This window comes from Aminomonas paucivorans DSM 12260 (genome assembly GCF_000165795.1).
Taxonomy (GTDB): domain Bacteria; phylum Synergistota; class Synergistia; order Synergistales; family Synergistaceae; genus Aminomonas; species Aminomonas paucivorans.
Map to the genome: position 1 here is coordinate 340,689 of NZ_CM001022.1, position 906,171 is coordinate 1,246,859.

The 906,171-nt window shown below is 67.7% G+C and carries 851 protein-coding genes, 12 tRNA genes, 3 rRNA genes, 1 other RNA gene, 4 pseudogenes, 1 CRISPR repeat array and 7 riboswitches (2 of these 879 running past the window's edge); of the genes and pseudogenes, 628 read left to right on the top strand and 243 right to left on the bottom strand.

The genetic code is table 11. The features are described 5' to 3' along the window. Positions 1–300 carry the 3' end of a PP2C family protein-serine/threonine phosphatase gene (locus APAU_RS14480; protein ID WP_006299884.1) on the top strand. It extends 945 nt beyond the left edge of the window, so 300 of the gene's 1,245 nt are visible here — the last part of the coding sequence; its start codon lies off the left edge, out of view; it ends in the stop codon at positions 298–300. Positions 301–346: 46 nt separating this feature from the next. Here APAU_RS14480 and APAU_RS01490 read toward each other — a convergent pair whose 3' ends face one another. From APAU_RS01490 to APAU_RS12385, 3 genes are read right to left on the bottom strand one after another with little or no spacing between them, the layout of a single operon-like run. Beyond that, a complete protein-coding gene (locus APAU_RS01490; RefSeq protein ID WP_006299885.1) occupies positions 347–649 on the bottom strand; it encodes an STAS domain-containing protein in 303 nt (100 codons plus the stop codon). An 11-nt stretch (positions 650–660) separates the two neighbouring features. Continuing rightward, positions 661–2,724, bottom strand: coding sequence for a methyl-accepting chemotaxis protein (locus tag APAU_RS14485; RefSeq protein ID WP_006299886.1), 2,064 nt, complete (start codon positions 2,722–2,724; stop codon positions 661–663). Between the two features lie 25 nt (positions 2,725–2,749). Next, on the bottom strand, positions 2,750–3,166 hold the full coding sequence (locus APAU_RS12385) for an ATP-binding protein (RefSeq protein ID WP_006299887.1): 417 nt from the start codon (positions 3,164–3,166) through the stop codon (positions 2,750–2,752). Between the two features lie 197 nt (positions 3,167–3,363). Here APAU_RS12385 and APAU_RS01505 point away from each other — a divergent pair, with 197 nt between their 5' ends. Beyond that, on the top strand, positions 3,364–3,765 hold the full coding sequence (locus APAU_RS01505) for a ribonuclease HI family protein (protein ID WP_006299888.1): 402 nt from the start codon (positions 3,364–3,366) through the stop codon (positions 3,763–3,765). Here APAU_RS01505 and APAU_RS01510 read toward each other — a convergent pair. Next, positions 3,762–4,655: a DMT family transporter gene (locus tag APAU_RS01510; RefSeq protein WP_006299889.1), complete on the bottom strand. Its 894-nt coding sequence runs from the start codon at positions 4,653–4,655 to the stop codon at positions 3,762–3,764. The two genes, APAU_RS01505 and APAU_RS01510, sit on opposite strands and share 4 nt — an antisense overlap. 87 nt (positions 4,656–4,742) lie before the next feature. On the opposite strand from APAU_RS01510, the gene APAU_RS01515 reads away from it, so the two are divergent. Next, the gene (locus APAU_RS01515; RefSeq protein ID WP_006299890.1) at positions 4,743–6,284 is read left to right on the top strand and encodes an L-serine ammonia-lyase, iron-sulfur-dependent, subunit alpha; all 1,542 of its coding nucleotides are present in this window, start codon (positions 4,743–4,745) and stop codon (positions 6,282–6,284) included. A 112-nt stretch (positions 6,285–6,396) separates the two neighbouring features. Here the strand turns inward: APAU_RS01515 and nhaC (APAU_RS01520) are convergent, their stop codons facing one another. The 6 genes from nhaC (APAU_RS01520) to APAU_RS01545 form a co-directional block, all read right to left on the bottom strand. Continuing rightward, positions 6,397–7,887, bottom strand: coding sequence for a Na+/H+ antiporter NhaC (gene nhaC, locus APAU_RS01520; RefSeq protein ID WP_232207746.1), 1,491 nt, complete (start codon positions 7,885–7,887; stop codon positions 6,397–6,399). 113 nt (positions 7,888–8,000) lie between these two features. Then, entirely contained in the window at positions 8,001–9,140 is a 1,140-nt protein-coding gene (locus APAU_RS14490; RefSeq protein ID WP_006299892.1) for an ATP-NAD kinase family protein, read from the bottom strand. Further along, positions 9,137–9,889 (bottom strand): SDR family NAD(P)-dependent oxidoreductase, encoded by a 753-nt coding sequence (locus APAU_RS01530; RefSeq protein ID WP_006299893.1) that lies wholly within the window; start codon positions 9,887–9,889, stop codon positions 9,137–9,139. The genes APAU_RS14490 and APAU_RS01530 overlap by 4 nt, the downstream gene beginning before the upstream one ends. Positions 9,890–9,915: 26 nt before the next feature. Continuing rightward, positions 9,916–11,493, bottom strand: coding sequence for an aminomethyl-transferring glycine dehydrogenase subunit GcvPB (gene gcvPB, locus APAU_RS01535; protein WP_006299894.1), 1,578 nt, complete (start codon positions 11,491–11,493; stop codon positions 9,916–9,918). 13 nt (positions 11,494–11,506) lie between these two features. Further along, on the bottom strand, positions 11,507–12,898 hold the full coding sequence (gene gcvPA / locus APAU_RS01540) for an aminomethyl-transferring glycine dehydrogenase subunit GcvPA (RefSeq protein ID WP_006299895.1): 1,392 nt from the start codon (positions 12,896–12,898) through the stop codon (positions 11,507–11,509). A gap of 53 nt (positions 12,899–12,951) precedes the next feature. Further along, complete coding sequence (locus APAU_RS01545; RefSeq protein ID WP_006299896.1) at positions 12,952–13,719, bottom strand: SDR family NAD(P)-dependent oxidoreductase; 768 nt, start codon at positions 13,717–13,719, stop codon at positions 12,952–12,954. Positions 13,720–14,067: 348 nt separating this feature from the next. Here APAU_RS01545 and APAU_RS01550 point away from each other — a divergent pair, with 348 nt between their 5' ends. Continuing rightward, complete coding sequence (locus tag APAU_RS01550) at positions 14,068–14,733, top strand: GntR family transcriptional regulator (RefSeq protein ID WP_006299897.1); 666 nt, start codon at positions 14,068–14,070, stop codon at positions 14,731–14,733. Positions 14,734–14,767: 34 nt separating this feature from the next. On the opposite strand, the gene APAU_RS01555 is transcribed toward APAU_RS01550, so the two are convergent. Continuing rightward, positions 14,768–16,102 (bottom strand): MFS transporter, encoded by a 1,335-nt coding sequence (locus tag APAU_RS01555; RefSeq protein ID WP_006299898.1) that lies wholly within the window; start codon positions 16,100–16,102, stop codon positions 14,768–14,770. 94 nt (positions 16,103–16,196) lie between these two features. Between APAU_RS01555 and APAU_RS01560 the strand changes: the two genes are divergently transcribed. Then, entirely contained in the window at positions 16,197–16,634 is a 438-nt protein-coding gene (locus tag APAU_RS01560; protein WP_006299899.1) for a hypothetical protein, read from the top strand. 4 nt (positions 16,635–16,638) lie between these two features. Here the strand turns inward: APAU_RS01560 and APAU_RS01565 are convergent, their stop codons facing one another. Then, complete coding sequence (locus APAU_RS01565) at positions 16,639–17,541, bottom strand: DMT family transporter (protein ID WP_006299900.1); 903 nt, start codon at positions 17,539–17,541, stop codon at positions 16,639–16,641. Positions 17,542–17,750: 209 nt separating this feature from the next. Between APAU_RS01565 and APAU_RS01570 the strand changes: the two genes are divergently transcribed. The 4 genes from APAU_RS01570 (at position 17,751) to APAU_RS01585 (ending at position 22,500) form a co-directional block, all read left to right on the top strand. Beyond that, positions 17,751–18,194, top strand: coding sequence for a nucleoside recognition domain-containing protein (locus APAU_RS01570; protein WP_006299901.1), 444 nt, complete (start codon positions 17,751–17,753; stop codon positions 18,192–18,194). After that, a complete protein-coding gene (locus tag APAU_RS01575; RefSeq protein ID WP_006299902.1) occupies positions 18,194–18,658 on the top strand; it encodes a nucleoside recognition domain-containing protein in 465 nt (154 codons plus the stop codon). Before APAU_RS01570 ends, APAU_RS01575 begins: the two co-directional genes overlap by 1 nt. Before the next feature lie 90 nt (positions 18,659–18,748). After that, positions 18,749–21,181 (top strand): sensor domain-containing protein, encoded by a 2,433-nt coding sequence (locus APAU_RS14495; RefSeq protein WP_006299903.1) that lies wholly within the window; start codon positions 18,749–18,751, stop codon positions 21,179–21,181. Between the two features lie 119 nt (positions 21,182–21,300). Continuing rightward, a complete protein-coding gene (locus tag APAU_RS01585) occupies positions 21,301–22,500 on the top strand; it encodes a metallophosphoesterase (protein ID WP_006299904.1) in 1,200 nt (399 codons plus the stop codon). Here the strand turns inward: APAU_RS01585 and cls are convergent, their stop codons facing one another. Together cls and APAU_RS01595 are read right to left on the bottom strand one after the other, a co-directional pair. Next, entirely contained in the window at positions 22,501–24,138 is a 1,638-nt protein-coding gene (gene cls, locus APAU_RS01590) for a cardiolipin synthase (RefSeq protein ID WP_006299905.1), read from the bottom strand. A 1-nt stretch (position 24,139) separates the two neighbouring features. After that, positions 24,140–25,387, bottom strand: a complete 1,248-nt coding sequence (locus APAU_RS01595; RefSeq protein ID WP_006299906.1) for a Glu/Leu/Phe/Val family dehydrogenase — start codon at positions 25,385–25,387, stop codon at positions 24,140–24,142. A gap of 156 nt (positions 25,388–25,543) precedes the next feature. On the opposite strand from APAU_RS01595, the gene APAU_RS14500 reads away from it, so the two are divergent. After that, positions 25,544–26,443 carry a hypothetical protein gene (locus APAU_RS14500; protein ID WP_006299907.1) on the top strand — a complete coding sequence of 300 codons (900 nt, stop codon included), beginning with the start codon at positions 25,544–25,546 and terminating at the stop codon, positions 26,441–26,443. Positions 26,444–26,529: 86 nt separating this feature from the next. Here APAU_RS14500 and APAU_RS01605 read toward each other — a convergent pair whose 3' ends face one another. Next, positions 26,530–27,669, bottom strand: a complete 1,140-nt coding sequence (locus APAU_RS01605) for a sodium ion-translocating decarboxylase subunit beta (protein WP_006299908.1) — start codon at positions 27,667–27,669, stop codon at positions 26,530–26,532. A gap of 392 nt (positions 27,670–28,061) precedes the next feature. On the opposite strand from APAU_RS01605, the gene APAU_RS01610 reads away from it, so the two are divergent. Both APAU_RS01610 and APAU_RS01615 read left to right on the top strand, forming a co-directional pair. Further along, entirely contained in the window at positions 28,062–28,733 is a 672-nt protein-coding gene (locus APAU_RS01610) for a TerC family protein (protein ID WP_006299909.1), read from the top strand. 190 nt (positions 28,734–28,923) lie between these two features. Continuing rightward, entirely contained in the window at positions 28,924–30,345 is a 1,422-nt protein-coding gene (locus tag APAU_RS01615) for a glycosyl hydrolase family 18 protein (RefSeq protein WP_006299910.1), read from the top strand. 49 nt (positions 30,346–30,394) lie between these two features. Here APAU_RS01615 and APAU_RS01620 read toward each other — a convergent pair whose 3' ends face one another. Then, positions 30,395–31,297: an alpha/beta fold hydrolase gene (locus APAU_RS01620; RefSeq protein WP_006299911.1), complete on the bottom strand. Its 903-nt coding sequence runs from the start codon at positions 31,295–31,297 to the stop codon at positions 30,395–30,397. Positions 31,298–31,369: 72 nt separating this feature from the next. Between APAU_RS01620 and APAU_RS01625 the strand changes: the two genes are divergently transcribed. The 4 genes from APAU_RS01625 to bioA are packed head-to-tail and all read left to right on the top strand — an operon-like array spanning position 31,370 to position 35,002. Next, positions 31,370–31,948 (top strand): biotin transporter BioY, encoded by a 579-nt coding sequence (locus APAU_RS01625; RefSeq protein ID WP_006299912.1) that lies wholly within the window; start codon positions 31,370–31,372, stop codon positions 31,946–31,948. Then, on the top strand, positions 31,945–32,910 hold the full coding sequence (gene bioB, locus APAU_RS01630; protein WP_006299913.1) for a biotin synthase BioB: 966 nt from the start codon (positions 31,945–31,947) through the stop codon (positions 32,908–32,910). Before APAU_RS01625 ends, bioB begins: the two co-directional genes overlap by 4 nt. After that, entirely contained in the window at positions 32,910–33,653 is a 744-nt protein-coding gene (bioD, locus tag APAU_RS01635) for a dethiobiotin synthase (protein ID WP_006299914.1), read from the top strand. Before bioB ends, bioD begins: the two co-directional genes overlap by 1 nt. Next, positions 33,650–35,002 carry an adenosylmethionine--8-amino-7-oxononanoate transaminase gene (bioA, locus tag APAU_RS01640; protein ID WP_006299915.1) on the top strand — a complete coding sequence of 451 codons (1,353 nt, stop codon included), beginning with the start codon at positions 33,650–33,652 and terminating at the stop codon, positions 35,000–35,002. The genes bioD and bioA overlap by 4 nt, the downstream gene beginning before the upstream one ends. Positions 35,003–35,036: 34 nt before the next feature. On the opposite strand, the gene APAU_RS14850 is transcribed toward bioA, so the two are convergent. The 10 genes and pseudogenes from APAU_RS14850 to APAU_RS01685 all read right to left on the bottom strand — a co-directional run bounded on the left by APAU_RS14850 (position 35,037) and on the right by APAU_RS01685 (position 42,790). Next, complete coding sequence (locus APAU_RS14850; RefSeq protein ID WP_232207790.1) at positions 35,037–35,900, bottom strand: substrate-binding periplasmic protein; 864 nt, start codon at positions 35,898–35,900, stop codon at positions 35,037–35,039. Positions 35,901–35,921: 21 nt separating this feature from the next. After that, a pseudogene (locus APAU_RS14855) lies at positions 35,922–36,731 on the bottom strand (methyl-accepting chemotaxis protein); the annotation flags it as partial. A gap of 89 nt (positions 36,732–36,820) precedes the next feature. After that, the gene (locus APAU_RS01650; RefSeq protein ID WP_006299917.1) at positions 36,821–37,042 is read right to left on the bottom strand and encodes a sulfurtransferase TusA family protein; all 222 of its coding nucleotides are present in this window, start codon (positions 37,040–37,042) and stop codon (positions 36,821–36,823) included. A gap of 13 nt (positions 37,043–37,055) precedes the next feature. Next, complete coding sequence (yedE, locus tag APAU_RS01655; RefSeq protein ID WP_006299918.1) at positions 37,056–38,162, bottom strand: YedE family putative selenium transporter; 1,107 nt, start codon at positions 38,160–38,162, stop codon at positions 37,056–37,058. A 110-nt stretch (positions 38,163–38,272) separates the two neighbouring features. Next, a complete protein-coding gene (locus tag APAU_RS01660; RefSeq protein WP_006299919.1) occupies positions 38,273–39,439 on the bottom strand; it encodes an aminotransferase class V-fold PLP-dependent enzyme in 1,167 nt (388 codons plus the stop codon). 4 nt (positions 39,440–39,443) lie between these two features. Beyond that, positions 39,444–40,040 carry a sulfurtransferase-like selenium metabolism protein YedF gene (gene yedF, locus APAU_RS01665; RefSeq protein ID WP_006299920.1) on the bottom strand — a complete coding sequence of 199 codons (597 nt, stop codon included), beginning with the start codon at positions 40,038–40,040 and terminating at the stop codon, positions 39,444–39,446. Beyond that, positions 40,037–40,612, bottom strand: coding sequence for a CD3072 family TudS-related putative desulfidase (locus APAU_RS01670; RefSeq protein ID WP_006299921.1), 576 nt, complete (start codon positions 40,610–40,612; stop codon positions 40,037–40,039). Before APAU_RS01670 ends, yedF begins: the two co-directional genes overlap by 4 nt. Beyond that, on the bottom strand, positions 40,609–41,172 hold the full coding sequence (locus tag APAU_RS01675) for a CD3073 family putative ECF transporter S component (RefSeq protein ID WP_006299922.1): 564 nt from the start codon (positions 41,170–41,172) through the stop codon (positions 40,609–40,611). Before APAU_RS01675 ends, APAU_RS01670 begins: the two co-directional genes overlap by 4 nt. 5 nt (positions 41,173–41,177) lie before the next feature. Continuing rightward, positions 41,178–41,504: a DUF3343 domain-containing protein gene (locus APAU_RS01680; RefSeq protein ID WP_006299923.1), complete on the bottom strand. Its 327-nt coding sequence runs from the start codon at positions 41,502–41,504 to the stop codon at positions 41,178–41,180. Positions 41,505–41,512: 8 nt separating this feature from the next. Then, on the bottom strand, positions 41,513–42,790 hold the full coding sequence (locus APAU_RS01685) for a double-cubane-cluster-containing anaerobic reductase (RefSeq protein WP_006299924.1): 1,278 nt from the start codon (positions 42,788–42,790) through the stop codon (positions 41,513–41,515). Between the two features lie 426 nt (positions 42,791–43,216). Here APAU_RS01685 and APAU_RS01690 point away from each other — a divergent pair, with 426 nt between their 5' ends. Beyond that, entirely contained in the window at positions 43,217–44,563 is a 1,347-nt protein-coding gene (locus APAU_RS01690; protein WP_006299925.1) for an MATE family efflux transporter, read from the top strand. Here APAU_RS01690 and APAU_RS01695 read toward each other — a convergent pair. From APAU_RS01695 to APAU_RS01705, 3 genes are all read right to left on the bottom strand, one after another. After that, positions 44,560–46,587 (bottom strand): putative bifunctional diguanylate cyclase/phosphodiesterase, encoded by a 2,028-nt coding sequence (locus APAU_RS01695; RefSeq protein ID WP_006299926.1) that lies wholly within the window; start codon positions 46,585–46,587, stop codon positions 44,560–44,562. The two genes, APAU_RS01690 and APAU_RS01695, sit on opposite strands and share 4 nt — an antisense overlap. A 182-nt stretch (positions 46,588–46,769) precedes the next feature. Beyond that, positions 46,770–48,071, bottom strand: a complete 1,302-nt coding sequence (locus APAU_RS01700; protein ID WP_006299927.1) for a Y-family DNA polymerase — start codon at positions 48,069–48,071, stop codon at positions 46,770–46,772. After that, positions 48,058–48,348, bottom strand: a complete 291-nt coding sequence (locus tag APAU_RS01705; RefSeq protein WP_006299928.1) for a LexA family transcriptional regulator — start codon at positions 48,346–48,348, stop codon at positions 48,058–48,060. The genes APAU_RS01700 and APAU_RS01705 overlap by 14 nt, the downstream gene beginning before the upstream one ends. A gap of 132 nt (positions 48,349–48,480) precedes the next feature. On the opposite strand from APAU_RS01705, the gene APAU_RS01710 reads away from it, so the two are divergent. Next, a complete protein-coding gene (locus APAU_RS01710; RefSeq protein WP_006299929.1) occupies positions 48,481–49,761 on the top strand; it encodes a TolC family protein in 1,281 nt (426 codons plus the stop codon). Between the two features lie 46 nt (positions 49,762–49,807). Here the strand turns inward: APAU_RS01710 and APAU_RS01715 are convergent, their stop codons facing one another. Then, on the bottom strand, positions 49,808–50,641 hold the full coding sequence (locus APAU_RS01715) for an aminotransferase class IV (RefSeq protein WP_006299930.1): 834 nt from the start codon (positions 50,639–50,641) through the stop codon (positions 49,808–49,810). 187 nt (positions 50,642–50,828) lie between these two features. On the opposite strand from APAU_RS01715, the gene buk (APAU_RS01720) reads away from it, so the two are divergent. The 3 genes from buk (APAU_RS01720) to carB all read left to right on the top strand — a co-directional run bounded on the left by buk (APAU_RS01720) (position 50,829) and on the right by carB (position 56,253). Beyond that, positions 50,829–51,923 carry a butyrate kinase gene (gene buk, locus APAU_RS01720; RefSeq protein ID WP_006299931.1) on the top strand — a complete coding sequence of 365 codons (1,095 nt, stop codon included), beginning with the start codon at positions 50,829–50,831 and terminating at the stop codon, positions 51,921–51,923. A 146-nt stretch (positions 51,924–52,069) separates the two neighbouring features. After that, positions 52,070–53,122 carry a carbamoyl phosphate synthase small subunit gene (locus tag APAU_RS01725; protein ID WP_006299932.1) on the top strand — a complete coding sequence of 351 codons (1,053 nt, stop codon included), beginning with the start codon at positions 52,070–52,072 and terminating at the stop codon, positions 53,120–53,122. Then, positions 53,119–56,253: a carbamoyl-phosphate synthase large subunit gene (gene carB, locus APAU_RS01730; protein ID WP_006299933.1), complete on the top strand. Its 3,135-nt coding sequence runs from the start codon at positions 53,119–53,121 to the stop codon at positions 56,251–56,253. Before APAU_RS01725 ends, carB begins: the two co-directional genes overlap by 4 nt. 44 nt (positions 56,254–56,297) lie before the next feature. On the opposite strand, the gene APAU_RS01735 is transcribed toward carB, so the two are convergent. Further along, on the bottom strand, positions 56,298–57,302 hold the full coding sequence (locus APAU_RS01735; protein WP_006299934.1) for an NAD(P)H-dependent glycerol-3-phosphate dehydrogenase: 1,005 nt from the start codon (positions 57,300–57,302) through the stop codon (positions 56,298–56,300). A 106-nt stretch (positions 57,303–57,408) separates the two neighbouring features. On the opposite strand from APAU_RS01735, the gene APAU_RS01740 reads away from it, so the two are divergent. The 4 genes from APAU_RS01740 (at position 57,409) to APAU_RS01755 (ending at position 59,808) form a co-directional block, all read left to right on the top strand. Then, positions 57,409–57,882: a QueT transporter family protein gene (locus tag APAU_RS01740; RefSeq protein WP_006299935.1), complete on the top strand. Its 474-nt coding sequence runs from the start codon at positions 57,409–57,411 to the stop codon at positions 57,880–57,882. 124 nt (positions 57,883–58,006) lie between these two features. Further along, the gene (locus tag APAU_RS01745) at positions 58,007–58,540 is read left to right on the top strand and encodes a hypothetical protein (RefSeq protein ID WP_006299936.1); all 534 of its coding nucleotides are present in this window, start codon (positions 58,007–58,009) and stop codon (positions 58,538–58,540) included. After that, the gene (locus APAU_RS01750) at positions 58,533–59,507 is read left to right on the top strand and encodes a LysM peptidoglycan-binding domain-containing protein (protein WP_006299937.1); all 975 of its coding nucleotides are present in this window, start codon (positions 58,533–58,535) and stop codon (positions 59,505–59,507) included. Before APAU_RS01745 ends, APAU_RS01750 begins: the two co-directional genes overlap by 8 nt. A gap of 43 nt (positions 59,508–59,550) precedes the next feature. Beyond that, positions 59,551–59,808 (top strand): hypothetical protein, encoded by a 258-nt coding sequence (locus tag APAU_RS01755; RefSeq protein WP_006299938.1) that lies wholly within the window; start codon positions 59,551–59,553, stop codon positions 59,806–59,808. A gap of 80 nt (positions 59,809–59,888) precedes the next feature. Here APAU_RS01755 and APAU_RS01760 read toward each other — a convergent pair whose 3' ends face one another. Continuing rightward, positions 59,889–61,322 (bottom strand): CHASE4 domain-containing protein, encoded by a 1,434-nt coding sequence (locus tag APAU_RS01760; protein WP_006299939.1) that lies wholly within the window; start codon positions 61,320–61,322, stop codon positions 59,889–59,891. Between the two features lie 227 nt (positions 61,323–61,549). Here APAU_RS01760 and APAU_RS01765 point away from each other — a divergent pair, with 227 nt between their 5' ends. From APAU_RS01765 to sdaAA, 8 genes are read left to right on the top strand one after another with little or no spacing between them, the layout of a single operon-like run. Then, positions 61,550–62,662 carry an ABC transporter substrate-binding protein gene (locus tag APAU_RS01765; RefSeq protein ID WP_198004026.1) on the top strand — a complete coding sequence of 371 codons (1,113 nt, stop codon included), beginning with the start codon at positions 61,550–61,552 and terminating at the stop codon, positions 62,660–62,662. Further along, the gene (locus APAU_RS14510; RefSeq protein WP_006299941.1) at positions 62,659–65,019 is read left to right on the top strand and encodes a diguanylate cyclase domain-containing protein; all 2,361 of its coding nucleotides are present in this window, start codon (positions 62,659–62,661) and stop codon (positions 65,017–65,019) included. Before APAU_RS01765 ends, APAU_RS14510 begins: the two co-directional genes overlap by 4 nt. Further along, the gene (locus tag APAU_RS01775; protein ID WP_006299942.1) at positions 64,994–65,374 is read left to right on the top strand and encodes a response regulator; all 381 of its coding nucleotides are present in this window, start codon (positions 64,994–64,996) and stop codon (positions 65,372–65,374) included. Before APAU_RS14510 ends, APAU_RS01775 begins: the two co-directional genes overlap by 26 nt. A gap of 5 nt (positions 65,375–65,379) precedes the next feature. Next, positions 65,380–67,002 carry a PAS domain-containing hybrid sensor histidine kinase/response regulator gene (locus tag APAU_RS14515; RefSeq protein WP_006299943.1) on the top strand — a complete coding sequence of 541 codons (1,623 nt, stop codon included), beginning with the start codon at positions 65,380–65,382 and terminating at the stop codon, positions 67,000–67,002. Further along, a complete protein-coding gene (locus APAU_RS01785) occupies positions 66,974–67,345 on the top strand; it encodes a response regulator (RefSeq protein ID WP_006299944.1) in 372 nt (123 codons plus the stop codon). The genes APAU_RS14515 and APAU_RS01785 overlap by 29 nt, the downstream gene beginning before the upstream one ends. Before the next feature lie 31 nt (positions 67,346–67,376). Continuing rightward, positions 67,377–68,315, top strand: a complete 939-nt coding sequence (locus APAU_RS01790) for a DMT family transporter (RefSeq protein WP_006299945.1) — start codon at positions 67,377–67,379, stop codon at positions 68,313–68,315. Positions 68,316–68,338: 23 nt separating this feature from the next. Further along, positions 68,339–69,013, top strand: coding sequence for an L-serine ammonia-lyase, iron-sulfur-dependent subunit beta (gene sdaAB, locus APAU_RS01795; RefSeq protein ID WP_006299946.1), 675 nt, complete (start codon positions 68,339–68,341; stop codon positions 69,011–69,013). Further along, positions 69,013–69,891 (top strand): L-serine ammonia-lyase, iron-sulfur-dependent, subunit alpha, encoded by an 879-nt coding sequence (gene sdaAA / locus APAU_RS01800; protein ID WP_006299947.1) that lies wholly within the window; start codon positions 69,013–69,015, stop codon positions 69,889–69,891. The genes sdaAB and sdaAA overlap by 1 nt, the downstream gene beginning before the upstream one ends. A gap of 1 nt (position 69,892) precedes the next feature. Here the strand turns inward: sdaAA and APAU_RS01805 are convergent, their stop codons facing one another. The 10 genes from APAU_RS01805 to sfsA form a co-directional block, all read right to left on the bottom strand. Further along, positions 69,893–70,528 carry a response regulator gene (locus APAU_RS01805; RefSeq protein WP_006299948.1) on the bottom strand — a complete coding sequence of 212 codons (636 nt, stop codon included), beginning with the start codon at positions 70,526–70,528 and terminating at the stop codon, positions 69,893–69,895. Next, positions 70,525–71,922 (bottom strand): sensor histidine kinase, encoded by a 1,398-nt coding sequence (locus tag APAU_RS01810; protein WP_006299949.1) that lies wholly within the window; start codon positions 71,920–71,922, stop codon positions 70,525–70,527. Before APAU_RS01810 ends, APAU_RS01805 begins: the two co-directional genes overlap by 4 nt. Before the next feature lie 155 nt (positions 71,923–72,077). Next, on the bottom strand, positions 72,078–73,718 hold the full coding sequence (locus APAU_RS01815; protein ID WP_006299950.1) for a dipeptidase: 1,641 nt from the start codon (positions 73,716–73,718) through the stop codon (positions 72,078–72,080). 148 nt (positions 73,719–73,866) lie between these two features. Beyond that, on the bottom strand, positions 73,867–75,531 hold the full coding sequence (locus tag APAU_RS01820) for a dipeptidase (protein ID WP_006299951.1): 1,665 nt from the start codon (positions 75,529–75,531) through the stop codon (positions 73,867–73,869). Positions 75,532–75,702: 171 nt separating this feature from the next. Beyond that, positions 75,703–76,875, bottom strand: a complete 1,173-nt coding sequence (locus APAU_RS01825) for a M14 family metallopeptidase (RefSeq protein ID WP_006299952.1) — start codon at positions 76,873–76,875, stop codon at positions 75,703–75,705. 10 nt (positions 76,876–76,885) lie between these two features. Further along, positions 76,886–77,050, bottom strand: coding sequence for a hypothetical protein (locus APAU_RS13465; protein ID WP_006299953.1), 165 nt, complete (start codon positions 77,048–77,050; stop codon positions 76,886–76,888). A gap of 4 nt (positions 77,051–77,054) precedes the next feature. Then, positions 77,055–78,344 carry a hypothetical protein gene (locus APAU_RS01835; protein ID WP_006299954.1) on the bottom strand — a complete coding sequence of 430 codons (1,290 nt, stop codon included), beginning with the start codon at positions 78,342–78,344 and terminating at the stop codon, positions 77,055–77,057. A 101-nt stretch (positions 78,345–78,445) separates the two neighbouring features. Continuing rightward, positions 78,446–79,015 (bottom strand): DUF6305 family protein, encoded by a 570-nt coding sequence (locus APAU_RS01840; protein WP_006299955.1) that lies wholly within the window; start codon positions 79,013–79,015, stop codon positions 78,446–78,448. Between the two features lie 108 nt (positions 79,016–79,123). Continuing rightward, the gene (locus tag APAU_RS01845) at positions 79,124–79,603 is read right to left on the bottom strand and encodes a M48 family metallopeptidase (RefSeq protein ID WP_050792447.1); all 480 of its coding nucleotides are present in this window, start codon (positions 79,601–79,603) and stop codon (positions 79,124–79,126) included. Next, entirely contained in the window at positions 79,600–80,745 is a 1,146-nt protein-coding gene (sfsA, locus tag APAU_RS14520; protein WP_006299956.1) for a DNA/RNA nuclease SfsA, read from the bottom strand. Before sfsA ends, APAU_RS01845 begins: the two co-directional genes overlap by 4 nt. 144 nt (positions 80,746–80,889) lie before the next feature. Between sfsA and APAU_RS14525 the strand changes: the two genes are divergently transcribed. The 4 genes from APAU_RS14525 to APAU_RS14530 all read left to right on the top strand — a co-directional run bounded on the left by APAU_RS14525 (position 80,890) and on the right by APAU_RS14530 (position 87,081). After that, a complete protein-coding gene (locus APAU_RS14525) occupies positions 80,890–81,783 on the top strand; it encodes a DMT family transporter (RefSeq protein ID WP_006299957.1) in 894 nt (297 codons plus the stop codon). A gap of 125 nt (positions 81,784–81,908) precedes the next feature. Beyond that, a complete protein-coding gene (locus APAU_RS01860; RefSeq protein WP_006299958.1) occupies positions 81,909–83,024 on the top strand; it encodes an HD-GYP domain-containing protein in 1,116 nt (371 codons plus the stop codon). Beyond that, positions 83,021–84,451 (top strand): response regulator, encoded by a 1,431-nt coding sequence (locus APAU_RS13475; protein WP_006299959.1) that lies wholly within the window; start codon positions 83,021–83,023, stop codon positions 84,449–84,451. Before APAU_RS01860 ends, APAU_RS13475 begins: the two co-directional genes overlap by 4 nt. Next, on the top strand, positions 84,448–87,081 hold the full coding sequence (locus APAU_RS14530) for an ATP-binding protein (protein ID WP_006299960.1): 2,634 nt from the start codon (positions 84,448–84,450) through the stop codon (positions 87,079–87,081). The genes APAU_RS13475 and APAU_RS14530 overlap by 4 nt, the downstream gene beginning before the upstream one ends. A 77-nt stretch (positions 87,082–87,158) precedes the next feature. Here the strand turns inward: APAU_RS14530 and arcC are convergent, their stop codons facing one another. Beyond that, a complete protein-coding gene (gene arcC, locus APAU_RS01875; RefSeq protein WP_006299961.1) occupies positions 87,159–88,115 on the bottom strand; it encodes a carbamate kinase in 957 nt (318 codons plus the stop codon). Between the two features lie 215 nt (positions 88,116–88,330). On the opposite strand from arcC, the gene APAU_RS01880 reads away from it, so the two are divergent. From APAU_RS01880 to pssA, 5 genes are all read left to right on the top strand, one after another. Further along, on the top strand, positions 88,331–88,807 hold the full coding sequence (locus APAU_RS01880) for an Lrp/AsnC family transcriptional regulator (protein ID WP_006299962.1): 477 nt from the start codon (positions 88,331–88,333) through the stop codon (positions 88,805–88,807). Beyond that, the gene (locus tag APAU_RS01885) at positions 88,804–89,331 is read left to right on the top strand and encodes a nitroreductase family protein (protein ID WP_006299963.1); all 528 of its coding nucleotides are present in this window, start codon (positions 88,804–88,806) and stop codon (positions 89,329–89,331) included. Before APAU_RS01880 ends, APAU_RS01885 begins: the two co-directional genes overlap by 4 nt. A gap of 137 nt (positions 89,332–89,468) precedes the next feature. Beyond that, positions 89,469–91,919, top strand: a complete 2,451-nt coding sequence (gene gyrA, locus APAU_RS01890; RefSeq protein ID WP_006299964.1) for a DNA gyrase subunit A — start codon at positions 89,469–89,471, stop codon at positions 91,917–91,919. 4 nt (positions 91,920–91,923) lie between these two features. Further along, positions 91,924–92,544, top strand: coding sequence for a phosphatidylserine decarboxylase family protein (locus APAU_RS01895; protein ID WP_006299965.1), 621 nt, complete (start codon positions 91,924–91,926; stop codon positions 92,542–92,544). Continuing rightward, positions 92,541–93,287, top strand: coding sequence for a CDP-diacylglycerol--serine O-phosphatidyltransferase (gene pssA, locus APAU_RS01900; protein ID WP_006299966.1), 747 nt, complete (start codon positions 92,541–92,543; stop codon positions 93,285–93,287). The genes APAU_RS01895 and pssA overlap by 4 nt, the downstream gene beginning before the upstream one ends. A gap of 90 nt (positions 93,288–93,377) precedes the next feature. Here the strand turns inward: pssA and APAU_RS01905 are convergent, their stop codons facing one another. The 4 genes from APAU_RS01905 to thiT form a co-directional block, all read right to left on the bottom strand. Continuing rightward, complete coding sequence (locus tag APAU_RS01905; RefSeq protein WP_006299967.1) at positions 93,378–95,438, bottom strand: methyl-accepting chemotaxis protein; 2,061 nt, start codon at positions 95,436–95,438, stop codon at positions 93,378–93,380. Positions 95,439–95,453: 15 nt separating this feature from the next. Further along, complete coding sequence (locus APAU_RS13480) at positions 95,454–97,007, bottom strand: choice-of-anchor U domain-containing protein (protein WP_006299968.1); 1,554 nt, start codon at positions 97,005–97,007, stop codon at positions 95,454–95,456. Between the two features lie 109 nt (positions 97,008–97,116). Next, positions 97,117–97,866 (bottom strand): FecR family protein, encoded by a 750-nt coding sequence (locus APAU_RS01915; protein ID WP_006299969.1) that lies wholly within the window; start codon positions 97,864–97,866, stop codon positions 97,117–97,119. Between the two features lie 118 nt (positions 97,867–97,984). After that, positions 97,985–98,518: an energy-coupled thiamine transporter ThiT gene (gene thiT / locus APAU_RS01920; protein WP_006299970.1), complete on the bottom strand. Its 534-nt coding sequence runs from the start codon at positions 98,516–98,518 to the stop codon at positions 97,985–97,987. Between the two features lie 101 nt (positions 98,519–98,619). Next, positions 98,620–98,726: riboswitch (TPP riboswitch) on the bottom strand. Between the two features lie 79 nt (positions 98,727–98,805). Between thiT and APAU_RS01925 the strand changes: the two genes are divergently transcribed. Together APAU_RS01925 and APAU_RS12405 are read left to right on the top strand one after the other, a co-directional pair. Beyond that, entirely contained in the window at positions 98,806–100,968 is a 2,163-nt protein-coding gene (locus APAU_RS01925; RefSeq protein WP_006299971.1) for a CHASE2 domain-containing protein, read from the top strand. 374 nt (positions 100,969–101,342) lie between these two features. Next, positions 101,343–103,331 carry a diguanylate cyclase domain-containing protein gene (locus APAU_RS12405; RefSeq protein ID WP_006299972.1) on the top strand — a complete coding sequence of 663 codons (1,989 nt, stop codon included), beginning with the start codon at positions 101,343–101,345 and terminating at the stop codon, positions 103,329–103,331. Between the two features lie 69 nt (positions 103,332–103,400). On the opposite strand, the gene APAU_RS01935 is transcribed toward APAU_RS12405, so the two are convergent. The 7 genes from APAU_RS01935 to APAU_RS01965 are packed head-to-tail and all read right to left on the bottom strand — an operon-like array spanning position 103,401 to position 111,465. Then, positions 103,401–104,717, bottom strand: a complete 1,317-nt coding sequence (locus tag APAU_RS01935) for a UDP-glucose dehydrogenase family protein (RefSeq protein ID WP_006299973.1) — start codon at positions 104,715–104,717, stop codon at positions 103,401–103,403. Between the two features lie 34 nt (positions 104,718–104,751). Then, the gene (locus APAU_RS01940; RefSeq protein WP_006299974.1) at positions 104,752–105,666 is read right to left on the bottom strand and encodes a polysaccharide deacetylase family protein; all 915 of its coding nucleotides are present in this window, start codon (positions 105,664–105,666) and stop codon (positions 104,752–104,754) included. Further along, the gene (locus tag APAU_RS01945) at positions 105,667–106,677 is read right to left on the bottom strand and encodes a bifunctional UDP-4-keto-pentose/UDP-xylose synthase (protein ID WP_006299976.1); all 1,011 of its coding nucleotides are present in this window, start codon (positions 106,675–106,677) and stop codon (positions 105,667–105,669) included. It abuts the gene before it with no gap. 39 nt (positions 106,678–106,716) lie between these two features. Next, positions 106,717–107,637 carry a formyltransferase gene (locus APAU_RS01950; RefSeq protein WP_006299978.1) on the bottom strand — a complete coding sequence of 307 codons (921 nt, stop codon included), beginning with the start codon at positions 107,635–107,637 and terminating at the stop codon, positions 106,717–106,719. Then, positions 107,634–108,590 carry a glycosyltransferase gene (locus APAU_RS01955; RefSeq protein WP_006299979.1) on the bottom strand — a complete coding sequence of 319 codons (957 nt, stop codon included), beginning with the start codon at positions 108,588–108,590 and terminating at the stop codon, positions 107,634–107,636. Before APAU_RS01955 ends, APAU_RS01950 begins: the two co-directional genes overlap by 4 nt. Further along, positions 108,587–109,759 (bottom strand): DegT/DnrJ/EryC1/StrS family aminotransferase, encoded by a 1,173-nt coding sequence (locus APAU_RS01960; protein WP_006299980.1) that lies wholly within the window; start codon positions 109,757–109,759, stop codon positions 108,587–108,589. The genes APAU_RS01955 and APAU_RS01960 overlap by 4 nt, the downstream gene beginning before the upstream one ends. Then, the gene (locus APAU_RS01965; RefSeq protein WP_006299981.1) at positions 109,756–111,465 is read right to left on the bottom strand and encodes a glycosyltransferase family 39 protein; all 1,710 of its coding nucleotides are present in this window, start codon (positions 111,463–111,465) and stop codon (positions 109,756–109,758) included. The genes APAU_RS01960 and APAU_RS01965 overlap by 4 nt, the downstream gene beginning before the upstream one ends. Positions 111,466–111,631: 166 nt before the next feature. Between APAU_RS01965 and APAU_RS14535 the strand changes: the two genes are divergently transcribed. Further along, entirely contained in the window at positions 111,632–112,921 is a 1,290-nt protein-coding gene (locus APAU_RS14535) for a methyl-accepting chemotaxis protein (protein WP_269490268.1), read from the top strand. A 97-nt stretch (positions 112,922–113,018) separates the two neighbouring features. On the opposite strand, the gene APAU_RS01975 is transcribed toward APAU_RS14535, so the two are convergent. Beyond that, positions 113,019–114,218: an FprA family A-type flavoprotein gene (locus APAU_RS01975; protein ID WP_006299983.1), complete on the bottom strand. Its 1,200-nt coding sequence runs from the start codon at positions 114,216–114,218 to the stop codon at positions 113,019–113,021. A 37-nt stretch (positions 114,219–114,255) separates the two neighbouring features. Further along, the gene (locus APAU_RS01980; RefSeq protein WP_232207747.1) at positions 114,256–114,633 is read right to left on the bottom strand and encodes a hypothetical protein; all 378 of its coding nucleotides are present in this window, start codon (positions 114,631–114,633) and stop codon (positions 114,256–114,258) included. A gap of 121 nt (positions 114,634–114,754) precedes the next feature. On the opposite strand from APAU_RS01980, the gene APAU_RS14540 reads away from it, so the two are divergent. The 21 genes from APAU_RS14540 to APAU_RS02085 all read left to right on the top strand — a co-directional run bounded on the left by APAU_RS14540 (position 114,755) and on the right by APAU_RS02085 (position 135,354). Continuing rightward, entirely contained in the window at positions 114,755–115,912 is a 1,158-nt protein-coding gene (locus APAU_RS14540) for an aspartate-alanine antiporter-like transporter (RefSeq protein ID WP_006299985.1), read from the top strand. Positions 115,913–116,098: 186 nt separating this feature from the next. Further along, positions 116,099–117,778, top strand: a complete 1,680-nt coding sequence (locus tag APAU_RS01990; protein ID WP_006299987.1) for an acyl-CoA mutase large subunit family protein — start codon at positions 116,099–116,101, stop codon at positions 117,776–117,778. Positions 117,779–117,796: 18 nt separating this feature from the next. Continuing rightward, the gene (locus APAU_RS01995) at positions 117,797–118,213 is read left to right on the top strand and encodes a cobalamin B12-binding domain-containing protein (RefSeq protein ID WP_006299988.1); all 417 of its coding nucleotides are present in this window, start codon (positions 117,797–117,799) and stop codon (positions 118,211–118,213) included. A 5-nt stretch (positions 118,214–118,218) separates the two neighbouring features. Then, complete coding sequence (gene mce / locus APAU_RS02000) at positions 118,219–118,620, top strand: methylmalonyl-CoA epimerase (RefSeq protein ID WP_006299989.1); 402 nt, start codon at positions 118,219–118,221, stop codon at positions 118,618–118,620. An 88-nt stretch (positions 118,621–118,708) separates the two neighbouring features. Further along, positions 118,709–120,268 (top strand): acyl-CoA carboxylase subunit beta, encoded by a 1,560-nt coding sequence (locus APAU_RS02005; protein WP_006299990.1) that lies wholly within the window; start codon positions 118,709–118,711, stop codon positions 120,266–120,268. 10 nt (positions 120,269–120,278) lie between these two features. Next, positions 120,279–120,677 carry an OadG family transporter subunit gene (locus tag APAU_RS02010; protein ID WP_006299991.1) on the top strand — a complete coding sequence of 133 codons (399 nt, stop codon included), beginning with the start codon at positions 120,279–120,281 and terminating at the stop codon, positions 120,675–120,677. A 46-nt stretch (positions 120,678–120,723) separates the two neighbouring features. After that, positions 120,724–121,122 carry a biotin/lipoyl-containing protein gene (locus APAU_RS02015; RefSeq protein ID WP_006299992.1) on the top strand — a complete coding sequence of 133 codons (399 nt, stop codon included), beginning with the start codon at positions 120,724–120,726 and terminating at the stop codon, positions 121,120–121,122. 26 nt (positions 121,123–121,148) lie between these two features. Then, complete coding sequence (locus APAU_RS02020) at positions 121,149–122,273, top strand: sodium ion-translocating decarboxylase subunit beta (protein ID WP_006299993.1); 1,125 nt, start codon at positions 121,149–121,151, stop codon at positions 122,271–122,273. Between the two features lie 253 nt (positions 122,274–122,526). Continuing rightward, on the top strand, positions 122,527–123,372 hold the full coding sequence (locus APAU_RS02025; protein WP_006299994.1) for a fumarate hydratase: 846 nt from the start codon (positions 122,527–122,529) through the stop codon (positions 123,370–123,372). A 13-nt stretch (positions 123,373–123,385) separates the two neighbouring features. After that, complete coding sequence (locus APAU_RS02030) at positions 123,386–123,964, top strand: Fe-S-containing hydro-lyase (RefSeq protein ID WP_006299995.1); 579 nt, start codon at positions 123,386–123,388, stop codon at positions 123,962–123,964. 35 nt (positions 123,965–123,999) lie between these two features. Continuing rightward, on the top strand, positions 124,000–124,218 hold the full coding sequence (locus APAU_RS02035; protein ID WP_156789401.1) for a hypothetical protein: 219 nt from the start codon (positions 124,000–124,002) through the stop codon (positions 124,216–124,218). Positions 124,219–124,327: 109 nt separating this feature from the next. After that, a complete protein-coding gene (locus APAU_RS02040) occupies positions 124,328–125,281 on the top strand; it encodes a TAXI family TRAP transporter solute-binding subunit (protein ID WP_006299997.1) in 954 nt (317 codons plus the stop codon). Between the two features lie 99 nt (positions 125,282–125,380). Continuing rightward, positions 125,381–127,351, top strand: a complete 1,971-nt coding sequence (locus APAU_RS02045; RefSeq protein ID WP_006299998.1) for a TRAP transporter permease — start codon at positions 125,381–125,383, stop codon at positions 127,349–127,351. A gap of 61 nt (positions 127,352–127,412) precedes the next feature. Continuing rightward, positions 127,413–127,949: an AbrB family transcriptional regulator gene (locus APAU_RS02050; protein WP_269490216.1), complete on the top strand. Its 537-nt coding sequence runs from the start codon at positions 127,413–127,415 to the stop codon at positions 127,947–127,949. Between the two features lie 37 nt (positions 127,950–127,986). After that, positions 127,987–129,132: an MFS transporter gene (locus APAU_RS02055; protein ID WP_156789402.1), complete on the top strand. Its 1,146-nt coding sequence runs from the start codon at positions 127,987–127,989 to the stop codon at positions 129,130–129,132. Between the two features lie 79 nt (positions 129,133–129,211). Next, positions 129,212–129,994: an L-serine ammonia-lyase, iron-sulfur-dependent, subunit alpha gene (locus APAU_RS02060; RefSeq protein WP_006300001.1), complete on the top strand. Its 783-nt coding sequence runs from the start codon at positions 129,212–129,214 to the stop codon at positions 129,992–129,994. A 46-nt stretch (positions 129,995–130,040) separates the two neighbouring features. Beyond that, positions 130,041–130,925: a lysophospholipid acyltransferase family protein gene (locus APAU_RS02065; RefSeq protein ID WP_006300002.1), complete on the top strand. Its 885-nt coding sequence runs from the start codon at positions 130,041–130,043 to the stop codon at positions 130,923–130,925. Beyond that, a complete protein-coding gene (locus APAU_RS02070) occupies positions 130,925–131,365 on the top strand; it encodes a hypothetical protein (RefSeq protein WP_006300003.1) in 441 nt (146 codons plus the stop codon). Before APAU_RS02065 ends, APAU_RS02070 begins: the two co-directional genes overlap by 1 nt. Before the next feature lie 127 nt (positions 131,366–131,492). After that, the gene (locus tag APAU_RS02075; protein ID WP_006300004.1) at positions 131,493–131,981 is read left to right on the top strand and encodes a chemotaxis protein CheX; all 489 of its coding nucleotides are present in this window, start codon (positions 131,493–131,495) and stop codon (positions 131,979–131,981) included. 154 nt (positions 131,982–132,135) lie between these two features. After that, the gene (locus tag APAU_RS02080; protein WP_006300005.1) at positions 132,136–134,172 is read left to right on the top strand and encodes a methyl-accepting chemotaxis protein; all 2,037 of its coding nucleotides are present in this window, start codon (positions 132,136–132,138) and stop codon (positions 134,170–134,172) included. 81 nt (positions 134,173–134,253) lie between these two features. Next, positions 134,254–135,354, top strand: coding sequence for a hypothetical protein (locus APAU_RS02085; RefSeq protein ID WP_006300006.1), 1,101 nt, complete (start codon positions 134,254–134,256; stop codon positions 135,352–135,354). A 25-nt stretch (positions 135,355–135,379) separates the two neighbouring features. Here APAU_RS02085 and APAU_RS02090 read toward each other — a convergent pair whose 3' ends face one another. The 5 genes from APAU_RS02090 to APAU_RS02110 form a co-directional block, all read right to left on the bottom strand. Beyond that, positions 135,380–136,021: a hypothetical protein gene (locus APAU_RS02090; RefSeq protein ID WP_006300007.1), complete on the bottom strand. Its 642-nt coding sequence runs from the start codon at positions 136,019–136,021 to the stop codon at positions 135,380–135,382. Positions 136,022–136,122: 101 nt separating this feature from the next. Then, complete coding sequence (locus APAU_RS02095) at positions 136,123–136,416, bottom strand: YerC/YecD family TrpR-related protein (protein WP_006300008.1); 294 nt, start codon at positions 136,414–136,416, stop codon at positions 136,123–136,125. Between the two features lie 76 nt (positions 136,417–136,492). Further along, entirely contained in the window at positions 136,493–136,789 is a 297-nt protein-coding gene (locus APAU_RS02100) for a YerC/YecD family TrpR-related protein (protein WP_006300009.1), read from the bottom strand. 284 nt (positions 136,790–137,073) lie between these two features. After that, on the bottom strand, positions 137,074–138,030 hold the full coding sequence (locus APAU_RS02105) for an NAD-dependent epimerase/dehydratase family protein (RefSeq protein WP_006300010.1): 957 nt from the start codon (positions 138,028–138,030) through the stop codon (positions 137,074–137,076). Then, complete coding sequence (locus APAU_RS02110) at positions 138,027–139,202, bottom strand: glycine C-acetyltransferase (RefSeq protein ID WP_006300011.1); 1,176 nt, start codon at positions 139,200–139,202, stop codon at positions 138,027–138,029. Before APAU_RS02110 ends, APAU_RS02105 begins: the two co-directional genes overlap by 4 nt. Before the next feature lie 156 nt (positions 139,203–139,358). Between APAU_RS02110 and APAU_RS02115 the strand changes: the two genes are divergently transcribed. Beyond that, positions 139,359–140,051 carry a GntR family transcriptional regulator gene (locus APAU_RS02115; RefSeq protein ID WP_006300012.1) on the top strand — a complete coding sequence of 231 codons (693 nt, stop codon included), beginning with the start codon at positions 139,359–139,361 and terminating at the stop codon, positions 140,049–140,051. A gap of 93 nt (positions 140,052–140,144) precedes the next feature. Here APAU_RS02115 and APAU_RS02120 read toward each other — a convergent pair whose 3' ends face one another. The 4 genes from APAU_RS02120 to APAU_RS02135 all read right to left on the bottom strand — a co-directional run bounded on the left by APAU_RS02120 (position 140,145) and on the right by APAU_RS02135 (position 148,428). Further along, positions 140,145–142,319, bottom strand: a complete 2,175-nt coding sequence (locus APAU_RS02120; protein ID WP_006300013.1) for a methyl-accepting chemotaxis protein — start codon at positions 142,317–142,319, stop codon at positions 140,145–140,147. A 180-nt stretch (positions 142,320–142,499) separates the two neighbouring features. Further along, entirely contained in the window at positions 142,500–144,704 is a 2,205-nt protein-coding gene (locus tag APAU_RS02125) for a methyl-accepting chemotaxis protein (RefSeq protein WP_006300014.1), read from the bottom strand. A 216-nt stretch (positions 144,705–144,920) separates the two neighbouring features. Then, entirely contained in the window at positions 144,921–146,561 is a 1,641-nt protein-coding gene (locus tag APAU_RS12870; protein ID WP_006300015.1) for a CHASE4 domain-containing protein, read from the bottom strand. A 172-nt stretch (positions 146,562–146,733) separates the two neighbouring features. Then, entirely contained in the window at positions 146,734–148,428 is a 1,695-nt protein-coding gene (locus tag APAU_RS02135; protein ID WP_006300016.1) for a glutamine--tRNA ligase/YqeY domain fusion protein, read from the bottom strand. 170 nt (positions 148,429–148,598) lie between these two features. Here APAU_RS02135 and APAU_RS02140 point away from each other — a divergent pair, with 170 nt between their 5' ends. From APAU_RS02140 to APAU_RS14545, 4 genes are all read left to right on the top strand, one after another. Then, positions 148,599–149,468, top strand: a complete 870-nt coding sequence (locus APAU_RS02140; protein ID WP_156789405.1) for an AraC family transcriptional regulator — start codon at positions 148,599–148,601, stop codon at positions 149,466–149,468. Between the two features lie 319 nt (positions 149,469–149,787). After that, positions 149,788–150,753 carry a helix-turn-helix transcriptional regulator gene (locus APAU_RS02145; protein ID WP_040344831.1) on the top strand — a complete coding sequence of 322 codons (966 nt, stop codon included), beginning with the start codon at positions 149,788–149,790 and terminating at the stop codon, positions 150,751–150,753. Between the two features lie 198 nt (positions 150,754–150,951). Continuing rightward, a complete protein-coding gene (cbiR, locus tag APAU_RS02150; RefSeq protein ID WP_006300019.1) occupies positions 150,952–151,785 on the top strand; it encodes a cobamide remodeling phosphodiesterase CbiR in 834 nt (277 codons plus the stop codon). Beyond that, positions 151,772–152,974 (top strand): HD domain-containing protein, encoded by a 1,203-nt coding sequence (locus APAU_RS14545; RefSeq protein WP_006300020.1) that lies wholly within the window; start codon positions 151,772–151,774, stop codon positions 152,972–152,974. Before cbiR ends, APAU_RS14545 begins: the two co-directional genes overlap by 14 nt. A 240-nt stretch (positions 152,975–153,214) precedes the next feature. Here the strand turns inward: APAU_RS14545 and APAU_RS02160 are convergent, their stop codons facing one another. The 7 genes from APAU_RS02160 to APAU_RS12410 form a co-directional block, all read right to left on the bottom strand. Next, positions 153,215–154,078, bottom strand: a complete 864-nt coding sequence (locus tag APAU_RS02160) for a DUF364 domain-containing protein (RefSeq protein WP_006300021.1) — start codon at positions 154,076–154,078, stop codon at positions 153,215–153,217. After that, positions 154,075–155,133 (bottom strand): class I SAM-dependent methyltransferase, encoded by a 1,059-nt coding sequence (locus APAU_RS02165; protein ID WP_006300022.1) that lies wholly within the window; start codon positions 155,131–155,133, stop codon positions 154,075–154,077. Before APAU_RS02165 ends, APAU_RS02160 begins: the two co-directional genes overlap by 4 nt. A 30-nt stretch (positions 155,134–155,163) precedes the next feature. Further along, on the bottom strand, positions 155,164–156,216 hold the full coding sequence (locus APAU_RS02170) for an ABC transporter substrate-binding protein (RefSeq protein WP_006300023.1): 1,053 nt from the start codon (positions 156,214–156,216) through the stop codon (positions 155,164–155,166). A 32-nt stretch (positions 156,217–156,248) separates the two neighbouring features. Continuing rightward, on the bottom strand, positions 156,249–157,037 hold the full coding sequence (locus APAU_RS02175) for an ABC transporter ATP-binding protein (RefSeq protein ID WP_006300024.1): 789 nt from the start codon (positions 157,035–157,037) through the stop codon (positions 156,249–156,251). Then, a complete protein-coding gene (locus APAU_RS02180) occupies positions 157,031–158,041 on the bottom strand; it encodes a FecCD family ABC transporter permease (protein WP_006300025.1) in 1,011 nt (336 codons plus the stop codon). Before APAU_RS02180 ends, APAU_RS02175 begins: the two co-directional genes overlap by 7 nt. Positions 158,042–158,242: 201 nt before the next feature. Then, positions 158,243–159,619, bottom strand: a complete 1,377-nt coding sequence (locus tag APAU_RS02185) for a radical SAM protein (protein ID WP_006300027.1) — start codon at positions 159,617–159,619, stop codon at positions 158,243–158,245. A 259-nt stretch (positions 159,620–159,878) separates the two neighbouring features. Continuing rightward, positions 159,879–160,403, bottom strand: a complete 525-nt coding sequence (locus APAU_RS12410; RefSeq protein WP_006300029.1) for a GNAT family N-acetyltransferase — start codon at positions 160,401–160,403, stop codon at positions 159,879–159,881. A gap of 186 nt (positions 160,404–160,589) precedes the next feature. Between APAU_RS12410 and APAU_RS12415 the strand changes: the two genes are divergently transcribed. The 6 genes from APAU_RS12415 to APAU_RS02220 are packed head-to-tail and all read left to right on the top strand — an operon-like array spanning position 160,590 to position 166,542. After that, positions 160,590–162,410: a sensor domain-containing diguanylate cyclase gene (locus APAU_RS12415; protein WP_050792451.1), complete on the top strand. Its 1,821-nt coding sequence runs from the start codon at positions 160,590–160,592 to the stop codon at positions 162,408–162,410. A 27-nt stretch (positions 162,411–162,437) separates the two neighbouring features. Further along, complete coding sequence (locus APAU_RS14550) at positions 162,438–163,259, top strand: MBL fold metallo-hydrolase (protein WP_006300032.1); 822 nt, start codon at positions 162,438–162,440, stop codon at positions 163,257–163,259. Between the two features lie 37 nt (positions 163,260–163,296). Beyond that, the gene (locus APAU_RS02205) at positions 163,297–164,091 is read left to right on the top strand and encodes a 4-hydroxy-tetrahydrodipicolinate reductase (RefSeq protein WP_006300033.1); all 795 of its coding nucleotides are present in this window, start codon (positions 163,297–163,299) and stop codon (positions 164,089–164,091) included. Positions 164,092–164,132: 41 nt separating this feature from the next. Next, positions 164,133–164,315 (top strand): LiaI-LiaF-like domain-containing protein, encoded by a 183-nt coding sequence (locus tag APAU_RS02210; protein WP_006300034.1) that lies wholly within the window; start codon positions 164,133–164,135, stop codon positions 164,313–164,315. 40 nt (positions 164,316–164,355) lie between these two features. Then, positions 164,356–165,471 (top strand): pyridoxal phosphate-dependent aminotransferase, encoded by a 1,116-nt coding sequence (locus tag APAU_RS02215; RefSeq protein ID WP_006300035.1) that lies wholly within the window; start codon positions 164,356–164,358, stop codon positions 165,469–165,471. Further along, a complete protein-coding gene (locus tag APAU_RS02220) occupies positions 165,472–166,542 on the top strand; it encodes a homoserine dehydrogenase (protein ID WP_006300036.1) in 1,071 nt (356 codons plus the stop codon). A gap of 353 nt (positions 166,543–166,895) precedes the next feature. Here APAU_RS02220 and APAU_RS02225 read toward each other — a convergent pair whose 3' ends face one another. Next, positions 166,896–167,930, bottom strand: a complete 1,035-nt coding sequence (locus tag APAU_RS02225; protein ID WP_006300037.1) for an IS5 family transposase — start codon at positions 167,928–167,930, stop codon at positions 166,896–166,898. A 121-nt stretch (positions 167,931–168,051) separates the two neighbouring features. Between APAU_RS02225 and APAU_RS12420 the strand changes: the two genes are divergently transcribed. From APAU_RS12420 to APAU_RS02240, 3 genes are all read left to right on the top strand, one after another. After that, positions 168,052–170,898, top strand: coding sequence for an EAL domain-containing protein (locus tag APAU_RS12420; protein ID WP_006300038.1), 2,847 nt, complete (start codon positions 168,052–168,054; stop codon positions 170,896–170,898). A gap of 71 nt (positions 170,899–170,969) precedes the next feature. Then, a complete protein-coding gene (locus APAU_RS02235; protein ID WP_006300039.1) occupies positions 170,970–171,161 on the top strand; it encodes a type II toxin-antitoxin system HicA family toxin in 192 nt (63 codons plus the stop codon). A 47-nt stretch (positions 171,162–171,208) separates the two neighbouring features. Continuing rightward, a complete protein-coding gene (locus tag APAU_RS02240) occupies positions 171,209–171,628 on the top strand; it encodes a type II toxin-antitoxin system HicB family antitoxin (protein WP_006300040.1) in 420 nt (139 codons plus the stop codon). 19 nt (positions 171,629–171,647) lie between these two features. Here APAU_RS02240 and mnmA read toward each other — a convergent pair whose 3' ends face one another. Then, entirely contained in the window at positions 171,648–172,706 is a 1,059-nt protein-coding gene (gene mnmA / locus APAU_RS02245; protein WP_006300041.1) for a tRNA 2-thiouridine(34) synthase MnmA, read from the bottom strand. A gap of 173 nt (positions 172,707–172,879) precedes the next feature. On the opposite strand from mnmA, the gene APAU_RS02250 reads away from it, so the two are divergent. Further along, positions 172,880–173,737, top strand: a complete 858-nt coding sequence (locus APAU_RS02250) for a HesA/MoeB/ThiF family protein (protein ID WP_006300042.1) — start codon at positions 172,880–172,882, stop codon at positions 173,735–173,737. On the opposite strand, the gene APAU_RS02255 is transcribed toward APAU_RS02250, so the two are convergent. The 5 genes from APAU_RS02255 to APAU_RS12425 form a co-directional block, all read right to left on the bottom strand. Continuing rightward, entirely contained in the window at positions 173,724–174,626 is a 903-nt protein-coding gene (locus APAU_RS02255; protein WP_006300043.1) for a sensor domain-containing diguanylate cyclase, read from the bottom strand. The genes APAU_RS02250 and APAU_RS02255 overlap by 14 nt on opposite strands. 91 nt (positions 174,627–174,717) lie before the next feature. Then, positions 174,718–175,296: a DUF1847 domain-containing protein gene (locus APAU_RS02260; RefSeq protein WP_006300044.1), complete on the bottom strand. Its 579-nt coding sequence runs from the start codon at positions 175,294–175,296 to the stop codon at positions 174,718–174,720. 88 nt (positions 175,297–175,384) lie between these two features. Then, positions 175,385–177,118, bottom strand: a complete 1,734-nt coding sequence (locus APAU_RS02265) for a dipeptidase (protein ID WP_006300045.1) — start codon at positions 177,116–177,118, stop codon at positions 175,385–175,387. Positions 177,119–177,177: 59 nt separating this feature from the next. Next, positions 177,178–177,690 carry an ImmA/IrrE family metallo-endopeptidase gene (locus APAU_RS02270; protein ID WP_006300046.1) on the bottom strand — a complete coding sequence of 171 codons (513 nt, stop codon included), beginning with the start codon at positions 177,688–177,690 and terminating at the stop codon, positions 177,178–177,180. A gap of 9 nt (positions 177,691–177,699) precedes the next feature. Continuing rightward, positions 177,700–178,104, bottom strand: a complete 405-nt coding sequence (locus APAU_RS12425; RefSeq protein ID WP_006300047.1) for a helix-turn-helix domain-containing protein — start codon at positions 178,102–178,104, stop codon at positions 177,700–177,702. A gap of 139 nt (positions 178,105–178,243) precedes the next feature. Between APAU_RS12425 and APAU_RS02280 the strand changes: the two genes are divergently transcribed. The 7 genes from APAU_RS02280 to APAU_RS02310 all read left to right on the top strand — a co-directional run bounded on the left by APAU_RS02280 (position 178,244) and on the right by APAU_RS02310 (position 183,716). Beyond that, positions 178,244–179,641: a phenylacetate--CoA ligase family protein gene (locus tag APAU_RS02280; protein ID WP_006300048.1), complete on the top strand. Its 1,398-nt coding sequence runs from the start codon at positions 178,244–178,246 to the stop codon at positions 179,639–179,641. Positions 179,642–179,657: 16 nt separating this feature from the next. Further along, a complete protein-coding gene (locus APAU_RS02285; protein WP_006300049.1) occupies positions 179,658–181,013 on the top strand; it encodes a hypothetical protein in 1,356 nt (451 codons plus the stop codon). A gap of 219 nt (positions 181,014–181,232) precedes the next feature. Then, on the top strand, positions 181,233–181,451 hold the full coding sequence (locus APAU_RS02290; RefSeq protein ID WP_006300050.1) for a DUF1659 domain-containing protein: 219 nt from the start codon (positions 181,233–181,235) through the stop codon (positions 181,449–181,451). 22 nt (positions 181,452–181,473) lie between these two features. After that, entirely contained in the window at positions 181,474–181,680 is a 207-nt protein-coding gene (locus APAU_RS02295) for a DUF2922 domain-containing protein (protein ID WP_006300051.1), read from the top strand. A 188-nt stretch (positions 181,681–181,868) separates the two neighbouring features. Further along, positions 181,869–183,143, top strand: a complete 1,275-nt coding sequence (locus APAU_RS02300) for an ISL3 family transposase (RefSeq protein WP_006300052.1) — start codon at positions 181,869–181,871, stop codon at positions 183,141–183,143. Between the two features lie 31 nt (positions 183,144–183,174). Further along, positions 183,175–183,390 carry a YvrJ family protein gene (locus tag APAU_RS14825; RefSeq protein ID WP_006300053.1) on the top strand — a complete coding sequence of 72 codons (216 nt, stop codon included), beginning with the start codon at positions 183,175–183,177 and terminating at the stop codon, positions 183,388–183,390. Then, positions 183,387–183,716: a YcbK family protein gene (locus tag APAU_RS02310; RefSeq protein ID WP_006300054.1), complete on the top strand. Its 330-nt coding sequence runs from the start codon at positions 183,387–183,389 to the stop codon at positions 183,714–183,716. The genes APAU_RS14825 and APAU_RS02310 overlap by 4 nt, the downstream gene beginning before the upstream one ends. Positions 183,717–183,953: 237 nt before the next feature. Here the strand turns inward: APAU_RS02310 and APAU_RS02315 are convergent, their stop codons facing one another. Both APAU_RS02315 and APAU_RS02320 read right to left on the bottom strand, forming a co-directional pair. Further along, positions 183,954–184,199, bottom strand: a complete 246-nt coding sequence (locus tag APAU_RS02315; protein ID WP_006300055.1) for a HepT-like ribonuclease domain-containing protein — start codon at positions 184,197–184,199, stop codon at positions 183,954–183,956. Next, the gene (locus APAU_RS02320) at positions 184,189–184,485 is read right to left on the bottom strand and encodes a nucleotidyltransferase family protein (RefSeq protein ID WP_006300056.1); all 297 of its coding nucleotides are present in this window, start codon (positions 184,483–184,485) and stop codon (positions 184,189–184,191) included. Before APAU_RS02320 ends, APAU_RS02315 begins: the two co-directional genes overlap by 11 nt. A gap of 550 nt (positions 184,486–185,035) precedes the next feature. Here APAU_RS02320 and APAU_RS02330 point away from each other — a divergent pair. Next, positions 185,036–185,593 (top strand): hypothetical protein, encoded by a 558-nt coding sequence (locus APAU_RS02330; RefSeq protein ID WP_006300057.1) that lies wholly within the window; start codon positions 185,036–185,038, stop codon positions 185,591–185,593. 36 nt (positions 185,594–185,629) lie between these two features. Here the strand turns inward: APAU_RS02330 and APAU_RS12430 are convergent, their stop codons facing one another. The 8 genes from APAU_RS12430 to APAU_RS02370 all read right to left on the bottom strand — a co-directional run bounded on the left by APAU_RS12430 (position 185,630) and on the right by APAU_RS02370 (position 195,237). Continuing rightward, positions 185,630–187,030, bottom strand: coding sequence for a diguanylate cyclase (locus APAU_RS12430; RefSeq protein WP_006300058.1), 1,401 nt, complete (start codon positions 187,028–187,030; stop codon positions 185,630–185,632). Then, entirely contained in the window at positions 187,027–188,094 is a 1,068-nt protein-coding gene (cheB, locus tag APAU_RS02340) for a chemotaxis-specific protein-glutamate methyltransferase CheB (protein WP_006300059.1), read from the bottom strand. Before cheB ends, APAU_RS12430 begins: the two co-directional genes overlap by 4 nt. A 24-nt stretch (positions 188,095–188,118) precedes the next feature. Next, on the bottom strand, positions 188,119–190,323 hold the full coding sequence (locus tag APAU_RS02345) for a hybrid sensor histidine kinase/response regulator (RefSeq protein ID WP_006300060.1): 2,205 nt from the start codon (positions 190,321–190,323) through the stop codon (positions 188,119–188,121). 39 nt (positions 190,324–190,362) lie between these two features. Then, complete coding sequence (locus APAU_RS12435) at positions 190,363–192,045, bottom strand: HAMP domain-containing methyl-accepting chemotaxis protein (RefSeq protein WP_006300061.1); 1,683 nt, start codon at positions 192,043–192,045, stop codon at positions 190,363–190,365. Continuing rightward, positions 192,042–192,629 carry a chemotaxis protein CheW gene (locus APAU_RS02355; RefSeq protein WP_006300062.1) on the bottom strand — a complete coding sequence of 196 codons (588 nt, stop codon included), beginning with the start codon at positions 192,627–192,629 and terminating at the stop codon, positions 192,042–192,044. The genes APAU_RS12435 and APAU_RS02355 overlap by 4 nt, the downstream gene beginning before the upstream one ends. 33 nt (positions 192,630–192,662) lie before the next feature. Continuing rightward, positions 192,663–194,057: a CheR family methyltransferase gene (locus APAU_RS02360; RefSeq protein WP_006300063.1), complete on the bottom strand. Its 1,395-nt coding sequence runs from the start codon at positions 194,055–194,057 to the stop codon at positions 192,663–192,665. Beyond that, positions 194,054–194,464 carry a chemotaxis protein CheW gene (locus tag APAU_RS02365; RefSeq protein WP_006300064.1) on the bottom strand — a complete coding sequence of 137 codons (411 nt, stop codon included), beginning with the start codon at positions 194,462–194,464 and terminating at the stop codon, positions 194,054–194,056. Before APAU_RS02365 ends, APAU_RS02360 begins: the two co-directional genes overlap by 4 nt. 215 nt (positions 194,465–194,679) lie before the next feature. After that, complete coding sequence (locus tag APAU_RS02370; RefSeq protein WP_006300065.1) at positions 194,680–195,237, bottom strand: hypothetical protein; 558 nt, start codon at positions 195,235–195,237, stop codon at positions 194,680–194,682. A 297-nt stretch (positions 195,238–195,534) separates the two neighbouring features. Here APAU_RS02370 and APAU_RS02375 point away from each other — a divergent pair, with 297 nt between their 5' ends. Further along, the gene (locus APAU_RS02375; protein ID WP_006300066.1) at positions 195,535–196,260 is read left to right on the top strand and encodes a response regulator transcription factor; all 726 of its coding nucleotides are present in this window, start codon (positions 195,535–195,537) and stop codon (positions 196,258–196,260) included. Next, positions 196,257–197,687, top strand: coding sequence for an ATP-binding protein (locus APAU_RS12440; protein ID WP_006300067.1), 1,431 nt, complete (start codon positions 196,257–196,259; stop codon positions 197,685–197,687). Before APAU_RS02375 ends, APAU_RS12440 begins: the two co-directional genes overlap by 4 nt. Here APAU_RS12440 and APAU_RS02385 read toward each other — a convergent pair. Beyond that, positions 197,684–198,469 (bottom strand): SIR2 family NAD-dependent protein deacylase, encoded by a 786-nt coding sequence (locus APAU_RS02385; RefSeq protein WP_006300068.1) that lies wholly within the window; start codon positions 198,467–198,469, stop codon positions 197,684–197,686. The genes APAU_RS12440 and APAU_RS02385 overlap by 4 nt on opposite strands. A 137-nt stretch (positions 198,470–198,606) precedes the next feature. Between APAU_RS02385 and APAU_RS02390 the strand changes: the two genes are divergently transcribed. The 11 genes from APAU_RS02390 to APAU_RS02435 all read left to right on the top strand — a co-directional run bounded on the left by APAU_RS02390 (position 198,607) and on the right by APAU_RS02435 (position 206,887). Then, a complete protein-coding gene (locus APAU_RS02390; protein WP_006300069.1) occupies positions 198,607–199,098 on the top strand; it encodes a ferritin in 492 nt (163 codons plus the stop codon). 87 nt (positions 199,099–199,185) lie between these two features. After that, positions 199,186–199,713: a flavin reductase family protein gene (locus tag APAU_RS02395; protein WP_006300071.1), complete on the top strand. Its 528-nt coding sequence runs from the start codon at positions 199,186–199,188 to the stop codon at positions 199,711–199,713. Next, on the top strand, positions 199,710–200,510 hold the full coding sequence (locus tag APAU_RS02400) for a TIGR02757 family protein (RefSeq protein ID WP_006300072.1): 801 nt from the start codon (positions 199,710–199,712) through the stop codon (positions 200,508–200,510). Before APAU_RS02395 ends, APAU_RS02400 begins: the two co-directional genes overlap by 4 nt. Before the next feature lie 330 nt (positions 200,511–200,840). Beyond that, positions 200,841–201,011 carry a hypothetical protein gene (locus APAU_RS02405; protein ID WP_006300073.1) on the top strand — a complete coding sequence of 57 codons (171 nt, stop codon included), beginning with the start codon at positions 200,841–200,843 and terminating at the stop codon, positions 201,009–201,011. Continuing rightward, complete coding sequence (locus APAU_RS02410) at positions 201,004–201,855, top strand: RimK family alpha-L-glutamate ligase (protein WP_006300074.1); 852 nt, start codon at positions 201,004–201,006, stop codon at positions 201,853–201,855. The genes APAU_RS02405 and APAU_RS02410 overlap by 8 nt, the downstream gene beginning before the upstream one ends. Before the next feature lie 195 nt (positions 201,856–202,050). Beyond that, a complete protein-coding gene (locus APAU_RS13220; RefSeq protein WP_006300075.1) occupies positions 202,051–202,200 on the top strand; it encodes a hypothetical protein in 150 nt (49 codons plus the stop codon). Beyond that, positions 202,191–202,922, top strand: a complete 732-nt coding sequence (locus APAU_RS02415; RefSeq protein ID WP_006300076.1) for a citrate/2-methylcitrate synthase — start codon at positions 202,191–202,193, stop codon at positions 202,920–202,922. Before APAU_RS13220 ends, APAU_RS02415 begins: the two co-directional genes overlap by 10 nt. Further along, complete coding sequence (gene argC / locus APAU_RS02420) at positions 202,910–203,950, top strand: N-acetyl-gamma-glutamyl-phosphate reductase (protein WP_006300077.1); 1,041 nt, start codon at positions 202,910–202,912, stop codon at positions 203,948–203,950. The genes APAU_RS02415 and argC overlap by 13 nt, the downstream gene beginning before the upstream one ends. 14 nt (positions 203,951–203,964) lie before the next feature. Further along, positions 203,965–204,780 (top strand): amino acid kinase family protein, encoded by an 816-nt coding sequence (locus tag APAU_RS02425; protein WP_006300078.1) that lies wholly within the window; start codon positions 203,965–203,967, stop codon positions 204,778–204,780. Then, a complete protein-coding gene (locus APAU_RS02430; RefSeq protein WP_232207799.1) occupies positions 204,756–205,868 on the top strand; it encodes an aspartate aminotransferase family protein in 1,113 nt (370 codons plus the stop codon). The genes APAU_RS02425 and APAU_RS02430 overlap by 25 nt, the downstream gene beginning before the upstream one ends. Further along, positions 205,865–206,887, top strand: a complete 1,023-nt coding sequence (locus APAU_RS02435) for a M20/M25/M40 family metallo-hydrolase (RefSeq protein ID WP_006300080.1) — start codon at positions 205,865–205,867, stop codon at positions 206,885–206,887. The genes APAU_RS02430 and APAU_RS02435 overlap by 4 nt, the downstream gene beginning before the upstream one ends. Here APAU_RS02435 and APAU_RS02440 read toward each other — a convergent pair. Then, on the bottom strand, positions 206,884–207,432 hold the full coding sequence (locus APAU_RS02440; protein ID WP_006300081.1) for a folate family ECF transporter S component: 549 nt from the start codon (positions 207,430–207,432) through the stop codon (positions 206,884–206,886). The two genes, APAU_RS02435 and APAU_RS02440, sit on opposite strands and share 4 nt — an antisense overlap. Beyond that, positions 207,433–208,644 (bottom strand): CaiB/BaiF CoA transferase family protein, encoded by a 1,212-nt coding sequence (locus tag APAU_RS02445; RefSeq protein ID WP_006300082.1) that lies wholly within the window; start codon positions 208,642–208,644, stop codon positions 207,433–207,435. It lies immediately after the preceding gene. Positions 208,645–208,799: 155 nt separating this feature from the next. Between APAU_RS02445 and ptb the strand changes: the two genes are divergently transcribed. The 5 genes from ptb to phoU all read left to right on the top strand — a co-directional run bounded on the left by ptb (position 208,800) and on the right by phoU (position 213,423). Then, positions 208,800–209,732 (top strand): phosphate butyryltransferase, encoded by a 933-nt coding sequence (gene ptb / locus APAU_RS02450; protein WP_006300083.1) that lies wholly within the window; start codon positions 208,800–208,802, stop codon positions 209,730–209,732. An 80-nt stretch (positions 209,733–209,812) separates the two neighbouring features. Then, a complete protein-coding gene (gene buk, locus APAU_RS02455) occupies positions 209,813–210,907 on the top strand; it encodes a butyrate kinase (protein WP_006300084.1) in 1,095 nt (364 codons plus the stop codon). Positions 210,908–210,910: 3 nt separating this feature from the next. Beyond that, the gene (locus tag APAU_RS02460) at positions 210,911–211,867 is read left to right on the top strand and encodes a 2-hydroxyacid dehydrogenase (protein ID WP_006300085.1); all 957 of its coding nucleotides are present in this window, start codon (positions 210,911–210,913) and stop codon (positions 211,865–211,867) included. Next, positions 211,864–212,682 carry a globin family protein gene (locus APAU_RS02465; RefSeq protein ID WP_006300086.1) on the top strand — a complete coding sequence of 273 codons (819 nt, stop codon included), beginning with the start codon at positions 211,864–211,866 and terminating at the stop codon, positions 212,680–212,682. Before APAU_RS02460 ends, APAU_RS02465 begins: the two co-directional genes overlap by 4 nt. Before the next feature lie 9 nt (positions 212,683–212,691). Continuing rightward, a complete protein-coding gene (gene phoU, locus APAU_RS02470) occupies positions 212,692–213,423 on the top strand; it encodes a phosphate signaling complex protein PhoU (RefSeq protein ID WP_006300087.1) in 732 nt (243 codons plus the stop codon). On the opposite strand, the gene gpt is transcribed toward phoU, so the two are convergent. Next, the gene (gpt, locus tag APAU_RS02475; RefSeq protein ID WP_006300088.1) at positions 213,420–213,911 is read right to left on the bottom strand and encodes a xanthine phosphoribosyltransferase; all 492 of its coding nucleotides are present in this window, start codon (positions 213,909–213,911) and stop codon (positions 213,420–213,422) included. The two genes, phoU and gpt, sit on opposite strands and share 4 nt — an antisense overlap. A gap of 182 nt (positions 213,912–214,093) precedes the next feature. Here gpt and APAU_RS02480 point away from each other — a divergent pair, with 182 nt between their 5' ends. Next, on the top strand, positions 214,094–215,179 hold the full coding sequence (locus tag APAU_RS02480) for a BMP family ABC transporter substrate-binding protein (RefSeq protein WP_006300089.1): 1,086 nt from the start codon (positions 214,094–214,096) through the stop codon (positions 215,177–215,179). A gap of 109 nt (positions 215,180–215,288) precedes the next feature. Here the strand turns inward: APAU_RS02480 and APAU_RS13485 are convergent, their stop codons facing one another. Continuing rightward, complete coding sequence (locus APAU_RS13485; protein WP_006300090.1) at positions 215,289–215,783, bottom strand: nuclear transport factor 2 family protein; 495 nt, start codon at positions 215,781–215,783, stop codon at positions 215,289–215,291. A 399-nt stretch (positions 215,784–216,182) separates the two neighbouring features. Between APAU_RS13485 and APAU_RS02490 the strand changes: the two genes are divergently transcribed. The 8 genes from APAU_RS02490 (at position 216,183) to APAU_RS02525 (ending at position 226,824) form a co-directional block, all read left to right on the top strand. Further along, on the top strand, positions 216,183–217,721 hold the full coding sequence (locus tag APAU_RS02490) for an ATP-binding cassette domain-containing protein (RefSeq protein WP_006300091.1): 1,539 nt from the start codon (positions 216,183–216,185) through the stop codon (positions 217,719–217,721). 89 nt (positions 217,722–217,810) lie between these two features. Next, positions 217,811–218,761: a FlgT C-terminal domain-containing protein gene (locus APAU_RS02495; RefSeq protein WP_156789408.1), complete on the top strand. Its 951-nt coding sequence runs from the start codon at positions 217,811–217,813 to the stop codon at positions 218,759–218,761. A gap of 133 nt (positions 218,762–218,894) precedes the next feature. Continuing rightward, entirely contained in the window at positions 218,895–219,776 is an 882-nt protein-coding gene (locus APAU_RS12445; protein ID WP_006300093.1) for a tetratricopeptide repeat protein, read from the top strand. Positions 219,777–219,893: 117 nt separating this feature from the next. Next, positions 219,894–221,441: an ABC transporter ATP-binding protein gene (locus APAU_RS02505; protein WP_006300094.1), complete on the top strand. Its 1,548-nt coding sequence runs from the start codon at positions 219,894–219,896 to the stop codon at positions 221,439–221,441. Beyond that, complete coding sequence (locus APAU_RS02510; RefSeq protein ID WP_006300095.1) at positions 221,441–222,511, top strand: ABC transporter permease; 1,071 nt, start codon at positions 221,441–221,443, stop codon at positions 222,509–222,511. The genes APAU_RS02505 and APAU_RS02510 overlap by 1 nt, the downstream gene beginning before the upstream one ends. Before the next feature lie 4 nt (positions 222,512–222,515). Beyond that, positions 222,516–223,445 carry an ABC transporter permease gene (locus APAU_RS02515; protein ID WP_006300096.1) on the top strand — a complete coding sequence of 310 codons (930 nt, stop codon included), beginning with the start codon at positions 222,516–222,518 and terminating at the stop codon, positions 223,443–223,445. Positions 223,446–223,543: 98 nt separating this feature from the next. Further along, the gene (locus APAU_RS02520; RefSeq protein WP_006300097.1) at positions 223,544–224,557 is read left to right on the top strand and encodes a proline racemase family protein; all 1,014 of its coding nucleotides are present in this window, start codon (positions 223,544–223,546) and stop codon (positions 224,555–224,557) included. Positions 224,558–224,667: 110 nt separating this feature from the next. Next, positions 224,668–226,824: a patatin-like phospholipase family protein gene (locus APAU_RS02525; RefSeq protein WP_006300098.1), complete on the top strand. Its 2,157-nt coding sequence runs from the start codon at positions 224,668–224,670 to the stop codon at positions 226,822–226,824. An 82-nt stretch (positions 226,825–226,906) separates the two neighbouring features. On the opposite strand, the gene panF is transcribed toward APAU_RS02525, so the two are convergent. From panF to APAU_RS02560, 7 genes are all read right to left on the bottom strand, one after another. Then, positions 226,907–228,397, bottom strand: coding sequence for a sodium/pantothenate symporter (panF, locus tag APAU_RS02530; RefSeq protein ID WP_006300099.1), 1,491 nt, complete (start codon positions 228,395–228,397; stop codon positions 226,907–226,909). Beyond that, entirely contained in the window at positions 228,394–228,678 is a 285-nt protein-coding gene (locus APAU_RS13490; RefSeq protein ID WP_006300100.1) for a YhdT family protein, read from the bottom strand. Before APAU_RS13490 ends, panF begins: the two co-directional genes overlap by 4 nt. Position 228,679: 1 nt before the next feature. After that, positions 228,680–229,609 (bottom strand): ketopantoate reductase family protein, encoded by a 930-nt coding sequence (locus APAU_RS02540; protein WP_006300101.1) that lies wholly within the window; start codon positions 229,607–229,609, stop codon positions 228,680–228,682. Beyond that, positions 229,606–230,442, bottom strand: a complete 837-nt coding sequence (panB, locus tag APAU_RS02545; protein ID WP_006300102.1) for a 3-methyl-2-oxobutanoate hydroxymethyltransferase — start codon at positions 230,440–230,442, stop codon at positions 229,606–229,608. The genes APAU_RS02540 and panB overlap by 4 nt, the downstream gene beginning before the upstream one ends. Further along, complete coding sequence (gene panC / locus APAU_RS02550) at positions 230,439–231,290, bottom strand: pantoate--beta-alanine ligase (RefSeq protein WP_040345436.1); 852 nt, start codon at positions 231,288–231,290, stop codon at positions 230,439–230,441. The genes panB and panC overlap by 4 nt, the downstream gene beginning before the upstream one ends. A 29-nt stretch (positions 231,291–231,319) precedes the next feature. Next, positions 231,320–231,697: an aspartate 1-decarboxylase gene (gene panD / locus APAU_RS02555; RefSeq protein WP_006300104.1), complete on the bottom strand. Its 378-nt coding sequence runs from the start codon at positions 231,695–231,697 to the stop codon at positions 231,320–231,322. Between the two features lie 107 nt (positions 231,698–231,804). After that, entirely contained in the window at positions 231,805–232,989 is a 1,185-nt protein-coding gene (locus tag APAU_RS02560) for a metallophosphoesterase (protein ID WP_006300105.1), read from the bottom strand. Positions 232,990–233,203: 214 nt separating this feature from the next. Between APAU_RS02560 and APAU_RS02565 the strand changes: the two genes are divergently transcribed. After that, a complete protein-coding gene (locus tag APAU_RS02565; protein ID WP_006300106.1) occupies positions 233,204–233,599 on the top strand; it encodes a hypothetical protein in 396 nt (131 codons plus the stop codon). 175 nt (positions 233,600–233,774) lie between these two features. Here APAU_RS02565 and APAU_RS02570 read toward each other — a convergent pair whose 3' ends face one another. Continuing rightward, on the bottom strand, positions 233,775–235,676 hold the full coding sequence (locus APAU_RS02570; RefSeq protein ID WP_198004027.1) for a serine hydrolase domain-containing protein: 1,902 nt from the start codon (positions 235,674–235,676) through the stop codon (positions 233,775–233,777). A 117-nt stretch (positions 235,677–235,793) separates the two neighbouring features. On the opposite strand from APAU_RS02570, the gene APAU_RS02575 reads away from it, so the two are divergent. Then, complete coding sequence (locus APAU_RS02575; RefSeq protein ID WP_006300108.1) at positions 235,794–236,678, top strand: MBL fold metallo-hydrolase; 885 nt, start codon at positions 235,794–235,796, stop codon at positions 236,676–236,678. 981 nt (positions 236,679–237,659) lie between these two features. Here the strand turns inward: APAU_RS02575 and APAU_RS02580 are convergent. Next, positions 237,660–239,045, bottom strand: a complete 1,386-nt coding sequence (locus tag APAU_RS02580; RefSeq protein ID WP_006300109.1) for a phosphomannomutase/phosphoglucomutase — start codon at positions 239,043–239,045, stop codon at positions 237,660–237,662. Positions 239,046–239,350: 305 nt separating this feature from the next. On the opposite strand from APAU_RS02580, the gene APAU_RS02585 reads away from it, so the two are divergent. The 11 genes from APAU_RS02585 (at position 239,351) to APAU_RS02635 (ending at position 249,884) form a co-directional block, all read left to right on the top strand. Continuing rightward, a complete protein-coding gene (locus APAU_RS02585; RefSeq protein WP_006300110.1) occupies positions 239,351–239,752 on the top strand; it encodes a nucleoside triphosphate pyrophosphohydrolase family protein in 402 nt (133 codons plus the stop codon). Next, complete coding sequence (locus tag APAU_RS02590) at positions 239,749–240,516, top strand: HD domain-containing protein (RefSeq protein WP_006300111.1); 768 nt, start codon at positions 239,749–239,751, stop codon at positions 240,514–240,516. The genes APAU_RS02585 and APAU_RS02590 overlap by 4 nt, the downstream gene beginning before the upstream one ends. 43 nt (positions 240,517–240,559) lie before the next feature. Beyond that, entirely contained in the window at positions 240,560–241,792 is a 1,233-nt protein-coding gene (locus APAU_RS02595; RefSeq protein ID WP_006300112.1) for a diaminopropionate ammonia-lyase, read from the top strand. 177 nt (positions 241,793–241,969) lie between these two features. After that, a complete protein-coding gene (locus APAU_RS02600) occupies positions 241,970–242,458 on the top strand; it encodes an NADH-quinone oxidoreductase subunit NuoE family protein (RefSeq protein ID WP_006300113.1) in 489 nt (162 codons plus the stop codon). Further along, complete coding sequence (locus tag APAU_RS02605; RefSeq protein ID WP_006300114.1) at positions 242,448–244,313, top strand: NADH-ubiquinone oxidoreductase-F iron-sulfur binding region domain-containing protein; 1,866 nt, start codon at positions 242,448–242,450, stop codon at positions 244,311–244,313. The genes APAU_RS02600 and APAU_RS02605 overlap by 11 nt, the downstream gene beginning before the upstream one ends. After that, positions 244,310–245,056, top strand: coding sequence for a 2Fe-2S iron-sulfur cluster-binding protein (locus tag APAU_RS02610; protein WP_006300115.1), 747 nt, complete (start codon positions 244,310–244,312; stop codon positions 245,054–245,056). Before APAU_RS02605 ends, APAU_RS02610 begins: the two co-directional genes overlap by 4 nt. A gap of 256 nt (positions 245,057–245,312) precedes the next feature. Continuing rightward, a complete protein-coding gene (locus APAU_RS02615) occupies positions 245,313–245,789 on the top strand; it encodes a 4Fe-4S dicluster domain-containing protein (RefSeq protein WP_006300116.1) in 477 nt (158 codons plus the stop codon). Next, positions 245,790–247,589, top strand: coding sequence for an aldehyde ferredoxin oxidoreductase family protein (locus APAU_RS02620; protein WP_006300117.1), 1,800 nt, complete (start codon positions 245,790–245,792; stop codon positions 247,587–247,589). A gap of 25 nt (positions 247,590–247,614) precedes the next feature. Continuing rightward, entirely contained in the window at positions 247,615–247,884 is a 270-nt protein-coding gene (locus APAU_RS02625) for a MoaD family protein (protein ID WP_006300118.1), read from the top strand. Between the two features lie 111 nt (positions 247,885–247,995). Next, on the top strand, positions 247,996–248,319 hold the full coding sequence (locus APAU_RS02630; protein WP_006300119.1) for a hypothetical protein: 324 nt from the start codon (positions 247,996–247,998) through the stop codon (positions 248,317–248,319). A gap of 44 nt (positions 248,320–248,363) precedes the next feature. Then, positions 248,364–249,884, top strand: coding sequence for a helicase HerA-like domain-containing protein (locus APAU_RS02635; protein WP_006300120.1), 1,521 nt, complete (start codon positions 248,364–248,366; stop codon positions 249,882–249,884). 94 nt (positions 249,885–249,978) lie between these two features. Here the strand turns inward: APAU_RS02635 and APAU_RS02640 are convergent, their stop codons facing one another. Genes APAU_RS02640 through APAU_RS02655 form a run of 4 tightly spaced genes read right to left on the bottom strand, consistent with a single transcriptional unit; the run spans position 249,979 to position 256,176 of the window. Further along, positions 249,979–251,121 carry an efflux RND transporter periplasmic adaptor subunit gene (locus APAU_RS02640; protein WP_006300121.1) on the bottom strand — a complete coding sequence of 381 codons (1,143 nt, stop codon included), beginning with the start codon at positions 251,119–251,121 and terminating at the stop codon, positions 249,979–249,981. 14 nt (positions 251,122–251,135) lie between these two features. Then, positions 251,136–252,443 carry a TolC family protein gene (locus APAU_RS02645; RefSeq protein ID WP_006300122.1) on the bottom strand — a complete coding sequence of 436 codons (1,308 nt, stop codon included), beginning with the start codon at positions 252,441–252,443 and terminating at the stop codon, positions 251,136–251,138. Between the two features lie 2 nt (positions 252,444–252,445). After that, a complete protein-coding gene (locus tag APAU_RS02650) occupies positions 252,446–255,544 on the bottom strand; it encodes an efflux RND transporter permease subunit (RefSeq protein WP_006300123.1) in 3,099 nt (1,032 codons plus the stop codon). Next, the gene (locus APAU_RS02655) at positions 255,541–256,176 is read right to left on the bottom strand and encodes a TetR/AcrR family transcriptional regulator (protein ID WP_006300124.1); all 636 of its coding nucleotides are present in this window, start codon (positions 256,174–256,176) and stop codon (positions 255,541–255,543) included. Before APAU_RS02655 ends, APAU_RS02650 begins: the two co-directional genes overlap by 4 nt. Before the next feature lie 267 nt (positions 256,177–256,443). Here APAU_RS02655 and APAU_RS02660 point away from each other — a divergent pair, with 267 nt between their 5' ends. The 25 genes and pseudogenes from APAU_RS02660 to proS all read left to right on the top strand — a co-directional run bounded on the left by APAU_RS02660 (position 256,444) and on the right by proS (position 285,483). Beyond that, the gene (locus APAU_RS02660; RefSeq protein ID WP_006300125.1) at positions 256,444–257,352 is read left to right on the top strand and encodes a D-aminoacyl-tRNA deacylase; all 909 of its coding nucleotides are present in this window, start codon (positions 256,444–256,446) and stop codon (positions 257,350–257,352) included. 366 nt (positions 257,353–257,718) lie between these two features. Next, positions 257,719–258,420: pseudogene (locus tag APAU_RS14860) on the top strand (CRISPR-associated endonuclease Cas3''); the annotation flags it as partial. Positions 258,421–258,621: 201 nt separating this feature from the next. Further along, a complete protein-coding gene (cas3, locus tag APAU_RS02665; protein ID WP_232207748.1) occupies positions 258,622–260,490 on the top strand; it encodes a CRISPR-associated helicase Cas3' in 1,869 nt (622 codons plus the stop codon). Continuing rightward, positions 260,474–262,048, top strand: a complete 1,575-nt coding sequence (casA, locus tag APAU_RS02670; protein WP_006300127.1) for a type I-E CRISPR-associated protein Cse1/CasA — start codon at positions 260,474–260,476, stop codon at positions 262,046–262,048. Before cas3 ends, casA begins: the two co-directional genes overlap by 17 nt. After that, complete coding sequence (gene casB, locus APAU_RS02675; RefSeq protein ID WP_269490270.1) at positions 262,032–262,601, top strand: type I-E CRISPR-associated protein Cse2/CasB; 570 nt, start codon at positions 262,032–262,034, stop codon at positions 262,599–262,601. The genes casA and casB overlap by 17 nt, the downstream gene beginning before the upstream one ends. 3 nt (positions 262,602–262,604) lie before the next feature. Continuing rightward, positions 262,605–262,799 (top strand): type I-E CRISPR-associated protein Cas7/Cse4/CasC, encoded by a 195-nt coding sequence (locus APAU_RS14865; RefSeq protein ID WP_006300129.1) that lies wholly within the window; start codon positions 262,605–262,607, stop codon positions 262,797–262,799. Positions 262,800–262,802: 3 nt separating this feature from the next. Continuing rightward, complete coding sequence (gene cas7e, locus APAU_RS02680; protein WP_006300130.1) at positions 262,803–263,996, top strand: type I-E CRISPR-associated protein Cas7/Cse4/CasC; 1,194 nt, start codon at positions 262,803–262,805, stop codon at positions 263,994–263,996. A gap of 10 nt (positions 263,997–264,006) precedes the next feature. Next, positions 264,007–264,717 carry a type I-E CRISPR-associated protein Cas5/CasD gene (cas5e, locus tag APAU_RS02685; protein WP_006300131.1) on the top strand — a complete coding sequence of 237 codons (711 nt, stop codon included), beginning with the start codon at positions 264,007–264,009 and terminating at the stop codon, positions 264,715–264,717. Beyond that, positions 264,699–265,409 carry a type I-E CRISPR-associated protein Cas6/Cse3/CasE gene (gene cas6e, locus APAU_RS02690; RefSeq protein WP_006300132.1) on the top strand — a complete coding sequence of 237 codons (711 nt, stop codon included), beginning with the start codon at positions 264,699–264,701 and terminating at the stop codon, positions 265,407–265,409. The genes cas5e and cas6e overlap by 19 nt, the downstream gene beginning before the upstream one ends. 2 nt (positions 265,410–265,411) lie before the next feature. After that, the gene (gene cas1e / locus APAU_RS02695) at positions 265,412–266,362 is read left to right on the top strand and encodes a type I-E CRISPR-associated endonuclease Cas1e (RefSeq protein WP_006300133.1); all 951 of its coding nucleotides are present in this window, start codon (positions 265,412–265,414) and stop codon (positions 266,360–266,362) included. Next, on the top strand, positions 266,362–266,646 hold the full coding sequence (cas2e, locus tag APAU_RS14870; protein WP_408626264.1) for a type I-E CRISPR-associated endoribonuclease Cas2e: 285 nt from the start codon (positions 266,362–266,364) through the stop codon (positions 266,644–266,646). The genes cas1e and cas2e overlap by 1 nt, the downstream gene beginning before the upstream one ends. A gap of 15 nt (positions 266,647–266,661) precedes the next feature. After that, positions 266,662–269,748: a CRISPR direct-repeat array (repeat unit 29 nt; unit sequence CATTTCCCCACGCACGTGGGGATGAACCG). A gap of 610 nt (positions 269,749–270,358) precedes the next feature. Continuing rightward, a complete protein-coding gene (locus APAU_RS13495) occupies positions 270,359–271,012 on the top strand; it encodes a VOC family protein (protein WP_006300134.1) in 654 nt (217 codons plus the stop codon). A 136-nt stretch (positions 271,013–271,148) separates the two neighbouring features. Further along, on the top strand, positions 271,149–272,993 hold the full coding sequence (locus APAU_RS02705) for a GGDEF domain-containing protein (RefSeq protein WP_006300135.1): 1,845 nt from the start codon (positions 271,149–271,151) through the stop codon (positions 272,991–272,993). 62 nt (positions 272,994–273,055) lie between these two features. Then, positions 273,056–275,200: a polyphosphate kinase 1 gene (gene ppk1, locus APAU_RS02710; RefSeq protein ID WP_006300136.1), complete on the top strand. Its 2,145-nt coding sequence runs from the start codon at positions 273,056–273,058 to the stop codon at positions 275,198–275,200. 20 nt (positions 275,201–275,220) lie between these two features. Continuing rightward, positions 275,221–276,195 carry a CHAD domain-containing protein gene (locus APAU_RS02715; RefSeq protein WP_198004028.1) on the top strand — a complete coding sequence of 325 codons (975 nt, stop codon included), beginning with the start codon at positions 275,221–275,223 and terminating at the stop codon, positions 276,193–276,195. After that, entirely contained in the window at positions 276,192–276,785 is a 594-nt protein-coding gene (locus APAU_RS02720; protein WP_050792455.1) for an HD domain-containing protein, read from the top strand. The genes APAU_RS02715 and APAU_RS02720 overlap by 4 nt, the downstream gene beginning before the upstream one ends. Further along, entirely contained in the window at positions 276,773–278,344 is a 1,572-nt protein-coding gene (locus APAU_RS02725) for a Ppx/GppA phosphatase family protein (RefSeq protein WP_006300138.1), read from the top strand. Before APAU_RS02720 ends, APAU_RS02725 begins: the two co-directional genes overlap by 13 nt. A 120-nt stretch (positions 278,345–278,464) precedes the next feature. After that, entirely contained in the window at positions 278,465–279,370 is a 906-nt protein-coding gene (locus APAU_RS02730; protein WP_006300139.1) for a chemotaxis protein CheV, read from the top strand. A gap of 6 nt (positions 279,371–279,376) precedes the next feature. After that, positions 279,377–280,072: a hypothetical protein gene (locus APAU_RS02735; RefSeq protein WP_006300140.1), complete on the top strand. Its 696-nt coding sequence runs from the start codon at positions 279,377–279,379 to the stop codon at positions 280,070–280,072. 325 nt (positions 280,073–280,397) lie between these two features. Next, the gene (locus APAU_RS02740; protein WP_006300141.1) at positions 280,398–281,147 is read left to right on the top strand and encodes an SAM-dependent methyltransferase; all 750 of its coding nucleotides are present in this window, start codon (positions 280,398–280,400) and stop codon (positions 281,145–281,147) included. Then, positions 281,144–281,734: a GNAT family N-acetyltransferase gene (locus APAU_RS02745; RefSeq protein WP_006300142.1), complete on the top strand. Its 591-nt coding sequence runs from the start codon at positions 281,144–281,146 to the stop codon at positions 281,732–281,734. Before APAU_RS02740 ends, APAU_RS02745 begins: the two co-directional genes overlap by 4 nt. Before the next feature lie 86 nt (positions 281,735–281,820). Next, positions 281,821–282,564 (top strand): SPL family radical SAM protein, encoded by a 744-nt coding sequence (locus tag APAU_RS02750; protein WP_006300143.1) that lies wholly within the window; start codon positions 281,821–281,823, stop codon positions 282,562–282,564. Between the two features lie 131 nt (positions 282,565–282,695). Further along, positions 282,696–283,193, top strand: a complete 498-nt coding sequence (locus APAU_RS02755) for an Lrp/AsnC family transcriptional regulator (protein ID WP_006300144.1) — start codon at positions 282,696–282,698, stop codon at positions 283,191–283,193. A 35-nt stretch (positions 283,194–283,228) separates the two neighbouring features. Next, positions 283,229–283,924 (top strand): radical SAM protein, encoded by a 696-nt coding sequence (locus tag APAU_RS02760; RefSeq protein ID WP_006300145.1) that lies wholly within the window; start codon positions 283,229–283,231, stop codon positions 283,922–283,924. A gap of 119 nt (positions 283,925–284,043) precedes the next feature. Next, a complete protein-coding gene (gene proS, locus APAU_RS02765; protein WP_040345474.1) occupies positions 284,044–285,483 on the top strand; it encodes a proline--tRNA ligase in 1,440 nt (479 codons plus the stop codon). A 1-nt stretch (position 285,484) separates the two neighbouring features. Here proS and APAU_RS02770 read toward each other — a convergent pair whose 3' ends face one another. The 8 genes from APAU_RS02770 to APAU_RS02805 all read right to left on the bottom strand — a co-directional run bounded on the left by APAU_RS02770 (position 285,485) and on the right by APAU_RS02805 (position 295,112). After that, on the bottom strand, positions 285,485–287,056 hold the full coding sequence (locus tag APAU_RS02770) for an alpha,alpha-trehalose-phosphate synthase (UDP-forming) (RefSeq protein WP_156789412.1): 1,572 nt from the start codon (positions 287,054–287,056) through the stop codon (positions 285,485–285,487). Next, entirely contained in the window at positions 287,056–287,847 is a 792-nt protein-coding gene (gene otsB, locus APAU_RS02775) for a trehalose-phosphatase (protein WP_006300148.1), read from the bottom strand. Before otsB ends, APAU_RS02770 begins: the two co-directional genes overlap by 1 nt. After that, positions 287,844–289,091: a glycosyltransferase gene (locus APAU_RS02780; protein ID WP_006300149.1), complete on the bottom strand. Its 1,248-nt coding sequence runs from the start codon at positions 289,089–289,091 to the stop codon at positions 287,844–287,846. Before APAU_RS02780 ends, otsB begins: the two co-directional genes overlap by 4 nt. Then, the gene (locus APAU_RS02785) at positions 289,088–289,756 is read right to left on the bottom strand and encodes a DUF5752 family protein (RefSeq protein ID WP_006300150.1); all 669 of its coding nucleotides are present in this window, start codon (positions 289,754–289,756) and stop codon (positions 289,088–289,090) included. The genes APAU_RS02780 and APAU_RS02785 overlap by 4 nt, the downstream gene beginning before the upstream one ends. Before the next feature lie 128 nt (positions 289,757–289,884). Then, the gene (gene mnmE / locus APAU_RS02790) at positions 289,885–291,303 is read right to left on the bottom strand and encodes a tRNA uridine-5-carboxymethylaminomethyl(34) synthesis GTPase MnmE (protein ID WP_006300151.1); all 1,419 of its coding nucleotides are present in this window, start codon (positions 291,301–291,303) and stop codon (positions 289,885–289,887) included. Further along, the gene (locus APAU_RS02795) at positions 291,300–292,514 is read right to left on the bottom strand and encodes an aminotransferase-like domain-containing protein (RefSeq protein WP_006300152.1); all 1,215 of its coding nucleotides are present in this window, start codon (positions 292,512–292,514) and stop codon (positions 291,300–291,302) included. The genes mnmE and APAU_RS02795 overlap by 4 nt, the downstream gene beginning before the upstream one ends. Positions 292,515–292,643: 129 nt before the next feature. Beyond that, complete coding sequence (locus tag APAU_RS02800; protein WP_006300153.1) at positions 292,644–293,852, bottom strand: aminotransferase-like domain-containing protein; 1,209 nt, start codon at positions 293,850–293,852, stop codon at positions 292,644–292,646. Between the two features lie 90 nt (positions 293,853–293,942). Beyond that, entirely contained in the window at positions 293,943–295,112 is a 1,170-nt protein-coding gene (locus APAU_RS02805; protein ID WP_006300154.1) for a PAS domain-containing protein, read from the bottom strand. Positions 295,113–295,278: 166 nt separating this feature from the next. Here APAU_RS02805 and APAU_RS02810 point away from each other — a divergent pair, with 166 nt between their 5' ends. The 10 genes from APAU_RS02810 to APAU_RS02845 all read left to right on the top strand — a co-directional run bounded on the left by APAU_RS02810 (position 295,279) and on the right by APAU_RS02845 (position 304,415). Further along, entirely contained in the window at positions 295,279–296,304 is a 1,026-nt protein-coding gene (locus APAU_RS02810; protein WP_006300155.1) for a 3'-5' exoribonuclease YhaM family protein, read from the top strand. A 3-nt stretch (positions 296,305–296,307) separates the two neighbouring features. Next, positions 296,308–297,234: an RluA family pseudouridine synthase gene (locus APAU_RS02815; protein WP_006300156.1), complete on the top strand. Its 927-nt coding sequence runs from the start codon at positions 296,308–296,310 to the stop codon at positions 297,232–297,234. Between the two features lie 142 nt (positions 297,235–297,376). Next, on the top strand, positions 297,377–297,559 hold the full coding sequence (locus APAU_RS02820) for a hypothetical protein (protein ID WP_006300158.1): 183 nt from the start codon (positions 297,377–297,379) through the stop codon (positions 297,557–297,559). Positions 297,560–297,743: 184 nt separating this feature from the next. Further along, positions 297,744–299,018: a Glu/Leu/Phe/Val family dehydrogenase gene (locus APAU_RS02825; RefSeq protein ID WP_006300159.1), complete on the top strand. Its 1,275-nt coding sequence runs from the start codon at positions 297,744–297,746 to the stop codon at positions 299,016–299,018. A gap of 150 nt (positions 299,019–299,168) precedes the next feature. Continuing rightward, positions 299,169–299,543, top strand: a complete 375-nt coding sequence (locus tag APAU_RS14875) for a helix-turn-helix domain-containing protein (protein ID WP_006300160.1) — start codon at positions 299,169–299,171, stop codon at positions 299,541–299,543. A gap of 193 nt (positions 299,544–299,736) precedes the next feature. Then, positions 299,737–300,771 carry an IS5 family transposase gene (locus APAU_RS02835; protein WP_006299687.1) on the top strand — a complete coding sequence of 345 codons (1,035 nt, stop codon included), beginning with the start codon at positions 299,737–299,739 and terminating at the stop codon, positions 300,769–300,771. Between the two features lie 230 nt (positions 300,772–301,001). Continuing rightward, on the top strand, positions 301,002–301,352 hold the full coding sequence (locus APAU_RS02840) for a YkvA family protein (protein WP_198004029.1): 351 nt from the start codon (positions 301,002–301,004) through the stop codon (positions 301,350–301,352). A gap of 128 nt (positions 301,353–301,480) precedes the next feature. Continuing rightward, positions 301,481–301,642 carry a hypothetical protein gene (locus tag APAU_RS13235; protein ID WP_006300162.1) on the top strand — a complete coding sequence of 54 codons (162 nt, stop codon included), beginning with the start codon at positions 301,481–301,483 and terminating at the stop codon, positions 301,640–301,642. A gap of 686 nt (positions 301,643–302,328) precedes the next feature. Next, positions 302,329–303,078: a DUF3944 domain-containing protein gene (locus tag APAU_RS12890; protein ID WP_006300163.1), complete on the top strand. Its 750-nt coding sequence runs from the start codon at positions 302,329–302,331 to the stop codon at positions 303,076–303,078. A 386-nt stretch (positions 303,079–303,464) separates the two neighbouring features. Next, entirely contained in the window at positions 303,465–304,415 is a 951-nt protein-coding gene (locus APAU_RS02845; protein WP_232207751.1) for an IS5 family transposase, read from the top strand. Here the strand turns inward: APAU_RS02845 and APAU_RS02850 are convergent. Continuing rightward, the gene (locus APAU_RS02850) at positions 304,363–305,637 is read right to left on the bottom strand and encodes an ISL3 family transposase (protein WP_006300052.1); all 1,275 of its coding nucleotides are present in this window, start codon (positions 305,635–305,637) and stop codon (positions 304,363–304,365) included. The two genes, APAU_RS02845 and APAU_RS02850, sit on opposite strands and share 53 nt — an antisense overlap. 122 nt (positions 305,638–305,759) lie before the next feature. Between APAU_RS02850 and APAU_RS13240 the strand changes: the two genes are divergently transcribed. Beyond that, a complete protein-coding gene (locus tag APAU_RS13240; RefSeq protein WP_232207752.1) occupies positions 305,760–305,924 on the top strand; it encodes a hypothetical protein in 165 nt (54 codons plus the stop codon). On the opposite strand, the gene APAU_RS13935 is transcribed toward APAU_RS13240, so the two are convergent. Further along, positions 305,909–306,268, bottom strand: coding sequence for a hypothetical protein (locus APAU_RS13935; protein ID WP_040344847.1), 360 nt, complete (start codon positions 306,266–306,268; stop codon positions 305,909–305,911). The two genes, APAU_RS13240 and APAU_RS13935, sit on opposite strands and share 16 nt — an antisense overlap. 166 nt (positions 306,269–306,434) lie before the next feature. Between APAU_RS13935 and APAU_RS12895 the strand changes: the two genes are divergently transcribed. The 6 genes and pseudogenes from APAU_RS12895 to APAU_RS02880 all read left to right on the top strand — a co-directional run bounded on the left by APAU_RS12895 (position 306,435) and on the right by APAU_RS02880 (position 315,038). After that, on the top strand, positions 306,435–308,537 hold the full coding sequence (locus APAU_RS12895) for a GTPase (RefSeq protein ID WP_006300164.1): 2,103 nt from the start codon (positions 306,435–306,437) through the stop codon (positions 308,535–308,537). Between the two features lie 17 nt (positions 308,538–308,554). Next, positions 308,555–310,300 carry a GTPase gene (locus tag APAU_RS12900; RefSeq protein WP_006300166.1) on the top strand — a complete coding sequence of 582 codons (1,746 nt, stop codon included), beginning with the start codon at positions 308,555–308,557 and terminating at the stop codon, positions 310,298–310,300. Positions 310,301–310,689: 389 nt separating this feature from the next. Further along, the gene (locus APAU_RS02865; protein WP_006300168.1) at positions 310,690–311,724 is read left to right on the top strand and encodes an IS5 family transposase; all 1,035 of its coding nucleotides are present in this window, start codon (positions 310,690–310,692) and stop codon (positions 311,722–311,724) included. A gap of 415 nt (positions 311,725–312,139) precedes the next feature. Then, positions 312,140–312,847: pseudogene (locus APAU_RS02870) on the top strand (metal ABC transporter ATP-binding protein); the annotation flags it as partial. Further along, positions 312,844–313,692, top strand: a complete 849-nt coding sequence (locus APAU_RS02875) for a metal ABC transporter permease (protein ID WP_006300172.1) — start codon at positions 312,844–312,846, stop codon at positions 313,690–313,692. The pseudogene APAU_RS02870 and the gene APAU_RS02875, both read left to right, overlap by 4 nt. Then, positions 313,689–315,038 (top strand): hypothetical protein, encoded by a 1,350-nt coding sequence (locus tag APAU_RS02880; RefSeq protein ID WP_006300173.1) that lies wholly within the window; start codon positions 313,689–313,691, stop codon positions 315,036–315,038. The genes APAU_RS02875 and APAU_RS02880 overlap by 4 nt, the downstream gene beginning before the upstream one ends. Before the next feature lie 69 nt (positions 315,039–315,107). On the opposite strand, the gene APAU_RS02885 is transcribed toward APAU_RS02880, so the two are convergent. From APAU_RS02885 to asnS, 4 genes are all read right to left on the bottom strand, one after another. Further along, on the bottom strand, positions 315,108–315,947 hold the full coding sequence (locus tag APAU_RS02885; RefSeq protein WP_006300174.1) for a methyl-accepting chemotaxis protein: 840 nt from the start codon (positions 315,945–315,947) through the stop codon (positions 315,108–315,110). A 21-nt stretch (positions 315,948–315,968) separates the two neighbouring features. Continuing rightward, a complete protein-coding gene (locus APAU_RS02890; RefSeq protein WP_006300176.1) occupies positions 315,969–316,760 on the bottom strand; it encodes an oxygen-binding di-iron domain-containing protein in 792 nt (263 codons plus the stop codon). A gap of 90 nt (positions 316,761–316,850) precedes the next feature. After that, a complete protein-coding gene (locus APAU_RS02895) occupies positions 316,851–318,548 on the bottom strand; it encodes a PEP/pyruvate-binding domain-containing protein (RefSeq protein ID WP_006300178.1) in 1,698 nt (565 codons plus the stop codon). Between the two features lie 21 nt (positions 318,549–318,569). Beyond that, positions 318,570–319,874: an asparagine--tRNA ligase gene (asnS, locus tag APAU_RS02900; protein ID WP_006300180.1), complete on the bottom strand. Its 1,305-nt coding sequence runs from the start codon at positions 319,872–319,874 to the stop codon at positions 318,570–318,572. Positions 319,875–319,973: 99 nt separating this feature from the next. On the opposite strand from asnS, the gene APAU_RS02905 reads away from it, so the two are divergent. From APAU_RS02905 to APAU_RS12455, 6 genes are all read left to right on the top strand, one after another. Continuing rightward, a complete protein-coding gene (locus APAU_RS02905; protein ID WP_040344856.1) occupies positions 319,974–321,341 on the top strand; it encodes a hypothetical protein in 1,368 nt (455 codons plus the stop codon). Between the two features lie 38 nt (positions 321,342–321,379). Further along, positions 321,380–322,570 (top strand): M20 metallopeptidase family protein, encoded by a 1,191-nt coding sequence (locus APAU_RS02910; protein ID WP_006300182.1) that lies wholly within the window; start codon positions 321,380–321,382, stop codon positions 322,568–322,570. Positions 322,571–322,643: 73 nt separating this feature from the next. After that, positions 322,644–324,119: a long-chain-fatty-acid--CoA ligase gene (locus tag APAU_RS02915; protein WP_006300183.1), complete on the top strand. Its 1,476-nt coding sequence runs from the start codon at positions 322,644–322,646 to the stop codon at positions 324,117–324,119. Then, a complete protein-coding gene (gene citC / locus APAU_RS02920; protein ID WP_006300184.1) occupies positions 324,119–325,183 on the top strand; it encodes a [citrate (pro-3S)-lyase] ligase in 1,065 nt (354 codons plus the stop codon). The genes APAU_RS02915 and citC overlap by 1 nt, the downstream gene beginning before the upstream one ends. Positions 325,184–325,192: 9 nt before the next feature. Further along, positions 325,193–326,551 carry an aminotransferase-like domain-containing protein gene (locus APAU_RS02925; RefSeq protein WP_006300185.1) on the top strand — a complete coding sequence of 453 codons (1,359 nt, stop codon included), beginning with the start codon at positions 325,193–325,195 and terminating at the stop codon, positions 326,549–326,551. Next, entirely contained in the window at positions 326,548–327,060 is a 513-nt protein-coding gene (locus APAU_RS12455; protein ID WP_006300186.1) for a citrate lyase holo-[acyl-carrier protein] synthase, read from the top strand. Before APAU_RS02925 ends, APAU_RS12455 begins: the two co-directional genes overlap by 4 nt. On the opposite strand, the gene APAU_RS02935 is transcribed toward APAU_RS12455, so the two are convergent. Beyond that, complete coding sequence (locus tag APAU_RS02935) at positions 327,031–327,261, bottom strand: hypothetical protein (protein WP_006300187.1); 231 nt, start codon at positions 327,259–327,261, stop codon at positions 327,031–327,033. The genes APAU_RS12455 and APAU_RS02935 overlap by 30 nt on opposite strands. Next, complete coding sequence (locus tag APAU_RS02940; protein WP_006300188.1) at positions 327,258–328,484, bottom strand: aminotransferase-like domain-containing protein; 1,227 nt, start codon at positions 328,482–328,484, stop codon at positions 327,258–327,260. Before APAU_RS02940 ends, APAU_RS02935 begins: the two co-directional genes overlap by 4 nt. A 160-nt stretch (positions 328,485–328,644) precedes the next feature. Between APAU_RS02940 and APAU_RS02945 the strand changes: the two genes are divergently transcribed. The 16 genes from APAU_RS02945 (at position 328,645) to APAU_RS03020 (ending at position 346,148) form a co-directional block, all read left to right on the top strand. Beyond that, positions 328,645–329,331, top strand: coding sequence for a GntR family transcriptional regulator (locus APAU_RS02945; RefSeq protein ID WP_006300189.1), 687 nt, complete (start codon positions 328,645–328,647; stop codon positions 329,329–329,331). 144 nt (positions 329,332–329,475) lie between these two features. After that, positions 329,476–330,612: a DegT/DnrJ/EryC1/StrS family aminotransferase gene (locus APAU_RS02950; protein ID WP_006300190.1), complete on the top strand. Its 1,137-nt coding sequence runs from the start codon at positions 329,476–329,478 to the stop codon at positions 330,610–330,612. Between the two features lie 108 nt (positions 330,613–330,720). Continuing rightward, the gene (locus APAU_RS02955) at positions 330,721–331,416 is read left to right on the top strand and encodes a zinc metallopeptidase (RefSeq protein WP_006300191.1); all 696 of its coding nucleotides are present in this window, start codon (positions 330,721–330,723) and stop codon (positions 331,414–331,416) included. Positions 331,417–331,608: 192 nt separating this feature from the next. Further along, entirely contained in the window at positions 331,609–332,925 is a 1,317-nt protein-coding gene (locus APAU_RS14555) for an RsmB/NOP family class I SAM-dependent RNA methyltransferase (RefSeq protein WP_006300192.1), read from the top strand. 15 nt (positions 332,926–332,940) lie between these two features. Next, positions 332,941–334,068 carry a PASTA domain-containing protein gene (locus tag APAU_RS02965; protein WP_006300193.1) on the top strand — a complete coding sequence of 376 codons (1,128 nt, stop codon included), beginning with the start codon at positions 332,941–332,943 and terminating at the stop codon, positions 334,066–334,068. Continuing rightward, positions 334,065–334,772: a ribulose-phosphate 3-epimerase gene (gene rpe / locus APAU_RS02970; RefSeq protein WP_006300194.1), complete on the top strand. Its 708-nt coding sequence runs from the start codon at positions 334,065–334,067 to the stop codon at positions 334,770–334,772. Before APAU_RS02965 ends, rpe begins: the two co-directional genes overlap by 4 nt. Further along, complete coding sequence (locus APAU_RS02975; protein ID WP_006300195.1) at positions 334,750–335,730, top strand: helix-turn-helix domain-containing protein; 981 nt, start codon at positions 334,750–334,752, stop codon at positions 335,728–335,730. The genes rpe and APAU_RS02975 overlap by 23 nt, the downstream gene beginning before the upstream one ends. 1 nt (position 335,731) lies before the next feature. Next, a complete protein-coding gene (gene rimO / locus APAU_RS02980; RefSeq protein WP_006300196.1) occupies positions 335,732–337,030 on the top strand; it encodes a 30S ribosomal protein S12 methylthiotransferase RimO in 1,299 nt (432 codons plus the stop codon). Continuing rightward, positions 337,027–337,536 carry a phosphatidylglycerophosphatase A family protein gene (locus APAU_RS02985; protein WP_006300197.1) on the top strand — a complete coding sequence of 170 codons (510 nt, stop codon included), beginning with the start codon at positions 337,027–337,029 and terminating at the stop codon, positions 337,534–337,536. Before rimO ends, APAU_RS02985 begins: the two co-directional genes overlap by 4 nt. A 17-nt stretch (positions 337,537–337,553) precedes the next feature. Next, on the top strand, positions 337,554–338,069 hold the full coding sequence (locus tag APAU_RS02990) for a CinA family protein (RefSeq protein WP_006300198.1): 516 nt from the start codon (positions 337,554–337,556) through the stop codon (positions 338,067–338,069). Further along, positions 338,066–338,668 carry an RNA 2',3'-cyclic phosphodiesterase gene (gene thpR, locus APAU_RS02995; RefSeq protein ID WP_006300199.1) on the top strand — a complete coding sequence of 201 codons (603 nt, stop codon included), beginning with the start codon at positions 338,066–338,068 and terminating at the stop codon, positions 338,666–338,668. Before APAU_RS02990 ends, thpR begins: the two co-directional genes overlap by 4 nt. A gap of 2 nt (positions 338,669–338,670) precedes the next feature. Then, the gene (recA, locus tag APAU_RS03000) at positions 338,671–339,801 is read left to right on the top strand and encodes a recombinase RecA (RefSeq protein ID WP_006300200.1); all 1,131 of its coding nucleotides are present in this window, start codon (positions 338,671–338,673) and stop codon (positions 339,799–339,801) included. A gap of 347 nt (positions 339,802–340,148) precedes the next feature. Beyond that, positions 340,149–341,672: ribosomal RNA gene (locus APAU_RS03005) — 16S ribosomal RNA — on the top strand. A 151-nt stretch (positions 341,673–341,823) separates the two neighbouring features. Continuing rightward, positions 341,824–344,805, top strand: a 23S ribosomal RNA gene (locus APAU_RS03010). 72 nt (positions 344,806–344,877) lie between these two features. Then, positions 344,878–344,993, top strand: a 5S ribosomal RNA gene (gene rrf, locus APAU_RS03015). Together the 16S, 23S and 5S rRNA genes form the textbook arrangement of a ribosomal RNA operon. Before the next feature lie 285 nt (positions 344,994–345,278). Next, positions 345,279–346,148: an NYN domain-containing protein gene (locus APAU_RS03020; RefSeq protein WP_006300201.1), complete on the top strand. Its 870-nt coding sequence runs from the start codon at positions 345,279–345,281 to the stop codon at positions 346,146–346,148. Positions 346,149–346,205: 57 nt separating this feature from the next. On the opposite strand, the gene APAU_RS03025 is transcribed toward APAU_RS03020, so the two are convergent. Together APAU_RS03025 and APAU_RS03030 are read right to left on the bottom strand one after the other, a co-directional pair. Continuing rightward, positions 346,206–347,009 (bottom strand): SDR family NAD(P)-dependent oxidoreductase, encoded by an 804-nt coding sequence (locus APAU_RS03025; protein WP_006300202.1) that lies wholly within the window; start codon positions 347,007–347,009, stop codon positions 346,206–346,208. Between the two features lie 58 nt (positions 347,010–347,067). Continuing rightward, on the bottom strand, positions 347,068–349,266 hold the full coding sequence (locus APAU_RS03030; protein WP_006300203.1) for an amino acid permease: 2,199 nt from the start codon (positions 349,264–349,266) through the stop codon (positions 347,068–347,070). A 141-nt stretch (positions 349,267–349,407) separates the two neighbouring features. Between APAU_RS03030 and rarD the strand changes: the two genes are divergently transcribed. Together rarD and APAU_RS03040 are read left to right on the top strand one after the other, a co-directional pair. Beyond that, positions 349,408–350,313 (top strand): EamA family transporter RarD, encoded by a 906-nt coding sequence (rarD, locus tag APAU_RS03035; RefSeq protein ID WP_006300204.1) that lies wholly within the window; start codon positions 349,408–349,410, stop codon positions 350,311–350,313. A gap of 67 nt (positions 350,314–350,380) precedes the next feature. Continuing rightward, a complete protein-coding gene (locus APAU_RS03040) occupies positions 350,381–350,752 on the top strand; it encodes a VOC family protein (protein WP_232207753.1) in 372 nt (123 codons plus the stop codon). Between the two features lie 52 nt (positions 350,753–350,804). On the opposite strand, the gene APAU_RS03045 is transcribed toward APAU_RS03040, so the two are convergent. The 6 genes from APAU_RS03045 to APAU_RS03070 are packed head-to-tail and all read right to left on the bottom strand — an operon-like array spanning position 350,805 to position 356,779. After that, positions 350,805–352,601, bottom strand: a complete 1,797-nt coding sequence (locus tag APAU_RS03045; RefSeq protein ID WP_006300206.1) for a radical SAM protein — start codon at positions 352,599–352,601, stop codon at positions 350,805–350,807. Then, positions 352,598–353,224 carry a class I SAM-dependent methyltransferase gene (locus tag APAU_RS03050; RefSeq protein WP_006300207.1) on the bottom strand — a complete coding sequence of 209 codons (627 nt, stop codon included), beginning with the start codon at positions 353,222–353,224 and terminating at the stop codon, positions 352,598–352,600. Before APAU_RS03050 ends, APAU_RS03045 begins: the two co-directional genes overlap by 4 nt. Further along, positions 353,221–353,772, bottom strand: coding sequence for a protein of unknown function DUF265 (locus APAU_RS13500; RefSeq protein ID WP_006300208.1), 552 nt, complete (start codon positions 353,770–353,772; stop codon positions 353,221–353,223). Before APAU_RS13500 ends, APAU_RS03050 begins: the two co-directional genes overlap by 4 nt. Positions 353,773–353,780: 8 nt before the next feature. Then, positions 353,781–354,842: an ABC transporter substrate-binding protein gene (locus tag APAU_RS03060; protein WP_006300209.1), complete on the bottom strand. Its 1,062-nt coding sequence runs from the start codon at positions 354,840–354,842 to the stop codon at positions 353,781–353,783. A 30-nt stretch (positions 354,843–354,872) separates the two neighbouring features. Further along, positions 354,873–355,652 (bottom strand): ABC transporter ATP-binding protein, encoded by a 780-nt coding sequence (locus APAU_RS03065; RefSeq protein ID WP_006300210.1) that lies wholly within the window; start codon positions 355,650–355,652, stop codon positions 354,873–354,875. After that, positions 355,652–356,779, bottom strand: coding sequence for a FecCD family ABC transporter permease (locus APAU_RS03070; protein ID WP_006300211.1), 1,128 nt, complete (start codon positions 356,777–356,779; stop codon positions 355,652–355,654). Before APAU_RS03070 ends, APAU_RS03065 begins: the two co-directional genes overlap by 1 nt. Positions 356,780–357,020: 241 nt before the next feature. Here APAU_RS03070 and APAU_RS03075 point away from each other — a divergent pair, with 241 nt between their 5' ends. From APAU_RS03075 to APAU_RS03085, 3 genes are read left to right on the top strand one after another with little or no spacing between them, the layout of a single operon-like run. Continuing rightward, positions 357,021–357,845: an ABC transporter permease gene (locus APAU_RS03075; RefSeq protein WP_006300212.1), complete on the top strand. Its 825-nt coding sequence runs from the start codon at positions 357,021–357,023 to the stop codon at positions 357,843–357,845. Then, complete coding sequence (locus APAU_RS03080; RefSeq protein WP_006300213.1) at positions 357,832–358,614, top strand: ABC transporter ATP-binding protein; 783 nt, start codon at positions 357,832–357,834, stop codon at positions 358,612–358,614. The genes APAU_RS03075 and APAU_RS03080 overlap by 14 nt, the downstream gene beginning before the upstream one ends. After that, positions 358,611–359,543, top strand: a complete 933-nt coding sequence (locus tag APAU_RS03085) for an ABC transporter substrate-binding protein (protein WP_006300214.1) — start codon at positions 358,611–358,613, stop codon at positions 359,541–359,543. The genes APAU_RS03080 and APAU_RS03085 overlap by 4 nt, the downstream gene beginning before the upstream one ends. Positions 359,544–359,593: 50 nt before the next feature. Here APAU_RS03085 and APAU_RS03090 read toward each other — a convergent pair whose 3' ends face one another. Then, positions 359,594–360,436, bottom strand: coding sequence for a helix-turn-helix domain-containing protein (locus tag APAU_RS03090; protein WP_006300215.1), 843 nt, complete (start codon positions 360,434–360,436; stop codon positions 359,594–359,596). Positions 360,437–360,538: 102 nt separating this feature from the next. On the opposite strand from APAU_RS03090, the gene APAU_RS12460 reads away from it, so the two are divergent. Both APAU_RS12460 and APAU_RS03100 read left to right on the top strand, forming a co-directional pair. Then, positions 360,539–361,207, top strand: a complete 669-nt coding sequence (locus APAU_RS12460; RefSeq protein WP_006300216.1) for a hypothetical protein — start codon at positions 360,539–360,541, stop codon at positions 361,205–361,207. A 63-nt stretch (positions 361,208–361,270) separates the two neighbouring features. Continuing rightward, on the top strand, positions 361,271–361,975 hold the full coding sequence (locus APAU_RS03100; RefSeq protein ID WP_006300217.1) for a YoaK family protein: 705 nt from the start codon (positions 361,271–361,273) through the stop codon (positions 361,973–361,975). On the opposite strand, the gene hydE is transcribed toward APAU_RS03100, so the two are convergent. From hydE to APAU_RS03125, 5 genes are all read right to left on the bottom strand, one after another. Continuing rightward, a complete protein-coding gene (hydE, locus tag APAU_RS03105) occupies positions 361,972–363,000 on the bottom strand; it encodes a [FeFe] hydrogenase H-cluster radical SAM maturase HydE (protein ID WP_006300218.1) in 1,029 nt (342 codons plus the stop codon). The genes APAU_RS03100 and hydE overlap by 4 nt on opposite strands. Then, positions 362,981–364,225, bottom strand: a complete 1,245-nt coding sequence (gene hydF, locus APAU_RS03110) for a [FeFe] hydrogenase H-cluster maturation GTPase HydF (RefSeq protein ID WP_006300219.1) — start codon at positions 364,223–364,225, stop codon at positions 362,981–362,983. The genes hydE and hydF overlap by 20 nt, the downstream gene beginning before the upstream one ends. A 73-nt stretch (positions 364,226–364,298) precedes the next feature. Further along, on the bottom strand, positions 364,299–365,108 hold the full coding sequence (locus APAU_RS03115; protein WP_006300220.1) for an ABC transporter ATP-binding protein: 810 nt from the start codon (positions 365,106–365,108) through the stop codon (positions 364,299–364,301). After that, entirely contained in the window at positions 365,105–366,118 is a 1,014-nt protein-coding gene (locus tag APAU_RS03120) for a FecCD family ABC transporter permease (protein ID WP_006300221.1), read from the bottom strand. Before APAU_RS03120 ends, APAU_RS03115 begins: the two co-directional genes overlap by 4 nt. Next, positions 366,111–367,187, bottom strand: coding sequence for an ABC transporter substrate-binding protein (locus APAU_RS03125; protein WP_006300222.1), 1,077 nt, complete (start codon positions 367,185–367,187; stop codon positions 366,111–366,113). The genes APAU_RS03120 and APAU_RS03125 overlap by 8 nt, the downstream gene beginning before the upstream one ends. A gap of 56 nt (positions 367,188–367,243) precedes the next feature. After that, a riboswitch (molybdenum cofactor riboswitch) is annotated at positions 367,244–367,360 on the bottom strand. A 155-nt stretch (positions 367,361–367,515) separates the two neighbouring features. On the opposite strand from APAU_RS03125, the gene APAU_RS03130 reads away from it, so the two are divergent. After that, positions 367,516–368,049, top strand: a complete 534-nt coding sequence (locus APAU_RS03130; RefSeq protein ID WP_156789415.1) for a TIGR03943 family putative permease subunit — start codon at positions 367,516–367,518, stop codon at positions 368,047–368,049. Here APAU_RS03130 and APAU_RS03135 read toward each other — a convergent pair. After that, complete coding sequence (locus APAU_RS03135; RefSeq protein WP_006300224.1) at positions 368,046–368,957, bottom strand: HoxN/HupN/NixA family nickel/cobalt transporter; 912 nt, start codon at positions 368,955–368,957, stop codon at positions 368,046–368,048. The genes APAU_RS03130 and APAU_RS03135 overlap by 4 nt on opposite strands. Then, positions 368,954–369,580, bottom strand: a complete 627-nt coding sequence (locus tag APAU_RS03140; RefSeq protein WP_006300225.1) for a DUF1007 family protein — start codon at positions 369,578–369,580, stop codon at positions 368,954–368,956. Before APAU_RS03140 ends, APAU_RS03135 begins: the two co-directional genes overlap by 4 nt. Before the next feature lie 185 nt (positions 369,581–369,765). Here APAU_RS03140 and APAU_RS03145 point away from each other — a divergent pair, with 185 nt between their 5' ends. Genes APAU_RS03145 through APAU_RS03155 form a run of 3 tightly spaced genes read left to right on the top strand, consistent with a single transcriptional unit; the run spans position 369,766 to position 375,549 of the window. Further along, complete coding sequence (locus APAU_RS03145; protein WP_006300226.1) at positions 369,766–370,953, top strand: efflux RND transporter periplasmic adaptor subunit; 1,188 nt, start codon at positions 369,766–369,768, stop codon at positions 370,951–370,953. Between the two features lie 10 nt (positions 370,954–370,963). Beyond that, the gene (locus APAU_RS03150) at positions 370,964–374,119 is read left to right on the top strand and encodes an efflux RND transporter permease subunit (protein ID WP_006300227.1); all 3,156 of its coding nucleotides are present in this window, start codon (positions 370,964–370,966) and stop codon (positions 374,117–374,119) included. Beyond that, positions 374,116–375,549: an efflux transporter outer membrane subunit gene (locus APAU_RS03155; protein WP_006300228.1), complete on the top strand. Its 1,434-nt coding sequence runs from the start codon at positions 374,116–374,118 to the stop codon at positions 375,547–375,549. The genes APAU_RS03150 and APAU_RS03155 overlap by 4 nt, the downstream gene beginning before the upstream one ends. An 82-nt stretch (positions 375,550–375,631) precedes the next feature. Here APAU_RS03155 and APAU_RS12465 read toward each other — a convergent pair whose 3' ends face one another. After that, positions 375,632–376,900 carry a methyltransferase domain-containing protein gene (locus APAU_RS12465; protein ID WP_006300229.1) on the bottom strand — a complete coding sequence of 423 codons (1,269 nt, stop codon included), beginning with the start codon at positions 376,898–376,900 and terminating at the stop codon, positions 375,632–375,634. Between the two features lie 133 nt (positions 376,901–377,033). Between APAU_RS12465 and APAU_RS13250 the strand changes: the two genes are divergently transcribed. Both APAU_RS13250 and APAU_RS03170 read left to right on the top strand, forming a co-directional pair. After that, entirely contained in the window at positions 377,034–378,236 is a 1,203-nt protein-coding gene (locus APAU_RS13250; protein WP_006300230.1) for an aldo/keto reductase, read from the top strand. A gap of 187 nt (positions 378,237–378,423) precedes the next feature. After that, positions 378,424–378,879: a Synerg-CTERM sorting domain-containing protein gene (locus APAU_RS03170; protein WP_006300231.1), complete on the top strand. Its 456-nt coding sequence runs from the start codon at positions 378,424–378,426 to the stop codon at positions 378,877–378,879. 50 nt (positions 378,880–378,929) lie between these two features. Here the strand turns inward: APAU_RS03170 and APAU_RS03175 are convergent, their stop codons facing one another. Beyond that, a complete protein-coding gene (locus tag APAU_RS03175) occupies positions 378,930–380,087 on the bottom strand; it encodes an ABC transporter substrate-binding protein (RefSeq protein ID WP_006300232.1) in 1,158 nt (385 codons plus the stop codon). Positions 380,088–380,255: 168 nt separating this feature from the next. On the opposite strand from APAU_RS03175, the gene APAU_RS03180 reads away from it, so the two are divergent. From APAU_RS03180 to APAU_RS14560, 15 genes are all read left to right on the top strand, one after another. Beyond that, the gene (locus APAU_RS03180) at positions 380,256–381,827 is read left to right on the top strand and encodes an amidohydrolase (RefSeq protein WP_006300233.1); all 1,572 of its coding nucleotides are present in this window, start codon (positions 380,256–380,258) and stop codon (positions 381,825–381,827) included. Between the two features lie 218 nt (positions 381,828–382,045). Next, a complete protein-coding gene (locus tag APAU_RS03185; RefSeq protein ID WP_006300234.1) occupies positions 382,046–382,714 on the top strand; it encodes a TetR family transcriptional regulator in 669 nt (222 codons plus the stop codon). Next, positions 382,711–383,697, top strand: coding sequence for an HlyD family secretion protein (locus tag APAU_RS03190; RefSeq protein ID WP_006300235.1), 987 nt, complete (start codon positions 382,711–382,713; stop codon positions 383,695–383,697). Before APAU_RS03185 ends, APAU_RS03190 begins: the two co-directional genes overlap by 4 nt. Continuing rightward, positions 383,694–384,590, top strand: coding sequence for an ABC transporter ATP-binding protein (locus APAU_RS03195; protein WP_006300236.1), 897 nt, complete (start codon positions 383,694–383,696; stop codon positions 384,588–384,590). The genes APAU_RS03190 and APAU_RS03195 overlap by 4 nt, the downstream gene beginning before the upstream one ends. After that, positions 384,587–385,531 carry an ABC transporter ATP-binding protein gene (locus APAU_RS03200; protein WP_006300237.1) on the top strand — a complete coding sequence of 315 codons (945 nt, stop codon included), beginning with the start codon at positions 384,587–384,589 and terminating at the stop codon, positions 385,529–385,531. Before APAU_RS03195 ends, APAU_RS03200 begins: the two co-directional genes overlap by 4 nt. Then, a complete protein-coding gene (locus APAU_RS03205; protein WP_006300238.1) occupies positions 385,519–386,643 on the top strand; it encodes an ABC transporter permease in 1,125 nt (374 codons plus the stop codon). The genes APAU_RS03200 and APAU_RS03205 overlap by 13 nt, the downstream gene beginning before the upstream one ends. A 63-nt stretch (positions 386,644–386,706) precedes the next feature. Beyond that, positions 386,707–387,372 carry a hypothetical protein gene (locus tag APAU_RS03210; RefSeq protein WP_006300239.1) on the top strand — a complete coding sequence of 222 codons (666 nt, stop codon included), beginning with the start codon at positions 386,707–386,709 and terminating at the stop codon, positions 387,370–387,372. A 62-nt stretch (positions 387,373–387,434) separates the two neighbouring features. Continuing rightward, positions 387,435–387,554: riboswitch (molybdenum cofactor riboswitch) on the top strand. Positions 387,555–387,688: 134 nt separating this feature from the next. After that, positions 387,689–388,429 carry a hypothetical protein gene (locus tag APAU_RS03215; RefSeq protein WP_156789418.1) on the top strand — a complete coding sequence of 247 codons (741 nt, stop codon included), beginning with the start codon at positions 387,689–387,691 and terminating at the stop codon, positions 388,427–388,429. Positions 388,430–388,509: 80 nt separating this feature from the next. Continuing rightward, complete coding sequence (locus tag APAU_RS13505) at positions 388,510–388,749, top strand: hypothetical protein (RefSeq protein ID WP_006300241.1); 240 nt, start codon at positions 388,510–388,512, stop codon at positions 388,747–388,749. A gap of 61 nt (positions 388,750–388,810) precedes the next feature. Continuing rightward, positions 388,811–389,638, top strand: a complete 828-nt coding sequence (locus tag APAU_RS03225; protein WP_006300242.1) for an amino acid kinase family protein — start codon at positions 388,811–388,813, stop codon at positions 389,636–389,638. A 32-nt stretch (positions 389,639–389,670) separates the two neighbouring features. Further along, positions 389,671–389,790, top strand: a riboswitch (molybdenum cofactor riboswitch). A gap of 110 nt (positions 389,791–389,900) precedes the next feature. Then, a complete protein-coding gene (locus APAU_RS03230) occupies positions 389,901–390,740 on the top strand; it encodes a substrate-binding domain-containing protein (protein WP_006300243.1) in 840 nt (279 codons plus the stop codon). A gap of 63 nt (positions 390,741–390,803) precedes the next feature. Then, the gene (locus APAU_RS03235) at positions 390,804–391,499 is read left to right on the top strand and encodes an ABC transporter permease (protein ID WP_006300244.1); all 696 of its coding nucleotides are present in this window, start codon (positions 390,804–390,806) and stop codon (positions 391,497–391,499) included. A gap of 34 nt (positions 391,500–391,533) precedes the next feature. After that, on the top strand, positions 391,534–392,388 hold the full coding sequence (locus APAU_RS03240; RefSeq protein ID WP_006300245.1) for a substrate-binding domain-containing protein: 855 nt from the start codon (positions 391,534–391,536) through the stop codon (positions 392,386–392,388). A 156-nt stretch (positions 392,389–392,544) separates the two neighbouring features. After that, positions 392,545–393,615: an ATP-binding cassette domain-containing protein gene (locus APAU_RS12930; protein WP_006300246.1), complete on the top strand. Its 1,071-nt coding sequence runs from the start codon at positions 392,545–392,547 to the stop codon at positions 393,613–393,615. Between the two features lie 85 nt (positions 393,616–393,700). Beyond that, a complete protein-coding gene (locus APAU_RS14560; RefSeq protein WP_006300247.1) occupies positions 393,701–396,205 on the top strand; it encodes an AfsR/SARP family transcriptional regulator in 2,505 nt (834 codons plus the stop codon). Between the two features lie 22 nt (positions 396,206–396,227). Here APAU_RS14560 and APAU_RS03255 read toward each other — a convergent pair whose 3' ends face one another. Together APAU_RS03255 and APAU_RS13510 are read right to left on the bottom strand one after the other, a co-directional pair. Then, the gene (locus APAU_RS03255) at positions 396,228–396,578 is read right to left on the bottom strand and encodes a cupin domain-containing protein (RefSeq protein ID WP_006300248.1); all 351 of its coding nucleotides are present in this window, start codon (positions 396,576–396,578) and stop codon (positions 396,228–396,230) included. Continuing rightward, positions 396,575–396,736: a hypothetical protein gene (locus tag APAU_RS13510; RefSeq protein WP_006300249.1), complete on the bottom strand. Its 162-nt coding sequence runs from the start codon at positions 396,734–396,736 to the stop codon at positions 396,575–396,577. Before APAU_RS13510 ends, APAU_RS03255 begins: the two co-directional genes overlap by 4 nt. Positions 396,737–396,856: 120 nt before the next feature. On the opposite strand from APAU_RS13510, the gene APAU_RS03260 reads away from it, so the two are divergent. Continuing rightward, complete coding sequence (locus APAU_RS03260) at positions 396,857–397,435, top strand: NAD(P)H-dependent oxidoreductase (RefSeq protein WP_006300250.1); 579 nt, start codon at positions 396,857–396,859, stop codon at positions 397,433–397,435. 88 nt (positions 397,436–397,523) lie between these two features. On the opposite strand, the gene APAU_RS03265 is transcribed toward APAU_RS03260, so the two are convergent. Further along, a complete protein-coding gene (locus APAU_RS03265) occupies positions 397,524–400,496 on the bottom strand; it encodes a glycosyl hydrolase (RefSeq protein ID WP_006300251.1) in 2,973 nt (990 codons plus the stop codon). Positions 400,497–400,680: 184 nt separating this feature from the next. Here APAU_RS03265 and APAU_RS03270 point away from each other — a divergent pair, with 184 nt between their 5' ends. From APAU_RS03270 to APAU_RS03285, 4 genes are all read left to right on the top strand, one after another. Beyond that, positions 400,681–401,268, top strand: a complete 588-nt coding sequence (locus tag APAU_RS03270) for a TetR/AcrR family transcriptional regulator (protein WP_006300252.1) — start codon at positions 400,681–400,683, stop codon at positions 401,266–401,268. Further along, positions 401,265–401,834, top strand: coding sequence for a flavodoxin family protein (locus APAU_RS03275; protein WP_006300253.1), 570 nt, complete (start codon positions 401,265–401,267; stop codon positions 401,832–401,834). Before APAU_RS03270 ends, APAU_RS03275 begins: the two co-directional genes overlap by 4 nt. Continuing rightward, positions 401,803–402,450 carry an NAD(P)H-dependent oxidoreductase gene (locus APAU_RS03280; RefSeq protein ID WP_006300254.1) on the top strand — a complete coding sequence of 216 codons (648 nt, stop codon included), beginning with the start codon at positions 401,803–401,805 and terminating at the stop codon, positions 402,448–402,450. The genes APAU_RS03275 and APAU_RS03280 overlap by 32 nt, the downstream gene beginning before the upstream one ends. Positions 402,451–402,545: 95 nt before the next feature. Further along, complete coding sequence (locus APAU_RS03285; RefSeq protein ID WP_006300258.1) at positions 402,546–403,745, top strand: hypothetical protein; 1,200 nt, start codon at positions 402,546–402,548, stop codon at positions 403,743–403,745. An 84-nt stretch (positions 403,746–403,829) separates the two neighbouring features. Here the strand turns inward: APAU_RS03285 and ilvE are convergent, their stop codons facing one another. The 9 genes from ilvE to ilvN all read right to left on the bottom strand — a co-directional run bounded on the left by ilvE (position 403,830) and on the right by ilvN (position 414,357). Beyond that, positions 403,830–404,726, bottom strand: coding sequence for a branched-chain-amino-acid transaminase (ilvE, locus tag APAU_RS03290; RefSeq protein WP_006300259.1), 897 nt, complete (start codon positions 404,724–404,726; stop codon positions 403,830–403,832). A 5-nt stretch (positions 404,727–404,731) separates the two neighbouring features. Continuing rightward, entirely contained in the window at positions 404,732–406,441 is a 1,710-nt protein-coding gene (gene ilvD, locus APAU_RS03295) for a dihydroxy-acid dehydratase (RefSeq protein WP_006300260.1), read from the bottom strand. Between the two features lie 20 nt (positions 406,442–406,461). Further along, positions 406,462–408,138 carry a biosynthetic-type acetolactate synthase large subunit gene (gene ilvB / locus APAU_RS03300; RefSeq protein WP_006300261.1) on the bottom strand — a complete coding sequence of 559 codons (1,677 nt, stop codon included), beginning with the start codon at positions 408,136–408,138 and terminating at the stop codon, positions 406,462–406,464. 62 nt (positions 408,139–408,200) lie between these two features. Beyond that, positions 408,201–409,337 carry an isocitrate/isopropylmalate dehydrogenase family protein gene (locus APAU_RS03305; protein ID WP_006300262.1) on the bottom strand — a complete coding sequence of 379 codons (1,137 nt, stop codon included), beginning with the start codon at positions 409,335–409,337 and terminating at the stop codon, positions 408,201–408,203. Next, positions 409,334–409,849, bottom strand: a complete 516-nt coding sequence (locus APAU_RS03310; RefSeq protein ID WP_006300263.1) for a 3-isopropylmalate dehydratase small subunit — start codon at positions 409,847–409,849, stop codon at positions 409,334–409,336. Before APAU_RS03310 ends, APAU_RS03305 begins: the two co-directional genes overlap by 4 nt. Before the next feature lies 1 nt (position 409,850). Further along, positions 409,851–411,146 carry a 3-isopropylmalate dehydratase large subunit gene (locus APAU_RS03315; RefSeq protein WP_006300264.1) on the bottom strand — a complete coding sequence of 432 codons (1,296 nt, stop codon included), beginning with the start codon at positions 411,144–411,146 and terminating at the stop codon, positions 409,851–409,853. After that, entirely contained in the window at positions 411,127–412,680 is a 1,554-nt protein-coding gene (locus tag APAU_RS03320; RefSeq protein WP_006300265.1) for a 2-isopropylmalate synthase, read from the bottom strand. Before APAU_RS03320 ends, APAU_RS03315 begins: the two co-directional genes overlap by 20 nt. Positions 412,681–412,710: 30 nt before the next feature. Beyond that, entirely contained in the window at positions 412,711–413,721 is a 1,011-nt protein-coding gene (ilvC, locus tag APAU_RS03325; protein ID WP_006300266.1) for a ketol-acid reductoisomerase, read from the bottom strand. Positions 413,722–413,817: 96 nt separating this feature from the next. Then, the gene (gene ilvN / locus APAU_RS03330; RefSeq protein WP_006300267.1) at positions 413,818–414,357 is read right to left on the bottom strand and encodes an acetolactate synthase small subunit; all 540 of its coding nucleotides are present in this window, start codon (positions 414,355–414,357) and stop codon (positions 413,818–413,820) included. 394 nt (positions 414,358–414,751) lie between these two features. Further along, positions 414,752–414,872: riboswitch (molybdenum cofactor riboswitch) on the top strand. On the opposite strand from ilvN, the gene APAU_RS03335 reads away from it, so the two are divergent. The 22 genes from APAU_RS03335 (at position 414,868) to rsgA (ending at position 442,065) form a co-directional block, all read left to right on the top strand. Beyond that, the gene (locus tag APAU_RS03335) at positions 414,868–415,578 is read left to right on the top strand and encodes a response regulator (protein WP_006300268.1); all 711 of its coding nucleotides are present in this window, start codon (positions 414,868–414,870) and stop codon (positions 415,576–415,578) included. Its footprint overlaps the riboswitch before it by 5 nt. A 142-nt stretch (positions 415,579–415,720) precedes the next feature. Next, complete coding sequence (gene pruA, locus APAU_RS03340; protein WP_006300269.1) at positions 415,721–417,349, top strand: L-glutamate gamma-semialdehyde dehydrogenase; 1,629 nt, start codon at positions 415,721–415,723, stop codon at positions 417,347–417,349. 134 nt (positions 417,350–417,483) lie between these two features. Further along, positions 417,484–419,043, top strand: a complete 1,560-nt coding sequence (locus tag APAU_RS03345) for an aldehyde dehydrogenase family protein (RefSeq protein ID WP_156789420.1) — start codon at positions 417,484–417,486, stop codon at positions 419,041–419,043. A gap of 237 nt (positions 419,044–419,280) precedes the next feature. Further along, positions 419,281–419,401: riboswitch (molybdenum cofactor riboswitch) on the top strand. 193 nt (positions 419,402–419,594) lie between these two features. Then, positions 419,595–422,384, top strand: a complete 2,790-nt coding sequence (locus tag APAU_RS03350) for a molybdopterin-dependent aldehyde oxidoreductase (RefSeq protein WP_040345524.1) — start codon at positions 419,595–419,597, stop codon at positions 422,382–422,384. A 98-nt stretch (positions 422,385–422,482) separates the two neighbouring features. Then, positions 422,483–422,902, top strand: a complete 420-nt coding sequence (locus tag APAU_RS03355; protein WP_006300272.1) for a cupin domain-containing protein — start codon at positions 422,483–422,485, stop codon at positions 422,900–422,902. Continuing rightward, on the top strand, positions 422,899–424,074 hold the full coding sequence (locus APAU_RS03360; protein WP_006300273.1) for a pyridoxal phosphate-dependent aminotransferase: 1,176 nt from the start codon (positions 422,899–422,901) through the stop codon (positions 424,072–424,074). Before APAU_RS03355 ends, APAU_RS03360 begins: the two co-directional genes overlap by 4 nt. Before the next feature lie 60 nt (positions 424,075–424,134). Next, positions 424,135–424,980: an XdhC family protein gene (locus APAU_RS03365; protein WP_006300274.1), complete on the top strand. Its 846-nt coding sequence runs from the start codon at positions 424,135–424,137 to the stop codon at positions 424,978–424,980. Positions 424,981–425,191: 211 nt separating this feature from the next. Continuing rightward, positions 425,192–425,917 (top strand): molybdate ABC transporter substrate-binding protein, encoded by a 726-nt coding sequence (gene modA, locus APAU_RS03370; protein ID WP_006300275.1) that lies wholly within the window; start codon positions 425,192–425,194, stop codon positions 425,915–425,917. Continuing rightward, the gene (locus APAU_RS03375) at positions 425,914–426,354 is read left to right on the top strand and encodes a Fur family transcriptional regulator (protein WP_006300276.1); all 441 of its coding nucleotides are present in this window, start codon (positions 425,914–425,916) and stop codon (positions 426,352–426,354) included. Before modA (APAU_RS03370) ends, APAU_RS03375 begins: the two co-directional genes overlap by 4 nt. Further along, positions 426,348–427,103: a Rossmann-like domain-containing protein gene (locus APAU_RS03380; RefSeq protein WP_006300277.1), complete on the top strand. Its 756-nt coding sequence runs from the start codon at positions 426,348–426,350 to the stop codon at positions 427,101–427,103. Before APAU_RS03375 ends, APAU_RS03380 begins: the two co-directional genes overlap by 7 nt. 62 nt (positions 427,104–427,165) lie before the next feature. After that, positions 427,166–427,918, top strand: coding sequence for a molybdate ABC transporter substrate-binding protein (gene modA / locus APAU_RS03385; protein WP_006300279.1), 753 nt, complete (start codon positions 427,166–427,168; stop codon positions 427,916–427,918). Positions 427,919–427,928: 10 nt separating this feature from the next. After that, entirely contained in the window at positions 427,929–428,573 is a 645-nt protein-coding gene (locus APAU_RS03390; RefSeq protein ID WP_006300280.1) for a molybdate ABC transporter permease subunit, read from the top strand. Next, the gene (locus tag APAU_RS14880; protein ID WP_006300282.1) at positions 428,557–429,720 is read left to right on the top strand and encodes a sulfate/molybdate ABC transporter ATP-binding protein; all 1,164 of its coding nucleotides are present in this window, start codon (positions 428,557–428,559) and stop codon (positions 429,718–429,720) included. Before APAU_RS03390 ends, APAU_RS14880 begins: the two co-directional genes overlap by 17 nt. A gap of 18 nt (positions 429,721–429,738) precedes the next feature. Next, a complete protein-coding gene (locus APAU_RS03400) occupies positions 429,739–430,755 on the top strand; it encodes a molybdopterin-binding protein (protein ID WP_006300283.1) in 1,017 nt (338 codons plus the stop codon). 117 nt (positions 430,756–430,872) lie between these two features. Continuing rightward, positions 430,873–431,115: a hypothetical protein gene (locus tag APAU_RS03405; RefSeq protein ID WP_006300284.1), complete on the top strand. Its 243-nt coding sequence runs from the start codon at positions 430,873–430,875 to the stop codon at positions 431,113–431,115. 784 nt (positions 431,116–431,899) lie between these two features. After that, the gene (locus APAU_RS03415) at positions 431,900–432,310 is read left to right on the top strand and encodes an FMN-binding protein (protein ID WP_006300287.1); all 411 of its coding nucleotides are present in this window, start codon (positions 431,900–431,902) and stop codon (positions 432,308–432,310) included. A gap of 65 nt (positions 432,311–432,375) precedes the next feature. After that, positions 432,376–433,896 (top strand): type I restriction-modification system subunit M, encoded by a 1,521-nt coding sequence (locus APAU_RS03420; RefSeq protein WP_006300288.1) that lies wholly within the window; start codon positions 432,376–432,378, stop codon positions 433,894–433,896. Between the two features lie 226 nt (positions 433,897–434,122). Further along, a complete protein-coding gene (locus APAU_RS03425; RefSeq protein WP_006300289.1) occupies positions 434,123–435,646 on the top strand; it encodes a type I restriction-modification system subunit M in 1,524 nt (507 codons plus the stop codon). A gap of 302 nt (positions 435,647–435,948) precedes the next feature. Next, positions 435,949–436,809, top strand: a complete 861-nt coding sequence (gene dinD / locus APAU_RS03430) for a DNA damage-inducible protein D (protein WP_006300290.1) — start codon at positions 435,949–435,951, stop codon at positions 436,807–436,809. Then, the gene (locus APAU_RS12940; RefSeq protein ID WP_006300291.1) at positions 436,806–437,984 is read left to right on the top strand and encodes a restriction endonuclease subunit S; all 1,179 of its coding nucleotides are present in this window, start codon (positions 436,806–436,808) and stop codon (positions 437,982–437,984) included. The genes dinD and APAU_RS12940 overlap by 4 nt, the downstream gene beginning before the upstream one ends. After that, entirely contained in the window at positions 437,977–440,925 is a 2,949-nt protein-coding gene (locus tag APAU_RS03435; RefSeq protein ID WP_006300292.1) for a type I restriction endonuclease subunit R, read from the top strand. The genes APAU_RS12940 and APAU_RS03435 overlap by 8 nt, the downstream gene beginning before the upstream one ends. Before the next feature lie 63 nt (positions 440,926–440,988). Beyond that, positions 440,989–442,065, top strand: a complete 1,077-nt coding sequence (gene rsgA, locus APAU_RS03440; protein ID WP_006300293.1) for a ribosome small subunit-dependent GTPase A — start codon at positions 440,989–440,991, stop codon at positions 442,063–442,065. Between the two features lie 53 nt (positions 442,066–442,118). Here rsgA and APAU_RS03445 read toward each other — a convergent pair whose 3' ends face one another. The 3 genes from APAU_RS03445 to APAU_RS03460 form a co-directional block, all read right to left on the bottom strand. Then, positions 442,119–442,853: a hypothetical protein gene (locus tag APAU_RS03445; protein WP_006300294.1), complete on the bottom strand. Its 735-nt coding sequence runs from the start codon at positions 442,851–442,853 to the stop codon at positions 442,119–442,121. 322 nt (positions 442,854–443,175) lie between these two features. Then, a protein-coding gene (locus APAU_RS03450; RefSeq protein WP_408626263.1) for an IS3 family transposase occupies positions 443,176–444,304 on the bottom strand; the annotation gives its coding sequence in 2 pieces (ribosomal slippage) (positions 443,176–444,037 and positions 444,036–444,304; 1,131 coding nt in all). A gap of 81 nt (positions 444,305–444,385) precedes the next feature. Then, positions 444,386–444,829: an ATP-binding protein gene (locus APAU_RS03460; RefSeq protein WP_006300297.1), complete on the bottom strand. Its 444-nt coding sequence runs from the start codon at positions 444,827–444,829 to the stop codon at positions 444,386–444,388. Positions 444,830–445,094: 265 nt separating this feature from the next. Between APAU_RS03460 and APAU_RS03465 the strand changes: the two genes are divergently transcribed. From APAU_RS03465 to APAU_RS12480, 5 genes are all read left to right on the top strand, one after another. Further along, entirely contained in the window at positions 445,095–445,649 is a 555-nt protein-coding gene (locus tag APAU_RS03465; RefSeq protein ID WP_040345537.1) for a lipid-binding SYLF domain-containing protein, read from the top strand. Between the two features lie 148 nt (positions 445,650–445,797). Continuing rightward, positions 445,798–446,490 (top strand): class I SAM-dependent methyltransferase, encoded by a 693-nt coding sequence (locus APAU_RS03470; protein ID WP_006300299.1) that lies wholly within the window; start codon positions 445,798–445,800, stop codon positions 446,488–446,490. A gap of 142 nt (positions 446,491–446,632) precedes the next feature. Then, positions 446,633–449,071 (top strand): PAS domain S-box protein, encoded by a 2,439-nt coding sequence (locus APAU_RS12475; protein ID WP_050792458.1) that lies wholly within the window; start codon positions 446,633–446,635, stop codon positions 449,069–449,071. An 83-nt stretch (positions 449,072–449,154) separates the two neighbouring features. Then, the gene (locus APAU_RS03480) at positions 449,155–449,826 is read left to right on the top strand and encodes a lysozyme inhibitor LprI family protein (protein WP_006300301.1); all 672 of its coding nucleotides are present in this window, start codon (positions 449,155–449,157) and stop codon (positions 449,824–449,826) included. 167 nt (positions 449,827–449,993) lie between these two features. Next, positions 449,994–452,951: a PAS domain-containing protein gene (locus APAU_RS12480; RefSeq protein ID WP_006300302.1), complete on the top strand. Its 2,958-nt coding sequence runs from the start codon at positions 449,994–449,996 to the stop codon at positions 452,949–452,951. Between the two features lie 108 nt (positions 452,952–453,059). On the opposite strand, the gene APAU_RS03490 is transcribed toward APAU_RS12480, so the two are convergent. Next, the gene (locus APAU_RS03490; protein WP_006300303.1) at positions 453,060–455,501 is read right to left on the bottom strand and encodes a VWA domain-containing protein; all 2,442 of its coding nucleotides are present in this window, start codon (positions 455,499–455,501) and stop codon (positions 453,060–453,062) included. A gap of 434 nt (positions 455,502–455,935) precedes the next feature. Here APAU_RS03490 and APAU_RS03500 point away from each other — a divergent pair, with 434 nt between their 5' ends. Together APAU_RS03500 and APAU_RS03505 are read left to right on the top strand one after the other, a co-directional pair. After that, positions 455,936–456,523, top strand: coding sequence for a hypothetical protein (locus tag APAU_RS03500; RefSeq protein WP_006300304.1), 588 nt, complete (start codon positions 455,936–455,938; stop codon positions 456,521–456,523). Continuing rightward, the gene (locus tag APAU_RS03505) at positions 456,510–456,884 is read left to right on the top strand and encodes a hypothetical protein (protein ID WP_006300305.1); all 375 of its coding nucleotides are present in this window, start codon (positions 456,510–456,512) and stop codon (positions 456,882–456,884) included. Before APAU_RS03500 ends, APAU_RS03505 begins: the two co-directional genes overlap by 14 nt. Here the strand turns inward: APAU_RS03505 and APAU_RS03510 are convergent. Continuing rightward, positions 456,881–457,408: a DUF3795 domain-containing protein gene (locus APAU_RS03510; RefSeq protein WP_198004031.1), complete on the bottom strand. Its 528-nt coding sequence runs from the start codon at positions 457,406–457,408 to the stop codon at positions 456,881–456,883. The two genes, APAU_RS03505 and APAU_RS03510, sit on opposite strands and share 4 nt — an antisense overlap. Positions 457,409–457,545: 137 nt before the next feature. Continuing rightward, positions 457,546–457,905, bottom strand: a complete 360-nt coding sequence (locus APAU_RS03515; RefSeq protein ID WP_006300307.1) for a tRNA-binding protein — start codon at positions 457,903–457,905, stop codon at positions 457,546–457,548. Positions 457,906–458,168: 263 nt separating this feature from the next. On the opposite strand from APAU_RS03515, the gene APAU_RS14565 reads away from it, so the two are divergent. Beyond that, positions 458,169–458,291, top strand: a complete 123-nt coding sequence (locus tag APAU_RS14565) for a hypothetical protein (RefSeq protein WP_269490247.1) — start codon at positions 458,169–458,171, stop codon at positions 458,289–458,291. A 58-nt stretch (positions 458,292–458,349) separates the two neighbouring features. Here the strand turns inward: APAU_RS14565 and APAU_RS03525 are convergent, their stop codons facing one another. Continuing rightward, positions 458,350–459,261, bottom strand: coding sequence for a LysR family transcriptional regulator (locus tag APAU_RS03525; RefSeq protein ID WP_006300309.1), 912 nt, complete (start codon positions 459,259–459,261; stop codon positions 458,350–458,352). 161 nt (positions 459,262–459,422) lie between these two features. Between APAU_RS03525 and APAU_RS03530 the strand changes: the two genes are divergently transcribed. The 3 genes from APAU_RS03530 (at position 459,423) to APAU_RS03540 (ending at position 462,135) form a co-directional block, all read left to right on the top strand. Then, positions 459,423–460,436, top strand: a complete 1,014-nt coding sequence (locus APAU_RS03530) for a YeiH family protein (RefSeq protein WP_006300310.1) — start codon at positions 459,423–459,425, stop codon at positions 460,434–460,436. A 100-nt stretch (positions 460,437–460,536) separates the two neighbouring features. After that, positions 460,537–461,703 carry a ZinT/AdcA family metal-binding protein gene (locus APAU_RS03535; protein ID WP_006300311.1) on the top strand — a complete coding sequence of 389 codons (1,167 nt, stop codon included), beginning with the start codon at positions 460,537–460,539 and terminating at the stop codon, positions 461,701–461,703. 156 nt (positions 461,704–461,859) lie between these two features. Further along, complete coding sequence (locus APAU_RS03540) at positions 461,860–462,135, top strand: DUF3303 family protein (protein WP_006300312.1); 276 nt, start codon at positions 461,860–461,862, stop codon at positions 462,133–462,135. Between the two features lie 54 nt (positions 462,136–462,189). Here APAU_RS03540 and APAU_RS03545 read toward each other — a convergent pair whose 3' ends face one another. Beyond that, positions 462,190–463,635: a chemotaxis protein CheW gene (locus APAU_RS03545; protein ID WP_006300313.1), complete on the bottom strand. Its 1,446-nt coding sequence runs from the start codon at positions 463,633–463,635 to the stop codon at positions 462,190–462,192. 356 nt (positions 463,636–463,991) lie between these two features. Here APAU_RS03545 and APAU_RS14570 point away from each other — a divergent pair, with 356 nt between their 5' ends. The 8 genes from APAU_RS14570 (at position 463,992) to APAU_RS13520 (ending at position 470,988) form a co-directional block, all read left to right on the top strand. Continuing rightward, entirely contained in the window at positions 463,992–464,966 is a 975-nt protein-coding gene (locus APAU_RS14570; protein ID WP_006300314.1) for a methionine ABC transporter ATP-binding protein, read from the top strand. After that, complete coding sequence (locus tag APAU_RS03555) at positions 464,959–465,594, top strand: methionine ABC transporter permease (RefSeq protein WP_006300315.1); 636 nt, start codon at positions 464,959–464,961, stop codon at positions 465,592–465,594. Before APAU_RS14570 ends, APAU_RS03555 begins: the two co-directional genes overlap by 8 nt. Positions 465,595–465,725: 131 nt before the next feature. Then, positions 465,726–466,511 carry a MetQ/NlpA family ABC transporter substrate-binding protein gene (locus APAU_RS03560; RefSeq protein ID WP_006300316.1) on the top strand — a complete coding sequence of 262 codons (786 nt, stop codon included), beginning with the start codon at positions 465,726–465,728 and terminating at the stop codon, positions 466,509–466,511. A 127-nt stretch (positions 466,512–466,638) separates the two neighbouring features. After that, a complete protein-coding gene (locus tag APAU_RS14575) occupies positions 466,639–467,250 on the top strand; it encodes a TetR/AcrR family transcriptional regulator (protein ID WP_006300317.1) in 612 nt (203 codons plus the stop codon). Further along, positions 467,247–468,284 (top strand): HlyD family secretion protein, encoded by a 1,038-nt coding sequence (locus APAU_RS03570; RefSeq protein ID WP_006300318.1) that lies wholly within the window; start codon positions 467,247–467,249, stop codon positions 468,282–468,284. Before APAU_RS14575 ends, APAU_RS03570 begins: the two co-directional genes overlap by 4 nt. A 2-nt stretch (positions 468,285–468,286) precedes the next feature. Then, positions 468,287–469,438 carry an ABC transporter permease gene (locus tag APAU_RS03575; RefSeq protein ID WP_006300319.1) on the top strand — a complete coding sequence of 384 codons (1,152 nt, stop codon included), beginning with the start codon at positions 468,287–468,289 and terminating at the stop codon, positions 469,436–469,438. Then, positions 469,438–470,625: an ABC transporter permease gene (locus APAU_RS03580; protein ID WP_006300320.1), complete on the top strand. Its 1,188-nt coding sequence runs from the start codon at positions 469,438–469,440 to the stop codon at positions 470,623–470,625. Before APAU_RS03575 ends, APAU_RS03580 begins: the two co-directional genes overlap by 1 nt. 198 nt (positions 470,626–470,823) lie before the next feature. After that, positions 470,824–470,988 (top strand): hypothetical protein, encoded by a 165-nt coding sequence (locus APAU_RS13520; RefSeq protein ID WP_006300321.1) that lies wholly within the window; start codon positions 470,824–470,826, stop codon positions 470,986–470,988. Between the two features lie 133 nt (positions 470,989–471,121). On the opposite strand, the gene APAU_RS03585 is transcribed toward APAU_RS13520, so the two are convergent. Next, entirely contained in the window at positions 471,122–471,826 is a 705-nt protein-coding gene (locus tag APAU_RS03585; protein WP_006300322.1) for a B3/B4 domain-containing protein, read from the bottom strand. Between the two features lie 192 nt (positions 471,827–472,018). Between APAU_RS03585 and APAU_RS14580 the strand changes: the two genes are divergently transcribed. From APAU_RS14580 to ribB, 4 genes are all read left to right on the top strand, one after another. Next, a complete protein-coding gene (locus APAU_RS14580) occupies positions 472,019–473,824 on the top strand; it encodes a methyl-accepting chemotaxis protein (protein WP_006300323.1) in 1,806 nt (601 codons plus the stop codon). Positions 473,825–473,885: 61 nt separating this feature from the next. Then, positions 473,886–474,635 (top strand): response regulator, encoded by a 750-nt coding sequence (locus tag APAU_RS03595; protein ID WP_006300324.1) that lies wholly within the window; start codon positions 473,886–473,888, stop codon positions 474,633–474,635. A 70-nt stretch (positions 474,636–474,705) separates the two neighbouring features. Further along, complete coding sequence (locus APAU_RS03600) at positions 474,706–477,441, top strand: PAS domain-containing sensor histidine kinase (RefSeq protein WP_232207754.1); 2,736 nt, start codon at positions 474,706–474,708, stop codon at positions 477,439–477,441. Between the two features lie 10 nt (positions 477,442–477,451). Next, positions 477,452–477,600: riboswitch (FMN riboswitch) on the top strand. A gap of 8 nt (positions 477,601–477,608) precedes the next feature. Further along, positions 477,609–478,265 carry a 3,4-dihydroxy-2-butanone-4-phosphate synthase gene (gene ribB / locus APAU_RS03605; protein ID WP_006300326.1) on the top strand — a complete coding sequence of 219 codons (657 nt, stop codon included), beginning with the start codon at positions 477,609–477,611 and terminating at the stop codon, positions 478,263–478,265. Between the two features lie 82 nt (positions 478,266–478,347). On the opposite strand, the gene APAU_RS03610 is transcribed toward ribB, so the two are convergent. Further along, on the bottom strand, positions 478,348–478,932 hold the full coding sequence (locus tag APAU_RS03610; protein ID WP_006300327.1) for a hypothetical protein: 585 nt from the start codon (positions 478,930–478,932) through the stop codon (positions 478,348–478,350). 89 nt (positions 478,933–479,021) lie between these two features. Here APAU_RS03610 and APAU_RS03615 point away from each other — a divergent pair, with 89 nt between their 5' ends. From APAU_RS03615 to APAU_RS03625, 3 genes are read left to right on the top strand one after another with little or no spacing between them, the layout of a single operon-like run. Next, positions 479,022–479,810 carry a cyclase family protein gene (locus tag APAU_RS03615; protein WP_006300328.1) on the top strand — a complete coding sequence of 263 codons (789 nt, stop codon included), beginning with the start codon at positions 479,022–479,024 and terminating at the stop codon, positions 479,808–479,810. Continuing rightward, positions 479,807–480,844, top strand: coding sequence for a thioredoxin family protein (locus APAU_RS12490; RefSeq protein WP_006300330.1), 1,038 nt, complete (start codon positions 479,807–479,809; stop codon positions 480,842–480,844). The genes APAU_RS03615 and APAU_RS12490 overlap by 4 nt, the downstream gene beginning before the upstream one ends. Then, entirely contained in the window at positions 480,841–481,185 is a 345-nt protein-coding gene (locus APAU_RS03625; protein ID WP_006300332.1) for a metallopeptidase family protein, read from the top strand. The genes APAU_RS12490 and APAU_RS03625 overlap by 4 nt, the downstream gene beginning before the upstream one ends. A gap of 43 nt (positions 481,186–481,228) precedes the next feature. Here APAU_RS03625 and APAU_RS03630 read toward each other — a convergent pair whose 3' ends face one another. Together APAU_RS03630 and APAU_RS14585 are read right to left on the bottom strand one after the other, a co-directional pair. Next, the gene (locus APAU_RS03630) at positions 481,229–483,115 is read right to left on the bottom strand and encodes a methyl-accepting chemotaxis protein (RefSeq protein WP_050792463.1); all 1,887 of its coding nucleotides are present in this window, start codon (positions 483,113–483,115) and stop codon (positions 481,229–481,231) included. Positions 483,116–483,250: 135 nt separating this feature from the next. Then, positions 483,251–485,113 carry a methyl-accepting chemotaxis protein gene (locus APAU_RS14585; RefSeq protein ID WP_006300335.1) on the bottom strand — a complete coding sequence of 621 codons (1,863 nt, stop codon included), beginning with the start codon at positions 485,111–485,113 and terminating at the stop codon, positions 483,251–483,253. Between the two features lie 194 nt (positions 485,114–485,307). Here APAU_RS14585 and APAU_RS03640 point away from each other — a divergent pair, with 194 nt between their 5' ends. Both APAU_RS03640 and APAU_RS03645 read left to right on the top strand, forming a co-directional pair. After that, positions 485,308–486,561, top strand: coding sequence for an HD-GYP domain-containing protein (locus tag APAU_RS03640; RefSeq protein WP_006300336.1), 1,254 nt, complete (start codon positions 485,308–485,310; stop codon positions 486,559–486,561). A 117-nt stretch (positions 486,562–486,678) separates the two neighbouring features. Next, positions 486,679–488,316, top strand: coding sequence for a putative manganese-dependent inorganic diphosphatase (locus APAU_RS03645; protein ID WP_006300337.1), 1,638 nt, complete (start codon positions 486,679–486,681; stop codon positions 488,314–488,316). Here the strand turns inward: APAU_RS03645 and APAU_RS03650 are convergent, their stop codons facing one another. Next, the gene (locus tag APAU_RS03650; protein ID WP_006300338.1) at positions 488,317–488,730 is read right to left on the bottom strand and encodes a secondary thiamine-phosphate synthase enzyme YjbQ; all 414 of its coding nucleotides are present in this window, start codon (positions 488,728–488,730) and stop codon (positions 488,317–488,319) included. It lies immediately after the preceding gene. 93 nt (positions 488,731–488,823) lie between these two features. On the opposite strand from APAU_RS03650, the gene APAU_RS03655 reads away from it, so the two are divergent. The 3 genes from APAU_RS03655 to APAU_RS03665 all read left to right on the top strand — a co-directional run bounded on the left by APAU_RS03655 (position 488,824) and on the right by APAU_RS03665 (position 491,130). Continuing rightward, positions 488,824–489,246 (top strand): GNAT family N-acetyltransferase, encoded by a 423-nt coding sequence (locus APAU_RS03655; protein ID WP_006300339.1) that lies wholly within the window; start codon positions 488,824–488,826, stop codon positions 489,244–489,246. A gap of 213 nt (positions 489,247–489,459) precedes the next feature. Next, positions 489,460–490,032, top strand: coding sequence for a manganese efflux pump MntP (locus APAU_RS03660; RefSeq protein WP_006300340.1), 573 nt, complete (start codon positions 489,460–489,462; stop codon positions 490,030–490,032). A gap of 48 nt (positions 490,033–490,080) precedes the next feature. After that, a complete protein-coding gene (locus tag APAU_RS03665; protein WP_156789423.1) occupies positions 490,081–491,130 on the top strand; it encodes a hypothetical protein in 1,050 nt (349 codons plus the stop codon). Between the two features lie 68 nt (positions 491,131–491,198). On the opposite strand, the gene APAU_RS03670 is transcribed toward APAU_RS03665, so the two are convergent. Further along, positions 491,199–492,068, bottom strand: a complete 870-nt coding sequence (locus APAU_RS03670) for an LmeA family phospholipid-binding protein (protein WP_006300342.1) — start codon at positions 492,066–492,068, stop codon at positions 491,199–491,201. An 814-nt stretch (positions 492,069–492,882) separates the two neighbouring features. Between APAU_RS03670 and dctP the strand changes: the two genes are divergently transcribed. The 18 genes from dctP to APAU_RS03760 all read left to right on the top strand — a co-directional run bounded on the left by dctP (position 492,883) and on the right by APAU_RS03760 (position 516,338). Next, a complete protein-coding gene (dctP, locus tag APAU_RS03675; RefSeq protein ID WP_006300343.1) occupies positions 492,883–493,890 on the top strand; it encodes a TRAP transporter substrate-binding protein DctP in 1,008 nt (335 codons plus the stop codon). Between the two features lie 254 nt (positions 493,891–494,144). Continuing rightward, the gene (locus APAU_RS03680; protein ID WP_232207755.1) at positions 494,145–494,633 is read left to right on the top strand and encodes a TRAP transporter small permease; all 489 of its coding nucleotides are present in this window, start codon (positions 494,145–494,147) and stop codon (positions 494,631–494,633) included. Further along, complete coding sequence (locus APAU_RS03685; RefSeq protein WP_006300345.1) at positions 494,630–495,946, top strand: TRAP transporter large permease; 1,317 nt, start codon at positions 494,630–494,632, stop codon at positions 495,944–495,946. The genes APAU_RS03680 and APAU_RS03685 overlap by 4 nt, the downstream gene beginning before the upstream one ends. A 92-nt stretch (positions 495,947–496,038) precedes the next feature. After that, positions 496,039–496,281: a hypothetical protein gene (locus APAU_RS03690; protein WP_006300346.1), complete on the top strand. Its 243-nt coding sequence runs from the start codon at positions 496,039–496,041 to the stop codon at positions 496,279–496,281. A 605-nt stretch (positions 496,282–496,886) separates the two neighbouring features. Further along, entirely contained in the window at positions 496,887–497,585 is a 699-nt protein-coding gene (locus APAU_RS03695) for a GntR family transcriptional regulator (protein ID WP_006300347.1), read from the top strand. Between the two features lie 23 nt (positions 497,586–497,608). After that, the gene (locus tag APAU_RS03700) at positions 497,609–498,514 is read left to right on the top strand and encodes a glycyl-radical enzyme activating protein (RefSeq protein WP_006300348.1); all 906 of its coding nucleotides are present in this window, start codon (positions 497,609–497,611) and stop codon (positions 498,512–498,514) included. A 5-nt stretch (positions 498,515–498,519) separates the two neighbouring features. Beyond that, the gene (hypD, locus tag APAU_RS03705; RefSeq protein WP_006300349.1) at positions 498,520–500,880 is read left to right on the top strand and encodes a trans-4-hydroxy-L-proline dehydratase; all 2,361 of its coding nucleotides are present in this window, start codon (positions 498,520–498,522) and stop codon (positions 500,878–500,880) included. Between the two features lie 181 nt (positions 500,881–501,061). After that, complete coding sequence (locus APAU_RS03710; protein ID WP_006300350.1) at positions 501,062–502,858, top strand: hypothetical protein; 1,797 nt, start codon at positions 501,062–501,064, stop codon at positions 502,856–502,858. A gap of 86 nt (positions 502,859–502,944) precedes the next feature. Continuing rightward, positions 502,945–504,894 carry an FAD-dependent oxidoreductase gene (locus APAU_RS03715; RefSeq protein WP_006300351.1) on the top strand — a complete coding sequence of 650 codons (1,950 nt, stop codon included), beginning with the start codon at positions 502,945–502,947 and terminating at the stop codon, positions 504,892–504,894. A gap of 135 nt (positions 504,895–505,029) precedes the next feature. After that, positions 505,030–508,557, top strand: coding sequence for a pyruvate:ferredoxin (flavodoxin) oxidoreductase (gene nifJ / locus APAU_RS03720; RefSeq protein WP_006300352.1), 3,528 nt, complete (start codon positions 505,030–505,032; stop codon positions 508,555–508,557). A gap of 140 nt (positions 508,558–508,697) precedes the next feature. Continuing rightward, the gene (locus APAU_RS03725) at positions 508,698–510,260 is read left to right on the top strand and encodes a pyruvate carboxylase subunit B (RefSeq protein WP_006300353.1); all 1,563 of its coding nucleotides are present in this window, start codon (positions 508,698–508,700) and stop codon (positions 510,258–510,260) included. 339 nt (positions 510,261–510,599) lie between these two features. Beyond that, positions 510,600–510,794: a hypothetical protein gene (locus tag APAU_RS03730; RefSeq protein WP_006300354.1), complete on the top strand. Its 195-nt coding sequence runs from the start codon at positions 510,600–510,602 to the stop codon at positions 510,792–510,794. A 261-nt stretch (positions 510,795–511,055) separates the two neighbouring features. Then, complete coding sequence (locus APAU_RS03735; protein ID WP_232207757.1) at positions 511,056–511,793, top strand: FCD domain-containing protein; 738 nt, start codon at positions 511,056–511,058, stop codon at positions 511,791–511,793. Positions 511,794–511,876: 83 nt separating this feature from the next. Beyond that, positions 511,877–513,034 (top strand): ABC transporter substrate-binding protein, encoded by a 1,158-nt coding sequence (locus tag APAU_RS03740; RefSeq protein WP_006300356.1) that lies wholly within the window; start codon positions 511,877–511,879, stop codon positions 513,032–513,034. 105 nt (positions 513,035–513,139) lie between these two features. Next, a complete protein-coding gene (locus APAU_RS03745) occupies positions 513,140–514,021 on the top strand; it encodes a branched-chain amino acid ABC transporter permease (protein ID WP_232207758.1) in 882 nt (293 codons plus the stop codon). Between the two features lie 4 nt (positions 514,022–514,025). Continuing rightward, entirely contained in the window at positions 514,026–514,880 is an 855-nt protein-coding gene (locus APAU_RS03750; RefSeq protein ID WP_006300358.1) for a branched-chain amino acid ABC transporter permease, read from the top strand. Further along, positions 514,864–515,655, top strand: a complete 792-nt coding sequence (locus APAU_RS03755) for an ABC transporter ATP-binding protein (protein WP_006300359.1) — start codon at positions 514,864–514,866, stop codon at positions 515,653–515,655. Before APAU_RS03750 ends, APAU_RS03755 begins: the two co-directional genes overlap by 17 nt. Next, a complete protein-coding gene (locus tag APAU_RS03760) occupies positions 515,634–516,338 on the top strand; it encodes an ABC transporter ATP-binding protein (protein ID WP_006300360.1) in 705 nt (234 codons plus the stop codon). The genes APAU_RS03755 and APAU_RS03760 overlap by 22 nt, the downstream gene beginning before the upstream one ends. A gap of 91 nt (positions 516,339–516,429) precedes the next feature. Here the strand turns inward: APAU_RS03760 and gpmA are convergent, their stop codons facing one another. Then, positions 516,430–517,179 (bottom strand): 2,3-diphosphoglycerate-dependent phosphoglycerate mutase, encoded by a 750-nt coding sequence (gpmA, locus tag APAU_RS03765; protein ID WP_006300361.1) that lies wholly within the window; start codon positions 517,177–517,179, stop codon positions 516,430–516,432. A gap of 138 nt (positions 517,180–517,317) precedes the next feature. Between gpmA and APAU_RS03770 the strand changes: the two genes are divergently transcribed. The 13 genes from APAU_RS03770 to sixA all read left to right on the top strand — a co-directional run bounded on the left by APAU_RS03770 (position 517,318) and on the right by sixA (position 525,671). Then, a complete protein-coding gene (locus APAU_RS03770) occupies positions 517,318–518,508 on the top strand; it encodes a MalY/PatB family protein (protein WP_006300362.1) in 1,191 nt (396 codons plus the stop codon). Positions 518,509–518,575: 67 nt separating this feature from the next. Next, entirely contained in the window at positions 518,576–519,355 is a 780-nt protein-coding gene (locus tag APAU_RS03775; RefSeq protein ID WP_006300363.1) for a fumarylacetoacetate hydrolase family protein, read from the top strand. A gap of 124 nt (positions 519,356–519,479) precedes the next feature. Further along, on the top strand, positions 519,480–519,917 hold the full coding sequence (locus APAU_RS03780; RefSeq protein ID WP_006300364.1) for a hypothetical protein: 438 nt from the start codon (positions 519,480–519,482) through the stop codon (positions 519,915–519,917). 6 nt (positions 519,918–519,923) lie between these two features. Beyond that, entirely contained in the window at positions 519,924–520,250 is a 327-nt protein-coding gene (locus APAU_RS03785; RefSeq protein ID WP_006300365.1) for a hypothetical protein, read from the top strand. Between the two features lie 147 nt (positions 520,251–520,397). Further along, a complete protein-coding gene (locus APAU_RS03790) occupies positions 520,398–520,760 on the top strand; it encodes a sigma factor-like helix-turn-helix DNA-binding protein (protein WP_006300366.1) in 363 nt (120 codons plus the stop codon). Next, positions 520,753–522,099, top strand: a complete 1,347-nt coding sequence (gene ffh, locus APAU_RS03795; protein WP_006300367.1) for a signal recognition particle protein — start codon at positions 520,753–520,755, stop codon at positions 522,097–522,099. Before APAU_RS03790 ends, ffh begins: the two co-directional genes overlap by 8 nt. A gap of 81 nt (positions 522,100–522,180) precedes the next feature. Further along, positions 522,181–522,447 (top strand): 30S ribosomal protein S16, encoded by a 267-nt coding sequence (gene rpsP, locus APAU_RS03800; RefSeq protein WP_006300368.1) that lies wholly within the window; start codon positions 522,181–522,183, stop codon positions 522,445–522,447. Positions 522,448–522,468: 21 nt separating this feature from the next. Then, positions 522,469–522,714, top strand: coding sequence for a KH domain-containing protein (locus APAU_RS03805; RefSeq protein ID WP_006300369.1), 246 nt, complete (start codon positions 522,469–522,471; stop codon positions 522,712–522,714). Then, the gene (gene rimM / locus APAU_RS03810) at positions 522,698–523,264 is read left to right on the top strand and encodes a ribosome maturation factor RimM (protein WP_006300370.1); all 567 of its coding nucleotides are present in this window, start codon (positions 522,698–522,700) and stop codon (positions 523,262–523,264) included. Before APAU_RS03805 ends, rimM begins: the two co-directional genes overlap by 17 nt. Next, positions 523,264–524,514, top strand: a complete 1,251-nt coding sequence (gene trmD, locus APAU_RS03815; RefSeq protein WP_006300371.1) for a tRNA (guanosine(37)-N1)-methyltransferase TrmD — start codon at positions 523,264–523,266, stop codon at positions 524,512–524,514. The genes rimM and trmD overlap by 1 nt, the downstream gene beginning before the upstream one ends. Positions 524,515–524,588: 74 nt before the next feature. Further along, on the top strand, positions 524,589–524,945 hold the full coding sequence (gene rplS / locus APAU_RS03820; protein WP_006300372.1) for a 50S ribosomal protein L19: 357 nt from the start codon (positions 524,589–524,591) through the stop codon (positions 524,943–524,945). Between the two features lie 54 nt (positions 524,946–524,999). Further along, positions 525,000–525,084, top strand: a tRNA-Leu gene (locus APAU_RS03825). Positions 525,085–525,206: 122 nt separating this feature from the next. Then, positions 525,207–525,671 carry a phosphohistidine phosphatase SixA gene (gene sixA / locus APAU_RS03830; protein WP_006300373.1) on the top strand — a complete coding sequence of 155 codons (465 nt, stop codon included), beginning with the start codon at positions 525,207–525,209 and terminating at the stop codon, positions 525,669–525,671. On the opposite strand, the gene APAU_RS03835 is transcribed toward sixA, so the two are convergent. Then, positions 525,668–526,945: a phenylacetate--CoA ligase family protein gene (locus APAU_RS03835; protein ID WP_006300374.1), complete on the bottom strand. Its 1,278-nt coding sequence runs from the start codon at positions 526,943–526,945 to the stop codon at positions 525,668–525,670. The two genes, sixA and APAU_RS03835, sit on opposite strands and share 4 nt — an antisense overlap. Positions 526,946–527,234: 289 nt before the next feature. Here APAU_RS03835 and APAU_RS03840 point away from each other — a divergent pair, with 289 nt between their 5' ends. From APAU_RS03840 to APAU_RS03860, 5 genes are all read left to right on the top strand, one after another. After that, entirely contained in the window at positions 527,235–527,840 is a 606-nt protein-coding gene (locus tag APAU_RS03840; protein ID WP_006300375.1) for a GNAT family N-acetyltransferase, read from the top strand. Positions 527,841–527,855: 15 nt separating this feature from the next. Then, the gene (locus APAU_RS12500; protein ID WP_006300376.1) at positions 527,856–528,782 is read left to right on the top strand and encodes a putative metalloprotease CJM1_0395 family protein; all 927 of its coding nucleotides are present in this window, start codon (positions 527,856–527,858) and stop codon (positions 528,780–528,782) included. Beyond that, positions 528,770–530,680, top strand: a complete 1,911-nt coding sequence (locus APAU_RS03850) for a YgiQ family radical SAM protein (RefSeq protein ID WP_006300377.1) — start codon at positions 528,770–528,772, stop codon at positions 530,678–530,680. The genes APAU_RS12500 and APAU_RS03850 overlap by 13 nt, the downstream gene beginning before the upstream one ends. A 19-nt stretch (positions 530,681–530,699) precedes the next feature. Beyond that, on the top strand, positions 530,700–531,704 hold the full coding sequence (locus tag APAU_RS03855; RefSeq protein WP_006300378.1) for an AIM24 family protein: 1,005 nt from the start codon (positions 530,700–530,702) through the stop codon (positions 531,702–531,704). Positions 531,705–531,766: 62 nt separating this feature from the next. After that, a complete protein-coding gene (locus tag APAU_RS03860; RefSeq protein WP_006300379.1) occupies positions 531,767–532,150 on the top strand; it encodes a cupin domain-containing protein in 384 nt (127 codons plus the stop codon). On the opposite strand, the gene APAU_RS03865 is transcribed toward APAU_RS03860, so the two are convergent. Further along, a complete protein-coding gene (locus APAU_RS03865; protein ID WP_006300380.1) occupies positions 532,147–533,316 on the bottom strand; it encodes a hypothetical protein in 1,170 nt (389 codons plus the stop codon). The genes APAU_RS03860 and APAU_RS03865 overlap by 4 nt on opposite strands. A gap of 151 nt (positions 533,317–533,467) precedes the next feature. Here APAU_RS03865 and APAU_RS03870 point away from each other — a divergent pair, with 151 nt between their 5' ends. The 12 genes from APAU_RS03870 (at position 533,468) to APAU_RS03925 (ending at position 547,995) form a co-directional block, all read left to right on the top strand. Then, positions 533,468–535,564, top strand: coding sequence for an acetate--CoA ligase family protein (locus APAU_RS03870; RefSeq protein WP_006300381.1), 2,097 nt, complete (start codon positions 533,468–533,470; stop codon positions 535,562–535,564). Between the two features lie 4 nt (positions 535,565–535,568). Next, positions 535,569–536,171 (top strand): glycerol-3-phosphate 1-O-acyltransferase PlsY, encoded by a 603-nt coding sequence (plsY, locus tag APAU_RS03875; RefSeq protein WP_006300382.1) that lies wholly within the window; start codon positions 535,569–535,571, stop codon positions 536,169–536,171. A gap of 56 nt (positions 536,172–536,227) precedes the next feature. Next, on the top strand, positions 536,228–537,622 hold the full coding sequence (locus APAU_RS03880; protein WP_006300383.1) for an MFS transporter: 1,395 nt from the start codon (positions 536,228–536,230) through the stop codon (positions 537,620–537,622). 100 nt (positions 537,623–537,722) lie between these two features. Next, positions 537,723–538,202: a CtsR family transcriptional regulator gene (locus tag APAU_RS03885; RefSeq protein ID WP_006300384.1), complete on the top strand. Its 480-nt coding sequence runs from the start codon at positions 537,723–537,725 to the stop codon at positions 538,200–538,202. 11 nt (positions 538,203–538,213) lie between these two features. Then, complete coding sequence (locus APAU_RS03890; RefSeq protein WP_006300385.1) at positions 538,214–538,723, top strand: UvrB/UvrC motif-containing protein; 510 nt, start codon at positions 538,214–538,216, stop codon at positions 538,721–538,723. A gap of 46 nt (positions 538,724–538,769) precedes the next feature. After that, positions 538,770–539,753 (top strand): ATP--guanido phosphotransferase, encoded by a 984-nt coding sequence (locus APAU_RS14595; protein WP_006300387.1) that lies wholly within the window; start codon positions 538,770–538,772, stop codon positions 539,751–539,753. 67 nt (positions 539,754–539,820) lie between these two features. Beyond that, positions 539,821–542,328, top strand: a complete 2,508-nt coding sequence (locus tag APAU_RS03900) for an ATP-dependent Clp protease ATP-binding subunit (RefSeq protein WP_006300388.1) — start codon at positions 539,821–539,823, stop codon at positions 542,326–542,328. Positions 542,329–542,492: 164 nt separating this feature from the next. Further along, entirely contained in the window at positions 542,493–543,386 is an 894-nt protein-coding gene (locus APAU_RS12505; protein WP_006300389.1) for a peptidylprolyl isomerase, read from the top strand. A 311-nt stretch (positions 543,387–543,697) separates the two neighbouring features. Beyond that, the gene (gene nhaC / locus APAU_RS03910) at positions 543,698–545,221 is read left to right on the top strand and encodes a Na+/H+ antiporter NhaC (RefSeq protein WP_006300390.1); all 1,524 of its coding nucleotides are present in this window, start codon (positions 543,698–543,700) and stop codon (positions 545,219–545,221) included. Positions 545,222–545,242: 21 nt separating this feature from the next. After that, complete coding sequence (locus tag APAU_RS03915) at positions 545,243–545,719, top strand: hypothetical protein (RefSeq protein ID WP_156789425.1); 477 nt, start codon at positions 545,243–545,245, stop codon at positions 545,717–545,719. 148 nt (positions 545,720–545,867) lie between these two features. Then, positions 545,868–547,019 carry a saccharopine dehydrogenase family protein gene (locus APAU_RS03920; protein ID WP_006300392.1) on the top strand — a complete coding sequence of 384 codons (1,152 nt, stop codon included), beginning with the start codon at positions 545,868–545,870 and terminating at the stop codon, positions 547,017–547,019. Positions 547,020–547,119: 100 nt separating this feature from the next. After that, positions 547,120–547,995: a mechanosensitive ion channel family protein gene (locus APAU_RS03925; protein ID WP_006300393.1), complete on the top strand. Its 876-nt coding sequence runs from the start codon at positions 547,120–547,122 to the stop codon at positions 547,993–547,995. Here APAU_RS03925 and APAU_RS12510 read toward each other — a convergent pair. Further along, the gene (locus APAU_RS12510; RefSeq protein ID WP_006300394.1) at positions 547,968–549,710 is read right to left on the bottom strand and encodes a phosphodiester glycosidase family protein; all 1,743 of its coding nucleotides are present in this window, start codon (positions 549,708–549,710) and stop codon (positions 547,968–547,970) included. The two genes, APAU_RS03925 and APAU_RS12510, sit on opposite strands and share 28 nt — an antisense overlap. Before the next feature lie 141 nt (positions 549,711–549,851). Here APAU_RS12510 and APAU_RS03935 point away from each other — a divergent pair. Beyond that, positions 549,852–549,926, top strand: a tRNA-Ala gene (locus APAU_RS03935). Between the two features lie 283 nt (positions 549,927–550,209). Further along, entirely contained in the window at positions 550,210–551,169 is a 960-nt protein-coding gene (locus tag APAU_RS03940; protein WP_006300395.1) for a TAXI family TRAP transporter solute-binding subunit, read from the top strand. A gap of 189 nt (positions 551,170–551,358) precedes the next feature. On the opposite strand, the gene APAU_RS12515 is transcribed toward APAU_RS03940, so the two are convergent. Beyond that, positions 551,359–551,946: a DUF4412 domain-containing protein gene (locus APAU_RS12515; protein WP_006300396.1), complete on the bottom strand. Its 588-nt coding sequence runs from the start codon at positions 551,944–551,946 to the stop codon at positions 551,359–551,361. A gap of 112 nt (positions 551,947–552,058) precedes the next feature. Here APAU_RS12515 and APAU_RS03950 point away from each other — a divergent pair, with 112 nt between their 5' ends. Beyond that, a complete protein-coding gene (locus APAU_RS03950; protein WP_006300397.1) occupies positions 552,059–553,339 on the top strand; it encodes a serine hydroxymethyltransferase in 1,281 nt (426 codons plus the stop codon). A 57-nt stretch (positions 553,340–553,396) separates the two neighbouring features. Then, on the top strand, positions 553,397–555,304 hold the full coding sequence (rlmN, locus tag APAU_RS12945) for a 23S rRNA (adenine(2503)-C(2))-methyltransferase RlmN (RefSeq protein ID WP_006300398.1): 1,908 nt from the start codon (positions 553,397–553,399) through the stop codon (positions 555,302–555,304). A gap of 130 nt (positions 555,305–555,434) precedes the next feature. Here rlmN and APAU_RS03960 read toward each other — a convergent pair. Both APAU_RS03960 and APAU_RS03965 read right to left on the bottom strand, forming a co-directional pair. Then, positions 555,435–555,510: transfer RNA gene (locus APAU_RS03960), tRNA-Glu, on the bottom strand. 13 nt (positions 555,511–555,523) lie between these two features. Further along, positions 555,524–555,597: transfer RNA gene (locus APAU_RS03965), tRNA-Gln, on the bottom strand. Between the two features lie 165 nt (positions 555,598–555,762). Here APAU_RS03965 and APAU_RS03970 point away from each other — a divergent pair. The 17 genes from APAU_RS03970 (at position 555,763) to APAU_RS04050 (ending at position 573,460) form a co-directional block, all read left to right on the top strand. After that, positions 555,763–557,544, top strand: a complete 1,782-nt coding sequence (locus APAU_RS03970; RefSeq protein WP_006300399.1) for a ribonuclease J — start codon at positions 555,763–555,765, stop codon at positions 557,542–557,544. A 42-nt stretch (positions 557,545–557,586) separates the two neighbouring features. Further along, a complete protein-coding gene (locus APAU_RS03975; RefSeq protein ID WP_006300400.1) occupies positions 557,587–559,203 on the top strand; it encodes a Na/Pi cotransporter family protein in 1,617 nt (538 codons plus the stop codon). Between the two features lie 17 nt (positions 559,204–559,220). Further along, entirely contained in the window at positions 559,221–560,030 is an 810-nt protein-coding gene (locus APAU_RS03980; RefSeq protein WP_006300401.1) for an undecaprenyl-diphosphate phosphatase, read from the top strand. Positions 560,031–560,033: 3 nt separating this feature from the next. Then, entirely contained in the window at positions 560,034–560,279 is a 246-nt protein-coding gene (locus APAU_RS03985; protein WP_006300402.1) for a hypothetical protein, read from the top strand. Further along, positions 560,276–560,875 (top strand): Maf family protein, encoded by a 600-nt coding sequence (locus APAU_RS03990; RefSeq protein ID WP_006300403.1) that lies wholly within the window; start codon positions 560,276–560,278, stop codon positions 560,873–560,875. The genes APAU_RS03985 and APAU_RS03990 overlap by 4 nt, the downstream gene beginning before the upstream one ends. Next, entirely contained in the window at positions 560,868–562,811 is a 1,944-nt protein-coding gene (locus APAU_RS03995; protein ID WP_006300404.1) for a DUF5693 family protein, read from the top strand. The genes APAU_RS03990 and APAU_RS03995 overlap by 8 nt, the downstream gene beginning before the upstream one ends. Beyond that, positions 562,808–563,854: a polysaccharide pyruvyl transferase CsaB gene (gene csaB / locus APAU_RS04000; protein WP_006300405.1), complete on the top strand. Its 1,047-nt coding sequence runs from the start codon at positions 562,808–562,810 to the stop codon at positions 563,852–563,854. Before APAU_RS03995 ends, csaB begins: the two co-directional genes overlap by 4 nt. Continuing rightward, positions 563,851–564,693: a transketolase gene (locus tag APAU_RS04005; protein ID WP_006300406.1), complete on the top strand. Its 843-nt coding sequence runs from the start codon at positions 563,851–563,853 to the stop codon at positions 564,691–564,693. The genes csaB and APAU_RS04005 overlap by 4 nt, the downstream gene beginning before the upstream one ends. Next, complete coding sequence (locus APAU_RS04010) at positions 564,686–565,639, top strand: transketolase family protein (RefSeq protein ID WP_006300407.1); 954 nt, start codon at positions 564,686–564,688, stop codon at positions 565,637–565,639. Before APAU_RS04005 ends, APAU_RS04010 begins: the two co-directional genes overlap by 8 nt. A 3-nt stretch (positions 565,640–565,642) precedes the next feature. Next, a complete protein-coding gene (locus APAU_RS04015; RefSeq protein WP_006300408.1) occupies positions 565,643–566,338 on the top strand; it encodes a cell division ATP-binding protein FtsE in 696 nt (231 codons plus the stop codon). Then, positions 566,325–567,209 carry a cell division protein FtsX gene (locus APAU_RS04020; protein WP_006300409.1) on the top strand — a complete coding sequence of 295 codons (885 nt, stop codon included), beginning with the start codon at positions 566,325–566,327 and terminating at the stop codon, positions 567,207–567,209. Before APAU_RS04015 ends, APAU_RS04020 begins: the two co-directional genes overlap by 14 nt. A 6-nt stretch (positions 567,210–567,215) precedes the next feature. After that, positions 567,216–568,430 (top strand): murein hydrolase activator EnvC family protein, encoded by a 1,215-nt coding sequence (locus APAU_RS04025; protein WP_006300410.1) that lies wholly within the window; start codon positions 567,216–567,218, stop codon positions 568,428–568,430. Between the two features lie 70 nt (positions 568,431–568,500). Then, positions 568,501–569,694: a S41 family peptidase gene (locus APAU_RS04030; RefSeq protein WP_006300411.1), complete on the top strand. Its 1,194-nt coding sequence runs from the start codon at positions 568,501–568,503 to the stop codon at positions 569,692–569,694. Continuing rightward, positions 569,694–570,710, top strand: a complete 1,017-nt coding sequence (locus APAU_RS04035; protein WP_006300412.1) for a divergent polysaccharide deacetylase family protein — start codon at positions 569,694–569,696, stop codon at positions 570,708–570,710. Before APAU_RS04030 ends, APAU_RS04035 begins: the two co-directional genes overlap by 1 nt. Next, complete coding sequence (locus APAU_RS04040; RefSeq protein WP_006300413.1) at positions 570,707–571,993, top strand: adenylosuccinate synthase; 1,287 nt, start codon at positions 570,707–570,709, stop codon at positions 571,991–571,993. Before APAU_RS04035 ends, APAU_RS04040 begins: the two co-directional genes overlap by 4 nt. Positions 571,994–572,020: 27 nt before the next feature. Beyond that, complete coding sequence (locus APAU_RS12520) at positions 572,021–572,515, top strand: GNAT family N-acetyltransferase (protein ID WP_232207809.1); 495 nt, start codon at positions 572,021–572,023, stop codon at positions 572,513–572,515. Positions 572,516–572,518: 3 nt separating this feature from the next. Continuing rightward, complete coding sequence (locus APAU_RS04050) at positions 572,519–573,460, top strand: DMT family transporter (RefSeq protein WP_006300415.1); 942 nt, start codon at positions 572,519–572,521, stop codon at positions 573,458–573,460. Positions 573,461–573,593: 133 nt separating this feature from the next. Here APAU_RS04050 and APAU_RS13265 read toward each other — a convergent pair whose 3' ends face one another. The 6 genes from APAU_RS13265 to APAU_RS04085 all read right to left on the bottom strand — a co-directional run bounded on the left by APAU_RS13265 (position 573,594) and on the right by APAU_RS04085 (position 577,401). Next, positions 573,594–574,226 (bottom strand): GNAT family N-acetyltransferase, encoded by a 633-nt coding sequence (locus tag APAU_RS13265; RefSeq protein WP_006300416.1) that lies wholly within the window; start codon positions 574,224–574,226, stop codon positions 573,594–573,596. Beyond that, the gene (locus tag APAU_RS13270; protein ID WP_006300417.1) at positions 574,223–574,921 is read right to left on the bottom strand and encodes a PDZ domain-containing protein; all 699 of its coding nucleotides are present in this window, start codon (positions 574,919–574,921) and stop codon (positions 574,223–574,225) included. The genes APAU_RS13265 and APAU_RS13270 overlap by 4 nt, the downstream gene beginning before the upstream one ends. 216 nt (positions 574,922–575,137) lie before the next feature. Further along, positions 575,138–575,212: transfer RNA gene (locus APAU_RS04065), tRNA-Val, on the bottom strand. A 327-nt stretch (positions 575,213–575,539) separates the two neighbouring features. Further along, the gene (locus APAU_RS04075; RefSeq protein WP_006300419.1) at positions 575,540–576,244 is read right to left on the bottom strand and encodes a DUF554 domain-containing protein; all 705 of its coding nucleotides are present in this window, start codon (positions 576,242–576,244) and stop codon (positions 575,540–575,542) included. Between the two features lie 27 nt (positions 576,245–576,271). After that, positions 576,272–576,943 carry an urease accessory protein UreH domain-containing protein gene (locus APAU_RS04080; RefSeq protein ID WP_006300420.1) on the bottom strand — a complete coding sequence of 224 codons (672 nt, stop codon included), beginning with the start codon at positions 576,941–576,943 and terminating at the stop codon, positions 576,272–576,274. Further along, on the bottom strand, positions 576,940–577,401 hold the full coding sequence (locus tag APAU_RS04085) for a nitrophenyl compound nitroreductase subunit ArsF family protein (protein WP_006300421.1): 462 nt from the start codon (positions 577,399–577,401) through the stop codon (positions 576,940–576,942). Before APAU_RS04085 ends, APAU_RS04080 begins: the two co-directional genes overlap by 4 nt. Positions 577,402–577,554: 153 nt before the next feature. On the opposite strand from APAU_RS04085, the gene lepB reads away from it, so the two are divergent. From lepB to APAU_RS04225, 28 genes are all read left to right on the top strand, one after another. Continuing rightward, positions 577,555–578,070 carry a signal peptidase I gene (gene lepB / locus APAU_RS04090; protein WP_040344885.1) on the top strand — a complete coding sequence of 172 codons (516 nt, stop codon included), beginning with the start codon at positions 577,555–577,557 and terminating at the stop codon, positions 578,068–578,070. A gap of 6 nt (positions 578,071–578,076) precedes the next feature. Further along, entirely contained in the window at positions 578,077–578,913 is an 837-nt protein-coding gene (locus APAU_RS04095; protein WP_006300423.1) for a YlqF/YawG family GTPase, read from the top strand. Then, positions 578,910–579,479, top strand: a complete 570-nt coding sequence (locus tag APAU_RS04100; protein ID WP_006300424.1) for a ribonuclease HII — start codon at positions 578,910–578,912, stop codon at positions 579,477–579,479. The genes APAU_RS04095 and APAU_RS04100 overlap by 4 nt, the downstream gene beginning before the upstream one ends. Continuing rightward, the gene (locus tag APAU_RS04105) at positions 579,476–580,528 is read left to right on the top strand and encodes a flagellar hook-length control protein FliK (RefSeq protein ID WP_006300425.1); all 1,053 of its coding nucleotides are present in this window, start codon (positions 579,476–579,478) and stop codon (positions 580,526–580,528) included. The genes APAU_RS04100 and APAU_RS04105 overlap by 4 nt, the downstream gene beginning before the upstream one ends. Before the next feature lie 2 nt (positions 580,529–580,530). Further along, positions 580,531–580,815 carry an EscU/YscU/HrcU family type III secretion system export apparatus switch protein gene (locus APAU_RS04110; protein ID WP_006300426.1) on the top strand — a complete coding sequence of 95 codons (285 nt, stop codon included), beginning with the start codon at positions 580,531–580,533 and terminating at the stop codon, positions 580,813–580,815. Continuing rightward, entirely contained in the window at positions 580,812–581,177 is a 366-nt protein-coding gene (locus APAU_RS04115) for a YraN family protein (RefSeq protein WP_006300427.1), read from the top strand. The genes APAU_RS04110 and APAU_RS04115 overlap by 4 nt, the downstream gene beginning before the upstream one ends. Beyond that, positions 581,174–582,685, top strand: coding sequence for a YifB family Mg chelatase-like AAA ATPase (locus tag APAU_RS04120; protein WP_006300428.1), 1,512 nt, complete (start codon positions 581,174–581,176; stop codon positions 582,683–582,685). The genes APAU_RS04115 and APAU_RS04120 overlap by 4 nt, the downstream gene beginning before the upstream one ends. After that, entirely contained in the window at positions 582,670–583,806 is a 1,137-nt protein-coding gene (dprA, locus tag APAU_RS04125; RefSeq protein WP_006300429.1) for a DNA-processing protein DprA, read from the top strand. Before APAU_RS04120 ends, dprA begins: the two co-directional genes overlap by 16 nt. A 75-nt stretch (positions 583,807–583,881) precedes the next feature. Then, positions 583,882–584,154 (top strand): hypothetical protein, encoded by a 273-nt coding sequence (locus APAU_RS04130; RefSeq protein ID WP_006300430.1) that lies wholly within the window; start codon positions 583,882–583,884, stop codon positions 584,152–584,154. An 11-nt stretch (positions 584,155–584,165) separates the two neighbouring features. After that, complete coding sequence (gene topA, locus APAU_RS04135) at positions 584,166–586,484, top strand: type I DNA topoisomerase (RefSeq protein WP_083806758.1); 2,319 nt, start codon at positions 584,166–584,168, stop codon at positions 586,482–586,484. Then, complete coding sequence (trmFO, locus tag APAU_RS04140) at positions 586,477–587,799, top strand: methylenetetrahydrofolate--tRNA-(uracil(54)-C(5))-methyltransferase (FADH(2)-oxidizing) TrmFO (RefSeq protein ID WP_006300432.1); 1,323 nt, start codon at positions 586,477–586,479, stop codon at positions 587,797–587,799. The genes topA and trmFO overlap by 8 nt, the downstream gene beginning before the upstream one ends. Positions 587,800–587,967: 168 nt before the next feature. Next, positions 587,968–588,771 carry a tyrosine recombinase XerC gene (locus tag APAU_RS04145; protein ID WP_332248393.1) on the top strand — a complete coding sequence of 268 codons (804 nt, stop codon included), beginning with the start codon at positions 587,968–587,970 and terminating at the stop codon, positions 588,769–588,771. 2 nt (positions 588,772–588,773) lie between these two features. Next, positions 588,774–589,307, top strand: a complete 534-nt coding sequence (gene hslV, locus APAU_RS04150) for an ATP-dependent protease subunit HslV (RefSeq protein WP_006300434.1) — start codon at positions 588,774–588,776, stop codon at positions 589,305–589,307. Then, positions 589,304–590,716: an ATP-dependent protease ATPase subunit HslU gene (hslU, locus tag APAU_RS04155; protein ID WP_006300435.1), complete on the top strand. Its 1,413-nt coding sequence runs from the start codon at positions 589,304–589,306 to the stop codon at positions 590,714–590,716. The genes hslV and hslU overlap by 4 nt, the downstream gene beginning before the upstream one ends. 79 nt (positions 590,717–590,795) lie before the next feature. Next, on the top strand, positions 590,796–591,626 hold the full coding sequence (gene codY / locus APAU_RS04160) for a GTP-sensing pleiotropic transcriptional regulator CodY (RefSeq protein ID WP_006300436.1): 831 nt from the start codon (positions 590,796–590,798) through the stop codon (positions 591,624–591,626). 66 nt (positions 591,627–591,692) lie between these two features. Continuing rightward, positions 591,693–592,097: a flagellar basal body rod protein FlgB gene (gene flgB / locus APAU_RS04165; protein ID WP_006300437.1), complete on the top strand. Its 405-nt coding sequence runs from the start codon at positions 591,693–591,695 to the stop codon at positions 592,095–592,097. Then, positions 592,097–592,516: a flagellar basal body rod protein FlgC gene (flgC, locus tag APAU_RS04170; protein WP_006300438.1), complete on the top strand. Its 420-nt coding sequence runs from the start codon at positions 592,097–592,099 to the stop codon at positions 592,514–592,516. The genes flgB and flgC overlap by 1 nt, the downstream gene beginning before the upstream one ends. A 245-nt stretch (positions 592,517–592,761) precedes the next feature. Then, entirely contained in the window at positions 592,762–593,079 is a 318-nt protein-coding gene (fliE, locus tag APAU_RS04175; RefSeq protein WP_006300439.1) for a flagellar hook-basal body complex protein FliE, read from the top strand. An 11-nt stretch (positions 593,080–593,090) separates the two neighbouring features. After that, entirely contained in the window at positions 593,091–594,665 is a 1,575-nt protein-coding gene (fliF, locus tag APAU_RS04180) for a flagellar basal-body MS-ring/collar protein FliF (protein WP_006300440.1), read from the top strand. A 21-nt stretch (positions 594,666–594,686) separates the two neighbouring features. Continuing rightward, the gene (gene fliG, locus APAU_RS04185; RefSeq protein WP_006300441.1) at positions 594,687–595,697 is read left to right on the top strand and encodes a flagellar motor switch protein FliG; all 1,011 of its coding nucleotides are present in this window, start codon (positions 594,687–594,689) and stop codon (positions 595,695–595,697) included. Continuing rightward, positions 595,690–596,565, top strand: a complete 876-nt coding sequence (locus APAU_RS04190) for a FliH/SctL family protein (protein WP_006300442.1) — start codon at positions 595,690–595,692, stop codon at positions 596,563–596,565. The genes fliG and APAU_RS04190 overlap by 8 nt, the downstream gene beginning before the upstream one ends. Further along, complete coding sequence (gene fliI / locus APAU_RS04195; RefSeq protein WP_006300443.1) at positions 596,546–597,877, top strand: flagellar protein export ATPase FliI; 1,332 nt, start codon at positions 596,546–596,548, stop codon at positions 597,875–597,877. The genes APAU_RS04190 and fliI overlap by 20 nt, the downstream gene beginning before the upstream one ends. A 20-nt stretch (positions 597,878–597,897) precedes the next feature. After that, positions 597,898–598,350: a flagellar export protein FliJ gene (locus APAU_RS04200; RefSeq protein ID WP_006300444.1), complete on the top strand. Its 453-nt coding sequence runs from the start codon at positions 597,898–597,900 to the stop codon at positions 598,348–598,350. Between the two features lies 1 nt (position 598,351). Further along, positions 598,352–598,966 (top strand): lytic transglycosylase domain-containing protein, encoded by a 615-nt coding sequence (locus APAU_RS14600; protein WP_006300445.1) that lies wholly within the window; start codon positions 598,352–598,354, stop codon positions 598,964–598,966. 2 nt (positions 598,967–598,968) lie between these two features. After that, positions 598,969–599,670 (top strand): MotE family protein, encoded by a 702-nt coding sequence (locus tag APAU_RS04210; protein ID WP_006300446.1) that lies wholly within the window; start codon positions 598,969–598,971, stop codon positions 599,668–599,670. 16 nt (positions 599,671–599,686) lie between these two features. Then, positions 599,687–601,354 (top strand): flagellar hook-length control protein FliK, encoded by a 1,668-nt coding sequence (locus APAU_RS14605; RefSeq protein WP_006300447.1) that lies wholly within the window; start codon positions 599,687–599,689, stop codon positions 601,352–601,354. A gap of 63 nt (positions 601,355–601,417) precedes the next feature. Beyond that, positions 601,418–601,837: a flagellar hook assembly protein FlgD gene (flgD, locus tag APAU_RS04220; protein ID WP_006300449.1), complete on the top strand. Its 420-nt coding sequence runs from the start codon at positions 601,418–601,420 to the stop codon at positions 601,835–601,837. 149 nt (positions 601,838–601,986) lie between these two features. Continuing rightward, a complete protein-coding gene (locus APAU_RS04225; RefSeq protein WP_006300453.1) occupies positions 601,987–602,397 on the top strand; it encodes a flagellar hook-basal body complex protein in 411 nt (136 codons plus the stop codon). Here APAU_RS04225 and APAU_RS04230 read toward each other — a convergent pair. Next, complete coding sequence (locus APAU_RS04230; RefSeq protein WP_006300052.1) at positions 602,332–603,606, bottom strand: ISL3 family transposase; 1,275 nt, start codon at positions 603,604–603,606, stop codon at positions 602,332–602,334. The genes APAU_RS04225 and APAU_RS04230 overlap by 66 nt on opposite strands. A 38-nt stretch (positions 603,607–603,644) precedes the next feature. Between APAU_RS04230 and APAU_RS12955 the strand changes: the two genes are divergently transcribed. The 60 genes from APAU_RS12955 (at position 603,645) to APAU_RS04530 (ending at position 660,087) form a co-directional block, all read left to right on the top strand. After that, a complete protein-coding gene (locus tag APAU_RS12955; protein ID WP_083806759.1) occupies positions 603,645–605,390 on the top strand; it encodes a flagellar hook protein FlgE in 1,746 nt (581 codons plus the stop codon). A 108-nt stretch (positions 605,391–605,498) separates the two neighbouring features. Further along, positions 605,499–605,711 (top strand): flagellar FlbD family protein, encoded by a 213-nt coding sequence (locus tag APAU_RS04240; RefSeq protein WP_006300458.1) that lies wholly within the window; start codon positions 605,499–605,501, stop codon positions 605,709–605,711. 52 nt (positions 605,712–605,763) lie between these two features. Continuing rightward, positions 605,764–606,558 (top strand): motility protein A, encoded by a 795-nt coding sequence (locus APAU_RS04245; protein WP_006300459.1) that lies wholly within the window; start codon positions 605,764–605,766, stop codon positions 606,556–606,558. Next, a complete protein-coding gene (locus APAU_RS04250; RefSeq protein ID WP_006300461.1) occupies positions 606,559–607,287 on the top strand; it encodes a flagellar motor protein MotB in 729 nt (242 codons plus the stop codon). Positions 607,288–607,314: 27 nt separating this feature from the next. After that, positions 607,315–607,761 carry a flagellar basal body-associated FliL family protein gene (locus APAU_RS04255; protein ID WP_006300462.1) on the top strand — a complete coding sequence of 149 codons (447 nt, stop codon included), beginning with the start codon at positions 607,315–607,317 and terminating at the stop codon, positions 607,759–607,761. A 12-nt stretch (positions 607,762–607,773) separates the two neighbouring features. Beyond that, positions 607,774–608,778 (top strand): flagellar motor switch protein FliM, encoded by a 1,005-nt coding sequence (gene fliM / locus APAU_RS04260; protein WP_006300463.1) that lies wholly within the window; start codon positions 607,774–607,776, stop codon positions 608,776–608,778. Positions 608,779–608,781: 3 nt separating this feature from the next. Then, a complete protein-coding gene (gene fliN / locus APAU_RS04265; protein ID WP_006300464.1) occupies positions 608,782–609,906 on the top strand; it encodes a flagellar motor switch protein FliN in 1,125 nt (374 codons plus the stop codon). Positions 609,907–609,945: 39 nt separating this feature from the next. Next, entirely contained in the window at positions 609,946–610,308 is a 363-nt protein-coding gene (locus APAU_RS04270) for a response regulator (RefSeq protein ID WP_006300465.1), read from the top strand. 70 nt (positions 610,309–610,378) lie between these two features. Further along, positions 610,379–610,711 (top strand): hypothetical protein, encoded by a 333-nt coding sequence (locus APAU_RS04275; protein WP_006300466.1) that lies wholly within the window; start codon positions 610,379–610,381, stop codon positions 610,709–610,711. Further along, positions 610,695–611,471 carry a flagellar type III secretion system pore protein FliP gene (gene fliP, locus APAU_RS04280; protein ID WP_006300467.1) on the top strand — a complete coding sequence of 259 codons (777 nt, stop codon included), beginning with the start codon at positions 610,695–610,697 and terminating at the stop codon, positions 611,469–611,471. The genes APAU_RS04275 and fliP overlap by 17 nt, the downstream gene beginning before the upstream one ends. 12 nt (positions 611,472–611,483) lie before the next feature. Next, a complete protein-coding gene (gene fliQ, locus APAU_RS04285) occupies positions 611,484–611,753 on the top strand; it encodes a flagellar biosynthesis protein FliQ (RefSeq protein WP_006300468.1) in 270 nt (89 codons plus the stop codon). Next, a complete protein-coding gene (fliR, locus tag APAU_RS04290) occupies positions 611,753–612,532 on the top strand; it encodes a flagellar biosynthetic protein FliR (RefSeq protein ID WP_006300469.1) in 780 nt (259 codons plus the stop codon). The genes fliQ and fliR overlap by 1 nt, the downstream gene beginning before the upstream one ends. Further along, a complete protein-coding gene (gene flhB / locus APAU_RS04295; RefSeq protein WP_006300470.1) occupies positions 612,523–613,695 on the top strand; it encodes a flagellar biosynthesis protein FlhB in 1,173 nt (390 codons plus the stop codon). Before fliR ends, flhB begins: the two co-directional genes overlap by 10 nt. Before the next feature lie 20 nt (positions 613,696–613,715). After that, complete coding sequence (gene flhA, locus APAU_RS04300; protein WP_006300471.1) at positions 613,716–615,836, top strand: flagellar biosynthesis protein FlhA; 2,121 nt, start codon at positions 613,716–613,718, stop codon at positions 615,834–615,836. Then, positions 615,833–617,119 (top strand): flagellar biosynthesis protein FlhF, encoded by a 1,287-nt coding sequence (gene flhF / locus APAU_RS04305; protein WP_006300472.1) that lies wholly within the window; start codon positions 615,833–615,835, stop codon positions 617,117–617,119. Before flhA ends, flhF begins: the two co-directional genes overlap by 4 nt. Further along, positions 617,106–618,041 carry a MinD/ParA family protein gene (locus APAU_RS04310; RefSeq protein ID WP_006300473.1) on the top strand — a complete coding sequence of 312 codons (936 nt, stop codon included), beginning with the start codon at positions 617,106–617,108 and terminating at the stop codon, positions 618,039–618,041. The genes flhF and APAU_RS04310 overlap by 14 nt, the downstream gene beginning before the upstream one ends. A 7-nt stretch (positions 618,042–618,048) precedes the next feature. Then, on the top strand, positions 618,049–618,714 hold the full coding sequence (locus APAU_RS04315) for a flagellar brake protein (RefSeq protein WP_006300474.1): 666 nt from the start codon (positions 618,049–618,051) through the stop codon (positions 618,712–618,714). 13 nt (positions 618,715–618,727) lie between these two features. Continuing rightward, entirely contained in the window at positions 618,728–619,828 is a 1,101-nt protein-coding gene (locus APAU_RS04320) for a protein-glutamate methylesterase/protein-glutamine glutaminase (protein WP_006300475.1), read from the top strand. A 50-nt stretch (positions 619,829–619,878) separates the two neighbouring features. After that, positions 619,879–621,951: a chemotaxis protein CheA gene (locus tag APAU_RS04325; protein WP_006300476.1), complete on the top strand. Its 2,073-nt coding sequence runs from the start codon at positions 619,879–619,881 to the stop codon at positions 621,949–621,951. 45 nt (positions 621,952–621,996) lie between these two features. Further along, positions 621,997–622,626 carry a chemotaxis protein CheC gene (locus APAU_RS04330; RefSeq protein WP_006300477.1) on the top strand — a complete coding sequence of 210 codons (630 nt, stop codon included), beginning with the start codon at positions 621,997–621,999 and terminating at the stop codon, positions 622,624–622,626. A 3-nt stretch (positions 622,627–622,629) separates the two neighbouring features. Further along, positions 622,630–623,118 carry a chemotaxis protein CheD gene (locus tag APAU_RS04335; RefSeq protein ID WP_006300478.1) on the top strand — a complete coding sequence of 163 codons (489 nt, stop codon included), beginning with the start codon at positions 622,630–622,632 and terminating at the stop codon, positions 623,116–623,118. A 230-nt stretch (positions 623,119–623,348) separates the two neighbouring features. Then, positions 623,349–624,266, top strand: coding sequence for a hypothetical protein (locus tag APAU_RS04340; RefSeq protein WP_232207763.1), 918 nt, complete (start codon positions 623,349–623,351; stop codon positions 624,264–624,266). A gap of 12 nt (positions 624,267–624,278) precedes the next feature. Beyond that, positions 624,279–625,022, top strand: coding sequence for a FliA/WhiG family RNA polymerase sigma factor (locus tag APAU_RS04345; protein ID WP_006300480.1), 744 nt, complete (start codon positions 624,279–624,281; stop codon positions 625,020–625,022). Positions 625,023–625,036: 14 nt separating this feature from the next. Then, positions 625,037–626,626 carry a DUF342 domain-containing protein gene (locus APAU_RS04350; RefSeq protein WP_006300481.1) on the top strand — a complete coding sequence of 530 codons (1,590 nt, stop codon included), beginning with the start codon at positions 625,037–625,039 and terminating at the stop codon, positions 626,624–626,626. Between the two features lie 19 nt (positions 626,627–626,645). Then, a complete protein-coding gene (locus APAU_RS04355) occupies positions 626,646–626,969 on the top strand; it encodes a hypothetical protein (protein ID WP_006300482.1) in 324 nt (107 codons plus the stop codon). An 18-nt stretch (positions 626,970–626,987) separates the two neighbouring features. Next, positions 626,988–627,545: a hypothetical protein gene (locus tag APAU_RS04360; protein WP_006300483.1), complete on the top strand. Its 558-nt coding sequence runs from the start codon at positions 626,988–626,990 to the stop codon at positions 627,543–627,545. A 3-nt stretch (positions 627,546–627,548) separates the two neighbouring features. Beyond that, positions 627,549–628,208, top strand: a complete 660-nt coding sequence (locus APAU_RS13275; RefSeq protein WP_006300484.1) for a hypothetical protein — start codon at positions 627,549–627,551, stop codon at positions 628,206–628,208. Between the two features lie 31 nt (positions 628,209–628,239). Next, positions 628,240–628,647, top strand: coding sequence for a S1 RNA-binding domain-containing protein (locus APAU_RS04370; RefSeq protein WP_006300485.1), 408 nt, complete (start codon positions 628,240–628,242; stop codon positions 628,645–628,647). Between the two features lie 5 nt (positions 628,648–628,652). Next, a complete protein-coding gene (locus APAU_RS12525) occupies positions 628,653–629,240 on the top strand; it encodes a DUF501 domain-containing protein (protein ID WP_050792465.1) in 588 nt (195 codons plus the stop codon). An 18-nt stretch (positions 629,241–629,258) separates the two neighbouring features. After that, positions 629,259–630,638 carry an argininosuccinate lyase gene (gene argH, locus APAU_RS04380; RefSeq protein ID WP_006300487.1) on the top strand — a complete coding sequence of 460 codons (1,380 nt, stop codon included), beginning with the start codon at positions 629,259–629,261 and terminating at the stop codon, positions 630,636–630,638. A 61-nt stretch (positions 630,639–630,699) separates the two neighbouring features. Beyond that, a tRNA-Lys gene (locus tag APAU_RS04385) sits at positions 630,700–630,775 on the top strand. A 13-nt stretch (positions 630,776–630,788) separates the two neighbouring features. Then, a tRNA-Glu gene (locus APAU_RS04390) sits at positions 630,789–630,864 on the top strand. 3 nt (positions 630,865–630,867) lie between these two features. Then, positions 630,868–630,943, top strand: a tRNA-Thr gene (locus APAU_RS04395). Positions 630,944–631,072: 129 nt separating this feature from the next. Continuing rightward, positions 631,073–631,720 carry a histidine phosphatase family protein gene (locus APAU_RS04400; protein ID WP_006300488.1) on the top strand — a complete coding sequence of 216 codons (648 nt, stop codon included), beginning with the start codon at positions 631,073–631,075 and terminating at the stop codon, positions 631,718–631,720. Positions 631,721–631,811: 91 nt separating this feature from the next. Continuing rightward, entirely contained in the window at positions 631,812–632,387 is a 576-nt protein-coding gene (locus tag APAU_RS04405; RefSeq protein ID WP_040344892.1) for a sigma-70 family RNA polymerase sigma factor, read from the top strand. A gap of 40 nt (positions 632,388–632,427) precedes the next feature. Further along, positions 632,428–633,057, top strand: a complete 630-nt coding sequence (locus APAU_RS14010) for a hypothetical protein (protein ID WP_006300490.1) — start codon at positions 632,428–632,430, stop codon at positions 633,055–633,057. A 53-nt stretch (positions 633,058–633,110) separates the two neighbouring features. Beyond that, positions 633,111–634,979, top strand: coding sequence for a BamA/OMP85 family outer membrane protein (locus APAU_RS13525; RefSeq protein ID WP_232207764.1), 1,869 nt, complete (start codon positions 633,111–633,113; stop codon positions 634,977–634,979). Between the two features lie 43 nt (positions 634,980–635,022). Continuing rightward, positions 635,023–636,249: a hypothetical protein gene (locus tag APAU_RS04420; RefSeq protein WP_156789427.1), complete on the top strand. Its 1,227-nt coding sequence runs from the start codon at positions 635,023–635,025 to the stop codon at positions 636,247–636,249. Positions 636,250–636,297: 48 nt separating this feature from the next. Then, a complete protein-coding gene (gene lpxD / locus APAU_RS04425; protein WP_006300493.1) occupies positions 636,298–637,314 on the top strand; it encodes a UDP-3-O-(3-hydroxymyristoyl)glucosamine N-acyltransferase in 1,017 nt (338 codons plus the stop codon). Next, positions 637,311–638,162 carry a UDP-3-O-acyl-N-acetylglucosamine deacetylase gene (locus tag APAU_RS04430; protein ID WP_006300494.1) on the top strand — a complete coding sequence of 284 codons (852 nt, stop codon included), beginning with the start codon at positions 637,311–637,313 and terminating at the stop codon, positions 638,160–638,162. The genes lpxD and APAU_RS04430 overlap by 4 nt, the downstream gene beginning before the upstream one ends. Before the next feature lie 16 nt (positions 638,163–638,178). Further along, positions 638,179–638,634, top strand: a complete 456-nt coding sequence (gene fabZ, locus APAU_RS04435; protein ID WP_006300495.1) for a 3-hydroxyacyl-ACP dehydratase FabZ — start codon at positions 638,179–638,181, stop codon at positions 638,632–638,634. Then, complete coding sequence (gene lpxA / locus APAU_RS04440; RefSeq protein ID WP_006300496.1) at positions 638,631–639,458, top strand: acyl-ACP--UDP-N-acetylglucosamine O-acyltransferase; 828 nt, start codon at positions 638,631–638,633, stop codon at positions 639,456–639,458. The genes fabZ and lpxA overlap by 4 nt, the downstream gene beginning before the upstream one ends. Further along, positions 639,455–639,946, top strand: coding sequence for a KdsC family phosphatase (locus tag APAU_RS04445; protein ID WP_006300497.1), 492 nt, complete (start codon positions 639,455–639,457; stop codon positions 639,944–639,946). The genes lpxA and APAU_RS04445 overlap by 4 nt, the downstream gene beginning before the upstream one ends. Positions 639,947–639,983: 37 nt before the next feature. Continuing rightward, positions 639,984–641,051, top strand: a complete 1,068-nt coding sequence (locus APAU_RS04450) for an LptF/LptG family permease (RefSeq protein ID WP_050792466.1) — start codon at positions 639,984–639,986, stop codon at positions 641,049–641,051. Positions 641,052–641,098: 47 nt separating this feature from the next. Continuing rightward, positions 641,099–641,947: an LpxI family protein gene (locus APAU_RS04455; RefSeq protein ID WP_006300499.1), complete on the top strand. Its 849-nt coding sequence runs from the start codon at positions 641,099–641,101 to the stop codon at positions 641,945–641,947. Further along, the gene (lpxB, locus tag APAU_RS04460; RefSeq protein WP_006300500.1) at positions 641,932–643,038 is read left to right on the top strand and encodes a lipid-A-disaccharide synthase; all 1,107 of its coding nucleotides are present in this window, start codon (positions 641,932–641,934) and stop codon (positions 643,036–643,038) included. Before APAU_RS04455 ends, lpxB begins: the two co-directional genes overlap by 16 nt. Beyond that, complete coding sequence (locus APAU_RS04465; RefSeq protein WP_006300501.1) at positions 643,035–644,789, top strand: ABC transporter ATP-binding protein; 1,755 nt, start codon at positions 643,035–643,037, stop codon at positions 644,787–644,789. Before lpxB ends, APAU_RS04465 begins: the two co-directional genes overlap by 4 nt. Beyond that, positions 644,770–647,058 carry a tetraacyldisaccharide 4'-kinase gene (gene lpxK, locus APAU_RS04470; RefSeq protein ID WP_006300502.1) on the top strand — a complete coding sequence of 763 codons (2,289 nt, stop codon included), beginning with the start codon at positions 644,770–644,772 and terminating at the stop codon, positions 647,056–647,058. Before APAU_RS04465 ends, lpxK begins: the two co-directional genes overlap by 20 nt. Next, positions 647,055–647,798 (top strand): 3-deoxy-manno-octulosonate cytidylyltransferase, encoded by a 744-nt coding sequence (kdsB, locus tag APAU_RS04475; protein ID WP_006300503.1) that lies wholly within the window; start codon positions 647,055–647,057, stop codon positions 647,796–647,798. Before lpxK ends, kdsB begins: the two co-directional genes overlap by 4 nt. Then, positions 647,795–648,649: a 3-deoxy-8-phosphooctulonate synthase gene (gene kdsA / locus APAU_RS04480; protein WP_006300504.1), complete on the top strand. Its 855-nt coding sequence runs from the start codon at positions 647,795–647,797 to the stop codon at positions 648,647–648,649. Before kdsB ends, kdsA begins: the two co-directional genes overlap by 4 nt. Next, positions 648,646–649,665 carry a KpsF/GutQ family sugar-phosphate isomerase gene (locus APAU_RS04485; protein ID WP_006300505.1) on the top strand — a complete coding sequence of 340 codons (1,020 nt, stop codon included), beginning with the start codon at positions 648,646–648,648 and terminating at the stop codon, positions 649,663–649,665. Before kdsA ends, APAU_RS04485 begins: the two co-directional genes overlap by 4 nt. A 26-nt stretch (positions 649,666–649,691) precedes the next feature. Continuing rightward, positions 649,692–650,957 (top strand): 3-deoxy-D-manno-octulosonic acid transferase, encoded by a 1,266-nt coding sequence (locus APAU_RS04490; protein ID WP_006300506.1) that lies wholly within the window; start codon positions 649,692–649,694, stop codon positions 650,955–650,957. 59 nt (positions 650,958–651,016) lie between these two features. Continuing rightward, positions 651,017–652,171 carry an iron-containing alcohol dehydrogenase family protein gene (locus tag APAU_RS04495; protein WP_006300507.1) on the top strand — a complete coding sequence of 385 codons (1,155 nt, stop codon included), beginning with the start codon at positions 651,017–651,019 and terminating at the stop codon, positions 652,169–652,171. 4 nt (positions 652,172–652,175) lie between these two features. Next, entirely contained in the window at positions 652,176–653,378 is a 1,203-nt protein-coding gene (locus APAU_RS04500) for a DegT/DnrJ/EryC1/StrS family aminotransferase (RefSeq protein ID WP_006300508.1), read from the top strand. Positions 653,379–653,451: 73 nt separating this feature from the next. Continuing rightward, positions 653,452–654,747 (top strand): mitochondrial fission ELM1 family protein, encoded by a 1,296-nt coding sequence (locus APAU_RS04505; RefSeq protein ID WP_006300509.1) that lies wholly within the window; start codon positions 653,452–653,454, stop codon positions 654,745–654,747. After that, on the top strand, positions 654,744–656,219 hold the full coding sequence (locus tag APAU_RS14610; RefSeq protein ID WP_006300510.1) for a PfkB family carbohydrate kinase: 1,476 nt from the start codon (positions 654,744–654,746) through the stop codon (positions 656,217–656,219). Before APAU_RS04505 ends, APAU_RS14610 begins: the two co-directional genes overlap by 4 nt. Then, positions 656,216–657,199, top strand: coding sequence for a glycosyltransferase family 9 protein (locus APAU_RS04515; RefSeq protein ID WP_006300511.1), 984 nt, complete (start codon positions 656,216–656,218; stop codon positions 657,197–657,199). The genes APAU_RS14610 and APAU_RS04515 overlap by 4 nt, the downstream gene beginning before the upstream one ends. Then, positions 657,196–658,272, top strand: a complete 1,077-nt coding sequence (locus APAU_RS04520) for a glycosyltransferase family 4 protein (protein WP_006300512.1) — start codon at positions 657,196–657,198, stop codon at positions 658,270–658,272. Before APAU_RS04515 ends, APAU_RS04520 begins: the two co-directional genes overlap by 4 nt. Then, the gene (locus APAU_RS04525; RefSeq protein ID WP_006300513.1) at positions 658,256–659,167 is read left to right on the top strand and encodes a glycosyltransferase family 10 domain-containing protein; all 912 of its coding nucleotides are present in this window, start codon (positions 658,256–658,258) and stop codon (positions 659,165–659,167) included. The genes APAU_RS04520 and APAU_RS04525 overlap by 17 nt, the downstream gene beginning before the upstream one ends. Next, positions 659,155–660,087 (top strand): glycosyltransferase family 2 protein, encoded by a 933-nt coding sequence (locus APAU_RS04530; protein WP_006300514.1) that lies wholly within the window; start codon positions 659,155–659,157, stop codon positions 660,085–660,087. Before APAU_RS04525 ends, APAU_RS04530 begins: the two co-directional genes overlap by 13 nt. Here the strand turns inward: APAU_RS04530 and APAU_RS04535 are convergent. Next, positions 660,080–660,925, bottom strand: a complete 846-nt coding sequence (locus APAU_RS04535) for a hypothetical protein (protein ID WP_006300515.1) — start codon at positions 660,923–660,925, stop codon at positions 660,080–660,082. The genes APAU_RS04530 and APAU_RS04535 overlap by 8 nt on opposite strands. A 600-nt stretch (positions 660,926–661,525) precedes the next feature. Between APAU_RS04535 and APAU_RS04540 the strand changes: the two genes are divergently transcribed. The 5 genes from APAU_RS04540 (at position 661,526) to APAU_RS04560 (ending at position 665,750) form a co-directional block, all read left to right on the top strand. Then, on the top strand, positions 661,526–662,569 hold the full coding sequence (locus tag APAU_RS04540) for a sulfurtransferase (protein WP_156789431.1): 1,044 nt from the start codon (positions 661,526–661,528) through the stop codon (positions 662,567–662,569). 359 nt (positions 662,570–662,928) lie between these two features. Beyond that, a complete protein-coding gene (locus APAU_RS13280) occupies positions 662,929–663,111 on the top strand; it encodes a hypothetical protein (RefSeq protein WP_040344896.1) in 183 nt (60 codons plus the stop codon). 435 nt (positions 663,112–663,546) lie between these two features. Next, complete coding sequence (locus tag APAU_RS04550) at positions 663,547–665,052, top strand: S-layer homology domain-containing protein (protein WP_006300517.1); 1,506 nt, start codon at positions 663,547–663,549, stop codon at positions 665,050–665,052. Between the two features lie 154 nt (positions 665,053–665,206). Continuing rightward, entirely contained in the window at positions 665,207–665,437 is a 231-nt protein-coding gene (locus tag APAU_RS04555) for a hypothetical protein (protein ID WP_006300518.1), read from the top strand. Then, positions 665,424–665,750 (top strand): type II toxin-antitoxin system PemK/MazF family toxin, encoded by a 327-nt coding sequence (locus tag APAU_RS04560; protein ID WP_006300519.1) that lies wholly within the window; start codon positions 665,424–665,426, stop codon positions 665,748–665,750. Before APAU_RS04555 ends, APAU_RS04560 begins: the two co-directional genes overlap by 14 nt. 228 nt (positions 665,751–665,978) lie before the next feature. Here APAU_RS04560 and APAU_RS04565 read toward each other — a convergent pair whose 3' ends face one another. The 4 genes from APAU_RS04565 to APAU_RS04580 all read right to left on the bottom strand — a co-directional run bounded on the left by APAU_RS04565 (position 665,979) and on the right by APAU_RS04580 (position 670,706). Next, positions 665,979–668,099 (bottom strand): glutamine synthetase III family protein, encoded by a 2,121-nt coding sequence (locus tag APAU_RS04565; protein ID WP_006300520.1) that lies wholly within the window; start codon positions 668,097–668,099, stop codon positions 665,979–665,981. A 204-nt stretch (positions 668,100–668,303) separates the two neighbouring features. Continuing rightward, entirely contained in the window at positions 668,304–669,224 is a 921-nt protein-coding gene (locus tag APAU_RS04570) for an RpnC/YadD family protein (protein WP_006300521.1), read from the bottom strand. 7 nt (positions 669,225–669,231) lie between these two features. Further along, positions 669,232–669,783, bottom strand: a complete 552-nt coding sequence (locus APAU_RS04575) for a flavodoxin family protein (protein WP_006300522.1) — start codon at positions 669,781–669,783, stop codon at positions 669,232–669,234. Then, positions 669,780–670,706, bottom strand: coding sequence for a dihydrodipicolinate synthase family protein (locus APAU_RS04580; RefSeq protein WP_232207765.1), 927 nt, complete (start codon positions 670,704–670,706; stop codon positions 669,780–669,782). Before APAU_RS04580 ends, APAU_RS04575 begins: the two co-directional genes overlap by 4 nt. 52 nt (positions 670,707–670,758) lie before the next feature. Between APAU_RS04580 and APAU_RS04585 the strand changes: the two genes are divergently transcribed. The 13 genes from APAU_RS04585 (at position 670,759) to APAU_RS04645 (ending at position 685,187) form a co-directional block, all read left to right on the top strand. Beyond that, a complete protein-coding gene (locus APAU_RS04585; RefSeq protein ID WP_006300524.1) occupies positions 670,759–671,685 on the top strand; it encodes a DUF72 domain-containing protein in 927 nt (308 codons plus the stop codon). A gap of 75 nt (positions 671,686–671,760) precedes the next feature. Continuing rightward, on the top strand, positions 671,761–672,126 hold the full coding sequence (gene queD / locus APAU_RS04590) for a 6-carboxytetrahydropterin synthase QueD (RefSeq protein WP_006300525.1): 366 nt from the start codon (positions 671,761–671,763) through the stop codon (positions 672,124–672,126). Continuing rightward, positions 672,123–672,914 (top strand): GTP cyclohydrolase FolE2, encoded by a 792-nt coding sequence (gene folE2, locus APAU_RS04595; protein WP_006300526.1) that lies wholly within the window; start codon positions 672,123–672,125, stop codon positions 672,912–672,914. The genes queD and folE2 overlap by 4 nt, the downstream gene beginning before the upstream one ends. Further along, a complete protein-coding gene (locus tag APAU_RS04600) occupies positions 672,911–674,107 on the top strand; it encodes a class I SAM-dependent rRNA methyltransferase (RefSeq protein ID WP_006300527.1) in 1,197 nt (398 codons plus the stop codon). The genes folE2 and APAU_RS04600 overlap by 4 nt, the downstream gene beginning before the upstream one ends. Continuing rightward, positions 674,091–674,777, top strand: a complete 687-nt coding sequence (locus APAU_RS04605; RefSeq protein WP_232207766.1) for an HAD family hydrolase — start codon at positions 674,091–674,093, stop codon at positions 674,775–674,777. Before APAU_RS04600 ends, APAU_RS04605 begins: the two co-directional genes overlap by 17 nt. Beyond that, the gene (locus tag APAU_RS04610; protein ID WP_006300529.1) at positions 674,774–678,061 is read left to right on the top strand and encodes a ribonucleotide reductase N-terminal alpha domain-containing protein; all 3,288 of its coding nucleotides are present in this window, start codon (positions 674,774–674,776) and stop codon (positions 678,059–678,061) included. The genes APAU_RS04605 and APAU_RS04610 overlap by 4 nt, the downstream gene beginning before the upstream one ends. Positions 678,062–678,098: 37 nt before the next feature. Continuing rightward, positions 678,099–679,040 carry an efflux RND transporter periplasmic adaptor subunit gene (locus APAU_RS04615; RefSeq protein ID WP_006300530.1) on the top strand — a complete coding sequence of 314 codons (942 nt, stop codon included), beginning with the start codon at positions 678,099–678,101 and terminating at the stop codon, positions 679,038–679,040. After that, positions 679,037–679,735, top strand: a complete 699-nt coding sequence (locus APAU_RS04620) for a YggS family pyridoxal phosphate-dependent enzyme (protein ID WP_006300531.1) — start codon at positions 679,037–679,039, stop codon at positions 679,733–679,735. Before APAU_RS04615 ends, APAU_RS04620 begins: the two co-directional genes overlap by 4 nt. Positions 679,736–679,745: 10 nt before the next feature. Next, the gene (sepF, locus tag APAU_RS04625) at positions 679,746–680,141 is read left to right on the top strand and encodes a cell division protein SepF (RefSeq protein WP_006300532.1); all 396 of its coding nucleotides are present in this window, start codon (positions 679,746–679,748) and stop codon (positions 680,139–680,141) included. Then, positions 680,138–680,683, top strand: a complete 546-nt coding sequence (locus APAU_RS04630) for a DivIVA domain-containing protein (RefSeq protein ID WP_006300533.1) — start codon at positions 680,138–680,140, stop codon at positions 680,681–680,683. Before sepF ends, APAU_RS04630 begins: the two co-directional genes overlap by 4 nt. After that, positions 680,680–682,740, top strand: a complete 2,061-nt coding sequence (gene recG, locus APAU_RS04635) for an ATP-dependent DNA helicase RecG (RefSeq protein ID WP_006300534.1) — start codon at positions 680,680–680,682, stop codon at positions 682,738–682,740. The genes APAU_RS04630 and recG overlap by 4 nt, the downstream gene beginning before the upstream one ends. Before the next feature lie 133 nt (positions 682,741–682,873). After that, a complete protein-coding gene (gene rny, locus APAU_RS04640; RefSeq protein ID WP_006300535.1) occupies positions 682,874–684,403 on the top strand; it encodes a ribonuclease Y in 1,530 nt (509 codons plus the stop codon). A 7-nt stretch (positions 684,404–684,410) separates the two neighbouring features. Further along, complete coding sequence (locus APAU_RS04645; RefSeq protein ID WP_006300536.1) at positions 684,411–685,187, top strand: TIGR00282 family metallophosphoesterase; 777 nt, start codon at positions 684,411–684,413, stop codon at positions 685,185–685,187. A gap of 86 nt (positions 685,188–685,273) precedes the next feature. Here the strand turns inward: APAU_RS04645 and hypE are convergent, their stop codons facing one another. From hypE to APAU_RS04660, 3 genes are read right to left on the bottom strand one after another with little or no spacing between them, the layout of a single operon-like run. Beyond that, entirely contained in the window at positions 685,274–686,260 is a 987-nt protein-coding gene (gene hypE / locus APAU_RS04650; protein WP_006300537.1) for a hydrogenase expression/formation protein HypE, read from the bottom strand. Next, the gene (gene hypD, locus APAU_RS04655) at positions 686,248–687,354 is read right to left on the bottom strand and encodes a hydrogenase formation protein HypD (protein ID WP_006300538.1); all 1,107 of its coding nucleotides are present in this window, start codon (positions 687,352–687,354) and stop codon (positions 686,248–686,250) included. The genes hypE and hypD (APAU_RS04655) overlap by 13 nt, the downstream gene beginning before the upstream one ends. Further along, positions 687,341–687,568, bottom strand: coding sequence for a HypC/HybG/HupF family hydrogenase formation chaperone (locus APAU_RS04660; RefSeq protein WP_006300540.1), 228 nt, complete (start codon positions 687,566–687,568; stop codon positions 687,341–687,343). The genes hypD (APAU_RS04655) and APAU_RS04660 overlap by 14 nt, the downstream gene beginning before the upstream one ends. A 377-nt stretch (positions 687,569–687,945) precedes the next feature. On the opposite strand from APAU_RS04660, the gene APAU_RS04665 reads away from it, so the two are divergent. The 4 genes from APAU_RS04665 to APAU_RS04680 all read left to right on the top strand — a co-directional run bounded on the left by APAU_RS04665 (position 687,946) and on the right by APAU_RS04680 (position 692,104). Further along, positions 687,946–689,292: a sodium-dependent transporter gene (locus APAU_RS04665; protein ID WP_006300541.1), complete on the top strand. Its 1,347-nt coding sequence runs from the start codon at positions 687,946–687,948 to the stop codon at positions 689,290–689,292. Between the two features lie 128 nt (positions 689,293–689,420). After that, a complete protein-coding gene (locus APAU_RS04670) occupies positions 689,421–690,188 on the top strand; it encodes a hypothetical protein (RefSeq protein WP_006300542.1) in 768 nt (255 codons plus the stop codon). 70 nt (positions 690,189–690,258) lie between these two features. Continuing rightward, entirely contained in the window at positions 690,259–691,218 is a 960-nt protein-coding gene (pfkA, locus tag APAU_RS04675; RefSeq protein WP_006300543.1) for a 6-phosphofructokinase, read from the top strand. A 4-nt stretch (positions 691,219–691,222) separates the two neighbouring features. Beyond that, positions 691,223–692,104, top strand: coding sequence for a DUF4392 domain-containing protein (locus APAU_RS04680; protein WP_006300544.1), 882 nt, complete (start codon positions 691,223–691,225; stop codon positions 692,102–692,104). On the opposite strand, the gene APAU_RS04685 is transcribed toward APAU_RS04680, so the two are convergent. Further along, positions 692,101–692,589 carry an ECF transporter S component gene (locus tag APAU_RS04685; RefSeq protein ID WP_006300545.1) on the bottom strand — a complete coding sequence of 163 codons (489 nt, stop codon included), beginning with the start codon at positions 692,587–692,589 and terminating at the stop codon, positions 692,101–692,103. The genes APAU_RS04680 and APAU_RS04685 overlap by 4 nt on opposite strands. Positions 692,590–692,872: 283 nt before the next feature. On the opposite strand from APAU_RS04685, the gene APAU_RS04690 reads away from it, so the two are divergent. From APAU_RS04690 to APAU_RS04740, 11 genes are all read left to right on the top strand, one after another. Then, positions 692,873–693,196 carry a hypothetical protein gene (locus APAU_RS04690; protein WP_198004035.1) on the top strand — a complete coding sequence of 108 codons (324 nt, stop codon included), beginning with the start codon at positions 692,873–692,875 and terminating at the stop codon, positions 693,194–693,196. Further along, positions 693,197–693,895, top strand: a complete 699-nt coding sequence (gene fsa, locus APAU_RS04695) for a fructose-6-phosphate aldolase (RefSeq protein ID WP_006300547.1) — start codon at positions 693,197–693,199, stop codon at positions 693,893–693,895. After that, entirely contained in the window at positions 693,888–695,264 is a 1,377-nt protein-coding gene (gene rho, locus APAU_RS04700; RefSeq protein ID WP_006300548.1) for a transcription termination factor Rho, read from the top strand. Before fsa ends, rho begins: the two co-directional genes overlap by 8 nt. A gap of 33 nt (positions 695,265–695,297) precedes the next feature. Beyond that, positions 695,298–696,614 (top strand): peptidoglycan DD-metalloendopeptidase family protein, encoded by a 1,317-nt coding sequence (locus APAU_RS04705; protein WP_006300549.1) that lies wholly within the window; start codon positions 695,298–695,300, stop codon positions 696,612–696,614. Between the two features lie 50 nt (positions 696,615–696,664). Continuing rightward, positions 696,665–698,266, top strand: a complete 1,602-nt coding sequence (locus APAU_RS04710; RefSeq protein WP_006300550.1) for a CTP synthase — start codon at positions 696,665–696,667, stop codon at positions 698,264–698,266. 14 nt (positions 698,267–698,280) lie between these two features. Continuing rightward, positions 698,281–699,276 carry a hypothetical protein gene (locus APAU_RS14615; protein WP_006300551.1) on the top strand — a complete coding sequence of 332 codons (996 nt, stop codon included), beginning with the start codon at positions 698,281–698,283 and terminating at the stop codon, positions 699,274–699,276. After that, positions 699,273–699,701 carry a hypothetical protein gene (locus APAU_RS04720; RefSeq protein ID WP_006300552.1) on the top strand — a complete coding sequence of 143 codons (429 nt, stop codon included), beginning with the start codon at positions 699,273–699,275 and terminating at the stop codon, positions 699,699–699,701. Before APAU_RS14615 ends, APAU_RS04720 begins: the two co-directional genes overlap by 4 nt. 123 nt (positions 699,702–699,824) lie before the next feature. Next, positions 699,825–700,874: a hypothetical protein gene (locus APAU_RS04725; RefSeq protein ID WP_156789434.1), complete on the top strand. Its 1,050-nt coding sequence runs from the start codon at positions 699,825–699,827 to the stop codon at positions 700,872–700,874. Further along, positions 700,861–701,400, top strand: coding sequence for a hypothetical protein (locus tag APAU_RS04730; RefSeq protein WP_006300554.1), 540 nt, complete (start codon positions 700,861–700,863; stop codon positions 701,398–701,400). The genes APAU_RS04725 and APAU_RS04730 overlap by 14 nt, the downstream gene beginning before the upstream one ends. Before the next feature lie 41 nt (positions 701,401–701,441). Then, positions 701,442–703,097, top strand: a complete 1,656-nt coding sequence (locus tag APAU_RS04735) for an LPS-assembly protein LptD (protein WP_156789435.1) — start codon at positions 701,442–701,444, stop codon at positions 703,095–703,097. 5 nt (positions 703,098–703,102) lie between these two features. After that, the gene (locus tag APAU_RS04740; RefSeq protein ID WP_006300556.1) at positions 703,103–704,047 is read left to right on the top strand and encodes a D-alanine--D-alanine ligase family protein; all 945 of its coding nucleotides are present in this window, start codon (positions 703,103–703,105) and stop codon (positions 704,045–704,047) included. A gap of 106 nt (positions 704,048–704,153) precedes the next feature. On the opposite strand, the gene APAU_RS04745 is transcribed toward APAU_RS04740, so the two are convergent. Both APAU_RS04745 and greA read right to left on the bottom strand, forming a co-directional pair. Beyond that, entirely contained in the window at positions 704,154–705,428 is a 1,275-nt protein-coding gene (locus tag APAU_RS04745) for an ArsB/NhaD family transporter (RefSeq protein ID WP_006300557.1), read from the bottom strand. A gap of 97 nt (positions 705,429–705,525) precedes the next feature. Continuing rightward, the gene (gene greA, locus APAU_RS04750; protein ID WP_040344903.1) at positions 705,526–706,020 is read right to left on the bottom strand and encodes a transcription elongation factor GreA; all 495 of its coding nucleotides are present in this window, start codon (positions 706,018–706,020) and stop codon (positions 705,526–705,528) included. 536 nt (positions 706,021–706,556) lie between these two features. Here greA and proC point away from each other — a divergent pair. The 4 genes from proC to APAU_RS04770 all read left to right on the top strand — a co-directional run bounded on the left by proC (position 706,557) and on the right by APAU_RS04770 (position 709,564). Next, on the top strand, positions 706,557–707,405 hold the full coding sequence (gene proC / locus APAU_RS04755; protein ID WP_006300559.1) for a pyrroline-5-carboxylate reductase: 849 nt from the start codon (positions 706,557–706,559) through the stop codon (positions 707,403–707,405). Positions 707,406–707,481: 76 nt separating this feature from the next. After that, complete coding sequence (locus tag APAU_RS04760; RefSeq protein WP_006300560.1) at positions 707,482–708,204, top strand: SIMPL domain-containing protein; 723 nt, start codon at positions 707,482–707,484, stop codon at positions 708,202–708,204. Between the two features lie 65 nt (positions 708,205–708,269). Then, positions 708,270–708,992: a TetR/AcrR family transcriptional regulator gene (locus APAU_RS04765; RefSeq protein WP_006300561.1), complete on the top strand. Its 723-nt coding sequence runs from the start codon at positions 708,270–708,272 to the stop codon at positions 708,990–708,992. 167 nt (positions 708,993–709,159) lie between these two features. Next, positions 709,160–709,564, top strand: coding sequence for a YjdF family protein (locus tag APAU_RS04770; protein WP_006300562.1), 405 nt, complete (start codon positions 709,160–709,162; stop codon positions 709,562–709,564). Between the two features lie 34 nt (positions 709,565–709,598). Here APAU_RS04770 and APAU_RS04775 read toward each other — a convergent pair whose 3' ends face one another. Then, the gene (locus APAU_RS04775; RefSeq protein WP_006300568.1) at positions 709,599–710,681 is read right to left on the bottom strand and encodes a class I SAM-dependent RNA methyltransferase; all 1,083 of its coding nucleotides are present in this window, start codon (positions 710,679–710,681) and stop codon (positions 709,599–709,601) included. Continuing rightward, entirely contained in the window at positions 710,678–711,286 is a 609-nt protein-coding gene (locus tag APAU_RS14620; RefSeq protein WP_040345667.1) for a trimeric intracellular cation channel family protein, read from the bottom strand. The genes APAU_RS04775 and APAU_RS14620 overlap by 4 nt, the downstream gene beginning before the upstream one ends. 177 nt (positions 711,287–711,463) lie before the next feature. Here APAU_RS14620 and APAU_RS04785 point away from each other — a divergent pair, with 177 nt between their 5' ends. Beyond that, entirely contained in the window at positions 711,464–712,726 is a 1,263-nt protein-coding gene (locus APAU_RS04785) for an amidohydrolase family protein (RefSeq protein WP_006300570.1), read from the top strand. 53 nt (positions 712,727–712,779) lie between these two features. Here APAU_RS04785 and APAU_RS04790 read toward each other — a convergent pair whose 3' ends face one another. Beyond that, positions 712,780–714,042 carry a cysteine desulfurase-like protein gene (locus APAU_RS04790; protein ID WP_006300571.1) on the bottom strand — a complete coding sequence of 421 codons (1,263 nt, stop codon included), beginning with the start codon at positions 714,040–714,042 and terminating at the stop codon, positions 712,780–712,782. Between the two features lie 37 nt (positions 714,043–714,079). Further along, positions 714,080–714,940, bottom strand: coding sequence for a carbon-nitrogen hydrolase family protein (locus APAU_RS04795; RefSeq protein WP_006300572.1), 861 nt, complete (start codon positions 714,938–714,940; stop codon positions 714,080–714,082). 205 nt (positions 714,941–715,145) lie between these two features. Between APAU_RS04795 and APAU_RS04800 the strand changes: the two genes are divergently transcribed. Together APAU_RS04800 and APAU_RS12530 are read left to right on the top strand one after the other, a co-directional pair. Continuing rightward, on the top strand, positions 715,146–715,559 hold the full coding sequence (locus tag APAU_RS04800) for a thioesterase family protein (protein WP_006300573.1): 414 nt from the start codon (positions 715,146–715,148) through the stop codon (positions 715,557–715,559). A 69-nt stretch (positions 715,560–715,628) separates the two neighbouring features. Further along, positions 715,629–717,137: a serine hydrolase gene (locus APAU_RS12530; RefSeq protein WP_006300574.1), complete on the top strand. Its 1,509-nt coding sequence runs from the start codon at positions 715,629–715,631 to the stop codon at positions 717,135–717,137. A 61-nt stretch (positions 717,138–717,198) separates the two neighbouring features. On the opposite strand, the gene APAU_RS04810 is transcribed toward APAU_RS12530, so the two are convergent. The 3 genes from APAU_RS04810 to APAU_RS04820 form a co-directional block, all read right to left on the bottom strand. Next, positions 717,199–718,737: an ABC transporter substrate-binding protein/permease gene (locus APAU_RS04810; protein WP_006300575.1), complete on the bottom strand. Its 1,539-nt coding sequence runs from the start codon at positions 718,735–718,737 to the stop codon at positions 717,199–717,201. After that, the gene (locus APAU_RS04815; protein ID WP_006300576.1) at positions 718,737–719,525 is read right to left on the bottom strand and encodes an amino acid ABC transporter ATP-binding protein; all 789 of its coding nucleotides are present in this window, start codon (positions 719,523–719,525) and stop codon (positions 718,737–718,739) included. Before APAU_RS04815 ends, APAU_RS04810 begins: the two co-directional genes overlap by 1 nt. Positions 719,526–719,660: 135 nt before the next feature. Further along, a complete protein-coding gene (locus tag APAU_RS04820; RefSeq protein ID WP_006300577.1) occupies positions 719,661–720,839 on the bottom strand; it encodes a type III PLP-dependent enzyme in 1,179 nt (392 codons plus the stop codon). Positions 720,840–721,015: 176 nt separating this feature from the next. Here APAU_RS04820 and APAU_RS04825 point away from each other — a divergent pair, with 176 nt between their 5' ends. Beyond that, a complete protein-coding gene (locus tag APAU_RS04825; protein WP_006300578.1) occupies positions 721,016–721,249 on the top strand; it encodes a hypothetical protein in 234 nt (77 codons plus the stop codon). 81 nt (positions 721,250–721,330) lie between these two features. Here APAU_RS04825 and APAU_RS04830 read toward each other — a convergent pair whose 3' ends face one another. Continuing rightward, complete coding sequence (locus APAU_RS04830; protein ID WP_006300579.1) at positions 721,331–721,927, bottom strand: L,D-transpeptidase; 597 nt, start codon at positions 721,925–721,927, stop codon at positions 721,331–721,333. A gap of 254 nt (positions 721,928–722,181) precedes the next feature. On the opposite strand from APAU_RS04830, the gene APAU_RS04835 reads away from it, so the two are divergent. The 5 genes from APAU_RS04835 (at position 722,182) to APAU_RS04855 (ending at position 727,903) form a co-directional block, all read left to right on the top strand. After that, on the top strand, positions 722,182–722,442 hold the full coding sequence (locus tag APAU_RS04835) for a stage V sporulation protein S (protein ID WP_006300580.1): 261 nt from the start codon (positions 722,182–722,184) through the stop codon (positions 722,440–722,442). 164 nt (positions 722,443–722,606) lie between these two features. Then, positions 722,607–723,866 (top strand): histidine--tRNA ligase, encoded by a 1,260-nt coding sequence (gene hisS / locus APAU_RS04840; protein ID WP_006300581.1) that lies wholly within the window; start codon positions 722,607–722,609, stop codon positions 723,864–723,866. 126 nt (positions 723,867–723,992) lie between these two features. Beyond that, positions 723,993–725,795: an aspartate--tRNA ligase gene (aspS, locus tag APAU_RS04845; protein ID WP_006300582.1), complete on the top strand. Its 1,803-nt coding sequence runs from the start codon at positions 723,993–723,995 to the stop codon at positions 725,793–725,795. 75 nt (positions 725,796–725,870) lie between these two features. Then, entirely contained in the window at positions 725,871–726,557 is a 687-nt protein-coding gene (locus APAU_RS04850; protein WP_006300583.1) for a metal-dependent hydrolase, read from the top strand. Positions 726,558–726,625: 68 nt separating this feature from the next. Continuing rightward, entirely contained in the window at positions 726,626–727,903 is a 1,278-nt protein-coding gene (locus APAU_RS04855) for a YiiX/YebB-like N1pC/P60 family cysteine hydrolase (RefSeq protein ID WP_006300584.1), read from the top strand. Positions 727,904–727,995: 92 nt separating this feature from the next. On the opposite strand, the gene APAU_RS04860 is transcribed toward APAU_RS04855, so the two are convergent. From APAU_RS04860 to APAU_RS04880, 5 genes are all read right to left on the bottom strand, one after another. Continuing rightward, on the bottom strand, positions 727,996–728,862 hold the full coding sequence (locus APAU_RS04860) for a MurR/RpiR family transcriptional regulator (RefSeq protein ID WP_006300585.1): 867 nt from the start codon (positions 728,860–728,862) through the stop codon (positions 727,996–727,998). A 118-nt stretch (positions 728,863–728,980) separates the two neighbouring features. After that, on the bottom strand, positions 728,981–730,129 hold the full coding sequence (locus tag APAU_RS04865; RefSeq protein WP_006300586.1) for an oxidoreductase: 1,149 nt from the start codon (positions 730,127–730,129) through the stop codon (positions 728,981–728,983). Positions 730,130–730,148: 19 nt separating this feature from the next. Then, positions 730,149–730,430, bottom strand: a complete 282-nt coding sequence (locus tag APAU_RS14045) for an ImmA/IrrE family metallo-endopeptidase (protein ID WP_006300587.1) — start codon at positions 730,428–730,430, stop codon at positions 730,149–730,151. A 127-nt stretch (positions 730,431–730,557) separates the two neighbouring features. Next, positions 730,558–730,932 carry a helix-turn-helix transcriptional regulator gene (locus APAU_RS04875; RefSeq protein ID WP_006300588.1) on the bottom strand — a complete coding sequence of 125 codons (375 nt, stop codon included), beginning with the start codon at positions 730,930–730,932 and terminating at the stop codon, positions 730,558–730,560. Continuing rightward, positions 730,929–731,933 (bottom strand): triphosphoribosyl-dephospho-CoA synthase, encoded by a 1,005-nt coding sequence (locus APAU_RS04880; protein ID WP_006300589.1) that lies wholly within the window; start codon positions 731,931–731,933, stop codon positions 730,929–730,931. The genes APAU_RS04875 and APAU_RS04880 overlap by 4 nt, the downstream gene beginning before the upstream one ends. 108 nt (positions 731,934–732,041) lie before the next feature. On the opposite strand from APAU_RS04880, the gene APAU_RS04885 reads away from it, so the two are divergent. Then, complete coding sequence (locus APAU_RS04885; protein WP_006300590.1) at positions 732,042–732,527, top strand: aminoacyl-tRNA deacylase; 486 nt, start codon at positions 732,042–732,044, stop codon at positions 732,525–732,527. A gap of 72 nt (positions 732,528–732,599) precedes the next feature. On the opposite strand, the gene APAU_RS04890 is transcribed toward APAU_RS04885, so the two are convergent. From APAU_RS04890 to APAU_RS04905, 4 genes are all read right to left on the bottom strand, one after another. After that, positions 732,600–733,022 (bottom strand): PPC domain-containing DNA-binding protein, encoded by a 423-nt coding sequence (locus tag APAU_RS04890; RefSeq protein ID WP_006300591.1) that lies wholly within the window; start codon positions 733,020–733,022, stop codon positions 732,600–732,602. A gap of 78 nt (positions 733,023–733,100) precedes the next feature. Beyond that, complete coding sequence (locus tag APAU_RS04895) at positions 733,101–734,057, bottom strand: asparaginase (protein ID WP_006300592.1); 957 nt, start codon at positions 734,055–734,057, stop codon at positions 733,101–733,103. A gap of 1 nt (position 734,058) precedes the next feature. Then, entirely contained in the window at positions 734,059–734,709 is a 651-nt protein-coding gene (locus APAU_RS04900; protein WP_006300593.1) for a lactate utilization protein, read from the bottom strand. A gap of 46 nt (positions 734,710–734,755) precedes the next feature. Beyond that, positions 734,756–735,883, bottom strand: a complete 1,128-nt coding sequence (locus tag APAU_RS04905) for a DUF362 domain-containing protein (RefSeq protein WP_006300594.1) — start codon at positions 735,881–735,883, stop codon at positions 734,756–734,758. Between the two features lie 71 nt (positions 735,884–735,954). Between APAU_RS04905 and APAU_RS04910 the strand changes: the two genes are divergently transcribed. The 4 genes from APAU_RS04910 to APAU_RS04925 are packed head-to-tail and all read left to right on the top strand — an operon-like array spanning position 735,955 to position 739,126. Next, complete coding sequence (locus tag APAU_RS04910; RefSeq protein WP_006300595.1) at positions 735,955–736,266, top strand: acylphosphatase; 312 nt, start codon at positions 735,955–735,957, stop codon at positions 736,264–736,266. Beyond that, entirely contained in the window at positions 736,263–737,441 is a 1,179-nt protein-coding gene (locus APAU_RS14625; protein WP_006300596.1) for an alanine--tRNA ligase-related protein, read from the top strand. Before APAU_RS04910 ends, APAU_RS14625 begins: the two co-directional genes overlap by 4 nt. A 4-nt stretch (positions 737,442–737,445) precedes the next feature. Continuing rightward, the gene (locus APAU_RS04920) at positions 737,446–738,072 is read left to right on the top strand and encodes a DedA family protein (RefSeq protein WP_006300597.1); all 627 of its coding nucleotides are present in this window, start codon (positions 737,446–737,448) and stop codon (positions 738,070–738,072) included. Next, complete coding sequence (locus APAU_RS04925) at positions 738,065–739,126, top strand: glycoside hydrolase family 26 protein (RefSeq protein WP_006300598.1); 1,062 nt, start codon at positions 738,065–738,067, stop codon at positions 739,124–739,126. Before APAU_RS04920 ends, APAU_RS04925 begins: the two co-directional genes overlap by 8 nt. A 34-nt stretch (positions 739,127–739,160) precedes the next feature. On the opposite strand, the gene typA is transcribed toward APAU_RS04925, so the two are convergent. Further along, positions 739,161–741,056 carry a translational GTPase TypA gene (typA, locus tag APAU_RS04930; protein WP_006300599.1) on the bottom strand — a complete coding sequence of 632 codons (1,896 nt, stop codon included), beginning with the start codon at positions 741,054–741,056 and terminating at the stop codon, positions 739,161–739,163. Positions 741,057–741,310: 254 nt separating this feature from the next. Between typA and APAU_RS04935 the strand changes: the two genes are divergently transcribed. Both APAU_RS04935 and APAU_RS04940 read left to right on the top strand, forming a co-directional pair. After that, positions 741,311–743,341 (top strand): urocanate hydratase, encoded by a 2,031-nt coding sequence (locus tag APAU_RS04935; RefSeq protein ID WP_006300600.1) that lies wholly within the window; start codon positions 741,311–741,313, stop codon positions 743,339–743,341. Positions 743,342–743,550: 209 nt separating this feature from the next. After that, positions 743,551–743,841: a hypothetical protein gene (locus APAU_RS04940; protein ID WP_006300601.1), complete on the top strand. Its 291-nt coding sequence runs from the start codon at positions 743,551–743,553 to the stop codon at positions 743,839–743,841. 82 nt (positions 743,842–743,923) lie between these two features. Here APAU_RS04940 and APAU_RS14630 read toward each other — a convergent pair whose 3' ends face one another. Next, positions 743,924–744,046, bottom strand: a complete 123-nt coding sequence (locus tag APAU_RS14630; protein ID WP_006300602.1) for a hypothetical protein — start codon at positions 744,044–744,046, stop codon at positions 743,924–743,926. 216 nt (positions 744,047–744,262) lie between these two features. After that, positions 744,263–744,350 (bottom strand) — tRNA-Ser (locus APAU_RS04945). A gap of 50 nt (positions 744,351–744,400) precedes the next feature. Between APAU_RS04945 and APAU_RS04950 the strand changes: the two genes are divergently transcribed. The 10 genes from APAU_RS04950 (at position 744,401) to APAU_RS04995 (ending at position 752,185) form a co-directional block, all read left to right on the top strand. Then, complete coding sequence (locus APAU_RS04950; RefSeq protein WP_006300603.1) at positions 744,401–744,802, top strand: hypothetical protein; 402 nt, start codon at positions 744,401–744,403, stop codon at positions 744,800–744,802. Between the two features lie 97 nt (positions 744,803–744,899). Next, the gene (locus tag APAU_RS04955) at positions 744,900–745,298 is read left to right on the top strand and encodes a CoA-binding protein (RefSeq protein ID WP_232207767.1); all 399 of its coding nucleotides are present in this window, start codon (positions 744,900–744,902) and stop codon (positions 745,296–745,298) included. A 4-nt stretch (positions 745,299–745,302) separates the two neighbouring features. Next, on the top strand, positions 745,303–745,710 hold the full coding sequence (locus tag APAU_RS04960) for an acyl-CoA thioesterase (protein WP_006300605.1): 408 nt from the start codon (positions 745,303–745,305) through the stop codon (positions 745,708–745,710). After that, positions 745,686–746,198 (top strand): type II secretion system protein, encoded by a 513-nt coding sequence (locus APAU_RS04965; RefSeq protein WP_040344909.1) that lies wholly within the window; start codon positions 745,686–745,688, stop codon positions 746,196–746,198. Before APAU_RS04960 ends, APAU_RS04965 begins: the two co-directional genes overlap by 25 nt. Positions 746,199–746,220: 22 nt before the next feature. Next, positions 746,221–748,398: a heavy metal translocating P-type ATPase gene (locus APAU_RS04970; protein ID WP_006300608.1), complete on the top strand. Its 2,178-nt coding sequence runs from the start codon at positions 746,221–746,223 to the stop codon at positions 748,396–748,398. Beyond that, positions 748,395–748,595, top strand: a complete 201-nt coding sequence (locus tag APAU_RS04975) for a heavy-metal-associated domain-containing protein (RefSeq protein ID WP_006300610.1) — start codon at positions 748,395–748,397, stop codon at positions 748,593–748,595. The genes APAU_RS04970 and APAU_RS04975 overlap by 4 nt, the downstream gene beginning before the upstream one ends. A gap of 77 nt (positions 748,596–748,672) precedes the next feature. Continuing rightward, positions 748,673–750,412, top strand: coding sequence for a 2-oxoacid:acceptor oxidoreductase subunit alpha (locus APAU_RS04980; protein WP_006300611.1), 1,740 nt, complete (start codon positions 748,673–748,675; stop codon positions 750,410–750,412). 2 nt (positions 750,413–750,414) lie between these two features. After that, on the top strand, positions 750,415–751,269 hold the full coding sequence (locus APAU_RS04985) for a thiamine pyrophosphate-dependent enzyme (RefSeq protein WP_006300612.1): 855 nt from the start codon (positions 750,415–750,417) through the stop codon (positions 751,267–751,269). A gap of 63 nt (positions 751,270–751,332) precedes the next feature. Next, complete coding sequence (locus APAU_RS04990; RefSeq protein ID WP_006300613.1) at positions 751,333–751,794, top strand: redoxin domain-containing protein; 462 nt, start codon at positions 751,333–751,335, stop codon at positions 751,792–751,794. A 37-nt stretch (positions 751,795–751,831) separates the two neighbouring features. Then, positions 751,832–752,185 carry a LamG domain-containing protein gene (locus APAU_RS04995; RefSeq protein ID WP_006300614.1) on the top strand — a complete coding sequence of 118 codons (354 nt, stop codon included), beginning with the start codon at positions 751,832–751,834 and terminating at the stop codon, positions 752,183–752,185. Between the two features lie 107 nt (positions 752,186–752,292). Here the strand turns inward: APAU_RS04995 and APAU_RS05000 are convergent, their stop codons facing one another. The 6 genes from APAU_RS05000 to APAU_RS05025 all read right to left on the bottom strand — a co-directional run bounded on the left by APAU_RS05000 (position 752,293) and on the right by APAU_RS05025 (position 758,666). Next, positions 752,293–753,048 (bottom strand): hypothetical protein, encoded by a 756-nt coding sequence (locus APAU_RS05000; protein ID WP_006300615.1) that lies wholly within the window; start codon positions 753,046–753,048, stop codon positions 752,293–752,295. Between the two features lie 17 nt (positions 753,049–753,065). Next, complete coding sequence (gene folK, locus APAU_RS05005) at positions 753,066–753,557, bottom strand: 2-amino-4-hydroxy-6-hydroxymethyldihydropteridine diphosphokinase (protein ID WP_006300616.1); 492 nt, start codon at positions 753,555–753,557, stop codon at positions 753,066–753,068. Then, positions 753,554–754,768, bottom strand: coding sequence for a dihydropteroate synthase (gene folP, locus APAU_RS05010; RefSeq protein ID WP_006300617.1), 1,215 nt, complete (start codon positions 754,766–754,768; stop codon positions 753,554–753,556). The genes folK and folP overlap by 4 nt, the downstream gene beginning before the upstream one ends. Positions 754,769–754,873: 105 nt before the next feature. After that, positions 754,874–756,208, bottom strand: coding sequence for an amidohydrolase family protein (locus APAU_RS05015; protein ID WP_006300618.1), 1,335 nt, complete (start codon positions 756,206–756,208; stop codon positions 754,874–754,876). A 91-nt stretch (positions 756,209–756,299) separates the two neighbouring features. Further along, complete coding sequence (locus APAU_RS05020; RefSeq protein WP_232207768.1) at positions 756,300–757,673, bottom strand: YfcC family protein; 1,374 nt, start codon at positions 757,671–757,673, stop codon at positions 756,300–756,302. A gap of 321 nt (positions 757,674–757,994) precedes the next feature. After that, complete coding sequence (locus APAU_RS05025; protein WP_006300620.1) at positions 757,995–758,666, bottom strand: histidine phosphatase family protein; 672 nt, start codon at positions 758,664–758,666, stop codon at positions 757,995–757,997. Positions 758,667–758,839: 173 nt separating this feature from the next. Here APAU_RS05025 and hrcA point away from each other — a divergent pair, with 173 nt between their 5' ends. From hrcA to APAU_RS05410, 81 genes are all read left to right on the top strand, one after another. Further along, positions 758,840–759,853, top strand: a complete 1,014-nt coding sequence (hrcA, locus tag APAU_RS05030; RefSeq protein WP_006300621.1) for a heat-inducible transcriptional repressor HrcA — start codon at positions 758,840–758,842, stop codon at positions 759,851–759,853. A gap of 1 nt (position 759,854) precedes the next feature. Continuing rightward, on the top strand, positions 759,855–760,430 hold the full coding sequence (locus APAU_RS05035; protein WP_006300622.1) for a nucleotide exchange factor GrpE: 576 nt from the start codon (positions 759,855–759,857) through the stop codon (positions 760,428–760,430). A gap of 135 nt (positions 760,431–760,565) precedes the next feature. Then, positions 760,566–762,407 (top strand): molecular chaperone DnaK, encoded by a 1,842-nt coding sequence (gene dnaK / locus APAU_RS05040; protein ID WP_006300623.1) that lies wholly within the window; start codon positions 760,566–760,568, stop codon positions 762,405–762,407. A 13-nt stretch (positions 762,408–762,420) separates the two neighbouring features. Next, a complete protein-coding gene (dnaJ, locus tag APAU_RS05045) occupies positions 762,421–763,578 on the top strand; it encodes a molecular chaperone DnaJ (protein ID WP_006300624.1) in 1,158 nt (385 codons plus the stop codon). A 92-nt stretch (positions 763,579–763,670) separates the two neighbouring features. Then, on the top strand, positions 763,671–764,528 hold the full coding sequence (locus APAU_RS05050) for a 50S ribosomal protein L11 methyltransferase (protein ID WP_006300625.1): 858 nt from the start codon (positions 763,671–763,673) through the stop codon (positions 764,526–764,528). After that, positions 764,503–765,234 (top strand): RsmE family RNA methyltransferase, encoded by a 732-nt coding sequence (locus tag APAU_RS05055; protein ID WP_006300626.1) that lies wholly within the window; start codon positions 764,503–764,505, stop codon positions 765,232–765,234. Before APAU_RS05050 ends, APAU_RS05055 begins: the two co-directional genes overlap by 26 nt. Then, the gene (locus APAU_RS05060) at positions 765,231–766,595 is read left to right on the top strand and encodes a MiaB/RimO family radical SAM methylthiotransferase (protein ID WP_006300627.1); all 1,365 of its coding nucleotides are present in this window, start codon (positions 765,231–765,233) and stop codon (positions 766,593–766,595) included. Before APAU_RS05055 ends, APAU_RS05060 begins: the two co-directional genes overlap by 4 nt. Positions 766,596–766,646: 51 nt before the next feature. Further along, the gene (locus tag APAU_RS05065) at positions 766,647–768,191 is read left to right on the top strand and encodes an Hsp70 family protein (RefSeq protein ID WP_269490274.1); all 1,545 of its coding nucleotides are present in this window, start codon (positions 766,647–766,649) and stop codon (positions 768,189–768,191) included. Next, entirely contained in the window at positions 768,188–769,237 is a 1,050-nt protein-coding gene (locus tag APAU_RS05070; RefSeq protein ID WP_040344912.1) for a J domain-containing protein, read from the top strand. The genes APAU_RS05065 and APAU_RS05070 overlap by 4 nt, the downstream gene beginning before the upstream one ends. 34 nt (positions 769,238–769,271) lie before the next feature. Next, the gene (locus tag APAU_RS05075) at positions 769,272–769,613 is read left to right on the top strand and encodes a histidine triad nucleotide-binding protein (protein WP_006300630.1); all 342 of its coding nucleotides are present in this window, start codon (positions 769,272–769,274) and stop codon (positions 769,611–769,613) included. 30 nt (positions 769,614–769,643) lie between these two features. Continuing rightward, positions 769,644–769,829, top strand: coding sequence for a 30S ribosomal protein S21 (gene rpsU, locus APAU_RS05080; RefSeq protein ID WP_006300631.1), 186 nt, complete (start codon positions 769,644–769,646; stop codon positions 769,827–769,829). Next, a complete protein-coding gene (locus tag APAU_RS05085) occupies positions 769,829–770,287 on the top strand; it encodes a GatB/YqeY domain-containing protein (RefSeq protein WP_006300632.1) in 459 nt (152 codons plus the stop codon). The genes rpsU and APAU_RS05085 overlap by 1 nt, the downstream gene beginning before the upstream one ends. Positions 770,288–770,533: 246 nt before the next feature. Beyond that, positions 770,534–771,013, top strand: a complete 480-nt coding sequence (gene nrdR / locus APAU_RS05090) for a transcriptional regulator NrdR (RefSeq protein ID WP_006300633.1) — start codon at positions 770,534–770,536, stop codon at positions 771,011–771,013. Continuing rightward, positions 771,000–773,135, top strand: a complete 2,136-nt coding sequence (gene nrdD, locus APAU_RS05095; RefSeq protein WP_006300634.1) for an anaerobic ribonucleoside-triphosphate reductase — start codon at positions 771,000–771,002, stop codon at positions 773,133–773,135. The genes nrdR and nrdD overlap by 14 nt, the downstream gene beginning before the upstream one ends. A gap of 19 nt (positions 773,136–773,154) precedes the next feature. Beyond that, on the top strand, positions 773,155–773,829 hold the full coding sequence (locus tag APAU_RS05100; protein WP_156789436.1) for an anaerobic ribonucleoside-triphosphate reductase activating protein: 675 nt from the start codon (positions 773,155–773,157) through the stop codon (positions 773,827–773,829). 173 nt (positions 773,830–774,002) lie between these two features. Next, positions 774,003–775,139 carry an ABC transporter substrate-binding protein gene (locus APAU_RS05105; RefSeq protein ID WP_006300636.1) on the top strand — a complete coding sequence of 379 codons (1,137 nt, stop codon included), beginning with the start codon at positions 774,003–774,005 and terminating at the stop codon, positions 775,137–775,139. A gap of 111 nt (positions 775,140–775,250) precedes the next feature. Next, positions 775,251–776,144, top strand: a complete 894-nt coding sequence (locus APAU_RS05110) for a branched-chain amino acid ABC transporter permease (RefSeq protein WP_006300637.1) — start codon at positions 775,251–775,253, stop codon at positions 776,142–776,144. Beyond that, positions 776,144–777,205, top strand: coding sequence for a branched-chain amino acid ABC transporter permease (locus APAU_RS05115; protein ID WP_006300638.1), 1,062 nt, complete (start codon positions 776,144–776,146; stop codon positions 777,203–777,205). The genes APAU_RS05110 and APAU_RS05115 overlap by 1 nt, the downstream gene beginning before the upstream one ends. Continuing rightward, the gene (locus APAU_RS05120) at positions 777,202–777,990 is read left to right on the top strand and encodes an ABC transporter ATP-binding protein (protein WP_006300639.1); all 789 of its coding nucleotides are present in this window, start codon (positions 777,202–777,204) and stop codon (positions 777,988–777,990) included. The genes APAU_RS05115 and APAU_RS05120 overlap by 4 nt, the downstream gene beginning before the upstream one ends. Next, the gene (locus APAU_RS05125) at positions 777,983–778,687 is read left to right on the top strand and encodes an ABC transporter ATP-binding protein (protein ID WP_006300640.1); all 705 of its coding nucleotides are present in this window, start codon (positions 777,983–777,985) and stop codon (positions 778,685–778,687) included. Before APAU_RS05120 ends, APAU_RS05125 begins: the two co-directional genes overlap by 8 nt. A 139-nt stretch (positions 778,688–778,826) precedes the next feature. Continuing rightward, positions 778,827–779,372: a CDP-diacylglycerol--glycerol-3-phosphate 3-phosphatidyltransferase gene (pgsA, locus tag APAU_RS05130; RefSeq protein ID WP_006300641.1), complete on the top strand. Its 546-nt coding sequence runs from the start codon at positions 778,827–778,829 to the stop codon at positions 779,370–779,372. Between the two features lie 37 nt (positions 779,373–779,409). Continuing rightward, positions 779,410–780,636: a M20 family metallo-hydrolase gene (locus tag APAU_RS05135; protein ID WP_040345684.1), complete on the top strand. Its 1,227-nt coding sequence runs from the start codon at positions 779,410–779,412 to the stop codon at positions 780,634–780,636. A gap of 156 nt (positions 780,637–780,792) precedes the next feature. Further along, a complete protein-coding gene (locus tag APAU_RS05140) occupies positions 780,793–782,199 on the top strand; it encodes a tryptophanase (protein WP_232207769.1) in 1,407 nt (468 codons plus the stop codon). 186 nt (positions 782,200–782,385) lie between these two features. Next, positions 782,386–785,073, top strand: coding sequence for a preprotein translocase subunit SecA (gene secA, locus APAU_RS05145; protein WP_006300644.1), 2,688 nt, complete (start codon positions 782,386–782,388; stop codon positions 785,071–785,073). Positions 785,074–785,092: 19 nt separating this feature from the next. Then, on the top strand, positions 785,093–786,940 hold the full coding sequence (locus tag APAU_RS05150) for a hypothetical protein (protein ID WP_006300645.1): 1,848 nt from the start codon (positions 785,093–785,095) through the stop codon (positions 786,938–786,940). A 75-nt stretch (positions 786,941–787,015) separates the two neighbouring features. After that, a complete protein-coding gene (gene argS, locus APAU_RS05155; RefSeq protein WP_006300646.1) occupies positions 787,016–788,692 on the top strand; it encodes an arginine--tRNA ligase in 1,677 nt (558 codons plus the stop codon). A gap of 6 nt (positions 788,693–788,698) precedes the next feature. Continuing rightward, positions 788,699–788,998 (top strand): hypothetical protein, encoded by a 300-nt coding sequence (locus tag APAU_RS05160; RefSeq protein ID WP_006300647.1) that lies wholly within the window; start codon positions 788,699–788,701, stop codon positions 788,996–788,998. Positions 788,999–789,080: 82 nt separating this feature from the next. Beyond that, on the top strand, positions 789,081–789,365 hold the full coding sequence (gene rpsF, locus APAU_RS05165; protein WP_006300648.1) for a 30S ribosomal protein S6: 285 nt from the start codon (positions 789,081–789,083) through the stop codon (positions 789,363–789,365). Between the two features lie 17 nt (positions 789,366–789,382). Continuing rightward, positions 789,383–789,904: a single-stranded DNA-binding protein gene (locus APAU_RS05170; protein WP_006300649.1), complete on the top strand. Its 522-nt coding sequence runs from the start codon at positions 789,383–789,385 to the stop codon at positions 789,902–789,904. Positions 789,905–789,922: 18 nt separating this feature from the next. Then, positions 789,923–790,165, top strand: a complete 243-nt coding sequence (gene rpsR / locus APAU_RS05175) for a 30S ribosomal protein S18 (RefSeq protein ID WP_006300650.1) — start codon at positions 789,923–789,925, stop codon at positions 790,163–790,165. Positions 790,166–790,261: 96 nt separating this feature from the next. Then, positions 790,262–791,221, top strand: coding sequence for a YybS family protein (locus APAU_RS05180; RefSeq protein ID WP_006300651.1), 960 nt, complete (start codon positions 790,262–790,264; stop codon positions 791,219–791,221). Continuing rightward, positions 791,218–791,664 carry a 50S ribosomal protein L9 gene (gene rplI / locus APAU_RS05185; protein ID WP_006300652.1) on the top strand — a complete coding sequence of 149 codons (447 nt, stop codon included), beginning with the start codon at positions 791,218–791,220 and terminating at the stop codon, positions 791,662–791,664. Before APAU_RS05180 ends, rplI begins: the two co-directional genes overlap by 4 nt. Then, positions 791,661–793,013, top strand: a complete 1,353-nt coding sequence (gene dnaB / locus APAU_RS05190) for a replicative DNA helicase (protein ID WP_006300653.1) — start codon at positions 791,661–791,663, stop codon at positions 793,011–793,013. The genes rplI and dnaB overlap by 4 nt, the downstream gene beginning before the upstream one ends. A gap of 113 nt (positions 793,014–793,126) precedes the next feature. Further along, complete coding sequence (locus APAU_RS05195; RefSeq protein ID WP_006300654.1) at positions 793,127–794,248, top strand: ParB/RepB/Spo0J family partition protein; 1,122 nt, start codon at positions 793,127–793,129, stop codon at positions 794,246–794,248. 6 nt (positions 794,249–794,254) lie between these two features. Then, positions 794,255–796,123, top strand: a complete 1,869-nt coding sequence (locus APAU_RS05200) for an O-antigen ligase family protein (RefSeq protein WP_006300655.1) — start codon at positions 794,255–794,257, stop codon at positions 796,121–796,123. Then, positions 796,120–796,737 (top strand): type II secretion system protein, encoded by a 618-nt coding sequence (locus APAU_RS05205; protein ID WP_006300656.1) that lies wholly within the window; start codon positions 796,120–796,122, stop codon positions 796,735–796,737. Before APAU_RS05200 ends, APAU_RS05205 begins: the two co-directional genes overlap by 4 nt. A 10-nt stretch (positions 796,738–796,747) precedes the next feature. Continuing rightward, positions 796,748–797,671: a type II secretion system minor pseudopilin gene (locus APAU_RS05210; protein WP_006300657.1), complete on the top strand. Its 924-nt coding sequence runs from the start codon at positions 796,748–796,750 to the stop codon at positions 797,669–797,671. Between the two features lie 112 nt (positions 797,672–797,783). Continuing rightward, positions 797,784–798,839, top strand: a complete 1,056-nt coding sequence (gene gspL, locus APAU_RS05215) for a type II secretion system protein GspL (protein ID WP_040344914.1) — start codon at positions 797,784–797,786, stop codon at positions 798,837–798,839. Further along, entirely contained in the window at positions 798,836–799,324 is a 489-nt protein-coding gene (gspM, locus tag APAU_RS05220) for a type II secretion system protein GspM (RefSeq protein ID WP_006300659.1), read from the top strand. Before gspL ends, gspM begins: the two co-directional genes overlap by 4 nt. After that, the gene (gspN, locus tag APAU_RS05225) at positions 799,321–799,944 is read left to right on the top strand and encodes a type II secretion system protein GspN (protein WP_006300660.1); all 624 of its coding nucleotides are present in this window, start codon (positions 799,321–799,323) and stop codon (positions 799,942–799,944) included. The genes gspM and gspN overlap by 4 nt, the downstream gene beginning before the upstream one ends. After that, a complete protein-coding gene (gspC, locus tag APAU_RS05230) occupies positions 799,941–800,888 on the top strand; it encodes a type II secretion system protein GspC (protein ID WP_006300661.1) in 948 nt (315 codons plus the stop codon). Before gspN ends, gspC begins: the two co-directional genes overlap by 4 nt. Next, positions 800,885–801,232: a type II secretion system protein gene (locus tag APAU_RS05235; RefSeq protein ID WP_040344916.1), complete on the top strand. Its 348-nt coding sequence runs from the start codon at positions 800,885–800,887 to the stop codon at positions 801,230–801,232. Before gspC ends, APAU_RS05235 begins: the two co-directional genes overlap by 4 nt. A gap of 95 nt (positions 801,233–801,327) precedes the next feature. Next, positions 801,328–803,274, top strand: a complete 1,947-nt coding sequence (gene gspD / locus APAU_RS05240) for a type II secretion system secretin GspD (protein WP_006300663.1) — start codon at positions 801,328–801,330, stop codon at positions 803,272–803,274. Then, a complete protein-coding gene (locus APAU_RS14635; protein ID WP_006300664.1) occupies positions 803,271–804,752 on the top strand; it encodes a GspE/PulE family protein in 1,482 nt (493 codons plus the stop codon). Before gspD ends, APAU_RS14635 begins: the two co-directional genes overlap by 4 nt. A gap of 3 nt (positions 804,753–804,755) precedes the next feature. Then, the gene (locus APAU_RS05250) at positions 804,756–805,913 is read left to right on the top strand and encodes a type II secretion system F family protein (RefSeq protein ID WP_006300665.1); all 1,158 of its coding nucleotides are present in this window, start codon (positions 804,756–804,758) and stop codon (positions 805,911–805,913) included. Between the two features lie 316 nt (positions 805,914–806,229). Continuing rightward, positions 806,230–808,248, top strand: coding sequence for a Synerg-CTERM sorting domain-containing protein (locus APAU_RS13530; RefSeq protein ID WP_083806765.1), 2,019 nt, complete (start codon positions 806,230–806,232; stop codon positions 808,246–808,248). Positions 808,249–808,429: 181 nt separating this feature from the next. Beyond that, positions 808,430–808,663, top strand: coding sequence for a type II toxin-antitoxin system RelB family antitoxin (relB, locus tag APAU_RS05260; protein ID WP_006300667.1), 234 nt, complete (start codon positions 808,430–808,432; stop codon positions 808,661–808,663). Further along, positions 808,647–808,925 (top strand): type II toxin-antitoxin system RelE family toxin, encoded by a 279-nt coding sequence (locus APAU_RS05265; RefSeq protein WP_006300668.1) that lies wholly within the window; start codon positions 808,647–808,649, stop codon positions 808,923–808,925. Before relB ends, APAU_RS05265 begins: the two co-directional genes overlap by 17 nt. A gap of 141 nt (positions 808,926–809,066) precedes the next feature. Continuing rightward, positions 809,067–809,381, top strand: a complete 315-nt coding sequence (locus APAU_RS05270) for a nucleotidyltransferase family protein (RefSeq protein ID WP_006300669.1) — start codon at positions 809,067–809,069, stop codon at positions 809,379–809,381. A gap of 100 nt (positions 809,382–809,481) precedes the next feature. Continuing rightward, entirely contained in the window at positions 809,482–809,670 is a 189-nt protein-coding gene (locus tag APAU_RS13290; RefSeq protein WP_156789437.1) for a hypothetical protein, read from the top strand. A 46-nt stretch (positions 809,671–809,716) separates the two neighbouring features. After that, positions 809,717–809,908, top strand: a complete 192-nt coding sequence (locus APAU_RS12980; protein ID WP_232207770.1) for a type II toxin-antitoxin system RelE family toxin — start codon at positions 809,717–809,719, stop codon at positions 809,906–809,908. Positions 809,909–809,914: 6 nt separating this feature from the next. Further along, positions 809,915–811,207, top strand: a complete 1,293-nt coding sequence (locus APAU_RS05275) for a DUF3084 domain-containing protein (protein ID WP_083806768.1) — start codon at positions 809,915–809,917, stop codon at positions 811,205–811,207. Between the two features lie 17 nt (positions 811,208–811,224). Beyond that, entirely contained in the window at positions 811,225–811,479 is a 255-nt protein-coding gene (locus APAU_RS05280; RefSeq protein WP_006300673.1) for a hypothetical protein, read from the top strand. Beyond that, positions 811,466–811,891, top strand: a complete 426-nt coding sequence (locus APAU_RS05285; RefSeq protein WP_006300675.1) for a GNAT family N-acetyltransferase — start codon at positions 811,466–811,468, stop codon at positions 811,889–811,891. The genes APAU_RS05280 and APAU_RS05285 overlap by 14 nt, the downstream gene beginning before the upstream one ends. Positions 811,892–811,998: 107 nt before the next feature. Beyond that, a complete protein-coding gene (metK, locus tag APAU_RS05290; protein ID WP_006300676.1) occupies positions 811,999–813,207 on the top strand; it encodes a methionine adenosyltransferase in 1,209 nt (402 codons plus the stop codon). A 43-nt stretch (positions 813,208–813,250) separates the two neighbouring features. Then, on the top strand, positions 813,251–813,910 hold the full coding sequence (locus APAU_RS05295; protein WP_006300677.1) for a ComF family protein: 660 nt from the start codon (positions 813,251–813,253) through the stop codon (positions 813,908–813,910). A gap of 5 nt (positions 813,911–813,915) precedes the next feature. Further along, positions 813,916–814,290, top strand: a complete 375-nt coding sequence (locus APAU_RS05300; protein ID WP_006300678.1) for a MerR family transcriptional regulator — start codon at positions 813,916–813,918, stop codon at positions 814,288–814,290. Between the two features lie 139 nt (positions 814,291–814,429). After that, on the top strand, positions 814,430–814,714 hold the full coding sequence (flgM, locus tag APAU_RS05305; RefSeq protein WP_006300679.1) for a flagellar biosynthesis anti-sigma factor FlgM: 285 nt from the start codon (positions 814,430–814,432) through the stop codon (positions 814,712–814,714). A 3-nt stretch (positions 814,715–814,717) separates the two neighbouring features. Then, a complete protein-coding gene (gene flgN, locus APAU_RS05310; protein ID WP_006300680.1) occupies positions 814,718–815,164 on the top strand; it encodes a flagellar export chaperone FlgN in 447 nt (148 codons plus the stop codon). Between the two features lie 12 nt (positions 815,165–815,176). After that, positions 815,177–817,795 (top strand): flagellar hook-associated protein FlgK, encoded by a 2,619-nt coding sequence (flgK, locus tag APAU_RS05315; RefSeq protein ID WP_006300681.1) that lies wholly within the window; start codon positions 815,177–815,179, stop codon positions 817,793–817,795. A gap of 22 nt (positions 817,796–817,817) precedes the next feature. Continuing rightward, positions 817,818–820,883, top strand: a complete 3,066-nt coding sequence (flgL, locus tag APAU_RS05320) for a flagellar hook-associated protein FlgL (RefSeq protein ID WP_006300682.1) — start codon at positions 817,818–817,820, stop codon at positions 820,881–820,883. 31 nt (positions 820,884–820,914) lie between these two features. After that, positions 820,915–821,421, top strand: coding sequence for a flagellar assembly protein FliW (gene fliW, locus APAU_RS05325; protein WP_006300684.1), 507 nt, complete (start codon positions 820,915–820,917; stop codon positions 821,419–821,421). 76 nt (positions 821,422–821,497) lie between these two features. Continuing rightward, on the top strand, positions 821,498–822,028 hold the full coding sequence (gene fliW, locus APAU_RS05330) for a flagellar assembly protein FliW (protein ID WP_006300695.1): 531 nt from the start codon (positions 821,498–821,500) through the stop codon (positions 822,026–822,028). Then, the gene (csrA, locus tag APAU_RS05335) at positions 822,028–822,279 is read left to right on the top strand and encodes a carbon storage regulator CsrA (protein ID WP_006300696.1); all 252 of its coding nucleotides are present in this window, start codon (positions 822,028–822,030) and stop codon (positions 822,277–822,279) included. The genes fliW (APAU_RS05330) and csrA overlap by 1 nt, the downstream gene beginning before the upstream one ends. 579 nt (positions 822,280–822,858) lie before the next feature. Continuing rightward, a complete protein-coding gene (locus tag APAU_RS05340) occupies positions 822,859–825,126 on the top strand; it encodes a motility associated factor glycosyltransferase family protein (RefSeq protein WP_198004036.1) in 2,268 nt (755 codons plus the stop codon). Positions 825,127–825,204: 78 nt separating this feature from the next. Continuing rightward, the gene (locus APAU_RS05345) at positions 825,205–827,538 is read left to right on the top strand and encodes a flagellin N-terminal helical domain-containing protein (protein WP_006300698.1); all 2,334 of its coding nucleotides are present in this window, start codon (positions 825,205–825,207) and stop codon (positions 827,536–827,538) included. A 207-nt stretch (positions 827,539–827,745) separates the two neighbouring features. Next, entirely contained in the window at positions 827,746–828,018 is a 273-nt protein-coding gene (locus APAU_RS12535) for a flagellar protein FlaG (RefSeq protein WP_232207771.1), read from the top strand. A 98-nt stretch (positions 828,019–828,116) separates the two neighbouring features. Beyond that, a complete protein-coding gene (locus APAU_RS05355) occupies positions 828,117–830,444 on the top strand; it encodes a flagellin N-terminal helical domain-containing protein (RefSeq protein ID WP_006300700.1) in 2,328 nt (775 codons plus the stop codon). A gap of 207 nt (positions 830,445–830,651) precedes the next feature. Further along, positions 830,652–830,924 carry a flagellar protein FlaG gene (locus APAU_RS12540; protein ID WP_232207772.1) on the top strand — a complete coding sequence of 91 codons (273 nt, stop codon included), beginning with the start codon at positions 830,652–830,654 and terminating at the stop codon, positions 830,922–830,924. 109 nt (positions 830,925–831,033) lie between these two features. Next, positions 831,034–832,056: a UDP-N-acetylglucosamine 4,6-dehydratase (inverting) gene (pseB, locus tag APAU_RS05365; RefSeq protein ID WP_006300702.1), complete on the top strand. Its 1,023-nt coding sequence runs from the start codon at positions 831,034–831,036 to the stop codon at positions 832,054–832,056. Then, positions 832,038–832,748 carry a pseudaminic acid cytidylyltransferase gene (gene pseF, locus APAU_RS05370; protein ID WP_006300703.1) on the top strand — a complete coding sequence of 237 codons (711 nt, stop codon included), beginning with the start codon at positions 832,038–832,040 and terminating at the stop codon, positions 832,746–832,748. The genes pseB and pseF overlap by 19 nt, the downstream gene beginning before the upstream one ends. 36 nt (positions 832,749–832,784) lie before the next feature. Continuing rightward, on the top strand, positions 832,785–833,411 hold the full coding sequence (locus APAU_RS05375; protein ID WP_006300704.1) for a pseudaminic acid biosynthesis-associated methylase: 627 nt from the start codon (positions 832,785–832,787) through the stop codon (positions 833,409–833,411). Positions 833,412–833,415: 4 nt separating this feature from the next. Beyond that, positions 833,416–834,573: an N-acetyl sugar amidotransferase gene (locus APAU_RS05380; RefSeq protein ID WP_006300705.1), complete on the top strand. Its 1,158-nt coding sequence runs from the start codon at positions 833,416–833,418 to the stop codon at positions 834,571–834,573. Positions 834,574–834,659: 86 nt separating this feature from the next. Then, complete coding sequence (locus APAU_RS05385; RefSeq protein ID WP_006300706.1) at positions 834,660–835,685, top strand: N-acetylneuraminate synthase family protein; 1,026 nt, start codon at positions 834,660–834,662, stop codon at positions 835,683–835,685. Then, positions 835,658–836,443: a formyltransferase family protein gene (locus APAU_RS12985; RefSeq protein ID WP_006300707.1), complete on the top strand. Its 786-nt coding sequence runs from the start codon at positions 835,658–835,660 to the stop codon at positions 836,441–836,443. Before APAU_RS05385 ends, APAU_RS12985 begins: the two co-directional genes overlap by 28 nt. A gap of 185 nt (positions 836,444–836,628) precedes the next feature. After that, positions 836,629–837,405: a hypothetical protein gene (locus tag APAU_RS05390; protein WP_156789439.1), complete on the top strand. Its 777-nt coding sequence runs from the start codon at positions 836,629–836,631 to the stop codon at positions 837,403–837,405. A 34-nt stretch (positions 837,406–837,439) separates the two neighbouring features. After that, positions 837,440–838,507: an AAA family ATPase gene (locus APAU_RS05395; protein WP_006300709.1), complete on the top strand. Its 1,068-nt coding sequence runs from the start codon at positions 837,440–837,442 to the stop codon at positions 838,505–838,507. 2 nt (positions 838,508–838,509) lie between these two features. Next, positions 838,510–839,370 carry a hypothetical protein gene (locus tag APAU_RS13295; protein WP_006300710.1) on the top strand — a complete coding sequence of 287 codons (861 nt, stop codon included), beginning with the start codon at positions 838,510–838,512 and terminating at the stop codon, positions 839,368–839,370. Then, positions 839,367–840,542 (top strand): UDP-4-amino-4,6-dideoxy-N-acetyl-beta-L-altrosamine transaminase, encoded by a 1,176-nt coding sequence (pseC, locus tag APAU_RS05405; protein ID WP_006300711.1) that lies wholly within the window; start codon positions 839,367–839,369, stop codon positions 840,540–840,542. The genes APAU_RS13295 and pseC overlap by 4 nt, the downstream gene beginning before the upstream one ends. Positions 840,543–840,546: 4 nt before the next feature. Beyond that, positions 840,547–841,374, top strand: coding sequence for a DUF3800 domain-containing protein (locus APAU_RS12990; protein WP_006300712.1), 828 nt, complete (start codon positions 840,547–840,549; stop codon positions 841,372–841,374). Between the two features lie 192 nt (positions 841,375–841,566). Continuing rightward, positions 841,567–841,923 carry a hypothetical protein gene (locus APAU_RS05410; RefSeq protein WP_006300713.1) on the top strand — a complete coding sequence of 119 codons (357 nt, stop codon included), beginning with the start codon at positions 841,567–841,569 and terminating at the stop codon, positions 841,921–841,923. Here APAU_RS05410 and APAU_RS05415 read toward each other — a convergent pair. After that, a complete protein-coding gene (locus APAU_RS05415; RefSeq protein WP_006300714.1) occupies positions 841,920–842,138 on the bottom strand; it encodes a DUF3343 domain-containing protein in 219 nt (72 codons plus the stop codon). The two genes, APAU_RS05410 and APAU_RS05415, sit on opposite strands and share 4 nt — an antisense overlap. Before the next feature lie 158 nt (positions 842,139–842,296). Here APAU_RS05415 and APAU_RS05420 point away from each other — a divergent pair, with 158 nt between their 5' ends. Then, positions 842,297–842,740, top strand: coding sequence for an OmpH family outer membrane protein (locus APAU_RS05420; protein WP_006300715.1), 444 nt, complete (start codon positions 842,297–842,299; stop codon positions 842,738–842,740). Between the two features lie 103 nt (positions 842,741–842,843). Here the strand turns inward: APAU_RS05420 and APAU_RS05425 are convergent, their stop codons facing one another. The 4 genes from APAU_RS05425 to APAU_RS05440 are packed head-to-tail and all read right to left on the bottom strand — an operon-like array spanning position 842,844 to position 846,140. Next, positions 842,844–843,578 carry an ABC transporter ATP-binding protein gene (locus APAU_RS05425; protein ID WP_006300716.1) on the bottom strand — a complete coding sequence of 245 codons (735 nt, stop codon included), beginning with the start codon at positions 843,576–843,578 and terminating at the stop codon, positions 842,844–842,846. 4 nt (positions 843,579–843,582) lie between these two features. After that, positions 843,583–844,350 carry an ABC transporter ATP-binding protein gene (locus tag APAU_RS05430; RefSeq protein WP_006300717.1) on the bottom strand — a complete coding sequence of 256 codons (768 nt, stop codon included), beginning with the start codon at positions 844,348–844,350 and terminating at the stop codon, positions 843,583–843,585. Between the two features lie 4 nt (positions 844,351–844,354). After that, the gene (locus APAU_RS05435) at positions 844,355–845,248 is read right to left on the bottom strand and encodes a branched-chain amino acid ABC transporter permease (RefSeq protein ID WP_006300718.1); all 894 of its coding nucleotides are present in this window, start codon (positions 845,246–845,248) and stop codon (positions 844,355–844,357) included. 10 nt (positions 845,249–845,258) lie between these two features. Then, a complete protein-coding gene (locus tag APAU_RS05440; protein ID WP_006300719.1) occupies positions 845,259–846,140 on the bottom strand; it encodes a branched-chain amino acid ABC transporter permease in 882 nt (293 codons plus the stop codon). A 386-nt stretch (positions 846,141–846,526) separates the two neighbouring features. Here APAU_RS05440 and APAU_RS05445 point away from each other — a divergent pair, with 386 nt between their 5' ends. Next, a complete protein-coding gene (locus APAU_RS05445; protein WP_006300720.1) occupies positions 846,527–847,024 on the top strand; it encodes an adenosine-specific kinase in 498 nt (165 codons plus the stop codon). Here APAU_RS05445 and APAU_RS05450 read toward each other — a convergent pair. Then, positions 847,012–848,394, bottom strand: coding sequence for a sodium:solute symporter family protein (locus tag APAU_RS05450; protein WP_006300721.1), 1,383 nt, complete (start codon positions 848,392–848,394; stop codon positions 847,012–847,014). The two genes, APAU_RS05445 and APAU_RS05450, sit on opposite strands and share 13 nt — an antisense overlap. Before the next feature lie 120 nt (positions 848,395–848,514). Here APAU_RS05450 and APAU_RS05455 point away from each other — a divergent pair, with 120 nt between their 5' ends. From APAU_RS05455 to holA, 11 genes are all read left to right on the top strand, one after another. Further along, positions 848,515–849,705 carry an ABC transporter substrate-binding protein gene (locus APAU_RS05455; protein WP_006300722.1) on the top strand — a complete coding sequence of 397 codons (1,191 nt, stop codon included), beginning with the start codon at positions 848,515–848,517 and terminating at the stop codon, positions 849,703–849,705. Positions 849,706–849,813: 108 nt separating this feature from the next. Further along, positions 849,814–850,182: a DRTGG domain-containing protein gene (locus tag APAU_RS05460; protein ID WP_006300723.1), complete on the top strand. Its 369-nt coding sequence runs from the start codon at positions 849,814–849,816 to the stop codon at positions 850,180–850,182. A gap of 5 nt (positions 850,183–850,187) precedes the next feature. Then, positions 850,188–850,643, top strand: a complete 456-nt coding sequence (locus APAU_RS05465; RefSeq protein WP_006300724.1) for an ATP-binding protein — start codon at positions 850,188–850,190, stop codon at positions 850,641–850,643. Positions 850,644–850,654: 11 nt separating this feature from the next. Next, positions 850,655–851,959, top strand: coding sequence for a [Fe-Fe] hydrogenase large subunit C-terminal domain-containing protein (locus APAU_RS05470; RefSeq protein ID WP_006300725.1), 1,305 nt, complete (start codon positions 850,655–850,657; stop codon positions 851,957–851,959). 5 nt (positions 851,960–851,964) lie between these two features. After that, complete coding sequence (locus tag APAU_RS05475; RefSeq protein WP_006300726.1) at positions 851,965–852,300, top strand: hypothetical protein; 336 nt, start codon at positions 851,965–851,967, stop codon at positions 852,298–852,300. Next, complete coding sequence (locus tag APAU_RS05480) at positions 852,297–853,064, top strand: PHP domain-containing protein (RefSeq protein ID WP_006300727.1); 768 nt, start codon at positions 852,297–852,299, stop codon at positions 853,062–853,064. The genes APAU_RS05475 and APAU_RS05480 overlap by 4 nt, the downstream gene beginning before the upstream one ends. A 113-nt stretch (positions 853,065–853,177) precedes the next feature. Next, positions 853,178–854,521: a DNA repair protein RadA gene (gene radA, locus APAU_RS05485; RefSeq protein ID WP_006300728.1), complete on the top strand. Its 1,344-nt coding sequence runs from the start codon at positions 853,178–853,180 to the stop codon at positions 854,519–854,521. A 35-nt stretch (positions 854,522–854,556) separates the two neighbouring features. Then, complete coding sequence (locus APAU_RS05490) at positions 854,557–855,852, top strand: NfeD family protein (RefSeq protein ID WP_006300729.1); 1,296 nt, start codon at positions 854,557–854,559, stop codon at positions 855,850–855,852. Further along, positions 855,849–856,637, top strand: a complete 789-nt coding sequence (locus APAU_RS05495; RefSeq protein WP_006300730.1) for a slipin family protein — start codon at positions 855,849–855,851, stop codon at positions 856,635–856,637. The genes APAU_RS05490 and APAU_RS05495 overlap by 4 nt, the downstream gene beginning before the upstream one ends. Before the next feature lie 157 nt (positions 856,638–856,794). Next, positions 856,795–859,284 carry a leucine--tRNA ligase gene (leuS, locus tag APAU_RS05500; RefSeq protein WP_006300731.1) on the top strand — a complete coding sequence of 830 codons (2,490 nt, stop codon included), beginning with the start codon at positions 856,795–856,797 and terminating at the stop codon, positions 859,282–859,284. Continuing rightward, complete coding sequence (gene holA / locus APAU_RS05505; protein ID WP_006300732.1) at positions 859,284–860,249, top strand: DNA polymerase III subunit delta; 966 nt, start codon at positions 859,284–859,286, stop codon at positions 860,247–860,249. Before leuS ends, holA begins: the two co-directional genes overlap by 1 nt. 12 nt (positions 860,250–860,261) lie before the next feature. Here the strand turns inward: holA and rpsT are convergent, their stop codons facing one another. Then, complete coding sequence (rpsT, locus tag APAU_RS05510; protein ID WP_006300733.1) at positions 860,262–860,540, bottom strand: 30S ribosomal protein S20; 279 nt, start codon at positions 860,538–860,540, stop codon at positions 860,262–860,264. A gap of 174 nt (positions 860,541–860,714) precedes the next feature. Between rpsT and rpmH the strand changes: the two genes are divergently transcribed. From rpmH to APAU_RS05535, 6 genes are read left to right on the top strand one after another with little or no spacing between them, the layout of a single operon-like run. Then, a complete protein-coding gene (gene rpmH, locus APAU_RS05515; RefSeq protein WP_040344920.1) occupies positions 860,715–860,849 on the top strand; it encodes a 50S ribosomal protein L34 in 135 nt (44 codons plus the stop codon). A 6-nt stretch (positions 860,850–860,855) separates the two neighbouring features. Next, entirely contained in the window at positions 860,856–861,362 is a 507-nt protein-coding gene (gene rnpA / locus APAU_RS12995) for a ribonuclease P protein component (protein ID WP_083806770.1), read from the top strand. After that, on the top strand, positions 861,277–861,558 hold the full coding sequence (gene yidD, locus APAU_RS05520; RefSeq protein WP_434219048.1) for a membrane protein insertion efficiency factor YidD: 282 nt from the start codon (positions 861,277–861,279) through the stop codon (positions 861,556–861,558). The genes rnpA and yidD overlap by 86 nt, the downstream gene beginning before the upstream one ends. A 39-nt stretch (positions 861,559–861,597) precedes the next feature. After that, a complete protein-coding gene (locus APAU_RS05525; RefSeq protein WP_006300736.1) occupies positions 861,598–862,359 on the top strand; it encodes a YidC/Oxa1 family membrane protein insertase in 762 nt (253 codons plus the stop codon). 39 nt (positions 862,360–862,398) lie between these two features. Beyond that, positions 862,399–863,061 carry an RNA-binding cell elongation regulator Jag/EloR gene (gene jag, locus APAU_RS05530; protein ID WP_006300737.1) on the top strand — a complete coding sequence of 221 codons (663 nt, stop codon included), beginning with the start codon at positions 862,399–862,401 and terminating at the stop codon, positions 863,059–863,061. Further along, entirely contained in the window at positions 863,062–863,835 is a 774-nt protein-coding gene (locus APAU_RS05535; protein ID WP_006300738.1) for a prolipoprotein diacylglyceryl transferase, read from the top strand. It begins immediately after the preceding gene. Positions 863,836–863,889: 54 nt separating this feature from the next. Here APAU_RS05535 and APAU_RS14885 read toward each other — a convergent pair. The 11 genes and pseudogenes from APAU_RS14885 to APAU_RS05585 all read right to left on the bottom strand — a co-directional run. Next, a pseudogene (locus APAU_RS14885) lies at positions 863,890–864,204 on the bottom strand (type II toxin-antitoxin system RelE family toxin); the annotation flags it as partial. A 22-nt stretch (positions 864,205–864,226) separates the two neighbouring features. Further along, positions 864,227–864,406, bottom strand: a complete 180-nt coding sequence (locus APAU_RS05540) for a hypothetical protein (RefSeq protein WP_198004037.1) — start codon at positions 864,404–864,406, stop codon at positions 864,227–864,229. Between the two features lie 192 nt (positions 864,407–864,598). Then, a complete protein-coding gene (locus tag APAU_RS05545) occupies positions 864,599–865,429 on the bottom strand; it encodes a putative hydro-lyase (RefSeq protein WP_006300740.1) in 831 nt (276 codons plus the stop codon). Next, complete coding sequence (locus tag APAU_RS05550) at positions 865,426–866,199, bottom strand: LamB/YcsF family protein (RefSeq protein WP_006300741.1); 774 nt, start codon at positions 866,197–866,199, stop codon at positions 865,426–865,428. Before APAU_RS05550 ends, APAU_RS05545 begins: the two co-directional genes overlap by 4 nt. A gap of 22 nt (positions 866,200–866,221) precedes the next feature. Beyond that, positions 866,222–867,280 carry a 5-oxoprolinase subunit C family protein gene (locus APAU_RS05555; RefSeq protein WP_006300742.1) on the bottom strand — a complete coding sequence of 353 codons (1,059 nt, stop codon included), beginning with the start codon at positions 867,278–867,280 and terminating at the stop codon, positions 866,222–866,224. Next, a complete protein-coding gene (gene pxpB / locus APAU_RS05560; RefSeq protein WP_006300743.1) occupies positions 867,280–868,023 on the bottom strand; it encodes a 5-oxoprolinase subunit PxpB in 744 nt (247 codons plus the stop codon). The genes APAU_RS05555 and pxpB overlap by 1 nt, the downstream gene beginning before the upstream one ends. A gap of 25 nt (positions 868,024–868,048) precedes the next feature. Further along, positions 868,049–869,269 (bottom strand): NRAMP family divalent metal transporter, encoded by a 1,221-nt coding sequence (locus APAU_RS05565; protein ID WP_006300744.1) that lies wholly within the window; start codon positions 869,267–869,269, stop codon positions 868,049–868,051. Positions 869,270–869,405: 136 nt separating this feature from the next. Then, positions 869,406–870,632, bottom strand: coding sequence for an RNA polymerase factor sigma-54 (locus APAU_RS05570; RefSeq protein WP_006300746.1), 1,227 nt, complete (start codon positions 870,630–870,632; stop codon positions 869,406–869,408). Continuing rightward, the gene (locus APAU_RS14640) at positions 870,619–871,965 is read right to left on the bottom strand and encodes a sigma-54-dependent transcriptional regulator (RefSeq protein ID WP_006300749.1); all 1,347 of its coding nucleotides are present in this window, start codon (positions 871,963–871,965) and stop codon (positions 870,619–870,621) included. The genes APAU_RS05570 and APAU_RS14640 overlap by 14 nt, the downstream gene beginning before the upstream one ends. Then, on the bottom strand, positions 871,962–873,236 hold the full coding sequence (locus tag APAU_RS05580; protein WP_006300751.1) for a two-component system sensor histidine kinase NtrB: 1,275 nt from the start codon (positions 873,234–873,236) through the stop codon (positions 871,962–871,964). Before APAU_RS05580 ends, APAU_RS14640 begins: the two co-directional genes overlap by 4 nt. Beyond that, a complete protein-coding gene (locus tag APAU_RS05585; RefSeq protein ID WP_006300753.1) occupies positions 873,233–874,627 on the bottom strand; it encodes a sodium:solute symporter family protein in 1,395 nt (464 codons plus the stop codon). The genes APAU_RS05580 and APAU_RS05585 overlap by 4 nt, the downstream gene beginning before the upstream one ends. Before the next feature lie 260 nt (positions 874,628–874,887). On the opposite strand from APAU_RS05585, the gene APAU_RS05595 reads away from it, so the two are divergent. Then, positions 874,888–876,378 carry a Do family serine endopeptidase gene (locus APAU_RS05595; RefSeq protein WP_006300755.1) on the top strand — a complete coding sequence of 497 codons (1,491 nt, stop codon included), beginning with the start codon at positions 874,888–874,890 and terminating at the stop codon, positions 876,376–876,378. Between the two features lie 80 nt (positions 876,379–876,458). On the opposite strand, the gene APAU_RS05600 is transcribed toward APAU_RS05595, so the two are convergent. Beyond that, positions 876,459–877,532: a sensor histidine kinase gene (locus tag APAU_RS05600; RefSeq protein ID WP_198004038.1), complete on the bottom strand. Its 1,074-nt coding sequence runs from the start codon at positions 877,530–877,532 to the stop codon at positions 876,459–876,461. Between the two features lie 97 nt (positions 877,533–877,629). Next, positions 877,630–878,310 carry a response regulator transcription factor gene (locus tag APAU_RS05605; RefSeq protein ID WP_006300757.1) on the bottom strand — a complete coding sequence of 227 codons (681 nt, stop codon included), beginning with the start codon at positions 878,308–878,310 and terminating at the stop codon, positions 877,630–877,632. 249 nt (positions 878,311–878,559) lie between these two features. On the opposite strand from APAU_RS05605, the gene rpsO reads away from it, so the two are divergent. The 3 genes from rpsO (at position 878,560) to dut (ending at position 881,675) form a co-directional block, all read left to right on the top strand. Beyond that, a complete protein-coding gene (rpsO, locus tag APAU_RS05610) occupies positions 878,560–878,826 on the top strand; it encodes a 30S ribosomal protein S15 (protein ID WP_006300758.1) in 267 nt (88 codons plus the stop codon). A gap of 126 nt (positions 878,827–878,952) precedes the next feature. After that, positions 878,953–881,223: a polyribonucleotide nucleotidyltransferase gene (pnp, locus tag APAU_RS05615; RefSeq protein WP_006300759.1), complete on the top strand. Its 2,271-nt coding sequence runs from the start codon at positions 878,953–878,955 to the stop codon at positions 881,221–881,223. 5 nt (positions 881,224–881,228) lie between these two features. Continuing rightward, positions 881,229–881,675: a dUTP diphosphatase gene (gene dut, locus APAU_RS05620; protein ID WP_006300760.1), complete on the top strand. Its 447-nt coding sequence runs from the start codon at positions 881,229–881,231 to the stop codon at positions 881,673–881,675. A gap of 234 nt (positions 881,676–881,909) precedes the next feature. Here the strand turns inward: dut and APAU_RS05625 are convergent, their stop codons facing one another. After that, positions 881,910–883,388: a sodium-dependent transporter gene (locus APAU_RS05625; RefSeq protein ID WP_006300762.1), complete on the bottom strand. Its 1,479-nt coding sequence runs from the start codon at positions 883,386–883,388 to the stop codon at positions 881,910–881,912. Between the two features lie 360 nt (positions 883,389–883,748). Between APAU_RS05625 and thrS the strand changes: the two genes are divergently transcribed. The 13 genes from thrS (at position 883,749) to APAU_RS05690 (ending at position 896,092) form a co-directional block, all read left to right on the top strand. Further along, a complete protein-coding gene (gene thrS / locus APAU_RS05630; protein ID WP_006300763.1) occupies positions 883,749–885,644 on the top strand; it encodes a threonine--tRNA ligase in 1,896 nt (631 codons plus the stop codon). 162 nt (positions 885,645–885,806) lie between these two features. Then, complete coding sequence (gene infC / locus APAU_RS05635) at positions 885,807–886,496, top strand: translation initiation factor IF-3 (RefSeq protein WP_006300764.1); 690 nt, start codon at positions 885,807–885,809, stop codon at positions 886,494–886,496. Positions 886,497–886,510: 14 nt separating this feature from the next. Then, the gene (rpmI, locus tag APAU_RS05640) at positions 886,511–886,708 is read left to right on the top strand and encodes a 50S ribosomal protein L35 (RefSeq protein ID WP_006300765.1); all 198 of its coding nucleotides are present in this window, start codon (positions 886,511–886,513) and stop codon (positions 886,706–886,708) included. Positions 886,709–886,746: 38 nt separating this feature from the next. Continuing rightward, entirely contained in the window at positions 886,747–887,103 is a 357-nt protein-coding gene (gene rplT / locus APAU_RS05645) for a 50S ribosomal protein L20 (RefSeq protein WP_006300766.1), read from the top strand. A 1-nt stretch (position 887,104) separates the two neighbouring features. Continuing rightward, positions 887,105–888,424, top strand: a complete 1,320-nt coding sequence (locus tag APAU_RS05650) for a TrkH family potassium uptake protein (protein ID WP_006300767.1) — start codon at positions 887,105–887,107, stop codon at positions 888,422–888,424. A 13-nt stretch (positions 888,425–888,437) separates the two neighbouring features. Further along, positions 888,438–889,115: a potassium channel family protein gene (locus APAU_RS05655; protein ID WP_006300768.1), complete on the top strand. Its 678-nt coding sequence runs from the start codon at positions 888,438–888,440 to the stop codon at positions 889,113–889,115. 4 nt (positions 889,116–889,119) lie between these two features. Beyond that, entirely contained in the window at positions 889,120–890,154 is a 1,035-nt protein-coding gene (gene pheS, locus APAU_RS05660; protein WP_006300769.1) for a phenylalanine--tRNA ligase subunit alpha, read from the top strand. A 2-nt stretch (positions 890,155–890,156) separates the two neighbouring features. Beyond that, positions 890,157–892,568: a phenylalanine--tRNA ligase subunit beta gene (pheT, locus tag APAU_RS05665; RefSeq protein ID WP_006300770.1), complete on the top strand. Its 2,412-nt coding sequence runs from the start codon at positions 890,157–890,159 to the stop codon at positions 892,566–892,568. Between the two features lie 22 nt (positions 892,569–892,590). Next, a complete protein-coding gene (locus APAU_RS05670; RefSeq protein ID WP_006300771.1) occupies positions 892,591–892,905 on the top strand; it encodes a hypothetical protein in 315 nt (104 codons plus the stop codon). An 11-nt stretch (positions 892,906–892,916) separates the two neighbouring features. Next, positions 892,917–893,171: a cell division protein ZapA gene (locus APAU_RS14645; RefSeq protein WP_269490260.1), complete on the top strand. Its 255-nt coding sequence runs from the start codon at positions 892,917–892,919 to the stop codon at positions 893,169–893,171. After that, positions 893,168–893,440, top strand: a complete 273-nt coding sequence (locus APAU_RS14080; protein WP_006300773.1) for a CvpA family protein — start codon at positions 893,168–893,170, stop codon at positions 893,438–893,440. The genes APAU_RS14645 and APAU_RS14080 overlap by 4 nt, the downstream gene beginning before the upstream one ends. Next, positions 893,380–893,727: a CvpA family protein gene (locus APAU_RS13005; RefSeq protein WP_006300774.1), complete on the top strand. Its 348-nt coding sequence runs from the start codon at positions 893,380–893,382 to the stop codon at positions 893,725–893,727. The genes APAU_RS14080 and APAU_RS13005 overlap by 61 nt, the downstream gene beginning before the upstream one ends. Positions 893,728–893,743: 16 nt before the next feature. Beyond that, complete coding sequence (locus APAU_RS05690) at positions 893,744–896,092, top strand: endonuclease MutS2 (RefSeq protein WP_006300775.1); 2,349 nt, start codon at positions 893,744–893,746, stop codon at positions 896,090–896,092. Positions 896,093–896,108: 16 nt separating this feature from the next. Here APAU_RS05690 and APAU_RS05695 read toward each other — a convergent pair whose 3' ends face one another. Beyond that, positions 896,109–897,506, bottom strand: a complete 1,398-nt coding sequence (locus tag APAU_RS05695) for a S41 family peptidase (RefSeq protein ID WP_156789443.1) — start codon at positions 897,504–897,506, stop codon at positions 896,109–896,111. Between the two features lie 543 nt (positions 897,507–898,049). On the opposite strand from APAU_RS05695, the gene APAU_RS05700 reads away from it, so the two are divergent. After that, positions 898,050–898,126, top strand: a tRNA-Arg gene (locus tag APAU_RS05700). A 13-nt stretch (positions 898,127–898,139) separates the two neighbouring features. On the opposite strand, the gene APAU_RS05705 is transcribed toward APAU_RS05700, so the two are convergent. After that, positions 898,140–898,475: a DUF6506 family protein gene (locus APAU_RS05705; protein ID WP_006300777.1), complete on the bottom strand. Its 336-nt coding sequence runs from the start codon at positions 898,473–898,475 to the stop codon at positions 898,140–898,142. A gap of 204 nt (positions 898,476–898,679) precedes the next feature. On the opposite strand from APAU_RS05705, the gene APAU_RS05710 reads away from it, so the two are divergent. The 3 genes from APAU_RS05710 (at position 898,680) to APAU_RS05720 (ending at position 901,284) form a co-directional block, all read left to right on the top strand. Beyond that, positions 898,680–899,174: a pyridoxamine 5'-phosphate oxidase family protein gene (locus tag APAU_RS05710; RefSeq protein ID WP_006300778.1), complete on the top strand. Its 495-nt coding sequence runs from the start codon at positions 898,680–898,682 to the stop codon at positions 899,172–899,174. A gap of 80 nt (positions 899,175–899,254) precedes the next feature. Further along, positions 899,255–900,292 (top strand): radical SAM protein, encoded by a 1,038-nt coding sequence (locus APAU_RS14650; RefSeq protein WP_050792479.1) that lies wholly within the window; start codon positions 899,255–899,257, stop codon positions 900,290–900,292. After that, a complete protein-coding gene (locus APAU_RS05720) occupies positions 900,289–901,284 on the top strand; it encodes an Lrp/AsnC family transcriptional regulator (protein WP_006300780.1) in 996 nt (331 codons plus the stop codon). The genes APAU_RS14650 and APAU_RS05720 overlap by 4 nt, the downstream gene beginning before the upstream one ends. Here APAU_RS05720 and APAU_RS14655 read toward each other — a convergent pair. Next, positions 901,281–901,784: a methylated-DNA--[protein]-cysteine S-methyltransferase gene (locus APAU_RS14655; protein ID WP_006300781.1), complete on the bottom strand. Its 504-nt coding sequence runs from the start codon at positions 901,782–901,784 to the stop codon at positions 901,281–901,283. The genes APAU_RS05720 and APAU_RS14655 overlap by 4 nt on opposite strands. 100 nt (positions 901,785–901,884) lie before the next feature. On the opposite strand from APAU_RS14655, the gene speD reads away from it, so the two are divergent. From speD to APAU_RS05755, 7 genes are all read left to right on the top strand, one after another. After that, on the top strand, positions 901,885–902,721 hold the full coding sequence (gene speD, locus APAU_RS05730; RefSeq protein WP_006300783.1) for an adenosylmethionine decarboxylase: 837 nt from the start codon (positions 901,885–901,887) through the stop codon (positions 902,719–902,721). Positions 902,722–902,737: 16 nt separating this feature from the next. Next, positions 902,738–903,256: a tRNA adenosine(34) deaminase TadA gene (gene tadA, locus APAU_RS05735; RefSeq protein WP_269490262.1), complete on the top strand. Its 519-nt coding sequence runs from the start codon at positions 902,738–902,740 to the stop codon at positions 903,254–903,256. 38 nt (positions 903,257–903,294) lie between these two features. Further along, positions 903,295–903,387: transfer RNA gene (locus APAU_RS05740), tRNA-Ser, on the top strand. A gap of 263 nt (positions 903,388–903,650) precedes the next feature. Continuing rightward, the gene (locus APAU_RS05745; protein WP_006300785.1) at positions 903,651–903,932 is read left to right on the top strand and encodes a hypothetical protein; all 282 of its coding nucleotides are present in this window, start codon (positions 903,651–903,653) and stop codon (positions 903,930–903,932) included. 115 nt (positions 903,933–904,047) lie between these two features. Beyond that, positions 904,048–904,141, top strand: a tRNA-Ser gene (locus APAU_RS05750). Positions 904,142–904,257: 116 nt separating this feature from the next. After that, positions 904,258–904,357, top strand: an RNA gene (gene ffs / locus APAU_RS12785) — signal recognition particle sRNA small type. A gap of 21 nt (positions 904,358–904,378) precedes the next feature. Further along, complete coding sequence (locus tag APAU_RS05755; protein ID WP_006300786.1) at positions 904,379–904,927, top strand: hypothetical protein; 549 nt, start codon at positions 904,379–904,381, stop codon at positions 904,925–904,927. On the opposite strand, the gene APAU_RS05760 is transcribed toward APAU_RS05755, so the two are convergent. Beyond that, a complete protein-coding gene (locus APAU_RS05760; RefSeq protein ID WP_006300787.1) occupies positions 904,924–905,235 on the bottom strand; it encodes a metal-sensitive transcriptional regulator in 312 nt (103 codons plus the stop codon). The genes APAU_RS05755 and APAU_RS05760 overlap by 4 nt on opposite strands. A 191-nt stretch (positions 905,236–905,426) precedes the next feature. On the opposite strand from APAU_RS05760, the gene rpsB reads away from it, so the two are divergent. After that, positions 905,427–906,171, top strand: partial view of a 30S ribosomal protein S2 gene (gene rpsB / locus APAU_RS05765; protein ID WP_006300788.1) — the 5' portion only. Its footprint extends 110 nt past the window's final position; 745 of the gene's 855 nt are visible here — the first part of the coding sequence; its start codon is at positions 905,427–905,429; the stop codon falls past the right edge of the window.

Sequence of the window (906,171 nt, forward strand, 5' to 3'; positions counted from 1 at the left end):
CGCTACCTGGACTGCGTCGGGGCGCCGGTGGCGGGTTTGCCCGGGGCCCTGCACCTCCAGGCCCTGCGCGTGGCCTTTTGTCCCGGGGAACGGATCCTGCTGTGCACCGACGGGCTGGTGGAGGAACGGGCGGAGGGAATCTTCTACGGGACGGACCGCCTGCTGCGCCGCTTCGAGGAGACCCTGACCCTTTCCGCCCGCCAGACGGTGGAGGCCATTCTGGTGGACTTCGAGTCCTTTGCGGGGCGCCGCCGGGGGCGGGACGACCTGACGCTTCTCTGCGTGAAGCGGGAAGCCTGAGGGCCGGGCACCTTTCCGCCCGGCCCCCGGAAGACGGCCCCTGGTCCTACCGAGGGGCGAAGACCCGGTCCAGCCGGGTGAGTTCGAAGATCTCCTTCACCATCCCCGTCATGCCCGAAACGGTCACCTGCCCTCCCCCCGCCGCGGCCCGCTTCTGCACGCTGATGAGCACCCCGAGGCCGGCGCTGTCGATGTAGTCCAGCCGGGCGAAGTCGAAGTGGAACAGGATGGCCCCTCCGTCCACCTCCCGCAGCAGCTTTTCCCGCAGCTCCGTGGCCTCTTCCACGTAGAGCTGTCCCTGCAGGGAGATGTCCACCCTCTGTCCGCTGCGTTTCGTCGTGAAGCTCATCGTCCCACCCCCTATGCCTGGAAACGGTCCACCAGGGTTTTCATTTCGTCCGCCATGGCGCTGATCTCCTCGGCGGAGCTGGCCACGTTCTCCATGGCCGCCGAGGTCTGTTCCGTGCTGGCCGCCAGGTTCTCCACGTTGGCGTCCACGTGTTCGATGGTGGTGGCGGTGCGGTTGATGAGGCTCACGATCCGGTCGGACTTGGCCACCTCGTCGCTGGTGGTGACGAGGATGCGTCCGATGTCCTCCACCGTGTGGCGCACCGCCTCCAGGATCTGCTCCAGGGACTCCCCCGCCTCGTGGGTGACCCGGTTGCCCTCCTCTACCTGGGCCCGGCTATCCCTCATGGCCGCCACGGCCTTGGAGGTGCTGGCGGAGACCTTGCCCACCAGCTCCGCCACCTCTCCGGCCCCCTGGTGGGACTGTTCCGCCAGCTTGCGCACCTCTTCCGCCACCACCGCGAAGCCTCGTCCCGCCTCTCCCGCCCGGGCTGCCTCGATGGCCGCGTTCAGGGCCAGGAGGTTCGTCTGGTCCGCCAGGCCCGTGATGGTGTCGCTGATGAGCCCGATGCGCTCGGAGTACTGCCCCAGCTCCTGGATCAGGGCTTCGGTGCGCTCCGTGATGCCTCGGATGTCCTCCATGCGCACCACCGTCTGGGAGACCATATTTCTTCCGTTGTCGGCGGTCTGGAGGGTGACCTTGGAATTTTCCGTGGCGGAGTGCGCCAGGTTCTGGGAGATCTGGAGGAGGGAGGAGAGTTCCAGGAGGACCTGGGCCCCCTCCGCCGCCGCCGCCGAACCGTGTTTGGACTCCTTGGCCAGTTCCTGGTTGCCCTCGGCGATGTCGTTCACCGTGGAGGTGACCTCCTCCCCGGAGGCGGCGGTCTCCTGGGCCGCCGCGGCCAGTTCCTCCGCCGCCGCCTTGATGCGCTTGACGATGTGCTGCAGGTCCTCCGTCATGGCGTCGAACCCCGACCCCAGGACCCCCAGCTCGTCGGTGGCCTGGATGTGCGCCCGCACCTTCAGGTCTCCCTCGGCGATGCGACCGAAGCACGCCACCAGCTGCTTCAGGGGGGTCACGATGCGCTGGCTCGCCCAGAGGCCCACCACCACGCACACCGCCAGGACCCCTATCCCCAGCCCCACCACCAGGGTCAGGAGGCGATTGCGGGTCTGGAGTTCCTCGGTGCGATCCTGTCCGGCCCCCACGATGCCCAGAATCTTCCCGTCGGGGCCCTTGAGGGGGCCGTAGGAGGTCAGGTAGGGGGTTCCCAGGATCATCCGCTGGTCCGTCACGGTCTTGCCTTCCTGGAGCACCGCCTGGGCGGTCTTCGCGTCCAGCTTGGTCTTGGACTGGCTCTGCCCGGCCTGGGTGAGGGAGGTGGTGACCCGCTCGTCCCCCAGGAAGACCGTGGCCACCACGCCGTACTGTTTCGCCGCCTCCTGGGCAAGCCGATCGCTGCCGCTGATGGCGAAGCCCGTGGAGATCGCCCCCACCAGGATTCCTGCGGGGTCCACCAGGGGTGCTCCCGCCCGGGCGGAGAGGAGCACCTCCGTGCCCTGTTCCAGTCCCGCCGCGGGGGTGCCCTTCAGGGCTCCCTGGATGTTGTGCTGCCCCGCGATGGAGTCGCCGAACTTCTCCGGTTCGTGGGTCCGGGCCAGCACCGTGCCGGAGGCGTCCGTCACCGTCAGGAGGTCCAGCTTGGCCTCTTTGGCGATGGGGCCCAGAAACCTCAACAGCCCCTCCCGGTCCTTCGCCGCCGCCAGACGGGACACCTCCGGGTTGGCCGCCAGGAGCACCGCCAGGGACAGGGCCTCGTCGGAGGCCTTTTCCAGGGTGCCCCGGATGCCCCCGGTGGTGCGCTCCACCTTGGCGACGAACTGAGCCGCCAGGAAGGCGTTGAAGAAATGGAAGGTGACGGACAGGGCCGTGACCAGGGCGAAGAGCACCAGCAGGGAGAAGGCGGCGATGAGCTTCAGCTTCAGAGGCCTTCGGACCCGGGCTTCCGGCGTGCGGGAAGCCGTCTCGGGGGGGGGGATGGCAGGGAGTTGCCGGTTTCCGTCTCGATCCTTCATGGCGCACCTCCTCCTGGAATGGGAGCTAGGACTGGGCGTTTCCCTCTGGGGCGATCTTCCGTCGGATCAGCACGAGTTCGTTTCCCCGTTCGTTGTAGCGGACCTGGTCCACCAGGGACCGGATGATCCACAGGCCCCGGCCGGAACTCTCCAGGGGAGCCGGGGGGGTCCCACGATAAAGCAGGGGAGAGGGATCGAACCCCTCTCCCTCGTCCCGGACCACGATCTTCACGCAAGGTTGGTCGCAGATGTCCTCCTCCCCGATCTGGAGGGTCACCGGTCCTCGGGAGGAACGGCCTCCATGGGTCAGGGCGTTGTTGGTCGCTTCGTTGAGAGCCACGAAGAGAGGGGCGGCGATTTCGGGGGCCACCTGTTCCAGGTGCTCCCGTATGGGTTCCCGGAGCAGCGCGAACTCCGCCATGTCCGAGAAGACGTACCTCACGGCAATCCCTCCCCCGGTCCCCCTCGGCTGCAACGAGGCGTCAAGGGACAAAGAAGTCCTTGTGAGTCTTTAGGGCGATAACAGGATAGCGCACACCGCAAGAATTAAGTAGAGGGGAGGATCGAATTTCCCGCAGGGGGATGAAGGCGCTAGAATGCCCCTGCGGGGGAACCCGAGGCAACGGAGGAGGGGAAGGCATGGTTCGCGGCTGCTTTGACGGGGCCTCCCGGGGCAACCCCGGAGAGGCCTGCGCGGGGGCGTTTCTGGAGGACCAGGACGGGAAGGTGCTCTGGGAGTGCTCCCAGTACCTGGGGGTGCGCACCAACAACGAGGCGGAGTACGAGGCGCTGCTGCGGCTTCTGGAGGAGGCGCGGCGGCGGGGGGTGGCGGAGCTGGAGGTCTGCGGGGACAGCCGGCTGGTGGTGTGCCAGGTGAACCGGCAGTGGAAGATCAACCTGCCCCACCTGCGGGAGCTGGCGTCGCGGGCCTGGGAACTCATGGAGGGCATGAAGGTGACCCTGCGGTGGGTGCCCCGGGAGCAGAACGCCCGGGCGGACGCCCTGTCCAACCGGGCCCTGGACGAGCGGAAGCGGGGCTAGGCCGCCTCGGCCTCCCTCCGCAGGAAGGTCTCCCACTCCGTGAGGAGCACCCCCCCGAGGATCAGCAGCCCCCCCAGGACGGCCCGGGGGCTCCAGGGGTCCAGCCCCAGCCACACGGCGATGAGGTAGCCGAAGGGGCTCTCCAGGGACATGATCACCGCCGCGTGGGACTCCGGGGTGAACCTCTGGGCGGTGCACTGCACCAGGAAGGCCACCACCGTCCCCCCCAGGGAGACGAAGAGCAGCTCCCCCCAGGCGACGGCCCCCAGGGCCAGAGAGGGCAGGGGCTCCAGGAGCAGGGCCAGGACGGTGAGAAAGAGGGCCGCGAAGGCCAGGTGCAGGGTGGTGAGGGTGAGGGGGTCGATGCGCCGGGCCAGCCAGCCGATGGCCAAAACCTGGCAGGCGCAGCCCAGGGCCAGGACGGCGTTGTAGAGGTCTCCCGCCACGAAGCGCATCCCCGGGGTGAAGGCCATGATCCCCAGGCCCAGGGAGACCACCAGGGCCCCCCCGAAGGCGAAGAGGCTGGGGCGTCTCCGGTAGAGGAGCCATAGGAGGAAGGGCACCTGCACCACGTAGGTTCCGGAGATGAAGGCCTGTTTCCCCGGGCTGCTGGCCGCCAGGCCCAGGGCGAGGAGGACGAAGACCCCCGTCATGAGGGCTCCCAGGGCCAGGGAACCCCTCCAGGCCTCCCGGTCCGCCTCCCGGACCCGTCGGCGGAAGAGGACCAGCAGGAAGAGGGCGCTCAGGGACAGGCGAAGGGCCACCATCCACAGGGGGGAGAGGACCTCCAGAAGATGGGCGCAGAAGGGAAATCCCGCGCCCCAGACCACCGCCACGAGAAACAGGGACAGGTCCGCCGCCAGGACGGCCCGTCGGGAAGAAGGGTTCATGAAGGGCTCCTTTCCAGAGAAGACATGCAAGTATACCACGTTGAGCCCCCTGAGGGGAGCCGCGAGTCCAAGGAGGAGGCGCAGGGCATGAAACGGATCAGTCTGCTGAACCACGTGTTGGGGCCGGTGATGCGGGGGCCTTCCAGCTCCCACACCGCCGGGTCCTACCACATCGGTCGGATGCTGCGGGACCTGTTCGGGGAGACCCCCCGGGAAGCCCGCTTCTCCTTCGACGTGAAGGGATCCTACGGGGTCTGCTACCATCACCAGGCCAGCGACCGGGCCTTTCTGGCGGGACTGCTGGGCTGGGACCTGCTGGATCGGCGCTTCGCCGAGGCCCTGGACCGGGCGCCGGGGGAGGGGTTGGACGCCTCCTTCGAGGTGGTGCCCCTTCCGGGGGAGGACCTGCACCCCAACGAGGTGGCGTTTCGCCTCCGGGGGCCCGGGGGGGAGCTGTCCGGCCGGGCCCGCTCCGTGGGGGGCGGCATGGTGCGGGTGACGGAGCTGCAGGGGTACCTCGCGGACCTGAACGGGGAGGACCACGTCCTCCTGGCAGCGGGGCCGGAAGGGGCGGTGCGCGCCGCCCTGGAAGGGGTTGCCCCCCGGCTTCGGGTGGTCCCGGGGGAGCGGGGGGTCCTGGGGATCGCCGAGGCTCCCGAGCCCTGGTCGAAGGAGATCCTGGCGGACCTGGCGGGTCGGGCGGCCCGGGGGCAGCTGGCCTGGGTCCGGACCTGCCGTCCCCTGCAGTTTCCCCTGAAAGGGGCGCCCCTGGCGGAGTCTGCGGAAGACCTGCTGCGTCTGGCAAAGGAGAGGGACGGCCGCCTTGCCAGCGCCGCCCTGGCCCACGAGGCCTCCCTTCTGGGGCTCTCGGAGGAGGCCCTCCTGAAAGAGATGACCCGACGCCTGGGGATCTTCCGGGAGGCGGTGCGCCGGGGGCTGGAGGGAGACCTTTCGGGAAAGCTTCAGCTCCTGCCCCCCTACGCGGGGACCCTGGAGGCGGCCCGCCGGGAGGGGCGGGCCCCCACCGGGGGCATCGGCCTGTCCGCGGCCATCCGGGCCATGGCGGCCATGCACGCCTGCGGGGCCCTGGAGGTGGTGTGCGCCGCCCCCACGGGAGGGGCCGCGGGGGCCCTGCCGGGGGTCTTCGTCGCCCTGGAGGAGGAGCGGGGCCTGCCGGAGGAGGTCCTGGCCCGGGGGCTCTTCGCCGCCGCGGCGGTGGGGCTGGTGCTGGCCGCCCGGGGCACCTTCGCCGCCGAGGAGGCGGGGTGCCAGGTGGAGATCGGCGCTGCCGGGGCCATGGCCGCGGCGGGGGTGGTGGAGGTCTTCGGGGGCACCGCCCTCCAGGCCCTGGACGCGGGGGCCATCGGTTTCCAGAACACCATGGGCTCCGTGTGCGACCCCGTGGGGGGGATGGTGGAGATCCCCTGCCACACCCGCAACGCCGCCCTGGCGGCCTCCGCCTTCGTCCTGGCGGACCTGGTCCTGGCGGGGTGTCCCAACCCCATCCCCCTGGACGAGACGGTGGACGCGGTGATGGACGTGGGGCGTCGCCTGCCCCCGGAGCTGCGCTGCACCGCCCTGGGGGGGCTTGCCCTCTGTCCCTCCGCGGTGCGTCTGGCGGGGCGCTGAAGGGTTTTCGACAGGAAGACGTGCGAAGGGCCGACGCCGGTTGCGTCGGCCCTTCGCGGCAGGGGAGGTGCAGGGGTCCGAGGGCCCCGAGGCAAATCGAAGGAAAACGGGTCTAGCGGATGTCCTCCAGAAGGGTGCGTCGTTCCACCCGGTCCTTGCCGTCCTTGCCCCAGAAGATGCCGATGCCCAGGTAGGTGAGGACGATGGCCATGATGGGGTTGAGCCAGTTCACCATGGCGTAGGGGCCGTAGACCAGGGGGGAGACCCCCAGCACGGACGTCTGGTAGGCGCCGCAGGTGTTCCAGGGGATGAGGGCGGAGGTGAGGGTCCCCGCGTCCTCCAGGGACCGGGAGAGCATCCGGGGCGCCAGCCCCGACCGGTCGAACATGGCCTTGAACATCCGTCCGGGCACCACGATGGAGAGGTATTGGTCCCCCAGGAAGGCGTTGGAGAAGATGCAGGACACGATCACCGCCGTGATGAGTCCTCCCGCCCGCTTGACCCCCTTGGTGAGGGCGCCCAGGAGCACCTCCAGGAAACCGCAGCGCTCCAGGAAGCCCCCCAGGGTGAGGGCGCAGATGACCATGGAGACGGACCACATCATGGACTGCATGCCTCCCCGGCTCACCAGCTTGGAGATCATGCCCCCCACGTCCTTGGCCATCTCCGGGGCGATGCCTGCCAGGTGCTGCTTCGCCAGGAGGGCCGCCACGGCGGCGTTGTCCGCCGCGTCCGCCAGCTCCTGGGAGAAGAGGGCGGAATAGCCGCCCTGGGAGACCCCCCATGCGTCGCCCAGGGAAGCCCCCTGCATCAGGCACATGACGAAGGCGGTGCCGATGCCCGCGAAGATGCCCGGCAGGGCGGGGATCTTCAGGGCAGCCATGGAGATGACCACCAGGGGAGGCAGGAAGCAGAGGGGGGAGATGGGGAACTCCGCCCCCAACACCGCCTGGATGGCCTGGATCCGGCTGGCGTCCAGGGTGCCTCCGGCGAACCTCATGCCCATCACCGTCAGCACCACCGCCACGATGGCGTAGGTGGGGCCGGTGGTCCAGAGCATGGCCTTGATGTGGTCGAAGAGGTTGGACCCCGAGACCGCCGGGGCCAGGTTGGTGGTGTCCGACAGGGGGCTCATCTTGTCCCCGAAGTAGGCCCCGGAGATGATGACCCCCGCCGTGAGGGGCACGGGAACCCCCAGGCCGTTGCCGATGCCCAGCATGGCCACGCCGATGGTGCCGGTGGTCTGCCAGCTGGATCCGGTGGCCAGGGCGATGATGGAGCAGATCAGCAGGGTCGCCAGGGGAAAGAAGGAAGGCTTCAGGATGAACAGGCCGTAGTAGATGAGCCCCGGCACCACCCCGGAGAGGATCCAGGTCCCCACCAGGATGCCCACGCTCATGAGGATCATGTTGGCCTGCATGGCCGCCATGATGCTTTGGATCGCCGACTCCTCCAGGTCCGCCCAGGAGTGCTTGAGGACGAAGCGGGCCACCAGGGCCACGAAGATCGCGGCGGTCACGATGGGCATGTGGACCTCCGCCTCCACGAAGATGGTGCCGTAGGAAATGATGAGAGCCACCACCAGGAACACGATCAGGGACATGCCAAAGCTCGGAAGCTGACGCTGGTTTGAAGTACCCTTCTCCATATCAGGTCCCACCTCCTCGGGTCGTCTCGTTCCAGATTCCTAGCCGGTGTGACGCCGCGCCGGGGGTCCTAGAGGATCGCCCGGACCATGGCCCATTCCCGGAACCCCGTGAGAACCCGCCAGGGCCCGGAGAGCATCCGATCCACCTCCTCGTCTCCCGTGTCCAGGCGCAGGACGCCCCCCAGGGACTGGAGCTTTCCCGGAGTGGCCACGGGCAGGATGTTCCTTCGTCCCAGACGGTGCAGCACCGCCGGGCTGAACTGCTGGTTGCCCCGACCGAAGAGGAACCCCTGTCCCCCGATGGGGGTGACCAGGGCCAGGGTTCGGGGGTGTCGGTCCAGCAGGTCCAGGAGGTCCCGTTCGTTCAGATCCCGGGCCAGGAGGCGGTCCTCCAGGAGGGCATCCACTCCCAGGAGGGTTCCCTCCAGCCCCAGCTCGTCCAGAACCGCCCGGGGGGTGGTGCCGGGCCCCACCAGGGTCAGGCGCTTCGGGTCCCGGATCTCCAGAAACCCCTGGGCCAGAGCGGCCTGCTGTGCCCGGTCGCTGGCGGGGGTGCCGCTCTTGAGTCCCTGCACCCGTCCCCGCTGGTAGGGGACCCGGAGGAACCCGAAGAGCCGGGCGGAAACCCGACCCTGTCGGTAGGCCTCCTCGTCCAGGTCCATCACCTCCAGCTCCCGCTCCTGCCGGGCCTTGCCCTCCAGGAACGAGACCGCCAGCCTGCCCGCGCTGGCCGGGTCCGTGGCGAAGACGGCGGAGTGGATCTTCACCCCCGCGGGGATGCCCACTGCGGGGATGCGGGTTTCCAAAGTCTCCGCCACGTCCCGGGCGGTTCCGTCCCCCCCGGCGAAGAGCACCAGGCTTGCCCCCGCGTCCTCCAGCAGGGCCGCCCCCCGGGCCGTGTCCTCCCCCCGGGTGGGTCGATCCGGGGCGGGGAACAGGGGCTGCACGGAGAAGCCCATCTCCCGGGCCAGGTCCTCCCCCATGGGGCCGGGGCCGCAGAGCAGGAGGATCCGGTCCGCCAGGGGGCGAAGCTCCTCCAGGGCGCGGCGCACCCGGGCCTGGGCCCGGGGAACCGCGCCCCTCGCGCGGGCTTCCGCCAGCACCGAATCGCCGTCGGTGCCCTTGAGCCCCACCGCTCCCCCCATGCCCGCCACGGGGTTCACCAGGAGTCCCACCCGCAGGGGGGCGGGGAAGCGACCCTCCGTCACGGATAGAGTCCCGCGGTCTCCCCGCCGTCCAGGCGCAGGTCCGCCCCGGTGAAGTACCGGGCGTCGTCGGAGGCCAGGAAGGCGAAGAGCGCCGCCACCTCCTCCGGCTCGGCGTGACGCTTCATGGGGATGCCCTCGTTCACCCGGGCCAGCATCTCCGGGGTGTACTCCGCCTTCTGCATGGGGGTGAGGACGTATCCCGGGCAGACGCAGTTCACCCGCACCGTCGGGGCCAGCTCCAGGGCCAGGGTCTTGGTGAGGAGGATCACCCCCGCCTTGGAGGCGTTGTAGTCCCCATACCAGCGGTGCCCTTCCGTCCCGTTGCTGGAGGCGGTCATGAGGATCACCCCGGAGCCCTGGGCGACCATGCGCCGCCCCGCCTCACGGGAGCAGAGGAACATGCCCCCCAGGTTGATCCCCATCACCCGGTTCCACTGCTCGTAGGGGATGTCCAGGCAGGGGTTGCGCACACTGATCCCCGCGTTGGACACCAGCACGTCGATGCCCCCCAGGGTGCGATCCAGGGCCTCGAAGGCTCCTCGAACCTCCTCCTCCGAGGACACGTCCGCCCGAGCGCCCCCCGCGAAGGAGGAGTCCTCCAGGGCCGCGTCCAGCGCCGCCCCGTCCCGGTCCACCAGGAAAACCCGGCTTCCCTCGGCGGCGAAGCGCTTCGCCGTGGCCAGGCCGATGCCGCTGGCCGCCCCGGTCACCAGGACCCGCTTGTCCTCCAGTTCCTCGTACCGCGCCATGGAGACTCCCCCTTCCCTCGGGACGTCTAGCTTCGGGGCTCGAAGTAGCCCCGGTACTTCCTCTGGTAGGCCCGCCAGGTGATGGCCCAGCGCTTCGGGTCCTCCAGGGCGTCGTGGTCCACATGGTGGATGGTGCTGCGATGGGGGGCATGCTTCAGGATCTCCGGGTTCTCCCGAGCCTCCCGGGCGATGCGCTCCAGCACCGCCACGTATTCGTCCATCTCCTCCACGGAGTAGGACTCCGTGGGTTCGACCGTGAAGGGTTGGGGCACCAGCCAGGGTTCGTGGCTGCTCCAGATGTGCATGCCGTAGTCGAAGATCCGGTTCTGCACGTCCCCGATGCCGCACCCCGTGGCGTCCATCAGATCCTGCATGCTGTAGCGCACCTGCTCCATCCGGTGCTCTCCCTTCGCGTAGGGAGCCTCGAAGCCGGGGATCTGAAGGATCTTGCGGAAGATGTAGTTGTTGTTGAGGATGGAGACCCGGGCCACCTCGCGCAGCCCCTCGTCCCCCAGGCTCAGGATCCAGGCGTAGGCCCGCACGATGGCGGGCAGTACCCCGTAGTAGTCCTTGATGCGGTTCTCCCGGTCCACTCCCTGGTACTGGAGGAAGAACCGGCCCTGGGCGTCCTTGTCCACCACCGGGGCGGGCAGGAAGGGCACCAGGTGCTCCCGAACCCCGAACACGCCGCTGCCCGGGCCGCCGCAGCCGTGGGGGGAGGAGAAGGTCTTGTGCAGGTTGAAGAAGCACAGGTCGAAGCCTGCCTCCTTGGCCCGGGTGATGCCCAGGATGCCGTTGGCGTTGGCCTGGTCGTAGCTGCACAGCCCCCCCACGGAGTGCACCAGGTCCGTCATCTCCCGGATGTGGGGGTTGTAGATCCCGATGTCCTCGGGGTTGGTGATGAGCAGGGCGGCGGTGCGCTCGTTCACCGCGGCCTTGAAGGCCTCCAGGTCCGGGCGCCCCGTCACCGGGTCGGGGTAGACGGTGACCACCTTGAAGCCCTTGATCTTCGCCACCGCCGGGTTGGAGGGGTGGGAGAAGATGGTGGTGACGATCTCGTCCTTCTGGCCGCTCAGGCCCTGGGCGTCCACCCAGTTGCGGATCACCGAGCCGATGCCCAGGATGGCCTGGGAGCCCCCGCCGGGGTGCAGGCAGAACCGATCGAGTCCGGACACTTCCTTCAGGAAGCGCTCCGTCTCGTGGAGGATCTCCAGGGCTCCCTGCACCGTGGAGGGGTCCTGCAGGGGGTGCAGCTCCGCCAGCTTGGGGGAGGCGGCGAACTGGTCGTTGATCTTGGGGCTGTACTTCATGGTGCAGGTGCCCTGGCCGATGTCCACGTTCAGGTCCGCCCCCAGGTTCTCCTGGGAGAGGCGCAGGTAGTGCCGCAGCACCCGCATCTGGGCCATCTCCGGCAGCGCCGGGGGGGTCTTCCGCCTCATGCCCTCGGGCAGATCCCGAAGGGGGTCGCCGCAGGCCGCCGCGGCGGGACCCGGAGCGGGCACCTGGACGCCCCGCTCCCCGGGGGAGGAAAGCTCGAAGAGGATGGGTTCGTCCCACCGGGCCTGGTGGAAGTCCCGGGGTTCCGTCTTGGGGTTGGTCTTCATGGGGGTCTCCTCCCTATCCCTTCAGGCAGGCGGCCAGCTCCGAGGCCAGCCGGTCCAGGTCCGCGTCGGTGTGCAGCTCCGAGGTGCAGTACAGGGCGCTCTGCCCCAGGGAGGGGAATTCTTCGGACAGGTCCTGACCGCCGTAGATGTTCCGCTCCAGGAGCCGCCGGTTGATCTCCTTCACCGAAAGCCCCGTGCCGTCGAAGTTCACCGGGAACTCCCGGAAGGGGGTCCCGGTGAGGGCGGGGGCCTTCACCCCGGGAAGCTCGTTCAGGCGCTTTGCCAGGTATCGGGCCCGCTGCATGAGCCCCGTCCCCAGCTCCTGCATTCCTTTGGGGCCCATGAGGGCCAGGTAGACCCCCGCGGTGATGCCCCACAGGGCCGCGGCGGTGCCCACGAACTCCTTGCCGTCCTCCCGCTTGGCGAAGGAGGTGCGCTCCCAGGCCACGTCCCCGAAGCCCCATTCCCCCTTCTCCGTGGGGGCGACGCCGAAGAGCCGGGAGGGGTACTCCTGCACGAACCGTTCCTCGTCGGCGGAGGCGATGAAGCCCCCCCGGCCGCCGCCGTAGTACATGTGGATGCCCAGAGGCTGGATCTCCCCGCAGGTCAGGTCCGCCCCGTAGCCGCTGGGAGGGGTGAGCACCCCCAGGGAGGCGGGATCCGCGAAGACCGTCAGCAGCCCCCCGACGGCGTGGGCCGCATCGGCCATCTGTTGTCCCAGGGTCCCGATGCCCCCCAGAAAGGAGGGGTTCTCGAAGTAGACCGAGGCGGTGGAGGAGGAGAGCTTCCGGTTCAGGTCCTCCAGGTCCGCCTCCCCCGTGGCGGCGTGGAAGCCGAAGAGGGTCACCTTCACGTCCGGGCGCAGATAGTTGCGGATCACCCGGAGCCGGTCGGGGTTCGTGGCGGCGCTGACCAGCACCTCGTCCCGCCCGGTGATGCGGCAGGCCATGCGCAGCGCCGTGGCGGCGGCCTGGGAGCCGTCGTAGGTGGGCACGTTCACCACCTCCGTCTCCAGCAGCTCCGCCATGAGGCTCTCGTACTCGAAGAGGGCCTGGAAGCGCCCGTGGTCCTCATAGGGCTCCCCGGCGTAGGCGGTGAGGAACTCCGACCGCCGGTTCACCTCGTCGCACACCGCCGGGACCTGGGCCTGGTAGCAGCCCCCTCCCAGGAAGCTCAGAGCCTCGTCGCAGGTTCGGTTGCGGTCCAGGACCCCCATGACGTGGCGGCGCAGCGCCGCCTCGGAGGCCAGGGGTGCGGGCAGGTCCATGCGGCCCCGGAAGCGCAGGGCCTCGGGGATGCAGGCGTAGAATTCCTCGATGTCCCGGGCGCCGATGGATTCCAGCATCCGGCGCTGGATCGCCGGGTCCGAGTTGGGGATGTAGGGGTGCACGAACGTCTCGCTCATGGTGGTCCTCCTTAGCGTTGGAAGGTTGAGGGAAGCAGGGGAAGGCCCGCCGGTCAGGCGGTGCCGCCCCCGTCGATGACCAGGATGGAGCCGCTGGCCCAGGGGGAGAGATCGCTCAGGAAGAAGTACACCGCCTTGGCGATGTCCTCCGGGGTGCCCAGGCGGTGGATGGGGCGTTCGGCGCTCTCCGCCAGCCACTTGTCCAGGTCGTAGCCCAGCTGCCGGGCCTCGTCCCGCAGCAGGGGGGTGTCCACGTCCCCGGGGCAGACGCAGTTCACCCGGATGTTCTGGGCTCCGTGGTCGATGGCCAGGGCTCGGGTGAGGTTCACCACCCCGCCTTTGGCGGCGCAGTAGGACACCGCGGTGGGGCCGCCCTTGACGCCCCAGCCGGAGCCGATGAGCACCACGCTGCCCCCGCCTCCCTGGGCCAGGACGGGCATGACGTGTTTGGCCATCAGGTAGGCACCCTTGAGGCTCACGTCCACCACCAGGTTCCAATCCTTCTCCTCCAGATCCGGGGCGCTCTTGCGGCGGATCACCCCGGCGCAGTGCACGAAGCCGTAGAGCCCCCCGAAGGTCGCCAGGGCGCCCTCCACGGCGGCCTTCACCGAGGCCTCGTCCGCCACGTTGCACCGGAAGAACCGGGCCTTGCCTCCCGAGGTGGCCTCGAACTCCCGCCCCTTGACCTCGTCCAGGTCGAACACCGCCACGGAGGCCCCCACGCCCAGAAGAAATTCCGCGCAGCCCCGGCCGATGCCCGAGGCTCCTCCCGTGACCGCCACCGTCTTGCCGGAAAGACCGAATTGCCGCTCCCAGTTCATGTGCCGTCCCCTCCTCGCGATAGGTCCCCGGGAACCGGGGAGCCCAGAAATAATCGAAAAACCAAGATAGAACAGAGAGTATCCTTGGTATCCAGTGAATACAAATCAGTTTTATCCTCTCTCCGTCCCCTTGTCAAGACGGTCCGCCCGAAGGGGGAGCAAGGCGATCGTATAGGGGTGTCGGGCCGGGGCATCACGGCGGGGTGGCGGCGGGTGTGGGGGAGGGGGCGGTCCTGTCCCAGGGGGTCCGTTCCCGTCGGGGCTTTGACAGACCGGAGGGCTTTCCTTATGGTAGGCACCGCAAGGCCGTTTCGAGACCCCCATGACCTGGGAGGGAGAAGGAAGCCCATGGAAAACCACATCTACTCCTCCGCGGCGGACTACGCCTACGGCAGGCTTCGGCGGGACATCATCCTCAAGCGCCTGGAGCCGGGGCAGCGTCTCTCCGAGGCGGGGCTGGCGGAACAGCTGGAGGTGAGCCGGACCCCGGTTCGGGAGGCCCTGCGGCGCCTGGGAGCGGAGGGGCTGGTGGTCCTGGTGCCCAACAGCGGGGTCTGGGTGGCCTCCCCGTCCCTGCAGGAGATGGTGGACACCTTCGACGTGCGGGAGGGGCTGGAGTGCATGGCGGTGGAGCGGGCGGCCCGCAACGCCACGCCCCTGCAACTCTGTCGCCTGGAGGAGTGCATCGAGAGGGAGGAGGAGGTCTTCCGGATCCGGGACTTCGAGGAGTACCTGGAGGTGAACACCGCCTTCCACCGCACCCTTGCGGAATCGGGGGGCAACCGGGTGCTGGCGGACTACGTGGAGAAGCTCCTGGCCCGCACCTTCGTCTTCATGGTGTTCTACGAGGACTTCTTCGAGCGCAGCGGCAACCCCAGTCTGGAGGACCACCGACACCTTCTGGCGGCGCTGCGGCGCAAGGACGGGGAGGCTGCGGTGGCCCTCATGCGCGCCCACGTCCAGACCTCCGCGGAGGATCTGCGACGTACCCTCCAGGGGCACGAGGTGCCCTGACCCCTCCCCCCGAACGCCCCGATCCCGGTTCGGCCTAACCCTCCCGTTTCCCCTCCAGCAGGCCCTGGGCGGCGAGGCGGTTTCTCACCGTCTCCTCCTGCTTCTTCATGGCCCGAATCGCCCCCAGCCCCGAGGCCACCGTGGCCAACCCTCCCAGGAAGAGAGCTTCCGGGGTCCCCCAGACCTTCCCCAGCGCCCCGGTGAAGAGACTGCCGAAGGGGGCCATGCCCATCACCGCCAGGATGTACAGCCCCATGACCCGGCTTCGCTTGTCGTCGTCCACAAGAAGCTGCAGCAGGGTGTTGGCCCCCACCAGGGAGAGGACCATAAAGAAGCCCGCGAAGCCCACCGAGACCATGGAGAGGATCAGGTGCCGGGAGAGGGCGAAGGCGGCGATGGCCGCCCCGAAGGCCGTTGCCGCCCGGGGGACCAGTCGGTCCAGGCCCTGGGGGGACCGGCGCCGCGCCATGAGGAGGGACCCGGTGATCCCCCCGATGCCCGTGGCGGCGGTGAGGAACCCCAGGGTCTGGCTGTCCCCGCCCAACACGTCCCGGGCCACGGCGGGAAGCATCACCAGGTAGGAGAAGGCGAACCAGGAGAGGGCGCTCAACAGGAGAAGCAGCAACCGAATGGGGACGTTTTCCATGCTGTAGCGCCACCCCTCCCGGAGGTCCCCCAGGGTACCGTGGGCGGAGGGGGACGGTCCCTCCTGGGGGGGGAGGCGGAGGGCCAGAATGGCCATGAGGGTGGCGGAGTAGGTCAGGGCGTTGGCCAGGAAGCAGGGGCCTTCCCCCATCCGGGCGATGGCGAACCCCGCCACCGAGGGGCCCACCAGCCGGGCCACGTTGAACAGGGAGGAGTTCAGGGCCAGGGCGTTGCCCAGGTCCTCTTTCTGGTCCACCAGCTGGGGCACCAGGGAGTGTCGGGTGGGCATCTCGAAGGCGTTCACCACCCCCAGAAAGAGGTTCAGGACCACCAGCTGGGCGTAGGAGACGAGCCCCGTCAGGGTGAGGGCCGCCAGGGCCAGGGACTGGAAGCAGCATAGGGCCTGGCAGAGGAAGAAGGTGTTCTTCAGGTTCCACCGTTCCAGCAGGGCCCCGGTGAAGGGGGTCAGAAGCAGGAGGGGGATGGAGCCGGCGAAGTCCACCACCCCCAGGGCCAGGGGCGAGCGGGTCAGGCGGTACACCAGCCAGCCCGTGGCCACCTTCTGCATCCAGAAGCCCGTGAGGGACACCGCCTGTCCCGCGAAGAACAGCCGGTAGTTGCGGGAACCCAGGGCACGAAAGAGCGAGGTCGCGTCGTCCTGCCCCACCGGCGGGACGGTTTCGGGGGTTTCCGGGGCGGAAGAAGATGGATGATCCGACGGCATGAGGTTCCTCCTTGCGGGGCACTTCCTGCTAGGATACTCCCAGATAGGAGGATCGCAGGGCCGCAGGATGCCCTGCCTTCCGAGGAGGTGCGCGATGGAACGGACGAAGACGGAAGACCGAATCCGACGCTGTTCCCAGAACGCGGAGCGGCTGGTGGCTTCCCTGTCCACCCTGGCGGATCGGATCGACGCGGCCCGCCGGGGGGGCAACGCGGAACTCCTGGAGCACTACCAGAAGGAGTTCGACCAGGCCTCCCTGAAGTTCATGGGAAACGTGGAGGCCATCCTGGACGACTACTATGTCCTCAAGGGAAAGAAGCGCTCCCGTCTGGCCAACGAGCCCCTGGACCGGGACGAGCTGGTGCGTCTCCAGCGGACCGTGCAGACCCTGGTGCTCTCCGCCCCGGCGGCGGTCCCTTCGGGGGCCCTGGACGTGGTGGCCGCAGACACGGAGGAGATCCTTCGGGAACCTCCCTTTGCCCCTCCTCTCGTCAAGCCCGGCAAGGGGCCCAAGGTGGATCTGAGAGGGTAGCCGGTCAGCTCAGGCCGATGGCCGCAGACCCCAGCGCCACCAGGACGATGCCTCCCCATTGATAGGGACGCAGCCGGTCTCCCAGGAAGAGGGTGGCCACCAGGGCGGTGAGGAGGGGGCTCGCGGCGGTGATGGGGGTCACCAGGGAGGCGGGGGCCAGGGTCAGGGCCAGGGCGAAGGCGAAGCCCCCCAAGGCCAGCCCCGCCGCTCCCGCCCCTGCCAGGGCCGCCCAGGAGCGCAGGGGAACCCGGCGGATCTGCCCCCGCAGGTCCGGCCGTCCCCGGGTCTGGAGGAGCCAGATGCTCCACGCCAGCACCACCAGCAGGGAGGAGCGCCAGAAGTTCACCCCCAGGGGGGTGAAGCCCCCTGTCGTGACCAGCCATTTGGTGAGGGGGATGCTCAGGCCCCAGCAGAGGGCCGCCGCCAGGGCACAGAGGTAGCCCCTCAGGGGAAGCCTCCGGTGAACCTCCGATTCCCGGGGCTCCAGGCGCAGCAGCACCAGCCCCGCCACGATGATCCCCGTGGCCGCAAGGGCCAGGAGGGACGGCCGTTCCCCCAGCCACAGCACGGAGATCAGGGTCACCACCAGGGGGTAGGAACTGGAGACGGCCACCGCACGACTCACCCCGATCTGCCGGATCGCCGCGAAGTAGAGCACGTCCCCCAGGATGTTCCCCAGGAGCACGTTGGCGAAGAGGGGCAGGCCCACCCGGCCTGGGGCGGGGGGGATGAGGCTTCCCGGGTCCAGGGCAAACAGCAGGATCGCGGAGGCCCCCCAGAACCCCAGGGAGCGGACGGGGTTGACCTCGTCCGGGGCGACGCCCACCATGCCCAGACGCAACAGAAGCGGCGACGCGGCCCACAGCCCCGCCGTCCCCAGACTCAGGACCAGCCCCCAGAACCCCATGGATCCTTCCCCTTCCCCGATGCGGACAATGGAACCAGAATAGGCCCTTCTCCCGTACAGGTCAAAGGACAATCCGGTTCGATCCATACTTTTGAAAGATTCTGTCCCCCGATCGCTTCTCCCTTGTGTTAATCTGTGCGGGTCCCGCTTTCCCCTTGGGGGGCGGAAACCGCGGGTGGGACGCAGATAGGACGAAGGAGTGACGGAACATGGACGGAACGATGCCTTCCCTGAAGGTCTCCCTGGGGCGGGGGTGGCGGTTGGGGCTGGACACCACCTGGATGCTGGTGAAGATCACCCTGCCGGTGTACGTGGCGGTGTCCCTCCTGGGGGCCACCCCGGTTCTGGGGTGGGTGGCCCGGGCCTGCGAGCCTCTCATGGACCTCTTCGGCCTTCCCGGAGAGGCCGCCATGGTGCTGGTGGTGGGCAACGCCCTGAACCTCTACGCCGCCATCGGGGCCATGAAGGCCCTCTCCCTGACCCACGCCCAGGTGACCATCCTGGCGCTGATGCTCTCCTTCTCCCACAACCTCTTCGTGGAGACCGCCCTGTGCCGCAAGCTGGGGCTCTCCATCCCCCTGGTGGTGGGGGTGCGCCTCCTGATGGCCGTCGCGGCGGGGTTGTCCCTGCGGGCCCTCCTGGGGGCGGCGTGATGGATCTGCTGCTTCGGGTGGCCTGGGGGGGGTTGCGCTCCGTGGTCACCCTGGGGGTCATCGTCATTCCCCTCATGGTGCTGATGCAGCTGGCCCGGGATTACCGGGTCCTGGAACGGCTCCTGGGGCTCTTCTCCCCCTTCGCCCGGCTGCTGGGGATCTCCCGGCGGGCGAGCCTGCCCCTGGTGGTGGGGCTGGCCTTCGGGCTGGCCTACGGGGCGGGGGTGATCGTCCAGGCCTCCCGGGAGGGGGGGCTCTCCCTGAAGGATCGGTTTCTGCTGGTGCTCTTCCTGGTGGGGTGCCACGCGGTGGTGGAGGACACCCTGGTGTTCGTGGCGGTGGGGGCCAACGGGTGGGTGCTCCTGCTCTCCCGTCTGGGAGCGGCGGTGGGGCTCACCGCCCTGGCGGCCCGGTGCCTTCCTGACGGGGTCTTTCGGGAGGGGGAACCCCTGGGGGGAGCCTGAAGCGGCAGCTCGTCGTCCCGTGACAGGGGTTGCCCTCTGCACCTATAATTGGGCAAAGGGATCCTCGTATCCGCCTAGGGGGTGGGGTTCGTGTCCGACCGTCCTGTCCAACCTTCCGATCTCCTGACGTTGCTCGAAGACGCGGTGGTGGGGGTCTTCCGTTCCACCCCCGAGGGTGCCTTCCTGTGGCTCAACGCAGCCCTGGCCCGGCTGTTCGGCTTCGAGTCCGTGGAGTCCTTCATGGAGGCCCGGGGGGAGGACGCCCGGGTCCTCTACGGGGATCCCCGGGATCGGGAGCAGATGCTGAAGGCCATGGGGAAGCAGGACCGGCTGCTCCAGTTCGAGATGGACATGCGGCGCCGGGACGGTTCCGCCATGGTGGTGCGCCTCTCCTGCCGCCTGGTGCGGGACGAACGAGGAGAGCCCCGCTTTCTGGAGGGCTTCGCGGAGGACGTGACGGCCCAGCGGCGCATGAAGGAGGAGCTGGAGTCCCGAACCCGGGAGATGGAAGCCATCCTCCGGGCCCTTCCCGACGCCATGCTGGTGGTGGACCCCCGAGGGAAGCTCCTGGCGGCCCGCCCCGGGGCCCAGATGCCCCTGCCCGGGGAGGGCCCCCTGGAGGATCGCCCCCTGGAGGAGGTCTTTCCCCGGGAGCTGGCCGAACCCATCCGGGAGACGGTGGAGCGGGTCCTGGATCAGGGGGGGCGGCACCTCTTCGAGGGAGCCTGGGAGTCCAGGGGGCAGTCGGTGCATCAGGAGGGGCTCTGCTGCCCCCTGGACGGAAACCGGGTGCTCTGCCTGCTTCGGGACGTCTCCTCCACCCGCCGCGTGGCCTCCTCCCTGGGCATCGCCCAGGGAATCATCGCCCTGGCCCGGGAGGGCATCCTGGTGTGCGACGCCCGGGGGTTCATCGAACAGGTGAACCCGGCCTTCGAGGCCATCACGGGGTACACCTCCGCCGAGGCGGTGGGGAAGACCCCGCGGATCCTCCGGTCGGAGCGCCATGACGAGGATTTCTACCGGGGCTTCTGGGATGCCCTCCGCCGGGAGGGGACCTGGGGAGGGGAGATCTGGAACCGCCGGAAGAACGGGGAGATCTACCCCCAGTGGCTGGCGGTGGCGGCCCTCCAGGACGAGGGGACCGGGACGGTGCGCTACGTGGGGGTGTTCAGCGACCTGACGGAGCTGAAGACCAAGGACGCCCAGATCCTCCACCAGGCCTACTACGACAAGCTCACGGGGCTGGCGAACCGCCACCTCCTCCAGGATCGCCTTCGGGTGGAGCTGCGGGCCTGCGCCCGGGAGAACCGTCGGCTGGGGCTGCTCTTCCTCGACCTGGACCGGTTCAAGATCCTCAACAGCACCCTGGGCTACCTCATGGGGGACCAGGTGCTGGTGGAGACGGGGCAGCGTCTTTCCGCCGCCGTGGGGGACCAGGCCACGGTGTCCCGCACCGGGGAGGACGGTTTCGCGGTGCTCCTGCCGGACCTGGAAAGCCCCGGACATGCGGGGGGAGAGGCCCGGCGGATTCTGGAGGCCCTCCAGGTCCCCTTCTCGGGCCCCGAAGGGCCGGTGTACGTCACCGCCAGCCTGGGCATCGCGGTGTTCCCCGAGGACGGGGAAGAGTCGGACATGTTGATCCGCAAGGCCGACGGGGCCCTCTACCGGGCCAAGGCCCGGGGGGGCAACGGCTACTCCTTCGCCTCCGAGGACCTGGACCGGGACTTCGCCCGACGCATGAACCTGGAGGTGGGCCTCCGGAAGGCCCTGGAGGAGGACCAGCTCCTCCTGTACTACCAGCCCATCCTGGAGCTTCGGGAGGGGCGTCTCGTGGGCCTGGAGGCGCTGCTGCGCTGGTCCGAGGCCCCCGGGCGCTTCGTCCCCCCCGACGAGTTCATCCCCCTGGCGGAGGAGATCGGCCTGATCCAGCCCCTGGGGGCCTGGGTCTTCCGCAACGCCCTGAAGCAGCTGCGCTCCTGGGAGGACAAGGGCTTTCGGGATTTCACCCTCTGCGTCAACGTCTCCCCCCTCCAGATCCGGGACCCCCACTTCCCGGAATCCCTGGAGGAGGCCCTGCGGGAGACCGGGGCGAACCCGAAGAGGCTGGTCCTGGAGATCACGGAACAGTGTCTCCTGGGGGAACGGGCGCCCTTGCGGGAGCTGTTCCTGCGCCTGCACCGCCTGGGGATCCGGGTGTACATCGACGACTTCGGCACGGGGTATTCCTCCCTGAGCTACCTGAAGGACTTTGCCCTGGACGGACTGAAGGTGGACCGCTCCTTCCTCCAGGGGGTGCCGGAGAACCAGCGCAACCGCTCCCTGGTGGAGGCCATGCTGGCCATGGCCCGGGGGCTGGGGTTGGAGTCGGTGGTGGAAGGGGTGGAGGAGGAGGGGCAGATGGACCTGCTGCGGCGACTGGGGTATCCCCAGGTGCAGGGTTTTCTGTTCAGCCGCCCCCTTCCCGCGGAGTCCCTGGAATCCCTGCTGCAGAAGGGAAGGATCCCCCTGCCGGGGAGGGCGTAGCCCCCTTCCCTCCAGGGGGCGGGGCGCTCCTGGACCCCCTGCGGGTTTGACGCCCTCCCCCCGGGCGGAGAGAATGGTAAACCCCGGCGCTTCCTGCGGGGGCGAAGGGGGAAGGGCGGATGATCGAACGGGCTCGGGCGGGGTACCTGGGTATCCTGGGCACGGTGGTCCTGGGGGTTGCTGCGGTCCTGGGGTTCTACGGCCGCTTCGTCCACCCCCTTCCCGGCCTCCCCTGGCCCCTCCTCTTGGTTCCTTTGGGGGCGCTCCTGACGGCTCCCCTCTTCCCCCCCTCCTCCTGGAAGGGGCGCCTGCGCCTCTGGAAGGACCCCCTTACCCTGGGAGCCTACCTTCTGCTGGCAGGGCTCTTTTTCTTCCTGGCCTTCCTCCTGTCCCTTCTGGGGCTGGACCTGCTCCTCCGCCCCCCGGGCCTCCTGGGGCGGCTGTTCTTCCCCCTCTCCCTCCTGGCCCCCCTGGGGCGTCTCCTTCCCGCCCCGCCGGGGGACCTGCTCCTGGCCCTGGGACTGGCGACGGCGGCCACCCTCTGGGGGGTGGTGGAGGCCGCCTGGGTGCGGGTGGTGCGGGTGACCCTGCGCTCCCCCCGGATCCCCCCGGGGACGGAGCGGCTTCGGGTCGTCCAGATTTCGGACCTGCACCTGGGGCTGATCCACGACCTGCGGTTCCTGCACCGTCTGGTGCGGAAGATCCGCCTCCTCAAGCCGGACCTTCTGGTCTCCACGGGGGACCTGGTGGACGGCTCCCTGGAGGGGCAGGAGGACGTGGCGGACCTGATCCGGGAGATCCGCCCCCGCCTGGGGGCCCTGGCGGTGACGGGGAACCACGAATTCTACGCGGGGCTGGAGGAGGCCCTGGCGTTCCATCGGCGCTGCGGTTTCCGGGTGCTGCGGAATGAGGCGGTGCGGGTGGGGCCCCTGTGGGTGGCGGGGGTGGACGACCCGGGGGGCAAGTACGGCCCCACCGCCCCTCGGGCGGACGAGGAGGGGCTGCTGGAGGGCTGGGGGGAAGGGGGGAGGCGCCCCTATGTGCTCTTTCTGAAGCACCGCCCGGTGGTTCGGCGGGGCACCCTGGGGCGGTTCGACCTGATGCTTTCGGGGCACGTCCACGGGGGGCAGGTGTTTCCCTGGAACCTCCTGGCCCGGTCGGCCTATCGCTACGCCCGGGGGCTCAAGCGCCTCCGGGGGGCGGGACGGGGGGCCTTCCTCTACGTCAGCGCCGGAACGGGCACCTGGGGCCCCCCGGTGCGTCTCTTCGCCCCTCCGGAGGTGACGGTGTTCGACCTGTTCCCGGCGAAGCGCCGGTAGCTAGAGCTGGGGGGAGAGCAGGCGGCAGAGGGATTCCAGGAACCGCTCCTTCAGGGGACGGCAGCGGCGCTCCTCCAGGGTGAACTCCCGGCTGTGGGCCAGGTCCTGGACGAAATCCGCCTCCAGCCGCTCCGTCACCCCCCGGTCGTAGAGAAACGCCTGGACCTCGTAGTTGATCTCCAGGCTCCGCAGGTCCATGTTGGCGGTGCCCACGGAGGCCACCTCCCCGTCCACCAGGACGATCTTGGAGTGGATGAACCCGTTCTGGTAGCTGTAGACCCGGATCCCCGCCCCCAGCAGGTCGTCCAGGTTGCCCCGGGAGGCCCAGTAGACCATCTTGTGGTCCGCCTTGCCGGGGATGATGATCCGCACGTCCAGGCCGCTCAGGGCCGCCACCTTCAGTGCCCCGATGAGATCCGGGCTGGGCACCAGGTAGGGGGTGGTGATCCAGATGCGTCGCCGGGCCCCGGAGATGAGGGAGAAGTAGCCCTGGAGGATGGCCTCCCAGATGGAGTCGGGGCCGCTGGTGGCGATCTGAAGGGGTTTTTCGGGGTAGATCTCCTCCACGCAGGGAAACAGGTCCGCCCCCTCCAGGGGTTTGCGGGTGCAGAACCGCCAGTCCCGCAGGAAGATCTCCTGGAGCTTCGAGACCCCCTCCCCCCGGAGGCGCAGGTGGGTGTCCCGCCAGTGGCCCATCTCCGGGTTGCGCCCCAGGTACATGTCCCCGATGTTGAGCCCTCCCACGAAGCCCGTGTGCCCGTCCACCACCAGGATCTTCCGGTGGTTCCGGTAGTTGAACTCCCGGCGGAACATGGGGAACGAGGCGGGCAGGAAGGGATGGGCCTCCACCCCCGCCTCCTGGAGGCTGTTCAGGTAGTCCTTCCCCAGCTTCCAGCTTCCCACCCCGTCGTAGACCACCCGCACCGCCACCCCCGCCCGGGAGCGTTCCTCCAGCACCTCCCGGATCTCGTTGCCGATGCCGTCGTTGGCGATGGCGAAGTACTCCAGGTGGATGAAGTACCTCGCCTCCCGGAGGGCTCCCAGGATGGCCCCGAAGGTGGCGTCCCCGTCGGTGAGCACCGTCACCTCGTTGTGGGCCAGAAGGGGGGTTCGGGAGTTGCGCAGCAGCAGCCGCACCGTCCGGTCGAAGGGAGGGGCCACCGGGGGAAGGAACGGGGCGTCCCCCTCCGCCAGCTTCCTGGCCTGGACCTCCGACAGCTCCGTGAGGGCGGAGGAGGCGGAAGGGGTGCACCGGCGGAACCAGCGCATGGCGACGAAGCGCGGTCCCACCAGGAAGTACAGCAGCAGCCCCACCAGGGGGAGGAGCACCAGCACCAGGAGCCATGCCACGGTCCGGTCGGGGTTCTTGTTCTCCAGAAGGATGACCCCCCCGGTGACCAGGACGTACAGCCCCACCAGCTCCGGGCTCAACAGGACGTCCTTCAGGTCCCGCAGGGCCGTCCGCAGGTAGCCCAGCAGTTCCCCCAACAGCCCCCCGCTGGCCAGGGAATCCCGCAGCAGGCCCCCCGCCCGCTGGAGGGTGGGCAGGTGGGCGGCCACGAAGGCCGCCGCCCCCAGAAACGCCAGGAGAAGCAGAACCTCCAGCAGATGGGTGGAGCGTCGGGGACGGGGTTTCATCCTAGGGCCAGATCCCCTTGAGCCTCATGGCCCGAAGCACCTTCCCCACCCCCCGCACGAAGGCGGCGGTGCGCAGGGGGATGCGGAACTGTTCCGAGAGGGTCCAGGTCTCCCGCAGGGCCCCGGAGAGGCGTTCGTCCAGCCGTCGGAGCACCTCCGTCTCCGACCAGAAGTCCCCGGTGCGCCCCTGGATCCACTCGAAGCAGCTCACCGTGACCCCCCCGGAGTTGGCCAGCACGTCCGGGGCCACCAGGACCCCCTTGTCCTCCAGGATCCGGTCCGCCTCGGGGGTGGTGGGGGCGTTGGCCAGCTCCAGGACCACCTTGGCCTTCACGGAGTCCGCGTTGTGTTCCGTGAGGGCGCACTCCAGGGCGGCGGGGACCACCACGTCCACGTCCAGGGCGAAGATCTCCTCCCCCGTCAGGTCCTCCGCCCCGGGGAAGTGGCGCAGCAGCCCCGTGAGCAGCTTGTGTTCCCCCAGGGATTTGGGATCCAGCCCCCCGGGGGCGTAGACCCCCCCGTGGCTGTCCGAGACCGCCACCACCTTCATCCCCTGGGCGGCGAAGGCCTGGTGGGCGGTGATCCCCAGGCTCCCGTAGCCCTGGATGGCCACCCGGACGTCCCGGGGATCCATCCCCAGCTCCCGGAGCAGCTCCCGGAGCACGAAGGCCCCCCCGTGGGCCCCCGAGGCGTTCCGCCCCTGGGAGCCCCCCACCTCCAGGGGTTTGCCCGTGTAGGCCGCCGGGACGCTGTCTCCCCGGACCTTTTCGTAGGTGTCCTGGAACCAGGCCATGGTCTGGGGGTTGGTGTTGATGTCCGGGGCGGGGATCTCCAGGTCCGGCCCGGTGGTGCTCGCGGTGGCCAGGGCGTAGGCCCGGCTCAGGCGCTCCAGCTCTTCCCCGTCCAGGTCCTGGGGGTGCACCCGCACGCCCCCCTTGGAGCCCCCGAAGGGCAGCCCCGCGGTGGCGCACTTCACGGTCATCCAGGCGGACAGGGCGGCGATCTCCTCCCGGGAGGCGTCCCGGTAGAACCGCACCCCTCCCTTGTAGGGGCCCAGGGCGTTGTTGTGGTGGCTCCGCCAGGCCTTGAAGAGGCGGAGGGACCCGTCGGCGAGGCGAAGGGGCAGGGTGTACTCCGTCACCTCCTTGGGCTCCCGGAACAGAGGTAGCAGCTCCGCGTTGGCCCCCAGGTAGGGCTCCGCCCGATCCACCTGCTTCAGAAACATGGCATAGAGGTCGTAGTTCGCCACGAGGCACTTCCCCCTTTCGTTTCCTTAAGACCGGTAGCAGCAGTATAGAGGTAGGGAGAAGCTCGGGACAAGGTTTGGGCTGCCGCGGCGACGCCGTCGTGCTATGCTCTGGCAAAGGCTCGAAGGGGCGCCGGGCCGGAAGGGGAGGGATGGACCATGAGGGATCGACGGATGGGGAAGGGCTGGATCCTGCTTCTTGCCCTGTGCTGCTGTATCGCGGGGCTGCCCGCCTGGGCCGAGGAGGGGATGCCGCTTCCCGCGGCGGCGAAGGGGTTGGCGGAGGATCTGACGAACCGGGTGGACAAGGAAAACCTGGCGGCCCAGGACCCCCAGGACCTGGAGGGCCTGGCGGTGTACAACCTCTGGAAGGCCCTGGCGGAGTCCCGCACCCTGGGGGAGGCGAAGCGCTACTCCACCCGGGCGGCGGTGTACGGCTGGGCGCTCTACGTCCGAGCGGGAGGCAGCCTGTGGCAGATGGGCAAGCTCCCCGGGTCGGGGGATCAGATCATCCTCACCCTGGAGGGGAAGAAGCGCCACGGTCCCACCTTCGACCTCTACCTGGAGGGGCTCATGATCGGCATGATGGGCCTGGCGAACCGCACCCTGGGCAAGCCCGAGGCGCCGGAGTGGGCCCTGGTGGCCTACGTGCTCCAGGAGACGGAGCGGCTCTTCCGGGTGCACCCCTTCCGCAAGTCCGGGTCCTTCTCCCCCCTCTTCGGGGAGTACGGCCAGGTCTACTATTACCTGCGCCTGGCGGCCCGCAACCGGGGCATCCTGCCGGAGCTGGAGGTGAACGTCCCCTCGGTGGTGAAGTACATGGAGGCGGGGGAGGACCCGTTCTTCCGGGCTGCCTTCTCCGCGGAGCTGGCCGTGGGGGTCCTGAAGGAGGACAAGTCCCGGGCCACGGAGTACTTCCGCCTCTACCTGAAGAACGCCGAGGCGTGCAAGCAGCGTTGGCGGGTGGTTCCCCTGCCCCTGCTTTACGGCGGCCAGGACCCCCCGGAGAACGAACGGATGGTGGAGTCCTTGGCCCGAAAGACCCTGGCGGGAAACTGATCCGAAGGGGCAGAAGGAGACGAGAGGGGGCCCGGCGAGGATGCCGGGCCCCCTCTGCGCGTCCTTTCGGAGGAAACGAAGGTCTTCTAGCTGAGGATGGCCAGAAGGATCCCCCCCGCCAGAACGGAGCCGATCTGTCCGGAGACGTTGGCCCCGATGGCGTGCATGAGGAGGAAGTTGCTCTTGTCCGCTTCCTGTCCCAGTCTCTGGATGACCCGGGCGGACATGGGGAAGGCGGAAATCCCCGCGGCCCCCACCATGGGGTTCACCTTCAGGTGCGCCGGGAGGAAGAGGTTCAGCAGCTTGGCGGAGAACACCCCCCCCGCCGTGTCCAGGACGAAGGCGATGAGCCCCATGCCGATGATCATGAGGGTGGAGAGGTTGATGAACTTGTCCCCCGTCATGGTGGCGGAGATGGTGAAGCCCAGGAGGATGGTGACGATGTTGGCCAGTTCGTTCTGGGCCGACTGGGAGAGGCGCTCCGTGACGCCGCTGACCCGCAGCAGGTTGCCGAACATGAGGAAGCCCAGCAGAGCCACGGAGGCGGGGGCGATGATCCCCGCCAGCAGAGTCACGGCGATGGGGAAGACGATGAGGAGCCGCCGGGGCACCTCCCGCTGGACGTAGGGCATCCGCATGGCCCGTTCCTTCTTGGTGGTGAGGAGCTTGATCACCGGGGGCTGGATGAGGGGCACCAGGGCCATGTAGGTGTAGGCCGCCACGGAGATGGGGCCCAAGAGGTGCGGGGCGAAGCGGTTGGCCACGTAGATGGAGGTGGGACCGTCGGCGGCGCCGATGATGCCGATGGAGGCCGCCTCGTGGAGGTTGAAGCCCAAAAGCAGCGCCAGCCCCAGGGTGAGGAAGATCCCCACCTGGGCGGTGAGGCCGAAGAGGAAGACCTTGGGGTTGGAGAGCAGGGGGGTGAAGTCGCACATGGCCCCCACGGCGATGAAGATGAGCAGGGGGAAGAGCTCCGTGCTGATTCCCGCGTGGAAGAGCAAGGTCAGCGCTCCCTCGGTGAGCTTGCCTCCCGCCATCTGGTCCAGGGCGGAGGTGAAGGGGATGTTCACCAGGATGGTGCCGAAGCCCATGGGAAGGAGCAGGTTGGGTTCGAACTCCTTGACGATGGCCAGGTACATCAGCGCCGCCCCGACCCCCATCATGATGAGCTGCTTGTACGTGAACGCCAGGATCACCGACGTGAACTGCGAGATCAGATGCTCCATTCGTCTCCACTCCCTGAGGGTTCATCTTTTATGCGTCCGGTCCGGCGGGACCCCGTATTCTTAAGCCAACCTCCCCGGTCTGTAAAGCCCCGGAAGGAAGTCGGAAGGCTTTGAGTTTTCGAGGGATTCCCCTCCCTTCGCACCCGGAGGGAGGGGCGATCCTCTGGAGATTTTGAAAAATCCCGCAAGATGGACATCTTGATCGTTTCATGGCATGCAATGCCCAATTCTTTGGGAAAAGCAGGTCCACCGGGGAGTTTCCCTCGGGATTCGATGAATTGATCTTGCTCTTGCAATAAAATGACAAGTTCACCCGGGGTGGCTATCATCCTTTCCCGGAGGGGGGCTCTTCTCCGAATCTTCCGCCTCGGGCGGACTGGAGCGTGGAATCCATGATGGAATGGCTCCTGGCATTGGGCAGCATCATGTTGGTCAACGTGGTCCTGAGCGGGGACAATGCGGTGGTCATCGCCCTGGCAAGCCGCAACCTCCCGGAGAAGCAGCGGAAGACGGCGGTTTTGGTGGGCAGCGGGGGGGCCATCGTGCTGCGGGTCCTGCTGACCCTCGTGGCGGTGGCGCTGCTCCGGATCTCCTACATCCAGTTCTTCGGCGGGGTCCTGTTGATCTGGATCGCCGCCAAGCTCCTCATGGAAAGTCGGGAAGAGGACGAGGCCATCCAGGGTTCCGGCAGGCTCGGGGCGGCGGTGCGCACCATCATCCTGGCGGACCTGGTGATGAGCCTGGACAACACCCTGGCCATCGCGGCGGTGGCCCACGGGAACCTGGTCCTGCTGGGGGTGGGGCTGACCCTCTCGGTCCCCCTCATCATCTTCGGCGCCCAGCTCATCGCCAAGGTGATGGACCGGTTCCCCCTCATCGTCTACGCCGGGGCGGGGCTCATCGCCTGGACGGCGGGGAAGATGATGGCGGAGGACCCGAAGCTGGGGCACCTGATGGTGAACTATGTGCCCGAATGGGTGATCCCCGGGGTGGTGACCCTGGGGGTCATGGCGCTGGGGTACGGGTGGAACCGGCTGCGCCGTCCCGCCCGGGAGGCGGCCTAGGGCCGGGACCTCCGGTCTTCCCCAAGGGGATGGAGAGGACATCCTGGGCGGGGGGCGGCCTCATGGGCTGCCCCCCGCTTTTCTTGACCCCGGGGGAGGGGGCACGCTAGAGTGGCCCCCGAGACGAACGGGATCGGTTTCCCCGGGGCCTTCCGGGCCTGTGGGGAAGGGATGGAAAGGAAGTGGACGGATGAGAGGCATGGTACGCGCCCTGCTGGGGGTGCTTCTGGGAGCGGTCCTGGCCTCGGGGGCCTTCGGGGAGGAGCCCGTGGTCCTGCGGATGGGGGCCTTCGACGGGAACCTCATCGAGGTGGGGCAGGGACTGGCCCAGGGGGAGGATCTGTGGGTCCCCGTGGGGGTCCTGCGTCGTCTGGGGGCGAACGTGGCTACCGACGACCCCGCGAGACGGGTCTGGGTGGAGCCCGGGACGAACCTGTCGTTGCCCGAGGGGGTCGTCCTTCCCCCCGGAGAGGGGCTGCGGCTCAACGCCCGGGCCAAGTCGGTCAGCGGGGATCTGTACCTGCGGGTCCGGGGCTGGGAGCGGGCCCTGGGGGTCCGGGGGGACCGGGGGGACGACGGGTCCTGGACCCTGCGTCGCCTGGAGGGTCCCGGAGACCTGCCGGAGGCCTCCCTTCCCCTGTCCTTCGATCGGACCGCCCTGCCGGAGCGCTTCCTGTTGGCCTGGGATCCGGTCTTCCGGGTGAACCCGGACCAGGATCCGGAGTTCCCCCAGGGGCTCGACGTGATCTCCCCCTCCTGGTTCGTGGTGCAGCCCGACGGGGAGGTGGAGAACAACGGCTCCGTCGCCTACGTGCGGGGGGCCCACCTTCGGGGGGCCCAGGTGTGGGCCCTGGTGCACAACGGTTTCAAAGCCGACCGGACCCGCGTCTTCCTGAACGACCCCCGGGCGGTGGCCCGGACGGTGGCCCGGCTGGCGGCCTACGTGGAGCTGCTGGACCTGGACGGGATCAACCTGGACTTCGAGAACATCGCCGACCAGGACCGGGACGCCTACACTGCCTTCGTGGGGCGGGTGGCGGAGGCGCTGCACCGCCAGGGCCGGAAGGTCTCCGTGGACGTGACGGTGCTCTCCAACAAGCCCTACTGGTCCACCTGCTACGACCGGAAGGCCCTGGGGGAGCTGGTGGACTACGTCATGGTGATGACCTACGACGAGCACTGGCGCACCAGCCCCCGGGCGGGGTCCGTGGCCTCCCTGCCCTGGGTGGAGCGGGGGGTGCAGTCCCTCCTGCAGCTGGTGCCGGCGAACAAGGTGCTCCTGGGGGTGCCCTTCTACACCCGGGAGTGGGAGGAGACCCCCCGGGGAGGAGGGGTTTCGGTGCGTTCCAAGGCCCTCTCCATGGCTTCGGCGGACCAGCGGATCGCGGAGAACGGGGCCCCGGTGGTGTGGCTTCCCTCGGCGGGGCAGCATTACGCGGAATACCGCAAGGGGGGGCGCCGCTACCGCATCTGGCTGGAAAACGAGCAGTCCCTGGAGCTGAAGACCTCCCTGGTGCGTCGCTACGGCCTGGCGGGGGTGGCGGCCTGGCGCAAGGGCTTCGAGAAGCCCACGGTGTGGCCGGTGCTCCACCGGAACGTGAAGGGGCTCTAGGGGAGAGGATCCGCGCGGGGGGCGTCCGAGGGGGCGCCCCTCGCCTCGTTCAGAGCGCCTCCGCCAGGGGGAGGAGGCGCTCTTCCAGGACCCGGCCGAAGGCCTCCGGTTCCTCGAAGAAGGGGAAATGCCCCGAGGCCCGGAAGGGGATCCAGTCCTTCCGGGGGGCCTCCAGGTCCCGAAGCCAGCGGTGCGCCAGTCCCGGAGGGGTCACCAGGTCGTGGAGTCCCTGGGCCAGCAGGACCGGCACGGGCAGGCGGCGCACCGAAGCCACCGGAGGGCCCTGGAAGCGGAAGTGCCGGGCGGAGAACCAGGCTCCCCGGAGGAGCCCCGGCAGGTCCCGAAGCCGGTAGGTCCGGGAGGCGGCGAAGGCCTTCCAGAGGAGCAGGGGGGTGGACCGGCGGTGGAACACCCCCCCGAAGCGCAGCAGGTGTCCGTAGAGGTCCCCGGTCCTTCGGGGAAGCCGCAGCCCCCGGGAGGCCAGGAAGGCCCTCTGGGTTCTCCGGGCCCGGGGGTCGTCCACCACTTGTCCCACCCCCAGCAGGGCCGAGAAGGGTTCCGGGTCCCGCAGGATCATCCCTACCCCCAGCTCGCTCCCCCAGGAATGGCCCAGAAGAGCTACCTTACGTCCCCCGAAGTCGCTTCCCAGACGGCGGGCCACCTCCACCCCGTCCTCCGCCAGGCGGCGAGGACACAGGGTCTCCGGGGGCACCCGGGGAGACCAGGAGCGCCCCGCCCCCCGCTGGTCCCAGTGGGCCACCAGGAACCGGGCCTCCATCTCCCGGGGGAAGCCCCCGGCAAGACAGCTCAGGGGTCTTCCGGGACCCCCGTGGAGCACCAGCAGGGGAGGCCCCTGGGGGTTGCCCCTCAGGAGGACGTGCTGGTCGATCCCTCCGATCTCCCAGCGGACCCAACGGGAGATCACGCCCCGGGTACCCCACGTGTCAACCATTCAAAAAAAATCATTGACATAACGCCCCCTCGGAGGTACGGTCCCCGCATCTCGTTGTCGGAGGTGGGATCCATGGAGATCAGAGAGCCGGTCCCCGTTTCGCCGGTTCCCGCAGGTTCGGCCACCCGGTTCTGGGTGCGGGCGGGGCTTTTCGCCGCCCTGACGGCGGTAGGGGCGTTCCTGCGGGTGCCCCTGCCCTTCGTTCCCTTCACCCTGCAGTACTTTTTCTGCGCCCTGGCGGGGTTCCTGCTGGGGGCCAAGGGGGGCTTCGCTTCCCAGGGGATCTACCTGGCCCTGGGGCTGGCGGGGCTGCCCGTGTTCACCGCCGGGGGCGGCCCCGCCTACGTGTTCCAGCCCTCCTTCGGCTATCTCCTGGGTTTTCTGGCCGCCGCCCCCCTGGTGGGATGCCTTGCCCGGGGTCCCCTGACCCTCCTGAAGGCCTACGGGGTTGCCCTGGCGGGGGTGCTGGGGGTCTACGCCCTGGGGGTGCCCTGGCTTTGGGGGGTCTTCAACCTCCACCTGGGGGATCCCCGGACGGTGCGCTGGGCGGTCACCTACGGCTTTCTGGCTCCCCTGGGGGGAGACCTGGTGCTCTGCGGCCTCATCGCCCTGGGGGCGGTGCGGCTGCGGCGGCTGGGGGTCTTCCGATGAGCCCCGGGGAGGTCCGCTCCCTGGTGGATCGGGTCGTCTCCCGGGGGGAGGGGGTCTGTCGGGAGGAGGCCCTGGCGCTTCGGGACGCTCCCCTCCCGGATCTGCTGGAGGGGGCTTCCCGGATCCGGGAGGCCTTCTCGGGGCGGACTCTCCAGCTCTGCGCCATCGTCCCCTTTGCCTCCGGGGCCTGCGGGGAGGACTGCGCCTTCTGCGCCCAGTCCGCCCGCTGGAACACCCGGTGCGTCCCCCGACGGATGGAGGACGAGGAGGTGCTGGCGGCGGCCCGGCGGGCTCGGAGCCGGGGGGCCCGGTTCTTCTCCCTGGTGGTCTCCGGCCGGGTCCCGGAGGAGGGACTGTTCCGTCGGATGGTGTCCCTGATCCGGCGGCTTCGGAAGGAGACGGACCTGCACCTGTGCGCCTCCCCGGGGCTGGTGGACGAGGCTCAGGCCCGGGAGCTGGCGGAGGCGGGGCTTCGGCGGCTTCACGGCAACCTGGAGACGGGGCCCGGGTTCTTCCCCCGGGTCTGCACCACCCACCGGTTCGAAGACAAGCTCCGTTCCCTGGCGGCGGCCCGGGCGGCGGGGCTGGAGGTGTGCTCCGGGGGGCTTTTGGGGATGGGGGAGGGGTGGGAGGACCGGGTAGACCTGGCCCTGGCGGTGCGGGAGGCCGGGGCGGTCTCCGTGCCCCTGAACGTGCTGGTGCCCCTCCCCGGCACGCCCCTGGAGAGCCGCCCCTCCCTGGAGCCGGGAGAGTTCCTGCGCGTCGCCTCGGTCTTCCGGTTCGTGCTGCCCCGAGCGCGGATCCGCTTCGCCGGGGGACGGGCCCGGGTGGGATCGGACCAGGAGGCGGCCCTCCTGGGGCCCGTGGACGGGGTGCTGGCGGGGGACTACCTCACCACCCCCGGGCCGGGGTGGGAACAGGACCGACAGCTCTTCGCCCGGCTGGGACGGGAGGTGGGGTGATGGGGCGGGCCTTCTGGGTGCTGGGAACGGGCACCGACGTGGGGAAGACCTTCGTTTCGGGCTTTCTGGTGGCGGGGCTGCGTCGCCGGGGCCGGGAGGCGGGGTACTACAAGCCCGTGGCCAGCGGGGGGGTGCGCACCCCGGGGGGCCTGGCGGCCGCCGACGCCCTCTGGGCGGCGGAAGCCTCGGGGCTGGGGGACGACCCCGTCTCCCTGGGGGGGTGCGTCTACGAGACCCCCGTCTCCCCCCACCTGGCGGCGCGGCTGGAGGGGCGCCCCGTGGACCGGGGGCGCATGGACGAGGAACTGGCCCGGTGGCGGACGATCCGGGATCCCCTGGTGGTGGAGGGGGCGGGGGGGCTGGCGGTGCCCCTGGACGACCGGGGCACCCTGATGGCGGACCTGGCGGCGGCTTCGGGGCTGCCGGCGGTGCTGGTCGCCGCCCCGGGGCTGGGTTCCCTGAACCACACCGCCCTCTCCGCCGCCTTCGCCCGGGGTCGGGGCATCCCCCTGCTGGGGGTGGTGGTCTGCGGCCACCGGCCGCAGGACCCGGTGGAGCGGGACAACCTGCTCTGGATGGAGCGGATGGCGGGAGCCCCCCTGCTGGGGGTCCTGCCCCGGGCGGACCTGCCGGAACGGCCGAGGGACTGGACGGCGGCGCAGCGGGAGAGCTTCGTCTCCCTCTGGGACGAAGGGACCTGGGGGCGCTTCGAGGCGGCCCTGGGGGAGGGGAGGACGGGATGAGCGAAACCTTCACGGAACGGCAGAGGCGGGACCTGGCCCACAACTGGCACCCCTGCACCCAGATGGCGGACCACGAGGAGTGGCCCCCCCTGGCGGTGCGCTCCGCCCGGGGGGTCTGGCTGGAGGACGAGACGGGGCGCCGGATCCTGGACGGCATCTCCTCCTGGTGGGTGAACCTCTTCGGCCACGGCCACCCGAGGCTGGTGGAGACCCTGGCCCGACAGGCGGAGAGACTGGACCACTGCCTCTTCGCGGGGTGCACCCACGACCCCGCCATCGAGCTGGGGGAGCGCCTCGCCGCCCTCTCGGGGCTTCCCCGGGTCTTCTACGCCGACAACGGGTCCTGCGCCGTGGAGACCGCCCTGAAGATGAGCTTCCACGCCCACCGCAACGCCGGGGCGGTGGGGCGGACCCGTTTCGCCCACCTGGGGGGTTCCTACCACGGGGAGACCCTGGGGGCCCTGGGGGTGGGGGACCTGGGGCTCTACGGGGAGGTCTACCGGCCCCTCCTCCGGCCGGGGGTGCGGGTGGAGGGGCCGGACTGCTTCCGGTGTCCCTACGGCCTGACCCGGGAGGGTTGCGGCGTCCCCTGCCTGGACCGGGACCGGCGCACCCTGGAGGCCCACGGGGAGAGTCTCTGCGGGGTCATCGTGGAGCCCCTGGTGCAGGGGGCGGCGGGGATGCGGGTGTACCCTCCCGCCTACCTGGCGGGGCTTCGGCGGGTCTGTTCCGATCTGGGGATCCACCTCATCGACGACGAGATCGCCATGGGCTTCGGCCGCACGGGGACCCTCTTCGCCTGCCAGCAGGCGGGGGTGGTCCCGGACCTGATGTGTCTCTCCAAGGGCATCACCGGAGGGATGATCCCCTTCTCCGTCGTCCTGGCCTCGGAGGAGATCTACCGGGCCTTCTACGGCGGGGGGGGGCGGCAGGCGTTCCTGCACAGCCACAGCTACTCCGGCAGCCCCCTGGGCTGCGCCCTGGCCTGCACGGTGCTGGACCTCTTCGAGGAGGAGGGGATCCTGGACCGGGTGGCCCGGCTGGGGCGGTTCCTGCGGGAGCGGGTGGCCTCGGAGCTGCCCCGGTGTCCCCACCTGGGAGAGTACCGGCAGATCGGGCTGGTGGGGGCCCTGGAGCTGGTGGCGGACCCGGGGACCCGTGCGTCCTTCTCCCCGGACCTGCGCCTGGGACGGCGCATCGCCCGGGCCGCCCTGGACCGGGGGGTGCTGCTGCGGCCCCTGGGGGAGGTGGTGTACTTCCTTCCCCCCTACGCCGTCACGGAGGAGGACCTGGAGGTCCTGGCGGAGGGGGCCTTCGGGGCGGTGCGGGAGGTCCTGGGCTCCCTTTAGGCAGAAGCCCCGGGCGGACCGTCGAAGGGGGGGCTCAGGCCAGAACGGAGTTCAGCCTCTCCAGCAGGTCCCGCCGATCCCGGTGCACCAGGCAGACCACCTGGATGTCCTCCAGGGGGTCCCCTAGGGGGACGAAGGCCCCGTCGAAGCGGGTCCGGTTCAGGTGGTCCGCCACCCGGGTCTCCGCCGCCACCCCGTCCAGGCGGCCCCAGAGGTGTTCCGCAAAGCTGGCCGCGTCGTCCTCCATCTCCGTCACTCGGGCTCCCCGGGACCGGAGCAGGGCGATGAGGTTTCCCGTGCCCCCTCTCTGGACGCCGATGGAGCGTCCCGAGAGGTTCCGGGGGTCCAGGTCGATCCTTCGGGGGCGGCCCAGGCCGTCCCGATTCGCCCCGTAGATCCGGGTCTGCATGCGCCCGTAGGGCCGGGTGGCCGCCACGGGGAAGGCGTCGAAGTACGAGTTGGGCCATCCTGCGTTGAGGATCACGTCGATGTCCCCCTCCACCAGCAGGGGGAAGACCCGGGCCCAGGGGGCCCCCACGAACCGGGGGGTCAGCCCCAGGGCCTTCGCGGCCCGTCGGGCCGTCTCCACCCCGGTGCCCTCGGAGACCCCTCCGGAGAGGCTCACCCAGGGGGCGTAGGCGTCGTCGTGCCCCACCGCCAGGATCCCCCTCCCCCGATCCAGGGCCCGGACTTCCGGGCTGCGGCGCAGGGCCTGGATGCGGGCGAACCGCTCCTGTCCCTCCGCCGCGCAGCGGTCCGCCGTCTCCACCAGGGAACGGTTGCGCCGGTCCTGGACGGCGGAGAGAGCCAGAACCTCCCGGATCCGGTGGCCGATGGCGCAGGTTTCCTCCAGCACGGTGCCTTCCGTGCGGTCCTGGGCCTTCACCTGCTTCGCCATGGCGTCCAGGCGCTTCGAGGCGTCCGAAAGACCCTCCAGGGAGGCCTGGAGGGTGCGGCGTCCCGAGTGGATGCCCTCCACGGTTCGTTCCTTGTTCTCCCGGAAGTCCTCCAGCACCGACCGGGTCTCTGCGGTGCGCTCCCCCAGGGTGCCCATGAGGGCGCCGATGCGTTTGGTGATGACCGTGCTCTCCCCCGCCAGTTTGCGCACCTCGTCCGCCACCACCGCGAAGCCCCGGCCGTGCTCCCCCGCCCGGGCCGCCTCGATGGCCGCGTTGAGGGCCAGGAGGTTCGTCTGCTTGGCCACCTTCTCGATGCCCGAGAGCATCCCCGCCACCTCCACCGCCACCCCCGCCAGGGAGGCCACCAGGGACTGGACCCCCTGGAAGGAGCGGTTCATGGCCTCCAGGGACTCCGTGGCCTCCTCCATGATCCGGGCGCTCTCGTTTCCCCGGGCCACCGTGTCCTCCAGGCGGTTCTTCAGGTCCTCCGCCTCCCCGACGAGGGCGGAGGAGGTCCGGCGGCTTCCCTCCATCTCCCCGCAGGCCCGTTCCAGGGAGGAGCGGTTCCCCTCCAGCTCCGCAAGCAGCCCCGCCGCGTCGGTCCGGGAGAGGCGAAGGTCCTCCCTCTGCTCTCGGGCGAAGGAGCGCAGGGCTCCGTCGGCGGCGTCCAGAAGGTCCAGGAGGTCGCGCAGCACCTCCCGGGAGGGTTCGGGCAGGGTCGGGTTCATGGGGGTCACCACTCGTTCTTCAAGGGATGGGAGAGGCCTTTTGGGGGAAGAGGGGTACGGCGAGACGGGTCTCCGAGGAGGAAGATAGGCAGAGGGCGTCATGAAAACAAGGTGATCCGTTCACAGACTTCCCGCACGGGGTGACAAATCGGGGGGCCTTCAGGGCCCCCCGAAGCGGTGCGCGTGCCCTCCTAGCGGTCCAGCAGGACCCGGAAGTCCCCCTCCGGGGTGGCTTCCGAGGAGACCCGGAAACCCTGTCCCCGGGCGAAGCGGGACACGTTCTCCCGGGAGGTGACGGAACTCACCAGGACCTCCAGGGCCTTGCCCGCGTGGGCGTCCGCGGCCTTCTTCGTCTCCAGCACCGGCTGGGGGCAGGAGAGCCCCCGGGCGTCCACAAGGATCCGTTCGGTCATGAGCGTACCCTCCTCACACGTTCTCCCGGCGGTTCAGGAAGCCCACCGCCAGGCAGAACAGCATCCCCACGATCCAGGCCCCCAGCACGTAGGGGGTGGGGCCCTTGGCGGAGCTGGCCAGGGTGAAGTTGTGGGCGGCCGCAGCTCCCACCAGCATGCCCAGGACGAAGACCGCCGAGTCCCCGTCCCCTTCGCCGCTCAGGATGAACTGCCGCCCCGGGCAGCCCCCCGCCAGGGTGAAGGCCAAGCCGGAGAGGACCATGCCCAGGAAGTTCCAGAGGTGGTTCGTGTGGGCCACCGGCTGGCCCGTGGTTCCCAGGTGGAACTGTCCCAGGGCCAGGTTCGTGGCGGCGGCGGCCACGATCAGGGCGGCGATGCCCCGGAAGAGGTGGGGGTCCTTGAGCATCATGAGGTCCCGGAAGGCCCCCACGGTGCAGAAGCGGCTGCGCTGTCCCATCCAGCCCACCAGCAGCCCCACTCCCAGGGCGACCAGCAGGGGAGCGTGCTGGGAACCCGGTCCCTTGAGGGAGAAGAAGATCGGTCCCGTGGCGTCCCCGTCGGGGGTGCGCCCCATGAGGGGGGCCGCCACCAGCAGGGCCAGCAGCCCCACCGTGATCAGGGGCATCACGTACCCGGAAGCCCGGGTGGAGGGGTGGGCCCGACCCAGGTTGAAGCCGTTCCACAAGAAGCCGATCCCCAGGCCGATGCCCGCCAGGAGGCCCGCGATGCCCCCCAGGGCGGTGAGGTCTCCCCCGGAGAGGCGCAGGTAGGCCCTCCAGGGGCAGCCCAGGAAGATGAGGGCCCCGATCATGGCGAAGAAGCCCAGGAAGAAACGGACTACCGGGGCGGAACCGGAGCGGGGGCGGTACTCCCGGAAGAGCAGGGAGGCCCCGAAGGACCCCAGGAGGAGGCCCAGAATCTCCGGGCGGAGGTACTGCACCACCCCCGCGCGATGGAGCCCCAGGGCTCCGGCGATGTCCCGGGTGAAGCAGGCCACGCAGATCCCCATGTTGCCGGGGTTGCCCAGGCGTACCAGCACCGGGGCCAGGATTCCCACCACGATCCCCGTCAGGACGGGGCCCCAGGAGGAGGTGAGAGGACGATCCAGCGGTTCGAGCACAACATCACCTTCTTCTTCAGATTGGTGTTGCCTACGGCGCCTTCCGGCGCCGGGGGGCGGGTTCAGGCGGCTCGATCCACGGCGTCACCTCCTCTCCGTCCCAAAGGGATCTAGCGGCCCTCTCGGGCCAGCTCCTCCAGGGCCCGGACTGTCCGGTCCATCTCTTCGGGGGTGTTGAAGTACCCCGGGGAGAGGCGCAGGGCCCCCTGGGGGAAGGTCCCCAGGGTGCGGTGCGCCAGGGGGGAGCAGTGCAACCCCGGGCGGGACTCGATGCCGTAGCGGTCCGAAAGCTCCAGGGCCAGGGTGCCGTTGTCCCACCCGGCCAGGTTCAGGGCGAACACGGACAGCCGGTTCGACCCGTCCCGGGGGCCGTGGAGGGTCAGCCCCGGCACGGCCAGGAGCCCCGCCAGGAGACGGGCTCCCAGGCGGTGTTCCCGCTCCGCCACGACCTCGATCCCCGTCCCGGCAAGCCACTCCAGGGCCGCGGCGAGCCCCGCGATGCCCGGAAGGTTCGGGGTCCCCGCCTCGAACTTGTCCGGCAGGGTGGTGGGCTGGGTCTCCTCGTGGGAGAAGCTGCCCGTGCCCCCTTCCACGAAGGGGGCGCAGCGCTCCGCCAGGTCGGGTCTCCAGAGGATCCCCCCCACCCCCTGGGGGCCCATGAGTCCCTTGTGGCCGGTGAAGCACAGGGCCCCCAGGTCCCACCGAGCCGCGTCCAAGGGCACCACCCCGGCGGTCTGGGCGGCGTCCAGCACCAGGGGAACCTTTGCGCGGGCGCAGAGAGGGGCCAGGGCGTCCAGGTCCTGCAGGGCGCCGCAGACGTTGCTGCCGTGGGACAGCACCGCCAGGTCCGCGGGTTCTCTCAGGGCCTCCTCCAGGGTCCGGGGGGCCAGGAAACCCTCGGGGGAGCAGGGCAGCACCTCCAACCGCACCCCTTCGGCCTCCAGGCGGCGCAGGGGGCGCACCACTCCGTTGTGTTCCATGGAGGAGGTGAGGACCCGCATTCCCGGCCGCAGCAGCCCCTTGAGCACCACGTTCAGGGATTCGGTGACGTTGGCGGTGAAGGTGACGTAGCGCGGGTCCCCCCCGGCGTGTCCCCCCAGGAGAGAGGAGACGCGCTCCCGGCAGGTGGTCACCAGGTCCAGGGTGGAGAGGTCCCGGGATGCCGCGGAGCCCCGGGCCAGGTTGGCTCCCCCCGTGCGGAGGAACGCCGCCATGGCCTCGGGCACGCAGTCCGGCTTGGGCCAGGTGGTGGCGGCGTTGTTCAGGTAGAGGGCCATGGGATCAGCCCATCACCACGGGCTTGGCGGTGCCGTATACGGCCTCGGTGATCTCGAACATGTTGGAGATGGTGCCCACCGCCACCCGATCGGTGACGTCGAAGTGCTTCGTGCAGGTGCCGCACACCAGCACCCGCACCCCCTTGGCGGCCATCTCCCCCAGGGTCTCGTGGGCGGAGGAGTCCTTCAGGGCCAAGAAGACCGCCCCGTTCATCAGAGCCAGCACCGAGGGCAGGGGGGTCCGCTGGGCCAGGGTGCCCAGGAAGGCCTTCATGAGGGCATCCCCCAGCTCCGGGGATTCGCTCCCCAGGGTGCGGGAGAGGAGGAGCACCCCGTAGTCCCCCGTGGCGGGGGAGGAGGGGCAGGTCAGGGCGGGGGCGGGTCCCGCCTCGCCGGTCTTCTCCGCCTTGAGCACCAGCCGGGGGACCTCTCCACCGGGGGTCACGGAGTATCCCTGGCTCTCCAGGAACCGGGTCACGTTGGAGGCGGAGACGGGGTTGTCCACCGTCACCTCCAGGGACGCCGCCCCTCCGTCCACCGCCGCCTTGGCCAGCATCACCGGCTGGGGGCAGGGTTTGCCCGTCGCGTCGATCTGCATCATGATCTGAAACCTCCTTGTCCGTCCCCGTCGGGACGGGAGAATGCCCCCAAGGGGGCGAAGGAGAGGGCCGCCGGGCGGCACCCCTCCGGATTGCCTTCGTCCACCCCCGCGAAGGGGAGGAAGAGTCCCCGCTCCTCCAGGCAGAGGCGAAGCTGGTCCATGAAGACCCCCGGTCCGGGGATCCGCCGCGCCTCCGGGACCCCCTCGGCGGGTTCCCCGCCGCAGAAGCCCCCGCAGGTGCACCCCACCCCGCAGCTGGGGCTACCCTCCGGGCCCACCACCCCCGCCACCCGGAAGCTCTCCCGGAGGGAATCCTCCACCTGGTCCAGCAGGGGCTCCAGGATGCGGCGACAGTGCCGCCGGAAGGGAGGGGTGTCGTACTGCTCCGAGGTCATCCCCCAGCGCCGCAGGCCCAGGTAGGTGGTCTCGGGACAGGGGAGCTGGATCACCCCGAAGCCCTCCCGGATCAGGGGGAGCACCAGGGGTTCCAGGACCGCCGGGGCGTCGTTGCCCCGCAGTTTCGCGGAGCCGTTGAGGAGGCAGTGGGCCAGGAGGATCAGCCGACGGGTCATGCTTTGTCGGATGCCTCCCGGGTCCGGTAGCGGGCGGGGAGCCGGGGGAGGAGGAGGGCCACCAGGACGCAGCTGGCCACCTTGTCCACCAGGTTTCCGGCGATGCGGGGCAGGAAGGCGGCGGTGAAGATGTCCTGGCCGCTCTTCATCAGCCACAGGAAGAGGAAGTCCGTGCCGCCCCCGGTAAGGCCCCCGTAGATCCACACGGCGATGGGGGTGCCCACCAGGGGGCACAGCACCGCCAGGACCAGGCCCACGGCGGCTGCCACGGGAACGGAGAAGCGGAAGCGCCGGGCCGCGAAGCCCACCACGAGCCCCACCGTCACGTTCACCAGGGCGAAGGGGATGTCCCGGGGGTTGGTGAGGACCCCCTGGATCAGGTTGGTGCACAGGCCGATGAGGGCCCCCTGGAAGGGCCCCAGCAGAGCCGCCCCCAGGATGGTGCCCAGGGTGTCCAGAAAGAGCAGGGGGATCTGGAGGGCCTGGACCGTCGTCCCCAGGGCCAGGTTGGTCACCACGCAGAGGGCCCCCAGGGTGAGGGCGAAGGTGTTTCGTGCCAAGGCGTTCACGTCCTTTCGTCGCCGGAGGCTCCGAGGCCCCCGCAGGGCCCCTCCCGGAGGGGCCGTCCTTCGCATACCAGGTCCACGGGCACCGAAAGGGCGTCGGCGAAGCGCTGAACCTCCCCTTCCAGGTCCGAGGCGAAGCGCAGGGCCAGGCCGCAGCTCGCCGCCAGGTGCCGGGGGGTGGGGCAGAGGGCATGGGGCAGCCCCTGTACCCGCAGAGATCGGTGGAGCCGGAAGCCGTCGGTGGCGGTCCGGAAGAGGGCGTAGCTCCACGGAGGGCCGCTTCCCCCCGTGGACTGCCCCGAAGGGGGAGGTCCGAAACGCTCCATCCCGTCTCCTAACCCAGGTTTTCGAGGAAGGCCTCGATGCGGGTGCGCAGCTGTCCCTCGTCCCCGGGGGTGTAGTCCGTCTCCAGGGAAAGCAGGGGGATGCCCTCCTGGGCCAGGCGGCGGCGCAGGTTCTCCCCCTCCACCTGGTAGGTGGTGCAGAAGCTCAGGGTGGCGTCCACCACCCCCTGGGCTCCGGTCTCCCGGGCCAGGCGCACCACGTCGTCGAACCGTTCCTCGTTGGGACTGAAGCAGGCGCAGTGGATCCCGTCCAGGTAGCGGTGGGCCAGGGCGTCCAGGAGGGAGGGCAGGTCGCGGACCCCCGAGAGGTCGGTGGTGCTCTCGTAGTAGCGGGAGCCGGTGCAGTTCTCCTCCCCCACCACCACGGCGCCGCTGGTCTCGATGAGGTGGTGGATCTTCCAGTTGGGCACCACCACGGGGGTCCCGGTGAGGAGGACCCGCTTCGTCCCCACGGGGAAGGCCCCCTTTCCCTGGGCGATCCGGGCCAGGCACTCCTCCGCCAGCTGGTTCGTCATGGCGGTGTAGCGCGGCACGTCGTCGTAGAAGGCGATCTGGGTGGTCACCAGGGCGTCGGTCCCCGAAAGGGGAGAGGGGTCGTTTTTGCGGGTTCCGTGGAGTTTCTGGAGGGCCCGCCTCTTGTCGTCCACCCGCCGGGTCGCCTCCAGGAGGTTCTCGTAGGTGAGGGTCCGGCCGGTGCGGCGCTCCAGCTCCTCCGTCAGCCGCCGGATCTCCTCCCGCCACAGGGCGAAGCCCGCAGGGGACTTGCGATTGGGCAGGTCCATCACGTGCATGGGGACGTGCTGCCCCAGGATCTCCCAGGCCTTCTTCTTGCCGTCGCAGGTGTTTTCCCCCACCACCAGGTCCACGGACTGGAAGTAGGGACAGGTGCGGGAGAGCTTGGCCCCCAGCCCGGCCTTGATGAGGGGGCAGAGGGAGCGGGGCAGCACCTTCTCCCCCGCGGGGACCCAGAACTGGGAGCCCGCACACAGCCCCACGAGGACGCCCCCCAGGGCGGAGACGATCTCTTCGGGGACGTAGACGCAGAAGGAGCCCACCACCAGGCCACCTCGGGCCTTGTGGTCCGCCAGCTCCTGGATCCGGAGGCCGTGCACCTCCGCGATGACCATGTTGAAGTAGTCCATCCCCTCGGGGCGGTCGGTCTGGTTCAGGAAGGTCTCCTCGAACAGGGGGGGGAGAGCCGCGCAGAGCTGATCGTGGGTGTCCAGGTCCATGCCCAGGCTTTCCCACAGGGCGTGGTAATCGGCCATGACGTTCTTGTGCCTCCTCGGGCGGCGCGCGGCCCCTTTCGGTCAGGGGGGCGCCAGGGGTCAGGGAAAGCCCGGGAGGCCGCGAGAGACGCCGGAGGAGGGACGCCTAGGGACGAGGGGAACGGGGAAGGGCGAAGACCGGCGGGTCGGCGGACCTGTCCGGGGAATCCGGGGTCCTTGAGGAACGGGGACATGCATGCCATGCACTGATGGCCGCGGTTCAAAGGTGTCCGTGGATCATGTCCGTCCCTCCTGTCCCGCCCGAAGGCGTTTCTCGATTCGGGGCCATGATAACAGAGACGAGAGGAAAGGGGGAACGAGAAAAAGGAGCAAAATCGGCGGCTTGCCAGGAATTTTTATCCCCCCTAGGATGGGCGGACGGCGACGGGTGCCTGTGCCCCGAGCCGCCCGAAGGAGGTCCTGTCCATGTCCTCGAACCCCCCCATGGAGACGGAGAGCATTCCCCGCCTCTTGGTGCGCTTTTCCGGCCCCGCCATCGCGGGCCTGCTGGCCCACGCCCTCTACAACATCACCGACCGGATCTTCGTGGGCCGCACCGTGGGGACCGAGGGGCTGGCAGCCCTCTCCCTGGCCTTTCCCTTCATGCTCCTGTTCATCGCCTTCGGCATCCTGGTGGGGGTGGGCACCTCCTCCCGCATGGCCATCCAGCTGGGGGAGAAGGACGCTCCCGGCGCCGCCGTCACCCTGGGGACGGGTACGACCCTGGGGCTGGTGGGGAGCGTGGCCATCACCTTCCTGGGCTTCCTCGTCCTGGGTCCCCTCCTCCGGGCCAGCGGAGCCTCCGGCCGGGTCTTCGACCTGGCGAAGGCGTACCTGGAGGTGATCCTCCTGGGGGCGGGCTTCTCCTCCCTGGGCATGGGCTTCACGGCGGTGCTCCGGGCGCTGGGGCGTCCCCGGGTGTCCATGGCCGCCCAGTTTCTGGGGGCGGGGCTGAACATCCTGCTGGATGCCTGGTGGGTCCTGGGGATGGGGTGGGGGGTCCGGGGGGCCGCCTGGGCCACGGTGCTTTCGGAGCTGGCCCTGTGCCTCTGGGCCGCCTGGGTGGTCTTCCGGGGGCAGGATGTGGTGCGGGTGCGCCTCCGCCACCTGGTTCCCCAGGGGGCGGCGCTGCGGCGCATCGTGGCGGTGGGGTTCCCCCCGGGGGTCATGGAGATGGGCTTCACCCTGGTGGTGGCCCTGATGAACCGACAGGTGCAGCGTTACGGGGGGGACGTGGGGCTTTCCGCCATGGGGATCTTCTTCGGCCTGGACGCCCTGTTCTTCCTTCCCGCCCTGGGGGTGGGGGAGGGGGCCCAGCCCCTCATCGGGTTCAACTACGGGGCGGGGCGACTGGACCGGGTGCGGGCGGTGACCTGGATGGCCGCGTCCGCCGCCACGGTCTACTTCCTGGGGAGCCTGGTGGTCGTGGAACTCTTCGCGGAGAGCCTGGTGGGGCTGTTCAACGCCACGGACCCCCACCTGACCGAGGTGGCCTCCTGGGGGCTTCGGGTCTGCTACGCCGGGGCGCCCCTGGCGGGGGTCTCCATCACCGCGGGGTACTTCTTCCAGGGGTTGGGGAAGAGCCGGGCCAGCATGGTCCTCACCTTCTGCCGGTTCACCCTGTTCATCCTGGTGCCCCTGCTGACGCTGCCGCCTCTCCTGGGGCTCACGGGGGCCTGGCTGGCCCTGCCGGTGGCGGACCTGGGGGGGTTCCTTCTGGGGGGCTGGATGATGCGCCGGACCCTGGCGAAGCTGGAGTCTCCGGGGAGCTAGAAGTTCTTTGCCTTCAGCAGGGCCTCCAGCTGCAGGGGGGCCTGGGGGCGGGAGTAGAGGAACCCCTGGATGCAGGTGTAGCCCACCCCCTGGACGGCCTGCCGCTGTTCCGGGGTTTCGATGCCCTCCACCACCGTCTCCAGTCCCAGAGCCCGGGCCATCTCCAGGATGGCGGACACCAGGGCCAGGTCCCGGGAGTCCTGGGGCAGCCGGGTCACGAAGGACTTGTCCACCTTCAGACCGTCCAGGGAGAAGTCCCGGAGGTAGGCCAGGGAGGAGTACCCCGTCCCGAAGTCGTCGATGAACACCTTCACCCCCAGGGCGCGGAGTTCCCGGAAGAGGGACTCTGCTGCCTCCCTCTCCTCCAGCAGGGCGTTTTCGCAGATCTCCACCACCAGGAGTTCCGGGGAGAGCCCGGAGGACGCCAGGGCCTCCCGGATGGTCCGCAGGGGCTGTCCGTGGCGCAGCTCCGTCCCCGAGAGGTTCACCGAGACGGGGAGGGGCCCCACGGGACCGGAGGCCCATCGGGCGGCCTGGGCGCAGGCTTCCTGAAACACCCACTCCCCCAGGGGGATCATGAGCCCCGTCTCCTCCGCCACGGGCAGAAAGTCCGCAGGGGGCACGAAGGTCCCTTTCCCGGTGGGCCAGCGAAGCAGGGCTTCCACCGCCTGGACCCGGTTCGTCTCCGGGTTCACCAGGGGCTGGTAGTGCAGGGTCATGCGGCGCTCCTGGATGGCCCGGCGCAGGCCGTTCTCCAGGAGGATGCGCCGGGCGAAGCGGTTGTGCAGTTCCTTGTTGTAGAAGACGCACCGGCTTCCCCCGTCGGCTTTGGCTTTCCGGAGGGCCTGGGATGCCTTGTCCAGGAGCTCCTCCGCCCCGTCCGCGTCCCCCGGGGCCAGGGCCAGGCCCAGGCTCACCCCCACCACCAGCCCCTGAGTCCCGTACTCCAGGGGTTCCCGGAAGGAGGCGAGGATGCGGTCCGCCAGGGTGGCCAGGGAGGCGGGGGTCGTCGCGTCCGCCACCACCAGGGCGAAGGTGTTGCCGTCCAGCCGGGCCACCGTGTCGGCGGAGCGCACGTGCTCCTGGATCCGCCGGGTGACCAGGGTGAGGATGCGGTCCCCCTCCCGGTGTCCCAGCAGGGCGTTGATGTCCCGGAACCGGTTCAGGTCCAGCAGCAGGACCCCCAGGGAGCGGTCGTTGCGCCTGGCCCGCTGGAGCTCCAGGTTCAGCCGGTCCAGGAAGAGGTGGCGGTTGGGAAGCCCCGTGAGGCCGTCGTGGTACACCTGCCAGGCCAGCCGGGCCTCCTGTTCCTTCTGGGTGGAGAGGTCCACCCCCACCCCCAGGTAGCCCTGGGGGGTGCCCTCTTCGTCTTGGAGGGCCCGGATGCGGATGCGCTGGGGGAAGGTGGATCCGTCCTTCCGGCGGGTCCGAACCTCCCCTTCCCAGAAGGCGTTTTCCCGGAGGGAGCAGCGGATGGTCTCGGCGGGGACGCTTTTCGGGTCGATCAGGTCGAAGCCAGCCCGGTCCAGGAGTTCGTCTCGGGCAAAGCCGGTGCAGCGAAGGAGCGCCGGGTTCATGGAGAGGACTTTCCCCTCCCGATCCATCACCAGGGCGCACTCGTCCATCTCCTCCAGGAGGGTCTCCGTGGCGGCCAGGCGTTCCCGGGTCCGGCTCTCCTCCGTCAGATCCCGGACCTTCACCAGGACCAGGGAGCCCTCGAAGGGAGCCACCAGAAGCCGGCAGAGGCGTGGGGGCTTTTCCTCGGGACAGGGGAACTCCAGGGAGTGGACCTTCCCTTCGAGGCGACAGCTTTGGACCATCCCCTCCAGGGCGGGACCCAGCTCCGGGGGGAGAAGGTCCCTCATGGGGCGGCCCAGGGACCGTTCCGGAGGGGCGAGGAGGGGCGTTTCCCGGCCGGACTCGCACTGAAGGACGCACCCCTCTTCATCCAGGACGTAGAGGGCATCGGACAAAAGCTGTACCAACCGGTGCATGCGAGGGTCCAGGGCGCTCGGGCTCGTCATGGATGGGACTCCTTTGGTGGCGAAAGATGAATTTCACGTGGCGACATCGAACTGTCCCCGGATTGCCTCACCATAGCGGAAGTCCTTTTTTCTGTCTAGGATTTTGGGAGGGACCAGAAGGAGAAGGAAGTCCCGTCGCAAGGGGGAGCGATGTCCCGGGAAAGATGGGCTTCGGGACTCTTTTAGGGCTGGATTCGGGGCAGGTCCTCCAGGCGGGTGGTGGCGGCGGAGGAGCGTTGGGCTTTTCGGGGAGCCCAGGGGCGGTGGGGGTTGCGCAGCATCGCCGGGACCAGGGCTCCTCCCCCCAGCTCCTCGTTGATCCGATCCACCGCCGCCATGAGGCGCTGCTTTCGGGAATCCGGGAGGGCGTCCTCTTGGGCGAAAAGGTCTTGCTGCACCGCCCCCTCGGGGGTCAGACGGAGCAGGAGGATCTCTGCCTTGGCGTAGGGGACCCCGGGGACGTGGATCCGCTCCAGCCCCTCCCGGGTGGCGGCGATGAGGTCCGGGGTGTAGGCGGTGGGACGGGGAAGGGGGATCTCCGCGCTCCGGGAGAGGTAGGTCCCCCGGTGGCGGCTGGAGGAGGCGGTCACCTGCACCAGCCCCGCCCGAAGGCCCTGGGCGCGAAGCTGTTCCCCCGCGGTGGCGGCGAAGGAGGCCAGGGCCTCCCCCAGGTCCTCCTTGCGGCAGGTGTCCCGCCCGAAGGACCGGGACACCTGGATGCTCTTCTGCGGGGTCTCTCTGGTCTCCAGGGGGAGACAGGGGATGCCCCGGAGTTCCCACACCAGGTTGAGCCCCCGGACGGTGAGGTGCTGGAGGACCCAGTGGTCCGGCATGTCCCGAAGTCTGCGGGCGGATCGGATGCCCCGGCGTCGCAGCCGGGGGGCCAGGCGGCGTCCCACCCCCCAGATCTCCTCCACCTCCAGGTCCTCCAGGAAGCGGTCCCGCTCCACCGGGGAGAGGGTGGCCAGGTCGAAGACTCCTTCCGCCTCGGGGTGCCTCTTGGCGAACCCCGCCGCGGCCTTCGCCAGGGTCTTGGTGGGGGCCAGGCCCACGGACACGGGGATGTGGATCTCCCGGAGGACCCGCCTCCGGACCTCCCGCATGCGTGCCTCCGGGTCCTCCAGGGCGGCGATCTCCAGGGAGAGGAAGGCTTCGTCCACGGAATAGACCTCCAGCCGGTCCGTGCAGGTTTCCAGGACCGCCATCATCCGTCGGGAGATGTCCCGGTAGAGTTCGAAGTTGGAGGAGAAGGCCGTCACCCCGTGGTGGACGCAGAGCCCCCGGATCTCGAAGAAGGGGACCCCCATGGGGATGCCCAAGGCCTTGGCCTCGTCGGACCGGGAGACGACGCACCCGTCGTTGGAGGAGAGCACCACCACGGGCCTGCCCGCCAGGTCGGGGCGGAAGATGCGCTCGCAGGACACGAAGAAGTTGTTGGCGTCGCAGAGGGCCACCCGGCGGGGAAGGGGTTCAGCGGGGGTCATGGAGGATCCAGGTGACGACGCCGAAGAGGGACGAGGGGTCCTCCCCCGCCACCAGGCGACGGGCCGTGAAGCCCCGACCCAGGGGGGCGGGGAGCACCACCAGGTGGCCCGGGGAGGGCGTCAGAGAACAGTCCACCAGCACGAGGCGGTCCAGGGAGCCGTCGGGGCGGTCCGTCCGCAGGAGAAAGGTGGAGGGGGGGGAGGGGATCAGCAGGCGGAGAAGCTCGTCCCGCAGGTCCCGAGGGCCCCGCTGTTCCCGGTGGAACGGTATGGTCATGACGTTCCCCCCTTTGTCGGATTGATACATATAGTAATCATAAACGCGATCAAGTCAACATAAAACAGTCCCCGGGAGGCTTGCTACAATGAACCCCGGTCGGTTTCTTCGGAAGCGGGAGGAGGCATGGGCATGAAGAGGATTTCGTTTTGGGGACGATGGCTCCTGGGGGTGGCCCTGACGGTCCTGGCGGCGGGACTTCCCGCGGAGGCGGCCCCTCTGTCGCTGGAGGACTACCTGACCCTGGTGGCCGCCCGCAACCCGGACCTGGAGGCCACCCGCCAGCGGGTGGCGGCGTTGCGCCACGCCGCGGAGGCGGTGGCGGCGACCCAGCGTCCTCAGGTGCACCTGGTGGGCAGCGGGGCTCGGGTCGTCCGGGAGGAGGAGGGGAGCGCCTCCCTCTATCTGGCGGTGACCCATCGGTTCGATCCCTGGGGAAAGGACGATCTCCAGCTCCGGCAGACCCTGCTCCAGCACGACCAGGCGGCGGCGTCCTTCGCCGCCCAGGGGAACCGGCTGCTCCAGCAGGCGGAGCGGCTCTACTGGGACGCCTCCCTGGCCCGGCGGAACCTGGCCCTCCAGGAGACCCTGGTGAGGCAGCGGACGGAGGATCTGCGGGTGACGAAGCGCAAGTTCGACCTGGGGGCGGTGCCCAAGCTCGACGTGATCCGGGCGGAGGTGGCCCTCTCCCGGGCCCGGGGGGAGAGCACCGCCGCCCGGCTTCTCTGGAAGGACGCCCTGACGGGGCTTGCCCGGCTGGCGGGGGAGACTCCCGCGGAGCCCCTCCCGGGGGGGCTGGAGAGGCCCTCCCTCCCCGAGACCCCCGCGGACCCGGAGCGGGCCTTCCAGCGGAACCCCGAAGCCCAAGCCCTGAGGATCGCCCTGGAGGCGGCCCGGGCGGGGCGGGACCTGGCGGCCCTGGGGAAGGTCCCGGAGGTGAGCGGGCGGGTGTCCTACATGGTGGCCACGGACGAGGACGTCTCCGTGCCCCCCCAGGACGACGCGCGGCTGGCCCTGGAGGTCTCCCTGCCCCTCTACGACGGGGGGCGCACCCGGGCCCAGACCGCCCAGGGGGATCGGCTGGTGGCCGCGGCTTCCCAGGATCTGGAAGTCAAGCGGCAGAACCTGGTCCAGGAACTCTCGGAGGCCCGGAACCGATGGGAGGAGGCCTGTGCCCAGGAGGAGACCAAGCGGCGGGAGGTGGCCTTGGCGGCGGAGGAGCTGCGCATCGCCCGGCTCCGCTACGACCAGGGGGTGGGAAACCAGCTGGACCTGCTGGACGCCCAGACCAAGGACGCCGGTGCCCGGGTGGAGCACCTTCGGGCCCTTCGGGGGATGTACGTGGCCCTCACCGCCCTGCGCGGGGCGATGGGGGAGTACGCGGATCGCCTGTCCGCTCCGCCGGGGCCGTAGGAGACGAAGAGGGACGGGGTCGCCCCCCGTCCCTCTTTTTTATGGTCTAGTCCAGCCAGTGCTGGAGGGAGGTGCGGAAGAGGCGGTGCAGGTGCTGGGTCACCGGTCCCGGGGTTCCCTTCCCGATGCGGTGGCCGCCGATGCGCACCACCCCGAGGATCTCCTTCAGGGAGCCGGTGACGAAGGCCTCGTCGGCCTTTTCCAGCTCCGTCACCTTGGGGCAGCGCTCCTCCACCTTGAAGCCCCCCTCCCGGGCCAGGTGCAGCACGATGCCCCGGGTGACCCCGGAGAGCACCCGCCCCACCGGAGCGGTGACGAGCTTGCCCTCCACGCAGAGGAAGAAGTTGCTGGAGGAGGATTCGGTGATCTCCCCCCCCGGGCAGTAGAGGGTCTCGAAGACCCCCTCCATCCCCGCCACGGGGATGTAGCCGAAGAGGTAGTTGATGCTCTTGATGAGGGGGAAGGGGCGCTCCATGGCGGCGGGCTGCAGGGTGACCCCCTCCCGGTGCAGGTTCGGGTCCGGGGCGTGGAGGGGCTCGAAGAGCACGAAGAGCCGGGGATGGGGGAACCGCCCCTCCTCCCGCACGTCTCCCCCGGTGAGGTAGGGCTTCATCAGGACCTCTCCCTGGGGGCAGTCCGGCCGGGCCAGTCCCTCCCGGAGGATGTCCCGCACCTGGGGGATCAGGTTGCGCGCCTCGATCCCCGCCTGTTCGGCGCTTCGGGCGAGGCGCTCCAGGTGGGGGCCCAGGGCGAAGGTGCGCCGGTCGTAGGTGCGGATGGACTCGAAGACGCCGATGCCCCGTTGGATCGCCAGGTCCGACAGGGGGACGAAAATCTCCTCCAGCGGGCGGAACTGCCCTTCGTGGTAGCACAGAGTCATGGGAACGCCCTTCTTTCCGAGTTGTAGTGGTCAAGTCTGGAGTATAGGACAAAGGCCCCCGTCGGCCTAGGGCTTCCGGACCCGGTAGGAGGGACGGGGAGTTGGTTCTATACTGATAGGGTTCCATAAGTTGCAAGATGGGGACTTCTATCCCCGATCCACGTGGAAGAACAAGGAGGAATGCCCTTTGGGTTTTGTGATCCTGGCCATCAACCCCGGTTCCACGAGCACCAAAGTGGCCCTGTTCCAGGACGAGGAGGAGTTGGGGCGCAAGGAGCTTCCGCATCGGGCGGAGGACCTCGCCGGGTTTCCCCGGGTGGCGGACCAGAAGGCCTACCGTCTCGGGGCCATCGAGGCCCTCATGGAGGCCCGGGGGCGGCGCTTCGAGGAGCTGAGCGCGGTGGTGGGGCGAGGGGGCATCGTGGACCCTATCCCCGGGGGCACCTACCGGGTGGGGCCCCTGCTGCTGGAGCACCTGCACCGGGGCAAGCCCTGGGAGCACGCCTCCAACCTGGGGGGCATCCTGGCGGAGGCCATCGCCTCCCCCTTGGGTATCCCGTCCTTCATCGTGGACCCCGTGGCGGTGGACGAACTGGAGGACCTGGCACGGATCACGGGGCTGCCGGAGCTGCCCCTTCGTTCCCTGGTGCACGCCCTCAACGTGAAGGCCACGGTGCGCCTCGCCGCCCGGGATCTGAACCGGGACTGGCAGGAGCTTTCCGTGGTGGTGGCCCACCTGGGCAGCGGCTTCTCCATCTGCGCCCACCGGGAGGGACGCATCGTGGACGTGAACAACGCCAACGAGCGGGGACCCTTCTCTCCGGAACGGGCGGGGGGAGTGCCCGCCCTGGAGCTGGTGCGCCTGGCCTACAGCGGCCGGTGGACCCAGCAGGACCTGCGGCGTCGTCTGGTGGGGCGAGGGGGGCTTTCGGCCTACCTGGGCACCACGGACCTGCGGGAGGCGGCGGCCCGCATCGCCGCCGGGGACGAGGGGGCGGATCGGGTGGTGGAGGCCATGGCCTTCCAGGTGGCCCAGGAGATCGCCGCCATGGCGGTGCCCCTGCGGGGGAAGGTGGACGCGGTGATCCTCACGGGAGGGGTGGCCCACTCCTCGGACTTCGTGGCCCGGGTGCAGCGGCGGGTGGAGTGGATCGCCCCGGTGCTCCGGTACCCCGGGGAGGACGAGATGAAGGCCCTCTGTCAGGGGGCCCTTCGGGTCCTGAGGGGGGAGGAGGAGCCCCGGGACTACGAACGCTTCGCCGGAGGGACGGGGGAGCGGTGAGGACCAAGGGGGGCGCCCGGGGCGCCCCCCTTTCGCATGGGGGCCGGTGCGGCTTGACAGGAGCGGGAGGTGGGGTACAATCCATCGGAACGAAAGATCAGTATATCGGTAAAAATAAACCAAAGTATGGAGGCGGGAACGTGGGGATGGTGCGGCTCGGTCTGGCGGACGGTGCGGTGTTTGAAGGTCGGTGTGAGGGCCCCTGGGAGCCCCGGGAGGGGGAGACGGTGTTCACCACCGGTTCCACGGGGTATCCCCAGGGGTTGACGGATCCTTCCTACCGAGGGCAGATCCTGGTCTTCGCCTTCCCCCTGGTGGGGCAGTACGGGGTGGACGAGGACGCCCTGGAGAGCCTGCGACCTCAGCCGGAGGCGGTGGTGGTCTCCCGGGTTCCGGAAACCGGGGCGGGACGACGCTTTCGGGAGTGGCTGCGCCGCGCCGGGATTCCCCTGATGGAGGGAGTGGACACCCGGGCCCTGGTGCTGCATCTGAGGGACCGGGGGACCCTGCGGGGCCGTCTGGGAGACGGGAGCCTGCCCCGGTCGTCCCGGTTCGCCCCGGACCTGGTGGCCTCCGCCTCCTGCGCCGTCCCGGAGACGGACCCCGGGGAAGGGCCCCTGGCGGCGGTGCTGGACTGGGGGGTGAAGGAGTCCATCCTTCGGCGCCTGCGGGAGCGGGGGGTGCGGGTGGCCCGTCTCCCCTGGAACGCCTCGGCCCGGGAGGTGCTGGCCCTTCGTCCACGGGGGGTGTTGTTGGGCAACGGCCCGGGGGATCCCCAGGACCTTCTGTCGGGGCCGGTGGGGACGGTGCGGGAGCTGCTGGGGCGGGTGCCCCTCTTCGGCATCTGCCTGGGCATGCAGGTGCTGGCCCTGGCCTGCGGGGCCGCCACGGAGAAGCTGCCCTTCGGCCATCGGGGGGTGAACCACCCGGTGCGGGAGGAGGCCACGGGACGCACCCTCCTCACCAGCCAGAACCACGGCTACGGGGTGGTGGACGCCTCCGCGGAAGGGGCGGGGCTTACGGTCACCTTCCGCCACCTGGGGGACGGAAGCGTGGAGGGCATCGCCAGCGGCGCCTACCCCGCCTGGGGGGTGCAGTTCCACCCCGAGGCGGCCCCGGGGCCCTGGGACGGGGCGTTTCTCTTCGACCGGTTCGTGGCCTCCCTGGACGAGGAAGGCCGGAAGGGGGCGGCGGCATGACGGGGCGGGAAAAACCCTCCGTGTTGATCCTGGGCTCCGGCCCCATCCGCATCGGTCAGGCGGCGGAGTTCGACTACTCCGGGAGCCAGGCGTGCCGCGCCCTGAAGGAGCGGGGCTTCCGGGTGATCCTCCTGAACAGCAACCCCGCCACCATCCAGACGGACCGGGAGCTGGCGGACCTGGTGTACCTGCGCCCCCTGGAGGCGGAGGTGGTGGAGTCCCTCCTGGAGCTGCACCGCCCCGAGGGGATCCTGGCCTCCCTGGGGGGGCAGACCGCCCTGAACCTGCTCATGGAACTGGAGGAGCGGGGCTCTTTGGAGCGGTTCGGGGTCCGGGTCTGGGGCACCCAGCCCGGGGCGGTGCGCACCGCCGAGGCGAGGGAACCCTTCCGGGACCTCATGGCCGCCATCGGCCAGCCCGTGATCCCCAGCCGCTCCGTGGGGTCCGTGGAGGAGGCCCTGGCGGCGGCGGACGAACTGGGCCTGCCCCTGGTGCTGCGGCCGGACTTCACCCTGGGGGGGACCGGGGGAGGGGTGTGCACCGACGGTTCCGAGTACCCGGAGCAGGCCGCCGCCGCCCTGGCGGCCTCTCCGGTGCGCCGGGTCCTGGTGGAGCGGTTCCTGGAGGGGTGGCGGGAGGTGGAGCTGGAGATGCTCCGGGACGGGGAGGGCAACGCCCTCTGCGTCTGCGGCATGGAGAACCTGGACCCCATGGGGGTGCACACCGGGGACAGCGTGGTGGTGGCCCCGGTGCTCACCCTGAAGGATCGGACCTGGCAGCGTCTGCGAACCGCGGCGCTTCGCATCGTGGAGGCCCTGGACATCCGGGGGGCCTGCAACGTGCAGTTCGCCCTGCGACCGGACGAGGAGGCCTACGGGGTCATCGAGGTGAACCCCCGGGCCAGCCGGTCCAGCGCCCTGGCCAGCAAGGCCACGGGGTACCCCATCGCCCGCATGGCCGCCCTCATCGGGGCGGGGCTCTCCCTGGCGGAGCTGCCCAACCCCGTCACGGGGTCCGGGAGCGCCCTCATCGAGCCCGCCCTGGACTACCTGGCGGTGAAGGTCCCCTGTTTCCCCTTCGAGAAGTTCCCCGGGGCGGACCCCTCCCTGGGCACCCGGATGAAGGCCACCGGGGAGGTGCTGGCCCTGGGGACGGACCTGGCGGGAGCCCTGCTGAAGGCCTACCGGGGGCTGGGCTCTCGGGTGACGGAGCCGGGGTTCTGGGGGGAAACGGATCGGGGTGCCCTGGAGGAGGCCCTGACGGTGCCCACGGACCGGCGCATCGGGGCCCTCTTCGAGTGGGGGCGCCGGGGGCTGGATCCGGAGGAGGCCGCCCGGATCAGCGGCATCCACCCCTTCTTCTGCCGGGAGCTGGCGGAACTGGGAGCCCTGGAGCGGGCCCTGGGGGAGGGAGACCTGACCCCGGAGCGGCTGCGGGAGGCCAAGGCCCGGGGGTTGGGAGACCGGCGGATCGGCCAGATCCGGGGCCTTTCGGAGAGGGAGGTGCGCCGCCTGCGGCGGGAGCACCGCGTCGAGCCGGGGTTCCGGGAGGTGGACGGCTGCGCCGGGGAGACCCCCGCGGGCTCCCGGTACCTTTACGGGGTCTACGGGGGGGCGTCGGATCCGATGCCCCGGGACGACCGCCCCGCCGTGGTGGTGCTGGGGTCCGGGCCCATCCGCATCGGCCAGGGCCTGGAGTTCGACTACTGCTGCGTCAAGGCGGTGGAGGCCCTGCGTCGCCGGGGCTACCGGGGGGTGCTGGTGAACGACAACCCCGAGACGGTGAGCACGGACCACGACGTCTCCGATGCCCTCTACCTGGCCCCCCTGGCGACGGAGGACGTGCTGGAGGTGTGCCGTCGGGAGAAGGTGGCGGGGGCCTTCGTCACCTTCGGGGGGCAGACGGCCCTGCGCCTGGCCCAGGGGCTTCAGGAGGAGGGGGTCTCCCTCCTGGGCACCTCCTTCGAGGCCATCCAGGCGGCGGAGGACCGGGACCTGTTCTCCCGGATCCTCTCGGACCTGGGGCTCTCCCAGCCCCCCGGGCGGGGGGTGCGCAACCTGGAGGAGGGGATCGCCGCGGCGGAGGCCCTGGGCTTCCCCCTCATGGTGCGCCCCAGCTTCGTCCTGGGGGGGCTGGCCATGAGGCGGGTCCGGGACCGGGAGGGCTTCGAGGCGGTGCTGGAGGAGGCTTTCCGGGCCGCCCCGGGACAGTCGGTGCTGGTGGACCGGTTCCTGGAGGGGCGGGAGTTCGAGGTGGACGCCCTCTGCGACGGATCGGAGGTGCTCATCCCGGGGATCTTCGAGCACCTGGACCCGGCGGGGATCCATTCCGGGGACTCCATGGCCCTGTTCCCCCAGCTCTCCCTCCGGCCGGAGGAGACGCGCTTCGTGGAGCAGGCGGTGCGGAGCCTCTCCGAGGCCCTGGGGCTTGCGGGGCTGCTGAACGTGCAGTTCGTCCACTCCCGGGGGCGGCTCTGGATCCTGGAGGCCAACCCCCGGGGCAGCCGCACCGTTCCCATCGTCTCCAAGCTCACGGGGCTTCCCCTGGTGGACTGGGCGGTGGGCCTGGGGCTGGGGGAGCACCTGGGAGACCTGACGGACCTGCGGGGGCTTCTGGAACCGACGGGCCCGTTGGGGGTGAAGATTCCCGTCTTCTCCGGGGAGAAGCTCCCGGGGGCGGAGACCCTCCTGGGCCCCCTGATGCAGTCCACCGGCGAGTCCCTGGGGGTGGGAGACTCCCTGGCGGAGGCCTTCCGGGAGGCCGCCGGGGGTGCGGGTTGGCGCCTTCCCTCCCGGGGAACCCTCCTGGTGGCGGGGTGCCCCTCCGAGGCGGCGGGAGAGCTGGCGGCCCACCTGGCCTCCCTCCGGGCTCGGGGCTTCGGGGTCTGGGCGGAGGCGGGGTGCGCCTCCTTGCTGGAGCGTTGGGGCTTTCGGGCGGACCGGAGGCTGGGGGAACCGGAGGGACGGGAGGCCCTGCGGGATCGGGAGGCGGACCTGCTGGTGGTGCTGGAGGAGGACGAGGTCCGGGCGGAGGGGTGGCACCGGGGGGCGGTGGACGGGGGGATTCCCCGGATCGCCAACCTCCCGGCCCTTCGGGCCTGGGTGCTCTCCCTTCCCGGAGGGACGAGGTAGCGGGCCGGGGCCCCCTTCGGGGGCCCCGGCCCCTTGGGGGAGGCTCAGAGGGGGGAGGCTTCGGGGCGCTCGGGCTTGGGGTCCCGGGAGAGGAGGTCCTCCATGAGTAGCCTCGGGGAGGCCCCCTCGAAGAGGACCCGGTGGACCCCCCAGGCGATGGGGAGGTCCAATCCCAGGCGTTCGCCGTGGCGCACCACCGCCTGCACCGTGAAGGCTCCCTCCGCCACCTGTCCCAACTCCGCGCGGGCTTCCTCCAGGGTCTTTCCCGCCCCCACCGCCAGCCCCAGGCGCAGGTTCCGGGAGTGGAGGCTGTAGCAGGTGGCCAGGAGGTCTCCCACCCCCGCCAGCCCCGACAGGGTCAGGGGGTCCGCCCCGAGGCGCACCGCCACCCGGGTCATCTCCGCCAGTCCCCGGGTGGCCAGGGCCGCCAGAGCGTTGTCCCCCAGGCCCATGGCCCGGGCGATGCCCGCCGCCACGGCCACCACGTTCTTCAGGGCGCCTCCCGCCTCGGTCCCCACCACGTCCTCCCCCGTGTAGACCCGAAAGCGCGGTCCGTTAAGCAGGTCCTGCCAGGCCCGGGCCTCTTCGAGGTCACGGGAGGCCGCCACCACCGCCGTGGGCAGCCCCAGGGCCACCTCCTCCGCGTGGCTGGGGCCGGAGAGGACCGAGTAGGGGTCTTTCGGGCGCAGGGACGCCACCACCCGGTGCACCAGGTCTCCCGTGGCGATCTCCAGTCCCTTGGCGAGGTTCAGCCATCGCTTCGGCCCCGCCGAGGGGGGCAGGGACTCCAGGAGGGGGCGAACCGACTGGGTGGGCACCGCCAGGATGACCCGCTCCGTCCCCGCCAGGGCCTCCTCCAGGTTCGCCGTGCCTCGGACGTCCTGGTGGAGCAGCAGTCCCTTCAGGTAGTGGGGGTTGCGTCCGGAGGCGCCGATGAGCCGGGCCTGCTCCTCCCGGCGGCACCAGAGCCGCACGGGGATGCCCCCCTGGGCGATCAGATGGGCCACTGCGGTTCCCCAGCTTCCCGCTCCCAACACGCAGACTTCCATGGGGTTCCCTCCTTCGGGCGAAGCCCGCGCCCCGTGGGGCGGCGGGTCCGTCTATAATACCCCAGAGGGTCTCGCACGGTCGGGGCCCCGGAAGGGAGGCGTTCCCGTGGTCCTTCGCATCGTGCGGGCCGGGCTGGTGGCGGCCCTTTACGTGGCCCTGGTGCTGGCCTTCGCCCCCCTCTCCTTCGGGGCGGTGCAGTTTCGGGTGGCGGAGGTGCTCACCCTGCTGCCCTTCCTCTGGCCCGAGGCGGTATGGGGGCTGGGGGTGGGGTGTGTCCTGTCGAACCTCTTCGGAGGGTTCGGGTTGGTGGACGTGCTCTTCGGAAGCCTTGCCACTCTGGCGGCGGCGTGGCTTTCCTCCCGGGCCCGAACCCTGGTGGGGGCGGCGATCCCCCCGGTGGTGGTGAACGGTCTGGTGGTGGGGGGCTACCTGTCCTGGCTGACCCAGACCCCCTGGTATCTCTCCATCCCCTACGTGGCTCTGGGGGAGGCGGGGGTGTGCTTCGCCCTGGGGATCCCCCTGTTCCGATGGCTGGGGCGCTTCGAGGTTTTCCGAAAAGAGGGACCCAAGACCTCTTGAAGGAACCTTAAGGTTGGTGGAAACTGATACGAGCTGTTGCGTCGTCGACCCCGGGCCCCTCAGGCCCGGCCCTGGTCGTTTTGACCCATGGAGGAATCGCACCCCCGGGAGGCCTGCCCAGGACATGAAATGGACCCGACGCCTTGCCGCTTCGCTTCGTCAACGACTCTATCCCGAGGAGTTCCGGCTTCCCGAGGCGGACTTCGGGGAGGAACAGCTGGATCTCCTGGAGGAGCTGATCCAGATGATCCAGCCTACCCTCTGCCAGGCCGACGCGGCGCAGAAGCAGGACAAGCGCCAGATGGCCCGTTTCCTGGCGGACCTGGGGACGGGGATCTGGCGGATCCGCAAGAAGGTGGAAGGGCTGAAGCGGATGCCCAAGGAGCTGAAGGAGGCCCTCTTCGCCCTGGAGAGCACCTGGGATTCCATGTCCCAGGGAGGGGTGGAGATCGTGGACCACGTGGGGGAGGTCCCCCTGGGGATGGTGCCCCGGGTGGTGCGGACCGAAGACGTCCCCGGCCTGGAGAGGGAGCAGGTCGTGGAGGCCCTGAGCCCCACCATCCTGCTTCGGGGCGAGGTGGTCCAGGTGGGGGAGGTCGTCCTGGGACGCCCCGCCCCCCTGGTGCCGGTTCCGGGGGAGGAGGCCTCCCATGGTTGAGCACGTGAGGCACCACCGGGATACCAGCGCCCTGGACCGGCCCCCTCGGGGAGGGATGGGGCAGCATACCGAGGCGGTGCTGGACGGCTACCAGAAGATCGAGGCCATCGCCTCCCTGGTGGAGTCGGTGATCCTCTGGCGGGGGGCCTACCTGGCCCGGTACGGAAGACTGGACCAGGCGGAGGCGCTCCTCTTCCGCCTCCTCTTCAAGGAGGGGTCCCGAAACCCCCAGGCCCAGGACCTGTTGGCCCGGGTCTACTTCCAGCAGGGCAAGACCAGCCAGGCCTTGGACCTGTGGCGCCAGTCCGCGGCGCTGCAGCCCGGCAACCCCGCCCTCAAGCGCACCTTGGCCCTGGCCTCTCTCCTGGAGAAGGGGCGCAGCCGGGGGGCTCTCCTCTTCGCCCATCGCCTCAAGCTGGCCCTGGGGGCCCTGGTCCTGGGGATCCTCTGCGTAGGCTTGGGCTGGGGGGGCGTCCAGGGGGTCCGGGCGGTGGACCGGTGGCTGCAGGGTCCCGAGCCTCCCGCCGCGGCTCTGGAAGGGCATTTCACCTGCGACGTGGCCTCCATGGAGCAGGCCTTCGAGGGGATCTACCCCGTGAGCTTCACCCGACGGCGCATCGGTTCCGGGGCCAACCTGGGACGGCTGGAGGTCATGGTGGAACAGAAGGGGGACGAGGTCCGGGCCTTCGGTACCGTGCCCACCCTCTTCCTGCGCTACCAGGTGGAACAGGCCCTTCGGGAGATCCCGGGGGTGCGGCACCTGGACCTGAAGGACCTGACGGTGGAACGCTCCTACCACGTGAAGAAGGGGGAGAGCCTCTGGGTCATCTCCCGGAAGATCTACGGGGAGGGGCAGTCCTGGACGGTTCTCTCCCGGTTCAACCAGCTGGATCGCCCCGACCGTCTGAAGGTGGGGCAGAGGCTGGAGCTTCCCCTGGGGGACGAGGAGCTGGTCCCGGATTCCTGAGGGTTCCGGGGACGGACGCGCCGGATCAGAGAGGAGAAAGACCATGGCAGGAATCCACCCGATTCGCGCCCTCCGGGGCGGTTGCGGGTTCTACTTCTTTCGGGTGCTCTTCTGGTGGGGGCTTTTCGTGGCCATGAGCTTCCTGACGAAGCTCTACGCCCCGTCCCTCTCCTTCGACGTGCGTCCCCTGAGCGTCCTGAAGGGAGTCGTGGCGGTGGCGGAGCTGGCCTTGGCCTACTGGGTGGGCAATACCCTGTGCCGACGGTTTTATCGGAACTACCTGGAGGGCGAGGGTGCCTGATTCCCTGAACCTTGAACCTTTGCGGACGACGCGGCGGGCCCCTTCCGGGTGGAAGGGGCCCGCGTTTTCTGCTCCCCCCCCTACCGGAGGGATCGAGGCCCTTCGTCGGTCTCTCGGGCGGAAAGGGCCACTTCCTTGGGAGTGCCGTTCCGGTCCCGCACCAGGTTGGCCAGGAAGGCCACGCGGAGGGGGCCCCTCAGGGTGAGGATGCGGCAGGAAAGGGGGGCCTCCAGGGGCTCTCCCAGGAGGAGACGATGAAGCCCTTCCCGGAAGGTCTCCTGATCCTCCGGGTGCACCAGGTTCCAGATCGGCCTTCCCGCGGCCTGCTGCCTGGTCCCTCCCACCTGGCGGCGGAATGCCTCGTTGGCGAAGGTGACCTCTCCCTCCAGGCTGCAGAAGAGCACCATGTCCCGGATCTGGTCCAAGACCTGCCTCATGATGTCCCGCTGCTCCTGTTCGCTCCGTCCCCGTTCCCGGGCCTGCTCCATCAGGGACTCCACGCCCCGGCCCACCTGGGCGATCTCGTCGTCCCCTGCGGGACAGGGGGAGGGGACCTGGGGGCTGTTCGGGTCGAAGCGCTGCACCTGGTCCCGGAGGTCCCGAAGCCTCTGGAGGATGCCCCGCTCCACCCCCAGGAGGAAGCACCCCACCGTCAGGATGCCCGCCCCCAGGATGGACAGGAGGTGGAGCAGAAGGGTCTGGCGGGTCTGGAGGGCGATCCACCGGGGGAGGTCCACCTTGGCCATCACCGCCACCTCCCCGAAGAGGTCCTTCAGGAGGACGTAGGCGGAGAGGGTGTCGTCGTTCACCGGCACGATGAGCCGGGTGTCCGTTCGGGATGTGAAGCCGGAGGTGATGAAAGAGAAGTCCACCGGGGGCTGCCCCACGGAGAAGGGGCGGGCGGACACGGGAAAGCCCATCTCGGAGCTGATGGAGCGGAGTTCCGAGGCGTCCAGGGGGCGCATCATCACCAGGGTTCCCCGGGAGGGACCCTGGAACTGGCTGTTCAGAATGGATCGGGCCGCCACCAGGTAGATCCCCTGGGGGGTGACCCAAAGGCCCCGGCGGGATTTCCCCGGGGGGATGTCCTGGAGGGGGCCTCCGGGCAGCAGCCGCTCCCGAAGGGTTCCCGGGACGGGAAGGGGGCGGTCCAGTTCCCGGTCGAACCCCTTGCCGTAGAGGAGGGTCCCGTCGGGGCGAGCGAAGAGCAGGTATCCCAACCGGAGGGTGGTGAAGGTCTCCTCCATCAGGTTCTCCTGACGGTACCGTTCGTTCCCGTCGGCCATGAAGGCGTAGGTGGCGTCCCAGGCAGCCCAGTCCGCACAGGTGGTGTCCAGGTTCTCCAGGCGCAGGGCCAGCACCCGGCCGAGGCGATCCAGGCTCTCCTGGGCCTGTTGGGTCTCCAGGCGGTAGAGGGTCTTCTGGGTATGGGCCAGGGTAAGGAGGAACAGGACCCCGAAGGAAAGGCACGTGAGAAGCAGCAGACGAAGAAAGGTCTTTTCTCTCAGGTTCACCTCATCGCCCCCCTGGCGAGTCCTGGAGATGCGCTTCTTGCGTCGGGCGTACGGCGGAAACCCCACCGCTTAAGATTGTAGCATCTCCTTGCCCCCTTGGCCTGTCCCCGCGGCAGCGCCTTCCCTTTTCCCCAGTTCATTCTCTATAATGGTTCCGGGTGATCGCCATGATAAAGCGTTTGAAAGCTACAACGGGACCTGCCCCCTTCCCCGTCTCGGCCGTTTCGGTGGGGACCTCCCTTCGTCGTGTGCTCTGGCTTTGTCTGTGTCTGCTCCTGGCGATCCCCTGCCGTTGCTGGGGGGGGGAGATCCTGGTGGGGGTGGTGGGGTCCTTCTCGGGGCGCTACGGCACCCTGGGGGTCACGTCGGCCCAGGGGGCGATCCTGGCCCTGGAGGAGCGCAACGCCCGGGGCGGGGTCCGGGGGGACAAGGTCCGGGTCCTTCTGGGGGACGACGGGGGGCGACCGGATCGGGCCGCGTCGGTGGACCAGGCCCTGCTGGACCGGGGGGTGCGGGTCTTTCTGGGGCACACCATCACCCAGACCACCGCGGCGGTCCTTCCCCTCCTGAATCGCTCGGGCTGCCTGCTCTTGAGCGCCACGGTCTCCAGCCCCGTCCTCTCGGGGAAGGAGGACGCCCTGATCCGGATCGTCCCGGGGTCCACCGGAGCCGCCTCGGATCTGGCGCGGGTGGGGCTGCGCCGGGGATTGCGCCGGGTCGCCTGCGTCTGGGACCGGGGGAACGCGGTCTACGCCCTTCCCTGGCAGGAGGACTTCTTCCGGGAGCTTCGCCAGGGCGGGGGGACCCCCCTGGCGTGCCTCTCCTTCCTCAAGGACGAGAAGACCTCCTTCGACGACCTGGCCCGGGAGATCCTGCGTCCCCAGACCGACGGCGTCCTCCTGGTGGCCCGGCCCCTGGATACGGCCCTGCTGGCCCAGCGGCTGCGCCTCCAGGGGTACCGGGGGGGCATCCTGTGCGCCACCTGGGGGGTGGGGCCGGAGCTGATCCCCTATGGAGGACGGGGGGTGGAGGGGCTCCTGTCGGTCCACCTGGCCCATCCCCAGGGGAGGACCCGGGAGGGGGATTTCCCCCGGCGCTTTCAGGACCGTTTCGGCGTCCCCCCCTCCTGGGCGTCCCTGATGGGCTACGAGGCCGCGTCGGTGCTCCTGGAGGCGCTGGAGGCGGTGGGGGAGGACCCCCTGGCCCTGCGGCGCTGGATGGTCAACCGGACCTACCGGGGCCTGGAAGGTTCCTTCTCCGTGGACCGCTTCGGGGACGGAGAGCGGGCGACCCGGGTCTTCGAGCTGCGGGACGGGGTCTTCCGGGAGGTGTTCCCGTGAAGAGCCGAAGCCTGCAAGGGGTGTTGGCGGGGGCCTTCTTCCTGATGATCCTCCTGCCCCTGGCGGGGGTGACCTTCTGGGGAGGACGGGTGCTTCGTTCCCACCTGGGGGGATTCGGGGATCGGGAGGTGATGGTCCTGGCCCGGAGCATCGCCGAGGAGGCGGGGGTGTACCTCCAGGGCCCAGAGCGCTTCCTGGCCCTCCTGTCCCAGACCCTCTCCCAGGGGGACGGCTCCTCGGCGGATCTGGAGAGGCGGCTGGGGGAACAGGTGGAGGCGACGGGCTATTTCCACCGGGTCCTCCTGCTGGACCCCCGTGGCCGGGTCGTCCTTTCCAGCCCGAAGAACCGGGACCTGGTGGGGATCGACTACTCCCGGCAGCCCTTCTTCCTGCCTGAAGCGCGCGCCCCCTACTGGACCTCCCCCCAGATGGATCCGGAGACGGGGGACCTGGTGGTGGCCCTGGGGGTGCCCTGGCCGGGGGGAGTGGTGGTGGGGCTCGTGTCCCTTCAGTGGTTGGGGGAACGGCTGGAACGCATCTCCCGGGAGGGGGGGGTGGACCTGATCCTCCAGGACCGGCAGGGAGGGGTGGTCTTCCGCTCCGGGGCCCCCGAGGGCTCCCTCCGGGGACCGGTGGAACGGGGCGATCGGGGGCCCCTCCGCCTGGCTCGACCCTTCGACCGGGAGGAGGACGGGGTCCTGTACCGTTGCGGATCGGCGGAGGTGCCCGGGGTGGGGTGGCGGGCCACGGTCTGCCGATCCATGGCGGATCTGATGGCCCCCACCAGGAGGATGGAGCGGATCCTGGAGTTCCTCCTCCTGGGGGGGCTGGCCCTGGCGATCGGGGTGGCCTGGGGCATCCTGCGCTGGGTGCGGCGTCCCCTGCGCCGCCTGGAGCGCCTTTCCCAATCCCTGGCGGAGGGGAAGGTCCCGGAGGACCTGAAGTCCCCCCAGGAAGGGTTTCGGGAGATCGCCCAGGTGGAGCGGGCCTTCGAGGCCATGGTCCAGGCCATCCACCGCAGGGAGGAGGCCCTCCGGGTCAGCGAGGAGCGCTATGCCCTGGCCATGAAGGGGAGCAACGAGGGGCTGTGGGACTGGGACATCCTGGAGGGACGGCTCTACGTGTCCCCCCGGTGGAAGGAGATCCTGGGGCTGGACCCGGAGGAGCCCATGGACCGAATGGCCCAGTGGGAGGCCCGGATCTACCCGGAGGATCGGGACGAGGTGGTGGCCTCCCTGAGCGCCGCCATGGCCCAGGAGGAGATCCAGTACGACCAGACCTTCCGGATGCGCCACGGAGACGGGGAGGACAGGTGGGTCCGGTGCCGGGGGGTGGCCCGGTACGACGGGGAGGGAAACCCGGTGCGCATGGCGGGCTCCATGGGCGAGGTGACGGGGCAGGTGGAGACGGAAAAGCAGCTCCGCCTGGCGGCCAGCGTCTTCGAGAACGCCCAGGAAGGCATCCTGGTGGCGGATCGGGAGGGGACCATCCTTTCGGTGAACCGGGCTCTGTGCGGCATGACGGGCTACGCCCCCGAGGAGCTGCGGGGGCAGAACCCCCGCATCCTCAAGTCCGGGGTTCACGACGACGCCTTCTACAAAACCCTGTGGGACGCCATCCTGAACCAGGGCTCCTGGCAGGGGGAGATCTGGAATCGCCACAAGGACGGGCGGGTCTACCCGGAGTGGCTTACCATCTCGGCGGTCCGGGACTACACCGGTCGGATCCTGAACTTCGTGGGCATCACCCGGGACCTGACGGAGCGGAAGCGCTACGAGGAGCGCATCGCCCACGAGGCCACCCACGACGCCCTCACGGGGCTGCCGAACCGACGGCATTTCCTGGAGAGCCTCCAGCATCACCTGGCCCTGGCGGACCGGGCGGGAGATCTTCTGGGGGTCCTCTTCATGGACCTGGACGGTTTCAAGGGCATCAACGACACCCTGGGGCACGACGTGGGGGACCGGCTTCTCTGCGCCGTGGCGGAGAGGCTGCAGCACTGCGTCCGCGCTTCGGACCTGGTGGCTCGGATGGGAGGGGATGAGTTCACCTTCCTCCTGCCCCAGCTCCACGGCCGGGAGGACATGAAGGGGGTGGCGGGAAAGATCCTCCTCGCCTTCCGGGAACCCTTCGCCCTGGGGAAGGACACCGTCCGGGTGAGCGCCAGCATCGGGGGCGCCCTGTTCCCCCTGGACGACCGAGACCTCCAGGGACTCCTGAAGCTGGCGGACATGGCCATGTACCGCACCAAGGAAAGGGGACGAAACGGGTTCACCGGCGCGGAGGAGCTTCTGGGAAGAGAACAGGAAGCGGGGCGGGGGGTGAGGACGGATGAGGATCCTGGTAGCGGAAGATGACTACGCCAGCCGGAGGCTGTTCCTGGCCTTCCTGGCACCCTTGGGTCCCTGCGAGGCGGTGGAGAACGGCCTGGACGCGGTGGAGGCCTTCGAGGCGGCCCTGGAGGAGGGCAGCCCCTTCGAGGGGGTCTGTCTGGACCTGATGATGCCGGGGATGGACGGTCGCCAGGTTTTGGTGGCCATCCGGCGCCTGGAGAGGCAGCGGGGGCTTTCCCCCGTGCCGGTGGTGCTGGTCTCCGCCCTGGGGGAGGAGGAGGCCTTCCGGATGGTGGAGGGGGAGGAAGGGGTGTTCTGCCTGTCCAAACCCGTGGACCAGGGAGCCCTTCTGAGCCTGTTCTCCCGCAGGAGCTTCTGATCCCCATGTCCTCCCGACTCCCCTCGGAGAAGAGCCGACGTTTCCGGAGCCTCTTCCTGGCGGCGGAACACAACCCCAGCGCCATCGTCATCACCGATGCGGCGGGGCGGATCGAGTACGTGAACCCCCGTTTCCAGGAGCTCACGGGGTACACGGCGGAGGATGTGCTGGGCAAGACCCCCCGGGTCCTCCAGTCGGGGCTCCACGATCGAGGCTTCTACGAGGAGCTTTGGGGAACCCTGGCCCGGGGAGAGGTGTGGAAGGGGGAATTCTGCAACCGCAGGAAGACGGGGGAACTCTACTGGGAGAGCGCCGCCATCGCCCCGGTGCGGGACCGGAAGGGAGTCGTGGCGAACTACGTGGCGGTGAAGGAGGACGTCACGGAAAGCAAGGTCCTTCGGGAAGAGCTGCTCCGGGCCAAGGAGGACGCGGAGACGGCCAACGAGGCAAAGAGCGTCTTCCTGGCCTCCATGAGCCACGAGATCCGCACCCCCATGAACGGCATCCTGGGCATGCTGGAGCTGCTTCGGCAGACCGATCTGGACCCCCAGCAGGAGGAGTACCTGCGCATCGTCCGGGAATCCGCCCAGACGCTGATGCACTTTCTGAACCAGGTCCTGGAGTACTCCCGCCTTCAGGCGAACCGGACGGAGCTGGAGTCCCTGGACTTCGACCTGATGTGCACCGTGGGTCCCCTCTTCGAGCTCTTCGCCCTGCGCGCCCGGGAGAAGGGACTGGAGACGGTCCTGGACCTGGACCCCCAGGTTCCCCCGAGGGTTCGGGGAGACCCTCTGAGGCTGCGGCAGATCCTCACGAACCTGTTGGACAACGCCCTCAAGTTCACCGAAAAGGGATGGATCGCCCTCTCCATCCGTCGCTTTCCCCCCGAGGACGGGGGACTGTGGCTGGAATTCGGGGTGGTGGACACGGGGATCGGCATCCCCCGGGAGAAACGCCACCGCATCTTCCAGGGGTTCGGGCAGCTGGACCGGAGCACCACGAGGCGTTACGGGGGGTCCGGGCTGGGTCTGGCCATCGTGCGGCAGATGGTGTCCCTCTGGGGCGGTTTCCTCAGTTTGGAAAGCGAGGAGGGGAAGGGCAGCTCTTTCCACGTGCGCCTTCCCTTCCTCCCGGCGGGGCCTGCCCCGTCCCGGGAAGCCCCGGAGGAGGGGGAGGGGAGGATTCTCCCGGATCCCCCCCTGCCCCTTCGGCTGGACGCGCTTTTGGTGGAGGGGCATCCCGTCAGCCAGAGGCTGGTGGCGGCCCTGTTCGCAAGGCGGGGTTGGAACCTGGACCTGGTCCCCGGGGGGGAGGAGGCCATGGAGGCGGTGCGGGAAAAGGACTACGACCTGATCCTCCTGGACGTGGACCTGCCGGGGATGGACGGCCTCGAAACGGTCCGAAGGCTTCGCCGTCGGCTAAAGAGGCCCCGGCCGGTCCCCCTGGTGGCCCTTACCGCCCAGGACCTCCCGGAGGAGAGGAAGCGGGGGCTGGAGGCGGGGTTTGACGCCTGGGTGACCAAGCCCCTTCGGGTGCGGGAACTCCTGGTGGTCCTTTCGCGGCTTTTGACCGGTGATCCGGAGGGGGAGGTGGTGGACCGTGAAGCGGATCCTGGTGATCGAGGATGACGATTCGGTGCGGAAGCTGATCCGCCGGATCCTGGAGGGGGCGGGCTACACGGTCCTGGAGGCCCCCGACGGGGTCCAGGGGGTCCAGGTGTACCGGGAGCAGCGTCCCGACCTGGTGCTGACGGACATCTTCATGCCCGGGAAGGAGGGGCTGGAGACCATCCTGGAACTGGGGCTCCTGGACCCGGAGGTGCGGATCATCGCCGTCTCCGGGGGGGGCAACATGGGGATCCTCAACCCCCTGCCCATGGCGGCGAAGCTGGGGGCGCTGCGGACCCTTTCGAAGCCCTTCAGCGGCAAGGAGCTGGTGGACCTGGTGGAGGAGATCTTTCCCCGGCCCTGACGCCTTCCCGGGGCCATGGGGATCGCGTACCATGCAGGGGGCGGCGGATCGGGGCCGCCCGGGGGAGGGAATCGATCTGTCCTGTTTGCATGGAGGGGCGGTGGTCCTGGCGGCCTGCCTCTGGGGAACCTTGGGGCCCATGGGACGGCTGGCCTACGAGAACGGGGCCACCCCGGCGACCATCTCCCTGGTGAGGGGCTTGGTGGCCTGCGGTCTGGTGGGGGGGTGGGCCTTTCTGCGGTGCCCTTCCGCCCTGCGCTTCCGTCGGGAGGAGGTCCCGGAGCTGGCGGCCTACGGCCTGTTCGGCATGGCGCTGCTCTACGTGGGGTACAACCTGGCGGTGGTGCGCATCCCCGTGGGAGTGGCGGTGCTGCTGTTCTACACCTCTCCCCTCTGGGTGATCCTGGGGACGGTCCTCCTGCGGAAGGAGCGTCTCACCCCCTTGAGGGGGCTGGCTCTGCTTCTGGGGTTGGGGGGGGTCTGGTTCGCCGTGGGGGGACGGAGCGCCCTCTCGGGGCATCTGGATCTCCTGGGGGTCCTGGGAGCCCTGGCCAGCGGAGCCTCCTACGCGGTGTACGTCTTGGGGGGGCGGTACGGCCTGGGGAGGACGGAGCCCTTCCGCATGTTCCTCCAGGCTTTTCTCTGGGGCACCGGAGCCCTGCTGGTCTACGGGGCCGTCTTTGGGGGGGCGAAGGTCCTGGCGTCGGTGCGCCCCGCGGGGTGGGGGGTCATGGTCTACATGGGGGCCCTCCCCACCGTGGGGGGCTACGCCCTGCTTCTGTGGGCCCTCCGCAAGGTCCCCTCCACCGTGGCCTCCCTGGTCTCCATGTCCGAGATCGCCTTCGCCCTCCTCTGGGCCTGGCTGATCCTGGGGGAGGTGCCCTCCCGGGGGGCCCTGCAGGGAGGGGCTCTCATCGTGGCCTCCGTGGCGCTCTTGTCCCTGGAGGGGCGTTTCGGGGAGGCTGTCTGATCCGTTTTGGAGGAGGTGGGCCCATGGCCCTGGAGGAGATCATCGGTCCCGTGATGGTGGGGCCTTCGTCCAGCCACACCGCGGGGGCCGTGCGCCTGGGCAATCTGGCTCGGCTCTGCTGGGGGCGTCCGGTGACGGAAGTGGACCTGTACCTGCGGGGGAGCTTCGCCGCCACCTTCTGGGGGCACGGCACCGATCGGGCCCTGCTGGCGGGGCTGCTGGGGCTGCGCCCCGACGACGAATCCCTGCGGGAGTCCTTCCGCCTGGCCTCCGAACGGGGGCTGCGCTTTCGGCTCCACGCGGAGCGGGCCGACGGGGCGCACCCCAACTCGGTGCGCTTCGTCTTCCGGGGGGAGGACGGAAGGACCCTGGAGGTCATCGGAGCCTCCATGGGGGGCGGAGCGGTGGAGCTTCAGAGCGTGGACGGGTTCCAGCTCCGCGCCACCGGGGCCTTCCCCACCCTGGTCACCTTCCACCGGGACGAACCGGGGGTAATCGCCGCGGTGAGCGCCCTGCTGGCGGAGGGGGGGCTGAACATCGCCTCCATGAACGTACACCGCCAGGGCCGGGGCGCCAAGGCCGCCATGGTGCTGGAACTGGACGGAGCCCCGGACGGGGCGCTTCTGGCGCGCCTGGAGGCCTGTCACCCCGGACTGGAGAGGCTGCTGGTCCTGCCCGGGCCGGAGGGAGAAGTCTGATGCGATCCTTCGAGGCGATCCTGGCCCGGTGTCGGGAGGGACTGTCCCTGCCCGAGGCGGTGCTGGCCCTGGAGGAGGAGGAGCGGGGGATCCCGGCGGCGGAGGTGCGGGAGCGGATGCGTCGTCGCTTGGAGGACCTGGAGGCTTCGGTGCGGGGGGTGGAGGAGCATCCCGCCCGGGGGCGGCTGGTGGGGGGGGAGGCGGAACGGATGGAGGCCTACCTTCGGGAGGGCAGCCCCCTCTCCGGGCCCTTCACCGCCCAGGCTTCGGCCCTGGCGCTCAAGGTGGCCACGGGGAACGCCGCCATGAGGCGCATCGTGGCGGCCCCCACCGCGGGAAGCTGCGGCATCCTGCCGGGGGTCCTGGTGGCGTACCGCCGAACCTTCGCCCCCTCGGAGGAGGAGCTGCTGGCGGCCCTGGTGGTCGCCGGGGCGGTGGGGTCCGTGGTGGCGGAGCGGGCCACCCTGGCGGGGGCGGAAGGGGGCTGCCAGGCAGAGTGCGGCGCCGCCGCCGCCATGGCCGCTTCGGCCCTGGCGGTCCTCCGGGGAGGCTCCCCGGAGGACGGGGTCCACGCTGCCGCCCTGGTGCTCCAGTCCGTCCTGGGATTGGTCTGCGACCCCGTGGCGGGGCTGGTGGAGGTGCCCTGCGTGCTGCGCAACGGGTCCCTGGTGGGCCTGGCGGTGCTGGGGGCGGACCTGGCCCTGTCGGGGATCCGGTCCCTCATCCCCCCCGACGAGGTGGTGGATGCCCTGGGGAGCGTGGGGCGGGCCCTGCCCGCGTCCCTTCGGGAGACCTCCCGGGGGGGGCTTGCGGTCACCCCCACGGGGGCGGCCCTCGCCCGACGCCTCGCCTCCGAGGCGCCCCGGCTGGAGGGGTAGGTCACCCCTCGTCCAGGAGCCGGTAGGTGTACAGGGGTCTCCCGGGGCGGCCGTCCTGGTAGACCACCGCCTGTTCCACCTGCTTGCGGGAGGAGAGGAACTCCAGGTACCGGCGCACCGTGGGGTAGGAGAGCCCCGTCTCCGCCGCCACCTCCTGGGAGGTGGGGCGGTGGTCCCGGGCGCGGAAGCTCCGCAGGGCCGCGAGCACCCGTTCCAGGGTGTCGTGGTGGATGTGTTTCGGCGTGGCGGACAGGGCGGCCTCCTTCATCCGGGCCAGGGAGGCGTGCAGATGGATCCGGGCGGCGAAGTCCGCCAGCTTCACGGGCTTGGTGACGAAGTCGTCCGCCCCCGCCTCCAGCATCTCCTGGGCGATCTCCAGTCGCTCCTCCACCGTCAGGCCCAGCAGCACCACCGTCTTGGAGAGCTTCCGAGCCCGGCGCAGGAACTCCGCCCCGCTCATCTGGGGCATGTGGTAGTCCACCAGCATCAGGTCCAAGGCCCCTTCGGCCACCCAGCCCAGGGCGACCTCCGCATCGCTGGTGACGCTCATGGTCCAGCCCTGGCTGCGCCCCATGGCCTCCAGGGTGTAGAGGATGCCCCGATCGTCGTCCAGTACCCCGATGGAAAGCTCCGTCACGCCCTCTCCTCCTTCCGCTCTTCCCGAAGGGGAAGGCTCAGGGTCACTTCCGTCCAGGAGCCCTCCCGACGGACCGCGAGGGTCCCCCCGTGTTCCCCCGCCACGTCCTCCACGAAAGGCAGGCCCAGCCCCGTGGAGCCCCAGAGGGATTTCCCCGGCCGGGGGTCCTCCCGGAAGCCCGGGCCGTTGTCCCGGACTCGAAAGGCCAGCGTCTCCGCCTCCCGGAAGACCCGCAGGGAGACGCTCCCCTCCGGGGTTGCCTCCACCGCCCGGGCGGCGTTGTCCAGCAGGTTCACCAGGGCCCGGGAGAACCGCACCAGGTTCAGGTCCAGGGGGACCCCCAGGTCCTCCCGCCGTGCCTCCACCTGCACCCGAGGCCACCAGGGCAGGGGGGTGACCTGGCTTCGGGTGTAGTCCAGCACCTCTCCTGCGGTGATCCGGCGGCGCCACCGGGGGTTCAGGATCTCCGAGATCAGGTCGTTCATGGTGGTGGCGGACCGGAAGATCACCTCCCCGTGGTCCCGGCAGAAGGGGTCCTCAGCCTGCTGGCGCAGCAGGTCTCCCAGGCCCAGCACCGCCGTGAGGGGGCGCTTGAGGTCGTGCACCAGCCGCTGGAGTTCCAGGAGCCCCCGGGTGCGGATCCGCTCCTCCCGAAGGCGGGCCAGCTCCCGCTCCTGCCGGGCGATGCGGCGCTGCTGCCGCACCTGCCGGTCTCCCGCCACCAGAAGCCCCGTGGTCACCAACCCTCCCGAGAAGACCCCCAGAAAGGCCACGGACCCCGCCAGGTCCAGCACCTCCGCCCTGTCCAGGATGACCGAGAGGGTCTTGAGGGTCGCCGCCAGCTCTCCCTGGCCGAAGCCGAAGGGGGTGAGGGCGGGGATCACGTCCAGCCACTGGAAGGAGCCCAGAAGAAGCCCCAGGGCCAGGGCCTTGTTGGGCCAACCCGGGACGGCGTCGGTGAGCCAGGCCACCAGCCAGACGCTCAGGGCGCTCAGGAGAAAGGAGACCCCCATGTGCAGGGCCGCCCGGTGTTCCAGGAGCCCCGCGGCGTGGAGGCACAGGGGGATGGCGAGAAGGGGCAGAAACCGGCTCCAGGGGGGGAGCTGGGGATTGTTCCGGGAAAGGTAGTCTCCCAGGAGGAACCATCCCAGATAGAGCATCCAGGCGGAGCAGGTGTTGAGGAACACCAGCCAGAAGGAGGCCGCCACCAGGTAGCCGCTGTCCCCGAACCGGGCCGCCAGGTCGAAGGAGCGGAAGACCGGCCGGAAGGGTTGAGGCACGAAGAGGGAGGCTCCCCACCCCGCCAGGAGCAGCACCCCCCAGACCCGCTCCGTCTGGAGGGAGAGGGGGATGGGGCGGTAGGGGTGGGGCGGATCCGGGGTGGTCCGGGGCATGGAGTCCGTGGCAAACCCTCCTGACGTTTGGGGCGGGGAAGGGTGTTTCCCCGGTACACGATTGTACCGGACCGGAAGGGTTTTCCCAAAAGGGAAGGGTGCGGGCGATGGCGCGCCCGCACCCTTCGGGAGGTGAGAGGTGTGTTGCCCGGTGGTTACTTCTTGGGCTGGAGCATGGTCTCCCCGAAGCCCACCTTCTTGAGCCACTCCGTGGGGTAGCCCGGAGAGGTCTGCTTGCCGCTGGGTTCGGTGATGTAGCCGTCGTGGTACTTGCCCACCAGGGTCCAGCCCAGCTTCCACCAGCCCTCCACCACCTTGGTGGCGTGGGCGTTGGAGTAGTCCGTGAGGAACTTGACCGCCTCGGCGGGGTTCTTCTTGAAGAGATCCGCGGCCTTCTTCTCCGTGGAGGCCTGGTTGCGGAACGCCTCGTCCTCATAGGTCTTCTGGGCGGCGGTGATGTCCTTCATCATGGCGTCCCAACGGAGCATGGCCCAGTTGTTCACGAACTGGAAGGCCCAGAAGGCGGAGTTGGGGTCGAACTCGGCGCGCTTGCCCTCCGCGAAGGACTTGGGCACGGAGGTGTTGCCGCAGTAGAAGGGGACGTACACGGTGGTGTCCGGGGCGTCCTCGCCGAACCACAGCACGCCGCCCACGGGATCGGGCAGCCAGGAGCGGGACTGGGACACGAAGCTGTAGGAGCAGCGGAACATGGAGATGGCTCGCTCCCAGTCCAGCTTCTTGCGGTCTTCGGGCCGCACGCCCCCGGGGGTGGCGAACCGGTTGGGGTTGCCGAAGGGACCGGCGGCCAGGCCCTGGGTGAGATCGAAGGGCGTGCCCTCCAGGTGGTCTCGGTACAGTGCCTGGACCTCCCGGACGGAGAGCTTCTTCTCGGGTTTCACGAAGAGGGGCAGCTCGTCCTTGTAGGCGTCCAGCTTCATGGAGGGGACCACCCGAGCCAGCATCCGCCACTCCCGACGCTGGGCGTAGAAGGGGGAGCCGTAGGGTTCGGGGTTGTAGACCTTATGGAAGACGAACTTCTCTCCGGGCTTCCACCACCCCTGCTCCTGGGCGAAGGTGAAGACGTTGGAGGAGGCCATGCAGTTGTCCTTGTCCTTGGGGTTCACCTCGGTGATGCGGGAGCGGTTGGCCCCCACGAAGAAGCTGTCGTCGGGAACCCGCACGGCGGCCCACACGGCGCCGGGCTTCTTGTCGCCCTGCTTCCACAGGGGGCCGGGGCCGGCGATCTCGAAGAGCCACACCTCGTTCTTGTCCGCCACGGTGAGGGCCTCGCCGCCGTCGGCGTAGCCGTACTTCTCCGCGATGGCGCCCATGATCTGGATGGCTTCCCGGGCGGTGGAGGCGCGCTGCAGGGCGTAGACCTCCAGCTGTTCGATCATCATCCAGGCGTTTTCCTCGCAGAGCAGCTCGTCCCGGCCGCTCCAGGTGTACTCGCCGATCATGACCTGTTTCTCGTTCATGAAGGGGTAGCCCACGTGGAAGTACGTGAGAGTCTTCTTGGCCTGGGGGATCTCCCCCACCTTCTTGAGGGGCAGATTGGGACGGGTGCCGTGGCAGATCTCCTTGTAGACGGGGGTCATGGCCCCGTCGGGGAAGGACTGTCCCTTGATGACCTGGATGCGGTTGTCGTACCAGCCGTCGCAGGTGTGGCTGGTCATGATGGACCCGTCCGAGGTGGCCTTCTTGCCGATGGCGGTGACGGTGCAGGCCAGAGCGGATCCGGCGGTGGCCAGGACCAGTAGCGTGACGCACAGAGCCAGGAAACGATTCCGTTTCATGAGTGTTCTTCCTCCTCTTCCCTTACCTAGAGGTGCAAAACCGACCTTGTCTACGCGTAAGACCACGGATCCGAGGGGCACCACCTCCCGCATGTGCCCTTCGGATCCGGGAGACGGGCTCCCGGATCCGAAGGGATAAGCCGACGCGTCAGTTCTTGGGCTGGAGCATGGTCTCCCCGAAGCCCACCTTCTTGAGCCACTCCGTGGGGTAGCCCGGAGAGGTCTGCTTGCCGCCGGGCTCGGTGATGTAGCCGTCGTGGTACTTGCCCACCAGGGTCCAACCCAGCTTCCACCAGCCCTCCACCACCTTGGTGGCGTTGGCGTTGCTGTAGTCGGTGAGGAGCTTCACCGCCTCCGCGGGGTTCTTCTTGTAGAGATCCGCGGCCTGCTTCTCGATGGAGGGCTGATTGAGGAATGCGTCGTCCTCGTAGCCCTTCTGAGCGGCCCGGATGTCCTTCATCATGGCGTCCCAGCGCAGATTCGCCCAGTTGGACACGAACTGGAAGGCCCAGAAGGCGGAATCCCGGTCGAACTCCGCCCGCTTGCCCTCGGCGATGCACTTGGGGGTGCTGGTGTTGCCGCAGTAGAAAGGCAGGTACACGGTGCTGTGAGGGGCGTCCATGCCCACCCAGGCCACGCCGCCCACGGGATCGGGCAGCCAGGAGCGGGATTGGGACACGAAGCTGTAGGAGCAGCGGAAGATGGAGATGGCCCGCTCCCACTCGGTGTTCTCGTAGCCCTTGGGGGCCAGGGACGCGGGGGTCTTCCACCGGTCCGGGGTGCCGAAGGGATCGGCGGCGAGGCCCTTGGTCAGGTCGTAGGGGGTGCCCTCGTAGTGGTCCCGCAGGATGGCCATGATGTCCCGGACGGAGAGCTTCTTCTCGGGTTTCACGAAGAGGGGGTAGTCCGTGTTCCGGGGATCCTGGGCGGGGTCGAACTTCTGGGATGGGGCGAGGGTGGAGTAGACCCTCCACAGCCGCCGCTTCTGGTTGAACAGGCGGGGGTAGGGGTTCTCGCCGTAGGCCTTCTTGAAGCTGAAGGTCGTCCCGGGCTTCCACCAGCCCTGATCCTTGGCGAAGTCCGTCAGGTTGGTGCTGGCCAGGAAGTGGTCCTGATCCGCGGGGTTCACCTCGCCGATCCGGGAGGTGTTGGTGCTCACGGTGACGCTGTCGTCGGGCACCCGCACCGCCACCCAGTGGGCGCCGGGCTTGCCCGAACCGGGCTTCCACAGGGGGCCGGGGCCCACGATCTCGAAGAGCCAGGCCTCCTGGGTGTCCGCCAGGGTGAGGGCCTCGCCGTAGTCCCCGTAGCCGTACTGCTCCGCCAGGGCGCCCATGATCTTGATGGCCTCCCGGGCGGTCTTGGCCCGCTGGAGGGCGAAGACCTCAAGCTGCTCGATGGTGAACCAGCCGGTCTCGTTGACGCACTCCTCCCGGCCGTCTATGGTGGTTTCCCCGATCATGAGCTGGTGCTCGTTCATGAAGGGGTACCCCGAGTGGAAGTAGGTGTAGGTCTGGGCCACCTGGGGGATCTCCCCCACCTTCTGCAGGGGAGCGGTGGGCTTGGTCTGGTAGCAGAGGTTCTTGTACACCGGGGCGGTGGAGCCGGCGGGGAAGGTCTTGCCGGGGACCACCACCACGCGCTGGTCATACCAGCCGTCCACGGTGTGGCTGGTCATGACGGACCCGTCGACGGTGGCCTTTTTGCCCACCAGGATGGAGGTGCAGGCCAGGGCTGCGGACTGGATCGACAGCAGGAGCCCCAGGGTCAGGGCGAGGGACAGAGTCTTCGAGGTGCGTCGTGATGCATGCATAAGGGTTTCCTCCTCTTCGGCTGTGCTCTCGTCTCATCTCAACACGGCAGCTCTCTCCGACGCCTCGGGGCGTCGGAGAGAGGGGGACAAGGACAACGCAGGTTGCCTCCAAGAATGCGGTTCGCCGATGTTTGCGGCGTCACCTCCCCGGTGTCGTCTTGTCCGCTTCGATCAGTCGAAGGCCACCCGATCCGCCGGAGCCTTCGACGGGTCCTGCAGGAACGCCCCGGTGCCCCGGGCCACCACGTCCTTGTAGCGGGGCACCCCCTGGATCGTTACGCCCTGGGCGGGGTCGTTCTGGGAGTAGATGTCCAGCACCGTCAGCAGGGTGGAGATGTGCCGCCCCACCCGCACGTCGATGGGCCAGCCGTTTTCGTCGATGGGGGCGTAGAGCAGCTTGTGGGCCCCCGCCGCCATGACGAAGGGATCCTTGCCCGTCATGAGCAGGTGTTCGTCCGTCACCCCCCGGACTCGGTCCAGGAAGGGTTCCGGGGACTCGAAGAGCACGGACATGGCGTCGGTGTGGTCCCCGATCTCCCGGTGGGAGAGACCGTGCAGCCCCGCGGGGGAGAACTCCATGGCGATGGGAACCGGCAGTTCCTGGGCGCTCAGGGTCATGGAGGCCATGGCCGCCACCGCCTGGGCCTTCTCGTGGGCCACGATGGTGTTGATGACGGGGTACTCCAGTTCCGCTTCGTGGAAGTCCACCGCCAGGCCCACCTTCTCCTTGCGGATCAGCTCGGAGAGGGCGTAGGTGGTGCGCTCCACCAGCAGGCCGTCGGGCTTGCCGGGCCAGCAGCGGTTCAGATTACGCACGTCCATGTAGGCCAGCATCTGTCCGCTGGGGTAGTGGACGTATACCTCCGGGTCGGGCCAGGAGTCCAGGGGGTTGGCGTTCCGGTCCCCCATGCGGTAGACCTGTTCCCCCCAGGGAGTGGGAACCCGGTAGAAGAGGGGATAGGCCTCCCCGGGGCGGGTCACCGTGGAAGCGCTCCGGTTGGCCCGGATGACCACGAAGAGCTTGCCCTGGGTGGGCACCGCCGTCTCCACCAGCATCTGGGCGGTGAGGTTGGCGCTGGGCTCCTCCGGGTGGGTGCCCCCGATGACCAGGGCCGCCCCGCCGGGCTTGCCGCTGTCCAGCACGTAGACGTTGCAGTCGTTGATCGTGTCCTTGATGCCGGGGAAGTAATCCCCCAGCTTGACCACCTTGGTGACCCCCGGGCCCAGGACCGTGGGCTCCCGGAAGGTGCGGTGCTGGCGGAACTCCAGCCCCGCGAAGGTCGCCAGGACCAGGGCTGCGGCGACGGAGAGGATCTTGACGAGGTTCAGTCGGCGTTCGTTCATGGAGAGCCTCCTACTTCACCCGGAGGATCCGGAGGACGAAGGGAATCAGGATCACCGAGCAGAGAACCGCCTCCTGGGGGTCCCGGGTTTTCCAGAGATTCCGGCCGAGGATGAAGGCGAAGAACGCCGTCATCCCGTAGTAGAGCACGCTGATGACGCTGTCGAGCACGGGCATGGGTCTAGCCTCCCACCAGGAACGCCAGGTTCTTGCTGAACACCAGGAAGAGGGTGGCCAGCAGCGAGATCAGGGCGGCGGGCACCAGGCAGGCCTTGAGGAAGTCGCCGTAGTACCGTCCCTTGTAGTCCAGTTCCATCACCACCGCCCGACCCACCACCGCGGTGGGGGGGAGGCAGTCTCCCAGGGGCCACATCACCGCCATGGCGGAGAGGGCGATCACCGGGTCCATGCCCTTCATGTTGAAGAGCATGATGAGGGGCACCCCCAGCAGGGGAGCCGCGGCGTACTGCACCGCCCCCTCGGAGATCGGCAGGATCAGGAAGAGGGTGGCGAAGAGCACCCCCAGGGGCAGGGTGACCACCCCCAGGGAGATGAGCCCCCGGCTGCCGCTTGCGGCCATCACCTGGATGAGGACCCCCACCACCACCATGATGCCCACCAGGGGCATGAGGGAGCGGGTGGTGGTGCAGGCGATGTCGAACAGGGGAAGGCGCACGGGGCTCACCAGGAGCACCGCCGCCGCGGAGAGCAGGAAGATCAGGGGCAGTCCCAGGATGGGCATCCGGAAGGGGAAGAGGCGTCCTGCCACCACCAGGGCGAAGAGCACCCCGAAGGGCAGCAGCACCCGTCCCCAGGACATGTCCTTCGGGGGCTCCGGCAGGGTCGCCAGGGCGGATTCCAGGTCGATGGGCTCTCCCTTCCCCGCCAGGAGGAACATGGAGAGGAGCGCTCCGGTCACGGAGAGCACCAGGAGAGGCAGCATGAAGCCCACGTAGGGCATGTTGGCCCCCGCGGCGGCCATCATGGCCCACAGGTTGATGGGGGGCGCGGCGGCGCTCATGGCGGCGCAGAGGAAGACGATGGCGGCGGCCCGGGTGTGGGGGACCCCCATGGTGAGGAGCACCGATCCCACCAGGGTGCCCACGGTGAGCACCGTGGCGGCTCCGGACCCGGTGAGGGCCCCCGGGACCAGCATCACCAGGGTGAGCAGCAGCAGACAGACGGAGCGGCGGGCGTGGAAGGTTCGCACGATCCAACGGACGATGAACGCGATGCCCCCCGCCTCCTTCAGGAGGTTCATGAAGAAGGTGGCGGTGAGGAAGATGAGACACACGTCGAAGTAGGTGAAGGCTCCCTCCACGAGGTGCCGCACCGGCAGGCCGTGGAAGTGGGCGACCGCTCCCGCCACAGCCCCGGCGAGCATGGAGAGCTCCGTGTTGAGGCGCAGGAACTTGGCGACCCCGAAGGCCGCCACGATGACGGCCAAGACGAACCCGGCATGGATGAACATGGCGAACTCCCTTTCAGAAGAGGATCACAGGTCGGAAGGCTTGCGGGCCTTCCTCGAAGGTACGAAACGGGGGATCCTCTCGGATCCCCCCGCTGAAAAGGCTACTTCGCCAGTTTCTTCATGCCCGCCCCGATGCCCAGGGCATCGGAGACCTTGAGGATGGGCTTGCCGTTGGCGGCGGCGTACTTGGTGAAGTAGCCGTCCTTGTCGCTGTCGTTCACCACCAGGATCAGACCGGCGTCGGGCAGGACCGCGTCGATGGAGGTCTGGTCGCTCTTGTCCACCCGGCGGGACATGCCCTCCACGTGGGCGGCCACCACCAGCAAGCCCTGCTTCTTGGCCTCGGCGATGAGTTCCTTCACCCGCTTGACCTCCGTGTCCACGTTGGTGCCTGCGGCGCCCATGCCTTTCATGCTGGTGCCGGTGGTGACGATGAGGGTCTTGTAGCCCTTGCCCTTCAGGTCCGCGGCGGCGAGTTTGTTGTTGTGTTCCGCCGCGAGCTTGGCCTGGACGCAGGACATCTTCACCATCACCGCGCCGGGGCTCTGGCCGCAGGTGGTGACGATGATGGGCTGTCCCACCGGGGGCAGGGGCTTGTCGGCGGCGAAGGCCGAGGGGGCGAGGGCCAGGACGGCGGCGGTCAGGAGCAGCAGTGCCAGGTGCTTGCGCATGGTGTTTCCTCCTCAAAGTAAAGGATTCGCTTCACGAACACTCTACCGAGGGGGGAGGAGCGGGGCAATCGTTCTTCTCATTTCTCTAACCGTTTCCTTTCGGGGGCGTTACCTCCCCCGTTCTCTCCGGGGCGGAAGGAACGAAGGGTCCCGCAGGCGGGCACGTCGTTCCGGCAGGTCGGGCAGGCAGGACGCCACCAGGTCCCAGAACTCTCGGCGGTGGTTTCGGTGCACCAGATGGGCCAGCTCGTGGACCGCCACGTACTCCACCAGGTCCGGGGCCACCCGGGCCAGGGAGGAGGAGAAGCTCAGGTCCCCGTGGATCCCGCAGGACCCCCAACGGGACCGGAGGGGCTTCACGGAGACGGAACGGGGGCGCACCCCCATGCGGTGGGTCCAGAGGGGGAGGATGCGGCGCAGGAGCACCCAGAGCCGGTCGCCGTACCAGCCCTCGAAGACGGGGTCCGCCTGGGGAAGCAGGTCCTCCCGCAGGGAGAAGCCCCGTCGGTCCAGGAAGAGGGGGAGGGGTTGCCGGTCCAGCCGGAGGGGGTGGAGGCGTCCCAGGAAGGGGCGGGGCTCCAGGGTCACGGTTCCAGCTCCGGAAGGCGGGTGCGCAGGTCCAGCACCGCCTCGAAGAGGGGACCGCACCGCGAGGGGTCTGAGGCGAAGCGGAACAGGTGGCTGGGGCAGGAGCAGTCGGAGCAGCCGAAGCGGGGCACCGCCTCTTCCGCCAGCTCCCCGACCCTTCGGGCCAGCTCGCACTCCTCGTCCCGGGAGGAGCGCACCGGCAGGTCCCGCACCACCCGGCACCGTTCCCGCAGGAAATCGATGTGCCCGTGGAGCTTCTTTCCCACCCTTCGGTGCCGGGCGAGGCGGGCGGAGAGCCCCCCCCGGGCGGAGCCCGCGTAGACGTAGTACCCCTTGGGGAAGAAACGCTCCCCCAGGGCCCCCACGGGCAGGATCTCGTCCCGGGACAGCTCCAGCACCAGGAGGTAGGAGCCCCGGTCCCGGGCCTCCCGCATCCCCGCCTCCCAGGGCACCGGCAGCTCCCTCACCTCCGGGGACAGGCGGAAGGCCTCGTCCCAGGAAAGGGCCGCCACGAAGACCTCCACCCCCCTATCCCGGGCGGCGAAGAGGCTTGCGGCGAACTCCGGGTCGGTGTGCCAGTCCGGCAGGAAGGCCCGAGGCACCGGGGCCTGCACGAGGAAGAGCACCCCGCAGGGCTGTCCCGAGGAGGCCAGCTCCCCCAGGTGGTCCAGGTGGCGACGCCCCCGCAGGGAGGGGGCGTCGGGGAAGAGGGCCAGCCGTCGGTCGAAGAGGGTGCAGCACTTCACCTCCAGGAGAAAGGGCCCGCCGCTGCGCTGCAGGAGGAAGTCGAAGCGGCTCGCCCCGACCGCCACCTCCCGGCGGGTCACCGCGGCGTCCTCCAGCCCCGGGATCCCGCGTTGGCGCAGCAGGTGTTCCGCCGCGTCGTTGGCCCGGAGGGTGTCCAGGGGGACGAAGGAGTCCAGCCGCTGTACCCCCACCGTCCGGAAGGGCAGGGTCCCTCCCGAGGGGGCCAGCCACAGGGGGCGCCCCGGGACCAGCAGCTCCAGGAGCCGTCCGGGGTTGGGGAGGTGCGCCCGGACCGTCCGTCCCTCCAGGTCCGCCTCCACCACGAAGCGGTTGAGACGCTGCAGGAAGCGGCCCTCCCGCAGGGACGGGGCCAGGGAGAAGGGCGAAGGGGGCAAGGGGATCTCTCCTTTCGACGGCCCAGGGGGCCTCCGGGGTTTTGCGGGACCGAGAGCGAAGGTGGTAGAGTGGCTCGACCCGACGGATTTCCCGATTGTATCCCCGTCGGGGGCCTTGCGGGAAACGAAGGGAGACGTGAGGGCTTGAGAAGTGCCGAAACGGCGAACCTCTTCCGGGGGAGGGCCTGCGCCCTGGGGGCGGTGCTGTTCTGGGGAGTCTCCTTTGTGGCCGCCAAGGCGGCGCTGCGGGAGCTGCCCCCGGGGCTTCTGGTGTGGGTCCGCTGCACCCTGGGGGCGGGGGTGTTCACCCTGGCCGCCCTCCTTCGGGGCAGCGAACTGCGGATCCCCCGGGACCAGAGGCTCTACCTGGCGGTCCTGGGGGTTATGGGGATCCCCTTCCACCTGATGATCCAGAGCGTGGGGCTGCTCACCGTCTCCGCCTCCGCCACCGCCTGGATCCTGGCGGTCTCCCCCGCCCTGGTGGCCCTGCTGGGGTGGGCCTTCCTGGGGGAGCGGCTTGGGGCGAAGGGGGCGGGGGGCATTGCCCTGGCCATGACGGGGGTCTTTCTGGTGGCGGGGGGCGGGAAGGGGCCGCTGGGCTACACCCTGGGGGACGGGCTGGTGCTCCTCTCCGCCCTGAACTGGGCGGCCTTCTGCGTGGCCTCCCGCCGGGGGCTGAAGGTCCTCTCCCCGGCCCAGATGGGGTGGGCCATCATGGTCCTGGGGTGGATCGCCTCCTTCCCCCTCCTGGCGTTGCCGGGCTGCGACCTGACGGTCCTGGCCCGCCTCTCCCCCGCAGGCTGGGGGGCGGCGCTGTTTCTGGGGGTGGGGTGCTCCGGCCTGGCCTACGCCCTGTGGTACGACGCCCTCCTGGTCCTGCCGGTGGCCCAGGCGGGGGCCTTCCAGTACCTCCAGCCCCTGGTGGCGGTGCTGACGGGGTGGTTCCTTCTGGGGGAAACCCCCACCTGGCCCCTCCTGGCGGGAGGGGGGGCCATCCTCGCGGGAGTGTCCATCCTGAGCCGGTCGGGAAGGCACTAGAGAACCGGGACCGAGGCCCCGGGAGAAAGACGACGCTTCAGGTGGCCGCAGCATGACGGTTCGAGTAAACTGCGGAAAGAAATCGGGGAGAACGTTTTCTCCGTCTCCCCGTCCGGGGGTGGGGCATGGTTCGACGGGTGTACCGGGATGATTTTCGGGCGGGCATGGTCCTGGCCAGCGCGATCCTCTCCGACGGGGGGCTCTTCCTCCTCTCCGAGGGGGTCGTCCTGAACGACGACCATCTTCGCCTGCTTCGGTCCAACGGGGTTCCCTTCATCCACGTCCGGGAGGGGGAGGCCTTCGCCCCCTGGGAGGGAGGCGTGCCGCCCCTGATCCCCGAGGGGAGCATGACCGGGGCGGTGGAGGCCCTCAAGGGCGCCTTCGCCAGCGCCGCCCAGGGGGACGAGGAGCTGCTGGGGGCCCGTCTGGAGGGCCTGATCCCCGTGGTGGCGGAGATTCAGGACCAGGTCCTCTCCCAACCGGAGATGGTGGCCCACTGCCAGGACCTGCGGGGGCACGACGACTACACCTTCCGCCACTCCGTCCACGTCATGGTGATCTCCCTCCTCATGGGCAAGGCCCTGGAGATGCCCGAAGGGATGCTCACGGCCCTGGCCATGGGGGCCGTCCTCCACGACATCGGCAAGACCCAAATTCCCGTGGAGATCCTCAACAAGCCGGGACGCCTGAACCCGGAGGAGATGCGGATCATGCGCCGCCACCCGGAGATGGGGGCGGCGATGCTGGAGAGCAGCCACCTGGTGTCCCTGGAGAGCCGCAGGGTCCTGGCCCAGCACCACGAGCGCTGGGACGGCTCCGGCTACCCCCTGGGGCTCAAGGGGCGGGAGATCCACCCCTTCGCCCGGCAGGTGGCGGTGGCGGACGTGTACGACGCCCTGGCCTCCGCCCGGCCCTACAAGACCCAGCGCTTCGCCCACGAGGTGTACCGGTACGTCCGCTGCCAGTCCGGAACCCTCTTCGACCCCAAGGTGGTGGAGGTCTTCTCCCGGGTCACCACCCCCTACCCCGTGGGCACCTGGATGCTCCTCTCCTCGGGACACGTGGGCATGGTCACCCGGGTGGAGCGGGGCAACACCCTCCGCCCGGAGGTGACGGTAGTGCATCACACCCGGACGGGCACCCTGTCCACCCCCCTGGTTCTGGACCTGGCGGCCCACCCTCGCCTGCAGGTGCGGGACATCCTACCCGCGGAGCCGGGGTACGAGGTCTGCCCCCGGTGACGGAACCCCGCCGCCCGGACGTGCTCATCGTGGACGATGAGCCCTCCTGGCGGGAGGTCCTGGAGGTGCTCCTCCTCCCGGAGGAGTACTCCCTGCGCTTCGCCTCCTCCGGAATCCAGGCACTGGAGGAGGCCCGGGGCCGCTGCCCCGACCTGGTGCTTCTGGACGTGATGATGCCCGGCATGGACGGGTTCCAGGTCTGTCGCGCCCTGAGGGAGCAGCGGGAGACGGGGGAGGTTCCCGTGGTGATGATCACCGCTCTGGAGGACCGACAGTCCCGCATCGCCGGGGTGGAGGCGGGGGCGGATGACTTCGTCTCCAAACCCTTCGACCGGATGGAGCTGCGGGCTCGGATCCGAACCATCCTCAAGCTGGACCGGTTTCGCAGGCTCTGTACGGAGCGCTCCCGCTTCCAGAAGCTCATCGAACGCTCCCGGGAGGGATACCTGATCCTGGACCCCCGGGGGCGGGTGTCCTTCGCCAACCCCACCGCCCGAACCCTCCTGGAACTCCCCGACCCCTCCTCTCCGTCCTTCCTCCTGGAGGAATGGCTGGGGCAGGAGTGGGTCCGGCGCCCCCTGGGGGAGGCGGAAGGGAGGGCGCCGGGAGCCTGTCTCCTGGTGCGGCCCCGTCGGGAGGGGGCCCCTCCGGTCTGGCTGTGCCTGGATCGCCCCCTGGACGAGGCGGAGCCCTCGGAGGAGCGGGTGTTCCGGGTCCGGGACGTCTCCGCGGAGATGGGGCTTTGCCGCAGCCGCGGGACCTTTCAGGTCCTGGTGAACCACAAGCTGCGCACCCCCCTTTCCGCCGCCCTGGCGGGGGCCCAGGTGTTGCAGGGCCGGAGGGACGGAAAGGAGGACCCCTGTCTGCGGGCGGTGTCCTCCTCCCTGGAGCGCCTGGCGGCGGAGATCCGGGGCGTCCTGGCCTACACGGAAGCCTTGGGGGGAAGCGGTTTCGGCGCCCCCTTTCCCTTGGCGGAGCTGAAGCCCCTGGTGGAGGGACTGCGGGTCGACCTGGGGCTGGCCGACCCGGTGGACTGCGCCCTGGAGACCTCCCTGGAGGAGGCGACGGTACCCCTTTCCCGGGAGGTCCTCCAGACCCTCCTGGCGGAGCTGTTGGGGAATGCCGTCAAGTTCCATCCCCGAGGGGTACCCCGCCTGGAGCTGGAGGCGCGCCGGGAGGGAGACCGGGGGGTCCTGCTGCTGCGGGATGACGGGGTGCGCCTTTCTCCGGGACAGCTCGGCCGGGTCTTCCATCCCTACTTCCAGGGGGAGCGGGGCTTTACGGGGGAAACGGCAGGCATGGGGCTGGGGCTTTCCCTGGTGGAGGTGTTGGTGCTGGAGGCGGGGGGGCGCTGCGTCCTGACGAACCGGGAGGACCGCCCGGGGGTCCAGGTCCGCCTGGAGCTGCCCCTGCAGGAGCGGGCATGACCCCCCTCCCGGACTCCCGAGCCTCCCGTCGCCTCCTGGAGGCGGCGGCCCGGTGCGCCTCGGAGCTTCTCCTGGCCCCGGACGTCCCCCGGGCCATATCCCGCTCCCTGGGGATCCTGGGGGAGGCGGTGGGGGTGGATCGGACCTACCTCTTCGAGAACCACCGGGACCCCGTCACGGGGGGGCTTCGGATGTCCCAGCGCTTCGAGTGGGTCGCCCCGGGCATCCCCCCGCAGATCGAGAACCCTTCCCTTCAGAATCATCCCTACAATCCGGACTTCCAGCGGTGGGAGCGGGTGCTCCGTTCCCGGGCCTCCATCCGGGGGGAGGTCCGCACCTTCCCGGAGGAGGAGCGGGAACTCCTGGAATCCCAGGGCATCCGGAGCATCCTGGTGGTCCCGGTCTTCCTGGAGGAGCAGTTCTGGGGGTTCGCGGGGTTCGACGACTGCCGCCGGGAGCGTCGCTTCGACGAGGACGAGGAGTCCGTCCTCTCCCTGGCGGCGGCGGGGATCGGGGCGGCCCTGGTGCGCTCCCGGATGCACCGCCGCATGGAAGAGGAGGTGCGGGAGCGGACCCGGGACCTCCAGCGCCAGGGAGAGGTCCTGCGGCAGGAGGTGGCGGAGCGTCAGGCGGGGGAACGGCGGCTTCGTCTCCAGAACCGGTTCCTGGAGTCCCTGCACCAGATCTCCCTGGATTTCCTGTCCCTCCAGGATCCCCGGGAGGTGGAGCGGGCCATCCTGGAACGGGCACGGGATCTCTTCGGGGCCCGTCGGGCCTACCTGGTCTCGGCGGAGACGAAAAGCCCCGGCGCCCCCTCCCCCCGGTACCTGCGGGACGTCCCCCCGGGGGAGACGGACCCCCGGCATCCCTGGGGAGGGGACCTGGCCTCGGAGACCCTGCGGGGAGGCATCCCGAGGCTTCGGGTTCGGGAGAACGGGGGGACGTGCCTGGGGTTGCCCCTCCTGTGGGGGGAGGATGCGGCGGGAGCCCTGCTCCTGGACCTTCAGGACCCCGGGACCCCCTCGGCGGACCGGCTGCTTTTGGCACACGCCTTCACGGACCTGGCGGCCCTGAGCTGGCGCAACGCCTCCCTGCACGAAGCCCTGCTGAAGCAGCTGGAGGAAGGGCGGCGCACCCGGGCCGTCCTGGAGGAGAGCCGGGAACGCTACCGCCGTCTGGTGGACCACGCCCCCCTGGGCATCGTGCGTCTGGAGGGAGGGGGCCGGGTGGTGGACTCCAACGCCAAGCTCCTGGAACTCTTCGACACCACCGGGGAGCGCCTGGCGGATCGGGACATCTTCTCCCGTCCCGGCCGGCTTCTGCCGGAGGTGCTGGAGGCGGTGCGCCAGTGCCAGCAGACCCGAAGACCCCGGGTCCTCTCCTTCGCCTTCCCCAAAGGGACGGGGTGCAAGCACCTGAAGGCCCACCTGGTCCCCCTGGGGCCGGAGGAGCTTCTGGGGGTGGTGGAGGACGTGACGGACCTGGTGGAGGCGGAGAAGGCCCTGTGGAAGCGAACGGAGGAGCTGAGCGCCGCCAGCGCCGACCTGACCCGCACCGCCCGGATGAAGGACGAATTCCTCGCCCACATGAGCCACGAGCTGCGCACCCCTCTGGGGGCCATGCTCAACCTGGCGGAGGCCCTGGCGGAGGAGTCCCTGGGGACCCTGAACGAGGCCCAGAGACGCATCCTCCAGAGCATCGAGGAGTGCGGCCGCCACTTCCTCTCCCTCATCGGGGACATCCTGGACCTGTCCAAGGTCGAGGCGGGGCGGCTCGACCTGGTCCGCTCTCCCCTGGACGTGGCCTCCCTGGCCCGGGGGGCCCTGACGGCCCTCTCCCGGGATTTCGAGAAGAAGGGAATCGCCGTGTCCCTGGAGGCCCCGGAGGACCTGCCCCGGGCGGACGGGGATCCGAAACGGGTCCGGCAGATCCTGGTGAACCTCCTGTCCAACGCCGTCAAGTTCACCCCCCAGGGGGGGCGCGTGGGGGTGGAGGTCCTTCGGGACCCCCTGCGACCCGCCGTGGCGGTGACGGTGTGGGATCGGGGCATCGGCATCTCCCCGGAGGACCTGGATCGTCTTTTTGTCCCCTTCGTGCAGGGAGAAGGGGGGCTGAGCCGTTCCTTCTCCGGGACGGGGCTGGGGCTGAGCCTGGTGTTGCGGATGGTGGAGCTTCACGGCGGGGGACTTCAGGTGGAGAGCGCCCCGGGAGAGGGAAGCCGCTTCACCGTCCGCCTCCCCCTGGCGGAGGAGGTCTCGGAGGAGCCCCTTGCCCCTCCCCACGGGGTCCCTTCGGTGCTTCTGGCCACCCGGAGGCTCCACCCGTTTCGCTCCCTGGTCCGTCGCCTGGGTCGGGAAGGACTGGGGGTCCTGCGGCTTCGCACCCCCGAGGAGGTCCCCGACGCCCTCCGTCAGGGTCCCGTCCGAGGGGTCCTGGTGGACTGGACCGGGGGAGGGCGGGAACTCTTCCGGGACCTGATGCGGGACCCCGATCTGGGGAACCTTCCCAAGGCGGTCTGTGCCACCCTGGTGTTCCCCGGCACCCGCAGGGAGGTCCTGGCGGCGGGGGCTGGAGCCTTCTTCCCCCTTCCCCTGGACCCGGAGGCGGTCCTGGAGTCCTTCCGAGCCTGAAGACGAAGAAGAGGAGGTCCGGGATTTCCCGGACCTCCTCCGATGTTTCGTCCCTTGGGGACGCAGGACAGTGGCCCCTAGGCCATGGTGACCACGGTGCCCTCCTTGCCCTCCAGGGCGTCCACGGCCTTGTAGAGGGAGGTGATGATGGCCTTCCGGCCCGGGAAGGTGCGGGCGAACTTCACCGCCGCCATCACCTTGGGGAGCATGCTCCCCGGGGCGAAGTGCCCCTCCTCCATGTACTGGATGGCCTCCGCCACGGTCATCTGGGAGAGGACCTTCTGCTCGGGCTTCTTGAAGTTCAGGCAGACCCGGTCCACCTCCGTGAGGATGAGGAGCACGTCCGCCTCGATGTCCTCCGCCAGCTTCTCCGCCGCCAGGTCCTTGTCGATCACCGCCGCCACTCCGGTGAGGGAGCCGTCCAGGTTCTCCACCACCGGGATGCCGCCGCCTCCGGCGGTGACCACGATGGTGCTGTCCCAAAGGCGCTTCACCGCAGCGATCTCGGAGATCTTCTTGGGCTCCGGGGAGGCCACCACGCGCCGCCAGCCCCGTCCCGCATCCTCCTTCATGGCGTAGCCCTTCTCCTCCGCCAGCTTCTTGGCCTCCTCTTCGCTGTAGAAGGGGCCGATGGGCTTCGTGGGCTTCTGGAACGCCGGGTCCCGGGGGTCCACCACCACCTGGGTCACCAGGGTCACCACGGGGATGTTGAGGTTCCGGTTCCGCAGGGCGTCCCGCAGGGCCTGCTGGATCTGGTAGCCGATGTAGCCCTGGCTCATGGCGCCGCACACGTCGAAGGGCATGGCGGGGGTCTCGGGGTTGGCCTGGGCGGCGATCTCCTGCCCCAGGACGATGCGTCCCACCTGGGGACCGTTGCCGTGCACCACCGCCATCTCGTAGCCTCGCCGGCTGATCTCGGCCAGGTACGCGGCGGTCTTCTGCACCACCTGCAGCTGCGCTTCTGCGGTGGGGGGCGTGCCTGCCTCCTGCAGCGCGTTGCCTCCCAGAGCGACGACGACCTTCGTGGCACCCATTGCGGATCACTCCTCCATACGATTCGGGTTGGGGTCTGGGGAAGAGTGTAAACCTAAACCGGTCTCCGGTTCAATATGAGGGGTTGCCATGGAATCTCATGAAGTCGACAGGTTGGGAGGAGGGGGCTTTTTCCGGTATGATCCGTGGGAAGCGTAGGATTCCACGGTTTTGCCTCCCGGGGGAGCGTAAACCGAAACGAAACGGGGGAAGGGACATGCAGTCGGACAAATTGCTGGACGACATCGGTCGGCAGATCCTCAGGGCGCTTCAGGAGGATGCCCGGATCTCCTTCAGCGAGCTGGGGCGTCGGGTGGGGCTCTCGTCTCCCGCCGTGGCGGAGCGGGTCCGCCGCATGGAGGAGGGAGGGGTGATCCAGGGCTACCGGGCCATGGTGAGCTACGAGCGCCTGGGATTCCCCATCACCGCCTTCATCCGGGTGAGCACCCCCGCCAGCCGCATGCACGAGGCGGACCTCATCGCGGAGAAGATCCCGGAGGTGCTGGAGTGCCACCACCTCACCGGCACGGACTGCCTGATCCTCAAGGTGGTGGTCTCCTCGGTGGGGCATCTGGAGGAAGTGATCAACCAGATGGGACACTACGGCCAGACCACCACCTCCATCGTCCTGTCCTCCCCGGTGACGAGCCGCATCCTGGAGCCGTCCATGCTGGACAACGCCGAGAGACCGTGACCCTGCGGGAGAACCCCGCCGTGGCCGCCCTCCTGGGGAGGCGGAGCATCCGCCGCTTCGAGTCCCGGGAGGTGGAGGAGGAGCGGATCTCCCTGCTCCTGGAGTGTGCCTGCGCCGCCCCCTCGGCGGCGGGGACGCGGCCCTGGCACTTCGTGGTGGTGCGGGACCGGGGGCGCCTGGACGCCCTGGCCCAGGCCCACCCCTATGGGAAGATGCTCTTTCAGGCCCCCCTGGCGGTGGTGGTGTGCGGGGACCCGGGGAAGAGCGACCTGGCCCGGCTCTATTGGGAGGAGGACTGCTCCGCCGCCATGGAGAACCTCCTGGTGGCCGCCCATGCTCTGGGGCTGGGAGGGGTGTGGCTGGGGGTACAGCACACCCCCCAGAGGGAGGCGGCCCTTCGGGTGATCCTCTCCATCCCCGAGACCGTCCGGGTCCTGGGCGTGGCGGCCCTGGGTTACCCCGGGGAGGCCAAGGCTCCCCACAGCGGATGGGACGAAGGCTCGATCCACCGGGACGGCTGGTGACCTTTCCCCCCATGGATCTCCCCGGGACGTCCCGGGGACGCAGGCAGCGACGTGCTACAATCAACGTGTTCCCCACGGACGGTCGGGATTTGTCCCTGCCGACCGTGGGGTGATTTCCGTTTTCTGGAGGCTCTCAGATGGATCAGGATTCCAGCCAGACCGATCTTTTCCACAAGGTGATTCCCCTTCCCCTGGAGGAGGAGATCAAGCACAGCTATCTCGACTACGCCATGAGCGTCATTGTGGGCCGGGCCCTGCCCGACGCCCGGGACGGCCTCAAACCGGTGCAGCGCCGGGTCCTCTACGCCATGTTGGAGCTGGGGCTGCGGCACAACCAGGCCTTCAAGAAGTCCGCCCGGGTGGTGGGGGAGACCATGGGCAAGTACCATCCCCACGGAGACGCGGCGATCTACGAGACCATGGCCCGGTTGAGCCAGGACTTCAGCCTCCGCTACCCCCTGGTGGACGGACAGGGCAACTTCGGCTCCATCGACGGGGACCCTCCGGCGGCCATGCGGTACACCGAGGCCCGCCTCCACTCCCTGGGGGAGGAGATGCTGGCGGACATCGACGAGGAGACGGTGAACTGGGGGCCCAACTTCGACGAGTCCCTCCAGGAACCCCTCGTCCTGCCCTCCCGGGTGCCCAATCTGCTGGTCAACGGCAGCACGGGCATCGCCGTGGGGATGGCCACCAACATGCCCCCCCACAACCTGAGGGAGGTCATCGACGCGACCTGCGCCCTCCTGGAGGATCCCCAGATCGAACTGGGGGAGCTGATGGCCCTCCTGCCCGGTCCGGACTTCCCCACCGGCGGGGTCATCCTGGGACGGGACGGCATCGTGGACGCCTACAAGACCGGACGGGGGAAGGTCATCGTCCGGGGCTGCGCGGACATCGAGGACGGCCGACGGGGCCGGAAGGCCATCGTCATCACCGAGATCCCCTACATGGTGAACAAGACCTCCCTCATCGAGACCATCGCCAAGGGCGCGCAGAGCGGCCATCTGGACGGCATCACGGACCTGCGGGACGAGTCCAACCGGGAGGGCATCCGGGTGGTGCTGGAGCTGCACCGGGACGCGGACCCGAACCTGGTGCTGCGGCAGCTCTACAGCCGAACCCAGCTCCAGAGCACCTTCGGGGTCATCAATCTGGCCCTGGTGGACGGGCGGCCCCGGGTGCTCACCCTCCACCAGATCCTTCAGGTCTTCCTGGACCATCGCCGGGCGGTGGTGCGCCGCCGCACGGAGCATCGGCTCCGCAAGGCGGAGGAGCGGGCCCACATCGTGGAGGGGCTGGTGCGGGCCCTGGACCTGATCGACCAGGTCATCGCCCTCATCCGGTCCGCTTCCGACCCCGCCTCCGCCAAGGCAGCCCTGGTGGAGACCCTGGGTTTCAGCGAGGTGCAGGCCCAGGCCATCCTGGACATGCGGCTCCAGCGCCTCACGGGGCTGGAGCGCAGCAAGCTGGAGGAGGAACTGGCCCAGCTTCTCCAGGACATCGAACGCTACCGCAGCATCCTGGCCAATCCGTCGATCCTGGACGGGGTGGTGCGGGGAGAGCTTCAGGAGATCCGGGCCGCCTACGAGGACGACCGGCGCACCCGCATCGAAGACGCGGTGGAGGACGTCTCCGCGGAGGACCTGATCCCGGAGTCGGAGATCGTGGTGGTCTTGAGCCGCGACGGCTTCCTGCGCCGCATGCCCCTCCAGGACTACCGCTGCCAGTCCCGGGGAGGCAAGGGCGTCAAGGGCGCCTCCACCCGGGGGGAGGACGAGATCGCCCTGGTGACGGTCACCACCACCCACCGGACCCTGTACCTCTTCACCAGCCGGGGCCGGGTGTTCGCCATCCGGGGTTTCACCCTGCCGGAGCCCAAGACGGGCAAGGGCAAGCACGTGAGCACCTTCGTCTCCCTGGAGGAAGGGGAGCGGGTGGTGACCCTCCGGGACAGCCGTCTGGACGGGGCGCGGTTCGTGTTCTTCGTCACCCAGCGCGGGGTGGCCAAACGCCTCCCCGTGACGGAGCTGGACGGGATCAACCGGGCGGGGCGACGCATCCTGGGCCTGGCCCCGGAGGATACCATCGCCCGGGTTCGGTTCACCGGGGGGGAGGACGAGCTGCTCCTCACCACCGCCCAGGGGCAGACCCTGCGGGTGCCGGAGGGGGAGTTCCGTCCCCAGGGCCGGACGGCCCACGGGGTGCGAGGAGTCCGTCTGGACGAGGGAGACCTGGTGGTGGGGTGCGACGTCATCGAGCCGGGCCGCCAGGTACTCTTCATCAGCGAGCGGGGCATCGGCAAGCGCACCCCCTACGACGAGTTCACCGCCCACCACAGGGGGGGCGGGGGCGTCCGGGCCATGAAGCTGGTGGACCGCACCGGGGACCTGGTGGGCGCCTGGGGGGTCCGGGAGGACGACGAACTGGTGGTCATCTCCGCCAAGGGGCGCATGGTGCGCCTTCTGGCCGGGGAGATCTCCAGCCTCGGACGGGCCGCCACGGGCTATAAGGTGGTGCGTCTGGATGAGGGAGACGAGGTGGCGGACGTGAGCATCATCCGCTGCGCGGACCTGGAGGAGGAGTAGCCCCGTGCGCCTTGCCCGGGACGGTTTCCCCTCCATCGGAGGCCTCCTCTTCATGATCGTCGGGGCTTGGTTCTTTTCCCGTCCCGTGGCGCTCTTCCTGCTGCTCCCCCTGGCCTTCGTGGTCTGGTTCTTCCGGGACCCGGAGCGGGTCGCCCCGGCGGATCCCTCCGTCTGGGTGAGCCCCGCGGACGGCAAGGTGGTGGAGATCGAGCGGACCTACCATCCCTTCGTGGGGGAGGTCACCAAGGTGGGCGTCTTCATGAGCCCCCTGGACGTGCACGTCAACCGGGCCCCCACGGTGGGCACCGTGGCCCACCTGGAGTACGTCCCTGGGAAGAAGTGGCTGGCCTTCGCCCCCAAGGCGTCGGAGGAGAACGAACGGCTCTACCTGGGGCTGGAGACGGAACAGGGCCGGACCATGATGGTCCAGATCGCGGGGCTCCTGGCGCGACGCATCGTCTGCCGGGCCCCCAAAGGAACCCCTTTGGCCCGGGGGCAGCGCTACGGCATGATAAAATTGGGCAGCAAAGTGGACCTGTACCTGCCGAACTCCGTGAGCCCCGCGGTGACGCTGGGGCAGAAGGTTCGGGCGGGAGAGACCCCCATAGGAGTGGTGAACGGATGAAAAAGACGAGAACCCTGCGGAAGGACCTGCCCTTCCGGAAGATCATCCCCAACATGATCACCAGCGGCAACCTGCTCTGCGGTTTCCTGTCCCTGGTGATGGTCTACCAGGGGCACCCCTTGCCCGCGGCGTGGCTGGTGGCCATCGCGGTGGTGTTCGACTACCTGGACGGCAAGGTGGCCCGAAGCCTGGGGGGAAGCTCCGACTTCGGGGTGGAGCTGGACAGCCTGGCGGACGTGGTCAGCTTCGGCGTGGCCCCCGCCTTCCTGGCCCACTCGGTCTACATCGGCCTGGACGGGGGGCTTCACGGCGCCCTGGCGGCGGCCTTCTTCGCCCTCTGTGGGGCCCTGCGGCTGGCCCGGTTCAACGTCACCCACGTGGTGGGGCCCTTCCAGGGGCTTCCCATCCCCGCGGCGGGGTTGAGCCTGGGGGCCTTCATCCTCGCGGGGGTGCCCCTGCCCGCCTGGGGTGCGGAACTGGCCCTGGTGAGCCTGGGGGGGCTCATGATCTCCAAGGTCCCCTACGGAAACCTGAAGAAGCTCCGCAAGGGCAACCTGAACCGACACCGGGCGGCCTTCCTGGGGGGCTTTCTGCTTCTCCTGGGGGTGGTGCTCAAGGAAAAGGCGCCCCTGGCCATGGGAGGCATCTACGTGGCCAGCGGCTTGGTGCACCTCGACTGGGGGACGTGGCTTTCCCTGTGCCCCCTGGAGGACGAGGAGGAACCCCTGGAAGAGGAGATCTAGCCTCGAAGGGGCGTTCCCGGGAAGACCGGAACCGGAAGAAGAAGGAGCGAGGGTCCCGACGGGGCCCTCGCTCCTTGGTTTTTGGGGGGCTCAGCTCCGGTTCGGCAGGGACAGGGGGCCCTCCGTGCGGAACCGGGACAGGTCCGTCTGGATCTTCTTGGACCCCTCCGCGAGTCCCTGGGACTCCAAGGCCACCTGCTCCGAGGCCCGGGACGTCTCCCCGGTGGAATACCGGATGGACGAGAGGGCCTCCGTCACCTGCACCGTGCCCCTCGTGACCTGGTCCACGCCGCTGGCCATCTCCTGGGCGGCGGCGGCCTGTTCCTCCGAGGTGGCGGCGATGTTCTGCATGGCGTCGTTCACCCGGGCGATTTCCCGCAGGGCCTCCCGGAGTTTTTCCCGGGTCGTCTGGGCGCGGGCCACGGTCTCCTCCATGGCCGTCCCGGCCCTGCGGCTCACCTCCAGGGAGCCTTGGGTATCCTCCCGAAGGGAGCCGATGAGGGTCTCCACCTCCCGGGCGGCCTGGGCGGATTCTTCCGCCAGTTTGCGCACCTCTTCCGCCACCACCGCGAAACCCCTCCCGGCCTCTCCCGCTCGGGCGGCCTCGATGGCGGCGTTCAGGGCCAGGAGGTTGGTCTGGTCCGCGATGCTGCGGATGGTCCCCACGAAGCCGGAGATGGAGGAGACCGAATCGGCCACCTTGTGCATGCTTTCCAGGGATTCCCGGCTCTGCTCCCCGATGGCCGCGATGGTCCGCACCACGTCGTCCACCTGGGTCACCGCCTGTTCGGAGAGGGCCGCCGTGTGCCCCGACGCCTCCGCGCCCTGGGAAGCGGCGTTCGCCGCGTTGGTGGCGGAGGAGGAGACCTCCTCCACCCCCGCGTTGGTCTGCTGCAGGGCGGCGGAGTTGGACTCGGAGAGGGCGGCGGCCTGATCCACGGAGGAACGGATCTCCTCCATGGAGGCCACGGATTCCTGGGAAAGGGCCGCCAGAGATTCCGCAGCGGCGTTCACCCGGGAGGCCTCCTCCCCCAGGGAGCGGATCAGGGAGGCCAGGTGCCCCCTCATGTCCTCCATGCTTCGGACCAGGACGCCGATCTCGTCGTGTCGCCGCAGCGCCCCTTCCTCGGCCCGGGTGGTCAGGTCCCCCTCGGCGATGGCGGCCATCTGGGCGCTGGTGTCCCGGATGGGTCTCGCCACGCTGCGGGCGAAGAGGAAGGCGAAGCCCACCCCCGCCGCCACGAAGACCAGGGTCAGGGCCAGGAGGGTCAGGGTGGTGGAGCGCACCGCCGCGAAGGCCTCCTCCTCCGGGACCGGGGCGGCCAAGGACCAGCCCGTGTCCCCGATGGGGGCGAAGGCCACGGTCATGCCCCGCCCGTCCTCGCGGTAGGTCCCCTCACCCCGTTCCCCCGCGGTCATGCGCCGGGCGATCTCCCGCAGGGAGGCGTCCCGTCCCTTGCCCTCCTCCAGCAGGTTTTCCAGGTTCTTCACCTTCTCCGGGTCGCTGTGGGCCACCAGGGCCCCGGAACGGTCCAGGGCGAAGGGGTGCCCCGTCTTGCCCAAGAGGATTTCGGAAACGATGCGGGAGAAGAGCGTTCCGTCCAGGGCGGCGGTGAAGACCCCCGTGATCGTTCCCTGGGGGTTTCGTACCGGGATGGCCGCCACGGAGACCAGCAGCCCCGTGGTCTTGCTCACCAGCGGGCTGGAGAGGTTGTCCTTTCCCTGGAGGGCAAGCCGGAAGTAGCCCCGGTCCCCCAGGTCCACGTCCTTGTCGTCGAAGGTGAACCCCTTGCCGTCGGGCCCCAGGAGGGTCAGGTTGGTGAACTCCGGGTACAGGGCCTTCACCTCCCCGAGGATCTGGCATAGCCGTTCCCGGTTCTCCCGGTAGGCCGTCTCGTCGGCCCGGTCGTGGGCCCGGGGGAAGCGATCGTTGGCGGCGGCGGTGGTCAGGATGGCGTAGATCCTCTGGATGCGGGCATCCAGGGTGGAGGCCACCTCCAGGGAGGTGCGTCTCAGGGCGGCGTGCAGCTCCTGGGAGAGTGCCCGGCGGAAGAGGGCGAGGCCCGTTCCCCCAAGGACGAGGCAGGTCAGGGCCACCATCAGGGAAACCACCACCAGGAGCCGTGCCTGGATGCTTTGGAAACGGAACATGGGGATCCCTCCTCCTCAGTGTCGGTTTCGCGCCAGGATCAGAAGGGGCAGGAGGAGAGCCAGGAGCAGGAGTCCCTGGAACCCCCCGTTGCACCCCCCGCCTCCTCCCCCGGATTGCGAGGTCGGGGGGCCGTAGCAGACGTTCCCCGCGTTCCGGTCCATCAACTCGGAGAAGGAGGCCGGAGCCCGGTGGACCCCGTCCCCGATGTTGCGGACCAGAGCGGAGGACGGAGAGGTCCCCGGGCCTACCAGCAGGAGGATCTGCCCGTTCGCCTGGCCGTCCGAGTCGTCGGGGCCCCCGTCGGAGACCGTCACGGAGGCCGTCTCCCCCGTGGCCCCGGAGGAGCGGGCCTGTTGGGCGGAGTAGTGATACGTGAAGATGCGTCCCTCGTTCGCGGGAAGGGGCCCGGGCAGGTGAAGGGTCACGGTGGTGGACCCTCCCGTGGAGAGCCCGGAGATCTGGAGGGCGTAGATGCCCACCTGGAGGATGCCTCCCAGCTTGGAGATGCTGCCCTCAGGGGACTGGTAGCCCTCCGGGAGGATGGCCCTCAGGTGCAGCCCCTCCAGGGAGAGGAGGCTCCCCGAGGAGGTCACGAAGCCGATGGCCCCGTTCCAGCACTGTGTTGTGCAGGCCTTGGCGTTGGGCTCCGTGTTGTCGAAGGAGCGGTTTCCCACCGTCACGGGACCCGGATCCTGAGCGTCCGCCACCCCGTTCCCGTTGGAGTCTCCCGGGTCCGCAAGCTGGAAGGTCCCGAGGTCGGACCACTCGCTCCAGTTTCCCTGGTCGTCTCGGTAGCGCAGCCGGAAGGCGTAGTTCCCCACGGGGTAGAGCCGGGGGGGCAGATCCAGGGCCGTGGCGGGCCCCGTCAGCAGGGCCAGCAGGGGGGTCCCGGAAGGGGTCGTCTTGCGGTTTGCCCGGAGGAGGGCTGCCAGCCCTTCGGTCGGTCCGGAGGGGGACCCGGAGAGTTCCCACTCCGTGGCGGCGTGGGGATGGGGCCCCTCGTAGGGGCTTCCCTGGAGGGTCAGAACGCCCCGGTCCGCGGTCCCGGAGGGAGAGACGGGGGAGGGCTTCCCCGGTCCTGCGGGGGTGGGGGTGGGAGAGGGCGTCGGCGTGAGGCTTGGGGTCGGGGTGAGGGTGGGTGTGGGGCTCGGGGTGACGGAGGGCGTCGGGGTGGGGTCGGCTCCGGCTACGGAGAAGGAGGTGCTGACGGACTCGTGGGTTCCTCCGTTGACGATGACGACCCACCAGTGGTAGGTGCCGCTGGGTAGGGAGGGGCCGGTGGCGGAGTTGGAGCCTGCGGGAGCCCCGTCGGCGGAGGCGACGACGGACGAGGCGCCTCCTTCGGGTTCCAGGTAGACCGAGACGGTTCCCCCGGAGTTGTCGTAGTCCGCCGTCCAGGTGAACACCACCGGGTCCCCCCCCGGCAGGACGGCCTCGGGGGCGGGGGCCACGTTGACTATTGTGCTGCCCCAGGAGGGGGAGGTCCCAAGGAGGAGGACGAGGAAGGCGAGGCGGCACAGCCGGAGGGGGCGCGAAAGACCACTGCGGAGCCGGGCGGTTCTTCTCATGAACGGATCCCCCTTTCCCATGCGAAACCGGGATCATCCGCCGGGGGCCCAGGGGCACGGCGACCCCTGAGCCCTTCGGCATCCGGGAGAGACGGCGCTTGCGTGGGGGTTACAGGCAGGGGTCATGGCCGCCGAAGGGGCCTCCGTCTCGTTCTCCGCCGCCTCCTCCGCCCCCGCCGGGCTGGGAGGGAGCGGGAGGAGAAGGGGGGGAGGAGGGGCCGACGCTCGGCAGGGTCCCCGGGACGGTGGGAGGGGCGGGAGGCGTGAGGGCCTCCTGGACGTCCGTGGCGGAGACGGTGGTGGACATGCCCGTCCCCAGGGTCTGGGTGTTCCCCAGGGCGTCGGTGACCTCCACGGTGCCCCCGGTGACGGAGACGCTGGAGGTGCCGTTTTCCGTCACCGCCACCCCGAACTCGGTGCCTCGCACCGACGCCACCAGCACCGGGGTGGCCACGTCCAGGGGCGTCCCGGGCTTCACGCGGTACCAGCCCGTTCCCTGGTCCATGCGGTAGGTCTCGGGTACCTTGCCGGGGGGGACGTTTCGGGGTTCCTTTCCCGGCTCCGCCCCGTAGGAGAGGGTGGTCTTTTCGGTGACCCGGACCTCCACCTGTCCCTTCGCGGAGTGCAGGGTGACCAGGGAACCCGGAGCCGTCCGGAGCTTGGCCCCCTCCGGCAGCTCCGCCCCGAGGGCCGCAGGCTTCCACTGTTTCTGAACCGCGTCGTAGACCTCCGCCTTCCCCACCAGCGCGACCACCTTGGCGGCCCCCCAGGCCGGAACGGCCCAGACCAGGGTCGCCAGGGCGAGGGCCAGCAGGACGACGTGGCGCCTCCTGCCCCCTTGCGGATCTCCGTGCCTCATGCCCATCCCTCCTCGAACGATGTCGGGTCGGTCCAGACGCTTGAGCCTCTTGGCAGAGAGGCTCTTTAGCGTCATATTAGGGCAATGGGATGAGATGGACAAGGTGGGGCGTTTCGGGTCACCGAGGGGAAGCGGCCTGCCCGACCTTTCCCGCCAGCCTCCGGGCCAGGGGGATCGCCGCCGCGCCGGAGAGGATCAGGCTGGGGGCGAGGAAGGTCCCGTTGTACGACAGGGAGTAGAGCCACACGTTGGTCCCCTGGGGGGCGAAGGAGGCGAAGAAGACCACCCCGGAGAGGACGTGGCAGAGCAACCGGGCCCCCCCGCCCAGCAGGAGCCCCGCGATCTGCCGGGGCAGCCCGTCGCCCCGGAAGATCCCTGCCAGGCCCACGGCCCCGAAGGCCACGGGGTAGTCCAGGAGGGCTTGGAGGGGGTGCACCACGTAGCCCCCGAAGAACAGCTGGAGGAGGCCGGAGAGGGTCCCCGCGGCGATCCCCGCCCGGGGACCCCGCAGGAGAGCGAAGGCCAAGAGGGGGGCCATCTCCAGGGTCACGGAGCCCCCTTGGGGCAGGGCGAAGAGCTTCAGGTTGGACAGGACCAGGGACAGGGCGGCGGCGACGGCGCCCTCCGTCAGGGCGCGGGTGCGGTCGGACATGGAGAAGACCTCCTTCCCGGGAGGCGGCCCGGGGCCGGACGTCATCGGGGAGAAACGCAAAGGGCCGCGCCCAGGGCGCGGCCGAAGAGAGGGGTCCTTGGAGGTTCCAGGGGGCACCATCCCTTCGCCGGCATGACCCGGATCAGGTTCAAGGGGTCGAGGCCCTGCGGCCTCCTCTCAGTCGTTTCCGACTCCCCCGATGCGCCTCCATTCAAGGGGAAGGGCGCGTCCTTGTCAATGGACGCCCGGTACGGAAGGGGTTCAGCCGGAGAAGGAGGGAGGGCGCCATGATCCCGAAGGCGTGGAGGGGACGACGTTCCGGTTTCTCCCTGCTGGTCCTGGCGGCGGGGCTGCTGGGGGCTCTCCTGGGGGCCAGCCCTCCCGCCCCGGTGCGGGACCTGGACAGGCGGGCCTTCGACCTGCGCCTCTCCCTTCTGCCGGAGGTGCCCGTGCCCCTGGAGGTCGTCCTGGTGCTGGCTCGGGAGGAGACCTTGGCCCGTATGGGCCGTTGGCCCTGGCCGAGGCGCTACCACGCGGCCCTGCTGGATCGGCTGGGGGAGGCCCGGACGGTGGTGCTGGACATCCTCTTCCCCGAGGGAGGGGATCCGGAGGACGACGCCCTGCTGGCCCGGGCGGCGGCCCGGCACGGTCGGGTGGTGGCGGCGATCCACCTGGCCCCGGGGCAGGGGAAGGCTCCGCCCCGGATCCTTCCCCCCTACGACGCCCTGTTCCGAGGGGTGGCGGATGTGGGGGTCACCAACGTGGAGGCCGACGAGGACGGGGTGTTTCGCTACGCCGTCCCCCTGTGGCCTGTGGCGGGAGGGGTCGCGCCCTCCCTGTCCCTGGCGGGAGTCTCCTTGGCCCTGGGCCTGAAGCCGGAGGTGGAGGAGTCCCCCCGGGGACTGATCCTGCGCCTGGGGAAGGCCCGCCTGGATCTGGACGGGGATCGGCGCGTCTGGGTTCGGTTCTCCCGGGTTCCCCCGAGGGTGTTCGAGTACGGGGATGTCCTGGAGGGGAAGGTGCCCCCGGAGGCCTTCCGGGACCGCATCGTGGTGGTGGGGGTGGCCGCCGCCGGGGCGGGAGACGTGGTGACCGCCCCGAACGGGGGAGGGGTGCGAAGCCTTTTCGGCGCCCAGTTCAACGGGGAGACCATCCGCACGCTCCTGGGAGGAGGGACGCCCCGCTGGATTCCCCCCTGGGCCGCCGCCCTGCTGGGTGCCCTGGTGGCCTCCCTGGGGGCGGTCCTGGCCCTCTTCGCCCGACCCCTTTGGGCCGCCCTGGGTTTCGGCGGCCTGGTGGTCCTCCTCTTGGGGGGAGAGCAGGCGCTTTTGGCCTCGGGGCTGTGGGCCGCTCCCCTGGCAGGCCCCCTGACCCCGGGGGTCCTGACCTTCGGGACGGGGCTGTACCTGCGTTTCCGGGTGCTCCACGGGGAGGAGCGGACCCATCGGCTTTCCGTTTTCGGCATCCTGGACCTGGTGCGGGAGACCCGAGATCCCAAGGAGATCCCCGAAAGACTTGCCTCGGTGTTGGCAGAGATCCGGGCTCAGGACGGCATCGAGGTGGAGTCCCCGGGGCTCTCCTTTCGGGAGGTCTTCGAACGGACCCGTGCCCTGGGGGTGGAGGAGGCCCTGGAGGGAGCGGGGAAGGAGGCGGTGGTCCTCGAGACCCCTCGGGACCCGTGGCGATTTCGGATGATCGTCCCCCTGCCGGAAGAGGAGGAGACCCGCTACCTGCTCCTCCGCTGGCGCCGGTCCCTCCCCCTGGAGCAGGTCCGCAGCGTGGCGGCCCTGGCGGTGGCGGCAGACTGGTTCGCCCGGGCACTTACGGAGGCGAAGAAGCAGAAGGAGACCCTCTACCAGACCGTGGCGGCCATGGTGGAGGCCATCGACGCCAAGGACCCGGTGACGGCGGGGCACTCCCGCAGGGTCTGCGACCTGTCCGTGGAGCTGGCGCGCCACCTGGGGGCGGACGAGCGCACCCTGGAGGAGATCACCTTCGGGGGGATCATCCACGACGTGGGCAAGCTGGGGATCCCCGATGCGGTGCTGGGCAAGCAGGGCAAGCTCACCGACGAGGAGTTCGCCCTGATCCGGTCCCACCCCTCCGTGGGGGAGCGCATCCTGGCCCCCGTGTCCCTTCCGGAGGTGGCCAAGCAGGCCATGGCGGAGCACCACGAGAAGTGGAACGGCCGGGGCTACCCCCGAGGGCTCAAGGGAACGGAGATCAGCCTGGCGGGGCGGATCGTGGCGGTGGCGGACGTGTACGACGCCCTGGCCAGCGATCGCCCCTACAAGAAGGGGTGGCCCCTGGCGGAGGTGTGCGATCTGCTCTACAAGCAGTCCCGGGAGGATTTCGACCCCGACGTGGTGCAGGCCTTTTGGGAGATGAAGGCCCCGGAGGACTGGGTCCCCCCGGACCGGAGGCCTCCGACCGAGAATGCCTCCTCCTGAACGGCGGGGTTCCGGGGAAGCTCCGACTCCCTGCGGAAGGCCCTGCTTCGTTCGGTGAGGTTTCCGGCTATACTGGAGCGCACGGACGCCGGAGGATCGGCCCCGTCACCGGGAAGAGGGATCGGCGCGCAACGGACGAAGCACGCTGCGGGATCGCTTCGAGAGTCCCCAAGGGCCTCCGGAACGGGTACGAGGGGGACGGAAGGTGTGACCCCGAAGGGTGCCGCCGGGGGTGTCGCGTCTCGTTTCGTTTCTTGTCGCCGAGGATCGGAACCGGAGGAGACGCCCCGTAAGCGCTCGGGCGGCCCGGTTGTGCGCGTCGTCCAACCAGCAGGCATCCGGCCCCGCATGTCCGAAGGGAGAGCCCCCATTTCATGAATTTGTTCGACATGCGGACCGTGGTCCTCACCAGCGCCGCCATCGTCTTCGTCTGTTCGCTCCTGCTGCTGATGCTTTGGAGGCAGAACCGCGGAAGGTTCTCCGGGATGGGACTGTGGGCCGGAGGGTTTGCCGCAGTGGCCGTCGGTTTTTGCCTTTTGTTCCTGCGCGGGATCATCCCGAACGCCGCCTCCATCCTCCTCGCAAACGTGGTCATCATGTCGGGTGCCCTCATGACCCTCGTCGGGACGGACCGGTTCCTTGGACGAAGGGGGGGACACCTCCACAACGTCGTCCTCCTCGGCGTCTTTGCCGTCCTGTTCGCCCGGTACTCCCTCGTCCAGGACCACCTTCCGGCGAGGACCGCTCTCGTCTCCGTCCTGATGACCCTCTTCACCGCCCAGGGGGCCTGGCGCCTCCTCGTCTCCATCGGTCCGGAGGTCCGCCGCTGGACCTTCCTGACCGGGTCGGTCTACGGAGCGTTCGCCCTGATCAACATCGTGAGGCTGGTGCGGATCACCTCGGGGGCCGATGCGTCGTGGGGGGACTTCTTCGCGGCGAACGGCTTCGAGACCCTCATCGTCTTCCTGTACCAGCTCCTGTCGATCCTCCTGACCTACAGCCTCACGCTCATGGTGACCCGGAGGCTGCTGCTCGACGTGCGCGCTCAGGAGGAAAAGTTCTCCCGGGCGTTCCGCTCCGCCCCCTACGTCCTCACCCTCGCGCGTCTCTCCGACGGTCTCATCCGGGAGGTCAACGAAGGCTTCGTGGGCATCACGGGATACGCCTACGACGAAGCGGTCGGGAGAACCTTCTCCGAACTGGGGCTCTGGGCCGTCGAATCGGACCGTCGTGCCGTCGTCGAAGCCCTGGTGAAGACCGGAAGCGTCCGCGATCGGGAGTACCCGTTCCGCCTGCGCTCCGGAGAGACGATGCTGGGGGCGCTCTCCTCGGACACCCTCGAGATCGGCGGCGAAACCTGCGTCCTGTCGAGCATCACCGACGTCACGGACCGTCGGCGCATGGAGGACGCCCTCCGGGAGAGCGAGGAGAAATTCCGGTATATGGCGGAGCATTCGAGCGACACCATCTGGCATACCGACGCGGAGTGTCGTTTCACCTACGTCAGCCCCGCAGACGAACGGATGCGCGGTTTTACGCAGGACGAAGTGGTCGGAACCACCGTCTGGAGCCTGCTCAAGCCGGAGGGGGTCGAACACGTCAGGCGTCTGAGCGCCCAGTACGCCGCCGAGGGCCGGACGGACGCCGGAACGGGAGCCCTGCGATACGAACTGGAGCTGATCTGCAAGGACGGGACCTGGCTCTGGACGGAGGTCAACGTGGTCCCGCACCGCGACGGAGTGGGAAAACTCGTCGGCTACCACGGCGTGACGCGGGACATCTCGGAGCGTAAACGCACCGCCGAGCGCATGGAACACCTGGCCCGGCACGACCCGCTCACCGACCTGCCCAACCGGGCGCTCTTCTTCGACCGCCTCGACGTGGCCCTTGCCCTCTCGAAACGGAACGGGACGCGGCTTGCGCTGATGTTCGTGGACCTCGACCGATTCAAACCGGTCAACGACACCTTCGGCCACGCGGTGGGGGATGTCCTTTTGAGGGAGGCTGCGGGGCGCATGAGGGCCTGCATCCGTGGGTCCGACACCGTGGGACGCATCGGCGGGGACGAGTTCGTGGTGCTCCTTCCTGCCGTCGAGACGCAGAAGGCCCCCCTCGTGGTCGCCGAAAAGCTGCGCAGGGCGCTGGCCCGTCCCTTCGAGATCGACGGACGCCGGATCGGGATCTCCTGCAGCATCGGTATCGCCATCGCCCCGGACGACGGGTGCGACCCCATCGAACTCGCGAAGAATGCCGACATGGCGATGTACCTCGCCAAGCAGCAGGGGGGCGACGCCGTTCGGTTCTTCGGGTCGCAGGCCGAGGCTCCCCGGGTTACCGAAAAGGCTTTGCCCCGGGAGACGTAACGTCTCCCGGGGCAAAGCCTTGGCTCCGTTCCGGGGAGCCCGCTTCCCAGAGCCTTTCGCCCTGATCCGCTAGGGCCTTCCGATGGCGTAGTAGGCGAAGCCCCGGCGGCGCAGCTCCGGGCCGGAGTACTGGTTGCGCCCGTCGAAGACCGCCTTCTCCCGGAGCTTCTGCCCCACCAGGCGGAAGTCCGGCTGCTTGTACAGATCCCACTCCGTCACCAGCACCAGCCCGTCCGCCCCCTCCAGGGCCTCGTAGTGATCCGTCAGGAAGGCCAGGCCGGGCCGGTTTCCCAGGAGCCGCCGGGCCTCCTCCAGGGCCACCGGGTCGTGGAGGCGCAGGGAGGCCCCCGCCCCCAAGAGGTCCTGGATCAGCACCAGGGAGGAGGCCTCCCGCAGGTCCGAGGTGTTGGGCTTGAAGGAGAGGCCCCAGAGGGCCAGGACGCGCCCCCCCAGCTCACCCCCGAAGTGCCGCAGGATCTTCTGGAAGAGCACGTGCTTCTGCGCCTCGTTCACGTCCTCCACCGCCTGGAGGATCCGGGGGGAGTAGCCCTTCTGGAGGGCGGTGTGTCTCAGGGCCCGCACGTCCTTGGGGAAGCAGGAGCCTCCGTAGCCGCACCCGGGGGAAATGAAGGCGTAGCCGATGCGTCCGTCGGACCCGATGCCCAGACGGACCTTCTCCACGTCCGCGTCCACCAGCTCGCAGATCCGGGCCATCTCGTTCATGAAGGAGATCTTGGTGGCCAGGAGGGCGTTGGCGGCGTACTTGGTCATCTCCGCGGAGCGGATGTCCATGAAGAGAACCTTCTCCTGGGGGAGGAAGGAGTACAGCTCCCGCAGGGTCTCCTCCGCCTCCGGGGCGTCCGCCCCCACCACCACCCGGTCGGGGTGGAGGAAGTCCGCCACCGCCGCCCCCTCCCGGAGAAACTCGGGGTTGGAGGCCACGGAGAAGGGGATTCCCGCCCCCCGGGCCTCCAGGGCTCGGGCCACGCAGTGGCGCACCCGGTCGGCGGTGCCCACGGGGACGGTGGACTTGGTGACCACCACCGAGGGGCCCTCCAGGGCCGCACCGATCTGTTCCGCCACCTCCAGGACGTACTGGAGGTCCGCGCTGCCGTCCACGTCCGAGGGGGTCCCCACGGTGATGAAGCAGACCCGGGCATCCCGGACCGCCTCGGGGAGGGCGGTGGTGAAGGCCAGGCGCCCTGCCCGCTGGTTCGAGAGGATCACGTCCCCCAGTCCCGGTTCGTAGAAGGGGACCGTCCCCTCCTGGAGCCCTCGGATCTTCTCCTCGTCCACGTCCACGCAGGTCACCCGGTTGCCGAAGCCCGCCAGGCAGGCTCCGGTGACGAGGCCCACGTATCCTGTGCCGATCACGGCGATGCGCATGTCCTTCCTCCTCCGTTTCGGGAGCCCGAAAGCCTCAGGCCGCCGGTTCCTCCTCGATGATCTGGGTGGCCACCCGTCCCGCCCGGCCCTCGATGGGGCACATCCTCACGGGGCACACCGGCAGGGTCTCCGGGTCCAGGGCCTGGGCCACCGTGGACAGGGGGACGCAGCGCACCCCCTGGTCCCGGGCCCGGGTCAGGAACTCCCGGAACACCCCCAGCTGGCCCATCCCCTCCATCTCCCCGTGGAGGGTGAAGACGTTCAGCCCTTCCCGAAGCAGCCCCAGGAGGTGCTCCGCCAGCCGGGAGCCCTCCAGACCGCCCCGTCCCAGGACCTCGTCCATGGTGGGGAGGGTGGAGGGGATCTGGGGGGTCCGGAAGACCTTGTTCCCCCATCGGGGCAGGAAGGGGAAGGCCCCCCGGGTGTCGCTGCAGTAGTCCAGCTTCAGCTCCTCCTGGACCCGGAGGCTCTCCTCCGTGACCTGCCAGCCCGGGGCGGCGCAGGCTCGGGCCGCCTTGCCGGTGCGCTGGGAGAACAGGTCGAAGGCCCGGCGGAAGTCCGCTTCCAGGGTGGTGACGGGAAGCTTGGGGAGCCGGTCCTGCCACTTCACGTGGTCCCAGGCGTGCACCCCGCAGTCGTGTCCCTTCCGCGCCGCGTCCCGGAGGATCCCCGGGGCGGATTCCACGATCAGAGGGGCGGGGAGCAGCGTCCCGTAGAGCAGGGTGCGCCAGCCGTAGGTGGACACGGCGCTGGTGCGGCGCATCTTCTCCAGGAACCCCGGGCGGAAGACCCGCACCAGGGCCTTCCCGGAATTGTCCGGTCCCATGCTGAAGAAGAAGCTGGCCTTCACGGACAGCTCCTCCAGCAGCCCCAGGAGGTTGGGGACCCCTTCCCGGTAGCCCCGCAGCGTGTCCACGTCCACCTTCAGGCCCAGGATCTTCACGGCCATTCACCCCTGGTTCAGGTAGAAATGCACCGTGCGCTCCAGGGTCTGTCGCAGGGGGCGCGTCGCCTCCCAGCCCAGCAGCTCCTTGGCCTTGCGCACGCTGGGCCGCCGGTCCCGCACATCCTGGTAGCCCGTCCCGTAGTACTCCGTCGCGGGGACCTCGGTCAGGGGAACCGACGCCGTGTCCTCCTGTCCCGGCTGGGCCGCCAGGACCTCTCGCAGCAGCTCCGCCACCTCCCGGATGGAGTGGTTGTTCCGGGGGTTGCCCAGGTTGAAGATCTGCCCGTTCGCCGCCTCGGGCTGACGGAGGATGGCCAGGAGGCCTTCGATGCCGTCGTCGATGTCCGTGAAGCTGCGCCGTTGGGCGCCCCCGTCCACCAGGACCAGGGGGCGACGGCGCAGCAGGTTCCCCAGGAGCTGGGGCACCAGGCGGTTGTCGTTCCCCTCCGGGCGGAGGGGGTCGTCCTGCCTCGGGCCGATCCAGTTGAAGGGCCGGAAGAGGGTGTAGGGCAACCCCTTCTGGGCTCCCAGGGCGGCGATGACCCGGTCCATCATCTGCTTGCTGCAGCTGTAGATCCACCGGGACTTGCCGATGGGGCCCTGCACCAGGATGCTGTGGTCCTCGTCCAGCTCCTCGTCGGGGCTCATGCCGTAGACCTCCGAGGTGGAGGGGAAGACCACCCGGGTGCGGGTCTCGGCGCAGCGCCGCACCACCCGCAGGTTCTCCTCGAAGTCCAGCTCGAAGATCAGCAGGGGGTTTTCGATGTACACCGCCGGGCGGGCGATCCCCGCCAGGGGCACCACCGCGTCCGCCGCCTCCACCTCCCGGTCGATCCAGTCCCAGGAGTTCCCCATGGTGTCCTTGCGGAAGGAGAACCGGGGGTTGCCCAGGCAGGCCCCCAGGTTGGAGTCTCCCGGGTCCAGGGCCGTCACGGTCCAGTCCGTCTCCGCCAGGATCTTCTCGCAGAGGAAGCTGCCGATGAAGCCGTTGGCCCCCAGGATCAGCACGTTCATGTCCCTCATCCTTTCTTCCGGCGTCCCGTCCCTTGCGGGCTAGGACAGCCGCGCCCCCGGCGTCAGGCCGGGCATGGCCTCGTCCTCCCGGGCCCCCTCCTCCTGCACCTCCAGGAGCCGCAGGGCCCCGGAGCCACAGCGCACCCGAAGACCCCCCTCCGGGTCCTCGAAGCAGGTCCCGGGGGGCACCGACGGCTGCCCCGCCTCCGGCAGGGGCCAGGCCTTCCAGACGAAGAGCTTTCGGTTCCCCAGGAAGGCGAAGGCTCCCGGGTAGGGGCGGGTCACCGCCCGGACCAGATGGTACAGGCCCAGGGCGTCGCCGGTCCAGTCCAGCCGCCCGTCCGCGGGGGTGCGTCGGCCGAAGGTGGTGGCCCGGGCCTCGTCCTGGGGGGTGCGGGGGGCCCGACCCTGCGCCAGGAGGGGATAGGAGCGCCGCACCACCCGCACCGCTGCGTCCGTCACCCGGCGGAACACCTCCAGGGAGGTGTCCTCGAAGAGGATGGGCACCGATTCCTGGTCGATCAGGTCCCCCCCGTCGGGGCGGGGGGTCATGACGTGGAGGGTGGCCCCGGTGCGGGTCTCCCCGCGGATCACCGCCCAGTGGATCGGCACCCGGCCCCGGTACCGGGGCAGCAGGGAGCCGTGGAGGTTGTAGGCCCCCAGGGGGGGCAGGGCCAGCAGGTCCGCCCCCAGCAGGTCCCGGTAGTAGAAGGACAGCAGCAGGTCGGGCCTGAGGCTTCGGGCCAGGGCGATCCCTCCGGGGGAGGCCAGGCTCTCCGTGGACACGGGGATTCCCGCCGCCTCCGCGACCGGGGCGGGGGTGCGGAACCACCGGTTCTCCTTCGGGTCGTCCCGGTGGGTGAAGAGGCCCACCACGTTTGCCCCCAGGTCCAGCAGGGCCTCCAGGCAGGCCGTCCCCACCTCGCTGTAGCCGCACACCAGCACCCGAGGGGCGGTCACGGCCGGGACTCCTTCTCCGGACCCTCCGGGTAGAGGCGCCGCACCAGGTAGCGGGGGCGCTGGCGAACCTCCAGGTAGATGCGCCCCACGTACTCCCCGGAGATGCCGATGCCGAAGAGGAGCACCCCCAGGAGGAAGAAGTTCAGGGCCATGAGGGTGAAGAGCCCCTCCGCCTCCGCCCCCACCAGCAGGCGGCGCAGCACCAGGAAGAGGCCGAAGAGGACGCTCAGGGCCGACACCAGCAGGCCCATGAGGGTCACCGCCTGGAGGGGCACCAGGGAGAACCCCGTCATGAGGTCGAAGTTCAGCCGCACGAGCCGGTAGAGGCCGTACTTGGAGGTGCCGTGCTCCCGCTCCGCGTGCCCCACGGGGATGTCCACGGGGGACTGGGCGAACTTCTGGGCCAGGGCGGGGAGGAAGGTGGTGGTCTCCCGACACTGGTTGATCAGGTCCACGATGCGCCGGTCGTAGCCCCGGAGCATGCAGCCGTAGTCCTGGATGGCCAGGCCGGTGATGCGGTTGGAGATGCGGTTCACCACCTTGGAGGCGAGTTTCCGGAAGAGGGGGTCCCGGCGTCCCACCCGGTGGGTGCCCACCACGTCGTGCCCCCCGTCCATCTGCTCCAGCAGCCGGGGGATCTCCTCCGGGGGGTTCTGGAGGTCCGCGTCCAGGGTGAGGACCTTCTCTCCCCGGGCGTGGGCGAACCCCGCCAGAATGGCCATGTGCTGGCCGAAGTTCCCGTTGAAGTCGATGAGGCGCACGTAGGGGTGGTCCTGCACCGCCCGGACCAGCAGGGGCAGGGAGGCGTCCCGGCTGCCGTCGTTGATGAACACCACCTCGCAGGACCGTCCCAGCCCCTCCACCACCGGGAAGAGGCGGTCGAAGAGGGCGGGGAGGCTCTCCTGCTCGTTGTACACCGGGATGACCAGGGAGACCTCCGGGGAGGGGGTCATCGGGCCTCCGGGGCGGCGCAGACCTCCCGTACCGCCTCCACCACGTCCTCCACGTCCCGGTCCGTCATGTCCGGGAAGAGGGGGAGGGAGACGAGGCGGTCCGAAACCCGGGCGGCCTGGGGGAAGTCCTCCCGGGCCCAGCCGAAGCGCTCCCGGTAGTACCGGTGCAGGTGCACCGCCTTGTAGTGCAGCGCCGTGCCGATGTTCCTCTCCTTCAGGCGGGCCATGAAGGTGTCCCGGTCGAAACCCAGGGCGTCCACGTCCACCAGGGGGCAGTACAGGTGCCGCCCGTGCACGTGTTCGTAGGAGGGGGAGCCGAGGGGCAGGATGCCCCGCTGTCCCCGGAAGGCCTCGTCGTACCGCGCGGCGATCTCCTCCCGCCGCCCCTGGAACCGGTCCAGCTTGTCCAGCTGGTGCAGGCCGATGGCCGCCTGAAGGTCCAGCATGTTGTCCTTGAAGCCCAGCATGATGACCTCGTACTGGGGGGTCCCCGCCTCGGCGTAGCGGTTCCAGGCCCCCTTGGACATGCCGTGCTGCCGCAGCACGGACACGCGCTCCCCCAGGTCCTCGTCCCCCGTCACCACCATGCCCCCCTCCCCGGTGGTGATGTTCTTGGTGGGGTGGAAGCTGAAGACCCCCAGGGGCGCGGGGTTCTGCCCCACCGGTTCCCCCTTGTAGGAGGCCCCCAGGGCGTGGGCGCAGTCCTCCACCAGGGCCGCTCCCGTGTGCTTCGCCAGGTCCCGGAAGGCGTCCAGGTCCACGGGGAGCCCCGCGAAGTGCACCGGCACGATGGCCTTGGTGCGGGGGGTGCAGGCCCGTTCCGCCGCCCCCGGGTCCAGGTTCAGGGTGGCCGGGTCGATGTCCGCCAGCACCGGGGTGGCCCCGGTGAAGAGGATGGCGTTCACCGTGGCGGCGAAGGTCATGGGGGTGGTGACCACCTCGTCCCCCGGTCCCACCCCCAGGGCCACCAGGGACAGGTGCAGCCCCGCGGTGGCGGAGTTCACCCCCAGGGCGTAGGGGACCCCCAGGCGGGCGGCGAAGGCCTTCTCGAAGGCGGCGGTTCGGGGTCCCGTGGTGATCCAGCCGGACCGCAGGACCTCCGTTACCTCCCGGATCTCCTCCTCCCCCAGGGAGGGACGGGAGAAGGGCAAAAAGGTGGATCGGCTCATGGCAGCGCCTCCGTTTTCTGATTGGTCACCACGGTCTTGCCGTAGTAGAGGGGGTCGGAGCCCAGGACGCGGAAGGTCAGCCCCATCCGCCGGAACTCCTCCAGTTTCTCCGGGTCCGCCACGGCGAGGACGGGTTTGGGTCCCCGCCAGATCCGGGCGAACTCCTCCGGGGTCACGAACCAGTCCGGGTTCTCCGCCCTCTGGCCGAAGGAGAGTTCCCCGAAGCCCCCCGGATCGTTCACCAGGGTGATGCGGCGCTTCAGGTAGAAGGCCAGGCCCTGGTCGTAGTCCCGATAGTCCGCCACCACCGCGTCCGGGGTGGCGTGTCGGGCCACGATGGCCGCCACTCCCTTGGCGGAGCGGATCTGGCCGTAGAAGTCGAACAGCCCCTTGAAGGTTATCCCCATGGCGAGGGATCCGAGGCACAGCAGCAGCACCGCCCCACCGATCTTCCTCCGGAGCCCCGCAAGGAAGGGGAGGATGCCCACCGCCCCCAGCACCGCCGCCAGGGGGAGAGACACGGGGGCCAGCACCTCCGGGGCGAACCGGTCCTGGTGGTGGGGGTACAGCAGCAGCGTCGCCCCCAGGAGGAGGCAGACCGCCCCGTTCCCCGCCAGGCCCCAGAGGAGTCTTCTTCGGTCCTGGTCCGCCAGGATCCGGTCCAGAGCGGTTCCCGCCAGCACTCCCAGAGGGGGGAAGACCGGCAGGATGTAGGGCACCAGCTTGGACTTGGAGACGGAGAAGAACAGCAGCACCACTCCCGCCCAGAGGAGCAGGAAGAGGGCCTCCTCCCCGGGGCCCGCGGGGGCCTCGTCGTCCTCCCGGAGGCGACGGTCCGCCCCCAGGCTCCGCAGGGCGGCCAGGCCGTCCCGGAGGCCCTGCAGGAGGTTTCCCGTCCAGGGCAGGAAGCCCAGCAGCAGGATGGGCAGGAAGAACCAGCCGGGCTGGTACCGGTTGGCGTTCAGGGTGGCGTAGCGCAGGAAGTGCTCATGGACGAAGAAAAACCAGGCGAAGTCCGGGTTGCGGAGCATCACCAGGGCGAACCAGGGTCCCGCCAGGGCGAGGAAGACCAGGATCCCGGGGAGGGAGAAGGCCCGCCAGAGGAGAGACCAGCGCCTCGTCCCCAGGGCCCAGGCCACCCCCACCATCCCCGGCAGCACGACTCCGATGAGCCCCTTGGTGAGCAGCGCCAGGGCCATGCCCGCGTACCCCGCCAGCAGCCAGCGCCGGTTCCCCGTCACCCCCCGGTAGAGGCCGTAGAAGGCCAGGGTGAGGAAGGTCGCCAGGGCCATGTCCGTGAGGGTGATGTGGGCCAGGGCGAACCACACCAGGGAGGTCCCCACCATGAGACCGGAGAGGAAGGCCCCCCGGGGCCCGTGGGGGGCCGCGGCGACGTAGGTCAGCGCCGCCCCCCCCAGGGCGGACAGGGCGGGGACGGCTCGGGCCGCCAGCTCCGTCTCCCCCAGGGTCCGAAGGGAAAGGGCGCTCATCCAGTAGTAGAGCACGGGCTTCTCGAAGTACTTCACCCCGTTGAGCCTCGGGGTGACCCAGTCCCCCGTGGCCAGCATCTCCCGGGGGATCTCGCTGTATCGGCCCTCGTCGGGCTCCAGAAGGCCGTGGTCCCCGAGTCTCCAGAAATAGAGGAGGCCCAGGAGGGCCAGGAGGAGGGCGAAGGGCCGGGCGTGGCTGCGGAAGAATCCGTTCATGGGGGTCCCCGTCCTTTCCTTTATCGTTCCTTCGGTGGCTTCACCGTGGCCGGTTATACCGTTCCCCGGGCCGCACCGTCAAGGAAGGGGGTTTCTGGTGCTTCCCAGGGGAACGTGGTATCGTGAACAAAACATGTCCCGTAGTTCAAGGAGGGGATTTTCGTTGGTGGGGATTCGGCTTCTTCGCTCCGTCCGCATGTCCGTGCGCCTTTGGGGACTCCTGGCGGGGGCCAGCCTCCTTCTCCTGGCCCTGGGATGGGCGACCCGGTCCGGGGGGGCTTCCTGGGGCGTCCTGGGGGCCTGCCTGCTCCTCCTCTGGATCCTGGGGGGGTGGGTGGTCCTCTCCGTGACGGGCCCCCTGGGGGCGGTGGAGGAAGGGCTCGGGGGCATCGCCTCCCAGCTGGACCTGACGGTGCGCACCTTTACCTGGGCCCGGGACGAGGTGGGCAACGTCAGCCGCTCCATCAACGACTTCCTCACCTCTCTGGATGGGGCACTGGGGCAGGTGGCCCGGGCCAACGAGGGGAACAACGAGGTGGTCTCCCACTTTCTCCGGGCCGCGGAGGACCTGCGCGTCCAGGCCCGGGAGGGGCGGGACGCCGTGGACCGCACCGTGGCCCTGGTGGATTCCGTGTCCGCGGGGATCGAAGAGGTGAACGCGGGGGTGGAGGAGATCTCCGCGGGGGCCCAGACGGTGGCCCAGCGCAGCGCCGAGATGGCGGAGCAGGCCGGTCGGGCCCACGAGGCGGGGGAGACGGGCCTGGCGGCGGTGCGCACCGCCGTGGGGAGCATCCAGACCGTGGCGGAGGAGGCGGCCCAGTCCTCCGGACGGGTCCGGGACCTGGCGGGACGGGCCCACCAGATCCAGTCCTTCGTGGGCAGCATCTCTCAGATCGCCGACCAGACGAACCTGCTGGCCCTGAACGCCGCCATCGAGGCGGCCCGGGCGGGGGAGGCGGGACGGGGCTTCGCGGTGGTGGCGGAGGAGGTGCGCAAGCTGGCGGAGGAGTCCAACGGGGCGGCCCGGAACATCGCCGACCTGGCCCAGGCCATCGCCAAGGATCTGGAGGACGTGGTGCGGGCGGTGGACCGCACCAGCGGCAACGCCGGGGAGGCCCGGGAGCAGGCCCGTTCCGTGGAGGAGGCCATCGGGGACATCCAGTCGGCCCTGGGGGAGATCACCCGGGCCACCCAGGACATGGCGGCGGTGGCCCAGGAGCAGGCGGCCTCCTCGGAGGAGATCGCCGGTGCGGTGCAGTCCACCACCGACCAGATCCACCAGGTGGCCCAGGCTTCGGAGGAGGTCCGGGGCGGGATGGGGCGCATCGCCGAGGCGGCGGAGCAGGTGGCTGCCCGAACGGGGGACCTGTCCGCCAACGCCCGGGACCTGGACCGAAGCCTCGGAGGGTTCCGCATCACTCCGGGAGGAGAGGGGGCCCGCACGGCCCTTCCCTAGGGACGGTAGGTCTCCTCAGGACAGACGGGGCGGAAAACCATGAATAAGCGGGGCCGGAGAAGAACTCCGACCCCGCTCGTTTTTCGTCTTCCAAGGTCTAGCTCTTGGCGCGGATGGCCTGGGCCAGGTGCTGCCCCAGGAGGGTGCACTGCTCCAGGTCCGCCTCGGTGGGGCAGGACTTCACCTCCACGTTGGGCTCCACCAGCTCCCAGTCCCCCTTCTCCGCGAAGGAGAGCAGCTCCGAAAGGGCGCCCCGACTCCAGCTGTAGGAGCCGCACAGCCCCAGGACCCGTCCCTTCATGGCCTTGTTGGCCAAGGTGCGGGTCAGGTGGGCCATGGGGGGGAAGAGTTCCGTGTTGTAGGTGCAGCTCCCCAGGACCAGCCCCCGGAAGTTCCAGATGTCCCGCACCAGGAAGGACACGTTGGCCCGGGAGACGTCGTGCACCGCCACCTTGCGGATCCCCGCCTCGGAGAGGGACCGGGCGATGGCGTCGGTCATCTTCTTGGTGTTGCCGTACATGGACCCGTAGACCACCACGCAGCCTTCCTCCGTCTCGTGGCGGCTCCACCGGTCGTACAGGTCCACCACCCTCCAGGGGTTGGACCGGAGGACCGGGCCGTGGGAGGGGCAGATGACCTTCAGGTCCAGGGTGCGCACCCGGGCGATGGCCTTCTGTACGAAGGGGCTGTAGCGCCCCACGATGTTGGAGAAGTAGCGCAGGATTTCCGACTCGTAGAAGTCCATGTCCACCTCGTCGTCGAAGACCCCTCCCTCCAGGGCGCCGAAGCCCCCGAAGGCGTCGCAGGTGAACAGCACCTTGTCGGTGGTGTCGTAGGTGACCATGGTCTCGGGCCAGTGCACCATGGGGATCAGGGCGAAGACCAGCTTGTGGGTCCCCAGGTCCAGCACGTCCCCGTCCTTTACCTCCACCAGGTTGTCCTGGATGTCGTAGAAGGCCCGGATCATCTCCAGGGTCTTCTTGTTCCCCACGATCTTCAGGTCCGGGTAGACCTGTCTCATCACGGCGATGGATCCGGAGTGGTCCGGCTCCATGTGGTTCACGATGAGGTAGTCCACGGGCTTGCAGTCCTGGAGCACCGAACGGAGCCTCTGGAGGTAGTCCGTCAGGTAGGAACTCTTGACGGTGTCCACCAGGGCGACCTTCTCGTCACAGATCAGGTAGGAGTTGTAGGAGACCCCCCGGGGGAGGGTCCACAGCCCCTCGAAGAGGTCCGTCTCCCGGTCGTTGGCACCGATCCAGGAGATGCTTTCGGTGATGGGGATGGCCTTGTACATGGGGTTCTCTCCCTTCTTCCCGTCCCTTCGGTTCGATCTAGTCCCGCCCGTGGCGGTCCCGACCGTAGGTGGTCCGGCGATCCGCCGCGGCGCTGCCGGAGGAGTCCCCCAGGGATTTCTGGAAGGCGCTCAGAAGCTGCTGACGCCGCCTCTCCTCCGGATCCGCCGCCGTGGTGTCCCTCTCGAAGCGTCCCTCGGCGATGAGGATCTCCAGGTCCCGCACGTCCTCCCCGATGGCCTCCGCCAGGGAGGAGGCGTTCAGCTCCGCGTCCGCGTGGTCCCGCAGGTACTCCCGCGCCCGTTCGTAGACCTTGTCCAGGCGCTTCATGCAGGCCGCGCAGATGCGAGGACCCGAGGACGCGAACAGTTTGTTGCAGACTTGACAGGTGTGCATCTCCATCAGCGGCACCTCCATGACGGCGGGGTCCCTCGTGGGGGAGGGACGCCCTGGGGAAGCTTGTACTATTATACACATCGGCCCTCGGAAGCCCGATACCCCGAACGCGCCCGTCATCCCCGGAGAGGAGGAACCCCCCTTGATCCTGCCGTCCTTCCTGCAGCCCCCCCTGGTCGCCCTCGTCCTGGCGGCCTCCACGGGCTACCTTCTGGGGCGAGTCCGGGTGGGACACTTTCGCCTGGGCCTCTCGGGAGCCCTCTTCACCGGACTTGCCCTGGGGCTTGGGGGGGCGTCCGCTCCCCAGGGGGCCTTTACCTGGAACCTGCTGCTCTTCGTGGTGTGCGTGGGGCTGCTGGCGGCGGAGGACCTGCGCGCGGTGCTGCGCCTCTACGGAATGCGGTGTCTTGCCCTCTCCGTGTGGGTCACCGGAGTGGGGGCGGCGCTCACCTACCTTCTGGCCCGGTCCTTCGGGGGCGGGGCCCACCCCCTTCTCATCGCGGGGACCTACACTGGCGCCCTCACCAGTTCCCCCGGCCTGGGGGCCGCCCTGGAGGCCACGGGGAACAACCCCCTGGTGACGGTGGGCTACTCTGTGGCCTACCCCTTCGGCGTCCTGGCGGTGGTGCTCTTCGTGCAGCTCGCCCCGGCCCTCCTGGGCATCGACGTGGCGGCGGAACGGGAGGCCCTGGTCCGGGAGCTTCGGGGTCGCCCCGACCCCTCTTCGCCCCTTCCGCACCCCGTCGCCCCCTTTTCCCTGGCGGGCTTTCTGGTCTGCCTGCTGGGGGGGCTGCTCCTGGGAGGGGTGGGGGTGGATCTCCCCGGCCTGGGGCGCCTTTCCCTGGGCACCACCGGGGGGACCCTTCTTGCGGCCCTGGTCGCCGGGGCGTGGGGGCACCTGGGCTCCCTGTCCTTCCGCATGGCCCCGGAGCCCCTGGAGGCGATCCGGGACCTCTCCCTGGCCTTCTTCCTGGGGGCGGTGGGGCTCCAGGCGGGACCCCAGGTACTGGAGGCGGTGCAGGCCCACGGGGTCCTGCTGGCCGCGGCGGGGTTCGGGGTGGCCCTGGTCTCGGAGCTGGCGGGCTTTCTTCTGGGGCGCTGCGTCTGGAGGATGAACTGGGTCCTCCTGGCGGGGGCCCTCTGCGGCGCCATGACCAGCACCCCCGGCCTGGGGGCGGCGGTGGAGGCCACGGGGTCCCGAGAGTGCGCCGCAGGGTACGGGGCCACCTACCCCCTGGCCCTGGTGTGCATGGTCCTCTTCACCTCCTGGATCCACGTCCTCCTGGTCCGGCTGGGGTGAAACGAAGGTAAAGTAATCCCCCGGAGACGTGAATTTGCATGAAACTTTCTGGAAACTAAGGATAATACCTTGCACGTCCGAGGGAACTGCGAAATAATGGACGGGCATGTGTCCAGGGCGGAAGCCCCGGCGCGTGCGGGGGGAGGGCAACCCCCACAGTTCGTGTAGGATTAGGAGGCGGAGTGCGTGTTCGACGAGAAGCAGCTGCAGGCGATCGCGGAAAAGAAGGCGGCGTACCAGGCGGCGGTGGACAAGGCCCTCACCAAGGGGCCGGAGATGCGTCAGGAGTTCACCACCGGCGGCGGCATCCCCCTGGAGCGTCTCTACACCCCGGAGCACCTCCAGGGCGTGGACTACCCCAAGGATCTGGGCTTCCCGGGAAGCTTCCCCTACACCCGAGGCGTGCAGCCCACCATGTACCGCGGGCGGTTCTGGACCATGCGCCAGTACGCCGGTTTCGCCACGGCGGAGGAGTCCAACGAGCGTTACCGCTACCTCCTGAGCCAGGGGACCACGGGGCTTTCCGTGGCCTTCGACCTTCCCACCCAGATCGGTTACGACTCGGATCACTCCATGGCCCAGGGCGAAGTGGGCAAGGTGGGGGTGGCCATCGACAGCCTGGCGGACATGGAGATCCTCTTCAACCAGATCCCCTTGGACAAGGTCTCCACCTCCATGACCATCAACGCCCCTGCGGGGGTGCTCCTGGCCATGTACATCGCCGTGGGGGAGAAGCAGGGTGTCCCCACGGACGCCCTCTCCGGCACCATCCAGAACGACATCCTCAAGGAGTACATCGCCCGGGGAACCTACATCTTCCCCCCCAAGCCCTCCATGAGGCTCATCACGGACATCTTCGACTTCTGCAGCAGCCACGTCCCCAAGTGGAACACCATCTCCATCTCCGGCTACCACATCCGTGAGGCGGGCTCCACGGCCATCCAGGAAGTGGCCTTCACCCTGGCGGACGGCATCGCCTACGTGGAGGCGGCGGTGAAGAAGGGCCAGGACCCCAACGTCTTCGGCAAGCGCCTCTCCTTCTTCTTCAACGCCCACAACGATTTCCTGGAGGAGGTGGCCAAGTTCCGGGCCGCCCGGAAGATCTGGGCCCACCTCATGAAGGAGCGCTTCGGCGTCACCGACAAGACCGCCCAGATGCTCCGGTTCCACACCCAGACCGCCGGCAGCACCCTCACGGCCCAGCAGCCGGAGAACAACGTGGTGCGCGTGGCCATCCAGACCATGGCGGCGGTCATGGGGGGCACCCAGTCCCTCCACACCAACAGCCTCGACGAGGCCCTGGCGCTTCCCACGGAGAAGTCCGTGCGCATCGCCCTGCGGACCCAGCAGATCGTGGCCTACGAGTCCGGCATCACCCAGACCATCGACCCCCTGGCGGGAAGCTACGCCGTGGAGGCCCTCACCAAGCAGATCGAAGAGGGCGCCTGGAACTACATCCGCAAGATCGACGAGCTGGGCGGCATGCTGGCCTCCATCGAGAAGGGCTACGTGCAGCAGCAGATCCAGGACGCGGCCTACAACTACCAGAAGGCCGTGGAGGCGGGAGACCGCATCGTCGTGGGGGTCAACAAGTTCCAGGTGGAGGAGGATACCTCCTCCCGCACCCTCCTGCGGGTGGACCCCAGCGTGGGAGCCCAGCAGGTGGCCAAGCTCCGGAAGCTCAAGGAGGGCCGGGACAACGTCAAGGTGAAGGACTGCCTGGAGGATATCCGCAAGGCTGCCCAGAGCGACGAGAACCTCATGCCCCGCATCGTCGAGGCGGTGCGGCACTACACCACCGAGGGCGAAATCTGCGGCGTGCTCCGCGAGGTCTTCGGGGAGTACCGGGAACACGTGGTCCTTTAGGATCGGGAGGGACGAAGGATGAGCGATCGGAAAATCCGCGTAGTGGTGGCGAAGCCCGGCCTGGACGGGCATGATCGGGGAGCGAAGGTGATCGCCCGGGCCTTCCGGGACGCGGGCATGGAGGTCATCTACACGGGGCTGCGTCAGACCCCGGAGCAGATCGTGGAGACCGCCATTCAGGAAGACGCCGACGCCGTGGGGATCAGCATCCTTTCCGGGGCCCACGAGCACTACTTCAAGGCGATCATCGACCTGCTGGCGGAGAAGAACGCCTCGGACATCCTGGTCTTCGGGGGCGGCGTGATCCCTGAGTCCGACGTGCCCCGGCTGGTGGAGCTGGGAGCGGGGGCCATCTTCGGTCCCGGGACCCCCACCACCGAGTGCATCGCCTGGCTGGAGAAGTCCGTGGCGGAGAAGCGAGCGAAGGAGGCGTAGAGCCCATGAAGCCCACCGTGGTGGACCACATCGGGATCGCGGTCAAGAGCATCGACGAGGCCCTGAAGTTCTGGGAAGAGGCCCTGGGCATCCACTGCCACGGGGTCGAGGAGGTGGCGGAGCAGAAGGTGAAAACCGCCTTCCTGCCCCTGGGAGACACGGAAGTGGAGCTTCTGGAGGGGACCTCCGAGGAGAGCCCCGTGTCCAAGTTCATCGCCGCCAAGGGCGAGGGGATCCACCACCTCGCCATCCGGGTGGAGAACCTGGAGGCGGCCCTGGAAGAGCTGAAGGCCAAGGGCGTGCGGCTCATCGACGAGAAGCCCCGGATGGGAGCGGGAGGCGCCAAGATCGCCTTCGTGCACCCCAAGGCTTCCGGAGGCGTCCTTCTGGAACTCAGCGAAAGGTAGGCGAACAGGGCTCAGGTCCCCCGGACAGGGTGCTTCGGGGGAACCTGGGCCCTTTCGAGTACCCACATAGGCAAGGAGGTCGGAGTGTATGGCGGAGCGTACGATCGACGAGTTGTGCGAGAAACTTCTCGCCAAGCGCGGGAAGGCTCTCGAAGGCGGTGGAGAAAAGGCCATCGCCAAGCAGCATGACAAGGGGAAGCTCACCGCCCGGGAGAGGATCACGCAGCTTCTGGATCCGGGGAGCTTCGTGGAGCTGGACGAGTTCGTGGAGCATCGCTGCGACAACTTCGGCATGGAGAAGACCAAGTTCCCCGGCGACGGCGTGGTCACGGGCTATGGCACCGTGGACGGGCGCATCGTCTACGTCTTCAGCCAGGACTTCACCGTCCTCGGCGGCTCCCTGGGGGAGATGCATGCCAAGAAGATCTGCAAGGTTCAGGACCTGGCCCTGCAGAACGGAGCCCCCATCATCGGCATCAACGATTCCGGCGGCGCCCGGATCCAGGAGGCGGTGGACGCCCTCTCCGGGTACGGCAACATCTTCTTCCGCAACGTGAAGGCCAGCGGCGTGGTCCCCCAGTTCTCCATCATCTCCGGTCCCTGCGCCGGCGGCGCGGTCTACAGCCCCGCCCTGACGGACTTCATCTTCATGGTGGACAAGGTCGGCATCATGCACATCACCGGCCCCGCGGTCATCAAGGCGGTGACCGGCGAGGACGTCACCTCCGAGCAGATCGGCGGCGCCCGGGCCCACAACGCCACCTCCGGTGTGGCCCAGTTCTTCGCCGCCGACGAGGCGGAGTGCTTCGCCCAGGTCCGCAAGGTCCTCTCCTACCTCCCCAGCAACAACATGGAGGATCCCCCCGTCTCCCAGCCCGGGGACGACCCCATGAAGACGGACATGAGCCTCCGGGAGGCGGTGCCCACCAACCCCAACAAGGGCTACGACGTGCGCGACGTGATCCGCAAGGTGGTGGACGACGGGGACTTCTGCGAGGTCCAGCCCCTGTGGGCCCGGAACATCGTCACGGGCTTCGCCCGGGTGGGCGGCCGGTCCATCGGCATCATCGCCAACCAGGCGGCCTTCATGGCGGGGTGTCTGGACATCGACGCCTCCGACAAGGCGAGCCGCCACATCCGCCTCTGCGACGCCTACAACATCCCCATCGTCACCTTCGAGGACGTGCCGGGCTACCTCCCCGGTCTGAACCAGGAGATGGGAGGCATCATCCGCCACGGAGCGAAGCTCCTCTACGCCTACAGCGAGGCCACGGCCCCCAAGATCACCCTGGTGCTCCGCAAGGGCTACGGCGGTTCCTACCTGGGCATGTGCAGCAAGGACCTGGGGGCGGACGTGGTGCTGGCCTGGCCCCAGGCGGAGATCGCCGTCATGGGGGCGGAGGGGGCTGCCAACATCATCTTCCGCAAGGAGATCGACGCGGCGAAGGACAAGAACGGCGTGCGCAGCCAGAAGATCGAAGAGTACCGCGAGGCCTTCGCCAACCCCTACCAGGCCGCGTCCCGGGGCTTCGTGGACCGGGTGATCCTCCCCGAGGAGACCCGTCCCGCCCTCTACCAGGCCCTGCTCATGTGCGACGGCAAGAGGGAACTCCGGCCGAAGCGCAAGCACGGCATCATGCCCCACTAGGAGGGACGACATGAGCATCCACGAACATTTCGTCGGCCCCATGGGGGGCGTTCTCATGTCCCTGATCGCCTTCAGCATCGTGTTCCTGGTGATCCTGGGCCTCATGCTGGTCATGTTCGCCACCAAGATGCTGGCCCACAGCCTGGACGCCGCCGCCAAGGCCAAGTCCGCCGCCACCCCCGACGCCTCTGCGTCGGGAGCCAAGGCGGTGGCCGTGGCTCCCCAGACTCCCGTTGCCGTCACCGGTCCTGCCGAGGACGGGGAGCTGGTGGCGGTGATCGCCGCCGCCATCGCGGCAGCCTGCGGGCGGGCCGTGGCGGTGACGGGCATCCGTCCGGTCCTGCCTGCGGGAGGGGCCTTGGCCTCCTCCTGGAAGATGGCGGGACGGATGGAGCAGCTGGAAGGCTAATCCCCGCAACGGGGACGACTTGGATTCTTCTGAGGAGGTCATTGTGATGGGTCGCAAATATCGCATCGTGGTGAACGGCAAGACGTACGACGTGGACGTGGAGGATCTGGGAGCCGGCGCCGCCGCTCCCGCCGCCGCTCCGGCTCCCGCCGCGGCTCCTGCCCCTGCTGCCGCTCCCGCTCCGGCCCCCGCGCCGAAGCCCGCCGCTCCCGCCGCCCCCGTCCCCGCCGGGGCGGGCACCGTGGAAGCCCCCATGCCCGGAAAGGTCCTCAAGGTCCTGGTGCAGCCCGGCGCCGCCGTGACGGCGGGTCAGCTGGTGCTGGTGCTGGAGGCCATGAAGATGGAGAACGAGATCTTTGCCCCCGCCTCCGGCGCCGTGTCGGAGGTCCGCTGCAAGGAAGGCGATTCGGTCAACACCGGCGACGTCCTCCTGGTGGTGGCGTAAGCCCCCCCGGCTAGGAGGGAGGAGCCATGGAACTTTACCTGACCGCGCTCAAGGGCCTCATCACCCAGTCGGGCCTGGTGGGGCTCACCACGGGCAACATCATCATGCTGGTGGTGGCTCTGGTGCTGCTGTACCTGGCCATCGGCAAGGGCTTCGAACCCCTGCTGCTCATGCCCATCGCCTTCGGCTGTCTTCTGGTGAACCTGCCCCTCTCGGGGATCATGGACCCCGGCGGGTTCCTCTACTACGTCTCCTTCGGGACGAAGCACGAACTGTACCCCATCATCATCTTCATGGGCATCGGAGCCCTCACGGACTTCGGCCCCCTGCTGGCCAACCCCATCACGTTCCTCCTGGGGGCGGCGGCGCAGTTCGGGGTCTTCATCGCCGTGGTGGGGGCCATGTTCATGGGCTTCAGCATCCAGGAGGCCGCGGCCATCGGGATCATCGGGGGCGCCGACGGCCCCACCTCCATCTACCTGTGCATGAAGCTGGCCCCGAAGATTCTGGGGGCGGTGGCGGTGGCGGCGTACAGCTACATGTCCCTGGTGCCCCTGATCCAGCCCCCCATCATCCGGCTCTTCACTACCAAGAAGGACCGGGCCATCAAGATGGAGCAGCTCCGGCCCGTGACCCGCACGGAGCGGATCCTCTTCCCCATCATTAGCACCATCGCCTGCGGGCTCATCCTGCCCCCGGCGGTGCCCCTCATCGGGATGCTCATGTTCGGGAACCTGCTTCGGGAGTGCGGCTGCACGGAGCGGCTGAACCTGGCGGCGCAGAACGAGATCCTCAACGCCACCACCATCTTCCTGGGGATCACCGTGGGGGCCACCATGGAGGCCCAGACCTTCCTCACCGCAGCGACCCTGAAGATCATCGTCCTGGGGCTGGTGGCCTTCATCTTCAGCACCGCCGGAGGCTGTGTCTTTGGTCAGGTGATGAAGGTCATGTCCGGGGGCAAGATCAACCCCCTTATCGGGGCCGCAGGGGTCTCCGCGGTGCCCATGGCCGCCCGGGTGTGCCAGCGGGTGGTGCAGCAGGAGTTCCCCGGGTCCTACGTGCTCATGCACGCCATGGGACCCAACGTGGCGGGAGTGGTGGGAACCGCCGTGGCGGCGGGAGCCATGCTCACCCTGCTGACGGCGTAGAGAACTCCGCCTCAAGGAATCTCGACACAGTAAACGGGGGAGGGAGGCCTTAGGCCTCCCTCCTGCTCCATTGCAGGGGGGCTCCGGTTCTCCTGTGGTCTGTTCGCTTCCTGTCAGTGGGGCGGCGGGATGTTTTTTGTCCATAAAGTGCAGGGGCGGCGAGGCACAGGGCTTCGCCGCTCGTTTCATTTTTCCGACAAAACCGGTACACTAGGACCCAAGACCTACGTCTCGTGATGAAGGGGGAGTGCCCATGCGCGTCCTTCCTGCGGCGCAGCTGGTGGAGCGGATTCGGGAGCTGGCCCTGGAGGCCAACCGGGTCCTGCCCGGTCCGGTGCTTCGGGCCCTGAAGGAGGGTCGGGACCGGGAACCCCTGCCCCTGGCCCGGTCGGTGCTGGAGGATCTGCTGGAGAACGCCCGCATCGCCCGGGAGGAATCCCTTCCCCTCTGCCAGGACTGCGGCCTGGCGGTGGTCTTCCTCTCCTGGGGGCAGGAGGTGCTTCTGGAAGGGTCCTCCCTGCGGGAGGCGGTGGACGAAGGGGTCCGCCGGGCCTACCGGGAGGGGTACCTCCGCAAGTCCGTGGTCACGGACCCCCTCTTCGACCGGATCAACACGGGGGACAACACCCCCTCGGTGATCCATCTGGAGTCCGTCCCCGGGGATCGGGTGGAGATCACCGTGGCCCCCAAGGGGATGGGCAGCGAGAACATGAGCCGCATCGCCCTGCTTCGCCCCGCCGACGGGGAGGAGGGGGTGCTGGATTTCCTGGTGGAGGCGGTCCGTGCCGCCGGCCCCAACCCCTGTCCCCCCGTGGTGCTGGGGGCGGCGGTGGGGGGGAACTTCGAGACCGTGGCCCTGGCGGCCAAGAAGGCCCTGCTCCGCCCCCTGGGACAGCCCCACCGGGACCCCCGCTACGCTGCCCTGGAGGCGGAGGCCCTGAGGCGGATCAACGCCCTGGGCATCGGCCCGGGGGGCTACGGAGGGGCCACCACCGCCCTGGCGGTGCACCTGTCCTGCCTGCCCACCCACATCGCGGGCATGCCCGCAGCGGTCAACTTCTGCTGCCACGCCCTGCGCCACGCCTCGGGCGTCCTTTGAGGAGGGGAAACCCATGACGGAAGCCCGCATCCTGACCCTCTCCACCCCCTTGACCCGGGAGGTCCGAAAGGACCTTCGGGCGGGGGATCGGGTGCTCCTCTCCGGGACGATCTATGCCGCCCGGGACGCGGCGCACCGCCGCATGACCGAGTCTCTCCGCCGGGGGGAACCCCTTCCCTTCGATCTTCGGGACCAGGTGGTGTACTATGCCGGCCCCGCCCCCACCCCGCCGGGTCGGGCCATCGGCCCCGTGGGCCCGACCACCAGCGGTCGCATGGACCCCTACACCCCTGCCCTCCTGAACCTGGGACTGGGGGGGATGATCGGCAAGGGACGCCGCTCTCCGGAGGTGCTGGAGGCCCTCAGGCGCCACGGGGCGGTGTACTTCGGCGCCACCGGGGGTGCGGCGGCGCTGCTGGCTCGATCCGTGCAGGAGTGCGTCCTGGTGGCCTACGAGGACCTGGGGCCGGAGGCCATCCTGCGCCTTCGGGTGGAGGGTTTCCCCGCCGTGGTGGTGGTGGACCCCCTGGGGACGGACCTCTACGACGTGGGTCCCCGGGAGGCGAGGCGCGCCCTGGGGTACGGGGACTGACGGAGATCCCTTTGCGGGGCGGATCGGACCAGCCCGTGGAGGTGGTCCTGGGGCCGGGGCTTCAGGGGGAAGGGGAGCGTCTCCTCCGGGTGTCCCTCCCGGGGCCCCTGCCCCTGAGGGAGTTCCTTCTGTTCCTCGGCCTGGACCCCCGGAACGTGGGGCCGGTCCTGAGGGAGGGCCGGACGGCGTCCCTCGAGGTCACCGTGTTACCAGGAGAACGATTGGTCCTGTTGCCTCCGCTGGATGGAGGATAGTGGTTCGACCCAAGTTCATTTTGTGTTATTGTTTGGGAATTGGCTTGACGCCACAGCCCCCTGTGGTTTAATGGCTCTAGAGGCACCAATCGACACGGAGGTAAGGGAAGTGAAACGTGGGTTTCGGTTCCTGGCGGTAGGGGCAGCGCTCTTCTCGTTGATGGCGGGTACGGCCTTCGGGGCCACCTTCATCAACATCGGTACCGGCACCACCGGGGGGACCTACTACCCCGTGGGGGCGGGCATGGCGAAGATCTGGAACACCGCGATCCCGGGGATGAAGGCCAGCGCCCAGTCCACCGGCGGCACCGTGCACAACCTGCAGCTCATGAGCAAGGGCGAGGCGGAGATGGGCTTCGCCGACGGGCTTTACTACTTCGCTTACCTGGGCAAGGGCAAGTACGAGGGCCAGCCCCAGAAGTACCTCCGCGCCATGGTGCCCCTCTACGCCGAGCCCATCCACTTCCTGGTGGCCAAGGGCAGCGGCATCAAGGACCTTCGCGGCCTGAAGGGCAAGCGGGTCTCCATCGGAGCCGTGGCAAGCGGCACGGAGGTCACCGCCAAGGAGCTGCTTCGGGCGGCGGGGCTGAACCCGGACAAGGACATCAAGGCGGAGAACCTGGGGCTCTCCGACACCGCCAAGGCCTTCGCGGACAAGCAGATCGACGCGGCCCTCACCGTGGGCGCCGTGGGGATCTCCGGGGTGGTGGAAGCGGCCACCATGGGCCTGGTGGAGTTCGTGGACGTCCCGGAGGCCCAGATCAACCAGATCTGCGCTAAGCTGCCTTATTTCCTTCCCTTCACCATTCCCGCCAAGACCTACAAGGGGCAGGACAAGCCCAACAAGACCTTCGCCAGCTGGAACATCCTGGTGGTGTCCGACAAGGTGGACGCGGACCTGGTCTACAAGATGACCAAGGCCCTCTTCGATAAGAAGCAGGACCTGGTGAACATCACCACCCGCATGAGTTCCATGACCCCGGAGAACGTGCGCTACATCAAGATCCCCCTGCACCAGGGGGCGAAGAAGTACTACAAGGAAGCGGGAGTGGCGGTGAACTAGCCCGTCCGTTTCCGTTCCAGGGGGCTGCTGTACAGGCGTCAAGCCGGGGGACGGCGTGAGTCGTCCCCCGTTCTGTACCGAAAGGAGCGTCGGATCGCTATGGAACCCAAGGAAAAGCCGGTGGATCTGCTTTCCATCGACCCCATGAACGACGAAAAGATCCAGCGGCTGGTGGAGAAGTACGACGCGGAGAGTCGCTACCGCAGGCTGACCGGCTTGCCGGGCAAGCTGGTCACCCTGCTCCTCGCGGGGATGTCCCTGTTCCACCTCTACACCGCGGGCATCGGCATCCTCCCCATCACCATCCAGCGGGCGGTGCACCTCACCTTCGCCATCGTGGCGGTGTACCTGCTCTATCCCATGACCCAGAAGGGCTCCAAGACCCAGACGCCCTGGTACGACTGGATCCTGGCCGCCGCGTCCCTGGTGGCGGTGGGCTACATCGCCCTGTTCTTCAACGACATCGCCCGCCGGGGGGCGGAACCCATCGGGTACGAGCTGTGGCTGGGGGCCCTGGCCATGGTGCTGGTCCTGGAGGCGGGACGCCGGGTGGTGGGCAACGTGCTGCCGGTGATGAGTCTCCTCTTCCTTTCCTACTGCTACTACGGGGCCTACGCCCCCGGGATGTTCCAGATCCGGGGCTACTCCGTGAGCCGCATCATCCAGCACATGTACCTCACCCCCGAGGGGATCTTCGGCGTGGCCCTGGGGGTGTCCGCCACCTTCGTCATCACCTTCATCATCTTCGGCGCCTTCCTGGGCAAGAGCGGGGGCGCCCGGTTCTTCAACGAGCTGGCACTGGCACTGGCGGGCTCCCGTCCCGGAGGTCCCGCCAAGGTGGCCGTGGTGGCCTCGGGGCTTCTCGGGACCATCAACGGTTCCTCCGTGGCCAACGTGGCCACCACCGGGACCTTCACCATCCCCCTGATGAAGCGGGTGGGCTACAAGCCCGAGTACGCCGGGGCGGTGGAAGCCTGCGCCTCCACGGGAGGCCAGCTCATGCCCCCCATCATGGGGGCCGGAGCCTTCATCATGAGCGAATTCCTGGGCATGTCCTACCTGCGCATCGCTGCGGCGGCGGCTCTGCCTGCGGTGCTCTACTACACCGCCATCTTCGTGAACGTCCACGTGCGGGCCCGCAAGCGGGGCCTCCGGGGGCTTTCCAAGGACGAGCTTCCCGCGGCGGGGCAGGTCCTCAAGCAGGACGGACACCTGCTCATTCCGGTGATCGCGGTCATCGCGGCCCTTCTGATGAAGTACACCCCCATCAAGGCGGCGTTCCTGGGGGTGTTGGCGGTGGTGGTGGTGAGCCAGTTCCGGGCCCACACCCGTATGGGCTTCAAGGCCATCGTGGAAGCCCTGGAAGAAGGGGCCCGGGGCGGCCTGGGGGTGGCTTTGGCCTGCGCCCTGGTGGGCTTCGTGGTGGGGACCTCCACCCTCACCTCCCTGGGGCTCACCCTGTCCAACAACATCATCGAGATCTCCGGGGGGAAGCTCCTCCCCACCCTGGTGATGGCCATGGTGGCCTCCCTGGTCCTGGGCATGGGGCTGCCCACCACGGCGAACTACATCGTGTGCAGCACCATCATCGCCCCCGCCCTCATCGGCATGAACGTCTTTCCCCTGGCGGCGCACCTCTTCGTGTTCTACTTCGGCATCATGGCGGACCTGACCCCGCCGGTGTGCCTGGCCGCCTTCACGGGGGCGGGCATCGCCGGGGCCAACCCCGCCAAGACGGGCTTCACCGCCACGAAGATCGCCCTGGCGTCCTACCTGCTGCCCTACAGCTTCATCTACAGCCCCATGATCCTGCTGGAAAACGTGGTCTACCTGGACCTGGCGGTGATCCTGGTGGCCGGGGTGGCGGGGATCCTGGGCCTGGCGGCGGGACTCGAAGGGTGGATGTTCCGGTCCCTGAAGCCCCTGGAGCGGGTGGCCATCATCCTGGTCTCCGTGGGGGCCTTCCTGCCTCACGACCTGCCCAAGCTGGTGGCCCTGGGGGCGGTGGTGGCGGCGTTCCTGTTCTTCCGCAAGACCGCAGGGGAGGAGATCCAGCCCGAGACGGCCTGATCTCCCTCCCTTCGAGATCCCGTGCGGAGCCGCCCGGCGCGTTCGGGCGGCTCCGCGCACGTTGCGGGGATGGCGGCTACAATGGCTGGGAACGGGGGGACGGGAGATGAAGGAGATCTGGTTGGTGGGGGCCGTGGTGGTCCTGGGGGTGGCGGGAGGCCGGCTCGGCTTCCCCGCGGGGGGGTTGGTGCTAGGCCTGGTGGGGGGGCTGACGGTGAAGGCCCTTTTGGGGATGAACGTCCTGGCCCCCCTGCCGGGGCTTTCCCTGGTCTCCCAGATCCTGGTGGCCTACGTCCTGGTGCGCTCCTCCGACCTGGTGTCCCTCAAGGACCTTCCCCGCCTGATCCCTGCGGCCCTGGCCTACTGCATCCTCCTCCTGGGCTTCTCCCTCTTCCTGGCCTGGCTGTTCGGTCGGCTCTGCGGGATGGACTTCCTCACCGCCCTGTTCGCCACCTCCCCCGGGGGGCTCACGGGCATCGCCACCGTGGCGGTGGAGACCGGGGCCAACGCCCCCGTGACGGTGCTTTTCAACCTGGTGCGCCTGGTGGCCATCCTGGTGGTCCTTCCCCTGATCGCGGCCTTCTGGAGCCGCCCCTGACGCCTTGAAGGACCGGGAGATCCTCCATTCTTCGGTGGTGACCTACGTGGTGCAGGGCTTCATGGCCCTGTACTTCCTCTACCCCCTGGCCCTGTCCCGACAGGGGGTGGACCTGGTGCGCACCGGCTGGCTCATGAGCGCCTTCTTCCTGGCCACCACCCTGGTCCGTCCCCTGGGGAGCCTCTGCACGGAGCGCCTGGGGGTCTGGCGGACCCTGCTCCTTTCCGGCCTGGGCATGGGGGTTGCGTCCTTGGGTCTGGCGGTACCGGGGAGCTTTTCCCTCCTCCTGGCGGTGCGCCTCCTCCAGGGGGGGTTCTACGGGGTCTACATGGTGGGGCTCACGGCCTACCAGGCCCTGGTGATCCCCCCGGACATCCGAGGGGCCGCCTTCGCTTTGGTCTCCGTGGGGTACGTGATGCCCCAGCTCACCGTGGTGCCCGGGGCGGACTTCCTCCTCTCCCGGGGCTGGCTCGGGGTCTACTTGGCCCAGGCTCCCCTGTGGGGGTTCGCCTGCGCCGCCGCTGCCTTTCTGGTTCCCCGGGAACTGGCCCGGGAACGACGGCCCCGGGAGGACTGGGGTTCCTGGGGGGAGCTGCGCCGCCTTTCCGGGCTTGTGCCCCTCCTGGTCTCCCTTCTCCTCTTCGCCCTGGTGAACGCCACGGGTCTCCAGTACCTTCCCTCCCTCGCTGGGGAGAAGGGGCTTTCCGCCAGCCGGTTCGTGGTGGGGGTCGCCCTGGCCGCCCTGGGAGTCCGACTGGCGGGTTCCCGGTTCATGGATTCCTGCGCCAAGAGGATGGGGCTGTTGGGCGGCTCGGTGGTTCTCATGGGAGGCGCGGGGCTGGCGGCCCTGGAGGCGGGTTCCGACGGAGCCCTGCTGGCCTGCGGGCTCCTCTACGGGGTGGGGATGGGCTTCGGCTTTCCCGTGGTGCTGGCCCTGATCCCGGACCTGATCCCCCCGAGGCTTCGCCCCAAGGGGGTGGCCCTGGCCTTCTTCGCCATGGACGGGGGGTGGATCGCCGCTCCCCTGGCCGTGGGGTACCTGGGGCGGTTCGCCGGTCTGGAGGGGGCCATCCTCCCCATCATGGGCCTGGGACTCCTGGGAGGCGGGGCGGTCTGGGGGTTCGGCTGGAGGCCCCTCTGCCGCAGGAGGAGGGGGGAGGAGGAATCGGGGGATGGGACTTGAGGACCGCGGCACCATGAGTTATAAGTGAAGGGCGCCGAAGGAGCAGGCCCACGGAACCGGCGCGCCGGGAGGGACGGAGATGGAGCTTCGGGAATACCTTCAAGTCTCGACGGATAGCCGCAAGAGCGACCGGTTGAAGCTCCTCTTCTTTCGGGATCAGTTGGCCTGCGACGAGTTTGCCCAGCTTTGGTCCCTGGCGGAGGAGATCGACGGAGAGGACGAAGCCCTGCTGTTGCGGGGGCTGGCGGCCAACGAGCGGGCCTCCCAGAGGGGCATCGTCAAGCCCCGGGGGCGCGGCCTGGGCTACCGCCTCTGGAGGCAGGCGCCGGAGGAGGACCTGCTCTGGATGGTCCGGGCCTTCACCGCCGCGGCGCTGGACTTCCACTTTGCCGGGGGCGACGGGAACTTCATGGCCGCCGGAGGGTGCCCCGTCCAGGGGCTCCTTGCCTCCCTCCCCGTGGGGGTGCTGGGCAAGGGCCTGGGGCGGGGAGAGCGGGAACTGGCGGAGGCCCTGGCCCTGAGCCAGCTGGTCACCGGGGCGCTGCTTCCCGACTCGGGGGACGAACCGGGCTTCGACGGCCTGGTGGCAGCCTCCGCGGGGGCCGCGGCGGGGATGACCCGTCTGGGGGACGGGTCCCCCAAGGCGGCGGAGGAGGCCGTGGCCACCCTGGTGGCCGCCGTCCTGGGCAGCCCGGAGGGCTCCGAACCCTCCATGTGGCAGTACGTGGGTTCCTGCCTGGCGGGGCAGGCCTTCATGGCCTCCCAGCTGGCCCTTTCGGGGCAGGGGCTTTCCCTGCGTTTCGGGGAGACCCGATGCCTTCTGGGGGACTGGGTGAAGCGTCAGAGAGAGGAACTTCTCTGACTATCCCCGGCGGGGTTTCGGCAGGAGAATGACGGAGGGGATGGGCATGACGGGACCCCAACCTTGGATCTGGAAGGCCCTTGGCGTCGCCGGGGGCCTTTTTCGCGCGTTGCCCCACCCGGGAGCGGTGCGGCTGGGGGGGCTTTTGGGCCGGACCGTGGCCCGCTGCACCCCCGAGCGGGTGGAGCGGGCGGTGGGGCGGTGCGAACGGTTTCTCGCCGTGGACCGGGGGGAGGCGCGGCGCATCGTCCTGGGGGCCTACGACCATTTCGGCCGTTCCGCGGCGGAGTTCCTCCGGTTTCCCGCCCTGGTGGGACACCTGGGAGACTGGGTGACCCTGGAGGGGGAGGAACACCTGCGGGGAGCCCTGGACCGGGGCAAGGGGGTGGTGCTCCTCACCGCCCACCTGGGAAGCTGGGAGATGGCCGCAGGGGTGCTGGCGGAGCGGGGGTTCCCCATGAACGCCATCGGGGCGCAGCAGCGGGACCCTCGGATCACGGACCTCATCGCGGAGCTGCGCCTTCTCCACGGGGTGGTCACCGTGGGGAAGGGCTTCGACCTGAAGGCCGCCATCCAGTGTCTCCGGGAGGGACGCATCCTGGGCATCCTGCTGGACCAGGACGCCCGGGACAAGGGATTGGTGTCCCCCTTTCTGGGAGCCCCCGCCAGCACCCCCGTGGGGCCGGTGAAGCTGGCCCACAAGCTGGGAGCGGCGGTGGTGCCCCTCCAGACCGTGCGCCTTCCCGACGGGGTGCACCATCGCCTGACCCTCTATCCCCCCCTGGAAGACCCCCGGGGGATCCCCTTCGGGGAGGACGCCCAGGCCTCGGTGGACCGGTGCAACGGCGTCCTTTCCCGGTGGATCCGGGAGCACCCGGACCAGTGGATGTGGATGTACCCCCGCTGGGCCACCACCCTGGGAGACCGATGATGGACGGAGCCCTGGACCCGGGGCGGAGCAAAATGGGCTTCGCCCTGGGGGAGCGGGAGCTGGTCTTCTCCGCCGTCCTGCCGGCGGACCGGGACGACCTGCTGACGGAGGCCCTGCGGACCGGGGATTTTCGCCCCCTGGCCCCCTACGCCCGAGAGGGGGCCCCTCCCGTCCTGGAGGGAGGATGGGACGGCTCCCTGTTCGTCGGGGACGGCACGGGTTCCCGGGAGCTGAAGGCCGCCCTGGAAGGGGCGGGCTTTTCCTGCCGCCTGGTGGAGGAGCGGGACAGCACCCTCCTGGCTCGGGCGGTCTACTTCCGTCTCCACCCCCCTCGGGGCTGGAGACGCCTGCTCCCCCTCTCCCTCCTGACGCCCCCCCGGCCGGTGGACGACCTGGCCGCCTGGGTTCTGCTGCTTCGAGGAAGAGGGGAGGACGCCTAGCGGGGGCGTTTTCGGCCTGACCGGGGAGATGGGTCTGGGGGTTCTCTTTCCTCTGGGCGGCGGGGACGGTAGAATCGAAGGAATCCCATCCCCCTCGGTGCGTGAGGAGGGAAGAAGGAAGGTATCCATGGCATTAGCTTCGGTGGTTTCCACGCTGGTCAACGCCTACGCGGGTTCGGTGGTGTCGGTGAGCCAGACCCTGGGGGTCGAGGCGGTCTTCCAGAAGACGGAGATCGCCACGGGGGTCAACGCCCCGGGCAGCCGTGTGGCGGCCCTCATCGGCATCGTGGGGGCGGGCCTCCACGGCACCGCCGCCCTCATGGCGGATATGGAAGGTTTCAGCATCTACGTGAAGGCCCTCACGGGAGGCATGATCGAGGCCAATCCCGAGGATCCCATGTCCATGAGCGTCCTGGGGGAGCTGACCAACATGACCAGCGGCCAGGCCCTCATGAAGGTGGACCTTCCGGGTCTGGACATCACCCCGCCCCAGCTCATCACGGGGGACAACATCAAGGCCGTTCCGCCCCGGAAAGCCGACGTCAAGAGCTTCACCCTCCCCTTCCAGGTGGGGGGGCAGGGGCGCATCTACCTGGTCCTCTCCTTCCACGAGTAGCTCCTCCTTATCCGCTTCCCCGTGCCGCGGCCGAACTCCGGCCGCGGCATTTTCTGTAGTTTCCCAAGGGCACGATATGGTTCTATAATTTCGTTATTCTCTTTCAGGCGTTCGGAAACTTCAGATGATTCCACATGACCGGGGGTGCGACACCATGTCCATGCGTCAACGTCTTTATGGTCTGGCGGCGGTCGCCGTGTTGGCTGCGGCGATTATGGGTTTCTTGGCCTACTTCAACAGCCGAAGCATCGTGGAGGCCCAGATCCAGAGAGGGGGTCTCGTGGCGGCGGAATCCGCCGCGTCCAACGTGACCAACTGGCTGGAGGGACGCATGGAGATCGTGGCCACGGCCTCCCGCAACTGTTCCTACCTCTGGAACAACTACGGCATCGCCGGACAGCTCCTGAAACCCTATCTCCAGAACCTAACGAAATCCTACAAAGACATGGGCTTCATGGACGTCTTCCTGGCCCTGGAAGACGGCACCTTCATCGATGGGGTGGGCTGGACTCCTCCGGCGGACTGGGACGCCCGGACGCGGCCTTGGTACAAGGCGGCACTGGACGCGGGGAACACCATCCTCACCACTCCCTATGTGGATTCCAACACCGGGGACATGATCGTCTCCCTGGCCGTCCCGTTGCTGGACGACTCGGGGGCGGCTCTCGGCGTTCTGGGGGCGGACATGAGCCTCAAATCGCTCATCGCCATGGTCTCCCAGCAGCGCATCCTGGGGGCGGGCTTCGGCGTTTTGGTGGGGCCGGACGGCACGGTGGTGGCCCATCCTTCCAAGGACGTGGTGATGAAGGAGAACATGACCAAGCCCTCCAAGGTGATCCCTCCCGCCCTGGCGGAGGCGGGAGGCCGGATGGTGAAGGGGGAGAAGGGAACCGCCGTCTACCGGTCCGCGGAGGGAGACCAGCGGATCCTCTTCTACCAGCCCCTTCCGCAGGGCTGGAGCCTGGGCCTGGTGGTTCCCCAGGACGAACTGCTGGGACCCATCGCCACCCTGGGCCTGAGGCAGCTGGGGGTGGCGGCTGCCACCATCCTGCTTCTGGGCTTCCTGGTGGTCACCTTGAGCCGCAGCCTCATGAAGCCTCTCCAGCACCTTCTGGCGGTTTCCGGAGAGGTGGAGAAGGGGGACCTCACCCTCTCCACGGGCATGGGGGGCACCGACGAGATGTCCCAGCTGGGGCGCGCCCTGGACGGGGTCATCGGGGCGCAGCGGCAGATCCTCCTGGAGCTTCGCCGGGAGGGAGACCAGATGGGGCGTCAGTCCCGGACACTGGAGGAGATTGCCGGGAAGACCGAATCTACCTTGGAACAGGTGAAGGAGCGGGCGGGAGTGCTTTCCCGGATGGCCGACGAGAACGCCCAGGCGGTGGAGGCGGCCAACGCGGGGGTGGAGGAGGTGGCCTCCTCCGCCCAGGGTTCCGCCCTGGCGGCCTCGGAGGCTTCCTCCTACGCGGAGACCCTCAAGGGCAACGCCGAGGGGGCGGAGACCCTGATCCGCAACACCGCCGACCGGGTGGGGGAGATGGCCCAGTCCTTCCGGCAGGTCTCCGGAGCGGTGGCTCAGCTCAACGACCAGGCCAGCCGGATCGACCAGATCGTCACCACCATCGCGGGCATCGCGGACCAGACGAACCTTCTGGCCCTGAACGCCGCTATCGAGGCGGCCCGGGCGGGGGAGGCGGGACGGGGCTTCGCGGTGGTGGCGGAGGAGGTGCGCAAGCTGGCGGAGGAGTCCAACTCCGCCGCCCGGAGCATCGGCGACCTGGCCCGGGGCATCGTGGCGGGCACCGGGGTGGCGGTGCAGAGCGCCGGGAGCGGCGTCGCCCTGGCCGAATCGGTGGAGAGGGAGACGGGGCTCATGCGGCAGCGCATCGCCGAGGTCCTGGGGGCCATCACCCAGATCGTGGACCAGATCCAGAACGTGGCGGCCACGTCCCAGGAGCAGTCCGCCGGGGCCCAGGAGATGGCCGCGTCGGTGGAGCGCCTTTCCCGGGGAACCCAGTCCGCCCGGGACCTCTCGGAGGAGATCCTCCGGGTGGTCTCGGAGCTGGCGGATACCTCCCGGAAGCTGGGGGAGGCCTCGGGGCAGCTGGACCAGTTCGCCGGGTCCTTCCAGGAGATGATGCGTCGCTACCGCCTGGAGGGGGATGCCCCGGTCCGGGCGCTGGGAGCCTGAGGGGATCGAAGGGACGGGAAGCGCGGCGGACGGGGGGTGCCCCTCCGTCCGCCTTCGTCGTGAAGAGGAGGAGGGAGCAGAGTGGAAACGGAGGAGGTTCGTCGGGAGCAGAGCTGGTACATCCGGGACCTCATGGCCTACATGCTGGGCATCCCCGGAGAGGACCTGGAGCGCCTGGTGGAAAGCTACCAGGAGGACGGGGGCGCTCCGGACCCGGGGGGGCTTTTCCGCTACCTCTCCGCCCGGGGAAAGAAGTACCAGATTCTCTGGGCGGCGGTTCCCTTCAGCGACGCCATCAGCGTGCTCTTCGCTGCGGTGATGGGACCCAACAAGGCCCTCCTCTGGCAGGGATCCTCCGTGGTCCCCTTCGGCCTGGACAGCGGTTCCCTCCGCATCTGGAACCGGGTTCTGGAGATGGTCTCCGGGGTGGCCATCCCCACCAACCCCCAGGTGTCGGAGACGGACCTCTGGTCGGCGGAGCAGATCCATCGAGGCTTGAGGAAGCTCTGGGACCGCTGGGTGCCCCGCTTCCTGGGGGAGATGGATCTCTGGCTTGCCGGGCAGAAGGAGACGGACAGCCTGGTCCTGGAGGATCCGGAACTCACCGTCCGCCTTTCCCTGGATGCCTCCCGGGAAATGCGGGAGGTCACGGGAAAGGGCTACCCCCTCGGAGCGGTACGCATGGCCCTGGTCTCCCTTCCGGACCTTCGGGACATGGGGTTGGAGGTGAACTCCCTTCAGGCGGCCCTGGACTCCTTCGTGGCCCAATCCCTTCCGGCGACGGAGGAAGGGGGGAAGAAGTCCGCCGAACCCTCCGCCGGTCCGGGGATCTCCGGGCGGATCGTGGACGTGCGTCCCCAGGTGGACCCCCTGGAGGGGGTGGCCCTGTCGGAGCTGCGCCCCGGGGATCTGCTGATGCTGGACGGGCTTGGGGGGCAGGGGGTGGAGGGGAAGATCTACATGATCCGCCTCCTCAAGGGAGGGCAGTACGAGGTGCACGGCCACTTCGCCGGGGAGGAGGAGGTTTTCTTCCGGTTCGTCTCCCCCGGGGAGATCCGGCTGCGCCTTCCCGAAGAGGCCCCTCGCCCTCCCCGCAAGGTTCCCGTCCCCCTCCTGGGGGTATTGGGGCTTGCTGGACTTGCCTGCGTGATCCTTCTGGTGTGGGCTCTGCGCAGCCTCTGAACCGGGTCTTGCCTCGGGGCGGCGTCTAGTCCGAGCCGCCCCGCAAACAGAAGGGAGCCTGCGGCCCTCCCGAAGCGGCCAGGGCCGCCGCGCCCCGGCGCCCCGCCTCCTCGTCCAGGAGGGGGGTCAGCAGGACCCGCACGAGGACGTCCCAGGGTCCCAGCTCGTCCCGCAGCGCCCGGGCCACGGCAAAGCGGGACAGCCTAGCCGCCTCCTGAGGCGCCGAGAGGGGGCGCCCCTTCGGGGCCGCTTCCTGGAGGAACAGAATCTGCGCTCCCCCACGCCCCAGCAGGTAGGGCAGGGCGCAGCGAAGTCCCCCCGCCAGGTCGCGGGACACCTCCCCCAGGGCCTGTTCCCAGTCCCGGTCCTCCAGGTCCAGCCAGAGCTTGCGCCCTCCCGGGGCCATGGGCCAGGGAAGGACCCCGTCGAACCCTCCGAACCGCTCCGCCGCCGCTACCGTGGCGGCCGCCAGGTCTTCGGGACGTCCCGATCCCAGGTCGAAGGGGATCGCCTCCTCGGAAAGCGGCATCCCAGGCCCCGGGGACGGGGCGGAGGCTGCGGTGCCGTATCCCACCCGCCATCCCGCGGCGCACAGCGCCGCCGCCCCCGCGCGAGCCCAGGGGGTGTCTCCCCAGGGGAACCATGCCGCCGGTTGTCGTTTGTCCATCTTCCGGTGCTCCTCTCTCTTTGCGAAGGGGTGGGTGCACGACGATGCCGCCTCCCGGGGGAGGCGGCATCGGGGAATCCGGGGGAGGGGAGGCGTCCGGTTCAGTCCTGCTTCTTCATCCTCTCCAGCACCAGCTTGTACCCGTCCGCCCCGTAGTCCAGGAACTTCTTCACCCGGCTGATGGTGGCGGTGCTGGCCCCGGTCTGCTTGGCGATCTGGGGGTAGGTCTCCCCGGCGCTCAGGAGTCGAGCCACCTCCAGACGCTGGGCGAAGGCCCGTATTTCCCCGATGGTGGCCACGTCCTCCAGGAACTGGTAGATCTCCTCGGGGTCCTTCAGGGCGAGCAGGGCCTTGCAAAGCTGGTCCGTGAGGGTGTCCTTCCATTTCTCCGACATGGCATCCGCCTCCGTTTGGTGGACTTAGGCGCATCATAGCCCCTCTGCACAGATGAAGCAAGAGGCATCGTCTCCCTCAGGCGGAGGGTTTGGCGATGCGGTCCAGGGCGAGGCGGTACCCGTCCAGGCCGTAGTCCACGCACTTCTTCACCCGGCTGATGGTGGCGGTGCTGGCGCCGGTCTGGCTGGAGATGACCGGGTAGGTCTCCCCCGCCAGGAGGCGGCGGGCCACTTCGAGGCGCTGCGAGAGGGCGCGGATCTCCGCGATGGTGGCCACGTCCTCCAGGAACTGGTAGGCCTCCTCGGGGTCCTTCAGACACAAAAGGGCCTGGCAGAGCTGGTCGGTCAAACTGTCCTTCCACTGGGTGGTCACGGCTGACTCCTCCTCGTTCGCTTCCTGGAATGTCCCGAGGGAGCCCCACTTCCCGTCTCCGACACAAAGCCATCATCGCAGTGCTTCAGGGGACTCCATCGTCTTCACATTCCAGGATACTGCGATAATGTAAAAATCGTCAACTATTGTTATCGTGAAATAAAACATGCCCCCTAGGGATTTTTCCTCGGGGAGAGGAAGGGATCTGAGGGGGGAGACACAGAAGTGCCCCCCGGGCTGCGGCCCGGGGGGCTCGGGAGAGGCGGGTCCGCCGGCCGCTTTGCCTAGGCCGCCACGCCCAGCTTGGCCGAGACCCGTTCCAGCATGTCCCGGGTCATGGCGTCCAGGTCATACCGGGGCGCGAAACCCCACTCCTCCCGGGCGGCGGAGCAGTCCAGGGAGTCAGGCCAGGATTCGGCGATGCCCTGGCGTAGGGGGTCCACGGCGTAGTCCAGGGTGAAGGAGGGCAGCACCCGGCGGATGGAGGCGGCGATTCCCTCGGGGTCGAAGCTCATGGCGGAGATGTTGAAGGCGTTGCGGTGCGCCAGCCGGGCGGGGTCCGCCTCCAGGAGGCGCACCACCGCGTCCAGGGCGTCGGGCATGTACATCATGTCCATGAAGGTGCCCGGGGCGATGAAGCTGGTGTAGCGGCCCGTGCGCACCGCGTCGTAGTAGATGTGCACCGCGTAGTCCGTGGTGCCGCCCCCGGGGAGGGCCTGGTGGCTGATGAGGCCGGGGAAGCGCAGCCCTCGGGTGTCCATGCCGAACTTGAGGTGGTAGTAGTCGCAGAGCAGCTCCAGGGTCACCTTGGCCACCCCGTAGATCGTGGTGGGACGTTGGAGGGTGTCCTGGGGGGTGTCCCGGTGGGGCGTGGAGGGACCGAAGGCGGCGATGGAGCTGGGGAGGAAGAAGGTCGTTCCCCGCTCCCGGGCCGCCTCCAGGGCGGCCACGGAGCCGTTGACGTTCACGTCCCAGGCCAGGGCCACCTGGTCCTCTCCCTTGGCGGAGAGGATCCCCGCCAGGTGGATCAGGGTGTCCGCCCGGAAGGAGCCCAGGAGGTCCGAGAAGGCCCGGCCGTCCCGCACGTCCAGGGGGGCGAAGGGACCTCCCTCAAAGACCGGACCGGCGAGGGGGCGCAGGTCCGTGGCCAGGACGTTCTCCGAGCCGTAGAGGCCCCGCAGGTGGGGCACCAGCTCCGATCCGATCTGCCCTCCCGCGCCGGTGACCACGATGCGCTTCATCGCAGCAGCCCCATTTCCCGCCCCACGGAGGCGAAGGTGTCCACGGCGAACCGCAGGTCCTCTCGGGAGTGGGCGGCGGAGACCATGACCCGGATCCGGGCGGTGCCCCGGGGCACCGTGGGAAAGACGATGGCGGTGGCGAAGATCCCCGCCTCGAAGAGCTTGGCGCTGAAGGTCTTGGCGTCGGAGGCCTCCCCCAGGATGACCGGGGTGATGGGGGTCTCGCTGTGCCCCGTGTCGAAGCCCAGGGCGGAAAGCTCCTTCTTGAGGAAGCGCCCGTTGTCCCAAAGCCGGGTCACCAGCTCGTCGCTTTCCTCCAGGATCTCCACCGCCGCCAGGTTGGCCGCCACGTCGGGGATCGTGAGGGCGCTGCTGAAGAGGTTGGGCCGGGCCTTCTGGCGCAGGTAGTCCACCAGCACCGCGCTGCCTGCGGCGATGCCTCCCATGACCCCGAAGGCCTTGGAGAGGGTGCCCACCTCCACGTCCACCCGGCCGTGGAGGCCGAAGTGGTCCACGATGCCCCGGCCGCCCCGGCCCAGGACCCCTTCCCCGTGGGCGTCGTCCACCACCAGGATGACCCCGTGGGCCTCGCAGAGTTCCACGATCTCCGGCAGCCTGGCCACGTCCCCGTCCATGGAGAAGACCCCGTCGGTGACCAGCAGCTTGCGCCCCGGAGCGTCCCGGTGCTCCTCCAGCTTCGCCTTCAGGTCGTCCATGTCCGAGTGGGCGTAGCGCACCACCGGGGCCTTGGAGAGCTTGCAGGCGTCGATGATGGAGGCGTGGTTGAGGGCGTCGCTGAAGATCCGGTCCTCCGCCGCCGGAGCCAGGGTGGGGATGGTCGCCAGGTTGGCGCAGAAGCCCGACTGCACCAGGATGGCCGCCTCCGCCCCCTTGAAGGCCGCCAGCTTGCGCTCCAGCTCCAGGTGGGGGCTCATGGTGCCCGCGATGGTGCGCACCGCCCCGGGCCCCACGCCGAATCGATCCACGTACTCCTTGGTCTTGGCCACCACCCGGGGGTGGTTGCACAGCCCCAGGTAGTTGTTGGAGCACAGGTTCAGGACCTTCCGTCCTTCGATGGTCACCCAGGCCCCCTGGGGGCTCTCCAGGGTCCGGATGGTGCCGTAGAGCCCTCCCTGCTTCATGGCCTCCAGTTCCTCCGCCAGAAACTGCATGGAAACCGCCGTGGCAATCCCCTCCTCGGGAAGATGACGTTGGGTTTTGTTTAGTATGGTGAAGCACGACGATCCCTGTCAACGGAGTATAATCTGGGCGGTTTTCCTATAATCCGAAGGTGGAAGAATATATTCTCCGGGAGAGGAGGCGGTCGTGTGGAACAGAACCTGACCCTGGAGGAACTGGCGGCGCGCATGGGCGGGGACAGCACCGCCCCCTACTTCATCGCCGGGGTGCTGCGGGAGGCCATCTACCGGGGGGTCCTCCCGGAAGGGCAGCCCCTTCACCAGGCCCAACTGGCCCTTCGGTTGGGGGTGAGCCCCATCCCCCTGCGGGAGGCCCTGCGGCTTTTGGAGACGGAGGGGCTGGTGAGCTTTCAGGGCTACCGGGGAGCCATGGTGACCGCCCTGTCGGTGGAGGAGGCCCAGGAACTCTACGAGATGGTGGCGGCCCTGGAGACGAACCTGCTGCGCATCGCCTTCCCCCGCATCACCCGGCGCATCCTGGAGGACGCCGCCCGCACCCTGGATCAGATGGAGGCGGAAGGGGACTGCATCCGTTGGCGGGACCTGAACCAGGTGTTCCACAACCTGTTCTATGAGCCCGCGGACCGCCCCCTGACCCTGGACATGCTGGCCCGGCTGCGCCAGAAGACGGACCGGAACATCCGGCAGCACCTGGTCTCCATGAGGGAGGAGTCCCAGCGCCAGCATCGGGGGATCCTGGCGGCGGTGGAGGCCCGGGACCTGCCCCGGGCGCTGGAGGCCCTGGGGGAGCACCTGGCCTACACCTCCAACGACCTGCAGTCCTACATGCGTCTGGAGGAGGGGGCGAAGAAGCGCCGCTGACGGGAGGGGGCGGAGGGTTTCTCCCCCGCCGGAACGAGACGAGCCCCCGGGAAACCCCGGGGGCTCGTCTGGATGAAGAGGATCGGGGAGGACCTAGCCCCGAAGGGCCTTGGGGGTCTCGTCCCCCCCCACCCGGAACCGGGCCAGCTCGTCCTTCAGCCGCAGGGCCCCCTCGGCGAGGCGCTGGGATTCCTGGGCCACCTGTTCCGAGGCCCGGGCGGTCTCGTCGGTGGAGTGCTGGATGGAGGAGAGGGTCTCCACCACCTGCACGGTGGACTTGGTGGCCTGGTCGATCCCCGAGGCCATCTCCCCGGCGGCGGCGGCCTGCTCCTCCGACGTGGCGGCGATGTTCTGCATGGCCTCGTCCACCTTGGCGATCTGGGACAGGGCCTCGGTGAGGCGTCCCTGGGTCTCCTGGGCCCGGCGCACCGTCGCCTCCATCACCTTTTCCGCCTGGCTCGTCACGTCCAGGGAGCCCTGGGTCTCCGCCTTCAGGGAGCCGATGAGCTGTTCCACCTCTTTGGCGGCCCCGGCGGACTCCTCCGCCAGCTTGCGCACCTCCTCCGCCACCACCGCGAAGCCCCGGCCGGCCTCCCCCGCCCGGGCCGCCTCGATGGCGGCGTTCAGGGCCAGCAGGTTGGTCTGGTCCGCGATGCCCCGGATGGTGGCCACGAAGCCGGAGATGGAGTCCACCGAATCGGCCACCTTGTGCATCCGCTGCACCGAGTCCTGGGTCTTGCGGCCGATGTCCCCGATGGCCTGCACCAGCCCGTTCACCTGGTCCGTCGCCTGCTCCGAGAGGGCGGTGGTGCGCCCCGAGGCCTCCGCCCCGTCGGAGGCGGCGTGGGCGGCGCTGGAGGCCCCGGAGCTGACCTCCTCGATCCCCGCGTTGGTCTCCTGCAGGGCGGCGGAGTTGGACTCCGAGAGCCCCATCACGTGGTCCACCGAGGCCTTCACCTCTTCCATGGAGGCCACGGACTCCTGGGACAGGGCCGCCAGAGACTCGGCGGAGGAGGTGAACTGGGAGGATTCCCGCTCCAGGGTGCGCACCATGCGGGTCACCGCCTCCTGCATCCTCCCCATGGCCCGGGTCATGTCGCCGATCTCGTCCCGGTAGTCCATCAGCCAGGCCCGGGAGGGGTCGTAGGTGAAGTCCAGGTCGCCGAAGCGTTCCAGCACCGCGGAGGTCTCCCGGATGGGGTGCACGATGCGCCGCACCAGAAACACCACCACCACCCCCATGAAGAGCAGCCCCGCCAGGGCGCTTAAGGCGATGTTCCGGGTCAGTGCCCGGGATTCCGCCTTGATGGTGCCCATGGGGACCAGCACGGAAAGGGACCAGGGGGTCTTGGATTCTCCCAGGGAGAGGGGCACGTGGACCTTGAAGGTCTCGTCCTTCAGGGCCAGGGAGTAGTCGAAGAGGGTGAAGTTCCTGCCCTCCCGGATGTTCTTCAGGATGGTGTCCAGGTTCTGGATCTTCCCCTTCCCCACCTCCGCCAGGGATTTGCCCACCAGCTCCGGGCTGGGGCTGCCTACGAAGATCCCGGAGTTGGAGAAGAGGGTCCCCGTCCCGGTGCCCATCACCCGCAGGTTCTGGACCAGGGCCTGGATCTCCGAGAGGTCGATGTCGATGCCCGTCACCCCTGCCACCCGGCCGTCCACCCGGATGGGGACGCAGAGGCTGGTGATGAGCTTTTCGTCTTCCTTGCTGCCTGTGTAGGAGTAGAGGTAGGGCTCCATCACCGCCTCCTCCCCGGACCGGAGGGGGATGCGGTACCAGGCCCCTTCGGCGTCGCTTTCCAGCATGGCCTCGGTGATGTCGTAGTTCCGCTTGGCCGCGCTGCCCTCCTTGAGGAAGGTGGCCATGAAGCGTCCCTTCTCCTTGTAGCCCTCCCGGCTCACGAACTCCCCGTCCTTGCCGTCGAAGGCGTCGGGCTCGAAGACCACCCAGGTGGTCAGGGCTCCGGGGGTGGTCTCCAGCACCGCTTGGAGCATCCCTAGGGCGCTGTTTCGGGCCCCCGGGGCGGCCCGGTCCATCCCCGCCAGGACCTTGGCCAGGGTGCGGGCGGCGATCTGGATCTCCTCCACCCGGGACTCGATGGCCCCTGCCTCCGCCCGGGCGGAGGCCGTCACGATCTGCTGGGCGTCCCGCAGCACCACCTGCCCGGCGTGGGTGGAGACGTAGGCGAGGATGGCCCCCAGGATGAGGGTCATGGCGGTGAGGATGGCGAGGAGAATCTTGCCTTGAAGTTTCAGCCTTTTGATCACGAGACACACCTCCGTAGGAATGGATCAAGGGAATGAAGTCGATCCTAAATTAAATCAAAGGATACGCCATCCCCTCTCTCGCGTCAATGCGCCGTGGAGGAGCGTCTCGGGCCTTCTGGGGCGGGGTGGGAGGCCCCGGTTGGTGCCGGGGCCTCCCGGAGAGATCGGGAAAGATCGGGGTCAGCGTGACGCGGGGAGGGGAAGGGGGGGGGTGCGCAGGGAGGGAGGGGTGCCGGCGGTCAGGGAGGGGGCCGCATCCAGGCGGAACCGTTGGAGCAGTTCCCGGAGGGTTCCCGACCCTGCGGCGAGGCTCTGGGATTCCAGGGTCACCTGTTCTGCCGCCTCGGTGGTGTCTCGGGCGGAGAGGGCGATGCTCTCCAGGGTCCGGGCCACCTCTTCGGTGGTCTGGGCCACCTGGTCGATGGAGGCGGCCATCTGCTGGCTGGAGGCGGCCTGTTCCTGGGAGCTGGAGGACAGGTGCTGCACCGCCTCGTTCACCCGGTCGATCTGCTCCAGGGCGGTGCGAAGCCGTTCCGTGGCGGAAAGGGAAGAGGTCTGGAGGCTCGCCAGCAGCCCTCCCGCCTCCTGGGTCATCCTTCGGGAATCCCGGGATTCCTCCGAGAGCTGGGCCACCAGGTCGGCGATGCGCACCGAAGCCTCCTGGCTTTCTCCCGCCAGCTTGCGCACCTCCTCCGCCACCACGGCGAAGCCCCGGCCCGAATCCCCCGCCCGGGCCGCCTCGATGGCGGCGTTGAGGGCCAGGAGGTTCGTCTGGTCGGCGATGCCCCGGATGGTGTCCACGAAGGAGCGGATGGACTGCGAGGCGCCCTCCACCCGGGCCACCCGGTCCTGAACCAGGGAGAAGCGATCCCGAAGCCCCTGGAGGTCCTGCTGGGCCCCCTCCACCCGGTCCACCGCCTCCTCGCTCAGCGCCGCGCTGTGGGCGGACGCCTCCGCCGCCTGGGAGGCGAACCGGGCCGCCTCGGAGGCGGCGGAGGCCACGTCGGAGGTCCCCGTGCGGGCGTCCTCCAGGGCTGCGGCGCTGTTCTGGGAGAGGGTCGTGGCCTGCTGCAGGGCCCTGCGGATCTCCTCCGCCGAGGCCACGGACTCCTCCGAGAGCCCCGCCAGGGCCTCCGCGGTCCCGTGGCACCGCCCCGCCTCCATCTGGAGGACCCCCATCATGTGGCTCAGGGCGCCCTGAAGCCGTCCCAGGGCGCCGGTCATCTCCCCGATCTCCCCGGTCTGGCGCCGGAGCCACGGGAGAGCCTCGTCCTGGGTGAGGTCCAGGTCCCCGAAGCGCGTCAGGGTGGCCGACAGGGCTCGCACCGGGCGCACCACCCGGCGCACCAGGAGCGTCACCACCCCTGCCAGGAGCAGGGCGCCCCCCAGGGAGACCAGGAGGATGTCCTTCATCAGGGTGCGGGCGGGGAGGTCCACCGCGCTTAGGGGCAGCACCGCCGCCAGGCTCCAGGGGGCCAGCCCCGTCCCGGTGCGGACGGGGACGTGGATCTTCAGGGCGTCCTCCCGGAACTGGAGGGAGTAGTCCTGGCGCGTGAAGGCTCGCCCCTGGGCGATGGAGGAGAGCAGGTCGTCCAGTCCCTGGATCTTTCCCTTCCCCATCTCTTCCAGGGAGCGGCCCCGCAGCTTCGAGTCCGAATCGCTGACGAAGACCCCCCGGTTGCTGAGGAGGGAAAGCTGCCCCACTCCCAGGATGCGTTCCCGGGAGAGGGACTCGTGCAGGGCGTCCAGGTCCAGGTCCATCCCCACCAGCCCCACGGGGTGCCCCCGATCCAGGAGGGGTACCGTCAGGGTGGTCACCAGGCGGGTCTTCCCGGGCACATAGGCGTAGGAGTAGGGTTCCTGCACCGTCTCCCCCGGAGTCTCGAGTCCCTCCCGGTACCAGGCTCCCTGGACCGGATCGGCCAACATGGCCTCGGTGGTGTCGAAGGTGCGGCGGATCGTCCCGTCCAGTCGGGCGAAGGTGCCCTCGAAGCGGCCCTTTTCCCCGAAGCCCTGGGTGCGGGCGTAGGCCGCGTCCCGCCCGTCGAAGGCGTCGGGCTCCGTGACCACCCAGGCGGACAGGGCTCCCGGCGTGGCCTCCAGGGCCTGCCGCACCCGGCCCAGCGCCGCGCTCCGGGCGCCCGGAGCGGTACGATCCATCCCCTCCAGGGACCGGGCCAGGGATCGGATCGAGGCGAAGGACTCCCGGAAGTCCCCCTCCAACCGGGCCGCCGCCGCATCCGCGGCCCCCCGGGCGATGGCTCGGGCGTCCTCCCGGGCCGTGTGTCCCGCCTGGTGGGCGATCCACACCGTGCTGATCCCGCTGATCAGAAGAAAGCACCCCAGAATGCTCACAAGCAGTCGTTGCTGTAGACCCCACCGCAAGATCACACACCCCCTGTGTTTGACTATACAAACACCCTAGCCCCCTCTCCCCCTCTCGTCAAGGGGGCCGACCCGACGGGCCGTTCCCCCCGTACAAGGGGAGGGTCCCCCCATACGGGGCAGGGGGGACGGGGTCACCGTACTCTTTCCCCGTAAGGAGGGAGTATCAACCTCTATACGGGGGCGTAAACGACTTGCGGGTCGGGGTCGAATCGGTCAGGAGGGGCGGCTTTCCGCTTCCAGGGGGAAGGTCTCGAAGAAGGCGTCCACCCCCTGGGGGTCCAGGTGGGTGCCCCGGAGGGAGCGCAGGTGTTCGTACACCCGCTCCTGGGGCCAGGCGGCGCGGTAGGGGCGGTCCGAGGACAGGGCGTCCCAGATGTCCACCACCGCGAAGAGCCGGGCGGAGCGGGGGATCTGCTCCCCCGAGATGCCCTGGGGGTAGCCCGTGCCGTCCCACCGCTCGTGGTGGCAGTAGGGGATGGACAGGGCGGGGTGCAGGTAGCGGATGGGGGAGAGCATCTCGTAGGCGAGGACGGGATGCTGCCTCATGATCGCCCACTCCTCCTCCGTCAGGGGGCCTTCCTTCAGCAGGATCCGGTCGGGGATGCCCAGCTTGCCGATGTCGTGGAGCAGCGCCCCCCGACGCAGGTGGGCCTGCTCCTCCTCCGGGAAGCCCAGGTGCCGGGCCAGGGCCAGGGTGCGCTCCGTCACCCGCAGGGTGTGTCCCTCCGTTTCCTTGTCCCGCAGGTCCATGGCGAAGGACCAGCCTTCCAGCGTCTTGTCGTAGGCCTCCGACAGCTCTTGGTGGGCCGACCGTAGGGCTCGGTCGGTCAGCCGCTTGGCCAGTTGGGATTCCTCCAGGGAAGCCAGCGTCCGGTTGATCCGACGGGCCAGGTCCCCCAGTTCGTCGTCCCCTTCCTCCGTGACTCGCCCTGCAGGGTTCTCCGTGTCCCCGATAACCCGAAGTTCCTCCTGGAACCGTTGGAGGCGGTGGATCAGGATGCGCTCCATGCCCCAGGCCGCCACTGTCCCCAAGAAGAGGGATGCCACGAGGAACACCAGGGCCATGTGGGTCAGGTTCCTCTTCGCCAGGAGGACGTGGGCCTTGTGCTGGGTGGCGCTGATCCAGAGGGAGGGGTTTCCCGTCAGGTCCTCCAGGGGGACAAAGCCCCGGTGGGCATCCTCCCCCTGGGATTCGAACCTGGCTGCAGGAGGGGCGATGTGCGGCCCCAGGGGAAGGAGGTCAAAGTGCACCTGGGTGCGTTCGCGGAGGTGCTGCAGCGCGAGGGAGTCGAGGCGGCGGACCAGCACCAGGACCCCTCGGAGCGTCCCCTGTCCCTGGGAGTTCAGGATGGGTCGCGCCGCCGCCAGGATCGTCCCCCCAGAGACCTGGAGAAGCCCCTTTATCCCTTCCCGGGGGACCCGGCTCAGGTGGAACGGCTGGCCCGGCCCTCCCAGGGCGTCCAGGCCCGGGAGCAGGGGGAGAGGGCGCACTTCCTCCGGATCGACGGACCGGGAGAGGAGCAGGTGCCCGGAGGGATCGAAAAGGAGGAAGTCGTGGACCCGCAGGGCGGAGAGGCTGGAAGGCTCCAGGTTGTCCGCGATGTAGTCTGCCCCGAAATCCCGGAGAAAGTCGTAGGTGTCGTCCCAGAAGGCCCAGTCCGCGGCGGTGCGGTTCAGCTCCCGGGCTTCCTCCTCCAGGGCCAGGCGTACCCGCACCAGATCCTTCAGCAGGTTTGAACGGTCCAGGTTTTCCCCTTCCCGGATGGCCTGGAGGGAGGAGAACAGAAACAGCACCGTCACCAGGCTGAAAAAGGTGAAGGCGATGTTGGCGAGGGTCTTCTGGCGGATGGTCATGTCATCACTCCGATGGGATGAGGGGCATGAAAGATGCCATGACTCTACCATGGGAAGGGGAGACAACGAAGTAACATTTCAAACACGGCAACCCGAGGGGAACCGTCGCGGGGGGCGAACCCCGGCCCCCGCCCGGGGAAGGGCAGGGGCCGGGGGCGTTCGGGGGACGGGTCTAGCCCTTCTTCTGTTCCTTCGCCCAGGAGTCCTTGAGGGACACGGTGAGGTTGAACAGGGGATGCTCCCCTGTGGAATCCCCGTCGGCGCAGAAGTAGCCGTGGCGCAGGAACTGGAACCGTTCCCCCGGGGCGGCCTGTGCCAGGGCTGGTTCCACCAGGGCGGGAAGCTCCGTCAGGGAGGCGGGGTTCAGGTAGTCCTTGTAGTCCTTGTCCGGGTCCATGTCCCCCAGGTCCCGGAGGGTGAACAGGTGGTCGTAGAGACGCACCGTGGCGGGCACCCCGTCCTGGGCGCGCACCCAGTGGAGGGTCCCCTTGACCTTCCGTCCGTCCGGGGCGTCTCCCCCCCGGCTGTCCAGGTCCACGGTGCAGCGCAGTTCCGTCACCTGCCCCGCCTCGTCGGTCACCGCCTCTCGGCAGGTGATCAGGTAGGCGTGCTTCAGCCGCACCTCCCTGCCCGGGCTGAGGCGGAAGAAGCCCTTGGGCGGGTCCATGCGGAAGTCGTCCTGCTCGATGTACAGCTCCCGGCCGAACGCCAGGGTCCGGCTGCCCGCCCCCGGGTCCTCCGGGTTGTTCTCCGCCGGAAGCTCGTCCACCCGGTCCTCGGGCCAGTTCTCCAGCACCACCTTCAGGGGGCGCAGCACCGCCATGCGCCGCAGGGCGGTGCGGTTCAGCTCCTCCCGGAGGCAGTGCTGGAGCAGTTCGATCTCCACCATGCTGTCCGCCCGGGCCACCCCGATCTCGGCGCAGAAGCGCCGGATGGAGGAGGGGGTGTAGCCCCGCCGCCGCAGGCCGCTGATGGTGGGCATCCGAGGGTCGTCCCACCCGGAGACGATCCCCAGGGTCACCAGCTCCAGGAGGCGGCGCTTGCTCATGACGGTGTAGCTCAGGTTCAGCCGGGCGAACTCGAACTGCCGGGGTCGGGAGGGCACGGAGACGTGCTCCAGGAACCAGTCGTACAGGGGGCGGTGGTCCTGGAACTCCAGGGTGCAGATGGAGTGGGTGACCCCCTCGATGGCGTCCTCGAAGCCGTGGGCGAAATCGTACATGGGGTAGACGCACCAGGTGTCCCCGGTGCGGTGGTGGCTCCGCTTGAGGATCCGGTACAGCACCGGGTCCCGCAGGTTCAGGTTGGGGCTGGCCATGTCGATCTTGGCCCGCAGGACGCAGGCCCCCTCGTCGAACTCCCCCCGGGTCATGCGCCCGAAGAGGTCCAGGTTCTCCTCCACGGAGCGGTCCCGGTAGGGGGAGAGGGAGCCCGGACGGGTGAGGGTGCCCCGGCCGGCTCGGATCTCCTCCGGGGAGGAGGAGTCCACGTAGGCCAGACCCTTGCGGATCAGCTCCACCGCCCAGGCGTGGAACTGGGCGAAGTAGTCCGAGGCGTAGCGCAGCTCCGCCCACTGGAAGCCCAGCCAGCGCACGTCCTCCTGGATGGACCGGACGTACTCCGTCTCCTCCTTGGCGGGGTTGGTGTCGTCGAAGCGCAGGTTGCACCGCCCCCCGAACTGTTCCGCCAGGCCGAAGTTCAGGCAGATGGACTTGGCGTGCCCGATGTGCAGGTAGCCGTTGGGTTCCGGGGGGAAGCGGGTCACCACTTCCCGGGTCTTGCCCTCCTCCAGGTCCCGGGTGATGATCTCCTCCAGGAAGTGCAGGCTCTTGCGCGGCGCGTCCGCTTCGCGGGCCGGTTCGTTCACGTGGGGTCCCTCCCCTTTCCTTCGTGTCTCCCCAAGGGGGCTGCATCTCCTTATTGTGGCACGTGGAGAGGAAGAACGCCAACCGATTCCCTCCCTTCCCGAGGGGCCCAGGTGCGCAAGAACGGACAGGAGGCCGGGGCGAACTTTCTGTAGGCTCCTGTGTGGAGGTGATGCCCGTGAGGGAAGGTACCCGAGAGGCGTACGAAGAGAGGATCCTCCTGGCGCAGCGGTACATCTGGCAGCATCTGGACGAACCCATCCGCCTGGAGGACCTGGCCCGGGAGGTCTCGTTCTCCCCCTACCACTTCCATCGGCTCTTCGCGGGGCTGGTGGGGGAGTCCGTGGGGGAGTACGCCCGACGCCTGCGTCTGGAGCGGGCCGCCCTGGAGCTGCGCTACGGCTCCCGGGATCTGGTGACGGTGGCTTCAGATGCGGGATACGAGACCCAGGAGGCCTTCACCAGGGCCTTCCGGAGCCACTTCGGCGTCCCCCCGGGGGCCTACCGTCAGGGGGCCCGATCCTCCCGCGACCCCTCCGTGAGGCCGCGATCCCCGCACCACCCTGAAGGAGGAGTTCCCATGAACGTGGAAATCCGGACCCTGGAGCCCCTGGACGTGGCCTTTCTGCGCCACACCGGTCCCTACGCGGAGTGCGCCGCCGCGTGGGAGAAGCTCTGCTCGTTCCCCAAGCTGCAGAAGACCTTCGGCCCCGGGACCCTGTTCCTCGGCATCTGCTACGACGACCCGGACGTGACGGAGCCGGACAAGATCCGCCTGGACGTGTGCGCCACCGTGCCCCCGGGGTTCGTCCCCGACGAGGGGCTCTCGGTGCAGCGCCTCGCCGGGGGGGACTACGCGGTGTACCTGCACACGGGGCCCTACGAGGGGCTCCACGACGCCTACCGACGCATCTTCGGCCAGTGGCTTCCCGGAAGCGGCCGGGAGGTGCAGTTCGCCCCGAGCCTGGAGGTGTACCTGGACGATCCGACCCGCACCCCTCCGGAGAAGTGCCGCACGGAGATCCGCATCCCCCTGAAGTGAGGCCGACGGCCCCGGTGTTTTCGAGAAAGCGCCCCTTCGGGGGCGCTTTTTTGATGGGGCGACGTAAGGCGTCGCCCGAAAGTGCTAGGGTCGGACCAGGAGGAAAGAAAGGGGCTTCGAGGGTTTTCGCCGACGAAGTCCCGGAAAACGGAGAAACCGGCAATCTTCTGTCGGTTCAATCGGGACTCCGGGCACTTGCGGGAAACGGGGAACTCCTTAGGATGGCAGTGAAATATCTGTCGGCGTTTATCGCATACGAACTATTGCTTTTATGTAGAAAGAAGGCGTGTTCGTGTCCAGGGATCTCAGCTCTGTCCGATTGGCTCGTCTTCACGAACTGATGCGGCTCTTCCACGAGACCCCCCGCCCCTCCCGGAGGCATCTCCTCCAGCGGCTCGGATACCAGTGCGACCGGACCCTGGAACGGGATCTGAAGCTCCTTCGGGAGGAGTTCGACGCGCAGATCGAGTACGACCCTCGCTACCGCACCTACTCCATGAAGGGGCGAGGGCGTTTTCTGCTCCGTGCGGAGCTGAACGATCGGGAGGTCACCCTGCTGGCGGCGGGGTTGGGCATGGCCGCCCACTTCCTGCCCCACCTGGCCCGGGACGGGGAGGTCCTCTGGAACAAGCTCAAGGGCCTGCTGCCGGAGAATCTGGCGGCCCAGGGGGAGCGGCTCGGCCGCTGCGCCGTGGTGGCCCAGCCCGTTTCGGCCCTGGACCCGGGGGTCTTCGAGGCCCTCCTGGGGGCCATCGCCAACCGCCAGAGGGTGCGGTTCCGGTACCGCTCCCCCTACGGGGACAAGGCCTTCCGGGAACAGCACGCGGATCCCTGGGGGGTGTTCTTCCGGGCCCATGCCTGGTACCTCTGGGGGCGCACGGTGGCCCACGGAAACGAGAGCACCTGGCGGGTGGGGCGCATCCGCTCCCTGGTCCCCCTGGGGGGGGAGGACTACGTCCCTCCTCTCGGCGACGAGTGCCTCGCCTCCCTGGCGGCCTCGGCCTGGTATGCAGCACCGGGGGAGGGACGCCATCCCGTCTCGGTGCGCATCCGCCCCCCCCTGGCCTCGGTGGTGTCGGAGACCCGGTGGCATCCCTCCCAGGTTCTGGTGCAGCAGGACGACGGGGCGGTGGTGCTGGCTGCCCGGGTCCCGGATCTGGACGAGGTGGCCCGGTGGGTCCTGGCCAGCGCCCCCTGCGCGGAGGTGCTGGAGCCCTCCGCTCTGGCGGACCGGGTCCGGGAGCTGGCCCTGGAGGTGGCGGGGATTCCGGAGCCCGCGCCCTGACGTTTCCCTTTGCCCTTCCATGATAAGGTCCACCGCACACGCCCCCGGCTCGGGTTCTCCCGGCCCGGGGGCGTGTGCGTCTTCCCGTCGAGGGAAGGGGTTTGCGGCCCGGGGGCACAGGCGAGGAGAATGGGGAAGGGAAACCTTGCCGGTCCCCTTCGGAAAGCGACGTGTTCGGGAAAGGAAGGAGGAGGGGCGGTGGAGAAGGGGAACGGGCCCTTCGTGGGCTTGCGGGTGGGGGCTCCCTCCTGTGTCCGCCCCGTGGGGACCCTGGAGAACGCGGTCCTCTTGGCGAGGCAGGTGCAGGACGTGGAGCTGGTGTTCTGGGATTGCCCGGAGGGGTGCAACCTTCCCGGGCAGGAGGAGATTTCGGGGCTCCGTCGCCTGGGGAAGGAGGCGGGGCTGTCCTACACGGTGCACCTTCCCTCGGAGGCCCGCCTGGGGAGCGTTCAGGAGACGGAACGCCTCGGGGCCCTGGACCAGTGCCTGCGCTGGATGGACCTCTGCCGTCCCCTGGAGCCCTTCGCCTGGGTGCTGCACCTCTGCGGGGACGAGCGGGGACGGATCCCCTCCCGGGACGGGGCGCGGTGGCAGGATCGGTGCAGCCGGTCCCTGGAGGCGCTGTGCGCCGCCGCGGAGCGTCCCCGGGACCTCTGCGCGGAGACCCTGGACTACGACTTCGCCTGGGCGGGGGAGCTGGTGGAGGAGCATGGCCTGGGGGTGTGCCTCGACGTGGGGCACCTGGTGGCGGGGGGATGGGACGTGGAGGCCTCCTTGAAGCGGTGGCTGGACCGGACGAAGGTGCTGCACCTCCACGGGGTGCGCCGGGGGGAGGATCACGTGAGCCTCTCCTGGCTGGCCCCGGAGGTCCGTCGGCAGGTCTGGAGCGCCCTGGACCGGGACCCCCGTCCCCGGGTGGGGACCCTGGAGGTGTTCACCCCGGAGGATCTGGAGGATTCCCTGCGGGTCCTGGCGGCGGACCGGGCGCCCCGCGGAAGTCGGAAAGGAGGAGAAGACCTTGATTTCTCGTGACCTTCTGGAGACCCTGTTCTCCGCCTTCAGCATCGAGCGGTGGAACGACCACCCCCGCCCGGTGCGGCTGGTGGAGATGGACAAGCAGGCCCACAAGGGGATCATCGCCTTCCTCGTGGCCCGAAGCGACGGGGGGCTTTCGGAGGAGGACCTGCCGGAGCTGGCGGAGGCGCTGGTGTTCGAGTTTCTCCAGAGGGTCGTGCTCACGGACCTGAAGCCCCCGGTGTTCTACCGTCTCATGGAGAGCGCCGCGCCGGAGCTGAACCGTTGGGTGCTGGACCAGTGGGAGCGTCCCCTGGAGGAGCTTTCCCCGGAGCTGTTCCGGCGGTTCGGAGCGTACCTGGAGGGATGGGGGAGCCGGACCCCCCTGCGGGCCGTGACGGGGGCGGCGAACTACCTGGCCACCTCCTGGGAACACCAGCTCATCCACCCCCTGGCGGCGGGGCTCTTCGGGGCGGCGGAGACCCGCAGGGAGCTGAGGGCCCGGCTGGAGGAGCACATGACGGTTCCCCTGGTGCGCCACACCCTGCTGCGCCTGGCGGAGGCCCCCTCCTCCCGGACCTGCGACTTCGTGGACCTGGTGGCGCAGCTGCGCTTCCAGAAACGGTGGACCCGCATCCCCCGCATCCCCGAGACCTCCGTGCTGGGGCACATGTTCTTCGTGGCCCTCCTGGGCTACCTGCTCTCCCTGGAGCTGGGCCTTTCCCCCCGGCGTCGGGCCTGGAACTTCTTCGCGGGGCTCTTCCACGACCTGCCGGAGGTGCTCACCCGGGACGTGATCTCCCCGGTCAAGAAGGTGGCGGGACTGGAGGGGCTGCTCAAGGGGCTGGAACGGGACCTGATGGGGGAGAAGGTCTACCCCCTGCTCCCCCATCAGGTGGCGGCGGACCTGCGGTTCTTCACGGAGGAGGAGTTCGTCGACCGGGCCCGGTCGCCCCAAGGGGAGGTCCGCCCCTGCCCCGAGGAGGAAGAGGGGGATCGGCGGGAGGGGGAGGGCTGGACGGTGGTGGACGGAAGGCTGCTGGACTGGGGGGACAAGTTCGCCGCCTACCTGGAGGCCGCCCTGTCGGTGCGCTACGGGGTGAAGCCGGAACTGCTGACGGAGGCCTGCGAGAGCCTGCGGGAGGGGTACGGAGGCCGTCCCGTGCGGGGGCGGAGCTTCGCCTATCTCTTCGACGCCTTTCGCTAAGGGAGGGGGCTAGGGGGGATCCGCAAAAAGGGCGAAGGAGCCGCCGGTGCGGGCGGCTCCTTCCGGGGGTTGGGACGCAGGGTCCCATAAGGGGAGAGAGAATTCCTCTCGGGGCTGAAGAGAAGCTGATCCCAGGGGGGCGACCGAGGGCGGGCGCCGTTTCTCCCCGAAGGGGGAGGGGATCAAACCCCGATGGACAGAGCATAGCGCAGGTTCGGGAAAAGCGCAACATGGTTGCGGTTATTTTTTCTCCCCTTCCCGTTCCCTCGTCAGGGTCACCCGATCGGCGCATTTCCCGAAGAAGTGGTACCCCGATCCCGCCTCCGCCAGGAGGTCCAGCAGGTCGTCCGCCCCGGTGACCCGGATGCCTCCCAGGAGGGACACCCCCCGGCGGAAGAAGGCCTCGGGGTACTGGCTGGCGGTGGGACCCACCAGCACCACCCGGGCCCCGGGGCGGACCAGGGAAAGCAGCCCCTCCAGGGTATCGTTCACCAGGGTGGTACCCGTGACCACCACCAGGTCCGCCCCGGGAATCCTCCGGGGAGCCTCTTCCGCGGGGGCGTAGAAGGGCATCTCGTCGGCCTTCAGGGTCCGGGGATCCATCTCCAGCACCGTGAAGGGCTTGCGCTCCCCCTTGAGGCGTTTCATGAAGGGCGCCAGGGCTCCCACGATCACCACGTTCTCCCCGTCCACCAGTTCCACGCTGTCCAGAGCGTCCGGTCCCGGGACCACCCGGTAGCCCCGGAAGCCCTCTCGGGCCTCCAGGGAGGTGGACAGGGCGTTGAGCACCGCGATCCCCAGGGCCTTCTTCAGGGGGGTCCCTCCGTGGGATTCCTCCACGATCCGGGCGACGGGGGTTCCCCGCAGCCTCCCCGAGAGGGGCATGGCCCGGGCGGAGCTGGGGCAGCACACCGCCTCGGGGATCGCCTTCACGGGGGTGAAGCTGATGCCTCCCGCGCCGTCGCTGAGCTTGACCCCCGTGAAGAACAGGCCGAACACGGCCCGCTCCAGGGTGAGGCCCTCGTAGAGGGTTTCTCCCAGACGTTCCCGCAGGTGCCCGGCGGTCTCCCGAAGGATCGCCCCGGGGGTGAAGTCGGGAGTCATCGGGGGGTCCCCAGGGGTTTGCAGGCCCGGTGGACCAGGGAGGGACCCAGGTTGCCCGGGATCTCCACCCCCTCGCCCAGGGGCTCCAGCCCCGCCTCCCGGAAGAGGTCCAGGAACGTCTCCACGTGGCACAGGGGGTGTCCGAAGCTCTGGAGACACTGCTCCAGGTCCTGGATGCCCGGGGCGGAGGAGGTGCAGCCGGGGCGGCAGAACCAGTGGTGGGACACCAGCATCCCCCCCGGGCGCAGGGCTGCGGCGGCCCGGGAGAGGAAGTCGGGAAGCTCCTTGCGGAACTTGTAGAGCAGGTGGGAGACCAGGATCAGGTCGTAGGGCCCCCCCAGCTCTCCTTCCATGGCGTCGCCTCCCCGGGTTTGCACGCGGTTTTCCAGTCCCGCCTCGGCGATGTAGGGTTCCGCGAAGGGGATCACGTGGGGTTTGTCCAGCACCGTGGCCCGCAGGTTCCGGTTCTCCTGGCAGAGGGCCAGGGCGTAGAGCCCGTGCCCGCCCCCCACGTCCAGCAGCTCCCGGGCCTGGGCAAAGCCCTTCCACTCCGTCACCGCCCGGACCACCCCCTGAAGCTCTCCCTGGAGGGCCCGCTGGGCCAATGCCTGGATGAAGGGCTCGCTGGGGCCGTCGGCGAAGGCTCCCCGGGGAGGTTCCTCCATCCGGAGGGTGGAGTCCAGGGAGCGCCAACGGGACCCCTCCGTCCCGCTTTGGAGGAACCAGGTTCCCTGGTAGAGGGGGCTGGTGGACACCAGAGCCTCCGAGGCCAGGGCGCTGTTGCGGTACCGGTCCCCGGGCTCCTTCACCAGAAGCCCCAGGTCGCAGAACACCTGAAGGTAGCTTCGGCAGAGGCTTCCGTGGATCCGAAGCCCCTCCGCCACCTCCTCCCGAGGGGTCTCGCCCCGGGTTTCGAGCCAGTCGAAGAGGCCGCAGCGGAGGCCCGAGGCCACGGTCTCGTAGACCTTGAGGCCTTCCGCCACGGACTGGAGGGTGCGCAGGGCCCGGGGGCGTTCCTGGGCCGCCAGGCGGGGGGCGATGCGGGGCTTGTACATGGATTCGTCCTCCTTCAAATGATTTTCAGTCTACCGACGGGAACCCAGGGGATCGAAGAACCCTTCGATCCGGGCGTCCGTGGGGGCGGAGCCGTAGAACGCGGCGTAGAAGTCCCGGGTCTCCTTCTTCAGGTCCAGGTCCAGGAAGCGCTCCGGGTAGAGGGTCTTGGCCAGCCAGAGGAAGCCCAGGATGGCCTCGGGGGAGGGACGGTCCCACCAGAAGGCGCCGATGGGGCAGGTGTGGAGGTTCCCCTCCTTCACCGCCCTCAGGTTCCGCAGCTGGGGGTGCCCGGCCACGTCCGCCTTGGTCAGGGGGCGCCCCTCGTTGGGGCTGATGAGGATCACCTCGGGATTCCAGGCCAGGAGCTGCTCCACGTTCACCTCCCGCACCTTGCCCAGTTCGGAGGCCACGTTGATCCCTCCGGCGGTGCGGATCAGGGCCTCCCCCCACCAGGCGCTTCCGTTGGTGTGCAGGAAGTCCCCCAGCAGGTAGTAGACCCGCTTGCGGTCCTTCTGGGGGATGGAGGCGGTGCGGTCCGCCAGGAGCTTGAGCTTCCTCTCCCAGTAGGCCACCAGCCTGGCGGCCCGCTTTTCCTGCCCCAACAGCTCGCCCAGCATGCGAAACTCCTGAAGCAGCTTGGGCACGTCCGCCCGCCCCGTGAGCACCTGCACCACCGGCAGTCCCGCCTCCTCCAGCTGTTTGTTGCCCTTGGAGGCGGTGACGCTGGCGATCACCACGTGGGGCTTCAGCTTCAGGGCCTCCTCCACGTTCACGTTGTCGAAGGACCCCGCGTCGGGGCTCTTGGCGAAGCGGGGAAACAGGTCCACCAGGGCGGGAAAGCGCTTCATGTCCGGCTGCCCCACGATCCGGTCGGCGCAGCCCAGCACCGCCACCTCGTGGGTGGCCCCGCCGTAGCACGTGATCAGCACCCGGCGGATCTCCCCGGGAACGGTGACCTTCCTGCCCCCCATGTCCGTGACGATCCGAGGAGCGGCCAGGGCGGCTCCCGCCGCCAGCAGCACCCATCCCGCTGCCAGGACTCCCCAAACTGTCTTTTTCCACCTTCCCTGCATCCGCACCATCCCGTCCACGCTCCTTCGTTCGATTCGGGCGTCTACCCCAGAACGGGGACGCACACCCGGATTTCCTTGTCCTCCTGACCCCGCTCCGAGGCGGCCACCACCCGAACCGAGGCCTGGTAGAGGTCCGTCAGCCGCTCCCCCGTGACCACTTCCTCCGGGGGGCCGTCCGCCAGCAGGGTCCCGTCCCGCAGGAGGAGCACCCGGCTGCTGGCGAGAAAGGCGTGGTTAGGGAAGTGGCTGGACATCACCACCGTGTACCCTCGGCCGGAAAGGGAGCGCACCGCCCGCAGGACCTTGATCTGGTTGCCGTAGTCCAGGTTGGCGGTGGGCTCGTCCAGCACCAGCACCCGGGCGTCCTGGGCCAGGGCCCGGGCCAGCAGGGTGAGCTGCCGTTCCCCGCCGCTCAGCTCGTTGAAACGCCGATTCGCCAGGGGGCGGATCCCCAGCTCGTCCAGGGCCGACTCCACGGCCCGGTGGTCCTCCCGGGTGGGGCTGCGGCCGCAGCCCAGATAGGGGATGCGCCCCATGAGCACCAGGTCCCGGACCTGGAAGGCGAAGGGGGTCTCCCCCGCCTGGGGGACGTAGGCCACCAGGTGGCCCCGATCCCGGGCTCCCAGTCGGCGCAGGTCCTTCCCCGCCAGGCGGACGGAACCCCGCATGGGGGGCGACACGCCCAGGATGCAGCGGAGCAGGGTGGTCTTGCCCGTGCCGTTGGGCCCCAGGAGACAGAGGCTTTCCCCCGCCCGGGCGTGGAGAGAGATGTCCCGGAGCGTGGGTTCCCTTCGGGGGTAGGCAAACCAGAGTCCCTCCACCCTCAGCATTTCCCCCACTCCTTTCGGGCGCGGGTCAGGAGGACCAGGAAGAAGGGGGCCCCCACCAGGGAGGTGAGGATGCCCAGGGGGATCTCCGCGGCGAAGAGGGTGCGACAGAGGTTGTCCACCAGGAGGAGAAAGGCTCCCCCCAGGAGGAACGACGCGGGAAGCAGGGCGGGAAAGGAGGGGCCCACCAGGGCGCGGGCCATGTGGGGCACCAGGAGGCCCACCCACCCGATGATGCCGCTGATGCTTACCGAAACCGCCGTGAGCAGGGTGGATCCCAGGATGACGGCGAAGCGCAGGGTCTTCACGGGCACCCCCAGGGTGGCGGCCTCCTCCTCCCCCGTGGAGAGGGCGTGGAGGGGCCACCGGAGGACCCAGAAGGCTCCCAGGGGGAGGAGCACCGGGAGCAGGGAGGCCCGGATGTCCTCCAGGCTGACCCGGGAGAGCCCCCCCATGAGCCAGAAGGTGATGGCCGGCAGAGTGTTGATCGGGTCCGCCACGAACTTGATCAGGGAGAGAAAGGCCTGGAAGAGGGCGGAGACCACCATCCCCCCCAGGACCAGCACCACCAGGGAATCCCGACCCACCAGGCGGCCGATGAGGAAGGCGCAGCCCACGGCGAACAGCCCCAGGGCGAAGGCGGCGGCCTGGATGCCCGACCAGCCGAGGGAGGCAAGCATCCCCATGGCGGCCCCGAAGCTGGCTCCGGCGGAGACCCCCAGGATGCCCGGGGAGACCAGGGGGTTCTTGAAGAGATTCTGGTAGGCCGCCCCGGAGACGGAAAGGGCGCCGCCCACCAGGATGGCCCCCAGGATGCGGGGCAGACGCACGTGCACCACCACGGTGCGCCTCGTGTCGTCCACGGCGGCGGAGGATCCCCCCAGGGACTCCAGGAGCAGGGAGACCACGTCCTGGGGAGGTACGGGGTAGCGCCCCAGAAGAAAGGAACCGAAAAACAGCGCCACCAGAAGGGAACCCAGGGACGCCAGACGAGCGCTCAGGGACAACGGGCAGGACCTCCTCCCCGAGACCCGGGAAGGGGTTCCCGCGTCTCCCGGCGGCGATGCGGATTACACCTAAAAATCGCCACCGAGTTGCATGGTACAGGCGGGTCGTCTATTTTGCAACGTTATTGCGTTGTTTTGTCCCCTTTAGGTTAACCCCCCGGGTCCCTTCGGCGGCGGGGATGGGCCGAAACCCCTGGGCGTTTAGCCTGTTCCGGCGTCTTCCCCCGGGTCGGTTCCCCGCCGCAGCTCCTCCCAGAGCCGATCCGCCACGGGGGCCCATCGGGCCGCCGCTCCCTCCACCTTGGCGGTCAGGGTCTCCGCGGATTCCTCGTCCAGGGGCTGGGTGGAACGGGCGCCGGAGTGGCGTATCATCTCCCGCAGCTTTTCCGGGTTGTCCAGGAGGGGGCAGGGACGGAGGAGGTTGGGGTGGAAGGGTTGCCCCTTCCGGTATTCCCGCATCAGGGGGGAGTCCAGGGCCTCCAGAAGGCTGCAATCCCGGATGTTGGCGTCGGCGTAGTGGATGAAGGCGCAGGGCTCCACGTCCCCCCGGGCGTTGATGTGCAGGTATTTCCTTCCCCCGGCGATGCAGCCGCCCACGTAGTCCCCGTCGTTCCAGAAGTCCATCAGGAAGATGGGCTTTTCCCGCCTCATGGCCCGGATCCGGTGGAACATGCGTTCCCGCTGTTCGGGGGTGGTCAGAAGCTCCGGCGCGGCGCAGCGCCCGATGGGGATATAGGTGAAAAACCAGCCGAACCGGCACCCCTTGCGGACCATGGAGTCCACGAAGGCGTCGGAGGCCACCCGCTCCGCGTTGTCCCGGTGGGTGCAGGTGGAGAACCCGAAGACGACCCCTTCGTCTCGAAGGAGGTCCATGGCCGCCAGGGCCTTTCGGTAGGTTCCGGCTCCCCGGCGGGCGTCCGTGGTTTCCTCGTCTCCCTCCACGCTGATGGCCAGGGCCAGGTTCCCCAGCCTTCCCAGCTCCGCCGCGAAGGGGGCGTCCACCAGGGTGGCGTTGGTGAAGGCCAGGAAGGCGCAGTCATCGTGTCGCCTCGCCAGGGTCAGGAGGTCCTCCTTCCGCATCAGGGGTTCCCCCCCGGAGTAGAGGAACATGAAGATCCCCAGCTCCTTGCCCTCCCGGATGATCCGGTCCAGCAGGTCCAGGCTCAGGGAATCGGTCTTGGCGTACTCCGCCGCCCAACACCCGAGGCAGCGCAGGTTGCACGCCGTGGTGGGGTCCAGGAGGAGGGCCCAGGGGATGTGGCGCCCCAGTTCCGCCTGGAGCCGTTCCCTCTTGGGGATGCCCAGGATGCCCGAGTGGAGGAGGTAGTTGACCAGGAAGGCCTTCTTGGCGGCGGGGGACAGCTCCGTGAAGAGCTTTTCGGTGAAGCGGTACCAGTTGTTGGAGGGGTTCTGGAGGTATTCCCGGAAGACCCTCAGGTAGAAGCGATGCTGCGGGTCGATGACGAGCCGCTCCGCCAGGGCCACCAGGCGGGGCATGTTCTCCATGGGGTCCTTCTCCACGTACCGAAGGGCTTCCTGGATGAGCGCGGTGCTCACCCGTTCCACGAGGTTGCTCAAAGCGTTCCCTCCTCCCAACCCGAGCCGAGGGCTCCTTCGGGGCCGTCGCTCGCCCTCCGCCGGAGCCTTGGGGCGCGGTCGGCCTTGGGGCTGGGGAGATCGGGCTTCTCCGGGGAGAGGGGAACGGAAAAAGCCCGGCGGAAGGGGCAACGGGCCGCGGAAGGGCCGACGGCGGATGCCGAGGTCGTTTCCGCAGGGATCGAACGCCCCTATAGTACACCTTAAACGGAATACGGTTTCTCTCGGGGAGGGGCGGTGGTCAGCGCCCCCCCTCCCCTCGCCCTCTCAGGTCCTGGAAGCCGTAGCCCCGCACCGAAAGAGGAGTTCCCTCCAGGAGGATCTCCCGGCGATCCAGGGGTCTGGCTCCGGAACGGGGGAAGAAGTCCTCGTAGGGATTCTTCTCCAGGACCCAGGCCAAGGCGGACCAGCGGCCCCGGGACACCCAGGCCTGGGCGAACCGGTCCAGCAGGGCGGTGCCCGTCCCCCGGCGCTGCCGGGGGGGCAGCACGTAGAGGGCGTAGATCTCTCCTTCGTAGGGGGAGGGTTCCAGGTCTCGGTTGGCTCCCCCGAAGAGAAACCCCGTCACCTCCCCCTCCTCTTCCGCCACCAGGAAGATCCCGTCCGGGTCGACCAGGACGGGGAGGAACCGGGGCACGTCCTCCCGGGGGTCCAGGTGGCCCAGGATCTCCCGGGGGACGAGCCCTTCGTAGGCGTGGCGCCAGGCGGTGCAGCGCACCGTCCCGATGGACAGGGCGTCGGCGGGCGTGGCGGGTCGAATGTTCATGATCGGTTCACCTCGTCGTTCCAGAAGATGTCTCGCATCCTAACGCAGGGAGGATCGGCAGCCAAGTCCGCTCCCAGGGGGGAGACGAGAAGGTCGCGTCTGGGGGGGATCCATGGGAGGCGAGCTTCGACTCCCTCTTCCCCTTCCCTGTGGCTCGGGGAACCTTCCAGGGCTTATGATGAGGGCATGAAGAGATCGACCAAACCCTCTCCCCGGTTCGTTGCGAGCAAGGGGCTCCGTCGTCCCCTTCCCTGCGTCCACCAGGAGCTTTGGCCCTTGGGCATCGCCTTGGTCTGCGCCCTGGTGGCCTGGGGGGTGGTCTGTTCCCTGATGCTGGTCCAGCGTCGGGGGGAGGAGGCCCGCCTGCGGGGGGAAGTGCTGGCGGCGGGGGAGGCCCTTCGGGATCGCCTGGTGGCCCGAAACCGGGGGATCGAGCGGGTTCTGGGGGACCTGCCCGTCCAATGGGGGGGACGGGTGCCCCCCCGGCGGGATTTCGACCTGGCCGCCCGGACCCTCTCCCGGCTCTACCCGGAGGTGCGGGGGGTCTTCCTGCTGGATCGGACGCGCCCCCTCCTGGCCCTGGACCCGGACCGAGGGGGGCGTCGTCCGGGGAGCCATCCCTGGCAGGTCCCTTCGGCCAAGGCGGCGCTGGCCGGGGAGGACCTGCGGACCTTCCGGGGGAGCCTGGGGCCCCTGGATCTCCCGGGGGGACAACGGGTACTCCTGGTGCTGGCCCCCCTGGACCGGGCCTTCCGGGGAGCCTCGGGGCCTCTGGTGGCGGTGGTCTCCCTCCAGGGGTTCCTGGAGGCTCCGGAGGTGGCGGTCCTTCCCGGACGGCTGGAGCTGGCCCTTCAGGACGCCCGATCCGGGAGGGTCTTTCACGGAGACCCCCTGACGCTGGCCCGCAGACCCGTCCGGGTCTTCGTCCCCCTCACCCCGGGGGGATGGAACCTGTCTACCCTGCCCCTGGGGGGGTGGAAGTCCCTGGGGTCCCCGTCCCGCCGCTGGGGGATGGCCGCCGGGGGGATGGCGGCCGGAGGCGCCCTGCTGGGGTATCTGGGGGGACGGCGGCTGATGGGGCGCCTGCGGCGGCGACGGGAGCGAGCGGTTCGGGAGGGACACTACCGGGACCTGGTGGAGTCGGTGCACGACCTGATCTGGGAGGTGGACGCACAGGGGGTCTTCACCTTCCTGGGACCGCAGGTGGAGGGCCTCCTGGGCATGAAGCCGGAGGAGCTGGTGGGCCGGACCCCCTTTTCCCTCATGCCCCACAAGGAGGGGGTGCGGATGCAGAAGCTCTTCCGTATCCGGGCCGCCAAGGGGGAGGACTTCCTGTGGGAGGAAAGCGCCTGGATCGGCCGGGACGCCCTGGTCTACTGGGAGACCAACGCCCGCCCCTTCTTCCGGGAGGACGGTTCCCTGGGGGGGTACCGGGGGGTGAACCGGGACGTGACGAACCGAAAGCTCCGGGAGTTGGAGCTGGACGGGCAGGTGGAGGAGCTGGACGAGAAGATGGAGGAGCTACGCCGCTCCGCCTCCCTGGACCCGCTGACGGAAGCACTCAACCGGCGCAGCATCGAGCGGGAGCTGATGGCGGAGACGCGACGGGCGGATCGATACGGCAACCCCCTGACGGTGATCCTCTGCGACATCGACCGGTTCAAGTCCATCAACGACCGGTACGGACACCAGGAGGGGGATTGTGCCCTGCGGGCCTTTTCCCGCATCGTCCGGGGGTGTCTGCGCACCGGGGACCACTTCGGACGGTGGGGGGGGGAGGAGTTCCTGGTGGTGGCCCCGGTGGATGGGCCGGGGGGCGCCGCCCTGGCAGAGAAGCTGCGCCTGGAGCTGGAGACGGTGACTCGGGCCACTCCGGTGCCCTTCACGGCCAGCTTCGGCGTGGCGGTCTACGTTCCCGGGGAACCCCCGGAGACCTTGGTGCAGCGGGCCGACGAAGCCATGTACCGGGCCAAGGAATCGGGGCGGAACCGGGTGGAAGTGGCCTAGACGGAAGAAAGAAGGGAGAGGGTGCCCATGAGGCTTCGCGTGTTGGTGGACCAGATGGTGGGCAAGGACGGGCTTCTGGGGGAGGCGGGGTGGTCCGCCCTCCTGGAGACTCCTCGGGGGTGCCTGATCCTGGATGCGGGCATGGGGCGGGTGTTGGAGCACAACCTGCGTTTTCTGGGCATCGACCCCGCCAAGCCGGACCTGGGGGTGTTGAGCCACGGCCACAACGACCACGCCAGAGGCTTCGGCCTCCTGTACGAGATGGGGTTTCGCGGCCCCCTGTGGATGCATGCCCAGGCGGGGAGCGGTCACTTCGCCGTGACGCGGGGAGGGGAGAAGCAGTTCGTGGGGGCGGATCTGAACCTGGAGCATCGGGACGTGCGCACCCTGGACCGGGAGCCCGTGGAGGTGCTGCCCCGGGTCTGGATCCTGCCCGTCCCCCTGGAGGAACGGGAGGCCCGATGGGTGCCCCCGGACGCGAACCTGGTGCGCCCCGTCGCCGGAGGAGGGTTCGAGCAGGACCCCATGGAGGACGACCTTTCCCTGGTGGTGGAGGGAGAGGAAGGGTGGTCGGTGATCCTGGGGTGCGCCCACGCGGGGGTGGCCAACATCCTGGAGGCCGCGACGAAGCGTTTCGGGATGGATCGCTTCCACACCGTGGTGGGGGGGATGCACCTGAGCCACGGGTCCGTCTCCTGGCTGGAAGCCCTGGCGGACCACCTGGCGAAGCGCTTCCGGGTGGAACGGTGGCTGCCGGGGCACTGTACGGGTTTTCAGGCCGCCCTGGTTCTGGCGTCCCGGTTCGACCGGGTGGACTGGGCCGCTGCGGGACATCGCTGGGACCTTTAGCTTTCGGGCGGGACTTGGGACGAAGGGAGGCGGGGACATGATCCGGCTGTTCGTCTCCGGTGCCTCGGGAAACGTGGGGCGCCTGGTGGTGCGGGAAGCGATCCTCCGACGGGACGTGGAACTGGCGGGAGGTTTCTGTCTGGAGGGGGGGCAGGACCTGGGCGTCCTGGCGGGAACCGACCCCCTGGGCCTGATGGCCGTCTCGGACCTGCGGGTGGGGCTGGCGGCTTCTTCCCCCGACGTGGTGGTGGACTTCACCTCCGCGGTGGTGCTGCGGGACCACCTGGAGCTGTACGCGGAGCTGGGGCTGGACGCGGTGGTGGGCACCACGGGGCTGCCGGAGGAGGAAATCCGCCGGGTTCGGGACCGGGTGCGGGACCGGGGGCTGCGCCTGGCCCTGATCTCCAACTTCGGCCTGGGGATCAATCTGGTGATGGACTTCCTGGCCGCCGTGGGGGAGCACTACCCCTACGTGTCCGTCCTGGAGCGCCATCCCGCCTCCATGGCCAACGCCCCCAGCGGCACCGCGGGGCTCCTGGCCTCCTCCGTGCCCGGAGGCTCCTCCGGGGAGGTGGCGAGCCGGGAGGTGCTTCCCGGGGTGTTGGGGGGAAACGCCTTCGGCGTCCCCGTGCTTTCCCAGCGGATGCCCTACCCCGGCCCCTATTCGGAGCATGAGGTCACCCTGGGGCGGCAGGACGAGATCCTGAGGATCTCCGTGACGGACTTCTCCAGCTCCGTGTACCTGGAGGGGATCTTCCGGGCGGTCCGGGGCGTCGGCGCCCTGCCCCCGGGGACCCTGGTCCGGCGGCTGGGGGAGTTCCCGAAGGAATAACCTCCTTCGGGGACCAGGTTAGAAAGGAGACGAACCGATCCATGAGAAACCGCAATCCCCTCACGGGAGGGATCGTGCTGGTGGTGCTGGGGGTGCTCTTCCTGCTGTCCAACCACGGACTGCTTCCCCCCCTGGGGTCCCTCTTCGACAGGTGGTGGCCCCTGTTCCTCATCGTGCCGGGGCTCCTGATGCTGGCGCGGCGGTGGCGTTCTCCCCGGAACTAGACGGCCTCGAACAGGCCGGGCCCCACAAGGAGGCGGTTTGGTGAAATACGTGCGCATGCCCATCGAAGCGGAGTCCCCGGAACAGTACGGGTACGACCGAATCCGGTTCAACCTCACCGAGAGTTCCCTGCGGGACCGGCCCTTGAGCGACCTGGGGGTGGATCTTCAGGATTTCCAGCGGCTGCTTCTGGCCTACGGGGACCATCGGGGGCACCCGGGGCTTCGGGAGGAGATCGCCTCCCTGTCCGGCGTGACGGCGGACCAGGTTCTGGTGACCCCCGGGGCCGCGGGGGCCCTGTTCCTGCTGGCCACGGCGCTGCTGGAGCGGGAGGACCACCTGGTGGTGCTCCGGCCCAACTACGCCACCAACATCGAGACCCCCCGGGCCATCGGGTGCGCCATCACCTTCCTGGACCTGGCCTTCGAGGAGGGCTTCCGGGTGGACCCGGGGCGCCTGGCCTCCCTGGTCCGGCCGAACACCAGGCTGGTGAGCCTCACCTGTCCCCACAACCCCACGGGGACCTCCCTCTCCGAGGAGGAGCTGCGGGAGGTGCTGGACCTGGCGGAGGCCCGGGGGTGCCGCCTCCTCTTCGACGAGACCTACCGGGAGATGCGCTTCGGCGGCCCCCTGCCCGTGGCGGCGTCCCTTTCCTCCCGGGCGGTGAGCGTCTCCTCCCTTTCCAAGACCTACGGCATCCCGGGCATCCGGGTGGGCTGGATCTGCTGCGGCGACCCGGAGCTGTACGACCTGCTTCTGGCGGCGAAGGAACAGATGGGAATCTGCGGCAGCGTGGTGGACGAGGAGCTGGCCTATCGAGCCCTGCTGCGCCGCGCCGCCTGGCTGCCGGACATCCGGGCCCGCATCGCCCTGGCCTTCGACACCGTGAAGGGTTGGATGGAGGAGCAGGATCTTTTCCAGTGGGTTCCCCCCCAGGGCGGGGTGGTGTGTTTCCCCCGGCTTCGGGAGGACGTGGACCCGGACCGGTTCTACCGGGTGCTGAACGAACGCTACGGGGTCTTCGTGGGCCCCGGCCACTGGTTCGAACAGCCCCGGCGCTACATGCGGGTGGGCTACGGCTGGCCGAAGCCGGAGGAGCTGGCGGGGGGCCTGGCGGGCCTGGCCGCCGCGGCTTCGGACGCCCTGGAGGGCCGGTAGATGTCTCGGGTGGGCTACCGGGGAGAGGGGCACCCCCTGCGGGTCCTCTTCGTGGGGTTCGGCAACGTGGGGCGAACCGCCGGGGAGATCCTGCAGGATCCGAAACGCTACCCCGGGGTGGCGGATCTGGACCTGGCGACGGTGGGGCTGATCACCCGCACCCGGGGCTGCCTGGCGAACCCCTCGGGGGTGGACCTGCCCCGGGCTCTGGAGGAACTGAAGACCCGGGGTCGCTTCGCCCCGGACCACCCCGACCGGACGGATCTGGACGGCCTGACCGCCGCCCGGACCCTGGACTACCACGTCCTGGTGGAGATCTCCCCCCTGAACGTGGCCGCCCGGGGAGAGCCCGCCATCTCCCACGTCCGGGCCGCCCTGAGCCGGGGTCGTCACGCCGTGACCGCCAACAAGGGCCCCGTGGCGTGGGCCCACGAGGAACTCTGCGCCCTGGCGGAGGAGAAGGGGGCGGCCTTCCTCAAGGAGACCACGGTGATGGACGGGGTGCCGGTGTTCAACCTGGCGGAGCGGTGCATGCAGGGCTGTCGGGTCCTGGAGATCGAGGGGATCCTCAACTCCACCTCCAACTGGGTGCTGGCGGGGCTGGAGGAGGGGCTTTCCCTGGAGGCGGCGGTGCGGGTCGCCCAGGAGGCGGGGATCGCCGAGGCGGACCCGAGCCACGATCTGGAAGGGTGGGACGGGGCGGTGAAGGTGTCCGCCCTGGCCAACGGCCTCATGGGAGGGGAGCTGACGCCGGATCAGGTGGAGCGGGTCGGCATGAGCCACCTCACCCCGGAGACGGTGGCCTCCGCCCGGACCCGAGGGCGGCGCTTCAAGATGCTTTGCCGGGCCTGGCGAGATGAGGAGGGGGTCCTCAAGGGGCGCTCCGCCCTGGAGGAACTGCCCCTGGACCACTTCTACGCCTCCGTGTCCGGGGCGGGGGCGGCCCTGACCCTGCGCACGGACCTGCTCCACACCATCCGTGTGGTGGAGGAAGGGGGGACCTCCCTGGTCCCCACGGCCTACGGGGTCTTAAGCGACCTCCTGGCCCTGCGGGACCGAATGAATTTCTGACGGGGCCTCCGGTTCAGCCGGTCTTTTTTGTCCCGCGGATCCCTCGTCTTTTCCTCTCGAACCCTCCTGGAGGTGGAGACGGGGTCAGTTTTCTGGGCCCGTTCCGGTGGAGTACAATGAAATCGACCCGACGGAAGGATGCCGCCCTGCAGCGGGGAGTGGTGCCGTGAAAACCAAGGGGGCACGCTTTGACGTTCCCGAATCGGGGGGGCTCATGAGGGAACCTCTACAAAACCCTCTTTTCGAACGGCTTTTGCGTACATCAGACGAGGTGTACCCCTTTTGAGGCCCTGCCGGGGTTTGTCTCTCCCCCTGGGGGGCTTTTCCCAGGGATCAGGGGCCACTCTTGCCCCTCAGGCCCATACGTAGACCTGCGTCACCAGGTAGGTGAAGCGCTGGAGGTTGTAGACCAGGTTGCGAAGGCCGATGCGGGCCTTTGCTCGAGCCAGGCCGATGCTACGCAGCAAGAGGGTCCCCGCCTGCTGTTTCTGGGCCGCAAAGATGTGTTCCACCCGGCTGCGAATGCGAGATCGAGTCCGGTTGCCCTGTTTCTCCCATCTGGTCAGGGGGTGTCCCGAGGTCCCCTTCCTCTGGATGTGCTCCCGGTACCCCACCTGGCGCAGGTACTCCAGGTGGGAAGCGGAACGATAAGCCGAGTCTGCCCAGACGTCTTTGCTGGTGTTCCCGAGATCCAGTAGTTCCTTGAAAACCTGGCTGTCGTGCACCGAGGCGGGGGTGACGGCATAGCGCCGGATGAGTTTGCAGGAGACGTCCGCCTCGATGTGGTTCTTGTACCCGAAGGTGCTCTTGCCGTTCTTCACGGTCCATCTCGCTTCGGTGTCCTTCTGGCGAGACTTGGTTTCGCTCCATTCCTGGGGCGGGTTGCCTTCTCGGATCTGTCGGTTCTCCTCCCGGCTGTTCCTCTGGATGGGGACGCTGACAAGAGAGGCATCCACGATCTGTCCCTTCCGGGCCTCCAGCCCCATCTGGCGAAGGGCTTCATCGAACCGGGCGAAGAGGAATTCCACCAGACCCGCCTGGGTCAGCTGTTCCCGAAACAGCCACAGCGTCTTGGCATCGGGGACCCGGTCCTCCAGGGAAAGACCGCAGAAGCGCTGAAAGGAGAGACGATCCCGGATCTGGTATTCCATGGCGTCATCCGACAGGTTGTACAAAGACCCAAGCACCAGAATCTTGAACATCAGCAGGGGGTCGAAGGGCTTGCGACCCGCAGGGGAGCCGGTGGTACGCAGACTCTCCCGGAAGGCCCGAAGGGGTTCCTCGAAGATGCGCCAGTCCACCGTCTCCGCAAGGGTCACCAAGGGATCCTTGCCCTTGTCCAGTCGTTGGTAGGCCATCTCTTCGAAGAACAATTTCCCCTGGCGCATCCTCTCAAACCGCCTCTCCTGGTGGGTCTTGGGCGGAACCACGAGCGGCTCCCCGTTGGTTCAGTGTACTACCCTTGTTGTGGTTCTTTCAGCCCTGAAGGACGGATTTCTAGAGGTGCCCATGAGAGAACGTTTCGCCTTTCTGGATCGAACCTGGTTCCGTCTCGCCCTCTCTCTGGGGGTGCTCTTCGCCGCCTTCGGCTTCTTCCTGTACATCCTGGCCGCGGAGGCCCGGGTGAACGCCCTGGAGGAGCGCCGCCAGGATGTGCGGCGCTTGGTAGAGGTTGCTCGGGCCTCCCTGCGCCCCATCCTGTCCCGGGTCCGTGATGGGGAGCTGTCCCGGGAGGAAGGGCGGCGGCTGGTGGTGCGGGTGGTCAGGCAGATGATCTACCGGGACGTCCACGGTCCCAACTACTTTTTCCTCCTGGATTACGACGGAACCCTGTGGGTGAACCCCTACCTTCCCCAAAGGGAGGGGACGAAACAGGCGGATTTCACCTATCCCCAGGGACTGCCCTTGGAGCAGGAGCTTGTCCGAATCGCCCGCACCCGAGGGGAAGGGATCGTCCGCTACCTTTACCCGCCTCCTTTTTCCTCGGAACCTCAGGAAAAAGTCTCCTACGTGGCGTCGTTGCCGGAGATCCGGTGTGTCCTGGGCACCGGGGCCTACGTCCTGGATCTGGACAGGGCACTGAGGGCTCACCTGCGGGGCGTGGCCCTGACGGGGTCCTTCATCCTGATCCTGGGCCTCTTCATCAGCCTCCGCATCCTCTCCCCCCTTCTGAAAAGCTATTCCGTCCTTCTGGAGGCCATGCGCGGCCTTGCCCGAGACCCTCAAAAGCCCCCCACCCTGTCTTTGGAGGGTTTTCGAGAGGGTTCCGAGTCCTGGCTTCTCCTGTCCGCCTTTCTGGACATGGACCGACGCCTCCGGGAGACAGGGGCCCAGCTTCTCCAGGACGAGGAGCGGCTGCGCATCCTGGTGGAGGAGGCCCCCGACGGTTTTCTGGAGCTGGATGGGGACTCTCGGGTGGTGAGGACGAACCGCCGATTCTGCGAGCTGATGGGGGCCTCTCCGGAGGACCTCCTTTCCCGCCCGGTGGAGGAGCTGTTCCACCCGGACGACCTGATCACGACCCCCCTGGTGTACGAGGAGGTGCTGCGAGGCGGGGTGGTCACCCGGGAGCGGCGGCTTCTGCGCCCCTGGGGGGCCCCCCTTCGGGTGGAGATGCGCAGCAAACTTCTCTCCGACGGGACGGTCATGAGCCTCTTCCGGGACCTTTCGGAGCGGGAGGAGGCCCAGGCCCGCCTTCAGGAACAGCAGTCTCTTCTAGAGGCTCTCTTCGCAAACGCCCCCTTTGAGCTGTGGGTCCGGGACGCGAAAGGCAGGATGCTCCTCCAGAACCCCCTGGCTCGGAAAGGGCAGGGAAACCTGCTGGGCGAGGCAGTGGAGGAACACCGGGGCCTGTCGGAGGAGACCCGTCGCCTCTGGCGGGAGACCAACCGAAAGGTCCTGGCGGGAGACGTCATCCAGAGGGAGGAGATGGAGATCCGGGAGGGGCGGGAGATCTGCCTGTACAAGGTCATCGCTCCCATCTGGAGGGAGGGGAAGGTCCGGGGCATCCTGGGGGTGAGCCTGGACGTGACGGAGGAGAAGGTACAGGCCCAGCAGATCGAACGCATGGCCTTCTACGACGCCCTCACCGATCTGCCCAACCTGCGACTCTTCAACGCCCACCTGGAGGAGCGCCTGGCCGCCGTCCGGGATGGGGGGGAGGGAGGAGCGCTGCTCTTCCTGGACCTGGACGACTTCAAGCTGGTGAACGATTCCCTGGGACATGCCCTGGGGGACCAGTTCCTGGTGGAGGTGGCGGCGCGGATCCGCACCGTTCTGGGGCCGGACCGCCTGGCCGCCCGACTGGGGGGGGACGAGTTCCTCGTCCTGTCCGCCCCCGGCGAGGGCTGTCGGGATGTGGACATCCTGGCCAACGAGCTTCTGGGGCTGTTCGAGGCCCCCTTCGAGCAGGGAGGGGTGCGGCAGTTCCTCTCCGCCACCCTGGGGGTGGCGTGTTTCCCCGAGGACGGCCTCTACCCCGAGGCCCTGCTGGCTCAGGCGGACATGGCCCTGCACAAGGCCAAGCGGGAGGGGAAGCGGAGCTTCCGGTTCTACGACGCCGCCCTGCAGGAGGAGGTGGTCAAATCCCGGGAGCTGGAGAACCACCTGCGGGATGCCCTGGAGGCGGGGGAACTGGAGGTGTTCTTCCAGCCCCAGGTGGGGGTGTCCAGCGGCCGTGTGGAGGCCCTGGAAGCCCTGGCGCGGTGGCATTCCCCCACCCTGGGTCAGATCTCCCCCGGGCGCTTCATCCCCGTGGCGGAGCGCTCCGGCCTCATCGTCCCCCTGGGGGCCCTGGTGCTTCGGGAGGCCTGCCGCTTCGCCGCCGGGCTGGAGGCCCAGGGGCTGCCGTCCCTGCGGGTGGCGGTGAACGTGTCCGCCCGGCAGCTTCTCCAGGAGGACTTCGCCGAGACCACCCTCCGGGTCCTGGAGGAGACGGGGTTGGCTCCCTCCCTGCTGGAGGTGGAAATCACCGAGACCACCCTCATGGAGTCCTTCGACCGGGTGTCGGAGACCCTGAGGCACCTTCGGGAGAAGGGGGTCCGGGTGGCCCTGGACGACTTCGGCATGGGCTATTCCTCCCTTACCTACCTGCGCCGCCTCCCCCTGGACACCCTGAAGATCGACCGCTCCTTCATCGTGGACTCCCGCCGGGAGGGCAACCGGGTCATCACCCGGGCCATGGTGCGCCTGGGCCACGACCTGGGGCTGGAGGTGGTGGCGGAGGGGGTGGAGACGGAGGAGCATCGGGCCTTTGCGGACGAGGCGGAGTGCGACGTGATCCAGGGGTACTGGTACAGCCGCCCCCTGCCGCCGGAGGAGGTCCGGGCCTTCCTGTCCCGCCAGGGGGACTTGTGACCTCCTTTTGACACGTATTGGCACGCCCTGCGTTGGGTGCTATCCTTTGGGGATCGGAGGGGGAGCGAGCTATGGGCAGGCAGTTCACCCAGAAGGAACTCATCCGGATGGCCCTTGCCCGAGGATGGTCCGTCAACGAAACTCGCGGGAAAGGCAGCCATGTGCTTGCGATGAAGGAAGGGGAAAGGCCCTTCCCGATTCCCCGAACGATCAAGAAAGGCATTCTTGAATCGATCAAGAAACGACTGGGGATCACCGACTAGAGGCAGCGAAGGCCTCGCCGGAGGGTGCCCGAAAGGGAGGTGGCGCGGTGAAGCGACCGGAGCGTTATGCCTATCCTGCGGTCTTCACCACCGACGGAAGCGGGTGGGAGGTGGTTTTCCCGGATCTGGAAAACTGCTTCACCGCAGCGGAAAGCCTGGAGGAGGCCATCCTGGAGGCGGAGGGAGTCCTGGAGGACTGCCTGTACTTCCGGGAAGTCCAGAAAGACCTCATCCCCCCGCCGACTCCCCTGGGGAGGCTTGCTGCGCCGGAAGGAGGACTCGTGCAGCTTGTGGTGGCGGATATGCCCCCGGTCAGGCGAGCCTGGAGCCGGAAGGCTGTCAAAAAGACCCTCACCATTCCGGCCTGGATGGAAGAGGAACTGAAAAAACGCGACGATGTCAACGTCTCTGCGATCCTCCAGGAGGCGCTTCAGCAGAAGCTCAACCTCCGAGCTCCCGTCCTCTGAGGCAGCATGGGCGATCCTTTCATAGGGGCATCAGAAGTTCCAGGGTGCTGCCCGCCACGACCCGACCCTGTCCGTCGTAGAGCACGAGCCTTTGCCCCGGCGCGGGGGCGAATTGGGGCTGATGGAAGCGCACCGTCAGGAAGGCCCCGTCCCAGGACTCCAGGGAACAGGGGCCGGGCTCGCCCTGGGAGCGCACCTTGCCGAAGAGCTTCGTCTTTCCCCTCAGGGCCTCCGGGATCAGGACGTTCACGCCCCCTCCCCGGACCAGATGCGTCAGAAGGGCCTCCCTCCGGTCCACCGTCACCCTGTTCCTCCCCCCGTCGACCTCCCGCACGTACAGGGGCTCCGGTGAGGAGACCCCCAACCCCTTCCGCTGTCCCCGGGTGAAGTTCCCCACCCCTTCGTGGGTCCCCAGGACCCGTCCCGACGGGTCCACCACGGGGCCTTCCCGAAACGCCTCCGGACCCAGGAGCTTCCGGTAGTCTCCCCCCGGGACGAAGCAGAGCTCCATGCTGTCGGGAGTCTCCGCCGCCTCCAGCCCCGCCTCCCGGGCCAGGCGGCGGGCATCCTCCTTGGACAGGTCCCCCAGGGGGAAGAGCAGCCGGGAAAGCAGGGACGAGGGGAGCCCCGCCAGGAAGTAGCTCTGGTCCCGCTTGCCGTCCCGCCCCCGGGCCAGGGTGGCCCGTCCCCCCTCCCGGAGGATGCGGGCGTAGTGCCCCGTGGCCACGGGGACGTCCGCTCCCAGGAGCGTCTCTGCGGCCGCTAGGGCGGCACGGAACTTGATGCGCCCGTTGCAGTCCGCGCAGGGATTGGGGGTGCGTCCCCGGAGGTAGGCCTCCCGAAAGGGAGCCACCACCTCCCGGGCGAAGGGCTCCCGCAGGTCCAGGATCCGATGGGGAAGGTCCAGCCTCTCCGCCGCCCTTCGGGCGCGTCCCGGTCCGGGACCTTCCGGGGTGTCCCCCGGGAGGAGCAGCAGGGTCACCAGGGTGGGGAGGTAGCCCTCCCGACGGAGAAGCACCGCCGCGGCGCAGCTGTCCACGCCGCCGCTGGCCAGAAGGAGACAGGGGGTTTCGGTCACGGTGGGGTCGCTCCCGTCGAGGGGGATCGCCTTGCGGCGGCCGAAAGGCGCTGGTAGGGTGGAGCCGGTTTCGGCGGATCGATCTTCGGGCTCCCGGGAAGGGGTTGTCAAGGACCCCCGGCCTTCGGGAGGGGGCCCGCGCCGGGGGGAGACGTGCCGGAGGAGGGCGGAGCATGGAGATGCGGGATCTGTGGGCCCGGGGGGAAGAGCGGGACGGGGTGGTCCTGGTCCCCCTGGGGGCGGTGCGGGAAGCGGCTCGGTGCTGGGGGGTGTCGCCTCGGGAGGCGGAGATCCGGGTCCTGGAGGCGGGGGCCTGCCCCGCCCGGTACGAGCGGAACCTGGGGACCCTGGGGCGGGAGGGGCAGCTTCGCCTGCTTCGGTCCGCCGTGGCCGTGGCGGGGTGCGGCGGCCTGGGGGGTTACCTGGCGGAGCTGCTGGCTCGGGCGGGGGTGGGGCGGCTCGTCCTGGCGGACGGGGATGTCTTCGGGGAGAGCAACCTGAACCGGCAGCTCTGCTGCACCGAGGCGGACCTGGGGCGCCCCAAGGTCCGGGTGGCGGCGGAGCGGGTGGGGCGGGTCAACGGGGCGGTGGAGGTCCGGGTCCTGGAGGCCTACGTGGACGAGGCGGGAGCCGATGCCTTCCTGGAGGGCTGCGATCTGGCGGTGGACGGCCTGGACAACCAGACCGCCCGCAGGGTCCTGCATCGGGCCTGCGGGCGGCGGGGGATCCCCTTCGTCCACGGGGCCATCGGGGGGTTCTGGGCCCAGGTGGCGGTGTTCCGTCCCGGGGAGCCCTCCCTCTGGGATCTCTGGGGGGACGGTCCCGACCGGGGGGTGGAACTGCGGACGGGCAACCCCCCCTTCACCCCCGCCCTGGCCGCGGCGGTGCAGGCGGCGGAGGCGGTGAAGCTCCTGACGGGAGTCGGGACTCCCTTGCGGGGAACCCTGCTCTGGTTCGATCTGGCGGAGGGGACCAGCCAGCCTCTGCGGTACGCCCCGGAGAGCGGAAGCCCCGGGGCTACCCGAAGCTGACCCGGTTCCGCCCCTCCTGTTTGCTGCGGTACAGAAGCCTGTCCGCCCGGGAGACCAGCAGTTCCGGGGAGTCCTGGAACTCCGCCAGGGTGACCCCGCAGGAGACGGTGACCTGCACGTCCGAACCGTCCTCTCCCCGGCAGGTGGAGGCCTCCACCAGGAGGCGCAGTCGTTCCGCCACCTCCTTGAGGGTGGGGGCGTCCACGTTCTTGCAGAGCACCAGGAACTCCTCTCCTCCCCATCGTCCCACCACGTCCCAGTTCCGAAGATTTCCCTGGATCGTCCGGGCTACCATGGCCAGCACCTGGTCCCCCGTGGCATGTCCGTACCGGTCGTTGACGTTCTTGAAGTGGTCGATGTCGAAGAACAGCACCCCGAAGGGCCAGCCGTTTCCCTGAAACTCCTCCGTCCAGTCCTTCAGGGTGTCCTCCAGGTAGCGCCGATTTCCCGTCTGGGTGAGGGGGTCCAGGTAGGCCATCCGCTCCAGGATGGAGAGTCGGTCTTCCCGGGTGATGTGGTTGGTGGCGTCCTCGAAGATCTCCACCCCTCCCACCACTTCCCCCGCCCCGTTCCGCAGGGGAGCGGTGCGCACCTGCACCGGGACCCGGTGTCCGTCCTTGTGGTGCAGGTACACCAGGGTTTCCCGGACCTTCCCGTCGGCGATGGAGGCCGCCAGGGGGCACAGGTTGCGGCAGAGGCTGTTCCCCTCCCCGTCCACGTGCATCAGGATGTCCTCGGAACAGGGATGCCCCAGGACCTCCTCGGCGCGAAAGCCCGTGAGCTGTTCCGCGGCGTGGTTCCAGTAGGTGATGGTCCGGGTGCCGTCGGTGGTGTACACCGCGTTCAGCAGGTGGTCCAGGATGTCCTTGTAGTCGTGGTCCCTCGTCATCCCTCGTCCCTCCCTAGGGGGTCCGTGCCCCGATGTTCGTCACCATGCTAACACATGGAGGAAGAACCGAGGAGACGAGGGGAACCGAAGTTCAGGGACGGCTTTCCTCCCGTCCCAGCTTGCGCCGGATGTAGGGGCAGGTGAGGGCCGCCACGGGGTTGTGTCCCAGCCTCCGGTCCTTCACCACCAGGGGCACCGTCCAGGCCTTGGAGTGACGAAGGAACAGGGCGTCGTGCCCCACGCAGAGCCCCATCATCAGGTTCAGCTCCGTCCCCGCCTCCTCCAGAATGCGGGCCTGTTCGACGGGGTTGCAGGACACCGCCCCCACCTTCTGGCTGGAGGGCACCTCCAGGTCCTCCTTCAGGAGGCCCCCGGTCTTGCAGCACACCGTGGTGAGGCGGAACTCCTTCTCCAGGATCTCCGCCGCCCAGACGGCTTCCTGGAACAGGCCCACGCAGAAGGCGATCCCCAGGTGGTGGACCCCCAGAACCCGGGCGAACTCCACAACCTCGTCGAAGCGGCACAGGTCCCCGTAGAAACGGGACTCCACCTCCCCCGCCGCCTGGAGGATCCGTCTCTCCTCCCGGTCCAGGTAGGCCTTCTCCGGGTCCGAAGGGACGCAGGGGTTGCCGGTGGAGCAGGGGTGGTCGGTGCATCGGTCGCAGCGCATGTCCATACCTCCTCATGATGCGCGGGGGAGGAACGTCCCTCCCCCGCGGTGGTTCCCGTTCCGTCCCGATGGATTCGGGGCTCTGCCCTCAGGGCTTGGGGGCGTAGGTGGTGGGGCCGGAGCGCCACTCCGTCCCGTCCAGCCAGTTCCGGGGGTACCCCAGGGGCTGGGCCATCTTCCCCGGCTCGTTGAGGAAGCCGTCGTTGTAGCGCACGATGAGCCGGTCCGCGAAGGCCCACCAGTCCGCCACGGTCCTGTCTGCCCGGGCCCGGTCCGCCCGGGTCAGGAAGTCCCGGGCCTTGGCGGGGGAGGTCCGGTGCAGCGCCAGGGCCTTGCGGTCCTGTTCCTCCAGGGAGCGGAGGAACGAGGCCTCCATGCCGTCCCGCTTGGCGGCGATGTCGGCGTGGATCCGGTCGTAGCGAAGCCACGCCCAGTGGGCGGTGAAGTTGAAGGCCCACCAGGCGGCCTTGCGGTTGAAGACCTGGGGGTCCACCACCTGGAAGGACGGGGGCAGGTCCCGCACCCCCACGTGGAAGGGGATGAAGCAGGTCTCCGAGGGCTTGTCCGGCCCGATCCAGCACACCCCCCCGATGGGGTCGGGCAGCCAGCTCCGTCCCTGGCAGAGGGTGGTGTAGCCGCAGTAGGTCACGGAGATGGGGCGTTCCCAGGCCCCGTCCAGCTTGCGCTTCGGGTCCCCCACGTCCCCCTGCCCGTCGTAGGGGCCGTAGAACCGGTCCGGGTTGCCGAAGGGCCCCGCCCCGACCCCCGCGGTGAGGTCGAAGGGGGTGCCCTCGTAGTGGTCCCGGAAGAGGGCCGCCACGTCCCGCAGGGAGAGCTTGCGGTCCGGCTTCACCGAGAAGGGGTAGGCCCGGGTGGTGCCGCACTCCACCCAGGGAGAGAAGCCCCGGGAGGGAGCTACCCGGTCCAGGACCCGCCACACCCGCCGGAGGGAGTAGTAGGGGTGGTTGTACTCCCCCAGGCTGGCGACCTTCAGCCAGTCCAAGGGGCCGTCCTCGGGCTTCCAGAGGCCGTGACGCCTCGCCGTCTCGAAGAGCTTCGACCCGATCATCAGGTCCGGGTCCTTAGGGTCCACGTCCCGGATGCGGAACTCGTTGGCCGCCACGAAGACCTCCCCGTCGGGCACCCGCCGGGCCACCCAGAGCCCCCCGGTCCCGTCGGGGGAAGGAGCCATCTCCATCACCCAGGCCTCCTGGGGGTCCGCCACGGGAAGGGTCTCCCCGGTGCCGTAGTAACCGTAGGTCTCCAGCAGATTCCCCATGAGGCGCACCGCCTCCCGGGCGGTGCGGCACCGCTCCAGGGCCACACGAGACAGCTCGGAGGAGTAGAAGATCCGCTTCCCCGGCTCCGGATCCAGGTTCTGCCGTACCCCGTCGGTGCACTCCCCGAACATGAGCTGGTGTTCGTTCATGATGCCGTAGGAACCGTCGAAGTAGGCGTAGGTGTGGGGCACCTGGGGGATGAAGCCCAGAGGCACCGAGCGCAGGGCCGCCGGGCCGCCGTAGGCGGGGGCCCGGTCCGGGTCCACCAGTCGGGGGGTCAGGAAGCACCGGAACTTCGGAAACTCTCCCAGGGCCACGGCGCTGGCGTACACCGGGCGCCTGGCCCCCTTGGGGTGGTCCGCCGCAGGGACGTAGACGATGCGCTGGTCGCAGAGATCGTCGTCGTCCGAGTGGCCCACGAAGGTGGAGCCGTCGGTGGTGGCTCCCACCGTGACGATCAGGGTGGTGCAGGCCCAGACGGGGGCCGCCGAAAGGACCGCGGTCAGGGCGAGGAGCAGAAGGGTGCGTTTGCCTGCCTTCATGGGAATCCCTCCTTGGGGAATCGGTCGGCGTGCAGGGTGGCGGGGGGGTAGCCCCCCCGTCAGGGGAACAGGGCTTCCACGGAGCGGTCGGGGGGAGGCTCGGTCTTCGGGGAGGGGAGGCACCCCAGCCGAGCCAGGCGCAGTCCCATGGCCTGCCGGGATACCCGAAAGCGCCGGGCCAGGACCAGCTCCCTCTGCCCGGGGGGCAGGAGGAGGGCGGAATCCCGACGCAGGGCCCAGGCTGGCATGAGCAGCTCCGAGGCGAAGTCGTCCGCCTCCCGCTCCTGCCAGGCCAGCCGGGGTCGTCCCGGGAGGACCGGGGCGTGTCCCAGCACCAGATGTCCCAGCTCGTGGGCCGCGGTAAAGCGCCTCCGGGGCGGGGGCATCTGGGCGTTCAGGGAAAGGGTCACCCGCCCCGCGAGGCGGGAACAGGCGGCGTCCACGCCCCCGGAGCCGTGGAGGTACACCCGAATCCCCAGGGACCGGAAGAGCCCGTTCAGGTCCACGGGGATCTCCGTCAGGATGCCCCCCGTCCAGAACCGCCTCGCCGCCAGGGCTCCCCTGCGCGTCATGGGCCCTCCCTAGAGGGCGTCCTCCCGCCTGTGGCGGCGCAGCGCCTCGTCCGCCTGCCCCAGGGCCAGCTTCAGGTGGTCCGCCAGGAAGCGGCGCTCCTCCTCCGTCAGGTCCCCCGCCTTGCCGGAGAGATGGCGCAGATAGAGGGCCACCTCCGGATGCTCCCGCACCGCCAGGTCCAACAGGTCCTCCAGGGCCTGTCTCTCCGGCCGGGGCGTCTCCTCCGCCAGCTCCGCCAGGGGACACCCCAGGACGGCGCTGGCCCGGCGCAGCAGGTCCAGGGAGCAGCCTCGCTCCCCCCGCTCGATGCGGCTCAGGAAGGCGGCGGAGATGCCCATCCGCTCCGCCAGCTCCTTCTGTTCCAGGCCCCGAGCCTTGCGGGCCTCCCGGATGCGGGATCCCGTGGAGTCCATCCCCTTCCCTCCCCCTTTGTTTCGTCTCCCCCGCATCATGGTCCCTGGCGTTTCCCGCGTCAAGAAAGGGTCGGGGAGGCGAAAATCCCGGATTTCGGGTAGGATCGTCTCATTCGCCATCCGAACGGGAGGGATGTCCATGACCTTCGAGGAGCTTTACCGCATCGCCGCATCCAGGGTTCCCGCCTACCGACGCTTCCTGACCCAGCGCCTCGGCTCCGTGCCGGAGGTCGTCTCCCGGGAGGACTTTGCCGCCCTTCCCCTCACCTCGAAGAAGGACTACGTGAAGGCCTTCCCCCTGGAGGACCTGTGCCTGGACGGCACCCTGGAGGGCAAACACGTCCTCTGCCGCAGCTCCGGCAGCACCGGCAAACCCACCTACTGGCCCCAGATGCCCGAACAGGAACGCTACGTGGCGGACTACCTCTACACGGACCTGGACGAGGACCTCCAGATCAGCCTGCGCCCCGCCCTGGCCCTGGTGGTGTTGGGCCTGGGCTCCTGGATCAGCGGGGAACTCACCACCTGGGGGCTGCGCACCCTGGGGATCCAGAAGGGACACCTCACCCTGGCCACCCCGGGGATCAACCTGGAGGAGGCGGCGGAGATCCTGGAGGAGTTCGGCCCTCGCTTTCCCCAGACGGTGCTCTACAGCTACCCTCCCTTCGCCAAGCGCCTCCTGGAGATGGCCTCGGATCGGGGAGTGGACCTGTCGGTGCTGCGGGTGAGCCTGCGCCTCGCCGGGGAAGGGTATTCGGAGCGGTACCGGGATCACGTGAACCGCCTGCTGGGGTACCCGGAGGGGCACCTCACCTCCGTGGTCTCCGGCTACGGCTCCACGGACTTCGGCAGCGCCGGGAAGGAGACCCCCCTCTGCGTCGCCATCCGTCGGGCCCTGTACGAGGGGAACCTGACGGAAAAGGTCCTGGGGGTGCCGGACCTTCCCTCGGTCTGCCAGTACGACCCGGCGGCGCACCTCCTAGAGGTGGTGGAGGGGGAACTGGTGGCCTCCAAGTACCAGGCGGTGCCCCTGGTGCGCTATCGCAGCGGCGACCGGGGGGAGCTGGTCCCCTTCCGGGAGATGATGGCCCGGCTGGCCGACGCGGGGGTCGACCCCCTGCGGGTCCTGGAGGAGCGGGGGTGCCGGACCGACCGGGTCCGGGAGCTGCCCTTCGTGCTGGTGCACGGCCGCATCGACGGAGGGGTCACCTTCTTCGCCGCCAACATCCTGGTGGGGCAGGTGCAGGGGGCCCTGGAGACGGACCCGGTCCTGGCGGGAGCCTTTACCGGGGCCTTCCAGCTTCGGTGCGCCGAGACGGAGGATCTGTCCTCGGTCCTGGAGATCCGGGCGGAACTTCGTCCCGGGGCCACCGCCCCGGAGGACGGAGCGCCCCGCCTGGCCCGGGAGCTGGCCAGGCGCAGCACCGAGTACGCCGCGGTCTGGGAGAGCAACGGAGACCGGGCCCTGCCCCGGATCGTCCCCGTGGAGCCCGGCAGCCTCTACTCCAGCACCAAGGTCCGCTACCTGGACCGGTAGGGAGCCCCCCGTCCCCGTGACCTCCTCCCCCTCCACCCCGTCCCTTCGAGAGCACCTCGCGTCCCCCGTCGCCGCCCTGGCGGCGGGGGTGCTGGCGGGGTTTGCCCTCCGAACCCTCCCGGGAGCCTGGAACGCCGCCGCCTTCGGGGCCGGACTGGGCCTGGGGCTGACCTGGATCCCTCGTCCCGAGGAGGACCCGGGAGTCCTCTTCCTGGGAGGGCTCCTGGGGCTGTCGGGGTGGGTCCTGGCCTTTGTCCCCCTGCCCTGGATCTCCCTTCCCCTCTCCCTCTTCCAAGGCGTGGCCGTGGCCCTGCTGGCCCGCACGGGACTGGGGGAGGGGCCCATCCCCGAGGAAGGGGACGTCTCGGGCTGGGGACCCCTGGGAGCCGGGGCGGGGGTCCTCCTCTCCCTCCTCTCCCCGGGGGTCTTCCTGTGGCTGGGGGGGCTGCTGGCCCTCCTTGCGGTCCTGGGCTTTCTGGAGGAACGGCGCCCGGCGGCTCCCCTTCCCGAGGGGGAGACGGGTGCCCCCCTTCTCCCGTCCTCCCCCCCCGGCCCCCTGCGCCTTCCCGGGGCGGCCCTCCTGGTGGGGGGCTTCTTCCTCGTCCTCGTCCGCTCCTGCGACCTTCCCTCTCCCGGAGGGGCTCGGGTGCTGCTTTTGGCCCTGTGGGGGCTTCTCCTCTGGATGGGGGTCTTCCGGTGGGGGATCTTCTCGGCCCTCTGTTTCCGCCACCGGGCCTTCGTGGGAGGGGCCGTCCTGGCGGGGGGAAGCGCCTTCGTCCTGGCCGGCGCGTCCAGCCTCCTGAACGGGCTGGGGGGGCGTCTTTTCCCCGGTGGGGGAGGGGGTACCCCGGAGTTCCTGCTCCTGGGGCTTCTCCTGGGAGGGCAGGGGGTGGTCGCCCTGCTGGACCGGTTCCCCCGCCTCCTGGTGGCTGCGGGGCTTGCCCTGGGAGCGGGGGCCCTGGGGGGGCTCTCGGGAATCTGGGGTGTCCCCTCCCCGGGGATGTGGGGCCTGGGCTGCGGGGCCTTCGGCCTGGGGTTGGGCCTGGTTCTGGAGTCCTCCTGGCGCATCGCCTCCGGCCCCCTGGGGCCGGTGCACCGGGCCTCCGCCCTCCGCTGGTACGCAGCGGTGCTCCTGGGTTCCCTGGGGGCGGGGCGCATCCTCGCCCCGGCGGAGTTCCTCCGGACCTCTGCCCTCTTCCTTCGCCAGATGGGGAACCGCCTCGACGCCCCCTTGCCCTCCCCGGACCTCCTCCAAGACCTCCTGGGGCGAGGAGCGGAACAGTTGGCCTACGGCCGCTGCCTGGCTCTGGGGGTGCTCCTGCTGCTGCTCCTCTTCCCCCTGCTTCGCCTCCTTCCCTCGCACCGCCGCTGACTCCGAAAGCTGACAAAGGGGAATCATATTTGACTGCTTGACAACTATGGGTTGTCGAGTTAGGCTGTGTTTGCCTTGAAGGCAAACCGGCTCTGCCGGAACCGAGGGAGGAGAGAACCGGGCCCAACCTCCTTCGGGGCGCTCATCCCGCCCGCGCAAGCGGGAGAAGGCGCCGACCTATCCCGGGGATGATCCCCGAATCCAATGGAGGTGGCACCTATGGCAAGCTACAACACCCTGAAGAGCAGCATGTCCCTGGTACTGGACCTGGGGGTGGGACCGGACGGCAAGGGCAAGAGCAAGACCGTCACCCTGTCCCGCCTCAAGGCGAGCGCCACCGCCGATGCGGTGGACGCGGTGGCCGACGCCCTGTCCCCCCTTCTGGCCTATCCGGTTCTGGAAGTGCTCAAGACCGACACCGACGGCGTTGCCGATTAGTCGACAAAGGGAGGAATGAACGATGAAGACCCTTCGCATGGAGTTTTCCACCCCCGAGGGCAAGAGCTTCCTGCTCTCCCTGCCCAATGCCAAGGACGGCCTGACGGAAGTTGCCGTGCAGACCGCCATGAACGCCCTGGTGACGCAGAACGTGTTCACCAGCACCCTGTCCGCTCCCACGAGCGCCGAGGTGGTGGACCGCACCGCCACGGTGCTCTTCGGGGCCTAGCCCCTCGTCTGGAGGGCCGTCCCCACCCGGGGGCGGCCCCCCGGGTCCACCGAAAGGGCTCCTCATCATCCCGTATGGGCACCCTCGGAACAGGGTCTTTGAGGGCTGGCGCGATACGGGTTTGGTGCTAGCATAGAGTTCAAATTTCATGAGGCCTCTTCATGGTTCTCTCACAGGAGGACGGATTCATGCGCAAGGCGCGAAAGAGCAGCGGCAAGGAAGTGACGGACTTGAACCAGCTCTTCCTGGGTTTTCTGGGCCTGGAAGAGCCCTGGTTCATCCAGTCCATCGAATGGGATCCCCTGGAGGGACGGGTGGACCTGCACGTCTCCTTCCGGGAGGGCACCCGATTCCCCTGCCCGAAGTGCGGGGGTTCCCATCCGGTTCATGACTGCCTGGAGCGCACCTGGCGCCACCTGAACCTCTTCCAGCACAAGACCTACCTTCACGCCCGGGTCCCCCGAACGGAGTGTCCGGAACATGGAGTCCACCAGATCGCCGTCCCCTGGGGAGAGGAACGGAGCGGCTTCACCCTGCTCTTCGAAGCCTTCGTGATGGAACTGGCCCCCCTTCTTCCCGTGAAGGAGATCTCCCGCGTCCTGGGGGAGACGGACACCCGACTCTGGCGGATCATCCGCCGGCACGTGGACCGCTTCTTGGCCACCCAGGATCTTACGGGGCTGCGCAGGGTCGGGGTGGACGAAACCTCCTACCGCAGGGGGCACAGGTATGTCACCGCCTTCGTGGACCTGGACCGGGGACACGCCATCTGGGTCACGGAGGGGAAGGGCAAGGCCGTCCTGGCGCGGTTTGCGGCCTACCTGACCTCACGAGGTGTCGCCCCCTCCGTCATCACCGACTTCACCCTGGACATGTCCGAGGCCTTCATCCAGGGGATCGGGGAGAACTTTCCCCAGGCCCGCCTGACCTTCGACAAATTCCACGTCATCAAAATGATGAACGAAGCGGTGGACCAGGTCCGCCGAGAGGAACGCCGGGGTGCCGAGGAACTGACGGGAAGCCGCTACCTCTGGCTTTACAACCCCGAAAGTCTCTCGCCCAAGCAGCAAGCAGCCCTCACCGCCCTGCTTGCCTCAAAGAACACCCGCAAGACCCAAAGGGCCTACGCCCTGAAGCTCCTCCTGCAGGAGTTCTACGAGAAGGTCCCGCGCTGGGGGACCGTGTGGCTGAAACGCTGGTACTGGCGAGCCAGCCACAGCCGCCTGGAACCGGTCAAGAAGCTGGCCCGAACCATCAAGAATCACTGGGAGGGGGTCCTGAATCACATCCGAACCGGGATCGACAACGGCATCCTGGAGGGACGCAACAGCCTCTTCAAGGCCGCCTCGGCGAAAGCCCGAGGCTACCGCACCTCCACCTATGCGGCTCTGAGCTATTTACTGGTCAACGCTAAGATGCAACTGCGGTTTCCTGGGCCCCGGGAAGCAGCCCATACGGGATGATGAGGAACCCACCGAAAGGAGGTACGCGCCCATGGAGGAACTGCTGAAGGCGACGGGCCAGACGGCCTTTCCCGTGGCGGTGGCGGCCTTCCTGCTGGTTCGCATGGAAAGCCGCATGGAGGCCCTCACCCGGGCCATCGGAGAGCTTCAGGCCATCCTCACCCGGGGATGCCTGCTGGGAGGCGGACCGATCCGGGAAGCAACGGGAGAAGCTCCTCCCAGATCGGTGCGGGGGGAGGGGGGATGAACCGGCGGGGCATCCCCGAACGGGAGGACCTGCGCTGCCGATGCTGCGGCGCCCTGGTGCTTCACGAGCCCCTCTACGGGGCACTGCGGGAGCTGGCTCGCCGCTGGGGCGGGGTGCGGGTCACCAGCGGCTACCGCTGTCCCTCCCACAACCGGAGGGTGGGGGGAGTTCCGGGCAGCCTCCACACCCGGGGGCGGGCGGTCGACCTGGCCTGCCCCGCCTCCCGGCAGGGGGAGCTGTTGGCCCTGGCGAAGGAACTGGGGTTCGACCAGCGGATCCCCTATCCCTCCCGGGGTTTCGTCCATCTGGGATGGCGCCGCAAATGAGTGCCGCCCCCCGGGCCACAGGCCCGGGGGGCGGCACGTTCCCGTGTCGGTGCTTCCCTCCGTCCTACGCCCCGGACCGAGGGGGCCAAAGAGCATCTAACCGGGGGGCACTCCACCACAAGAAGATCCTCCTCGTGGACCGTGACCCTGTCTCCAGCACATCGGTTCAGCTCCTGCGCGAAGGTCCTGTTCCCGTCCGGTCACCCCACAACCTGACGAAAACGTGTTCTCCCGTTCTCATGTCTCCACTGTATTCAGTAATCTAAAATCCCCCCATTGCGGGGTCGAATGATCGTCGAAAAGGCACCCATCCGGCACATGGGACGCCGCCTCACCTAGAATTGTGAGTTGGCGGATGACCGCATCGTAGGTCTTCTCGTCCGCAAGAAACCCCTCGAAGGTCAAGCCCTCGACATAGTCCCCGATTTTATGCGCTGCATGAAGCATGTCTTGAAGGCGGAACGCCCACTTTCTATGCAACATGGACGGCCTCCTTGAGAATCTCTTCTTTGAGGGCGGGGTGAAGCGCATCGGGGGTACCCAGGTCCACCTTCATGCCCAGCAGGGTGCTCAGTTCGTTTTTCAACCGGATAAATTCAAACAGCCCCACAGCCACGTTCGGTTGAAACTCCACCAGGAGATCGATGTCGCTGTCCGGCCCAGCCTCACCCCGCACAACCGAACCGAAAACGGATAAAGAACGTACGTGGTGTTGAAGCAGCAATGCATTGTTTTGGCGTAGGATGTCTCGGACCCTGTCGATGTCCATGGAACCCCTCCTTGTCGGAGCCCGTGACGTTGATCCCAGAACGGTTTGCTTGAACGAACCTGCCAGGTGCCCGCCTTCGCCCTCCCCGCAGAGACGGAGCCTTCGGCAAGGGGGGCATGAGGCCGTCCGTTCTGGACGGCGAATTCCTTTGGTCCCCCCCGATCGCGGGGGATGTGCTTCCCGCCTTCCCTGGCAGGATGGCGGCGGCGTTCCTCAGAGTTTTCCTTGCCATGGTTGTTTCCTCCATTGTAGCGGAGGTTCTGTTTGGGGCCTATGAGGCGATACGCCTGGCCCCGGAGTCGCGGGGTTTGAAGCGGGCCACGAAATCCTCATTCTCGTAATCGATGCCCTTGGAGGAAAAACCCAACGCTGATCCTGCACCATCCTCCCCGCTCTCTTCATCAGAAGAGGAGGGGCTGGACGGGCCGGGGCGAGATTGACCCCGCCACCGGGAAGGTGTATCTTAGGTACCGTATGTTGTATTTAATTTTTCCGTCGCCTCCTTCCGGCGCTGCTGCGGGAGGATTGGAGGGGCGGGAAAGGGGTCGTCATGACGGAGCAGGAGGCCCGAGAGCTGCGGGAGAAGCGCCTTCTGGAGGCGCTGGAGCAGAAGCATGAGGTTCTGGCGGGACGAAGGAGCGTCGTCCTTGAGAGGCTGGAGGCGTGGCGCAAAGACCAGGGCGCGGGAGAATCCCCCTTTCCCCTGGAAATGCGGGATTTGGCGGGATTCTTCGGGAAGACCCCGTGCACCTTGGAGCGGGACGTGAGCCTGATGCGGCAAAGCAGACAGCCCTACTGGAAGGACCGGTTGGCCCGGGTGGAGCGGTTCGGGGAGGTCCGGCGGGTGGCGAGGCAGCGAAGCTACGCTCTGGGCATCGTCCCCCTGTTGGGGGATTTCAGGGAATACCGCTACCTGCGCCGTTTGGCCTTTCCCACCAACGGTCGTCCCAAGCCCGCGGAGGAGATGGAGCGCCTCTGGGCCTGGTGGAGGGAGCTGAAGGTCCGAGCCGGGGAGGACCTGGAGTGGATGGATCGGGTGTCCGTCCCCGGGTGTCTTGAGCCCGAAGCCCCCGAGCCGGTGGTGGCGAGGTTGCTTTCCCTCGTCTAGGGGGCCTCGGGGAGCGCCCGGCTTCCGGGCCGGCTTCTAGCGGGCTTCCGAGCCCTTCCGAGCGATCTTGTCCTTGTACATGCGCTTGTCCGCCGTGTCCATCAGGTCTTCCAGGGACAGGACCTCCCCTGGGGCCTTGGTGGCCAGGCCCATGCTCAGGGCCAGCCGGTAGGGGCGGGAAGTCCGTTGGTTGACCGTTTCCAGGGCCGTTTCCAGGCGGGTTCGGAGGGTCTCCACCTGGTCCGATTCGTCGCAGAGCAGGAGCACCGCGAACTCGTCCCCCCCAATGCGTCCGATGAGGTCCGAAGCCCGGAAGGTCTCCTTCAGGGCTTCGGCGGTGTCCCGGAGGACTTCGTCCCCCTCGTCGTGTCCCAGGGTGTCGTTGACGTGTTTGAAGCCGTCCAGGTCCAGGAAAAGACAGGCCAAAGTCTGCCCCAGGCGGGCCGCCAGTTGGAGCCGATCCTCCCCCAGGGTCATGAAGCCCCGGCGGTTGTACAGCCCCGTGAGGTAGTCCGTCAGCGCTTCCTGCTTGAGCCGTTCCCGCATCAGCGCCGTCTCCGTGACGTCCCGGAGGGTGGCCAGGGAGACCAGCTCCCGGTTCCAGGTGGAGCCGGTGACCCGCAGGTCCGCGATCAGGGGGGTCCCGTCGGGGAGCACCAGGGAGACCTCCCGTTTTTCCTCCGTCAGGGGGAAGGGGAAGGCCGTCCCCTCTCGGACCGCGTCCCCCAGAAGCAGATGCGCCGCCCCGTTGGCGTACCGCACCAGCCCGTCCTGTCCCACCACCGCCACCGCGTCCTCCAGGTTCTCCAGCAGGGTGCGGAAGTTCTCCTGGAGCTGCTTGGCCTCCTCCCGGGCGTCCCGGGTCTCTCCGTTGAGCCGTTCGATCTGCTCGGTCTGCATCACCGCCGCCTCGAAGGTGGACAGGAGCAGGTCGATGATCTGCATCCGGTCCGCAGTGAGCTTGTGCCGTTCCCCCGCGAAGAAGACCTCCACGGACATCTGGGAGTGTCCCTCCCGGCGGAGTTCCTGGTTTGAGAGGATGTGCCGAAGCCGACGGAGGAGGTATTCCTCCCCGTAGGGTTTGGTGAGGAAGTTGTCCGCCCCGCAGTGGAGCCCCCGGATGATGTCCTGGGGGTCCGAGAGGGAGGTGAGGACCATCACGGGGATCTCCCGAAGGGCCCGGTCCTCCTTGATGCAGCGGCACATCTCGAAGCCGTCCATGCGGGGCATCATCACGTCGGTGATGATCACCGTGGGGCGCTGCTCCCGGGCTGCATCCAGGCCCGCCTGGCCGTCCCGGGCCACCCGGACGGCGAAGCCGTTCTCCCGCAGGACCCGCTCCAGCCGTTTGGCCTGGGTGAGGCTGTCCTCCACCACCAGGATCTCCGCGTTCCGGAGGGTGTCGGCGTGGCCGATCAGATCGTCCCGTTCCATCATGGTTTCGTTCCTCCTTCGCGCGGCGGCGCGTCGTCTTCGTCGGGTCTTCGGGCCAGGGCGGCCAGGGCTGCGGCGATGCGTTCCGGGGGGAGCACCTGTTCCGCCCCCGCCAGGCGCACCGCCTCCCCGGGCATGCCCCAGATGAGGGAGGAGGGGGCGTCCTGGGCGAAGGTGGTCCCTCCCCGATCCCGGAGGAGCCGCATCTCCTGGGCCCCGTCGGTGCCCATGCCGGAGAGGAGCACCGCCGCCGCGTCGCCTCCGAACCGTCGGGTCACGGAGCGGAAGAGCACCGAGGCGGCGGGGCGCACCCCGTGTTCCGGAGGGGCCTGGGTGAGGAGCACCCGGCAGGACGGGTCCAGCTCCAGGTGGGTTCCCGCAGGGGCCACCAGGACCTGCCCCGGGATCAGGTCGTCCCCTCGTCGGGCCAGCCTCACCCTCAGGGGGCCGCTGCGGTCCAGCCAGTCCGCGAAGCCCTCCTCGAAGCCCGGGGTGATGTGCTGCACCAGCAGCAGGGGCAGGGGGAAGGCGGCGGGCAGCCGGGGCAACAGGACCTTGAGAGCCTGGGGTCCCCCCGTGGAGGCTCCTACCGCCACCACCTGAAGCTCCTCGCTCCGGAGGGGAGGAAGGCGTTTCGGTGCCCTGTGTCGGGGCGCGGGAAGCAGGACCCGGACGGAGGCCGCCCGTCGGACCTTCGCCGTCAGTTCCTGGGCATAGGACTCCAGGGGTTCCCCGTCCCGGGGCTTGGGGAGGATCTCCAGCGCCCCCGCGTCCATGGCCCGGAAGGTCAGGTCGATCTCCTCGGGGGACCAGCAGGCGCTGACCACCACGATGGGCAGGGGGGCGGTTCCCATGAGGCGCCTCGTGGCCTCCAGTCCCCCCATCCCGGGCATCTGCACGTCCATGATGACCACGTCGAAGGCGTCGGGCTGCCTCAGGACCCGTTCCACCGCCTCCTCTCCCGAGGAGGCCTGTCCCGTCACGCGGATCTCCGGGTCCCTCTCCAGCAGGTTGCCCAAGAGCTTGCGGAAGACTTCCGAGTCGTCCGTCACCAGCACCCGAATCATGGGTTCCCCTCCCTCTTGCGGATGCTACAGAAGGCGTCTCACGGCGTCCAGCAGGTTCCCCTGGTCGAAGCCCCGTTTGACGATGTAGGCGTCCGCCCCCACCTCTGCGCCCCGCTCCCGATCCTCCCGGGACTCCAGGGAAGTGACCAGCACCACCGGCAGTTCCTGGAGCCGGGGGTCCGAGCGGATCCGGGCGGTGAGGTCGAACCCGGACATCCGGGGCATCTCCACGTCCGAGACCACCAGGTCGAAGGAGCCCTCCCGCACCAGGTTCCAGCCCTCTTCCCCGTCCACCGCCGTGGTCACCTCGTGCCCTGCGGCGCTCAGGATGTTGCGCAGCAGGGTCCGGGAGGTGATGGAGTCCTCCACCAGAAGCACGGAGGGGCGGCGGTCCTCCTCCCGGGAGGAACCGGCCCGGACGGAGGCTTCCCCCTCCAGGGCGGAGCGGATCAGGTCTCCCGCGTGGAGCACCGGGACCACCTCCCCGGAGCCCAGCACCGTGGCCCCCGCCAGGTGACGCACCCGGACGAGCTGGGGGCCCAGGGGCTTCAGCAGGGCCTCCTGTTCCTCCAGGATCTGGTCCACCGCGAAGCCCAGGCGGGAACTCCCCGACGTCAGGACCAGCACGGGGAGGTGGGGGCCTGTTTCCGGTCCCGGAGGCAGTCCCAGGACCCCGCCGAGGCGCGCCAGGCCCAGGGGGATTCCGTCCATCCGGAAGGTCTCCCGGGATCCCACCGAGGAGATCTGGTCCCGGGGGATGCGCAGGACCCGGAGGATGCTGCCCGTGGGGACGAGGAACGAACGCCCCCCCTCCCGGACCAAAAGCCCCCGGAAGGTGGCCAGGGTCAGGGGCAGGGAGAGGAGGAAGGTGGTCCCCACCCCCGGTACGGAGCGCACCGTCACGGAGCCTCCCAGTTTCTGCACCCCTTCCTCCACGATGGCCATGCCCAGTCCCCGGCCGGAGATGTCCGTGACCAGGGGGCTGGTGGAGACGCCGGAGCGGAACAGGAGTCCCAGGGCTGCCGCGTCGTCCAGGGCTTCCGCGTCCTGGGAGGAGAGGACCCCGGCCTTCACGGCGCTTTGCCGAAGGGCTCGGGGGTCGATGCCCCGGCCGTCGTCGGAGAGGACGATCTCCACCCGGTTCCCCTCCTGTCGGTGGACCCGCAGGGAGAGGTTCCCGGCGGGAGGTTTGCCCTGACGGAGCCGTTCCTCCGGGGGTTCCAGGCCGTGGTCCACCCCGTTGCGCAGCAGGTGGAGCAGGGGGTCCTTGAGCCCCTCCAGGATCCGCTTGTCCATGGGGGTGTCCTCCCCGGAGACGGTCAGGGCGGCCTCCTTGCCCAACAGGCGGCACAGGTCCCGGACCACCTTGGGATACCCCTGGAGGATCGTCCCCAGGGGAAGCATCAGCACCCCCTTGGCGCTCTCCATCAGGGAGGAGAGGGACCGATCCGCCGCCAGCAGGTCCCGGCGCATCTCCTTGCGCAGCCGACGCAGCCGGTCCTGCAGGTCCTCCATCCGGGCCCGGTGTTCCTCCAGAAGGGGGCGCAGGGCCTCTTGTCCCGAGGAGGACTTCAGGGCATGGAGGGTCTTCTCCCAGCCCTTCCGCCAGGGGAGGCAGCGGGAAAGGGCTTCCTCCACCTCCCCCAGGCGTTGGGCCAGGGAGAGCTTGAGGGAGAGCAGATCCTCCGCCTGGAGCAGCAGGGAATCCAGCTTCTGGGTCTCGATGCGCACCGTGTCCCGGTTTGCCCGCAGGTCCCCCGAGGGAGCCTCCGGCGAAGGGGCTTCCGGTTCCTGGAGGGCGGGAGGGGGCGTCTCCTCCTGGGACGGGGCTCGGGGAGGGGAGGCTCCCAGGCAGAGTCCCTCCAGTTCCCGGGCCAGCCCGGGGGAGGTCCCGTCGTCCCGCCCCGCCACCAGCTCCCCCAAGGCGTCGGCGGTGCGGTGGAGGAGGTCGAATCCCGAGGGATTCAGGTGGAGGAGGCCCTTGCGCATCCCCGACAGGACGGACTCCAGGGGCTGGCAGAGGGAGGCCACCCGGGGAAGCTGCACCGCGTGGGCGGCGCCTTTCATGCTGTGCACCGCCCGGTACACCGCCTCCCTGGCGGGGCTCTCCGGGTCCTTCTCCAGATCCAGGAGGCCGGACACCACCGTCTGGAGGTGTTCCGCCGCCTCTACGGCGAAGTCCCCCCGCAGCTCCTCCAGAAACTCCGGGGACAGGTCGGAACCGCTCATGCCGTCCCCCCTCTCTCGGGGGCTTCCTCCGGTCCCATGTCAGGCCCGGTAGCGCTTCATCAGGTCCAGAAGCCCTTGCCCCAGATCCCGCAGGTGGCGCACCGTGTCCTCCAGGTCCTTCATCCCCGCCACGTTCTGGGACCCCGCTTCCCGGATGCTCCCCATGGCCTGGGTCACCTGGTCCACCCCGACGAAGAGGTCCCGGTTCGCCGCGGCGATCTGCGCCGCCAGCTGGGCGGTGTCGGTGAGCTTGCGGCTCATGGTGAGGATGGAGTCCTTCACGGGGCCCGCGTTCTGGATGCCCTGTTCCACCGCCTTGCTGCCCTGCTCCGTTGCCATCACCGCCGCGCTGGTGGCCTTCTGGATGTCCTGGAGGATGCGCTGCACCTCCTTGGCCGCCTGCTTGGACTGTTCCGCCAGGTTCTTGATCTCCTGGGCCACCACCGCGAAGCCCCGTCCCTGTTCCCCCGCCTTGGCGGCCTCCACCGCCGCGTTCACCGCCAGGAGGTTGGACTGCTCCGCCAGGTCCTCCACGGACTGGGTGATCTCCCCGATCTCCTGGTTCTGCTCGCTCAGGCGCACGATGGTTTCGGCGATGAAGCCCATGCGCTCGTGGATGCGCTGCATCCCCTCCACCATGGCCTCCGTGGCCTTGTGCCCCGTCTGCACCGATTCCAGCCCCTTCTGGGAGGTCTCCGCCACCTCCCGGGCCTTGCGGCTGGTGTTCTCCGCGGTGGCGCGCACCTCCTCCATGGTGGTGGAGCTTTCCGCCACGGAGGCCGCGGTTTCCTCGGCGGCGGCGGTCACCTCCGCCACCGTGGCGGACACCTGGGCGGAGGAGGAGCTCAAGGCGCTTGCCGCCCCGCTGATGGCCTCGATCTGGGTCTGCATGCTCGCGATGAGCCCTTTCAGTGCCCGGGCCAGGTCGCCGATTTCGTCCCTCCGGGCAGCCAGGACTTCCGGGACTTCCCCGGTGAGGTCTCCCTGATCCAGGCGTTTCAGCAGTTCCACCCCCATCCCCAGGGGGCCGGAGATGCTGCGGGTGATGGCCAGGCCCACCAGAAAAGCCACCAGCACGGCGCCCAGCAGGGCGAAGAGGGTGGTGTGCCGGACGGTCTTCGCCCGATCCAGGTCCGTTCGGATGAGCTTTTCCGTGTTCCTGCGGTTATTCTGGCTCAAATCGTCCAGGGTCTTGCCCATAGCGTCGGAAAGGGGCACCAGGCGTTGCACCCGGAGCTGGTAATCCTGGAAGAGACGGCGGCGTTCCGTCCGGTTGGGGGCCTCCAGGATGCGCCGCATCGCCTGTTCCAGCTCCGCGTGCTGGGCTCTCCATGCGGGGTACTGGGTCTTGAGGGTGGCCACCAGCCCCCGTCCCCGGTCGCTCATGCGTACTGTGGACAGGAGGACCTGCCATGCCCGGTCCATCTCTCCCCATAGAGCGGGACGGTCCTCAAGAAGGGTCCGGAAGACCGTCTCCTGGTCCGCCTGTTTCTCCGAGGTGCCCGCCTCGTATACCTCCGTGTGGACCTTCATGCGCAGGTAGTTCAGGTCTCCCAGGGCGCGCAGGTCCGGGATGCGGTTCGTGATGATGAAGTCCATGTCCCCCGTCAGCTTGTCGAGCCCATACAGCCCCAGGGCCCCCATCCCCACCAGGGCGACCAGCAGGATCCCGAAGCCCAGGGCCAGTTTTTTCCCGATCCGGACGTGCTGCAGCAGGTTCATCGTCTTTCCTCCCCTTCCCTCCGTGTCGTCGTGTTCCCGCCCGGGTCGGGCGCGTCGTCCACCACCAGGGACGGTTCCGCCAGAAGGCGCGCCCCGTCCAGCAGGATCAGGTCCTCCCAGATCCCCAGGATCAGCCCCCAGGGGTCCCCCGTCCCCGGGGGGGCGGGGCGGATCTGTTCCACCGGAACCCGTCGGGTTCCCAGAAGCCCCTCCGTCACCAGGCCGAACTCCATTCCCTTGCCCCGGAGGATCACCCCCATCCGGGCCTCCTCCTCCCGGGGCATGTGGAGGAGCACCCGAAGGTCCACCAGGGAGACGAGGGTTCCCCGGAGGTTCAGGATGCCCGCCACGAAGGGAGGCGTCCCCGGCAGAGGGGTGACCCCCCGCAGGGGGAGGACCTCCCCCACGTGGAGCGCCCCCACGGCGAAGGGCTCGCCCCCCAGGGGGAAGGCCACCACGTCCAGCAGTGCCCCCTCGGGCGCCGGGGGCTCCTCCCGGGCGAGGCGCTCCGCCCGCTCCCGGAGGATGCGGGCTCGCCTAAGGGACGGGGAGTCCTGTCCCGGAGGATGCATCGGATGGTCCACGGCGGATTCGCTCCTTCCTCGGCGTTTCGGGGGTCATCGCGGGGCGATGTGGAGCAGTTCCAACAGGGCGGAAGCGGTCAGCCCTCCCGACTCGGGGACGACCTCGTCCTCCGGCAGGGCCAGGAGCAGCTCCCGGGCGTTGCGCAGGTGTCGGGCCTCGGACTCCCGATCCGGGGCCAGGGAGGCCAGGGCGTGGTGGGCCGCCACGAAGGACGGGTCCAGATACACCGCCCGCCTCAGGGCGTTGCGGGCCTCCTGGGTCGCCCCCCGTTCCTGGTGGATCACCCCGCTCAGATAATAGGGCGTCGGGTCGGTCCTGTCCCGCTCCATGGCCTGGGAACACAGGCACAGGGCCTCCTCGTGGAGCCCCGCGTCCGCCTTCTGCCGGGCGGTGGCCAGGAGGTCCTCCTCCGGGGAGGGGGGGAGGGGGAGTGGGGCGGGTTGCGGGGGGGAAGGGGGCAAAAACAGGTCCTCCTCCGGACCGAAGGGGAGGGCCGTCGGAAGCTCTTCCGGAAGGGGAGGGGGGAGAAACCCCTCCAGGGCGTACTCCCGCTCCCGGGGCGTTTCCCCCGAGGCTCTTCGGGAGGGGTGGAGGAAGGTGCTCGTCCTTCCCAGGGGGTGGAAGCCGAAGCCCTGGACCAGGGGGGCCTCCGCCGGGGCCACCACCAGCCACCCCTCCGGAGACAGGGTCTGCCGGAACAGGCTTAAGACCCGGCGGATCGCCGCCTCCTCGAAGTAGATCAGCACGTTGCGGCACAGGATCACGTCCCCGGGGCGACCGTCCGGGAAAGGGGACGCCGGATCCAGGAGGTTGCCCTCCCGGAAGGAGATCCCCTGGCGGAACCGGGGCTTCACCGAGCGGACCCCCTCGGGGAGGCGCGTGAAGAACCGTTCCACCCAGGGGGAGGGCACCCCTCGGAAGGACCAGCGGGTGTAGTGTCCCTTTCGGGCCTTGCGCAGCGATCGGGGGTTGAGGTCCGTTCCCAGGATCTCCAGCCTCTCCGGGGGCAGAACCTCCTGGGCCAGCATGGCCACCGTGTACGCTTCCTCCCCGGAGCTGCATCCGGCGCACCAGATCCGAACCGTCCCGCCCCGTCGGGCCAGCTCCGGGAAGACGCGGTCCCGCAGCACCCCCAGGGTCTCCATGTCCCGGAAGAAGTAGGTCTCCCCTACGGTGAGGTGGGGAGCCAGCCGGTCCGTATCCTCCCGGGAGAGGGGAGAGGCGGCCAGGCGGGAGAGCAGCTCCCGGAGGGGCTCCCCCTCCTGCCGGGCCAGCTCCCTCAGGGCCCGCCACAAGTCTTCGGGGCGTCTTCCCCGTCGAAGTCCCATGGCGGATTCCACCCGGTTTCCCAGGATGGCCAGGTCCCCCGCGCACTCCAGGGGGGGGCACAGGTCGGCGGTCTCCGGGACGGGGTTCTGCTGGGTCACGGGGCTTCGGTTCCCCCGGGGGCGAGGAGGGACGCCAGGCTGTGCAGGAGCGTCAGTTCCGCCCCGTCCCCCAGGGTCACCCGGGCGTCGGGGGTCTCCGGGACGGCCCGGCACCGGGGAGAGGAGACCCCCTCCACGGCCTCCACCAGGAGGGCCCGAAGGGCTCCCTGGAAGCGTACCAGCAAAAAGCGGTCCGACAGCTCCAGCTCCCGGGAGGGCAGGCCGAAGCGTCGGCGCAGGTCCACCACCGGGGCCACCTCGCTTCCCACCTTCACGGCTCCCCGCACGTCCGGAGGAGCGTCGGGGAGGGGGGTGACCTCCGCGGCGGGCACGACGCGCTCCACGTCCCCCACCGGGAGGGCGTGGCGTCGTCCCGCCACCAGGAACACCAATACCGGTTCGTCCACGTCCGAAACCCCCTTGAGGAAGGCTGCGTCCCCATCGGTTTGCCCAAGCCGACGCCATTCTAGCGCGTCCGGGCGGAGGAAGGGAAAGGGAAGCGAGTTCGCCCCGACGGGCCCTCTTCGTTCCCGGGGCAGAAAGAGGGGGCGGGGGGACACAAACCGGCGCCCCCCGAAGAGGGCGCCGGAGAGGGGGGCGGACGGTTTCGTCGTCCGGGGGATCAGGCCAGGGTGGTCTCCTCATCCTCCTCCGCAGCGGCCAGGGCCGCGTCGATCCGGGCCAGGAGGGTCTGGAAGATGGAGCCGTCCTCCTCTTCCTCCCTTTCCACCATCTGGCCGTTGGGGCCGTAGGTTCCCGGGGCCCGGCCCGCCTTGTCGGCGCCCGTCATCCCTCCCGGGGGCATGCCGCCGGGAGGAGGGGTTCCTCCCTGTCCCGGACCGCCCTGGGGGGGCTGGAGGGCCGACAGGTCTCCCGTCTCGGCCACCTGGCCCAGCATCTCCGCCAGGTGGGTGAGGCGGTTCTGCTCCTCCCCTTCCGCCTCCTCCGCCTGGGCGGCCACGTCCTCCGCCAGCTGCTCCACCACTTCCTGGAACTGCTCCGGGTCCTTCTCCTTCAGCTGCTGGAGCTTGCTCATGAGCTCCGCGGGCCCGGAGACTTTGAAGTCGTCCGATCCCGACTCGCTTCCCGTCTGTTCCGTCGACGAGGTCGCCTTCTGGGCGGCCAGGCGGAGCATTTCCACCAGGCTGGTGTTTTGGGTGCCGACGCTGCCGATGTTCACCGAGAATCCCTCCTTGAGTGGGTGATGGGGGTCGGGACGAGCCCCCGCCCCCTCTTCCCTTGCTTCGGATTCCCGGGGGCAAGGGTTCGCCAAGGAGAGCAAGGGGGGGATAAGAAGTGCAAAGACCCCCTGAAGACGGGGGGTGCTGCTGGCCCTGGCGGTTTCCCTGCCTCTGGTCCGAAGGAGAGCCTGAAGGGGCAGCGCACAAAGAAGTGCAAAGGTCGCCGCCGTTGCCGGTTCCCCCCTTCCGGGGTTGGTACAATCGCCCCAGCAAGGCGGAGGGGAGAGAGGCTGCCCGTGGAAGGGGAACGGAAGCGCATCCTGGTGGTGGACGACGATGGGGAACTGGGGGAGCTGCTGCGAACCTATCTGGAGCGGGAGGGGTTCGCGTGCCTCCACGTGACCGACGGGGAGACGGGGCTTCGGGAGGCCCTTTCGGGGCGCCAGGACCTGGCGATCCTGGACGTGATGCTGCCGGAGAAGAGCGGTTTCGACGTGCTGCGGGAGATCCGGGCCCGGTCGGACCTGCCGGTGCTGATGCTCACCGCCCGGGGGGATCCGGTGGACCGGGTGGTGGGGCTGGAGCTGGGGGCGGACGACTACATCCCCAAACCCTTCCTCCCCCGGGAGCTGGCGGCCCGGGTGCGGGCGGTGCTGCGCCGCACGGACCGGAAGGAGGAGGACCCCGCTCCGGAGGACGCGGATCGGCTGTCGGTGGGGGACCTGGAGCTGTGCCTCCTGTCCCGGACGGTTCGGGTGGGGGGGCAGTCCGTCTCGCTCACGGGGACGGAGTTCCGGCTCCTGCGGGCCCTTCTGGCCTCCGCGGGGTTTCTGGTTTCCCTGGAGAGCCTGAGCCCGGAGGTTCTGGGGCGGCGACACTCCGCTTTTGACCGGAGCCTGGGGGTCCACCTGAGTAACCTGCGGCGCAAGCTGGGACCCTACCCCGACGGGATGGAGCGGATCCGCACCGTCCGGGGGGAGGGGTACGTGCTGGTGTACCCGGAGCCGGAGGGGCGGGGATGAAGCGCCTTTCCCTCTTCTGGCGCATGTACCTGGGGTTCCTCCTGGCCCTGCTGCTGCCCGTGGGGCTCTTCGAGCTGTCCGCCCTGGGGGCCCGCCAGCGGTTCCACGGCGAGATGGTCCGGGGGCTGCCCCGTCTGCTGGTCTGGACCGTGTCGACCCTGGCGGAGGAGGCGGGGCGGGTGCGCTCCCAAGGGGGGGAGGAGGCCCTGGCGGCGTTCCTCCGGCGGGAGGGGGAGCTTCGGGGAATGGAGCTGTACGTGACGGACCCGAAGGAAACCTTCTTGTCCGATCCCCCCTCCGATCCCCTCCGGCCCGAAGGCCCCGAGTCCCCTTCCGGCTCCTCGGGGGAGCGGGTGCTTCGGTTCTCGGGGCATCGCCTGGGGGTCTCGGTACCCCTGCCCGGTGCCCCCCTGAGGCTGCTGGGGATCCTGCTGCCCCCGGAGGGAAGGCCCCCCGGTCCTCCGGGGCCGCCGCCCCCGGGGTTCCGGAACCCCCTGCGGGGCCTTCTCCTGCCCATGGTGGCGGGAGCCACCCTGTGTTTCCTGCTGGTCCGGTGGCTCACCGTGCCCCTGAAGGACCTGCGCCGGGCCACCTCCACCCTGGCGGGGGGGGACCTGGCCGCCCGGGTGGGGCCGAAGGTGACGGATCGGGGGGACGAGATCGCCGAGCTGGGGCGGGCCTTCAACGCCATGGCGGAGCGGATCCAGTCCCTGGTGACCTCCCAGCGCCGTCTGCTGGGGGACATCTCCCACGAGCTTCGGTCCCCCCTGCAGCGGGTGGGCCTGGCGGCGGCCCTGGCCCGCAAGGGCTGTACCCCCGAGGGGGAGGCCTACCTGGAACGCATCGAGGGGGAGACGGGGCGGATGGGGGAGATGATCGGCCAGCTCCTGGACCTGACCCGGGAGGAGCTGCGGGACCTGTGTCCGGAGGAGGAGCCGGTGTATCTGGAGGCCCTTCTGGAGCGCATCGCCGCGGACGGGGCCTTCGAGGGGGCGGAGGAGGGCAAAGGGGTGGAGCTGTCCGTTCCCGAAGCGGTGGTGGTGTGGGGGGAGGCGGAACCCCTGGCCCGGGCCCTGGAGAACGGGGTGCGCAATGCCCTGCGCCACACCCCCCCGGGGACGGGGGTGGAGGTGAAGGTCCTTCCGGAGGGAGACCGGGTCCGGATCCTCGTCCGGGACCACGGGCCGGGGGTGGAGGAGGGGGAGCTGGAACGGATCTTCCTGCCCTTCTACCGGGTGGATTCCTCCCGGGACCGAGGGCAGGGGGGCGTGGGCCTGGGGCTTGCCATCGCCCGGGAGGGGACGAGGCGCCTCGGAGGGACGGTGACGGCCCGCAACCACCCCCAGGGAGGGCTGATGCTGGAGTACGTCCTGCCCCTGCGCCCCGTCCCGGCGGAACGGGGCGCAGGAGGCCCCCGGGCCTCCTAGATGGGCGAATCGGGGGCCTCCTCTTCCGGGGAGTCATAAGCCTTCTCCACCCTCTGGAAGAAGGTGTCCAGGTCCTCCTCCGCGTGGAGGCTCACCCGGTTCCGGGGGAGGTAGGAGAAGGAGATCTCCCCCTTGTTGACCACCACGATCCTCCCCGGGCAGGCGGAGGGCAGCAGCGCTGCGGGGGTCACCACCAGGGAGGAGCCCACCACGAAGAGCAGGTCCGCCTCTTCCATGAGGGCCTGACAGGCCCCGAGGGCCTGCACCCCTTCCCCGAAGAAGACGATGTCGGGCTTCACGATGCCCCCGCAGCGGGGGCATCGGGGCACCTCCGCGGCCGCCAGCAGTTCCCGGAAGGTCGCCAGGTCGTACCGGGCGCCGCAGCCCGTGCAGGTGTTTCCCCGCACCCCCCCGTGGATCTCCAGGACGTTTCGGGACCCCGCCTTCTGGTGGAGCCCGTCGATGTTCTGGGTCACGATGCCCGAAAGCACCCCCTCCTCCTCCAGCCGGGCGAAGAAGCGATGGGCCCCGGTGGGCTGGACGCGGTCCAGCAGGTCCAGGAATTCCCGGTGGAACCGGAAGAAGAAGCCCGGGTTCCGGAAGAAGTGGTCGATGTCGAAGATCCGCTCCGGGTCGGAGATCCCCAGGGTGCGGTAGAGCCCCTGGGGGCCCCGGAAGTCCTGGATCCCCGCTTTCGTGGAGAGTCCCGCGCCGCTCAAGACCGCCACGCGGCGGGAGGAACGGATCCACTGGGCGCAGGTTGCCGCTTCTCCGTATTGCATCGAATCGCCTCCCCTGGGGTATCATGTCTTCAGGCGGGACCCTAAGCCCTGCGGTGCCTTTCGTCAACCTTGACGGGGAAAGGGGAGGGCGGTATAAAGGGGCCGGTCAAACTGAAATCATTTCAGGAGGTGCGGTCATGAACATCGGCAAGAAGATGGAAAAGGCTATCAACGACCAGATCCAGGCGGAGCTGTACTCCGGGTACATGTATCTCGCCATGGCGGCGTATTTCGAGGCCCAGAACCTCAAGGGCTGCGCCCACTGGATGAAGAAGCAGGCGGAGGAGGAGCAGGAGCACGCCATGAAGTTCTTCGACTACGTGGCGGAGCGGGGCGGCCGGGTGACCCTTCAGGCCATCCAGGCCCCCAAGACCGACTGGGCCTCCCCCTTGGCGGTCTTCGAGGAGGCCTACGCCCACGAGCAGAAGGTGACCTCCCTCATCTACGGCCTCTACGAGGTGGCCCTGAAGGAGAAGGACTACACTTCCCAGACCTTCCTCCAGTGGTACCTGACGGAGCAGGTGGAGGAAGAGGCGGATTCCTCGGAGATCGTGGAGAAGCTGAAGGCCGTGCAGGGCGCCCCTCAGGCGCTCCTGATGCTGGACCGGGAACTGGGACAGCGCGGCTAGACCCGGCGGCGGATCCGACGGGGCGGGGCGGGAAGGCCCGCCCCGCCTTGCGATGGGGCCGGATTGCCCGGCGGAGGAGGTCGAACCATGGAGAAGCAGATCGACGTGAAGGCCCTGTTCCAGTTCAGCTACGGCATGTACATCGTCAGTTCCCTCTGCGAGGGGCGGCTCAACGGCCAGATCGCCAACGCGGCGATGCAGGTCACCGGGGACCCCTGCTCCGTGGCGGTGTGCCTGCACCAGTCCAACCTCACCACGGAGTACATCGGCAAGAGCGGGGTCTTCTCCGTGTCCGTCCTGGAGCAGGAGGTCCCCATGACCTTCATCGGCCAGTTCGGGTTCAAGTGCGGCCGGGACATCGACAAGTTCTGCAACGTCCCGTACCTCACCGGCTCCACCGGGGCTCCCATGGTGACGGAACACGCCCTGGCGGTGCTGGAGGCGAAGGTGGTGCACCGGATGGACGTGTTCACCCACCGGCTCTTCGTGGGGGAGGTGGTTTCCTCCCAGGTGGTGCGGGAGGGAACGCCCCTCACCTATGCGGACTACCACCTCATCAAGAAGGGCAAGTCCCCCAAGAACGCCCCCACCTTCGGGTTCAACCAGCTGAAGTGACCCGGGTCCTGGCGGCGTACCTGGAGGAGACCTATCGGGCCTTCCACCGCCCCGAGACGATCCACCCGGACCCCCTGGAGGTTCCCCGGCGCTACCCCTTCGGGGAGGACCGGGAGGTGACGGCCCTTCTGGCTGCCCTGTACGCCTATGGCCGGGTGCGGCAGATCCTGACCACCCTGGACCGCCTCCTGGCTCCCCTGGGCCCCCGGCCCGCCTCCGTCCTCCGGGACGGGGCGCTGCCGGGGGCCTTCTGCGCTCCCGCCCACCGCTTCACCTCCTGCGAGCAGACCCTGGGTCTGCTCGCAGGGACGGGGGCGGTGCTGCGGGAGTTCGGCTCCCTGGAGGGGGCCTTTCTGCGGGGCGGGGTCCCGACGTGCCGGGAGGACCTGCTGGAGGCCCTGGAGGGTTTCGCCGCCCTGCTGGCGGAGCGCTCCGGCACCGACGGGGCCTTCCTGCTGCCCCGTCCCTCCGGGAAGAGCGCCTGCAAACGCTGGTTCCTCTTTCTGCGCTGGATGGTCCGGGAGGACGAGGTGGACCCGGGGGGCTGGCGGGGCATCCCACGGTCCGCCCTGGTGGTGCCCCTGGACGCCCACATGTTCCGCTTCGGACGGGAGTGGGGGCTGATCCGCCGGGCCAGCCCGGACCTGAAGTCGGCCCTGGAACTCACCGAGGCCCTGGCGGCGGTGGATCCCCAGGACCCGGTGCGCTTCGACTTCTCCCTCACCCGCAGGGGCATCCTGGGAGAGGGGACCCTTGACAGGTCTCCCGCCCTTGGGGTATCCTTCCCGCCAAGCTGATGAGGCCGGTCGGACCAAAAGACCGGTTTCGGAAAAGGCGAGGAAGCGGGTGACCCCAGGAGCCCGGATCCCCCAGAGAGAGACCTCCACCGGCTGAGAGGGGTCTCGGATCCGCCGAAAGGTCCAAGGCCCGCCGAGCCGGCCCCGAAAGGGGGCGCTGTGCGCGTCCCTGGAGTAAGGCGCCCGGGTGGGCCCCGTCAGAGGCCTCCAAGAGGAGTCCTGGTGGCTCAAGTTGGGTGGTACCGCGGGTTTTCGGCCCGTCCCTTCAATGTGAAGGGGCGGGCCGTTTTGTATATCCGGCGTCGGAGGACGCGAAGGAGGTCGAGGAAGATGGCAAGCGGAGTCTGCGTGGTGTGCGAGGGAGCGGTGGCGCTGCCGGAAGGGTGCTGCCAGGGGGAGATCCTGGTGTGCGGGGATTGCGGCACGGAGCTGGAGCTGGTGGAGCTGGACCCGCCCCGGTTCGAGGAGGCCCCCCAGGTGCAGGAGGACTGGGGTGAGTAGGGGGCCCGTCCTTCGGATCCTCTTCACCCGGCTTCGGGCGGAGGAGAAGCTGCTGGCGGAGGCGGCCCGTCGGCAGGGTATCCCCGTGGACCTGGCGGACGTGACGGACCGGGTCTTCGGGGCCGCCCTGCCCGCGGAGGCCGGGGACGTGGTGCTGGCCCGGTGCGTGAGCCACGGGCAGAACGAGGCGGTGGCCGGGATGCTGGAGGCCCGGGGGTTCCGGGTGGCCAACCCGTCGTCGGTGATGGCCCTCTGCGGGGACAAGCTGCGCACCACCCTGGCCCTGGAGCGGGGGGGGGTGGCGCAACCCCGGTGGCGCACCGCCCTGTCGGAGGAGGGGGCCCTGGAGGCGGCGGAAGAGCTGGGGTACCCGGTGGTCTTCAAGCCCCTGGTGGGAAGCTGGGGACGCCTGTTGGCCAAGGCGAACGACCGGGAGGCGGCGGAGGCGGTGGTGGAGCACAAGGCCCAGCTGGGGGCGGCGCACCGCACCTTCTACCTCCAGGAGTACGTGCACAAGGGGGGCTTCGACGTGCGGGCCTTCGTGGTGGGGGGAGAACCCCTCTGCGCCATCCGGCGGGAGAGTTCCCACTGGATCACCAACACCGCCCGGGGGGGACGGGCCTGCGCCCAGCCCCTGGACGAGGAACTCTCCGGGGTGCTCCGGTCGGTGCACGCCGCCCTGGGGGGAGACTTCCTGGCGGTGGACCTGTTCCGTTCCCGGGACCGGTGGCTGGTGAACGAGGTGAACGACGGAGGGGAGTTCCGCAACTCCGTGGAGCCCACCGGGACGGACATCCCCGGTGCGGTGGTGGCCCATCTCTGGGCGAACCGGCCGAGGGCGTAGGTCCGTGACTTCCCGCAGGGAGATCCGAAAGCCCTTGAAGCGCCACGCAGCCGTCCTCAAGCGGAGGACGGGAGGATGGGTCGTGGGGTTCCGCAGGGTCTAGGCGCGCAGGCGCCCGCCCGAGGAAGAACGTCCGCGACCCGCCTTCGAGACCGGAGGCGGGTTTTTTTGTGGGGAAGGCAGGAGGGATGGTCCGTGGAGGTACGGGTGGACGAGGAGGGCTGGACCGTGGAGATCCGGCTGCGACGGGAACGGCGGAACGAGGCGCCCCGAGAGGGGCTGTCGGAGGAGGAACCCCGGGGCGAGGGGCCGGGGCATCTGGGGAGGGACGGGGAATGGTGGTGACGGTGGAACGGACGGAGGTGTCCCCCGATCGGATGGTCTTGGACGGGCAGCCCGTGGAGTCCTGGATCGAAAGCCTCGCCCCCGGGGATGCGTGGTTTCGCATGCTCCAGGGGCGGATGCCCGAGGAGGGGGAGCGGCGGGTCTTCGACGGGGTGCTGGTGGCCCTCACCGACCACGGCAGCACCCCCCCCAGCACCCAGGCCGCCCGGCTGGTGGCCTCCGCGGGGGTGCCCCTCCAGGCGGCCCTGGCGGGGGGGCTGCTGGCCTTCGGGGACCACCATGCCGGGGCCATTGAGGGGGCCATGGCCCTCTTCCAGGAGGAGGTGGCCCGGCCCGGTCCGGGAGGGGCGGCGGGCCTGGTGGAGCGGACCCTGGAGGAGGGGGCCCGGATCCCGGGGTTCGGGCACCGGGTGCACCGTCGGGACCCCCGGGTGGTTCCCCTGAAGCGTCTGGGGGAGGCCTGCCTTGTCCGGAGCCCCCACCTGGACCTGTTCCGCTCCCTGGAGGAGGAGCTGTCCCGGCGCAAGGACATCGGGGGGAACGTGGACGGGGTCTGCGGGGCCCTGCTCTCCGACCTGGGCTTTCCTCCCCAGGCGGGACGGGCCCTGTTCTTCGCGGGGCGCCTGCCGGGCCTCACGGGGTGGATCCTGCGGGAGACCCGGGGGCGGGCCTTCCGGCCCTACGCCCTGGTGCCCCGGGAGGGCGTCCCGTGTTCCGCGTAGCCCTGTGGGGGGCCACGGGCCTGGCGGGGGGGGAGCTGTTGCGCCTGATTGCGGGGCATCCGAACATGGAACTGGCCTGCGCCGTGTCCCGAGGTCGGGCGGGGCAACCCCTGGGGGGGACCCACCCCCACCTGCGACATGCCTACCCCTCCTGTTCCTTCGTCTCCCCCGAGGAGGCCCGGGAGGGGGAGGCGGACCTGGCCTTCCTGGCGCTGCCCCACGGAGCCTCGGCGGAGGAGGCGGGCCGGTGCCTAGCCCGGGGGCAGAAGGTGGTGGACCTGTCGGCGGACTTTCGGCTGCGGGACCCGGAGGCCCACCGACGTTGGTACGGGGCGGAGGTCCCCGCTCCGGAGCTGCGGGGCCGGGGGGTGTACGGTCTGCCGGAGCTGCACCGGGAGGAGCTGCGGGGGGCGGACCTGGTCTCCGGGGTGGGGTGCAACGCCACCGCCGCGATCCTGGCTCTGCTGCCCCTGGCCCGGGCGGGGGTGCTGGAGGAGGCCCGGGTGGAGTGCCGGGTGGGCTCCTCCGAGGGGGGCGCCGGAGGGGACGAGGGGAGCCACCACCCCTGGCGCAGCCGGGCCCTTCGGGTGGTGACCCCCTTCGCCCACCGCCACCTGGGGGAGGTGTGCCAGGAGCTGGGGCTGGAGGAGGAGCGCCTCACCCTGGGGGTGACGGCGGTGGAGCTGGTGCGGGGGGTGCAGTGCCTGGCCCACGCCACCCTCTCCCGGCCCATGGTGGAGGGGGAGCTGTGGCGCCTCTACCGGGGAGCCTACGGGGAGGAGCCCTTCGTGGACCTGTGCCCCGCCCGGCCCTCCCACCAGCGGATCCCGGACCCCCGGCACGTCCTGGGGAGCAACCGGGTTCGGGTGGGCTTCGCCCTGGCGGAAGGGGGGCGGCGGATCCTGGCGGCCTCCGCTCTGGACAACCTGATGAAGGGCGCCGCGGGCACGGCGCTGCAGGGGGCGAACCTGGCCCTGGGGCTCCCGGAGACCCGGGGGTTGGACATGCTGCCGGTGTTCCCGGCGTGAGGGGAGGAAGGGACATGATCGGGGTGGTGAAGGTGGGGGGCGCCCGGGGGAACCGGACGGAACCCCTGGTGCGGGAGCTGGCGGAGCGGGTGGCCTCGGGGGAGCGTTGGGTCCTGGTGCACGGGGCCAGCGGGGCCATGGACGACCTGTGCCGCCGGGAGGGGGTGGAGGTGCGCCACGTGGTGAGCCCCTCGGGGTACCGGAGCCGCTTCGTGGGGGAGCCGGAGCGGCGGCTCTTCGAGCGGGCGGCCCGGGAGGCGGGGGAGGCCCTGGTGGGTCAGTTGGGGGGGCTGGGGGTCCCCAGCAAGGCTCTGCGCCCCGCCCGGGCGGCCCGGAAGGAGTGTCTCCGCTCCCTGGAGGAGGGGCGGGTCCGGTTGGTCCGGGGCAACCGGAGCGGCTCCGTGACGGAGGTGGATCCCCGTCCCCTGGAGGCCCTGCTGGACTCCCGAACCGTGCCCGTGCTGCCCCCCCTGGGACGGGACGACGAGGGGCTGTGGCTGAACGTGGACGGGGATCGCCTGGCGGCGGCGACGGCTCGGGCCCTGGGGGCGGAGGTGCTGGTGATTCTCTCCAACGTGCCGGGGCTTCTGGCGGACCCGCAGGATCCGGAAAGCCGCATCCCCTCGGGGGATTTGGAAGGTTGGGAGGTCCTGGAGGGGGCGGCGAAGGGGAACATGAAGCGCAAGCTCCTGGCCTGTCGGGAGGCCCTGGAGGGGGGCGTTCCCCGGGTGGTCCTGGGGGACGGACGGGTGGAGGCCCCCCTGGGGGCGGCACTGTCGGGAAGGGGGACGCAGCTTTGGGCAGCGTGCTGTACGGCGGTCGGGGCCTGACCCTGACGGAGGGCTCCGGGAGTCGGGTGCGGGATTCCTCGGGGCGGGAGTACCTGGACTGGTTCACGGGGCACGGGGCGCTGCTCTTCGGCCATCGGCACCCCCGGCTGGTTGCGGCTTTGCGGGAGGCCTCCGAGGGTCTCTGGGGGGTGGGGGCGGGCTTCCGCCACCCCGCCCGGGAGGCCTGCGAGGAGCGCCTGGCGGCCCTGCTTCCCCGGGGGCGGGTTCTCTGGGCCAACAGCGGGGCGGAGGCCCTGGAAGGGGCCCTCAAGCTGGCCCTGCTGCTGCGCCCGGGGAGGCCCCGTCTGCTGGCGGTGCGTCGGGCCTTTCACGGCCGAACCCTGGGGGCCCTGGGGCTCACCTTCAACCCCAAGTATCGGGAACCCTTCCGGGCCTTCCTGCCCCCGGTGGAGCACCGGGGGGCCGAGGAGCTTCCCGCGGCGGTGGGACCGGATGTGGCGGCGGTGTTTCTGGAGCCCCTACAGGGGGAGGGAGGAGTGCACCCCCTGGATCCGGAGCTGGGCAGGGCGCTGACCCGGGCCTGCCGGGCCTCCGGGGCCCTTCTGGTGGCGGACGAGGTGCAGTCCGGCATGGGGCGCTGCGGCGCGCTGCTGGCCAGCCCCCTGATGGGGCTGGAGCCCGACGCGGTGTGCCTGGCCAAGGGACTGGCGGGGGGGCTTCCCGCGGGGGCGCTGGTCTGGCGGGGGGATCTGGGAGACTTCTCCCCCCATTCTCACGGTTCCACCTGCGCGGGCAACCCCGTGGTCTGCCGGGTGGCCCTGGAGGCGTTCCGGCTCCTGGACGAAGGGCTCCCGCAGCGGGGGGCCGCCCTGGGAGAGGTCTTCCGGGGGCGGCTTCGGGGCCTGGAGCATCCGGCGATCCGGGAGGTCCGGGGGGTGGGGCTCCTCACGGGGGTGGAGCTGACGGTGCCCGCCCTGCCTGTGGTGAAGGCCCTCCAGGAGAGGGGCGTCCTGGCCCTGGCGGCGGGGCCTCGGGTGGTGCGGTTTCTGCCCCCCTTCGTTATCCCGGAGGAGGAGGGGGCGGAGGTGGCGGAACGCTTCGCCTTGGCCCTGGAAGACTGCCGATGACCCGGGAGGAGCGGCTTCTGGCGGACCTGGTGGGGGTTCCCAGCCCCAGCGGCGAGGAAGGGGCGGCGGCGGCGACCCTGTGCGACCTTCTTCCCCGGTTCGGCTGGGAGGAGGCGACGGTGGACGAGGCGGGGAGCGTGGTGGCCCGGCGCGGCTCCGGGGGGCGGGAGCTGCTGCTGCTGGGGCACCTGGACACGGTGCCCGGGGGGCCGGAGGTGCGCCTGGAGGGAGAGGTCCTCTGGGGGCGGGGGAGCGTGGACGCCAAGGGCCCCCTGTGCGCCCTGGGGGTCAGCGGCGGGCGGATCCCCTTGCCTCCGGGATGGCGGGTGACCCTGGTGGCCGCCTCGGGGGAGGAGGCGGATTCCCGGGGGACGAGGCACCGCCTGCCCCTCCACGCCCCGGCGGCCTGCCTGGTGGGGGAGCCTACGGGGACCGACGGGGTGGCCCTCTCCTACCGGGGACGGGTGCTTTTGTCCCTGGAGGGAGAGGACGGAGGAGCCCACCGGTCCGGAGACCCGGGGCCCCTGGCGGCGGCGGTGCGGGCCGCTGCGGCGATCCTGGAGGAGGCGGAAGCCCGGGAGGGGCACTCCGGCGCGGTGTTGGGCATGGAGGGGCACGAGGCGGGGCGGCGCACCGCCCGGGTGGACCTGGACCTGCGCCTCCCCCTGGGGGCCTCCGTGGCGGGGTGTCTGGAATGGGCGGCGGAGGTGGCGGCCCGCCGGGGGCTGACCCTGCGGGTGCGGGACGCCGTGGAGCCCCACGGCGTGGACCGGTTGGATCCGGCGGTGCAGGCCCTGCGGGTGGCGGTGCGGGGGGAGGGCATGACGCCCCGGCTCCTGGCCAAGCAGGGCACGGCGGACTTCAACCTGGCCGCCGCCTGGGGGTGTCCCCTGGCGGTCTACGGCCCCGGGGACTCCCGGATGGACCACACCTCGGAGGAACGGCTGGATCTGGGGGAGTACCGCCGGGCCCTGGGGGTGCTGGATCGGGCCCTGCCTCTTTTGATGGATCGGGCCTAACGGCGGAGGAAGGGGCTCGGGGCCAGACGGGCGCGTTCCAGGAGGATGCGGCAGAGGAAGGCGTAGGCGGGAACGGTGACGACCGCCGCCACCAGGCGGGGGGGCACCGTGGCGGCCAGGGGCAGCCCGAAGAGGTGGCGGAGGATCAGGGGGACCAGCAGGCAGGAGACGAGGAGATAGGGGGCCCCCACCGCCGCCAGGAGCCCGGGCAGGCCGGGCCTTCCCGGCCAGACCCGCCAGAGGAGCCCCGGGAGGGCTCCCCCCAGGGCCGCCGCCGCGGTGAAGTGGGGCATGTAGGGCCCCATGGGCTGCACCCAGTAGCCCAGCAGGTCCCCCAGGGCTCCCACCAGGGTCCCCGCGGCGGGGCCCATCCCCAGGCTCGCCAGCACTACGGGAAGATGCCCCAGCCCCAGGCGCACCCCCTCCACGGGTCCCAGGGCGATGCGGATGCTGGCCACCCGGGTGAGCACCACGTTCAGCCCCACCAGCAGGCCCAGGAACACCAGCTCCCGGGTGGTGGGGCGCCAGAGCCGCCGCGGTTCCACCTAGAGGATCCCCTTCCCCTTCAGGGTTTCGATCTCCCCTTCCGACAGGCCCAACAGCTCCCGGTGCACCAGGTCGTTGTGCTCCCCCAGAAGGGGCGGGGCCAGGCGGATGCCCGAGGGGTTCTCGGCGAAGTGCATGGGGCACCCCGGGAGAAGCACCTCCCGGCCCCCGGGGAGGGAGGAGGGGACCAGCATGTCCCGGGCGGCGAGCTGCTTGTCCCCCAGAAGCTCCGCCACCCCCCGCACCGGGGCGGCGGGCACCTGAGAGGCTTCGAGGAGGGCCACCGCCTCGTCGGTGGGCAGGGTGCGCGTCCAGGCGGAGAGGGTCTCGGTGAGTTCCACCAGGTGGGCGATCCGGGCCTCGTTGGTGGCGAAGAGGGGGTGATCCGCCAGGTCGGGGCGCTCCATGACGGCGCAGAGGCGCTCCCAGGTGGGGCGGGTGGCGCATCCCAGGACCAACCATCCGTCGGCGGTGGGGTAGACGTCGTAGGGGGCTGCGCTGGCGTGGGCGCTGCCCATGCGCCCCGGGGGAAGGGGCTCCAGTTGGGCCCGCACCAGGGCGTTCTCCAGGATGGCGAACACCGAGTCCACCATGGCCAGGTCCAGCCGGTCCCCCCGGCCGGTGACGCTGCGGCGGTACAGGGCGGCGCACACCGCGTTGGCGGCGAACATCCCCGTGGCGATGTCCCCCAGGGAGCTGCCCACCCGGGTGGGGGGGGCGTCGGGGAAGCCCGTGAGGCCCATGAGGCCTCCCCGGGCCTGGGCGGTGATGTCGAAGGCCAGCTTGGAGGACTCGGGCCCCGTCTGGCCGAAGCCGCTGATGGAGCAGTACACCAGCCGGGGGTTCTCCTCCCTCAGGGCCTCGTGTCCCAGGCCCCAGCCCTCCATGGTGCCGGGGGAGAAGTTCTCCACCAGCACGTCCGCCCTCCGGGCCAGGCGGCGGCACAGGTCCTGCCCCTCCGGGGCGCGCAGGTTCAGGGTGAAGGATCGCTTGTTGCGGTTGAAGGTGGCGAAGTAGCCGCTCTGTCCGTCCTCCAGGGGAAGGTAGCCCCGGGAGTCGTCCCCCCGCCCCGGCACCTCCGCCTTGAGGACCGTGGCCCCCAGGTCTCCCAGCACCATGGTGCAGTAGGGGCCCGCCAGGGCCCGGGAGAGATCCAGGACCAGGACTCCTTCCAGCGGTCCGGAGCCGACGCCTTGCTTTTCCGTGGACATGCCCATCCCTCCGGGAGATCCCCTTCCCCCCTTCCCTTTTGGGGCCGGACGGAGAGGGTATAATGACGATGCCCGATTATACAGCGGGCGGATCGTTTTAGGTAGCAGGTACTAGAATCAGGTTCGAAACTTTTTTCGAGGAGGTTGCCGTTCGGATGAAACAGTTGCGTTCCCTGACCGAGTTGCTGCAGTACGCCCAGGAAGTGGGTCCCCTCACCATCAGCGTGGCCTGCGCCGAGGACGCGGAGGTCCTGGAGGCCGTCGAGGAGGCCCGCAAGAAGGGCATCGCCAAGGCGTTCCTGGTGGGGGACGCGGACAAGATCCGCTCCGTCGCCTCCGGCCTGGGCGTGGACCTGACCCCCTACGACGTGGTGGACGAGAAGGGCGGCGAGGCCGCCGCTTCCCTGCGGGCGGTGGAGCTGGTCTCCTCCGGGCAGGCGGACATCCTCATGAAGGGGATGGTCAAGACCGCCAACTTCCTCCGGGGGGTCCTCAACAAGGAGAAGGGGCTGCGCAGCGGCTCCCTGCTGTCCCACGTGTACATCCACGAGGTGGAGAACTACGACCGGATCTTCTTCATCGCCGACCCGGCCTTCAATATGTATCCCGACCTGGGGGCGAAAGTTGGCATCATCGACAACACGGTGCAGCTGGCTCACGCCTTCGGGGTGGAGTGCCCCAAGGTGGCGGCCCTGGGGGCGGTGGAGGTGGTGAACGCGGACATGCCTCCCACTCTGGACGCGGCGAACCTCACCCAGATGAACCGGCGCGGCCAGATCAAGGGCTGCCTGGTGGACGGCCCCCTGGCCCTGGACAACGCGGTGAGCGAAGAGTCCGCCAGGCACAAGGGCATCGTCTCCGACGTGGCGGGGCATGCGGACATCCTCCTGGTGCCCAACATCGAGGCGGGGAACATGCTGGCCAAGGCCATCATCTACTTCGCCCGCAACAAGACCGCGGGCCTGGTGCTGGGCGCCAAGGCCCCGGTGGTGCTCACCAGCCGGGCGGATTCGTCGGAGACCAAGCTGCTCTCCATCGCCTCCGCGGTGGCCCTGGCGGCGTTCCAAAAGAAGAAGAAACGGGGCTAGACCCCCTTCAGAGACGAAGACCTTCGCGGGGGGACGTCCGGTTCGGACGCTCCCCCCTTTGTGGATGGGAGGAGGGCATCATGCACGCACCCCTGATCCTGGCGATCCATCCCCGGCCTCGGAGCACCGAGGCGGCTCTGTTCCAGGGGGAGAGAGAACTCTGGCGGGACGGCAGACAGCACGCCTTGCAGGATCTGCACCGGTTCCCCTCCGTGTCGGCCCAGTTGGACTTCCGGCTCCGCAGCCTCCAGGACCTCCTCCTGGCCCAGGAAACCGACCCCGCCAAGCTGGACGGGGTGGTGGGAACGGGGGGACTGCTTCGCCCCATCCCCGGAGGGACCTACCGGGTCACCCCCGCCATGCTGGAGGAGCTGGAGAGTTGCCGCTACGGCTGCCACGTGTCCAACCTGGGGGCGCCCCTGGCCCGGAGGATGGCGGACCTGGCGGGGGGGCGTCCCGCCTTCGTGGTGGACCCCCTGGTGGTGGACGAACTTCTCCCGGAGGCCCGGCTTTCGGGCATCCCGGAGATCGAACGCAAGTCCCTGTTCCACGCCCTCTCCCAGCGCGCCGCAGGGCGTCACGCCGCCCGGGCCCTGGGGCGTCCCTACGAGGAGTGCAACCTGGTGGTGGCCCACCTGGGCTTCGGCATCAGCGTGGGGGCCCACCATCGGGGCCGGGTGGAGGAGGTCAACAACCCCCTGGAGGGGGAGGGGCCCTTCTCCGGGGAGCGCTCCGGGGGGTTGCCCTGCGGGGAGCTGGTGCGCCTGGCCTACAGCGGCCGCTACGACTTCGAGGAAATGATGGACCGCATCACCCGCAAGGGGGGGCTTCTGGCCCACCTGGGCACCGACGACCCCCACGTCCTGGATTCCCGCATCCGGGGAGGGGACGAGAAGGCCCGGCTGGTGGTGGAGGCCCTGGCCTACCAGGTGGCCAAGGAGATCGCCGCCCGGGGGGCGGTGCTTCGGGGGGTGGTGGACGGGGTGGTGCTCACGGGGCACCTGGCCCGTTGGGACACCCTGGTGGAGGGCATCCGACGCTGGGCGGACTGGGTGGCCCCCTTCCAGGTCTTTCCGGGGGAGAACGAGCTGGCGGCCCTGGCGGAGGGGGCCCTTCGGGTCCTGCTGGGGCAGGAGGAGCCTCGGATCTACGAGGAAGAGACGGGGGGACGGTAGAACATGCGGGTGGTGGTGCTGGAGCCCCTGGGGGTCAGCCAGGAACGCTTGGCGGAGCTGGCGGCTCCCCTGGGAGAAGCGGGACACAAGGTGGAGTTCTACGCCACCCGGGAGCGCAACTGGGCGGTGATGGCGGAACGGGCCAGCGACGCGGACGTGGTGGTGATCGCCAACCACGCCCTCAAGGGGGACGTGGTGCGTCTCTGCCCCAACCTGAAGATGATCTCCGTGGCCTTCACGGGGGTGGACCATCTGGACCTGGAGGCCTGCCGGACCCGGGGCATCCTGGTGTCCAACGCCGCAGGGTACGCCACCTCCGCGGTGGCGGAGCTGACCCTGGGCCTGGCGCTGGCCCTCTTCCGGCAGATCCTTCCGGCGGACGGGGCGGCCCGAAGCGGCGGCACCCTGGAGGGGCTGCGCCAGCGGGAGCTGCGGGGCAAGACCTTCGGCGTGGTGGGCACCGGGGCCATCGGCAAGGAGGTGGCCCGCCTGGCCGCCGCCTTCGGCTGCTCCGTGCTGGGGCATCGGCGTTCCGTGCCCGAGGGGGCGGAGGAGGAGGGCATCCTCCACGTGTCTTTGGAAGACCTGCTGCGCCGGTCCGACCTGGTGTCCCTCCACGTGCCCCTCACCGACGCCACCCGAGGCCTGATCGGGGAGGAGGCCCTGTCCCTCATGAAGCCCGACGGGGTGCTGATCAACGTGGCCCGGGGGCCCGTGGTGGACCAGCAGGCTCTGGCCCGGGCCCTTCGGGAGGGGCGCCTGGGCGGGGCGGGGGTGGACGTGTTCGACCTGGAGCCCCCTCTGCCGCCGGACCACGTGCTCTTCGAGGTCCCCCGGCTGATCCTGACCCCCCACCTGGGCTACGCCACGGAGGAGGCCTTGGAGGAGCGGGCCCGGATCGCCCTGGAGAACGTGCTGGCCTGGACCCTGGGGCGGCCCCGGAACGTGGTGTGCCCATGACCTGCCCGGGACGGCGCCACGTGCTGGAGACCTTCACCGCCCCCGGCTCCTTCGGGGACGGGGAGGTGCTCATGAGCCGGTTCCATCCCGCAGGGGAGAGGTTGCCCCTGGTGGTGGTGTTCCACGGGGTGCACGGCTGTGCGGATCCCTCCCCGGGGGAGAAGTACGGCGACCTGGGGCGGTTCCTGGCGGAGGAGGGCATTGGCTGCGTCCTGGCGGAGTCCAGCCGGAAGCGCCGGGATCGGAGGATCTTCGGGGACGACCGGGCGGGCTGGGCGGTGGCGGCCTTCGAGGGGAAGACCTTCCTCCAGGAGCTGGCGGACGCTGCCTCGGCCCTGGATCGGGTGTCCGCCCTGTGGCCCGCTAGCCCCCTGTGGATCTGGGGTTTCTCCCTGGGGGGGCTTCTGGGGATGCTTCTGGCAGGTCGGGCGGCGGGGCCCCTCCTGGGGCGGAAGGAGTTTTCCGTGCCCCACCTGCGGGGGCTGGTTCTCGCGGGAAGCGGGGACTCCCTCAAACAGGGGAGGGAGGACCAGACCCGGCTGCCCGTCCTGGACAGCCTGCCGGAGCAGCGGTGGCTCCACGAGGCGGCCCGGAACCTCTCGGGGATCCGCCTGGGGGCCTTCCGGGGGACCAAGGACGAGACCTTCACCCAAGGGGCCTGCCGCCGCCTGGTGGACCTGGCCCCCCTTCCCGAGCCGGATCGGTTCTACCAGGAGCTGGAGGGGGTGGACCACGCCTTCCGCACCCTGAACGGGGAGCCCTCCCGACAGCCCCTCCGGGCCATGATCCGGCGTCTCCTGCCCTGGTGGACCTAGAGGAGCCCCATGTCCTTCTTCCGGAGGGAACCGGACCCGGGGGCGGATGAGCGGTTCTTCGGCCGGGACCGTCAGGGTCTGGTGGAGATGGTGGTGCGCATGGGGGCCCTGGTCCGGGAGAACCTGGAGTCGGCGGTTCGGGGCCTGACGGAGCGGGACGAGGCGGCGGCTCTGGCCGGGGCCTCGGGGGACGACGGGGTGGACGAGATGGAGGTGCAGGTGGAGCAGGAGTGCCTGCGCCTTTTGGCCCTGCGCCAGCCCGTGCGGGAGGACCTCCGCTTCGTCTTCGCGGTGCTGCGCATCGTCAAGGATCTGGAGCGCATGGGGGACGAGGCGGAAAACGTGGCGGAGGAAGCCCTGCGCCTCTTTCCCGAGCCCGCTCCCCTTCCCCTGGAGGGACCCTTGCGGCGCATGGGGGAACTCTGCTTCGAGATGGTGGACGATGCCCTGGACGCCCTGGTGCGGGGGGATGCCCCCCTGGCGGAGCGGGTGGTGCGGCGGGACGACGATGTGGACGCCCTGTGGTTTCAGGTAAGGGAGGACACGGTGCGCCTCCTCGGCACCTGCCCCCCGGAGGGGGAGTCGGGGGCCCGCCGGACCCTGACGGAGCTGTCCGCGGCCCGTCACCTGGAACGGGTGGGGGACCACGCCACCAACGTGGCGGAGCTGGCCTTCTTCGTCCTCACGGGGAAGCGCCTGAGGGAGGAGCGTCCTGCTCCGCCCCCGGCTCCGGAAGCCTAGCGGTCCTGGTCCACGATGGGGGTGCAGAAGGCGCAGGTGGAGTCCCAGGGGAAGAGGATCCAGGTGTCCTGGCTCACCTCGGTGATGTAGGAGTCCACCAGGGGACGCCCCTCGGGCTTGGCGTACACCGCGGCGAAGTGGGCCCGGGGGAAGAGATCCCGCACCACCTTGGCGGTTCTGCCCGTGTCCACCAGGTCGTCCACGATGAGACAGTCCTCGTCCATGTCCTCCAGGTCCGGGCGCTTGAGGATGCTGGCCTCGCCCTGGGTGCGCAGGGTGTAGCTGGACACGCACACCGTATCCACCAGGCGGATGTTCAGCTCCCGGGCGATGATGGCCGCGGGCACCAGGCCTCCCCGGGCCACCGCCAGGATGCGGGTCCAGGGACGCAGGTTCAGGAGGCGCCAGGCCAGGGCCCGGCAGTCTCGCTGGAGCTGGTCCCAGCTTACGGGGTAGGTCTTGTGGTAGCGGTCGGCGGCATCGGACATGGATCTCATCCTCCCGGGGGTTTGAGTCTGACGACCCTACGAGGGTACGACGCCGAGGGCGGTTCGCGCAAGGCGAGGGGGGGAATGTCCGCCTGGCGGGGGAGAATTTCTCGGGAACTGAGGGAAAAAGTTGTGGTATTCTGGGCTCTGTCACCCAACCAACCTTGGAGGAGGCGGTTTTCGTGAAGCGGATTTCGTTCTGGGTCGCCCTGTGCCTGGGGCTCTCCCTCCTGTGCGGCGCGGCCTGGGCCCTGCCCGCGGTGGCGCCGAAGGACATCAAGTCGGGGTACGTCTACGTGGGGCCCGTGGGGGACGGCGGCTGGACCTACATGCACGACCTGGCCCGCAAGGCCATGGACAAGGCTTACCCCGGTCTCAAGTCCAGCTACGTGGAGTCCGTGCCCGAGGGACCCGACGCGGAGCGGGTCATGGAGACCTTCATCCGCAACGGTTCCAAGGTGATCTTCGCCACCTCCTTCGGGTTCATGGACCCGGTGCAGAACGTGGCCAAGCGGCACCCCGACGTGATCTTCATGCACTGCTCCGGCTACAAGCGAGCCGCCAACGTGGGGACCTACTTCGGCCGCATGTACCAGGCCCGGTACCTCTCGGGGCTCGTGGCGGGGAAGATGACCAAGAGCAACACCATCGGCTACGTGGCCGCCTACCCCATCCCGGAGGTGATCCGGCACATCGACGCCTTCACCCTGGGGGTGCGGAAGGCCAACCCCAAGGCGAAGGTGAAGGTGGTGTGGATCTTCTCCTGGCATGATCCCGCCAAGGAGAAGGAGGCCACCAAGGCCCTGGTGGACGCCAAGTCCGACGTCATCGCCATGCACGCCGACACCGGCGCCGCCCCCCAGGCGGCGGAGGAGCTGGGGGTCTGGGTCATCGGCTACAACAGCGACATGAGCCGCTACGCCCCCACCAAGTTCCTCACCTCCCCCATCTGGAACTGGAGCGTGGTGTACAAGCACGTCCTCGACGGGGTCACCAAGGGCACCTGGAAGTCCGAGGACATCTGGTGGGGTATGGAGAAGGGGCTTGTGGACCTGGCCCCCTTCGGCAAGGGGGTTCCCCAGAGCGTGAAGGACCTGGTGGCCAAGGAGAAGGCCCAGATCGCTTCGGGCAAGCTGGACGTCTTCGCGGGCCCCATCAAGGACCAGAAGGGCAAGGTGGTGGTCCCGGCGGGCAAGTCCATGAGCGACAAGGACCTCCTCTCCCTGACCTGGTTCGTGGAGGGCGTGGAAGGGGACGTGCCGAAGTAGGCGTCCGCCGCCCTTCGACGGGAAGCGCACCGATCCAGAAGGCCCGCCCCCTTTCGGGAGCGGGCCTTCTTTCGTGGAGCCCTCGGTTCAGCCGCCGAAGGAGGGGGAGCTACTTCTTCTCCTCGTAGGTCTTGATGATGGCGTAGATGGGGTCGAACAGGTCGTTGGGCACCGGGAAGCTCAGGTTGTACTGGACGATTTTCCAGGCCTTGCCGTCGTGCACCAGCACCCCCGTCCCCCGGGCCTCCCCGGCGGAGTGGGCCAGCCGCTCGTCGAACCAGGCGGTCTTCCCGTCGCCGCTGAAGAAGACGTGCCGCTCCGTGGGCTTGTAGGTCCAGCCCTTGCCCGTGTCGAAGCGCTTCTGCCCGTAGGGTTGGAACTCCTTCAGGGGCCACCGCTCGGTCTTGTCGGTGCCGAAGAAGACCGCGTCGGGGGCGAAGAGGGCGAAGTAGGCCTTCCCGTCCGCCTTGGAGGCGGCGAGGTGCAGCGCGTCCAGCACCTCCGCCACCGCCTTCTCCGGGTTGGCGGGGGCCGCCTGGGCGGGGACGCTTCCCAGGGCAAGGAGAAGACAGAGGAGAAGCAGGGAGAACCGAAAACGAGTCATGACGGCGTCACTCCTTTGTGGTGAAGAGATGGTTGACGCGGGAAGACTAGCACGGAAGGGCATTCCGGGGATAGGGCAAAGGGGCGGGGGTTTCCCGGGTCCCGGACGCTTCCCGCGGGGTACCGGGGAAGGCCCTCCTCTGGTACCATGGTCCCGATTCCATCCCTCCCGCGAAGGAGATGCCCATGCGCCAGAACTAGACGGTCGACCTCCATGGATTGCGTCCGCTCCGGTCCCCCTGCGGGACCGCCATGGGGTGTCCCGTCTCCGCTCCTCCCGGGGCGGGCTGCATCGGCATTCCGGAACCATCCACCAGCCCAGATCGTTTTCTCCAGTCCCGGCTTCCCCGTGGGGGAAGGGAGCGGCTGCGGGCCCCGAATCGTTTCGGGAGGTGCCCTCATGTCCCTTGCCTTTTCCCGCGTCTTTTTCCGCCACGAGGGGGCCGCGTCCCCCCTCTTCGAAGACCTGACCCTGGAGTTTCCCCCCCGTTGGACCGGCGTGGTGGGAGCCAACGGTTCCGGCAAGACCACCCTGCTCCGCCTCGCCCAGGGGGAGCTGCTCCCCTCGTCGGGGAACGTGGCCTCCCCGGGAAGAAGACGGTTCTGTCCCCAGGGGGTCGCCCTCCCTCCGGTGGGGTGGGTCGATCTGCTCCGCTCTCCCCTCCCTCGCCCGGCCCGCCTTCGGGCCGAACTGGAGCTGGATCCCTCCTGGGCGGAGCGCTGGGAGACCCTGAGCCCGGGGGAGCGCAAGCGGGTCCAGATCGGCGTCGCCCTCCTGGAGGAGCCGGACCTTCTGCTCCTGGACGAGCCGACGAACCACCTGGATCGGCAGGCCCGGGATCTGCTGCTTCGCTCCCTGAGGCGTTTCGGGGGGGTGGGGCTCCTGGTGAGCCACGACCGGGAGCTGCTGGACGTCCTTGCGGTGCGCTGCCTTTTCCTGGACCCGCCCCGGGCGATTCTGCTGCCGGGCAACTACACCGCCGCCCTTCGGGTTCGGGAGGAGGGGCGCCGCGCCGCCCGGGAGGCCTACGAGCGGGACCGACGGGAGCTGGTCCGCCTGGAAAAGGAACGGCGCAGGCGTCGGGAGGAGGCGGATCGGGCGGACCGGAAGCGGTCCAAGCGGGACTTGGCGCCTCGCGACTCCGACGGTCGGGAGCGCCTCGACCGGGCCCGGGTGACGGGACGGGACGGCCTGGCGGGGCGGCTGCTGCGGCAGATGGAAGGTCGCCTGGCCCAGCGGGAACGGGACCTGGAGGCTCGGGAGGTCCGCCGTCCCGAGATCCTGTCCTTTCGCCTGCCCGGTTCCCGCTCTTCCCGCAACCGCCTCCTGGATCTCCCGGGGGGAAAACTGTCCCTGGGGGGCGGGAGGTGGCTGCGCTTTCCGGACCTGCGGCTGGAGCCGGGGGATCGGGTGGCCCTGGCGGGGCCCAACGGTTCCGGCAAATCCACCCTCCTGCGGCACCTTCTGCCCCTGCTGAACGTCCCCCCGGAGCGGGTGCTGTATCTTCCCCAGGAGCTGGAGGAACGGTCGACCCGGGAACTGGTCGAGGCCTTTCGCCGCCTGGACCCGAGGCGCCGCGGCCTTGCCGGGGCGGTGATGGCGGGGTTGGGTTCCTCCCCGGACGCTCTCCTCGCCGGCCCGTTTCCCAGCCCGGGGGAGCTGCGCAAGGGATTCCTGGCCCTGGGGGCCCTGGCGGATCCCCAGATCCTGGTACTGGACGAGCCCACGAACCACCTGGACCTGCCCGCCACGCTCCTGCTGGAGCGGGCTCTTGCCCCTTTTCCCGGGGCCCTGATCCTGGTGAGCCACGACGAGGTCTTTCTCCGCACCCTGACGACGAGGTGTTGGCATCTGTCCCGGGAGGAGGGTACGAGCCGCCTGGCGACGGAAGGCCCCGTCTCGGGGGGATCGGCTCAGAGAGAGGGAAACGCGCCTTGATCCTCCTCCCCCGAGGGCCGATACTACCAGAAGGACAAGGAAACCCCTTGTGCATCCTGCGGCGCGCCGCAATTTCCGGGAGGATCACCGTGAACCCTCTTCGACCGCTTCGCTCTCGCGTCCTCGTCGTCCTGGCATCGAGCCTGCTGGGGATCGCCCTGTGGGGGGCGGCCGCCCGGGCGGACGTGGTGGACCCCCAGGTGGGGCTCCGCTTCCGCCTCGCCACCCCCATCCACAACCTGTCCTACTTCAAGGTGTGGCCCAGCCGCTACGAGCCCGGGGACGCCCTTCCGGAGCATATGACCTTCTTCTTCCAGAACCTCCTCAAGGAGTCCCCTCTCATCACCGCCACCCTGGTGGACAAGGAACTGGGGGCGGGATGGCCCACCCACGGCTTCACCCCCGACGACGTGGTGCTCAAGATCAACCTGGAGGACGCGGCCTTCACGAACCGCAACACCATGGGCTCCAAGATGACCGGCCGGGCCTTCGTGCGCATGACCGTCTACCGGGCCCTCACCAAGGACGTCCTCTTCACCACGGTGGTGAAGGGGCGGGAGACCCGCTGGAACCCGGAGTATCTGGACATCCTGGACAAACAGCCCGTGCTGTGGAAGGACTTCGAGCGCACCGTCTATTGGATGGCCATCCAGGACGCCCTGAGGCAGGCGGCGAACGAGCTGCTCCGGAACTACACGGGCTACCGCATCCTGGGTCGCCTGACCGCGGTGGCCACCCCCGCGGAGGGTCTGGAGGGCACCTGGGACCGGCGGGCCAAGCGGTTCCACATCAACCTGGGGCGGGACGATTCCCTCAAGGTGGGGGACGTGCTGGCGGTGACCCGGGCGTCCGCAGCCCGCACCGTGGACGCGGAGGAGCCGGTGATGCTCTACCCCCAGGTGGTGGGGAAGGTGAAGGTGGTGTTCCTCCAGGAGCGGGACGGGGTGGTGCAGGTGGTCTCGGAGCACAAACGGGCCCCCCTGGAGCCCGGAGACGCCCTCTCCGTGCCCATCCTGGCGCCCCGGAAGGGACAGCTTTGACGAGGGAACCCTCCTCGGGGCACTGGACGAGCTTCCCCGCTGCAGGAACCCTGGAACGGATCTCCCCTCTCCGGGGGATCGGGAGAGACCCCGCCCTTTGCGGGGGAGAGGCAGGAGAAAGGGGCGGCATGGCATGAAGAACTGGTTGCGAAAAACCCTCGCGGCGGCGCTGATCCTGGGGGTGGCGGCGGGGTTGGGAAGCCCCGACGACGCGGAGGCGGCGAAACGCAAAAAGAAGGTCGCCCCCAAGCCCGTTTCCAAGGTGGAGCAGGAAGTGGTGCGTCAGGCTTGGCGGGCGGGGCAGCAGATGGTGGAGGAAGGGCGCCTCAAGGGGGCGGTGGTCTACCTGCGGCAGTATCTGGCCCTGAAGCCCCGGTCCGTGGACGGCTGGTACTGGCTGGGCCGGGCCTTCGCCGCCCAGGGGGACTACGAACGGGCCCAGAACGCCTTCGGTCGGGCCGTGGCCATCGATCCGGAGTATCCCGCCCTGACGCCGGGCCGGCGGGACCTTTGGCTTCGCCCCATGGTGGTGCACTCCCCCTGGAAAGCCCCGCTGCTGGCGGGGACCAGGGTTCCCGCCCAGGCTCCCGCTTCGGGAGACGCCGCGTCGGGGGCCCCCGCCTCCCTGGACCTTCCTCCGGCTCCCCCGGGCAGCCAGCCCGCGGAGGGGTGGGTGGTGGTCTCCGCCTGGATGACCGACCCCCGGTTCACCGCCGTGGGGGATTGGCGGGTCACGGTGGACCGGATGGGCCTGATGGACCAGCCTCGGGTTCCCGTGGCCTGGAAAGGGGACAAACCCTCGGTGGTCTACGCCTGGGGGGGAGACGGCTGGTTCACCCTGCGACCGGAGGAGCTGGAGTCCCCTCAGGACGTGCTGGGGCGTTCCCGCTCCCTGCTCCTGGCCCGTACGAAGGAGACCGGCTGGGTTCTGGGAAAGGAATCGGAACAGTACCTCCCCGTGCAGGTCCGTTCCTGGCGTTTCCAGTGGTTGGGGACGGTGCTGACCCCGCGCTAGGGCCGGATGACTCGGGACGTGCCGACGGGCCGCCTCCTTCGGGGGGCGGCCCGTTTCGTTGTGTGCTACCATGCAGGCGATCCCGACTTCACGACCCTACGACGGAGGAGGCTCTCCATGAACGACGGACCGGCCCCGCTGGTGTCCATGCGGGGCATCGACAAGACCTTTTTCGGGGTCCACGCCAACCGGGGCGTGGACTTCGACCTGTATCCCGGGGAGGTGCACAGCCTCCTGGGGGAGAACGGGGCGGGGAAGACCACCCTGATGAACGTCCTCTCGGGGATCTACGCCCCCGACGGGGGCACCCTGGAGGTCCAGGGGGTCCCCGTGGCCTTCCGCTCCCCCCGGGACGCCATCGCCCGGGGGATCGGCATGGTGCACCAGCACTTCATGCTCGTGCCGGTGCTCTCGGTGTGGGAGAACATGATCCTGGGGCTGGAGGACACCCCCCAGGTGCTTCCCCGCAGGGCGGTGGTGGAGCGGATCCGGGAGCTTTCGGGGCGCTACGGCCTGGAGGTGGACCCCCTGGCCCGGGTGTGGCAGCTCTCCATCGGAGAACAGCAGCGGGTGGAGATCCTGAAGATGCTCTACCGGGGAAGCCGGGTGCTGGTGCTGGACGAGCCCACGTCGGTTCTCACCCCCCAGGAGGCGAAGCAGCTCTTCGCCACCCTCCGCCGCATGACCGGGGAGGGGCACGGGGTGGTGTTCATCTCCCACAAGATGGAGGAGGTCCTGGCCCTGTCGGATCGCCTGACGGTGCTCCGCAAGGGGGTCCGGGTCTCCACGGTGCCCGCCTCGGGGGTGACCCGGGAGGAGCTGGCGGAAATGATGGTGGGCCGGAAGGTGGACTTCCAGGTCCCCCCCCGGGAGGGGCGTTCCGGGGCGACGGTGCTGGAGTGCCGGGACCTTCGGGCCCGCAACGACCGGGGGGTGGAGGTCCTGAAGGGCCTGTCCCTGTCCCTCCGCTCCGGGGAGATCCTGGGGCTGGCGGGGGTGGCGGGCAACGGCCAGCAGGAGCTTTGCGAGGTCTGCGCGGGGCTGCGCCCCCTGGAGGGAGGGCAGGTGTTCCTGGAGGGAGAGGACCTCACGGGGGCCTCTCCCCGGCGCTTCCAGGAGCGCCAGGTGGCCTACATCCCCGCGGACCGGAAGGGCACGGGGCTGATCCCCAACATGAACCTCCGGGAGAACGTGGCCCTCAAGCGCTACTGGAAGAAGCCCGGGTGTCGCTGGCGCTTCTTCGTGGACTGGGAGGTGCTGGCGGGGATCACCGGGGAGCTGGTGGGGCGCTACGAGGTGTCCGCCCCCTCCCTGGGATCCCCCGTGCGGGTGCTTTCCGGGGGGAACCTGCAGAAGCTCATGCTGGCCCGGGAACTCTCCGACGAACCCCGGGTGGTGCTGGCCATGCAGCCCACCTGGGGTCTCGACGTGGGGGCCACCCAGTTCGTCCACCAGCAGCTCCGGCGGGAGCGGGACCGGGGGGCGGGGGTGCTCCTGGTGTCGGAGGACCTGGACGAGCTGCTGCAGCTCTCCGACCGGCTGGCGGTGGTCTACCAGGGCCGGATCATGGGGGTCCTGGAGGATCCCCGAAGCTGCGGCCAGGAGACCGTGGGCCTGATGATGGCCGGGGCGGACGCGGGGCTGTGCGGGGGAGGTGCGGCGTGATGGGTTTCCGTCTGGAGCCGAGGCTGGAGGTGCCCCGGTGGGTGAACCTGGCGGTGCCCGCAGGAGCCCTGGTGCTGGCGCTTCTTGCGGGGGGGGTGCTCTTCGCCCTCCTGGGGGTGAACCCCCTCCAGGCCTACGGGGAGATGTTCAAGGGGGCCCTGGGAAGCGCCTACGGGGCCAGCGAGGTGGTGGTGAAGGCCATCCCCCTCACCCTCACGGGGCTGGCGGGGGCTCTGTGCTACCGGATGCTCCTGTGGAACATCGGCATGGAGGGGCAGCTCCACCTGGGGGCCCTGGCCACGGTGGCGGTGGTGCGCTACTGCTTCGTGGACAGCTCCCTGGCCATGTTCGTCCTCATGACCCTGGCTGCGGCGATCGCCGGGGGGCTGTGGGCGGCCCTGGCGGGCTTCCTCAAGGCCCGCTTCCACGTCAACGAGATCATCACCACCCTCATGCTGAACTACATCGGCATCCTCCTGGTGGACTACTTCATCTACGGGGCCTGGAAGGACCCCACCAGCCTGGGCTTCCCCATGACCGCCGCGTTCCCCGACGCGGCCCGGCTGTTCCACCTGGGGGACACCCGGATCCACCTGGGGCTGCTCCTGGCCCTGGGGGTGGCGGCGGCCTTCCGGGTGGTGCTCCGTTGGACCCGGTGGGGCTACGAGATCCGGGTCATCGGGGAGAACCCCAAGGCGGCGTCCTACGGGGGCATCCCCCTGCTGCGCAACGTGGTGCTGGTGATGTTCGTCTCCGGGGCCGTGGCAGGCCTGGCGGGGATGGGGGAGGTGGCGGGGCTCCAGGGACGGTTGGCCCGGGGCTTCTCCACGGGCTACGGCTACACGGGGATCATCGTGGCCTGGCTGGCCCGGCTGAACCCCCTGGCGGTCCCCCTGGTGGCCTTCTTCCTGGGGATCCTCCTGGTGGGGGGGGACACCCTGCAGATCGTCATGGGCCTTCCCCTGGCCAGCACCCAGGTGCTCCAGGGGCTGATCCTGTTCTTCCTCCTGGCGGGGGAGACCTTCTGCCGCTACCGGGTGCGCCCGGTGCGGCGGCGCGGGGAGGAGTGAGACCATGGAGATCCTCGTTCCCATCCTGGCGGCGGCGGTGCGCAGCGGCACCCCGGTGCTCTACGCCACCCTGGGGGAGATCCTCACCGAGCGGGCGGGCATCATGAACCTGGGGCTGGAGGGGGTCATGCTGGTGGGGGCCTACGCGGGCTTCTCCGTCACCAAGAGCACCGGGAACCCCTGGCTGGGGCTTCTGGCGGCGGCCCTGGCGGGGGCCCTGCTGGTGACGGTGCACGCCTTCGCCTGCATCCACCTGGGGGCCAACCAGGTGGTGAGCGGCCTGGCCCTCACCCTCTGCGGTACCGGCCTGAGTTCCCTCCTGGGGCGCGCCTCCATCGGGGAGACCATCCGGGGCCTGGGGCCCCTGCCCCTTCCGGGGCTGTCCCAGATTCCCTTCCTCGGCCCCGTGTTCTTCCGCCACGACCCCCTGGTGTACGTCTCGTACCTCCTCACGGCCTTCCTGTGCTGGTTCCTCTTCTCCACCCGCAGCGGCCTGAACCTGCGGGCGGTGGGGGAGAACCCCCGGGCCGCCGACGCCATGGGGCTCCCGGTGGCCCGGATCCGGTACCTCTACACCCTGCTGGGGGGAGCCCTGGCGGGTCTGGGGGGGGCGTACCTGTCGGTGGTGTACACCCAGATGTGGGTGGAGGGCATGACCGCGGGGCGGGGCTGGATCGCCCTGGCCCTGGTGATCTTCGGCATCTGGCATCCCCTGCGGGCCGCCCTGGGGTCCTACCTCTTCGGGGGGGTGGAGGCCCTGCAGCTCCGCATCCAGGCGGCGGGAAGCAGCGTTCCCGCGCCCCTTCTGCTCATGCTCCCCTACCTGCTCACCATCCTGGTGCTCCTGTTCATCTCCCTCCGCAAGGGCAAGGGGATCCTCCTGGGAGCCCCCGCCGCCCTGGGGGTGCCCTACAGGAGGGAAGAGCGGGAGTAAGTCGCGACAAAGACGTCGAGTTTCCTTTGGTCTCCTTCTTGTAACCCCGGGTCAATCCATGTACGATGAATGCCACATCGGGCAAAGGGGGGAAGAGGATGGAGCTGCGTCGTTTCGTCCATGCGGTGGACAGCCACACGGGAGGGGAACCCACCCGGATCATCCTGGCGGGGGGGCCGGTGCTTCGCGGGAAGACCATGATGGAGCGGTGGAAGGAGTTCCGGGAGGAACAGGAGGCCTTTCGCTGCTTCATCTCCCGGGAGCCCCGGGGGCACGGGGACATGGTCTGCGCCTTCCTCACCCCTCCCTGCCGGGAGGAGGCCCACGTGGGGGTGCTCTTCGTGGACACGGCGGGGTACCTCACCATGTGCGGCCACGGCTCCATCGGCGTGGCCCGGGCCCTGCTGGACCTGGGGATGGTGCCCGCGGTGGAACCGGTGACGGAGGTGGTGCTGGACACCCCTGCGGGGCTGGTGCGCCTGGCCGTGGAGGTGTCCGGGGGCGTCACCGGGGACGTGACCCTGTCCAACGTGCCCTCCTTCGTGGCCGCCCGGGACTGCTCCGTCGTGCTGCCCTCCACGGGGCAACGGGTGGTCTTCGACATCGCCTTCGGGGGCAACTTCTTTGCCATCCTCCCGGGGGAGCAGCTGGGGTTCCAGGTCCAGGCGGAGGAGTGCGGCCGCATGACCTCCCTGGCCCTGGAGCTTCGGGACGTCATCAATCGGGAGGTCCCGGTGCGCCACCCCCTGGAGCCGGACATCGACCGAGTGGAACTGGTGGAGTTCTACAAGGAGATCCCCCAGGAGGGGCTCACCCGCAACTGCGTGGTCTTCGCCGAGGGTTCCGTGGACCGGTCTCCCTGCGGCACCGGAACCAGCGCCAAGCTGGCCCTGCTGGCGGCGGAGGGGAAGCTGCGTCCCGGAGAGGTGTTCGTGCACCAGAGCGTCACGGGCAGCCTGTTCCGGGGAGGCTTCGAGCCGGGACCCCAGGTGGGGCCCTATGAAACGGTGCTGCCCTGGGTCCGGGGACGGCCCTCCGTGACGGGCTTCAACCTCCTGGTGGAACAGGCGGGGGACGAACTGGGCGGGGGGTTCCTGCTGGGACGCCGCTGACCTTCCCCGAAGGACGGGACGAGACGAAGGGCTCCGGCCATGCCGGAGCCCTTCGTGGTATCCTGGAGTCCATCCGGCGGCGGCCTCGCCGCCGCTCCAGGAGGCTGGTCATGGCATCCATGTCGAGACGTTTCGTCGTCCTTTCCCTGGTCCTCTCGCTTCTGCTCGCCCTCGCGGGGGGGGCGCGGGCGGACGTGGGGGGAATCCCTCTGGTGGATCTGAAGCCCGGGGTGGTGCTGGTCCTCTCCGGAGGGGGCACCCGGGGGATCTCCCACATCGGGGTCCTGAAGGTCCTGGAGGAGCTGAAGGTCCCCATCTCCGCCATCGTGGGCACCAGCATGGGGTCCATCATCGGGGGGCTCTACGCCTGCGGCTACAGCGCCCAGGAACTCCACCGCCTGGTGGTGGAGTCCAACTTCCTGGACCTCCTCTCCGACCGGGCCCACCGGGAGCGGGTGGACACGGGGGATAACCGGCCCCCCGGGGGAGTGGTCTCCCTCTTCCAGGTCCACTTCGACAAGGACCACGACCGCATCGGCCCCATGGGGGGCATGGCGGCGGTGGGGCTGTTCAACTACCTGAACCAGATCACCGCCACCCGGGCCAGCGGCCCCAGCTTCAACGACCTGCCCATCCCCTTTGCGGCGGTGGCCACGGACCTGCAGACGGGGGAGGCGGTGGTGCTGCGCCGGGGCAACCTGGCCTCCGCCCTGCGGGCCTCCATGTCCATCCCCGGGCTCTTCGACCCCTGGACCATGGAGGGGAAGCTGCTGGTGGACGGGGGGCTGGTGGCGAACCTCCCCGTGTCCATCGCCCGGGAACTCTTTCCGGGGCACCCCATCCTGGCGGTGAACCTCTCCCCCGACGACATCACCAAGGACCGGAAGAGCTTCCGGTCCATCACCGACGTGATCTCCCAGACCCTGAACATCATGACCGCCCAGGGCATCCGGGAGGAGGCCCGCCGGGCGGACCTCCTCATCGCCCCGAACCTGGAGGGTTTCGGCATCCTGGACTCCTCGGGGTACGACCGCATCGTGGAGGCGGGGGAGACCGCCGCCCGGGGGATGTCCCCCCAGATCTGCGCCCTGACGGACTCCTGCTCCCTGGCCGCGGTGCCCCCGACCCCGTCGGCCTCTCCCGAACCACGGCGCATCCCCCCGGTGACGGCCCTGCGCATCGAGGGACTGCCCGACTCCATGGCCCGGGACATCCGGCACCAGTACCAGCACTGGGTGGGGCATCCCCTGGACATGGACGCGGTGAACCTCGCCGCGGACCGGCTGAGCCGCCGGGAGGACTTCGTCTCTGCCAGCGGCTACGTGGAGGACCAGGGCGACGGGGTGGCGGTGGTGCTCTCCTTCCAGCGCCGGCCCGCCATGGAGGTGGGGCTGGACGGCTACGTCACCAACCTGCACACCGACCGCTGGGTGAACCTCTCCGCCATCCGTCGGGACCTGGTGCGGGAGGGGGACGTGATGGACTTCCAGTACCGCTTCGGGGACCAGTGGGGGGCGGAGCTGCGCTACTTCACCCCCTACCGGGGCAACAGCCAGTGGGGCTTCTCCCTCACCGCCCGGGAGGAGAACTACGAACCCTCCAACGCCCCGGCGGACGAGTGGGAGCGCTACGGCTTCCGGGGGGTCTACTACGTGGAGAACGGCAACACCCGCACGGGCTTCGGGGTGCTGGCGGAACACCTGCGCATCGACGGGCGGGACGAGGACTCCGTGGGGCCCTACCTGCACCTGGCCCACAACGCCCTGGACAACGTGCTGTATCCCACCCGGGGCTACTCTGTCACCGCCGACGTGTGGTCCCCCAAGCTGGAGACGGTGCTCTCCCGCACGGAGTTCCAGGCCTACCTTCCCTGGCAGGAGGACTGGCGGGTGGTCCTGCGGGGCGGCGTGGAGACCGGGGACAACAGCAACCCCGCCCACCGGGCCTACCTGGGGGATCAGGAGGAGCTGTACAGCCTGGCGGATCACCCCCTCCAGGGGGAGCAGGCCGTCTGGGCCCAGCTGGGGGTGGGGCATACCCTCATGAAGACCTGGTGGGGACGGATCAACGCGGAGGTCTTCGGTACCTGGGGGGCGGTCTACGAGGACTGGTCCCGCACCGCCGAAGGATGGGAGACGGGGGTCTCCTTCTCCATCCCCGGCCAGTTCTTCAACGGACGACTCCTGGTGGTGTATGACCAGAGCGGGGAGTTTACCTTCGGCTTCTCCTTGGGGGATCCGGTGTGGTGGAACAGCCCCATGCCTTAGGGAGTCGGGACGGATCGAAGCGGGACGAAAGAGGGGAGGCCCCATGGGGCCTCCCCTCGTCCATTTCAGTCCGGGGCGGAAGTCAGGGGAGGGGACGGTCCCCCCAGAAGAGGTGCAGCACCCGCTCCTTGGGAGGCGCCGTGACGAGGCTCACCGCCACGAAGGCCGCCGCTGCCAGGGCCAGGGAGGGGACGATGACGTGCATGTCCAGGACGCGCTTGGTCACCTGCTGGATCGCCACGAAGGAGACCATCCCCACGGCCATGGAGGCCAGGGCGCCCGGGGCGTTGGCCCGCTTCCAGTAGAGCCCCAGCACCGTGGGCAGCAGGAAGGCCGCCTCCAGCCCCCCGAAGGCGAACAGGTTGATCCACACGATGATGGTGGGCGGGTCGTAGGCCACCAGGAAGGGGAGGATTCCCAGGAGGGCGGTGCAGCCCAGGGAGAGGCGCTTCACCCGGGCCTTCCCCTCCGGGGTGGCCTCCGCCCCCGGGGAGACGTAGTTCAGGTACAGGTCCTTCACCACCGCCGCGGAGGCCAGGATGAGCTGGGAGTCCACCGTGGACATGATGGCCGCCAGGGGGCCCGCCAGGAAGAGCCCCGCCAGGACCGGGGGCAGAAGGTGCAGGGAGAGTTCCGGGATGATCCGGTCCACCTCCGTCAGGTCCGGCAGGACCGCCCGGCCGAAGACCCCCGCCAGGTGCATCCCCAACATGAGGGCCGCCAGGACCCCGGTGCTCAGAAGGATCCCCCGGTGGAGGGATCGGCTGTCCCGGTAGCCCATGCAGCGCACCGCCGAGAAGGGGAGGCCCACTACCCCGAAGCCCACCAGGACCCAGAAGGAGAGGATGTAGGGCCGGGACACGAAGCCCCCCGGGCCGAAGGGGGTGAGCAGGGCCGGGTCGATGGACCGCAGGGTGGCGGTGATGTGCCCGATCCCGCCCCCCGCCGCCACCGTGGCTCCCAGCAGCAGCAGGGTCCCCAGCAGCATCACCACCCCCTGCACCGCGTCGGTGAGCACCACCGCCCGGAAGCCCCCCACGGTGGTGTAGAGCACCACCGTCCCGGCGAACAGGGCCAGCGCCCCCCCGTAGGGCAGCCCCGTGACGGACTGGAGGAGGCGTCCCCCCGCCACGAACTGGGCGGTCATGGCGGCGGAGAAGAACACCAGCGCCGCCACCGCCCCCAGGACCACCACCCAGGGGCTCTCGTACCGGGCCCGAAGGAAGTCGTTCAGGGTCACCGCGCCGATGCGCCTCGCCAGGATGGCGAACCGCTTGCCCAGCACCCCCAGGGTGAGCAGGGCCGTGGGCACCTGGATCATGGCCAGAAGCACCCAGCCCAGGCCCATCTTGTAGGCCACCCCGGGTCCCCCCAGGAAGCTGCTGCCGCTGGCGTAGGTGGCCACCAGGGTGAGGCCCAGGACGAAGGCCCCCATGCCCCGGCTGCCCAGGAAGTACTCCTCCAGGAAGGAGGAGGAGCGGGTCATCAGGCGGTTCGAGCGGGCCGCCACCAGGTACAGGATCCCCAGGTAGGCCAGAATGGGGAGCAGCACCCCCCAGTTCAGGCCGCTCATCGGGAGGTCTCCTCCCAGGGGTCCAGGGGCAGGTCCACGAAGACCCGACGGACCACCCAGGCCACGGCGATCAGGAACACCGGCCCCCCCAGGACGCAGCTTGCGGTGAACCAGACGGGCAGGCCCCAGAGGAGCCGGGTTCCCGCGTCGGGGCCGCTTCCCAGGCCGTAGGCGAAGCCGAACCACCAGAGGAAATAGCCCGCCGTGAGGGCCACGCTCCAGAGGGCCTCCCGATCCGCCTGACGGAAACGGCGGTCCTCCACCAGAAGATGAGGGTTCACGTCAATCCTTCCTTTCTTGCCGGCCGTCCAGGGCCGAGAGAAGCAGGTGGAGGGCCTCCGTGGCGGGGAGATCCAGTCCGTGGCGTTGCCCCCGTTCCAGCAGGGCCCCGCCCAGGGCGTCCGTCTCGGTGCGTTTTCCCGCCTCCCGGTCCTGGAGCATGGAGGTCCGGTTGGAGGCGGTGGCCCGGAGCACCGAAAGGATCCGCTCCCAGAGGGGTTCCTCCTCCAGGGGGATTCCCTCCGCCCTTGCCGCCGCAAGGCCCTCCCGAAGCAGGTTCCTCATCAGCCGGAGGCTTGCGGGGTGCTCCAGAAGCGCCTCGTTGGGGCAGCCCAGCAGGGCGGATACGGGGTTCACCGAGGCGTTGAGCAGGACCTTCTCCCAAAGGGTCCGGGGCAGGTCCGGTGCCACCCGGGCATCGAGTCCCGCGGCCTGGAGGGTTTCCTCCACCTCCCTCAGGTCTCGCCCTTCCCGGAGGGGGCCGAAGCGGATCTGTCCCTCTCCGCCCCAGAGGACCGTCCCCTCCGCGTCCCTGTGCGCCCCGTAGGTGCAGGTCCCCAGGGCCACCCGGCGGGGTCCCAGGATCTCCCCCAGGACCTCCCCGTTGCCCAGGCCGTTCTGCAGGGACAGGACCAGCCCGTCCTCCTTCAGGAAGCGGGCGATGGATTCCGCCGCCCCCCGGGTCTGGGTCGCCTTGACCGTCAGGAGGACCAGGTCCGCCGGGTCCGCCCCTAGAGCTTCGGGGTCCTCCCGGACCTCCAGGGCGAAGGTCCGAAGGGTGCCCTCCCCGTCCCGGTAGCGAAGCCCCCGGTTCCGAAGGTTCTCCAGGGTGGTCCCGGGGCGCTGGAAGCCCCGAAGGGGCAGTCCCCGGAGCAGGAAGGCCGCCGCCAGGCGTCCCCCCAGGGCCCCCAGACCCGCCACCAGGGTCTTCACGACGGCAGCTCCCTCAGGACCTCCGGGTCCAGGGAGAAGCCGTGTTCTTCCCCGGGGAACGCGCCGGAGCGGACCTCCCGGGTGTAGCTCTGCAGGGCCTCCCCCAGGAGGGTTCCCCCCTCGGCGTAGCGACGGACGAACTTGGGGGTGAAGTCCCGGAAGATCCCCAGAATGTCGTGGAACACCAGAACCTGCCCGTCGCAGCCTCCCCCCGCCCCGATGCCGATGGTGGGGATCTCCAGGCGCCGGGTGATGAGCTCCGCCAGGGGGGAGGGGACGCACTCCAGCACCACCATGCAGGCCCCCGCCCGCTGCACCGCCTCCGCGTCCTCCAGGATCTGCCGGGCCCGCCCCGCGTCCTTGCCCTGCACCCGGAACCCCCCGAGCTGCACCGCCGTCTGGGGGGTCAGTCCCACGTGCCCCACCACCGGGATGCCTGCGGTCACCAGGGTCCGGATGGTGGCCTCCCGGGAGGTCCCGCCCTCCAGCTTCACCGCGTCCACCCCCGCCTCCTTCACCAGGCGCCCGGCGTTGCGCACCGCCTCCCGGTCGTCCACCTCGTAGGAGAGGAAGGGCAGATCCCCCACCACCAGGGCCCGGGTCCGGCGACGGGTCACGGCGGCGCAGTGGAGGAGCATCATCTCCAGGGTCACGGGGACCGTGGAGTCCAGGCCGTGTTCCACCATCCCCACGGAGTCCCCCACCAGCACCACGTCCGCCCCCGCCCCCTCCACCAGGGCCATCTGCCAGGCGTTGTAGGCGGTGTGCATCACGATCCGATCCCCCCGGACCTTCATCTCCCGAAGCCGGGGCAGGGTCATCCGGTCCTTCATCGTCCCGCCTCCGGGCACAGGGTCCCGTTGTCCAGAAGGCGGGTCTTGCCCACCCAGGCGGCCAGGATCAGGCGGCCTTCCCCGTCCAGGGTCTCCAGGGGTTCCAGGGTTTCCGGGTGTACCAGCTCCAGGTAATCCACCCGGATGCGGGGGTCCTCCTCCAGGTGGCGTCGCGCCGTCTCCCTCAGGGAGCGGGCGTCCCGCTGCCCACCCCGGGCTGCCTCCCGGGCCAGGGCGATGCACCGGGAAAGCCGGAGGGCGGAGGCCCGCTCCTCCGGGGAGAGGTAGGTGTTGCGGCTGCTCAGGGCCAGGCCGTCGGGCTCCCGGACCAGGGGGCACCCCACCACCTCGGTGGGGACGTTCAGGTCCCGGGTCATGCGGCGGATCACCTGGAGCTGCTGGTAGTCCTTCTCCCCGAAGTAGGCCCGGGTGGGGCCCACGATCTGGAACAGTTTCAGCACCACCGTACAGACCCCCCGGAAGTGGCCGGGGCGGGAGGCGCCGCAGAGGCCCGAGGCAAGCCGGGTCTCCTCCACCCAGGTGGAGGCGTCGGGGAAGTAGAGTTCCTCCGGTCGGGGGGCGAAGACCAGGTCCGCCCCTTCCCGTTCCAGGAGGGCCAGGTCCCGCTCCAGGTCCCGGGGGTAGGCCTCCAGGTCCTCCCCCGGCCCGAACTGAGTGGGGTTCACAAAGAGGGATACCGCCGTGACGTCGTTCTCCTTCCGGCTCCGCCGGAGGAGGGACAGGTGTCCCTCGTGGAGGTACCCCATGGTGGGCACCAGACCGATGGAGCGCCCCGAGGCTTCCCGAAGGAAGGAGCGCACCTCCTGGATTCGCGAGACCTTCCGCATTCCCATCTCTCCCTTCCCCGCGTCCCGCCTCACCGGCAGAGACCGTGTTCCTCCCCCCGAAGGACCTCCACCACCCGGTTCTCCGAGTCCACCAGGGCGACCCGGGGCCTCCAGCCTCGGGCTTCCCCCTCCTCCATCCACCCGTAGGCGATGACCACGACCCGATCCCCGGGCTGCACCAGCCGGGCCGCCGGGCCGTTGAGGCAGACCGTCCCCCGGGGACCCTCGATGGTGTAGGTCTCCAGACGGTTGCCGTTGTCCACGTCCAGGACCTGCACCGCCTCCCCCGGGAGGATCCCCGAGGCCTCCAGCAGTTCCTTCCCCAGGGTGATGCTGCCCACGTAGTGGAGGTTCGCCTCCGTCACCGTGGCCCGATGGACCTTGCCCCTGCACATCTTCACAAACATGCCGCGCTTCGCCTCCATGGGCCGTAAGGTCCCGGCTCTTTTCGCCCCGAAGGGGTCTTAAAGTCGGGGTCATGATGCCACAACTCGGGAGGATGGGAAAGGGGGCGTCAGGGAGAGGGGGGGGGAAGGGCGGGCAGGCGGACCTCCAGAAGCAGGATCTCCGGGAAACAGGAGGTGCGCACCGGGGGCCCCCAGGTGCCGTAGCCCGGGGAGACCACCGCGGTGGTGGGGCCCATGCGCCGGGTCCCCCGGGGCAGGGGGAAGAGGCGGGCCACCACCCACTGGAAGGGAAAGAGCTGGCCGTAATGGGTGTGTCCCGAGAGCACCAGGGCCACCTTCCGGGCCGCCGCCTCCTCCAGGGCGGAGGCTGTGGGGGTGTGGTCCAGCAGCAGCACCGGCAGGTCCGGGGCCCCCTCCAGGATCCGATCCAGGGGCAGTCGGGGCAGGGCGAAACGAAGCCCCGCCCGGTCCATGCGTCCCGCCAGAACCAGCCCCGGGTCCGGCTGGGCCCACCGGTCCACCAGCACCCGGATCCCCGCGGATTCCAGGAAGGCGGCGGACCTCTTCGCCCCCTGATAGATTTCGTGGTTTCCCAGGACCGCCCAGGTCCCCAACGGGGCCCGGAGGCTTCGGAAGGCCTCCCGGAACTCCGTCTCCCTCTCCGGGGAGAGGGAGGGGATGTCCTCGTCCAGCAGATCCCCCCCCAGGAGGATCAGGTCCGGCTTCAGGGCCTCCAGGCGTCGCCCCAGGTCCCGGATGCGTCCCGGCCCCACCAGGGTGCCCGCGTGGAGGTCCGTGGCGGCGGCGACCCGAAGGGTCCGGGCGGGGGACGTCTCCGCCAGGTCCAGGCTCTGGAGGCGCACCACGGGCATGCGGGCCGCCAGGGCTCCCCCCAGGGTGGCCCCCCCCGCCAGGAAGAGGGTGAGCAGCAGGGCGTGGAGCGCCGCCCGCTCCGGGCGCAGCTTCACCCAGGCGGGAAGCAGGGGGACGAACCGGTTCGCCCCGCTCAGGACGTGAAGGACCAGGACCACGGGCAGGGCGTGGAGCCCGAAGGCCAGGGCGACGGATCCCAGCAGGATCAGCCCGGCGGAGAAGGTCCCCGGCAGGAGCCGTTCCAGAAGTCGCCCGGCGGGGTAGGCGCACACCAGGGCCATGGCCAGGTCCATGGGGAGGGGGGAGGTCACGCCCAGGGCCAGGAGGACCCGACGGAACCGCCCCAACAGGTAGGCCCCCACCAGGGCGTAGATCCCCAGGACCGTCGCCAGAAAGAGCATCCAGCCGCCGCTTCCCATCCCTTCACCCCCTCCTGCGGATTCGCTCCGTACCTCTTATCCGGCACCAGTATAGAGGAAGGGCGTCCTTTCCTCCGGGAGCGGGGGATTCGGTAGTTCTACGGGACGAGGGGTCGGGGAAACCCCCGATGGGTTTTCGGGGGAGGGAACGTATCCTCATGATGCGACGCGGACGAAGCGGTCGCGACGGAGACGGAACGAGGAGGGATGGACGATGAAGATGAGAAGGAACGTGATGATCCTCGCGGTGGTGGCCCTGGTGGCCTTCGCGGGTTCAGCCTTCGCCCACGGCCATGGAGGTTGGGGCGGGGGGCACCGCATGGGGGGCACAGATGCGGCCCTCTGCGGGGAAGGCGGCTTCGGCGGCGGCCCCCAGGGTGAACCGCGGGGCCAGGGAACCCGGATGATGGGCAAGGACGTCCCCCAGGCGATCCGCAACCTCATGAACGAGGCGCACCGGACCAACCTGCAGCTTCGCCTGGCCCTCACGGAGGACAAGGTGGACGCCGCCAAGGCGAAGGCCCTCTTCGAGAAGGCCCAGGAGCTTCGGGGCAAGATCGCCCGGTGGCGCTTCGAGGAGAGCCTCAAGAGGAAGGCCCCGGCCAACTAGAAACCGAGCCCTTCCCCGCTTCCCGCACCCCACTTGCGGGGACGGGAAGGGCGGCGCAACCCTTCGTCCCTCGCCGGGACGCACGCACACCCTCGCACAGAAGGAAGCCTCGCACACTCCCTTCGAACGGAAGGAGGAGACCCGAACCGGGCCTCCTCCTTTTGGTACGGGTCGTCTAGAACCAGAACCCCAGCAGGTTCCACTGGTTCAGGAAGAAGTAGAACCCCACCCCCCCAAGAAGTTCCCCAAACAGCAACCCCTTCTCCCAGGAGGGCCCCGGGGCCCCCAGGGATCGGCATCCCCTCCAGACCGCCGCCCCCAGGAGGAACCCCGCCGCGAAGGGCAGCAGGAAGAGTCCCTTCACCCACAGGGGCAGCCCGTACCCCAACAGGGTCCCCAGGTTTCGGTCCGCCAGCCAGAGGGCCAGGAGGAACCCCCCCTGGAGGACCCAGAAAAGCCCCGCAAGCCCCCAGACCCCCGGGGGCAGCCCCGTGGGGTCCTCGTACCAGCGGGTCCGACCTCGGGTGCGCCACCGGAGCCCCGTCATCCCCAGGGCCCCGACCCCCAGAAGCAGGAAGGTCCCCAGGAACCGACGCTGCCAGGGGGCGGTCTCCCAGCGGGGGATGGGTTCGTAGCTCCCGTAGGAGTCCCGGAGGAACAGATGGGTGGCCTTCCCCTCCCCGTCGGTCCGGAAGGCCAGGTGTCCCTCGTCCTCCTCCGAGACGAAGAGCCCCGGCTCCAGGGGCACCCAGCGGGAAGGCGCCTGGTTCCACTCCGCCGGGAAACTCAGCTCCCCCCGTCCGTCCTCCAGGATCCGCACCTCCAGAGGGTCCTCCAGCATCATGTAGGCCTTCTCCATGGTGCTTCGGGCGTAGCGGTTGTGCCGATAGGCTCCCGCCAAGGGGATTTCCCAGGGGAGGATCCGTCCCGGCGGCGGGGGAGGGGAGGGGCGCACGCGGGGAAAGTACCGGTCCATGAGGGCGTGCACCAGGGAGTCCCGCAGGTCCGCGTCGTCCGTGTTGGCGGCGTAGAAGAAGCCGAAGCGTTTCTCCGGCACCAGGAAGAGGAGACTGGAGAAGCCGTCCACGTCCCCGGCGTGCTCCACCCCCCGCAGGCCGTTGACGGTGCGCTCGTAGAATCCCAGGGCGGAGCCGTCCAGTCTCGGGTGGTCCCCGTAGTGCCGCCGCAGCAGCTCCCGCACGCAGGAGGCCGGGAGGACCCGCCGGTTCCCCAGGAGCCCCTCCCCGGTGAGGGCCAGGAGGAACCGCCCCATGTCCTCCCCCGTGGTGTTGAAGGAGATGGCGGGAGCGTCCTGGTAGTACTCGTACGTCACCGGGTAGGGCTCCGGGCCGTCGGTGTAGTACCCCGTGGCCAGATGCCTTTCCATCTCCTCGTCCAGGACGAAGCCGCTTCGGGTCATCCCCAGGGGGAGGAGGATGCGATCCCGCACCACCGAGGAGAAGGCCCTGCGGGCGACGGATTCCACGACCGCCCCCGCCAGGGCCACCCCGAAGTTGGAGTAGCTGTACACCGTCCCGGGGGGGAAGACCCGGGCGGGCATCAGGGCGGGCAGGGCCTTGGCGAAGTCCAGCTCCGCGATGCCGTCGGGGGCGGTGGAACCGATCCAGCGGTCGTCGAACCCCCCCGTGTGGGTCAGCAGGTGCACCAGGCGCACCGGCTCCGGGAAGGTGGCGGGCACCTTGAAGCGTCGCAGCCGGGCGTTCACGTCGTCCGAGAGGGCCAGCCGGCGGTCCGCCGCCAGCTGAAGCGTCGCCAGAGCGGTGAACACCTTGGACACCGAGGCGGCCCGGAACACCGTCCGTTCCGGGTCCACGGGGCGTCCCGTCTCCAGGTCCGCCTGCCCGTAACCCCGGGCCAGCATCACCTTCCCGTCCGCCACCGCCACGAAGACCGCCCCGGGAACCCCCCAGGAAGAGCGATGGGAGGCGAAGAACCCGTCGACGAAGGCCCCCAGGTCTCGGGGGTCCTTCAGGGTGGGGGACGCCTTCTCCTCCGGGACGGCCCGGGGGGTCCTCGGGGCCCCCTGGGCGGGGAGGGCGCACAGAAGCAGCGTCAAAAGGAGCCAAAGCGGGATTCTTCGAGCCATGGGAACCTCCGGGAATCGGTTATCCTAGCAGTATAACGGGAAGGGAAGCCCTTGGGACCCGGAACGAGAAGAGGGGGAGGCGACGTCGTGGCGGCACGGGAGATGGAGCGGTTGGAGGGAAATACCTGGATCCTCCCCGGGGCGGTGAACCTGGGGCTCTACGAACGGAAGGGCCGGGCCTGGGGGGTGGACAGCGGCGGAGACGACAGCTCCGGCCGTCGGGTCTTGCGTGCCCTGGAGGGTGAGGGGTGGATCCTGGAAGGGATCCTCTGCACCCACTCCCACGCGGACCACATCGGGGGCAACGCCTTCCTCCAGCGGCGCAAGGGCTGCCGGGTGGCCGCCCCCCGGGGAGAGGCGGCGCTGGTGGAACGGCCGGACCTGGAGCCCTTCACCCTCTGGGGGGCCTTCCCCCCAAAGGCCCTGAGGACCAAGTTCCTCCAGGCCCCGCCCTCCCGGGTAACGGACCCTTTCGACCCGGGGGACGTGGTGGGGGGGTGCCTGAGGGCACTGGACCTGAAGGGGCATATGGTGGCCATGGCGGGGGCGGTGACCCCCGACGGGGTGGCCTTCGTGGGGGACAGCGTCCTGGGGGAGGAGATCCTGGCCAAGCACGGGGTGCCCTTCTTCGTGGACTACCGCCAGTCCCTGGAGACCCTGGACCGCCTGGAGGCCCTGGAAGCGCGCCTCTTCGTCCCCTCCCACGGGGAACCGGTGCGGGACGTGCGCCCCCTGGCGGAGGCCAACCGCCGGGTGCTTTCGTCCCTCCGGGAGGAGGTTCGGGACCTGTGCCGCCTCCGGACCCGGGACGGCATCGTGGGAGCCCTGACGGCGGCGCGGGGAAGGAAAAACGACCTGGTGGCGGAGGTCCTCCACCGGGCCTCCGTCTCCGCCCTGCTCTCGGATCTTCTGGACGCGGGGGAGGTGCAGGTCCAGGAAGCCCCCGAAGGGCTGGTCTACCAGCGGGTCTAGGGACGGAAGAAGGGAGGGGCTCAGCGGCCCGGGATGGCGTTCCTCCACAGGGTGAAGCTCTGCCCCTCCAGAAAATCACAGGAACCGGCCAGATCGTAACCCGCCCCGGTCAGGGTGCTGCGGATCGTCTCCAAGGGGGTCGTGTGGCCGAAGAGACGGACGAAGGACGCGCCTTTCGCGCGATTTCCGCGCGAAAGGCGCGAAGAGACGGACCGTCTCGCCCATCAGGCCTTCCAGGTCCTCGGGGAAGGCGTTTGACCTCACCATGACCTGTACTGTTTCACGAAGGTATGTATCTTACCCAATGGGACAGGTTGGAGGCTCTGGGGGGGAAGGGCAAGGTTCCGGCGGGGGAAGGGCATAAAAAAGGGAGAAAGCGTCAGGGGTATCCGCTTTCTCCCGGCGGCCCTTCCGGGTCGCTTTCCGGCTTGATTACCGGCTCGTGGTCCGTTTTGAATTGGGGGTTCCTCGGTCGATTTCCCATGTTTTCGGTGGACGTTCCCCCTCTCCGGTGGTCCCGGTTGCGGAAGCGGTAGATGGGTCGGACGGCCGGTCCGGGTTGCCTGCTGCCGCTTCTTTTCCTATGGGTACCACCTGCTTTGCTTTCGGATCCGCTGCCTGGTGCCGTTGCGTGGAGCTGTGGTGCGCCTAGCCGTTGCGGTGGTCCTGTCCGGTGCCCTTACCCGTTTCCGTTCGTGTCCTGCGGCGCAAAAGTCTGCGTCGAACTGCTGGCTCTTTTCCCGGAACGGTTGTTGCCCTCAAGGACCGGCCACCCGACCCTGGGGCGAAGAGGTTCGCCCTGTTGCTGGCTTCTTCCCTTCCTCCTAGCCCTATGACAAGATGATAGGCTGGAATGGTGGCATTATCAAAGCGCACCATGGTCCATGGCGTCGGGATAGGGGAAAGAAAAGGGCGGGAAGCTTGCGCTTCCCGCCCTTTTTGCCGTTTCTCGTTGTCCTTCGCGAAAAAACCGCTGCCGTACTAGTATTCCCACTGGAAGTCCTGGACCCCCGCCGACAGGATCCTGTCTTTCACGTCCCCGGCGATGGCCTTCAGGTCCTCCTCGGTCTTCCCCTCGCACCGGGCCACCAGGACCGGCTGGGTGTTGGAGGGCCGGATGAGGCCCCACCCCCCGGGGTAGAGGATCCGCACCCCGTCCACGGTGATGGCCTCGTGGGTCTTCAGGGCTTCCTCCCGGATGCGGTCCACCACCTGGAACTTCACGTCGTCGGGGCAGTCGATGCGGGTCTCCGCCGTGCTGGGGTAGAGGGGGATGTCCGCCATCAGCTCCGACAGCTTCTTGTCCGTGTGGGAGAGGATGCGCAGCAGCCGTCCCGCGGCGTAGAAGGCGTCGTCGAAGCCGTAGAACTCGTCGGCGAAGAACATGTGCCCCGACACCTCCCCGGTGAAGAGGGCCCCGATCTCCTTCATCTTGGCCTTGATGAGGGAGTGCCCGGACTTCCACCACAGGGGGCGGCCTCCCATGCGGCGCACCTCGTCGGGCAGGGCCATGGAGCTTTTCACCTCCACGATCACCTCCGCCCCCGGGTGCTTGGGGAGAATCTCCGTCCAGTACAGGAGCATCAGCCGATCTCCCCAGATGACCTCCCCCCGGTCGTCCACCACCCCGATGCGGTCCGAGTCCCCGTCGAAGCCGATGCCCAGGTCCGCTCCCTCCCGGCGCACCGTCTCGATGAGGGCGGGGAGGTTCTCCCGCTTGGTGGGGTCCGGGTGGTGGTTGGGGAAGGTGCCGTCCGCCTCGCTGTACAGGTCCACCACCCGGCAGCCCAGACGACGCACGAACTCCGGGGCGAAGGCCCCCCCCGTGCCGTTGCCCGAGTCCAGCACCACCACGGGCTTGCGGGGTCCCAGGGCGATCCGGGAGACCAGCATGTCCAGGTAGGCCCCCCGGATGTCCTGGTGTTCCAGGGTACCCGGGCGGTCCGCCGAAGCGATGCGTCCCTCGTCGATGATGCGCCGGATCTCCTGGATCTCGTCGCCGTAGAGGGTGACCTTGCCGAAGGCCAGCTTCAGTCCGTTGAACTCCTTGGGGTTGTGGCTGCCCGTCACCATGACGCCCCCGTCCAGGGCGAAGTGGTGGAGGCTCCAGTAGAAGCAGGGGGTGGCCACGGTGCCGATGTCGATGACGTCGATCCCCGCCGCCTCCGCCCCCTCGATGATGTTGGCCTTGATGCGCTCCGTGGAGAGGCGCACGTCCCCTCCCACGGACATGCGGGAGATCCCCTGGGATCTCAGGAAGGTGCCGTAGGCCTGCCCGATGAGGCGCACCACCTCGGGAGTCAGTTCCTCCTCCGCGAGGCCTCGGATGTCGTATTCCCGGAAGATGTTCGACGGAACCCTGCTCATGCCTTCGCCTCCTTCTCGGTGGCTGGATCCGGTTGTCTGAAGCCCGTGATAGGCGCTTGCCTCGCCCCTCGAAGGGGCGGCGAACCCCCCGGGGGAAAGGACCCCCTGGGGCGATCCTTTGGAACGCGCTCTCCTTCGGCATGGGGTCTCCGGGGGGGAAAGGCCCGGGGATCGGAGGCCTTCAAGGCGGGGCGTTCTTTCGACCATGGAATTCTCCTTGGGACGCGGAGTCCCGCAATGATAATATATACGATGGAAGGGGACGGGAAGGTGTTCCCTTGCTTTTTTCGAGGAGGTTGCGCGCCATGACCGATGGTTTCCGAAGCCTGGTGGAGGACTTCCACCAGGCCATGGGTTTGCCTGTGGACGGTTCCCTGACCGACCGGGGGCTCCAGGCCCTGCGTCTGGGGCTGCTGCGGGAGGAGCTGGAAGAACTGGAGGAGGCGGTCCAGGCCTACCAGGAATCGCCGGACCCCTCCCGCGCCGGGGCGCTGCTCAAGGAACTGGCGGATCTTCAGTACGTGGTCACGGGGTACGCCGTCACCTTCGGTCTGCCCCTGGAGGAGGCCTTCCTGCGGGTTCACGAGAGCAACCTCACCAAGCGGGACCCCCAGGGCCGCCCGACGGTCCGGGAGGACGGCAAGGTCCTCAAGGGGTCCCACTACCGCCCCCCGCATCTGGACGACCTGATGGAGGCGGGGCGATGAAGGAGGTCTTCGAGGCCCTTCGGGAGCGGTTCGACGCCCAGGTGGACCGGTTCCGGGAGGGCGGAGCCCTGAAGGAGCTCCACGATCTGAAGTACCGCCACTGCTTCCGCGTCTCCCGGGAGGCGGAGGGCATCGCCTCCGACCTGGGATGGGAGGCGGACCGGGTGGCCTGCGCCCGGGGCCTGGGGCTGCTCCACGACCTGGGTCGCTTCGAGCAGTACGCCCGACATGGCACCTTCAACGATCGGGTCTCGGTGGATCACGGCGACCTGGGGGCAACCCTGGTGCGGGAGCACTTCGCCGACCTGCTGTCCCAGACCTGGCTGAGGGTGATCCCCCCGGCGATCCGCTGGCACAACAAGCGACGTCTTCCCGCGGACCTGGACCCGGAGCTTCTGCCCTTTGCCCGGCTCATCCGGGATGCGGACAAGGTGGACGTGTATCGGGTCATTCGGGAGCACCTGGAGGCGGGACGCATCCGACAGCTGATCCCGCGGCTCACGGACCTGGAGGGGCCCCCCTCCGAAGCCCTGGTGGGGGTTCTGCTGGAGGAGCACACCGCGGACTACGGTATGGTGCGCAATCTGGCGGATCTGCTCCTGGTCCAGGCGTGTTGGGTGTACGACATGCACTTTCCCCCGGCGCTCCGGCGCCTGCTGGATCGACGCCTTCTGGAGGGACTTCGGGCCTGGATTTGCCCCACCCCTGCGGTGGACCGCATCTTCGCCGAAGCGGCAGATTGGGCGCAGAAGGCCTGCGCTTGAGGTGTTTACCGTGGAACGGGAACGGAAAGAAGGAGGGAAGACCATGAACGAAGAGACGCGACGCTTCTCCGGGCCGGACCTGGACGCCCTGGTGCGTACCCCGGGAGGAGAAATCCTCCCGGCTCCCCTGGGGCTTCGGGAAGCGCAACGGGTGCGCCGCTTCCATCGCACCCTGCCGGGCTACCGAGCTACCCCCCTGGCGAGCCTGGACGGGCTGGCGGCCCGATTGGGGGTGGCCCGTCTGTTCGTGAAGGACGAATCCCCCCGCTTCGGACTCAACGCCTTCAAGGTCCTGGGGGGCTCCTACGCCATCGCCCGAATTCTCGGGCAGAGGCTGGGGATCCCGGAGGAAGACCTGACCTTCCCCCTGCTTCAGTCCGAAGGGGTGCGGGAGAGGGCCGGGTCCCTCACCTTCGCCACCGCCACGGACGGCAACCACGGACGCGGTGTGGCCTGGGCGGCCCGGACCCTGGGCTACCACGCGGTGATCTTCCTACCCCGGGGCACCGCCCGAAGCCGCGTCGCCGCCATCGAGGCCACCGGGGCGGAGGCCATCGTCACGGAGCTTACCTACGACGACGCGGTGCGCCAGGCTCGGAAGATCGCCAAGGACCGGGGCTGGGTGGTGGTGCAGGACACCGCCTGGGATGGGTACGAGGAGATCCCCTCCTGGGTTCTCCAGGGCTACCTCACCATGGCCGACGAGGCGGCGGACCAGTTGGCCCTGGAGGGGGTGGAGGCCCCCACCCACGTGTTCCTCCAGGCGGGGGTGGGCACCATGGCCGCCTCCGCGGCAGGCTACCTGGCCCAACGGTGCAGGCCCCTGCCCCGGTTCCTGCTGGTGGAGCCGGACCGGGCGGACTGTCTCTTCGTCTCCGCCGAGGCGGGGGACGGGAGGCCCCACCCCACGGAGGGGGACCTGACCTCCATCATGGCGGGGCTCTCCTGCGGGGAGCCCAACCCCCAGGTCTGGCCCATCCTTCAGGACCTGGGCACCGCCTTCTTCCGTTGCCGCGATCACGTGGCCGCCCTGGGGATGCGCCTTCTGGCCCACCCCCTTCCCGGGGACCCGGCGGTGCTCTCCGGGGAGTCCGGGGCGGTGGGGCCGGGGCTTCTCTACCTCCTCCAGACCCGGGAGGCCTACGCCCCCCTTCGGGCCGCCCTGAACCTGGGTCCCGATTCCACGGTGCTCTGCTTCAGCACCGAGGGGGACACGGACCCGGAGAACTACCGTCGGGTCCTCTGGGAGGGGGCCTACCCCCTGCCGGAAGCCTGACTTCTGTCCACGAAGCGAAAAGGCTAGAATCGACTCATACCTGCGGGGGAGCCATGTAATGGGGTTCCCCCGCATCTTTTGTCCGGCAAGAGCATGTGGTATACACGTGCAAAAAGAAGCAAAATGGGGTATCCTCGTGACGTTGGGCACACATCCTGCGAAGGAACGGTGATTTCCATGTCCCGATGTTGCGAGGTCCCGCTCCCCCCTGCTTTTGACCTGGAAGCCCTTCTTCGTCGCTATCCCCCCCACCCGAGGTATCTCCTGGCCATCCTTCAGGACGTCCAATCGGCTTGCCGTTTCCTGCCCCGGACCGTTTTGGGGCGGGTGGCGGAGTACCTTCGGGTTCCCGAAAGCCGCGTCTTCGGGGTGGCCACGTTCTACAAGGCCCTGAGCCTGACCCCTCGGGGACGGAAGACCGTGAAGGTCTGCATGGGCACCGCCTGCCACCTCCGGGGGGCGCCGAAGGTCCTGGAGGCCCTGGAGGCCGCCCTGGGCATTCGCAGCGGAGGCACCACCGAGGACGGAGCCTTCTCCCTGGAGACGGTGAACTGCCTGGGGGCCTGCGCCCTGGCTCCGGTGGTGACGGTGGAGGACACCCCCTACGGAACCATGAGCCCCGCCAAGGTGCAGGCCATGCTGGAGGAGCGGGACCATGAGGCTTGAAAACGCCGCAGACCTGGAACGGTGGCGGGAGGAGCTTCGGGCGGCCCGGGCGGCCTCGTCCCGGGTGCGGGTCTGCGCGGGGACGGGGTGTCTTGCCGGAGGCAGCGCCCGGGTGAAGGAGGCCTTCGAGGTGGAGGCGGCCCGCCGGGGTCTGGCCCTGGGGGTGGATTTTCGGGCGGAGACCACGGGGTGCCACGGTTTCTGCGAGGAAGGTCCCCTGGTGGTGGCGGAGCCCGGGGGGATCCTCTACCGCCGGGTGACCCCCTCGGATGTGCCGGAGATCCTGGACGCCCTGGCCTCCGGGGTCCCGGTGCAGCGGCTTCTCTACAAGGATGCCTCCGGGAAGGTCTGTCCCACCGAGGATTCCATCCCCTTCTACGCGGGGCAGGATCGGCAGGTGCTGCGGCACTGCGGCCACATCGATCCCCGGGAACTGAGGGACTCTGTCCGCGCCGGGGGCTACCGGGCCCTGGGTCTGGCCCTGGGCATGGAGCCGGAGGACGTGGTGAAGGCCGTGTCCGATTCGGGGCTTCGCGGCCGGGGGGGCGGAGGTTTCCCCACGGGGATCAAGTGGGACTCCTGCCGGAGGGCCAAGGGGAAGCATCGGTTCGTCCTGGCCAACGGGGACGAGGGGGATCCGGGGGCCTTCATGGACCGCAGCCTCATGGAGGGGGATCCCCACTCGGTGCTGGAGGGCATGATCATCGGGGCCCACGCCGTGGGGGCCCGAAAGGGGTTCCTCTACGTCCGGGCGGAGTACCCCCTGGCAGTGGAACACCTGAACCGGGCCATCGCCCAGGCCCGGGAGGCGGGGCTTCTGGGGCGGAACATCCTGGGCAGCGGGTTGGACTTCGACCTGGAGGTCTGCCGAGGCGGGGGGGCCTTCGTGTGCGGCGAGTCCTCCGCCCTCATGGCCTCCATCGAGGGGCGAGCCGGGGAGCCCCGGGTGAAGTACATCCGCTCCACCGAGCGGGGGCTCTGGGACTGCCCCACGGTGCTGAACAACGTGGAGACCTGGGCCAACGTGCCCCTGGTGATCCCGCAGGGAGCGCAGGCCTACCGCACCAAGGGCACCGACGGAAGCCCGGGCACCAAGGTCTTCTCCCTGGTGGGAAAGGTCCGGCACAGCGGTCTGGTGGAGGTCCCCATGGGCACCACCCTCCGGGAGATCATCTTCGGCCTGGGGGGGGGCGTCCTGGGACGGGGGCGGTTCAAGGCGGTGCAGACCGGGGGGCCTTCCGGGGGCTGCCTGCCCGAGGACCGGCTGGACATCCCCGTGGACTTCGACCGTCTGGTGGAGGAGGGCTCCATGATGGGCTCCGGGGGCATGATCGTCATGGACCACCGGACCTGCATGGTGGACGTGGCCCGGTACTTCGTCCACTTCCTGGCGGAGGAGTCCTGCGGCAAGTGCGTTCCCTGTCGGGAGGGGCTCCAGGCCATCCTGGACATCCTGAACGACCTGACCCAGGGGCGGGGACGCCCGGGGGACGGGAGGCGGCTGGAGGAGATGGGCCGGGCCCTTTCGGACACCGCCCTCTGCGGCCTGGGACAGACCGCCGCCAACCCGGTGCTTTCCACCCTGCGGTTCTTCCCGGAGGAGTACCGGGAGCACGAAGAGCAGGGGTTCTGTCGCGCCGGGGTCTGCACGGGGCTCTTCGTGGTCCGGGTGACCCCGGAATCCTGCGTGGGCTGCGGGGCCTGCAAGCGGGCCTGTCCCGTCGGGGCCATCTCCGGGGAGACCAGGCAGGCCCATTCCGTGGACCCGACGGCCTGCATCGGCTGCGGCGCCTGCCTGGACACCTGCCCGTTCGGGGCCCTGTCCCCGGCCCCCAAGGAGGGATCGAACCGATGAAGACCCTGGTGGTGGACGGAAAGACCCTCTCCGTGGAGCCCGGAACCCTGCTCTACGACGCCGCCGTGGCGTCCGGGGCGCACATTCCCGCCCTGTGCCGCCACGAGGGGCTGCCCCACGAGGGGGCCTGTCGGGTCTGCGTGGTGGAGCTGGTGCGCCGGGGGACCTCCCGTCTGGTGGCCTCCTGCATGTTCCCGGTGAACGAGGACGGCCTGGAGGTGCTCACCGATTCCCCGAGGGTGCGGGAGGCGAGGCGCTTCGTGATCCGCCTTCTCCTTCGCCGGAACGCCTTGTCCCCGGTCATCCAGCAGCTGGCTCGGGAGGAGGGGGTGGAGCCGGACGAACGCCTGAGTCCCTACGACGGGGAGCTGTGCATCCGCTGCGGTCGCTGTGTCCGGGCCTGTGCCCTGGACGGCACCGACGCCCTGGGATTCGCCCTTCGGGGGTGGGACCGGAAGGTGTCCCCGCCCTTCGAGGAGGCCCCGGAGTCCTGCGTGGGCTGCCTGGCCTGCGCGGAGGTCTGCCCCACCGGGCACATCACCTACGAGGAGAGGGAAGGGACCCGGCGCATCTGGGGGCGCACCTTCGAGCTGGTGCGCTGCCAGGTCTGCGGCGAGGCCTTCGCCACGGCGGAACAGCTGGCCTTCCAGAAGGTGCCGGAGGAGGACCGGACCGTCTGTCCCCGGTGCCGCCGGGCCCGCCTGGGCCGGAAGTTCACCCTGGAGGGCACCAAGGGGGGATGACCGCGCAAGCCTCCGGGGACGCAAACACCCCATAGGGAACCTTCGACCCGCGCCGCCTCACTGAGGGGACCCGGGCGCTGGGGGCGGGGAGCGATCCCTTCCCCTGCCGAGTTCGCAAAGAAGGGAGACCGTCGCGGACGGTCTCCCTTCGTGCTTCGAAAGACCCGTCCGAAGGGAGGGGGAAAGACCCGTCGTCCGAGGGAGTCTTGAGGAAGGACAAGAGGCAGGATCCACAGGAGGGAGGAGAGGAGCGACTATGGAAAAGGTGCTTCTGGTATCGCCGGAGAGGTGCATCGCCTGCGGGAGCTGCGAGCTGGCCTGTTCCTTCTGCAAGGAGGGGGAGTTCCGGCCTGCGGTGTCCCGCATCGCCGTCCACCGGTTCGAGAAGGGGCAGAACATCCCCATGACCTGCTTCCAGTGCGAGGACGCGGCGTGCCTCAAGGTCTGCAAGACCGGGGCCCTGTATCGGGACGCCGACGGGGTGGTGCAGGTGGACCGGGAGAAGTGCATCGGCTGTCGCATGTGCGTCATGGCCTGTCCCTTCGGGAACATCCTCTACCACCGTGAGGTCAAGAGGGTTCTCAAGTGCGACCAGTGCGGCGGGGATCCGCAGTGCGTCGCCTTCTGTCCCACCAAGGCCATCGAGTACCTGCCCGCGGAGACCGCCAACCTGAACCGCAAGCGGAACTTCGCCGCCAAGATGGCCCAGGCTCTGGAGGAGGTGAAGGACTAGATGTACGGCTGGACGGGAAACGTGCTGCGCGTGAACCTGGCCGACGGGTCCTTCCGCAGGGAGGCCCTGAGGGAGGACCTGGCCCGGGACTATCTGGGCGCCCGGGGTCTGGGGACCCGCTACTTCGTGGACGAGGTGGACCCGATGGTGGACCCCCTCGCCCCGGAAAACAAGCTCTTCTTCGTCGCCGGCCCCCTCACGGGGACCCTGGCCACCTCCGCGGGACGGTTCAACGTGGTGGCCAAAAGCCCCCTCACCGGGACCATCGGGGCCTCCAACTCCGGGGGCTACTGGGGGCCGGAGCTGAAGTTCGCCGGCTGGGACATGGTGGTCCTGGAGGGGAAATCCCCCAAGCCGGTGTACCTGTACCTCTACAACGACAAGGCGGAGCTTCGGGACGCCTCCGCCCTGTGGGGCAAGGACACCCACGAGGCCACGGACCTGCTCCTGGGGGAGACGGACCCGGAGGCCAAGGTGGCCTGCATCGGCCCGGCGGGGGAGAATCTGGTCCTTTTGGCCAACATCATCAACGACAAGCACCGTGCCCCCGGTCGGGGCGGCATGGGGGCCGTCATGGGCTCCAAGAACGTGAAGGCCCTGGTGGTGCGAGGCACCAAGGGGGTCCGGGTGGCGGACAGGGAGGCCTTCCTGGACGCGGTCAAACAGGCCCGGGCCAAGCTGGCGGCCCACCCCGTCACCTCCGGCGGCCTGCCCCTCTACGGGACCAACGTGCTGGTGAACATCCTCAACCAGTCCGGCGGGCTGCCCACCCGGAACTTCCAGACGGGGGTCTTCGAGGGGGCGGACAGGATCGGGGGAGAGACCCAGCGGGACACCCGACTGCACCGCAACAAGGGATGCTTCGGCTGCACCGTGGCCTGCGGCCGGGTCTCCTTCGCCGCGGACCCCTACGCCCACGAGGGGGAGGGGCCGGAGTACGAGTCCACCTGGTCCTTCGGGGCGGACTGCGGGGTGGACGACATCGACGCCATCGCCGTGGCCAACTACCGGTGTAACGAGCTGGGTCTGGACACCATCTCCCTGGGCAGCACCCTGGCCTGCGCCATGGAGCTGTACGAACGGGGCTACCTGGATCGCCAGACCGCCGGGCACGACCTGCGCTTCGGCAACGCCCGGGCCATGGTGGATCTGGTGGAGGATGCGGGGTATCGTCGGGGCTTCGGAGAGCTGTTGGGCCAGGGTTCCTGGCGCCTGGCCAGCCACTTCGGCCACCCGGAGCTTTCCATGACCGTGAAGAAACAGGAGATGCCCGCCTACGATCCTCGGGCCATCCAGGGAATCGGTCTGAACTACGCCACCAGCAATCGCGGGGGGTGCCACGTCCGGGGCTACCTCATCTCCCCGGAGATCCTGGGGGTGCCCCAGAAGCTGGATCCCCAGTCCATCGAGGAGAAACCCGCCTGGGACAAGGTCTTCCAGGACCTCACCGCCGCGGTGGACTCCGCAGGGCTCTGTCTGTTCACCACCTTCGGCATCGGGGGGGAGGAGGTGGCGGCGCAGCTTGCCGCCGCCACGGGGGTGCCCTACACGGCCGAAGACGTCCTGAAGGTGGGGGAACGGATCTGGAATCTGGAACGGCTCTTCAACCTGAAGGCGGGTTTCTCCGCCGCCGACGACACCCTGCCGCCCCGTCTCCTGGGGGATCCCATGCCCGAAGGGCCCCACAAGGGCAGGGTGAGCCGGGTTCCGGAGATGCTGCCTCGGTACTACGAGGCCCGGGGGTGGGACGCCCGGGGAGTCCCCACGCCGGAGAAGCTGGCGGAGCTGGGGCTGGACTAGGGGCGGTTTCGGGGAGGATCGGGCGGTGAAGGTGCTCTTCTTCGCCACCATCCGGGACCTGACGGGGTGCAAGGAGACCCAGGTCCCTGCGCCCTCTTCGGTGCGGGACCTGCTGGAGGCCCTCTCGGTCCGCTACGGTTTCGCCTTTCGCCGCAAGGCCCTGGAGGGGACCGAACCCTCCCCGGAACTCATCGTGCTGGTGAACGGCCACCACATCGCCCACCTCCGGGGAGGGGACACCCCCCTCTCGGAAGGGGATCAGGTGAGCCTCTTCCCCGTCATCGGCGGGGGATGAGGGAGAAAGGGAAACGGACGAAGGACGCCGGGGAGGGCCCGTGAAGGGTCCTCCCCGGTCCGTCTTTCGGCCCGTCCCGTCTGCGGGTAAGATGGGGCGGGAGGTGGTCCCATGAGACGGATCGTCTTGAGCGTCCTGGCGGCGCTGTGTCTTGGCGTCCTCGGGGCGGGGGAGGTCTCGGCCGCGGGGTGGGGAGCCTACGCGGAGGGGCGGTTGGAGCTGTTCCGGCCCCGAATCCTGCTGGTGTACCCCCGGGGAAGGGACGTGGACGCCCGGGAGGTGCGGATTCCCGACGGTCGCTACGAGATCCTCAACTACGGATGGGACAACGTGAACCTGGTGATCAACTGCCGTCGCCTGTCCGGAAACGGGCCTCGGGCCCTGCGCTTCGTGTACATCACCCCCCACCGCTGGCACGCCGAAACCCCCTACTAGGGGAGCGGCGTCGCCGGACGGAACCCACCCCAAGGGAGGCCGCCATGAACTCCGATCCCGGTTCCTTCGTCCTCGCCCAGAACGAGAACCCCGTGCTCTTCCGTCCCCGGATGGGCAACCGCCACGGCCTCATCACCGGGGCCACGGGCACGGGGAAGACCGTGACCCTCCAGGTCCTGGCGGAGAACTTCAGCCGCCTGGGGGTGCCGGTGTTCCTGCCGGACGTGAAGGGAGACCTCTCGGGCCTCGCCCGTCCCGGTACCCCGGCGCCGGCCATCGACCGGCGCCGGGAGATGCTGGGCGTCGCGGACCACCCCTTCGAGGGGTACCCCCTGCTCTTCTGGGACCTCTTCGGTCGGGCGGGGCTGCCGTTGCGCACCACCGTCTCGGACATGGGCCCCCTGCTCCTCTCCCGGCTCTTCGACCTCAACGAGACCCAAAGCGGCGTGCTCTCGGTGCTCTTCCGCATGGCCGACGACGAGGGCCTCCTGCTGCTGGACCTGAAGGACCTGCGGGCCCTCCTGTCCTTCGTCCAGGAAAAGGACACCATGAAGGAGGTCTCTGCCCGGTACGGCCTCGTCTCCGCCGCCTCCCTGGGGGCGATCCAGCGGGCCCTCCTGACCCTGGAGGAACAGGGAGGGGAGCACCTCTTCGGGGAGCCCATGCTCCGGGTGGCGGATCTGCTGGGCAACGACGACCGGGGCTACGGGCGCATCAACGTCCTGGCGGCGGACGAGCTGATCCAGCGCCCTCGGCTTTACGCGGCCTTCCTCCTGTGGCTCCTGTCGGAGCTGTACGAGAACCTCCCCGAGGTGGGGGACCTGGACAAGCCCCGGCTCATCCTCTGCTTCGACGAGGCCCACCTGATCTTCCGGGACGCCCCGGAGGCCCTCATGGAGAAGGTGGAGCTGGTGGTGCGTCTCATCCGCTCCAAGGGGGTGGGGGTCTACTTCATCACCCAGAACCCCGCGGACGTCCCGGAGGTCATCCTGGGACAGCTGGGCAATCGGGTGATGCACGCCCTGCGGGCCTTCACCCCCAAGGATCAGAAGGCCGTCCGGGCCGCCGCCCAGACCTTCCGGCAGAACCCCCGGGTGGACGCGGAGAAGGTCCTGACGGAGCTGGAGGTGGGGGAGGCCCTGGTCTCCCTGCTGGACCCCAAGGGAGTCCCCCTGCCGGTGGAACGGGCCTGGGTGCTGCCCCCCCGGTCCCAGATCGGCCCCATCCCCTCGGAGGAGCGCCGACGCATCGGCGCCTTGAGCCCCCTGGCGTCCCTCTACGAGGAGGAGGTGGATCGGGAGTCGGCCTACGAAAAGCTCTCCCGCCGGGTGGAGGCGTCGTCCCCGGAGCCGGAGGCGCTTCCCCCCACCCCGCCGAAGCGGCCGGAGCGGGCCGAACCGGACCCCTTGCCCCCGCGCTCCGAGCGGCCCCCCCTGCGCCGGGGGGACACCCTGCTGGAGGCCATGGCCAAAAGCGCCATGCGCGCCGCCAGCTCCCAGCTGGGGCGCACCCTGGTGCGCAGCGTCCTGGGATCCCTCCTGGGGGGGAGCACCCGCAGGTTCTGAACCCCTCGCCCCTGGGACTCGAAAAACGGACGAAGGGGCGGGACCTCCCTACAAGGGAGAGCCCGCCCCTTCGTCATGGTGTGTCCGAAGTCTCTCAGTCCGAGGAGACGCGGTCGCCGTCTGTCAGGGCGTCGCCGCCCCCCACCACCACCCGGTCCCCGGAGGCCACGCCGGAGAGGATCTGCACCCGGTCAGGCAGGACGAGGCCCACCGTCACGGCCCGACGCCGCGCCTTCCCGTCCTCCACCACGAAGACCCCCCCGTCCCGGATCACCGTCGGGGGCAGGGTCAGGGCGTCCTTCGCCGTGGCCTCCACCAGGAACACCTTGGCGAACATGCCCGGCTTGAGGGGGGCCTCCGAGCCTCCGTTGGGCACCTGCACCTCCACCCGGGCGGTGCGGGTGGAGGGGTCCACGTAGGGGTCGATGCGTCGCACCGTCCCCGTCACCTCCCGCCCCGGGAAGCCCTCCCCGGTGAGGAGCCCCGTCATCCCCTCCCGCACCCGGGGGAGCTGGTTCTCCGGGACCTGGATCACCGCCTTGAGGGTGTCGATCTGCGCCACCTCCGCCACCGGGGAGGAGACCCCCAGAAGGGCCCCCGGGGCCAGGTCGTAGTCCTTCAGCACCACCCCGTCCATGGGGGCCAGGATGACGAACTCCGACCGGTTCACCTGCTGGGCCTGGAGGCTGGCCTGGGACTGCCGCACCGTGGCGACGGCGCGGTTGTACGCCGCCTGGGCGGTCTGCAGGGTGGTGACCCGGGTGTCCAGCTCCTGTTTGGTGGCGTAGCCCTCCGCCAGCAGTTTGCGGTACCGCTCCCGTTCCCGCTGGGCCTGCTCCAGTTCCGCCCGGGCCTGGTCCAGCCCCGCCCGGTTCACCGCCGTCTGGGCGCTCAAGGCCCCCACCTGGGCGTCCTGGTCCCGGTGGTCCAGCACCGCCAGCACCTGTCCCCGTCGGACCCGGTCCCCCGGGGACACCCGAAGCTCCTTGAGTTTCCCCGATACCTTGGGCACCAGCACCACGTCCTCCAGGGCCTCCAGGGTGGCGCTGGCGGAGAAGCCCTGCCGCAACAGGGGCTCGGCAGCAGGGGACACCACGTCCACCCGGGCCGCCGCAGGGGGAGGGGGCGGGGGCACCGCCCGGGAGCGCCCTGCCAGGGAGGCGATCCCCACGATTCCCAGCACCGCCAGCAGGAGCAGCGCTCCCCGTTTGCCCTTCCACAGTTCCCGGATCTTCATCCTACCGTCCTCCTTCATCGGGCCTTCAGGGCCTGGTCCACCAGGATCCCCTGGGACCGCCACAGTCGAGCCAGGGCCACCCGGTGGTCTCTTTGTGCCCCGGAGAGCTTCTGGCGGGCCTCCGTCACGGAGGTTCGGGCCGCCAGCACGTCCAGCTGGGTGTCCACGCCCTCCCGGTAGCCCACCTCCGCCAGCCGCAGGCTCTCCCGGGCCAGATCCAGGTTCTTCCTGGCCGAAGTCACCGCCTCGGCGGCGCTGTTCAGGGTCAGCCCCGCGTCCACCACCTCCGCCCGGACCGCATCCTCCTTCTGGGACACGCTCTGCTCCGTCTGTCGGAGGACCGCGCTCTCCTGGGTCACCTTGCCCCGGGTCTTCCCCCCGTCGAAGAGGGGGACGCTCACGTTCAGCGTGGCGATCCAGTCGTCGTCCTTCGTGTTGGAGGAGGGGTTGGAGTCGTAGACGAACTGGTAGGACCCCGTGAGGGTCACCGTGGGCCGCATCCCCGCTTTGGCGATGTCCACCGCCTGTTTCTGGATCGCCGCGGCGGTGCGCAGGGCCAGCAGGTCAGGGCGACGGTTCAGGGCCTGGGCCGCCAGGGATGGCGCGTCCACCGAGACAGCCGTCACAGTCAGATCCCCCGAGACCACCGTGGGGGCCTCCGGGGGCAGCCTCAGCAGGGTGAACAGCACGATCCGGGCGGCGGAGAGGTTGTTGGCGGCGGTGATCACGTCCACCCGGGCGTTCTCCCGCTGCTGTTCCATCCGGGACAGGTCCAGCCTGGTGGACAGGCCCAGCTCCAGGCGCTTGCGAAGGTCCTTCGTGGCCTTGTCGTAGTATCCCAGGGCATCCTCGGCGGTCTTCAGGTTCTCCCCCCGAAGCAGCACCCCGCAGAAGGCCTCGTAGACCTTCAGCGCCACGGTCTCTCGGGTCTCCTCCAGGGATTCCTGAGCCTTCTGCCGGTTCAGCAGGGCCTGCTGCTCCCCCGCCCGGATCACCCCTCCGGCGTAGAGGGTCTGGGAGAGGGCCAGGGAGCCCGTCCCCTCCCGTTCGGGCTTGGAAGAGTCCTCGTTGCGCCCCGTGGCGCTGCCCACCGCGGAAAGGGCGGGCAGCAGGGCCGACCGGGCCTGGGTCAGCAGGCCCTCCGCCTTGTCCAACTCCTCCTTGGCCCGGGCCACCTCCAGGTTCGTCTCCAGCCCCAGCGACAGGGCCTCCTCCAGGGAGAGGTCCGCCGGAGTCTCCGACGCCCCCAAGGATCCCGCAGGTACCAGAAGCAGCAGAGCCGTAAGGCCCGCCAGGATATTGCGACGAAGAATGCGGTTCATGCTCACTTGCCTCCCGTGGGGGTCGGTTCCCCCGTATTGACGAATTTGCGTCCCGGACGAAGCCCCCCCAGCCAGCGCAGCAGGGCTCGGGCCCGGTCTCGGGCGTCGTCCAGCACCAGGTACACCACCGGCACCACGAACAGGGTCAGGAGGGTGGAGGTGACCAGACCTCCCACCACCGCCACCGCCATGGGCTGACGCATCTCCGCCCCCTCCCCCAGCTTCAGGGCCACCGGCAGGGAGCCCACCATGGTGGACACGGCGGTCATGAGGATGGGACGAAGGCGCAACGGCCCCGCCGCCAGGGCTGCGGCCACCTTGTTGGTTCCCCGGGCCCGCTCCTGGTTGATGAAGTCCACCAGGATGATGCCGTTGTTCACCACGATGCCCACCAGGAGGATGATGCCCATGAAGCTCATCATGTCCAGGTTGTTCCCCGCCAGGAAGAGCAGCCCGAAGGCCCCGGGGGTGAGCAGGGGCAGGGAGAACATCACCGTGAAGGGGTGGAGGAACGACTCGAACTGGATCGCCATGACCAGGTACACCAGGGCGATGGCCACCAGAAGCGCCGTGATGAGCCGCCCGAAGTCCTCCCGCTGGGTCTTGGACCGTCCCGTGGCCTGGATGCGGATGTCCCCGTCCTTCGGGATGTGCCTCCGGAGGGTTTGTTCCACCAGGACCATGCCTTCTCCGGAGGAGAAGCCCGGTCCCACGTTGGCGCTGATCTCCAGGGAACTCTGCCGGGCGTAGCGCTTCACCACGTTGGGGGCCCGCACCTCCCGCACCGACACCAGCCCGGGCACCCGAACGATCTGCCCCGCCCCGTTGCGCACCGCGATGCGCTCCACGTCAACCGGGGAGGACCGCATGGACCGGTCCGCCATGAGGCGGATGTCGTACCGGAAGCCCCGATCCTTGAAGACCCCCGCCTTGAGCCCCCCGAAGAAGGCCTGCACCTCCGTGGACAGGTCCCGGATGTTCAGGTTCATGTCGTCCGTGCGGCCCCGGTTCAGGTCGATCTGCAGCTGCGGCTTGTCCAGCCGCACGTCCGTCTTCAGGTCCAGGAGTCGCCCGTCCCGGCGCAGGTCCGCCAGGACCTTGTCGGACACCGCCACCAGCTCCTCCGGGGTGCCCCCCACCAGGGTCATGGTGAGGTCCGCCCCCCCCCGGGTGGCGTAGGTGAGCTTGGCGTCCCGGTACCCCGAGAGGTCCCGGCGTACCCGGGCCATGACCTCCGTCACTCCCGGGCGTTCTCGGCGGGGCACCAGCTCCACCGTGAGGGTACCTTTGTTGACCTCCTGCCCCATGCCGGAGCCTACCTCCCCGTAGGTGTAGGCCACCGAGGGGTCGGTGCGCACCTGCCGGTCCATCTTCACCAGGAGCCGTTCCGTCTCCTCCAGGGAGGTGCCAGAAGGCAGTTCCACGCTGATGTTGAAGGACCCCTGGTCGTCGGAGGGAAAGAACCCGGTGCCCACGTGGGCGGCGAAGAACAGCCCCAGGGCGAAGAGCCCCACCGCCGCCCCCAGGGTCACCCACCGGAAGGCCACCGCCTTCTCCAGGGCCACCCGGTAGGCCTGCTCCAACCCCTCCAGGAGCCCCTCCACCCAACGGGCGAGGCGTCCCGGGTGGTCCTTGTGGAGGATCCGGGAGCACAGGAAGGGGGTCAGGGACAGGGACAGCAGCAGGGACAGCAGGATGGTGCAGACCACCGTGATCCCGAAGGAGTAGAAGAACCGCCCCACGATGCCCCCCATGAAGGCCACCGGGGCGAACACCGCCACCGTGGTGGTGGCTCCCCCCAGCACCGAGAAGGCCACCTCGTCGGTGCCCACCTGGCTGGCCCGCAGGGCGGGCATGCCCTCCTCCATGTGCCGGTGGATGTTCTCCAGCACCACCGTGGTGGCGTCCACCACCATCCCCACCGCCAGGGAGATCCCCATCATGGTCAGGTTGTTCACCGAAAGCCCCAAACCCTTCATGAAGAGGAAGCTCCCCAGGAGACACACGGGGATGGTGATCACCGCCACGAAGGTCGCCCGGAGGGTGCGCAGGAAGAACAGCATGATGAGGGAGCACAGGGCCACCGCCTGCATCACGTTGGAGGCCACGCCCTTCATGGAGCGGCGCACGAAGTCCGCCTGGTTGGAGAGGACCTTCAGCTCGATGCCCTTGGGAGCCTCCCGGCGCAGTTCCTCCAGCATCTTCAGGGTCCCGTCCGCCACCGCCACCTCGTTGGCCCCCCGCTGCTTGCGCACCGTCAGGAAGAGCACGCCTTGACCGTTGTAACTGGCCCCGTCGGTGCGCTCCGCGAAGCCGTCCTCCACCCGGGCCACGTCCCGCAGGCGGATCACGCTGCCCTTCCGCACCGCCACGGGCAGAGAGGCCAGATCCTCCACGGTGCCGTATTCCCCCGTCAGGCGCAGCTCCACCTTCCGGCGGTCCGTCTGCACGCTTCCCGCAGGCAGCTCCACGTGCTTGTTCTTGATGGCGTCGGACACGTCCTTCACCGTCAGGCTCCGGGCCTCCAGAAGCGCCGGGTCCAGCCACAGCCGGATCTCCCGCTCCCGCAGCCCCGGGGTGCCCACGTCCCCCACGCCGCTCACCGACTGGAGCCGCGCCTTGGCCACCTTGTCGGCGAACTGGACCTTCTCCCGGTACGACGCGGGACCCAGCACCGCCACCGTCACCAGGGCGTCGTCTCCGATGGTGAACTTCTGCACCACCGGGGTCTCCGCCTCGTCGGGCAGGTCCGACAGGGCCAGGTTCACCTTGTCCCGCACGTCCGCCGCCGCCGCGTCCACGTCCCGGCCCAGGTCGAACTGCACCGTGGTCACCGAGCGTCCCTCGTAGCTGCTGGAGGCCAGGCTTTCGATGCCGGAGATGCTGGATAGCTTCTCCTCGATCACGTCCGCCACGTCGTGGTCCATCACCGTGGCGCTGGCCCCCTTCATGACGGTGGTCACCGTCACCAGGGGGAAGTCCACGTCGGGGATCCGCTGCACCCCCATGGCCTTCAGGGCCAACAGACCGAAGATCACCAGGGCCAGGGTGCACATGACCACCGTCACGGGACGGCGCAGGGAGGTCTCGGTCAGCTTCATGCGTCGGTCCCCTTCCGGGGGAGGATGCCGTGGAGGACCAGGTCCTTCACCATCTCCGAGATCACCTCCGGGTTCCCGTCGAAGGCGCCGATGCCGAACATCCGCCCCAGGCTCATGAGGATGCCGTGGATCAGGTCCTCCATCAGCCCCGGGTCGAAGGACCGGAAGGTCCCGCACTCCACGCCTCGGGTCAGGACCTTCAGCACCGCCTCTCGGGCCTGACGCATGGGGTGGTTCTTGCTGCCCGGGCCGTGGAGGGAGTGCAGCTCCGGGTTTTCCTCCACCACCCGGATCACCGCGGCGATGACGTTGCGGTGCCGATGGATCCCCAGCACCAGGGACTCCAGGACCCGCTGCAGCTCCGCCGCCGGATCCAGCCCCAGCATGCGGATCTCCTCCATCTCCCGGGTGAGGGCCTCCCCGTTGCGTTTGAGGACGAAGAAGACCACCTCCTTCTTGTCGGCGAAGTAGTTGTACACCGTCCCCTTCGCCACCCCCGCCCGCTGGGCCAGCTTTTCCATGGTGAGCCCCATCCACCCTTCCGCCTCCAGGATGGACAGCGCCGCCTCGTACAGGGCGTCCCGGGTCATGGACTCCAGCACCGCCCGCTTCTGTTCCGAAAGCCTCGGCATGAGCGAACCGTCTCCTTCCAGGAAGGCAAGACCGACCTTCCTAATGATGACCGATGGTCATAACAATGAGAGGGATTCTAGCTACCCGCCCGGGGGCTGTCAATGCGTGCTAAGGCGGATTTCTCTTCTCCCTTGCCCTTCCTCCGGGGCGGGCTCGGGTTCTCGGGGGTGTATCGGGGAGGGGTGTCCCGGAGGATTTGCCGGGCTTTGCCGAAGGGGGTACAAGAACGGCAGAACATCGAAGAATCCCACGAGGAGGGGTAGGACATGGGCGAGGCGGTCTGGTTCTTCAGCATGGGGGAGGGGGTGCACCACGTCTCCCGAGATGTTTACACCCGGGTGGAGGCGCTTTTCTCCCCCGAGCCGGAGGGGTGGAGCGTGGACGGGTACCCGGTGACCCGGTGTCGGGACGCCTGGGGCCACACCCACCGGTTCCTTCGCACCCGAACCCTGGTGAGCTACGACTACGCCGCCTACCTGCCGGTGCTGCGGGAGCGCTTCGCCGGGGCGGACCTGGCGGGGGAGGTCACCTGGCACGCCGGGGACAACGCCCCGGATCGGGTGCTCACCGCCCACACCATCGGCGACGTGCCCTCCGGGGTCTTCTGCTCCTCCCGTCCCGAGGTGCTGCGCAACCTGTTGGAGAGCCTGGAGGACCACGCCGCCGCCCTGGGGCTGGAGGGATGGCGGGCGCTGCCCGAGGCCACCCACTGGTCCGGCTCCTGCCACGGGGGGAACCCGGCGGACCTGAGCCGGTACCCCTCCATGCTGGTGGACGTGGAGCTGGGCAGCACCCCCGATGCCTGGGAGAACCCCCGGGCCCAGGAAGCCCTGGCCCGGAGCCTCCTGGAGGCCCTGCGTCCCCGGCCCCGCATGGTCCACCTGCTCTGCCTGGGGGGCGTGCACTTCGAGCCCTCCTTCGCCGAGGGGGCCACGGACCGAAGCCGCGACCTGGGGCTGGGGCACGTGCTGCCCAACCAGTGGGTCGTGTCGGGGCGCTACGAGGACGAGGACGGCCCCGCCAAGCTGGACGCCGCCGCGGCCTCCGTACAGGGCGGGGTGGACGCGGTGGTGTACCACGAGGGCCTCAAGGGCTGTTACCGCCAGCTCTGCCGCGACCTGGGAGCCCGCCTCGCCGTGCCCGTCTGGAAGCACCGGGGGATGAGGAAGGGGTAGGGGTGAAGGACAACGTCCCCAAGCACGAGGACCGACGTAAAGTGTCGGGGGGATCGCGTATAAGGGGGGTGGCTCTCGGCCACCCCCCTTGTGAGTGGGGAGAAAACACCAGCCCCAAACGCCGGGGCCTGGCTTGAAACCGGTTCATCCCCACTTGCGTGGGGAAAGAGGGCCCCTTCGCATAGAGGAAGGATGAACCTCGGTTCATCCCCACCTGGGTGGGGAACCCTCGGCCTCCTGGACAGAGGTCAAGGGCACGGAGGGATGATAAGAATTGTAGCATGCCGGATATTTTAGAATGAACCTCTTGGTTTAATCTTTGACAAATCAAAAGAGTCGCATTATGATTTCGTGGGAGGTGGGGGAATGGGTGTAAGCAATAGCTGCGGGGGGGCGACACCGGTCTCGCAAAACCTCTTGTGGCTGCTCTGGGGTAAATCCAACAGGGAATCCGGCGAGATCCATCCCCTGGTTCGGCACCTTCTGGAAGCTGCTGCGGTTTGTCGCATGCTGCTGGAGCGTCGGCCCTGTCTCCGAAGGCAGTTCGCAAAACTCCTGGGGGTGGCGGAGGATCAGGTGTTGGAGTGGGTTCCCTTTCTCTGTGCCCAGCACGACCTGGGCAAGGCGGGACCCTTTCAGTTTTGCCCCCATGGTCCCTGGGGAAAGTGCGAACAGGTTCCTCCGGCGTGGCAATCCTTCTTTCCTCGGTCAAACGCGGGTCACCCCTCTCATGGAAGCTACACCACGCGGTACCTCCAGGTGCTGCTGCCTGAACTGCTGAAGAAAGGCGTCATCGGAGCTTTGGATCCCTCCGTCGTGAAACGCCTTGCCTCTGCGCTGGGGGGGCATCACGGCGCGTTTGTCTGCAACAGCATGATCAGCTCCCTGGAGAAGGAGATTCGGGCAGATGCCGGGTCTTCGTATCCATGGCTTGGAGTAGCGCGTCGGTTGCTGGAGATCCCCCTGTTGTGGCTGAGTCCCTCCGAACCGCTGGATCCCGTCAAGGGAAACGCCTGGCCTGTCCTTCTGGCGGGGGTGGTCAGCCTGTCGGACTGGATCGCGTCCAACGAAGCGTTTTTCCCCTATCGCTCCCTTCCCGACTCCCCGGATCTCCCGAATGATCTGTGGGAAACGACCTTGAAGCATGCCGGACTCATCCTGGACGAAGCGGGGTTTCGGGAGGTCGTTTCCCCTGCTCCTGCCACGTTCTCCGAGTTGTTCGCTTTTGATCCTCGGCCACTGCAACATCGAATGGACGAACTGTTGCCCATGGAAAGGATGGTGGACCTGCCGCGGTTTCTCATCCTCGAAGCCCCCATGGGGGAAGGGAAGACCGAGGCGGCTCTTTTCGCTCTGGATCGTTGGCAGATATCCCTGGGGAGAAACGGAGTCTACGTGGCCATGCCGACCACTGCCACCAGCAACCAGATGTACTGTCGAGTGGAGCGTTTTCAGGAGAACCGCCGTCCCGGGGGGCGAGAGAATCTGCACCTTCTCCATGGCCAGGCGTTGCTCTCCGACGACTACGATCGCCTGAAAGCTCGGTCGGTGGCTCCAGACGAGGGAGAAACCCCTTCGGTCCAGGCGGACGAGTGGTTTTGCGCCCCCAAACGGGGGCTTCTCGCCTCAGGGGCCGTGGGCACCGTGGATCAGGCGCTCCTAGGGGTCCTTCAGACCCGGTACCAGTACCTGCGGCTTTTCGGGCTGGCGGGGAAGACGGTGATCTTCGACGAAGTCCACGGTTACGACGCCTACATGCTCACGGAGTACGAGAACCTGTTGCGATGGCTTGCCGCCCTGAACTGCACCGTGGTGGTCCTTTCTGCCACCCTCCCCGCTGCGACCCGGCGCAGGATGGTCCAGGCCTTCTCCGAGGGGATGGAAGCCCCTGTGTCTCTGGATGTGCTGGACGGGGTGTCCTATCCGCGGGTGACCACCCTAAGGGACAGCGGAGACCTTTCCTGCGACACCTTCCCTTCTGCGAGATCCTTCTCCTGTCGTATTCGTTGGGAGCACGATAGACGGTCTGTGGCCCAATCCCTGGCAGAGGAGATGAAGGAGGAAGGAGGAGCCGTGGCCTGGATCTGCAACACCGTGCGCAGTGCCCAGGAGACCTATGACCTCCTGAAGGAGGTTTTTCGGGACAGCAAAATCGATGTGATGCTCTTTCATGCTCGGTATCAGGCGGGGGAGCGTCGCAGACGGGAAAAGGCGGTTCTGGAGCGCTTCGGACCAGGCAGGAAGGGCGGAGACGGGGTGGTTCTGGTGGCGACCCAAGTGGTGGAGCAGAGCTTGGATCTGGATTTCGACCACATGATCACCGAGCTGGCCCCCGTGGACCTGATCCTCCAACGATTGGGGCGGGAGCATCGTCATGGGGGGTGCGCGAGGCCCAAAGCCTTTGTGGAACCCTGGCTGCGCATCCTCGTCCCCGAAGGATTGCCGGATGATTTCGGGGCGAGCGGCAAGGTCTACTTGCCCTTCGTTCTCCTTCGTACCTGGCTTGTCCTGAAGGACCGGGCATCTCTTGCCCTGCCTGGTCAGATGGATGACCTCATGGAAGCCGTCTATGGCGAAGCGGGGGATTTCCCCGAAGAGTATCGGTCCCTGCTTGCGAGATGGCAGGAGGAACACTCGAAAGGAGAGGACGGGTCGCGCTTCAAGGCCGCGAGCATCCTCATTCCCGATCCAGGAGGGAGGGATGTGACCCAGGCCTTCTCTCAGGGGGTTCAGGAGGACGAGGGGGTTTGTCCAAGGGCCCGGACCCGACTTTCCAAAGAAGACCGAATCCCTGTCGTTTTGCTGCACCGCAAAGGGGAGGTGTCCTATCAGGACCGAAGCGGTACCGCCCCGGTCTCCGAGATTCCTCCTCGGGACCCAGAAGAGCGCAGGAGATGGGAGAAGCGGATGGTGGAACTCTCGGTGGATCTTCCAACATGGTTTCTGCGGGATGTGGACCGGATTCCGGAACCGCGGTGGAAAGGGTGTGCGCTCCTTCGGCATCACGGGTTGCTTCTCTTGGAGGACGGCAAGGTCGTCCTGGGTGAGGGGAGGTGTCTGGAGGTGGATGAAGAAAAAGGCGTGATCCGTCATTTCGGCTCTGAGAAAGGAGGTGCATCCCGTGGAAGGGACGTTTGATCTGACGGAGCGTCCGTGGATCCTCTGCAGGCTTCGGGATGGCTCGACGGTGTCCTTGGGGCTCCTGGATCTGTTCCTTCGGGCGCCTGAGATCGAGGGAATCGTCGGTGGCGATCCCCTGGAAGAAGGGGCACTCTATCGGTTTCTCGTTGTAGTGGCCCACCGAATCCTCCAGGGCCCCGTTTCCAGCGCCCAATGGGAAGACCTGTGGGACCGAGGGGCGTTCGATCCCCCCGGAGTGAGGGAATACTTCCGTGTCTGGAAAGACCGTTTCGACCTCTTCCATCGGGAGTTTCCCTTTTTTCAGCACCCGGGATGTGGGGATGTGGAGGCGAATTCTGCGACGGTGATGGCCCATTCTCTGGCTTCGGGAAACAACGCCGTTCTGTTCGATCACCACGAGGATGGGGTGTCTGTCCGCTGGTCCCCCGCCACGGCGGCCCGAAAGCTCCTGGTCGCCCAGGGTTATTCCCTGGGTGGGCTGGGGCCTTCGTATAAAGGGTCCAGACAGCAGTTCTACCAGGCCCCCCTCGTCCCGGGGGCTCTGGTGATTCTTCGGGGAGACAACCTGTTCCAGACGGTGATGCTGAACCTCCTGGTTCTGGGGAAGGATCACCCCTTGCCTGGTTCTGGTTCCGCTTCCGATCTCCCCCTGTGGGAACAGGATCCGAGGCCTTTTCGGCCCGGGGAGGAAAGGGTTCCCAAGGGATACCTGGATTACATGACCTGGCAGGCCCGGCTGGTGCAGATCCTTCCCGAGGAGGACGGAACCGTGGCAAGGGTGCGATGGATTCAGGGGGTACGGACTCCCGACATCGGTACGGGGGAGCCCATGATGGTCTTTCGCAGACAGGAAGCCAAGGCAGGGAAGGCAAAACCGGGTTCTCCGGAATGGTTTCCCCTTCGTTTCTCGGAGGGAAGGGCCTGCTGGAGAGACAGCGCAGCCCTGGCGGCCCCGGTGAAGGACCAAACAGATCGCTACCGCCCCCCGGAGACCCTTCTGGCTTTGGTGAACGACCACAGGGACCACCCGGGGGTCCCCCAGGTGGTGCGGGTGAATCTCTACGGTCTTCTGGCGGATAAGGCCAAACCCCTGCTCTGGCGCAAGGAGAGCCTGCCCATCCCCGTGGCCTATTTGGCGGAGGACCGCTGGTACCTGGCCCTGGAACAGGCCCTCCTCTTGGCCGAAGAGGTGGCTTCCCGGTCCTTGGGTTGGGGGCTTCGCCTTGCGGCGGACGACCTGGAGGACCCCCTACGCAAGGAGGCGAAGGAAGCCTTTGCCCAGTGGGCCCGCAACACGGTCCAAACCTCCTACTGGGCTTCCTTGGAGGTCCCCTTCTACCGTCTTTTCCTGGCAGGGAATCCTGCCACGCTTCCCCAGGAGGATCTGGAATCCCGATGGCGACGCCAGTTGGGTCGAAGCGCCCGATCGGCCTTCCACCAGGTGGGGGGCGCGTTGGAGGGCAAATCGGAGGGACTGCGGGCCTGGGCACGAGGAAAACAGGGATTGGATGGTAGCCTGTACCGACTGCTCGGCGACGATGCGAAGGAGGGATGAAGGCTTGGAGAGCTCGGGACGGAATGCCTCGGAAAAAAAAGAGGGGAAAGCCGGTCGTTTGGTCGAACGGCTCCTCTCCTGGAAGGAGGATCTTGGCGCTCTTGCGGCTCTGCGCCGCGGCTGGGGGAAAGAGCCTGGAACGGCACCGGAGATGTTTCCCTATGTGGCGTCTTTCGACGATTCTCGGTGGGAAGGCGAAGTGGTCTACATCGTGGCGGGGCTTTTCGGCATGTGGCCCCAGCACGACCCTTCCTCCGGGTCCTTCGGCGCGTCGATGCGTCGCTTGGTGGAGCCGGAGGAGGACGTGCAGGGGACAAGCGTGGAAAAGCGATTCCTCTCGTTGTTGGATGCGGATGCGGGAGAGCTGTATCAGGCCCTTCCCCGCATGGTGGGCCTGCTGAAGGCAAAGGAGGTTCCCCTGAACTACCTTCTGCTGACCCAGCATCTTTTCCACTGGAAAGATGCTGGAATCCACAATGTCCGTCGTCGTTGGGCGGTGGACTTTTGGCGTCGTCCATTCACTCGATCCGTGGAAACGACAAAGGAGGATTGAGCCATGTCCGAGTTTGAGGTGCGGTGTCTGACCCAGAGCGTTGCCCCATCCTGCCTGAACCGAGACGGTACCGGTTTGCCCAAGGACTGCCCGTCCTGCGGTGTCTGCAGGACGGGTGTTTCCGGCCAATCCTTGAAGCGTGCCCTCCGGGAACGTTTGGGTATCCATCGATCCTTGGAAACGACAAAGGAGGACTGAGCAATGTCCAAGTTCGTGGAACTGCATCTGATCCAGAGCGTTGCCCCATCCTGCCTGAATCGAGACGACACCGGTTCGCCCAAGGACTGCCAGTTCGGCGGTGTCCGTCGGGCGCGCGTTTCCAGTCAGTCCTTCAAACGGGCCATCCGGGAAAGCTTTCGCACCCATGAGAGATTGGCCGCTTCCATGGGAGTGCGCACCAAGCGCCTCGTGGAGGGAACGGCTCAAAGGCTGGCTCTTCGGGGACGTGATGAGGAGATAGGGCGTAAGGTTGCCCGTAACCTGCTGAACGTGGTTTTCGACAAGGACATGTTCGACGGGAAAACAACGGACAAGACGAAATACCTCCTGTTCCTCTCCCCCTCGGAAGTTCAGGCCTTCGGCGAGATCGCCGAAGGTTTCTGGGATGAGCTTTCGGCCATGGAAACCCAGAAGGCCGAAACTCCTTCGGGAGAGGAACCGGAGGAGGCTGCCCCGAAGGCGTCCCGTAAAGGCGCCAAAACGAAGAAGACCGAGGGAAGCAAGGAATTGCTTGCGGCGGTGAAGGGGCTGTTCGGCAAGACCCCCGGTGTCGACCTGGCCCTTTTCGGTCGCATGATCGCCGATCGTCCGGACGACAACATCGATGGGGTTTGCCAGGTGGCCCATGCCATCTCCACCCACCAAACTGCCAAGGAGGTGGATTTCTTCACCGCCCTGGATGACCTCAAGCCCGACGATACCTCCGGTTCCGACATGATGGGGGTGGTGGAGTTCAACAGTGCCTGCCTCTACCGCTACCTCACTCTGGACTGGGATTCCCTGGTGAGCCTTCTGGGGAACGAGGCATTCGCCAGGACCGCCCTGGAGGGTTTTCTGGAAGCCGCCGTACGGGCCCTTCCCTCGGGGAGGCAGAACTCCTTTGCCGCCCACAACCTTCCGAGCCTGGCTTTTGCCTGTGTCCACGACGGCCAACGATTCTCTCTAGTCAACGCATTCGAGAAACCCGTGAAGCCCAGGGATGGTCTGGTGGAGGAATCCGTCCGGCGCATGGACGAATACCTGGGCCTTCTGGAAAAGGAGTACGGTCGCTACCTCGTTGGCACCGGGGCCGTGAAGCTGCACTGCGGCCCCGCCGCAGGGGGTGGACTTGTCCACCTGGGCGAGCGGGCCGACAACCTGGAAGCCTGGATCCAGGCCATTCTCCGGGCCCTTTAGGGGTATCGTCGTGCCCAGCCTGTTGCTTCGCCTGGGTGCCCCCATGCAGTCCTGGGGCGTGCACAGTGCCTTCGGCATCCGGGACACCGGTAGGGAGCCTTCCAAGAGCGGCGTGGTAGGGTTGCTGGCTGCGGCTCTCGGAAGGGACCGTCATGACCCTCTGGACGACCTGGCTTCCCTCGTTCTGGGGGTCAGGGTCGACCGAGAGGGCAGCCTGATGCGGGATTTTCAGACTGCTGGGGGAGGGCAGTTCTGCGGCTCCCCCTACGGCGTGCGAAAGGCCAACGGCAAGGCGGGCGACACGGTCGTCTCCCCTCGCTGGTATCTTGCCGATGCCCTCTTTCTCGTGGCCCTCGGGGGGGAGGATCCGGCTTTCCTGAAGAGCCTGGAGGAGGCTCTCCTTCGCCCCCGTTACCCTCTCTACCTGGGGCGACGTTCCTACCCACCCACCTTTCCTTTGGTGCTGGGTGTGGTCTCGGAAGCGGCGGAAGAGGCGTTGCGCTCCTATCCTGTCCTCCCGGGATCTGATGGCGGGGGAAGGATGCTTCGCCTTGTCCTGGAATCCTCCCCCGAGGAGGGGGGGACTCCCCGCATGGATGTGCCTCTTTCGTTCGATCCCCTGGAAAGGCGCTACGGCGTGCGCTACGTCCGCACCGAACTGGTGGAGGTGGTCCCCTCGGACAGGCGAAGGGAGGAGATGCCATGTACCTCTCCAGGTTGATCCTTGATCCTCGAAGTCGCCAGGTTCGCCGAGACACGGGAGACTGCCAGCAGATGCACCGAACACTTTGTCGGGCTTTCCCGGGCACGGAAGGCAAGGACCCGCGGTTTCGCAGTCGAGCGGGTCTGCTGTGGCGCCTGGATCGGCGGGAGGACGGAACCCTTTGCGTGATCGCTCAAAGCGAAGCGGAGCCGAATTGGGGGTTTCTCCAGGAGTGTCCCGGCTACTTGCTCCCCTCCTTCCCCTGTCCTGCCGTTCGCTCCCTGGATCCTCTGTGGAGTCGCCTCGTCGCCGGCACGGTGTGGCAATTTCTGTTGCGCGCCAACCCCACCCGAAAGGTGGCGACAAAATCCTCCCCCGACGGCTCCAAGTCCAACGGCCGTCGGCTTCCCTTGGATACGGAGGAGGACGAGCTTCGCTGGTTCCTTCGCAAAGCGGCGGAGGGGGGATTCTACCTGGCCCCCGAGGGGAGGCAGGGGGAGGAATCACGCCGCCTTCGAGTCTGTCGGGAAACCCCCCTGAAGGGGTCGCGAGGGGCACAGGGCGATTCCCACGGGATGACCTTCCATGCCGTTCGTTTTGAAGGGTATCTGCAGGTTACCGATGGGGACCGGTTTCGAGAAATCCTGAAGAACGGTCTGGGCAGCGCCAAAGCCTATGGTTTCGGCCTGCTCTCCCTGGCCCCCGTATAGCCATGGCACTGGGAGACCTGCACATCCTCCCCAAATTCCGGGATGGCCTATCCTATCTGTATGTGGAACACTGTCGCGTGGAGCAGGAGGGCAAGGCGGTGGCTCTTTGGGATGCCCGGGGAGTCACCCCTGTGCCCTGTGCCTCCTTGGCCCTGCTCCTCCTCGGGCCGGGGACGCAGATATCCCATGCCGCTGTGAAGGCTTTGGCGGATTGTGGATGCCTCGCGGCATGGTGCGGCGAAGAGGGGGTCCGTTTCTACGCTTCCGGCACGGGAGAGACCCGAAGCTCCCGCAACCTCCAGAAACAGGTCCTGCTGTGGGCTCGGGAGGAAACCCGCATGAAAGTGGTGCGGACCATGTATGCTATGCGCTTCGGTGAAGTGGTGCCCGACACCCTCTCTCTCCAGCAGCTTCGAGGCCGGGAGGGCGCTCGCATGCGGGACGCCTACCAGCGGATTGCGCAGGAGACCGGCGTTCCTTGGAGCGGGAGGCAGTATGACCGCAATTCCTGGAACAGCGCGGACCCCGTGAACCGGGTTCTTTCTGCGGCGAACTCCTGCCTTTACGGGGTGTGCCATGCCGCCATCGTCAGCCTGGGGTACAGTCCCGCTCTGGGGTTTATCCACACGGGAAAGCAGTTGTCCCTGGTGTACGATCTTGCGGATCTCTACAAAGTGGAGACCACCATTCCCGTCTCCTTCGAGACCGTTCGGGAGGGCACGACTCCCCTGGAACGAACCGCCAGGATTCGCCTGAGGGATCGTTTCCGGGAGACCCGTCTGCTGGAGCGGATCGTCTCGGACCTGGATGCCCTGTTCGGCTCCGTGGACTTGGCACCGCAAGATGTGGGGCTGATGGATCCGGACGAAGACATGGCAGCCCCTGGAGGATTGTGGAATGGGGATGGCCAGGTCCTTGGAGGGGTCTGTTACGAGGCGTCGGACGGGCCATGATGGTTCTGGTCCTGGAGAAAGTTCCGCCCTCCTTGAGGGGAGAACTCTGTCGATGGCTCATTGAACCCAAAGCAGGGGTTTTCGTGGGTCAGGTCTCTGCCTTGGTTCGGGAGAAACTTTGGCGACAGATTTGCCAGGGCGCGAGGGAAGGGAGCTGCCTTCTGCTCTATTCCTCCAATACAGAGCAGGGTTTTCGGTTTGACGTCTGGGGAAGCCGGGAACGCCTGGTGGCAGATTGGGAAGGGTTGACCTTGGTAACTCGAAGTAGTCATAAGGGTGATTGATCGACATCTCGAAGACATTTCCCCACGCACGTGGGGATGAACCGGTGGTAGCCGACACCGCCACGGTGATGCACCGCATTTCCCCACGCACGTGGGGATGAACCGTATGGTTCTTATGACAAAGGAATGGTGGCGGTCCATTTCCCCACGCACGTGGGGATGAACCGCGGGGCGCTGGCCACGGGAACGACACCCTATGACATTTCCCCACGCACGTGGGGATGAACCGCCAACGACACCCTTCGGTGGCTCGGGCGGAGCCATTTCCCCACGCACGTGGGGATGAACCGAAATCGCAAACCCTGTCAAGAGATCCACTTGACATTTCCCCACGCACGTGGGGATGAACCGTCTCCCCGATTGATGAAATGATGATATCTAACCATTTCCCCACGCACGTGGGGATGAACCGTGTCATATCGACAGGAGTGTGATAATCCCCCACATTTCCCCACGCACGTGGGGATGAACCGGCTTGGGCGCTGGGAAAACTGGACGCCCTGGACCATTTCCCCACGCACGTGGGGATGAACCGTAATTAGCTATTTGTGAAGTTTTCGCCCAAAACATTTCCCCACGCACGTGGGGATGAACCGGCGGCGGGGGACGCTCCCCCGGGCCCGCCGCCCATTTCCCCACGCACGTGGGGATGAACCGGAGAGGAACAACGATGACTTACGGATACCCCAACATTTCCCCACGCACGTGGGGATGAACCGGATCTTTTCCCAAAGGTCTGCACCAAGAACGACATTTCCCCACGCACGTGGGGATGAACCGGGAAATGCAAAAGTTACGCATGCAAAGGTGATCATTTCCCCACGCACGTGGGGATGAACCGTGGCTGACACCTTTAGCATGGGCGTCGAAGACCATTTCCCCACGCACGTGGGGATGAACCGGAAGATATGAAGATGCAGATGGCTAAGAAGAACATTTCCCCACGCACGTGGGGATGAACCGTCGGAAGAATGGATGCCTGGGCAGACGCGATGCATTTCCCCACGCACGTGGGGATGAACCGCCGTTCACGCTCTTCGAGCGGCAGAAGCGTGACCATTTCCCCACGCACGTGGGGATGAACCGGAGAGGAACAACGATGACTTACGGATACCCCAACATTTCCCCACGCACGTGGGGATGAACCGGATCTTTTCCCAAAGGTCTGCACCAAGAACGACATTTCCCCACGCACGTGGGGATGAACCGGGAAATGCAAAAGTTACGCATGCAAAGGTGATCATTTCCCCACGCACGTGGGGATGAACCGTGGCTGACACCTTTAGCATGGGCGTCGAAGACCATTTCCCCACGCACGTGGGGATGAACCGGAAGATATGAAGATGCAGATGGCTAAGAAGAACATTTCCCCACGCACGTGGGGATGAACCGTCGGAAGAATGGATGCCTGGGCAGACGCGATGCATTTCCCCACGCACGTGGGGATGAACCGCCGTTCACGCTCTTCGAGCGGCAGAAGCGTGACCATTTCCCCACGCACGTGGGGATGAACCGCCGTCGGGGCCTGGGCCGAGGAGGAGCTTGACCATTTCCCCACGCACGTGGGGATGAACCGGATCGTTTCCACCGGCTACCCCTCCCCCGCAACATTTCCCCACGCACGTGGGGATGAACCGAGATGCACGTCAAGGGGTCCCGTGGCGACGGGCATTTCCCCACGCACGTGGGGATGAACCGAGGGCCGCAAAAATCCTCCTGGCAGACATCCCCATTTCCCCACGCACGTGGGGATGAACCGGGACTGGGGCTTGGAGTTTCGGACCTGGAGAACATTTCCCCACGCACGTGGGGATGAACCGCTGGCGGCGCTCCCGGAGAAGGGCAACGAGGCCATTTCCCCACGCACGTGGGGATGAACCGCAGGGTTAGCACTTTGTCTGTCTGATTCATCCCATTTCCCCACGCACGTGGGGATGAACCGAGAAGCGTTTGATAAGACAGTGGAGAGCGCACCATTTCCCCACGCACGTGGGGATGAACCGAGAAGCGTTTGATAAGACAGTGGAGAGCGCACCATTTCCCCACGCACGTGGGGATGAACCGCGCCAGGACCTTCCCCCCCGCCCACAGCGCGGCATTTCCCCACGCACGTGGGGATGAACCGTGAGCGAGCTGAAGCCGTGCCCGTTTTGTGGCCATTTCCCTACGCACGTGGGGATGAACCGCCTCCAGGTACCGGTCCCCCACGCTGACGCCCCATTTCCCCACGCACGTGGGGATGAACCGGGGGCCCGGGGCGACTGGAAGGACCTGGACTCCATTTCCCCACGCACGTGGGGATGAACCGGTGACGGTCCCGACGAACGTGCAGGGGCTTCGCATTTCCCCACGCACGTGGGGATGAACCGCGTCGCGGAAACGGAGTGGTGGATATGATCTTCATTTCCCCACGCACGTGGGGATGAACCGGTGCCGGGTGCTGGGCTACGCGGCTTCCAGTGCATTTCCCCACGCACGTGGGGATGAACCGCGCTTGGACGCCACCAGCCGAACGACCAGGGCCATTTCCCCACGCACGTGGGGATGAACCGTATTCCACCGGATGCCGAACCCTGCGGAACATGCCATTTCCCCACGCACGTGGGGATGAACCGAAACCGCGCGGGTGGGACGATTCCAGGAAGGCCATTTCCCCACGCACGTGGGGATGAACCGGCGTTCGCGGCAGCCTGGGGGGCAACGTCCCCATTTCCCCACGCACGTGGGGATGAACCGGTCAAGGTGGGCGGGGCGGACGTGACGGGGTACATTTCCCCACGCACGTGGGGATGAATCGGCGTGCAAGACCGACGAGGAGCGAATCGAGGTCATTTCCCCACGCACGTGGGGATGAACCGGGGTGCCCCCCGTCCCGGGCGGTGATCTATGGCATTTCCCCACGCACGTGGGGATGAACCGGAATGAGCCAGATCGCCCAGGAGACCGGACTCCATTTTTCCACGCACGTGGGGATGAACCGAACGACTCCGTGACGGATCGGGTGGACGAGCCCATTTCTCCGCACACGTGGGGATGAACCGCTGTCCTGGCAGGCCCGGTTCCCGTGGAGGCTCATTTCCCCACGCACGTGGGGATGAACCGTAGTAGGGCCAGGGTTGTTCGTCGTAAAGTCCCATTTTCCCACGCACGGGGGATGAACCAATTTAATAGTCTTTGTATGAAGGGTTTGCCTGGCTGCGCTCTAGCCGAAGAAGCCAAACAACCACAAAATGGCGACGAAGCCCCCGATCTTGCATAGGATCCGCCAGGCATCATGGCACCAGAAAGTGTGAACTTCCTTCGCAAGGGCCTCAAGAGTTTCTTGCGTCCTCGCCAGGTCCGACTCAACAGGGCCAAGTTCCTCCCTTTGTGCGTGTTTCCCATAGGAACCCCGTTGTTCCATGCCGAACACCCCTGCTTGATTTTACTGCAATCCTCACGGGGTATCGTGGTGCATTGCTATCTTTATTTGCAGCCCGAATCCCCGACGAAACGGACCTGACGGTCCTGCGGAAAGGCTGACGGGGTACTACCAGGATCAGGGATCGTCCGGGCACATCGAATTTGGAGCTGGAACGGTTCTTCTCAAGGACTGTCCCCCGGCAGGTTGCCCTTCCCGGGTCCGGGGCGTTTCCCCGCGTGCCCTTCACCCTTTCTCCCCGTCATCCGAGGAAGGAAGAACAGGTTGTGTTGCCGGGAGGGAGGAGCGGGGATGGAGCTGGATCACCTGTTTCTGTGTGTGGGGGATCGGGGGCGGTGCGGGGATCTGCTGACGGAGTTCGGCCTGCGGGAGGGAAGTGGGAACCGGCACGAGGGGCAGGGGACGGCGAACCGACGGTTTTTCTTCCGCAACCTGATGCTGGAGATCCTGTGGGTGGAGGACGAGGAGGAGGCCCGAAGCCCCCTGACCGCCCCCATGGGGCTCTGGGAGCGGTGCGGCGGGGAGGAGGGGCGTTCCCCCTTCGGGATCGGCCTTCGGGTGCAGGACCCGGAGGAGGTCTTGCCCTTCCCCATCTGGGAATTTTGCCCCCCGTATCTGGGGGGACGGGGGTGCATCCGGGTGGGGTGTGGAGCGGGGACGGAGGAGCCCCTGGTCTTCTGCATCCCCGCGGGGGCGGGGCCCTACGGGGAGCGCAACGCCTCGCAGCCCAAGGCGGAGGTGGCGGGGGCGGGGTGGGTTCGGGAGGTGGAGCTTCGGTCGAAGCAGGGGGTTCCCCTTTCGGGCCCCCTGGAGGCCGTGAACGGTCTGGCGGGTTTTCGGGCCTTCCGGGGGGACGAAGACCTGCTGACGCTGCGCCTGGGGCCCGGGCCGGGGACGCGGCGGCGCTGCTTCGCCCCGGCGCTGCCCCTGGAGCTTCGCTGGTAGGCCCTGGGGGAGAGGCGGAGGCGCTTTTGCCTTTTCCTGCCCTCCGTCTTCCGTCTGTGTCCTCCCTGTGCGGTTCCCGTAACGAAGCCGTGATCCCGCCTTGATATTCTGTCCCCGAACGGAAGGGGTGGAGGGTATGGAGGCGTTGCGGGACGAGGGGGAAGTGCGGGAGCTGGAGCGACTGCTGGAGGCCCAGGCGGTGACGCCGGTGTTCCAGCCCATCGTGGACCTTCGGTGCGGGAAACTCCTGGGGTACGAGATCCTCTCCCGGGGGGCGGAGCCCCTGAGGAGCCCGATGGACCTGTTCCGCATCGCCGAGGGGTGCGGTCTGGTGTGGGAACTGGAGTACGCCTGCCGCCTCGCCGCCATCCGCGGGGTGGCGGATCTGCCCGATTCCGCCCGGGAGGGGCGCAAGTTCTTCCTCAACGTGAGCCCTCGGATCTTCGGGGACCCCCGGTTCGCCAAGGGGTTCACCCTTTCCCATCTGAAAAGCTACGGTCTGGACCAGCGGATGTTCGTCCTGGAGATCACCGAGCGGGGCAATCTGGAGGACCAGGACCGCTTCGAGACCCTCATCGCCCACTACATCAACCAGGGGTTCCAGCTGGCCCTGGACGACTTCGGGGTGGGGAACTCGGGTCTCCTCACCCTCATCAGCTGCGCTCCCCACTACCTGAAGCTGGACATGGGCATCGTCCAGGGGATCCACCAGTCCCCGTACAAACAGCTTTTGGTGAAGGCCCTGGTGTCCTTTTCCCACAACGTCAGCTCCCGGATCATCGCCGAGGGGGTGGAGACCTGGAAGGACCTGGAGACCCTGCTGCGCCTGGGGGTGGACCTGGGTCAGGGTTTCCTCTTCGCCCGGCCGGAGCCGCAACCGGGGGACGTGGACCCGGCGGTGGCGGAGCGCCTTCGGGGGATGCACGATCAGGTCTGCCCGCCCGCCCTGGACGGGGGCGAGCAGGTCCGTCAGTTGGTGCTTCAGTGTCGGGACCTCCAGGAGGGGGCGGCCACCTGCGAGGAGGTGGATCGCTTCTTCCGTCGGGACCTGAACCTGGACCATCTGGTGCTGCTTCGGGGGCAGACTCCCGTGGGGCTGGTGACCCGGCAGTCCTTCTACTCCAAGACCGGCGGCCCCGTGGGGTACCACCTGTTCCAGAAGAAGCCCGTGGAGGTGGTGGCTAAGCGGGATCCCCTGGTGGTGCCTGAGACCATCCCCGTCACCGCCCTGGCGAAGCGGGCCATGGAGCGGGGGCGGGAGGATCTGTACGATCCGGTGGTGGTGACGGGGCCCCGTCAGGAGTTCCTGGGCACCCTCACCATCCAGCAGCTCATCGCCCGGGCCACCCAGTTGGAGATCGAGACGGCCCAGGGGGCGAACCCCCTGACGGGGCTTCCGGGGAACCGGCTCATCGAGCAGTGGATCGGACAGGTCCTGGAGCGGGAGGAGTTCGGGGTGATCTATGCGGACCTGGACCGGTTCAAGGAGTACAACGACCGGTACGGTTTCCTCAAGGGAGACGAGATGATCCGCCTGAGCGGCCGGGTTCTGGGGGGGCTGGGAGGGGTGCTCCCCCCCGGGACCACCCTGGGGCACGTGGGGGGGGACGACTTCATCCTGGTCTGTCCGGGCAGGGTTTCCGAGGAGGTGTTGGAGGAGATCTGCGGGGCCTTCGATCGGGAGAAGGAGGGGTTGTTCACCCTGGAGGATTTGGACCGAGGGGCCTATTGGGCCACGGACCGCACGGGGAACCGGGTCTGCGTGCCCCTGGTGACCCTGAGCCTGGCGGTGGTGCACCCGGAGTGCTTCGGAGGGGACCGCCACCCGGCGCTGCTCTCGGAACTGGCCGCCCAGGCGAAGAAGCAGGCCAAGATCCGCTCCGCCCTGCTTCGGAGAAGCAGCTACGCCTGCGCCCTTCCCCTGGATCTTGCCGTCCCTCCCTTGCGGACGGAAAGCCGCGGAACCCCGGTTATGGCATAATGGAATGTATCATCTCATTCCCCGGCGCACAGGTGCCGTCGCCGGTCGAGGAGGCCCTTCCTGTGGGGGACGATCCGAAGAAACAAGCCTCGGCGAAACAGCCCAAGCAGCCCCGGAAGAAGAGCGAGCCCTTCTGCTTCTTCAACCGGGAGCTGAGCTGGCTGCGCTTCAACGAACGGGTCCTGGCCCAGGCCCTGGACCCCTCCACGCCCCTGCTGGAGCGGGTGAAGTTCCTGGCCATCTTCGGCAGCAACCTGGACGAGTTCTTCATGATCCGGGTCTCGGGGCTGCGCCGCCAGTTTCTGGAGGGGGTCCTGGACCTTCCCCCCGACGGCATGACCCCGGCGGAGCAGTTGGGGGCGGTGCGCAAGCGTCTGCTGCCCACCCTGGACCAGGTGTCGGCGTGCTGGCAGAAGGACCTGCTTCCTCGGCTGCGGGATGCGGGCATCGACGTGGTGCCCTACGACTCCGTGAAGGACAAGCACCGGTCGGGGCTGCGGCGCTTCTTCGAGCGGGAGATCTTCCCCATCCTCACCCCCCTGGCCTTTGACCCGGGGCATCCCTTTCCCCACATCTCCAACCTCAGCCTGAACCTGGCCATCGTCCTCAAAGACCCCCGGCGGGGGGAGCGCTTCGCCCGGCTCAAGGTGCCCGGCACTTTTCCGCGTCTGCTGCCCGTGCCCAACGACGACGACGAGGGTCTGCACAAGATCGGCCTGAAGACCCACGCGCCCCGGCGCTTTCTCTGGTTCGAGGAGATGATCCGGGCCAACCTGGACATGCTCTTCCCGGGCTACCAGGTGGAGGAGTCCTTCCTCTTCCGGGTCACCCGGGACGCGGACATCGAGATCGAGGAGGACGAGGCGGACGACCTGCTGGAGTCCATCCAGGAGGGCATCGATCGGCGCCGCTTCGGGTCGGTGGTGCGCCTGGAGATCGAGAAGGACGCCCCCAAGCGCATCCGGGACATCCTGACCCGCAACCTGGAGCTGGCGCCCTACCAGGTCTACTCCCTGGACGTCCCCATCGGCGCGGCGGACCTGATGGAGCTGTGCAAAACCGAGCGGCCGGACCTGAAGGACCCCCCCTTTCAGCCCGCGGTGCCCCGGGACCTGGTGCGGGGCAAGCCCCTGGTGGAAGCCATCCGTCAAAGGGACCTGCTGCTCTACCACCCCTACGACTCCTTCGTCCCGGTGGTGGACTTCCTCCGCCAGGCGGCGAACGATCCGGATGTGCTGGCCATCAAGCAGACCCTCTACCGGGTGGGGGGCAACTCCCCCATCGTGGAGGCCCTCATGGAGGCCCGGCAGCAGGACAAACAGGTGGCGGTGCTGGTGGAGCTGAAGGCCCGGTTCGACGAGGAGAACAACATCGGCTGGGCCCGGGCGCTGGAAAGCGCGGGGGTCCACGTGGTGTACGGTTTCGTGGGCCTGAAGACCCACGCCAAGGTCTGCATGGTGATCCGTCGGGAGAAGGGGGGCATCCGGCGGTACGTCCACCTGGGCACGGGGAACTACAACGCGGGCACCGCGGCGGTGTACGGGGACTTCGGCCTCCTCACCTGCGACCCCGACATCGGGGCGGACGCCTCGGAGCTGTTCAACTCCCTCACGGGCTACTCCCGTCAGCAGGCCTACCGCAGGCTTCTGGTGGCCCCGGGGAACCTGCGGCAGGAGATCCTGCGGCGCATCCACCGGGAGGTGGAGCAGCACGTCGCCTGCGGGGGCGGGCGCCTGGCCTTCAAGCTCAACGCCCTGGTGGACCGGGAGTGCATCCAGGCCCTCTACCGGGCCAGCCAGGCGGGGGTGAAGGTGGACCTCCAGGTGCGGGGCATCTGCTGCCTCTGCCCCGGGGTGCCGGGGGTGAGCGAGAACATCCGGGTCACCTCCGTGGTGGGGCGCTTCCTGGAGCACGCCCGGGTCTTCGCCTTCCACAACGGGGGGGAGGAGGAGGTCTTCCTGGGCAGCGCGGACCTCATGCCCCGCAACCTGGACCGGCGGGTGGAGGTGCTCTTCCCGGTTCTGGACCCGCAGATTCGGGCCAGCATCCTGGAGAACATCCTGCCCATGCACCTGCGGGACAACCGCCGGGCCTTCCTCCTGGGTTCCGACGGGGAGTACGTCCGCCTGACCCCCCAGGAGGGAGAGGAGCCGGTGGACTCCCAACAGTGGCTGGTGGATCATCGGGGGACCTGGCATCGCCGGTGACCGGGAAGGGAAGGATGGACGTGGAGGAACGACTGCCCTGCCGCTCCCGGGCGGATTTCGCCGCCGAGCGGATTCTGGGGCACCTCAAGGACCTGCGGAAGGAGATCCCCGGGGTCCGGCGCAACGAAGACATCGAGCCCCTGCACCGCATGCGGGTGGCTTCCCGGCGGGTGCGCAGCGCCCTGGCCCTTCTGGGGGACGCGGCCGACGTGCCCGCCTCCGCGGGGCGGGAGGTCCGGACGATCACCCGAAGGCTGGGGGCCGCACGGGACCGGGACGTGCAGATCCAGTGGCTGGTCTCCTTCCGGGAGGGGGATGCCGCCAAGGGGGACCACCAGGGGGTGGATCGCCTCCTGCTGCGCCTCCGACAGGAACGGGGACGCCTCCAGCCTAAGCTGGAGCGGCTGCTCCTCCGGCTGGAGGAGGGGGACGGGATCGCCCGGCTGGAGGAACACCTCCACCGGCAGCGCCTGGCCGCCTCCCTGGGGGAGGAGGAGCCGGGCTGGGTCGCCGATGCCCGCCGGAGAGCCTACCAGGACCTGGGCATCCTGGCGGAGCGTCTTTTGTCTTACGAGCCCTACCTGTCCCGTCCCGAGGCGGCGGAACAGCACCACGCCATGAGGATCCGGGCCAAGGCCCTGCGCTACGGCCTGGAACTCTTCTCCCCCCTGTACGACGACGAGCTGGACCCCCTGGCGGACCGGATCCGCAAGCTCCAGTCCGCCCTGGGGGAGGTGCACGACGGGGACGTGTGGGTGGAGCGGGTGGACCGGTTCCTGGAGGAGGAGCGTCGCCGGGCCCTGGACTACCTGGGACACGCCCGTTCCCTTTCCCGTTTGGTGCCGGGGGCCCGGGCGGTGCGGGAGGACCGGGCCCGAGCCCGGGAGGAGGCCCACCGCAAGGCCCGGGAGCTTTGGGAGCGCTTCGCCCAGGAGGACCTCTGGGGACAGATCCGAACCACCCTGGGGAAGGACGTGGTCCCATCGGCGTCGTGAAGGGACTGGACGAAGGTGCGAGGGAGCGGATCGAGGCCTTTGCCCGGCCCCTGGACCCGGACCCGGCCCACAGCCACCAGGTGGCCCGTCTGTCCCTTCTTTTGTTCGACGGACTTCGAGGGGTCCACGGCCTCAAGGGGAGAGACCGCCCCCTGCTGGAGGCGGCGGCGCTGCTCCACGACGTGGGGTGGTCCAGGGGAGGCAAGGGACACCACAAGCACGCCTACGACCTGATCCGCCGGGGGGAGGACCTGCCCTTTCCCGAGGAGGACCGGAACCTGGTGGCCGCCGTGGCCCGGTACCACCGCAAGGCCCTGCCCCGGGCCCGCCACCGGGCCATGAGAGACCTGTCCCCGAAGGACCGTCGGCGGGTGCGCTGGCTGGCGGCGCTGCTTCGGGTGGCCGACGGCCTGGACGTGGAGCACCGGGGCCGCGTCCAGGGGCTGCGCTGCCGCTTTCGGGACGGGGTGCCCCTGCTGGAGGTGTGGTCCGAGGAGCCCCCCGAGGCGGCCCTGCGGGCGGCGGACCGCAAGGCGGACCTGTTCCGCCGACTCCATGAAAGAAACCTGGTGATGCGATGGAAACCCTAGAGACCCCTCGCCGGACGGTGGGGCTGTTCGACATCGGCACCAACTCCGTGCGCCTGTCGGTGGTGCAGATCCGCGACGGCGCCCCGGTGGTGGTGAACCAGCAGCGGGAGATGGTCCGCCTGGGGGAGGGGGAGTTTGGCGGTGGGGAACTCCAGCCCGAGGCCATGGATCGGTGCGTGGCGGTGTGCCGCCGCTTCCGGGACCTGGTGCGTTCCTACGGGGACGGGGAGATCGTGGCGGTGGCCACCTCCGCCACCCGGGACGCGGCCAACCAGATGCGCTTTCTGGCCCGGCTTCGCGAGGAGGCGGACCTGGACGTGCGGGTCGTCTCCGGTCGGGAGGAAGCCCGGCTCATCTACCTGGGGGTGGCCAGCGGCCTCCACCTGGGAGCGGCCCGGGGGCTCTTCGTGGACATCGGAGGGGGCAGCACGGAGCTGGTGGTGGGCACCCAGCACCAGCACGAGTACCTGGACACCCTCAAGCTGGGGGCCATCCGGGTCTCCAGCCTCTTCCAGGGGAAGGACCGCCGGGCTCCCATCCCCGAGGGGACCTATCGGGACATGAAACAGTACGTCCGGGACGCCTCGGTGCGCTCGGTGCAGCGGATCCGCGCCCTGGGGGTGGACCGGGCCTTCGGCAGCTCCGGGACCTTGCTGAACCTGGGGGAGATCTGCTCTCTCCGGACGGGGGACCCGGACCGGAGGATCCCCCTGCCCTGCCTGCGGGAGGTGCTGCGGGATCTCCGGGGGCTGGACCTGGAGGGGCGCAGACGCTTTCCGGGCATCCAGCCGGAACGGGCGGACATCCTGGTGGGAGGCGGAGCCATCGTGGAGACCCTGATGGAGGGACTGGACATCCCCCTGTTGGAGACCAGCGACCGCAGCCTGCGGGACGGTCTGCTGGTGGACTACCTGGCCCGGACGGCCCCGGAGGCCTGGGGAGCGGACCTCTCCGCCCGGGAGCGCAGCGTCCTCCAGCTGGGGCGCACCTGTCACTTCGACGAGCCCCACGCCCGGCACATCGCCCAGAGGGCGGCGGAACTCTTCGACACGGGGAGGGAGGCCCGGCTCCACGACCTGGGGGACCGGGAGCGGGAGCTGCTGGTCTACGCGGCGCTGCTCCACGACATCGGCATGTTCCTCTCCTTCTCCAACCACCACACCCACACCCACTACCTGATCCGCAACGCGGAGCTGCTGGGGTTCGACCAGACGGAGATCCAGATCATGGCCGCCACGGCGTACTACCACCGCAAGAAGCTCCCCCGGCGCAAGCATCCCCAGTTCGCGGAACTGGACGAACTCAGCCAGGGAAAGGTCCGGGTGCTGTGCCTCCTGCTGCGCTTGGCGGAGAGCCTGGACCGGAGCCACTCCGGGGTGGTGCGCTCCGCCCGCTTCCGGGAGGCGGGGCGCCGACGGGTGGAGCTGGAGCTGTACGCCTCCGGGGAATGCCAGCTGGAACTCTGGGGCCTTTCGGGACACCAGGAGGCCTTCCGGGAGGTCTTCAAGAAGGACCTGGTCTCCCGCCTCTTTCCCACCCTGCGCAGCGAGGCGTCCTGACGTCCCCCGTCTTCCGCAAGGGTCCCGTATTGGGGTAAGATGACGGGGTGGAATCACGAAGCGGGCAGTGCGGGGACGCACGACGGGCCTTCAGTGGACTTGCGAAAACGGGGTGATGGCATGCAGGACGAGAAAATCCTGACTGAAGTGGGCACCAACGAATGGCAGGTGGTCGTGTTCATGCTCGGGACCCAGCCGTTCGCCATCAACGTGGACAAAACCCGAGAGATCCTTCGATGGACCGGCGTCCGTCCTGTTCCCAAGGCGCACCCGGCGATGCGGGGCATCACGACCATCCGGGGCGAGGTGATCCCTCTCATCGACCTTCGGGCGTACCTGGGCATCGAACCCGGGGTGGAGGAGGAGCAGAGCAAGCTCATCGTGGCGGAGTTCAACCGTATGAAGCTGGGCTTCGTGGTGGACGCGGTGGACCGCATCTACCGCATCAACTCCGAGGAGCTGGACGCCTCCCTCACCGGGACCTTCCTGGGGGACAACGCCCTGTACGTCATCAAGCGGGAGGGGCGCAACATCCTCCTCCTGGACTACGAGCGCATCGTCCAGGTGGTGAACCCCGCCGTGGCGGAGCAGTTCAGGATGGACGAGGGGCACGCCCGGAAGATCACCGCCTCCCTGGGGGACCCGAACCAGTACAAGATCCTCGTGGCGGAGGACTCCCCCCTCATCCGGCGCCTCATCCAGGACGCCCTGGCGGAAGGGGGCTTCCACAATCTGGAGCTGGTGGGGCACGGCAAGGCCGCCTGGGACCGCCTCAACGACGAGGAGGACACCTTCCACCTGCTCATCACGGACATCGAGATGCCCAAGATGGACGGCCTGGCCCTGACCCGCAAGGTCAAGGAATCCTCCCTGCTGAAGCACATCCCCACCATCGTCTTCTCCTCCATCGTGGCGGAGGACATCAAGCGCAAGGCCCAGAGCGTGGGGGCGGACGCCCAGATCTCCAAGCCGGAGATCTCCCTGCTGGTGGAGACGGTGACGCGGCTGCTCAAGGCGCAGGGCTAGGTCCGGGTGGTTCAAAGCCTGCTCTACTGGAACCGGAACGTGGACCTGGACATCTCGTCCTGGATCCCCTACGGGGTGGACTACTCCCCCGTGTCCGCGAACCGGCTCCACAGCGATCGGCTCGCCCGCATCGCCTCCTTCGCCATGGACATGGACAGCGAGCTGCTCTTTCTTCGCAGCTTCCAGAGCGGCAACGGGGGCACCCTCTTCCGGGACCACCTCTACGACCCGGACCGGAGCGGCGAGGCGGAGCTGGGCTTCACCTTGGTGTTCACCTACTCCAAGGCCATTGAGGATCTGCTGGCGGGGCTGGAGGCCAAGTACGGCAACATCCGGGCGGGGCTCACCCTCTGCGGCGTCTGGGACCGGTCGGTCCTGCTGGACGAGTGCAAGGTGGTGGCCCTGGTGAGCGAGGACCCCTTCTTCGACGAAGACCGGTTCCTCGAAGGGCTGGAGGGGGACTTCTCCGCAGTGGTGGGGAGCCGCCACGGTTCCGCGGGGTTCTTCGCGGAGCGTTTCGGCTACCGCCGGGGGTCCATCCCCTACGAGACGGACGACGTGGTGCAGATGGCCATCGCCCAGGTGCTCTTCGACATCACCCTGGAGGAGACCCGGCGCATCGTGGGCCCTCCCCCGGAGGTGGCCTTCCCGGCCCTCCTGGAGGGGCTGCCTCCCCCGGAGGAGGAGGACGGAGCCCCGTAGCAAAACGCAGGCGGCCGACCCGGAAAGGGTCGGCCGCCTTTTTTCCCCAGATCTCAGGCTTCCTTCGGAAGCGCTGGCGTCGAGGTTCCGTCCTTGGGGTAGCCCTTGAAGCGGTCCACCATGTCCAGGAGGGTGTCGTAGGTTTTCTGGAGCCCCTCGTCGGCCTGCCGCTTCAGAAACTCTCCGATCCGCTTCGCCGCGTCCTGGAAGATCTTCTCGTAGTTGAGGCGCTGAGCGGAGGAGGGGACCGAAATGGCCCGGGCGGAGAAGTCTACTTCCCCGGGACCATCTAGCGGGGCGCCTGCCCCTGAAGGAGGGTACAGCCATGGACATTCCCCGGATCTTCAACATCACCGAAAGCGCTCACCGCATCCATAACCCCTTCACCCCCGAAAAACTCGCCACCCTCGGCGCGGCGCTGCGCCTGGAGGCGGGGACCCGGCTGCTCGACCTGGGCAGCGGTTCGGGGGAGATGCTGTGCACCTGGGCCCGGGATTACGGGATCGGGGGCACGGGGGTCGACATGAGCCCGCTGTTCACCGAACAGGCGGTGGCCCGGGCGGTGGAGCTGGGCGTCGCCGACCGGGTCACGTTCCTCCACGGCGATGCGGCAGGTTTCGTTTCGGAAGACAAGGTGGGCGTGGCGGCCTGCGTGGGTGCCACGTGGATCGGCGGAGGGGTCCCCGGGACGATCGAGCTTCTGTCGCGGAGCCTGCGCCCCGGGGGGATCCTGCTCCTGGGCGAGCCCTTCTGGCGTCAGGTACCCCCGACGGAGGAGGATGCCAAGGGGTGTCTTGCCCAATCCATCTCCGACTTCCTCTCCCTTCCGGGGCTTCTCGCGTCCTTCGGCGGTCTGGGCTACGACGTCGTGGAAATGGTCCTGGCGGACCAGGACGGTTGGGACCGATACGAGGCGGCCAAATGGCTCACCATGCGCCGCTGGCTGGAGGCCCATCCCGGCGACGAGATGGCCCAGGAAGTGCGAGACCTGCTGACCTCGGAACCGGTGCGCCACGCCGCCTACACCCGGGAATACCTGGGGTGGGGCGTGTTCGCGCTGATGCCCCGGGGATGAAGGGTTTCCCGTGTGTCCCGGGTCCTGATCTGGTTGTATCCCTGCACACCCGGAGGCTGATCCTTGATCCGCTGGACGTCGCCGACGCGGCGGCGGTCTTCCGGTACCGTTCCCTCCCCTCGGTCCGGCGCTTTCAGATGTGGGAACCTGGGTCCCCTGAGGAGGTGGCGTCGTTCCTCCGGGAACCCGGGCGAAGGGAGTGGGAAACACCGGGGGTCTGGCACCAGCTGGGGCTGCGGGAGCGCGGGGGCGGGGCGCTGGTGGGAGACTGCGGTTTCCGCTGCCCCGTCGAGGATCCCCGGCAGGGGGAGATCGGGATCACCCTCGCCCCGGAAGCGCAGGGAAAGGGGCTTGCCGCGGAAGCCCTCCGGGCCCTCCTGGAGTACCTGTTCGTCCGAAGGGGGATGCACCGGGTCTTCGGGTCCGTGGATCCCGAGAACAGGCCCTGTCGCAACCTGCTCCACCGTGTGGGGATGCGCCAGGAGGCCCATTTCGTGAGTAGCCTGTGGTTCAAGGGGGCGTGGGTGGACGACCTGGTCTTCGCCATGCTGGAACGGGAGCACGAGCCGATGGGGGAACGTCTCTAGGGGGCATGGCGGGGCGGGAACGTCGGAGGGCCTTTGGGAGGCGCGGGGCGTCTCGCATGGGAACGGACGAAGGGGGATGAGGGTCCATGGTGGTGCGGGAGGTTCTGGGGAAGAGCATCCTGTCCCCGTCGAAGATCTACCCCTATGCCCTCAACCCCTACGTGGGCTGCCAGCACGCCTGTTCGTACTGCTACGCCCGTTTCATGAAGCGGTTCACCGGTCACCGGGAACCCTGGGGGTCCTTCGTGGACGTGAAGGTCAACGCCCCGGAGCTTCTCGCCCGGGAGGTGCGCCGGAAGAGGCCCGACCGGGTCTGGGTCAGCGGGGTCTGCGATCCCTACCAGCCCCTGGAGGAACGGTACGGGATCACCCGGAAGTGTCTGGAGATCCTGGCGGAGGCAGGCTGGCCCCTGGTGGTCCAGACCCGCTCCGGGCTGGTGCTGCGGGACCGGGACGTGCTGGGCCGGTTCCGGGACGGGGAGGTGGGGTTTTCCGTCCCCACGGCGGACGACGGGATCCGCAGGGCCTTCGAACCTTGGGCCCCGCCCATCGGGGAGCGGATCCGGGCCCTGGGGGAGCTGCACGGAGCGGGGATCCGGACCTACGGGATGATTGCCCCCCTCCTCCCCGGGGCGGAGGGGCTGATGGATCTGTTGGCGGGGGTGGTGGACCATGTCCTGGTGGACCGCATGAACTACCGGGGGGGCGAGGGGGTCTACCGGAGCCTGGGGCTGGAGGAGTGCCTTTCCGAGGGGTATGCCCGTCGGGTGGGGGAGGAGATCCGGGCCGATTGTCTGCGCCTGAACGTGGCGTGTCGGGTGCTCTTCTGAAGGCCCGGGGCGGGAGGCGTTGGGGGCGAAAGGGTTTCCCTTGTGCGGGAAGTGGGGGTTCGGCCTTTCCCTTCGGGCTGGAGGCGCGTTTCCGAGGGGACTAGGATGGCCTGAAGGGACGGAGGAGGGACATGGGGGCAAGGAGGATGGACCTGGACGCCACGGATTGGAGGATCCTGGCGTATCTGCGCCGCAACGCCCGGGCGACGTTCCAGGAGATCGGCTCCGCCGTGGCCATGACGAGGCCCGCGGTTCGGGAACGGGTGCTTCGGATGGAGGAGGCGGGGCTCATCGCGGGCTACCGCGCGGAGATCGAACCGGACGTCTTGGGGCGGACGGTGCACGTGATGGTCCACTTCAAGTTCCACGGCGACCGGGCCTACGCGGGAAGGCCCAACGACGTGCTGATCCGCTTCCTGAACGCCTGCCCCCGGGTGATCCGGTACTGGGAGATCTACGGGGAGCTGGATTTCCTCATCGAGGCGGCCTTCGCCTCCAAGGAGGAGCTTCACCGGTTTCTCGACGACCTTCGGGCCTACGGTTTCGTGCGCTCCCACCTGATCGCCCTGGCCTGCCTGGGGCCCTTCCCGGATCCCCAAGGGGAGGGGGCGGACGGGGAAGGCGGGTAGGGGGGCGATCCCACACAAGACGAGGAGGAACGGCCATGGGGACCATGCGGGTGAAGAAGGTGTACCGCCGGGAGGACGGGAAAAAGGTGATGGAGATCAACGTCCTTCCGGGGAAGTACTGCACGTTCCAGTGCGTGTTCTGTCCCATCCCGGAGAAGGGGACCCAGACGGAGGGGGCGTACTCCTTCCCGGACACGGAGGCCTTTCTGGGGGACCTGGCGGAGCAGATGGACCGGGAGCGGCCGGACGTCCTGTTCCTCAACTCCCTGGGGGAGTCCTTCTGTAACGACCGCCTCGGGGATCTCATCGACCTGGGGCACCGGAAGGGGGCGCAGGTCAGCCTCTACAGCAACGGCTACCTTCTGGGAGACCCCTCCCATGCCGCCCTGGCATCCCGGTGCGACGAGGTCTCCGGGGAGATCAAGGGGGTGACGGAGGAGTCCTTCCGCAAGCTGCAGCGTCCCCTGGAGGGGCGGACCCTGGAGGAGTACGTGGACCGGATGGTCCGGTTCCGGAAGGGCTACGGGGGGGCCTTCGCGGTCTACGTGACCCTGATGAAGGGGGTCAACGACGATCCGCAATCCCTGGGGCGCCTTCGGGACATGCTGAAGCGTCTGGCCCCGACCCGGGTGGTCCTGGAGACCTTCACGGACGAGCGGTTCGGCAAGGTGTGGGGCATCCCGGAGGAACGGGTGGAGGACCTCCGCAGGGCGCTTCTGGGGGAGGGCTAGCCCCCCCTCGGGGTCCTCGGTTTGCGGTGCCGGGACCCGGGAGGCTATAATTCATGGGCTCGAAGCGGTGGCGTGGGTTTCCGCTTCCGATTCTAATGTCCTTGATGGGGGAGAACGGCATGGCGAAGAACATCACACCCAGGGCGCAGGATTTTTCCCAGTGGTATCTGGACGTGATCCGAGTGGCGGGACTGGCGGACTACGCCCCGGTCCGGGGTTGCATGGTGGTCCGGCCTACGGGCTACTCCATCTGGGAGGTCATCCAGAAGCACTTCGACGAGGGGTTCAAGGAGACGGGGCACGTGAACGCCTACTTCCCCCTGCTGATCCCCCACTCCTTCCTGGAGAAGGAGGCCCAGCACGTGGAGGGCTTCGCCCCGGAGTGCGCCGTGGTGACCCACGCGGGGGGGGAGGAGCTGGAGGAACCCCTGGTGGTGCGTCCCACCTCCGAGACGGTGATCGGCCATATGTACAGCAAGTGGGTGCAGTCCTGGCGGGATCTGCCCCTGCTCATCAACCAGTGGTGCAGCGTCATGCGCTGGGAGAAGCGCCCCCGCCTCTTCCTCCGGACCTCCGAGTTCCTGTGGCAGGAGGGGCACACCGCCCACGCCACCCGGGACGAGGCCATGGAGGAGACCCTCACCATGCTGGAGGTGTACCGGCGCATCATGGTGGAGGAGCTGGCCCTGCCGGTGGTGGCGGGGGAGAAGTCCGAGGGGGAGCGCTTCCCCGGGGCGGACAACACCTTCACCTGCGAGGCCATGATGAGCGACAAGAAGGCCCTTCAGGCGGGGACGAGCCACTTCCTGGGGCAGAACTTCGCCAAGGCCTTCGAGATCGCCTTTCAGGATCAGGACGGGCAGGTGCAGTTCGCCTGGACCACCAGCTGGGGGGTCTCCACCCGGCTCATCGGAGCCCTCATCATGACCCATGCGGACGACGACGGCCTGGTGCTGCCGCCCCACGTGGCCCCCGTCAAGGTGGCCCTGCTGCCCATCAGCACCGACGAGGAGCGCCTCGCCTCGGACCTGGAGCCCAAGGCGCGGGAGCTGGTGACGGCCCTGGAGGCCCGGCTGGGTCGCCGCTCCGTGGCCCTGGACACCCAGTACCACATGCGCCCCGGAGACCGGTTCTTCTCCCACCTGCAGAAGGGGGTTCCCCTGCGCCTGGAGCTGGGGGAGCGGGAGTGGCAGGAGGGCCGGGTCCGGGCGGTCCGCCGGGACACGGGGGAGAAGATCGACCTTCCCTGGGACCGGCTGGCGGAGGAAGTGCCCGCCATCCTGGAGCAGATCCAGCAGAACCTGTACCAGCGGGCCCTGGAGTTCCGCCTCGCCCACACCCACGACGTGTCCTCCTTCGACCAGTTCCGTTCCACCCTGGAGGAGAAGGGGGGCTTCCTGCGGGGCTACTTCGCCGGGACCCGGGAGGACGAGAAGGCTATCAAGGAAGCCACGGGGGCCACGGTGCGCTGCTTCCCCCTGGAGGACCAGTCCACAGGCACCTGCTTCTACACCGGCAAGCCCGGGGCACGGCGGGCCCTCTTCGCCAAGGCCTACTAGGTCAGGGGTGGGGGGGGAGGCGCAACAGGGAACAGGCGTCTCGCCTCCCGATGGTTCCCGAGGACCCCTTCCCTCCCCGAAGGGGGGAGGAGCTGCGGGGGGAGACCAGGGGCGGCAGATCCGCCTCGGGGAAGTTCTCCAGGACCTGGTCCGAGGAGGCCCGGAGGAAGGAATCCACCCACCAGAACACGTCCTGCTGTCGAATCCTTGCACGGAGGCGCCCCATGCGGCGCCTCCGTTCGTCTTCCGACATCTCCACCGCCCGGTGGATGGCCTCCGCCATGCCCTCCAGGTCGTAGGGGTTCACCAGGAGGGCCTCCCGCCCCATCTGGACCGCCGCCCCGGCGAACTCGCTCAGCACCAGGACCCCGTCCCTCCCGGGGTGGCAGGCGCAGAATTCCTTGGCCACCAGGTTCATGCCGTCCTTCAGGGAGGTCACCAGGGCCACCTCCGCCGCCTGGTAGAGGGCCACCAGGCCCGGGCGGTCCAGGGCCTGGTAGAGGTACACCACCGGCACCCACCCCATCTCCGTGTAGGCCCCGTTGATCCGGCTCACCAGCTTCTCGATCTCCTCCTTCAGGCTCCGGTAGGCCTCCACGTCCTGGCGGCTGGGCACCACCAGCTGCACCAGGGTGACCTTGCCCCTCTGCTCCGGGTGGAGTTCCAGGAAGCGGCGGAAGGCCTGGAGGCGCTCCAGGATGCCCTTGGTGTAGTCCAGACGGTCCACTCCCAGAAGGAGCTTCCGGTGGCCGTGCTTCTCCCGGATCTCCCGGGTGCGCCGCCGCACGTCTCGGGATTGGGCCAGGGTGTCGAAGTCCCGGTAGTCGATGCTGATGGGGAAGCTCCCCGCCCGGAGGGTCCTCCCGTCCGCGTCGATGCGGAAGAGATCCCCCTCCCGGTGGGCCCGGCTGTCCGGGAAGAGGGCCTTGAGGCTCTGGAGGAAGTGCCGCAGGTCCCGCTCCGTCTGAAAGGCCAGGAACCGGTAGCGCAGCAGCGCCCCCACCAGCTCCTTCCGCCAGGGCAGCTTGAGGAAGATGTCCGCCGGGGGGAAGGGAATGTGGAGGAAGAAGGCGCACCGGAGCTGCTTGGGGGAGTCCTCCAGCATGGAGGCCAGGGGGATGAGGTGGTAGTCGTGGATCCACAGGAAGTCCTCTTCCCGGGCGTGGCGCAGAACCACCCGGGCGAACTTGCGGTTCACCTCTCCGTAGGCCCGCCAGTAGTCCGGCTCGAAACGGCACCGGGTCTGCAGGTCGTGGAACAGGGGCCAGATGATCTCGTTGGAGAAGCCCTGGTAGAAGAGGCGCACCTCCTCCTCCGACAGGAACACCGGCAGGAGGCGGTAGCCGCTGGCCTCCGACGCCGGCCCCAGGACGGTCTTGATGCCCGGGATGTCGATGGTGTCGGAGGTGCCCACCCAGCCGATCCACAGCCCCCCCCGGTTTCGGAGGATGGGAGAGAGGGCCGTTACCAGCCCTCCCGATCCGGGGCGGATGGACCACTGTCCCGGTTTGCCCTCCAACACCACGGGAAGGCGATTGGACACCACGACGAGGCGCGAGGAAAGCTGGTTCATCATGGGAACCTCCTGTTCCGAAGCAGGGTGTGGAAGCACCAGCCCTCCAGGAAGGCCAGCACCTCCTCGGGGGGGCGAATCCAGGCCTGGGCCCGGGTGGGGCGCCAGGCGCCCCGCACCAGCACCGAAAGCCCCCGGGTGCCCAGGGCGGCGAAGGCCCGCTCGTCCGTGAGGTCGTCCCCCAGGTATGCCGCGGGATGGGTCGGGTCCGTTTCCTCCAGGAGTCGGGCCACCGCCCGTCCCTTGTGGAACCCCGGGACCACCATCTCCAGCCCCCCGTCGAAGGGCAGAAGCTGGAGGTTGTACCGCTCCGCCACGGTGGTCCAGCGGGCCTGAAGGGCCTTGCGGATCCGGCCCCGTTCCCCCTGGGGGATGCCCCGCCAGTGGGCCGCCACGGAGACGGGCTTGCGCTCCACCTTGTGGGGCGGCAGCCCCAGAAGGGCGCTCCAGTGGGCCCTTCGGAGCCCTTCTTTCCTTGCCGAGTCCAGGTCCGGCTCCTGGTAGGTCCCGTCGGGGCGGAGGCGCTCCGCCCCGTGGGACCCCCAGATTTCGGGGGAAGGGTGCAGGCGCAGGAGGTTCTGGAGGGACTTGGCGGGCCTTCCCGTCACCAGCACCACTCGGGTCCGGCTCTCCCGTCCCAGGGTCTCCAGCAGGATCGGGATCCCCGGATAGGGGCGGGTTTGCAGTCGGCTTTCCCGAAAGGGCGCCAGGGTTCCGTCGAAATCCAGCATCAGCAGGGCCCCGGAAGACCGGTTCAAGCGAGTCCAGAGGGGGCCCAGGACGGGGATCATGGACCCGCGTACACCTCCAGGCGTTCCGCGTCCCCGGCCTCCAGGCTCAGGAGGAGGGCCAGGTGGTTGCGCAGGAGTCGGGTCATGAGGAAGTGCTCCCGCACGTGCTCCCGCCCCGCCGCCCCCATGGCGTTTCGCTCCTCCGGGTGGTGCAGCAGGTCCAGGAGGCGCAGCGCCGCCCCCTCGGGGGTGCGGACCCGGTAGCCCGTGCGCCCGTCCAGGACCTGGAGGCGGATCCCTCCCACGTCGCCCCCGATCACCGGGCGTTCCTTCCACAGGGCCTCCGCCACCGTGAGGCCGAAGCCCTCCCGGAGGGACTTCTGGAACACCACCGTCGCCGCCCGCTGGAGGGCGTTGATGGTGCGGTGGGCGTCCGGGGGCAGCACCAGGAGCTTCACGAAGGGCAGGTCCCGGGCGGCGGCCCGCACCTCCTCCAGCACCAGGGCTCCCTCCGGGTCGTCGTCGGCGCTCCCCCCCGCCAGCACCAGTTGGAGGGGGTCGGTGAGGGCGGCTCGCTCGCAGGCCCGGATGACCCCGATGGGGTCCTTGAACCGGTCGAAACGGGAAACCTGGAGGATCAGGGGCAGGTCCGGGTCCAGGTCGAAGGGTGCCAGAAGACGGCCGATCTCCCGCTCCTCCAGGGGCAGGTTCTTTTCGCTGATGGGATCGATGCAGGGGGGGATCAGGTATTGGGTATGGGGGAGGGGTTGGGCGAAGTCCGGAAGGGAGAAGATGCTGGCGTCGTATCCCTTCACCCAATGGCGCACGTACCGCCACACCCCCGGCACGGGGTTGCTCACGTCGATGTGGCAGCGCCAGATCCATTTGCCCCGCCGGTTCGGGCACAGGGAGTGGAGCATGGCGGGCTGGGGATCGTGGATGAAGACGTAGTCCGCCCCCTCCAGAAGGTCCCGCAGGCGCTCCGCGTTGCGCCGGTTGGCGTCCTCGTAGGCCTCCCTCATGGACTCCGTGAAGGGGGAGGGCATGCCCTGGAGGGTGTTGTGGAAGGTCTTGGTGGCCTGGAAGAACCCCTCGTCCCCCTCGATGACCTCCCAGGAGGAGCGGATGCCCAGCTCCTGCTGGAGGGGCACCAGGCGCTGGAGGATCTCCGCCACCCCTCCCCCCACCCGGGTGGAGTTGACGTGCACCAGGGTCTTCCCCTCCAGGGGCTTCGCCATCTGCCGGAGGAGGGAGATCTCCTCGGAGCCCGCATGGGGTTCGTACCGTTCCAGAAGGCCGTTCATGACCGATCCCTCCCCAGGTCGCGGATGTACGTGGCCAGCCGGTCCCGAAGCTCCCGCAGGGAGAAGAGGTACGGGTCCAGCAGCGTCAGGGGGCGCAGCCTGTCTTCGGGGATCCCGAAGCCCGAGAGCCAGAAGGTGAAGTCGTCCCGCCCGTCGGGGGTGCGGCGCAGGGCGTCCACGAAGTGGTAGAACACGCACCCGCTGGGGGAGAGGGAGAGCTGGTCCCCCAGCTCCTCCGGGGTCTCCGCCTCCAGTCCCGTATCGAACACCAGCATCTGGGCCTTGACGAAGAAGAAGTCGCTGCGGCTCTTGGCCCAACTGAGGAAGTCTCCCCGGGAGAGGCGTTCCTCCAGCACCGTCAGGAGGGCCTCCCGCAGGGACTCCAGATTCGGGAAGAGGGAGGGGTTCAGGGCATCCAGGCGTTCCGCCGTCTCCGGGTCTCCCACGTCCCGGGCGACCCAGGCGGCGAAGTCGTTGTAGTGGTCCGGGTCCGGTCGCGGGCGCAGGAGCTGGCCCCAGAAGTGGTAGTGCAGGGAGCTGGGGGGGACCTGGATCAGCCCGTCCCGGAGTTCCTTGAGGGTCTGGGCCCGGTGCCCCGCGCTCTGCACCACCAGGGCGCAGTTGCGCAGGCGAAAGGGCTCGAAGGGGCAGGTGTTCGGGGTCATGGACATCCCTCCTTCGTCAGTGGCCGTGGTTGCTGCGGGCGGACGGGGACGGGGCGCCGAAACGGTGAGGGTGGAAAGGGGCGTCGGGTTATCAGTATAACATGACGAAGGAGTCCCGGCCTGGGGGGTTACTTGCCGATGCAGAACTCTCCGAACACCCGATCCAGCAGGTCTTCCCCCGGGTCCTGCCCCGTGAGGCCCGCCAGGGCGCTCCGGGCCTCCCCCAGGCAGGCCGCGGCGGCGTCCCATTCCGAAGCCTCCAGGGCGGAAGCGGCCGTCTGGAGGGCCTCTCCGGTCCGGTCCAGGGCCTCCATCTGCCGCCGGGTGATGCTCAGGGCTCCCTCCAGGGTTCCCGATCCCCCCAGAACCTCCACCATCCGGTCCTTCAGGGCCTCCAGACCCACCCCCTCCAGGGCGGAGACGGAGCACACCGCACACCCCGGGACGAGGGCTTTCAGGGCCGCCTCCGACACCGCCTCGGGGAGGTCCGTCTTGTTGCGGGCCACCAGCAGGGTCTTCCCCCGGAGGGACGCCGCCAGTTCCCGGTCCTCCTCCGTCAGGGGTTCTCCCGCGTCCACCACCCAGACCCGCAGGTCCGCCTCCTCCAGGGTTCTGCGGGCCCGTTGGATCCCCAGAGCTTCCAGGGGGTCGGCGGAGGAGCGGATGCCCGCGGTGTCCACCAGGCGCAGGGGAACCCCCCGGTGGGTGGTCACCGCCTCCACCAGGTCTCGGGTGGTGCCCGGCAAGGGGGTGACGATGGCCCGGGCCTCCTGAAGCAGGGCGTTGAGCAGGGAGGACTTCCCCACGTTGGGACGTCCCACCAGCCCCACCCGGATGCCCTCCCGAAGCAGCATCCCTCCCAGACAACGCTGCCGCAGATCTTCCGTCCGGCCCTTCAGGGACCGCAGCCCCGCCCGCAGGTCCCCCTCCTCCAGGGGGGGGATTTCCTCCTCCGGGAAGTCCAACAGGGCCTCCAGGTGGGCCGCCAGGTCCGTGGCCCGTCCCAGGAGATCCCGGAAGGCCTCCCCGGTGCGTCCCTGAAGGGCCCGGCCCGCCGCCGTCAGGGCTTCCCGGCTTCGGGAACGGATCACCGAGAGCACCGCCTCCGCCTGGGAGAGGTCCAGCCGTCCGTTGGCGAAGGCTCGGCGGGTGAACTCTCCGGGTTGGGCCAGGCGGGCTCCCAGGGAGAGCAGCAGGTCCAGGCACGCCTGGGCGGGCAGGGCTCCCCCGTGGCAGTGCAGCTCCCCGCTTTCCTCGCCGGTGTAGCTTTTCGGGGCGGCGAAGCGCACCGCCAGCACCTCGTCCAGGATCTCCCCCTCCGGGTCGATCACGTGTCCGTGGCGCATCCGCCAGGGTTCCGTCCGGGACAGAGGGACCCGGCCCCGAAAGGCCCGGTCCAGCAGGGCGGTGCACCCGTCCCCGGAGAGACGCAGCACCGCGATGCCGCCCTCCCCCCAGGGGGTGGCGAGGGCGGCGATCACGTCCCCGGACGAAAGGGCGGGGGCGGGAGTTTCCCCGTCCCCGCCCCGGAAGCTCCGGTCCGTCAACCCGGGAGCATCTCCCTCATGGCCTGTCCCAGGCGACTCATGCCCTCCTCGGTCTGTTCCGCCGAGGCGAAGGTGAAGCAGAGGCGCAGGGCGTTCTGTCCCCCGTCCTGCTTGGGGTAGAAGGCCTTGCCGGGCACGAAGGCCACCTTCTTCTCCACCGCCTTCAGGAACAGGGTGTCCGCGTCCAGGCTCTTCGTCTGGGCCCAGCAGAAGAAGCCTCCCTGGGGCTTCACCCAGGAGACCTCCTCCAGGGGCAGGTGGCGCCTCATGGCCGCCTCCATGGCGTCCCTCTTCTTCCGGTAGTGGTCCACGATCCGGGGCAGGAAGCCGTCCAGGTGCCCCAGACGGCAGTACTCGTACACCAGGGCCTGGGCCACCAGGCTGGCGCACACGTCCACCCCCTGCTTGAAGACGGCCATCTTGCGGATGATCTCCCGGTTCCCGGCGCACCAGCCCACCCGGGTTCCCGGGGCCAGGATCTTGGAGAAGGAACCGCCGTACACCACCACCCCCTGGTCGTCCAGGGAGAAGAGGGTGGGGAGGTGTTCCCCGTCGAAGCGCACGTAGCCGTAGGGGTCGTCCTCCAGCACCGCGAAGCCGTAGCGGTGGGCGTACTCCAGGAGCTTCTTGCGCCGCTGTAGGGAAAGGGTGCACCCCAGGGGGTTGTGGAAGTTGGCGATGGTGTAGCAGAGCTTCACCTTCCGGCCCTGGCGCTGGGCGGACTCCACCAGCTCCGGGATCCGGTCCACCATCATGCCGTCGGCGTCGCAGGGCACCGTGAGGAAGTCCGCCCCGTGGTTGTGCATGTTCAGGAACACCCCCAGGAAGGAGGGGTCCTCGATGAGGATCAGGTCGCCCGGGTCGACGAGGGACCAGCAGAGGAGGTCCGACACCTGGGAGGAGCCCGCGGTGATGAGGATCTCTTCGTCCTCCACCGTGCGCCCCATGCGGGGGGCCGTCCAGGTGCGGAGGAACTCCTTCAGGGGAGGGTAGCCCTCGGTGGTGCCGTACTGGAGCACGTCCCGTCCCTGGGTCTTCAGGATCCCCGCGGCCTCGTAGAACAGGTCCACCGGGAAGATCTCCGGGTCCGGCATCCCCCCGGCGAAGGAGATGATCCCGGGCTTGCGGATGAGGTGGAACATCTCCCGGATGGGGGAAGGCCGCAACCCCGCCACGGTATGGCTGTACAGCTTGTCGAAGAAGCCGCTCAAAGCGCATCCCTCCTTACGGACTGGGTCCCCTTCGGGGGCCTTCTTGTCCAGAATAGCATAAAAAAGTGGGGGGATTTCCCCCCCACGAAAAGGCGAACGAAGGTTTTTGCCCTTTGCCGAAGAAAAACCCTAACTCTTCAGGTCGCGGATGGCCTCGGCCAGCCTCACCGCTCCCTCCTCCAGCTCCTCGGGCTGGGCGAAGGAGAAGCACAGGCGCAGGCAGTCCTCCCCGCCGCCGTTGGCGAAGAAGGACGGGCCGGTGACGAAGGCCACCCCCCGGTCCACCGCCTTGAGGAACAGCTCCTTGGTGTCCACTCCCGGCAGGCGCATCCAGAAGAAGAAGCCCCCTGCGGGGATGTGGTACTCCGCCTCCGCGGGCAGATGCTTGCGGAAGGCCTCCGCCATGCCGTCCCGCTTCACGCTGTAGTGCTTCAGGATCTTGGGGAGGAAGCCCTCCAGGTGTCCCAGGTTGCAGTACTCGTACACCAGGGCCTGGGCCACCACGCTGGTGCACAGGTCGTTGCCCTGCTTCATCATCACCATGCGCCGGATCAGCTCCGGGTCCCCCACCATCCAGGCCACCCGGGAGCCCGGGGCCAGGATCTTGGAGAAGCTGCAGGCGTACACCACCCGGCCCTCGTCGTCCTGGGAGAAGATGGTGGGGTCCGAGACGCCGTCGTACCGCAGGTGTCCGTAGGGGTCGTCCTCGAAGAGGATCAGGTCCCGCTCCTTCGCCAGCTCCAGCAGGGCCTTGCGGCGCGGGGCGCTCAGGGTGGCGCCGGAGGGGTTCTGGAAGTTGACGATGGCGTAGACGAACTTGACCCGGTGTCCCTCCGCCGCGGCCCGGTCCAGGATGCCCGGAAGCAGGTCCACCCTCATGCCCTCGGCGTCGCAGGGGACCGTGACGAACCGGGCCCCCCGGTTGCGCATGGTGTGCAGGGCCCCGGGGTACGTGGGATCCTCCACCAGGATGCTGTCCCCGGGGTTCACCAGGACGCTGCACAGCAGGTCCATGCCCTGCTGGGACCCGGAGGTGATGAGCATCTCCTCCGGCGCCGTGGCTCGGCCCATGCGGGGGGCCATCCACCGGGAGAGGAACTGCTTCAGGGGCTCGAAGCCCTCCGTGGGGCCGTACTGGAGGACCTCCCGTCCCCGCTCGGAGAGGATCCGGGTGGCTTCGGAGAACTCCGCCACCGGGAAGATGGCCGGGTCGGGGTTCCCGCCGGCGAAGGAGATCATCCCCGGCTTCTTGGTCAGCTTGAGGAGCTCTCGGATGGGGGAGGGGCGAAGGTTCTTCGCCACGTCGGACAGATGGGAATCCCAGGCTACACGGCTCACAGCGATCCCTCCTAGGGCTGGAATGGGATCATTATACCCCACACGTTTAACGTACAATTCGTGAAAAGGCGACGGAGCGGGGCGCCGCGATCAGTCCTCGTTGCGGGCCAGATTCGAGTAGACTTCCTCCAGCAGCTTGCCGTATTCCGTGGTGCCGTTGCCCCCGTAGAAGGCGAACCCCGCCGCCACGGCGAGGCGGAAGGGGGTGAGGGCGGCCTCGTCCAGGATCTTCGACACCCCCGCCCTCACCCGGTTGTAGAGGGTCCGGGCGCCGGAGGAGGGGGTTTCGGGGAGGAAGAGGAGGACGCAGTCGTCCCTCATGCGGAAGGCCATGTCGCAGGTGCGGATGGTCTTGAAGACCACCTGGACGAACTTGCCGTAGGCGTCCTTCTGCTCCTTCGGGGGCAGGGGGCCTTCCACCAGGCTCTCGTACTCCAGCTTCAGCAGCACCACCGCCAGCCACCGCCGGTAGCGCCGGGCCCGCTCGATCTCCTCCTCCCCCCGCCTGCGGGAGTGGGCCTCCGTGTACAGCCCCGTCTCCGAGTCCAGGTAGCTATCCCCCGTCCCGGAGGCGGGGGCTTCCATCTCCGGCTGGGGGCTCAGGATCATCAGGGTCCCCCGAGGGGTGGTGCGGGGGAAGAGAAACCAGGTGGTCTCCCCCAGGGAGACCTGGTGCGCCTCCGGCGGGAAGAGGTCCGAGGCGGGGGTCCCCACGATCTCCTCCGGGGGCTTGCCCAGCAGGGCCGCCAGCTCCCGGTTGATCGCCGCCACCAGCCCCCCCTCGCCCACCAGCAGGGAGGGAAGGGGGATCTGGGGGACCAGGTCGTCCAGGGGGATCTCCCGCTCCGCGGCCAGGGGGGGGGAGGACGGAGACGGGGAAGGGGTCGCCAAGTGGGGAGGAGCGGCCGGGGGCTGCACCGCTCCGTGGAGCGCCAGGATCATGCCCATGCAGAGCAGGGCCACCCCGGTCCAGGAGAACAGCCCCGGGGTCCCCAGGGCCAGGGAGAGGGTGGTCACCAAAAGCCCCTGGGCCAACAGCTCCGCCGCGGCCAGCCCCAGAGGGTCTTCCTTCCAGGCCAGACCGATGTAGCCTCCCGTCAGGGCCGCATAGCCCATGAAGATCCCTGTCCACAGGGGAAGCCCCAGGGTCGTTCCCTCCCCCCGGACCCCGCTTGAGACCAGGAGGATGAGGATGGGCAGGGACACCAGGGGGGGAGTCCCCAGCCAGACGAGAAACGAACCTCCGCGATGGACGGTCACCCAAGCACCTCCCGGGTCCAGTGGTCTCATCCTTTTCCAAGCCTTCACAGCTTAACGTATTGTTGCAGTGGCAGCAACAAGGGGAGCCACCTCCGGACCCGGGCCTCCGGGAGGAGGAGATGGGGTATGATCCTCCCGATGTCAGTGGGAAAGGATGCGGGAGGAAATGAGCGAACGTCTGTTGAGCACCCAGGAGGTCCGGCGCCTTCGCCCCGGAGAAGTCTTCAAGGGGATCTACGTGGCCAGCCGGATTCTGGTGAAAAGCGACAAAAACGGCCGTCCCTACTGGGACGTCACCGTCATGGACCAGGAGGGATCCCTGGAGGGACGGGTCTGGTCCGACGCGGGCTGGTGGGATCGGGTCGACCCGGAGCAGCCCCTGAAGCTGGAACCGGAGAAGGCCCCGCACTTTCAGGGGAAGACCCTGGGGGTGGTGGGGAAGGTGACGGAGTTTCGAGGGACCGGGCAGACCACCTTCACCGCCCTCTCCCTCCTCTCCCCGAAGGTCTACCCCCCCAGCAACTATGTTCCCCGTTCCCCCTTCCCCCTGGAGGAGCTGGAGGGGCGCTTCGAGGCCCTGGTGGCCTCCTGCGGGGAGCCGGTGCAGGGGTTCCTGCGCCTCGTCTTCCGCGGAGACCTGTGGGAACGGTTTCGGACCTACCCCGCCGCGGTGGCGAACCACCACGCCTACGCCCACGGCCTCCTGGAGCACACCCTGGCGGTCACCGAGGCCGCCGCGGCCCTGGGGGACCACTACCGGGGCCTCATGCCCCTGGACCGGGACCTGGTGGTGGCGGGGGGACTTCTCCACGACCTGGGCAAGGTGGAAGCCTACGCCATGAACCCCGTGCCCGAGGTGACCCTTCCCGGGGCGGTGGTGGACCACGTGGCCCTGGGGTACGCCCGCTTCATGGACCTGGTGCGGGAGCACTCCTTTCCCGAGGACAAGGCCCTGGCCCTGGCCCACATCCTCCTGAGCCACCACGGCCAGCGGGAGTACGGTTCCCCCGTGGTCCCCGCCACCCCCGAGGCCCTGGTGGTCTCCGCGGCGGACGAGCTGGACTTTCGGCTCTTCTGCTGGATGGACTCCTTTCGGGACGCCCCGGAGGATCAGGTCATCTCCCCCTACCACGCCGCGGCGCAGCGGCGCTTCTGGCGGGGCCCCGTCCTTTCGGAGCCCTCGGAGGGCTAGCCCGTGGAGGAGCACCGGCTGGGGGCAGACCAGGCGGGCCGCCGCATCGACCGGATCCTCAAGGAGGGATGGCCCGACGTGCCCCTGGGGGCCCGCATGAAGGCCCTGCGCATCGGCCTGGTGCGCCTGGAGGGGCGGAAGGTCTCCTGCGACGAGCGGGCGGAGGCGGGGCAGGTGCTCCGGGTCCCCTGGGCCGAGGCTCCCCGATGGGGCGTTCCCCTCGTGACCCCCGCCCCCGAGGGGCGCGACGACCCGCCCTGGGTCCTCTTCCGGGGCCGGAACCTCCTGGTGGCGGACAAGCCCGCGGGGTGGCTCACCCAACCGGATCGGCCCGGAGGGGACAGCCTGGTGACCCGGGTCTGGGAGCTGGAAGGGGTCGGAGAGGGGAGCTTCCGTCCCGCCGCGGCGCACCGGCTGGACCGGAACACCTCCGGGGTGGTCCTCCTGCCCCTGACCGCTCCCCTGCTGCGGCTGCTGGCGGACCTCCTGCGCCGGAGGCGGCTGCGCAAGACCTACTGGGCCCTGGTGGCAGGGGTGCCCCCCGCCACGGGGGAGATCACCCGGTCCCTGCGCAAACTGGAGGAGGAGAACCGGGTGGTGGAGGACCCTCGGGGGGACCAGGCCCTCACCCGCTACCGCCTCCTGGGGACCGACGGAGAGGCCTCCCTCCTGGAGCTGGACCTGGTGACGGGACGTCCCCACCAGGCTCGGGCGCACCTGGCTTTTTCCGGATTCCCCATTCTGGGGGACCGAAAGTACGCCCCCCCCGTCCCGGCTTCCGCCGCGCCCCGTCCCCTGCTGCACGCCCGGGAGGTGGTCCTGCCCGAGGACCCCGCCCTGGAGGACCTGGCGGGTCGAGGTTTCACCGCCCCCCTCCCCGAAGACATGGCGGGGGTCTTGCGGAGGCGGGGGATTCGTTATACCCTGTGAGGGTATAACGAAAGGAGGGGGTCCCATGTTGCGTCTGGAAATGAGCGAGAAAGCCCGGAAATGGATGGAGGAGAAGCATCTCGAGGGCACCCTGTTGGCGGAGCAGGTGGGCACGGGCTGAGCCGCCCGGACCGTCGCCCTGGTGCAGGGCGGCCGACCGGCGCGGGAGGATGAACACCTCTGTCTGGAGGACGGGGAGGTGCGCCTCTGGGTTCCCCGATGGATGCGCTTCGAGGAGGATCGGGTGCGCCTGGAGGTGCGGGGCTTCCTGTGGACCGCCCGGGTGGAGGCGGACTCGGCGATCCTCCCCCACGGGTGCGTCTAGGGAGGAAACCCCAGTTTCGCCGCGTTTTCCGAAAAATCAAACAGCCATGAGCCTTTACGCCCTGTGGCGGATGCCATAGAATACACAAATGTGGGGTTTGTGAGGTCTATTCACAAAAACCCCACACGTAGTGTGTCTTTTTTTACGCCCACCGTGTGGGCAAAATGCAGAGGAGGGATTCGTAATGGCGGTTACGAAGAGGACTTCCAGCAACGTGTTGCTCGACACAGCGCTCAAGAACTTCTACTCCGCAGCGGAGGAGATGGGTCTTGAGGAAGGGCTCGTCGAGATTCTGAGCCGGGCGGAGCGGAAGCTCTGCGTTTCCATCCCCGTCACCATGGACGACGGCACCGTCAAGGTGTTCGACGGCTATCGGGTGCAGTACTCCACCGCCCTCGGCCCCGCCAAGGGCGGCCTCCGTTTCCACCCCGACGTGACCATGGAGGAGTGCGAGGCGCTGGCGGGTCTCATGGCCTGGAAGTGCTCCCTCGCCGGGATCCCCTACGGCGGCGGCAAGGGCGGCGTGGCCTGCAACCCCCTGGAGCTGTCCCCCGCGGAGAAGGAGCGGATCACCCGCACCTTCGCCGCCCGCATCGAGCCCCTGGTGGGCGCCTGGACCGACGTCCCCGCTCCCGACGTGAACACCGGCGGCCAGGAGATGGTGTGGCTCATGGACACCATCAGCAAGATGCGCGGCCGCCTCGAGCCCGCCATCTTCACCGGCAAGCCCATCTCTCTGTGGGGCTCCAAGGGCCGCACCCAGGCCACCGGCCGGGGCGTCGCCACCTGCGTGCGCGAACTCCTGAAGGCCGCGGGCAAGGACGTGAAGGGCTCCAGCGCCATCGTCCAGGGCTTCGGCAACGTGGGCACCTACTGCGCCCTCACCCTCGTGGAGATGGGGGCCAAGGTGGTGGCCATCAGCGACATCACCGGCGGCTACTACTGCCCCGACGGACTGGACATCCAGAAGGCCTTCGAGTACGTCACCAACCACCCGAAGCACCTGCTGGACGGCTACGCCCAGCCGGGTCTCCAGAAGATGGCCGGCGAGGACATCCTCTACCTCGCCGCCGACGTCCTCTGCCCCTGCGCCCTGGAAGGGGCCATCAACGGCAAGAACGGCGCCAAGATCCAGGCCAAGTTCATCGTCGAGGGCGCCAACGGCCCCATCACCCCCGAGGGCGACGCGGCTCTGCCCAAGGACATCCTCGTGGTGCCCGACTTCCTCGCCAACTCCGGCGGCGTGGTGGGCTCCTACTTCGAGTGGGTCCAGGACCTGGGCGGCTTCTTCTGGTCCGAGGAGGAGTACAACCAGAAGCTCCTCACCCTCATGGCGGACAACTTCTGGCGGGTGTGGAACTACGCCAAGGAGCACAAGGTGACCATGCGCCGCGCTGCGTTCCTCGTGGCCATCAAGCGGGTCGCCGACGCCGTCAAGATGCGGGGCGTGTTCCTCTAGGCTTCCGCCGCAAAACGAACCATCCGGCGGCCCCCTCCGGGGGGCTGCCTTTTTTTGCCCCTCCCGCGCACCCCGCGGGAGGGGCCTTTTTTGTGGCAAGGAGTTGACATCAATACTACTAGTAGTATTCTTGCTTGGGGGGTGAGGGTTATGGAGCGGTTCAACTCAAAGGGCGAATGGACCCCCGAGGACATCCGACGTTTGCGGGAAAAGCTGGGGTGCACCCAGGAGGAGTTTGCAAAGTGCCTGGGGGTGACCAACGTGGCCCTGAGCCGGTGGGAGACGGGGCGTTCTCGGCCGATGGGCAAAAACCTGTTCTATCTTGGGGCCTTGTGCCAGTCCCTCCAGGTCCCCGGGGCAGAACCATCCCGACTCAAGCGGCTTCTCTTGATTGGAGGGGTGTTAGCGATCTCGGGTATAGCTCCTGTGGCTCTTTGGGCCAGTGGTCTGTTGACGGCGAGTTTTGTACGGGATCGGATCGGAGAACTGTTCCCCCTTGGAGAGGAGCCCAAGGACAAGGAGTGACGATGAAGAGTCCCGTGATCGGCTCCGGAGGGTTGCGGGCAAGGGGGGGCTTGGTGGTTTTCCTTGAGGGCGCCTCTAGAAATCCGACCATCTGCGACTGAAGGAGCCCCATCAAGGGTAGTACACTGAACCAATCGGGAGTCTCCCGGGAGAAGAAACACCGAAGCCCACCAGGAGAGGTGGTCCTGAGAAGATGCGCCAGGGGAAACTGTTCTTCGAAGAGATGGCCTATCAGCGACTGGACAAGGGTAAGGATCCCTTGGTGACCCTTGCGGAGACGGTGGACTGGCGTATTTTCGAAGAACCCCTTCGGGCCTTCCGGGAGAGCCTGCGGACCACCGACTCCCCTGCGGGTCGCAAACCCTTCGACCCCCTGTTGATGTTCAAGATCCTGGTGCTCCAGTCCTTGTACAACCTGTCGGACGACGCCATGGAATACCAGATTCGAGACCGCCTCTCCTTCCAGCGCTTCTGCGATCTTTCCCTGGAGGACCGGGTCCCCGACGCCAAGACGCTGTGGCTGTTTCGGGAACAGTTGACCCAAGCGGGTCTGGTGGAACTCCTCTTCGCCCGGTTCGATGAAGCCCTTCGCCAGATGGGGTTGGAGGCCCGGAAGGGACAGATCGTGGATGCCTCCCTGGTCAGCGTCCCCATCCAGAGAAACAGCCGGGAGGAGAACCGACAGATTCGGGAAGGCAACCCACCCCAGGAATGGAGCGAAGCCAAGTCTCGCCAGAAGGACACCGAAGCGAGATGGACTGTGAAGAACGGCAAGAGCACCTTCGGGTACAAGAACCACATCGAGGCGGACGTCTCCTGCAAACTCATTCGGCGTTATGCCGTCACCCCCGCCTCGGTGCACGACAGCCAGGTTTTCAAGGAATTGCTGGATCCCGGGAACACCAGCAAAGACGTCTGGGCAGATGCGGCCTACCGTTCCGCTTCCCACCTGGAGTACCTGCGCCAGGAGGGGTACCGGGAGCACATCCAGAGGAAGGGGACCTCGGGGCACCCCCTGACCGGATGGGAGAAACAGGGCAACCGCACCCGATCTCGAACCCGCAGCCGGGTGGAACACATCTTTGCGGCCCAGAAACAGCAGGCGGGGACCCTTCTGCTGCGCAGCATCGGCCTGGCCCGAGCAAAGGCCCGCATCGGCCTTCGCAACCTGATCTACAACCTCCAGCGCTTCACCTACTTGGTGACGCAGGTCTACGTATGGGCCTGAGGGGCAAGAGTGGCCCCTGATCCCTGGGAAAAGCCCTCCAGGGGGAGAGCCGAGCCCCAGCAGAGCCTACATGGGGGTGCACCCCGTCTGTTGCACGCAAAAGCGGTTCGAAAAACGGGTTTTGTAGAGGTTCCCTTGAGAGGCCGAGGAAGCCGACTTATCCTGTCGCTCCGATGCGTTACCCTGGCGATAAAGGCGGTTTTGAGGAGACCAGAAAGGGGGAACGGAGGATGGTTCAGATGGATCAGGTGTATGAATACGGACGCCATTACGACGACGAAGCCTTTGGGGAGAAGGTTTGGCGCGTGGCGCGAATCCTGGGTCGAAAGGGGCTTGTGGAGGCGCTGACGCTTTTCTATGCCCTGAAGGACCCGGACACTCCTGCCCGGGCCAGAGGGCTCATCCTGGGAACCCTGGGGTATTTCGTCTTTCCCTTCGACGCTTTGCCGGATCTGGTGCCCTTCGTGGGATACACGGACGACCTGGCCCTGCTGGGGGTTTGCCTGGGGGTGGTGGCGATGCACGTGAAGGAGGAGCATCGCCACCAGGCGGAGACTACGGTTCGGGAGTGGTTGGGTTGATACGCAAACGCTCCTGAGAAGGGGCACCGAAAGGTGCCCCCTTGAATCCTCGTCATTGGAGAGGGGTTTGCGGCGGGGTATCAAGGCCCATGGGAACGCGGTCCCAATGGAGCGAGGAGGGAGACAGCATGAACTTGGCGGGCGTCTTCGAAACGAGCCTTCTTGGCGGTCTTGTGCTTTTCTGTGTGGTGGTCGCGGGGCTTATGGGTGCCTTCAAGAATCCCAAGATCCTCCTCGTGCTTGGAGGGATCGCGGCGGTTCTCCTGGTTCTCTCGATGATGACCAACTAAGAGCGTATCCTGTTGCGGGGTGTTCTTAATTTAGGTAAAATACAACCCAAGGCTTGGCCCTCTGCCCCTTCTTGACGTAGTTGCTTGGCCGTGAAGCCCTGGAGGGTGTAGGCGCAGATTGCGTAGGGCTTCGACGAACCGGGCGAAGGGGAGTTCCCCAGGACCCACTCGGGGCAACCGTTCTCGAAGCAGCTACAGTGTCTTGGTGTCGGGAACCCGGTCCTCCGGGGAAAGGCCGAAGTAGCGCTGGAAGGAGAGGTGGTCGGAGGGCCTGGTATTCCATGGCGTCGTCAGAGAGGTTCTACAAGGATTGAAGCAACAGGATCATGGACATCAACAGGGAGGTCGGCTTGCGACCTACGGGGGAGTCGGTGGCCCGTAGGCCCCCTCGGAAGGCACGAAGAGGTTCTTTGAAAACACGCCAGTACCATCTTCTCCGAAGGGGGCACCAGGGGGCCTTGTCCGGTCGCTGGTTGGCCATCGCTTCAAAAACCAGATTTCCCTGGTGCATCCTCTCCAACCGCCTTTCCTGGTGGGGCTTCGGTGGAGCCACGAGCGGCTCTCAGTTGGTTCAGTGTACTACCCCGGATTGCGTTCCATCTTCCGCTAAAGAACGGATTACTAGAGGTGCCCTATCGAAACAATTGAATCAAAGGCCAATCTATACTATTTGAGGGGGTAAAATTGTGCCATATATAGATGATCCGGATCTGGAGTTTCTGGGGAAACTGAGTTCTGCGGAATTGGAGGATATTTTTCGTTGCATCGTGTATGACAAAGATAACACCAAAAGATGGACAGAAAGCCTCACTTCTTCGGAAGAGTTTAAAATGTTCAATCCGGATCATTGTCAATACTGGCGGGAGATTGCGGGAGAGATTCAGCGTTTTGGGGCAAATACAATCTGTACGGTTTTACGTGGCGGAAAGGGTGTTGTGTACAGGGAGGTATTAACTGATGTTTGTGACAAATTAAAGGTAAATTATAATAAGAATGCATCAACCGAACGCATAGAATTCTGTATGTTCGAAAAGGTGCTATGTGATGCTATGGAAAAAATGACAGATGAGGATTTGGCGGAAGCCGCTAAGTCATTCGGTTTCCGGGACTATGCCCATGCCCCAAAAGAAGTATTAATAGCGTTAATTCAGGGAATAATCAGGGCTGGCGGGTTTAAGTCGTACCAAGTGATACTTGTTATTGCAAATGCTTTGATGAGAGCGATAGCCGGCAGGGGCCTTTCTTTTGCGCTAAACGCGGCGCTCTCAAGGGCAGTTTCTCTGTTTGCTGGGCCTGTTGGCTGGATCATTACGGCTATTTGGGCCTTGGTAGATATTGCGGGGCCAGCATATAGGGTCACGATTCCTTTGGTTATCGAGGTCGCGACATTGAGGCAATATGTCAAAATGAAAAACGAAGGGGTTGATCTGCTATAGGAAGATAGAACTGGAAAGGGTGTATCTTTCGGTCGCTCATCATCCAGTATGGGTTGCTTCTTGGACGTAGAAGCTGTCTTCAGGGCGCCTCTAATAATCCGCCCTTTGGAGGATGAAGAAACCTCATCAAGGGTAGTACAGCGAGCCTCCCGGGGAGTCTCCCCGGGAGAAGAAGGACCGAAGACCCATCAGGAGGGGTGGTTTGAGAGGATGCGACAGGGGAAGTTGTTCTTCGAAGAGATGGCCTACCAACGACTGGAGGGAACCTCTAAAAATCCATCCTTCTGCTGCTGAAGGAACCACATCAAGGGTAGTACACTGAACCAACCGGGAAATCTCCCGGGAGAAGCAGCACCAAAGCCCACCAGGAGAGGCGGTTTGAGAGGATGCGCCAGGGGAAATTGTTCTTCGAAGAGATGGCCTACCAACGACTGGACAAGGGCAAGGATCCCTTGGTGACCCTTGCGGAGACGGTGGACTGGCGCATCTTCGAGGAACCCCTTCGGGCCTTCCGGGAGAGTCTGCGTACCACCGGCTCCCCTGCGGGTCGCAAGCCCTTCGACCCCCTGCTGATGTTCAAGATTCTGGTGCTTGGGTCTTTGTACAACCTGTCGGATGACGCCATGGAATACCAGATCCGGGATCGTCTCTCCTTTCAGCGCTTCTGCGGTCTTTCCCTGGAGGACCGGGTCCCCGATGCCAAGACGCTGTGGCTGTTTCGGGAACAGCTGACCCAGGCGGGTCTGGTGGAATTCCTCTTCGCCCGGTTCGATGAAGCCCTTCGCCAGATGGGGCTGGAGGCCCGGAAGGGACAGATCGTGGATGCCTCTCTTGTCAGCGTCCCCATCCAGAGGAACAGCCGGGAGGAGAACCGACAGATCCGGGAAGGCAACCCGCCCCAGGAATGGAGCGAAACCAAGGTTCGCCAGAAGGACACCGAAGCGAGATGGACCGTGAAGAACGGCAAGAGCACCTTCGGGTACAAGAACCACATCGAGGCGGACGTCTCCTGCAAACTCATCCGGCGCTATGCCGTCACCCCCGCCTCGGTGCACGACAGCCAGGTTTTCAAGGAACTACTGGATCTCGGGAACACCAGCAAAGACGTCTGGGCAGACTCGGCTTATCGTTCCGCTTCCCACCTGGAGTACCTGCGCCAGGAGGGGTACCGGGAGCACATCCAGAGGAAGGGGACCTCGGGGCACCCCCTGACCGGATGGGAGAAACAGGGCAACCGCACCCGATCTCGAACCCGCAGCCGGGTGGAACACATCTGGTTCCTCATCATCCCGTATGGGCTGCTTCCCGGGGCCCAGGAAACCGCAGTTGCATCTTAGCGTTGACCAGTAAATAGCTCAGAGCCGCATAGGTGGAGGTGCGGTAGCCTCGGGCTTTCGCCGAGGCGGCCTTGAAGAGGCTGTTGCGTCCCTCCAGGATGCCGTTGTCGATCCCGGTTCGGATGTGATTCAGGACCCCCTCCCAGTGATTCTTGATGGTTCGGGCCAGCTTCTTGACCGGTTCCAGGCGGCTGTGGCTGGCTCGCCAGTACCAGCGTTTCAGCCACACGGTCCCCCAGCGCGGGACCTTCTCGTAGAACTCCTGCAGGAGGAGCTTCAGGGCGTAGGCCCTTTGGGTCTTGCGGGTGTTCTTTGAGGCAAGCAGGGCGGTGAGGGCTGCTTGCTGCTTGGGCGAGAGACTTTCGGGGTTGTAAAGCCAGAGGTAGCGGCTTCCCGTCAGTTCCTCGGCACCCCGGCGTTCCTCTCGGCGGACCTGGTCCACCGCTTCGTTCATCATTTTGATGACGTGGAATTTGTCGAAGGTCAGGCGGGCCTGGGGAAAGTTCTCCCCGATCCCCTGGATGAAGGCCTCGGACATGTCCAGGGTGAAGTCGGTGATGACGGAGGGGGCGACACCTCGTGAGGTCAGGTAGGCCGCAAACCGCGCCAGGACGGCCTTGCCCTTCCCCTCCGTGACCCAGATGGCGTGTCCCCGGTCCAGGTCCACGAAGGCGGTGACATACCTGTGCCCCCTGCGGTAGGAGGTTTCGTCCACCCCGACCCTGCGCAGCCCCGTAAGATCCTGGGTGGCCAAGAAGCGGTCCACGTGCCGGCGGATGATCCGCCAGAGTCGGGTGTCCGTCTCCCCCAGGACGCGGGAGATCTCCTTCACGGGAAGAAGGGGGGCCAGTTCCATCACGAAGGCTTCGAAGAGCAGGGTGAAGCCGCTCCGTTCCTCTCCCCAGGGGACGGCGATCTGGTGGACTCCATGTTCCGGACACTCCGTTCGGGGGACCCGGGCGTGAAGGTAGGTCTTGTGCTGGAAGAGGTTCAGGTGGCGCCAGGTGCGCTCCAGGCAGTCATGAACCGGATGGGAACCCCCGCACTTCGGGCAGGGGAATCGGGTGCCCTCCCGGAAGGAGACGTGCAGGTCCACCCGTCCCTCCAGGGGATCCCATTCGATGGACTGGATGAACCAGGGCTCTTCCAGGCCCAGAAAACCCAGGAAGAGCTGGTTCAAGTCCGTCACTTCCTTGCCGCTGCTCTTTCGCGCCTTGCGCATGAATCCGTCCTCCTGTGAGAGAACCATGAAGAGGCCTCATGAAATTTGAACTCTATGCTAGCACCAAACCCGTATCGCGCCAGCCCTCAAAGACCCTGTTCCGAGGGTGCCCATACGGGATGATGAGGAGCCAACACATCTTTGCGGCCCAGAAACAGCAGGCGGGGACCCTTCTGCTGCGCAGCATCGGCCTGGCCCGAGCAAAGGCCCGCATCGGCCTTCGCAACCTGGTCTACAACCTCCAGCGCTTCACCTACCTGGTGACGCAGGTCTACGTATGGGCCTGAGGGGCAAGAGTGGCCCCTGATCCCTGGGAAAAGCCCTCCAGGGGGAGAGACAAACCCCGGCAGGGCCTACATGGGGGTGCATCTCGCCGGTTGCACGCAAAAGCGGCCCAAGAAACGGGTTTTGTAGAGGTTCCCTGAAGCACCAGAATCTTGAACATCAGCAGGGGGTCGAAAGGTTTGCGTCCCGCAGGGGAGTTGGTGACCCGCAGGCTTTCCCGGAAGGCACGAAGGGGTTCTTCGAAGATGCGCCAGTCCACCGTCTCCGCAAGGGTCACCAAGGGATCCTTCCCCTTGTCCAGTTGCTGGTAGGCCATCTCTTCGAAGAACAGTTTCCCCTGTCGCATCCTCTCAAACCGCCTCTCCTGGTCGGTCTTGGCCGGAGCCACGAGCGACTCTCAGTTAGTTCAGTGTACTATCCCGGATTGCGTTCCATCTTCCGCTAAAGAACGGATTACTAGAGGAGCCCAAGAGTCACAGGTTTTCTGCTTCCAGAAAGAAGGGTGGACTCTAATGCTGTTTCAGTATGATGTTGATCCAGGTACAGAACTTGAGGATGTGCTCAATAGTTGTCGTAAAGCAGCCCGCCATGGATACGCTATAGCAAAAGAAAATCTTCAGGAAACCGCCGAGGCCATTAAGGGAGTTTCTAACTCGCTATCCAAATGCTTGATGTCGCTTGAAAATGGATCGGTTCGCACTCCTGGAATTGTAAACCAGCTCAAGGCTCAACTATCCGGCGTAGTCACTGAGCTCGAAGGCTTACAAAAAACCTCTGATTTGGCACTGGAGGAACGTCGTAAAAACTTGGACAGTTTTTCCATTACCCTTTTCGGCCGCACTATGGCTGGAAAGTCGACACTAATGGAAATTCTCACGCGTGGAGACGGAGAATCAATCGGCACCGGCTCACAAAGAACCACGCGTGACGTCCGAGGTTATCAATGGAACGGGCTTGAAGTAACAGATGTGCCAGGAGTCGCAGCGTTTGAGGGCGCAGAAGATGAGGAGCTTGCATTTAAAGCTGCCGCCCAAGCCGACCTGGTTCTATTTTTAATAACGGACGATGCTCCCCAGCCGGTTGAAGCGGAATGCTTGGCGCAAGTACGCCGCCTGGGGAAACCCGTCCTGGGAATATGCAACGTCAAGGCCGCCGTAGACGATGAAGATGACCTACTACTATTCCTAAGAGCCCCTCACCGCCCCTTTGATCGAACGCGTATAGATCAACTGCTTCAACAATTTCATCTCCTTGCCGACCAGCACATCCCTGGAAAGCGGATACCTTTCGTGGTGACTCATCTCCGCTCACGTTTTCTCGCATATCAGCCTGGACTTGAAAAGCATCGAAGTAACTTGCTCAAGGCAAGTCGTTTCGATGGCGTTGAATCCCGTATTGTTAACGAAGTCGTCGGTCGAGGTACTTTTTTAAGAGTGAAAAGTTTCGTCGATGGATCTGTTGCCCCCATGATGGATCTTACCGACCTGCTATTAGAGTTTAGTGCTCAAAATTCCAGCAGCGGAAGAGTTTTAATAGATAAAAGACGACAGTTCAGAGATTGGGCACAAGAATTTAGGTCCTCTGGTCAACAGCGGATCAATACTTTGATTTTAAAAGCCATGGATTCGCTCCGTGATAAAGTCCCCTCTTTCGCCGAAGACCATTATGAGGATCGGTCCGCTGGCGAAAGGTGGAAGCGCTTGGTTGAATCAAACGGCGTGATTCGTAAGGTTGAAAGACTTCAAAGAGAACTACTCGATGAATGCAAAAAAGCCCTTAGTGAAGTCGCACGTGAATTAAAATCTGAATTTTCGCTTGTTGCAAGTCTTTCCAGTGACCGCCACATCAAGATGGATAGCATCTTCAATGTGAAGCGTGCATGGAACTGGGGTACAAACATCCTTGCTGGCGGACTGGGAATTGCGGCACTTGTCCTTGGTAGTGGCCCGTTAGGTTGGGCGGCGGCAGCGGTAGGTGCTGTGGGTTCGCTTATCTCTTTGTTTTTCGATGATCGAGAGGAAAAAGCCCGGAGAGCGCGAGAAAAATTAAGTAGGCGGCTTGTCGATAATATCAACAAAATGGAGCGCGACCTCCGAAAGAATTTAGGCGACTGGTTTCATCAAGAACTATTGGGAAAACAGATATATGTTCTTTTGGATGATCTGGGGGCAGTTACATCAGGGCTCTTTGAGCTTGCCGATGCTCAGCGCACACTGGCCTGGACGTTAAACGACCGACAAAAGAAACTGGGACGTACTCTTGCTGAAGAAGCATTAAGCCAACTCGGCGCACCAAGTCTACTTGATTCAATAATGGATGTGGCTAGGGTTCCGGGGCTTGCCACCATGTTTTTGATCCAGCCCAATGTTACATTTCCTGGACATATTCGCAGTGCTCTCGAAAAACTGTTAGGTGAACAAATCTGGTTTGTTATCGATACGAAAAACGCATTTTCTATTCTTTTACAAGCCATCGGACGAAATTGTGAAAAAAGTAAAATTAGCATCGAGGAAAAAATATGTGTTGCGCATGTCCCACTTGATGACCTTGATGCGGTAACTAAAACCCGAGTGAGGCTTGCCCAGCAACTTACAGGCTTCCATGTAATGAGATAAACGAAGGAGGAGATTGTATGGCGACCGAAAAATTCGAATTATATCAATGGACAACCATCGGCAATGATCTGCTTTTTCGTTCAAGGCAGTGTTTGGCGACCGCACCCAGTGAAAAAATACAGATGCTCTCCGGAAGGGTTCCTACTGAAGTTTGTTCGTCTGGCAAGAGCGTAAATCTTGTTTTTGCTGGTCAATACAGCGCGGGAAAGTCCAGCATTATGAAAGTCTTGACTGGGCGTGAAGACATTGCAATTGGCGCAGGCATTACGACCGAAAAAACACATACCTACGATTGGGGCGGAATCACTGTTGTAGACACACCCGGCGTCCATACTCAACTAAGGCCCGATCATGATGAAATTACATACAGAGCAATTGCAGATGCAGACCTCCTTGTCTTTGTTGTGACAAATGAGCTGTTTGACTCTCATCTCGCAAAACATTTTCGTAACCTTGCCATAGAACGTGACAAAGCACATGAAATGATGCTTGTAGTCAACAAAATGAGAAGGTGTGCCAAAGGGAACAGCCAGGAAGCACAGAATGTTATTCGTGAGGATCTTCGCAAGGTCCTCGCCCCTTTCACCCCTGAAGACCTTCGCACTACCTTTATCGATGCTGAGGCCGCCCTCGAGAGCAAAACAGAGACAGATGGCGAAATAGCGAAAATCCTGTTGAAGAAAAGCGGCGTTGATGGATTAACACATGAGCTGAACAGGTTCGTCAGAGAAAAAGGATTGTCTTCTCGGTATACAACAGCGCTTTATAGCCTTGAGCAAATTCTCCAAGAGGCACTTGCTAGCGAATCCACTGGTGATAAGGATATTGATGCACTCGAAGAGCTTTTGTTGCAGCGTCGTCGAGCACTCTTGGATACACAGGATCGCATACCACGGGCTGTCGAAGGAGAAATTCAAAACGCGAGCTCTCAAATCCGCCAGGAAGGTCGAAAGGTCGCGGACATGATCAATGGCTCTGCTGATCAGAAGGCTGTTGATCAGGAGCTGCAAGCCGCCCAGGATCGCGTTCAAAATCTTGCTGAGCAGCTTGAAAAATCTGTTCAGGTTGTCATTGGCAAGCACATGAAAGCATTAGATGATCGCGTTGGCGATATTGCCAACAGTGAGCTTGCTAAAGAATTGCTTCCGCGTCTTGTTCATCGAATTAAGCAGGCATCTATTTCGCCTGAAGCAATGAAAAACCTCAAGAAAGCATCGGATATCTCTTCCAGACTGGGTGAGTTTCTGGTCAGGAATTCCTTTACGCCAAAAACTGGAACCCTCGGAGGCCTTTTCAAACTCAACCAATATTCCGGTACTGCAACACACGGTGCTGTGAAAGCTATTGGTAAATTTTTCGGAAAGTCCTTCAAACCATGGGAAGCGGTCAAATGGACACGTACTGTGGCAAACGTTGGGCGGGTTTTCGCGGTGGCAGGAACGGTTCTTACATTTGTATTGCAAATCAAAGAAGACGCAGATGCGGCTCAGCTTGAAGTTGATCTCAGAGAAAGTCGTTCGGCGGTGAGATCCGGATTTAACGATGCCGCGCATGTGATTGAAATGCACTTTGATAAGGCAACACAATCATTTGTCTCAAGTGCCATTTCTTCCGAGATAGAAAATGTTGATTCACAGTTGAATGAGCTCCGCAATTTGCAGCAAACCCGGAGCGACTTGTTTCAAAACCTGCTCGGTCTGTTGGAAGAGACCAGGGAGCTTATCAAAAGTATTCACTCAACCGAGAGCGAATCCGTTTCATAGGCTCTCGTTTTTTGGGGATTCAAGAGATTACATGTCGGGCAAGTTTGTACATCGAAAAAATGGATGTGCTGGCTGCTGCGGAAACTTCCCGCAGGAAATATATTTTCGTTAAGGGGGCCGAACACGGGACAGGTTCGCTCGTCGCCCATTGTCATCCATTCAAGCAGTTTTACTCCCACGTGCTGGTGAAATTTCAGACGCCCCATATTATACGCCCGGGGTACCTCTGGGAACCTCTAAAAATCCATCCTTCTGCTGCTGAAGGGAACCTCTAAAAATCCATCCTTCTGCTGCTGAAGGAACCACATCAAGGGTAGTACACTGAACCAACCGGGAAATCTCCCGGGAGAAGCAGCACCAAAGCCCACCAGGAGAGGCGGTTTGAGAGGATGCGCCAGGGGAAATTGTTCTTCGAAGAGATGGCCTACCAACGACTGGACAAGGGCAAGGATCCCTTGGTGACCCTTGCGGAGACGGTGGACTGGCGCATCTTCGAGGAACCCCTTCGGGCCTTCCGGGAGAGTCTGCGTACCACCGGCTCCCCTGCGGGTCGCAAGCCCTTCGACCCCCTGCTGATGTTCAAGATTCTGGTGCTTGGGTCTTTGTACAACCTGTCGGATGACGCCATGGAATACCAGATCCGGGATCGTCTCTCCTTTCAGCGCTTCTGCGGTCTTTCCCTGGAGGACCGGGTCCCCGATGCCAAGACGCTGTGGCTGTTTCGGGAACAGCTGACCCAGGCGGGTCTGGTGGAATTCCTCTTCGCCCGGTTCGATGAAGCCCTTCGCCAGATGGGGCTGGAGGCCCGGAAGGGACAGATCGTGGATGCCTCTCTTGTCAGCGTCCCCATCCAGAGGAACAGCCGGGAGGAGAACCGACAGATCCGGGAAGGCAACCCGCCCCAGGAATGGAGCGAAACCAAGGTTCGCCAGAAGGACACCGAAGCGAGATGGACCGTGAAGAACGGCAAGAGCACCTTCGGGTACAAGAACCACATCGAGGCGGACGTCTCCTGCAAACTCATCCGGCGCTATGCCGTCACCCCCGCCTCGGTGCACGACAGCCAGGTTTTCAAGGAACTACTGGATCTCGGGAACACCAGCAAAGACGTCTGGGCAGACTCGGCTTATCGTTCCGCTTCCCACCTGGAGTACCTGCGCCAGGTGGGGTACCGGGAGCACATCCAGAGGAAGGGGACCTCGGGACACCCCCTGACCAGATGGGAGAAACAGGGCAACCGGACTCGATCTCGCATTCGCAGCCGGGTGGAACACATCTTTGCGGCCCAGAAACAGCAGGCGGGGACCCTCTTGCTGCGTAGCATCGGCCTGGCTCGAGCAAAGGCCCGCATCGGCCTTCGCAACCTGGTCTACAACCTCCAGCGCTTCACCTACCTGGTGACGCAGGTCTACGTATGGGCCTGAGGGGCAAGAGTGGCCCCTGATCCCTGGGAAAAGCCCCCCAGGGGGAGAGACAAACCCCGGCAGGGCCTACATGGGGGTGCATCTCGCCGGTTGCACGCAAAAGCGGCCCAAGAAACGGGTTTTGTAGAGGTTCCCTTGATGTGGTCGCGCACAGCAAGAGGTTCCGAATCCAGGGCTGTCGTCGTCTGTTTCTACCCTTGGAAAGGCCCCTGGGGACCCTTCGATTGCCTCCCAAGAGTTGACCAAAAGGATATGTGCGAAAGATGTTGTACGTTACCTGCACGCACAGATCAACCCGCTTTCGGTTGCGCTTCCCCCCGGTTCGGGTAGAATCGCACCTGGTATGAAAACCTACGACGTGGACGTTCAGGGAGTGGATTTCGAGTACGACGGGGAGCCGGTGCTGCGGGGGGTCACGCTGCGAGTCCCCCCGGGGGAGTTTCTGGCCCTGCTGGGACCCAACGGAGGAGGCAAGAGCACCCTGCTGCGTCTTCTGTTGGGGCTGCTGCGCCCTTCCCGGGGCACCGTCCGGGTGCTGGGTCTGCCCCCCGCCCAGGCGGCTCCTCAGGTGGGGTACGTCCCCCAGGAAACGGGGGTGGGGCGGATCTTCCCCATCTCCGCCCTGGAAGTGGCGACGACGGGGAGGCTTCGGCGCCCCGGAGGTCCCCGGCGGTTCGGGCCGGAGGATCGGGCCGCCGCCCGGGAGGCCCTGGAGCGTCTGGGGGTGGGGGACTGCGCCTCCGCCCGGATGCACGAGCTTTCTGGGGGGCAGCGCCAGCGGGTGCTCATCGCCCGGGCCCTGGTGGGGAACCCCCGAATCCTGATGCTGGACGAACCCACCGCCAGCGTGGACCAGAAGACCCAGGGGCTGCTCTACGACCTGCTGCGGCAGTTCTGTCGGGAGGGGGGCACGGTGGTGATGGCGAGCCACGACCTGGTGGCCCTCACCTCCCACGCCACTTCTGTGGCCTGTGTCCAGGGAACGCTGTACCACCACCCGAGGAACGAGGTGACCCAGGGGATGCTGGAGACCCTGTACGGGAGCTGCCCGGTGGAGCTGATCGCCCACGGGGTGCCCCACCGGGTGCTGCATCGGCACGATGCGGAGGGGGATCACCGGTGACGGAGCTGCTCCAGTACGATTTTATGCGCTACGCCCTCCTGGCGGGGCTGCTGGCCAGCCTGGTCTGCGGGATCATCGGTTCCCTGGTGGTGGTGTACCGCATCGTCTTCCTGGCGGGAGGGATCGCCCACACCGCCTACGGGGGAGTGGGGGTGGCCTTCTACTTCGGATTCTCTCCCTTCCTGGGGGCCCTGGGGGCCTGCCTGACGGCGGCCCTGGCCCTGTCGGGGATCACCCTTCGGAAGAAGGATCGGTCCGACGCGGTGGTGGGGGCCCTGTGGGCGGCGGGGATGGCGGTGGGGATCCTCTTCGCGGACCTGACGCCGGGGTACCGGGCGGACCTGATGAGCACCCTCTTCGGCAGCATCCTCACCGTGTCCCTTCCCGACCTGGTCCTTTCCGGGGGGGCGGCCCTCACCGTTCTGGCCCTGGTGGCCTGGAACTATCAGGATTTCCTTGCCTTGGCCTACGACGAGGCCTTCGCCCGAACCCGGGGGGTGGCCACGGGGCGGCTCCACACCCTGGTGCTGGTGCTCACCGCCCTGGCGGTGGTGGTGCTGATTCGGGTGGTGGGGCTGATCCTGGTGATCGCCCTGCTCACCATCCCCCCCTATCTGGCGGAGCGGCGCAGCCGATCCCTGGGGGGGATGATGGTCCTGTCCACCCTCTACAGCGGGGCCTTCGTCCTGGTGGGGCTTGCCCTTTCCTATCGGTTCGATCTTTCCTCCGGTGCCACCATCATCCTGGTGGCCTCGGGGGTCTTTCTGTTGGACGCGGTGTTGCGGTCCCTGCAGGGGCGCGGGGGGCAAGCGGGCCGTTCTTCCCAAGGAGGTGCGGGGCGGTGAGGCGACGCGGGTTGTGGGCGCTGGGATTCCTGGTCCTTCTGGGGGTCGCGTGGGGAGGCTGGAAGGTCTTCTGGCGGTTCGACCCTGCGAAGGCCCTGCCCCGATCCCGAGGGGCGGCGGCGGTGCTGCACCTGGCGGATGGGGCGCGGACGGCGGAGCTGCTTCCCTCGATCTCCCTGCCCCTTCCCCTGGGGCCCTTCGGGGGGATGGGACGGGAGGCCCTGGCCCCCCTGACGGCGGTGCTGGGGGAGACCGCCCTGATGCTGGACGGGGAGGTGCTGCGCTGCGCCTTCCTGCCCCGCTCGGACCGGGGGGAGGAGCTGAAGTCCCTGCTTGAGGGGCGGACGTTCCTGCGTTCGGTCCCCCTTTCCCCGCAGCCGAAGGGGGGGCCCACCTGGCGGCTGGAGCTTCCCTCGGGGGAAAGCCTGTGGATTCAGGAGTTCTCCCGCTTCCCGGTCCATCTGTTCTTCCTGGCGTCCCGCCCCGAGGCCCTGGAGGACATGGGCCGGGCGCGAAAGGGAGAGGGGCGGCTGGAGCTGGATCGGCGGACTCAGGGGGCGGACTACCTCTGGTTTTGCGGGGAGCCCCAGGACTCGGGGGAAGAGGTGCGCACGGAGCTGGCTTGGGGGGGAGACGAGAAGGGGTTCCACGTCTCCTTCGCCACGGACCAGGTGCGCACCCTCCTGGGGGAGCTTCCCGAGGCCGAGAAGCCGCGACGGATCGCCTTTCCCGGCCGGGGGGAGCTGGTGGGGATGCTGGGGGTGGACGGAGGGCTGCTGGCCAGGATGGCGGCGACCGCCCCGGGGGCGATGGATGCCTGGTTTCGGGCCCTGTGGCCCGGGGGAGATCCGGAGGTGTTCCGGAGGGCCTTGGAGACGGGGCGTCTCACCCTTGCCTGGGTGCTTCCGCCGGGGGCTTCGGCTCCCCGGGAGTACCTCTGCCTCCAGCCGGGGGACCGGAAGGAGAGGGACGCCCTGAGGGCGCGGTGGGGGAGTGCCGGTTCGGAGATCTCCCTGGAGGGTTTCGAGGGAGCCCGGGTCCTTTCGGGGGCGCGCCCCCTGACCCTGGCCTGGAGGGATGAGGAGTTCTGGTTCGTCCAGGGGGCCCCGTCGGAGCTGGGGGGGAAGGCGACGGTGCCCGAGGCCCTGAAGGACCTTCCCGCTCCGGTGAACCTGCTGGATCTGATCCTGGACGCCCGGGGCCTGCGCCTTGCCCGGGAACGCTTCCCCCTGCCTCCCGTCCTGGCCTCGGCGGTCCCGTCCTCCCCGAAGGAGGTTGCGGCCCTGCGCTTCCGCCTGCTGGGGCCGGTCCGGGGGGACTTCAGCCTCTTCTTCAAGGGAAAGTAGAAGCCCGAACCACAGGGGGCCCCGGCGGAACCCGCCGGGGCCCCCTCGTTTTGAGCGCTGCCACCCCGTCTAGAGGCGGATGTCCTTGAGTCCTTTCTGGGCCTTGACGATGGAGGAGATGATGGAGGCCATGGACTGGAAGCGTCCGGTGGCTCCCTGCATCACCTGCACCGACTCGTCCATCTGGTGTGCCCCCTGGGCGATCTTGCCGCTGGAGTCCGCCATGAAGGTGTCCACCCGCCCCAGGAACTCCTTGTTGGTCCCCAGGAAGTCCAAAAACCCCGAGAGGGAGCCCCGGATGACCCCGAACAGGTCGCTCACCCGGCGGATGTTCTCCATGGCCTCCCGCACCTGGTCGGAGATGGAAAGCACCCGGGTGGAGATCTTCTCCGAGGCCTCCTTGGACTCGATGGCCAGCTTCTGGACCTCCTGGGCCACCACGGCGAAGCCCTTGCCGTGCTCTCCCGCCCGGGCGGCCTCGATGGAGGCGTTCAGGGCCAGGAGGTTGGTCTGTTTGGCGATCTTCTGGATCTCCCTGGAGATCTTCTCCACCTCCAGGAAGGAGTTGAGGGTCTCGAAGGTGGCGTCCACGGTGCGGGAGACGTCGGCGTTCATGCCCTCCAGGTCCGTGCCGGATCGGCGAAGCTCCTCCTCCAGGCGGAGGTTCATGTCGTGGATCCGCTCCGCGCTGTCCCGGGCCTCCCGGCTGTTCCGGTCGAACTCCCCCACGATGGAGGAGAGGAGGCCCGAGAGGTTCTGGAAGGTGTCGGAGATGTCCCCCAGTTCCCGCTGGACCTCCAGGACCCGCCTTACCAGCACCTCGTCCAGCTGGGACATGAAGGAGTTCATCACGGTGCTGCTGAAGTGGGAGGCGGAAAGGGTACGGATGACCTGCGGCGCGTCGCTCATGGGGCCCTCCCTTTCCGGGGCCTAGCGGGCCGCAGGGCGGGACGAGGTGCCGTAGAAGCTGTCCGCCACGTCCACGCCGCAGCGCAGTTCCCGGAACCAGGCGAGGAACCGCCGCGCCTGTTCGCCCTTCATCACCGCCCCGTGCTGGGGGGCGATGGCCTCCACCCCCAGGGAGGACACCAGGTCCGCCCATTTGCGGCACACCCCGTTGCCCGCCATGTAGCGTTTGTGGAACCCCTCCATGTAGGGCAGGTGGGCGTCGAAGTCCCGCACCTCCTCGTAGCGCTTCCCGGGGGGGAAGACCGCCGCCCCGATGTCCCCGGAGAAGAGGATCCGGGAGACCGGGTCGAAGACGGAGAAGCACCCCGTGGAGTGGAGGAAGTGGCTGGGGATGAACTGGAGCCGGGTGCCCGAGGCCAGGGGAAGGGTTCCCCCTCCGTCGGGGATGGGGACGATGCGTCGCTGGTCGTACACCCCGAAGTGGGGCAGAAAGCGGGTCCAGAGGCCGGAGATGTACACCTTGGCCCGGTCCGCGATGGGCAGCCACAGGGTGATCCCGGAGGAGACGTCCGGGTCCTGGTGGGAGTAGAAGATGTGGCGCACCTGGGAGAGGTCCACCACCTCCGCCACGTTGGCCAGGACCCGGGGGAACACGTGGGCCCCGCCGGGATCCAGGAGGACCACCTCGTCCCCGTCCTGGATGAGGTACTGGTTGGTCTGGACGAACCCCTCCTCCTCCTGCTCCTCCCACCCCAGGTGGAGGAACCGGTGGCGGGGGTCCTCGTAGAGCGTCACGGTGCTGAACAGGCCCATGGGGAAGACCACCTCTTTCCGTGTGAGAGCTGCTGAACTCCCGGAGGGAGCCAAATAAGTATGGTTTCAAGGACCCCTTTTCGCAAGGGGTCAGCGGGCCGCAACGACGCCGGTCTCCGATTCCCCGTCCAGGAAGATGTCGAAGGTCCCTCGATAGAGGCGCACCGCCGGGTGGGAGCCCGTTTCGCAGGGGGTCGTCTCGAACCAGTCGTCCCGGAAGGCGTTGCGGGGTTGCCCCGCGAACACGGGCAGGTAGAGGATGCCGTCGTTGTCCATGTCCAGGAAGAAGTGGGTGCCGTAGGAAAGCTCCGGGGTGAAGCCGTACTGGGGCAGGGACAGCTCCGCTAGGCACCCGCAGTGGCAGATCTGGGCGTACTGCACCGGCACCCCCAGGGCGGGGTTGCGGCTTCCCCAGCGCCCCGGTCCCACCAGCACGTAGGGGGTGCCCCGGAGGCGGCGGTTGAATTCCCCCACCGCCTGGGCTGCCCCCACGGGGTCCCATCGGTTCACGTAGGCCTCCGGGTCCACGTAGACCAGGTGGGAAAGCCCTTCCATGCGCCCGTTGCTCACCATCCGGTCCCCCCGGAGGAGCACCCGTTCCTCCGGCAGATCGGGGATGCGCACCCGGGCCATCTCCTCGAAGGAGGCCAGGGGGCGCATCTGCACCAGGTGGAACTCCTCCCCCTCGGTCTCGTAGGTGAACTCCAGGTCCACGGGGGTGCCCATGGTGGTCTCCAGATGGGCCATGAGCCGGGAGGACAGGTCGAAGAGGTGCCTGCTCCGCTGCGGGAGTCCGGGGAAGGTGAAGAGGGGGCGGGTGGGGATCCCCGGGTCCGCCAGGGTGGAGTGGAGGGCCTCGTCCCCGTAGTGCTCGATGAAGGCCCCGGCGTTGCGATGGTTCCGGAGGATGAAGGGCAGGAAGAGGTGGCTCAGGGATCCGGTGAGGAAGGCCCCGTAGGTCTGATCGATGTAGTCGAAGTCCACCTGGCTGGACTCGGCGATCTGGGAGGGACGGTTGCCCTCCGGGCGCAGGGCGGGGTTGGTGAGGTAGAAGACCCGGGCGTTGCCCCGGTCCACCGTGCGCGTCCCCAGGCCGAAGCAGAGGCGCATCACCCCGTCCTCCTTGCGGACCCGAGGGGTGGGACGCCGGAAGACCCGGGAGAAGAGGGCTCCCGCCAGCTCCGGGTAGTAGTACCCCTCCCGGGGGCGACCCACCACCTGTTGCACCAGCACCGCCATGGACTCCTTGCGGTCCTCCCTTCCGTGCTTGGCCCGATAGGCCCGGGCGGAGGGGTTGAAGAGGGAGGCCCAGACGGTCTTGACGCAGCGCTCCAGGGAGGCGAGGCGTTCCTCCCTGCTTCCCGTGTTGGGGGAGAAGCAGGTCTCGTACTTCCCCGCGAAGGACAGGGAGAGGGAGTCCTCCAGGAGGGAGCTGGAGCGGATCGCCAGGGGGACGTCCCCCGCCTCCTCCAGGATGCGCTCCAGGTCCTCCCTCAGGGCCGGGGACAGGGGGGCCCCGTCGATCCGAGGGCGGACGGATTCCCAGTCCTCCTCGTCGTAGAGGTCTTCCAGGCCCGAGGAGACCAGGAAATCCCCGAAGACCTCCGTGGTGAGGACGTAGGTGAAGTCGGGCAAGCGGATCTGCTCCCCCAGGGCGGAGCCCTCCAGGGAGGAGAGGGCGAAGGCAAGGCCCTTGGCCTTGCCCCCGCACCGTCCCTCTCCGATGAGCCATCCCCGTTGCCGGTACACCGGCTCGGGGTCGAAACGGACGAAGGTGGAAGGGTTCACGAAAGGGCCATCTCCTCCCGGTCAGGGGTGGATGCGGTAGATCGTCCGGGGCCAGGGGATGGCCTCCCGGATGTGCTGGAGGCCGCAGATCCACGCCACCAGCCGTTCGATGCCCATGCCGAAGCCGCTGTGGGGGAAGGAGCCGAAGCGGCGCTGGTCCAGGTACCAGGAGTAGGACTCCTCCGGGAGCTTCTGTTCCCGGATGCGCCCCAGGAGGCGGTCCAGGTCGTCCTCCCGCTGGGAGCCCCCGATGATCTCCCCGTACCCCTCCGGGGCGAGGAGGTCGTCGCAGAGCACCAGGTCCTCCCGCTCCGGGTGCTGCTTCATGTAGAAGGCCTTGACCCCCTTGGGGTAGCACTCCACGAAGACGGGCTTCTCGAACTGCTGGGTGAGCAGGGTCTCGTCGTCCCCCCCGAAGTCGTCCCCGTAGGGGATGTCGCTGCCCAGCTTCTGGAGGATGCCCACCGCCTCGTCGTAGGTGATGTGGGGGAAGGGAGGGACGATGCGCTCCAGGAGGGAAGTGTCCCTCTCCAGGAAGGCCAGCTCCGGGCGGCAGTGCTCCAGCACCTGGGCCACCACGTGGCACACCAGGTCCTCCTGGAGGGCCATGTTGTCCTTATGGTCGAAGAACGCCGCCTCCGGTTCGATCATCCAGAACTCCGTGAGGTGTCGTCGGGTCTTGGACTTCTCCGCCCGGAAGGTGGGGCCGAAGCAGTAGACCCGGCCGTAGGCCGCCGCGGCGGCCTCCAGGTAGAGCTGTCCCGTCTGGGCCAGATAGGCCTTCCCCTGGTCGAAGTAGTCCAGCTCGAAGAGGCCGTCCGCCCCCTCGCCGATGGAGCCCGTGAGGATGGGGCTGTCCACCAGGAGGAAGCCCCGGTCGTGCAGGTAGGTGCGGCAGGAGAGGATCACCCGGTCCCGGATCTTGAGGATGGCCTGCTGGCGGTGGCTGCGCAGCCAGAGGTGCCGGTTGTCCAGGAGGAAGTCGATGCCGTGCTCCTTCTTGGTGATGGGGTACTCCTCCACGGGGTTGGAGACCACCACCAGGTCCGAGACGGAGAGTTCGAACCCCGAGGGGGCCCGCTCGTCCCGGCGAACCGTGCCCCGCACCTCCACGGAGGCCTCGATCCAGAGGCCCTTGGCGGCCTGAAAGGTCTCCTCGGGCACGGCGGTCCGCTCCATGACCCCTTGGATGAAGCCCGATCCGTCCCGGATCTGGAGGAAATGGATCTTGCCGGAGCTGCGTTTGTTGTAGATCCAGCCCTTGAGGGTGACTTCCTGTCCTTCGTGGGGGGCCAGGTCGACGATGCGGATCCAGGGAGCTTCCATGGTCCTACCTCCTTCGAAAAAGTGCGCCATGATCTGCCTATGATACACTAACGACGGTGCGATCCCGACATAAAGGAGATCTCCATGGACCTTCCGCGATTGATCCTGGCTGAGGAAAGAAGACCCGGGAAGGTCCCCTCGGGGGTCCTTCTGGCGGCGGCGTTGAAACAGCGGGGCTATCGCCTTCGATTGTTCGTCGCCGGGGGGGACGAGGGGACCCTGCGCCTGGCGGAGTGTCTCTGCGGCCAGCGGTGTTCCTACCTCGACCCGGTCCTCTGCGGGTCCGGGGGCGCCCTCCGCTCCCTGTTCCAGGCGGGGGCGGACCCGGAGGCACTGAACCTGGTCCTGGCTCCCCTGGGGAGCCGGTCGGGGGACGACGCCCCCTTCCTGGTCCACCCGGAGACCCGGGAGCTGGCGTCCCTCCTGGGAGGGGGGCTGGTGCCGGTGTTCTGCGCCGACACCTCCGCCATGGTGGCCGCCCGGACGGTGGAGGAGGTGGCCCGCCAGCTGGAATCCGCCCCGGAGGTCTCCATCCTGGGGACCCTGTTCCTCTCCGTCCCCTTCCCCCGGGAGTACCAGCTCCTGGACCGTGACCTGGGGCGTCGGCTCCCCTGGATGGGCCTGGGCTACGTCCCCCGGGAGCTGGAGCGTCCCGAGCCTTCCCTGGGGGATCTCTGCAATCCCGAGGTCCTGCCCCGGACCCTGATCCCCCTTCGCACCGCCGCAGCGCACCTCCAGAGCCTGGAGGACCAGATCCAGTGGCCCCTCTTCGGGGCCCTGGCTCGGGTGGGCTGTGCCTGGGAGCCCGAGCCTCCCCTGGAGCCCCTCTTCTCCCGCCCCCGGGTGGCGGTGCTCCGCCATCCCGGCCTCTCCCTCTCCGGGGAGGGACCGGAGCTTCTCCTGCAGGCCCTGGGATGCAGCCTCCTGGACATCCCCCTGGCGGGGGGGGCGATCCCCCGAGAATGCGACGCCGCATACCTCCCGCATGGCCTCGGATTCCTCGCTCTGGTACAATTCCTGGAAAACCGCGAACTGATCCAGTCCTTGGGGCAGATCCTCCTCTCCGGCCGAGGCCTTCTGGCGGAGGGTGGGGGAGCCCCTCTTTTGGGGGAGCAGATCCTCCTTCCCTCGGGCAAGGGAGCCCGGGGGGCCTCCCTGTTTTCCCTCAAGGGAATCTACCGGGAGCCTCGCCCGGGGTCGCAGACGCGGCTTTTCGTCCGGGCCCGGGCCCAGGGACCCCTTCTGGGGGAGGGGGAATCCCTTCGGGGCGTGGCCTCGAAAGGGGTCTTCCTCTCCGGGGCGGACCCCCAGGGCGGGGATTGGGAGGTTCGGGAGGATCCCGTCGGAGCCCCCACGGGCATGGAGGGGTGGAGTCTGAACCGGGCCGTGGTGACCCGGCTGCGTCTGGAACTCTGGAGCTGTCCGCTCCCGGTTCGCCGTTGGCTTCTGGGGCGTGGGAACGCCTGAAGGTCGGGGGTTCCGGAAATGACGGAGGGGGAATAGGGATGGGTGTATCGATGGATCCGGTCATGCTGGGGCCGGAGCTTCTGGCGGAGGCCGAAGCGAGGGCGGAGGACCTGATCGCCTGGCGACGGGAGTTCCACCAGTTTCCGGAGCTGGCCTTTGAGGAGAACATCACCGCTTCCCGGGTCTCCCAGACCCTGGCCTCCTTCCCGGGGGTGGAGGTGGTGACGGGCTTCGGGGTCCCCACGGCGGTCCTGGGGGTGCTCCGGGGCGACCTCCCCGGTCCCGCCGTCGCCCTTCGGGCGGAAATGGACGCCCTGGCCCTGGAGGAGGAGACGGGGCTTTCCTTCGCCTCCTGCATCCCCGGGGTCATGCACGCCTGTGGCCACGACGCCCACATGGCGGCCCTACTGGGGTGCGCCGCCCTCCTTTCCCAGCGGGCGGAATCTCTGACCCGACCGGTGGTCTTCGTCTTCCAGCCTGCGGAAGAGGGCAAGGGGGGTGCCAAAGCGCTGGTGGAGGCGGGGCTTCTGGACCGTTTCCGCATCGAGCACGTCCTGGGAGTCCTTCTCTGGCCGCAGCTGCCCTACGGACACCTGCGGACCCGCAAAGGCGTCCTCACGGCCCTTTCCGACCGAATGCACATCGAAATCCAGGGGGTGGGCGGACACGCCGCCTCGCCCCACGCCACCGTGGACCCCGTGGTGGTGGCGGCCCACGTCATCCTGGGGATGCAGTCCCTCATCTCCCGGGAGATCGACCCGCTGGAGAGTGCTGTGATCTCCTTCGGGCAGGTCGAGGCGGGGTACGCCTACAACATCATCCCCGAACAGGCCCACCTGTGGGGAACCCTCCGAGCCTTCGAGACCCCCGTCCGAGACTACCTGCAAGAACGCATCGAGACCCTGGTGCCCGCCCTGGCCAAGGCCTACCGTGCCCGGGCTTCCATGGAGTACGTGCGCAACTACCCCCAGGTGTTCAACGACGGGGAGTTCACCGACCGAGTTCTGGAGGCGGCGTTTCCCTTCTTCGGGGAGGATGCGGTGGGGTCTTTGGATCGTCCCCTCCTCTCGGGGGAGGACTTCTCCTTCTACTCCAAGGAGGTTCCCTCCTGTCTCATGCTCCTGGGTACGGGGCTGGAGTACGGACTGCACCATCCCCGGTACGACGTCCCGGAAGAGCTGCTGCCCTTCCTGGTGGCCTGGGAGGCCTTCCTGGCACTGACCCTGTGAGCGTTCCCTCAGTCGGTCCATCGCTTCGACACGACCCTTCAACTTTTCCTCTTTTTCCGCAGGAGGCGACGCTGTGAGTCTGCGACTGGAAACGATCATCCGGAAGAATTTCCACGAAGAACCCGGAGAGCCTTGCCTCTGGTGGCACGGGACCTGGTGGTCCAGAGGGGCTCTGGAGGAACTGGTGGAGGACTGCGAGAACAACCTGAGGGCCGGGGGCTTCCGGGAGGGAGACCGCCTGGCCCTGGCCCTTCCCAACAGCCCCCTGTTTCTGGCGGCCACTCTGGCGGTGTGGCGTCTCGGGGGAGGGGTGGTGCCCCTGAACCCCCAGGCGGGAGCGGAAGGCCTTGGGCGGGCGCTGGAGTTTGCGGACGCCTTCGGCGTCCTCATCCCCAAGGACGCGGGGGCCCTGGGTTCCGCCCTGGCGGCGACGGGCGTCCCTGTGGCGGAGGCGCCCCTTTCCGGGGCGGTGCCGGAGTTCCCGGGACGGCGCGGCCAGCCCGACAGCGCGGACACGGGGGTGGTCTTCTTCACCTCCGGCACCACGGGACACCCCAAGGCGGTGCCCCTCACCCACGGGAACCTGTACAGCGACGTGGCGGCCTGTCTGGAGCGGGTGGACGAGATCGGTCAGGAGGAGGTCTTCCTCAACGCCTTGCCCAACTTCCACGCCCTGGGCTTTACGGTCTGCGCCCTCATGCCCCTGCTGAGCAACTTCTCCCAGGTCCTGCTTCCCTCCTTCATGCCCCCCGAGGCCACCCTGGACGCCATGCGTCAGGGGAAGGTGACGGTGGCGGCGGCGGTGCCCACCATGATCGCCCTCCTCATGGGGGTGGCAGCGCGGGGGCAGCTGGTCCCCTCGTCCCTGAAACTGCTCATCTCCGGGGGTGATCGTCTCCCCCCTCGGCTGGACGAACGGGCCCGGCGGATCCTGGGACTGAACGTCCTGGAGGGGTACGGTCTCACGGAGACTTCCCCCGTCCTGGCGGTGAACCCAAACTACCGGACCCGCAAGCCCGGCACGGTGGGTCCCCTGCTGCCGGGGGTGGAGGCTCAGATCCGGGACCCGGAGGGGAACCTGGTCCTTCCCGGACAGGAGGGCAAGCTCTGGGTTCGAGGCCCCAACGTGGCCACCTCCTACTTCCGGGACCCGGAGCTTACGTCGAGGCGCTTCGCCGACGGGTGGTTCGACACCCAGGACATGGTGCGGCAGGACGAGGACGGCTACCTCACGGTCATCTCCCGGGTGAGCGACATCATCATCGTGGGGGGGTTCAACGTCTACCCCCAGGAGGTGGAGGCGGTGCTGGCGGAGCACCCGGCGGTGCGGGAGGTGGCGGTGGTGGGGGTGCCCCGTTCCCTGAGCGGGGAGATCGTCAAGGCCTTCGTGGTTCCCAAGAACGGGGCGACCCCCACCTCCCGGGAGCTGGTGGCGTTCTGCCGGGAGCGGTTGCCCCACTACAAGGTCCCCCGCTCCGTGGCCTTCCTGGAGGCCTTGCCTCGGTCCAGCATCGGCGAGGTGCTGAAGAGGGAGCTGAAGGCGCGGTGATGTACGGTTTCGAGACGCACATCCTGGAAAAGCCCGGGGAGAAGGACCGGGGGCGCATCGCCGCCTTCCTGGCCGCCCGGGGCCTTCGGTTCGAGGGCTCCCCGGAGGTTTCGGTGGTGCTGGAGGACCCGCAGGGAGCGGTGGCGGCCACCGCCAGCCTGGAGGGTCCGGTGATCCGCATGGTGGCCACGGACCCGGAGTGGCAGGAGGCGGGACTGGCCGCCGTGGCGGTCTCCCGGCTTCTGGAGTGGGCCCGGGGGGCGGGGCGGCACCACCTCTTCGTCTACACCAAGCCCGAGGCGGCCCTTCGCTTCGCGGACCTGGGCTTTCGGGAACTGGCCCGGGTGGACCCGGAGGTGGTGCTCCTGGAGATGGGGGAGCCCGGGGCGGAGGCGTTCCGGCGGGAGCTGGAGGCCCACCGTGCCCAGGACGAACCTGACCCCGAAGGGGGCGTGGGGGCGGCGGTGGTGAACGCCAATCCCTTCACCCGGGGGCATCGGTACCTGGTGGAGGAAGCCCGAAAACGCTGCGGCCTGCTCTACCTGGTGGTGGTGGAGACGGACCGGTCCCTCTTCCCCTTTGCGGACCGCATCGAGCTGGTCCGGGCGAACACCCGGGACCTCCCAGGGGTTCGGGTGGTGCGCAGCGGCGACTACGCCGTCTCCGCCGCCACCTTCCCCACCTATTTCCTCCGGGATCCCGCGGAGGCGGCGGTGGCCCGCCTGCAGACCCGTCTGGACGTGACCCTCTTCGCGGGGCTTTTCGTCCCCGCCCTGGGGCTGACCCGGCGCTTCGTGGGCACCGAGCCCTACTGTCCCACCACGGCGCTGTACAACCAGGCCATGGAGGAGATCCTCCCTCCGCGGGGGGTGGAGGTGACGGTGATCCCCCGCCTCGCCCGGGAGGGGGACCCCGTTTCCGCCTCCTCCGTCCGGGAGGCCATCCGGCGGGACGATTGGGACCGGGTCCGTCGTCTGGTGCCGGACCCCACCTGGACGTACCTCACCGACCCGGCTCGGGCGGACCTGATCCGCCGCATCCGGGAGAGCCGTTCCGCCCACTGACCTGCCCCCATGCTTGAAGTCCCCCTGGACCGTCGGGACCGGGCTCCCCTCTACCGACAGATCGCCCAACACCTTTCCCGCATGATCGAACGGGGGGCCCTGGCTCCCGGTCAGAAGCTTCCCTCTGCCCGGGAGCTGGCCTCTTCCCTGGGGGTGAGCCGCACCACCGCCAACCTGGCCTACGATGCCCTGGAGGGGGAGGGGCGGATCCGGGTGCGCGGGCGAAGCGGCACCTTCGTGGTGTCCCGCCCCGACGGGGAGCTCCTGGTCTCGGGGGGAGTACCCTTGCCCCAGCCCCTGGACCTGGCTTCGGGAGAGCCCTCCCCGGACCTCCTTCCCGACCCCTCCCACCTGCGGTTTCTGCGGGAAGGCCTGGGGGAGGGGGATCTTTCCCTCTTCGCCCCCTCCCCCGTCCCGGGGCGGGAGGCCCTGCGCCGGGCCCTGGTGCGCCACGCCGCCACCCGGGGCATCCCCGCCCGTTGGGAGGACCTGGTGGTCACCTCCGGGGGGCAGGAGGGACTATGCCTGGCCTTCGAGGCCCTGAAGTCCCTGGGGGTCCGTCGGGTCTTCTTCGAGGAACTCACCTACCCCGACGCCCCCCGGATCGCCCGAGGGGTGGGGCTTTCCGCGTGTCCCCTTCCCTTCGAGGAGGCCCCCCTCGTGGAGGCCCTGGGGGAGGCGGGGCCGGGGGACGGGGTCTATCTGGTCCCCAGCTTCCACAACCCCACGGGGCGCACCCTCTCCATGGAGGCCCGCAAGGCCCTGCTGGAGAGAAGCGCCGCCCGGGGGTTCTGGATCCTGGAGGACGACACCTACGGGGAACTGCGCTACGGGGAGACCAGCGTGCCCGCCCTCAAGGCCCTGGAGGGAAGCGACCGGGTGGTGTACGTGGGGTCCTTCAGCCAGGTGCTCCTCCCGGGGTGGCGCACGGGGTACGTCCTCGCCCCCGAGGCTGTGCTGGGGCCTCTGTGCGCCCTCAAGGCCCTTCGCGTGGGGGCTCTCTCCTCCCTGGTGCAGGGGCTGGTGCTCCGCTTTCTGGAAGGAGGAGGGCTGGAGGATGCCCTTTCCCGCAATCGGGGGGTCCTCTCCCACCGAATGCGCCGCTTCCGGGAAGCCCTCCGGAACGTCCTGGGGGAACGGGCCCCCCTGCTGCCCGAGGGCGGAGTTTTCCTCTGGCTGGACACGGCGCCCTTCTCCGGGGACAAGGCGCGGAGCCTCCTTGCCGCCCGAGGAGTCCTGGTGGTTTCGGGACAGGAGTTCTGCCTGCGGCGTCGCACCGAGCGGGCCGTGCGGCTCTGCGTGGCCCGCCTGGGCCTGCGGGAGCTGGACGAGGCGGCGGGGATCCTGGGGACCCTGGTGGGCCGATGAAGGGGCGAAGGACCCGGGGGTTTCGGGAACTCCTGGAGGCGAGGGAGGCCCGGGTGGCCCTGCGGGAGGAGCTGTTTCGGGAGGGGAGGCTGGTGCTCCAGGAGGGGATCAACCTACCCGGACTGCCCAAACGGCTGCCCGGGGACGAGGCCCGGCTGGAGACGGTGGGGGCGCTGCTTGTGGCGGAACTGGGCTGGACCCCCCGGAGGACGGTGGCGGGGGTGGACGGAGGAGGGGCCTATCGGATGCTCCTGTTTCCCCGGGAGGAGGACGGACGGCTTCTGAAGGAGGCGGCGGTGCGTCTGGAGGGGGAGCTGCCCTACGGGAGGCTCCTGGACCTGGACGTCCTCACCCCCCGGGGCTCCGTGAGCCGGTCCGCCCTGGGACTGCCTCCCCGGCGATGCCTGATTTGCCTGCGGGAGGCGAAGGTCTGCGCCCGTCTGGGGGGGCACCGCCCCGAGACCCTGAGGCGGCGGGCCCTAGACCTCTGGCGGGTCCTCCCGGTCTGAGATCTCCTCTGCCAGCTCCGCCAGGTAGTCCTTCCAAAGCCGAAGGGCCCCCAGGGCCGCGGCGAAACCCCCTGTCAGCCCTCCCGCCACGTATCGCATGTCCCCTTTTCCCAGCAGGTAGCCCCCCAGCCCTCCCAGGGCGTAGCCGAACCCCACCACGCTGCCGATGGAGAGGATCAGGACCGCCAGACGCCGGTTCATCGTGGCCGCCCCTCCAGGGCCCGGGCGATGCGCTCCGCCGCCTCCGCCAGCTCTTCCGGGGTGCACCAGGAGAAGGAAAGGCGCAGGAACCGGTCCGGCGCGGGGGTCTGGGAGGGGGGCCAGAAGGCCGCCTCGGGCACCGTGGCCACCCCGTGGCGTTCCGCCAGCTCCCGGGCCAGGGGGGTGGCGGGGAGGTCCGGAAGCTCCAGACGCAGGAAGCACCCCCCCGAGGGGACGCGGAGCGTGCATCCCAGGGGGAGGCATCGGGCCCGAAGCCCCTCTGCCAGGACGTCCCGGCGTTCCTTGAGGAACCGGACCATCCGGGACAGCTGTCCCGTCATGCCCTCGGAGAGGAGGTACTCCAGCACGATCAGCCCGTCCAGGGCGGGGAGGGAGATGAGGCTCATTTCCTGGAGCTTGGCCAGCCCCGCCACCAGCTCCCGGTGGCCCGCAAGCCACCCCAGACGCACCCCCGGGGCGAGGACCTTGGAGAGGGAGCCCAGATAGAGCAGGCGCCCCGTGTCCCATCCCAGGCGAGGGAACCGGTCCGAACCGCAGGGGGGCGGGCCGTCCAGGGCCAGCATCCGATACGGGTCGTCCAGGACCACCAGGAAGTCGTAGGTCTCCGCCAGCTCCAGAAGGCGTCGTTGCCGGGAGGGGCTCAGGGAACAGCCGCAGGGGTTCTGGTAGTGCAGCACCGTGTAGACCAGGACCGGGCGGTGCCCCCCCGCCAGCAGGGCCTCCAGGTGGTCCGGGTCCAGCCCCTCCTCGTCCACAGGAAGGGGCAGCACCGAGGCTCCCCGCCTCAGGGCGGTGCACCAGGTGTCGGGGTAGCAGGGGGCGTCGCAGGCCACCTCGTCCCCCCGTCGGATCAGTCCCTGGCAGATCAGGTCGAAGGCGTACTGGGACCCCAGGGTCAGCATGACCTCCTCGTCCCCCAGGCCCTCCGGGAGGACCCCGGAGCGGACCTGCCACTCCGTCAGGGCCCGGCGCAGTTCTCCCAGGCCCCGGTTGCTCCCGTAGAGCAGGGCCTTCCTTCCCCGGCTCCTCAGGGCCTCCGGGGCCAGGCGGGCCAGGTCCTCCAGGGGCAGGGCCTCCGGGGCGGGCTGCCCCGAGGTGAGGGGCAGGGCCCGGTGCTGGAGCCCCAACCGGATGAAGTCCACCAGGGGAGAGGCGTAGATGGGGAGTTCCTCGAGCTTGCGAACCAGGATCGCCGGCTTCATGGGGCACCTCCGAAAATCAGCGGAATCTTCAGAACTTGGAAAAAGATCGCGGGGAATTGGGTTGTGTGCATCGCTGGTCAGTGCTACAATGTGCACCGCTCAAGGGTAAGATTGTTCGACAAACCGAGGCCCCGTTGCGGAGCCGATGGGAGGACTGGCCATGCTGCAGGATCCAAGACTCCACGAGCCCAGAATGTACACCACTTCCGCCGACTACGTCTACACGGAGCTTCGGCACGAGATCATCACCAAGCAGAAGAAGCCGGGGCAGCGCCTTCCGGAGGTGAACATCGCCGTCCAGATGGGGGTGAGCCGCACCCCCGTGCGGGAGGCCCTGCGGCGTCTGGCCAGCGAGGGGCTGGTGCTCATCATCCCCAACAGCGGAGCCCGGGTGGCCTCCCCCTCCCGCAGGGAGATGGAGGACGCCTACGTGGTCCGGGAGGACCTGGAGGTCCTGGCAGTGCGCCTCGCCGCGGGTCGGGTGAGCGATCGACACCTTCGCCGCCTGGAGGAAACCCTCCTGGAGGAGGAGCGGGCCTTCTCGGAGAGGAACCTGGAACTCTACCTGGAGGTCAACGAGGGCTTCCACAAGATCATCGCCGAGGCCAGCGGCAACCGGGTCCTGAAGGAGTACGTGGAGAACATCCTCGCTCGGACCAACGTCTACATCGTGTTCTACGACCCCTTCTACGACATCGAGTCCAACTCCAGCACCACGGAGCACCGAGCCATCATCGACGCCCTCCGGGCCCAGGACGCGGACGCGGCGGCCAACCTCATGCGCCAGCACATCCGGGTCTCCCAGAACAGCCTGGACAAGCCCGAGGACTTCGAGCCCCGAAACTGAGGGCCCTCCCCGAGAGGGGACGAAGAGGAACCCCTTCCGTGGCCCTTCGGGGCCACTTTTTCATGCCCTCCGGGGACACTGTTGTGGGACTCCGCAGGAGCCCCACAACCTCTTCAAGACCCACAAGAAAGGCAGGCGTCGCCCATGACCCAGAACCTTCCCTCCTTCGACCTGAAGCGCAACTACCAGCGGGTGCGGGAGGAAATCCTGGAGGCAGTCCACCGGGTGCTGGACAGCCAGCACTTCATCCTGGGGCCGGAGGTGGCGGCCTTCGAGGAGGAGGCGGCCCGTTACCTGGAGGTTCCCCATGCCCTGGGGTGCGCCTCCGGCACCGACGCCCTGCTCCTGTCCCTCCTGGCCCTCCGGGTGGGACCGGGAGACGAGGTCATCACCACCCCCTACACCTTTTTCGCCAGCACCAGCTGCATCACCCGCCTGGGGGCCACGCCGGTGTTCGTGGACGTGGAGCCGGACAGCTACAACCTGAGGATGGACCGGGTTCTGGAGGCTCTGACCCCCCGGACGAAGGCGGTGATCCCCGTGCACCTCTTCGGCCAGATGTGTCGGCTGGAGGAGATCGCCCCCACCCTGAAGGAGCGGGGCGTGGCGCTGGTGGAGGACTGCGCCCAGGCCTTCGGCACCCTGCGGCACCTGGACGGGGGGATCCTCCGGGCCGGGGCGGTGGGGGACCTCTCGTGCTTCTCCTTCTTCCCCACCAAGAACCTGGGGGCCTACGGCGATGCGGGCATGGTGGCGTCCCGGCGGGACGACCTGGCGGACCGGGTGCGGAACCTCCGGGTGCACGGGGCGGCCACCACGTACCTGCACGACGAGGTGGGGCTGAACAGCCGCCTGGACGCGCTGCAGGCGGCGATCCTCCGGGTGCGGCTGCGCCACGTGGAGACCTGGAACGAGGAGCGTCGGGCCGTGGCGGACCGCTACCGCCTCCTCTTCGGACAGAAGGGGCTTCTGGACGTGGTGACCCCTCCGGCGGAACAGGCGGGGACGCGGCACATCTTCCACCAGTACGTGGTGCGGGCCCGGCGTCGGGACGAACTCCAGGCCTTCCTGGGGGAGCGGGGGATCACCACCCGGGTCTATTACCCCCTGTCCCTGCACCTCCAGCCCTGTTTCCGCTTCCTGGGTTACCAGGAGGGGGCGTTCCCCGTCTCCGAGACTCTCTCTCAGGAGACCCTGGCCCTCCCCATGTTCCCGGAGCTGGAGGTGGCGGAACAGGAGCGGGTGGTGGAGGAGATCGGACGGTTCTACGGCCGGGGCTGATGTCCTGACCAATCTTGCTCTTTTCCTCGGGATCCGCTAGACTACTCATGGCGAGGGCCCCCGAGAAGCGCCACAATGGGCCCATACCCTGAAGGAGGAGTGGGAAGGATGTTCCCGTTTTTCGACCCGTCCATGATCGTGCTGATCCCGGCGCTGCTGTTCGCCTTCTGGGCGCAGACCCGGATCCAGTCCACCTATTCCCGTTATGCGGAGGTGTGGGCCCGCAAGGGCGTGCGGGCGGAGCAGGTTTCCCGCCTGCTCCTGGACCGTTTCAACCTGGGCTCCATCCCCGTGGAGCGCATCGCCGGGAACCTGACGGACCACTACGATCCCCGAGGCAAGGTGCTGCGCCTTTCCGACAGCGTCTACGGCAACCCCAGCATCGCCGCCATCGGGGTGGCGGCCCACGAGGTGGGGCATGCGGTCCAGGACCTGGAGAACTACGCCCCCCTGCGGATCCGCAATGCCATCGTTCCGGCGGTGAACCTGGGTTCCATGGCGGCGATCCCCCTGTTCTTCATCGGGCTGATCTTCCGGTCCCCCACCATGATGGACCTGGGGATCCTGTTCTTCCTGGGGGTCATCGTCTTCCACCTGGTGACCCTGCCTGTGGAGTTCGACGCCAGCGCCCGGGCCCTGCGGCTCCTTTCGGACACGGGGGTCCTGGCCACCGACGAGATCGGGGGCGCCCGGGCGGTGCTCAACGCCGCCGCCCTGACCTACGTGGCCGCCACGGTGATGGCGGTGGCGCAGCTTCTGCGGCTGCTTCTGCTCCGGGGGGCCTTCGGGGGGCGGGACGAATAGCCCCCTTTGTGGAACGGCGGTGATTCGATACACTCGTGGGGTGGCCATGCCGCCCCGCGGGTGTTTTTTGCGTTTCCTCCCCCGAGGTTCTCGGGCGGTGGAGCGGCTCCACTTCGGTCTTCCGATCCGGAGGGCCGCCCCCCGAGAGGGGGGGAGGCGGAACATGAGCGGGAAGATTCGGGGGATGGATGGATGAGAGGTGTGGAGGCGGCCTTTGCCGCCTGGTACGAGGTCGAGAAGGGGAGGTTCGCCTCCGAGGCGTTGCGCCAGATCCTGACGGAGGTGGCCCCGGCGGAGCGTCGCCTCGCCGCGTCCCTGCTCTACGGCGCCTTGAGACGCCAGAGCCTGTGGAAGGACCTGATCCGAAACCGCTGCCGCAGGCCCTTCCATCAGCTGGCCCCGGTGACCCGGGCGGCCCTGATCCTGGGGACCGCGGGGCTGGTGGAGCTGAGGCATTTCGTCCCGGCGGTGCTGATGAACGCCCTGGCCATGCGCCTCCGGGCGGAGAAGGCCCAGGGGGACGAACCGCTCCTCCACGCGGTGCTCCACCGGGTGACCGAAGATGCCCCCCGGAAGATGGAACAGCTGCGGAACAGCGCGGAGCTGCGGGACCAGGCCCTTCTCTTCGGCATCCCCGGGTGGGCGGCGGCCCACTGGAGCCGGGAGTGGGGCACCTCGGAGACTCGCCGTCTCCTTCGGCTTTCCGCCATGAAGGCCTACCTCTCCCTTCGGGTGGACCCGACAAGGCGGGACGAGCTGGTGGAAGCCCTTCAGGCCGCGGGAACCCGGGCCTGGGCCTCTCCGGACCTGGCCTCCGCGGTGCGCACCGCCTCCTTCGGTTTCCCCCCGGGATTGCCGGGGTATGAGGAAGGAGCCGTCACCCCCATGAGCGAGTCCTCCCTCTGGGTGGGGGAGGCGGCGGTTTCTTCCTGGAGCGGGGGCGCGGTGCTGGACCTCTGTGCCGGCCGGGGCGTGAAGACGGGGCACCTGGCGACCCGTCTGCCCGAGGCGACCCTGGAGGCCTGGGACCTTTCCGCCGGCCGGGTCCACGCGGGGGCCCGGGAGATGGCCCGCCTGGGGGTGGCCGACCGGGTGACCTTCCGGGAAGGGGATGCCCTGGAGCTGGAGCCCCGGACACCCCCCTCCCTGATCCTGGCGGACGTCCCCTGCAGCGGCAGCGGTACCTGGAGCCGCCATCCCGAGGCCAAGTGGCGTCTGGCCGCGGAAAAGCTGGAGGACTACGCGGTCCTCCAGGTCCGCCTGCTGGAACGGGCGGCGGATCTGGTCCTCCCGGGGGGACGGGTGGTCTATTCCACCTGCAGCCTCTTCCGGGAGGAAAACGAGAAGGTGGTGGCGGAACTGCTGGGCCGGAGGAAGGACCTGGTGGAGGTCCCCTTCCCCTTCAAGAACTCCCTGTTCCGCAAGGGCAGGCCCTACGGCACGGTGATCTGGCCCGGGCTTCCCTGGGTGGACGGGTTCTACGCCGCGGTACTGATGAAGCGTCGGTAGGAGGGAATCTAAGGGATGAACAGGTTTTTTCGTTTCGGGATGCTCCTGGCCCTTCTGGTGATCCTGGGCTCCGGATTCATGGCCCTCAAGATCGTCTTCTCCGAGAGCCCCGACGTGGAGGTCCCCGCCCTGGCAGGCCTGTCCATGGTGGAGGCGGTGGACAGCCTGGAGAAGCTGGGGCTTCTTGCCAAGGTGGACCAGGTGGATTCCACCCAGGGGGCGGGCACGGTGATCTCCCAGTGGCCCGAAGCGGGGGAGGGAGTCCCCAAGGGCAAGGTGGTGCTCCTGAAGGTGAGCAAGGGAGGGGAGCGCCTCTCCCTGCCGGACGTGCGGGGCCTGGAGTTCGGCGAGGCGGTGCGCCGCCTTTCCGATGGGGGCTTCAAGGTGGCGGAGATCCTCCGGGTCGCCGACCCCCTCAAGGCCGCGGGCACCGTCATCGCCCAGAACCCCGCCGCCCCCGCCATGATCCCCGCCACCACTTCCGTCTCCCTCCTGGTGAGCGAGGGGGAGGGGAAGGACGGGGGGCTGGTGCCGGTGCCGAACCTCATCGGCCAGCCCGAGGAGACCGCCCTGGAGATGCTTGCCCAGGTGGGGCTTTCCTCGGACGTGACGGTCCGGGTGAGGACCACCGCCACCCCTGCGGGGCTGGTGGTGGGTACGGCGCCTCGGGGAGGCTCCAAGGTCCCCGGGGGGAGCAAAGTGACCCTGCGGGTGGCCGTGGAGCCTACTCCCGCGGAGACCTCCGGGACGACGGAGGGGCAGCCCCCCGCGGAGACGTCCCCCGGAGAGACGGATTCCTCCACCTCCGTTCAGGAGCCCGCCCCTTCTCCGACGACCCAGCGGGTCGCCCCGTCCCCGAAACCGGTGCCCACCTCCGTGCCGGAACCCACCAAGGCCCCCAAGGCGGCCACCCCGAACGCCGGGGAGCCCCGCAAGGTGGCCAAGATCCGCTACCAGGTTCCTCCCCTGAGCCACCCCCTGGCCCTTCGGATCGAGATGGCCGATCGGGGAGGCAACCGGGTGGTCAAGGAGATGCAGGCCAAGGGAGGGGAGTACCTGTCCCTGGACGTGCCCTTCGCCGGGGAGGCCCGGGTGACCATCTATCTGGGGGGGGAATTCGTATGGCAGGATCGCTTCGAATGAGCCTTCTTCCGGAAGGACGCCGGTTTCTCCTGGCTCCCTCCCTGCTTTCCGCGAACCCCCTCTCGGTGGAGGCCTCCATCGCCCGTCTGGGGGGGGAGGAGGACTGGCTGCACGTGGACGTGATGGACGGGCACTTCGTGCCCAACCTGACCTACGGCCCCGGCTTCGTCCGGGCCCTTCGGGCCCGGTATCCCGACGCCTTCCTGGACGTGCACCTCATGGTGCAGCCTCCGGAGGACTTCGTGGACTCCTTCGCCGAGGCGGGGGCGGACCTCCTGACGGTGCACGGGGAGGCGACCCCGCACCTCCATCGGCTCCTGGGACGCATCCGGGAGAAGGGGTGCGCCGCGGGGGTCTCCCTGAACCCCGGAACACCGGTGGAATGGATCGCCCCGGTGCTCCACCTGGCGGATCTGGTGCTGCTCATGTCGGTGAACCCCGGGTTCGGGGGGCAGAAGTTCCTCCCGGAGGTCCTGGAGAAGGTTACGGCCCTCTGCCGCCGCCGGGCCGTCCGGGGGGAGTCCTTCCTGGTGGAGATGGACGGCGGGCTGGGGCCGGACAACGTGGACCTCGTGGTCTCCGCAGGCTGCCAGGTGGTGGTGGCGGGAAGCGCCGTGTTCGGGGCCCCCGATCCGGCGGAGACCCTGAGACGGATGCGGCACAGCGGGGAGGCCTCCACCCATGGCGGATCCTGCGGGGCGTAGAGATGGGGAGACCCGGGGCGAGGACCTGGTCGCCCTGGGGCGCATGCTGCGGGAGCTGCGCATCGGCCAGGGCTTTTCCCTGGAGGATGTGGAGCGGAGCATTCGCGTGCGCGTCCCCTTCCTCAAGGGGATCGAAGAGGGGCGTTACGAAGGCATGCCCGACCGGGTCTACGTCCGGGGGTTCGTGCGCACCTACTGCGAGTTTCTCCACGCCTCGGACCTCTGGGGGCGCTTCGAGCGGTTCCTTCAGGACGAGGAAACCCCCATCCCCCCCTCCGGGGTCCTGGGGAGCTGCACCGCCCCCCGGAAGGTCTTCCGGCGGACCTCCCGCCTGTGGGTCTACCTGATCCTCCTGGCCGCCCTCGGGGCGGCGGGCTACCTCATCTGGCAGCAGCGGGCGGAGGTGCGTTCCGCCCTGGACAACGCGGCCATCAGCCAGCCCGAGGTCCTGTCCCCCACGCCGCCCCCCCCCACCCCTGCCCCGACGGTCACTCCCCTTTCCGGCGCGGTGTCCTCGGGGGAGCCTTCGATCCCCACAGCCCCCGTCTCTTCGGGGCCGGCTTCGGGGGACGGGGCCGTTGGTCCTGCCTCCGTGGACCTTTCCTGGATGGACCGCCAGAGCCCCGACCGCACCCCGGCGGGGGCGAGCGTCCCTCCCGTCGCCTCGACCCCGGTTTCCGGAGAGGCGGTCCCCACGGGCTCCCTGGTTCTGGAGGCCCGAAAGGTCTGCTGGGTCAAGGTGAGCGAGAAAAGCGGCAAGGTCCTCTTCCAGGGGTTGCTCCAGCAGGGGGAAAGCCGCACCTTCCAGTCTTCCTCGGTCCTGCGGGTGCGCCTGGGCAACGGGGGCGCCACGGCCCTGCGGTCGGGAAGCCAGGTGCTGGATCCGGCGGGTCGCCCGGGGATCCCCGTGACCCTCTACCTCCTCCCGGACGGCACCCTCCAGAAGAAGCGGCCCTGACATGCCCTCCGTCTTCACCCTCAGCCTGGGGTGTTCCAAGAACCGGGTGGACAGCGAGCGGTTCCTGGGCATCCTCCACGAGGCGGGCTATCGGGGGACCCAGGACCCTCGGGGAGCGGATCTCTGCGTGGTGAACACCTGCGGCTTTCTCCAAAGCGCCGTGGCGGAGAACCTGGACGCCATCCTGGATCTGGAACGGATGAAGGAGCGGGGCGAGGTGGGGCGCATCGCCGTGGTGGGGTGTCTCGTGAACCGCTACGAGGCGGAGCTTCGGGCGGAGCTGCCCACTGTGGACCTCCTGGCCCGGGCGGAGGACTGGGAGGGGTTCCGTCGGTTTCTGGGCGTCCCTCGGTCGTCGGGGTGCCGGATGGTCCTGCCCGGGGGGGATCGGTTCGTCCGGTACCTCAAGGTCGCCGAGGGGTGCGACAACCGCTGCTCCTACTGCATGATCCCGTCCATCCGGGGGCCGCTTCGGAGCCTCCCCCTGAGGGACCTGGTCCGGGAGGCGGAGGCACTGGTCGCCGAAGGGGCCAGGGAGATCTGCCTGGTGGCCCAGGACCTCACCGCCTACGGCCTGGACCGGGGGGGCCGGGAGAGCCTGACGGACCTGTTGGACGCCCTGGAGCCATCCCTGCCCGGGGACGTCTTCCTGCGGCTTCTGTACCTGCACCCGGAGCGGATCACCCCGGCCCTGCTGGAGCGGGTGGCGAAAAGCCCCCAGATCCACTCCTACCTGGACGTGCCGGTGCAGCACGCCTCCCCCCGCATCCTTGCCGCCATGGGGCGGCCCTCGGATCCCGAAACCCTGGCGAGGCTCTTCGAGACCGCCCGATCCATCGACCCGGACTTCGCCCTGCGGACCACCGTGATGGTGGGGTTCCCCCAGGAGACGGAGGCGGACCTGTCGGTCCTCCTCCGCTTTCTGGAGCGGGTGCGGTTCGACCGGATCGGAGCTTTCGCCTTCTCCCCCGAAGAGGGGGCTCCCGCAGCGACCCTGCCCCACCCCGTGCGTCCCTCCACTGCCCGGCGTCGGCTGGAGCGGGTGATGGACCTGGGGGCGTCCCTTTCCTTCCGACGACAACGCCTCTTCGAGGGGCGGCTCCTGTCGGTCCTGGTGGAACGGGTGGAGGAAGGGGTGTTGGAGGGCCGCTCCTTCCGGGAGGCCCCGGAGGTGGACGGGGTGGTGGAGATCCGGGGAGGGGATGCCCTCCTTCCGGGACAGAGGATCTCCGTCCGCATCCTGGAGGCCCTGGAGCACGACCTGATCGGCCGATACGAACAGGAGGAGGAACAGGCATGACGAACTGGTTTGTGTCCCCGCCGAACCCCCGGGCCTTCCGGACCTGGCAGGGGATGGTGGCCACCTGCGGGGGCATCGGCTTTTCCCGGATCGCCCCCGGGACCATGGGGTCCCTCGCGGCCCTGGTGGTGCTGTTGCTCTTCCGGCGGATTCCCCTGTGGGCCATCGTGCTGGTTTCCGTGGTCGGGGCGGTGGCGGCGGACCGCTACGCCCGGGACACGGGGCGGGAGGACCCTCCCGAAGTGGTGGTGGACGAGGTGGCCGGGTACTGGCTGGCCCAGTGGGGCCTGGACCCCGTCTTGGCCCTGGGGACCTTTTTCCTCTTCCGGGTCCTGGATATCCTCAAGCCCTTCCCCATCCGCCAGTTCGAGAGGCTTCCCGGGGGGCTGGGCATCCTGGCGGACGACCTGGTGGGCGGTCTGCTTGTCAATGTGATTGTGCGTGGTGTAGTCTATTTGTTGTTCTCCGGAGGGTTGGCGCGCTTCTACGGGTGCTTCGGGTCTTAGGGAGAGGGGGGGTAGGGGTGGGAACTGCCGAGGGATGCCACGACCGAATCGAGGACGCCGTCCAGAGTCTGGCGGCTTGCCTGGTGGAGAAGGCTTCCCGGAAGGGGATCACCTTCGCCTTTGCCGAGTCCTGCACGGGCGGTCGGCTCTGCGCCGCCGTCACCTCCGTTCCCGGCGCCTCTGTCCCCTTCCGGGGAGGGCTGGTGGCCTACAGCAACGAAGCCAAGGAACGCTTTTTGGGGGTTCCCTCGGAAGTGTTCCGCGCCCACGGAGCGGTCAGCGCTCCCTGTGCGGAAGCCATGGCCGCAGGGGCCCGGGACCGGTTCGGCGTCTCCTGGGCGGCGGCGGTGACGGGGATCGCCGGCCCCGACGGGGGGACGCCGGAAAAACCTGTGGGGACCGTCTGGTTCGCCCTGGCGGGGCCCGGCCTGGTGCGCACCTGGAAGGTCCTCTTCTCCGGGGATCGCGTCCTCATCCAGACCTCCGCGGAGGAAGAAGCCCTTCGCAAGCTCCTGGAGGCGGTGGAGACATGACCGGCCCTTCCGTGCGCTGCTTTGTCTGCCTGGTCCCCTCGGAAGAGGTCCAGGAGAGCCTGGAGGCCTTCCTTGCTCCCTGGCGGCGGCAGCACCGGGACCTCAAGTGGGTCCGCCGGGAACAGCTCCACCTGACCCTGAAGTTCTGCGGGGAGCAGCCCCAGGAAACGGTGGACGCCCTGGGGGAGACCCTGGAGGGGACGGTCCGCGCCCTGTCCTCCTTTTCCCTTGCCGCCGTCGGGACGGGCTGTTTCCCCCGAACCGGGACTCAGCGGGTTCTCTGGTGCGGGTTGGACGGGGACCGGGATGCCCTCCTTCGGCTGGTGGAACGGGTCGAGGAGGGGGCCGTGGCCGCAGGGCTGGAGAGGGAACGGCGTCCCTTTTCCCCCCACCTCACCCTGGCGCGGCTGCGTCCGGGGCAGACCCTCCCCCGGGGTTTCCTGGACGACTTCCGCCACCCCGAACCTTTCGGAACGCCCTGGACGGCGGGGGAGATCCTTCTGATGCGCAGCGACCTGGGGCCCCAGGGGCCCCGCTACTCCCTGCTGGGACAGATCCCCCTCGACGGGGGAGACCAACACGCACCCCGAGGAGGATGACCATGGCCAAGAAAAAGGAAGCCCTGACCCGTGAGGATGTGCTTGATCAGGCCATCGACGAGATCCGCGCCAAGTTCGGCGACGGGGCCATCATGCGCCTGGGAGAGCAGGCCAAAGCCTGCGCCGACGTGATCCCTACGGGCATCCTGCCCCTGGACGTCGCCCTGGGGATCGGTGGGATCCCCCGCGGACGGGTGGTGGAGATCTTCGGGCCGGAGGGAACCGGCAAGACCACCTTGGCTCTCCACGCCATCGCCGAAGCCCAGAAGGCCGGGGGCATCGCCGCCTTCATCGACGCGGAGCATGCCCTGGACCCCCGCCTGGCCGCCGCCGTGGGAGTGGATACCGCCGCCCTCTACCTGTCCCAGCCCGACAGCGGAGAACAGGCCCTCTACATCCTGGACACCCTGGTGCGCAGCGGCGCGGTGGATCTGGTGGTGGTGGACTCCGTGGCCGCCCTGACCCCCCAGGCGGAAATCGACGGCAAGATGGGGGAGGGCACCCAGGTGGGTCTTCAGGCCCGCCTCATGTCCTACGCCCTGCGCCGCCTCACCGCCGCCATCTCCAAGAGCCGCACCACCGTGGCGTTCATCAACCAGCTCCGCGCCCAGATCAGCACGGGGTACAGCCAGGGACCCCAGGAGACCACCACGGGCGGCCGGGCCCTCAAGTTCTACAGTTCCGTGCGCATCGAGGTGAAGCGAGGCAAGGCGGTCACCCAGGGGGAGGAGACCATCGGGCACGAACTCTGGATCCGGGTGGTGAAGAACAAACAGGCCCCCCCCTTCCGGGGAGCCCACACCACCCTCATCTACGGCAAGGGGGTACCCAAGGCCATGTCGGTGCTGGACATGGCCCTGGACCACGAGGTGGTGAAGCGCAAGGGATCCTGGCTTGCCTACAAGGGGGAGACCCTGGGGCAGGGGAAGGAATCGGTCTCTCACTACCTCTCGGAGCATCCGGAGCTGATGGACGAGATCACCCAGGACGTGCTCCGCACCGTGGTTCCGGGCTTCGAACTGCCGGAGGAAAAAACCGATCCCGTGCAGGAGGAAGCGGGATTCGAGGGAATTCCCGAAGATTCCAAGGAAGAGGGTCTCATGGAGCTGGAGCTGGAGGACGAGGAATCCTAGAACCAGGCGGGATTCGCTCTTGGAGGGGGGCCGTGCATTTACGCACGGCCCCCCTTTTTTGATGGGTTTACCATCCTGTAAGATACCGGGGTGCGCTTGGAAGTTTACGTTCCGGTGACGTTGACATGGACTCGGATCCGTACTACACTACGCCCTGTTCGCCTCGGCGGGCAGCGAGCGCGGGGCGGACATGCACCATGACACGTTCCTGATAAAGGCGACGAAGAAGGAAGGGCAAGCCCATTCCGGGGGGCCCGCAAGCGGCCGGAGCGAGAGCTTCGAAAGCGGGGGATTTCCGGGTGGGCATAGCAAGACCCCGTACCTTTGAGTGTGCAAAAGACCAGTATTGTTCGGAGAGTTTGATCCTGGCTCAGGACGAACGCTGGCGGCGTGCTTAACACATGCAAGTCGAACGGACTGTTAGTGAAAGCTTGCTGGATCTAACAGTTAGTGGCGGACGGGTGAGTAACACGTGAGAACCTATCCCGACCCGGGGGACAACAGGTGGAAACGCCTGCTAATACCCCATAGGCGCAGAGATGCGTGAAAGGAGCAATCCGGGGAGGGAGGGGCTCGCGGCCTATCAGCTAGTAGGTGGGGTAACGGCCCACCTAGGCGATGACGGGTAGCCGGCCTGAGAGGGCGCACGGCCACACTGGAACTGAGACACGGTCCAGACTCCTACGGGAGGCAGCAGTGGGGAATCTTGGGCAATGGGGGCAACCCTGACCCAGCGACGCCGCGTGAGGGACGAAATCCCTTGGGATGTAAACCTCTGTTGTGCGGGACGAAGGACGTGACGGTACCGCACGAGGAAGCCCCGGCAAACTACGTGCCAGCAGCCGCGGTAATACGTAGGGGGCGAGCGTTGTCCGGAATTACTGGGCGTAAAGCGCACGCAGGCGGGTTGTTAAGTCGGCTGTGAAAAGCACGGGCTCAACCTGTGTCTTGCGGTCGATACTGGCAGCCTCGAGTACGAGAGAGGGAAGTGGAATTCCCGGTGTAGCGGTGAAATGCGTAGATATCGGGAGGAACACCAGTGGCGAAGGCGGCTTCCTGGCTCGTGACTGACGCTCATGTGCGAAAGCTGGGGGAGCGAACGGGATTAGATACCCCGGTAGTCCCAGCCGTAAACGATGGATGCTAGGTGTGGGTATCGTAGGGTATCCGTGCCGGAGTTAACGCGATAAGCATCCCGCCTGGGGAGTACGGCCGCAAGGCTGAAACTCAAAGGAATTGACGGGGGCCCGCACAAGCGGTGGAGCACGTGGTTTAATTCGATGCAAACCGAAGGACCTTACCTGGGTTTGACATGCACGTGGTACGGAGATGAAAGTCGAAGGACCCTGGGGCAACTCAGGGAGCGTGCACAGGTGCTGCATGGCTGTCGTCAGCTCGTGTCGTGAGATGTTGGGTTAAGTCCCGCAACGAGCGCAACCCCTGTGGTTAGTTGCTAACGGGAGAGCCGAGCACTCTAGCCAGACTGCCGTCGACAAGACGGAGGAAGGTGGGGATGACGTCAAGTCATCATGGCCTTTATGCCCAGGGCGACACACGTGCTACAATGGCCGGCACAGAGGGCAGCAAGCGTGCGAGCGCAAGCGAATCCCGTAAAGCCGGTCCCAGTTCGGATTGCAGTCTGCAACTCGACTGCATGAAGCTGGAATCGCTAGTAATCGCGGATCAGCCAAGCCGCGGTGAATACGTTCCCGGGCCTTGTACACACCGCCCGTCACACCACCCGAGTTGGGGGTACCCGAAGTCACCGGCCTAACCCGTAAGGGAAGGAGGTGCCGAAGGTATGCCTGGTAAGGGGGGTGAAGTCGTAACAAGGTAGCCGTACCGGAAGGTGCGGCTGGATCACCTCCTTTCTAAGGAGCACGAAAGCCCAAGTACGGGACCGCCCACCCTTCTTTGTCGCCGGAACGTGACGCACCATGACACCGACCAAGCGGAATCAAGAGATCCCCTCGCGAGGGGGGATGTTTTGTCTGCGGAGGCGGGACCATAGGGGAAAGATGAGGTTAAGGTACAAAGGGCACGCGGGGAATGCCTTGGCGCCAGACGCCGAAGAAGGACGTAGCAAGCTGCGATAAGCCTCGGGGAGGAGCAAGCATCCATTGATCCGAGGATTTCCGAATGGGGCAACCTGACGGGAGCAGTCCCGTCGCCCTCGGATGAGGGCGGGCACCCGGTGAAGTGAAACATCTCAGTAGCCGGAGGAGAGGAAATCGAAGAGAGTCCCCAAGTAGTGGTGAGCGAAAGGGGATGAGCCTAAACCATGCACGTGTCAAGCTTGCGGGCGTTGCGTGCGTGGGGTTGCGGGATCTTCCAGGAGCCTTCCGCAAAGGGCTCGGGCAGTTACAAAGGCGCACTCTAGCGGAACCGTGTTGGGAAAGCGGGCCGCAGAAGGTGAAAGCCCTGTACGCGACAGGGTGCGTCCTGCCTGTGGAAGACACCCAAGTAGGGCGGAGCACGTGGAATTCCGTCTGAATCCGGGCCGACCACGGTCCAAGGCTAACTACGTCTGGCGACCGATAGTGAAGCAGTACCGAGAGGGAAAGGTGAAAAGCACCCCTGGCGGGGAGTGAAATAGACCTGAAACCGCGTGCCTACAAGCAATCGGAGCCCCTTCGTGGGGTGACGGTGTGCCTCTTGGAAAATGAGCCGTCGAGTTATGGTTTGTGGCGAGGTTAAGGACTGCAAGGTCCGGAGCCGCAGGGAAACCGAGTCTGAATAGGGCGTCCAGTCGCAAGCCATAGACCCGAAGCCGCACGATCTATCCATGTCCAGGTTGAAGTCCGGGTAACACCGGATGGAGGACCGAACCAGGGCCTGTTGAAAAAGGCTTGGATGAGGTGTGGATAGGAGTGAAAAGCTAATCGAGTGCGGTGATAGCTGGTTCTCCCCGAAATGCATTGAGGTGCAGCCTCGTGCGACGAACGTACCGGGGGTAGAGCACTGAATGGGTGAGGGGGCCGATGGGTCTACCGAGCTCAATCAAACTCCGAATACCGGTACGGGATGCACGGGAGTGAGACTACGGGTGAGAAGATCCGTGGTCGAAAGGGAAACAACCCAGCCCGACAGCTAAGGTCCCAAAGCCCATGCTCAGTGTTGCAAGGATGTGGAGGAGCCCAGACAGCCAGGAGGTTGGCTTAGAAGCAGCCACCCTTGAAAGAGTGCGTAATAGCTCACTGGTCGAGCGCCTCTGCGCCGAAAATGTGGGGGGCTAAGCATGGCACCGAAGCTTCGGCATCAGACCTTAGGGGTCTGATGGGTAGGGGAGCGTTCCGTACGGGGTGAAGCAGGCCTGTAAGGGACTGTGGACTGTACGGAAGTGAGAATGACGGCATGAGTAGCGAGAAGCAGGTGAAAAACCTGCTCGCCGGAAGCCCAAGGATTCCTGGGGAAGGTTCATCCGCCCAGGGTTAGGCGGGACCTAAGGGGAGGCCGAAAGGCGTACTCGATGGACAGCCGGTAGACATTCCGGCCCCGCTTGAGCAACGCTTGTACCGATGGGGTGACGCAGGAGGCTAGGTGCGCCGGGTGCTGGACGTCCCGGTCCAAGGCCGTAGGGGGGTACTTCAGGGAAATCCGAGGTACCGGTACCCTGAGAGCTGATGGGGACTACGAATGATCGTGGGAAGGCATTGAAGCCAGGCTGCCAAGAAAAGCCTCTAGGGAGGAGCTCGAGCGCCCGTACTCCAAACCGACGCAGGTGGGCTGGCTTAGCAGGCCAAGGCGGACGGGATAACCCTCGTTAAGGAACTCTGCAAGTTGACCCCGTAACTTCGGGAGAAGGGGTGCCTCCGCGGTGAAGCGTCACGCATGTGGAGCCGCTGGAGGCCGCAGAAACCAGGCTCAGGCGACTGTTTAATTAAAACACAGGACTCTGCTCAAGGCGCAAGCCGAGGTATAGGGTCTGACACCTGCCCGGTGCTGGAAGGTTAAGGGGAGAGGTTAGCCGCAAGGCGAAGCTTTGAACTGAAGCCCCAGTAAACGGCGGCCGTAACTATAACGGTCCTAAGGTAGCGAAATTCCTTGTCGGGTAAGTTCCGACCTGCACGAATGGTGTAACGATCTGAGCGCTGTCTCGACGAGGGACCCGGCGAAATTGTGGTACTGGTAAAGACGCCAGTTACCCGTGGTGGGACGGAAAGACCCCGTGGAGCTTTACTGTAGCCTGATATTGGATTTCGGTACTCTCTGTACAGGATAGGTGGGAGACGTAGAAGCCATGGCGCCAGCTGTGGTGGAGTCGCCGTTGGGATACCACCCTTGGAGTGCTGGGGTTCTAACCGCTCATAGCTGAAGCGCTAGGCGGGACACTGTCAGGTGGGCAGTTTGACTGGGGCGGTCGCCTCCCAAAGAGTAACGGAGGCGCGCGAAGGTCACCTCAGCGCGAATGGAAATCGCGCACTGAGCGCAAGGGTATAAGGTGGCTTGACTGCGAGAGCGACAGTTCGAGCAGAGACGAAAGTCGGTCCTAGTGATCCGGTGGTTCCGAGTGGAAGGGCCATCGCTCATCGGATAAAAGCTACCCCGGGGATAACAGGCTGATCTCCCCCGAGAGTTCCCATCGACGGGGAGGTTTGGCACCTCGATGTCGGCTCGTCGCATCCTGGGGCTGAAGCAGGTCCCAAGGGTTGGTCTGTTCGCCCATTAAAGCGGTACGTGAGCTGGGTTTAGAACGTCGTGAGACAGTTCGGTCCCTATCCACCACGGGCGTAGGGGATTTGAGGGGATCTGCTCCTAGTACGAGAGGACCGGAGTGGACGAACCGCTAGTGTACCGGTTGTGGCGCCAGCTGCATAAGCCGGGTAGCCATGTTCGGATCGGATAACCGCTGAAGGCATCTAAGCGGGAAGCCGGCCCCGAGATGAGATCCCCCACTGGGAAGCCAGGTAAGGCATCCTGAAGACGACAGGATTGATAGGCCGGGGGTGTAAGCGGTGTGAGCCGTTGAGCTGACCGGTACTAATATGCCGAGGCCTTAACCTCATCTTTCTCTTGTGGTCGGTCTCCGGCCTGTCCGGGAGGACAGGATCTTGGAGGAGCGATTGCAGACAAGTTTCTGGTGGCCCTAGCGGAGGGGACACACCCGGATCCATGCCGAACCCGGTCGTTAAGCCCTCCAGCGCCGATGGTACTACGGGGGGTACCCGTGGGAGAGTAGGTCGCCGCCAGAATTAGTTACCCCAAGAGTAGGGGGGCCGTCCATCCGGACGGCCCCCCTACTCGTTCGTGCGGAGAGCCTGCGTCTGTGCATCCGTGTGCGCCCGGATATCCGAGGGGCTGCCGGACGGTCTGGTTCGCGATCCTCGGGTTCAGGGGCCTCCGGCCACTTCGGTTCTCCGAGCGGACCGCTTCCTCTCTACGTGGCGCTTGGCATTTCCAAGCGGCCCCGGGGAGGGTACACTAGGAGGGGACCTTTCGGGGCCCTCCATCCTTAAAATCGGATCGAGGTTGATCCCATGCCGCGAAGTTCATCCCGACGTTCCAGCAAGCCCCGACGTAAGGCTCCCGTAGAGGAGCCCGTTCAGTCGGTCCTGACCCCTTCCTTCCACGCAGCCCCCAGCGGCGTGGGGCACGCTTCCGGAGCGGGGGAGGACATGCAGGCCCAGAACAGCCTGGCGGTGCTCATCGACGCGGACAACGCGAACCCCGCCATCATCGAGGGGCTCCTGGGCGAGGTGGCCAAGTACGGCGTGGCCAGCGTGAAGCGCATCTACGGGGACTGGACCACCCCCCAGCTGGGGAGCTGGAAGACCGTCCTCCTGGAGTATTCCATCCATCCGGTGCAGCAGTTCCGCTACACCGTGGGGAAGAACGCCACGGACAGCGCCATGATCATCGACGCCATGGACCTGCTCTACACGGGGCGCTTCGACGGCTTCTGCCTGGTTTCCAGCGACAGCGACTTCACCCGCCTGGCCTCCCGGATCCGGGAGGAGGGCAAGCGGGTGGTGGGGTTCGGGGAAAAGAAGACCCCCCGAGCCTTCGTTTCCGCCTGCGACAAGTTCATCTACACGGAGCTGCTGGTGGCGGAGACGGGGCGAGGCGGCACGGCGGTGCGCAAGCGGACCCAGCGGGATCTGCGGGCGGACAGCCGGCTGCTGAACCTCTTCCGCACCGCCATCGAGGCGGCGTCGGACGACAGCGGCTGGGCCCACCTGGGGGCGGTGGGGACCAGCATCGTCAAGCAGGCGCCGGAGTTCGACCCCCGCAACTACGGCTTCAAGAAGCTGGGAGAGCTGGCGGCGGCCATCGGCCTTTTCGAGGTGGACCGCAAGTCCCATTACGTCCTCATCCGGGACAGCCAGAAGCAGGGCAACGGGGACTGACGTCCTTGGAGAAGAGCGCGGGCGGCCCCTCGGGGCCGCCCGTTTGCTATGCCCGCCTCAGCGTTTTCCCGAGGTGCTCCGGAAGAACCGACCCAGGAGAGCCAGGCGCAGGGAGCGGGGGAGCAGGGACAGGAGGGCGATGCGGGCCCGGCTGCCCCACCCGGGGACGCAGACCGCCCGGCCCCTTTTGAGGTCCCCCAGGGACGCCCGGACCACCATCTCGGGGGTGAGCCAGCGGATCCACCGGCTTCGGGAGAGCCGAGCTCCCTCCTCCCCCAGGCGGCCGTGGAAGTCCGTTCGGGTGAGACCGGGGCAGAGGGCCTGTACGGTCACCCCCGAGCCTTCCAGCTCCAGGGCCAGAGATTCGGTCCACCGGAGGAGGAACGCCTTGACCCCCGCGTAGACGCCGTTGCGGGGGACCGGGAGGAAGGACGCCTCGGAGGCCACGTTCACCACCCCGCCCCGCCCCCGGGCCACCATGCCCGGCAGCACCGCCTGGGTCAGCTCCAGGGGACAGCGGACCTGAAGGTCCATCAGGGCTTCCCAGGTCCGGGGAGGGGTCCGGAGAAAGTCGCACCGCACCCCAAACCCCGCGTTGTTCACCAGCAGGTCCACCTCCAGGGAGCGAAGACGTTCCGCCAGGCGTCGAACCTCCTGGGGACGGTCCAGTTCCACCCTCAGGGCCTCCACCCGGATGCCGAAGCGTTGCTCCAGGCTACGGGACCGCTCCGCCAGCAGGGTCTCCCGACGGCCCGTGAGCAGCAGGTCGTACCCTTCCTCCGCCAGGGCCTCCGCGAAGGCCGCCCCGATGCCGCTGGTGGCCCCGGTGACCACCCCCAGGGGGCGAAAAGGCTGGTCCATCCGTATCCCCGCCTCTCGTTCCGGTCCGTGCTCCGGGACGTCGCCGGAGCGCTCGTTCTCATGCCTCCAGGGAGGCATGGCCCGCGTGGCAGACCAAAAGCAGGTCTCCGGGAAGGGCCAGGAGGGAGGCCATGCGGGCCAGGAAAGCCTCCTCCTCCTCTTCTTCCTCCGGGGGGGCAAACCCGATCAGCAAAAGGCCGGGGTTGGCCAGGGTCCGGGAAAGGGTCTCTTCCGGATCCTCCGTGGGGAGGACCTCGATCTCTCCGTCGATGCGGGCCTTTTCCAGGCGTCCCTGCATCCCCGTCACCAGGCTCTCCCGGTCCGCCTGGGGAGGAGGGGTGAGGAGGATCCTCAGGGGGTGGTCCCGCCAGAGGGGATTCTGGCGCAGGAGGTGGGCGAGGAGCAGCATGAGGGAGCCGTTCTGGGGGTCCGTCCACCAGACCGACAGGGGACCTTCGGGGACGATGCCCTCTTCTCGGCTCCGGGTCTGGTCGTAGCGCAGCACCAGGATGCTTTTCCCCATCCTTCGGGCCAGCCGCAGGGTTTGGAAGAAGGTCTCCCGCCGCTTGGGGTCCTCGCTCCAGCCCAGGAGCACCGTGTTGGGGCGGACTCCCCCCAGGCCGTGGCACTGGAGCAGGGTCTTCATCCCCCTGCCCAGGTCCTCCTCCGCCACCACCACAGGAAAGGCGCACAGGCCGTTTTCCCGGATGTGCTTGCGCAGCAGCCGCTCCGCCTCCTCCCGGTGGGTGCCCAGGGTCTCCACGTCCCCCAAGAGCACCTGGGCCAGGGAGACCACTCCCCGCCCGGAGGCGAGGCAGCAGGCGTACTCCGCCAGGTGGTTGCGGTTCCAGGCGCCGCCGCTCAAGGCCAGGATGGAGGGACGCCAGTTTTTGGGGTGGTACTTCTCCTTCTCCAGGCGGATCAGGGAGGCTCGGGCCCGCTGGAAGGCCAGCCCGCTGGTCAGGTCTCCCCAGGTGGCCAGGATTTCCGCCCTCCCGATGAGGACCATGGTCCCCCCCAGGGCCAGGAGGCAGAGCAGGGACCAGAGGGGGGAGAGGAAGGCCATGAGTCCCAGGCATTCCAGGGTGCCCAGGAGGGAAAGGGACCAGTGGTGCCAGCGGAACCGGGGGCGGAAGCTTGGGTTTCGGGTCACCCCTTCCAGGAAGCAGGCCAGGTTCAAGGTGGCGTAGGTGACCAGGAAGAAGAGGGTGATCACCGGGGCCACCGCGTCCAGGTCCCCCAGCAGGAGGGCCCCCTGGGCGATGAGGAAGGTGAGAAGGGTGGCCAGGCGGGGTTCCTGGGTTTTGCCGCTTCCCCGGGCGAAGGGAGCGAGCCGGGGGAGGACCCGGTCTCGCGCGAAGGCCTGGAGGACCCGGGGGGCTCCCATCATGCTGCCCAGGGCGGAGGAGAGGGTGGCGGCGAAGACCCCCGCGTTCACCAGTCCCGGGACCAGGGCCAGCTCCCGCACCACGAACCCCCGGGAGAGCAGTTCCCCCTGGGGCAGAACCGCCGAGAGGAGCAGCCCCATGCCGACGTAGACGCTGCCCGTGAAGGCGATGGCGGTGAAGGTGCCCACGGGGATGGAGCGTCCCGGGTCCGCCAGGTCTCCGGACATGTTGACCCCTGCCATGATGCCCGTGACGGCGGGGAAGAAGAGGGCGAAGAGGGGGAAGAAGCCGCTTCCCTTCCCGTAGGCGGGGTGCAGGTTCGCCGCCAGGGTGTGCAGGGAGGCGAGGGGGAGAGCCCCCGCGAAGAAGGAGAGCACCGCCAGGACCAGAACCGCCAGGATGCCGTACTGGAGCCGGATGGTCCATCCCGCCCCGGCGAAGACGCAGAGGAACACCCCCAGGTTGACGCAGGAGGCCACCAGGCGGGAATCCCACCCCAGGGAGGGAAAAGCCCCCAGGAAGGATTCCGTGAAGCCCAGCACGTAGAGGGCCACGGAGGTGGCCTGGGCCAGGTAGAGGAAGAGGCCGATCCCTCCTCCGAACTCCACCCCCAGGGTCCGGCTGATGAGGAAGTAGGCTCCCCCTCCCTTCACGGGGGTGTTGGTGGCGATGGCGGAGAGGGAAAAGCTGGTGAGCAGGGTCACCGTCTGGGCTCCCAGGACGATGGCCATCCCGCGAAGGACTCCCGCCTGCCCCATGATGTCCCCGAAACGCAGGAACAGGATGACCCCCAGGATGGTGAGGGTGGTGGGCGTGAAGACCCCCGCGAAGGTGCCGAACCTGCGGGGGGCCGGTCCCGTCTCGGCCATGGGCTTTGCTCCCTCCGGGACGCCCCAAGGAGCGGCGTCTGTGGCATCATTATCGGGACGAGGAGGTTCCCGCGCAAGGAACGGACGGATGCCCCGCGGGGAATCGTCGGGGGCATCGGCGGAAGGAAGGGGGAACCGCCCTTGGAAGGAGCGGGAAAGGAAGGGCGAAGGGGCCTCCTGGCGGCCTTCGGGGCCTATGTCCTCTGGGGGATCCTGCCGGTATACTGGCGTGCCCTGCACGGGGTGGGGGCCCCGGAGATCCTGTGCCACCGAATCCTCTGGTCCGTGGTGGTGCTGGCGGGAGTCCTGGGGGCCACCCGTCGAGGGGGGGAAGTCCGGGAGATCTTCCGTCGCCCACGGGTGGCGGCCCTCCTGGTGTGCAGCGGGGTGACCATCGGGGCGAACTGGCTGCTGTTCATCTGGGCGGTGAACAGCGGGCGCATCCTGGAGAGCAGTCTGGGGTACTACATCAACCCCCTGGTGAACGTGGTCTTCGGGGTGCTCTTCCTTCGGGAGCGGCTGCGTCCCCTCCAGGCTCTGGCGGTGGGGTGCGCCTTCCTGGGGGTGGCCCTGGAGGTGGGGCGCTACGGGTCCCTGCCCTGGGTGGCCTTGGGGCTGGCGTCCACCTTCGGTCTCTACGGCCTGCTGCGCAAGCTGGCCCCCGTGGAGGCCGCCCCGGGGCTCTTCGTGGAGACCCTGTACCTGGCGCCCCTTTCCCTGGGGTATCTGGTCTTCCTGGGGCTGACGGGGGGGCAGGCCTTCGGGCCCGCCGATCCGGGGAGATCCCTGCTCCTGGCGGGGGCGGGGCTGGTCACGTCGGTGCCCCTGCTGCTCTTCGGCTTCGGGGCGCGGCGCATCTCCCTGTGCACCCTGGGGCTGGCGCAGTACGTCTCTCCCACCCTCACCTTCGCCTTGGGGGTCTGGGCCTACGGGGAGACCTTCTCCCCCGGTCGGGGGCAGACCCTGGCGTTCGTCCTGGGAGCCCTGGTCCTGTACACCGCCGATGCCCTGCGGCAAGCGGGAAGGGAGAGGGCTCTGCAATCCTGAACCCTCGGCGCGGGTTCCCGAGGGACGGTGAGCTTCCCTCTTCGAGGGAGGCTGGGGAGAGGAGGCCATGACCATGCAGTTTCGTTTCTGCCACAACAGCGTGAACGTGCTGGACCTGGAGCGCAGCCTGGAGTTCTACCGAACGGCCCTGGGCCTGGTGCCGGTGAAGCGCAAGGAGTTCCCCGAGTTCACCCTGGTCTTTCTGGGGGACGGGAAGACGGAGCACCTTCTGGAGCTGACCTGGCTCCACGACCGGAAGGAGCCCTACGACCTGGGAGACAACGAGAGTCACCTGGCCTTTCGGGTGGACGACCTGGAGGAGGCCCACGGGCTGCACGAAGCCATGGGGTGCATCTGTTTCGAGAACAAGGAGATGGGGCTGTACTTCATCGAGGACCCCGACGGCTACTGGATCGAGATCCTTCGCCAGAAACAGTAGGTGCCGCCCCGGCCCCGCCCCGGCCCCGCCCCGGCGGGGCCGGGGCGGCCTTTCAGGGATTCCAGCGCCACCCCCGGCAGGGTTTGGCGAAGGACCGGTTGAGCCCGGAGGGGGAGAACTCCCGGCCGTAGAAACGTTCGTAGAACTCCTGGGCCTCCGAGGTCAGGTCGAAGGACGCCCGATCCGGGTGCAGGCAGTTGGCCAGGTGCAGGAGCCCCAGGATCCACCGGGGGCTGCCGAAGTCCCATCCCGGGGCGGGATGGGGGTGCACCTGGCGCCTTCGGGTGGCCTCCACCCGAACCCCCGCCTCCTGGCAGTCCCGCAGCAGGTCCTCCCGGGAGGAGGAGATGAAGGCGGAGACGAACAGGTGCTCCGGGTTCAGGTCGTTCAGGGTCCTGGCCTCCAGGGTGGCCCCGGGCCGTCCGTCGAAGGCCAGCCTCTTGTTGACGCTCTCTCCCCCCGCCAGCTCCACCAGGTTGTTCTCCAGCCTTTCCCCCTTCAGGGCGAAGAGGGCCTTGCCCATGGCGTAGTAGGCCCGGGGGCGTCTGGGGGCGGAGGCCACGGCGAGGCGCACCCGGTCCATCCGGTCTTCCAGGTACGAGGCCAGTTCCCGGGCCTCCCGGGGAGCCCCCACGAGGGCTCCGAACCGGCGCACCAGCCCCGGGTAGCTCTCCGGGCGCTGGACCTCCCGGTGAAGCCGCATCAGGCCGTCTCCCGTGAGCACCTCCTCCCACGCCCGCACCACCCTGCCCCGGTCCCGCACCCCCAGGGGGATGAGGAGGGCTTCCACCATTTCCAGGGCCCGGGTGAAGGGGTATCCCCCCAGGAAGTCCCCTTCCCGGAACTCCGCCTCCCGAAACGCCTCCCCCTTGGTGAAGGGAAGTTCCGCCCCGCACCCTCCGCAGGCCCGGGCCCCCGAAAGGGAGGGGGCGGCGTCCATCAGCCGGGCTCCCATGGGGCCGTAGAAGTCCCGGCGGTAGAGGACGCGGCCGCAGACGGGGCAGAGGGTGTGGAGGAGCGGGGTTCCGGGGGAGTTGAACAGGTACACGAAGGGAGAGTCCCGGCGCAGGGCGGCGCAGAGGGCCTCCGCCTCCCGGATGGAGGGTTCCAGGGAGGCCTCCGCGTCCTCGAAGGGGAGGAAGCGCATCACCTGCAGGGGGATGGAGGGAGAGACCCCCCGCAGAAGCCGGGCCACCTCCTCCAGGGTCTTCTCGTCCCCCTTGCGGAAGATGCAGGAGACCTCCACGTGCACCCCTCCGGCGTGCAGCGCCCGAAGGTTCCGCAGGACCGGGGCGACGGAGCTTCCCCCGCAGGCCCGGTAGACCTCCTGGGAGAGTCCCTTGAGCCCCAGGTTGACGAAGTCCAGGTGGGGCAGGAGCGTCTCCAGGGCTTCCCGGGTGAAGGTGCCGTTGGTGGCGCAGCCCGCGGCGAGGCCCTGCCTTCGGGCCTCCTTGGCCACTTCCCGGAAGGTGAAGAAGGAGGCAAGCGGGTCGTTCATCAGGAAGGCCACCCCCGAGCAGCCCCGGTTTCGGGCCTCCCGGACCACCTCCTCCGGGGAAAGGTGCCGCAGGGCCGGGCTTGCCCCGTCCATCTCCCGGACCAGGGTGGTCGAGATGCACCCGGGGCAGCAGAGGTTGCACCCCGTGGTGCTGATCTGGAGCACCACGGCCCCGGGGCGGTAGTGCAGCAGGGGGACGGTCTCCACGGAGACCGGCGTGGCCACGAGGTAGCGGTGGGGGTAGCGCTCCTCCATGACCCCGCCCCGACGCCGATAGAGGCCGCAGGCTCCCTCGCCCCCTTCGGGGACGGCGCAGTTCCGTTCGCAGATCCCGCAGGTCGTCCCGCTCATGCCCCCTCCCCCTTTCGGAAGCGGATCCAGAACCCCTCGTCGTCGTTCTGGACCTCCCGATGGAGGATGCCCGCCCCGTCCAGGGCACGGAGGAACCGCTCCCGAAGGTCCTGGCTGGTGTGCTTTTCCACCATGGGGCGCCACTGGGGGTCCCGAAGCCGCATGGCTCCGGCGATCTTCTGCTTCAGCTCTCCGGTGCCGAAGCCGCCGCCGATCCAGGCGAAGCCCCCCGGGGCCAGGACCCGGAGGATCTCCCCGAAGGCCTTCTCCGGATCGTCCCAGAAGAAGAGGGACCCCCGGCTCACCGCCAGGTGGAAGGTGTCCTCCGGGAAGGGCAGGGCGTGCACGTCTCCCTCCACCGTGCGGGTGTTTGTCGCCAGGGGGCTGGCGGCCACGTTGCGCCGGGCGAGGCGCAGCATCTCCGGGTCCCGGTCCAGAAGGCAGACCTCCAGGTCCGTCAGCTGGGCCAGGGCCAGGCCCAGCAGCCCCGGTCCCGTCCCCACGTCCAGGCAGCGCCCCCGGCGGACCCCGGTGCCGCACAGGATCTGGTGGGCCACCACCGGGTAGAGGGGGGCGAAGACCTCCCGAGCGATGCGGTCGAACCCCTCCGGATCGGTCCTCATGCGCTGGCCTCCCGGGAACCCGCCGAGGCCGCCAGGAGGGACCGCGTCGCCTCCAGGACCCGGAGGAACAGATCGTCCCGGTTTTCCCGGGTCGTCTCGAAGACCCGCACGTCCCCCCGGGCCCGGATGAGGGCGGGGAGGAGGGCCTGGGGTTTCTTCGACAGGACCCCCAGGACGGGGACGGGGGAATCGAGGCAGGCCAGGACGCTTGCCCGAAAGGCCGGGGCGTCGTTCTCCAGAAAGCCGATCTCGTCCATCACCAGCAGCGGCGGGGCCGCAGCCAGGGCGCGGCGGCAGCAGCGCACCCCGTAGTCCTCGAAGGTGTGCAGGCAGGGGCGCGCCCCCCCCTCGGGAGTCCAGCGGGCGATCCAGGGGGTTGCGCCGTCCCCGGGAAGGGCCTCCATGCAAAACCCCCGCAGGAGCCCTCCTCCCTCGACGGGGCGGGTGCAAAACCCCCGGGGGGCCGCGCCCAGGGCCGCCACCACCCGGCCCAGGAGGGTGCTCTTGCCCACCTGGACGTCGCCGGTGAGGAACAGGTTCTTTTCCACGGGAAGGCTCACTCCTTCCTTACGGAGTGCCGCAGGATGTCCCGGGCCTCCTCCGCCGTCAGATCGTAGCGCCAGAAGAGGCGGTAGAAGCGCTGGGCTTCCTTCACCAGGTCGTACCGAAAGACCTCCGGGTAGATCAGCGCCGCCGCCCAGCGCACTCCCAGGAGCCGGTTCACCCCCGGGGGCCGGTCGAACCAGCAGAAGGGGTTGTCGGGCACCGCGTAGACCCTTCGATTCGCCACCGCCCGCAGGGTCTTCCAGTTCGGGTCCGAGAGGATCCCGTCGTAGGCCCCTCCCCGGGAGGTTCCCCAGGCCAGGATCAGGTCCGGATCCCACAGGTGGATCTGTTCCAGGGAGGCTGCGGACATGCCGTTGAGCCCTCCCTGGGGCACCTCCGCCACGTTGGTCGCCCCCACCAGGTCCAGGATCTGGCTGTGCCGGGAGCCCGAAGGCTCGGTCTGCAGCCCCTTGGGTCCCTCGGCGTAGTAGACCCGGACCCGCTTTTCCCGGGGGATCCCGCGGGCCTTGTCGGCCACGTCCCGCAGGGTCTCCCGGCAGTAGGCCCCCAGCGCCTCCGCCCGCTTCGTCTCCCCCAGGAGCTTTCCCAGGAAGGCGTAGGTCCGGTCCAGCCGGGTCAGCTCGTAGTCCAGCACCACCACGGGGATGCCCGCCTGCTCCTGAAGCCGATCCGCCAGGGAGCGGGTGGAGGCGTCCAGGGGGCCCATGTGGAGGAACAGGTCCGGCCGGTGTTTCAGGATCTCCTCCACGTTGCCCTTCTGGGTGGAGAACCACCCCCCCAGCACGGGAAGCTCCGCGTAGGCCCGGGGAAGGAAGCGCTTCTCCTCCGGACGCAGGGGGAAGTTCCAGCCCAGCAGCCGGTCCGGGGCCAGGGTGTAGAGAATGGTGGCGGCGATGGGGTTGACGCAGAAGACCCGGGAGACCTTCGCGGGCAGGGCGACCGTCCTTCCCGCCATGTCCGTCACGTTCCGTCCTCCCGCCTGAGCCGCCGCAACCCACAAAACCACCGCTCCCAGGGCCAGTGCCGCCGTCCGCAACCTTCGGTTCCTCATGTCCTTCCTCCTTATGCGATCGTCTTGCTCTCACCCTTGACGGGGCACGCAGACCCTTCTGTCTCCGTGTTTCCCTCCGAGGCGGACGATGTCCACCTCCACCCCGTAGAGGGTCTTCAGGTTTCGGGGAGTGAGGACCTCCTCCGGCGGGCCCGGGCTCAGGTGCCCTCCCCCGTGGAACCCCAGGACCTGATGGGCGCACAGAAAGGCGTGTTCCGGGAAATGGGTGGACACCAGGACCCCCATGCCCCTCCGTCCCATCTGTTCGATGCGCCGCAGCACCAGAAGCTGTTTGCCGAAGTCCAGGCTGGTGGTGGGCTCGTCCAGGACGAGGAACCGGGGTTCCTGCGCCAGCGCCCGGGCCAACAGGACCAGCTGCCGCTCTCCTCCGCTGAGTTCCGTCACCGGGCGTTCTCCCAGGTGGCGCGCCCCCACCGCCTCCAGTGCCTCCTCCGCCAGCCTCCGGTCCTTCCCGGAGGGGGACGCGAAGAGCCCCAGCCGACAGGTGCGCCCCATGAGGACCACGTCCCGCGCCCGGAAGGAGAAGAGGGGTTCCCGGGCCTGGGGGACGTAACCCAGGGCCTGCGCCCTTCGGGCCGCGGGCCAGGGGAGGAGGTCCTCCCCGTCCAGGAGGATGCTCCCTCCCAGGGAGGGCAGCAGTCCCAGGATCGTCTTGAAGAAGGTGGTCTTCCCCGCCCCGTTGGGACCCAGAAGGCAGAGGACCCGCCCCTCCTCCAGGGTCAGGGACACGTCCCGGACCACCTCCCTCCCCCGGTAGCCGCAGGAAAGCCCCCGCACCTCCAGGGCCATCAGAAGGCGGCTCCCTTTCGGGTGGCCAGCCACAGGAAGAAGGGGACCCCCACCAGGGCCGTCAGGATGCCCAGGGGAATTTCCACCGCCGCCAGGATTCGCGCCAGGTCGTCCACCAGCAGGAGGAAGACCCCTCCTCCCAGGACGGAGGCGGGCAGAAGGGCCTTGAAGTCCGACCCCACCGCCATCCGGCAGAGGTGGGGCACCACCAGACCCACCCAGCCGATCATGCCGCACACGGAGATGGCTGCGGCGGTGGCCAGGGTGGTGCAGAGGATCACCAGCCACCGGAAGCCCCGGACGTTCAGCCCCAGAGCCCGGGCCTCCTCCTCCCCCAGGGAGAGCACGTTGAGGCGCCAGCGCACCAGGACCAGGGGAGCGATGCCCAGGACCACGGGAGGGAGAAGGAACAGCAGGTCTCGGGGCGCCACGGAGGACAGGCTGCCCATAAGCCAGAAGGTGATGGCCGGGAGCTTGTCGGAGGGGTCCGCCACGTACTTCACCAGGGAGGTGGCCGCGGTGAAGAGGGACCCGGTCATCACCCCCGCCAGCACCAGCCCCAGCAGGGGGTTGTGGCGCATCCGGGCCCCCAGGGCGCAGGCCAGCAGGACCGCCCCCAAACCCCAGAGGAAGGCCAGGGCCTGGATTGCCGGAAAGGGCAGGGAGAGGCAGATCCCCAGGGCCGCCCCGAACCCCGATCCTGCCACCGCTCCCAGGAGTCCCGGAGAGGCCAGGGGGTTGCGGAAGAGCCCCTGGAGGGCCGCTCCGGAGGCCCCCAGGGAGGCTCCCACCAGCAGCGCCGCCAGGATCCGGGGCAGACGGATGCGGAAGAGAACCGTATCCAGGGCCGAGGGGACCGAGGCGTCGCTGGCGTTCAGGGCGGTTTCCAAGGCATGGAGGAGCTGCCCCGGGGAGATGGGGTAGCGTCCCACGGCGAAGGAGAGGAGCAGGGCTCCCAGGGGCAGGGCCCCCCAGAGGAGAAGAGGGCGCAGGAAGGTCTGTTTCCCGAGGGGAAGGGCATCCGGCGCGGGGAGGGAAGGATCGGCTCCGAGGGGAAAGGGGAACGGGGCCGCCCCCTCGGGGGGAAGGTCCTGGGGCGTTTTCGTCCTGACGCGGGAAGTTTCCAACCCCATCGACCTCCTGAGACCCCGAGCATCCCGGAGGCGGGGGCGTCCGAGCCCCCGGAAGAACCACCGGGCTTTCGTTCTTGCAATGCAGTTGCTCTTGCAACCAAGTTGCCACATGATACCACAGTAGGGGCTTTCCCGCGGGAAGGTCCGGTGTTTCGGGCGAAGACAGCTGGAATGGTTTTTGATAGAATGCTCCGTGGGTGACGGTGTTCACAAATCACCCCGGAGGAGGAAGGGCATGGAGCGGTGCGAGGATCGGGCGGGAACGAGACTCCCGTCGGAACGGGTCCCCGGTCCCGGGGGGCTTTCGGGGCTTCTGCTGCCCGGGGTGATCGGGCTCCTCTGGTGGGGGGCCTCCCGCCTGGGGCTCTGGAACCCCTACCTGCTCCCCTCCCCGGAACAGGTCTTCTCCTCCCTGGGTTCCCTGGCCGCGTCGGGGGAGCTGGCCCGGCACGTGGGGGCCAGTGCGGGGCGCATCGCCGCGGGGTTCGGCCTCTCCTCCCTGGTGGCCCTGCCCCTGGGGGTGCTCTTGGGACTGCGCCCCCGCCTGGGTCGCCTGGCCTACCCCACCCTGGAGTTTCTGCGTCACGTCCCGCCCCTGGCGGTGCTTCCCCTGCTGATCCTGTGGTTCGGCATCGGGGAGGGCTCCAAGATGGCGGTGATCCTCCTGGCCACCTTCTTTCCCGTGTTCCTCAACACCCTGGAGGGGGTGCGGCGCTGCGACCCCGGGCTCCTGGAGGTGGGGCGCACCCTGGGTCTCTCGGAGGGGGAGGGGGTGCGGCGCATCGTGCTGCCCGCTGCCCTGCCCTCCATCCTCACGGGGCTGCGCCTGGGGCTGGGCTACAGCTGGCGCTCCCTCATCGGGGCGGAACTCATCGCCGCCGCCTCGGGACTGGGCTACCTGATCCACGACGCGGAGGCCCTTTCCCGGCCCGACGTGATCGTGGCGGGGGTGCTGGTGCTGGGGGTCATCGGGGCCGCTACGGACCACCTCTTCTTCCGCCTTGCCGCCCGGGTCACCCCCTGGCGCCCCCGGGGGGATGCTCGGGATGGATGGGATTAGGCTGGAGGGGGTGCGCCGGGTCTTCCCCCTGGAGGGGGGAGAGGTCCGGGCCTTGGAGGATCTGTCCCTGCGGGTCCCCTGGGGGTCCCTCACGGCGGTGGTGGGGCGAAGCGGCTGCGGCAAGACCACCCTGCTGCGCCTGGTGGCGGGGCTGAACGAGCCCACGGCGGGGCGGGTCCGCTTCCTGCAGGGCAGTGAGGACCTCCCCCGGGAGGCGGTACGGGTGGGGCTGGTGTTCCAGGAACCCCGACTCATGCCCTGGCTTTCCGTGGAGGAGAACCTGGCTTTCCCTCTGGTGGGGCGCCTGGGAAGGGAGGAGATCCGCCGTCGGGTGGACCCCCTCCTGGAACTGCTGGGACTGGAGGGATTCCGCCGGGCCCTGCCGGGGCAGATCTCCGGGGGCATGGCCCAGCGGGTGGCCCTGGGGCGTACCCTGGCCCACGACCCGGACGTGGTGCTTCTGGACGAGCCCTTCGGCTCCCTGGACTACTTCACCCGCCGGGCCCTGCAGGGGGAGATCGGAGAGCTGCACCGGCGCACCGGGAAGACCTTCCTCCTGGTGACCCACGACGTGGACGAGGCCCTGGCCCTGGGGGATTCGGTGGTGGTGCTCCGGCAGGGGCGGTTGGCGGACCGGGTGGAGGTTCCCTTCCCCCGGCCCAGGGACGTGGATGACCCGGTCTTCGCCCCCCTGAAGCGCTCCGTTCTCGGAGCCATCGGGGGCACGGCGGAGGACCCGGGAAGGACGAAGGAGGTCGAGGCATCTTGAAACGGTTTTTGTGGGTCCTGTTGGCGGCGGCGGTCTTGGCGGCGGGGACGGCCTGGGCAGGTCCCCAAGACTTGGCGGTGACCTACGTGAAGGCTCCCCTGAACGTGCCCTCCATCCTGGAGAAGCGGCTGGGGCTCTTCGACAAGGCCTTCGCCCCCCAAGGGATCGCCGTGACCTACCCGGAGCTTCTGGCGGGACCCCAGCAGACCCAGGCCCTGGCGGCGGGGTCCGTGCAGGTGGCCCACTGTCTGGGGGGCACCTCCGCTCTGCTGGCGGCGGCGGGAGGCGTGGATCTGAAGATCGTGGGGATCTACAGCCGGGCGCCTCGGGCCTTCGTGATCCTGGTGAAGGACCCGGCGATCCGCACCGTGGCGGACCTGAAGGGGCGCAAGGTGGCGGGCCCCAAGGGGACGGTGCTCCACCAGCTCCTGGTGGCGGCGGTGAAGAAGGCGGGGCTGGCCCCCTCGGACGTGCCCCTTCTGGGCATGGGGCTGCCCGAAGGGGTGGCGGCGCTCCTCTCCGGCGGCGCGGATGCCGCCCTGGCGGCGGGACCGGCGGTGCCCAAGGCGCTGGAGCAGGGGGCCCGGGTGCTGGTGGACGGGAAGGGACTGGTGGACGCCACCACGGTCATCGCTATGGCGGGGTCCTTCCTGGCGGAGCATCCGGAACGGGCGCGGCTCTTCCTCAAGACCCACCGGGCCGCCCTGGCCCGCATGAAGGCCAAGCCCGAGGAGGCGCTGAACCTCACGGCCCAGGAGACGGGGCTGACGCCGGAGGCGGTGAAGGCCATGCTGCCCCTCTACGACTTCGACCCCACCCTCCGTCCCTCGGACCTGGCGGAGCTGGAGCGCACCCAGGACTTCCTGATGGAAAACGGCATGATGCAGCGCAAGGTGGACCTGAAAGGCCTGGTGCGGACGAGCCTGTAGGTCCGCGAAGCGGCGGCCACCCGTGCCCCGGGGGGTTCCCCGGGGCACGGTCATGTCCGGACCTGTCGGGCGTAGGCCCCCGGGGGCATCCCCACGATGCGCCGGAAGGCCCGGGTGAAGTGGCTCTGGTCCGCGAAGCCCAGCTCCGCCGCCGCCCGGGCGGCGGTCCAGCCCCCCCGCAGCAGCTCCTGCCCCCGGCGCACCCGAAGCTGGAGCTGCCAGGCGTGGGGCGGCATGCCCCAGGTCTCCCGAAAGGCCCGGATCAGCCGGAAGGGACCGCACCCCGCTGCCCGAGCCAGATCCTCCAGGGACAGGGCCTCGGCGAACCGCTCCTCCAGCAGGGCTCGGGCCCGCAGGGCCGGACCGTCCAGCGGGGGAACGGAAGCCTCGTCCCAGCGGGCGTGACGGGTCACCAGCCGGGCCAGGATACCCTGGAGGCGTTCCTGGAGATCCAGGGGGGAGGCGTCCCGGGCCTCCACCTTGCGATGCAGGGTCGCGATGCTCCGGGCCAGTTCCCGGTCCCGAACCACCCCCGCAAGCAGGGGCGGCAGCCCTCGGCGCGACGGGGCCACCTCCCGGGCCACCGAGGCCAGCAGCTCCGGGGGAACGTAGAACATGCGGTAGCTCCACCCCTCCCGATCCGCCCCCTGCCCCGTGTGGGCCTCCCCGGGGAAGGCCAGGGAGACGTCCCCGCACCCCGCCATCTCCAGGGTTCCTCGAAGCCGGAAGGCCAGGCCGCCCCTCTCGATGACCCCGAAAGCGAAGGCTTCGTGGCTGTGTCGGGTGAAGGACTGGGTCCGGTAGGAGGCCCGCAGGACCTCCACGTTCTCCAGCTCCGGACAGGGCACCAGTACCGCCTCCTCCCGGGGCGGGCGGGGTTCCCGATCCTCCATGTCCTCACCTCCCACCCCCATGTTCCCCTTTCGGGGCAGGATCGTACAAGCCCCCCTGCTCCGGGACGATTAGGATGGGGGCATGCGAAGGAGGGGATGTTCGTGGAGATTCGTTGGGATCCTGCATGGGGAACCCTGGCGGCGGGCTGGATGCTCCTGAACGGGGGGAGCAACCCTCCCGTCTCGGAGGCTCTGGAAGCGGAGTGCCGCCGGGGGGAGGAGGAACTTCGGGGAAAGCACGGAGGGGCGGACCGGGGAGCCCTGAAGGAGCTGCCGGTCTACCGGGACTACGAAGCCTATTACCGGCGCTTCGGCAAGTCCTACCACGTGAGGTTGCAGCTGGAGTCGATCCTGAAGGGCAAGAAGGTGCCCCCCGTGTCGGCCCTGGTGACGCCCCTGTTTCTGGCGGAGCTGGAGACGGGGGTGCTCTCTGCGGGTTACGATCCTCTGCGGCTTGCCTTCCCCCTGGAGGCCCGCCCGGGAAGGGAAGGGGAGACCTACCAGCTGTTGGGCAAGGGACGGGATCAGACCGTCGTCCCCGGGGACCTGACCCTGGCGGACCAGAGGGGAGTGGTGGGGACCATCCTCCACGGACCGGACCAGAGAACCTGCCTGGACGGGGAGAGCCGGGCGGCGCTGTACGTGGTCTATCCGGTGCCGGGTCTGCGGGCGGAGACGGTGCACCGCCATCTGGACCGGGTGCGGGATCTGGTGCGGCTGGCCCTGCCCGGGGCCGCGGAGGAGGGACGGGAGGTGCTGGAGGGGGCATGAGCCCCGCCGACGACTGACGCCGTCCTCCCCCGGTGGTACCCTGGGGCGCAGGGAGGCGAAGTCATGGCGGATGGGCGGATCGAAGCGCTTCGGGGGTGGATCCGGCGGGGTCTGAAGGCCCCCCACGAGTCGGTGAGGTTAGGGGTGCTCCTGGCCCTGGTGGGAGGGTTCCTGGACGCCTACACCTTCCTGGGCTGGGACGGGGTCTTTGCCAATGCCCAGACGGGGAACCTGGTGCTCATCGGCATCGCCGCCTCCCTGGGGGATTTCCGGCAGATGGGGACCTATCTCCCTCCCATTCTGGCCTTTGTGGCGGGGGTGTTCGTCGTGGAGGCGGCCAAGTCCTCCTCCCTGTCCGCCCGGCTGGACTGGGGGCGCTTCGCCCTGACTCTGGAGATCCTGACCCTCACCGTCGTGGGGTTCGCCCCCCGGGGGACCCCACCCCTGTTCGTCAACGCCGCCGTGTCCTTTGTGGCCTCCGTGCAGGTCTGCGCCTTCCGCCGTCTGGTGGATGCCCCCTACAGCACCACCATGATGACGGGAAACCTGCGGTCCGCCTCTCAGGCCCTCTGGGTCGCCTTGGCCCGAAGGGATCCGGGGGAGCGGGAGAAGGTGGGGCGCTACCTCACGGTCATCGGCTTCTTCACCCTGGGGGCGCTGATCGGGGGTGTCCTGACCTCCCTGGGGGGAACCCGATCTGTCTGGGGGGCGGCGGGGCTCCTGGCGGCGGCCCTGAGCCTGTATGTCCGGGAGGGGGCGCCGGACTAGAGGGTCGGTTCGCGGGAGACTTGATCCCGCAGGAAGGCCAGGGAATCTCCCCGTTCCAGGAGTCCCTTGCGGCCCAGGGAGTGGAGGTGGGCCAGCAGTTCTTCCAGGTCCTCCGCTCCGTCCCGCACCAGGGCCACCTTCCCGGGGTAGAGGGTGTAGTGTTCCCGCGCCCCCGGGGGGGTGAGGTTGGGCATGAGCACGTTGGCCCCCGCCGCCAGCATGGCCTCCCGGCCCCCCGCGTCCCGGGACCCCGCGGCGGTGGTGGCGGGGATGTTGGCCTCGGGAAGGAGCAGTCGCAGCAGTGCCACCAGCCGTACCGTATCTTCCATGGAGCCCGGCTGGGCCCCCGCCAGGGGGGTGTCCGGATGGGGGAGGAAGGGGCCGATACCCACCATGTGCAGCTTCAGGGAGGCGCAGAGGCGCAGGTTCTCCCGCCTCGTTTCCTCCGTCTCCCCCGGGAGGCCCACCAGAAAGCCCGACCCCACCTCGAAGCCCCCGTCCCGCAGGTCCTGCAGGGCCTCCAGCCTTCGGGCCAGGGTCTGCCCGGGCTTGAGGCGGGAGAAGAGTTCCGGGTCGGAGGTCTCGAAGCGCAGCAGATAGCGGTTCGCCCCCGCCTCCGCCAGGCGACGGTAGTCCTCCCGGCTCTTGATGCCGCAGCTCAGGGTCAGGGCTCCTTGGTCCCCCAGAATGATCCTCAGCCGCTCCGCCAAGCGGCAGAGGCGGTCCGTGGTCCAGTCCGGGTCCTCGCCCCCCTGAAGGACGAAGGTCCGAAAGCCTCGATCCCAACCCCGCCGCACCGTGGCCTCGATCTGGTCCTCCGTCAGGGAGTAGCGCACCGCCCGGCCGTTGCCCCCCCGGATGCCGCAGTAGGCGCATCCCTGGGTGCAGCGGTTGGTGAACTCCAGCAGCCCCCTCAGCCACACTCCGTCCCCCACCCGCCGGCGTCGCACCTCGTCGGCCCGGGCGATCAGCTCCGGCAGGGGCAGGGCCCAGAGGGTCTCCAGGTCAGGCGGAGACGGGTTCATGGCTGCGCCGGAAGCTGTGGTACAGGGCGTGTTCCACCGGGAAGGGCTCCAGCGCCCGGGGCAGGAGCCCCTTGGCCCAGGCCAGGAAGAGGCCGTAGTTGGTCCCCGGCACGTCCGCCTCCCGGAGGAGGGCGATGCGGCGCAGCATGTCGTTGCGGGTGGTCATGCAGCCCGCGCAGTTGATGACGTAGTGGTAGTTTCGCAGCTCCTCCGGGGAGGGCACGTCCTGGCGCAGCTCGAAGGCGGCCCCGGCCCGCACCAGGCGGCGGAAGAGGTTGGGGATCTTCACCGTGCCGATGTCGTCGTCCATGCGGTGGTGCTTGCACGATTCCAGCACCAGGACCCGGGGGGATTCGGGCAGCTCCTCCAGCCGCTGGATCCCCTCCACGAAGAAGGCCAGGTCCCCCTTCTTCCGGGCGAAGAGGATGGAGAAGGACGTGAGAAGCTGGTCCGGCGGCAGGATCTCCCGGACCTCGCTGAAGGCCTGGCTGTCCGTCACCGCCAGGGCGGGGCGGACCCCCAGGGAGGCGTAGCACGCTCCCAGCTGGTGCTCCTTGGCGATGGCCATGAAGCAGTCCTGGTCCAGGATATCCCGGATCACCTCCACCTGGGGAAGGATCATCCGGGCCTTGGGGGCGGAGGAGTCGATGGGGGTGATCAGGAGCACCAGGTCGCCCGCCTGCACCAGCCCCTCCAGGGGGGTGATCTCCCGCTCCACCTGGTCGGAGAACTGGCGCAGGGCGGCGTTCAGGTCCTCGATGCCCCGGCCCGTGAGGTTGTCCACGGCGATCTTGCGGAAACCCGGGGCGAAGCGCCGCTTGGCCTCGGCGATCTCCCGGTCCGACCGGGTGAGCACCACCAGCACCGGCTTGTCCCGGCGGTGCAGCTCCTCCGTCAGGGCGATCTCGTCGGAGGTGGGTTCCTCGTCCCCGGGGGTGACGAAGAGCACGATGTCCGCCGTCTCCAGCCTCTTTCGGGACCGCTCCGTCCGCAGGGTTCCCAGCTCGTCCTCGTCGTCGTCGTACCCCGCCGTGTCCGTCACCGCCACCGGGCCCAGGGCCCCCATCTCCACGCTGCGCACCACCGGGTCCGTGGTGGTGCCGGGGCGGGGCGAGACGATGGACGCCTCCATGCCCAGCATCCGGTTCACCAGGGAGGATTTCCCCGCGTTGCGCCGCCCGTAGACCACCACGCTGATCTGTTCCGCCAGGGGAGTTCGGAGCATGGATGCGCCTCGTTTCTTTGAAAGGGTTTTGGGTTGGATGCCCAAACCCATCATATCGTTTGTTCCTGGGAGGTCAATGCCGAGGGCGGGGCTTCGTCAGGGTTTCCTCCGGCAGGGGCACGCAGGTTCGCATGTCCGGGTTTTCCGGTACTTCCAGAACCCGCACCGCCACACCGTAGGCCTCCCGGATGAGGGATTCGGTGACCACCTCCGAGGGGGTCCCGCAGCGAAGGAAGCGACCGTCCTTGAGGATCGCCGCGGTGCTGGCGGAGGAGAGGGCATGGTCCGGAACGTGGGAGGTCAGGAGTACCGAAAGACCTTCCCGGGCCAGGGTCCCGAGGGTGCGAAGGAACCGGGTCTGGTTGCCGAAGTCCAGGTGTGCCGTGGGTTCGTCCAGCAGGAGGAGTTCCGCCTGCTGGGCCAATACCGAAGCCAGCAGCACCAGCTGTCTCTCCCCTCCGCTGATGTCCGTATAGGGGCGGTCCCGCAGGGGGAGTACCCCCAGGCGGTCCAGGGCTTCCTCCGCCAGGTGTTGGTCCCGCTTTCCGGGGGAGCCGAAGATCCCCAGATGGGGCGTCCTGCCCAGAAGAGCCACCTCCAGCGCCGTGAAGGGGAAGACGGGGACATGGTTCTGGGGGATGAAGGCCACTCGGCGCGCGATCTCCCGACGTCCCCAGCGGGAGAGGTCCTGACCGTCCAGGAGGATTTTCCCGGAGGCGAGGGGCAGCAACCCGTCCAGACACTGGAGGAGGGTGGATTTCCCCGTGCCGTTGGGGCCCAAAAGGCAGAACACTTCGTTGGGTGTCATGTCGAAGCTCAGTCCCCGGAACACCTCCCGCGATCCGGGGTAGGCGAAGGTGGCGTCCCGAACCTGAAGCTTCATCGCCAGGCCACCCGGTTGCGGCTCAGAAGCCAGGCGAAGAAGGGCGCCCCGATCAGGGCCGTGAGGATTCCCAGGGGGATTTCCGACGCCGAGAGGGTCCGGGAGAGGGTGTCCACCAGGAGAAGGTAGAAAGAGCCCAGGGAGATGCTTGCGGGGAGGAGGCGGCGGATGTCCGGTCCCACCAGGAGGCGGCCGATGTGGGGGATGACCAGCCCCACCCACCCGATCACCCCGGCAAGGCATACGGCGGAAGATGTGAGAAGGGTACAGGCCAGGATGACCAGCCACCTCTCCCGGACCACCTCCGCCCCCAACGCTTGAGCCTCCTGCTCTCCGAAGGCCAGGAGGTTCAGTCGCCAGCGCAGGGCCAGCAGAACCCCCAGTCCGACCGCCATCATGGGAGCGACCGCCAGGAGGTTTGTGAGGGAGACCCGGGCGAGGGACCCCATGAGCCAGAACACCATGGCGGGGAGCTTCTCGTAGGGGTCCGCCTGGAACTTCAGCAGGGAGATCAGGGCGGAGAAGAAGGACCCCACGATGATGCCCCCCAGGACGAGCACCAGGGTGGAGGCTTTGCGGTAGATCCCGCTGAGACCGGTGGCACCCAGCACCGCCACCATGCCGAAGAGGGTCGCGGAAAGCTGCACGATCCATCGGGTCTCGGTGAAGAGAATGGCGAGGCAGGCTCCGAACCCCGATCCGGCGGCGACACCCAAGACGTAGGGAGATACCAGGGGGTTGCGGAACAGTCCCTGGAAAGCGCAGCCCGAAGAGGACAGGGCGGCTCCTACCATCATGGCTCCCAGGGCCCGAGGCAGACGCAGGTTCCAGAGGACCGTCTCCATGGTGTCGGGCCAATGGGGCGTCAGAGGGAAGAACTTTGCCGCCAGGATCTTCAGCACCGTCGGCAGAGGGATGGGGTAGCGTCCGAGGGTGAAGGAAAGGAGGAACAGAGTCAGGGGCAGGAGCGGTAGGAGAAGCGCCGCCCTCGCCCCTTGGGGTTTAATCATCCCCCGGATAGGGTATTCCGTAGAAACGGGTGTAGAACTCGTTCACCACGGGTTGGATGTCGATGTCCGCGAAACGGGCGGGATAGAGTTTCTTCGCCATCCACAGCTCTCCCAGGGCCATGGACTCCGGGCAGGGGTGTCCCCAGGGTTTCACGTACTCCGGGGTGAGGTAGACCCGCCGATCTCGGACCGCCCGAACCTTGCCCCATGTGGGGTCCTTGCGGATGTGCTCCGCTACCTTGGCGTACCGGTCCTGCACGAAGATCACCTGGGGATTCCAGAGCAGGATCTGCTCCATGGTGACCTGGGCATAGCCGTTGATGCCCTCCGCCACGTTCATGCCCCCGGCTCGGTCCATGATGACCCCCGTGTACTTGCCTGTGCCGTAGGTGTACAGGTCCGGGTTGGCCATGTAGCAGGTGGTGCGGTCGCCTCGGGGGATGCCGGCGGTTCTTGCCCGGGCCAGGTTCCGCCATTTGAAGGTGAAGTCCAGGAGTGCCTTGGCCCGGGGCTGCACCCCCAGGACCTCTCCCAGAAGAGTGATCCCTTCCCTCATGCCCTCCGTATAGGCCTGGTCGGGGTTCTTCAGTTTCGGGTTGAGGCGGGAAGCCTCCTCGTACCGGGCCTTGTAGAGCGCCAAGGCCAGCACCGGAACCCCCGCGTCCTCCATCTGCTGGATCATGTCCTTCGGGGCGTAGTGGGTCACGATGACCAGGTCCGGTTTGAGGCGCAGAAGCTCCTCCATGTTCACCTCGTTGAGACCGCCGGGGGTGGGGAGCTTTTTCAGAGCCGGACAGATCTTCGTGATCCCCGCGGGCAGATCCTTCTGCCAGGTTCGGGTGATCCCCACCAGCCGGTCCGCCGCCCCCAGCTCGATCAGGATGTCCACTCCGTGGTGCATGAGGCACACCACCCGGTCCACCTTCACCGGTACCGCCACCACCCGGCCCAGCTGGTCCACCACCATGCGCTTCTCCGCCCCGAAGGAGGGCAGGGGCAGGGCGAGACACCCCGCGAGCAGGATTCCCAGAAACCACAGGCCGCTGTGCTTGAGCAGTCGATCCTTCATACGCACATCTCCCCGAGAAACGAAATGACCCCTTCCCGCAGGAAGAGGTCAGGAGAAACGGCACACCGGAACCCCCTTTCCAAGCGGGAGGCGGTCCCGTTTCCAGGCACGCCCGATGGCCCGATTCCTTAGGCGATGCCCTTAGGAAGAGGGGCTCGGAGGTTGAAACCAAGTTGCTTCCGAAGACTTTAATCGGAGCATCCTCGCCTGTCAAGAAAGGGGCCTGCACTACCAGAGGATCCGTGCCGCGCCCTCTTGGGCGTGCTATGGTGGGGTCATGGGACAGGAGAGGGAAGACAGGGGCAAGAGGCGGTTTCCGACGAAGCGGGTGGGGGTGTTCGTCCTGGCCCTGGCGGTGGGGGCCTTGGAGCTTTCTCCCGGCCCGGCCCCGTCCCGGGTGGCCCCGCAGGAGTTGGCGGAGCTTTCGGGGGTGGAGAACCCGTCGGCGGGGACGGGGTTCTACCGTCCTGCCCCCACCCTGTCTCCGAAGGGGCTGATCTCCTTCGACGACGACCGGTTCGAGGGGATTTACCGGGAACTCTATGACCACCGGACGCGCTACCTGGGGCGGGAGGTGGAGCTTCGGGGCACCGTGCGGCGGGAGGAGGGGCTTCCGGAAAAGGGCTACCTGGTGGGGCGGAGGCTTCGCTGGTGCTGCGAGAACGACGAGGTCTTCCTGGCCTTCGTGGTCCTGGGGGGCAAGGCTCCTCCGGATGGGACGGGGGTGCGGGTTCGAGGGCGCCTGGTGGAGGTGTCCACCCGGGACCCGGAGTCGGGGAAGACCTTTCCCGTCCCTGCGGTGCGGGCCCATGCCGTGTCCCCCGACGAGGGGTTCTCCCCGGTGGTCTTCCCGGCCCCCTAGAAGGCCAGCAGCACCGCGAAGGCCAGCACCAGCAGCGAGCCCCCCACTTCCAGGACGGTGCGGATCCGGTCGCCCCGTCGGGGGTCTCCCTTCCCCAGGGGGATCAGGCCCCGACGGACCCCCATGGCCCCCATCTCCACGGCGAAGAGGGTGACCCCCATCCCCAGAGAGAGGGCCAGTACCGCCAGAACCCCGAGCCCCAGGTGTCCTGCGGAGATCCCCAGAAGGAGCAGCAGCGCCGCCCCCGGGCAGGGAACGATCCCCCCCGCCACTACCGCCCCCCAGGGAGAGGCCCCCTTCTCCCGGGCCCGCTCCATCCGGGAGCAGACGGGGCATGTCGAGGCATCGTGTCCCGCTTCCAGGCGGTGTCTTCTTCGGTGCGCCGCTTCCCGGACCCGCCGGACCAACATCCCCAGGGCCAGGGCCACCAAGGCCAGGGCCGCCCCGCGCTGGATCAGTTCCCGCCCCCTCTCGAAAGCGGTGAGGGAGGCCCGCTCCAGGGCCAGGGCGGTGCCCCCGATGAGGACGATGGAGGACCCCGCATGGAGCGCGGCAGTCAGGAAGGCCGCCGTCGCCGCCTGTCCCAGGGTTGCCCCCTGAGACAGGACGAGTCCCGCCAGGAGGGTCTTCTGGTGTCCCGGCCCCAGGGCGTGCACCACCCCGTAGATTCCTGCCACCAGAGTCAAGGTCCCCACGGCTGCGGAGGTGGAGATGTCCATCAGGGCGGTCATGCGGCTTTGCAGCGCCCTCTGCCAGTGGGTCAAAACCGATACCCCCGACAGATTTCGGACCACCCGAGGGGCGGGAGCGTTTCCGGGAAGAAAGGGGTTGCTTGCTCCCGCCGCAGTCCCCGGGCACAGCAGGGCCGCCAGGACCGCCGCGGCCCAGATCCTCCGACGAAGCCTCATCGCTTGGCCCCCAGGCGGACCCGAATCTGGGGAACCTCGCAGGTCCCCCAGTATTCCGAAGGGGCCTTCCCCTTGCCCAGGGAGAAGGCCATGGAAAGGCTTCCGTCCCCGGTGGCCTTTCCGGGGTGTCCTTCCTTCCAGAGGGTGTCCACGTAGTAGGAGGTGTCGTAGAGGGCGACCACCAGAGTGGAACCCTCTGCCCGGGGGGCCAGGTCCACGGGCAGAACGAAGCGGTAGACCAGCTTCCCCGTTTCCCCGTCCAGGCGGGGAGAGAAGTCCCGGGCCTTCTTCAGGGGGGGCAGGACCTTGCCGTCCAGCTCCAGGCGCAGAAAATAGCCGAAGTGCTTCAGGTTCTCGAACCCGCCCTTGAACAATGCTTTCGTCTCCTTCTGGTCGAACTTCCCGTCCCCGTTGCGGTCGAAATCCCCCGCCATCCCCTGGCTGAAGGCCTCGTCGAACTCCCAGATCAGCTCCAGGGCCGTCACTCTTCCCTTGGCGGCCCGGACCCGAAGCTCCCCGTCCAGGAACACGTGGGGGTGTCCCCACGCCTGGGAGGACAGGAGAACTATCCCCAGGAAGGAAAGGACGAATCGGCGCGGCAGAGCCTGGAAAAAGGGAACCATGGAATGCCTCCTCGAAGTTCAAGGGCTAAAACTCATGGGTAGGATAGAGGATGCCGGGGGATTGTCAATGGAGCCGGGGCCTTCGGGGCCGGTTCGAGAAAACGCAAAGATCCGGCAATTGCAGGGGTCTTCTCCTTGCGGGTACAATGCTCCCATCCTCAAAAATAAAGGAGACCGAAGAGCCGATGGACGTGGAGATCACGCGGTCGAAAAAACCCTGGGGGTTGTTGGTGCTCCTCCTGCTGCTGGTGGCGGGAGGAGGCTTTCTGGCCTGGCGACACATGAAGGAGGCGGAGAAGTCCAAGGCCTCGGCGGGGGCGCAGATGCCTCCGGTGGTGGTCACCGCCGAGACCCTGAAGGTCCAGGATCTGCCCCTGCCCCTGGAGTACGTGGGCCAGACGGCGGGGCTGAAGCAGGTGGAGGTCCGGGCCCGGGTGGGAGGTATCCTCCTGCGGCGCTGCTACGTGGAGGGCCGCCCGGTGCGGAAGGGGGATCTGCTCTTCGTCATCGACCCCGCCCCCTACAAGGCGGAGCTGGACCAGGCCCGGGGGACGCTGCAGCAGCAGAAGGTGCAGCTGGATCGGGCGAAGATCGAGTACGACCGGGTGACCGCTCTGTTCGAGAAGAAGGCCCTGAGCGAGAAGGACCGGGACGACGCGGTGGCCTCGTACAACGGCGCCCGGGCGGCGGTGGAGGCCGCCTCCGCAGCGGTGCGGCAGGCCCAGATCAACCTGGGGTACACCCAGGTCCGGGCTCCCGAGTCGGGCATCACCAGCAAGGAGACCCGCTCCGAGGGGAACCTCATCACCCTGGACGCCCAGGGAAGCCTCCTCACCACCATCGTGCAGGTGAACCCCCTGTACGTGGACTTCGCCATCCCCGCCGACGAGGCCCGACGCAACGACCTGCTGGCCTCGGAAGGCAAACTGAAGCTCCCGCCCCAGGGGCTGGAGGTGCGCATCGCCCTGGGGGACGGTTCCGTCTTCCCCCGGGTAGGCAAGGTGAACTTCCAGGACCGGCAGGTGGACCCCGCCACGGGCTCCATCAAGGCCCGAGCCGAGTTCCCCAACCCCGACGGGCAGATGCTGCCGGGGCAGTTCGTCCGGGTGCAGCTCCAGGGGGGGGCCCTCAAGAACGTGATCCTGGTGCCCCAGAGGTCGGTGCTCCAGACCCAGCAGGGGAACCTGGTCTATGTTCTGGACGGGAAGAACGTGCCCCACACCCGCCCCGTGGTGCTCTCCGCTCCCATCGGGGACGTGCAGGTGGTGGAGAAGGGGCTTGCGGCGGGGGAACGCATCGTCCTGGACGGGGTGGTGAAGGTCCAGCCCGACGTCCCGGTCCTGGTGACCAGCGGCGACGCGCCGCAGTCCTGAGGAGGCCCCGATGTTCTCAGCCCTCTTCATCCGGCGCCCCATCCTCGCCTCGGTGCTCTCCATCGTCATCCTTCTGGCGGGGGGCATCGCCATGGTCACCCTTCCGGTGGCCCAGTTTCCGGACATCGTCCCCCCCCAGGTCCAGGTCTCCGCGGTCTACCCCGGGGCGGACCCGGAGGTGATCGCCCAGACCGTGGCGTCCCCCCTGGAGAACCGCATCAACGGGGTGGACGACATGATCTACATGAACTCCGTCAGCTCCGGCAGCGGCGCCATGACCCTGAACGTCACCTTCGCCATCGGCACGGACCCGGACCAGGCCACCATCAACGTGAACAACCGGGTGCAGATGGCCCTGTCCTCTCTGCCCGACGACGTGCGCCGCTACGGGGTGACGGTGCAGAAGGTCTCCCCCAACATGCTGCTCATGATCTCCCTGAACTCTCCCGACGGGCGGTACGACACCATCTACCTGAACAACTACGCCCTGGTGAACCTGGTGGACGACATGAAGCGGATCCCCGGGGTGGGGGACGCGGTGATCTACGGTTCCAAGGACTACGCCATGCGCGTCTGGCTGCGCCCCGACCGGCTGGCCCAGCTGAAGCTCACCCCCAGCGACGTGATCCAGGTGATCCAGGAGCAGAACTCCCAGTTCGCCGTGGGCCGCCTGGGGCAGAAACCCACGGAGGCCAACCTGGACCGGAACTTCCTCATGACCACCCGGGGACGCCTCTCCACCCCGGAGGAGTTCGAGAACATCATCCTGCGGGCCAACCCGGACGGCACGGTGCTGTACCTGAGGGACGTGGCCCGGGTGGAGCTGGGGGCCAAGGAGTACAACTTCGACGGCACCATGAACGGCAAGCCCACCATCCCCATCGGGATCATGCTGGCCCCCGGGGCCAACGCCCTGAAGGTGGCGGACCTGGTGAAGGAGAAGCTGGCGGAGCTGTCCCAGCGCTTCCCCCAGGGCGTGGTGGCCTCCATCCCCTACGACACCACGGAGTTCGTGCGCATCTCCATCGAGGAAGTGGTGAAGACCCTCATGGAGGCCATGGTGCTGGTGTTCCTGGTGGTCTTCCTGTTCCTCCAGAACTGGCGGGCCACCCTCATCCCCTGCCTGGCGGTCCCCGTCTCCATCGTGGGAACCTTCGCGGGGATGAAGCTCTTCGGGTTCTCCATCAACACCTTGACCCTCTTCGGCATGGTGCTGGCCATCGGGATCGTGGTGGACGACGCCATCGTGGTGCTGGAGAACGTGGACCGGCACATGGAGGAGGACCGACTTGCCCCCAAGGAGGCGGCCCTGAAGGCCATGGAGGAGGTGACGGGTCCCGTCATCGCCATCGTGCTGGTCCTGGCGTCGGTGTTCGTCCCCGTGGCCTTCATGGGAGGCATGACGGGGCAGATGTACAAGCAGTTCGCCATCACCCTGTCCGTGTCCGTGGTCATCTCGGGCTTCGTGGCCCTGACCCTCACCCCCGCCCTGTGCGGGATCCTCCTGAAGCCTCGGCATGGGGACGAGAAGTTCGTGCTCTTCCGCAAGTTCAACGAGGCCTTCGAGTCCCTGACCCGAAGCTACTCCGACGGGGTGCGGTTCCTCCTGCGGCACGTGGTCCTGGCCCTGGGGATCGTCCTGGCCCTGGGGGCCGCCACGGCGGGGGTCTTCCGCATGGTCCCCTCAGCCCTGGTGCCCGACGAGGACCAAGGGTACGCCATGGCCATGGTGCGCCTGGGGGACGGCATCTCCCTGAACCACACGGAGAAGGTGGTCCGGAAGTTCGACGCGGTGCTGGCCAAGGATCCCCTGGTGAAGGACACCATGACCTTCGCGGGGTACAACATGCTCTCCGGCACCCTCCAGTCCAACTACGGCACCTCCTTCATCATGCTCAAGGATTGGAAGGAGCGCCCCCGCCCGGACCAGAGTTCCTTCGCCTTCGTGAAGAACCTCCTGGCCAAGACCTGGGGCATCCCGGAGGGACAGGTGTGGGTCTTCAACCCGCCCCCCATCTCGGGGCTGAGCAACACCGGGGGCTTCGAGGGGTACCTGCAGGACCGCAGCGGCGGGGACGCTCTGGACCTGGGCAAGGCCACCAAGGCCTTCCTGGAGGCGGCCGCCAAGAGGCCGGAGGTCACGGGGCTGCGCACCACCTTCGCCCCCACCATCCCCCAGATGTTCGCCAACCTGGACCGCAACCGGGCCCGGGCCCTGGGGGTGCCCATCAACCAGGTCTTCGCCACCATGGCCAGCACCTTCGGGTCCTACTACGTCAACGACTTCGACAAGCTGGGACGGACCTTCCAGGTGCTGGTGCAGTCCGACGCCCCCTTCCGGGATCGGCCGGACGACCTGCGCTACGTCTACGTGCGCTCCAACAAGGGGGACATGATCCCCCTCCTCTCCCTGCTGGACCTCAAGCCTCGGCTGGGGCCGGAGGTGATGGAGCGGTTCAACGCCTTCCCCGCCGCCAGCGTCACCGGGGACCCGGCGCCGGGCTACACCTCCGGTCAGGCCATCCAGGCCATGGAGGAGGTCGCCCGGGAGGTGCTGCCCAAGGACTACACCCTGGCCTGGACCGGTTCGGCCTACCAGGAACAGGAAACGGGAAGCGCCACCGTAGTGGCCTTCGGCCTGGGGATCATCATGGTGTTCCTCATCCTGGCGGCGCAGTACGAGAAGTGGAGCCTCCCCCTGGCGGTGGTGCTGGCGGTGCCCTTCGCCCTCTTCGGAGCCATCCTGGCAGTCTGGCTCCGGGGTCTGGCCAACGACATCTACTTCCAGATCGCCCTGGTGACCCTCATCGGCTTGGCCTCCAAGAACGCCATCCTCATCGTGGAGTTCGCCCTGATGCGGCACCAGCAGGGCTTGAGCCTCTTCGAGGCGGCGGCGGAGGCGGCGCACCTGCGCTTCCGGCCCATCATCATGACCTCCCTGGCCTTCATCCTGGGGTGTCTGCCCCTGATGCTCTCCACGGGAGCGGGGTCCGCCAGCCGGCACTCCATCGGCACGGCGGTGGTGGGGGGGATGCTGGCGGCCACGGGGATCGCCATCTTCTTCATCCCCTCCTTCTTCGAGCTCATCATGAAGGCGACCCACGGGATCCACGGGGAACACGACCCGGCCGCTCCGGCGGACGGCAGCGGGGAGGCGAAGGCATGACCACCAGCGGACTCTTGGCGGCCCTGATCCTGGGGTCCTTCTTCCACCTGGACATGGGACCGGCCATGACCAAGCCGGTCACCGACGTGCCTGTCTCCTGGTCGGGCCCGGTCTCCGGGGACCTGATCACCCCCCGGACGGCCTGGTGGACCCTGTTCCGCGAGCCCGTCCTGGACCGGTGCGTGGAGGAGGCCTTCCGCAACAACCGGAACCTGGAACAGGCCCTGGCCCGGGTGGAACAGGCTCGGGCGGTGCTGGGAGAGACCCGGTCCCAGCAGTCTCCGGAGGTCAACCTCCAGGTGGAGGCGGCCCGGGCCCGGGTGATCGAGGGGGCCAACGGTTCCTCCAACCCCACCAACACCAACGACGTGCTGGGGGCGGTGTCCTACGAGGCGGACCTGTGGAGCAAGCTCCGCAAGGCCACCACGGCGGCCAAGCTGCAGCTCCTCTCCAGCGAGGCGGCTCGGGACACGGTGCGCCTTTCCCTGGCGGGGCAGGTGGCCAAGGCCTACTTCTCCCTCCGGGGGCAGGACCAGCAGCTTCAGATCGCCCAGGAAACCCTCCAGACCCGCAAGGAGGCCCTGGCCCTGCGGAAGCTCCTGTACGAAAAGGGCCGGACCAGCGAGTTGGACTACCGGCAGGACCAGTCGGAGACCGCCGTGGCGGCGGTGAAGGTGCGGCAGATGGAGAACGCCGTGGCCCGATCGGAGCACGCCCTGCTGGTGCTCATGGGGCGCAACCCCCAGGAGCAGGTGGCGAACCAGGTGACCCGGGGGGTCAGCCTGGACGCCCTGCCCCAGCCCCCGGAGATCCCCCCCGGGTTGCCCTCCCAGCTTCTGGAGCGGCGTCCGGACATCCGGCAGTCGGAACAGGACTACCTGGCAGCCCTGGCGAAGATCGGGGAGGCCAAGGCGGCGCAGTTTCCCACCCTGTCCCTCACGGGGCTCTTCGGCAGCGCCTCCCCGGAGCTGGAGGACCTCTTCACCGGGCCCACGGCCTGGGAGCTGGCGGGGAAGCTCCTCGCTCCCCTGGTGGACGGAGGCAAGCGCAAGTCCCGGGTGAAGAAGGCCGAAGCGGCGGCCCGGGAGTCCCTGGGGATCTACGACCAGACGGTTCGCACGGCCTTCCAGGAGACCCTGGATGCCCTGGTGGGCAACACCAAGGCCCAAGAGATCCTGACCCTCCAAACGGAGCAGGAGAAGGCCCAGAGCCGGGCCTACGAGCTGGCCAAGGCCAAGTACGAGGGGGGCTACGCCAGCCACCTGGACCTGCTGGACGCCCAGAGGCAGCTTTTTCAGGTGCAGCTGGACCTGGAGGGCTCCCGCACCGACCGCCTGAACGCGGTGGTGGACCTGTGCCTGGCCCTGGGGGGCGGCTGGGACACCGCCTCGGCGGACCAGACCCCGAAGGCCCAGGCCCCCAAGCCGTAGGGCCCTCGGCAGAAGAGGAAGACGCAAACGGCGGGGCGGGATCCGGATTCGGATCCCGCCCCGCTTGTCCTGTTCCCCCGTCCTAGACCTGTCCCGTCACGAAGACGTAGCCGTAGGTCTCGGGCCACCGGCGGCGCAGGTCGATCTCCTCCTGGATTCCCGCCAGCACCCCCAGGGCCTCCGGCTCCTCCTGGTACTTCTCCCGCAGGGCAGGAAGGCGTTTCCCCAGGGGGGTGTAGTAGGGTTCCCACCAATCCCCGTCGGGCTGGACGAAATGCCCCACGTTGCGGTAGCCCGCCGCCCGGAACAGGGCCGCGTTCTCCTCCGCGGAGAGTGCCTGGGGGTAGACCCGCTCCCAGAAGGTCCGCACTTCCTCCGGCAGGGGGCCTTCCGCCAGGAAGGCCTCGCTCAGGGCGAGCCACCCCCCCGGGCGCAGAAGTCTGCGCCATTCCGCCAGGGCGCGTTCCATCCCCAAGACGAAGACGATCCCCTCTCCCCAGACCAGATCGAAGCTGTGGTCCGGAAAGGGCAGGGCCGCCACGTCCCCCTGCACGGGGCGGATCCGGTCCTCCAGTCCCCGGGCGCGGGCCCGCTCCGTCAGGGTATCCAGGTAGTGCTGGTGCAGGTCCAGGGCCGTCACGGTCCCTCCGGTGGCCTCCGCCAGGAGCATCGCCACCGTGCCCTCCCCGCAGCCCAGTTCCAGGATCTCCGGGGCCTGGGGCAGGGAGCCCGCCAGAGCGAGGCCCCGAAGGGTGGTCTCCCGGGACCCCGGATTGAGCCGGGGCAGGTTCCGGAAGGCCTCGAAAAACACGTGCGTCGCAAGCGGCGTCGCGTCCATGGGAATGCCTCCTTTTCGTCGCAGAATGATGTCCGATTCCGAATAGCCCAGGGCCGCCAGGATCTGGTGGTGCAGCTCCGGGAAGGAGCGTTCCAGCTCCCGGTGCCAGAGGACCGCGTCCTCTCGGGAAAGCCCCGCCCGGGCGAACAGATCCACCCAGTCCTTCGGGGAGGGGGCCTCGCCCCCCGCCTCCCGGGACAGGAGGGAGCAGACTCGGGCCTGGCGGCGCCTCACCCGGCGCTGCTCCTCGTTGAGCGCCCGGAGCTGTTCCTCCAGCGCCCGGTCCAGCCCCTCCGGGTCGGGGCGGTCCAGCAGCTCCCGGATGGTCTGGAGAGGAAGGCCCGCCTCCCGGAAGGTGCGGATCCGCTCCAGACGCCGCAGGTCCGCCTCTCCGTAGAGCCGGTAGCCTCCCTCGGTGCGCCCGGAGGGAGAGAGGAGTCCCAGCCGTTCGTAGTGCATCAGGGTGCTCCGCCCCAGCCCCAGCCGCTTCGCCAGACTCCCGATGGTCTCCATGGGCATCCCCTCTTCCCGCGGGTGTGTCGGCCGACGGTTCCCCGCAAGGAAGAGCCTACAGGTTGTACCCGTGGACAGGTCAAGGGGTGTGCTAGCATGGCTTTGCGAAGGAAACGGAAGGGAGAAACGATCCATGCAGTATCGGACGCTCGGCAAAACGGGGCTTTCCGTGTCCGTCCTGGGGTTCGGCCTCATGAGGCTTCCCGTCCTGGACGGGGACCCGACCCGCATCGACAGGGACACGACGGAGCGCATGCTCCTTCGGGGCCTGGAGGGGGGGATCAACTACCTGGACACCGCCTACCCCTACCATTCCCGGAGCCTGGGGGAGGGGGGGCGCAGCGAGCCCTTCCTGGGGGACTTCCTCCACGCCCACGGCCTGCGGGACCGGGTGCATCTGGTCACCAAGCTGCCCCCGTGGATGGTGCGCACCCGGGAGGACATGGAGCGGCTCTTCGACCACCAGCTCCGGCGGCTGCGCACGGACCACCTGGACCTGTACCTGCTCCACGCCATGACCCTGGACCTGTGGCGGCACCTGGAGTCCCTGGGGGTGATCCCCTTCCTGGAGCAGCGCCTCGGGGACGGGCGCATCCGCCATGCGGGGTTCTCCTTCCACAGCTCCCCCGCGGAACTGTCCCTGCTCCTGGACGCCTGGGACCGATGGGAGGCGGTGCAGGTGCAGTACAACTACCTGGACCGGAACTTCCAGGGGGCGGAGAGGGCCCTGAGCCTGAGGGAGCGGTACGGCTTCGGCGTGGCGGTGATGGAGCCCCTCAAGGGGGGCAATCTGGGGGACCGCATGCCCGACCCCATCCGGGAGATCTTCCGGGATGCGGGGCTTTCCGGCAGCCCCGCCCGGGCCGCCCTGCGCTGGCTCTGGGACCAGGAGGGGGTGGCCGTGGTCTTGAGCGGCATGTCCACCCCGGAGCAGGTGGAAGAGAACCTGGTGGCGGCGACGGAGGCCCGGAGCAACTGCCTTTCCCCGAAGGAGAGGGGGGCCTACGAGGCGGTTCGGGAGGCCCTGAGCACCCGGATTCTGGCGGGGTGTACCTCCTGCGGCTACTGCCTGCCCTTCTGTCCTGTGGGAGTGCAGATCCCCATGAACCTGGCCCTGCTGAACGACCTGTACCTGGTGGCCGGGCACAAGGTTCCGACCATGGATCGAAGCCTCATGAAGGCCTACTACGGTCCCTTCATCCGTTACGATCGTCTGCTTCCTTCGGAGAGGGCGGAGGCCTGCGTGGGCTGCGGGGCCTGTGCCGCCCACTGTCCCCAGGGCCTGGACCTCCCGGGTCTGCTGGCCCGGGCGGCGGAGGCCCTGCGGGAGAGGTGACCCGCCTCTCGTTGGGGGATCCCACAAGCCGGACCCCCGGCGGCGGGAGACGATACGGTCGCATGGTGCCGGATGCGGAAGCTCAGGGGCGCGTTTTTCGAAGGGGGGAGCATCCCTTTATCGTACCTTCGGCGGAGGCTGTCCCCGTCGACTCCCAGGTCCGGTTCCTTGCCTCAAGGAGGAAGCCATGGCGAAAACGGAGCGGTCCCCCTACCGTCCTCAGGTCCACTATTACTCTCCCCGGCTGCAGGCCCGACTGCTGTACATCCGCAGTTTCTGCACCACCTTCGTGGAGGCCCCGTCGGGAGCGGGGTTCCTCCCGGGAACCGTGACGGGGGAGCTGGTCCTCGATGGGACAAGCCCCGAAGGGGGGGGCTATCGTTACCTGTTGCGGGTGACGGGGCGGGTGGCCCAAGGGGGACTGGAGACCTCCGCCCTCACCTCCCTCCGCTACCGGCTCTCGGAGGACGCGGCGGAACGGGACGTTCCCCTGCCCGAAGGGGGGCTGCTGGTGAAGGACATGCGGGTCTCCGAGGCCAGCCCCACACCCCTTCGGGGCGGTTCCGGAGGCGGCTGTAACGGAGGTTTCGGGCCCCTGTGCCTGCTCCTCCTTCCGGCCTTGGGGGTCCTGCGCCGCCGGTAAGAAAGAGAAGGAGGGCCTCCCTTGCGGGGGGCCCTCCTTCGTCGGGGCGTCTAGTATTCCGTCTGGGGTTTGAAGGTCTCCAGGTAGCGGATCTGCCCGTTCTTGAACTGAAGCATGGCGGCGGGCTTGTTCAGGGGGTTGTTGTTGGTGGGGTCCAGGGTGAGGGTGAAGTGGAGAAGCTTCAGGTTCTTGGTGCTGGCCAGGGCGTCCCGCACCGCCGGCCCTTCGGGCTTTTTCGCCCGTTTGATGGCGTCGGCGATCCAGTAGAGGATGTCGTACCCCGCCACGGTGTTCACCACCTCCGTGGGGGCCTGGCCGAAACGCTTGGTGTACTTCTCGATGAGGGGGCGGATCTTCGGGTCGTCGAAGCTCAGGTGGTACACCCAGTAGCTGCCCTCCATGGCGGGGCCGGCGATCTCGTGCATGTTGTTGCTGTAGCCGTCCCCTCCGATGAAGTAGGGTTTCCAGTCCAGCTCGTGGGCCTGCTTCATCATCAGGGCCATTTCCTTGTACAGGTCCGGCATCACCAGGGCGGTGGCGCCGCTCTGCTTGGCGTTGGTGAGCTGGGCCCGGAAGTCCACGTCCCCGCTGCGGTACTTGAAGCTCTCCACGGTGCCCCCCAGGCCCTTGAAGGTCTTGATGAAGTATTCTGTCATCCCCTCGGAGTAGTCGCTGCCCACGTCGGAGAGGATGGCGGCCTTGCGGACCCCCAACTTCTTGTACAGGTACTCCGCCATGACCTTCCCCTGGTAGGGGTCGGTGAAGCAGATGCGGAAGGAGTAGGGGCGGGCCTTTTTGGTCTTCGGGTCCACCGTCACGAAGGGGTTGGTGGCGAAGGAGCCGATCTGGGGCACCTTCCCCTGGGCGGCGATGGGGGCGGTGGCGATGTTGATGCCGCTGTAGTTGGCCCCGCCGATGGCCACTACCTTGTCCACGGTGATCATCCGGCGCACCGCGTTGATGGCGTCCTCCGGGCGCCCCTTGGCGTCGTAGACCACCAGGGCGAGGGGACGGCCCAGGACGCCGCCCTTCTTGTTGATTTCCTCCACCGCCAGGATGGCTCCGTTCTGCTCGTGCTGCCCCCAGGAGGCGCCCTCTCCGGTCAGGTTCGCCAGATACCCCACCTTGATGGGATCGGCGGCACAAGCCGCCGAGGCTGCGAGGACCAGAAGACCGAGGACCAGTGCTGCGAGGAAACTCTTCTTCATGCGTACGACCTCCCCTGAACGGAATGTGGATATGGCGCAAAGTATAGTGGGAATCGTCCGAATGGGTCAACGTCGTCACCTCATGAGTGAGGGGTGAGTCTTCGCGTCCCCCTTCGGTTGTGCCCCCTGGTTTTCGATGGGAGAATGAGGGCCGGAGGTGAGGTTTCGATGCAAGAACGTCCGGTGTGGCTTTGCGGGGCAAAGGTATGGACCGGTTCGGGTGCTCCGGAGGGGAGAGATCTGCCCTCTTCCCTGCTGTTCGATGCGGGACGGGTGGCGGCGGTGGGGACGGAAGAGCAGGTGGGGACCCACCCTGCGGCGGCCCGGGCGGAGCGCCTGGACCTGAAGGGTGCCACGGTGCTCCCCGGGCTGACGGACGGTCATGCCCACCTGACCTCCTTCGCCAAACAGCGGGAGGCCCTGGACCTGGGGGAGTGCGCCTCCCTGGGGGAGGTTCTGGGGCTCCTTCGGGCCAAGGCCCGGGAGCTGGAGGCGGGGGCCTGGATCCACGGGGTGCGGTTCTGCGATCCCCGCTGGACGGAAAACCGCCTGCCCACCCGCCAGGATCTGGATTCCCTGGACATTCCCAACCCGGTGTTCCTCACCCGGGTGTGCACCCACGTGCAGGTGGCCAACACCGCGGCGCTGCGGGCCGCGGGGATGGACCCGGCGGACGCCCCCGACGGCATCCTCCACGAGACCGCCGCTTACCCGGTGATCCAGGCCTTCGACGCTTGGCAGACCGGCGCGGGGGTGGGGGGGCTGGTGGAGGCGGCCTGTCGGGACTACCTGCGCTTCGGGGTGACGGAGGTGCACACCTGCAGCGCCCTGGAGTACGGCATGGGGGAGAGCCTGGGGCTCTTCCAGTCCCTCCGCAGGCAGGGACGGCTCCCCCTTCGGGTGCTGCTGTACGCGGACACCCCCCCCTCCTGGGAGATGCAGAGCGGTTTCGGGGACGACTGGGTGCGCTACGGGGGCTTCAAGTTTTTCCTGGACGGCTCCCTGGGGGGACGCACCGCTTGGCTTTCGACGCCCTATGCCGACGATCCCTCCACCTGCGGCGTGCCGAACCACGACCCGGACGAGATGGTGGAGAAGGCCGTGGCGCTGCACCGGGGGGGCGTCCAGATGCTCATCCACGCCATCGGGGACGCCGCCCTGGACCTGGCGATCCGGGCGGTGCGGGAGGCCAACGCCCAGGGACCCAACCCTTGCGGCCTGCCTCATCGGCTGAACCACGTGATGATCTGTCGGGACGACCAGCTGGAGGCCCTGCGGGGCATGGACCTGGCCCTGGACGTGCAGCCCTCCTTCCTGCCCAGCGACCTGGCCATGGCCAAGACCCGGCTGGGAGAGGAGCGGGCGCGTTGGGGGTACCGCTGGCGGGACTTCGTGGACCTGGGGGTTCCGGTGAGCGCCTCCAGCGACAGCCCCGTGGAACCCATCAGTCCCTTCCGGGGCATGTGGAGCGCCCTGTGCCGCACGGAGGCCGACGGAACCCCGGCGGGCGGCTGGTGTCCCCGGCAGAGCCTCTCCCTGGACCAGGCCCTGCGGCTCTTCACGGTGAACCCCGCCCGGGCGGCGGGGGAGGAGGGTAGGCGAGGGGTGCTGCACCCCGGGGCTTGGGCGGACCTGAGCATCCTGGACGCGGATCTCTTCTCCCTGCCTCCGGAGGCTCTGAGGGATCTGGAGGTCCGACGGACCTACGTGGGTGGAGAACTGCGCCACTCCCGGGGCTAGAACCTCCCGGAGGGGGTGGGCGAGCGGGGCGGCCCCATGGGGCCGCCCCGCTCCTTTTGTGCCGGGAGGCGAAGCCCCGGGGGTTCTTTGATCGTTTGATGGTCAGACAGGGGGTAAACCCCGTGAAAACCCGTCGAATGACCGGGCATGGGGGTTTACAAGGCCGGAGGAGGGGGTAGAATTAGATCAATCGAGTGATTGAAACGAGGAGGTGCGTCATGAGCGAGACGTTGTGGGATTGGGGGCCCGAGGACGGCGTCCTCTTCTCCCGGTCTCGGGAGGGGGATTCGCAGAAGGAGCGGCTTCTGGAGGCGGGGGTGACCCTGTTTGCCCGGCAGGGCTTCGAGGGGACGTCCATCCGGGACCTGGCCAGGGAGGCGGGGTGCAACAGCTCTCTCGTGTCCTACCACTTCGGGAGCAAGGAGGGGCTCTATCGGGCGGTGCTCCAGGGACACTTCGACGTCCTCATGGAGAACCTGGAGGTCCTCAAGGGGCGAGACGAGCCCCCCATCCGCCGGCTGGTCTCGGTGTGCCGACTCGTCATGGGGATGCACCGGCGCTACCCCCATCTCTGGCCTCTGGTCCTGCGGGAGATGCAGCGCCCCACGGATGCTCTGACGGAGATGTTCCAGCGTGCGGTGGCCTGTCTGGCGGGGTACGTGATGGAGACCCTGCGGGAGGGGATCCGTCAGGGGCTCTTCCGGGAGGATCTGGTGCCGGAACACGGGACCCTGGCCCTGGCGGGGATGCTCAACTTCTATTTCCTCTCGGAGCCCGTTTCGGGGTTTCTCATCCCTCGCGGTCCCGAGACGGACGAGATCTACGCCCAGCAGGTGCTGGCCCTGTTTCTGGACGGGGTGCGGCTCCCGGAGGAGGACGGACGATGAAACGGCGAGCCCTGGCGCTGGGGGTGCTGGTCCTTCTGCTGGGCGGAGGCGCCTGGTGGTGGCACCGGAGGGAGACGCAACGGGCGGAAGAGGAGCGGGTCGTCCGAGCGACGGGCACCGTGGAGGTGACCCACGGGGACGTGACCTGCCGCGTCGCCGGGACCCTGAAGTGGCAGAAGCTGGCCGAGGGAAGCCGCGTTGCCGCAGGGTCCCCGGTGGCCTTCGTGGAGGTGCCCCAGATGGAGGCCCAGACCCGTCGGGACCGGGCGGCCCTGGAGAGGAACCGGGCGGTGCTGGCGGACCTGGAGGCCGGGGCCCGGGGACAGGAGCTTCGGGAGGCCCGGGCGAACGTGCGGGCTCAGGAGGCCCGGGCGGCCCATGCCCTGGCGGACTGGAAGCGCATGCGGACCCTCTTTGACGAGGGGGTGGTGGCCCAGGCCGACCTGGACCGGGTTCGGGAGGTTCGGGACGTGACGGCGGGGAACCTGGAGGCGGCGAGGCAGCGGCTGGCTCTCCTGGAAGCGGGGACCCGGGAACAGACCCTCCAGGCTCAGCGCCTGGAGGTGAAGCGAGCGGAGGCGGTGGTGGAGATCGACGAGGCTCTGCAAGGAGACCAGACGGTCCGGGCTCCTCTCTCCGGGGTGGTGCTCTCCCGGAACCGGGAGCCCGGGGAATACGTGGTCCCCGGTTCGGTGCTGGCCACGGTGGGGGATCTGGAGGACTGCTGGGTGCGGATCTACGTGGCTTCCACCCAACTGGGGCGGGTGCGTCTGGGGCAGACGGCTCGGCTGAAAGTGGACTCCTATCCCGACCGGACCTTCCGGGGGAAGGTGACGGAGATCGCCCAGGAAGCGGAGTTCACCCCCCGGCAGACCCTTACCCAGGAGGAGCGGGCGAACCTGGTGTTCTTCGTGAAGGTGAAGATCGAAAACCCCCAGGGCATCCTCAAGCCCGGTCTGCCCGTGGACGTGGAGCTGCCGTGAGCGACGCCCCGGTGCTGGCGTTTCGAGGGGTGGTCAAGCGTTTCGGGAGCCGGGAGGCCCTTCGGGGGGTGGACCTGGAGGTGCGGCGCGGGGAGATCTTCGGCCTTCTGGGGCCCGACGGGGCGGGAAAGACCACCCTCCTTCGGGTGGGGCTGGGGCTTCTGGAGGCGGAGGAGGGGGAGACGGTCCTCCTGGGAGGGGCGACCCGAGGGCGGGACCGGGTGGGCTATGTGCCCCAGCGGTTCAGCCTCTATCGGGACCTCTCGGTGAGGGAAAACCTGTGCCTTTTCGGGGCCCTGTACGGTGCGAAGCGGAAAATCGTCGAGGAAAAGGGGAAGGAGATCCTGATCAAGACCGACCTTTGGCCCTTCCGGGATCGCCTGGCGGATCGGCTCTCCGGGGGGATGAAGCAGAAGCTGGCCCTGGCGGCGGGGCTGATGCACCGGCCAGAGCTTCTGGTGCTGGACGAGCCCACCACGGGGGTGGACCCGGTGTCCCGGAGGGAGTTCTGGGAACTCCTCTACGCCCTCCACGAAGAGGGGCTGACGGTGCTGGTCTGCACCCCCTACATGGACGAGGCGGAGCTGTGCACCCGCCTGGGTTTCCTCCACCAGGGGGCCCTGCTGCGGGCGGGTACGGGAGAGGAGCTTCTGTCGGGCTATCCCTGGCGCATCCTGGAGGTGGAGATGGGGGGGCGGGACGGGGAGGTCCTGCGGGTCCCGGGGGTCCGGGAGGTGAACGCCTTCGGGGAACGGTACCACCTGGTGACGGGGGACCCGGAGGAGGTCCGGCGACGCCTGGAGGCTTCCGAAAACGGGAAGATCCGGGGGGTGCGGGAGATCCCCCCGACCCTGGAGGACCTCTTCGTCCACCTGGCGGAGGAAGCCTCGTGAACGCCGTAGAGACCCGGGGCCTGACGAAGCGCTTCGGTTCCTTCGTCGCCGTGGACCGCCTCACCCTGGAGGTCCCGGAGGGCGGGGTCTTCGGCTTTCTCGGTCCCAACGGATCGGGGAAGTCCACCACCATCCGGATGCTCTGCGGTCTGTTGGAACCCACCTCCGGGGAGGGGCGGGTGCTGGGGTTCGACGTGGGGCGCAGCCCCCGGGAGATTCGGGAACGCATCGGCTACATGTCCCAGAAGTTCAGCCTCTACGAAGACCTGACGGTGGAGGAGAACCTGGCCTTCTACGCGGGGCTCTACGGCCTTGCGGGGGACGAGAAGTCCCGGAGGATGGGGGAGATGATCGCCCTGGCGGGGCTGGAGGAGCGTCGCTCCGACAGGGTGGCCCACCTGTCCGGGGGGTGGCGGCAGCGACTGGCCCTGGGAAGCGCCATCCTGCACCGCCCCCGGATGCTCTTCCTGGACGAGCCCACGGGAGGGGTGGATCCCCGGGCCCGGCGGCTGTTCTGGGACATCATCTACGACCTGGCTCGGGAGGGCACCACGGTTCTGGTGACCACCCACTTCATGGACGAAGCGGAGCACTGCGACCGGGTGGGCTTCCTCTACGAGGGGGAGCTGGTGGCCTGCGGGACCCCCAAGGGGCTGAAGGAGGCGTTTCCCGGGCGGTTGCTGGAGGGGGTCTGCCCCTCTCCTCTGGAAGAGGTCCGGCGGCTGCGCCGGGAAGGGGGGCCCCTGGTGCGGGACGCTTACGTCTTCGGAAGGCGTTTTCGGGTGGTGCTGCCCCCGGATGCCCCGTCGGACGCGGCCCGGTCCCTGGGGTGCGGGGTCTCTCTGGCGGAGGTGTCTCCCTCCCTGGAGGACCTGTTCGTGCGCACCGTGGTGCGCCGTCGGGAGGAGAGAAAGGAAGGGGTGGAGCCATGGGGCGCCTGAAGGCCCTGCTGGTGAAGGAGTTCATCCAGATGCGCCGGGACCGGCTGACCTTCGCCATGATCATCGGCATCCCGGTGATCCAGCTGCTGATCTTCGGGTTCGCCATCAACACGGAGGTGAAGCACCTGCCCACGGCGGTGTTCGACCAGTCCCTGAGCCGGGAGGGACGGGAACTGCTGGACGCCTTCGTGGCCAGCGGCTATTTCGACGTCCAGGAGGTGGCGAAGAGCTACGGGGAGATGAACGAGGCGGTGGAAAGCGGGCGCTGCAAGGTGGGCATCGCCTTGCCCCCGGATTTCGCCTCCCGTCTGGGGCGGGGGGAGCCCGGGGAGGTTCAGGTGGTGGTGGACGCCTCGGACTCCATGTCCGCCTCCTCCGCCATCGCGGCGGCCCAGATGCTGGGGATGGTGCGTTCCCAGCGGGTGCAGGCCCGGACCCTCCAGTCCCTGGGGATCCGGGGGGCGCGGGGGACCTACGACGTACGGGTCCGGTCCTGGTACAACCCGGATTTCGTCTCCTCCTGGTACATGGTGCCGGGGATCCTGGGGGTGATCCTCATCATGACCCTGGTGATGGTCACCTCCATGGCCATCGTCCGGGAGCGGGAGCTGGGGACCCTGGAACAGCTTCTGGTGACCCCCGTCCACCCCTGGGAGCTGCTGGTGTCCAAGATCGTGCCCTACATCTTCATGGGCTACGCCCAGACCACCCTGGCCCTCGCGGTGGGGGTGCTGGTGTTTCGTCTGCCCGTCCGGGGGAGCCTGGGGCTGTTCTACGCCCTCATGTCCTTCTACATCGTGGCCTCCCTGGCTCTGGGCATCCTCATCTCCAGCGCCGTGAAGACCCAGATGCAGGCCATGCAGCTGTCCTTCTTCATTTTCCTCCCCAGCGTGCTGCTGTCGGGGTTCATGTTTCCCCGGGAGGCCATGCCGCCGTTCTTTCGCGCCCTGGGGGCCCTGCTCCCCATCACCCACTTTTTGGTGATCGCCCGGGGAATCATCCTCAAGGGGCTGGGGATCTCCTTCCTCTGGGCTCCCGTGGGGGTCCTCCTGGCCTTCATCGTCGTGGTCTTCACCCTGAGCGTGCTGCGCTTCCACACCAAGTTGGAATGAGGATGCGTCCTCCCCCTGCCTCGGTGTATCCTTGCGGGAGAACGGCCAAACGGGGGGATGTTCATGAGGGCATGGAGAGGTCTGATCCTGGCGGCCCTGGCGATCCTTGGCGGAAGCCTCCGCGCGGAGGCGGTGGATTGGGGCGGGCTTCATTGGAGCTGGAACGCCCCGGAGGGGGGGCGCTACGAGGTCCTTCCCGGGGCCAAGCTGAGCCTCAAGGCCCCCTTCGGCTCCCGGCTGGCCCCCTTTCGCCGGGAGAGCGCCCTGCTCTTCACCCGGACCGTTCCGGACAACGATTTCAACCTGCGGACCCGGGTGCGCATCGCCGGGGAGGATCGGGTCTCCGGCAGCGCCTACGGCCTGATCCTGTGGAACGGGGCGGTGGATCGGGGGAAGGCTCAGTGGATCGCCTTCGGCCCTGAGAACCGGGGAGAGGGGACCCTCTCCGTCCGGGGGTGCTGGAAGGGCGGGGCGGACGGCAAGAAGGTCCTGCTGAAGCTGCCCTACTCCCGACCGGGGGTCTCCCTCCAGGTGCTGCGTCGCGACCGGAACACCTACGTCTTCTCCTTCGCTCCGGAGGCGGGGGACGGCTGGGTGGAGGCGGGGCGGCTCTCCTGCCCGGTGGTCTTCGACCGGGTGGGGTTCTTCGTGGAGTCCGATCAGGACGAGGCGACGCTGGTCTTCTCGGAGTTCGACTGGCGCATCGCCGTGGGCAGTCAGGGCGAATAGGGCTGCCCGCCGGGGCGGGCTTGCCAGGTTCGGGGGTTTTTTGGTAAGGTTCCGTCATCACAAAAGAGTTGGGCCTCCGAGCCCGGGCAGCCTAAAGGGGAAACCCCATGGCGCCGGGACGTTAGGGTGCAGGGGGAAACCGCTGTGCCTCCCTTTCGGAAAGGAGGAACCGGAACGATGCGTCGGGCCGGCTCCTTGCCATGGGGGCCGGCCCTTTTGTGAGCGTACCCTCTCATTGGAGGGGGAAGGTCCCCCAACCTTCCCCCTCCCCCCTTGTTGGACGCATCGTTTCCTCCATGGCCAAGGGAGGGGACTGTTGGTGCGATACTTTATCGGCTTCGACGACACGGACATCCTGGAGGCGGACCGGGGTACCGGCAAGTTGGCTCGTTGGTTTGCCTGCTCCCTCCCCGAAGGGTTCCGTTCCCTGGGGGTGCTGCGCCAGCAGCTCCTGGTAGACCCCCGCATTCCCTACACGTCCCACAACAGCGCCGCCTGCGTTGTGGCGGAGTCGGAGGACCCCGAGAGCGTCCCTCTTCTGGTGGAGGCTGCCGTCGGGCATCTGGCGACGCACTTTCTGGAAGGGAGCGACCCGGGGCTTTGCGTGGCCTCCGAGGTGGCGGACTGGGCGTGCCTGGAGGATTTCGGGCGACGGGCCGCCGGGGAGGTGCTTTCCCAAAAGGCGGCCCGGGAGGCGGCCCGGGGGGTGCATCTGTCCGCCCACGGGGGTACCGGGGACGGGATCATCGGGGCCCTGGCGGCGGTGGGGCTCACCCATCGGGGCTGGACCGGGCGGTACGTGGAGTTCGGCGGGCTGAGGGAGATCCCGCAGGAGGTCTCGGTGGGGGAACTTGCCGCCCGGGGCATCCGGGTGGCGCCGCTGGATCGGGACGCCACGGTCCCTCGGGAGGCGGACCGGGTGCTCCACGAGGGGTGGCTTCGCCCTCGCCTGCTGGGGGGGGTGCCGGTGCTCCCCGTGACCCCGGAAGGGCCGGGATGCTGGCGTTTTGCCGATCCCCGGAGGCGGGCTCCCGATGGGGGTAAGGCGCAGGGATGAGGCGAGAGCGCCTTGGGTTTGACGTGTCGGTGGTGTATTCTGGTAGAGCGACGCAATCCTAGAAAAGAGGGGGTCGTCTCATGAAAGGGACCATTTTCTACCGGGAACGGCGGAAGATCGAGGAAGGGGAGCGCAAGCCCCGCTTCCGGGTGGTGGCGGTGTCGGGGGCGGACCTGAAGGTCTTCGCCACCCACCTCCGCATGGAGGAACTCCGGGCCCTGGCGGCGGCGGTGGGGGCGGAACTGATGCCCCTGGAGGCCGGAGGCGGGGAGGAAGGGCACGAGCACCGGCGCAAGAAGAACGGCTGCTGCGAGCAGTAGTCGCGAGGGGGAGGGGGCCGGAGTCCCCTCCCCCGGGAACGCTTCGGAGGGAGGATCGGCCATGTCCCTGGTTCGGGACCGAGACGGCAAACGACTGCACATCAAGAGCGTTCTCATGGGGGAAAGTCTGGTCTCCCGAGATCTTCCGGACAAGCTCCACCTGGCGCCCCAGGCCCGCCTCTTTCCGGACGTGAACGTCCTCAAGATCGGCGGCCAGTCCATCTGTGACCGGGGGGCCAAGGCGCTCCCGGGGATCATCCGGGAGCTGGTGGCGGCCAAGTCCCGGCACCGGATGCTCCTGACCACCGGGGGCGGCACCCGGAGCCGCCACATCTACACCATCGGCCTGGAGCTGGGGATGCCCACGGGGATCATCGCCAAGTTCGGCAGCTCCATCTCAGAACAGAACGCCCTGCTGGTGGCCATGCTCCTTTCTCCCTGGGGGGGCATCAAGATCGGCCACGACGAGCTGGTGAAGCTCTCCAGCTATTTCGCCCAGGGGTGTCTCCCCGTGATCCACGGGATGCCTCCCTACGACTACTTCGCCCTGCCCGCCCCGGGGCGCATCCCCCTGCACCGCACCGACGTGGGGACGGTGCTCCTGGCGGACCTCATCGGGGCGAAGAGCTGCATCTTCGTGAAGGACGAACGGGGGCTCTTCACCGACGACCCGAAGAAGGATCCCGCGGCGGAGTTCATCCCCGAAATCGGGGCGGGGGAGCTGATGGAACGGGACCTCCCGGACCTGGCGGTGGAGCGGCCCTGTCTGGAGATCCTCCGGCAGAGCGAGGTGCTGGAGCGCATCCAGATCGTGAACGGCATGGAAGAGGGCCAGATCACCCGAGCCTTGGAGGGAGAACCCGTGGGCACGGTGATCCGCAAGGAATAGAAGAGCAAGGCGTTTCCACCCCCGGGGATCCCCGGGTTGTTCGACCCCGAGCCGCAGGCCCTACCGGGAATCAACCCCACGGGTCGCGGCCGACAGGGTGGCGCGGGAAACGGCGCCGCCTTCCAGCGAGAAGGGGTTGCTTCGTACCGGTTCTTGTCGAACCGAAGGGTTGCCTTCCCTTCCTCCGCTGGCGTACGGAGGCTTCCCCGGAGCACCGGGGTGCGTCTCATACACCATTCCACACAAGGAGGAGTCCTTCATCATGCGCAAACACAAACGATTGACCTTCGTCCTGGCCCTGGCGGCCCTGTTGGCGGTCACGGCGGGAGCGGCGGTTGCCGCCAAGGCCCCGGTCCTGCGGATGGCCACCACCACCAGCACGGACAACACGGGGCTGCTGGACTACCTGGCCCCCCTGTTCCAGAAGGACACGGGCATCGAGATCCAGTGGGTCTCCGTGGGCACGGGCAAGGCCCTGGAGTACGGACGCAACGGGGATGTGGACGTGGTGCTGGTGCACGACCCCGACGCGGAGAAGAAGTTCGTGGCCGACGGGGCGGGGGTGAACCGTCGCCAGGTCATGTACAACGACTTCGTGATCCTGGGTCCCAAGAGCGATCCTGCGGGGATCAAGGGGATGAAGGTCGAGGACGCCATGAAGAAGATCGGGGAGAAGCAGGCCCCCTTCGCCAGCCGGGCGGACAAGTCGGGGACCCACATGGCGGAGCTGAAGCTCTGGAAGGCCGCGGGCATGGGCGTCCCGGACAAGCAGAACTGGTACATCCAGACCGGTCAGGGCATGTTGGAGACCATCAACGTGGCGGGGGAACGGAAGGGCTACGTCCTGGCGGACCGGGGCACCTTCATCAAGTACGAGGCCAACTTCAAGGGCAACCCGCCCCTGGTGATCCAGGTGGAGGGAGACCCGAACCTGCGGAACCAGTACAGCGTCATCGCCGTAAACCCCTCCAAGTGGCCCGGGGTGAAGTACGACCTGGCCCTGAAGTACATCAACTGGCTGGGAAGCCCCAAGACCCAGAAGGCCATCGGGGACTACAAGCTCATGAACAAGCAGCTTTTCTTCCCCAACGCCAAGCAGTAGGGACGGGATCGCCTGCCCCGGGGCCTCCTGCGGGGCCTCGGGGCTTCGAGGAGAGGACGGGACATGGACTTTCTGTCGGAGGGATTCTTCCAGGCCTTCGGGCTGATCTTCTCGGGGAACGAGGAGACCTGGACCACCGTGCTGATCACCCTGAAGCTCACGGCCCTGTCCATGGCGGCCACCCTGGTCCTGGGGCTGCCTCTGGGGTTTCTCCTGGGGTACTTCGACTTTCCCGGCAAGAGGTGGGTGCGCATGACCGTGGACACCCTGCTGGCCCTGCCCACGGTGGTGGTGGGGCTCCTGGTGTACGCCTTCATCTCCAATCGAGGGCCCTTCGGGGAGTGGCAGCTTCTGTTCACCATCCGGGGCATGGCCATCGGCCAGACCCTGTTGGCCCTGCCCATCGTGGTGGCCCTCACCGCCTCGGCCATCGAGGGGTTGGACCGGCGGCTGCGCCTCACCCTGCTCACCCTGGGGGCGGACGGGCGAAGGCTCGCCCTCTCCAGCCTTTGGGAGAGCCGCTACCAGGTGCTCCTGGCGGCGGTGACCGCCTACGGCCGCATCATCGCCGAGGTGGGGGTCTCCATGATGCTGGGGGGCAACATCAAGTGGCACACCCGGACGATCACCACCGCCATCACCCTGGAGACGGGAAAGGGGGACTTCGCACTGGGCATCGCCCTGGGGCTCCTTCTCCTCTCCCTGTCCTTCGTCCTCAACGCCAGCCTTTCCCTGCTCCGCCGCCGGGCGGAGTCCTGACGGATCATCGGTACGCCAAGGAGGTCGTTCGCTCATGAAAACGAAGATCTGCAAGCGTTTTGCCCTGCCCTTCCTGGGAATCGCAGTCCTCTCCCTACTGGCTGCCTTCCCTGCCCTGGCGGGGGAGGTGAAGATGTCCAGCACCATCGGCCCCATCGACGCGGGCATCGTCCCGGCGCTGGTTCAGGCCTACGAGAAGAAGACCGGGGACCGGGTGGTCTTCGAGGGCGCCGGGACCGGCGCCACCCTGGAGAAGGCCAAGACGGGGAACTTCGACCTGGTGATGGTGCACGCCCGGAAGCTGGAGGACCAGTTCGTGAAGGAAGGTTTCGGGGTGGATCGGCGAGACGTGATGTTCAACGACTTCGTCATCCTGGGCCCCGCCGAGGACCCCGCGGGGATCAAGGGGATGAAGGACGCCGCCGGGGCCTTCAAGAAGCTTGCCACCTCCGGGGTGGTCTTCTTCACCCGGGGGGACAACTCCGGGACCCACGTGAAGGAGATGGAGGTCTGGGCCAAGTCCGGGGTGAACCCCCAGTGGGAGAACTACACCACCTTCTCCCTGGGCAAGCTGGGCAACAAGGCCACCACTGCCTTCGCCAACAAACGGAAGGCCTATCTCCTCATGGACCGGGCCACGGTGCTCACCATGGGCAAGGAGAACAAACTGGCGATCCTGGTGGAGGGTGACCCGATCCTGCGCAACGAGATCGCCGTCATCGCCGTGAATCCCTCCCGGTTCCCCAAGGTGAACGCCGCCGGGGCCAAGGCCTTCATGGATTGGCTGGTGTCCGACGAGGCCCAGACCCTCATCAAGGACTTCGGGGTGGAGAAGTACAAGCAGCCCCTCTTCTTCCCCAACTCCGACTCCTGGAAGAAGAGCCACTAGACCGAGGGTCGAACCGGGAGACGTGCCGACGAGTCCGCTTCGGGAAGCGCCCCGGTCTGTCCGCCGGGGCGCTTCCCGTGGAGGCAGGCGGGTCTTTGGGGATGGTAGACTGCACGAGGAACCCTGCGCCTTGAAGGGTGCGGAGGAGGTCGGAACATGGAGACGCGAGCGGCGATCCGGGAGGAAGGCATCCCTGCGGCGCCCCCCCTCTTCGAACTGCGGGACGTGGAGTTCGCCTACGGAGGCCGGACGGTCCTGTCCCTCCGGCACCTGGCCTTTCCCCAGGGTGCGGTGGTGGGGCTGGTGGGGCCCAACGGCAGCGGGAAGAGCACCCTCCTCAAACTGCTGGCCCTGCTCCTGGCCCCGACCCGGGGGCAGCTTCTCTACGGGGGACAGGTCGCTGCGGGACGGGAGGGGGAGCTGCGCCGGGAGGTGACCCTGCTCCTCCAGGAGCCCTTCCTGCTGAAGCGGACGGTGTTCGAGAACGTGGCCTACGGCCTGCGGACCCGAGGGCTGGTGGAGGGTGTTTCGGAGCGGGTGGAGGAGGCCCTTTCCCTGGTGGGGCTGTCGCCGAAGCGCTTCGCCTCCCGACAGTGGTACCAGCTTTCGGGAGGCGAGGCCCAGCGGGTGAGCCTGGCCTCCCGCCTGGCCCTGCGCCCCCGGGCGCTGCTGCTGGACGAGCCCACCGCCAGCGTGGACGAGTCCAGCGCTCTGCTCATCAAGGAAGCGGTGGTGGCGGCCTCCTCGGAATGGGGCACCACCCTGGTGGTGGCCACCCACGACCTGGTGTGGCTCCACGAGGTGGCCACCGACGTGGTGAGCCTCTACCGGGGGCGGGTGGCGGGACACGGGGCGGAGAACCTCATCCAGGGGTCCTGGGTCCTGGACCCCGCGGGGGGGCTGCGCCGCCCCCTGGCGGACGGTCAGTGGATCCGTGCCCTGGGACCCGAGGGGAGCGACGAGCCTCCCTCCGTGGGGATCCTGGGTCCCTCCGACGTGACCCTGGCCACGGAGAAACCCTCCCACCTCTCCGCCCAGAACCTGCTGCAGGGGCAGGTGACCCACATGGCCCTGGAGAACGGTTCCGGACGGGTCCTGGTCTCGGTGAACGTGGGAGGGCTGCTCCTCAAGGCGAGGGTGACTCCCGAGGCGGTCCTCTCCCTGGGGCTGCACCCGGGGCTGGAGGTCTGGGCGATCTTCAAGGCCACGGCCCTGCGCTGGCTTTAGGGGGCCGGGGAAGCCGGAAGGGGAAACGGGTATACTGACAGTCGGGGAATCCCCAAAGCGGCCCCTGGGCCCTCGGAGGTGTTCCATGGATCTATACGTGCGACTGCTCGGCCTGCCCCGCATCGTCCTGGACGGAGAGCCGGTGCATTTTCCCTTCCGCAAGCTGGAGGCCCTGGCCCTGACGGTCTTCGACCAGGGGGACGTCACCCGGGATCGGCTCTGCTCCCTCCTCTGGGGGGACAAGGGAGACCCGGGGGCCCGGAAGAACCTGCGCAACGGGCTGTACGTCCTCCGGCGCCTTCTCCCGGAGGAGGTCGTCCAGATGGACCGGACCCGGGTCTGGGTCTCCCGGGAGGCCCCCTTGCGTCTGGATCGGACCCTGCTCGGGCGCTTCGAGAGCCTTTCGGACGAACAAAGGGAGGTCCTGGGACGTCCCTTCCTGGAGGAGTTCGACCTGGAGGACGCCCCGGTCTTTCGGGATTGGGTCCAGGGGCGACGGGAGGAATACCGTCGGGACTACCTGGAACGGGTGAAACGCTACGCCCAGACCCTCCTGGATCGGCAGGACCCCGCGGGGGCCACCCGCTGGTTCGAGCGCATCCTGGCCCTGGACCCCCTGGACGAGGAGGCGGTGCGACAGCTCATGCGCCTGTACCACGCCTCGGGGTGGGCTGCTGGTCCCCTGGGGGTCTACGAGGCGTTGAGCGAGCGCCTGACCCGGGAATACCAGACCGGACCGGCCCCGGAGACCCGGGATCTCTACCGGGAGATCCTGGCGACGGGGCGTTCCCCGGAGACGGACTTCCACGGCATCGCCGTCCCTCCGGAGAGGAGCGTTCGGCGCGACGGGGCTCCCTCCCAAGAGCTGCCCCCCTCCTGGCGGGATCGGGAGGGGCTCCGGTGTCTGGAGTCTTGGGAGCGTTCCCCCCGGCCCCGACTGGTGCTTCGGGGGGAGGAGGGATCGGGGAAGCGGTTTTGGGCGGACCGGCTGGTTCGGCTTCTGGGGCTGGAGAAAGCTCCCGTGGCCCGTCTGGTGGGGCGACCGGGACCGGGGGCCGATCCCGGCGAGGCCCTGACGTCCCTGTGGCCTCCCCGGGAAGCCCTGTTCGGAGGTGCCCTGGAGGAGGGGACCCTCCGGCCGGGGGCGCTGGCGGCCCGGGCGAGGGCCCGGCTGGAGGAACAGGGTGTTCGAGTCTTGGTGGTGGAGCGGTTCGACCTGCTGGATCCCCTGTCTCGGGACGCCCTGCTGGATTTGGAGGCCTCGTCCTGGGACGGAGGCTGGATCGTCACGGAAGGGACGGGGGGCCCCGCCTTCCCCCGGGGGACCCGAATCGACCTGGACCCCCTGGACCGGGGGCAGATCGAGGGGATCGGGGCGGCCATGAAGGTTTCCCTTTCCCCGGAGGATTCGGAGCGGCTCTGGACCGCCACAGGAGGCAACCCCCTGCGGGTCCGTCAGGGCCTCGACCTGCTGCGCCAGGGGGCGTCCCTTCCCGGGGGCGGCCCCTTCTCCTGGGCCCCTCCCCTCCCCCGGCGGAAGGGAAGGGGCTTCCTGGAGCGTCTTGCCCTGACCCCTCGGGGAGAGCTTCTGGAAAACCTGGGGGCGGAGGCTCGGGCCCTCGGTCTGGCCGGCCTCCTGCGGGACGGCTGGCTCCGGGAGGACCGAGACGCCCGGGGGCGGTGCTGGGTGGCCGTCGCCCGGGAGAGGGATCGCCTGGACCTTCTCGCCTCCCTGGGACGGCCTGCCCTGATCCTGGAGCATCGCGCCGCATGGAAGGACTGGGCCCGACAGGCCCGGCGAAACCCCCTGGACGGGGGGTTGTGGGAGCGGGCGGCTTTCCACGCCCGGGAGGGGGAGGAACCCGACGGGCTCCTGGAGGCTCGTGTCCGGGGGCTCTGGGCTCGGGCGCTCCTCTGGAGCCTCCCCTGGCCTCCCCTGGAGGACCCGACCCTGCGGGGGGGCATCCCTGCGGTCGAAGGGCCCGGGCGGGAAGAGGCGGAGGAGCTGCTGCGCCGGGCGGAGGAGCACATCCTGGGGTTGGGATCCACGGGGCGACGGCGGGGATGGGAGCCCCTTCTCCTGGGAGTTCGGGGATTCGCGGTCCCCGGGCCGGAGGGGCGGGAATCCCTGGAACGGGGGTGGGCCCTGGCCCTGCGCCTGGAAGATGGGGAGACCGCGGGCTGCCTTGCCCTGGGGGCGGCGGAACGGGCTTGGGAGGAGGACGAGGCCCCGGCTCTCCGGGGGATTCTGGATCGGTTCTTCCGGTCTCCTGCGGCGAGGTGCGCCCCGTCGGCCACGGGGCACTTCCTGCGCCTTGCGGGGATGCAGGCGGAGCGGGAGGGGCGTCGGGGAGCCGCAGAGGCCTACCGGAGGGGTGCCTGGGGCTGGTTCTGCCGACGGGAGCGCTTCGGTGCGGGGCAGACCCTGGGAAGGTTGGCGGCGGGGCTGGACCTGGCAGAGGCCCTGGCCCGAGGGGGAAGGGCCGAGGAGGCCCGGTCCCTGGCGGAGGAGCTGGCGACCTTGGCCCGAGAGAGGGGCGTCCGGCGGGGAGCGGACCGGCTGGCGGCCCTTCTGGAAGGGACGGACTGACGGGGCGGGCGCTCCCGCCCCGTCAGTCCACGATCACCGCCAGAAACGAAAGGGGACCCTTGCCCACGTTGCGGATGGCGTGCTGGTGGGTCCGCTGAAGGATCAGCATGTCCCCCGGTCCCACCTCGGTGACCGTTCCGTCCTCCTCGTAGAGCCCCTGTCCCTCCAGGATCACGAACAGTTCCTCGTTGGTCAGGTGGGTGTGCAGCCCCACCTCCGCCCCCGGGTCCAGGCGGATGGTGCCGATCATCCGGAAGTGGCTGCCCTCCAGCTCCGTCCCCGGGGGGAGGGCGTAGGTGTTCCAGCTACCCCCCGCTCCCGCCTGGAGATGCTCTCGGCGCACGGGCTTCATGCCCTGGGCCCGGCAGATCACCGGGGGGACCTCCCGTCGGATTCCGGACCCTTCCGGGGGTCTTTGCCCCTCGGGGTCTCCCCGGCTTCTTCGGTTCCCCAAAGCATACAGTTCCAGCCGCAACGGGCCCGGTTCTCGCAGGAGCCCAGAAGCAGGATGCAGTGACGTTCCTTGTCCATGGTGCCTTCCTCCCTGTCTTGAACGGTCTCTGTTTTCCATCATACGCCGCCTTGACGTCCGGGGCCACTCGGCGGATGATTACTATTGGTTATCATTCGAATCGATCAGGAGGGGATGTCGTGAAGGCTTTGATCGTGTACGCCCACCCGAAGGAGGGCAGCTTCTGCGAGGCGGTGCGCCTCGCGGTGGAGGAGGAGCTAAGGCGGCGGGGGGCGTCCTGCGAGGTGGAGGACCTATACGCTCAGGGGTTCGATCCCCTGCTTACGGCGGAGGAGCAGGCCGGGGCTTTCAACGGGGTGTTTCCGGAGGACGTGCGAAGGGCTCAGGCACGGGTTGCCGAGGCGGACCTCCTGGTCTTGGTCCACCCCCTGTGGTGGTCCTCCGTCCCGGCGATCCTCAAGGGATGGATCGATCGGGTCCTTGCCTACGGGTTCGCCTACGACTTCGGCGACGGGATGCGGGGACTCCTGAAGGGGAAGAGAGTGGCCCTGTTCACGTCCACCGGAGCCTCCGAAGAGGTCCTTCGGCAGGGAGGCACCCTGGATGCCCTGAAGGTGTTCCTGGACGAAGGGGTGTTCGGCTCCTGCGGCATGGAGGTGGTCCTGCACCGGTATCTCTTCGGGCCTTGCGGCGCCTCCGACGAAGAGCGTCGGGTCATGCTGGAGACGGTGCGACGGGACGCACAAACCCTGGCCTGATCCCATACCGGGGGAAGAGAGACGAGGGGGGAGGGGGACGGTGCGTCCCCCTCCCCCCTCGTCTGTGGAGCCACCTCGGCGGAGCCCCCTACTTGCGCAGGCGTGACCGGAACAGCAAGAGCAGGGCCAGAACCCCCAAGGGGGTCGCCCCGGTTCCCGCCGAGCAGCCGCCCCCTCCGGAGGTCGGGGTTTCCCCTTCCCCCTCGTGGGCGTACCCCAGGGGCGGGACGGTGAGCACTTTCCCGTCGTCGAAACGCACCTGGAGCGTTGTGGTCCCGGGGTTGTGGGCCGTGTAGATCCGGTTGCCCGAAGCGTCCCGGAAGCTGGAGGCGCAGGTGTGGCTGGCTCCGTTGTCCCCGTGGTCCGCCGCCCCGTGGGAGAGGAGGGAGTCGATCCACCAGTAGATGGCCCCCCGGGAGGTGTCCTGAAGGATCAGGTTGTCGTAGGTGGGAGCAGGGACCTCCCACTGCATCTTCCAGCCGTCCAGGGGCGGGGCGTCGCCGCTTGCGGCGGCGATCAGGGCCTGGGGGTCCGCCCGGTATGCCGAGGTGAGGGCCTCGGCCATCAGCAGCTTGTCCTTGTTGCTCGGAGAGGCGGGGTTTCGCCCGCCTCCCAGCAGGGGCAGGTCGTTTTCCAGGTACCCCCGGACGTTCTCCTCGATTCCCGCCGCGTCGGTACCCAGGTAGAGGGACGTCCCCGTCAGGGGAAGCCACTGGATGCCGTGCTTCAGGAGGGGCGGGTTGCCGAAGTCCGTCTGGAAGGTCATCTCGTTCTGGTTCACCTGAGAGACCATGGAGGGAACGTAGCGCTGGGGCACCAGGGTGGAGCTGGCGGCGTACTGCCGGAAGCTCAGGTAGGGGCGGAAGGCGGCGTCGGAGGTGTGCCCGAACCAGTACAGCTCCGCCGCCTTCGCCTCGGAGGCGAACTGGTAGGCCGCCCAGCGCTCCAGGTCCATGTTGTCCGGATGTTCCGGGTAGTTCAGCTGGGCCCAGAGGAGGAGGGCTCCCCAGGCCTGGATGGCCTCGGGGGTGGATTCCTGCTGCCCCCCCTGGTTGCCCCGGGAGGATCCGCTGGCCCAGGAGTGCCCCGCGTAGGGGCTGAAGTGCCGCAGGAAGGGAAAGTCCGGGTCCGCCCCGGAACCGGCCCGGCTCGTGTTGGCGATGTCCCGGATCAGGAGGCGGATCATGGGGGCGTAATCCTCCGCCCAGTGCTGGTTGTCCGGATCGTCGGGATGGGCCTTCTCCCAGCGGGCGATCTCCGTGGCGATCTTGATGTAGTAGCCGTAGTGGTAGTGGTGGTCGTTGAGCAGGCTGTCCGCGGCGAACCCGTCCTCGTTGGAGGGGATGAGGGTGCCCCACCGGGGATCGTAGTAGAGGGCGTGCTCCGCCGCGTTCTTCAGGGTCGAGCCGTCGCTTTTCACCGCCTGGAGACGGTAGGCCAAGGTCTCCGCGGCCCGCTTGTAGAGGGCCCTCGTCACCCGGTCCACCGCGGCGGGATCCGAGGCCTTGGATCGGACCATCTCGGCGATGGGCAGGAGCATGGCCAGCCGATGGATCTCCTGGGCTCCGAAGTAGCTGCCCTGGGAGAGGAAGTTGGGGTCCTGGGTGTCCAGGGCCTGCTGGAGGTAGCCCGCCATGCGGTCCGCCTTGGCCGTGTCGGGGTCGTCGATCAGGGCGGGCAGACAGGGAGGCACGTCCAGGGTGTTGAGGAAGGAGCTGCCGCTTCCCAGCATCATCGGTCCCTTCAGGGAAGGCCAGTAGCACCCCTGGGCCCAGGAAGAGGCGGGGACGGGGCTCATGGAGGAGTTCAGGAGGGAGACCTGCTCCTGTCCCAGGTACTGGTGCGGGTACAGGGCGTGGAGGGTGCCGTCGGTGGCCGGGGATTCCCCCGCCACCGGGGTGGTCTGGTAGGTGTAGACCGCGGTCACGGAGTTCTCGGACAGCCGGGGTTCCACCCGGGTGTCCGTGACCTCCGCGAAGGCGTATCGGGCGAAGGTGGCCAGGGCTGTGCGGATGGCCGCTTCGTCGGGCTGATCGAAGAGGGTCTTGCCCATGGGGAGGGGGAGCACCGCCACGGCGTAGTGGGAGCCCCCGGAACAGACCGCGGTGTTCAGCACCCGGCCGTCGTCCTTCTGGGTCTTGACCAGGGTCCAGGTGGATCCCGCGGGTCCGAAGACCCCGTAGACCGTGTAGGCCGAATAGCCCTGGGCGCCTGAGGGAGAGGCGGGGGCCCCGAAGGGAACCTGGTTCACCACGGCGAAGGCGGAGCAGGGGATGGCCTGCCCGTCCGCCATCCCGGCGTTGACCCCGAAGGCGTCGCCGCTTTCGGGGATGACGGTGCCGATGTTCCAGGTCCGGAAGGTCACCTGGGGGGCCCCGGAAGAGAGCTTCAGAAGGACGAAGGGGGAACCGTTCCCCGCCGTGACGGCCAGCTTCTCCGTGGGAGACTCCATGGTGAAGTTCACGAACCAGTCGCTCCATCCCGTGACCTTCAGGGACGAGAAGGAGGCCTCGTTCCAGCCGGAGGCGGTGGAGCCCAGGTAGAGGTCCTGGTCAAAGAAGGCGTTGAAGTAGGGGGAGATCCCCGCGTTGTCCCCCGTCCCCACGACCTCCTGCATGAACCCCGCTCCCCCCGTGAGCACCCCGTCCCGCATCCCCGCCCGCTGGGTGTCCGGCACGTTCAGGGAGAGGGCCAGTCCCCCCTTTTGGGGCTGGAAGACCAGGGGTTCGCTGAAGATCTGCCAGGAGAGGGCAGCCATGGGAGGCTTCGGGGCCGGGTCCGGTAGATCTCCCGGATCCAGCCAGACCAAGGGGGTCCACCAGTCGCTGGTGGGAGCCTTGCGGTCTCCCGCGGAGGCGTCCACGTTGGGGCCCACGGCGGGAAGGGTCATCCGGACGGGGCCGCCGTCGGGCTTGGTCCCGTCGGCGGGCTTGACCAGGGCGTAACTTCCCTTGCCTCCCGGAGAGGCCCAGTTGTCTCCGGTGGCCTGAATCGCCAGCAGAAGCACCGCCGTGGCGCATAGGATCAGGAAAAGCGTGCAGAACCGGGTACTCTGTCTCATCATAGCCCCCCTTTGGGAAACAATAAGAAACATGAAGTGTGGCGGAAGAACCGGAATTCACGATAGTTCTACAGACAAAAGCCGTCAAGCGTTAGCGAGGCGAAACGGAGCGAGGGTTGACGAGACGCGAGGCTTCTGGTAATAACAAGTGTTAGATAACATATGTTACCAAGGAGGTCGAGCCATGCCCCCCCCGGTTTCCCTGACCCGTGAGACCATCCTGGCGGAAGCCCTGGCGCTGGTGCGGGCGGAGGGGCTGGAGTCCCTCACCGCCCGGCGGCTTGCCGCTCGCCTGGGCTGTTCCGTGGCCCCCCTCTACCGGACCTGGGGGTCCATGGACGAGCTGGTCCGGGGAACGCTTCGCCGGATTCGGGAGCTGCTGGAAGGACGGACCGCCCGCTGTTCCACGGGCATGGCGTTTCGAGACGTGGGGCTGGGCCGGGTCCTCTTCGCCCGGGACGAACCGCGTCTCTATCGGGCCCTCTTTCAGGAGTCCCCCCTTTCCCGGGAGGCGAGGAGGGGGTTTTTCGAGCAGGTGGAGGAATCCATGGGGAGGGAACCGCCCCTGGATCGCCTGTCCCCCCTCCGGCGTCGGGCCCTCCTGGAGGAACTGACCGCCTACACCCACGGCCTGGCGCTGCTGTGCATGGAGGGGGAGGTGGCGGACGTGCGCGACGAGGCCCTGAACGGGCGCATCGGCCGGGTGGGACGGGCGGTGATTCGGTCTTTCCTGGAGGAACCGGGGCCGGAGAGGGAAGGAGGAGGGGCATGAAAATCTTGCTGTTGGACGGGGAGTCCCGGGAGGGGCAGACCCCCACCTTCCGGGGGAGGAGGGAGGCCCTGGCGCGGGCGCTGGAGAGGAGAGGGCACGAGGTGCGGGTCCTTGTGCTGCGGGAGAAGACGATCCGCCCCTGTGTGGGGTGCTTCCGCTGCTGGATCGCCACGCCGGGGACGTGCGTCCACTCCGACGACGGGCCGGAGCTGCTGAGGGCGATCCTGGAGACGGACGTCCTGGTCCTGGTCTCGCCCCTGGCCATGGGGTTCTTCACCGCCACCCTGAAGGGGGCCATGGATCGGTGCATCCCCCTGGCCCTTCCCTATCTGGAGAGGCGGGGCGGGGAGCTGCACCATCCCCCGCGGTACGGCGAGAGACCGGTGCCCGCCCTGCTGGCCTACGAGCCCGAGGCGGACACGGAGGAAGAGGACCATCGGATCCTGGCGGCCTACATGGAGAGGCTTTCCCGGAACCGGAACGCCCCCGACGGGGGCGCCTGGTCCCTGGAACGGGGAGAGGAGGCCATCGCCGATGCGGTTGACGCTCTGCAACGGATCCCCTAGGGGGCGCTCGGGGAACACCCCCATCCTGGAGGAGCACTTCGCCCGGGGGGTTCGGTCCGTCTCCCCGGAGCACCGGATCCGGACCTGCACGCTGGGGGAGCCCGAGGGGTTTCGGGAGGCCCTGGAGGCCTTCGGGGAGGACGACGCGGTGCTCCTGGGGTTTCCCCTCTACGTGGATGCCATGCCCAGCGGGGTGAAGGCTTTCCTGGAGGTCCTGGGAGAGAGGCGGGGGGAGCATCGCCCCGTCCTGCTCTTCCTGGTGCATTCGGGCTTTCCCGAGGGGGTTCATACCCGCCTCGTGGGGGAGTACCTGGAGAGGGCGGCCCGGAGGCTCGCCTGTCCCTGCGGGGGAGTGATGCGCTTCGGAGGAAGCGAGGGGATCCGCCAGGGGGGCAACGGAAAGGTGCTGCGGAGCATGGAGGCCCTGGGCCGGGAGTTCGGGATCAGGGGGCACCTGGACCCCCAGTCCCTGGAGGCCCTTGCGGGGGTGGAGCGGCTGTCCTCCTGGATTCTGGGGCTGGTGGGCTGGGCCTCCCGGGTGTTTTACTGGGACCGGATCCTGAAGAAGAACGGGGCCTTCGATCGGCGTTACGATCGTCCCCTGGAGCCGAGGTAACCTTCCCCGCGTTGCGGGGGGGCTGGGGGAGGAGGTAGAGTCCGAGGCAAGCGGGGCGCATCGGGGTTTCCCGCATTTCCTCGGGAGGTGGCGGCATGAGTGTGGAGTGGGGGGTTGCCCGACGGGCGGATCTTCCTTTGGACGTGGCGGTCCTGTCTCTTTCCGGGGTCATGATGCTGGCGGTGGGGGGGATCCTCGTCCCCGTGTCGCGGGGGTTGTTGCCGGTCTACGAGAACGGGCTGCAGGGGCTTCTGCTCTTCCTGGTGGCGCTGCACATGATGTTGCTGGGCAAGACCCCCTTCGGGGACCCGGGGCGCTCCCGGGGGCTTCTCCTCCTGGGCGGAGGGGTGGCCGCCTCGGGCATCGTCACCTGTTTCGTTCCGGACCTCCTCGGGGCTTTTCCCCGAGTGCTCCTCTTCCTGTGTTTCACCGCCGGGGGGGCGGCGCTCTTCCTGCAGATGCTCCTTCGCCGGGACCGTCTGCCCCATTGGAAGGGCCTGGGGAGAGTCGGGAGGCACCTCGTCCGGGGGTGCTCCCTCGTCTATCTGTCCTCCATCCCCTTGGGGATCCGGATCCTCCAGAACCGCCTGACCGGAGATCCCTGGATCGCCGTCGTCGCCCTGGTCTACGGGGGAGGGGTGGTCTACCTGTCCTGGGTGCTCCTCCTGGTACGCCGGACCTACCCGAACGGCGGGGAGGCAGGGCCGGGACCTCTTCAGGAGGACAGGATCCTCCTCCTCCTGGTGGGGCTGTTCATGCTGCTTCTGGGGGGACTGCTCACTCCGGTGCACCTGGGGCTCCTGCCCTTCTCCGGGAGCGCCCAGCTGGGGCTCCTGATGGTGCTCTTCGCCGTGCAGATGCTGGCCTTCGGGAGCACCCCCCTGGGGGCCTATACCCGCTCCTGGCCCATGATCCTGCTGGGGATGCTCTTCGCCCTCCTGGGCACTTTCTCCTGTCTGGTTCCGGAGACCCTGGTGCCCTTCCTGACGCTGCTGGTGGGATGGCTCAACATCGGGGGAGGGGTGCTGGGATTGAGGCGACTGTGGTTGCCCCTGCTGCGAGGTCCCAAGATCCCGAGGCCCGTGCCCCCGATCCTGCTGCATCTCTACGCGACCCAGACGACTCTGGACCTGCTCTCCCTGCTGTTCGGGACCTCCATGCTGGTGGCCCGGTTCCTCCCCGGCCTGGCGGTGGGGGGGATCCTGGCGGCCAACGGAGGCGTCCTGCTCTACCTGGTGCACGTGTTGGTCCGGTTGGACCGGGTCTTCCCCCCGGAAGGGGCGGCTTCGACTTAGAACTCCCTGAGAGAAACAGGAGGCGGGGCCCGGTGCGGGCCCCGCCTCCTGTCCGAGAGGGATGGCAGCTCGTGCAGGGAGGGATCAGATGGCCTGGGCCTCCTGGGGCTTCGGGATGGGGTACCCCTCGGTGCGCACCAGGCGGTGGAAGGCTTCCCGGAGGCGGCGGGTCATGGGGCCCTGGACGCCGTTGCCGATGGTGCGGGCGTCCACGTTCGTCACGGGGACCAGCTCCGCGGCGGTCCCGGTGACGAAGATCTCGTCGGCGGAGTACACGTCCCAACGGTTGAGGAAGGTCTCTTCCGTGGGGATCTCCAGCTCCGCGGCGATCTCCAGCACCGCCTTGCGGGTGATGCCCCGGAGGATCCCCACCCCGTGGTGGGGGGTCTTGAGCACCCCGTCCTTGACGAGGAAGATGTTGTCCCCGGTGCACTCCGCCAGGTAGCCTTCCCGGCTCATGCAGATGGCCTCGTGGGCCCCGGCGTTGCGGGCCTCCAGGCAGGCCATGATGTTGGGCAGGTAGTTGCAGCTCTTCACCTGGGGCGCCAGGACCTCCCCGTAGTTCCGCCTCGTGGCGGCGGTGACGAGGCGCAGTCCCTTCTCGATGAACTCCTCCGGGTACATCTGGATCTGCGAGGCGATGCACACCACGTTGGGTTCCTTCGCCAGGTTCGGATCCAACCCCAGGTTCCCTTCCCCCCGGGAGACCACCAGGCGGATGTAGCCGTCGTCGATGCCGTTACGGGCGCAGGTCTGGGCGCACACCTCCGCCATCTCCGGTTTGGTCATGGGCACGTTCAGGCAGATGGCCTGGGCGGAGTCGTAGAGCCGGTCGATGTGCTCCTCCAGCCGGAAGATGCGTCCCGCATAGGCCCGGATTCCCTCGAAAACTCCGTCTCCGTACAGGTACCCATGGTCGAACACCGAAACCTTCGCCTGATCCTTGGGAACGAACGAACCGTTCAGGTACACCGTGCTCATGGCGATCACTCCTTTCCCCCGAAGGGGGTCTTCCGGCAAACGTCCTCGCGGGGCGTTTCGTCCAGCACCGCTCCCTCCACTCCCGACCGGACGAAGCGCCGGTACCGGTTGAGGAAGGGGCTTTCCACCGCCTGTTCCTTGGGGATCCGCTTGGCCTCTCTGGCCTGCCACTCTTCCGGGGAGATCCCCAGATCCAGCCGCCTTCCCGGGATGTCCACGGTGATGGAATCGCCCTCCTGCACCAGGGCGATGGGACCTCCCGAGGCGGCCTCCGGGGAGACGTGCCCCACCGCAGCTCCCCGGGTGGCCCCGGAGAAGCGCCCGTCCGTGAGGAGCGCCACCGTGCGGTCCTTTCCCTGTCCCGCCAAGGCGGCGGTGGGGGTGAGCATCTCCCGCATCCCCGGGCCTCCCTTGGGGCCCTCGTAGCGGATCACCACCACGTCCCCGTCCCGGATGCGTCCCGCCAGGATGGCCTCCGTGGCCGCCTCCTCCCCGTCGAAGACCCGGGCCGGACCGGTGTGGCAGAGCATCTCTTCCGCCACGGCGGACTGTTTCACCACCGATCCCAGGGGGGCCAGGTTGCCCTTCAGCACCGCCAGGCCTCCCTGGGCGTGGTAGGGCCGGTCCAGGGGGCGGATCACCTCGTCGTCCCGCACCTTCCGGGAGGCCACGTTCTCCGCCACGGAGCGTCCCGTGACGGTGAGGCATTCCCCCCGCGCCAGGCCTCCCGCCAGCAGGCGGGCCATCAGGGCGGGGATGCCCCCCGCCCGGTGGAGGTCCTGGATGTGGTAGGGGCCTCCGGGGCTCATGGAGCAGAGGTGGGGCACCGATCGGCCCAGCTCGTCGAACCGGTCCAGGGGCAGGTCCACCCCGGCGGCGTGGGCCAATGCGGGCAGGTGGAGGGCCGAGTTGGTGGAGCCTCCCAGGGCCAGGTCCGCCGCCACGGCGTTGTGGAAGGCCTGGGGGGTGAGGATGTCCCGGGGGCGGATTCCGGCGCGTACCAGCTCCATGACCGCCACCCCCGCGTCCTTGGCCAGCCGGTCCCGGGCGGCGTCCACCGCCGGAATGGTGCCGTTTCCCGGCAGGGCCAGCCCCAGGGCCTCCATCATGCAGTTCATGGTGTTGGCGGTGAACATCCCCGCGCAGGAGCCGCAGCCGGGACAGCAGGCCTCTTCGATTTCCCTCAGCTCCTCGTCGGAGCAACGCCCTGCGGCGTGGCGTCCCACCGCCTCGAAGGCGGAGGAGAGGTCGATGTCCCGTCCCTCGAACCGTCCCGCCATCATGGGGCCGCCGCTGACCACCAGGGACGGGATGTTGAGCCGTGCGGCGGCCATGGCCATGCCGGGGATGATCTTGTCGCAGTTGGTCAGCAGGAGAAGTCCGTCCAGGGCGTGCCCCTGGGCCATGATCTCGATGGAGTCGGCGATGAGTTCCCGGCTGGGGAGGGAGAACTTCATCCCCAGGTGGTTCATGGCGATGCCGTCGCAGACCCCGATGACGGGGAACTCCAGGGGAAGGCCCCCGGCGGCGTAGATCCCCGCCTTGGCCGCCGCCGCCAGCCGGTTCAGGTGCACGTGTCCCGGGATGAGGGCGTTGTAGGAGTTCACCAGCCCGATCCAGGGGCGCTCGATTTCCCAGTCCGTGTATCCCGCCGCCTTCAGAAGGGCCCGATGGGGGGCCCGGGCGGGGCCGCGTTTTGCCTGATCGCTTCGCATGTTCGGTCCCTTCCTCTCTTTTATTCGAGGATCATTTCGTCGATGGCTCCCCCGGGGGGCACCATGGGAAGCACCTTTTCGTCCCGGGGGATCCGGAAGTCCACCACCACGGGGCCCGGGGTCGCAAGGGCCCGGTCCACCGCGGGGCGCACCTCCTCCGGCCGGTCCACGGAGAAGCCCGTTCCCCCCAGGGCCTCCGCCAGCTTGGGGAAATCCGGGTCCCGGGAGTAGAGGGTCTGGGAGTAGCGGTGGTCGTAGAACAGCTCCTGCCACTGTCGCACCATCCCCAGGCAGCTGTTGTTCAGCAGCAGCACCTTCACGGGCAGGCCGTAGCGGGCGCAGGTGTCCAGCTCCTGGATGTTCATGAGCAGGCTGCCGTCCCCGGCCACGCAGAACACCGGGAGGTCCGGCCGGGCCACCGCCGCCCCCATGGCGGCGGGGAGGCCGTAGCCCATGGTGCCCAGCCCTCCGGAGGTGAGGAAGCGTCCCGGGTGGATGGCCGGGTAGTGCAGGGCCGCCCACATCTGGTTCTGTCCCACCTCGGTGGTCACCAGGGCCTCCCCGTCGGTGGCGTCGAAGGCCGCCTGGAGCACCTGCCAGGGATGCACCGCCCCGTCCCCCTGGGGGCGAGGGAGGGGGTACTGGGCCTTCCATCCCTGGATCTGCTTGAGCCAGCCCTTCCGGGGCAGGGGGCGAAGGGCCGACAGGGCCTCGGTGAGCCGGTCCAGGAGCGTCGTCGCCTCTCCCACCAGCCAGAGTTCCGGTTCGATGTTCTTGGAGATCTCCGCAGGGTCCCGGTCCAGGTGCACCACCTTCGCCAGGGGGGCGAACCGGTCCCGTTTTCCCGTGCTTCGGTCGCTGAACCGGGACCCCACCGCCAGGATCAGGTCCGCGGAGGTGAGGGCGTGGTTCGCCTCCGGACGGCCGTGCATCCCCGCCATTCCCAGGGAAAGGGGGTGGTTCTCCGGGAAGGCTCCCTTTCCCAGGAGGGAGGTGGCCACGGGGATCTGGAAGGCCTGGGCGAACCGGGCCAGGGCCTCCCAGGCCCGTCCCCGGATGATCCCTCCCCCGGCGAAGATCACCGGGCGTTCCGCCCCCCGCACCGCCGCCGCCGCCTCCTCCAGGAGAGAGAGGTCCTGCACCGCCTCGGGATGGTAGCCCGGAAACTCCACCCGACCGGGCATGCGGTAGTCCCCCAGTTCCCGCTGCACGTCCAGGGGGATGTCCACCAGCACCGGGCCCGGGCGTCCCGTGGCGGCGATGTGGAAGGCCCCCTTGAGGATCTCCGGGATCCGCTCCGCCGAGCGGACCTGGACGCTGTGCTTCACCAGGGGCAGAGTCGCCCCCAGAATGTCCGCCTCCTGGAAGGCGTCGGAGCCGATGGCGAAGGTGGCCACCTGCCCCGTGAGGGCCACCAGGGGCACCGAGTCCAGGTTCGCCGTGGCGATGCCCGTCACCAGGTTGGTGGCCCCGGGCCCCGAGGTGGCCAGACAGACCCCCACCCGGCCGCTGGCCCGGGCGTATCCGTCCGCCCCGTGGGCCGCCCCCTGCTCGTGTCGCGCCAGGATGTGCCGGATCGGGCTGTCGTACAGGCTGTCGTACAGGGGGATCACCGTGCCCCCGGGGAGGCCGAACACCGTATCGACCCCCAGTTCCTCCAGGGACCGAACCACCATCTGCGCTCCGCTCATCCTCATGGGTTCTCCCCCCTCTCTCTTCTCTCTGCGGCGTCCCCGACCGGGGGACGCCGGATCGTCGGTCATCCCGCGATTCGGGAGGCCACTTCGTCCCCCGAACGTTCCACCGGGGAGGTTCCCCCCAGCTCGAAGGGCAGCCCCTCGGGGTCGGATTCCTCCAGGTAGGCCGTCACGGCCCCTCCCACCGCGTCCGCCGCCTCGTGCTCCCCCAGGTGCCGCAGCAGCAGCTCTCCCGAGAGGATCGCCGCCAGGGGGTTGGCCCGGCCGGTCCCGGCGATGTCCGGGGCGGACCCGTGGACGGGCTCGAACATGGAGAGGCCGTCGCCGATGTTTCCCCCCGCCGCCATGCCCATGCCCCCGGAAAGCCCCGCCAGCAGGTCGCTCACGATGTCCCCGAAGAGGTTGGGGCAGAGGAGCACCCCGAAGGCGTCGGGGCGCCGCACCAGGTGGTAGCAGCAGGCGTCCACGTTCTCCTTCTCCAGCTTCAGGCCGGGGTACTGCGCCGCCACCCGGGCGGTCTCGTCCTCGAAGAAGCCGTAGAGGTGGGGCACCGCGTTGGCCTTGGTGACCAGGGTGACCCGGTCCTCCCCCCGCCGGACTGCCAGCTCGCAGGCGTACCGGGCGATGCGCTCCACCCCCGGGCGGGTGGACACGGCCACCTGGGCCGCCAGGGGGCAGGGCGGGGTGGTCCAGAGGGCCAGCTCCCCCTTGAGTTCGTAGGGGGCCCGTCGGGCATCCACGGAGAAGCTCAGGGAGCCCCCCTCGGCGCGGCCTCCCAGGCCCATGTACAGGTCCTCCGTGTTCTCCCTCACTACCACCGTGTCCAGCCTGCGTCCTTCCGGAAGGGGCACCGGCAGGGGCACCCGGGGAAAGCTCAGGGCGGGGCGTAGGTTCACGTATTGGTCGAAGCGGAAGCGAAGGGTCAGGAGGATGCCCCGTTCCAGCTCTCCGGGCTTGACCCGGGGGTCCCCGATGGCCCCCAGGAGCAGGGCGTCGCAGCCCCCCATCTCCTCCAGGGCCGACTCGGGGAAGATCTCCCCGGTGCGGAGGTAGTGGGCCGCCCCGAAGGGGTAGTCCTGCCAGTCCAGGGAAAAGCCGAATCGGTTCGCGGCGACGTCCAGTGCCTTTCGGGCCTGGCGGGTCACCTCCGGCCCGATGCCGTCCCCGGGGATGCAGGCGATGCGATAGGTCTTGCTCATGGCCGGACCTCCTTCTCGGCGAGGCGTCGCCGCACGTAGGGCACCAGGCCTCCCGCCTCCACCAGATCCGCCAGGAAAGGGGGGAAGGGGCGCACCGGGTAGGACTCCCCCCGGGTCTGGTTCTCGATGGTTCCCCCCTGGGGGTCCACCCGGAGGCGGTCTCCCTTGCGGATCCGGGCCGCCCCCTCCGGGCACTCCAGGATGGGCAGCCCCACGTTGAGGGCGTTGCGGAAGAAGATCCGGGCGAAGGAAGCCGCCACCACGCAGGAGACCTGGGTCCCCTGGATGGCCAGGGGGGCGTGCTCCCGGCTGGAGCCGCAGCCGAAGTTGGCTCCCCCCACGATCACGTCTCCCGGTCGGACGGACCCCGCGAAGGTGCTGTCCAGATCCTCCATGCAGTGGGGCGCCAGTGCCTCGGGGGTGCTGACGGTGAGATAGCGGGCGGGGATGATGACGTCCGTGTCCACGTGGTCCCCGTAGACCCAGGCGTTGCCCTCCAGGATCCGGCTCATGTCAGCATCCCTCCTCGCGGCGCAGCGCCGCCGGATCGTCCCCCAGGACCTCCCGGGGGTCCGCCACCCGACCGAGCACGGCGGAGGCGGCGGCCACCAGGGGGCCCGCCAGAACCACTTCGCTCTTCGGGTGCCCCATGCGGCCCACGAAGTTCCGGTTGCTGGTGGCCACGCACCGTTCCCCCTCCGCCAGGATGCCCAGGTGTCCTCCCAGGCAGGGGCCGCAGCTGGGGGTGCACACCGCCGCCCCCGCGTCCAGGAAGGTCTGGAGCCAGCCCCGCTTCATGGCCTCCGAGAAGACGGGGTAGGAGGCGGGGATCACCACCAGGCGCACCCCCTCGTGGACCCGTCGTCCCTTCAGGACCCGGGCCGCCGCCTCCAGGTCCCGCAGCCTGCCGTTGGTGCAGGAGCCGATGAAGACCTGATCCACCGTCAGGTGGGCGCACTCACCGGCGGGGCGCACGTTCTCCGGCAGGTGGGGCAGGGCCACCAGAGGCTCCAGGGCAGAGGCGTCGAAGGTCTCGGCAGAGGCGTAGCGGGCGTCCCGGTCGGGCTGCACCGGTTTGAAGGGGCGCTTGGCCCGGGGGGCGACGTATTCCAGGGTGTCCCGGTCCGGGGGGAAGAGGCCGCACTTGCCGCCTGCCTCGATGGCCATGTTGGCCATGGTGAACCGGTCGTCCAGGTCCAGAGAGGCCAGGGCCTCCCCGTGGAACTCCAGAGCCCGGTACCGGGCCCCCTCCACCCCGATGCGGCCGATGAGGGAGAGGATCAGGTCCTTGCCGCAGATCCAGGGAGAGGGGGTTCCCTCGTAGACCACCCGGGTGGTCTCGGGCACCCGCAGCCAGGCCTCTCCCAGAGCCCAGGCGGCGGCCAGGTCCGTGGACCCCACCCCGGTGGCGAAGGCCCCCAGGGTGCCGCCGGTGCAGCTGTGGCTGTCCGCCCCCAGGACCAGGTCTCCCGGGAGGATGTACCCCTCCTCGGGGAGGAAGGCGTGTTCCACCCCGCACTGTCCCGGCTCCCAGAAGAGAAGTCCCTGCTCCCGGGCGAAGGCCCGGCAGGTCTTCAGCTGCTCCGCCGAGGCGATGTCCTTGGGAGGGGTGAAGTGGTCCGGCACGATGGCGCAGCGGGCCCGGTCGAACACCTCCAGGGCCCCCATGCGGCGGAACTCCCGGATGGCCGGGGGCGCGGTGATGTCGTTGGCGAAGGCGAAGTCCACCCGCACCCGGCAGATGGAACCGGGGGCCACGGGGTCTTCGGTTCGGGAGGCGATGAGGGCCTCAGCGAGAGTCCGTCCCATACAGATTCACTTCCTTTGCTGCGGCCACCACGTGGAGCCGGTTGACCGCGCTGACGTAGGCCTTGATGGCCGATTCGATGACGTCCGTGGAGGCTCCCCGCCCCTGGGCGTTCACCCCTTCGTGACGGAGCACCACCACCGTTTCCCCCACGGAGTCGGACTGCTCGCTGGTGGCGTGGATGCGGAACTCCCGAAGCTCCGGTTCCAGCCCCACGATGCGCTTGATGGCCTCGTAGGCCGCGTCCACCGGGCCGTTGCCCGCCGCGGCGTCGGTGATCTCCTGCCCGTCGCGCCGAAGGGTGATGCTGGCGGTGGCCCGTCCGGAGGAAACCTGCACCCCGAAGTCCACCAGGTCGTAACGCCGCTCCGGCAGGGCAGAGACCACCTCGTCCGCCACCAGGGCCTCGATGTCCCCGTCGGAGACGGTCTTCTTGCGGTCGCAGAGGTCCTTGAAGAGGCCGAAGGCCTTGTCGATCTGGTCCTCGTCCAGGTGGTAGCCCAGGGCCTCCAGGCGGTCCCGGAAGGCGTGTCGCCCCGAGTGTTTCCCCAGCACCAGGGCGGTTCCCGGGGCCCCCACGTCTTCGGGGCGCATGATCTCGTAGGTGGTCCGGTTGCAGAGCATCCCGTGCTGGTGGATCCCCGCCTCGTGGGCAAAGGCGTTGTCCCCCACGATGGCCTTGTTGGGGGGCACCCGAACCCCCGTGAGGCGGGAGACCAGCTTGCTGGTGCCGTAGAGCTTCGTGGTGTCCACCCGGGAGCGGGCGCCGTACCGGTCCGTGCGGGTCTGGAGGGCCATGACGATCTCCTCCATGGAGGCGTTTCCCGCCCGTTCCCCCAGACCGTTGACGGTGCATTCCACCTGCCGCACCCCCATCCGCACCGCCGCCAGGGAGTTGGCCACCGCCATCCCCAGGTCGTTGTGGCAGTGCACGGACCAGGCCACGTTCTTCGGGGCGGCCACCTCCCGGATCAGGGCCTCCACGAAGGCGCCGAACTCCTCCGGGGTGGCGTAGCCCACCGTGTCGGGGATGTTGAGGGTCGTGGCCCCGTGTTCCACGGCGGTGCGGAACACCTCCGCCAGGAAGTCCGGCTCGGAGCGGCTGGCGTCCTCGGCGGAGAACTCCACGTCCTCCACCAGACTCCGGGCGTGTTCCACCCCGGTGCGCACCTGCTCCAGGACCTCCTCTCGGCTCATCTTCAGCTTGAACTCCCGATGGATCGGACTCGTGGCGATGAAGGTGTGGATCCGGGGACGGCCTGCGTCCTTCAGGGCCTCGAAGGCCGCCTCGATGTCCCCCTTGCGGGTTCGTGCGAGGCCTGCCACGGTGAGCCCCGGGACCTCCCGGGCGATGGTCTGGACGGATTGGAAGTCCCCGGGGGACGCAGCGGGGAACCCCGCCTCGATGATGTCCACCCGCAGTCGGGCCAGTTGGTGCGCCACCTGGAGCTTCTCCGTCAGGTTCAGGTTGACCCCCGCCGCCTGTTCCCCGTCCCGCAGGGTCGTGTCGAAAATTCGTACGTCCTCCACCGTCATGAGCCCGTCCACTCCTCTCGTCTTGTCCCTCTAGCAGTCCGGAGCCTGTTTGGATTCCATCCAGGGCATCATGCCCCGAAGCTCCCGCCCCACCTTCTCGATGGGGTGCTCCTTCTCCGCCTTCATCCAGGCCCTCATGACCGGACGCCCCGCCTGGTTCTCCAGGATCCAGTCCTTGGCGAACTCGCCCTGCTGGATCCGGTCGAGGAGGGTTTTCATGGCCTCCCGGGTGTGGGCGTCCACTACCTTGCGTCCCGCCACGCAGTCCCCGTACTTGGCGGTGTCGCTGACGGAATAGCGCATCCAGCCCAGACCGCCCTCGAAGATCATGTCCACGATGAGCTTCAGCTCGTTGAGGCACTCGAAGTAAGCGATCTCCGGCTGGTAGCCCGCCGCCACCAGGGTGTCGAAGCCCGCCTTGACGAGTTCCGTCACGCCGCCGCAGAGCACCGCCTGCTCCCCGAAGAGGTCCGTCTCCGTCTCCTCCCGGAAGGTGGTCTCCAGGACCCCCGCCCGCCCCGCGCCGAGGCCGCAGGCGTAGGCCAGGGCCAGGTCCCGGCACGACCCGGAGGCGTCCTGGTACACCGCCAGCAGCGCCGGAACCCCCTTGCCCTCCTGGAACATGCGCCGCACCAGGTGTCCCGGGCTCTTCGGCGCCACCATGAACACGTCCCGATCCTTGGAGGGGACCACGGTGCCGAAGTGGATGGCGAACCCGTGGGCGAAGGCCAGCGCCGCCCCGGGCTTCAGGTTCGGGGCCACTTCGTCCCGGTAGATTCCTGCCTGCAGGTGGTCGGGCATGAGGAACATCACCACGTCCGCCGCCTTGGTGGCCTCCGCCACGGAGAGAACCTGGAAGCCGTCCCGCTCCGCCACGGCCTTGGAACGGCTGCCCGCATGGAGACCCACCACCACCTTGTGGCCGCTGTCCTTCAGGTTCTGGGCGTGGGCGTGTCCCTGGCTGCCGTAGCCCAGGATCGCCACCGTCTTGCCCTTCAGGGTCTCCAGCTTCGCGTCCTTCTCGTAGTACACCGTTGCCATGGATTGCCATCTCCTCTCGAATGTGGGGCGGATTCGCGTCGCCTCGGATTGCCTCTTGTCTTCCCTCCCGGGTGGAAACGCCCGGGGGTGTCGCATCTAGGAGATCCCTGCGCAGGAAAGCCGCAGGGGAATCTCTTCCGAGAAGGGGAGGGTGGCGGCGAAGCCCGTGCGCTGCATGCCCACGGCTCCCGAACCCGCCACCTCCAGGACCCCGTAGGGGCGGAAGGCCTCCATGCAGGCCTCCATCTTTCCCTGATCCCCCGTCACCTCCAGGGTCACCGCGTCGGTGCCCATGTCCACCACCCGGCACCGGAAGACCTCCGCGGTCTGGAGCACGTGGGGTCGAACCTCCAGGGGGGCCCGGACCTTGATGAGGGAGAGCCAGCGCTCCACGTACTTGCTGCGGCTCAGCTCCTCCACCGTCACCACTTCCACCAGCCTCTCCAACTGCTTCGCCAGAAGGGACATGCCTCGCTCGTCCGCCTCCACCACCACGGTGAACCGGGAAAAGCCGGTGGTGTCGGTGCGTCCGACGCTCAAGCTCTCGATGTTGTAGCCTCGTCGGTAGATGAGGCCGGCGATACGCATCAGAACGCCCGGATGGTCCTCTGTCAAAACGCTCAACGTGCACTTCATCGCGTTGTCCCTCCTTTGCTCTCTTGGTGGACTCGGGGATATAAAAAAGGGCCGGGACCCGTACGGGTCCCGGCCCTGGAGAGCGCTGCCGTGGCGCGACTACGCGCCGGCCGCCCCAGGGGGGGACCCACGGGTAATCAGTACCAGTACCAGCGCCAGCACCAGCGACAGAACGGAAGAGCAGAAGAAGCCTTCGGAAGCGGTCATGGCCTGTCGGTTCACGGGTATCCCCTCCTTTGCGGTGGAATGCGGTTCGGACCGACCGAACCGGGAAATTGCGTGACATTCTAGGGACTCTCGGGAGAATCGTCAAGGGTTTCCTCGGCGAATCCCCGCGAATCCTCGGGGGGGCTGCAAAGGTTTTCTCCGGTGGGGTACAATAAGACGAAGTATTCCCTAATCCATCCTCCGAGCTGCGGTGCCTAAAGACGTGAGGTCCAGGGTTCGCAGCCGTCTAGGGTGTCCCTGGAAACGGGGGTGCCTCCCTTCCGGAAAGGAGGACGGCAATCCATGCCTGTGCTGGAAGCGCTCATCGCCGAGGCGGACCCGATGCTTCGTTCCCTCTACGCCGAATACCTGTCCCGGACCCGGGGCTACTGCCTCGGCGGCTACGCCACCTCGGGGCCGGAGCTGTTTCGCTGTCTCCAGAATCGGCGTCCCGCCCTGGTCCTCCTGGATCTGTTCCTTCCCGAGTTCGGAGGCCAGGAGGGGCTTAGGCGTTCCCGGACGGAATTCTCCCGGGTGGACCATATCATCCTCTCCGAGGGGGACGACCCGGACACGGTCCGGGGGGCCCTGTGTCTCGGGGCCTTCGACTACCTCATCAAACCCTTCACCTTCGACCGTTTCCACGCCGCCCTGGACGCCTACGGCAACTACTACTGGGGGCTGACGGGGCGCAAGACCCCCTGGAGGCAGGCGGACCTGGACAAGATCCTCCACGGCAGGACCGTCGGTCGAGGGGGAGAGGTGGGGATTCCCAAGGGCCTTCAGGAACCGGTGCTCCGTCAGGTGGTCCGGGTCCTGCAGGTGGCGGAGTGTCCCCTCGCTGCGGCGGAGATGGGGGAGCGTCTGGGCCTGTCCCGCTCCACCGCCCGGCGCTACCTGGAGTTCCTCGTGGAGACCGAACTGGTCCGGGTGGAACACGCCTACAAGGAGATCGGCCGTCCCCTGAAGCAGTACGTCCTGAAACGCACCGCCTCCCCCCTGGCGTCTTTCTGAAGGAACCCAAGCCGGACGAAAACGAAAAGGAGAGATAACGGACAAAAAGGAGTAATGGTCCGAATTTCATCTCCATAAAATGCAACATAGTTGCAATATGTTCTACCCTTCCTCCGTGAACACTCACGGAGGAGGTCAGGAAATGAACAACGCTCTGTACAGTTTCTCTCAGCCCTGCAACGAGCCGGTCCTGGGATATCTGCCCGGGTCTCCGGAACGGGCGGCCCTGGAGGCGGAGCTGGAGCGCCAGAGCTCCCTGCAGCCGGAGATCCCCCTGATCATCGGGGGGCGTCCGGTGCGCACCGGACGCCTGGGCAAGGTCACCATGCCCTGCGACCATGGACACCTGCTCGCCACGGTCCACCGGGCGGGGGCGACGGAAGTGCGGCAGGCCATCGACGCGGCGTTGGCCGCTCGGGAGGATTGGCTGAACCTCTCCTACCACGAGAGGGGAGCCATCTTCCTCAAGGCGGCGGAGCTGATCTCCAAGCGCTACCGCGCTCTCCTGAACGCCGCCACCATGTTGGGGCAGGGGAAGAACGCCTTCCAGGCGGAGATCGATGCGGCCTGCGAGGTGATCGACTACCTCCGGTTCAACGTGCACTTTGCCTCCCGGATCTACGCGGACCAGCCCCTCATGGGGTCGGACAGCATCAACCGCATGGAGTACCGTCCCCTGGAGGGGTTCGTCTTTGCCGTCACCCCCTTCAACTTCACCGCCATCGCCCTGAACCTCAACCTGGCCCCTGTGCTCATGGGCAACGTGACGATCTGGAAGCCCGCCTCCACGGCGGTGCTGTCCTCGTACTACCTCATGAAGGTCCTCCAGGAGGCGGGGCTCCCCGACGGGGTGATCAACTTCCTCCCCGCCTCGGGAGCGGAACTCACCGAGACGGTCCTGGACGATCCGAACTTGGCGGGGATCCACTTCACCGGGTCCAACGGGGTTTTCAACGCCCTATGGCGGGGGGTGGCGAACCGACTGGACCGCTACCGCAGCTATCCTCGTCTGGTGGGAGAGACGGGGGGCAAGGATTTCGTCTTCGCCCACGCCTCCGCGGACATCGCGGCCTTGTCCACGGGGATTCTCCGGGGAGCCTTCGAGTACCAGGGTCAGAAGTGTTCCGCCGCTTCCCGGGCCTACATCCCCCGTTCTCTGTGGCCGGAGGTGCGCCAACGGCTGGTGGAGGGGATCCAATCCATGAAGATGGGGGACGTCCGGGACCTGGACTGTTTCGTCAACGCAGTCATCGACCGCAAGTCCTTCGAGAGCATCCAGGGGTACGTGGAGAAGGCCAAGGCTTCCCCGGACGCGAAGATCCTGGCGGGAGGGGAAGGGGATGCCTCCACGGGCTACTTCTTCCGACCCACGCTGATCGAGGCCCTGGATCCGCGCTTCGTCACCATGGAGGAGGAGATCTTCGGCCCCGTGATGACGGTGTACGTCTACGAGGACGAGCGCTTCGAGGAGACCCTGCACCTCTGCGACCGCACCTCCCCCTACGCCCTCACCGGGGCGGTGTTTGCCCAGGATCGGTACGCCTTCGTCCAGGCCTGCCGGACCCTCCGGTACGCCGCGGGGAATTTTTACCTCAACGACAAGCCCACGGGGGCCATGGTGGGGCTGCAGCCCTTCGGGGGAGCCCGGGGCTCCGGGACCAATGACAAGGCGGGAAGCGGCCTGAACCTGCTCCGGTGGGTGAGCCCCCGCACCGTCAAGGAAACCCTGCTGCCCGCCACGGATTGGCGTTATCCCTACATGACCCGCTGACGCAGGAAGCCGTTCCCTTCCGTGGGGACGGCCTCTCGTTTTGTCCGAGCCGCTTCGCGGGAGAGGGCTGCTCTGCTCTCTTCAGTTGGTATGCAGAGATCGAGGGGGAGGATCGTACGATGGGTACCACGACCATGACGAGCGTGCTGAGGGATTCCATCCTTGCGGAGGTGGGGTTGGAAGAGGTTCCTTCCGGGGCGACCTTGGGCGGGAGCGGCGGGTGGCTGGACGTGCACGGGCCGGAGCTGGTCTCCCGCTCCCCAACGGATGGACAGGAGATCGCTCGGATCCGGCAGGCCGACGGATCCGACCTGGCTCGGGTCCTCGACGGGGCCAGGGAAGGGTTCAGGACCTGGTCCGCCATGCCCGCCCCCCGGCGCGGGGAGGTGGTGCGGCGCATCGGGACGCAGCTACGCCGGTACAAGGAGCCCCTGGCCCGGCTCATCACCCTGGAGATGGGGAAGATCCTCCCGGAGGCTCGGGGAGAGGTCCAGGAGATGATCGACATCGCCGACTTCGCCGTGGGACTCAGCAGGCAGCTGTACGGCATGACCACCCACAGCGAGCGGCCCGGTCATCGGTTGTACGAACAGTGGCACTCCCTGGGGCCGGTGGGGGTCGTCACGGCCTTCAACTTCCCCAGCGCGGTCTGGAGTTGGAACGCCATGCTCGCGGGGGTCTGCGGGGACACGGTTGTCTGGAAGCCCAGTTCCCAGACCCCCCTGGTGACCTTGGCGGTGCAGCGGATCCTGGAGCCCGTCCTGGACGAGTTCGACCTTCGGGGTGTGTTTACCGCCGTCGTCGGTCCGGGGCGCAGCGTGGGAGAGGAGCTGCTTCGGTCGCCCCACATCCCCCTGCTCAGCGTCACCGGCAGCGGTTCCGTGGGAGCCCACGTGGCTCAGGTGGTGGGGGCGCGCATGGGACGCACCATCCTGGAGCTGGGGGGCAACAACGCCGTGATCGTCCGGGAGGACGCCTGCCTGGACGACGCGCTTCAGGCGGTCTTCTTCGGGGCGGTGGGGACGGCGGGACAGCGCTGCACCAGTACCCGCAGGGTGATCCTGCACCCTCGGATCGCCAAGCCGTTCCTGGACCGTCTCTGCTCGGCCTACCGCCATCTGAAGGTCGACCATCCCCTGTGGACGGACCCCCACGTGGGTCCCGTGACCACCCCCGAGGCCATGGAGGACATGGAGTCGGCCATCCGGGAGGCCCGAGACGCCGGGGGGACCCTGCTGGCGGGGGGAGACCGCGTTCCTGTGGAGGGAGCGCCGGAGGGATACTACATCCGCCCGGCCATCATGAGGGCGGAGAACCACTGGCCGGTGGTGCAGAGGGAGACCTTCGCTCCCCTCCTCTACGTCATGGAGGCGGAGAGCATGGAGGAGGCCCTGGCTCTGCAGAACGGCGTGCCTCAGGGCTTGAGCTCCTCTTGCTTCACCAATTCCCTGCGGGACGCGGAGCGGTTCCTCTCGGTCCGGGGGTCGGACTGCGGCATCGCCAACATCAACCTGGGGACGTCGGGAGCTGAAATCGGCGGGGCCTTCGGGGGCGAAAAGGAGACCGGCGGCGGCCGGGAATCGGGGTCCGACGCCTGGAAAGCCTACATGCGCCGCCAGACCGTCACCATCCACTGGGAGGATGGTTTGGAACTGGCACAGGGCGTGGTCTTCAAGCTGCCCGGGGAGGCATGATGCGTCCGTAGTTCGGGATGGCCGGCTGCGCCGACGACGATCCGGATCGAATCGGCGCGGTCGGCCCTTCAGGTTCCCGAATCGGCTTTTTCTCTTCTGAAAGGTGGCGGCGGGCGTGCGGCGTGTGAGCCGGACGTCTATGGGGGATTGTCCGCCCAAAAACAATCAAAAAGATTCAAAAAGGGACGATTTCTTGTTCCCCCCCGCTCCTTCCCGTAGCATTCCAGCTAATCAGATCCCGCAACACGCCTCCGAGCCCGGACGCCTAAGGGGCAACGCCCTACGGTGCCGGGCCAACGGGTCCTCCCGGAAACGGAAGGACCTCCCGCGTTTGGAAAGGGGGCACCGGAAGCACCACCTTCCCTCGGGGGTTTCGGCGGTCGAGGGCCCGCCGGTATCCTCCGAGCCCCTGTCCCTGCGCGACCGAAAGCGTGAAGCGGCGTTTCGATGCGGTGCGTCCTGGGGGCGTGCCGGCGCGGAGACGGCCTGCGGAGGTTCCGCCACGGAGGGGAACCAGGGTGAACCAAACGGGAGGGGAAGGGGAAGAAGAGATGAAGCAGTACCATGTGAAGTCCATCCGGCTCAACGGCATCCCGCGCAAGGTGGTGGCGGATCCGGAGCAGCGCCTCATCCGGATCATCCGGGAACAGCTCGGCTTCACCGGCACCAAGCTGGGCTGCGGCGTGGGGCAGTGCGGGGTCTGCAACGTCCTGCTGGACGGCAAGGTGACCCGCTCCTGCATCACCCCCTGGAGCAAGGTTCCCGAGGGTGCGGACATCGTCACCATCGAAGGCATCGGGACCCCGGATCACCTCCACGCCCTTCAGTATGCGTTCATCATCAAGGGCGCCATCCAGTGTGGCTTCTGCACCCCCGGCTTCATCGTGGCCGCCAAGGGGCTGCTGGAGGTCAATCCCTCCCCCACTCGCGATGAGGTTCGGGACTGGTTCCAGAAGCACTGGACCGCCTGCCGCTGCACCGGCTACGTGCAGGTGGTGGATGCGGTCATGGAGGCCGCCGCGATCCTGCGGGGCGAGAAGACCATGACCTGCCTCGACGAGCTCTACAAGGACGGGGACACCATCTGGGGCAGCCGCTACCCTCGCCCCAGCGCCATCTACAAGGCCACCGGCACCATGGACTACGGCGACGACCTCTATGGGAAGATGCCCCAGGAGACCCTCTTCGCCGTTCCCGTGTGCCCCGAGACCCACCATGCCCGGGTCCTGAAGATCGACTACACCGAAGCTCTGAAGATGCCTGGGGTGGTCAAGGTGGTCACCGCCGAGGACATCAAGGCCAACAAGGGGACCAACCGCATCCGGGGCCAGCAGGGTTCCGGCTCCATGTCCGGCGACGGCTGGGAGCGGCGCATGATCGTGCCCGAGGGCGACAAGATCCGCCAGTGGGGCGAGTGCGTGGCCATCGTCTGCGCCGACACGGAGCAGAACGCCCGGGCTGCCGCCGCCGCGGTGGTGGTGGAGCTGGAGCAGCTTCCGGAGCTTCTCCACGTGAAGGACGCCATGGCTCAGGGGGCCGTGAAGGTCTACGACGAAATCCCCGACTTGGCGGACATCCCCAACTGCTTCAACGTCCGTCCCATCATCAAGGGCGAGGACACGAAGCCCCTCATCGATAAGGCCAAGTACGTGGTGGACGACGAGTTCTACAGCTCCCGGCAGCCCCACCTGACTCTGGAGACGGACTGCGGCTTCGGCTACTTCGACGAAGAGGGCCGGATCACCATCCAGTCCAAGAGCATCTGCGTGTACCGTCACCAGCTCATGATCGCCCGGGGTATCGGCATGGCGCCGTCGAAGATCCGCATCATCATGAACCCAATGGGCGCCACTTTCGGCTACAAGGTCGCCCCCACCAACGAGTTCCTCATCGCCATCTGCGTCATCGCCACGGGGCGGCCGGTGTACATGCGTCTGGACATGAAGGAGCACATCACCCGCACCCCGAAGCGGTCCCCCTTCCTCATGAAGATCCGCCTGGGGGCCGACGAGAAGGGCATGCTGGTGGGCGGCGAGCACTACTGGTATGTGGACCACGGCCCCTACTCCGAGTCCAGCCAGGACCTCACCAACAAGGGAAGCCAGTTCTTCATGGCCCCCTACCACCTGGACAGCGTCCGGGGCTGCGGCTACACGATCTTCACCAACCACCGGTGGAGCGCCGCCTTCCGGGCCTACGGCTCTCCCCAGACCTATTGGGGCGGCGAGACGGCCATGGATATGCTGGCCCACGAGTGCGGCATGGATCCCTTCGAGTTCCGGGTCCAGAACGTCATCCGTCCGGGAGATTCCTTCGCCCACGGGCAGAAGCCTGAGGTCTATCCCTTCCAGGAGCTGATCGAGAAGGTCCGCCCGCTCTACGAGGAGGCCAAGAAGCGGGCCGCCGCAGGCAGCACCGAGGAGATCAAGAAGGGCGTGGGCATCTCCTTCGGCATCTACAACTCCAACGACGACGGCGCCGACGACGCCAGCAGCAACATCGAGCTTACCAAGGACGGCGTGATCCTCTACAACACCTGGGAGGACCACGGCCAGGGCGCCGATGCGGGCTGCGTGGGCACCGCCCACGAGGCCCTCAAGCCCCTGGGCCTGCGGCCCGAGCAGATCCGGCTGGAGTGCAACGACACCGCCAAGGCCCCCAACAGCGGAGCTGCCGCGGCGAGCCGCTGCCAGGTCATGGTGGGCAACGCCATCGTGGACTCCTGCAACAAGCTTCTGGAGGCCATGAAGAAGCCCGACGGCACCTATCGCACCTACGACGAGATGGTGGCGGAGGGGATCCCCACGTTCTACGAGGGGTACTGGCAGGCCAAGACCCGTGACAACAGCGGAGAGGTCATCACCTGCACCGGCATGGATGATACCACCGGGGAAGGCTATCCTTTCTCCAACCACATGTTCGGGATCTTCCTGGCGGAAGTGTCCGTGAACACGAAGACCGGAAAGACCACGGTGGATCGCTTCACCCTGGCGAGCGACGTGGGGGCCATCTGCAACCTGGACGTGGTGGACGGCCAGCAGTACGGCGGTCTGGCACAGGGCATCGGTCTGGCCCTTTCCGAGGATTTCATTGACATGCACAAGCACAACAACCTGGTGGCCTGCGGGCTGCCCTACGTGAAGGACGTGCCGGACGAGCTGAAGCTGATCCACCAGATGATGCCCCGGGAGTTCGGCCCCTTCGGTGCCTCCGGCACCGGCGAGATGCCCCTCTCCGCTCCCCATCCCGCCATCGGCAACGCCATCTTCAACGCCACGGGGGTGCGCATCAAGGAGCTTCCCTGTTCCCCCGACAAAGTCCTGGCGGGTCTCAAGAAGTAAGGCCCCCAAGGGGGTTCCGCGACACCTCGGGGGGGCCGGACTCGTTCCGGCTCCCCCTTTTCGCAACCGAAAAGAGCGAAGGAGAGGAGGGTTCGATCATGGCGGAGATTCAGGGAGCGTCGGGCAGGCTGGAGGATCTTCCCCTGCACAACGCCTCGGCCCTGGCGCCGGGGGTGATCAAGCGCATCGTCTTCGGTCCCGGGCAGCATTGGGACGACTACGTAGTCCGGTATTTCATCCTGCCTCCCGGGGAGTCCATCCCTCCCCATACCCACGAGTGGGACCACTTCGTGGTGGCGGTGAAGGGGCACGGTCAGGTGACGGTGGAAGGAGTGCCCCACGACCTGCCGGAACTGTCCTGGGGACACGTCCCCCCGGGGGTGGAGCACGTGTTCGCCAACGTGGGGGATACGGACTTCGCCTTCTTCTGCATCGTCCCCACCCATGGAGACCCCCACGCAAAGAAGACCCGGATGCGGCAGGATCGGGCGGATCGGAAGGAGCGGGAATCCTCGTGAGGAGCAAGGTGGTCTCACGGTTCCGCTGCCTGGAACCCTCGTCCATGATGAAGATGTTCAAGGAGGCGTCGAAGCGCTCCGGGCTCATCAACCTGAGTCTGGGAGAACCCGACGTGCCCACGGACCCCTCCATCGTGGAGGCCCTGCGGCAGGCGGGGCTGGAGGGGCACACCCACTACGCCCCCAGCTCGGGCATCCCGGAGCTTCGGGGGGCCATCCGGGGCTACTGGAGCCGGACCTACGGTCTGGAGGTTCCCCTGGAGCAGGTGCTGGTGACCAACGGGGGGTCCCAGGCCTGCCACCTGGCCTTTCAGGTGCTCCTGGAGCCGGGAGACGAAGTGGTGCTCCTGGAGCCCTACTTCACCTTCTACGCCCAGCAGGTGTGCTACCACGGGGGCGTGGCGGTCCCGGTGGTTTGCCGGGAGGAGAACGGCTTCGTTCCCCGGGTGGAGGACATCGAGCGGGTCCTGACCCCCCGCACGAAGATGCTGGTGCTCAACTCCCCCTGCAACCCCTCCGGGGCGGTGTTCGACCGGGCCACCCTTCAGGGGATCGCGGACCTGGCGGAACGGCACGATCTGATCGTCCTCTCCGACGAGCTTTACGAGTCCTTCGTCTACGAGGGGGAGCACGTCCCCTTCGCCACGCTTCCGGGGATGAGACGCCGCACCCTCACGGTGGGCGGGTTCTCCAAGAGCTTCGCCATGTGCGGCTGGCGCATCGGCTACGTCCTGGGGCCCGAGGAGATCCTGCGTCCCATGGATCTGCTGGCCATCGTGCAGACCCTCTGTGTGAACTCCCTGGTGCAGCGGGCGGCCCTGTACGCCCTGGAGAACGGGGCTCCCTTCACCCGGCGGCTCCACGACCTGTTCCGGGATCGGGTGCGCTGCGCCTCGGAGGGGCTGAACGGCCTGCCGGGGCTCTCCTGCGGGGTGCCCAAGGGCAGCTTCTACGTCTTCTTCGACGTCTCCCGCACGGGCCTTTCGGGGGAGGACTTCGCCTGGCGCATGCTGGAGGAGGCGGGGGTGGTGATGGTTCCGGGGGGGGCCTTCGGGACCTCCTTCCCCCACCATGTGCGTCTCGCCGCCACGGTTCCGGAAGAGCGGCTCCGGGAGGCCTTCGGTCGCATGAAGCCGGTGCTGGAGGGGCTGGTTCGGGATGGAGCGGCATAGGGGAACGGCGGAAGGAGGCCCTGTGCCTCCGGGGACGGCAAAGAGGGGACGGGACAAGGCATGAATCGCGTCATGATGGACCTGATTCGGGAGGAACTGGAGGCGGGAGCGGCGGGGGTGCTTTGCACGGTGGTGGAGGAGGTGGGATCCACCCCCCGAAGCCTCGGGGCTTGCATGTGGGTGCGCCCTGACGGCAGCATCTTGGGCACCGTGGGGGGCGGGGTGCTGGAGTACCACGTCATCCAGGAGGCCCTGGACATGCTGGCAAAGGGGCCGGAATACCGACATTTCAGGGAGGCCCTGCACTGCAACGGCGTGGCGGAGGGGGAGGCGGCCTGCGGCGGCGAGCTGGCGGTGTTCCTGGAGGTGATGGGACGGGAGCGGGAGCTGGTGGTCTTCGGGGCGGGGCACGTGGGCAAGGCGGTGGCCCACATCGCCGCGGCGGCGGGTTTCCGGGTCACCGTGTGGGACGAGCGGGAGGAATTCGCCAACCCCGAGAACATCCCCTGGGGGCGCACCGTGGCCTGTCCCCTGGACCGCATCGCAGAGGAAGGGATCCGCTTCCACGACCGGACCTTCGTGGTGGTGGCCACCCGGGGGCACGCCCTGGACGCGGCGGTGGTGAAGGCCCTGGAGGGAACTGTCACGGCCTACAAGGGCCTCATCGGATCCCGCAAGAAGATCGATGTGGTGCGCTGTAACCTGATCCGGGAAGGGGTGGCGGCGGCGTACCTGGACGGCATTTTTCAGCCCGTGGGCCTGCCCATCCGGGCGGAGACTCCGGAGGAGATCGGCGTCTCCGTGGTGGCGGAGCTGATCGCGGTGAGCCGCCGGGGGGACCTGAAGAACCTGCGCCGGGCCCTCTCGGAGGACGGGGGATTCCCGATCTATCCGCGATTTGAATAGTTTCCGGGGGCGAAGCGAGCCGCCCTCCCGTCTTCTTCCGGGGAGACGGGAGGGCGGCTCGCCGTTGTCTGGCCCTTTTGATGAGCCCCTGGTCTTTCCGATTCGTCCCCTCGGTTCGCACGGGCGTAGACAAAAGTGCGCAATTTCGTTGCAAATGAGGAGTCCTAGGGGGGATAATGCAACGGAATTGTGACGAAGGGGAGGTCGTGGAATGAGGCTCAGGGGAATGCTGTGGGGCATGGTGGCGCTGTTGGTGGGATGCTCCGGCCCCGCCTACGCGGAGGAGGGCATCGTGGCGGTTTCGGCGGGGATTGCGTCCTGTGTGGAGAACCTGATCCAGGCCTATGCGGTTCAGGGGGGCAAGCCCTTGACCCTGGTGCGGGAGTCCACCGGAACCATCGCCCGGCAGATGGACCAGGGAGCGCCCTACGACGTGCTGGTGGCGGCGGATCCGGAGTGGCCCCAGTGGCTTGCGGGGCGGGGCAAGCTGAAGGCCGCCGCTCCCTGCGCCCGGGGGCAGATGGTGGTCTGGGTGGCGTCGGGAGAACCCCCTCGCCTGGAGGACCTGGGGAAGATCGTCCTGGCCTGCCCCGACCCGGAGTCCACCTCCCACGGGAAACTGGCTCGGAAGTTCCTCCAGGACCGCAAGCTTTGGGATGCGGGCAAGCGAAACGGCAGGATCCTGGTGGTGGCCAACGCGGTCCAGGGAGTCATGACCGTCAAGGGAGGCACGGCCAAGGCTGCCCTGATGCCCCTGGCCCTCGCCCTGGGGAGCAAGGGGGCCTACCGGGAGCTTCCGGGGACGGAAATCCCCACGGTGGCGGGGTTGGGGGCGAATTCCACGAACCCCAACGCCAAGGCCTTCCTGGCCTTCCTCCGTTCCGACGGCGCCGCTCCCATCTGGCGGCAGTGGGGATTCTCCGTGGCAAAGCCATGACCATCTCCGAAGACCTTCAGGGTCGGGGGCTTCGGGCCACTCCCTTTCGGGAGGAGCTTCTCTCCCTTCTCCGGGCAGAGGGGCTGCCCCTTTCCCATCAGGAAATCCAAGGGCGCTTTCGCGAAAAGGTGGACCGGGTGACCCTGTACCGCAATCTGGAACTGCTTCGCACCCATGGTCTGGTGCACCAGGTGCAGGGGCTGGACGGGGCGTGGCGCTTCTGCGCCCACGACGTCTCCGGCCCCGGATGTCCGGGAAACCACGTCCACCTGCTCTGCGTGGTCTGCGGACGCATGGAGTGTCTGGTGGACCAGCCTCTTCCCCGGGTCGCCGTTCACGAAGGCTTCGAGGTGGAGGGCAAGCAGCTGGTGGTGTACGGCTGCTGCTCCGGATGCCGAGAAAAGAAAACGTCCCAAGGGGAGGATGGCACATGCTGAGGGCTGCGAAGCGTCGCATGGAGGAGATCCTCCGGGACCACCCGGAGATTCGGGAGGGTTCGGCCCCCTTGGAGATTCGGACGCTTTCCCCCCAGGAAGCCTTGGGGGACCCGGAGGGCCGGGACGAATTCCCCCTGATCCGGGGCAAGGAAAAACTGGTGGAGGCCACCTACGAAGGACAGGTGGGGCAGGCCTTCACCGCCTGTCCCTCCTCCTGGAGCGGAACGGTGGGGGAATGGTTGCGCCTGGATCCGGAGGATCTGGCGGAATGCCCCCTGGTGCTGTCGGGCCTCAACGCGCTGGCTCGCCACCTGGGGTTGGTGACGGAGGCCACCCGGCACTGTCGGGACGAAGGCCCCGCACAATGCGCCAAGACCATGGAAGGGCGCATCCGGGAGCGCCTGGGGGAGGAAGGCTGTCTCCTGCAGGTGGGGCTTCAGCCTGCCATCCTGAAGGCGGCGGTGCGGGCCTTGGGGCCTGCCCGGGTTCGGGTGCTGGACCTCCAGCCGGAAAACGTGGGGCGGAAGGTGGAGGGCGTCCTGATTCGGGACGGGGAGCACGATTTTGAGGAATCCCTGTGGGGGGTCCGTCTCGTTCTGGTCACCGGTTCCACCTGGGCCAACGGGACCTTCGGGGAGATCGCCCGGCGGGTGAAACGGGAGGGGGCGGACCTAGTGCTCTACGGCACCACCGCCGCCGGTCCCGCCGCCCTCATGGGACTGGAGCGCTGGTGCTTCGAGGCGGAATGACCGCCGGTTTTCGGGGACCCGACGGCTGCGCCGGGATGACTACGACCAAGGGAGGTCCTGTCTTGAAACGTTCGGGGATGCGCAGGGGCGGTTGGGGATTCGTTCTGGTTTTGGCGGCGACATTGGGATGGGGTTTGGGCTCCGTTTCCCCTGCGGCGGCGGAGACCGTGGCGGCGGCGGCGAGCCTGCAGCCGGTGATGGAGAAGCTGCTTCCCCAGTTTGAAAAGGACAAGAACATGAAGTTGGAGGCGGTCTTCGACGCCTCGGGCAACCTGGCCCGGCAGATCGAAATGGGGGCTCCCTTCGACGTGTTCCTCTCCGCCGACGAGAAGTGGGCCCGGTACCTGGAGGAGAAGGGCAAGCTGGAGAAGGTCCGGGCCTTCGCGGAGTGTCCCCTGGTGCTCTGGTGGGCCAAGAAGGAGGCTCCCCGGATGGAGCTGATGACCGACAAGGCCTACCGGGTGGCCATCGCGGACCCCGAGACGGCCCCCTTCGGCAAGCTGGCCAAGAAGTACCTGGTGTCCAAGGGATGGTTCGATCCGATCCAAAAGCAGGGACGGCTCATCCTGGGGGGAGACGTGCTGAAGGCGGGGTTGGCCGCCAAGAGCGGCGGCGCGGATCTGGCCCTTTTGCCCCTGAGCATCGCCCAGAAGCTGGGAGGGACCTGGACCAAGGTCCCCGTGGCGCCTCAGACCCTCTTCGGGGGGCTGGTGGCCGGGCGTTCCGTCCTGGCGGGGCGGGCCTTCTTCGACTACCTCCGGAGCGACCGGGCGGAACCCTGCTTCCGCGAGGCGGGCTTCGAACTGATCCGGTAAGCGGCCCCACGTGTTTGCCGCCCTTCTCATCAGCCTGAAGGTGCTGGCCTTCACGGTCCCCCTCCTGGTGGTTTTCGGGGGGGGGATCGGTTGGCTTCTGGCGAAACGGAGCTTTCGGGGGCGGGACGCCCTCAGCCTGGTGCTTCAGCTTCCCGTGGTGCTGCCCCCCTCGGTGCTGGGGTTTTACCTCCTCTTCGGTCTGGCCAAGTGTCCCTTCCTGCGGGACTCCCATATCCTCTTCGCCTTTCCCGCGGCGGTGCTGGGGGCCCTGGTCCCCTCGCTGCCCATCATGATCCAGGCGGCTCGCGCGGGGTTCTCCGGGGTGGACCCCCAACTGGAAGATGCCGCGCGCACCCTGGGGCGCACGGAGTTCCAGGTGTTCTCCCGGATCACCCTTCCCCTGGCGCGTCGTACCCTCCTGGTGGGGCTGGCCCTGGCCTCCGCCCGCGCCCTGGGGGATTTCGGCGTCACCCTCATGGTGGCGGGAAACATCCCCCTGCGCACCCAGACCTTGCCCCTGTACATCTACTGCCGGGTGGAGAGCCTGGATTTTCTGGGGGCCCACGTGGCGGCGGCGCTGCTTACCGCCGTGGGCCTGGGCAGCCTCTACCTGGTGCACCGGATGGAAGGAGCCTCTCATGAGCGCCTGGCTTGAGGCGTCCCTTCAGGATCGCCTGGGGGACTTCACCCTGGACGTGTCCCTGGAGCTGGGCCGGGAGGTGGGGGTCCTCTTCGGCCCCAGCGGGGCGGGGAAGTCCGCCTCCCTCCGGAGCCTGGCGGGGCTGCGTCGGCCCCGCAGCGGGTTCATCCGACTGGGGGGGCGGACCCTCTTCGACGCCCGAGAGGGGATCTTTCTGCCTCCCCGAGAAAGAAGGGTGGGGCTGTGTTTTCAGAACCTGGCCCTCTTCCCCCACCTCACCGCCCTGGAGAACGTGGCCTTCGGGGTCGCCGGCGCGGGCAGACGGAAGCGGCTCCGGGCGGAGGAGTGGCTGGACAAGGTACATCTGGAGGGACTGGCGGAACGTTACCCCGGACAGCTCTCCGGGGGGCAGCGGCAGCGGGTTGCCCTGGCCCGGGCCCTGGCGGCGGAGCCGGATCTCCTGCTGCTGGACGAACCCTTCAGCGCCCTGGACGGGCCTCTCCGCCGAAGCCTTCGCCGGGAGCTGCGGCGGCTCCACGAGGAGACCTCCGTGCCGTTGCTCTACGTGACCCACCAGGTGGAGGACCTCTGCGCCCTGGGAAGCCGGGTCTTCGTGGTGCGGGACGGTTCCCTGGCGGGGACCTTCCCGGTGGACCGGCTCTTCGAGGCCGACGCGGGGGGGGAGGCGTGGAATGCCCTGGGCTGGGGGAACCTCCTGCGAGGGGACCTGGAATCCACCCGGGAGGAGGGCTGGATCCTCAACGCTTCCTGGGGCGCCCTGCGCCTCGGGGCTCGGGACGGCCTGACGGAGGGGCCCGCCACGATCTTCGTCCCCTCCGACGGGGTGAAGGTGCTCTACCCGAACCTGCCCGTGGACGAGGAACTGCTGGACAACGTGCTGGAAGAGGGCATGGTGGAGGAGCTGATCCCCCTGGCGGGGGTGGTGCGCCTGGAGGTGGCCTCGGGAGGCAGGCTCTGGCAGGTGGAGCACCCCCGCTCCTCCCTCCAGCGGCTGGACCTGCGCCCGGGGCACCCGGTGCGCTTGGCGGTCCCCCCTCGAAGGATCGAGGTGCTTCGGTGCGGAGGGGCAACGGACGAATCGGGGGAGCCCGCAGGGCTCCCCATGGCCGAAGGGGCGTTTTGCTCCTCCGTGGGTCGTTAGAAGGAGAGGAATGGGAGCGTGAAGATCACCGTACTGCCCGTGGAGGAGGCCCTGGGGAAACCCCTGGCCCACGACCTGACCCAGGTGGACATCGCCCGGGGCACCAAGGGGGCCCGTTTCAAGAAGGGCCAGATCATCGGACCGGAGGATCTGCCGGTCCTTCGGTCCATGGGCCGGGAGCACCTTCAGATCCTGGAGCTGGAGCCCGACGAGGTGCACGAGGACGACGCGGCCCTGGAGATGGCCCGGGTCCTCCAGGGGGAGAACCTTTCCCTGAAGGGCCCTGACGAGGGGCGCTGCACCCTGGTGGCGGACGTCTCCGGCCTTTTGCTCTTCCGCGAGGCGTCCGTCCATGGGGTGAACGAGGACCCGGACTGGGTTCTTTCCACCCTGCTTCCCCGGAGGTCCGTCCAGGCGGGGCAGCCCGTGGCGGCCTTCCGCATCCGCCCCCTTTCCGTCCGCCGTACGGTGGTGGATCGAGCCCTGGCGGCCGCCTCTCCCCTTCGGGTGGTCCCCTTCCGTCCCCTGAAGGTGGGACTGGTGACTACGGGGTCGGAGATCCGCAGTGGCAAGATCGCCGACGCCTTCCGACCCAAGCTGGAGCGCAAGCTGGTGCCCTACGGGGGCACCCTGTTGGATCAGTGGATCGTCTCCGACGGGGTGGAGGAGATCGCCGGGGCCATCCGATCCGCCCTGGATCGGGGGGCGGACCTGGTGCTCTGCACCGGAGGCATGAGCGTGGACGCGGACGACCGAACCCCCGGGGGCATCCGCGCCGTGGCGGACCGGGTGGCCTTCCAGGGGGTGCCTTCCCTGCCCGGAAGCATGCTGATGCTGGCCTGGGCGGGGGATCGGGCCCTGATGGGAGCCCCGGCCTGCGTGATCCATGACGAGACCACCACCCTGGACCGGCTGCTTCCCTTCCTCTTCGCCGGAGTCCCGGTGGAGCAGGAGGTGCGTCGCTGGGGCGTGGGGGGGCTCTGTGCCCGCTGCCCTGCCTGTGTCTTCCCCAACTGCGCCTTCGGGGGGGCCTGAGTTCGAGAGCGACGTATCCTGTCGGGTCCAGGGAGTATAAGGAGGGTGTCCCGAACATCGGGGCACCCTCCGCCTTCTTTCGAGAACAGGAGGGAGATCCCCCGGGGAGGTGCGGTGTTGGAGGATGGGCTGCAGTACCTCTATTGCTTCCTTGCGGGCATGATCCTGGGTCCCGTGGTGGTCCAGTTCCTTGCGGTCCTCTTCGAGGGGCTTTCCCTGTCCTTCGGGATCCTGTGGGGCTTCGTCCGCCTCCTGCGGTTTCTCCTGGCTGGCCTGCGAAATGGCCTGAGGCAGTCGGCGGAGGAGATCCGCCGACGGGAGCGAAGCCGAAGGGGCGTGGAAAAACATGGATCGTCCTGAGATGCCCCGACGATTTGCCCTCTTCCTGGGGGGATACACAGGTCCTTGCTGGCAGGTGGTGTCTCCCCGTCGTTTCCCTGGGGAGCTTCGCTACGAGATGCGTCAAGAGGAAGAAGTGACCCGACGGGTGGTCCCTTCGACAGAAGAATGGCACGCATTCTGGGCCGATCTGGATCGGCTGGGTGTCTGGAAGTGGCGTCGGGAGTATTTCTTGCCCCTTCTGGACGGTACCCAATGGAGCGTGAAGCTGCGTACCCAGGATGGTCGCTGGTGCCACAGTTTTGGTTCCAACGCCTTCCCTCCCCATGGAGAGGGACCGGAGCCCTGCGGGGCCTTTCCGTCTTTCTGCGGATCCGTACGCCGCCTGCTGGGAGGGCTCCCTTTCGGTTTCCGGGACGTTGCCGAGGATCTGGCGGATTCGGCTCGGCGCTTCATTCCGGAGAAAGAACGACATCCCAGGGGGAACGAGGGGGCGCTCTATGTGTACGAAGACGAGGAATGGGACGCTGGGTCTTTGAGGCTCCTCTGGAACCGGAGGAACCGATGAACCACGATTTGGGCGCTTTGCGCCTCCCGCTGGTCCTGGTCAAGGACCTGCTGTCAGGGATCACATCTTGGGGGGCGGCGCTCACCCGCTTCGGCCTGCGAGGTAAGGAGTGACGGCGTCGAGATTCCGAATCGCCCACCTCTTAACGGGGGGAAACCTCCGTGGTAGGATGACGCAGGTTATCCTTTTCTCATGAATCGACGTCTCGGAGGAAAAGGTGAGGGGCGGGGCTGGAAGATGAGGTCGAAGAGAAGAATCCTTGGAGCCGTCCTGGGGGGGCTCTGCCTCCTGGGGGCTATGGGGGGCGTGTGGTTTCACGGGATCCTGCAGCGCTACCGGGCCGCCGTGGAGGCCCTGCGGGTTCAGGACGTGGACCTCGCCACGGTCCCCGACGGAGCCTACGTGGGCTCCCAGGACGCGGTGCTGGTGGCGGCGGAGGTGCGGGTCACCGTGGCGGACGGGGCGATCCGGCGCATCGAGATCCTGCGCCACGAGAACGGCCGGGGCAAACCCGCGGAGGCCGTGCTGGACCGGGTGATCGCGGCCCAGTCCCTCCGGGTAGACGCCGTTTCCGGGGCCACCAGCAGCAGCAAGGTCCTCCTCAAAGCGGTGGAGAACGCCCTACGGGGGGCGAGGGAAGGACTCTAACGGTCCCCATGTCCTCTGGTTGCGACCCGAACGAAAACCAGGGCGGAGAGGATGAACGAGACGGCATGAACGCACAGGTTGGAGGGAACCAGTCCGTCGATCTGGATACGGGAACTCTTTTCGGGTATCTCTGGGATGCCGCCAACATTCTGCGTGGTTCTGTCGACGCGGCCGACTTCAAGACCTACATTTTTCCACTGCTGTTCTTCAAGCGGCTCTCCGACGTTTATGACGAAGAGTATGCCGTGGCCTTGGATGAGTCCGACGGAGACGTGGAATTTGCCCAGTTCGCAGAGAACCACCGGTTTCAGGTTCCGGAGGATTGCCACTGGAAAGATGTTCGGGCCACGATTGCCCATATCGGGCATGCGCTCCAGAAGGCCATGCGCTGCATCGAGCAGGCGAACCCGGACACCCTGCACGGCATCTTCGGCGATGCCCAATGGACGAATAAGGACCGCCTTTCGGACGTGCTGCTCAAGGACCTGATCGAACACTTTTCGTCGCTCAACTTGAGCAATGAGCACTGCAAAGCGGATATTCTCGGCCAAGCCTACGAATACCTGATCAAGAAATTTGCCGACCTCACCAACAAGAAGGCCGGTGAATTCTATACTCCCCGCTCCGTGGTGGCCTTGCTGGTCCGCATCCTTGCGCCCAAGGCCGGGGAAACCATCTATGACCCGGCCTGCGGAACCGGTGGCATGCTCCTCGAGGCGCTGCACCATGTCAAAGAGCAGGGCGGCGATGAGAACCTCATGCTGGGCAAGCTCTACGGCCAGGAAAAGAACCTGACCACCTCCGCCATCGCCCGAATGAACCTCTTTCTCCACGGCGCGGAGGATTTTCATGTCCAGCGGGGCGACACCCTGCGCGTACCTGCCTTCTATTCCGGCGACAACCTTGCCACCTTCGACTGCGTCATCGCCAATCCGCCCTTCTCCCTCAAAAAATGGGGAGATGACGTCTGGATCAACGACCCCTACGGCCGGAACTTTGCCGGGTTGCCGCCGGCCAAATCCGGCGATTTCGCCTGGGTTCAACACATGGTCAAGTCCATGGCCCGCAGGACCGGCCGCATGGCCGTGGTGGTTCCCCAAGGCGTGCTGTTCCGCATGTCCAAGGAGGGCGAGATCCGACGCAAACTGCTGGAGATGGACATCCTCGAAGCGGTGATCGGCCTCGGCCAGAACATTTTCTACGGCACGGGACTCGCGCCCTGTGTGCTGGTCTTCCGGGACAGAAAACCCGAGGCCCATCGCTGGAAAGTATTGTTCATCGACGCCTCGAAGGAGTTCAAGACCGGTCGTGCCCAGAACGAGCTCCTGCCGGAACACGTGGACCGCATCCATCGCTGGTACGAGGGCTATCAGGATGTGGAAGGGATCTGCCGGGTGGTCACGCAGGGCGAGATCCGCGAGAATGATTTCAACCTGAACATCCCTCGCTACGTGGAGCCGGTGATCGAGGAGGAATCTATGACCATTCATCAGGCCACCGCCAACCTTAAGGAATCGCTGCAGGCGGCGTATGCAGCCGAGGATCGGCTGAAGGCGCTGCTCGAAAAAGAGGGGTTGATGGGATGAGCGACCCATCAACCCGAGTCGAACGTGCGCAGAAACCACGCAAATGCCCCCAATGCAGGCAGGCTCCTCTGGCCAGCGTCCTCTATGGGATGCCCGCTTTCGATGAGGAGTTAGAACGAAAAATGAATGAAGGCCAGATCACGCTTGGTGGCTGCTGTGTCAGCGATGACGATCCAGCGTGGGAATGCACCCACTGCGGGCTCAAGATTTTCCGGAGGCAGGTGCAATGATTTCCCAATCCCAACTTGAAGCCTACCTCTGGGGTGCGGCCACCTTGCTGCGCGGCACCATCGACGCAGGGGACTACAAACAGTTCATCTTCCCGCTGCTGTTCTACAAGCGTCTGTGCGACGTGTACGATGAGGAGTTGGCCGATGCGCTGGAGGAATCCGGCGGCGATCGGGAGTACGCCGCGCTTCCCGAGCAGCACCGATTCCAGATCCCCGAGGACGCCCACTGGAAGGCCACCCGCACCCAGGTCAAGAACGTCGGCAAGGCCATCCAGGACGCCCTCCGGGCCATTGAGACGGCCAACCCCGACACCCTGTACGGGGTTTTTGGTGACGCCCAGTGGACCAACAAGGACCGCCTGCCGGACCGCATGCTGCGCGAGCTGATCGAGCACTTCAGCTCCCAGACGCTTTCGCTTGCCCACTGCCCGGAGGATGAGCTGGGTGTGGGCTACGAGTTCCTGATCAAGCAGTTCGCCGACGATTCCGGTCACACCGCTGCGGAGTTCTATACCAACCGCACTGTGGTTCATCTGATGACCGAGATGCTCGAACCCAAACCGGGCGAGTCGATCTATGACCCCACCTGTGGTTCGGCGGGTATGCTGCTCTCCGCCGTCGCCCATCTGAAGCGACAGAACAAGGAGTGGCGGAACCTGCGCCTCTACGGCCAGGAGCGCAACCTGCTCACCTCCGCCATCGGCCGGATGAACCTGTTCCTGCATGGCATCGAGGACTTCCGCCTCGTCCGGGGCGATACCCTGGCAGGTCCTGCCTTTGTGGAAGGGGACCGGCTCATGCAGTTCGATGTGGTCCTGGCCAACCCGCCGTACTCCATCAAGCAGTGGGACCGCGATGCCTGGTCCGCCGATCCGTGGGGGCGGAACATCTACGGCACCCCGCCCCAGGGCCGCGCCGACTATGCCTTCTGGCAGCACATCATCAAGAGCATGAAGGAAGACACCGGCCGCTGCGCCATCCTGTTCCCCCATGGCGTTCTCTTCCGCAACGAAGAGCTGGCCATGCGCGAGAAGCTCGTGGGCCACGACGTGGTGGAGTGTGTGCTGGGCCTCGGTCCCAACCTCTTTTACAACTCCCCCATGGAAGCTTGCGTCGTCATCTGCCGGATGAACAAACCCAAGGAGCGCAGGGGCAAGGTGCTCTTCCTCAACGCGGTGAACGAGGTGACCCGCGAGCGGGCGCAGAGCTTCCTCACCGAAGAGCACATCCTGCGTATCGTTGCCGCGTACCGGTCTTTTACCGACGAGGATAGCTTTGCCCGGGTGGTCTCCACGGAAGAAATTGCCGCAAAAGGCAGCAACCTCAGCATCCCGCTCTACGTTCGGGTAGATCACGGCCATGGCAATGGAAACGGAGCGGCTGAAACGATCAGCCTCAAGGAGACTATTGTCCATTGGCAGGAAAGCTCCATGGTGCTGAGAGAGTCGATGGACGGCCTTTTCTCGGTTCTTGAAAACGACTACCCGCAGTCGCCGCAGGATTCCACAGATGCAAAGTGAGCAACGTGGGGGAGGACGGATTGAAAGGGTACTCCTCTTTCACGCATCGACATGAAAAGGCAAGGGGGGCCCTGGCGTGACCGGGACGATGGTTCGCCGCAACCCCAGGTTGTGTCAATCCGGCACGCAGGTGGAGCCTTTGCAGGACCCAACCCAGAGCCCTGTGTTGCACGTGATCTAGCCGGTATGCGTTGAGCGAGTTCTGCCGATAGGGTCTATCGGGTGACTTCGAGAAGTTCTGCACAGGTCTCTGGACGCTCTTTTCCCGGAACCGGGATCATGGTCAGAGGAGGGGAAAGTCGATGAAATCGGAAACAGTTCAGCAACTCCAAAGCCGGTTTGATGCTTTGAGTCGGGCCATTCCCGACGAAGGCATTGAATTCTGGTTTGCCCGAGATCTGATGGAGCCCCTTGGCTATGTCCGTTGGGAGAACTTCCTGACCGCCATCAACCGCGCCATAGAGTCTTGCGTCACAACGGGTTACAAGGCGGACGATCATTTTCGTGGCGTCACGAAAATGATCGAGATCGGCAGGGGGGGGCAGCGGCCGGTGGAGGATTTCATGCTCACCCGCTACGCCTGCTATCTGATTGCCCAGAACGGTGATCCCCGCAAGGAACCCATCGCTTTTGCCCAGAGTTACTTTGCCATGCAGACCCGAAGACAAGAACTGATCGAAGATCGGATGCGCTTGCAGGCCCGGCTGGATGCCCGGGAGCGGCTGCGGGAATCGGAAAAGACGCTGTCCCAGAACATCTACGAGCGGGGCGTCGATGACGCCGGTTTCGGCCGGATTCGATCCAAGGGGGATGCGGCGCTCTTTGGCGGCCATACCACCCAGGCCATGAAGGACCGATACGGCATCACCCAAACACGCCCACTGGCCGATTTTCTGCCGACTCTGACCATCGCGGCGAAAAACCTGGCCACCGAGATGACCAACCATAATGTCCAGCAGGAGGACCTGCGGGGTGAAGTCGCCATAACCAGCGAACATGTGCAGAACAACGAAAGCGTGCGCCACATGCTCGGCCAGCGAGGCATCAAACCGGAAACCCTTCCTCCGGAAGAGGATATCAAGAAGCTGGAGCGAAGGGTGAAGGCTGATGAGAAACGCCTGGAACGAAAGTCGGGGAAACTGCCCGGGGGAACGGGGGAATGAGGGATCTATCCCTGAAAGCCGGCTGGAAGATGGTGAAGTTCGGCGAAGTGGTGAAGAACGCCAACCTCGCGGAGCGTGATCCCGAGGCTCATGGCATTGAACGAATCGTCGGGCTGGAACACTTGGACCCGGAGAATCTGCATATCCGGCGATGGGACCCTGTCTCGGAGGGGACCTCGTTCACCCGAAGGTTCGTCCCGGGGCAGACGCTCTTCGGCAAGCGCCGGGCCTATCAACGCAAGGTCGCCTACGCCGAGTTTGAGGGCATTTGCTCCGGGGACATCCTGACGTTTGAGCCGAAAGACCGCAAGGTGCTGCTGCCGGAACTGCTGCCATGGATCTGCCAGAGCAATGCCTTCTTCGATCATGCGCTTGGCACTTCGGCCGGTTCGCTGTCTCCGAGGACCAGTTGGACGGCATTGAAGAATTTTGAATTCCCCCTGCCGCCGCTTGAGGAACAGAAGCGCATTGCCGAGATCCTGTGGGCGGCGGATGAGGCGGTATCAGCCTACCAGGAAGCCCTTACCCTTATTCATATCACTGCCCAAACTCGTCTTGAACACACTCTCAACACTCTGAATTGTTCTGAATTGTCGCTACTAGATGTTCTTTCCGGCAGCCCGGAAAGCGGTTGCTCAGCCCCGCCATCATCCAATGAAACCGGCCATTGGGTATTGTCCTTAGCCGCTCTTTCCGCCAACGGGTATGTCCGAGGAAATCTAAAGCCGGTCGCGAAAACCAACAAAATGGTTGCATGTACTCTGTCCAAAGGTGACTTGCTCATTTCACGGTCCAATACGATCGATTTGGTTGGATTCGCGGGGATTTTTAACGAAGATCGCCCGGATGTTTCTTTCCCTGATACTATAATACGATTGCCAGTAAATACGCAGAAAGCACTTCCTGATTATCTTGAGCTGGTGCTTCTTTCCAATCGGGGTAGACGCCACATGATGAAGACGGCATCGGGCACCAGTAGCAGCATGAAAAAGATCAATAGAAAGATCCTTTTTGAATTCAAATTCCCTGTCCCAGGCCTTGATACCCAGGAACGGATTGTGACGGAATTCAATGAACAGAAGAGGCTTCGAGATGCGATAGCAAATCACGTTTCTAAGACCCGAAGGATGCTCTCGTTGTTCAGTAATGAAGCGATAGGAGCTGCCCATGTTTAACGAAGAAAACACCGTTGAACGTTTGGTCCTCGACACGCTCTGCGCAAGCGGGGTTTCCTTCCGGGTGGCCTCGCCTCACTCCTCCGGCGAACGCCTCGGCTGGCGCTTCATGGCCGCCGAAGAGCTGCCTCGCCAGCACTCCGACGTGCTGGTGGAGTCGATGGTGCGGGACGCCCTCATCCGCCTGAATCCGGAAATCAAGGTCCAGCCCGACCGAGCCGACGAGGTGCTCTATCGTCTGCGGACCATCCCGCTGTCGGTGCAGAACGAAGGCCTCGTGCGGTCCAACGAGCTGTTCGCCGAATGGCTGCGGGGGGAGAAGTCCATGCCCTTCGGGGAGCGGGGCGAACACACGCCGGTGCGCCTCATCGACTTCGAGAACTTGCGCAACAACGAGTACGTGGTCACCAGCCAGTGGGTTTACCCGGTCAGGGAGGGCGGCCGCCGTTTCGACATCGTCCTGCTGGTCAACGGCATCCCGCTGGTGATCGGCGAGGCCAAGACGCCGGTGCGACCGGCGGTGACCTGGATGGACGGGGCCAGCGATATCCACGACGGCTACGAACAGACCGTGCCGCAGATGTTTGTGCCGGGGGTCTTTTCCTTTGCCACCGAGGGCAAACGCTATCGCTACGGTTCGGTGCGCATGCCTCTCGAACTCTGGGGGCCTTGGCACGAAGGGGACAACAAGGCGGAGGGGACGTTAGCGGACGTGCAGCGTTCCCTCCGCTCCATGTTGCATCCTCGCGTGGTGCTGGACATCCTGCAACATTTCACCCTGTTTGCCACCGGCAAGAAGCACCGGCGCATCAAAATCATCTGTCGTTACCAGCAGTACGAAGGCGCCAACCTGATGGTGGCCCGGGTTGTCAGGGGCTACCCCAAGAAGGGCCTGATCTGGCATTTCCAGGGCTCGGGCAAGTCGCTGCTGATGGTGTTTGCGGCGCAGAAGCTGCGGATGCACGCGGGCCTCGGCAACCCCACGGTGGTGGTCGTGGTGGACCGTATCGACCTGGACACCCAGATCACCGCCACCTTCAACGCCGCCGATATCCCGAACATGATCGGAGCTGCCACCCGGCAGGAGCTGCAGAGCCTGCTGGCGGCGGACATGCGCAAAATCCTCATCACCACCATCCACAAGTTCGGCGAGGCGGAGGGTCGCCTGAACGAGCGGCAGAACATCATCGTGATGGTGGACGAGGCGCACCGCACCCAGGAAGGCGACTTGGGACGCAAGATGCGCGACGCGCTGCCCAACGCCTTTCTCTTTGGCCTGACCGGCACGCCGATCAACAAGCGGGATCACAACACCTTCTGGGCCTTCGGAGCGAAGGAGGATGAACAGGGGTACATGAGCCGCTACTCCTTCCAGGATTCGATCCGAGACAAGGCCACGTTGCCGCTTCATTTCGAGGCGGTGGACGTGAAGCTGCACATCAACAAGGACGCCATCGACGAAGCCTACTCCCGGATGACCGAGAGCTTGAGCGAGCTGGATCGGGACGACCTGGCCAAACGAGCCGCCAAGATGGCGATGCTGATCAAAGCTCCGGAGCGGGTGAACGCCATCTGCCGGCACATCGTGGGGCATTTTCGGGAGAAGGTGGAGCCGAACGGCTTCAAGGCCCAGGTAGTGACTTTCGACCGGGAGTGCTGCGTGCTTTACAAGAAGGCCATGGACGAGTTGGTCGGCCCGGAGGCCAGCGCCATCGTCATGCACACCCAAGGAGGCAAATCCGACGAGTACGAGGAATGGAAGCTGGCCAAGGACGAAGAGGAAAAGCTCCTCGACCGTTTCCGCGATCCGAACGACCCGCTCCAGTTCCTGATCGTCACTTCCAAGCTCCTGACCGGCTTCGATGCGCCCATTCTGCAGGTGATGTACCTCGACAAGCCGATGAAGGATCACAACCTGCTGCAGGCCATCTGCCGCACCAACCGGGTCTATCCCGGCAAGACCCACGGTCTGATCGTGGATTACCTGGGTATCTTCGATGACGTAGCCGCAGCCCTGGATTTCGACGAGAAGTCGGTGCAGAAGGTCATCACCAATCTGGACGAGCTCAAGAAGGAACTGCCCGGCGTGGTGGCGAAGTGCCTGGCATTCTTCCCCGAGGTGGACCGCACCGTCGGCGGCTACGAGGGGCTGATCGCGGCCCAGGACTGCCTGCCGGATAACGAGACTCGAGATGCGTTCGCGGCGGCATACTCGGTGCTTACCCGTCTGTGGGAGGCCCTGTCTCCCGATCCCTGTCTCGGTCCCTATGAAAAGGACTACAAGTGGCTGACCCAGGTGTATGAATCGGTGAAGCCGCCGAGCGGCAACGGCAAGCTGCTCTGGCATGCCCTGGGGGCCAAAACCATCGAATTGGCGCATGAGAACGTGCATCTCGAGATGGTGCGCGACGATCTGGAGACCCTGGTAATGGACGCGGAGGTCCTTGAGGGGCTGTTGGATTCCGAGGATCCGGAAAGAAAATCCAGGGAAATCGAGGTCAATCTCGTCGCCCGCCTGTGCAGGCATCAAAGCAACCCGATCTTCGTCGCCCTGGGCGAACGCCTCGAAAAGCTCAAAGAGCGACATGAACAGGGCCTGCTCCACAGTCTCGATTTTCTGAAGGAGCTGTTGACCCTGGCCAGAGAGGTCGTCCAGGCCGAGAAGCAGGTGGACCCGGTGGACGAACAGGCCAAGGCCAAAGCGGCCCTGACCGAACTGTTCGCCGAGGTGAAGAGCGGTAAGACGCCGGTGGTGGTCGAGCGGGTTGTCAAGGACATCGACGAGATCGTGCGTTTGGTCCGGTTCCCCGGCTGGCAAAACACCAAGGCTGGAGAGCGCGAGGTTCAAAAGGCCCTGCGCAAAGTGATTTACGTGAAGTACCAGGTGAAGGACCAGGATCTGTTCGACAGGGCCTACGGGTATATTCGCCAGTATTACTGACCTTGCCTCTGCCGTTTGGAGGAACAGTTACGGTGAAGGTCGCAGGCAGGGAGGGAGGTTCCCATGGCATACGAACACCTGAGGCGCTACGGGCTTCAGCCGTCCTTCGAGGAGGCGGCGGGGCAGGGTGGCCTGTGCCTTGCCCGGATCACGGAACAGCATCGGGATCGCTACAAGGTCATGAGCGAGGACGGGGAGCTGTGGGGGGAGGTCTCGGGAAAGCTGGCGTACCTCGCCGGGGACGAGACAGCCTTTCCCGCAGTGGGGGACTGGGTCCTCATGGACCTCCCGGAGGGCTCCGGGAGCAGCGGGGTGATCCGCCGCGTGCTTCCCCGAAAGAGCGCTTTCGAGCGTCGTGCGGCGGGGACGGCCCACGCCGTGCAGGTGGTGGCGGCCAACGTGGACGTGGTGTTCCTCTGCATGGCCCTGGTGGGGGATTTCAACCTGCGTCGCCTGGAGCGCTACCTCTCCGTGGCCTGGGGGAGCGGGGCCGTGCCGGTCATCGTCCTGACCAAGGCGGATCTGTGCGATGACCTGCCCGCCCACCTCGAAGAGGTGACCTCGGTGTGTGCCGGTGCCCGGGTCCTGTCCTGTTCCTCCCTGGAAGAGGAGGGCTTCCGCCACGTCCTGGAGGGCATCCCTCCGGGTTCCACTGTGGCTTTCCTCGGGTCGTCGGGGGTGGGCAAGTCCACCCTGATCAACCGGCTGCTGGGGGAGGACGTGCTCGCCACGGGGGAGGTTCGGGAGGACGACGGCCGGGGGCGACACACCACCACCCACCGGCAGCTGATCCTTCTTCCCGGAGGGGTCCTGGTCATCGACACCCCGGGGATGCGGGAACTCCAGCTCGATTCGGGGGACCTATCCCGGTCCTTCGACGACATCGGAGAGCTTGCGGCCCGGTGCCGGTTCCCGGACTGCACCCACGAAACGGAGCCGGGCTGCGCCGTGCGGGAGGCCGTCGCCCGGGGGGAGCTTTCGCCCAGGCGCCTCGACAGCTTCCGGAAGCTCCGCAGGGAGATGGACTACGCGGCGCTGGACTCGCGGCAGCGGGAGCGGGAGAAGATCCGCCACATGTTCGGGAGTATGGGGGAGATGAAGCAGCTGGTCCGCGAGGCGAAGCGCAAGAACCGACGCTAGTTTTCCTGAAGGGGTTCCTGGGGCGATCCTCCGGTCGGATGGGCGGGGCTTTCTCAGCCGGGAGCCCCGCCTTCGCCTTTCAGGTGTGCCCCCAGGGAGGGGCAGAGGGCTTCCGCCGCCTCCGCCGCCTCCTGGGGCAGGGGGAGGCCGGATCGGTGGAGACAAAGCAGTTCGTCCCCTCCCGGGGTGCCCGGGAGGACCCCCACCAGGACGTAGCCCTGCTGGCGCGCCGCCTCCGCCTCGAAGGCCGTGGCGGGAAGCTCCAGGGGCAGGTGCAGCAGCAGGTGGCGGTAGCCTCGTTCCAGCAGGTGGGCGGTCAGCTCCCGCAGACGCAGCGGGAAATCCGCGCCGTAGGCGTGGACCCGCAGGTTGGTCCGCCCCTTCGGGGTCTGGGAGGTGACGGAAAGGATGCTTCGGGGAGCGAGGCCCTCCCGCCCTCCCTCCTGCGGCGGGGCGAGGTTTTCTCCCCACCGGGCGTAGAGTCCCGCAAGGAGCCCCCGAGCCGTCGGGGGGACCCCCAGAGGCCCCAGGACCCCGGAGGGGCCCAGGGGGTGGAAGAAGAGGGCACAGGGGCCTTCGGTTTCGGGGGAGAAGGGCGTGGCGGGGGTGTAGGGGAGCAGGGCGCAGGGGGCGAAGCCCTCGGGGGGAAGGGATCGGGCCTCCCCAAGGGGGTACGTCGCCAGGAGCCCCCCTTGGCCTTCCCGGATCGCCTGCTCCTTCACCGCCCGGAGCAGCCGTCTGCGACAGGGCTCCTCGGGGACCCCGGGGAGGATGTGGCAGGGGCCCATCAGTCCCAGGGTCGGTCGGGCGTCGTGGCGTCCCCATCCCTGGAGGGCCAGGTTCCTTCCCCCGGCGTTCCGTGCGGCGAAGAGGGCCTGGGTCGGGTCCGTCAGCAGTTCCGCCCAGGGAAGGGAGGGGAAGCCTCCCTCTTGGGCCAGGGCGTCCTTCTGGGCGGGAAGGACTCGGTCCGCAGAGGCGGGAGCGCGGTCCTCGCCCTCTTCGGGAGGGGGCGGACAGGTTCCTGCCTCCGGGGGCGTCCCGGCCCCTTCGGGCAGGCGTTTATGGTGGACCCCAATGTCAAGACCACGGGAGCGGCAAGGTTTGTTAAGGTCAGACCGCCATGGAACCCGGGGTGGTGAAGTGCACTTCCTGTGGAGTCCGGTAGCGCAGCGATGAATGAAGCCGTTGCTCGTTGTAGAACTTCATATACTCTCTAAGTCCCAACTTGAGCTCTCGAACCTCCTGGTAGTCGTTCAGGTAGAGCCATTCGTACTTCAAGGTCCTCCAGAAACGTTCCACGAAGATGTTGTCCAACGCTCGCCCTCGGCCATCCATGCTGATGCGGATCTCCCGGTCCTTCAGTGGCCCCAGGAAGGCCTTGCTGGTGAACTGGCTGCCCTGGTCGGTATTGAATATCTCCGGTGTCCCCTGGGACAGGGCCTCTTCCAGAGCTTCGATGCAGAAGGTCGCGTCCAGGGTGTTGGACAGTCCCCAGGACAGGACGTACCGGCTGTGCCAGTCGATCACCGCCACAAGGTACAGGAAGCCGCTGTTCATGGGAAGGTAGGTGATGTCCGTGCTCCATACCTGGTTCGGCCTGTCAATGGAGACACTGCGAAGCAGGTAGGGGTAGATCTCGTGCTCCGGGTGAGACTTGCACTTGCCCGGCTTGGGGGCCAAGCCTTCGAGACCCATGAGCTGCATCAGACGCTGGATGCGTTTTCGATTCACGTCGTAGCCCTCCCGACGTAACCAGGCGGTCATCCGACGGCTCCCGTAGGTGGGCACGGCGGTGTACTGACGGTCGAGGCGCTCCATGATTTCAAGGTTCTCCTGCGTCTGCATGCCCCAGGAATCTCCGACGTAGTAGCTGGAACGATTCAGGCCCAGGAGGTCGCACTGGCGACGGATGCTGATCCGGGGGTGATGGGGATCCACGGAGGCTCGTTTGGCCTCAAGCGTCAACTCCAGCTTTTTTTTTGAGCCAGTCAAGCTCCATCTTGAGCCGACCGATCTCCTGGTACAACGGGGCTGTCAGGGTCTCCGCCCTCACCGGTCGCTCCTGGTGCTGGAAGGCGTTCGGGAGCTGCTGCAGGAGCTGGGCCTTCCATTGGCTGATCTGGACGGAACAGACGCCGAACTCGCTGGATAGCTGGGCCAGGGTCTTGTCCCCTTTGAGCGCCGCCAGGGCCACCTTGCTCTTGAACTCCGGTGATCGTCGTTGCCGTTTGACCGTCATCGTGTCCCCTCTCTTTCGGGGGCCCAGGGCTCGGACCGACTCCGCACTTAGCTTAGCTCCTGGTCCATTTTTCGGGGTCCACTATAGTTTGAAGAAGTGAAGCTCCTGACGGTTTGCGGTCCCCTCCGTCAGGGTCACCTGGTCCATCAGGTGGAGGAGCATGTAGAGCCCCAGACCCGCCTCTCCGTCCCGCTCCGAGGCCTTGTCGGGGGTGTAGGCGGTCAGGTCCTGTCGGGAAAGGGGGCGTCGGTGTCCCGCCAGGGAGATGCGCAGCCCCAGGGGTACTCGCCGAAACCGGACCTCCACCGCCTCGTCCCCCGTCGATTCGCCGAGGGGGACCGCCAGGGCGGAGAAGGCCTCCTCCAGGGCCAGCTCCAGCTTGCACCCGTCCTCCTGGGAAAAGCCCAGCCGGGAGGACAGCTCCCGAAGCGTCGCCAGCAGGAGGGGCAGGAAGGCCGGTTCGGGGGGCAGGTGGACGCTCAGCGTCCCGTGCATGGGGATCCCGGAAGGGCAGCGGACGGGCATGGGCGAAGCCTCCTGGCGGCGCGGGATGGGGTTTGGGGGGACGGCGGTTCGATACGGGTTCTTCAGTGTGGTAACATCCCCTGGAACTCATGATAACACGGCCGTGGGAAGGGGGTTCGACCCCGACCCCGTTGTCTTCCGGTGTTATCGGGTGGGGTTTCTCAAAGGACCTTCGGTTCCCGCTGGAGACGGCGGCGGGGTGGTGCCCTTCGGGTTTCGGGACGGAGGGCTGGACGGCTTCACGGAGAGGGGAAGGAACCGGATCATGAGAACCGCTTGGAGAAACGCGGTGTTGTTTGCCCTGGTCCTGTGCGGGGTCTGGACGGGGACGGCCTTCGCCTTTTCGGCGGCCCGGGTGGAACAGGATGCCCGGGAGGCCCTGCGGGGGCTCTACGAGACCACCCCGGAGGCGGGGGATCTGGCGAAAGAGGCCAAGGGAATCCTGGTGTTTCCCCAGGTGGTGAAGGCGGGGTTCGTGGTGGGGGCGCAGCACGGCATCGGGGTGCTGTTCCAGCAGGACGCGGTGACGGGATATTACGAGACCGACGCGGCCTCCTACGGCATCCAGGCGGGGGTGCAGAAGTTCGGCTACGCCCTCTTCCTCCTGTCCGACTCGGCCATGGAGAACCTGCGCACCAGCGACGGGTGGGAGGTGGGGTCCTGCCCGAGCCTGGTGATCGTGGACAAGGGTTGGGCCCGGTCCCACACCACCACCACCGCCCGCAAGGACGTGTACGCCTTCTTCTTCGGCCAGCACGGGCTGATGCTGGGCATGGGCTTCCAGGGGTCCAAGGTCACCCGGGTGACCCCGGACAGCTGAGGGATCCGGGGCATCCCGAGGTCGTACCGAAGGGGTGTCGATGGAGTCTCCCGCCCGGAGTCACGGGGCGCATCTTCGCTGTGATGTATGGTGTTTTATGGTGCATTGGGCATGGCGTTTCTCATCTTGCGGCAAAGGAGAGGACGGCATGGCGGAAAACTACTATGCGGAAAAGCTCAACGCGGCGAAGCTGTTCCAGGTGTACGAGACGGCGATCCCTCGGGTCCGGCAGTACTTCGAGGAGGAGATCCGCTTCGTGCGCCAGGACCTGACCGGAACGGAGCGGGTCCTGGAGGTGGGGGCCGGGTACGGACGCATCCTTCGGGAGTTGGCTCCCCACGCGGCATCCCTGGTGGGGATCGACATTTCCGAGGACTCCGTCGTCCTGGGACGGGAGTACCTGGCGGACTGTCCCCGCTGCCGCATGGAGACGATGGACGTTTACCGGCTCCCCTACGAAGAGGCTTTCGACGTGGTCCTCTGTCTGCAGAACGGCCTCTCCGCCATGCGGGGGCAGGCCTCGGACCTGGTGGCCCGGTGCCTGCGCGCCCTGGTCCCGGGGGGGAGGGCCTACTTCAGCAGCTACAGCTCCCGGTTCTGGGAGACCCGCCTGACCTGGTTCCGGGAGCAGGCACAGAAGGGGCTCCTGGGGGAGATCGACGAGGAGAAGACCCGGGATGGGGTCATCGTCTGCGTGGATGGTTTTCGGGCCACCACCTACTCCCCCGAGGACCTGGACCGGCTGGGAAGGGAGACGGGGTGTCCCTACCGAGTGCAGGAGGTGGACGAGTCCAGCGTGTGGCTGGTTCTGGACAAGCCGGTGGGGCATCGCCCCGCCTGACGGCTCGGTTCAGAGAAGAAGGCAGCGGGGGACCTCCGGTCGGGGGTCCCCCGCTGCCTTCGTGCGTTTCTCCCCGAAACGGACCCCCTGGGGATTGTGTGGTGCTTCATCGGGTTAGTAGAATGGAGGAGCCCGGAAGGGGGTGAAGGGGTTGGAGGAGGAGCGTCCTTCCTACGGGGAGCTGGAGCAGCGTTGTCGTCGGGCGGAATCCCTCCTGGAGGTCCTTCTCTTGGGATCCGTCGTCCCTGGGGACGACGGAGTGGAGACGCCGTTGAGTGCCGCTTGGTGGGACGCCTCCGGGGTCTCCGCCGCGAGGTCCCTCCAGGGGGCGCTGTTGGATGCGATCCCCGCCCCCGTGTTCTATAAGGACCTTTCGGGACGCTACCTGGGGGTCAATCGGGCCTTCGCGGAGTTCCAAGGTTGCCCGGCGGGGGCGTTTGTGGGCAAGACGGTCTACGACGTCGCCCCGCCGGAACTGGCGGAGCAGTACCACGCCAAGGACCTGGAACTCTTCCGGGACGGGGAGATGCAGGTCTACGCCTCCCAGATGCGGAACGCCCAGGGAGAGCTGCGGGACGTGGTGTTCCACAAAGCCCCTCTCCGGGGGGCCGACGGGGCCGTCCGGGGGCTCATCGGGGTGATCCAGGACGTGACGGAGCGCAACCGGGCAGAGGAGGCCCTGGCCCGTTCCCAAGGGTTCCTGCGGACCCTGGTGGACACCATCCCGGACCTGATCTGGCTCAAGGATCCCCAGGGGGTCTTCCTGAGCTGCAACCCCCCCTTCGAGCGCTTCTTAGGCGCCCAGGAGGAGGAGATCCTCGGGCGAAGGGACGAGGATTTTCTGGACCGGGACCAGGCAGCGTTCTTCCGGGAACACGACCGGTTGGCGGCGGAGGCCGGGGGGCCCCGGGTCAACGAGGAGTGGTTGGTCTTCCGGGACGGGAGCTACCAAGGGCTTTTCGAGACCATCAAGACCCCCATGTGGGACCTGGAGGGGAATCTGGTGGGGGTTCTGGGGATCTCTCGGGACATCACGGCGCACAAGCGGACGGAGGAAGCCCTTCGGGCGGGGGAGGAACTGTGGCGAAGCTACGTGGAGAACGCCCCCTACGGGATCTTCGTCACCGACGGAAAGAGGCGTATCCTCCAGGCCAACGCCGAGGCCTGCAGGATGTCGGGATACTCGGAGGAGGAACTGCTTGCCCGGAGCCTCCCGGATCTCCTCGTCCCGGATAGCCTTCCCGAGGCTCTTTCCGCCTTCCAGGAGGTTCTTGAGACCGGTCGCTCCTACCGCGAGCTGGGTTTCGCGACGAGGGCGGGGGAGCCGCGCCGGTGGTCTCTGGCGGAGGTAAGGCTTTCGCCTACCCGGTTTCTGGGGTATGCCCGGGACATCACCGCACGGCTTCGGGCGCAGAGAGAGCGGGAGCAGCTTCGGGAGCAGCTGCTCCATTCGCAGAAGATGGAATCCGTGGGGCGTCTGGCCGGGGGGGTGGCCCACGATTTCAACAACATGCTGGGGGTCATCCTGGGGCAGGCGGAGATCGCCCTGGCCCGGACGGAGCCGAGCAACCCCCTGCACGGAGCCCTGAAGGAGATCCGGAAGGCCGCCGCTCGGTCCGCGGACCTCACCCGTCAGCTTCTCGCCTTCGCCCGCAAGCAGGCCTCGGCCCCCCAGGTGCTGGACCTGAACGAAACGGTGGAGGGCCTTCTGGGGATCCTGCATCGCCTTCTGGGCGAAGACATCCGTCTGGACTGGATCCCCGGGGAGGGAGGGACCGTCCGGATGGATCCCGCCCAGGTGGACCAGATTCTGGCGAACCTCTGCGTGAACGCCCGGGACGCCATCGACGGGGTGGGGCGCATCGTCATCGCCACGGCACGGACCACCCTTCGGGAGGCGCCGAAGGAGCCTGTCTACGGCGTCGCCGTCCCGGGGGAGTACGCGGTCCTCTCTGTGGGGGACGACGGGTTCGGCATGGACGAAGAAACCCGATCCCACCTCTTCGAGCCCTTCTTCACCACCAAGGTTCCGGGACAGGGGACGGGGTTGGGGCTGGCCACGGTCTACGGCCTGGTCACCCAGAACCGGGGGTTCCTCCAGGTGGACAGCGCACCAGGAAAGGGATCCACGTTCCGGGTCTATCTCCCCTGGTTCGACGAGGCTCCGTCGGTTGCCCCGGACGGGGAAGGGGGGGAGGTGTCCGCTCGCTCCCAGGGGGAAACCCTCCTCCTGGTGGAGGACGAACCGGCGATCCTCCGGGTGGTGAAGATCCTGCTGGAGGGGTTGGGCTACCGGGTCCTGGCGGCGGGAACGCCCCGGGAGGCCCTGGAGCTGGCGCGACGCCACCGGGACGATATCCGGCTCCTGGTGACCGACGTGGTGATGCCGGAGATGAACGGTCGGGAGCTGGCGGAGGCCGTCCAGAGTGTTTCTTCCAGGATTCGCTGTCTCTTCATGTCCGGGTACGCCGCCAACGTGCTGGCCGAACGGGGGATCCCGGCGGGAGCCCGGCTTCTCCAGAAGCCCTTTTCCTCCTCCGAACTGGCCGCCAAGGTCCGGGAGGTTCTGGATCTCCCGTAGTTTCCCGCGCCCTTGGGGGCGGGAGCTTCTGCCCTGGGGGGCCTCCCCTCGGGATGTTCCAACGCCAAGGAGGGTGTCCTTTCATGAAAAGAGCGATTTGGATGGGTCTGGTCCTTCTCCTCTCCCTGGTGGCGTTCTCCCCCGCATGGGGGCTGACCGACGAGGAATACCGCCAGCTGCTCGCTCAGTCCCAAGAGTTCCGGGAGGCGGACGAGGGTCTTCGGGGAGCCTGGGAAGAGGCGAAGGAGAAGCTGACTCCCGGAGAGTTCCGACGGCTTGGGGAGGTGCAGCGGGCCTGGCTGCGAGAGGGACGGGATGTCGGGGCGGGGCGGCGGATTCGCGAAGGAGTTCCGAAGGCCAAAGCCTATGCCGACGCCACCATGGACCAGGTGGTCCTCATCAACGGGGAGATCTCCCGATCCTTCCTGAGGAAGAACCCCAAGGGGGCTCAGGGGCTCTATGTCCTTTCCCGCAAAGGCGTTTCGGGGGTCCTGGAGGTGTATGGCACCGACGACAAAGGGCGGGAACTCTTCGTGGCCTTGGAAGCGACGGTTCGGGACGGAAAGGGCGCGGCGAGGACGGTGTCCTTCCAAGGCAGGGGCGTCCTGGCCAACGGCCGGGCGTCGGTGGTCTCCGACTCCGTCCCGAAGCGGGAGCTGACCCTGCTCTTCTCGGGGAGAGAGGTCACGGTGGTCACCGGACCGGCCTTCCGGGACGGGGGCGGGGTCGTCCCCGATGGGGTGTACGTCCGCTAGGTCGGATCCGCCCCCAGGTCCGGCGGGCCGAAGCGGGGTCACTTCCGGGAAGGGGCGGGAAAAACAGCTCGCGGGGCAGACCGTTGGGGCGGTTCCCGCCTTCCCGGCGGGGTTGGGAGAAAAGGGCGTCGCCCTGCCGCGTCGCGGGGTGATTCGAGGAGGGGGACATGCCTTTGGTCTTCGCCGGTCTGATCCAAAACCTCTCTTTTCTGGTGGCCCTCTCGGTGGTCTCCGGGTTCGTGGAGCGCCGCTGGCGGGGGACCTTGGGGGCGGCGGTGCTTCAGGGGACGATCTTCGGCACCGCTTCGGTGATCGGAATGCTGACCCCCCTGGTGCTGGGGCCGGGGCTCATCTTCGACGGCCGCTCCGTGATGGTGAGCCTCGGAGGGCTGTTCTTCGGACCCTGGGCTGCGGCGGTGTCCGCGGTCATGGCGGCGGTCTGCCGGGCCCTCCAGGGAGGGGTGGGCACCTACACGGGCATCTTGGTGATCCTCTCCTCCGCCCTGTGGGGGGTGGTGTTCCATAGGCGTTGGACCCTGCGGGGCGTGCCCGCCTCCTACGGGATGCTCTGGGGGTTCGGGGTGGGGGTGCACGTCGCCATGCTCCTTCTCATGTTCACCCTCCCAGGAGGAGCCGCGTGGCTGGTGCTGCGCCGCATCGGCCTGCCGGTGATGCTGGCCTACCCCCTCACCACGGTGCTCATCGGTGCCATCCTCTCGGACCAGCGAGGCCGGATCCGTCTCCTGGGAGAGATGCGGGAGAACGAGGAACGCCTGCGCCTGGCCCTGCACGCCACCAACCAGGGGCTCTTCGACCTGAACTGCCAGACCGGCGAAACGCTGGTGAACCCGGAGTATGCCCGCATGCTGGGGTACGATCCGGGGTCGTTTCGGGAGAGCCATGAGGAATGGGTGCAGCGGCTCCATCCCGAGGACCGGGAGGCGGCGGTGGGGGCCTACGAAGGCTACGTTGCCGGGCTTCTGCCGGAGTACCGGGCGGAATACCGGATGCGGTCCGTCTCCGGGGATTGGCGGTGGGTTCTTTCCCTGGGAAAGGTGATGGAATGGGATGACCGGGGGCGTCCCCTGCGCATGCTGGGGACCCACACGGACATCACCCCCCTCAAGAAGGCGGAGGAGGCCCTTCGGCTCATAGCCGAGGCGGACGTCCCCCCGGGGGAGGACATCTTCCGCTTCCTGGTCCGCCACATGGCCCTGTCCCTGGACATGAGCCATGCCTTCATTGCCCGCCTCGACCCGGGGGAGCCGGGGTGGGGGCACTGCGTCGCGGGCTGGGGGCCCCAGGGTTTCCGGGAAAGCGGGTTTTCCTTTCCCCTGGAGGGATTGGCGGGGGAGGTGGTTTCCCGGGGCAGCTGCCTGGTCCCCTCGGGCATCCGGGGCGTCTTCCCCCGGGACGCAAGGCTGGAGGAACTGGGGGCGCAAAGCGGCTGGGGGACCCTCCTGCGGGGAGGGGACGGGAAAGCCTTGGGCCTGGTGGTTCTCCTGGATCGTCGCCCCCTGGAGGTGGACCCCAGCGCTCGGTCCCTCTTCCGCAGCTTCGCCTCCCGTTTGACCGGGGAGATGGAGCGCCAGCGGACGGAGGAGAAGTACCAGACCCTCTTCCGGGAGATGCTCGATGGGTTCGCGGTCCACGAGATCCTCTGCGACGAGACGGGTAAGCCCACGGATTACCGGTTTGTGGCGGTGAACCCAGCCTTCGAGAAGATGACGGGGCTTCGGGGGGAGGAGATCCTCGGGCGCCGGGTGAAGGAGGTTCTCCCCGGAACGGAGGAGAGCTGGATCGAGACCTACGGACGGGTGGCCCTGACGGGGGAGCCGGTGCATTTCGAGAGCTACTCCCAGTCCTTGGAAAAGCACTTCGAGGTCACCGCTTACTGTCCCCAGAAAGGGCAGTTCGCCTGCCTCTTTGCCGACGTGACGGCCCGGAAGAAGGCGGAGCAGGAACGGAATCGCCTGGAGGATCAGGTGCGCCAGGCCCAGAAAATGGACTCCATCGGCAGGCTCGCGGGGGGCGTGGCCCACGACCTGAACAACCTTCTCACCCCCATCCTGGGGTACGGGGAGATCCTGCAGGCGGAGTTTCGGGGGGACGAGGAAAAGCGGGAGTGTGTGGAGGAGATCCTCCGGGCGGGCCAGCGGGCCCGGGACCTGGTGGCCCAGCTGCTGGCCTTCGGGCGCAAGCAGGTTCTGGAGTTTCGGACCCTGGACCTCAACGAGGTCGTCCGGGGGTTCGAGAAACTGCTGCGTCGGACCATCCGGGAGGACATCAAGCTCCGGTTCTTTCTGCAGGACCCCCTGCCTCCCATCCGGGGAGACGCGGGGCAGCTGGAACAGGTCCTCCTGAACCTGGCCGTGAACGCCCAGGACGCCATGCCCCAGGGCGGGGTCCTCTCCGTCGAGACGGGGGCGGCGGACCTGGACGAGGCCTACGCCGCTTCCCACCAGGGGATGACGGTGGGGCGCCACGTCCTCCTGGTGGTGAGCGATTCCGGGAAGGGGATGGACGAGGAGATGCGGGCCCACCTCTTCGAGCCCTTCTACACCACCAAGGAGAAGGGAAAGGGCACGGGACTGGGCCTGGCCACGGTGTACGGCATCGTCAGGCAGCACGGAGGGTGCATCTGGGCCTACGGGGAGTCGGGGCAGGGCATGACCTTCAAGCTCTTCTTCCCCCAGGGGGAAGGAGGCGAAGGGGCCCCGCCTTCCCCAGAGGCTTCGTCCCGGGACCTCCGAGGGCAGGAGACGATCCTCCTGGTGGAGGACAACGACATGGTCCGGTCCCTGGCCTGCATCCTGCTCCGTCGACAGGGGTACACGGTCCTGCCGGCGGCAGACGGCAAAGAGGCCCTCTCGGTCCTGGAGTCCCACGGAGGGGCGGTGCACCTCCTGCTGACCGATGTGGTGATGCCGGAGATGAACGGCCGGGTTCTCTACGACGCGATGAAGGTCAGGGTCCCGGACATCCGGGTCCTCTTCATGTCCGGCTACACGGAGAACGTCATCGCCCACCAGGGGGTTCTGGACCCGGGAGTCCACTTCCTCCCCAAACCCTTTTCCGCCGAGACCCTGGCGGCGAAGGTTCGGGAGGCCCTGGAACAGCCCTAGGGTTTCCCTTCAGGAGATCCGGCAGAAGAGAGGAGCGGGGGGAACCCGGTCACCCGGGTTCCCCCCGCTCCTGGTTGGGGCCGGGGTCAAGGGACCCCGCGGTTTCGTCTAGCCTTTTCTGCGGCGAATCAGAGAGAGCGCGGGGATCAGGAGAAGCGCCACCAGGGGCAGGAGCCCCAGAGCCTCGCACCCGCCGCCTCCTCCTCCTCCCCCGCCGCCGGTGGGCGCCACCGTGGGGGCAGCCCCTCCGCTGGTGGTGAACTGGAAGGAGGAGGACCGCTCGAAGTTCTCCGCCACCACCGCCCCGTAGGGGTTGAACGCCGCCGCGGGGTCGTCGGGGTTCTGCACCGACGGGCTTTGTCCACAGTAGGACTCCTGGGCGGTTCCGCCGGGGTTGCTGGCGGTCACGTCCACCTTGTAGGTGCCTCCCGTGTAGCCGGAGACCACGGCGGAGTAGATCCCGTCGCTTGCCGTCGCGTCCCCTCCGGTCCCGTCGTCCCGGAAGGTCAGGGGCGAAACGGCCCCTGCGGGATCCGTGAGGGTTCCCACCACCGTGGCGCCCTTCAGGGCCACGCCGTTTCGGTTCACCCGGGCCAGGAGCAGCGCGGGGCGGGAGCTGGCGACGGTGCTTCCCCCGTCCGCCAGGCCCAGGGTGACGGAGTACCCCGTGCCGGTCCCGGGTTCCCCGGTGGCGGAGCAGGAGACGTCCAGGGACGCCGCGGTGACGTTGGTGAGCTGGAGGCTCCAGGTGCCCGCCGCAGGACCGCTGATCCGCTTGGAGAAGCTGATGGCCCCTCCCTGATCCTGCACGTCCCCGGAGACGATGCCCACCGCCCCTCCCGGGCCGGTCAGGGTGAGAGTCACCCCGGCTGCGGTGCCCTTCCAGCCCGCGAAGAAGGTGGCCGTCCCCAAGGTGCTGTCCACCCGGAAGGTCTTGGTGGTGGAGGCCCCCGCCGCCAGGGTTTCCTTGAAGGTGCCCAGGCTCACGGCGTCGGAGGTCTTGCCCAGGGCGGCGAAGAAGACCTGCTGGAGCGCCGCCTGATCCACCGGGGAGGCGAAGTACTGTCCCCCCGTGCCGTCGGCCAGCTGCGTCAGGGCGAAAGAGCCTGCCTGACCTCCGGCGCCGTATCCCACGGTGATGAGGGGCACCTTCTGGGCCTGGTACTCCCCGATCACCTCCCCCACGGATTTGGACGAACTGTTGTCCTCCCCGTCGGTGAGCAGGTAGGTCACCCCCAGCAGGTCCGCGCTCAGGGCGGTTTTCTGGGCCACGAACTGGCTCAGGGCGTAGGAAGCGGCATCGTAGATGGCGGTGCTCCCCCCGGAGGTGAGCCCGTTGATGGCCGCCTTGGCTGCTGCCCTCGTGGCTGCCGCGGCTGCGTCGTTCGACGCGATCAGGGTGATGGGGTAGACCTGGGAGGTGGAGTCGTCGAACTGGACGATCCCCACGTAGACGTTCTTGGGCAGGGAGTCCACCAGGTTGCAGGCTGCGGTCTTGGCGTAGGAAAGGGGCGTGGGATCGTCGGGTTTGTCCGGGTTGGTTCCCATGCTTCCCGACCGGTCCAGCACGATCTGGTAGACCATGGTGGCCTCGGCGAGCCAAAGGATCTTTAGGTTCGCCTGGGCCGCCGCCAGGTGGGTCCCGGGGGTCACGGCGTTGAGATAATCCCCGGAGGTGGTGACGGGCTTGGAGAAGCTGTACTGCACCCGGCTGGGCTTCACCGTGGTGTCCCCGCTCACCCCGTCCTGGGAGGGAGCCTGCAGCAGCACCTGCCAGCAGCTCTTGCCGTACATGCGCTTCTGCGCCGTGTCGGTGCTGGTCACGTAGAAGGCGGCGATGGAGTGGTTGAGCCACCCCCCGTCGTTGTTCTTCATGGCGTTCCACTGGCTGTTCATGATGGCGGCCCCGGAGGGGGACACGTCGCTGGACCAGGGCCAGGACCGGGGCGGGTTGGTGTAGGTGGCCACGTATTCATCGTAGAGGGCGTAGACGTAGTGTCCCGTCTCGTGCCCCAGGGTGTAGCCGCCGTTGGCCTGGCTGGTGGCGGTGGAGGCGGCTCCCACGAAGGTGGTGGAGTTGAACACGTCCCCGAAGGTGATCACCTGTCCGGGTTTGCCGTAGCCCGCGATGGCCCCGGTGGGCCAGGCGTTGGCCTTCCAGAGCACCGAGGCCTTGTCCCCGAACTTGCCGCCCTGGTAGATGTACACCGTCCCCAGGGTGTGCTGGCCGTTGGACTGCTGATAGAGGGCGTCGGCCCAGTACTTGATGACCGACTCCACCTCCAGGGCCCGGGCACGTTTCGGGTCCCCCGCAGGGACGCTGTCCGCCGAGAGGGTGTCGTGGTAGCTGATGGTCATGTCGAAGGTGGTCTTGGAGACCGCTCCCCTGGAGGCCTCCGGAAGGCCCGGGGTGTACCGGAGCCACTTCCCGCTGATCTGGACGCGGGGGGTGGAGAGGAAGGAGTTGTCCGCCAGGGCGATGGGCACCTGCACCACCGCCAGGAGAAAGGCCAGAAGGGCCAAGAGTTTTCCTGTCCTTGTGGTTCTCATGCGTTCCACCTCCTTCGGGGCCGGTCCCGGGAGGGCCCGGCTCCACGGCAGCGCGCCCTCCTGCCGCCCTTCTGCGGCCGGGGCGCCCCGTTTCCTGGGTTTGCCCGTGCGGACGGAACCTGTGTTTTCCCGACGAAGACCCCCCTCCGGAAGGATGGCAAGCGGCGCGAACACATGCAAGGCCGAGCCGGAATCATGTCTGTTTATCTTAGTGATATCCTGCGACGGCAGTCAACTGTATTGTTATTTATGAGAAAATGCGTAGGGATAAGAAAGCAGGGGATGCATCCCCGAGGGGACATGGTGGGGGAAACGTGGTAGGGTAACCGAACCTGGGTTCCTCCAGGTCTTCGAAGCCGGAGGGAGAGGGGCGACGCTGTCGGGGGGGCTCCGGGAAGAACCTCCCTCCGAGATCTCCCCACGGGAGGTGCACCGTGTATCGAGTCTTCAGCTATGCCATGGCTCTTTTCTGGGTGCTGGTGCAGCAGACCTGCCTGGGCTGCGCCCGCTGGGCCTGCGACGACCTGGAGGGGACGAAACGCCCCCTGAAGCCGTTTCTCCGGGGACAGGGGGCGTTCTTCCTGCTCCTGGCCCTTCTGGCGGCGGCGGACCTGGCGGGGCTGGTCCCCCGGCTGCACCACCACACCAACAACTCCCCCTCCCTGGTCTGGCAGTTCCTCTGCACCGCCATGTTGGTTCTCGACGGGGGCCTTCTGGCCTACGAGTGGCGTTTCTACCGCCTCCACGCTTCCGGGGCCTCCGGGGCGGGAACGGACCGGGCCTGGGAGGTCTTCCTGCTGTGGGGAGGGCTTTGCCTGGCCCTGTACGGGGTCTACTTCGCCGGGGCGGTTTCCGTGGCCTGGCGGCACTCCCTGGATTTGCGGGAATGGGGGCACCTGTGCCTCTTCTACTTCCGCATCGTCAACACCCTGTATCTGATCCTGGAGGGAAGCATGGGACTGGTGGCCTTCCTGCTGTGGAGAAACCTGCGAAGGGAGGCGGTGGGGCGTGCCCTTTCCTGAGGGGTTCTACCTGTGGGTCGCCCGCTGGGAGGGCATCGAAGGCTTCCTGGCCACCCTGGAGGTGGGGGCCAACATGCTCTGCAGCGCCGCGGACATCATCTTCGTCTTCTGGTTTCTGCGCATCGCCGACCTTGCCCGAGGAGAAGAAGGGCTTCCCCCCATCCGGTGGCGCTACGCCGTGCTGGCGGTCTGCCTGGTCCTGACCCCGGCGCTCCTGTTCTTCCAGGGCCCCCCCCTGATGGTTTGGACCTCCCTGATCCTGGGGGTGCCCTATCTGGTGCTGGCGGGCAGCGTGGTGACGGACATCCGGGGCATCGTCCGGCTGGTGCGCCGTCGGATCGAGGCGCGGAAAGCTGCCTAGACGCTCTCGGATCCGGAGGAGCGGGGCGTCCCCCGGGATGCCAAGTATCCCGCCACGGCTTCCCGGTGTTCCTCCACGTAGGGACAGCTCGGATCGCGTCCGCAGCCCCGACAGGCAAGGTCGTAGGCGGAATTCCGGGTCCCGCAGGCGGGGCAGCGGTACCGTATCGCCTGCTCCTCCTCCCAAGCCTCCGGGCCGATCTGGGCGATGCGCTCCTGGTCCTTCCAGAGATCCCGGCGGTGGGGTTTCTCCGCCTGGAAAGCCTTCAGATCCTCGCAGGGATAGTCGGCGCAGGCGCCGCAGAAGGCCACGCCCCGGGATTGGGCGCAGTCCCGGAAGGAACAGGAGGCACAGGGGGCGAAGAGCACGGCGCTTCGGCACCCCTCGCATCGGACCTGCTCGGGGGACAGGCCCATCAGGCCCGCCAGGTGCTGGAGCCGTTCGGGGTCTTCCGTGCTCCCGATGAAGACCGAACAACTGCGGCAGAACAGGCCGCAGACCGAGGCGGTTGGGGGTATCGCCACGGTTTCCCATCCTTCTCCCGAATCCAGAGGCCTTTCTTCCTTTGCCGCCACGATCGTCCCTCCTCTTTGGGGTGAAGCAGAGAGCGCAAGGGGAGCCCGGCTCTTTCTCCGGTCCCCGTCCGATTCCTCCGGGGCGCTCAGAACACCTTGGATCCGATCTTCGCCTCCCGGGCGGGAGTGAGGAAGGTGGCCTCCCCGCTTTCTGCCCCCGGGACCTGTACCCCCAGGATCAGCACCTCCGAGGTGACCTCCCCCACCTGCCGGGGTCCGAAGTTCAACACCCCCAGGACGAGGCTGCCCACCAACTCCTCCGGGCCGTGCTGGGTGAAGCGCCCCACGCTGGTGCGGCGTCCGAACTTTCCGAAATCCACCACCATCCGATAGGCCGGTTTCGGGGCGGAGGGCTCCCTTTCTGCGGAGAGCACTCTCCCCAGGCGGATGTCCAACCGGTCGAAGGTTTCCTCCTTCGACGTCGTTGGCTTGGTCTCCTGTGCCATGGTTTTTTCCTCCTTCACGTGGGATGCCGGCCCCGGGTGTCGGCGACGCTGCGCGACCCCGGGGAGGGGGTTTGCCCTTTGCCCCGCAAGCGGGCCCGACGCATCCAGGATCCTCCCGAAGCGGAGTCGGGTCAACGGAGGGAGCGAAGGGGAGGGAAGGTTCTGATTTGCGCGAAATTGACGGAATCGGCTTGACGATGGATTCTATTCGCGTATACTGCATGCTGTACCGGGGCATTGCCCCCCGAGGGAGGGAAAAGGACATGGAAAGGAATCAGGCGGAAAAGGCTCTCGCCGAGGCGCTGGGCGCCGTGGCGGTCTCCGCGGGCTCCATCACCGCAGCCACGTACGGCATCGCCAAGGCCTGCCTGCAGTTTCTGGGCTAGGCGGCACACTTCGACTTCATCCCTTTCGGGCGGGGGCCTTCGGGCCCCCGCCTTCGCCTTATGGACCCTCCGCCCCCAAAGGCTCCCGGTCCCTTGCGGGGCGGGAGAACAACTCCCTTAGGGCCAGCCGCGTCAACCTCCCGGGGGTTTCGTCCTCTCGGACCAGGAGGCGAAACCACCGGAAAACCCGGAAGGGGGGCTTGGCGACGCCAAGATCTCCTCTCTCTAGCTCGCGGGCGACCGCCCTCTCGGAGATCCACCCCAGCCCCATGCCTGCTGCAACCAGCCCCTTGATGGTTTCGGTGTGGCCGATTTCCATCACCGAGGCCAGGACGATCCCTTCCTGAAGGAGGGCTTCCTCCAGGGTACTTCGTGTGCCCGAGCCTGCCTCGCGCAGAATCCAGCGTTGTCCCTCCAGATCCGTCCAGTCCAAAAGCTCTGCCCCTGCCAGGGGGTGTTTCGGGGGAGTCACCACCACCAGTTCGTCCCGAAGCCAGGGTGTTTCCCTGAGTCCCGTCGTGTCCGTGGTCCCCTCCACCGCTCCCAGGTCCGCTTCGCCGCTTTGGACCCGTTTTGCCGCGTCGGTGGTGTTCCCCACCCAAAGCCGCAGGTCCACCCCCGGGTATCGGCGATGGAAGGCGGTGATGCGCTCCGGAAGGGCATAGACGGCCACGGTGGTGCTGCACGCCAGGTTCAGGATGCCCGAAGGCTCCCGGTCTCCCCGGGCCTCCCGGGTGAACCGATCCGCCGCACCCAGCACCGCCTCCCCGTATTCCTGGAGGTTGCGTCCCCGTTCGTTGAGGACCAGGCCCCGGCCGACGCGGTGAAAGAGGGGCCCTCCCAAGGTCCGTTCCAGCTCCCCCAGGGCCATGCTGGCTCCGGACTGGCCGATCCCCAGGTGTTCCGCCGCCCGGGTCAGGTTCCCCCTCCGGGCGATCTCCACGAATACCTCCAGCTGTCTCAGGCTCACGTCCAGGGCCGTCCTCCCCCTTTCGGCATAAGTATCATTTTTTATGATTATACATTTGGAATTTATCGTTTGGACTCAGGACTATGGGGGGGATAGCTTGGTTTGGACACGAGCCTCCCTTTCGGGGGAGGAGTCTGCGTGGAAGAAGGGAAGGATGAAGCATGGGGGGACGGATCCCCGGACTGGCGGCAGCGGCGTGCCTGGGGTTGGGAGCGTGGGGGCTCGGGCACTTGGACGGGGTGAGGGGGTGGGGGTTTTCTTCCCTGACCCTGGCCATCCTGGGGGGGATGCTTCTGGGGAACACGGTCTATCCCCGGTGGGAGGACCGATGCGGTCCGGGGGTTCAATTTGCCCAGAAAACCCTGCTTCGGTGGGGAGTGGTGCTCTTCGGGTTCCGCCTGACCCTGGGGGACGTGGCCACGGTGGGGTGGCGGGGAGCGGTGACGGATCTCCTGGTGGTGGCCTCCACCCTTCTGCTTGCCCGGGTCGTGGGCAGCGCGCTGGGGATGGACCGGCGAACGACTCTTCTGGTGGGGACGGGGAGTTCCGTCTGCGGAGCCGCGGCGGTGATGGCGGCGGAAGAGGTGGTGCAGGGCGGCCCCGATCGGGTGGTCGTGGCGGTCTCCACCGTGGTGGTCTTCGGGACCTTGGCTCTGTTCCTCTACCCCCTGCTCTATCCTTGGGGGGTGGCCTGGGGCCTGTGGGAAAGCGACGGCCTGGGGTACGGCCTGTACGTGGGGTCCACGGTGCACGAGGTGGCTCAGGTGGTGGCGGCGGGGCGGGCGGTGGGTCCCGAGGCGGCGGGCTTTGCGGTGATCGTCAAGATGATTCGGGTGATGTTTCTGGTCCCGCTGCTGCCGGTGCTTTCCCTGATTCTGCCTCCCCTGGAGGGGGAGAAGGGGAAGCGGGTGGTGGTTCCCTGGTTCGTCCTGGGGTTTGCCGCGGCGGTAGGGCTGCATTCCCTGGGGTGGGTCCCCGAGGGGGTCGTCCGGGGGCTGTTGCTTGCGGGGGATCTCTTTCTGGCTGCCGCCATGGCGGCGCTGGGGTTGTCCTCCCGCGTCACGGCGGTGCGAAGGGCGGGATGCAAGCCCCTGATCCTGGCGGGGGTTCTGTTTCTCTGGCTCCTTGTGGGAGGGGGGGTCTTCAACTGGACCGGAAAAGTCTGGATGGGATGAACCTTCGAACTCCAAGGGTTGTCATGGGGGAATGAAGGAGCTATACTCCCCGTTAGTTTGGGACCTCAAACTAGAGACCGTTCCTTTGGAGGGATGTGCTGTGTGGCGTTACGGCAAACACCCGGTGGGGTGGCTGTTGTTGGTTTTGGTTTCGATCCTGGCCCTGGGCGGGTGCGGCGGCGGCAGCGACAAACAGGCTGCCCTGGCCCCCTGGGAGGGGACCTGGAAGAGCCTTTCCGTGTATCTGGACGATCCTGCCCTGACGCCTTCCTGCGAGGCTGTGGCGGCCCACAACGCGGCCTACACGCCCCAGGGGGTCTTGGGTTTCCTGAAGAAGATGTACCGGTGCGATTTTGCCGGGATGGTGGTGAAGGGGGATTCCGTGACCTTCCGCAAGGTGGACGGTTCCGTGCTGGGGACCGTTTCGTACCGATCCGCGGGCACGGCCCCCATCCTCGGGCACGACAAGCCCTGGCACCTTTTCGAGGCCGTGGGGAACCCGGGGGAGGCGTATCGTTACCTCGCCCTGGTGGAGGTCCATTCCGACGGCCCCGACGCGATGAAGCACTGGCACCTGCGCTACGGCAACACGAGCCTGGAGGCTCTGGTGGGCAGCGGGGCGGACGCCACCTGGTGGCCCACCATGGCGGCGGAGGACACCACGGCGGCGGCGGTGGCGGCGGATCTGGGGAGCGAGGCGGAGGCATTTGCCCAGTTCCTGGGAAACCCCTGGACTCCTTGGCTGGGGACCTGGGTTTCCGTGTCTTCCTATTTGGATGACCCCGCCATGGAGGCGGCCTACGCCGCCGTCGTCGCAGAGGCGACGAAGCTGGGCAAGTCCTACGACACTGCCTCGGTGAAGGCCTTCTTCAAGGGGATGCTTCATACCCCCTTCGCCTTGGTGCGGATCTCTGCGGACGCCACGGTGTTCCTGACGGCCGACGGCACCGAGCTGGGGCGGGGCGGCTACGTGTACCAGGGCGTGGTCCCCATGCCGGGATTCGAGGGATCCCTGTGGGACCACTGGACGGCCACCGGATCCTCCCCTGCCGGATACGGGCGGATCCTGACCACGGCGGTGCATTCCGACGGTCCCGAGGCGATGAAGCACTGGCACATGCGTTTTGGAGACGCCTCGCTGCAGGACCTGGTGAACCCCAGCAATCCCATGTGGTTCCCCACCTGCGTGAAGCCCGAGACCACCGCTGCGGTGTTTGCGGAGGACGTAAAGGGAGAGGCGGCGGCCTACGCGGCCTTCCTCCCCTGAGGATAAGGGAAGCAGACGTTTCTTCAAGGGACATCGGCGCCGAGTCGGGGCATTGCCCCCGTCTCGGCGCTGTTTTGTGGCGGGGGAGGAGGGGAAGGAGTATCCTCGCGCCAGAACGGGCAGGGAAGCTGCCCTTGACCGGGGGGAGGGTTGGCCGTGCTGTTTCTGGTGGTGAGCAGCCCGACGCCGGACCTGAACGAGGAGGTCCGGCGTCGGCGTCGGGAGTTCCGCGACTGGATCCGAGAGCTTCAGGAAAAGGGGAAGGTCCTGCACTACTACCCCCGCATCGCCCGGGGATCCGTGGTGGTGTTCGACGTGGTCTCCAACGAGGAGCTTCACGCCCTTCTCTCCCAGTGGCTGGAGTTCGTGGAGGTGCGGTTCGACCTCTACCCCCTGGTGGCGCCGGGGGAGGCAGAGCGCCCGGGGGACTGAGGGTGCCGGGTCGGGAAGGGGCCGGAGGAGGGGAGCCCCTCCTCCGGCGTGGGTCTACAGGGCCTCCAGGTCCAGGAGCTGGAGGATGTGGCCGTTGTCCAGGGTCACCGCCCCGGTGACGAACCGCCGAGCCGGGGAGGGAAGCGCCTCTCCCTGCGACTCCGTTTCGGAGGGCTCCTGGGGTTCCTCCGCCAGGGCCCGGATCCGATCCGCCGGGATGCTCTCCACCCCCACCACCGCGTCCACCAGGTAGGCCAGGGTTCCTTCCGTCACCCCCGAGTCCGTCACCAGGAGGCGCTGGCTCGATGCCTCCCGGTCTCCCTCGGGCAGGCCGAAGCGCCGCCTCAGGCTCACCACCGTGAGGGCTTCGCCCCGGAGGCTCATGGTGCCCTCCACGTGGGGCGGCGTCCCGGGGACGGCGGCCACGGGGCCCAGACGGGTGATTTCCCGGACCCGCTCCAGGGGCAGGCCGAACCAGCGCCCGTCCACCTCGAAGACGATGCAGGTCTGTTCCTCCCGGGCAGCGCCTTCCCCCTCCCGTTCCCCCCCTTGGGTCCCCTCCCGTCCCTCCGGGGCGTACAGTTCCAGGTCCGCCCCGTCCACCAGGACCTCCTTGTCCAGCAGACCGATGAGTTTTCCCTGCACCTCCGCCACCCCCAGGACGGCGGCAACGCCGTCGGTGGTCCGGATCAGGGGAGGAGGGGGCTGGAGGTCCGACGCGGTGAACTCCAGGACCTCCCGGATGGCGTCCACCAGGAGCCCCGCCCGGGTGGCCCCGTACTCCACCAGGACGATCTTGGCCGATGGGGGGGGATCGGCCCGGGCGGGCATGCCCAGCTTTGCGGCGGGGTCCACCACGGGGACCACGCTGCCCCGGACGCTTAGGACTCCCTTCACGTAGGGGGCCGTCTCGGGGATGCGGTAGGGTTCCGCGTAGTGGAGGATCTCCCGGACCGAGGCCAGGGGGAGGGCGTAATCCGTCCCCTGGAGGTCGAAGACCACCACGGAATGCCAATCCTGCCGGTGTCCTCCCTCCCGGCCGGCGGTTTCCTGGCGGGTCCCGCAGATCCGGCGGATCCGGGCCAGGTCCTCCCCCAAGAGGCTTCGGGGATCCAGGAGGGGCACCAGTCGGTCCCCCGAATGGAGCACCCGGCTTACCAACCCGCCGAAGCGGTTTCCGTCCTGCTCCTGCACCGTCCCCTCCAGGGTCGCCACCTGGGCGGCCTCTCCGATGAGGAGGCCGAAGCGGAACCCCTCCACCTCCACCACCAGGATCTCCTTCTCCTCCCCCGGAGTCCCGAGCCCCAGCCGATCCGCCAGGTCCAGCACGGGGATCAGGGTATCCCTCAGGTTCATGAGCCCCCGGATGGTGGGAGGGGAACCGGGCACCGAGGTGATGGGGGGACGCCGGACGATCTCCCTCACCATTTCCAGGGGAACGGCGAACCGTTCGTCCCGAAGGCGGATCTCCACGTATCCCGTCCTGCAGCCGTCCTTCATGCGCATCCCCTCTCTTCTTCGGGTTCGGGGTCGTCTCGCATTCAGGACCCCTTTTAGTATAGCGCAACGGCGAAACGACGGGACCTGCCCGACCCTTCGGGGTACCGGACTTCCCTTTTTCCCCGAGGAGTCGTACAATGCCTTCCAATCCCGGTCCCCCGATTCCATTCGTCGGGGAGAAGGGTGCCGTTACTGAAACGCCTTCCCCGGGGCTTTCTTCGCGGAGAAGCCCCACCCCCTCAGGGTTTCCGTGGATTCATCGTGGCAGGTTCGTCGCCTCCGGCGGCGGGCCGGTTCGTGCGTTCCCTTGGGACTTCCGAGGGGCGGCTGTCGTGGACGGGCGAGGAGCGGAAGGCATGGAGACCATCATCGAAGTGCGGGGCTTGGGAAAACGCTACGGGGACCTGGAGGTCCTGCGGGGCGTGGACTTCGCCCTGGAACCGGGGGACGTGTTCGGCGTCGTGGGGCACTCCGGGGCGGGGAAGTCCACCCTCCTGCGGTGTCTCAACGGGCTGGAGGACTACCAGGAGGGCAGCGTCCGGGTGCTGGGCCGGGAGGTCCGGGAGCTGGACGAAGGAGGGTTGAAGGCCCTCCGGCGGGACATGGGGATGATCTTCCAGAACTTCAACCTCATGGAACGGCGCACCGTAGGGGAGAACGTGACCTTTCCCCTGGAGGTGTGGGGGACCCCGCCCCGGGAGCGGGAGGCCCGGGTGACGGAGCTGCTGGAGCTGGTGGGGCTGCCGGACAAGCGGGACCAGAAGCCCCGGGCCTTGAGCGGCGGCCAGAAGCAGCGGGTGGGCATCGCCCGAGCCCTGGCCCTGAACCCCCGGGTGCTCCTCTGCGACGAGGCCACCTCCGCCCTGGACCCCAAGACCACCCTTTCCATCCTGGACCTGCTCATGGACGTGAACCGGCGCTTCGGCCTCACCCTGGTGGTGGTGACCCACCAGATGGAAGTGGTGAAGCGGATCTGCAACAAAGTGGTGCTCCTGGACGGGGGGGTGGTCCAGGGGGCGGGGGAGACGGAATCCCTCTTCCTCTCCCCGCCGGAGGGGCTGAAGAAGCTCGTCCAGGACGACTACGCCTACATCCCCTCGGGGATCAACCTGCGCCTCCTCTTCCCTCGGGAGATCGCCAAGGAAAGCGTCATCACCGCCATGGCCCGGGAGCTGGACATCGACTTCTCCGTGGTGGGGGGCAAGCTGGAGCGATACCGGGACGACGTGCTGGGCTACCTGATCGTCAATCTGCGCCGGGAGGACCTGCCCCGGGTGGAGGCCTACCTGGGGCGCAACGGCCTCTTCTGGGAGGTGATGGACCGTGATTGAGGAACTGCTTCGGGCGCTGGGGGAGACCCTCTACATGGTCTCCGTGTCCACGGTCCTCTCCGTGGCCTTCGGCTTCGCCCTGGCGGTGGTGCTGGTGCTCACCCGCAAGGGAGGGCTGGCACCCCATCGGGGGGTCTACGAGTCCCTGAGCTTCGCGGTGAACCTGCTCCGATCCTTCCCTTTCATCATCCTCCTGATCGCCCTCATCCCCCTCACCCGGGCGCTGGTGGGAACCTCCATCGGCAGCACCGCCTCCATCGTCCCCCTGACCCTGGCGGCGGTCCCCTTCGTGGCCCGGATCATGGAGGGAAGCCTCCTGGAGGTGGACCCGGGGGTGGTGGAGGCCGCCCGGTCCTTCGGGGCGGGGAACCGGTGCATCGTCTTCCGGGTCCTGGTGGCGGAGGCCCTGCCCGCCCTGGTGCTGGACGTGGCGGTGGTGGCCATCAACCTCCTGGGCTACTCCGCCATGGCGGGGGTCGTGGGGGGCGGCGGCCTGGGGGACCTGGCCATCAAGTACGGCTACAACCGCTTCCAGACCGACGTGATGATCCAGTCGGTGGTGCTGCTCATCCTGGTGGTGCAGGTCATGCAGAGCCTGGGGGATCGCATCCACCGGAGGCTGCGATGAGTTCCTCTTCCCGAAAGGCAGGTGGTGCCGCCCCATGATGGACCCGGACATGCGATCCTGCCTGCGGATCCACTCCCGTCCCCTGCCCGCTTTCCTGCGGGCGTGATTCACCACAAGAGGAGGAAAAACTGTTGAAGAAGACCCTGTTCGCCCTGCTGTTCGCCCTGCTGCTGCCCGCTTTCGCCGCCTTCGGAGCGGATCGCCAGAAGATCGTCATGGGGGTCACCCCCTTTCCCCACAAGGACATCATGGAGATCGTGAAGACCCTCCTGGCCAAGCAGGGTTTCGACCTGGAGATCAAGGAGTTCACGGACTACGTGCAGCCCAACGTCGCCCTGGGGGAGAAGAGCCTGGACGCCAACTTCTTCCAGCACGTCCCCTACCTGGACAACATGAACAAGGAGAAGGGCCTGAACCTGACCTGGGTGGCGAAGGTGCACATCGAACCCCTGGGCCTGTACTCCAAGAAGATCAAGAAGATCGAGGAGCTGAAGAAGGGAGACACCATCGCCATCCCCAACGATCCCACCAACGGGGCCCGGGCGCTTCGGCTTCTGGCCAAGAACGGCCTCATCCAGGTGAAGGCGGGGGAGCTGGTCACCGCCAAGGACGTGACCGCCAACCCCAAGTCCCTGAAGATCGTGGAGCTGGACGCGGCGCAGCTGCCCCGGACCCTGCAGGACGTGACCGCCTCGGTGATCAACACCAACTTCGCCGTGGAGGGGGGGCTGGTGCCCTCCAAGGACGCCCTCATCCGGGAGGGCAAGGATTCCCCCTACGCCAACGTGGTGGCGGTGCGCAAGGCGGATGCGGACAAGCCCTGGGTGAAGGCCCTGGTGAAGGCCTGCAACTCCCCGGAGGTGAAGAAGTTCGTCCAGACCCAGCTGGTCCCCAAGGGCATCTTCCCGGCGTTCTAGAACCGGGGATTACAGGATCGGTGGGGCGGGTTCCCTCGGGGGCCCGCCCCTTTTGTTTTTTGGGGGAGCCCTCTTGACGGGAAATCCCAGAAGACCGAGACTACCTACCGTTAGGTAGGTGGTGGAGATGATGGTGGACCGACTCAAGGAAGCGGCCCTGGAACTGTTCGCGTGGAGGGGCTACGAAGGGACGTCCCTGACGGGCGTGGCGGGGGCGGTGGGGATCAAGAAACCCTCCATCTACGCCCACTACGGGAGCAAGATGGACCTGTTCCTGTCTGTGGCGGGCTGGGTTTCCCGGGAGTACCGGCAGTTTTGGGATCGGTCCCTGAAAGAGGCCGAGGGAATGCGAGGAGACGAGGTGCCCCTGTTCCTCTTCCAGCGGGTCGTGGGTTTCTTCTCGCAGGACCCCGCACGGCTCGCCTTTTTTCTTCGCCTTTGGGTCTTCCCTCCCGACGACGACCCCGAATTGGAATCGGCCCTGGACATCCTGCGGGAGAACAACCGGAGGATTGTGGAGACCGTAACGGGAATCGTTCGCCGGGGGGTGGAATCCCGGCTCTTCCGGGAGGTGGATCCGGAGGCCGCCACCCACTTGATCTTCTGCCTGTTGGACGGATACCTGCTGCGTACCCTCCGTCCCCTGGAATACGATTACACGGCGGAACTGCCCCGGCTTCTGGATTTGCTGATGGAAGGGCTTCGGGCGCCGGGGGAACGGGGGGGCGAGGCGCGATGAGGGGACGTCCTTCCGGAAGGCCGGGGCTGCTGCTCCTGGCGGTGCTGGTGGCGGCGGCGGGAATGGCGGCGGTGGCCTGGTGCGCCGCGGGGGAGCATGGGGAGTCTCCCGGGGCGGAGCTGTGGGGGCGAGGGGATGCCAAGGAGGTGGACGTGAACTCCCGGGTAGCGGGGAGGGTGGTGGACCTTCTGGTTCGGGAGGGGGAGCTGGTGAGCCGCGACGCCGTTCTGGCCCGGATCGACAATCGGGATCTCCGTGCCCGACTGGATCAGGCCCGAGAGGCGGAGAAGGCCCTTTCGGCCCAACTCGCCCAGGCGGACACCGCCACGGTCTACCAGGCCCAGGCGGCCCGTGCGGTCCTGGCCATCGCCACGGCCCAACGCAGGAAGGCGGAGGCGGACCTGAACCTGGCGACGAAGGACTACCGACGCTACCAGGAGCTCCTCGCGGAAAACGTGGTGTCCCGACAGGTCTTCGAGGCCAACGAGACCCGTTTTCTGGTGAGCCGAGCCCTGCTGGCCCAGGCCCAGGGGGCGGAGGAATCCGCCCGGGCGGGACTGCTCCAGGTGGCCATGAACCGGGACAACAGGGATGCGGTGGCGCGGAAGCTGGAGCAGGCCCGGGCCGCGGTTCGGGAGGCTCAGGTCTTCGTGGACGAGTCGAAGATCCGGGCTCCCTTCGACGGCATCGTCACCACGAAATACGTGGAGGAGGGTGCCATGGTCTCCACCGGGATGCCCCTGGTGGCGATCCAGGACCCCGGGGACAACTGGGTGGACCTGAAGATCCGGGAGACGGAGCTGGACCGGTACCCCCTGGGGGCGACGGTCCACCTGGAGGGGCGGGATGGTCGGACCCGGGTGCTCGGGCGCATTGCGGACGTGAGCCACAAGGCGGAGTTCGCCACGTACCGGGCCACGGATGAGCGGGGGGAGACGGACACGGTCACCTTCAACGTGAAGATCCAGACCGACGCGGCGTCGGTCCGCCCCGGGATGCGCTTTCGGGTCCTGGGGGTGGAGAAGGACCGCTGATCGTGGGCTTCCGCTTTCTGGTCCTGCGGGAATGCCGCCGCATCCTCCGGCGCTCTCCCGCCACGGCGGCCATCCTGTTCCTGGTGCCCCTGGGATACCTGCTGCTGTTCGGGGATGTGTACCGTGCGGGTTCCCTGGCGGGCATCCCCCTGGTGATCCTGGACGAGGATGCCACCGCCCCCAGCCGGTCGCTGATCCGGGTCTTCGAGGACTCGGAAAAGTTCCGCCTGGTGGCCCAGGCTACGGGGCCGGAGGAGGTGGACCATCTCCTCCGAGAGGGGGAGGCCAAGGTTGCCCTGGTGATTCCCCGGGACTTCGCCAAGAGAATGAAACAGGGGCTCTCGACCCCCCTGCTCCTGGAGGCGGACTCCAGCAACCTGATCCACGCCAACGTGGCCCTCAAGTCCGGCCGGGAGATCGTGCAGAACTACTCCGCGGTCGTGGGGCAGCGCCTCGGCGAGTCCGTCGGCCGGCCCCCCCTGGAGTCCCTGAACCGGGGGTTTCCTGTGCGGATGCGCCTGCGGGTGTTGGGTAACCCCACCCTGTCCTACAAGAACTTCATCCTGTCGGGCATCGGGGTCAACGGGCTCCAGCTGGCCCTGTTCATCACGGCCTGCGTCGCCCTGAGCGACGAGCGGTTCCACCGGCCCGTCTGGCGGCGGGCCTCCGCGGGGACCATTGTGGCCGCCAAGCTGCTGCCCACCTGGCTCCTGGGGGTGTTCTCCCTGGGGGGGTACGTCCTGGCGGCGGGCCTCCTCTTCCGCCTTCCCTACCAGGGACGGTGGGGAGACCTGTTCCTCCTGGGCGGGGCCTTCTGCTTCGCCGTCACCGCCCTGGGTCTCTTCTTTTCCGCCCTCCTTCCCTCGAAGCTGCTGGCTCTCCAGCTGCCCATCCTGTACGTCATGCCGGGGTTCCTGTGCTGCGGCTACAGCTGGCCTCTCCTGGCCATGACCCCCGGGGTGTGCCTCCTGGCGGGGACCTTCCCCCTGAGCTACGTCGCCGTGAGCCTTCGGGACCTGACCCTGACGGGATATGCCCCGGAACTCTGGGGGCATGTCCGATCCCTGCTGGCCCTGGGGGGGAGTTTCTCCGTCGCGGCGTGTCTGGGCGTGGCCTGGAGGAAGCGTCTCCTGCCCCCGGGGGCTTCCCGCTGATGTGGGTGGACTGTTTTCTGCGGGAGACAAAGATCCTGTTTCTGCGGGACCCCCGCAGGGCGATGTTTCTCTTCGGGGCCTCCCTGGCATACCTGATCCTCTTCGGGGTTTTGTACGGTCCCGCACAGGTCCGGGGCATTCCCCTGGGGGTCCTGGACCAGGACCAGAGCGCCCTGAGCCGTTCCCTGACCCGGGCTTTCGGGGATTCGGAGCGCTTCGCCCTGTGCCACCAGGTGAGCACCGAGGAGGAGGCGGAGAGGCTGCTCCGGGAGCGTCGGGTCCAGGCTGTCCTGGTGATCCCTCCCCGGTTCGCCCGGAACGTGAAGGCAGGGCTCTCCTCCCCGGTGATGTGGATCGGCGACGGGAGCAACATCGCCGTGGCCGGTGCCGGAGGGATGGAGGCTCAGGAGATCCTGGAGGTCCTGGGAGCGGATCTGGGGGCGGACCAGGGGGCCTGGGGGGGAATCCCCCGAGACAAGGCCAGGGGCTGGTCCCACCCGGTGGAGCTTCGCCTGCGTCTGAGGGGAAACCCCACCCTCTCCTATCTGGAGTATTTCGTCATCGGCCTTGCCATGGCGGCCTTTCAGGAGGGAATCCTCCTGTCCGTGGGGGCCGCCTTTCTGGGGACGGGGAGACGGTCCGGAAGGGGGGCGGAGCCGGTGGGGGTGTGCTTTGCCGTGAAGCTCCTGCTTTACGGGGTCTGTTCCCTGGGAGCCTTCGCCCTGGCGCTGTTCGCGGGCAACCGGTTCTTCCCCATCCCCTTTTGGGGAAGCTGGGGTGCCGTCGGGGCGTTGGGGGCCTTCTTTTCCTTCGGAGTTGCCCTGTTTGCCGCCGCCGTGGCCTGCCGCATGGTCTCGGAGGTGAATTACACGCGGTTTGCCCTGGTCTACACCGTCCCCGCCTTCATCCTCTCCGGAGCCATCTGGCCTCGGGAGGCCATGGGGACGGTTTCCCGGGGACTCTCCTTCCTCTTCCCCCTGACCTGGATGGTGGATCCCCTGAGGCGTCTTCTCCTGTGGGGAAGCGACCCGGGTCTTGCCCACCATCTCCTGATCCTGGGGGGCATCGGCTTCCTGAGCCTGGGGACCCTGTTTCTTCCCGGGGGAGCCTTGGCGGGGGGGCTCCCTGGGGAGAGGCCTGGCGGGAGGGCGCCCCTGGGGGTTGGCAAGGAGGGGAAAACGTGCTAGTATCCCTTGTCGAGGCGGAGTGCTCGCTTCGGCAGAGCTGGAAGTTCCGTGGGAGACCCGCAAGCAAGGCCCTTCCGGAAACCCCGGGAGGGCCTTTTCTTTTAGGACCGCCATCTGGGAAAACGGGAATGGCACCGAGACGTTCCCGCTGCGGTCCCGGCACTCGGAAACAGAGAAAGAAAGGCAAGGTATGCGACCATGAGCAAGAAACTGGTGTACGTCTCCGGTTCCCCCTTCTGGATGACCCCCGAGGGGTCCTTCGAAGCGGTGGAACGGAGGAACGGTCGGATGATCGAACGGATCTACCTGCGCACCCCCCAGGGGCTTCACGCCCTGGGAGACAGCCCGATCGCCCTGGCGTAGGGAACCGTCCGCAGGACAGGATTCACAGACGCAAAGAAGACGAAGGGCGCCCCTAGGGGGGCGCCCTTCGTGCTGTTTTTTTACGCAACGGCGGTCAGGGGTGGCGGGGCCGGAAGCGACAACCCCTTTCCCCCTAGAGCTCGAAGGACCGTTGTTCCGGCGTCAGCAGGTGGATCTCCGTGCGGCCCCCGAGCAGGCTTTGGATCTGCTCCGCCAGGATCTGTGCCGCCCGCTCCAGGTCGGGAAGGCTCACGGGTTCCATGCCGTCCAGGTTGATGGCCACCTCTCGGGTGGCGGGGAGGATCTTGCTGACGTCACCGTTCTTCCAGCACCAGGCCCGGCAGAACACTTCGCCGCTGTCCGTGTCCAGGTAGACCACCTCCCCGGGACGGGGGTGTTCCGTCGCTTCGGGCTGCCCCAGGGGGCGGTAGGTCTCGTCCCCGGAGGCAAAGCGCAGGGCCAGGTTTCCCGTCACGACCTTCAGGTCGTCTCCCCCGCAGGGGATGCGGTGTTCCAGGCTGGCGCAGTTGAACAGGGCCACCAGGGGGTTCACGAAGGGAAGGGGCTTGCCCCCCCGGACGCGCTTCACCAGGTTGACCACCGAGGGGGGAAACTTCTTCGGGTTCAGTTCCAGGGCCCGGAAGGCCTCCATCCAGGCGGTCAGCCGGGGGTCCGCAAGGGGATCCCCCGGTTCGGACCGCAAGGCCTCCTCCAGACCCCGCAGGGTTGCCTCCAGTTCCGGGACTTCCCGGGCGTTGTCCAGGTCCCGAGCCACCACCACCGCCCGGCGGAAGCCCGGGAAGCGTTCGAACACCGCCGCATCCACCTCGTAGTTCATGGGGTAACCTCCTTGGGACCCGAAGGGGCCTGTCCCGATTCTACCCCCCCGGGGGTCGGGGCGCCTCAGGGGTTTGGCGGAGGGAAACCCTATGCTCACTATGGCCAAAAGCGTTGCGCCCCAAGGGGATCGGGGACACAATGGGTCGGATGGGATAGGTGTTAAATGATCCATTTCGAAGGAGGGGTTCCCGTGGGTGTGACGACGGCGTTGAGGCAAACGAGCATCCGGTTTCGGCTTCTGGCCCTGGTGGTCCTGTTGGGAGCCGCCCTCTTGGGGGTTTCGGCCTACCTGATCGGGGCGCTGCGGACGGCCAGCGCCGACACGGCGGTGCTGCACGATCGGGGTGCCCAGGGGATGCGGTGGGCCTTTGCCTCCATGGCTTCTGCCCAGAGTGGAGCCCTGGGGGTTTATCGCTCCCTGAACACCCTGGACCAGGAGGAGGCGGTTCGGCTGGCCCAGGGAGCGGTGGGGCAGGTCCGTTCCGCCCGGGATTCCCTGAGAAACTACGAGAAGACCCTCCCGAAGGGAGCGGATCGGGCGCCCCATGACCAGGCTGCCCAGGCCCTGGAGGGCATGGCTTCCGTGGCGGGGACCTTCGAGGAAATGGTGCGGTCCCAGACCCCCATGGAGGAGATCCGTGTGTTTCTCCGGGACAACGGGGCCGTCACCGCCCAGGCCCTGGCGGCCCTGGGTTCCCTGGCGGAGGCTTCGGAGAAGGACATGGCGTCCCTCAAGGCGCGGGTGGAGGCTGATTCGGGGGCGGCACGCACGGTGGCCCTGGGGGTGGTGGCTGCGGCCCTTCTTTTGGCCCTGGCCCTGGGATGGCTGGTGGTCCGTTCCATCACCGGTCCCATGGGGGAGATGGTGGCCAACCTGGAGCGGATCGCCTCGGAGCTGGACCTGACGTTCCGCAGCCGCGAAACCGCCCGGGACGAACTTGCCGCGGTCCGCGCCGCCCTGGCCCATCTATTCGATCAGTTCGAGGGGGCCATCCGTTCCGTGGGGCGCATCAGCCAGGAGATGAGCGGTCACGCCCAGACCTTCTCCGCCACGGCGGAGGAGGCCAACGCGGCGGTGGAGGAGGTGCGGTCCCAGGTGGACGTGACGGCGAGCCGCATCGAATCCCTGGCCTCTGGGACGGAAGAGGTGAACGCCAGCGTGGAGGAGGTTTCCGCGGGGGCCCAGACCGCGGCGGTGCGGAGCACCGAGGTGGCGGGGCAGGTGGAGGAGGCCCGGAGGGCGGGAGACCAGGGGCGCGAGGCCATGCACGAGGCGGTGGCCTCCGTGGCGGTCGTGGCCCGGGAGGCTCGGGCGTCCATGGGGCGGGTGCAGGAACTGGCGGGGCGCGCCCGGGACATCCAGGGCTTCGTGGGAGCCATCGGCCAGATCGCGGACCAGACGAACCTCCTGGCCCTGAACGCGGCCATCGAGGCGGCTCGGGCGGGAGAGGCGGGGCGAGGTTTCGCGGTGGTGGCGGAAGAGGTGCGCAAGCTGGCGGAGGAGAGCGGCGAGGCGGCGCGGAGCATCGCGGGCCTGGCCCAGGCCATCGCCCAGGACCTCCAGGACGTGGTGCGTTCCGTGGAGGCCAACGCCTCCGGGTCCGAGGGCGTCCAGGCCCTGACGGAAAGGGCCCGGGAGGCCATTGCCCTCATCGGGGAGCGGCTTGAAGCCATTGCCGCCGCCTCCCAGGACATGGCGGCGGTGTCCCAGGAACAGGCCGCCTCCAGCCAGGAAATCTCCTCGGTGGTGCAGGGCATGGCGGGACAGACCCAGGACGTGGCTCTTGCCTCCCAGTCGGTGCAGGGACAGATTCAGGAGGTCGCGGCGGTGGCGGAGCAGGTGGCGGTGGGTTCCGACGAGCTGGCGCGGCTGTCGGAAGCCCTGGACCGGGAAGTGCATCGGTTCCGCCTGCGCGCCGAAGGGGAGGAGGGGCTGCGGGCCCTTCCGTCCTCGTCTGCCCTGCGCGGGTTGGCTCCGGTGGGGGAGATGGGCTGAGGCGCCGGGGCGCGAGGAAGGGGGCGGAAAGGGATGGAACCACACGTCCCGTGGCACTATCATGGGAGGCAAGGGCTTCTTTGCTTTTCTACCCTTCCCCGAGGTGGTGGTGCGGGTCATGGTCCCTTCCTACGGCGTCCTGGTGGCGGAGGACGACCCCTGCATGGTACGGCTCTATCGAGGGTTTCTGGCGTCCTGCCCCGGTTTCGTCCTCCTGGGGACGGTGGACCGGGGGGAAGACCTGCTCCGGTGGTTCCGGGAGGGAAGGGGGGGAGACCTTCTGCTCCTGGACCTCTACCTGGTGGGGACCCACGGACTGGACGTCCTGATGGAGCTGCGGCGTCTTCGCGTGGAGGTGGACACCCTGGTGGTGTCCTCCGAAAACCGCCCCGAGGCGGTTCGGGAGGCCTTCCGTCTGGGAGCCTTCGACTATCTGGTGAAGCCCTTTGGGGCGGAGCGTCTGAAACAGTCCCTCCAGGCCTTTCGGGATTTTCGAGGACGCCTGGACGGATTCGAGGGGGGGCTTCTGCAGGAGCAGGTGGACGCCCTGCGGGAACGCGCCCCTTCTCCCGTCGAGGAGGGCCTCCCGAAGGGGCTGCATCCTGCCACCCTCCGATCCGTCCTGGCCTTCCTGGCTCGTGCCGCCAGTCTCTCCTCCGAGGAGGTGGGGGCGGAGCTGGGCCTGTCCCGAACCACCGCTCGGCGCTACCTGGAGTACCTGGCGTCCCAGGGTATGGCGGACCTGGTGCTGGACCATCGAGGCAGGGGGAGGCCCCTGCACCGTTACTGCCTGTCGGCCTCGTCGGACTGATCTCCCCGGCGAAACCATCAGGGAAGAGGTGATCTTCCTGCCCACGCGACGAAGAGTCTCCGCAAGTCCCGTGCCTAAGGTGCTGGACTTCCCCCTCATGGACCTCCTGCATTCCTGCCCCGATCCCATCTGGTGCATCCGGTTGCCGGACTTCAAGCTGGTCTTCCTCACCCTGGGGGCGGAACGGCTTCTGGGGATTCCCCTGGGAGAACTTCCCCTGCGCGCCAGCGTGGGGGAGCTGCTGGTCCCGGAGGACCTTCCCCTTTGGAAGCGCTTTCTCCAGGAGGCGCAGGAAAGGGGAGAGGCCCGGGCGGAGCTGCGGGTTCGCCGGGGGGACGGAGGAGAGGTCTGGCTGGACCTTCGGGGCGTGCTGACCCGGGACGAACGGGGGCAGCCCCGCTACCTGACGGGCATCGCCGTGGACGTCTCGGACCGGCGGCGGGCGGAGGACGCCCTGCGTCGCTCCGAAGCCCGCTGGCGCGCCGTCCTGAACAGCACCGGAGATGCCTTCCTCATGGCGGACCAGGGGGGGGCCATCACGGACTGCAACGAGGCCTTCCTGCGGCTGGGGGGGTACCGGAAGGAGGAGGTGCTGGGGCTGTCCCTCCGACGGGTGGTGCCGGAGGACCAGCTGGGCATCCTGGACTACCAGTGGCACCTGGGGGCCCTCCAGGGGCAATGCGACTACGAGGTGGACCTGCTTTGCCGGGACGGGACGCGGCTGCCCGTCTGGGTTCAGGCCGACCGGGTCCTTCAGGAGGGGGAACCTCCCCTGCTCTTTGCCTTCCTGAGGGACCTCTCCGCCAGCAGGAAGGTTCAGGAGGAGCAGAGACATCAAGTGGCCTTCCTGCGCACCCTTCTGGACACCATCCCCAGCCCCGTGTTCTACAAGGACGCCCAGGGCCGTTATCTGGGATGCAACCGGGCCTTTCTGGACCTGGTAGGGCGGGATCTGAAGGAGGTGGAGGGACGCACCGCCCAGGAGTTCCTGCCTGCCTCCCTTCTGCCCCAGGTGGTGCGTTCGGACATGGAACTGCTCCGGCACCCCGGGACCCTCTCCTTCGAGACTCCCTGGCAGGCGGGGAAGGGGGGAGAACGCCACTTCGTGGTGCAGAAGGCCTCCTTCGGGGACGAGAGGGAAGGTGTCCTGGGGTTCGTGGGGGTCATGGTGGAGATCACGGAGCGCAAACGCATGGAGGAGGATCTGCGGGAAGCCCGGGACCGGGCGGAATCCTCCTCGGAGGCCAAGATGGCCTTCCTGTCCCACATGAGCCACGAGATCCGAACCCCCATGAACGCCATCGTGGGGCTCTCGGAGCTGCTCCTGGAGGAGTGCCCTCACGACCCCCAACGGGAACAGCTGCGCCTGATCCGGGAGGCCTCGGGCTCCCTCATGGAGCTTCTGGGGGACATCCTGGACCTCTCCAAGATCGAGGCGGGGAGGCTGGAGCTGGACCACGAGCCCTTCGACCTGGAGGAGACCTGCAGAAGCGTCTGCTCCCTCCTGGGGATGGAGGCGAAGCGCAAGGGCCTCGTCTTCTCGTGGGACGTGGCCCCCTCCGCCCAAGGCTTTTTCCTGGGGGATTCGTTTCGCCTGCGCCAGGTCCTTTGGAACCTGGTGGGCAACGCGGTGAAGTTCACCGAACGGGGGAGGGTCCACGTGACCGCCTGGGGGGAGCAGGGGGAGGGTGGGGCACGCAAGGTCCACTTCCGGGTCCAGGACACGGGGATCGGGATTCTCCCCGTCAACCTGGAGCGGATCTTCGAGTACTTCAGCCAGGGGGAGACCCTGCTGCATCGCCGCTTTCCCGGCACGGGGCTGGGGCTTTCCATCTCCCGTCACCTGGTTCGGGCCATGGGAGGGGAGATCCTCGTGGCCAGCGAACCGGGGGCGGGAAGCGTCTTCTCCTTCTCCCTGGTCCTGTCCCCCGCCCCGGAGGGAGTCCGGTCCGGCCGACCCGGGGACGAGGGGAGCGCCCCCCTGCCCGAAGGGGTCCGGGTCCTCCTGGCGGAGGACAACCCCGCCAACCGGAAGCTCATGGCGGCGCTCCTGGGGCGTCTGCACTGGCAGATCCGGGAGGCGGCCACGGGGGAGGAGGCGCTGCGCCTCTTCGTCCGAACCCCCTTCGACCTGGTGCTCCTGGACATCCAGATGCCCGAACTGGACGGCCTGGAGGTGGCTCGTCGCATCCGTGCCCTGGAGAAGGCTCGGAGCGCGGGGCGGGTCCTGCTGGTGGCCCTGACCGCCTTTGCCACCAAGGAGGACCGGCGCCGCTGCCTGGAGGTGGGGATGGACGAGTACCTTCCCAAGCCCGTGACTCCGGTGGAGCTGCGGCGCACCCTGGGAGGGCTGCTCTCCCGTCGCGCTTCCTCCGAGGAGGAACCGGAACCTCGGGGGGAGGGGAGGGGGACCTCCGTCACGGACCTGGAGGTCCTGCGGGCCATGACGGAGGGGGACGAGGAGCTGATGCGGGAGTTCGTGGAGGAGTTCCTCCAGTCCCTGCCGGAGCAGCGGGCGGTCCTGGACCGGGCGTATCGGGACCAGGACGAGGGAGAGACGGCCTATGTCCTCCATCGGCTCAAAGGAGGCGCCTCCTATCTGGGGGGGCGGGAGATGGAGTCCCTCTCCGCGGACCTGATGACCCTGTACCGGGCAGGGCGAGGGGAGGAGGCCCGTCCCCGCATCCCCGAGCTGCTGGGTCTGCTGGCCCGGGCAGAGGAGGAGCTTCGGGAGGAGATGGAGGTGGCCCTGTCCGGAGCCCCAAGCCTTCGGGAGGGCGTTGACGGAGAGAAGTTGCCGCAGTAGGGTCTAGGGGTTCCGTTCTCGGGGCGGGGTGAAAGTCCCCACCGGCGGTATCCCGGAGTTCTCCGGGGAGCCCGCGAGCGCCCTTCCGCCAGGAAGGGGCCAGCAGATCTGGTGAGAGGCCAGGGCCGACGGTCACAGTCCGGAGGGTAGAGAGAGGAGGAAGGCTCATGCGTTCCCTGTTGGCCTCCCGGTTCGGCGGCCCCGCCGAACGGGTGGAGAGGGCCCTGGAGGCCCTTCGTTGCGGCACCGGCATCCTCGTCACCGACGACGAGGACCGGGAGAACGAATCGGATCTCATCTTCCCGGCTTCGTCCCTCACGGTTCCCCAAATGGCCCTGCTCATCCGGGAGTGCAGCGGCATCGTGTGTCTCTGCCTCACGGAGGAGAAGGCCCGTTCCCTGGACCTGCCTCCCATGGTGCGTCGCAACACCAGCCCCTACGGCACCGCCTTCACCGAGTCGGTCGAGGCGGCGGAGGGGGTCACCACGGGGGTGTCTGCGGCGGATCGGGTGCGCACGGTGCAGGCGGCGGTCCGTCCCGGAGCGGTCCCGGAGGACCTGCGGCGGCCGGGGCACGTGTTTCCCCTGGTGGCAAGGGCCGGGGGGGTGCTCCAGAGGCGGGGACACACGGAGGCCACGGTGGACCTGATGACCTTGGCGGGGTTGGAGCCCTTCGGGGTGCTCTGCGAGCTGACCAACCCCGACGGGACCATGGCCCGGCTGCCCGAGGCGGTAGTCTTCGCCCGGGAGCATCGCTTTCCCCTGGTGACGGTGGAGGACCTGGCGGCCTACCGGGTTTCCCCGAGGGAAGGGGTCTGCGTCTAGGTCCCGAAGGTCGGCGGCGCGGGAGAACGGACGACGCAGGGGAGGGGCGTAAAGCCCCTCCCCTGCGTCGTTTCGCGAAGGGTCAGGGGCGAAGTCCCAGGCGTTCCGCCGTGGAGCGCAGGGTCACGTAGGCCCCCGCATCGGGCCCTTCGGAGGCCAGCCAGGCCGTCACGGCGATGCGGGGTGCCGGGTCCCGGTAGGTGGCGAACCGATGCCCGTAGAGGGGGGAGGAGGGGCCGAAACGGTCGTTGCTTCGGGGGGACCGGGACCACCCCTGGGTCTTCAAAAGGGGGTTGAGGTCCGGGTCGTGCCCCTCCCGGTCGAAGCGGAACCCTACCAGCCGGTCCCCCTCCAGGAGCAGGTCCGCGGTGGGGTAGCCCAGGACGGTCATGCCCAGGGCCTCCCCGGTCTCCCCGGGTGATCCCAGGAGGGTCTCCACCTCGGCCCGGGACATGCCCCACTGGGGAAAGCCCCGGGGCAGAAAGGGGGTCTCCGCGCCCCCGTCGCTCCAGACGAAGCCCCCGTAGGCCCCTCCGGGGAGGGCGGCTTCCACCTTCTCCCGGGGCAGGGGGAGGTCGGCGTCGAAGGTGTCCGTGGCAAACAGGGGAACGGCCTGGAGGACCCCCAGGAGGGACGCAAGCAACAGGATCCGTCTGAGAGCGTGCACGGCGAAGCCTCCTCGCAAGGGACGGGGGGATTGCGTCTTCTCCCTCTCTCGTCCATGATGCGGTCAATTCTAGCGCAGGGAGGGATTCCATGTGGGGGAATCCATGGGATGAGGGGGGAGGGCAGGCCTCCCGGCGGGGTCGGGCTACGGACCCCCTGGAGGGGTGGCGGCTCTTCGACGTGACCCAGGAGATGGACGCCTTCCGCTTCCCCGGCAACCCGGGGCTGGAGGTGCGGGGGCCCTTCAGCCGGGTGGAGGGAAAGACGCGGGAGTACGTGTACGACCTGTCCTTCTGCTCCCAGACGGGCACCCATGTCCAGGGGGGGCACTATTTCCTGGAAGAGGGATCGCGCATCGAGGCCTACCCGTTGGAGTCCTTCGCCGGACCCTGCGCGGTGGTGGACCTGACCCGGCGGGGGGAGGACACGGAGGCGGAGGACCTGGAGTCCCTCCTGAGGGAGGAGGACTTCTCCTGTCCCGCCCTGGTGTTCCGTACCGGTCACATGGAGGAGGTGCTGGCCTCGGGACGGTTGGACCCGGAGAGGCGCCCGGGGCTGTCCCTCCGGGCGGCCCGGTACCTCACGGAGCGGGGCACCCGACTGGTGGGCATCGACTCGGTGGGGCTGGAGTCCCGCCGCAGCCGGTCCTTCGAGGTGTGCCGCCACTTCGGACGGGAGGGGGTGCTGCTCCTGGAGGGACTGGTGGGGCTGGAAGCCCTGAAGGGGCGGTATGGATTCCTTCAGGCCTTTCCCCTGAAGATCCGGGGGGTGGAGGGGACCCCCTGTCGGGCGGTGGTGTGGCAGCGGGAGGAGCCCCTCGGGGCGGGGGAAGGAAACGCCTCCCGTCCCGGAGCTGGAGGAGAGGGGATGGGGACATGAGCGCGACGAACGTTCCCGGGGAGGCCCGGTTCCCCCGGAAGGGGGCGGATCCCGTTCCTTCGGAGACGGTGCGGCGACTGGAGGGGATTTTGCGGGAAGCGGGGGCGGACTTCGTCCTGTTCTATCGGCAGATCCCCACCCGCTCCGCCGCTGAAGGGGCCGCGGCCTTCCGCATCGAGCCGGGGCAGACCGCCCCGGCCCTGGTGCTGGAGGCGGAGGGACGTCCCCTGGTCTGGATCGCCTCGGGGGGGAGGGGAAGGCTGGATCTGGAGGAGGCGGCCCGGATCCTGGGGGTCTCTTCGGTTCGCCTGGCCTCTCCCGGAAGGGCGAAGGAGGTCACGGGGTTTGTCGTGGGTTCCCTGCCCCTTCTGCCCCACGATCTTCCCTGCGTGGTGGACGAAGAGCTGCTGCGGTACCCCCGGGTGTACGGAGGCACCGGCGACCCTTTGTGGACCCTCGCGGTGGCGCCGGAGGCTCTCCTGCGCCTCAACCGGGTGGTGGCCCGACACCCCGCCCGAGAGGGCGGCGGGACGGTGGAGCAGGGGCTGCCCCTGGAGGCCTATCTGGCCACGGGGACGGAGGAGGACCGGGCCCTCTACCGGGGTTTCCGGGAGCGGATCCGGGCCTCGGAGGCGTTCCGGGAGCGGGTGCTGCGAGCGGGGATCTTGCCGGACCTGGAGGTTTATGCGGAGCTGTTCTGTCCGGACTGCGCCGTCCTGGTGCCGTATCTGGAGGAGGTGGCCGCATGGCGCCCCGAGGCGTCTCTCCGGTTTTTTCCCCGGGAGGGAAACGAGGAGCGGCTTTGTGCCCTTTCCGGGGAGGCGCGCATCCCCACGGTGGTGGCCCGGGGACGGGGCGGATCCCGGGGCGAGGTCTTCCTGGAACGTCCCCGGGTCGTCCGGGAGCTGCTTGCTGCCGCCTCGGGGGAAGAGACGCTGCGGATCGTCTCGGTCTACCGAAACGGTGCCTTCGCCACCGCCCTGGAGGAGGAGCTGGGGGATCTCTTGACGGGGGAGAAGGGGGAGAGGGGATGACCCGCCTTTCCTTTCCCGCTTTCCGGACCCTGGCGGATCGGTTGGCGGACGAGCTGCCCCCGGACCTCACCCGGAACCTCAACGGGGGGATCCTGGCGGTGCCCAAGCGGGTGAAGCGGGGAGGCTACTGGATCCTGGGGGAGTACGTGGAGGACCTGATGGGGCGAACCGTCTACCTCTACCACGGGTCCTTCCGGGAGCTGTTTGCCGGGGAGCCACGGGAGGTCTGGGAGGAGGAGATCCGGGAGACCCTGATGCACGAGCTGACCCACCACCTGGAGGCCCTGGCGGGAGTGGACGATCTGGGACAGGCGGAGGAAGAGGAGTTCGGTCCCCTCTAGAGGCGGGGGGAGACGCCGCGGCGCCTCCCCCCGCCTGGGCGACCTAACGGACCCGGTCGGGGAACCACTTGCGGAAGAGGCGTTCCCTCTCCCGGCGCACCACCTGGTCCACCAGCTCCTTCAGGTCCCAGGACACGTCCCGGGGCAGGGTGATCCCGAAGTGCTCCCGGGTCAGGAGGGCCTCCAGGGCGTCGAAGCCGGGGTGTTCCTTCACCAGTTCCCACGCCACGGGGCTGTCGATGACCAGGGCGTCCACCGCCCCGCTCTCCAGGGCTCGGACCACCTCGGGCCAGGAGGGGAAGGAGACGATCTGGCTGTGCTTCAGCTTGCCCCGGGCGGCCTGCTCGTTGGTGGCTCCCCGGGTGACCCCCACAGCCCGTCCCTTCAGGTCCATGAGGCGGAGGATCCCCGTCTCCCTGCGGGTCACCACCATCTGGCCGCTCTCGAAGTAGCTGTCCGAGAAGGTGACCCGCTCGATGCGCTCAGGAAGTTTCGTGGCGGTGGTGACCAGAAAGTCGAAGCCTTCGAAGGACCCTGCCGTCCAGGTTCCCGTGACGGTCCCCGGCTCCCCGTTCCCCCAGGGGACCGGGACCAGCTCCGGGCGGACCCCCATGGCCTGGCACAGGGCCGTCGCCAGGTCCGCGTCGAAGCCCTCCACCCGGCCGCCCCGCCAGAAGTGGAACACCCCCACGTCGTTCTTCTCCACCCCGATGCGGGCCGTTCCGCGGCGGCGCAGATCCTCCAGGGAGAGGGATGGGTTGTGGTCCAGGCGGAACAGGGTCTGTCCCAGGGAGGAGGACCCCTTCTCCACCCGTTGGAGCCGTTCCTCGATGGCCTCCGCCGCTCCGGACTGTTCCTGGAGCCCCGCGTCCGTCCGGCGGAGCCGCTCCGCCTGGTCGGAGACCCGCTCCGTCACGGTCTGCACCGCCTGGGTCATCTCCCGGGCCGCCTCGGCCTGTTCCTGGGCGGATCGGGAGGCGCTGCCCAGGGAGTCCAGGACCTCCTCCACCGCTCCCAGGACCCGGTCCAGACTCTGGCGGGTCAGCTCGGCCTTCTCGTCCGTGGCCTCCACCCGCACCCGGGCGTCCTCCATGCGGTCCACCGCCACCTGGGCCAGGTCCCGGCTGGAGGCGGCGAGCTTGCCGATCTCCTCCGCCGCCCTGGTGGAGGCCTCCGCCAGGGGTGCGCACCTCCTCCGCCACCACGGAGAAGCCCGACCGTGTTCCCCCGCCCGGGCGGCCTCGATGGAGGCGTTGAGGGCCAGGAGGTTGGTCTGCTTGGCCAGGTTTCGGATGGTGTCGGTGATCTGGACGATGTGGTCGGACACGCCCTTCATGTCCTCGATGGCCTCCGCCACCCCTCGGGTGGACTGGGCCACCAGGCGCACCGCCTCCACGGTGGAGGTGACCAGCTCCTGGTCCTTCCGGGCCTCCTCCTGGATGCCCCTGCCCTGGTCGGCCACCCTTCCCAGGGTCCGGGCGGAGGCCTCGGTGTTCTCGGTGTTCCGGGTCAGATGGGTCTGGAGTTCCTGTGCCAGGGCGGCCACGTCGTCCCCCGCCCGGGCCACCTGCCCCGTCTCTTCCCCGATGGCCTGCATGGAGCGGAAGATGTAGCGGCAGGCCCCCTGCACGTCCTCCCAGGCCGATGCCAGCTGCAGGGCCAGACGCTTCGCCTCGGAGAAGCCGGGGCCCTCGCCGATTCCCGGAGTGGAGGTTCGGGAAGCCAGAGCCAGGGGGGCGTCTTGCCCCTTTTGTCCGGCCTCAGGACGGTTCAGGAACGCCAGGACCGCCCCCATGCTTCCCCCCGTCAGGATCAGGGAGACCAGGTAACGGAACGGGTCCAGCCCGGACAACCCCCAGGCCGCCGAGGCCCCTCCCACGAGGATCCCCGTTCCCGCTACCCATAAGGTTCGCTGTGTGCCTGTGTTCATCGAGTCGATTCCTCCTGTTCAGAAACATCAGAGTTCTATCAGGGGGAGAGTAGAGGAAATGGGGCAAGACCACAAGGCCCCTTCCGCCGGGGAAGGGGCCTTGTGGCAAGGGAAGGACGGCTTCCGGGGAGGGGGTCAGAGGCTCTTGCCGGGGAACCACTTGCGGAAGAGGTGCTCCCTCTCCCGGCGCACCACCTGGTCCACCAGCTCCTTCAGGTCCCAGGACACGTCCCGGGGCAGGGTGATGCCGAAGTGTTCCTGGGTGAGCCGGGTTTCCAGGTAGGTCCATTGGGGGTGTCGGTCCGTCATCCCCCATGCCACGGGGCCGTCCACCACCAGGGCGTCCACCTTGCCCGCCTCCAGGGCCTGCTCCACGTCCCGGGCAGAAGGAAGGGGGACGATCCGGCTGTGCTTCAGCTTGCCCCGGGCGGCCTGTTCGCTGGTGGCCCCCCGGGTGACCCCCACCGCCCGTTCCTTCAGATCCAGGAGGGAGGAAAGCCCCCTGTCCCGGGGGACCACCACCAGCTGGCCGCTCTCGAAGTAGCTGTCCGAGAGGGTGACCCGCTCGATGCGCTCCGGCAGTTTGGTCACCGCGGTGACCAGGAGGTCGAAACCCTGGAAGGACCCCGCCGACCAGGTTCCCGTGATGGTCCCCGGTTCTCCGTTGCCCCAGGGGATGGGAACCCATTCGGGGCGGACCCCTGTGGCCTGGGCCAGGGCAAGTCCCAGGTCCGCGTCGAAGCCCGCCACCCGCCCGTCTCGCCAGAAGTGGAACACCCCGAAATCCCCCTGCTCGATGCCCATGCGGATCGTACCGCGGCACCGCAGGTCCTCCAGGGAGAGGGCTCCGGGGGACTGGCGGAAGAGCTGTCCCGTGAGGGTGCGGGAGGCTCCCTCCACCCCCTGAAGGCGCTGGTGGATGGTTTCGGTGATGCCGGACTGTTCCTGGAGCTTCGTGTCCGTCCGGCGGAGCCGCTCCGCCTGGTCGGAGACCCGCTCCGTCACGGTATGCACCGCCCGGGTCATCTCCCGGGCCGCCTCGGCCTGTTCCTGGGCGGACCGGGAGGCGCTGCCCAGGGAGTCCAGGACCTCCTCCACCGCTCCCAGGACCCGGTCCAGACTCTGGCGGGTCAGCTCGGCCTTCTCGTCCGTGGCCTCCACCCGCACCCGGGCGTCCTCCATGCGGTCCACCGCCACCTGGGCCAGGTCCCGGCTGGAGGCGGCGAGCTTGCCGATCTCCTCCGCCGCCCTGGTGGAGGCCTCCGCCAGGGTGCGCACCTCCTCCGCCACCACGGAGAAGCCCCGACCGTGTTCCCCCGCCCGGGCGGCCTCGATGGAGGCGTTGAGGGCCAGGAGGTTGGTCTGCTTGGCCAGGTTTCGGATGGTGTCGGTGATCTGGACGATGTGGTCGGACACGCCCTTCATGTCCTCGATGGCCTCCGCCACCCCTCGGGTGGACTGGGCCACCAGGCGCACCGCCTCCACGGTGGAGGTGACCAGCTCCTGGTCCTTCCGGGCCTCCTCCTGGATGCCCCTGCCCTGGTCGGCCACCCTTCCCAGGGTCCGGGCGGAGGCCTCGGTGTTCTCGGTGTTCCGGGTCAGATGGGTCTGGAGTTCCTGTGCCAGGGCGGCCACGTCGTCCCCCGCCCGGGCCACCTGCCCCGTCTCTTCCCCGATGGCCTGCATGGAGCGGAAGATGTAGCGGCAGGCCCCCTGCACGTCCTCCCAGGCCGATGCCAGCTGCAGGGCCAGACGCTTCGCCTCGGAGGAACCCGAGGGGACTTGGGCCGGCTGTGGCGGGCGTTCCTCCCCCTCCGCAGGGTGGGGGAGGGTCCGCAGTCCCGCCGAGGCCCCTCCCAGGGCGGCCAGGACGATCCCCGCCCCTCCCGCCGCCAGCCGCGGAAACGTGGGATTCTGGGCGACCCAGAACCCCAGCGCCGTGGCTGTCCCGATTCCGGTGCACAGGCCGTACCCCCACAGACGTCCCGATCCTTCCATGTCCTTCTCCCCCTCTGGTCGAAACCATGCTGAAAAGGAACAAATAATCACAGAACAGCCCTTTTCGGAACGTACCACAGAAACAACCCTAAAACAAGTTACAGATCGGTGGAAAATGGAAGGAGCCTAATGTACCGGCGTTGTTGTGCCCCCTTCCGGGGGGGCGTACCATGAATTCGTTAGGGGGTGGTGGGGTGCAGAGGCGGTCGGTGAGCCGACTGGAGCCGGGGATGTGCCTGGCGGTGGACGTGTTGCGCAACGACGGGGTGCTCCTCCTGAAGGCCGGGGTGCCCCTCTCGGAGCAGCAGATCCAGTCCCTGGACGGGGTGGTCCACGCGGTGTACGTCCGGAGGGAAGGGTTTGACGATGTGCTCTCCCGGGCGGTGGTGCCCGACGAGACCGCCCGGTTCGATCTGGTGCGGCGCCTGGAGGGGATCTACTGTTTTCTCTACGAGAAGTACGTGGAGCGGGCGGACCGGGGAGAGAGGGAACGGATCGCGCCTCCCCGAGGGGCGGGGGGCGGCGCGGTGGAATTCCGGGATCTGATGCAGGTGGACCAGGCTTTGCGGCACTGTGCCCGCTCGATCCTGGAGGACGTGCGGGATCGGCGCTATGCTCTGCTCTCCTTCGACCTCCCTGCGCCGAAACACAACTCCCTCTACGTGTTCGAGCACGCGGTGCAGTCCGCTATCCTGGCCGCCCGGGTCCTGGAGAACAGCTACCGGGAGGGGAGCTTCCATTACGTGGAGGATCGGGGGGGGCACCGGGAGCATCGGGAACACCCCTTCGACGAAAAACGTTTCGAGGACCTGCTCGCGGGCATCCTCCTGTGCGAGGGGGGGATGCTTTCCATCCCCCGGGAGGTGCTGGCCGTGCCGATCTTCTCCCCGGAGGACCGGGCGAAGTACCTTTACCCTCATCCCCGGGTGAGCCGGGAGATGGCCCGTCTGCTTCCCTCCCTGTCCCCCCTGGCGGGGGCGGTGGTGGCGAACCACCACGAACGGCGGGACGGGCAGGGCTACCCCAGGGGCTCCACGGACCACCACCCCTTCGTGGACGCGGCGATCCTGGCGACCACCTTCGACGCCCTGGTGTCCAGCCGCCCCCAGCGACCGGGCATGGGGACGGCGAAGGACGACAAGGCCTGCCACCCCGCGGAGGCACTGGAGCGGCTCTTCGCTCTGGCGGCGGAGGGGGCGGTGCACGGGGGCATCCTGGAGGAGCTGGCCCGGTACGTGGTGCCCTACCCCTTCGGCACCACCCTGGTGCTCTCCAACGGGGACGTGGGGCTGGTGGTGGACTGCACCGATCGGGTGGACCCGGCGCGGCGGCAGCGTCCCCTGGTGCGGTGCTCCCAGAACATCCGGACCGGCCGCAGGGAGGGGCTCTGGGAAGTGGACCTGGCCTCCCGGACGGACCTGACGGTGCAAAGCGCCATCTACGCCTGACGGGGCCCCGGGAATGTCGCAACAGGAAGAATCTTTCGTCGCGGGATTTTCGGGGCCCCTTGGGCTATGCTGTACTCCCCTGAGTGGGGCGAACCAAAAGACGAAGGGGAGAAGAGAATGAAAGACACGCTCTATGTGGTGGGACACCGCAACCCCGACACGGATTCCATCGCCTCCGCCATCGCCTACGCGGAGCTGAAGCGTCGCCTGGGGCATGAGGCGGTGCCCTGCCGTCTGGGGGACCTGAACCCCGAGACGGCCCATGTCCTCAAGACCTTCGGTTTCCCGGAACCCCTGCTTCTGGAGACGGTGCGGCCTCGGGTGGAGGACCTGGACCTGGATCCCCCCATCCCCGTCTCCCCGGAGTGCTCTCTGAAGGTGGCCTGGAACCTCATGAAGCGCCACGGCGCCAAGACCCTGCCTGTGGTGGACGACCACGAGCGGCTCCTGGGGGTGGCGACCCTGTCGGACCTGACGGAGCGGTACATGGACAGCCTGGACGCGGGGGGGCTGGCGGCGGGGCAGACCCCTTGGACCAACCTGGCGGAGACCCTCACCGCCCGGGTGGAGGTGGGGGACCTGTCCGGCCGGGTGGAGGGCAAGGTGGTGGTGGCCGCCATGACCCCGGATCGGATGGGGGAGTTCGTGGAGCCCCGGGACCTGGTCCTGGTGGGCAACCGGAGGGAGAACCAGCTCCGGGCCCTGGAGCTGGGCGCTTCCTGCCTGGTGGTCACCGGGGGCGGGGACGTGGAGCCGGAGGTCCGATCCGCCGCCGAGGCGGCGGGGTGCCGGGTCCTGGTGGCTCCCTGCGACACCTTCACCGCCGCTAGGCTGGTGAACCTGAGCCTCCCGGTGCGCCACGTCATGACCTCCCGGGAGCTGGTGGTCTTCGACCTGGACGACTTCGTGGACGACATCCGGGACGCCATGCTGCGTACCCGGTACCGAAGCTACCCCGTGGTGGATTCCCGCAACCGGGTCCAGGGCTTCGTGGCCCGATACCACCTCATCTCCCGAAAGCGCAAGAAGGTGGTGCTGGTGGACCACAACGAGCGGGCCCAGTCCGTCCCGGGCATCGAGGAGGCGGAGGTACTGGAGATCCTGGACCACCACCGGGTGGGGGACATCCAGACCGGATCCCCCATCCTCTTCCGCAACGAGCCCCTGGGCAGCACCGCCACCCTGGTGTGCTCCCTCTACGAGGAGAACGGACTCCGGCCCACGGGCCCCGTGGCGGGGCTTCTCTGCGCCGCCGTCCTCTCCGACACCCTGCGGTTCAAGTCCCCCACCTCCACCCCCCTGGACCGCATGGCGGCGGAACGCATGGGGGAGATGGCGGGCATCCGGGATCTGGACGCCTTCGCGGCGGAACTCTTCCGGGCCGCCTCCTCCCTGGAGGGCAAGAAACCCGAGGACCTGCTCCAGCAGGACCTGAAGGAGTACGCCTTGGGGGACTGGTCCGCCGCGGTGGGGCAACTGGTGGTGGCGGAGTCCGCCCTCTCCCCGTCCCTTCGGGAGGAGCTGGCTCGGGCCATGGAGGACCTGTGCGGGCGCCGGGGCTACGGCCTGGTGGCGCTGATGCTCACGGATCCCCTGGACGAATCCTCCCGGGTCCTGGCGGCGGGGGAGCAGCGGGACCTCCTCTTCCGGGCCTTCGGCCAGACTCCCTCTCCCGAGGGGGTCCGGCTTCCCGGGGTGATGTCCCGGAAAAAACAGCTCCTTCCCGCCCTGGTGCGGGCCCTGGAGGAGGAGTAGCTACTCCCCCAGGACCTTCACCACCACCCGCTTCCGCCTCTGTCCGTCGAACTCCGCGTAGAACACCTGCTCCCAGGGGCCCAGATCCAGCCGCCCCTCCGTGACGGGCAGCACCGCCTGGTGGTGGGTCAGGATGCGCTTGAGGTGGGCGTCCCCGTTGTCCTCCCCCGTGCGGTGGTGGAGGTACCCCGGGTCCTCCGGGGCGAGGCGCTCCAGCCAGTCCAGGATGTCCTGATGCAGCCCCGGTTCGTGGTCGTTCACCAGGATCCCCGAGGTGATGTGCATGGCCGAGACCAGCATCATCCCCTCCCGGATGCCGCTGCGTTCCAGGATTCCCTCAAGGGCCGGGGTGAGGTGCACCAGCTCCTTCCTTCGGGACGTGTCCATCCACAGGTACTCCGTGTGGCTCTTCATGGGGAATCATCCCTCCCTTCCTGCCCCCAGTATGCCCCAAGCCCGGGGGGGTGGGGCGTAGAATGACCCCGAAGGGAAGGGGGAGGGGACGTCATGGGTTGGACCGTGCGGGAGACCACCGATGGGGTGGATTGGGACGAGGCGGCGGAGCTGGTGGAGCGGGCCCCCCTGGGGACCCGGGACCCCAGGGATCTGCGGGCCGCCTTCGAGGCCAGCGCCCACGTGTGCTTCGTTTACGGGGAGGGGCGGCTGCTGGGGCTGGGGCGCGCCCTTTCCGACGGGGTCTGGCAGGGAGGGATCTACGACGTCTGCGTACTCCCGGAGGCCCAGGGGGCCGGGGTGGGGCGTGCGGTGGTGTCCGCCCTTCTTTCCCGCATGGAGGGGCTCACGGTGATCCTCTTCGCCTCCCCGGGGAAGGAGCCGTTTTACGAACGCCTGGGCTTCCGGCGCATGAAGACGGGCATGGGGCGGTTCGCTCGCTATGAGGAGCGTCGGGAACAGGGGTACGTGGAGTAGCGTCCTGTCTCTTTTCCCCTCTCTGGGGTAAAATGGACCCTGTCCCTGCGGGGACCTAAGGGAGTAGCTCACGAGGCCGGATCAACAGGCTGGCGCCTTCGGGCGCCTGGTCCGGCCGCCGCGATTTCGAGTCGGCGAGCGAGACTTAGCATGGTGTCGCCATGCGAAGTCTCGCTTTTTGTTGCCCCGCGGGGCGGGAGGGGAGAGAAGACCATGAACTGGACCTTGGCGACGGTGCTCGGGCTGAGCCTGTCCATGGACGCCTTCGCGGTGTCCTGTGCCATCCCCCTGTGTCGCGTCCGGCTGACCCGGAGGGATACCCTTCGGGTGGCGGGGTGTTTCGGCTTCTTCCAGGGACTCATGCCCCTGCTGGGCTGGATCCTGGCGGCCCGGTTCGCGGATCTGCTCCGCCCCCTGGACCACTGGGTGGCCTTCGGGCTCCTGCTCTTCGTGGGGGGCAAGATGGTCCGGGAGGGCCGGGGGAAAAAGGAGGACTGTCCTGTGGGGGAGGGGGATCCCACCCGGGGGCGCCTGTTGCTCCTGCTGGCCCTGGGAACCAGCATTGATGCCCTGGCGGTGGGGGTGAGCTTCTTGGGCATGCCCGTGCGGGTCCTGCCCACGGCGGGGGTCATCGGAGGGATCACCTTCCTGGTCTGTCTGGGGGGGCTGCTGGCCTCCGGACGGTTCTTCCGCGGACAGAGCGGACGCTTCGAGGTCCTGGGCGGGGTGGTCCTGGTGGGCATCGGCCTGAAGATCCTCCTGGACCATCTTTGTCGGGGCATCTGACGTGCGGGGTGGCGGAAAGGCCCGGGGGCTCGTATGATGGGTCCTATGATGAATAGTCAATGCAGATGCACCGTTCTCCTGCGCCCTCTTCTTCTGGTCCTGTTCCTCTCGGGTTTTCTCCTTCCCCATCCCGCCTCTGCGGAGCCCCAGGGACAGCTTCTCTACACCCTCCACATCCCCTTCGAAGTGGGTGCCCCTGCGGAGGTCCGTCTTCCCGACGGTTCCGCCGTCCCCTGCGGCAAGGTGCGGGTTCTCCCCTGGAAGACCAAGTATCCCGGCTTCACCGCCAGCCGCTACGGGGTGGGGGGAGAGGTGGTGGCCACCGCCGCCAACGCCCACCACTTCCTCATCGACGTGGAGGGAAACCGCGGACGGACCTTGAGCCTCATCCCCACCGCCACCTTCGTGGCCACCGCCGGACTGGGGTCCTGCCTGGTGGTGGAGGGCACCGGGGGCATGGGTCTCTGGGGACGCTACGCCCCCACGGTGGGTTCCCCGGTGTACGTGATCAACGCCATCGGAAGCCGCATCCGCTTCCGCTCCCCCGACCTCCTCAAGGTGGCCAAGGCCCTGGAGGTGGAGGTCTTCGTACCGGAGACGGCGGTGGACTACCTGCAGATCGAAAACCGCGTGGGAGGCAGGGCTTGGTATCACGACGGCTCGGGGGACCACCTCTTCGGCCTGGTGGATCGCCCCGTCTCCGGGACGGGACGCTTCTCCGGAACCCTCTACCAGGACGCGAGTCGGGTTCGGGCCAATCACCTGGGGGTCCTCTGCGTCAGCACCACCCCGGCGGGGGACATCGGGGGGTTCCAGATCGTCCCCCGCAACCACACCTTCAGCCCGGAGCTTCAGGAAACCCAGCGGATGAATCAGTGGCTGATCCTTCGGGGGCCGGACTTCGAGGACCTGACGGGGAAGTTCCCCTTCTTCTCCGGAGCGGTGCGCCCCGCGGACCGGGAAGTCGCGGAAGGCGCCCACCAGGGGTGGGTGCTCTGCCGGGAGGGGGCGGGCCCCTGGGTTCCCCTTCCGGTGGTCTCCGACCGGACGGAGGACGGCCTGGCGAAGGTGACGGAGCTGCGCATCCTGCTGCACTGACCCCCTTCCGGGGGAAAGCGACGAGAGAGGGGGAGGCCCGAAGGCCTCCCCCTCTCTCGTCTGGGACCTCAGCGGGCCCGATAGGTCAGGGTCTTTCCGGGAAAGAGGGAGGGCGGGGTCTGAGTGGCCAGCACCAGGCTCTGCTCGTCCAGGTCCAGGTGGCGAAGCCGCACGGGGAAGGGGAAGTCCCGGAAGTCCAGAAGGGGCTGGGCCTTCTCGAGGGCCTCCTTCACCAGGGCCATGTCCGTGTCCGCGTTGTTCACCGAGACCTGGTAGTCCTCCATGCGCAGCCGGTCGCGCTCCTGGATCTCCAGGCGGCTTCGGATCTCCACCAGGGCGGAGACCGCCCCGGTGGAGAAGCGGGCGGAGGCGGTAAAGCCTCCGGGGCGCAGGTCCAGGTGCAGGTCCTTCCACTGGGAGTTTCCGGAGGAGAGGGTCGCCCCCAGGAGGAAGTCGTTCAGGTCCTTCTCCGTGACCCGTCCCTCGAAGTAGCCCTGCACCGCCGACTTCACCCCCAGGTTCCCCGGTTCGGGAGCCCCCCCAGGGTTTGAGGGAGCGTCCTTCTCCTCCTGAAGCTGCACAAAGAGGGCCTCCACCCGAAGACGGTCGATGCGGACCCCCCCCTGGCGAACGCCCCGCGCCTCGAAGAAGAGCCGTCGGACCCGGCCCGACTCGTCGGGGCTGCCGTCCAGGGTCAGGTCCAGGCTTTCCGGTTTCAGGGCCGTCACCAGTCCGCGAAGCAGGCGGACCTCCGGGGCGGTCCCCTCCACCGTCCCGACGAAGCTCTTCCCGCCCTCCGGTTCCTTTTCTCCGGCCAGGCAGCCCGGCACGCCGGACAGGGAAAGGACCCCCACCGCCAGGGCCAGCAGGAGGCGCCCCAAGGAACGGCTTCCGCCCTCGTCCTTCCGTGTCCTTCTGTTCCCCGTGCTTTCCTTCATGGGACACCACCTCCGAAATCTGCTGTGATTCCCCGGTTCGTCCGCAAACGGAGGAGCGTCGTTTCGGGGAAGGACGCATCATCAGACTACCATCCCCCGGAAGGGGTGTCAGCGGAGGGTGCCCTGCCTCGGCTCCCCTCTGATCGGGAGGTGCATTTGTCCCCTTCCTAAGAAAATTTGTTTCTTGCGTCCCAGACTTCGGAGGTTGGTCCGCAGCAGGGGATGCAGCTTTTCTTTCTTGGGGTTTTGTCCGGTTTGACCTCTAGGGATGTCTTCCGGTGCCCCGGTTCGCCGAGGTCCTCGGATCCCTCACTCTTGACGAGGGTTCGGGGAGTGCGTATCTTATGTCCCATTGATATCTGAAATATCTAAGAAGCGCCCAAACTCAGTTTCTAAAATCCCTTCAGCTAAATCGCTCCCACGACGTTTCTGGATCGCAGAAGGAGATTGTGGGAATTTTTTTAAGCTAATGTCCCGCAACGGAGGTTTTTTTTAGGTTTATCCGGGACGAATGGGCGAGGCTCTCCCCTTTCACGCGCCCCTTTCCGAGGGGCCGCCTGTGTTTTGCGGGATGTAAGGGATTCACACGCTTTGACGGATGCCTCCTTTGGTCTGCGAATAAAGTATCACATACAAAGAGAGGCGGTTTCTTCCGGGGCGACGTCCCAAGGTCGGTCGCCCCCTTCATTTGCGAACGTTGAGGAGGGATGCGGGGGAGGGGATTGTTTCTTTGCGGGCCTGGGGTGATCCGGGAGGAAGGAAGCTCGGGACGGGGCAGAAGCCCTGTCGGTTTGGGAAGGAGAGGACGGTTTTCATGAAGAAAGGCATGTTTGCGAAGCTCGCCCTGACGGCGATGGCTGCGGTGTTCTGTATGGCCCCTGCGGTGCAGGCCGCGGAACTCACCCTGAAGTTCGCGGGGCAGTACCCCGCCGACCACCCCGGCACGAAGCTCATGCAGGCGGTGGCCAAGGAGATCGGCCAGAAGACCAAGGGGCGCATCGAGATCAAGGTCTTCCCGGGCAACCAGCTGGGAGACTATACCCTGGTCTACGAGGAACTCATCCGGGGCACCATCGACATGTCCCTCACCTCCGTGCCCAGCCAGTTCGACCCCCGGCTGGAGCTGATGTACATCAACGGCTACGTCACGGGCTACGATTCCGCCAAGAAGGCCTTCAACCCCAACGGGTGGCTCTTCAAGAAGATGGACGAACTCAACAGCCGTCTGGGCGTGAAGCTGCTGGGCTTCTACGTGGAGGGCATGATCGGCACCGGTACCACCAAGCCCGCCAAGGATCCCCTCAACCCGAAGGTGAACAAGGGCATCCTCTGCCGGGTCCCCAACATGGACGTGTACAAGCTGGGTGCTGAGGCTCAGGGCTACCGCACCGTCACCATCCCCTACGCGGACGTGTACCAGTCCATGCAGACCGGGGTCTGCGACGGCGTGAACGGCTTCGCCACCACCGCTGCCCTCACCGCCCTGGGCGACGTCCTGAAGTACTGGTACGCCACCAACTACTCCATGGAGTGCATCAACTTCATGATGAGCAAGAAGACCTGGGACAAGATCAAGCCGGCGGACCAGAAGATCGTGGCCGAGGCGCTGACCCGGGCCACCATGAAGAGCATCGACGAGGCCAAGGCCCTGGACGAGCAGTCCATGAAGGCCATGGAGAAGAAGGGCATCAAGGTCTTCCGCTACTCCGAGGCCCAGCTCGTCCCCATCGCCAAGGCGGTCGCCGCCAGCTGGCCCAAGCTGGAGGGCAAGATGACCAAGGAGCTGATCTCCGAGTTCCGCAAGAACCTGGCGCCGAAATAGACCCCGAGCCCCGCTTAGGGACCCGAGGCGGGAGACCCGTTCTCCCCGAAGGGCCGTGGGCGTTCCCGGGCGTGTGCCCGGGAGCGCCCGGCCTTTGCGACGAAAGATCCGCGCCGGTCTCCCGGAACTAAGGAAGGAAGTGTGTATTCGTGTCCGAGCAAGTGGAAGCGATGGATACCCCGTCCTGCGACTCCTGCGGAACGGTCTGTTCCCCGGCACCCCACCGTCCGAAGAACCCCGTCGACAAAGTCGTGGTGGGTTTCTTTTCTCTGGTGTGTTTCTCCATGTCCGTGCTCCTGGCGGCGCTCATCACCGCCGCCACCCTGATGCGCTACGTCTTTCAGGCGGACCTCTACGGCTACGAGGAATGGGTGAAGCTCTTCGCCTTCTGGCTCTATTTCTGCGGCGCCGGCTACGGGGCCTTCAACAAGAGCCACGTGAGCGCCGACCTGGTCACCGCCTACATCCCCGAGGGGGGCTTCAAGCGCTTTCTCGCGTTCCTGAAGGATCTGGTCACCTTCGCCGTCACCTGCCTCTTCCTCTACTACGGCTACGAATTCTTCATGTTCGGCTTCCGCGGTCCCCTGGGCACGGGCATTGCGCTCCCCATGACCACCATCTGGCGCATCCCCCTCTGGACCTCCTATCTGGCCATCACCCTGGGCCTGTTCTTCATGGCCTGGTATTTCGGCGTGGCGCTGCTTCAGAGCGCCAAGGCCCTTCTCAAAGGTGAAAAAGCATGATCTACGTTGCCCTGTTGGTTCTCATGGCGTGTCTGGTCATCGGCGTTCCCGTGCCCGTGAGCTTCATGGCCTCCGCGGCGTGGCTCATCTTCTTCGGCGGCCCCGACGGCATGGGATACGAGCCCAGCCAGCTCCTGCCCTACGGGTTCACCCAGATGAACTCCGTCTCCCTCATCGCCATCGCCATGTTCATCATGGCCGGGGGCATCATGGAGCGGGGGAAGATCGGGGAGAAGCTCATCGACATGGTGGACGTGTTCGTGGGTCACGTCCGGGGTGGCCTGGGCGTGGTGGGCACCATCTCCTGCGCCGTCTTCGGCTCCATCTCCGGCGCCGCCTGCGCCACCCTGTCCTGCATCGGCACCATCATGTTCCCCCGACTCCAGGCGGGGGGCTACCCCCGGGGACACGCGGCGGCCCTCATGTCCAACGCCTCCCTGCTGGGGCTGCTCATTCCCCCCAACGCCACCCTCATCATCTTCGCCTGGATCAGCGGCCAGTCCATCCTCGCCTGCTTCCTCTCCACGGTCATGCCGGGCATCGTCACCACCACCCTCATCTGTCTGGTGAACATGTACCTGCTTCGGGGCAACGAGCAGGTACTGGTGGCCCACAAGCGGACCTCCGAGGAGAAGTGGAACCTCTTCAAGGAGAGGGGACGCAAGGCCATCCCCGCGCTCATGCTGCCCGTGATCGTGCTGGGGGGCATCTACGGGGGTGTCATGACCACCACCGAGGCCTCCGCCGTGGCGGTGCTGTACTCCATCCCTGTGGCTCTCTTCGTCTACAAGGGGACCAACTGGAAGGGGCTCTGGGACGTGGTCATCGAGTCCGCCGTCACCACCGGGGTCATCATGGTGATGCTCTACTCCGTGTCCATGCTCTCCCGACTCTACGTGCTGGAGGACCTGCCCAACAAGATGCTCTTCCTCTTCCAGTCCGTCTCGGAGAACCGATGGGTCATCATGGCCATGATCAACGTCTTCCTGGTGATCATGGGGATGCTTATGGACGACATCAGCGTGGTGGTGCTCACGACGCCCATCATGATGCCCATCATCATGCAGCTGGGCTTCAACCCCATCCACTACGCCGCGGTCCTGGGGGTCAACACCGCCCTGGGCTGCATCACCCCGCCGGCGGCTCCGGTGCTCTATCTGGGAGGCCGACTGGGCAAGGCGCCCATCAACGAGATGATGAAGCCCGCCCTTGCCTTCATGCTCCTGTGCTGGCTGCCGGTGCTGCTCTTCACCGCCTACGTGCCCAAACTGGTGCTCTTCCTGCCCCACGTGATCCTGGACGTGCCCTGGTAGGTTCGGATCTCCCGCCGCTTCGGCCCCCCTGCGGGGCCGAAGCGGCCCTTGCGGACGGCCTCTCCCCCAGGCCGGAAAGGAACGAACGTTTCATGGTTTTTTACCGGAACCTCTTTGCCACTCTGTGTTTTGCCTTCTTCGCCGTGGCGCTGGTCACCCGGGCCCCTTGGGCCTACCTGGGGGCCATGCTTTTCGGGGCCCTTTCCCGGACGGCGACGAAGAAGAAGTGGCCCGACCCCCCCGTGAAGGGGCGGCTTCGGCGCTGGTTCGGTGGCAAAGGCGGAGAGGATGGCTCCCCCCTCCTCTGCGAGGGGACGGATCCCGAAACCCCCTGACTCCCTTCGGCCTGGGGCGCGTTCTCGCTGCGCCCTGTCCCGAAGGCCCTTCTCCCGTTTCGCGCCTTCCGTCCCCGCAGGGATCGGGCGATTCGCCCCCCTCTTATGCCGTTTCTCCCCCTCTAAAGGTGCGCCGCTGGTAAGCTTGTGGCGATGGGAGGCGAAAAGCCTCTGCCGGGGGCGAGGCACGAAGGGCCTGATGTTTTAGGCGGAATATTCGGCCTCGAAGACGGGATGCGCTGCGAGGAGGAGGTCGACCTTTCCAAACGCTGGGTTTGGTGTGTCTTCTGCGATTCTGACGCAGCGACGCTGCGGGGGGATGCCTGAACCGAGGAGCGGAGAGGAGAAGAACGGGTGGCCGAAAGGGAAAGGGACGTGGCTTTTGGATTCCCTGGGGGCCTGATCCGGCAAAAACCCCTGTGTTATGCAGGTTTTTTGCGTCGGACCCGTTGCGTGGGCCGCTGTGGAGCCGGTGGGGAAGGAGGAAGAGAAGTCTGAGAAACGCGAATGCGGCGGCAAAGACCTCGGCAAGTTGGGACCGGAGGCATTGGATATCTGATATATCTGTGGTACACTCTGGACAGCTTACGGAGGCGTTGCGAAAGATGGAGGAACCTCATTTCATCCTGAAGTCGCTCCGAGAGCAGGTTTACGAATATCTGAAACGGGAGATGAACGACGGTCGCCTGAAGCAGGGCGCCTTTCTGAACCTCAACGAGATCAGCAAGGAGCTGGGCATGAGCAAGACCCCTCTGCGGGACGCCCTTTTTCAGCTGGAGGCGGAGGGGTTCGTGACCATCTACCCGAGGCGGGGCGTGATGGTGAACCAGCTCGACCTGGAGACCATCCGCAACATCTACGAGATTCTGGGCGCCTTGGAGGGTTCTGTGATGGTCCACGTGGCCCTCAAGTTCCGGGAAGAGGACGCCAAGCGCATGTACCTCCTCAACGAGGGGATGAAGGCCTCCCTGGAGGAGAACGATTTCGACCTTTTCTATCGTCAGAACCTGGAGTACCACGACACCTACCTGGGGCTTTCGGAAAACGGGGACCTGCTCCATACCGTGAAGATCCTCAAGGAGCGGCTCTACGACTTTCCCCGCAACAAGGGTTTCGTCCGGGAATGGGAGATCAACTCCACCCGGGAGCACGACGATCTGGTGGAGCTGGTGAGCCGAAAGGACTTCAACGGGGCCGCGGAGTTCATCCGGGACGTGCACTGGTCCTTCTCGGTCCAGGAACGGTTCATTCGCAAGTACTACTTCGCCCGGCAGAACGAGCTGGACGAAAAGAAGGGCGCCTGAACGGGCAGGGGAGGGCAGCGGGGATGACCACGGGGATCGTCTACGACATCAAGAAGTACTCCATCCACGACGGGCCGGGTATCCGGACCACCTTTCACCTCAAGGGGTGTCCCCTGTCCTGTTGGTGGTGCCACAACCCGGAGAGCCAGTCTCTCCTCCCCGTGGTCCTCTACCGGAAAGACCGGTGCATCGGCTGCGGCCGGTGCGTGGAGTCCTGTCCCCACAAGGCCCTCTCCTTCGTGAACGACGGGGTGCACGTGGACCTCTCCCGCTGCGTTGGCTGCGGGGTCTGCGCGTCCGTCTGTCCCTCCCTGGCCCTGGAGCTGGTGGGGCGGACCTTGACGGTCCCCGAGCTGGTGGCGGAAGCGAGGAAGGACGAGCTTTTCTACGACCAGTCCGGCGGCGGGGTCACCTTCTCCGGAGGGGAACCCCTCATGCAGCCGGAGTTTCTCCTGGAGGTCCTGGAGGCCTGCGGGGCCGCAGGGTTCCACCGGGCCGTGGACACCTGCGGCTTCGCCCCGGAGGAGACGATCCTCCGGGTGGCGCGACACACGGACCTCTTCCTCTACGACCTCAAGCACATGGACCCGGAGGCGCATCGGCTCTACACGGGGGTGGACAACGTGCTCATCCTGTCCAATCTCCGGCGTCTCGACGAGGCGGGAGCCCGCCTGAACATCCGGGTCCCCCTGATCCCCGGGATCAACGACTCCCCGGAGAACCTGGATGCCCTGGGGCGCTTCGTGGCGTCCCTGAACCACGTCGCAGGGTTGAATCTCCTGCCGTACCACACGGCGGGGCGAAGCAAGTATCCGAAGTGGGGGATGACGTATCGCCTGGAGGAGACCCCTCCGCCCACGGAGCACCAGGTTCGCGTCGCCGCGGAGGCTCTGAGGCGTCAGGGACTGGAGGTCACGATTGGAGGATGAGGGACATGAACGAACGGATCGCACGGTTGCGCAAAGAGAGTTTCGAGACCCGGCCCAGCATTTCCATCGAGCGGGCCCTGCTCACCACGGAGTTCTACCTGGAGAACGGGGGCAAGTATTCCGTCCCCGTGACCCGGGCGCTGAACTTCCGGAACCTCTGCGAGAAGAAGGAGATCTACATCGGTCCCGACGACCTCATCGTGGCCGAGAGGGGACCCCGTCCCAAGTCGGTTTCCACCTTTCCGGAGCTGAACTGCCATTCCGCGGAGGACCTGGAGATCCTCAACTCCCGGCCCATGACGAATTACGCCGTGGACCCTAAGGACATCGACGTCTACCGGGAAAAGGTGATCCCCTACTGGCGGGGACGCTCCATGCGGGACCGGGCCTTTGCCCAGATCCCCCGGGAGTGGATGGACCTCTACGAGGCGGGCTGCTTCACCGAGTTCATGGAGCAGCGGGCCCCGGGACACACCGTCATGGGCGGTCAGATCTACCGCCTGGGCATGGAGGACTTCCAGGCCAAGATCGCCGAGGCCCAGACCAAGCTGGACTGGCTGAACGACCCGCACGCCAACGAGCGCAACGAGGAACTCAAGGCCATGTCCATCTCCTGCGACGCGGCGATCCTCTTCGCCCGGCGCCACGCGGAGCTGGCGGAGAAGATGGCCGCCAGCGAGACGAACCCGGTCCGCAAGGCGGAGCTGGAGAAGATCGCCTCGGTGTGCCGCTGGGTGCCCGCCCACGCCCCCCGGGATTTCTGGGAGGCCCTGCAGATGTACTGGTTCGTCCACCTGGGAACCATCACTGAACTCAACGGCTGGGACGCCATGAGCCCGGGGCACCTGGACCAGCACCTGGCGCCCTTCTATGAGAAGGGCGTCGCGGAGGGCACCCTAGATCGGGAAAAGGCCAAGGAGCTTCTCTCCTGCTTCTGGATCAAGGTCAACAACACCCCCGCACCCCCGAAGGTGGGGGTCACCGCAGCGGAAAGCGGCACCTACAACGACTTCACCCAGATCAACCTGGGGGGGCTGAAGAGGGACGGCTCCGACGGCACCAGCGAGGTGTCCTACCTGGTTCTGGAAGTGTTGGACGAGCTGCAGCTGCTCCAGCCCCAGGTGAGCGTGCAGATCTCCGGCCGCACCCCGGAGCGGTTCCTGAAGGCGGCGGGGAAGGTCATCCGCCGGGGTTCGGGCTACCCCTCCGTGTTCAACGCGGACATGGTGATCCAGGAACAGGTCCGGGTGGGGAAGACCCCCGAGGACGCCCGGGAGGGCGGCACCAGCGGCTGCGTGGAGACGGGCTGCTTCGGCAGGGAGGCCTACCTCCTCCATGGTTACCTGAACACCCCCAAAATCCTGGAGCTGACCCTCCACAACGGGGTGGACCCCCTGACGGGCAAGCAGGTGGGGCTGCGCACGGGAGACCTGGCCTCCTTCCGGGACTTCGAGGACCTTTACGCCGCCTTCGTGAAGCAGCTCAACCACGTGGTGGACGTGAAGATCCGCAACGACAACTTCCTCCAGCGCATGTTCGCCGCCTACGCCCCCGCCCCCTTCCTGTCCGTCCTGGTGGAGGGATGCATCGAAAACGGCCGGGACTACTACGACGGAGGCCCCAAGTACAACAGCGACTACATCCAGTGCTGCGGCATCGGCACCATCACCGACAGCCTGTCGGTGCTGAAGAAGCACGTCTTCGAGGATCGGAAGGTGGCCCTGGCGGACCTGGTGAAGGCCTGCGACGACAACTGGCAGGGGCACGAGGAGCTGCGCCAGTTCGTGTGGAACAAGACCCCCTTCTTCGGCAACGACGACGACTACGCGGACTCCCTGATGCAGCGGGTGTACGCTTCCCTCTTCGAGGCCATCGACGGGAAGCACTCCCCCAAGGGGCCCACGTATCACCTGAACATGCTGTCCACCACCTGCCACGTGTACTTCGGCAAGAAGCTGGGGGCCACGCCCAACGGCCGGTTCGCCCTCCTGCCCGAGTCCGACGGCACCTCCCCCTCCCATGGGGCGGATCGCCACGGCCCCACGGCGGTGGTGAAGTCCCTGGGCAAGATGGACCAGGTGAAGTCCGGCGGCACCCTGCTGAACCAGCGCTTCCTTCCCTCCGTCCTGGCGGGGGAGGAGGGCATCGAGAAGCTGGCCCAGCTGATCCGTACCTACTTCCGCATGGGAGGGCACCACATCCAGTTCAACGTGGTGGACTCCGCCACCCTGCGGGATGCCCAGAAGAGCCCGGACCAGTACCGGGACCTGCTGGTGCGCGTGGCGGGCTACAGCGACTACTTCGTGGATCTGGATCAGTACCACCAGGAGGAGATCATCGCCCGCACCGCCCAGGAAGAGTTCTAAAGCCGACGGCTTCCGGCCGGGGGCCGCAAACCCCGGTCTTTCTCGAACCACCCTCCCCGGAAGGAGCGGGGCGCCCTCGGGCGTCCCGCTCCTTCCCCTTTTCGGGGCCGCGTCGCGCAAGAATATGGTATCGTTTTCCCGTACCGGAGGTTCCAGCGTGGTTAGCAGAGGAGGATGAAGGATGCACACACGACGGGGGACGGTGCGCGGAAGCTGGGTGGTGGCCCTGGGCCTTTTGGGCTGTCTTTGGGCAGGGATGGTCTGCGCCGCCATGGGGACCGTGCGGAGCTTGGCCTTTGACGGCCTCGTGGAGGACCGTCTGGGGACCGGCGAAAACATCCAGGGAGACGGCAAGAAGGATTTGGCCTTCTCGGTGACCCTGGAGGGAGCCGGGGCGGTGGTGGGGGCGGAACTGAAGCACCTGACCACCGGAATGGTCTGGGACACCGTCCCGGGGAACGGACGCCCCACCCTGGGGGTCCTGGACGAAAGCGGTGGGCTCCTGAACCAGGGCAACAGCCGCCTTCCCGCCGTGGCGTTTCTCCTGGGGACTCGGCTTCGGCTGGTGGTCTCGGAGCTGGCGGGGGAGGCAGCCAAGGGCGGGGAGTATGAGGTGACGGTGCGTTTTCTGGACCGAAGCGAGGCCAAGGGACGGGTCCACGCGGCTCCGGTGACGCTGACCGTCTCCCCCACGTCCACCCTGACGCCCACGCCCGCTGCGGGTTTTTCGCCTTCCCCCAGCGCTGCTTCCGGGGCTCCCCGGATCCTGGAGGCTCGGGTGGAGGGGCCCTCGGACCGGGACCTGGTCGGCCAGGGAGAGGCCCTGAAGGGCAACGGAACCCCGGACTGGCGGGTGCGGGTGAAGCTGCAGGGACGGGGGATCATCACGGGAATCCGGTTCAGCAACCACCGGGGGCCGGAGGGGACCTGGGACACCCTGAAGGACAACGGGCGTTGGCTGGTGGTGGTGACCCGTCCTTCCACGGAGATCCTCACCCGGGCGGACGGGACGTTGCGGGTGCCCTTCCGCGACCAGACGGAGCTGGTGCTCTTCCTGGAGGACAACGGAAGCCTGAGTCGCCCTGAAACCCGGTCCCAGCTCACCCTGACCCTGGAGGACGGAACCCTCCTCACCCGGGATGCGGCTCCCGCCGCGTTGCCCGAGGGGGCCCCGACCCTGACGGAGTTCAAGGGGCCCGAGGCGTCGGACTTCGACCTGCTGGGCCCCGGGGAGAACCGGGGCGGGGACTTCGACCGGGATCGGCGCTTCACGGTGGTGGTCCAGGGCAAGGGCGTCCTCACCGGGGCCAAGCTGCGCTCCCTCAAGGGGGACGGGGCCTGGGACACCATTCCGGGAAACAAGATCGCCCTGCTGGGGGTGGCCCGAGAGGGGAAGACGGAGTTTCTGAACCGGGGCGACGGGTCCCTGCGCCTGCCCGTGAGCGGCACCACCCCCCTGAGCCTCTACGCGGGGGGAGACGCCGCGGGAACGGGCCCCTTCCGGGTGAGCCTGGTGTTCGAGGACGGCCGGGTCCTGGAGAAGGAGACGGGAACCGTTGCCGCCCCGGCCAAGCCTGCCGCGGCTCCGAAGCTCGCCATCCTGGGTCGGCCCCTCTCCCTGAAGGGAGATCGGGTGGGAGGAGACGAGCTGCTCCGGGGGAACGGCAAGGTGGACTGGGGCTTTTCCGTCCGTCTGGACGGGAAGGGCACCCTCAAGGCCCTCCTGGTGCGTGCCACCACGGGCGGAGGCGTCTGGGACACCGTCCCGGGGAACCGGAACGGCTTGGTGGGAGTCCGCAAGCCCGGCGGGGCGTATCTGAACGCCTCGGACGGGAGCGTGTCGGTCCCCGTGAACGGGGCCCTCGTCCTGCAGCTCTGGATGGAGGACAACAAGTCCCTGAGCCGCAAGAAAGGTTCCGTCCGGGTGGAGGCCCTCTTCGAGGACGGCTCCAAGGCGGTTCGGGATCTGCGCTGGTAGGAGGTTTCTCGAAGGGAACGTCTGAATCGGGAGGGCCGGGGCTCCGAAGGGAGCCCGGCCCTCCCGCGTTTCGAGGGGGTGGCTTGATGAAGGGATGGGAACGGCTGGCGTGGGCGCTCTGCTGCATCCTCTTGGTTTCCGGAGGGGCCTGGGGGGCTCCCCGGTACGACGTGGTGGTGGTGGGGGCCGGGGCGGGGGGCTGCGCCGCAGCCATCCAGGGGGCCCGCATGGGAGCCCGGGTGGCGTTGGTGGAGGAGTCTTCCTGGATCGGGGGGCAGATGACCGGGGCGGCGGTGTCCACCATGGACGACCAGGGACGCAACCGTTCCGGGATCTACCGGGAGCTTCTGGACCGGGTCCGGGAGCACTACGCCCGCCTGGGTCGGGGGATCTCCACCTGCTACTGGGGGGCGGACACGGCGGCCTTCGAGCCCCGGGTGGGGCAGCAGGTCCTCACCGATCTGCTCCGGGAGGCCCAGGGAAGCGGCGGGTCCGTGGACCTGTTCCTGCGCACCCGTCCCGTGGCGGCCGCCCGGGAGGGAGACCGGCTGGTGGCCGTGTCGTTCCTGCGGGAGGGGTTGTTCCCCCTGGAACTCTCCGGGAAGGTCTTCGTGGACGCCACGGAGTGCGGCGACCTGATCCCCCTGACCGGGGCCCGATACCGGGCGGGAAACCGCATCTCCCCGAACCTGGACCTGGAGGCGAACATCCAGGACCTCACCCAGGTGGCGGTGGTGCGGCGGTACCCCGAGGGACTCCCCCGGGAGCTTCGGGTTCCCGCAGACCCGCCGGGGTACCGGGAGGCCCTGCCCCGTTTCCGCAAGGTGGTGACCCGGGACGGGAACCGGTGGCCCGGGAAGTATCCCTTCGACATCCCCTCCCACAACGCCTACCGGGGGCTTCCGGACCCCGCCAACCCCCTGCCCGTATCGGCGGACGTGCCGGACACCTGGGGGAACGTGACCAAGACGGGGATCAACTGGGCAAACGACTACCCCGCCAACGGGGGGGAGAAGCCGGGGCTTTCGGTGCGTTATCTGGAGGACCGGGCCACCCGGAGGGAGGTGGACCGACTGGCCCTTCTGCGGACCCTCCAGTTCCTGCGCTACTTCCAGACGGAACTGGGCCTGGAGGACTGGTCCGTGGACCGGGACCAGGGCTTCTCCGGCCCCAGCGCCTCCCGCTGGGAGTCCTGGAAGGTCCTCTCCCCGGACCTGGCCCCGATCCTGGAGAGCTTCCCTCCCTTTCCCTACGTCCGGGAAAGCCGTCGCATCCTGGGGCTTCTCACCCTCACCGCCTCGGACATCCGCCGGGACCGGAGCACCGGGAAGGCCCTGAAGCGCTTCCCCCACGCCTTCGCCCTGGGGGAGTACCCCATCGACATCCACGGCAGCCACCTGGACCGCTACCTGGAGCACGACCTGGGGGAGGGGGCGGATACCTTCCCCAAGACCTGGGTGCCCAGCGAGGGGGTCTTCCAGGTGCCCTTCGAGGTGTTCGTGCCGGAGCGGGTCGACGGCCTGGTGGCGGCGGAGAAGAACCTGTCCGTCTCCCGGATGGTGAACGGGGCGATCCGTCTCCAGCCCATCGCCCTGCTCACGGGGCAGGCGGCGGGAGCCCTGGCTGCCCTGGCGGCCCGGGAGGGGGTGCCCCCCCGGGCGGTGGATCCCCTGAAGGTGCAGGTTGCCCTCTGGCAGGGGCGATCCCATTTGTCCATGGACCGGTTCGACGACGTGCCCGACGAGTCTCCCTGGTGGCCCGGGGTGGAGGCGGCGACCCTGTACGGCTGGCTGGCCCCCTTCTCGGACCGGTCCTTCGCCCCCCTGTTGCCCCTTTCCGCCCGTCAGGCTGCGGGGCTGCTGGCCGCAGCGGGGTTCGAGGCTCCCGAGGCCTGGTCGGCGGCCCCCTCGGGGACCTGGGTCTCCCGGGAGGAGTTCTCCCGGGTCCTGGAGGGAGGGGCGCTGAGGGGACCCGAGTCCGTGACCCGGGGAGAGGCTCTCCGAGAGGTCCTCCGCAGGAGGACGACGAATCCGTAAACGGGGGTTTCTTACGCTCCGTACTTGCTATAATGGTCCAGCTTGGGGCAACAGGGCGGAGGCATGCGACACAAGAGAAAGCCCAACGGCTCTTCCGGCCCCGAAGAGACGGGCGAATCCGAGGAGGTTGAAAGCATGCGACCGAAAGTAACCCTGGACGGTAACGAAGCGGCGGCGTACGTAGCTCACGCCACCAACGAGGTCATTGCCATCTACCCGATCACCCCTTCCTCCAACATGGGGGAGTGGGCGGATCAATGGAGTTCCGAGGGGCGCCCCAACATCTGGGGAGCCGTTCCCAGCGTCACGGAGATGCAGAGCGAGGCCGGGGCCAGCGGGGCCTACCACGGAGCGCTGCAGGCGGGTGCCCTGGGCACCACCTTCACCGCATCCCAGGGGCTGCTGCTCATGATCCCCAACATGTACAAGATCGCAGGGGAACTCACCAGCACGGTGATGCACGTCTCCGCGCGAACCCTGGCGGCCCATGCCCTCTCCATCTTCGGGGACCACGCGGACGTCATGGCGGTGCGTTCCACCGGGTGGGCCCTGTTGGCCTCCGCCTCGGTGCAGGAGGTCATGGACCTGGCCCTCGTCGCCCAGGCGGCTACCCTGGAGGGACGGGTGCCCGTCCTGCACTTCTTCGACGGGTTCCGCACGAGCCACGAGGTCTCCAAGGTGGAACAGCTGGGCTACGACGACATGAAGGCCCTGATCGACGACGATCTGGTGCGGGCACACCGGGATCGGGCCATGAATCCCGATGCCCCCTTCATCCGGGGCACCGCCCAGAACCCGGACACCTTCTTCCAGTCCATGGAGTCCCGGAATCCCTACTACTACGCCATGTCCGACTCGGTGCAGCGGGCCATGGACCGGTTCGCCAAGGTCGTGGGTCGGCGGTACCACCTCTTCGACTACGTGGGGGCTCCCGACGCGGAGCGGGTGCTGGTCCTCATGGGCTCCGGCGCCGACGTGGCCCAGGAGTGCGTGGAGCACCTGGTGTCCAAGGGGGAGAAGGTGGGCCTCGTGAAGGTTCGTCTCTTCCGGCCCTTCCGTTCGGACCTGCTCCTGGAGGCCCTGCCCGCCACGGTACGGGCGGTGGCGACCCTGGACCGCTGCAAGGAGCCGGGAGCCCCGGGGGAGCCTCTCTACATGGATGTTCTGGAGGCCCTGTCCCATCGCCCCGACGTGATGGTGGTGGGAGGGCGGTACGGCCTCTCCTCCAAGGACTTCACCCCCGCCATGGTGAAGGGGGTCTACGACGAGCTGAACAAGCTGGAGCCCAAGAACGGATTCACCGTGGGCATCGAGGACGACGTGACGGGGCTTTCCCTGGAATACGACCGCTCCTTCGACACGGAGGATCCCAAGACGGTGCGCTGCCTCTTCTTCGGCCTGGGTTCCGACGGGACGGTGGGGGCCAACAAGAACTCCATCAAGATCATCGGGGAGGACACGGACAACTACGCCCAGGGCTACTTCGTCTACGACTCCAAGAAGTCCGGAGGCCTCACCACGTCCCACCTGCGCTTCGGGCCCAAGCCCCTGCGCTCCTCCTACCTCATCGACAAGGCGGGTTTCGTGGCCTGCCACCAGTTCTCCTTCCTGGAGCGGCTGAACGTCCTCAAGAACGCCGTCCCCGGAGGGGTCTTCCTGCTCAACAGCCCCTTCGGCCCCGAGGAGGTCTGGAACCACCTCCCCCGGACCATCCAGGGGGAGATCCTGACCAAGAAGCTCCGCTTCTACGTCATCGACGCGGTGACCATCGCCAAGGAGACGGGCATGGGCAACCGCATCAACACCATCATGCAGACCTGCTTCTTCGCCATCAGCGGGGTGCTTCCCAAGGACGAGGCCATCGGGGCCATCAAGAAGTCCATCAAGAAGACCTATGGCAAGAAGGGCGAGGCGGTGGTGAAGCAGAACATCGACGCCGTGGACGCCACCCTGGCGAACCTCTACGAGGTGAAGGTCCCGGGAGAGGTCACCAGCTCCTTCGACCTGAAGCCCCCCGTGTCCCCGGAGGCTCCCGCCTTCGTGCGGGAGGTGCTGGCCCCCATGATGGTGGACGACGGGGACTCGGTCCCCGTGTCCGCTCTCCCCGTGGACGGCACCTACCCCAGCGGCACCACCCAGTACGAGAAGCGCAACACCGCCATCGACATCCCCGTGTGGGATCCCGCCACCTGCATCCAGTGCGGCAAGTGCTCCCTGGTGTGTCCCCATGCGGCCATCCGGGCCAAGGTCTACGACCCCAAGCTGCTGGAGGGGGCTCCGGCCACCTTCAAGTCCACCGACGCCAAGTGGAAGGACTTCCCGGGGATGAAGTTCACCGTCCAGGTGGCCCCGGAGGACTGCATCGGCTGCGGCCTGTGCGTGCAGAACTGTCCCGCCAAGAACAAGGCGGAGCCGGAGCGCAAGGCCATCAACATGGAGCTTCAGATGCCCCTGCGGGATGCGGAGGCGGCCAACTGGGACTACTTCCTCGCCCTGCCGGAGATGGACCGAGGCAAGGTGAACCACGGGACGGTGAAGGACGTGCAGCTCCTGCACCCCCTCTTCGAGTTCTCCGGGGCCTGCGGCGGCTGCGGCGAGACCCCCTACGTCAAGCTCACCTCCCTGCTCTTCGGGGACCGCATGATGGTGGCCAACGCCACGGGGTGCTCCTCCATCTACGGGGGCAACCTGCCCACCACCCCCTGGACTGTGAACGCCCAGGGCCGGGGCCCCGTCTGGAACAACTCCCTCTTCGAGGACTGCGCGGAGTTCGGCCTGGGCTTCCGCCTGGCCCTGGACCAGAAGGCGGATTACGCCTCCCTCCTGCTGAGGAAACTGGCCCCGGAGGTGGGGGATGACCTGGTGGCCTCCATCCTGGAGGCGAAGCAGGCCACGGAGGGGGAGATCTTCCAGCAGCGGGAGCGCATCGCCGTGCTGGAGGACAAGCTGTGCCGGATGGGGACCCCGGAGGCGACGGAACTGCTCTCGGTGGCCTACGCCCTGGCCAAGCGCAGCGTCTGGATCATGGGCGGGGACGGCTGGGCCTACGACATCGGCTACGGCGGCCTGGACCACGTGCTCTCCACGAGCCGGAACGTCAACGTCCTGGTGCTGGACACGGAGGTCTACTCCAACACGGGCGGGCAGATGTCCAAGTCCACCCCCCGGGGTGCGGTGGCCAAATTCGCCGCCGGAGGCAAGCGTCAGGGCAAGAAGGACCTGGCCCTCATGGCCATGACCTACGGGCATGTCTACGTGGCCCGGGTGGCCATGGGCGCCAACGACGGGCAGTGCATCAAGGCGTTCCTGGAGGCGGAGGCCTATGACGGGCCCTCCCTCATCATCGCCTACAGCCACTGCATCAACCACGGTTTCGATCTGCGCCACGGCCTGGAGCAGCAGAAGAAGGCGGTGGAATCGGGGCACTGGGTGCTGATGCGCTACAACCCCGACCTGGCCCAGGAGGGCAAGAACCCCCTGGTGCTGGACAGCAAGGACCCCACCCTTCCGTTGAAAGACTACGTCTACAACGAGACCCGCTACAAGATGCTCACCAAGATGCATCCGGAGGTGGCGGCGCAGCTTCTGGCGGAGGAGGAGAAGGACCTCAAGTCCCGGTGGCGCACCTACAAGTACCTGGCCTCCATGCCCTGGGAGAACTAAAAGCAGGACCGCCGAGGGAAACCTGCTCGACGTGCTCTCGAGGAGGCGACGGGGTTTCTCCCGCCGCCTCCCTTGTCCTGTGACCCCCCTCGGCGTGGACCCGAAGCCTTGGCTTCGGTGGTTCGGGAAGGATGAGATACATGGCACAGCCCTTGGAAATCAACGGAAGAAGAGCCTACACCCGAGTGTCCGACGCCCCCCCCGGGGCGTCCCGCCCCGATTCGCCCCCGGCTCCCCGGAACGAGGCGCCGAGGACGGCACCGGTCCCGGAGCCGACCCCGGCGCGGAACAACCCCTTCGGGGCCGCGGCTCCCCGGAAGGTGGGGATCACCGAGACCGCCCTGCGGGATGCCCACCAGTCCATCATGGCCACCCGGCTGCGCACCGAGGACATGCTGCCCGTCGCCGAGGCCCTGGACGAGGTGGGGTACCACTCCCTGGAGGTTTGGGGGGGGGCCACTTTCGACGCCTGCATGCGCTTCCTGGACGAGGACCCCTGGGAGCGGCTGCGGCAACTGCGGAGGCGCATCAGGAAGACCAAGCTCCAGATGCTCCTGCGGGGGCAGAACCTGGTGGGCTACCGACACTACGCAGATGACGTGGTGCGGGAGTTCGTCAGGCGCGCCGTGGGCAACGGCATCGACATCGTCCGGATCTTCGACGCCCTGAACGACCTGCGGAATGCGGAGGTGGCGGCGGATCAGGTGAAGAAGGAGGGAGCCCACCTGCAGATGGGCATCTCCTACACCACCTCCCCGGTGCACACCCTGGACCTCTTCGCCCGGCAGGCCCAGGACATGGTGGGCATGGGGGCGGACTCCATCTGCATCAAGGACATGGCGGGGCTGCTTTCCCCCATGGACGCGGCGGCCCTGGTGTCCGCCATCAAGGCGCGAGTGGACGTGCCCGTGCAGGTACACAGCCACTACACCAGCGGCCTGGCCGCCATGAGCTACCTGGCGGGGATCCAGGCGGGGGCGGACGTGGTGGACTGCGCCATCTCCCCCTTCGCCATGGGCACCAGCCAGCCCGCCACGGAGACCCTGGTGGCGGCCCTCCAGCGGGGCCCCTACGACACGGGGATCTCCCTGGAGAAGCTCCTCCCCGTGTCGGAACACTTCACCCGCCTTCGGGAGAAGTACCAGGGGCAGATCCTGGGCATGGCGGGGGTGGACATCAACATCCTCCTCTACCAGGTGCCCGGGGGCATGTATTCCAACCTCCAGAGCCAGCTCAAGGAACAGGGGGCTCTGGGCCGCCTGAGGGAGGTGCTGGAAGAGGTGCCCCGGGTGCGCCGGGAGATGGGCTACCCCCCCCTGGTGACCCCCACCAGCCAGATCGTGGGAACCCAGGCCACCATGAACGTGCTGGCGGGGGAGCGTTGGAAGGTGGTGCCCAAGGAGGTCCGTCAGGTCTTCCTGGGCTACTATGGCCGCACCCCCGCCCCCGTGGACCCTCAAGTCCAGAAGAAGGTCCTGGGGGACGAAAAGCCGATCGTCTGTCGTCCCGGGGAGCTGTTGGAACCGGAGCTGGAGGCGGCCCGGGCGGAGGTGGCCCCCTGGATCCTCCAGCCCGAGGACGTGTTGTCCCAGGTCCTGTTCCCCGCAGTGGCCAAGGACTTCCTGCCCCGGAAGTTCGCCCGGACCACCAAGCAGGACGTGGGGCTTCAGACCCTGGAGGGAGAGGCGGCCTACCCCGTCTAAGGGTTTCTCTCCGTCGTCAGGATGGATCGGACCGCACAAGGCCTCGGGACGCAAGTCCCGGGGCCTTGTATTATGAAAGGTAACGTTTCGGGTACAGGGCGATTCCCCTTGCGTTATCGTTTGCAGCAATTGAAATACGGTATTTTGCTTTGGAATATATGGCCATAATCCGAAACGACCTTGTTTGTTGGGGTGTACAGGGGTACAATGATGTCGCGAAATAGTTAATATTGCTGGGTGCGACGGCGGTTCCCCCGAGGGGGTCTCCCCCGGGGAAAGGGAGAAGGCCGAGGGGCTTCGAATCGAGGAGGCCCGTGGAAAGAAAGGGAGGTGTCCTGGATGGATCTGGTGCTTCGCGGCGTGGTCTTTCTGGCGTTGACGGGCGTCGTGGCCTTAGGGTTGGAGTTTTTGGATCGGGTCTTCGATTTGGGCATCGCCCGCCTGTTGTCCCTTCCCGTTCGGGCGGGAATCCACACGTGCACCGGCATCGCCGCTTCCGTGATCGCCCTCGTGCCTCTCTGGACCACCTTCTGAGTTCCCCGGGAGGACGGAATGGGAACGGTTTCGCGTGGAACCGAACGATCCCCCCGGAGCCCTTCGGACCCAGGTCCGAGGGGCTCTCTTCATGTTCTCCTCCCGGGTGCCACGACTCATCAAATAGGGGTGAACCTTCCCGTTGCTTTGCGGCCGTGCAGGACACTCTCCTTCCAAAGCGGGTAAGAACCCTACATTTCACGGATTCCTTGACAGCCCGAGGAGGAGTGTTACAGTAACACCACTCATCAAATTCTCGGGTTGCACGATCGAGGAGGGGTTCGGGTGGCGGATCGGGACGAGGTGGTGAAGGATCTCCTTCTTCTGATCCAGGAGGCGGCGGAACCCCTGGGGGCGGGGGCGCTGCGGTGGGGCCTCCAGGAGCGGGGGCACGGCCTCTCGGAGGCCACGGTGGGACGCCTTCTGGGGGATCTGGAGGCCCAGGGTTTTCTGGAAAAGGACCGCAACAAGGGGCGTCGTCTGACCCCGGAGGGAAGAAAGCACCTCGCCCTGCTGGAGCAGGCCTCGGTCCGGGACAGCGCCGCCCGGGACTTCGTGGACTCGGTGCTCTCCCAGGACCGGGACCGCATCCTGGAGCTGCTGGAGGCCCGGCGGGCGGTGGAGCAGGAGACCGCGCGGCTGGCGGCGCAGCACGCCACGGAGGAGGACGTGGAGGACCTGCGCCGGTCCGTGGAGATCATGGAGTCCCAGGCCCGGGAGGGCAAGGGGGTTTCGGAGGAGGACACGCGGTTCCACCGCATCCTGGCCCGGGCGGGGGGCAACCGCCTGCTGGGGGCGGCGGTGGACCTGCTGCGGCAGAACCCCTTCTACGCCCGGGAGCTGGAGATCATCCGCCGGGAAGCGGGGCGGGTGGCGAACCCGGACCACCGGAAGATCCTGGAGGCGGTGGAGCAGCGGGACCCGGAGCTGGCGGAGCTGGCCATGAGACGCCATCTGGACAACCTCATGGAGGACTGCCGGCGCTACTGGAGGCGATAGCCCGGGGTTCTGAGAAGGCCCGGGTGGGCGCGGCCGTCTTTTCCCGAGGGAGGACGGATCTGAACGAAGGGGGTAGGTTGGGAATGCGCAAGGGATGGGTGTGGCTGCTGTGCGGTTTGCTTTTGGCCTGGACCGGGGCGGCGGGGGCGGAGGAGACCATCAGAATCGGGCACTCCGTGTCCCTCACCGGGGGGGCTTCCATGTGGGGGCAGTCGGAGAAGCTAGCCCTGGAGATGCTGATCAAGAAGATCAACGCCTCCGGCGGGGTCCTGGGGAAAAAGCTGGAGCTGGTGGGGTACGACAACCGCAACGACGCGGTGGAGTCGGTGAACGTGGCCCGGCGGTTGGCAAACGACGGGGTGGTGGCGGTCATCGGCCCCGCCCAGAGCGGCAACGCCATCGCCACGGCCCCGGTGTTGGAGAAGGCCCGAATCCCCATGGTGGTGACCACCGCCACGAACCCCTTCGTCACCATCGACAAGCGCAGCGGCAAGACCCGGCCCTTCGCCTTCCGCCCCTGTTTCATCGATCCCTTCCAGGGCACCGTGGCGGCGCAGTTTGCCTTCCGGGACCTGAAGGCCCGCAAGGCGGCGGTGCTCTACGACGTGGGTTCCGACTACGGACAGTGGCTGGCGAAGTACTTCGAAGAGGCCTTCGTCAAGGCGGGGGGCAAGGTGGTGGCCAAGGAGGCCTTCCGCACCGACGAGCTGGACTACCGGGCCCAGCTGGGGAAGATGAAGGGGCTGGAGCCGGACGTGCTCTTCATCCCCACCAGCCAGAAGGAGGCCGCCATGGCGGCCAAGCAGGCCCGGGACCTGGGACTCAAGGCCCGTCTGTTGGGTACGGACAACTGGGGCAGCCCGGACCTCATCGAGCTGGGGGGCAGCGCCATCCACGGGGGGTACTTCGTGAACCTCACGGACCTGGCGGATCCGGACATCAAGGGCTTCGTGCAGGAGTACCGCAAGGCCTTCGGGGCGGATCCGGTGCTTCCCAACCCCGTCATGGCCCAGGACGCGCTGCTGCTGGTGGTGCACGGGATCCAAGCCGCCAAGAGCACCGACGGGGCGAAGATGGCCCAGGCCATGGCCCACGCCCGGGGACTCAAGGTCACCAGCGGGGTGCTCACCATAGACCCCGTGACCCATGACCCCCTGGACAAGCCTGCGGTGATCCAGAAGGTGGACACCCAGGCCAAGTCCTTCGTCTTCGTGAAGAAGTTCCACCCCGGGACGAAGTAGCACTCCCGGTCTTCGAAATCCCCGGGTCCTTCCGGGAGGGGGCTTGCGCCGCTTCCCGGAAGGACCCATGCTGTGTCCGGGCCCTGTGCGCCCGGAAGGAGGTTTGTGCCCTTGTTCTTGCAGACCCTGGTGACGGGGCTGTCCATCGGAGGGATCTACGCCCTCATGGCGGTGGGCTACTCCCTGGTGTTCAGCGTGCTCAACTTCAGCAACTTCGCCCACGGAGCGGTCATCATGCTGGGGGCCTACATGGGCCTGGGGCTGGTCTCCAAGCTCCACGCCGGGCTGGGCCTGGTGGTAGCGGGCAGCATGATGGGGGCGGGGCTGCTGGCGGTGGCCAACGAGAAGCTGGCCTACTCCCTCCTGCGGCACCGCAAGGCTCCCTCCCTGTACCTCATGATCTCCGCCATGGGGTGCGCCGTGTTCCTGGAGAACCTGGTGTACGCTACCATCGGGTCCCGGTTCTACGCCTACCCGGAGTTCTTCTCCCGGCAGACCGTGCCCCTCTTCGGGGGAGCCACGGTGAGTCTCCTGGACCTGGGGGCCTTCGCCCTCTCCCTGGTGTCCATCGGGGGGCTCCACCTGTTCCTCACCCGGACCCGCACGGGGGTGGCCATCCGGGCGGGGGTGAGCGACATGACCATGTGCTCCCTCATGGGAGTGAACCTGGATCGGCTCATCTCCGTGGTGTTCCTGCTGGCGGGGCTCTTCGGGGGCATCGCCGGGGTCTTCCTGGGGATCAAGTATCTGGTCTACCCCACCATGGGGTGGGTCACCAACAAGGCCTACATCGCCGCAGTCATCGGCGGCCTGGGGAGCCTGCCCGGGGCCCTGGTGGGGGGGCTGGTGCTGGGGGTGCTGGAGACCTTCGTGTCCACCTACGTGTCCAGCGTGATGCGGGACGTGTTCAGTTTCGGCCTGCTCATCGCCCTGCTGGTGTGCCTGCCCAACGGCCTCTTCGGCCGAGACGCCTCGGAGAAGGTGTAGGGCCGTGAACTACGTCCTGTCCATCGTCACCCTGGCGGGGATCAACATGATCGCGGTGCTGGGCCTGTCCATCTTCACGGGTTTCACGGGGCTGTTCTCCTTCGGGCACGCCGCCTTCGTGGGCATCGGGGCCTACGTGTCCGCCATCCTCACCTATTACTACTTCGTCCCCTTTCCCCTGGCCCTGGGGGCGGGGGTGGTCGCGGCGGGAGCGGTGAGCCTGGTCATCGGGGTGCCCACCCTGCGGGCCAAGCTCCGAAGCGACTACTTCGCCATCGCCATCCTGGGGTTCGGGGAGGCTCTGCGGGTGCTCCTGGAGAACCTGGAGATCACCAACGGGGCCCGGGGGCTTCCGGGCATCGAGCCCTTCACCACCCTGCCCCTGGTGGTCCTCTGTCTGGCCGGGTCCGTGTGGGTGGCCCGGAACTTCCTCCTGTCCCGGTTCGGTCAGGGGTGCATCGCCCTGCGGGAGGACCCGGTGGCGGCGGAGATGGCGGGGGTGCACCTGTTTCGGGCCCGACTCCTCTCCCTGGTTGTGAGCGCCGCCTTCTGCGGCCTCTCCGGGGGGCTCCTGGCCCACTACCTCTCCTTCGTGCAGCCCGTCATGTTCACCCTCACCCAGTCCACCATGCTCCTGGCGGCGGTGATCGCCGGGGGCATGGGCAGCATCTCCGGGCCCCTGATCGCGTCGTTTCTGTTCATCGCCCTGCCCGAGGCCCTGAGGGTGGCCCAGATGTGGCGGCTGGTGGCCTACGGTCTGGTGCTGGTGCTCATCATGCTCTTCCGGCCCCAGGGGCTCATGGGGTACCAGGAGATCGGCTCGTGGATCCGGGGGTGGCGTCGTGGACGGACTGCTTGAGGTCCGGGGGCTTTCCCGGGAGTTTGGGGGCATCCGGGCGGTGGACGACCTGTCCTTCTCCGTGGCCCCGGGGAGCATCACGGGGATCATCGGGCCCAACGGGGCGGGGAAGACCACGGTGTTCAACCTGGTCACCGGGGTGTACCGCCCCACGGCGGGAGAGATCCGCCTGGGGAACACGGTCCTCTCGGGGCGGCGTCCCGACGAGGTGGTGCGGGCCGGGGTGGCCCGGACCTTCCAGAACATCCGTCTCTTCAACCGCCTCTCCTGTCTGGACAACGTGCGGGTTCCCCTGCTCCAGAGGGAGACCTACGGGGTGTTCTCCTCCCTGCTTCGGCTGCCCGGGGTCCGGGCCCGGCACCGGGGGGTGGACGCCCGGGCGGAGGAGCTGCTGGACCTGGTGGGGCTCTCGGAACATCGGGATCGGGGGGCCTCCAATCTGCCCTACGGCCTCCAGCGGAAGCTGGAGATCGCCCGGGCCCTGGCCATGGAGCCCCGTCTGCTGCTTCTGGACGAGCCCGCCGCGGGGATGAACGGGGAGGAATCCCGGCAGCTCTCCGGGCTGGTCCGGGAGCTGCATCGACGCTTCGGCCTGACCATCCTGCTCATCGAACACCACATGGACGTGGTGATGGGGCTGTGCGACCGGATCCTGGTGCTCCACTTCGGGGCCTGTCTGGCCTGGGGGACCCCCGAAGAGGTGCGGAGCAACGAGCAGGTCCTGCGGGCCTACCTGGGAAAGGAGGGGCGCCCATGCTCTCCCTGCGGGGCCTGAACGTCCACTACGGCAAGATCCACGCCCTCCGGGACCTGTCCCTCTCCGTGGGGGAGGGGGAAGCGGTGTCGGTGGTGGGGGCCAACGGGGCGGGCAAGTCCACCCTCATGTGGACCCTGGCGGGGGTGCTGCGCCCCACCTCCGGGGAGATCCTCTTCGCCGGGGCTCCCCTGCCCTCCCGCCCCCACGAGGTGGTCCGATCGGGGCTTGCCCTGGTGCCGGAGCGTCGCCGCCTCTTCGCGGAGCTTTCGGTGGAGGAGAACCTGACCATGGGAGGATACCTGCGTCGGGATGCCGGGCTGGGGGAGGACCGGGAGCGGATGTTGGAGCTGTTCCCCATCCTGCGGCAGCGCCTCGCCCAGACCGCCGGGACCCTTTCGGGGGGGGAGCAGCAGATGCTGGCCATCGCCCGGGCCCTCATGGGGCGCCCCCGGATGCTGCTGCTGGACGAGCCCACCCTGGGACTGGCCCCCCTGATGGTGGATCAGGTGATGGAGACCCTGGACTCGGTGCGCCGGGGGGGGACGCCGCTGCTCCTGGTGGAGCAGAACGCCCAGAGGGCCCTGGAGCTGGCGGACCGGGCCTACGTCCTGGAGACGGGGTCGGTGGTGCGGGAGGGTCCTGCCCGGGATCTTCTGGACGACCCGGTGGTGCGCCGGGCCTACCTGGGAGATCTGGCCTGACGACCCTTCCGGGACGGGGGAAGGGGCAAACGCCGAGGGGGGCGGCCGCAGGCCGCCCCCCTCGGTCTTTCCTGGGTTCGCGCAGGTGGGGCTACCCCTTCGCCTTCCCCTGGTTGGCCACCGCCGCCGCGGCCGCCGCGACCGCCTCCGGGTCCCCCAGGTATCGGTGCCCCAGGGGGTGGAACCGGTCGTCCAGGTCGTAGAGGAGGGGGATCCCCGTGGGGATGTTCAGCTCCACGATGTCCTGATCCGAGACTCCGTCCAGGTACTTCACCAGGGCGCGGATGCTGTTGCCGTGGGCGGCCACCAGGACCCGCCGTCCCTGGGCCAGGGCGGGGACGATCTCCTGCTCCCAGTAGGGCACCACCCGGGCCACCGTGTCCTCCAGGCACTCCCCCAGGGGGACTACCTCCGGGGCCAGGTCGGCGTAGCGAGGATCCCGCAGGGGGTCCCGCTCCTCCCCCCGCTCCAGGAGGGGGGGCCGGACGGCGTAGCTGCGCCGCCAGATCTTCACCTGATCCTCCCCGTACTTCTCCGCGGTCTCCCCCTTGTTCAGCCCCTGGAGGCCTCCGTAGTGCCGCTCGTTGAGCCGCCAGGAGTGGCGCACGGGGATCCACATGAGGTCCATCTCGTCCAGGACGATCCAGAGGGTGCGGATGGCCCGGCGCAGCACGGAGGTGTAGGCCAGGTCGAAGACGAAGCCCTCCTCCCGCAGGAGCCGTCCCGCCGCGTGGGCCTCCTCCGTCCCCTTGGGTGAGAGGTCCACGTCGGTCCAGCCGGTGAAGCGGTTCTCCCTGTTCCAGAGGCTTTCTCCGTGGCGCACCAACACGATCTGGGGCATGTGCCCACCGCCCTTTCTTGGAGTGTGGGGTCTCTCTGTCGTCAGGGGACATGATAGCCCCAACTTCCGGAGGGGATCAACAACGGAGGGGAAAGGGGGGGTGTGCTATGCTTCTGCTAGTCCGAAGGGAGGAGTTTCATGAACTTCGATTTCGATCGTCCCGTTCTCCGAAAGGGAACGGGGTGCAAGAAGTGGGACCTGCTGGGAACCCTGTTCGGGGAGGAGGACCTGCTGGCCCTCTGGATCGCCGATACGGAGTTTCCCGCGCCTCTTCCGGTGCTGGAGGCGCTGCACCGGAGGGTGGACCACGGGGTCTTCGGCTACCCCGTTCGGGGCCGTTCGGTGCGGGAGGCCGTGGCGGCCTGGGAGCGGACCCGTCACGGTTGGGACGTGGACCCGGACTGGGTCTGCCACGCTCCCGGGGTGATGCCCGGGGTGGCGGTGGCCCTGGAGGCCCTCACCCGTCCCGGGGACGGGGTGGTGGTGCAGCCCCCGGTGTACCATCCCTTCCCCGCGGTGGTGGAGGCAAACGACAGGAAGCTTCTCTGGAACCCCCTGGTACGCCGGGAGGACCGTTACGTCATGGACCTGGAGGGGCTGGAAGGCCTCCTGGCCGGGGGAGCCCGGGCGGTGCTGCTGTGCAGCCCCCACAACCCCGTGGGCCGGGTGTGGACGAGGGAGGAGCTTTCCGCCCTGGCGGAGCTGTGCGGGCGGTACGACGCCCTGATCCTGTGCGACGAGATCCACCAGGACATCGTCTTCTCCGACGGGGGAGTCCACGTTCCCCTGGCCTCCCTGGGAAAGGAGGTGGCCCGCCGCACCGTCACCTTCGTGGCCCCCAGCAAGACCTTCAACCTGGCGGGATTCTACACCTCCGCCGTGGTGATCTCCGATCCGGAGCTGCGGCGGGCCTATGAGACCCGTCTGGGGGCGCTTTGCTTGGGCGGGGCGAACCAGCTGGGGCTGGTGGCTTTGGAGACGGCCTACCGGGAAGGCGGCCCCTGGCTGGATGCCCTGGTGCGCTACCTGGAGGAGAACCGAAACACCCTGGAGGCCTACCTGCGGGATCGTCTGCCGGGGGTGCGGATGGACCACCCCCAGGGCACCTTCGTCTTCTGGCTGGACTTCCGGGACTGGGAGGAGGATCCGGAGAAGCTGCAGGCCTTCCTGGTGAGGGAGGCCCGGGTGGCGCTGAACGACGGAGCCACCTTCGGTCCGGGCGGGGCGGGTTTCGCCCGCATCAACGTGGGGTGTCCCCGGACCATGCTCCTGGAGGGGCTGGAGCGGATCCGGGAGGCGGCGGTTCGGCGAGGCTGGGTGCGTCCCTGACCGTCTCCGGAAGGGGAGCGGGGAGGACGGGGCGACCCCTAAGGAATGGGGGAAGGAGAGGGGACGCATGGCGGGAGAACCGAGGCTCTACTGTCGATTCGACCTGGGAGGCACGGTCTACCAGGGATTGCTGCGGGGGAACATGGTGGACCTGGTGAAGGGGGACCCGGGGGGGAGCCTGGAGGACCTGCGGGTGAGCTATCCCCTGTCCCGGGTGCGGCTTCTGCCCCCCGTGGAGCCCCAGACCCTGTTCTGCATCGGCCGCAACTACGCGGACCACGCCAAGGAGCTGGGCAACGACGTGCCCGAGGAGCCCTTGGTGTTCCTCAAGGCCCGCTCTGCCCTGCTGCCTCCGGAAGGGTCCATCGAGATCCCCTCCTGGGTGGGGCGGGTGGACTACGAGGGGGAGCTGGGGGTGGTGATCCGCAAGCCCTGCCGCCGGGTGACGGAGGAGCAGGCTCTGGACTACGTGCTGGGCTACACCTGCTTCAACGACGTCACCGCCCGGGACCTGCAGCGCAAGGACGGCCAGTGGTCCCGGGCCAAGGGGTTCGACACCTTCGCTCCCCTGGGGCCGGTGCTCCTCCTGGCCAGGGAGATGTCCCCCCAGACCCGGGTGCGCACGGCCCTCAACGGCAAGGTGGTGCAGGACGGGCGGTTGGAGCAGCTCATCTTCCCGGTGCCGCGTCTCATCGCCCACCTCAGCCGCTTCGCCACCCTCATGCCCGGGGACGTGATCGCCACGGGAACCCCGGAGGGGGTGGGCCCCCTGACGCCGGGGGATCGAGTGGAGGTGCAGATCGACGGCATCGGCACCCTGTCCAACGTCTGCATCCCCGACGCCTGAACCCCGCTTGTCGGCCTAGGGTATACGGATTAGGATAGGCCCACCAAGGGCAAGGTCCCCTGGGCCTTCGGCCTTCGCCGGAGCCCGGGGGCACATCCAAAGGACATAAGGGGGATCATCGCCGATGAACGACCGTGTCTGGGTTGTGGTGGAGAGCCGCGAGGGAGAGATGGACGTCCACGTGTTCGAGCACGAGGCGGACGCGCGCAACTACAGCCAGGAGAGGCTCGGGGGAGAGGGGACCTGTTCCTGCTCCTGCGCCTGTCCGGATCTTCGGATTCTCCCCACCCAGCTGCACCGCCGGGAGGAGCTGGCGGAGGACGACGCGCCCTGGGGGGTGGAGATCCCCGGGGTGAACGCCACCTTCGTGGAGGGCCTCCTGGAGGAGATCGACTTCGAGTCCTCCCAGGGGTCCCCCAAGGACCTCAGCGAGGAGTTCTTCCGTGCCAAGGGGGACAAGCTCAAGAGGGAGGCGGCGGAGCTGGTGCACGACTTCGTGATGGACGAGCTTCGGGACTACCTGGAGCACGGCGCCGACGGCTGTTTCTGCCCCGAGGACTAGGACGGCATGTGCCGGGTCATCACCCCCGAGGGGGAGCACGACCACGTCCACGGCCCCACCTCCGATCCCCTGGAGATCGCCGAACTCCTGCGGGAGTGCCTTGCGGAGGAGCTGTCCCAGATGAGCGATCTGGTGGCCCGCTGGAACCTGGTGGAGGACCCCGGAGTTCGGCAGGCCCTGGCCCATGCGGTGGTGTGCAAGCGCCAGGGGCTGGGGGAAATCTGGGCGGCCCTCCAGGAGATGGAGGAGTCCGTCTTCGGGGGAGGAGCCCACGCCTGCTGCGACCACCGGGACGCTGCCCACCTTCACGGAGGACACCACCACCACTCCTAAGGCCTGCGAAGCCACGGGAGGAAGGGGAACGAACCGGCCGGGGGAAACCCCGGCCTTTTTCTGTCCCCGAGAGGAGTGTAAAGGGCATTTCCTTGACACAATGGTTTCGGGTGCGTAGAATCGCTCTGTCCGAGAGGAGGGGTGCGGGTGGAGCCTGAAAAACGGCTGGAGGAGCGCCTCCGCATGGGAAGGCTCTACGACCGTTACGGAGCTTTGCTCACCCCGAAACAGCGGGAGGCCTGCGATCTGGTCCTCCTGCAGGACTGGTCCCTGGCGGAGGCCGCCTCCGCCCTGGGGGTGACGCGCCAGGGGATCCACGACCTGATCCAGAGGTCCCGGGAGCACCTGGAGGAGGCGGAGGCCGCCCTGGGGTTCCTTAAGGAAAGGCAGAAGCTGCATCGGGCCCTGGCGGACCTGGTGGGTCGCCACCGGGAGGAACTGCCGGAGCCCTTCGTCCGGGAGCTGTTTGTCCTGATCGAGCCGGAGGAAGGAGATTCCGCGGATGTTTGACGCCCTGAAGGATCGGTTCGAAAAGATCTTCGGAACCCTGCGGGGGAAGGGACGCCTCAGCGAGGAGGACGTGAACCTCGCCCTCCGGGAGGTCCGCCGGGCTCTCCTGGAGGCGGACGTGCACTACAAGGTGGTCAAGGACCTTACCGACCGCATCCGGGAGCGGGCCACGGGGCAGGACGTGCTGGCCTCCATCACCCCGGCGCAGCAGGTGCTCACCATCGTCTTCGAGGAACTGGTGGCGGTGATGGGCTCGGAGCCCAAGCCCCTCACCATCTCCCCCAAGCCCCCCACGGTGTACCTCATGGCGGGGCTCCAGGGGTCCGGGAAGACCACCAGCACCGTGAAGATCGCCTCCCGCCTCAAGGGGAGCCACAAGCCCCTGGTGGTGGCCTGCGACCTCCAGCGCCCCGCGGCGGTGGAGCAGCTCCGGGTCCTGGCGGAGAAGGCGGGGGTGGCCTTCTACGGCCCCCAGGCGGGGCAGACCGACCCGGTACAGGTCGCCCGGGGGTCCCTGAAGTACGCGGAGGACCACCTGGCGGACCTGATCCTGCTGGACACGGCGGGACGTCTCCAGATCGACGAGGCTCTCATGGAGGAGCTGGTGCGGATCAAGGAGGCGGTGCCCCCCCAGGAGGTGCTCCTGGTGGTGGATGCCATGACGGGGCAGGAGGCGGTGACCGTCGCCGAGTCCTTCCACGCCAAGCTGGGCCTCACCGGGGTGGTGCTCACCAAGCTGGACGGGGACGCCCGGGGCGGAGCGGCCCTGGCCATCGGAGCCGCCACGGGGGCTCCCGTGAAGCTGGCGGGTATGGGGGAGAAGATCGAGGACCTGGAGGTCTTCGACGCCCGCCGCATGGGACAGCGCATCCTGGGCATGGGGGACGTGGTGGGCCTGGTGGAACGGGTCCAGCAGGTCACCAGCCAACAGGACGTGGAGCGCCTGACGGAGAGCCTCAAGAAGAACCGCTTCACCCTGGAGGACATGCTCCTGCAGCTCCAGCAGATCCAGAAGATGGGGCCCCTGGAGAAGGTCCTGGAGATGCTCCCCATCCCCGGGGCCTCCAAGATGGCCCAGGGGGCGGACCTGGACCCCAAGCGCATCAAGCACACCGAGGCCATCATCCTCTCCATGACCCCCCGGGAACGGCGGAGCCCGGAGATCATCAAGGGGGCGCGGCGTCGCCGCATCGCCCTGGGATCGGGGACCTCCGTCCAGATGGTGAACCAGGTGCTCCACCAGTACGAGCAGATGAAGGACCTCATGAAGGCCTTCGGCAAGGGGGGCCGCAAGGGCTTCCGGATGCCCGGGGGCGGCATGAGGAACCTTTTTCGATAGACTTCCCCGTCGGGGGGGAGCCGGTGCGCTTCGTCCCCGGCGTCGCGAAGACAACCAGAGGAAGCAGGAGGTGTTGTGCGAATGGCAGTTCGAATCCGTTTCGCCCGCCACGGGAAGAAGAAGAACCCCTTCTACCGCCTGGTGGTGACCGAATCCCGGTCCCCCCGGGATGGGCGGTTCATCGAGATGCTGGGGACCTACAACCCCATGACGGATCCCGCGGAGCTGCGCGTGGACGAGGAGCGGGCGCTCCACTGGCTCCGCAACGGAGCCACCCCCTCCGACACGGCCCGGGCGGTGCTCAAGAAGACCGGCGTGTGGGACAAGTTCACCGCCGAAAAGGCCTAAGGGCCGGGCCCGACGGGAGCCATGCCGGAATACGGGAACCTGGTGGACTACATCGTCCGCCGGCTGGTGGACCAGCCCGACGAGGTCAAGGTGGCGGAGACCCGCAACGAGGCGGGGGCCGTCCTGGTGACCATCGATGTGGCCCAGGGGGACATCGGGCGCATCATCGGCAAGCGGGGTTCCACCATCAACGCGATTCGGCTGGTGACGAAGGCGGCGGCGGTGAAGTCCGGCGACAAGGTGGACGTGGATGTCGACGAGGACTGACCGGGAGGATCGTCCCTCCCGGATCGTGGTGGGCCGCATCCTGGGTCCCCACGGCATCAAGGGCGTCCTGAAGCTCCAGCCCCTGACGGACTACCCGGAGCGGTTCCGCTCCATGGACCGTCTGGTGGTGGAGTTTCCCGCCCCGAAGGTCGGGGTTCACCGGGCACCTCGGGAACTCACGGTGCTGGGGCTGGACGTGCTGGAGAGCAAGAACCTGTTCCTGGTGAGGACCGAGGAGGTCCACACCTGCGACGAGGCGGAATCCCTCAAGGGGGGCCTGGTCACGGTGGCGCCGGAGGAGCGGGTGCCCCTGGAGGAGGACTGCTACTGGATCGACGACCTTCTGGGGCTTCGGGTGGTGGAGCAGGACACGGGGCGCGACCTGGGACGTCTGGAGAACGTGATCTCCACGGGAAGCAACGACGTCTACGGGGTACGTACCCCCGACGGGGCCCTGAAGATGCTCCCCGCCATCGCCGACGTGGTCCGGAAGGTGGACCTGGAGGCGGGAACCATGACCGTGGTGCTCCTGGAGGGACTCTGGGACTGATGCGCCTGTCCATCGTCACCGCCTTTCCGGACCTGATCCGACAGTACCTGGGGTGCAGCGTCCTGGGGCGGGGGGTGGCGTCGGGGAAGCTGGACGTCCGGGTGGTGGACCTGAGGGATCACTCCCAGGGAGACTACCGGCAGGTGGACGACTACAGCTTCGGCGGCGGAGGCATGGTCCTCATGGCGGAGCCCCTGGCCCGGGCGGTGGAATCCCTTTCGGGGGAGGGCAAGCCCTTCGTGGTGTACCCCAGCCCCCAGGGGGTGCCCCTTCACCAGGAACTGGTGGAGGACCTGTCCCGGGTGGACCACGTGGTGCTGGTGTGCGGCCACTATGAGGGGGTGGACGAGCGGTTCGTCCGCCGTTTCGTGGACCTGGAGGTCTCCCTGGGGGATTTCGTCCTCACGGGGGGAGAACTGCCTGCCATGGCCCTGGTGGACGCCCTGGCCCGACTGGTCCCGGGCGTGGTGGGACGGGGCGAGGCGGTGGTGAACGACTCGTTCTACCGGGGATTCCTGGACCACCCCCATTTCACCCGACCGGCCGCCTGGAGGGACGACGTCGTCCCGGAGGTGCTGGCGGGGGGGGACCACGGAGCCATCGAGGAATGGCGCAGGCGGGAAGGGGTCCGAAGGACCCTGGCCCGTCGGCCCGACGTGCTGGCCCGGGCGGGGCTTCTGCCCTACCTGAAGCACGGGATCTACGTCCTGCAGGTGCACCATCCGGTGCGGGACGAACGGGGCGAAGCGACCGTCGCCTCCGTGGCGGCGGGGGAGCTGCGGGACATGGCTCGAACCTGCCGCACCTACGGGGTCCGGCGGTTTCTGGTGGCCGACCCTCTGCCCGCCCAAAGGGACCTGGCAAAGCGGCTTCAGGTCCACGGAGCGCAGGGGGACGGGGCGGCAAGGGAGCGGGGCGAGGCCTTGGGACTCCTGAAGCTCTTTCCCCGCATCTCCCGGGCGGCAGCCTGGGTGAGGGAGAAGGAGAAGGCCGACCCCCTGCTGGTGGCCACCAGCGCCCGACCGCTGCAGGGAGCCCAGCACTGGCTGGGGCTCAAGCGGCGTTTCCTGGAGGAGGACCGACCGGTGGTGCTGGTGTTCGGCGCCGGCGGAGGGCTGCACGACGAGGCCCTGCGGGACTGCGAGGGGATGCTGCTTCCCGTTCGGGGGGGATCCCCCGACGGGTACAACCACCTCTCCGGGGTGGGTGCCGTGGCGGTGGTGCTGGACCGGTTCCTCGGCTGGCGCTAGGGAGAAGGAAGCGTGAAGACGGTGGCCCACGGGCCCGATGAATCCATTTTGGAAGGCAAGGAGGGAGAACCCACATGATCGATCCGCGCATTGCCTTGATCGAGAAGAGGTACCACAAGGCCGAGCCGACCCCGCCGTTTCGCGCCGGGGACACCGTGAAGGTGCACGTGAAGGTCCGGGAGGGCAACCGGGAGCGCATCCAGCTGTTCGAAGGCGTGGTCATCGGACGGCAGCACGGGGGACTGAGGGAGAACTTCATCGTCCGGAAGATCTCCAACGGCGTGGGGGTGGAGAGGATCTTCCCGATCCACTGCCCCAGCATCGACAAGATCGAGGTGGTCCGGCTGGGCAAGGTGCGCCGCGCCAAGCTGTACTACCTGCGCAAGCTCTCCGGCAAGGCGGCCCGCATCAAGGAGCGCCGGGAGGCTTAGGACGGCTCCTCGGTTGACGGGGCGCAGGTCCTGACGTAGAATAACCCTCGCAGTGCCGGGGTGGTGGAACTGGTAGACACGCACGTTTGAGGGGCGTGTGGGGAAACCCGTACGAGTTCGAGTCTCGTCCTCGGCACCATTTTTGAAGAACACCCCTTCGGGGGTCGAACGAGATACGGAGGTCCTCTCCTGATGGGGAGGGCCTCCGTGTTTTTTTCTCCTGCGCTAGGATGGGGAAGACGGGAAGGGGGAGAGGTCGCCATGAGACTGTATCTGCTGCGGCACGGAGAGGCTCTGGAGGCGGAGGTGCACCCGGACCGTCCCCTGTCCCCGGCGGGGGAGGCCCAGGCGGACCGGATGGGGCGGTTCCTCGCCCGTCTGGGGGTCGACCCGGGCACGTTCTGGTGCAGCCCCAAGCTTCGGGCGCTCCAGACCGCCGAGCGCGTGGGGGCCGCCCTGGGAGGGAGGGTCCCGGAGACGAGATCCGGCCTGCGCCCGGGGGACGACCCCGCTGCCCTGGAGGAGGAGCTGGCGACCCTGTCCGGGACGGGGCTGCTGGTGTCCCACCTGCCCCTCCTCCCTCGCCTGGCGTCCCTGCTCCTCACGGGAAGAGAGGGGCGCCTGGACCTCCTCCTGCCCCCCGCCGCCCTGGCGGTCCTGGAACGGGAGGGCCGGGGCGGGTGGAGGCTGGAACTCTTGGTCTCCCCTCGGCACCTGGAGCCCTAGCGGGTGATGGCGGGGGCGGGGGCCTGCACCACCCGCTTCGCCTTGCCCTCGAACCGGGGGAGCTTCCCCGGGCTCAACGGCTCGAAGTCGATGCGGATCCCCAGACGCTCCTGGAGGCGCTTGGAGGCCCGACGGGCCAGGGCGTCGGAGGCGGCGTCGGGGACCTCGGGCATCCGCTCGCACCGCACCACCAGGTTCTGCATGCCCTCGTGGGTCCACACCTCCATCTGGTAGTTCCCCGAGAGTCCCTCCACGGAGAGGAGGGCCGCCTCCACCTGGGAGGGGAACACGTTGACCCCCCGGAGGATGAGCATGTCGTCGCTTCGCCCCTGGATGCGCTCGATCCGGGGACCCTCCGTGCCGCAGGGACAGGGGGCCGTCAGGAGCCGGGTGAGGTCCCGGGTGCGGTAGCGGATCACCGGGAAGGCCTCCTTGTGCAGGGAGGTGAGCACCAGCTCCCCCATCTCCCCGGGGGCCACGGGGCGGCCCGTGACGGGGTCGATGACCTCCGCCAGGAAGGAGTCCGGGTGCAGGTGCAGCCCGTTCTGATGGGGGCACTCCATGGCCACCCCCGGTCCCATGGCTTCGGAGAGGCCGTAGACGTCCAGGGCCGTAATGCCCAGGCGGTCCTCGATCTGCCGTCGCAGCCCCTCGGACCAGGGCTCCGCCCCGAAGATCCCCACCCGCAGGGGAGTGGGGCCGCCCCCGGACTCCTCCCAGGTCTCCGCCAGCTTCAGGGCGTAGGAGGGGGTGCAGGCCAGCACCGTCACGTCCAGGTCCTTCATCAGCTTGATCTGACGCTCCGAGAATCCCCCGGAGGCGGGAACCACCGATGCCCCCAGGCGCTCCGCCCCCCCGTGCAGTCCCAACCCTCCGGTGAAGAGGCCGTATCCGTAGGCCACCTGCACCGTGTCCTCCCGGCGTACCCCCGCCAGATGCAGGCACCAGGCCATGTAGCCCGACCAGGCGTCCAGATCCGAGGCGGTGTAGGCCACCACCGTGGGGTTCCCCGTGGTGCCCGAGGTGGCGTGGAAGCGCACCAGGTCGGCCCGGTCGCACCCCAGCCACCCCAGGGGGTAGTGCTCCTGCAGGTCCTGCTTGGTGGTGAAGGGAAAGGCGGACAGGGCTTCCAGGGAGTCCAGATCCCGCCAGGAAAGCCCCGCGTCCCGCACCTTCCGGGCATAGGGGTGGTCCCGCTCCTCCAACAGGCGGAGCCGTTGCCGGGTGCGTTCCAGGGCGGTTGCGGTTTGGTTTGGGGTCCGATTCGTGTTCATGAGGATGCCTCCTTCGCTGGGATGGGGTATAAAAAAAGGGCAGGGGCCCCTTGATGGTTCCAAGGGGCCCCTGCCTCGATGACCGGATCGTGCGCGCAAGCGATGCTAGGCGCAGGCCCGCCGAGGGGGACCCGCGCTGGTAAAGGAGAACACCGTCATGGAAACGAGGTGGTTCTGTGCCGCCGTCGAGATCATGCCTGTGCCTCCTTTCGTTCGCATCGGTTGAAGAGGTTTCTACCACAGGATGCCCCTCCCCGTCAATCCGGGGAGCCCAAAGGAGGTCTTTCCCGTGTCACCCCAAGACAGTCCGAAGCCCTTCCCTGTCCTGGTTACCCCCCGCCTCGTCCTGCGTTCCCTGTGTGCCGAGGACGCCCCGGCCCTGCACCGGGTGTGGACCGAGCCGGCGGTGACGGAGTACCTGGTCCTGACGCCCTTTTCGTCCCTGGGGGAGACGGAGGGGATGATGCGCATCCTCACGGACCTCTGGCCCTTCGGGCAGGGGGTTCGTTGGGTCCTGGAAGAGGAGGGCCGGGTCCTGGGGACCTGCGGGTTCCACAACCTGGCGCCGGAGCACCGGAGAGCGGAGGTGGGGTACGAGATGGCCTCCGAGGCCTGGGGCCGGGGGCTCATGTCCGAGGCCCTGTCCGCCGTCCTGGAGTTCGGTTTCGGGACCCTGGGGTTCCATCGGGTGGAGGCCTTCGTGAACCGGGGAAACCGGCGCTCCGAGGCCCTGCTGGGGCGGCTGGGGTTCCACCACGACGGGTGTCTCCGGGACTACGAGTTCTCCCGGGGGGGCTTCGTGGACCAGGAGTGCCACTCCCTCCTCGACCGGGAGTGGGGAGAGGGCAGGGGGGCTTTGTTGCCCTCTTCCCTTCGATGTGGTAGCGTGGTGTAACCGGAGGTGAGGGCCATGGACGTGGCTTCCGTTTCTGCCATCCCCGAAAGACCCGCAGCCCCTCCCACCCGCGTCGCCGGGGGGAGCCGGGCCCCCGTGGTCTCCCCGGAGGACTCGGGGCTTTCCGGGGCGGAACGCCAGGCCGTGGCGCGGCTTCGCCGCAACGAGGCCCTCATCCGGGCCCAGGAATCGGACCTGCGCGCCCGGGGAGGGGACTGTGTCCGCTCGGTGCGGTATGTCTACGCCGTGGGCCCCGACGGGAACCGCTACGTCGCCGCCGCGGAGGTGCGCCTGGAAGGTCCCGAGGAAGCGCTGCGCGACCTGGGGGAGTCCGGGGGCGCCGTGGCCTCGGGGGTGCGGGTGGACTCCAGAAAGACCGACGCCGCCGAAGACGCCCGGGACGAAAAGCCCTCCGGCTCCTCCTCGAATCGCGCCTCCGCCTCCGTGGATCGGAAGGCCACGTCTCCCTACGCCCAGACCCCGGAGACCCAGCGGGCCATCCGGGAGCTGGAGCGCATCGACCGGGAGGTGCGGGCCCACGAGGCGGCCCACCGGGCCGCCGGGGGAGCCTACGCCGGGGCGGCCACCTTCGGGTACGTCCAGGGGCCCGACGGGCGCAGCTACGCCGTGTCCGGAGAGGTGCCCATCCACGCCCCCGCCGGGGACACCCCGGAGGAGACCGCCCGGATCCTCTCCCAGGTCCGGGCCGCCGCCCTGGCCCCGGGAGACCCTTCCGGTCCCGACATGGCCGTGGCCGCCTCCGCCGCAGCGGGCATCGCCGCAGCCCAGGCCGAACTGGCCTCCAAGAGGGCCGAGGAGGCCTACGCTCCCCAGCAGGTCTTCTCCGCCCGCCGGGAGGAGCCCTCGGGTTCGACGATCCCCCTTCTCGCCCCCACGGAAACCCCTGCCTCGGAAGACGAAGGGCTCGGATGGGTCGCGTGACCCGCAGCCCGGCCCTCCCCTCCCGGGGAGCCCCTGCCGATCCCTCCCGCTTCCTGCCCACCAGCCCCGGGGAGATGGCCGCCCGGGGCTGGGATCGTCCGGACTTCCTGTTGGTCTCCGGGGACGCTTACGTGGACCACTCCAGCTTCGGCCCCGCCGTGGTGGGGCGGTTCCTGGAGTCCCTGGGCTTCCGGGTGGCCCTGCTTCCCCAGCCGGACTGGCACACCCCGGAGCCCTTCGCCTCCCTGGGGCGTCCCCGCCTGGCGGCGCTGGTGACGGCGGGGAACCTGGACTCCCTGGTGTGCCACTTCACCGCCGAGAAGAAGCGCCGCCGCCGGGACGAGTTCTCTCCGGGGGGAGAGCCGGGGCACCGCCCCGATCGGGCCACCCTGGTGTACTGCAACCGGATCCGGGAGCTGTGGAAGGACCTGCCCCTGATCGTGGGAGGCATCGAGGCGAGCCTGCGCCGCCTGGCCCACTACGACTACTGGTCCGACGAGGTGCGTCGGTCCCTGCTGGTGGACTGCCGGGCGGACCTCCTGGTCTACGGCATGGGGGAGGTCCCCCTGGAGCGCATCGCCCGAGGGCTGGAAGAGGGGCGTCCCGTGGAGTCCCTCCGGGAGGTCCCCGGAACCTGTTACCGCGTCAAGGGGGACGGGGTGCCCCCCGAGGCGGTGCGGTTGCCCTCCTACGACGCCGTGCGGGGGGACGGGCGGATCTTCTGCGACGCCTTCCGCCTCGCCTCGGAGGAGCAGGATCCCTTCCGGGGGCGTCCCCTGGCCCAGGACCAGGGGGCCTGGTGGGTGGTGCAGAATCCCCCCGCTCCCCCCCTCTCCCCGGAGGAGCTGGACCGGGTGTACGAGCTGCCCTTCACCGGGGAGGCCCATCCCCGCTACTCCGACGCCGGGGTCCCGGCGCTGGAGGAGGTGCGCTTCAGCCTCACCAGCCACCGGGGCTGCTTCGGGGACTGTTCCTTCTGCGCCCTGTCCCTTCACCAGGGGCGGAGGATCCAGCGGCGCACCATCCCCTCCCTGATCCGGGAGGCCACGGCCCTGACGGAGCGGCGGGACTTCAAGGGGACCCTCCACGATGTGGGGGGGCCCACGGCGAACTTCCGCGTCCCCCCCTGCGAGAAGGCCCGAAGGGACGGCCCCTGCCGGGGTCGCACCTGCCTGGGTCCCTCCCCCTGTCCCAACCTCCGGGCGGACCACCGGGATTACCGGGAGCTGCTGCGCCGCCTGCGTTCCCTTCCGGGGGTGCGCAAGGTCTTCGTGCGCTCCGGCCTGCGCTACGACTACCTCCTCCTGGACCCGGACGGTTCCTTTCTGGAGGACCTCTGCGCCCACCACGTGAGCGGGCAGCTTCGCATCGCCCCGGAGCACGCCAGCGACGCCGTCACCGCCCGGATGAACAAGCCCGGCCGGGAGGTTCTGGAGCGGTTCATGGAGCGCTTCGCCGAGACCAACCGGAAGCTGGGGAAGGATCAATACCTGGTGTACTATTTCATGACCTCCCACCCCGGGTGCACCCTGACGGACGCGGTGGAGCTGGCGGAGTTCCTCCACCGTCGCCGCATCCGCCCCCGGGAGGTGCAGGACTTCACCCCCACCCCGGGGAGCCGGTCCACCTGCATGTACCACACCGGGCTGGACCCCCTCACGGGGGAGCCGGTGCACGTGCCCCGGGGGAGGGAGCGTCATCTCCAGCGTGCCCTGGTGCAGTACTGGATGCCCGAGAACGCCTCCCTGGTGCGGGAGGCCCTGCGGGCGGCGGGGCGGGAGGACCTCATCGGCACCGCCCCCCGCTGTCTGGTGCCTCCGGAGGAACGACGGCGGGCGGGAAAGGACGACGGAAGCGGATCCCGGGGCCCCGGCACGAGGCCCCGAAGACACCCTTGAGGAACGGGAGGCGGAGCGGATGCAGTGGTACCTAAGCTATGGGGGGGACCGGATCGGTCCCCTGGAGGAGGAACAGGCCCGACAGAAGGTGAGGCAGGACCCGGAGGGGTTCGCCTGGCGGCAGGGGCTTGCGGACTGGCTTCCCATGAAACAGGTTCCGGAGCTTTTCGGGCCGACCCCCGACGACGGCATTCCTCCCCTTCCCGCGTCGCCCGGAGCGAGGCGGCGGGCGGACGAGGTGGACTTCCGGGTCTTCGGCCAGGAGATGCAGTACGTGGAACTGGAGCTGGACCCGGGGGAGAGCGTCGTGGCGGAGGCGGGAGCCATGATGTACAAGGACCCGTCGGTGCACATGGACAGCGTCTTCGGGGACGGTTCCGCCTCCTCCGGGGGGACCCTCATGGACAAGGTCCTGGGGGCGGGCAAGCGGGTCCTCACCGGGGAGAGCCTCTTCATGACCCTCTTCTCCCAGTCCGGAGCCGGCAAGGGACGGGTGGCCTTCGGGGCCCCCTATCCGGGGTGCATCCTTCCCGTCTCCCTGCCGGACCTGGGGGGCACCCTCATCTGCCAGAAGGACAGCTTCCTCTGCGCCGCCCGAGGGGTCTCCATCGGCATCTACTTCCAGAAGAAGATCCTCACGGGGCTCTTCGGCGGGGAAGGGTTCATCATGGAGCGTCTGGAGGGGGACGGGATGGCCTTCGTCCACGCCGGGGGCACGGTGCTGGAGCGGGACCTGGCGGCGGGGGAGACGGTGCACGTGGACACGGGCTGCGTGGTGGGGTTCGTCCCCTCCGTATCCTTCGACATCCAGCAGGTGGGGAACATCAAGACCGCCCTCTTCGGCGGGGAGGGGCTCTTCTTTGCCAGCCTCACCGGCCCCGGGCGCATCTGGCTCCAGTCCCTGCCCTTCTCCCGCCTGGCGGGGAGGATGCTGGCCGCGGCTCCCCAGAAGGGGGGCAGCCGGGGAGAGGGCTCCCTCCTGGGCGGTCTGGGGAACCTGCTGGACGGGGACAACCGGTTCTAGCTTCGAAACGGGGGGCGCGGATCGCGCCCCCCTCGCCGTAGAGGCGGAAGGGAGGAAGGGCCTTGGAGGATCGGGAACCGGTGGTGAAACGCCTGAAGGACCTGCGGTGCTTCACCGCCCCCGACGGGTCGCATCTGGCGGAGGTGCTCCATCCTCATCGGGAGGAGCTGCCCGGGGACGGGGCCTTCAGCCTGTCCTGGGCCAGCGTGCCCCCCGGGGGGGCCACGCTGCCCCACCTGCTGGAGGGGCGGACGGAGACCTACTGGTACCTGGAGGGATCGGGGGCCATGACGGTGGGGGAGAGTCGCATCTCCGTGGAGGCGGGCACGGCGGTCCTGGTGCCTCCCGGGACGGTGCAGTGGGTGGAGAACCCCGGGCCGGGGACGTTGGCCTTTCTGTGCCTGGTGAGCCCCCCCTGGACGGAGGAGTCGGACCGGAGGGCCTAGAAGCCCGAGGGGATGGTGTTGCGGGTGATGCGCAGGATGCGTTCCATCCACGCCTGAAAGCGCACCGCCCGCAGCAGGTTCAGGACGGTGACGTTGTTGTCCGGGATGCTGCCGCAGGAGTCGTTGTCCAGGGCCTGGGGGTAGACCTGGTGGGGGTAGCGCAGGACCCAGTCCTTGAGCACCGTGCGCCCCTTGGGGTGGTAGACCAGCGCCCCCAGGGCGCTGTCCTTCTGGGTGTAGGAGGTGATGACGTATTCCGCCTTCCCCAGCTGTCCCGCGGGGAGGTCGATGCGATCCCGGCGGCCGTAGTTCTCCTTGAGGAGCTGTTCGTGCCCGTCCACGGTGAGTTCGCAGTCGATGAGGGGCAGCTCGTAGAAGTGCCGGATGAAGGCCACCAGCCGCCTCGTCAGGTCCGCCGCAGCGGGGGCGATGACCGCCCGGTCCATGGTCCCCCCGGGTTTGCGCACCTCCGCCCGCTGCTTCCAGAGCTGGTGGGCCAGGAAGTTCCCCTCCTCGTCGTTTCCCGCCTCCACCATCCCCAGGACGGCGGAGCTGGAGGCCACCATGAGGGGCAGGTACCACCTCTGAGGGGTCGCCCGCATCAGGGAGGTGAGGATGCCCTTCTTCTGGAGGGCCGCCACCCCGTTCTCCTGGGCGGTGACCCGGACCCCCTCCTTCCAGGGTCCTCCGGCGGTGTGCTTTTCCAGAAGCTCCAGTTCCTGCCCCTGGGCGGGAAAACAGGGGATCAGACGGCCCACGGAGGCCCCGGCGAGCATCCAGGAGAGCCACAGGGCGGTGCGCTTCTCCTCCGAGAGCATGCCGTATTCCGATTCCCGAGTGATGACCTTGGGCTGGTGGAGCACTTCCGTGAGGGTGCGGAAGGTCTGCCAGATCAGGGGCTTCACCAGAGGGTGCGCCATGGCCAGGGTGACCAGGGAGGACAGGGTCTCGTCCAGCTCCTGCACCGTGTAGGTCCGGGTGGCCCGGGGGCCCGTGCGGACGTGCATCTCCCGGCCCTCCTGAAGGAACCAGGAGAGGGCGACGGAACGGCGTTTCCCCGTGTCGTTGTTGTGGATGGTCACCATGGGGGAACTCTCGGTGAGGATGAAGCTCAGGGTCATGTGTTCGTCCACGGGCAGGTGCGCGATCTCCTCCCGAAAGGCCAAGCCGTCCCCTCCCTCGAATCCGCTTACGGGTTTATTCTAAGGCAGCGTCCCCCCTTTGTCTTGGATGTGCCCTGGACCGGTCCCGATCTTTCCCCTCCAGGGCTTTTTCTGTATCCTGATGCCCAAGAGTCTCCCTGGAGGTGTCCCCTTGATGGAACCGTCCCCGAGCCCGTCGTTGGACCGTCTGTTCCGCCCCCGAAGCGTCGCCGTGGTGGGGGCTTCCGCCCAGGAGGAGAGCATCTCCGGCAGGCCCCTCAAGCTGCTGCGGCGCTACGGCTTCTCCGGGGCCCTCTACCCCGTGAATCCCAGGCACCAGACCCTGGGGGGGCTTCCCTGCTACCCGGACCTGCTCTCCCTCCCCGAAGCCCCCGACGTGGTGCTGGTGGGGGTGCGGGCGGACCTGGTGCCCGGGGTGATGGAGCAGTGCGGGCAGGTGGGGGCGGGGCACGCGGTAGTCTTCTCCTCGGGCTTCGCGGAGGGGGGAGACCCGGAGGCCCAGCGGCGCCTTGCCGACCTGGCCCGGGCCTCGGGGGTGCGGGTCCTGGGGCCCAACTGCCAGGGCCTGGTCAACCTGGCGGAGGGGATCCCCCTGAGCTTCTCTGCCTCTCTGGACACGGACCGCCGCCCCGTGGGGTCCGTGGGGTACATCTCCCAGAGCGGCGCCTTCGGCTTCGCCTCCTTCGCCATGGCGGCGGACCAGGGGGTGGGGTTCCGGTACGTGGCCACCACGGGAAACCAGGCGGACCTGGACGTGGTGGACCTGGGACACTACATGCTCTCCGACCCGGAGGTGCGTCTCCTGCTGCTCTACCTGGAGGGGCTCTCGGAAGGGGAACGCTTCCTGCATCTCCTGGAGGCGGCCCGGGCGAAGGGGGTGCCCGTGGGGGTGCTGAAGGTGGGGCGCAGCGCCGTCGCCGCGGCCGCCGCGGCAAGCCACACCGCCGCCCTCACGGGGGACGACGCGGTATGGCGGGCCCTCTTCCGGCAGTACGGGGTCATCCCCCTGGAGGACGGGGACGACATCCAGGACCTGGGGCGCCTGGCGGGGAGCGTCCCCCCCCCGAAGGGAAACCGGGTGGGGATCCTCACCACCTCCGGCGGGGCGGGGATCATCCTGGCGGACGCCTGCGCCGACGCGGGGCTGGAGGTCCCCTCTCTCTCCCCGGATCTGCGGGGCCGCCTGGACCCCTACCTCCCCTCCTTCGGCTCCTCCGCGAACCCCGTGGACATGACCGCCCAGGTCATCAACGATCCCCTGGGCTTCCGGGGGTGTCTTCGCGCCCTGGAGGAGAGCCCGGAGGTGGACCAGTCCGTGGCGGTGCTCTCCATGATCACCGGGGAGTCCGGGGAGAGGATGGCGGAGGACCTGTCGTCGGCCTTCGGGGAGGCGAAGAAGCCCCTGGCCTGCTGCTGGCTCATCGACCGGGAGCACGGGGGGCGCTTCGTGGATCGCCTGCGGGCCGATGGAGTCCCCGTCTACTCCAGCCTGGGTCGCTGCGCCCGGGCCCTGGGGGCCCTGTGGCGCTGGAGCCGGTCGACCCCGGAGCCCCCGGTGGACGCGGAGGTCTCCCGCAACCTGCTGGACGCCTTCCCCACCTCCCTGACGGAGCACGACGCCAAACGCTTCCTGGCCCGTCACGGCATCCCCGTGACCCGGGAGCGCCTGGTGACCTCCCGGGAGGAGGCCCTGGAGGCGGCCAGGCAGATCGGCTACCCCGTGGCCCTGAAGGTCATGTCTCCCCAGATCCCCCACAAGACCGAGGCGGGGGCGGTGGCCCTGGGACTGGGGGGGGACGAGGCCCTCACCAACGCCTACGGACGCATCCTGGAGAGCGCCCTGCGCTTCGCCCCGGAGGGGGTGATCCAGGGGGTCCTGGTGCAGGAGATGGTGCGGGAGGGCTTCGAGTGCCTGGTGGGCGTCAAGAGGGACCCCCTGTTCGGTCCCCTGGTGGCGGTGGGCCTGGGGGGGATCTACGTGGAGGTCCTCCGGGACGTGAGCCTCCGCCGGGCTCCCTTCGGTCTCCAGACGGCCCGGGAGATGCTCCGGGAGCTGAAGGGCTACCCCCTCCTCACCGGGGCCCGAGGGCAGAAGCCCCGGGACGTGGACGCCCTGGCGGAGCTGGTGAGCCGGGTGTCCCGCATCGCCGCGGCGGAGCCCTGTCTGGGAGAACTGGACCTGAACCCGGTGTTCGTGGGCTTCCAGGGGGGCGGAGCGGTGGCGGCGGACGCCCTGGTGCTGAGGAGGTGAGGGGATGGATCTGATCTGGCTCGTCCTGGGATACCTGGCGGGTTCCTGCCCCACGGGGTACCTGGCGGCGAAGCTCGTCCGGGGGGAGGACATCCGGCGCCACGGCTCGGGGAACATCGGGGCCACCAACGTGGGACGCCTCATGGGCAAGCCCTGGGCCATCGCCGTGGCGATTCTGGACATGGCCAAGGGGGGCCTGGTGGTGGGGGCGGCGTGGGCCATCGGGGTCCGGGACCCCTGGATCCTGTCCCTGGCGGGAGCGGCGGGGGTGCTGGGGCACAACTACCCCCTGTGGTTGGGCTTCAAGGGGGGCAAGGGGGTGGCCACCACCTTCGGGGTCCTCTTCTTTCTGGACTGGTTCAACCCCTGGCCTGCCCTGCTGGGAGGAGCCATCTGGTACGGGGTCATGAAGGCCACCCGGTACGTCTCCGTGGCGTCCCTGGTGTCCCTGTTCTCCGCCGCCGGGCTGTTCTTCCTGTTCCGCGCCCCCGCTCCCTACGGGATCACCGCCCTGGCCCTGGCCCTCCTGTCCACGTGGCGGCACCGGGCCAACCTGGCCCGCCTGGCGGCGGGAACGGAGAGCCGGGTGGGAGGAGGCCGGTCCTGAGCCCTTCCGCCCCCACCCCGGACCTGCGGGCCCGCCGTCGGGCCTGCCTTCCCGGGGTGGTCTGCGTGGCCTTCGGGGCCTTCATGGCCTCCCTGGACGGTTCCATCGTCAACGTGTCCCTCCCCACCATAGCCCGGGTCTTCCGCCTGGGTTCCGGGGAGGCGGCGTCGGTGATCCTCTCCTACCTCCTCTCCCTCTCCGGGTGCCTCCTGATCTTCGGACGCCTGGGGGACGTGGCGGGGAAGCGGCGGGTCTTCCTCTGGGGGCAGGGGGTCTTCCTCCTGGGCTCCCTGGCCTGCGGCCTCGCCCCCGGCCTGGCCTCCCTGGTGGCCGCCCGGTTCTTCCAGGGGGTCGGGGGGGCCATGCTCACCGTGTCCTCCTACGCCCTCATCTCCCAGGTGGCTCCCCGGGACCTGCTCGGCTGGGGCATCGGCATCCTCACCACCGCCGTGGGGCTCGGCGCCACCCTGGGGGCTCCCCTGGGGGGCTTTCTGACCGATTGGTTTTCCTGGCGTTGGGTCTTCTACATCAACCTCCCCGTGGGGGCGGTCTCCCTCTATGCCTCCCATGCCTACCTGCAAAGAGAGGGGGCGGACCGGTCTCCCCTGGACCTGCGGGGGCTCCTGCGGCGCTTCGACGTCCCCGGGGCGCTCTTCTCCTTCCTGGGGATCCTCCTCCTGGTGTTCGGGCTCAACCGGGGCCGGGAGGAGGGGTGGACCTCCCCTCTCATCCTGGGTTCCCTGCTGGGGGCGGGGATCGCCCTGGGGCTTTTCGCCCTGGCGGAGCGGCGTCACCCGGAGCCCCTGCTGGACCGGGAGCTTCTGGGGCGGCGCGGGTTTCGCGTCCCCGTGCTGGGGTCCCTTCCGGGGTACCTGTTCATCGGGGGGAACACCCTGCTGCTGCCCTTCTTCCTCCAGGGGGCCAAAGGGCTTTCCGCTCAGGGGTGCGGGTTCGCCATGCTGCTCTTCTCGGGGGTCTACATGCTCCTCTCCGGGGTGGGGGGGCGGACCTCCGACCGGATCTCCCCCCGGATCCTCTGCGCCGTTTCCCAGGTCGGGGCGGCGGGGTGCTGCGTCCTCTTCGCCTCCACCCTGCACGTCCCGGGGCTGCTCTTCCCCCTGCTTTTCCTGGTGGGGCTGGGGGTGGCCAACGGCTTCTTCTACCCTCCCATGGGCAACCTCGTCCTGGGGGGAGTGCCCCCGGAGATGAGGGGTTCCGCGTCGGGGATCTTCAGCGTGGCCAACCGGGTGTGCCTCACCCTGGGGGTGTGCCTCTACGAGGCCCTCTTCTCCCAGTGGGCCCCCGGGGGAATCGAAGCCCCCGCCTCCGCCCTGGCGGGTTTCCGGGCGGCCTACCTGGTCGCGGCGGCCCTCTTCGTCGTGGGAGCCCTGTGGATCCTCCTGGTCCCGGGGAAGGACGCTCTCGCGTCGACCTCGCCCCCTTCTCCCTAGATTTCGGAATGCCCGGAGCCCCCGCGTCCCCGGGGGTAACCTTGACGTTTGCTGACCAAAAAGTATAATCGGAGGGAGATCCCCGGCGGGAGGAATGACCATGTCCAGCCTGACCAAGACCATCGAGGACTACATCACCCGGCTGTTCGAGGAAGCGGAGAACAACCAGGTGTCCCTGCGGCGGAAGGAGCTGGCGGAGCGCTTCGGCTGCGTTCCCAGCCAGATCAACTACGTGCTCCGCAGCCGCTTCGCCCCGGAGCACGGCTTCGTGGTGGAGAGCCAGCGGGGGGGGCACGGGTACATCCGCATCGTGCAGCTTTGCCTGAGGGACCCGGAGGAGCGGGTGAACCACCTGGAGGAGCTGGTGGGCAAGACCCTCACGGAGCAGGAGAGCCGTCGGCTTCTGACGAACCTCCAGAACCGGGGGATCCTGACCCCCCGAGAGAGGCTCCTGATGGAGGTGGCCCTGCGCAGCCAGGACGAGCAGGGGAAGACCCTTTTCGACCTTCCGGTCTACCGGAGGGACATGATGCGGGCGGAGCTGATGAGACGCCTCGTCACTAGCCTGGCCCTGGCCTGATCGGAGTCTCCATGCTCTGCGAGCGCTGCGGCCAGAGGGAGGCGGAGGTGCACATCAAGCAGGTGCAGGGAAGCCGGGTGGAGGAACACTGGCTCTGCCGGGACTGCGCCGCCGAGCTGGGGGAGGGGCTGCCCCAGCTCACCCTCACCTTCTCCTTCAAGGACCTCCTCCCCTCCCTGGGGCCAGAAGGCAAGGGGGCGGAGGTCGTGCCCGGAATCGTCTGTCCCCGGTGCGGCCTGACCTACCGGGAGTTCCGTAGGAGCGGCCTGCTGGGATGTCCGGAGTGCTACGAGGCCTTTCGGGAACAGCTCCTTCCCCTGCTGCGCAAGGTGCAGGGGGGGGAGGTCCACCGGGGAGAGCGTCCGTCCCGCCTGCCCGAGGGGCTGGAGGAGCTGGAGTCCCTGCGGACGGAGCTGCAGTCGGCCCTCCACGACGAGGAGTACGAGAGGGCGGCGGCCCTTCGGGACCGCATCCGCGCCCTGGAGGGAGGGGTTCCCCCTGTTTGCCGGGATCCTGGCTGAGGCCCCCCTGGAGTGGCTGGAGGGGCGAGGGGAGGCCCCGCGCACGGTGCTCTCCAGTCGGGTGCGCCTGGCCCGCAACCTGGCGGCCTTCCCCTTCCCCGGGCGGTGCGACGACGGGGTCCGACGGGACGCCGCCGACGTTCTGGCGGCTCTGCTGGAGCGTGTCTCGCCCCTGGTGGGGAGTTCCCGCCTGGGCATCGACGACCTGGACGCCCTCTCCCGGCAGGTGCTGGTGGAGAACCGCCAGATCAGCCCGGAGTTCAGCCGGGGCGGGGACGGCCGGTTCGTGGAGATCGACCGGCGGGGGGTACTCTCCCTCATGGTCAACGAGGAGGACCACCTGCGCCTTCAGGTGGTCCTGGGGGGGCTCAACCTCCGGGAGGCCTGGTGCGTGGCCAGGAGCGTCCACCAAGCCCTGGGGGAGATGGATTTCGCCTTCGACCCCTCCCTGGGGTTCCTCACCGCCTGTCCCACCAACCTGGGTACGGGCCTTCGGGCCTCCGCCATGCTCCACCTTCCCGGGCTGATGCAGACCGGGCAGATGCAGGCGGTGGTCCGGGAGTGCCAGAGGGTGGGCCTGGCGGTGCGCGGGGCCTTCGGGGAAGGTTCCGAGGCCCAGGGGGCGATGTACCAGGTCTCCAACCAGGTGACCCTGGGGCCCACGGAGGAGGAGCTGGAAGACAAGGTCACCCGGGTGGTCCGGCAGCTGGTGGGGGAGGAGCGCAAGGCCCTGGAGGCCCTCCACCGGGCCCACCGTCTGGCGGTGGAGGACCGGGTGAGTCGGGCCTGGGGGTGTCTCCGCCACGCCCGCATCCTGCGCTTCGCCGAGGCGCTGGAGCAGCTTTCTCTGGTGCGCATGGGGGGGGAGCTGGGCATCCTGCCCCTCCTGGACGCGCCCCGGTGGAACCACCTGATGACGGATGCCCAGCCTGCCCGCATGCAGGGGCTGGCGGGACGGGTCCTCTCCCCGGAGGAGCGGGCCGTCCTGAGGGCGGATCGGTTTCGGGAAGCCCTGGCGGCGATGGAGTGACGATCCCGGGGGCCTCTGCGGAGGTTCCCCGGTGGAAAGGCAAGAGGACCCCCGAGGAGGGAGACCCATGTGGCAGTTCTTTACGGAACGAGGCAAGAAGGTGGTGCAGCTGGCCCACCGGGAGGCGCTTCGGTTGGGGCACGACGTCATCGGCACGGAACACATTCTGTTGGGCCTCCTGGCGGAGGGAGAAGGGGTGGCCGCCCAGGTCCTGGGGGCTTTCGGCCTGGACCTGGAAGAGCTGCGCGGACAGATCGAATCCACCGTGGGGAAGGGACAGCCCCGGGAACGTCCCGTGGACCTTCCCTTAAGCCCCCGGGCTAAGCGGGTCCTGGACCTGTCCATGCGGGAGGCCCGGGGCATGGGGGTCAACTACGTGGGGACGGAACACATCCTGCTGGGCCTCCTGGCGGAGGGGGAGGGAGTGGCCGCCCAGGTCCTGGGAAGCCTGGGTCTGGACCTGCCCAAGGTGCGTCAGGAGGTCCAGAGCTTCCTCTCCGGCGCCTCCCCGGACTACGCCGAGGGGGGGCGGGAGCCCGCCGCGGAGGGGGACAAGAAGAACGGCAGCTCCAAGACCCCCACCCTGGACCAGCTGGGCATCGAACTCTCCGACATGGCCAAGAAGGGGGAGCTGGACCCGGTGATCGGCCGGGCCAAGGAGATCCAGCGCCTCGTGCAGATCCTCTCCCGGCGCACCAAGAACAACCCGGTGCTCATCGGGGATCCGGGGGTGGGCAAGACCGCCATCGTGGAGGGGCTGGCCCAGCGGATCATCGCCGGGGAGATCCCGGAGGTGCTCAAGGGCAAGCGGGTGGTGCAGCTCAACGTGGGCAACCTGGTGGCGGGCACCAAGTACCGGGGGGAGTTCGAGGAGCGCATGCGCAAGCTCGTCAAGGAACTCCGGGAGGCCAAGGGGGTCATCCTGTTCATCGACGAGATCCACACCCTGGTGGGCGCCGGGGGGGCGGAGGGGGCGGTGGACGCCGCCAACATCCTCAAGCCCAGCCTCGCCCGGGGGGAGTTTCAGGTCATCGGCGCCACCACCCTGGACGAATACCGCAAGTACATCGAGAAGGACGCGGCCCTGGAGCGGCGCTTCCAACCCATCCAGGTGGAGGAGCCCTCGGAGGAGGACACGGTGAAGATCCTGGCGGGCCTGCGGGACCGTTACGAGGCCCACCACCGGGTGAAGCTCTGCGACGACGCCCTGGCGGCGGCGGCCCGGCTCTCCAAGCGCTACATCACCGAGCGCTTCCTTCCCGACAAGGCCATCGACCTCATCGACGAGGCGGCGGCCCGGGCGCGCCTCAAGACCATGGAGGCCCCGGAGGACCTCAAGGACCTGGAGCGCTCCCTGGAGGGGATCCGCAAGGAGAAGGAGTCCGCGGTGATGGCCCAGGAGTTCGAGAAGGCCGCGCGGATGCGGGACGAGGAACGCCGCCTCTTCGAGGAGATCGAACACCGCCGCAAGTCCTGGCAGAACGACCGCAACCAGGAGGAGCCCCTGGTGGGGGCGGAGGACATCGCCCACATCGTCTCGGAGTGGACGGGCATCCCGGTGCTCCAGCTCACGGAGGAGGAGGCGGCCCGGCTTCTGCGCATGGAGGAGGAGGTCCACCGGCGCATGGTGGGGCAGGACGAGGCCATCGGCGCGGTGGCCCGGGCGGTGCGCCGGGCGCGAAGCGGCCTGAAGGACCCCAAGCGTCCCGTGGGGAGCTTCCTCTTCCTGGGGCCCACGGGGGTGGGGAAGACGGAGCTGGCCCGTTCCCTGGCGGCGTTCCTCTTCGGCAGCGAGGAGGCCCTGGTGCGCTTCGACATGAGCGAGTTCATGGAGCGCCACGAGGTGGCCAAGCTCATCGGCGCCCCCCCGGGCTACGTGGGCTACGAGGAGGGGGGCAAGCTCACCGAGGCGGTGCGCCGGCGTCCCTACGCGGTGGTGCTCTTCGACGAGATCGAAAAGGCCCACCCCGACGTGTTCAACATCCTCCTCCAGCTCCTGGAGGACGGACGGCTCACCGACGGGCAGGGACACTCCGTGGACTTCCGCAACACCGTGGTCATCATGACCAGCAACGTGGGGGCCCAGGACCTGATGAAGGGCCAGACCCTGGGGTTCTCCCTGGACGGGTCCTCGGAGCGGGACCACGCCTGGAGCAAGATGAAGGACACCATCCTGGAGGCGGCTCGGCGCACCTTCCGGCCGGAGTTTCTCAACCGGGTGGACGACATCGTGGTCTTCCGCACCCTGGACCGGGAGGAGCTTCTGGCCATCGTGAAGATCATGGCGGCGGAGGTGACCCGGCGGGCGGGGGAGCAGGACCTGGGACTGGAGCTGGACGAGGCCTCCCTGACCCTGATCCTGGAGAAGGGTTTCGACCCGAAATACGGGGCCCGCCCCCTGCGTCGCACCCTCCAGCGCCTGGTGGAGGATCGGCTGGCGGACCTTCTTCTGGAAGGAACCCTCAGGAGGGGCGACCGGGTCCGGGTGTCCCCCGCGGAGGGGGAGCTGCGGTTCGAGAAGCTCGACGCGCCCTCCGAAGCCGCCGTCCCGGGGGGGGAAGAGTCGGTTTCCTGACGCATTTCGGGACTTGACGGAGGGACCAAGGGCCTCCATGATGCCATCTGTCCGGGGAACCGCCGTAGCGAGGCTCCCGGAAGGGACGTCGCGGCGCACCCTGCGCGTCGTCCCGGAACCATACTAGGGAACCGGCTTGAGGCCGGTCCGAAGGAGGAACGTCCGTGAACGGTTCGCGCTCCGTGCTGCGTCGTGGCGTCGTCGTGGGGTGTCTTCTGGTGTCCCTGGCCCTTCCGGCCTGGGCGGCCCCCGCCTCTGCCCCCAAGGAAGAGCCCCCGGTGATCCGGGTGGGGGCCGAGGAGGTCTCGTCCCGGGAGATGCTCCATGTGTTGGGGATGAACGTGGGGGGCAACGAGATGGCCCTGGGGATGGCCCTGTACCAGATGGACAGGAAGGCCCGGGAGGAGTTTGCCCGGCAGCTGGCGGACGCCCTGCTTCTGGCCCGGGCGGCGGAGGCCAAGGGCATCGCCCTGGAGCCCGCGGTGGCGGCGACGCTCCGCTGGCAGCGGATCCGCACCCTTTCCCAGGCCTACATGGAGCGGGCGGCGGGGGCGTGGGACCTGGGCGATCAGACCCTGAAGCGCTACTACGACGCCCACCGGGACCAGTTCGTCCAGGCCGAGGCGGTGCACGTGCGCCACATCCTGACGGAGGACGAGGCCTCCGCCCGCAAGGCCCTTCTTGCGGTCCTGGGGGGAGCGGACTTCGCCAAGACCGCGGCGGAGCAGAGCCGGGACAAGGCCACGGCGGAACGGGGAGGCGACCTGGAGTGGGTGGAGCGGGGGCAGACCCCCAAGGCCTTCGAGGATCTGGTCTTCTCCCTGAGGAAGGACGCCGTGGGCGGCCCCGTGAAGACGGACTTCGGCTGGCACGTGGTGCAGGTCCTGGAGAAGCGGGCGGCCCGGGCGCTCTCCTTCGAGGAGGCCAAGGGCGAGGTGGCCCAGCGGCTCCAGCGCAGCTATCTGGAGGAGACCCTGAAGAAGCTCCGGGGGCAGACCCCCGTGACGGTGGACGACAAGGCCCTCATGGGTCTGGGGGGCATCCAGGCGGCTCCGTAGGTCCTCCTCTGGACCCGCTGCGAGGATCGGGAAAGAAACAGTGGGCGAGAGGTGGTTTCCTGTGGGCCACTTTTCGCCTTTTTTGCAACTCCCGGTTCCGGGCCCGGAGAGGTGGCAGATTTGTCCGAAGGATTGCAACGTTTTGTGCTGGACACCTTTATAGGGAGCTTTATAATGAGGTGGCCGTGAAGGTATACGAGGCAGCGGCAGCAGAAAGGGAGTCTCCGAGGGGGTGGTGGGGGAAGAGCCGTGCTGAATGGGGAGTCGGTGTCGGTTTCTTATGTCAGAACAAAAAAGGGGAGGTCGCAAACATGTCCGCAAACATCGGGCGAAAGCCCACGTTGTTGGAAGCCTTGATCGTTCTTCTTCTGAGTGCCGCCTTCATCGGAGCGGGAGTGCTGCATTGGGAGGTCTCCGTGCACATCCCCATCGTCGTCGCCGCCACCCTGGCCGCCCTGGTGGGGCGGTTCGTCCTCAAGCGTCCCTGGTCGGACATCGAAGAGGGCATGATCAACGGCATCATGATGGCCATGCAGGCCATCCTCATCCTCTACATCATCGGCATGGTCATCGGCACCTGGATCCCCGGCGGGGTGGTGCCCAGCATGATCTACTACGGCCTGTCCATCCTGAACCCCTCGGTCTTCCTCCTCACCGCCCTGCTCATCTGCTCCATCGTCGCCCTGTCCACGGGAACCTCCTGGGGGACCTCGGGCACCGTGGGCATCGCCCTCATGGGCATCGGGGCGGGGCTGGGCATCCCGGCGCCGGTGACGGCTGGGGTCATCATCTCCGGGGCCTACGTGGGAGACAAGATGTCCCCCCTGTCGGACACCACCAACCTGGCCCCCGCGGTGGCGGGGACGGACCTGTTCCAGCACATCCGGGCCATGATGTGGACCACCGGCCCCACCTACCTCATCGTCTGCGTCGTCGCGGTGGTCTTCGGCATGAAGTACGCCGGGGGCTCCCTGGACGCGGCGAAGATCGCCGCCATCCAGAGCGTGCTTTCCCACGAGTTTGACATCAGCCTCCTGGGCTTCGTGCCCCCCATCCTGGTCATCGGCCTTTGCGTGGCCAAGTGCCCCGCCATCCCGGGGCTCCTGGCGGGGGTGTTCGCGGGAGGCATCATGGCCCTGGTCAACGGCTACGGCATCGGGGACGTCCTGAGCTTCACCCTGGACGGCTACTCCGCCACCCTGGCGGGGGAGATCGCCAACGCCTCGGACATGAACGCCGTGGCCAAGCTCCTGGCGGACAACAACATCGTGGGGCTGGCGCCGGAACTGGCCAAGGAAGTGGGCTCCATGCTGAACGACCTCCTCACCCGGGGCGGCATGATGTCCATGGCCAACACCATTGCCCTGATCACCTGCGCCCTGTCCTTCGGGGGCATCATGGAGCGCTGCGGGTTCCTGGAAGTGGTGCTGGAGGCCATCCTGAAGGTGGTCAAGAGCGTGGGCGGTCTGGTGACCTCGGTCATCGTCTCCTGCTTCCTGTGCAACCTCTTCCTGGGGGACCAGTACCTGTCCATCGTCATGCCCGGCCGGATCTTCAAGAACGCCTTCGAGTGGAAGGGCCTCCACGCCCGGATGCTCTCCCGGTCTCTGGAGGACTGCGGCACCCTCTCCTCGGTGCTCATTCCCTGGAACACCTGCGGTGCCTACAACAGCGGCGTGTTGGGGGTGAAGACGGTGGAGTACGCTCCCTTCGCCATCCTGAACTGGCTGAACCCCCTCGTGGCCATCGCCATCACCTACATGGGCATCGGCATCTCCTGGAAGGGCAAGGAAGGGGAACCCGTCATCGCCCGGACCAAGCCCGCGAACCTGTAGGCAGGAGGGACCTTTCACGTCATGAGTGCGCCGTGTCCGCAGCCTGATCCAGACCCGAGCCGCATCGACTCCCTCTCCGGGAGCCCCATGCCCCTGTGGATGAAGGTTTTCATCGGGGCGGCGGGGGTGCTTCTCCTGGGGACGGCCATGCGGGGCTACCTGACCGGGTCGGGGGATTCCTTGGTGGCCAAGCTCTTCGTGGGGGCGGCGTGTCTCTACGCCCTGGGCTTCGACAAGAAGATGTACGTGGCCGACGAGGGGATCGTGAAGGAGACCAAGACCTGGCTGAACCGAAACCGGGAGGTGTTTCCCTGGGAAGAGGTGAAGTTCGTGACCCTGGCCTTTCGAGGGGGCAACATGATGGCCTTCTTCGAGCGGGGGGTCACGGGGTGGAAGCTCCTCTTCCGGCGGGATCAGGAAGAGCCTATGCGGGCGCTGATCCGCAGGAGGATTCCCCAGGTGGAGGTGGACACGGTGGGCAAGCCCAAGGCCCGATAGGCCTGGGGCGCACAAGACGGCAAAAAGATGCGGCGGGTCCGAAAGGGCCCGCCGCATCTTTACGATCTCCCGCAAGATTGTAGACCCCTTCGTATTTGTATGCTAGTATCCACCTGCGACGCCACGACCTTTCAAGGGGGTATGGACCATGAAGGCATTGCAGATCGGCGCGGGGCTGGTGGGGCGCATCATCGCGGCGGACCTTTCCCGGGACTTCGAGACCACCGTGGTGGACTTCGACCCGAAGAACCTGGAGGAGGCCAGGAAGCTGGCCCCGAAGGCCCGGGTCGTCCAGGGGTCCTGCACCGACGAGGCGGTCCTGGCTCCTCTGCTGGAGGAGGCGGATGTGGTCACCGCCGGGGTGCCCGGGCGGCTGGGCTACGGCCTCATGGAGCGGGTCATCCGGGCGGGAAAGTCCTACAGCGACATCTCCTTCATGGCGGAGGACTTCGAGGCCCTGGACGGACTGGCCCGGGAGTCGGGCTGCGCCGTGGTCCCGGACATGGGGGTGGCCCCGGGGATGTCCAACTTTCTGGTGGGTCGGGGGGCGGCCCTCCTGGACGAGGTGGAGGAGGCGGTCATCTACGTGGGGGGCATCCCGGAGCGGAAGGTCCCTCCCTTCAACTACCAGGTCACCTGGTCCCCGGAGGACGTGATCGAGGAGTATACCCGGCCCGCCCGGTGCGTCCGGGACGGGGCGGTGCGGGAGGTGGAGGCCATGGGGGAGCTGAACCAGAGGGAGTTTCCCCGGGTGGGGGTTCTGGAGACCTTCATCACCGACGGCCTGCGCTCCCTGGTGAAGAACGTGAAGGCCCGCACCATGGAGGAGCGCACCCTCCGCTGGCCCGGGCACGTGGAGCAGATCCGCCTGCTTCGGGACATGGGGCTCTTCGACACGGAGCCTCGAAACCTGGGAGGAGCCTCGGTGGTGCCCCGAAAGGTGGCCTGCGACCTCCTCTTTCCCCTGTGGAAGATGGACCCCGACGCGGGGGATCGGGACCTGACGGTGATGCAGGTGGAGGTGACGGGCTTCAAGGGGCGGGACCGGATCACCCACCGATGGGATCTCTTCGACCGGTATGACGAGGCCACGGGGATGTACTCCATGGGGCGCTGCACCGGGTCCTCCTGCGCCATTTTCGCCCGGGCCCTGGCGCAGGGGCGGATCTCTCGCCCCGGGGTCCATGCCCCGGAAGTGCTGGCAGGGGACGACGCCCTCTACGATTTCGTCCTGGGGCAGCAGTCCGCCCGGGGGCTTCGCTACGTGGAGTCCACCCGGGTGGTGCGGGACGTCCGCTAAAGCTCCAAGCCGAGCCAGCTCGGGAACAGGGTGGGGGGAGGGCTCTGAGCCCTCCCCCCACGTGCGTATAATGACCCCAGCACGGAGAGGAGGAGCGACCATGCTGGAACTGCTGGACCGTCTGCCCCACATCCTGGCCCCCTACCTGAGGCCCCTGGCCACCCTCCTGCTCTGGTGGTTTCTGGACCAGGCGTCGCGGCGTCTCATCCGTCGGTTCGCCGCGGGGGTCCGAAGCCGCTGGGGGGGGGAGGGAAACGGTTCCGGGGTGGAGCAGCGGGTCGACACCCTGGAACACCTGGCTCTGCCCCTGGCCCGGGTGGTCCTGGGGGCCATCCTAGGGCTCTCCTTCCTGGGCAGCCTGGGGATCGACCTGCGCCCCGTGCTGACAGGGCTCGGGGTGGCCAGCCTGGGGATCTCCCTGGCGGCGCAGAACATCCTTCGGGATTTCCTCAACGGCTTCTTCGTGGTGCTGGAAAACCAGTACAACGTGGGGGACGTGGTCACCCTGGGGGGGCACAGCGGGGTGGTGGAGGGGTTCACCCTTCGGGCCACCCGTCTGCGGAACCTGGACGGGGAACTCATCATCCTCCCCAACGGCGCCGTCACCACCGTGGTGAACCAGACCAAGGGGTGGTCCGTGGCGAAGGTGGAGGTGGGGATCCCCTACGAGGCGGACGTCCGCAAGGCCCTGGGTCTCCTGGAGGCCGTTGCGGAGGAGCTGGCCCTGGAGAGGCCCCAGGACGTGCTGGAACCCGCGACGGTGCAGGGGATCGTGGACTTTCGGGACAGCGACGTGCTGCTTCGGGTCCTCCTGAAGACCCCTCCGGGACAACACTGGGAGGTGGGTCGCCAGTACCGGCTGAAGCTCAAGGATCACTTCGACCGGGCGGGGGTGGACTTCGCCTACCCCCGCCTGGACCTTCAGGTGAAGGGCGGTTCCCTGGAACTCTACCGGGGGACCGCCAGCAGGGCATAGGGCAGGGGGCGCTCCCGTCCGTCGGAGGGGCGGTTCACCGTGACCCCCTTCCAGATCAGCTGGGTGGAGCCCCCTCCGTCCAGGTTGAGGGCCGTGACGAGCCCCAGCCTTCGGGCCAGGGCGCGGGTCTCCTCCAGGGTGGTCCCCCGGCTGTGCAGGGTGCTGCGGCCGTCCACCACCAGGAAGACCAGGGCGGACCCGTCGATGCCCACCACCGTGCGGGGGTGTCTCCTGTCCGTCAGGGTGCGGGCGAAGCCTTCGGGGTTGCGGTGGTCCCGTCCTCCCTCCAAAAGAAGAGGTCCTGCCTGGAGCACCCCGGAACATCCCTCGAAGGCCGGAAAGGCCCACTCCGTGCGGATCTCCACCGGGTCCCCCGTCTGGAGCCTCTCCAGAAAGGCCCGGGAGCGTCCCCGGGCCGCCACCAGGAAGGTCGTGCCCGACAGGGCCGTGGGGACCGTGTCGCTTCCCCCTGCGGCGGCCACGACGCCCCCCTCCACCCGCAGGAGCAGAGCGTCCCCCAGGCCCTTGGGCTGGGGGCAGATCTGGGGGATGTACAGGGCCAGGCCGTGGGCGTCCGGGGGGGTGTTGAAGCGGGTCACCTCCAGGCGCGTCCCGGAGGCCTGGATCGCCACCCGGGAGGTGCCGTCCCCGAAGAACAGGTCTCCCCGTTCGGTCCAGCCCAGGGCGGACCGCCCCCCGTAGGCCTTTCCCCCGGGCAGGCCCTCCAGCACCAGGGAGCCGATGGGCCGGTTTCCCGCGAAGAATCCCCCGTTCATCGCCACCAGGGGGCGTGGGTCGGACCGTTCCGCGAACTGGGACAGGGCCAGCCGTCCGAACCCGCCGCTTGCCTCCGCGAAGGGGACCCGAAGGGCGTAGCGCCCCATGTTCACCCGGGCGGCGGCGTAGAACAGCGCCGGGGAGACCTGGGCCTGGAGGGTCACGCAGTTGGCCTGGGGCCACTCGGGGTGCTGCGCCGCCACGTCCAGAGCCGCTTGGGAGGTGGGGAAGGGGCCGATCTGCACCACCGGGCCCGTGGGGGTGGGGACCACCTGGGGGTGCAGCCCCAGGCTCTCCGCCGAGGCGGTCACCGCAGCGCCCCCGTCCTCCAGGGACGTCGCGTCGATCTGGAGGACGAAGCCCTCCTCCGGGGCGCCGCCGACCCCCTCCCGGTGGAGCAGCAGCTCCGCTCCGACCTCGGAGGTCCGGGCCTCCCAGACCAGTCTCCCGGGGCAGAGGGCCACCCAGTCCAGCAGCTTGGGCACCTGCTCGTCCCCCAGGGGATCGGCGGAGGCTTGGCCCAGCTCTCCGGGGAGCGGCGGGTCCAGGGTCTCCGTCACCGTCGGGGCGGGAAGGGACGCATCCCCGGAAGCGGGAGCCCGCAGCCGAGCCAGGAGATCCCGTTCGACTCCCAGTCCCAGGCCTCTCAGCGCCAGGTCCAGGGCCTCCTCCCGGGAGGGGGGGCGATCCGGATCGAAGGGGAGCCCCCCGGGAATCCGCCCTGTGGCCACGGCGGTGCGCAGGGACCCGGCGAAGGGATGGTCCGGGGGGACGTCGGGGGGCAGGCCCCCCGAGGGGATCTGAGAGACTCGAAGGGTCTCCAGGACCCGCCCCAGGAGTTCCGCTCGGGTGACGGCCCAAGCGGGGAGCGAGGAGACTCCGAGGAGGAGAAGGCACAGCAGAAGACGGGAGAGGCGGCGCAGGGTGGGGTTTTTCATCACATCGGTCCTTTCCTTCGCCCCAAGGGCGGCACCCGCCATGGTGCCACGGGGGAGGGAGAAGCGCAACGGCAAAAGAGGCGCTCCCCCTCGGTTGACACGCACCGGAGGGGTCCCTATAATCATCGCTGTTGCACGTTCGGGGCTGTGGCGCAGCGGGAGCGCGCTTCCTTGGCATGGAAGAGGTCGGGGGTTCAACTCCCCCCAGCTCCACCAGCGTGTCGGTGCCGGTTCTCTTCGAGGACCGGCCTTTTTTTGTGCCCCCCTTCCTGCTTGGGGGCTCCGGAGGCAGCGAAGGAGGTGGCTCCATGGTCCGTGGGCGGTTCTGACGCGATTCCCGCAAGGGGGTGCATGGCATGCACCCCGGAGGGTACGCATCGTCCCAACCCCGGGTCGGAGAGCTTCCCCGGTCATCGGTTGTGCCTTGAGGGCCTGACCCCTGATCCCGCGGTTGGGTGGACGGCGGTTTCCCCGCCGTGGGAGAAGGGAGCATCGTTCGATGAAGCGCCTCGTTTCCTGGATTCTCGCCCTGTCCTGCCTTGTTCTGATGGCAGGACAGGGATTCGCGGCGACCCGGTTCCTGAGCATCGGGACCGGTCCCGTGGGAGGGACCTACTACCCCGTGGGGGCCACCATGGCCAAGATCTGGACGGATCGGGTGCCGGACCTGAAGGCCACCGCCCAGTCCACCGGCGGAACCCGGAACAACATCCAGCTCATGGGCAAGGGGGAGGCGGAGGTCATCTTCGCCGACGGCCTCTATTACGACGCCTACAACGGCCGCGGCCACTACAAGGACAACCCCCAGACCTTCCTCCGCGCCCTGGTCCCCCTCTATCCCGAGGCGGTGCACATCCTCATCGCCAAGGGCAGCAAGATCCGCACCCTCCAGGACCTGAAGGGCAAACGGGTCTCCGTGGGGGCCGTGGGGGGTAGCGTGTCCCTCACGGCGAACCAGGTCTTCCGGGCCGTGGGCATCAACCCGGCGAAGGACATCACCCTCTTTAACCTGGGGCATGCGGAGTCCGTCCAGGCCTTCTCCAACCGGCAGATCGACGCGGCCTTCACCGTGGGGGCCATCGGCATCGCCAGCGTGGTGGAGCCCACCACCCTGGGGCTGGTGGATTTCCTGGACGTGCCCGACGGAGTGGTGCAGCGTCTCGTGGCCGAGACTCCCTACTACGCTCCTCTTACCATCCCTGCGGGGTCCTACAAGGGGCAGGACAAGCCCGTGAAGACCTTCAGCAGCCCCAACATCCTGGCGGTGGACAAGAAGCTGGATGCGGCCCTGGCCTACCGGCTGACGAAGGAACTCTTTGCCCACAAGCCCGAGCTGGTGGCGGTGAGCGCCCGGATGAGCGCCCTCTCTCCCGAAGGGGTGGCGGCGATCCGCATCCCTCTCCACGTGGGAGCCCGGCGGTACTTCGAGGAGATCGGAGTCCTGCCGAGGAAGAAATAGCTTCCCGCGGCAAGGCCAAGGTCCAAAGGGAAGCCCGGGGTTCGGCGTTTTCGCCGAGCCCCGGGCTTTTTTTGTGGATCACCTGGGATGGTCCTTGACATGCCTTACAAAAAAGAGGTACAAGACTTCATTGTCGGGGTTGCTTCCCCCTTGGGAGCCAGCCCTTCGGGAACGTCCTCTTGTGGGACGCTACATCCCCGGGACGGTCATCTTCTGGTAGCCCTTGGGCACCTCGAAGAGCCCCGCGGGCTGGGGACCCACCTGGAGGTTCTTCAGCTCCTGGCTCCACTTTCCCGCAGGGTCGGCGGTCCTCATGGCGATGCCCGTCTTGGGGTCGATCCACTGGAGGAAGGTCTGGGTGCCTCCCTTGGCGGACTGGACGGTGACCTTCCACTTCTCCGTGGCCACCCCGTTCACCACCTCGGCGCCCATCTTCTGCCGGTTCACGGAGACCCCCTCGTCCTGTTGGGCCACCAGGGGATTGGCCTTCTCGGGGCGGAAGGGCTGTTCCATGTACATCTTTTCCCCGGGCTGGACGATCCAGACCAGCCGCCGGTCCAGCCGGGTGATCACCTGGGCCTCCTGAGTGTCCATGCGGAACATGCGGTCCCCCGAGTAGAATCGGTACGAGGTGGTCTCTCCGGATCCTTTGGATACCACGTCGGCCCGGTACTGCGTTGGGGCGGGGGCCACGGCCCAGGCGGGGACGGAAAGGGCCAGCAGGGCGGCGACGGCGAAGAAGCGGCAGAGGTTCTGGAAGGCGGTTCGGATCGTCATGAAGGTTCCTCCTTGCGGGTGGGGTGTCCCGCCGGGGACGATGTCCACCGGCGGGTTTTCTTTCTGATACTATAAACAGAACATTGCTTCGGGAACAATAGGAGGTGTCCTCATGGCAGGGGATTTCGAAAGGACCATGTCGGAGGTGGATCCGCAGATCCACGGGCTGATGGTGCGGGAACAGGGCCGTCAGAGGGAGGGGTTGGAACTCATCGCTTCGGAGAACTTCGTCTCCCGGGCGGTGCTGGAAACCCAGGGATCGGTGCTCACCAACAAGTACGCCGAAGGATACCCTCACAAGAAGTACTACGGAGGGTGCGAGTTCGTGGAGTCCATCGAAGAGATCGCGGCGCAGCGGGCCTGCGCGCTCTTCGGGGCGGAGCACGCCAACGTGCAGCCCCACTCCGGGAGCACCGCCAACATGGCGGCGTACTTCACGGTGATGGAACCGGGGGATACCCTGCTGGCCATGAGTCTGGACCAGGGAGGGCACCTCACCCACGGGCACCCCCTGAACTTCACCGGCCGGATGTATCGCATCGTGGGCTACGGGGTGGACCGGGAGACGGAGACGGTGGACTACGAACAGGTGGCTCGCCTGGCCCGGGAGCATCGTCCCAAGGTGATCGTGGCCGGGGCCAGCGCCTACCCCCGGTTCCTGGATTTTGCCCGCTTCCGGCAGATCGCCGACGAGGTGGGGGCGGTGTTCATGGTGGACATGGCCCACATCGCCGGACTGGTGGCGGGGGGCGTGCACCCCAGCCCGGTGCCCCACGCGGACTTCGTCACCACCACCACCCACAAGACCCTGCGGGGACCCCGGGGCGCCCTGGTCCTCTGCCGGGAGCAGTACGCCAAGGACCTGGACCGCACGGTCTTTCCGGGCATCCAGGGGGGTCCCCTGGTGCACGTCATCGCGGGCAAGGCGGTGTGCTTCGCCCTGGCGGCGAGGCCGGACTTCCGGGAGTACGCCGCCGCGGTGACGGCCAATGCCCAGGCCCTGGCTGTGGCCCTCCAGTCCCGGGGTTTTCGCCTGGTCTCCGGGGGGACGGACAACCACCTTCTCCTGGTGGACCTTCGATCCAAGGGCCTCACGGGCAAGAAGGGGGAACAGCTCCTGGACTCCGTGGGGATCACCTGCAACAAGAACATGATCCCCTTCGACCCGGAGAAACCCCTGGTGACCAGCGGGATCCGCCTGGGCACCGCCGCCCTCACCACCCGAGGCATGGGGGGCCGGGAGATGGAGGCCGTGGCGGACGCCATGGATCGGATCCTCTCCCGCCCCGACGACGAGGCCACCGCCGGGGAGGTGCGCCGGTCGGTCCGTTCCCTGAGCGAGGGATTCCCTCTCTACCCCAGCATGGTGGAACCCTGGCCCGAATCCAGGTAGCATAGGGGGCAGCATCGGGACGAGAAACCCGCCCCTGAAGGGCAAAGGAGTCGAGCCATGGAAGCGTTTGTGCTGGATTGGAGCTACGAGACCTGGGTGGAGCGCCTGGCGGAGCTGGGACAGCCCCGATTTCGGGCGGACCAGATCTGCAAGTGGATCTATCGCAAGAGGGTCTTTCGTTTCGAGGACATGACCGATCTGAGCCTGGAGCTTCGGGAGAAGCTCCAGGCCCTTTGGTCCTGTGGGATCCCCGAGGTGGCGGCGGAGCAGGTCTCCCGGAAGGACGGGACCCGAAAGCTCCTGTGGCGTCTGGGGGACGGGCAGTCCGTGGAATCGGTGCTGCTGGATCAGGAAGGGCGGCGCACCGCCTGCATCTCCACCCAGGTGGGGTGTCCCCTGGGCTGTGCCTTCTGCGCCACCGGCCAGTCCGGCTTCGTGCGGAACCTCTCTCCCGGGGAGATCGTGGGGCAGTTCCTGGGCATGGAGGCTCGCTACGGGGAGCTTCAGGGGCTGGTCACCATGGGCATGGGAGAGCCCCTGCTCAACGCCGATGCGGTGTTCCTGGCCCTGGGTGCCCTCAAGCACCCCAAGATGCGGGGACTGGGGGTTCGGCACATCACCCTCTCCACCTGCGGGGTGGTTCCGGGGATCCGGGCGCTTGCCGCCTCGGGGCTGGGAGTGCGCCTGGCGGTCTCCCTCCATGCGGCCAACGACGCCCTGCGGGACCGGCTGGTCCCCCTGAACGCCCAGTACCCCCTGGCGGAACTGCGGGAGGCCCTGGTGGACTACCAGGAGGTCACCAGGGACCGGATCAGCATCGAGTATGCCCTCTTCGAGGGGGTGAACGACGACCCCTCCCAGGCCCGCCAGCTGGGGGAGTACCTTCGGGGACTGTCGGTGTTCGTGAACCTCATTCCCGGGAACCGCTCCCTGGAGGACGCCTACCGACGTCCCCCCCGCTACCGGGTGGAACAGTTCCAGGGCATCCTGGAACAGCAGGGCTTCGAGACGGCGGTTCGGGTGGAACGGGGCTCGGACATCGACGCCGCCTGCGGCCAGCTTCGCCAGCGGGTGGAGGGAGCGGAGGGAGGAAGGCCCCTCGGGGTCCTGCCCCCGGAACCGGAAAGGCTTCCCCGTCCCGCCGCCCCGGCACCGAGGGACAAGGGGGTCTCTCCTTCCCGGAAACCCCGTCCCCAAGGGGGGGGAAACCCCTCCCGGGAGAACCGCCCCCACCGTCCGGGAGAACCGGATCGTCGTCCCTATGCCGGGCCGCCCCGGTCGGGTCGCCCCGCCCCACAGGGGAAGGGGGATCGTCCGGGAGAGCCGGATCGTCGCCCCTATGCCGGACCGCCCCGGTCGGGTCGTCCTGCCCCGCAAGGGAAGGGGGATCGCCCGGGAGAGTCGGAGGGTCGGCCTCGCACCCCCGCAGGGGGAGAGAGGGGAAGGGATTTCCGTCCCCCTCGGGAGGACGGGCGCCCGGACCGGGAGAACCGTCCCCACCGTCCGGGAGAACCGGATCGTCACCCCTATGCCGGGCCGTCCCGGTCGGAGCGTCCCGCCCAGGCAAGGGAGGGGACCCATCCGGGGCGAACCGGGGCAAGTCGGGAGGGTTTTCCAGCGGAAGATCGTCCCCGCGGTCCCCGGGGAGACGATCGGCGTCCCGGACGTTCCCCGTCCCCCACGGGGCGTCCGGATCGGGAAGGCCCCCGGGATCGCCGGGAGGGGGCCGGTCGACCCTTCGGACCCCGAAGCCAGGGGGGCGAAGGACCTGCCCCGGGACAGGACGCTCCGCGTCGTCGGGACGATGCGGGCCGGGGAAGCTCCGGGTCGCAGGGAGGTAAGCCTCGTCCCTCCGGTCCGGGGAAGGGACGTCCCTCCGGAAGCGGGGACAAGGGGCGGCATCCCGCGGGAGGGGGGCGTCCCGCACACCCTCAGGCTCGCCGGAAAACCGGGAAGAAGGACTGAACGATTCGGTCCCGATCTCCGCACGTCGGAGGTCGGGACCGGTCTTTTGCGCCGTTCCGGAAGGGGGAGAGGGCGCTGCGGGGGGCATAGAGAAAGGGACCCCCTCTTCAGGAGGTCCCTCGCTCTTCAATGGCAGTCCCAAGGGGATTCGAACCCCTGTTTTCGGGCTGAGAACCCGACGTCCTAGGCCCCTGGACGATGGGACCGAAACTCGTTGTTTGGCTGGGGAACCTGGATTCGAACCAGGATTACCTGATCCAGAGTCAGGCGTGCTGCCGTTGCACCATTCCCCAACGACCAGCGCGAGATGGAGTTTACCATAGCCTCCCAGGGCTGACAAGTCTCCGGTCTTTTCGGGACTTGTCTTCCCCTCGGCACAGGGAACGGGGGGGCAAGGCCTCTTCTGGTCCCTCCTCCTCGTCCATGGTAGGATAATCGCTTGGAAGGGAGTTGGAAGGATGCGAAATTCAAACGCTTCGCGCAGCGGGTCCCGCAGGTCGCGTAGCGGAGGGCAACATGGACAGACGAAAAAGGGGAGACCCGCCGGGGAACTGCGTTGGGTTCCCCTGGGCGGGATGGGCGAGATCGGGAAGAACCTTTCCTTCTTCGAATACGGCGAGGAAATCCTCGTGGTGGATTGCGGCCTCAAGTTCCCGGAGGAGGAGATGCTGGGCATCGACTTCGTGATCCCCGATGCGCAGTACCTGGTGGAGAATCGCCATCGCATCCAGGGCATCTTCCTGACCCACGGACACGAGGACCACATCGGAGGTCTTCCCTTCATCCTCCCCAAGCTGGACGTGCCCGTCTACGGTACCCGGCTCACCCTGGGTCTGGTGGAGAATAAACTGAACGAGGCCTGCCCCCGGTATCGCCCCAAGCTGGTGGAGATCCGGGCGGGGGAGACCACCCAGGCGGGCTCCTTTTCCGTGCAGGGCATTTCGGTGTGCCATTCCATCCCCGACAGTCTGGGCTTTGCCATCCGGACTCCCGTGGGGCTGGTGGTCCACACGGGGGACTTCAAGCTGGACGCCACCCCCATCGACGGGCGGATCACCGACTACAGCGCCTTCGCGGAGCTGGGCAAGGAGGGGGTTCTGCTTCTCCTTTCCGACTCCACCAACGTGGAGCGGGAGGGCTTCACCGCTTCGGAGCGCACGGTGGGGCAGACCTTCGAGCAGCTCTTCCGCCTGTACAAGGATCGGCGCATCGTCATCTCCACCTTCGCCAGCAACCTGCACCGGGCCCAGCAGGTCTTCCAGACCGCCGCCCGATACAACCGCAAGGTGGCCCTGGTGGGGCGCAGCATGATCTCCTACGTGGAGCTGGCCCGCAAACTGGGCTACGTGGATGCCCCGGACGATCTCTTCATCTCCCAGCAGGACATCGAGTCCACTCCCCCGAACCGCCTGGTGGTGCTCACCACGGGCAGCCAGGGCGAGCCCTTCTCGGGGCTTGTCCTCATGAGCAAGGGGGAGCATCGGCAGATCCGCCTGGGTTCCAAGGACCTGGTGGTCATCTCCGCTACCCCCATCCCGGGAAACGAGAAGCTGGTGAGCCGGACGGTGAACCTGCTTTTCGCCTGCGGGGCGGAGGTGGTGTACGACCGGAGCCAGGCCATCCACGTTTCCGGACATGCCTCCAAGGAGGAGCTGAAGATCATCCTCAGCCTGGTGCGCCCCAAGTGTTTTGCCGCGGTCCACGGGGAGTACCGGCATCAGGTGCGCCATGTCCAGCTTGCCCGGGAGTTGGGAGTTCCCGCCAAGCAGGTCTTCGTCCTGACCAACGGGGACGTGCTGAAACTGGTGGACGGGAAGGGGCAGATCTCCGGCCGGGTGCCTTCGGGATCCGTGCTGGTGGACGGGGTGGCGTTGGGAGAGTCCGAGGGCAGTCTGCTGCGGGAGCGGCGGGAGCTGGCGGAGGACGGTCTCATCGCCCTGTCCCTGGTGGTGGACGAGCAGTTCCGCATCGCCTCTCCCATCTCCATCGAGAGCAAGGGGTTCCTGCACTGCCAGGACGCCAAGGACCTCTATCGGGAGATGGAAGGGGCGGTGCGCAAGGCCCTGGAACCCCTGGCGGGTCACCCGGAGACGGACCCGGACTCGGTGCCCACCCTGATCCGCAAGAAACTTCGGGACGTGCTGAGCCGTTATTCCCGCACCTACCCCACCCTGATCCCCCTGGTGACCCGGTTGGGGCAGCCGACCCCGACCAAGGGGAGGAAACGCTCCGCGGCGTGATCGCTCTGCACCAATAATCTGGGTTCCTACGGAGGGTCTTTCATGTCCTTGAAGGATTTCTTGCAGCTCATGGGTGGCGTGGGGCTCCTGATCTACGGCATCAAGATCATGGGGGAGGCCCTCCAGGACCTGGCGGGGGATCGGTTGCGCCGCCTCATCGCCCACCTCACCGAGACCCCCGTCCGGGGGGTGGCGGTGGGGGCGCTGGTGACCACCATCATCCAGAGCAGCAGCGCCACCACCGTCATGGTGGTGAGCTTCGTCCACGCGGGACTCATGACCCTCTATCAGGGCTTCGGGGTCATCATGGGGGCCAACGTCGGCACCACCATCACCGCCCAGCTCATCGCCTTCAAGGTGACGGACTACGCCCTTCTGGCGGTGGCGGTGGGGGCGGTGCTGAACCTCACGGGGAAGAACCGTCGCCAGAAGCAGCTGGGGGCGGGACTGGTGGGCTTTGGCCTGCTCTTCGTGGGGATGCAGTTCATGGGAAACGCCATGAGCTTCCTCAAAGGTCGGGCGGATCTGTTCCTTCCCTTCCGCCAGCATCCCCTGCTGGGGGTGTTGGCGGGAGCCGGGGTGACCATGCTGGTGCAGGCCAGCTCCGCCACCGTGGGCCTCACCATGGCCATGGCCGCTCAGGGACTTCTTCCCCTGGACGTGGCCATCGCCATCATCATGGGGGACAACATCGGCACCACCATCACCGCCGTGCTGGCCTCCCTCGGGGGGAACCGGTCGGCCAAACAGGCCGCGGCGTGCCACGTGCTGTTCAACGTCATCGGCACCTGCATCCTCATGCCTCTGCTGCCCCTCTACACCCACCTGGTGGCCCTCACCTCCACCGACGTGGCCCGACAAGTGGCCAACGCCCACAGCATCTTCAACATTGCCAACACCCTCTTCTTCCTGCCCTTCGTGGGGCCCTACGTGCGGTTCATCCAGCGGATCCTCCCCGGGGACGGCAAGGCCCAGGGAGCGGGGGCCCAGTACCTGGACCGGAAGCTCATCGTGGCCTCCCCCGCCGCGGCGGTGAACGCGGTGCGCAAGGAGATGATCCGCCTGGTGGGGCTGGCGGAGGAGATGCTCCAGGGGTGCCGCAAGGCGGTGATGGAGAGCGACGACAAGCAGGCCGCGGAGGTCCTGGGGACGGAAAAACTGGTGAACGAACTTACCCACGACATCGTCCGGTTCGGCACGGAGGTGGGGCAGCGGGGGCTCTCCCCGGACCTGTCCACCATCCTGAACGCCTGCGTCAGCGGGGTGGGGGACATCGAACGCATCGGGGACCACTCCACCAACCTCATCGAGATGTACGAGTTCATGCGGGACCACAAACTGCACTTCACCCCCAAGGCCCTGGAGGAGTTCGAGGAGATGTTCTCCCTGGTGGACCAGGCGGTGTGCAAGAGCGCCGCCGCCCTGGACAAGGAGGACGCGGTCCTGGCCCGGGAGGTCCTGGAGCTGGAGGACCGGATCGACGCCATGGAGCGGGACCTTCGGGCCCGGCACATCGAACGGCTGAACCAGGGCAAGTGCCAGCCCGGGGCGGGGGTGGTGTTCATCGACATCTTGAGCAACCTGGAGCGGGTGGGGGACCACGCGCACAACCTGGCCTGCATCGTCCTGGATCTGGCGCGGATCCGGGGGCAGGCCTAGGGAAGGAGAGGACGACCATGAACACCCCGGTGATCCTTCTGGGGGCCCTGCAGGGCGCCACGGAGTTTCTGCCCGTGAGCAGCTCCGGACACCTGGCCCTGGCCCAGATCTTCCTCGGTTTCCGGGAAGCTCCCCTGGCCTATGATCTGCTGCTCCACCTGGCCACGGTTCTGGCCACGGTGCTCTACTTCGCCCGGGACATCCTGGAGCTGGGAGGGGAGTGGCTCATGGGGTTCTTCAACCCCAACGCCCGCCGCTGGGCCGGGTGGCGCTACGGCTGGTCGGTGATCGTCGCCACGCTCCTCACCGCCGTCGTCGGCCTGCCCTTGAAGCCCTACGTGGAGTTTGGGTCCACCAATTCCCTGTGGGTGGGCTCGGGGCTTTTGGTCACCGCCGGCATCCTTCTGGTTTCCCGCTGGGTTCCCGTTCGGGAGCGTCACGTGGGCCTGGGCGCGGGGATTCTCGTGGGGCTGGTGCAGGGGATCGCGGTGATGCCCGGGGTCTCCCGGTCCGGATCCACCATCGTGGGGGGGCTCGTCGCGGGCCTGGAGCCCCAGGAGGCCTTCCGCTTCTCCTTCCTCCTCTCTCTCCCCGCCATCCTGGGGGCCAACCTGGTGGAGCTGCACCAGGTCGGAGGGGTCGACGCCTTCCTCTCGGCGCTGCCCCAGGACTGGGGGCTGGGTTTCGCCGCCGCCTTCGTCGCGGGGCTGCTGTCTCTGCTGGCGCTTCGCCGGATCTCCCTGTTCGGCGCCTGGTGGGTCTTCGGGGTCTACTGCCTGGTCCTGGGGGGCTCGGTGGTGGCCGCGACCTTCGCGGGAGGGTTCTAGGCCGTGCGCGGCGCCGTGAGCAGCCTCCGCTGGTGGATCTTCCTGGCCTGCGTGGTTCTGGGGACCTTCATGGGGATCTTCTTCCAGCACTTCTCCACCACCGCGCCCCTGTTCCGGGACGTGGTCCGCTGGGGCTGGAACGTGGACCGGGTGGATTTCCTGGCCCTGGAGTTCGGCTTTCACTTCGCCCTGCGCCTGAACCTGGGCACCCTCCTGGGGGGCGTGGTGGGCCTGTGGGTCGCCCGATGAACCTCCTGCTGGCCTCCGCCAGTCCCAGGCGCCGGGCCCTCCTGGCGGAACTGGGCTGGACCTTCGACGTGTGCCCCGCGGACGTGGACGAGACCCCCCGAGGGGGAGAGACCCCGGAGGCCCTGGTGGGGCGTCTGGCCCGGGACAAGGCCCTCCACGTGGGACGGCGCTTCCCCGACCGGTGGGTGGTGGCGGCGGACACGGTGGTGGCGGTGGGAGACGCCATCCTGGGCAAGCCTGCGGATCGGGAGGAAGGCCTGGCCATGTTACGTCTCCTCCAGGGAAGGGCTCATCGGGTCCTCACGGGAGTGGCCCTGGCGGTCCCGGGGGAGGAGACGCCTCGTGGGGCGGTGGAGTGCACGGAGGTGCGCTTCCGTCCCCTGGACGAGGCGTCCCTTCGGGCCTATGCGGAAAGCGGCGAGGGAGACGACAAGGCGGGCTCCTACGCCATCCAGGGAAAGGGAGCTCTCCTGGTGGAGGGCATCGCGGGCTGCTACTTCAACGTGGTGGGCTTGCCCCTGACGAGGTTGAGCGCCCTGCTGGGCGAGGCGGGCTGGCCCCTGGCGAGCCAGTGGGGAGGGGCCAAGGATGCCTGATCTCAAGGGACGGGGGGGAGCCCCCCGCGACTTTCTCTCCCATCCTCGGGCCTGGCTGTGGATTGCCCTGGCCCTGGCGGCCCTCCTGGCGGGGGCGGGCCTGGCGCCTCGCGTGGGGGCGGAGAGGCAACAGCATACCGTGGGATTGGTGATGGAGTACCGGGACCTGGTCTCCCTGGCCAGGGAGAGCGGTGTCTCCCCCCAAAGGCTTTGGGCGCGCCTGCATTCCCTGGGGATGCGGGGCCTCACCGTCTCGGAGGGTACGGGCAAGGATCTCCTGAACGGAGGGTTCCCCCTCCGTTGGACTCCCGCAAAGGACCTTCCCTCTTCCGTCCCGATCCCCCCGGGGCTTCCCGGGGATCGGGGGGTGCTGTGGGGACGGGCGGACGAGGCGGCCTGGCAGGTGTTTCTTCCCTATCTGTCCACGAAGATGCCCGGCTTGGTGCGGGAGAGCGGGGGGGGATGGCTTGCCGCCGTGTTCCCCGCCTCCTTCCCGGAGCTGTTGGATTCGGGACTCCTCCCCGACCTGGCGGGGTTGGACTTTGCCCGGAGGAACGGCATCCCGGTGGTCTTTCGTCCTTCTCCCTGCCTGGGGGTGGAGGGCGGTCGGGTGGCGGCTTCCCTGGGGCTTCTGATGGACCAGTACCCGGAGATCCGGTCGATCCTTCCCTCCGGCCTCGTGGTCCCGGGGTATCCGGACCTGGATCCCCTGGCGGCCCTGCTGGAAGAACGCCGGGTTCCGGTGGCCCAGGCGGAGTTCGTCAAGCAGATCGGCGTCTCGGAGCTGGTGGAGCGGGTCTTTCCCCTGGTGCTTCCCCTGCACAGTCTGGTGAAGGACGAGATCTTCTCCCGGCGCATGTCCCGGGAACAGGTGGTGGAGCGCATGGTCCGGGCGGCCCACGAACGCTCCGTGCGTCTCCTCCTCTTCCGCCCCTACGACCTGTACAACGGACACCGCCTGCCCTTCTTCCTGGAGGATCTGGAGTCCCTGTCCGATTCCCTTAAGGCCCGAGGCTACGAACTGGGCTGGCCTTCCACCCTGCCCCTGTGGGGGCGCTCTCCCCTGGCGGTTCTGGGAGCTTCCCTGGCTCTGGCGGCCTTTGCCCTGGCCCTGGGGCGGCGGTTCGGCCTGCGGGGCCTCGCCTCGGCGGGGTCGGGACGGTGGGGGGTGTTCCTTGGAGGCGGTACGGTGCTGGTGGCCCTGGGGGTCTGGGCCCTCCCTCCCGCGGGGCGGTACCTGGGCGGTTTTCTGGGAGCCCTGGCGGCGACGGAGGCCACCCTGGCGGCCCTGGACAGGGAGGACCACCCCTTCCGGGGAGCCTTTGAAGGGCTGTTCCTGGTCCTGGCCGCAGGGGCCTGCCTGGCCTCGTTCTACGGGACCCCGGAGTTCATGCTGCGCCTGCGGGGCTTTTCCGGGGTGAAGCTCACCCTGCTGCTGCCCCCTCTTCTGGTGCTGCTCCACGACCTCAGGAACCGCATCCATCCCGAAGGGCTGGGGGAGATCCTGGCCCGTCCTCCCCTCTGGGGGGAACTCCTGGCGGCGGGGCTGGTGCTGGGGGCGGTGCTCTTCATGGCGGTGCGCAGCGACAACACCGCCCTGGTCCCCCAGTGGGAGCTCCACGCCCGGGAGATGCTGGAGCGTCTCCTGCGGGTCCGCCCCCGGACCAAGGAGTTTCTCGTGGGCTACCCGTGCCTTCTTTTGGCGATCCTGGCGTCGCGGAGGAACCTCTGGCCCCGGTACCGGGAGATTCTGAGGGTGGGGGCTTCCCTGGCCTTCGCCTCCGCCGTGAATTCCTTCTGCCACCTTCATTCGCCCTTCGCCCTCACCCTGCTTCGGGTCTTCAACGGATGGTGGGCGGGGCTCCTCCTGGGCGGGGGGCTCTTCCTGGCCTGGGAAATGCGCTTTTCCCGAAGGAAGGGGGCGGAGGCCCCGTGACCCGTCCCCTGGACGTGGTCCTCTGCGGCTACTACGGCTTCGGCAACCTGGGGGACGAGCTGTTGGCCCGGGCCCTGGTGGAACTCCTGGAGGAAGGCGGGATCCCCCGAAGCCGGGTGGGGATCCTCTCGGCGGATCCCGCCGGGACCCGGCGGGCCCTGGGGACGGAGTCGGCGGATCGTTGGAGCCTCCCTGGGGTGGCCCGGATGCTGGGGCGCTCCCGGACCCTTCTCCTGGGGGGAGGGGGGCTTCTGCAGGACGCCACCAGCCTTCGAAGCTGCGTCTACTACTGGGGGGTCGTGCAGACGGCCCGCTGTCGGGGGTGCATCCCCTGGGCCTTCGGGCAGTCCGTGGGTCCGTTGGGTTCTCCCCTCGCCCGGCGGGTCGCCCGGGGAGCCCTTGCCCCCTGTGTCGTCCGGGTGGTCCGGGATCGCCCCTCCCTGGAGGCGGTCCGAGGGTTGGGACTGGGAGAGACGGAACTGGCCCCGGACCCGGTGCTGGGGCTTTCCCTGCCCCGCCTGGCCCCGGGAAGGGGTACCGGACGTCTGGGGGTGAACCTGCGTCCCTGGAAGGGAGAGGCTCGGGAGGGGGCGATCCGGGCCCTTCGGGAGCTGGCGGAGAGGGCGGGGTGGACCTTCGTGGGCCTTGCCCTGGCGGAGGAGGATCGGCTCTGCCTGGCGGAGGCCCGGGACAGACAGGGGCTGCCGCTGGAGGAGATCCGCCTCCTGGACTCCCCGGAGTCCTTTTCCGCTGCGGCCGCGGAGATGGACGGCCTGGTGGCCATGAGGCTCCACGCCCTGGTGCTGTCGGTCCTGGCGGGACTTCCCGCTGCGGCGGTGCCCTACGACCCCAAGGTGACGGCCTTCTCAGAGGAGTGGGGGCTTCCCACCTGGACGCCCCGATCCGGCTGGTCTGCGGTTCCCTTCTCGCAGCCCGGCTCGGAGCCTTCTCGGGAAAGGCTGGAGGAAACCCGGGGTCTTCTGCGCGCCGCTCTGACCCGGTGCCTGGAGCGTCTTCGTGGGACGGGAGGATGGGGTGCATGACGCCGGAACATCGGGAAACGCTGGAACAGACCGCCCTGGAGGTCCGCAAGGACGTGGTGCGCATGATCGGGGTGGCCCGCTCCGGGCGCCTGGACTCCGCCCTCTCCCTGGTGGACCTGCTGACCTACCTTTATTGGGAGGTGTTGCGGGTGGACCCCGACCGTCCTCGGGACCCGGGGAGGGATCGGTTCCTCCTGAGCAAGGGACGGGGGTGCCCCGCCCTCTACGCCGTGCTTTCCCGGAGAGGGTTTTTCCCCAGGGAGGAGCTGTGGAGCTTCCGCCGCCTGGGGGCTCTCCTCCAGGGGTACCCGGAGGTGGGGCGCGTTCCCGGGGTGGAGGCGCCGGGAGGGTCTATGGGCATGGGGCTGGGGCTGGCGGTGGGACTTTCTCTGGCTCTGCGGCTGGACGGTTTTCCGAGCCGGGTCTTCTGCCTTCTGGGGGATGGAGAGCTTCAGGAGGGGGCGGTGTGGGAAGCGGCTCTCTCCGCTTCGGTCCGCCGCCTGGGACATCTGGTGGCCCTGGTGGAAGCCAACGAACACCACGAGGAGGGGCCCTGGAAGGCGGTCAAGGGCATCGAACCCATCCGCAGGAAGCTGGAGGCCTTCGGCTGGGAGGTGCTGGACGCGGAAGGGCACGACATGGAAAAACTGGAGGAGGCCTTCTGTGGTCTGAGGGAGGACCGGGAGGCTCCCATGGCGATCCTCCTGCGCACCCAGACGGGCAAGGGGGTCTCCTTCGCGGAGGAGGGCCGGGGGGGAGACCGTGGCCTTTCCCGGGAAGACGTGGACCGGGCCTTGAGCGAGCTGGAGGTCCGGGGAGGGGGAACGGGGGATGCGTAGCGAACCCGGGGGAAGCACCACTTGGGAGGCCTACTGCCAGGGACTGGAGGAGATGGGTCCCCTGTGTCCGAATCTGGTGGTGGTGGATGCCAGCAGGTCTTCGGTCCCGGATCGGGGGTTTGTCGCCCTCTGTCCCGACCGTTTTTTCCCCGCGGGGGTGTCGGAACAGGACCTGGTCCTCACCGCCGCGGGGCTTGCCCTGGGGGGGAAGACCGTCTTCGCGTCCTCCTGCGCTCCCTTCCTGGTGGGGCGGGCCTACGACCAGATCCGTTCCGCCGTGGCGATCCCCGATCTCCCCGTATGTCTGGTCACCACCCGGGGAGGAGTCACCGCCGGGCAGGACGGGGCGGACCACCAGATGGTGGAGGACCTGGCGGTGATGCGGGTGCTTCCCCACATGTCCGTTCTGGTCCCTGCGGATGGGACCTCCACCCGGGGACTCGTGCGCCGACTGAGCCGCATGGAGGGGCCCGCCTACCTGCGTCTCGGCCTCTGTCCCCTGCCGTCGCTGTACGGACCCCAGGACGGGGAGTTCCACCCCGGGGGGGCGCGGCTTCTGACCCAGGGAGACGGAGTGACCCTCTGCGCCTGTGGTATCATGGTCCACGAAGCTCTGAAGGCAGCGCGAATCCTGCAACGCCAGGGTATCGAAGCGGAAGTGATCGACTGCTACAGCGTCAAGCCCCTCCCGGAACAGACCATCCTCGCCTCCGTCCGACGGACGGGGTGCTGTGTGGTGGCGGAGGAGCACAGCCGCATCGGAGGGCTGGGAAGCGCCGTGGCGGAGTGCCTGGGACGGGAGTATCCCGTCCCCCTGCGTTTCGTGGCGGTGGAGGACCGGTTCGGCCAGAGCGGCATGCCCGAGGAGTTGCAGGAATACTACGGGCTGACCTTTCGGCAGATTGTGGGAGGGGCCGTGCAGGTTTGGGCCATGCGCAGGAGGTGACCGATGGATATACGGCTTTCGGGGGTCACGAAGATCTTCCACCCCGACATCACCGCCCTGGAGGACGTGTACCTGGAGATCCCCAAGGGAGAGTTCGTGTACCTGGTAGGCCCCACCGGATCGGGCAAGACCACCCTGATGCGCACCATCACCCGGGAGGTGGTCCCCAGCCGGGGACAGATCACCGTAGGGGCCTTTAGCCTCAGAAAGATCAGCCGGATGGACCTTTCCCTCTTCCGGCGGGACGTGGGGGTGGTCTTCCAGGATTTCTGCCTGCTGCCCCACCTGAACGTCTTCGAGAACGTGGCCTTCGTCCTGGAGGTCCTGGGCATGCCCGCCCGGGAGGTGAAGGAGCGCACGGGAGAGGTCCTGGACCGGGTGAACCTCTGGCGACGTCGGTTCCTCTATCCTCCCCAGCTCTCCGGGGGGGAGCAGCAGCGGGTGGCCATCGCCCGGGCTATCGTGAACTCCCCCTCCATCCTGCTGGCGGACGAGCCCACGGGCAACCTGGACCTCCACACCGCCGAGGAGATCATGCAGCTCATCCTGTCCATCAACGCCCTGGGGGCGACGGTGCTCATGGCCACCCACAACCAGTACCTGGTGGATGCCTACCGCCAGCGGGTGGTGGAGCTGAAGATGGGCCGGGTGGTGCGGGACGAGACGAGAGGCAGGTACGAGATCGATGGCGAGCTTTAGGTACGCCTTTCGGGACGGAGTCCGGCTCATCTTCCGTCACTGGGGGCTGAGCTTTCTCACCCTGTTCACCTCCGTGGCGGTGTTCTACCTCATCGGCAGCAGCGTGCTCTTCGTCATGAACGCCCGCCACGTGGTGCGGACCCTGGAGGGGGAGCTTTCCATCCAGGCCTATATGAAGCCTGACGCGGACATGGAGGCGACGGCCCAGCGGGTGCGCCGCCTCCCCGGCGTGAAGGCCGTGGAGATCATCACCGCCGAGAAGGCCTTGGAGCGGCTCAAGGCTCGGCTGGGCAATCAGGCCCAGGCGGTCACCCTCCTGGGGGAGAACCCCCTGCCCCCCAGCCTGGAGATCTGGGTGGTCCGGGCCTCCCACGTGTCCTCCGTGGCTCGGGAGCTGGTGGCTCTGGATTCGGTGCAGGACGTGGTCTACGCAGGGAAGCTGGCGGAGAAGCTCTCCAAGCTCTCCCGGTTCGCCAGTCGCTTCTCCCTCATCATGCTGCTGGTGGCCATCACCGCCAGCGGGGTGGTGCTCTTCAACACCATCCGCATCGCCGTCTACTCCAAGGAGGAGGAGATCGGCATCATGCTGATGGTGGGGGCCACCCCGGCCTTCGTGGCCTTTCCCTTCGTGGTCCAGGGGGTCTTCCTGGGCAGCGCCGGGGCCCTGGTGGCCGCAGGCCTCCTCGGGGTCTCCTACGGAGCCGCCCTGGATCGTCTCAAGGACCTGCTGCCCTTCCTTCCGTTCCTGCAGGATCGGGGGCTGACCCTGCGCCTCGGGGGAATCCTGGTGGGAGCCGGCGCCACGGTGAGCCTCATCGCCAGCCTCATGGCGGTGGAGCGCTTCATCCGCCGTGCTCTGAGGCCTTTGTAGCGGACCATGCGATTTAGCCGAACGGGCCGCTCCCTTCTGGCCGGTCTTCTGCTGGTGTGGGGAGGCTTCGCCCTGGGAGGGTCCGTCCTTTCCGGGCCTGCGTGGGCCGCGCCTTCCCCCAAGGAGCTGGAACAGAAGCTCCGCAAGGAAGAGAAGCGGCTGGATCGGGTGCAGGGCCAGATCTCCTACCACAAGAAAAAGGTCACGGAGATGGCGGGGAGGGAGAAAGGGGTCATCCAGGAAATCGAAGGGCTGGCCCAACAGGTGACCGTCACGGAGCAGCGCATGACGGTGCTTCAGCTTAAGCGATCCAAGGTCCAGAACCGCATGGGGGAGCTGGTCCAGGAGATCCGAAAGACCTCCGGCAGGATCGGCGAAGTGAAGGACCTCCTCAAGGAGCGGCTGGTGACCATCTACAAGTACGGCGGGGTGGCGGAGTTCAACCTGCTCCTCTCCGCCCCGGGAGCCCGGGACGCCCTGGCCACCTCCTATCTGTTGGGGAAGATCGCCGACCAGGACCAGCGCCTCATCCGGGAGCTTTCGGACCGCAAAACCCGCCTGGACGCGGCGCATCTGGAGCTTCGGGAACAGAAATCCCTTCTGGAGAATCAGAACCGGCAGCTGCAGGGCCAGAAGCGGGAACTCCAGGTGGCCACGACCCGGCGCAACGTCCTCCTGACCCGGGTGCGCCGGGAGAAGAGTCTCCACATGGAAAGCCTGGACGAGGCCCTGCGGATGGAGCGGGAACTGAACAACACCATCACCCGGCTCATGGAGGAGAAGCGCCGCCTGGCGGCCCTGAAGAAGGACAAGCCTGCGGTGGTGTACTACAAGGGGGGACGGTTCCAGTGGCCCCATCGGGGGCGTATCATGAGCCCCTTCGGCGTGCGGGTCCACCCGGTGTTCCGCACTCGGATCATGCACACGGGCATCGACATCGACGGGCGGCACGGCGAACCGGTGCGCGCCGCGGAGAGCGGGGAGGCCCTTTTCTGCGGTTGGCTTCGGGGGTACGGTCAGGTGGTGATCCTGGACCACGGGGGAAACCTCACCACGGTGTACGCCCACCTCTCCAAGATCGAGGTGTCCGAGGGGGAGCGGGTCAAGGCAGGGGATCTGATCGGCCGCATCGGGGCCACGGGGGTGGCCACGGGGTCCCACCTACACTTCGAGGTGCGGGTGAACGGCAAGGCCACCAACCCCATGAAATACCTGCAGTGAGGAACGATCAAGGCCCGAGGTTCCGCCAAGGGGGCGGGGGCCGGACGACGGAGGAAGGTTCGGGATCGTGATGTGGAAGCGGATGCGCGACATGGTGTGCGGCGTCGTCCTGGGAGCCCTGGTGGTGACGGGCATCCTGGCGGCCAACGCGGGGGACGGAACCCCCACGGACGGCAGCCGGGGACTGCCTTTCAGCCCCCAGAACCTGATGATCCTCAAGCAGGCTCGGTCCATCCTGGAGCTGTACCACGTGGACGGGGACAAGGGACCGGGAGAGAAGAAGCTCTTCTACGGGGCCATGAAGGGTGTGGTGGGGGCCACGGGGGACCCCTACACCCGGTTCGTGGAGCCGGAGCAGCTCAAGGAAGAGAGCATCGAGATGGAGGGCCAGTACGGGGGCCTGGGGATCTACATCGGCCAGAAGGACCGCAAGACCCTGGTCATCAGCCCCATCGAGGGGACCCCGGCGGACCGGGCGGGACTCAAGCCCATGGACGAGATCGTCAAGGTGGGGGACAAGGTCATCGTGGGCATGGACCAGAACGAAGTGGTCAAGATGCTTCGCGGTCCCGCAAAAACCAAGGTCCGGATCTGGGTGCGGCGCAACGGCAAGGACCAGCTTCTGAAGTTCGACCTGGTCCGCGAGGTGGTCCGCATCAAGTCCGCCCGGATGGAGATGCTCCCCGGCGGGTACGCCTACATCCGCCTGGTGCACTTCAACCAGAAGTCCGGGGCGGAGCTTCAGGAGGCCATCCGGACGGCGGAGTCCAAGAACGCCAAGGGGATCCTCCTGGACCTGCGGAACAACCCGGGAGGGCTCCTCAACGCGGCGGTGGACGTGGCCTCCCTCTTCCTGGACGGGGGCCTGGTGGTGGGCATGAAGGGCCGGGTGGAGAAGGCCAACGACACCCTCTACGCCGATTCGGGGAAGAACACCCGCCTTCCCGCGGTGGTGCTCATCAACGAGGGAAGCGCCAGCGCCTCGGAGATCGTCGCGGGGGCCCTGCAGGACCGCAAACGGGCCGTGCTGGTGGGCAAGAAGAGCTTCGGCAAGGGGTCCGTGCAGACCCTATTCAACCTCCCCGACGGGGCGGGGATGTACGTCACCATCGCCCGTTACTACACCCCCTCCGGCAAGGTGATCGACCACGTGGGTCTGGTGCCGGACGTGAAGGTGGAGGGAGAACCCCAGCGGGATCTGAAGAAGGATAAGCAGGTGCAGAAGGGCCTGGCGATCCTCAAGGCCAAGACCAAGGGGTCCTGATGCGCCCCCCCGCACCCCAGAAACCGCAAACCCGGGGGAGACTCCGGGTTTTTTTCTTCTGCCTTTTGGCCTTCGTCGCGGGGTTCGGGGCGGGGGCCGGTTGGCTTTCCGCCCGGGCCGCCCGGCCGGCCCCTCCTGTCCCCCCCGTCTCCGTCTCCGCGACGGGTACCCCTTCCGGGGCACGGGAGGAGGCGTCCTCCGTCTCCGCGACGCCTTCGCCGCAGCGCGAGGAGGCTGCGGATTCGGAGCAGGAGGCGTCAGCCCCTACGGCCCCTGCCCCCTCTCCCCTGTTCCTTCCCACCCCCGTCCCCTCCGGCGTCGGCCGGGTTGCGCTGGTGGTGGACGACATGGGGTATGATCTTGCGGTGGCGAGGCGTCTTGTAGGGTTGGGCCTTCCCCTGACCTGGGCCATCCTTCCCGACGCTCCCCACGCCGCAGCCACGGCGAAGATCGCCCGGGACGCGGGCATCCCCTATCTGGTCCACCTGCCCATGCAGGCCCAGGGAGACGGGGACGACGGCCCCTATGCGGTGGCCTCGGGCTGGTCCGCCGAAGTGATCCGGGAACGGTCCCTGCGGGCCTTCGAGGCCCTCCCCGGAGCCTTCGGGGTGAACAACCACCGGGGATCTCGGGCCACGGCGGATCGGGTCGCCATGGAGCGGTTCCTCTCGGTGCTCCAGGAGGCGCGTCCCGGCTGGATCTTTCTGGACAGCCGAACCAACGGCGCTTCCTGCGGGTTTTCTGTGGCCCAGGAGAAGGGGATTCGGACGTCGAGGAACGATCGTTTCCTGGACCACAGGGACGAGGACGAGGCCATCCGTGCCGCCTTCGAGGCGGGGGCATCCCTTGCCCGCCGAAAGGGGCAGGCGATCCTCATCGGCCATCCCCGGCCTCGAACGGTGCACTTTCTGGAACGTCTTTCCCGAGGGGATGCGATTCCCCCGGGTGTGGAGCTGGAGACCCTCCCCGACCTGATGGGCCTGGTTTCGGAGGAGGCAGGAGGAGGAAGACCATGAAGCGCAAGGCGGAAGTGATCATCGGAGCCCAGTGGGGCGACGAGGGCAAGGGGCGGGTGGTGGACGCCCTGGCGGAGCGGGTGGATCTGGTGGTGCGCTACCAGGGAGGGGCCAACGCGGGGCACACGGTCATCGCGGGGGGAGAGAAGCACGTCTTCCACCTGCTTCCCTCGGGGATGCTCTACCCGGGGAAGACCTGCGTCATCGGCGGCGGCGTGGTGGTGGACCCCGCCCAGCTCCTGACGGAGCTGCGGGAGCTTCAGGAGAAGGGGCGTGATCGCGCCCGGCTGGTGGTGAGCCGCACCTCCCACGTGGTGATGCCCTACCACAAGATCCTGGACACCCTGGGGGAGAGGGAGAGGAGTTCCTGCCAGAAAATCGGCACCACCCACCGGGGCATCGGTCCCTGCTACGTGGACAAGTTCAACCGCGTGGGCATCCGCATGGAGGACCTGCTCTTCCCCCAGACCCTGAGGGAGAAGCTGGCTTTCAACCTGGAGATGAAGAACCTGCTGCTCACCCGGATCTACGGGGAGAAACCCCTGGCTCTGGACGAGCTCTACAACCAGGCCCTTGCCTGGGGGGGCGAGCTGGCTCCGTTCCTGGGTGATGGTGCCCTGGAGGTCAACCGGGCCCTGGACGAGGGACGGGGGGTCCTCTTCGAGGGGGCCCAGGGCACCCTGCTGGATGTGGACTTCGGCACCTATCCCTACGTCACCAGCTCCAGCCCCACCGCGGGGGGAGCCTGCACGGGCGTCGGGGTGGGACCCACCCGGATCGACCGGGTCCTCGGGGTGGCCAAGGCCTACTGCACCCGGGTGGGGGAGGGCCCCTTCCCCACGGAGCTTCTGGACGATCTGGGGCAGCAGCTTCGGGATCGGGGGGGAGAGTACGGCGCCACCACCGGTCGGCCCCGACGTTGCGGCTGGCTGGACCTGGTGGCTCTCCGCTACGCCGTCATGGTGAACGGCCTCGGAGGCCTGGCGGTCACCAAGCTGGACGTGCTCACGGGGATCGACCCCCTGAAGGTGGCGGTGGGCTACCGGATCGACGGACAAGAGGTCCAGCACTTCCCCTCCGACCCGCAGCTCCTTCAGAACGCCGAGCCGGTATACCGGGAGCTGAAGGGGTGGACCGAGCCGCTGGAGGAGTGCCGCCGTCCCGAGGATCTGCCCCGAGCGGCCCGGGACTACCTGAAGTTCATGGAGGAGTTCTGCGGGGCCCCGGCCGTCCTGGTGGGGGTGGGACCCGCCCGGGAAGCCACCATCCTGCAGGGACTCTAGAGGGAGGGTTCCCCTCCCTTGCTGCCCGTGGAGATCCGCTTCTGCCGCCCGGAGGACCAGGCGGCCTTGGTGGAGATCGAGGCCCAGGGACAACCTTTCCCCTGGGCCTCCGGGGTTTTTGCGCAGGACCTCCGCGGAGAGGGGGGCGTCTTCTACCTGGGTGCCCAGGCCCCCAAGGGGGTTCTCTGCGGGTTTGCGGTGGGGCGGGTGGAGCGGGGCGACCTGCTCCTCCTGAACCTGGGGGTCCACCTGCGGTACCGGCGTCAGGGAGTGGGCCTTCAGCTTCTGGCTGCTCTGGGGGAGACGGGGACGTATCTGGGGTGCCACCGGTTGCGCCTCCACGTCCGGTTTTCCAACGAGGGAGCCCGGCAGTTCTACGGTGACCTGGGCTTCCGGCGCCTCCTCCGGATCCCGGCGTACTACGAGGATGGAGAGGACGCGGAGGAGTGGGTGGGGGCGCTTCCCCTTTCCCTGGTCCGCCCCGAAGCCTCTGCGGCAGCCTCGGGCTCCGAGGAGGGCTGACGGATGCCCATCCAGCCGAATCCCCGTCCCTGGCAGGTGCTGGCGGCGGACCTGGCCCTCCTGGTGGTGGCGGCGGTGTGGGGGGCGGGGTACCCCGTCTCGGCCCTGGCCATCCGATCCATCACCCCCCTTTGGCTTCTGGGAATCCGCTTCGCCATCGCCGGAACCGCCATGGTGGTGCTCTTCCGCCGCCACCTTCGGGGATTCGACTGGAGGGGAGCCATCCCCGTCTACGCCCTCTCCCTCGTCATGGCCCTTTCCTACCTCCTCCACATCTACGCCCTTACCCTGAGCACCGCGGCCAAACAGTCCTTCATCGCCGGGACCAGCGTGGCCATGGTTCCCTTCGTCTCCGCAGCCTTCCATCGCTGTTGGCCCAGCCGCGTTGCCCTGGCCGGGTCCCTGGTGACCTCTCTGGGGCTCTCGGTCCTGGCCTTCACCCCCGGCATGGCCTTCAACGGAGGGGACGTCCTCTCCCTCCTGATGGCGGTGACCATTGCCCTCCACGTGGTGCTTTGCGCCGCCTGCATCCGCAAGCACGACGCCCTGGCGGTGGCGACGATCCAGATCCTCTGCGGGGGGATGGTCTTTCTCCTGGGGGCGGTGCTGCTGGAGCCCCTGCCGGACTTTCGCTTCACCCCGGGCCTCTGGCGGAGCATCCTCTTCCTAGCCCTCCTCGCCACGGTGTTCCCCTTCGGGGTCCAATGTGTGGCCCTTCGGTACACCCACGAGGTCCACGCGGGGATCCTCCTGGCCCTGGAGAGTCCCTTCGGCTACGGGGTGGCCATCCTCATGGGGCAGGAGCGGCTTCGGGGACAGGGACTGGTGGCGGGGGCCATCCTCCTGGCGGGGGTGCTGCTGGCAGAATCGGAGCTCTGGAGGGGACCCTCCCGGGAGAGGACGGAACCCGAGGAGGCGGAAGAAGCGGCGGAGGAAGCGGGATGAGGGGCCTTGCCGTTTCCGGACAGTCCCAGGGGGTCGCACCGAAAGGGGCGACCCCCGTTTGGTGCGGGAGGACAGGGGGCGGCATCGGGAGCCTCCGGTTCGGCCCTGCACCGGCGGGCAAGGACAGAGGTTCTTAGAGGTTTCCGACTCTCCCCTCGTCGCAGGGTTCGGTGGAGGGGGTTTTTCGGTCGGCTTCTCCCCTTCGGCTGGTCGTTCCTGGCTCTTTGAACCACTCCTCCCGGAGGATCCCGCAGACAACGATATCCTCGTAGATGCCGTTCTTCTTCACGTGTCGGCGCAGCACCCCTTCCCGGATCATCCCCAGCTTCTCCAGGACCCTCCCGGAGGCGGGATTGCGAGGGAAGAAGCAGGCATGGATCTTTTGGAGATGCAGCGTCCCGAAGCCGAAGGCCAGGACGGCACGCCCCGCCTCGGAACAGTATCCCTGCCCCCAGCCGGGCTTGCCGACCCAGTACCCCAGCTCGGCCCGATCGGCCCCCCCTTCGATCACCAGACCGATGGCTCCCACCAGTTCCCGGTTCGTCTTCCGGGTGATGGCGAAGTTCGCCTGTTCTCCCGATTCGAACAACCTCTCGTGGGTGCCGATCCATTCCTCCGCCATCCCGTTCTCGTAAGGATGGGGGATGCGAAGGGTCGTGTCCGCGATGGCCGCGTCTCCCGCCAGCGCCTGCACGGATCGGGCGTCGGAAAGGGCGAAGGGACGAAGGAGCAGCCGGGGAGTCTCCAGAACGGGTAGGCGGCTCACCGGATCGTCACCGAGCCCTGCGGGGTTCCCCCCCGGGAGTAGACCAGTACCAGGGAGGCCTCCTCCGCGGCCTTGTTGGCCAGATAGGACCTCAGGGCCGCCGTGTCCATCTCCTTCGTGCTTCGACCGTTGACCTCCAGAAGCACGTCCCGCTCCACGAGCCCCGCATCGGCTGCCTTGCTGCCCGCCTCCACGGAAGAGATGGCCACGTACCCGTCGGGGTTCCTGTCCCCCAGGACGATTCCCAGGGACTTCTTCCGCACGTTCCCCGAATCGGGAAGCTGGTTGACCGCCTCGTTGACGACCTGATCGATCGGCGTCCCGTCCAGCTTGTTGCGGATTTCCTGGATGAGGGGGATCAGGTGGTCGATGGACCGCTGCCGGGTCACCTGCCCCTGAAGGAGTTCCAGCTCGCTGACCAGGAGGCGCACGTTGCCGTCCCGCTGCAGCATGTTGAACTTCACCTTGCAGAGCTGCGTGGGAAGCCAGAAGCCGTCCCCGAAGTTCTTGGCCACCACCACCTTGTACGGGTCCACCTCGTCGACGGTGAAGTTCTTTCCCGTCATGACCTCCAGGATCATGTCCTGGACCTTCCCGGTGTCGGTCTCCCGGATGGTGGTGGTGAAGAGGGTGGCTCCCCAACATGCGGGGGCCAGGGAAAGCAGAAACAGGGAAACCAGCAGGATGCGGCGCAAGGGAATTCCTCCTAACGGATCCAGGTTGGGATGGGGTACAGGGAAAACCCTACCACCGGACCAGCGAGGTTTCATGAAACCGGCGGTGTTTTTCGGGGGGCTACAGGGCGTTTACGTACGGGGAGCGTGGTTTGGGAGGAGGAGTTCTGAGAGCTTGCGAGATCCGGGGGCACGGGCAAAAAAAGGGCCGCACCCGAAGGCGCGGCCCGATCCTTTTGGTGGGCGACACAGGGTTCGAACCTGTGACCCCTGCCGTGTGAAGGCAGTGCTCTCCCGCTGAGCTAGTCGCCCGAAGCCTTGCAACATCGGGAATTATACGATGGAGGGGCGACTCGCGCAACCCCCTTTGGAGGTCATTTCGTGGATTTTACGCTGTAGCTCTTGCTGCCCCAGGATTTTCCCTTCACCGGGGTTCCCTCCAGGAGCTGGACGAATCGGTCCAGGCACTGGGGACACCTCACGACGGTTTCCTTGTCTTCCACCTCAAACTCGTGCTTGCAGCTGATGCAGCGAAATCGACGCACCTTTTCTCCACCCCCCTCTTCGTGCGGCCCTTGAGGGGCCGGAAATCCTTAACGAATCGAGTATAGCCCACCGTCGGGGTTCGATCCAGGGGGATCAGGACAAGAGGCTGGAGAGAGCTGCGGCGAAGAGGAGCCCCGGGAGGAGGTTCAGGACCCGGAAACGGCGGATCTCCAGCAAGGAAAGGCCCAATCCCAGGAGGAGGATGCCCCCCACTGCGGACATCTCGTCGATCACCGGCTGGGAGAGGAGGGACTGGAACGCTCGGGCCCCCAGGGTGAGGCCTCCCTGAAAGAGGAGGAGGGGGACCGACGCCGCCACCACCCCGGGGCCCAAGGACGCGGCCAGGGCCACGGAGGAGAAGCCGTCCAGCACCGTCTTGGCCAAAAGCAGGTTGGGGTACCCTCCCAGGCCCTCTTCGATGGCCCCCAGGATGGTCATGGAGCCGGTGCAGAAGAGCAGGAAGGCGGTGACGAAGCCCTGGACGAACCGGTCGTTCTCGCAGCGGAAGCGCTGCCGGAGCCCTTCTGCGAAGTTGTCGAGGCGCTTCTCCAGGTTCAGGGCCTCCCCGGTCAGGGCGCCCAGGACCAGGCTGAAGATCAGGACGAGGAAGTTCTGGGTCTTGGCGGCCATGTGGATGCCCAGAAAGAGGGTGAAGAGGCCGATGGCGTGGAAGGCCGTCTCCACGTGCCTCTGGGGGAGGCGGGAGCGCATGAGCAGGCCGAAGGAGCCTCCTGCCAGGACCGCCGCGGCGTTGGCGAGGCTGCCGAAGATGGGGATGTGCTGGATCCATTCGTTCAAGGGGATTCCTCCTGTTCCGGTTTCCGATCAGAAAAGGCGATACACGTGCGTCAGGGTGAAGTAGAAGCCCACCCCCAGGAAGGCGACCCCCGTGAGGTGGCGCAGCAGGGTCTCCAGGGGGTCGATGCGCCGGAGGCGCCGGGAGATGACCTGGGTTCCCGCGGAAAGCCCCCATCCCGCCAGGGCCACGGGGAGGGCGGCTCCCAGGCCGAAAAGCCCCGGGAGGAGGAGGGAGGACCCTTCCCGGGCCGCCAGGGGCAGCAGTCCGCCGAAGAACAGGGCCGCCGTCTCCGGGCAGGGGAGCAGGGACAGGAGCACCCCCAGGAGGAAGGCCCCCGGGCCGTTTGGGGGGATCCTCTCCGCCAGGGCCTTCTTGAGGCTCCCCCCCGTGTGGGGGGTGAGCCACTCCAGCAGGAGGGCTCCTACCACCAGAAACAGGGGGCCCGCCGCTTTGGCCAGGATCCGCAGGACGTTCCGGTAGAGGTCCGGGGCGTCCAGGAGCCCTCCCACCAGCAGGGCCCCCAGGAGGAGGTGGGTCAGGAACCGCCCCGCCCCGTAGGCGCCTCCCTGGATCAGGGCTTCCCGGGGGTTTCCCGGCCGGATCACGCAGGACAGGGCCGCCACGTTGGAGGCCAGGGGACAGGGGCTCAGGGTGGCCAGGATCCCCAGCCACAGGGCGGTGAAGGCGGCCAGGATCATGGGGCCACCGCCTCTTTCAGGAAGGGCGCCAGGGCCTGGAGGAAGAAGGGACGGAACGCCTCGGGCCGGTCGGCCAAGCGATAGGCCTCCTCTAGGTTGCGGAACCGGATCTCCCGGCCATTTCGCACCAGGGAGACCACCAGGGTGGTGCCGAAGAGGCCGTAGGTTTCAATGTAACGCTCGTTTTCCGGCTCTTCCAGGGAGAGCTTGCGGAAGGACAGGCGCCCTGCGGCCACGTCCCCCGAGAGGGGGCCTTCGAGGGCCTCCTGGGCGTTCCTTTCCAGGTCGTCGCAGACGGGACAGTAGCCCCCGCCCCGGAAGAGGATCACCTCCACCCGGGTTCCAGATTCCTCGGGGGGAAGGGGGTGGGGCCGCGTCTCATTCTGGAGGTCCCGGAGGGCGTAGCCCAGGCTGAAGGCCGCGAAGAGAAGGACGCAGAGCCCCGCAAAACGCTTCATGCTCCTGCCTCCTTTGGGGAGCCTCCCCGGCGGGCGCAGGGACGGGGATGCTTGAAATGGTTGGGTCCGGGCATTATAAACGGAGTGCGTTTGCGGCAGCAAGCCGCGCCGAGGCCTTGGGCCGGATGTTGGACGGGAGGTTGGGGAAGGGATATGGCGAAACCGTGGTGGCGTGAGGCTCTGGAGACGATCCTTTGGGCACTGGTGCTGGCATTGGTGCTGCGGACCTTCGTGGTGCAGGCGTTCTGGATTCCCAGCGGGTCCATGATCCCCACCCTGGACCCGGGGGACCGGGTGCTGGTGCTCAAGTTCTGGTACCACCTGCCTTCGGTGGACCCCAAGAGGGGGAACCTGGTGGTGTTCAAGTACCCCGTGGACCCGAGGCGGGACTTCGTGAAGCGGATCATCGGGCTCCCCGGGGAGACGGTGGAACTGCGGGAGGGCAAGGTCTACGTCAACGGGGTGCAGATCGACGAGCCCTACGTAGTGAACTCGGACACCTATACCATGGCGGCCACGGAGGTGCCCAAGGACAGCTACTTCTGCATGGGGGACAACCGCCCCAACTCCCAGGACAGCCGTTTCTGGGGCTTCGTGCCCCGGAACTTCCTCAAAGGGCCGGTGGTGTTCCGGTACTGGCCCCTGACGCGCATCGGCCTCCCTCGGTAGGGGGACATGGGGCGGACGGTGTGGTACCCCGGGCACATGGCCCGGGGCAGAAGACAGCTCGAAGCGCTTCTGGGGTCTCTGGACCTCCTTCTGGAGGTCCGGGACGCCCGGGCGCCCCGGCTCACCGCCTCCCCCCTCCTGGAGGAGCAGGGACGGTTGGAGACCTGGATCGTCCTCACCAAGGCGGACCTGGCGGAGGAGGAGGTCACGAGGCGCTGGGTGGACCACTTCCGGCGGTCCGGCCGCACGGCCTGGGCGGTGGACGCCCGCAAGCCCCTGCCCGTCCCTTTCCGCAAGGCTCTGCAGCAGCGTCGCCCGGACTTCCGGGAGCTGCGCCTGGCGGTGGTGGGGGTGCCCAACGTGGGCAAGTCCCTCCTCCTGAACCGCCTCATCGGCAAGAAGTCCGCCCTGGTGGGGGGCATCCCCGGGGTGACCCGGGGGGTTTCCTGGTTTCGGGGAGAGGGGCTTCTGGTGGTGGACTCCCCCGGCGTCCTGGACCCCAAGTCCGATGCGGGGGCGCACCGCCGTCTGGCGTGGCTCAACGCCACCAAGGGGCAGGTGATCGGCACCCCTCAGGACCTGGCCATGGACTGCATCGCCCACCTGGAGGAACAAGGAGAATGGGGGCGCATCGCCTCGGTCTGGAACCTCTCTCGGGAGTCCCAGAGCCCGGAGGAACGCCTGGAGGGAGTGGGGCGTCGGCTGGGACGACTCCTTCCCGGCGGTGTGGTGGACCTGGACGGGGCCGGAAGGGCCTTTCTGGAGGCCCTCGGCACGGGCAAGCTGGGGCGATGGAGCCTGGAAGTTCCTCCCGCGTCCCGGGAGAAGGAGGGATCCTCGTGATCGTGGCCGGAACGGACGAGGCAGGCAGGGGACCCCTGGCAGGTCCCGTGGTGGCCGCGGCGGCGGTGCTCACCCCGGACCAGCGCCGTCGCCTGATGCAGCGAGGGCTGGGGGATTCCAAAGCCCTGACGCCCCGAAGGCGGGAGAGCCTCTTCGCCCTCATGGAGGAACTGGGGGTGCTCTGGCGGGCCCAGGCCGCCTCGGCGGCCCGCATCGACGGAACGAACATCCTGGCGGCGTCCCTCTGGGCCATGGGAAGGGCTACGGTGGCCCTGGATCCCCCGCCGGACCTGGTGGTGGTGGACGGCAATGCCCGGATCCCCGGGCTTTCCCTGCCCCAACGGTGTCTTCCCGGGGGGGATGCCCTGGTCCCCGCGGTGATGGCCGCCTCTGTGGTGGCCAAGGTCCTCCGGGACCGGGCCATGGAATCCCTGGACCGGCTCTATCCGGGATACGGTTTCGCGAAGCACAAGGGCTACCCCACGGCGGAACACCGCCGTGCCCTGGAGCGCCTCGGTCCTTCGCCGGTGCACCGGGCCACCTTCCGCTGGAGGCCCGCGCCGTGAGCCCCGGGGTGGGAGGAATCCAGGGGGGGAACATCGATCCCCGAGCGCAGGGAGTCCTCCTCCCCTCGGAGGAAGTCTCCCAGGTCAGTCGTCCCTCCACGGCGCGCATCCCAAGCGGGGCGGTGGTGGAAGGGCTGGTGCTTTCCCAGGAGGAGGGGCTCTACCAGGTCCGGGTGGGCAACCAGACCTTCTCCGCCCGCTCCTCCCTGCCCCTTTTCGTGGGCCAGCGGTTCCGGGCGGTGTGGGACGCCTCCGGCGACGTGCCGGTGCTGCGTCTCCAGGCCTCGGACCTGGCCCTCCTCTCCCGCTTTCCCGCCAAGGAACAGCCCGTGGCCCTGGCCCTCCTCCTGCGGGGGCTTCCCGCCACGGACGACGTGCTGGTCCCCCTGAGACAGGCCTGGATCCGCCTGGGGGGCAAACCCGAGACCCTCTCCGCCCTGGTGGAGCTGTGGGCCCGGGGACTTCCCCTCAGCGATCCCCAGGCCTCCCAGCTTTCCTGGTACCTCCAGCTCAACCCCGCTCAGGTGGGGGACCTGTGGAAGCAGGTTCGGGAGCGCCTCCGCAAGGCGGGGGCGGATGCCACCCCTCAGGAGTGGAGCCGGGAACTCAAGGCAGCCCGGGAGGGAAACGACGACGTGGCCCGGTTCCTCCAGGCCCATTCCGTGGCCTCCCGTCCCGCCCGCCCGGGGGTGGACCCGGGAGCCCTCCTGGCCCCCATGTGGTGGCCCCTGGACGACCGGGAGGACCCCGCCCTGGCCCGGGTGGCCACGGCGAGGGAGGAGCAGGGGGGGCGAAGGATCTGGCGGGTCTCCTTCGAGACCCAGGGCAACCGTCTGGGAACGGTCCAGGGGGAGCTGGTGACCAACGGGCGCTCCCTCACGGTGGACCTGGGGGTGGGGGCTCCCTCGGTGGCCCGGACGGTGCGGCAGCATCTCCCGGAGCTGGAGGAGGCCCTCAAGGCGGTTCCCCTGGGGTTGCAGCACCTGGGGGTCTCCGTGGTCCGCCGGAGGGAAAGCTCTCTCCAGCGGGGCGTGGACATGGAGGCGTAGCCGTGGCCCGCAAGCATCGCATCCCCGAGGCGGCGGCTCTGCGGTACGAGGAGGGGCACGAGTCCGCCCCGGTGGTGGTGGCCTCCGGCAAGGGGGTCCTGGCGGAGCGGATCGTGGAGATCGCCCGGGAGGCGCAGATCCCGGTGGTGGAGGACGCGGCCCTGGTGAGCGCCCTCCTGGCGTTGGAGCTGGGGGAGGAGATCCCCCCGGAACTCTACCAGGCGGTGGCCCGGGTCCTGGTGTTCGTCTACGACCTGGACCGCAAGTCCGAGGTCCTGAAGCGGTGACCCCCCGGGAGCTGGGGTGCCTGGGGGAGGATCTGGCGGCGAAGCATCTGGCGGCCCTGGGGTGGGCCGTCCTGGAGCGGAACGTGCGTCTTCCCGGGGGGGAGATCGACCTGGTGGCCCGGGAGGGGGACGAACTGGTGCTGGTGGAGGTGCGGACCCGTTCCGAGAGCCGCCTCCAGGAGGCCTCGGACACCGTGGGGCCGGAGAAGCTCCGCCGCCTGGTGCGGGCGGGGCGGAACTACGTGGCCCGGCGGCGCTACGACGGGTTCTGGCGCATCGACCTGCTCGCCCTGGACCGAACCGGGTCGGGCTGGTCCGTGCACCACCACCGGGACATCACCGGGGGGAGGTACGACGGGTGACGGGAGTCCGGGGGGTGACCCTCCGCGGGGTGGAGGCGGTGCCCGTGGAGGTGGAGGTGGAAATCACCGGGGGTCTCTTCTCCATCACCGTGGTGGGGCTGCCCGACGCGGCGGTGAAGGAGGCCCGGGAGCGGGTCCGGGCGGCGCTGCGCAGCCTGGGGGTGCTCCTTCGGGGGCGGGTGGCGGTGAACCTGGCTCCGGCGGACCTGCCCAAGGAAGGAGCGCTCCTGGACGTACCCATGGCGGTGGGGCTTCTGGCCGCTGTGGGGTCCCTGCCCCGTCGTCCCGAGGGGATCTTCCTGGGGGAACTGGCCCTGGACGGCCGCCTTCGTCGGGTTCGGGGAGCGGTGCCCGCGGCCCTGTTGGCCCGGGACCTGGGGGTGCCCCTGTTCCTTCCCCCGGAGAACGTGCCGGAGGCCGCCTGGGTGAAGGGGGCGACCCTCCTGGCTCCCCCCACCCTCCCGGATCTCCTGGGGCACCTGCGGGGCGAATCCCTCCTGCCCCCGGTCCCCCACGGGGACGTGGACGAGGCCCCCTGGGTCCCGGACCCGGACCTGAGGGACATCAAGGGGCAGACCGGGGCGAAGCGGGCCCTGGAGATCGCCGCGGCGGGGCACCACAACCTGCTCCTCACCGGCTCCCCGGGCTCCGGGAAGACCCTCCTGGCCCGGGCCCTCCGGGGCATCCTGCCCCCCCTGGGGGACGAGGAGCTTACGGAGGTGCTGGCGGTGCGGAGCACCGCGGGGGAGGAGGGGCCCCCCTCCCGCCTGCGTCCCTTCCGGCCCGTGCACCCCACCGCCAGCGTGGTGGCCCTCTGCGGGGGCGGTTCGGGGCTGCGCCCGGGGGAGGTGACTCTGGCCCATCGGGGGGTCCTGTTTCTGGACGAGTTCCCGGAATTCCACCGGGACGCCCTGGAGGCCCTCCGGGCTCCCCTGGAGGACGGGCGGATCCGGGTCAGCCGGGCCACGGGGACGGTGAGCTACCCCGCCCGGGTGCTGTTGGCCTGCGCCTGCAACCCCTGTCCCTGCGGCTACCGGGGAGACCCGAGCCGCCCCTGCACCTGTTCCCCCTCGGAGATCCACCGCTACCAGCGCCGACTCTCCGGTCCCATCCTGGACCGCATCGACCTGCACGTCCCGGTGCCCCGCCTTTCCCCGGCGGAGCTGGTGCAGATGGAGGACCGGGGAGGGGAGGACAGCGCCGCGGTGCGCCGTCGGGTGGAACAGGCCCGTCAAGTCCAGCGGGAGCGCTGGGCCGCCCAGGGGGTGCAGTGCAACGCGGAGCTTCCGGAGCGGCTGGTGCGTCGGGGGCTGAACCTGGACCCGGAGGTGCGTCCCTTCCTGACGGAAACTCTGGGACGGCTGCGCCTCACCGGTCGGGGGCTGAGCCGGATCCTCAAGGTGGCCCGCACGGTGGCGGACCTGGAGGGGACCTCCGCCGTCGGGGTGTCTCACGTGGCGGAGGCCCTGGCCTTCCGGGAAGGACAGTCGTCGTGGACCGCAGGCTGAAGGCTGCCCTGGTCCTGAACGCCTGCTTCGAGGGCCGGGCGGGCCGAGCCCTTCAAAGGTGGACCGAGGAGGGGCGCGACCCGGAGGAGCTGCTCGGTCCCTCCTCCGCCCTCCCCTGGACCGTCCTGGGGCTTCCGGAGGACGCGGGGGAGACAGTGGCCCGGCGTCTCGCCCAGGGGTGGGCGGAGAGGGAGCTGGAGGCCTGCGGGCGTCTGGGAGTGCGGGTCCTTCCCTGGGGACATCGGGAGATCCCTGACGGGATGGGGGACCTCTCCACGCCCCCCGGGGTTCTCTACCTCTGGGGGGCCCAACCCCTCCCCGGCAGGGAGGAATCGGTGGGGGTCGTGGGCACCCGGAGGGCCACCGCCTACGGTCGACGCATGGCCCAGGCCCTGGGAGCCCGGGCGGGGAAGGCGGGATTCTGGCTGGTGAGCGGCGGCGCCGGTGGGGTGGACGGCATGGCCCACGAAGGGTGCCTTGCGGCGGGGGGACACACCGCGGCGGTGCTGGGCACGGGGGTGGATCGGGTCTTCCCCTCGGGGCACCGGGAACTCTTCGAGCGCATCCGCGGACGGGGCTGTCTGGTGAGCGAGTACCCCCTGGGCACGGAGGGACGCCCCTGGCGGTTCCCTCTGCGGAACCGGATCCTGGCCGCCCTGGTCTGCAAGCTGGCGGTGGTGGAGGCGCCCTCTCGAAGCGGCGCCCTCATCACCGCCCGGAACGCCCTGGATCTGGGGCGGGAGGTCTGGGCCGTGCCCGGCCGGGTGGACGAGGAGACCTGCCGGGGTTCCAACCGGCTCCTCTTCGACGGGGCCTACCCTCTGGTGGACCTGGAGGATTTTCTCCCCTCCGGGGGGCAGCGGAGCCTCTTTCCCCCCGCCTCGCCTTCCCCTTCCCTTCCGGGGGGGCTGGAAGAGGAGGGGCGGGCCATCCTGGGACTTTTGGCCCGAGAAGGGGACCGAACGGTTGACAACCTAGCGAGTGAAGGTAGAATGAGCGCCGCCAGCGTTCTGAAAGTTCTTTCCGTTCTCCAGGCGCTGGGTTGGGTCTATCCCTCCGGTCCCGGTCGATTTCGGGCCGCCCCGGATAAGGGATGCCTCCCGACGGACTCGAACCCCTGACCCGGAACCCGAACGATCCGGGTCTTTTTTTACGGTCCCGCCGAGGCGGGACAGAACACGACCGGAGGTGTCTCCATGGAATACCGTATCCTCTCGGAGATGGAACGTCGCAGCCTGACCCTTGAAGCGGCGCAGTTCGTCTACCGTCTGCTTCACGTCTACCAGATCCCCTGTTCCATCCTCGAGAGAGCCCTTCTGGAGGCGGTGCTGCTGGGGCAGATGCGCCACGCCCCCGTGGACCTGTCGGACCTGGAGGGGCTGGTGGATCGGGCTTTCGACACGGAGGCCCCCGGCGCTCTCCTCCATCAGGGCGGGGCGAACGAGACCTCCCCCCGCTGGACCTGCTGACCTCCTCGGCCATGCCCCGCAAGAAGGTCTCCCCCCAGGAAGAAGCCCCCCTTCTCCTCTCCGAGAAGGAAGCCTCTCCCGCCGGAACCCCCAAGACCCCCCGGCGCAAGCCCTCCGCTTCGGCCCCCGAGGGAACCTCCCCCGAGGCGAAGCCCGCGGCCTCCCGTCCCCGGAAGGCTGCGGGGGAGAAGGCCGCCGCCCCGTCTCCCAAGGAAAAGAAGCCCAAGGCCCCGGGGCGCCGCGTGGCCGCTCCCGAGGCCGCCCCTAGACCGACCCGCCGCAAGGCCGGTCCCTCGTCCCCCCACGGGACGCTGGTGATCGTGGAGTCCCCCACCAAGGCCCGGACCCTGAGGAAGATCCTCGGGGGAGAGTTCTCCGTGGAGGCCAGCGTGGGGCACGTGCGGGACCTGCCCAAGGGACGCCTGGGTCTGGATCTGGAACACGACTTCGAGCCGGAGTACATCCAGGTCCGAGGCAAGGCGCCGGTGATCCGGCGGCTCAAGGAACTGGCGGCGGGGAGCGAGCGGGTCCTCCTGGCTTCCGACCCGGATCGGGAGGGGGAGGCCATCGCCTGGCACCTGGCCACCCTGCTCCAGATGGACCCCACCAGCTCCTGCCGCATCCGGATGCACGAGATCACCGCTTCGGGCGTCCAGGGGGCGGTGGCGAACCCCGAACCCATCGACATGGACCGGGTCCAGGCCCAGCAGTCCCGACGCGTCCTGGACCGGTTGGTGGGCTACCAGCTCAGTCCCCTCCTGTGGAACAAGGTCCAGAGGGGCCTGTCGGCGGGGAGGGTGCAGTCCGTGGCCCTTCGTCTGGTGTGCGAGCGGGAGGACGAGATCGACGCCTTCCACCCGGAGGAGTACTGGCTTCTGGACGTGCAGGCCGACGCAGAGGGCGGTCGGGAGTACCTCCTGCGCCTGGAGCGCTGCAAGGGCAAGGTCTTCTCGGTCCCCTCCCGGGAGGAGGCGGAGCGGGTCGCCCAGGTCCTGCGGTCCCAGCCCCTGGTCGTGGCGGCCTTCAAGAGTCGGGAAAGCTCCCGGGGTGCCCTGCCCCCCTTCAAAACCAGCACCCTCCAGCAGGACGCCTCCCGCCGCCTGGGCTTCAACCCGAGGCGCACCATGCGGGTGGCCCAGTCCCTCTACGAAGGGGTCGATCTTCCCGGCCGGGGTCCCGTGGGGCTCATCACCTACATGCGCACCGACAGCCTCCGGCTGGCCCCGGAGGCCCTGGAGGGAATCCGGCGCTACGTGGGGGATCGGTTCGGAGCGGACTACCTCCCCGACAAGCCGAACTTCTTCTCCGTGAAGGGGCGTTCCCAGGATGCCCACGAGGCCATCCGCCCCACCGACGTGACCCTGGACCCCCAGGGGATCCGGGAGCACCTGAGCCCGGAACAGTTCCGGCTCTACGAACTCATCTGGAACCGGACCGTGGCCAGCCAGATGTCCCCGGCCCGAGTGGCCCGCACCGCCCTGGACGTGTCCTGCGGGGACTACGGCCTGCGGCAGTCGGGGGTGGAGGTGCTCTTCGACGGATGGGGCAAGCTGTGGCCCCTGGGGGTGCGCCCCACCCGGATCCCCCGGGCGGAGGAAGGGGAGGTCCTGGGCTTCCGGGATCTCAAGATGGAACAGCGCTACACCCAGCCTCCGGCCCGATACACCGAGGCGGGGCTGGTGAAGGTCCTGGAGGAGAAGGGCATTGGGCGTCCCTCCACCTACGCCACCATCGTGGAGACCTTGAGCGAACGGGGCTACGTGGTGCGGGGGGAGGAGGACAAGAAGCTGGTCCCCACCCGTCTGGGCCGGGGAGTCAGCGGTTTCCTGGTGCGCCATTTCCCCGAGGTGGTCCAGGTGGGGTTCACCGCCCACATGGAAGAGGACCTGGACCGGGTGGAAGCGGGGGAGCTTCCCTGGCTCGCCCCCATCGAGGGCTTCTGGGCGCCCTTCCGCCACACCCTGGAGGACGTGGCCGCCACGGCGGAGCGGGTGAACATCCCCCCGGAAGAGGTGGGGGAGAACTGCCCTCAGTGCGGCAAGCCCCTGGTGGTCAAGCGGGGGCGCTACGGGGAGTTCATCGCCTGCAGCGGCTATCCGGAATGCCGTTTCACCAAGAAGCGGGTCACCTCCACCGGCATCTCCTGCCCCAAGTGCGGCACCGGGGAGCTGGTGCGCCGCAAAGCCACCAAGGGCAAGGCCAAGGGGCGGTTCTTCTACGGGTGCAACCGCTATCCCGAATGCGACTACCTCACCTGGTCGAAGCCGAAGAAAGCGGTGGAGCCCGAGGGGGAGGCCCTTCCGGTGACGGAGGAGCGGGACGATGGCTGATCCCATCACCCTGGTGGGGGGCGGCCTGGCGGGTTCCGAGGCGGCGTGGCAGCTTGCCTCCCGGGGCGTGGCGGTGCGCCTCTTCGAGATGCGTCCCCGGGCCACCACGCCCGCCCATACCACGGACCTCCTGGGGGAGCTGGTGTGCAGCAACTCCCTGGGGGCAGACCAGACCACCAGCCCCGCAGGGATCCTCAAGGGGGAGCTGGAGACCCTGGGCAGCCTGATCCTGGCCTGTGCCCGTCGACACCGGGTGCCCGCCGGGCGGGCCCTGGCGGTGGATCGGGAGCGTTTCGCCCGGGAGGTGACCCGGACCCTTGAGGAGCACCCCCTGGTGGAGGTGGTGCGGGAGGAGGTCACGGCCCTGCCCGAGGGTCCGGCCATCCTCGCCTCGGGTCCCCTCACCAGCCCTTCTCTGGCGGAAGCCCTCCGGAACCTGGTGGGGGAGGATTTTCTGGCCTTCCACGACGCCGTGGCCCCCATCGTCACCCTGGAGAGCGTGGACCCCGAACGCAGCTACCGGGGCAGCCGCTACGGCCAGGGGGAGGACTACGTGAACTGTCCCCTGGACGAACCCACCTACCGGGCCTTCCGGCAGGCCCTGGTGGAGGCGGTGCAGGCCCCACGACACGACTTCGAGGTGAAGCAGCGGTTCTTCGAGGGCTGCCTGCCCATCGAGGAGATCGCCCGCCGGGGGGAGGACACCCTGCGCTTCGGTCCCATGCGCCCCGTGGGGCTCCCGGACCCCTCGGGGAGGGAACCCTTCGCGGTGGTGCAGCTTCGCCAGGACAACGAAGAGGGCACCCTCTACAACCTGGTGGGGTTCCAGACCAACCTCCTCTGGGGGGAGCAGGACCGCATCTTCCGCCTGATTCCCGCCCTGGAGAGGGCGGAGTTCGTCCGCAAGGGGGTCATGCACCGGAACCTCTTCGTCTGTGCACCTCGTGTGCTGGACGGTTTTCTCCGTCCCCGAGGCCGGGAGGACCTCTTCCTGGCGGGGCAGGTGACGGGGGTGGAGGGGTACCTGGAGAGCACCGCCATGGGAGCCGCCGCGGCCCTGTTCCTCCTGGCCCGGCTTCGGGGGGAGGAACTGCCCGTCTTCCCTCGGAAGACCGCCCTGGGTTCCCTGCTCCACTACCTGAAGGACGCCCGCCCCGAGACCTTCCAGCCCATGAACGTGAACCTGGGGATCTTTCCCAAGCTGGAGCGGAAGATCAAGAGCCGCACGGAACGCTGCGAGGCCTACGGGGTCCGCTCTGCCGAGGCGCTGGAGGGTTTCCTGGCGGACCATCCCTGGTGCCGCGGTTCCTCCTGAAAGGGCGAAAGTGGGTCAAAAGCGTAACAAGACCTTCATCTTTTGAAAATTCTTGTTGTGTCTGCTTTTGATGCTACAATGGGTCCCATGGCCGATTCCCTCTCTTCCCTCGTCGACGGATTCCTCGACCAGCTCCGTTACAGGCTGAACCGTTCGGAGAACACGACCGTGAACTACGCCGTGGATCTCGCGCAGTTCGTCGAGTTCCTCCAGCTGGAGGGGGTCGAGGGGCCGGAGGGGATCAACCGGGACCGGGTGCGGGGCTTTCTGCGCAGCCTCATGGGGTACGGGTTCGCCCCCACCTCTGCGGCTCGCAAGCTCTCCTCCGTCCGGGGGTTCACCGCCTACCTGACCCGGGAGGGCCTCGTGGAGCAGGACCCCGCAGCAGGAGTCCGAGGCCCGAAGCTCCCGGCGAACCTGCCTCGCGCCCTGGCGTACCCCGACGTGGTCCGCCTGCTGGAGGAGGGGCCCGGCGGGCGTCATGCCCAGCGGGATCGGCTGATGCTGGAACTCCTCTACGGGTCGGGGCTTCGGGTCTCCGAGGCGGCGGGATTGGATTGGGAAGACCTGGAGCCGGAGGAACGGTGGCTGCGGGTTCTGGGAAAGGGCCAGAAGGGGCGGGCGGTGCCCTTCGGGCGAGGGGTGAAGGAGCTGTTGCAGGACTGGCGCCCCGACCCTGTGACCCGCCAGGGGCCGGTGTTTCCCGGGGAGCGGGGAGCGCCCCGCATCACCCCCCGGACGATCCACCGCCTGGTCACCCAGTCGGCCCGACGGGTCGGCCTGGCGGGGGTGACGCCCCACACCCTGAGGCACAGTTTCGCCACCCATCTCCTGGAGGGGGGGGCGTCCCTTCGGGTGGTGCAGGAACTGCTGGGGCACGAGAGCCTCCTCACCACCCAGCGCTATCTGGACATCACCTCGGATCAGATGAAACGAAGCTACGAACAAGCCCATCCGCGGGCGGGAGGTTGACCGTGTTCAAAGGAACCACGATTCTCTGCGTGCGCAAGGACGGACGGGTGGCCATGGCCGGGGACGGCCAGGTCACCTTGGGAAGCCAGATCGTCAAGGCCGGGGCCCGCAAGGTCCGCAGGCTCCACGAAGGGCAGATCCTGGCGGGTTTCGCCGGGAGCACCGCCGACGCCATGACCCTGCTGGAGCGCTTCGAGAAGCGCCTGGAGGAGAACCAGGGGCACCTGTTGCGCTCCGCCGCGGCGCTGGTGAAGGAGTGGCGCACCGACAAGGCCCTCCGGCGCCTGGAGGCCATGCTGCTGGTGGCGGACCGGGAGCAGACCCTCCTCCTCTCGGGGGCGGGGGACATCCTGGAGCCCGAGGGCGGGGTAGCCTCCATCGGCTCCGGTTCGGGGTACGCCCTTGCGGCGGCCCGGGGGCTTCTGGAGGGGTCCGACTGGGCCGCCGGAGCCATCGCCCGGAGATCCCTGGAGCTGGCCTCGGAAATCTGCATCTACACCAACGACCAGATCACCCTGGAGGAGTTGCCCCAATGACCGGAACCGGAGATTCCCTCACTCCCCGCACCGTGGTGGCCTATCTGGACCGCTACATCGTGGGGCAGGACAAGGCCAAGCGGGCCGTGGCGGTGGCCCTGCGCAACCGCATCCGCCGCCGCAGGCTCCCGGAAGAACTCGCCCGGGAGGTGTCCCCGAAGAACATTCTCATGGTGGGCCCCACGGGGGTGGGCAAGACGGAGATCGCCCGTCGCCTGGCCCGGCTGGTGGAGGCCCCCTTCGTCAAGGTGGAGGCCACCAAGTTCACCGAGGTGGGCTACGTGGGCCGGGACGTGGAGTCCATGATCCGGGACCTGGTGGAGGCGTCGGTGCAGATGGTGCGTCGTCGTCTCATCGAGGAGGTCCAGGAGCCCGCGGCTCGGGCGGCGGAGGAGCGCATCCTGGACGCCCTTCTGCCCCGTCCCAAGACCGAGGCCGCCGTCCCGGACTTCCTGCGCCTCTTCGGGGCGGGCCGGGAGACCCCTCCCCCTGCGGCGTCCCCGGCGCCCCCGGAGCCGGAAGTTCGGGAGGGAACCCGGGAGAAGCTGCGGGAACTCCTCCGGGCGGGCAAGCTGGACGGCCGCTCCGTGGAGGTGGAGGTCCCCGAGGGTTCCCGGGTGGGCATGACCCTCATGGGAGCGGGGGGTCTGGAGGAGATGGGCCTGAACCTGGGGGAACTCCTGGGGGGGCTCATGCCCAAGCGGACCAAGCGCAAGACCGTCACGGTGGAGGAGGCCCGGCGGCTTCTCCAGGCGGAGGAAGCGGAGAAGCTGGTGGACCAGGAGGCGGTGGTCCGGGAGGCGGTGGCCAAGGCGGAGCAGGAGGGCATCCTCTTCGTGGACGAGATCGACAAGATCGCCGGGGGCGGCTCCGGCCATGGGGGCCCCGACGTGAGCCGGGAGGGGGTCCAGCGGGACCTGCTCCCCATCGTGGAGGGCTGCGTGGTGCAGACCAAGTACGGCCCGGTGCAGACGGACCACATGCTCTTCATCGCCGCCGGGGCCTTCCACAAGACCAAGCCCTCCGACCTGGTGCCGGAGCTTCAGGGGCGCCTTCCCATCCGGGTGGAGCTTCAGCCCCTGCGGGAGGAGGACCTGGTCCGCATCCTGGGGGAGCCGGAAAGCAGCCTGGTGCGGCAGTACGAGGCCCTTCTGGGCACCGAAGGGGTGCGCCTCCGGTTCGAGGAGAGCGGCCTCCGTGCCCTGGCGGCCCTGGCGGCGCGGATGAACCGGGACCTGGAGGACATCGGCGCCCGGCGGCTTCATACCCTCCTGGAACAGCTCCTGGAGGAGATCAGTTTCCAGGCCCCCGAGACGGAGGAGCAGGACGTGACGGTGGACGCTCCCTACGTGGAGGGGCGACTGGGGCCCCTGTCGGAGGATCGGGAGGCCCGAAAGTACCTGCTGTAGGTTCCCGCAAGGTCACAGCGCCCCGCAGGGGCGAGGATCACCCCATACAGACAAATACCCCATCTGGGAGGAATAAACCGTGAACACGCCCAAAGAATTGGTGGAATCCCGACCGAAGATCCTGAACCCCTCGGCCATGCAGGACCTGCTCGAAAAAGCCCGGCTGGTGGGCAGGGCCCTCCAGAACCGCAAGGACCGCAGCGGCCCGGATTACCAGCGTCTGGCCAAGCTTCTCTGCGACCTTTCCGCCGCCAACGTGTACGTCATCAACCGGGAGGGGCGCATCCTGGGCTATGCCTGGATCAGCGCCTACGACTGCCCCATCATGGCGGACATCCTGGCGGTCAACATGCTGCCGGAGAGCTATGTGGAGCGGCTCAACCAGTACCACGAGTCCATCCTGAACCACACGGACCACGGCATGTGCGCCTATGCGGACCAGCCCTGCACCTACTCCAACAAGCACGTGCTCTACGTCCCCGTCAACGGAGGAGGAGAGCGTCTGGGCACCCTCATCCTGGCCCGTTTCGGCTGTCCCTTCGACACCCGGGACCTGGTGCTGGCGGAGTACCTGGCCACGGTGGTGGGCCTGGAGATCCTCCACGACCGCACCCGGTCCATCGAGGAGCGGGGACGGGAGCGGCTCATCGTCCAGATGGCCATGCGGGCCCTCTCCTATTCCGAGGTGGAGTCGGTGAAGCACATCATCGAGGATCTGGGAGGGTCGGAGGGCGTGGTGGTGGCCAGCCGGGTGGCGGACCGCGTGGGGGTCACCCGCAGCGTCATCGTGAACGCCCTGCGCAAGCTGGGAAGCGCCGGGATCATCGAAAGCCGCAGCCTGGGCATGAAGGGTACCTACATCAAGGTCCTGAGCCCCCTGTTCCTGGAGGAGCTGGGGATCGGAGAGTAGGGCTCAAGGTCCTCGTCGGACCTGCCGACACAGAACCGTGCCGGGTTTGCGAAGGGGGAGGAAGGCATGAGGGGCGATCTCACCTGGGGAGTCATCCAGAAGGACCTGGAAGGGCTGTCGCGGCGCATGGGCAGCACCACCCAGAACCTGGCCAACGCCAACACCCCCAAGTACGTCCGCCGCGAGGTCTCCTTCGAGGACCAGCTGGAGGCGCTCATCGAAGCGCCCCGGAGGCTTCCCCTGGCCGTCACCGACGGACACCACATGACCAACATGCCCAAGGGCATCGAGTTCGTCCATCCCGTGGAAAGCCGGGTGGGCAACGAGGTCTACCGGTACGACGAGAACAACGTGGATCCGGAGACGGAACTGGCCCGGCTGGCGGAGACCCGGATGATGTACCAGGCCATGACCCGCATCCTGGGCAGAAAGCTCTCCATGTACCGCACGGCCATCGGAGGTGGACGGTGATGAAGGTCTTCCGGAACATCGATGTGGCGGGCAGCGCCCTGACGGCCCACCGACTGTGGATGGACACCGTGTCCTCCAACTTGGCGAACGTCAACACCACCCGCACCCCCTCGGGGGGGCCCTACGTCCGCAAGGTCCCCATCTTTCAGGAAAAGCTCATGGAGGCCATGAAGGGAGCCCCTTCCTCTTCGGGAGTCCGGGTGGCGGAGATCGCCAAGGACCCCCTGCCTCCCCGGATGGTGTACCAGCCCGACCACCCCGACGCCAACGCAGAGGGTTACGTGGCCTACCCCAACGTCAACGTGGTCCGGGAAATGGCGGACATGCTGGTGGCCAGCCGGGCCTACGAGGCCAGCGTCAACGTGGTGGAGACGGGGAAGGCCCTCTGGACGAGCGCCCTGGAGATCATGCGCTCCTAAGGGACACAAGATACAAAACCGGGACTAAAGTCCCGGTTTTGTATGCGGAAAAATGGGAGGGGAGGTCCGGTTGGGCCTCCCCTCTTTGTATTAGGGTCAAATGGTGAGCCCGCGACAGCCAAGGGTCTTCACAAGGGTCAAGAAAACGCGCTACACTGCCGCTATCTTGGTGATCTAGAAGAGACAGAGAGAGGGAGACATCCTGCCGTCGCGGGGGATGGGTACCTTCACCAAAGGAGGCCGACATGGACGCCATTCGGATGGATCTTGCCCAGTATCGCCTGAAAGTGGAGGACTGGATGTCCCCGGCGCAGCAGGAGAAGGCCGGGGAGGGAACGCCTTCGGTGCCCTTCGAGGACGTGCTGAAGAACAGCATGAAGCAGGTGAACGCGCTGCATCAGGGGGCGGACAAGATGGTCCAGAAGTTGTCCCTGGGAGACGTGGAGGATGTGTCGGAGGTCTCCATCGCCGTGGAGAAGGCGGAGATGGCCCTGCGAACCCTGGTGGAGGTTCGGAACAAGCTGGTGGACGCCTACCAACAGATCGCCCGCATGCCTGTATAATCTAGGGCGTCATGGATAAAATCCGGCAGTTCGGCGAGTGGCTGAAGGCGTTCTGGGGGTCCCTTCAACGCTGGCAGAAGCTTTCCCTAGTGGGGGCTTCTGCCCTTGTGCTCTGTTCCCTGGTCCTCCTGGTGGTCTGGGCCGGTCGCCCCGCGTACGAGCCCCTGTTTTCCGGGCTGGAGGTGGAGGACCAAGCCTCCATCGTGGCCTATCTGAAGGAACAGAAGATCCCCTTCCGCAACGATCCGGCGGCCAACGCCATCCTGCTGCCCCGGGAGAAGGTCTACGAGACCCGGCTGGCCCTGGCCCAGCAGGGGCTCCCCAAGGGGGGCGTGGTGGGTTTCGAGCTTTTCGACCAGCCCAAGATGGGCATGAGCGACTTCCAACAGAAGGTGGCCTATTCCCGGGCGTTGGAAGGGGAACTGGCCCGCACCATCGGCCAGATCGAAGCGGTGAAGTTCGCCCGGGTCAACATCGTCATTCCGGAACAACGGCTTTTTCTGGAGCAGCAGCAGCCCTCCACCGCCTCGGTCCTCGTGCGCCTCAAGGAGGGGCAGGAGATCGGCCAGGAACAGGTGAAGGGCATCGTGCACCTGGTGGCCCGGAGCGTGGAGGGGTTGAACCCCGAGGACGTCACGGTGGTGGACACCGCCGGAAAGGTCCTCTCCGACCTCATCCAGGACGATTCTCTGATCTACATGTCCGGTTCCGACGGCCGTGCGGTCTCCTCGGTACAGCGGGAGCTGGAGCGGCAGCAGGAGCAGGAACTGGAGCGCAAGGTGCGCCTCATGCTGGAGAAGGTCTTCGGCCCCGGCAAGGCGGTGGTCCGGGTTCGGGTGGACCTGGACTTCGACAAGAAGAGCACCTCCCGGAAGGAGTTCATCCCCGGTCCCAACGGCAAGGGCGTGGTCCGCAGCCAGCAGAACACGGAGGAAAGCTACGTGGGTCCCGGGATGCCCCCGGGGGGCGCGCCTGGCACCACCACCAACATCCCCGGGTACGTGGTCAACACGGGCACGGGGGGCAACGTGGAGTACAACCGGACCGACACGGTGACTAACTTCGACATCACCACCCAGGAATCCCAGCAGGTGGCCACCCCCGGAGCCATCCGGCGCCTTTCCGCCTCCGTGTTGGTGGATGGGACCCTCAACGCCCAGCAGACCCAGAGCCTGAAGGACTCCGTGGCTGCGGCCATCGGCTTCAACCAGCTTCGGGGAGACCAGCTGGTGATCCAGGGCATGAAGTTCGACACCACCCTGGCGGATCAGCTCCTGGCCCAGATGGAGGCGGAACAGCGGCAGAAGGTCATCCTGGCCCTGGTGGGGGCGGCCCTTTTGCTCCTCATCATGGGGGCGGGGATCTTCCTCTGGATCCGCAGACGGCGCCTGGCGGCCCTTCGGCGGCTGATGCCCAAGGAAGAGGGAGACCAGGTGCCTTCCCTGAAGGACCTGCTGGAGCATCCGGAACTCATGACGTCCCAGGGGGAATTGGCCATCCTGGAGGAACAGCTTCGGGTGTATGCCACCAACAACCCCGAAGAAGTGGCGAACCTGATCAAGAACTGGCTCGCCGAGGATCTCTAGACCGAGGAGACGAAACAGCCCATGTCGAAGGCGAAGGATCTGCGGGGAAGAGAGAAAGCGGCGATCCTGCTCGTGGCCCTGGGCCCCGAGGTTTCCTCTATGGTCTACAAACATCTGGACGATGCCACCATCGAGCTTCTGACCCTGGAGATCGCCAACATGCGGCGCATCACTCCGGACACGAAGCTGGAGGTCCTGAAAGAAGCCCAGGAAGTCATCATGGCCCGGGAGTTCATGACCCAGGGGGGTGTGGATTACGCCCGGAAGCTGCTGGAGCAGGCGCTGGGGCCCGAGCGGGCCCAGGACATCCTGCGGCGCATCACCGCCAGCCTTCAGGTCCGGCCCTTCGACTTCGTGCGTCACGCGGACCCGTCGCAGCTCATTTCCTTCATCCAGGGGGAGCACCCCCAGACCATCGCCCTCATCCTCTCCTACCTGGCCCCGGAGCAGGCCGCCCAGGTGCTGGGAGGGCTGCCGCCCTCGGCGCAGTGGGACGTGGCCCGTCGCGTGGCGCGCATGGACCGGATCACCCCGGAGGTGCTGCGGGAGGTGGAACGGGTGTTGGAACGCAAGCTCTCCACCGTCATGGGGCAGGACTTCACCATGGCCGGCGGGGTGGACGCGGTGGTGGCCATCATCAACCGGGTGGACCGGGGCACGGAGCGCAACATCATCGAGGCCCTGGAGGAACAGGATCCGGAACTGGCGGAGGAGATCAAGAAGCGCCTGTTCGTGTTCGAGGACATCATCGGCATGGACGACCGGTCCCTGCAGCGGGTGCTCCGGGAGGTGGACATGAAGGATCTCTCCCTGGCCCTGAAGGGGGCCACAGAGGAGCTGCGGGTGAAGTTCTTCCGCAACATGTCCAAGCGGGCCGCGGAGATGCTCAAGGAGGACATGGACTTCATGGGTCCCGTGCGGGTTCGCATGGTGGAGGAGGCGCAGCAGAAGATCGTCAACGTGGTTCGGGCGCTGGAGGAAGCCGGAGAAATCGTGATCGCCCGGGGCGGGGAGGAAGAACTCGTTGTCTAGCGCCTCGCAGCACCGCCTCTTCCGGGCGGTTCGGGTTCTCCCGGAGGTGGTGCGCATCGGGCAGGGAGCGGCGGAACCTCCGGCCCCTGCGGAAAAGGAACCCTCCCCAAGCTCCGCTGTCTCTCCCGAGACGGCGGAGCTGGAACGTCTTGGAGCCCGGGTTCGGGAGCTGGAGTCCGAGACGTCGCTCCTTCGAGAGCGCGCCAAGGGACTGGAAGCGGAGATGCTTCAGCGCCAGCGCCACCAGGAGGAAGAGCGGGCCGCCTGGTTGGAACAGGCCCAGAGGGAGACCCAGGAGGCCCGAGAGCAGGTTCTCCGGGAGGCCCGGGAAGAGGGTTTCCGGCAGGGCAACGACGAGGGACGCACCGTGGCGGAGACGGACCTGAGGGAAGCCTATCAGAACCGTTTCGAGGGGCTCGTGTCCCTCCTGGAGAAGGTCCACGGTGACCTGTCCGCCAGCCGGGAACGCCTTCTGGCGCTGCAGGAGCCGGAGATGGTGCGCCTGTGGGAGAGCCTCCTCTCCCGGATGCTCTTCGCCCAGGTCACCTTGGACCAGGGGGTCCTCTCCCGGGTCCTGCTGGAAGTGTTGGGCCGCATCAGCGATCGGGAGCGGATCCTGGTGTACCTCAACCCCCGGGATCTCAAGGGGGTGGACTCCCTCCGAGAGTCCCTGACCGATGTCCTCCGAGGGGCCAAGCACGTGGAGTTCTCCGGGGACGAGCACGTGGACCCGGGAAGCTGCCTGGTGGAGACGAACCTGGGGGTCTACGACGCCCGGTGGAGGACCCAGCTGGAGCAGATCGCCTCCCAGGTGGAGCATCTGCTGGTAGAGGGGGCGGCGGAAGACGATGTCCCCGCAGGAGACTAAACAGCTCTTCGTTTCCCTGGAGTCCCGCCTGAGCCGAACGGAACTGGTCCGGCTCAACGGGCGGGTGGTCCAGGTGGTGGGCCTGGTCATCGAATCCCAGGGGCCGGACATCCAGGTGGGAGACCTCTGCGAGGTCCGTTTCCGCAACCGCCCCACGGTGCTGCGGGCGGAGGTGGTGGGATTCCGCTCCGATCGGGTGCTGCTCATGCCCCTAGGGGAACTGTCGGACATCGGCCCGGGGTGCGACGTGGTGGCCATGGGCCCCACCCTGGGGGTCCACGTGGGAGACTCCCTCCTGGGGCGCATCGTGGACGGCCTGGGTGTCCCCCTGGACGGCAAGGGTCCCCTGGTGGCCAAGGACTTTTACCCCCTCTTCGCCACTCCCCCTCATCCCCTGAAACGACAGATGATCGACAAGCCCCTCTCCGTGGGGGTCAAGGTCCTGGACGGCCTGCTCACCCTGGGGCAGGGTCAGCGGGTGGGCATCTTCGCCGGGTCCGGGGTGGGCAAGAGCGTCCTCCTGGGCATGATGGCCCGGAACACCGAGGCGGCGGTGAACGTCATTGCCCTGGTGGGAGAACGAGGTCGGGAGGTCAAGGAGTTCGTGGAGCGCGACCTGGGCGAGGCGGGGTTGGCCCGCTCCGTGGTGGTGGTGGCCACCTCGGACCAGCCCCCCCTGGTGCGCCTCAAGGCGGCCCTCACCGCCACGGCTATCGCGGAGTACTTTCGGGATCAGGGAGGGAACGTGCTGCTCATGATGGACTCCGTCACCCGCGTGGCCATGGCCCAGCGGGATGTGGGCCTGGCCATCGGCGAACCTCCCGCCACCCGAGGCTACACTCCCTCGGTGTTCGCCTTCCTCCCCCGGCTCCTGGAACGTTCCGGCGCGGGGGAGCGGGGCAGCATCACCGCCATCTACACGGTGCTGGTGGAGGGGGACGACATGAACGAGCCCGTGGCGGACACGGTGCGGGGTATTCTGGACGGACACTTCGTCCTGAGCCGCACCCTGGCGGCCAAGAACCACTATCCCTCCGTGGAGGTGGGACGCAGCGTCAGCCGGGTCATGCCCAGCATCGTCTCGCCGGAGCACCTGGAGGCGGCGGGACGGATCCGGGAGCTGCTGGCGGTCTACGAGGAGGCGCAGGATCTGGTGAACATCGGAGCCTACAAGGCGGGAAGCAATCCCCGGGTGGACTGGGCCTTGGAGAACCTGGACCCGGTCCGGCGTTTCCTGCGCCAAGGCATGATGGAGCGGTTCTCCTTCGAGGAGACCCAGCAGCTCCTCCTGCCTCTGGCGCCGTGGACGTAAGCCTTGCGGGGGGATGACCCATGCAGAAGCGGATCCACCGTTTTCAGCGCATCCTCAAGACGAGGCAGCAGGAACGGGATCTTGTCCAGGCGGAGCTTGTCCGAAAACAGAAGGAGGAGGAACAGCTCGTCGGCCGGATCCAACAGGTCCATCAGGAGAAGGAGTGTGCCCTGGCGGACTTCTGCCGTGTCCGGACGGAGCCCCTGTCCCCCCAGACCCTGTGGTACGAGCGCCAGAACCTGGACCAGCTCGAACGGATCCTGTCGGACAGCCGCGAGCGGTTGGACGTCTGCCGGCAGGGCATCGAGGAAACCAAGCACCAGCTTCTGGAACGGCATCGCAACGTCCGGATCCTGGAGCAGTACATCGAAAGGCTGGAGCAGCTTCGTCAGAAAGGGGATCTTCTGGCGGAGCAGAACCTGATGGACGAGATCTCGTCCCAACGATTCTTGTTCCACCAGCAGGAGGGTTGACATGAGACCGCAGATGACGAACCTCACCCAGCTCCTGGGACGCATCCGGGAGATCGAGTCCAGGATCAACCCCCAGGGGACCTCCCCCCGAACGGAGGAGACCCGCTTCGTGGAGGTCCTGGACGAGCTTGCGGGGACGCAGCGCTCGGACCTCCCGGAAGGAGACGGCGAGGGGGCCGGTTTTCGGGAGGAGGCCGCCGTGTCCCAGGAGCCTCTTTCGGAGCGCATGTCCAAATGGGACCCGCTTCTCCAGGACCTGTGCCGTCGCTACGACCTGGACCCCAACCTGGCCCGGGCGGTGATGCGCTGCGAGTCCGGCGGGCAGGAACAGGTGGTGTCCCGGGCGGGGGCCATGGGGCTCATGCAGCTCATGCCCGGCACGGCGCGCGCCTTGGGGGTGGACCCCAAGGACCCCGCCCGCAACCTGGAGGGGGGCATCAAGTACCTGGCCCAGATGGCGGACCGGTACGACGGGGACCTGGAAAAGGCCCTGGCGGCCTACAACGCCGGAGCCGGTCGGGTGGACGCCTACGGGGGCATCCCTCCCTTCCCTGAAACCCAGCGGTACGTGAAGAACGTGATGGCGCACTATCGCCGCTACTCCGGGGGCAACTGACCATGGCGGACCCGAAGGAAACCCCCCGGGAAGAGGGCGTGGCGGAGGAGGCGGCTCCCCGTCCCAAGAAGGAGCCCAAGGGCGCCAAGAAGGGGAAGGGCAAGCGCCGAGGGTGCGGCCTCTTTCTCCTTTCCTTCCTGATGCTTCTGGGACTGGCGGCGGGATTGCAGGTCAGCGGAGCCCTGGACCTGCGGACGGCGGCCTACCCCCTGATCCCCCGGATTCCCGGCGTGGGACCCGCCCTGACCCGCGCCCTCGGCATCCCCGAGGTCTACGCCCTCTCCTCCCAGGAGAGGCGGGCTCTGGAGCTTCAGGCCACCCAGGCGAACCTGGCGGACCTGAAGAAGAGAACCGAAGCGGAACGCAAGGGTGTGGAAGCTCTCTCCCGGGACCTGAACCTTCGGGAGCAGGACGTGGCGAAGCTCCAGGAGGAATTGAGCCGACGACTCAAGGAGCTGGTCCGAAGCGACGATACTCAACCGACCACGTCCACCAAGGGGATCGAAGACCTCCTGCAGACCTACCAGGACATGTCCCCGCGCAATGCGGCCCAGATCCTGGAGAAGGTGGACGAAGGACTTGCGGTGGCCCTCCTGGCGGCCCTGCCCCAGGACCAGACCGCGAAGATTCTCGGACGCATGGACGCGACCCGGGCGGCGAGGCTGACGGAACGGCTTTCCGAGAGGACGAAAAAACAGCCCTGACCCAGAGGTGATGTCCATGACCGCACCCGTCCCGATTTTTCCCGCCGTTCCCATGCCCTCTTCCGGGGAAGGAAAGGCTTCCCAGACCACGAACGCCGGTTCTCCCCACGCCGGCAGTTCCTCGGAACAGTCCTTCGGCGATCTTCTCGCGGGAGTCCAGGGGACCCCGGAGGCATCCCCCCAGGGTCCCGCGGGGGACGCCAAGCCGGAGGGATCCCTCCCCCCCCTCTTCGTGACCCCCCTGCTGGTGCAGACGCCCGAGGACACGGAATGGGCCCGGGCTCTGGCCCTGCTGGGGCTTCTCCCTCCCCCTGCGGGGGAGGAGGGGCCTGCGCCGGACCTTGCGGAGGAGAAGCAGGACGCCGGAGAAGGGGCGGAGCAGGAAGTCTCGGCGGACGAGGTGGAGTCGGGCGCGGGCAGTGCCCAGCCCTTGGCCCTGCCTCCGGAGCTGGCTGCCCCCGCGGAGCTTCCGGAGGGGGCAGGTGCCTTCGTGGCTCGCCCCGTATCCGGCGAGGCCCTGCCGGATACGGCCCCCTGTCCCGAACCCGCTACGATCGGAGTGGTCGGAGTCTCTCCCCAAGCCTCTCCCGGGGGGGCGACGCCCCAGACAGCTTCCCCTGCGCCCTCGGCCAACCCTGAACCCGTATCCCTTCCCCTTGTCCGAGATTCCCTTGCCTCGGCGGGGGAAAAGGGGTCGAGGAAGCCGGAGCAGCAGGTTCAGGATGGCCTGGTGGATCGTGCCGCCGACGGCGCGGTCCCGGAGACGGGTCTTGCGGACCCGGACTTTTCCCCGGACTACCGGGAGGGCCTTTCCCGGAGACAGGGCGTCGAAACCCCGCAGCTCCCGGTTCCCCCGCAGGGGATGACGGAAGAGGCCGCCTTGCCGGTTCTTGCGACCGAGGCCGCCGGGGCCGACCTGACCGCTTCGGCGCCTGCCGCGCCCTCCGAGGACGTTCCGAAAGGAGAGACGGCGCAACCTGGCCTTCCCCTCGTCCCGTCGGCCTCGGAGGAGACGCGCCGGTCGGAACGAAGGGACCCCGCCTCTTCCCAGAGGATCCTTTCGGAGACGGTGGCCCCTTCCCTGCGGAGCCTCTTGCGCGACGGGGGATCGGACCGATTCCTCGGGGGGGATGACCTGGGGGAGAAGAAGGCGGATTCGGGGGCTTCCGGGTCTTCCCCTGCCGGCGGGGTGTTGACGGGATTTAGACAGTTTCTGGAGGGCGCGGAGGGCGCTTCCGATCTGGAACCCCTCGTGCTGTCCTACCAGGGAGACGAGGCTTTCCGGGAGGCCCTTTCCCACGTCCTTCGGGTGGTCTCCCGAAAGGACGGGGTCCGGGCGCACCTGGTGGTGGATCCCCCTGCCCTGGGGCGGGTGGACGTGAGTCTCCAGGTTACCGCCGCAGGGATCGAAGCCACCCTCAAGGTGGACAACGAAGCGCTGAAACAGATGGTCCAGACCCAGATGGAACAGCTCAAGGCCTCTCTGCAGGCCCAGGGCCTGCACGTCACGGGCCTGGCGGTGGACCTGCGCAGTCGGGACGATTCCCGCCCGGGGCAGCAGCAGGGGCCGGGGGGCAAGGTGCGCCGCGCCTCCGGTCCCGCAGGGGAAGGGACAGAGGAAGAGGGCGACGTCCTGGAAGCCCGGGTGGACCTTCGTCGCGGACTGTTGCACTGGGTGGCGTAAACCCGAACTCGCAAAACCGTTTTCCTTAAAGGTTAAAGAATACAGGAAAGGATGGTGGCAGCCATGGCAGATCCGATTTCGGGAGTGAACTCCTCTTCCACCGGAGGCACGACCACAACCCAAACGACAGAACGGACCATCAAGAACGAACTGGGGAAGGACGACTTCCTCAAGCTGCTCATCGCGCAGCTGACCAATCAGGACCCCCTGGACCCCCTGAAGGACCAGGATTTCATCGCCCAGATGGCCCAGTTCACCGCCTTGGAACAGACCACCAACATGGCCAAGGGCATCGAGACCCTTACCAAGCTCTCCATGACCTCCGCAGTGGGCTACGTGGGCCGGGTGGTGGGGTACACGGATGACGAGGGCAACTCCAAGGCGGGGACGGTGCAGTACGTGGAGTTCAAGGACGGGGCGGTGACCCTGAAGCTCACCGACGGGTCGTCTCTGGCCCTGGACAAGGTCGAGCAGGTGGCCTAGGTCGTAGAGGGAGGAACGCACGACGGAGAGGGCGTTCCCTTTCCGTACATCGGAGGATTGAGTACCCCGCGCCCAGGGACGGGCGGGCAGACATAAGCGCAACGGATCGCGCGACGACACTCTTCCTGAAACCAAAGGAGGCAAAGCCCATGCTTCGATCCCTCTACTCGGGCGTCAGCGGCGTGAAGGGGCACCAGACCTATCTGGACGTCATCGGCAACAACATCGCCAACGTGAACACCACGGGCTTCAAGAAGTCCAACGTGCTGTTCCAGGACCTGCTCTACCAAAGCAACCGGGGGGCCATGGCCCCGAACAGTGACGCGGGGCGGGGGGGTATCAACCCCATGCAGGTGGGTCTTGGGGTCAACATCGCCGCCATCGAGACCATCCACACCCAGGGTCCCATGCAGTACACGGGAAATCGCAACGACATGGCCATCCAGGGAGACGGGTATTTCCTGGTCAAGGAGGGAGAAAAATCCGGTTCCTCATCATCCCGTATGGGCTGCTTCCCGGGGCCCAGGAAACCGCAGTTGCATCTTAGCGTTGACCAGTAAATAGCTCAGAGCCGCATAGGTGGAGGTGCGGTAGCCTCGGGCTTTCGCCGAGGCGGCCTTGAAGAGGCTGTTGCGTCCCTCCAGGATGCCGTTGTCGATCCCGGTTCGGATGTGATTCAGGACCCCCTCCCAGTGATTCTTGATGGTTCGGGCCAGCTTCTTGACCGGTTCCAGGCGGCTGTGGCTGGCTCGCCAGTACCAGCGTTTCAGCCACACGGTCCCCCAGCGCGGGACCTTCTCGTAGAACTCCTGCAGGAGGAGCTTCAGGGCGTAGGCCCTTTGGGTCTTGCGGGTGTTCTTTGAGGCAAGCAGGGCGGTGAGGGCTGCTTGCTGCTTGGGCGAGAGACTTTCGGGGTTGTAAAGCCAGAGGTAGCGGCTTCCCGTCAGTTCCTCGGCACCCCGGCGTTCCTCTCGGCGGACCTGGTCCACCGCTTCGTTCATCATTTTGATGACGTGGAATTTGTCGAAGGTCAGGCGGGCCTGGGGAAAGTTCTCCCCGATCCCCTGGATGAAGGCCTCGGACATGTCCAGGGTGAAGTCGGTGATGACGGAGGGGGCGACACCTCGTGAGGTCAGGTAGGCCGCAAACCGCGCCAGGACGGCCTTGCCCTTCCCCTCCGTGACCCAGATGGCGTGTCCCCGGTCCAGGTCCACGAAGGCGGTGACATACCTGTGCCCCCTGCGGTAGGAGGTTTCGTCCACCCCGACCCTGCGCAGCCCCGTAAGATCCTGGGTGGCCAAGAAGCGGTCCACGTGCCGGCGGATGATCCGCCAGAGTCGGGTGTCCGTCTCCCCCAGGACGCGGGAGATCTCCTTCACGGGAAGAAGGGGGGCCAGTTCCATCACGAAGGCTTCGAAGAGCAGGGTGAAGCCGCTCCGTTCCTCTCCCCAGGGGACGGCGATCTGGTGGACTCCATGTTCCGGACACTCCGTTCGGGGGACCCGGGCGTGAAGGTAGGTCTTGTGCTGGAAGAGGTTCAGGTGGCGCCAGGTGCGCTCCAGGCAGTCATGAACCGGATGGGAACCCCCGCACTTCGGGCAGGGGAATCGGGTGCCCTCCCGGAAGGAGACGTGCAGGTCCACCCGTCCCTCCAGGGGATCCCATTCGATGGACTGGATGAACCAGGGCTCTTCCAGGCCCAGAAAACCCAGGAAGAGCTGGTTCAAGTCCGTCACTTCCTTGCCGCTGCTCTTTCGCGCCTTGCGCATGAATCCGTCCTCCTGTGAGAGAACCATGAAGAGGCCTCATGAAATTTGAACTCTATGCTAGCACCAAACCCGTATCGCGCCAGCCCTCAAAGACCCTGTTCCGAGGGTGCCCATACGGGATGATGAGGAGCCAAAAATCCCTCTACACCCGGGCGGGAGCCACCACCCTGGACGGGGATGGGAATATGGTCATGTCCGGCACGGGGTACATGTACCAGGGCTACAAGATGGAAATAGACCCTGCAGATCCGACGAAATACATAAAGGGAGGCACCCTTGAGGCAGTAAACATCCCTGTAGGGCAAAAACTGGAAGCACAAGCGACAAAAATGGCAGCGTTTAGGTGCAACCTGGACAGCCGGGTGCCTCCCTATTTGCCTTTTGGCTTTCCGTGGCAAGCGGAACCGACGGCACGGTTGAACGGAACGAATATTCAGGTTTCGTTTGTCAATAATGCCCCCCCCGTTCCGGGAAGCCTTGTAGAGATTGCAGGCATCACGGCACCAGATGGCGGAACCGTTACTATAGCTGGTGGTCCCATTCGGTTAGAAATGACGGCTGTAAATACGGATTCTGAGAAACCCACGATGAGTTTGGTAGGCACGCCAACGGTTACTATTGTATCGGATGATACCCCTCCAGTTACAGAAGTCTATGATGTTGCCTACACAAATGGAAATCTTGTTTTTACTGGTCAAACGAACGGAGAGGCCTGGAGCTACCCAGTTGATGCTTCGATGACCTACGATTCTTTTTCAGTTTCTAAGACTACGGCTCCCAATGCGGGAGATTATAACATATTGGTAGATTTTGGAGAAAAAACTGGCAACACCATGCCCCTGTACTTGTTGATTGATAATGGGACACCTCCACCTAGCGTTGCTGAGTATACGGTGACGCTTAATGATGACGGGACGTTTGCGAGTGTAACCCAGGTCACCGGACCTGTGTTTGCTGGTCTAACTGTTGATATAACAGATAACAAATATGGTGTAAATTTCAAGTTTAGGGACTCTGCACCGGGAGCACAGCAAGTCACTGCCTTAACTGTAAGTCAGAAGATTTCCAGCACTCATTCGACGAAGCTTGACGTTTATGACACTCTCGGGAACCCCCATACGCTTGAAGTGGTTTGGTCGAAAGTGGCGCCCAATCGTTGGGATTGGAATGCGTTCTTTCCGAGCGAACCAACTTTGGTCCTTTCTGGAACTAATGGTAGGGGGACTTTGGTGTTTGACACTGCGGGGAAAATTACTTCTGGCGGCACTGCGGATTTGCGGGTTCCGTTCTCGGTGATTGGGGCAGAAGATAGCGTTATTAAGCTGGATTTTGATGGGACAGGAATGGATAAGGAATTAATCGACGGGGTGACCCAGTATGGTTCCGGGTTTACCACGAAGGGTTATTATCAAGACGGTTATGCCATGGGAGTGCTGGAGGACTATGCTGTAAGCGCAGATGGGACGGTATCTGGCGTTTATAGCAACGGGAAGAATCAGCCGCTCTATCAAGTTGCCTTGGCTCTTTTTGCGAACCCGCAAGGGCTTGTCAAGGAAGGGGACACGGTGTTCTCTGAATCTGCGAACTCTGGGATGGCTCAGGTCATGACACCGATGGAGGGCGGGGCGGGGAAGATCATGGGCAGCAATCTGGAGATGGCCAACGTGGATCTGTCCCAGGAGTTCGTGAACCTCATCGTGGCCCAGCGGGGCTTCCAGGCCAACGCCCGGGTCATCACCACCTCCGACCAGGTCCTGGAGGAACTCATCAACCTCAAACGGTAGGGACGAACCGGCGAGGGTGCTTGCGGGGCGAGGGGCGGCGACGCCCCTCGCTTCGTTTGAGGGGACGATCGGTAGGGTTTTGGGTCAAGTCGCCGGAGGGATGTGCCGATGATTGAAGTGACGCGGTTCAACGGTGGGGTGTTCCTGCTCAACTCCGACCAGATCGAGACGGTGGAGGCCACCCCGGACACGGTGATCACCCTGACCAACGGGCATCGCTATGTGGTGAAGGAATCCCCGGAGGAGGTTCTCCGAAGGGTCGCGGCGTTCCGAAGGGGCCTCCAGGGGCTTCCTTTTGACTCCGTCCCGCCGGGGCACTAAGCTGTAGAGCAGCGCCACCCATCCCCGCACTCGCGATCGAGGTGAAGCGTTCGTGGATCTCGGAACCGTAATCGGCTTCCTTCTCGCCAACATCCTGGTCATCGGCGGTATCCTCGCGGGTGGCGAACCCATGGCCTTCGTGGACATTCCCTCCATCCTCATCACGGGAGGCGGGACGCTGGGGGCCGCCATCATGGCCAACCCCCTGGAGCGCACCAAGGCCCTCCCCAAGATCGTCCGCAAGGCGTTCTTCGCCGATCCCATCGACCTGACCGGGCTGATCCAGACTCTGGTGAGCTTTGCCGAAAAGGCCCGTCGGGAAGGGCTTTTGGCGCTGGAAGAGGACGCGGGGCAGCTGGATGACGAATTCATGCGCAAGTCCATCCAGCTGGTGGTGGACGGCACGGACCCGGAGCTGGTCAAGTCCATCCTGGACACGGAGATCGGTCTCCTGGAGGAGCGACACGCCGCGGCCAAGTCCATGTTCGACATCATGGCGGAGCTGGCCCCGGCCTTCGGGATGTTGGGTACCCTCATCGGGCTCATCCTGATGCTCGGCAACCTGGACGACCCGGACGCCCTGGGGCCCGGCATGGCCACCGCCTTGATCACCACCTTCTACGGCTCCTACATCGCCAACGTGCTCTGTATCCCCATCTCGAAGAAGCTGGCCTATCGGTCCTCCCAGGAGATCCTCTCCCGGGAACTCATGGTGGAGGGCATCCTGTCCATCCAGGCGGGGGAGAACCCCCGCATCGTGGAGGAAAAGCTGAAGGTCTTCCTTTCCCCGACCATGAGGGCCAAGATGGAGGAGAAGAAGCAGGAAGCCCAGGGAGGCGCCGCCTAGGTGGCCCGGAAGAAGAAGGAAGCCCAGGGATCGGCGGGAGCGCCTCTGTTCATGGCCACCTACGGCGACATGGTGACCCTGCTCCTCACGTTCTTCGTGTTTCTGTACTCCTTCTCTTCCATCGATGTGCAGAAGTTCAAGAAGATGATGTTCTCCTTCCAGGGAGCCCTGGGGGTCCTCCCCGGTGGCAAGACGATCCAGGAGGATTCGGGGGTCTATCAGGGCTACGTGGGGCAGGACGCGGGGGACGCCAACAAGCGCACCGAGCAGTTCAAGCAGGGAGTGGCCCAGCAGCTCCAGGCCCTGGCGGAAAGGGAAGGGCTCCAGAAGGAGATCACCGTGAAGGTGAACCAGCGGGGCGTCACCGTGTCCCTCTCGGAACAGTTCCTCTTCGCTCCCGGGGGGGCGGACCTGAGTCCCCTGTCGCGGCGGGTTCTCTTCAAGATCGGGCAGATCCTGAAGACGTTCCCCAATCAGCTGGCGGTGGAGGGGCACACGGACAATGCCCCCCTGCGAGGTGGTCTGTACAAGGACAACTGGGGGCTCTCCGCGGGACGGGCGGCGGTGGTGGCCTCCTACCTGGCGGGGACGGTGGGGCTTTCGCCGAACCGCCTGGAGGCGGTGGGGTACGGATCGGCTAAGCCCATCGTACCCAACGATACCCCGGAGCATCGGGCCTTGAACCGGCGGGTGGACCTGGTCCTCCTGACCCAGCATTCTCTGCGCTAGCCGAACGAGGAGGTCGAGTGGACAGCCATGGGCAAGAAGACGGTGATTTTCCTGATCCTCGGGGTGGTCGTGTTGCTCCTCGGCATCGGCGGAGGGGTTTTCGTGGGTTTCAAGTTCTTCTCCGGGGGAGAAAAGACCGCCCAAAAGGTCCTGCCTCCGGGACCGTCCGTTCCCCTGGGCAGCTTCACCATCAACCTCGCTGACCCGGAGCCCCACATCCTCCAGCTGGGGATCACCCTGGAGCTGGAGAACGACAAGGCTTCGGAGCTTCTCGCCCAGGCGGGATGGATTTCCCGGCTCAAGAACGAGGTGCTGCTGACGGTGAAGGACCGACGCTTCGAGGACCTGAAGCACGCCGAGGGGGTTCAGGCCCTGGCCCAGGACCTTCGGGGGAGGATGAACGCCCTGCTTCCCCAGGTGAAGGGGGTCGTCCCCATCCGCCAGGTTCTCTTCGAAGAGTTTATGCTGCAATAGGGGGGTGAGCACATGGTCCCGGAGGTTCTTTCCCAGAACGAAATCGATTCTCTTCTGCAGGCGCTGAACAGCGGCAGCGTCGATCTTTCCACGATTTCGGAGACGGAGGAGCGGAAGGTCAAGATCTACGACTTCCGACGCCCCGACAAGTTCAGCAAGGACCAGCTGCGGGCGATCCAGATGATCCACGATTCCTTCGCCCGACAGCTCACCACGTCCCTGTCCACCCTGGTGCGTTCCATGGTCTCTGCGGAAGTGGCCTCGGTGGACCAGATGGCTTACGACGAGTTCATCCGCTCTCTGGTGCAGCCCACGGTGATCGGGGTGCTGGAGATGTACCCCTTGAGCGGCAATGCGGTGCTGGAGATGAACCCGCACCTGGTGTTCTCCATCATCGATCGGATGCTGGGAGGCAAGGGGGAACCCTTGCGCAAGCCCCGGGACCTCACGGACATCGAGCGCACCGTGGTGGAGCGGGTCATGATGAAGATCCTGGAACACCTGGAGGAGAGCTGGAGCACCGTCGTGGACGTGCGCTTCCGCTTCGAGAGCATGGAGAGCAATCCCTTCTTCGTGCAGATCTGCCCCGGCACGGACATGGTGCTGCTGGTGACCCTGAAGATCCAGGTGGGAGAGACGGAGGGCATCATGAACCTCTGCATCCCCTACTTCGTCATGGAACCCATGATCGACAAGCTGTCCTCCCAGCACTGGTTCGCCTCCACGGGCAAGAAAAACCTGGAGGGCATCCGGGACATGCTCTCCAAACGCCTCCACGAGGTTTCGGTGCCCCTGGCCCTGGAGCTGGGACACTGTGCCCTCACCCTGGGAGACGTGCTGCAGCTGCAGGTGAACGATGTGATCCGCCTGGACGGCAAGGCCACGGACCCCCTGGGGCTTCGGGTGGGCAACCGGGTGAAGTTCCTGTGCCAGGCGGGGCTTTCGGAGAAACACTACGCGGGCAGTGTCCTGGAGGTCGTCCAGGATGAGGGTCTCGCCCGGCAAGAGGAGGAGTAGACCATGGGCGACGACTTTCTGAGCCAGGACGAGATCGATGCCCTTCTGACCGGCGGAGGAGGCGGTTCCGCTGGAGGGGGAGAGGCTCTGACCCTGGACGAGACGGAAATCCTCAAGGAAGTGGCCACCATCATGGCCAGCGCCACGGGCAACGTGGTGGGCATGTTGGCGGGGAGGACCGTGTCCGCCAACGTGGGCTTCGCGGAGGCACTGCCCCAGAACACCCTGGGGGAGCGCATCGCTCCCAGTCTGTTCGCCTTCGCCATGAACTGGGACGGCTTGAGCGGAGCGCCGGCACGACTCGCCGCCAGCGAAAAGGGCGCCCTGACCCTGGCTGACCTCATGATGGGCGGGGACGCCAAGGAGTTGCCCGAGGAAGCGAACGATCTCTACCTGTCCGCAGCCCAGGAAGGGCTGAGCCAGCTGGTGGGGGCTGCCCTCACCAACCTGAGCGGTCTGCTGGGGGGGGCGCGTCTGGCCCCCAGCGGGACCTCCGGCAAATTGGTGGATGCCACCTGGCTTCCCTTCGACCAGCTTCCCCCCACGGACCTTGTCTGGGTCGCCCAGGTGGGGCTGGTGGTGGAGGGGGTGGACCCCTTCGACCTGTTCCTGGTCCTGCCGATTCCCAACGCCAAGGAGCTGGCCAACCGGATCCGTCAGTCCGTGAGCCCCGAGGAACCGGCTCCGGCTCCCGTCAAGGCTTCCGCGAAACCCGCACCGGCTCCCGTTGCCGCCGCTGCAGCCGCCCCCTCCGCCTCCCAAGAGGCCGTGTACGCTCCGAGGAGCGCCGCCATTTCCACCGCCCCGGTGGACGCCAGACCGGCGGAGTTCCTTCCCCTTCACTCGGGAGATGGAGCGGCTCTCCCCGGGAATATTGACCTGATCGTGGATATTCCTGTTAGAATTACCGTGGAATTAGGGAGGGCGAGGAAGACCATCGGGGAGGTCTTGGGCATGGGCCCCGGCTCCGTGGTAGAATTAAACAGGATGGCGGGAGAACCCGTGGATGTGCTCGTCAACGGCAAGCTCATGGCTCGCGGCGAGGTTGTGGTCATCGACGAGAGCTTCGGCATCCGAGTCACGGAGATCGTCAGCCGCGCGGAACGCATCCGATCCATGGGCATCTAGCGTTCTTGGCCACTTTCTTGCTGGGAAGGAGAGGGCAGGATGGGTACAAAGGTTCTGATCGTGGACGATGCGGCTTTCATGAGGATGATGCTTCGGGACATCCTCATGAAGAACGGATTTGAAGTGGTGGGAGAGGCAGACAACGGCAAGAATGCCGTGCAGATGTACTCGGAGCTGAAGCCGGACATCGTGACCATGGACATCACCATGCCGGAAATGGACGGTATCGCGGCGGTCAAGGAGATCAAGCAGATGGACAGCGCCGCCAAGGTGGTCATGGTGAGCGCCATGGGCCAGCAGGCCATGGTCATTGAGGCCATCCGGTCCGGGGCGGCGGACTTTATCGTCAAACCCTTCCAGCCTGATCGCGTCCTGGAGGCGCTGAGCAAGGCGCTCTCCTGATCCGTTGTCACGTCGTGCGTCTCCTTCCGCAAACCGGGGAGTGCGGGGTCTGACGACTCTTGCACTCCTTTTGTGGTCGTACCCCGGGGTCGCCGAGGCCGCCGGGGAGCCTTCTCTGGGGGGCTACCTGACCCGTATGGCCCTGGCTCTGTGCCTCCTCGCCGCCGTGGCCTGGGGGGTTGTGCGCTACCTTCCCCAGCGGGTGGCGGGGCTGCGTTCCGGACCGGGCAAGGTGAAGGTCCTGTGCAGCCAAGCCCTGGGACGGGATGCACTGTACGTCCTGCGGATCGGGCCGGACGTGGTGGCGGTGCTCTCCGGCCGGAACGGGTCGCAGGTGTTGGGACGGTGGAGCCTTTCGGAATGGGAACAGGAGGAGGCGGAGACGGATGAGGCCACTTCTTGAGAAGGGGGGCTTCTTCGTCCTCTCTCTGACGCTCCTTCTGCTCGGGGCGGGGATGGCGGCGGCACAGCCCACCCCCCCCACGCTCCCCCTGCCGGCCCTCCAGGTGGGGGTGCAGGCGGCCAAATCCCCTCAGGACGTGGCCCTGACCCTTCAGATCGTCGCCCTCATGACGGTCCTGAGCATGGCGCCGGCCATCATCCTCATGCTCACCAGCTTCACCCGCATCCTTGTGGTGCTCGGCTTCATCCGCAACGCCATGGGACTGCAACAGATGCCCCCCAACCAGGTGCTGGTGACCCTGGCCCTCTTCCTCACCTTCTTCACCATGACCCCCGTCTGGGACCAGATCTACGGCAAGGGCCTCGTCCCCTACATGAACGGACAGATCCCCGCGGCCCAGGCCTGGGACCGCTCCATCAAGCCCCTTCGGGCCTTCATGTTCCGTCAGACCCGGGAGAAGGAGCTTTCCCTGATGGTGCGCCTGGCCAAGATGCCCCAGCCCAAGAACCAGGACGGTATCCCCACCCGGGTGCTCATGCCCGCCTTCATGCTCAGCGAGCTGAAGACCGCCTTCCAGATGGGGGTGGTGCTCTTCATCCCCTTCATCGTCATCGACATGATCGTTTCCAGCGTCCTCATGAGCATGGGGATGATCATGCTGCCTCCCATGATGATCTCCCTGCCCTTCAAGGTGCTTCTCTTCGTGATGGCGGACGGCTGGAACCTGGTGATCGCCAGCCTGGTCACCAGTTTCCGGTAGGAGGCGGTCGCCGTGGAGGCCCTGAGCATCTCCGATGCCCTCCATCAGGCCATGTGGGTGACCCTCTTCGCCAGCCTTCCCCTGTTGCTGGTGGCCATGGTGGTGGGGCTCATCATCGGGATCCTCCAGACCGCCACGTCCATCCAGGAGCAGACCCTGGTGTTCATCCCCAAGATCGTGGCGGTGATCCTGGCGATGATCCTCCTGGGACCCTGGATGTGCCGACTGGTGGGGGACTACGCCACGTTCCTCTTTGAGTCCCTGCACCGCTTCGTCTCCTGATGCCCTACGAAGAGCTGGTGGACCTCCTCCTGGTGTACCTTCTGGTGGGGCTGCGCTTTCTTGGGCTCCTCTTCTCCAACCCCGTGTTCCTGGCTCCCGCCTGGCCCCTTCCTGTCCGATTCTGGACCGCCATGCTCCTGGCGGTGGTGGTGACCCCTGGGGTGGGCCTGTCCTATCCGGGGCCCCTTTTCGCCCATTGGGGATTCCTGTTCGTGGCGGCGGGGCGGGAGTTCCTCATCGGCGTGACCCTGGGGCTTTTCGCGGGGTTGCCCCTGTACGCCCTGCAGATGTCGGGTTTCTTCGAGGGAACCCAGATGGGGTTGGGGATCGCCACGTTCTTCGATCCCATGTCGGAGACCCAAGTGGCCCTCATCGGGCAGATGAAGTACCTGCTGGGTGTCTGGTTCTTCTTCCACTGGAACGGCCACCTGCTGCTCATCGAGGCGCTGACGGAGAGCCTGCGCCTGATCCCCCTGGCCAAGGGGACCTGGGGCGGGGGGGCGGCGATCCCCTGGGGGATCTGGCTCCAAAAGCTCTTCGTCCTGTCCCTTCAGATGGCCCTGCCCCTCTTCGGGGCCCTGCTGCTGGCGGACGTGGGGATGGGCTTCGTGGCCCGGACGGTTCCCCAAATGAACCTCTTCGTCCTGGGGATCCCCCTGAAGATCGGTCTGGGGCTGTTCATCCTGCTGGCGGTGCTGCCCCTGACGGTGGACCTGTTCCACAGCACCGTGGAGAGGGCGGTGGAAATGGCCCTGGAAGGTGCCCTGCTGTGGAAGTAGGGAAGGACGTCTCCCGCAAGGAGCGGGAAGGCCTTCCCGGTGGGAGGGACAGGGCGTCGTTCTCCCCTGCACGCCCCCTCCTGGATCTGCAGTTCTTCTCCGAGGAAAAGAGCGAGCCCGCCACCCCGCGAAAGCGCCAGAAGTCCCGGGAAGAGGGACAGGTAGTCCGCAGCCAGGACCTGGTGGCGTCGGTGATCCTCCTGCTGGGGCTCCTCATGCTCCTGATGTTCGGCTTGTTCACCGGGGAGCTGGTGGTGGGGCTGTTTCAGGACCTCATCGCCTACCTCCCCTCCAAGGAGATCCAGGGAGACCGATGGCTTGTCCTGCCCCTGACCCGCTCCTCCCGGGTGTTTTTCCTGAGCTGGCTGCCCTTGGGGCTGTGCTGCACCCTGGGGGCCCTGGGACTGATGGTCTACCAGGTGGGCTTCGTCCTGACCCCCAAGCCCCTCATCCCCAAATGGAACCGTCTGAACCCCGTGGAGGGGATGAAACGGCTGATCTCTATCCGCTCGCTGGTGGAGCTGGTGAAGGGGATCCTCAAGGCCCTGCTGCTCCTGCTGATCCTGTACTCCGCCCTCCGGAAGGACCTGGCGGCCCTCATCTCCACCATGCGCTATCCCTTCACCCAGGGCATGGGGGCGGTGGTGGACAAGATCTGGTCCTTGAGCTTCAAGATGGCCATGATGCTCTTCGTGCTGGGGCTCTTCGACTACCTGTACCAGCGTTGGGAGTTCGAGCGCTCCATTCGAATGTCCAAGCAGGAGATCAAGGAGGAGTACAAGCAGATGGAGGGGGATCCCCTGGTGAAGCGCCGCATCCGGCAGCGCCAGAGGGAGCTGGCCCAAAGGCGGATGATGGCGGAGGTTCCCAAGGCGGACGTGGTGATCACCAACCCCACCCACTTGGCCCTGGCTTTGCAGTACGATCGGGAGATCATGGAGGCTCCCCTTCTCCTGGCGAAGGGGGAGGGCTACATTGCCCGGAAGATCCGGGAGGTGGCGGAGGAGCACAAGATCCCCATCGTCCAGAACCCGCCCCTGGCTCAGGCCCTCTACCGGGAGGTGGAGGTGGGCGGGGAGGTTCCCGAGGCGTTCTACCGTGCGGTTGCGGAAGTGCTGGCCTTCGTGTACCGTCTGAAGGGGATCGGCCCAGAGAAATCATGAAAAGATAACGGAGGGTTCTCATGGCGGATTCAGCTGCGTCCCAGTCCCTATCGAAAAAAATGCTGCAGTACGCGGACATCGGCATCGCCCTGATGCTGGTGCTCATCGTGGGCATGATGATCATCCCCTTGCCCACGATGCTGTTGGACGTGCTGCTGGCCCTGAACATCACCTTCGGGGTGGTGGTCCTCCTCACCACGTTCTACGTCCACCAGGCCCTGGAGATCTCCGCTTTTCCCACCATCCTGCTCATCGCTACCCTGTTCCGTCTGGCCCTCAACGTGTCCACCACTCGACTGGTGCTCCTTCAGGGGTACGCCGGAGAGGTCATCAACGCCTTCGGCAACTTCGTGGTGGGGGGCAACTACGTGGTGGGAGGCGTGGTGTTCCTCATCCTGGTGGTGATCCAGTTCCTGGTCATCACCAAGGGAGCGGAACGGGTGGCGGAGGTGGCCGCCCGGTTCACCCTGGACGCCATGCCGGGCAAGCAGATGGCCATCGACGCGGACCTGAACGCGGGGATGATCGACGAACAGGAGGCCCGGAAGCGCCGCCTGAACATCCAGCGGGAGGCGGACTTCTACGGGGCCATGGACGGGGCCTCCAAGTTCGTCAAGGGAGACGCCATCGCGGGGCTCATCATCACGGTGATCAACATCCTGGGAGGTCTGGCCATCGGGGTCTTCCAGCGGGGCATGGAGCCCCAGCAGGCCCTGGGCACCTACAGTCTCCTCACGGTGGGAGACGGGCTGGTGGCCCAGATCCCCGCCCTGCTCCTCTCCACCGCTACGGGGATCATCGTCACTCGGGCGGCGGGGGAGAGCGATCTGGGGAGGGACATGGTCACCTCCCTCACCCGGAACCACCGACCCCTGTACATCGGCTCGGGGCTGCTCTTCGCCCTGGCGGTGGTTCCCGGACTGCCCACCATTCCCTTCGGGGTCCTGGGGGTGGGGCTGGCGATGATGGCCTACGGGATCCAGCGGGAGGGGAAGGTCCAGGAGCTGGCGGGACCGGCCAAGGGGGCGGGGCCTTCGGCGGGAGGCGGCGGGCCGCAGGGAGGCGGAGCCCCCGGCGGCGGTCCGACCCCGGCCCCGGGGAGCCCGGAGAACGTGCTGCCCCTGCTCACCGTGGACCCCATGGAGGTGGAGATCGGCTACGCTCTGATCCCCATGGTGGACCCCTCACAGGGCGGGGACATGCTGGAGCGCATCGGCACCATCCGGCGGCAGATGGCCATGGACCTGGGGCTGGTGGTGCCCCCCATCCGCATCCGGGACAACATCCAGCTCAAACCCACGGAGTACATCCTGCGGGTCAAGGGGTCGGAAGTGGGGCGGGGGGAGCTGCTGCCGGACCACTATCTGGCCATGAACACCAGCGGCAGCGACGACGTCCTGGTGGGCATCCCCACTACGGAGCCCGCTTTCGGCCTTCCGGCGGTGTGGATCTCCGCGGAGCTGCGGGAGCAGGCGGAGGGAATGGGCTACACGGTGGTGGACTGTCCCTCCGTGCTGGCCACCCACCTTTCCGAGGTCATCAAGCGCTACGGCGCGGACCTGCTCACCCGCCAGGAGGTGCAGAAGCTCCTGGACCTGGTGAAGGACAACAACCCCGCTGTGGTGGGTGAACTCACCGCGGCGCTGAACCTGGGGGAGATCCAGAAGGTTCTCCAGAACCTGGTGAAGGAGCAGGTGTCCATCCGGGATCTGGTGTCCATCTTCGAGACCCTGGCGGACCACGGGCGCTTCACCCGGAGCGTGGACTACCTTACGGAGCGCACCCGGGAAGCCCTGGCCCGGACCATCACGTTCCGGCTTCAGGACCGGGAGGGGGGCGTGGCGGTGCAGACCCTCTCCCCCCGTTGGGAGCAGCGCATCAAGGATTCCCTCCAGGGAGACCTGCTCCAGGGATGGCAGCTGGGCCTTTCCCCTCAGGAGATCCAGTCCCTGATTCAGACGGTGAGCGCTTCGGCGGAGCAGATGGCCCTGGGCGGCCTGACCCCGATCCTCCTGGTGCACCCGGACGTGCGGCTCATCGTGCGTCGCATCCTGGAGAGCGCCCTGCCCCAGGTGTTCGTGATAAGCTATAACGAAATCGCTCCTGGAGCGCAGCTGAAATCCTTGGGGATGGTGGAATGATGCGGGTGGATCGGCAGATCGAGTTCGAAGCGCAGGACGACGCGGAGGCCATCCAAGTCGCTCGGGAGCGCCTGGGGCGCGAAGCGGTCATCCTCTCCAGCCGTCTCGTCAAGCGGGGAGGGTTTCTGGGCCTGTTCCGCCGCAAGGCCCTCTGGGTGACCGCTGGCCTCCTGGACGAGGACCCGGCGGAGATCGCCAAGGAGAACCGGGAACGGCTCTTCGCCTTCCAGCAGCTGTTGGATGTGAAGAGGGCCGTCACGGGGCAGCCTCTGGCCCAGCCCCCCGCCCGGGAGCCCTTCGGGGGGCGCCCCGTGGCGGTGCTGGAATCCCAGCCCCCTGTCCCCCCCGTCCCGTCCCCCTCCCCCCTGGATCAGGCCCAGGCCCTTTCGTCCTACGCCTCCGCGTCCCGAGGCTCGGACCCGCAGATCCAGGCTCAGGTGGACGAGATCCGGGACGCCCTTTCCCGGGTGCTCCAGCGCATGGACCGCCCCGGGGAAGCTCCCGATCGCCTCGCTGCCGCCTCCTCGGACCCGGACTACCAGAAGCTGCTCCGCAGCGAGGTGGACCCGGAGGTGGCCTCCCGACTCCTGGAGGAATTCCACCGGGAGCCCGGGGAGAACCTGGCGGCCTGGCTCGCGGGACGCATCCCCGTGCTGGCTGCGGACCCCTGGAACGCCCTGGGGGGCAAGCGGATCATGTTCGTGGGACCCACGGGGGTGGGCAAGACCACCAGCATCGCCAAGATCGCGGCGATCCATTCCCTCTGGGAGGGACGGAAGGTGGTCCTGGTCACGGCGGATACCTACCGCATCGCGGCGGTGGAACAGCTTCGGACCTACGCGAAGATCCTGGGCATCCCCCTGGAGGTGGCCTTCGACCCCCAGGAGCTGGAGGGCATCCTGACCAAGCATCGGAACGCGGACCTGGTGCTCCTGGACACGGCGGGGCGCAGCCATAAGGACGCCAAGCGCATGGACGAACTCAAGGGTCTCCACGAGATCTTCTGCCCCGATGCGGTGCATCTGGTCCTGGCGTCGAACCTGAAATACCGGGACATGCTGGACGTCATCGACCGCATGGGGGTGGTGCCCCTCAAGTCCATCCTGTTCACCAAAATGGACGAGACCTCCACCTTCGGCCCGCTGCTCAACGTGGTGGAGGACTTCGACCTGCCCCTCAGCTTCTTCACCGTGGGGCAGAACGTCCCCAACGACATCGAAGTGGCGAGGGGAGACCGCCTGGCGGGACTGGTCGTAGGGGGGGATCGTCTTGGGGACTGTTGAGCAGACCCCGCAGGCGACCCAGGGGAAAGCCCTGGATCAGGCCGCGTCCCTTCGGGACCTGGTTTCCTCCCGGAAGAAGACCTCCTCCCGCTTCGAGGGACTGCGCTCCATCGCCGTGGTGAGCGGCAAGGGGGGGGTGGGGAAGACCAACCTTTCCGTCAACCTTGCCCTGGCCATGAGCGAGATGGGGTTTCGCACCGCCATCCTGGACGCGGACCTGGGGCTGGCCAACGCGGATCTCCTCCTGGGCATCGTCCCCCGGTACCACCTGGGGCACGTGATCCGGGGGGAGCGGGAGATCGACGAAATCCTCCTGCCCATCGGGGACAAGGTCTCCCTGATCCCCGGGGGCGCGGGGGTGCAGGAACTGGCGGATCTGGACGAGCAGCAGCAGTCCCACCTCATCGAAAAGCTCTCCGCCCTGGAGGGCAAGGTGGACGTCCTCCTGGTGGATACGGGGGCGGGGATCCACAAGAACGTGCTCTCCTTCGCCCTGGCGGCGGACCAGACGCTGCTTCTCACCACCACGGAACCCACCGCCATTCGGGACTGCTACGGGGTTCTCAAGTCCCTCACCCTGGTCTCTTCGGGGAAGCTGGACGTGAGCCTGGTGGTGAACATGGCGGGGAGCGACGAGGAAGCCTTCTCCGTGGCGGACCGGGTGCAGATGGCTGCGGGGCAGTTCCTGAACCTGGACATCCCCTACGTGGGCTACGTCCTGTGGGATCGATCCGTGGGGGACGCGGTGAAGCTCCGGCGTCCCTTTCTCCAGAACCAGCCCGACTCGGCGGCGGCGCGGTGCGTCCGGGTGGTGGCGAGAAGGCTCATCCGCAGCGGGTCCGAGCCGGAACAGGCTCCTGGCGGGCGGGGCCTCAAGGCCTTCCTGTTCCGCCTGAGCAAGCGGCTCCAGCTGAAAGGTTAGAACGCCCATGACGCCGGAGAAAGAAGACTCCACCCGCGGAGTCCGGATCGGGGCAAGAGGGGATTTTCGCATAGCCGCAGGACTCTACAAGGGCCACTACCCCACCCGGGTGGAGGACATGCGGGAGGACCTGCTGATCCTGGGGCACCCCATGTTCCGGGGAGCCCTTCTTCCCGTCTACCGGGACATGGAGTTCGAGCTGTTGGTGGAGGAGGAACAGGCGCCTCTTCTGATCAAGATGGTGGCAGTGCGTAGCGACCTCCGGGGAGCGGTTCCTCTCCTGTGGGGACGGCTTACCGCAAAGCCGGAGAAGGTGCAAAGACGCCGTTTCCTTCGGGTGGGTTGCTTTTTCGAGTTTTCCCTGTTCCCCTTGGACGTGGAGAGCCGATCTCCCCTGGAGGGAAGGTGGCTCACGGGACAGGCGGTGGACATCAGCCTCGGAGGGCTTCGTTTCCGGCTGGAACACCCCCTGGCTCTTCGGGAGCAGGACCGGTTCCTTCTGCGGTTGCCCCTGGGCCAGGAGGAGTACCCCGTGTCCGCGCGCTTGATGCGGGTGGGACGCTTCGGGGAAGCCTGGGATCTGGGTTCGGAGTTCGAGTCCCTGCCTCGCTGCGCGGAGAAGACCCTCATCGATTTCATTCGTGCCCAGGAGCGGAACGTCCGCTCAAACTAGGAGACGATCGACGATGCCTACGACGAAAAGGATCAGGGTGCTGGTGGTGGACGATTCCGCTTTCATGAGAAAAGTCATCGGGGACATCCTTGCGGAGGATCCCCGATTCGAGGTGGTCGCACGGGTTCGGGACGGGGAAGAGGCGCTCCAGCGCTGCGGAGAGCTGCGTCCCGACGTGGTGACCATGGATGTGGAGATGCCCCGGAAGAACGGACTCGAAGCGCTGCGGGAGATCATGCGCCTTTACCCCACTCCCGTGGTGATGGTCTCCAGCCTCACCCGAGAAGGGGCGGATACCACCTTCCAGGCCCTTGCGTCGGGGGCGGTGGATTTCGTCACCAAGCCCTCCGGGACCATTTCCCTGGACATGAAAAAGGTGGAGGACGAGCTGCGCCAGAAGGTCTGGGTCGCCAGCACCGTGGACCTGCGCCACGTCTCTCCCCGGGGGAAGGTCCCTCCTCGCGAGGTCCCCCGGGAGGAGAAGCCCGTATCCCGCCCCCCCCTCGCCTCTATGCCCCCGACGGTGTCCGAGAGGAGGCCCCATCGGGCAGAGCTTGCCCTGATCGCCTCCTCCACCGGGGGGCCTCGGGCCCTCCAGGAGGTCATCCCCGCCCTGCCGGGGAATTTCCCCGTCCCCCTCCTGGTGGTGCAGCACATGCCCCAGGGTTTCACCACCTCCTTTGCCCAGAGGCTCAACGAAATGAGCGCCCTGGAGGTGGTGGAGGGAGCCGACGGGCTCAAACCGCGGAAAGGGATGGCGGTGATCGCCCCAGGAGGCTATCATATGGTGGTGGAGAAGTGGGGTGGAGAGCTGGTTTGCCGTCTCTCCGACGCTCCTCCTCTCCGCTCCGTGAAGCCTGCGGCGGACATGCTGTTCCTCAGCGTGGCCGACGTGGTGGGCGGTTCGGCGGTGGCGGCGATCCTTACCGGAATGGGAAGGGACGGCACGGACGGGGCGAAGGCGATTCGGGACAAGGGCGGCATCATCTTGGCGGAAAGCCCGGAAACCTGCGTGGTGTACGGAATGCCTCGCGCCGCCGTGGAGGCGGGGATCGTCGAGGAGGTCCTTCCTCTCGCTTCCATCCCCGCGGCCCTGCATCGCTGGGTTTCCTGAGGGAACCGGTCCGTACTTCGAAAAATCCTGAACCTGGAGGCCGATAACCGATGACAAACATGGATATGAGTCAATATCTCGGCGCTTTCCTGGATGAAGCGACGGACCAGCTCAAGAACCTGAACGAACTCCTCCTCGCGGCGGAGCAGAACCAGCGGGACATGGGGATCATCAACGAGATCTTCCGGGTGGCCCACACCTTCAAGGGCATGTCCGCCACCATGGGCTTCGACAGGATGGCGGCTTTGACCCACGCCATGGAGGACCTCCTGGGACTCGCCCGAAGCGGGGAGCACCTCATCAACTCCGACGACGTGGATCTGCTGTTCAAGTGTCTGGACTCCCTGACGGAGATGGTGGACACCATCCGAGGCGGTGGCTCCGACAAGACCGTGGAGACCGAAGGTCTCCTGGAAGGCCTCCACCGTCGGGTCCACAAGATCGAAGAACACCCCGACGGGACGGGGGGCACGGAATCGGAGAGCCTGGAACTCACCCCCCAGGAGCGGGAGTGGGTCCAGGAAGCGAAGGTCCAGGGGATGTCGGTCTTCGAGCTTCACGTCACTCTGGATTCCTATTGCCTGCTCAAGGCGGCCCGTTCCTACATGGTGGTCACCCGGATGGGGGAACTGGGAGAACTCATCAAGACCCAGCCGGGGGTGGAGGACCTGGAGCGGGAGGCCTTCAACCAGGAATTCTGGGTCTACGTGGCCACCCACGAGACCCCGGAGAAGCTTCAGACGGTGGCCGCTGGCATCAGCGAGGTGAAGAGCGTGGAGGTCCGCCCCGTGGCGTTCGACGACCGTGGGGGACTCTCCATCGAGGCCATGACCATCACCCTGGAGTCGGAAGAGGAGGAGGAGGACGTGGCGGAGCGAGAAGCCCCTGAAGCGGCGGAGGTCAAGTCCGGTCAGCCTGCGGCGGCGGCCGCGTCTGCGGCGGCCCCCTCGGCCCCTGCGGCGGCGGCGAAGAAGAGCAGCCGTACGGTCCGCGTGGACATCGGACGTCTGGACAAGCTCATGAACCTGGTGGGCGAGCTGGTGATCGGCCGCGCCCGCATCGAACGCCTGGCCCTGGAGGCGCGCATCAAGGCCTTCGACGAACCCCTCTCCCAGCTGGGACGCATCTCCGGGGAGATCCAGGAGCTGGTGACGAAGCTCCGCATGGTCCCCGTCTCCATGGTCTTCGACCGTCTGCCCCGGCTGGTCCGGGATCTCTCCCGACAGATGGGCAAGGAAGTGAAGCTGGAGGTGGAGGGTCGGGAGACGGAGCTGGACCGTACGGTGATCGACGAGATCGGGGATCCCATGGTGCACCTCCTGCGGAACTCCCTGGACCACGGACTGGAGAGCCCGGAGGTCCGGGAGAAGAACGGCAAGCCCCGGGAGGGCACCATCACCGTGGCGGCCTACCAGGAGGGCAACGGGGTCATCATTGAGGTGCAGGACGACGGCAAGGGCATCGACACCGCCAAGGTTCGGGCCAAGGCGGTGGAGCGGGGCATCGTCAGCGCGGAGCAGGCTCAGCTCATGACCGACGAGGAGGCGATCCGCCTCATCCTGCTTCCCGGGTTCAGCACCGTGGATGTGGTGACGGACCTTTCCGGCCGCGGGGTGGGGATGGACGCGGTGAAGAACAAGGTGGAGTCCCTGGGGGGGCAGTTCCAGGTCTACTCCAAGGCCGGCGAGGGCACCCGGGTGCAGGTGCGCCTCCCCTTGACCCTGGCCATCGTGCTGGCCCTGCTCATCCGCGTGGGGGAGGAAACCTACGCCATCTCCCTGGAGAACGTGGAGGAAACCCTGCTGGTGCAGAAGAAGGAGATCAAGTATGTCCACGGAACCCCCGTCACCACCGTTCGGGGGGAGATCCTCTCCCTGTCCGATCTGGCGGGCATCCTCTCCACGGAAGTGGACCGGGAAGGGATCGAGGAACACCCCGTGGTGGTGGTGCGGGTGGGACGGGACCGGAGCCGCATCGGGTTCATCGTGGACGACTTCGTGGGGCAGCAGGAAATCGTCATCAAGCCCCTGGGCAAGCTGCTTCAGAAGGTCAAGGGCGTCGCGGGGGCTACCATCCTGGGTGACGGGAACGTGGCGTTGATCCTCGACGCGGCGTCCCTCTAGGGTGGGGTCGTCGATCCCACAAGGAAGAAGGCTGCGGGAAACGTCATGGGACTGAACCTAGAATCGTTCAGCAGCATCCAGATGGATGCGATCCGCGAGGTGGGAAACATCGGCGCCGGAAACGCCGCCACGGCCCTTTCCAAGCTTCTGGGCAGGGCGGTGGACATGGATGTTCCCGTGGCGGAACTCATCTCGGTCTACGAAATCGCGGGACACTACGGGTCTCCCGAGGCCCTGGCCTGCGGGGTCCTGATCCGGGCGGAGGGAGAGTTCTCCTGCAACCTCATCTTCCTCATGGAGGAGGAGGAGTCCGCCGCCCTGGCGGACCTTCTCATCTCCATGGACCTGAGTTCCGTGGACGACGAAGTGCGGATCCAGATCCGGGACAGCGCCCTGGCGGAGGTGGGGAACATCATCCTCGGCGCCTTCCTCAACGCCCTCTCCATGATGACCGGCTGGGCCCTTCCCGTCTCGGTCCCCGCGGTGGCCCACGACATGCTGGGTTCCATCATGGACGTGGTGGCGGCCACCTTCGGCATCCTGGGGGACACGGCTCTTCTGGTCAAGACCACCCTGCGCATCACCGACGTGGAGGGGGAGTCCAAGGGTACGGTCATCATGGTCCCCGATCCGGGGTCGCTGGAACTGCTGCTCCAACGGCTGGGGGTGCTGTAACCCATGTCGGCCGTCACGCACGTGGGCATGGCGGATCTCGTGTCCGTGAGGCATCCCGCGACGCTGGTCACCCTGGGCCTCGGTTCCTGCATCGGGTTGGTCATCTTCGACCCCAGCACCAAGGTGGCCGCCATGGCCCATATCATGCTCCCCGATAGCCGGGACGCCAAGGAGGTCCCCAAACCGGGGAAGTTCGCCGACACGGCGGTGCCCCTTCTCCTGGAGCACCTGAAGAACCTGGGGGCGGTGAAGGGGCAGCTGAAGGCCAAGATGGCCGGGGGCGCCCAGATGTTCAACATCCCCGGAAAGGACAACAGCCTGTTGGCGGTGGGATCCCGCAACGTGGAGGCCACCACGGCGATGTTGGCCAAGCACGGCGTGCCCCTCGTGGCCTCCGACGTAGGAGGGAACAAGGGACGCAGCGTGGAGTTCAACACGGAGACCTGGAAGCTGCTGGTCAAAACCTTGGGGACGGGCTCTCAGGAACTCTGACGAGCCCTTAGGGGGAAGAGATGGAACAACAGGACACCACACCCAACCTGGATCCCGTCGAACTTCCTGTGGCGTCTCCCTCGGCGGCGGCATCGCCTCAGCCCCCGGCTCCCGCGCCGGGGCCGCCCCCGAGCCTTACGTCTCTGTTGCCCGACAGTGCCTTTACGGAGTTGTGCACCCTGCTCCGGTGCAGCCGGGCGGATGTGGAAAGCGCCATACGGGCGTCCCGGGTGGACCCGGAAGAGGCCGTGGCGATCCTTCACGCCGCCGCCCCGACCTACGTGGCCGTCAAGGGGCGTTTCGAAGCCCGCAAGCGAGGGGATCTCAACGGGGGCTTCTGCATCGTGGCTGACGGCATCTCCGGCCAGGTCCTGGACACCACCTTCTGGGTGGGCCCCCAGGCCCTGCCGGAGGCGTTTCAGGTCCAGGCCAGCTGGGAATCCGTGCGCTCCACCCTGCGTCAGATCCCGGTGCTCCCGGAGAGGACCATCTGGCGGCAGCTGGAGCAGCTTTTGGAGCGCCTCCTCCCCCCCACGGCCCTGAACCTCCTCTTCCGGGATCCCGAGGCTCTTCAGGCCAAAACGGCGGCCCTCAAGGACGGCCTGAGCCACACCTTCCGGGTCGATTTCGTCTGTTCCCTCCAGGTCGAGCGGTTCCATCGGCTTCGGGTAGACCTGTCTCCTATTGCCGCCGCTCCTCCTCCCGAATCCCCCCCGCCCCAGGTCGTCCCCAAGGGCCCGGAGATCGTGGAGATTCGCGTCACCTGCCGCCCCCACCTGGACCCGGTGAAGGGGAGGCCCCTCAAGGAGCTCAAGGCGGGAGACCTGGTCCAGGTGGTGGTGGAGGAGACCACGGGGCTGGGGCGTCTCATCGCCCGGGTCCTGGCGCGGACCGGGCGGGTTCCCTCCTTCCCCGTGGAGAGCACCGAGGCCATGCCCAGCGGGGACGTGGTCGTCCGCCTCTCCATCTCCGAAGGGGTGCACGGAGTCTTCAAGATGTCCGGGGACGTCCGCATCCGCATCCTCCCCAAGGAACCCCTGCTCCCGCGTCTGTCTCTGTGGAATCCTGACTCCAGTCTGGGCCTGTTCTTTCTTGTGGTGGCCTCCGGGCTCCTGCTTCTGGCCGTGATCCTGTACCTGGTCCGTTGAGGAGGCGTTTTGGTGGGTCACGAGGATAACCAGCTCTGGGAAGATTATCGCAAGGAGCCCTCTCCGGAACTCAAGGAGAGGTTGGTGCGCCGTTACCTGCCCCTGGTGCGCTATGTGGCGGGGCGCATGGCTGTTTCTCCTCCCCCGGGGCTCGACTTCGAGGATCTGTTGAGCTTCGGGGCCATGGGGTTGTTGGATGCCATCGAACGGTTTGACCTGGACCGGGGGTTCTGTTTTCAGACCTTCGCGGTGCCTCGGATCCGGGGAGCCATCCTGGACGAGCTGAGACGCTACGATTGGATTTCCCGAACCGGAAGGGAAAAGCTGCAGAAGCTGGAGCGGACCGTGGAGCGATTTGCCCGGACTCAGGGCAATCCGGACGACGAAACCCTCATGGATGCCCTGGGAATGAACGAAAAAGCATATAAGGAGCTTCTGGAGATCGCCAGCCGTTCCTACGTGGTGTCCCTGGACGAGGTCTTGGCCCTGGAGGACGGGGATGTGCAAAGGGAGGGCATCCTGGAGGACGATGCCCCGTCGCCTTTGGACCGGATGGAGCAGAAGGAAGAGGTGGACCGGGTCCTGGCCGGGCTTTCGGAGCTTCCGGAGCGGGAACGCCTTCTCATATCTCTGTACTACTACGAAGGGTTGACCCTCAAGGAAATCGGCGGCGTCCTGGGCGTCACGGAATCCCGGGCTTCGCAACTGCACGGACGCGCACTGGCTTTGCTTCGGGCAAGGTTGGCGTCCCAATAGGGGAGAGGATTTCTATGTCGGATCAGGGCTTCGAGCTGCAGGTTCGGAAGGAAGGCATCTTCGTCAAGATCCTCCCCGATGAGGGGGGGAGCCTGGCGGAGATTGCGGCCTATCTGCGGGAACGCCAGATTGAGGACTACGACGGCCAGGCGCTGCTCAAGGCTCTCCAGGAGCGACCGGCCGAACCGGTCCGCATCGCCGACCGCAGACCGGAGCTGGACCGCCCCGCGGAGATTCAGGTCCAGATCACGGAAGACGCCCTCTCCTGCAGCCTCCGCATCCTTCCTCCCCTGGGTCCTTTGCCCTGGCCAAGCGTGGACGCCCTCAAGACCTTCCTCAAGGAACACGGGGTGGTGGAGGGGGTGGACGAAAAGGCCCTGGCGGATCTGGCAAACCAGAAGATCGCCAAGCAGTGGGTGCGCGTCGCTCAGGGACGTCCCCCCGTCCACGGCAAGGATGCGGCCATCGACTACAAGATCGACCTGCACCAGCTGCGCCCCCGGGACGTGGGGGAGAGCCGGGTGGACATGCGGGAGCTGGGGACGGTGGTCAACGTCCTGAAGGGCCAGGAGCTGGCGGAGAAGACCCCTCCCGTGGCGGGAGAGGAGGGGATCACCGTCCTGGGCAAGGTGCTCAAGGCCCAGCAGGGAAAGGACAAGAACCTCCCCTCGGGGTCCAACACGGTGGTTTCCGAGGACAAGCTCCACCTCTTCGCCGATGCGGACGGCCACGTGTCCGTCAAGGACGGGAAGCTCCACGTCTCCCCCCTCTTCGAGGTGAAGGGAGATGTGGACTACGGGGTGGGCAACATCCAGTTCGTGGGCCCCGTCCTGGTCAAGGGTGCGGTGCGGGAGGGCTTCGAGGTCCATGCGGGGGGAGACCTCTTCGTGGAGGGGGTGGTGGAGGGAGCCACCCTTTCGGCGGAGGGAAACCTGCAGATCAAGATCGGGGTTCGGGGCATCGGCAAGGCGGACCTGCAGGCCAAAAAGGACGTGAACTGCGGCTACATCGACCAGGCCCGGGTCCGTGCGGGGGGCGACGTCCACGTGGGGGAGGCCATCATCCACAGCGACGTGGGGGCCCGAGGCATCGTGGAGGTCCTGGGAAGCAAGAAGGGACAGATCGTGGGCGGCAAGATCCAGGCGGGACAGGAAGTGGTCTGCGAGACCCTGGGAAGCGAGATGGGAACCCGAACGGAGGTGAGCGTCGGCGTCCTCCCGGAGCTGGTGGAGGAGCGCAAGCGCCTTTCGGAGAACCTCAAGGAACTTCAGGGCAAGATGGCGGAGGTGGAGACCAACCTGGGCTACCTGAAGAAGCTGGAGTCGGGGAACATGCTGGACGACCAGAAACGGGGACTCATGGTCCGCCTCACCAAGGCGAAGTTCCAGCTTCAGGCCCAGTTGGGCATGATCAATGACCGGCTCAAGGCTCTGGACGGGGAAATGGAGCGCAGCAAGCTCTCCGGCCGGGTTCGGGTGCGGAACATCTGCTACCCCGGGGTCAGCGTGACCATTCGAGGGATGACCTACGTGGTCCGGGAGACCCAGCGTTTCGCCTGCTTCCTGGTGGATGCGGGAGAGATCAAGGTCAAGTCCTTCGAGTAGCCTGGGAGGTGATGTCCCCGTGTCTCTGAGACCCATCGACTGGCAGCTCACCATGTGGAACGTGGAGCAGAAGGCCCCGGAGGTCCGGGACCGTCAGGCTGCGGTGGTGCCTGCGGCGCAGCAGCAGGAAGCGGAGAAGGATGCCCAGATCCGCCAGCAGCAGGTGCAGCAGTCGGACGAATCGGGCACCGACAGGCCTCTGGAGGATGCCAAGGACAAGCCGGATCGAGAGAAGGGCCGGGGGGGCAGGAAAAAGGCCTCTCCCCAGGGGCAGGGGACCCAAGCGGCTTCGAGCGAGAAACGGACCTCCTCCGACGGGGGCGGGTTCGACTTCTACGCCTGACGCGGAAAGAGGGATGGCATGGCAGAACGTGGTGGCCCCGTTCTGGGGTACCTGTTGGTGGAGGACCGGGAAGGGGTCTTCGAGGGCGCGGCCCTGGTGGTGGATACCCGGGGGATTCCCCTGGACTTCCGGTACACCGAACCGGTCCGCCCGACCCGGCTGGAGCGGATTCTGTACGGCAGCGCCCTGGACGTCTACCTCCGGGAGGATGTCCTCCTGAAGAACCTGGTGGAATCGGTGGAGGCCAAGCCCACCCTGTGGATCCTGCGGGATCGGGACCTGCTCCGCGCTGCCCGACGACATGCCAAGGTGGCTGCGGTGTGCCTGGAGAGCACCAGCGCTTCCCCCCTGGACCAGGTGGGGATTTTGGAGCCCCAGGGAGACAGGACCACCTTTCTCCTTCAGGCCGACCCCATCAGCGCCCCCTTCCGCCTGGCGGTGACGGAGGATCAGCTTTCCCAGACCCAGAAGATCTCCGCGGATCTGGTGGCGGCGGCGGAGGAGATGGAGCTGGGGGAACCCTTTTCCCGCATGGGCAAGGCCCTGGAATCCATCCGGGAGCACGAACCCCTGTAGGTCATGGAAGAAGCTCTGGAAAAGCTGGCGAGGCATCTGTCTCGGGCCTTCTGGGGGAGGATCGTGGTCCGTCCCCTGTCGTCCTCTCGTGACCTGGAGGTGCGGGACGCCCTGGTTTCCCGAGAGGCGAAGGTCCAGCCCCTTCGGGCGGAAGCTCGGGTGGCCGCGGCGGGTTTCGCCCAGTGGCGGCGCATGGAGGTCCGAACCTGCGGTGCCTGGCTGGGACGGGCCGGGGCGCTGCGCGTCCGGGGAGGGCCCTTGGCGGACCTGGGAAGCGGAGGCGCACCGTCCTTCCGCCAAAGGGTGAAGCGGGTCGTCCTGGGGTGGCGTCTGCGGATTCCCTCGGAAACCGAACGGATTCGCCTCCTTCCCCAGGAACGCTCCAATCGGCTTGCCTATCTGAAGAACCTTCCCCATCCCGAGGGGGCTAGTCTCCTGGCGGCGTTTTCCCCTATAATCGAGGGGCTTGTAGTGAAGAGCGTACTGGACAAGCGTTCGGGGAAACTGTGGGTGTGGTATCGGTCCTCCCGAACCCGGGAATTGCCGAAACACCTGGCACTGCTGAGGGTAGGGGCGGATCGGGAAAACCCGCTTCGGTGGGTTTGGCTTCCGGCGCGAAAGGGTGTCTCCGGGAAGGGAACGGAGGCAAAGGGGCAGCACTGAGGAAACCAACAGGTGGAGGGTCGAGCGGCACATGGCGGAAGAAAAGACGGTGACGACGCCCGCAGTCAGCGTCGGGGAGGTCGTTTCGGGAACGGTGGAGCATATCGCCCCGTATGGAGCCTTCATCCGGCTGGAGACGGGACAGAAGGCGATGGTCCACATCTCGGAGTTGGCGCACAGTTACATCAAAAAGGTGGAGGACGTGCTCGAACTCCAGCAGAAGGTGACCGCCAAGGTCATCAAGATCGACGAGCGAGGGCGCATCGACCTCTCCATCAAGGCGCTACAGCCCCGGGAACCCCGACAACCCCGCAGCAGCGAGGGCGATTTCGAGCGGAAGCTGTCCTTCTTCATGAAGACCAGTGACGAGAAGATCGCCGACCTGAACAGCAAGCTCAAGGACGCCCGGGGAGGCAAGCGCAAGCCGGGCAAGAAGTGACGTCGTTGTGGCAGGTCATCCCGCCGGGGGGCAACCGCCCCCCGGTTTTTTATCGCCCCCCCACCCCGGAGGAGGTCCGGTTTCTGCGGGAGGGTCGAGGGGGTAAGGTCTACAACCCCCAGTGGGTTCTGGGAATCCCCCGGTGCTGTCCCTGGGGTTACCCCCAGGTGCTTCTGTGCCGTCCCCTCAACCCCAAGGGTCCCTTCCCCACCACCTTCTGGCTGGTCTGCCCCTTCCTTTCCCGTCGTTGCGGGCAGCTGGAATCGGAGGGAGGGGTGCGCCGCCTGGAGACCCGCATGGCCCGGGATCCGGAGCGGATGCGGCGGCACCACCTGGACCACGCGGCCCTTCGGGGCTCCCTCCTGACCCCGGAGGAGAACCGATGGCTGCGGCGGAACCGTCCGGAGTGGTGGCGTTCCCTGTGGAGCCGGGGGCTGGGGGGAATCGACTTCCTGCACGGGGACGGGGGCGCCAAGTGTCTTCACCTCCACACGGCCTCCTGGCTGGGCTGGGGAACCCACCCCTTCTCCTCCTGGCTTGCCGCCCAATTCCCCCGGACCCATTGCGACTCTCCCCTGTGTTCCGGGGAGTGACCGAAGGAGGAGAAGCCCATGTGGAAAGGTCGCTTCCGTGAGGAAACGGACGTGCGCGTTCAGGAGTTCACCCAATCTCTGGACCTGGACTGGAGGCTCGCCCCCTGGGACCTCCGGGGCAGCGAAGCCCACGCCCGGATGCTGGCCCGAACGGGGATCCTGACCCCGGAGGAGGGAGAAGCGATCCTCCAGGGGCTGGAGACCCTTCGCAGGGAGCTGGAGGCGGGGAAACTGGCCCCTCGGGTGGAGCTGGAGGACGTGCACATGAACCTGGAGGCCCGGCTCACCGAGCTGGTCGGGTCCGTGGGAGCCAAGCTGCACACGGGAAGAAGCCGCAACGATCAGGTGGCGGTGACTCTGCGCCTCTACCTGCGGGACCGATTGGAGGGCATGGTGGACGCCCTTCGGGGCCTCCTGGAACAGCTCCTCCTCCAGGCAGAGCGCCACGAGGACGTCCTGATTCCCGGCTACACCCATCTCCAGCAGGCCCAGCCCATCCGACTGGGACATTACTGGATGGCCCACTTCTGGTCCTTCCTCCAGGATGCGCGGCGGCTGGACTTCGCCCGGGAATCCCTTGCTCTGTGTCCCCTGGGGGCGGGAGCCCTGGCGGGGTCCACCCTGCCCCTGGACCGGCACGCCACCTCCTGGGAGCTGGGTTTCCAGGGGCCCACCCAGAACAGCATGGAGACCGTGGGGCAGCGGGACAGCCTCCTGGACATCCACGCCTTCTGCCTGGGAGTGGCGCTGCACGCCAGCCGCCTGGCGGAGGATCTGATCCTCTATGCCACCCAGGAGTTCGGCTGGCTGCGCCTTTCCGACGGCTTCTGCACCGGATCCAGCATGATGCCCCAGAAGAAGAACCCCGACGTGCTGGAGCTGATCCGCGGCAAGACCGGGGGCGTCCTGGGGAGGCTGGTGGACCTGGCGACCAGCCTGAAGGGGTTGCCCATGACCTACAACCGGGACCTGCAGGAGGACAAGAGGGGGCTCTTCGCGAGCCTGGACGGGGTGGAGCGGGTCCTGGAGATCCTTCCTCCGCTGCTGGACGGCATTGCCATCGACGAGGACCGGGCCCTGGCGGGATTTCGGGACGGCCTCGCCCTGGCCACGGACGTGGCGGAGTACCTGGTGGTCCGGGGGGTCCCCTTCCGCCTGGCTCACGAAAAGGTGGGCAAGCTGGTTCACTGGTGCCTGGAGTCCCGGAGGGATCTGCCCTCCCTCTCCCTGGCGGAATGGCAGTCCCTGATCCCGGAGGTGGAGGAGGACCTGCTCCCTCTGCTGGACCTGCGGGTGTCCGTGGACCGGAGGAAGACCTTCGGGGGTACGGGGATCTCGGAGCTTCGCCGGCAGAGGGCCGCGGGAAGGCGCAGCCTGCAGGTCTGGATCAGTCGTTAGACCCTTCGGGGCCGTTCCCTTGACTTGTGCCCGCATTTCTGTAAAATGATCCGACGTGAGCGAGCCGTTAGCTCAGCTGGTAGAGCACCGGACTTTTAATCCGGGTGTCGTGGGTCCGAATCCCACACGGCTCACCAAAACGTAGCGTTCGGTCCCATCGTCTAGTGGCCTAGGACACCGCCCTTTCAAGGCGGCGGCACGGGTTCGAATCCCGTTGGGACCGCCACAAGCCGGCGTAGCTCAGTTGGTAGAGCAGCGCACTCGTAATGCGCAGGTCGGCGGTTCGAGTCCGCCCACCGGCTCCAGAAGACTTCCGAGAGGCCCGCCCACCGAGTACCCTGGTGGCGGGCTTTTCGCGTGTCCGAGGGAGGTGCGGACCCGGGGAGGTGGGGCACCGGACCCCTTCGGGGGAAGAGGGGAGGAAGACGGGGACCGTGGAGACGAGGATTGTGCTGGTGCGTCATGGAAGGACCGCGTGGAACCTGGACTACCGCTATCAGGGAAGGTCCGACGTCCCCTGCGACGAGCAGGGGTTGGAGCAGACGCGAAGAGCCGTGGCGCGCCTTGCGGGGTGGCGCCCCGAGGTGGTGTTCACCAGTCCCCTCTGCCGGGCCCGGTGCCTGGCCGAGGGGCTGACGGATGCGTTGGGACAGGAGGGTCCCGTGGTGGACCCTCGGCTCACGGAGCTGGACTTTGGGGATTGGGAGGGGCTCACGGTCCAGGAGATCCAGGAGCGCTACAAGGAGGCCTACAGTCGCTGGCGCCTGGCTCCCTTCGACTCCTCGCCCCCCGGAGGGGAGAGGGCGGAGGAGATCGTGGGACGCATCGAGGCGTTCCTTCGGGAGGCGAGGCTGGATCGGTTTGCCCGGTGCGTCGTGGTGGGGCACGGCTACTCCCTTCGCGTCCTGGCCGCGCTCCTGCTTCGGGCCGGCCGGTGCGGCTGCGTCTGGCGGATGCGCCTGGACAACGGTTCCCTCTCCGCGGTGGACCTGTGGAAGGAGATCCCTCTCCTGGCCTTCTCCAACGACACCCTGCACCTCCACCTCCCGGAGGACCACCCCCCCCTTCCCTTGCCTCGGTAGTCCTCGGTAGTCCCTCCGTAGCGGGGATGCTAGAATGGGGGGCGTGTTCCGGAACCCGGAAGGGGGATTGACGGTGGAGGCACCATCCGGCTTGGTTTCCGGCAAGGCTTCCCTGGAACCGGAGGAGGAGGAACGTCTCTGGTCGCGTTGCTGCCAGGGAGACGAGGAGGCCCGGGAAAGGCTCATCCTCGCCTATCGGCCCCTGGTCTTCTGGCTTGCGAAGCGCTTTCGCGTCCCCTACGGCACCTACCCGGACCTGGTCCAGGAGGGGATGTTGGCCCTGATCTTCGCGGTGGACCACTTCGACGCCCTCCGGAAGAACCGTTTCATCACCTACGCCTACTACCGGGTCCGAGGGAGGATGATCAACTTCCTCCAGCGGGTGGAAGCCCGGGCTCCTCAGCCCTGGGACGAGGAGGACCTGGAGCGGGAAGCTCCGGTGGCCTACGAGGATCTGGAATGGAAGGTGGACCTTGCGGACGGTCTGAAGGGGCTTCCCTCCCGGGAGGCGGAGGTGATCACCTCCCTGGTGGTGGAGGGACGACGGGCCGCGGATGTGGCGAAGGAAAAGGGCTTCGACGTGAGCCACGTCTACCGGATCCAGAGAAAGGCGCTTCAGAAGCTCCGGTCGTGGTTTCAACAGGAGGGGGTCACAAATCGTTCCTGAGAGGGGATAACAATGTTGTTTGCCCCTGGGAGGGATGAGCATGGACGTGCAGCTGACCCGAATCCAGCGCTGGCTGGACCGCCTGAAGGAGGCCTGCCGCAGGGAGTCCTGGCATTCTGCGGTGGCGGAGGCGGAGTGTCTGGAAGCGGAGGTCCGCGAAGCCCGGGAGGCCCTGTGGCACCGCGCCGAGGCGGAGGTGGGGGGAGAGGTTTCCCCCAGCCCCTGGAGTCGGTTTCGCGTCTTCGCCCGGGGCCTCGCCCTGTCTCTGGTAGCTCTGGGGAGCGTTGCCCTGCCCCTGTCCCTGGAGGCGGACCGCCCGGCGGACTTTTCCTCGTCCTTGGCTCAGGGGGATCTGGAGTGGATCACCCCGGACGAACAGCAGCTTCTTCAGGCGTTGAGACGGACGCTGAGCGAACAGGGAGCCGGGCGGGGAGCCCCTTTGCCCCCGGCCTATGCGGTTTCGGAGCGCCCCTCCAGCACCCTGCCCCAGGGGAGTGCATCGGCACCTCCGGGGCGAAAGGTCCCTTCGGGCCTCACCGGCCAGGGGGCTCCGCGACCCGGGAAGGCTCAGGGGGTGGAGACGGTTCCCCTGGAAGAGGTCCTGGCGCTCCTGCAGGTGGGCCAAAGGGCTCTTCGCACGGAGGAACGGCCGGTTCGCACGGATCCCTGATCCCGTCCTTCGGACGGACGGGGCGCCTAACGAAGAGAGGATGTGGTTGGAGCGTGAGGGGATACAAGGCGTTGCTCTGTCTTGCCCTGCTGGTGTGTTTTGCGGGATGTGCCTGGGCCCAGACGGCTCCCGTTTCCGTCGATACTCCTTCTCCTGCGGCGGGGGTTTCCGCCGATGCCTCGTCGCTTCCCCCGGGGGAGGGCTCTCCTGCCCCCACATCGTCCCCCGTTCCCTCTCCCCAGACGGAAGCCCCGAAGGGACCTCCCGTGGTCTCCATGGACGTGGAGGGGAACCGGACCGTGGTGGCTTCCCACATCCTGAGCGTGGTGTCCACCAAGGTGGGGGACCCGGCGGATGAGGAAGCCCTCCGCAAGGACGCGGAGGCCATCTATGAGCTGGGCTTCTTCTCCGTGAGCGAGGTCAAGTCTGTCCCCCAGTCCGGGGGGATCAAGGTGACCTTCGTGGTCCAGGAAAACCCGGAGGTTCAGGAGCTTCGGTTTACCGGCAACACGGTCTACAGCCAGGACCAGCTGAGGGCGCTCTGCTTCACCTCCCCCGGCTCAGTGTTCAACCGGGTCTTCTTCCGCAACGACCTCCAGCGCATCAAGGAAAAATACCAGAAGGACGGGTACGTCATGATGCGCGTGCAGGACGTGCAGATCCAGGACGGGGTGGTGGCCGTGACCATCCTGGAGCCGCGCCTGGGGGAGATCATCATCCAAGGGAACAAGAAAACCAAGGACTACGTCATCCGGCGACAGCTGAAGCTGAAGCAGGGAGACCTGTTCAATGCCACCATTTTGCGTCATTCCCTGAACCGCATCCAGGGGATGGGTTACTTTGAGGACGTCAACGTGGGGTTCGAGCCCAGCGAGAACCCGTCGGTGGTGAACATGGTCCTCACTGTGGAGGAAGGGCGGACCAACAAGATCGGCTTCTCCATCGGCCACGGCTCCCAGAGCGGCTGGAGCGGGGGCATCAACTACCAGGACACCAACTGGCAGGGGCTGGGTACGAAATTCTCCGTGGGATTCGAGACAGGGAATCGAGAGCAGTACTGGGCTTCCTACGAGCAGCCTTTCATGGACCAGGAGACCTATGCCTGGAAGGTGGGAGCCTACAAGCGCAAGTGGGAGGAACAGGACGAGTACGAGAAGGGTCAGTGGAAGTTCCAGTACGACCAGGAGAAGACCGGCGCGTACGTGGGAGTGGGGAAGAAGTTCAAGGGGAACGACCAGCTCAGCTGGTACCTCACCCTGGACTGGCATAAGGTGGAAAACACCATCCTCTCCGGGGACGTAACACCCCAGGACCTGGTGGAGCTGGAGGACGGGACGAACTTCTCCGTCACCGGATCCCTGACCCGCAACACCCTGGATCCCTACCTGAGCTATCCCCGGGGAGACGTGGAGATCCTCTCCGTGGAACAGGGCATCGCGGCCCTGGGGGGAGACTGGGACTACACGAAGTACTGGCTGGAGGCGCGTTACTATACCCCCCTGTTCGGGCTGATGGATTTCCTGGAGATGGATTTCGGCTTCACGGAGGACAACCCCCTGCTCTTCGCGGCCCGGGTGCGGGCGGGGTCCTCCAGTGGCACCGTCCCCTGGGCAGAAATGTACACCCTCGGCGGCGCCGACACCCTCCGAGGCTACGACGACGACTACTACCGGGGTGAAGAGATGCTTCTGGGGAACTTCGAGCTGCGCATCCCCATGGAGCAGAACCTCTCCCTCGTCTTCTTCTACGACGTGGGAAAGGCCTGGAAGAAGTCCCTGGGGGAGAGCTTCAGCTTCTCCGATCTCCAGTCGGACAAGGGTATCGGGCTTCGCGTGAAGACCCCCATCGGCAATCTCCGGGTGGACTTTGCACAGGGTGATGACGAAAACCAGACCAACTTCGGCTTCGGAGAAATGTTCTAAGACGAGGTCCCGGGTCTTCCGGAGGGCCGCGGCAGTGTGTGCCGTGGCCCTCCTTTTGGTGGGCCTTCCCCGCCTCTGCTTTGCCCAGGCCCTGAGGGTGGAGGGAGTTCCCCCCTGGCTTGCGGTCCCGGCTCAGAAGAGCCTGGAGGCGGTGTGGCGGGAGATCCCCTCGTCCCAGGAGAGGGAAGTGCGTCTGCGCCTCCTGGAGGTAGTCGCGTCCCGGCTGTTTCAGGGGTATCGTCTGGAGCGCCCTCAGCCCCAGGAGACCGGCCGGTCGGCCTCTGAGGGGTGGACCCTGACGCTCCGGGCGGTGGCGCCGTGCCCTCGGTGGGTGGTGGAGCTTCGCCCGGGGGACTGGTCCGAACCGGTGGCTTCGTGGATCCTTGCAGATCTTTCCGGTCTGGCGGAGCAGGTGGAACGGGGTCTGGAGGGAGTCCCCCCGGAGGCGTTCTCCTGGGGGGACCAGGCCTTCTTCGGGTGGGTCTCGGGGCTTCTGTCCCCCCTCCTTCCGGGCTGGAGGGCGAGCCCGGAGGTCCGTAGGGAGGGAGACCGAGTGAAACTGATCCTCCACCTGCGCCCGGAACCGCCCCTGGTGCTGGCCCTGACCCCCCGGATCAGCTCCTCCTCCCTTCCCACCCTGTTGCACTCGGAGCTGAAGGAGGACCTCATCCGGGGCCTTTCTCCCTTCGTGGGGGTCCCGGTGCCCTACTTCCGCAAGCACCGGGAGGAGGCGGAATCCTGGGCGGGGAGCCTTTTCGAGGATTCCAACCTGGCCCGCCGGGCTCGGATCACCACGGAGGCGCACGCCGTTCCGGCCCAGATCGCCACGGTGGACGTGAGGCTGGAGAGTCGCCGTTACACCGTGTGGGCCTGGGCTGCGGCCTACTCGGGCACGGAGGATCGCTCCACGGAAGTGGGGCTCCACGTGGGCAGACGGGTCCAGCTGTTCCCCCGCTGGGACATGGAGGGGTACGGGGAATGGGTGGTGGAAGGGGTCCGAGGGGATCTGGAAAGCCGATGGGGGCTGCGCTGGTCTCCCTGGGGGGACGTGTGGCTCGGGGGGGAGCGGGTCTACCCGGGAGGAGCCTGGTGGGGGCGGTTCCAGGTGGATCCGCGGCTCCACAAGCCCTACGTCTGGGCGCGGTTCAGCGAGGATGGAGAGACCCAGGGGGCCCTGGGGTGGCGCCTCACGGAGTACCTGTCCCTGGAGCTGCACTACGATTCCCGGGACGGGGATCCCTGGAGCCTGCGCACCATCGGCAACCTGTAGATTTGGGGTTTTCCACAAGGCGAAGATTGGGGATCGGGGGCTTGAGGGATGACGCTTGGTGAGCTGGCGGTGTGGGTCGGGGGCCGATGCGTGGGAGATCCGGGAAGGCCGATCCGGGGGCTGTGCGTCCCCGATGGGCCAATTCCCGGGCACGTCCTGGTCCTTCGGGGAACGAGGTCCCTCGCGGACCTGGACCCGGAGGTGGGAGTGGTGGCCCAGGAGGACCGATTCCCCCTGGAAGCATGGGGTGTGGCGGTGGGAGACGTGGAGGAGGCCTGGCCGAGGGTGTTGGGGGCCTTCGTCCCCTCCCGCCCCTACGAGGGGGTCCACCCCTCCGCGGTGGTCCACCCGAACAGCCGCGTCGCCCCGGGGGTCCATTTGGGTCCGGGGTGTGTGGTCGGTGAGGGCTGCTGCGTCGGGGAAGGTTCCTGGCTGCAGGGGCAGGTCTACCTGGGGCGAAACGTCCGGGTCGGGAAGGACTGCGTCCTGGAGGCGGGGGTGGTGCTCCAGGACGGCACGTTTCTGGGGGATCGGGTGCTGATCCACAGCAACGCCGTGCTGGGGGCCGACGGGTTCGGGTTCCGCCGGGACGCCGCGGGGCGGCAGGTCAAGATCCCCCAGGTGGGCACGGTGGTGGTGGAGGACGACGCGGAGATCGGGGCCTGCTCCACCGTGGATCGGGCCACGGTGGGCGAGACCCGCATCGGCAGAAGGGCCAAGCTGGACGACCACGTCCACGTGGCCCACAACTGCGTCGTGGGAGAGGACTGCATCCTCGTGGCCTTCGCGGGGCTGGCGGGAAGCGTGACCCTGGAGAACGGGGTCATCCTGGCGGCGCAGAGCGGGGCGACGGACCACGTGCGCATCGGCGCCGGGGCCGTGGTGGGGGGGCGAGGGGGGGTCCTCAAGGACGTCCCTCCCGGGGCCTTCGTCTCCGGTTTCCCCGCCCGGGACCACCGGGAGGAGATGAGGAGCCAGGGGTGGCTTCGGCGCCTGCCGGATCTGGCGGATCGGCTCAAGGAACTGGAGAGGCGTCTGAAGGCGCTGGAGGAGGCTTCCTCGTGAGGCGGAGGGCGACCCTGTCCTCCCCGGTGGAGTTTGCCGGGACGGGGCTCCACGGAGGGAAGCCCTGCCGGGTGCGGGTGGAACCCTCCGAGGAGAGGGGGCTTTGGTTTGCCCGATCGGGAGGGGACGAGAGCCTCCTGGAGGCGCACTGGAGCTTTTCCGCCCGCCGGTCCGGCTTGGCCTTCCCCGGGGGCGGGGAGATGCAGACGGGGGAACACCTCCTGGCGGCTCTCTGGGGCCTGGAGATCGACGACGCCCGGATCGTCCTGGAGGGGGAGGAGGTGCCCATCCTCGACGGCAGCGCCGCTCCCTTCGCCGAGGCCCTGGCGCCTCGAAGGCGGGAGAAGGAGGAGGAGGTCGTCTCCCTGCTCTTGCCCGTGCCGGTGGCGGTGGACGAACCGGAGCGGGGACGGACGATCGCCGCCTTCCCCTCCGACGTCCTGCGGCTGACGGTGGTGCTGGACTACCCCGACACTCCCATCGGCACCCTCCTGGAGACCTGGACCCTCGACCGGGAGGTCTTTGCCCGGACCGTCGCTCCGGCCCGCACCTTCGGCCTGACCCGGGAGCTTCGGGACCTGGAGGCCCGGGGGCTTGCCCGGGGAGGGTCCCTGGAGAACGCCCTGGTGGTGGACGAGAGGGGGCCCCTGAACCCCCGGGAGGGTGTCCCCTTCCGGCAGGAGTGTCTGCGCCACAAGATGCTGGACCTCATGGGGGACCTGGCCCTGTTGGGCCTGCCCCTGACGGCCCACGTGGTGGCCCTGCGTTCGGGGCACCAGTCCCACCAGGCCCTGGTGGACCGGCTGCGACCCTACGCCCTGGCCGCCCTCGGAACGATGGCTTCGTAGAAGGAGGAGAGACCTGTTGCTGGACATCCTGGAGATCCAAGCGCGCCTGCCCCACCGTTATCCCTTCCTGCTGGTGGACCGGATCCTGGAGGCGGAGGGAAACCGGGTGGTGGGGATCAAGAACGTCACCATCAACGAGCCCTTCTTCCAGGGGCACTTCCCCCAGGAGCCCGTCATGCCCGGCGTCCTAGTCCTGGAGGCTATGGGGCAGGTGGCCTCCATCATCGTGTCCCTCCAGCCGGGGTTCGAGAAGATGGTGGCCTTCCTCACCTCCGTGGAGGAGGCCAAGTTCCGCCGTCCCGTCCGTCCGGGAGACCAGCTTCGCACGGAGGCGGAGCTGGTGAAGTTCCGCAGCCGCATGGGGAAGATCCACGCCCGGGGCACCGTGGACGGGGAATTGGTGGCGGAGGCCACCCTGGGCTTCGTCCTTTCCCGGACCCTGACCAAGGGCACCGAGGAGGAACGGCCATGACGACCCGGATCCACCCCACCGCCCTGGTGGACCCCAAGGCGGAACTGGGGGAAGGGGTCTGCATCGGCCCCTACTGCGTGGTGGACGCCAAGGTCCGCCTGGGGGCGGGAACCGTCCTGGAGTCCTTCGTGCGGGTGGCGGACTACGTGGAGGTGGGGGAGAACTGTCGCCTCTTCGACCACGTGGTCCTGGGCCGCCCTCCCCAGGATTTCGGCTTCCGGGAGGAAGAGACCTGGGTGCGCATCGGAAACGGCGTCACCTGCCGGGAGAACGTGACCATCCATCGGGCCTCCGGGGAGGGGCACGAGACCCGGGTGGGAGAGGGGTGCTACCTCATGGAGGGGTGCCACCTGGGGCACAACGTGGTCCTGGGGGACCACTGCGTCCTGGCCAACAAGGTGGGCCTGGCGGGGTACGCCCAGGTGGGGGACCGGGTCACCTTCGGAGGCATGGCGGGGGTGCACCAGTTCGTCCACATCGGTCGGTCCTGCATGGTGGGAGGCCTCTCGAAGATCGTCAAGGACGTGCCCCCCTTCTGCATGGTGGACGGGCGTCCCGGCCGGATCTTCGGTCTGAACCGGGTGGGGCTGAGGCGCCAGGGCTTCGACGGGGCAGCCCGGAAGCGCATCGGCGAACTCTACGAAACCCTGCGGACCGGGTCCCTTCCCCTGCGGGCCGCCGTGGAGGCTCTGGTCTCCCGGAATCCCCAGGATCCCTACGCCCAGGAGCTTCTGGTCTTCTCCCGGATCTGCGCCCGGGGGTGGACCCCCTGGGCGGAGCGCCGGCACGGCGGGGTTCGGGCTCCGGAGGGAGAGGCGGAGTGATCCGTCTTTTCGTCCTGGACGTGGACGGAACCCTCACGGAGGGGGAGATCCTTCTGGACGGGCGGGGGGGAGAGACGAAGCGCTTCGACATCCAGGACGGCATGGGGTTGGTGCTGCTCCGCCGCGCCGGGATCGGGACGGCCTTTCTCAGCGGCCGGGCCTCCGACCCCACGGACCAGCGCGCCCGGGACCTGGGGGTCCCCCGCTGCGCCAACGGAGCGGCGGACAAGCTGCCCCTGCTGCGCCGCTGGGCCGACGAGGACGGGCTGACCCCGGAGGAAGTGGCCTACATGGGGGACGACCTGCCGGACCTGGAGTGTCTCTCCTGGTCGGGCTTCCCCATCGTCCCTTCCAACGGCAGGCCCGAGGCCCTGCGCCTGGCCCGCTACGTCACCCCCCGTCCCGGAGGGCGCGGGGCGGTGCGGGACGCGGCGGACCGGGTCCTCCTGGCCAACGCGCGGGAACGGGAGGGGATCCATCATCCCTAGGTCCTCCCCCCGAATTCCCCTGGGTACCCTGGACCGGCTGATCCTCCAGGAGCTGGCGGGGCCCTTCCTCTTCGGCATCCTGGCCTTCACGGTGCTCCTGGTGGCGGGGAACCTGCTGTTCAAGATCGCCGACCTGGTGATCCAGCGAGGGGTCTCCCTGGGGGTGGTGGTGCGCCTCTTCCTCTACTACCTCCCCGGGGTGGTGGTCCTCACCATCCCCATGGGCTCCCTGCTGGCGGCCCTGCTGGGTTTCGGCCGCCTCTCCGCCAACGTGGAGATCGTGGCCCTCAAGGCTGCGGGGGTGGCCTTCCAGCGGATCGTCCGCCCGGTGATCTGGGCGTCCCTGCTGGTGTCCCTGGGGAGCATGGCGCTCAACGAGACCCTGGTGCCCCTGGCGGAACGGGCGGCGGTGAACCTGCTCCGCTACGAGGTGATGCAGGAGACCCCGCCCCTCTTCAAGGAGCGGATTTTCCTGAAGGAAGAGAAGGACGGACACCTGAAGCGGGTGATCTACATCAACCGGATGCGACCCCGCTCCGGGAAGATGGCGGACATCCTGGTGCAGGAGTTCGAGGAGGACCGGTTGAGCCGCATCATCGCCGCCCCCCGGGGGGAGTGGGTGCGGGGGGAGTGGTGGATCGAGGACGGAAAGGTCTTCGAGGTGGACGCCCAGGGAAAGGTGCGCCTCCTCTTCACCTTCCGCAAGCAGGGCCTCCAGCTCCACCTGAACCCCAAGGAGGTGGAGACCCAGTCCCTGGATCCCCAGCAGATGAACCTGTTCCAGATGCGGGACTCCATCCGCAGGCTGGAGGAGCAGGGGGCGGACGCCACCCGGCTTCGGGTGCTTCTGAACCTGCGTCTGGCGGTGCCCTGGGCCAGCGTGGTGCTGGCCCTGGTGGGGGCCGCCGCGGGCAGCCGACCGCAACGCTCCAGCTCCAGCGTGGGGCTGGGGCTGAGCGTGGTCATCGTGTTCTTCTACTACGTCACCCTCTCCTTCTGCCAGTCCCTGGGGGAGGCCTCGTACCTTCCCGCAGTGGTGGCGGCGTGGTTCCCCAACCTGATCTTCCTGGTCCTGGGGGGCTTCCTGGTCCGAAGATCCAACTGAGGGTCGTCCCAAGACCCCGAAACACGACGAAGCCTGGGAGGCTCGATATGGGAAACGAGAACAGCCAAACCAACGAAACCCCGCCCCTGGAAATCGCCCTGGTGGCGGGGGAGGGGACCCTTCCCCTGGAGATCGCCCGGCGGCTCACCGATCGTGGGACCCCGCCGGTGGTGTATTCCCTTCGGGAAAACGTGGGAGCCCTCTCCAAGTTCGCCTGGGATGTGGTGGTCCTCTCCCGCCTGGACCTGGCGAGCACCCTGGCGGACATGAAGGGCCGGGGCATCCGTCGGGTGCTCCTGGCGGGGGTGGTCCCCAAGACCCTCCTGTACCAACCCGCCATGCTGGACGCGGGAGCCCGGGAACTGGTGGCGGGCCTTGCGGTGCGGGACGACCACTCCCTGCTGGCTGCCCTGGTCCAGGCCTTCGAACGGCTGGACCTGAGGGTGGAGGGGTACCGGCACCTCATCGAGGACCTCATGGCCCCATCGGGGGAGTTCGCCGGACGTCCCCTCTCGGAGGAGGAGCGGGCCGACGTGGCCTACGGCATGGAGGTGGCTCGGGTCCTCCTTCCCCTCTCCTTCGGCCAGACCGTGGTGGTGCACCGGCGCAGCGTGGTGGCGGTGGAGGCCATGGAGGGCACCGACGCGGCCCTGCTGCGGGCTGGCTCCCTCTGCAAGGGGGGGACGGTGGTGAAGATGATGCGGGTCGACCAGGACGACCGCTACGACCTTCCCACGGTGGGTCCCAGGACGCTCCACCACATGGCCCGGGCGGGACTGCGCTGCCTGGCCGTGGAGGTGGGGCGCACCATCGTCCTGGAGCCCGAGGCGTTTCGGGAGACCGCCCGGGCGGAGGGGATCGCCGTGACGGGGGTGTCCCCGTGTCCCTCTTTGTGAGCTGCGGGGAGGTGTCCGGGGACCAGTACGCCGGGAACCTCCTGGAGGCTCTCGCGGCGGGAGGGGCCTCCCTGTCCCCCTGGGGTATGGGGGGGGCTTCGTGCCACCGGGCGGGAATGGAGGTCCTCTGGTCCATGGAGGCCCTCCAGCTCATGGGGGTGGTGGAGGTGCTCTCCCACCTCCCCCGGCTGTTCCGGCTTCGGGAGGAACTGGTCCGGGAGGTGCTCCGCCGCTCCCCCCGGGGGGTGGTGCTGGTGGACAGCCCGGACTTCCACCTGCCCCTGGCCCGCAGGCTTCGGGCGTCGGGGTACCGAGGCCCCATCGTGAACCTGGTGCCTCCCACCGTGTGGGCCTGGAGGCGGGGGCGGGTCCGTACCCTCCGAAGCTGCATGACCCTGTGCCTCCCCCTGTTTCCCTTCGAACACGCCTTCCTGACCTCCCAGGGCTGTGTCTCCGCGTTCCGGGGGCACCCCCTCCTGGACGAAGTGGAAGGTTCTTCCCCCGGCGAGGGGAACCGGCAGGTGGCGTTTCTACCGGGCAGCCGGTCCGGGGAGGTTCGGCGTCTCCTTCCCCCCTTTCTGGAGGCGGCGGGGATCCTGGGTTCCCGAGGGTACCGCCCCGTCTTCTCCTCCGCCCCGGGGCTGAGGGAGGAGGTGCGCCGCGACCTGTCCTGCCGGGCCGAGGCGGCGGGGTTCGAGGTCTGTCCCGCCTCGGGGCGGGAGCTTCTGGCCCGGTCGGCCTGCGGGGTGCTGGCCAGCGGCACCGCCACCCTGGAGGCCCTGCTCCTGCGCCGTCCCATGGTGGTGGCCTACGCGGCCCACCCCCTTTCCATGGGTCTGGCCCGGTGGCTGGTGCGGGTGCCCTTCTGTGCCCTCCCCAACCTCCTGGCGGGAAAGGCCCTCTTCCCGGAGTTCCTCCAGACCGCCGTGACCGGCCCGGCCCTGGCGGAGGCGGCCCGGGGCTTCCTGGAAGCCCCGGAGGGGCGGCGCCGGGAGCTGGACGAGGAGATGGACCGGCTCCGCGGCCGCTTGGGAGAGCGGGGGGTCTACCCCTTCTGGGCGGAGCGGGTGGCGGAGGCGGTGGCGGCATGAGCGGTTCCCCCGTGTCCCTCTACCGGCGTCTTCTGGTCTTCCTCCTGCCCTACCGGCGGCGTCTGGCAGCGGGGGTGGGGTGCATGGTGGCGACGGCCCTCTTCGGGGTGCTGCCCCCCTGGCTCATCAAGAACCTGGTGGACGACGTGCTCATCCGGGGGGATCGGCACACCCTCAACCTGCTCATCGCGGGGATCCTGTCCCTCTACGCCCTCAAGGGGGTCTTCGGCTACGGCCAGATCTACCTCATGACCTGGGTGGGGCAGCGGGTGATCCTGGACCTGCGCCTGGCCCTGTACGACCGGACCCAGCGCCTGCCCTTCTCCTTCCTCTACGCCCGCCGGGTGGGGGAACTCCTCTCCCGGATCACCAACGACGTGACGGTGCTCCAGGAGCTGGTCTCCTCGGTGCTGGTGGACCTGGTGGTGCAGGGCACCACCTTCCTGGGGATCCTGGGGTTCCTCTTGTTTCTGAACTGGAAGCTCACCCTGGCCACCTTTGCGGTGCTCCCCCTGGCGGCGCTGGTCATCGACCGGGCCTCCAAGCGCCTCCGGGTGGTGGGGCACGCCATCCAGGAGCAGCTTGCCCGGGTCTCCGCGGTGGCCCAGGAGGCCCTCTCCTCGGTGCGGGTGGTGCGGGCCTTCGTGACGGAGGACATGGAGTACCGGCGCTTCGAACAGGAAAACCGGTCCCACTTCAAGGAACTCATGAGGGGGACCCAGGTCCGGGGGGCCCTGGAGGGGATCGTGGAGCTGGTCCTCATGTCCGCCCTCTGTCTGATCCTCTGGATGGGGGGGCGGGACGTGGTGGCGAGGCGGATCTCCGCGGGGGAACTCATCGCCTTCATCACCTACCTGGGGCTGCTGGTGCAGCCCATCCGCATTCTGAGCAAGGTGGTCAGCCGCATCCAGCAGGCCCTGGCCTCGGCGGAACGGGTCTACGAGATTCTGGATCAGCCCGAGGACGTGCCCCTGCCCGCCGTGCCTCGATCCCCCGGGCGCGTCCGGGGAGGGCTGCGCTTCGAGGACCTGTGGTTCGCCTATCAGGACGAACGTTACGTCCTGAAGGGCATCGACCTGGAGGTCCGCCCGGGGGAGTGCGTCGCCGTGGTGGGGTCCACCGGGGCGGGGAAGTCCACCCTGGTGGACCTGATCCCCCGGTTCTTCGACCCCACCCGGGGGCGGGTCCTGGTGGACGGGACGGACCTGCGGGACCTGGACCTCCCGGCCTACCGACGGCAGATCGGCCTGGTGCCCCAGGATCCGGTGCTCCTGCGGGGTACCTTCGCCTTCAACATCGCCTACGGGTTTCCCGAGGCGGACCAGGAGAAGGTGGAGGAGGCCGCGCGGATCGCGGGGATCCACGATTTCGTGCAAGGGCTTCCCCGGGGCTACCGCACGGAGATCGGCGAGCGAGGGGTCACCCTGAGCGGCGGCCAGCGCCAGAGGGTGGCCATCGCTCGGGCGGTGGTGCGGGACCCGAGGATCCTGATCCTCGACGAGGCCACCTCCTCCCTGGATGCGGAGGTGGAGCAGCAGATCCAGGGGGCCCTCCGGAAGGCCATGAGGGGACGCACCTCCTTCATCCTCGCCCATCGCCTCTCCACCATCCGGGAGGCGGACCGGATCCTGGTGCTGGAGGGGGGACACATCGTGGAGCAGGGAACCCACGAGGAACTCAGCGCCCGAGACGGTCGCTACGCCGCCCTCCTTCGGTTCCAGTTCGCGGAACATGGGCCGTCTGCTTCGTAGTTACCTGGACTACGCCCGGGGACAGAGCGGTCGGTTCAGCCCCTGGAGCGTGTCCCTTCCCCTGGACTGGCTGGCCCGAGGCTGGGTGCGCTGCCGCAACGGGGCCTTCGACCGGGGCATCCTGGAGCAGGTGGAACCCCCCCTCCCCGTGGTGAGCGTGGGGAACATCAGCCTGGGGGGGACCAACAAGACCCCCATGGTGGAGTACCTGGCCCGGCATCTCCTGGAGGCGGGGGTCTCCGTGGGGGTGGTGAGCCGGGGCTATTCCGGCGCGAGCCCGGGACCCCTGGAGGTGGGCCGGGGAGACGTCCCCCGGGAGCTGGCGGGGGACGAGCCCCTGATGCTGGCTCGCATGCTCCCCCGGGCGCGGGTCCTGGTGTGCCGGGACCGGCTGGCGGGGGTGCGCCGCCTGGCGCAGCTGGGAGCGGAAGCGGTGGTGGCGGACGACGCCTTCCAACACCGCCGGTTGGGGCGGGACGTGGACCTGGTGCTGGTGGACGCCACCTGTCCCTTCGGCAACGGCCGCCTGCTCCCCGCAGGGCTGCTTCGGGAGCCCCTTTCCTCCCTGGAGCGGGCGGACCTGGTGGTGGTCACCAAGAGCGATCAGGTCTCCCCGGAGGAGCAGGAGAACCTGCGCCGGACCCTGTCCAAGTGGGTGGCGGCGGACCGGCTCTTCTTCGCGGAGATCCGTCTCCTGGGCTGGCGGACCTTTCTCTCCTACCCCCAGGAGGTTTCGGGGCAGGCCCCCCCTCCCGGTGCCCGGGTGGTGGTGTTTTCCGCCATCGGCAACCCCGAGAGCCTGCACCGGCTGGTGCGCCGCCAGGGACTGGAGGCGGCGGACCAGGTGGTCTTCCGGGACCACCACCGTTTCTCCGAGGGGGATCTGGCGGATCTGCGGGACCGGGCCCGGGAGCTGGGGGCCCAAGGCCTGGTGTGTACGGAGAAGGACCTCTTCAACCTCCCCGGAGGGGGATCGCCGGGCCTTCCCCTCTGGGTGCCCCGGATCGGGGTGGCCCTTCGGGAGGAGACCCGGTTCTGGGAGCGGTTCCTGGAGATCCTCCGACCCCGCCTCCTGGTGGCCTCCAACGGCTACGGGGAGGACGCCATCGGGGTCCTCCTGGCCCGCAAGCTCCGGGACCGTTTCCCGGAGGCCCAGGTATCCGCCTTTGCCCTGGTGGGCCGAGGAACCCCCTACATCGCCGAGGGGTTCCCGGTGCTTTCCCCTCCCTCGGAGCTTCCCAGCGGGGGGGTCATCAAGTACAGCCTCAGGGCTTTTCTGAAGGACCTGCGCCACGGCCTCCCCCAGGACATTCTCCGGCAGCTTCGGGCCTGGCGGGGGACCCGGGGCGGCCGGACCCCCCTCTGCGTGGGGGACGTGTACCTTCTCCTCCATGCCCTTTGGGGACAGGGGGTCACCCCTGCCCTGGTGGCCACCGCCAAGACGGTGTTCCTAAGCGGACACTGGCGGGCGGAGCGCTGGTTTCTGCGACATCGCTGCCGCCGCGTCTGGGCCCGGGACGAGGAGACGGCGGAGGAACTGCGCCGCAGCGGCGTGGACGCCCGTTTCCGGGGCAACCCCATCATGGACCTGACGGCGGACCCGGTTCCCGGGGGGTCTCCCTGGACGGAGGGGGAGGGATCGCGTCGGGTCCTGCTGCTGCCGGGCAGCCGCCAGCAGGCCTACGGGGACACGGGGCTGCTTCTGGAGGTGGCCCGAAGGCTCCACCGGGAGGAGCCCACCCGGTTCGTCCTGGTCCCCGCCCCCACCCTGGACCTGGATCGGCTGATGGGAGAGCAGCGGGACTGGACCTGGAGGCCCGAGGCCTCCCTCCTGAGCTGCGGCGACCTGGAGGTTCGGGTCTTCTCCGGTTCCCTGGCCGACGCGGCCCGGGGAGCGGAGGTGCTCCTGGGGTTGGGGGGCACGGCCAACCAGGTCTGCGCCGGCCTGGGGGTTCCCGTGGTCTCCCTGGACGACCGGGGCAAGCAGGTGCAGAAGAAACTGCTCCAGGACGCGGAGGTGCTGGTCCCTCGGGACCCGGAGGCCCTGGCCGGGGCGGTGCGGGGCGTGTTGACCACCCCGGAGCTGCGCCATAGGATGATCGAGACGGGCATCCGACGTCTCGGGGGACCGGGAGCCCTGGACGACGTGGTGGCCTTCGCCGCCCGGGACCTGGGCTGGGGCGCCCGCTGCACCCTGTGGAGCAAGCTGGCCGGGAGGGCCGCCGGTCCCCCGGACGGATCGATCCGAGAAGGAGACGAGAGACCATGAAGACCCTTGCGGTCATTCCCGCCCGCTACGGCAGCACCCGACTGCCGGGCAAGGCGTTGCTTCCCGTGGGAGGCGTTCCCCTGGTGGTCCGGGTGCTGCGGCAGGTGCTCCGGTGCCGCCGGATGGACCGGGTGGTGGTGGCCACGGACGACCGGCGGATCGCCGAGGCCGTGGAGGCGGAGGGGCGCGAGGCCCTCCTGACCCCCTCGGATCTCCCCACGGGGGGGGACCGGGTGGCCTACGTGGCCCGTCGGACCCCGGACTACGACCTGGTGCTGAACGTGCAGGTGGACGACCCCCTGGTGGGGCCGGACCTCATCGACCCCCTGGTGGAGGCCCTGGAGAGGGATCCCTCCTCCCAGCTGGCGGTGCTGGCCAAACGCATCGACCGGGAGGAGGAGATCGACTCCCCCCACGTGGTGAAGGTGGTGTTCGACCAGAACGGCCGGGCCCTGTACTTCAGCCGGTCCCGCATCCCCTACCCCCGGACGGAGCACCGGGACTGGTACAAGCACATCGGTCCCTACGCCTACCGGAGGGCCTTCCTCCTGGAGTTCGCCTCCTGGGAACCCACCCCCCTGGAGCGGGCGGAGAGCCTGGAGATGCTTCGGGTCCTGGAGAGGGGACACGCCATCCGGTGCGTCCCCGTGGAGCGGGACACCATCGAGATCGACACGCCCGAGGACGTGCGGGCGTTGGAAGAGTACCTGGCCCGGGAAGGGGACGAAGTGAGGGGATGAGGGACGTGAAGGTTTTCGAGGAAAGCGGGCTGGTCTTCGGGGCGGGGGCCCTGACGGTCTTCGCGGGACCCTGCGTTCTGGAGGATCCGGAAGAGGCCCTGCGCATCGCCGAGACCTGCCAGACCCTGTGCCGGGAACGGGGCTTCGGCTACGCCTTCAAGGCCTCCTTCGACAAGGCCAACCGGACCTCCATCCACAGCTTCCGGGGGCCGGGACTGGAAGAGGGGCTGAAGGTTCTGGCGGGGGTGCGCCGCCGCCTGGGGGTTCCCCTGCTGACGGACATCCACGAGGCCGCCCAGGCCGACCCGGTGGCGGAGGTGGTGCAGTTCCTCCAGATCCCCGCCTTCCTGTGCCGCCAGACCGATCTGGTGGTTGCCGCCGCCCGCACCGGCCGCGCCCTGAACGTGAAGAAGGCCCAGTTCCTGGCGCCGGAGGACATGGTTCCGGTGGTGGAGAAGTGCCGGGAGGCGGGCAACGAACGGGTGCTCCTCTGCGAGAGGGGCAGCGTCTTCGGCTACCACCAGCTGGTGGTGGACTTCCGCTCCTTGAGCATCCTCCGGGGGCTGGGGTGTCCCGTGGTGTTCGACGGGACCCACAGCGTCCAGTCCATGGGGGGACTGGGCAGCGCCAGCGGGGGGGATCGGCGCTTCGTCCGTCCCCTGGTGCGGGCCGCCGTGGCGGCGGGGGTGGACGCCCTCTTCCTGGAGGTGCACCCCGAGCCCGCCCGGGCCAAGAGCGACGGCCCCAACCTGGTGCCCCTGGACGCCCTGCCCCGGCTCCTGGATGAGGTGAAGGCCCTTCACGACGTGGTGCGGACCCTGGGGCCCGCGACCCTGGACTGGGTGGGGTGATCGCCACGGTGCGTCTGCCCTACGAGCGGGAGTCCGCCCCCTTGACGGACGGAGAGCTGCTAGCCGTGGGCCGCAAGGTCCTGGAGGAGGAGGCAAACGCCCTCCTGCGGGCCGCCTCGACCCTGGGAGACCCCCTGGTGCGGGCCGCCCGGTGCGTGGCCGCCTGCTCCGGTCGGGTGGTGGTCTCGGGGTTGGGCAAGTCGGGACTCATCGGCCGGAAGATCGCCGCCACCCTCTCGTCCCTGGGGACCCCGGCGTTCTTCCTCCACGCCGCCGAAGGCTCTCACGGAGACCTGGGCATGGTCTGCCGGGAAGACGTGGGGCTTTTCTTGAGCAACAGCGGGGAGACCCGGGAGGTACTGGAGCTGGTGCCCTTCTTCCGCCGCCTGGGGGCCCCCCTCATCGCCATCACCGGCAAGGAGGACTCCTCTCTGGCCCGGGTGGCGGACATCGTGCTGGATTCCTGCGTGGAGCGGGAGGCGGACCCCCTGGGCCTGGCTCCCACCAGCAGCACCACCCTCCAGCTGGCCCTGGGGGACGCCCTGGCGGGGATGGTGACCCGTCTTCAGGGCCTCGTGCCGGAGGACTTCGCCCTCTTCCACCCCGGGGGAGCCCTGGGACGGAGGCTGCTTCTGCGGGTGGGGGACCTCATGGGGGCGGAGGACCGACTTCCCCGGGTGCGCACCGACGCCACGGTGCGGGAGGCCCTCTTCGAGATCACCAGCAAGGGTTACGGGGCCACGGCGGTGGAGGACCCGCAGGGGTTCCTCCGGGGGGTCTTCACCGACGGGGACCTGCGCCGCCTTCTGGAAAGGCGGGGTCCCGAAAGCCTCTCCCTGCCGGTGGAGCAGGTCATGACCCCGAACCCCCGCACCATCGAACCGGGAAGGCTCGCCGTGGAGGCCCTGCGCCTCATGGAGAGGAACGAGGTCTCGGTGCTTCTGGCGGTGGACCCCCAGGGCCGGGCCGTGGGGATCCTGCACCTCCACGAGGTCCTCAAGGCGGGGGTGGCCTAGGGCATGCCCCCCCTCTCCGCCTTCCCATGTCCCTGAGGCGTGGGCTCTTCCGGGCGGCCTCCCAGGGGCTCTTCTCCGCCGCCGGTCCCTGGTTGCGGCGGCGCTACGCCCAGGGGTTCCCGGAGCGCACGGGACGGATCGAGGGGCCACTGTCCTCTTCCCGGAGGGGAAAACCCTTGTGGGTGCACGCGGTCTCCGTGGGGGAGGTCCAGGCGGCCTACCCCTTCGTCCTGGCGGCCCGACGGGACGGCTACGACGGCCCCCTGGTGCTGTCCACCATCACCGAGACGGGGCGCTCCATGGCCCTGCGCCTCCTGGGGGACCAGCTGGATCGGGTGCTGCGCTATCCCTGGGACGCCCCCTCCTACGTGCGCCGGGCCCTGGACGCCCTGGACCCCTGGGGCTACGTCACCTTCGAGACGGAGCTGTGGCCGGTGCTCCTCTGGGAGCTTCAGGACCGGGGGATCCCCTCCTTCCTGGCCAACGGTCGCCTTTCCCTTCGCTCCTGGGGGCGCATGACCCGCACCCGCCGTTTCTGGGGGGACGTGCTGGGGGCCCTTTCCGCCTGCCTCGTCCGGGAGGAGGCGGACGCCGCCCGCTTCCGGGACCTGGGGGTTTCGCCGGACCGGCTCCACGTTTTGGGGGACTGCAAGGTGGACGCCCTCTTCCAGCGCCGGGCCGCCTCGGACCCCGGGGAGTGGAGGCGGCTCCTGGGGGGGGCGGGGCCCCTTCTGGTGGCGGGAAGCACCCACGAGGGAGAGGAGGCGGCGGTGTGCGAGGCCTTCTCCCGGGTGCGCCGTCGGGTCCCCGGTGCCCGGCTGCTCTGGGCGCCTCGACACCCCCAGAGGGCCGGAGCCTGTCTGGAGCGGGCCCGGGAGGTCGGCGCCGCTTCCCTGTTCTCCCAAAGGGAGGCGGACTGGACTATACTCGTTCTGGACGTGGTGGGGGTGCTCTTCGACCTCTACGGCATCGCCGACGGGGCCTTCGTGGGGGGCAGCCTGGTCCCCCGAGGGGGGCAGAACCTCATGGAGCCTGCGGTGTGGGGAGTACCCATCCTCCACGGTCCCCACATGGAGGATTTCCAGAGCGTCGCGACGGACCTGGACCGGGAGGGCCTGTCCCGGGAGGTCCGGGGGACGGAGGACCTGGAGCAGGGGTTCCTCTCCGTCCTGGAAGGGGGCTTCTTCCCCCATCCCGGAGCTACGGAGCGTTACTTCGCCCCGCGCATCGGGGCGGCGACCCGAACCTGGGGGGTCGTGAAGCGTCTTGCGGGGCAGGACAACGGCTGGTGACACGGAGGCCCGGACGCACGGCTTGCCAGGGCCCAAACTCACATGAGGTGGTGTGCGTGATGTTCGACATGACATGGACCGGTCGGGTGCGCTTCGGGGCGGGCGTTTCGGCGCAGGTGGGCGAGCTGCTTCGCTCCCTGGGGGCGGAACGGGTCGTGGTGGTCACCGACGAGAACATGGAGCGCCTGGGAACGGCGGATCGGATCTGCGCCCATCTGGAGGCGGCGGAGGTGCATTCCTGCGTCTTCGCCGGGGTGGAGCCGGAACCCTCCGTGGAGACCACCGACGCGGTGGCGGAGCTGGCCCGGGAGCACGACTGCCAGGCGGTGGTCGGCCTGGGCGGGGGAAGCTGCATGGACGTGGCCAAGGCGGTGAGCATCCTCATCACCAACCAGGGCAGCGCGGCGGCCTACCAGGGGCAGGGGCTGGTGAAGGTCCCGGGAGTGCCCAAGGTCATGATTCCCACCACCGCCGGGACCGGTTCGGAGGTTACCTCCACCGCCGTGCTCAGCCGCAAGGGCGACGGCTTCAAGGGGAGCATCAGCGACGACCGGCTCCGTCCGGACTACAGCTTCCTGGACCCGGAGCTGACCTTCACCATGCCCCCGAAGGTCACCGCCTCCACGGGGATGGACGCCCTGGTGCACGCCCTGGAAGGCTACACCGGCCGACAGGCCAGCCCCTTCAGCGATCTTTTCGCCCGGGAGGCTCTGACCCGCATCGGCAAGTGGCTGCGCATCGCCACCTGGAACGGCAAGGACCTGGAGGCGCGCAGCGAGATGCTCCTGGCCTCCTTCTACGCCGGGGTCACCCTGGCCAACGCCGGGGTGGGGGCCTGCCACGCCCTGGCCTATCCCCTGGGCGGCTCCTTCGGGGTGGGGCACGGCTGCTGCAACGCCCTGATGCTCCCCTACGTGGTGCGGTACAACGTCCCCGCCCGGAGCGACCGGTACGCCCAGGCTGCGGCCTGGCTCGGCCTGGGCACCGAGGGATGGCCGGATCGGGAGGCCGCCCTGGCCTGCGCCGAGGGGCTGGAGGACCTGGTGGAGGATCTCTCCCTGCCCCGGAAGCTCTCTGCCCTCAAGGCGGGCATCGAGGAGAAGCACTTCGACGCCCTGGCGGAGGTGGCCCTGGGGATGGCCGATTTCCTGGAGAACAACCCCAGGCCCCTGGACAAGAAGGCCTGCATCGTCCTGTACAAGGAGGCGTTCTGACGCCATGCCGGGTTCCGAGCTGTTCGACCAGAGGGAGATCGACGCCGTCGCGGACGTGCTGCGTCGGCGGGTGGTGCACCGGTACTCCTACCAGGGGGTCCGGGAGGGCATCTACCGGGTGGAGGAGTTCGAACGGGCGGTGGCGGAGAAGTATGGGGCCCGGTACGCCCTTGCGGTCTCCAACGGCAGCGCCGCCCTCTACGTGGCCCTCAAGGCCATGGGCATCGGCCCGGGGGACGAGGTCGTCACCACCCCCTTCACCTTCATCGCCAGCGTGGAGGCCATCCTGGAGTGCGGCGCCGTGCCGGTGCTGGGGGAGATCGATGAGAGTCTGAACCTGGACCCCTGCTCCGCGGCGGACTGCATCACCCACCGGACCAAGGCGGTCATGCCGGTGCACATGTTCGGCGGCGCGGCGGACATGGATGCCTTCAAAACCCTCTGCGACGAGGAGGGGGTCCATCTCTTCGAGGACTCCTGTCAGGCCATGGGGGCCACCTTCCGGGGCCGGGCCTGCGGCACCCTGGGGAAGTGGGGCACCTTCAGCCTGGACCCCAACAAGATCGTCACCGTGGGGGAGGGCGGCCTGATCCTCACGGACGACGAGGACCTCTGCCGGCGCATGGAGACCTACCACGACCACGGACACCTGCACGACAAGGGCATCGACCGGGGGGCGGAGCGCAAGGCTTGCCTGGGCTTCAACTTCCGCATGAGCGAGATCCAGGGCGCCCTGGGGCTGGTGGGGTTGGACAAGCTGGACGGGGCCATCTCCCGCCTGCGGTCCACCCGGGACCGGGTTCTGGAGGCGGTGTCCGATACGGGGCTGGTCACCCGCAGGCTTCCCGACCCGACGGGGGACATTGCCACCCAGATCGTCTTCCTCCTCCCCGACGGGACCAAGGCCCGAGCCTTCCAGGCGGCCGCCAGGGAGGCGGGCTTCGGCTGCGGCATCCTGAGCGACAACACCTGGCACTACGCCCGGCACTGGGAGACCCTGCGGGAGGGAAGCACCTACAGCCGGGTGCGCTGCCCCTACGACTGTCCCCACGCGGACGACGTCCCGGCCTACCGGCCCTCCGAGTGGCCCGTCACCCACTCCATCCTGGAGCGGGCGGCGATGTTCGGCCTGGACATCCTCATGGACGACGCCAAGGTGGACCACCTGATCCGGGCGATCCGAGCCGGAGCCCAGGCGGCCCTCTAGGCGGAGTGCAGACCCGGGGAGGGCGCGGGTCGCCTCGCGTCCTCCCCCTTCCTTTGCCGAGGGGGTCCCGACCATGTCTGCCCACCCCATCCGATCCATCCTCATCCTGAGCGACGGCATCCGGGGGCACCTGACCCAGAGCCGAGGGGTGGCCCATTGGCTCGAAGGGCTTCTGGCCCCGGAGGTTTCCCGGGAAGGCCTGGTCCGGGAGCTGGAGGTCCCCTCCCTGGGGGGGATGGATTCCTGTCGGGCCAAATGGGGCCTTCGCTGCCTTCTCCAGGGGGGACGCCGCAAGGCCCGGGACTGGCTGGCCTCCGCCGGGGGTGACGGACTGGCCCGATCCACGAGCGCCTTTTTGCGGGAGCGGGGAGACGGAGGGATTCCCGCCCCGGGGGGCTCGGGCCTCCTGATCCTCTCCGCCGGAAGCCGGGCGGCCCCCTACAACCTGGCCCTGGGGGTCCTCTTCGGAGGATGCAGCGTCACCCTCATGACCCCCTCCCTCTTCGGGGTGGACCCCTTCGATTTCGCCATCGTTCCGGAACACGACCACCCTCCCCGGCGCCCCAACGTGCTGGCCACCGTGGGAGCCCCCAACGCCATCGTCCCGGAGGAGCTGTCCCGGGAGGGGGAGGCCCTCCTGGAGCGGTTTCCCCCGCAGGGGGAGCGCCGTTGGGCGGTGCTGCTGGGGGGGGACGACCGGAACTACCGCATCTCCTCCCGGTGGGTGATGAAGGAGATGGGCCTCCTGCTGCGCCGGGCGGAGGCCTATCGGGCGGACCTGTACGTCACCACCTCCCGCCGCACCAGTCCCGCCGCGGAGGCGGCGACGGAACGGCTTCTGAAGGGGCATCCCCTGGTGCGGATGCTCGTGGTGGCCTCCAAGACCCCGGAGAACCCCGTCCCGGGCATGTTGGGGGCCTGCGGGCGCACCTTCTGCACCGAGGACTCCGTCTCCATGGTCTCCGAAGCCGCCACGGCGGGACACCGGGTGACCCTGCTCCGGGTGGAGCGCACCGTGGGGTTCCGGTCCCACCTGTGCGCCTTTGCCCAGAAGGCCGCGCAGATGCGCCTCCTGAGCCCCGCCCGGGTCTTTGGACCCCCTCGGTTCGAGGGGCTCTTCGACGCCCTGAAACGGGAGGGACGTCTGGAGGAGTGGGAGCGGGTCAAGCGGGAACTTCCCCTGGCCTACGGGGCCAAGAACCGCACGGAGCGCATCCCCCTGGAGGATCCTCCCCCCCCCTCGGGGGAATTCAACGAGGCGAAGCGTGCGGCGGCCTGGCTGGTGGAGAGCCTGGCGGGGAGGGGCGAGTTTTCGGGACGGGGTGCCAGGCGGAGCCCGGCGCCGGAAGGAGAGGGGGTGCGCAGATGATCGGAGAACGCCTTTCTTCCAAGCTCCTGCGCCTCCTGGAGGCCCGGTCCGTGTCCTCCTCCCTGGCGGTGGTGGGAGACCTGGCCCTGGACCGATACCTCTGCGGCACCGTGGAGCGCATCTCCCGGGAGGCCCCCATCCCGGTGGTGGTCCAGCAAGGGGTGCACGCCAACCCGGGTTGCGCGGGCAACGGGGCCATGAACCTGGCGGGTCTGGGCTGCGCCGTGGGGGTCGCCGGGGCGGTGGGGGAGGACGGGGAGGCTCGGGAACTGGCGGAACTCTTCCACCGGAAGGGAGTCCGCTCCTTCCTCCTGCCCGCCCGGAGCAGCACCGTCCTCAAGACCCGGGTGGTCTCGGGAAGGCAGCAGATGCTGCGGGTCGACCGGGGCACCCGGGAGAGCCTGAAGGAGGAGGACCGAAGGGCCCTGACCTCCTGGTGTCGCCGTTGCTGGGACGAGGGAACGGAGGGGCTCATCCTCTCGGACTACGGCTACGGGGTCTGCGACGAGGCCCTGTGCCGGGAGCTTCTGGGAAGCCTCCCCTCGGGCGTCCCCGGGGTGGTGGACCCCCGAGGGTCGGACTGGTCCAAGTACCGGGGGGCCGCGCTGCTCACCCCCAACCTCCAGGAGCTTGCCGAGGCGGCCGGACGCCCCGTCCCCAACGAGGACCGGGCGGTGCTGGCGGCGGCGGAGGAGGCCCGGGGACGCTTCGGCCTGGGCTCCCTCCTGGTGACCCGTTCCGAGGCGGGGATGACCCTGGTGGGGGAGGAGGGGCACCTGCACGTGGAGGCGGACCGACGGGAGGTCTTCGACGTCTCCGGGGCGGGGGACACGGTGATCGCCACCGTGGCGGCCCTGCTGACCGCAGGGATCGCCCTGGAGGAGGCCGTCGGGGTGGCCAACCGGGCGGCGGGGCTGGTGGTGCAGAAGGCGGGTACCCGCCCCATCGGGATGGAGGAGCTTGCCGCTTCCTACCGAAGCGGCGAGGGAACTCGTCCCGCCAAGGAGGCGGGATGGGAGGAGGCTCGCCGCAGGGTGGAGGCCTGGAAGGCCGAGGGACTCACCGTGGCCGCCACCAACGGCTGTTTCGACGCCCTCCACGGGGGACACCTGTTCTCCCTGGGGGAGGCGAGGCGTCAGGGGGACCGGCTGGTGGTGGCGGTGAACTCCGACGCCTCCGTCCGGGGGCTCAAGGGTCCCACCCGCCCCCTGTTTCCCCTGCGGGAGCGGGTTGCCCTGCTGTCCGCCCTGGAGATGGTGGACCTGGTGGTTCCCTTCGACGAGCCCAGCCCGGAAACCCTCTACCGGAGCCTGCGTCCCCACGTGCTGGTGAAGGGGGAGGAGTACCGGGACCGGCCCCTCCCCGAGGCCGCCTGGGCGGACCGGGTGGTCTTCCTGCCCCGCATCGAGGGCCTTTCCACCACCGCCCTGGAGGAACGGATCCGGGAAACCGGAAGGACTCCCGGAAGGTGAAGTCCCCCACCGCGGGCTTCGAGAACCGCCCCCTCAGGGTCCTCTTCGTGCGCTACTCCTCCCTGGGGGACGTGGTGTTCTCCGTGGACATCGCCCGCTCCCTGGCGGAACGGTTCCCTCTGTGGGATCTCACCTGGCTGGTGGAGGCCCCCTACGCCCCCCTGGTGGCCGCCCAGTCCTTCGTCTCCCGGGTGATCCCCTGGAACCGAAGGGAGGGGCTGGGGGGCTTCCTGCGGCTGATCCGCCGGATCCGGAAGGAGAAGTTCGACCTTCTGGTGAACCTCCAGGGGGGAGACCGGGCGACCTTCCTGGCCCTGGCCTCGGGGGTCCCCCTGCGCTACGGGGACCACCGCTGGCTCCAGTGGGTCTTCCGGCAGAACCTCTACTGGGCCCTGGGGATCCTGCAGGTCTCCCTGTTCCCCCGAAGGGGGGCCTACCTGGAGGCTCCCTCCGTCCCCCTGCCGGAGGAGCTGGAGGAGACGGGACATCCCCGTATCGTGGTGGCCGTAGGGGCCAGCCATCCCCGCAAGCGCTGGCCCGAGCCCCGGCTTCGGGCCTACCTGGAGGCCCTTCGGGGGGAGGCGTCCCTCGTCCTGGTGGGGTCCGGCCCGGAGGAGAGGGGTGTGGGGGAGGCTTTGTCCCGGGCGGTGCCCGGGGTCCTGAACCTGGTGGACCGTCTCTCCCTGGAAGGATTGGTGGGCACCCTGGCCCGGGCGGACCTGGCGGTGGCGGGGGACACGGGGCCCCTGCACCTGGCCCGCGCCCTGGGGCGTCCCGTCCTGGGGCTCTGGGGCCCCACCCGCCTCTCGGAACCCTACATGGCCACCCTGGACGGGGAGGTCTCCTGCCCCTGCCCCCGAAGGGGGTGCCTGGACTGGAGCTGTACTCTCCCCTGCATGGAGACCATCCCGGTGGAAGACGTCCTGGGGGAGACCCGACGGATCCTGGGGCTTCGGGACCTCGAAGCGCCGGGGCCATGAAGGGACGGACGGGCGTTCCCGCAGGTCCCTGGAAGGTGCTGCACCTTCTCCCGGAGCTGGAGGAGGGGGGGGTGGAGCGCCACGTCCTGCGCCTGGCCCGGGAGCAGCGGTGCCGGGGCCTGGACGCGGGGGTGGCCAGCGCGGGAGGCCGCCTGGAGGCGGAACTGACGGCCTCGGGGGTCCCTCACCTTCGTCTTCCTCTTCGGCAGAAGAACCCCCTCACCGGGGCCCTCGCCGCCCTGCGCCTGGCCCGAATCTGCCGCGCCGAAGGCTGGAACCTCCTCCATGCCCATTCCCGGGTACCCGCCTGGATCGCCTGGTGGACCTCCTCCCTCTGCGGGGTGCCCTGGGTGGTCACCTGCCACGCCCCCTACTCCCTCAACGCGGGACTGGCCCCCTACCGGCACGCCCGGGGAGCCCTCTGCGTCTCCGGGACGGTGGAGCGGGCTCTGTCCCCCCGGCTCCCGGTGCTGCGCCGAGTGGTCTGGACGGGGGTGGAGCCCTCCCGGGTGCCTCGTCCCTTCTCCCGCCGTCCCGGGCCGCTCCGCTGGCTCTTCGTGGGGCGCCTCACCCGGATCAAGGGGCCTGACCTGCTCCTGGAGGCCCTGTCCTCCCTCCCCCGGGAGGGGTGGACCCTGTCCCTGGCGGGGGACGGCCCCCTGCGGGGGGAACTGGAGGCCCTCGTCCGGGAACGGAACCTGGGGGACCGGGTGGCCTTTCTGGGCTACCGGGACGACGTGGCGGCCCTGACGGCGGAGGCGGACCTGATGCTGGTCCCTTCCCGGGACGAGGGCATGGGCCTGGCGGCGGCGGAGGCGGCGGTGGCGGGGTGCCCCCTGGTCCTCTCGGACCTGCCCGCCTTCCGGGAACTCTTCGTCCCCCACCCGGGCCTGTTCGTCCCTCCCGGACGCCCGGGGGATTGGGCCCAGGCTCTGCGGCAGGCGCTGGAGGGCCCGGAGAACCTCCGGACGCCGTCCCTCCTGCGGGACCTTTCCGTGGGGCGATGGCTGGAGGAGACCGATTCGTTCTACCGGGAAATCCGAGGAGGCCACGACCATGTCCTTGTGGGATAAGCTGCGGAACCGCTTCGTCGGCTGCGGCCGGGACGGGGTGGTGCGCCACGTCAACTGGTGGGACAACCGACCCTCCTGGTTTTCCCGGTTTCTCAACCGCCGCCTGGGCCTGCCCCCGGAGGCGCGTTTCCGGTTCTACAGCGTCTTCGGCCCCAAGGAGCTGGTGTACCGCCCGGTTCGGGGAGCCAAGGTCTTCTTCAGCGGGGAGAACCTGCACCGCTTCTACCGGGAGTACGAGGACTACTGCCTGGACGAGGTGGACCTGGCCCTGGGGTTCGACGACCTCCCGAACCCCCGCTACCTGCGCTTTCCCCTGTGGATCACCCGGATCTTTCCGCCCGAGGCGACGGAGGAGGCCATCGGGGAGGAAATCCGGCGCATGAACCGGCCCCGCCCGCCCCGGGAACGGCTCTTCGCCCTCATCGCGGGGCACGACAAGTGGAACACCCGCACGCCCCTCCACGATGCCCTGTCCGCCCGGTATCCCGTGGACTGCGCCGGGCGCTGGAGGCGCAACACCCGGGAGCTTCAGGCCCGCTTCGGGGACGACAAACGGCGGTTCCTGGAGCAGTACGCCTTCAACATCTGCCCGGAGAACACCGACACCCCCCTGTACGTGACGGAGAAGCCCTTCGAGGCGATCCAGGCGGGGTGCACCCCCGTCTACTTCGGATCGGGCAACCGGCCGGAGCCGGAGGTCCTGAACCGGGAGGCCCTGGTCCTCTGGGACCCCGGGAGCCCCGGGGAGGCCCTGGAGACGATCCGTCGGGCCGTGGAGGACCCCGCCTTCGGGGAGGAGCTGCGTTCCCGCCCCTTTTTCCTGCCCAGGGCGGCGGAGGTGGTGGCGGAGAAGTTCGCCGCCCTGGAGGCCCTGCTCCGTCGGTGCGTCCCGTGACCCGGCCCCTCCTTTCCCTGGTGGTCCCGGCCTTTCAGGCCCGTTCCACCCTAGGGGACTGTCTGGACTCCCTTCTGGCGGTGGAGGAGGGGACGGAGATCCTGGTGGTGGACGACGGTTCCGAGGACGACACGGCGGTCCTGGCGGAGGCCCGGCTGGCCTCCCGGCCGGGCAGCCGGGTGCTGCGCACCCCGAACCGGGGCCCCGGAGCGGCCCGCAACCTGGGGCTTCGGGAGGCCCGGGGCCGCCACGTCCTCTTCGTGGACAGCGACGACCTAGTGCTCCCCGAGGCTCTGCAGGGGGCGCTGCGCCTTCTGGATCGGGACGGGACGGACCTGCTGGGGGCGGACTACCTCCAGACCTTCGAGGGGACGGGGAGGACGGAACGGGTGTGTCGGGGGTTTCCCCTCGGCCTGAACGGGCCGGAAGGGGCGGAACGCATGAGGCGCTGTCTGCTCTTCCGGCATTTCAAGCCTCTGGTGTGGGCGCACATCTTCCGCCGCGACCGCTTGTTGGAGGAGGGGGTCTTCTTCCTGGAGGGGCGCTTCTTCGAGGACGAGGAGTGGATGCCCCGAGCCATCCTGGCCGCCCGAACCCTCCAGGCCTTTCCCGAACCCTGGTACCTCTACCGGCGTCGGGGAGGCTCCATCAGCGCCGCAACCAGCCTGCGGAAGGTGGAGGACAAGGTCTTCGTCGCTCGGGAGATGGGCCGCCGGGGGGACGGCGTCACCCCTCCCTGGAAGGACTTCTTCCGGTACGCGGAGCAGCGGATCCTGAAATCCGCCCGTCGGGACCTGGCGACCCTGCCCCGGGAAGCGGAGGGACGGGAGGTCCTGGAGGGGGAGATCGCCCGGGCCTGGAACCCGGGGCGCTACTGGTGGGGCAAGGCGGTCCAGGCCGTCCGGGCCCGGTTTATCTGAACCGGTAGCCCGTCAGCCGCAGCTTCAGGTCCTTGCGGAGGATGTCCAGCCGGTACTTCAGCAGAGCCAACCCCCGGTCCCGCCGCTGGGCGATGAGGATGCGGGGGTAGGTGGATTCCGGGTGTTCCCGGTAGACCACGCGACGCCTCTTCCCCCCGTGGGGTTCCCACTCCTTGCCCTTGCGGAAGTAGTTGAAGTCCCCGAACTGGCTGGGGTCCCGAAAGGACGCCAGGCCGTGCTTCTTGCACAGCAGGCTGAAGAGGGACTGGTCGTGCCGGTGCTCGATGAAATCCTCCCTCTGGGGTACCGTCAGCCGGTCCGTGAGGCATAGGGGGTCCTGGGCGTAACGCAGGTATTCCTCGAAGAAGCCCCGCGCCGGTTCTCCGTTTCGCACCAGGAAGAAGCTGGCCAGAATCTGGTTGGTCTCCCGGTAGGCGGGGGTGTCGCATCCCAGGATCTCGAAGGCCTCCGCCTTGGTGTACTGTTCCTCGATGAAGGGCAGGTCGAAAGGCAGAAGCCAGAGGTCCCGCTCCAGGCAGAAGGTCTCCAGATGCCGGAGACTGCGGATGAAGAAGGCTCCGGCGTCGCAGTAGAACAGAAAGGCCCCTTCCGGGAGGAGGCGAAGGGTCCGCAGCACCAGATAGGGCTTCCAAAGCCAGTACCCCGCCCCCCGGGGCTGGGAGAGGATCTCCCGGTGCTTCGCCCGAAAGTCCTCCTCCAGGTCCGAGGGGGAGAAGGAGAACACCTGATCCGCCCCGCCGGGGGAGAGGGCGGTGCGGGTGTTGCGGCGCTGCTGTTCCAGAAAGACGCGGTCCGCATAGTTTAGGGTGCACAGCATCCCATGGCCTCCCGGGACGGAAGGGGAGTCGCCCCGTCCCTCGGGCATTCTATCAAGATCGGCGTCCTTCGTGCCGAACCGGAGCGAGAGGGCGAAAATCCGTAGTTTTACGGGCTGGAGCGTGACGGGGAGGGAGGATTCTTGTACAGTTCCGTAGGTTTGGCGTCCCCACCCTCCGCGGTAGGGGACCGAGGTCCCGATAAGAAAGGTGTGACGTTCATGCACGGCAAGGCGAAAGCGCTGTTCCTGGGATGGATGGCTCTGTGCGTTCTCGGTGCCGGGGCGGCTGGGGCGGCTCCGACCCCCACGGTGGCTCCGGCACCCACGGTGGCCGCTGTTCCCACGAAGTCCCCGGCCCCCACGAAGGCCCCGGTCCCGACGGTAGCCGCTGTCCCCACGAAGGTTCCGGCCCCCACGAAGGCCCCGGTGCCTTCGAAAGCTGCCACTCCCACGAAGGCTCCGGTGCCGACGGTAGCTGCTGTTCCCACGAAGGCTCCGGTGCCGACGGTAGCTGCTGTTCCCACGAAAGCCCCGGTCCCCACCGTTGCGCCTACCCATGTCCCTGCGGGGAGCGCGGCCCCTTCCGCGACTCCCGCGCCCATGACCGCCGGGTCGGCGGATCCGTTCGGCGCGACCCCTGCGGTCACCCCTGCTCCCACCGCAGCTCCGGCTCCCACGGCCCACTCCGGCGACGTGGCGACTCCCGTCTCTCCGGCCCCTTCCCGGACGCCTCAGCCCACGAAGGCTCCGGTGCCCACGAAGGCTCCGGTATCCAGCAAGACCCCCGCAGCGACGGGCGGTGAGCCTGCACCCCAGGAGCCCCGGGAGAACCTGCTGGTGGGAGACGACTGGCTCCGGGCCAACCTGGGCAAGGTGGTGCTCATCGACGGTCGGGCCCAGTCCCTCTACCTAAAGGGACACATCCCCGGGGCGGTGAACGCCGAGTGGACCTACTTCACCTCCCTCAAGGGACGTCCGGGGGACCGGGGCTGGGGGGATCTCCTGCCTCGGGCACAGATGGCCAAGCGCCTGGGAGCCCTGGGCATCGACGGCAAGAAACCCGTGGTGGTGTACGCCGACCGGGGCGGCTGGGGGCAGGACGGATGGATCCTCTGGATCCTGCGCTCCATGGGCCTCAAGAGCGCCAAAATCCTGGACGGGGGCTTCACGGCCTGGGTCGCCTCCGGAGGCAAGACGGACAAGTGGCCCGTGAAGCCTAAGGCCGTCTCTCTCTCCCTGCCCAAGCCTGACGACAGCTGGAACGTCTCCACCCAGTGGATCGTGGACCACATGGACCATCTGAAGATCCTGGACGTCCGCACCAAACCGGAGTTCGAAGGGGCCCGGTTCTTCCAGGAACGTCGGGGAGGACACATTCCCGGGGCCATCCACCTGCCCTTCGACCAGCTGGTGGACGGCAGCGGCAAACTGCACACCAACGAACAGCTCCGGGAGATCTTCCACGCCGCGGGGCTTCAGGAGGCCGACGACATCGTGGTCTACGACACCGCCGGGGTCCGGGGGGCCTACGCTACCCTCATGCTCCGCCTGGCGGGGTTCACCAAGGCCAGGAACTACGATTCGGGCTTCCAGGAGTGGGCGGGGAACAAGGACCTGGAGGTGGCCACGGGTTCGGGGAAATAGCCTTCGAATCTGCGGATGGGATCGCCGAGGACGCCGAGCCCCGAGAGAGGGTTCGGCGTCCTTTTTTCAGAGTGGCGATGGAAGACGGGAAGGCGGAAGGGATCCAAGACTCCGATTCGTTTTTTCCGGAAGGGAGAAGGTACAATCAGCGGGAGAAAGGCCTTGCCCCCGGGACGGAGCGAGCCGTGCGTCCCCGAAGGCGTGATGCCCGGGGGATCTGCAGGGAGAGTGCGATTTTCTGCGTCTTCCCGAACGGGAACGGGTGATCATCCGGGAGGCGGTGGAGTCCTGTTTCGGACCTCGGGCTACCGTGTCTCTGTTCGGTTCCCGGGTGGACGGACCGGGCACGGGGGGGAGACGTGGATCTCCTGGTGGAGGTCACAGAACCCCTGATCCCTGAAGAGGCCTTGTACCGCAAGCTCCGGACCGTTGCCAGGATCCAGAAAGCCCTGGAGGACCGGAAGGTCGATCTGGTGGTTACCGTGTCCCGTGGGCCGGAACCCCCCATCCTCCGGTGGATTCAGGAGAGGGCGAGGTTGTGACGTCGGCGAGGCAGCTTTGCGAACAGCCCACCGAGTCGGCACGGCGGGGGAAACAGGACCGGGATGGGACCCTTTGCGGGATTCGTGCTCTTTTTCCCCTCCCCCCGTTTCTGCCCCTTGCGCGGATGCACAAATCCGCTACAATACGGAGGAGCCTGTGGAAGTATTAGGGCTGGATTGGATCTTTGACAACCTGGACCCCGCTAGCTTGGAACTCCGCGCAGACCCCGGACGGCAAGAAAGGAGGTGCACACAACCCCCGCCAATAAGGGAGAGCGGAGCGTCAAGGCGGACCGGAACCACCACGAAGGACGGACCCACCCGCACGCCGCGAGAGAAGGAAACGAGGATGCTTGTCCCGCAGCCGCGCAGTGGACGTCCCCCGTGTGGAGAAGGCCGCACATAAAACCACACAACCAAGGGGGTTGTACTCTAATGAAGAAGACGTTTGTGATTCTGGCGGTGGCCGCTCTCGTGGCCTTCGCTGCGCCGGCCTTCGCGGCCAATCCTTTCATGGATGTCCCCATGAACCACTGGGCCTATGACGCCGTCAGCCAGCTCGCCTCCCATGGCGTGATCTCCGGCTACCCCGACGGGTCCTACAAGGGTGCCCAGCCTGCCACTCGTTACGAGATGGCTTCCATCGTCGCCCGCGCCCTCGCCAAGGTTGACCTCGACAAGGCCAGCAAGCAGGATGTGGAGATGCTGAAGAAGCTCGTCGTGGAGTTCAAGGACGAACTGGATGCCCTCGGCGTGAAGGTCGACAAGATCGACGCCCGCGTGGCGGTCCTTGAGAAGGACATGGGCGGCTGGAGCCTCTCCGGTCAGTTCCGGATGGATGCGAAGTTCGGCAACGAGAACCCCAGCTTCTACGGCAACGGCCAGAGCGACTCCGGCTATACGCTGGGCGGCAAGAACGAGTTCGACCTTAACCGGTACCGCATCTTCCTGAAGAAGCGGATCAACGAGACCACCACCTTCACCGCTCGTCTCGGCACCGGTGCCAACGACAACGGCAACTCCAAGCCTTGGGGTCAGAACCGGGGCGACCAGGTTATGGAGTGGGAGCGCTACTACATCACCACGAAGCTTCCCTACGACATCACCCTGACCGTGGGTCGTCAGAATGTGGACTGGGAAGACGAGGCTGGCCTGTACGTGGATGACGACGCCTGGATCGGCGACTTCACCTACAACGGGTTCATCTTCCAGAAGTCCTGGGGCATGGTGGACGCCACCGTTCTCGCGACCCGCAACGAGGACAACTATCTCCTCAACGTGGGCGCTCGGGATATGTACCGGTACGGTGCCCGGTTCAACTTCAACATCAACGAGCAGTTCCGGGTTGCCCTCAGTGGCCTGTGGGACAACTATGACAACCTGGACGACATGAACAGCCACACCATCTACGGCGATTTCGAGTTCAAGTTCAACCCCAGCATCGCCCTGAAGGGTGCCTACTACACGCAGAACAACGACATCAACGTGGCCGAGCGGGCTGCTTCCGGCGAGGACAGCCCCACCGCGTGGAAGGTCATCGTTGACGCGAAGCAGGATCTGCTGAAGTTCACCAGCCTGTGGCTGGAGTATGGCAAGATCGGCGAAGGTTTCCGGATGTACCAGAACAGCCCGTACGACTCTTACGGCGCTGCTGCCCTCAATAACCGGAACCTCGACCAGGACACCACGATCATCTTCGTGCGGGCCGACCAGAAGTGGAACGACAAGTGGAGCACCTTCGTGCGGTACTTCACTGCCGATTTCGACACCACCGGGATCGACGACACGAAGTTCTACACCTTCGGTGTGGGTTACCAGCTGAATCCCGCCGTGGGCTTCGAGCTCTCCTACGACAAGATCGACTACGGCGACAACAACCCGGCTGGCATGAACAGCGGCGACGACAACGTGGTCCGTCTCCGCACCGTCGTCAACTTCTAAGAAACCCTGTTTCTCCGAATCGGGAGAGAGCTTCGGCTCTCTCCCGATTTTTTTGTGCTCTGCCCCCACCGTCCTCGGAGCGACGGAGGCTGGACGCTCACGTCAAAACGTTCTAAGATACGTGATACGCATTACGCCTATGGGAGGTGGAGCCATGCATCGGCGGATGACCATCACCTTGGACGAAGAGGTTTACGAAGGGCTCTATCGTCGAGTGGGCAAGCGCAGGATGAGCCAGTTCATCGAAGACCTGGTTCGTCCCCACGTGTCGGATACGTCCATGGACGAGGGGTACCGGGCCATGGCTGCGGATCGCCGGCGGGAGTCGGAGGCCCTGGAGTGGTCTAACGCCCTGATGGGTGACCAGGACGATGAAGCGTGGTGAGGTGTGGTGGGTGGAGTTCGACCCCGCGGTGGGAAGCGAGATTCGCAAGACCCGCCCTGCGGTGATCGTGAGCAATGACTCCGCCAATCGACACCTGGCTCGTGTGGTGGTGGTTCCGCTGACCAGCAGGACGAGCCGTCTGTATCCCGGTGAGGCCCTGGTGACGGTGAGCGGAAGAAGTGCCAAGGCCATGGCCTGCCAGATCATGACGGCGGATAAGGCTAGGCTGAAGAGCCTCCTCGGTGTCCTCTCCAAAGCGGACCTGATTCTCCTGGAGGAAGCGATCCAGATTCACTTGGCCCTGCCCCGGTGATTATCCGGCCCCCGAGGGTCTGAGCCGTTCCGGATGAGAGTCCTCTTCCGGGATGCCTCATCCGACGTGGCGGGGGAACCGGATGCCATGGGGGACTCACGTCGAGGTTCTCTCCGGCCCTTCGGGATCCCCGACCCGCGGGGGATCCCTTTAACTTAACAAGAAAGCGCCTAGGAGGCTGGCTTACGCCAGCCTCCTAGGCGCTTCGAGCGTCCGGGCCGAGGGGTTCTAGCCCAAGGACAGAAGCTCCCGGTAGCGGGGGAAGGGCCAGTGCTCCCGGCCGGTGATCTGTTCCGCCCCGTCCAGGAGGTCTCGAAGGGCGGCCAGGGCGGGCAGTCCATCCGCAGTGATCCGTTCCGACTGAGTTTCCAGGTCTCCTTCCGCCTCCCGGATGAGCCCGTGGATCTCCTCCAGCCGCTCCAGGGCCAGGAGGATCTCCCCCTTGAGGCTTCCCAGACGCAGCAGGTGTCCCTGCAGGGGCTTGAGGTCCAGGGGAAGACCCGCCAGGGGGGCCAGGGCGGTCCCCTCCTCGGCGATCTGGCGGTTCAGGGCGGGGACAATGCCCTCCCAGGTCATGGCCTGGAGGATGCCCATCTCGATCTCCATGGACTTGACGTACTGTTCCAGGCGGGTCTCGTAGTAGGCTTCGATCTCCCGATCCGAGAGGATTCCCAGGTCCGCCAGGAGGGCACGGTTCTCCGGCACCAGGAAGAGGGAGAGAGCCTCCGGGGTGGTCAGGGCGATGGGCAGGTCCCGCCTCGCCGCCTCTTCGTACCACTCCGGGGCGTAGCAGTTCCCTTCGAAGCGGACCCCCCGGGTCTCCCGGACCGCCGCCTGGATGGCCTCCAGGGCGGCGTCCGCCGCGTCTGTCCCTCCTGCGGCCATGCGGGCCTCGATGCGGCTGGTCATCTGGTCCATCCCCCAGCACCACACCGCCGCCAGCACCGTGAGGGGGCCGGCGATGGACTGGGAGGCCCCGGGGGCTCGGAACTCCAGCTTGTTCCCCGTGAAGGCGATGGGGGCGGTGCGGTTGCGGTCCGTGTTGTCAGCCTTGATGGAGGGAAGCCGGTTGAGGCCCAGGTCCAGAAGGGTGCGCCCGGGGATCACCTCCGGTGCCCCCTGCTCGATCTGCTCCAGGATGCGGGTGAGCAGATCTCCCAGGTAGACGCTCATGATCACGGGAGGGGCCTCGTTGCCCCCCAGCCGCCACATGTTCCCCGGACAGGCGATGGAGGCCCGGAGCAGTCCCCCGTAACGCTGCAGCCCCAAGAGGAAGGCGCAGAGGTAGGTGAGGAACTGCACGTTCCTCCTCTGGTTGCCCGACGGGCTCAGGAGGTTGCGCCCTTCGCTGTCCATGAGGGAGAAGTTCACGTGCTTGCCGCTGCCGTTAAGTCCCGCGAAGGGCTTCTCGTGGAGCAGCAGGCGCAGGCCGTGCCGGTGGGCGAGGCGGCGCATGGTGAGCATCATGATCTGGTTCTGGTCGCAGGCCAGGTTGGCCTCGGCGTACTGGGGGGCGAACTCCAGCTGGCAGGGAGCCACTTCGTTGTGCCGGGTCTTCACCACCACCCCCAGGCGGGCCAGTTCCTGCTCCGCCTCTTCCATGTAGGCCAGGGCCCGATGGTGGATGGAGCCGAAGTAGTGGTCCTCCATCTGCTGCCCCTTGGGGGGCGCCGCGCCCTGGAGGGTGTGGCCGCAGAAGAGGATGTCCGGCCGCTGCCTCGCCCGGTCCCCGTCCAGGAGGAAGAACTCCTGTTCCGCCCCCGCCATCATGCGGATCCACTTGACCCCCCGGTTGCCGAAGAGGCGGGCGATGCGCATGGCCCGGCTTTCCACCGCCCCCAGGGCCTTCAGGAGAGGGGTCTTCATGTCCAGGGGGGTACCGTCGTAGGCGATGAACACCGAGGGGATGCAGAGGGTGCCTCCCCGGTCGGAGGACACCACGAAGGCGGGGCTGGTGGGGTCCCAGGCGGTGTACCCCCGGGCCTCGAAGGTGGACCGTACCCCTCCGGAGGGGAACGAGGAGGCATCGGGTTCGCTCTGGATCAGTTCCCCGGCGGAGAAGGCCTCCAAGGGGAGCCCTTCGGGGTCCACGGTGAGGAAGGCCATGTGTTTTTCCGCGGTCATCTCCGTGCGGGGGTGGAACCAGTGGGTGTAGTGGGTGGCTCCCCGGGAGACCGCCCATTCCTTCATGGCCGCGGCGATGACCCCGGCGCTGGATTCCTCCAGTTTCTGGGTGCCTTCGATGACCCCCATGAGCTGGTCGAACACGTCCTTGGGCAGTCGCTCCCTCATGGAGCGGCGGTCGAACAGATCCACGGCGAACTGGGATGCGGGGCGTTCCGTCGGCATGGGCCTCACCTCGTATGGTTGGGATGGCCCTTTGTAGCACAGGTGGCGACCTCATGCAAGTTTTTTGTCGCAAACTGCTGTATGGAAACGGGATAAATGGCGTTTTGGGGTCGATGGGCTCGTTGCTTGCAGGTGATTTGCCCCTATCGCGTGGAAGGGACCCGACAAAGGTGCCCCGTCCTAAGGGGACGGGGCACCGGGGGCTCAGGGGTTCGGGGGCGTTTCCAGAAGGGCTCGCACCGCTTCGGGGGAGAGGTCCATCAGGTCTCCGATCTCCTCCGGTGTATGCCCTCGGGAAGCCAAGCGACGGACGAGGAAGAGCTGGTGATCCAACCTTCCTTCTTGCCTTCCTTCTTGCTTGCCTTCTTGTCTGCCTCGACGCCGAGCGATCTTCTCGGCCACGCTGATCTGCTGCATGGGCTCCTCCTCCTTTGCTTCCATCTTCTCGACTTCCCTCCAGTATAGCTCCTGCTCCGACGAGTTGCGCAGGGGGAGGACCCCCTCCAGAAAGAGACACAGGGCCCAGCGTTCCTCCTGGGGCCTTTTGCGGGAGCGCATCAGTCGAAGCAGATCCAGGGTGAACTGTCGCCGCTGGGCGTCGGTTCGCAGGTCCGGTCTTTTCTTTGCCGCCAAAACCGCCAAGGCAAAGGGGTTGGTGGAGGCCAAGAGGGCTCCCTCGTCTTCCCGGGCGAGAGGGCGAAGGTTGTATCGGTAGGCCAGCTCCGTGCCGTAGGCCTCCAGGACGAACCGGTCCGGGACCCGAGTCCCGTCGGGTTCCGTGAGGACCGCCAGGGCGGTGATGCGGCGATGGTACCGATCCCAGATGCGGGCGGCGTAGGAGAACATGCGTTCCGGGAAGGGGATCTCTCCCGAGGCGGCCCGGCCCTGGATCTCCACGTGGAGCAACAGCCACGAATCCTCCCCCTCCGGAAGGGGGACCTTCACCAGCGCGTCCACCACACCTCCGCGCCGGACTCCCCGGGAGACCGCCCGCAGCTCCTGTTCCAGGAACTCGAAGGGGCGGGTCCGGTCCCGGTGAGCCTCCAGGGAGGGGAGGAAGAACTCCAGGGCGTGGGGGAAAAGGGCCTGGATGGCGTTCTTCCAGGCCTGATCCTGCCGGGCCATGGTTTATCTAGGGCAGGGTGCTTCCCAGGATGGAGGCCCGCTTCAGCCAGTCCCCCTTCTCGATGTCCCCTCGGGCGTAGACCCCGTGGGCCAGGAGGGAGCCTCGGTCTTCCCACTTCATGTACTCCCGGGCCAGGCGGAAGGACGCCGTCAGGCCCTCGAAGACCTCCGGTTCGTCGTCCCCGGCGGTGGCCAGAAGCAGTGTCCCCTTGCCCCGCAGGTTTTTCGGGGAGTCCTTCCCCACGTAGGGGATGAGCCGGTCCCAGACGGGCTTGATCTGGGTGGACCAGGAGAAGAAGTAGAGAGGGGTGACGAAAACCAGCAGGTCCCCTCGTTCCAGGGTCCCGTATACCCGATCCATGTCGTCCCCCAGGATGCAGGGGGACCCCTTGGACCAACAGCGCCGACAGTCCGTACAGCCCTTCAGGGTCATCTCCGCCAGGGGCACCTTCTCGGCCTGGTAGCCCCGTTCGGCGGCTCCCTGGGCCAGAGCCTCCGCCAGGCGTTCGCTGTTTCCTCCCCTTCGGGGGCTTCCCAGCAGCAGCGTCAGGGTCTTCATCGTCTCCATTCCTCCCATTCGTCCAGATGTGCCTTCCCGTCCACCTCCAGGATCCGCCTCACCGTTTCCGGGCTTGCCGGTCGCAGGGGGGGACGACAGGGTCCTCCGTAAAGCCCCTTGTGGTCCATGAGGGCCTTCAGGCCCGGTACGCCGTGCCTTCTCGTGATGGCATCGCTCACCTCCAGGAGCCTATGCTGGAGGTCCCGGGCCTCCTTCATCCGCCCTTCCCGGAAGGCACTCCGCAGGGCGTCGCAGGCCCCCGGGTAGAGGTTCGCCACCCCCAGGGTTCCCCCGTCGGCTCCCACCGCCAGGGCGGGGAGGAAGTAGTTCCCCGAGCCGCAGAACACCGCAAAGCCCTCGGGGCGACGGGCGCAGAGGACGGTGAGCTGGGTGATGTCCCCCCCCGTGTCCTTGATCCCCCGGATGCGGGGGTGCTCCGCCAGGGAGAGGATCAGATCCGTCCCCAGGTTGACCCCCGTATTGGCGGGCATGTTGTAGAGCACCACGGGCAGGGGGGCGTGGTCCGCCACGTCCACGAAGTAGTCTCGAATGCCCTCCGGGTCTCCCTTGAAGTAGTGGGGGGGCAGCAGAAGCAGGGCGTCCGCTCCCGCATCGGCCAGGCGTCGCGCCAGCTCCAGGGTGCCCCGGGTGGTGGGCTGGGTGGCCCCCGCCACCAGGGGAAAGCGGCTCCCCGAGCGGTCCCGCACGGTTCGGACCAGAAGGGCCCGTTCCTCCGGTTCCAGGAAGGGTTGTTCCCCGTTGGAGCCGCAGACCACCAGCCCGTCCAAGGGGGAGCGGGTCCAGGCGTCCAGATTGGTGCGCAGGGAGGGGAGGTCCAGGGACCCGTCCGAAGTGAAGGGGGTGGGAATGGGGGCGTAGATGCCTTTCAATTCCACGGGAAGCACCTGCCTTTCATGGTACAACTATAGCAGCAAGAGGGTATCATGACGTTCTTTCGGAGGAGGTGCGCGGGCCATGGATCTTCGGGTGGGGATCTGCTCCTGGACGGACCGGACCCTCCTCGCCAGCGACTACTATCCCCGTTCCGCCCGGGACGGGGCATCCCGGCTGGCCCACCTGGCGGGGGAGTTCTCCGCCGTGGAGGTGGACAGCACCTTCTACGCCCTTCCCCGCCCGGAGAACGCCTACCTTTGGTCCGCCCGGACTCCCGCGGGGTTCCGGTTCGGCGTGAAGGCCTTCGGCCTGTTCACCTTCCACGGGGTGGACGCCCGAGCCCTGCCCGCCTGGGGCCGTCCTCCCGGGGCCGTGGGGCGGGTGCACCGGGAGGACCTGGAAGCCCCGGCGCGCCGGCGGCTCTACCAGGTCTTTCTGGAGACCCTGGAGCCTCTTCGGGCCACGGGCAAGCTGGGCTACCTGCTCTTCCAGTTCCCCCCGTCCTTTCGCCCCTGTCCCGCGAACCTGGCGTACCTGCGCCGGGTTCGGGAACACAGCGGTTCCCTGCCCCTGGCGGTGGAGGTGCGCCATCGGTCCTGGACCCAGGGAAGGGCCTACGAAGAGCTTCTGTCTGTCCTGAGGGGGGAGAACATGGCCTACGTGGGGGTGGACGAGCCGGACCTTCCCTGGACGGTGCCTCCCCTGTGGCCCGAAAGCGCCGACTGGGGGACGCTGGTGCGCTTCCACGGTCGCAACGTCCCGGCGTGGAAGGAACGGGGGGCTTCGGTGCAGCGCCGGTTCGACTACCTCTACCGGGACGAGGAACTGCGACCCTGGAGGGACGAGGCTCTGCGACAAGGGGGCAAGATCCCTCGGGTCTACCTCATGTTCAACAACTGCGTGGGGGATCAGGCGGTGCGGGGGGCACGTCGGATGAAGGCCCTTCTGGGCCTGGGGGGAGACTCGCCCCGGCCGGAGCAGGGGACCTTGGGGCTGGACGGGGAATGATAGAATCGGGGAAGCCCCCTTTTGCCGAGGAGGCGGGGATTGTGCAAAGCCCAGAACCTTGGAGGAGGACGGCCCATGCGCCTTCGGCGGGATTTCACCTTTGATGCGGCCCATAACCTGGTGGCGTACCACGGCAAGTGCGAACGCCTTCACGGACACACCTACCGTCTGGGGGTGACCCTGGAGGGGACGCCGGACGAAGAGGGGATGGTCCTCGACTTCGTGGAACTGAAGCGGATCGTGCGGGAACAGGTCCTGGACCAGGTGGACCATGCCTACCTGAACGACCTGGTGCCCCAGCCCACGGCGGAGAACCTGGCGCGCTGGGCCTTCCAGCGTCTCGATGCTCCCCTGCACCGTCCCCACTGCCGCCTGACGTCGGTGGAGGTCTTCGAGACCGCCGACAGCTCCGTCACCTTCTACCGGGAGGACCTTTCATGAGAGACGTGCAGAACGAGCCGGATCTGCGGAACATCCCCCTGGACCGGGTGGGGGTCTCGGACCTTTCCTACCCCATCGAGGTGCGGGACCGGGACCACAAGGTCCAACGCACCGTGGCCCGCATCGCCATGGCGGTCTCCCTCCCCCGGGACTACCGGGGTACCCACATGAGCCGCTTCGTGGAGGTGCTGGAGTCCATGGGGGGGCAGGTGACGGTGCACCGGATGGACTCCCTGGTGGCCCTGCTTCAGGAGCGCCTGGCGGCGCAGAGCGCGGAGGTGGAGTTCCGGTTCCCCTACTTCATCCAGCGCCACGCCCCCCAAAGCGGCGCCGCGAGCCTGACCCGGTACGACGTGGTTTTCCGGGCCTCCCGGCAGGAGGACCGGTTCGACCTGGTGACCACCGTGCGGGCCCCGGTGCTGACCCTGTGCCCCTGCTCCCGGGAGATCTCCGAGGCGGGGGCCCACAACCAGCGGGCCCACGTGACCCTTTCGGTGCGCATGGCGTCCATCGTGTGGATCGAGGAGCTTGCGGACCTGGCGGAGCGCTGTGCCTCCTGCCCCGTGTACAGCCTTCTGAAGAGGGAGGACGAAAAGCACGTCACGGAGCAGGCCTATCACAACCCCCGATTCGTGGAGGACGTGGCCCGGGAGGCGGCCCTCGCCCTGGACGGGGACCCTCGGATTCCCTGGTACCGCGTCACCGTGAAGAGCCACGAAAGCATCCACAACCACGATGCCTTCGCCAGCCTGGAGAGGGACCGTCGGTCCCCGGAGGTGGCCCCATGACCGGTACGGTGCGCCTTTCTCTGGCCCCGGAGGGGGTCCGACGCCTGACGGCCCGGCATCCCTGGGTCTACCGGGGGCACCTGGCCAAGGGAACCGGAGAGGCTCGCCCGGGGGACTGGGTGGCCCTGTGCGACCGGGGGCGTCCCCTGGCCTGGGGCTGGTTCGGGCCCGGGGCCATCGCCGTGCGGGTGCTGGCCTTCCAGGAAGTCCCGGACCCCCTGGAACTGGTGCGGCGTCGTCTGGACGAGGCCCTGGCCTGGAGACGTCGCTGGTGCCCCGACGAGGAGGCCTTCCGCTGGGTCCACGGGGAGGGAGACGGGCTGCCGGGGCTGATCGTGGACGTCTACGGGCGGCACGCCTCGGTGCAGATGCTGGTTTCGGGTTGGGCCATCCGGGCGAAGGTCCTGGTGGAGTGCCTGCTGGAGCGGCTGCCCCTGGAGGGGGTGGTGCTGCGCAACGACGGAAAGCATCTGGAGAAGGAGGGGCTTGTCCGGGAGGTGCGGCTTCTCGCCGGGACCCTTCCCGCCGACGGCACCGCGGAGGCTCGGATCGGCTCCCTGCGCCAGCGGGTGGACCTGATGGGAGGCCAGAAGACCGGGGCCTACCTGGACGTGCGCCACTGGGTCCGTCCCCTCCTGGAGCGTTTCGAGGGGGCGCGGGTCCTGGACGCCTTCAGCTACCAGGGGCACTTCGGCCTCCACGCCCTGGCGGCGGGGGCGGAACGGGTGGTGGCCCTGGAGCAGTCCGACGAGGCCGTGGCCCTGGCGGTCCGGGGCCGGGGGATCAACGCCCTGCCGGATCGGATGGAGTGGATGCGGGGCAACGCCTTCGACTCCCTGCGGGAGCTGGAGCGGCGAGGGGACCGATTCGACGTCGCCGTGCTGGACCCGCCTCCCTTTTCCCCCTCCCGGGGGCAGCTGGAGGGGGCCCGTCGGGGGTACAAGGACCTGGCCCTTAGGGCCTTCCGGCTCCTGGAGCCCGGGGGGACCCTGCTCTTCGGGTCCTGCAGCCACGCCTTTTCCCGGGAGCTGCTCCTGTCCACCCTGGAGGACGCGGCCCGGGACGCCCGGGCCGTCTTCCGCGTGGCCGGATCCCTGGGGCAGCCGGCGGACCACCCCGCGGTGGGGCAGGTGCCCGAGTCGGACTATTTGAAGGGTTTCCTTTTGGGGGTAGACCATGAACGGAAGGCATGAGGTACCAGGCGGCATGGGGGCGGTTCTCTTCGATTTCGACATGACCCTGGTGGATTCCAGCCACGCCATCACCCACTGCATGAACGGTCTGGCGGAATCCCGGGGGCTTCGCCTCCTCACCCGGGAGGAAGTGCTCTCCACCATAGGCCTGCCCATCGAGGAGGCCTGGCGGGTGCTGTGGGGGCGTTACGACCCCGCCTGGACGGAGGAGTACCGTGCCCGCTTCCGGGGGGTGGAGCAGTCCCTGCTGCGGCCCTTCCCCGGGACCGTCTCCGTCCTGCGCTCCCTGCGGGAAAGGGACATCCGCACCGGGGTGGTGTCCAACCGGCGGTTCGCCCGGGTGGCGGTGGAGGCCACGGGTCTGGTGCCCCTGGCGGACGTGGTGGTGGGGCTGGAGGATGTGGAGCGTCCCAAGCCGGACCCCCAGTCGGTCCTGCTGGCCCTGGATCGCTTGGGGGTTCCCCCGGAGGCGGCGGCCTACGTGGGGGACACGGACATCGACATGGCCACGGCAAGGGCGGCGGGGACTCTCGGGGTGGGGATGACCACCGGGGCCTTCGATCGGGCGGGTCTTCTGGCGGCGGGGGCGTCGCTGGTGCTGGACGATCTGAGGGAATTGGAGGGTGCCCTGGGGCTGGCCTCCCTGGAGGTTCCGAGGGTCGGATCATGACCCGTCCCGTCCCCGACCTGGGGGAGAACGCCCTGAAGGTTCTGGAAAAGCGCTACCTGCGCCGGGACGAAGCGGGCAACCTCGCGGAGACCCCGGAAGGGCTGTTTGTGCGGGTGGCGGAGGCGGTGGCGGCCCCGGAGGCCGCCCACGGAGGGGACCCGAAGGCTTGGGCGGAGGTCTTCTACGGCCTCATGGCCCGGGGGGATTTTCTGCCCAACAGCCCCACCCTGATGAACGCCGGGACCCCCCTGGGGCAGCTTTCCGCCTGCTTCGTCCTCCCCGTGGGGGACAGCATGGAGGAGATCTTCGACGCTCTGAAGCACACCGCCCTGGTCCACAAGAGCGGGGGCGGCACGGGGTTCGACTTCTCCGACCTCCGTCCCGCGGGGGACCGGGTGCGCAGCACCTCCGGAGTGGCCTCGGGTCCCCTTTCCTTTCTGGAACTCTTCGACCGGACCACCGAGGTGATCAAGCAGGGAGGCATGCGCCGGGGGGCCAACATGGGAATCCTGGAGGCCTCCCACCCCGACGTGATGGACTTCGTCCGCGCCAAGACCGAGCAGGGACGGCTGGGGAACTTCAACATCTCCGTGGGGGTGACGGACCGGTTCCTTCGGGCGGTTCGAGACGACGGTTCCTGGGACCTGGTGAACCCCCGGACGGGGGAGACGGTGCGGACCCTTCCGGCCCGGGAGCTGTGGCGCCTTCTGGTGGACAGCGCCTGGCGCACCGGAGACCCGGGGCTGGTGTTCCTGGACCGGATCGAGGAGGACAACCCCACCCCCCACCTGGGAAGGCTCCGCTCCACGAACCCTTGCGTGACCGGGGATACCTGGGTCCTGACGGACCAGGGGCCTCGACAGGTGGGCCGGGTTGCGGGGCTCCCCCTGAACGTGGTGGTGGACGGGCGGGTCTGGAGGACGGAGGAAGAGGGTTTTTTCCCCACGGGGGTGCGCCCGGTGCTTCGTCTCGTCACCCGGGAAGGCTACAGCCTTCGCCTCACCGGGGATCATCCGGTCTGCCGGGTGGTTCGGTGCTCCCGATCCTCCCTGAAGACCCGTTGGACTCCTGCGGGGGACCTCAAGAGAGGGGATCGGGTCCTGGTGAACGACCATCGGTCTTTCCCGGGCTGGGCGGGGGAATATGGGGAGGGGGAGGGGTACCTCCTGGGACTGCTGGTGGGGGATGGGACCCTCAAAAAAGACAAGGCGGTCCTGTCCGTCTGGTCGAAGGAGGAGGATCCCCAGGCACAGGAAGGGATCCGGCAGATCATGCAAAGGGCTCGGGCTTGTGCCGTCCGACTGGGGGCCCGGCGGGATTTCCGGGGGTGGATGGCCGTGGAGGGACGGGGGGAGTATCGACTCTCCACCGCCGCGTTGAGGAGGGTCGCGGAGGATCTGGGGATGGGGCCGGGCAGGAAGGGCATCACCCCGGAGCTGGAATCTCGTACCTCCTCCTCCTTTGTCCAGGGTTTTCTGCGGGGCCTTTTCGACGCGGACGGGTCCGTTCAGGGAACCCTGGCCAAGGGGATTTCCCTGCGCCTGTCGCAGAGCGACCTGCCCCTCCTGGAGGGGGTGCAGAGGCTTCTGCTTCGCTTGGGTATCGGGAGCCGGATCTACCGCAACCGAAGAAGCGGGGGTTCCAAGGGTCTTCCCGACGGCAGGGGCGGGGTGCGGGAGTATACCACGAAGCCCCAGCACGAGCTGGTGGTCGTCAGGGAGAATCTGGACCTGTTCTGGCTTCGCGTGGGGTTCGGAGATTCCCGGAAGGCATCGGCCCTCCGGCGTCGGCTGGAGGGCCGAAGGCGCCTTCCCTACCGGGAGCGTTTTCTGGCTACGGTGGAAGAACTGGTGCCGGAGGGGGACGCGGAGGTCTTCGACGTCCGAGTCCCGGGGTGTCATGCCTTCGACGCCAACGGTTTTCTGGTGCACAACTGCGGCGAACAGCCCCTGCTCCCCTACGAGAGCTGCAACCTGGGATCCATCAACCTGGTGCGCATGGCCGACGAGGCGGGGGAGCTGGACTGGGAGAAGCTGGACCGCACGGTGCGCCACGCGGTGCGCTTCCTGGACGACGTCATCGACGCCAACTGCTACCCCCTGCCGGAGATCGCCCAACGGACCCGGGCCAGCCGCAAGATCGGTCTGGGCATCATGGGGTGGGCGGACCTGCTGTTTCTGCGGCGGCTGCGCTACGGTTCCCCGGAGTCCCTGGTCCTGGCGGGGGAACTGATGGGGTTCATCCGCGCCGTGGGTCACGAGGCCAGCGAGGCCCTGGGGGAGGAGCGGGGGGCCTTCCCCGCCTGGGAGGGGAGCCTGCACCAGCGGCAGGGGCGGCGGCTGCGCAACGCCACCGTGACCACCCTGGCCCCCACGGGGACCATCTCCCTCCTGGCGGGGTGCTCCAGCGGCATCGAGCCGGCCTTCTCCCTGGCCCTGCGCCGCCGGGCCTTCGAGAGCGACACCCTGGTGCTGCTGAACCCCGTGTTCCAACGGGACCTGGCGATCCTGGGGGAACCGGGGAAGGACATCCTGGCCCGGGTGTTGGAGTCCGGGAGCCTGGAGGGGACGGATGTTCCCCTGTGGATGAAGCAGACCTACGTCACCGCTCACGAGGTGTCCCTGGAGGACCACGTGCGCACCCAGGCGGCCTTCCAGGCCCACACGGACAACGGCGTGAGCAAGACGGTGAACCTGCCCCACGAGGCGGGGGCGGATCAGGTGGAGAGGGCGTTTCTCCTGGCCCACGAGACGGGGTGCAAGGGGATCACGGTCTACCGGGACCGGTGCAAGGAGACGCAGGTGCTTTACCAGGGCACGGGGGAGGTCCCCTCTCCCGGGGTCCCGACGAAGCCGAAGCGGCGTCCCGCCGCCCTGACGGGGAGCACCGTGAAGGTGCGCACCAGTTTCGGGAACCTGTACCTGACCCTGAACCGCCTGGAGGGGAAACCCTTCGAGCTCTTCGCCACCCTGGGCAAGTCAGGCCGGGACACCCAGGCCCACACGGAGGCCCTGGGACGGCTGGTCTCCCTGGCCCTGCGGAGCGGGGTCCCGGTGCGGGACGTGGTGGGGCAGCTCAAGGGCATCGGGGGCAGCCAGCCGGTCTTCGAGGGGGACGGGATGGTCCTGAGCCTTCCCGACGCCATCGCTCAGGGGATCGAACGGGTTCTGGGGGAGACGGTGGAGGTTTCCTCCGGGGACATGTGTCCCTCCTGCGGGGCCCCGCTGGTCCATGCGGAGGGGTGTCTGCGCTGTGTCTCCTGCGATTACTCCAAGTGCCTGTAAGCCCGGGCCGCTTCCCCCGAGGAGAGAAGGTGGGAGGATGACCCCTCGGCTTCGGCGTCGCCCCGGGAGCCTCTTCTCTGCGGGGCGGGCGGTGGTCTACGGGACGACGGTGCTTCTCATCGTGGCGGGCTGGATCTGGGCCTACGGGGCCTACATGCGCCACTACCGGGAGATGAACCCGGAGATCGCCTGGGTGGTCCCCTGGGTGCACCGGGACCTGGTGCCCCTCAAGGGGGTTCTCCTGTGGAACGAGACGGTGCTGGTAGCTCCGGGAACCGGCGTGGTGCGCTATCCTCTATCCGCGGGGCCCGTGAAGGTCGCCCGGGGCGCGGTGGTGGCCACGGTGAACGGGGTGGCGGTGCGGGCTCCCTCTCAGGGGATCTTCCTCGCCGCGGTGGACGGCAAGGAGGGACGCTGGCGCTACCCCCTCCTCTGGCCGGGGCAGGACGAACTTCCCCCCGCGCCTCCGGTGCGCTGGTTTCGAGACGGCCAGACCCTGAAGGGGCGGGCTCCCCTGGGGAAGGTGGTGCTTCAACCCCAGGAGATCCGCCTGCTGGGATACCTGGACCTGGTGGGGACCATCCCCAAGGGACTGGAGGACCGTCGTCTGGCCATCCGAAGGGACCCCGACGACACGGGGTCGATGGGGGAGGTCCGGGTCTACGAAAACCTCGGGGCACGGTCGAAACTCTACCTGGGGCTGCCCTGGATCACCCCGGATCTGGTGCGGAGCCGGGGCATCGTCCTGCAGGTGGAGGCCGGGCAGATGGAAGGGGTGGCGGTGCCCGAGACGGCCCTCACCACCCGACAGGGCCGCCGGGGGGTCTTCTCGGTCCGGGGGGCCCAGGCGGTGTTCCAGAAGGTGGAGGGCAAACCCATCGGGGGCGGACGGTTTCTGGTGAACCAGGGGCTCTCCTTGGGGGATGCGGTGATCGTGGAGGGGGCCCACGCCCGGGAAGGAAGGGTTCAACTGTGGTGACCTCGGTTCGGGAGAACGTGGAGAGGGTCCGGGAACGGATTGCCCGGGCGGCGCTGCGAGCGGGGCGAGATCCGTCGGAGATCCGCCTGGCGGCGGTGACGAAACGCCACCCCGCAGAGGCGGTGCTCCAGGCGGCGGCCTGCGGGGTGGACTGGATCGCCGAGAACCGGGTGCAGGAAGCCCAGGGGAAGCGGGAGAACTGCCCCGGCGTGACCGTCCCCTGGTGTCTGGTGGGGCATCTGCAGCGCAACAAGGTTCGCAAGGCCCTGGAGGTCTTCGATGCCATCCACACCGTGGACAGTCAGGAGCTGGCGGTGTCCATGGAGAGGGTCCTGGAGGAAGGGCAGCGCACGGGGGTCCCGGTGCTGCTGGAGGTGAACGTCTCCGGGGAGGCGGCCAAGTCCGGGGTGAGCCCGGAGGGTGCGGAGGCCTTGGCGGAGACGGTGGTCTCCCGGTGCTCCCGCCTCCGTCTGGAGGGGCTTCTGGCGGTGGGGCCTCTGGTGGACGATCCCGAGGCCATCCGGGGGGCCTTCCGCCTGTTGGGGCGGATCGCCGGAGATCTGCGGCGGCAGCTGGGGCTTCCCCTGGCGACCCTTTCCATGGGGATGAGCGACGATTTCGAGATCGCCGTGGAGGAGGGCAGCACCCTGGTTCGCCTGGGCACGGCCCTGTTCGGCCCGAGGCTTCCGGTTTAGGAGGGGCGACGTGCTGCGCCGCATCGGGGTGCTTCTGGGGCTTTCGGAGGAACCGGAAGAGGCGGGGGGAGATCCCCAGACGGAGGACCGGGAGGAACGACGGGCCCGGCTGCTTCGGGAGGCCCCCGCCGTGGCCCGCATGGTGCTCTGCCGTCCCTCCCCGGATCGACAGATGCGGGAGGAGCTTGCCGGGGCGCTTCACCAGGGGCGCATGGTCCTGGTGGATCTCCGGTCCTTCGACCGGGAGTCCGGCCAGGGTCTTCTGGATTTTCTCTGCGGGGTGGCCTTTGCCCTGAGGGGCTCGGTGGTGCGCGCGGCTCCGGGGCTTTTCCTGGCCTCGCCTCGGCGGGGTTGGGTGGAGACCTGGATCCCTGAGGACGGGAACGAGGAGGTCGGTGAAGAGTGAGCGAGCTGCTGAGTCCGCTGGACGTGGTGAATCAGTCCTTCCGGAAGGGGTTTCGGGGTTACGAGCCCGGCGAGGTGGACGAGTTCCTCGATCAGGTGGCGGAGAGTCTCCAGGGGTACATCCAGAAGGCCAAGGACCTGGAGCGATCAGTGCAGGTGGCGGAGGACCAGCTCAAGGAGTATCGCGGGCTGAAGGAATCCCTGCAGGAGGCCCTGATCCTGGCTCAGCGCAGCGCGGAGGAGCGGGTCCGCTCCGCCACGGCCCAGGCCGACGCGATCCTGGCGGAGGCTCAGGCCAAGTCGGAGCGCCTCCTGCAGGAGGCGGAGGGGCAGGTGGCGGAGATGCGCCGGGAGATGGGGCGTCTTCGTCAGGTACGCTCCCAGTACGTGGCGGAGTTCAAGGCCCTGCTCCTGAAGTTCGATTCCCTCCTGGGGCACCAGGCCCCCGCGCCCATCCCGGAGGAGGACGAGCCCCGGGAGATCTCCCGGGATCGCGCTCCCCAGGCGGTGGCGGCACTCACCGTTCCCGAGGAGGAGCCGTGAGGGAACCCTTCGACCCGGAGCTTCCCGTCAGCCGCCTTCCCGGGGTGGGTCCTCGCCGGGAGGCGGGGTTGAGTCGTCTGGGCGTCCGTACCCTCCGGGACGCCCTGTTTCTTTTCCCTAGGCGGTACGAGGATCGACGTCGTCTCACTCCCCTGGAGGAGCTTCAGGAGGGCAGGCCCGCCCTTTTCCGGGGACGGGTGGGGGAACTTTCTTCCCAGCGCTCTCAGGGCAAGCACCGGGTCCGGGGCCTTCTCTCGGACCCCACGGGGTGTCTGCGGCTGCTCTGGTTCCACCGGCCGGGGGTGGCCGCCCAGCTTCCCCCGGGGACGGAGGCGGTCTTCTGGGGGCGGCCCGCCCGATTCGGGGACGCCCTGGTGTGCGTGAACCCGGAGTTCTGGACGGGATCGGTTCCCCAAGGGGAAGAGTGGGGCCGCATCGTGCCCGTCTACCCCGGCACGGAGGGACTCCCTCCCCGGTGGCTCCGTTCCTTCCTCCTTTCCCAGGTGGAACGCTGCGCCCCCCAGATCCCCGAGGAACTGCCCGAGTCCCTGATCCGCCGCCGGGGCCTCCTTCCCCTGAAGGAGGCGGTGCGGCAGCTCCACGCCCCGGACGACGAGGTCCGGTGGCGGGAGGCCCGTCGTCGCCTGGCCTACCAGGAACTTCTGGAACTTCAGGTCCCCTTTGCCTTGCGCCGTCGGGCCGCCGCCTCCCTGCCCCCCCCGGTACTGCGCTGCGAAAAGGGAGTTTCGGAACGGTTTTGGGCCGATTTGCCCTTCGACCCCACCCCGGGGCAACGGGAGGCCCTCCGGGCACTGGAGGCGGACCTGGGGGGGCGGCATCCCATGAACCGTCTCCTCCAGGGAGACGTGGGGTCCGGGAAGACTCTGGTGGCCCTGGGGGCCCTTCACCTGGTCCTTCGTGGGGGTGCCCAGGGAGCCTACCTAGCCCCCACGGAGATCCTGGCCCGACAGGTCTGGGAGGTGGCCCGGAGGCTCCCCGCCCTGGCCCCTTTTCCGGTGGACCTGGTCCTGGGGGGGCGCTCCCTCCGGGAGAGGGAGGAGCAGGCGGAGGCCCTGGAGCGTCCGGAACCTCGACTGGTAGTGGGGACCCACGCCCTCCTGGAGGATTCGGTGCGGTTCTCCCGCTTAGGCCTGGCGGTGATCGACGAGCAGCACCGTTTCGGGGTGGCCCAGAGAGCCGCCCTGGCGGCCAAGGGGCGGTCGCCCCACCTCCTGGTCATGACCGCTACCCCCATTCCCCGGACCCTGAGCCTTGCCCTCTTCGGGGACCTTTCCTCCCTGGCCCTCCGGGACCTCCCCCCGGGGAGGTCCCCCGTGGTCACCCGGGTGCTGGGGCAGAAAGACCTGCGGCGGGTCCTGGCCTTCCTGCGGCAGGAGCTGGCCCGTGGGGGGCGGGCCTTCTGGGTCTGCCCCCTGGTGGAGGAGTCGGAGGGAACGGGCCTTCCCGGGGCGATGCAGCGCCGGGAAGCCCTGGCCCGGGCCCTTCCGGAGTCCTGTCCCGAGGTGGTGCACGGGCGGCTGGACGGGGCGGCCAAGGCGGCGGCACTGGAGCGTTTTCGCTCCGGGGAGTCCCGCCTGCTGGTGGGCACCACGGTGCTGGAGGTGGGGATCGACGTGCCCGAGGCCACGGTGATGGTGGTGGAGCACGGAGAGCGTTTTGGCCTCTCCCAGCTGCACCAGCTTCGAGGTCGGGTAGGGCGGGGCAGCAGTCGGGGGGTCTGTCTCCTCCTTTCGGGCACAGAGGAGGAAGACTCCCTGCGACGGCTACGGATCCTGGAAAGGATCGGCGACGGGTTTCGGATCGCCGAGGCGGATTGTGCCCTCCGGGGGGGCGGAGAAATGGGAGGGGTGCGGCAACACGGAGACTCGGGCTTCAAAGTGGCGGACCTTCGGGTCGACGCCGCGCTGCTGGAGCAGGCGCGACAGGATGCCCAGGACTGGGTGGATGCGGAACCGGCCTTGGATTCCTGTCCCCTCTTCCGAAAACGTCTGGAGGAACGGTATCCCGACGTGTTTCGTCTCCTTGCGGGGGCGTGAGGTTCTCCGCTGCCCTTGAGGGAGCGGTTCACGATCCTGTAAAATGGGCGTGTCGGACCGTCGGTCCGACGACTCCAAAGGATGAAATGCGGGTAATCCGCACCTTGACAAGGGAATAGGGGGGAACAACGAAATGTCTTTTGTGATGTTGGTGGCGGGCGTCGCCCTGGGGGCGCTCGCTGGGTTTCTGGTTCTCCGACATAGGGAGACCAAGCGTCAAGAGGGAGCCGTGAGCGATGCGGAACGGGTCCTCAAGGAGGCGGCGGCGTCCGCGGAACGCTCCAAGAGGGAGATGCTCACGGAGGCCAAGGAAGAGATCCTGCGGCTTCGCCAGGAAGTGGAGAAGGAAACGAAGGAGCGACGCAACGAACTCCAGCGGGCGGAGCGCCGTCTGGAGCAGAAGGAGGAGAACCTGGACCGCAAGCTGGAGGCCCTGGGCCAGAAGGAGGACGAGCTTCGGGCCCGTCACGACGAGGCTCAGGAAAAGCTGGCGGAACTGGGGCGCAAGGAGCAGGCCCTGGTGGTGCGTCTGGAGGAGATCGCCCAGATGACCCGGGAAGAGGCCAAGGGCTTTCTGTTGGCTCAGGTGGAAGAGGAAGCGAACCACCTCATCGGTCTGCGGCTCAAGGAATTGGAGGAAAAGGCCCGTCGCGAAGGGGACCGCAAGGCCCGGGAGATCGTGGCCACGGCCATCCAGCGTTGCGGGGTGGAGCACACCGCCGAGGTGGCGGTGAGCGTGGTGAACCTGCCCACCGACGAGATGAAGGGCCGGATTATCGGCCGGGAGGGGCGGAACATCCGCACCTTCGAGACCCTCACGGGGGTGGACCTCATCGTGGACGACACCCCGGAGGCGGTCACCATCAGCAGCTTTGACCCGGTGCGCCGCGAGGTGGCCAGGCTTTCCCTGGAACGGCTGGTGACGGACGGACGCATCCACCCGGCGCGGATCGAGGAGATCATCGAGAAGGCGCAGCGGGACGTGGAGGAGCAGATCCTCGAAGCAGGGGAGAACGCCCTCCTTGAAACGGGCATCAAGACCATGAGCCCCGAACTGGTGAAGGTCATCGGGCAGCTGCGGTTCCGCTCCAGCTACGGGCAGAACGCCCTGAACCACAGCCTGGAGGTGGCCCACCTGGCGGGGATCATGGCTTCGGAGTTGGGTCTCGAAGAGTCCATGGCGAAACGGGCCGGACTGCTCCACGACATCGGTAAGGCGGTGGACCATCAGGTGGAGGGTCCCCACGCCCGCATCGGGGCGGACCTGGCGAAACGCTACGGGGAGAACCCGGACATCGTGAACGCCATCGCGGCGCACCACGAGGACGAGGAGCCCACCACCATCTACGCCGTCCTGGTGGCGGCGGCGGATGCGGTGAGCGCCGCCCGTCCCGGGGCCAGGCGGGAGAGCCTGGAGGCCTACGTGAAGCGTCTGGAGAAGCTGGAGTCCCTGGCCAAGGAGTTCGGCGGGGTCAGCAAGGCCTTCGCCATCCAGGCGGGTCGGGAGATCCGCGTGGCCGTGGCGCCCCAGGTGGCGGACGACGGGGCCATGCAGAAGCTGGCCTACGACATCGCCCGAAAGATCGAACAGGAAATGAAGTATCCCGGTCAGATCAAGGTCACCCTCATCCGGGAGACCCGGGCCGTGGACTACGCGAAGTAGGGCGGTCATGCGCGTTCTCTTCGTGGGAGACGTCATGGGGCGCCCCGGCCGAAAGCTGCTGGCCTCCATGATGGGACGGATCCGCTCCCAATGGGGTCCTCTGGATTTCGTGGTGGCCAACGGGGAGAACGCGGCGGCGGGGTTCGGCCTCACCGCGCCGGTGGCGGAGGAGCTCTTCCGCTGCGGGGTGGACGTGGTCACCGGGGGAAACCACACCTTCGACAAGAAGGAGGCGCTGCCCCTGCTGGATCGGGACCCGCGTCTTTTGCGTCCCGCCAACTACCCTCCGGGGGTTCCGGGGCGGGGCCTGGGGGTCTACGAGAAAAACGGGCGTCGCCTGGGGGTTCTGAACCTCCAGGGGAGGGCCTTTCAGACCCCCATCGACTGTCCCTTCCGCACCGCCGACGAACGGCTGGGGGGGATCGACGCGCCCTGCATCCTGGTGGACGTCCATGCGGAGGCCACCTCGGAAAAGCGGGCCTTGGCTCTGTACCTGGATGGGCGGGTCTCTGCGGTGCTGGGAACCCACACCCACGTGCAGACCGCGGACGAAGAGGTGCTTCCCGGGGGCACGGCCTACCTGAACGACGTGGGCATGACGGGAGGGCACGGAGGGGTCATCGGCATGACCTACGCTTCCGTGATCCCCAAGCTGCTCACGGGAGTGCCGAACAAGTTCGAGGTCTGCGAGGACGATCTGCGGCTTTGCGCCGTGGTGCTAGAACTGGACGACGAGACGGGGCGGGCGCTCTCCATCGAGCGCCTGAACCTGCGACCGGAGTAACGCCCCCCGAAACGTGACAAGACGAGAGGAGCCCGGGGTCCATCCCCGAGCTCCTCTCCTTTTTTTTCTGCGGGTTCGACGGGGGGTCAGCAGATTCGGGGCAGAAGCTCCCCTGTGGGCATGTCCAGGAGGCGCACCCCCCCGATGGGGGTATGCAACCCCACCCATCCCGGGTGCTCCGTCTCCACCGTTCCCACCCGGGCGGCTCGGGCACCCAGAGGGTGGCGGCGCAGCAGCTCCAGCGCCCGATCCGCCTCTTCCGGGGCAACCCCGATCAGGGCGGTCCCCTCGCAGGCCAGGGCCAAGGGGTCGAAGCCCAGAAGGTCCGCCACGGAGAGCACTCCCGGGTCTGCTGGCAGGGAGTTCTCTTCCACCAGGAGGCCCGTCCCGGTTCCCTCCGCCCACTCGCAGAGCACCGCCGCCACCCCGCCCCTGGTGCAGTCCCTCATGCAGCGAAGCCCCGAAAGCCCGTTCAGGGGTTCCAGGAGGGGCCAGAGGAGGGCGCAGTCGCTCTGAAGCCCCGGGACGTCCATCTCGTACCGGCAGGCCGCGATGGTGGCGCCGTGCAACCCCGGGGGGCCCGTGAGGATCAGGGCGTCCCCCGGTCGGAGGTTTCCCATCCCCAGGGGCGCTTCGGGACGGACCGTCCTCCCCAGGGCGGTGGTCACCAGGAAGAGCCCGTCCGCCTGTCCCCGGGGGACCACTTTGGTGTCCCCCGCCACCAGGGCGAGCCCCCCGAGGGCACAGGTTCGGGCGGCGCTACCCATGTGCCGGACCAGCACTTCCTCCGGTAGTCCCTCCTCGGCGATCACCGAGAGGGTGAGGAACTCCGGGCGCACCCCCCGCACCGCCAGGTCGTTGGCGCTGCCGCAAACGCAGAGCTTGCCCAGGTCGCCCCCGGGAAACGTCAGGGGGGAGACGGTGAAGCCGTCGGTGGTGACCCCCCATCCCCCGGGGAGGAGGGCGCAGTCCTCCCATTCCGGGGTCCCGTCGCCGAAGGGAGCCAGGAGGCGCCGAACCAGCTCTTGGGTTTCCCGTCCCCCGCTGCCCTGTCCCAGATTCAGACGTTCCACGTCGTGACCTCCTTCCCGCCGTATCGGTACGCGGCGGCGCAGCTTCCCTCCGAGCTCACCATGCAGGGGCCCTGGGGGGTTCGGGGAGTGCAGGTCCCCCCGAAGAGGGGGCACCCCCTCGGGGCCAGCCTCCCGGCGAGGACGTCGCCGCACCGGCACCCGTTCGGGGGGGCAGGGGCGGGGAGGGGCAGTTCCAAGGATTCCCGGGCGTCGAAACGCCGGAAGGGGTCCCGGAGGGCGAGGCCGGATCGAGGCAGTACCCCCAGCCCCCGCCAGGAGGCGTCGCAGGGCCGGAAGACCCGCTCCAGGAGGGCGCGGGCCCGAGGGTTGCCCCCCGGGCGAACCCCCCTCGGGTAGGCGGAGGTGACCTCCGGATGTCCCTTTCGGGCCTGTCGGGCCAAGTCCACCAGGGCCAGCAGCAGGTCCTCCGCCTCGAAACCTGCGGCGCAGCAGGCCAGGCCGTGGGCTTGAGGAAGGAAGCGGAAGGGTTCCACCCCCAGGACCGAGCAGACGTGACCGGGCAGCAGGAAGCCGTCCAGGGCGATGTCCGGGGCCGCTGCCAGGGCTTCCAGGGCGGGAGGGACGGTCTTGTGGAGGTTCAGCACCAGGAAATTCGGCACGTCCTCCCCCCGGGCCTCCTCCAGGACCGCTGCAGTGCCTGGGGCGGTGGTCTCGAACCCCACCGCTAGGAAGACCACCCGTCGCTGGGGCAGATGCCGGGCCAGGTCAAGGGCCTCCGACGCTCCCGTCACCACCCGAACGTCCGCTCCCCCGGCTCTGGCCTGGGCCAGGGAGCCCACGGATCCGGGCACCCGCACCAGGTCTCCGAAGGTGGCCAGGGTGACTTCGGGCCTGGAAGCCAGGGCGATGGCCTGATCCAGGTCCTCCTGGGGGGTGACGCACACGGGACAGCCGGGGCCGGAAACCAGCTCCAGCTTCCAAGGCAGGAGGGCTCGGAGGCCCGTCCTGTACAGGGCCATGGTGTGGGTGCCGCAGACCTCCATGAACCGCAGAGGAGTCTCCCCCACCAGGTTCTCCAGGGCGGCGCGCAGCAGCGCGCCCCGTTCCCGGAGGGAGGGTTCAGCGTCCCGCAAGGCGGTGCACCTCTTCCCAGAGGGAAGCCAGCTCCTCCTGGTCCTCCTGGTGGACCCGCTCGATGGCGAAGCCACCGTGGACCAGCACCACGTCTCCCACCCGAGGCTCCGAAAGCAGGTCCGTACGGATCGTCACCTGGGCGGTTCCCGCCGTGGCTCGGGCCCGATGGTCCGGCAACAGCTCCGTCAGTTCATGGGGTACCGCAAGGCACATGGGGGTCGTTCCTTTCCTTATGCCGGGGATGAAGGCAGGCTCCGGGGCATGTCCCCCCGGGCGTTCCCCATTGTACCGGGGAGGGGCAGGGAGGCAAGCGGCCCCGAGACGGTTTCCCTTGACAGGAGGCGGCATGACAATGGTATGATTCCGGTAATTTTTCGCTTTTGGTGGTTTTGTGTGTGCTTTCGCCGGGGAAAAGGAAACCTCGGCGCGGGTGAGGAAGGGAGGTGGTCGTGCCCCCATGGGCCTGGGTATTGAATGCGAGGTAACCTTGCGGCAGTGGGCATTGCGGGAAATCGGGCGGTTCATGGGGACACCGGCGGGATGCTGCCGGGATGCTCCCCGAGGTGATGGGAAAAAGGAGTGAACCCAGGGTGAGCGAGAACGGCGCGGATCGGGAACAGTGGGGTAGCAGGTTCGGATTCATCATGGCCGCGGCGGGTTCCGCCATCGGCCTGGGCAATATCTGGCGTTTTCCCTACCTGGCTGGCATGAACGGCGGGGGTGCCTTTGTCGTCATCTATCTTCTTTTGGTTCTTTCCATCGGAGTGGCGGTGATGTTGGCGGAGATGGCCATCGGACGGTCCGCAGGACTCAATGCGGTGGGGGCCTTCAAAAAACTCAAGGGAGGCGCCTGGCCCCTGGTGGGTTGGATGGGGGTCATCGCGGGCTTTCTGATCCTCTCCTTCTACGGAGTGGTGGCGGGTTGGACCATCGCCTACATGATCAAGTCCTTCACCCCCGGATTCCTGGAGGCCGCAGCCGCAGGCAAGGCGGGGGACCTCTTTGGAGCCTTCGTCTCCAATCCTGGGCAGGTGGTGGCCTACCAGGCCCTTTTCATGTTTGCGACCATCTGGATTGTCTACCGGGGCATCGGAGGGGGCATCGAGAAGTACTGCAAGCTCATGATGCCTGCCCTCTTCATCATCCTGCTGATCCTTATCGCCCGGGCGGTGACCCTGGACGGGGCCGGTAAGGGACTGGAGTTCTACCTGAAGCCGGACTTTTCCAAGGTCACGGGGGGTACCGTCCTGGCAGCCCTGGGGCAGGGTTTCTTTTCCCTCTCCCTGGGCATGGGCTGCATGATCACCTACGGCAGTTACCTGAGCAAGAAAGAAGTGCTGCCCTCCGCAGCCATCACCGTGGTGAGCCTGGACACCTCCGCGGCCTTCCTGTCCGGACTGGCCATCTTCCCGGCGGTGTTTGCCTTCGGCATGGAGCCCGCCTCAGGGCCGGGGCTCACCTTCATCACCTTGCCCTCGGTGTTCGCCAAGATGCCCATGGGTGCTGTGTTCTCCTTCCTGTTCTTCCTGCTCCTGTTCTTCGCCGCCATCACCTCCTCCATCTCCCTGCTGGAGGTCTGTGTGGCCTACTTCAAAGACGAGCTGGGCTGGAGCCGCGCCAAGGCCTCCTGGGTCCTGGGTCTGGTGATCTTCGTCCTGGGGGTGCCCTCGGCCCTTTCCCTGGGGGGGCATTTCCCCAAGATCGCCGGGAAGGACTTCCTGGACGCGGTGGACTTTTTCTCCTCCAACGTGCTCCTTCCCCTGGGGGGGATCTTCATCTCCCTCTTTGCGGGTTGGGTCTGGTTGGACAGTGCCCGTAAGGAGGTCACCAACCAGGGGTCTCATTCCTTTGCTCTGGAGGTCGCTTGGATCTGGGTGTGCCGGGTGGTGGCTCCCCTTGCCATCGCCTGGATCTTCGTCAAGGGGCTGAAGTGGTAGACCCCATTCCCGACAGGCGGCGGGGGGTCGGCGCAAGCCGGCCCCCCGCCTTTTTGTGGGGATGGCGGAAGGAAGCCTGGAAGGCGCTGTGGTAAGATGTTCCCAGTTTTTTCGAGAGGAGGAACGCCATGCGTTCTGCAAAGGTTTCACTCCGTTGGGGGCGTCCCGTGGCGCTGGCCCTGTTGGGGATTCTTCTGGCGGCGGGGGTCGCCGCGGCCCTGGACGTGTCCCCCATTCTGGCGCGCTGGTCCCGAACCCAGGCCTTCAAGAACGATCTGGACGGCAAGCTGGACGTGACGGCCACCTACTTCGCCGGGGAGTACGTGGAGGCCCAGGTACAGGCGGAGGCGGAAAAGAACCTCTGGACGGGGAGCGAGCTGGAGACCTACAAGTACACCTTCCTCAAAGGCCTTCGCCTGGACGAGATGATCGCCGTCCGCCTGGAGTTCGACAACCGCGGCCCTTCCATGCACATGGCCCCCTTCGACGAGCAGGTGGTGCTGTGGATCGGCGGGAAGAGCTACAAACCCGTGGAGTACGATCCCCGGTTCAACTTCAAGCTCCAGGGCAAGCGGGACGGGATGCTCTTCTTCAAGCGCTACGACGACAAGACGGGCAAGTCCCTCCTGACGGGGGTCAAGAGCGTCCGCCTGCAGATCAACGGGGGCGTGAGCCCCATCACGGACAACAAGAAGATCGACTTCGTCTGGGATGTGGCCAACGACCATCCCGAGAAGCTCTATAAAGGCAAGGCGGCGGAACGCCTGGAGCTGGACCGTCTCATCAAGCGCATGGAAAAGCTGACCCAGCAGAGGAAGGACCTGGAGGGGCAGTTGGCGGCCACCCTGTCGGAGCTGGAGACGATCCGCAAGAGGATGGACGAGCTGTCGAAGTAGGCAACGAGCGCGGGATCTCGGTGGTCCGAGTCCCGCGCTTGTCACGGTCCGGTTTGGGGGGAGGGCGCCCATGAAGCGCATTGCCGTGTTGACCAGCGGGGGGGATTCCCCGGGGATGAACGCCGCTATCCGGGCGGTGACCCGGTCCGCCATCTACCGGGGCCTGGACGTGATCGGATTCCGCAGGGGGTACGAGGGTCTGCTGGACGGGGACGGCGTCCCCCTGACCAAGAGTTCCGTGGGGGGGATCATCCACCGGGGGGGCACCATGCTCCGCACCGCCAGAAGCGATCGTTTCCGGCGCCCCGAGGGGATCAACGAGGCCATTTCGCGCCTTCGGGAATACGACATCGACGGCCTCGTGGTGGTGGGGGGGGACGGTTCCTTCCGGGGGGCCTGGGCCCTCCACGAGCAGGGGTTCCCCGTGGCGGGGATTCCCGGCACCATCGACAACGACATTGCCGGGACGGACTCCACCATCGGCTTCGACACGGCCTGCAACACCGCCCTCCAGTCGGTGGAGAAGCTTCGGGACACCGCCTCCAGCCATGATCGCCTGTTCATCGTGGAGGTCATGGGGCGATCCGCCGGGTTTCTGGCCCTGGAGGTGGCGGTGGCCTCCGGGGCGGAGTGCGTCCTGGTGCCGGAGGTGCCCTTCCACCTGGAGCACCTCTGCGAAAAACTCCACTACGCCAAACAGCGGGGGAAGACCCATTCCATGATCATCCTGGCGGAGGGGGTCATGTCCGCCAACCAGTTGGCCTCCCGGCTCAAGGACACGGGGGGCTACGAGGCCCGCATCACCGTCCTGGGGCATGTGCAGCGAGGGGGGAGCCCCTCGTCCTTCGACGCCGTGTTGGCCTCCCGCATGGGGGCTTCGGCGGTGGAGATGCTTCTGGAGGGGCAGCGGGGCTTCATGGTGGGGTACGTGAACCAGCAGCTCACCTCCTGTCCCCTGCCCACGGCCTGGGAGTCCAAGAAGCCCCTGAACCACGAGATGATGGCCCTGGTCGAGGCCCTGAGCATCTGACCCCATGGCTCGCCTTCCCGATGCGCTGCCCGAAGCCCTGGCGACCCTGACGGCCTCCGATCGTCCGGGCCGCAGCGCCTCCCTGCTCCATGATCCTCGCTGCTGGGAGGAGGCGCTGGAGGTCCTGTCCCGCCCTTCCCTCTGGATCGTCACGGGGTTCTTCGTGCCCGAGGCCCAGGCCGCGGAGACCGACGGTCCTCCCGGGGCCTGCGTCCTTGCCCGCGCCCTGTCGCGTCTGGGAACCTCTGTCCGGGTGTTCTCCGACGACGCCTGTCTGGGGGTCCTTCGGGAGACCGGGGCGGTCCTGGGGCTTCCCCCGGATCGGTTCCGGGGCTTTCCCTTCGACGTCCCCGAGGAGGACCTGCGGGCGTTCCTGAGAAGGGAGGCTCCGGGTGGGCTGGTCTACCTGGAGAGATTGGGGCGCACTCCTGAGGGGGTCTGCCGGAACATGAGGGGGCAGGACGTCTCCCCCTGGGTGGCTCCCCTGGACCTGTGGGCTCTGGATGCGCCGTCTCGGGGGATTCCCGTGGCGGCGGTGGGGGACGGGGGCAACGAGGCGGGCATGGGCCCTCTGCGGGAGAGGTTGGGCTCTCTGGTGGGAGATTTCGCTTCGGCTCTTTCCTGCATCCCTTCGGACGTGCCGATTCCCGTGGATGTCTCCAACTGGGGAGGCTACGCTCTGACGGCAGCCCTGGAAGCCTCTTCGGGAGCGGATCTGCTGCACACCCCGGAGGAGGAGCGGGAGATGCTTCACGCCATGAAAAGAGCCGGGGGGGTGGACGGAACGACCCGCACCCCGGCCCTCTCCGTGGATGGGTTCGGGATGGACGATCAGGTGGCTCTGGTGCGGGAGCTGCGGGCTCTGACCCGAGGGCCGAGGGGCTAGCGCGACTTTCGGAGGTGTTTTTCCAGAAAGGGGACCAGGATCCAGGCGAGGGCGGCGCCGATGCCCGTCTGGATCAGGTCCGTGAGGGCTTCCAGGGGAGCCGCCGCTGGACCGTAGAGGGTCGCCGCCGCGGACGTGTAGCCTCCCATCATGACCAGAGCTCCCGCCGCCAGGGCGATCCAGCGGGGCGCCCGGCGGGCCAGGAAGCCCACCACGAATCCCTCCAGGCCCTTGATGACCAGCGAGAAGGGGGCCCATTGGGGGTAGCCGAGGAGGATGTCTCCCAGGGCCGCGCCCAGGCTTCCGGCGACCGCGCCGTACCGGGGGCCGAAGAGGAGCGCCACGGTGTAGAGGATCCCCTCCCCCAGGTTGAAGTAGAGCCGGAACCCGGGGACCGGAATGGACAGCATGGTCGCCCCCGTGACGAGGGCGGCGAAGAGGGCGCCGAGAGCGAGGGCGCGGGGGGAGGTCTTCAGTGGGTTCATGGCGATTCCTCCTTGCGAAGTCCCCCTCGGGGGGAGGGACTTCGGTTTGTACGGATTGTGCCCCATCCCCGGGAACCCAGCTAGGTCCAGATCGTCCCGCATGGTACGGGGAACTGGTCCCATGGGCGGTTCGTTCCCGGGGCTTGCGTCTTCGAGGGGGGGCGGGTTTATAATGGCCCGGGTCAAGAGGGCTCCACTGTTGCTTCTCGTCGGTCTTGTGGCTCTTCTGGTCCTGCTTGCGGGGTGGAGCCTGCGATCCCGCGCCGCAAGCGATCCCTTTCGCTTGGAACAAGCCGTCGTCTGCCTGGAGCTGGACGACGATCTCAAGCCCCTTCGCGTATCCGACCGCTTTCCCCGTGGTACCCGGCAGGTTTGCCTGTGGTTTCGCTATGCCTCCGCCCGGGAGGGGGACGGCCTTTCGGTGAGGTGGTTCCACGAAGGAGGGCTCATCCAGCGGGAAACCATGCGCCTTGCCCCGGGAAGGGGGACCAAGGCGTTCTATCTGCTTCGGGAGGACGGTTCCCCGCTCCCCCAAGGGACCTATCAGGTCCGCCTGGAGGGAAACGGGAGAAGCCTTTCCGTATTGATGTTTCGAATCCTTCCCTGAATGGGCAACACGAATTCGAGAGGACCCGAGGAGGCGAGGACGCTGCGGTTTTTCCTGGACACGGCGAACCTGGAGGAAATCCGCGCTGGCTTGCGGATGGGAGTGGTTTCCGGGGTGACCACCAACCCCACCCTGGTGGCCCGGGAGGGCGTGGCGGATTTCCACGGCCACGTGCGGACCATCGCGGAATTGGTGGAGGGACCGGTGAGCGCGGAGGTCCTGGCCCTGGACCTGGAGGGCATGGTGGAAGAGGCTCGGCCCCTGGCGGCGCTTCATCCCCAGGTGGTGGTGAAGGTTCCCCTGACCTGCGAGGGACTGGGAGCGGTTCGGGTGCTGAGCCGCGAGGGCATCCGCACCAACGTCACCCTGGTCTTCTCCCCCCAGCAGGCCCTTCTGGCGGCCGCGGCGGGAGCCACCTACGTGAGCCCCTTCGTGGGGCGTCTGGACGACGTGGGGGAGGACGGCTCGGGGCTGGTGCGGGACATCGCCTCGACCTTTCGGGTTCAGAGCATCGGGACCCAGATCATCGCCGCCAGCGTGCGCCATCCCCGGCACGTGGCGGAGGCGGCCGCGGCGGGAGCCCACATCGCCACGCTGCCCTACAAGGTGTTGAAGCAGCTGTCGGTCCATCCCCTGACGGAAGCGGGAATCCGGCGATTTCTCGAGGATTGGGAGGCTACCGCAAGACACCATGGTTGATCACGAAGCCCTCTCCCCTCCGGAAACCCTACCCGTCGAGAACCTGTCCGTCCCGCCTGCGGAGGCCGAAGGCCAGGACCTTTCCCCGGAAACCCCAGATCGCAAGCAATCCCACCGTCAGAAGATCTCCTTCTCCCACCTCGCCGGGATGAGCGTGGCGGAGCTGCGCAAGCTGGCGAAGGAGCTGGGGGTCGCGGGGATCTCCTCGCGGCGCAAAGACGACCTGGTGGTGGAGGTCCTCAAGGCCCAGGCGGAAAAGCAGGGCTACCGCTTCGGCGGGGGGACCCTGGAGTGCCTCGTGGAAGGGTACGGTTTCCTCCGTCCTGCAGGGCTTCTGCCCAGCAACCACGACATCTACGTGTCCGCCTCCCAGATCCGGCGCTTCGGCCTGCGCAACGGCGACGTGGTGTGGGGGGTCATCCGTCCTCCCAAGGATCAGGAGCACTTCGAGGCGCTCCTTCGGGTGGAGACGGTGAACTTCTCCGACCCCGAGGAGGCCCGGCGTCGCCCCAACTTCGAGGCCCTCACCCCGGTCTTCCCGGACGAAAAGCTCCACCTGGAGACCACCTCCAAGGAGATCGCCACCCGCCTGGTGGACCTCTTCGCCCCCATCGGGAAGGGGCAGCGGGCTCTCATCGTCTCCCCCCCCAAGGCGGGGAAGACCACCCTCCTCAAGCGCATCGCCAACGCCGTGACCACCAATCACCCCGAGACCATCCTGCTGGTGCTGCTCATCGACGAGCGCCCCGAGGAGGTCACGGACATGATGCGGTCCGTGGACGGGGAGATCATCGCCTCCACCTTCGACCGCCCCGCGGAGGAACACATGCGGGTGGCCGCCCTGGCCCTGGAGAAGGCCAAGCGGCTGGTGGAGGTGGGCAAGGACGTGGTGCTGCTCCTGGACTCCATCACCCGACTGGCCCGGGCCTCGAACCTGGTGGTCCCCCCTTCGGGACGCACCCTTTCCGGAGGCATGGACCCGGCGGCCCTGTACTTCCCCAAGCGGTTCTTCGGCGCCGCCCGGAACATCGAAGAGGGGGGGAGCCTCACAGTCATCGGCACCTCCCTGGTGGAGACGGGCAGCCGCATGGACGACGTGATCTACGAGGAGTTCAAGGGCACGGGAAACATGGAGATCCACCTCTCCCGGAAGATCTCGGAGCAGCGGATTTTCCCCGCCGTGGACATCACCCGGTCGGGGACCCGGCGGGAGGACCTGCTCATGCCGGAGGAGGAGCTCCAGCGGCTCTGGCTGCTGCGCCGCCGCATCGCAAACATGGATGAGGGCGAAGTGCTGAACCTCATCCTGGACAAGCTGCGGAACACCGCCACCAACAAGGACTTCCTGGGGACCATCAAGATCGCGTAACCCGATCCGGGAAGGGAAAAGGGAGGACGAGTCATGCCGACTCCGCGACGATTGGGTTTTTGGGTGTTCCTGGCCATCGGAGCTTTGGCTTCGGTGGTCCTGGTGGCGGCGGCAAGCCGCCGCTCGGGAGCCTACTGGGCGGATTTCCGCGATGCCTCGGGAGAGTGGGTGAACCCCAACGCCTCGGGCTTTCTGGTGGTGGACGTAACCGGTTCGCTTTCCTCTGCCAAAGGCGCCCGTTCCGGCGACCAGCGCTTCGGGATCGGACCCGTTCCCTGGGCTCCCTCCCTGGAGGAGGAAGATCTGGTGATCCAGGAAGTCCCCCCTCATGAGGGCGCTTCCGCGGAGCCCACGCCGCCGCCTCCCGTGTGGACGGAGATCACCGTCCAGGAAGGGGAGACCCTCTCCAACCTGGCGGCGCGGTGCGGTGTTCCCGCCGCGGACATCGCCCGGGCCAACGAACTCAAGAACCCCGACGCCCTGCAGGAGGGACAGGTGCTCTACCTTCCCAAGACCTCTTCGGACGTTCTGGCCACCCTGGCCCACGTCCGCAGGCTCCGACACGAGGAAGAGACGGCCCGCAAGACCGCCGATCCCGTCTCGGTGACCTACTATGTGGTCAAGGAAGGGGACACCCTCTGGTCCATCGCCAACACGTTCAACCTGGACGTCAACTCCCTCTTCGGAGCCAACCGGTTCCGGAACGTCAACGTCCTCAAGCCCGGGAGCACCCTTCGGGTTCCCAACCAGGACGGGGTGTTCGTAAAGCCGAAGGATGGGGAGAGCCTGGCGAGCCTGGCGAACCAGTACGGCGTCTTTGCGGAGGCCATCCGAGCCGCAAACGGGCTGGAAGCGGGAGAATCCTTGAAGGCGGGAGCGGAGCTGTTCATCCCCGGAGGCAAGCCCCTGGCCTTCGTGGAGGGCAAGGACGGGGAGGGTGCGGTCCCCCGGCGGGTGGGAAGCGTTCGGGGGCTGATCTGGCCCGTGGTGGGGCGCATCAACAGCCCCTTCGGCTGGAGGCGGGATCCCTTCGGCGGGCGCCGGGACTTCCACACGGGGCTCGATATCAAGGCCCCCACGGGACGGCCCGTCCTGGCCGCCGCCGCGGGGCAGGTGGTCTACTGCGGGTGGATGAGCGGCTACGGCAAGACGGTGGTCCTGGAGCACCGGGACGGATCGGCCAGCCTCTATGCCCACTGCAGCCGCCTGGACGTCCGGGTGGGGGAGCGGGTTCGCCAGGGAGAAGCCATCGCCCGGGTGGGCAACACGGGGCGCTCCACGGGCTCCCACCTGCACTTCGAGATCCGCATCGGGGGCAGTCCCGTGAACCCCCTGAAGCTGCTTCGATAGGCGCCCGGAACCAAGGGCCGAACAGAAACGAGAAGGAGAGTCGAGCGACCATGACCAAGTTCGTCTTCGTGACGGGGGGGGTGGTGTCCTCCCTGGGCAAGGGCATCACCGCCGCTTCCCTTGGAGCCCTGCTCAAGCACCGGGGTTTCCGGGTGTCCATCATCAAGCTGGATCCCTACATCAACGTGGATGCGGGGACCATGAACCCCTTCCAGCACGGGGAGGTCTTCGTCACCGACGACGGGGCGGAGACGGACCTGGATCTGGGGCACTACGAGCGGTTCGTCGACGAGTCCCTCCGGTCCTGCAACAACGTGACCACCGGGAAGATCTATTCCTCCGTCATCTCCAAGGAGCGGGAAGGACGCTACCTGGGAGCCACGGTGCAGGTGATCCCCCACATCACCAACGAGATCCAGGAGCGGATCCTCAAGGTGGCGGACGGGAACGACGTGGTGATCGCGGAGATCGGCGGCACCGTGGGGGACATCGAGGGGCTTCCCTTCCTGGAGGCCATCCGGCAGCTGGTGAGCCGGGTGGGGCGGGAGAACGTGCTCTACTGCCACGTCACCCTGGTGCCTTACATCGCCGCAGCGGGGGAACTGAAGACCAAGCCCACCCAGCACAGCGTCAACGAGCTGCGGCGCATCGGCATCCAGCCCGACGTGATCGTCTGTCGCAGCCAGTACCACCTGGAGAGCGACATCCGGGACAAGATCGCCCTGTTCTGCAACGTCCCCAAGGACTCGGTGATGGAGGCCATGGACGCGGACACCATCTACCGGGTGCCCCTTCAGCTTCTGGAGCAGGGCTTTGATCGGCTGGTGCTCCGGCGCCTCGGCCTGCCCGTGGGGGAGGCCCCGGACATGGAGGCCTGGATCCGTTTCCTGGATCGCTTCACTAACCCCGCGGGGGAGGTGGAGATCGCCATGGTGGGCAAGTACACCAGCCTCAAGGATTCCTACCTCAGCGTCATGGAGGCCCTCACCCACGCGGGGACCATGAACCACGTGCGGGTGAACCTTCGCTCCGTGGAGGCGGAGGACGTGGAGGAGAAGGGCGTCGAAGCCACCCTGGCGGGGGTCCAGGGCGTCCTGGTCCCGGGGGGCTTCGGCTCCCGGGGCATCGAGGGGAAGATCGCCGCGGCGGGATACGCCCGGCGCAACGGCATCCCCTACCTGGGGCTTTGCCTGGGGATGCACGTGGCGGCGGTGGAGTTCGCCCGCAACGTGCTGGGCATCGCGGCGGCCCACAGCTCGGAGATCGACCCGGGGACGCCGAACCCGGTGATCCACCTGATGGAGGAGCAGCGCCACGTCTCCCACCTGGGAGGTACCATGCGCCTGGGAACCTACCCCTGTGCCCTCGTCCCGGGGACCCTGGCTCAGGGGGCCTACGGGGCCGAGGCGGTGCAGGAGCGGCATCGCCACCGGTACGAGTTCAACAACGACTACCGGAAGCGGTTCTCCGAGGCGGGATTCCGCGTGGCAGGGGTATACCCGGAGAAGGACCTGGTGGAGATCCTGGAGATGGAGGGACATCCCTGGTTCGTGGGGGTGCAGTTCCACCCGGAGTTCCTCTCCCGCCCCGTTCGACCCCACCCCCTGTTCCGGGAGTTCGTCGCCGCGGCGACGAGGACGAAACAAGGTTGAGAGGAGGATTCCCCATGAGGAAGACCCGAGGATTCCTGACGGTGGCGGTTTGCCTGGTTCTTGCGGCGACGGTGGCCTGGGCGGACGAGATTGCTCCCGCCCCCGGGGCGTTTCAGAACCTGGAGCGGGTGGAGACGGTGCTCTACGGGGGGCCTCAGCCCGGCGGTCTGTTGGAGCGTCTGGCCCGGGCGGAGAAGGACCTTTTCGGACGGGAACTCCCCGGGAGCCTCACGGAGCGGCAGACCGCCCTTCTCCAGTTCCTGGAGAAGGGGACGGCGGGGCAGCCCGGTTTCCTCTTCAAGCTGGGGGTGGCGGAGTGGGCGGTGGCCCAGCAGGTGTACCCCACCAAGTTCGCCGCGGCCCGGCTTGAGGGGTTGGAGCAGCTCCTGGAAGGGCACACCCAGACGGGCCCCCTGGCCATGCGCCTGGAGCGGCTGGTGACCAAGCTGCTTCCCTCGGGCATCCAGGGAACCGGCGTGTCCGTCCCCGCGGCGACCCTGGTGAAGGTGCGCCTCCTGCAGCCCCTGGCCGCCCGGTTCTGCAAGACCGGCGACAAGGTGGGGTTGGAGCTGGTGGACGACCTGCGGGTGCAGGGAACCCTGGTCGCCCCCCGGGGGAGCCGGGTGGCGGCCCACGTGCAGAGCGTGGAGGGCCCTAGGAGCTTCGGGCGTCCCTCGGAGGTGAAGGTGACCTTCGAGTATCTGGAGACCCTGGGGATGGAGCAGATCCCCGTGCTGGTGGGGGAGGCGGCCAAGAACGCCACGAAGCTGGACAAGAGCCTGGTGGGAGCCGCCGGCGCCAGCGCCCTGGGCATGGTGCTTCTGGGCCCTGTGGGGCTGGCGGGAGGGTTCCTCGTGCGGGGAGACGACAAGACGGTCCCGGCGGGGACCCAGTTCTACCTGGAGACGGGGCAGGCCGTGAGCGTTCTGGCCTATACGGTGCCCGCCACCCTGGGAGGCGGCGCGGCGCCCACGCCCGCGGTCACGTCCACGGGAGCGATCAACCCATGAGTCGGTTCTGGCGCAAGGGTGCCCTTTCCCTGGCCCTCCTGGCCTCTCTGGCCTGTCCCGCCTGGGCGGTGGACCTGGGGGACCTGATCGGTGTGGTGGGAGGCGGATTCCTGGTCTCCGCCGTGGCGGGGCCCCTCAACGACTTCATCAACACGGTCACCTTCAACAAGGGGGCGGGGAACCAGTCCGCCACCAAGGTGGTCCCCATCGTCTCCCTGGGGGACGGAACCCATATCGGGGCCGCTCAGGTCTCCGGTCCCAAGCAGGCGGTGGATCGGACCAAGGCGGTGGCCCAGCTGGAGACAAGCTTCCAGGATCGCCTCCGGGTGAAGGTCCTGATCCCCATCGACTCAGAGAACCCCATCCAGCGGTTCCGGAGGGTGCAGGGAGTGGGGGTTTCCGCGGTCATCGACCTGCGCCTGTAGGGAGTGAGGAGAACGGTGCGCCGAATCTCCGGGACGTTCCTTCTTTCCTTGGCGCTTCTCGGCGCACTGGTCCTTCCTGCCTTCGGGGAACCCCGTAGCCTGCAAAGTCAGGTGGGGGGGGTGTTGGACCGCTGGACCGCTTTCCGCTGGGGACAGGACAACCTGGTCTGGGTGGTTCACTATCCCGAGGCCCTGGCTGCCCCCTGGGTGAAGCTGGAGGCGCAGCGGCGGGGACTGGGGCCGGAGGAGACGGAGTCCTACCGGAAATCCTTCCGTCAGGAGCTTCAGTTCGATCGGTCCGTGGCGTTTCTCCTGAACGTGCAGGCCTTCGGAAGGACCCCCCTGAGCCTGGCACCCCTTTCCAAGAACGTCTTCCTGGTGGACGGCCGGGGGAAATCCATCCCTCCGGTGCGCTATGAAAAACGCCTGGACCAGCCCCTGAGCGGGCTGGTCCAGGGGTTCGTGTTTTTTCCCAAGGGAGTGAAACCTCCGTTTCGACTGGTGGTCAAGGGGCTGATCCCGGGGGAGGCCACGGCGTTTGCCTTTCCCGCCTTCGGAGAAGCGGACACGGCTCCCCGCGTCGCACCCACCCCTTCCCCGCGCCGTCTCGGAGCGGGGAAGATCTCCGCTCCCCAGGGGGTGGATCTGGTGGTGCCCCCGAAGAAGCCCGAGGCTCCCCAGGTGACCCGGACGGAGATCCCCCGGCCGACGCGCCCTGCGGTCCCCACGAAGGCTCCGGAGGCGACGCGACCGCCCAAGAGGGCCGTGTCTCCCCCGGTCTCGACGTCCCCTCCTCCCCGAACGGTGCCGTCTCCACCTCCCGCAGCTTCCGGGGAAGTGCGACCGTCCCTTTCCCCCTCTTCCCCGAAGTCCGGTCCCGCCTCGCGGGAGGAGGTGCTGCGGCGGTTTCTGGAGCTGTGGCAGAAAGGCGACTGGGACGGCCTGTACGCCGTGACCGGCAAGGAGACCAAGGGACGCTTCAGCGCCTCGGAGTTCGCGGAACGGACGAAGAACCACCCCTTCCGCTGGGCCCTCAAGGAGGGGTACAAACTCTCCTGGTCGGGGAACACCGCCAAGGTCTCCGTGGCCCCGAAGTTCCTGGTGGTCCGGATGCTTCGGGAGGAGCAGTTCCGTCTGGTGGAGGAGGAGGGCGGATACCGTGTGGTCTGGTAGGCACATCGCCCTGTTTCTGGGCCTGGGGGGAGGACTCCTGATCGGAGGGTTTCTGTGGCGGGATCTTCATCTTCCCCAGCAGGCGGGGGTCCCCTCCGGCCTGCCGGACGTTCGGGTGGAGCAGTTTGACCTGCGCCGTCAGGTGGGGGGACAGGACTGGACCATCCGGGCTTCCCGGGCGGAACGTTCCGAGGGGGTCGCCCAGGCGGCGTCCATGGATCTGGAAATTCAGGGCCCCGGGGACCGGGTCACCCGAGTGCGGGCCCAAAAGGGGCTTTTTGAGGAGGCAAAGGAGGACATGACCCTTTGGCAGGTGGAGGGAAGCCTTCGCGAGAAGGGGAAGACCCTGAGCTGGAAGGCTGCGGAGGCCCGCTATGACGGAAAAAGTCGGGAGTGGCGTTTTCCGGGAGGGGTCACCTTCCGGAGGGATTCCCTGTTTCTTGTGGCGGGAACGGGGCGATTGCTCCCCAAGGGGGACATTCGACTGGACGATGGGGTGAAGGCCCGTTGGGCGGTGCGGCCATGAAACGCCTATCCCGGAAGGGGTTGTTTCCCCTTGTCCTGGGTTTGCTGCTGTGCTGGGCAGGAGCGGCGGCGGGGGAAGGACAGGAGCCGGAGAAGGTCCGCCTGAACGCCGACCGGGTGGAGTTCGACGAAGCTTCGGGCAGCGCTTCCGCCTCGGGAAACGTGAAGTTGACCCACAAGGACTTCCGCCTCTTCTCCCCCTATCTGGAGTATGACACGGAGGGGCAGAAGGTCCGGGCCACGGCGGACCCGGGGGGCGAGGTGACCCTCCTGGCGGGGGGCAAACGCCTGGCGGGCAAACGGCTGGATTACGACCTGGTCACCCGTCAGGGAACCCTTCAAGGCCCCAGCGGCCAAGTGGACAAGCTGTACCTGCGGGGAAAGACCATCGAGTTTGCCCCGGCGGAGCGGGCCCGCCTGGAAGGGTGGGGGGCGAAGCGGACCTCCCAGGGGGCGGAGGAGGACATGGCCGCCCGTTGGTCCCAGGTCTCCGTGACCACCTGCGACAGGGCCCATCCCCACTACCGCCTCCAGGCCCGGGAAGTGGTGGTGATCCCGGGGGATCGGGTGGTGGTGAAGAGCCCCAAGGTCTATCTGGGGGAACACCTCCTGTTCACCTATCCCTTCGACTACGTCATCCGGGACAAGAAGAGCGGGCAGAAGGACGGGACAACCTTCTTTCCTCTGGTGCAGTACGACGGGGACAAGGGCTTGGGCCTGGGGCTTCGCGGGCCCCTCTCCTGGGAAACAGGGGAGCTGGATCTGGGGCTCCTCGGCTGGACGAACCAGGACCCGGAGGGCTGGGCGTACCTGACCCAGCAGGTCGCCTCGGGGATCAACCTGTTCGGCCGGGTGGACCGACTCTACGACAAGGACGCAAAGGAGCTTCTCTGGCGGCCCCAGTGGGGTCTGGAGACGACCGCGTCGGACTGGTACACGCGGCTTCGCTGGTCCGAGAGGGAGCTGGTGACCCAGGAGCGTCGCACTGGGGTGACCCAGCGCTTTTCCGTCTGGCGCAGCCCGGAACTGGAGATCCGTAGTCCCTGGAAGCGCGATCCCGCTTCGGGGGCCTATTGGCGGGCTCGGGCGAGCTACGGGGACTACCAGGACGCCACGGGGGGCTCCGGCAGCCCCTGGGTGACCCGACGCGGGGCGTCCCTGGAACTCTACGGTGAGGCGCCCCGCTGGGGGATCTTGAGCCCCTTCGCCCACGTCCTGCACTGGTACTACGACTACCCGGACACGGACACCTTCCAGAGGGTCACCGACGCGGAGCTGGGCTTCCGGTGGAAGTTGGGGGACGTGAAGCTCCAGACCACCTACGTGAGACGGTGGGTGGACGGGGCGTCTCCCATGGGCTGGGATGCCTGGGAGAGTCGGGAGGACCTGTACCAGGAGGTCTCCTTCCTGGTGGCCAAGGCGTCTCCCGACGACCTGTGGAGCCTGACCGTCCGGGGAGGGTACGACCTCCTGTCCAGCGAGCTGGGAGAGATGGTCTACAAGCTCTCCTACGACCGGCACTGCCTGGTCTGGGAACTGGTGGCCCGCGACGACATGCGGGGAAACGACGACTGGTTCGGGCTTCGCCTGATCGTGAAGGCCTACCCCCATGCGGTGGCTGCCTTCGGGACCAGCGAGCTGTTCGAACCGGGAGCCAGGCCGGAGGATCTTCCGGACGGAGCGAAAGAAGGGAAATGAAGACGATGAAGGTCTTGGTGGCTTGCGGGGGGGACAGTCCGGAAAGGGCGGTGTCCCTGCGTTCCGGAAAGGCCGTGGCGGAAGCGTTGGCCGTGGCGGGGCACCAGGTCTTCCTGGAGGACCTTCCCACCTGTCTGGGGGTGGTGGAAGCCGCCCGGGATCGGGGGGCTGACCTGGTCTTCGTGGCCCTCCACGGAGGCTGGGGAGAAGACGGACGGCTTCAGGCGGTCCTGGAGGCTCATGGGATTCCCTACACCGGTTCGGGCCCCGAATCGTGCATGGCCGCCATGGACAAGGAGCTGACCCGGGCGGTGTTCCTCGACCGGGGATTGCCCGTTCCCCCGGGAAAGGTCTACGAGCGGGAGGACGCGGCCCTGCCGGACCTGGAATCCCTGATGGCCCGGGAGGGGGGGCATCTGGCCCTCAAGCCCTGCTGCTGCGGCAGCACCGTGGGGGTGAGCCTGGTGCACCGGCCGGAGGACCTCCGGGAGGCTCGAGATCTGGCCCTGAAATATGACGACCGCCTGGTGGCGGAGCGGTTCATCCCGGGACGAGAACTCACCGTGGCGGTCTTCGAGGAGGGGGGACGCCCCCGGGCCCTCCCGGCCATCGAGATCCGCCCCCACGAGGGGTTCTACGACTACCGGAACAAGTACACCAGCGGCGCCACGGAATACCTCTGCCCGGCCCCCCTGGAGGAGGCGCTGGCGGCTCGGGTGGGTTCGTTGGCGGAGGCAGCCCATCGGGCCCTGGGGTGCCGGGTCTACAGCCGGGTGGATTTCCGCCTCTCCGAGGAGGGGGAGCCGTTCCTGCTGGAGGTGAACACCGCCCCGGGGATGACCGGCACCAGCCTGGTCCCCAAGGCGGGAGCCGCGGTGGGCTGGAGCTTCCCTCAGGTCACGGACCGGATCGTCCGGGCCTCCTTGGAGGTCTGCCGGGGAAGGCGTTAGGGCCTCCCTGCGGGAGAGGGCAGTGAAGACGAGGGGAGGGGCCCGGAGTGGCCGCCTCCCCTCGTGCGTCTTCGGGGCGCTCTGCCCCCAGCCTGCTTCCTTCCGGTCAGATCAGGTAGCGCAGGTAGACGTAGACCGTGGAGACCAGGAGCGTGGCGGCGGTGACGGGGATCCCCACCTTGAGGAAGTAGCCGAAACGCAGGGAGATGCCTCCCTTTTCCGCCAGTCCCGCCATGACCAGGTTGGCCGAAGCCCCCACCAGGGTGCCGTTGCCGCCGAAGCAGGCCCCCAGAGCCAGGGACCACCAGAGGGGCGTGGGGTCCATGCCGGACAGGTGCGCCACGTCCCGGACCAGGGGGATCACCGCCGCCGTGTAGGGCACGTTGTCCACCACCGCGGAGAGGATGCCGGACCCCCACACCAGCAACAGGGCCAGCAGCTTGGGGCTGTCCCCCACCTGGTGCACCATGAGGGTGGCCGCCGCCTCGATGAGCCCCAGATGTTCCAGAGTTCCCACCAGCATGAACAGGGCGGAGAAGAAGAGCAGGGTCACCCAGTCCACCTCCGCCACCATCTCCTCCACGTTCACCGGGCAAAGGACCAGGGCCAGGGTGGCTCCCGCCAGGGCGATGGTGGCCGCCTCCAGGTGCAGCACCCGGTGGAGCAGGAAGGCCCCCAGAACCAGCCCCAGGATCGCCAGCACCCGGGGGGTCAGCACCGGGTCCACCCTCTGGCGGCTGTCCCGAAACCGCTGCAGGGCGGCGGCGGTGCTCTCGTCGGGCTCCAGGTCCTTGCGGTAGAAGAGGTACAAAAGCCCGAAGGTCACCCCCAGGGCCAACAGCACCGCCGGGCCGAGGTTCAGGAGGAAGGCGTTGAAGGACAGCCCTGCCGCGGATCCGATCAGGATGTTGGGGGGGTCTCCGATGAGGGTCGCCGTGCCGCCGAGGTTGGAGGCGAAGGTCAGGGAGATGCAGAAGGGGATGGGGTCCAGGTCCAGGCTCTCGCAGACCGCCAGGGCCACCGGACCGATGAGGAGGATGGTGGTGACGTTGTCCAGGAGGGCGGAGATGAGCGCCGTAAGCACCGAGAGGAGCACCAGAAGCCGCCAGGGTTTCCCTCCGCTCATCCGGATGGTGCGGATCGCGGCCAGCTCAATGAGGCCGGTCTTCTTGACCACCCCCACCAGGATCATCATCCCCAGGAGCAGGCCGATGGTGTTGAAATCGATGAAGGAGAAGGCCTTGCTCTGCTCCACTAGCTGGAGAAGCAGCACCCCCGAAAGCCCCGCCAGGGCGGCGGTGAGGCGATGAAGGCGCTCCGATATGATGAGGGCGTAGGTGGCGACGAAGACTCCCAGGGCAATCCACTGCGTTGTATCCATAAGTATTCACCTCGATGACGATAAAAAGCCAGCCAGCAAAAGAGCGGCCGTGGGGTCCCCCCGGCCGCTCGTGCCTTCCCGAAAGGTGCCGGGCCGTCTACGCGATGCGGATCTCCAGGACCTTGAGGTGCCGGACTCCTTTGGGAACCCGAACCATGACCTCTTCTCCCACCGTCTTCCCCAGGATGGCCTTCCCCACGGGGCTCTGGGAGGAAATGCGGTTCGTCTTGGGGTCCGCCTCTTCCGAACCCACCAGGGTGTAGGTGTATTGGGTCTGGGCGTCCAGATCCCGGAGGCTCACGGTGGTGCCCAGGCTCACGGAGCTGGTGTCCAGATCCCCCACTTCCACGATCCGCGTCTTGCTGAGCTGGTACTCCAGCCAGAGGATCCGGCTCTCCAGCTTTTCCTGCTCCTCTTTGGCGGCGTGGTACTCCGCGTTCTCGCTCAGATCGCCGAAGGCCCGTGCCTCCTCCAGTTTGGCAGCGATCTCCGATCTGCCGTCGCCCCGGAGGGAGATGAGTTCCTGCTTGAGCTTTTCGTAGCCCTCCCGAGTCATCATGACCTGTTCTTCCGCTGAACGTTGTACAGCCATGTTTCGACCGCCTTCCGCAGAAAATGGGAACCCTTTCATCGAAGCCACCCTGAACCGTTGCGGTATTCTACCAGACCGATTCCCGAAGGGCAAATGAACGGCCGGGAATCCACCGTGCCCTGGACCTCAGGAAGGATACTCCCTCCAGAAAATCCTGCAAGGGGGAGGTCTGTTTCTCGGTCCCCGATTTGCCCCGTTCCTTTCCCGTCGGGTCACCTGTTCCTTCTTACAAGCGGATATGCGTTCCGGCTCTTTCCCCCGTGCCGAGCCACCTTGCGGTGACGCAGGGGGCGTTTTTGACAGATGTCCTTCCGGGGAGTAACATGCACCCCAACTTTTCGAAGTCAGGGGGAACCCACATGGCGCAGCACCTCCGTCGCCTTCCCAGCCCGTGCCTCCCTCGACCTCAGGCGATCTTCGCCCGGGGGTGGTCGGTGCTGTCCTGACGTCCGAGAGGGAACGGGTTCGCTTTGCGGGACGCTACGGGGGCCGCCGACGGAAGTCGGCGGCCTTTTTTTGTGAGAGGGGGAAGGAAAATGAAGGGAAGGAATGAGCTGAAGGTGGCGGTCCTGGGAGCGGGGACCATCGGGGGAGCCGTGGCGGAGGCCCTGGCGCCCCACGGGCCGGTGGTGGCCACCCGGAAGCGGGCGGAGCCCAACCCTCGGCTGGAGGCAGCGGGGGTGCGCCTCCTGGGGGACAATGGGGAGGCAGCGGGGTGGGCGGATCTGGTGGTCCTGGCGGTGAAGCCCCGGCAGGTGGTGCCGGTGCTCCTGGAGGTGGGGCATGCCTGCGCGGGCAAGCCCGTGGTCTCCTTCGCCGCGGCCATCTCCCTGGAGATCCTCCAACGATCTGCCCCGCAGGCCCGGTTCTTCCGTGCCATGACCAACACTGCCGCCCGGATCGGCCAAGCCTTCACGGTCTTCGCCCCGGGACGGGGGATGGAGGAGGGGGACCTTCGGGCGGCGGAAGGTCTCTTTGCCCGCCTGGGGGACTGGCAGCAGGTGGAGGAGACCCACCTGGACGTGCTCACCGCCATGGCAGGCAGCGGCCCCGCCTACATCTACACGGTGCTGGAAGCCCTCATCCTGGGAGCCCTGCGCGTGGGGCTGCCCCGGGACCTGGCCCTCCAGGCGGCGGCCCACACGGCCATCGGGGCGGCGCACCTGCTCCTGGAGTCGGGGGAGCACCCCGCGGAGCTGCGGGATCAGGTGACCACCCCGGGAGGGGTCACCATCGAGGGGATCTACGAGCTGGAGGAGGGGCGGGTCCGGACGGCTTTCATGAAGGCCGTCTGCGCGGCCTCCGCCAAGGCCACGGAGCTGGCGGAGGCCGCGTGCCTTCAGGCGGAGGAGTGTCGGGTCCGGTCCCTCCAGCGGGTGGGGTAGGCCGTTGTCTCGGGAGGGGTTCCGGGGGACAATGGTTCCGTTCCCCAAGGGGAACGTGTACGAAGGAGGTGGCCGGATGCAGAACCGGACCGTGGTGGCTGCGGGCGTGCTGGGGGCTCTGTTGGCCCTGGGAGTGGTGGCGGGGAGCTTCCTCATGGGAGGGGCCCTGGTGCGGTTCAAGATGGCGGACCGCAACGTGGTGGTCCGGGGATTTGCGGAGCGCAACGTGGAGGCGGATCTGGCCATCTGGCCCATCGTCTTCCAGAACACCGCCAACGACCTGACGGAACTCCAGCGCCTGGTGGACCTGCACGACGCGCAGATTCGCGGGTTCCTCAAGGCCCAGGGGTTCGAGGACGGGGAGATCTCCTCCATGCCCCCCCAGATCACCGACCGCAAGACCCAGCCGGGCATGGATCCGGGGGTCAAGCTGGACGAACGCTACATGGCCCAGACGGCCATCACCCTTCGCTCCTCCAAGATGGGGGAGGTCAAGGTGGCCATGCGGAAGTCCGGCGAGCTGGTGCGCAAGGGGATCGTTCTGGCCCAGGACTACTCCCTGGTGCCGGAGTTCCTGTTCACCAAGCTGGACGAGATCAAACCGGAGATGGTGGCGGAGGCCACCCGGAGCGCCCGGGCGGCGGCGGAGCAGTTCGCCAAGGATTCGGGAAGCCGGGTGGGGGGCATCCAGCGGGCGGAGCAGGGATACTTCAGCATCGAGGACCGGGACAAGGGGTCGCCGGACCACAAGAAGGTGCGCGTGGTGACCACCATTTCCTATTCTCTGGAGAATCATTGACCGAAGGGGCTCGGGCGACCGGGCCCCTTCGCGTCGTCTGCAAAGCGGCGGAGGAGGTGCAAATCATGGCAGGAGAAGCGGAAAGGGCGCAGGATCGCAGACGTCCCCTCCTTCGCACCGCGGAGGAGCTCTTCGCGGCCCAAGGCTACGGCGAGGGATGGTTCCGGGGCGTCCGGGAAAGGGGTGGGATCTCCGAGGAGGCGTTCCGCCGGGAGTTCCCCTCCCCGGAGGACCTGATGGAGACGCTGGCGGAGGCCATGCTGGAGGAGGCTCTGGAGGCCCAGTCCGGCGTTCTGGAGGACCCCTCCCTGGATGCCGTGGAGAAGCTGCGGAGGCTCTTTCGGGGATTGGCGGCCTGGAAGCTGCGCCGCCGGGCGTTCTTTCGCAACCTGGCTCTGGCGGCGTACCGGGAGGAGAACCTCCTGCTGCAACAGCGGCTGATGGGGGTCATGGGAAAACGGATGGTTCCCCTGACGGGGGAACTGTTCCGCCAGGGAGCCCGGGAAGGGGTCTTCTCCCTTTCCGACCCCGAGGAGGCGGCGGAACAGATCCTGTGGATGCTGCGCGGCCTGGGCCCCCGGGTCGCGACGGTCCTGGAGTCTCCTTCCCTCGCCGGGGCGGAGGAGGTGGTCCGCAAGTTCTCCGCGATCTCCCGTTCCATGGAGCGGATCCTGGGGGTTCCGGAGGGGGCCCTGGGCTTGGGCGCCCTCTTCCGGGAGACCCTGCACGCCTGGTTCGAGACCCTGACGGGACCGGAGGCTGGACGGGCCGATCCGGGGGCGCTATAACCGGGGCACAGAATGACGGAGGGGAAGCCCTCCGGAATCGGTAAGGACGAAAAAACACGGCCCCGTAGGTAGTCGGGGCGTGCCGGAAACCCGGCACCCGTAACCTGCCTCCCCCGGGAGGTTGTCCGTCGTCCCTCTGTTGGGGTTTTGTCCGAGGAGGGATGGGGATGGTGCGGGTGACGGTCTTCCATGACGGCCGGTTCTGGGTGCTCCTGGGGGAACGGGAGGAAGCGGGGTTTCTGCGGGCGGTGCGGCGACTCTGCGCCGAAGAGCCCGGAGAGCCGGAGGTGCGCGGCTTCGCGACCTGGGCGATCCGGGAGGGACTGGACTCCTGCCCTCCCGTGGAGGCGCCGGAGCGTCCCCTGGTTGGGGGTTTCAAGCGACGCCTTCGGGAGGCCCGGGCGGAGCGCTCCACCCGGGGAGGGCGATCCCAGGCGGCCCTGCAGGCCCAGAGAGAGCTGGGCCTCCTCCACCGTCGGAAAGAGCGTTCCCGGGGGGCGGAGGAGGAGCGGCAGCGGCGCTTCCGGGACCGACGCCGCAGGAGCAAGCGGCGGCATGACGGAAAGGCGTGACGAGGCGGGGCCTGAGGGCTCCGCCTCCCTCTTTTCAGGGGCCCTCCAGCAGGGCCAGGGTCTCCACGTGGTCCGTCCGGGGAAAGAAATCGTAGGGGGTGAGGGAAACCACCTCGTAGCCTCCCGCCTCCAGAAGCTCCAGGTCCCGTCGGAGGGTGCGGGCGGCACAGGAGAGGTAGGCGAGCCGTCCTGCGGGACAATCCGTCAGCATCGCCGCTACCTCTGTCTCCAGGCCCGTGCGGGGCGGGTTCAGGTAGGCCCGGCGCATCCCCTGGGGAAAGGAAGCGAGCCACCCCCGGATCTGGGGCGCTCTCTGCCCGCAGGTCCCCTGAAGCAGGATGCACCCGGGAGCGTTTCGGGCCGCCCGATCCAGGGCGCTTCCGGAGATCTCCACCCCCAGGGCCTCCGAGCCCCGAGCCCGCCAGCGAGCCAGGCTGGCCCCGTCGCCGCAGTAGAGATCCCCCGTCCCGTCTCCGGGGCCCGGGGCCAGGTGGGCTTCCGCCTGGTCCAGGGAGAGGGCGTACAGCTCCGGCAGGGCCTGCTGGAAGGAGGCGGGGCCGTACAGGAGCCCCAGGGGGTTGCGGGACTCCGGGATCCCCCACAGAAGGCACCACGCTCCCCGTCCGAAGATCCGGCGTCCCGCCGTGGGGTGGTGGTGGAGCCAGAGGCCCTCCACCCCCGCCGCCTCCAGACCCGAAAAGTCCAGGGCCGGCGGCTCCAGGGGGTGGGACGCCTTCACCACCAGGGTCGCCTGGGCCCCCGTGAGGGTGACGAAGGCCAGGGGAAAGGCGGGGGGAGGGGGCAGGGGGCGGAACAGGTTCAGGGCCGCCCGCACCCGGGGGGCGTGGAGGGGACAGTCCTCCAGGGGGACCAGCTCGTCCCGGAGGAGCATGCCGAAGCGCCATCCCTTTCCGTCCCATCGGGTGGCCAGGCGCACCCGCTCCCGGTAGCCCAGGCGGCGCTGGGGGTCGGGGGAGCGAAGGGGGGCGATCCGGTCCTCCCAGGGGGCGAGGGCGGTGCGGATCCACCCCTCCTTCTGGGCGGAGCTGGCCTCCTCCGTCAGGCCGCGGTGGGCGCACCCCCGGCAGCGGGGAGGGCATCCCGGGGGGAGGTTCATCCCTTCCGGGCCACGGGCAGGTGGATCCCCCGGAGGACGCAGAAGAGGCGCAGGGAGACCACCAGGGCGAAGCAGGCATACAGGGCCGCCTCCACCCCCATGCGGCGGTTCAGAGGAAGGAGCAGCAGCGCCCCGGCGATGGAGGCCAGGGCGTAGATCTCCCGGCGGAACACCAGGGGCGGTTCCCCTGCCAGGACGTCCCGTAGGATGCCCCCGCCCACGCCCGTAAGCAGGCCGAAGGCCACCACCATGAAAGGTTCCCCGAAACCTCGCTGGATGGCCAACAGGCCTCCCCCGGCGGTGAAGGCTCCCAGCCCCACCGCGTCCAGCACCTGGATCAGGCGCTCCAGACGTTGCACCGGGCGGGGGCTCAGGAACACCGCCGCGGCGGTGACCAGGGCCAGGAGGGAGTACCGGGGGAAGCGCAGGGCCAGGGGGGGCAGGTTGCCCATGAGGCCGTCCCGGAGGATGCCTCCCCCCACGGCGGTGATCAGGGCCAGCATGAGGACCCCGAAGAAGTCGAAGCGCTTGCGGATCCCCATGAGGGCTCCGGAGGCGGCGAAGGCCCCCGTCCCCAGGATCTCGAACAGGTTCCAGAGGGTCATGTCCACGGATCGGGTTCTCCCTTCTGCCTTGGAGCGTCCGCCCTCAGGCGTCACCGGTTCCCATCCTAGGCCAGAGGGTTCGACCCTGCAACCGCCTCCTTCCTGGAGTATCCTGGAAGGAGAGGGTCTCCCGGGAGGAGGTCCCATCTTCTGCAAGGGGATTCGGAGGTCGAAGCCATGACGGAGCGCATTGCCGCCCTGCGGGGCTGGTTCGAGGGGGCCGAAGGGCCCGTGTTCAAGGAATTGGCAGTGGACCCGGAGGGACGGGTGACCGGGGAGGCGGAAGGACCCTCCTGCGGGGAGACGGGGGAGTACGGTCCCGACTTCCTCATCCTCCCCGGGGACGTGAACGCCCACAGCCACCCGGAACAGTCGGTGTACGCGGATCTGGTGGACCCTTCCTGGGACCTGGCCACCTGGTGTCGCCACACCATCTATCGGCACAGCGTGGAGATGACCCCGGAGCTGGTCTACCTGGGGTGCTGCCGGGCCTTCGGGCGCATGCTCCTGGCGGGGGTCACGGCCGTGGCGGTGTCCTTCTACTGCCACAACCGACGGGGCAACGATCTGGACCGGGAGGTGATCCGGGCGGCCCGGGCGACGGGGATCCGCCTCTTCTTCGGTCGGATGCACTACGACTGGGTGGCCCAGGACGCCTACCCCGCCAAGAAGGCCTCCCAGGAGTCCTACTTCGAGACTCCGGAGGCCTACGAACGGGCCCTGGAGGAACTGATCCGGGAGGTGCAGGACGACCCCCTCGTGGCCGTGGCTCCGGCGCTGCACAGTTTTCACGCCAACACCCTGGAGGGCATCGTCCGGGGGATCCGGCGGGGAGCCCTCCTGGGGCTGCCGGTGCAGTTCCACCTTTCCGAAGACCGGGGGGACGTGGACCTCTGCCTCCGTCTCTACGGCCGCCGCCCCGTGGAGGTGCTGGACGACCTGGTCCGCCGGGGAGAGGTTCCGGGACTGGATCACCTGCTGGTCTCCGACGGCATCTGGGTGGAGGACCTCGAGAAGGACCGGATGGCGGAGCACCGGCTGTCCCTGGTGGCCAACCCCCGGATGAACCGCCGGGTGGGGGCGGGGCGGGCGGACCTGAAGGGGTACCTGGACCGGAAGATCCCCCTGTTCCTGGGCACCGACGGGGAGGCCAGCAACGACGACCTGAGCGTGGCTCACGAACGGTGCTTCGCCCGGGAAGCCTACCCGGAGGTCCCCGTCGCCTCCCTGGGGCGGCGGGCCTTTCCTTTCCCCGGAACCCCCGTGGGACTTGCGGAGCCGGGCTTCGGGGCGGACTTCCAGGTGCTGCGGGACGGGGCGGTGGAGGACGTGTACGTGGCGGGGCGTCGGGTGGTGCACCGGGGACGCCTCCTGTCTCTGGACCTGCAGCGGGACGTGGAGGCCCCCCTCCGGGAGCGGACCGCCTCCTGGAGGGATTAGGAAAAGCCGTGGCCCGGGGGCACCCCCCGGCCACGGTTCCCCTCCCGGGTGGATCAGCCTCGGGAGGCGATCTCCCGCACCGCCGCCAGGAGCCGTTCCACCTCTTCCTCCGTGTTGTACAGGGAGAGCCCGACCCGGGTGACCCCTCCCCGCTCCAGAAGCCCCATCACCTCGCAGGGGCGGATCCCGTAGAAGTGCCCGTCCCAGGCGCAGATCGCCCGTTCGTCCAGGGCCCGGCACACCTCCGCCGGGTCTTTCCCCTCCACGGTGAAGGAGACGGTGGGAGCCCGTCGGGGGCTCGAGAAGGGCAACCCTATGGGGGTCACCCCGGGAATCCTCCCCAGCTCCTCCCAGAGGTGCGCCGCCAGGACGTGCTCGAAGGAGGCGACCTCCTCCATGGCCGTGACGACCCTCTCCCGGGGGGACTCTCCCCGTCCCAGGGAGGCCAGGTAGTCCACCGCCGCCCCCGCCCCCACGATGGCCGCGGGGTTCAGGGTGCCCGTCTCGATGCGGTGGGGCGCTCGAGGGTCCTGGGTGCGCAGTCGGTCCGTGGGGAGCTGGTCCAGCAGGTCCTCCCGGGCGTAGAGCACCCCCACGTGGGGGCCGTAGAACTTGTAGGCGGAGCAGAGGAGAAAGTCCACCCCCAGGGCCGTCACGTCCAGGGGGAAGTGGGGGGCGTAGTGCACCGCGTCCACGGAGAGCCAGGCCCCCACCTCGTAGGTCCACTTGCGGAGGGTCGGGATGTCGTTCACCGTGCCGATGAAGTTGGAGGAGTACCCCGCCGCCACCAGCCGGGTGTGCTCCCCGATCTTTTCCCGGGCGTCCTCCATGTCCAGGGCGCCGGTGGGGAGGAGGCGGATTTCCCGCACCGTCACCCCCAGTTCCCGAAGCCCCAGCCAGGGCCCCCGGTTGGCCTCGTGGTCCAGCTGGGTGACCAGCACCTCGTCCCCCGGACGCAGGGCGCGTCCCACCGCCCGGGCCAGGGCGAAGTTGAGGCTGGTCATGTTGTGGCCGAAGGAGATGCACCGGGACGAGGAAGCCCCCAGGAAGAGGGCCAGCCTCGCTCGGGCTTCTTCCTGCGCCTCGTCGGACTCCAGGGTGGTGACGAAATACCCGTGGGTGTTGGCGTTGCAGGTCCGGTAATAGTGCATCATGGCGTCCAGCACCCTCTGGGGCACCTGGGTGCCCCCCGGGCCATCGAAGTAGGCCAGGGGCAGGCCGTGGTGGGTGCGGCTCAGGGACGGAAAGTCCCGGCGGCAGGCGGCGAACCGCTCCGTCGGGGTGGGGGCGCCTGATTGCGGGGTGCGGGTTTCCATGGCATCTCCTCCTCGTGATGGGTGGGGTGCGTCGGGATCAGGGATTCCCCGATTCCAGGCGCCCATAGGTCCGCAGGATCAGGTCGTTCCGCTCGTTGCGCAGCAGGGGGGTCTCCTCCCGGACCCGGGCCAGTCCCTCCAGGTCCAGGTCCACCACCCCCAGGTCCGGGTCTCCCTCCCTCAGGGAGAGGAGCAGGTCTCCCCGAGGTCCGAAGGCGAAGGAGCCTCCGTCGCCGTGGAAGGCTCCCTCGGGGCCGGAACCGCAGCAGCAGAGGACGTAGCAGGTCTGGGCGAGAGCCTGAGCCCCCGCCAGGAGGCGCCAGCGGGCCAGGTTCGCCCCGATCTCCTCCCGGGAAGGGGCGCTGGGGGCGCTGGGGACCAGCAGGGCCTGGGCGCCCATCTGGGTGCAGAGGATCCCGTTGACGGGATGCCAGAGGTCCTCGCACACCAAGAGCCCTGCGGCCCCCCAACGGGGACGCAGCACCGTGAGGTCCTCCCCGGGGGTGAAGGTCCGGTCCTCCCGGTAGTGGCCGTAGTTGCAGAGATTCACCTTTCGGTGTACCCCCAGGGTGCGACCCCGCTCCACGTACTCCGCGGCGATGAAGGTTCTCCCGCCCTCGAAGAGGGGGTAGCTCACCACCCCGTCCATGTCCAAGGTTTCCAGAGCCTTTCGGAGGCTCTCCAGGGAAGTGCGAAGGTCCCGGTCCAGGGCGGACCGGGCGGAAGCGTCGAGAGAGACGTCCCCGATGCGGTAGCCCGTGAGGCTCATTTCCGGAAAGACCGCGAGGCGGGCGCCCCGCCTTCGGGCCTCCTCCAATCCCTGGACGTGGCGGAGAAGGTTCCCCCCCAGATCCAGAAGGGTCGGGGAGATCTGGACCAACGCAGCGGTGAGGGACATGGCGAGCCTCCTTCCTGGTCTTCCATTGTACCGCAGGTTTGCGGGACGGAAGCCCGGACGTTCATGGACCGGGCGAACCTGCCTTCCCATCGTATCCGGGGAGGGGTGGGCGAAGGGGGGTGCTCCCGGAGGAGGAGTGTGCTAAAGTGATCAAGGGGAGAATGAATCCGAAAGAAACGAGGCCGAACGGGAAGGAGGAACCATCATGTTGGACCTGCAGAAGCGCTTCAAGCTGGGAACCATCAAGCGTCTGGTCCACCAGGTGGGGGTGGAGGACACGGTGGGGAACAAGTCCGTGGCCCTGGACGAGTTCCTTTCCACCTCCGCGTGCCTGGAGACCATGGTGCGGCTGGCGGTGGAGATGGTGGACCCCGGGTTGCCCGAGGGGGTCATCTCCGTGGGGGTTCGTTCGGAGATCCTCCAGCAGGCCCCCGCCCTTCTGGGCAACGAGGTGATCTTCCATCTCTCCCTGGACCGGGTGGAGGGAAACCGCCTGGGCTTCTCCCTCCGGGTGAGCGATCGTCACGGCACCATCGCCACGGGAAACCACGAGCGGGCGGTGGTGAGCGCGGCTCTCCTTGCGGAGAGGGCGGAGAAGCGGACGAAGGAGGTCCTCTGAGGGACCGAGGGGTGAGGGAATCCGGGCCGCCTGCGGGCGGCCCGTTTCCTTTCGGAAGGGGGGAGAGGCTTGAGACGCCTGGTTTGGGCCCTGGCGGGGTTGCTCTGGACAGTTGCGGCGGCGTGGGGAGCGCAAGACCCTGTCGCGTCGATGGACCGGGTCCTGGGTCGGCTGGAGGGGGAGATGGAGGCCCAGAGAAAGGCCTTCCGCATCCCCGGGATGGCGGTGGCGGTGGTGCAGGACGGAAAGATCCTGTTCGCCAAGGGGTACGGGGTGCGCCGCCGGGGAGGAGCGGAGCCCGTGACCCCCGAGACGGTCTTTCAGGTGGGTTCCACCACCAAGGCCTTCACCAGCGCCCTGGTGGCCCTGCTGGTGGAGAAGGGCGCCCTGGGTTGGGAGGATCGGGTGACGGACCACCTTCCGGCCTTTCGGATGTACGACCCCTGGGTGACCCGGGAGTTCCAGGTCCGAGATCTCATGGCCCAGCACAGCGGCCTGCCCGCCTACTCCGGGGATCTCCTGTCCCTGTTGGGCTTTGACCGGGCCGCCATGATCCGAGCCCTGGAGTTCTATCGCCCCGTCACCAGCTTCCGCAGCACCTTCGCCTACGTGAACCACCTGTGGCTCGTGGCGGCGGCGCTCTACGAGGCCGTGGCGGGGGAAAGCTGGGAGGAGGGTATGAAGCGGCGTCTTCTGGAACCCCTGGGGATGGGGGACAGCACCCTGGACCGGAAGGGATTCCTGGAGACGGAGAACCGGGTGGGCCTCCACCGTCTGCGGAACGGGCGACTGGAGACGATCCCCGAGGACTGGCCCTTCCTGGACTGGGCGTACCTCTACGGCCCCGCAGGGGGTCTCAACGCCTCGGTGCGGGACATGGCGAAGTGGACGGTCTTTCAGCTCTCGGGCAAGGCGGGGGACCGTTCCCTCCTGAAGCCCGAGACCCTGGCGGCCCTCCACCGTCCCCAGACCGTGGCGGGGGACGGCAGCGTCTTCTATTGCCTGGGGTGGGTGAAAACCGAGGCGAAGCCCTATCCCCTGGTGTGGCACAACGGGGGGACCTCGGGGTGTCACACCCTGGTGCAGCTGGTTCCGGAGGCGGGGTTGGGGCTGGTGGTGCTCACCAACCTGGAGGGCACGGACTTCCCCGAGGCCCTGGGGCGGCGGTTCGCGGACCTGTGGTTCGGCAATCCGGATCGCGACTGGTTCGGGGAGGCGCGCAAGGCCCTGGAGGAGAAGCCTCGGGAGGCTCCGGTTCCCTCCGCGCGGCCGGGCCGCCCCCTTTCGGCCTACCAGGGGACCTTCGAGAATCCCGTCTACGGCCGGATCGTGGTGACCCATCGGGACGGGAGCCTCCGGGGGATCTGGGGACCCCGGCGCACCCCCTTGGCCTTCCACCCCGCAGGAGGGGACACCTTCGCCCTGGAGATGGGGGGCACCGAACCCTTGGGGGCGGCCCAGTTCCTCTTCGGGGAGGAGGGGCTTTCCGCCCTGTACCTGGAAGCCCTGGACGACACGGGGATGGGACGCTTCGAGCGGGTGGTCCCCCCTTCCCGCCAGGGGACGCCGCAGAGATAGAAAGAGGCCCCCGCCCTTCCGAAGGCGGGGGCCTCTTTCGTCTTGTGTGCCGATCCGGGAGCTAACGCCATCCCCCGCGCATGAGGTTCTCGTGGTGCCGCTGCTTCTCCCGGTCCTGCACGGAGAAGCGCCGTTCCGCCCAGCGGGAGAGGCGCACGAAGGGCAGCCCCAGGAGCAGGTAGATGGCCGCCACCATGATGCCCGTGCCGAAGTAGTCGTAATAGGTGGCGGCGATCTGCCCGTAGGCCTTGGTGAGGTCCACCATGGTGATGATGGACACCAGGGAGGAGTCCTTCAGCAGGGAGATGAAATCGTTGGTCACCGGGGGGATCACCACCCGGAAGGCCTGGGGGATCACCACGTGGCGCAGGGCCTGCCAGCGGGTCATGGAGAGGCCCAGGGCCGCCTCCATCTGTCCCCGGGGCACCGCAAGGAGTCCCGCCCGGTAGTTCTCCGCCTCGTAGGCCGCGTAGTTCAGCCCCAGCCCCAGCGCCCCCGCCAGGAAGGGGGAGAGCTTGATGCCCACGTTGGGCAGGCCGTAGAAGATGAAGAAGAGCTGGATGAGCACCGGGGTGCCCCGGATGGCCTCGATGTAGGCCACCGCCAGGGCGGATGCCCACTTGGGGCCGAAGACCCGGATCACCGCCAGGAGGAAGCCCAGGGCCATGGCCAGCAGCATGGCGGTGACGGAGACCTTCAGGGTCACCACCGCCGCCTCGCCGAAGATGGGCAGGAAGCCCGCGTAGCGCTCCAGGCGTTTCTGCAGGGTCAGGTGGGGCCGATGGGCCTCCGCCCAGTCGTCGTAGGCGGAGGTGGCCACCTTCCGGGGAGAGAAATCGTTCCACTCCTTGGCCATGAGGGGGTTCCAGAGGTTCCACTTGTCGTAGATCCGCCGCAGCTCTCCGGAGTCCCGAAGCTGTACCAGGGCGGCGTTGACCTCCCCCAGGAGGGCCTTGTCCTCCTTGCGCAGGGCCATGGCGTAGCGGATCTCCCCCACCGGGGGCCCCACGAACTTCACCTCCGGGTTGAAGCCCGCGGAGTACAGGGCGATGGGGGCGTCGAAGAGGGTTCCGTCCAGCCGTCCGTTGGCCAGGTCCTCGTAGGCGTTGGCTTCCACGATGTAGGTGCGGATGTCCACCTTCCCCAGGTCCTTCAGCACGAAGTAGGAGTAGGACTGCTTCAGGGTCCCCGCCACCTTGCCCCGCAGGTCCTCCAGCTTCTGGATGTCCTGGTTGTCCCGGCGCACGGCGATCTGGAGGAAGGTGTGGTAGTAGGGGATGGAGAAGGCCACCTCCTGCTCGTGCTCCGGGGTCACCTCCAGGCCGTTGATGGCCACGTCGTAGAGCTTGCGCTCCAGCCCCGGGATCAGGTTGTCCCAGCTGTTGTTCACGAACACGGGCCGACGGCCCAGGATCTTGGCCACCGCCTCCACGATGTCCACCTCGAAGCCGATGAGGCGCTTCACGTCCTTGGGGTCGTTGAACATGAAGGGCACCCCGCCCTCCGAGTCCCCCGCCCAGCGGAGGACCTTTTCCTCTCCCCCTGCGGGGAGGGCCAGGAGGAGCAGAAACAGGGCGCCCCAGAGCAGGCGACGGCCCATCACGCCACCCCCGTTCCCACCAGGTGTCGCAGAAACTCCCGGGTGCGATCGTTCTTCGGGGAGGTGAACAGCACGTCCCCGTCGTCCAGCTCCACGATCTCCCCCCGGTCCATGAAGACGATGTAGTCCGAAGCGTCCCGGGCGAAGCGCATTTCGTGGGTCACGATGATCTGGGTCATCCCCTCCCCATCCAGGTCCCTCATGACCTGGAGGACTTCCCCCACCAGCTCCGGGTCCAGGGCGGAGGTGGGTTCGTCGTAGAGCATCACCCGGGGGTTCATGGCCAGGGCCCGGGCGATGGCGGCCCTCTGGGTCTGGCCGCCCGAGAGGGTGGAGGGGTAACGGCGGATGAAGTCTCCCAGCCCCACCTTCTTGAGGAGCCGTACCGCGTTGTCCTCCGCCTGCTCCGGGGGTTCCCCCTTCACCACCCGGGGGGCGAGCATCACGTTCTCCAGCACCGTCTTGTGGGGGAACAGGGTGAAGGACTGGAACACCATGCCCACCTCCTTGCGGATCTCGTGGGCCGTGTCCAGGGTCCGGCGGTCGTAGCCCTTCTCCTGGCCTGTCCGGGTCAGGGTGAGGCCGCACACCGTGAGGCTGCCGGAGTCCATGATCTCCAGGCAGTTGAGGCAGCGCAGGAAGGTGGATTTGCCGCATCCCGAGGGGCCGATGACGGAGACCAGGTCTCCCTCCCGGATGGTGAGGCTCACGTTGTTCAGGACCTCTCCGTCCTCGAAGCTCTTGCAGAGGTGGTCCACCACCACCAGGGGTTCCGCCGTCCGGTTCATGTCCATCCCCCTCTACGGATCCGGGCCCTGCCGCGTCCCCAGGGGGCGGGCAGCACAAGGACGCCCCCCGCCCTGGGAAGGGGGGAGACGTCCCGAGGACCTCCGCGCCGAAATGCGAGCGAGGCGTCCACGTCCCTAGTCTTCGAAGATGTGGGTGGTCAGCGGGGGAAACCCGTTGAAGTTGACGGAACAGTAGCTGGCGGTGTACGCCCCCGTGGAGAGGAAGTAGACCCGGTCCCCCTCCGCCAGGGTGACGGGCAGCTCGTACTTGAACTGCTCGTACAGCACGTCCACGCTGTCGCAGGTGGGGCCCGCCAGGATGACCTTCTGGCTGGGGCCTTTCTTGTCCACGTAGACGGGGTACTTGATGGCCTCGTCCAGGGTCTCGATGAGGCCGCCGAACTTCCCCGTGTCCAGATAGACCCAGCTGTAGGGGTTCACCTGGGATTTCTTGGAGATGAGCACCACCTCCGTCACCAGGATCCCCGCATCTCCCACCATGCCGCGACCGGGCTCGATGAAGATCTCCGGGAGGTCCTTGCCGAAGTCCTCCTCCAGGAAGCGCCGGATCTCCGAGGCGTACAGGGCGATGGGGGGGGTGGGGTCGAAGTACTGCGCCGGGAGGCCGCCTCCCAGGTTGATCATCTTCAGCTCCACGTTGAACTCCCGGGCGGAGTCGAATAGGTAGCGGCAGGTAGAGATGAGGTAGCCCCACTGGCCGATGTCCCTCTGCTGGGAGCCCACGTGGAAGGAGACCCCGTAGGGCTGCACGGGCAGCCGGGTGGACAGGCCGATGAGCCGATAGATGGAATCGGGATGGGTGCCGAACTTGCGGGAAAGGGGCCAGTCCGCGCCGCTGCAGTCCGAAAGGATGCGGTAGAAGACCTTGGATCCCGGAGCGTTTTCGGCGATCTTGCGCAGGTCCGATTCGGAGTCCGTGGCAAAGAGACGAATGCCCTTGTGGTAGGCGTAGGCGATGTCTCGGGCTTTCTTGATGGTGTTGCCGTAGCTGATCCGTTCCGGTTCCACGCCCAAGGCCAGCATCTGGTCCAACTCGTAGACCGATGCGACGTCGAAGGAACTGCCTCTTGCGGCGAGCAGCTTCAGGATGGACTCGTGGGGGTTCGCCTTCACCGCGTAAAAGGGTCGGGCGAAGCTCATCTCCCTGACGAGTTCATCGTAGCGTTCGGCGATTCGCCCCAGATCGATCAGCAGAAAGGGCGTCTGCTTCGTCGCCGCAAAGGCCTTGAGGGCCTCGAAACGCCTGGTGTCGTAATAGCGATCGAGGTCGAAGGCGTAGATCGGTGTTTTCAACTCGGTCTCTCCTCCCTTCCGGATGCGCCCGCCTGGGGCGGGTCCGCGAAGAAGTTTAAGCGTTTCCCCCGGGGGGGGCAATCCTTCCGGGATGACGTTTGCGTGACGAAAGAGGGAGGATGGGGTACGATGCCCGGAATATCGGGGCGCAAGGCCCCTGGAGGAGGGAATCAGCGGTGAGTCGGGCTTTCGTCAGGGAAGAGGACGAGGATCTGTCGAACCTCCGCTATGGTGCGGAATACAGAAGGAAGCGGGAGGACTGGCTGCGGATCCAGGAGAAGAAACGGGACTTTCTCCTGAAGGATCCCAAGGCGGCGACCCTCGACCCCGAGACGCGGCAACGATGGCTTCGGGACACGGAGGAGGACATCCGAAAGACCCGTGAGGAGCTGGGACTGGAGGAGTCGTGACTCAAGAGGCAGGAGCACAGGAAGGGGGAGGGCCGTCGGCCCTCCCCCTTCCTGTGTCTGACCGTTGTCCTGAAGGATCCGCTAGAGGGTGTCCCGCTCCACGCCCGGCTCCAGGTTCGGTGTTCCCGGAGGGGCGGTTTTCCCTCCCGGAGGAGCTTTTCCGTCCTTGCCCACGATCCAGATCTTCATGCCCGGTTTCACGTAGGCCACCAGGGTGTTGATGTCCCGGTTCTTCATGCGGATGCACCCGTGGGTGGCCCGGCGTCCCACGGACCGGGGGCTGTTGGTGCCGTGGATGGCGATCTGCCAGGGGTTGTAGAAGGAGATCAGCTTGCTCCCGTAGACCCCTTTCTGGGGTTCCCCAGGTTCGTCGAACCAGGCCGGGTCGTACACCAGCTGGGACGCATCCTGAAGGACCCTCCGCACCTTGAAGACCCCTTCCGGGGTGATGAGGTCGAGGCGGTCCTTCTTCACGTCTCCTACCCCCCTGCCGACTGCCACGGGGTAGGACTTCACCAGGGTGTCCTTCCCCTGGAAGAGGTAGAGGCGAAGCCGGGATTTGTCGACCTTGATCCAGTACTCCTCCGGACCGGGAACGAAGGGGGCGGCCTGGGCCGTTCCCAGAGGCAGGAGGACTCCCAGGACCAGGAGAAGCAGGGCAAAACGGGACAGGGACAAGGGATCGTCACCTCCGAGGATGATGGGCACAGTATAGCATGAGGACAAAACGCTAGAGGACGGCTATGGGGTTTTTAACCTTGGATTGTCTGCCCTTACCCCGCTGACACAGGAAACTGCTCTTTCTTTTTTGCGCATCCTTGTCAAAACGGTGATCCCGTGGTTATAAAAGAATGGGCGGCCATACGGACTTCTTCCGGACCCATCGACGACCCGCTTGCCGCGATCTCGCCACACCTGAGGAGGGAAGCTCCATGGAAATTCTCAAGGTCTCGGGCAATTCCCAGCCAAAATCCGTTGCGGGAGCCATCGCTGCGGTGCTCCGGGAGTCGGGCTCCGTGGAGGTGCAGGCCGTGGGGGCCGGGGCGGTGAACCAGGCGGTGAAGTCCATCGCCATCGCCCGGGGCTACGTGGCCCCCAACGGGATCGACCTGATCTGCATCCCCGCCTTCGCCCGCATCGAGATCGACCAGGAGGAGCGCACGGCCATCCGGTTTCTCCTGGAGCCTCGCTGACCCCTCTCCCTCCCCGTGCTTTCCCCCGACGGTCCGGACGTCCCGTCCGGGCCGTCTTTTCTTGCGTCCTCAGGGTTCCATTAGGTAAGATGCGTGCCATGCGACGGACCCGATGGGTTCGCCGCTGGCGTGCCATTCCATTCTCTCCGGGAGGGAATCATCCTATGGAAAGCATCAAGGCGCCCCGGGGGACCCGGGACATCCTCGGCGACGAGTCCTGGAAGTGGGCCTACGTCCTGAAGGTCTGCCGGGACGTGGCGGACTGCTTCGGCTATCGGGAGGTCCACCTGCCCGTGTTCGAACACACGGAGCTGTTCTGTCGGGGCATCGGGGACACCACCGACGTGGTGGAGAAGGAGATGTACACCTTCGAGGACCGAGGAGGACGCAGCATCACCCTTCGTCCGGAACTCACCGCCTCCATGGTGCGCAGCTACCTGGAGCACGACCTGCGCAACCAGTCTCAACCCGCCAAGCTCTGGAGCGCCGGCCCCATGTTCCGCTACGAGCGCCCCCAGAAGGGGCGGTATCGCCAGTTCTGGCAGGTGGACGTGGAGGCCCTGGGGGCCGCCGATCCCCTGGTGGACGTGGAGGTGATCGGATTCTCCCTGGAGCTGTACCGCCGCCTCGGACTGGCGAATCTGGAGGTGGTGGTCAACTCCGTGGGGTGTCCGGCCTGCAGGCCCGTATACCGCCAGGCCCTGCGGGGCTACCTGGAACCTCGACTGCCCCATCTGTGCGAGAGCTGCCGGAGCCGGTACGACCGCAACCCCTTGCGCATCCTGGACTGCAAGAACCCGGAGTGCAAGGCCCAGACGGAGGACGCCCCGGAGATCGAGGGGTCCCTCTGCCCGGAATGTCGGGAGCACTTCGCCGCCCTGCTGGCGGGTCTGGATCGCCTGGGTGCGGCGGTGCAGCGGGACAAGCGTCTGGTCCGCGGCCTGGACTACTACACCAAGACGGCCTACGAGATCCTCTCCGGAGATCTGGGGGCCCAGAACGCGGTGTGTGGCGGGGGGCGCTACGACAACCTGGCGGAGGCCATCGGGGGTCCCCACGTCCCCGGGGTGGGCTTCGCTTCGGGGATCGAGCGCATCGTCCTCACCATGGAGAGCCAGGGCCGTTCCTTCGGGGAGGCCCCTAGGCTGGACGCCTTCGTGGTGGCGGCGGAGGACGAGGCTCGGGGGGAGGCGTCCCGGTTGGCCCACCAGCTCCGCGCTGCCGGTGCCGCGGTGGACATGGACTACGCCGCCCGGAGCTTCAAGGGCCAGATGAAGGCGGCGGGGCAGTCCGGGGCGCGGTATGCCTGCATCCTGGGAGGCAAGGAACTGGCTCGGGGTGTGGTGGCCTGCAAGGACCTGGGCACGGGGGAGCAGGAGGACCTGTCCCGGGAGGACCTGAAGTCCCGCTTCGGACGTTCCTGAACCGGGAAGGGCGACCAACGGCTTTCCCTTCGGAGGAGCCCCCTGGGGCGCCCCGGCGGAAGGCGAAGGAATGAGGAGCCGGCCCCGAGCGGTGCGCCGCCGGGACCGGGACAGGGAGGACGAGGCATGAGCGGGCAGGTGTACGACAAGACGTGGAAACGCACCGACCGGTGCGGCGACCTGAGGCTGGGGGACCAGGGACGGAGCGTGGTGCTCAACGGGTGGCTTCGCCGGCGCCGGGACCTGGGGGGCATCATCTTCCTGGAGCTGTGGGACCACACGGGCACCACCCAGGTGGTGCTGAACCCGGAGCGGGCCCCGGAGGTGCACGAGCGGGCCAAGGACCTCCGCAGCGAGTACGTCCTGGCGGTGAAAGGACGGGTCTCGGTGCGTCCCGAGGGCACGGAGAACCCCGGCATGCCCACGGGGGAGGTGGAGGTGCTGGTGGAGGATTTCCTCCTCCTGTCCCCCTCCAAGCCCCTTCCCTTCGAGATCGGGGAGGCGGAGAAGGTGGACGAGAACCTCCGGCTTCGCTACCGCTTCCTGGACCTGCGGCGGGAGAGGATGCAGCAGAACCTGCGGGTGCGCCACGCCGTGGGGGCCTACACCCGGAACTACCTGGGGGAGCGGGGCTTCATGGAGGTGGAGACCCCCATGCTCACCAAATCCACCCCCGAGGGGGCCCGGGACTTTCTGGTGCCCAGCCGGGTGAACCCGGGGCGGTTCTTCGCCCTGCCCCAGTCGCCCCAGATCTTCAAGCAGATCCTCATGGTCTCCGGGTGCGACCGGTACTTCCAGATCGTGAAGTGCTTCCGGGACGAGGACCTTCGGGCGGACCGGCAGCCCGAGTTCTCCCAGGTGGACCTGGAGATGAGTTTCGTCACCGAGGAGGACCTCTACGAGCTTCTGGAGGGCTACATGGCGGGGCTCTTCCGGGAGGTTCTGGACCTGGAGATCCCCACCCCCTTCCCCCGCATGACCTGGAAGGAGGCCATGGACCGCTACGGCAGCGACAAGCCGGACCTGCGGATCCCCACCGCCCTGGTGGACCTGGGGGATCTGCTGGGTGCCCCCGGCGGGCCCCTGGAGTCGACGGTGGCCGCAGGGGGCGCCGTGCGCGGCCTTCCCCTCCCCGGAGGGGCTTCCCTGTCCCGCAAGGAAGTGGCGGACCTGGAGGCCCGGGCGGTGGAGCTGGGGGCGGGGGGATTGGCCTGCATCCAGCGCAAGAACGGGGAACTCAAGGGGCCCTTCGTGAAGGCTCTGGACGAGGCGACCCGGGGCCGCCTGGCGGAACGGGGCGACCTGGCCGACGGGGACGCCCTGCTGGTGGTGGCGGACAAGGAGTGGAAGCGGGTCTGCGAGGTGCTGGGGCAGCTCCGCCTGGAGCTGGCCCGGGCCCGAAACCTGGTGGAGGAGGGCTGGCGGTTCCTCTGGGTGGTGGACTTCCCCCTGCTGGAGTGGGACGAGGAGCAGGGACGCTACACGGCGGTGCACCACCCCTTCACCGCCCCCAAGGACGAGGATCTGCCCCTCCTGGATACGGACCCGGGGGCGGTGCGTTCCCGGGCCTACGACCTGGTGCTCAACGGCAACGAGGTGGGAGGCGGCTCCATCCGGATCCACAACCCCCAGATGCAGGAGCGGGTCTTCCAGGCCCTGGCCTTCACCCCCGAGGCGGCCCGGGAGCGCTTCGGCTTCCTCCTGGAGGCCCTCTCCTACGGGACCCCGCCCCACGGCGGGCTGGCCCTGGGCTTCGACCGACTGGCCATGCTCCTCTGCGGCGCCAAGTCCATCCGGGAAGTGATGGCCTTCCCCAAGACCCAGCGGGCCCAGTGCCTTCTCTCCGGGGCCCCCGGGGTGGTGGACGAGGCCCAGCTGGCGGAGCTTCAGGTGGCCAGCACCGTTCAGGACGTCTCGCAGGACGACTAGATCGAAAGCCGGACCGGGGCCGGGGGAGAGTCCTTCTCCTCCGACCCCGACTGTTACCTGACGGGAGGGATCAGCATGGTGCAGGTTCGTTTTCTGGGACACGCGGCGTTCTCCTTGGAGGCCCCGGGGTTTCGGGGGCTCATCGATCCGTTCCTCACCGGGAACCCCGTGGCGTCCGCCTCGGCGGATTCCTTTCGGGAGCTGGACTGGATCTTCCTGACCCACGGCCACGGGGACCACGTGGGGGATGGGGTGGCCCTGGCGAAGCGGACGGGGGCCACGGTGGTGTGCAACTTCGATCTGGCCCAGCTCCTGGAGCGGGAGGGGGTCTCGACCCGGGGGATGTACTTCGCCGGGCGCACGAAGATGCCCTTCGGCTGGGTGAAGATGGTCCCCGCCTGGCACGGATCGGGGTTCAGCCGGGGGAACGAGCGGGTCTACGGAGGGGTGGCCTGCGGCTTTCTCCTGGAGGTGGAGGGCGCCCGGATCTACCACGCCGGGGACACGGGGCTCACCGTGGAGATGCAGCTCCTGGGGGAGGAGAAGGTGGACCTGGCCCTCCTGCCCATCGGAGGGTACTACGTCATGGACGGGGAGGACGCCGCCCGGGCGGTGCGCCTGATCCGGCCCCGGATGGTGGTGCCCATGCACTACGACACCTTCCCGCCCATCCAGGCGGATCCGGAGGCCTTCCGCGCCCTGGTGGGGAACGACGCGGAGGTGCGGATCCTGAAGCCCGGGGAGGCCCTGGACCTGCCCTGATTTCCCGGATGGACCGCCGACGGGACGACGCCGGGGCTCCCCAAGGGAGGACGAAGGGGGGGTGTTCCATGAGGGGGAGAAGGGTCCTGTGGTCGGCTCTGCTCGTCCTCCTGTTCGCCCTGCCCGCCGGGGCCCGGGACAACGGGGATCGGCTTTTGGCCCACCTGGTGTCCCTGACGGACCCGGAGTCCCTGGAACTGTGCCTGGACGATCCGCCCGACGAGAAGGGGAGGGTGCGCCACCTCTCCTGTGTCTTGACCGGAGGGACCTTCACGGGATTCCGGGTGGAGAAAGTGGCGCTGGAGGCCTTCTTCCTGGAACTGTCCCCCCCTTCCGCCTGGGGGAAGGGGGGGCGGCGCTTCCTCGACGTCCGGGGGGCCCTCTGCACCCGGATGGAAGTGGTCCTCCTGGAGAAGGATCTGAGAGAGGCCCTGACCCCGTACCCCTGCGAGAACTACCGTCTTCTCCCGGACCTGCTTCCCGGGAAAGTCTCCCTGCGGGTCCGCTTCACACCCCATCCCTTGCCCTTTCCCAGCGTGGCGGAGGTGGTGGCGAGGCCGGCTCTCCGAGGGGGACGGGAGCTCTGGCTGGAGGAGTCCCGCATCACCCTGAACGGGCAGGACCGGACCGATGCCTTCCGGGAGGAGTTCCTGCGGGTGCAGCCCTTCGCGGACCTGGGGGATTTCGGGTTCCCCGCAGCCCTGACGGATCTGTGCGTGGACGGGGAGAAGCTGGCCCTCTCCACCCGAACCCTTCCCGGACGGGCGGAAGGGCGGGTCTACCGGTACGAACGATCTCCCTCCCCGGTGCCGCGGCGTCCCGAGATCGGGGCGGTTTTTCGGGAACGCCTTCGCGACGGAGACCTGCTGTTCGTCAACGGCAAGGCGTGGCGGACCAAGCTGGTGCGCCTGGCGGAGAAGAGCCCCCCCGGGGCCTCTCACGTGGGAGTGGTGCGGGTTCTCGACGGGGTGCCCCGGGTGGTGCATGCCTCCCCCGAGTTGGGGCGGATGGCGATCCAGTCCTTGGAGGAGTTCTTCGCCTTCGAAGGGGTGGACTTCGCCCGAGTTTGCCGACTGGCGGACAACCCCGGGGCGGCGGAGGAGGCCAGCCGGCGGATGGAGGCCTACGCCCGAAGGGGAGTCCCCTTTGACGACCGGTACGACGCGGCCGAGGGGGACCGACTCTACTGTACCGAGGCCATCTGGCGGGCCTTCGGGGCTGCGGGGGTGGACCTGGCGGGGGACCGGTGGATTTCCTTGCGCAACCCCATCATCCGGGGGCGGGTGCTGCTGCCCTACGCCCTGAGCCGAAGCCCCCTCCTGGTGGAGGTGTCCACCTTTCCCTAGGGGAAGGGCCGAGCGCAAAGGGAAGACAAAAGCAGGGAGGCCCGGGCAGATGGTTCCCCGGGCCTCCCTCGTTTCGTCGGGTTCTTGGGGCCTCAGTAGCGGAGGCCGAATACGGGGTGGAAGATCCGCTCGTCGTGGAGGAACCGGGCCTGTTCCTCCAGGGCGGTCTTGGATCGGTCCCCCAGCTGGACCGCCAGGACGGAGGTCAGCACGTGCATGAGGAACAGGGGGCCGATGATGCTGCTCCCGAAGGTGGGGGACGCGGCGGAGACGAAGAGGGAGAGGTCCGCGAACCGGCAGACCGGTGCGGCGGGACTGTCGGTGATGGAGATGACCCGGGTCCCCTGCCGGTGAGCCGCCTCCACGGACTCCGTGACCTCCACCACGTAGCTGGGGAGTTCGCACACCAGGAGCACGTCCTGTTCCCCCGCGGACCGCACCTGCTCCTGAAGGGTCAAGGTGCCCCTCTTGAGGAGGAAGGCGTTGAGCCCCATGACCCGGAGCCGTGCCTGGAAGGATTCCGCCACCAGGGAGGAGATGCCCCACCCCAGGCAGTAGAGGTTCCGGGCGTTTTCCACCAGGTCGCAGAAGGCTGTCAGGTTCTGGGGAGAGAGCTGGGTCCACGTATCGTCCAGGTTGGCGTGCTCCATCCTGTGGATGGTCTCCGGAAGGTCCTCCTGGGAATTCACCGCCTTGGCGAGCATGGCCGCAGGGTTCACCTGCTCCAGGATGGCCTTCTGGAGGCAGTCCTTCAGCTCCGAATAGCCCGAGAAGCCCAGCATCCGGGCCACGCGGACCAACTGGGCCTTGGAGACCCGCAGCTCGTCCGCCACCTCGCCGATGGACCGGAAGGCCGCCTCCCTCATGTTGGCAAGCAGGTATTCCGCCACTCGACGGGCCTTGTTCGGCATGTCGCCGATCTTTCCCATCATCAGCGCCTGCAGCTGGGCACTGTCCATCCTGTCACCCCTTTTCCGTCCATGAACAGAAGTTTTCGCTCGCATCGGAGTCTAACCCGGACGGTGGAGATGTGTCAACTTGATTGAGAGAAAAGATAAAAAAGTTTATCCGATGGTTTCAGTCCAGGTCTTGAGCCCCCCAGAAGACCTCCGTCTTGTCCCTCATGACGGGGCAGTCCCGCAGTTCTTCGTCCGAGCCCTTCAGACAGGCGTTGCAGGAAATGCAGGCTGCGGGGCGCGCGTCGTCCTCCCTCCAGCGGTTTACCAGGTCCGGTTCGGCCAACAGGGGACGGCCCAGCCCGAAGGCGTCGCAGACCCCCTCCTGCAGCAGGGAGGCCATGACCTCCAGGCTCCGAAGCCCCCCCGTGAGGATCAGGGGTGCGTGGGGGCGCAGACGGCGCAGTTCCCGGGCGAAGGGGGCAAAGGGAGCCTCGGAGGACCCCGCGGCGATCCCCACCCGGGTGGGCCGAAGAGGCGGAAGGGAGTAGTGGGAGCCGGAGGAGAGTTCCAGGGCGTCCGCCCCCGCGTCGAGGCAACAGAGGGCTGCGGCGATCCCCTCGGGCTCGTCGTACCCTCCCGGGACTTCCTCCCGGAAGCTCAGCTTCACCCAGAGCGGAAGGGTGGGGCCCAGGGCCTCGCGAACCCGGCGAACCAGGGACTGCAGGAAGAGCCGCCGGTTCTCGGGGGAACCTCCGAAGCGGTCGGAGCGTCGGTTGTGCCGGGGGGACAGAAACTGCATGGGCAGGGTCCCGTGGGCGGCGTGGATCTGGACCCCGTCGGCGCCTCCCCGAAGGGCACGGAGGGCGGAGGCGGCGAAGGTGTCCAGGATGTCCTCCAGGTCCCGTTCCTCCAGGGCCTGGACGGGAAGGGGGGAGGTCGGGGCCGTCCCCTCCGAGGGGCCCCAGGTCCTTCCATCCCGCAGTTCCGGATGCCCCAGGAACCCCCCGTGGGCCAGCTGCACCACCAGGCGGGCTCCCTGGCGGTGGATCCGTCGAGAGAGGTCTTGAACGTCCCCCTCCCGGGCATCCTCCCCCAGGTTCCACTGTCCAGGAAAAAAGCGCCCCCGGGGTTCCACGAAGGCCGCCCCGGGGATCACCGTCCCTGCTCCTCCGGCGGCCAGGGCTTCCCACCGGGCGGCCAAAAGGGGAGGGAGGGTTCCTTTAGCGGAGGCCCCTCCCAGGTGGACCGCGGAGGCGACGAAGCGATTGGGCACCTCCAAGGTGCCCAGGACGGCGGGGCGGAACAGATCGTGGATCGGCAGGTTCATGAAGTCTCCTTTCAGCGGGTCAGTCCCATTGGGCGTAATCGCCCCCGGACCACTCGGGCCAGATGGCGGCCCAGGCGAAGCAGTCCGCCTCGTGTTCGAAGCGGCTCAGGGGCTGGAAGGTACGGCTCCAGAAACGCTCTCCCTTGCGGTGGTAGAGGAGGTGGAAGAGTTCGTGAAACAGGGTGAAGCGTCGCCACAGGGGGGGGAGGTGGCAGTTGATCAGGATGCGCCCCCGGTTTCCCCGGACCAGATGGAGTCCCCATAGGTCCATGGGGAGGTCTTCGTGCCGCAGGTCCAGCACCTTCCCGCACCGCTCCTCCGCAAGGGCGAGGATGGCGAAGGTGTCCAGGGCGCTCCAGGGCTGCGCCTCCCGGAGAGCCCAGTCCGGCAGGACCTCCGGGGGGGTGGGAAAGTCGAAGGGGGGGACCTCAGGGGTGGTTCGGGGCGTCGCCCTCCGCCTCCTCGTCCCATTCTTCCAGGGCCGCCTCGATGATCCGATGCACCCTCCGAAGCTCCTGCCCGCTGAGCTTGTGGCTGCGATACCAGACCTCCAACTCACCCGAGGCCAGGACCTCCTCCAGCTGCATCCTCCCGGGACGCTCGGAGGAAAGGTCCTGCACCAGGTCCGCCACCTCCACTCCCAGGGCAGGGGCCAGGCGGTTCAGGAGCTTCATGGAGGGCAGCCTGCGGTTGCTCTCCAGGGCTTGGATGTAGATGCGGCTCACCTCGACCTTGTCCGCCAAATTCTGTTGGGTCAGGTCCAGGGCCCGCCGCAGGGATTTGATGCGCCTTCCCAGACTCATGGGGAACAGCCCCCCTTCTCGGTGAGAATGTTGCCTTTGAAGATACAACGAAAAGGGTTTGCTGCCAAGGGGGAGAGGAGGGGATCCACGAAGAGGGTGCAGGCCAAAAGATCCGCCGCGCCCCCCGGGCTGACCCGATGGGCGCGCAGGAGGCGGTCCAGGGGGAGGAGGGCTTCGTGGTTGCCTCGAGGGGGGTCGAAGGCCTCCCGGGCTCGCGCCACCTCCTGGAGGTAGGGACCCACCCAGAAGGGATACCCTCCCCGGTGGATCACGTTGCTGTCCTCGCAGGAGGACATGAGGGCCAGAAGGGCCGCCAGGGCCGCATCGTTGCGGGAGGCCCCCGCGCTTCGGGCCTCCCGAAGGGCCGGAAGGCCCCGGTGGACGACGCCGGGAAAGCCCCGCTCCGCTTCCCCCCGGATGCCCGTGACCCCATGTTCCAGGAAGAGCCGTTCCCCGTGGGTGAGGGGCCGAGGGGGCAGGGTCTCCCGCAGAGGGTGCAGTTCCCGCTCCACGCAGCCCGCCACGGGGGACCCCGCCAGGGCCCCCAGGGTTTCCGGCGTCCCGAGCTGTCCCCGGCGGAGGGTGTGCCCCGCGGCGTAGAGCCACAGGGACAGGGCGAAGATCAGTCCTTTGTGGGTGTTCACCCCTCCCGTGGCGGCGAACATGTCCCGCTCCATGAGGCGCCCCCTCTCTCGCAGGAGAGGGAAGGCCGAGGAAGGGGGGTCCCCCTCCAGACCCGGGCGGGCCTGGGGTCCCCAGTGGGGGGCCAGGGCGGCGGCGCTCAGCAGGAAGGTGGTCCAGTCCATGTCCTTGTGGCACCCCGAGTCCCGAGGGTCCACGAGCCCCGGCTTCGGGGAGACCAGGATTTCCGCCGCGGTGGCTTCCGAGGCCAGGGCACCCAGGAGGGTCTCCAGGGTCACGCCGGTCTTGACGCTCCGCGGATCGGGGGTCATAGTCCGGTTTTGAGGAGCGGTCATCCCGCCATGGGGTGAAGCGTTCATGAAACAACCTCCCGGTGATCCGAACAGCCCCCCGACCATAGCGGACCGGAGGGGGGGATGCAAGGGATCCGAGGAGGGACAGACACGACCAGAGGAGGCAGAAAGGTCATGGAAGAGCATCCGGCGGGTCCGGTGGGGCGGGTGGAGGCGCGGCTGAGGCAGTTGGGCTACGAGGGTCCCCTGCACCGAACGGAGGACACGATCTTTACGGTGGAGGACGCTTCCCGTTCCGTGGGAGCCCCGGCGGAACACATCCTCAAGAGCCTGCTGGTCCGGGTGGACCGGGGGCCCCTGGCCCTGGTCCTCCTGTCGGGACCGAACCGGGTGGACCTCAAGAAGGCCAAGGCTCTCCTGGGGGCGCGCACGGTGACCCTGGCGGACCCGGAGACGGTGGTGGCCCTCACGGGCTTTCGTCCCGGAGGGGTGCCTCCCCTGGGTTACGAGGAGCAGCCCCCCACCCTCCTGGACCAGGACCTGTTCGCCTACCCCGTGGTCTGGGCGGCGGCGGGGGACGACCACACCTTCTTCCCCGTGGCCCCGGAGACCCTCCGGGAGTACACGGGAGGGGCGAGGGCGGACGTCCGGAAGGCATAGACAGCAAGAGGGGGAGGCCTGAAGGCCTCCCCCTTTCTCATCGGTCCCCCGAGGGGGTGGGATCAGCGGGGCTCAGCGCTTCGCCGGAGCCAGGGCGGCGAACCAGCCGTCGAACTCCCGTCGGAACTGGATGGAGTGCACCGGCTTGAGGAACACCTCCATGTTGTGGTCCACCACCGCCCGGAGACAGTGTCCCCCCAGGACGGAGTGGTCCCGGCGGTTCACCACCATGTGGAGATGGGGGTAGAGGGTGTCGTCCTTGTAGCTCACGTCTCCGCTCAGGGCGGACAGCTCGAAGATCTCGTCGTGGACCTCCGTCAGGTATTCGGTGCCCGTGAACCACCCGAAGGTCACATTCCGCACCATTCCGAGTCCCCCCAGGACCACCGCGGAATCGCAGTGGTATTCCTGACAGGCCTTGGCGATGGAGGCGTGGAGCTCCTCCCCCTCCGTCAGACGCAGGGCGAACAGTTCATCCGTCAGGCTGTACCGCATGGCGCCACCTCCCTGATCGTGATGGGTTCCACCCAAAGTGTACCACGTTAGGAAAGTAAACGGGCAATCGGTTCACACCTATCCCTGCAGATAGGATTGAAGCTCCCGGGGATCCATCCCCGCCCCCAGCCCCACGGCCAGGCGAAGCCGGGCCTGGAGGGGGCGCAGGTTCCCTCCGTCCAGGACCCCCATCTCGAAGAGCCTCTTGGCGGAGGCTTCGAAGTCGTAGAGGGGGAGGACCCGTCCCATCTGGCAGCGGGAGGCCACCACCACGGATACGTGGCGGCGGATCAGGGTCTTGAGGTGGGGGATCCAGGGCGGCGGGACGTTTCCCGTGCCGAAGCCTCCCAGTACCAGGCCGTTGAGCCCCTCCGTCCGGGCCAGGGAGGCCAGGATCAGTTCCCCACCCCCCAGGCTGGCCCAGAGGAGTTCCACGTCCTTGGCCGGGATCACCAGGTCGCTCAGGGCGGCGGGACGCCGGGGGGTCCGCCCGATGTAGAGGTCCTCCAGCACCACCTCTCCCACCGGCCCCGTGCCGGGAGCCATGAAGTCCTGTCCCCGGTGGCTGTAGACCTTGGCCACCTCCGAGGCGGCGAAGAGCTCTCCTCGCGAGCACACCAGCACCCCCAACCCCCAGGCGGGGCGGGACGCCGCAGCGATAAGGGACTGCTGGAGGTTCACGATCCCCTCGTTGCTGCTCCGTCTCGCCGGGGAGCTGGCGCCGGTGAACACCACCGGCTGGGGGTAGGGCCAGAGGAGGTCCGTCAGGTAGGCCATCTCCTCCATCACGTCGGTGCCGCTGGCCACCACGATGCCCCCGTAGCCGTCCCGGACCAGGGAGCGGAGCATCTCCAGCAGGTCCGTGGTGAGGCGGATGGTGTAGTGGCTGCTGGGCTGGCGGCTCCATTCCACCACGTCGCAAAGGGGAGCCAGCGCCTCCGGGAGGAGCGCCCGAATCGCCTCCTGCGGAGACGCCTCGAACTGTCCCAGGGTGCTGCCGGCGATGACCAGGGCGATCTTGCCCGTGGGTTCCACGTCAGTATCCCAAGGGGGAGTCCACCAGCACCACGTGGGCCTCCCGGCCCAGGGGGGCCCGTTCCAGGATGGAGACCACCCGGCAGATGCGGTGGGGAGAGTTGCAGTCCACGCAGTGCCCCGTGGCGATGCAGGGCACGTCGATGCCCAACCTCGCCGCGTTGGGGGGGGAGGCGGCGTCCCGGGCCCGTCGCAGGGCGGACTCCAGGTTCGGGCAGATCTTGTCCACCGAGGCCACCACCACCAGTTTGCCGGGGGAGAAGGAGATCCCCGCCACCCGGTTTCCCGTGCCGTCGATGTTCACCAGCATCCCGTCCCGGGTCAGGGCGTTGGTGCCGGTGAGGAAGACCTCCGCGCTCAGTTCTTCCTGGAGCCTTGCCCTTCGCTCCTCCGGGGAAAGGTTCGGAGTCCAGTGGTGGGTCACCTTGCAGCCCCGTTCCTCCAGGAGCCGCGGGAGGTCCAGCTCCCGGATGGTGACGGTTCCGGGGATGCCCACGGTGGACCCCGGGGGGATCAGGTCCAGGACGACCCTGCGGGCCTCGTCGTGGCCGGGGGCCACCCAGGCGGTGTAGCCCTTGGCCTGGAGGTGTTTGCGGGTCGTCTCGGCCAACGTCAGGCGCGAGGCGGTGCGGGGTGCCTCGAAGGGGTTCATGTCGTCTCCTTTCCCCTTGGGAAGGGGGTTCTCGAACTCGCCCGCATTATACCTTCGCCGGGCCGTCCAGGACGACGGTCTCGTGCATTCGGGACCCCAGGCCCAGTCGCTCGGCGTGAGCCAGGCAGGGTCGCCAGTCCACCTCCGGGTGCACCAGGTGGAAAGGATCCATCCCCCGTCCCTCTCCGGGAAGGGATCCCACGGCGGAGTCCGCCAGACAGGGGGCCTGGGCGATGCGCTCCATGCAGGCCTGGTCCAGGGCCACGGGGTCCCGGGAGGCCATCATCCCCAGGTTCGGGGTCACCGGGGCGTCGTTGAAGGGCCAGCAGTCGCAGTTGGGGGAGATGTCCAGGAGGAAGGCCGCATGCAGGTGCGGTTTGCCGGAGACCGCAGCTACGGCGTACTCGGCGATGCGTTCTCCCAGGGCGGCGCCGCTGTGTTCCCACACCACCTGGGCGGCGCCGAAGGCGCAGGAGACGATGCACTGCCCGCACCCCACGCACCGCTCCTCGTCGATCCGGGCGATCCGATCGGGCCCCAGGGTCACCGCCCCGTGAGCGCAGTGGGCCACGCAGGCCCCGCACCCCACGCAGTGCTTGTCCCGGATGACGGGTTTGGAGTCGGAGTGCATGAAGAGCTTCCCCTCCCGGGAGCCGCATCCCATGCCCAGGTTCTTCAGGGCTCCGCCGAAGCCCGTCTGTTCGTGTCCCTTCACGTGGCTCAGGGAGATCAGCACGTCCGCCTCCGCCACGGCGGAGGCGATCCGGGCGCTCCGGCAGTGGACCCCGCCGGGTACGGGAATTTCCCGGTAGTCCTGTCCCCGCAGACCGTCGGCGATCACCACCGGGCATCCCAGGGGGAGGAGGGAGAAGCCGTTCTCCGCCGCCGCGGCCAGGTGGTCCGCCGCCTGGGAACGCCGCCCCCGGTAGAGGGTGTTGGCGTCGGTAGCGAAGGGGAGGCCCCCCCTTTCCTTGACGAGGCGGGCCACGGCGGCCACATAATTGGGCCTCAGGAAGGCCAGGTTTCCCGGTTCCCCGAAATGGACCTTCAGGGCCACCAGGCTGCCCTTCAGAGGTAGGTCGTCGAGCCCCGCCGCCAGGACCAGGGCCTCCAGCTTCTGCAGGAGTCCCTGGTTGGGACGGGTACGCAGGTTCGTGAAGAAGACCCGGGACATGGGAACACCACCCCTTTGGAGGAAATGGAAAGATGCCCTATCCTAGCTCTTGGTACCCGAGGAGGACAGGCATGGACAGGAAAAGACCGGAGCCGCAGCTCCTCTGCCGCCGGTTTCTGGTGGAGGGGCGAGTGCAGGGAGTGGGGTTTCGTCGGGCCGGGGCGGAGATGGCCCGGGGGCTGGGGCTGGACGGATGGATCCGCAACCGGGGGGATCGGGTGGAGGTCCTGGTCCAGGGAGCCCCGGAGGCGGTGGGTGCCTTCGCCCGCTGGTTGGCCCAGGGGCCTCCCTGGGCTCGGGTGGGTTGTGTGAAGACGTGGGAGGAGCACCCCGTTCCCTCGGGGTTTTGCATCCTCCCCTCGGTGGAGGAGGAAGACGGATGAGCACCCAGAGGCTTGAAGGCGTGGAGGCGGGGAAGGGCAACCGGGTGAAACTGGTCCTGGGGGAAAACCCCTTCCACCCCGCAGGGGGCGGCCAGCCCGGGGACAGCGGCTGGGTGGAGGCTCCGGGGCTTCGGTGTCGGATCCTGGATTGCCGGATGGAGGAGGGAGCCCCCGTCCTCCTGGGGGAGGTCCTGGAGGGGACCCCCGTCCCGGGGGCGGAGGTGGAGGCCCGGGTGGACGAGGAGCGCCACCACCTCCTGGCCCGGATGCATTCCGGGGAGCACGCCCTTTCCCGGGCCCTGGAGAAGAACGTGCCGGGACTTCGGGTCTTCAAGGTGAACGTGGACACGAAGGAGAGCCTCATCACCCTCCGCTGGGAGGGGGAGCTGACCTGGGAGGTCCTCTTCGCCGCTGAGGCGGAGGCGAACGGGGTGATCCGGGCGGACCTGCCCGTGACCACCCGGGTGTTCTCCCGGGAGGAGGCCCGGGTGGACCCGGACCTGAAGGCCAACTGGGATCGTCTGGAGGGGGGAAAAGAGGCCCCGGAGTCCCTGCGGGTGGTGAGCCTGGGGGACTACGACAAGGTAGCCTGCTGCGGTTCCCACGTGGAGCGCACCGGGCAGATCGGCGGGGTCCTGATCACGGGTTTCAAGGGGACCGCCCCCCAGTGGGAGGTGCGTTACACGGTGCACCGGGACGAACTGTTGGAAGCCTGGAGCCGACCCCTGCGCCGCCTGGTCCGCCAGGTGGGAAGTCCTCCGGAGGAGCTGGAGAAGGTCTACGGAAGGCTTCAGGAGGAGCGCTCCGAAGCCCGGCGACTCCTGGACCGGCTGCGCCCCTTCCTGGCTCTGCCCTTCCGGGAGGAACCCCGGGGGGAGGCATCCTTCCTCCGGCTGGTGCTCCCGGGCCTGCCCCTGGACCTGATCACGGGACCCTGCAAGGAGACGATCCAGGAGGATCCGAAGCGGCTGGTGCTGGCCCTGCTTCCCGACGAGGGGGAGCGGAGCCCCTTCCTGGTCTGTCGGGGGGCGGGGCTGACGGGGGACCTGAAGGGCTGGCTCAAGGGGCACCCGGAGCTGGCGGCCCGGGGGGGCGGCTCCCCGGACTGGATCTCCGGGGTGACCCAGGAGCGGGACCCGGAGAAGTGGGCGAAAGCGTTGAAGGAGGTTCTCTGAGGGCATGTCTCTGCTGCAGGATCTGATCGGCTGGATCGTGGCCACCATCGGCCACATGGGGTATCCCGGCGTGGTGGCCCTGATGTTCCTGGAATCGTCGTTCTTTCCCTTTCCCAGCGAGGTGGTGGTGCCCCCGGCGGGATACCTGGCCAGCGTCGGGGAGATGAACCTGTGGGCGGTCATCGCCTCGGGCATCCTGGGCAGCCTCCTGGGGGCCCTGTTCAACTACTGGATCGCCGTGCATTGGGGGCGTCCCTTCTTCGAGCGATACGGGAAGTACTTCCTGGTGAGTCCCTCGTCCCTGGACAAGGCGGACCGTTTCTTCGCCCGGCACGGCCACATCAGCACCTTCACGGGGCGTCTGCTTCCGGTGATCCGTCAGTACGTGTCCCTTCCCGCGGGGATCGCCCGGATGCCCCTGGGCTCCTTCTGCTTCTTCACCGCCCTGGGGTCGGGAATCTGGGTGGTGGTGCTGGCCCTGGTGGGGTACTGGATCGGCAACAACCAGGAACTGGTGCACCAGGCCCTTCACCGGATCACCTTCCTCCTGGTGGGAGGGTGCGTCCTCCTGGTGGGGGCCTACGTCTGGTGGCAGCGGCGCAGGCGCGGGACGGCGCCCGGGGGTGCCTAGGCTTCGGGCGGTCCTCCTGGCCCTGGGGGCGGCGGTCCTGCTTGTCGCTCCAGCCCGGGGGGAAGTGCTCCTGCCTCCGCAGGAGGGGCTCTACCTATCAGGACACCCGGACTGCGGCCTCCGGGACGAGACGGTCACCTCAAAGGGGGTCCGGGACTTCGTGGCCCTCACGGGGCGCCCCCTGGTGTGGAGCTACCTGAGCTGGCACTGGGATGGGAGGTTTCCCTTCCCCGCGGAGGCCTGTCGGGTCCTCCACCGGGAAGGGGTGGTGCCTCTGGTGGGGATCCTCCCCTGGTCCACGGGGGAGCAGAATCGTCCGGAGCCCCGGGTCACCCTGAAAGCCCTCCTGGCGGGGCGCTACGACCGACCCCTTCGGGCGGCGGCCCGGCAGGTACGGGGCCTGGGGTTTCCCGTGATGCTGTGCTTCGGCCCCGAGGCGGACGGGGGCTGGTTCCCCTGGTCCGGCCGCTTCAACGGGGGAAGCCGCAGGGACGGCTACGGCAGCCCCGACCTGCCCGACGGACCGGAGCGCTTCCGGGACGCCTTCCGGAGGGTGGTGCGTCTCTTCCGGGAGGAAGGGGCGGTGGACGTCACGTGGGTCTTCCACGCTGCGGAGCGTCCCGGGCCGGACCTGCCCTGGAACGGGACGCAGGGTTACTACCCCGGGGACGGGTTCGCCGACTGGATCGGCGTGAGCCTCTACGGGTGGCTGCGCTCCGGACCGGTGCGGGAGATGGGGGACCTGCTGGCGGGGGCCCTGCCCCGGCTGGAGGCCCTGTCGTCCCGGCGCCCCCTGGCGGTGTTGGAGTGGGGGATCGCCGCGGGTCCGGGGGTGGACAAGGGAGGGTGGATCCGAAATGCCTTCGAGGCCTTCACCTCCGGGGAGCACCCTCGTCTTCGGGCGGTGGCCTGGTGGGACAAGGCCCGTCGCCCCGACGGAACCCCCTCGGGGCTGGCCCTGGAGGAGAGTCCCGAAGGAGTTCGAGCCTACCGGGAGGGGGCGGCTTCCCGGGCCTTCGGCAGTCCGGCCCGGTTCGGCCCGAGGAGGGACTAAACGAAGGGGCCCCGCGTCCTGCGGGGCCCCCGTTCTATTCTTCGTCCTCTTCCGCTTCCGTGGTCCCCGCCCCCGCCTTCATGGCGGCGCGCTTGCGCTCCGTGGGGTCCAGGATGATCTTGCGCACCCGCACGGAGGGGGGAGTCACCTCCACCAGCTCGTCCTCCCCGATCCACTCCAGGGCGCTGTCCACGTTCAGCTTCCGGGGGACGTCCAGGATGATCATGGCGTCCTTGGTGGCGGAGCGGTGGTTGGTGAGCTGCTTCCGTTTGGCGGGGTTGCAGGGCAGATCCTTGGGGCGGGAGCATTCTCCCACCACCATGCCGCAGTACACCGGGTCTCCGGGGGAGAGGAAGAGGGTCCCTCGGGTCTGGAGGTTCTCCAGGGAGTAGCTGGTGGCCAGTCCTCCGTCGAGGCTCACCAGCGAGCCCCGGCTGCGTCCCGTCATCTCCCCGAACCAGGGGGCGTAGCCCACGAACCGGCTGGTGAGTACCCCCAGCCCACGGGTGTCCGTGAGGAACTCGTTGCGGTAGCCGATGAGCCCCCGGGTGGGGATGCGGTACTCCAGGCGCAGCAGCCCCGTGCCGGAGTTGGCCATGGAGAGCAGCTCCCCCTTGCGCAGGGCCAGTTTCTGGATCACCACTCCCTGGTAGTCCTCGGGCACGTCGATGAGGAGTTCCTCCACCGGCTCCAGCAGCTTCCCCGCGTCGTCCCGGTGGGTGATGATCTCCGGCCGGGACACGCAGAACTCCATGCCCTCCCGGCGCATCTCCTCCACCAGGATGGCCAGGTGCAGCTCCCCGCGACCGGACACCTTCACCCCGTCGGGGCGGCCCAGGTCCTCCACCCGCAGGGCCACGTCGGTCTTGGTCTCCCGCTCCAGACGGGCCTTCAGCTGCCGCAGGGTCACCGCCTGTCCCTCCTTGCCCGCGAAGGGCCCGGTGTTCACCAGGAAGAACATGGACACCGTGGGCTCCTCGATGTCCAGGGGGGGGAGGGAGGGATTCTCCAGCTGAGGAGAGGAGAAGAGGTCCCCCAGGGAGATCTCGTCGGGGCCGGAGAACCACACGATGTCCCCCGCTCCCGCCTCCTCCGCCTCTTCCCGGTCCAGCCCCTGGGTGGTGAACAGGTGGACGCAGGAGGCGGGGCGGCTCCAGAGGGTCTCGTGTCCCGACCGTTCCGGGTCGGTCCAGCGGACCCGGGTCTGGGTCAGGGAATCTCCTTTGCGGAGGGTCCCCTGAAGGATCTTGCCGCAGCCGATCTGCCCCAGATAGTCGCTCCAGGCCAGGGTGCTCACCTGCATCAGGAAGGGGGCCTCGGAGTTGGCCTTCGGGGCGGGGACGTAGTCCACCAGGGTGCGGAAGAGGGCCTCCAGGTCTTGGTCCGCCCCGGCGTCCAGGTCTTCCACCAGCCAGCCCTCCAGGCCGGAGCCGTAGAGCACCGGGAAGTCGCACTGCTCGTCCGTGGCTCCCAGCTCCACGAAGAGGTCGAAGGTCTTGTCCAGGGCCTGGGCGGGGTTCGCGTGGGACCGGTCCACCTTGTTCACCACCACGATGGGGCGCAGCCCCAGGCGCAGGGCCCGCATGAGGACGTAGCGGGTCTGGGGCATGGGGCCCTCCGCCGCGTCCACCAGGAGGATCACCGAATCCACCAGGGAGAGGACCCGTTCCACCTCTCCCGAGAAGTCCGCGTGTCCCGGGGTATCCACGATGTTGATGCGGTATCCCTGCCAGTTCACCGTGCAGTGCTTGGCCTTGATGGTGATGCCCCGCTCCCTCTCCAGGTCGCGGCTGTCCATCACCCGTTCGGCGACCCGGGCGTTCTCTCGGAAGGTGTGGGCGGCGCGGAAGATGGAATCGATGAGGGTGGTCTTGCCGTGGTCGATGTGGGCCACGATGGCCACGTTGCGGATCATTTCCGGTGCGGTCATGGTTTTCGTCCTTCTTCTTTCGTCGGATGGGGCCCGCCTGGGGCGGGCAAGTGGGAAGTGTACCACAAGCAGGGGCTCAAGGCGATGGATTTGAGGGAAAATTCCCTGCGGATTCCCCGTGGGAGAGCGTCGATAAATATTTTTTTCATAGACGTATCGTTGACGATATATCCTGCGCGGGGTAGAATCGCCCTGGGGAGACTTGGCCCCCAGGATGTGGAGAACCCGATTCTTCTCAAGAGGAGGAGATGTCCATGAGCCTTTCCAACGAGCAGATCGCCCAGGCCATGATCGTTCGTCTCGACGACGGATTGCCGGAGATGCCCGCCTTCGAGCCGGGCATCCGTCGCGCCCCGGATCGCGGCTTCACCCTCACGGAGGCCCAGACCGTGGTGGCCCTGAAGAACGCCCTTCGGTACGTGCCGGAGAAGTTCCATGCCCAGCTGGCGCCGGAGTTCCTGGAGGAGCTGCGTACCCGGGGCCGCATCTACGGCTACCGGTTCCGCCCCGCGGGACGCCTCCGGGGCAAACCCCTCGACCAGTACCAGGGGAACTGCGTGGAGGGCAGGGCCTTTCAGGTGATGATCGACAACAACCTGGACTTCGACGTGGCCCTGTATCCCTACGAGCTGGTTACCTACGGGGAGACGGGACAGGTGTGCCAGAACTGGATGCAATACCGGCTCATCATGAAGTACCTCCAGGTGATGACCCAGGACCAGACCCTGGTGATCCAGTCCGGGCACCCCCTGGGCCTCTTCAAGTCCCGCCCCGATGCCCCTCGGGTGATCCTCTCCAACGGCCTCATGGTGGGGCTCTACGACAACCCCCAGGACTGGCACCTGGCCACGCAGCTGGGGGTGGCCAACTACGGCCAGATGACCGCGGGCGGCTGGATGTACATCGGCCCCCAGGGCATCGTCCACGGTACCTTCAACACCCTGCTCAACGCCGGGCGGCTTCGGCTGGGGCTTGCGGGAGACCAGGACCTCAAGGGGCACCTGTTCGTCTCCTCCGGCCTCGGGGGGATGAGCGGCGCCCAGCCCAAGGCAGCGGAGATCGCCGGGGCGGTGGGGGTCGTGGCGGAGGTGGACTACAGCCGCATCCAGACCCGACTGGACCAGGGGTGGGTGAGCAAGGCCTCCTCCGACCTGGCGGAGGTCTTCCGCTGGGCCCGGGACGCCATGGACAAGAAGCAGCCCCTCTCCATCGCCTACCACGGCAACATCGTGGACCTGCTCCAGCACTGCGTGGACCACCGGGTGGAGGTGGAGCTTCTCTCCGACCAGACCTCCTGCCACGCCGCCTATGACGGGGGCTACTGCCCCCAGGGCCTTTCCTTCGAGGAGCGCACGGCGCTGCTCAAGGAGGATCGGACCCGGTTCTGCCAGCAGGTGGACCGCACCCTGAAGAAGCATTACGAACTCATCAAGACCCTCACGGAGCGGGGGACCTACTTCTTCGACTACGGCAACTCCTTCCTCAAGGCGGTGTACGACGCGGGGGTGCTGGAGGTCTCCAAGAACGGAGTGGACGACAAGGACGGCTTCGTCTTCCCCTCCTACGTGGAGGACATCATGGGGCCCATGCTCTTCGACTACGGTTACGGCCCCTTCCGGTGGGTCTGCCTCTCCGGCCTCCCCGAGGATCTGAAGAAGACCGACCAGGCCGCCATGGACTGCATTGACCCCAACCGCCGGGGCCAGGACCGGGACAACTGGGTCTGGATCCGGGACGCGGAGAAGAACCGCCTCGTGGTGGGCACCCAGGCCCGCATCCTCTATCAGGACGCGGAGGGGCGGGTGCGCATCGCCCTGAAGTTCAACGAGATGGTCCGCAAGGGTGAGGTGGGGCCCATCATGCTGGGACGGGACCACCACGACGTGTCCGGCACGGACAGTCCCTTCCGGGAAACCGCCAACATCAAGGACGGCAGCAACATGATGGCGGAGATGGCCACCCACTGCTATGCGGGCAACGCAGCCCGGGGGATGAGCCTCGTGGCGCTGCACAACGGCGGCGGCGTGGGCATCAGCAAGGCCATCAACGGGGGCTTCGGCCTCGTGTTGGACGGTTCCGCCCGGGTGGACGAGATCATCCGGTCCGCTCTGTCCTGGGACGTCATGGGGGGGGTGGCGAGGCGCGCCTGGGCCCGGAACCCCCACGCCATGGAGGTGTCCCTGGAGCACAACCGAAACTCCGACGGGCGGGACCACATCACCCTGCCCTACCTGCCCAAGGAGGGTTTCGTGGAAGACTTGGTGAACCGGGCCTTCCGGGGCTGATCCTCCGGGTTCCCTCTTTGCATCCTCACCCTGTCCTCACCGTGGTAGGGGCGGCCTTCGGGCTGCCCCTACCACGGTTTTTCGGGTCGTGCAATTCCGGGACTTGCGGCCCATTTCCTCTGGGCCTGGGGACGACATGAGCCCCCGGGACCCTGCTACGATAACAGCATGGGAAAGCCGTGTTCTGTCCAGGGAAGGAGGGAACGAGGATGAACATCCAGACGGTGGTTCGGATGGAGGGCTATGCCGTCCCGGGCGGATCGAGCTATCTCTACGGGACGACTCCTCAGAGAGCCGCCGCTCCGGCGCTGCCGGTCGAGCGGATCGAGATTCCCGGGCCGAGGGAGATGGACGTGGTCTATCAGTACCGGGTGCTGGAGGGGTGGCAGGGGGAGATCCCCCTCTCCCTCACCTACCTGGTGGCCACCCGGTCCTACTCCCAGAGCGTGGTGGTCTACCAGAGCCAGGACTGGAACAAGTCGCGTTTCTGGCTGGCATGAGGACATACGGAGGGCCTCGGTCGCCGTCGCGTCCGAGGCCCTCAGCGCCTTGTCTTCGTCGTTTTTTCTTCCCCCGTTTGCCTCACACCTCCACCCTCCAGGAATTCTTGAAGAACCGCTGCGCCACGGAAACCGCTTCGGAGTAGCATCCCCAGCTCTGCAGCCGAGCGATGAGCCACCGGGCAAAACGCTCCCTTTTCCGCATCGTTCCCACCTCCAGGGCCTCGCGTCCGAAAACTGCCCACTTTTCAATTGTAGAGCGACAGGGCGAGGAGAGATGATCCGGGATGCCTTTCCTACATGGGCATCCCGCCTCATGGAGCAGAGACGTTTGGCCTCGCGGAAGTCCCTTGGGGCCGCGAAGCCTTGGGATCACGGTGTTCCGTTCCTTGGGGGGATGGGGTAGGATGGAGGAAAGGGTTGGCGGAGGGCGCAGGATTCGAACCCGCGGTGGGGTGACCCACAACTGATTTCAAGTCAGCCGCCTTCGACCGCTCGGCCAGCCCTCCGCATGAAACGGGCCTCATTCTAGCACGCTCCCGAAAGGGGAGGAATGGCGATGAAAGAAAGAAAGCGGATCCTCGGACGTCTGGGTCGGATTCTCGGGGGACTGTTTCTTTTCCTGGCGCTGGGAGGCGAGGCCTCTGCTTCCACTCCCTGCCCGTCCCCGACGGATTCCGGATTGGCGGTGACCCGGTTTTCCTGGTCCTTCGACGCCCGGACCCTGACCGGCCGGGCGGAGGTGGTGCTCACCAACCTGGGCAGAAGGGCCGTCAAGACCCCCGGGGCGATGGTGCTGGCCTACGACTCCGCGGGCAAGGAGCTGAACCAGGTCTGGGGACGCATCAAGGCCTCGTCCCTCAAGCCCGGGGCTTCGGAGGCCCTGGTGCTGGTGATGCGCCTCTCCCGACTTCCCGACGGGGTCAAGGCCACCACCCTGGAGGAACTGGGAGGCACCTGAAACTGAAGCTCCCGGGTGCGTGGTGCCCGGGATGGATTGCGGAAAACGCGGGAAAGCCCCGTACGGAAAGGAGCTCTGTATGACCTTCGAGGACATCGTGAGGAAATGGGTGTGCGTCCCCTCCCGGGTGGCGTTGGTGGGGGCTTCCCCTCGGGAGGATCGCCCCGTGTCGGGGATTCAGGCGTATCTGCAGGCCCGAGGCTTTACGGTCTACCCGGTGAATCCCGCCTACCGGGGCGCCTCCCTGGGAGGGGTGCCCTGCCTGGGGGGGCTGGAGGACCTGCCCGGTCCTGTGGACCTGGTGGTCCTCTTTCTCTCTCCGGAGAAGCAGGCCGAGGCGCTGCATCAAGTGCGTCGCCTGTCCCCGACCCCGGTGGTCTGGTTTCAGCCCGGGGCGGAAAACCCCCTGGGGGCGGAGAATCTGCGGCGGGAGGGGGTCGAGGTGGTGGAGGACTGCATCCTGGCGACCCACAAGCGCCTTTGCGGGAAGGCCTGAGCCCATGGCCCCCTTCGAGCACCCGCTGACCCTGCGGGTCCGATACAGCGAGACGGACCAGATGGGCATCGCCTACCACGCCAACTACCTGGTCTGGTTCGAGGTGGCCCGGACGGACTACTGCCGGGCCCTGGGGATGCCCTACGTGGACTGGGAGAAGCAGGGGATCTTCCTTCCCGTGGTGGAGGCGCACTGCCGCTACAAGAAGCCTGCCCGGTACGACGACGCTCTGAACGTCCTCTGCTGGGTTTCGGAGCTGAAACCCCACAGCCTGGTGTTTTCCTACCGGGTGCTGCGGGAGGACCTCCTCCTGGCGGAGGGATGGACGAAGCACGGCATCTGCGACGCTCAGGGAAGGCTCGTCCGGGGGGACAACCCCTTCTATCGATGGATGGAGGAGCGGAACCCCTAGGCGTTTCCCGCCCCCTCGGAGGGCGGGGCGGGTACACCCTCCTGGAGGTTCTGGTGGTCTTCTCCCTTTTATCCGCTCTCTCCGGACTGATCTGGATCGTGGCGGGTCCCCCGCGATTTGCGGGGGCGGGAAGGGAGCGAGCCCGGGAGGCGGCGCTGCGTGGGGCGCAGTGGCTCCAGGGACGCCTGCTTCAGGCCCGGGAGGAGGGGCGGAACTTCCGGTTCCGCGTTTCCCTGGCGGACCGGCTTCCGTATCTGGAGATCCGCTGGGAGGACACGGGGCTCTGGGAACGGTACGATTCCGGGGAGAACGCTTGGTTTCGCGGGGAAGGACCGGCCCGTTGGGCCTTCTACAGCACCAAGTGGCACACCCTGTCCCCCGGGATGGTTCTTTACGTCTTTTCGGACCGAGAGTCCAGCCCTGCCGCCGTCGCTTTCATCGTGATCTCCCCGGCCTGCCGGGTCTCGGTGGTCCGGCAAGGGCCCTGACGAACCGAAGGGAGAGGCTCCCATGACGGAACCCCGAAAGCACACCTATCGCGTCACCGGCATGACCTGCGCCACCTGCTCCCGCATGGCCCAACGGGCCTTGGCCCGGGTCCCGGGAGTGCAGTACGCTTCGGTGAACCTGGCCACGGAGACGGCCTTCGTCCTGACGGACCCCTCCGTGGGGGAGGAGACGCTTCGGGAGGCCGTGATGGGAGCCGGATACGATCTCCTTTCCCAGGTCCCGGAAGATCTGGAGGCCCGCCGCTACGCCCAGGCGGTGCGCAACCTGGTCTTCGTCCTGGCCCTGACGATCCCCCTCTCTCTGGCCATGCTGGCCCACATGGGAGGCCGTCACGTGCCCTTCTACCCCTTCCTGGAGCTGGTCCTGGGAGGGCTGGTGGTGTTCTGGGGCGGGCTGGCCACCCTGCGGGGGGCCTGGATCGCCCTGATTCACCGGCACGCCAACATGGACACCCTGGTGACCCTGGGGGCCCTTTCGTCCTGGAGCACCGCCTTGCTGCGCCTGGCGGGGGTTGCCATCCCCTCCTTCGGGGCCATCGGAGCCATGATCCTGGCGCTCCACGTCCTGGGCCGCTTCATCGAATCCCACCTGCGGGATCGGGCCACCCGGGAGGTGAAGGCCCTTATGCGTCTCCAGGCTGCGGAGGCCCGGGTGATCCGTCAGGAGGAGGCGTTTCTGATTCCCCTGGAGGCGGTTTTGGGGGGAGACCGGGTGCAGGTGCTCCCGGGAGAGCGGATTCCCGTGGACGGGCGGGTCGTGGAAGGGCTCTCATCGGTGGATGAATCCCTGGTGACCGGGGAGTCCGTGCCCGTGCTCCGCCGGGAGGGGGACGAAGTGACCGGGGGCTCCCTGAACCTCTCGGGGGTGCTGCTTCTGGAGACGGTGAGGGTGGGGGAGGACGCCTTCCTGGCCCAGATGCTCCGCATGGTCCGGGAGGCCCAGGGAAGCAAGGTCCCCCTCCAGGCCCTGGCGGACCGGACCACCCTGGTCTTCGTGCCCCTGGTGGCCTTTCTGGCTGCCGCCGCCGCCCTGGGGTGGCTGCTGGTCCCGGACGCCATGGAGGTCCTGAGGCGCCTGGTCCCCTTGGCGGGGAGAACGGACGGTGACGCTGGCGTCACGGCCCTCTACGCCGCCATCGCCACCCTGGTGATCGCCTGCCCCTGCGCCTTGGGCCTGGCCACCCCCATGGCCCTGGCCGTGGGGGCCGGAGAGGCCTCCCGGCGGGGGATGCTGCTGCGCAACGCCGAGGCCTTCCAGACCCTTCGGGCCGTCCGGGTGGCCCTTCTGGACAAGACGGGCACCCTCACCCAGGGGGAACCCCGGGTGGCGGTTTCCCGTCTGGAACCGGAGGCCTCCGCGGCGGCCCTGGCCCTGGAGGAGCGGTCGAATCACCCCCTGGCCCGGGCGGTGACGACGTTTCTTCGGAACGCAGAGGGGGTTTCTCCCGTCGTGGGGCTTGAGGAGGTCGAAGAAACCCCTGGGGAGGGCATCGGGGGCGTCCTGAAAGGGCGGTCCTGGTTTGTGGGACGCCCCTTGGATTCCGGAAAGTACCGGGACCTGCTGGATCAGGGCTGTACTCTGGTGGAGGTGCGCCGGGACGGGGAGGTCCAGGGAGTCCTGGGGGTGACGGACCCCCTGCGGACGGGGAGCGTGGAGGCGGTGCGGCGTCTGGAGGAGCTGGGGATCCGGGTGGTCATGGCCACGGGGGATCACCCCGCCGTGGCGGAGCGGGTGGCCCGGGAGACGGGCATCCGGGAGGTCCACGCGGGGGTGCATCCCGGAGACAAGCTGGACCTGGTGCGTCGTTTCCAGGCGGGGGGCGAGCGGGTCCTCATGGTGGGAGACGGGCTCAACGACGCGGGGGCCCTCAAGGGAGCGGACGTGGGGGTGGCCATGGGAAGCGGTCTGGACCTGGCCCTGGACAGCGCGGACCTCATCCTGGTCCGGGGGGAGCTGGCGGGCCTGGCCGACGCGGTGCTCCTTTCCCGAAAGCTGGTGCGGGTGGTGGCCCAGAATCTTGTGGGGGCCTTCTTCTATAACCTGGTGGCCCTGCCCCTGGCGATGCTGGGGCTGCTGCACCCCGCCCTGGCGGAGGTGGCCATGGGGGCCAGCTCCATCACGGTGATCCTCAACTCCCTGAGGATTCGAGGGAGAGAGAAAGGGGAGATGGAATCATGAAGAGAGTGTTCCACGTGCCGGACATGTCCTGCCAGCACTGCGTGAACCGGATTTCCGCCGCCCTGCGGGGTATGGGGATCGAGGCCTTCGAGGTGGATCTGCTGACCCGTCGGGTGACCCTGGAGACCGGCGATCCCCGGAAGGTCCTGGAGGTGCTGGACGAGACGGGGTATCCCTCGGAAGAGATTCCCGCTTGACGGTTCTCGGGAAGGCTATAAACTAAAATAGTTATAGAATATAGTTTCCGGGCGCACGCCGCCAAGGAGGGGATGCCGTGTACCGCTTTCCGCTTCCCGGCCAGGAGGATCTTTCCCTGGTTCTATGTGGCGCCGCAGGTCAGGGGGTCCAGACGGTGGAGTCCCTGTTGGTCCGCCTCACCAAGCAGGAAGGGTTCCACGTGTACGCCAGCAAGGAGGCCATGTCCCGAGTCCGGGGAGGCAGCAACTCCACGGAGATCCGCCTTGCCCCCCGTCCCGTTCGGGGCCTGTTGGATCGGATGGACCTCCTGGTCTGTTTCAACAAGGGTGTGCGCTCCAACGTGCGGGATCGGATCGGGCCCCACACCCTGATCCTGGGGGACCTCGAGGAGCTGGGGGAGGAGTTCTCCTTCGCGGGGGACCGGTTCGTCCATGCCCCCCTTCTTGCCACGGCTCGAGAGCTGGGGGGGCCGGTGTATGCGGGGATCGTGGCGGTGGGGCTGGTGGCGAGGCTTCTGGGGATCCAGCAGGAACGGGCCCTCACCTTTGTGGAGGCCCGATTCCGGGACAAGGGGGCCTCGGTCTCCCAGGCCAACGGGGCAGCCCTGCGCAGGGGGTACGACCTGGGGGCCCGGGTGGCGGAAGAACAGGGCGTTTCCATCTCCCTTCGCCGGGGAACCGGGCTGGAGGGGCGGATTCTCCTGAGCGGCAACGACGCGGTTTCCCTGGGAGCCCTGGCGGGGGGGTGCGACTTCGTCACCGCCTACCCCATGTCCCCGGGCACGGGGGTGCTGCAGTTCATGGCCCAGAACGCCGCGGAGTTCGGCGTGGCGGTGGAGCAGGTGGAGGACGAGCTGGCGGCGGTGAACATGGCCCTGGGGGCCTGGTACGCTGGGGCCAGAGCCCTCGCCACCACCTCCGGGGGCGGGTTCGCCCTCATGACCGAGGGGATCAGCCTGGCGGGGATCGCGGAGCTGCCCCTGGTGGTCCACCTGGCCCAGCGTCCCGGTCCCGCCACGGGAATGGCGACGCGGACGGAGCAGGGGGACCTGGACCTGGCCCTTTACGCGGGACACGGGGAGTTCCCTCGACTGATCCTGGCCCCGGGGACCTTGGAAGAGGCTTTCCAGTGCGCCCGAAGGGCCTTCGATCAGGCGGACAAGCACCAGATCCCCGTGTTCCTCCTGACGGACCAGTACTTCCTGGACACCCTGTACGACCTGCCTCCCTTCGAGGGCTTGGACCGGGAGCCCACGAGGTACGTGGTGCCCACGGAGGCGGACTACCGGCGCTATCGCCTCCTGGACGCGCCCCTGTCCCCCCGGGGCATCCCCGGATGGGGGGAAGGTCTGGTGGGCGTGGACAGCCACGAGCACGACGAGGCGGGGCACATCAAGGAAGACTTCGCCCTGCGGGTGCGGATGAACGACAAGCGTCTGGCCAAGCTGGCGGGGGTGGAGGAGGACTCCTTGGACCCGGTGTGGACCGGTCCGGAGAACGCCAGCACCCTGGTGGTGGGCTGGGGCTCCACGGGCCCCATCCTGGACGAGGCCCTGGACCTGCTGGGTCGGCGGGACGTGGCGCACCTGCACTTCCCCCAGGTCTACCCCGTGCCTCCCCGGGCCCTTCCCCTGCTGCGGCGGGCGAAGCGCGTCGTGGCGGTGGAGGGGAATGCCACGGGACAGTTCGCCCGGCTCCTGGAGCGCCATGAGGGGGTTTCGGTGCAACGCCGGGTGTTGCACTACTCGGGCCTCCAGATGGGCGTGGAGACCGCGGCGGCGCGTCTGGAAGCGGTCCTGGAAGGACGGGAGGGATGACCATGGATCCGCGGATCTACGACGTCCCCGGCGACAACTCCTGGTGCCCCGGCTGCGGGAACTTCCCCATCCTGGAGGCCCTCAAGAGAGCCCTGGCGGAGCTGGAGACGGACCCGAAGGACCTGGTGCTGGTCTCGGGGATCGGGCAGGCCGCCAAGACGCCCCACTACTTCCGAAGCCATTTCTTCAACGGTCTGCACGGGCGGGCCCTGCCCGTGGCTACGGCCATCCAGGCCGCCAACCCGGGACTGCGGGTCCTGTGCATCGGCGGGGACGGGGACATGTACGGCGAAGGGGGCAACCACTTCCTCCACGCCGTGCGGCGGAACCCCCGATTGACCCACCTGGTACACAACAACATGGTCTACGGCCTTACCAAGGGACAGGCCTCCCCCACCAGCCCCGTGGGGTTCGTCACCCCCATCCAGGTGGAGGGGGTGCAGGCGGAACCCTTCAATCCCCTGGCGGTGGCCCTGTCGCTGGGGGCCTCCTTCGTGGCCCGGGTCTTCTGCGGCGACGGGGAGATGATGAACCGCGTCCTGGTGGAGGCGATCCGCCACGAGGGCTACGCCCTGGTGGATCTCCTTCAGCCCTGCGTCTCCTTCAACCGGATCCACACCTACCGGTGGTTCCGGGAGCACACCGTTCCCCTTCCGGAGGACCACGACCCTTCGGACCGCAAACAGGCCCTGCTGAGGGCCCTGGAGACCGATCCCTGCCCCGTGGGGATCTTCTACCGGGAGACCCGGCGGGTGTTCCACCGCGCCCTGGCCCCCTATGAAGAGAACGAGGAACCCCTGCATGCCCGGCGTCGGGACCCGGGAAAGCTGCGGGCCTTCTTGGAGCGTTATCGTTAGATCTGCCCCCGGTTTCGAGGAAGCCGGACCATCGCACAGCCTAAATTGAAGGAGGAGAACGCCATGACCCAACCCATCGCCCTGGGGACCCTGCTCCCCGACGTGACCCTGAAGGATCAGGACGGAAACGACGTGACCCTGTCCGCCCTGCGGGGGAAGAAGGTGCTGCTGTCCTTCCACCCTCTAGCTTGGACCCCGATCTGCCGAGACCAGATGCAAGGACTGGAAAATGCCTACGACGCCATTGAGGCTTCGGGGGTGGTCCCCTTGGGACTGAGCGTGGACTCCGTGCCCTGCAAGAAGGCCTGGGCGGACTCCATGGGGCTGAAACGGCTTCGCGTTCTGGCGGATTTCTGGCCCCACGGAGGGTTTGCTCAGTCCCTGGGGCTCTTCCGGGAACGACAGGGTTTCTCCGAGCGGGCCAACCTGCTGGTGGATCAGGAGGGCAAGGCCGCCTGGCTCAAGGTGTACGAGATCAAGACCCTTCCCGACCTGGACGAGGTGTTGTCCGTCCTGAGAAGATAGGGAAGGTCCCCTTCGGGGGAGGAAGGAGGTGGGGTACATGAGGCTAGGAAAGGTTTGGGTTCTGGCGTGGGTTCTCGGAGGCGTGTTTCTGGGGGGAAGCGCTTGGGCGCATCCTCCCAAGTCCGTGACCCTCTCGCTGGATGCCCCTTCGGGGCGGTTGACCGTCCAGGTGGCCCACGGGGTGAACGATCCGGCGAAGCACCACGTCCAGAGAATCTCCGTCTTCGTGGGGGGCAAGCTGGCGGCCCAGAAGGAGTACCCGTCCCAGACCGACGTCAACGGGATGACGGATACCTTCTCCGTCGGGTCGGTGCCCAAGGGGACGGTGATCCGGGCAGAGGCGACCTGCAACATCATGGGATCCGCCACGGGAGAGCTGATCGCCCCCTGAACGGGCGGGGCGATGGAACAGGAACGGAAATGACTGAGGAGGGGATGGGCGTGTTGAGCCCATCCCCTCCTCGCTTGTCTCGCCGCACCTCTCGCTGGAGGACTCCTTCAGGGGCGCCACTCCACGGAGAGGAGCTTCTTCCAGGTGAAGCTCCTGAGGGCGTCCAGGGAAGGGGTCTTGCCTTGGGCGATGCCCAGATAGTCCTCCATCTGCCGTTGGTAGGCCAGTCTCTTGAGGGGTTCGTACTCCCCCCTGCGGAGGGTGTCCTGGTGTTCCGCCAGCTGCCTGTAGACCTCCCGGACTGGCACGAAGGCGGGCCCCTGGGGGGTGAGGCGGATGGAGTACACGAAGGTCAGGGCGGATTTCCCCTCGTACACGGGCAGCTTCCCGTAGGAGGGGACCTGGGGGGAGACGTACACCGCCGTGCCTCGGGGCACCCGCAGGGTGGTGGTCATGGTGTCCCATTGGGTGGGGCCCACGGGGGCCGCCACCACCCAGAGCTTGGGGAGGGCGGTGAGGTGCCCGAACCAGATCTGCACGCCCTGTTCCTTCTCCGAGGCGGGCAGAAAGGTGAGCTTCCAGAGCAGGTCGTCCTTCCTGTCCTGGTCCTCCCGGGATTGGGCCTGGCTCATCGCCGCCAGGCGCAGCCCCTCCACCTCCCGGAGGGGATAGGTCCCCGTGGGGGTACGCAGGAAGGCCTGGGCGACTTCGTCTCCCTCTTCCCGAAGTACCAGGAAGAAGGGGTAGGCTCCCTTGGGGCGAAGGACTCGAAGCTCCGCCGCCGCAGGGTACGCGGACCACAGGGTCAGGGCCAGGGCAGCCACCAGGGCGAGACCCACCGGGATCAGACCGGGACGACGCATCCCCACTCCTCCTCCCCTCAGCTCAAGGACACGATCCGGACGATCCTCTCCGACGAGACGTCCCGGGCCAGCTCCGCCACCGTTTTGCGCAGTGCCGGATGTACCCAGTCCGCCGCCACCTGGAGCAGGGGCACCAGGACGAAGGGGCGCTGGGGGATGCCCGGGTGGGGGAGGGTCAGCGCGGGGGTCTGGAGGACCCGGTCGTCCCAAAAGAGCAGGTCCAGGTCGATCTCCCGGGGGCCGTTGCGGTGCCGAGAGATCCGCCCCATCCGCCCCTCCAGGTCCTTGAGAAACCTTAAGGCCGCCTCCGGGTCTTCCTCCGGCACCGAGGCCACCAGGCAGGCGTTCAGGAAGGGAGGTTGATCCTCGTCCCCGAAGGGGGGGGTCTCGAAGACGTCGCTGGCCCGTTCCACGGTCCAGCCCGCCGCGGTCAGCTCCCGCACCGCCCGGCGCAGGTTTCCCAGACGGTCCCCCAGGTTGGTCCCCAGGGCCAAGGCGACCCGACTCATCTTGCCACCCCCCTCACCGCGTCCACCATCCGGGCCGCCCGGACGTTTTCCGCCACGTCGTGGACCCGCACCAGGGACACCCCCTGCCAGGCGCAGAGGGAGGTGACCGCCAGCGTGGCCTCCAGCCGGTTCGCCGGGTCCGGCAGTCCCAGGACCGTCCCCAGGGTGCTCTTGCGGGAGGCCCCGACCAACAGGGGGCGTCCCAGGGGACAAAAGGCCTCCAGGTGTCGCAGAAGCTCCAAGTTATGCTCCGCCGTCTTCCCGAAGCCGAATCCCGGGTCCAGGACCACCCGCTCCGGTTCCAGACCCGCCTGGGCTGCCCGGGCCATCTGCTCCCCGAAGAAAGCCGCCACCTCTCCCAGAAGGTTCTCGTAGTGCGGAGCCTGCTGCATGGTCCGGGGGACGCCCTGGATGTGCATGAGCACCAGGGAGGCCCCTCCTCGGGCCACCGTCGAGGCCAGGTCCGGGTCGAAGGTGAGGCCGGAGATGTCGTTGATCAGGTCCGCCCCCTCTTCCAGGCAGGCCCGGGCCACGGCGGCCTTGGTGGTGTCCACGGAGAGGACCGCCTCGGGAAAGCGGGACCGCAGGGCCCTCACCGCAGGGGCCACCCTTCGGATCTCCTCCTCCGGGTCCACCGCAGCGGCCCCGGGACGGGTGGATTCCCCCCCCAGGTCCAGCACGTCCGCCCCCTGGGCCAGCATGGCCTCCCCCCGGACGAGGCAGGAGTCCGGGGAGTCCAGGCGGCTTTCCTGGTGGAAGGAGTCGGGGGTGAGGTTGAGGATGCCCATGATCCGGGTCCGGTCGCCCAGGGGGAGGGCACGCCCCCCGGGGAGGGGAAGGGACCATCGACGCTGGCTCAGTCCCGTCAGGGCTTCCGTCAGTTTCCGGCGCAGGGCGTCCAGCCCCCAGTAGGGCATGGCGGCCAGCTTGTCCTCCAGGCTGCGGAGCTGGGAAAGGGTTCCGAAGAGGAGCACCGAGGACTCCCCCACCCCCCGGTCGATGGCATGGGCGTGTACCGCCGCGTCCCCACCCCGGGCCAGGAGTTCCTGCTTCAGGGCGTTGGCCGCTCGGGTGTCCACGTGGAGGCACTGCAGGCAAAGGGTCTCTCGTTTTCTATGGAAGAAGCTGTGGCACCGCGGGTCCGCTCCCAGCGCCTCCAGGGCGCCGGAAAGTTCCCTATCGTCCACGAAGCGAATCTGTACCAAGGGCATGGCGGGTTCTCCTGTTCCTTCTGGATTTGTCGCAAACGCCGCCATCATAGGTCCTGCTTCGGAGAAGGGTCAAGAAAGGGGCCGCCCGCCGGGCGGCCCCGAGGGTCAGCGCAGGAGAAAGGAGCCCCGGGGTACGGGGTCGATGGTCCCGTGGTCCACCGCCACCTGGCCCCGGAGGACCACGTAGGCAATGCCCTCCGGGGGGAGAAGCTGGTCCTGGAAGGTGGCCCGGTCCACAAGACGCTCCGGGTCGAAGACCACCAGGTCCGCCGGGGCCCCCTCTTCCAGCCTTCCCGCGTCGAGCCAGCCCATCTCCGCGGGGAGGGAGGTGGCATGGCGGATCGCCTCGGGCCAGGAGAGTCCCTCTTCCCGCAGAAGCCGAAGGCCCCGCGGGAAGGTCCCCGCCGCACGGGGGTGTCCCTGCCCCTGGTGGAGCACCGCGTCGGAGGCCAGGGCGCACCGGGGATGGCGCAGGCATTCCCGGACCTCCGAACCGTTCAGCACGTGGGCGATCACCAGAGCCTCCGGGTCGTCCCGCCGCAGCTCCGCGAAGGTCTCCGGGGTGAGCCTCCGTCCCCGGTACCTGCCGCTTCCCGCCTCCAGAGCCTCCACCCCCTTGCCCCAACGCTCCTCGAATCCCGGGTCGAACACCGCGGAGCCCACGTGGGTGCAGAAGGCGTCGTAGGGGTAGCAGTCCAGGGTCACGTCCGCTCCCTTCTCCCAGGCCGCCTCCACCAGCTCCAGGGCCTGGCGGGTGAAGCCGAAGGCGGTCATGCTGCCGAAGTGGGAGAGGTCGAAGCGCAGCCCCGTCTCCAGGGCCAGATCCAGCACCTCCTGCACCGCCTCCAGGCAGCGGGGGCCGTCGTAGCGGATGTGCACGGGGATCCAGCGGTGGGGGAAGGGGCGCAGCTCCTCCGCCAGGGCTCGGATCTCCTCGGAGGAGGTGTGGGGGGCGTACTCCAGGCCGAAGGAGAGGCCGAAGGAGCCCTGGCGCAGCTCCTCTCGGAGCAGGGCCTTCATGGCGTCGATCTGTCCCGGCGAGGCGGGGAGGTACACGTCCGTCAGGCCCACCTCCTCCCGCAGGGCCCGGTGTCCCGTCAGGTACCCCAGGTGGAGCCAGGGGGAGGTGCGATGGGGGCGGATCCGTTTCAGCAGGGGGCCGGAGCCGCAGTTTCCCGCCAGGGCGGTGGTGACCCCCTGGAGGAGCAGCGCTCGCTCCACCGTGTGGGGGTCCTCCCTTTCCTCGTCGTGCATGTGCAGATCCACAAAGCCCGGTGCCACCAGGAGGCCGGAGGCGTCCAGGACCCGGGTCGCCTCCGGCTTTTCCCCTTTCGGAAAGACGATGCGCCCTCCCCGGACGCCCAAGGAACCCAAACGGCAGGTCCCTCCTCGAGGGTCTACCAGGGTTCCCCCGAGGAGCAACAGATCAAGTCGTTCCAAAGCAGACGCCTCCTTTCGGGAAAAGCGGGACGGGGAATCCCCGCCCCGCCGTGGAACCGTCGTCCCGGTTTGTCGCCTTCCGTAAAGAGACCTATTGGTACCCCATGGAGACCGCAAGGCCGATGAAAATCATCTGAAGAAGGTACAGGGCCAGGAACAGGGGGGTGAAGAACTTCCACCACTTCTCCAGGGGGACCTTGGCGATGGAGCAGATGACCGGGCACAGGGTGGTGGGGAAGAAGATGTTGGAGAACCCGTCCCCGTACTGGAAAGCCAGCACCGCAGTCTGGCGGGTGAAGCCGAGTAGGTCCGCCAGGGGGGCCATGATGGGCATGGTGGTGGCCGCCATGCCGGATCCCGAGGGGATGAAGAAGCTGACGATGGTCTGTACGAAGAGCATCCCCTGGGCGGAGAACCAGGCGGGGAAGCTGGCCAGGGGTAGAGACAGGCCGTAGATCACCGTATCGATGATGTTGCCCTCCCGCATGACGATGAGGATGCCTCGGGAGAGGCCGATGACCATAGCGCCGAAGACGATGTCCCGGAAGCCCTCCACGTAGGATTCGGCGATCTTGTCGGGGCCCCAGCCCGCCACGGCGGCGCAGAGGATGCCCATGATGACGAAGAGCCCCGCCAGTTCGTCGAAGTACCAGCCCCTCTTGATGACCCCCCAGACCAGCAGGGCCACGAAGAGGACCACCAGGAGCATGATGGAAATGTCCCGGGGGTGGAACTTGGAGTTCATCAGTTCTTCGTTGTCCAGTTTCAGGGCCCCCATATCCACCCCGTAGACGTAACTCTTTGTGGGGTCCTTCTTGACCTTTCGCGCGTAGAGGAGGACCCAGATCACCGAGAAGGTCATGAAGACGAACCAGGAGGCGATGCGGAATCCCATGCCCGAAAATAGCGGAATCTCCGCGAATTTCTGGGCCAGCCCCACCGTGAAGGGGTTGAGGAAGGCGGCGGAGAAGCCGATGCCCACCCCCACCACCACCATGCACATCCCCACGATGGCGTCGTATCCCATGGCGATGGCCAAGCCCACGAAGAGGGGTATGAACCCGAAGGTCTCCTCGAACATGCCGAAGATGGCCCCGGCCAGTCCGAAGACGTACATGAACACCGGGATGATGACGATCTCCTTGCCTTTCATGACCCGGAGCAGCCAGCCGATGAAGGCGTGGAGCCCCCCTGTCTTCAGGACCGTGTAGAAGGAGGCGTAGGAGAGGAAGACGAAGAAGGAGATGGCTGCTGCATCCACCATGCCCTTCTGGACGGCGATGAAGGTATTGAAGAAGCTCACGGGAGAAGGATCCACGTGGTGGTAGGTGCCCGCCACCACGGCCATCTTTCCGGTGGCGGGGTTTTCCACTCGCTGGAACTCTCCTGCCGGAAGGAAATGGGTGGCCACGGCGCAGAGGACGATGAGAAGGAACAGGATGGTGAAGGTGTGGGGGACTTTCATGTACCATTTCTTGCATTCGCAGGGTTCCGAGGACATGGACGAACACCCCTTTCGTGAGAGGAAAACGGGAAGGAGCGACCCGGTCTGTGGCCCCGAAGGCTACCCTCCTTTCTTCGGCCCCCTCGCCCCCCGAAGGGGGGCGAGGGGGTTTCCGACAAGGGATCACAGGGAGGGTCCAAACTGCTTCGCGCTTTGGTGGGGCTAAGGTATACCTGATGAATCTCTTTGGGAAGGGGGGAGGGAAGGCCTTGTCCTTCCCGAGAAGGGGTTTGGAGAGTTGCGCAACAAAAACAGGCCGATAGACCTAATCCCTCAGCGCCTTCAGATCCATTCGCTCTGGAACGACTCCAGGTGGTGGGTGTCGTTGAGACCCGTCAGGCAGTAGCCCTGCCGGGGTGTGTGGCGCAGGCGGCTGATGGAAGCGGTTTCCACGTGGGTCCTCCAGAAGCTGGGTTCCGCCATGCCCAGACACGCCGCCAGAAGAGGCTTGAGCACCGTGCGGTGGGTGACCACGGCGAAGGTCGACCCCGGGTAGGTCCGGACCAGGTGCTCCAGATTGGAGAGGGCCCGGCGCGCCACGTCCCCCAGGGTCTCCCCTTGGGGCAGGCGAAGTCGCTCGGGGTGGTGCAGCCACAGGGACCACTCCACGGGGCATTCCTGGGCGATCTCCTCCTTCAGTCGACCCTCCCAGGGGCCCAGGGCTACGTTGGTGAACCCCTCCCGCACCTCCACGGGTAGGTCTCGCCCCTCCGCCAGGCAGTCCGCTGTCTGTCTCGCTCGAAGGAGGGGGCTGGTGAAGATCCGGTCCAGGGGGACGGACTTCAGGGCACCCGCCAGGGCACGGGCCTGGGCGAGTCCCGTCTCGTTGAGGGGGAAGTCCACCCGCCCGCGGAAGCGCCCTTCCCTGTTGCCCGCGCACTCCCCGTGTCGCACCAGCAGGATCCGGGTGGGGGGCGACTCCGCTCGTTCCGTTCGTTCCATCTCGATCAACATCCAGTCCTCCTTGCGCAGTGGGCAATCGTTTGGCTCATTCTACTACCCTCGGTTTTGGGGGATCTTTGACCTGTGTTGACAATGGAGGGGGGAGGCTGGTACCCTTACCTCGTCCCATGAGGTGTTAGCACTCGACCGCAAAGAGTGCTAGCGACCCGGAGGGGGTGGCGGGGATGCTGACGGAACGGCAGCTGGAAGTGGTCCTCTCGGTGGTGTACGAGTACATCCGAAGCGGCGAGAGCGTCGGTTCCCGGACGGTCTCCAAGCGCTACCTGACCGGCCACAGCGCCGCCACCATCCGCAACGAGATGTCCGACCTGGAGGACCTGGGTTTTCTCTCCCAGCCCCACGCCTCCGCGGGGCGGATCCCCACCACCCGGGCCTACCGCCTCTACGTGGACTCGGTGCTTCAGCGTAGACGCATCGCCGGGGCGGGGGGCTTCGAGTGGCCCGCATCCCTGCGGGACCACCGGAACGACCTGGAGGGTTCCTTGAGCGTCGCCTCGGACCTGTTGAGCCGCCTGACCCAATATGTGGGAGTGGCGGCCCTGGCGCCCCTTCGGGAGATGAGCCTCCAGCGGGTGGATTTCCTGCGCCTGGACACCGCCCATGCCCTGGTCATCGTAGTGCTCCAGGGGGGACTGATCCACCATCGCACCGTGACCCTTCCCTGCGATCTGTCCCAGGACGCCCTGGACGAGCTTTCTCGGCGCATCAACCTGGCCACCTCCGGTCGCACCTGGGAGGAGGTCCGCACGGTGCTCCAGCAGTACCTCCTCCACGAACTGGAGGAGTTCTCCCGCTCCTGTCGGGTGGCCCTGGGGGCGTTGGAGGAGATCCTCGCCGCCGCGTCTCCCCGGGTCTTCACGGGAACAGTGAGCCAGATGCTCAACCTGCCGGACTTTCAGGATCTGGGGCGACTCCAGGCTCTGGTGTCCCTCCTGGAACAGGAATCGGGCCTGGCGGATATGGTGGCCCGCTGCTCCCTGGAGCAGGGGGTCAAGGTGGTCATCGGCGAGGAGAGCGACGTGCCGGAGATGAAGGAATGCTCCCTGGTGCTGGCTTCCAGCGTGCACCGGGACAACCGCGCCATCTTGGGGATCATCGGTCCCCGAAGGATGGACTACGAACGGGTCATCTCGGTCCTCGAAGAGGCCCTGACGGCCCTTTCGTTTCAGGAGGAGTGACATGAAGGGACAGAACCCGGAAACCTCGGGGCAGCATCCGGCCCCGGAGCAGGAGCCCGTCAAGGGGCACAGCAGGGGGCACGGCAAGGCGGAGCTGGAAGGACGCCTCAGGGAACTGGAGGAGGCCCATGACAAGCTGAAGCAGGACTACGAGGACCTTCTGCAGGAGGCGTCCCGGAACAAGGCGGATTTCGTCAACTACCGCAACCGGGTGGAACGGGACCGATCCCGGGACCGCAAGCTGGCGGCGGAGGGGGCGGTGGAGCTGCTCCTGCCGGTGCTGGACAACCTGGGTCGGACCCTGCAGGCCCTGGAGGGGGCGGACGCCTCCCTCCTCAAGGGCATCTCCATGGTGGAAAGGCAGTTCGTGGGAGCCCTGGAATCCCTGGGCCTGGCGCGCATCGACGCTGCAGGGGCCTTCGACCCGAACCTCCACGAGGCAGTGGGGGTGGAGCCCACCTCCGACCCGGACCGGGACGGGACCATCGTCCAGGAGCTTCAGGGGGGGTACCTCCTGGGGGGGAAGGTGATCCGCCCCGCCCGGGTCCGGGTGGCCCGGCACGAGGGGGGAGCCTGACCTCGGGAAACCGTGAAGGAGCCACGGGTCGGCCCGGGAGGCGCAGCCGCCTGAGGGGGGCCGGCCGGATCTGTGAAAAACGGAACCACATCGAAGAAACTCATCTCTTTCGCGAGAGGAAAGAAGGGATTGTCCATGGCAAAGGTCATCGGCATCGACTTGGGAACCACCAACAGCTGCGTCGCCGTCAAGGAAGGGGACAACATCACCGTCATCCCCAACGCGGAGGGCAACCGCACCACCCCCTCCGTGGTGGCCTTCACCAAGGAAGGGGAGCGGCTGGTGGGGCAGCTGGCCAAACGTCAGGCCATCGTGAACGCGGACCGCACCATCATCTCCATCAAGCGCAAGATGGGGTCGGACCACAAGACCCTCATCGACGGCAAGAACTACAGCCCTCAGGAGATCTCCTCCATGATCCTGCAGAAGATGAAGCGGGATGCGGAGGAGTACCTGGGGGAGACGGTCACCCAGGCGGTGGTCACCTGTCCCGCCTACTTTACCGACGCCCAGCGCCAGGCCACCAAAGACGCGGGCACCATCGCGGGGTTGGAGGTGCTTCGGGTCATCAATGAGCCCACCGCCGCCTGCCTGGCCTACGGGGTGAACAAGGAGGGGGACCACAAGATCCTGGTGTTCGACCTCGGCGGGGGAACCTTCGACGTGTCCATCCTGGACGTGGGCGAGGGGGTCTTCGAGGTGCTGGCCACCTCCGGAGACAACCTGCTGGGTGGGGACGACTGGGACCTCCGGGTGGTGGACTGGATGGCGGAGGAGTTCCGCAAGGCCGAGGGCATCGACCTGAAGAAGGACCGCATGGCCTTCCAGCGCCTCCGGGAGGCGGCAGAGAAGGCCAAGGTGGAGCTGTCCTCCATGACGGAGACCACCATCTCCCTGCCCTTCATCACCGCGGACCAGAACGGCCCCAAGCACCTGGAGCTGACCCTCACCCGGGCGAAGTTCGAGGACATGACCCAGGACCTGCTGGAGCGCACCGTGGGTCCCACCAAGCGGGCTCTGGCGGACGCGGGCCTGGAGGCTTCCCAGGTGGACAAGATCCTCCTGGTGGGAGGCTCCACCCGCATGCCCTCGGTACAGCGGAAGGTGAAGGAGCTGCTGGGCAAGGAGCCTACCAAGGGCATCAACCCGGACGAGTGCGTCGCCGTGGGGGCGGCCATCCAGGGGGCGGTGCTCTCCGGGGAGAAGAGCGGCATCGTGCTGGTGGACGTGACGCCCCTTTCCCTGGGTCTGGAGACCCTGGGAGGCGTGTTCACCAAGATCATCGAGCGCAACACCGCCATCCCCTGCTCCAAGAGTCAGGTCTTCACCACCGCAGCGGACAGCCAGCCCCAGGTGGAGGTCCGGGTGCTCCAGGGGGAGCGGCCCATGGCCAACGACAACGTGGAGCTGGGCAAGTTCTTCCTGGACGGCATCCCCGCCGCCCCTCGGGGGATCCCCCAGATCGAGGTGACCTTCGAGGTGGACGCCAACGGCATCGTCAACGTCACCGCCAAGGACAAGGGCACCGGCAAGGCCCAGCACATCACCATCCAGTCCTCCCGGCTCTCGGAGGCGGAGATCGACAAGCTCCGCAAGGACGCGGAGAGCCATGAGGACGAGGACAACAAGAAAAAGGAGCTGGCGGAGGCCCGCAACGAGGGGGAGAGCTTCGCCTACAACGCCGAGAAGACCCTGAAGGACCTGGGGGACAAGCTCACCCCAGAGGAGCGGACCCCCGTGGAGGAGAAGATCGCCGCCCTGCGGGAGACCCTGGCGAAGGAAGACGCAGAAGCCATCCGAAAGGCCCTGGAGGAGCTGACCCAGGCTCTGCACGGCATCTCCGAGAAGATCTACGCCCACGCCCAGGAAAAGGCCCAGGCGGAGCAGGGCGAGACCCCGCCCCCCGGAGGGGGTGCCTCGGACGAGGCCGCCGGTCCCACGGTGGACGCGGAGTTCCACGACGCGGGGCAGGCCTAGGGAGTGAGGATTCGTGGCGACTCCCGGTAAGAAGGACTACTACGACATCCTGGGGGTGACCCGGGAGGCCACGCCGGAGGACATCAAGAAGGCCTACCGCAAGATGGCCCGCAAGTACCACCCCGACGCCAACCCGGGGAACGGGGATGCGGAGAAGAAGTTCAAAGAGATCAACGAGGCCTACGAGGTCCTGAACGATCCCTCCAAACGGGCCCAGTACGACCAGTTCGGCTATGTGGGGGACGCTCCTCCGGGGGGCAACCCCTTCGAAGGGTTCGGAGGCGCCGGGGGAGACCCCTTCGGAGACCTCTTCGGGGACCTCTTCGGGGATCTCTTCGGCGGTGGCGGCGGGGGGCGGACCCGGGCCCAGCAGGCCAACGCCCCCCGTCGGGGGGCAGACGTGGAGACCACCCTCACGGTCACCCTGGAGGAGGCCTACCGGGGGGCGTCGCGGGAGCTGCGCATCCCCCGTTGGGAGGCCTGCGCCCGCTGCGGGGGCACCGGAGCGGAACCGGGGACCAAGGTGGAGACGTGTCCCGCCTGTGGCGGCCGGGGGCAGGTGGAACAGGCGGTGCGGACCCCCTTCGGCCAGTTCGTCCAGGTGACGCCCTGCGTCCGATGCAAGGGGCAGGGGAAGGTGATCTCCAGCCCCTGCAAGGAGTGCAAGGGCCAGGGGCGGGTCCGGGTGCCCCACAAGGTGGAGGTGCGCATCCCCCCGGGCATCGACACGGGAACCCGGCTGCGCATGACCGGAGAGGGGGAGGCGGGGTTCCAGGGCGGGCCTCCCGGGGACCTCTTCCTGCTGGTGGAGGTGACCCCGGACCCGCGCTTCGAGCGCCAAGGGGCAGACCTGCACGTTCGGGTGAACCTGGCGTTTCCCCAGGTGGCCCTGGGGTGCGAGGTCCAGGTTCCCACCTTCGACGGCCCCCAGACCCTGGAGGTGCCCTCGGGCACCCAGCCCGGGTCGGTGCTCCGGGTTCGGGGCAAGGGAATGCCCCGCCTTCGGGGCGGCGGGCGGGGGGACCTGCTGGTCCACGTCCGGGTGGAGGTGCCCAAGAACCTGACGGAGCGCCAGCGGGGGCTCCTGGAGGCCCTGGCCCAGGAGATGAAGGTCTCGGTGCGCCAGGAGGAGGGCATCCTGGAGAAGCTGAAAGGGTGGTTCGGCGGGTAGGTGGCCGGAGCCGCCGCGTGTAGAATCGGGGGGAAGCGCAAGAGCGCTTCCCCCCTTCATTTTGGGTGGGAAGCTCAAGGGAGGCCTGCGGGATGGACAGCTTCTGGTGGTACATCACCCTTCGTGGGGGCAACGGGCAGGAGGAGATCCTGTCCACGGCGGTGGATCTGGCGGGGAGCATCGGTTCGGAGGTGCAGGAGTTCCCCGAGGGGGTTCGGGTCCGGGCGTACTTTCGCTCCAACGAAGACCTGGGGACCTGGCAGATGCGCCTTCGTCAGGCCCTGGAGCCCTGGCCGGAGGTGAAGGTGGAGGACACGGGGCGCATCGAGAACCAGCCCTGGTACCGGGAGTGCGAGGAGGCCTTCCCCCCCCTGGAGGTGGGAAGCCGCTTCGTGGTCCTGGCCCCCTGGCATCGGGGCAAGGAGTCCCCGGGGCGCATCCCCCTGGTGGTGAAGCCCGGAAGCGCCTTCGGCACGGGGTACCACGAGAGCACCCAGATCGTCCTGGAGCTGATGGAGACCCGGGTGAAGTCCGGAGACTCGGTGGTGGACGTGGGCACGGGCTCGGGGATCCTCTCTCTGGGGGCCCTCAAGTTGGGGGCGGCCTCGGTGGTGGCTCGGGACCTGGACGGAGCGGTGCTGGCGGAGGTGGAGGAGAACCTGGACCTCAACGATCTCCGGGGGGCGGTGCGTCTGGAGGAGGGAGACCTGCTCCGGGGCTTTGCGGGGCCCGTGGATCTGCTCACCGCCAACATCGTCCTGGAACCCCTCCTGCAGCTGTTGCCCGATGTGCGCCGGGTCCTGAAGCCCGGGGGGTGGGCCCTCTTCTCCGGGCTGCTGGGGACGGAGAAGCAGACCTTCCTCGCCGCACTGGAGGAGGCGGGGCTTCATCCCGCAGAGGACCGTGCCCGGGGGGAGTGGTGGGGTGTTGCAGCCCAGAATCCGGCTTGAGGCCTGCACCCTCCTCGGGGAGGGGCGCTACCTCCTGGACGAGGCCCAGGCCCACCACCTGACCCGGGTGCTCCGCCGGTACGAAGGAGCCCTGCTGGAAGGCCTGTCCGGGGAGGGGCGGGTCCTCCTGCGCCTGCGCCTGGGAGCGGGACGGGTGGAGGCGGAGGAGGTGGAGCGGGTGCCGGAGTCCCCGGATCTCCTTCGGGTGGTGTTGGTCGTGGCCCTCCTGAAGGCGGACCAGTTCGAACCTCTGCTGCGCATGGCCGCGGAGTTCGGGGTGGCGGAGATCCGCCTGCTGGCCTGCGAGCGCTCCGTCCCTCGCCTGGAATCCTGCCGGGAGGAGGGAAAGCTCTCCCGCTGGCGGCGGATCCTGGACGAGTCCACCCGCCAGTCCGGCTCCCTCCGTCCCCCGACGCTCCATCCCCCCGTACTGGTCCGGGAGCTGGAGGAGGCGACGCTGCCTCCCTCCCGCTTCGGGGCCTTTCTGGCCCCCGGAACGGTCCCCCTGGGACGGTGTCTTCCCGTGGAGGCCGCCGCCGTGGCCGTGGGTCCCGAGGGGGACTGGTCGGACCAGGAAGTGGAGACCCTGAGGGCGAAGGGATTCGTCCCGGTGGGTCTGGGGCCCCGGATCCTTCGGGCCTCCACTGCCGCCGCGGCGGCCTGCGGGGCCCTGCGCCTCTCCTGGGAGGCCCGAAAGACCCCATGACTTCCTCCCTTTCCCTGGCGGGCTACCGGGTGGGGTTCGTGGTGCTGGGATGTCGCACCAATCAGTACGAAGGGGACGCCCTGGCCTCGGAGCTGGCGGAGCGGGGGGCGATCCTGGTGGACCCTTCGTCGGAGGACCTGGACGGGGTGGTGCTGCTCACCTGCACCGTCACCGCCGTGGCGGACCGGAAGGTGCGGCAGGAGCTGCGCCGCCTGCGTCGTCGCCATCCCCGGGCGATCCTGGTGGCGGCGGGCTGCTGGGCCCAAGAGGCGGACCCCCGGGAAGCCCGACGTCTGGGGGCGGACCACCTGGTGGGCAACCGTCTGAAGGCGGCGATCCCGGACCTCCTGAGCCGCCTCCGGGCCGGGGAGGAGGTCCCCTTCCTGAACCGCCGGGACGTGGGGGTTTGTGAGGATTGGGACGATCTGCGTCTCTCCCGGACCTGTCGTCACACCCGGGCCTTCGTGAAGGTCCAGGACGGGTGCTCCCACGGGTGCCGATACTGCATCGTCCCCCGGGTTCGGGGACGTTCCGTCTCCCGCCCCCCCGAGGACGTGCTGGAGGAGGTGCGGGGGCTGGTGGGCTCGGGGTGCCGGGAGGTGGTCCTCACGGGGGTCCACCTGGGGCTCTACGGAAGGGATCGGGGCACGGATCTGGGGGAGCTGGTGAAGCGGCTTGCCCGGGTGGAGGGGCTTGTGCGCCTCCGCTTCGGTTCTCTGGAGCCCTTCGGTCTGGGAGAATCCCTCCTGGATGTTCTGGGGGAGACGGAGATCTTCTGCCCTCACCTGCACCTGCCCCTACAGAGCGGGGACGACGGGGTCCTGGACCGCATGGGCCGGGGCTACACCGCCGCGGCCTTTGCTCGACTGGTGGAAGCGGCCCGCAGACGCCTGGGGGAAGACCTGCACGTCAGCACGGATCTCCTGGTGGGCTTCCCCGGGGAGGAGGAGGTGCCCTTCCGGAACACCCTGGACCTGGTGGAGACCCTGGAGCTGGGGAGGCTTCACGTCTTCCCCTATTCCCCCCGGGCCGGAACCCCCGCCGCCGCCTGGCCCCGCCCCGACCCCGCTGCCCTTCGGGAGCGGGTGCAGCGGGCCCTGGGGCTGGGACGGACCCTGCTGGACCGGTTCGCCTCCCGGTTCCTGGGACGGGAGGTGGAGGTCCTGGTGGAGCGGGCGTCGGAGGGGGAGGGGGATGGTCTCTGCCCCGCCTTCGTCCGGGTTCGGGGGCGGATGAGTGTTTCCGCCGGGTCCCTGGGGTGCCTGGTCCCCCGGTCCGTGCGGGACGGGGTCCTTCGGGACCGGTCTCCGGAGGAGGGGGACGAACCCCGTCCTGGACCGGAAGAGGACGTGCTACCATGAGGTCCGAAACGGCATGAGGAGGGTAGCGACCTGAAGGAACCTGTCATCGGCATCGATCTGGGAACTCGGTACGCCTTGGCCGCCCACTGTCCCCCCGGCGGCTCTCCTCGGGTGTTGCCCAACCGGTGGGGGCGCTGGAGGACTCCCTCCTACGTCGCCCTGGTGGGGCGCGACCTGGTGGCGGGAGAGGAGGCGGCCCGCGTCGCCCTGACCTCTCCGGGCCGGGCCTGGTGGGACGTGAAGCGCAAGCTGGGCACCGACTGGGTGGCCCGAAGCGGCGGCCACGCCTACGGGGCGGAAGACCTCCTGGTCCCCCTCCTCTCCCTGGTGCGGGAGGACGCGGAGGCCTCCCTGGGCAGCTTCGTCCGCTCCGGCGTGTTGGCGGTGCCCGCCCACTTCGGCTTCCCGGAACGGGGCGCCCTGGCCCGGGCTGCCCGAAAGGCGGGGTTCGAGGAGATCCGCATCGTCAACGAGCCCACCGCCGCCACCCTGTCCGTGGGTCCCCAGGGGCGTTTCCTGGTACTGGACTTCGGGGGGGGCACCCTGGACCTCTCGGTGGTGGAGGGGGAAAACGGGGTCTTCCAGGTCCTGGACAGTCTGGGGCGCAGCGACCTGGGGGGGTACGATCTGGACCGTCGGTTGGCCCAGTGGCTCTGGAGGCGCCTGGGAGGGGGGGCTCCCAGCTTCGAGGACCCCCGGTGGTTCCACCTGCTTCGGGAGGCGGAACAGGTGAAGATTGCCCTCTCCGACGCCCGAACCTTCCTCTGGGTTCCCCCCAAGGGATGGGGTTCCGACGAGCCCGTGACGGTGCAGCGGGAGGACCTGGAACGCCTCATTTCCCCGGTGCTGGACGAAATCCTTCGGCTGGTGGAGCGCCTCTTCCGGCGGCACCGTCCCCATCGACTTCTCCTCGTGGGGGGGAGCAGCCGCATCCCCCTCCTGCGACAGCGCCTGGCGGAACGGGTGGCGGAGCCGGAACACCTGCGGGCCTGTCCCGACGAGGCGGTGGCCCTGGGGGCCGCCCTCTTCGCCCGACAGGGACGGGAACGGCTCCTCCTGGACGTGTTGAGCCAGCCCTTGGGGTTGGCCCAGGCGGACGGTTCGGTGAGCCTTCTCCTGGCGCGGGGAACCCCTCTTCCCGCAGAGGCGCGGCAGGAGCTTTGGGCCCGAGAAGCGGGCCCCCTGGTCCTCACGGTGGTCCAGGGAGAGGGTCCCTTGCGGGACGCGGGGCGGATCCTTCAGCGCATCGACCTGCCCTTCGCCTGCCAGGGAGAGAGGGTGGAGATCCTCTTCAAGGTGGACGGCAGCGGCCTGCTCACCGTGGAGGTCTTCCAGCGCAGCGGCACCAGCCGCCGGGTGGTGGCCCTGGAGGGGCGGGGGGATGTGGGTTCCGTGGACCTGGAGGCGGAACTGCGTCTTCGGCAGGATCGCATCGTCCGGCTGAGCCTGGCCCTGGATCCGGCCCACCAGGAGCGCCTTTCCTCTCTGTGGGGGCAGTTCCGCCTCTTTCGCGGGGAGGAGGAGGGGCTGAGCCAGGAGGCCCTGGACGTGCTGGATCGGTTGATCCTGGACCTGGAGCGGGTGGTGGGATCGTGAGCCTGGAGATGGATTTCCGCACCCTGGGGCTGCCCCCCGGTTCCGACTGGGAGGACGTCAAATCCGCCTTCCGCCGTCTGGCCCGGACCTACCACCCCGACGTGGCGGGGCCGGAGCACTCCCGAAGGTTCGCGGAGATCACCCGAGCCTACATGTCCCTGAAGGAATCCATCCAAGCCCCCTCTGTAGGGGTGCCCTCCCGACCCGTCGAGAGGCCTCGGACGTCCCGAGGGCGCCGGGGGACCTCCGGAACCCCCTGGTGGGATCCCGGAAGGTTCGTGGGGAGATTGCAGCGCCTCTGGCGCTCCGGAAGAGCCTCCTTTGCCCGAAGGCGGCCCGCGGAGGACACCCAGAGGTCTCCCGCCCGGGATCGGTTCGTGGAGGAGGCCCTGGACCGGGCGGAGATGCACTTCCGCCAGATCCTGGGGCGCCGCGTCGCCGCTCGGGAGGAGGCCCTTCGGGCCTCTCTGAAGCGGCGCCTGGAGAGCCGCCACCCCGGTGTGGTCCTCCTGGCCCTGGATGAGCTGGCCCGCAGCCCCGACCCGGGTTATGCCCGCAAGGCCCTGGTGGAGCACCTGAACAGAGAGAGGCCCGATCCGGAGTCCCTCCGCCGGGTGCTTTCCCTTTTCCCCGGAGCGGACCCCGAGGGGGGGCTTGCCCGGGCCCTGTCCCGTTGGGGCGGGGCCTACGCCCCCTCGGAGGCCCTCTCGGTGATCCGGTGGCTCCGGGGGCGGGTCACGGGGGCCTCCACGGGGGGAGAACGGAGGGAGTGGCTTCGCCCCTTCCTCACTAACCCCAGCCCGGAGGTGGCGGCTTTGGCCCTCCAGAACTGGCCCGCCGGAACGGGGCTCCCCGACGTCTCCGACCTGATCCGCCTCTTCCGCCAGGAGGATGCGGCCCTTTGGGTGGCCCTGCTTCGCCTGATCCGGCGGGAGGGGGTGTCCCCCTGGATGCTCCCCCACCTGGAGCGGCTGAGCCGGACCCATCCCGCCGCCCCCGTTCGGGTGTGGGCTGCGGCTATTGTGCGAGACCGGGCAGTCGGATAAAATACGAGGACGTCCGACTTCAGGGGGGGTCTTCGTGAGCGGTACGTGCTTGTTTTGCCGCATCCTCGCGGGGGAACTCCCGGCGGAGCGGGTTTACGAGGACGACGACGTCCTCGCGTTCCACGATCTCCGACCCCAGGCGCCGGTGCACGTGCTGGTGATCCCTAAGCAGCATGTGTCCGGGGCCGCTGAGGCTCCCTCCCCGGAACTCTGGGGAGGCCTCATGGCGGGAGCCGTTCGGGTTGCCGCTCGATTGGGGTTGGACCAGGACGGCTACCGGCTGGTGATCAACAGCGGAGAAGGAGCCGGGCAGACGATCCCCCACCTGCACGTTCACGTGCTTGCGGGCCGACGGTTCCATTGGCCGCCGGGATAGCGCAGGTGGCAGAGAAAGGGGGGAACAGGGATGACCACCGTCGTTCGTCGAGAGAACGAATCCATTGAGGACGCGCTGAAGCGTTTCAAGCGCGAACTCCGCAAGGTGGGTGTGCTTCGGGAGGCTCGGAAGCACGAGCATTACGAGAAGCCGAGCGAAATCAAGAAGAAGAAGAAGGCCGCCACGGCCAGGAACAGGAACAAGAGGCCGGTGTGATGAGCGACCCCCTGGTGGAGCGTGTCCAGTCCGAACTCGTCGCGGCCATGAAGCGCCGCGACGAGCTTTCCTTGTCTGTCCTGCGCATGTTGAAGTCCGCCATCCAGCTGGCTCAGGTGGAAAAGGGCCGCGATGCGGTCCTGACGGACGAGGAAGTGGTGACCCTGGTGCAGCGGCTGGTCAAACAGCGCCAAGAGGCGGCGGAGCAGTACCGGGCGGGCGGTGCCGCGGACCGGGCGGATCGGGAGCTGGAGGAAGCCCGCTTCCTCCAGGGTTACCTCCCGGAGCAGCTTTCCGACGAGGAACTGGAGTCTCTGACCCGTCGGGTTGCCCAGGATACCGGGGCCGCGTCCCCCAAGGACCTGGGAAAGGTCATGGGACGGGTCATGCCCCTGGTGAAGGGACGGGCGGAGGGCAACCGGGTGCGGGCTGCAGCCCTGAAGGTCCTCGGTTCCTGACCCCCCGACCCCGACGACCTGGAGTGTCCCCGGGAGCTTCTCCGTTCCCGGGGTCTTTTGCTGTCCCCGTGGTCCTTCTCTTCTTTGGAAACGTTATTGTTTGTGCGAACCCACGGGACCAGAGACCTCCGAAAAATCGGGCTCCCGGGATCATCTTTTCTCCCCCCTTTTTCCCCTCTTCCTGCCATTAACCCCTAAATCTGGTGTATGATTCCCTCTGTGATCCCTATATGTAGGAGGTCTGCGATGCTCTGTCCTCGCTGCGAGCTCTTGGAGACCCGGGTCCTGGAGACTCGAACCGCCGACGGAGGTCGGGTGGTCCGGCGCCGGAGGGAGTGCCCGGGGTGCGGTTACCGGTTCACCACCTACGAGAGACCGGAGGAACGGCAGCTTCTCTGGGTGGTGAAGAAGGACGGACGCCGGGAGAGCTTCGACCGCACCAAGCTCCTCAAGGGGCTGGTGCGGGCCTGCGAGAAGCTCCCCGTGCCCCTGGACCGCCTGGAGGACGCCGCCGCCCGCATCGAGGGCAAACTGCGGGAGTCCGAACAGGGAGAGGTTTCGAGCCTGCAGGTGGGGGATCTGGCCATGGAGGAACTTCGCAAGCTGCACAAGGTGGCCTACGTGCGCTTCGCGTCGGTGTACCGGGAGTTTACCGATCTGTCCAATTTCGCTACGGAGATCGCCCGGCTGATCGAGGAAAGGGAGGAGAGGCATGGACACGAATAATCCGGATCTTCTGCTGGAAGATCGCCCCCGCTCAGGAAGACAGCAGCACCTGTTCGGTCCCCAGGGGGAATCCACGGACCTGGCCCTCATGGTGGACGCCCTGGCCCAGGAGGAGCGCTCTCCCTGGGACGCGGAACGGATCCGCAACGCCCTCGTCCTGGAGGCGGGGGTGGACCCCGCCACGGCGGGGGAAATCGCCGCGGAGGTGGAGGACGACCTGATCCGCTACGGACGGGAGCACGTCACCACCCGCCTGATCCGGGAGCTGGTGAACGTCAAGCTCTTCCAGCGGGGACTGGACGCCAAGCTGGCGGACCACAGCCAGATCGGATTGCCCCTCCACGATCTGGAGTCCATGCTCCTCCAGCCCAACCACGAGAACAGCAACACCACCCACAACCCCGAGTCCATCAACCTCTCCATCGCGGAGCGGGTCCTCAAGGAGTACGCCCTCACCAAGGTTTTCTCCCCCGACGTGGCGGCGGCGCACCTGCGGGGGGATCTGCACCTCCACGACCTGGGGATGGTGAACCGTCCCTACTGCTCCGGCCAGAGCATGGCCTACGTGGCCCGCTACGGCCTCAACATGCCCTCCATCACCAGCGTTTCCGCCCCGGCGCAGCACGCCGACGTGCTGCTGGCCCACATCCTCAAGATGACCTCGGTGCTCCAGAACAACTTCGCCGGGGCCATCGGCTGGGACGCGGTGAACACCTTCTTCGCCCCCTTCCTGGAAGGAGCTTCGGACGCCCAGTGCCGCCAGCTGGCCCAGCAGCTCATCTTCGAGTTCAACCAGCTGGCGGGGGGGCGGGGAGGACAGGTGGCCTTCACGGACATCAACCTCTACTATGAAGTGCCCAACCACTTCCGGGACGTGCCTGCCATCGGCCCGGGGGGCAAGTTCACGGGCAAGACCTACGGGGACTATGCGGAGGAGTCCAAGCGGTTCCTCCGGGCCCTCTTCAAAGTGTATCTGGAAGGGGACAGCCGGGGGCATCCCTTCTTCTTCCCCAAGCCCCTCCTGCACATCACGGACTACTTCTTCCAGGAGCCTGGATGGGAGGAGTTCCTGGAGCTGGCCTGCCTGGTGGCGGCGGAGAAGGGGAACACCTACTTCGTCTTCGATCGGGGAGGGGTGGCGAAGCTTTCGGAGTGCTGCCGTCTCTCCTTCGAGCTGACCCCGGAGGACCTGGAAGAGGCCAAGCATCCCTGGAAGATGCGCTACTGCGCCCTCCAGAACGTGACCCTCAACCTGCCCCGCATCGCCTATCGCTGCGGCGGGGACCAGGAACTGCTCTTCGACCTGCTGGACCAGGACATGGAGCTGGCCGCCAAGGCGCACCTGCAGAAGCGGCGCTTCATCGAGGAGATCCTCTCTCTGGGCAAAAAAGGTCCCCTGGCGGCGTTGTGCGTGGATCACGACGGAGAGGGGTACCTGCGCCTTCGCAAGGCCAGCCACCTCATCGGCATCCTGGGGCTCAACGAGATGGTCCAGGTGGCCACGGGCAAGGAACTTCACGAGAGCGAGGAGGCCATGAAGCTGGGGCTGGCGGTGGTGCAGTACATGGATCTCAAGTGCCAGCAGCTGGCGGAGCGCCACGGCCTCAAGATGGTGCTGGAGCAGACCCCCGCGGAGAGCACCGCCTACCGGTTCGCCAAGCTGGACGTGAAGGCCTTCCCCGACCAGGCTCCCCGGGTGGTGAAGGGGGAACCCAAGAACGGGGAGATCTACTACACCAACAGCACCCACTTCAACTACCGGGAGGGCCTGGACCCGGTGCAGCGGGTGGTGGAGGAGGGCAAGTACCACCCCATGATCAAGGCGGGAGCCCTCACCCACGTGTGGATGGGGGAGCATCGCCCCAACCCCCTTTCCCTGGCCTCCTTCGTCCAGAAGGTTTTCCGGCACTCCGAGAACGCCCAGGTGGCCTTCAGCCCGGAGTTCACGGTGTGCAACGTCTGCGGTCGCGTGACCCGGGGGTTGCAGGATTCCTGCGGGGCCTGCGGCTCTCCCGACGTGGACGGCATCACCCGGATCACGGGCTACTTCACCCGGACCTCCTCCTGGAACGGGGGCAAGAGGGGGGAACTGCGGGATCGGGCCCGGGTGAAGGTCTCCTGAGGGACGCTTCGTGGGCACGGTGACTTCTTTCGAGGTGGGCGGGTACCTGCCCACCTCTTTTTTGGACTGGGATGGTCGCGTGGCGGCGGCGGTGTTCACCCGGGGATGCAACCTGCGGTGCCCCTTCTGCCACAACCCCGAGCTGGTTCTGGGGCGCTCCGAGTCCCTGGACCCGGAGGAGATCCTGGGCGACCTCCGGCGTCGGCGGGACTTTCTGGACGGAGTGGCGGTGAGCGGAGGCGAACCCTGTCTCCAGTCTGGCCTGGCTTCCTTCCTCCGCCGGGTCGTCGACCTGGGCCTGGGGGTGAAGCTGGACACCAACGGAACCCTGCCCCAGGTCCTGGAACCTTTGCTGGAGGAGGGGCTGGTGGACCAGGTGGCCCTGGACGTCAAGGCCCCCTGGGGGCTTTACGACCGTCTCAGCGGGGTGGAGGGGGCGGCGGAAAAGGTGAAGGCCTCCCTGGCCCTGCTGCACCGCAGCGGCGTGGACTACGAGCTGCGGACCACCTGGGTTCCGGCGCTTCTTTCCGAGGCGGACCTGCTGGAGCTTCGAGACCAACTGGAGGGAGAACCCCGCTGGGTGGTTCAGGCCTTTCGCCCCGGGCGTTGCCTCGATCCCGCCCTGGACGAGACTGCCCCGGCCTCCCTGGATCGAATGGTGGTCCTTCTTCCGGGAGTGACCCTTCGGGGTTGAGGGACACAAAGAAACCGACGGCGGCCCGCAAGGGCCGCCGTGCTCTTTGCGGACCAAGGGATTTTGCGCAAAAGGGGGGTTTTTTCTTAAGACAGTCTTTCCCTTGTCCCTTCCTTGGGTATAATAACCCGTAAGCCGCAAGGCCCGATCGATTTCGGAGGAGGGGTGTGTGGATGCGTTTCTTCAGGAGTTTCGGATTGGCGTGCGTCATGGTGATGGTCGTCGCGGGGATGGCCCTGGCGGCGGACACGGTGCGGATCGGCGTCTTCCTTCCGCTGACGGGGCAGAACGCCTTCGGCGGCCAGCTGGAGCTGGACGGCGTGAAGATGGCCCACCAGGAGATGTCCAAAATCCTGGGCAAGAAGGTGGACCTCATCGTGGTGGACAACAAGTCCGACAAGGTGGAGGCGGCCAACGCGGTGAAGCGCCTCATCGAAAAGGAGAAGGTCGTGGCCATCATCGGCACCTACGGCTCCTCCCTCGCCATGGCGGGCGGGGAGATTTCCGAGAAGGCCAAGATCCCCGCGGTGGGAACCTCCTGCACCAACCCCCTGGTGACCCAGGGCAAGAAGTACTACTTCCGCGCCTGCTTCATCGATCCCTTCCAGGGAGCCGGTGCCGCCACCTTCGCCCTGAAGGACCTGAAGGCCAAGAACGGCGCCCTCCTCATCGACGTGTCCCAGGACTACAGCGTGGGTCTCGCCACCTTCTTCGAGAAGGCCTTCGTCAAGGGCGGCGGCAAGATCGTGGCCAAGCTGAGCTACAACTCCGGGGATCAGGACTTCACCGCCCAGCTCACGGAGATCATCAGCAAGAAGCCCGACGTTCTCTTCATCCCCTCCTACTTCGCCGAAGGGGCCATCATCATGAAGCAGGCCAAGGAGCTGGGGGGCAAGTTCAAGATCATGGGCGGCGACGCCATGGACAACCCGGACATCGTGAAGATCGGCGGCGCGGCGGTGGAGGGCTTCTCCTACACCACCTTCCCCTACGATCCCACCATGAAGGACATGAACCCGGTGGCCAAGAAGTTCACCGCCAACTGGAAAAAGGTCTTCCCCAAGAAGGACCCCAACGTCAACTCCGCCCTGGGCTACGACAGCTACATGCTGATCATGGACGCCATCAAGCGGGCGGGCAAGGCGGAGCCCGAGGCCATCACCAAGGCCCTGGCCTCCACCAAGGGCTTCCTGGGAGTCACCGGTGCCACCACCATCAACGCCACCCACGACGCGGAGAAGCCCGTGGGGATCATGCAGATCCAAAACGGCAAGCGGGTTTTCCTGACCACCGTGGAGCCGAAGCTCTAGCGCCAGATCGATCTTCCGCCGTCTGCAACGGGACGGCCGCGGGCGGCGCAGCACCCCGAGGGGGGGAGGCGATGTCCTCCCCCCCCTTTCCCTGAACGAGGGGGGTTCCTCTTGAGCCTGGATATGTTCATCCAGCACTTCTTCAACGCCCTCACCCTGGGCAGTCTCTACGGCCTCATCGCCATCGGCTACACCATGGTCTACGGCATCCTGCGGCTCATCAACTTCGCCCATGGGGACATCTTCATGCTGGGGGCCTACGGGGTCTTCTGGGCCCTGACCCTGTACAGCCTTCCCTGGTCCGTGGCGGTGGTGCTCTCTGTGGTCCTCACGGCGGGACTGGGCATCCTGGTGGACCGGATCGCCTACCGGCCCCTGCGAAGCGCTCCCCGGATCTCCGCCCTCATCAGCGCCATCGGCGTCTCCTTCTTCATCGAAAACCTGTGCATCGTGGTCTTCTCCGGCATCCCCCGGCCCGTGGAGCGGCCGGAGTGGCTGGTGAACGTCCTGGAGTTCGGAAACATCCGCATCCTTCCCCTGGCCCTGGTGGTGCCCGCCATCTCCCTGGTCCTGGTGGCGGGGCTCTTCTGGGTGGTGTACCGCACCAAGCCGGGGCTGGCCATGCGGGCCATCTCCAAGGACATCGAGACCACCCGCCTCATGGGGGTGAGCGTGGACCACATCATCGCCCTCACCTTCGGCCTGGGGTCCGCCCTGGCGGCGGCGGCGGGGATCATGTGGGCCCTCCGGTACCCCCAGATCCACCCCCTCATGGGCATCTTCCCGGGCTTCAAGGCCTTCATCGCCGCGGTCCTGGGGGGTATCGGTTCCATCCAGGGGGCCATGATCGGCGGGTTGCTCCTGGGCTTCATCGAAATCATGGTGGTGGCGTTCTTCCCCGCCCTGTCGGGCTACCGGGACGCCTTCGCCTTCGTCCTGCTGATCGTCATCCTGCTCCTGAAGCCCACGGGGCTCATGGGAGAAAAACTGGAGGAGAAGGTCTGATGGGCAAGCATAGGGATCTCACCCTCAACCTCCTGCTGCTTTCCGCGCTGGGAGCCTTCCTCTGGTGGGCCGAAGGAAACCTGGACGGGTACAAGATCCAGGTGCTGAACCTCATCGCCATCAACGCCATCCTGGCGGTGAGCCTGAACCTCATCTACGGCTTCACGGGGATGTTCTCCCTGGGACACGCGGGGTTCATGGCCGTGGGGGCCTACACCTGCGCCCTCCTGATCCTGCCCCCCATCCAGAAGGAAATGATCTACATCCTGGAACCCCTCATCTGGCCCTTCTCGGCCCTCCACGCTCCCTTCTTCGTGGCGGTGCTGGCGGGGGGGATCATGGCGGGGGTGTTCAGCCTCTTCATCGCCATGCCGGTGCTCCGACTGGGGGGGGACTATCTGGGCATCGCCTCCCTGGGCTTCGCGGAGATCATCCGGGTGGTGTTCACCAACGCCACTCCCATCACCAACGGGGCCCTGGGGATCAAGGGCATCCCGGACTACGCCAACCTCTGGTGGAACTGGGGGTGGTGCGTCCTCACCCTGTACGTCATCGTGCGGCTCCTGAAGAGCAACTTCGGCAACTGCCTCAAGGCCATCCGGGACGACGAGGTGGCTGCCCGGGCCATGGGCATCGACACCTTCCGCTACCGGGTGATCTCCTTCGTGGTGGGGGCCTTCTTCGCCGGGGTGGGGGGAGCCCTCATGGGCAGCCTCATCACCACCATCGACCCCAAGATGTTCACCTTCCTCCTCACCTTCAACGTCCTCATGATCGTGGTGGCGGGAGGGCTGGGCTCCATCACCGGCAGCGTGCTGGGCAGCGTGGTCATCACGGTGCTCCTGGAGTGGCTGCGCTTCGTGGAGAACCCCATCGACCTGGGTTCCCTCCACATCCCCGGCATCCCCGGGATGCGCATGGTGATCTTCTCCCTGGCCCTCCTGCTCATCATCCTCTTCCGGCGGGAGGGCATCATGGGCCAGAGGGAATGGACCTGGAGCGGCCTGGGGCGGCTTCTGTCCCGGGGCCGGGGTTCCGCGGACGGAGGGGATGCCCGATGAGCGATCGTCCGGTGGTGCTGGAGACGAAGAACGTGGTGATGCGTTTCGGAGGCCTCGCGGCGGTGAACGGATTCGACATCGCCGTGGAGCAGGGGCGCATCGTGAGCCTCATCGGCCCCAACGGGGCGGGCAAGACCACCTGCTTCAACATCGTCACGGGGTTCTATCGCCCCACGGAGGGACAGGTGCTCTTCCACGGCAAGGACATCACGGGGATGAAGCCCCACCACGTCTGCGCTGCGGGCATCTCCCGCACCTTCCAGAACATCCGCCTCTTCGCCGGGGGTTCCGTGCTGGAGAACGTGCTGGTGGGGTGTCGGGTGCGCCAGAAGGCTCCCTGGTGGATGGCCCCCTTCCCCTTCCCCCTGTACGTCCGGGAGGAGCGGCAGATCCGGGAGAAGGCCCTGGACCTGCTGGCGGCGGTGGGACTGGACAAGCTGGCGGGGGAAGACGCCACCTCCCTGCCCTACGGGGCGCAACGGCGGCTGGAGATCGCCCGGGCCCTGGCCACGGAGCCCTCGTTCCTGCTTCTGGACGAGCCCGCGGCGGGGATGAACCCCCAGGAGTCCAGCGAGCTCATGGACTTCATCCGACAGATCCGGGACCGGTTCCGCCTCACCATCCTGCTCATCGAGCACGACATGAAGGTGGTCATGGGGATCTCGGAGCACATCTGGGTGCTGGACTACGGGGTGCTCATCGCCCAGGGGAACCCCCAGGAGATCCGGTCCAACCCCAAGGTCATCGAGGCCTACCTGGGAGAGGAGGCGCTCCAGCATGCTTGAGATCCGGGACCTCCACGTCCACTACGGGGGCATCCACGCCATCAAGGGCATCTCCCTCCAGGTCCCCCGGGGGAAGATCGTCACCCTCATCGGGGCCAACGGGGCGGGCAAATCCAGCACCCTCCGGTCCGTGGCGGGGCTGGTGAAGGATCGCAAGGGGCAGATCCGATGGGGGGAGGCGGATCTCATCGGGTGGACCCCGGAGCGCATCGTCCGGGCGGGGGTGGCCCTCTGCCCCGAGGGACGGCGCATCTTCCCGCAGCTCACGGTGCAGGAGAACCTGATGTTGGGGGCCTACATCCGCTGCGATGTCCCGGGGATCCAGACCACCCTGGACTGGGTATACGAGCTCTTCCCCCGGCTCAAGGAGCGGTCCTGGCAGAAGGGGGGGACCCTCTCGGGGGGGGAGCAGCAGATGCTCGCCCTGGGGCGAGCCCTCATGAGCAAGCCCGACGTGATCATGATGGACGAACCCTCCCTGGGGCTGGCGCCCCTGTTGGTGAAGGAGGTCTTCGACATCATCGAGACCATCAATGGGCAGGGGAAGACGGTGCTCCTGGTGGAGCAGAACGCCTTCGCCGCCCTCAAGGTGGCCCACTACGCCTACGTGCTGGAGGTGGGGCAGATCGTCCTGGAAGGCCCGGGACGGCAGCTTCTGGACGATCCCCGGGTGAAGGAAGCCTACCTGGGGGGGTGAGACTCGACACCCCGAAGCATCCGCGGCGGCGTCGTCCTTCGGGGCGACGCCGCCGTTTCCGTTCCCTCCCTTGCCCCCCCGGAGGGATGTGTTATAAACGGCTTTAGAGAAACGAGACTATCCTTTGGAGGCGAAAGCCATGTCGTCCCTGAACCTTCCGAACCTGCTGAGCCTGTCCCGAGTCTTCCTGGCCCCCCTGGTCATGGTGATCCTGACCCTGCGCACCCAGTTCGGCAGCTTCTTCGGGGTCCCTCTGGGGGACCTGCTGGCGGGGCTGGTGTTCATCGGGGCCTCCCTCACCGACGCGGCGGACGGGTACATCGCCCGCAAGCGGGGCATCGTCACCAACCTGGGGAAGTTCATCGACCCCCTGGCGGACAAGATCCTGGTCACCGCCGCCCTGGTCTCCCTGGTGGAGCTGCAGCGCCTTCCCGCCTGGATCGTCATGGTCATCGTGGCCCGGGAGTTCATCGTCACGGGGCTGCGCATGGTGGCGGCGGCGGAAGGGGTGGTCATCGCCGCGAGCAAGGGGGGCAAGGCCAAGACGGTGAGCCAGATCGTGGCCATCTGCATGATGATCTTCAACCTTCCCGGGGGGCTGCTCGCCATGTGGGTGGCCATGATCCTCACAGTGTGGTCCGGCATGGACTACCTCGTCAAGGGGAAGGATCTGCTCAGCAAGTAGGGGGTTCACCCCCCTCGAAGGAGGTCTTTTCTTGGAAGTGCGCGAACGGCTGGATCGGCGCATCGCGGAACTGGAACCGGAGATGGTGGGGACCCTCTGCGACCTGGTGGCCCTGCCTGCCGTCTCCCCTCAAGACGGAGGGCTGGGAGAGGGAGCGAAGGCTGCCTACCTGGAGAAGAAGGTCCTCGACCTGGGGCTGCCTCCCTGCGAGCGCTACGACGCCCCGGATCCGGAGGCCCCCGGAGGGGTGCGCCCCAACCTGGTGGTCCGGGTTCCCGGGACCGGGGCCGGGCGGCTCTGGTTCTTTTCCCACATGGATGTGGTCCCGGAGGGAGACCGGAGCCTCTGGACTCAGGACCCCTTCGTCGCCCAGGTCCGGGACGGGCGGGTGTATGGCCGAGGAGCCAACGACAACGGCCAGGAACTGGTGGCGTCCCTCTACGCCCTGAAGGCCCTGAGGGATCTGGACCTCCCCCCGGCCTTCGAAATCTGCCTGGCCTTCGTGGCGGACGAGGAACTGGGAAGCCGGTACGGCATCTGCCACCTCCTGGACCGCCACCCGGAGCTGTTCTCCCCCCAGGACCTGGTCCTGGTGCCCGACGGGGGGAACGAGGAGGGCAGCTTCATCGAGATTGCCGAGAAGACCCCCTTCTGGCTGGAGGTCACCGTGGAGGGCAAGCAGGTCCACGGCAGTCGCCCCGATCTGGGAAAGAACGCCTGCCGGGGGGCCAACGAACTCTCCGTGGCCCTGGATCGGGCGCTGCACCGGGCCTTTCCGGAGACGGACCCCCTCTTCGAGCCCCCCGTGTCCACCTTTGAACCCACCCGGAGGCTGCCCAACGTGGCCAACGTGAACACCATCCCCGGGCGGGAGGTCTTCTGCTTCGACTGCCGCCTGCTTCCCTCGGTCCATCCCGACGCGGTGGAGGGGGTGGTGCGGGAGGAGATCCGCCGCCTGGAAGAGACCACGGGGCTGCGGGTCACCTACCGCTTCGTCCAGAAGGGAGACCCCGCGCCTCCCACGGACGCGGTGGCTCCTGTGGTGGAGCGCCTGAGCCGCGCCGTGAAGGACGTGCTGGGAAAGACCCCCCGGGTCGGGGGGATCGGCGGGGGGACCTGCGCCGCCTTCTTCCGCGTCCAGGGCATCCCGGCGGCGGTGTGGGCCCAGGAAAGCGACACCGCCCACATGCCCGAGGAGTACACCGACATCTCCCACCTGGTCCACGAGGCTCGGGTCTTCGCCCGGATGATGCGAGACCTGTAGCACCTTCGGAAGAGTCTGATCCAGGATCGGTACCCTGCGGGGGGCGGCGACGTGCCGTCCCCCGTTTCTCTTGCGCGCCCGGGGACAAACTGCTAGGCTTGCCTTAGGCAACCCAGCCGAGACGAGGCGGTTGTAAGGCGAGCTGAAGACCAGCCCATGGAGGTTTTCGCAATGGTCCGACGCATCCAACCCGAACCGTTCCGCATCAAGATGGTGGAGCCCGTGTCGATCCCCGACGCGGCGCAGAGGGAAGAGGCCCTGAAGACGGGGCACTTCAACATGTTCGGTCTCCGGGGAGAGGACGTGTACATCGACCTTCTCACCGATTCCGGGACCGGAGCCATGAGCAAGTACCAGTGGGCCGCCCTCATGAAGGGGGACGAGGCCTACGCCGGAGCCACCAGTTTCTACGCCCTCAAGGAAGCGGTGAAGGACGTCCTGGGCTTCGACTACGTCATCCCCTGCCATCAGGGCCGGGCGGCGGAGAACGTCACCTTCGGCTCCCTGGCGAAGCCGGGAGACAAGATCCCCTTCAACATGCCCTTCGACACCACTCGGGCTCACATCTTCAACGTGGGGGCCGAACCGGTGGACTGCGTCATCGACGAGGCCTTCGACCCGGAGTGCCGCCATCCCTTCAAGGGCAACGTGGACATCCCCAAGCTGGAGAAGGCCATCGCCACCTACGGGGACAAGATCCCCCTCATCATGGTCACCATCACCAACAACTCCGGCGGCGGTCAGCCCGTGAGCCTGGAGAACCTGCGTCAGGTCAGCGCCGTGGCGAGGAAGCACAAGATCCCCCTCTTCCTGGATGCCGCCCGCATGGCGGAGAACGCCTACTTCATCAAGGTGCGGGAAGAGGCCTGCAAGTCCCTGTCCGTGGGCCAGATTCTCCGGGCCTGCATGGACTGCGCCGACGCCATCACCGTCTCCGCCAAGAAGGACCCCCTGGTGAACATCGGCGGGCTGGTCTGCACCCGCACCGAGGACCTGTACTACCGCATCCTCCCCCGGGTCATCCTCTGCGAGGGTTTCGCCACCTACGGCGGTCTGGCGGGTCGGGACCTGGAGTGCCTCGCCCAGGGCTTGAGGGAGATGGTGGACGAGCAGTATCTGGCCCACCGGGTGGCCCAGGTGGCCTACCTCGGCGACCTGCTGGAGGAGGGCGGGGTGCCCTTCGTGAAGCCCGCGGGGGGGCACGCCATCTTCATCGACGCCGCCGCCTTCCTGCCCCACATCCCCCAGAAGTACTACCCCGCGGATGTGCTGGCGGTGGAAGTCTACCGGGAGGGAGCCATCCGGGGCATCGGCCTGGGAGCCCTGGCCTTCGCCACCAAGGACGAGGCCACCGGCGAGACGGTCTACCCCAAGCTGGAGCTGTTCCGCCTGGCCATCAACCGGCGCACCTACACCAACAGCCACATGGAGTACGTGGCCCAGTCCATCGTGGACGTGTACAAGCGTCGGGACCGCATCCGCTACGGCCTGGAAGTGGGCTTCGCCCCGGCGGCCAAGGGGCTGCACCACTTCCTGGCGCACCTGCACCCCGTGCAGTTCTAGATCCTCCGACCCTTCGACGGGTCCGCGAGGCCGACCTCCCCGGGGGGTCGGCCTCGTTGTTTTGACCCCTCTGGGGACCAAGCTATAATGGGGGCCGTCCCCCGTCCCACGAGGGGAAGAAAAGGCCCCTCCCCGAGGCGTTTGGCCTTGGTTGTGCAAGAGGGACCTGGGAAAGGTGGAAGAACGATGCTCAAAGGAGTTTTGCGCGTCCTGGGGCTGGACCCCAACGATCGGGCCCTGGCGCGGTACCGCCGAGCCGCCGAGGCCGTGGACGCGCTGGAGGCGCAGGTGTCCGCCCTCTCCGACGAGGAGCTGGCTGCCACGACGACGGTCTTCCGGGAGCGCCTGGACGGAGGAGAGACCCTGGACGATCTGCTGCCCGAGGCCTTCGCCCGGGTTCGGGAGGTGTCGGTTCGTACCCTGGGGCTGCGGCACTTCGACGTCCAGCTCATGGGAGGCATGGCCCTCCACGAGGGCAAGATCGCGGAGATGAAGACCGGGGAAGGCAAGACCCTGGTGGCCACCCTGGCGGTGGTCTTGAACGCCCTGGAAGGCAAGGGCGTCCACGTGGTGACGGTGAACGACTACCTGGCCAAGCGCGACGCGGAATGGATGGGCCCCGTCTACCGGGGGCTGGGACTTTCCGTGGGGGTCATCGAGCCCTTCATGGAGTCGGAGGACCGCTTCGCCGCCTACCGCCAGGACATCACCTACGGCACCAACAGCGAGTTCGGTTTCGACTACCTGCGGGACAACATGGCCCTCTCCCGGGAGCAGCAGGTCCAGAGGGGCCATCGGTTCTGCCTGGTGGACGAAGTGGACTCCATCCTGGTGGACGAGGCCCGGACCCCCCTCATCATCTCCGGTCCTTCCGAGGAAAGCACCGAGCCCTACCGCACCGCCGACGCCTGCGCCCGTTCCCTGACGGCGGGGACGGATTTCGAGGTGGACGAGAAGGAACGCAACGTGGCCCTCACTGAGGGGGGCATCGCCCGGTGCGAGCAGATCCTCAAGCTCCCCAACCTCTTCACGGACTACGGCCACTCCGAGCTGGCCCACAAGGTGGTGCAGTCCCTGAAGGCCCACCATCTCTTCCAGCGGGACGTGCACTACGTGGTGAAGGACGGAGAGATCGTCATCGTGGACGAGTTCACGGGGCGGCTCATGTTCGGGAGGCGCTACTCCGACGGGCTCCACCAGGCCATCGAGGCCAAGGAGCGCGTCCAGGTGGGGCGGGAGAACCAGACCCTGGCCACCATCACCCTGCAGAACTACTTCCGCATGTACCACAAGCTGGCGGGCATGACCGGCACCGCCGCCACGGAGGCGGAGGAGTTCAAGGAGATCTACGGCATGGAGGTGGTGGTGGTCCCCACCCACAACCCCATGATCCGTACCGACCACCCCGACGTGATCTACCGGACCCAGCGGGAGAAGTACAACGCCGCGGCGGAGGAGGTGGAGGAGTGCTTCAAACGGGGCCAGCCTGTCCTGGTGGGAACCGCCTCCATCGAACACTCCGAGCGGGTGAGCAAGCTCCTGAAGGCCCGCAAGGTCCCCCACCACGTCCTCAACGCCAAGGTGCACGACAAGGAAGCGGCCATCGTGGCCCAGGCGGGGCGCTTCGGCGCCATCACCGTGGCCACCAACATGGCCGGCCGGGGCACGGACATCCTGTTGGGGGGCAACCCCTCCTTCCTGGCCCGGGAGGAGGCGACCCGCCAGGGGCTGGACCCTGTCCAGGATCCCCGGGGCTTCGAGGCCCTTCTGGAAAGCCAAAGGACCCTCTGTGCCCAGGAGCGGGACCGGGTGATCCAGGCGGGGGGGCTGCGCATCCTGGGCACGGAGCGCCACGAGTCCCGGCGCATCGACAACCAGCTCCGGGGCCGCTCCGGCCGTCAGGGAGACCCGGGGGAGAGCCGCTTCCTGGTGTCCCTGGAAGACGACCTGCTGCGCCTCTTCGGCTCCGACCGGGTCCAGGGCCTCATGACCAAGCTGGGCATGGAGGAGGGGGAGTCGGTGGAACACTCCTTCCTCTCCAAGGCCATCGAGAACGCCCAGAAAAAGGTCGAGGAGATGCACTTCGACATCCGAAAGCAGCTCCTGTCCTACGACAACGTGATGAACCAGCAGCGCGAAGCGGTGTACAAGGAACGGGGAGAGATCCTGGAGGCGGAAGACCTGATCGAACGGGCCTGGTCCCTCCTGGCGGACACGGTCACCTCCGTCCTGGATCGGGCTCCCGACGAGGAAGGGGTCCTGGACCCCGCCCCGGCGGCGTTGCACCTGAAGTCCCTCTTCGGCCCGGGCATCGAGGGACCCCTGGAGGGGGCCACCACCCGGGAGGGCATGGAGCAGGCGAAGGAACAGGTCCTTCGGGAGGTGCGGCGGCGCTTCGACGCCAAGGTGCAGGAGCTGGGGACGGACACGGCCAACGCCCTCTTCCGGTTCCTCATCCTCCAGGTGCTGGATACCCACTGGAAGGAACACCTCCTGGCCATGGACGAACTGCGCCGGGGCATCGGCCTTCGGGCCATCGGGCAGAAAGACCCCCTGGTGGAGTACCAGTTCGAGTCCTTCAACCTCTTCAAGGAGATGCTGGGACGGGTCCGGGAGGGTTTCTCGGAGTTCGCCCTCCGGGTCTCGGTGGTGGAGGATCGGCCCCGAAGCCGCAACCGGAACCTCCGGGAGAGCCGGGATCTCCTCCTTCCGCCCCAGGCGGCGGGGGCTCCGGGGGACCTGGAGAACCCCGGGGAGCTGGCCACGGCCACCCGCACCGCCCCGATCCACAAGGGGCCCAAGGTGGGACGCAACGACCCCTGTCCCTGCGGCAGCGGCAAGAAGTACAAGCACTGCTGCGGCCGGGGCCAGTGACCGAAAGGAGCGGCCGGTCATGGTGAGGACGGAGGGAACGCGGAAGATGGGACGGATCCGCTGGGCAGCGGGGGCGCTTCTCCTCCTGGCCTTTCTGGCGGGGCCGGGCTCCGCCCGGGGGGAGGAACGCTGGAACGTCCCCCGGGACCTGGGGCGCCTTGCCTCCGAAGCCCCTTCCCTGGCGGCGTTCCCCGAATCCCCCGGGGTGGTCTGGCTTCGGGAGGCCCGGTACAGCCTCCTGGCGGACGGCACCCTGGAGCGGGGGGAACGCTGGCTGATCCTGGCGGGGGAGAAGCTCCCCGAGTCCTGGAGTCTCTGGCGGGTACCCGTGCCCCAGGGCGGGTCCGCCCTGGTGGAGGAGGCGGCCTGGTATAACCCCATGACGGGACAGAAGGAGGGGGCCCTCTCCCCCCGCCGGGTTTCCGGCTCGGGGGTGGACCTCCTGGAGGTCCGCATTCCCCCCGAGGCGGCGGGGCGGGTGGTGGCCCTGTCCACGGTGCAGCGCTTTCCCGGCCGCACCAACGTGGAGGGGGTGCTTTTCCTGGCCCTGGATCTGCCCGTGTGGGAGCAGGTCATTCGGGTGGACGTCCCGGGGGACAAGCTCCTCCACTGGTCCGGCAAGGGGGTGGGGGAACCTCAGAAGACCTCAGACCGGGGAGCGGACCGCTACGAGTGGACGGTGCGCAACCAGGCCCCCTGGCAGGTGGGCTCCCTGGTGGAGGACCGAAGGCCCACCCTGGCCTTCAGCCTGCGCAAGGGGCTGGTGGGGGCACTGGCCTCCCTGGGAGACGTGGAGGCGGGGTTTCGGACGATCCCCCTGCCCTCCTCCTGGAGTTCCGTGGGGCGTTCCCCCAACGTCGCCCAGAGGGGGGACAAGCTGATCCAGCACCTGGCGGGGGTCCCCGCCCTGCCCGGTCTTCCCTGGGACCTGATCCGACCCGGTCCGCCGGAGCTGGGGCCCTGGACGGAGGGGGAACGGACCCTCCTGGCTGCCTCTTGGCTGCGCAAACTGGGCTGGAACGTCGCGGTGTGGTGGCAGCCCCTCCTCCCGGTGAAGGAGGACGGCCCCGCCACGGACCGCCTCTGGAGGAGGCCGGTGCTGGAACTTTCCGCTCCGGGAGTCAAGGAGACCTTCTTCTTCCCCGGACAGGCGGCGGCCCTGGGGCAGTTGGCCCCGAATCTCTACGGCCAGACCCTCTACCGCCTGGAGGGGACGAAGGTCCTCTCCCGGGAGCTGCCCCGGGGGGACGCCAAGGACCATCGTCTCTCCGTCCGGTGGGACTACGTCCTCTCCGAACTGGGGGTGGGGGAGGGAACCCTGGAGATGACCGTCCGGGGAGCCTGGGTGGACCTGCTGGCCCCGGAGGGGATTCCGGGCAGGGACGACCTGGACGGGTGGATCGCCCGGAGGCTTCTCCTCTCCGGTCCTCGGCTGAGCTTCAAGAACTCCTCCGTGGAGACCCTGGCGACGGGCTTTCGGGTCCGCTCCCAGGTCCGGGGTGCCCTGGGCATCGTGCAGGGGGCGGACCAGCTCCTTCGGCTGCCTACGGCGGTTCCCGCGGCCCTGGAGAACCTGCTGAAGACCCCGGCGCCCTACCACCTTCGGTTTCCCTTCGTGCTGGAGCAGAACGTGAGCCTGACCCTTCCCCCGGGGTACGAGATGCTGTCCTCCCCGCCTCTGGCCAAGGGGGAAGGTCCCCTGCAGCAGAAGCTGCTGGTGTGGCCCAAGAAGGGGGCCCTGGAAGCGGAGAACCGCTGGACCGTGAAGGGCGGAAGCGTGGACGCCTCCCGTGCCCGGTCCCTGGGAGAGCAGCTGGTTCAGGTCCTGCGCACCCTGGAGCAGGGCATCCCCCTGCGAAGACGATGACCCGGCCCTAAGGGCGGGTGGCGGGCCCGAGACGCGGGTCCAAGGCGAGATTCCTGTTTGAGGGGGTTCACTGTGATGGAAGACATGCGCGAGGCGCTGCAGAAGAAGGTGGAGGCCGTCCTGGCCTCCCTGGCCCAGGAGAAGGGAACCGCCCTTCCCGAAGGGTTCCGGGTGCTCCTGGAGCGTCCCCGACGAAGCGGGCAGGGGGACTGGGCCTGCAACGCCGCCATGCAGCTTGCGAAGACCTTTTCCCTGTCCCCTCGGGACCTGGCGACCCAGCTGGCGGAACGCCTGGGGAAGGACGACCTCCTGGCAGGAGCGGAGGTGGCGGGTCCCGGGTTCCTGAACCTCACCCTTTCCCCGGTCTGGGTGAAGGAGCTGGTGGGGCGCATCCTGGACCAGAAGGAGGACTACGGCCGGGTGGACGTGGGCCGGGGCCGGAAGGTGCAGGTGGAGTTCGTCAGCGCCAACCCCACGGGGCCTCTGCACATGGGCCATGGCCGGGGGGCCGCGGTGGGGGACATCGCCGCCTCCGTCCTGGCCTTCGCGGGGTGGAAGGTGGAGCGGGAATACTACATCAACGACGCGGGGCTCCAGATGGAACTTCTGGGCCGCTCCGCCCGGAGCCGCTACTTCGAACTGCTGGGCAGGGGAGACGAGGCGCCCCTGCCGGAGGACGGCTACCACGGGGAGTACATGACGGACCTGGCGCGGCAGATCCTGGAGGAAGAGGGGCCCGGCTGGGCGGACCTGCCGGAGGAGGAGGCCCTGCCTCGGTTCTCCGACGCCACGGCCAAGCGGGTTCTGGACTGGATCCGCCGGGACCTGGAGGCCTTCGGGGTGGTCTTCGACGTGTGGTTCTCCGAGAAGAGCCTCTACCAGGACGATCAGGTCCAGCGAGCCATCGAGGCTCTGAAGGGACGGGGCTACGCCTACGACGCCGACGGGGCGGTGTGGTTCCGCTCCACCGCCTTCGGGGACGACAAGGACCGGGTGATGATCCGGTCCAACGGGGCCCCCACCTACTTCACCTCCGACGTGGTGTACCACAAGAACAAGTACGACCGGGGCTTTGACCTGGTGGTGAACGTCTGGGGGGCGGACCACCACGGTTACATCCCCCGGATGAAGTCCGCCGTGTCCGCCATGGGGCGGGATCCGGAGGACCTCCAGGTGATGCTCATCCAGCTGGTGAACCTGCTCCGGGGGGGCGAGCCCGTGTCCATGTCCAAGAGGGCGGGAACCTTCATCACCCTCCAGGACGTGATGGACGAGGTGGGGGTGGACGCCACCCGGTTCTTCTTCGTCATGCGGCGCTGCGACAGCCACCTGGACTTCGACCTGGAGCTGGCGAAGAAGTCCTCCTCCGACAACCCGGTGTTCTACGTCCAGTATGCCCACGCCCGGATCTGCAGCATCCTCCGGGAGACCGAGGCCCGAGGTTTGCCCTCCCCGACGCCGGAGGACCTGGACCCGAACCTCCTGTCCACCCCGGAGGAGCTGGCCCTGGCCACGGTGCTGGCGCGCTTCCCCGAGGAGATCCGCAAGGCTGCGGAGGGCCTGGAGCCCCACCGGGTGGCCTACTACGCCCAGGAGCTGGCGGAGGCCTTCCACGGCTTCTACAACGCCGCCCGCATCCTGGGGGTGGAGGAACCTCTCCGCAAGGCCCGGATGCTCCTCCTGGAGGCGACCCGCATCACCCTGGTGAACGCCCTGCGCCTGCTGGGTGTCCGGGCTCCCGAGAGGATGTGATCCCCCGTGCCGCGGCTGCGCTGGGTCTTTCTCTGTGCCGCCGCGACACTGCTGCTGGCCATCACGGCCACGTCCTTCCTCCTGGAGATGCGTCGGGTGGAACGGCTCACCGCGACCCTGGACCGGAGGATGGACGAGCTGATCCGCATCACCCGGCAGACCCAGATCCTGGAGGAGCGCATCCGCTACTACCGCACCCCCGAGGGGGTGGGACGCCTCGCCCGGGAAGAGTTCAACCTCTTCCTGCCCTGGGAGAAGGTCTACCGCATCGAGGTGGTCTCCGCCGATCCCTTGCGGAAACGGTGACGAAACCCTATAATGCCTTGCCGTACGTCCCTGCCTCTTCCATCGAGGAGAGGCCTAAGTCCGAGGGGAGGAGGTGAATGTCGTGCGACCTTACGAGTTGGTGACCATCCTCACGGCGGATCTGGAAGATCCGAAGACCGTGGCGGAGGAGTATGTGGAGGTGCTGCGCGGCTTGGGGGCGGAGGTCGAGAAGTTCGATCTCTGGGGCAAGCGTCGTCTTGCCTACCCCATCGCGAAGCAGAACGAAGGCGTCTACGTGTTGTACACCTTCAAACACGATCCGGCCCAGATTCGGGAGATGGAGCGGGTCTTGAGCCTGAAGCCCCAGATCCTGCGGCATCTGGTGATCAGCCGGGACGAGAAGTAGTCCGAGGAGGGGTCGACGTGTCCCGTGGGTTCAACAAGGTCATCCTGATGGGCAACCTGGCCAAGGACCCGGACGTGCGCTATACCCCCAGCAAGCAGAAGGTGGCCCGCATCACCGTGGCGGTGGGCCGCCAGTGGAAGAGCAAGACCGGGGAGATCCAGAACCACACCGACTTCATCCAGGTGGTGGCCTGGTCCTTCAGCGCGGACATCTGCGAGAAGTACCTGCGCAAGGGCCGTCCGGTCCTGGTGGAGGGTCGCCTGTCCGTGCGGGACTTCGACGACGCCCGGACGGGGCAGCATCGTTGGGTCACGGAAGTGGTGGCCGACTCCCTCACCCTGCTTCCCGGAGGGAAGCGGGACGAGGAGGGGGAACCCTTCCGCGCCTCCGCCCCTTCCTACGGAGCGCCCCGGGCTGCGGCGCCCCAGGAGGACCTGGGAAGCCTTCGGGATGAGAAGGGCTTCGGCGACGAATTTCCCTTGGATTTCTCCGAAATCCCCGACGAGGGAACTCCCGGGGACGTGGACATCCCCTTCTAGAAAGGAGTGGACCGGAAGGTGGAAAACCAATACAACAACCGGAAGCGCCGGAAGCGGCGGCCGAAGGTATGCCATTTCTGCGTGGACAAGGTGCAGCGGGTGGACTACAAGGAGTTCGAGAAGCTCCGCAAGTACGTCACCGAGCGGGGCAAGATCGTTCCCCGTCGCGTGACCGGGACCTGCGCCAAGCACCAGCGGCAGCTCACCCGGGCCATCAAGCGGGCTCGCATCCTGGCTCTGCTTCCCTTCACCGCCGATTAGCACCACCCCAGTGGACGAACCAAGGGGGAGCCGGACGGCTCCCCCTTTGCAGTATGCGGGGACCGCGACGACGCGGATCCCCAAGGGAGGCGACCCATGACCCCAACCCGTTCCCTCGTCGAGTCGGCCCTGCTGGTGGCCCTGGCGGTGGTGTTCTTCCTGGCCAGCAACTTCCTGCCCGTGGTGGGACTGGGGATCGCCCTTCTCTGCCCTGCCCCCCTGGTGGTGCTGGGGCTGCGGCAGAACCTGCGCACCGCCGTCTTGGGCATGGGGGTGGCCACCCTCCTGGTGGCGGCCCTCATGGGGCTTCCCGGGGCTCTCTTCTTCTCCCTGGGCTTCGGCGTCCTGGGGGTGGGGCTGGGCTACCTGGCCCGCAAGCAGAACCGGGCGGTGGACATCCTCCTCTACGGGGTTCTGGTCTCCCTGGGAAGCAAGCTGCTGCTGATCCTCCTGGCCACCAAACTCACGGGGGTGAACCCCTTCTCCCTGGACGCGGAGACCATGCAGCGCATGACCGAAAAGGTCTTCGCCTTCTACGCCGCCCACGGCATGGGGGGCGCGGGGATGGAGGCCATGAAGGAACAGATGACCGCCACCCTGAAGATGATGCCCCTGCTCTTCCCGGCGCTTCTCACCATGGCCTCCGCCCTGGACTGCTGGCTCTCCTACGTGGTCACGGCCGCGGTGGTGCGGCGGCTGGGGAAGGTGGAGCTGCCGCCCCTGCCCTCCTTCGGGCAGTGGCGGTTTCCCAAAAGCGTGTTCTGGGCTCTCCTGGTATCCTTTCTCTTGGCCCTCCTGGGAACCCGGCCCGATGCCCCCCGGGTCTTTCTCCAGACGGGGGTGAACCTGCGCCTGGTGGTGCAGATGCTCTTCTTCCTTCAGGGAAGCGCGGTGGTTTGGGGGCTTCTGGAGGCACGGGGCTGGCGCATCGCCGGCCGCATGACGGTTTTCATCCTCGGGATGCTGATCCCCCTGCTTTCTCACGGTGCCCTGCTTCTTGGCATCGTGGACATGTGGTGGGACCTGCGGTCCCGTTTCGGGAGGCGGGAAGCGTGAAGGTCATTCTGAAACAGGACGTGAGCAAGCTGGGCAAGAAGGGGGACCTCCTGGAGGTCTCCGACGGGTACGCCAGGAACTTCCTCTTCCCTCGCGGGCTGGCGGACGAGGCCACGGGGGGCAAGGTGCGGGCCCTGGAGGATCACCGCAAGGCCGCCCAGGTGAAGGAGGACCGCTTGGCCGCCCAGGCCCGGGAACAGGCCAAGGCACTGGGAGGCAAGCGGGTGGCCCTCTCGGTCAACGCGGGGGAGGGGGGACGCCTCTTCGGAAGCGTCACGAACCAGCAGGTGGCCGACGCGGTGGCCGCCCAGCTGGGGGTGAAGGTGGACAAACGGGAGATCCGCCTGGAGGCGGTGAAGCAGGTGGGAGTCTACCCCCTGAAGATCCGCCTGCACCCGGGGGTGGAAGCGGAGCTGACGGTGAGCGTGGAGGCTCAGGCTTGACCGACCCCTCCTTCGACCGGGTTCCCCCTCACAACCTGGAGGCGGAGCGGGCCGTCCTGGGGGCGTGTCTGCTGGATCGGGACGCCCTGCTGGCGGTGACGGACCTCCTCTCGCCGGGGGACTTCTACGACCAGCGACACCGCATGGCCTACGAGCTGGTGCAGGAGATGGCCCGGAAGGACCGGGCGGTGGACGCCCTTACCTTCTGGGACGAGGGGGAACGCAAGGGGCTCCTGGAGCGCCTGGGGGGGCAGCCCTTCATCGCCGGGCTGGTGGACGCGGTGACCACCACCGCCAACGCGGAGCACCACGCCCGACTGGTGCGGGACAAGGCGGTGCACCGTCGCCTCATCCAGGTGGGGGCGGAGATCGCCCGGCTGGGCTACGCGGAGGAGCGGGACCGGGAGGAGACCCTGGACGAGGCGGAGCGTCTGGTCTTCGACATCGCCGGCAGCGGCTCCACCTCCACCGTCCGTCCCCTGCGCCAGGTCCTGGGAGTCACCTTCCGGGAGATCGAGGAGCGGTTCCACCAGGGTGCCCTGGTCACGGGGGTTCCCACGGGGTACGACGACTTCGACCGCCTCACCGGGGGCCTTCAGCCCGGCAGCCTGAACATCCTGGCGGCCCGCCCCTCCATGGGGAAAACCGCCCTGGCCCTGAACATCGCCCAGAACGCGGCGGTCCGGGGCGGGCTTCCCGTGCTGGTGTTCAGCCTGGAGATGGGGGCGGAACAGCTGGCCCAGCGTCTTCTGGGCTCGGAGGCGAAGGTGAACATCCACGACCTCCGCACCGGCCGGTTCCACGAGAGCGCCTGGGAGAACCTGGCCGCCGCGGCGGGCACCCTGAGCGAGGCGCCCCTGTTCATCGACGACAGTTCCCTCCTCTCCACCCTGGAGCTTCGGGCTCGGTGCCGCCGTTTCCTGGCCCAGCAGGGCAGCCTGGGGTTGGTGGTGGTGGACTACCTCCAGCTCATGAGCCTCTCCCAGAGGGTGGACAGCAAGCAGCAGGAGGTGGCGGAGATCTCCAAGTCCCTCAAGGGGGTGGCCCGGGAGTTCCGGGTCCCCGTGCTGGCTCTGTCGCAGCTCTCCCGGGCGGTGGAACTGCGCAACGACAAGCGCCCTCAGCTCTCGGATCTGCGGGACAGCGGGGCCATCGAACAGGACGCGGACCTGGTGGTGCTGCTGTATCGGCCGGGGTACTACGAGCGGGAGCAGGGAGAGGCGAATCCCCAGGCGGAGGCCATCGTGGCGAAGCACCGTAACGGTCCCACGGGGAAGGTGGACCTGATCTTCCTCCGGGAGTACGCTCGTTTCGAAGGCATGGAACGGAGGTATGCCGGGGTCTCCTAGGAGATCCTGTCCCGAAGATCGGGAAAACGGCGGGTTCGAGGCGGATTCCTTTTGGGTAATCTATGGGCCGTGGTGTCGGCGGGTTTCCCGTCGGCGGCAAAGGAGGTACTCCCGTGGCGGTGGACAAGATGTGGGACGTCCTGCGTTTCCTGAAGAGTCCTCAGAGCGAGACCTCCGAGGAACTCCCTGCGGAGTCGAAGAAGGCGAAACAGCAGATCGACACCCGACTCGTGGAGGCCCTGGAAGCCCTGGAGGCCACCGAGGCGGCGGTGGACCGCAAGATCCTTCAGGAGGAACCGGCGTCCCCGGGGGTCACCCCCGACGAGACGCAGCTGCTGACCCCTCCCCCGGAGGCCTCTCGGTTCCCCTCCCCCGGAGAGAACGCCGGTTCTCCCGAACCTCCCCGGGAAGGGCGCATGAAGGATATCCCCGTGACTCGGGTGCGCCCCAATCCCTACCAGCCTCGCATCCACATGGACGAGGAGGAGATCCGGGAGCTGGCGGACTCCATCCGGGAGGTGGGAGTGCTTCAGCCCCTTCTGGTGCGTCCCGTGGAGGACGGCTACGAGCTGGTGGCAGGGGAGCGGCGGCTTCGGGCCGCCAAGGAGGCGGGGCTGGAGACGGTCCCCGCCCTCGTCATGGACGTGGACCCCTTCTCCCAGCAGCTTCTGGCCCTGGTGGAGAATCTCCAGCGCCGAAACCTGTCCTCCATCGAGGAAGGCAAGTGTCTGGAGGATCTGATCAACCGGACGGGGTGGAGCCAGACGGAACTGGCCCGACGCCTGGGGCGCTCCCAGGCTGCCCTGGCGAACAAGATCCGTCTCCTCAAGCTGGACGACGAGGTGCAGCAGCTGGTGGTGGCGGGCCGTCTGGGGGAACGGCAGGCCCGAGCCCTCCTTCCTCTCGCCCCGGAGCAGCAGCGGGGCCTGGCCTACCGGGCCATCGAGGAGGACCTGAACGTCCGAGACCTGGAACGGCTGGTGGAGGTGGATCGAGAGGATCGCCCCGTCTCGGGACGGGGACGCCGGGCCAAGCCCTCGGGGCTGCCCGGTCATCTGGCGGGCCCGGGAGGGCCCACGGGAGAGCTGCTCCAGGATCTCTCCGCCCTGGTGAACAAGCATCGGGCCCGGGGCATCCCCGCCCAGTGGAAGGTGCGGGAGCTGGCTCAGAACGCTCTGGTGGTGGAGATCATCGTGGACCTGAAGGCCCAAGGGGCCTCGTCGAAGGGGGACTAGGCCGTCGTGGCGGGACGCAAGAGCAAGGAAGCGCACAAGGAAGCGCCGGAACCGCAGCTCCATCCCCTCACGGGGGAGGTGGTGTCGAACCCCCTGGTTCCGGACTGGATCTTCGAGGGACTGGTCACCCTCTCCCTCACCCTGCCCAACCTGGTCTTCTCGGGCATGCACTGGTACGACACCCTCCACCTGATGAAGTGGTTCGTCACCCTGGTGCCCGTGGGGGTTCTCTCCGTCCTCGCCGGGGCCCGGCTGGCCCGGTACGGCACGGAGCGCACGGGTTTCGTCCTGGACCCCCTGGGAACCCTCTGGGTGGGGGTGCTCCTCTTTCTCTCCCTCCAGCCCTTCTGGGCGCCCCTGACCTCATCCGTCACCTTCCTCAAGGAATGGCTCACCCTGGGGTCCCTGGTGGCCCTCTACCTGCTCACCTACAACCTCTTCCCCACGGGGAACATGATCCGGGTGGCCCTGTGGCTGGCGAACCTCAACGCCGCGGTCAACGTGCTCTTCGCGGAACTCCAGATGCGCAGCCTCAACGCCCCCTTTCCGTTCATCATGAACACCCCGGGGTACTACATCGGCAACACCGCCCAGCAGGAGATGTTCGGCCTGTGGATGGCCATCGCCGTGCTCAACGGGGTGTATCTCCACGTGGCCTACGGGGGGCAGGAGGCGGCGGGGCGCATCCGACAGGGAGCCCTGCTGCGCTGGGGCAACCTGGTCCTCCTGGCGGTCAACGGCTGGGGCTTGTGGAACTCCACCGCCCGGGGGGGCATCCTCTCCCTCCTGGTGGGCTTCTCCGTGTTCGCCCTCATGGCCTGGCGGAACTACGACCGGTCCCACCTGCGCCGCCTGGGGGCCATCGTCCTGGTGCTGGGGGTGGTCCTGGCGGGCAGCTTCGTGGCGGACAAGGCCCTCAACACCGGCCGGGCGACCCTGATGACCCAGAAGACCCTGGACATGATCCAGAACCCCGGCTCCGTGGGGCTGCGCATCGGCATCTGGCGAACGAGCTTCCAGATGTTCCTCCAGCACCCCGTGACCGGCGTGGGGCTGGGGCACTTCAAGTGGAACTACCTCGCCGCCCAGCGGGCCATGTTCGACAAGTACCCCGACGGGGAGTGGCAGTTCACCTACTGGGCCCACAGCGAATACCTCCAGTGGCTTTGCGAACTGGGGGTCTTCGGCGGGCTGCTTCTGGCGGGTATGGGGCTTTTCTGGCTGGCGGGGTTCGGACGGGCGGTGGCCCGGCGGGAGGCCTTTCCCCTGGAGATCCTCTGGGCGGCGGGGATGGTCTTCCTCATCGCCACCGACGCGGTCTTCAGCCGTCCTTTCCATCGCGTGGAGATCGCCGTGTGGTTCGCCGTGGCCCTGGCCCTCTCCGCCCGCTCCTTCCTGCCCTCCCGGCTTTCCTGGACGGAGGTGCGCCACCCGGCGGTCTTCCGGGCCTTCGGGGGGCTGTGGGCTCTCGTGGCCTTGGGGGGGCTTCTCTTCCTGGGGGACGGCATGCTGGGGGACCGGTACCTCTTCGCCGCCACCCAGAGCCGGGACCCGAACTTCAAGATGGGCGCCCTGGACCAGGCGGGCAAGCACTTCATGTCCCGGGAGGAGGCCCTGGAGCAGAAGGGCTATCTGTATCTCATGGTGGCGGAGGCCAACCGGGACGGACGGTTCCTCAAGCCCGGCCTGGACCTTCTCTACCAGGCCTTCCGCCAGCGGGCGGAGGCCAAGAAGCTCATGGACCTCATGAAGGGCTACGGCACCCTGGGGGAGGAGGCCAAGGTCCGTGAGATGACCCGGTTCCTCAAGCCCGGGACCTTCCAGCTCCAGAAGGGCGGTCCCGCCTCGGGGGCTCCCCGAAGCGCCGCCCCGTGAGGGCCCCGGGGGGCTCCCGGGGGTTCACCCTGGTGGAGATCCTCCTGGTGGTGGCCCTGGTGGGACTCATCGCCACCTCCGCCCTGGGGCCCATGATCTTCCTGGTGGAAAAGCTCCGGGCCGTAAGGGACGACTACGGCGCGGAGAGGAAGGTCGTCGCGGCCCTGGAGTCGGTGGTGCAGGACCTTCGGGACGGCCTGCCCCAGGCGTCCGCCCCCTTTCGTCTGGTGCGCCGGGACGCCCTGGCGGGAGGCCCCGACGATGCCCTCCTGGTGTGGTCCCTGGGTCCCACCCGGCGGGGAGGCATCCTGGGAACGGTGGTATACACGGTGGTGCGCCAGGACCTGCTCCACCCGGTGGCTACGGGGTTGTACCGGTGGGACCTGAAGGTCAAGGCCCCGACGGACGTCTCCCTGGAGGGGCTCAAGACGGAGGACGCGCGCCTGGTGCTCCCCGGGGTGGACTCCTTCCGGGTGGAGGCGCGGCAGGAGAAGGCCTGGGTGCAGGAGGCCGCGGGAAAGCTGCCCCAGGGGGTACGGATCACCGTGACCCGCTGGGGACGCAGCTACCGCCACCAGGACTGGCTCCCCGTCCAGGAGGAGACCAAGCCGTGAGGCTCCGGGTATGAGGAAACCCGCAAAGGGAGGGTTCATCCTTCTTTCGGTGCTCCTCTCCGTCACGGTGCTCCTTTCCGCCGCCACGGGCCTGGCCTGGTTCGCCCGGTCGGAGGTGCGGATGACGGAGGAGCGGACCTTCCAGCTTCGGGCGAGGAGCGCCGCCTTCGGGGCCCTCAAAACGGCGGAGGCGCTCCTGGCGGCGAGGAGCGAAGATTACGACAGCCTCGCCGAGGCCCCCTACCGTCCCGGGTCGGTGAAACCCCTTCCCCCCGCAGGGGGGCTGACGGTGCGCCTCTCCCTGGTGCCCCTGGACGACCGGATTCCCCTGGGGTCCCTCTTCCTGCCCGACGGCTTCACCGTGAAAAAGGAGTTCGAAGGCCCCTGGGAGCGCCTTTTCCTGCTCCTGGGCAAGCCGGAGCTGGGGCCGAAGCTGCTGGACTACATGGATGGGGACACGGTGCCTCGCATGGGGGGCAAGGAGGAAGACGGGTACCTCAACCGTCCCGCCGAGGATCTCTCGCAATTCCTGAACTGCCCCGGGGTGGACCGGAAGCTGCTGTACGGCACCAAGGCCAAAGCGGGGCTTCGTCGCTTCGTCACCCCCTTCTGCGGGGAGAAGATCAACCTGAACACCGTGGACCCGGGGGTGCTGGCCCTTTTGGACGAGCGTCTGGGGGATCGGGAGGCGAAGGCCCTGGCGGCGCTTCGGATGACGGCTCCCATCAAGAAGGTGGAGGACCTGAAACGGATTCCCGGTTTTCCGGAGGACGTGCTCCCCCGGATCACCAACGTGGTGGGAGTGGCGAGCCGGTACGTCTCCGTGCGGATCCAGGTCCGCCAGGGAAGGTTGCAGAGGCGCTTCGAGGCGGTGCTGGAGCGTTCCGGAACGGGGCCCAAGGCATCCTGCACCCTGGTGCGGTGGGTGGAGTAGAGTCAGCCCGGCGAGGACAGGCCGGACGAAGGAGGAACGGATGGAAAGACGGGCGGCGCCTCCGCAGTTTTCGTTGGTAGACGATCCACTCCCGCAGGGAAGGGGGGTCCGGGTGGTGCTGGGCGCTCCCCGGACCCTCTCGGTGCAGCCCTTCGCCTTCCCCTTCTCCCAGCCGGGAAAGGTGCGGGAGGCCCTGAGGCTTCGCCTCCTCCCCCTGTTGGGAGAGGGGCTTGCCCAGACCCTGGTGGTCCCCCTGGTGACGGAACGCCGGGGCAAGGGGTGCTCCGGCGTCGCCTGGATCGCCCGCCGGGACGAGCTGGAATCCCTCTCCGCCCGGGTGGGAGAGGCCCGTTTCTGGCCAGCCCCCCTGGCCCTTCTGGGGGAGGAGCCCGACGGGGTCCTGGGGGTGGTGGAAGACGACGGGGTCGCCGCCCTCTTCGTGGCCGGCGGGATCCCCCGAGGCTACCGGTGGCAGCGCCTCTCGGGGCAGAGCCCCGAGGACCTTCGGGAAAACCTGCTTGCCCAGGGGGATGCCCTGGGCTGCCCCGGCCCCTGCCGGGTGGTGGACCTGCGGGACCCCTCCCAGCGGGAACGCTTTCTGCAGGAGGCCCCTCGGGGTTACGGGGCCCTTCCCTTCCTGGGAGACTTCGACCTGTCCCTCCGCGGGGCCGCCCACGCCGAATCCCGCAGCCGCTCCCTCCACACCCTGCGGCGCCTTTCCTGGATCCTGGGCCTGGGGGGCGGGCTCTTCTGCCTGGCCGCGGGGTACCAGTGGCTGGACGGATTCCGCACCCAGGAGACGGCGACCCAGGCCCAATACCGGGTCTTCCGGGGAGCCTTCGGGGAGGAATCCCCCGGGGATCCCCTGATGGAGGCCAAGCGGAGGCTTCGCCGCGCCGGGGCTTCCTCCTCCGGCCTTTCCTTCGGAGACCTGCTCGCCCTGATGGGACAGGCCTTCAAGGACCAGGGCCAGGGAGTTCGCCTGGAATCCCTCCGCTACGGCCCCGACAAGTCGGAGATCCAGGGTTCCGCCTCCACCACCGAGGCCGTCCAGGCCTTCCGCAAGCGGGTGGACGACGGCCCCCTTTCCGCCGCCATGGGGGACCTCCAGCAGATCCCCGGCGGAGGGTTCCGATTCGTTCTCACCCTGAAGGAGGACCGCCCATGAACGCCAAGGAACTGAGGGAATCCCTCCAGGAGCTTCGCCAGGATCCGGAGGGGCGCAAGGCCGCCACGGCCCTGCTGTTGGGGGTGCTGCTGTGGTGCTTCGGCGGGGGCATCTGGCTTCAGGCTTCCGCCCAGCAGGCCCAGGCACTGCAGGTCCGGCGAGACCTGCGGGAGCTGACGGACCTGGCGGCCCAGGCCCTGTGTCTTCCTGTGGGAGGAGCTGCGGCGACGCCGGAGGATCCCCTTTCCGCTCTCACCCAGACGGTGGAGTCCATGAAGCTCAAGGACCGGATGGTGCAGCTCGCCTCCAACCCCGCGGGGGCGGTGGTGCAGCTCGACGGTCTCTACGGGGAGGAGTGCACCGCCCTGGCCCAGGAGCTGATCCGCCGGGGGCTGACGGTGCGCACCGCGGAGCTGAAGGCCCTGCCTTTCCAGAAAGACCGCCTCCTCTCCGTGACCCTGGTGGTGGGGGGGAACAAGCCATGAGGATGCCCGCCCTGTCCGTGGACCTGCGGGCCTGGGTCCGCCCCGCCCTGGGGGGCCTGGGTCTGCTGCTGGTCTTCCTCCTGGGCCTGTGGGCCTTCTTCCCCTGGGGTGCCGCGGGGGAGCTGCTCTTCGCCCGCCTGTCCCTGAAGGCGGCGGGCTCCGGCGTCGTGGTCTCCGCCGCCGCCCAGGAGGTGGAGGGCCGCTTCGCCCCCACCCTGACCTACCGGGGGGTACGGCTCAAGACCTCCTTCGTGGAGGGCTTCTGCCGGGAGGCCGCCCTGAAGCTCTCCCCTGCGGGACTGCTGGGAGGGGCCGCCCGGGCCGTCCTGACCCTGGATCGGGGAGCCCTGGTCCTGCCGGATCGGCAGGAGGCCAAGTGGACCGACGGGGGTGCGCGGTTCCGGGTGTCCCCGTCGGAGCTGCGCATGGAGGATTTCCGCCTGCGGGGTTCCTTCTCCGCCGACGGCTCCCTGATCCTGGAGCTGCCCCAGGGGACCCCTCGGGGCTGGGACGTCTCCCTGAAGGTGCCCGACCCCCTGGACCGGACCCTGAACATGGTGCAGTACCTGATGCCCCTGAAGCGCACTGCCCCCGGGGCCTGGAGGACCCAGGGACCATGAGGCTGCCGGAGAAACTTCGCTCCCTGCGCCTTGCGCCCTTCGGTTCGGGGGACGGGTCCTCCTGGAAGGACCGCGTCAAGGACCCCGCCCGTTGGCTCGCCTGGGGGGAGGCGGCGGCTCCGTGGCTTGCCGCGGCCCTGGGGGCTCTGGCCCTGGCCTGGGGGGCCTCGGGGTTCCTGGAGGGCCGCTGGGCCCGCCTGGCCGCCGGCGACCTGGGAGCCCAGATCGAAGCCCTGTCCCAGAATCCGCCCCGCACGGTGGCCCAGGACCCCGCCCAGAAACTGGAGGTCTTCAAGGAGGCCAACCCCTTCGCCCTGACCCAAAAGGCCGGGGAGGCGGGGACGCAGACCGCCGCAGACGCCCTGGCCCTGGCGGGGACCCTGCCCGGCGTGGGGGCGTGGATCCGCGCCGACGGCTCCACCGCCCTGGTCCTGGTGAACCAGGAGTTCCGGGGCTTCAAGCTGGTGCGGGTGGATGCGGACCGCATCTACCTGGTGCGGGACGAGACGGTCCACAAGGTCTACCTCTACCTGTCCGGCTCCACGGCCGCGGCGACGCCGTCCCCTCCCGCGGGGACTCCGGGGGGGACCGTTGCGCCCCCCGGGGCCGTACAGGCCCCTGGGGAGGGCAAGGACGGCTCCCTGTCCCGGGAGCTGCTGGACAAGCTCCTCATGAACCCCTACGACGAACTCTCCAAGGTCCGGCTGATCCCCCAGACTTCCGGGGACGTGCAGGGAATGCAGGTGGCGGCCATCCAGCCCGACAGCCTGCTGGGGCAGCTGGGGGTGCAGGAGGGGGACACCATCCAGTCTCTCAACGGGGTGCCCATCCGCAACCTGAGCGACGTGTCCAACGCGGTGAACTCCCTCCTCGGAGGGGCCCGCATGGACGTCACGGTGGTGCGGGAGGGCAAGCCCGTCAACCTGGGGTACGCGGTGAAATGAGCCGAGGTCTCCCCCTTCCCGCAGGGCGGCGCGGAGGCTTCACCCTCGTGGAGGTGCTGGTGGCGGTGGCCATCCTGGGGCTCTGCGCCGTGGGGGCCCTGCGGTTGGCCCTGGTCTCCCAGCGGGCGCTGGACGAGGCCCGGACCCGAAGGGCCTTCCTGGAACAGGTGGCGGAGATCCAGATGGGGCTGCGGGACAAGACCCTGTCCGACAACGGCACCAGCGGCGACCTGGAATGGCGTCAGGCCCAGGCCCCCAGCCAGACGGGGGAAGCGTCCCCCGCGAAGTGGCGGGAGGTGGAGATCCGAGCGCCCGGAAGGACCCTGAGGGTGGTGGTTCCCTGACCACCTCCGGCGGAGCAAGGCGAAAGAGCGCCCCCCTTCGGGGAGGGCCGGATCGGTCTCATCCGAAAGTTCGTACCTTTGAAGGAGGTTCCCCCATGCGCGCAAGGCTTCTTCGTACCCTGGGCCCCCTGGCCCTGATCCTTCTCCTGGCGGCCCCCCTGTGGGCCCAGGACCCCCCGGCGGATCCCACGGACGAACGCAACCTCGTCCAGGCCGCCCGGGCCATGCGTTCCACCGGCAAGGTGCAGCTCAACTTCAAGGACCTGGAGCTGGCCAAGTTCATCCGGTTCATGTCCGAGCTTCTGGGGGAGAACCTGGTGGTGGACCCGGGGCTCAAGGGCAACGTCTCCGTGGTCTCCCCCCGGGCCATCTCCTTCAAGGAGGCTCGGCAGGTGATGCTCTCCATCCTGGAGATGAACTCCCTCACCCTTCAGAACATGGGGGGCTACTCCAAGGTGCTCCCCGCCTCCGCGGGCCCTTCCCAGGACTTCTCGGTGCGCAAGAGCCCTCGGGGCCCCGGACCGGGGGAGCAGGTGGTCACCCAGGTGGTGCCCCTGGACTACGTCAAGGCGGGGTACGTGGTGGAACCCGTGAAGGCGGCGGTCCAGGGCATCGGCATCCAGCCCCTCCAGTCCCAGATGGGGGTGCTCCTCACGGGCAAGGCCACCCTGGTGCAGCGGGCGGTGAGCCTCATCCAGGCCCTGGACGCCTCCGACAGCATCCGGGCCGCCAAGGTCTTCTCCCTCCAGTACGCCTCCCCCAAGCTCCTGGAGGGGCAGTTCAACGCCCTCTCCAAGGACCCGGGGGCCAAGGTGACGGGCATCCTGGCGGTGGCGGACGAGCCCAGCAAGAAGATCGTCCTGGTGGGCACCCGTCAGGCCCTCCGGGAGGCCCAGCGCATCATCCAGGCCCTGGACGTGCCCGTGCAGTCCACCAACTTCCGGGTCTACAAACTCCAGAACTCCGACGCCAAGAAGGTGGCGGAACAGCTTTCCCAGATCCTGGCGGTGGCGGCCCGGATGCAGCCCGACGCCAAGGGGACCATGCCCACCACGGTGGTGCCGGACCTGCCCACCAACAGCCTGGTGTTCTCCGCCCCGCCGGAGCAGTACGCCGCCATCGAACGGGTTCTGGAACAGCTGGACATCCAGCCCAAGCAGGTGCTCCTCCGGGGGCTGGTGGCGGAGGTGAACCTCACCAAGCTGGACCAGGCGGGGGTGGACTGGGCCGCCTGGGGGGGCGGTCTCACCGGGGACGGGGTCTTCGCGGGGCAGGTGCAGATGGGCAACAGCTCCATCCCCCCCATGTTCCTGGAGTGGTTCCGGGACCTCACCAAACACGACACGGTCACCTACGACCGCTTCGGCAACGCCATCACCACCACGGTCTACGACAGCAAGGCCCTGGTGTACGGCTACGTGAAGCTCCTCAACCGCTTCGACGCCATCAACGTGCTGTCCATGCCCCGGATCATGTGCACCGACAACCTGGAAAGCTCCCTCCAGGTGGGACAGGTGATCCCCCAGCTCAAGGGCAAGCTCTCGGAGGTGAACAACCCCAGTGCCGTCCAGAGCAGCTACGAGTACAAGGACACGGGGCTCATCCTCAAGGTGACCCCCCACATCCGCAGCGGCAACCTGGTGGCCCTGGAGATCGAACAGCGCATCGAAGAGGTCCTCACCGCCTCCACCGTGGACACCCCCACCACCACCAAGAGGGAGATCAAGACCAACGTGCTGGTGGAGAACGGCCAGACCATCATCCTGGGAGGCATCATCAAGGAAGCGGAGAAGTCCATGAAGAGCCGGGTCCCCGGCCTCTCCTACATCCCCCTCCTGGGGAACCTCTTCACCTCCACGGTGAAGCAGCGGGAGAAGGTGGACCTGATGATCTTCCTCACCCCCTACATCCTGGAGAACCCCCGCCAGGCGGTGGACGTGTCCGTGCAGATCTCCTCGGGGGACCAGGTCCCCAGCGCCGCGGAGGCCGAGACCACCCTGCGCCTGGACAAACTGTTCAAGGACGCGGTGAGGAAGCAGTGAGCGCCCCCTTCCCCGCCCCGGAGCGGGTCCTGCCCCTCATCCCGCCCCAGGTGAGCCTGGACGTGCTGCGGGAGCTGCTGCTGGTGCCCCTGCGGCAGGAGGAGGGGGTCCTGGTGGTGGCGGCCCCCTCCCTGGACCGGCTGGCTCAGGCGCAGCTCCTGGGGGCCGCCCAGGGGTGCGCCGTGGAGCTGGAGATCCACCCGGAACCCCGCATCGGCGAACTGATCCGGGCCCTCTACGACCTGAAGACCGGGGTGGCGGAGGAGACGGTGAGCGCCGTGGAGGGCATCGACGACCTCTCGGACCTGGTGCGCCTGGAGGTCTTGAGCGACTCCGTGGACGCCCCGGTGATCCGGCTGGTGAACGGCCTCATCCTGGAGGCCCTCAAGGTGCGGGCCACGGACATCCACCTGGAGCCCTACGAGGACCGCTTTCTGGTGCGCTACCGGGTGGACGGGGTGCTCCGGGACGCCTACTCCCTCCCCAAGGGACACCAGGCCCCCCTCACCAGCCGGGTCAAGGTCATGGCCCGCATGGACATCGCGGAGCGCTTCGTCCCCCAGGACGGACGCATCGGCATCGCCCTGGCGGACCGGGCGGTGGACATCCGGGTCAGCTCCCTGCCCACCCCCCACGGAGAGCGGCTGGCCCTGCGCCTCCTGGACAAGGCCCGGGGACTGCTCACCCTGGAGAGCCTGGGCATGGCGGCGGAGGAGCAGCGGGCTCTGGAGCGGCTCATCGCCCACCCCTACGGCATGATCCTCTTCACGGGGCCCACGGGCTCCGGGAAGAGCACCACCCTCTACGCCATCCTTCAGTCCCTGCGTCGGCCGGAGGTGAACCTCCTCTCCGTGGAGGACCCGGTGGAGTACGACCTCCCAGGGATCGGGCAGGTGCAGGTGAACGAAAAGGCCGGGGTCACCTTCGCCTCCGCCCTGCGCACCATCCTGCGGCAGGACCCGGACATCATCATGATCGGGGAGATGCGAGACTACGAGACCGCCCACATCGGCGTGCAAGCCTCCCTCACGGGGCACCTGGTGCTCTCCACCCTGCACACCAACGACTCGGTCAGCGCCGTGGGGCGCCTGGCGGACATGGGGGTGGAACCCTACCTCATCGCGGGGTCCCTCCTGGGGGTGGTGGCCCAGCGGCTGGTGCGCCGTCTCTGCCCCCACTGTCGTCGGGAGATCCCCGTGCCTCCCTTCCTGGCTCGATTGGGTGCGAAAGGGGCCTTCGGTCCCGGGGGCTGCGAGGCCTGTGGGGGGTCCGGCTATCGGGGGCGACTGGGGCTGTACGAACAGTTCGACGTGGACGGCCCCATCCAGGCGGCGGTGGCGGAGAACGCCCCCGCAGGAGTCCTGCGGGACCTGGCCCGGGAGCGGGGCCTGCGCACCCTCCTGGAGCTGGGGGTCCTGCGGGTGCAGGAGGGACTCACCTCCCCGGAGGAGGTCCTCCGGGTGGTTGGGGAGGCCTAGACGGTGCCCTTCTACCGGGTCAGCGCCTCCGATCCGACGGGCCGCACCCGAACCCTTCGGCGGGAGGCTCCCTCCGAGGGGGTGCTGCTGCGCACCCTGGGAGACCAGGGCTACGTGGTCCTCTCGGTGCGGCAGGAGGCGGCCCGAAGGACCGGGGGGGGCTCCAGGCCCCTGAACCTGGAGCAGCACGAGCAGTTCTGCGCCGCCCTGGCGGGGTTCCTGAAAAGCGGCTTACCCCTGGCCCAGGTGCTGGGCCTGCTGGAGCGGACCTCCTCCAAGAACCAGCGGCTGGGGGACCTGTATCGGACCTTGCGGGAATCCGTGGAGTCCGGCCGTTCCCTGGCGGTGGCCCTCAAGGAGAGCGGTCTCTTCCGGCCGGTGCTCCTGGGGCTGGTGGAATCCGCCGAGGCCTCCTCCAAGCTGCCGGAGATCCTGGACCGGGCGGCTCGACTCTTCGGGGACGAGCTGAAACTGCGGCGCAAGATCCAGTCCGCCGTCACCTACCCCCTGGCCATGCTGGTCATCGGGGTGGGGGTGGTGGGGTTCCTGCTGACCTACGTGGTGCCCCGGCTCACGGGGCTGTTCGCGGAGATCGGGGCGGCGCTGCCCCTGCCCACCCGGGTGCTTCTGGGAGTGGCGGGGGTGGTGAAGGCCCTGGCCTGGCCGGTCCTCCTGGGGCTCCTTCTGGGGTGGCTGTGGCTGCGCCGTCGCGGAGGGAACGTGAACTGGCCCTTCTTTCGGGGGACCCGGCAGCAGCTCGCACTGGCGCTGGTGTTCGCCCACCTGTCCACGCTGCTGAAGTCCGGCATCCCCCTGGTCCAGGCCCTGGAGCTCACCGCCCCCATGGATCGGGACCGAAATCGCTGGCGGGCAGTGGCGGAATCGGTGCGCATGGGGTATCGTTTCTCCCAGGGTTTGGAACGGCAGGGCGGTTTCCCGGAGGATCTCCTGGCGGTGCTGCGCATCGCCGAGTTGGGGGGGGACCTGCCGGACTCGCTAGAGAGGCTGGGGGCCACCTGCTGGGAACGATCCCAGGCGAGTCTGCAGCGCTTGGCGGACCTGGCGGAGCCGGCGATTATTGTCGTTTTAGGTGGGATGGTAGCTTTTGTCGTGGTGGCGGTGCTTCTGCCGGTGTTCGACCTCTCCAGCCTGATCCGGTAGAAAATCCCTGCGAAGTTGCGAGGAAAGCTCTGGACAAGGGGCGGACCCCGTGTTGTATGTGTTAAAGCCCTTGCCCGGGGCGGCACGTCGGGAAACAGTGGGAAACCGGCGCCCACCACCCCGCAGGGCAGAGGCTCCCGCCGCCGGACGGCGGCAAGAGGTACGGCGGCTTCGGCCGCAGACATGCGGGGTTTCGTGCGGTGGCTGATCCTTTCGATGACCTGAATGGAGGTGAGGCAGAGGGTACGAAAGACCTCGGGGCTTGTACCTTTGTGCGGGTGATGGTGAACCTTGAAAATTGAAAGGAGTGTGCGATTTGAAGAAAAAGTCTTTGTTTGCACTCGTTGCCATGGTAGTGTTCATGGCAACTGGGATTGCTTTCGCCGTTGCTCGGTTTGTCGGTCCTGCTGACCTCAGCGCGGCAGGTGATCCGACGGCGTGGTCGATCTATCAGTCCTACGACGCTGCGGTTCCTGTTGCTGGAGCTGGAGAGTATGCCTTCTCCGGGGTTAACATCAATCTTGGTATCAACAGCGACGACAATGTGAATGACGGGACTACTGCCGCCGGGCAGCGTAGGGCGTTGACTGTCTTCGGAGATTTCGGCGTGGCGGACGGTGCATTTCCTGCAGCTGCGCCGCGTATTTTCCGCGGGCTTGTGACCTCGGGAGATAACGGAGCTGCGGCTCCCGCGCTTACAAATTATGTGAGCGTCGATAAGTTTGTCTTTAACACGATTTCCACCACGACAATTCGGCCTGTGTTCCGTTTTGATGCGCAGCCGAATGCTGCAGTGCCTACCTCCTCTGTCGATATCCGCATTCTCGACAGCAATGGCAACAACGTTCTTGAGCGCGTGGTGCATCTCAACACGAATCCCGCCGTCAACATCGATAAGGCGACCAGCGTGGATGTTCCCGTGACTCTTAACGTGCCTGCCACTGTGGAGGCGGCCCCGGTTGCCTATACGTTGGAGCTTTCCTGGGCTGCTGGTGTGGCGGATGGTGGAGTGACCGCAGTCGGAGCTAAGCGGACCATGACCTATCCCATCCTCGTGGATCGGGTTGCCGCTCAGGATGCTGACCTCACCACTTCCGCGTTTATTAACGTCAATAACGATGCCGATGGCGACTTCAACAATGCCTTGGGGCAGAGAGTTGCGCTTCATCACTTTACCACCCCCCAGACGGCTCCTGTGACGACGAATATGGGGCTCGTTCCTAACGTCAATCTGGATGGCACTGCGGCGAATATCGATTTCTTTGTGCGCAATGATGGTCGTACCACGATGAGGAAGACCACTGGGTATGATGGCCTTTACTCCTGGACCAACAATGCGGGCACTCTGCGGGCCTACCGGATGCGTACCCTTCTTGGCGTTGGCACGGTCTCTACGGATCTGTTTACTGGGTTTGTTGGCCGTGAGCGGATTGCTGTCGCTGCCGGTACCTGGGCTCCTAAGCTTGCTAACGGCTGGGAGACCACGACGTATAACTGGACTTCTGCGGCCCTTCCTGCCGTGGCGACGATGGCGTTCGATGCCCGTACCGATGTGGCGAACGTCATGATTCGGAATGCTGTTCTGGCCAACAATGCTGCTGTGTTTAATCGCACGACCTACTTCCCGAGCATGGATGTGAATGTGACCATGGCTCAGGCTCAGGGCGTGACGGGGCATGTTTCCGCTCCGAGCATTTCCGCGAAGAACGTGGCTCCCGTCGCCTTTGAGATCCCCGTGCCCAATCCTGCCCGGGACGACGAGGTGTATGTCTATCCGATGCAGGTGACCCTCCGGGTCCGCGCGGCGGATGTGGACCGGGTGTGGGGCACCACCAGCAACAAGTGGCGGACTATCCAGAACAAGTTTGCGAACCTCAATGCGACTGGCGGACTGAAGGCGTTCCTTGATGCCATCGGCCCCCAGAAGGTGGTTGGCGGTCAGACCTATGCCCTTGCGAACGTGGCTCCTGCTGCGGATCTGCCCAAGTACTTCCAGGTCCGGAACAACGCTACGGATTCCGAGTACTACATCAGCTTCTTCATGGTCATCGCCGACATGGCGAAGCCCACGGGTCTGAACGACGTGGTCGCCGTGAACAATATGTTCATCGTCTACGACGGCCAGAAGAACAACGTGCTGGTGGATCCCATCTACGCTGGCGAGCCCACCACCACGACCCCGACGCCCACCTCTGGACCGACCCCCACGGCTGGCCCCACGGCCACCCCGACTCCGGGCAGCTCCAGCAGCAGCGGCGGTTGCTCCGCCTTCGGGTTCGCCCCGATGGCCCTCCTGCTTCTCGCCCCGCTGGCTCTTCTTCGCAAGCGCGGCTAAGCAGGTCCGGAAATCCTGGTAACACCTAGCATCTAGCGCCACGAACCGGGCGGGCCTTCGGGCCCGCCCGGTTTTTTTGATCTTCCCTAATGACCCGCTGCCACCAGGGTCAGTTCCTCCCCGCCGTTCCTTGCACGATGCGGGAAGGGGTGATACATTTGTTATACAGGGGGTGATGGCCATGTCCGCGCTTACGGCAGTTCGTTTGGGAGAAGCTCTGGAGGATCGACTGGCCCGAACGGCCCGTCGCATGAACCGCCCACGAAGCGGCCTCATCCGAGAGGCCCTGGAGCGGTACCTGGACGACCTGGAGGACTACGCCCGAGCAGTGGAGGCATGGGAGGTCCATGTGGCCTCGGGAGAGGAAACCCTTTCCCTGGAGGCCGTCAAGGCCAGCCTTGGCCTGGAGGCTTGAGTTCACTCCCCTCTGTGCGAGGATCCTGCACAAACTGGATCCCCCTACCGCGCGGAGGATTCTGGAGTACCTGGAGGATGCGGTCCGTTTGCCGGACCCTCGTCGGCGGGGGAGGGGGCTGACAGGGCCTCTGGCGGGGTTCTGGCGCTATCGGGTGGGAGACTACCGGGTCCTCTGCCGCCTGGAGGATGCGCGCCTGGTGGTCCTGATCCTGGAGATCTGTCGTCGGTCCCAAGGCTATCCTCCGAAGCCGACGGGTTGATGAGGGTGCAGGCCCCCCCGCCTCCAAAAGGGTTTTTGGGGGGGCTTTTGCCTTGGGGGTTCCCTGTACCGCCGCTTCCGAGCCGAGGATCCGTCCTTCCGCTCGGGGTTCCATCCATGGGGTCTGGAAGGGGGGTGAGTCGTGAATCTGCCGGAGCTGACGCCTGCGCAAAAACGCCTGGTGGAGGAACTCTGTCGCCGACACTTCGTGCGTCGTCTGGCCCTTTTCGGTTCCTTCGCCCGAGGGGAAGGGCGGGAGGGCAGTGATGTGGACCTTCTCGTCTCGTTCCTGGAGGACCGGGAGCCGGGGCTTCTGGGCCTCATGGCCCTGCAGGAAGACCTGGGGGAGGCCTTTGGCCGGACCGTGGATCTCCACACCCCGGAGGATCTGAGCCGTTTCTTCCGGGACCGGGTGGTTCGAGAGGCGGTGGACCTCTTGGGTCTGGTTCTGCGATGAGAAGAGGGGGGAGAAAAGAATGAAGAATCTGTGCTCCCGGCGAAGACCCCGATATGGCATCCCTTTGGAAGCGCTCCGAAGGGCTGCTCGGGGCGAGCGGGTGGTCTTTCGACCTCCCTTGGGTCCCGCGCTGGCTCTGGTTTCCCTGGAGGATGCGGAGCTGTTGGCGCGACTGGAGGACGAAAGGGATAACCGGCTGGCAGACGAGGCGCTGGCGGAAGATGGGGAGAACGTCACTCTAGACGTGATCCTGGCGGACTACGAAGCCAAGTATGGCGTACTCGATTGAGTTTCGTCCCTCCGTGCGGAAGGAACTATCCAGCTTAAGCCGGGAAATGCACCGTAGGGTTCTCCAGGCTATTCTCTCTCTTGCCCAGGACCCCTGTCCTCCGGGCTGCAAACTTCTTCGGGGAGAGCGGCGGTTTCGGATTCGGGTTGGGGACTACCGGGTTCTCTATGAGGTTCGCCATGAGGTGTTGCTGATCCTCGTGATCCGGGTGGGGCATCGCAGGGAGGTATACAGGTAGAGTCCCTTGCTCGATCCGACTGCCTTTCTTCCTTCCCTATCCGCCGTTCCCCCGGTACCAACCCCACCGTTTTGTGGTAGCGTAGCCCCGAAAGGGGGGAGTGTTCTGTCCGCCATCCTGGCCGATCTGAATTGGGAACTGCTGGCGGTGCTGGTGGCGGTGAGCGCCGTGGTGGCCTACGTGGGTGACGTGGTGGGCATGCGCATCGGCAAGAAGCGCATCTCCCTTTTCGGCCTGCGCCCCCGGCACACCTCCTCGGTGGTCACGGCCCTCACGGGTGTGCTGATCACCCTGGCCACGCTGATGGTCGTGTCCGCCGCCTCGGAGACGGTGCGCACCGCCCTGTTGGGGATGAAGTTCGTGCAGCGCCAGGTGACGGACCTGACCGGTCAGCTTCAGCAGAACCGGCAGGATCTGGAGAGCCTGGAGTTCCGCCTTTTCCAGAGCCAGGAGGAGCTGCAGAAAAAGGCCCGCGCCCTGGGGGAGGTGGAAAAGCGCCTGATCCAGGAAGGGGCGGCCCTTCGGGAGGCGAAAGACCGCCTTGAGGAGGCCCAGTCTCACACAAAGGACCTGGAGGACCGCCGCGCCCTGCTGGAAGTGCAGCTTGCGGATCTCCAGTCCCAGAAGACCAACCTGTCCCGCTCCGTGGCGAAGCTCCAGGGGGAGGCGAAGGCCCTTCGGGAGGGGCTCCAGCAGGTGCGGGAGGGGCGCATCGCCGTCCTGGCGGGGGAGCTGCTGTCCCAGCTTCCCGTGGAGCCCAAAGAGCGTACCCCTCGTCGGTCCCTGGACCTGCTGCTGGATCGGGCCAGCCAAGGGCTGGCGGCTCGTCTTGCCAAAAGCCCGGAGCAGGTGTCCGTGGCTCTGGACGAGGAGGAGCGGGCCAAGGCTCTGGCGCTCCTCTCCGGCACGGCGGATCGGCGGGTGCTGCGGCTCATCGCTCGGTCCAACGCGGTGCTGGGCGAGACGGTGTACGGCCAGGTCCAGTCCTTCCGCAGCGTGGTGGTGGTGAAGGAGGGGGAGGTCCTGGCGGCACGGGAGGTTCCCTCGGGCACGTCCCCGGAGGAGGCGGAACAGATTCTCCACGTCCTCCTGCGGGAGGTGAACCAGAAGGTGGTGCGTCGGGGGGTGCTCCCCGACCCCCTGCGGGGCACCGTGGGAAACTTGAGCGCCACGGAGTTCTACGACGGGGTGGAGCGCATCGCCGAAAGCCGCACGTCCCTGACGGTCTCCGTGCTGGCGCAGAAGGACATCTACACCGAGGGGCCCGTGGCGGTGCGCATCGTCACCAAGGCCCCCTGAAGAAGACGGAGGAATCCATGCTCATCGTTGGTTGCCAACACTGCGACAAGACTGAGATCCTTCCCGGGACGCCGGACCCCGACGGGGTGGCCCGGACCCGTTGGACCTGCCCCCGCTGCGGGGCGGGGCAGGTACTCCAGCTCCCCCTGGCGGCGGATGCCCGGGGGAAGGACCTGCGGCAGATCCTGGGGGGACTGGCCCTCCTGCCCACGGAGCCGTCGGTTTCCCCCGACGCTCCCGCTGCCCTGGAGTCTCCCCATGGGCTCCCTTGAGGGCTACCTCACCTACGACAGCAAGGAGGCGGTGAGGCCCGAGGAGCTTCAGGACCTCTACCGCTTCACCCGCTGGGGGCGCAGCCGTTCCCTGGAGCAGATCGAACGGATGCTGGCGGGCACCAGCATGTGTTTTTCCATGCGCCGGGAGGGGAAGCTGGTGGCCTTCTGCCGCCTGATGACGGACTTCGTCTTCCGGGGTTCCCTGTGGGACATCCTGGTGCACCCAGACCACCAGGGCAAAGGAGTGGGCAGCGCCCTGCTGGATTATGTGCTGGACCACCCGGCGGTGCGCTCCATCCCCCTCCTTTCCACCTACACCAGCGACTTGGTCCCCTTCCTGGCCCGCAAGGGCTTCGAGCCCCGGGAGGGGGCCCTGGTGCTCCAGCGCCGTCCCATCGAGTACACGTGAAAGAGCTTCGGGCTTGGGTGCCGAGACCCCTTGTGGTATAAGTGGGGACAGGTCGCCGCTTCGCCTTTTCGAGGCGGGGCGGCGCATTTTATGTGGAGGTGTGTTTGTTGAGCAAAGAACGGTTCCTTTTCACGTCCGAATCCGTGACGGAGGGGCACCCCGACAAACTCGCAGACCAGATCTCCGATGGCGTTCTGGACGCCATTCTGGAGCAGGACCCCATGGGCCGCGTGGCCTGCGAAACCCTGGTGAGCACCGGTCTGGTGGTGGTGGCGGGGGAGATCACCACGAACTGCTACGTGGACATCCCCAAGGTGGCCCGGAACATCGTCAAGGACATCGGCTACACCCGGGCGAAGTACGGCTTCGACGGAGACACCTGCGCGGTGATCACCGCCATCGACGAGCAGTCCCCGGACATCGCCCAGGGGGTGGACAAGGCCCTGGAGATGCGGGAGTCCCACCTGACGGACGACCAGATCGACGCCATCGGCGCGGGGGACCAGGGGATGATGTTCGGTTTCGCCTGTGACGAGACGGAAGAGCTCATGCCCGCCCCCATGTCCCTGGCCCACAAACTGGCCCGGCGGCTGGCGGAGGTGCGGCGCCAGAGGGTGCTGCCCTACCTGCGGCCCGACGGGAAGACCCAGGTGACCCTGGAGTACGTGGACGGTCGCCCGGTGCGGGTGGACACCATCGTGGTGAGCACCCAGCACCACCCGGCGGTGGATGCGGCGCAGATCGAGGCGGACGTGATCGAGCACGTGGTCCGTCCCGTGGTGCCCCCCCAGTGGGTGGAGCGCAAGCCCCGCATCCTGGTGAACCCCACGGGGCGTTTCGTCCTGGGAGGTCCCCTGGCGGACACGGGCCTCACGGGGCGCAAGATCATCGTGGACACCTACGGCGGCATGATCCCCCACGGGGGGGGCGCCTTCTCCGGGAAGGACCCCACCAAGGTGGACCGCTCTGCCGCCTACATGACCCGCTACGCCGCGGTGAACGTGGTGGCCGCGGGCCTGGCCCGCTCCTGCCAGATTCAGGTGGCCTACGCCATCGGGGTGGCCCATCCCGTGTCGATCATGGTGGACACCTTCGGCACCGGGGTCCTCTCCGACGAGGCCCTCACGGCCCTGGTGCGGGAACACTTCGACTTCCGCCCCGCCGCCATCCTGCGGGACCTGGAGCTTCGCAAGCCCCAGTACCGGCGTCTTGCGGCCTACGGACACATGGGGCGCAGGGATCTGTCCCCCCTGCCCGCCTGGGAGCGCACGGACCGGGCGGAGGCCCTTCGCAAGGCCGCCCAGAGCCGGGCGTAGACTTCGCAGGGGGCGGGTTTCCCGCCCCCTGCCGTTTCACCCCGTGCATCCCTGGATCGCCCCCCTGCTGCACCTCCTGTGGCCCTGCTCCTGCCCCGTCTGCGGACGGGTGGGGGAGGTGGCCTGCCCACCCTGTCTGGAGTCCCTGGTCCTGCCCCTTGCTCCCCACTGTCTTCTCTGCCAAGGGCCTTTCCCTTGCCCCCGACACCCCCGGGCTCCCGGGGTGTTCCCCGGCGTCCTCCACGAGGGCAAGGCCCGGGAGCTGGTCCACCTGTTAAAATATGAAGGGTGGAAGGCACTGGGGGTTCCCATGGGACGCGCCCTGGCGTCGAAACTGCCCCGCCTCGAAACGGACCTGCTGGTGCCGGTGCCCCTGCACCGGGGCAGCCCCAGAGCTTACAACCAGGCGGCGGGGCTGGCCCGGGGTCTGGCTTCCCTCTGGGGGACGGAGGTGGCGGAATCCCTGCGCTGGACCCTGCAGCGGCCGCCCCAGGTCGCTTCCGACGGGGCGGCGCGGCGCCTTCCCGAGGGGGCCCTGGCGTGGGCCCGTCCCGGCCCCGCGGGGCGGGTGGTGTTGGTGGACGACGTGTCCACCACAGGAGAGACCCTGCGGGCCGCGGCTCGGGCCGCCGGGGCTGCGGGATGGAAGGTCGCGGGGGCGGTGGTCTGGACCTGGAGCCCCGGCGGCTGCAAGGAGGGTTGAGAGCCATGCCCCTGGAACTGGTGGAATGCTGCATCTGCCACAAGGCCTTCGTGCGGACCGGGGGCAGCGGGGTGGCCTGTCCTCGCTGTCAGGGAGAGGCGGAGGCCCTCTACGGGGCGATCCGGGCCTTGCTTCGGGACCACGGGGACCTGCAGCTCACGGCCCAGGAGGTGGGGGAGCTGTTGGGGATCGAGGAGCGGGTCGTCCAGGCCCTGGTGAAGGAGGGACGGCTGGAGCTGCAACCCCTTCCGGACGGGTCGCCCCGCACCGCCGGGGTCTGCCCCGGATGCGGGGCCGCGGTGACCGGCGGGGGGCTCTGCGAGCGATGCCGCAGCGCCCTTCGGGAGGAATGCCGCGCTCACCGCAGGGGTTTTCTCTAAAGGCCTCCCCACCGGATCGTTTGGGAAGCCACAAATGAGTCCCCAGCCCCATAGGGAGACTGCTAAAGCCTCTTGGCTCCGTTCCCGATACACAAGCAAGGCCGGGATCTGCGGCCGTCGAACACGAGGGGAGATCGCCATGATCGATCGCATCCAGAGAGTCTACGGAAACCAACCCATCGAACGCAGCGCCCCCAAGAAGCGCTCCGAAGGGGTGCAGGGGGGGAGTTCCGACGCGGTGAGCGTCAGCTCCTTCGCCCGGGAGCTGGCCCAGGCCACGGGGGAACTGAAGAAGCTCCCCGAGGCGAGGCAGGACCGGGTGGACGACCTCCGTCGCCAGGTGGAGGCGGGGACCTATGCCCCGGACCTCAAATCCCTGGCGTCCCGTTTGGTTTGGGCGGGGATTCTGAAGACGGAGGATTGACCCTTGAGCTCCGGTGCGCTTTTGGAGACCCTGCGGGTTCAGGAAGGAATCCTCAGGGAGCTTTGGGAAGTGACGATCCGTCAGCGGGAGGCGCTCAAAGGAGAGCGCCTTTCTGCGTTGCAGGACCAGATGAGGGAGCTTCAGCACCTTTCCGTGCGGGCCCAGGCTGCGGAGGTCAAGCGAGGCCGCCTCTCCCGGGATCTGGCGGAGGAGCTGGGGTGCGACGCGGTCCTCACGGAGATCTGTGCCCACCTTCCCCAGGAGGAGGCCCGCTCCCTTGAGGAAGCGGGGGCGGACCTGCTGGGGGCTGTGGGGTTGCTTCGGGCGGAGATGAAGCTTTTGGGGATTCTCATGGAGGAGTCCCGCACCCTCAACGAAATGATGCTGGGGGAGTGGCGGCGCCTTGCGGAGATCCCCATGGGGTCCGGTGGGTTCGATACCCGCATCTAGGGGGGCATAGGGATGATCAACAGCTTCTTCGGGTTCGAGATGGGACGTCGGGCCATGGACTACTTCCGCCGGGGCATGGAGACGGCGGGGCACAACATCGCCAACGCGGATGTGGAAGGCTACTCCCGCCAGCGGGTGGAGGCCTCCTCCACCGACCCCTTCACCGATCCGGGCCTGGCGCGTCCCGCCATCCCCGGACAGATCGGCACGGGGGTCAAGATCGACGCCATCAAGCGCCTGCGCGACCTCTTCCTCGATTCCCAGTACCGGGAGGAAATCTCCGTCCAGGGGTACTGGGAACAGGTCCAGCAGGCGGTGAACCAGACGGAGATCTACGTCAACGAACCCGCGGGCAAGGGCTTCCAGTACGCCATCGACCAGTACTGGGAGGCACTTCAGGAAGTGAGCAAGCGCCCCGACGACAGCGCCACCCGGGAGAACCTGGTGCAGAAGACCAAGTCCACCGTGGCGTTCCTCCATCAGCTGGAGACCAACTACGACCAATACCGCACGGCCCTCAACAAGGAAATCAAGCTCAAGGTGGACCAGGCCAACGAGTACATCGACCAGATCGCCGGGCTCAACGAGGTCATCTCGGAGATCAAGGGCGTGGGGGGCAACCCCAACGACCTTCTGGACCGCCGGGACCTGCTGACGGAGAAGCTCAGCAAGATCATCGACTGCACCGTGGGCAGCCCCTGCATCGACGAGGCGGACGGGGAGTTCAAGATCGACCTGCACGGCAAGCTGCTGGTACAGGGAACCAAGACCCGTCACCTCGAGACCGTCCCCATGGTGGGAAACCAGGGTTTTTTCGACGTCCAGGTGGAGGACAACACCTTCGACCACGTCAGCAACCCCGAGGTGGCGGTGGCGGTGCTGGAACAGCGCATGACCGAGTCCGTGGTGTCCCTCCAGGTCAAGAGGCTGGCCAACGAGGCCAACTGGGAGGTGGGCAAGGGAAACGGGCGTCTCGCCGTCCAGGATGCCAACGCAGCCCTGGGCCTTCGGGGCAGCTTCGGTATCCAGGTGGGAACCAACGGAGTCCAGAAGACCACCACGGCGTTTCCGGGAAACCCCCCCGCGGTTCTCGTCGGGACGGTGCTGGAGCCCCCCATCCCTGCCACCACCGAGGTCACCCACCGCTTCCGCGTCGCTGCGGGAGGGTTCGAAAGTCTGGTGCAGGTTCGCTGGAACAGCGTCACCAACCAGTGGGACATCACGGACAATCAGGGGCATGCCGCCGCCAGCGCCACGGCCAACCTGAACCTCTCGGACCTGGACAGCTTCTTCGGCGCAAACTACGGCGCGGCCCTGGACTGCTCCGTCAACGGTGCAGGGAACGAGTGGACCCTGGGGTCGGACAACCGGGAACTCCTTTCCATCACCGACGTTCAGGGCAACCTGGCCTCCCAGCTGGGCCTCAAGAACTCCGGTCCCGCGGTGACCATCAACGTGACGGAGGAGGATACCCTCACCACCATCGCCAACAAGATCAACGGGGCCTACGCCAGCGAGTTGGCAAAGAAGACCCCTCCGGAGCTGACCACCGACCCGGCGGGAGACCCCCCGGACCGCCCGGAGGAGTGGCTGCGCTGTCTCATCGAACGGGACGGGGCCAACGGGGCCTACTACCTCAAGCTTCAAAGCGACCTGGCGGGGGAAGGGCAGCGGATCAACGTTCTGGGCGGGGATGACTGCGGCACCGGGCAGGGCGGCAGCCTCTACATGGCCCGCAAGCTGGGTTTCGTCAACGTGGAGGATCCGGCGACGCCGGAGCTGGAGCTGGACACCACCAGCTTCATCACCCAGGCTCAGGACGCCTACTTCGTCTTCGAGAACAAGGAATACCTCTCCGTAAGCAACGCCTTCCGGGACGCAAGGCTCCTCACCCCGGACGACGGGTGGTCCGCCTCCACGGCGGAGGAGCTGTACTCGGGGCTGCGCCTGGAGCTTCGGGCCGTGGGAGAGACCCAGATCCAGTGCCGCCACCACGTCCAGGGGGGGGCACTCAAGGGCATGCTGGAATCCCGAGACGACTTCATCCTGGCCCAGATGGACAGCTTCGACGAGATCGTCTTCGGCCTGGTCTCGGAGACCAACGCCCTCCACTTCGCGGGACACGGCACGGGGGACTACCTCATGACTTCGGGGGTGGAGTTCTTCGACACCGTGGCCGTCCGGTACGGCGCGGCGAAGAGCTTCGAGCTGAACGAAGAGATCGAGAACCATTCGGGGCTCATCGCCGCCGCCAGCGACGACGGCAAGGGTAAGGCCCAGGGGACCGGGGGCACCTCCTCCGGGGACGGTTCCAACGCCCTGCGCATGGCCCAGCTGAAGCAGACTAAGGTCCTGAACGACCGCACCGCGGACTTCAACGCCTTCTACGAGAGCTTCATCGCCGAGCTGGGGGCCACGGGGCAGCGCGCCGCCACCATGGGGAAGAACCAGACCGCCCTGGTGGGGCAGATCCAGACCCAGCGGCAGGCGGTGATGGGAGTCAACATGGACGAAGAGATGATGGACATCATCAAGTTCCAACAGGCTTTCAACGGCGCGGCCCGGTACATCACCACCATCGACGAAATGCTGGACAAGATCATCAACGGCATGGGTCGGGTAGGACTCTAGGCTCTTCTAGGAGGTGTGGTCCATGCTGCAGCGCGTCAGCAACCCCATGATGCAACAGATGATGCTCACGGACATGCAGAACAACCTGGCCCGGATGCTGGAAATCCAGCATCAGATCGCCACGCAGAAGAAGTTCTCCAAGCCCTCGGACAACCCCATCGACGTGACCCGGTCCCTGGCCATGGGGACCACCATCACGGAGAACGTCCAGTACCAGCGCAACATCGACGACGGGGTCACCTGGCTGAAGAACACCGAGACCTCCTTCAACCAGATCACCAACGTCTACCAGCAGGTGCGTCAGCTGGCCATCTACGCCGGGGACGGGGGGCTGGCGGACGTGGACATGGGGGCCATCGCGGAGCAGCTGGAACAGCTCCAGGAGGAGATGCGCTGCGCCGCCAACTACGAGGTGGAGGGACGCTTCCTCCTTTCCGGACTCTCCACGGGGATTCGCCCCTTCGTGCGGGACGCAAGCGGCAAGGTGATCTACCAGGGCAGCCTGGACTCCGTGCAGTTCGAGATGGAGCGCCAGGAGCTAGGCAAGGTCTCCTTCAACGGACGGGACATCTTCCCTGCGAACGACACCCAGTACACCCTCCGCAGCGTCGAGGTGGGCATGGACTTTCTCTGGAAAGGGCGGGACGAGATCCTCCAGCTCCAGGTGGGGGACCAGATGGTCAAGGCCCGGCTGCCGGAGAAGTGGCAGGACGAGAAGTTGGACAACATCGACGACCCCACGGACTTCAACCGGTACCGGGACCCGGGGGAACAGGAAGGCTACACCCTGGACGACATCGCCAAGGCCATCAACGACAGCATGGAGATGGGCAACGTCAAGCGCCTCGTCTCCGTGACCGTGGAAAAGGATGAAACCCGGGGGGTCCAGCGTCTGGTGGTCAAAAGCCACAACGGGCAGCCCGTGCGTCTCACCACCTGGCCCGAGACGGACCAGCAGAAGCTGGCCCAGGGGATCGGGGGAACCCATGTGCCCGCCGGTTTCGTGGCGGATGCGGACAGCACCATGACGGTGGACTTTCTCAACGGAGTCACCTACGACGTCAAGGTGGCCGCGGGGGACACCCTGGCGGACATCGCCGCCAAACTGCGGTCCGTCCCGGGGATCTGGGCCTCCGACAACGCCGACGGGGCAAACCAATGGCTGGAGGTTGTGGCCCGAGCTCCAGGAACCCCGTACCAGATCAAGCTTACGGGTAATGTCCGGAACCTCTTCGGCTCTGTAGACACGGTCTCGTCAAATCCCGTGGATAAGAACACCGATCACAGCCACATCGATCTGGGGCGGCTGCTGGGTATCGAAACGGCCCTCAAGTCCACGGAGCTCGTCCCGACGTGGAACGTGAACACCACCGCGGCGAACGGGGCCCTCCACTGGAAGTTCCAAAGCGGCGACCGCAAGGGCGAGATCTTCATCAACAGCGACCCGAACCTCACCTTGCAGGAGTTGGCCACCCAAATCACCGCCGTCATGGGGGACTGGGTGGAGGCGGTGGTGGAAACCGATGCCCCCGACGGCACCAAACCGACCCCCGATCCCCTGGGCAACAGCGGCGCCAACTTCGAAGCGGCCACCCAGCGGCTGGTGCTTCGTACCAAGGACGGTGCCCCCCTGGTGGTGTACGACGGCGAAAAGGCGGGAGCCGCCGTCTCCTATGCCCGACAGATGGGAGTGGAGACGGCCCTTCGGGGAGCGGGAACGGTGACCTACCCCAGCGACGGGGCCGGGGCCTTCGACGAGAACATGCCCGCCCTGATGAACGTCCAGGTGGGGGACCGATCCTTCACCGTCAAGGTCTGCCGGAAGGCCGACACAGCGGAGCTGGTATTAGGAGCCATCGCCTCCCAGGTGAACGAGCAGGCGGGGACCAAGCTGTTGGATGTGGACGCCCTCACGGGTGGACCTGGGGGCTCCGTGGCGCTGCTTTCCCTCACCGGGGAGCCCGTGCGGATCGTCGACCGGGGCTACGGAGACCCCGCCTATGCGGCCTTCACCGGGGGCGTGGCCCAGCAGCTGGGTATCCAGGCGGGAGTGCGAAGCACCGTCGCCGTGGGCAGCGACCAGGCGGGAGCCACGGGAACCCTGCGGATCCAGACCCAGGGGCGGTCGGTGGACGTATCGGTGTTGGCCACGGACACCCTGCAGAGCCTGAGCGATCGGATCCGCGGCCTCACCGGGGACTGGCTGGACGTGTCCTACTTCGATCAGACCGTGCAGACCCCTCCCGGAGGGGGAGAGGTGCGCCTCGCTCTGGCAGCCAAGGATGGAAGCCCCCTGTCCATCTACGACGTCTCCGGGGGCGCCGCCGATACCTTCAGACTGAGAACGGCTCTGCGCAGCAATGTCAACGTGTCCGGCTGGACCGCCGCGGCGGGGGACCAGCTTACCCTCTCCGTGAACGGGGTCACCCAGACCATCGACCTGTTCGACGAGAATGCCACCCCCCCTCCCCCTCCCCCTGCCTCTGTGGCGGCGAACATCGACGAGCTGGCGGCTCTCATCAACAGCCGCTTCCAGGCCCAGGACCTGCGGGCCCAGGTGGTGGACGCGGGAGCAGGCGATCGCCGTCTGGTGCTTTCCTCCCCCCGGGGCTACCAGGTCACGGTGGAAGCGGCGGGGACCACGTTGGCCAACCCCATCGGCATTGCCCCTGGGATCACGTCGCCCAACCGGGGCGGCGAGGGGCCCTTCAACCAGCAGGTGCAGGTGCGCACCGCCGCCAACCAGAAGGGACAGGACTTCTTCGGCGTCCTGGACGATCTCATCGCGGCGGTGAAGGGCGAGGACCGCCTGGGGATCTCCAATTTCCTCCTGGGAAAGGTCACGGCGTGGGGGGACAACCTCCTCAAGTGCCGCACCGAATGCGGCGCCCTGGTGAATCGCTACGAGAACAGCGAGTCGCGGCTCAAGGAGAACAACCTGAACCTCACGGAGCTCCAGAGCAAGATCTCCGACGTGGACCTGGCGGAGGCGGCTACCCAGTTCCAGATGGCTCAGGCGGTCTACCAGGCCAGCCTCGCGGTGATCTCCAAGATCGTCCAGCCCACGCTGGTGGATTTCCTGCGATAGAGGCAAGCACGGTGAAAGGTGGTGTTTCCCCGTGAGGACCGTGGAAACCGCTCGTTTCGGCTCCCTTGAGATCCAGGAGGATGCGGTGATTCGGTTCCCCAAAGGGCTTCCGGCCTTCGAAGAGCATCGGGAATGGGTCTTCGTGGGGGAGGACGACAACCCCTTCAAATGGTTTCAGAGCTTGCTCGACGGCGAAGTGGCGTTGCCCGTGTGCTCTCCCCGGTTCGTAGACCCGAACTACCAGGTGCGGGTGTCCGCGGAGGGCCTCCCCCTCCCCGGTGGGGCGAAGGAAGAGGACTTCACCTTGGTGGTGGTCCTCACCATCCCTCCCAATGCCCCCTGGTCCATGACGGCGAACCTGCAGGCTCCCATCCTGGTGGATCACGTGAACCGGACGGGCATACAGGTGCTGCTTCCCGAGGAGGACTACGGGGTTCGACACCCCGTCTTCCCCCCCGACCCGGGTGCAGGTGGTCCCGTGTCGCTGCTGCGCCCCGGTCCGGGAGCTTCGTCGGGAAAACAGGGCGAGGCTCGGTGAGGAGCCGTTGCGTTCCCTCCCCTTGGGGAGGGGCTTCTATGGGCAAATCATGGATGCAGACAGGTGGTGTCGTCCTTTGAGACAGCTGGAAACAGCCCGCTTCGGAACCCTGGAGGTCGCCGAAGAGGATGTGGTTCATTTTCCCCTGGGGATCCCGGCCTTCGAGGATCATCGGGAATGGGTGTTCGTGGGGGAGGACGAAAGCCCCGTGAAGTGGCTCCAGAGCCTGGCGGACGGGGATGTGGCCCTGCCCGTGTGCCCCCCCGGTTTCGTCCGGGGGGACTACAACGCCCGCATCCCCGCGGAGGAGCTGGAGGTGCTGGAGTGCGCGGGCAAGGAGGACATGGCCCTCTTCCTGGTGCTGTCCATCCCTGCCTCCTCGCTTTGGGACATGACGGCGAACCTTCGGGCCCCCATCGTCCTGAACCACGTCAAGCGCCTGGGGACCCAGGTCATCGCGGCAAACGAGGACTACGGGGTGCGACACCCCGTCTTCCCGCCGGAGGCCCGCGCCCGGTTTGGGGGGACGGCGGCAGAGGAACCGGCCCCGGCAGAGCGATCCGGAATCCTTCATCCCGTGGTAGACGGCGAAGAGGAGGGGGCCTAGTGCTGGTCCTCTCGCGCAAGCCCGGAGAGTCCATCTCCATCGGTCCGGACATCGAGATCCACTGCGTGGAAATCCGAGGCGACGTGGTGCGCCTCGGCATCGTGGCCCCCAAGTCCGTGAAGATCTGGCGCAAGGAGCTGCTGGAGGCGGTGGAGCGAGAGAACGCCTCCGCGGCGAAGGGAGCGTTTCGAGGAGACCTGGGGGATCTGCTGGGCAAGCTGCCCGCAGACCTCAGAGGTGGGAAGCAATAACATCTGCCGAGGTCAGCCCCTAGGAAAGCTGTTTCAGCCTTGTCCTCTTGCACCCGGTCGTGGCAAAAACGCTTCTGTCTCGACCCTGCGGGGGGCACGGCAACCACGAAATCCACGAATGGAAAAGGAGGGCGCGAGGTGGAGCTTCCGGCCCAGTTGAAGAAGAACCTGGATATCCTCACCAAAGTGCAGCCCCGGTTGGCGTCGCGTCTTTCTGCGTACCTGAGGGAAAAAGGCCTGCCTCCAGAGCCGACCCTGAAGGAAACATCCCAGGGACGCTGGGTGGAAGGGCTTGGGGAAAAGCCCTTCTTCGAACCCCAAGGCACCCCCGGCCCGCTTCGGTCGACCAAGGGGGTCTTCCTCGTCTACGGGCTGGGATACCCACCCTATCTGATCCAGGTCCTGCGGAGCCTTCCCCCCTCCGCTCTGTCCGTGGTGGTGGTGGAGCCGTCGTGGGAACTTCTGCTGCACACCCTGGCGAAGTCGTCGGTCTACCAGGCCTTGCCCCGGGGGTGCCGCATCAGCTTTCTGGTGGACCAGGACCGGGCCCTGCTGGACGAGGCCTTTGCCCACAACGTGGTGCCCCTGGGCATCTTCCCCCTTGGGGACGCGGAGCTGGTGGTCCACCGGGGGCTGGACGAAACCCGCTCGGACCACCAGCTCTTCGATGCCATCAAAAAGGAAATCCTCTATCGCCTGACCATGCTGGGGAACTCCCCGGAGGACACCCTGCTGGGGGTGCGCCACGGAGCGCTCAACACCCCGCGCATCCTCGCCAATCCCACCCTGGAGAGCCTCAAGCCCCGCTTCGAGGGCAAGCCCTTCGTCTGCGTGGCTGCAGGTCCTTCTCTGGACAAGAACGTGGAACAGCTCGTGGGCATGGAGGACCGCTGCGTCATCGTGGCCTGCGACACGGTGCTCCTCCCACTGCTGCGTCGGGGAATTCGTCCCCACGTGGTGACCTCCATCGAAAGACCTTTCTTGAATTACGAAGTGTATGTCCCTCAGGTCCTGAAGGAATTTCCCCAGGAAGCCCGAGAAATCCTCTTGGTCTGCCAATCCGTCAGCCATCCCCTTATGGCGGGGCGTTGGCCGGGTCCGTGTATCGTGGTGGGCAAGGCGGAGAGCCCCACAGACCGGTGGTTGGTGGGCAAAATCCTGGGTGGAACCATCATGATCTCCGGGATGTCTGTTGCACACATGGCTTTCTCCTTTGCTTCGCTTATGCGGGCGTCCGCCATAGCCTTTATCGGGCTGGATTTGGCCTTTTCCAAAGAAGGGGATACCCATGCAAAGGGGATTTTGCCTCAGGCTTTGATGAATGACGAAAAAACCAGGGATCGTATTTGCGTTCCCGGTTCCCTTGGAGATGAGGTCGAGACAAACGTCATTTGGTTGAGTTTTTTGCAAATGTTTGAGAGGCTTCTTTCGGCACTTGGAACGAGGATCGCCGTCTCTGACTGCACGGAAGGTGGGGCCTACATCGAAGGCATGAAAATCGAGCCTTTTGACGATTACATCCGCAGGGAATGTTCTTGTCTCTCGAACGAGCCGATTTTTTTAATGGAAAATGATTCCCTGGAAGGATTTTTTCCTGCAGTGGACCGAATACAAGAGATCAGGGACCGAATTGGTCAGGAATTGGACGCCCTCAATAGAGTGGAGACCCTCCTGGAAAAGATCGAGGAGACGGTTTCGCGAGCCGCAGCTCCGGCCCTGACAGCCAAGCGAAGGCAAGAGCTGGGAGGAGCTGTTGCGGACCTGTTGGACGAGTGCCATCGTTCCAATCCGGTGGTTTCTTTCGTGGGGCAGAGTTATACCCATATGGCAGGAGCGTCCCTTGCGGAGCTGCGTTTCCTGGAAACCGTGGAACAGGTGGACCAGTGGGTGCAACTTCACCGCGAGATGGTGGAGGCCCATCGCGTGGGTGTAGCCTTTTTGCGCCAATGGCTGGAGTACCTGCGTCCCGTACTGGAATCCTCGGAAGAGGGGGCGTGGCCGGAAGCAACGGAAATACAGCCCCGTTTTTCCGCTTTTCTGGGGCAGGAGGTCACGGATCTCAGATCTCCCGAGGCTTGTTTCCTCTCCCGCTATCTTTGCGCCCATGACCTGGAGGAAGGCTGCTGGCCGCCACAGCTTCGTTGGGAAGCGGCTCGCTTCTTAGCCTGCCAAGGGCGCTCTTTCGAGGCTCGCCGCATCATGAAGCGGGCCTATGAATCCCTGGAAGGCCTGCCGGCTCCGAGGGAGTCCATCGCCGCGTTCTTCCTGGATTGGGCCCGTATGCTGGGCTCCCACGACCTCTGCGAGCTCCCTTTGTACGCGGAGGCGTTGGAAGTTCTGGAAAGCGTGGGGGAGTTTTCCGATTCCCCGGACCAAAGGGTGGAGCTGGAACGACTGCGTCGTCACCTCCTGGAAGAGCAACGGGATTTTCTGAAGCGCTTCCGCAAGGTGACCCCCTTTCAGGACCGGACTCTTCGTCTCCTGCTGCATCGCAATCGTGCGGAGGAGGCTCTGACGAAACGGAACCTTCCGGAAGCCCTGCGGTGGGTCCGCAGCATGCTGGATGAGGGACTCGAGTCCTACCCGGGTACCTGTGTGCCCATGGCCCACTGGCTTTTGCGCACTGCCCTGAACTGTCGCTTTGCCGCGGATCCAGTCATCGCCAAGGCCTCTCGCGAAGCGTTGGACGATCTTTGGAGCAGGCGCGGCCTGCTGGCGCAGAAGGGCTTTTCCTGGCCCCCGGAAATGCAGGCCTATCTTGAGGAGCAGGGGCTACAGGTCTTCACCCAGACCGCCGATACCCAACCGGTGGATCTTCAGGAAGGCGAGGTGGTTCCGGGAGATTGACCCAAGAAGTGTGCGCCCGTTTCCCAACCCCTTGACGGCACGGAAGCCGTCACGACGACCACAAGGAGGTCGATAGACATGAGAGTTTACCAGAACATTCCCGCCCTGTTCGCCTACAATTCCCTGAGCAGCACGAACACTGCCCTGCAGAAGTCCATCAACAAGCTCTCCACGGGGCTGCGCATCAACTCCGCCGCCGACGACGCCGCGGGGCTGGCCATCTCCGAGAAGATGCGGGCCCAGATCCGCGGGCTGGACCAGGCGGTGCGCAACAGCCAGGACGGCATCTCCATGATCCAGACCGCCGAAGGTGCCCTTAACGAGACCCACTCCATCCTGCAGCGCATGCGGGAGCTGGGGGTCCAGGCTGCCAACGACACCCTCACCAGCCAGGACCGCCGGTACATCCAGGACGAAGTGGAGCAGCTGAAGCAGGAAGTGGACCGCATCGCCTCCACCACCCAGTTCAACAAGAAGAAGCTGCTGGACGGCTCCGCCGCTGCCCTGTGGTCCTCCGACAAGCTCACCACCAAGGCGTTCATCCGGGGCGGCCTGCGCACCATCGACCAGTTCGGCCAGAAGAACGCCGCCGAGGGGAACTACAAGATCGGCATCATCGCCGACCCTGGGCAGGCGGAGATCCAGAAGACGGACATCTTCAAGATCAAGCACAAGAACGTGATCATGAACGTCACGACGGACCAGTCCCATGGGCTGCAGGACATCCGGGTGGACAACCTCCCCGCCGGGACCTACAACGTCACCGTCTCGGGAGCAGCTGCTGCCGCTGTCCTTACGGCGGCGCAGACCTACGGGACCACCGCTGCGCTGACGGTTGCTGCGGCAGCCGTGACGGCGATCGGTGGCGCCAGCGTCTACCTGGAAGTGGTGGGGGTGAACACCTCCACGAACCAGGTGACCTTCCGGGCGGTCTCCAACCTTTTGGAAGTGGACGGGGACGTGAACACCCTCACCAACGAGAACCTGGTGGTGGGTACTGCTGCGGCCACCACCCTCTCCGCCTTGGGCCTGGGCACCGGCAACACTTTGCTGTTGGGTTCCGCCGGGGCAGACGGTTCCGACGCCTACTCCCTGGGAGACAAGATCGTCCTCCGCTACGCGGGTCCTGCTGAAGGGACCGCCACGGTGAACGTGCTGATCTCCGGCACCACGAACCCCGAGTGGGAGGGGACCTGGGGCAACACGGCGGGACAGACCCTGGTGGACCGCAACTTCGGCCTGAACGCCACCGCCGTGCAGGGCAAGGACGTGCACTTCCGGGACTTCTACCTGAATACCGCTAACGGCACCCTCTACGAGTCCGATTTGGTGCTCACGTTCAACACGTCCTTTGCCGTTGCCACGGCGGAGGGGCTGGGGCATTTCGAGGCGGCCTATGTGGGGCAGGTGGCCAAGGGGGACGTGCAGCTTCGGGATCTGGACAAGTTCTGGGACGCCAACGGCCGCTTCCTCCTGGAGGACGCCCAGCAGATCGTCCTGACCCAGGGGGACGGCAACCAGGTGAAGGTCACCCTCAACTCCACCGACACCCTGCGGGATGTGGAGAACAAGTTCAACGACGCCATCGCCTTCGGTCTCGGCCAGGCGAAGTACCTGGCGGGGAATACCGACCGGTTCGTGGACTTCGTGGAGGACGCCACGGCCAACTCCCCCGAGTCCGTGGAGGGCACCTTCGTCATCCGCTCCGTCATCGCCGGCAAGGCGGGGACGCTGAACTTCGCGGGGGATGAGGACGTCATCAAGGCCCTCAGCCTGAATGTCATTCAGGACTCCACGGAGAGCCAGTATCGGGTCACGGTGCAGGACGCCCACAGCGGCAACACCATCGCCAGCAACGTGAAGGTGACGGGGAACATGCTCTACGGCGTGGTACACCCCAACGTGGACATGGAGTTCGACGCCATGGCCAATGTTGATGTTGCCTGGAGCGACAGCGCCAAGAGCTTCCGCCTCACCCGGGACACGAACAATTACGAGACCATCCTCCACTTGGCGGACAACACCACGGTCTTCCAGATCGGCGCGAACGAGAAGGAAGACATGGGGGCCAACATCGGCAACATGGGAGCCCGCGCCCTGGGAGTCCACTCCGTGCTGATGACGGACCGCGAGTCCGCCGCCCGGTCCATCACCATCATCGACAACGCCATCGACCGGGTGTCCACCCAGCGCAGCAGCCTGGGGGCCTACCAGAACCGGTTGGAGCACACCATCAACAACCTGACCGTGGCGGGTCAGAACCTCACCGCCGCCGAGAGCCGCATCCGGGATCTCGACATGGCGAAGGAAATGATGAACTTCACGCGGCTGAACATCCTCATGCAGGCGGGCAACTCCATGCTGGCCCAGGCGAACCAGCTGCCTCAGGCCGTCCTGAGCCTGCTGCGGTAAAGGTAGAAGGACCAGGCACTTCTTCGGGGGGCGGGGTTTCCCCGCCCCCCCTTTGAAGACCTCCGTGTGACGAGAAACCAGCGGGGAAGGTGAGGACCGATGCGCATGGATTTCCGCATGAACGCCAGCCCTCTCGCCTCCGCCTCTCCGTCCCAGGGAGCGGGTCCTGAACTCCTCCTACCCCAAACCAACCCGCTCTCCCCAGACGTGAGGCGGGATGCCCGGGGAAGCTCCACGAAACCCGAAGTATCCTACGGAGCGAAGGAACTGGACGAACTGTTCCAGAAGGCGGAGGAGATGTCCCGGATCTTCGGACGGGACATCAAGTTCCGCTACAAGAAGGAAGCGGATCTCTACCAGGTCGAGGTGATCGACCTGCAGGACCAGAAGGTGATCCGCAAGATCCCCCCGGACGAGATCGTGAGCCTCATTGAGAACATCAACGAGATGCTGGGGGCCCTGTTCGACAAGAAGTTCTAAGGTACGTGCCCTAAGTAGGACCCACGCACGGTGCGCCCGTTTCCCAACCCCTTGACGGCACGGAAGCCGTCACGACGACCACAAGGAGGTCGATAGGCATGAGAGTTTACCAGAACATCCCTGCCCTGTTCGCCTACAATTCCCTGAGCAGCACGAACAACGCCCTGCAGAAGTCCATCAACAAGCTCTCCACGGGGTTGCGCATCAACTCCGCCGCCGACGACGCTGCGGGGCTGGCCATCTCCGAGAAGATGCGGGCCCAGATCCGCGGGCTGGACCAGGCGGTTCGCAACAGCCAGGACGGCATCTCCATGATCCAGACTGCCGAGGGTGCCCTCAACGAGACTCACTCCATCCTGCAGCGCATGCGGGAGCTGGGGGTCCAGGCGGCCAACGACACCCTCACCAGCCAGGACCGCCGGTACATCCAGGACGAAGTGGAGCAGCTGAAGCAGGAAGTGGACCGCATCGCCTCCACCACCCAGTTCAACAAGAAGAAGCTGCTGGACGGCTCCGCCGCTGCCCTGTGGTCCTCCGACAAGCTCACCACCAAGGCGTTCATCCGGGGCGGCCTGCGCACGGTGGACCAGTTCGGCCAGAAGAACGCCGCCGAGGGGAACTACAAGATCGGCATCATCGCCGACCCGGGGCAGGCGGAGATCCAGAAGACGGACATCTTCAAGATCAAGCACAAAAACGTGATCATGGAAGTCACCAAGGACGAGGCCAACGGACTCCAGGACATCCGGGTGGACAACCTCCCTGCGGGGACCTACAACATCTCCGCGACGACGGCGGCGGCTGCTGGAGCGCTGGCTGCATCGCAACAGTACGGGACGACGGCTGTGCTGGCGTTGGCCGCTAGCGCAGCGGCGGGTATCGGTGGTGCCAGCATCTACCTGGAAGTGGTGGCGGTGAACACCTCCACGAACCAGGTGACCTTCCGGGGGGTCTCCAACCTCCTGGAAGTGGACGGAGATGTCAACACCCTCACCAACGAGAACCTGGTGGTGGGCACGGCCGCGATCACCTTCTCCTCCCTGGGGCTGGGTGTTGGCAACACCATCGCCATCGGTACTGCTGATGGTACCAATGGCGCGTCCCAGTATGCTCTGGGGGACAAGATCGTCGTTTCCTTTGTGGGGACGGCTGGTGCGGATGCGTCCGTGACCATCTCGGGCACCGTGAACCCCGATTGGGATGGGGCCTGGGGTGCCGCTACGGGACAGACCTTGGTGGATCGCACCTTCTCTCTCAATGCCGCTGGAGTTCACGGCAAGGACGTGCATTTCCGGGACTTCTACCTGAACACCGCCAACGGCACCCTCTACGAATCCGACCTGGTGCTCACCCTGGGTACCGCCTTCGGGGCCGCCGCGGCTCCTGGCCTGGGCCACTTCCAGGCGGCCTACGTGGGCCAGGTGGCCAAGGGAGACGTGCAGCTTCGGGATCTGGACAAGTTCTGGGACGCCAACGGCCGTTTCCTCCTGGAGGACGCCCAGCAGATCGTCCTGACCCAGGGGGACGGCAATCAGATCAAGGTCACCCTCAACTCCACCGACACCCTGCGGGATGTGGAGACCAAGTTCAACGACGCCATCGCCTTCGGCCTCGGCCAGGCGAAGTACCTGAGCGGCAACACGGACCGGTTCGTGGACTTCGTGGAGAACGCCACGACCAACTCCCCCGAATCCGTGGAGGGCACCTTCGTCATCCGCTCCGTCATCGCCGGCAAGGCGGGGACGCTGAACTTCGCGGGGGACGAGGACGTCATCAAGGCCCTCAGCCTGAACATCATCCAGAACTCCAGCGAGAGCCAGTACCGGGTCACGGTGCAGGACGCCCACAGCGGCAACACCATCGCCAGCAACGTGAAGGTGACGGGGAACATGCTCTACGGCGTGGTGCACCCCAACGTGGACATGGAGTTCGACGCCATGGCGAACGTGGCGGTGGCCTGGAGCGACAGCGCCAAGAGCTTCCGTCTCACCCGTGACACGAACAATTACGAGACCATCCTTCACTTGGCGGACAACACCACGGTCTTCCAGATCGGTGCCAACGAGAAGGAAGACATGGGGGCCAACATCGGCAACATGGGAGCCCGCGCCCTGGGAGTCCACTCCGTGCTGATGACGGACCGCGAGTCCGCCGCCCGGTCCATCACCATCATCGACAACGCCATCGACCGGGTGTCCACCCAGCGCAGCAGCCTGGGGGCCTACCAGAACCGGTTGGAGCACACCATCAACAACCTGACCGTGGCAGGCCAGAACCTCACCGCCGCCGAGAGCCGCATCCGGGACCTCGACATGGCGAAGGAAATGATGAACTTCACGCGGCTGAACATCCTCATGCAGGCGGGCAACTCCATGCTGGCCCAGGCGAACCAGCTGCCTCAGGCCGTCCTGAGCCTGCTGCGGTAAAGGTAGAAGGGACAGGCGCTTCTTCGGGGGGCGGGGTTTCCCCGCCCCCCCTTTGAAGACCTCCGTGTGACGAGAAACCAGCGGGGAAGGTGAGGACCGATGCGCATGGATTTCCGCATGAACGCCAGCCCTCTCGCCTCCGCCTCTCCGTCCCAGGGAGCGGGCCCTGAACTCCTCCTACCCCAAACCAACCCGCTCTCCCCAGACGTGAGGCGGGATGCCCGGGAAAGCTCCACGAAACCCGAAGTATCCTACGGAGCGAAGGAACTGGACGAGCTGTTCCAGAAGGCGGAGGAGATGTCCCGGATCTTCGGGCGGGACATCAAGTTCCGCTACAAGAAAGAAGCGGATCTGTACCAAGTCGAGGTCATCGACCTGCAGGATCAGAGGGTGATCCGCAAGATCCCCCCGGATGAGATCGTGAGCCTCATCGAGAACATCAACGAGATGCTGGGGGCCCTGTTCGACAAGAAGTTTTAGTTTTTGCTCAGCCCCTAGACCAGAGAGGGAGGTCTTCGTGCCTCCTCTCTCTGGTCTTATTTTGTCCGCAGAGAAAGGTATAATACCCGTTGCAGGGGGATGGAAAAGGATGAACAAAAATGCAAGCATTCTCATAACCGGAGGGACCGGTTCCTTCGGTAAAGCCTTTGTGAGGCACCTTCTGGCAGAAGATAGGCCGGAGCGGGTGATCATCTACTCTCGAGATGAATTCAAGCAGTTCGAAATGGCACAACGGTTCGACGCTCCCTGTATGCGCTACTTCCTCGGGGACGTCCGAGACCGGGAACGGTTGGCCCTGGCCATGAAGGGGGTGGACTACGTGGTCCACGCCGCCGCCCTCAAGCAGGTTCCCGCAGCGGAATACAACCCCATGGAGTGTATCAAGACCAACGTGGAGGGAGCGCATAACGTCATCGCCGCCGCTTTGGAGAACGATGTGCAGGGGGTGGTGGCCCTTTCCACCGACAAGGCGGCCAATCCCATCAATCTCTACGGGGCCACGAAGCTCTGCTCCGATAAGCTTTTCACTGCGGCAAACAACCTGGTGGGAAAGGGGCGTACCCGCTTTGCCGCCGTTCGGTACGGCAATGTGCTGGGGTCCCGGGGCTCCGTGGTGCCGTTCTTCCAGCGGCTTTTGTCCCAAGGGGCAGAGGAACTGCCCATCACCCATCGGGCCATGACCCGCTTTTGGATTACCCTGCAGCAGGGGGTGGAGTTCGTCGAGAAGGCTTTCATGCGGATGCAGGGAGGGGAGCTGTTCATCCCCAAGATCCCCAGTGCCCTGGTGGTGGACATTGCCGAGGCTCTTGCGCCCGGGATGCCCCTGCGGGACATCGGCATCCGACCCGGAGAGAAGCTTCACGAGATCATGTGCCCCAAGGACGATGCCCACAATACCCTGGAGTTTGCGGATCACTATGTGATCCGCCCCACTGTGCCCTTCCGAGGGGACCTGGATTTTGCGCGCAACCCCCTTGGAGAAGAGGGCCGACCGGTGCCGGAGGGTTTCGAGTACAACTCCGCCAACAACCCCTGCATCCTTTGCGTGGAGGAGATTCGTGCCTTGATCCGAAGGCACTGCGAGGAGGAAACATGTCCGTCGTCGCACTGATCCCTGCTCGAGGAGGCAGCAGGAGAATTCCTCGCAAGAATGTCCGTACCTTTGCGGGGCTCCCCATGATCGGTTACCCCATCCGAGCGGCGATGGAGAGCGGGGTTTTCGATCACATCGTGGTCTCCACGGAGGATGAGGACATCGCTCGGATCGCGGAAGCCTGTGGGGCGGAGGTCCCCTTCCGCCGCCCCACAGAGTTGGCGGGGGATTTTTCCACCACGGAGGATGTGATCCGTCATTACCTGCGATGGGAAGCGCGTTTCACCCCCCGCATGCTTTGCTGTATCTACCCGGCAACTCCTTTTCTGACTCCGGCGACCCTGGTTCGCGGGAAGACCCTTCTGGAGGAGCATCCCGATGCGAGGTCTGTGGTGACTGTGACTCCCTATCCCCATCCGGTGCAACGAGCTCTTGTGCTGGAGGAGAAGGGAATGCTGCGATGGCTTTTCCCGGAGCATAGCCTGCGGCGGACTCAGGATGAGCATCTGGTATACCACGATGCGGGACAGGCCTACTGGATGCGTGTGTCTTCTTCATCTGACGGGGCGGAGGAACCGCTTCTCTTTCGAGCTGCCCTCCCTCTGCCTCTTGGGGTCTATGAAACGGTGGATCTGGATACACCGGAAGACTGGGCTTTTGCAGAGGAGCTGTATTGCTTGAGGAATCGTTTTTCTGGTCTGGAATCCTAGTTGCCCAGCACTTTTCTAGAGAGGGATGTGAAACGGATGGCAGCGTACCGTACGGAACAGGAAAAGTTTTGGGCTGAGACCTTCGGTGATGGTTATGTGGATCGCAACTGTGACCCCCTCCACTTGGCCCGGTTGCTTCCTTTTTGGGCCCAAGTCCTGAGGGGGACGGGGCCGTTGGGATCCGTCCTGGAGCTGGGAGCGAACATCGGGCTGAATCTGCGGGCTTTGGATGCTCTTGTGCCAGGCATGGACCTCCATGGAGTGGAGATCAATGGGCGGGCTGCGGAACTGTTGAAAGAGTGGGGACGGGCAGAGGTTCATGCCCTTTCGATTCTCGATTTTCGCCCTCAGCGGACATGGGATTTGGTGTTCACGAGAGGAGTTCTGATCCACCTGAACCCTCAGGTGCTGGGGGGGGTTTACGATCTGATGGCCTCCGCATCGGCGAAGTATGTCCTCATGGCGGAGTACTACAACCCCTGTCCGGTGGAGATTCCCTACCGAGGACAGGAGGGGTTTCTCTTTAAACGGGATTTTGCGGGAGAGTTTTTGGAGGTCCACCAAGAGTATCGATTGGTTGATTATGGATTTGTCTATCATCGCGATGTTCTTTTCCCACAGGATGACATCAATTGGTTCTTGATGGAAAGAAAGGAGAGGTAAAACAATGAAGTATTGCAAGCGTTGTGTCATGCCGGACACGCGCCCGGACTTGTCCCTGGATGAGGAAGGGGTGTGTAGCGCCTGCCGTAGCTACGAGAGGCGCACGGAAGTGGACTGGGATGCCCGGAGGAAAGAACTGGAGGAGCTGTTGGAGCGTTATCGTTCCCGCAACGGTACGTCCTGGGATTGCATCGTCCCCGTAAGCGGCGGGAAGGACAGCACCTACCAGGTGGTGCGGATGCTTCAGATGGGACTCAATCCTCTCTGTGTCACCGCCACGACCTGTGATCTCTCAGACATAGGGCGACGGAACATTGAGAACCTGAAGAACCTTGGGGTGGATTATGTGGAATTCACTACCAACAGGGAAATCCGCCGTCGCCTAAATCGCATCGGGCTCTTACGGGTGGGGGATATTTCCTGGCCGGAACATGCCTCGATTTTCACCATCCCCGTAAGGGCGGCGGTCCAGTTTGGTGTCCCCCTCATCGTCTGGGGAGAGAACTCGCAAAACGAGTATGGAGGTCCCGCCGCAGCATCGGAAAACAACGTGCTCACTCGGAAATGGCTGGAGCGCTTTGGCGGACTGCTGGGGCTTACGATTTCCGATCTGATCGGCACGGAGGGGCTGGAGGCCAAACACCTGATTCCCTATACCTACCCGAGCGACGAAGAAATGGCCCGTGTCGGGGTGACGGGTATTTTTCTGGGGCATTACATCCCTTGGGACGGATACTCCAATGCCCTCATCTCTCAGGCCCACGGTTTGACGACGTATCCCAGCGCTATCGAAGGATCTTGTGTGAACTATGAGAACCTGGACAACTATCAGACTGGAGTCCACGATTATTTTAAATTCCTGAAGTTTGGGTTCGGGCGAACTTCTGATCTAACTTCTCTGCACGTTCGAAGAGGACGCATGACCCGAGAAGATGCCTGCGCCATCGTGCGACGCCTGGACGGAAAATTTCCCTGGAGTTATCTTGGTAAACCCTTGGAGGCCATTCTTGATCCTCTGGAACTGACGGTGGGCGATTTTATAGAACTATGTGATCGTTACACAAATAAGGAGCTCTTTGTCCTGGATTCAAAGGGAGATCTGAAGAAAGATAGAAGGGGAAACCTCATCAAGAAATATGACGCGGAGGATGCTTGTCGCTGATGGAGTGACGGGACTGCTGGAATGAAGCATCACCGGAATCCATGCTGCCGGTCCTTTCGTTTGAGGGCAGGGGAGGTGTGTGCGGGGTGTGTCTGAAGGAATGGGAAGGTATTCGCGAAGGAGCCCCCTGCTTCATCGTCGCCGAGGTGGGGGCGAACCACAACCGGTCCCTGAATCTGGCGAAGGAGCTGGTGGACGCGGCGGCGGAGGCCAAGGCCGACGCGGTGAAGTTCCAGATCTACAGCGCCGAGACGCTCTATTCCCGAAAGACCCCGAAGCATTCGAACTATGCCAAGGATCTCTTCGAGCTGATCCGGGAGATCGAAACCCCTCGGGAGTGGCTGCCGGAGCTTTCGGCCTACGCGGCGTCGAAGGGGCTGGTCTTCTTCGCCACCCCCTTCGATCGGCAGGCGGTGGACGAGCTGGACCAGGTGAGCGATCTGTTCAAGATCGCCTCCTTTGAGCTGGTGGACCTGCCTCTGATCCGGTATTGCGCCTCCAAGGGCAAGCCCCTGATCCTCTCCACGGGGCTGGCGAACCTGGAGGAGATCGAGGATGCCTACCTGGCCTGTCGGGAAGCGGGGAACGAGCAGGTGGCCTTTCTCCAGTGCGCCTCCCTGTACCCTGCCCCGGCGTCCATCATGAACCTCCGAGCCATGGAGACCCTGCGGCGGGCCTTCGGGGTGCCCGTGGGGTTGTCGGACCACACCCGGGGCATCCACGTCTCCGTGGCCGCCGCTGCCCTGGGGGCGCGGATTCTGGAGAAGCACTTCACCCTGGACCGGACCCTGGAGGGGCCGGACCACCCCTTCGCCATCGAGCCTCAGGAGCTGGCGGAGCTGGTGCGACAGGTCCGGGAGGTGGAGGCCGCTTTGGGGGACGGGCGCAAGCTGGGCCCCGCCCCGGAGGAGCGGGAATACTACGAGAAGGCGCGCCGAAGCCTTCACGCCGCGGTCCCCATCCCCCGGGGAACCGTCATCGCCGAGGACATGCTGGTGTCCAAACGGCCGGGCTACGGCATCCGTCCCAAACACCTTCCCCTGGTGGTAGGCCGCACGGCGAAGCAGGACATGGAGGCGGATCAGTGGATCACCTGGGTGGACTTGCAATGAGGAAATTTGTTCTTGCTCTGAATAATAAGATTGGATATGAGTGCGCAAGAGTTATTCTAAATAAAGGTTATTGCCCAGACGCTGTCATATTGCATCCGCGCAACAAGGGTAATTATGTAGATGAGATTTTGAGTATTTTGCCAAATCATGTAAAAATCTGGTTTTGGAGCCATCCGGGTTCGAATGCTTTTTACGAAGAACTATCAGGTGTGAAATGCGAGGTTTTGTTGTCTGTAAATTTTGGATATTTGTTTTCGGGTGAATTTTTATCAAAGTTTGCTTTCCCCTTGAATTTGCACACAAGCCTGTTGCCCTATAACCGCGGGGCAAACCCTAATGTTTGGAGTATTTACGAGGGAACACCGGCAGGGGTAACACTCCATAGAATGACTGAGTCCATTGATGATGGAGAAATTTATTCTCAGATCGACGTGCCTGTAGACCAATGTGATACGGGAAAATCCTTGTATGAAAAGCTCGGAAATGCCTGCAAGATTCTGATCGACGGCGAGATGGAAAACATCCTTTTGGGAAAACTAAAGCCTTTGGTGTCGATGGATAACTCCTTGGGGACATACCATTCGAGGGAAGATTTTCGAAATATGCTTGAAATAGATACAAAGAAAACAGTTGTGGTGGGCGATTTTATTAAGAAACTACGTGCCTTTACTTTTCCGCCATATAAGAATCTGTATTTTCAAGAGAACGGACGCCGGTATTACGTCGAAGTTGTGATATCAGAAGAACCTAAAGAGTGAATGATTTGAAGGGTTTGTGTGGTGTTTTGTTTTTCTGCGAAGGAGGGCCACGGGTTGGGGGGGGGCACCTTTCCCGCTGTGCCGCCCTTGCGGCGGGGTTTGCCCGTCGGGGGATCCCCTGTCGGTTTCGGGTCAATCGGGAGGCCCCGGAGGAGTTCGGCGCCCCGCCTGATACGGTCCAGCGGGTGGAGGACCCGCTGGACCAGTCTGTCTGGCCTGCCTACCCTCCGGGCACCCTGGGGGTGGTGGACAGCTATCGCGTCGATCCTGGTTGGCTCGAAGGGGCGGAGCGGCGGCTGTCCTTCCTGGTGGTGGACGATTCCCGAGCCTTCCCGGTGGAGCGGCATGTCTGGGGGGTGTTGAACTACAACCTCCATGCCTCCGTCCTGGGCTATGAGGAAACGGGAGGCGCACGGCTCCTGGGGCCCCGATATGCCCTCTTGCGTTCCTCCTTCTGGGACCAGGAGAGCTTCTCGGGACAAGGGGTCCTCCTGGTGGCGGGGGCTGCGGACCCCCTGGGGATCACCCCTTCGATCCTGTCCTGGTGGAAGCCCTCCTGGCCCCGGCTTCTGGCGGTGGCGGGACCCCTATGGGCGGCGGAACTGCGGAGCCGGTGCCATGCCCAGATTCTCGGGAGGGAGAATCTTGAAGTGGTGGATTCTCCGCCGGATCTGCCGGAGCGCATGGCCCGGGCGGGGCGGGTGCTCTGCACCTCCAGCGTCACCTGCTATGAGGCCCTGGCGTTGCGCAAGCCCCTGGGGGTCTTCCAGGTGGCGGACAACCAGCTGCCCATCGGCGAGGCCGTGCAGGCCCAGGGGCTGGGAACGAACCTGGGTCCCTGGGGCACCTGGGGACCGGAGGAGCTGGAGGGATGGCTGCGTTCCGATCTTCCCCCTCCCCCCGCCGTGGTGAACCCCCGAGGGGCTCTGGCGGCGGCGGCGGAGCTGGTGAAGGTTCTGTAATGAGTTGCCAGGGGGAGGCTAAGGAGGGGATTCTATGAAACTACTTGGCTGTTCGCTGAAGAACTTTAAGGGCATCCGAGAAAAGACCATCTCGTTTCGGGGTGATCCCCAAGGGGATCCTCGTCCGCTGACTGCTTTTCTAGGGGAGAACGGAACAGGTAAAACCACGGTCCTGCAGGCCATAGCGCTGGTCCTTTCTCTAGCTACCCGTAAGGGAAGGATCCTGCGCGTGGAGGATTTCCCATGGCATGGTTTTTTGCCTGAGCGCTTATCGAGCCTCGGCCCTACGGAAGTGGAGTTGGATGTGGCCTTTGGCGAAGACGAGGTGCGGGCGGTTCGGGAGTTGTACGAACTGACCAGGGGACGTCCGGGACTCACGAGGGAAGAGATCCCCGGTTCCCATGAGGAGGTTCGCTTGGTATTCCGGGAGGGCAAGCTGGAGTCTCCCCAGGGGCCGGATGGGCTGGCGCAGTTTTTGGGACGATATTATATTCAAGTCATGCAGAAGCAAGATCCGGAGCTTCGTAACTTCTACCGGCGCGTAGGGGGGGTTTTCTGGTTCGACCAGTTCCGAAACCTGGTGACTCGTTCCGGGGGAGAGTGGGGAGCTGCAGAACCCGGAGGTTGGTCTGCGGGAGTGGAACGCCTTCGTGAGTACTTGGTGGTCTGGTGGAGTTATCACGTTTCGTCGTTTCCCCATGGAGTAGATTACATTCCTGATCTGGAAAAGGCGTTTCAGAACGTCTTCCCAGATGTGGAGTTTGCAGGAGTTCAGCCTAGAAATGTGGATAGCGGCGGGGGCATCAAGGATTCCTTGTTTTTGCTTCGAAAAAAGCAGCGGGTGTACGACATCGCTGAGATGTCCTCTGGGGAGCAAGGTGTGTTCCCGATTCTTTATGAATTCGTTCGACTGCGCATCGCCAAATCCATCGTTCTCGTGGATGAGTTGGAGATGCATCTGCATCCCTTCCAACAACAGGTTCTTCTTGCTGCCCTGTCTCGTCTAGGCGAGGATTGCCAGTTCGTCCTGACCACCCATTCGCCCTATCTGGAAGAAGTGATCCCCGATTCCTGCGAGGTGCGTTTTGGGGGGGAGAGTTGAGAATGCAAAGGACTATCCTTTATGTAGAGGGAACGCTGGATGCGGAACTTCTGTTTTTGTTGTTTGATGGGACCCCTCTCGTCTTGAGCGCAGGATCTAAAAATGCGTTGGCCCCTGTCGTCTTTCGAGAGAGAGAAAAAACGAACTTGCAACATCGAGTCTTTTACCTGCGTGACCGGGATTTTGACTACGATCCCCCAGCGGATTTTCCCGACATCCCCCAGGAAGATCGCAAGGATAACAGCGGTCGTGTGTTGGGTTGGCGCTGGTGTCGCCACGAGATGGAAAATTATTTGTTGGACCCGGTTTTGGCCTGTGCCTCATTGGGAATGGATGCACCAACCTACGAAAGATTCCTGCTCTCTTCGGCGGAGCGGATCCTTTACTACGAAGCTTCCCGATGGGCGCTTGGGAAAGCCCGACGCTCTCTGCCGCCGTCCTATGAGTTTCGGACCAGACCGGATTCGATTCCCCCGCGAGTGGAGTTTTATCTCCCAGAAGACCTCTCTGAGGAGATGCAGCGCGGTTGGATGATCGAGCAGACGAACACGTTTTCCGGCAGGATCTTTGAAGCTCTGGACGTGACCCGGATCGAAGAAGACAGGAAGTGCTACCAGAAGCGGTTGAAGAAAGAGGGATTGAATGGGACGTCCGGAATCCTGCTCTGGTTTTCGGGAAAGGATCTGCTGAAAGCCATGACGCAGGAACAGTCCTGCGCAAGGGCATGGGCGGGAAGCCCGAAATGTCTGCGGAGATGTCTCTTGGAGGAAGCGCGGAAACGAAAAGATATCCTGAAAGATCTTTTCCCCGAGTGGGAAGCCCTATCGCGCTGTTTATCCTCCGAAGGAGGAGATAGAGCGTGAACAACTTCATTCCCTACGGGCATCAGTGGATCAGCGAAGAGGAGATCAGAGCGGTGACGCAGGTCCTCAGGGGGGACTGGCTCACCCAGGGACCTGCGGTGGAGGCCTTCGAGGCGGCGGTAGCCCTGGCTGCGGGGGCGCGACATGCCGTGGCCTTTTCCAGCGGCACGGCGGCCCTGCACGGGGCTTACTTCGCCGCCGGGGTGGGGCCTGGGGACGAGGTGCTGACCTCGCCCCTCACCTTCGTGGCCACCGCCAACGCGGCCCTCTACCTGGGGGGAGAGGCCCGGTTCGCGGACATCGATCCGGCCACGGGGTGTCTGGATCCCCGGAAGGTTCGAGAGGCCCTTTCGCCTCGGACACGAGTGATCGCCCCGGTGAGCTATGCGGGCTACCCCGCCCCGATGGGGGAGTTCCTGTCCCTGGCCCGAGAGGTGGGGGCTCTGGTGGTGGAGGATGCCAGCCATGCCCTGGGGGGAACCCGGGACGGGCGCCCCGTGGGGGCGGAGGCGGACCTGACGGTCTTCAGCTTCCACCCGGTGAAGCACGTCACCACCGGGGAGGGCGGCATGGTGACCACGGATCGGGACGACCTGGCAGCCCGGCTTCGGCGCTTCCGTTCCCACGGCATCGAAAAGGCTCCGGAAGCGTTGGAGGGCCCCTGCGAAGGTCCCTGGTACTACGAGATGCAGGACCTGGGGTACAACTACCGACTCACGGACCTCCAGTGCGCCCTGGGGCTGGGCCAGATGGGGCGTCTTGAGGGATTCGTGGCCCGGCGTCGGGAACTGGCGGCCCGGTACGACGAGGCTTTCGGCTCCGTACCGGGGGTGCAGCTGCCCCCCCGCCACCCCGGGCATGCCTACCACCTCTACCCCCTTCGGGTGGAGCCCGCCTGGAGACGAGCCCTCTTCGAGGGGCTGCGTCGCCGGGAGCTGGGGGTGCAGGTGCACTACATTCCCGTGCCCGCTCACCCCTTCTACCGGAAGCGCTATGGACTCGCCCTCGGGAGTTTCCCTCAAGCGGAGCGGTTCTACGCTTCGGAGATCTCCATTCCCCTGTACCCCGCCCTTTCGGACCCGCAACAGGACGACGTGATCCGCCGGATTCAGGAGGGGTTGAGGGAAGCCCAGGCTGACAGAAAGAGAATGTGGCTGAAGACGGGGGGATAAATCGATGTACTTTTTCTATTTTGATGAATCAGGATCAAGGGATCCTTCTGTTGGGACTCGGGAAAACCCCAAGGATCACATTTACGTGTTATGCGCCGTGGGCATGTTTGAGGCGCAATGGGTTAAATTTGATAAAACCATCTCGAGTTTGAAGATTGCATTGGGCAGGAAGTGCAAGCAGCCGCAGCAAAAAGATTTCCAGCTCGCAGAATGTGAAGTGAAGTCAAATTGGATCCGAAGTCCCAAAGCCAGGCTTGAAAGTAGCCCATTCCTCTGTGCATTGCACGACGAAGACAGAGAAAGGCTGGTAGGGTGTTACTATGAACAAATAAAGAGGTGTAACTTGGTTTTGTTTGCTAGTGTTATAGATAAAAGATACCTATGGGACTATATGACTCACGAGTTACTGCACAAGAAGGCTTATGAATTTTTGTTAGAACGCATAGAACAGTTCATGAAGGAATATCATTCAAAGCACAACGCTCTGATCGTTATGGATGACACGAGTAAGGAGTTGAATCGAGCAGTGGCAATGAAACATGCTTATTTTCTCCATAAAGGCAACGAAAATCTTGAGTTTAGACATATTGTTGAATATCCCTTTTTTACAAGAAGCGAATTATCCAATGGCGTGCAACTCGCAGATTTGTTGGCGTATAATATTTACCGAGCCTTTCGTCAGGAGGATTTCGCCTATCCCTATTTTTCGGAGATGCTACCCTACATTTACCGACGCCGTGGCGCTGATTTTTTGGATGGGTTGAAAGTTTGGCCAGAAGGATCTCCCCTTGTGGGGGAAGCTCGGGCCTGGGGAAGAATTTCAAACCACTAAAAAGCCCCCCCGTACGGGAGGGCCCGTGATGTCGGGCTGGGGTGTCCATATCGAGCTCACAAGGAGCACCCGACGCCTTCATTATCGGTGCGATAGCTCTCTCGGTCAAGGGAGTCTCGGATAGATTGCAGAAAAGGATGGAGTCGCACGGATGCTTCCCGCGTTGCTCGGGAGAATGAAGGAGGATGATTCATGCGGCGCGTTCCCTGGTGGCTCTGGGGGCTGGTTTTCGTCCTGGCCTTCGGAGGGTGCGGACGAGGATGTCTGTGGGGGCCCGGGATGATGATGGCTCCGGGGATGGGGCGTTCCTTCGGGCGCTTCGGGCCTCTGCCCGCCATGGTGGCCCTGGGGGTGGGGGCGGTGGTCCTGGGGGTGGGGCTCTGGTGGCTCCTGGAGCGGACCTTCTGGCACAAGTACTTCCCTACCCAGACGCCTCCGCCTCCCATGAAGACCCCGTCCGGGGCCGTTCCCCCGCCCCCGCCGCCCAAGGCGGTTTCCCCGACGGCGGAGGGGGGAGAAGAAAAGCCTGGCCCGGAGGGACCCGACTAGGTCAGCTCGTGGTACCCTGCCACGTCGATGGAGTGTTCCGCCGCCAGGCGTTCCACGTCCCCCCGGCGGTCGCAGGGGTAGCGGCAGGCCAGTCCGCAGCTGGAGGAGAGTTTGCGGGGGACCGGGACGATGCGTACCGCCAGCCCCTCCTTGCGGCAGGTCTTCTCGAAGAGCAGGGCCATGTGGGTGGTCTCGAAGGTGGCAAGGCATTCCATGGGAAGCAGGACCTCCTTGTGGGTGGATGAGGGGCTCCGGCAGAAACGAGAGGAGAGGGTGGGCTCCCGATCCGCAATTATACCTGTGGACGCGGGGATGGGAGAACGTTAGAATGGCACGGCGTAAGGAACCAAACCCAAAGGAGGTTTTCGTGATTATGTCCAAGTCCCGTCGTGTGGTCGGTGCGCTGCTTGCTTCCGTGTTTCTCCTGGTGTCCCTGGCCGGGGTCGCCCTCGCGAACGAGAAGGTAGCGGTCATCAACCCTCAGCAGGTCATGTTCCAGCACCCGAAGTTCGAGCAGACCCAGAAGCAGATCAAGGCCGTGATGGACAAGAAGCAAAACGAGGCCAAGGCGGCCATCGACAAGGAAAAGGACAACAACAAGAAGGCCCAGATCTTCCAGGCGAAGCGGCAGGAAGCGGCGGTGGAGGAGAAGAAGCTCATGGATCCCCTCTTCAAGGACATCGACATGGCCATCCGCTCGGTCTGCAAGGCCAAGGCGGTCACCGTGGTGGTGGACAAGAACGCGGTGTTCTTCGGCGGTCTGGACATCACCGACGACGTGGTGCAGGAGCTGAAGAAGAAGAACGCGGGCAATTAGCCCGGGTTTCCCGGTTTCCCCGGTGGGAGAAGAAAAGGGAGAGGGCCGCGGGTTCCGCGGCCCTCTCCCTTTTCTTTGGGTGTCGTGCTTGGGGTTTTAAGGGCTACTTCTTCTTTCCCCCCAGGTATGCGGCCTCGATCTCCGGGTTGTGGAGGAGTTCCTGGGAGGGTCCCTCCATGAGGAGGTGCCCCGTCTGGATGACGTAGGCCCGGTGGGAGAGCATGAGGGCCTGCTTGGCGTTCTGCTCCACGATGAGGATGGTGAGGCCCATCTCCTGGTTCACCCGTTTGAGTTCCTTGAAGATCTCCTTGATGATGATGGGCGCCAGGCCCAGGGAGGGTTCGTCCAGCAGCAGCACCCGGGGGCGAGCCATGAGGGCCCGGCCGATGGCCAGCATCTGCTGCTCCCCCCCCGAGAGGGTCCCGGCGTACTGGTCCTTCCGCTCCTCCAGGCGCGGGAAGAGGTCGTAGACCTTCCGCAGGTCTCCCTGGATGTCCGTCTCCGACTTCTGGGGGAACGCCCCCATGCGGAGGTTCTCGTACGTCGTCAGGGGGGCGAAGACCTTTCGTCCCTCCGGGGAGATGGATACCCCCGCATTGACCACCTGGAAGCTCTTGGTGGGAAGGGGACGCCCCTCCAGGAACACCTCGCCCCCCGCCCGGGGGACGCTGCCCATCACCGCGTTCATCAGGGTGGACTTTCCCGCTCCGTTGGCCCCGATGACCGCCACGATCTCTCCGGCGTACACGTCCAGGTCCAGTCCCTGCAGGGCCTTGATGGCCCCGTAGTTCACCACCAGGTTCCGCACCGAAAGGAGGGGGGTTCTTTCCTGCGACATGGGTCTAGTCCTCCTCTCCCAGGTAGGCCTTGAGGACCTCCGGGTGGCTCTGGATGTCCTCCGGGCCCCCCTCGGCGATCAGGGCGCCGAAGTTCATGCAGACGATGTGGGGGCAGATGGCCATCACCAGCTCCATGTGGTGTTCGATCACCAGGATGGTGAGCTTGAAGTCCCGGTGGATCCCCAGGATCAGGTCGTTGAGCTGTTCCACTTCCTCCGGGTTCATCCCCGCGGCGGGTTCGTCCAGAAGGAGCAGCTCCGGCTGGAGGGACAGGGCCCGGGCGATCTCCAGACGCCGCTGGAGGCCGTAGGGCAGGGTGCCCGCCGCCTGTTCGGCCCGGTCCGCCAGGCCCACCCGCTCCAGGAGTTCCATGCTATGGGTCCGGTTGGCCTTCTCCCGGCTCCCCCAGCGCCCCAGGTGGGTGCAGGCCTCGAAGAAGCCGTAGGGGTGGTGCTGCTGGCAGGCGGTCATGACGTTGTCCAGCACCGAGGAGGTGGGGAAGAGGCGCAGGTTCTGGAAGGTGCGGGCGATGCCCTTGCGGATCACCTCGTAGGTCTTCAGGGGGGTGATGTCCTCCCCCTTGAAGTGCACCTTTCCGTCGGAGACGTCGTAGACCCCCGTGATGAGGTTGAAGATGGTGGTCTTTCCCGCCCCGTTGGGGCCGATGAGCCCCGCCAGTTCCCCCTCCTGGAGGGAGAAGGTCATGTCCCGCACGGCCTGCACGCCCCCGAAGGCTTTCCCCACTCCGGTCAGTTCCAGCACCGCAGCCATGCGCTCACCTCCCCTCTCCTGCAGTGGTTTGTTCCGTGGACTGTTTCTTGCGCCCTCCGAAGATGTGGGCGAAGAACTTGCGGTTCAGCTCGTACTGCCCCATGAGTCCCTCAGGGCGGACCACCATGATGACCACCAGCACGAGGCCGTAGATCAGCATGCGGTACTGGGAGATGGGACGGAACAGCTCCGTCACCAGGGTGATGATCACCGTGCCCAGAAGGCATCCGCTCATGGAGCCCAGGCCTCCGAACACCACCACCGCCGTCAGCTCCGTGGACTTGTTCATGTCGAACATCACGGGCTGGATGAAGGACATGAACCCCGCCAGCAGGCCCCCCGCCACGCCGCAGTAGAAGGCGGAGATGGCCAGGGAGAAGACCCGGTAGTTGGCGGTGTGGAAGCCCAGGAGGGACGCGGCCAGGTAGTCGTCCCGGCAGGCCTTGAAGGCCCGGCCGAAGTTGCCGTTGATGAGCAGGAACATGGCGGCGGACATAACCACCAGGCAGCCCACCGCTACGGGCAGGGTGGTGAAGGCGTCGATGCCCGGATAGCCTCGGGCGCCCCGGGTGACGGACTGCCAGTTTTCGATGATGAGCCGGATGGCTTCCCCCAGGCCGATGGAGGCGATGGCGTAGTAGTCCCCCATGAGTTTCAGGGTGGGGATGCCGATGAGGTAGGCCAGCACCATGGCCACGATGCCCGCCAGGATCAGGGCGGCGAACCAGGGCAGACCGTACTCCACCGTGAGGATGGCCACCGTGTAGGCTCCCAGGGCCATGTACCCCGCGTGTCCGAGGCTGAAGATCCCCGTGAAGCCCGTGAGGAGGGAGATCCCCAGGGCGGCGATGCAGTTGATGCACAGCAGGATGACGATGCCTTCTCCGTAACCTCCCATGTCAGGGCACCTACACTTTCTCGCCCACGGACTTGCCGAAGAGTCCCGTGGGGCTGATCAGGAGGGTGACGATGAGGAGGGCGAAGACCACCAGGTCCCGGAACTGGCTGGAGATGAACCCGGCGGTGAGCATCTCCGCCAGGCCCAGGATGATGCTTCCCACCACCGCCCCGGGAAGGGAACCCAGGCCCCCGATCACCGCCGCCACGAAGGCTTTGATGGTGATCATCCCCAGCTGGGGGTACAGGGTATAGCGCACGGAGAGAAAGATGCCCCCCACCGCTGCCAGAAGCCCCGCCACGAAGAAGACGATGGAGATGAGGAGGTTCACGTTCACCCCCATGAGCCCGGCGGTGCGGAGGTTGTAGGACGCCGCCCGGATGGCCAGGCCCCACTTGGTCTTCACCAGGAAGAGCTGGAGCCCCACCAGGCAGACCACCGAGGTGACCAGGGAGAGGAGGTCGAAGGCGCTGGTGGTGGCCAGGCCGAAGAGGCTCACCGGGTCCGTGGGGATCACCGGAGGCAGGGCGCGGAAGCGGCCCCCCACGGTGACCACGAAGAGGTTCTCGATGACGATGCTCATGCCCATGGAAGCGATGAGGAGGTACAGGGTGACGTTGGTGCGTTCCCGGATGGGTTTGTAGGCCAGGCGCTCCGTCAGGATGGCGGAGACCCCCCCGGCCAGGAGGGAGAGGACGGCGGCCACCCAGATGTTGGTGCCCATGGCCTTGAGGGCGTAGTAGCAGGCGTATCCGCCGATGACCAGGAAGCCCCCGTGGGCGAAGTTGGAGAACAGAAGGATGGAATAGACCAGAGAGTATCCCACGGCGATGAGGGCGTAGACGGAACCGAGGGAGAGACCGTTGATGACCTGCTGGATTATCGTGTCCATCCAGGCCACCTCACTTTGTGGTTGAAGCGCGTTTCGGGCACCGAAGACCACCTCCGAATCGGACTATGCGCTCTGCCGTGGAGACAGGCACAAAGGAAATTGTACCAGAAGGGAAGTTTATTTTGCACGGCGAAAACCGGGGGGAAGCGAAGCAGGGAAACGAAGGCGAAGACTCTCCATATTCGAAAAAATCAAGGCATATGCCCGATGCAGCAGGGATTAACGGGGGCGTTGCCCCGGGGGATCCGGGGAACACCGGGTTGATTCCAGGAATTGCCATGCAAATTCGCAAAACGGCAAGGAACGCACCCTATTGCATCACCGGTTTCCTTTGAGGCCGCAGCCGTGGTCTTTGCTACAATCGGGACGAAAGGACGGTGGTCCCGATGGCGGAAGCGCTGCGTTGGTCCGTGGAATCCCTGGAGATCCCCGAGGGATGCAACCTGGTTCTGGGGCAGAGTCACTTCATCAAGACCGTGGAGGATCTTTACGAGGCCCTGGTCACCTCTTCCCCTTCCCTGGAGTTCGGCATCGCCTTCTGCGAGGCTTCCGGGGACTGCCTGATCCGCCGGGACGGCAACGCGCCGGACCTGGTGCAGGCTGCGGTGGAAAACGCCCGGCGGGTGAACGCGGGGCACGTGTTCGTGGTGCTGCTGCGAAACGGATACCCCATCAACGTGCTGGACCGGATCAAAAGGGTTCAAGAGGTGTGCCGGGTCTTCGCCGCCACCGCCAATCCCCTCCAGGTCCTGGTGGCCCAGACGGAGCAGGGCCGGGGCGTGGCGGGGGTGGTGGACGGGTTTCCCACCCTGGGGGTGGAGACGGAGGAGGATGCGGCGGGACGCCGACATCTGCTCCGGGAGATCATCGGCTACAAGCGCTGACCCCGACGCCCCGCCCAGAACCCCGCAAGGCAGAACGCTCCCGACAGGGCGAGCCCCAGGAAGAGGGGCTCGCCCTGTTGTCCTGTCAGGGGCCAGAGGAGGGTGCCCCCCAGCCCGGCCAGGGCAGAGGCCAGGGCCCAGGGTGGGGGAAGGCGCCCCGGGGCCAGGACCCCCAGGACCAGGGGGAAGAAGGTCCCCGCCCCCCGGAGACCCATGCTCAAATAGCTCCACTGAAGGATCAGGGAGCCTCCGCTTCGCGCCCCCAGGGCGGCGGCGGCGGCCACCACCCCCAGAACGGAGAGGCGCAGGGCCCGAATCTCCCCTCGCCCGTCCGCTCCCTTCCCGTTCCACCCCAGGGCGGGGAGGAGGTCCCGGGCCAGATTGGTTCCCATGCCCAGGGAGAGCCCCGCCGCGCAGCCCACCACGGTGATGAACAGGATCCCCCAGAGCAGCCCCGCCACGCCGGGGGAAAAGGAGTGGAGCAGAAACCAGGGCAGGGCTAGGGCCGGGTCGATGTCCACCCCCCATGCCCGCACGGAGAGTCCCACCCAGACCCCCAGAAGGCCCAGGGGAGGCATGAGCAGGGCGGACCACAGGGCTCCCCGCCGGGCCGTGGCCTCGTCTCGGGCGGCGAAGAGGGACTGGAGGTAGATCTGGGTGCAGAAGACCCCCACCACCAGGGAGACGCAGGCCCCCAGGTCCACCCCCAGGCCTCGCCCCAGGGGGTGAAACCAGGGGAAGAGGGGAAGGCTCTTCCATAGGAAGGTAGGGGTGGCGCCCTGGCTGTGGGCGGCCAGGGCGCAGAATGCCAGGACCCCGTAGAGGAGGAGGATCTTCGCCTGTCCCAGGGTGCCGTAGCTTCGCAGCCCCCCCAGAGCGATGAAGGCCAGCACCAGCAGGGCCGTGCCCCCCACCGCAAGGGCGGGAGGCAGGGGCAGCACGCTGGCCAGCAGCGCCGCCCCGGAGAGAAACTGGGCCACCACGGAGAGGAAGGTTCCCAGAAACGAAGCGGCCAGGGCCGTCAGGGCGGTCTTGCGCCCGTATCGCTCCTCCAGGAGCTGGATCAGGGTCTCCACCCCAAAGCGGCGCAGCGGGGCCGCAAATCCCCACCCCAGCAGGAGGCATCCGAGCCCGCCTCCCAGGGTGAACCACAGGGCGGAGAGTCCCGAGGTGTAGGCCAGCTGAGCGGTCCCCACCGTGGAGGCCCCTCCCACCAGAGCTCCCAGGAGGATGCCCACCACCGCCGGGGCGGAGGCGCTTCGCCCCGCCACGGTGAAATCGCTCCCGGAGCGGACGCGCCGGGCTCCCCAGACTCCCAGACCCGCAAAAGCCAGCAGCACCGTCGCCACCGCCAGGGTAAAAGTGACCACTATCGAGCCCCCCTCCACCCGGGTATGATACTCCTGGGGCTCTGGGCCCCGTTGCGCCCGGGGCCCCTTTCGCTTGAGGGCTGGCGGGTCGAAAACCTGCCTGGAAGGGGGCGTCATCACATGGTGGGATGGAAGGGATTTCGAGGCTGGGGGGTCCTGGCCCTCTGTTGTGCGGTCCTCTGGGGGTGCGTCGCCGAGGCCGCCCCCCTTTCCGCCCTGAAGGAGGGGTGGGGGTGGCCCGTGGTGGTCCTGCCGCCGGAAGGGGGATGGAACTCTCCCGCGGGGCAGTCGGTGAAGTGGGCCCTGCGCACTGCGGAGAGGGAGGTCTCCCTGACCCATCAGGGGGTCCACGGAAGGGACGTGGTGTTCCTCTACGCCCCCGTGGACACGAAGGAGGAGGCCCTGAAGCGTTTGCCCCAGTGGCGGGCCATGGGCGCGGGGGCCATCCTCTGCTTCGCCTCCGGGGACCTGGAGGCCGGATTGATCCAGGCCTGCGCGTACCAGGGGCCCTCCCTGATCCTGGCGGGCGGGGAGGAGCGGCGCATCCGGGATCCCAAGGGGAAGCCCTGTCCCTACCTCTTCGCCCTGGATCTGTACCGGAACTACCGGGCCAACGCCTTCGCCGCCCTGGCGGGGTCCCAGGGCAAGGAGCTGATGGGGATTCTGTCGGACCCCTACGCGGTGGACCTGGCCCGCACGGCCCGCCTGTCCGCCCGGTTCTTGGAGAAGCGGGGTGTCCCCAGCCGGAGTTTCTGGATGTCCGGGGAGGGGGATGATGAAATGGGGGTCCGCCTGGCGGAAATGGAATCCTCCGGAGCCGGGCGGGTAATCTGCTGGCTGGGGGGCATGGGGACCCGTTCTCTCTGGAAGACGGCGGCTTATTACCGTAAGTCCCTGAAGGTTTGGCATGGAGGGCCCTACGATCCGCTCCTTCAAGGGGCGGAGGGGGTGCTGTACCTGGAGCAGGACGCCCCCCTTCAGGAACGGCTGAAGGCCCAGGACGCCCTGCGCTGGAACGTCCTGCGCAAGACCCGGGTTCGGGTGACGGACCTGGTGTTGGCGGGAAAGGCGTACGCTTTGGGACACTGGGCCATCGGGGCTTTCCTGGAGGCGGGGACGAACGCCCCTGCCCCGGTGGCTGCCGCCCTGGCCCGGAACCGGGACGTGCCCCTTCTGGGGGAGACCCTCTCCATCAACCCGGGGACCCATCGTCCCCACCAGCGGGAGGTGGGGGTGATGCGGATTCGCAAGAACCAGCCCCCCCTCCGGGAGACCTCCCTGAAGGTGACCTCCCAGGGGGTGGTGGAGTGAGATGTCTTGAGTTTTCTGAACGATTTTGTTACTCTATGCGCATGTTGGCCGAGGAAGTGTACCGGGAAAAGAGGCTTCACGTAGGACTACCGAGGAGGGACTAGGGAAATGAAACTGAGCGAGGCGGTCCAGGCGATCGACGCCAAGGTGCTCTGCTGCGAGGACCAAGTCCGCGATATTGAGGTGCACTATGCCTATGCGTCGGACCTGATGAGCGACGTGCTGGCCTTCTGCGCCCCCGGCTCCATGCTTCTCACGGGCCTGACGAACATCCAGATCGTCCGCACCGCCCAGATGCTGGATCTTCCCGCCATCGTCTTCGTCCGGGGCAAGATGCCCCAGGAGGATACGATCCGTCTGGCGGAGAGCGCTGGGATCCCCATCCTGGTTTCTTCCTGGAGCATGTACGAAACCAGCGGGATCCTCTACGACAAGGGCGTCCCCGCCTGCGCCATCAGCCACAAGCAGAAGGAATAGGCTTCATGGACGGGCCTGTCTGTCTGGAGTACCAGGTGGAGGGGGACGACTTCCTGGCAGCGGGCGAGGCCTCCAACAACATCAAGGAAACCCTCAAGATGTTGGGGGTCCCGTCTGGCATTTGCCGCCGCGCGGCGGTGGTGACGTACGAAGTGGAAATGAACCTGGTCATCCACGCGGGGGGGGGAACCCTCAAGGCGTCCATCTCTCCGGAGAGACTGGTGATCCAGGCGGAGGACCAGGGACCGGGGATTCCCGACGTGTCCCTGGCCATCCAGGAGGGCTTCTCCACCGCTCCGGACCACATCCGGGAAATGGGTTTCGGGGCGGGCATGGGCCTTCCCAACATCAAACGGAACTCCGACGAATTCGGGATCGAGACGGAGGTGGGACGGGGGACCACCGTCCGGTCCGTGATCGTATTCCCTCAGGAACCGGATAGGGTCACGGAAAGCCAATGAGGTGAGCTGCCATGTCCCATAGCGTGAAGGTGTTCGAGGCGGCCTGCAAGGGTTGCGTCAACTGCCTCAAATCCTGTCCCACCGAAGCCATCCGCGTGGTCAACGGGTCCATCCGGATCCTGCCGGAACTCTGCATCGACTGCGGCGAGTGTCTCCGTACCTGCGGAAAGAAGGCTCTGGGGCTGGAGGAGGACGACTGGGAACTGATCCGCTCCCACCCGCCGGCGGTGCTGGCGGCGGACCCGACCTTTTTTGCCCAGTTCAGTGCCTACTGGCATCCTTCCATGGTTCAGGAGGCTCTGAAGGCGTGGGGGATGGAGTTGATCATGGATCAGGCGGCCACGGCCTTTGACCTGTCCGCCTACGCGGTGGCCCGGGCCTTGGAGATGTCCCCGCGACAGCACCTGCCCCTGATCTCCACGTACTGTCCTTCGGTGGTGCGCCTTATCCAGGTGCGCTTTCCGGAGCTGTTAGGGCGTCTGGTTCCGGTGGACAACCCCTTGAACATGCTGGGAGATCTCTGGCAGAGGGAGACGGGACGGGAGGATCCCATCACCCTTCTCTCTCCCTGTCCCTCCAAGATCACCATGGTCCGTACCCCCATCTGCCGGACGTCCACCCCCTTCGACCACGTGGTGTCGGTGCGTCGGGTCACCCGGCAGCTTTTGGCTGCGGGGCCCCAGATCGCCGAGACCCTGCCGGATCCGTCGAACCGCCGGTGGCTCAAATGGTCCCTCCGGGGGGGGGAGTCCCGGCACGTCCGGGCCTTCTCCAAGCGCAATCTCACCACCCTGGCGGTCTCGGGGCTGCGGAACACCCTGGACCTCCTTCAGGACCTGGAGCTGGGGCGCCTGGCGGGAGTGGACTTCGTGGAGTGCCGCATCTGCGATCTGGGCTGCATCGGGGGCATCGCCACCGCGGAGTCCCGCTTTTTGGCCAGTCTGCGCCTTCAGGCCCTGGAAACCCCCTGGGAACCCACCCCGGAAGAGCTTGAAACCGCAAAGACCCTCTACGAGGAGGATCGCTGGATCCTGGATCGGCCGATCCTGCCTCGGCCCCGACTGCCCCTGTCGGACAACCTCTCCGAGGCCATGAGCAAGCTCAAGGAAATGAAGGCCATCCATGCGGAGCTTCCCCACATCGACTGCGGTTCCTGCGGCAGGCCCTCCTGCAAGGCCATGGCGGAGGACATCGTCCGGGGAGAAGGGGAGATCACGGACTGCATCTTCAAGCTGCGGGAGGAGATCGGCGACCTGGCCACTCGGATCGTCTCCCTGTCGAAGAGCGTCCCCCATACGATCAAGGGGAGGAGCTGATCCCGATGACGGTGGAACAGATTTGCGCGGTCCTGGAGGCTCGGGTCTTTGTGCCCGGCAAGGGGGACAAGGAGGTCTCCTCGGTCTCCGCCGGGGACCTGCTGAGCTATGTCATGGGCACCGCCCAGGAGGGGGCCCTGTGGGTCACCATCCAGACCCACCTCAACGTGGCGGCGGTGGCGGTGCTGAAGGACATCCCCCTCATCCTCCTGGCGGCGGGGAGGCAGCCCGCCCCGGACCTGGCGGCTCGGTGCGCCGAGGAAGGCATCTGTCTGGCGGGGACCGACGCCAGCCTCTACGGCGCCTGCGCCCGACTGGCTTCCCTGGGATTGCCCGGTTGAAGGAACCGCGCCTTCGCCCCTTCCGGCTGGACCTGCACCTCCATTCGGTCCTTTCTCCCTGCGCGGAGCTGGAGATGGGGGCGGCGGAGATCGCCGCGAGGGCTCGGGAGATCGGCCTGGACGGTCTGGCCCTTACGGACCACAACGGGTCGGCCAACGTGCCGGCCCTTCGGCGTGCCTGCGTCGGGGGGCCGGCGGTGTTCGCCGGGGCGGAGGTGCAGACGGAGGAGGACATCCACGTGGTGTCCCTCTTCCCGGACGACGAGGCCGCCCTGGCCTTTCAGGGGTGGCTTTGGGAGCGCCTTCCCTCCACGCCCAACGATCCGGCGGTGTTCGGTTACCAGCTGGTGGTGGACGAAGGCGGAGGAATCCTGGACCAGATCGAACCCCTTCTGGTGCAGGGGGTGGCGGCGGGGATCGACGAGGTCCTCCGGGAGATCCGATCCCGGGGGGGGCTGTCCATCCTGGCCCACGTGGACCGGCCCTCCTTTTCCTACACCGCCGTGCTGGGCCCCGTGCCCCCGGACGTGGGAGCGGACGGGGTGGAGTTCTCCTGGCGCGCCCCGGAGGAGGAGCTGCGGGCGTTTCGACGTCGTCTCCCCCACCTTCCCCTCCTGCGTTCCTCCGACGCCCACCGTCTGGAGGACATGAGAGCGGACCGGACCTCCCTGTTCCTGCTGGAGTCTCCCTGTTTCGAGGAGCTGCGCCTGGCCCTGCGGGGCGAGGGAGGACGCCGCATCCTGGAACCCTGCCCCTTCCCCTGAACTTCGCTTTTTCCCTCTGAACTTATGCCGTGGACTGCTAGAATGGGTTCAGGTCCTCCGGCCTGCGGCTTGGCTGCCGCGCCCGGGGCCCAATCCAACCTGGGAGAGCGACCATGGCCAAACAACCCACCCTCCGTTATCGCTGTGCAGCCTGCAGCTACCTGAGCCTGACCCCCGTGGGGCGCTGTCCCTCCTGCGGGGCCTGGGGCACCCTGGAACCGGAGGAGACCGCTCCGGTGCGGCTTCCCTCCCCCTCCCGTGGCCGCTCCAAGCCCATAGCCCTTCCCGATGCCCCCCCGGAGACTCGTGTTTCCAGCGGCTTGGAGGAGCTGGACCGGGTGCTGGGGGGCGGCTGGCTCGCCGGAGGGGTGGTGCTGCTGGGGGGAGAGCCTGGGGTGGGGAAGTCCACCCTCCTCCTTCAGTCCTGCTGCGCCATGGCAGAGACGGGGGAGAAGGTGCTCTACGTCTCCGGGGAGGAGTCCGCCTCCCAGTTGGCCCTTCGGGCCCGTCGCCTCGGTCTGGAGACGCGGAACCTGTCCCTGCTCAGCACGGACGACGTGACGGAGGCCCTGGAGGAGGCGGACCCCTATGCCTTCGTGGTGTTCGACAGCGTCCAGGCCCTGAAGGACCCGGAGTCCACCGGCTGGCCCGGCTCCCCCCACCAGGTGCGCTCCGTGGCGGAACGGGTGCTGGCCTTCTCCAAGGGGCGACGAGTGCCCACGGTGCTGGTGGGACACATCACCAAGCAGGGGCAGATCGCGGGGCCCAAGCTGCTGGAACACCTGGTGGACGTGGTGCTCCTCTTCTGGGGGGAGAAGTCCTCCCGGAACCGGCTGCTCCGGGCGGAGAAGAACCGCTTCGGCAGCACCGACGAGCTGGGGGCCTTCGAGATGGGGGAGCGCGGCCTTTCCCCTCTTCTCGACCCGAGCCACCTCTACTGGAACGGGGAGGAGTCGGGGGTGCCTGGGGTGGCCCTGGGGGTTGTCCTGGAGGGCTCGCGTCCTCTGCTGACGGAGGTGCAGGCCCTGAGCTGTCCCTCTCCCTTCCCCTACCCCAAGCGCACCGCCCGGGGCATCGAGATGAACCGACTCCAGCTTCTCCTGGCGGTGTTGGAGCGACGCTGCGGCCTTTCCTCCCGCACCGGGGACGTGTACCTCAACGTGGCGGGGGGGCTGGTGGTGCAGGACCCTGCGGCGGATCTGGCGGTGTGTCTGGCCCTGGCGGGGGCCCTTCGGGACCTGTCCCTGGACGGGAAGACCTGTTTCGTGGGGGAGGTGGGGCTGGCGGGGGAAGTGCGCCCCGTGGCCCGGACCCTGGCCCGGCTGAAGGAGGCCGCCCGGTTCGGCTTCCGCCGGGCCTTCGTGAGCCGTCGGGGGCTGGATCGAGGGGAGACCTACCCCCTGGAGGTGGTCCCCGTGTCGAGCCTTTCGGAGGTGGTGAGGGCCGTGTTCCCCTGAAGCGCAGGCTGAGAGCGGGATTCCTGACGATTCTGTTGTGGGCCGTCCCCGCCTGGGGTGGGGAGGTCTGGGTCACCCGCCTGGACGGGGTGGTGGGGGTGGCCCTGGAGGAGCACCTGGACACGACCCTTCGCCGGGCCCGGGAGGAACGGGTCCACCTTCTGGTGGTGGAGCTGGACACCCCCGGGGGGCTGGTGGCCTCCATGAACGCCATGGCCCGGGCCATCGCCGGGTCCTCCGTCCCCGTGGCGGTGTGGGTGGGGCCCTCCGGGGCCCGGGCCGCTTCCGCGGGGGCCTTCCTCGTCCAGGCAGCCCACGTGGCTGCCCTGGCCCCGGGGACCCACCTGGGGGCCGCACACCCCGTGGGTCTGGGGGGCAAGGACCTGGAGTCCAAGGAACTGGACCGAAAGATCGTAAACGACCTTTCCGCCCGGATGCGGGCTCTCGCCCAGGAGCGGGGGCGCAACCCCGAAATGGCCGCCCGGATGGTGGGGGAGAGTGTTTCCCTCACCGCCCGGGAGGCCCTGAAAGAGCGAGTGGTGGATGCTCTGACGGCGGATGTCCCTGCGCTGCTTCGGGACGTGGAGGGACGCACGGTGGTCCTCCAGGGGGGGCGGGCCGTGGAGCTGCATCCCCGGGGTCAACGGATCGTTTCCGTCCCCCTGCCCCTGCGCCTCAAGCTGCTGGAGGCGGTATCCCGACCGGACGTGGCGGCCCTGGCTCTCTCCGCGGGGGTCTTCGCCCTGATCCTGGAGGCCTCCGCGCCGGGGGGGTATCTGTTCGGTACCGCCGGGGTGCTGCTCCTGCTGGTGGCGTCCTACGGCCTCAAGGTGCTCCCGGTGAACCTGGCGGGGGTGGCGCTGCTTCTGGCGGGGGTGGGCATCCTGGCGGCGGACCTGTTCGTGGGAGGGGTGGGAGTCTTGAGCCTTCTGGGAATCGGCGCGCTGGGAATGGGGGCCCTGCTGTCCTTCCGGGCTCCGGGAGGGGAGCTGCTGCCTCCCTCCTCCCCGTCCCTGTACGTGGTCTTGGCCCTGCTGGGACTGTGCTTTGCCGTTGTCCTCCGGGCGGTGTGGCGTGCCCAGCGGAAGCGCCCCACCTCGGGGGTGGAGGAGCTGACCCAGGCCTCCGCCCGGGTGGTAGTGGCCCTGGACCCGGAGGGCATGGTGCTGCACCGGGGGGAGCTGTGGAAGGCCCGTCTGCGGGAGGGCGGTTTTGCCCATGTGGGGGAGGAGGTTCGGGTGGTGGAGGTTCGGGGTCTGCTGTTGGAGGTGGAGTCCTTGTCCCCGGTGGAGGGGAAGGACCCGGTTTCGGATGAGGAGGGAAGCCCATGATCTTCGATCTGTTCAGCCTGTTGTGGGAGGCGGGGACCAGCCTGGTGGGGCTGCTCCTGGTTCTGATGTTCCTGGGGGCGGCGGTGAAGGTGGTTCCGGAGTACCAGCGGGCGGTGGTGTTTCGCCTGGGGCGTCTGGTGGGGGGGAAGGGGCCGGGGCTCATTCTGGTGATCCCCGTGGTGGACCGGGTGCTTCGGGTGGACCTGCGGGTGGTGACCCTGGACGTGCCGGTGCAGGAGGTGATCACCCGGGACAACGTGCCCATCAAGGTGAACGCGGTGGTGTATTTCCGGGTCATGGACCCCTCCCGGTCGGTGGTGGAGGTGGAGAACTACATCATGGCCACCAGCCAGCTCTCCCAGACCACCCTGCGGTCCGTCATCGGTCGGTCGGAGCTGGACGAGGTGCTCTCCGCCCGGGACAAGATCAACCTGGAGCTGCAGCAGATCATCGACGAGCGCACGGATCCCTGGGGGATCAAGGTCAGCGCCGTGGAGGTGAAGGAGCTGGAGCTGCCCGAGGGGATGAAGCGGGCCATGGCGCGGCAGGCGGAGGCGGAGCGGGAGCGGCGGGCCAAGGTCATCGCCGCGGAGGGGGAACTTCAGGCGGCGGAGAAGCTCTTCCAGGCGGCGGAGGTGATGGACCGGTCGCCGGTGACGCTGCAGCTTCGGTACCTCCAGACCCTGCGGGAGGTGGCCAGCGAGAAGAACTCCACCACCATCTTCCCCCTGCCCATCGACCTGTTGCGACCCTTTCTGAAGAAGGCGGAACGTCCGGAGGACTGAACCCGCAAGGGGAGGCGGAACTGCCGGGAGGAGGCCCTCGGGCCTCCTCCCACTTCGTGGGAGCCCTTCCGTCTTTTTGCGCCCCCCGGGGAGGCTGGCTATAATGGGGCGAACTCGACTTGGAGCGGGTCATCACGGGACGGAGGCGAAGCTAGCCATGGCGTACGATTTCGGGTCCATCGAGCCCAAGTGGCAACGAACCTGGGCGGAGCAGGGAGTCTTCCACGTGGAGAAGGACGGGAAGGGTCCCAAGTTCTACTGTCTGGAGATGTTCCCCTACCCCAGCGGCGCCCTGCACATGGGGCACCTGCGGAACTATTCCATCGGGGACCTCCTGGCCCGGTTCCTGCGGATGCAGGGGTACAACGTGCTGTACCCCATCGGGTTCGATGCCTTCGGGCTGCCCGCGGAGAACGCGGCGCTCAAATACGGGGTTCAACCCTCCGAGTGGACCTGGAAAAACATCGACCACATGACGGAACAGCTCCATCGTATGGGGTGCAGCTACGACTGGCGCCGTCGGGTGGAGACCTGCAACCCCGACTACTACCGCTGGACCCAGTGGCTCTTCCTCCAGTTCTTCAAGAAGGGCCTGGCCTACCGCAAGCACGCCCCGGTGAACTGGTGCGATTCCTGCCAGACCGTGTTGGCCAACGAGCAGGTCATCGACGGGGGACACTGCTGGCGCTGCGGCACCGCCGTGAAGAAACGGGGTCTGGAGCAGTGGTTCCTGCGCACCACCGACTATGCCCAGGAGCTGCTGGATTGCCTGGACGAGCTGCCCGGGTGGCCCGAGCGGGTCAAAATCATGCAGAAGAACTGGATCGGCCGGTCCGAGGGGGTGCGCCTGTCCTTCCGCATCGAGGGTACGGATCTGGACATGGAGGCCTTCACCACCCGCATCGACACCATCTATGGGGTCACCTTCGCGGCCCTGGCGGCGGAGAACCCCCTGGTGGAGGAGCTGGCGAAGCGCTCTCCCCGGGGCGAGGAGATCCGGGCCTTCGTGCGGAAGGTGGTCCACCAGAGCGAGATCGACCGCACCGCCGTGGGAGGGGAGAAGCTGGGGATGGACACGGGCTTCTTCGTCCTCAATCCGGTGAACGGGGAGCGGATCCCCCTGTGGATCGCCAACTACATCCTCATGGACTACGGCACCGGCGCCATCATGGGGGTCCCTGCCCACGACCAGCGGGACTTCGAGTTCGCCCGCAAGTACGCCATCCCGGTGATCCCGGTGATCCGTCCCGCCGACGGCCCCGTGCCCGACGGAGACGCCCTGGAGGCGGCCTTCGAGGCCGACGGGGTGCAGTGCAACTCCGGCTCCTTCGACGGGATGCCCACCGCCGAGGCCCTGTCCGCCATGAGCCGGTGGTTCGAGGAGCAGGGCTGGGGCAAGCGGGAGGTGAACTACCGCCTCCGGGACTGGCTTATCTCCCGGCAGCGCTACTGGGGAGCCCCCATTCCGGTGGTGACCTGCGAGAAGTGCGGCATCGTCCCGGTGCCGGAGGACCAGCTCCCGGTGCTGCTGCCCATGGACGTGAAGGTCCTGGAGGGAGGCGGCACCCCCCTGCCCGGGGCGACGGAGTGGGTCCACACCACCTGCCCCCGCTGTGGCGGCCCGGCGGTGCGGGAGACGGACACCATGGACACCTTCATCTGCTCGTCCTGGTACTTCCTGCGCTATACCTCCCCCTGGACGGACGCGGAGCCCTTCGCCCACGACGACGCGGCCTACTGGATGCCCGTGGACCAGTACATCGGGGGCATCGAACATGCCTGCCTGCACCTGATCTACGCCCGGTTCTTCACCAAGGTCTGCTCCGACCTGGGCCTCCTGCCCCAGACCGTCCGGGAGCCCTTCACCAACCTCCTCACCCAGGGAATGGTCCTCAAGGAAGGCACCAAGATGTCCAAGTCCAAGGGGAACGTGGTGGACCCGGACGAGATCATCCGGCGCTACGGGGCGGACACGGCGCGCCTGTTCATCCTCTTCGCCTCCCCGCCGGAGAAGGACCTGGACTGGTCCGACAAGGGAGTGGAGGGGGCCCACCGCTTCCTGGGGCGGGTGCACCGGCTGGTGGAGGACCGCCTGGAGGGGTTGCGCGCCGCCGGGGCTCCCCTGGCGTCCTCGGACCTCCCCCGTCGGGAGGACCGGGACCTCAAGCGCCTGATCCACGGCACCATCGACCGGGTCACCCGGGACATCCGGGACGAGCGGCAGTTCAACACCGCCGTGGCCCGGCTTATGGAGCTTTCCAACGCCCTGGGGGCCTTCAAACCCGCCGACGGGACCGCCTGGAGGGTGCTACGGGAAGGGGTGGAGACCCTGCTGGTGTGCCTTTCTCCCTTCACCCCCCACCTGTGCGAGGAGCTGTGGCAGATGTTGGGACACCAGGATCTCCTGGCCCGGCACCCCTGGCCCCAGGTGGACCGGACCGCCCTGGCGGCGGAGGTGGTGACGGTGGTGCTTCAGGTGAACGGCAAGGTCCGGGAGCAGCTGGAGATGCCCGCGGGGCTTTCCCGGGAGGCCCTGCAGGAGCAGGTGCTGGCCCACGAGGCGGTGGCGGCCCGGCTTGCGGGCAAGGAGATCCTCAAGGTCATCGCCGTGCCGGACAAGTTGGTGAACGTGGTGGTGAAGCCCTAGTGCCCCACGTGGTGTTGCTGGTCTCCTCGGGCAGCGGCCGTCGCCGTCTGCTGGAGGAGACCCTGGCGAGGCTTGCAGGGCCCGACTCGGAGGTGCTCTCCGCGCGGGAAGGGGAGACGTGGGTTTCCCTTTTGGCGGACAACCTCTCCGGGGGGCTTTTCGACGAGCGTCGGATCGTGGTGGTGGACGGGGCCCAGGAACTGGGCCCCCTGCCCCCCGCCTGCGTCGCTCTCCTGGAACCCCCCGAAGCCTCCACCACCCTGGTGCTGCTGTACGAACAGGATCCGGGCAAGGCGCTTCCGCCGGAGGCCCGGGAGCGGATCGTCCGGGTGGAGAGCCGTCCCCTGCCTCGTTTCGGCCGGGAGCGGCTGGACTGGATCGAGGGGATCGCCCGGGAGGAGGGGGTGCGCCTGGAGCCGGGGGCACTGGCCCTGCTCTCCGAGGCCTTCGAGGACCCGGGGGAGCTGGCCATGGAGGTGCGCAAGCTGGCCTTGCTGGGGGAGACGGTGGGGGAGGAACAGGTTCGAGCCCTGTGCCTGGGAGACGGGAGCCGCCTTCTGGTGCAGTTTCTGGACCACCTCTGCCGAGGGCAGGCTGTTCCCGCCCTGGCCTGTCTGGAGGGGCTTCGGCGCCGGGACGAGGTGATTCCCGTGCTGGCGGCTCTGCACAACCGCTTTCGCCTGGCCTGGTGGGGGGCCCGGTTCCCCAGGAGGTCCGGCCAGGTGGAGCGGTTCCTGAAGGCCCGGCCCTACGCCTGGAAGCTGGCCCAGCAGGCGGGGGCCCGGTATGGCCTGGCGGCCCTCACCCGCTTTACCGGAGACCTCATCGGGCTCAACCTGCAGGAGAAGACCGGCCAGGGAACCGGTTGGGCGGGGGTGGAGCTGGCGGTGCAGGGGCTGCTTCGGGCAAGAAAAAACGAGGGATCCCGCGGGCATCCCTCGTCCATGGCAGCCGTTCGTCGGTAAGGCCCGGAAGAACTAAGCCTGAGCCGTCTTCAGGAGAACGTGAACCTTGGCGGCGACACCCGACTTCCGCCGGGCTGCGGTGTTGCGGTGGATCACGCCCTTGACCACTGCCTTGTCCAGGACGCTCTGGGCTTCCACCAGGCGCTTGCCTGCCAGATCCTTGTCCCCTTGGGCCACCGCTTCCAGGACCTTCTTCACCGCGTTCTTGCAGCGGGTCTTCCAAAAACGGTTGTACAGGCGGTTCCGCTCGGCCACCAGGACCCTCTTTGCCGCGGATTTCTTGTTCGGCACTGCCGTCACCTCCTTTTTCCGAAACGCATTGGATCATAGCATACCCGACCGGGGCGGGGCAACCGCGGAGGGAGCTCCGCGCGGTTGCCCCGTTTCGGCGGCCTGTGCTATAGTATCAAGGCTTTTCCGAAAGGGTCCATGCGCGTCACCACGTCGAAACGGGAGGTGTCACCAGTGAAACGGACGTATCAGCCGCACAACGTTCCCCGGAAGCGTTCCATGGGCTTTCTGGAGCGTTCCGCTTCCCCCAGCGGCCGCAACATCCTGCGCAACCGGCGCCGCAAGGGCCGCAAGCGCCTCGCCGTCTAGCTTCCCGTGCCCAGCGAACCGCAAGGCGAAGCCGCGGATCACGGCGAAGCTCGATTCGGATTTTCCCGGGCTCTCCGCCTGAAGCGGGGATGGGAGTTCGACCTCGTATTCCGCACCGGCCGTCGAGCCCATGGCGAGCTGGTGCGGTTGTTCTTTGTGGAGAGGCCCGGAGAGGCCACCCAGGTGGGGGTTACCGTGGGGCGCAAGGTGGGCAAGGCGGTCTTCCGCGTTCGGGGTCGTCGATGGATGCGGGAATCCTTTCGCCGCCTTCTTCCCTGGGTGCGCCCGGGGTTCTGGGTCGTGGCCTCCCTCCGGGAACGAGGCTTGGCGGTGGGGGCGAGGCCCGTATATCGGGAGATGGCCCGTCTGTTCCGTCAGGCGGGATTGCTCCGAGAGGATTGGCCCGGAGAGGATTGGGACGTGGACCGTGGAGAAAGTCGGTCTGCCCGCCCGGATGGCCATGGGGGCGGTGCGGTTCTACCAGAGATGGATCTCCCCGCTTCTGGGGGATAACTGTCGCTTCCACCCCACCTGTTCCCAGTACATGGTGGAGGCGTTGGGGCGTTTTGGCCTCCTGAAGGGTCTGTGGCTGGGGACGGCGAGGATCCTGCGCTGCGGTCCCTGGCACCCGGGAGGGTACGATCCGGTGCCGGAGGTCTGGCCCCGAAGGGGCGGGCCACCGGGCCCACGACATGAACGAGGAAGGTGAACGCCCTTGGGCTCGCTTTGGAACGCTGCCGGGAACCTCATGCTCGGCACGCTCAATTTCTTCTACGGACTGACCCACTCCTACGGCCTGGCCATCATCCTGCTCACCCTGGCCGTGCGGGTGCTGCTCCACCCCCTTTCCCACAAACAGCTCATGAGCATGCAGCGCATGCAGAAGATCCAGCCCCGCCTGAAGGTGATCCAGGAGAAGTACGCCGGGGACAAGGAGAAGCTGAACCAGGAGATGATGAAGCTCTACAAGGAGAACGGGGTGAACCCCGCGGCGGGCTGCATGCCCCTGCTGGTGCAGCTCCCCATCTTCATCCTCCTGTACCGGGTCCTGATGCAATACGACTTCGCCAAGGCCACCTTCCTGGGGGTAGGCCTGGACACCAGCGCCCTGGGGGCTCTGGCCGCTGCGGTGGGGATGCCCGTCAAGAACGCCAGCTTCGGTTCGGTACTCCAGGGATTGGCAGCCCACCCCGAAGGGCTGATGCGCCTGGACCTCTACGGTCCCGTGGTGATCCTTATCGTCCTGGTGGGTTTTCTCACCTGGTTCCAGCAGCGCCTGAGTTCCGCCAACAACCCCCAGATGGCCTTCCTTAACTGGTTCATGCCCCTGTTCATGTCCTTCATCTGCCTGAGCCTTCCCGGGGGAGTCATGCTCTACTGGGGTTCCTCCTCCTTCATCAGCGTGGCCCAGCAGTGGAGGGTGATGCACAAGGCGGAGCAGGAAATGCAGGTCAAGCCCACGCTCCACAAGAACAAGCCCGAGGAAGCCGGAGCGGGCAAGGACGACTAGACGGCCTCAAGAGCGGCGTTCGCAAGGGGAGGCGATGGAATGACGACGGAAGGACAGGAGACCTTGGTTCTGGAAGTGGCCACCCTGGAGGAGGCCCAGGAGCAGGGATCGAAGCACTGGGGACTGGAACCCGAGGACCTCTCGTTTTCGGTGCTGGATGAGGAAAAACGTCTCTTCGGCCTGTTGGGACGGAAGCTGCGGGTGGAGGTGGCCCCTCTGGCCGCCCCGGGGCTTCTGAAGGTGCGCCGCCACGCCCGGGAGCTTCTTTCCCGGATGGAGCTGGAGGTGCAGCCCGAGATCACCCCCGAGGGGCTCCTGAACCTGGTGGGCGACGATGCGGGCATCGTCATCGGGCGCTACGGAGAGACCCTCAAGGCCCTGGAGTTCCTCACCAACCTCATGCTCCACGAGGAGGCGGGGGGGCATCGGGTGCGCTTCGACTGCGGCGGGTATCGGGAGCGGCGCGAGGCCAGCCTCACCCGGCTGGCGGAGTCCGCCGCCCGGGACGCAGTGCGCAAGGGACGTCCCATCAGCCTGGACCCCATGTCCAGCTGGGAACGCCGCATCATCCACGTGGCCCTGAAGGACGACGGAGAGGTGGAGACCCGGTCGGTGGGGGACGAACCCCTCCGCAAGGTGGTCGTCTGGCCCAAGCACCGCAAGGAACGCCGTCCTCAGCGACGCCTGTCCACTTCCTTCTAGATGTTCCCCGTCCTCTTCAACCTGGGGCCGCTGGAGGTCCAGAGCTACTACGTGCTCTGGACCACAGCGCTGTGCCTCTTCGTCCTCACCTCCCGGCGCCGGGCGGTGGCGCGGTACGGGTTGGACTACGACGACGTCACGGACGTGCTTTTCTGGGTCTTCCTGGGTTGTCTCGTGGGGGCACGCCTGGGGGGCTATGGGGACTACTGGTCCTACTACGTCGCCCATCCGGAGAAGATCCTTCGCGTCTGGGAGGGAGCCATGTCCTCGGGACCCGCGTTTCTGGGGGGGGGGCTGGCGGGACTCTGGCGGGTCCGCCGCAAGGGGCTTTCCCTGGGGGCCTTCGCGGAGTCCGTGGCGGTTCCCGCCGCCTGGATGGTGGGAATCGGGCGGTGGGGGTGTCTGCTGAACGGCTGCTGCGTGGGGCGGATCACCTCTTCTCCCTTGGGGGTGCACTTTCTTCGAGATCCCGAAGGGGTCCTGCGCTTCCCCTCTCAGCTTTTCGAATCCCTGGGGGCGTTTGCCATCGCCCTGACCCTCATGGGGCTGGAACGGCGGCTTCGCTGGGACGCCGCCCAGGCGAAACGGGGAGCGGTCCTTTGGCCCCTCTTCCTGATCCTCTACGGCCTGTATCGCCTGGCCGCGGACGTGCTGCGGGACGGGGACCGCATCCTGGGCCTCCGGGTGGGGCAATACCTGGGCGCCCTGGCCCTGGCGGTGGGGGCTGCCTGGCTGATCGTTTCCTGGAGAGGGCGGCGGCGCTTCCGGGGATGAACCGAGGGGATTTCTCCTGCACACAAGAGACAAACCGGAAGGCGGCGGATTCCCTCAAGGGGTCCGCCGCCTTCGTCGTGGATCCTGAAGAGGGGTCGTTTCAAAGAGAGGGACCACTCTGACAACAGGAGCGGTTTCAGCGGTAGACGTCGCTCCGATGGGCGATCCGGACGACGAGAGAACCAACAGCACGTCGTCGCGGATCTCGTAGACAATGCGGTATCGCCCCACGCGAACCCGATAAGCTTCGCTCCCCGTCAGCTTCAGGCTGCCTCGGGGGCGGGGACACTCTTCCAGAGACAGAAGGGCCAGAGCGACCCGCTCCGCTGCGTCTCGGGGGAGCGCTTTGAGTTCCTTGGCGGCTCCGACTGCGAGTTCGACCCGGTAAAGGTCAGTTAAGGCTCATCTCCTTGAGGATGTCGCGAAGAGGAACGGACGGTTCGTTCCGGCGCTCCTGGGTGACCCAGAGATCCTCCGCATCTTCGAGGTTCCTTTGGTAGGTCAGAAAGGCCGCGTAGCTTGCGACTTTCTCAACATCCTCCGGGGGAAGATTCCGGATCAGGCGGTACATGTCCCGTCGGGTCCTGCGGTCTCGCGTGATGACGGCCATGGGATCACCCCCTTTCTGGGACGATTATATCGCCCGGAAGACTGACGGGTCGTGGGTGGGTGGTAGCGGGCAGGTGGTTTTCCCGGGGAGAGCGCAACGCACGAGGGAGGGCCTGGGGCCCTCCCTCGCCGTTTCTCCTGGGGTCTTCCCCCTTTAGAACACCGCGTAGTCCGCGTCTCGGGGATTGCATAAAAACATGTGGCCTGGCGAGTGCGTGATCACGAAGGGGGGCTTGGAGGCCATCACCACCGCCTGGGGGGTGACGCCGCAGGCCCAGAACACCGGGGTCTCTCCGGGGCGGATGGGCACCGGGTCCCCGAAGTCCGGCCGGTTCACGTCGGCGATGCCGAGGGCTTCGGGGTCGCCGATGTGGATGGGGGCGCCGTGGACCGAGGGGAAGCGGCCCGTGCAGAGAACCGCCTTGGGCACCAGGGGGTTGGGGACGGGCCTCATGCTCACCACCGTGGGACCGGCGAAGCGCCCTGCGGGGACGCAGGGTCGGTTGGTGATGTACATGGGCACGTTGGTGCCTTCCTCGATGTGGCGCACCGGCACCCCCGCCTCCAGCAGGGCTCCCTCGAAGGAGAAGGAGCAGCCCAGGAGGAAGGCCACCAGGTCGTCCCTCCACAGGTGGCGGATGTCCGTGGGCTCCTCCGTCAGCACCCCGTCCCGGTAGACCCGGTAGCGGGGCAGGTCGGTGCGCAGATCCGCCCCCGGGGCCACCAGCCGGGGCTCCGGGGATCCGGGTTCCGTCACGTCCAGCACCGGGCAGGGTTTGGGGTTTCGCTGGCAGAAGAGGAGGAATTCGAAGGCCCAATCCGCCGGGAGGATGGCCATGTTGGCCTGCACGTGTCCCCGGCACAGCCCCGCCGTGGGTTCCGTCCAGGCCCCCGTCCGGATGATCCGCCGCATCTCCTCCGGGGAAGTGGCGCCGTGGGCGGCGGTACGCTCCGCCAGGGTGCCGCCGCAGAGAAGGTCGCTCACAGTCCCAGCACCTCCTTGAGGGAACAGACCTGAACCCCCGCGGCCTCCAGGGCCTTTCGGGCCGCCAGGGCCATCTCCACCGCCTCGGGGGTGTCCCCGTGGAAGCAGATGGAGTGGGGGCGGAAGGCGATCTCCGTGCCCTCCACGCTTCGCACCTTGCCCTCCGTGGCCATGCGCACCACCCGGGCTGCGGCCTCCTGGGGGTCGTGGATCAGGGCTCCGGGCTGGGAGCGGGGCACCAGGGTCCCGTCGGCCTGGTAGCCCCGATCGGCGAAGGCCTCCGCCCCGTAGGGAACCCCCACGGCCTCCGCGGCCCTGTCAAAGGCGGACCCCGCCAGGCCCAGGAGGATCAGTCCCTTCCCCGCGTCCTTCACCGCCCGGGCGATGGCTTCCGCCAGGGCGGGATCCTTGGCGGCCTGGTTGTACAGGGCCCCGTGGGGCTTTACGTGGACCAGGGGCACCCCTGCGGCGTCGCAGAAGGCCCGCAGCGCCCCGATCTGATACAGACAGTTGGTGTAGGCCTCCCAGGGGGTGCAGGCCAGGGTCCTCCGTCCGAAACCCTGGAGGTCCGGGTGTCCCGGGTGGGCTCCCACGGACACCCCGTGGCGGGCGCAGAGCTTCACGGTGGTCTCCATCACCTGGGGGTCCCCGGCGTGGAAACCGCAGGCCACGTTGGCGGAGCTGACCGCCCTCAGGACCGCCTCGTCGTCTCCCAGCACGTAGGTTCCGAAGCTTTCCCCCAGATCGCTGTTCATGTCCATGCGGTGCATGTGGGCCTCCTTCCTCCCGGGGTTAGGCCCCGGGGCTGACCTGTACGTCGTACTCCCGTCCCTCCAGGCGCAGGCGGAAACGACGGGGGCCCTCCCCCTGGAGGGAGGGGGTTTCCTGTCGGCTGCGCCAGGAGGCCCGCACGCTCCCGGCCCGGCGGAGCCGTTCCTCGAAGTCCCGCAGGACCGCCGTGGCCTCCTCCGGGGTGGTCCGTCGAAACCGGACCCCCTGTCCCGGGAGGCGCTGGGCCAGTTGGGCCACGGACCAGGCGGAGAGCACCCCGATCTTGGTGTAGCCCCCCGTGGTCTGCCGATCCGCCAGCATGGCGATGGGCTGGCCGTGTCCGGGCACCTGGATCGCCCCCAGGGGGATGGCGTCGGACACGATGTCCGCCCCCGCAAGGTGCTCCACCGCCGGTCCCTCGAAGCGGTAGCCCATGCGGTCCGCCTCGGGGGAGATGGCGTACTCGTTTCCGAAAAACGTCTCCAGCCCCTGGGGGGTGAAGGCGTCCGTCTGGGGGCCCTCCAGCACCTCCAGGGGGGCCAGGGGATCCCAGCGGGGTCTCATGTCCTCGGGACAGGGTAGCCCTTCTCCCCGAGCCCACAGGGGGTCCGGAGAGCCGGAAACGATCTCGTCCCCCGCCGCCAGCGCCCGGCCCTGAAAACCTCCCAGACGGGCACGCAGGTGGGTGGAGCGGCTGCCCATCACCGAGGGCACCTCCACCCCCCCGGCAAGGCACAGGTTTGCCCGGCACCCCCCGGAACCCAACCCCCCGAAGGAGATCCGGCACCCCCGGGAGACCCGGTAGACCCGCCAGGGCTCCGCCGGGATTCCGTCCAGGCGCATCTTCAGGTCCCCTCCGGCCAGGATCAGGGTTCCCCCCTCCAAGACCTCCAGCTCCGGTCCCATCACGGTGAGTTCCAGGGCCGCCGCCCCCTCCCCGTTGCCCAGCAACACGTTCCCCAGGCGCAGGGAGAAGGGGTCCATGGCCCCGGAGACGGAGACCCCTCGGGACTGGTGCCCCCAGCGTCCCAGGTCCTGCACCGTGGTGAGCATCCCGGGTTTGTGCACCAGAAGGCGCATCACCGGCTTCCCCCTTCCCGGATCCGGGTCACCCGGTAGGCCCCCGAGGTCACCTGGGCTTCCAGGTCCACGTAGGTCTTCTCGTCCACCCGCTGAAAGCGGATCCAGTCCCCCGCGTCTACCAGGGTGGGGGGGGTGCCGTTCGGGTCGAAGAGCCGCAGGGGGGTGCGGCCGATGAGCTGCCATCCCCCGGGGCTGTCCATGGGGTACACCCCGGTCTGTTTGCCCGCGATGCCCACGCTGCCCCCGGGGATCACCGTGCGGGGGTTGGCCAGGCGCGGGGTGGCCAGGGATTCGTCCATCCCCCCCAGATAGGGGAAACCGGGGGTGAAGCCCAGCATGAAGCAGTAACAGTCCCGAGCCGTGTGTCGGCGGATCACTTCCTCCTGGGACAGCCCCGTGTGGGTCGCCACGTTCGCCAGGTCCGGACCGTGCTCCCCGCCGTAGCACACCGGCAGCACCACCACGGACCGTTCCGCTTCCTCCTCGTCCCGGAATTCCGTCAGGGAGCCGCGGATCCGGTCTTCCAGGTCCTCCCGGCGGCAGACCAGGGGGTCGAAGTACACCGCCAGGGAGCGGTAGGTGGGGACGCATTCCCGCAGTCCCGCCGGGGGAGCGTCCTCCAGGGAGCGCCTGAGGAGCTGGAGCCTGGCGTTGGAGGGCCGATGGATCTCGTCGGCAAACTCCACCACCAGGCATCCTTCCCCGGCGCCCAAGAGTTTCGGTGTCTCGTAGATCGCCAAGCCCATGCGCCTCCTCGGGATCGTCCTACTTGAACATGTCCAGGATCTTCGTCAGGGAGGTGACCCCCATCCACCCCGTGAAGGCCACCATGATGTACCCCATGATACTCATCCAGAGGGGGTGCTTGTAGTCGCCCACGATGTCCTTGCGGTGGGCCGCCAGGAGCATGGACACCAGGGCCACGGGGAGGATCAGGCCGTTCACCGCCCCGGCGAAGATGAGCAGACGCACGGGCTTGCCCACGGTGACGAAGATGGCCGTGGAGGCCACGATGAACCCGATGATCCAGTACCGCTGGTTGGCCTCGATGGTCTTGGCCAGGGTGCGAAGGAAGGAGATGGAGGTGTAGGAGGCTCCCACCACGGAGGTCACCGCGGCGGCCCACAGGATCACCCCGAAGGCCTTGTAGCCCAGCTCGCCCGCGCCGATGCGGAAGGCGGAGGCGGGGGGATTCTCCGGATCCAGGGGGTGTCCCATCACCACGACCCCCAGGATGGCCAGAAAGAGGAGGTACCGCATGACTGCGGTGATGCTGATGGCGTTGATGGAGCCCGCGCTGATCTGCTTCAGGTGGTCCTTGCCCACCACCCCCGCGTCGATGATCCGATGGGCCCCGGCGAAGGTGATGTAGCCTCCCACGGTTCCTCCCACCAGGGTGAGCACCATCATCCAGTCGATCTTGGAGGGAAGGACCGTTTCCTGCAGGGCCAGAGCCACGGGGGGCTGGGTCTTCACCACCACGATGAACACCAGGGCGATCATGAGGAAGCCCAGGATTTGGGCGAATTTGTCCATGGCCTTGCCCATCTCCTTATTCAGGAAAAGGAGGATGGCCAGGGCGGCGGAGAGGGCCGCTCCGGGGATCAGGGGCACCCCCGCCACCACGTTGAGCCCCATGGCGGCTCCCGCCACGTTGCCGATGTTGAACACCAGCCCCCCCAGGGCCACCGCGAAGGCCAGGAAGTACCCCAGCCCGGGGAAGACCTTGTTGCCCACGTCCTGGGCCCTCATGCCCGAGACCCCCAGGATGCGCCAGATGTTGAGCTGCACCACCATGTCGATGAGCACCGAGGCCAGGATGGCAAAGCCGAAAGCCGCCTGGAGCTTCTCCGTGAACACCGCCGTCTGGGTCAGAAAGCCCGGCCCGATGGCGGACGTGGCCATGAGGAACGCCGCCCCCATCAGGACGCTCAGGGTCCCCGCCTTGTTCTCCTTGCCGCCCAGCAACTTCCCGTTCTCCGACATGTGCGACCACCTCCGATAAAGGATGAGAATGCCTCACCCTCTCTCTATGCAAAAAGACTGCCAGATGGATCGGGGGATCGGGAATCATCGGATTCCCGGGAAAAGGGGGAAAAACGCAGGTCTTCCGAAAGGGGGATTAGCTTTCGTGCGGTCCCCGCGCCCCCGGGCGTGCGGTTCCCGCACGGTTCGACGGGACAAGGCCCAGGCGGAGGCGGTGGTACGTCACGGTCCGGCGGGGCAGACCCAGAGCTTCGGCGACCCTTCGGTCCGGAAGGCCCTTTTCCTGGGCGTCCCGGAGCAGGGCCTCCAGGGTGTCGTAGTCCAGGTCCGGGCGACGTCGGGGGGAACGGGCCAGGAGGAAGGCCAGGGGCAGGGTGCCCCGGAGGGTTTGCGCCCAGGTCTGGTTCAGGCAGCGGCTGAGGGTGGACGGGGAGATCCCCGTGTCGTCGCTCAAGGTCCGAAGCCCCAGGGGGGCCCGGGGGGCCGCCGAGTCCAGCAGAAAGGCCCGCTGGCGGTGGGCCAGGGCCAGCCCGAGGCGCACCAGGGTCCGGGAGCGCAGTCCCAGGTGCAGGAGAAGCTCCCGAAGCCGCCGGTCCGTCTCCCCCGCAGGGAGGTCACTGGCCCATTCCACCCGGGGCTGGTGTTCCCGAAGCAGGCGGCAATCCACGGAGCCGTCGGAGCCCGGAAGGAGGGACAGCTCCGGGCGCACCGTCCGGGTGGGGACGAGGCCCCGTCCCGGGGCGGGGTCCAGGCGCCGCAGGGCCGCCAGTGCCGCCTCCAGGCGCCCCGGGTCCCAGTCCTGTACCTGACAGAAGTGCTTCAGGGTTCCCCCCTCCAGGTCCTCCCGTCCTTCCCGGAGCAGGGTGGCCTCGTCGGAGGGGTCTCGCCCCAGCCTGCGGAGCTGGAGGAGCAGGCACTCCTGGAGGTCCCGGGCGAAGAGCCCCGGGGGGTCCGCCCAGGCCTGGAGGGCCTCCAGATTCCGCAGGAAGGAAGCCGGGGGGAGGCCCAGAAGCGCCGCCCCCTCCGCCGGGGAGACGTTGAGGAGCCCCCGGGGGCCCAACAGCTGGACCCACAGCTCCGGAGGGGTGGGGTCCTGGCCCAACCCGGGGCAGGAGGCCACCTGGGAGTGCAGGGCCTCCTCCAGCCCCGCCTCTCCGGGGAGGTCCACTCCCAGGGCATCCAGGGAGAGGGGGCGTCCCTGGGGCGGACGGATCACCGCCGGGAGGCCTCGGGCCAGGGAACGAAGGGACTCCGTCAGGTCCTCCGGGGAGAGGAAGAGCCAGTTTCCCTGAAGCCAGAGGTAGGGCCTTTGGGTCAGGGAGGGCTGGGGGCGGGGCTCCTGACGCAGCTCAGGCCAGGTCATGCTTCTGGAGCCTGCGGAGCAGGGAGAAACGGGAGATCCCCAGGATCCGGGCGGCCTGGGTGCGGTTCTGTCCCGCCGCCTCCAGGGCCTCCAGGAGGCAGCGCCGTTCCTGGGCCTCCAGGCGTTCCGGAAGAGGCAGGTCCGTCCCCTCCGGGGCGGGGAGATCCTCGGGCAGGCGTCCCAACATCTCCTCCGGCAGGTCCTTGAGGCGGACCAGGGGATCCGAGGGGTCCGCCAGGAGGGTCAGCCGCTCCATCAGGTTCTTCAGTTCCCGCACGTTTCCCGGCCAGGGGTAGGCCAGGAAGAGGTCCTCCACCTCCGGGGAGAGGTGCTTGGGGATCCGTCCCCGTTTGGCGGCGAAGAACTCCAGGAAGAACCCCGCCAGCTCCAGGACATCCCGCCCCCGCTCCCGCAAGGGAGGGATGGTCAGGGGCAACATGGAGATGCGGTAGAACAGGTCCTTGCGGAAGCTCCCCCGGGCCACCGCCTCTGCCAGGTCCACGCAGGTGGCGCAGACCACGTTGAGGGACACGGTGCGCTCCCCCGATCCACCCAGGGGGCGCAGGGCCCGGGTGTCCAGGAAGCGCAGCAGTTTCCCTTGAAGGGAGGGGGGCAGGTCCCCGATCTCGTCCAGGAAGAGGGTTCCCCGGTCCGCCAGCTCGATGAGCCCCTGCCGGTCCCCCGTGGCCCCCGTGTAGGCCCCCTTGCGGTGCCCGAAGAGCTCCGATTCCAACAGGGTCTCGGGGATGGCGGCGCAGTTGAGGGGAACGAACTGCCCCCCGCCTCCCGTCACCTCGTGGAGCAGTCGGGCCACCACCTCCTTCCCCGAGCCGCTCTCCCCCAAAAGCAGCAGGTTCAGGTCCGTCTGCCCCGTCAGGCGGGAGAGGGTCTCCTGGAGGGGGCGCAGGGCGGGGGAGGACCCCACCAGGGGGGCGGGACGGCAGCGGGCCCGGTCCCGGGCCTGGCGCAGGAGTACCAGAGAGTCCCGGGCCTTGGCCACCATGCGGCGCACCGCCTCCAGGGAGAAGGGCTTGTCCAGGTAGTCGAAGGCCCCTTGGCGGATGGCCCGGACGATGAGGGGGGATTCCCCGTAGGCGGTCATGAGGATCACCCGGGTCTCCGGGGCGGCCCGCAGCAGGGAGGGCAGCTCCTCCAGCCCCAGGCCGTCGGGAAGCCGCTGGTCCAACAGCACCAGGTCCGGCGCCTCCTGGCTCAGGTGGCGCCGCAGCTCCTCCAGGCGGGAGCACAGCCGTACCCCGTACCCCTCCGCTTCGAAAGCCTGCTTCAGCCCCTGGGAGAGGCGCGGCTCGTCGTCCACGATCCACAGGTTCATGAGAGTCCATCCCCTTCCTCGTGGGGTTCCTCCTGCCGGGGCAGGATCAGGATGAACCGGGTCCCCCCGGGGGAGGTCCGGCAGCTCAGGTTTCCTCCATGATCCTGGGCGATCCGCTGGGCGATGGAAAGCCCCAGTCCCGTCCCGTCCGGGCGGGTGGTGACGAAGGGCTCGAAGACCCGGTCCACCAGTTTCTCGGGGATCCCCTTCCCCGTGTCCTCCACGGCGAAGCGCAGCTCCTCCGGGGTCTCCTGCAGCTCCAGGGTCAGGGTCCCCCCTTCCTCCATGGCCTTCAGAGCGTTGAGCCCCAGGTTCAGCAGCAGCTGCCGAAGCTGGTCCTCATCTCCCCAGAAGGGGAGGGGAGCCGGTGGAGCCTCCAGGACCACCCGGACGTTGCCCCGGGAGCCCTGACTTCCCACCATCCGGGCGGTCCATTCCAGCAGGTCCCGGGGCTGGAGTCGCTCCCTCCGGGGAGGGCGCGGCCGGGCGAAGGCCAGGAACTGGTCCACCGTGCGCCCCAGCCGGTCCATCTCCACCCCCAGGGCCTCCAGGTGTCCCTCCAGTTCCGGACGGTCTCGGAGCCGGTCCGCCAGCAGGTCCAGGTGGATGCGCATGCTGGCCAGGGGGTTGCGGATCTCGTGGGCCACCCCCGCCACCAGCTCCCCCAGGGCGGCCAGCCGGTCCATGCGGACGATCCGCCCCTGAACCCGGCGCCATCGTTCCATCTGTTCCGCCAGGTCGTTGAACACCCCCGTGACGTGGGACAGCTCGAAGGAGACCCCGCGGCCCAGGGGAAGCCGCACCGAGCGACCCCGGGCCAGCTGAGAACAGCCCCAGGAGAGGCGCCGCAGGGGGCGGGTGATGCCGTAGGCCAGAAACACGGCGATCTCCACCGAGGCCAGCAGGCCGATCATCCCCAGCACCAGGAGGTAGCGGTTTTCCTCCACCAGCTCCGCGAAGAGGGCCTGACGGTTCAGGGTCAGCCCCCAGTCCTTCCCGTCGGCGGACCGAAGGATCCGGTCCACCGGCCCTTCCGCCAGGGGAGGGGTGGAGACCTTCCACGCCGGGCCCAGCCGGGACAGCCAGCCCTCCGCCGCTACGGAGGGCAGACGGGTCACCACCTCCCCCACCAGGTCCGAATCTCTCAGCGCCTGGGTGCGCAGGTCCCCGTAGCCCTGGTAGAACCGGGTCCCCAGGAGGAAGAGGGCCAGGCTCACCGCCAGGGCGGTGAGGATCCACTTCAGCAGCCCCTCCAGGGTCGGGGGGGTCACGATCTCGCCCTCCAAGAGAGGATCCAGAAGGCTCCTTCGAAGGCCAGGGCCACCAGCATGGAGGTTTCCGGCGTGAGGGGGGAGAGGGTGGAAAGGAGGGCGTGCACCCCCAGGGCGGAGGCCAACACGGCGAAGGTCTGCTTGGGAGCCATGCGTCGGGGCAGGTAGAGGGGGAAGAGGAAGCACACCGCCACCACCGTCCAGCTCATGCGCCCCAGGGCCAGGATCCCCGGAAGGGGGATCTGGCTCAGCACCAGGGACACCGTGGCGATGGCCACGATGGCCAGGCGGTTTTGCAGAAGGAACCGATCCTCCCCGAAGGGGTCCTGCTCCGCAAGGGGCCTCTGGGGGAGCAGGTCGTGGCACAGGGAGCAGGCCGCCAGGAGGAGCTGGGAATTGGCGGTGCTCACCGCCGCCGCGAGAACCGCCACCAGCAGGGGCAGGGCTCCCCAGACGGGCAGGGTTCCGTCGAAGAGCCGCGCAAAGGCCGTCGGGTCCAGGGTCTGGGGGATGTGGGGGAAGGAAGCCCTCCCCACCAGCCCCAGGACGGTGAGGCACAGGTAGATCCACCCCAGAAAGAGGGGGGCGGCGCAGAGCATCCCCAGGGCATCCCGGGTGCGCCGCGCCGCCATGAGGCGCACCCCGTACTGGGGGTTCGCCGCTACCCCCAGACCCCAGGCCAGACCCAGGGTGAGGGTGGTGATCCCCTCCCTCCAGGAGCTCCAGGGGTTCAGAAGCTCCGGGGCCCGCACTGCCAGGACCCGGCAGGTCGCCAGGGGGGAGCCGTAGAGGTGGATCGCCGCCCCCGCCGCCAGGGTCACCCCCGCCAGGATGAGGCAGAGGTTCAGGGCGTCACTTCGCACCACCGAGGGGTAGCCCCCGAAGGTGGTGTACAGCACGAAGAGGTACACCAGCGCCGCGGCGGCGAACCCCAGGGGGAGCTGGAGCAGGTGGGCCGCCACGGCCCCGAAGGCCCGAAACTGGATCACCAGGTACAGGGTGTAGGCGAAGAGCAGCGCCCCTCCTCCCAGGCGGCGGAGGCGCTCGTCCCCGTATACCCGAGCGAGCCACTCCGGCAGGGAGAGGCATCGCACCCGACGAAGGCGGAAGACCAGCAGGGGCATGGGGACCAGTCCCAGGAGCCAGCCGTTCACGGAGCCCCCGAAGGCCCGGAAGCCGTCCTGCATCATCCAGAGGGTGAACCCCACCACCGAGGCGGCGCTCATCCAGGTGGCGCAGAAGGTGGCCAAGGACATCCACATCCCCGTGCGACGCCCCCCCAGGTAGAAGAGGCTTCGCGTCTCGTTCCACGCGAAGGCCTGCCCCGTGAGCAGCAGCAGCGCCAGGGTGTACCCCGCGAAGGCCCCCAGGTGAAGCAGCAGGGGGGGCATCAGGTTCTCCTCCGGAGGCGCCGGGCCCGGCAGACCCCCCAGACCGTCAGGGAGGGTCCCAGAAGGAGGAGGGCGAAGGCGGCCCAGTCGATCCAGCAGTTCGGCAGACCCAAGAAAATCACCTCGCAGTGCATCATACCCGACGGCCTGGGTGTTCGGTAGAATTGACGATGTCAGGATTCGTCAGATTCGTAGACTGGAGAACACGGAAGACCCGCCCCGGCGTCCCTGGCCGGAGGCCCCTTTTGGAGGTGAGGTTCATGAAGCTCCCGAAGAAGACTCCCTGGATCCTCTGCGCCCTGCTGACCCTGGCCCTCGGCACCCTGTTCCTCTCGGGGCCTCCGGGAGCGCGCGTCCTTCAGGCCGCGTCCCCCACCCCCGCCGCTCCCACCGTCGCCCCTGCGCCCCCCGCCTCGTCCTCCCGGGGAGGGGACGTGTTCACGGGCAACCCGGTGGCGCAGATCGCGAAGCGTTCTTCCCCCGCGGTGGTGAACATCGACACGGAGACCCTGGTGCGCCAGTCCATGGCCCCCTTTCCGGACGACCCCTTCTTCCGGCAGTTCTTCGGCCAGGAGCTGGAGCGCTTCTCTCGCACCGTCCCCATGAAGGGCAAGGGGTCCGGGTTTCTGGTCTCCAAGGACGGGTACATCCTCACCAACAACCACGTGGTGGAGGGGGCGGACAAGATCACCGTCACCCTGTTGGACGGGCGACACTTCCCGGCCAAGCTGGTGGGGAGGGATCCCACCTTCGACCTGGCGGTGGTGAAGATCCAGGCGGACAAGCTGCCCGCCCTGCCCCTGGGGGATTCGGAGCGCGTGGAGGTGGGGGAGTGGGTGGTGGCCATCGGCAACCCCTTCGGCCTGGAGAACACCGTCACCGTGGGGGTCCTCTCCGCCAAGAACCGCACCATCCAGGCACAGAACCTGAACTTCCAGGGGTTCCTCCAGACCGACGCGGCCATCAACCCGGGCAACAGCGGCGGGCCTCTGCTGAACCTCCGGGGGGAAGTGGTGGGCATCAACACCGCCATCGTCCCCTATGCCCAGGGCATCGGGTTTGCGGTGCCCGTGAACATGGCCAAGCAGGTGATGGACGACCTGATCCGGCACGGAGAGGTGAAGCGGGGCTGGATGGGCGTTTCGGTGCAGTCCCTCACCCCGGCGTTTGCGGAGGCCTACGGCATCCCCACCGCGGAGGGCGCGGTGGTGGGGGATGTGGTCCCCGGCTCCCCGGCGGACCGGGCGGGGCTGGCCCGGGGGGACGTGATCGTCTCGCTGGGGGGCAAGACCGTGAAGAACAGCCAGGACGTGGTCTTCGCGGTGCGCAACTTCCTGGCGGGAGACAAGGTGAAGTTGGAGTTCTACCGGCAGAAGACGAAGCGCTCCGTGGAGGTGGTCTTGGGTGACCTCCCCGGCAAGGGAGAGAAGAAGGCCGCGAAGGGCTCCGCCCCCTCCGCCCCGGAACGGACCTCCAGCAGGCTGGGGGCCGCGGTGTCCGGGGTGACGCCGGAGCTGAGGGGTCGTTACAGACTCCCCGGATCCGAGGGGGTGGTGGTTCTCTCCGTGGAAGGGAACTCCTTCGCCCAGATGCTGGGGCTTCGCCCCGGAGACCTGGTCCTGGAGGCCAACCGCAGGAGGATCCGGGGAGTGCCCGATTGGGAGGCCGCCCTGGGAGGCAAGCCCAAGGCGGTGGCTCTGCTGGTGTGGCGGGAGGGGCAGACCCTGTTCTTCTCTCTGAAGGCGGAGTAAGGGACGAAAACGGGGAAGGGGGAGGGCCATGGCCCTCCCCCTTCCCTTGTCATGGATTGATTGCTTGTGATGGCGTCACCTCAGGCTTCCTCTTCCTCCTCCCCCGGGTCGGGCTGCATCAGGTTTTCCGTGTCCAGGGGGAAGCGGAGGGTGAAGCGGGAGCCCGAATCGGGGGCGGACCAGACCTCGATCTGCCCTTGGTGAAGCAGGGCGATGCGCCGGACCAAGGGAAGCCCCAGGCCGTAGCCCTGAGTGGCCCGGGCGGTGTCTCCCCTCCAGAAGGGTTGGAAGCACTTCTCCCGGGTCTCCGGATCCATCCCCTTGCCCCGGTCCCAGACCGTCAGGACGGCGGAACTCCCCTCCGCCCGGGTGGAGACCCCCAGCTCTCCCCCCTCGGGGCTGTATTTTGAGGCGTTCTCCAGCAGGTTGGCGCACAGCCGGATCAGCAGGGTCTCCCGTCCCCGAAGGGGGGCGGACTCCAGGTCCTGTCGCAGCTTCTGGCCTCGGGAGGACAGGACAGGCAGGACCCCGTCAACCGCCTCCTCCGCCACGATCAGGAGGTCCGTGGCCTCCGCGTCCTCCAGCCGCGCCAGGGCGTCCAGTCGCGCCAGGTCCAGGAGCCCCTTCACCATGCTCTGCATCAGGTCCGCCTGCTGGCCGATCTCCCGCAGGCGTTCCTGATAGTAGTCCTGGTCCCGCTCCTTCAGGAGGGCCACCTCCACCTTGCCCTTGATCACCGCCAGAGGGGTGCGCAGCTCGTGGCTCACGTCGGAGGTGAACTGCTGCTTCACCTGGTTCATGGCGACCTGGAGCCGCATGAGGGATTGGCGGATCTGCTGGGTGACCTCGGTCATCTCCCGGTCCTCCGGGTTTTCCGGCAGGGGAAGCCCCAGATCGTCGGGGGAGAGGTGTTCCAGGGAGCGGATCAGGGTCTGGAAACGATCGTGGTTCCTGCGGGCCTCCCGGAAGTTGAAGAGGAAGACCAGGGGGGTGAGGAGCAGGCCGCTGACCAGTCCGGCCTCCACGAGGCCGGGCTGGGAGAAGGCGAAGATGACCACCTCCCGGGTGGCGGAGCGGGGCAGAAAGGAATTCTGCCCCCAGAAGAGGGATGCCAGGAGGACGAAGAGCACCCCGAACAAGAACAGCGCCGCCACCCACAAAGACGTCAGGGCCAGGGCGGCGCGTCCTTCTTCGGACAGGCGGAAGCCGACGGTTGCGGGCCGACCGGGACGGCGGGCCACGGAGTCTCTCTCAGTCGTAGTCGGGGCAGCTGACCTTGTAGCCCACTCCCCGGACGGTGACCACCACCACGTCCAGGTTGAAGGGGCGCAGCTTGTCCCTCAGGTACTTGACGTGCACGTCCACCACGTTGCTGGTGCCGTCGTACTCCTTCTGCCAGACGTGGGAGATGATCTTGTCCCGGGTGAACACCTGGTTCTCGTAGCGCATCAGGAGTTCCAGGATGTCGAACTCCCGGCGGCGCAGGGGCACCTTGGTCTCCCCCACGCAGCACTCCCGGGCCACGGGGTCCAGGGTCAGGGGGCCGCACTTCAGCAGGGGACGACGCTGTTCCGAATGGCGACGGATCAGGGCGTTGACCCGGGCCAGGAGTTCCTTGAAGTCGAAGGGCTTGATGAGGTAGTCGTCCGCTCCCCGGTTGAGTCCCTCCACCCGGTCGTCCACCGCGTCCTTGGCGGTGAGCATGATCACCGGGGTGTCGTGCCCCTCCTCCCGGAAGCGGTCGATGAGTTCGAAACCGTCCATGCCGGGGAGCATCACGTCCAGGACGATGCAGTCGAACTCCCCGGAGCGGGCGCGATTGAGCCCCGTTTCCCCCTCGTAGGCGGCTTCCACGGCGTAGTCGTGTTCCTCGAAACCCTCCTGGAGCACCTGGACCAGATCGTGGTTGTCCTCGATCACCAACAGCTTCATTCCGTCCCCTCCTCCTCTAAAAGAAAGTGCGTTCGCAAAGTAGGCGATTAGGCGTTGTTCATTAACTTAACACGGAAGGTATCCCTTGTCGAGGGGGGGAAAAAGAGATTGTCCTCTTTTCTTTTCTCCCAAGGGGCGGGGCGCGATTGAACCGTGGGCAGGAAGGAGGTATAGTAGCCGAACCTCCTACGCGGATGAGCGCCTGGACGCCCACCTGGGTTCGAGGATTTTTTTCGAGGAGTGAAGGACATGATCGACAAGGAGATCAAACAGAAGGTCATCGAAGATTACAAGACCCACGGAGCGGACACGGGTTCCCCGGAGGTCCAGGTGGCCATCCTCACCTTCCGGATTCGGGAGCTGACGGACCACATGAGGGCCCACAAGAAGGACTTCCACTCCCGCAGGGGCCTTCTGATGATGGTGGGGCGGCGGCGCAAGCTCCTCCAGTACCTGAAGGACCGGGACTTCAACCGCTACCAGAGCCTGATCCAGAAGCTGGGACTGCGGCACTGACGAGTCGGTTCCCGAGGTTGCTTCCCGAGGCGAGGCCCGATTGGGTCTCGCCTTTTGTTTTGTGTTTGTGCTATCCTCAGAAATTAGATGGACAAACGGACAAAAAAAGAGGAGGCAACAAGACAGATGCCGCAGACATTCACGCTGGACCTGGCCGGGAGGACCCTGTCCTTCGAGACGGGGAAGATGGCCAAACAGGCGAACGCTTCGGTGTTCGCCCGCTACGGGGAAACGGTGATCCTGGTGACCTCGGTGCTGGCCGAGAAGGCCCGGGAGGGGCTGGACTTCTTCCCCCTTCTGGTGGACTACGAGGAACGCTTCTACTCCGCGGGCAAGATCCCCGGCGGGTTCATCAAACGGGAGGGACGCCCCTCCGAGACCGCCATCCTGAGCGGCCGCATGGTGGACCGCTCCATCCGCTCCCTCTTCCCGGACTACCTCCGCAACGACGTGCACGTGGTGGCCACGGTTCTCTCCGTGGACCAGCAGAACGCCCCCAACGTCCTGGCCATCAACGCCGCCTCCGCCGCCCTCGCCCTTTCCGACATCCCCTGGGAGGGGCCCATCGGGGCGGTGCGCATCGGCTGTCTGGACGGGAACCTGGTGGTGAACCCCACGGAGCAGGAAATCCCCTTGAGCACCCTGGACCTCCTGGTGGCGGGGCACGAGGGGGGCATCACCATGGTGGAGGCGGGGGCTCAGGAAGTGAGCGAGGCCCTGCTGGTGGACGCCCTGGAACTGGCCCATCGGGAGATCCGTCGCATCGTGGCTTTCATCCTGGAGATGCGGGCCGCCGCAGGCAAGCCCAAGAGGGACTTTCCCGCCCCGGCGCGGATTCCGGAGATCGATCAGTGGGTCCTGTCGGAACTGGACGGAGAGATCTACCAGGCCGTGCAGGTCCACGACAAAATGGAGCGGGCCGCGGCCCTCTCCAAAGTGTCCCAGAAGGCGGTCGAGCAGTTCGCCGAGGCCTACCCCAACGCCAAGGGCTACGTGGCGGGGGTGGTGGAGGAGCGGGTGAAGGACGGTCTGCGCCGCCTCCTCCTGGAGGAGGGGCGTCGGGCGGACGGTCGGAAGATGGACGAGCTTCGCCCCATCTGCTGCGAGACCGGTCTGCTGCCCAAGGCCCACGGGTCCGCCCTCTTCACCCGGGGGGAGACCCAGTCCCTGGCCGTCACCACCCTGGGCATGGTGGGGGAGGACGACCAGATCCTGGACGGGCTGAAGCACGACGAGCCCTCCAAGCGCTTCCTTCTGCACTACAACTTCCCCCCCTACTCCGTGGGAGAGGTGCGCCCCATGCGCGGCCCCGGACGGCGGGAGATCGGGCACGGTGCCCTGGCGGAACGGGCCCTGCGCCCCATGTTCCCCGACGAGGCGGCGTTCCCCTACGTGGTCCGGGTGGTTTCGGACATCCTGGAGTCCAACGGCTCCAGCTCCATGGCCAGCGTCTGCGGCGGCAGCCTCTCCATGATGGACGCGGGGGTTCCCCTGAAGAAGGCCGTGGCGGGGGTGGCCATGGGACTCGTCACCGACGGAAGTCGGGTGCGGATTCTCACGGACATCCAGGGGCTGGAGGACCACTACGGAGACATGGACTTCAAGGTCACGGGCACCCGGGACGGGGTGACGGCCCTCCAGATGGACAACAAGGCCGGAGGCATCACTCGGGCCATCCTGGAGCAGGCCCTCTCCCAGGCCCGGGAGGGACGCATGAAGATCCTGGACATCATGGACGGGGCGCTTCAGACCCCTCGGGAGGAGATCTCCCCCAACGCCCCCCGCATCCTCACCCTCACCATCGACCCGGAGAAGATCCGGGAGGTCATCGGCCCCGGCGGGAAGACCATCCGCTCCATCGTGGCCCAGACGGGAGCCAAGGTGGACGTGGAGGACGACGGCCGCATCTACGTGGCGGCCCTCACCTACGAGGCGGCGAACCACGCCGTCAAGATCATCACGGACCTCACCCGGGAGGTGCAGGCCGGGGAGACCTTCCTCGGCACCGTCACCCGGATGCTCAGCTTCGGGGTCTTCGTGGAGGTCCTGCCCGGCAAGGAGGGGCTGCTCCACGTGAGCGAGGTGAGCACCTACCACATCCCCCGGCTGGAGGACGCCTTCTCCATCGGGGACCAGGTTCTGGTGGTGGTGAAGGAGATCGACGACATGAAGCGGGTCAACCTCTCCCGCCGTCGCCTCTTCGACCAGTACGACGCCCTGGCGGCCCAGGATCCCGCCTTTGCCGCCCAGATCGAGGTGGAGCGGCAGCGGGAGATCAAGTACGAGGCCATGAAGGGGGAGGCTCCCGCCCGGGGAGCCGGCGGCCCCCGTCGGGACGGAGACCGGCGGCCCGGCGATCGGGACCGGCGGGACCGGGACCGGCGTCCCCCCCGGTAGAGGCGGTGGAGACCCTGCGGGTTCGGGTCCGGCGCGGCGTCGAGGCGTCGGACCTGCCCCTTCCTGAGCCCGCCTCGGAGCACGCCTCCGGGGCGGACCTGCGGTCCTCCGAGGCGGGGATCCTCCAGCCCGGGGAGATCCGGGCCTTCGGGACGGGGCTTTCCGTGGAAATCCCCCCGGGGTACGAGTTTCAGGTGCGTCCCCGAAGCGGTCTGGCCCTCAAGTCCGGGGTCACGGTGCTCAACACCCCCGGGACCATCGATGCGGACTACCGGGGGGAGATCCGGGTGATCCTGTACAACGCAAGCCGGGTACCCTTCGAGGTCCGCCGGGGAGACCGCGTCGCCCAGCTGGTACTGGCGCCGGTGGTCCGGGCGCTCTGGGACGAGGCGGAATGCCTGGAGGAGACCTCCCGACAGGAGGGGGGCTTCGGCAGCACCGGGGTCCGCTGACCTTCGGCGAACCCCCTGCGCAGGACCGGGGCCGAAGAGAAGAAGGCAGAACAAGGGGAGGGGCGCCTGACGGCGCCCCTCCCCTTGTCTATCGTTTCTCTCCCGTTATGGTGGCCCGACCCTCAGGCCTTCTTGCCTTCCGCCTTCATGGCGGCGGCCAGGCACCAGATGAATCCTCCGTAGACCAGTCCCAGGATGATCACCATGGTCACTTTCCACATGAGGGGATCCCTCCTAATCCTTGATCTGGAGCTTGTACTTCATGATGTCCGCCAGCCAGCCGTTGAGGACGAAGAACACCACCGCGGCGAGGCCCCACTGGACGAACATGGTGCCGGGGGTATAGGTGTACTTGGCGAGGGGCAGGAACTTGTACCACTCTCCGGGGTACCACTCGATGGACTGCTTCACCCACCAGCCGAAGATGATCACGAACCACAGGGGGAACAGCTTGATGAGGCTCCACATCCACTCGACCTTGAGGTCCGAGCAGGGCTCGATGAACTCCACCCAGATCTTCTTGACCCCGTAGCGGATGGCTCCCAGGGAGAAGAGGAGCCCGGAGATGAGCAGCCCCACCCCCCAGACCCAGTCCTGGTTCTCGAAGAAGGTGTTGTCCATGGCGGAGGGGGCGCCGCAGACCACGCAGGCGATGCCGATGACCCAGGTGGCCTTCTTGCGGTCGAAGCCCGCGTCCGCCAGGATGCGGCTGCCCAGCTCGATCATGGCGATCTCGGAACTCAACGCCGCCATGATGAGGGCCGCGAAGAAGGCGATGGCCATGATCACCCCGCCGGGGATCTCGGAGAAGAGGCGGGTGAGGTGGACGAAGGTCATCCCGTTGTTCCCCGCCTTGACCGCCGCCATGGGGTCCGGGGCGAAAGCGAAGATGGTGGGGATGACGCACAGGGAGGCCAGGGAGGCGGCGGTGGTGTCCGCGAAGGCGGTGGTGACGGAGTTGAGGAGGATGTCCTCGTTCTTCTTGGTGTAGACGTAGTACGTCAGGAAGAGCCCCCAACCCGCCCCGGTGGACCAGGCCGCCTGGGTGAAGGCCTCCAGGTAGGTCTTGGCCTTGAGCACGTCCTCCATGCGCACGGTGAACATGTACTCCAGGCCCTTCCAGGCGTTGGGCAGGAAGTTCGCCCGGATGGCCAGGAAGATCAGCAGGACGAAGATGGAGGGGATCATGATCTTGTTGGCCTTCTCCAGGCCGTTCTGGACGCCCAGCATGGAGATGGCCAGGGCGGCGAGGATGGAGACCAGGAAGAACACCAGCCCTGCGGTGGGGTTGGTGATGAAGGCCTTCCAGAGGCCCTCCGTGTCCAGGCCGGGCTTCATCACGCCGGTGAGAGCGTAGAGGAAGTACCGGAGGCACCAGCCGATGACCACGGCGTAGTAGAAGGTGATGGCCAGGCAGCACCAGGCCACCCACCCGCCGATCCAGGTCCACTTGCGGCCCAGCATCTCCTTGAAGGATCCCACCACGCCCATGCGGGCGGTCTTGCCCCACACCGCCTCGGCGCAAAGCAGGGGGACCGCCCAGAGGAACAACGCGAAGAAATAAGCAATATAGAAGGCGCCTCCGCCGTTGGTGGCGCAGACCCGGGGGAACCGCCAGATGTTACCGGTCCCCACTGCCATGCCGATGGCCGCGAACACCAGGCCCCAACGGCTCGACCACTGCTCGTTCTGTCCTTTCATTTGCTCCGCCATGCTGTTTGAACCTCCTTTTCTCTGATTTGCCTGAAGGGACGTTCAAAGGCCGATCCTCTGTGGTTTCGGGACATCACCTCCCCGGGCGCACACGAAAGCGGGAAATCGTCTTGCAGCGCCATCACGTTCAAGCCTGCTAGTTACAAGAGGGACAATAAACCAACCGGTGGTTTAGAGCAAGTGCAAAAGGTTAAGACTTTTTGGTGCAATAAACACATCATAAGAAAGGACGCCCCCCCTCCCGCGCCCCTCTCCGCAGCGGTCCGGGGAAGGCATGGTACAATGACGAGGTTTCCCCATGGATACCAAGCTATCCGGAGCGCTGCTCCTCGGAGGCTCCGCGATCTGGGAGGGATGGTCATGCTGCGCTTTGAAGGCCCTTCGGGCAAGGTCTTGGAAACGGAAGAACCCCGTACTTCGGGAGAGCTTATCACGTCCTGGAAGCTGGGAAAGGGCGTTGTGGCGGCGCGGGTGAACGGGGTCCTGGTGGACCTGTCGACGCCCCTGACGGAAGGGGGGACGGTGGAGCCCGTGGCGGGGGACTGCGAGGAGGGTCTGGAGATTCTCCGGCACTCTGCGGCGCACCTCATGGCCCAGGCCATCCGGCGCCTCTTCCCGGAGGCCCGCTTCGGCATCGGCCCGGCGGTGAAGGACGGGTTCTACTACGACGTGCTGCCTCCCCGTGCCCTGACGGAGGAGGACCTCCCGGTCATCCAGGCGGAGATGGACCGGATCGTCCAGGAGGATGTGCGGGTGGAGAGGCGGGTCCTCCCTCGGGAAGAGGTGATCCGTCTCTTCCGGCAGAGGGGGGAGATCTTCAAGCTGGAGCTGCTGGGGGAGATCCCGGACGAGGAGATCTCCACCTACTGGCAGGGGGACTTCGTGGACCTCTGCCGGGGGCCCCACGTGCCCTCCACGTCCCTGCTGCGTCACGTGAAGCTCCTCTCCCTGGCGGGGGCCTACTGGCGGGGAAACGAGAAGAACGTGATGCTCACCCGCATCTACGGCACCGCCTTCGGGGACAAGGCTTCCCTGGAGCAGCACCTGAAACGCCTGGAGGAGGCCAAGCAGCGGGACCACCGCAAGCTGGGCCGGGAACTGGACCTCTTCAGCCTCCAGCCCGAGGCCCCGGGGTTCCCCTTCTTCCACCCCAAGGGCATGGTGGTCCTGGGGGAGCTGGTGAACTTCTGGAAGCGGGAGCACCAGCGCCGGGGGTACTGCGAGATCCGCACCCCCCTCATCCTGGATCGGGCCCTCTGGGAGCGCTCCGGCCACTGGGACCACTACCGGGACAACATGTACTTCACCACCATCGATGAACGCCCCTTCGCGATCAAGCCCATGAACTGTCCCGGGGGCATCCTGGTCTTCAAGAGCAGCACCCGAAGCTACCGGGACCTGCCCCTCCGGATGGGGGAACTGGGGACGGTGCACCGCCACGAGCGGTCCGGGGTGCTCCACGGCCTCATGAGGGTACGGTGCTTCACCCAGGACGACGCGCACCTGTACTGCACCCCCGACCAGGTGGCCCAGGAGATCGCCGGGGTCATCGACCTGATGCGCTACGTCTACAAGGACGTGTTCGGCTTCCCCTACCGGGTGGAGCTGTCCACGCGGCCGGAGAACTACATGGGGGAACTGTCCCTGTGGAACCTGGCGGAGCAGAAGCTCCAGGAGGCCCTGGAGGCCACGGGGACGCCCTACAAGGTCAACCCCGGGGATGGGGCGTTCTACGGCCCCAAGATCGACTTCCACCTGGAGGACTGCATCGGCCGTACCTGGCAGTGCGGCACCATCCAGCTGGACTTCCAGATGCCCGAGAAGTTCGACGTGGCCTATATCGGCCCCGACGGGGCGGAACACCGGCCGGTGATGCTGCACCGCACGGTCTTCGGCAGCCTGGAGCGGTTCCTGGGCATCCTCATCGAGCACTACGCCGGGGCCTTCCCCTATTGGCTCGCCCCGGTGCAGGCCAAGATCCTCCCGGTGAGCACGGATCTGCTCCCCTACGCCCGGGAGGTGGAGGGCATCCTCCAGTCCTGGGGGGTCCGCACGGAGACGGATACCCGGGAGGAGAAGCTGGGCCGCAAGATCCGGGACGCCCAGCTCTCGAAGGTGCCCTACATGCTGGTTCTGGGAGGGCGGGAGGCGGAATCCCGAACCGTGGCGGTGCGGGAGCGTGTCCGGGGCGACCTGGGCAGCCTTTCCCTGGAGGCTCTAAAAGAGATGCTGGAGGGAGAATACGCCCCCGCCTGAGACGAAGAGCCTTGTCACGGGACGGGATCTGTGGTACCGTACCTTCGCATGCAGAAAAGGCATGAAGCAGAGGACAAGCCCTCTCGCCTGTCGGTCGAAACCGGACTGCCGGGCTGCCTGAAGCGACAGCACAGGCCGGGCGCGTCATGGCGTCCGGCCTTTTTGTGTGGAATCCAAAGGAAGAAGAAACCAAGGAGGTGGCGTGCTATAGGCATCAAGGACGACGAACCCCGCGTGAATCGGGAGATCCGGGCAAACGAAGTGCTTCTCATCGACGACCAGAACGTCAAACAGGGCGTCGTGCCCACCCGGCAGGCCTTGCAGCTTGCGGAGGAGCGGGAGCTGGACCTGGTGGAGGTGGCGCCCCTGGCGAAACCTCCGGTGTGCCGCATCATGGACTACGGCAAATACCGGTTCCAGCAGCAGAAGCGCGACAAGGACGCTCGCAAGAAGCAGAAGAACCAGAGCGTCAAGGAAATGAAGATGCGCCCCAAGATCGACGTTCACGACTACACCTTCAAGGTCAAGGCGGTCTGTGCCTTCCTGGAGGACGGGCACCGGGTGAAGGTCTCGGTGTTCTTCCGGGGACGGGAGATGGCGTTCCTGGATCGGGGTCGCGAGGTGCTCGACCGGGTGCGCCGGGACATCGAAGGGTTCGGCAAGGTGGAGATGGAGCCCCGCATGGAAGGTTCGTACATGCGCATGATGATCGCTCCGGTCCTCCCGACCCTGCCCGTCAAGGAGCCCGCCAAGGAACCCGGAGGGAGTTCGAAGTCCCCTGCCCCGAAGGCAGCCGCCCCCAAGGCAAAGCCGGAACCCACGAGCGACGACGTATCGCCGCAGGAATCTTAGAGGAGGGAACTACCATGCCGAAAGTCAAGACCCATTCTGGGGCGAAGAAGCGTTTCTCCGTGACCGGATCCGGGAAGGTGGTCTACCAGAAGAACGGTCGCCGCCACCTGCTGCAGTGCAAGAACGCCAAGCGCCGCCGTCGTCTCCGCCAGCAGGGCGTGTTGACCCCGGTCCTTGCCGATACGCTCAAGCAGATGATGCCCTACGCGTGAGCGTAGACGCCCGCCCGACGGAGAAGGAGTGAAGCGCCATGCGAGTCAAAGGTTCCAGCGCAAGCCGTAACAAACTGAAGAAGCTCTTCAGCATCACCAAGGGCTTCTGGGGACGCAAGAAGAACGTCTATCGCCGGGCCCGGGAGGCGTACCTGCACGCCCTCTCCAAGTCCTATCACGATCGCAAGGTCAAGAAGCGGGACTTCCGGCAGCTCTGGATCATCCGCATCAACGCCGCCGCCCGGATGAACGGCATCAGCTACAGCCACCTCATGAACGGCCTGAAGAAGGCCCAGGTGGGAGTGAACCGGAAGATGCTGGCGGATCTGGCGATCCACGATGCCGCGGCCTTCACCGCCCTGGTGGGCAAGGCCAAGGAGGCGCTGACCCGGTAACGTGCGGATCTACAGCTCTCTGCGCGTCGAGCGCATGCTTGTTCTGGGGTTCCTGTCGCTCATCACGGCAGGAACCCTTGTGCTTTGGGCGGTGGACCGCCTGTCGGGACACCCCTTAAGCCTTTTGGACGCCCTCTTCACCGCCACCTCCGCGGTCTGCGTCACGGGGCTTGCGGTGGTGGACACGGGGAGGGATCTGAGCCTGCCCGCCCAGGGGGTGCTGTTGCTGCTGATCCAGTTGGGGGGCCTGGGGGTGATGACCGCCACCACGGCGTTGCCCCTGGTCTTCGGGATGAAGATCCACCTCCGGCAGCGGCTTCTCTTCGCGGGAGGGCTGGGGATGGACACTCCCCAGGGGGCGGTGCGGCTGCTGTCCACGGTGCTTCGGTACACCCTGGCGGTGGAGGCCCTGATGGCCGCACCCCTGTTCTGGGGGTTTCTCCAGAGGGAGGCCCCGGGGCGGGCGGCGTACCTGGCGGTCTTCCACAGCATCAGTGCCTTCTGCAACGCCGGGTTCTCCCCCTATGGAGACAGTCTGGAGACCTTTGCGGGGACCTTCTGGGTGCCCGGAGCGGTGATGGTCCTCGTCGTCCTGGGGGGGCTGGGGTTTCCGGTGGCGGCGGAGCTGCGGGCCTGTGCCCGCAGGCGCCACCCCCTCTCCGCCTACACCCGGATGGTGCTGGTCGTCACGGCGGGGCTGATCCTCCTGGGCACGGTCCTGCTTGCCTTCTCGGAGTGGGACCGGGCGTTTCGGGACCTTCCGCCCCTCCTGAAGGGGTGGAACGCCCTCTTCCACAGCATCACTCCCCGAACGGCGGGGTTCGACACGGTGGCCCTGAGAAACTTCTCCGGCCTGGGCCTGGGGATCACCCTCACCCTCATGTTTGTGGGGGCTTCCCCGGCCTCCACGGGGGGGGGAATCAAGACCACCACCTTTGGGGTGCTGCTGGCCTGTTCCTGGAAGGAAGTCCAGGGGGAGGAGGAGACGGTGGTCTGGGGGCGACGCATTGATCCGCGAACCCAAAGGAAGGCCCTGGCCCTGACGGTGCTGTACCTGGCCACCCTGTTCCTGGCGGTGCTGGGGCTCTGTCTCTACGAACCCTTCTCCTTCCGGGACCTGCTCTTCGAGGCCTTCTCCGCCATGGGCACGGTGGGGCTTTCGGTGGGCATCACCCCGAGGCTCACCCCGGAGGGTAAGATGATCCTGGTGTTTCTGATGTTCTGGGGCCGGGTGGGCATCGTGACCTTCCTCTACGGCATCCTCGCCCGCACCCGTCCCGGGAAGGTCCAGTACCCCTCGGCGCAGATGCCCATCGGCTAGGAGGAATCGGGACATGAAAGAGGAATCCAAGAGCTATCTGGTCATCGGGCTGGGGCGTTTCGGTACGGCCCTGTGCAACCGGCTGGTGGACCTGGGACAGCGGGTGGTGGGAGTGGACAAGGTGCGCGCCCACGTGGAGGAGCTGGCGGATCGCCTGGATCTGGCGGCGCAGCTGGACGCCACGGACGAGGAGGCTCTGGTGAAGGTGGGGGCCAAGGACGCGGACGTGGCGGTGGTGGCCATCGGGGAGGGCGTGGAGGCAAGCGTGCTGGCCACGGCCATCCTCCGGGACCTGGGCATCCCCCTGGTGGTGGCCCGGGCCATCGATCCCCTTCACGCCAAGGTGCTGGAACGGGTGGGGGCCCACCGGGTCTTTTCCCCGGAGCAGGACATGGGGGTGCGGATGGCGGAGCAGCTGGCCCATCCTTGGCTGGCCCACTTCACGGCCCTGCAACAGACGGATTTTCTGGTGGGGGAGATGGCCCCGCTGGAGGAGATGACCGGCAAGACGCTGCAGGACCTGCATTTCACCCATCGCTACAAGGCCATGATCCTCCTGGTGGAACGCGGGGGTACCCGCTTTCTCCCCCGGGCGGACACGGTGATCCTGCCCACGGACCGTCTTTGGGTGGCTGGAAGGCAGGAGGACCTGGCCCAGTGGCTGGATGGGACGGATTCGGAAGGGAAGTGACGGGATGAGCGACATGCTCCGGGATGTGGAGCGGATGGAGGCAGCCTTCGCCGAGACCATGGAGAAGGTTCGGTCCCTGGGGGACCTGGAAGCCCTCCGGCTGGAGTACCTGGGCAAGAAGGGCGCGTTGACAGGGCTGCTTCGTCTCCTGGGCCAGGCGGCCCCGGAGGAGCGTCCGGCCCTGGGTCAGGCGGTGAACCGGCTTCGGGACGCCTGCGAGGAGAGCCTGAAGGTCCGGGCGGCGGAACTGCGGGAGCAGGAAGAGGAGGCGGCGGAGGCCCGGGACCGGGTGGACGTGTCCCTCCCCGGGTGCGGTCGCCCCTACGGCCGCCCCCATCCGGTGGTACAGACCTTTCAGGAGATCCTGGACATCTTCGTCTCCCTGGGCTTCTCCGTGGCCTCGGGCCCGGAGATCGAGACGGACTTCTTCAACTTCGAGGCCCTGAACTTCAAGGCCCACCACCCCGCCCGGGACATGCAGGACACCTTCTTCGTGGAGAAGGATCGCCTGCTGCGGACCCACACCTCCCCGGTGCAGGTGCGGAGCATGCTGGCCCAGGGGGCGCCCCTTCGGATCGTCATTCCCGGACGGGTGTATCGCCGGGACAGCGACCCGACCCATTCCCCCATGTTCCATCAGGTGGAGGGGCTGCTCCTGGACGAGAACATCTCCGTGGCGGACCTGAAGGGCTGCCTGCAGGCCTTCGTGGACGCCATCTTCGGGCGTCCCCTGCGGTCCCGCTTCCGGGGAAGTTACTTCCCCTTCACGGAGCCCTCCCTGGAGATGGACGTGGAGTGCGTGGTCTGCGCGGGGAATCCCGCGGGGTGCCGGGTCTGCAAGGGGACCGGCTGGCTGGAGATCCTGGGGGCGGGGATGGTGCACCCCAACGTGCTGCGCAGCGGAGGGGTGGACCCGGAACGCTACGGCGGCTTCGCCTGGGGCATGGGGGTGGACCGGGTGGCCATGCTCAAGTACGGCCTCTCGGACCTGCGTCCCCTCTTCGAGGGAGACCTGGCGTACCTGACGGGGGGGAACTAGACATGCGGGTGTACTGGAAATGGCTGGAGGAGCTGGTGACCCTCCCCCTGGGTCCCGAGGCCCTGGCAGATCGGCTCACCATGACGGGCACGGAGGTGGAGTCCATCGAGACCCCCTGCGGCGCCCTCTCGGGCGTCCTGGTGGCTCGGGTGGTCTCCTGCGAGCCGCACCCGGAAAAGGGATCCCTTCGGGTGGTCCGGGCGGACCTGGGCGGAGGGCGGGAGGCCACGGTGGTCACCGGAGCGGCCAACGCGAGGGTGGGGGCCAAGTTCCCCTACGCCCCCCCCGGAGCGACCCTGGCGGACGGGACGGTCCTGGGCACCCGGGACTTCGACGGGGTGTCCAGCGCCGGGATGCTCCTGTCCGCGGAGGAATTGGGGCTGGAGGGTCTGGACGGCGAAGGGGGGCTGCTGTCCCTGCCCGAGGAGGCCCCGGAGGGGACGGACTTCCGCGCCTGGGCGGGGCTGGACGTCCCGGTGCTGGACCTGTCCATCACCCCCAATCGGGGGGATCTCTGCTCCCTCATGGGGGTGGCTCGGGAGGTCCACGGCCTGCTGGAGGACGCCCCGCTGCGGGGCCCCCTTCCTCTGTCGGGGACCGGAGAGGTGGAGTGGGCGGACTCCTTCGGGGGCATCCGGCTGGAGGATTCGGGGTGCGAGCAGTACGCCCTGGGGTATGGAGAGAACATCCGCATCGCCCCCGCCCCCCTGGAGGCCCGGCTGAAGCTCCTTCTCTCGGGGATGCGCCCGGTGAGCAACGTGGTGGACGCCACGAACCTGGCCATGCTCCTCTTCGGTCAGCCCCTTCACGCCTTCGACCGGGACCGGTTGCCCGGTTCGGACATCCGGGTCCGCGGCGCCCGCCCGGGGGAAAGGCTGGTCACCCTGGACGGGAAGGAACGGGTCCTGGAGGAGCAGGACCTGGTCATCGCCAGCGGAGAGACCCCCATCGGCCTGGCGGGGGTCATGGGGGGGCTGGACTCGGAGATCGTCCCGGAGACGAAACGAATCCTCCTGGAGTCGGCGGTGTTCGATCCCTCCCGGGTGAGCCGCACCTCCCGACGGCTGGGTCTCCCCAGCCAGGCGGCGTTCCGGTTCAGCCGGGGTCTGGATTCGACCCGGGTGCTCCCGGCGGCGGAGTACGTGCTGGATCTTCTCTCCCGCTGGGCGGGCATGAGGCCGGGAAATCGGATCCTCCATCAGTTTCGGGACATCCCCGCCCCTCGGACGGTGCTCCTGCGCCGGGAGACCCTGCGCCGGGTGCTGCTCTGGGACGGCCTGGAGGAGGCCGTCCCGGGTCTGGAGCGGCTGGGATTCGGGGTGCAGCCCCAGGAGGGACTGGGGGAGGACCGGGTCCTCTTCCGTGTGCCCTCGTGGCGCAACGACGTGGAGGCGGAGGAGGACCTGGTGGAGGAGGTGGGGCGCCTTCGGGGCTACGACCGCATCGCTCCCCGGATCCCCGGCTGCCTGCACGGTCGGGGCGTGCTCCCCGAGAGCTTCCTGGCCCTGCGGCAGGTGCGCCAGGCGGCGTTGGCTCGGGGGTACGTGGAGGTCATGACCTACAGCTTCCTGCACCCTCGGGAGCTGGAGCGGCTGCACTTTTCCCCCCAGGATCCCCGGGGCAACCCCCCCGGGCTGCTCAACCCCATCAGCCAGGAACAGGTGGCCATGCGCACCTGCATCCTCCCGGGGCTGCTGCGGGCGCTGGAACAGAACCTCCGGTCGGGGTGGCGCGGCTCCATGCGGTTCTTCGAGACGGGCAACGTGTTCTTCCACGATGCGCAGGAAGGTTACCGGGAATCGGAGCACCTGGCGGGGCTGGTCTACCTGGGCAAGGACAGGCACGTGCTCTACGGGGATCGCCTCCGGGAGGACTTCTTCACGGTCAAGGCGGACGTGGAGGCCCTGCTTGCCGCCCGAGGGATCGTCGCCCAGTGGCGGGAGGGAGAGGAGCCCTTCGGCCACCGGGGGCAGACCGCCGCGATCTTGCGGGACGGAGTGCCCCGGGGCACCCTCTGCCGCCTGAAGCCCGCACTGGCCCGGGAGCTGGATGCGGAGGAAGGAATCTTCGTCTTCGAGCTGGACCTGGATGCCTTCAGCCCCGCGGTGCGGGGGGTTTACGGAAACCCCTTCCGCTTCCCTCCCGCCCAGCGAGACGTGGCCCTTTTGGTGTCGGTGGACCGCCCCGCAGAGGCGGTGCGGGAGGAGATCCTGACCCTGGGGGACCGGGAGCGGATCCGAGGGGTGGAACTCTTCGACCATTTCGAGGGCAAGGGCATCCCCGAGGGGTTCCGCAGCCTGGCCTTCTCGGTGCTCTACCGCCACCCCGACCGGACCCTCCGGGACGAGGAAGTGGAGGGAGCCCACCTGGAGCTGCGCCGCAAACTGCAGGAAAAGGGATACACTCTACGGTAGTCCGAGAAAGGGAGGGTTTGGAATGATCCAGCAGTTCGAACAGTTCGAAAGACTGGTGGACCGCCTCGCCGGAAGGATGGCGAACCTCCAGAGGGAACGGGATGGGGCGGTGGCCGAAGCGGCCGCCCTGAAGGGACAGATGCAGGAGAAGGACCTGGAACTGATCCGGGCCCGCAAGGAGGCCCAGCGGGCGGTGGAACAGATGGAGCGGGAGAAGATGGCCCTCCAGAAGGACCAGCAGCAGTTGGAGCAGAAGCTGGGCGACCTGATGGCCAAGATCCGGGGGCTCCTGCCGGAGGAGACCCCTTCCTCCGGGGGGGGGCGTCCGGCGGCCTGACGCAGCCTTAGGTGCGGGACGGGACGATGGAACAACGCCTCACCCTTCTCGTGGGCAGAAAGACCTACTCCGTGGTCACCTCCCTGGGGGAGGAACGGGCCCGGGAGGTCTCGGAGGTGGTCCGTCAGGTTCTGGACCAGACGGACCCCTCCCTGAGCCAGGAAGAACGCCTCTTCCTGGTCTCCATGCTCCTGGCGAGCCAGATGGTGCACCTGAGGGAGAGGCTGGAGATCCTGGCGGGACCGGAAGGGGAGGAGTCCTCGTGACGTCTCCCGTGGACTACCTGGTGGCCGCCGCCGGGGCGTTCTGGATCCTCAAGGGCCTCTTCCGGGGTTTCGCCGGGGAGGTCCTTTCCCTTCTGGGGTGGGTCCTGGGGGTGTTCGCGGGGCTGCGCTTCGGGGGGGGGCGGCTTCTCCGCTTCAGAAAAGCCTGGGGCTGGAGCCTCCCCTTGCCGCCGCCCTGGGCTTTTTGGGGGTGCTCCTGGGGTGTCTGTTGGCGGCGGCGCTCCTTTCCCGGGTCGTCCGGTCCGCCTTAAGCGCCGTGCGCCTCTCCCTTCTGGACCGTCTCCTGGGAGGGGTCTTGGGGGCGGCCAAGGTCCTGCTGCTGCTCTTCGGGATCTATTTCCTGGGGACCCTAGTCTCTCCCTGGCTCGCCCCCCACTGGACCGACGGGAGCGTGGCCCTTCGGTTCGCCCAAAGCCATTGGGAGGAGGTCCAAAGCCTCGGGGGGCGGCTGGGACTTTCCCCCACGGGAACCCGGGTCCCTCATCCCCTGCCTCCCTTCCTCCAGGAGGCGCCGCAGCACCCCGAAGGAAACCCATAGGAGGGACGAAGCGTTCATGTGGTGTGAACCCCATACATACCAAGCCCTGGAAATCGACAAGATCCTCCGCATCCTCGCCGCGGGGTGCCGCAGCCCCCTGGGCCAGGAGACCCTGCACAAACTGACGCCGGCGGGGGACGGCACCGCCCTGGCCCGTAGGGTGGGACGCTTCCGGGCGTACCTCCAGGCCCGGGACCGGCAGGGGGAATACCCCTGGGACGGCAGGCTTCGTCCCCTTTCTCCCCTGGCGGAGGAGGCCCGGCGCGCCGGGTGGCTTACCGGGGAAGAGCTGGTCACCGTGCGCATCGCCCTCCTGTTGGCCAAGCGTCTGCGCCAGCGCCTTCGGACGGACGGGGAGACCTGGCCGGAACTCAAGGACCTGGCCCGGACCTTCCACGATTGGGACGAGGAAGTGGCGGCCCTGGAGGTGCTGGACGAGGACGGGCGCTTCTACGACCATGCCTCGCCGGAGCTGAAGCGCATCCGGCAGAAGCAGTTCACCGTCCGGGATGCCATCAAGCGCCGTTCCCAGCAGCTCTTCCAGGACTCGGGCACCGCCTCCATGCTTCAGGAACGGGTGCTCTCCCTGCGCAACGGCCGCTTCTGCGTCCTGGTGCGCATGGACGCCGCGGGGGGCTACCCCGGGCTGGTGCTGGAAAAGTCCTCCTCGGGCAACAGCATCTACGTGGAGCCTCAGATCCTGCTCCCCCTGAACAACCAGTGGGCGGTGCTTCTGGAGGAGGAACGGGAGGAGGAGAGCCGCCTCCTCCGTGCCCTCACGGGGCTGATCCTGAAGCGGGAGAAGGCCTTGCTGGACACGGAGGAGAGCCTGGGGCTCCTGGACCTGTTCTACGCCCTGGGGGAGAGGATGGACCGGGACCGCTGGACCCTTCCGGAATGGACCCCCAAGAAGACCCTGGACTTCCGCCAGGCCCGGCACCCCCTCCTGGGGGATCGGGCGGTGCCCCTGGACCTGCTCTGCGGGGAGGGGTACCGGATGCTGGTCATCACGGGGCCCAACACGGGGGGGAAGACCGTGGCCCTCAAGACCCTGGGGGTGTGCGCCTACCTGGCCTGGATGGGTTTCCCCGTGCCCTGCCGGGAGGATTCCCGGGTGGGGGAGGTGGGGGAACTCTTCGCCGACATCGGGGACGAACAGAGCATCGAACAGAACCTCTCCACCTTCAGCGCCCACGTGCACCATCTGGTGGCCATCCTCAAGAGCGCCACGGAGCGGTCCCTGGTGCTGCTGGACGAGCTGGGGGCGGGGACGGATCCCGACGAGGGTTCGGCCCTGGGCATCGCCCTGCTGGAGCACTTCCGCAAGCTGGGGTGTCTGCTCTGGGCCACCACCCACCACAACCCCATCAAGCACTTCGCCCTGGCCACCTCCGGGGTGGAGACCGCATCCATGGAGTTCGACCTGTCCACCCTCTCTCCCACCTACCGGCTGCGCCTGGGTATCCCCGGGAAGAGCAACGCCCTGCTCATCGCCCGCAAGCTGGGCATGCCCGGGGGGGTGCTCCGTCGGGCCCGGGAGGCCATGGAGGGACAGCACGCGGACTTTGAAGCCCTGCTGGGGGAGCTGGAGGAGAAACGCCGACGCCTGGAGCGGGAGATGGAGACCCTGGAGACCAAGACCCGGGAGGCGGAACGCCTGCGTCGGGACTTCGAGACCCGCAACAAGGAGATCCAGGAGAAGAAGGACAAGCTGCTGGAACAGGCGGACCACAAGGCCTCCCGCATCATCCGGGAGGCGGAGGAGGGCGCCAAGGCCCTGCTGCGCAACCTCCGGGAGGCGGAACTGGCCAAGGCCCACCAGGAGTACCAACGGAAGAAGCATCACTTCGACCGCCTGGAAGATCGGCGGGAAGAGAGGGAGGTCCGCCGGGTCAACCGTCTGGCCGCGGAGGGAAGCACCGGGGAGCCCCAGGTGGGGGACCGGGTGGAGATCCCCGGCTCGGGCCTTCGGGGGGACCTGGTGGCCCTCGAAGGGGGGGACGCCCTGGTGCAGTCCGGTCCCATGCGGGTCCGGGTGCCCCTGAAGCGGCTCAAGCGCAGCGCGGACCAGCAGCGCAACGACCCCCCTCCCCGGATTCAGGTCTCCGCCCCTCGGGGTGTGTCCAGTTCCCTCATGGTGCGGGGCATGACCGTGGACGAGGCCATGCCCCTGGTGGAGCAGTATCTGGACCAGGCCTACCGGGCGGGGTACGGGGAGGTCTCGGTGATCCACGGCCGGGGAGAGGGCATCCTGCGCCGGGAGGTGCAGGAGCTGTGCAAGCGCACCCCCTTCGTGGAGTCCCATCGTCTGGGGGGACCCGGCGAGGGGGGCTACGGGGTCACCATCGTCCGGTTCGCGTCCTGACGGGAGACCCCGTCCCTCACCTCTTGGCGGGATCTCCCATCTCCCGAAGGCAGTTCAGGGCGTGAAGCAGCTCCACATCCGTTCCGGCGGCGAAGGCCAGCACGTTCTCCAGGGTGCGGGGGACCCGGACGTCCGGGTGGACGCCCCCCACCCCGTTTCGGCTGTCGAGCTGGATCCGGCCCTCCCGGTCCACGGAGCGGCCGAAGGGGTAGCCGATGAGGTAACCGCCGGGTATCCGGATCAGCCCCCCCACCATCCCGAAGGAACCGTTGCTGCCGAAGAATCCCACCACCCGGGCCCGGGGGGCTCGACGGATACCCATGGCCAGGCCCTCGCCGGAGCTGACCGTCCCCGGGTTCACCAGCACGGCCACGGGGCCCGCGTATCGAGGCGACTGGGGTTCCATGGAGATGCAGTCCACCACCGGGTCGGAGAGGTTTCGCTCGTCGAAGGTGATCCGCAGAAAGCCGCCGGTTCTCCCGTCGTAGTACTCCTGGGCCTCGTAGAAGGAGGGCCCGTCCAGGAAGAATCCCGCCAGGTCCGCCGCAAGCCGGTCCGATCCCCCGTAGTTGCCTCGCAGGTCCACCACCACCCCCGGCGCGTCCGCCGCGACGAAGGAGCGGATCGCCTCCTGAAACTGCCGGAAAAGACCCTCGGGGTAGTGTTCCGGGTCTGCCAGGTCCAGTTCCAGCCCCAACCGGACGTATCCAAAACCTCCCGGCAGGATCCGATGCTCCACCCGGTCGGAAAGTTCCGCCCGGCGGGCGAAGTCCACCCGGGAGAGGGTCCACCCGCCGTCGTCCTCCGCCACGAGCCGGACGATCCGGGGATGGGCCTCGCCGGGGTTTCGGTAGACCGCCTCCACCTCCGCCCCCGCCGGGGCTCGGGGCAGGAGCCGAATCCGCTCCAGCCTTCGGTGGGCCTCCGTGGCCTGAGGGGACTCGCCCCCGAAGGCTCCGGTCAGGGTTTTCAGGGGAACCGTCGCCGGGTCGATTCCCTCCAGGGCTCGCTCGACCGGTTCGTTTCCCCAGGCCAGGATTTCCGCGCCCTGCCGGATCCCCGCCCGGTCGGCGGGCCCCTTGGGGAGGATCGCCGCCGCGATGATCTGCCCCTCCTCCAGCTCCGCCGCGGCCAGCCCAAAGCCGGACCCTGCCCGTTCCGCTGCGAGGGCGGCGGGCACGGAGAGAGCTTCCGCCTTCAGCTTGACGTGTCCGTCGGGAAGGGAGCAGACGTACCCCAGCAGGGCCAGATAGTAGGCTCGCTCGTCCTTCTCCTGGAGGGCTCGTCGGATCCGGGGCAGGAAGCGGGCCCGCAGGTCCGTCCAGGATATGCTCTTCCACTCCCCGAAGGCGTATTCCCGGGACAGCTTCCCGTGGGCCGCCTCGAAGGCCTCGGTCCAGGAAAGGGCGCTCAAGTCCGCCGACAGGGGGAACTGGAAACCCTCTCGGGGGTCGACGGGAGGGCTTCCCGTTGCCTCGGCTCTCCCGCAGGTGTCTCCGAGGAGGAGGGCCCCCAGGCAGAGCAGCCCTGCCAGGAGGCACCGACGAAATCCCCCTACCCTCTGGATGCGCAGCCCTTTTACGATCCCCCGATCCTCCGTGCGCTCCCTCGGGGGGTCTCCTGCCCTGAAAAAACAGGAAGAGGGCGAAGGTTCCTGCGGATGGCCCTGCTCTGCGGCGTTCTCCAGGGGTTCCCGCTTCTCGATGAGAGGGGTGGGGGTTGCAAAGGGTAACTGCGGGGGCATGTGGTCCTCCTTCTCCCTTGTCTCTGGGGATTGGTCAGGGGTTTGAAGAGTGATGGCCATGGATTTCATCCTGCCTTTCGGTGAAGGAAGCTGCGGGTTCTTCCTGTCCCTTCTTCGTGTCCTCAAGGGGGTGTAACCTCGGTATTGCCAAGGCTTCGCCGGGTTTCTCCTTGACAAGAAAGGAGAGGGGGAGTAATCTCCCTCCTGTAGCGCGTGTCCGTAGCTCAGCTGGATAGAGTGTTGGCCTCCGGAGCCAAAGGTCCCGGGTTCGAATCCCGGCGGGCACGCCATGAACGGTCGCCCCTACCGATCCTCGGTAGGGGCTTTTTCGTGGTCCTGCGCAGTCAGAGGGGCCGCGGCCTTTCGGGCCTCCACCGGATCAAAGACCACCCGTCCCACGGGGATCCGTCCCTCCAGGGCCTCCACGACCCGGCTTGCTGCCTCCTGGTCGAACCCCCCGCAGAGTTCCAGGATCTGGATTCCCTGATCGAACAGGATTCGGGCGGCCGCGCAGGCCTGTTCCGTGGAGGAGACTGCCACGACCTGAGTGCGGAAGGACCCGGAATCCAGCACCGCCCGGTGTTCCTCCGGATCGTAGCCGGGGCCCTTCAGGATGAAGCCGTACCTCTTGAGTTCCATGGGCGTCGCCCCCTCGTCGGTTGGATGGATCCCGGAGCCTTCTCATCATACCCCCCCGTCCTCTCCGATTCTGCGGGAAGGAGGCAGGGGGCTTCCGAGATGCCCTTGACGAGGCAACGGGCAGAATCGAAAGTGGAGGGCATCCACGGTGTCTCGGCGGGGCCCTTCGGCCCACCGAAGGCATCCTCGGGAGGAGGACCGGACATGGGTATGAGGCGCAAGGACAAGGAGATCACGGACCCGGCGGTGTTGGAGGCCATCCTCCGCAAGGGTCAGGTGTTGCATCTGGGCCTGGCAGATGTGGGGGGACAGCCCTACGTGGTGCCCCTGGGGTACGGCTATGCCCCCGGGGAGGTGGTGCTCCACGGGGCTATGAAAGGGCTGAAGCTGGACCTGATCCGCCAGAACCCCCGGGTGAGCTTCAACGTGGTGCTTCGTCCCGAACTGGTGCGGAACCCGGACCCCACGGAGTACTCCATGCGCTATATCAGCGTCATCGGCACGGGGGAAGCGGAGATCCTGGAGGACCCGACGGAGAAGCAGCGTTGTCTGGACGTCCTGATGGGGCAATACGGCGGCCCCCAGGACCCCCTGCCCGAAGAGGCCCTGGCCCGTACCGCCGTGATCCGCCTTCGGGTCACCTCCCTCACGGGCAAGTTCTCCGGCTATCCCAAGCCTTTGTCGCCCCAGGATCTATGATCCCCCTCTCCCGGCTTCTGCAGGGGGGGAGCTTTCCCGGGGACTCCCTCCGGTTCGGTCCGAGGAGGGGATCGGGGCCGGTGGTGGTGTGGCACCTCACGGACCGATGCGGCCTCCGGTGTCGGCACTGCTATGCCGAGGCCACGCCGGAGGGAGAGCGTTTCGTCTCCCTCCGGGAGGGATTTCGCTGTCTGGAGACCTTCGCGGCCTGGGGGGCTCCGGCGGTGCTCCTCTCCGGGGGGGAGCCCCTGGAATCGCCCCATGGACGCGCCTTCCTGGAGAGGGGGGCGGAGTTGGGGCTGTCCCTGGCGGTTTCCACCAACGGTACCAGGGTGGACGACTCCTGGGCCGAAGCTCTGGCGAAGCGGGGCGCCTACGTGGGGGTCAGCCTGGACGGGCCGCAGGAGATCCACGACTCCTTCCGGGGGGTACCCGGGGCCTGGAACGCCGCGGCGGCGGGGCTGGAACGGCTGAAACGCGCCGGGGCCCGGTGCGGGCTGCGGGTCACCCTCTGCCGGAGCACCCTGCCCGGGGTTCGGGACCTGCTGGAGTGGGCTCGGGGACGGGTGGACCGGGTCTGTCTGTACCACTTCGTCCCTGCGGGGCGGGGGCAGGAGGGGGAGTGCCTCTCCTCGGAGCAGACCCGGGAGGTGCTGGAGTGGCTGTTCTCCTGGGTGCGCCGGGAGGCGGGACCCCTGGAGGTCCTCACGGTGGACAACGCGACGGACGGGATCGCCCTGCTGGGCTACGTGAAGCGGGAGCTGCCGGAGCGGTTTGGGGAAGTCCGGGAGCTGCTGGCCCGACAAGGGGGCAACCAGAGCGGTCTGCGGATCCTCTCGGTACGCTGGGATGGGCTGGTGAGCCCCGATCCCTTCTCCTTCTCCCATCCCCTGGGGCGGCTGGATCGGGACACGGGAGTCTTGTGTCCGGAGGGAGACCTCCAGGAACGTCTGAAGGATCGGAAGCCCTATCTTCCCCCCCGTTGCGCCTCCTGTCCCGGCCTGCCCCTGTGCAACGGCAACCTTCGGGCCCGGGCGTCGGGAACGGGAAGGGGCTTCTGGGGGGAGGACCCGGGGTGCTACCTCTCGGGCCGGGAGATCCGAGAGATCCTCTCATGAATCCCCTGCCCCGATGGGCGGGTCTCCTGGAGGAGGGGCTTCCCCTGACCCGGCGCCCCTTCCGGGACCTGGGGGCGTCCCTGGGGACGGGAGAAACCGCCCTTTTGGAGGAGGTGCGGCGTTTTGCGGCGGAGGACCCGCGCTACCGGGGGTTTCGGGCGGTCTGGAGCGCCCGGGCCTTCGGCTTCGCCGGAGCGCTGTGCGCCTTTCTCGTGCCCCGGCCCCGGGTGGAGGGGATCCGCGGGACGTTGGCGGGGTTCCCCGGGGTGACCCACGGCTACCTTCGGGAGCACCGAATGAACCTCTGGCTCACCCTTCAGGCCCCGGACGAGAGGGTCCTGCGGGAAGACGCCCGGCGGCTGCGCTCTCTCCTGGGGGCGGAGGAGGGGGTGGTCCTTCCCGCACGGAGGGTGTTCAAGCTCCGGGCCCGGTTCGCCCCCTCGGGGTCTTCGGTCCTCTTTCGGGAAGAGGAGGAGGTTTCCCCCTGGGGAGAGGAACCGAGTCAGGAGAGACGTACGATCCTGGTGACGCGCTCCGAAGAGGGTTTCCCCCTGGAGGCGGAGCCCTTCGACGCCCTGGGGGAGGCGGCGGGGCTGGAGGGTGAACGGGTCCTGGCCTTCTTTCGGAGGTCCCGGGACCGGAGGCGGCTGCTTCGGGTGGGGTTGACCCTGCGGCACCGGCTTCTGGGGTGGAGGGAGAACCTTCTGGTGGGCTGGCAGGTTCCCGAATCGAGGTTGGAGAGGGCGGGGCAGGCCGCCTCGGCCTGCCCCGGGGTGAGCCACTGCTACGCCCGAGGGGATGCTCCGGGATGGCCTTACAACCTCTATGCCATGCTCCATGCCCGAACGGAAGGGGAACTTCGGGACCTTCTGGCTTGGCTGGAGGGGCGGGTGCTTCCCACGGACCGGGTGCTTCTCCCCACCCGGGAGGAGCTTCGCAAGACCGGGGGCTGCGTGGGGAGCCTGCTGGTCCGAAGGGGAGAGGGGGATTAGGGGCGGTTGTGACGTCCTTCGTGCTCCAGGAGCCAGGCTTTCTTGTCCAGGCCTCCGCCGAAGCCCGTGAGGGTCCCGTCCTTGCCCACCACCCGGTGGCAGGGCACCACGATGGCCACGGGGTTGGCGTGGTTCGCTCCCCCCACGGCCCGAAAGGCCCTGGGACGTTCCACCTGCCGGGCGATGTCTTCGTAGGACGCCGTGGCCCCATAGGGAATCTCCCGCAGGGCTTCCCAGACCCGGAGCTGGAAGGGCGTTCCCTCCAGGGCCAGGGGCAGGTCGAAGGTCCGGCGCAGCCCCAGGAAGTACTCCTCCAGTTGGTGGATCAGCCGGTCCAGGAGGGCTTCCGCTCCGGGTGCGGCAGGTTCTTCCTGGAGCGGCAAGGGTTCCTCCCCCAGGAAATGGATCTTGCGGACTCCCGCAGCGGTGCTCCGCAGCTCCAGAAGCCCCACGGGGGAAGACCAGACGCGCAGAGCCTCCGATTCCACCACGTTCCCCATCTTGGTCTCTCCTTTCGGTCTTCTTGCGCCGCCGTCCCCTTGTGGTATTCTTGCGTCCTGAACGGATTCCCGCAGGACGGGGAGGAAAGGGGACGGATCGTTGGAAGTCAAGCCCATCAAGAAGATCAAAAAACTGAAGAAGCTCAAGCTGTATGGTTTCAACAACCTCACGAAATCCCTCAGCTTCAACCTCTATGACGTATGCTATGCCAAGACCACGGAACACCGCAACGCCTACATCGACTACATCGACGAGGAATACAACGCCACGCGCCTCACGGGGATCCTGACGGAGGTGGCCCGGATCATCGGGGCCAACGTCCTCAACGTGGCCCAGCAGGACTACGACCCCCAGGGTGCCAGCGTGGCGGTGCTGATCTCCGAGGAGAAGGTGGGGGAGGAGTGTCCTCCGGAGATCTGCGACAGCGAGACCCCGGGGCCCCTGCCGGAGACTCTCCTCGCCCATCTGGATAAAAGCCATATCACCGTGCACACCTACCCGGAAAGCCACCCGGACCGAGGGGTCTGCACCTTCCGGGCGGACATCGACGTGTCCACCTGCGGGCGCATCTCTCCCTTGAAGGCGCTGAACTACCTGCTGCACACCTTCTCTCCCGACATCGCCATCATGGACTACCGGGTCCGGGGATTCACCCGGGACATCTCCGGGGAGAAATACTTCCTGGACCACAAGATCAACTCCATCCAGAACTTCATCTCCAAGGACACCCGAGAGCTGTACCAGCTCATCGACGTGAACGTCTACCAGGAGAACATCTTCAACACCAAGATGACCCTGAAGGAATTCGATCTGGACAACTACCTATTCGGAACGGGGAAGAAATCCCTTTTGCCGAGGGAAAAGAAGCGGGTCAAACAGGAGATCAAGAGGGAGATGGCGGAGATCTTTGCGGGACGCAACCTGCCCAGCTTCTAGGTCTTCGGGAAGGGCCGTGGGGTTTCCCGGAGAAGCGAGCCCTGGAAGGACAGGGCACGAAGAGGACGCCGTCTGGATGGGCGAGGCCCTCGCGGAGGCGCGCCTTGCCCTGGAGGAGGGGGAGATCCCCGTGGGAGCGGTGGCGGTGGACCACGGGCGGATCGTGGGGAGGGGACGGAACCGCCGGAAGCTCCAGGAAGCCCCCTTCGCCCACGCGGAGATGGAGGCCCTTCGAGATGCCTGTGCGTCCCTGGGGACCTGGCGACTCGATGGGGTCACCCTCTACGTGACCCTGGAGCCTTGTCCCATGTGCGCCGGGGCGATCCTTCAGACTCGGGTGGGGCGTTTGGTCTTCGGGGCCCGGGACCCCCGGGCGGGGGCCTGTGGCTCCCTGGTGGACCTGCTTCGGGACCCGAGGCAGACCCATCGTTGCCGAGTCCGGGAAGGGGTGGGAAGGGAGGAGGCGGCCTGCCTGCTCGGGGACTTCTTTCTCCTCCGACGCCGCACTGGACAAAGGAAAAGGCTTCTCCTATAATCCCCACCGTTGACCGTTCCTGGTCCTGAAGACGATGCGGAGGGGTGGCCGAGTGGTCGAAGGCGGGCGACTCGAAATCGTCTAGGCGGTGCTGAGCCGTCTCGTGGGTTCAAATCCCACCCTCTCCGCCAGAATGGATTCGGCGGCTCCGGGAGATCCTCCCGGAGCCGCCTTGTTGTTTTACCCCCCCCGCGACTCTTCGCCAGAAGAACTATCCTGCGTGGTTCGGTGCAAACATCGAAACGCCAGAAAAGTCTTGACTTTGGATGTCTGGAAGGCCGTTCCCTTGGATGGGGTTGCTGCCTGGGAATGGTCTTGTCCAGGCGGTCCTTGCTTGACAAGGGATAAAGGTCCCTCTATTCTCCCCGTAATGATGCAGAAGGGGGAGTATTTGATGGCAAGACCGGTGAAGGAAAAGGAGATGACCGAGAAAATGGAACCGAAGAAGACTCGTAGGCCCAGGAGAAGCCCCGAAGAGCTTCTTGCGGAACTGGACAAGAAACGCCAGAGGTTGGAGAAGCGCGTCCTCAAGAAGAACCAGGAGGCCGTGTTTGCCGTAGGTTCGGCGTTTCTGAAGCTTACGGAGATGGACCTGGCCACCATGGACCCGGAAGTCGTGGGCCGCCTGGCGGAGGACCCCAAGTTCGCCAAGGAGTTCGTCCAGGGGCTTCGGTAAGTCTCCTTCCCTTCCGGAGATGCGGGACCTCTCCCGGAGGCCGCGACGGGCCTTGCCTTCCGGGGGGGAATTGGGTATGATGCCCTCCGTGACGTCGTGAGGCGTCCCTTCAGGCGGAGAGGTGGCTGAGTGGTCGAAGGCGCTCGCCTGGAGAGCGAGTGGGCGGTATAAAAGCCGCCCCGGGGGTTCAAATCCCCCCCTCTCCGCCAGGTCGTTCGGAGGTCCCGGGATTCCGGGACCTCCTTTGCGCACCCTGCGGATCTCCCCGAAGCCCGACTTCGAGGGAGTCCGTCACAAGGCCCCCGAAGGGCGGCCTTCTGCAGGGGATCCAGTCCCGTGCGGCGAAATCCCGTGAACCCCGCCAGGTCCGGAAGGAAGCAACGGTAAGCGGATCGTTTCGGGCGCCACGGGGTCGCTGGGTCCCCTGCAGAGGGCCGCCCGACTTCGTGTTTCCCCGGGAGGTGTTCTGCCTGTCCCCCCTGCCCCCAAACCTTCTTCTTCTGCCTATGGAGCTTCTGCCCCGTGACGAGGACCGCCTTTGGGCTCTCCCGGTCTACGGTGTGGTGGTGGAGTCCTTCGAACGGGGTCTGTTCACCCGATCCCGGTATCGTCGGGAGCTGTTCTTGGTGGATGCCCTGGGCGGACGTGTGGAGACGCTGGAGGGACAGACCCGGGAGGAGATGGAGCGCCGGGTCCGTCCCCCCGAGGAGAGGTGGTCTCCCTCCGTCCTGCCCCCCGTCCTGGGGGAGGCGCAGGCCCTTCGGCGAGCGGAGGCTTGGCGCGGGGAAGAAGACGCCTCGATCTGGGGACGCCTGCTTCGTCACACCCGAACCTTCGGGGTTCCCGATTCCGTCCGGCTGTGGCATCGCCTCTATCTGGAACGGGGGAAGGACGAGGTGTGGGATTCCTTTTCCGGGCGCCGGGTCCCCTCCGGGGCGCTGTGGCTCCTGGCTCTGGGGCAGGGAGAGCCTAGCCCCGAGGAGCCCCGGGACTAGCCGTTGGGGCTGATGTCCAGCAGGGTGCGGATGAGTTTTTCCATGTCCTCCATCTTCTTGGGGGCTTCCTCCTTGCCTTCCTCCACGAGACAGCGCCGGACGTAGTTTTTCAGGATCTCGATGCAGGCGTTGTGCATGGCTTTCCGCGCGGCGGTGAGCTGCACCAGGATTTCGGAACAGGGCTTGTCCTCGATGATCATCCGTTGGATGCCCCGAAGCTGTCCCTCCACCCTTTTGAGCCGGTTGAGCATGGCCTTTCGTTCCTGGGGCAGGGCCTCCAGTTCTTCGATGAGCGAGCCGTTCGTCATGGGGTGACCTCCTCTGTTGGGCTGAATATACCGGGTATATGTTATCCCCTCCGTCCCTTGCTGGTCAATCTCTCCTCGTGATATACTGACCGATGGTCCAAACCACACACGGATCGACGTCCGGGGTGTTGCCCCACGGGGTTCCCCGGAGGGAGGACGTCCGTGGAGGGAAAAACGGAGGAGGGAACGACATGGCAGTGGTCAGCATGAAACAGCTTCTGGAGTGCGGGGTCCATTTCGGGCACCAGACCCGTCGGTGGAACCCGAAGATGAAGCCCTTCATCTTCACGGAGCGCAACGGCATCTACATCATCGACCTGCAGAAGACCGTCAAGGGATTGGAGAAGGCCTACGATTTCGTCCGGGAGATCTCCAAGAGCGGGGGCAGCATCCTGTTCGTGGGCACGAAGCGCCAGGCCCAGGAGCCCATCCGGAACGAGGCCCTCAAGTCCGGGCAGTTCTACATCAACCAGCGTTGGCTGGGGGGGCTGCTTACCAACTTCGCCACCATCCGTCGCCGGGTGAACCGCATGGTGGAGCTGGAGCAGATGGAAAACGACGGCTCCATCAACCGCTACCCCAAGAAGGAAATCATCCAGCTTCGCAAGGAGCGGGAGAAACTGGAGAAGTACCTCTCCGGCATCAAGGACATGCGGGAGACCCCCGATGCCCTCTTCATCATCGATCCTCGCAGGGAGACCATCGCGGTGCAGGAGGCTCGCAAGCTCCACATCCCCGTGGTGGCCATCGTGGACACCAACTGCGACCCCGAGGTGATCGATTTCCCCATCCCGGGGAACGACGACGCCATCCGGGCCATCGAACTCATCACCGGTCTCATGTCCAGCGCCTTTGTGGAGGGCCGCCAGGGCGTGGACGGGGCGGTGCAGCCCGAGGAGGCCGTCGAGGAACCCGCAGAGGTGGTGGAGACCGTCG

What these genes read in the sequence shown, in the direction of transcription:
- APAU_RS03595 (WP_006300324.1), top strand. Translation starts at nt 473,886, where the DNA reads ATGGGAGGCAAGGGCTTCTTTGCTTTTCTACCCTTCCCCGAGGTGGTG.
- APAU_RS03805 (WP_006300369.1), top strand. Translation starts at nt 522,469, where the DNA reads ATGCCGGAATACGGGAACCTGGTGGACTACATCGTCCGCCGGCTGGTG.
- APAU_RS05300 (WP_006300678.1), top strand. Translation starts at nt 813,916, where the DNA reads ATGCCCCTGGAACTGGTGGAATGCTGCATCTGCCACAAGGCCTTCGTG.
- APAU_RS02270 (WP_006300046.1), bottom strand. Translation starts at nt 177,690, where the DNA reads ATGACGCGCAGGGGAGCCCTGGCGGCGAGGCGGTTCTGGACGGGGGGC.
- APAU_RS02015 (WP_006299992.1), top strand. Translation starts at nt 120,724, where the DNA reads ATGGGTCGCAAATATCGCATCGTGGTGAACGGCAAGACGTACGACGTG.
- cas1e (WP_006300133.1), top strand. Translation starts at nt 265,412, where the DNA reads ATGGCACTGGGAGACCTGCACATCCTCCCCAAATTCCGGGATGGCCTA.
- APAU_RS05345 (WP_006300698.1), top strand. Translation starts at nt 825,205, where the DNA reads ATGAGAGTTTACCAGAACATTCCCGCCCTGTTCGCCTACAATTCCCTG.
- APAU_RS02865 (WP_006300168.1), top strand. Translation starts at nt 310,690, where the DNA reads ATGCGCCAGGGGAAATTGTTCTTCGAAGAGATGGCCTACCAACGACTG.
- APAU_RS02760 (WP_006300145.1), top strand. Translation starts at nt 283,229, where the DNA reads ATGGGGACCATGCGGGTGAAGAAGGTGTACCGCCGGGAGGACGGGAAA.
- APAU_RS01565 (WP_006299900.1), bottom strand. Translation starts at nt 17,541, where the DNA reads ATGGGGTTCTGGGGGCTGGTCCTGAGTCTGGGGACGGCGGGGCTGTGG.
- APAU_RS03155 (WP_006300228.1), top strand. Translation starts at nt 374,116, where the DNA reads ATGACCACCAGCGGACTCTTGGCGGCCCTGATCCTGGGGTCCTTCTTC.
- APAU_RS02885 (WP_006300174.1), bottom strand. Translation starts at nt 315,947, where the DNA reads ATGAGCGACGCGCCGCAGGTCATCCGTACCCTTTCCGCCTCCCACTTC.
- APAU_RS03420 (WP_006300288.1), top strand. Translation starts at nt 432,376, where the DNA reads ATGAACGCACAGGTTGGAGGGAACCAGTCCGTCGATCTGGATACGGGA.
- otsB (WP_006300148.1), bottom strand. Translation starts at nt 287,847, where the DNA reads ATGATCCCCGTCCTGGGCCCCCTCTGGACTCGCTTGAACCGGTCTTCC.
- thrS (WP_006300763.1), top strand. Translation starts at nt 883,749, where the DNA reads ATGCTGCGCTTTGAAGGCCCTTCGGGCAAGGTCTTGGAAACGGAAGAA.
- APAU_RS03660 (WP_006300340.1), top strand. Translation starts at nt 489,460, where the DNA reads ATGAACTGGACCTTGGCGACGGTGCTCGGGCTGAGCCTGTCCATGGAC.
- APAU_RS13295 (WP_006300710.1), top strand. Translation starts at nt 838,510, where the DNA reads ATGCAAAGGACTATCCTTTATGTAGAGGGAACGCTGGATGCGGAACTT.
- APAU_RS12435 (WP_006300061.1), bottom strand. Translation starts at nt 192,045, where the DNA reads ATGAACCTGCTGCAGCACGTCCGGATCGGGAAAAAACTGGCCCTGGGC.
- APAU_RS03270 (WP_006300252.1), top strand. Translation starts at nt 400,681, where the DNA reads ATGCCCCCCCCGGTTTCCCTGACCCGTGAGACCATCCTGGCGGAAGCC.
- queD (WP_006300525.1), top strand. Translation starts at nt 671,761, where the DNA reads ATGCGCCTTCGGCGGGATTTCACCTTTGATGCGGCCCATAACCTGGTG.
- trmD (WP_006300371.1), top strand. Translation starts at nt 523,264, where the DNA reads ATGCGCCTGTCCATCGTCACCGCCTTTCCGGACCTGATCCGACAGTAC.
- APAU_RS04095 (WP_006300423.1), top strand. Translation starts at nt 578,077, where the DNA reads ATGGGGCGGACGGTGTGGTACCCCGGGCACATGGCCCGGGGCAGAAGA.
- APAU_RS02840 (WP_198004029.1), top strand. Translation starts at nt 301,002, where the DNA reads ATGGTTCAGATGGATCAGGTGTATGAATACGGACGCCATTACGACGAC.
- APAU_RS02835 (WP_006299687.1), top strand. Translation starts at nt 299,737, where the DNA reads ATGCGCCAGGGGAAACTGTTCTTCGAAGAGATGGCCTATCAGCGACTG.
- thiT (WP_006299970.1), bottom strand. Translation starts at nt 98,518, where the DNA reads ATGTCCGACCGCACCCGCGCCCTGACGGAGGGCGCCGTCGCCGCCGCC.
- flgD (WP_006300449.1), top strand. Translation starts at nt 601,418, where the DNA reads ATGGCAGATCCGATTTCGGGAGTGAACTCCTCTTCCACCGGAGGCACG.
- APAU_RS04775 (WP_006300568.1), bottom strand. Translation starts at nt 710,681, where the DNA reads ATGAACCTCCCCCCGGGATGCCCTCCCCGCTGCCGGGGGTGCGCCCAC.
- rpsP (WP_006300368.1), top strand. Translation starts at nt 522,181, where the DNA reads ATGGCAGTTCGAATCCGTTTCGCCCGCCACGGGAAGAAGAAGAACCCC.
- APAU_RS01905 (WP_006299967.1), bottom strand. Translation starts at nt 95,438, where the DNA reads ATGTTCCGTTTCCAAAGCATCCAGGCACGGCTCCTGGTGGTGGTTTCC.
- APAU_RS14010 (WP_006300490.1), top strand. Translation starts at nt 632,428, where the DNA reads ATGGACGTGCAGCTGACCCGAATCCAGCGCTGGCTGGACCGCCTGAAG.
- APAU_RS02385 (WP_006300068.1), bottom strand. Translation starts at nt 198,469, where the DNA reads ATGCAATACGGAGAAGCGGCAACCTGCGCCCAGTGGATCCGTTCCTCC.
- APAU_RS02280 (WP_006300048.1), top strand. Translation starts at nt 178,244, where the DNA reads ATGACCTTCGAGGAGCTTTACCGCATCGCCGCATCCAGGGTTCCCGCC.
- APAU_RS01650 (WP_006299917.1), bottom strand. Translation starts at nt 37,042, where the DNA reads ATGACCGAACGGATCCTTGTGGACGCCCGGGGGCTCTCCTGCCCCCAG.
- fliF (WP_006300440.1), top strand. Translation starts at nt 593,091, where the DNA reads ATGGATAAAATCCGGCAGTTCGGCGAGTGGCTGAAGGCGTTCTGGGGG.
- APAU_RS03040 (WP_232207753.1), top strand. Translation starts at nt 350,381, where the DNA reads ATGACCATGCAGTTTCGTTTCTGCCACAACAGCGTGAACGTGCTGGAC.
- APAU_RS04200 (WP_006300444.1), top strand. Translation starts at nt 597,898, where the DNA reads ATGCAGAAGCGGATCCACCGTTTTCAGCGCATCCTCAAGACGAGGCAG.
- rplS (WP_006300372.1), top strand. Translation starts at nt 524,589, where the DNA reads ATGATCGATCCGCGCATTGCCTTGATCGAGAAGAGGTACCACAAGGCC.
- APAU_RS03240 (WP_006300245.1), top strand. Translation starts at nt 391,534, where the DNA reads ATGAAAACGAAGATCTGCAAGCGTTTTGCCCTGCCCTTCCTGGGAATC.
- mce (WP_006299989.1), top strand. Translation starts at nt 118,219, where the DNA reads ATGAAGCCCACCGTGGTGGACCACATCGGGATCGCGGTCAAGAGCATC.
- APAU_RS03785 (WP_006300365.1), top strand. Translation starts at nt 519,924, where the DNA reads ATGTGCCGGGTCATCACCCCCGAGGGGGAGCACGACCACGTCCACGGC.
- sdaAB (WP_006299946.1), top strand. Translation starts at nt 68,339, where the DNA reads ATGGCCCTGGAGGAGATCATCGGTCCCGTGATGGTGGGGCCTTCGTCC.
- APAU_RS02105 (WP_006300010.1), bottom strand. Translation starts at nt 138,030, where the DNA reads ATGAAGCGCATCGTGGTCACCGGCGCGGGAGGGCAGATCGGATCGGAG.
- APAU_RS03695 (WP_006300347.1), top strand. Translation starts at nt 496,887, where the DNA reads ATGGAGGAACCTCATTTCATCCTGAAGTCGCTCCGAGAGCAGGTTTAC.
- APAU_RS03570 (WP_006300318.1), top strand. Translation starts at nt 467,247, where the DNA reads ATGAGGGGACGTCCTTCCGGAAGGCCGGGGCTGCTGCTCCTGGCGGTG.
- APAU_RS02425 (WP_006300078.1), top strand. Translation starts at nt 203,965, where the DNA reads ATGATCGGGGTGGTGAAGGTGGGGGGCGCCCGGGGGAACCGGACGGAA.
- cas7e (WP_006300130.1), top strand. Translation starts at nt 262,803, where the DNA reads ATGTCCAAGTTCGTGGAACTGCATCTGATCCAGAGCGTTGCCCCATCC.
- APAU_RS01690 (WP_006299925.1), top strand. Translation starts at nt 43,217, where the DNA reads ATGTCCTCGAACCCCCCCATGGAGACGGAGAGCATTCCCCGCCTCTTG.
- APAU_RS03230 (WP_006300243.1), top strand. Translation starts at nt 389,901, where the DNA reads ATGCGCAAACACAAACGATTGACCTTCGTCCTGGCCCTGGCGGCCCTG.
- APAU_RS01975 (WP_006299983.1), bottom strand. Translation starts at nt 114,218, where the DNA reads ATGTACAAGGCCATCCCCATCACCGAAAGCATCTCCTGGATCGGTGCC.
- APAU_RS03120 (WP_006300221.1), bottom strand. Translation starts at nt 366,118, where the DNA reads ATGATTAAACCCCAAGGGGCGAGGGCGGCGCTTCTCCTACCGCTCCTG.
- APAU_RS03990 (WP_006300403.1), top strand. Translation starts at nt 560,276, where the DNA reads ATGAACCTCCTGCTGGCCTCCGCCAGTCCCAGGCGCCGGGCCCTCCTG.
- APAU_RS12500 (WP_006300376.1), top strand. Translation starts at nt 527,856, where the DNA reads ATGGACGTGGCTTCCGTTTCTGCCATCCCCGAAAGACCCGCAGCCCCT.
- APAU_RS14640 (WP_006300749.1), bottom strand. Translation starts at nt 871,965, where the DNA reads ATGAACCTGTGGATCGTGGACGACGAGCCGCGCCTCTCCCAGGGGCTG.
- APAU_RS03970 (WP_006300399.1), top strand. Translation starts at nt 555,763, where the DNA reads ATGCGAAATTCAAACGCTTCGCGCAGCGGGTCCCGCAGGTCGCGTAGC.
- APAU_RS05465 (WP_006300724.1), top strand. Translation starts at nt 850,188, where the DNA reads ATGGACGGGCCTGTCTGTCTGGAGTACCAGGTGGAGGGGGACGACTTC.
- APAU_RS02005 (WP_006299990.1), top strand. Translation starts at nt 118,709, where the DNA reads ATGGCGGAGCGTACGATCGACGAGTTGTGCGAGAAACTTCTCGCCAAG.
- APAU_RS02610 (WP_006300115.1), top strand. Translation starts at nt 244,310, where the DNA reads ATGAAGACCCTGGTGGTGGACGGAAAGACCCTCTCCGTGGAGCCCGGA.
- APAU_RS02650 (WP_006300123.1), bottom strand. Translation starts at nt 255,544, where the DNA reads ATGAAGCTGACCGAGACCTCCCTGCGCCGTCCCGTGACGGTGGTCATG.
- APAU_RS03020 (WP_006300201.1), top strand. Translation starts at nt 345,279, where the DNA reads ATGCCGCGAAGTTCATCCCGACGTTCCAGCAAGCCCCGACGTAAGGCT.
- APAU_RS04330 (WP_006300477.1), top strand. Translation starts at nt 621,997, where the DNA reads ATGGGACTGAACCTAGAATCGTTCAGCAGCATCCAGATGGATGCGATC.
- APAU_RS14485 (WP_006299886.1), bottom strand. Translation starts at nt 2,724, where the DNA reads ATGAAGGATCGAGACGGAAACCGGCAACTCCCTGCCATCCCCCCCCCC.
- topA (WP_083806758.1), top strand. Translation starts at nt 584,166, where the DNA reads ATGCCCCGCAAGAAGGTCTCCCCCCAGGAAGAAGCCCCCCTTCTCCTC.
- APAU_RS05455 (WP_006300722.1), top strand. Translation starts at nt 848,515, where the DNA reads ATGGTGGGATGGAAGGGATTTCGAGGCTGGGGGGTCCTGGCCCTCTGT.
- APAU_RS04670 (WP_006300542.1), top strand. Translation starts at nt 689,421, where the DNA reads ATGCGTTCTGCAAAGGTTTCACTCCGTTGGGGGCGTCCCGTGGCGCTG.
- APAU_RS13485 (WP_006300090.1), bottom strand. Translation starts at nt 215,783, where the DNA reads ATGACTCGTTTTCGGTTCTCCCTGCTTCTCCTCTGTCTTCTCCTTGCC.
- APAU_RS02925 (WP_006300185.1), top strand. Translation starts at nt 325,193, where the DNA reads ATGCTTGAAGTCCCCCTGGACCGTCGGGACCGGGCTCCCCTCTACCGA.
- APAU_RS03335 (WP_006300268.1), top strand. Translation starts at nt 414,868, where the DNA reads ATGCCTGTGCTGGAAGCGCTCATCGCCGAGGCGGACCCGATGCTTCGT.
- APAU_RS03700 (WP_006300348.1), top strand. Translation starts at nt 497,609, where the DNA reads ATGACCACGGGGATCGTCTACGACATCAAGAAGTACTCCATCCACGAC.
- APAU_RS05760 (WP_006300787.1), bottom strand. Translation starts at nt 905,235, where the DNA reads ATGACGAACGGCTCGCTCATCGAAGAACTGGAGGCCCTGCCCCAGGAA.
- lpxD (WP_006300493.1), top strand. Translation starts at nt 636,298, where the DNA reads ATGACGCTTGGTGAGCTGGCGGTGTGGGTCGGGGGCCGATGCGTGGGA.
- rny (WP_006300535.1), top strand. Translation starts at nt 682,874, where the DNA reads ATGTCTTTTGTGATGTTGGTGGCGGGCGTCGCCCTGGGGGCGCTCGCT.
- APAU_RS03125 (WP_006300222.1), bottom strand. Translation starts at nt 367,187, where the DNA reads ATGAAGGATCGACTGCTCAAGCACAGCGGCCTGTGGTTTCTGGGAATC.
- gspM (WP_006300659.1), top strand. Translation starts at nt 798,836, where the DNA reads ATGAACGCCAAGGAACTGAGGGAATCCCTCCAGGAGCTTCGCCAGGAT.
- APAU_RS14655 (WP_006300781.1), bottom strand. Translation starts at nt 901,784, where the DNA reads ATGGGGAACGTGGTGGAATCGGAGGCTCTGCGCGTCTGGTCTTCCCCC.
- APAU_RS04550 (WP_006300517.1), top strand. Translation starts at nt 663,547, where the DNA reads ATGAAGAAGACGTTTGTGATTCTGGCGGTGGCCGCTCTCGTGGCCTTC.
- APAU_RS01755 (WP_006299938.1), top strand. Translation starts at nt 59,551, where the DNA reads ATGGCAGGAATCCACCCGATTCGCGCCCTCCGGGGCGGTTGCGGGTTC.
- APAU_RS04765 (WP_006300561.1), top strand. Translation starts at nt 708,270, where the DNA reads ATGGCAGGAGAAGCGGAAAGGGCGCAGGATCGCAGACGTCCCCTCCTT.
- APAU_RS03060 (WP_006300209.1), bottom strand. Translation starts at nt 354,842, where the DNA reads ATGAGGAACCGAAGGTTGCGGACGGCGGCACTGGCCCTGGGAGCGGTG.
- APAU_RS02780 (WP_006300149.1), bottom strand. Translation starts at nt 289,091, where the DNA reads ATGAACGGCCTTCTGGAACGGTACGAACCCCATGCGGGCTCCGAGGAG.
- APAU_RS02210 (WP_006300034.1), top strand. Translation starts at nt 164,133, where the DNA reads ATGAGAAACCGCAATCCCCTCACGGGAGGGATCGTGCTGGTGGTGCTG.
- flgL (WP_006300682.1), top strand. Translation starts at nt 817,818, where the DNA reads ATGCTGCAGCGCGTCAGCAACCCCATGATGCAACAGATGATGCTCACG.
- APAU_RS03135 (WP_006300224.1), bottom strand. Translation starts at nt 368,957, where the DNA reads ATGAGGCTTCGTCGGAGGATCTGGGCCGCGGCGGTCCTGGCGGCCCTG.
- APAU_RS03065 (WP_006300210.1), bottom strand. Translation starts at nt 355,652, where the DNA reads ATGGCCCTGGAGGTGCGGGGGCTTTCCTGCGGCTACCGGGGGAGGGAG.
- APAU_RS14550 (WP_006300032.1), top strand. Translation starts at nt 162,438, where the DNA reads ATGAGGCTTCGCGTGTTGGTGGACCAGATGGTGGGCAAGGACGGGCTT.
- APAU_RS04520 (WP_006300512.1), top strand. Translation starts at nt 657,196, where the DNA reads ATGAAGGGACGGACGGGCGTTCCCGCAGGTCCCTGGAAGGTGCTGCAC.
- APAU_RS03205 (WP_006300238.1), top strand. Translation starts at nt 385,519, where the DNA reads ATGGGGCGCCTGAAGGCCCTGCTGGTGAAGGAGTTCATCCAGATGCGC.
- APAU_RS04225 (WP_006300453.1), top strand. Translation starts at nt 601,987, where the DNA reads ATGCTTCGATCCCTCTACTCGGGCGTCAGCGGCGTGAAGGGGCACCAG.
- APAU_RS03925 (WP_006300393.1), top strand. Translation starts at nt 547,120, where the DNA reads ATGCTGGAACTGCTGGACCGTCTGCCCCACATCCTGGCCCCCTACCTG.
- APAU_RS14850 (WP_232207790.1), bottom strand. Translation starts at nt 35,900, where the DNA reads ATGGCGAAGCAGGTGAAGGCCCAGGACCGCACGGAAGGCACCGTGCTG.
- APAU_RS02580 (WP_006300109.1), bottom strand. Translation starts at nt 239,045, where the DNA reads ATGAGCAGGGTTCCGTCGAACATCTTCCGGGAATACGACATCCGAGGC.
- APAU_RS01980 (WP_232207747.1), bottom strand. Translation starts at nt 114,633, where the DNA reads ATGGAGGTGCCGCTGATGGAGATGCACACCTGTCAAGTCTGCAACAAA.
- APAU_RS02565 (WP_006300106.1), top strand. Translation starts at nt 233,204, where the DNA reads ATGAAGATGAGAAGGAACGTGATGATCCTCGCGGTGGTGGCCCTGGTG.
- APAU_RS02655 (WP_006300124.1), bottom strand. Translation starts at nt 256,176, where the DNA reads ATGCCGAGGCTTTCGGAACAGAAGCGGGCGGTGCTGGAGTCCATGACC.
- APAU_RS01585 (WP_006299904.1), top strand. Translation starts at nt 21,301, where the DNA reads ATGATCGAACGGGCTCGGGCGGGGTACCTGGGTATCCTGGGCACGGTG.
- APAU_RS03915 (WP_156789425.1), top strand. Translation starts at nt 545,243, where the DNA reads ATGAGTGCGCCGTGTCCGCAGCCTGATCCAGACCCGAGCCGCATCGAC.
- APAU_RS03100 (WP_006300217.1), top strand. Translation starts at nt 361,271, where the DNA reads ATGGCGGATGGGCGGATCGAAGCGCTTCGGGGGTGGATCCGGCGGGGT.
- APAU_RS04010 (WP_006300407.1), top strand. Translation starts at nt 564,686, where the DNA reads ATGCGTAGCGAACCCGGGGGAAGCACCACTTGGGAGGCCTACTGCCAG.
- APAU_RS04600 (WP_006300527.1), top strand. Translation starts at nt 672,911, where the DNA reads ATGACCGGTACGGTGCGCCTTTCTCTGGCCCCGGAGGGGGTCCGACGC.
- APAU_RS03855 (WP_006300378.1), top strand. Translation starts at nt 530,700, where the DNA reads ATGCAGTGGTACCTAAGCTATGGGGGGGACCGGATCGGTCCCCTGGAG.
- modA (WP_006300275.1), top strand. Translation starts at nt 425,192, where the DNA reads ATGAGGCTCAGGGGAATGCTGTGGGGCATGGTGGCGCTGTTGGTGGGA.
- ilvD (WP_006300260.1), bottom strand. Translation starts at nt 406,441, where the DNA reads ATGCGAAGCGATCAGGCAAAACGCGGCCCCGCCCGGGCCCCCCATCGG.
- APAU_RS01815 (WP_006299950.1), bottom strand. Translation starts at nt 73,718, where the DNA reads ATGAAACGGAATCGTTTCCTGGCTCTGTGCGTCACGCTACTGGTCCTG.
- APAU_RS02510 (WP_006300095.1), top strand. Translation starts at nt 221,441, where the DNA reads ATGGGTTTCCGTCTGGAGCCGAGGCTGGAGGTGCCCCGGTGGGTGAAC.
- ilvC (WP_006300266.1), bottom strand. Translation starts at nt 413,721, where the DNA reads ATGGCAACGGTGTACTACGAGAAGGACGCGAAGCTGGAGACCCTGAAG.
- panB (WP_006300102.1), bottom strand. Translation starts at nt 230,442, where the DNA reads ATGAAGGACCGGATGACCCTGCCCCGGCTTCGGGAGATGAAGGTCCGG.
- APAU_RS12900 (WP_006300166.1), top strand. Translation starts at nt 308,555, where the DNA reads ATGGCGACCGAAAAATTCGAATTATATCAATGGACAACCATCGGCAAT.
- APAU_RS04815 (WP_006300576.1), bottom strand. Translation starts at nt 719,525, where the DNA reads ATGAACCGGACGGCGGAACCCCTGGTGGTGGTGGACCACCTCTGCAAG.
- APAU_RS01610 (WP_006299909.1), top strand. Translation starts at nt 28,062, where the DNA reads ATGATGGAATGGCTCCTGGCATTGGGCAGCATCATGTTGGTCAACGTG.
- APAU_RS05705 (WP_006300777.1), bottom strand. Translation starts at nt 898,475, where the DNA reads ATGGAACTCAAGAGGTACGGCTTCATCCTGAAGGGCCCCGGCTACGAT.
- APAU_RS05655 (WP_006300768.1), top strand. Translation starts at nt 888,438, where the DNA reads ATGAAAGAGGAATCCAAGAGCTATCTGGTCATCGGGCTGGGGCGTTTC.
- APAU_RS02750 (WP_006300143.1), top strand. Translation starts at nt 281,821, where the DNA reads ATGGTGGTGCGGGAGGTTCTGGGGAAGAGCATCCTGTCCCCGTCGAAG.
- relB (WP_006300667.1), top strand. Translation starts at nt 808,430, where the DNA reads ATGTCCGCGCTTACGGCAGTTCGTTTGGGAGAAGCTCTGGAGGATCGA.
- rpe (WP_006300194.1), top strand. Translation starts at nt 334,065, where the DNA reads ATGAGCCTTCTTCCGGAAGGACGCCGGTTTCTCCTGGCTCCCTCCCTG.
- rho (WP_006300548.1), top strand. Translation starts at nt 693,888, where the DNA reads ATGGTTGATCACGAAGCCCTCTCCCCTCCGGAAACCCTACCCGTCGAG.
- APAU_RS01550 (WP_006299897.1), top strand. Translation starts at nt 14,068, where the DNA reads ATGGAAAACCACATCTACTCCTCCGCGGCGGACTACGCCTACGGCAGG.
- APAU_RS04605 (WP_232207766.1), top strand. Translation starts at nt 674,091, where the DNA reads ATGAACGGAAGGCATGAGGTACCAGGCGGCATGGGGGCGGTTCTCTTC.
- APAU_RS03275 (WP_006300253.1), top strand. Translation starts at nt 401,265, where the DNA reads ATGAAAATCTTGCTGTTGGACGGGGAGTCCCGGGAGGGGCAGACCCCC.
- APAU_RS02635 (WP_006300120.1), top strand. Translation starts at nt 248,364, where the DNA reads ATGAACTCCGATCCCGGTTCCTTCGTCCTCGCCCAGAACGAGAACCCC.
- gcvPB (WP_006299894.1), bottom strand. Translation starts at nt 11,493, where the DNA reads ATGAAGACCAACCCCAAGACGGAACCCCGGGACTTCCACCAGGCCCGG.
- APAU_RS13480 (WP_006299968.1), bottom strand. Translation starts at nt 97,007, where the DNA reads ATGAGAAGAACCGCCCGGCTCCGCAGTGGTCTTTCGCGCCCCCTCCGG.
- APAU_RS03025 (WP_006300202.1), bottom strand. Translation starts at nt 347,009, where the DNA reads ATGGACCAGCCTTTTCGCCCCCTGGGGGTGGTCACCGGGGCCACCAGC.
- APAU_RS04680 (WP_006300544.1), top strand. Translation starts at nt 691,223, where the DNA reads ATGGCTCGCCTTCCCGATGCGCTGCCCGAAGCCCTGGCGACCCTGACG.
- aspS (WP_006300582.1), top strand. Translation starts at nt 723,993, where the DNA reads ATGAGCGGGCAGGTGTACGACAAGACGTGGAAACGCACCGACCGGTGC.
- APAU_RS02220 (WP_006300036.1), top strand. Translation starts at nt 165,472, where the DNA reads ATGTCTCGGGTGGGCTACCGGGGAGAGGGGCACCCCCTGCGGGTCCTC.
- pseB (WP_006300702.1), top strand. Translation starts at nt 831,034, where the DNA reads ATGAACAAAAATGCAAGCATTCTCATAACCGGAGGGACCGGTTCCTTC.
- APAU_RS04685 (WP_006300545.1), bottom strand. Translation starts at nt 692,589, where the DNA reads ATGAACCCACTGAAGACCTCCCCCCGCGCCCTCGCTCTCGGCGCCCTC.
- fliE (WP_006300439.1), top strand. Translation starts at nt 592,762, where the DNA reads ATGGACGCCATTCGGATGGATCTTGCCCAGTATCGCCTGAAAGTGGAG.
- APAU_RS04960 (WP_006300605.1), top strand. Translation starts at nt 745,303, where the DNA reads ATGGCCCCCTTCGAGCACCCGCTGACCCTGCGGGTCCGATACAGCGAG.
- APAU_RS14565 (WP_269490247.1), top strand. Translation starts at nt 458,169, where the DNA reads ATGGAAAGGAATCAGGCGGAAAAGGCTCTCGCCGAGGCGCTGGGCGCC.
- APAU_RS05460 (WP_006300723.1), top strand. Translation starts at nt 849,814, where the DNA reads ATGAAACTGAGCGAGGCGGTCCAGGCGATCGACGCCAAGGTGCTCTGC.
- APAU_RS02705 (WP_006300135.1), top strand. Translation starts at nt 271,149, where the DNA reads ATGGAGGCGTTGCGGGACGAGGGGGAAGTGCGGGAGCTGGAGCGACTG.
- APAU_RS04525 (WP_006300513.1), top strand. Translation starts at nt 658,256, where the DNA reads ATGTCCTTGTGGGATAAGCTGCGGAACCGCTTCGTCGGCTGCGGCCGG.
- thpR (WP_006300199.1), top strand. Translation starts at nt 338,066, where the DNA reads ATGACCGGCCCTTCCGTGCGCTGCTTTGTCTGCCTGGTCCCCTCGGAA.
- APAU_RS03715 (WP_006300351.1), top strand. Translation starts at nt 502,945, where the DNA reads ATGAAGGGATGGGAACGGCTGGCGTGGGCGCTCTGCTGCATCCTCTTG.
- APAU_RS02520 (WP_006300097.1), top strand. Translation starts at nt 223,544, where the DNA reads ATGGAGCTGCGTCGTTTCGTCCATGCGGTGGACAGCCACACGGGAGGG.
- APAU_RS02260 (WP_006300044.1), bottom strand. Translation starts at nt 175,296, where the DNA reads ATGCGCTGCGACCGATGCACCGACCACCCCTGCTCCACCGGCAACCCC.
- yedF (WP_006299920.1), bottom strand. Translation starts at nt 40,040, where the DNA reads ATGATGCAGATCGACGCGACGGGCAAACCCTGCCCCCAGCCGGTGATG.
- APAU_RS03850 (WP_006300377.1), top strand. Translation starts at nt 528,770, where the DNA reads ATGGGTCGCGTGACCCGCAGCCCGGCCCTCCCCTCCCGGGGAGCCCCT.
- APAU_RS13935 (WP_040344847.1), bottom strand. Translation starts at nt 306,268, where the DNA reads ATGCGACAGGGGAAACTGTTCTTCGAAGAGATGGCCTACCAGCAACTG.
- APAU_RS12405 (WP_006299972.1), top strand. Translation starts at nt 101,343, where the DNA reads ATGAATTTGTTCGACATGCGGACCGTGGTCCTCACCAGCGCCGCCATC.
- APAU_RS03760 (WP_006300360.1), top strand. Translation starts at nt 515,634, where the DNA reads ATGCTCTCCCTGCGGGGCCTGAACGTCCACTACGGCAAGATCCACGCC.
- APAU_RS02615 (WP_006300116.1), top strand. Translation starts at nt 245,313, where the DNA reads ATGGAAAAGGTGCTTCTGGTATCGCCGGAGAGGTGCATCGCCTGCGGG.
- APAU_RS01695 (WP_006299926.1), bottom strand. Translation starts at nt 46,587, where the DNA reads ATGACGAGCCCGAGCGCCCTGGACCCTCGCATGCACCGGTTGGTACAG.
- APAU_RS02950 (WP_006300190.1), top strand. Translation starts at nt 329,476, where the DNA reads ATGACCCAGAACCTTCCCTCCTTCGACCTGAAGCGCAACTACCAGCGG.
- fliR (WP_006300469.1), top strand. Translation starts at nt 611,753, where the DNA reads ATGCCCTACGAAGAGCTGGTGGACCTCCTCCTGGTGTACCTTCTGGTG.
- APAU_RS02910 (WP_006300182.1), top strand. Translation starts at nt 321,380, where the DNA reads ATGGGTGTATCGATGGATCCGGTCATGCTGGGGCCGGAGCTTCTGGCG.
- APAU_RS02070 (WP_006300003.1), top strand. Translation starts at nt 130,925, where the DNA reads ATGGACGGAGCCCTGGACCCGGGGCGGAGCAAAATGGGCTTCGCCCTG.
- APAU_RS01825 (WP_006299952.1), bottom strand. Translation starts at nt 76,875, where the DNA reads ATGAACGAACGCCGACTGAACCTCGTCAAGATCCTCTCCGTCGCCGCA.
- APAU_RS05050 (WP_006300625.1), top strand. Translation starts at nt 763,671, where the DNA reads ATGGACAGCTTCTGGTGGTACATCACCCTTCGTGGGGGCAACGGGCAG.
- APAU_RS05670 (WP_006300771.1), top strand. Translation starts at nt 892,591, where the DNA reads ATGATCCAGCAGTTCGAACAGTTCGAAAGACTGGTGGACCGCCTCGCC.
- APAU_RS05420 (WP_006300715.1), top strand. Translation starts at nt 842,297, where the DNA reads ATGTCCAAGTCCCGTCGTGTGGTCGGTGCGCTGCTTGCTTCCGTGTTT.
- APAU_RS01790 (WP_006299945.1), top strand. Translation starts at nt 67,377, where the DNA reads ATGCAGGGGGCGGCGGATCGGGGCCGCCCGGGGGAGGGAATCGATCTG.
- APAU_RS01605 (WP_006299908.1), bottom strand. Translation starts at nt 27,669, where the DNA reads ATGGAGCATCTGATCTCGCAGTTCACGTCGGTGATCCTGGCGTTCACG.
- APAU_RS01510 (WP_006299889.1), bottom strand. Translation starts at nt 4,655, where the DNA reads ATGAACCCTTCTTCCCGACGGGCCGTCCTGGCGGCGGACCTGTCCCTG.
- APAU_RS12425 (WP_006300047.1), bottom strand. Translation starts at nt 178,104, where the DNA reads ATGGACTCCACGGGATCCCGCATCCGGGAGGCCCGCAAGGCTCGGGGC.
- panD (WP_006300104.1), bottom strand. Translation starts at nt 231,697, where the DNA reads ATGTTTGTGAAGATGTGCAGGGGCAAGGTCCATCGGGCCACGGTGACG.
- hydF (WP_006300219.1), bottom strand. Translation starts at nt 364,225, where the DNA reads ATGCTCCGAACTCCCCTGGCGGAACAGATCAGCGTGGTGGTCTACGGG.
- APAU_RS02065 (WP_006300002.1), top strand. Translation starts at nt 130,041, where the DNA reads ATGACGGGACCCCAACCTTGGATCTGGAAGGCCCTTGGCGTCGCCGGG.
- pnp (WP_006300759.1), top strand. Translation starts at nt 878,953, where the DNA reads ATGCCGCAGACATTCACGCTGGACCTGGCCGGGAGGACCCTGTCCTTC.
- APAU_RS03210 (WP_006300239.1), top strand. Translation starts at nt 386,707, where the DNA reads ATGAGGGCATGGAGAGGTCTGATCCTGGCGGCCCTGGCGATCCTTGGC.
- APAU_RS02140 (WP_156789405.1), top strand. Translation starts at nt 148,599, where the DNA reads ATGCCCGTGAGGGAAGGTACCCGAGAGGCGTACGAAGAGAGGATCCTC.
- APAU_RS02940 (WP_006300188.1), bottom strand. Translation starts at nt 328,484, where the DNA reads ATGAAGCCGGCGATCCTGGTTCGCAAGCTCGAGGAACTCCCCATCTAC.
- APAU_RS04745 (WP_006300557.1), bottom strand. Translation starts at nt 705,428, where the DNA reads ATGGATACAACGCAGTGGATTGCCCTGGGAGTCTTCGTCGCCACCTAC.
- leuS (WP_006300731.1), top strand. Translation starts at nt 856,795, where the DNA reads ATGGCGTACGATTTCGGGTCCATCGAGCCCAAGTGGCAACGAACCTGG.
- ptb (WP_006300083.1), top strand. Translation starts at nt 208,800, where the DNA reads ATGAAACAGTTGCGTTCCCTGACCGAGTTGCTGCAGTACGCCCAGGAA.
- APAU_RS05235 (WP_040344916.1), top strand. Translation starts at nt 800,885, where the DNA reads ATGAGCCGAGGTCTCCCCCTTCCCGCAGGGCGGCGCGGAGGCTTCACC.
- APAU_RS03480 (WP_006300301.1), top strand. Translation starts at nt 449,155, where the DNA reads ATGAAAAGAGCGATTTGGATGGGTCTGGTCCTTCTCCTCTCCCTGGTG.
- APAU_RS02415 (WP_006300076.1), top strand. Translation starts at nt 202,191, where the DNA reads ATGGTGGTGACGGTGGAACGGACGGAGGTGTCCCCCGATCGGATGGTC.
- APAU_RS05060 (WP_006300627.1), top strand. Translation starts at nt 765,231, where the DNA reads ATGACTTCCTCCCTTTCCCTGGCGGGCTACCGGGTGGGGTTCGTGGTG.
- APAU_RS03415 (WP_006300287.1), top strand. Translation starts at nt 431,900, where the DNA reads ATGAGGTCGAAGAGAAGAATCCTTGGAGCCGTCCTGGGGGGGCTCTGC.
- APAU_RS01745 (WP_006299936.1), top strand. Translation starts at nt 58,007, where the DNA reads ATGAAATGGACCCGACGCCTTGCCGCTTCGCTTCGTCAACGACTCTAT.
- APAU_RS02845 (WP_232207751.1), top strand. Translation starts at nt 303,465, where the DNA reads ATGCGCCAGGGGAAATTGTTCTTCGAAGAGATGGCCTACCAACGACTG.
- hslU (WP_006300435.1), top strand. Translation starts at nt 589,304, where the DNA reads ATGACCGGAACCGGAGATTCCCTCACTCCCCGCACCGTGGTGGCCTAT.
- APAU_RS05210 (WP_006300657.1), top strand. Translation starts at nt 796,748, where the DNA reads ATGAGGAAACCCGCAAAGGGAGGGTTCATCCTTCTTTCGGTGCTCCTC.
- APAU_RS04705 (WP_006300549.1), top strand. Translation starts at nt 695,298, where the DNA reads ATGCCGACTCCGCGACGATTGGGTTTTTGGGTGTTCCTGGCCATCGGA.
- flgC (WP_006300438.1), top strand. Translation starts at nt 592,097, where the DNA reads ATGAAGGTCTTCCGGAACATCGATGTGGCGGGCAGCGCCCTGACGGCC.
- APAU_RS02095 (WP_006300008.1), bottom strand. Translation starts at nt 136,416, where the DNA reads ATGTCGGAGAAATGGAAGGACACCCTCACGGACCAGCTTTGCAAGGCC.
- APAU_RS04660 (WP_006300540.1), bottom strand. Translation starts at nt 687,568, where the DNA reads ATGTGCCTTGCGGTACCCCATGAACTGACGGAGCTGTTGCCGGACCAT.
- APAU_RS03615 (WP_006300328.1), top strand. Translation starts at nt 479,022, where the DNA reads ATGTGGGGGAATCCATGGGATGAGGGGGGAGGGCAGGCCTCCCGGCGG.
- APAU_RS03920 (WP_006300392.1), top strand. Translation starts at nt 545,868, where the DNA reads ATGAAGGCATTGCAGATCGGCGCGGGGCTGGTGGGGCGCATCATCGCG.
- APAU_RS04885 (WP_006300590.1), top strand. Translation starts at nt 732,042, where the DNA reads ATGGAAGAGCATCCGGCGGGTCCGGTGGGGCGGGTGGAGGCGCGGCTG.
- APAU_RS04850 (WP_006300583.1), top strand. Translation starts at nt 725,871, where the DNA reads ATGGTGCAGGTTCGTTTTCTGGGACACGCGGCGTTCTCCTTGGAGGCC.
- APAU_RS02090 (WP_006300007.1), bottom strand. Translation starts at nt 136,021, where the DNA reads ATGGACAAACGACAACCGGCGGCATGGTTCCCCTGGGGAGACACCCCC.
- cas2e (WP_408626264.1), top strand. Translation starts at nt 266,362, where the DNA reads ATGGTTCTGGTCCTGGAGAAAGTTCCGCCCTCCTTGAGGGGAGAACTC.
- APAU_RS03150 (WP_006300227.1), top strand. Translation starts at nt 370,964, where the DNA reads ATGTTCTCAGCCCTCTTCATCCGGCGCCCCATCCTCGCCTCGGTGCTC.
- APAU_RS04565 (WP_006300520.1), bottom strand. Translation starts at nt 668,099, where the DNA reads ATGCCGACGGAACGCCCCGCATCCCAGTTCGCCGTGGATCTGTTCGAC.
- APAU_RS01955 (WP_006299979.1), bottom strand. Translation starts at nt 108,590, where the DNA reads ATGACCCCCTCCCCGGAGGTCTCCCTGGTCATCCCGGTGTACAACGAG.
- APAU_RS01515 (WP_006299890.1), top strand. Translation starts at nt 4,743, where the DNA reads ATGAAACGGATCAGTCTGCTGAACCACGTGTTGGGGCCGGTGATGCGG.
- carB (WP_006299933.1), top strand. Translation starts at nt 53,119, where the DNA reads ATGACGGGGCGGGAAAAACCCTCCGTGTTGATCCTGGGCTCCGGCCCC.
- APAU_RS02630 (WP_006300119.1), top strand. Translation starts at nt 247,996, where the DNA reads ATGAGACGGATCGTCTTGAGCGTCCTGGCGGCGCTGTGTCTTGGCGTC.
- lpxK (WP_006300502.1), top strand. Translation starts at nt 644,770, where the DNA reads ATGGGCCGTCTGCTTCGTAGTTACCTGGACTACGCCCGGGGACAGAGC.
- APAU_RS12930 (WP_006300246.1), top strand. Translation starts at nt 392,545, where the DNA reads ATGGAGACGCGAGCGGCGATCCGGGAGGAAGGCATCCCTGCGGCGCCC.
- APAU_RS03425 (WP_006300289.1), top strand. Translation starts at nt 434,123, where the DNA reads ATGATTTCCCAATCCCAACTTGAAGCCTACCTCTGGGGTGCGGCCACC.
- pfkA (WP_006300543.1), top strand. Translation starts at nt 690,259, where the DNA reads ATGAAGCGCATTGCCGTGTTGACCAGCGGGGGGGATTCCCCGGGGATG.
- APAU_RS04555 (WP_006300518.1), top strand. Translation starts at nt 665,207, where the DNA reads ATGCATCGGCGGATGACCATCACCTTGGACGAAGAGGTTTACGAAGGG.
- APAU_RS02030 (WP_006299995.1), top strand. Translation starts at nt 123,386, where the DNA reads ATGACGGAAGCCCGCATCCTGACCCTCTCCACCCCCTTGACCCGGGAG.
- APAU_RS01700 (WP_006299927.1), bottom strand. Translation starts at nt 48,071, where the DNA reads ATGACCCCCGCTGAACCCCTTCCCCGCCGGGTGGCCCTCTGCGACGCC.
- APAU_RS05540 (WP_198004037.1), bottom strand. Translation starts at nt 864,406, where the DNA reads ATGTACCGCCTGATCCGGAATCTTCCCCCGGAGGATGTTGAGAAAGTC.
- APAU_RS14555 (WP_006300192.1), top strand. Translation starts at nt 331,609, where the DNA reads ATGAGAGGTGTGGAGGCGGCCTTTGCCGCCTGGTACGAGGTCGAGAAG.
- lpxA (WP_006300496.1), top strand. Translation starts at nt 638,631, where the DNA reads ATGACGACCCGGATCCACCCCACCGCCCTGGTGGACCCCAAGGCGGAA.
- APAU_RS12420 (WP_006300038.1), top strand. Translation starts at nt 168,052, where the DNA reads ATGAGAGAACGTTTCGCCTTTCTGGATCGAACCTGGTTCCGTCTCGCC.
- APAU_RS04800 (WP_006300573.1), top strand. Translation starts at nt 715,146, where the DNA reads ATGTTGGACCTGCAGAAGCGCTTCAAGCTGGGAACCATCAAGCGTCTG.
- APAU_RS04030 (WP_006300411.1), top strand. Translation starts at nt 568,501, where the DNA reads ATGTGGAAGCGGATGCGCGACATGGTGTGCGGCGTCGTCCTGGGAGCC.
- APAU_RS04005 (WP_006300406.1), top strand. Translation starts at nt 563,851, where the DNA reads ATGACGCCGGAACATCGGGAAACGCTGGAACAGACCGCCCTGGAGGTC.
- APAU_RS02770 (WP_156789412.1), bottom strand. Translation starts at nt 287,056, where the DNA reads ATGAACCAGCTTTCCTCGCGCCTCGTCGTGGTGTCCAATCGCCTTCCC.
- rpsU (WP_006300631.1), top strand. Translation starts at nt 769,644, where the DNA reads ATGACCACCGTCGTTCGTCGAGAGAACGAATCCATTGAGGACGCGCTG.
- APAU_RS01715 (WP_006299930.1), bottom strand. Translation starts at nt 50,641, where the DNA reads ATGACTCTGTGCTACCACGAAGGGCAGTTCCGCCCGCTGGAGGAGATT.
- APAU_RS12415 (WP_050792451.1), top strand. Translation starts at nt 160,590, where the DNA reads ATGAAGAGATCGACCAAACCCTCTCCCCGGTTCGTTGCGAGCAAGGGG.
- APAU_RS03625 (WP_006300332.1), top strand. Translation starts at nt 480,841, where the DNA reads ATGACCCGCCTTTCCTTTCCCGCTTTCCGGACCCTGGCGGATCGGTTG.
- APAU_RS01995 (WP_006299988.1), top strand. Translation starts at nt 117,797, where the DNA reads ATGAGCGATCGGAAAATCCGCGTAGTGGTGGCGAAGCCCGGCCTGGAC.
- APAU_RS04350 (WP_006300481.1), top strand. Translation starts at nt 625,037, where the DNA reads ATGTCGGATCAGGGCTTCGAGCTGCAGGTTCGGAAGGAAGGCATCTTC.
- APAU_RS03900 (WP_006300388.1), top strand. Translation starts at nt 539,821, where the DNA reads ATGTGGCAGTTCTTTACGGAACGAGGCAAGAAGGTGGTGCAGCTGGCC.
- APAU_RS05025 (WP_006300620.1), bottom strand. Translation starts at nt 758,666, where the DNA reads ATGTTGATCGAGATGGAACGAACGGAACGAGCGGAGTCGCCCCCCACC.
- APAU_RS02160 (WP_006300021.1), bottom strand. Translation starts at nt 154,078, where the DNA reads ATGACTCCCGACTTCACCCCCGGGGCGATCCTTCGGGAGACCGCCGGG.
- APAU_RS13275 (WP_006300484.1), top strand. Translation starts at nt 627,549, where the DNA reads ATGGAAGAAGCTCTGGAAAAGCTGGCGAGGCATCTGTCTCGGGCCTTC.
- APAU_RS02175 (WP_006300024.1), bottom strand. Translation starts at nt 157,037, where the DNA reads ATGCTGAGGGTGGAGGGACTCTGGTTTGCCTACCCCCGAAGGGAACCC.
- APAU_RS02730 (WP_006300139.1), top strand. Translation starts at nt 278,465, where the DNA reads ATGCAGGACGAGAAAATCCTGACTGAAGTGGGCACCAACGAATGGCAG.
- nhaC (WP_006300390.1), top strand. Translation starts at nt 543,698, where the DNA reads ATGTCCGCAAACATCGGGCGAAAGCCCACGTTGTTGGAAGCCTTGATC.
- APAU_RS14585 (WP_006300335.1), bottom strand. Translation starts at nt 485,113, where the DNA reads ATGGAAGGATCGGGACGTCTGTGGGGGTACGGCCTGTGCACCGGAATC.
- APAU_RS01935 (WP_006299973.1), bottom strand. Translation starts at nt 104,717, where the DNA reads ATGCGCATCGCCGTGATCGGCACAGGATACGTGGGCCTCGTCACCGGA.
- APAU_RS04615 (WP_006300530.1), top strand. Translation starts at nt 678,099, where the DNA reads ATGACCCCTCGGCTTCGGCGTCGCCCCGGGAGCCTCTTCTCTGCGGGG.
- folK (WP_006300616.1), bottom strand. Translation starts at nt 753,557, where the DNA reads ATGAGTCGGGTCGCCTTGGCCCTGGGGACCAACCTGGGGGACCGTCTG.
- APAU_RS05425 (WP_006300716.1), bottom strand. Translation starts at nt 843,578, where the DNA reads ATGTCGCAGGAAAGAACCCCCCTCCTTTCGGTGCGGAACCTGGTGGTG.
- citC (WP_006300184.1), top strand. Translation starts at nt 324,119, where the DNA reads ATGTACGGTTTCGAGACGCACATCCTGGAAAAGCCCGGGGAGAAGGAC.
- APAU_RS04560 (WP_006300519.1), top strand. Translation starts at nt 665,424, where the DNA reads ATGAAGCGTGGTGAGGTGTGGTGGGTGGAGTTCGACCCCGCGGTGGGA.
- APAU_RS04995 (WP_006300614.1), top strand. Translation starts at nt 751,832, where the DNA reads ATGAGGCTAGGAAAGGTTTGGGTTCTGGCGTGGGTTCTCGGAGGCGTG.
- APAU_RS03075 (WP_006300212.1), top strand. Translation starts at nt 357,021, where the DNA reads ATGGAGCGGTGCGAGGATCGGGCGGGAACGAGACTCCCGTCGGAACGG.
- jag (WP_006300737.1), top strand. Translation starts at nt 862,399, where the DNA reads ATGACGACGGAAGGACAGGAGACCTTGGTTCTGGAAGTGGCCACCCTG.
- APAU_RS12490 (WP_006300330.1), top strand. Translation starts at nt 479,807, where the DNA reads ATGAGCGCGACGAACGTTCCCGGGGAGGCCCGGTTCCCCCGGAAGGGG.
- APAU_RS02985 (WP_006300197.1), top strand. Translation starts at nt 337,027, where the DNA reads ATGACGAACTGGTTTGTGTCCCCGCCGAACCCCCGGGCCTTCCGGACC.
- APAU_RS04720 (WP_006300552.1), top strand. Translation starts at nt 699,273, where the DNA reads ATGAGTCGGTTCTGGCGCAAGGGTGCCCTTTCCCTGGCCCTCCTGGCC.
- APAU_RS01660 (WP_006299919.1), bottom strand. Translation starts at nt 39,439, where the DNA reads ATGGCCCTCTACCTGAACAACGCCGCCACCACCTGGCCCAAGCCGGAC.
- APAU_RS02300 (WP_006300052.1), top strand. Translation starts at nt 181,869, where the DNA reads ATGCGCAAGGCGCGAAAGAGCAGCGGCAAGGAAGTGACGGACTTGAAC.
- APAU_RS14615 (WP_006300551.1), top strand. Translation starts at nt 698,281, where the DNA reads ATGAGGAAGACCCGAGGATTCCTGACGGTGGCGGTTTGCCTGGTTCTT.
- APAU_RS01555 (WP_006299898.1), bottom strand. Translation starts at nt 16,102, where the DNA reads ATGCCGTCGGATCATCCATCTTCTTCCGCCCCGGAAACCCCCGAAACC.
- gspN (WP_006300660.1), top strand. Translation starts at nt 799,321, where the DNA reads ATGAGGATGCCCGCCCTGTCCGTGGACCTGCGGGCCTGGGTCCGCCCC.
- APAU_RS02060 (WP_006300001.1), top strand. Translation starts at nt 129,212, where the DNA reads ATGGAGCTTCGGGAATACCTTCAAGTCTCGACGGATAGCCGCAAGAGC.
- APAU_RS02330 (WP_006300057.1), top strand. Translation starts at nt 185,036, where the DNA reads ATGACGGAGCAGGAGGCCCGAGAGCTGCGGGAGAAGCGCCTTCTGGAG.
- APAU_RS14605 (WP_006300447.1), top strand. Translation starts at nt 599,687, where the DNA reads ATGACCGCACCCGTCCCGATTTTTCCCGCCGTTCCCATGCCCTCTTCC.
- APAU_RS05410 (WP_006300713.1), top strand. Translation starts at nt 841,567, where the DNA reads ATGCGGCGCGTTCCCTGGTGGCTCTGGGGGCTGGTTTTCGTCCTGGCC.
- fliP (WP_006300467.1), top strand. Translation starts at nt 610,695, where the DNA reads ATGAGGCCACTTCTTGAGAAGGGGGGCTTCTTCGTCCTCTCTCTGACG.
- APAU_RS03375 (WP_006300276.1), top strand. Translation starts at nt 425,914, where the DNA reads ATGACCATCTCCGAAGACCTTCAGGGTCGGGGGCTTCGGGCCACTCCC.
- phoU (WP_006300087.1), top strand. Translation starts at nt 212,692, where the DNA reads ATGTCCTTCTTCCGGAGGGAACCGGACCCGGGGGCGGATGAGCGGTTC.
- APAU_RS02645 (WP_006300122.1), bottom strand. Translation starts at nt 252,443, where the DNA reads ATGAACCGCATTCTTCGTCGCAATATCCTGGCGGGCCTTACGGCTCTG.
- APAU_RS04505 (WP_006300509.1), top strand. Translation starts at nt 653,452, where the DNA reads ATGTCTGCCCACCCCATCCGATCCATCCTCATCCTGAGCGACGGCATC.
- rimM (WP_006300370.1), top strand. Translation starts at nt 522,698, where the DNA reads ATGTCGACGAGGACTGACCGGGAGGATCGTCCCTCCCGGATCGTGGTG.
- APAU_RS12410 (WP_006300029.1), bottom strand. Translation starts at nt 160,403, where the DNA reads ATGAACATTCGACCCGCCACGCCCGCCGACGCCCTGTCCATCGGGACG.
- APAU_RS02945 (WP_006300189.1), top strand. Translation starts at nt 328,645, where the DNA reads ATGCTGCAGGATCCAAGACTCCACGAGCCCAGAATGTACACCACTTCC.
- dinD (WP_006300290.1), top strand. Translation starts at nt 435,949, where the DNA reads ATGAAATCGGAAACAGTTCAGCAACTCCAAAGCCGGTTTGATGCTTTG.
- APAU_RS12870 (WP_006300015.1), bottom strand. Translation starts at nt 146,561, where the DNA reads ATGACCATCCGCCAGAAGACCCTCGCCAACATCGCCTTCACCTTTTTC.
- APAU_RS04900 (WP_006300593.1), bottom strand. Translation starts at nt 734,709, where the DNA reads ATGAACCCCTTCGAGGCACCCCGCACCGCCTCGCGCCTGACGTTGGCC.
- APAU_RS02560 (WP_006300105.1), bottom strand. Translation starts at nt 232,989, where the DNA reads ATGGGAAGCGGCGGCTGGATGCTCTTTCTGGCGACGGTCCTGGGGATC.
- arcC (WP_006299961.1), bottom strand. Translation starts at nt 88,115, where the DNA reads ATGGGTGCCACGAAGGTCGTCGTCGCTCTGGGAGGCAACGCGCTGCAG.
- APAU_RS01710 (WP_006299929.1), top strand. Translation starts at nt 48,481, where the DNA reads ATGAAGAGGATTTCGTTTTGGGGACGATGGCTCCTGGGGGTGGCCCTG.
- APAU_RS04810 (WP_006300575.1), bottom strand. Translation starts at nt 718,737, where the DNA reads ATGGGCCGTCGCCTGCTCTGGGGCGCCCTGTTTCTGCTCCTCCTGGCC.
- APAU_RS03515 (WP_006300307.1), bottom strand. Translation starts at nt 457,905, where the DNA reads ATGGCACAGGAGACCAAGCCAACGACGTCGAAGGAGGAAACCTTCGAC.
- APAU_RS03780 (WP_006300364.1), top strand. Translation starts at nt 519,480, where the DNA reads ATGAACGACCGTGTCTGGGTTGTGGTGGAGAGCCGCGAGGGAGAGATG.
- APAU_RS03435 (WP_006300292.1), top strand. Translation starts at nt 437,977, where the DNA reads ATGTTTAACGAAGAAAACACCGTTGAACGTTTGGTCCTCGACACGCTC.
- APAU_RS01570 (WP_006299901.1), top strand. Translation starts at nt 17,751, where the DNA reads ATGGACGGAACGATGCCTTCCCTGAAGGTCTCCCTGGGGCGGGGGTGG.
- APAU_RS04335 (WP_006300478.1), top strand. Translation starts at nt 622,630, where the DNA reads ATGTCGGCCGTCACGCACGTGGGCATGGCGGATCTCGTGTCCGTGAGG.
- APAU_RS01940 (WP_006299974.1), bottom strand. Translation starts at nt 105,666, where the DNA reads ATGGCCGTGAAGATCCTGGGCCTGAAGGTGGACGTGGACACGCTGCGG.
- APAU_RS04760 (WP_006300560.1), top strand. Translation starts at nt 707,482, where the DNA reads ATGCAGAACCGGACCGTGGTGGCTGCGGGCGTGCTGGGGGCTCTGTTG.
- APAU_RS04910 (WP_006300595.1), top strand. Translation starts at nt 735,955, where the DNA reads ATGGACAGGAAAAGACCGGAGCCGCAGCTCCTCTGCCGCCGGTTTCTG.
- APAU_RS03030 (WP_006300203.1), bottom strand. Translation starts at nt 349,266, where the DNA reads ATGGCCGAGACGGGACCGGCCCCCCGCAGGTTCGGCACCTTCGCGGGG.
- APAU_RS01670 (WP_006299921.1), bottom strand. Translation starts at nt 40,612, where the DNA reads ATGACCCGTCGGCTGATCCTCCTGGCCCACTGCCTCCTCAACGGCTCC.
- APAU_RS04570 (WP_006300521.1), bottom strand. Translation starts at nt 669,224, where the DNA reads ATGGCCCGGCAGGATCAGGCCTGGAAGAACGCCATCCAGGCCCTTTTC.
- APAU_RS01575 (WP_006299902.1), top strand. Translation starts at nt 18,194, where the DNA reads ATGGATCTGCTGCTTCGGGTGGCCTGGGGGGGGTTGCGCTCCGTGGTC.
- APAU_RS14515 (WP_006299943.1), top strand. Translation starts at nt 65,380, where the DNA reads ATGTCCTCCCGACTCCCCTCGGAGAAGAGCCGACGTTTCCGGAGCCTC.
- APAU_RS02590 (WP_006300111.1), top strand. Translation starts at nt 239,749, where the DNA reads ATGAAGGAGGTCTTCGAGGCCCTTCGGGAGCGGTTCGACGCCCAGGTG.
- APAU_RS02825 (WP_006300159.1), top strand. Translation starts at nt 297,744, where the DNA reads ATGGCGGTTACGAAGAGGACTTCCAGCAACGTGTTGCTCGACACAGCG.
- APAU_RS05565 (WP_006300744.1), bottom strand. Translation starts at nt 869,269, where the DNA reads ATGTCGGAGAACGGGAAGTTGCTGGGCGGCAAGGAGAACAAGGCGGGG.
- APAU_RS05125 (WP_006300640.1), top strand. Translation starts at nt 777,983, where the DNA reads ATGCTTGAGATCCGGGACCTCCACGTCCACTACGGGGGCATCCACGCC.
- APAU_RS05470 (WP_006300725.1), top strand. Translation starts at nt 850,655, where the DNA reads ATGTCCCATAGCGTGAAGGTGTTCGAGGCGGCCTGCAAGGGTTGCGTC.
- APAU_RS05745 (WP_006300785.1), top strand. Translation starts at nt 903,651, where the DNA reads ATGGCAAGACCGGTGAAGGAAAAGGAGATGACCGAGAAAATGGAACCG.
- fliG (WP_006300441.1), top strand. Translation starts at nt 594,687, where the DNA reads ATGTCGAAGGCGAAGGATCTGCGGGGAAGAGAGAAAGCGGCGATCCTG.
- APAU_RS04255 (WP_006300462.1), top strand. Translation starts at nt 607,315, where the DNA reads ATGGGCAAGAAGACGGTGATTTTCCTGATCCTCGGGGTGGTCGTGTTG.
- APAU_RS13250 (WP_006300230.1), top strand. Translation starts at nt 377,034, where the DNA reads ATGCAGTATCGGACGCTCGGCAAAACGGGGCTTTCCGTGTCCGTCCTG.
- APAU_RS03145 (WP_006300226.1), top strand. Translation starts at nt 369,766, where the DNA reads ATGGACGTGGAGATCACGCGGTCGAAAAAACCCTGGGGGTTGTTGGTG.
- APAU_RS03950 (WP_006300397.1), top strand. Translation starts at nt 552,059, where the DNA reads ATGGCAGGGGATTTCGAAAGGACCATGTCGGAGGTGGATCCGCAGATC.
- flgK (WP_006300681.1), top strand. Translation starts at nt 815,177, where the DNA reads ATGATCAACAGCTTCTTCGGGTTCGAGATGGGACGTCGGGCCATGGAC.
- APAU_RS04455 (WP_006300499.1), top strand. Translation starts at nt 641,099, where the DNA reads ATGGGAAACGAGAACAGCCAAACCAACGAAACCCCGCCCCTGGAAATC.
- flhF (WP_006300472.1), top strand. Translation starts at nt 615,833, where the DNA reads ATGATGCGGGTGGATCGGCAGATCGAGTTCGAAGCGCAGGACGACGCG.
- APAU_RS13240 (WP_232207752.1), top strand. Translation starts at nt 305,760, where the DNA reads ATGAGGAGCCAACACATCTTTGCGGCCCAGAAACAGCAGGCGGGGACC.
- APAU_RS05440 (WP_006300719.1), bottom strand. Translation starts at nt 846,140, where the DNA reads ATGGACACGATAATCCAGCAGGTCATCAACGGTCTCTCCCTCGGTTCC.
- APAU_RS14625 (WP_006300596.1), top strand. Translation starts at nt 736,263, where the DNA reads ATGAGCACCCAGAGGCTTGAAGGCGTGGAGGCGGGGAAGGGCAACCGG.
- APAU_RS04610 (WP_006300529.1), top strand. Translation starts at nt 674,774, where the DNA reads ATGACCCGTCCCGTCCCCGACCTGGGGGAGAACGCCCTGAAGGTTCTG.
- APAU_RS13465 (WP_006299953.1), bottom strand. Translation starts at nt 77,050, where the DNA reads ATGCCCGTGCTCGACAGCGTCATCAGCGTGCTCTACTACGGGATGACG.
- APAU_RS03320 (WP_006300265.1), bottom strand. Translation starts at nt 412,680, where the DNA reads ATGACGGTGGAGGACGTACGAATTTTCGACACGACCCTGCGGGACGGG.
- APAU_RS01725 (WP_006299932.1), top strand. Translation starts at nt 52,070, where the DNA reads ATGGTGCGGCTCGGTCTGGCGGACGGTGCGGTGTTTGAAGGTCGGTGT.
- APAU_RS04855 (WP_006300584.1), top strand. Translation starts at nt 726,626, where the DNA reads ATGAGGGGGAGAAGGGTCCTGTGGTCGGCTCTGCTCGTCCTCCTGTTC.
- APAU_RS03490 (WP_006300303.1), bottom strand. Translation starts at nt 455,501, where the DNA reads ATGAGAACCACAAGGACAGGAAAACTCTTGGCCCTTCTGGCCTTTCTC.
- APAU_RS03180 (WP_006300233.1), top strand. Translation starts at nt 380,256, where the DNA reads ATGCAAGAACGTCCGGTGTGGCTTTGCGGGGCAAAGGTATGGACCGGT.
- APAU_RS12510 (WP_006300394.1), bottom strand. Translation starts at nt 549,710, where the DNA reads ATGAAAAACCCCACCCTGCGCCGCCTCTCCCGTCTTCTGCTGTGCCTT.
- APAU_RS02290 (WP_006300050.1), top strand. Translation starts at nt 181,233, where the DNA reads ATGGCAAGCTACAACACCCTGAAGAGCAGCATGTCCCTGGTACTGGAC.
- APAU_RS03285 (WP_006300258.1), top strand. Translation starts at nt 402,546, where the DNA reads ATGAGTGTGGAGTGGGGGGTTGCCCGACGGGCGGATCTTCCTTTGGAC.
- APAU_RS04950 (WP_006300603.1), top strand. Translation starts at nt 744,401, where the DNA reads ATGAAAGAAAGAAAGCGGATCCTCGGACGTCTGGGTCGGATTCTCGGG.
- dctP (WP_006300343.1), top strand. Translation starts at nt 492,883, where the DNA reads ATGAAGAAAGGCATGTTTGCGAAGCTCGCCCTGACGGCGATGGCTGCG.
- APAU_RS05535 (WP_006300738.1), top strand. Translation starts at nt 863,062, where the DNA reads ATGTTCCCCGTCCTCTTCAACCTGGGGCCGCTGGAGGTCCAGAGCTAC.
- APAU_RS01505 (WP_006299888.1), top strand. Translation starts at nt 3,364, where the DNA reads ATGGTTCGCGGCTGCTTTGACGGGGCCTCCCGGGGCAACCCCGGAGAG.
- APAU_RS04935 (WP_006300600.1), top strand. Translation starts at nt 741,311, where the DNA reads ATGAGCCTTTCCAACGAGCAGATCGCCCAGGCCATGATCGTTCGTCTC.
- APAU_RS04370 (WP_006300485.1), top strand. Translation starts at nt 628,240, where the DNA reads ATGGCGGAAGAAAAGACGGTGACGACGCCCGCAGTCAGCGTCGGGGAG.
- APAU_RS14570 (WP_006300314.1), top strand. Translation starts at nt 463,992, where the DNA reads ATGGAGACCATCATCGAAGTGCGGGGCTTGGGAAAACGCTACGGGGAC.
- APAU_RS05140 (WP_232207769.1), top strand. Translation starts at nt 780,793, where the DNA reads ATGGAGGTTTTCGCAATGGTCCGACGCATCCAACCCGAACCGTTCCGC.
- folE2 (WP_006300526.1), top strand. Translation starts at nt 672,123, where the DNA reads ATGAGAGACGTGCAGAACGAGCCGGATCTGCGGAACATCCCCCTGGAC.
- nifJ (WP_006300352.1), top strand. Translation starts at nt 505,030, where the DNA reads ATGCGACCGAAAGTAACCCTGGACGGTAACGAAGCGGCGGCGTACGTA.
- radA (WP_006300728.1), top strand. Translation starts at nt 853,178, where the DNA reads ATGGCCAAACAACCCACCCTCCGTTATCGCTGTGCAGCCTGCAGCTAC.
- APAU_RS14575 (WP_006300317.1), top strand. Translation starts at nt 466,639, where the DNA reads ATGATGGTGGACCGACTCAAGGAAGCGGCCCTGGAACTGTTCGCGTGG.
- APAU_RS13520 (WP_006300321.1), top strand. Translation starts at nt 470,824, where the DNA reads ATGAGCAAGAAACTGGTGTACGTCTCCGGTTCCCCCTTCTGGATGACC.
- APAU_RS02265 (WP_006300045.1), bottom strand. Translation starts at nt 177,118, where the DNA reads ATGAAGGCAGGCAAACGCACCCTTCTGCTCCTCGCCCTGACCGCGGTC.
- APAU_RS03235 (WP_006300244.1), top strand. Translation starts at nt 390,804, where the DNA reads ATGGACTTTCTGTCGGAGGGATTCTTCCAGGCCTTCGGGCTGATCTTC.
- APAU_RS03645 (WP_006300337.1), top strand. Translation starts at nt 486,679, where the DNA reads ATGAAAGACACGCTCTATGTGGTGGGACACCGCAACCCCGACACGGAT.
- APAU_RS05720 (WP_006300780.1), top strand. Translation starts at nt 900,289, where the DNA reads ATGAATCCCCTGCCCCGATGGGCGGGTCTCCTGGAGGAGGGGCTTCCC.
- APAU_RS05555 (WP_006300742.1), bottom strand. Translation starts at nt 867,280, where the DNA reads ATGCGCCTTCTGGTGCACAAACCCGGGATGCTCACCACGGTGCAGGAC.
- nrdD (WP_006300634.1), top strand. Translation starts at nt 771,000, where the DNA reads ATGGACACGAATAATCCGGATCTTCTGCTGGAAGATCGCCCCCGCTCA.
- APAU_RS05475 (WP_006300726.1), top strand. Translation starts at nt 851,965, where the DNA reads ATGACGGTGGAACAGATTTGCGCGGTCCTGGAGGCTCGGGTCTTTGTG.
- APAU_RS02745 (WP_006300142.1), top strand. Translation starts at nt 281,144, where the DNA reads ATGAAGGGTTTCCCGTGTGTCCCGGGTCCTGATCTGGTTGTATCCCTG.
- asnS (WP_006300180.1), bottom strand. Translation starts at nt 319,874, where the DNA reads ATGGAAGCTCCCTGGATCCGCATCGTCGACCTGGCCCCCCACGAAGGA.
- APAU_RS01840 (WP_006299955.1), bottom strand. Translation starts at nt 79,015, where the DNA reads ATGCGCAAGCACCTGGCACTGCTGCTCCTGACCGCCGCCGTCCTGGCC.
- APAU_RS03090 (WP_006300215.1), bottom strand. Translation starts at nt 360,436, where the DNA reads ATGGAGGATCGGGAACCCCGCCCGCCCCGGGAGGAGGCGGTACTGGTG.
- APAU_RS03460 (WP_006300297.1), bottom strand. Translation starts at nt 444,829, where the DNA reads ATGCCCGTCCGCTGCCCTTCCGGGATCCCCATGCACGGGACGCTGAGC.
- hydE (WP_006300218.1), bottom strand. Translation starts at nt 363,000, where the DNA reads ATGAACCCGTCTCCGCCTGACCTGGAGACCCTCTGGGCCCTGCCCCTG.
- APAU_RS02460 (WP_006300085.1), top strand. Translation starts at nt 210,911, where the DNA reads ATGCGGGTGGTGGTGCTGGAGCCCCTGGGGGTCAGCCAGGAACGCTTG.
- nhaC (WP_232207746.1), bottom strand. Translation starts at nt 7,887, where the DNA reads ATGTCCCTGATCGTGTTCCTGGTGGTGGCTCTCATCATTTCCTACGGC.
- APAU_RS03175 (WP_006300232.1), bottom strand. Translation starts at nt 380,087, where the DNA reads ATGAAGAAGAGTTTCCTCGCAGCACTGGTCCTCGGTCTTCTGGTCCTC.
- APAU_RS02465 (WP_006300086.1), top strand. Translation starts at nt 211,864, where the DNA reads ATGACCTGCCCGGGACGGCGCCACGTGCTGGAGACCTTCACCGCCCCC.
- APAU_RS05585 (WP_006300753.1), bottom strand. Translation starts at nt 874,627, where the DNA reads ATGCCCCCCCTGCTGCTTCACCTGGGGGCCTTCGCGGGGTACACCCTG.
- APAU_RS05280 (WP_006300673.1), top strand. Translation starts at nt 811,225, where the DNA reads ATGCTCATCGTTGGTTGCCAACACTGCGACAAGACTGAGATCCTTCCC.
- APAU_RS02255 (WP_006300043.1), bottom strand. Translation starts at nt 174,626, where the DNA reads ATGACGAGGGACCACGACTACAAGGACATCCTGGACCACCTGCTGAAC.
- gyrA (WP_006299964.1), top strand. Translation starts at nt 89,469, where the DNA reads ATGGATCAGGATTCCAGCCAGACCGATCTTTTCCACAAGGTGATTCCC.
- APAU_RS05180 (WP_006300651.1), top strand. Translation starts at nt 790,262, where the DNA reads ATGACCCCAACCCGTTCCCTCGTCGAGTCGGCCCTGCTGGTGGCCCTG.
- ilvB (WP_006300261.1), bottom strand. Translation starts at nt 408,138, where the DNA reads ATGAGGATGAGCGGAGCGCAGATGGTGGTTCGGTCCCTGGAGGAACTG.
- trmFO (WP_006300432.1), top strand. Translation starts at nt 586,477, where the DNA reads ATGGCTGATCCCATCACCCTGGTGGGGGGCGGCCTGGCGGGTTCCGAG.
- APAU_RS04025 (WP_006300410.1), top strand. Translation starts at nt 567,216, where the DNA reads ATGCGATTTAGCCGAACGGGCCGCTCCCTTCTGGCCGGTCTTCTGCTG.
- cas6e (WP_006300132.1), top strand. Translation starts at nt 264,699, where the DNA reads ATGTACCTCTCCAGGTTGATCCTTGATCCTCGAAGTCGCCAGGTTCGC.
- APAU_RS05595 (WP_006300755.1), top strand. Translation starts at nt 874,888, where the DNA reads ATGAAGCTCCCGAAGAAGACTCCCTGGATCCTCTGCGCCCTGCTGACC.
- APAU_RS04540 (WP_156789431.1), top strand. Translation starts at nt 661,526, where the DNA reads ATGACCGCCGGGTCGGCGGATCCGTTCGGCGCGACCCCTGCGGTCACC.
- ffh (WP_006300367.1), top strand. Translation starts at nt 520,753, where the DNA reads ATGTTTGACGCCCTGAAGGATCGGTTCGAAAAGATCTTCGGAACCCTG.
- APAU_RS05495 (WP_006300730.1), top strand. Translation starts at nt 855,849, where the DNA reads ATGATCTTCGATCTGTTCAGCCTGTTGTGGGAGGCGGGGACCAGCCTG.
- gspD (WP_006300663.1), top strand. Translation starts at nt 801,328, where the DNA reads ATGCGCGCAAGGCTTCTTCGTACCCTGGGCCCCCTGGCCCTGATCCTT.
- APAU_RS01545 (WP_006299896.1), bottom strand. Translation starts at nt 13,719, where the DNA reads ATGAACTGGGAGCGGCAATTCGGTCTTTCCGGCAAGACGGTGGCGGTC.
- APAU_RS01820 (WP_006299951.1), bottom strand. Translation starts at nt 75,531, where the DNA reads ATGCATGCATCACGACGCACCTCGAAGACTCTGTCCCTCGCCCTGACC.
- APAU_RS03545 (WP_006300313.1), bottom strand. Translation starts at nt 463,635, where the DNA reads ATGAAGGACGGCTGCAGGACGGGATACGTGGAGATCCGCCTTCGGGAC.
- APAU_RS01925 (WP_006299971.1), top strand. Translation starts at nt 98,806, where the DNA reads ATGATCCCGAAGGCGTGGAGGGGACGACGTTCCGGTTTCTCCCTGCTG.
- secA (WP_006300644.1), top strand. Translation starts at nt 782,386, where the DNA reads ATGCTCAAAGGAGTTTTGCGCGTCCTGGGGCTGGACCCCAACGATCGG.
- APAU_RS02810 (WP_006300155.1), top strand. Translation starts at nt 295,279, where the DNA reads ATGAGCGAACGTCTGTTGAGCACCCAGGAGGTCCGGCGCCTTCGCCCC.
- gcvPA (WP_006299895.1), bottom strand. Translation starts at nt 12,898, where the DNA reads ATGAGCGAGACGTTCGTGCACCCCTACATCCCCAACTCGGACCCGGCG.
- fliM (WP_006300463.1), top strand. Translation starts at nt 607,774, where the DNA reads ATGGTCCCGGAGGTTCTTTCCCAGAACGAAATCGATTCTCTTCTGCAG.
- APAU_RS13235 (WP_006300162.1), top strand. Translation starts at nt 301,481, where the DNA reads ATGAACTTGGCGGGCGTCTTCGAAACGAGCCTTCTTGGCGGTCTTGTG.
- APAU_RS02955 (WP_006300191.1), top strand. Translation starts at nt 330,721, where the DNA reads ATGTTCCCGTTTTTCGACCCGTCCATGATCGTGCTGATCCCGGCGCTG.
- APAU_RS04315 (WP_006300474.1), top strand. Translation starts at nt 618,049, where the DNA reads ATGACGCCGGAGAAAGAAGACTCCACCCGCGGAGTCCGGATCGGGGCA.
- APAU_RS02445 (WP_006300082.1), bottom strand. Translation starts at nt 208,644, where the DNA reads ATGTCCACGGAAAAGCAAGGCGTCGGCTCCGGACCGCTGGAAGGAGTC.
- nrdR (WP_006300633.1), top strand. Translation starts at nt 770,534, where the DNA reads ATGCTCTGTCCTCGCTGCGAGCTCTTGGAGACCCGGGTCCTGGAGACT.
- APAU_RS05605 (WP_006300757.1), bottom strand. Translation starts at nt 878,310, where the DNA reads ATGAAGCTGTTGGTGATCGAGGACAACCACGATCTGGTCCAGGTGCTC.
- APAU_RS02640 (WP_006300121.1), bottom strand. Translation starts at nt 251,121, where the DNA reads ATGAAGATCCGGGAACTGTGGAAGGGCAAACGGGGAGCGCTGCTCCTG.
- APAU_RS04770 (WP_006300562.1), top strand. Translation starts at nt 709,160, where the DNA reads ATGGTGCGGGTGACGGTCTTCCATGACGGCCGGTTCTGGGTGCTCCTG.
- APAU_RS04500 (WP_006300508.1), top strand. Translation starts at nt 652,176, where the DNA reads ATGCCGGGTTCCGAGCTGTTCGACCAGAGGGAGATCGACGCCGTCGCG.
- flhA (WP_006300471.1), top strand. Translation starts at nt 613,716, where the DNA reads ATGGCGGATTCAGCTGCGTCCCAGTCCCTATCGAAAAAAATGCTGCAG.
- APAU_RS03080 (WP_006300213.1), top strand. Translation starts at nt 357,832, where the DNA reads ATGGATGGGATTAGGCTGGAGGGGGTGCGCCGGGTCTTCCCCCTGGAG.
- pseF (WP_006300703.1), top strand. Translation starts at nt 832,038, where the DNA reads ATGTCCGTCGTCGCACTGATCCCTGCTCGAGGAGGCAGCAGGAGAATT.
- APAU_RS05115 (WP_006300638.1), top strand. Translation starts at nt 776,144, where the DNA reads ATGGGCAAGCATAGGGATCTCACCCTCAACCTCCTGCTGCTTTCCGCG.
- APAU_RS12515 (WP_006300396.1), bottom strand. Translation starts at nt 551,946, where the DNA reads ATGACGATCCGAACCGCCTTCCAGAACCTCTGCCGCTTCTTCGCCGTC.
- hisS (WP_006300581.1), top strand. Translation starts at nt 722,607, where the DNA reads ATGGAAAGCATCAAGGCGCCCCGGGGGACCCGGGACATCCTCGGCGAC.
- APAU_RS04835 (WP_006300580.1), top strand. Translation starts at nt 722,182, where the DNA reads ATGGAAATTCTCAAGGTCTCGGGCAATTCCCAGCCAAAATCCGTTGCG.
- dnaK (WP_006300623.1), top strand. Translation starts at nt 760,566, where the DNA reads ATGGCAAAGGTCATCGGCATCGACTTGGGAACCACCAACAGCTGCGTC.
- APAU_RS03890 (WP_006300385.1), top strand. Translation starts at nt 538,214, where the DNA reads ATGCTCTGCGAGCGCTGCGGCCAGAGGGAGGCGGAGGTGCACATCAAG.
- APAU_RS05285 (WP_006300675.1), top strand. Translation starts at nt 811,466, where the DNA reads ATGGGCTCCCTTGAGGGCTACCTCACCTACGACAGCAAGGAGGCGGTG.
- APAU_RS03995 (WP_006300404.1), top strand. Translation starts at nt 560,868, where the DNA reads ATGCCTGATCTCAAGGGACGGGGGGGAGCCCCCCGCGACTTTCTCTCC.
- APAU_RS12895 (WP_006300164.1), top strand. Translation starts at nt 306,435, where the DNA reads ATGCTGTTTCAGTATGATGTTGATCCAGGTACAGAACTTGAGGATGTG.
- APAU_RS02725 (WP_006300138.1), top strand. Translation starts at nt 276,773, where the DNA reads ATGGAAACCCTAGAGACCCCTCGCCGGACGGTGGGGCTGTTCGACATC.
- APAU_RS02525 (WP_006300098.1), top strand. Translation starts at nt 224,668, where the DNA reads ATGGCATCCATGTCGAGACGTTTCGTCGTCCTTTCCCTGGTCCTCTCG.
- cheB (WP_006300059.1), bottom strand. Translation starts at nt 188,094, where the DNA reads ATGATTCGGGTGCTGGTGACGGACGACTCGGAAGTCTTCCGCAAGCTC.
- APAU_RS03665 (WP_156789423.1), top strand. Translation starts at nt 490,081, where the DNA reads ATGAATAGTCAATGCAGATGCACCGTTCTCCTGCGCCCTCTTCTTCTG.
- APAU_RS02965 (WP_006300193.1), top strand. Translation starts at nt 332,941, where the DNA reads ATGAACAGGTTTTTTCGTTTCGGGATGCTCCTGGCCCTTCTGGTGATC.
- ilvN (WP_006300267.1), bottom strand. Translation starts at nt 414,357, where the DNA reads ATGAAGTGCACGTTGAGCGTTTTGACAGAGGACCATCCGGGCGTTCTG.
- APAU_RS04130 (WP_006300430.1), top strand. Translation starts at nt 583,882, where the DNA reads ATGGAATACCGTATCCTCTCGGAGATGGAACGTCGCAGCCTGACCCTT.
- APAU_RS02405 (WP_006300073.1), top strand. Translation starts at nt 200,841, where the DNA reads ATGGCAAGCGGAGTCTGCGTGGTGTGCGAGGGAGCGGTGGCGCTGCCG.
- APAU_RS04270 (WP_006300465.1), top strand. Translation starts at nt 609,946, where the DNA reads ATGGGTACAAAGGTTCTGATCGTGGACGATGCGGCTTTCATGAGGATG.
- APAU_RS02235 (WP_006300039.1), top strand. Translation starts at nt 170,970, where the DNA reads ATGGGCAGGCAGTTCACCCAGAAGGAACTCATCCGGATGGCCCTTGCC.
- APAU_RS14875 (WP_006300160.1), top strand. Translation starts at nt 299,169, where the DNA reads ATGGAGCGGTTCAACTCAAAGGGCGAATGGACCCCCGAGGACATCCGA.
- APAU_RS12940 (WP_006300291.1), top strand. Translation starts at nt 436,806, where the DNA reads ATGAGGGATCTATCCCTGAAAGCCGGCTGGAAGATGGTGAAGTTCGGC.
- APAU_RS12955 (WP_083806759.1), top strand. Translation starts at nt 603,645, where the DNA reads ATGAAATTTGAACTCTATGCTAGCACCAAACCCGTATCGCGCCAGCCC.
- proC (WP_006300559.1), top strand. Translation starts at nt 706,557, where the DNA reads ATGAAGGGAAGGAATGAGCTGAAGGTGGCGGTCCTGGGAGCGGGGACC.
- APAU_RS03265 (WP_006300251.1), bottom strand. Translation starts at nt 400,496, where the DNA reads ATGAGACAGAGTACCCGGTTCTGCACGCTTTTCCTGATCCTATGCGCC.
- argH (WP_006300487.1), top strand. Translation starts at nt 629,259, where the DNA reads ATGTGGAAAGGTCGCTTCCGTGAGGAAACGGACGTGCGCGTTCAGGAG.
- APAU_RS04890 (WP_006300591.1), bottom strand. Translation starts at nt 733,022, where the DNA reads ATGCGGTACAGCCTGACGGATGAACTGTTCGCCCTGCGTCTGACGGAG.
- cls (WP_006299905.1), bottom strand. Translation starts at nt 24,138, where the DNA reads ATGAAACCCCGTCCCCGACGCTCCACCCATCTGCTGGAGGTTCTGCTT.
- pssA (WP_006299966.1), top strand. Translation starts at nt 92,541, where the DNA reads ATGAAAAAGACGAGAACCCTGCGGAAGGACCTGCCCTTCCGGAAGATC.
- APAU_RS02250 (WP_006300042.1), top strand. Translation starts at nt 172,880, where the DNA reads ATGGAGATGCGGGATCTGTGGGCCCGGGGGGAAGAGCGGGACGGGGTG.
- APAU_RS01560 (WP_006299899.1), top strand. Translation starts at nt 16,197, where the DNA reads ATGGAACGGACGAAGACGGAAGACCGAATCCGACGCTGTTCCCAGAAC.
- APAU_RS05710 (WP_006300778.1), top strand. Translation starts at nt 898,680, where the DNA reads ATGGGTATGAGGCGCAAGGACAAGGAGATCACGGACCCGGCGGTGTTG.
- APAU_RS05375 (WP_006300704.1), top strand. Translation starts at nt 832,785, where the DNA reads ATGGCAGCGTACCGTACGGAACAGGAAAAGTTTTGGGCTGAGACCTTC.
- APAU_RS14630 (WP_006300602.1), bottom strand. Translation starts at nt 744,046, where the DNA reads ATGCGGAAAAGGGAGCGTTTTGCCCGGTGGCTCATCGCTCGGCTGCAG.
- APAU_RS03345 (WP_156789420.1), top strand. Translation starts at nt 417,484, where the DNA reads ATGACGAGCGTGCTGAGGGATTCCATCCTTGCGGAGGTGGGGTTGGAA.
- APAU_RS01750 (WP_006299937.1), top strand. Translation starts at nt 58,533, where the DNA reads ATGGTTGAGCACGTGAGGCACCACCGGGATACCAGCGCCCTGGACCGG.
- APAU_RS04965 (WP_040344909.1), top strand. Translation starts at nt 745,686, where the DNA reads ATGGATGGAGGAGCGGAACCCCTAGGCGTTTCCCGCCCCCTCGGAGGG.
- APAU_RS01705 (WP_006299928.1), bottom strand. Translation starts at nt 48,348, where the DNA reads ATGACCATACCGTTCCACCGGGAACAGCGGGGCCCTCGGGACCTGCGG.
- APAU_RS04985 (WP_006300612.1), top strand. Translation starts at nt 750,415, where the DNA reads ATGGATCCGCGGATCTACGACGTCCCCGGCGACAACTCCTGGTGCCCC.
- APAU_RS04880 (WP_006300589.1), bottom strand. Translation starts at nt 731,933, where the DNA reads ATGAACGCTTCACCCCATGGCGGGATGACCGCTCCTCAAAACCGGACT.
- APAU_RS02010 (WP_006299991.1), top strand. Translation starts at nt 120,279, where the DNA reads ATGAGCATCCACGAACATTTCGTCGGCCCCATGGGGGGCGTTCTCATG.
- APAU_RS05395 (WP_006300709.1), top strand. Translation starts at nt 837,440, where the DNA reads ATGAAACTACTTGGCTGTTCGCTGAAGAACTTTAAGGGCATCCGAGAA.
- rlmN (WP_006300398.1), top strand. Translation starts at nt 553,397, where the DNA reads ATGGAAGCGTTTGTGCTGGATTGGAGCTACGAGACCTGGGTGGAGCGC.
- APAU_RS03730 (WP_006300354.1), top strand. Translation starts at nt 510,600, where the DNA reads ATGGATCTGGTGCTTCGCGGCGTGGTCTTTCTGGCGTTGACGGGCGTC.
- APAU_RS03315 (WP_006300264.1), bottom strand. Translation starts at nt 411,146, where the DNA reads ATGGGACGGACTCTCGCTGAGGCCCTCATCGCCTCCCGAACCGAAGAC.
- APAU_RS05625 (WP_006300762.1), bottom strand. Translation starts at nt 883,388, where the DNA reads ATGGCGGAGCAAATGAAAGGACAGAACGAGCAGTGGTCGAGCCGTTGG.
- APAU_RS02505 (WP_006300094.1), top strand. Translation starts at nt 219,894, where the DNA reads ATGAACGACGGACCGGCCCCGCTGGTGTCCATGCGGGGCATCGACAAG.
- APAU_RS04975 (WP_006300610.1), top strand. Translation starts at nt 748,395, where the DNA reads ATGAAGAGAGTGTTCCACGTGCCGGACATGTCCTGCCAGCACTGCGTG.
- APAU_RS04905 (WP_006300594.1), bottom strand. Translation starts at nt 735,883, where the DNA reads ATGTCCCGGGTCTTCTTCACGAACCTGCGTACCCGTCCCAACCAGGGA.
- bioA (WP_006299915.1), top strand. Translation starts at nt 33,650, where the DNA reads ATGAGCGAAACCTTCACGGAACGGCAGAGGCGGGACCTGGCCCACAAC.
- APAU_RS05105 (WP_006300636.1), top strand. Translation starts at nt 774,003, where the DNA reads ATGCGTTTCTTCAGGAGTTTCGGATTGGCGTGCGTCATGGTGATGGTC.
- APAU_RS03870 (WP_006300381.1), top strand. Translation starts at nt 533,468, where the DNA reads ATGGAACCGTCCCCGAGCCCGTCGTTGGACCGTCTGTTCCGCCCCCGA.
- APAU_RS13495 (WP_006300134.1), top strand. Translation starts at nt 270,359, where the DNA reads ATGGAGCTGGATCACCTGTTTCTGTGTGTGGGGGATCGGGGGCGGTGC.
- APAU_RS02850 (WP_006300052.1), bottom strand. Translation starts at nt 305,637, where the DNA reads ATGCGCAAGGCGCGAAAGAGCAGCGGCAAGGAAGTGACGGACTTGAAC.
- buk (WP_006300084.1), top strand. Translation starts at nt 209,813, where the DNA reads ATGCACGCACCCCTGATCCTGGCGATCCATCCCCGGCCTCGGAGCACC.
- APAU_RS03980 (WP_006300401.1), top strand. Translation starts at nt 559,221, where the DNA reads ATGAACACCCCGGTGATCCTTCTGGGGGCCCTGCAGGGCGCCACGGAG.
- APAU_RS04875 (WP_006300588.1), bottom strand. Translation starts at nt 730,932, where the DNA reads ATGAGTCTGGGAAGGCGCATCAAATCCCTGCGGCGGGCCCTGGACCTG.
- APAU_RS04240 (WP_006300458.1), top strand. Translation starts at nt 605,499, where the DNA reads ATGATTGAAGTGACGCGGTTCAACGGTGGGGTGTTCCTGCTCAACTCC.
- bioB (WP_006299913.1), top strand. Translation starts at nt 31,945, where the DNA reads ATGAGCCCCGGGGAGGTCCGCTCCCTGGTGGATCGGGTCGTCTCCCGG.
- APAU_RS04795 (WP_006300572.1), bottom strand. Translation starts at nt 714,940, where the DNA reads ATGTCCCTCACCGCTGCGTTGGTCCAGATCTCCCCGACCCTTCTGGAT.
- APAU_RS04535 (WP_006300515.1), bottom strand. Translation starts at nt 660,925, where the DNA reads ATGCTGTGCACCCTAAACTATGCGGACCGCGTCTTTCTGGAACAGCAG.
- APAU_RS04575 (WP_006300522.1), bottom strand. Translation starts at nt 669,783, where the DNA reads ATGAAGACCCTGACGCTGCTGCTGGGAAGCCCCCGAAGGGGAGGAAAC.
- APAU_RS01625 (WP_006299912.1), top strand. Translation starts at nt 31,370, where the DNA reads ATGGAGATCAGAGAGCCGGTCCCCGTTTCGCCGGTTCCCGCAGGTTCG.
- APAU_RS02165 (WP_006300022.1), bottom strand. Translation starts at nt 155,133, where the DNA reads ATGTACAAGCCCCGCATCGCCCCCCGCCTGGCGGCCCAGGAACGCCCC.
- APAU_RS03305 (WP_006300262.1), bottom strand. Translation starts at nt 409,337, where the DNA reads ATGAGCAAGACCTATCGCATCGCCTGCATCCCCGGGGACGGCATCGGG.
- APAU_RS02935 (WP_006300187.1), bottom strand. Translation starts at nt 327,261, where the DNA reads ATGAACCGGCGTCTGGCGGTCCTGATCCTCTCCATCGGCAGCGTGGTG.
- proS (WP_040345474.1), top strand. Translation starts at nt 284,044, where the DNA reads ATGGCGAAGAACATCACACCCAGGGCGCAGGATTTTTCCCAGTGGTAT.
- APAU_RS02600 (WP_006300113.1), top strand. Translation starts at nt 241,970, where the DNA reads ATGTCCCGATGTTGCGAGGTCCCGCTCCCCCCTGCTTTTGACCTGGAA.
- APAU_RS03465 (WP_040345537.1), top strand. Translation starts at nt 445,095, where the DNA reads ATGAGAACCGCTTGGAGAAACGCGGTGTTGTTTGCCCTGGTCCTGTGC.
- APAU_RS04490 (WP_006300506.1), top strand. Translation starts at nt 649,692, where the DNA reads ATGTCCCTGAGGCGTGGGCTCTTCCGGGCGGCCTCCCAGGGGCTCTTC.
- hypD (WP_006300349.1), top strand. Translation starts at nt 498,520, where the DNA reads ATGAACGAACGGATCGCACGGTTGCGCAAAGAGAGTTTCGAGACCCGG.
- APAU_RS05435 (WP_006300718.1), bottom strand. Translation starts at nt 845,248, where the DNA reads ATGGGAGGTTACGGAGAAGGCATCGTCATCCTGCTGTGCATCAACTGC.
- panF (WP_006300099.1), bottom strand. Translation starts at nt 228,397, where the DNA reads ATGAGCGGCCTGAACTGGGGGGTGCTGCTCCCCATTCTGGCCTACCTG.
- APAU_RS03170 (WP_006300231.1), top strand. Translation starts at nt 378,424, where the DNA reads ATGGCGAAAACGGAGCGGTCCCCCTACCGTCCTCAGGTCCACTATTAC.
- APAU_RS04990 (WP_006300613.1), top strand. Translation starts at nt 751,333, where the DNA reads ATGACCCAACCCATCGCCCTGGGGACCCTGCTCCCCGACGTGACCCTG.
- APAU_RS14560 (WP_006300247.1), top strand. Translation starts at nt 393,701, where the DNA reads ATGGATCTATACGTGCGACTGCTCGGCCTGCCCCGCATCGTCCTGGAC.
- APAU_RS01965 (WP_006299981.1), bottom strand. Translation starts at nt 111,465, where the DNA reads ATGAACGGATTCTTCCGCAGCCACGCCCGGCCCTTCGCCCTCCTCCTG.
- APAU_RS04325 (WP_006300476.1), top strand. Translation starts at nt 619,879, where the DNA reads ATGACAAACATGGATATGAGTCAATATCTCGGCGCTTTCCTGGATGAA.
- rpsO (WP_006300758.1), top strand. Translation starts at nt 878,560, where the DNA reads ATGATCGACAAGGAGATCAAACAGAAGGTCATCGAAGATTACAAGACC.
- APAU_RS01530 (WP_006299893.1), bottom strand. Translation starts at nt 9,889, where the DNA reads ATGGCGCGGTACGAGGAACTGGAGGACAAGCGGGTCCTGGTGACCGGG.
- APAU_RS12430 (WP_006300058.1), bottom strand. Translation starts at nt 187,030, where the DNA reads ATGATGGAACGGGACGATCTGATCGGCCACGCCGACACCCTCCGGAAC.
- APAU_RS03580 (WP_006300320.1), top strand. Translation starts at nt 469,438, where the DNA reads ATGTGGGTGGACTGTTTTCTGCGGGAGACAAAGATCCTGTTTCTGCGG.
- APAU_RS03725 (WP_006300353.1), top strand. Translation starts at nt 508,698, where the DNA reads ATGGCACAGCCCTTGGAAATCAACGGAAGAAGAGCCTACACCCGAGTG.
- APAU_RS02080 (WP_006300005.1), top strand. Translation starts at nt 132,136, where the DNA reads ATGTCCATGCGTCAACGTCTTTATGGTCTGGCGGCGGTCGCCGTGTTG.
- APAU_RS14880 (WP_006300282.1), top strand. Translation starts at nt 428,557, where the DNA reads ATGAGCGCCTGGCTTGAGGCGTCCCTTCAGGATCGCCTGGGGGACTTC.
- APAU_RS02315 (WP_006300055.1), bottom strand. Translation starts at nt 184,199, where the DNA reads ATGTTGCATAGAAAGTGGGCGTTCCGCCTTCAAGACATGCTTCATGCA.
- APAU_RS14530 (WP_006299960.1), top strand. Translation starts at nt 84,448, where the DNA reads ATGACCCCCCTCCCGGACTCCCGAGCCTCCCGTCGCCTCCTGGAGGCG.
- APAU_RS03630 (WP_050792463.1), bottom strand. Translation starts at nt 483,115, where the DNA reads ATGAACACAGGCACACAGCGAACCTTATGGGTAGCGGGAACGGGGATC.
- sdaAA (WP_006299947.1), top strand. Translation starts at nt 69,013, where the DNA reads ATGCGATCCTTCGAGGCGATCCTGGCCCGGTGTCGGGAGGGACTGTCC.
- APAU_RS04020 (WP_006300409.1), top strand. Translation starts at nt 566,325, where the DNA reads ATGGCGAGCTTTAGGTACGCCTTTCGGGACGGAGTCCGGCTCATCTTC.
- APAU_RS12455 (WP_006300186.1), top strand. Translation starts at nt 326,548, where the DNA reads ATGAAGGGGCGAAGGACCCGGGGGTTTCGGGAACTCCTGGAGGCGAGG.
- APAU_RS04865 (WP_006300586.1), bottom strand. Translation starts at nt 730,129, where the DNA reads ATGAACCTGCCGATCCACGATCTGTTCCGCCCCGCCGTCCTGGGCACC.
- APAU_RS01945 (WP_006299976.1), bottom strand. Translation starts at nt 106,677, where the DNA reads ATGAACGTGCTGATCCTGGGGGCCAACGGCTTCATCGGCAGCTTCCTC.
- panC (WP_040345436.1), bottom strand. Translation starts at nt 231,290, where the DNA reads ATGCGGAAGGTCTCGCGAATCCAGGAGGTGCGCTCCTTCCTTCGGGAA.
- APAU_RS01810 (WP_006299949.1), bottom strand. Translation starts at nt 71,922, where the DNA reads ATGCCCCGGACCACCCCGGATCCGCCCCACCCCTACCGCCCCATCCCC.
- APAU_RS02740 (WP_006300141.1), top strand. Translation starts at nt 280,398, where the DNA reads ATGGACATTCCCCGGATCTTCAACATCACCGAAAGCGCTCACCGCATC.
- APAU_RS05445 (WP_006300720.1), top strand. Translation starts at nt 846,527, where the DNA reads ATGGCGGAAGCGCTGCGTTGGTCCGTGGAATCCCTGGAGATCCCCGAG.
- APAU_RS01835 (WP_006299954.1), bottom strand. Translation starts at nt 78,344, where the DNA reads ATGTTCATCCATGCCGGGTTCGTCTTGGCCGTCATCGTGGCGGCCTTC.
- APAU_RS03470 (WP_006300299.1), top strand. Translation starts at nt 445,798, where the DNA reads ATGGCGGAAAACTACTATGCGGAAAAGCTCAACGCGGCGAAGCTGTTC.
- APAU_RS05525 (WP_006300736.1), top strand. Translation starts at nt 861,598, where the DNA reads ATGCTCGGCACGCTCAATTTCTTCTACGGACTGACCCACTCCTACGGC.
- APAU_RS03975 (WP_006300400.1), top strand. Translation starts at nt 557,587, where the DNA reads ATGTCCTTGAAGGATTTCTTGCAGCTCATGGGTGGCGTGGGGCTCCTG.
- APAU_RS03940 (WP_006300395.1), top strand. Translation starts at nt 550,210, where the DNA reads ATGAAGCGCCTCGTTTCCTGGATTCTCGCCCTGTCCTGCCTTGTTCTG.
- fliI (WP_006300443.1), top strand. Translation starts at nt 596,546, where the DNA reads ATGTCCCCGCAGGAGACTAAACAGCTCTTCGTTTCCCTGGAGTCCCGC.
- APAU_RS12480 (WP_006300302.1), top strand. Translation starts at nt 449,994, where the DNA reads ATGCCTTTGGTCTTCGCCGGTCTGATCCAAAACCTCTCTTTTCTGGTG.
- APAU_RS13510 (WP_006300249.1), bottom strand. Translation starts at nt 396,736, where the DNA reads ATGGACAAGGAACGTCACTGCATCCTGCTTCTGGGCTCCTGCGAGAAC.
- recA (WP_006300200.1), top strand. Translation starts at nt 338,671, where the DNA reads ATGGCCAAGAAAAAGGAAGCCCTGACCCGTGAGGATGTGCTTGATCAG.
- APAU_RS03770 (WP_006300362.1), top strand. Translation starts at nt 517,318, where the DNA reads ATGAACTTCGATTTCGATCGTCCCGTTCTCCGAAAGGGAACGGGGTGC.
- APAU_RS12990 (WP_006300712.1), top strand. Translation starts at nt 840,547, where the DNA reads ATGTACTTTTTCTATTTTGATGAATCAGGATCAAGGGATCCTTCTGTT.
- APAU_RS05000 (WP_006300615.1), bottom strand. Translation starts at nt 753,048, where the DNA reads ATGCGTCGTCCCGGTCTGATCCCGGTGGGTCTCGCCCTGGTGGCTGCC.
- APAU_RS02890 (WP_006300176.1), bottom strand. Translation starts at nt 316,760, where the DNA reads ATGGGCCTGTTCAGCACCGTGACGCTCTACGAGGACCCCCGCCACCGG.
- APAU_RS13505 (WP_006300241.1), top strand. Translation starts at nt 388,510, where the DNA reads ATGAAAGGGACCATTTTCTACCGGGAACGGCGGAAGATCGAGGAAGGG.
- sixA (WP_006300373.1), top strand. Translation starts at nt 525,207, where the DNA reads ATGAGACTGTATCTGCTGCGGCACGGAGAGGCTCTGGAGGCGGAGGTG.
- pheS (WP_006300769.1), top strand. Translation starts at nt 889,120, where the DNA reads ATGAGCGACATGCTCCGGGATGTGGAGCGGATGGAGGCAGCCTTCGCC.
- APAU_RS03310 (WP_006300263.1), bottom strand. Translation starts at nt 409,849, where the DNA reads ATGAGCCGGATCCTGGAGGGCAACGCCTGGGTCTACGGGGACCACGTG.
- APAU_RS02395 (WP_006300071.1), top strand. Translation starts at nt 199,186, where the DNA reads ATGGAGAAGCAGATCGACGTGAAGGCCCTGTTCCAGTTCAGCTACGGC.
- APAU_RS03885 (WP_006300384.1), top strand. Translation starts at nt 537,723, where the DNA reads ATGTCCAGCCTGACCAAGACCATCGAGGACTACATCACCCGGCTGTTC.
- APAU_RS04210 (WP_006300446.1), top strand. Translation starts at nt 598,969, where the DNA reads ATGGCGGACCCGAAGGAAACCCCCCGGGAAGAGGGCGTGGCGGAGGAG.
- APAU_RS02225 (WP_006300037.1), bottom strand. Translation starts at nt 167,930, where the DNA reads ATGCGCCAGGGGAAATTGTTCTTCGAAGAGATGGCCTACCAACGACTG.
- bioD (WP_006299914.1), top strand. Translation starts at nt 32,910, where the DNA reads ATGGGGCGGGCCTTCTGGGTGCTGGGAACGGGCACCGACGTGGGGAAG.
- APAU_RS04360 (WP_006300483.1), top strand. Translation starts at nt 626,988, where the DNA reads ATGGCAGAACGTGGTGGCCCCGTTCTGGGGTACCTGTTGGTGGAGGAC.
- APAU_RS02975 (WP_006300195.1), top strand. Translation starts at nt 334,750, where the DNA reads ATGGCGGATCCTGCGGGGCGTAGAGATGGGGAGACCCGGGGCGAGGAC.
- APAU_RS03140 (WP_006300225.1), bottom strand. Translation starts at nt 369,580, where the DNA reads ATGGTTCCCTTTTTCCAGGCTCTGCCGCGCCGATTCGTCCTTTCCTTC.
- APAU_RS02595 (WP_006300112.1), top strand. Translation starts at nt 240,560, where the DNA reads ATGAACGAAGAGACGCGACGCTTCTCCGGGCCGGACCTGGACGCCCTG.
- kdsB (WP_006300503.1), top strand. Translation starts at nt 647,055, where the DNA reads ATGAAGACCCTTGCGGTCATTCCCGCCCGCTACGGCAGCACCCGACTG.
- APAU_RS05550 (WP_006300741.1), bottom strand. Translation starts at nt 866,199, where the DNA reads ATGCACCGCATGGACATGAACAGCGATCTGGGGGAAAGCTTCGGAACC.
- APAU_RS02390 (WP_006300069.1), top strand. Translation starts at nt 198,607, where the DNA reads ATGAACATCGGCAAGAAGATGGAAAAGGCTATCAACGACCAGATCCAG.
- APAU_RS04080 (WP_006300420.1), bottom strand. Translation starts at nt 576,943, where the DNA reads ATGATCCTGGCCGCCTTCACCGCCCTGTGGCTGGGGATCCTGGCCACC.
- flgM (WP_006300679.1), top strand. Translation starts at nt 814,430, where the DNA reads ATGATCGATCGCATCCAGAGAGTCTACGGAAACCAACCCATCGAACGC.
- APAU_RS03225 (WP_006300242.1), top strand. Translation starts at nt 388,811, where the DNA reads ATGTCCCTGGTTCGGGACCGAGACGGCAAACGACTGCACATCAAGAGC.
- APAU_RS03355 (WP_006300272.1), top strand. Translation starts at nt 422,483, where the DNA reads ATGGCGGAGATTCAGGGAGCGTCGGGCAGGCTGGAGGATCTTCCCCTG.
- casB (WP_269490270.1), top strand. Translation starts at nt 262,032, where the DNA reads ATGCGAAGGAGGGATGAAGGCTTGGAGAGCTCGGGACGGAATGCCTCG.
- APAU_RS04015 (WP_006300408.1), top strand. Translation starts at nt 565,643, where the DNA reads ATGGATATACGGCTTTCGGGGGTCACGAAGATCTTCCACCCCGACATC.
- APAU_RS04790 (WP_006300571.1), bottom strand. Translation starts at nt 714,042, where the DNA reads ATGGAAACCCGCACCCCGCAATCAGGCGCCCCCACCCCGACGGAGCGG.
- greA (WP_040344903.1), bottom strand. Translation starts at nt 706,020, where the DNA reads ATGGCTGTACAACGTTCAGCGGAAGAACAGGTCATGATGACTCGGGAG.
- APAU_RS03585 (WP_006300322.1), bottom strand. Translation starts at nt 471,826, where the DNA reads ATGAACTACGAGGTGGATGCGGCGGTGTTCGAACGCTTCCCGGGCTTC.
- APAU_RS04710 (WP_006300550.1), top strand. Translation starts at nt 696,665, where the DNA reads ATGACCAAGTTCGTCTTCGTGACGGGGGGGGTGGTGTCCTCCCTGGGC.
- APAU_RS02755 (WP_006300144.1), top strand. Translation starts at nt 282,696, where the DNA reads ATGGGGGCAAGGAGGATGGACCTGGACGCCACGGATTGGAGGATCCTG.
- APAU_RS03710 (WP_006300350.1), top strand. Translation starts at nt 501,062, where the DNA reads ATGCACACACGACGGGGGACGGTGCGCGGAAGCTGGGTGGTGGCCCTG.
- APAU_RS02435 (WP_006300080.1), top strand. Translation starts at nt 205,865, where the DNA reads ATGACCCGGGAGGAGCGGCTTCTGGCGGACCTGGTGGGGGTTCCCAGC.
- gpt (WP_006300088.1), bottom strand. Translation starts at nt 213,911, where the DNA reads ATGTCCGATGCCGCCGACCGCTACCACAAGACCTACCCCGTAAGCTGG.
- APAU_RS01860 (WP_006299958.1), top strand. Translation starts at nt 81,909, where the DNA reads ATGGTTCGACGGGTGTACCGGGATGATTTTCGGGCGGGCATGGTCCTG.
- pheT (WP_006300770.1), top strand. Translation starts at nt 890,157, where the DNA reads ATGCGGGTGTACTGGAAATGGCTGGAGGAGCTGGTGACCCTCCCCCTG.
- APAU_RS02605 (WP_006300114.1), top strand. Translation starts at nt 242,448, where the DNA reads ATGAGGCTTGAAAACGCCGCAGACCTGGAACGGTGGCGGGAGGAGCTT.
- APAU_RS05355 (WP_006300700.1), top strand. Translation starts at nt 828,117, where the DNA reads ATGAGAGTTTACCAGAACATCCCTGCCCTGTTCGCCTACAATTCCCTG.
- APAU_RS04740 (WP_006300556.1), top strand. Translation starts at nt 703,103, where the DNA reads ATGAAGGTCTTGGTGGCTTGCGGGGGGGACAGTCCGGAAAGGGCGGTG.
- APAU_RS03365 (WP_006300274.1), top strand. Translation starts at nt 424,135, where the DNA reads ATGAATCGCGTCATGATGGACCTGATTCGGGAGGAACTGGAGGCGGGA.
- APAU_RS03115 (WP_006300220.1), bottom strand. Translation starts at nt 365,108, where the DNA reads ATGAAGCTTCAGGTTCGGGACGCCACCTTCGCCTACCCCGGATCGCGG.
- APAU_RS01620 (WP_006299911.1), bottom strand. Translation starts at nt 31,297, where the DNA reads ATGGTTGACACGTGGGGTACCCGGGGCGTGATCTCCCGTTGGGTCCGC.
- APAU_RS04860 (WP_006300585.1), bottom strand. Translation starts at nt 728,862, where the DNA reads ATGGACAGTGCCCAGCTGCAGGCGCTGATGATGGGAAAGATCGGCGAC.
- APAU_RS01685 (WP_006299924.1), bottom strand. Translation starts at nt 42,790, where the DNA reads ATGGCCGATTACCACGCCCTGTGGGAAAGCCTGGGCATGGACCTGGAC.
- argS (WP_006300646.1), top strand. Translation starts at nt 787,016, where the DNA reads ATGGAAGACATGCGCGAGGCGCTGCAGAAGAAGGTGGAGGCCGTCCTG.
- APAU_RS14865 (WP_006300129.1), top strand. Translation starts at nt 262,605, where the DNA reads ATGTCCGAGTTTGAGGTGCGGTGTCTGACCCAGAGCGTTGCCCCATCC.
- APAU_RS03190 (WP_006300235.1), top strand. Translation starts at nt 382,711, where the DNA reads ATGAAACGGCGAGCCCTGGCGCTGGGGGTGCTGGTCCTTCTGCTGGGC.
- APAU_RS03280 (WP_006300254.1), top strand. Translation starts at nt 401,803, where the DNA reads ATGCGGTTGACGCTCTGCAACGGATCCCCTAGGGGGCGCTCGGGGAAC.
- APAU_RS12980 (WP_232207770.1), top strand. Translation starts at nt 809,717, where the DNA reads ATGCACCGTAGGGTTCTCCAGGCTATTCTCTCTCTTGCCCAGGACCCC.
- APAU_RS03650 (WP_006300338.1), bottom strand. Translation starts at nt 488,730, where the DNA reads ATGAAGAGCCACACGGAGTACCTGTGGATGGACACGTCCCGAAGGAAG.
- APAU_RS04970 (WP_006300608.1), top strand. Translation starts at nt 746,221, where the DNA reads ATGACGGAACCCCGAAAGCACACCTATCGCGTCACCGGCATGACCTGC.
- APAU_RS04585 (WP_006300524.1), top strand. Translation starts at nt 670,759, where the DNA reads ATGGATCTTCGGGTGGGGATCTGCTCCTGGACGGACCGGACCCTCCTC.
- APAU_RS02170 (WP_006300023.1), bottom strand. Translation starts at nt 156,216, where the DNA reads ATGGTGCGGATGCAGGGAAGGTGGAAAAAGACAGTTTGGGGAGTCCTG.
- APAU_RS05020 (WP_232207768.1), bottom strand. Translation starts at nt 757,673, where the DNA reads ATGAAAGTCCCCCACACCTTCACCATCCTGTTCCTTCTCATCGTCCTC.
- APAU_RS04785 (WP_006300570.1), top strand. Translation starts at nt 711,464, where the DNA reads ATGACGGAGCGCATTGCCGCCCTGCGGGGCTGGTTCGAGGGGGCCGAA.
- APAU_RS02020 (WP_006299993.1), top strand. Translation starts at nt 121,149, where the DNA reads ATGGAACTTTACCTGACCGCGCTCAAGGGCCTCATCACCCAGTCGGGC.
- APAU_RS12440 (WP_006300067.1), top strand. Translation starts at nt 196,257, where the DNA reads ATGAAGCGCCTTTCCCTCTTCTGGCGCATGTACCTGGGGTTCCTCCTG.
- APAU_RS05035 (WP_006300622.1), top strand. Translation starts at nt 759,855, where the DNA reads ATGAAGGGACAGAACCCGGAAACCTCGGGGCAGCATCCGGCCCCGGAG.
- APAU_RS04320 (WP_006300475.1), top strand. Translation starts at nt 618,728, where the DNA reads ATGCCTACGACGAAAAGGATCAGGGTGCTGGTGGTGGACGATTCCGCT.
- APAU_RS01960 (WP_006299980.1), bottom strand. Translation starts at nt 109,759, where the DNA reads ATGAGCCGATCCACCTTTTTGCCCTTCTCCCGTCCCTCCCTGGGGGAG.
- APAU_RS03740 (WP_006300356.1), top strand. Translation starts at nt 511,877, where the DNA reads ATGCGCAAGGGATGGGTGTGGCTGCTGTGCGGTTTGCTTTTGGCCTGG.
- APAU_RS02025 (WP_006299994.1), top strand. Translation starts at nt 122,527, where the DNA reads ATGCGCGTCCTTCCTGCGGCGCAGCTGGTGGAGCGGATTCGGGAGCTG.
- typA (WP_006300599.1), bottom strand. Translation starts at nt 741,056, where the DNA reads ATGACCGCACCGGAAATGATCCGCAACGTGGCCATCGTGGCCCACATC.
- kdsA (WP_006300504.1), top strand. Translation starts at nt 647,795, where the DNA reads ATGAGGGACGTGAAGGTTTTCGAGGAAAGCGGGCTGGTCTTCGGGGCG.
- APAU_RS01880 (WP_006299962.1), top strand. Translation starts at nt 88,331, where the DNA reads ATGCAGTCGGACAAATTGCTGGACGACATCGGTCGGCAGATCCTCAGG.
- APAU_RS04040 (WP_006300413.1), top strand. Translation starts at nt 570,707, where the DNA reads ATGAAGCGCAAGGCGGAAGTGATCATCGGAGCCCAGTGGGGCGACGAG.
- rimO (WP_006300196.1), top strand. Translation starts at nt 335,732, where the DNA reads ATGCCCTCCGTCTTCACCCTCAGCCTGGGGTGTTCCAAGAACCGGGTG.
- APAU_RS03185 (WP_006300234.1), top strand. Translation starts at nt 382,046, where the DNA reads ATGAGCGAGACGTTGTGGGATTGGGGGCCCGAGGACGGCGTCCTCTTC.
- APAU_RS04050 (WP_006300415.1), top strand. Translation starts at nt 572,519, where the DNA reads ATGCCCATCCAGCCGAATCCCCGTCCCTGGCAGGTGCTGGCGGCGGAC.
- APAU_RS05120 (WP_006300639.1), top strand. Translation starts at nt 777,202, where the DNA reads ATGAGCGATCGTCCGGTGGTGCTGGAGACGAAGAACGTGGTGATGCGT.
- APAU_RS05085 (WP_006300632.1), top strand. Translation starts at nt 769,829, where the DNA reads ATGAGCGACCCCCTGGTGGAGCGTGTCCAGTCCGAACTCGTCGCGGCC.
- APAU_RS05415 (WP_006300714.1), bottom strand. Translation starts at nt 842,138, where the DNA reads ATGGAATGCCTTGCCACCTTCGAGACCACCCACATGGCCCTGCTCTTC.
- APAU_RS04230 (WP_006300052.1), bottom strand. Translation starts at nt 603,606, where the DNA reads ATGCGCAAGGCGCGAAAGAGCAGCGGCAAGGAAGTGACGGACTTGAAC.
- fliN (WP_006300464.1), top strand. Translation starts at nt 608,782, where the DNA reads ATGGGCGACGACTTTCTGAGCCAGGACGAGATCGATGCCCTTCTGACC.
- APAU_RS02075 (WP_006300004.1), top strand. Translation starts at nt 131,493, where the DNA reads ATGGCATTAGCTTCGGTGGTTTCCACGCTGGTCAACGCCTACGCGGGT.
- APAU_RS02310 (WP_006300054.1), top strand. Translation starts at nt 183,387, where the DNA reads ATGAACCGGCGGGGCATCCCCGAACGGGAGGACCTGCGCTGCCGATGC.
- gspC (WP_006300661.1), top strand. Translation starts at nt 799,941, where the DNA reads ATGAGGCTGCCGGAGAAACTTCGCTCCCTGCGCCTTGCGCCCTTCGGT.
- APAU_RS03835 (WP_006300374.1), bottom strand. Translation starts at nt 526,945, where the DNA reads ATGAACACGAATCGGACCCCAAACCAAACCGCAACCGCCCTGGAACGC.
- APAU_RS02515 (WP_006300096.1), top strand. Translation starts at nt 222,516, where the DNA reads ATGGAGATCCTCGTTCCCATCCTGGCGGCGGCGGTGCGCAGCGGCACC.
- APAU_RS03530 (WP_006300310.1), top strand. Translation starts at nt 459,423, where the DNA reads ATGGGGGGACGGATCCCCGGACTGGCGGCAGCGGCGTGCCTGGGGTTG.
- APAU_RS02585 (WP_006300110.1), top strand. Translation starts at nt 239,351, where the DNA reads ATGACCGATGGTTTCCGAAGCCTGGTGGAGGACTTCCACCAGGCCATG.
- hrcA (WP_006300621.1), top strand. Translation starts at nt 758,840, where the DNA reads ATGCTGACGGAACGGCAGCTGGAAGTGGTCCTCTCGGTGGTGTACGAG.
- APAU_RS05430 (WP_006300717.1), bottom strand. Translation starts at nt 844,350, where the DNA reads ATGGCTGCGGTGCTGGAACTGACCGGAGTGGGGAAAGCCTTCGGGGGC.
- APAU_RS03690 (WP_006300346.1), top strand. Translation starts at nt 496,039, where the DNA reads ATGGTTTTTTACCGGAACCTCTTTGCCACTCTGTGTTTTGCCTTCTTC.
- APAU_RS12465 (WP_006300229.1), bottom strand. Translation starts at nt 376,900, where the DNA reads ATGGAGACCATCGGGAGTCTGGCGAAGCGGCTGGGGCTGGGGCGGAGC.
- APAU_RS02620 (WP_006300117.1), top strand. Translation starts at nt 245,790, where the DNA reads ATGTACGGCTGGACGGGAAACGTGCTGCGCGTGAACCTGGCCGACGGG.
- APAU_RS01680 (WP_006299923.1), bottom strand. Translation starts at nt 41,504, where the DNA reads ATGGAGCGTTTCGGACCTCCCCCTTCGGGGCAGTCCACGGGGGGAAGC.
- APAU_RS02205 (WP_006300033.1), top strand. Translation starts at nt 163,297, where the DNA reads ATGATCCGGCTGTTCGTCTCCGGTGCCTCGGGAAACGTGGGGCGCCTG.
- rsgA (WP_006300293.1), top strand. Translation starts at nt 440,989, where the DNA reads ATGGCATACGAACACCTGAGGCGCTACGGGCTTCAGCCGTCCTTCGAG.
- APAU_RS03775 (WP_006300363.1), top strand. Translation starts at nt 518,576, where the DNA reads ATGGCGGGAGAACCGAGGCTCTACTGTCGATTCGACCTGGGAGGCACG.
- APAU_RS02660 (WP_006300125.1), top strand. Translation starts at nt 256,444, where the DNA reads ATGGGCGAGGCGGTCTGGTTCTTCAGCATGGGGGAGGGGGTGCACCAC.
- ribB (WP_006300326.1), top strand. Translation starts at nt 477,609, where the DNA reads ATGCGTTCCCTGTTGGCCTCCCGGTTCGGCGGCCCCGCCGAACGGGTG.
- APAU_RS01490 (WP_006299885.1), bottom strand. Translation starts at nt 649, where the DNA reads ATGAGCTTCACGACGAAACGCAGCGGACAGAGGGTGGACATCTCCCTG.
- APAU_RS14610 (WP_006300510.1), top strand. Translation starts at nt 654,744, where the DNA reads ATGATCGGAGAACGCCTTTCTTCCAAGCTCCTGCGCCTCCTGGAGGCC.
- APAU_RS01915 (WP_006299969.1), bottom strand. Translation starts at nt 97,866, where the DNA reads ATGAGGCACGGAGATCCGCAAGGGGGCAGGAGGCGCCACGTCGTCCTG.
- APAU_RS14825 (WP_006300053.1), top strand. Translation starts at nt 183,175, where the DNA reads ATGGAGGAACTGCTGAAGGCGACGGGCCAGACGGCCTTTCCCGTGGCG.
- APAU_RS02785 (WP_006300150.1), bottom strand. Translation starts at nt 289,756, where the DNA reads ATGACCCCGAACACCTGCCCCTTCGAGCCCTTTCGCCTGCGCAACTGC.
- cas3 (WP_232207748.1), top strand. Translation starts at nt 258,622, where the DNA reads ATGGAAAGGATGGTGGACCTGCCGCGGTTTCTCATCCTCGAAGCCCCC.
- pgsA (WP_006300641.1), top strand. Translation starts at nt 778,827, where the DNA reads ATGTCGTCCCTGAACCTTCCGAACCTGCTGAGCCTGTCCCGAGTCTTC.
- APAU_RS04920 (WP_006300597.1), top strand. Translation starts at nt 737,446, where the DNA reads ATGTCTCTGCTGCAGGATCTGATCGGCTGGATCGTGGCCACCATCGGC.
- APAU_RS03380 (WP_006300277.1), top strand. Translation starts at nt 426,348, where the DNA reads ATGCTGAGGGCTGCGAAGCGTCGCATGGAGGAGATCCTCCGGGACCAC.
- APAU_RS02295 (WP_006300051.1), top strand. Translation starts at nt 181,474, where the DNA reads ATGAAGACCCTTCGCATGGAGTTTTCCACCCCCGAGGGCAAGAGCTTC.
- APAU_RS14620 (WP_040345667.1), bottom strand. Translation starts at nt 711,286, where the DNA reads ATGACCCTCTGGAACCTGTTCGAGATCCTGGGGACGGGGGCCTTCGCC.
- APAU_RS12445 (WP_006300093.1), top strand. Translation starts at nt 218,895, where the DNA reads ATGAAGAACTGGTTGCGAAAAACCCTCGCGGCGGCGCTGATCCTGGGG.
- APAU_RS02110 (WP_006300011.1), bottom strand. Translation starts at nt 139,202, where the DNA reads ATGCAGTTTCTGGCGGAGGAACTGGAGGCCATGAAGCAGGGAGGGCTC.
- pruA (WP_006300269.1), top strand. Translation starts at nt 415,721, where the DNA reads ATGAACAACGCTCTGTACAGTTTCTCTCAGCCCTGCAACGAGCCGGTC.
- APAU_RS02320 (WP_006300056.1), bottom strand. Translation starts at nt 184,485, where the DNA reads ATGGACATCGACAGGGTCCGAGACATCCTACGCCAAAACAATGCATTG.
- APAU_RS03350 (WP_040345524.1), top strand. Translation starts at nt 419,595, where the DNA reads ATGAAGCAGTACCATGTGAAGTCCATCCGGCTCAACGGCATCCCGCGC.
- APAU_RS03045 (WP_006300206.1), bottom strand. Translation starts at nt 352,601, where the DNA reads ATGAGCGGGACGACCTGCGGGATCTGCGAACGGAACTGCGCCGTCCCC.
- APAU_RS04465 (WP_006300501.1), top strand. Translation starts at nt 643,035, where the DNA reads ATGAGCGGTTCCCCCGTGTCCCTCTACCGGCGTCTTCTGGTCTTCCTC.
- APAU_RS14500 (WP_006299907.1), top strand. Translation starts at nt 25,544, where the DNA reads ATGAGGGATCGACGGATGGGGAAGGGCTGGATCCTGCTTCTTGCCCTG.
- APAU_RS03685 (WP_006300345.1), top strand. Translation starts at nt 494,630, where the DNA reads ATGATCTACGTTGCCCTGTTGGTTCTCATGGCGTGTCTGGTCATCGGC.
- folP (WP_006300617.1), bottom strand. Translation starts at nt 754,768, where the DNA reads ATGCCCTTGGTACAGATTCGCTTCGTGGACGATAGGGAACTTTCCGGC.
- rplT (WP_006300766.1), top strand. Translation starts at nt 886,747, where the DNA reads ATGCGAGTCAAAGGTTCCAGCGCAAGCCGTAACAAACTGAAGAAGCTC.
- APAU_RS04085 (WP_006300421.1), bottom strand. Translation starts at nt 577,401, where the DNA reads ATGAAGCGTTTTGCGGGGCTCTGCGTCCTTCTCTTCGCGGCCTTCAGC.
- APAU_RS04495 (WP_006300507.1), top strand. Translation starts at nt 651,017, where the DNA reads ATGTTCGACATGACATGGACCGGTCGGGTGCGCTTCGGGGCGGGCGTT.
- APAU_RS02345 (WP_006300060.1), bottom strand. Translation starts at nt 190,323, where the DNA reads ATGAGCGGTTCCGACCTGTCCCCGGAGTTTCTGGAGGAGCTGCGGGGG.
- APAU_RS01735 (WP_006299934.1), bottom strand. Translation starts at nt 57,302, where the DNA reads ATGGAAGTCTGCGTGTTGGGAGCGGGAAGCTGGGGAACCGCAGTGGCC.
- lepB (WP_040344885.1), top strand. Translation starts at nt 577,555, where the DNA reads ATGGCGAAACCGTGGTGGCGTGAGGCTCTGGAGACGATCCTTTGGGCA.
- fsa (WP_006300547.1), top strand. Translation starts at nt 693,197, where the DNA reads ATGGGCAACACGAATTCGAGAGGACCCGAGGAGGCGAGGACGCTGCGG.
- APAU_RS01775 (WP_006299942.1), top strand. Translation starts at nt 64,994, where the DNA reads ATGAGGATCCTGGTAGCGGAAGATGACTACGCCAGCCGGAGGCTGTTC.
- APAU_RS03670 (WP_006300342.1), bottom strand. Translation starts at nt 492,068, where the DNA reads ATGAAGGAAAGCACGGGGAACAGAAGGACACGGAAGGACGAGGGCGGA.
- APAU_RS03445 (WP_006300294.1), bottom strand. Translation starts at nt 442,853, where the DNA reads ATGGGCCCCTGCCACATCCTCCCCGGGGTCCCCGAGGAGCCCTGTCGC.
- APAU_RS04940 (WP_006300601.1), top strand. Translation starts at nt 743,551, where the DNA reads ATGAACATCCAGACGGTGGTTCGGATGGAGGGCTATGCCGTCCCGGGC.
- APAU_RS05380 (WP_006300705.1), top strand. Translation starts at nt 833,416, where the DNA reads ATGAAGTATTGCAAGCGTTGTGTCATGCCGGACACGCGCCCGGACTTG.
- APAU_RS05690 (WP_006300775.1), top strand. Translation starts at nt 893,744, where the DNA reads ATGTGGTGTGAACCCCATACATACCAAGCCCTGGAAATCGACAAGATC.
- gpmA (WP_006300361.1), bottom strand. Translation starts at nt 517,179, where the DNA reads ATGCCCCAGATCGTGTTGGTGCGCCACGGAGAAAGCCTCTGGAACAGG.
- plsY (WP_006300382.1), top strand. Translation starts at nt 535,569, where the DNA reads ATGGATCTGATCTGGCTCGTCCTGGGATACCTGGCGGGTTCCTGCCCC.
- APAU_RS04035 (WP_006300412.1), top strand. Translation starts at nt 569,694, where the DNA reads ATGCGCCCCCCCGCACCCCAGAAACCGCAAACCCGGGGGAGACTCCGG.
- APAU_RS05570 (WP_006300746.1), bottom strand. Translation starts at nt 870,632, where the DNA reads ATGACCTGGCCTGAGCTGCGTCAGGAGCCCCGCCCCCAGCCCTCCCTG.
- APAU_RS02045 (WP_006299998.1), top strand. Translation starts at nt 125,381, where the DNA reads ATGGAACCCAAGGAAAAGCCGGTGGATCTGCTTTCCATCGACCCCATG.
- rpmI (WP_006300765.1), top strand. Translation starts at nt 886,511, where the DNA reads ATGCCGAAAGTCAAGACCCATTCTGGGGCGAAGAAGCGTTTCTCCGTG.
- APAU_RS03050 (WP_006300207.1), bottom strand. Translation starts at nt 353,224, where the DNA reads ATGAGGACCGATCCGGAGGGGTTCGACCGCATCGCTCGGGAGGTCTTC.
- APAU_RS01615 (WP_006299910.1), top strand. Translation starts at nt 28,924, where the DNA reads ATGAGAGGCATGGTACGCGCCCTGCTGGGGGTGCTTCTGGGAGCGGTC.
- APAU_RS03655 (WP_006300339.1), top strand. Translation starts at nt 488,824, where the DNA reads ATGGGTTGGACCGTGCGGGAGACCACCGATGGGGTGGATTGGGACGAG.
- ilvE (WP_006300259.1), bottom strand. Translation starts at nt 404,726, where the DNA reads ATGAGCACGGTGTACCTGAACGGTTCGTTCGTTCCCAAGGATCAGGCG.
- flgB (WP_006300437.1), top strand. Translation starts at nt 591,693, where the DNA reads ATGAGGGGCGATCTCACCTGGGGAGTCATCCAGAAGGACCTGGAAGGG.
- APAU_RS14600 (WP_006300445.1), top strand. Translation starts at nt 598,352, where the DNA reads ATGAGACCGCAGATGACGAACCTCACCCAGCTCCTGGGACGCATCCGG.
- APAU_RS02490 (WP_006300091.1), top strand. Translation starts at nt 216,183, where the DNA reads ATGTCCCTTGCCTTTTCCCGCGTCTTTTTCCGCCACGAGGGGGCCGCG.
- APAU_RS04645 (WP_006300536.1), top strand. Translation starts at nt 684,411, where the DNA reads ATGCGCGTTCTCTTCGTGGGAGACGTCATGGGGCGCCCCGGCCGAAAG.
- APAU_RS05150 (WP_006300645.1), top strand. Translation starts at nt 785,093, where the DNA reads ATGGTGAGGACGGAGGGAACGCGGAAGATGGGACGGATCCGCTGGGCA.